The sequence below is a fragment of the Streptomyces sp. NPDC050548 genome (assembly GCF_044457385.1).
Taxonomy (GTDB): domain Bacteria; phylum Actinomycetota; class Actinomycetes; order Streptomycetales; family Streptomycetaceae; genus Streptomyces.
The window spans coordinates 1-911,317 of sequence record NZ_JBITGV010000002.1 but is presented as its reverse complement, the minus strand read 5'-3'; the positions used below and the strand labels follow the sequence as shown (position 1 = coordinate 911,317).

General features: G+C 70.6%; 801 protein-coding genes, 1 tRNA gene, 19 pseudogenes and 2 riboswitches (1 of these 823 cut by a window edge). Of the genes and pseudogenes, 393 read left to right on the top strand and 428 right to left on the bottom strand.

Translation table 11 applies throughout. The annotated features are described in order from the left end of the window. A protein-coding gene (locus ACIBJH_RS10015) for a winged helix-turn-helix transcriptional regulator (RefSeq protein ID WP_399116349.1) crosses the window boundary here: on the top strand, positions 1-382 show its 3' portion. The gene continues 101 nt to the left of window position 1, outside the view; the window shows 382 of its 483 coding nt (coding positions 102-483); its start codon lies off the left edge, out of view; its stop codon occupies positions 380-382. Here the strand turns inward: ACIBJH_RS10015 and ACIBJH_RS10010 are convergent. Together ACIBJH_RS10010 and ACIBJH_RS10005 are read right to left on the bottom strand one after the other, a co-directional pair. Beyond that, positions 371-2,458 carry a GH92 family glycosyl hydrolase gene (locus ACIBJH_RS10010; protein WP_399116348.1) on the bottom strand — a complete coding sequence of 696 codons (2,088 nt, stop codon included), beginning with the start codon at positions 2,456-2,458 and terminating at the stop codon, positions 371-373. The genes ACIBJH_RS10015 and ACIBJH_RS10010 overlap by 12 nt on opposite strands. A 119-nt stretch (positions 2,459-2,577) precedes the next feature. Next, on the bottom strand, positions 2,578-3,246 hold the full coding sequence (locus ACIBJH_RS10005) for a TetR/AcrR family transcriptional regulator (protein ID WP_399116347.1): 669 nt from the start codon (positions 3,244-3,246) through the stop codon (positions 2,578-2,580). A 151-nt stretch (positions 3,247-3,397) separates the two neighbouring features. Between ACIBJH_RS10005 and ACIBJH_RS10000 the strand changes: the two genes are divergently transcribed. Further along, on the top strand, positions 3,398-4,435 hold the full coding sequence (locus ACIBJH_RS10000) for a medium chain dehydrogenase/reductase family protein (protein WP_399116346.1): 1,038 nt from the start codon (positions 3,398-3,400) through the stop codon (positions 4,433-4,435). 27 nt (positions 4,436-4,462) lie between these two features. Here ACIBJH_RS10000 and ACIBJH_RS09995 read toward each other — a convergent pair whose 3' ends face one another. Then, entirely contained in the window at positions 4,463-4,900 is a 438-nt protein-coding gene (locus tag ACIBJH_RS09995) for an NUDIX domain-containing protein (protein WP_399116345.1), read from the bottom strand. A gap of 11 nt (positions 4,901-4,911) precedes the next feature. Next, a complete protein-coding gene (locus tag ACIBJH_RS09990; protein WP_399116344.1) occupies positions 4,912-5,952 on the bottom strand; it encodes a LacI family DNA-binding transcriptional regulator in 1,041 nt (346 codons plus the stop codon). Between the two features lie 403 nt (positions 5,953-6,355). On the opposite strand from ACIBJH_RS09990, the gene ACIBJH_RS09985 reads away from it, so the two are divergent. Together ACIBJH_RS09985 and ACIBJH_RS09980 are read left to right on the top strand one after the other, a co-directional pair. Beyond that, entirely contained in the window at positions 6,356-7,132 is a 777-nt protein-coding gene (locus ACIBJH_RS09985) for a chitosanase (protein WP_399116393.1), read from the top strand. 80 nt (positions 7,133-7,212) lie between these two features. After that, a pseudogene (locus ACIBJH_RS09980) lies at positions 7,213-7,344 on the top strand (NAD-dependent epimerase/dehydratase family protein); the annotation flags it as partial. Positions 7,345-7,814: 470 nt separating this feature from the next. Here the strand turns inward: ACIBJH_RS09980 and ACIBJH_RS09975 are convergent. The 3 genes from ACIBJH_RS09975 to ACIBJH_RS09965 form a co-directional block, all read right to left on the bottom strand. Further along, positions 7,815-9,395, bottom strand: a complete 1,581-nt coding sequence (locus tag ACIBJH_RS09975; RefSeq protein ID WP_399116343.1) for a flavin-containing monooxygenase — start codon at positions 9,393-9,395, stop codon at positions 7,815-7,817. Positions 9,396-9,397: 2 nt separating this feature from the next. Beyond that, a complete protein-coding gene (locus ACIBJH_RS09970) occupies positions 9,398-9,862 on the bottom strand; it encodes a cupin domain-containing protein (RefSeq protein WP_359612545.1) in 465 nt (154 codons plus the stop codon). 117 nt (positions 9,863-9,979) lie between these two features. After that, the gene (locus tag ACIBJH_RS09965; RefSeq protein WP_399116342.1) at positions 9,980-10,765 is read right to left on the bottom strand and encodes an IclR family transcriptional regulator; all 786 of its coding nucleotides are present in this window, start codon (positions 10,763-10,765) and stop codon (positions 9,980-9,982) included. Between the two features lie 64 nt (positions 10,766-10,829). On the opposite strand from ACIBJH_RS09965, the gene ACIBJH_RS09960 reads away from it, so the two are divergent. The 7 genes from ACIBJH_RS09960 to ACIBJH_RS09930 all read left to right on the top strand — a co-directional run bounded on the left by ACIBJH_RS09960 (position 10,830) and on the right by ACIBJH_RS09930 (position 16,941). Further along, positions 10,830-11,597, top strand: coding sequence for an SDR family oxidoreductase (locus ACIBJH_RS09960; RefSeq protein WP_399116341.1), 768 nt, complete (start codon positions 10,830-10,832; stop codon positions 11,595-11,597). Next, positions 11,597-12,100 (top strand): cupin domain-containing protein, encoded by a 504-nt coding sequence (locus tag ACIBJH_RS09955; RefSeq protein WP_399116340.1) that lies wholly within the window; start codon positions 11,597-11,599, stop codon positions 12,098-12,100. Before ACIBJH_RS09960 ends, ACIBJH_RS09955 begins: the two co-directional genes overlap by 1 nt. Next, the gene (locus tag ACIBJH_RS09950) at positions 12,097-12,975 is read left to right on the top strand and encodes an alpha/beta fold hydrolase (protein ID WP_399116339.1); all 879 of its coding nucleotides are present in this window, start codon (positions 12,097-12,099) and stop codon (positions 12,973-12,975) included. Before ACIBJH_RS09955 ends, ACIBJH_RS09950 begins: the two co-directional genes overlap by 4 nt. After that, the gene (locus ACIBJH_RS09945; protein ID WP_399116338.1) at positions 12,972-13,907 is read left to right on the top strand and encodes a 2,3-dihydroxyphenylpropionate 1,2-dioxygenase; all 936 of its coding nucleotides are present in this window, start codon (positions 12,972-12,974) and stop codon (positions 13,905-13,907) included. Before ACIBJH_RS09950 ends, ACIBJH_RS09945 begins: the two co-directional genes overlap by 4 nt. A gap of 137 nt (positions 13,908-14,044) precedes the next feature. Continuing rightward, positions 14,045-14,503: a cupin domain-containing protein gene (locus tag ACIBJH_RS09940; RefSeq protein ID WP_399116337.1), complete on the top strand. Its 459-nt coding sequence runs from the start codon at positions 14,045-14,047 to the stop codon at positions 14,501-14,503. 41 nt (positions 14,504-14,544) lie between these two features. Continuing rightward, entirely contained in the window at positions 14,545-15,351 is an 807-nt protein-coding gene (locus ACIBJH_RS09935) for an alpha/beta fold hydrolase (protein WP_399116336.1), read from the top strand. A 102-nt stretch (positions 15,352-15,453) separates the two neighbouring features. After that, the gene (locus ACIBJH_RS09930; protein ID WP_399116335.1) at positions 15,454-16,941 is read left to right on the top strand and encodes an MFS transporter; all 1,488 of its coding nucleotides are present in this window, start codon (positions 15,454-15,456) and stop codon (positions 16,939-16,941) included. A 57-nt stretch (positions 16,942-16,998) separates the two neighbouring features. On the opposite strand, the gene ACIBJH_RS09925 is transcribed toward ACIBJH_RS09930, so the two are convergent. Then, a complete protein-coding gene (locus ACIBJH_RS09925) occupies positions 16,999-17,943 on the bottom strand; it encodes an alpha/beta hydrolase family protein (RefSeq protein WP_399116334.1) in 945 nt (314 codons plus the stop codon). Between the two features lie 417 nt (positions 17,944-18,360). Here ACIBJH_RS09925 and ACIBJH_RS09920 point away from each other — a divergent pair, with 417 nt between their 5' ends. Further along, on the top strand, positions 18,361-18,729 hold the full coding sequence (locus tag ACIBJH_RS09920) for a nuclear transport factor 2 family protein (protein ID WP_399116333.1): 369 nt from the start codon (positions 18,361-18,363) through the stop codon (positions 18,727-18,729). Between the two features lie 125 nt (positions 18,730-18,854). Here ACIBJH_RS09920 and fabG read toward each other — a convergent pair whose 3' ends face one another. Genes fabG through ACIBJH_RS09870 form a run of 10 tightly spaced genes read right to left on the bottom strand, consistent with a single transcriptional unit; the run spans position 18,855 to position 27,956 of the window. Further along, positions 18,855-19,559, bottom strand: coding sequence for a 3-oxoacyl-ACP reductase FabG (gene fabG, locus ACIBJH_RS09915; protein ID WP_399116332.1), 705 nt, complete (start codon positions 19,557-19,559; stop codon positions 18,855-18,857). 19 nt (positions 19,560-19,578) lie between these two features. After that, positions 19,579-20,547 carry a zinc-binding dehydrogenase gene (locus ACIBJH_RS09910; RefSeq protein ID WP_399116331.1) on the bottom strand — a complete coding sequence of 323 codons (969 nt, stop codon included), beginning with the start codon at positions 20,545-20,547 and terminating at the stop codon, positions 19,579-19,581. A gap of 20 nt (positions 20,548-20,567) precedes the next feature. After that, positions 20,568-21,437 (bottom strand): ACP S-malonyltransferase, encoded by an 870-nt coding sequence (locus ACIBJH_RS09905; RefSeq protein ID WP_399116330.1) that lies wholly within the window; start codon positions 21,435-21,437, stop codon positions 20,568-20,570. Between the two features lie 58 nt (positions 21,438-21,495). Continuing rightward, a complete protein-coding gene (locus ACIBJH_RS09900; protein ID WP_399116329.1) occupies positions 21,496-22,251 on the bottom strand; it encodes a polyketide synthase in 756 nt (251 codons plus the stop codon). Next, positions 22,248-22,976: an enoyl-CoA hydratase-related protein gene (locus tag ACIBJH_RS09895; RefSeq protein ID WP_399116328.1), complete on the bottom strand. Its 729-nt coding sequence runs from the start codon at positions 22,974-22,976 to the stop codon at positions 22,248-22,250. The genes ACIBJH_RS09900 and ACIBJH_RS09895 overlap by 4 nt, the downstream gene beginning before the upstream one ends. Then, positions 22,973-24,223, bottom strand: a complete 1,251-nt coding sequence (locus tag ACIBJH_RS09890; protein ID WP_399116327.1) for a hydroxymethylglutaryl-CoA synthase family protein — start codon at positions 24,221-24,223, stop codon at positions 22,973-22,975. The genes ACIBJH_RS09895 and ACIBJH_RS09890 overlap by 4 nt, the downstream gene beginning before the upstream one ends. Next, positions 24,220-25,524 (bottom strand): beta-ketoacyl synthase N-terminal-like domain-containing protein, encoded by a 1,305-nt coding sequence (locus tag ACIBJH_RS09885; RefSeq protein WP_399116326.1) that lies wholly within the window; start codon positions 25,522-25,524, stop codon positions 24,220-24,222. The genes ACIBJH_RS09890 and ACIBJH_RS09885 overlap by 4 nt, the downstream gene beginning before the upstream one ends. A gap of 41 nt (positions 25,525-25,565) precedes the next feature. After that, entirely contained in the window at positions 25,566-25,814 is a 249-nt protein-coding gene (locus ACIBJH_RS09880) for a phosphopantetheine-binding protein (RefSeq protein ID WP_399116325.1), read from the bottom strand. A 33-nt stretch (positions 25,815-25,847) separates the two neighbouring features. Next, positions 25,848-26,117 carry an acyl carrier protein gene (locus ACIBJH_RS09875; protein WP_399116323.1) on the bottom strand — a complete coding sequence of 90 codons (270 nt, stop codon included), beginning with the start codon at positions 26,115-26,117 and terminating at the stop codon, positions 25,848-25,850. Positions 26,118-26,150: 33 nt separating this feature from the next. Next, positions 26,151-27,956 carry a beta-ketoacyl synthase N-terminal-like domain-containing protein gene (locus ACIBJH_RS09870; protein WP_399116322.1) on the bottom strand — a complete coding sequence of 602 codons (1,806 nt, stop codon included), beginning with the start codon at positions 27,954-27,956 and terminating at the stop codon, positions 26,151-26,153. Between the two features lie 549 nt (positions 27,957-28,505). On the opposite strand from ACIBJH_RS09870, the gene ACIBJH_RS09865 reads away from it, so the two are divergent. Beyond that, a complete protein-coding gene (locus ACIBJH_RS09865; RefSeq protein WP_399116321.1) occupies positions 28,506-30,494 on the top strand; it encodes a carboxyl transferase domain-containing protein in 1,989 nt (662 codons plus the stop codon). A gap of 3 nt (positions 30,495-30,497) precedes the next feature. On the opposite strand, the gene ACIBJH_RS09860 is transcribed toward ACIBJH_RS09865, so the two are convergent. The 4 genes from ACIBJH_RS09860 to ACIBJH_RS09845 form a co-directional block, all read right to left on the bottom strand. Further along, complete coding sequence (locus tag ACIBJH_RS09860) at positions 30,498-31,730, bottom strand: cytochrome P450 (RefSeq protein WP_399116319.1); 1,233 nt, start codon at positions 31,728-31,730, stop codon at positions 30,498-30,500. A gap of 267 nt (positions 31,731-31,997) precedes the next feature. After that, positions 31,998-32,708 carry an RNA polymerase sigma factor gene (locus ACIBJH_RS09855; RefSeq protein ID WP_399116318.1) on the bottom strand — a complete coding sequence of 237 codons (711 nt, stop codon included), beginning with the start codon at positions 32,706-32,708 and terminating at the stop codon, positions 31,998-32,000. A 100-nt stretch (positions 32,709-32,808) separates the two neighbouring features. Next, positions 32,809-34,170, bottom strand: coding sequence for a carotenoid oxygenase family protein (locus tag ACIBJH_RS09850; RefSeq protein WP_399116317.1), 1,362 nt, complete (start codon positions 34,168-34,170; stop codon positions 32,809-32,811). Positions 34,171-34,193: 23 nt separating this feature from the next. After that, positions 34,194-34,769, bottom strand: a complete 576-nt coding sequence (locus ACIBJH_RS09845; protein ID WP_399116316.1) for a hypothetical protein — start codon at positions 34,767-34,769, stop codon at positions 34,194-34,196. 255 nt (positions 34,770-35,024) lie between these two features. Here ACIBJH_RS09845 and ACIBJH_RS09840 point away from each other — a divergent pair, with 255 nt between their 5' ends. Beyond that, complete coding sequence (locus ACIBJH_RS09840) at positions 35,025-35,642, top strand: PadR family transcriptional regulator (protein WP_399116314.1); 618 nt, start codon at positions 35,025-35,027, stop codon at positions 35,640-35,642. Positions 35,643-35,677: 35 nt separating this feature from the next. Here the strand turns inward: ACIBJH_RS09840 and ACIBJH_RS09835 are convergent, their stop codons facing one another. Beyond that, the gene (locus ACIBJH_RS09835; protein ID WP_399116313.1) at positions 35,678-36,271 is read right to left on the bottom strand and encodes an Imm21 family immunity protein; all 594 of its coding nucleotides are present in this window, start codon (positions 36,269-36,271) and stop codon (positions 35,678-35,680) included. Positions 36,272-36,625: 354 nt separating this feature from the next. Between ACIBJH_RS09835 and ACIBJH_RS09830 the strand changes: the two genes are divergently transcribed. Next, on the top strand, positions 36,626-37,357 hold the full coding sequence (locus tag ACIBJH_RS09830) for a GPR1/FUN34/YaaH family transporter (RefSeq protein WP_399116311.1): 732 nt from the start codon (positions 36,626-36,628) through the stop codon (positions 37,355-37,357). A 31-nt stretch (positions 37,358-37,388) separates the two neighbouring features. After that, positions 37,389-39,182, top strand: a complete 1,794-nt coding sequence (locus ACIBJH_RS09825; protein WP_399116310.1) for a CocE/NonD family hydrolase — start codon at positions 37,389-37,391, stop codon at positions 39,180-39,182. Positions 39,183-39,219: 37 nt separating this feature from the next. On the opposite strand, the gene ACIBJH_RS09820 is transcribed toward ACIBJH_RS09825, so the two are convergent. Beyond that, positions 39,220-39,906 (bottom strand): TetR/AcrR family transcriptional regulator, encoded by a 687-nt coding sequence (locus ACIBJH_RS09820; RefSeq protein ID WP_399116309.1) that lies wholly within the window; start codon positions 39,904-39,906, stop codon positions 39,220-39,222. 147 nt (positions 39,907-40,053) lie between these two features. On the opposite strand from ACIBJH_RS09820, the gene ACIBJH_RS09815 reads away from it, so the two are divergent. Beyond that, on the top strand, positions 40,054-41,079 hold the full coding sequence (locus tag ACIBJH_RS09815) for a LacI family DNA-binding transcriptional regulator (protein WP_399116308.1): 1,026 nt from the start codon (positions 40,054-40,056) through the stop codon (positions 41,077-41,079). On the opposite strand, the gene ACIBJH_RS09810 is transcribed toward ACIBJH_RS09815, so the two are convergent. Beyond that, positions 41,062-45,012: a glycosyl hydrolase gene (locus tag ACIBJH_RS09810; RefSeq protein WP_399116307.1), complete on the bottom strand. Its 3,951-nt coding sequence runs from the start codon at positions 45,010-45,012 to the stop codon at positions 41,062-41,064. The two genes, ACIBJH_RS09815 and ACIBJH_RS09810, sit on opposite strands and share 18 nt — an antisense overlap. A 219-nt stretch (positions 45,013-45,231) precedes the next feature. On the opposite strand from ACIBJH_RS09810, the gene ACIBJH_RS09805 reads away from it, so the two are divergent. Both ACIBJH_RS09805 and ACIBJH_RS09800 read left to right on the top strand, forming a co-directional pair. Continuing rightward, positions 45,232-46,524, top strand: coding sequence for an MFS transporter (locus ACIBJH_RS09805; protein ID WP_399116306.1), 1,293 nt, complete (start codon positions 45,232-45,234; stop codon positions 46,522-46,524). 32 nt (positions 46,525-46,556) lie between these two features. After that, positions 46,557-48,026 (top strand): arabinose isomerase, encoded by a 1,470-nt coding sequence (locus ACIBJH_RS09800; protein ID WP_399116305.1) that lies wholly within the window; start codon positions 46,557-46,559, stop codon positions 48,024-48,026. A gap of 11 nt (positions 48,027-48,037) precedes the next feature. Here ACIBJH_RS09800 and ACIBJH_RS09795 read toward each other — a convergent pair whose 3' ends face one another. Beyond that, on the bottom strand, positions 48,038-48,304 hold the full coding sequence (locus ACIBJH_RS09795) for a DUF6959 family protein (RefSeq protein ID WP_019068189.1): 267 nt from the start codon (positions 48,302-48,304) through the stop codon (positions 48,038-48,040). Between the two features lie 91 nt (positions 48,305-48,395). Then, the gene (locus ACIBJH_RS09790) at positions 48,396-49,061 is read right to left on the bottom strand and encodes a DUF6629 family protein (RefSeq protein WP_399116392.1); all 666 of its coding nucleotides are present in this window, start codon (positions 49,059-49,061) and stop codon (positions 48,396-48,398) included. A gap of 270 nt (positions 49,062-49,331) precedes the next feature. On the opposite strand from ACIBJH_RS09790, the gene ACIBJH_RS09785 reads away from it, so the two are divergent. Beyond that, positions 49,332-49,547: a DUF4177 domain-containing protein gene (locus ACIBJH_RS09785; RefSeq protein ID WP_019056094.1), complete on the top strand. Its 216-nt coding sequence runs from the start codon at positions 49,332-49,334 to the stop codon at positions 49,545-49,547. Between the two features lie 388 nt (positions 49,548-49,935). Here the strand turns inward: ACIBJH_RS09785 and ACIBJH_RS09780 are convergent, their stop codons facing one another. Further along, positions 49,936-50,943 (bottom strand): LacI family DNA-binding transcriptional regulator, encoded by a 1,008-nt coding sequence (locus ACIBJH_RS09780; protein ID WP_399116304.1) that lies wholly within the window; start codon positions 50,941-50,943, stop codon positions 49,936-49,938. Between the two features lie 164 nt (positions 50,944-51,107). Here ACIBJH_RS09780 and ACIBJH_RS09775 point away from each other — a divergent pair, with 164 nt between their 5' ends. The 6 genes from ACIBJH_RS09775 (at position 51,108) to ACIBJH_RS09750 (ending at position 57,435) form a co-directional block, all read left to right on the top strand. Further along, positions 51,108-51,917, top strand: a complete 810-nt coding sequence (locus tag ACIBJH_RS09775) for an ATP-binding cassette domain-containing protein (RefSeq protein ID WP_200713119.1) — start codon at positions 51,108-51,110, stop codon at positions 51,915-51,917. After that, positions 51,914-52,975, top strand: coding sequence for an ABC transporter permease (locus tag ACIBJH_RS09770; RefSeq protein ID WP_399116303.1), 1,062 nt, complete (start codon positions 51,914-51,916; stop codon positions 52,973-52,975). The genes ACIBJH_RS09775 and ACIBJH_RS09770 overlap by 4 nt, the downstream gene beginning before the upstream one ends. A 52-nt stretch (positions 52,976-53,027) precedes the next feature. Continuing rightward, the gene (locus ACIBJH_RS09765) at positions 53,028-54,029 is read left to right on the top strand and encodes an ABC transporter substrate-binding protein (RefSeq protein ID WP_399116302.1); all 1,002 of its coding nucleotides are present in this window, start codon (positions 53,028-53,030) and stop codon (positions 54,027-54,029) included. Between the two features lie 113 nt (positions 54,030-54,142). Beyond that, complete coding sequence (argG, locus tag ACIBJH_RS09760) at positions 54,143-55,588, top strand: argininosuccinate synthase (RefSeq protein WP_399116301.1); 1,446 nt, start codon at positions 54,143-54,145, stop codon at positions 55,586-55,588. 144 nt (positions 55,589-55,732) lie between these two features. Beyond that, the gene (locus tag ACIBJH_RS09755) at positions 55,733-56,806 is read left to right on the top strand and encodes a M20/M25/M40 family metallo-hydrolase (protein WP_399116391.1); all 1,074 of its coding nucleotides are present in this window, start codon (positions 55,733-55,735) and stop codon (positions 56,804-56,806) included. Positions 56,807-56,901: 95 nt separating this feature from the next. After that, a complete protein-coding gene (locus tag ACIBJH_RS09750; protein WP_399116300.1) occupies positions 56,902-57,435 on the top strand; it encodes a TerD family protein in 534 nt (177 codons plus the stop codon). Here ACIBJH_RS09750 and ACIBJH_RS09745 read toward each other — a convergent pair. After that, positions 57,401-58,129 (bottom strand): hypothetical protein, encoded by a 729-nt coding sequence (locus ACIBJH_RS09745; RefSeq protein WP_399116299.1) that lies wholly within the window; start codon positions 58,127-58,129, stop codon positions 57,401-57,403. The genes ACIBJH_RS09750 and ACIBJH_RS09745 overlap by 35 nt on opposite strands. A 187-nt stretch (positions 58,130-58,316) precedes the next feature. Between ACIBJH_RS09745 and ACIBJH_RS09740 the strand changes: the two genes are divergently transcribed. Continuing rightward, complete coding sequence (locus ACIBJH_RS09740) at positions 58,317-59,453, top strand: PP2C family protein-serine/threonine phosphatase (RefSeq protein WP_399116298.1); 1,137 nt, start codon at positions 58,317-58,319, stop codon at positions 59,451-59,453. 13 nt (positions 59,454-59,466) lie between these two features. Here the strand turns inward: ACIBJH_RS09740 and ACIBJH_RS09735 are convergent, their stop codons facing one another. From ACIBJH_RS09735 to ACIBJH_RS09695, 9 genes are all read right to left on the bottom strand, one after another. Continuing rightward, positions 59,467-60,441, bottom strand: coding sequence for an MASE1 domain-containing protein (locus ACIBJH_RS09735; protein WP_399116297.1), 975 nt, complete (start codon positions 60,439-60,441; stop codon positions 59,467-59,469). A gap of 48 nt (positions 60,442-60,489) precedes the next feature. Continuing rightward, entirely contained in the window at positions 60,490-61,320 is an 831-nt protein-coding gene (locus ACIBJH_RS09730) for a PP2C family protein-serine/threonine phosphatase (RefSeq protein ID WP_399116296.1), read from the bottom strand. A gap of 128 nt (positions 61,321-61,448) precedes the next feature. Further along, a complete protein-coding gene (gene ykgO / locus ACIBJH_RS09725; protein WP_014669332.1) occupies positions 61,449-61,571 on the bottom strand; it encodes a type B 50S ribosomal protein L36 in 123 nt (40 codons plus the stop codon). Continuing rightward, on the bottom strand, positions 61,568-61,816 hold the full coding sequence (locus tag ACIBJH_RS09720; protein WP_399116295.1) for a type B 50S ribosomal protein L31: 249 nt from the start codon (positions 61,814-61,816) through the stop codon (positions 61,568-61,570). The genes ykgO and ACIBJH_RS09720 overlap by 4 nt, the downstream gene beginning before the upstream one ends. Before the next feature lie 50 nt (positions 61,817-61,866). Beyond that, positions 61,867-62,031 carry a 50S ribosomal protein L33 gene (gene rpmG, locus ACIBJH_RS09715; RefSeq protein ID WP_019068175.1) on the bottom strand — a complete coding sequence of 55 codons (165 nt, stop codon included), beginning with the start codon at positions 62,029-62,031 and terminating at the stop codon, positions 61,867-61,869. A gap of 49 nt (positions 62,032-62,080) precedes the next feature. After that, entirely contained in the window at positions 62,081-62,503 is a 423-nt protein-coding gene (locus tag ACIBJH_RS09710) for a hypothetical protein (RefSeq protein ID WP_399116294.1), read from the bottom strand. Positions 62,504-62,564: 61 nt separating this feature from the next. Beyond that, positions 62,565-64,448 (bottom strand): Na+/H+ antiporter NhaA, encoded by a 1,884-nt coding sequence (gene nhaA / locus ACIBJH_RS09705; RefSeq protein ID WP_399116293.1) that lies wholly within the window; start codon positions 64,446-64,448, stop codon positions 62,565-62,567. 102 nt (positions 64,449-64,550) lie between these two features. Beyond that, a complete protein-coding gene (gene pgm, locus ACIBJH_RS09700; RefSeq protein ID WP_399116292.1) occupies positions 64,551-66,191 on the bottom strand; it encodes a phosphoglucomutase (alpha-D-glucose-1,6-bisphosphate-dependent) in 1,641 nt (546 codons plus the stop codon). Between the two features lie 115 nt (positions 66,192-66,306). Then, a complete protein-coding gene (locus ACIBJH_RS09695) occupies positions 66,307-67,227 on the bottom strand; it encodes an SGNH/GDSL hydrolase family protein (protein WP_399116291.1) in 921 nt (306 codons plus the stop codon). 252 nt (positions 67,228-67,479) lie between these two features. Between ACIBJH_RS09695 and ACIBJH_RS09690 the strand changes: the two genes are divergently transcribed. After that, a complete protein-coding gene (locus ACIBJH_RS09690; RefSeq protein ID WP_399116290.1) occupies positions 67,480-68,124 on the top strand; it encodes a hypothetical protein in 645 nt (214 codons plus the stop codon). A 54-nt stretch (positions 68,125-68,178) separates the two neighbouring features. Here ACIBJH_RS09690 and ACIBJH_RS09685 read toward each other — a convergent pair whose 3' ends face one another. The 8 genes from ACIBJH_RS09685 to ACIBJH_RS09650 all read right to left on the bottom strand — a co-directional run bounded on the left by ACIBJH_RS09685 (position 68,179) and on the right by ACIBJH_RS09650 (position 78,124). Beyond that, complete coding sequence (locus ACIBJH_RS09685; protein WP_399116289.1) at positions 68,179-68,409, bottom strand: chaplin; 231 nt, start codon at positions 68,407-68,409, stop codon at positions 68,179-68,181. 100 nt (positions 68,410-68,509) lie between these two features. After that, positions 68,510-68,962, bottom strand: coding sequence for a flavodoxin family protein (locus tag ACIBJH_RS09680; RefSeq protein ID WP_399116288.1), 453 nt, complete (start codon positions 68,960-68,962; stop codon positions 68,510-68,512). Positions 68,963-68,971: 9 nt separating this feature from the next. Next, positions 68,972-70,552, bottom strand: a complete 1,581-nt coding sequence (locus tag ACIBJH_RS09675; RefSeq protein ID WP_399116287.1) for a serine/threonine-protein kinase — start codon at positions 70,550-70,552, stop codon at positions 68,972-68,974. 111 nt (positions 70,553-70,663) lie between these two features. Further along, the gene (gene katG, locus ACIBJH_RS09670; protein ID WP_399116286.1) at positions 70,664-72,874 is read right to left on the bottom strand and encodes a catalase/peroxidase HPI; all 2,211 of its coding nucleotides are present in this window, start codon (positions 72,872-72,874) and stop codon (positions 70,664-70,666) included. 33 nt (positions 72,875-72,907) lie between these two features. Then, positions 72,908-73,345: a Fur family transcriptional regulator gene (locus ACIBJH_RS09665; RefSeq protein WP_200713137.1), complete on the bottom strand. Its 438-nt coding sequence runs from the start codon at positions 73,343-73,345 to the stop codon at positions 72,908-72,910. A 50-nt stretch (positions 73,346-73,395) separates the two neighbouring features. Beyond that, positions 73,396-74,913: an AMP-binding protein gene (locus ACIBJH_RS09660; protein ID WP_399116285.1), complete on the bottom strand. Its 1,518-nt coding sequence runs from the start codon at positions 74,911-74,913 to the stop codon at positions 73,396-73,398. After that, on the bottom strand, positions 74,910-77,228 hold the full coding sequence (locus ACIBJH_RS09655) for a CoA transferase (RefSeq protein ID WP_399116284.1): 2,319 nt from the start codon (positions 77,226-77,228) through the stop codon (positions 74,910-74,912). The genes ACIBJH_RS09660 and ACIBJH_RS09655 overlap by 4 nt, the downstream gene beginning before the upstream one ends. 17 nt (positions 77,229-77,245) lie before the next feature. Beyond that, positions 77,246-78,124, bottom strand: coding sequence for an alpha/beta fold hydrolase (locus ACIBJH_RS09650; protein WP_399116283.1), 879 nt, complete (start codon positions 78,122-78,124; stop codon positions 77,246-77,248). 127 nt (positions 78,125-78,251) lie between these two features. Here ACIBJH_RS09650 and ACIBJH_RS09645 point away from each other — a divergent pair, with 127 nt between their 5' ends. After that, positions 78,252-78,737, top strand: a complete 486-nt coding sequence (locus tag ACIBJH_RS09645) for a MaoC family dehydratase N-terminal domain-containing protein (protein WP_201051015.1) — start codon at positions 78,252-78,254, stop codon at positions 78,735-78,737. Continuing rightward, the gene (locus ACIBJH_RS09640; protein ID WP_399116282.1) at positions 78,734-79,141 is read left to right on the top strand and encodes an acyl dehydratase; all 408 of its coding nucleotides are present in this window, start codon (positions 78,734-78,736) and stop codon (positions 79,139-79,141) included. The genes ACIBJH_RS09645 and ACIBJH_RS09640 overlap by 4 nt, the downstream gene beginning before the upstream one ends. Here the strand turns inward: ACIBJH_RS09640 and ACIBJH_RS09635 are convergent. Both ACIBJH_RS09635 and ACIBJH_RS09630 read right to left on the bottom strand, forming a co-directional pair. After that, on the bottom strand, positions 79,062-79,763 hold the full coding sequence (locus ACIBJH_RS09635; RefSeq protein ID WP_399116281.1) for an HAD family hydrolase: 702 nt from the start codon (positions 79,761-79,763) through the stop codon (positions 79,062-79,064). The genes ACIBJH_RS09640 and ACIBJH_RS09635 overlap by 80 nt on opposite strands. Before the next feature lie 64 nt (positions 79,764-79,827). Next, positions 79,828-81,009 carry an MFS transporter gene (locus ACIBJH_RS09630; protein WP_399116280.1) on the bottom strand — a complete coding sequence of 394 codons (1,182 nt, stop codon included), beginning with the start codon at positions 81,007-81,009 and terminating at the stop codon, positions 79,828-79,830. A gap of 89 nt (positions 81,010-81,098) precedes the next feature. On the opposite strand from ACIBJH_RS09630, the gene ACIBJH_RS09625 reads away from it, so the two are divergent. Beyond that, a complete protein-coding gene (locus tag ACIBJH_RS09625; protein WP_399116279.1) occupies positions 81,099-81,860 on the top strand; it encodes a DeoR/GlpR family DNA-binding transcription regulator in 762 nt (253 codons plus the stop codon). A gap of 27 nt (positions 81,861-81,887) precedes the next feature. Here the strand turns inward: ACIBJH_RS09625 and ACIBJH_RS09620 are convergent, their stop codons facing one another. After that, positions 81,888-82,841 (bottom strand): zinc-binding alcohol dehydrogenase family protein, encoded by a 954-nt coding sequence (locus ACIBJH_RS09620; RefSeq protein WP_399116278.1) that lies wholly within the window; start codon positions 82,839-82,841, stop codon positions 81,888-81,890. A gap of 233 nt (positions 82,842-83,074) precedes the next feature. Here ACIBJH_RS09620 and ACIBJH_RS09615 point away from each other — a divergent pair, with 233 nt between their 5' ends. The 17 genes from ACIBJH_RS09615 to ACIBJH_RS09535 all read left to right on the top strand — a co-directional run bounded on the left by ACIBJH_RS09615 (position 83,075) and on the right by ACIBJH_RS09535 (position 99,297). Then, positions 83,075-84,283: a Rieske 2Fe-2S domain-containing protein gene (locus ACIBJH_RS09615; protein ID WP_399116277.1), complete on the top strand. Its 1,209-nt coding sequence runs from the start codon at positions 83,075-83,077 to the stop codon at positions 84,281-84,283. A 115-nt stretch (positions 84,284-84,398) separates the two neighbouring features. Then, complete coding sequence (locus ACIBJH_RS09610; RefSeq protein ID WP_399116276.1) at positions 84,399-85,733, top strand: M20 family metallopeptidase; 1,335 nt, start codon at positions 84,399-84,401, stop codon at positions 85,731-85,733. Beyond that, positions 85,730-86,686 carry a catechol 1,2-dioxygenase gene (locus ACIBJH_RS09605; protein ID WP_399116275.1) on the top strand — a complete coding sequence of 319 codons (957 nt, stop codon included), beginning with the start codon at positions 85,730-85,732 and terminating at the stop codon, positions 86,684-86,686. Before ACIBJH_RS09610 ends, ACIBJH_RS09605 begins: the two co-directional genes overlap by 4 nt. A 7-nt stretch (positions 86,687-86,693) precedes the next feature. After that, complete coding sequence (locus tag ACIBJH_RS09600; RefSeq protein ID WP_399116274.1) at positions 86,694-87,563, top strand: alpha/beta fold hydrolase; 870 nt, start codon at positions 86,694-86,696, stop codon at positions 87,561-87,563. Positions 87,564-87,606: 43 nt separating this feature from the next. After that, positions 87,607-88,422 (top strand): IclR family transcriptional regulator, encoded by an 816-nt coding sequence (locus ACIBJH_RS09595; RefSeq protein WP_262058919.1) that lies wholly within the window; start codon positions 87,607-87,609, stop codon positions 88,420-88,422. After that, positions 88,419-88,940, top strand: coding sequence for a MaoC family dehydratase N-terminal domain-containing protein (locus tag ACIBJH_RS09590; protein WP_399116273.1), 522 nt, complete (start codon positions 88,419-88,421; stop codon positions 88,938-88,940). Before ACIBJH_RS09595 ends, ACIBJH_RS09590 begins: the two co-directional genes overlap by 4 nt. Further along, positions 88,937-89,329, top strand: coding sequence for a MaoC/PaaZ C-terminal domain-containing protein (locus ACIBJH_RS09585; protein ID WP_200716016.1), 393 nt, complete (start codon positions 88,937-88,939; stop codon positions 89,327-89,329). The genes ACIBJH_RS09590 and ACIBJH_RS09585 overlap by 4 nt, the downstream gene beginning before the upstream one ends. A gap of 69 nt (positions 89,330-89,398) precedes the next feature. Further along, on the top strand, positions 89,399-90,412 hold the full coding sequence (locus ACIBJH_RS09580; protein ID WP_399116272.1) for an NAD(P)/FAD-dependent oxidoreductase: 1,014 nt from the start codon (positions 89,399-89,401) through the stop codon (positions 90,410-90,412). Between the two features lie 2 nt (positions 90,413-90,414). After that, positions 90,415-90,735, top strand: a complete 321-nt coding sequence (locus ACIBJH_RS09575; protein WP_399116271.1) for an indolepyruvate ferredoxin oxidoreductase subunit alpha — start codon at positions 90,415-90,417, stop codon at positions 90,733-90,735. A gap of 156 nt (positions 90,736-90,891) precedes the next feature. Next, complete coding sequence (locus ACIBJH_RS09570) at positions 90,892-92,229, top strand: amidohydrolase family protein (RefSeq protein WP_399116270.1); 1,338 nt, start codon at positions 90,892-90,894, stop codon at positions 92,227-92,229. Positions 92,230-92,239: 10 nt separating this feature from the next. Then, complete coding sequence (locus ACIBJH_RS09565) at positions 92,240-93,202, top strand: ABC transporter permease (RefSeq protein WP_399116269.1); 963 nt, start codon at positions 92,240-92,242, stop codon at positions 93,200-93,202. Further along, entirely contained in the window at positions 93,192-94,070 is an 879-nt protein-coding gene (locus ACIBJH_RS09560; protein WP_399116268.1) for an ABC transporter permease, read from the top strand. Before ACIBJH_RS09565 ends, ACIBJH_RS09560 begins: the two co-directional genes overlap by 11 nt. 54 nt (positions 94,071-94,124) lie before the next feature. Beyond that, positions 94,125-95,708 (top strand): ABC transporter substrate-binding protein, encoded by a 1,584-nt coding sequence (locus ACIBJH_RS09555; protein WP_399116267.1) that lies wholly within the window; start codon positions 94,125-94,127, stop codon positions 95,706-95,708. Then, a complete protein-coding gene (locus ACIBJH_RS09550) occupies positions 95,705-96,742 on the top strand; it encodes an ABC transporter ATP-binding protein (protein WP_399116266.1) in 1,038 nt (345 codons plus the stop codon). The genes ACIBJH_RS09555 and ACIBJH_RS09550 overlap by 4 nt, the downstream gene beginning before the upstream one ends. After that, positions 96,735-97,721 (top strand): ABC transporter ATP-binding protein, encoded by a 987-nt coding sequence (locus tag ACIBJH_RS09545; RefSeq protein ID WP_399116265.1) that lies wholly within the window; start codon positions 96,735-96,737, stop codon positions 97,719-97,721. The genes ACIBJH_RS09550 and ACIBJH_RS09545 overlap by 8 nt, the downstream gene beginning before the upstream one ends. Next, positions 97,721-98,512 (top strand): alpha/beta fold hydrolase, encoded by a 792-nt coding sequence (locus ACIBJH_RS09540; RefSeq protein ID WP_399116264.1) that lies wholly within the window; start codon positions 97,721-97,723, stop codon positions 98,510-98,512. Before ACIBJH_RS09545 ends, ACIBJH_RS09540 begins: the two co-directional genes overlap by 1 nt. After that, on the top strand, positions 98,509-99,297 hold the full coding sequence (locus ACIBJH_RS09535) for an IclR family transcriptional regulator (protein ID WP_399116263.1): 789 nt from the start codon (positions 98,509-98,511) through the stop codon (positions 99,295-99,297). The genes ACIBJH_RS09540 and ACIBJH_RS09535 overlap by 4 nt, the downstream gene beginning before the upstream one ends. Here ACIBJH_RS09535 and ACIBJH_RS09530 read toward each other — a convergent pair. Both ACIBJH_RS09530 and ACIBJH_RS09525 read right to left on the bottom strand, forming a co-directional pair. Beyond that, positions 99,251-100,057: an alpha/beta fold hydrolase gene (locus tag ACIBJH_RS09530; protein WP_399116262.1), complete on the bottom strand. Its 807-nt coding sequence runs from the start codon at positions 100,055-100,057 to the stop codon at positions 99,251-99,253. The two genes, ACIBJH_RS09535 and ACIBJH_RS09530, sit on opposite strands and share 47 nt — an antisense overlap. 41 nt (positions 100,058-100,098) lie before the next feature. Continuing rightward, positions 100,099-101,262 carry an Lrp/AsnC family transcriptional regulator gene (locus ACIBJH_RS09525; RefSeq protein ID WP_399116261.1) on the bottom strand — a complete coding sequence of 388 codons (1,164 nt, stop codon included), beginning with the start codon at positions 101,260-101,262 and terminating at the stop codon, positions 100,099-100,101. An 83-nt stretch (positions 101,263-101,345) separates the two neighbouring features. On the opposite strand from ACIBJH_RS09525, the gene ACIBJH_RS09520 reads away from it, so the two are divergent. Then, on the top strand, positions 101,346-102,626 hold the full coding sequence (locus tag ACIBJH_RS09520; RefSeq protein WP_399116260.1) for an amidohydrolase family protein: 1,281 nt from the start codon (positions 101,346-101,348) through the stop codon (positions 102,624-102,626). Positions 102,627-102,631: 5 nt separating this feature from the next. On the opposite strand, the gene ACIBJH_RS09515 is transcribed toward ACIBJH_RS09520, so the two are convergent. Then, positions 102,632-103,702, bottom strand: coding sequence for an LLM class flavin-dependent oxidoreductase (locus ACIBJH_RS09515; RefSeq protein WP_399116259.1), 1,071 nt, complete (start codon positions 103,700-103,702; stop codon positions 102,632-102,634). A 145-nt stretch (positions 103,703-103,847) separates the two neighbouring features. Between ACIBJH_RS09515 and mgrA the strand changes: the two genes are divergently transcribed. The 9 genes from mgrA to ACIBJH_RS09470 all read left to right on the top strand — a co-directional run bounded on the left by mgrA (position 103,848) and on the right by ACIBJH_RS09470 (position 113,480). Next, a complete protein-coding gene (gene mgrA, locus ACIBJH_RS09510; RefSeq protein WP_399116258.1) occupies positions 103,848-104,891 on the top strand; it encodes an L-glyceraldehyde 3-phosphate reductase in 1,044 nt (347 codons plus the stop codon). A 52-nt stretch (positions 104,892-104,943) separates the two neighbouring features. Continuing rightward, positions 104,944-105,939 carry a Dyp-type peroxidase gene (locus ACIBJH_RS09505; protein WP_399116257.1) on the top strand — a complete coding sequence of 332 codons (996 nt, stop codon included), beginning with the start codon at positions 104,944-104,946 and terminating at the stop codon, positions 105,937-105,939. Between the two features lie 110 nt (positions 105,940-106,049). Further along, positions 106,050-106,931: an FAD binding domain-containing protein gene (locus ACIBJH_RS09500; RefSeq protein WP_399116256.1), complete on the top strand. Its 882-nt coding sequence runs from the start codon at positions 106,050-106,052 to the stop codon at positions 106,929-106,931. Continuing rightward, positions 106,928-107,443 (top strand): (2Fe-2S)-binding protein, encoded by a 516-nt coding sequence (locus ACIBJH_RS09495; RefSeq protein WP_399116255.1) that lies wholly within the window; start codon positions 106,928-106,930, stop codon positions 107,441-107,443. Before ACIBJH_RS09500 ends, ACIBJH_RS09495 begins: the two co-directional genes overlap by 4 nt. Then, positions 107,440-109,836, top strand: a complete 2,397-nt coding sequence (locus tag ACIBJH_RS09490; protein WP_399116254.1) for an aerobic carbon-monoxide dehydrogenase large subunit — start codon at positions 107,440-107,442, stop codon at positions 109,834-109,836. Before ACIBJH_RS09495 ends, ACIBJH_RS09490 begins: the two co-directional genes overlap by 4 nt. 11 nt (positions 109,837-109,847) lie before the next feature. Next, positions 109,848-110,723 (top strand): XdhC family protein, encoded by an 876-nt coding sequence (locus ACIBJH_RS09485; RefSeq protein WP_399116253.1) that lies wholly within the window; start codon positions 109,848-109,850, stop codon positions 110,721-110,723. Next, positions 110,720-111,613 (top strand): AAA family ATPase, encoded by an 894-nt coding sequence (locus ACIBJH_RS09480; protein WP_399116252.1) that lies wholly within the window; start codon positions 110,720-110,722, stop codon positions 111,611-111,613. The genes ACIBJH_RS09485 and ACIBJH_RS09480 overlap by 4 nt, the downstream gene beginning before the upstream one ends. Continuing rightward, positions 111,610-112,230: an SRPBCC family protein gene (locus ACIBJH_RS09475; RefSeq protein WP_399116251.1), complete on the top strand. Its 621-nt coding sequence runs from the start codon at positions 111,610-111,612 to the stop codon at positions 112,228-112,230. The genes ACIBJH_RS09480 and ACIBJH_RS09475 overlap by 4 nt, the downstream gene beginning before the upstream one ends. Further along, complete coding sequence (locus ACIBJH_RS09470; protein ID WP_399116250.1) at positions 112,227-113,480, top strand: VWA domain-containing protein; 1,254 nt, start codon at positions 112,227-112,229, stop codon at positions 113,478-113,480. Before ACIBJH_RS09475 ends, ACIBJH_RS09470 begins: the two co-directional genes overlap by 4 nt. Positions 113,481-113,506: 26 nt before the next feature. Here the strand turns inward: ACIBJH_RS09470 and ACIBJH_RS09465 are convergent, their stop codons facing one another. Further along, entirely contained in the window at positions 113,507-114,472 is a 966-nt protein-coding gene (locus tag ACIBJH_RS09465) for a LysR family transcriptional regulator (protein ID WP_399116249.1), read from the bottom strand. Between the two features lie 313 nt (positions 114,473-114,785). On the opposite strand from ACIBJH_RS09465, the gene ACIBJH_RS09460 reads away from it, so the two are divergent. Beyond that, positions 114,786-115,538 carry an NPP1 family protein gene (locus tag ACIBJH_RS09460; RefSeq protein WP_399116390.1) on the top strand — a complete coding sequence of 251 codons (753 nt, stop codon included), beginning with the start codon at positions 114,786-114,788 and terminating at the stop codon, positions 115,536-115,538. A 25-nt stretch (positions 115,539-115,563) separates the two neighbouring features. Here ACIBJH_RS09460 and ACIBJH_RS09455 read toward each other — a convergent pair whose 3' ends face one another. The 3 genes from ACIBJH_RS09455 to ACIBJH_RS09445 form a co-directional block, all read right to left on the bottom strand. After that, the gene (locus ACIBJH_RS09455; protein ID WP_399116248.1) at positions 115,564-116,979 is read right to left on the bottom strand and encodes an FAD-binding oxidoreductase; all 1,416 of its coding nucleotides are present in this window, start codon (positions 116,977-116,979) and stop codon (positions 115,564-115,566) included. A 101-nt stretch (positions 116,980-117,080) separates the two neighbouring features. Continuing rightward, positions 117,081-119,681 carry a helix-turn-helix transcriptional regulator gene (locus ACIBJH_RS09450; protein ID WP_399116247.1) on the bottom strand — a complete coding sequence of 867 codons (2,601 nt, stop codon included), beginning with the start codon at positions 119,679-119,681 and terminating at the stop codon, positions 117,081-117,083. A 45-nt stretch (positions 119,682-119,726) separates the two neighbouring features. Further along, the gene (locus tag ACIBJH_RS09445; protein ID WP_399116246.1) at positions 119,727-120,236 is read right to left on the bottom strand and encodes a hypothetical protein; all 510 of its coding nucleotides are present in this window, start codon (positions 120,234-120,236) and stop codon (positions 119,727-119,729) included. Positions 120,237-120,543: 307 nt separating this feature from the next. Between ACIBJH_RS09445 and ACIBJH_RS09440 the strand changes: the two genes are divergently transcribed. From ACIBJH_RS09440 to ACIBJH_RS09415, 6 genes are all read left to right on the top strand, one after another. Then, on the top strand, positions 120,544-121,914 hold the full coding sequence (locus ACIBJH_RS09440) for a ricin-type beta-trefoil lectin domain protein (protein ID WP_399116245.1): 1,371 nt from the start codon (positions 120,544-120,546) through the stop codon (positions 121,912-121,914). Positions 121,915-122,033: 119 nt separating this feature from the next. Further along, positions 122,034-124,193 carry an RICIN domain-containing protein gene (locus tag ACIBJH_RS09435; protein WP_399116244.1) on the top strand — a complete coding sequence of 720 codons (2,160 nt, stop codon included), beginning with the start codon at positions 122,034-122,036 and terminating at the stop codon, positions 124,191-124,193. A gap of 26 nt (positions 124,194-124,219) precedes the next feature. Beyond that, positions 124,220-125,518, top strand: coding sequence for a ThuA domain-containing protein (locus ACIBJH_RS09430; RefSeq protein ID WP_399116242.1), 1,299 nt, complete (start codon positions 124,220-124,222; stop codon positions 125,516-125,518). A gap of 120 nt (positions 125,519-125,638) precedes the next feature. Continuing rightward, positions 125,639-126,346 (top strand): TetR/AcrR family transcriptional regulator, encoded by a 708-nt coding sequence (locus tag ACIBJH_RS09425; RefSeq protein WP_399116241.1) that lies wholly within the window; start codon positions 125,639-125,641, stop codon positions 126,344-126,346. Continuing rightward, positions 126,339-127,082 (top strand): SDR family oxidoreductase, encoded by a 744-nt coding sequence (locus ACIBJH_RS09420; RefSeq protein WP_399116240.1) that lies wholly within the window; start codon positions 126,339-126,341, stop codon positions 127,080-127,082. The genes ACIBJH_RS09425 and ACIBJH_RS09420 overlap by 8 nt, the downstream gene beginning before the upstream one ends. A 29-nt stretch (positions 127,083-127,111) precedes the next feature. Next, entirely contained in the window at positions 127,112-128,011 is a 900-nt protein-coding gene (locus ACIBJH_RS09415) for an SDR family oxidoreductase (RefSeq protein WP_399116239.1), read from the top strand. 11 nt (positions 128,012-128,022) lie between these two features. Here the strand turns inward: ACIBJH_RS09415 and ACIBJH_RS09410 are convergent, their stop codons facing one another. The 4 genes from ACIBJH_RS09410 to ACIBJH_RS09395 all read right to left on the bottom strand — a co-directional run bounded on the left by ACIBJH_RS09410 (position 128,023) and on the right by ACIBJH_RS09395 (position 131,823). Further along, positions 128,023-128,784 (bottom strand): IclR family transcriptional regulator, encoded by a 762-nt coding sequence (locus tag ACIBJH_RS09410; protein WP_399116389.1) that lies wholly within the window; start codon positions 128,782-128,784, stop codon positions 128,023-128,025. Between the two features lie 245 nt (positions 128,785-129,029). Continuing rightward, positions 129,030-130,040: a 4-hydroxy-2-oxovalerate aldolase gene (dmpG, locus tag ACIBJH_RS09405; RefSeq protein WP_399116238.1), complete on the bottom strand. Its 1,011-nt coding sequence runs from the start codon at positions 130,038-130,040 to the stop codon at positions 129,030-129,032. Continuing rightward, the gene (locus ACIBJH_RS09400; protein WP_019068102.1) at positions 130,037-130,987 is read right to left on the bottom strand and encodes an acetaldehyde dehydrogenase (acetylating); all 951 of its coding nucleotides are present in this window, start codon (positions 130,985-130,987) and stop codon (positions 130,037-130,039) included. The genes dmpG and ACIBJH_RS09400 overlap by 4 nt, the downstream gene beginning before the upstream one ends. After that, on the bottom strand, positions 130,984-131,823 hold the full coding sequence (locus tag ACIBJH_RS09395) for a 2-keto-4-pentenoate hydratase (protein WP_399116237.1): 840 nt from the start codon (positions 131,821-131,823) through the stop codon (positions 130,984-130,986). The genes ACIBJH_RS09400 and ACIBJH_RS09395 overlap by 4 nt, the downstream gene beginning before the upstream one ends. Positions 131,824-132,054: 231 nt before the next feature. Between ACIBJH_RS09395 and ACIBJH_RS09390 the strand changes: the two genes are divergently transcribed. Next, positions 132,055-133,662, top strand: coding sequence for an FAD-dependent oxidoreductase (locus tag ACIBJH_RS09390; RefSeq protein ID WP_399116236.1), 1,608 nt, complete (start codon positions 132,055-132,057; stop codon positions 133,660-133,662). Positions 133,663-133,716: 54 nt separating this feature from the next. Here the strand turns inward: ACIBJH_RS09390 and ACIBJH_RS09385 are convergent, their stop codons facing one another. Then, positions 133,717-134,331, bottom strand: a complete 615-nt coding sequence (locus ACIBJH_RS09385) for a TetR/AcrR family transcriptional regulator (RefSeq protein WP_399116235.1) — start codon at positions 134,329-134,331, stop codon at positions 133,717-133,719. Between the two features lie 36 nt (positions 134,332-134,367). Further along, positions 134,368-135,228 carry an alpha/beta fold hydrolase gene (locus ACIBJH_RS09380; protein ID WP_200709254.1) on the bottom strand — a complete coding sequence of 287 codons (861 nt, stop codon included), beginning with the start codon at positions 135,226-135,228 and terminating at the stop codon, positions 134,368-134,370. Positions 135,229-135,397: 169 nt separating this feature from the next. Here ACIBJH_RS09380 and ACIBJH_RS09375 point away from each other — a divergent pair, with 169 nt between their 5' ends. After that, complete coding sequence (locus ACIBJH_RS09375; RefSeq protein WP_399116234.1) at positions 135,398-136,270, top strand: VOC family protein; 873 nt, start codon at positions 135,398-135,400, stop codon at positions 136,268-136,270. 54 nt (positions 136,271-136,324) lie between these two features. Here ACIBJH_RS09375 and ACIBJH_RS09370 read toward each other — a convergent pair whose 3' ends face one another. The 4 genes from ACIBJH_RS09370 to ACIBJH_RS09355 are packed head-to-tail and all read right to left on the bottom strand — an operon-like array spanning position 136,325 to position 138,710. Beyond that, positions 136,325-136,516 (bottom strand): ferredoxin, encoded by a 192-nt coding sequence (locus ACIBJH_RS09370; RefSeq protein ID WP_399116233.1) that lies wholly within the window; start codon positions 136,514-136,516, stop codon positions 136,325-136,327. Between the two features lie 13 nt (positions 136,517-136,529). Beyond that, entirely contained in the window at positions 136,530-137,342 is an 813-nt protein-coding gene (locus tag ACIBJH_RS09365; protein WP_399116232.1) for a mycofactocin-coupled SDR family oxidoreductase, read from the bottom strand. Positions 137,343-137,358: 16 nt separating this feature from the next. Beyond that, positions 137,359-137,568, bottom strand: coding sequence for a hypothetical protein (locus ACIBJH_RS09360; protein WP_200709258.1), 210 nt, complete (start codon positions 137,566-137,568; stop codon positions 137,359-137,361). After that, a complete protein-coding gene (locus tag ACIBJH_RS09355) occupies positions 137,565-138,710 on the bottom strand; it encodes an amidohydrolase family protein (RefSeq protein WP_399116231.1) in 1,146 nt (381 codons plus the stop codon). The genes ACIBJH_RS09360 and ACIBJH_RS09355 overlap by 4 nt, the downstream gene beginning before the upstream one ends. A gap of 181 nt (positions 138,711-138,891) precedes the next feature. On the opposite strand from ACIBJH_RS09355, the gene ACIBJH_RS09350 reads away from it, so the two are divergent. After that, the gene (locus ACIBJH_RS09350) at positions 138,892-139,755 is read left to right on the top strand and encodes a mycofactocin-coupled SDR family oxidoreductase (protein ID WP_399116230.1); all 864 of its coding nucleotides are present in this window, start codon (positions 138,892-138,894) and stop codon (positions 139,753-139,755) included. A 25-nt stretch (positions 139,756-139,780) separates the two neighbouring features. Here ACIBJH_RS09350 and ACIBJH_RS09345 read toward each other — a convergent pair whose 3' ends face one another. The 5 genes from ACIBJH_RS09345 to ACIBJH_RS09325 form a co-directional block, all read right to left on the bottom strand. Next, the gene (locus ACIBJH_RS09345) at positions 139,781-140,758 is read right to left on the bottom strand and encodes an NADPH:quinone oxidoreductase family protein (protein ID WP_399116229.1); all 978 of its coding nucleotides are present in this window, start codon (positions 140,756-140,758) and stop codon (positions 139,781-139,783) included. Next, positions 140,758-141,942 (bottom strand): acyl-CoA dehydrogenase family protein, encoded by a 1,185-nt coding sequence (locus tag ACIBJH_RS09340; protein ID WP_399116228.1) that lies wholly within the window; start codon positions 141,940-141,942, stop codon positions 140,758-140,760. Before ACIBJH_RS09340 ends, ACIBJH_RS09345 begins: the two co-directional genes overlap by 1 nt. Continuing rightward, positions 141,939-142,706, bottom strand: a complete 768-nt coding sequence (locus ACIBJH_RS09335; protein WP_399116227.1) for an SDR family NAD(P)-dependent oxidoreductase — start codon at positions 142,704-142,706, stop codon at positions 141,939-141,941. Before ACIBJH_RS09335 ends, ACIBJH_RS09340 begins: the two co-directional genes overlap by 4 nt. 27 nt (positions 142,707-142,733) lie before the next feature. Continuing rightward, positions 142,734-143,882: an acyl-CoA dehydrogenase family protein gene (locus tag ACIBJH_RS09330; RefSeq protein WP_399116226.1), complete on the bottom strand. Its 1,149-nt coding sequence runs from the start codon at positions 143,880-143,882 to the stop codon at positions 142,734-142,736. Positions 143,883-144,008: 126 nt separating this feature from the next. After that, complete coding sequence (locus tag ACIBJH_RS09325; protein WP_399116225.1) at positions 144,009-145,481, bottom strand: FadR/GntR family transcriptional regulator; 1,473 nt, start codon at positions 145,479-145,481, stop codon at positions 144,009-144,011. A gap of 192 nt (positions 145,482-145,673) precedes the next feature. Between ACIBJH_RS09325 and ACIBJH_RS09320 the strand changes: the two genes are divergently transcribed. Both ACIBJH_RS09320 and ACIBJH_RS09315 read left to right on the top strand, forming a co-directional pair. Next, complete coding sequence (locus tag ACIBJH_RS09320) at positions 145,674-146,873, top strand: acyl-CoA dehydrogenase family protein (protein ID WP_399116224.1); 1,200 nt, start codon at positions 145,674-145,676, stop codon at positions 146,871-146,873. Positions 146,874-147,012: 139 nt separating this feature from the next. Beyond that, positions 147,013-148,254 (top strand): cytochrome P450, encoded by a 1,242-nt coding sequence (locus ACIBJH_RS09315; RefSeq protein ID WP_399116223.1) that lies wholly within the window; start codon positions 147,013-147,015, stop codon positions 148,252-148,254. 21 nt (positions 148,255-148,275) lie between these two features. Here ACIBJH_RS09315 and ACIBJH_RS09310 read toward each other — a convergent pair whose 3' ends face one another. From ACIBJH_RS09310 to ACIBJH_RS09300, 3 genes are all read right to left on the bottom strand, one after another. Next, positions 148,276-149,796 carry an ATP-binding cassette domain-containing protein gene (locus tag ACIBJH_RS09310; RefSeq protein ID WP_399116222.1) on the bottom strand — a complete coding sequence of 507 codons (1,521 nt, stop codon included), beginning with the start codon at positions 149,794-149,796 and terminating at the stop codon, positions 148,276-148,278. Continuing rightward, entirely contained in the window at positions 149,793-152,474 is a 2,682-nt protein-coding gene (gene lanKC, locus ACIBJH_RS09305; protein WP_399116221.1) for a class III lanthionine synthetase LanKC, read from the bottom strand. The genes ACIBJH_RS09310 and lanKC overlap by 4 nt, the downstream gene beginning before the upstream one ends. Before the next feature lie 169 nt (positions 152,475-152,643). Further along, the gene (locus ACIBJH_RS09300) at positions 152,644-152,754 is read right to left on the bottom strand and encodes a class III lanthipeptide (protein ID WP_399116220.1); all 111 of its coding nucleotides are present in this window, start codon (positions 152,752-152,754) and stop codon (positions 152,644-152,646) included. Between the two features lie 388 nt (positions 152,755-153,142). On the opposite strand from ACIBJH_RS09300, the gene ACIBJH_RS09295 reads away from it, so the two are divergent. After that, positions 153,143-156,250 carry a helix-turn-helix transcriptional regulator gene (locus ACIBJH_RS09295; RefSeq protein ID WP_399116219.1) on the top strand — a complete coding sequence of 1,036 codons (3,108 nt, stop codon included), beginning with the start codon at positions 153,143-153,145 and terminating at the stop codon, positions 156,248-156,250. A gap of 32 nt (positions 156,251-156,282) precedes the next feature. Here the strand turns inward: ACIBJH_RS09295 and ACIBJH_RS09290 are convergent, their stop codons facing one another. From ACIBJH_RS09290 to ACIBJH_RS09250, 9 genes are read right to left on the bottom strand one after another with little or no spacing between them, the layout of a single operon-like run. Next, the gene (locus ACIBJH_RS09290; protein ID WP_399116218.1) at positions 156,283-157,428 is read right to left on the bottom strand and encodes a thiolase family protein; all 1,146 of its coding nucleotides are present in this window, start codon (positions 157,426-157,428) and stop codon (positions 156,283-156,285) included. A gap of 16 nt (positions 157,429-157,444) precedes the next feature. Beyond that, a complete protein-coding gene (locus ACIBJH_RS09285) occupies positions 157,445-158,593 on the bottom strand; it encodes a CaiB/BaiF CoA transferase family protein (protein WP_399116217.1) in 1,149 nt (382 codons plus the stop codon). 52 nt (positions 158,594-158,645) lie between these two features. Continuing rightward, positions 158,646-159,410, bottom strand: coding sequence for a crotonase/enoyl-CoA hydratase family protein (locus ACIBJH_RS09280; protein ID WP_399116216.1), 765 nt, complete (start codon positions 159,408-159,410; stop codon positions 158,646-158,648). Between the two features lie 44 nt (positions 159,411-159,454). Further along, the gene (locus tag ACIBJH_RS09275) at positions 159,455-160,705 is read right to left on the bottom strand and encodes a MaoC family dehydratase N-terminal domain-containing protein (protein ID WP_399116215.1); all 1,251 of its coding nucleotides are present in this window, start codon (positions 160,703-160,705) and stop codon (positions 159,455-159,457) included. Beyond that, positions 160,702-162,246 carry a class I adenylate-forming enzyme family protein gene (locus ACIBJH_RS09270; RefSeq protein ID WP_399116214.1) on the bottom strand — a complete coding sequence of 515 codons (1,545 nt, stop codon included), beginning with the start codon at positions 162,244-162,246 and terminating at the stop codon, positions 160,702-160,704. Before ACIBJH_RS09270 ends, ACIBJH_RS09275 begins: the two co-directional genes overlap by 4 nt. A 29-nt stretch (positions 162,247-162,275) precedes the next feature. Further along, on the bottom strand, positions 162,276-163,406 hold the full coding sequence (locus tag ACIBJH_RS09265) for an acyl-CoA dehydrogenase family protein (RefSeq protein ID WP_399116213.1): 1,131 nt from the start codon (positions 163,404-163,406) through the stop codon (positions 162,276-162,278). Next, the gene (locus ACIBJH_RS09260) at positions 163,397-163,873 is read right to left on the bottom strand and encodes a VOC family protein (protein WP_399116212.1); all 477 of its coding nucleotides are present in this window, start codon (positions 163,871-163,873) and stop codon (positions 163,397-163,399) included. The genes ACIBJH_RS09265 and ACIBJH_RS09260 overlap by 10 nt, the downstream gene beginning before the upstream one ends. A gap of 8 nt (positions 163,874-163,881) precedes the next feature. Next, positions 163,882-165,081: a cytochrome P450 gene (locus ACIBJH_RS09255; protein WP_399116211.1), complete on the bottom strand. Its 1,200-nt coding sequence runs from the start codon at positions 165,079-165,081 to the stop codon at positions 163,882-163,884. A 40-nt stretch (positions 165,082-165,121) separates the two neighbouring features. Then, positions 165,122-166,354 carry a CaiB/BaiF CoA transferase family protein gene (locus tag ACIBJH_RS09250; protein WP_399116210.1) on the bottom strand — a complete coding sequence of 411 codons (1,233 nt, stop codon included), beginning with the start codon at positions 166,352-166,354 and terminating at the stop codon, positions 165,122-165,124. A 112-nt stretch (positions 166,355-166,466) separates the two neighbouring features. Between ACIBJH_RS09250 and ACIBJH_RS09245 the strand changes: the two genes are divergently transcribed. Further along, the gene (locus ACIBJH_RS09245; protein WP_399116209.1) at positions 166,467-167,786 is read left to right on the top strand and encodes an acyl-CoA dehydrogenase family protein; all 1,320 of its coding nucleotides are present in this window, start codon (positions 166,467-166,469) and stop codon (positions 167,784-167,786) included. Continuing rightward, positions 167,783-168,562 (top strand): SDR family NAD(P)-dependent oxidoreductase, encoded by a 780-nt coding sequence (locus ACIBJH_RS09240; RefSeq protein ID WP_399116208.1) that lies wholly within the window; start codon positions 167,783-167,785, stop codon positions 168,560-168,562. Before ACIBJH_RS09245 ends, ACIBJH_RS09240 begins: the two co-directional genes overlap by 4 nt. Before the next feature lie 27 nt (positions 168,563-168,589). Here the strand turns inward: ACIBJH_RS09240 and ACIBJH_RS09235 are convergent, their stop codons facing one another. After that, positions 168,590-169,345 carry an SDR family NAD(P)-dependent oxidoreductase gene (locus ACIBJH_RS09235; RefSeq protein WP_399116207.1) on the bottom strand — a complete coding sequence of 252 codons (756 nt, stop codon included), beginning with the start codon at positions 169,343-169,345 and terminating at the stop codon, positions 168,590-168,592. Positions 169,346-169,459: 114 nt separating this feature from the next. Here ACIBJH_RS09235 and ACIBJH_RS09230 point away from each other — a divergent pair, with 114 nt between their 5' ends. Next, complete coding sequence (locus ACIBJH_RS09230; protein ID WP_399116206.1) at positions 169,460-170,107, top strand: TetR/AcrR family transcriptional regulator; 648 nt, start codon at positions 169,460-169,462, stop codon at positions 170,105-170,107. Here ACIBJH_RS09230 and ACIBJH_RS09225 read toward each other — a convergent pair. The 3 genes from ACIBJH_RS09225 to ACIBJH_RS09215 are packed head-to-tail and all read right to left on the bottom strand — an operon-like array spanning position 170,041 to position 172,916. After that, entirely contained in the window at positions 170,041-171,075 is a 1,035-nt protein-coding gene (locus tag ACIBJH_RS09225) for a phosphotransferase family protein (RefSeq protein WP_399116205.1), read from the bottom strand. The genes ACIBJH_RS09230 and ACIBJH_RS09225 overlap by 67 nt on opposite strands. Continuing rightward, positions 171,072-172,589 carry a class I adenylate-forming enzyme family protein gene (locus tag ACIBJH_RS09220; RefSeq protein WP_399116204.1) on the bottom strand — a complete coding sequence of 506 codons (1,518 nt, stop codon included), beginning with the start codon at positions 172,587-172,589 and terminating at the stop codon, positions 171,072-171,074. Before ACIBJH_RS09220 ends, ACIBJH_RS09225 begins: the two co-directional genes overlap by 4 nt. An 18-nt stretch (positions 172,590-172,607) precedes the next feature. Then, positions 172,608-172,916: a hypothetical protein gene (locus ACIBJH_RS09215; protein WP_399116203.1), complete on the bottom strand. Its 309-nt coding sequence runs from the start codon at positions 172,914-172,916 to the stop codon at positions 172,608-172,610. A 116-nt stretch (positions 172,917-173,032) separates the two neighbouring features. On the opposite strand from ACIBJH_RS09215, the gene ACIBJH_RS09210 reads away from it, so the two are divergent. Together ACIBJH_RS09210 and ACIBJH_RS09205 are read left to right on the top strand one after the other, a co-directional pair. Then, complete coding sequence (locus ACIBJH_RS09210) at positions 173,033-173,806, top strand: enoyl-CoA hydratase/isomerase family protein (protein ID WP_399116202.1); 774 nt, start codon at positions 173,033-173,035, stop codon at positions 173,804-173,806. Between the two features lie 63 nt (positions 173,807-173,869). Beyond that, positions 173,870-174,874, top strand: coding sequence for an LLM class flavin-dependent oxidoreductase (locus tag ACIBJH_RS09205; RefSeq protein WP_399116201.1), 1,005 nt, complete (start codon positions 173,870-173,872; stop codon positions 174,872-174,874). Between the two features lie 80 nt (positions 174,875-174,954). Here the strand turns inward: ACIBJH_RS09205 and ACIBJH_RS09200 are convergent, their stop codons facing one another. Then, complete coding sequence (locus tag ACIBJH_RS09200; RefSeq protein ID WP_399116200.1) at positions 174,955-176,214, bottom strand: amidohydrolase family protein; 1,260 nt, start codon at positions 176,212-176,214, stop codon at positions 174,955-174,957. A 188-nt stretch (positions 176,215-176,402) separates the two neighbouring features. On the opposite strand from ACIBJH_RS09200, the gene ACIBJH_RS09195 reads away from it, so the two are divergent. Next, a complete protein-coding gene (locus ACIBJH_RS09195; protein ID WP_399116199.1) occupies positions 176,403-177,881 on the top strand; it encodes an aldehyde dehydrogenase family protein in 1,479 nt (492 codons plus the stop codon). A gap of 15 nt (positions 177,882-177,896) precedes the next feature. Here the strand turns inward: ACIBJH_RS09195 and ACIBJH_RS09190 are convergent, their stop codons facing one another. Continuing rightward, positions 177,897-179,069 carry a thiolase family protein gene (locus ACIBJH_RS09190; protein WP_399116198.1) on the bottom strand — a complete coding sequence of 391 codons (1,173 nt, stop codon included), beginning with the start codon at positions 179,067-179,069 and terminating at the stop codon, positions 177,897-177,899. 130 nt (positions 179,070-179,199) lie between these two features. Between ACIBJH_RS09190 and ACIBJH_RS09185 the strand changes: the two genes are divergently transcribed. The 3 genes from ACIBJH_RS09185 to ACIBJH_RS09175 are packed head-to-tail and all read left to right on the top strand — an operon-like array spanning position 179,200 to position 181,923. Further along, positions 179,200-180,324, top strand: coding sequence for an acyl-CoA dehydrogenase family protein (locus ACIBJH_RS09185; RefSeq protein ID WP_399116197.1), 1,125 nt, complete (start codon positions 179,200-179,202; stop codon positions 180,322-180,324). A 26-nt stretch (positions 180,325-180,350) separates the two neighbouring features. Beyond that, the gene (locus ACIBJH_RS09180) at positions 180,351-181,115 is read left to right on the top strand and encodes an SDR family oxidoreductase (protein WP_399116196.1); all 765 of its coding nucleotides are present in this window, start codon (positions 180,351-180,353) and stop codon (positions 181,113-181,115) included. Between the two features lie 49 nt (positions 181,116-181,164). Then, positions 181,165-181,923 carry an SDR family NAD(P)-dependent oxidoreductase gene (locus ACIBJH_RS09175; protein WP_399116195.1) on the top strand — a complete coding sequence of 253 codons (759 nt, stop codon included), beginning with the start codon at positions 181,165-181,167 and terminating at the stop codon, positions 181,921-181,923. Positions 181,924-181,932: 9 nt separating this feature from the next. Here ACIBJH_RS09175 and ACIBJH_RS09170 read toward each other — a convergent pair whose 3' ends face one another. Beyond that, on the bottom strand, positions 181,933-182,556 hold the full coding sequence (locus ACIBJH_RS09170; RefSeq protein ID WP_399116194.1) for a TetR/AcrR family transcriptional regulator: 624 nt from the start codon (positions 182,554-182,556) through the stop codon (positions 181,933-181,935). A gap of 203 nt (positions 182,557-182,759) precedes the next feature. On the opposite strand from ACIBJH_RS09170, the gene ACIBJH_RS09165 reads away from it, so the two are divergent. Continuing rightward, positions 182,760-183,938, top strand: coding sequence for a prolyl oligopeptidase family serine peptidase (locus tag ACIBJH_RS09165; RefSeq protein WP_399116193.1), 1,179 nt, complete (start codon positions 182,760-182,762; stop codon positions 183,936-183,938). A gap of 43 nt (positions 183,939-183,981) precedes the next feature. Next, positions 183,982-184,632, top strand: coding sequence for a PASTA domain-containing protein (locus ACIBJH_RS09160; RefSeq protein ID WP_399116192.1), 651 nt, complete (start codon positions 183,982-183,984; stop codon positions 184,630-184,632). A 30-nt stretch (positions 184,633-184,662) separates the two neighbouring features. Here ACIBJH_RS09160 and ACIBJH_RS09155 read toward each other — a convergent pair whose 3' ends face one another. Beyond that, complete coding sequence (locus ACIBJH_RS09155) at positions 184,663-185,328, bottom strand: TetR/AcrR family transcriptional regulator (RefSeq protein WP_399116191.1); 666 nt, start codon at positions 185,326-185,328, stop codon at positions 184,663-184,665. A gap of 102 nt (positions 185,329-185,430) precedes the next feature. On the opposite strand from ACIBJH_RS09155, the gene ACIBJH_RS09150 reads away from it, so the two are divergent. Further along, a complete protein-coding gene (locus ACIBJH_RS09150; protein WP_399116190.1) occupies positions 185,431-185,850 on the top strand; it encodes a nitroreductase/quinone reductase family protein in 420 nt (139 codons plus the stop codon). A 7-nt stretch (positions 185,851-185,857) separates the two neighbouring features. On the opposite strand, the gene ACIBJH_RS09145 is transcribed toward ACIBJH_RS09150, so the two are convergent. The 9 genes from ACIBJH_RS09145 to mftA form a co-directional block, all read right to left on the bottom strand. Beyond that, on the bottom strand, positions 185,858-186,526 hold the full coding sequence (locus ACIBJH_RS09145; protein ID WP_399116189.1) for a hypothetical protein: 669 nt from the start codon (positions 186,524-186,526) through the stop codon (positions 185,858-185,860). A 121-nt stretch (positions 186,527-186,647) separates the two neighbouring features. Further along, positions 186,648-187,166: a flavin reductase family protein gene (locus ACIBJH_RS09140; protein ID WP_399116188.1), complete on the bottom strand. Its 519-nt coding sequence runs from the start codon at positions 187,164-187,166 to the stop codon at positions 186,648-186,650. Positions 187,167-187,202: 36 nt separating this feature from the next. Next, positions 187,203-188,384 (bottom strand): hydroxylase, encoded by a 1,182-nt coding sequence (locus tag ACIBJH_RS09135; RefSeq protein WP_399116187.1) that lies wholly within the window; start codon positions 188,382-188,384, stop codon positions 187,203-187,205. A gap of 120 nt (positions 188,385-188,504) precedes the next feature. Further along, on the bottom strand, positions 188,505-189,890 hold the full coding sequence (mftF, locus tag ACIBJH_RS09130; RefSeq protein WP_399116186.1) for a mycofactocin biosynthesis glycosyltransferase MftF: 1,386 nt from the start codon (positions 189,888-189,890) through the stop codon (positions 188,505-188,507). After that, the gene (gene mftE / locus ACIBJH_RS09125) at positions 189,887-190,606 is read right to left on the bottom strand and encodes a mycofactocin biosynthesis peptidyl-dipeptidase MftE (RefSeq protein ID WP_399116185.1); all 720 of its coding nucleotides are present in this window, start codon (positions 190,604-190,606) and stop codon (positions 189,887-189,889) included. Before mftE ends, mftF begins: the two co-directional genes overlap by 4 nt. Next, the gene (gene mftD / locus ACIBJH_RS09120) at positions 190,603-191,817 is read right to left on the bottom strand and encodes a pre-mycofactocin synthase MftD (RefSeq protein WP_399116184.1); all 1,215 of its coding nucleotides are present in this window, start codon (positions 191,815-191,817) and stop codon (positions 190,603-190,605) included. Before mftD ends, mftE begins: the two co-directional genes overlap by 4 nt. 24 nt (positions 191,818-191,841) lie before the next feature. Further along, positions 191,842-193,047 (bottom strand): mycofactocin radical SAM maturase, encoded by a 1,206-nt coding sequence (mftC, locus tag ACIBJH_RS09115; RefSeq protein ID WP_399116183.1) that lies wholly within the window; start codon positions 193,045-193,047, stop codon positions 191,842-191,844. After that, positions 193,044-193,319, bottom strand: coding sequence for a mycofactocin biosynthesis chaperone MftB (gene mftB / locus ACIBJH_RS09110; RefSeq protein WP_399116182.1), 276 nt, complete (start codon positions 193,317-193,319; stop codon positions 193,044-193,046). The genes mftC and mftB overlap by 4 nt, the downstream gene beginning before the upstream one ends. 9 nt (positions 193,320-193,328) lie before the next feature. Next, positions 193,329-193,466, bottom strand: a complete 138-nt coding sequence (gene mftA / locus ACIBJH_RS09105) for a mycofactocin precursor MftA (RefSeq protein ID WP_262058830.1) — start codon at positions 193,464-193,466, stop codon at positions 193,329-193,331. A 147-nt stretch (positions 193,467-193,613) separates the two neighbouring features. On the opposite strand from mftA, the gene mftG reads away from it, so the two are divergent. After that, a complete protein-coding gene (gene mftG, locus ACIBJH_RS09100; protein ID WP_399116181.1) occupies positions 193,614-195,158 on the top strand; it encodes a mycofactocin system GMC family oxidoreductase MftG in 1,545 nt (514 codons plus the stop codon). 14 nt (positions 195,159-195,172) lie between these two features. Here mftG and mftR read toward each other — a convergent pair whose 3' ends face one another. Continuing rightward, positions 195,173-195,802: a mycofactocin system transcriptional regulator gene (gene mftR / locus ACIBJH_RS09095; protein WP_399116180.1), complete on the bottom strand. Its 630-nt coding sequence runs from the start codon at positions 195,800-195,802 to the stop codon at positions 195,173-195,175. Positions 195,803-195,810: 8 nt separating this feature from the next. Continuing rightward, positions 195,811-196,665: a hypothetical protein gene (locus ACIBJH_RS09090; protein WP_399116179.1), complete on the bottom strand. Its 855-nt coding sequence runs from the start codon at positions 196,663-196,665 to the stop codon at positions 195,811-195,813. A gap of 95 nt (positions 196,666-196,760) precedes the next feature. Here ACIBJH_RS09090 and ACIBJH_RS09085 point away from each other — a divergent pair, with 95 nt between their 5' ends. Beyond that, positions 196,761-199,322 carry a hypothetical protein gene (locus tag ACIBJH_RS09085; protein ID WP_399116178.1) on the top strand — a complete coding sequence of 854 codons (2,562 nt, stop codon included), beginning with the start codon at positions 196,761-196,763 and terminating at the stop codon, positions 199,320-199,322. A gap of 30 nt (positions 199,323-199,352) precedes the next feature. On the opposite strand, the gene ACIBJH_RS09080 is transcribed toward ACIBJH_RS09085, so the two are convergent. Further along, on the bottom strand, positions 199,353-200,579 hold the full coding sequence (locus ACIBJH_RS09080) for a PP2C family protein-serine/threonine phosphatase (protein ID WP_399116177.1): 1,227 nt from the start codon (positions 200,577-200,579) through the stop codon (positions 199,353-199,355). A 123-nt stretch (positions 200,580-200,702) separates the two neighbouring features. Between ACIBJH_RS09080 and ACIBJH_RS09075 the strand changes: the two genes are divergently transcribed. Next, a complete protein-coding gene (locus tag ACIBJH_RS09075; RefSeq protein ID WP_399116176.1) occupies positions 200,703-201,257 on the top strand; it encodes an AAA family ATPase in 555 nt (184 codons plus the stop codon). After that, positions 201,254-202,117, top strand: coding sequence for a fructosamine kinase family protein (locus ACIBJH_RS09070; protein ID WP_399116175.1), 864 nt, complete (start codon positions 201,254-201,256; stop codon positions 202,115-202,117). Before ACIBJH_RS09075 ends, ACIBJH_RS09070 begins: the two co-directional genes overlap by 4 nt. A 159-nt stretch (positions 202,118-202,276) precedes the next feature. On the opposite strand, the gene ACIBJH_RS09065 is transcribed toward ACIBJH_RS09070, so the two are convergent. Both ACIBJH_RS09065 and ACIBJH_RS09060 read right to left on the bottom strand, forming a co-directional pair. Further along, positions 202,277-203,704, bottom strand: coding sequence for an alkaline phosphatase family protein (locus ACIBJH_RS09065; protein WP_399116174.1), 1,428 nt, complete (start codon positions 203,702-203,704; stop codon positions 202,277-202,279). A 253-nt stretch (positions 203,705-203,957) separates the two neighbouring features. After that, on the bottom strand, positions 203,958-205,190 hold the full coding sequence (locus ACIBJH_RS09060; RefSeq protein WP_399116173.1) for a PP2C family protein-serine/threonine phosphatase: 1,233 nt from the start codon (positions 205,188-205,190) through the stop codon (positions 203,958-203,960). 174 nt (positions 205,191-205,364) lie between these two features. Here ACIBJH_RS09060 and ACIBJH_RS09055 point away from each other — a divergent pair, with 174 nt between their 5' ends. From ACIBJH_RS09055 to ACIBJH_RS09035, 5 genes are all read left to right on the top strand, one after another. Continuing rightward, positions 205,365-205,718, top strand: a complete 354-nt coding sequence (locus ACIBJH_RS09055) for a hypothetical protein (RefSeq protein WP_399116172.1) — start codon at positions 205,365-205,367, stop codon at positions 205,716-205,718. Between the two features lie 207 nt (positions 205,719-205,925). Continuing rightward, positions 205,926-207,251 carry an extracellular solute-binding protein gene (locus ACIBJH_RS09050; RefSeq protein ID WP_399116170.1) on the top strand — a complete coding sequence of 442 codons (1,326 nt, stop codon included), beginning with the start codon at positions 205,926-205,928 and terminating at the stop codon, positions 207,249-207,251. A gap of 47 nt (positions 207,252-207,298) precedes the next feature. Further along, on the top strand, positions 207,299-208,150 hold the full coding sequence (locus tag ACIBJH_RS09045) for a carbohydrate ABC transporter permease (protein WP_399116388.1): 852 nt from the start codon (positions 207,299-207,301) through the stop codon (positions 208,148-208,150). Next, a complete protein-coding gene (locus ACIBJH_RS09040; RefSeq protein WP_399116169.1) occupies positions 208,147-209,070 on the top strand; it encodes a carbohydrate ABC transporter permease in 924 nt (307 codons plus the stop codon). The genes ACIBJH_RS09045 and ACIBJH_RS09040 overlap by 4 nt, the downstream gene beginning before the upstream one ends. Before the next feature lie 89 nt (positions 209,071-209,159). Continuing rightward, positions 209,160-211,514 (top strand): glycoside hydrolase family 3 N-terminal domain-containing protein, encoded by a 2,355-nt coding sequence (locus ACIBJH_RS09035; protein ID WP_399116168.1) that lies wholly within the window; start codon positions 209,160-209,162, stop codon positions 211,512-211,514. 73 nt (positions 211,515-211,587) lie between these two features. Here ACIBJH_RS09035 and ACIBJH_RS09030 read toward each other — a convergent pair whose 3' ends face one another. From ACIBJH_RS09030 to ACIBJH_RS09015, 4 genes are all read right to left on the bottom strand, one after another. After that, positions 211,588-213,765 carry an RICIN domain-containing protein gene (locus ACIBJH_RS09030; RefSeq protein ID WP_399116167.1) on the bottom strand — a complete coding sequence of 726 codons (2,178 nt, stop codon included), beginning with the start codon at positions 213,763-213,765 and terminating at the stop codon, positions 211,588-211,590. Between the two features lie 119 nt (positions 213,766-213,884). After that, positions 213,885-214,925 carry a LacI family DNA-binding transcriptional regulator gene (locus tag ACIBJH_RS09025; protein ID WP_399116166.1) on the bottom strand — a complete coding sequence of 347 codons (1,041 nt, stop codon included), beginning with the start codon at positions 214,923-214,925 and terminating at the stop codon, positions 213,885-213,887. A gap of 192 nt (positions 214,926-215,117) precedes the next feature. After that, entirely contained in the window at positions 215,118-216,809 is a 1,692-nt protein-coding gene (locus ACIBJH_RS09020; protein WP_399116165.1) for an FAD-binding protein, read from the bottom strand. Between the two features lie 151 nt (positions 216,810-216,960). Next, complete coding sequence (locus ACIBJH_RS09015; protein WP_399116164.1) at positions 216,961-217,626, bottom strand: TetR/AcrR family transcriptional regulator; 666 nt, start codon at positions 217,624-217,626, stop codon at positions 216,961-216,963. Positions 217,627-217,776: 150 nt separating this feature from the next. Here ACIBJH_RS09015 and ACIBJH_RS09010 point away from each other — a divergent pair, with 150 nt between their 5' ends. The 9 genes from ACIBJH_RS09010 to ACIBJH_RS08970 all read left to right on the top strand — a co-directional run bounded on the left by ACIBJH_RS09010 (position 217,777) and on the right by ACIBJH_RS08970 (position 227,833). Continuing rightward, on the top strand, positions 217,777-218,427 hold the full coding sequence (locus tag ACIBJH_RS09010) for a TetR/AcrR family transcriptional regulator (protein WP_399116163.1): 651 nt from the start codon (positions 217,777-217,779) through the stop codon (positions 218,425-218,427). Positions 218,428-218,578: 151 nt separating this feature from the next. Further along, positions 218,579-218,773: a ferredoxin gene (locus ACIBJH_RS09005; protein ID WP_399116162.1), complete on the top strand. Its 195-nt coding sequence runs from the start codon at positions 218,579-218,581 to the stop codon at positions 218,771-218,773. Between the two features lie 28 nt (positions 218,774-218,801). Beyond that, positions 218,802-220,049 (top strand): cytochrome P450, encoded by a 1,248-nt coding sequence (locus tag ACIBJH_RS09000; RefSeq protein WP_399116161.1) that lies wholly within the window; start codon positions 218,802-218,804, stop codon positions 220,047-220,049. 5 nt (positions 220,050-220,054) lie between these two features. Continuing rightward, on the top strand, positions 220,055-220,855 hold the full coding sequence (locus ACIBJH_RS08995) for an SDR family NAD(P)-dependent oxidoreductase (RefSeq protein WP_399116160.1): 801 nt from the start codon (positions 220,055-220,057) through the stop codon (positions 220,853-220,855). 79 nt (positions 220,856-220,934) lie between these two features. Further along, a complete protein-coding gene (locus ACIBJH_RS08990) occupies positions 220,935-222,101 on the top strand; it encodes an amidohydrolase family protein (RefSeq protein WP_399116159.1) in 1,167 nt (388 codons plus the stop codon). 60 nt (positions 222,102-222,161) lie between these two features. After that, positions 222,162-223,373: a M24 family metallopeptidase gene (locus ACIBJH_RS08985; protein ID WP_399116158.1), complete on the top strand. Its 1,212-nt coding sequence runs from the start codon at positions 222,162-222,164 to the stop codon at positions 223,371-223,373. Next, entirely contained in the window at positions 223,363-224,487 is a 1,125-nt protein-coding gene (locus ACIBJH_RS08980; protein ID WP_399116157.1) for a M24 family metallopeptidase, read from the top strand. Before ACIBJH_RS08985 ends, ACIBJH_RS08980 begins: the two co-directional genes overlap by 11 nt. 11 nt (positions 224,488-224,498) lie before the next feature. Next, the gene (locus ACIBJH_RS08975; protein WP_399116156.1) at positions 224,499-225,470 is read left to right on the top strand and encodes an enoyl-CoA hydratase/isomerase family protein; all 972 of its coding nucleotides are present in this window, start codon (positions 224,499-224,501) and stop codon (positions 225,468-225,470) included. Continuing rightward, entirely contained in the window at positions 225,467-227,833 is a 2,367-nt protein-coding gene (locus ACIBJH_RS08970) for a CoA transferase (RefSeq protein ID WP_399116155.1), read from the top strand. The genes ACIBJH_RS08975 and ACIBJH_RS08970 overlap by 4 nt, the downstream gene beginning before the upstream one ends. A 35-nt stretch (positions 227,834-227,868) precedes the next feature. On the opposite strand, the gene ACIBJH_RS08965 is transcribed toward ACIBJH_RS08970, so the two are convergent. Beyond that, positions 227,869-229,347 (bottom strand): serine/threonine-protein kinase, encoded by a 1,479-nt coding sequence (locus ACIBJH_RS08965; protein WP_399116154.1) that lies wholly within the window; start codon positions 229,345-229,347, stop codon positions 227,869-227,871. A gap of 286 nt (positions 229,348-229,633) precedes the next feature. Between ACIBJH_RS08965 and ACIBJH_RS08960 the strand changes: the two genes are divergently transcribed. The 3 genes from ACIBJH_RS08960 to ACIBJH_RS08950 all read left to right on the top strand — a co-directional run bounded on the left by ACIBJH_RS08960 (position 229,634) and on the right by ACIBJH_RS08950 (position 233,969). Beyond that, on the top strand, positions 229,634-231,871 hold the full coding sequence (locus ACIBJH_RS08960; protein ID WP_399116153.1) for an MMPL family transporter: 2,238 nt from the start codon (positions 229,634-229,636) through the stop codon (positions 231,869-231,871). Between the two features lie 143 nt (positions 231,872-232,014). Next, positions 232,015-233,316, top strand: coding sequence for a sensor histidine kinase (locus tag ACIBJH_RS08955; protein ID WP_399116387.1), 1,302 nt, complete (start codon positions 232,015-232,017; stop codon positions 233,314-233,316). Beyond that, positions 233,313-233,969, top strand: a complete 657-nt coding sequence (locus ACIBJH_RS08950; protein WP_019068012.1) for a response regulator transcription factor — start codon at positions 233,313-233,315, stop codon at positions 233,967-233,969. The genes ACIBJH_RS08955 and ACIBJH_RS08950 overlap by 4 nt, the downstream gene beginning before the upstream one ends. An 11-nt stretch (positions 233,970-233,980) precedes the next feature. On the opposite strand, the gene ACIBJH_RS08945 is transcribed toward ACIBJH_RS08950, so the two are convergent. Continuing rightward, complete coding sequence (locus ACIBJH_RS08945) at positions 233,981-234,763, bottom strand: alpha/beta fold hydrolase (protein WP_399116152.1); 783 nt, start codon at positions 234,761-234,763, stop codon at positions 233,981-233,983. Positions 234,764-234,933: 170 nt separating this feature from the next. On the opposite strand from ACIBJH_RS08945, the gene ACIBJH_RS08940 reads away from it, so the two are divergent. Next, on the top strand, positions 234,934-235,557 hold the full coding sequence (locus ACIBJH_RS08940; RefSeq protein WP_399116151.1) for a hypothetical protein: 624 nt from the start codon (positions 234,934-234,936) through the stop codon (positions 235,555-235,557). 12 nt (positions 235,558-235,569) lie between these two features. Here ACIBJH_RS08940 and ACIBJH_RS08935 read toward each other — a convergent pair whose 3' ends face one another. Together ACIBJH_RS08935 and ACIBJH_RS08930 are read right to left on the bottom strand one after the other, a co-directional pair. Next, complete coding sequence (locus ACIBJH_RS08935) at positions 235,570-235,692, bottom strand: hypothetical protein (RefSeq protein WP_399116395.1); 123 nt, start codon at positions 235,690-235,692, stop codon at positions 235,570-235,572. A gap of 12 nt (positions 235,693-235,704) precedes the next feature. Beyond that, positions 235,705-235,881, bottom strand: a pseudogene (locus ACIBJH_RS08930) (hypothetical protein); the annotation flags it as partial. Positions 235,882-236,021: 140 nt separating this feature from the next. Here ACIBJH_RS08930 and ACIBJH_RS08925 point away from each other — a divergent pair. From ACIBJH_RS08925 to araD, 9 genes are all read left to right on the top strand, one after another. Further along, entirely contained in the window at positions 236,022-237,173 is a 1,152-nt protein-coding gene (locus ACIBJH_RS08925) for a LacI family DNA-binding transcriptional regulator (RefSeq protein ID WP_399116150.1), read from the top strand. Between the two features lie 355 nt (positions 237,174-237,528). Beyond that, positions 237,529-238,926 carry an ABC transporter substrate-binding protein gene (locus ACIBJH_RS08920; protein ID WP_399116149.1) on the top strand — a complete coding sequence of 466 codons (1,398 nt, stop codon included), beginning with the start codon at positions 237,529-237,531 and terminating at the stop codon, positions 238,924-238,926. Positions 238,927-238,996: 70 nt separating this feature from the next. Then, a complete protein-coding gene (locus ACIBJH_RS08915; RefSeq protein WP_019068007.1) occupies positions 238,997-239,914 on the top strand; it encodes an ABC transporter permease subunit in 918 nt (305 codons plus the stop codon). After that, a complete protein-coding gene (locus ACIBJH_RS08910) occupies positions 239,911-240,837 on the top strand; it encodes a carbohydrate ABC transporter permease (RefSeq protein WP_399116148.1) in 927 nt (308 codons plus the stop codon). Before ACIBJH_RS08915 ends, ACIBJH_RS08910 begins: the two co-directional genes overlap by 4 nt. A gap of 50 nt (positions 240,838-240,887) precedes the next feature. Then, positions 240,888-243,044, top strand: a complete 2,157-nt coding sequence (locus ACIBJH_RS08905) for a beta-galactosidase (protein WP_399116147.1) — start codon at positions 240,888-240,890, stop codon at positions 243,042-243,044. A gap of 23 nt (positions 243,045-243,067) precedes the next feature. Further along, entirely contained in the window at positions 243,068-244,873 is a 1,806-nt protein-coding gene (locus ACIBJH_RS08900) for an RICIN domain-containing protein (protein WP_399116146.1), read from the top strand. 85 nt (positions 244,874-244,958) lie between these two features. Further along, the gene (gene araB, locus ACIBJH_RS08895) at positions 244,959-246,638 is read left to right on the top strand and encodes a ribulokinase (protein WP_399116145.1); all 1,680 of its coding nucleotides are present in this window, start codon (positions 244,959-244,961) and stop codon (positions 246,636-246,638) included. Between the two features lie 46 nt (positions 246,639-246,684). Continuing rightward, the gene (gene araA / locus ACIBJH_RS08890) at positions 246,685-248,202 is read left to right on the top strand and encodes an L-arabinose isomerase (RefSeq protein WP_399116144.1); all 1,518 of its coding nucleotides are present in this window, start codon (positions 246,685-246,687) and stop codon (positions 248,200-248,202) included. Positions 248,203-248,239: 37 nt separating this feature from the next. Continuing rightward, on the top strand, positions 248,240-248,965 hold the full coding sequence (gene araD, locus ACIBJH_RS08885) for an L-ribulose-5-phosphate 4-epimerase AraD (RefSeq protein ID WP_399116143.1): 726 nt from the start codon (positions 248,240-248,242) through the stop codon (positions 248,963-248,965). 29 nt (positions 248,966-248,994) lie between these two features. Here araD and ACIBJH_RS08880 read toward each other — a convergent pair whose 3' ends face one another. Together ACIBJH_RS08880 and ACIBJH_RS08875 are read right to left on the bottom strand one after the other, a co-directional pair. After that, positions 248,995-249,363, bottom strand: a complete 369-nt coding sequence (locus ACIBJH_RS08880; protein ID WP_399116142.1) for a signal peptidase I — start codon at positions 249,361-249,363, stop codon at positions 248,995-248,997. A gap of 26 nt (positions 249,364-249,389) precedes the next feature. Then, the gene (locus ACIBJH_RS08875; RefSeq protein ID WP_399116141.1) at positions 249,390-250,001 is read right to left on the bottom strand and encodes a DUF6461 domain-containing protein; all 612 of its coding nucleotides are present in this window, start codon (positions 249,999-250,001) and stop codon (positions 249,390-249,392) included. Between the two features lie 215 nt (positions 250,002-250,216). Between ACIBJH_RS08875 and ACIBJH_RS08870 the strand changes: the two genes are divergently transcribed. Beyond that, complete coding sequence (locus ACIBJH_RS08870; protein WP_399116386.1) at positions 250,217-251,395, top strand: serine/threonine-protein kinase; 1,179 nt, start codon at positions 250,217-250,219, stop codon at positions 251,393-251,395. Positions 251,396-251,416: 21 nt separating this feature from the next. Here ACIBJH_RS08870 and ACIBJH_RS08865 read toward each other — a convergent pair whose 3' ends face one another. After that, entirely contained in the window at positions 251,417-252,049 is a 633-nt protein-coding gene (locus ACIBJH_RS08865; RefSeq protein ID WP_399116140.1) for a hypothetical protein, read from the bottom strand. 430 nt (positions 252,050-252,479) lie between these two features. On the opposite strand from ACIBJH_RS08865, the gene ACIBJH_RS08860 reads away from it, so the two are divergent. The 6 genes from ACIBJH_RS08860 (at position 252,480) to ACIBJH_RS08835 (ending at position 255,496) form a co-directional block, all read left to right on the top strand. Further along, complete coding sequence (locus ACIBJH_RS08860; RefSeq protein ID WP_399116139.1) at positions 252,480-252,818, top strand: hypothetical protein; 339 nt, start codon at positions 252,480-252,482, stop codon at positions 252,816-252,818. Further along, positions 252,815-253,594, top strand: coding sequence for a thioesterase II family protein (locus ACIBJH_RS08855; RefSeq protein ID WP_399116138.1), 780 nt, complete (start codon positions 252,815-252,817; stop codon positions 253,592-253,594). The genes ACIBJH_RS08860 and ACIBJH_RS08855 overlap by 4 nt, the downstream gene beginning before the upstream one ends. Before the next feature lie 143 nt (positions 253,595-253,737). After that, positions 253,738-253,959 carry a hypothetical protein gene (locus tag ACIBJH_RS08850; RefSeq protein ID WP_399116137.1) on the top strand — a complete coding sequence of 74 codons (222 nt, stop codon included), beginning with the start codon at positions 253,738-253,740 and terminating at the stop codon, positions 253,957-253,959. Beyond that, positions 253,956-254,417, top strand: a complete 462-nt coding sequence (locus tag ACIBJH_RS08845) for a transposase (protein WP_399116136.1) — start codon at positions 253,956-253,958, stop codon at positions 254,415-254,417. Before ACIBJH_RS08850 ends, ACIBJH_RS08845 begins: the two co-directional genes overlap by 4 nt. Positions 254,418-254,537: 120 nt before the next feature. Then, the gene (locus ACIBJH_RS08840) at positions 254,538-255,143 is read left to right on the top strand and encodes a DUF6232 family protein (protein ID WP_399116135.1); all 606 of its coding nucleotides are present in this window, start codon (positions 254,538-254,540) and stop codon (positions 255,141-255,143) included. Beyond that, positions 255,140-255,496: a hypothetical protein gene (locus tag ACIBJH_RS08835; protein ID WP_399116134.1), complete on the top strand. Its 357-nt coding sequence runs from the start codon at positions 255,140-255,142 to the stop codon at positions 255,494-255,496. Before ACIBJH_RS08840 ends, ACIBJH_RS08835 begins: the two co-directional genes overlap by 4 nt. A gap of 42 nt (positions 255,497-255,538) precedes the next feature. Here ACIBJH_RS08835 and ACIBJH_RS08830 read toward each other — a convergent pair whose 3' ends face one another. Further along, entirely contained in the window at positions 255,539-256,195 is a 657-nt protein-coding gene (locus ACIBJH_RS08830) for a GNAT family N-acetyltransferase (RefSeq protein ID WP_399116133.1), read from the bottom strand. A 99-nt stretch (positions 256,196-256,294) separates the two neighbouring features. Beyond that, complete coding sequence (locus ACIBJH_RS08825) at positions 256,295-257,569, bottom strand: multidrug effflux MFS transporter (protein WP_399116132.1); 1,275 nt, start codon at positions 257,567-257,569, stop codon at positions 256,295-256,297. Between the two features lie 98 nt (positions 257,570-257,667). Between ACIBJH_RS08825 and ACIBJH_RS08820 the strand changes: the two genes are divergently transcribed. Beyond that, positions 257,668-258,162 (top strand): MarR family winged helix-turn-helix transcriptional regulator, encoded by a 495-nt coding sequence (locus ACIBJH_RS08820; protein ID WP_399116131.1) that lies wholly within the window; start codon positions 257,668-257,670, stop codon positions 258,160-258,162. Positions 258,163-258,179: 17 nt separating this feature from the next. On the opposite strand, the gene ACIBJH_RS08815 is transcribed toward ACIBJH_RS08820, so the two are convergent. After that, a complete protein-coding gene (locus ACIBJH_RS08815) occupies positions 258,180-259,355 on the bottom strand; it encodes a cytochrome P450 (protein WP_399116130.1) in 1,176 nt (391 codons plus the stop codon). A 506-nt stretch (positions 259,356-259,861) separates the two neighbouring features. Here ACIBJH_RS08815 and ACIBJH_RS08810 point away from each other — a divergent pair. Together ACIBJH_RS08810 and ACIBJH_RS08805 are read left to right on the top strand one after the other, a co-directional pair. Then, the gene (locus ACIBJH_RS08810) at positions 259,862-262,405 is read left to right on the top strand and encodes a SpoIIE family protein phosphatase (RefSeq protein WP_399116129.1); all 2,544 of its coding nucleotides are present in this window, start codon (positions 259,862-259,864) and stop codon (positions 262,403-262,405) included. A 76-nt stretch (positions 262,406-262,481) separates the two neighbouring features. Then, entirely contained in the window at positions 262,482-265,208 is a 2,727-nt protein-coding gene (locus ACIBJH_RS08805) for a SpoIIE family protein phosphatase (RefSeq protein WP_399116128.1), read from the top strand. Between the two features lie 48 nt (positions 265,209-265,256). Here the strand turns inward: ACIBJH_RS08805 and ACIBJH_RS08800 are convergent, their stop codons facing one another. Together ACIBJH_RS08800 and ACIBJH_RS08795 are read right to left on the bottom strand one after the other, a co-directional pair. Then, entirely contained in the window at positions 265,257-266,744 is a 1,488-nt protein-coding gene (locus ACIBJH_RS08800; RefSeq protein ID WP_399116127.1) for an esterase, read from the bottom strand. Positions 266,745-266,870: 126 nt separating this feature from the next. Then, the gene (locus ACIBJH_RS08795; RefSeq protein WP_399116126.1) at positions 266,871-268,706 is read right to left on the bottom strand and encodes a glycoside hydrolase family 15 protein; all 1,836 of its coding nucleotides are present in this window, start codon (positions 268,704-268,706) and stop codon (positions 266,871-266,873) included. Between the two features lie 155 nt (positions 268,707-268,861). Between ACIBJH_RS08795 and ACIBJH_RS08790 the strand changes: the two genes are divergently transcribed. The 4 genes from ACIBJH_RS08790 to ACIBJH_RS08775 all read left to right on the top strand — a co-directional run bounded on the left by ACIBJH_RS08790 (position 268,862) and on the right by ACIBJH_RS08775 (position 273,198). Beyond that, positions 268,862-269,059 (top strand): hypothetical protein, encoded by a 198-nt coding sequence (locus tag ACIBJH_RS08790; protein WP_399116125.1) that lies wholly within the window; start codon positions 268,862-268,864, stop codon positions 269,057-269,059. 69 nt (positions 269,060-269,128) lie between these two features. Continuing rightward, a complete protein-coding gene (gene sthA, locus ACIBJH_RS08785; RefSeq protein WP_399116124.1) occupies positions 269,129-270,532 on the top strand; it encodes a Si-specific NAD(P)(+) transhydrogenase in 1,404 nt (467 codons plus the stop codon). A gap of 223 nt (positions 270,533-270,755) precedes the next feature. Further along, positions 270,756-272,228, top strand: coding sequence for an APC family permease (locus ACIBJH_RS08780; protein WP_399116123.1), 1,473 nt, complete (start codon positions 270,756-270,758; stop codon positions 272,226-272,228). A gap of 10 nt (positions 272,229-272,238) precedes the next feature. After that, on the top strand, positions 272,239-273,198 hold the full coding sequence (locus ACIBJH_RS08775; RefSeq protein ID WP_399116122.1) for a hypothetical protein: 960 nt from the start codon (positions 272,239-272,241) through the stop codon (positions 273,196-273,198). A gap of 4 nt (positions 273,199-273,202) precedes the next feature. Here the strand turns inward: ACIBJH_RS08775 and ACIBJH_RS08770 are convergent, their stop codons facing one another. The 3 genes from ACIBJH_RS08770 to efeU form a co-directional block, all read right to left on the bottom strand. After that, positions 273,203-274,366 (bottom strand): HoxN/HupN/NixA family nickel/cobalt transporter, encoded by a 1,164-nt coding sequence (locus ACIBJH_RS08770; protein ID WP_399116121.1) that lies wholly within the window; start codon positions 274,364-274,366, stop codon positions 273,203-273,205. Positions 274,367-274,500: 134 nt separating this feature from the next. Next, entirely contained in the window at positions 274,501-275,772 is a 1,272-nt protein-coding gene (gene efeB / locus ACIBJH_RS08765) for an iron uptake transporter deferrochelatase/peroxidase subunit (protein WP_399116120.1), read from the bottom strand. Positions 275,773-275,822: 50 nt separating this feature from the next. Beyond that, positions 275,823-277,856: an iron uptake transporter permease EfeU gene (gene efeU, locus ACIBJH_RS08760; protein WP_399116119.1), complete on the bottom strand. Its 2,034-nt coding sequence runs from the start codon at positions 277,854-277,856 to the stop codon at positions 275,823-275,825. A gap of 196 nt (positions 277,857-278,052) precedes the next feature. Between efeU and ACIBJH_RS08755 the strand changes: the two genes are divergently transcribed. The 3 genes from ACIBJH_RS08755 to ACIBJH_RS08745 are packed head-to-tail and all read left to right on the top strand — an operon-like array spanning position 278,053 to position 280,045. Next, positions 278,053-278,730, top strand: a complete 678-nt coding sequence (locus ACIBJH_RS08755; RefSeq protein WP_399116118.1) for a DedA family protein — start codon at positions 278,053-278,055, stop codon at positions 278,728-278,730. Beyond that, the gene (locus ACIBJH_RS08750; RefSeq protein WP_399116117.1) at positions 278,727-279,332 is read left to right on the top strand and encodes a phosphatase PAP2 family protein; all 606 of its coding nucleotides are present in this window, start codon (positions 278,727-278,729) and stop codon (positions 279,330-279,332) included. Before ACIBJH_RS08755 ends, ACIBJH_RS08750 begins: the two co-directional genes overlap by 4 nt. Further along, the gene (locus tag ACIBJH_RS08745; protein ID WP_399116116.1) at positions 279,329-280,045 is read left to right on the top strand and encodes a phosphatase PAP2 family protein; all 717 of its coding nucleotides are present in this window, start codon (positions 279,329-279,331) and stop codon (positions 280,043-280,045) included. The genes ACIBJH_RS08750 and ACIBJH_RS08745 overlap by 4 nt, the downstream gene beginning before the upstream one ends. Before the next feature lie 110 nt (positions 280,046-280,155). On the opposite strand, the pseudogene ACIBJH_RS08740 reads toward ACIBJH_RS08745, so the two are convergent. From ACIBJH_RS08740 to ACIBJH_RS08700, 9 genes and pseudogenes are all read right to left on the bottom strand, one after another. Next, a pseudogene (locus ACIBJH_RS08740) lies at positions 280,156-280,563 on the bottom strand (ATP-binding protein); the annotation flags it as partial. A 161-nt stretch (positions 280,564-280,724) separates the two neighbouring features. Continuing rightward, a complete protein-coding gene (locus ACIBJH_RS08735; RefSeq protein ID WP_399116115.1) occupies positions 280,725-281,729 on the bottom strand; it encodes an anti-sigma factor RsbA family regulatory protein in 1,005 nt (334 codons plus the stop codon). A 24-nt stretch (positions 281,730-281,753) separates the two neighbouring features. After that, complete coding sequence (locus tag ACIBJH_RS08730; RefSeq protein ID WP_399116114.1) at positions 281,754-284,060, bottom strand: ATP-binding protein; 2,307 nt, start codon at positions 284,058-284,060, stop codon at positions 281,754-281,756. A 222-nt stretch (positions 284,061-284,282) separates the two neighbouring features. After that, positions 284,283-286,397: a glycoside hydrolase family 36 protein gene (locus ACIBJH_RS08725; RefSeq protein WP_399116113.1), complete on the bottom strand. Its 2,115-nt coding sequence runs from the start codon at positions 286,395-286,397 to the stop codon at positions 284,283-284,285. 14 nt (positions 286,398-286,411) lie between these two features. Beyond that, a complete protein-coding gene (prcB, locus tag ACIBJH_RS08720; protein WP_399116112.1) occupies positions 286,412-287,266 on the bottom strand; it encodes a proteasome subunit beta in 855 nt (284 codons plus the stop codon). Between the two features lie 88 nt (positions 287,267-287,354). Continuing rightward, positions 287,355-288,440, bottom strand: a complete 1,086-nt coding sequence (locus ACIBJH_RS08715; RefSeq protein ID WP_399116111.1) for an IS110 family transposase — start codon at positions 288,438-288,440, stop codon at positions 287,355-287,357. 230 nt (positions 288,441-288,670) lie between these two features. After that, entirely contained in the window at positions 288,671-289,624 is a 954-nt protein-coding gene (locus ACIBJH_RS08710; protein ID WP_399116110.1) for a YbhN family protein, read from the bottom strand. Next, positions 289,621-291,111 (bottom strand): hypothetical protein, encoded by a 1,491-nt coding sequence (locus tag ACIBJH_RS08705; RefSeq protein ID WP_399116109.1) that lies wholly within the window; start codon positions 291,109-291,111, stop codon positions 289,621-289,623. Before ACIBJH_RS08705 ends, ACIBJH_RS08710 begins: the two co-directional genes overlap by 4 nt. A 279-nt stretch (positions 291,112-291,390) precedes the next feature. After that, complete coding sequence (locus ACIBJH_RS08700; RefSeq protein WP_399116108.1) at positions 291,391-292,620, bottom strand: ricin-type beta-trefoil lectin domain protein; 1,230 nt, start codon at positions 292,618-292,620, stop codon at positions 291,391-291,393. 376 nt (positions 292,621-292,996) lie between these two features. Here ACIBJH_RS08700 and ACIBJH_RS08695 point away from each other — a divergent pair, with 376 nt between their 5' ends. After that, entirely contained in the window at positions 292,997-293,461 is a 465-nt protein-coding gene (locus ACIBJH_RS08695) for an MEKHLA domain-containing protein (RefSeq protein WP_399116107.1), read from the top strand. Between the two features lie 96 nt (positions 293,462-293,557). On the opposite strand, the gene ACIBJH_RS08690 is transcribed toward ACIBJH_RS08695, so the two are convergent. The 10 genes and pseudogenes from ACIBJH_RS08690 to ACIBJH_RS08645 all read right to left on the bottom strand — a co-directional run bounded on the left by ACIBJH_RS08690 (position 293,558) and on the right by ACIBJH_RS08645 (position 307,967). Further along, positions 293,558-293,782: a hypothetical protein gene (locus ACIBJH_RS08690; protein ID WP_399116106.1), complete on the bottom strand. Its 225-nt coding sequence runs from the start codon at positions 293,780-293,782 to the stop codon at positions 293,558-293,560. A gap of 226 nt (positions 293,783-294,008) precedes the next feature. Beyond that, positions 294,009-294,912 (bottom strand): annotated as a pseudogene (locus ACIBJH_RS08685) (aldo/keto reductase). Between the two features lie 561 nt (positions 294,913-295,473). Next, on the bottom strand, positions 295,474-296,163 hold the full coding sequence (locus tag ACIBJH_RS08680) for a hypothetical protein (RefSeq protein ID WP_399116105.1): 690 nt from the start codon (positions 296,161-296,163) through the stop codon (positions 295,474-295,476). Beyond that, positions 296,163-296,675 (bottom strand): hypothetical protein, encoded by a 513-nt coding sequence (locus tag ACIBJH_RS08675; RefSeq protein WP_399116104.1) that lies wholly within the window; start codon positions 296,673-296,675, stop codon positions 296,163-296,165. The genes ACIBJH_RS08680 and ACIBJH_RS08675 overlap by 1 nt, the downstream gene beginning before the upstream one ends. A 59-nt stretch (positions 296,676-296,734) precedes the next feature. Continuing rightward, positions 296,735-302,455, bottom strand: a complete 5,721-nt coding sequence (locus tag ACIBJH_RS08670) for a DNRLRE domain-containing protein (RefSeq protein WP_399116103.1) — start codon at positions 302,453-302,455, stop codon at positions 296,735-296,737. Between the two features lie 750 nt (positions 302,456-303,205). Beyond that, entirely contained in the window at positions 303,206-304,681 is a 1,476-nt protein-coding gene (locus ACIBJH_RS08665; protein WP_399116102.1) for a helix-turn-helix domain-containing protein, read from the bottom strand. 545 nt (positions 304,682-305,226) lie between these two features. Beyond that, a complete protein-coding gene (locus tag ACIBJH_RS08660; RefSeq protein ID WP_399116101.1) occupies positions 305,227-305,562 on the bottom strand; it encodes a helix-turn-helix domain-containing protein in 336 nt (111 codons plus the stop codon). Further along, on the bottom strand, positions 305,559-306,608 hold the full coding sequence (locus tag ACIBJH_RS08655) for a tyrosine-type recombinase/integrase (protein ID WP_399116100.1): 1,050 nt from the start codon (positions 306,606-306,608) through the stop codon (positions 305,559-305,561). Before ACIBJH_RS08655 ends, ACIBJH_RS08660 begins: the two co-directional genes overlap by 4 nt. A 248-nt stretch (positions 306,609-306,856) precedes the next feature. After that, positions 306,857-307,294 carry a hypothetical protein gene (locus ACIBJH_RS08650; RefSeq protein ID WP_399116099.1) on the bottom strand — a complete coding sequence of 146 codons (438 nt, stop codon included), beginning with the start codon at positions 307,292-307,294 and terminating at the stop codon, positions 306,857-306,859. A gap of 352 nt (positions 307,295-307,646) precedes the next feature. Next, on the bottom strand, positions 307,647-307,967 hold the full coding sequence (locus tag ACIBJH_RS08645) for a hypothetical protein (RefSeq protein WP_399116098.1): 321 nt from the start codon (positions 307,965-307,967) through the stop codon (positions 307,647-307,649). A 667-nt stretch (positions 307,968-308,634) separates the two neighbouring features. Here ACIBJH_RS08645 and ACIBJH_RS08640 point away from each other — a divergent pair. The 4 genes and pseudogenes from ACIBJH_RS08640 to ACIBJH_RS08625 all read left to right on the top strand — a co-directional run bounded on the left by ACIBJH_RS08640 (position 308,635) and on the right by ACIBJH_RS08625 (position 311,785). Continuing rightward, a complete protein-coding gene (locus tag ACIBJH_RS08640; RefSeq protein ID WP_399116097.1) occupies positions 308,635-309,426 on the top strand; it encodes a GAF domain-containing protein in 792 nt (263 codons plus the stop codon). A gap of 198 nt (positions 309,427-309,624) precedes the next feature. Beyond that, positions 309,625-309,897: pseudogene (locus tag ACIBJH_RS08635) on the top strand (IS5/IS1182 family transposase); the annotation flags it as partial. Positions 309,898-310,236: 339 nt separating this feature from the next. Further along, complete coding sequence (locus ACIBJH_RS08630) at positions 310,237-310,527, top strand: hypothetical protein (RefSeq protein ID WP_399116096.1); 291 nt, start codon at positions 310,237-310,239, stop codon at positions 310,525-310,527. Between the two features lie 205 nt (positions 310,528-310,732). Beyond that, positions 310,733-311,785: a class I fructose-bisphosphate aldolase gene (locus ACIBJH_RS08625; RefSeq protein ID WP_399116095.1), complete on the top strand. Its 1,053-nt coding sequence runs from the start codon at positions 310,733-310,735 to the stop codon at positions 311,783-311,785. 73 nt (positions 311,786-311,858) lie between these two features. Here the strand turns inward: ACIBJH_RS08625 and ACIBJH_RS08620 are convergent, their stop codons facing one another. Continuing rightward, on the bottom strand, positions 311,859-312,305 hold the full coding sequence (locus ACIBJH_RS08620; protein ID WP_399116094.1) for an avidin/streptavidin family protein: 447 nt from the start codon (positions 312,303-312,305) through the stop codon (positions 311,859-311,861). A 61-nt stretch (positions 312,306-312,366) separates the two neighbouring features. After that, positions 312,367-312,966: an isochorismatase family protein gene (locus ACIBJH_RS08615; protein WP_399116093.1), complete on the bottom strand. Its 600-nt coding sequence runs from the start codon at positions 312,964-312,966 to the stop codon at positions 312,367-312,369. A gap of 171 nt (positions 312,967-313,137) precedes the next feature. Between ACIBJH_RS08615 and ACIBJH_RS08610 the strand changes: the two genes are divergently transcribed. From ACIBJH_RS08610 to ACIBJH_RS08585, 6 genes are all read left to right on the top strand, one after another. Next, positions 313,138-314,715, top strand: coding sequence for an MFS transporter (locus ACIBJH_RS08610; RefSeq protein ID WP_399116092.1), 1,578 nt, complete (start codon positions 313,138-313,140; stop codon positions 314,713-314,715). Positions 314,716-314,836: 121 nt separating this feature from the next. Continuing rightward, positions 314,837-315,715: a CBS domain-containing protein gene (locus tag ACIBJH_RS08605; RefSeq protein WP_399116091.1), complete on the top strand. Its 879-nt coding sequence runs from the start codon at positions 314,837-314,839 to the stop codon at positions 315,713-315,715. A 366-nt stretch (positions 315,716-316,081) separates the two neighbouring features. Next, entirely contained in the window at positions 316,082-316,234 is a 153-nt protein-coding gene (locus ACIBJH_RS08600; protein ID WP_399116090.1) for a hypothetical protein, read from the top strand. A gap of 263 nt (positions 316,235-316,497) precedes the next feature. Next, positions 316,498-316,749 carry a universal stress protein gene (locus tag ACIBJH_RS08595; protein WP_399116089.1) on the top strand — a complete coding sequence of 84 codons (252 nt, stop codon included), beginning with the start codon at positions 316,498-316,500 and terminating at the stop codon, positions 316,747-316,749. Further along, on the top strand, positions 316,689-317,363 hold the full coding sequence (locus ACIBJH_RS08590; RefSeq protein ID WP_399116384.1) for a universal stress protein: 675 nt from the start codon (positions 316,689-316,691) through the stop codon (positions 317,361-317,363). The genes ACIBJH_RS08595 and ACIBJH_RS08590 overlap by 61 nt, the downstream gene beginning before the upstream one ends. Positions 317,364-317,909: 546 nt before the next feature. Then, a complete protein-coding gene (locus ACIBJH_RS08585; RefSeq protein ID WP_399116088.1) occupies positions 317,910-318,917 on the top strand; it encodes an Acg family FMN-binding oxidoreductase in 1,008 nt (335 codons plus the stop codon). 66 nt (positions 318,918-318,983) lie between these two features. Here the strand turns inward: ACIBJH_RS08585 and ACIBJH_RS08580 are convergent, their stop codons facing one another. From ACIBJH_RS08580 to ACIBJH_RS08570, 3 genes are all read right to left on the bottom strand, one after another. Further along, positions 318,984-319,661, bottom strand: coding sequence for a CBS domain-containing protein (locus ACIBJH_RS08580; protein WP_399116087.1), 678 nt, complete (start codon positions 319,659-319,661; stop codon positions 318,984-318,986). A gap of 62 nt (positions 319,662-319,723) precedes the next feature. Further along, on the bottom strand, positions 319,724-320,683 hold the full coding sequence (locus ACIBJH_RS08575) for a universal stress protein (protein WP_399116086.1): 960 nt from the start codon (positions 320,681-320,683) through the stop codon (positions 319,724-319,726). After that, positions 320,680-321,783 carry a GNAT family N-acetyltransferase gene (locus ACIBJH_RS08570; RefSeq protein WP_399116085.1) on the bottom strand — a complete coding sequence of 368 codons (1,104 nt, stop codon included), beginning with the start codon at positions 321,781-321,783 and terminating at the stop codon, positions 320,680-320,682. Before ACIBJH_RS08570 ends, ACIBJH_RS08575 begins: the two co-directional genes overlap by 4 nt. A 771-nt stretch (positions 321,784-322,554) precedes the next feature. On the opposite strand from ACIBJH_RS08570, the gene ACIBJH_RS08565 reads away from it, so the two are divergent. Further along, a complete protein-coding gene (locus ACIBJH_RS08565) occupies positions 322,555-323,058 on the top strand; it encodes a hypothetical protein (RefSeq protein WP_399116084.1) in 504 nt (167 codons plus the stop codon). Between the two features lie 517 nt (positions 323,059-323,575). Further along, on the top strand, positions 323,576-323,773 hold the full coding sequence (locus ACIBJH_RS08560; protein ID WP_399116083.1) for a hypothetical protein: 198 nt from the start codon (positions 323,576-323,578) through the stop codon (positions 323,771-323,773). A gap of 38 nt (positions 323,774-323,811) precedes the next feature. Here the strand turns inward: ACIBJH_RS08560 and ACIBJH_RS08555 are convergent, their stop codons facing one another. The 3 genes from ACIBJH_RS08555 to ACIBJH_RS08545 form a co-directional block, all read right to left on the bottom strand. Further along, positions 323,812-324,321 (bottom strand): flavodoxin domain-containing protein, encoded by a 510-nt coding sequence (locus ACIBJH_RS08555; RefSeq protein WP_399116082.1) that lies wholly within the window; start codon positions 324,319-324,321, stop codon positions 323,812-323,814. Continuing rightward, on the bottom strand, positions 324,246-324,944 hold the full coding sequence (locus ACIBJH_RS08550) for a universal stress protein (RefSeq protein ID WP_399116081.1): 699 nt from the start codon (positions 324,942-324,944) through the stop codon (positions 324,246-324,248). The genes ACIBJH_RS08555 and ACIBJH_RS08550 overlap by 76 nt, the downstream gene beginning before the upstream one ends. 141 nt (positions 324,945-325,085) lie before the next feature. Next, positions 325,086-326,072 carry a GerMN domain-containing protein gene (locus tag ACIBJH_RS08545; protein ID WP_399116080.1) on the bottom strand — a complete coding sequence of 329 codons (987 nt, stop codon included), beginning with the start codon at positions 326,070-326,072 and terminating at the stop codon, positions 325,086-325,088. A gap of 1,088 nt (positions 326,073-327,160) precedes the next feature. Between ACIBJH_RS08545 and ACIBJH_RS08540 the strand changes: the two genes are divergently transcribed. Beyond that, positions 327,161-327,418 (top strand): DUF1876 domain-containing protein, encoded by a 258-nt coding sequence (locus ACIBJH_RS08540; protein ID WP_399116079.1) that lies wholly within the window; start codon positions 327,161-327,163, stop codon positions 327,416-327,418. A gap of 107 nt (positions 327,419-327,525) precedes the next feature. Here the strand turns inward: ACIBJH_RS08540 and ACIBJH_RS08535 are convergent, their stop codons facing one another. Further along, a complete protein-coding gene (locus ACIBJH_RS08535) occupies positions 327,526-327,651 on the bottom strand; it encodes a hypothetical protein (RefSeq protein ID WP_399116078.1) in 126 nt (41 codons plus the stop codon). Positions 327,652-327,666: 15 nt separating this feature from the next. On the opposite strand from ACIBJH_RS08535, the gene ACIBJH_RS08530 reads away from it, so the two are divergent. Then, positions 327,667-328,332 carry a TOBE domain-containing protein gene (locus ACIBJH_RS08530; RefSeq protein WP_399116077.1) on the top strand — a complete coding sequence of 222 codons (666 nt, stop codon included), beginning with the start codon at positions 327,667-327,669 and terminating at the stop codon, positions 328,330-328,332. A gap of 15 nt (positions 328,333-328,347) precedes the next feature. On the opposite strand, the gene ACIBJH_RS08525 is transcribed toward ACIBJH_RS08530, so the two are convergent. Beyond that, positions 328,348-329,784 carry a sensor histidine kinase gene (locus ACIBJH_RS08525; protein WP_399116076.1) on the bottom strand — a complete coding sequence of 479 codons (1,437 nt, stop codon included), beginning with the start codon at positions 329,782-329,784 and terminating at the stop codon, positions 328,348-328,350. Beyond that, complete coding sequence (locus ACIBJH_RS08520; RefSeq protein WP_399116075.1) at positions 329,774-330,472, bottom strand: response regulator transcription factor; 699 nt, start codon at positions 330,470-330,472, stop codon at positions 329,774-329,776. Before ACIBJH_RS08520 ends, ACIBJH_RS08525 begins: the two co-directional genes overlap by 11 nt. A 181-nt stretch (positions 330,473-330,653) precedes the next feature. Here ACIBJH_RS08520 and ACIBJH_RS08515 point away from each other — a divergent pair, with 181 nt between their 5' ends. The 5 genes and pseudogenes from ACIBJH_RS08515 (at position 330,654) to ACIBJH_RS08495 (ending at position 335,243) form a co-directional block, all read left to right on the top strand. Next, positions 330,654-331,340: a DUF2202 domain-containing protein gene (locus ACIBJH_RS08515; protein WP_399116074.1), complete on the top strand. Its 687-nt coding sequence runs from the start codon at positions 330,654-330,656 to the stop codon at positions 331,338-331,340. A 124-nt stretch (positions 331,341-331,464) separates the two neighbouring features. After that, positions 331,465-331,791: a rhodanese-like domain-containing protein gene (locus ACIBJH_RS08510; protein WP_399116073.1), complete on the top strand. Its 327-nt coding sequence runs from the start codon at positions 331,465-331,467 to the stop codon at positions 331,789-331,791. A gap of 86 nt (positions 331,792-331,877) precedes the next feature. Then, on the top strand, positions 331,878-332,984 hold the full coding sequence (locus tag ACIBJH_RS08505; RefSeq protein WP_399116072.1) for an FAD/NAD(P)-binding oxidoreductase: 1,107 nt from the start codon (positions 331,878-331,880) through the stop codon (positions 332,982-332,984). Positions 332,985-333,107: 123 nt separating this feature from the next. Beyond that, positions 333,108-334,484 (top strand): annotated as a pseudogene (locus tag ACIBJH_RS08500) (rhodanese-like domain-containing protein); the annotation flags it as partial. 165 nt (positions 334,485-334,649) lie between these two features. Beyond that, the gene (locus tag ACIBJH_RS08495) at positions 334,650-335,243 is read left to right on the top strand and encodes a rhodanese-like domain-containing protein (protein ID WP_399116383.1); all 594 of its coding nucleotides are present in this window, start codon (positions 334,650-334,652) and stop codon (positions 335,241-335,243) included. Positions 335,244-335,532: 289 nt separating this feature from the next. Here ACIBJH_RS08495 and ACIBJH_RS08490 read toward each other — a convergent pair whose 3' ends face one another. Together ACIBJH_RS08490 and ACIBJH_RS08485 are read right to left on the bottom strand one after the other, a co-directional pair. Further along, entirely contained in the window at positions 335,533-335,964 is a 432-nt protein-coding gene (locus tag ACIBJH_RS08490; RefSeq protein WP_399116071.1) for a VOC family protein, read from the bottom strand. A 554-nt stretch (positions 335,965-336,518) separates the two neighbouring features. After that, positions 336,519-336,944, bottom strand: coding sequence for a TSUP family transporter (locus ACIBJH_RS08485; RefSeq protein ID WP_399116070.1), 426 nt, complete (start codon positions 336,942-336,944; stop codon positions 336,519-336,521). A 484-nt stretch (positions 336,945-337,428) separates the two neighbouring features. Here ACIBJH_RS08485 and ACIBJH_RS08480 point away from each other — a divergent pair, with 484 nt between their 5' ends. From ACIBJH_RS08480 to ACIBJH_RS08470, 3 genes are all read left to right on the top strand, one after another. Further along, positions 337,429-337,848, top strand: a complete 420-nt coding sequence (locus ACIBJH_RS08480) for a hypothetical protein (RefSeq protein WP_399116069.1) — start codon at positions 337,429-337,431, stop codon at positions 337,846-337,848. A 95-nt stretch (positions 337,849-337,943) separates the two neighbouring features. Further along, complete coding sequence (locus tag ACIBJH_RS08475; RefSeq protein ID WP_399116382.1) at positions 337,944-338,192, top strand: metal-sensitive transcriptional regulator; 249 nt, start codon at positions 337,944-337,946, stop codon at positions 338,190-338,192. Between the two features lie 140 nt (positions 338,193-338,332). Then, entirely contained in the window at positions 338,333-338,638 is a 306-nt protein-coding gene (locus ACIBJH_RS08470) for a hypothetical protein (protein WP_399116068.1), read from the top strand. Positions 338,639-338,881: 243 nt separating this feature from the next. Here the strand turns inward: ACIBJH_RS08470 and ACIBJH_RS08465 are convergent, their stop codons facing one another. Genes ACIBJH_RS08465 through ACIBJH_RS08445 form a run of 5 tightly spaced genes read right to left on the bottom strand, consistent with a single transcriptional unit; the run spans position 338,882 to position 341,483 of the window. Continuing rightward, entirely contained in the window at positions 338,882-339,121 is a 240-nt protein-coding gene (locus ACIBJH_RS08465) for a hypothetical protein (RefSeq protein WP_399116067.1), read from the bottom strand. After that, on the bottom strand, positions 339,073-339,378 hold the full coding sequence (locus tag ACIBJH_RS08460; RefSeq protein ID WP_399116066.1) for a PIG-L family deacetylase: 306 nt from the start codon (positions 339,376-339,378) through the stop codon (positions 339,073-339,075). The genes ACIBJH_RS08465 and ACIBJH_RS08460 overlap by 49 nt, the downstream gene beginning before the upstream one ends. Next, entirely contained in the window at positions 339,375-339,848 is a 474-nt protein-coding gene (locus ACIBJH_RS08455) for a DsrE/DsrF/DrsH-like family protein (RefSeq protein WP_399116065.1), read from the bottom strand. Before ACIBJH_RS08455 ends, ACIBJH_RS08460 begins: the two co-directional genes overlap by 4 nt. Before the next feature lie 37 nt (positions 339,849-339,885). Beyond that, entirely contained in the window at positions 339,886-340,203 is a 318-nt protein-coding gene (locus ACIBJH_RS08450; protein WP_399116064.1) for a TusE/DsrC/DsvC family sulfur relay protein, read from the bottom strand. 38 nt (positions 340,204-340,241) lie between these two features. Next, entirely contained in the window at positions 340,242-341,483 is a 1,242-nt protein-coding gene (locus ACIBJH_RS08445) for an NAD(P)/FAD-dependent oxidoreductase (protein ID WP_399116063.1), read from the bottom strand. A gap of 382 nt (positions 341,484-341,865) precedes the next feature. Here ACIBJH_RS08445 and ACIBJH_RS08440 point away from each other — a divergent pair, with 382 nt between their 5' ends. Then, a complete protein-coding gene (locus ACIBJH_RS08440; protein WP_399116062.1) occupies positions 341,866-342,249 on the top strand; it encodes a BlaI/MecI/CopY family transcriptional regulator in 384 nt (127 codons plus the stop codon). A 220-nt stretch (positions 342,250-342,469) separates the two neighbouring features. On the opposite strand, the gene ACIBJH_RS08435 is transcribed toward ACIBJH_RS08440, so the two are convergent. Beyond that, on the bottom strand, positions 342,470-343,249 hold the full coding sequence (locus ACIBJH_RS08435; protein WP_399116061.1) for a LysR family transcriptional regulator substrate-binding protein: 780 nt from the start codon (positions 343,247-343,249) through the stop codon (positions 342,470-342,472). 58 nt (positions 343,250-343,307) lie between these two features. On the opposite strand from ACIBJH_RS08435, the gene ACIBJH_RS08430 reads away from it, so the two are divergent. After that, positions 343,308-343,691 (top strand): DUF5997 family protein, encoded by a 384-nt coding sequence (locus ACIBJH_RS08430; RefSeq protein ID WP_399116060.1) that lies wholly within the window; start codon positions 343,308-343,310, stop codon positions 343,689-343,691. Between the two features lie 27 nt (positions 343,692-343,718). After that, positions 343,719-345,341, top strand: a complete 1,623-nt coding sequence (locus ACIBJH_RS08425; protein ID WP_399116059.1) for an alpha/beta fold hydrolase — start codon at positions 343,719-343,721, stop codon at positions 345,339-345,341. Positions 345,342-345,392: 51 nt separating this feature from the next. Here the strand turns inward: ACIBJH_RS08425 and ACIBJH_RS08420 are convergent, their stop codons facing one another. Both ACIBJH_RS08420 and ACIBJH_RS08415 read right to left on the bottom strand, forming a co-directional pair. Next, the gene (locus ACIBJH_RS08420) at positions 345,393-345,983 is read right to left on the bottom strand and encodes a TetR/AcrR family transcriptional regulator (RefSeq protein ID WP_399116058.1); all 591 of its coding nucleotides are present in this window, start codon (positions 345,981-345,983) and stop codon (positions 345,393-345,395) included. 384 nt (positions 345,984-346,367) lie between these two features. Further along, positions 346,368-346,763 (bottom strand): YybH family protein, encoded by a 396-nt coding sequence (locus ACIBJH_RS08415; RefSeq protein WP_399116057.1) that lies wholly within the window; start codon positions 346,761-346,763, stop codon positions 346,368-346,370. A 113-nt stretch (positions 346,764-346,876) separates the two neighbouring features. Here ACIBJH_RS08415 and ACIBJH_RS08410 point away from each other — a divergent pair, with 113 nt between their 5' ends. After that, complete coding sequence (locus tag ACIBJH_RS08410) at positions 346,877-347,542, top strand: nucleoside/nucleotide kinase family protein (RefSeq protein WP_399116056.1); 666 nt, start codon at positions 346,877-346,879, stop codon at positions 347,540-347,542. 3 nt (positions 347,543-347,545) lie between these two features. Here the strand turns inward: ACIBJH_RS08410 and ACIBJH_RS08405 are convergent, their stop codons facing one another. The 6 genes from ACIBJH_RS08405 to ACIBJH_RS08380 form a co-directional block, all read right to left on the bottom strand. Continuing rightward, positions 347,546-349,381 carry a hypothetical protein gene (locus ACIBJH_RS08405; RefSeq protein ID WP_399116055.1) on the bottom strand — a complete coding sequence of 612 codons (1,836 nt, stop codon included), beginning with the start codon at positions 349,379-349,381 and terminating at the stop codon, positions 347,546-347,548. A gap of 51 nt (positions 349,382-349,432) precedes the next feature. Continuing rightward, positions 349,433-351,151 (bottom strand): hypothetical protein, encoded by a 1,719-nt coding sequence (locus ACIBJH_RS08400; protein ID WP_399116054.1) that lies wholly within the window; start codon positions 351,149-351,151, stop codon positions 349,433-349,435. A 2-nt stretch (positions 351,152-351,153) separates the two neighbouring features. After that, on the bottom strand, positions 351,154-352,056 hold the full coding sequence (locus ACIBJH_RS08395; RefSeq protein ID WP_399116053.1) for a carbohydrate ABC transporter permease: 903 nt from the start codon (positions 352,054-352,056) through the stop codon (positions 351,154-351,156). Beyond that, entirely contained in the window at positions 352,053-352,967 is a 915-nt protein-coding gene (locus tag ACIBJH_RS08390; protein ID WP_200710285.1) for a carbohydrate ABC transporter permease, read from the bottom strand. The genes ACIBJH_RS08395 and ACIBJH_RS08390 overlap by 4 nt, the downstream gene beginning before the upstream one ends. Before the next feature lie 122 nt (positions 352,968-353,089). Beyond that, complete coding sequence (locus ACIBJH_RS08385) at positions 353,090-354,412, bottom strand: extracellular solute-binding protein (protein WP_399116052.1); 1,323 nt, start codon at positions 354,410-354,412, stop codon at positions 353,090-353,092. Positions 354,413-354,687: 275 nt separating this feature from the next. Then, positions 354,688-355,830, bottom strand: coding sequence for an ROK family protein (locus tag ACIBJH_RS08380; protein WP_399116051.1), 1,143 nt, complete (start codon positions 355,828-355,830; stop codon positions 354,688-354,690). Positions 355,831-356,125: 295 nt separating this feature from the next. Here ACIBJH_RS08380 and ACIBJH_RS08375 point away from each other — a divergent pair, with 295 nt between their 5' ends. The 5 genes from ACIBJH_RS08375 to ACIBJH_RS08355 all read left to right on the top strand — a co-directional run bounded on the left by ACIBJH_RS08375 (position 356,126) and on the right by ACIBJH_RS08355 (position 362,764). Next, positions 356,126-357,025: an N-acetylglucosamine kinase gene (locus tag ACIBJH_RS08375; RefSeq protein WP_399116050.1), complete on the top strand. Its 900-nt coding sequence runs from the start codon at positions 356,126-356,128 to the stop codon at positions 357,023-357,025. 219 nt (positions 357,026-357,244) lie between these two features. Then, positions 357,245-359,173, top strand: a complete 1,929-nt coding sequence (locus ACIBJH_RS08370; protein WP_399116049.1) for a phosphatase PAP2 family protein — start codon at positions 357,245-357,247, stop codon at positions 359,171-359,173. Between the two features lie 92 nt (positions 359,174-359,265). Beyond that, on the top strand, positions 359,266-360,987 hold the full coding sequence (locus tag ACIBJH_RS08365; RefSeq protein WP_399116048.1) for an ArnT family glycosyltransferase: 1,722 nt from the start codon (positions 359,266-359,268) through the stop codon (positions 360,985-360,987). A gap of 67 nt (positions 360,988-361,054) precedes the next feature. Continuing rightward, positions 361,055-361,978, top strand: a complete 924-nt coding sequence (locus ACIBJH_RS08360) for a MurR/RpiR family transcriptional regulator (RefSeq protein ID WP_200710279.1) — start codon at positions 361,055-361,057, stop codon at positions 361,976-361,978. Positions 361,979-362,389: 411 nt separating this feature from the next. Further along, positions 362,390-362,764 carry a hypothetical protein gene (locus ACIBJH_RS08355; protein ID WP_093623389.1) on the top strand — a complete coding sequence of 125 codons (375 nt, stop codon included), beginning with the start codon at positions 362,390-362,392 and terminating at the stop codon, positions 362,762-362,764. A gap of 205 nt (positions 362,765-362,969) precedes the next feature. On the opposite strand, the gene ACIBJH_RS08350 is transcribed toward ACIBJH_RS08355, so the two are convergent. From ACIBJH_RS08350 to ACIBJH_RS08340, 3 genes are all read right to left on the bottom strand, one after another. Continuing rightward, the gene (locus tag ACIBJH_RS08350) at positions 362,970-363,620 is read right to left on the bottom strand and encodes a peptidoglycan-binding protein (RefSeq protein WP_399116047.1); all 651 of its coding nucleotides are present in this window, start codon (positions 363,618-363,620) and stop codon (positions 362,970-362,972) included. Between the two features lie 81 nt (positions 363,621-363,701). Then, on the bottom strand, positions 363,702-364,538 hold the full coding sequence (locus ACIBJH_RS08345) for a hypothetical protein (RefSeq protein ID WP_399116046.1): 837 nt from the start codon (positions 364,536-364,538) through the stop codon (positions 363,702-363,704). A gap of 67 nt (positions 364,539-364,605) precedes the next feature. Then, complete coding sequence (locus ACIBJH_RS08340) at positions 364,606-365,697, bottom strand: substrate-binding domain-containing protein (protein ID WP_399116045.1); 1,092 nt, start codon at positions 365,695-365,697, stop codon at positions 364,606-364,608. A gap of 226 nt (positions 365,698-365,923) precedes the next feature. Between ACIBJH_RS08340 and ACIBJH_RS08335 the strand changes: the two genes are divergently transcribed. The 3 genes from ACIBJH_RS08335 to ACIBJH_RS08325 all read left to right on the top strand — a co-directional run bounded on the left by ACIBJH_RS08335 (position 365,924) and on the right by ACIBJH_RS08325 (position 370,151). Further along, positions 365,924-366,601: a TetR family transcriptional regulator gene (locus ACIBJH_RS08335; protein ID WP_399116381.1), complete on the top strand. Its 678-nt coding sequence runs from the start codon at positions 365,924-365,926 to the stop codon at positions 366,599-366,601. 151 nt (positions 366,602-366,752) lie between these two features. Continuing rightward, the gene (locus tag ACIBJH_RS08330) at positions 366,753-367,166 is read left to right on the top strand and encodes a Zn-ribbon domain-containing OB-fold protein (protein ID WP_399116044.1); all 414 of its coding nucleotides are present in this window, start codon (positions 366,753-366,755) and stop codon (positions 367,164-367,166) included. Positions 367,167-367,364: 198 nt separating this feature from the next. Beyond that, positions 367,365-370,151: an alpha/beta hydrolase family protein gene (locus tag ACIBJH_RS08325; RefSeq protein ID WP_399116043.1), complete on the top strand. Its 2,787-nt coding sequence runs from the start codon at positions 367,365-367,367 to the stop codon at positions 370,149-370,151. 65 nt (positions 370,152-370,216) lie between these two features. Here the strand turns inward: ACIBJH_RS08325 and ACIBJH_RS08320 are convergent, their stop codons facing one another. The 4 genes from ACIBJH_RS08320 to ACIBJH_RS08305 form a co-directional block, all read right to left on the bottom strand. Beyond that, positions 370,217-370,687 (bottom strand): DUF1003 domain-containing protein, encoded by a 471-nt coding sequence (locus ACIBJH_RS08320; protein ID WP_399116042.1) that lies wholly within the window; start codon positions 370,685-370,687, stop codon positions 370,217-370,219. Positions 370,688-370,724: 37 nt separating this feature from the next. Continuing rightward, on the bottom strand, positions 370,725-371,111 hold the full coding sequence (locus tag ACIBJH_RS08315; protein ID WP_200710274.1) for a PPOX class F420-dependent oxidoreductase: 387 nt from the start codon (positions 371,109-371,111) through the stop codon (positions 370,725-370,727). Between the two features lie 10 nt (positions 371,112-371,121). Further along, on the bottom strand, positions 371,122-371,880 hold the full coding sequence (locus ACIBJH_RS08310; protein ID WP_399116041.1) for a type 1 glutamine amidotransferase domain-containing protein: 759 nt from the start codon (positions 371,878-371,880) through the stop codon (positions 371,122-371,124). A gap of 278 nt (positions 371,881-372,158) precedes the next feature. Next, positions 372,159-373,337: a MalY/PatB family protein gene (locus tag ACIBJH_RS08305; protein WP_399116040.1), complete on the bottom strand. Its 1,179-nt coding sequence runs from the start codon at positions 373,335-373,337 to the stop codon at positions 372,159-372,161. A 222-nt stretch (positions 373,338-373,559) separates the two neighbouring features. Between ACIBJH_RS08305 and ACIBJH_RS08300 the strand changes: the two genes are divergently transcribed. After that, positions 373,560-374,927 carry a S1 family peptidase gene (locus ACIBJH_RS08300; RefSeq protein ID WP_399116039.1) on the top strand — a complete coding sequence of 456 codons (1,368 nt, stop codon included), beginning with the start codon at positions 373,560-373,562 and terminating at the stop codon, positions 374,925-374,927. Between the two features lie 149 nt (positions 374,928-375,076). Here the strand turns inward: ACIBJH_RS08300 and ACIBJH_RS08295 are convergent, their stop codons facing one another. Beyond that, entirely contained in the window at positions 375,077-375,262 is a 186-nt protein-coding gene (locus tag ACIBJH_RS08295) for a hypothetical protein (protein WP_019067850.1), read from the bottom strand. Positions 375,263-375,460: 198 nt separating this feature from the next. Here ACIBJH_RS08295 and ACIBJH_RS08290 point away from each other — a divergent pair, with 198 nt between their 5' ends. Continuing rightward, positions 375,461-376,660: a Gfo/Idh/MocA family protein gene (locus ACIBJH_RS08290; protein ID WP_399116038.1), complete on the top strand. Its 1,200-nt coding sequence runs from the start codon at positions 375,461-375,463 to the stop codon at positions 376,658-376,660. 32 nt (positions 376,661-376,692) lie between these two features. Here the strand turns inward: ACIBJH_RS08290 and ACIBJH_RS08285 are convergent, their stop codons facing one another. Both ACIBJH_RS08285 and ACIBJH_RS08280 read right to left on the bottom strand, forming a co-directional pair. Continuing rightward, positions 376,693-377,391 (bottom strand): L,D-transpeptidase family protein, encoded by a 699-nt coding sequence (locus tag ACIBJH_RS08285; RefSeq protein WP_399116037.1) that lies wholly within the window; start codon positions 377,389-377,391, stop codon positions 376,693-376,695. Between the two features lie 79 nt (positions 377,392-377,470). Then, a complete protein-coding gene (locus tag ACIBJH_RS08280) occupies positions 377,471-378,103 on the bottom strand; it encodes a maleylpyruvate isomerase family mycothiol-dependent enzyme (protein WP_399116036.1) in 633 nt (210 codons plus the stop codon). Positions 378,104-378,173: 70 nt separating this feature from the next. Here ACIBJH_RS08280 and ACIBJH_RS08275 point away from each other — a divergent pair, with 70 nt between their 5' ends. Then, entirely contained in the window at positions 378,174-379,094 is a 921-nt protein-coding gene (locus ACIBJH_RS08275; protein WP_399116035.1) for a LysR family transcriptional regulator, read from the top strand. Positions 379,095-379,166: 72 nt separating this feature from the next. Beyond that, entirely contained in the window at positions 379,167-380,555 is a 1,389-nt protein-coding gene (locus ACIBJH_RS08270; protein ID WP_399116034.1) for a pyridoxal phosphate-dependent decarboxylase family protein, read from the top strand. On the opposite strand, the gene ACIBJH_RS08265 is transcribed toward ACIBJH_RS08270, so the two are convergent. Then, positions 380,541-381,332, bottom strand: coding sequence for an SDR family NAD(P)-dependent oxidoreductase (locus tag ACIBJH_RS08265; RefSeq protein ID WP_399116033.1), 792 nt, complete (start codon positions 381,330-381,332; stop codon positions 380,541-380,543). The two genes, ACIBJH_RS08270 and ACIBJH_RS08265, sit on opposite strands and share 15 nt — an antisense overlap. Positions 381,333-381,382: 50 nt before the next feature. Between ACIBJH_RS08265 and ACIBJH_RS08260 the strand changes: the two genes are divergently transcribed. After that, complete coding sequence (locus tag ACIBJH_RS08260) at positions 381,383-381,910, top strand: hypothetical protein (protein ID WP_399116032.1); 528 nt, start codon at positions 381,383-381,385, stop codon at positions 381,908-381,910. Position 381,911: 1 nt separating this feature from the next. Here the strand turns inward: ACIBJH_RS08260 and ACIBJH_RS08255 are convergent, their stop codons facing one another. From ACIBJH_RS08255 to ACIBJH_RS08245, 3 genes are all read right to left on the bottom strand, one after another. After that, positions 381,912-382,826: an SDR family oxidoreductase gene (locus ACIBJH_RS08255; protein WP_399116031.1), complete on the bottom strand. Its 915-nt coding sequence runs from the start codon at positions 382,824-382,826 to the stop codon at positions 381,912-381,914. A gap of 87 nt (positions 382,827-382,913) precedes the next feature. Continuing rightward, positions 382,914-383,543: an MBL fold metallo-hydrolase gene (locus ACIBJH_RS08250; RefSeq protein WP_399116030.1), complete on the bottom strand. Its 630-nt coding sequence runs from the start codon at positions 383,541-383,543 to the stop codon at positions 382,914-382,916. Beyond that, a complete protein-coding gene (locus ACIBJH_RS08245) occupies positions 383,543-384,631 on the bottom strand; it encodes an S-(hydroxymethyl)mycothiol dehydrogenase (protein WP_399116029.1) in 1,089 nt (362 codons plus the stop codon). Before ACIBJH_RS08245 ends, ACIBJH_RS08250 begins: the two co-directional genes overlap by 1 nt. Positions 384,632-384,770: 139 nt before the next feature. Here ACIBJH_RS08245 and ACIBJH_RS08240 point away from each other — a divergent pair, with 139 nt between their 5' ends. Further along, the gene (locus ACIBJH_RS08240; protein WP_399116028.1) at positions 384,771-386,525 is read left to right on the top strand and encodes an ABC transporter ATP-binding protein; all 1,755 of its coding nucleotides are present in this window, start codon (positions 384,771-384,773) and stop codon (positions 386,523-386,525) included. 67 nt (positions 386,526-386,592) lie between these two features. On the opposite strand, the gene ACIBJH_RS08235 is transcribed toward ACIBJH_RS08240, so the two are convergent. Continuing rightward, positions 386,593-386,886, bottom strand: a complete 294-nt coding sequence (locus ACIBJH_RS08235; RefSeq protein ID WP_262058655.1) for a hypothetical protein — start codon at positions 386,884-386,886, stop codon at positions 386,593-386,595. A gap of 170 nt (positions 386,887-387,056) precedes the next feature. Here ACIBJH_RS08235 and ACIBJH_RS08230 point away from each other — a divergent pair, with 170 nt between their 5' ends. Together ACIBJH_RS08230 and ACIBJH_RS08225 are read left to right on the top strand one after the other, a co-directional pair. Next, complete coding sequence (locus tag ACIBJH_RS08230) at positions 387,057-387,422, top strand: nuclear transport factor 2 family protein (RefSeq protein ID WP_381238327.1); 366 nt, start codon at positions 387,057-387,059, stop codon at positions 387,420-387,422. Positions 387,423-387,614: 192 nt separating this feature from the next. Further along, positions 387,615-387,699, top strand: a riboswitch (ZMP/ZTP riboswitch). 21 nt (positions 387,700-387,720) lie between these two features. Further along, positions 387,721-388,569, top strand: coding sequence for a bifunctional 5,10-methylenetetrahydrofolate dehydrogenase/5,10-methenyltetrahydrofolate cyclohydrolase (locus ACIBJH_RS08225; protein WP_399116027.1), 849 nt, complete (start codon positions 387,721-387,723; stop codon positions 388,567-388,569). Here ACIBJH_RS08225 and ACIBJH_RS08220 read toward each other — a convergent pair whose 3' ends face one another. Both ACIBJH_RS08220 and ACIBJH_RS08215 read right to left on the bottom strand, forming a co-directional pair. Further along, complete coding sequence (locus ACIBJH_RS08220) at positions 388,570-389,460, bottom strand: CU044_5270 family protein (RefSeq protein ID WP_399116026.1); 891 nt, start codon at positions 389,458-389,460, stop codon at positions 388,570-388,572. Positions 389,461-389,547: 87 nt separating this feature from the next. Continuing rightward, positions 389,548-390,069, bottom strand: a complete 522-nt coding sequence (locus ACIBJH_RS08215; RefSeq protein WP_399116025.1) for an RNA polymerase sigma factor — start codon at positions 390,067-390,069, stop codon at positions 389,548-389,550. Between the two features lie 105 nt (positions 390,070-390,174). Here ACIBJH_RS08215 and ctaD point away from each other — a divergent pair, with 105 nt between their 5' ends. Together ctaD and ACIBJH_RS08205 are read left to right on the top strand one after the other, a co-directional pair. Beyond that, the gene (ctaD, locus tag ACIBJH_RS08210) at positions 390,175-391,791 is read left to right on the top strand and encodes a cytochrome c oxidase subunit I (protein ID WP_399116024.1); all 1,617 of its coding nucleotides are present in this window, start codon (positions 390,175-390,177) and stop codon (positions 391,789-391,791) included. Positions 391,792-391,796: 5 nt separating this feature from the next. Next, positions 391,797-392,138, top strand: a complete 342-nt coding sequence (locus ACIBJH_RS08205) for a hypothetical protein (protein ID WP_399116023.1) — start codon at positions 391,797-391,799, stop codon at positions 392,136-392,138. Between the two features lie 49 nt (positions 392,139-392,187). Here ACIBJH_RS08205 and ACIBJH_RS08200 read toward each other — a convergent pair whose 3' ends face one another. Next, entirely contained in the window at positions 392,188-394,146 is a 1,959-nt protein-coding gene (locus ACIBJH_RS08200; RefSeq protein ID WP_399116022.1) for a ricin-type beta-trefoil lectin domain protein, read from the bottom strand. A 181-nt stretch (positions 394,147-394,327) separates the two neighbouring features. Between ACIBJH_RS08200 and ACIBJH_RS08195 the strand changes: the two genes are divergently transcribed. Continuing rightward, the gene (locus tag ACIBJH_RS08195; protein ID WP_399116380.1) at positions 394,328-395,554 is read left to right on the top strand and encodes a glycosyltransferase; all 1,227 of its coding nucleotides are present in this window, start codon (positions 394,328-394,330) and stop codon (positions 395,552-395,554) included. On the opposite strand, the gene ACIBJH_RS08190 is transcribed toward ACIBJH_RS08195, so the two are convergent. Beyond that, the gene (locus ACIBJH_RS08190; RefSeq protein ID WP_399116021.1) at positions 395,551-395,949 is read right to left on the bottom strand and encodes a VOC family protein; all 399 of its coding nucleotides are present in this window, start codon (positions 395,947-395,949) and stop codon (positions 395,551-395,553) included. The genes ACIBJH_RS08195 and ACIBJH_RS08190 overlap by 4 nt on opposite strands. A gap of 107 nt (positions 395,950-396,056) precedes the next feature. On the opposite strand from ACIBJH_RS08190, the gene ACIBJH_RS08185 reads away from it, so the two are divergent. Continuing rightward, on the top strand, positions 396,057-397,031 hold the full coding sequence (locus tag ACIBJH_RS08185; protein WP_399116020.1) for a helix-turn-helix transcriptional regulator: 975 nt from the start codon (positions 396,057-396,059) through the stop codon (positions 397,029-397,031). On the opposite strand, the gene ACIBJH_RS08180 is transcribed toward ACIBJH_RS08185, so the two are convergent. Beyond that, positions 397,028-397,693 carry a TetR/AcrR family transcriptional regulator gene (locus tag ACIBJH_RS08180; RefSeq protein WP_399116019.1) on the bottom strand — a complete coding sequence of 222 codons (666 nt, stop codon included), beginning with the start codon at positions 397,691-397,693 and terminating at the stop codon, positions 397,028-397,030. The two genes, ACIBJH_RS08185 and ACIBJH_RS08180, sit on opposite strands and share 4 nt — an antisense overlap. Before the next feature lie 164 nt (positions 397,694-397,857). On the opposite strand from ACIBJH_RS08180, the gene ACIBJH_RS08175 reads away from it, so the two are divergent. After that, positions 397,858-399,105 carry a YncE family protein gene (locus ACIBJH_RS08175; RefSeq protein ID WP_399116018.1) on the top strand — a complete coding sequence of 416 codons (1,248 nt, stop codon included), beginning with the start codon at positions 397,858-397,860 and terminating at the stop codon, positions 399,103-399,105. A 50-nt stretch (positions 399,106-399,155) separates the two neighbouring features. On the opposite strand, the gene ACIBJH_RS08170 is transcribed toward ACIBJH_RS08175, so the two are convergent. Both ACIBJH_RS08170 and ACIBJH_RS08165 read right to left on the bottom strand, forming a co-directional pair. Then, on the bottom strand, positions 399,156-401,012 hold the full coding sequence (locus ACIBJH_RS08170) for a cellulase family glycosylhydrolase (RefSeq protein ID WP_399116017.1): 1,857 nt from the start codon (positions 401,010-401,012) through the stop codon (positions 399,156-399,158). Between the two features lie 88 nt (positions 401,013-401,100). Beyond that, a complete protein-coding gene (locus ACIBJH_RS08165; protein WP_399116016.1) occupies positions 401,101-403,068 on the bottom strand; it encodes a GTP-binding protein in 1,968 nt (655 codons plus the stop codon). 178 nt (positions 403,069-403,246) lie between these two features. On the opposite strand from ACIBJH_RS08165, the gene ACIBJH_RS08160 reads away from it, so the two are divergent. Further along, positions 403,247-404,353 carry an XdhC family protein gene (locus ACIBJH_RS08160; RefSeq protein WP_399116015.1) on the top strand — a complete coding sequence of 369 codons (1,107 nt, stop codon included), beginning with the start codon at positions 403,247-403,249 and terminating at the stop codon, positions 404,351-404,353. An 8-nt stretch (positions 404,354-404,361) separates the two neighbouring features. Here the strand turns inward: ACIBJH_RS08160 and ACIBJH_RS08155 are convergent, their stop codons facing one another. Next, positions 404,362-404,862, bottom strand: a complete 501-nt coding sequence (locus tag ACIBJH_RS08155; RefSeq protein ID WP_399116014.1) for a metallophosphoesterase family protein — start codon at positions 404,860-404,862, stop codon at positions 404,362-404,364. A 26-nt stretch (positions 404,863-404,888) separates the two neighbouring features. Beyond that, positions 404,889-405,370: pseudogene (locus ACIBJH_RS08150) on the bottom strand (SAM-dependent methyltransferase); the annotation flags it as partial. A 42-nt stretch (positions 405,371-405,412) separates the two neighbouring features. Here ACIBJH_RS08150 and ACIBJH_RS08145 point away from each other — a divergent pair. The 4 genes and pseudogenes from ACIBJH_RS08145 to rfbC form a co-directional block, all read left to right on the top strand. After that, positions 405,413-405,637: pseudogene (locus tag ACIBJH_RS08145) on the top strand (SAM-dependent methyltransferase); the annotation flags it as partial. Positions 405,638-405,724: 87 nt separating this feature from the next. Further along, positions 405,725-406,186: a MarR family winged helix-turn-helix transcriptional regulator gene (locus ACIBJH_RS08140; RefSeq protein ID WP_399116013.1), complete on the top strand. Its 462-nt coding sequence runs from the start codon at positions 405,725-405,727 to the stop codon at positions 406,184-406,186. Between the two features lie 172 nt (positions 406,187-406,358). Beyond that, entirely contained in the window at positions 406,359-408,323 is a 1,965-nt protein-coding gene (locus ACIBJH_RS08135) for a glycosyltransferase family 2 protein (protein WP_399116012.1), read from the top strand. A 52-nt stretch (positions 408,324-408,375) separates the two neighbouring features. Continuing rightward, positions 408,376-408,984, top strand: coding sequence for a dTDP-4-dehydrorhamnose 3,5-epimerase (rfbC, locus tag ACIBJH_RS08130; RefSeq protein WP_200710527.1), 609 nt, complete (start codon positions 408,376-408,378; stop codon positions 408,982-408,984). Here the strand turns inward: rfbC and ACIBJH_RS08125 are convergent. The 6 genes from ACIBJH_RS08125 to ACIBJH_RS08100 all read right to left on the bottom strand — a co-directional run bounded on the left by ACIBJH_RS08125 (position 408,974) and on the right by ACIBJH_RS08100 (position 415,589). Next, positions 408,974-409,777, bottom strand: coding sequence for a class I SAM-dependent methyltransferase (locus ACIBJH_RS08125; RefSeq protein WP_019068584.1), 804 nt, complete (start codon positions 409,775-409,777; stop codon positions 408,974-408,976). The two genes, rfbC and ACIBJH_RS08125, sit on opposite strands and share 11 nt — an antisense overlap. Continuing rightward, positions 409,774-410,655 (bottom strand): dTDP-4-dehydrorhamnose reductase, encoded by an 882-nt coding sequence (gene rfbD, locus ACIBJH_RS08120; RefSeq protein WP_399116011.1) that lies wholly within the window; start codon positions 410,653-410,655, stop codon positions 409,774-409,776. The genes ACIBJH_RS08125 and rfbD overlap by 4 nt, the downstream gene beginning before the upstream one ends. Next, positions 410,655-411,626, bottom strand: coding sequence for a dTDP-glucose 4,6-dehydratase (gene rfbB / locus ACIBJH_RS08115; RefSeq protein WP_399116010.1), 972 nt, complete (start codon positions 411,624-411,626; stop codon positions 410,655-410,657). Before rfbB ends, rfbD begins: the two co-directional genes overlap by 1 nt. Next, positions 411,623-412,690 carry a glucose-1-phosphate thymidylyltransferase gene (locus ACIBJH_RS08110; protein WP_329551358.1) on the bottom strand — a complete coding sequence of 356 codons (1,068 nt, stop codon included), beginning with the start codon at positions 412,688-412,690 and terminating at the stop codon, positions 411,623-411,625. Before ACIBJH_RS08110 ends, rfbB begins: the two co-directional genes overlap by 4 nt. Positions 412,691-412,781: 91 nt before the next feature. Continuing rightward, complete coding sequence (locus ACIBJH_RS08105) at positions 412,782-413,066, bottom strand: hypothetical protein (RefSeq protein WP_399116009.1); 285 nt, start codon at positions 413,064-413,066, stop codon at positions 412,782-412,784. Between the two features lie 81 nt (positions 413,067-413,147). Beyond that, the gene (locus ACIBJH_RS08100) at positions 413,148-415,589 is read right to left on the bottom strand and encodes a SpoIIE family protein phosphatase (RefSeq protein WP_399116008.1); all 2,442 of its coding nucleotides are present in this window, start codon (positions 415,587-415,589) and stop codon (positions 413,148-413,150) included. A gap of 175 nt (positions 415,590-415,764) precedes the next feature. Here ACIBJH_RS08100 and ACIBJH_RS08095 point away from each other — a divergent pair, with 175 nt between their 5' ends. Then, positions 415,765-417,909 (top strand): SpoIIE family protein phosphatase, encoded by a 2,145-nt coding sequence (locus ACIBJH_RS08095; protein ID WP_399116379.1) that lies wholly within the window; start codon positions 415,765-415,767, stop codon positions 417,907-417,909. 81 nt (positions 417,910-417,990) lie between these two features. On the opposite strand, the gene ACIBJH_RS08090 is transcribed toward ACIBJH_RS08095, so the two are convergent. After that, positions 417,991-419,370, bottom strand: a complete 1,380-nt coding sequence (locus ACIBJH_RS08090) for a S1 family peptidase (protein WP_399116007.1) — start codon at positions 419,368-419,370, stop codon at positions 417,991-417,993. Between the two features lie 759 nt (positions 419,371-420,129). Between ACIBJH_RS08090 and ACIBJH_RS08085 the strand changes: the two genes are divergently transcribed. From ACIBJH_RS08085 to ACIBJH_RS08070, 4 genes are all read left to right on the top strand, one after another. Then, complete coding sequence (locus ACIBJH_RS08085) at positions 420,130-420,345, top strand: type A2 lantipeptide (RefSeq protein ID WP_399116006.1); 216 nt, start codon at positions 420,130-420,132, stop codon at positions 420,343-420,345. A 119-nt stretch (positions 420,346-420,464) separates the two neighbouring features. Next, entirely contained in the window at positions 420,465-421,271 is an 807-nt protein-coding gene (locus ACIBJH_RS08080) for an HlyD family efflux transporter periplasmic adaptor subunit (protein WP_399116005.1), read from the top strand. Then, positions 421,268-423,490, top strand: coding sequence for an NHLP family bacteriocin export ABC transporter peptidase/permease/ATPase subunit (locus ACIBJH_RS08075; protein WP_399116004.1), 2,223 nt, complete (start codon positions 421,268-421,270; stop codon positions 423,488-423,490). Before ACIBJH_RS08080 ends, ACIBJH_RS08075 begins: the two co-directional genes overlap by 4 nt. Before the next feature lies 1 nt (position 423,491). After that, positions 423,492-426,308, top strand: coding sequence for an NHLP bacteriocin export ABC transporter permease/ATPase subunit (locus tag ACIBJH_RS08070; RefSeq protein ID WP_399116003.1), 2,817 nt, complete (start codon positions 423,492-423,494; stop codon positions 426,306-426,308). A gap of 4 nt (positions 426,309-426,312) precedes the next feature. On the opposite strand, the gene ACIBJH_RS08065 is transcribed toward ACIBJH_RS08070, so the two are convergent. Genes ACIBJH_RS08065 through ACIBJH_RS08055 form a run of 3 tightly spaced genes read right to left on the bottom strand, consistent with a single transcriptional unit; the run spans position 426,313 to position 427,679 of the window. Further along, complete coding sequence (locus ACIBJH_RS08065) at positions 426,313-426,840, bottom strand: SRPBCC family protein (RefSeq protein WP_399116002.1); 528 nt, start codon at positions 426,838-426,840, stop codon at positions 426,313-426,315. Positions 426,841-426,846: 6 nt separating this feature from the next. Then, positions 426,847-427,191, bottom strand: a complete 345-nt coding sequence (locus ACIBJH_RS08060) for an ArsR/SmtB family transcription factor (protein ID WP_399116001.1) — start codon at positions 427,189-427,191, stop codon at positions 426,847-426,849. A gap of 50 nt (positions 427,192-427,241) precedes the next feature. Next, entirely contained in the window at positions 427,242-427,679 is a 438-nt protein-coding gene (locus ACIBJH_RS08055) for a VOC family protein (RefSeq protein ID WP_399116000.1), read from the bottom strand. 77 nt (positions 427,680-427,756) lie between these two features. Here ACIBJH_RS08055 and ACIBJH_RS08050 point away from each other — a divergent pair, with 77 nt between their 5' ends. Beyond that, positions 427,757-428,410, top strand: a complete 654-nt coding sequence (locus tag ACIBJH_RS08050; protein WP_399115999.1) for a TetR/AcrR family transcriptional regulator — start codon at positions 427,757-427,759, stop codon at positions 428,408-428,410. Here ACIBJH_RS08050 and ACIBJH_RS08045 read toward each other — a convergent pair. After that, positions 428,404-429,246 (bottom strand): alpha/beta fold hydrolase, encoded by an 843-nt coding sequence (locus ACIBJH_RS08045; protein ID WP_399115998.1) that lies wholly within the window; start codon positions 429,244-429,246, stop codon positions 428,404-428,406. The two genes, ACIBJH_RS08050 and ACIBJH_RS08045, sit on opposite strands and share 7 nt — an antisense overlap. A gap of 124 nt (positions 429,247-429,370) precedes the next feature. Here ACIBJH_RS08045 and ACIBJH_RS08040 point away from each other — a divergent pair, with 124 nt between their 5' ends. Both ACIBJH_RS08040 and ACIBJH_RS08035 read left to right on the top strand, forming a co-directional pair. Continuing rightward, entirely contained in the window at positions 429,371-430,873 is a 1,503-nt protein-coding gene (locus tag ACIBJH_RS08040; RefSeq protein ID WP_399115997.1) for an MFS transporter, read from the top strand. 220 nt (positions 430,874-431,093) lie between these two features. After that, entirely contained in the window at positions 431,094-431,471 is a 378-nt protein-coding gene (locus ACIBJH_RS08035; RefSeq protein WP_399115996.1) for an STAS domain-containing protein, read from the top strand. Positions 431,472-431,609: 138 nt separating this feature from the next. On the opposite strand, the gene ACIBJH_RS08030 is transcribed toward ACIBJH_RS08035, so the two are convergent. Then, complete coding sequence (locus tag ACIBJH_RS08030) at positions 431,610-432,047, bottom strand: protease inhibitor (protein ID WP_399115995.1); 438 nt, start codon at positions 432,045-432,047, stop codon at positions 431,610-431,612. 359 nt (positions 432,048-432,406) lie between these two features. On the opposite strand from ACIBJH_RS08030, the gene ACIBJH_RS08025 reads away from it, so the two are divergent. The 6 genes and pseudogenes from ACIBJH_RS08025 to ACIBJH_RS08000 all read left to right on the top strand — a co-directional run. Beyond that, positions 432,407-432,955, top strand: a complete 549-nt coding sequence (locus tag ACIBJH_RS08025) for a hypothetical protein (protein WP_399115994.1) — start codon at positions 432,407-432,409, stop codon at positions 432,953-432,955. Between the two features lie 213 nt (positions 432,956-433,168). Further along, positions 433,169-434,752, top strand: a complete 1,584-nt coding sequence (locus ACIBJH_RS08020; protein WP_399115993.1) for a purine-cytosine permease family protein — start codon at positions 433,169-433,171, stop codon at positions 434,750-434,752. After that, the gene (locus ACIBJH_RS08015; protein WP_399115992.1) at positions 434,752-435,417 is read left to right on the top strand and encodes a cyclase family protein; all 666 of its coding nucleotides are present in this window, start codon (positions 434,752-434,754) and stop codon (positions 435,415-435,417) included. The genes ACIBJH_RS08020 and ACIBJH_RS08015 overlap by 1 nt, the downstream gene beginning before the upstream one ends. A gap of 46 nt (positions 435,418-435,463) precedes the next feature. Continuing rightward, positions 435,464-436,159: an alpha/beta fold hydrolase gene (locus ACIBJH_RS08010; protein WP_399115991.1), complete on the top strand. Its 696-nt coding sequence runs from the start codon at positions 435,464-435,466 to the stop codon at positions 436,157-436,159. Positions 436,160-436,213: 54 nt separating this feature from the next. Beyond that, positions 436,214-436,675, top strand: a pseudogene (locus tag ACIBJH_RS08005) (phosphoglycerate dehydrogenase); the annotation flags it as partial. 221 nt (positions 436,676-436,896) lie between these two features. Then, positions 436,897-437,390, top strand: a pseudogene (locus ACIBJH_RS08000) (2-hydroxyacid dehydrogenase); the annotation flags it as partial. Here the strand turns inward: ACIBJH_RS08000 and ACIBJH_RS07995 are convergent. Together ACIBJH_RS07995 and ACIBJH_RS07990 are read right to left on the bottom strand one after the other, a co-directional pair. Further along, positions 437,383-439,020 (bottom strand): RICIN domain-containing protein, encoded by a 1,638-nt coding sequence (locus ACIBJH_RS07995; protein ID WP_399115990.1) that lies wholly within the window; start codon positions 439,018-439,020, stop codon positions 437,383-437,385. The pseudogene ACIBJH_RS08000 and the gene ACIBJH_RS07995 sit on opposite strands and share 8 nt — an antisense overlap. A gap of 592 nt (positions 439,021-439,612) precedes the next feature. Next, complete coding sequence (locus tag ACIBJH_RS07990) at positions 439,613-440,479, bottom strand: oxidoreductase (RefSeq protein ID WP_399115989.1); 867 nt, start codon at positions 440,477-440,479, stop codon at positions 439,613-439,615. 135 nt (positions 440,480-440,614) lie between these two features. Between ACIBJH_RS07990 and ACIBJH_RS07985 the strand changes: the two genes are divergently transcribed. Next, a complete protein-coding gene (locus ACIBJH_RS07985; protein ID WP_399115988.1) occupies positions 440,615-441,487 on the top strand; it encodes a helix-turn-helix transcriptional regulator in 873 nt (290 codons plus the stop codon). 3 nt (positions 441,488-441,490) lie between these two features. Here ACIBJH_RS07985 and ACIBJH_RS07980 read toward each other — a convergent pair whose 3' ends face one another. The 3 genes from ACIBJH_RS07980 to ACIBJH_RS07970 all read right to left on the bottom strand — a co-directional run bounded on the left by ACIBJH_RS07980 (position 441,491) and on the right by ACIBJH_RS07970 (position 442,807). Then, the gene (locus tag ACIBJH_RS07980; RefSeq protein WP_019068555.1) at positions 441,491-441,865 is read right to left on the bottom strand and encodes a hypothetical protein; all 375 of its coding nucleotides are present in this window, start codon (positions 441,863-441,865) and stop codon (positions 441,491-441,493) included. A 3-nt stretch (positions 441,866-441,868) separates the two neighbouring features. Continuing rightward, positions 441,869-442,114, bottom strand: coding sequence for a hypothetical protein (locus tag ACIBJH_RS07975; protein ID WP_019068554.1), 246 nt, complete (start codon positions 442,112-442,114; stop codon positions 441,869-441,871). An 81-nt stretch (positions 442,115-442,195) separates the two neighbouring features. After that, positions 442,196-442,807 (bottom strand): hemerythrin domain-containing protein, encoded by a 612-nt coding sequence (locus ACIBJH_RS07970; protein ID WP_399115987.1) that lies wholly within the window; start codon positions 442,805-442,807, stop codon positions 442,196-442,198. Between the two features lie 265 nt (positions 442,808-443,072). On the opposite strand from ACIBJH_RS07970, the gene sigJ (ACIBJH_RS07965) reads away from it, so the two are divergent. Together sigJ (ACIBJH_RS07965) and ACIBJH_RS07960 are read left to right on the top strand one after the other, a co-directional pair. Then, the gene (sigJ, locus tag ACIBJH_RS07965) at positions 443,073-443,999 is read left to right on the top strand and encodes an RNA polymerase sigma factor SigJ (RefSeq protein WP_399115986.1); all 927 of its coding nucleotides are present in this window, start codon (positions 443,073-443,075) and stop codon (positions 443,997-443,999) included. Then, entirely contained in the window at positions 443,996-445,480 is a 1,485-nt protein-coding gene (locus ACIBJH_RS07960) for a cytochrome bc complex cytochrome b subunit (protein WP_399115985.1), read from the top strand. Before sigJ (ACIBJH_RS07965) ends, ACIBJH_RS07960 begins: the two co-directional genes overlap by 4 nt. A 6-nt stretch (positions 445,481-445,486) precedes the next feature. On the opposite strand, the gene ACIBJH_RS07955 is transcribed toward ACIBJH_RS07960, so the two are convergent. The 3 genes from ACIBJH_RS07955 to ACIBJH_RS07945 all read right to left on the bottom strand — a co-directional run bounded on the left by ACIBJH_RS07955 (position 445,487) and on the right by ACIBJH_RS07945 (position 451,453). Further along, complete coding sequence (locus ACIBJH_RS07955) at positions 445,487-445,942, bottom strand: hypothetical protein (protein WP_399115984.1); 456 nt, start codon at positions 445,940-445,942, stop codon at positions 445,487-445,489. Positions 445,943-445,949: 7 nt separating this feature from the next. Then, complete coding sequence (locus tag ACIBJH_RS07950; protein ID WP_399115983.1) at positions 445,950-448,193, bottom strand: glycoside hydrolase family 9 protein; 2,244 nt, start codon at positions 448,191-448,193, stop codon at positions 445,950-445,952. 161 nt (positions 448,194-448,354) lie between these two features. Then, on the bottom strand, positions 448,355-451,453 hold the full coding sequence (locus ACIBJH_RS07945) for a glycoside hydrolase family 2 TIM barrel-domain containing protein (RefSeq protein ID WP_399115982.1): 3,099 nt from the start codon (positions 451,451-451,453) through the stop codon (positions 448,355-448,357). A 256-nt stretch (positions 451,454-451,709) separates the two neighbouring features. On the opposite strand from ACIBJH_RS07945, the gene ACIBJH_RS07940 reads away from it, so the two are divergent. Then, a complete protein-coding gene (locus ACIBJH_RS07940; RefSeq protein ID WP_399115981.1) occupies positions 451,710-454,085 on the top strand; it encodes a SpoIIE family protein phosphatase in 2,376 nt (791 codons plus the stop codon). A 6-nt stretch (positions 454,086-454,091) separates the two neighbouring features. On the opposite strand, the gene ACIBJH_RS07935 is transcribed toward ACIBJH_RS07940, so the two are convergent. After that, positions 454,092-454,643 carry an RNA polymerase sigma factor gene (locus tag ACIBJH_RS07935; RefSeq protein WP_399115980.1) on the bottom strand — a complete coding sequence of 184 codons (552 nt, stop codon included), beginning with the start codon at positions 454,641-454,643 and terminating at the stop codon, positions 454,092-454,094. 46 nt (positions 454,644-454,689) lie between these two features. Between ACIBJH_RS07935 and ACIBJH_RS07930 the strand changes: the two genes are divergently transcribed. The 4 genes from ACIBJH_RS07930 (at position 454,690) to ACIBJH_RS07915 (ending at position 458,728) form a co-directional block, all read left to right on the top strand. Continuing rightward, on the top strand, positions 454,690-456,063 hold the full coding sequence (locus ACIBJH_RS07930; RefSeq protein ID WP_399115979.1) for a serine/threonine-protein kinase: 1,374 nt from the start codon (positions 454,690-454,692) through the stop codon (positions 456,061-456,063). A 129-nt stretch (positions 456,064-456,192) separates the two neighbouring features. Next, positions 456,193-456,897, top strand: coding sequence for a DUF4232 domain-containing protein (locus ACIBJH_RS07925; protein ID WP_399115978.1), 705 nt, complete (start codon positions 456,193-456,195; stop codon positions 456,895-456,897). Positions 456,898-456,966: 69 nt separating this feature from the next. Continuing rightward, positions 456,967-458,217 carry an arsenic transporter gene (locus tag ACIBJH_RS07920; RefSeq protein WP_399116378.1) on the top strand — a complete coding sequence of 417 codons (1,251 nt, stop codon included), beginning with the start codon at positions 456,967-456,969 and terminating at the stop codon, positions 458,215-458,217. A gap of 16 nt (positions 458,218-458,233) precedes the next feature. Next, positions 458,234-458,728: a universal stress protein gene (locus ACIBJH_RS07915; RefSeq protein ID WP_399115977.1), complete on the top strand. Its 495-nt coding sequence runs from the start codon at positions 458,234-458,236 to the stop codon at positions 458,726-458,728. Positions 458,729-458,731: 3 nt separating this feature from the next. On the opposite strand, the gene ACIBJH_RS07910 is transcribed toward ACIBJH_RS07915, so the two are convergent. Further along, the gene (locus tag ACIBJH_RS07910) at positions 458,732-460,519 is read right to left on the bottom strand and encodes a ricin-type beta-trefoil lectin domain protein (protein WP_399115976.1); all 1,788 of its coding nucleotides are present in this window, start codon (positions 460,517-460,519) and stop codon (positions 458,732-458,734) included. 575 nt (positions 460,520-461,094) lie between these two features. Here ACIBJH_RS07910 and ACIBJH_RS07905 point away from each other — a divergent pair. After that, the gene (locus tag ACIBJH_RS07905; protein ID WP_399115975.1) at positions 461,095-461,874 is read left to right on the top strand and encodes a phytanoyl-CoA dioxygenase family protein; all 780 of its coding nucleotides are present in this window, start codon (positions 461,095-461,097) and stop codon (positions 461,872-461,874) included. 45 nt (positions 461,875-461,919) lie between these two features. Here the strand turns inward: ACIBJH_RS07905 and ACIBJH_RS07900 are convergent, their stop codons facing one another. Next, a complete protein-coding gene (locus tag ACIBJH_RS07900) occupies positions 461,920-462,891 on the bottom strand; it encodes an aldo/keto reductase (RefSeq protein WP_399115974.1) in 972 nt (323 codons plus the stop codon). Between the two features lie 296 nt (positions 462,892-463,187). Between ACIBJH_RS07900 and ACIBJH_RS07895 the strand changes: the two genes are divergently transcribed. Beyond that, a complete protein-coding gene (locus ACIBJH_RS07895) occupies positions 463,188-464,042 on the top strand; it encodes a hypothetical protein (RefSeq protein ID WP_399115973.1) in 855 nt (284 codons plus the stop codon). On the opposite strand, the gene ACIBJH_RS07890 is transcribed toward ACIBJH_RS07895, so the two are convergent. After that, entirely contained in the window at positions 464,039-464,563 is a 525-nt protein-coding gene (locus tag ACIBJH_RS07890; protein WP_399115972.1) for a flavoprotein, read from the bottom strand. The genes ACIBJH_RS07895 and ACIBJH_RS07890 overlap by 4 nt on opposite strands. Positions 464,564-464,572: 9 nt before the next feature. Then, entirely contained in the window at positions 464,573-465,031 is a 459-nt protein-coding gene (locus ACIBJH_RS07885) for a nuclear transport factor 2 family protein (RefSeq protein WP_399115971.1), read from the bottom strand. A gap of 98 nt (positions 465,032-465,129) precedes the next feature. Here ACIBJH_RS07885 and ACIBJH_RS07880 point away from each other — a divergent pair, with 98 nt between their 5' ends. Then, positions 465,130-465,681, top strand: a complete 552-nt coding sequence (locus tag ACIBJH_RS07880; RefSeq protein WP_399115970.1) for a TetR/AcrR family transcriptional regulator — start codon at positions 465,130-465,132, stop codon at positions 465,679-465,681. Between the two features lie 2 nt (positions 465,682-465,683). Here ACIBJH_RS07880 and ACIBJH_RS07875 read toward each other — a convergent pair whose 3' ends face one another. Continuing rightward, on the bottom strand, positions 465,684-466,346 hold the full coding sequence (locus ACIBJH_RS07875) for an FMN-dependent NADH-azoreductase (RefSeq protein ID WP_399115969.1): 663 nt from the start codon (positions 466,344-466,346) through the stop codon (positions 465,684-465,686). A gap of 68 nt (positions 466,347-466,414) precedes the next feature. On the opposite strand from ACIBJH_RS07875, the gene ACIBJH_RS07870 reads away from it, so the two are divergent. Further along, on the top strand, positions 466,415-467,293 hold the full coding sequence (locus ACIBJH_RS07870) for a sigma-70 family RNA polymerase sigma factor (protein WP_399115968.1): 879 nt from the start codon (positions 466,415-466,417) through the stop codon (positions 467,291-467,293). A 90-nt stretch (positions 467,294-467,383) separates the two neighbouring features. Here the strand turns inward: ACIBJH_RS07870 and ACIBJH_RS07865 are convergent, their stop codons facing one another. The 3 genes from ACIBJH_RS07865 to ACIBJH_RS07855 all read right to left on the bottom strand — a co-directional run bounded on the left by ACIBJH_RS07865 (position 467,384) and on the right by ACIBJH_RS07855 (position 469,414). Further along, entirely contained in the window at positions 467,384-467,593 is a 210-nt protein-coding gene (locus ACIBJH_RS07865) for a ferredoxin (RefSeq protein ID WP_399115967.1), read from the bottom strand. Between the two features lie 13 nt (positions 467,594-467,606). After that, positions 467,607-468,830, bottom strand: a complete 1,224-nt coding sequence (locus ACIBJH_RS07860; protein WP_399115966.1) for a cytochrome P450 — start codon at positions 468,828-468,830, stop codon at positions 467,607-467,609. A 140-nt stretch (positions 468,831-468,970) separates the two neighbouring features. Then, positions 468,971-469,414 carry a nuclear transport factor 2 family protein gene (locus ACIBJH_RS07855; protein WP_399115965.1) on the bottom strand — a complete coding sequence of 148 codons (444 nt, stop codon included), beginning with the start codon at positions 469,412-469,414 and terminating at the stop codon, positions 468,971-468,973. 209 nt (positions 469,415-469,623) lie between these two features. Here ACIBJH_RS07855 and ACIBJH_RS07850 point away from each other — a divergent pair, with 209 nt between their 5' ends. Both ACIBJH_RS07850 and ACIBJH_RS07845 read left to right on the top strand, forming a co-directional pair. Continuing rightward, on the top strand, positions 469,624-470,073 hold the full coding sequence (locus tag ACIBJH_RS07850) for a nitroreductase family deazaflavin-dependent oxidoreductase (RefSeq protein WP_399115964.1): 450 nt from the start codon (positions 469,624-469,626) through the stop codon (positions 470,071-470,073). A 219-nt stretch (positions 470,074-470,292) separates the two neighbouring features. Further along, positions 470,293-470,595, top strand: coding sequence for a DUF4235 domain-containing protein (locus ACIBJH_RS07845; protein WP_399115963.1), 303 nt, complete (start codon positions 470,293-470,295; stop codon positions 470,593-470,595). A 21-nt stretch (positions 470,596-470,616) separates the two neighbouring features. On the opposite strand, the gene ACIBJH_RS07840 is transcribed toward ACIBJH_RS07845, so the two are convergent. After that, the gene (locus ACIBJH_RS07840) at positions 470,617-471,003 is read right to left on the bottom strand and encodes a VOC family protein (RefSeq protein ID WP_399115962.1); all 387 of its coding nucleotides are present in this window, start codon (positions 471,001-471,003) and stop codon (positions 470,617-470,619) included. A 177-nt stretch (positions 471,004-471,180) separates the two neighbouring features. Between ACIBJH_RS07840 and ACIBJH_RS07835 the strand changes: the two genes are divergently transcribed. After that, a complete protein-coding gene (locus ACIBJH_RS07835) occupies positions 471,181-472,620 on the top strand; it encodes an FG-GAP repeat domain-containing protein (RefSeq protein ID WP_399115961.1) in 1,440 nt (479 codons plus the stop codon). Here the strand turns inward: ACIBJH_RS07835 and ACIBJH_RS07830 are convergent. Continuing rightward, the gene (locus ACIBJH_RS07830) at positions 472,586-473,341 is read right to left on the bottom strand and encodes a TetR/AcrR family transcriptional regulator (protein ID WP_399115960.1); all 756 of its coding nucleotides are present in this window, start codon (positions 473,339-473,341) and stop codon (positions 472,586-472,588) included. The two genes, ACIBJH_RS07835 and ACIBJH_RS07830, sit on opposite strands and share 35 nt — an antisense overlap. A 135-nt stretch (positions 473,342-473,476) precedes the next feature. On the opposite strand from ACIBJH_RS07830, the gene ACIBJH_RS07825 reads away from it, so the two are divergent. The 4 genes from ACIBJH_RS07825 (at position 473,477) to ACIBJH_RS07810 (ending at position 477,603) form a co-directional block, all read left to right on the top strand. Continuing rightward, entirely contained in the window at positions 473,477-474,967 is a 1,491-nt protein-coding gene (locus tag ACIBJH_RS07825; protein ID WP_399115958.1) for an APC family permease, read from the top strand. A 20-nt stretch (positions 474,968-474,987) separates the two neighbouring features. Further along, on the top strand, positions 474,988-476,610 hold the full coding sequence (locus ACIBJH_RS07820) for an amidohydrolase (RefSeq protein ID WP_399115957.1): 1,623 nt from the start codon (positions 474,988-474,990) through the stop codon (positions 476,608-476,610). Positions 476,611-476,680: 70 nt separating this feature from the next. Next, positions 476,681-477,043 (top strand): DUF1304 domain-containing protein, encoded by a 363-nt coding sequence (locus ACIBJH_RS07815; protein WP_200709930.1) that lies wholly within the window; start codon positions 476,681-476,683, stop codon positions 477,041-477,043. Continuing rightward, positions 477,040-477,603, top strand: coding sequence for a TetR/AcrR family transcriptional regulator (locus tag ACIBJH_RS07810; protein ID WP_399115955.1), 564 nt, complete (start codon positions 477,040-477,042; stop codon positions 477,601-477,603). The genes ACIBJH_RS07815 and ACIBJH_RS07810 overlap by 4 nt, the downstream gene beginning before the upstream one ends. 7 nt (positions 477,604-477,610) lie before the next feature. Here ACIBJH_RS07810 and ACIBJH_RS07805 read toward each other — a convergent pair whose 3' ends face one another. Beyond that, positions 477,611-478,441, bottom strand: a complete 831-nt coding sequence (locus tag ACIBJH_RS07805) for a hypothetical protein (RefSeq protein ID WP_399115954.1) — start codon at positions 478,439-478,441, stop codon at positions 477,611-477,613. Between the two features lie 56 nt (positions 478,442-478,497). Beyond that, the gene (locus tag ACIBJH_RS07800) at positions 478,498-479,445 is read right to left on the bottom strand and encodes a GlxA family transcriptional regulator (RefSeq protein ID WP_399115953.1); all 948 of its coding nucleotides are present in this window, start codon (positions 479,443-479,445) and stop codon (positions 478,498-478,500) included. Positions 479,446-479,516: 71 nt separating this feature from the next. Between ACIBJH_RS07800 and ACIBJH_RS07795 the strand changes: the two genes are divergently transcribed. Beyond that, the gene (locus tag ACIBJH_RS07795) at positions 479,517-480,467 is read left to right on the top strand and encodes an NADP-dependent oxidoreductase (RefSeq protein ID WP_399115951.1); all 951 of its coding nucleotides are present in this window, start codon (positions 479,517-479,519) and stop codon (positions 480,465-480,467) included. 13 nt (positions 480,468-480,480) lie between these two features. On the opposite strand, the gene ACIBJH_RS07790 is transcribed toward ACIBJH_RS07795, so the two are convergent. Next, positions 480,481-481,587: an NAD(P)-dependent alcohol dehydrogenase gene (locus ACIBJH_RS07790; protein WP_399115950.1), complete on the bottom strand. Its 1,107-nt coding sequence runs from the start codon at positions 481,585-481,587 to the stop codon at positions 480,481-480,483. A 25-nt stretch (positions 481,588-481,612) separates the two neighbouring features. Next, positions 481,613-483,067, bottom strand: a complete 1,455-nt coding sequence (locus tag ACIBJH_RS07785; RefSeq protein ID WP_399115949.1) for an aldehyde dehydrogenase family protein — start codon at positions 483,065-483,067, stop codon at positions 481,613-481,615. A gap of 115 nt (positions 483,068-483,182) precedes the next feature. On the opposite strand from ACIBJH_RS07785, the gene ACIBJH_RS07780 reads away from it, so the two are divergent. Next, positions 483,183-483,644, top strand: coding sequence for a MarR family winged helix-turn-helix transcriptional regulator (locus tag ACIBJH_RS07780; RefSeq protein ID WP_399115948.1), 462 nt, complete (start codon positions 483,183-483,185; stop codon positions 483,642-483,644). A 122-nt stretch (positions 483,645-483,766) separates the two neighbouring features. Beyond that, the gene (locus tag ACIBJH_RS07775) at positions 483,767-484,141 is read left to right on the top strand and encodes an anti-sigma factor antagonist (RefSeq protein ID WP_399115947.1); all 375 of its coding nucleotides are present in this window, start codon (positions 483,767-483,769) and stop codon (positions 484,139-484,141) included. Here the strand turns inward: ACIBJH_RS07775 and tuf are convergent. After that, positions 484,134-485,327, bottom strand: coding sequence for an elongation factor Tu (gene tuf, locus ACIBJH_RS07770; RefSeq protein ID WP_019068510.1), 1,194 nt, complete (start codon positions 485,325-485,327; stop codon positions 484,134-484,136). The genes ACIBJH_RS07775 and tuf overlap by 8 nt on opposite strands. 55 nt (positions 485,328-485,382) lie before the next feature. After that, positions 485,383-486,336: a ribose-phosphate diphosphokinase gene (locus tag ACIBJH_RS07765; protein ID WP_399115946.1), complete on the bottom strand. Its 954-nt coding sequence runs from the start codon at positions 486,334-486,336 to the stop codon at positions 485,383-485,385. 195 nt (positions 486,337-486,531) lie between these two features. Between ACIBJH_RS07765 and otr(A) the strand changes: the two genes are divergently transcribed. From otr(A) to ACIBJH_RS07745, 4 genes are all read left to right on the top strand, one after another. Continuing rightward, positions 486,532-488,391 (top strand): tetracycline resistance ribosomal protection protein Otr(A), encoded by a 1,860-nt coding sequence (gene otr(A) / locus ACIBJH_RS07760; protein ID WP_399115945.1) that lies wholly within the window; start codon positions 486,532-486,534, stop codon positions 488,389-488,391. 254 nt (positions 488,392-488,645) lie between these two features. Then, complete coding sequence (locus tag ACIBJH_RS07755) at positions 488,646-489,308, top strand: DUF4230 domain-containing protein (protein ID WP_399115944.1); 663 nt, start codon at positions 488,646-488,648, stop codon at positions 489,306-489,308. A gap of 131 nt (positions 489,309-489,439) precedes the next feature. Further along, on the top strand, positions 489,440-490,066 hold the full coding sequence (locus ACIBJH_RS07750; RefSeq protein ID WP_399115943.1) for a VanZ family protein: 627 nt from the start codon (positions 489,440-489,442) through the stop codon (positions 490,064-490,066). Positions 490,067-490,219: 153 nt separating this feature from the next. Then, positions 490,220-491,461, top strand: coding sequence for a ricin-type beta-trefoil lectin domain protein (locus ACIBJH_RS07745; protein WP_399115942.1), 1,242 nt, complete (start codon positions 490,220-490,222; stop codon positions 491,459-491,461). Between the two features lie 11 nt (positions 491,462-491,472). On the opposite strand, the gene ACIBJH_RS07740 is transcribed toward ACIBJH_RS07745, so the two are convergent. Continuing rightward, on the bottom strand, positions 491,473-491,709 hold the full coding sequence (locus tag ACIBJH_RS07740; RefSeq protein WP_019068504.1) for a hypothetical protein: 237 nt from the start codon (positions 491,707-491,709) through the stop codon (positions 491,473-491,475). 80 nt (positions 491,710-491,789) lie between these two features. On the opposite strand from ACIBJH_RS07740, the gene ACIBJH_RS07735 reads away from it, so the two are divergent. Then, positions 491,790-492,812 carry a PHP domain-containing protein gene (locus tag ACIBJH_RS07735; protein ID WP_399115941.1) on the top strand — a complete coding sequence of 341 codons (1,023 nt, stop codon included), beginning with the start codon at positions 491,790-491,792 and terminating at the stop codon, positions 492,810-492,812. Positions 492,813-493,104: 292 nt separating this feature from the next. After that, a complete protein-coding gene (locus tag ACIBJH_RS07730; RefSeq protein ID WP_399115940.1) occupies positions 493,105-494,067 on the top strand; it encodes an SDR family NAD(P)-dependent oxidoreductase in 963 nt (320 codons plus the stop codon). Here ACIBJH_RS07730 and ACIBJH_RS07725 read toward each other — a convergent pair. The 3 genes from ACIBJH_RS07725 to ACIBJH_RS07715 form a co-directional block, all read right to left on the bottom strand. Then, on the bottom strand, positions 494,064-494,738 hold the full coding sequence (locus tag ACIBJH_RS07725; RefSeq protein WP_399115939.1) for a M15 family metallopeptidase: 675 nt from the start codon (positions 494,736-494,738) through the stop codon (positions 494,064-494,066). The genes ACIBJH_RS07730 and ACIBJH_RS07725 overlap by 4 nt on opposite strands. Positions 494,739-494,771: 33 nt before the next feature. Next, a complete protein-coding gene (locus ACIBJH_RS07720; RefSeq protein ID WP_399115938.1) occupies positions 494,772-496,061 on the bottom strand; it encodes an ROK family protein in 1,290 nt (429 codons plus the stop codon). Positions 496,062-496,127: 66 nt separating this feature from the next. After that, entirely contained in the window at positions 496,128-497,093 is a 966-nt protein-coding gene (locus tag ACIBJH_RS07715; protein ID WP_399115937.1) for a phosphotransferase family protein, read from the bottom strand. Between the two features lie 128 nt (positions 497,094-497,221). Here ACIBJH_RS07715 and ACIBJH_RS07710 point away from each other — a divergent pair, with 128 nt between their 5' ends. Beyond that, positions 497,222-498,301: an MBL fold metallo-hydrolase gene (locus tag ACIBJH_RS07710; protein WP_399115936.1), complete on the top strand. Its 1,080-nt coding sequence runs from the start codon at positions 497,222-497,224 to the stop codon at positions 498,299-498,301. A 57-nt stretch (positions 498,302-498,358) separates the two neighbouring features. Here the strand turns inward: ACIBJH_RS07710 and ACIBJH_RS07705 are convergent, their stop codons facing one another. Together ACIBJH_RS07705 and ACIBJH_RS07700 are read right to left on the bottom strand one after the other, a co-directional pair. Next, on the bottom strand, positions 498,359-498,796 hold the full coding sequence (locus tag ACIBJH_RS07705; RefSeq protein ID WP_399115935.1) for a nuclear transport factor 2 family protein: 438 nt from the start codon (positions 498,794-498,796) through the stop codon (positions 498,359-498,361). Further along, positions 498,793-499,680 carry an aldo/keto reductase gene (locus tag ACIBJH_RS07700; protein WP_399115934.1) on the bottom strand — a complete coding sequence of 296 codons (888 nt, stop codon included), beginning with the start codon at positions 499,678-499,680 and terminating at the stop codon, positions 498,793-498,795. The genes ACIBJH_RS07705 and ACIBJH_RS07700 overlap by 4 nt, the downstream gene beginning before the upstream one ends. 119 nt (positions 499,681-499,799) lie before the next feature. Between ACIBJH_RS07700 and ACIBJH_RS07695 the strand changes: the two genes are divergently transcribed. The 3 genes from ACIBJH_RS07695 to ACIBJH_RS07685 all read left to right on the top strand — a co-directional run bounded on the left by ACIBJH_RS07695 (position 499,800) and on the right by ACIBJH_RS07685 (position 503,695). Beyond that, positions 499,800-502,472, top strand: coding sequence for a LuxR C-terminal-related transcriptional regulator (locus ACIBJH_RS07695; protein WP_399115933.1), 2,673 nt, complete (start codon positions 499,800-499,802; stop codon positions 502,470-502,472). Positions 502,473-502,535: 63 nt separating this feature from the next. Further along, the gene (locus tag ACIBJH_RS07690; RefSeq protein WP_399115932.1) at positions 502,536-502,805 is read left to right on the top strand and encodes a hypothetical protein; all 270 of its coding nucleotides are present in this window, start codon (positions 502,536-502,538) and stop codon (positions 502,803-502,805) included. Then, a complete protein-coding gene (locus ACIBJH_RS07685) occupies positions 502,802-503,695 on the top strand; it encodes an alpha/beta hydrolase (RefSeq protein ID WP_399115930.1) in 894 nt (297 codons plus the stop codon). The genes ACIBJH_RS07690 and ACIBJH_RS07685 overlap by 4 nt, the downstream gene beginning before the upstream one ends. A gap of 23 nt (positions 503,696-503,718) precedes the next feature. Here ACIBJH_RS07685 and ACIBJH_RS07680 read toward each other — a convergent pair whose 3' ends face one another. Next, positions 503,719-504,609: a DUF3626 domain-containing protein gene (locus tag ACIBJH_RS07680; RefSeq protein WP_399115929.1), complete on the bottom strand. Its 891-nt coding sequence runs from the start codon at positions 504,607-504,609 to the stop codon at positions 503,719-503,721. An 89-nt stretch (positions 504,610-504,698) separates the two neighbouring features. On the opposite strand from ACIBJH_RS07680, the gene ACIBJH_RS07675 reads away from it, so the two are divergent. Continuing rightward, positions 504,699-505,193, top strand: a complete 495-nt coding sequence (locus ACIBJH_RS07675; protein WP_399115928.1) for an FBP domain-containing protein — start codon at positions 504,699-504,701, stop codon at positions 505,191-505,193. Positions 505,194-505,195: 2 nt separating this feature from the next. On the opposite strand, the gene ACIBJH_RS07670 is transcribed toward ACIBJH_RS07675, so the two are convergent. Next, entirely contained in the window at positions 505,196-506,197 is a 1,002-nt protein-coding gene (locus tag ACIBJH_RS07670) for a zinc-binding alcohol dehydrogenase family protein (protein WP_399115927.1), read from the bottom strand. Positions 506,198-506,348: 151 nt separating this feature from the next. Between ACIBJH_RS07670 and ACIBJH_RS07665 the strand changes: the two genes are divergently transcribed. After that, complete coding sequence (locus ACIBJH_RS07665) at positions 506,349-506,915, top strand: CGNR zinc finger domain-containing protein (protein WP_399115926.1); 567 nt, start codon at positions 506,349-506,351, stop codon at positions 506,913-506,915. A gap of 7 nt (positions 506,916-506,922) precedes the next feature. Here the strand turns inward: ACIBJH_RS07665 and ACIBJH_RS07660 are convergent, their stop codons facing one another. Then, positions 506,923-507,516, bottom strand: coding sequence for a TIGR03086 family metal-binding protein (locus ACIBJH_RS07660; protein WP_399115925.1), 594 nt, complete (start codon positions 507,514-507,516; stop codon positions 506,923-506,925). Between the two features lie 115 nt (positions 507,517-507,631). Between ACIBJH_RS07660 and ACIBJH_RS07655 the strand changes: the two genes are divergently transcribed. The 3 genes from ACIBJH_RS07655 (at position 507,632) to ACIBJH_RS07645 (ending at position 511,304) form a co-directional block, all read left to right on the top strand. Beyond that, positions 507,632-508,885, top strand: coding sequence for an aromatic acid exporter family protein (locus ACIBJH_RS07655; RefSeq protein WP_399115924.1), 1,254 nt, complete (start codon positions 507,632-507,634; stop codon positions 508,883-508,885). Positions 508,886-508,939: 54 nt separating this feature from the next. Then, positions 508,940-509,974, top strand: a complete 1,035-nt coding sequence (locus ACIBJH_RS07650) for a hypothetical protein (protein ID WP_399115923.1) — start codon at positions 508,940-508,942, stop codon at positions 509,972-509,974. Positions 509,975-510,089: 115 nt separating this feature from the next. Beyond that, a complete protein-coding gene (locus ACIBJH_RS07645; protein ID WP_399115922.1) occupies positions 510,090-511,304 on the top strand; it encodes a lactonase family protein in 1,215 nt (404 codons plus the stop codon). Here ACIBJH_RS07645 and ACIBJH_RS07640 read toward each other — a convergent pair. Both ACIBJH_RS07640 and ACIBJH_RS07635 read right to left on the bottom strand, forming a co-directional pair. Further along, the gene (locus ACIBJH_RS07640) at positions 511,272-511,997 is read right to left on the bottom strand and encodes a DUF2470 domain-containing protein (RefSeq protein WP_399115921.1); all 726 of its coding nucleotides are present in this window, start codon (positions 511,995-511,997) and stop codon (positions 511,272-511,274) included. The genes ACIBJH_RS07645 and ACIBJH_RS07640 overlap by 33 nt on opposite strands. Positions 511,998-512,085: 88 nt before the next feature. Then, positions 512,086-512,694 carry a TetR/AcrR family transcriptional regulator gene (locus ACIBJH_RS07635; RefSeq protein ID WP_399115920.1) on the bottom strand — a complete coding sequence of 203 codons (609 nt, stop codon included), beginning with the start codon at positions 512,692-512,694 and terminating at the stop codon, positions 512,086-512,088. A gap of 108 nt (positions 512,695-512,802) precedes the next feature. On the opposite strand from ACIBJH_RS07635, the gene ACIBJH_RS07630 reads away from it, so the two are divergent. Beyond that, positions 512,803-514,338: a cytochrome P450 gene (locus ACIBJH_RS07630; RefSeq protein ID WP_399115919.1), complete on the top strand. Its 1,536-nt coding sequence runs from the start codon at positions 512,803-512,805 to the stop codon at positions 514,336-514,338. Here ACIBJH_RS07630 and ACIBJH_RS07625 read toward each other — a convergent pair. After that, positions 514,300-515,130 carry a pentapeptide repeat-containing protein gene (locus tag ACIBJH_RS07625; protein ID WP_399115918.1) on the bottom strand — a complete coding sequence of 277 codons (831 nt, stop codon included), beginning with the start codon at positions 515,128-515,130 and terminating at the stop codon, positions 514,300-514,302. The two genes, ACIBJH_RS07630 and ACIBJH_RS07625, sit on opposite strands and share 39 nt — an antisense overlap. Positions 515,131-515,135: 5 nt before the next feature. Further along, the gene (gene sigJ, locus ACIBJH_RS07620; RefSeq protein WP_399115917.1) at positions 515,136-516,029 is read right to left on the bottom strand and encodes an RNA polymerase sigma factor SigJ; all 894 of its coding nucleotides are present in this window, start codon (positions 516,027-516,029) and stop codon (positions 515,136-515,138) included. A gap of 100 nt (positions 516,030-516,129) precedes the next feature. On the opposite strand from sigJ (ACIBJH_RS07620), the gene ACIBJH_RS07615 reads away from it, so the two are divergent. After that, complete coding sequence (locus ACIBJH_RS07615; protein WP_399115916.1) at positions 516,130-518,280, top strand: hypothetical protein; 2,151 nt, start codon at positions 516,130-516,132, stop codon at positions 518,278-518,280. A 24-nt stretch (positions 518,281-518,304) separates the two neighbouring features. On the opposite strand, the gene ACIBJH_RS07610 is transcribed toward ACIBJH_RS07615, so the two are convergent. The 9 genes from ACIBJH_RS07610 to ACIBJH_RS07570 all read right to left on the bottom strand — a co-directional run bounded on the left by ACIBJH_RS07610 (position 518,305) and on the right by ACIBJH_RS07570 (position 528,007). Then, entirely contained in the window at positions 518,305-518,916 is a 612-nt protein-coding gene (locus ACIBJH_RS07610) for an FxLYD domain-containing protein (protein WP_399115915.1), read from the bottom strand. Between the two features lie 71 nt (positions 518,917-518,987). Further along, positions 518,988-520,292 (bottom strand): alpha/beta fold hydrolase, encoded by a 1,305-nt coding sequence (locus ACIBJH_RS07605; protein ID WP_399115914.1) that lies wholly within the window; start codon positions 520,290-520,292, stop codon positions 518,988-518,990. Between the two features lie 101 nt (positions 520,293-520,393). After that, positions 520,394-521,425: a LacI family DNA-binding transcriptional regulator gene (locus ACIBJH_RS07600; RefSeq protein ID WP_399115913.1), complete on the bottom strand. Its 1,032-nt coding sequence runs from the start codon at positions 521,423-521,425 to the stop codon at positions 520,394-520,396. Positions 521,426-521,513: 88 nt separating this feature from the next. Further along, positions 521,514-522,926, bottom strand: a complete 1,413-nt coding sequence (locus tag ACIBJH_RS07595) for a BNR repeat-containing protein (protein ID WP_399115912.1) — start codon at positions 522,924-522,926, stop codon at positions 521,514-521,516. A gap of 21 nt (positions 522,927-522,947) precedes the next feature. Continuing rightward, a complete protein-coding gene (locus ACIBJH_RS07590) occupies positions 522,948-523,268 on the bottom strand; it encodes an L-rhamnose mutarotase (protein ID WP_399115911.1) in 321 nt (106 codons plus the stop codon). Between the two features lie 32 nt (positions 523,269-523,300). Further along, positions 523,301-524,383 (bottom strand): rhamnose ABC transporter substrate-binding protein, encoded by a 1,083-nt coding sequence (gene rhaS / locus ACIBJH_RS07585; protein WP_399115910.1) that lies wholly within the window; start codon positions 524,381-524,383, stop codon positions 523,301-523,303. A 102-nt stretch (positions 524,384-524,485) separates the two neighbouring features. Then, positions 524,486-525,460 (bottom strand): ABC transporter permease, encoded by a 975-nt coding sequence (locus tag ACIBJH_RS07580; RefSeq protein ID WP_399115908.1) that lies wholly within the window; start codon positions 525,458-525,460, stop codon positions 524,486-524,488. Further along, complete coding sequence (locus ACIBJH_RS07575) at positions 525,453-526,493, bottom strand: ABC transporter permease (protein WP_399115907.1); 1,041 nt, start codon at positions 526,491-526,493, stop codon at positions 525,453-525,455. Before ACIBJH_RS07575 ends, ACIBJH_RS07580 begins: the two co-directional genes overlap by 8 nt. Continuing rightward, a complete protein-coding gene (locus ACIBJH_RS07570; RefSeq protein ID WP_399115906.1) occupies positions 526,490-528,007 on the bottom strand; it encodes a sugar ABC transporter ATP-binding protein in 1,518 nt (505 codons plus the stop codon). The genes ACIBJH_RS07575 and ACIBJH_RS07570 overlap by 4 nt, the downstream gene beginning before the upstream one ends. 261 nt (positions 528,008-528,268) lie before the next feature. On the opposite strand from ACIBJH_RS07570, the gene rhaI reads away from it, so the two are divergent. The 6 genes from rhaI to ACIBJH_RS07540 all read left to right on the top strand — a co-directional run bounded on the left by rhaI (position 528,269) and on the right by ACIBJH_RS07540 (position 536,064). Further along, the gene (rhaI, locus tag ACIBJH_RS07565; RefSeq protein WP_399115905.1) at positions 528,269-529,429 is read left to right on the top strand and encodes an L-rhamnose isomerase; all 1,161 of its coding nucleotides are present in this window, start codon (positions 528,269-528,271) and stop codon (positions 529,427-529,429) included. Positions 529,430-529,540: 111 nt separating this feature from the next. Beyond that, complete coding sequence (locus tag ACIBJH_RS07560; protein ID WP_399115904.1) at positions 529,541-531,580, top strand: bifunctional aldolase/short-chain dehydrogenase; 2,040 nt, start codon at positions 529,541-529,543, stop codon at positions 531,578-531,580. Between the two features lie 8 nt (positions 531,581-531,588). Continuing rightward, positions 531,589-533,028, top strand: a complete 1,440-nt coding sequence (locus ACIBJH_RS07555; RefSeq protein WP_399116377.1) for a rhamnulokinase family protein — start codon at positions 531,589-531,591, stop codon at positions 533,026-533,028. A gap of 119 nt (positions 533,029-533,147) precedes the next feature. Continuing rightward, positions 533,148-533,915: a (Fe-S)-binding protein gene (locus ACIBJH_RS07550; protein ID WP_399115903.1), complete on the top strand. Its 768-nt coding sequence runs from the start codon at positions 533,148-533,150 to the stop codon at positions 533,913-533,915. Further along, a complete protein-coding gene (locus ACIBJH_RS07545; protein ID WP_399115902.1) occupies positions 533,912-535,399 on the top strand; it encodes a LutB/LldF family L-lactate oxidation iron-sulfur protein in 1,488 nt (495 codons plus the stop codon). Before ACIBJH_RS07550 ends, ACIBJH_RS07545 begins: the two co-directional genes overlap by 4 nt. Next, positions 535,396-536,064 (top strand): lactate utilization protein C, encoded by a 669-nt coding sequence (locus ACIBJH_RS07540; RefSeq protein WP_399115901.1) that lies wholly within the window; start codon positions 535,396-535,398, stop codon positions 536,062-536,064. Before ACIBJH_RS07545 ends, ACIBJH_RS07540 begins: the two co-directional genes overlap by 4 nt. Here the strand turns inward: ACIBJH_RS07540 and ACIBJH_RS07535 are convergent. Beyond that, a complete protein-coding gene (locus ACIBJH_RS07535; protein ID WP_399115900.1) occupies positions 536,037-539,048 on the bottom strand; it encodes a family 78 glycoside hydrolase catalytic domain in 3,012 nt (1,003 codons plus the stop codon). The two genes, ACIBJH_RS07540 and ACIBJH_RS07535, sit on opposite strands and share 28 nt — an antisense overlap. A 201-nt stretch (positions 539,049-539,249) precedes the next feature. Between ACIBJH_RS07535 and ACIBJH_RS07530 the strand changes: the two genes are divergently transcribed. After that, a complete protein-coding gene (locus ACIBJH_RS07530; RefSeq protein ID WP_399115899.1) occupies positions 539,250-540,404 on the top strand; it encodes a betaine/proline/choline family ABC transporter ATP-binding protein in 1,155 nt (384 codons plus the stop codon). Between the two features lie 14 nt (positions 540,405-540,418). Here the strand turns inward: ACIBJH_RS07530 and ACIBJH_RS07525 are convergent, their stop codons facing one another. The 6 genes from ACIBJH_RS07525 to ACIBJH_RS07500 form a co-directional block, all read right to left on the bottom strand. After that, a complete protein-coding gene (locus ACIBJH_RS07525) occupies positions 540,419-540,997 on the bottom strand; it encodes a hypothetical protein (RefSeq protein WP_399115898.1) in 579 nt (192 codons plus the stop codon). A gap of 40 nt (positions 540,998-541,037) precedes the next feature. Beyond that, entirely contained in the window at positions 541,038-541,976 is a 939-nt protein-coding gene (locus ACIBJH_RS07520) for an ABC transporter substrate-binding protein (protein ID WP_399115897.1), read from the bottom strand. After that, a complete protein-coding gene (locus ACIBJH_RS07515) occupies positions 541,973-542,644 on the bottom strand; it encodes an ABC transporter permease (protein ID WP_399115896.1) in 672 nt (223 codons plus the stop codon). The genes ACIBJH_RS07520 and ACIBJH_RS07515 overlap by 4 nt, the downstream gene beginning before the upstream one ends. Further along, positions 542,641-543,321 (bottom strand): ABC transporter permease, encoded by a 681-nt coding sequence (locus tag ACIBJH_RS07510; protein WP_399115895.1) that lies wholly within the window; start codon positions 543,319-543,321, stop codon positions 542,641-542,643. Before ACIBJH_RS07510 ends, ACIBJH_RS07515 begins: the two co-directional genes overlap by 4 nt. 61 nt (positions 543,322-543,382) lie before the next feature. Beyond that, positions 543,383-543,751 carry a hypothetical protein gene (locus tag ACIBJH_RS07505; RefSeq protein ID WP_399115894.1) on the bottom strand — a complete coding sequence of 123 codons (369 nt, stop codon included), beginning with the start codon at positions 543,749-543,751 and terminating at the stop codon, positions 543,383-543,385. Continuing rightward, entirely contained in the window at positions 543,748-544,317 is a 570-nt protein-coding gene (locus ACIBJH_RS07500) for a DUF4232 domain-containing protein (RefSeq protein WP_399115893.1), read from the bottom strand. The genes ACIBJH_RS07505 and ACIBJH_RS07500 overlap by 4 nt, the downstream gene beginning before the upstream one ends. Before the next feature lie 210 nt (positions 544,318-544,527). Here ACIBJH_RS07500 and ACIBJH_RS07495 point away from each other — a divergent pair, with 210 nt between their 5' ends. Together ACIBJH_RS07495 and ACIBJH_RS07490 are read left to right on the top strand one after the other, a co-directional pair. Then, on the top strand, positions 544,528-545,310 hold the full coding sequence (locus tag ACIBJH_RS07495; protein WP_399115892.1) for an ABC transporter ATP-binding protein: 783 nt from the start codon (positions 544,528-544,530) through the stop codon (positions 545,308-545,310). A gap of 3 nt (positions 545,311-545,313) precedes the next feature. Continuing rightward, a complete protein-coding gene (locus ACIBJH_RS07490; protein WP_399115891.1) occupies positions 545,314-546,624 on the top strand; it encodes an FtsX-like permease family protein in 1,311 nt (436 codons plus the stop codon). A 126-nt stretch (positions 546,625-546,750) separates the two neighbouring features. On the opposite strand, the gene ACIBJH_RS07485 is transcribed toward ACIBJH_RS07490, so the two are convergent. Further along, positions 546,751-547,320, bottom strand: coding sequence for a TetR/AcrR family transcriptional regulator (locus ACIBJH_RS07485; RefSeq protein WP_399115890.1), 570 nt, complete (start codon positions 547,318-547,320; stop codon positions 546,751-546,753). A gap of 147 nt (positions 547,321-547,467) precedes the next feature. On the opposite strand from ACIBJH_RS07485, the gene ACIBJH_RS07480 reads away from it, so the two are divergent. Beyond that, positions 547,468-548,325, top strand: coding sequence for a MoxR family ATPase (locus ACIBJH_RS07480; protein ID WP_093623538.1), 858 nt, complete (start codon positions 547,468-547,470; stop codon positions 548,323-548,325). Then, positions 548,322-549,686, top strand: coding sequence for a VWA domain-containing protein (locus tag ACIBJH_RS07475; RefSeq protein WP_399115889.1), 1,365 nt, complete (start codon positions 548,322-548,324; stop codon positions 549,684-549,686). Before ACIBJH_RS07480 ends, ACIBJH_RS07475 begins: the two co-directional genes overlap by 4 nt. Before the next feature lies 1 nt (position 549,687). On the opposite strand, the gene ACIBJH_RS07470 is transcribed toward ACIBJH_RS07475, so the two are convergent. Next, on the bottom strand, positions 549,688-550,395 hold the full coding sequence (locus ACIBJH_RS07470; protein WP_399115888.1) for an SDR family oxidoreductase: 708 nt from the start codon (positions 550,393-550,395) through the stop codon (positions 549,688-549,690). 160 nt (positions 550,396-550,555) lie between these two features. Between ACIBJH_RS07470 and ACIBJH_RS07465 the strand changes: the two genes are divergently transcribed. After that, on the top strand, positions 550,556-551,515 hold the full coding sequence (locus ACIBJH_RS07465; protein ID WP_399115887.1) for a D-cysteine desulfhydrase family protein: 960 nt from the start codon (positions 550,556-550,558) through the stop codon (positions 551,513-551,515). Between the two features lie 70 nt (positions 551,516-551,585). Here the strand turns inward: ACIBJH_RS07465 and ACIBJH_RS07460 are convergent, their stop codons facing one another. The 3 genes from ACIBJH_RS07460 to ACIBJH_RS07450 all read right to left on the bottom strand — a co-directional run bounded on the left by ACIBJH_RS07460 (position 551,586) and on the right by ACIBJH_RS07450 (position 553,804). After that, complete coding sequence (locus ACIBJH_RS07460; protein WP_399115886.1) at positions 551,586-551,945, bottom strand: cupin domain-containing protein; 360 nt, start codon at positions 551,943-551,945, stop codon at positions 551,586-551,588. A gap of 165 nt (positions 551,946-552,110) precedes the next feature. Further along, positions 552,111-553,091 carry a pyridoxal-phosphate dependent enzyme gene (locus ACIBJH_RS07455; RefSeq protein ID WP_399115885.1) on the bottom strand — a complete coding sequence of 327 codons (981 nt, stop codon included), beginning with the start codon at positions 553,089-553,091 and terminating at the stop codon, positions 552,111-552,113. After that, on the bottom strand, positions 553,088-553,804 hold the full coding sequence (locus ACIBJH_RS07450) for a transcriptional regulator (protein WP_399115884.1): 717 nt from the start codon (positions 553,802-553,804) through the stop codon (positions 553,088-553,090). The genes ACIBJH_RS07455 and ACIBJH_RS07450 overlap by 4 nt, the downstream gene beginning before the upstream one ends. Before the next feature lie 125 nt (positions 553,805-553,929). On the opposite strand from ACIBJH_RS07450, the gene ACIBJH_RS07445 reads away from it, so the two are divergent. Beyond that, entirely contained in the window at positions 553,930-554,931 is a 1,002-nt protein-coding gene (locus tag ACIBJH_RS07445) for a MerR family transcriptional regulator (protein WP_399115883.1), read from the top strand. 9 nt (positions 554,932-554,940) lie between these two features. Here ACIBJH_RS07445 and ACIBJH_RS07440 read toward each other — a convergent pair whose 3' ends face one another. Further along, the gene (locus ACIBJH_RS07440) at positions 554,941-555,768 is read right to left on the bottom strand and encodes an MBL fold metallo-hydrolase (protein WP_399115882.1); all 828 of its coding nucleotides are present in this window, start codon (positions 555,766-555,768) and stop codon (positions 554,941-554,943) included. A gap of 172 nt (positions 555,769-555,940) precedes the next feature. On the opposite strand from ACIBJH_RS07440, the pseudogene ACIBJH_RS07435 reads away from it, so the two are divergent. From ACIBJH_RS07435 to ACIBJH_RS07415, 5 genes and pseudogenes are all read left to right on the top strand, one after another. Continuing rightward, positions 555,941-556,210, top strand: a pseudogene (locus ACIBJH_RS07435) (TetR/AcrR family transcriptional regulator); the annotation flags it as partial. Between the two features lie 109 nt (positions 556,211-556,319). Next, positions 556,320-556,505, top strand: coding sequence for a hypothetical protein (locus tag ACIBJH_RS07430; RefSeq protein WP_399115881.1), 186 nt, complete (start codon positions 556,320-556,322; stop codon positions 556,503-556,505). A gap of 259 nt (positions 556,506-556,764) precedes the next feature. Next, positions 556,765-557,649, top strand: a complete 885-nt coding sequence (locus ACIBJH_RS07425; RefSeq protein WP_399115880.1) for a zinc-binding dehydrogenase — start codon at positions 556,765-556,767, stop codon at positions 557,647-557,649. Between the two features lie 50 nt (positions 557,650-557,699). Further along, complete coding sequence (locus ACIBJH_RS07420; protein WP_399115879.1) at positions 557,700-557,999, top strand: EthD family reductase; 300 nt, start codon at positions 557,700-557,702, stop codon at positions 557,997-557,999. Positions 558,000-558,180: 181 nt separating this feature from the next. Next, complete coding sequence (locus ACIBJH_RS07415; protein ID WP_399116376.1) at positions 558,181-558,609, top strand: hypothetical protein; 429 nt, start codon at positions 558,181-558,183, stop codon at positions 558,607-558,609. Here the strand turns inward: ACIBJH_RS07415 and ACIBJH_RS07410 are convergent. Together ACIBJH_RS07410 and ACIBJH_RS07405 are read right to left on the bottom strand one after the other, a co-directional pair. Then, positions 558,587-558,925 (bottom strand): hypothetical protein, encoded by a 339-nt coding sequence (locus ACIBJH_RS07410; RefSeq protein WP_399115878.1) that lies wholly within the window; start codon positions 558,923-558,925, stop codon positions 558,587-558,589. The two genes, ACIBJH_RS07415 and ACIBJH_RS07410, sit on opposite strands and share 23 nt — an antisense overlap. A gap of 76 nt (positions 558,926-559,001) precedes the next feature. Beyond that, the gene (locus tag ACIBJH_RS07405) at positions 559,002-559,985 is read right to left on the bottom strand and encodes an aldo/keto reductase (protein ID WP_399115877.1); all 984 of its coding nucleotides are present in this window, start codon (positions 559,983-559,985) and stop codon (positions 559,002-559,004) included. Positions 559,986-560,194: 209 nt separating this feature from the next. Between ACIBJH_RS07405 and ACIBJH_RS07400 the strand changes: the two genes are divergently transcribed. The 23 genes and pseudogenes from ACIBJH_RS07400 (at position 560,195) to ACIBJH_RS07290 (ending at position 591,369) form a co-directional block, all read left to right on the top strand. After that, positions 560,195-560,995, top strand: a complete 801-nt coding sequence (locus ACIBJH_RS07400) for a FadR/GntR family transcriptional regulator (RefSeq protein WP_200710082.1) — start codon at positions 560,195-560,197, stop codon at positions 560,993-560,995. Positions 560,996-561,178: 183 nt separating this feature from the next. Beyond that, positions 561,179-564,397, top strand: a complete 3,219-nt coding sequence (locus tag ACIBJH_RS07395) for a discoidin domain-containing protein (RefSeq protein ID WP_399116375.1) — start codon at positions 561,179-561,181, stop codon at positions 564,395-564,397. A gap of 50 nt (positions 564,398-564,447) precedes the next feature. Continuing rightward, complete coding sequence (locus ACIBJH_RS07390) at positions 564,448-565,545, top strand: enolase C-terminal domain-like protein (protein ID WP_200710081.1); 1,098 nt, start codon at positions 564,448-564,450, stop codon at positions 565,543-565,545. Between the two features lie 32 nt (positions 565,546-565,577). After that, on the top strand, positions 565,578-566,963 hold the full coding sequence (locus tag ACIBJH_RS07385) for an ABC transporter substrate-binding protein (protein WP_399115876.1): 1,386 nt from the start codon (positions 565,578-565,580) through the stop codon (positions 566,961-566,963). Continuing rightward, entirely contained in the window at positions 566,960-567,892 is a 933-nt protein-coding gene (locus ACIBJH_RS07380; RefSeq protein ID WP_399115875.1) for a carbohydrate ABC transporter permease, read from the top strand. The genes ACIBJH_RS07385 and ACIBJH_RS07380 overlap by 4 nt, the downstream gene beginning before the upstream one ends. Next, positions 567,889-568,803: a carbohydrate ABC transporter permease gene (locus ACIBJH_RS07375; protein WP_399115874.1), complete on the top strand. Its 915-nt coding sequence runs from the start codon at positions 567,889-567,891 to the stop codon at positions 568,801-568,803. The genes ACIBJH_RS07380 and ACIBJH_RS07375 overlap by 4 nt, the downstream gene beginning before the upstream one ends. Positions 568,804-568,832: 29 nt before the next feature. Then, a complete protein-coding gene (locus ACIBJH_RS07370) occupies positions 568,833-570,527 on the top strand; it encodes a class I mannose-6-phosphate isomerase (RefSeq protein WP_399116374.1) in 1,695 nt (564 codons plus the stop codon). Beyond that, positions 570,524-571,435: an ROK family protein gene (locus ACIBJH_RS07365; protein WP_399115873.1), complete on the top strand. Its 912-nt coding sequence runs from the start codon at positions 570,524-570,526 to the stop codon at positions 571,433-571,435. Before ACIBJH_RS07370 ends, ACIBJH_RS07365 begins: the two co-directional genes overlap by 4 nt. Positions 571,436-571,842: 407 nt before the next feature. Next, a pseudogene (locus ACIBJH_RS07360) lies at positions 571,843-572,367 on the top strand (carbohydrate binding domain-containing protein); the annotation flags it as partial. A gap of 19 nt (positions 572,368-572,386) precedes the next feature. Further along, on the top strand, positions 572,387-573,607 hold the full coding sequence (locus ACIBJH_RS07355; RefSeq protein WP_399115872.1) for a metallophosphoesterase: 1,221 nt from the start codon (positions 572,387-572,389) through the stop codon (positions 573,605-573,607). Between the two features lie 517 nt (positions 573,608-574,124). Then, positions 574,125-575,504, top strand: a complete 1,380-nt coding sequence (locus ACIBJH_RS07350; RefSeq protein ID WP_399115871.1) for a hypothetical protein — start codon at positions 574,125-574,127, stop codon at positions 575,502-575,504. Positions 575,505-575,520: 16 nt separating this feature from the next. Then, positions 575,521-576,666: a cytochrome P450 gene (locus ACIBJH_RS07345; RefSeq protein WP_399115870.1), complete on the top strand. Its 1,146-nt coding sequence runs from the start codon at positions 575,521-575,523 to the stop codon at positions 576,664-576,666. 55 nt (positions 576,667-576,721) lie between these two features. Next, a complete protein-coding gene (locus ACIBJH_RS07340) occupies positions 576,722-577,750 on the top strand; it encodes an aspartyl/asparaginyl beta-hydroxylase domain-containing protein (RefSeq protein ID WP_399115869.1) in 1,029 nt (342 codons plus the stop codon). A gap of 47 nt (positions 577,751-577,797) precedes the next feature. Then, positions 577,798-579,093: an MFS transporter gene (locus ACIBJH_RS07335; protein WP_399115868.1), complete on the top strand. Its 1,296-nt coding sequence runs from the start codon at positions 577,798-577,800 to the stop codon at positions 579,091-579,093. Then, entirely contained in the window at positions 579,090-580,097 is a 1,008-nt protein-coding gene (locus ACIBJH_RS07330) for a methyltransferase (protein WP_399115867.1), read from the top strand. Before ACIBJH_RS07335 ends, ACIBJH_RS07330 begins: the two co-directional genes overlap by 4 nt. A gap of 109 nt (positions 580,098-580,206) precedes the next feature. Continuing rightward, the gene (locus tag ACIBJH_RS07325) at positions 580,207-581,394 is read left to right on the top strand and encodes an aminotransferase class I/II-fold pyridoxal phosphate-dependent enzyme (protein ID WP_399115865.1); all 1,188 of its coding nucleotides are present in this window, start codon (positions 580,207-580,209) and stop codon (positions 581,392-581,394) included. Then, the gene (locus ACIBJH_RS07320) at positions 581,394-582,611 is read left to right on the top strand and encodes an acyl-CoA dehydrogenase family protein (RefSeq protein WP_399115864.1); all 1,218 of its coding nucleotides are present in this window, start codon (positions 581,394-581,396) and stop codon (positions 582,609-582,611) included. Before ACIBJH_RS07325 ends, ACIBJH_RS07320 begins: the two co-directional genes overlap by 1 nt. Continuing rightward, a complete protein-coding gene (locus tag ACIBJH_RS07315) occupies positions 582,608-582,865 on the top strand; it encodes an acyl carrier protein (RefSeq protein WP_399115863.1) in 258 nt (85 codons plus the stop codon). Before ACIBJH_RS07320 ends, ACIBJH_RS07315 begins: the two co-directional genes overlap by 4 nt. Beyond that, complete coding sequence (locus ACIBJH_RS07310; RefSeq protein WP_399115862.1) at positions 582,862-584,478, top strand: amino acid adenylation domain-containing protein; 1,617 nt, start codon at positions 582,862-582,864, stop codon at positions 584,476-584,478. Before ACIBJH_RS07315 ends, ACIBJH_RS07310 begins: the two co-directional genes overlap by 4 nt. 17 nt (positions 584,479-584,495) lie before the next feature. Then, positions 584,496-587,039 (top strand): amino acid adenylation domain-containing protein, encoded by a 2,544-nt coding sequence (locus ACIBJH_RS07305; protein WP_399115861.1) that lies wholly within the window; start codon positions 584,496-584,498, stop codon positions 587,037-587,039. Between the two features lie 79 nt (positions 587,040-587,118). Further along, a complete protein-coding gene (locus tag ACIBJH_RS07300; protein WP_399115860.1) occupies positions 587,119-588,936 on the top strand; it encodes an amino acid adenylation domain-containing protein in 1,818 nt (605 codons plus the stop codon). Continuing rightward, on the top strand, positions 588,929-590,560 hold the full coding sequence (locus ACIBJH_RS07295; protein WP_399115859.1) for a condensation domain-containing protein: 1,632 nt from the start codon (positions 588,929-588,931) through the stop codon (positions 590,558-590,560). Before ACIBJH_RS07300 ends, ACIBJH_RS07295 begins: the two co-directional genes overlap by 8 nt. Then, positions 590,557-591,369 carry a thioesterase II family protein gene (locus ACIBJH_RS07290; RefSeq protein ID WP_399115858.1) on the top strand — a complete coding sequence of 271 codons (813 nt, stop codon included), beginning with the start codon at positions 590,557-590,559 and terminating at the stop codon, positions 591,367-591,369. Before ACIBJH_RS07295 ends, ACIBJH_RS07290 begins: the two co-directional genes overlap by 4 nt. 52 nt (positions 591,370-591,421) lie before the next feature. Here the strand turns inward: ACIBJH_RS07290 and ACIBJH_RS07285 are convergent, their stop codons facing one another. The 3 genes from ACIBJH_RS07285 to ACIBJH_RS07275 all read right to left on the bottom strand — a co-directional run bounded on the left by ACIBJH_RS07285 (position 591,422) and on the right by ACIBJH_RS07275 (position 595,805). Beyond that, positions 591,422-592,675 carry a response regulator transcription factor gene (locus ACIBJH_RS07285; protein ID WP_399115857.1) on the bottom strand — a complete coding sequence of 418 codons (1,254 nt, stop codon included), beginning with the start codon at positions 592,673-592,675 and terminating at the stop codon, positions 591,422-591,424. Positions 592,676-592,903: 228 nt separating this feature from the next. Beyond that, positions 592,904-593,890 carry a BTAD domain-containing putative transcriptional regulator gene (locus ACIBJH_RS07280; RefSeq protein ID WP_399115856.1) on the bottom strand — a complete coding sequence of 329 codons (987 nt, stop codon included), beginning with the start codon at positions 593,888-593,890 and terminating at the stop codon, positions 592,904-592,906. Between the two features lie 949 nt (positions 593,891-594,839). Further along, complete coding sequence (locus ACIBJH_RS07275; protein ID WP_399115855.1) at positions 594,840-595,805, bottom strand: pirin family protein; 966 nt, start codon at positions 595,803-595,805, stop codon at positions 594,840-594,842. A gap of 138 nt (positions 595,806-595,943) precedes the next feature. On the opposite strand from ACIBJH_RS07275, the gene ACIBJH_RS07270 reads away from it, so the two are divergent. The 3 genes from ACIBJH_RS07270 to ACIBJH_RS07260 are packed head-to-tail and all read left to right on the top strand — an operon-like array spanning position 595,944 to position 597,265. Next, entirely contained in the window at positions 595,944-596,426 is a 483-nt protein-coding gene (locus ACIBJH_RS07270; RefSeq protein WP_399115854.1) for a MarR family winged helix-turn-helix transcriptional regulator, read from the top strand. Beyond that, positions 596,423-596,869: a MarR family transcriptional regulator gene (locus ACIBJH_RS07265; protein ID WP_399115853.1), complete on the top strand. Its 447-nt coding sequence runs from the start codon at positions 596,423-596,425 to the stop codon at positions 596,867-596,869. Before ACIBJH_RS07270 ends, ACIBJH_RS07265 begins: the two co-directional genes overlap by 4 nt. Positions 596,870-596,917: 48 nt before the next feature. Then, on the top strand, positions 596,918-597,265 hold the full coding sequence (locus ACIBJH_RS07260; RefSeq protein ID WP_399115851.1) for a tetratricopeptide repeat protein: 348 nt from the start codon (positions 596,918-596,920) through the stop codon (positions 597,263-597,265). 64 nt (positions 597,266-597,329) lie between these two features. Here the strand turns inward: ACIBJH_RS07260 and ACIBJH_RS07255 are convergent, their stop codons facing one another. Then, positions 597,330-598,721, bottom strand: coding sequence for a PepSY-associated TM helix domain-containing protein (locus ACIBJH_RS07255; RefSeq protein ID WP_399115850.1), 1,392 nt, complete (start codon positions 598,719-598,721; stop codon positions 597,330-597,332). A 158-nt stretch (positions 598,722-598,879) separates the two neighbouring features. Between ACIBJH_RS07255 and ACIBJH_RS07250 the strand changes: the two genes are divergently transcribed. Next, positions 598,880-599,524, top strand: a complete 645-nt coding sequence (locus ACIBJH_RS07250) for a peptide deformylase (protein WP_399115849.1) — start codon at positions 598,880-598,882, stop codon at positions 599,522-599,524. A 14-nt stretch (positions 599,525-599,538) separates the two neighbouring features. On the opposite strand, the gene ACIBJH_RS07245 is transcribed toward ACIBJH_RS07250, so the two are convergent. Continuing rightward, on the bottom strand, positions 599,539-600,969 hold the full coding sequence (locus tag ACIBJH_RS07245) for a dihydrolipoyl dehydrogenase family protein (RefSeq protein WP_399115848.1): 1,431 nt from the start codon (positions 600,967-600,969) through the stop codon (positions 599,539-599,541). A 122-nt stretch (positions 600,970-601,091) separates the two neighbouring features. Here ACIBJH_RS07245 and trxA point away from each other — a divergent pair, with 122 nt between their 5' ends. After that, positions 601,092-601,478, top strand: a complete 387-nt coding sequence (gene trxA / locus ACIBJH_RS07240; protein WP_399115847.1) for a thioredoxin — start codon at positions 601,092-601,094, stop codon at positions 601,476-601,478. Between the two features lie 9 nt (positions 601,479-601,487). Here trxA and ACIBJH_RS07235 read toward each other — a convergent pair whose 3' ends face one another. After that, entirely contained in the window at positions 601,488-602,924 is a 1,437-nt protein-coding gene (locus ACIBJH_RS07235) for a benzaldehyde dehydrogenase (RefSeq protein ID WP_399115846.1), read from the bottom strand. 198 nt (positions 602,925-603,122) lie between these two features. After that, on the bottom strand, positions 603,123-604,157 hold the full coding sequence (locus ACIBJH_RS07230; RefSeq protein WP_399116373.1) for a LacI family DNA-binding transcriptional regulator: 1,035 nt from the start codon (positions 604,155-604,157) through the stop codon (positions 603,123-603,125). Between the two features lie 141 nt (positions 604,158-604,298). Between ACIBJH_RS07230 and ACIBJH_RS07225 the strand changes: the two genes are divergently transcribed. Together ACIBJH_RS07225 and ACIBJH_RS07220 are read left to right on the top strand one after the other, a co-directional pair. After that, entirely contained in the window at positions 604,299-604,973 is a 675-nt protein-coding gene (locus tag ACIBJH_RS07225; protein WP_399115845.1) for a TetR/AcrR family transcriptional regulator, read from the top strand. A 33-nt stretch (positions 604,974-605,006) separates the two neighbouring features. Next, the gene (locus ACIBJH_RS07220) at positions 605,007-606,143 is read left to right on the top strand and encodes an FAD-dependent oxidoreductase (RefSeq protein ID WP_399115844.1); all 1,137 of its coding nucleotides are present in this window, start codon (positions 605,007-605,009) and stop codon (positions 606,141-606,143) included. Positions 606,144-606,150: 7 nt separating this feature from the next. Here ACIBJH_RS07220 and ACIBJH_RS07215 read toward each other — a convergent pair whose 3' ends face one another. Then, the gene (locus tag ACIBJH_RS07215; RefSeq protein ID WP_399115843.1) at positions 606,151-606,831 is read right to left on the bottom strand and encodes a TetR/AcrR family transcriptional regulator; all 681 of its coding nucleotides are present in this window, start codon (positions 606,829-606,831) and stop codon (positions 606,151-606,153) included. 102 nt (positions 606,832-606,933) lie between these two features. Here ACIBJH_RS07215 and ACIBJH_RS07210 point away from each other — a divergent pair, with 102 nt between their 5' ends. Next, the gene (locus ACIBJH_RS07210; RefSeq protein ID WP_399115842.1) at positions 606,934-607,497 is read left to right on the top strand and encodes an NAD(P)H-dependent oxidoreductase; all 564 of its coding nucleotides are present in this window, start codon (positions 606,934-606,936) and stop codon (positions 607,495-607,497) included. 73 nt (positions 607,498-607,570) lie between these two features. Here ACIBJH_RS07210 and ACIBJH_RS07205 read toward each other — a convergent pair whose 3' ends face one another. Then, entirely contained in the window at positions 607,571-608,452 is an 882-nt protein-coding gene (locus ACIBJH_RS07205; protein ID WP_399115841.1) for an LLM class F420-dependent oxidoreductase, read from the bottom strand. A gap of 214 nt (positions 608,453-608,666) precedes the next feature. Here ACIBJH_RS07205 and ACIBJH_RS07200 point away from each other — a divergent pair, with 214 nt between their 5' ends. The 3 genes from ACIBJH_RS07200 (at position 608,667) to ACIBJH_RS07190 (ending at position 612,554) form a co-directional block, all read left to right on the top strand. Continuing rightward, on the top strand, positions 608,667-609,653 hold the full coding sequence (locus tag ACIBJH_RS07200; protein WP_399115840.1) for an alpha/beta hydrolase: 987 nt from the start codon (positions 608,667-608,669) through the stop codon (positions 609,651-609,653). 235 nt (positions 609,654-609,888) lie between these two features. Beyond that, positions 609,889-610,986, top strand: coding sequence for a helix-turn-helix domain-containing protein (locus ACIBJH_RS07195; RefSeq protein ID WP_399115839.1), 1,098 nt, complete (start codon positions 609,889-609,891; stop codon positions 610,984-610,986). 227 nt (positions 610,987-611,213) lie between these two features. Beyond that, positions 611,214-612,554: a jacalin-like lectin gene (locus ACIBJH_RS07190; RefSeq protein WP_399115838.1), complete on the top strand. Its 1,341-nt coding sequence runs from the start codon at positions 611,214-611,216 to the stop codon at positions 612,552-612,554. Between the two features lie 77 nt (positions 612,555-612,631). Here ACIBJH_RS07190 and ACIBJH_RS07185 read toward each other — a convergent pair whose 3' ends face one another. Further along, complete coding sequence (locus tag ACIBJH_RS07185) at positions 612,632-613,627, bottom strand: Lrp/AsnC family transcriptional regulator (RefSeq protein WP_399115837.1); 996 nt, start codon at positions 613,625-613,627, stop codon at positions 612,632-612,634. Positions 613,628-613,768: 141 nt separating this feature from the next. On the opposite strand from ACIBJH_RS07185, the gene ACIBJH_RS07180 reads away from it, so the two are divergent. After that, positions 613,769-615,376, top strand: a complete 1,608-nt coding sequence (locus ACIBJH_RS07180; protein ID WP_399115836.1) for an MFS transporter — start codon at positions 613,769-613,771, stop codon at positions 615,374-615,376. 62 nt (positions 615,377-615,438) lie between these two features. Here the strand turns inward: ACIBJH_RS07180 and ACIBJH_RS07175 are convergent, their stop codons facing one another. From ACIBJH_RS07175 to ACIBJH_RS07165, 3 genes are all read right to left on the bottom strand, one after another. After that, on the bottom strand, positions 615,439-616,386 hold the full coding sequence (locus ACIBJH_RS07175) for an SMP-30/gluconolactonase/LRE family protein (RefSeq protein ID WP_399115835.1): 948 nt from the start codon (positions 616,384-616,386) through the stop codon (positions 615,439-615,441). 130 nt (positions 616,387-616,516) lie between these two features. Beyond that, positions 616,517-618,754 carry an MMPL family transporter gene (locus ACIBJH_RS07170; RefSeq protein WP_399115834.1) on the bottom strand — a complete coding sequence of 746 codons (2,238 nt, stop codon included), beginning with the start codon at positions 618,752-618,754 and terminating at the stop codon, positions 616,517-616,519. Positions 618,755-618,919: 165 nt separating this feature from the next. Continuing rightward, a complete protein-coding gene (locus ACIBJH_RS07165) occupies positions 618,920-619,546 on the bottom strand; it encodes a TetR/AcrR family transcriptional regulator (RefSeq protein WP_399115833.1) in 627 nt (208 codons plus the stop codon). A 179-nt stretch (positions 619,547-619,725) separates the two neighbouring features. Here ACIBJH_RS07165 and ACIBJH_RS07160 point away from each other — a divergent pair, with 179 nt between their 5' ends. From ACIBJH_RS07160 to ACIBJH_RS07150, 3 genes are read left to right on the top strand one after another with little or no spacing between them, the layout of a single operon-like run. After that, positions 619,726-621,072 carry a flavin-containing monooxygenase gene (locus ACIBJH_RS07160; RefSeq protein WP_399115832.1) on the top strand — a complete coding sequence of 449 codons (1,347 nt, stop codon included), beginning with the start codon at positions 619,726-619,728 and terminating at the stop codon, positions 621,070-621,072. After that, positions 621,069-621,947 (top strand): SDR family NAD(P)-dependent oxidoreductase, encoded by an 879-nt coding sequence (locus ACIBJH_RS07155; protein WP_399115831.1) that lies wholly within the window; start codon positions 621,069-621,071, stop codon positions 621,945-621,947. Before ACIBJH_RS07160 ends, ACIBJH_RS07155 begins: the two co-directional genes overlap by 4 nt. Further along, positions 621,944-623,356, top strand: coding sequence for an aldehyde dehydrogenase family protein (locus ACIBJH_RS07150; protein ID WP_399115830.1), 1,413 nt, complete (start codon positions 621,944-621,946; stop codon positions 623,354-623,356). The genes ACIBJH_RS07155 and ACIBJH_RS07150 overlap by 4 nt, the downstream gene beginning before the upstream one ends. Positions 623,357-623,360: 4 nt before the next feature. On the opposite strand, the gene ACIBJH_RS07145 is transcribed toward ACIBJH_RS07150, so the two are convergent. Beyond that, entirely contained in the window at positions 623,361-624,440 is a 1,080-nt protein-coding gene (locus ACIBJH_RS07145; RefSeq protein WP_399116372.1) for an AraC family transcriptional regulator, read from the bottom strand. Positions 624,441-624,572: 132 nt separating this feature from the next. Here ACIBJH_RS07145 and ACIBJH_RS07140 point away from each other — a divergent pair, with 132 nt between their 5' ends. Both ACIBJH_RS07140 and ACIBJH_RS07135 read left to right on the top strand, forming a co-directional pair. Continuing rightward, positions 624,573-625,763, top strand: a complete 1,191-nt coding sequence (locus ACIBJH_RS07140) for an MFS transporter (protein ID WP_399115829.1) — start codon at positions 624,573-624,575, stop codon at positions 625,761-625,763. A 345-nt stretch (positions 625,764-626,108) separates the two neighbouring features. Then, positions 626,109-627,710 (top strand): purple acid phosphatase family protein, encoded by a 1,602-nt coding sequence (locus ACIBJH_RS07135; RefSeq protein ID WP_399115828.1) that lies wholly within the window; start codon positions 626,109-626,111, stop codon positions 627,708-627,710. A 60-nt stretch (positions 627,711-627,770) separates the two neighbouring features. Here the strand turns inward: ACIBJH_RS07135 and ACIBJH_RS07130 are convergent, their stop codons facing one another. The 4 genes from ACIBJH_RS07130 to ACIBJH_RS07115 form a co-directional block, all read right to left on the bottom strand. Continuing rightward, positions 627,771-628,376 carry an ABC transporter permease gene (locus ACIBJH_RS07130; protein ID WP_399115827.1) on the bottom strand — a complete coding sequence of 202 codons (606 nt, stop codon included), beginning with the start codon at positions 628,374-628,376 and terminating at the stop codon, positions 627,771-627,773. 47 nt (positions 628,377-628,423) lie between these two features. Next, the gene (locus ACIBJH_RS07125) at positions 628,424-629,173 is read right to left on the bottom strand and encodes an ABC transporter permease (protein ID WP_399115826.1); all 750 of its coding nucleotides are present in this window, start codon (positions 629,171-629,173) and stop codon (positions 628,424-628,426) included. Further along, complete coding sequence (locus tag ACIBJH_RS07120) at positions 629,173-630,090, bottom strand: ABC transporter ATP-binding protein (protein ID WP_399115825.1); 918 nt, start codon at positions 630,088-630,090, stop codon at positions 629,173-629,175. Before ACIBJH_RS07120 ends, ACIBJH_RS07125 begins: the two co-directional genes overlap by 1 nt. A 232-nt stretch (positions 630,091-630,322) precedes the next feature. Next, positions 630,323-631,030, bottom strand: a complete 708-nt coding sequence (locus ACIBJH_RS07115) for a TetR/AcrR family transcriptional regulator (RefSeq protein ID WP_399115824.1) — start codon at positions 631,028-631,030, stop codon at positions 630,323-630,325. A gap of 114 nt (positions 631,031-631,144) precedes the next feature. On the opposite strand from ACIBJH_RS07115, the gene ACIBJH_RS07110 reads away from it, so the two are divergent. From ACIBJH_RS07110 to ACIBJH_RS07100, 3 genes are all read left to right on the top strand, one after another. Further along, positions 631,145-631,753, top strand: a complete 609-nt coding sequence (locus tag ACIBJH_RS07110) for a TetR/AcrR family transcriptional regulator (protein WP_399115823.1) — start codon at positions 631,145-631,147, stop codon at positions 631,751-631,753. A 313-nt stretch (positions 631,754-632,066) separates the two neighbouring features. Then, complete coding sequence (locus tag ACIBJH_RS07105) at positions 632,067-632,534, top strand: DinB family protein (protein WP_399115822.1); 468 nt, start codon at positions 632,067-632,069, stop codon at positions 632,532-632,534. Continuing rightward, positions 632,531-633,781: a MalY/PatB family protein gene (locus ACIBJH_RS07100; protein ID WP_399115821.1), complete on the top strand. Its 1,251-nt coding sequence runs from the start codon at positions 632,531-632,533 to the stop codon at positions 633,779-633,781. The genes ACIBJH_RS07105 and ACIBJH_RS07100 overlap by 4 nt, the downstream gene beginning before the upstream one ends. On the opposite strand, the gene ACIBJH_RS07095 is transcribed toward ACIBJH_RS07100, so the two are convergent. Next, positions 633,745-634,308 carry a CGNR zinc finger domain-containing protein gene (locus tag ACIBJH_RS07095; protein ID WP_399115820.1) on the bottom strand — a complete coding sequence of 188 codons (564 nt, stop codon included), beginning with the start codon at positions 634,306-634,308 and terminating at the stop codon, positions 633,745-633,747. The two genes, ACIBJH_RS07100 and ACIBJH_RS07095, sit on opposite strands and share 37 nt — an antisense overlap. Before the next feature lie 409 nt (positions 634,309-634,717). Here ACIBJH_RS07095 and ACIBJH_RS07090 point away from each other — a divergent pair, with 409 nt between their 5' ends. Then, on the top strand, positions 634,718-636,025 hold the full coding sequence (locus tag ACIBJH_RS07090; protein ID WP_399115819.1) for an MFS transporter: 1,308 nt from the start codon (positions 634,718-634,720) through the stop codon (positions 636,023-636,025). Positions 636,026-636,267: 242 nt separating this feature from the next. Then, positions 636,268-637,572: a cation:proton antiporter gene (locus ACIBJH_RS07085; protein ID WP_399115818.1), complete on the top strand. Its 1,305-nt coding sequence runs from the start codon at positions 636,268-636,270 to the stop codon at positions 637,570-637,572. A 108-nt stretch (positions 637,573-637,680) separates the two neighbouring features. Here the strand turns inward: ACIBJH_RS07085 and ACIBJH_RS07080 are convergent. After that, positions 637,681-639,104, bottom strand: a pseudogene (locus ACIBJH_RS07080) (gamma-aminobutyraldehyde dehydrogenase). 15 nt (positions 639,105-639,119) lie between these two features. Beyond that, positions 639,120-639,521 (bottom strand): nuclear transport factor 2 family protein, encoded by a 402-nt coding sequence (locus ACIBJH_RS07075; protein WP_399115817.1) that lies wholly within the window; start codon positions 639,519-639,521, stop codon positions 639,120-639,122. A gap of 51 nt (positions 639,522-639,572) precedes the next feature. Here ACIBJH_RS07075 and ACIBJH_RS07070 point away from each other — a divergent pair, with 51 nt between their 5' ends. Then, positions 639,573-640,043: a PucR family transcriptional regulator gene (locus ACIBJH_RS07070; protein WP_399115816.1), complete on the top strand. Its 471-nt coding sequence runs from the start codon at positions 639,573-639,575 to the stop codon at positions 640,041-640,043. Between the two features lie 13 nt (positions 640,044-640,056). Here the strand turns inward: ACIBJH_RS07070 and ACIBJH_RS07065 are convergent, their stop codons facing one another. Then, on the bottom strand, positions 640,057-641,445 hold the full coding sequence (locus tag ACIBJH_RS07065) for a glycoside hydrolase family 43 protein (RefSeq protein WP_399115815.1): 1,389 nt from the start codon (positions 641,443-641,445) through the stop codon (positions 640,057-640,059). Between the two features lie 238 nt (positions 641,446-641,683). On the opposite strand from ACIBJH_RS07065, the gene ACIBJH_RS07060 reads away from it, so the two are divergent. The 4 genes from ACIBJH_RS07060 (at position 641,684) to ACIBJH_RS07045 (ending at position 645,484) form a co-directional block, all read left to right on the top strand. Beyond that, on the top strand, positions 641,684-643,129 hold the full coding sequence (locus ACIBJH_RS07060) for an amidase (protein ID WP_399115814.1): 1,446 nt from the start codon (positions 641,684-641,686) through the stop codon (positions 643,127-643,129). A 2-nt stretch (positions 643,130-643,131) separates the two neighbouring features. Next, the gene (locus tag ACIBJH_RS07055) at positions 643,132-643,350 is read left to right on the top strand and encodes a hypothetical protein (protein WP_234467570.1); all 219 of its coding nucleotides are present in this window, start codon (positions 643,132-643,134) and stop codon (positions 643,348-643,350) included. 144 nt (positions 643,351-643,494) lie between these two features. Continuing rightward, positions 643,495-644,982: a flotillin family protein gene (locus ACIBJH_RS07050; RefSeq protein ID WP_399115813.1), complete on the top strand. Its 1,488-nt coding sequence runs from the start codon at positions 643,495-643,497 to the stop codon at positions 644,980-644,982. A gap of 55 nt (positions 644,983-645,037) precedes the next feature. Next, positions 645,038-645,484 carry a type II toxin-antitoxin system PemK/MazF family toxin gene (locus ACIBJH_RS07045; RefSeq protein ID WP_019057621.1) on the top strand — a complete coding sequence of 149 codons (447 nt, stop codon included), beginning with the start codon at positions 645,038-645,040 and terminating at the stop codon, positions 645,482-645,484. 4 nt (positions 645,485-645,488) lie between these two features. Here ACIBJH_RS07045 and ACIBJH_RS07040 read toward each other — a convergent pair whose 3' ends face one another. Then, complete coding sequence (locus ACIBJH_RS07040; RefSeq protein ID WP_399115812.1) at positions 645,489-646,313, bottom strand: TIGR02452 family protein; 825 nt, start codon at positions 646,311-646,313, stop codon at positions 645,489-645,491. 280 nt (positions 646,314-646,593) lie between these two features. Here ACIBJH_RS07040 and egtA point away from each other — a divergent pair, with 280 nt between their 5' ends. The 5 genes from egtA to ACIBJH_RS07015 all read left to right on the top strand — a co-directional run bounded on the left by egtA (position 646,594) and on the right by ACIBJH_RS07015 (position 651,276). After that, positions 646,594-647,898 carry an ergothioneine biosynthesis glutamate--cysteine ligase EgtA gene (gene egtA / locus ACIBJH_RS07035; RefSeq protein ID WP_399115811.1) on the top strand — a complete coding sequence of 435 codons (1,305 nt, stop codon included), beginning with the start codon at positions 646,594-646,596 and terminating at the stop codon, positions 647,896-647,898. Further along, complete coding sequence (gene egtB, locus ACIBJH_RS07030; protein ID WP_399115810.1) at positions 647,895-649,235, top strand: ergothioneine biosynthesis protein EgtB; 1,341 nt, start codon at positions 647,895-647,897, stop codon at positions 649,233-649,235. The genes egtA and egtB overlap by 4 nt, the downstream gene beginning before the upstream one ends. Further along, a complete protein-coding gene (gene egtC, locus ACIBJH_RS07025; RefSeq protein WP_399115809.1) occupies positions 649,235-650,008 on the top strand; it encodes an ergothioneine biosynthesis protein EgtC in 774 nt (257 codons plus the stop codon). The genes egtB and egtC overlap by 1 nt, the downstream gene beginning before the upstream one ends. Then, positions 650,005-650,967 (top strand): L-histidine N(alpha)-methyltransferase, encoded by a 963-nt coding sequence (gene egtD, locus ACIBJH_RS07020; protein WP_399115808.1) that lies wholly within the window; start codon positions 650,005-650,007, stop codon positions 650,965-650,967. The genes egtC and egtD overlap by 4 nt, the downstream gene beginning before the upstream one ends. 93 nt (positions 650,968-651,060) lie before the next feature. Beyond that, positions 651,061-651,276, top strand: a complete 216-nt coding sequence (locus ACIBJH_RS07015; protein ID WP_019068358.1) for a dodecin — start codon at positions 651,061-651,063, stop codon at positions 651,274-651,276. Positions 651,277-651,294: 18 nt separating this feature from the next. On the opposite strand, the gene ACIBJH_RS07010 is transcribed toward ACIBJH_RS07015, so the two are convergent. The 4 genes from ACIBJH_RS07010 to ACIBJH_RS06995 form a co-directional block, all read right to left on the bottom strand. Beyond that, positions 651,295-651,963 (bottom strand): dihydrofolate reductase family protein, encoded by a 669-nt coding sequence (locus ACIBJH_RS07010; RefSeq protein ID WP_399115807.1) that lies wholly within the window; start codon positions 651,961-651,963, stop codon positions 651,295-651,297. Continuing rightward, positions 651,963-652,475 (bottom strand): SRPBCC family protein, encoded by a 513-nt coding sequence (locus ACIBJH_RS07005; protein WP_399115806.1) that lies wholly within the window; start codon positions 652,473-652,475, stop codon positions 651,963-651,965. The genes ACIBJH_RS07010 and ACIBJH_RS07005 overlap by 1 nt, the downstream gene beginning before the upstream one ends. Positions 652,476-652,478: 3 nt before the next feature. After that, on the bottom strand, positions 652,479-652,820 hold the full coding sequence (locus ACIBJH_RS07000; protein WP_019068355.1) for a helix-turn-helix transcriptional regulator: 342 nt from the start codon (positions 652,818-652,820) through the stop codon (positions 652,479-652,481). A 70-nt stretch (positions 652,821-652,890) separates the two neighbouring features. Further along, a complete protein-coding gene (locus ACIBJH_RS06995) occupies positions 652,891-653,382 on the bottom strand; it encodes a hypothetical protein (RefSeq protein WP_399115805.1) in 492 nt (163 codons plus the stop codon). A 68-nt stretch (positions 653,383-653,450) separates the two neighbouring features. Here ACIBJH_RS06995 and ACIBJH_RS06990 point away from each other — a divergent pair, with 68 nt between their 5' ends. Together ACIBJH_RS06990 and ACIBJH_RS06985 are read left to right on the top strand one after the other, a co-directional pair. Then, positions 653,451-653,873: a (2Fe-2S) ferredoxin domain-containing protein gene (locus ACIBJH_RS06990; protein ID WP_262057048.1), complete on the top strand. Its 423-nt coding sequence runs from the start codon at positions 653,451-653,453 to the stop codon at positions 653,871-653,873. 52 nt (positions 653,874-653,925) lie between these two features. Then, complete coding sequence (locus tag ACIBJH_RS06985; protein ID WP_399115804.1) at positions 653,926-654,921, top strand: LLM class flavin-dependent oxidoreductase; 996 nt, start codon at positions 653,926-653,928, stop codon at positions 654,919-654,921. Here the strand turns inward: ACIBJH_RS06985 and ACIBJH_RS06980 are convergent. The 3 genes from ACIBJH_RS06980 to ACIBJH_RS06970 form a co-directional block, all read right to left on the bottom strand. After that, on the bottom strand, positions 654,911-655,933 hold the full coding sequence (locus ACIBJH_RS06980; RefSeq protein WP_399115803.1) for an alcohol dehydrogenase: 1,023 nt from the start codon (positions 655,931-655,933) through the stop codon (positions 654,911-654,913). The two genes, ACIBJH_RS06985 and ACIBJH_RS06980, sit on opposite strands and share 11 nt — an antisense overlap. A gap of 244 nt (positions 655,934-656,177) precedes the next feature. Then, on the bottom strand, positions 656,178-657,608 hold the full coding sequence (gene tnpB, locus ACIBJH_RS06975) for an IS607 family element RNA-guided endonuclease TnpB (RefSeq protein WP_399116371.1): 1,431 nt from the start codon (positions 657,606-657,608) through the stop codon (positions 656,178-656,180). A 29-nt stretch (positions 657,609-657,637) separates the two neighbouring features. Next, on the bottom strand, positions 657,638-658,213 hold the full coding sequence (locus ACIBJH_RS06970; protein WP_399115802.1) for an IS607 family transposase: 576 nt from the start codon (positions 658,211-658,213) through the stop codon (positions 657,638-657,640). A gap of 39 nt (positions 658,214-658,252) precedes the next feature. Here ACIBJH_RS06970 and ACIBJH_RS06965 point away from each other — a divergent pair, with 39 nt between their 5' ends. After that, positions 658,253-660,586 carry an ATP-binding cassette domain-containing protein gene (locus tag ACIBJH_RS06965; RefSeq protein WP_399115801.1) on the top strand — a complete coding sequence of 778 codons (2,334 nt, stop codon included), beginning with the start codon at positions 658,253-658,255 and terminating at the stop codon, positions 660,584-660,586. A 66-nt stretch (positions 660,587-660,652) separates the two neighbouring features. Here ACIBJH_RS06965 and ACIBJH_RS06960 read toward each other — a convergent pair whose 3' ends face one another. The 6 genes from ACIBJH_RS06960 to ACIBJH_RS06935 all read right to left on the bottom strand — a co-directional run bounded on the left by ACIBJH_RS06960 (position 660,653) and on the right by ACIBJH_RS06935 (position 667,179). Further along, the gene (locus tag ACIBJH_RS06960) at positions 660,653-661,765 is read right to left on the bottom strand and encodes an alanine--tRNA ligase-related protein (RefSeq protein ID WP_399115800.1); all 1,113 of its coding nucleotides are present in this window, start codon (positions 661,763-661,765) and stop codon (positions 660,653-660,655) included. A 119-nt stretch (positions 661,766-661,884) separates the two neighbouring features. Then, positions 661,885-662,820: a lysophospholipid acyltransferase family protein gene (locus tag ACIBJH_RS06955; protein ID WP_399115799.1), complete on the bottom strand. Its 936-nt coding sequence runs from the start codon at positions 662,818-662,820 to the stop codon at positions 661,885-661,887. Further along, positions 662,820-663,593, bottom strand: a complete 774-nt coding sequence (locus tag ACIBJH_RS06950; protein WP_399115798.1) for a GNAT family N-acetyltransferase — start codon at positions 663,591-663,593, stop codon at positions 662,820-662,822. Before ACIBJH_RS06950 ends, ACIBJH_RS06955 begins: the two co-directional genes overlap by 1 nt. A gap of 214 nt (positions 663,594-663,807) precedes the next feature. Beyond that, complete coding sequence (locus ACIBJH_RS06945) at positions 663,808-664,557, bottom strand: succinate dehydrogenase/fumarate reductase iron-sulfur subunit (RefSeq protein ID WP_399115797.1); 750 nt, start codon at positions 664,555-664,557, stop codon at positions 663,808-663,810. Beyond that, positions 664,554-666,506: a fumarate reductase/succinate dehydrogenase flavoprotein subunit gene (locus ACIBJH_RS06940; RefSeq protein WP_399115796.1), complete on the bottom strand. Its 1,953-nt coding sequence runs from the start codon at positions 666,504-666,506 to the stop codon at positions 664,554-664,556. The genes ACIBJH_RS06945 and ACIBJH_RS06940 overlap by 4 nt, the downstream gene beginning before the upstream one ends. Position 666,507: 1 nt before the next feature. After that, the gene (locus tag ACIBJH_RS06935) at positions 666,508-667,179 is read right to left on the bottom strand and encodes a succinate dehydrogenase (RefSeq protein ID WP_399116370.1); all 672 of its coding nucleotides are present in this window, start codon (positions 667,177-667,179) and stop codon (positions 666,508-666,510) included. A gap of 120 nt (positions 667,180-667,299) precedes the next feature. Between ACIBJH_RS06935 and ACIBJH_RS06930 the strand changes: the two genes are divergently transcribed. Together ACIBJH_RS06930 and ACIBJH_RS06925 are read left to right on the top strand one after the other, a co-directional pair. After that, on the top strand, positions 667,300-668,181 hold the full coding sequence (locus ACIBJH_RS06930) for a LysR substrate-binding domain-containing protein (RefSeq protein WP_329262836.1): 882 nt from the start codon (positions 667,300-667,302) through the stop codon (positions 668,179-668,181). Between the two features lie 43 nt (positions 668,182-668,224). After that, a complete protein-coding gene (locus tag ACIBJH_RS06925) occupies positions 668,225-669,448 on the top strand; it encodes a PQQ-binding-like beta-propeller repeat protein (RefSeq protein ID WP_399115795.1) in 1,224 nt (407 codons plus the stop codon). A gap of 12 nt (positions 669,449-669,460) precedes the next feature. Here the strand turns inward: ACIBJH_RS06925 and ACIBJH_RS06920 are convergent, their stop codons facing one another. From ACIBJH_RS06920 to ACIBJH_RS06910, 3 genes are all read right to left on the bottom strand, one after another. Then, positions 669,461-671,605 (bottom strand): putative bifunctional diguanylate cyclase/phosphodiesterase, encoded by a 2,145-nt coding sequence (locus ACIBJH_RS06920; protein ID WP_399115794.1) that lies wholly within the window; start codon positions 671,603-671,605, stop codon positions 669,461-669,463. Continuing rightward, the gene (locus ACIBJH_RS06915) at positions 671,602-672,414 is read right to left on the bottom strand and encodes an SAM-dependent methyltransferase (protein WP_399115793.1); all 813 of its coding nucleotides are present in this window, start codon (positions 672,412-672,414) and stop codon (positions 671,602-671,604) included. The genes ACIBJH_RS06920 and ACIBJH_RS06915 overlap by 4 nt, the downstream gene beginning before the upstream one ends. A 339-nt stretch (positions 672,415-672,753) precedes the next feature. After that, positions 672,754-673,713: an SCO0930 family lipoprotein gene (locus ACIBJH_RS06910; RefSeq protein ID WP_399115792.1), complete on the bottom strand. Its 960-nt coding sequence runs from the start codon at positions 673,711-673,713 to the stop codon at positions 672,754-672,756. 269 nt (positions 673,714-673,982) lie between these two features. On the opposite strand from ACIBJH_RS06910, the gene ACIBJH_RS06905 reads away from it, so the two are divergent. The 3 genes from ACIBJH_RS06905 to ACIBJH_RS06895 all read left to right on the top strand — a co-directional run bounded on the left by ACIBJH_RS06905 (position 673,983) and on the right by ACIBJH_RS06895 (position 676,151). Beyond that, positions 673,983-674,600: a hypothetical protein gene (locus ACIBJH_RS06905; RefSeq protein ID WP_399115791.1), complete on the top strand. Its 618-nt coding sequence runs from the start codon at positions 673,983-673,985 to the stop codon at positions 674,598-674,600. 15 nt (positions 674,601-674,615) lie between these two features. After that, positions 674,616-675,380 carry a DUF4239 domain-containing protein gene (locus tag ACIBJH_RS06900; protein WP_399115790.1) on the top strand — a complete coding sequence of 255 codons (765 nt, stop codon included), beginning with the start codon at positions 674,616-674,618 and terminating at the stop codon, positions 675,378-675,380. 222 nt (positions 675,381-675,602) lie between these two features. Further along, positions 675,603-676,151 (top strand): hypothetical protein, encoded by a 549-nt coding sequence (locus tag ACIBJH_RS06895; protein ID WP_201055780.1) that lies wholly within the window; start codon positions 675,603-675,605, stop codon positions 676,149-676,151. A 96-nt stretch (positions 676,152-676,247) separates the two neighbouring features. Here ACIBJH_RS06895 and ACIBJH_RS06890 read toward each other — a convergent pair whose 3' ends face one another. Beyond that, entirely contained in the window at positions 676,248-676,751 is a 504-nt protein-coding gene (locus ACIBJH_RS06890) for a hypothetical protein (RefSeq protein ID WP_399115789.1), read from the bottom strand. Between the two features lie 332 nt (positions 676,752-677,083). On the opposite strand from ACIBJH_RS06890, the gene ACIBJH_RS06885 reads away from it, so the two are divergent. Further along, complete coding sequence (locus tag ACIBJH_RS06885; protein ID WP_093623622.1) at positions 677,084-677,755, top strand: class F sortase; 672 nt, start codon at positions 677,084-677,086, stop codon at positions 677,753-677,755. 39 nt (positions 677,756-677,794) lie between these two features. Here ACIBJH_RS06885 and ACIBJH_RS06880 read toward each other — a convergent pair whose 3' ends face one another. Next, positions 677,795-678,634: a polysaccharide deacetylase family protein gene (locus ACIBJH_RS06880; RefSeq protein WP_399115787.1), complete on the bottom strand. Its 840-nt coding sequence runs from the start codon at positions 678,632-678,634 to the stop codon at positions 677,795-677,797. A gap of 91 nt (positions 678,635-678,725) precedes the next feature. Then, positions 678,726-682,004: a bifunctional lysylphosphatidylglycerol synthetase/lysine--tRNA ligase LysX gene (lysX, locus tag ACIBJH_RS06875; protein ID WP_399115786.1), complete on the bottom strand. Its 3,279-nt coding sequence runs from the start codon at positions 682,002-682,004 to the stop codon at positions 678,726-678,728. Positions 682,005-682,095: 91 nt separating this feature from the next. Between lysX and ACIBJH_RS06870 the strand changes: the two genes are divergently transcribed. Continuing rightward, entirely contained in the window at positions 682,096-682,557 is a 462-nt protein-coding gene (locus tag ACIBJH_RS06870) for a universal stress protein (RefSeq protein WP_399115785.1), read from the top strand. Positions 682,558-682,564: 7 nt separating this feature from the next. Here the strand turns inward: ACIBJH_RS06870 and ACIBJH_RS06865 are convergent, their stop codons facing one another. Beyond that, positions 682,565-683,380 carry an alpha/beta fold hydrolase gene (locus ACIBJH_RS06865; RefSeq protein WP_399115784.1) on the bottom strand — a complete coding sequence of 272 codons (816 nt, stop codon included), beginning with the start codon at positions 683,378-683,380 and terminating at the stop codon, positions 682,565-682,567. A 57-nt stretch (positions 683,381-683,437) separates the two neighbouring features. On the opposite strand from ACIBJH_RS06865, the gene ACIBJH_RS06860 reads away from it, so the two are divergent. After that, a complete protein-coding gene (locus tag ACIBJH_RS06860) occupies positions 683,438-683,914 on the top strand; it encodes a MarR family winged helix-turn-helix transcriptional regulator (protein ID WP_399115783.1) in 477 nt (158 codons plus the stop codon). Between the two features lie 7 nt (positions 683,915-683,921). Here ACIBJH_RS06860 and ACIBJH_RS06855 read toward each other — a convergent pair whose 3' ends face one another. After that, a complete protein-coding gene (locus ACIBJH_RS06855; protein ID WP_399115782.1) occupies positions 683,922-685,061 on the bottom strand; it encodes a CapA family protein in 1,140 nt (379 codons plus the stop codon). A 222-nt stretch (positions 685,062-685,283) separates the two neighbouring features. Here ACIBJH_RS06855 and ACIBJH_RS06850 point away from each other — a divergent pair, with 222 nt between their 5' ends. The 3 genes from ACIBJH_RS06850 (at position 685,284) to ACIBJH_RS06840 (ending at position 687,294) form a co-directional block, all read left to right on the top strand. Beyond that, positions 685,284-685,829 (top strand): sigma-70 family RNA polymerase sigma factor, encoded by a 546-nt coding sequence (locus ACIBJH_RS06850; RefSeq protein WP_093623629.1) that lies wholly within the window; start codon positions 685,284-685,286, stop codon positions 685,827-685,829. A gap of 157 nt (positions 685,830-685,986) precedes the next feature. Beyond that, the gene (locus tag ACIBJH_RS06845; protein ID WP_399115781.1) at positions 685,987-686,502 is read left to right on the top strand and encodes a hypothetical protein; all 516 of its coding nucleotides are present in this window, start codon (positions 685,987-685,989) and stop codon (positions 686,500-686,502) included. 141 nt (positions 686,503-686,643) lie between these two features. After that, positions 686,644-687,294, top strand: a complete 651-nt coding sequence (locus ACIBJH_RS06840) for a zf-HC2 domain-containing protein (RefSeq protein ID WP_399115780.1) — start codon at positions 686,644-686,646, stop codon at positions 687,292-687,294. Between the two features lie 31 nt (positions 687,295-687,325). On the opposite strand, the gene ACIBJH_RS06835 is transcribed toward ACIBJH_RS06840, so the two are convergent. The 3 genes from ACIBJH_RS06835 to ACIBJH_RS06825 all read right to left on the bottom strand — a co-directional run bounded on the left by ACIBJH_RS06835 (position 687,326) and on the right by ACIBJH_RS06825 (position 691,666). Continuing rightward, entirely contained in the window at positions 687,326-688,189 is an 864-nt protein-coding gene (locus ACIBJH_RS06835) for an Fpg/Nei family DNA glycosylase (protein WP_399115779.1), read from the bottom strand. Between the two features lie 31 nt (positions 688,190-688,220). Continuing rightward, on the bottom strand, positions 688,221-690,287 hold the full coding sequence (locus ACIBJH_RS06830; protein WP_399115778.1) for a SpoIIE family protein phosphatase: 2,067 nt from the start codon (positions 690,285-690,287) through the stop codon (positions 688,221-688,223). An 83-nt stretch (positions 690,288-690,370) separates the two neighbouring features. Next, positions 690,371-691,666 carry a DUF6777 domain-containing protein gene (locus ACIBJH_RS06825; RefSeq protein ID WP_399115777.1) on the bottom strand — a complete coding sequence of 432 codons (1,296 nt, stop codon included), beginning with the start codon at positions 691,664-691,666 and terminating at the stop codon, positions 690,371-690,373. A 135-nt stretch (positions 691,667-691,801) separates the two neighbouring features. Here ACIBJH_RS06825 and ACIBJH_RS06820 point away from each other — a divergent pair, with 135 nt between their 5' ends. Then, on the top strand, positions 691,802-693,229 hold the full coding sequence (locus ACIBJH_RS06820; protein WP_399115776.1) for a lipase maturation factor family protein: 1,428 nt from the start codon (positions 691,802-691,804) through the stop codon (positions 693,227-693,229). On the opposite strand, the gene ACIBJH_RS06815 is transcribed toward ACIBJH_RS06820, so the two are convergent. The 8 genes from ACIBJH_RS06815 to ACIBJH_RS06780 are packed head-to-tail and all read right to left on the bottom strand — an operon-like array spanning position 693,217 to position 701,114. Next, positions 693,217-694,056, bottom strand: coding sequence for an amidohydrolase family protein (locus ACIBJH_RS06815; RefSeq protein WP_399115775.1), 840 nt, complete (start codon positions 694,054-694,056; stop codon positions 693,217-693,219). The genes ACIBJH_RS06820 and ACIBJH_RS06815 overlap by 13 nt on opposite strands. After that, the gene (locus tag ACIBJH_RS06810; protein ID WP_399115774.1) at positions 694,053-694,367 is read right to left on the bottom strand and encodes an L-rhamnose mutarotase; all 315 of its coding nucleotides are present in this window, start codon (positions 694,365-694,367) and stop codon (positions 694,053-694,055) included. The genes ACIBJH_RS06815 and ACIBJH_RS06810 overlap by 4 nt, the downstream gene beginning before the upstream one ends. Next, positions 694,364-695,353: an aldo/keto reductase gene (locus ACIBJH_RS06805; protein ID WP_399115773.1), complete on the bottom strand. Its 990-nt coding sequence runs from the start codon at positions 695,351-695,353 to the stop codon at positions 694,364-694,366. Before ACIBJH_RS06805 ends, ACIBJH_RS06810 begins: the two co-directional genes overlap by 4 nt. Continuing rightward, positions 695,350-696,105, bottom strand: a complete 756-nt coding sequence (locus ACIBJH_RS06800) for an SDR family NAD(P)-dependent oxidoreductase (protein ID WP_399115772.1) — start codon at positions 696,103-696,105, stop codon at positions 695,350-695,352. The genes ACIBJH_RS06805 and ACIBJH_RS06800 overlap by 4 nt, the downstream gene beginning before the upstream one ends. Then, a complete protein-coding gene (locus ACIBJH_RS06795; protein ID WP_399115771.1) occupies positions 696,102-697,451 on the bottom strand; it encodes an L-fuconate dehydratase in 1,350 nt (449 codons plus the stop codon). Before ACIBJH_RS06795 ends, ACIBJH_RS06800 begins: the two co-directional genes overlap by 4 nt. Before the next feature lie 60 nt (positions 697,452-697,511). After that, positions 697,512-698,540 carry an ABC transporter permease gene (locus ACIBJH_RS06790; protein WP_399115770.1) on the bottom strand — a complete coding sequence of 343 codons (1,029 nt, stop codon included), beginning with the start codon at positions 698,538-698,540 and terminating at the stop codon, positions 697,512-697,514. Further along, the gene (locus ACIBJH_RS06785) at positions 698,533-700,044 is read right to left on the bottom strand and encodes a sugar ABC transporter ATP-binding protein (RefSeq protein WP_399115769.1); all 1,512 of its coding nucleotides are present in this window, start codon (positions 700,042-700,044) and stop codon (positions 698,533-698,535) included. Before ACIBJH_RS06785 ends, ACIBJH_RS06790 begins: the two co-directional genes overlap by 8 nt. Next, on the bottom strand, positions 700,041-701,114 hold the full coding sequence (locus tag ACIBJH_RS06780) for a sugar ABC transporter substrate-binding protein (protein WP_399115768.1): 1,074 nt from the start codon (positions 701,112-701,114) through the stop codon (positions 700,041-700,043). Before ACIBJH_RS06780 ends, ACIBJH_RS06785 begins: the two co-directional genes overlap by 4 nt. Before the next feature lie 163 nt (positions 701,115-701,277). Here ACIBJH_RS06780 and ACIBJH_RS06775 point away from each other — a divergent pair, with 163 nt between their 5' ends. Continuing rightward, a complete protein-coding gene (locus ACIBJH_RS06775; RefSeq protein ID WP_019068307.1) occupies positions 701,278-701,979 on the top strand; it encodes a FadR/GntR family transcriptional regulator in 702 nt (233 codons plus the stop codon). A gap of 10 nt (positions 701,980-701,989) precedes the next feature. Here the strand turns inward: ACIBJH_RS06775 and ACIBJH_RS06770 are convergent, their stop codons facing one another. Then, on the bottom strand, positions 701,990-702,457 hold the full coding sequence (locus tag ACIBJH_RS06770; RefSeq protein WP_399115767.1) for a DUF4231 domain-containing protein: 468 nt from the start codon (positions 702,455-702,457) through the stop codon (positions 701,990-701,992). A 184-nt stretch (positions 702,458-702,641) separates the two neighbouring features. On the opposite strand from ACIBJH_RS06770, the gene ACIBJH_RS06765 reads away from it, so the two are divergent. From ACIBJH_RS06765 to ACIBJH_RS06750, 4 genes are all read left to right on the top strand, one after another. Then, the gene (locus ACIBJH_RS06765; RefSeq protein WP_399115766.1) at positions 702,642-703,757 is read left to right on the top strand and encodes an NAD(P)-dependent alcohol dehydrogenase; all 1,116 of its coding nucleotides are present in this window, start codon (positions 702,642-702,644) and stop codon (positions 703,755-703,757) included. Between the two features lie 132 nt (positions 703,758-703,889). After that, on the top strand, positions 703,890-704,498 hold the full coding sequence (locus tag ACIBJH_RS06760; protein ID WP_399115765.1) for an ester cyclase: 609 nt from the start codon (positions 703,890-703,892) through the stop codon (positions 704,496-704,498). 8 nt (positions 704,499-704,506) lie between these two features. Beyond that, on the top strand, positions 704,507-705,484 hold the full coding sequence (locus tag ACIBJH_RS06755; protein ID WP_399115764.1) for a protein-ADP-ribose hydrolase: 978 nt from the start codon (positions 704,507-704,509) through the stop codon (positions 705,482-705,484). Beyond that, on the top strand, positions 705,468-706,928 hold the full coding sequence (locus ACIBJH_RS06750) for an aldehyde dehydrogenase family protein (protein ID WP_399115763.1): 1,461 nt from the start codon (positions 705,468-705,470) through the stop codon (positions 706,926-706,928). The genes ACIBJH_RS06755 and ACIBJH_RS06750 overlap by 17 nt, the downstream gene beginning before the upstream one ends. On the opposite strand, the gene ACIBJH_RS06745 is transcribed toward ACIBJH_RS06750, so the two are convergent. After that, positions 706,916-707,842: a helix-turn-helix domain-containing protein gene (locus ACIBJH_RS06745; protein ID WP_399115762.1), complete on the bottom strand. Its 927-nt coding sequence runs from the start codon at positions 707,840-707,842 to the stop codon at positions 706,916-706,918. The two genes, ACIBJH_RS06750 and ACIBJH_RS06745, sit on opposite strands and share 13 nt — an antisense overlap. 34 nt (positions 707,843-707,876) lie before the next feature. Between ACIBJH_RS06745 and ACIBJH_RS06740 the strand changes: the two genes are divergently transcribed. Beyond that, a complete protein-coding gene (locus ACIBJH_RS06740) occupies positions 707,877-708,752 on the top strand; it encodes an NAD-dependent protein deacetylase of SIR2 family (RefSeq protein WP_399115761.1) in 876 nt (291 codons plus the stop codon). Positions 708,753-708,764: 12 nt separating this feature from the next. Here ACIBJH_RS06740 and ACIBJH_RS06735 read toward each other — a convergent pair whose 3' ends face one another. Then, the gene (locus ACIBJH_RS06735) at positions 708,765-709,658 is read right to left on the bottom strand and encodes an AraC family transcriptional regulator (protein WP_399115760.1); all 894 of its coding nucleotides are present in this window, start codon (positions 709,656-709,658) and stop codon (positions 708,765-708,767) included. Positions 709,659-709,754: 96 nt separating this feature from the next. Between ACIBJH_RS06735 and ACIBJH_RS06730 the strand changes: the two genes are divergently transcribed. The 3 genes and pseudogenes from ACIBJH_RS06730 (at position 709,755) to ACIBJH_RS06720 (ending at position 712,281) form a co-directional block, all read left to right on the top strand. Further along, a complete protein-coding gene (locus ACIBJH_RS06730; RefSeq protein WP_399115759.1) occupies positions 709,755-710,513 on the top strand; it encodes a nuclear transport factor 2 family protein in 759 nt (252 codons plus the stop codon). Between the two features lie 44 nt (positions 710,514-710,557). Next, positions 710,558-711,529 carry an alpha/beta hydrolase gene (locus ACIBJH_RS06725; protein WP_399115758.1) on the top strand — a complete coding sequence of 324 codons (972 nt, stop codon included), beginning with the start codon at positions 710,558-710,560 and terminating at the stop codon, positions 711,527-711,529. Positions 711,530-711,560: 31 nt separating this feature from the next. Next, positions 711,561-712,281 (top strand): annotated as a pseudogene (locus ACIBJH_RS06720) (alpha/beta fold hydrolase). Positions 712,282-712,351: 70 nt separating this feature from the next. Here ACIBJH_RS06720 and ACIBJH_RS06715 read toward each other — a convergent pair. Genes ACIBJH_RS06715 through ACIBJH_RS06690 form a run of 6 tightly spaced genes read right to left on the bottom strand, consistent with a single transcriptional unit; the run spans position 712,352 to position 721,815 of the window. Next, a complete protein-coding gene (locus ACIBJH_RS06715; RefSeq protein WP_399115757.1) occupies positions 712,352-715,366 on the bottom strand; it encodes an alpha-mannosidase in 3,015 nt (1,004 codons plus the stop codon). Positions 715,367-715,408: 42 nt separating this feature from the next. After that, positions 715,409-717,427 carry an endo-beta-N-acetylglucosaminidase gene (locus ACIBJH_RS06710; RefSeq protein ID WP_399115756.1) on the bottom strand — a complete coding sequence of 673 codons (2,019 nt, stop codon included), beginning with the start codon at positions 717,425-717,427 and terminating at the stop codon, positions 715,409-715,411. After that, a complete protein-coding gene (locus ACIBJH_RS06705; RefSeq protein ID WP_399115755.1) occupies positions 717,424-718,680 on the bottom strand; it encodes a glycosyl hydrolase in 1,257 nt (418 codons plus the stop codon). The genes ACIBJH_RS06710 and ACIBJH_RS06705 overlap by 4 nt, the downstream gene beginning before the upstream one ends. 43 nt (positions 718,681-718,723) lie before the next feature. Continuing rightward, positions 718,724-719,626: a carbohydrate ABC transporter permease gene (locus ACIBJH_RS06700; RefSeq protein WP_399115754.1), complete on the bottom strand. Its 903-nt coding sequence runs from the start codon at positions 719,624-719,626 to the stop codon at positions 718,724-718,726. Continuing rightward, entirely contained in the window at positions 719,623-720,516 is an 894-nt protein-coding gene (locus ACIBJH_RS06695) for a carbohydrate ABC transporter permease (RefSeq protein WP_200709813.1), read from the bottom strand. The genes ACIBJH_RS06700 and ACIBJH_RS06695 overlap by 4 nt, the downstream gene beginning before the upstream one ends. A 6-nt stretch (positions 720,517-720,522) precedes the next feature. After that, on the bottom strand, positions 720,523-721,815 hold the full coding sequence (locus tag ACIBJH_RS06690) for an ABC transporter substrate-binding protein (protein WP_399115753.1): 1,293 nt from the start codon (positions 721,813-721,815) through the stop codon (positions 720,523-720,525). A 270-nt stretch (positions 721,816-722,085) separates the two neighbouring features. Here ACIBJH_RS06690 and ACIBJH_RS06685 point away from each other — a divergent pair, with 270 nt between their 5' ends. Together ACIBJH_RS06685 and ACIBJH_RS06680 are read left to right on the top strand one after the other, a co-directional pair. Then, positions 722,086-723,093 (top strand): LacI family DNA-binding transcriptional regulator, encoded by a 1,008-nt coding sequence (locus ACIBJH_RS06685; protein WP_399116369.1) that lies wholly within the window; start codon positions 722,086-722,088, stop codon positions 723,091-723,093. A gap of 70 nt (positions 723,094-723,163) precedes the next feature. After that, positions 723,164-723,970, top strand: coding sequence for an SAM-dependent methyltransferase (locus tag ACIBJH_RS06680; protein ID WP_399115752.1), 807 nt, complete (start codon positions 723,164-723,166; stop codon positions 723,968-723,970). Positions 723,971-724,049: 79 nt separating this feature from the next. Here the strand turns inward: ACIBJH_RS06680 and ACIBJH_RS06675 are convergent, their stop codons facing one another. Continuing rightward, positions 724,050-724,598, bottom strand: a complete 549-nt coding sequence (locus ACIBJH_RS06675) for an ATP-binding protein (RefSeq protein ID WP_399115751.1) — start codon at positions 724,596-724,598, stop codon at positions 724,050-724,052. Positions 724,599-724,808: 210 nt separating this feature from the next. On the opposite strand from ACIBJH_RS06675, the gene ACIBJH_RS06670 reads away from it, so the two are divergent. Both ACIBJH_RS06670 and ACIBJH_RS06665 read left to right on the top strand, forming a co-directional pair. Continuing rightward, entirely contained in the window at positions 724,809-725,060 is a 252-nt protein-coding gene (locus ACIBJH_RS06670; RefSeq protein ID WP_200709817.1) for a DUF397 domain-containing protein, read from the top strand. Positions 725,061-725,220: 160 nt separating this feature from the next. Then, a complete protein-coding gene (locus tag ACIBJH_RS06665) occupies positions 725,221-726,126 on the top strand; it encodes a helix-turn-helix domain-containing protein (protein WP_399115750.1) in 906 nt (301 codons plus the stop codon). Between the two features lie 13 nt (positions 726,127-726,139). Here ACIBJH_RS06665 and ACIBJH_RS06660 read toward each other — a convergent pair whose 3' ends face one another. After that, positions 726,140-727,687 (bottom strand): alpha-L-fucosidase, encoded by a 1,548-nt coding sequence (locus ACIBJH_RS06660; RefSeq protein WP_399115749.1) that lies wholly within the window; start codon positions 727,685-727,687, stop codon positions 726,140-726,142. A 19-nt stretch (positions 727,688-727,706) separates the two neighbouring features. After that, entirely contained in the window at positions 727,707-729,566 is a 1,860-nt protein-coding gene (locus ACIBJH_RS06655) for a family 20 glycosylhydrolase (RefSeq protein WP_399115748.1), read from the bottom strand. A gap of 257 nt (positions 729,567-729,823) precedes the next feature. Here ACIBJH_RS06655 and ACIBJH_RS06650 point away from each other — a divergent pair, with 257 nt between their 5' ends. Continuing rightward, positions 729,824-731,167 (top strand): amidase, encoded by a 1,344-nt coding sequence (locus ACIBJH_RS06650; RefSeq protein WP_399115747.1) that lies wholly within the window; start codon positions 729,824-729,826, stop codon positions 731,165-731,167. Positions 731,168-731,184: 17 nt separating this feature from the next. Here the strand turns inward: ACIBJH_RS06650 and ACIBJH_RS06645 are convergent, their stop codons facing one another. From ACIBJH_RS06645 to ACIBJH_RS06625, 5 genes are all read right to left on the bottom strand, one after another. Continuing rightward, complete coding sequence (locus tag ACIBJH_RS06645) at positions 731,185-731,667, bottom strand: GNAT family N-acetyltransferase (RefSeq protein WP_399115746.1); 483 nt, start codon at positions 731,665-731,667, stop codon at positions 731,185-731,187. A 66-nt stretch (positions 731,668-731,733) separates the two neighbouring features. Continuing rightward, on the bottom strand, positions 731,734-731,907 hold the full coding sequence (locus ACIBJH_RS06640; protein ID WP_399115745.1) for a hypothetical protein: 174 nt from the start codon (positions 731,905-731,907) through the stop codon (positions 731,734-731,736). 271 nt (positions 731,908-732,178) lie between these two features. Continuing rightward, positions 732,179-733,747, bottom strand: a complete 1,569-nt coding sequence (locus ACIBJH_RS06635; RefSeq protein ID WP_399115744.1) for an alpha/beta hydrolase — start codon at positions 733,745-733,747, stop codon at positions 732,179-732,181. Then, positions 733,731-734,000, bottom strand: coding sequence for a response regulator transcription factor (locus ACIBJH_RS06630; protein WP_399115743.1), 270 nt, complete (start codon positions 733,998-734,000; stop codon positions 733,731-733,733). The genes ACIBJH_RS06635 and ACIBJH_RS06630 overlap by 17 nt, the downstream gene beginning before the upstream one ends. A gap of 294 nt (positions 734,001-734,294) precedes the next feature. Further along, the gene (locus tag ACIBJH_RS06625; RefSeq protein ID WP_399115741.1) at positions 734,295-735,365 is read right to left on the bottom strand and encodes an alpha/beta hydrolase; all 1,071 of its coding nucleotides are present in this window, start codon (positions 735,363-735,365) and stop codon (positions 734,295-734,297) included. A 112-nt stretch (positions 735,366-735,477) separates the two neighbouring features. On the opposite strand from ACIBJH_RS06625, the gene ACIBJH_RS06620 reads away from it, so the two are divergent. After that, positions 735,478-736,113 (top strand): TetR-like C-terminal domain-containing protein, encoded by a 636-nt coding sequence (locus ACIBJH_RS06620; RefSeq protein ID WP_399115740.1) that lies wholly within the window; start codon positions 735,478-735,480, stop codon positions 736,111-736,113. 153 nt (positions 736,114-736,266) lie between these two features. On the opposite strand, the gene ACIBJH_RS06615 is transcribed toward ACIBJH_RS06620, so the two are convergent. The 3 genes from ACIBJH_RS06615 to ACIBJH_RS06605 all read right to left on the bottom strand — a co-directional run bounded on the left by ACIBJH_RS06615 (position 736,267) and on the right by ACIBJH_RS06605 (position 738,263). Next, on the bottom strand, positions 736,267-737,034 hold the full coding sequence (locus ACIBJH_RS06615; protein WP_399115739.1) for a dienelactone hydrolase family protein: 768 nt from the start codon (positions 737,032-737,034) through the stop codon (positions 736,267-736,269). 415 nt (positions 737,035-737,449) lie between these two features. Continuing rightward, positions 737,450-737,743, bottom strand: coding sequence for a DUF1330 domain-containing protein (locus ACIBJH_RS06610; RefSeq protein ID WP_399115738.1), 294 nt, complete (start codon positions 737,741-737,743; stop codon positions 737,450-737,452). Between the two features lie 274 nt (positions 737,744-738,017). Then, a complete protein-coding gene (locus ACIBJH_RS06605) occupies positions 738,018-738,263 on the bottom strand; it encodes a MarR family winged helix-turn-helix transcriptional regulator (protein WP_399115737.1) in 246 nt (81 codons plus the stop codon). Positions 738,264-738,367: 104 nt separating this feature from the next. On the opposite strand from ACIBJH_RS06605, the gene ACIBJH_RS06600 reads away from it, so the two are divergent. After that, a complete protein-coding gene (locus ACIBJH_RS06600) occupies positions 738,368-738,943 on the top strand; it encodes an HD domain-containing protein (RefSeq protein ID WP_399115736.1) in 576 nt (191 codons plus the stop codon). A 25-nt stretch (positions 738,944-738,968) separates the two neighbouring features. Next, entirely contained in the window at positions 738,969-739,778 is an 810-nt protein-coding gene (locus ACIBJH_RS06595; RefSeq protein ID WP_399115735.1) for an SDR family oxidoreductase, read from the top strand. A 9-nt stretch (positions 739,779-739,787) separates the two neighbouring features. Here the strand turns inward: ACIBJH_RS06595 and ACIBJH_RS06590 are convergent, their stop codons facing one another. The 8 genes from ACIBJH_RS06590 to ACIBJH_RS06555 form a co-directional block, all read right to left on the bottom strand. Beyond that, positions 739,788-740,021 carry a hypothetical protein gene (locus ACIBJH_RS06590; RefSeq protein WP_399115734.1) on the bottom strand — a complete coding sequence of 78 codons (234 nt, stop codon included), beginning with the start codon at positions 740,019-740,021 and terminating at the stop codon, positions 739,788-739,790. 73 nt (positions 740,022-740,094) lie between these two features. Continuing rightward, entirely contained in the window at positions 740,095-741,588 is a 1,494-nt protein-coding gene (locus tag ACIBJH_RS06585) for an SDR family NAD(P)-dependent oxidoreductase (protein ID WP_399115733.1), read from the bottom strand. Positions 741,589-741,694: 106 nt separating this feature from the next. Further along, positions 741,695-743,020, bottom strand: a complete 1,326-nt coding sequence (locus ACIBJH_RS06580) for a wax ester/triacylglycerol synthase family O-acyltransferase (protein ID WP_399115732.1) — start codon at positions 743,018-743,020, stop codon at positions 741,695-741,697. 155 nt (positions 743,021-743,175) lie between these two features. Beyond that, positions 743,176-745,485, bottom strand: coding sequence for a GH92 family glycosyl hydrolase (locus tag ACIBJH_RS06575; protein ID WP_399115731.1), 2,310 nt, complete (start codon positions 745,483-745,485; stop codon positions 743,176-743,178). Positions 745,486-745,502: 17 nt separating this feature from the next. Continuing rightward, on the bottom strand, positions 745,503-748,115 hold the full coding sequence (locus tag ACIBJH_RS06570) for a PA14 domain-containing protein (protein WP_399115730.1): 2,613 nt from the start codon (positions 748,113-748,115) through the stop codon (positions 745,503-745,505). Between the two features lie 143 nt (positions 748,116-748,258). Beyond that, entirely contained in the window at positions 748,259-749,479 is a 1,221-nt protein-coding gene (gene glgC / locus ACIBJH_RS06565; protein WP_201049710.1) for a glucose-1-phosphate adenylyltransferase, read from the bottom strand. A gap of 51 nt (positions 749,480-749,530) precedes the next feature. Then, on the bottom strand, positions 749,531-750,682 hold the full coding sequence (gene glgA, locus ACIBJH_RS06560) for a glycogen synthase (RefSeq protein ID WP_399115729.1): 1,152 nt from the start codon (positions 750,680-750,682) through the stop codon (positions 749,531-749,533). A gap of 39 nt (positions 750,683-750,721) precedes the next feature. Beyond that, positions 750,722-751,471, bottom strand: a complete 750-nt coding sequence (locus ACIBJH_RS06555) for a (2Fe-2S)-binding protein (protein ID WP_399115728.1) — start codon at positions 751,469-751,471, stop codon at positions 750,722-750,724. A gap of 210 nt (positions 751,472-751,681) precedes the next feature. Between ACIBJH_RS06555 and ACIBJH_RS06550 the strand changes: the two genes are divergently transcribed. After that, a complete protein-coding gene (locus tag ACIBJH_RS06550; RefSeq protein WP_399115727.1) occupies positions 751,682-752,806 on the top strand; it encodes a DMT family transporter in 1,125 nt (374 codons plus the stop codon). Here the strand turns inward: ACIBJH_RS06550 and ACIBJH_RS06545 are convergent. Continuing rightward, on the bottom strand, positions 752,796-754,013 hold the full coding sequence (locus ACIBJH_RS06545) for a transglycosylase family protein (RefSeq protein WP_399115726.1): 1,218 nt from the start codon (positions 754,011-754,013) through the stop codon (positions 752,796-752,798). The genes ACIBJH_RS06550 and ACIBJH_RS06545 overlap by 11 nt on opposite strands. Before the next feature lie 259 nt (positions 754,014-754,272). Between ACIBJH_RS06545 and gndA the strand changes: the two genes are divergently transcribed. Continuing rightward, entirely contained in the window at positions 754,273-755,712 is a 1,440-nt protein-coding gene (gene gndA / locus ACIBJH_RS06540) for an NADP-dependent phosphogluconate dehydrogenase (protein WP_399115725.1), read from the top strand. 42 nt (positions 755,713-755,754) lie between these two features. Here the strand turns inward: gndA and ACIBJH_RS06535 are convergent, their stop codons facing one another. The 4 genes from ACIBJH_RS06535 to panD form a co-directional block, all read right to left on the bottom strand. Further along, positions 755,755-756,108: a VOC family protein gene (locus ACIBJH_RS06535; RefSeq protein ID WP_399115724.1), complete on the bottom strand. Its 354-nt coding sequence runs from the start codon at positions 756,106-756,108 to the stop codon at positions 755,755-755,757. A 485-nt stretch (positions 756,109-756,593) separates the two neighbouring features. Beyond that, positions 756,594-757,232 carry an aspartate/glutamate racemase family protein gene (locus ACIBJH_RS06530; RefSeq protein ID WP_399115723.1) on the bottom strand — a complete coding sequence of 213 codons (639 nt, stop codon included), beginning with the start codon at positions 757,230-757,232 and terminating at the stop codon, positions 756,594-756,596. Between the two features lie 49 nt (positions 757,233-757,281). Continuing rightward, positions 757,282-757,629, bottom strand: a complete 348-nt coding sequence (locus ACIBJH_RS06525; RefSeq protein WP_399115722.1) for a GNAT family N-acetyltransferase — start codon at positions 757,627-757,629, stop codon at positions 757,282-757,284. 22 nt (positions 757,630-757,651) lie between these two features. Next, entirely contained in the window at positions 757,652-758,071 is a 420-nt protein-coding gene (gene panD, locus ACIBJH_RS06520; protein ID WP_399115721.1) for an aspartate 1-decarboxylase, read from the bottom strand. Positions 758,072-758,318: 247 nt separating this feature from the next. Between panD and ACIBJH_RS06515 the strand changes: the two genes are divergently transcribed. Further along, the gene (locus ACIBJH_RS06515) at positions 758,319-759,770 is read left to right on the top strand and encodes a purine-cytosine permease family protein (RefSeq protein WP_399115720.1); all 1,452 of its coding nucleotides are present in this window, start codon (positions 758,319-758,321) and stop codon (positions 759,768-759,770) included. Positions 759,771-759,781: 11 nt separating this feature from the next. On the opposite strand, the gene ACIBJH_RS06510 is transcribed toward ACIBJH_RS06515, so the two are convergent. Then, a complete protein-coding gene (locus ACIBJH_RS06510; RefSeq protein ID WP_399116368.1) occupies positions 759,782-761,659 on the bottom strand; it encodes an ABC transporter ATP-binding protein in 1,878 nt (625 codons plus the stop codon). 138 nt (positions 761,660-761,797) lie between these two features. On the opposite strand from ACIBJH_RS06510, the gene ACIBJH_RS06505 reads away from it, so the two are divergent. The 6 genes from ACIBJH_RS06505 (at position 761,798) to ACIBJH_RS06480 (ending at position 770,577) form a co-directional block, all read left to right on the top strand. Beyond that, positions 761,798-762,730 (top strand): YbhN family protein, encoded by a 933-nt coding sequence (locus tag ACIBJH_RS06505; RefSeq protein ID WP_399115719.1) that lies wholly within the window; start codon positions 761,798-761,800, stop codon positions 762,728-762,730. 173 nt (positions 762,731-762,903) lie between these two features. Further along, positions 762,904-764,238, top strand: a complete 1,335-nt coding sequence (locus ACIBJH_RS06500; RefSeq protein ID WP_399115718.1) for a sugar phosphate nucleotidyltransferase — start codon at positions 762,904-762,906, stop codon at positions 764,236-764,238. A 59-nt stretch (positions 764,239-764,297) separates the two neighbouring features. Further along, positions 764,298-765,008: an NAD(P)H-binding protein gene (locus tag ACIBJH_RS06495; protein ID WP_399115717.1), complete on the top strand. Its 711-nt coding sequence runs from the start codon at positions 764,298-764,300 to the stop codon at positions 765,006-765,008. Positions 765,009-765,058: 50 nt separating this feature from the next. Next, a complete protein-coding gene (glgX, locus tag ACIBJH_RS06490; RefSeq protein ID WP_399115716.1) occupies positions 765,059-767,206 on the top strand; it encodes a glycogen debranching protein GlgX in 2,148 nt (715 codons plus the stop codon). 1 nt (position 767,207) lies between these two features. Then, positions 767,208-769,367, top strand: a complete 2,160-nt coding sequence (locus ACIBJH_RS06485) for an AGE family epimerase/isomerase (protein WP_399115715.1) — start codon at positions 767,208-767,210, stop codon at positions 769,365-769,367. Then, positions 769,360-770,577: an IS701 family transposase gene (locus ACIBJH_RS06480; RefSeq protein ID WP_236583298.1), complete on the top strand. Its 1,218-nt coding sequence runs from the start codon at positions 769,360-769,362 to the stop codon at positions 770,575-770,577. Before ACIBJH_RS06485 ends, ACIBJH_RS06480 begins: the two co-directional genes overlap by 8 nt. 55 nt (positions 770,578-770,632) lie before the next feature. Here the strand turns inward: ACIBJH_RS06480 and ACIBJH_RS06475 are convergent, their stop codons facing one another. After that, positions 770,633-772,258, bottom strand: a complete 1,626-nt coding sequence (locus ACIBJH_RS06475; RefSeq protein ID WP_399116367.1) for an ABC transporter family substrate-binding protein — start codon at positions 772,256-772,258, stop codon at positions 770,633-770,635. Positions 772,259-772,428: 170 nt separating this feature from the next. Here ACIBJH_RS06475 and ACIBJH_RS06470 point away from each other — a divergent pair, with 170 nt between their 5' ends. Genes ACIBJH_RS06470 through ACIBJH_RS06460 form a run of 3 tightly spaced genes read left to right on the top strand, consistent with a single transcriptional unit; the run spans position 772,429 to position 776,581 of the window. Further along, a complete protein-coding gene (locus tag ACIBJH_RS06470; RefSeq protein WP_399115714.1) occupies positions 772,429-773,412 on the top strand; it encodes an ABC transporter permease in 984 nt (327 codons plus the stop codon). Next, on the top strand, positions 773,409-774,302 hold the full coding sequence (locus ACIBJH_RS06465; RefSeq protein ID WP_399115713.1) for an ABC transporter permease: 894 nt from the start codon (positions 773,409-773,411) through the stop codon (positions 774,300-774,302). Before ACIBJH_RS06470 ends, ACIBJH_RS06465 begins: the two co-directional genes overlap by 4 nt. Beyond that, a complete protein-coding gene (locus tag ACIBJH_RS06460; protein WP_399115712.1) occupies positions 774,299-776,581 on the top strand; it encodes a dipeptide ABC transporter ATP-binding protein in 2,283 nt (760 codons plus the stop codon). The genes ACIBJH_RS06465 and ACIBJH_RS06460 overlap by 4 nt, the downstream gene beginning before the upstream one ends. Before the next feature lie 30 nt (positions 776,582-776,611). Here ACIBJH_RS06460 and ACIBJH_RS06455 read toward each other — a convergent pair whose 3' ends face one another. Further along, entirely contained in the window at positions 776,612-776,764 is a 153-nt protein-coding gene (locus ACIBJH_RS06455) for a hypothetical protein (protein ID WP_399115711.1), read from the bottom strand. A gap of 277 nt (positions 776,765-777,041) precedes the next feature. Between ACIBJH_RS06455 and ACIBJH_RS06450 the strand changes: the two genes are divergently transcribed. Further along, positions 777,042-778,397: a helix-turn-helix domain-containing protein gene (locus ACIBJH_RS06450; RefSeq protein WP_200709080.1), complete on the top strand. Its 1,356-nt coding sequence runs from the start codon at positions 777,042-777,044 to the stop codon at positions 778,395-778,397. Positions 778,398-778,713: 316 nt separating this feature from the next. On the opposite strand, the gene ACIBJH_RS06445 is transcribed toward ACIBJH_RS06450, so the two are convergent. From ACIBJH_RS06445 to ACIBJH_RS06425, 5 genes are read right to left on the bottom strand one after another with little or no spacing between them, the layout of a single operon-like run. Continuing rightward, on the bottom strand, positions 778,714-780,135 hold the full coding sequence (locus ACIBJH_RS06445) for a hypothetical protein (protein ID WP_399115710.1): 1,422 nt from the start codon (positions 780,133-780,135) through the stop codon (positions 778,714-778,716). Continuing rightward, the gene (locus ACIBJH_RS06440) at positions 780,132-782,120 is read right to left on the bottom strand and encodes an alpha-1,4-glucan--maltose-1-phosphate maltosyltransferase (RefSeq protein WP_399115709.1); all 1,989 of its coding nucleotides are present in this window, start codon (positions 782,118-782,120) and stop codon (positions 780,132-780,134) included. Before ACIBJH_RS06440 ends, ACIBJH_RS06445 begins: the two co-directional genes overlap by 4 nt. A 26-nt stretch (positions 782,121-782,146) precedes the next feature. Continuing rightward, positions 782,147-782,740 carry a DJ-1/PfpI family protein gene (locus tag ACIBJH_RS06435; RefSeq protein ID WP_019072622.1) on the bottom strand — a complete coding sequence of 198 codons (594 nt, stop codon included), beginning with the start codon at positions 782,738-782,740 and terminating at the stop codon, positions 782,147-782,149. A 5-nt stretch (positions 782,741-782,745) separates the two neighbouring features. Next, positions 782,746-784,422 (bottom strand): thiamine pyrophosphate-binding protein, encoded by a 1,677-nt coding sequence (locus tag ACIBJH_RS06430; RefSeq protein WP_399115708.1) that lies wholly within the window; start codon positions 784,420-784,422, stop codon positions 782,746-782,748. A gap of 50 nt (positions 784,423-784,472) precedes the next feature. Further along, complete coding sequence (locus ACIBJH_RS06425) at positions 784,473-785,312, bottom strand: type 1 glutamine amidotransferase domain-containing protein (RefSeq protein ID WP_399115707.1); 840 nt, start codon at positions 785,310-785,312, stop codon at positions 784,473-784,475. Positions 785,313-785,630: 318 nt separating this feature from the next. Between ACIBJH_RS06425 and ACIBJH_RS06420 the strand changes: the two genes are divergently transcribed. Genes ACIBJH_RS06420 through ACIBJH_RS06395 form a run of 6 tightly spaced genes read left to right on the top strand, consistent with a single transcriptional unit; the run spans position 785,631 to position 790,245 of the window. Next, on the top strand, positions 785,631-786,044 hold the full coding sequence (locus tag ACIBJH_RS06420) for a nuclear transport factor 2 family protein (RefSeq protein WP_399115706.1): 414 nt from the start codon (positions 785,631-785,633) through the stop codon (positions 786,042-786,044). Positions 786,045-786,070: 26 nt separating this feature from the next. Then, entirely contained in the window at positions 786,071-787,690 is a 1,620-nt protein-coding gene (locus ACIBJH_RS06415) for a GMC family oxidoreductase (protein ID WP_399115705.1), read from the top strand. Positions 787,691-787,700: 10 nt separating this feature from the next. Continuing rightward, the gene (locus tag ACIBJH_RS06410) at positions 787,701-788,519 is read left to right on the top strand and encodes an ester cyclase (protein ID WP_399115704.1); all 819 of its coding nucleotides are present in this window, start codon (positions 787,701-787,703) and stop codon (positions 788,517-788,519) included. A 40-nt stretch (positions 788,520-788,559) separates the two neighbouring features. Beyond that, positions 788,560-788,931, top strand: coding sequence for a nuclear transport factor 2 family protein (locus ACIBJH_RS06405; protein ID WP_399115703.1), 372 nt, complete (start codon positions 788,560-788,562; stop codon positions 788,929-788,931). Between the two features lie 10 nt (positions 788,932-788,941). Next, the gene (locus tag ACIBJH_RS06400; RefSeq protein WP_399115702.1) at positions 788,942-789,391 is read left to right on the top strand and encodes a VOC family protein; all 450 of its coding nucleotides are present in this window, start codon (positions 788,942-788,944) and stop codon (positions 789,389-789,391) included. A 17-nt stretch (positions 789,392-789,408) separates the two neighbouring features. After that, complete coding sequence (locus tag ACIBJH_RS06395; RefSeq protein ID WP_399115701.1) at positions 789,409-790,245, top strand: SDR family NAD(P)-dependent oxidoreductase; 837 nt, start codon at positions 789,409-789,411, stop codon at positions 790,243-790,245. A gap of 67 nt (positions 790,246-790,312) precedes the next feature. On the opposite strand, the gene ACIBJH_RS06390 is transcribed toward ACIBJH_RS06395, so the two are convergent. The 5 genes from ACIBJH_RS06390 to ACIBJH_RS06370 form a co-directional block, all read right to left on the bottom strand. Continuing rightward, a complete protein-coding gene (locus tag ACIBJH_RS06390) occupies positions 790,313-791,929 on the bottom strand; it encodes an FAD-binding oxidoreductase (protein WP_399115700.1) in 1,617 nt (538 codons plus the stop codon). A gap of 94 nt (positions 791,930-792,023) precedes the next feature. After that, positions 792,024-792,398, bottom strand: a complete 375-nt coding sequence (locus ACIBJH_RS06385; protein ID WP_399115699.1) for an ester cyclase — start codon at positions 792,396-792,398, stop codon at positions 792,024-792,026. A gap of 22 nt (positions 792,399-792,420) precedes the next feature. After that, positions 792,421-793,614, bottom strand: coding sequence for an MFS transporter (locus ACIBJH_RS06380; RefSeq protein WP_399115698.1), 1,194 nt, complete (start codon positions 793,612-793,614; stop codon positions 792,421-792,423). A gap of 130 nt (positions 793,615-793,744) precedes the next feature. After that, positions 793,745-794,914, bottom strand: a complete 1,170-nt coding sequence (locus tag ACIBJH_RS06375; protein ID WP_399115697.1) for a low temperature requirement protein A — start codon at positions 794,912-794,914, stop codon at positions 793,745-793,747. Between the two features lie 124 nt (positions 794,915-795,038). After that, positions 795,039-796,478 carry an FGGY family carbohydrate kinase gene (locus ACIBJH_RS06370; protein WP_399115696.1) on the bottom strand — a complete coding sequence of 480 codons (1,440 nt, stop codon included), beginning with the start codon at positions 796,476-796,478 and terminating at the stop codon, positions 795,039-795,041. A 322-nt stretch (positions 796,479-796,800) separates the two neighbouring features. Here ACIBJH_RS06370 and ACIBJH_RS06365 point away from each other — a divergent pair, with 322 nt between their 5' ends. After that, positions 796,801-797,898 (top strand): mechanosensitive ion channel family protein, encoded by a 1,098-nt coding sequence (locus ACIBJH_RS06365; protein ID WP_399115695.1) that lies wholly within the window; start codon positions 796,801-796,803, stop codon positions 797,896-797,898. A gap of 18 nt (positions 797,899-797,916) precedes the next feature. Here ACIBJH_RS06365 and ACIBJH_RS06360 read toward each other — a convergent pair whose 3' ends face one another. Beyond that, positions 797,917-799,473 carry a M1 family metallopeptidase gene (locus ACIBJH_RS06360; RefSeq protein ID WP_399115694.1) on the bottom strand — a complete coding sequence of 519 codons (1,557 nt, stop codon included), beginning with the start codon at positions 799,471-799,473 and terminating at the stop codon, positions 797,917-797,919. A gap of 210 nt (positions 799,474-799,683) precedes the next feature. Between ACIBJH_RS06360 and ACIBJH_RS06355 the strand changes: the two genes are divergently transcribed. From ACIBJH_RS06355 to ACIBJH_RS06345, 3 genes are all read left to right on the top strand, one after another. Next, the gene (locus ACIBJH_RS06355) at positions 799,684-801,903 is read left to right on the top strand and encodes an NADP-dependent isocitrate dehydrogenase (RefSeq protein ID WP_399115693.1); all 2,220 of its coding nucleotides are present in this window, start codon (positions 799,684-799,686) and stop codon (positions 801,901-801,903) included. 164 nt (positions 801,904-802,067) lie between these two features. Further along, positions 802,068-802,868, top strand: coding sequence for an N-formylglutamate amidohydrolase (locus ACIBJH_RS06350; RefSeq protein WP_399115692.1), 801 nt, complete (start codon positions 802,068-802,070; stop codon positions 802,866-802,868). Between the two features lie 57 nt (positions 802,869-802,925). Beyond that, the gene (locus ACIBJH_RS06345) at positions 802,926-804,152 is read left to right on the top strand and encodes a cytochrome P450 (protein WP_399115691.1); all 1,227 of its coding nucleotides are present in this window, start codon (positions 802,926-802,928) and stop codon (positions 804,150-804,152) included. Between the two features lie 61 nt (positions 804,153-804,213). Here the strand turns inward: ACIBJH_RS06345 and ACIBJH_RS06340 are convergent, their stop codons facing one another. The 3 genes from ACIBJH_RS06340 to ACIBJH_RS06330 are packed head-to-tail and all read right to left on the bottom strand — an operon-like array spanning position 804,214 to position 806,833. Next, positions 804,214-804,756 (bottom strand): hypothetical protein, encoded by a 543-nt coding sequence (locus ACIBJH_RS06340; RefSeq protein ID WP_399116366.1) that lies wholly within the window; start codon positions 804,754-804,756, stop codon positions 804,214-804,216. Between the two features lie 5 nt (positions 804,757-804,761). Next, positions 804,762-805,400 carry an RNA polymerase sigma factor gene (locus ACIBJH_RS06335; protein WP_399115690.1) on the bottom strand — a complete coding sequence of 213 codons (639 nt, stop codon included), beginning with the start codon at positions 805,398-805,400 and terminating at the stop codon, positions 804,762-804,764. Beyond that, entirely contained in the window at positions 805,397-806,833 is a 1,437-nt protein-coding gene (locus tag ACIBJH_RS06330; protein WP_399115689.1) for a S8/S53 family peptidase, read from the bottom strand. Before ACIBJH_RS06330 ends, ACIBJH_RS06335 begins: the two co-directional genes overlap by 4 nt. Before the next feature lie 109 nt (positions 806,834-806,942). Here ACIBJH_RS06330 and ACIBJH_RS06325 point away from each other — a divergent pair, with 109 nt between their 5' ends. Beyond that, a complete protein-coding gene (locus tag ACIBJH_RS06325; RefSeq protein WP_399115688.1) occupies positions 806,943-809,546 on the top strand; it encodes a CHAT domain-containing protein in 2,604 nt (867 codons plus the stop codon). A 209-nt stretch (positions 809,547-809,755) separates the two neighbouring features. On the opposite strand, the gene ACIBJH_RS06320 is transcribed toward ACIBJH_RS06325, so the two are convergent. After that, positions 809,756-811,633: a LuxR C-terminal-related transcriptional regulator gene (locus ACIBJH_RS06320; RefSeq protein WP_399115687.1), complete on the bottom strand. Its 1,878-nt coding sequence runs from the start codon at positions 811,631-811,633 to the stop codon at positions 809,756-809,758. Positions 811,634-811,730: 97 nt separating this feature from the next. On the opposite strand from ACIBJH_RS06320, the gene ACIBJH_RS06315 reads away from it, so the two are divergent. Then, entirely contained in the window at positions 811,731-812,828 is a 1,098-nt protein-coding gene (locus tag ACIBJH_RS06315) for a M12 family metallopeptidase (protein WP_399115686.1), read from the top strand. A gap of 131 nt (positions 812,829-812,959) precedes the next feature. Here ACIBJH_RS06315 and ACIBJH_RS06310 read toward each other — a convergent pair whose 3' ends face one another. Further along, the gene (locus tag ACIBJH_RS06310) at positions 812,960-813,844 is read right to left on the bottom strand and encodes a sulfurtransferase (RefSeq protein WP_399115685.1); all 885 of its coding nucleotides are present in this window, start codon (positions 813,842-813,844) and stop codon (positions 812,960-812,962) included. Positions 813,845-814,229: 385 nt separating this feature from the next. Here ACIBJH_RS06310 and ACIBJH_RS06305 point away from each other — a divergent pair, with 385 nt between their 5' ends. From ACIBJH_RS06305 to ACIBJH_RS06285, 5 genes are all read left to right on the top strand, one after another. Further along, positions 814,230-815,150 (top strand): ABC transporter substrate-binding protein, encoded by a 921-nt coding sequence (locus ACIBJH_RS06305; RefSeq protein ID WP_399115684.1) that lies wholly within the window; start codon positions 814,230-814,232, stop codon positions 815,148-815,150. A gap of 129 nt (positions 815,151-815,279) precedes the next feature. Next, positions 815,280-815,999, top strand: coding sequence for an ABC transporter substrate-binding protein (locus tag ACIBJH_RS06300; RefSeq protein WP_399115683.1), 720 nt, complete (start codon positions 815,280-815,282; stop codon positions 815,997-815,999). A gap of 11 nt (positions 816,000-816,010) precedes the next feature. Then, positions 816,011-816,307, top strand: coding sequence for a hypothetical protein (locus ACIBJH_RS06295; RefSeq protein ID WP_399115682.1), 297 nt, complete (start codon positions 816,011-816,013; stop codon positions 816,305-816,307). After that, the gene (locus ACIBJH_RS06290; RefSeq protein ID WP_399115681.1) at positions 816,304-817,077 is read left to right on the top strand and encodes an ABC transporter permease; all 774 of its coding nucleotides are present in this window, start codon (positions 816,304-816,306) and stop codon (positions 817,075-817,077) included. The genes ACIBJH_RS06295 and ACIBJH_RS06290 overlap by 4 nt, the downstream gene beginning before the upstream one ends. Continuing rightward, a complete protein-coding gene (locus ACIBJH_RS06285) occupies positions 817,074-817,835 on the top strand; it encodes an ABC transporter ATP-binding protein (protein ID WP_399115680.1) in 762 nt (253 codons plus the stop codon). The genes ACIBJH_RS06290 and ACIBJH_RS06285 overlap by 4 nt, the downstream gene beginning before the upstream one ends. Before the next feature lie 13 nt (positions 817,836-817,848). Here ACIBJH_RS06285 and ACIBJH_RS06280 read toward each other — a convergent pair whose 3' ends face one another. Beyond that, positions 817,849-817,989 carry a hypothetical protein gene (locus ACIBJH_RS06280; protein WP_399116394.1) on the bottom strand — a complete coding sequence of 47 codons (141 nt, stop codon included), beginning with the start codon at positions 817,987-817,989 and terminating at the stop codon, positions 817,849-817,851. On the opposite strand from ACIBJH_RS06280, the gene ACIBJH_RS06275 reads away from it, so the two are divergent. Together ACIBJH_RS06275 and ACIBJH_RS06270 are read left to right on the top strand one after the other, a co-directional pair. Next, positions 817,934-818,896 carry a phosphotransferase enzyme family protein gene (locus tag ACIBJH_RS06275; RefSeq protein ID WP_399116365.1) on the top strand — a complete coding sequence of 321 codons (963 nt, stop codon included), beginning with the start codon at positions 817,934-817,936 and terminating at the stop codon, positions 818,894-818,896. The genes ACIBJH_RS06280 and ACIBJH_RS06275 overlap by 56 nt on opposite strands. After that, positions 818,890-819,393, top strand: a complete 504-nt coding sequence (locus ACIBJH_RS06270) for an AAA family ATPase (RefSeq protein ID WP_399115679.1) — start codon at positions 818,890-818,892, stop codon at positions 819,391-819,393. The genes ACIBJH_RS06275 and ACIBJH_RS06270 overlap by 7 nt, the downstream gene beginning before the upstream one ends. Here the strand turns inward: ACIBJH_RS06270 and ACIBJH_RS06265 are convergent. Beyond that, complete coding sequence (locus tag ACIBJH_RS06265) at positions 819,355-819,840, bottom strand: GNAT family N-acetyltransferase (RefSeq protein WP_399115678.1); 486 nt, start codon at positions 819,838-819,840, stop codon at positions 819,355-819,357. The two genes, ACIBJH_RS06270 and ACIBJH_RS06265, sit on opposite strands and share 39 nt — an antisense overlap. Positions 819,841-819,876: 36 nt before the next feature. Between ACIBJH_RS06265 and ACIBJH_RS06260 the strand changes: the two genes are divergently transcribed. Then, entirely contained in the window at positions 819,877-820,251 is a 375-nt protein-coding gene (locus ACIBJH_RS06260) for a hypothetical protein (protein ID WP_399115677.1), read from the top strand. On the opposite strand, the gene ACIBJH_RS06255 is transcribed toward ACIBJH_RS06260, so the two are convergent. The 17 genes from ACIBJH_RS06255 to ACIBJH_RS06175 all read right to left on the bottom strand — a co-directional run bounded on the left by ACIBJH_RS06255 (position 820,230) and on the right by ACIBJH_RS06175 (position 840,157). Beyond that, a complete protein-coding gene (locus tag ACIBJH_RS06255) occupies positions 820,230-821,366 on the bottom strand; it encodes an LLM class flavin-dependent oxidoreductase (protein ID WP_399115676.1) in 1,137 nt (378 codons plus the stop codon). The genes ACIBJH_RS06260 and ACIBJH_RS06255 overlap by 22 nt on opposite strands. Continuing rightward, a complete protein-coding gene (locus ACIBJH_RS06250; protein WP_399115675.1) occupies positions 821,359-822,450 on the bottom strand; it encodes an LLM class flavin-dependent oxidoreductase in 1,092 nt (363 codons plus the stop codon). The genes ACIBJH_RS06255 and ACIBJH_RS06250 overlap by 8 nt, the downstream gene beginning before the upstream one ends. Next, positions 822,447-823,820, bottom strand: coding sequence for an NtaA/DmoA family FMN-dependent monooxygenase (locus tag ACIBJH_RS06245; RefSeq protein WP_399115674.1), 1,374 nt, complete (start codon positions 823,818-823,820; stop codon positions 822,447-822,449). The genes ACIBJH_RS06250 and ACIBJH_RS06245 overlap by 4 nt, the downstream gene beginning before the upstream one ends. 19 nt (positions 823,821-823,839) lie before the next feature. Then, a complete protein-coding gene (locus ACIBJH_RS06240; protein WP_399115673.1) occupies positions 823,840-825,057 on the bottom strand; it encodes an LLM class flavin-dependent oxidoreductase in 1,218 nt (405 codons plus the stop codon). A gap of 112 nt (positions 825,058-825,169) precedes the next feature. Beyond that, positions 825,170-825,259: a putative leader peptide gene (locus ACIBJH_RS06235; protein ID WP_399116364.1), complete on the bottom strand. Its 90-nt coding sequence runs from the start codon at positions 825,257-825,259 to the stop codon at positions 825,170-825,172. A 47-nt stretch (positions 825,260-825,306) separates the two neighbouring features. Next, positions 825,307-826,044, bottom strand: a complete 738-nt coding sequence (locus ACIBJH_RS06230) for a GNAT family N-acetyltransferase (RefSeq protein WP_399115672.1) — start codon at positions 826,042-826,044, stop codon at positions 825,307-825,309. Between the two features lie 80 nt (positions 826,045-826,124). Beyond that, complete coding sequence (locus ACIBJH_RS06225; RefSeq protein ID WP_399115671.1) at positions 826,125-827,153, bottom strand: ABC transporter substrate-binding protein; 1,029 nt, start codon at positions 827,151-827,153, stop codon at positions 826,125-826,127. Positions 827,154-827,198: 45 nt separating this feature from the next. Next, on the bottom strand, positions 827,199-827,996 hold the full coding sequence (locus tag ACIBJH_RS06220) for an amino acid ABC transporter ATP-binding protein (RefSeq protein WP_399115670.1): 798 nt from the start codon (positions 827,994-827,996) through the stop codon (positions 827,199-827,201). Then, complete coding sequence (locus ACIBJH_RS06215; RefSeq protein WP_399115669.1) at positions 827,993-828,973, bottom strand: amino acid ABC transporter permease; 981 nt, start codon at positions 828,971-828,973, stop codon at positions 827,993-827,995. The genes ACIBJH_RS06220 and ACIBJH_RS06215 overlap by 4 nt, the downstream gene beginning before the upstream one ends. Before the next feature lie 334 nt (positions 828,974-829,307). Then, positions 829,308-829,416: riboswitch (SAM riboswitch) on the bottom strand. Positions 829,417-829,492: 76 nt separating this feature from the next. Then, positions 829,493-830,377 (bottom strand): glutathione S-transferase C-terminal domain-containing protein, encoded by an 885-nt coding sequence (locus tag ACIBJH_RS06210; RefSeq protein WP_399115668.1) that lies wholly within the window; start codon positions 830,375-830,377, stop codon positions 829,493-829,495. A gap of 67 nt (positions 830,378-830,444) precedes the next feature. Next, positions 830,445-830,558 carry a putative leader peptide gene (locus tag ACIBJH_RS06205; protein ID WP_317880146.1) on the bottom strand — a complete coding sequence of 38 codons (114 nt, stop codon included), beginning with the start codon at positions 830,556-830,558 and terminating at the stop codon, positions 830,445-830,447. A 115-nt stretch (positions 830,559-830,673) separates the two neighbouring features. Continuing rightward, positions 830,674-831,924, bottom strand: coding sequence for an alginate lyase family protein (locus ACIBJH_RS06200; RefSeq protein WP_399115667.1), 1,251 nt, complete (start codon positions 831,922-831,924; stop codon positions 830,674-830,676). Between the two features lie 27 nt (positions 831,925-831,951). After that, on the bottom strand, positions 831,952-835,227 hold the full coding sequence (locus ACIBJH_RS06195) for an alginate lyase family protein (RefSeq protein WP_399116363.1): 3,276 nt from the start codon (positions 835,225-835,227) through the stop codon (positions 831,952-831,954). A 158-nt stretch (positions 835,228-835,385) separates the two neighbouring features. After that, complete coding sequence (locus ACIBJH_RS06190) at positions 835,386-836,915, bottom strand: glycosyl hydrolase family 28 protein (RefSeq protein ID WP_399115666.1); 1,530 nt, start codon at positions 836,913-836,915, stop codon at positions 835,386-835,388. Positions 836,916-836,949: 34 nt separating this feature from the next. Continuing rightward, positions 836,950-837,813 (bottom strand): carbohydrate ABC transporter permease, encoded by an 864-nt coding sequence (locus ACIBJH_RS06185; RefSeq protein ID WP_399115665.1) that lies wholly within the window; start codon positions 837,811-837,813, stop codon positions 836,950-836,952. After that, positions 837,810-838,811: a carbohydrate ABC transporter permease gene (locus ACIBJH_RS06180; protein ID WP_399115664.1), complete on the bottom strand. Its 1,002-nt coding sequence runs from the start codon at positions 838,809-838,811 to the stop codon at positions 837,810-837,812. Before ACIBJH_RS06180 ends, ACIBJH_RS06185 begins: the two co-directional genes overlap by 4 nt. After that, positions 838,808-840,157 (bottom strand): extracellular solute-binding protein, encoded by a 1,350-nt coding sequence (locus ACIBJH_RS06175; protein WP_399115663.1) that lies wholly within the window; start codon positions 840,155-840,157, stop codon positions 838,808-838,810. Before ACIBJH_RS06175 ends, ACIBJH_RS06180 begins: the two co-directional genes overlap by 4 nt. Before the next feature lie 252 nt (positions 840,158-840,409). Here ACIBJH_RS06175 and ACIBJH_RS06170 point away from each other — a divergent pair. Beyond that, positions 840,410-840,928, top strand: a pseudogene (locus ACIBJH_RS06170) (SDR family NAD(P)-dependent oxidoreductase); the annotation flags it as partial. A 47-nt stretch (positions 840,929-840,975) separates the two neighbouring features. Next, the gene (locus ACIBJH_RS06165) at positions 840,976-841,707 is read left to right on the top strand and encodes a TetR/AcrR family transcriptional regulator (RefSeq protein WP_399115662.1); all 732 of its coding nucleotides are present in this window, start codon (positions 840,976-840,978) and stop codon (positions 841,705-841,707) included. A 25-nt stretch (positions 841,708-841,732) separates the two neighbouring features. On the opposite strand, the gene ACIBJH_RS06160 is transcribed toward ACIBJH_RS06165, so the two are convergent. Then, positions 841,733-843,550 carry an ABC transporter ATP-binding protein gene (locus ACIBJH_RS06160; protein ID WP_399115661.1) on the bottom strand — a complete coding sequence of 606 codons (1,818 nt, stop codon included), beginning with the start codon at positions 843,548-843,550 and terminating at the stop codon, positions 841,733-841,735. Positions 843,551-843,692: 142 nt separating this feature from the next. On the opposite strand from ACIBJH_RS06160, the gene ACIBJH_RS06155 reads away from it, so the two are divergent. After that, complete coding sequence (locus ACIBJH_RS06155; protein WP_399115659.1) at positions 843,693-844,718, top strand: glycoside hydrolase family 43 protein; 1,026 nt, start codon at positions 843,693-843,695, stop codon at positions 844,716-844,718. Between the two features lie 18 nt (positions 844,719-844,736). On the opposite strand, the gene ACIBJH_RS06150 is transcribed toward ACIBJH_RS06155, so the two are convergent. From ACIBJH_RS06150 to ACIBJH_RS06140, 3 genes are read right to left on the bottom strand one after another with little or no spacing between them, the layout of a single operon-like run. Further along, positions 844,737-845,582 carry a carbohydrate ABC transporter permease gene (locus tag ACIBJH_RS06150; RefSeq protein WP_399115658.1) on the bottom strand — a complete coding sequence of 282 codons (846 nt, stop codon included), beginning with the start codon at positions 845,580-845,582 and terminating at the stop codon, positions 844,737-844,739. Positions 845,583-845,596: 14 nt separating this feature from the next. Beyond that, complete coding sequence (locus ACIBJH_RS06145; RefSeq protein ID WP_399115657.1) at positions 845,597-846,136, bottom strand: carbohydrate ABC transporter permease; 540 nt, start codon at positions 846,134-846,136, stop codon at positions 845,597-845,599. Between the two features lie 9 nt (positions 846,137-846,145). Then, positions 846,146-847,378: an ABC transporter substrate-binding protein gene (locus ACIBJH_RS06140; RefSeq protein WP_399115656.1), complete on the bottom strand. Its 1,233-nt coding sequence runs from the start codon at positions 847,376-847,378 to the stop codon at positions 846,146-846,148. On the opposite strand from ACIBJH_RS06140, the gene ACIBJH_RS06135 reads away from it, so the two are divergent. Beyond that, entirely contained in the window at positions 847,338-848,615 is a 1,278-nt protein-coding gene (locus tag ACIBJH_RS06135) for a GH1 family beta-glucosidase (RefSeq protein ID WP_399115655.1), read from the top strand. The two genes, ACIBJH_RS06140 and ACIBJH_RS06135, sit on opposite strands and share 41 nt — an antisense overlap. Positions 848,616-848,678: 63 nt before the next feature. Further along, positions 848,679-849,680 carry a LacI family DNA-binding transcriptional regulator gene (locus tag ACIBJH_RS06130; RefSeq protein WP_399115654.1) on the top strand — a complete coding sequence of 334 codons (1,002 nt, stop codon included), beginning with the start codon at positions 848,679-848,681 and terminating at the stop codon, positions 849,678-849,680. Between the two features lie 29 nt (positions 849,681-849,709). Here the strand turns inward: ACIBJH_RS06130 and ACIBJH_RS06125 are convergent, their stop codons facing one another. The 5 genes from ACIBJH_RS06125 to ACIBJH_RS06105 form a co-directional block, all read right to left on the bottom strand. Beyond that, on the bottom strand, positions 849,710-851,683 hold the full coding sequence (locus ACIBJH_RS06125) for a discoidin domain-containing protein (RefSeq protein ID WP_399115653.1): 1,974 nt from the start codon (positions 851,681-851,683) through the stop codon (positions 849,710-849,712). A gap of 65 nt (positions 851,684-851,748) precedes the next feature. Continuing rightward, a complete protein-coding gene (locus ACIBJH_RS06120) occupies positions 851,749-855,306 on the bottom strand; it encodes a choice-of-anchor D domain-containing protein (protein WP_399115652.1) in 3,558 nt (1,185 codons plus the stop codon). Positions 855,307-855,550: 244 nt separating this feature from the next. Continuing rightward, complete coding sequence (locus ACIBJH_RS06115; RefSeq protein ID WP_399115651.1) at positions 855,551-858,352, bottom strand: carbohydrate-binding protein; 2,802 nt, start codon at positions 858,350-858,352, stop codon at positions 855,551-855,553. Positions 858,353-858,618: 266 nt separating this feature from the next. Continuing rightward, entirely contained in the window at positions 858,619-860,328 is a 1,710-nt protein-coding gene (locus ACIBJH_RS06110) for an LCP family protein (RefSeq protein ID WP_399115650.1), read from the bottom strand. Between the two features lie 105 nt (positions 860,329-860,433). Continuing rightward, on the bottom strand, positions 860,434-860,871 hold the full coding sequence (locus ACIBJH_RS06105; protein WP_399115649.1) for a hypothetical protein: 438 nt from the start codon (positions 860,869-860,871) through the stop codon (positions 860,434-860,436). 173 nt (positions 860,872-861,044) lie between these two features. Between ACIBJH_RS06105 and ACIBJH_RS06100 the strand changes: the two genes are divergently transcribed. Continuing rightward, positions 861,045-861,704: a zinc ribbon domain-containing protein gene (locus ACIBJH_RS06100; protein ID WP_399115648.1), complete on the top strand. Its 660-nt coding sequence runs from the start codon at positions 861,045-861,047 to the stop codon at positions 861,702-861,704. A gap of 155 nt (positions 861,705-861,859) precedes the next feature. Here ACIBJH_RS06100 and ACIBJH_RS06095 read toward each other — a convergent pair. Together ACIBJH_RS06095 and ACIBJH_RS06090 are read right to left on the bottom strand one after the other, a co-directional pair. After that, a pseudogene (locus ACIBJH_RS06095) lies at positions 861,860-861,998 on the bottom strand (TerD family protein); the annotation flags it as partial. Between the two features lie 26 nt (positions 861,999-862,024). After that, a pseudogene (locus ACIBJH_RS06090) lies at positions 862,025-862,114 on the bottom strand (TerD family protein); the annotation flags it as partial. 32 nt (positions 862,115-862,146) lie between these two features. Between ACIBJH_RS06090 and ACIBJH_RS06085 the strand changes: the two are divergent. Together ACIBJH_RS06085 and ACIBJH_RS06080 are read left to right on the top strand one after the other, a co-directional pair. Continuing rightward, a pseudogene (locus ACIBJH_RS06085) lies at positions 862,147-862,813 on the top strand (M48 family metalloprotease). Between the two features lie 166 nt (positions 862,814-862,979). Beyond that, positions 862,980-863,363, top strand: a complete 384-nt coding sequence (locus ACIBJH_RS06080) for an SH3 domain-containing protein (RefSeq protein WP_399115647.1) — start codon at positions 862,980-862,982, stop codon at positions 863,361-863,363. Here ACIBJH_RS06080 and ACIBJH_RS06075 read toward each other — a convergent pair. Continuing rightward, positions 863,345-866,188 (bottom strand): AfsR/SARP family transcriptional regulator, encoded by a 2,844-nt coding sequence (locus ACIBJH_RS06075; protein ID WP_399115646.1) that lies wholly within the window; start codon positions 866,186-866,188, stop codon positions 863,345-863,347. The genes ACIBJH_RS06080 and ACIBJH_RS06075 overlap by 19 nt on opposite strands. Positions 866,189-866,437: 249 nt before the next feature. Further along, positions 866,438-867,439: a hypothetical protein gene (locus ACIBJH_RS06070; RefSeq protein WP_399115645.1), complete on the bottom strand. Its 1,002-nt coding sequence runs from the start codon at positions 867,437-867,439 to the stop codon at positions 866,438-866,440. Between the two features lie 137 nt (positions 867,440-867,576). Between ACIBJH_RS06070 and ACIBJH_RS06065 the strand changes: the two genes are divergently transcribed. Then, complete coding sequence (locus ACIBJH_RS06065) at positions 867,577-868,695, top strand: DUF2235 domain-containing protein (RefSeq protein WP_399115644.1); 1,119 nt, start codon at positions 867,577-867,579, stop codon at positions 868,693-868,695. A gap of 70 nt (positions 868,696-868,765) precedes the next feature. Here the strand turns inward: ACIBJH_RS06065 and ACIBJH_RS06060 are convergent, their stop codons facing one another. From ACIBJH_RS06060 to ACIBJH_RS06025, 8 genes are all read right to left on the bottom strand, one after another. Then, a complete protein-coding gene (locus tag ACIBJH_RS06060) occupies positions 868,766-869,983 on the bottom strand; it encodes a cytochrome P450 (protein ID WP_399115643.1) in 1,218 nt (405 codons plus the stop codon). A 182-nt stretch (positions 869,984-870,165) separates the two neighbouring features. Next, positions 870,166-871,308 (bottom strand): methyltransferase, encoded by a 1,143-nt coding sequence (locus ACIBJH_RS06055; RefSeq protein ID WP_399116362.1) that lies wholly within the window; start codon positions 871,306-871,308, stop codon positions 870,166-870,168. A 472-nt stretch (positions 871,309-871,780) separates the two neighbouring features. Continuing rightward, positions 871,781-872,296 (bottom strand): hypothetical protein, encoded by a 516-nt coding sequence (locus tag ACIBJH_RS06050; protein WP_399115642.1) that lies wholly within the window; start codon positions 872,294-872,296, stop codon positions 871,781-871,783. 14 nt (positions 872,297-872,310) lie between these two features. After that, positions 872,311-872,832: an SMI1/KNR4 family protein gene (locus ACIBJH_RS06045; protein ID WP_399115641.1), complete on the bottom strand. Its 522-nt coding sequence runs from the start codon at positions 872,830-872,832 to the stop codon at positions 872,311-872,313. 12 nt (positions 872,833-872,844) lie between these two features. Next, complete coding sequence (locus ACIBJH_RS06040; RefSeq protein ID WP_399115640.1) at positions 872,845-882,393, bottom strand: LamG-like jellyroll fold domain-containing protein; 9,549 nt, start codon at positions 882,391-882,393, stop codon at positions 872,845-872,847. Positions 882,394-882,739: 346 nt separating this feature from the next. Next, a complete protein-coding gene (locus ACIBJH_RS06035) occupies positions 882,740-883,825 on the bottom strand; it encodes a sensor histidine kinase (RefSeq protein ID WP_399115639.1) in 1,086 nt (361 codons plus the stop codon). Positions 883,826-884,232: 407 nt separating this feature from the next. After that, on the bottom strand, positions 884,233-884,925 hold the full coding sequence (locus tag ACIBJH_RS06030; protein WP_399115638.1) for a response regulator transcription factor: 693 nt from the start codon (positions 884,923-884,925) through the stop codon (positions 884,233-884,235). 230 nt (positions 884,926-885,155) lie between these two features. Further along, positions 885,156-885,560 (bottom strand): hypothetical protein, encoded by a 405-nt coding sequence (locus ACIBJH_RS06025; RefSeq protein WP_399115637.1) that lies wholly within the window; start codon positions 885,558-885,560, stop codon positions 885,156-885,158. Between the two features lie 369 nt (positions 885,561-885,929). On the opposite strand from ACIBJH_RS06025, the gene ACIBJH_RS06020 reads away from it, so the two are divergent. Then, complete coding sequence (locus ACIBJH_RS06020; RefSeq protein WP_399115636.1) at positions 885,930-887,012, top strand: hypothetical protein; 1,083 nt, start codon at positions 885,930-885,932, stop codon at positions 887,010-887,012. 3 nt (positions 887,013-887,015) lie between these two features. Beyond that, on the top strand, positions 887,016-890,975 hold the full coding sequence (locus ACIBJH_RS06015) for a helix-turn-helix domain-containing protein (protein ID WP_399115635.1): 3,960 nt from the start codon (positions 887,016-887,018) through the stop codon (positions 890,973-890,975). A gap of 519 nt (positions 890,976-891,494) precedes the next feature. Here ACIBJH_RS06015 and ACIBJH_RS06010 read toward each other — a convergent pair. The 4 genes from ACIBJH_RS06010 to ACIBJH_RS05995 all read right to left on the bottom strand — a co-directional run bounded on the left by ACIBJH_RS06010 (position 891,495) and on the right by ACIBJH_RS05995 (position 894,870). Then, positions 891,495-891,568, bottom strand: a tRNA-Pro gene (locus tag ACIBJH_RS06010). A gap of 60 nt (positions 891,569-891,628) precedes the next feature. After that, a complete protein-coding gene (locus ACIBJH_RS06005; protein ID WP_399115633.1) occupies positions 891,629-892,543 on the bottom strand; it encodes a YceI family protein in 915 nt (304 codons plus the stop codon). A 69-nt stretch (positions 892,544-892,612) separates the two neighbouring features. Continuing rightward, positions 892,613-893,377 carry an NUDIX hydrolase gene (locus ACIBJH_RS06000; RefSeq protein WP_399115632.1) on the bottom strand — a complete coding sequence of 255 codons (765 nt, stop codon included), beginning with the start codon at positions 893,375-893,377 and terminating at the stop codon, positions 892,613-892,615. 26 nt (positions 893,378-893,403) lie between these two features. Next, the gene (locus tag ACIBJH_RS05995; RefSeq protein WP_399115631.1) at positions 893,404-894,870 is read right to left on the bottom strand and encodes an MFS transporter; all 1,467 of its coding nucleotides are present in this window, start codon (positions 894,868-894,870) and stop codon (positions 893,404-893,406) included. A 148-nt stretch (positions 894,871-895,018) separates the two neighbouring features. On the opposite strand from ACIBJH_RS05995, the gene ACIBJH_RS05990 reads away from it, so the two are divergent. Then, complete coding sequence (locus ACIBJH_RS05990; protein ID WP_399115630.1) at positions 895,019-895,597, top strand: TetR/AcrR family transcriptional regulator; 579 nt, start codon at positions 895,019-895,021, stop codon at positions 895,595-895,597. On the opposite strand, the gene ACIBJH_RS05985 is transcribed toward ACIBJH_RS05990, so the two are convergent. Genes ACIBJH_RS05985 through ACIBJH_RS05975 form a run of 3 tightly spaced genes read right to left on the bottom strand, consistent with a single transcriptional unit; the run spans position 895,598 to position 899,287 of the window. Further along, positions 895,598-896,668, bottom strand: a complete 1,071-nt coding sequence (locus ACIBJH_RS05985) for a maleylacetate reductase (RefSeq protein WP_399115629.1) — start codon at positions 896,666-896,668, stop codon at positions 895,598-895,600. Further along, positions 896,665-897,525: an intradiol ring-cleavage dioxygenase gene (locus ACIBJH_RS05980; RefSeq protein WP_399115628.1), complete on the bottom strand. Its 861-nt coding sequence runs from the start codon at positions 897,523-897,525 to the stop codon at positions 896,665-896,667. The genes ACIBJH_RS05985 and ACIBJH_RS05980 overlap by 4 nt, the downstream gene beginning before the upstream one ends. A 25-nt stretch (positions 897,526-897,550) precedes the next feature. Beyond that, a complete protein-coding gene (locus ACIBJH_RS05975; protein WP_399115627.1) occupies positions 897,551-899,287 on the bottom strand; it encodes an FAD-dependent oxidoreductase in 1,737 nt (578 codons plus the stop codon). Between the two features lie 161 nt (positions 899,288-899,448). On the opposite strand from ACIBJH_RS05975, the gene ACIBJH_RS05970 reads away from it, so the two are divergent. Next, the gene (locus ACIBJH_RS05970; protein WP_399115626.1) at positions 899,449-901,143 is read left to right on the top strand and encodes a helix-turn-helix domain-containing protein; all 1,695 of its coding nucleotides are present in this window, start codon (positions 899,449-899,451) and stop codon (positions 901,141-901,143) included. A gap of 38 nt (positions 901,144-901,181) precedes the next feature. On the opposite strand, the gene ACIBJH_RS05965 is transcribed toward ACIBJH_RS05970, so the two are convergent. Next, positions 901,182-901,694: a hypothetical protein gene (locus tag ACIBJH_RS05965; protein WP_399115625.1), complete on the bottom strand. Its 513-nt coding sequence runs from the start codon at positions 901,692-901,694 to the stop codon at positions 901,182-901,184. 123 nt (positions 901,695-901,817) lie between these two features. On the opposite strand from ACIBJH_RS05965, the gene ACIBJH_RS05960 reads away from it, so the two are divergent. Next, positions 901,818-902,162: a cupin domain-containing protein gene (locus tag ACIBJH_RS05960; protein WP_262063878.1), complete on the top strand. Its 345-nt coding sequence runs from the start codon at positions 901,818-901,820 to the stop codon at positions 902,160-902,162. 16 nt (positions 902,163-902,178) lie between these two features. Here the strand turns inward: ACIBJH_RS05960 and ACIBJH_RS05955 are convergent, their stop codons facing one another. Next, positions 902,179-903,210: a LacI family DNA-binding transcriptional regulator gene (locus tag ACIBJH_RS05955; protein ID WP_399115624.1), complete on the bottom strand. Its 1,032-nt coding sequence runs from the start codon at positions 903,208-903,210 to the stop codon at positions 902,179-902,181. 107 nt (positions 903,211-903,317) lie between these two features. On the opposite strand from ACIBJH_RS05955, the gene ACIBJH_RS05950 reads away from it, so the two are divergent. Genes ACIBJH_RS05950 through ACIBJH_RS05935 form a run of 4 tightly spaced genes read left to right on the top strand, consistent with a single transcriptional unit; the run spans position 903,318 to position 907,368 of the window. Then, entirely contained in the window at positions 903,318-904,493 is a 1,176-nt protein-coding gene (locus ACIBJH_RS05950) for a phytanoyl-CoA dioxygenase family protein (RefSeq protein WP_399115623.1), read from the top strand. 35 nt (positions 904,494-904,528) lie between these two features. Then, the gene (locus tag ACIBJH_RS05945; protein ID WP_399115622.1) at positions 904,529-905,296 is read left to right on the top strand and encodes an SDR family oxidoreductase; all 768 of its coding nucleotides are present in this window, start codon (positions 904,529-904,531) and stop codon (positions 905,294-905,296) included. 48 nt (positions 905,297-905,344) lie between these two features. Next, entirely contained in the window at positions 905,345-906,349 is a 1,005-nt protein-coding gene (locus ACIBJH_RS05940) for a Gfo/Idh/MocA family oxidoreductase (RefSeq protein ID WP_093623814.1), read from the top strand. Further along, positions 906,346-907,368 carry a Gfo/Idh/MocA family protein gene (locus ACIBJH_RS05935; protein ID WP_399115621.1) on the top strand — a complete coding sequence of 341 codons (1,023 nt, stop codon included), beginning with the start codon at positions 906,346-906,348 and terminating at the stop codon, positions 907,366-907,368. Before ACIBJH_RS05940 ends, ACIBJH_RS05935 begins: the two co-directional genes overlap by 4 nt. Here the strand turns inward: ACIBJH_RS05935 and ACIBJH_RS05930 are convergent. The 4 genes and pseudogenes from ACIBJH_RS05930 to ACIBJH_RS05915 form a co-directional block, all read right to left on the bottom strand. Then, a complete protein-coding gene (locus ACIBJH_RS05930) occupies positions 907,317-909,041 on the bottom strand; it encodes a tetratricopeptide repeat protein (protein ID WP_399115620.1) in 1,725 nt (574 codons plus the stop codon). The genes ACIBJH_RS05935 and ACIBJH_RS05930 overlap by 52 nt on opposite strands. A 21-nt stretch (positions 909,042-909,062) precedes the next feature. Further along, a complete protein-coding gene (locus tag ACIBJH_RS05925) occupies positions 909,063-910,082 on the bottom strand; it encodes a Gfo/Idh/MocA family protein (RefSeq protein ID WP_399116361.1) in 1,020 nt (339 codons plus the stop codon). A gap of 61 nt (positions 910,083-910,143) precedes the next feature. Further along, positions 910,144-911,052 (bottom strand): sugar phosphate isomerase/epimerase family protein, encoded by a 909-nt coding sequence (locus tag ACIBJH_RS05920; RefSeq protein ID WP_399115619.1) that lies wholly within the window; start codon positions 911,050-911,052, stop codon positions 910,144-910,146. Position 911,053: 1 nt separating this feature from the next. Further along, positions 911,054-911,317, bottom strand: a pseudogene (locus ACIBJH_RS05915) (sugar ABC transporter ATP-binding protein); the annotation flags it as partial.

The following is a 911,317-nucleotide window of genomic DNA, read 5'->3' as shown; positions in this document are numbered from 1 at the left end:
CAGGGTCCGCCGTTTCGACGACTTCAGGCGCCATATCGGGCTCTCGGACGCGGTGCTGTCCGACCGGCTCCGCAAGCTGGTCGCGGCCGGCATCCTGACGACCGTGCCCTATCAGGAGGCGGGGAGCCGGACGCGCAACGAGTACCGGCTGACGGGCAAGGGCCGTGACCTGTGGCCCATCCTCATGGCCCTGCGGCAGTGGGGCGAGACGTATGCCGCCGACCCCGGGGGCCAGGTCCTCGACGTCCGGCACACCGCGTGCGGGGCGCCGGTACGGGTGGTGGTGGAGTGCGACGGACCGCACGGCGCACTCGCACCGACCGAGGTGACGGCCGTTCCCGGACCGGCCGCCCGTCCCGTACGAAGTCCGCTACCGCAGTGAGTGCTTGGGCGGCTGCCGGAGCGAGTGCCTGGGCGACGCCGGGCCGACCGTGAGCGTGGTGCCGTCGCCCCGGTGGACAGCGGCGGCGGTGAACAGGGGTGCGGTGCGGGTGAGTTGGGCGCTGCCGGGGATCTCGGGGTACAGGCCCAGGCTCGCCCACACCGCCCAGGCCGACATGGCGCCGAGGTCGTCGTTGCCGACCAGGCCGCCGGGTACGTCGCTGAACAGCGTGGACAGCGCGCGGTGGACAACGGCCCCGGCGCGGTCCGCGCGGCCGACGTGGGTGTACGCCCAAGGGGCCCCGAAGGAGGGCTCGTTGCCGAGGTAGGCGTAGGGCTCCGAGGCGCCCGCGTTGAGGCTGCTGAAGAAGGTGTCGAGGCGGGTGGTGACGGCGGAGTCGCCGCCCATGGCGGTGAACAGTCCCGGCAGGTCCTGCGGCACCATCCAGGTGTACTGGGCCGCGTTGCCCTCCACGTACTCCGTCTTCTGGGCCGGGGTGAAGGCCGGCCAGCTGCCGTCGGCGGCGCGGGGCTGGATGTAGCCGGTGGCGGGGTTGAAGAGGTTGCGCCAGTTCCCGGAGGCGCGCAGCAGGGTGCTGTAGGCGGTCAAGTCCCCCAGCCGGTGCGCGAGTTGGGCCAGCGCGTAGTCGGCGACGGCGTATTCGAGGGTGGTGGAGACCGAGCCCCACACCCCCTTGGTGCCGGCGGGGACGTAGCCGAGGGTGTCGTACTGCGTGTGTCCGGGACGCTGCCGGTCGTCCTGGCGGTCCGCGAGGGCCGTGCGCAGCAGGACGGCGGCGTCGAAGTCGGTCCCGCCGAAGGCGTGGATCGTGGACGCGATGGCGGGCAGCGGGTCGCCGACCATGACACCGCTGCCGCCGTTCGCGAGGGTCCAGCGGTCGAAGTACCCGGCCTGCAGGCCCTGGTTGAGGACGGACTGCGCGATGTCGGAGGCCTCGCGCGGGGCGAGCAGCGCCAGCAGCTGGATCTGGCAGCGGTAGATGTCCCAGCCGGAGAAGTTCGCGTACTGCACATGACCGGTGCGGGTGCGGTGGACGAGGCCGTCCATGCCGGTGTAGCGGCCGTCGGTGTCGCTGAAGACGCTGGGGTGCAGGAGGGCGTGGTAGAGCGCGGTGTAGAAGACGCGGCGCTGGGCGTCCGTGCCTCCGCCGACGCTGACGTGGTTCAGCCAGGTGTTCCAGTCGTCGCGCACGGCCTGTCGGACGGTGTCGTACGACCGCGCCGCCTGCTCGGTGAGCGCGTTGCGGCGGGCGCCCTCGACGTCGACGAAGGAGACGCCGACCCGGGCGGTCACGGTGCGCACGCCGGGGGCGAAGGTGACCATGGCCGCGCCGGCCTTGCCGTCCGGGTGGGCGGACTGGGCGAAGGGCTGGTCGAAGGTGGCGTGGAAGTAGAGCCGGTAGCGGTTCTTGGACTTGCAGAAGGCGCCGCTGTCGCTGTACCCGGACAGCGTGTCGGTACCGATGTCGACCGATCCGGTGGCCGCGGTGAACGCCTTGGCCGCGTCGATGCTCACCGAGGCGGGGCGGGTGTCGGTGGCCGGGTAGGTGAAGCGGGCGATGCCCGAGCGCTGGGTGGTGGTCAGGTCGGTGCCGATGCCGTTGTCGAAGGTGACGTGGTAACTGCCGGGCGCCGCCTGCTCGTTGGTGTGCGAGAACGTGGCGTAGGCTGGCGGTGCGGCCTCCTGGGTGGGCATGAAGGGGACGTTGCCGTAGGCGGCGCAGCCGGCTCCGGAGATGTGCGCGAGGCTGAAGCCGCGGATGCGGTTGTCGCCGTAGGAGTAGCCGCCGTGCTGGTACGTCACGGTGTCGGGGCTCCACTGCATCCCGCCGAGCGGGGCCGAGGCTCCCGGGAAGGTGTTGCCCGCGCCGCCGCCGTGGCCGAAGTCGGGGCCGCCGGGGGCGGTGCCCACGAACGGGTTGACGTACCGCGCGAGATCGTCGACGGCCCGGGCCCGGGGCTTGCCGTCCGCCCGGACCGGGGCGGCCGCGGCCGTTCCGGACGCCACGAGCACCGAGGCCGCCAATGCGGCCCGCAGCAGGGGAAGTCGCACCACGTTTCTCCAGCCAGACAGGGAACCCGCCGCCCGCGCGGCGCCGGACCGCGAGTGTCCCCAATCCGATCTTCACAACGGCGTCGCCACACCGGCGGGCCGGCTGGAGCAAGCCGGTCGGGTCAGCGGGGCGCGCCTCCCCGCCGCTCCACCAGCCCCGCCAGTTCGGACGCGAAGAGCTCGGCGGGGTCGAAGCCCATGCCGGTGAAGTGGCCCGCGAGTTCCAGGGAGAGGACGCCGTGCAGGCGGGTCCAGAACGTCAGGGCCCGGTGGAGGGCCACGGGAGGGGCGGGGTGGTCGCCCGCCCAGTCGCAATGGTCCGCGAGATGCGTCTCGAACGGTGTCGCGGGACCGTCCGTCCGGTCTGCGGCGGCGCAGGCGTCCAGCAGGGTCGTCATGATCTCGGACGCGATGCCGGTGATGTCGTCGGGCGCGTGGTAGCCGGGGACGGGGGTGCCGTAGACGAGGAAGTACCGCTGGGGGTCGTCGAGGGCCCATGCGCGCAGGGTGTGGGCCAGTCCGGGCAGGTCGGTGCCGGTCTCGGCGGCCGTGCGGAAGGTGTCGGCGAGGCTGCGGTAGGCGTCCCGGACGAGTTCGGTGATCAGGTCGTCCCGGCTGGCGAAGTAGCGGTAGAGCGCGGGCCCGCTCATGCCCATCCGCTTGGCGATGCCGTTGAGGGAGAGCGCGGAGGCGCCCGCCGTGGCGATCTGCTCCCGCGCGTGGTCCTTGATCTCCGTACGCACCTGGTCGCGGTAGCGCTCACGCGGAGTCCTCGTGCCTGTTTCCGCCATGACCGGCCGCCTTCCACACTCACGGGACTACACACTCAAGCTTCAGTTAGAAGGTATCACGATTGCACTTGACGACCCCTTCTAGCGTGCGTTACAACCTATAACGAACACGAAAGCGCATAGCTCGCCACAGCTCACACTGGAGGTCGCCATGAACAACACCACCGACGCACTCGTCGAGGTCGTCCTGCCGGGCAAGGTCGAGCCCGAGGGCCTGGAGGTCCGGCACGGAGCCGTCCCCGTCGCGGGCCCCGGCCAGGTCGTGATCCGGATGGAGGCGACCGGGGTCTCCTTCGCCGAGCAGCAGATGCGCCGCGGCCGGTACTACGACCAGCCCCCGTTCCCCTTCGTCCCCGGCTACGACCTGGTAGGCACTGTTCAGAGCGCCGGCGCCGGCGTGGAAGCGGGCCTGGTCGGCACCCGGGTGGCCGCGCTGGTGAAGGTCGGCGGCTGGGCCAGCCATGTGCTGGTCGACGCGGCCGACGTGGTGCCGGTGCCGGCCGGGGTCGGCGCGGCGGAGGCCGAGACCGTGGTGGTCAACGGCATCACCGCCTGGCAGATGCTGCACCGCAAGGCCCGGGTCCGCGCGGGCCAGACGATCCTGGTGCACGGCGCCAACGGCGGTGTCGGCACGGTCCTGGTCCAACTCGCCCGCGCGATGGGCGTGTACGTGATCGGCACGGCATCACCGCGCCACCACGACGCATTGCGCGAGCAGGGCGTCGAGCCCATCGACTACCGCACCCCGGACCTCGCCGCCCGGGTCCGCGACATCGCCCCGCGCGGGGTGGACGCGGTCTTCGACCACGTCGGCGCCGAGAGCGTCGTCCGCTCCTGGCGCCTCCTCGCCCCCGGCGGCACCCTCGTCTCCTACGGCAGCGCCGCCACCCGCGACGACGAGGGCTCCAAGCAGCTGCCCGTGCTCAAGATCCTCGGCCGGGTCTGGGTGTGGAACGCGCTGCCCAACGGCCGCCACGCCTACTTCTTCAACGTCTGGGCCGGGCGCGCCCTGAACAAGAGCCGCTTCCGCGCCCAGCTGCGCACCGACCTCTCCCAGGTCTTCGCCGCCGTGGAGCGCGGCGAGGTCACACCGCAGATCGCGGCCCGGCTGCCGCTGGCCCGAGTCTCCGACGCCCTGCGCCTCGCCGAGTCGGGAACGGTCGCGGGCAAGGTCGTACTGACGCCGTAGCAGGGCCCCCACGACGGCGACCGTCCGTCAGGCGGCGCCCCACGCGTCGACATGGCGGAGCACATGGTCGGCGAGTTCGGCCGGCTGGAGGTTGAGGGCCGCCACGGCGGGGCGGCTCAGGGCCACCCGGACCGGTTCGAAGTCGCCCGTGTCGGGATCGTCGAACTCGGGACCGTGCCGGCGGGCCAGGTCCATGTCGAGCAGGTCGGCGAGGAAATAGTGCTGTACGACGGTGGTCGTCCCGCCCGGTTCGGTCAGGGTGAGGAACTCGGTGGCGGGACCGATCGTGGCACCGATCTCCTCCAACACCTCGCGGCGCAGGGCCGATTCGAGGTCCGCGTCGGCGGGCTCGACGCTTCCGCCGACGGTCGTGCAGTAGGTGTCACCGCCCGGCCAGCCCCGCTTGAGGAACACCAGTTGACCGTGGTCGAGCAGCACGACCCGCGCCTTGTGACGGACCTTCATGTCCCGAGAGCCTAGCGAGGCGGCGCCGACGACGAAGCGCGGACGACGAGTTCGACCGGTGGTTCGGTCACCGGCAGCGGGGGTTCCTGCGGATGCTCGATGGCGTGCACGAGGAGTTTGAGACCGATTCGCGCCATCGCGTCGAACGGCTGCCGTACGGTCGTCAGCGGTGGAGTCACATAGGCGGCCACCGGGGTGTCGTCGAAGCCCACCACGCTGATGTCCTCCGGGACCCGCCGGCCGGCCTCCGTCAGGGCGCGGATCAGGCCGATCGCCATGTCGTCGTTGGCGGCGAACACCGCGGTGACGCCGGGGTCGGCGGCCAGTGCGCGACCGGCCGCGTAACCGGAGGCGGCCGACCAGTCGCCCTGTACGACCGGCGGTTCCGCCCGGCCGTGCGCGGCGAGCGCCGCCCGCCAGCCTTCGAGTCGGTCCCGGGCCGAGTACCAGCGCTGGGGTCCCGCCAGGTGATGGACCGTCGTGTGACCCAGCTCCAGCAGATGTTCGGTCGCCGCCCGCGCCAGCCGACTGGACACGATCCCGGCCGTCACCACATGCGGCGCGACGAAGGGCGGCGGCGCGCCGAGGACGAGCACCGGCACAGCGACCCGCGCGGACAGGTCGGCGCCGTCCTCCTCGTCGATCGGCTCGGAGATGACGATGCCGTCCACGCCCTGGTCGAGGAGCGAGTCGACGGCACCGGCGATGCCCGCCGACTCGCCCTCCATCGTGTTGACCACACGGAGCGCGTAACCGGTGTCGCGTACGGCTCGCTCGACGCCCATGAGCAGTGAGGCGGGGCCGTACAGGGCGGTACCGAGCGTCACCACGCCGATGGACCGGGTGCGTCCGGAGGCCAGCGCGCGGGCCGCGTTGTTCGAGCGGTAGCCCAGTTCCTCGGCCGCCGCCAGGACCCGGCGGCGTACGTCGGCGGAGACGTACGGCTCGTCGTTCATGACCCGGGACACCGTCTTCTGCGACACGCCCGCGAGGCGCGCCACGTCCACACTGCGCGGTGCGGCTCCCGCGCCGCGTCCGGTCCCTGGTGCCATGGCGTCTCCTGATCTTCGGCAGCCGCATCCTAGCCCGCGCCCGCTGCCCGCAGGCCTCGCGCTGTCGGGAAGCGCGAGGCCCTTCGACCGGTCGGTGGGGGCGCCCGGTCGAACCCCCTGGGCGATCGGCCCTCGCCTCCTTGCCGACGCGACAAGGGCGGGCAAACCGTCAAGCATCGCCCTCGCACAGACAAGCGACCCTCGTTCATATCTACGAACTTGACTCCTGGCGGGTGCCGTCCTCCCCGAACCTCTGATAGTTAAGTTTCCTATCAGTTCAACGGCACGACCAACTCCCCACCCCCCACCACCATTTGGAGTCCCAGTGGTCCAACCGTTCCGTGCCTCAGCGACCCCCGAGCCGGCCAGCCCCTCGCGCCGGACGCTCCTCGCGCTCCTCGGCATGTCGCTCACGGCAGCACCTCTGCTGCGCACTCCGCAGGCCTCGGCAGCCTCTCCGGCGGTCCGGGCGATCGGCCTCGACGACCCGGCGAAGAAGGAGATCGCCATGCAGCTGGTGTCGAGCGCGGAGAACTCCTCCCTCGACTGGAAGGCCCAGTACAAGTACATCGAGGACATAGGAGACGGCCGCGGCTACACCGCCGGAATCATCGGCTTCTGCTCCGGCACCGGCGACATGCTCGACCTCGTCCAGCTCTACGCGACCCGCAAGCCCGGCAACGTCCTCGCCAAGTACCTGCCCGCGCTCCGCTCGGTCAACGGCACCGACTCGCACTCCGGCCTCGACCCGAACTTCCCGAAGGACTGGCGCACGGCGGCACAGGACACGGTGTTCCAGCAGGCACAGAACGACGAGCGAGACCGCGTGTACTTCAACCCCGCCGTCAGCCAGGGCAAGACCGACGGGCTCCGCGTGCTGGGCCAGTTCACGTACTACGACGCCATCGTCATGCACGGCGACGGCGACGACCCCACCAGTTTCCGCAACATCCGCGCCCGCGCCCTGCGTTCGGCCACGCCGCCGGCCCAGGGCGGCAACGAGACGACGTACCTCAACGCCTTCCTCGACGCACGCGTGTGGGCCATGCAGCAGGAGGAGGCGCACAGCGACACCACCCGCGTCGACACCGAACAGCGTGTCTTCCTCCGCAACGGCAACTTCGACCTCAACACGCCGCTGTCCTGGAAGGTCTACGGCGACAGCTACCACATCAACTGACCCGTCCCGTCGGCACGTTGAACGGCCGAGGCCGTTCGTGACGGGCTGACGAGACGACGCGGCGCCGGGACCCCGAGGTGATGGGTCCCGGCGCCGTGGCCACCCCTGTCCTCGTTGCGGGCGCGACGGGTTGCAGCGGATCCGCGGTCGTCCGTGAACTTCTCGGAGCGGGGCACCAGGTCGTCGGCCTCGCCCGTTCGGACTCGGCCGCCCGCGCGAAGACCGAGCCGGCCCCAGGTCGAACTGTCCGTCCTCGCGATGGGCGAGCACGGGGTGCGCTCGTCCTCCGTACGGCTGGCACCGACCGTGCACGGCCGAGGAGACGCACATGGACGCGTCCCGGCTCTCAACGCGACGCGGCGACCCTGTACCGACCGGCCCAGGAATCCGCTCGGGCCATCGGCCGCCGGTCGCAGGTTCCGGCCGTCAGCCTGACGTCCGACGAGGCGAGCCGGCACTTCGCCGGTTTCCTGGCCCCGTTCGTCCCGCTCGACAACCCGGCGTCGAGCGCGCTCACCCGGCAATGCACCGGATGGAGGCCCACGCACCCCGCGCTCGTGCCGGACATCGAAGAGGGCCATTACTTCGCGGTGGTCAACTGCACGTCACGGTGGTCGACGCGTGCGCGAGCCGGTCCGCGCCGGCAGCTGCGCGCAGGCGCGGCCCGGTCTCTCGGTTCGTCTCAGCCTTGCGGCGAGGATCTCGTCAGGCTCTCGTCCGGCACACTCCCCCGTCCCGAGCCGGTCACCACGCGAAGGTGTGATCGGCCCTGGTCTCCGGAGTCGGTCTTCGCCAGGCGCCTGAGCAGCCTCGGGGTCAGCCCTCGGTACGCGGCCGGGTCGACCGGGCCGAGCCAGTGGGCGGCGCGGACGAGCGGGTTGATGTCGAGGTCGAGGTCGCTCAGTACTTCGTCGGCGTTGTGCATGGAGAACGGGATGATCTTGGTGCCACGGCAGTGGTGGGTGTCGGTGGCGATGTCCATGAAGGCCAGTTGCTCGACGACCGCGTGCCTCATGGTGTCGGCGTCGGGTGTCTCCAGCGCCCCCGCGAGGTCGGTCGCGATCCACAGCGCGGCGAGTTCGGCGTTGAGCGGGCTGAAGAAGGAGGAGTTGTAGCCGTTGAAGTACAGGCCCGGGATCCCGAGGGGCAGGATCTGGCGGTAGAGCATGAAGTTGCCGCGCTCGTCGAGCAGTTGGGCACGCACCCGCTCGGGCAGGAACGGGACGCCCTGGGTGAAGCCGGTGGCGCAGACCACCAGGTCGGCGGGGAGCAGGGTGCCGTCGGAGAGGCGGGCGGAGGGGGTGCCGTCCACGACGAGGAGCTGCTCGATGATGCGGTCCCGGTGGACGGTGATGTCGCCCGCGGCGACGGCCTCGAAGAATCCCTCGGTCGCGAGCCCGATGGCGCCGCGCACGATGTCCTCCATCGTCCCCTCGGGCACCAAGTCGAGCCGCTTGAGGCCGAGTTGGCGTATCGACACGGAACCGATGGAGTTGATCATCCGGCGGCGCAGGCCGTTGCCGGGGCCGTGCAGGAAGCGTTCGAAGCCGCGTGGGCGGATGTAGCGGAACAGCCCCTCGCCGAGCCGGGTGAGCAGCAGCATCTTGAAGTTCAGCCGACCGCCGATCTTCCGCGGGACCTTCCACAACAGTTGCCGCGCGATCACATCGGTCCGGGCGGCCACGGCGCTGATCGGCACGGCCACGTCGCAGGCCGACTTGCCGTAGCCGACGACGAGGACGCTGCGGCCCCGGGCCTGCTCGGCGTCGTGGAACTCGGTGCCCGCGCACACCTGGCCGCCGGCCTCGGTGAACTCCGCCAGGCCGTCGAACTTCGGTACGGCGGGTTCGCAGAACACCCCATTGGCGACGACGAGTCGGTCGTAGGTCTCCGTGGTGTGCGTGCCCGCGGTGTCGCGGTACTCGACGTTCCATGTGCCGTCGTCGGCAGGCGCGGCCGAGATCACCTCGGTGCTCAGGCGCAGCGCGGGTTCGAGTCCGAAGTGGGCGGTGTAGTCGGCGAGGTAGGACTGGACCTGGGCGCCGTCGGGCCACTCCGGGAAGTCCTTGGGCATGGGGAAGTCGGAGAAGGAGTACTGCGCCTTCGGGCTCTGTGTCGTCACTCCCGGGTAGCGGCGCGTGCGGCTCCACACGCCGCCGACGTCCGGTGTCTTGTCGAACACGTGCGCCTGGTGCCCGGCCTGGGTGAGCACTTTCGCGGTGACGAGGCCCGCGACACCGGCGCCGATGATGGCGATTCTCATGGTCACGCGACCTCGGGCGGCAGTTGGAGCTCGATGCCGAAGTCGGCCATGATCTTCTTCATCAGTCCGATGTCCTTCGGTCCCGGCGGCATCTCCGCGAGTGCCTGGTAGTAGCCCTCCAGACCGGCGGGCGAGACGACGGAGATGACGCGCGACTCCTCCGGGTAGGGGTTGCGGAAGGCGTGGACCACGTCGCGCGGCAGGTAGAGGTAGTCGCCGTGTTCGAGGACGAAGTCCCTGCCGCCGAGGTGGACGTCGAGCCGTCCGGCCAGGCAGATGAAGGACTCGTCCTCGCGGGTGTGCAGGTGCGGCGGCGGTCCGTCGGTCTCCGGCGGGACCGTGTACTCGAACAGCGAGTACGCGTCGCGTGTCGCCGCTCCGTCCGCCTTGAGGGTGATGCCGAGCCCGATCGCCGCGATCTTGTGTCCGTCGCGGGAGGGCAGCATGTAGCCACCGCCTAGAGTCACCGTCGTCTCCTTCCGGTCGCCACCGCGGCCGTCCGACCGCGGCGCTGATCCGCTGCGCCCAGCGTGGGTTCGACGCGGTCGGTGCGCAATGACCGAGTCCCATGGGCTGGGACGATTTCAGCGGCGGGTGCTGTAGGCCCGGGAGGCCGCCGCGGCGGCGAGCCGCACGGCCGGTCCGGCCCGGTCGGTGCGGACCAGGGCGGTGGGACCGGTGACGGACAGGGCGGCGGCGACCCCACCGTCCGGGCCGAAGATCGGGGCGGCGACGCAGCTCACGCCGATGTTGCCCTCCTCGCGTTCGACCGCCCAGCCCCTGGCCGGCACGGCGGTCAGTTCGCGGATCACGGCCACCTTGGTGGTCAGGGTGCGCGGGGTGCGCGGCGGCATGTCGGCGTCGAGGACCCCTTCGATGGTGGCCGGGTCGCTGTAGGCGAGGATCGCCCGGCCCAGCGCCGAGCAGTACGCCGGAATGATCCCGCCGACCTGGGAGAGCATCGGCATGGGGCGATGGCCGGTGATCTTCTCGACGACCAGGATCTGCGCGCCTTCCAGGACGCCGAGCTGCACGGTGATCCTGGTCGCGCTGTGCAGGTCCTGGAGGTAGGGCAGCACGGCCTCCCGCAGTTCGAGCCGGATCGGCGCCAGGCTCGCGATCTCGAACAGCCGGTTGCCGATGCGGTAGTGGCCCTGGGGTTTGTCCAGCCAGCCGAGCCGGATCATCCGCTCGGCGGTGCGGTGCGTGGTGGAGCGGGGCAGCCCGCAGCGGGCGACGAGCGCGGAGAGGGTCAGCTCGCGGTGTGCCGCGTCGAAGGCGCCGAGGATCGCCGCCGCGCGCTCCAGGCCCTTGGTCTCCGTCGCGCCGTCCCGCGCAGTGGGACTCGTCCCTTGTTCTCCGGGGCTCATGCCGGTCACGCTAAGGCCGTCCCGCTCCGCGGACAAGGAGCGGATTCAGGAGGATGCCCACATCATGCGGACAGCATTGGTCGGCGGCGGTTCCAGCGGTATCGGCCAGGCGATCGCCGAGCGCCTGGCGGGTGCGGGCGACCGGGTGGTGATCACCGGTCGGCACGCCGACGCCCTAGAAACCGCGGCCGTCCACCTCGGCGGCACCCTGGGCGAAGTACACACCCTGGTGAGCGACATCGCCGATCCGGCCTCGGCCGCGGCGGCGATGGAAGAGGTCGAGCACCGCTACGGCGGCCTCGACGTCCTCGTGCTCAACGCCGGGGGTCCACCGCCCGGTGGGATCCTCGACCTCGACGACACGCGCTGGCGGGCGGCGTCCGAACTGTTGCTGCTCGGCCCGCTGCGGCTGGCCCGGCTGGCGATGCCGGGCATGGCGAAGCGCGGCTTCGGGCGGGTCGTGTTCGTGACGTCCACCGCGGTGCGTCAGCCCCAGCCCGACCTGGCCGCGTCCGTGGTGCTGCGCTCCGCGGTCACGGCCGCGGCCAAGCTGCTCTCCCTGGAGTTCGCGCCCCAGGGCGTCACCGTCAACTGTGTTGCTCCCGGCGCCACTTCGACCGAGCGTCGCACGCAGATCCTGACCAACCGGGCACACGCGACACACCGCGGATTCGACGAACTCGACGCGCAGGACCTCGCGCTGATTCCGGCCGGGCGCGCCGCGCGGCCGGCGGAGATCGCGGGCGCCGTGGCGTTCCTGGCCTCCGACGACGCGGCGTACATCAACGGGACCGTGCTCGCGGTCGACGGCGGAAGGACGGAGACGATCTGATGGCGGCATCGGGATCCCGCTTCACCATGGCCGATTTCCTCGGCTCCCTCCACGACACCGTGCGGCCCGGTTCGGCACGGCCGGTCGTCGTGCACGCCGACGAACTCGCGCCGCTGCCGGCCGACCAGGTGCACAACCCGACCGTGCTGGCGATCGCCGGTCTGCTGCCGACGGCCACCTTCGAACTCTTCCGGCAGACCATCCCGCCGGGCCTCAGCTCGGACATGCAGCGCCACCACCACGAGACGGTCCACTTCGTCATCAGCGGGAACGGCCACAGCGAGATCGAGGACGACACCGAGCCCTGGGCCGCCGGCGACTTCATCTACACCCCGCCCTGGACCTGGCACCGCCATTACAACGACTCGGAGACCGAGCCGGTCGAGTTCCTGACCATCGAGAACTCCCGCCTGCTGAATCTGCTGGGCGTCGGACGCCGGCAGAGCGCGGGCCTGGCCACGGTCGCCGAGGCCCGCGCACGATTCAAGGAGGAGCAGGCATGAGCCCATTGCCCGCCCACATCGGCATCTGGGGCGAACTGTCCGACGTGGAGCACGAGTTGCGCTTCGTCGACGTCGCCGGCGTCCGCACCCGGGTACTGCGTGCGGGGTCCGGCCCCGAGCTGATCCTGCTGCACGGCACCGGCGGACACCTGGAGGCCTACGCCCGGGACATCGCCGGGCTCGCCGCCGACTTCCGCGTCACCGCCTACGACATGGTCGGCCACGGCTGGTCCGACCTCCCCGACCGGCCGTACACGATCGACGTGCTCTCCGATCACCTCGTCGGCCTGATGGACGCGCTCGGCATCGACTCGGCACACCTGTCCGGCGAATCGCTCGGCGGCTGGGTCACCGCGTGGACCGCGGCGTACCACCCCGACCGCGTCGAACGGCTCGTGCTCAACACCCCCGGGAACATCGCCGACAAGCCCGAGGTGATGGTCCGGATGCGCGAGAGCACCCTGGCCGCCGTGCGGGACCCGAGCGACGAAACCGTGCGCCGCCGCGTCGAGTTCCTCTTCCACGACACCTCGATGGTCACCGACGAGCTGGTGAACCTGCGCCGCGCCGTGTACAGCCGCCCCGGCTTCCTGCGCGCGATCGAGAACACGCTGGTACTGCAAGACCCCTCAGTGCGCAGGGACTTCGCCTGGGACCCCGCGTGGGTCGGCGGGATCACCGCGCCCACTCTCCTCCTCTGGACCGACCACGACCCGACCGGCGGACTCGACGAGGCGGCGCTGCTGCAGAGCTGGCTGCCCGACGCCCGCCTGCACGTGATCGAGGGCGCGGGCCACTGGCCGCAGTGGGAGAAGCCCGACGAATTCCTGCGCGCCCACCGCGACTTCCTCCTCCTCTGCAAGGACCCGGAATGAGCGAGATCATCGGCATGGTGGCCCTGTCCCACTCCCCCTTCGCCACCCTGCTGCCGCCCGCCGGCCCCGAGCAGCCCGGCGGCCGGTTCCTCACCGAGGCGGCCCGGCTCTCCCGCGCGGTGGCGCGGCTCGCGCCCGACGCCGTCGTGGTCATCGGCCCCGACCACTTCCACGGGAACTTCTACGACGCCATGCCGCCGTTCCTCATCGGTGTCGAGCACGTGGTCGGATTCGGCGACTTCGGCAGCCGGTCGGGTCCCCTGCCCGTCGCCGGGCAACTGGCCTGGTCCGTGTACGACGGCCTCACCCGCGCGGGCTTCGACCTGTCGCTGTCGTACTCGCTGACCGTCGATCACGGACTCGTGCAGAGCTACGAGATGGTCTGCGCCGGCGCGGAGACACCGATGGTGCCGCTCGTCGTGAACACCGCCGCTCCCCCACTGCCGACCATGGAGCGCTGCATCGCCTTCGGCCGGGCCCTGGGCGACGCCCTTCGCGACGGTGACGGCACCGGTCGGGTGCTGATCATCGCGAGCGGCGGGCTCTCCCACTGGCTGCCCAGCAACGACCCCCGCGACCCGGCGATGGCCGAGGAGCGCCGGCACGCGGTGATCCACGGACGCGAGGCCCCCCGCGCTTTCTCGGCCGAACGCGAGCACCGGGTGCGGGAGATGGGCGGCAACCGGCACGCCCACGTCAACAGCGGGTGGGACCGCTGGTTCCTCAAGCAGTTGGGGACCGGAGAGTCCCGGCCGATCGCGGCCCTCGGCGACGCGGGTCTTGAGGAGCGGGCGGGCAGTGGCGGCCACGAGATCCGCACCTGGCTGATCGGGCAGGCCGCGGTACAGGCACCGCTGGCGTGGACCGCGTACGAGCCGGTCCCGGAGTGGATCACCGGTATGGGCCTTGGTGCCACCTTCGAGGTTCACTGACGCGTGCCCGGACGGCCGCGATCTTGAAATAAGCACGCCCTCGTAATGAGAGTTGACTTGCATAACGAGAGTCGACCGTCTACTTTCATGAGAGCCAACCCCAATAAACACAGCGGTCTCGCCTCCTGGAGGTTCAGATGACGGACGTCTCAGTGGTCGGCCCGGACGACGGTGAGTCGATCCAGCTCGGCCCGACGCGTATGCGGATCCTTGAGGACGGCACCACGACCGACCACCGCCTCGGCATCGGGGAGATCACGCTCGCCCCGCACACCGACGGTCCGCCGCAGCACCGGCACGCCCGGCACGACGAGGGCTTCTACGTCGTCTCCGGCGCAGCCCGCTTCACCGTCGGCGAGACCGTGTACGACGCGCCCGCCGGAACACTGGTCATGATCCCGCCCGGCGCCCCGCACACCTTCGCCAATCCGACCGACGGCACCACGGTCCTGCTCAACACGTTCACCCCGGACCTGTACGTCAACTACTTCCGGGACCTGCGCGACATGATCGCCGGCGGCGGGCAGCTCACCGACGAGGCGACGGTCGAGGCGATGAGCCGGTATTCCACCGAACCGTCCACCGACTTCGCCTGAACACCCGCGCCCCACCTGCACCCGCGATCAAGGAGAAGGCCATGGGCATCACCACCCAGTACACCGTCAGCCGCGACGAAGTCGGCCCGGTCGACGTGTCGGTGGCCTCATACGGCGCTGGACAGCCGTTCCTGCTGCTGCACGGCGGAGCCGGCCCGCAGTCTGTGACAGGGTTCGCCGAGAAGTTCTCCGCCGCTCACGACGTGCGCGTGCTGGTCCCGACCCACCCGGGCTTCGGCGGCACCGTACGACCCGAGACATTGACCTCCGTCCCGGGCCTGGCCTCGCTCTACGGCGCGCTGCTGGACCAACTCGGCCTGACCGACGTGACCGTCATCGGCAACTCGATCGGCGGCTGGATCACCGCCGAGATCGCGCTGCTCAAGTCGCCCCGTGTCAGTGCCATCGTCCTTGTCGACGCGGTCGGGATCGAGGTGCCCGGCCACCCGGTGGCCGACTTCTTCGCCCTGACCATGGACCAGGTCTTCGAGCTCAGCTTCCACGATCCCGAGCCCTTCCGTGTCGACCCCACGACCCTGCCCCCGGCGGCCCGGGCGATCGCCGCGGGCAACCGGACCGCGATCGCCGTCTACGCGGGCTCCGCCATGGCCGACCCCACTCTCGTCGGGCGTCTCGGGTCCCTGGAGATCCCCACCCTCGTGCTGTGGGGCGAGAGCGACGGGATAGCCGATGCCGACTACGGGCGCGCCTACGCCGCCGCGATCCCCATGGCCCGGTTCCAACTGCTCCCCGGGACGGGCCACTCCCCGCAGCTGGAGACCCCCGACCAGGTCGACCACGCGATCTGGGACGGCGCCGACACGGACTCCTCCGCTTTCGCCCGCTGAGCCGGGGCCACCTGCCGACCCCAGCGCGCAGGCACAGTTTCACGAACGTCACGGCCCTCGCGGCCCGTCCGGACCACACCACCGCCGATCGAGAGGATGGACATGACGACGCACGGGTCACCGACCGGCGGCGACCGTCGGCGGGCGGGTGTGATTCTGGCCGTGTGCTGCCTGAGCCTGCTGATCACCGCCCTGGACACCACCGCCGTGAACGTCGCTCTGCCTGCGGTCGGCCACGATCTGCACGCCTCGGTGAGCGGCCTGCAGTGGACCGTGGACGGCTACACGCTGGTCGTCGCCGCCTTCATGATGCTCGCCGGATCGACCGCCGACCGGATCGGACGGCGCCGGGTGTTCCAGGCGGGACTGACCCTGTTCACGGTCGGCTCGCTGGCCTGCTCCCTGGCCCCGACCCTGGGCTGGCTGATCGCTTTCCGTATCACCCAGGGGCTGGGCGCCTGCATGCTCAACCCGGTCGCTCTGTCGATCATCACCCACGCCTTCCCCGACCCCCGCGAGCGCGCCCGCGCGATCGGGCTGTGGGGCACCACGGTCGGCCTCTCCCTGGCCGCCGGCCCGGTGGTCGGCGGCCTGCTGGTCGCCTCGGCCGGCTGGCGCTCGATCTTCTGGATCAACATCCCGATCGGGCTGGCCGCGCTGGTGCTCACCGCGGTCTTCGTTCCCGAGTCCAGGGCCGCGACAGCACGACGACCGGACCCGGTCGGCCAGTTGCTGGTCGTCACGATCCTGATCTCGTTGATCTTCGCGATCATCGAGGGCTCCCGCCAGGGCTACGGCAGCGTCCACATCATCGCCCTGTTCGCCCTGTCGGCAGCCGCGGTCGTGGCGCTGCCCGGCTACGAACGACGCCGCGAGCAGCCGTTGGTCGACCCGGTGTTCTTCCGCTCGGTCCCGTTCACCGGCTCCTTCGTCGCCGCCGTCACCGCGTTCCTCGTCCTGTCCGGCTTCCTGTTCCTCAACACCCTGTACCTGCAGGACGTGCGCGGCTACAGCGCGCTGCACGCCGGCCTGCTGACCATGCCGCTGGCCGCCGGCACCGCGATCGCCTCACCACTGTCCGGGCGCCTCACCGCCCTGCGCGGTCCACGCCCGCCTCTGGTCGCCGCGGGCCTGCTGATCGCCGCCGCGACGCTGACGCTGACCACACTCACACCTGCCACCCCATGGGCGGTCCTGCTCGTCGCCTACGTGCTGCTGGGCATCGGATTCGGCCTGGTCAACGCTCCGATCACCAGCACCGCCGTAGCCGGTATGCCACGCGCCCAGGCCGGAGTGTCCGCCGCGATCACCACCACCGGCCGTCAGGTCGGCAACAATCTCGGCGTCGCCGTCCTGGGCGCGATCGTCACCGCGCGCACCCGGTCCCCGGGCCGAGCCGGATTCGCGGCCGCCAGCCATCCCGCCTGGTGGATCCTGACGGCATGCGGCCTGCTGATCGCGCTGACCGGCCTGGTGACCACCACACCCCGCGCCACCGCCACCGCCGCTCGGGTCGCCGCACGTTTCCCGACCGATCCGGCGACCGCGCTGAGCAGCGCACCCGGCGTCCGAGGAGGCACACCGGCGTGATGCCGGGTCATGGCTGTTCGACAGAGCCGCCGGTAGGTGCGTCACCGTCCGGATCGCTCACTTGCTCCGCAGCTTCCCCAGGGGGTCGGGATCTTCTTCCAGCGCGATGGCCGCGGCCTTCCAGCCGGTGTCCCCGGGGTAAAGGGCGCTGCGCAGAAAGGCCGTGGTGAGCCGCTGGAGGAGAGCGACGCGCTCGGGACTCTCGTCCGTCGTCTCGGCGACCTCGTACCCGGGGATGCCACCGAGCGAGTGCTCGGCCCCGAACAGCGTGAGCAGGCTCTTGGTACCCGGGCTGTAGGTGTAGGGGTCGGTGAACCAGTCCGGCCCGCGATCGGACAGCGCGGACCGGTCGTGGTCACCGGCGACGACGAGGGCCGGTGTGGTCATGTTGTCGAAGGACGGCTTCATGAAGGGGAGGTTCTCGGCGGCGAACGGGGTCAGTCGGTCGCCGAGGCCGGTCAGTGCGAGCAGCACACCCGCCTTGACGCGGGGATCGGACATGTCCTCGCCGGGAACGCCGTCCGAGTCGAGGACACGCGCGCCCAGCAGTGTGCTCGCCGTCTGGGCTCCCCAGGAATGGCCGGCCACAGCGATACGGCCGCGGTCGAGGCGCCCGCCGAGGCCCGGCACGGAGTCCTCGATCAGGTCGAGATCGTCGAGCACCCGCTTGAGGTCGTCGACACGGAAGCGCCAGATCCGCGGGAAACGAGGGTCCTCGTGAGGGATGGCCAGTGTCCTGGAGTCCAGGTGGGTGGGCTGTACGACCACGAAGCCGTGAGCTGCCCAGTAGTCCGCGAGCGGGGCGTAGCCGTCCATCGACCAGCCGAAGCCGTGCGAGAAGACGAGGACGGGCAGATCACCGCCGCTCGCGGGGGCGGACACGCGGACCTGGAGATCCTCACCCCGGCCCGGGGCGCCGGACAGGACGACCGGCTTCGCGGATACCACCGTGGCGGGCGCAGGCGTGGCCCTGCTCGCGTCGGCGGTGTTCGAGTCGTACATGGGAAGCGCCTTTCGTTCGGTCTCATCGCATGACGGGCGCGGCGGTCGGCGGCAGCGCGGTGTCGGGTCGAGAAGGGCGGGCCGGATGCCGTTCGGAGGGGCCGGCGGTTCAGTGTCCTGCCGTCGCGACCAGACGGAACACTGTTCCGGAACGACGATACGGAACACTGTTCCGTTTGGCAAGGTCGGGCGGAGTCGGGCGGAGGGAGAACGGTGCGACCTGGAAACGGCCCCGCCGGTGTGCGCTGCCGCGGTCACGACAGGCATCGGGCCGGCCACGGTCCGAGGGCAGCACATCAGCCTCCGGCGGTGATCGTGCCAGGATGGTCGACCGGCGATCTTCCCTCTGCCGCACGGGAGTTGAACCGACATTGCGGCACTCCGCATCCCAACTCCGCTCAAATGAAAGGAAGTTGCATGTCCACGTTCCTCGACGACCTGCAGAAGGCGATCTCGGCGCGCGATCTTGAGGCACTGGTCTCCTGTTTCACGGAGGACTACCGCTGCGACATGCCGACCCACCCGGCACGCAGTTTCGTAGGACAGGAAACCGTCCGCGGCAATTGGGCCGGCCTCTTCGCCCGTGTCCCGGACATCGAGGCGCGCGTACTGCGGGCGGTCGAGAACGGCGACGTCATCTGGAGCGAGTGGGAGATGTCCGGCACCGCCGTCGACGGAACGCCCCAGTTGATGAGAGGTGTCGTCATCGTCCGCACCGAGGGTGACCGGGCCTCGCAGGCGAACTTCTATCTGGACCCCGTCGACCAGCGCCTGGGAGATGTGTGATCGAGCGGTTGTCGTCAGCCGGTCGTTGATCCAGATGCGGGCAGCCGAAGGCCACCTCGCCCTCGGGCTGCACCGGTGAGTGAGGGCGTACCGCCCGGGCGCACGCTGTCGCCGCGCGCGCAGGCTCAGGCGCCGAGCCCCAGTCCGCCGTCGACATGGAGTTCGGCTCCGGTCATGTAGCGGGATTCGTCGCCGGCGAGCCAGAGCACGAGGGAGGCGATCTCCTCCGGTTCTGCCGGGCGCTTGAGGAACGTCCGGTCCAGCAGCTGCCGGCGCATGTCCTCGGGCATGTCCTCCAACATCTCGGTGCGGACCAGGCCCGGCGACACGAGGTTCGCCGTGATGCCGTAGGCGGCGTACTCGCGGGCGATGCTGCGGGCGAGTCCGACCAGGCCCGCCTTGGACGCGGCGTAGTTGCCGGCGCCCCGGCGGCCCGCCGCGCCCATGACGGACGAGATGAAGATCATCCGGCCGTGCCGGATCCGTACCATGCCGCGGCTGGCACGTCTGGCGACCCGGAAGGCCCCGGTGAGGTTGGTGTCCAGGACGTGACTGAACTGGTCGTCGGTCATGGCGGCCAGGGGGGCGGAGTGGGTGATCCCGGCGTTCGCGACGAGGACTTCCACGGGCCCGTGGGCCGCCTCCGCGGCGGTGAAGGCGGCGTCGATCTGTTCGGTGCTGGTGACGTCGCACCGCAGGTTGAGGGCGCCCGGCAGCTCATCGGTGCCGCGGTGCGCGACGGCGACGCGGTCGCCCGCCTTGCTGAAGGCTTCCGCGACGGCCCGGCCGATGCCGCGGTTTCCGCCGGTGATCAGGACGGAGCGGTTCATGGGAATCTCCTCTCGCGGGTCACCAGTGGAAGGCGATCTTGCCGACGACGTCGCCGTGGAGGAGTCGTTCGAAGCCCTTGCGGGCGTCGGCGAAGGGAAGTTCGGCGGCGATGTCCGGACGCAGGCCCTGCTCGGTCATGAGGGCCAGGAGGCGGCGGAGTTCGTCGAGCGTGCCGGAGGTGGAACCGACGACTTTCAGTTCGTTCCAGAAGATCCGGTTGAGGTGGGCTATCGGGTCCGCGCCCGAGGTGGCGCCGGTGACGACGACGGTGCCCCCGGGGCGGACGGAGCGCAGGGTGTGGGACCAGGTGGCGCGTCCGACGCTCTCCATGACGGCGTCGACGGGTTCGGGCAGGGGCCTGCCGGAGGGGAACGCGGCGTGCGCGCCGAGCCGTTCGGCCGCGGCGCGCTTCTCGGCGCTGCGGCTGGTGACCCACACACGGAGTCCGGCGGCCCGGGCCAGCCGGATCAGCGCGGTGGACACGCCGCCTCCGGCTCCCTGGACGAGGACGGTGTCTCCTGGGGTGAGGCCCGACTTGGTGAACAGCATGCGGTAGGCGGTGAGCCAGGTACCGGTGACGCAGGCGGCTTCGGCGTGGGTGAACTCGGGCGGTTTGGGCGCGAGCACATGACGGGGAACGGCGACGCGTTCGGCGAAGGTGCCGGGGGCTCCTTCGCTGAGGAGGGTGTGGGCGGGGTCACGGACGGGCTCGTGGCTCCACCGGGGTGCGGCGATGATGGTGCCGACGATGACCTCGTTGCCCTCTTCGTCGGTGCCGCTCGCCTCGCCCCCCAGGATCATCGGGTAGCGGCCGGCGGGCAGTCCGGCACCGCGCAGGGTCCACAGGTCGTGGTGGTTCAGGCCGGCGGCCTTGACCGTGACGAGGGTCCAGGTGTCGTCCGGGACGGTGGCTTCTGGGCGCTCCCCGAACCGCAGCGCTCCCAACGGGTCGTCGGACGAGGGGTGTTGGGCGTAGACCGCGTACATGAACTGCCTCCGGAATGTGATCAGGGCCGGGCCGTGAGACGTCGGCCGCGGATCTGCCGTACGAGGGAGAGCAACGTCGTGCCGCCGCCGATCTCGACGAACGTCGTGTCCGGGTCCTCGTCGAGGACGCGTTCGACGGAGGGGGCCCAGAGAACGGGGTGGTCGATCTGACGGGTGAGGTCCGTGACGATGCGCGGGATGCCATGGGGCTGGGCGGTGTGGTTGGCCAGGACCGGTGCCGCCGGCTCGTGCCAGAGGCGGACGGCCATGAGGGTGGCCGCGAACTCTTCGGCGGCCGGACTCATGTGAGGAGTGTGGAAGGGGCCGCTCACCCTGAGCGGTGTCACGGCTCGGGCCCCGGCGTCGCGCAGTCTCGGGACGGCCTGGGCAAGTGCCTCCTTGGGGCCGGCGAGTACCGCCTGGCGGTGTGTGTTGAGGGCGGCGACATGCACACTCGGCGACCCGATCAGGCGGAGCGTCGCTTCCAGCCTGTCGGTGTCGATTCCGCTGACGGCGACCATGCCTCCCGGGGTGGCGTCCATCAGCCGGGCGCGTTCGGCGACGAGTCGCAGCCCGGTGGGGAAGTCGAAGACCCCGGCGGCTTCCAGGGCGTTGTATTCGCCCAGGCTGTGGCCGAGAAGCACGTCCGCGCGGGCCGCGCCGTCGAGGAGGCGGCGACGGTGGGCGAGGGCGTTGACGGTGTAGACGGCGGGCTGGGTGAACCGGGTGTGCCCCAGGACACCGTCCGGATCCTCCAGGCACAGACGGCGCAGTGAGTAGCCGAGGATGTCCTCGGCCAGCTCGGTCAGGTCGGGGAATCCGGTGAAGAGGTCCTTCCCCATGCCGATGCGCTGGGTGCCTTGGCCGGGGAAGAGCAGAGCGATGGTCATGGTGGGCTTCCTGCGTCGGACTGCGGAGAGTGTGTGCGAGCAGTGGTGACGTGGACCGTCATGTGTCGGGGTAGAGCGCGCCGATGCGGTGCCGTGCTTCGGGGGTGGCGAGGGTGGCGGTGTGGTGGGCGAGTTCTCGCGCCAGGGCCGCCAGCGCCATCTCCCTTGCCGGTACGGCGAGTTCCTGCTTGAGCAGCTGAAGCGTCGTGCGGGGGGCCTGGGCGATCCGCGCGGCGATGGCGTCCGCGCGAGAGGTGACCTTGTCGTGCGCGACGATGTTCACCGCGGCGCCGCGGGCCAGGAGTTCACGGCCGCGGTAGGGGCGACCGGTGTAGAGCATCTCGGTGCCCAGCGCCTGTCCGAGGACCGCGGGGAGCACATGGGTGGCGCCCAGACAGGGAGTGAAGCCGTAGGTGAGGAAGTTGGCGGCGTAGCTGGAGCGTTCACTGAGGACCACCGCGTCCGCGTAGAGCGCCAGGAGCAGCCCGCCCCCGATCGCGTGGCCCTGTACCGCGGCGACGACGGGCAGCGGACAGTCGGCGGCGGCCCGTACGAAGTCCCAGCCGGCCGGGGTGCGGGCCTCGCCGTCGGCGGTCAGGTCCTCGCGGGTGCCGCCGGAGCAGAAGACGCCGGGCAGCCCGCTCAGGACGATCGCGCGCGTGCCGGGGTCCGCCGCCGCCTCCGCCAGGGCCGTGGGCAGGGCGGTACGCGCGGCGGGTGTGATGCGGTTGCCGCGGGCGGCGTCCTGGAGCGACACGTGGGCCAGGGGCGCTTCCAGGCGGACCACGACGGGTACGTGGTGCGAAGTGGTCATGGCAGGAGCCCCTGTCCCGCGAGCAGGGACATCCGGGCCCGGCCGTCCGGGTCTTCGAGACGCTCCCGCATGGCTTCCATCGCCTGCTCCAGGCTGCCTGTCCCGGGTCGAAGGGTGTCGCGGTACCGCTTGAGAGCCGCGACGGCCGCGGGAGTGGTACGCCCCACCTCACGCATGATCCGCATCAGTTCGGCCTCCGGGTCCCGGGCCGCGCGGTCGGCGAGGCCAGCGCCGACGGCAGCAGTGGCATCCAACTCTTGTGAGGTCAGGGCCAGTTGGAAGGCACGCTGGTGGCCGGTGCGGCGTGCTACAACCGGGAGCAGGACGGCCGGCAGCAGGCCCACCAGCAACTCGGTGATCCTGAAGGTGGCTTCGGGACCGGCGACGACCTGGTCGCACGCGGCGGCGAGGGCGACGCCGCCCCCGGTGACCCGCCCGTCGACGAGGGCCACGGTGACCAAGGGGCTCCGGGCCAGACCTGTCAGGAGGTCGTGTGCCAGAGCCAGGCCGCCCAGGATGTCGCTCGTGGGCCGGTCACCGGCCAGCGGCATACCGGTGCAGAACGCCGGACCACCGGAAGCGATCACGAAGGCGCGCACCCCGGAAGTGCGTTCGGCCATTTCCAGCGCCGCGGCGAGTGCCACGACCGTGTCCTCCCCGAGCACGGGACCGGTCAGCGTGGCCCGCAGTTGTCCCGGCCGCTGTGTCACGGTGACGGCGCTCATGACAGTCCCCCGGCGAGCTGTACGTAGTGACGCTCGTGGCCGTCGATGTGTTCGAGCATCGTCAGCGGGCGGCCCGGGCTCACGGCCGGCGCCAGCTTCCGCGCGAGCGACAGGTCGGCCTCGAAGTCCGCGACACCGGAGCACAACGGGTCGCAGGCGTCGGCGACTTCGTCGTAGGTGGCGACATCGAGGCGGGTGCGGGCGGCGAGGGCGTCGGCAACGCCCGCCGAAGTGCCCTTCCGGTCGCGGGAGTTGAGCAGCCAGCTGCAGAACTCCGAGGAGCACCCGGAGCCGTAGGAGAAGATCCCGATCCGGCGGGTGGACGTGGGGTCGGGCTCGGTGTGGTCGAAGAGGCTGAGGAGGGCGAGGAGGGTGGTTCCGGCGTAGATGTTGCCGACCTCGGCCGGGTAGCGGGTGGAGTCCTCCAGGCGGCGGGTGAAGTCCTCGGTGATCCGCTGTGGAGGGATGCGTCCCAGGCTGTGCAGCAGGGAGCGGTGGGCGCCGCGGACCGCTCCGGGGAAGGGGGTGTGGAAGACCAAGTGGTCGAAGGAGCCGAGGAATTCGGTGTCCGGGCGGCGGCGCACGTAGTCGCCGTAGGCGGCCCTGAGGCACTCGACGTACGACATGAGGGACAGGTCGGGGTCCCAGATGTGGTCCGCGGGGGTGGGGCGGCGGACGTCGGTCACGTCGAAGCTGCAGTATCCGGCGGCGCCCAACTCCGCTGTCGCCAGCGTGGGTCGAGGGCCGACGAGGACGGCGACCGCTCCCGCGCCCTGGCTGGGTTCCGCGGTGCTTCCGCGGATCAGCCGCGGGACGTCACAGCCGATCACCAGAGCGCGGGCGTCCTCGCGGGAGGCGGTCGCGATCTGTGCCGTGGCTAGCTGGAGTGCCGCGACTCCCGCGTAGCAGGCCTGCTTGACCTCGAACAGGCGGCAGGTGCGGGGCAGTTGCAGGAGTTCGTGGATCCAGGTCGCGGTCGACTTGGACAGGTCGATCCCCGACTCGGTGCCCACCACCAGCAGTTCGATCGTCTCCCGCTCACGCTCGCCGAGACGGTCCAGGAGCGGGCGGGCCGCGTTGACCGCGCAGCTGACGACGTCCTCGCAGGGCAGGGCGACCGTCTTGCGCCGCATCAGCAGATTCGCCATCCGGGAGCTGTCCATGCCCCGTGCCCGGAACAGGTCGTCGACCTCGATGTAGGCCAGGCCGAGATAGGCGCCGATGTCCTCGATGCCGACCTGCTTCATGTGCCGTCCTCCTCCGCTGCCCGCCCCAGGACGAGGCATGCGCTGATCCCGCTGAAGGCGAAGCTGTTGCTCAACGCGGTGCGCAGGGGCGTCCGCGTGATGGTGTCGGTGACGAACCTCAGGTCGGGCCGCACCGGTTTGGCCAGACCGGGGGTGGCGTGGCAGTAGCCGCCGTCGAGTTGCAGCAGGGTCGCGATCGCCTCGACGAGGCCGGCGGCGCCCAGTCCATGGCCGAGAACGGCCTTGGTCGAGTTGATCCACTGACTGCCGCACGGGCCTTCGGCAGGTGTTCCTACGGCACCTTCGCCGACCGCTCCTTCGGCGGTGCCGAACACCGCGCCGAGGGCCGCGGCCTCGCTGTCGTCGCCGATGACCGACCCGGTGCCGTGGGCGTTGACGTAGTCGATGTCCGACGGGGTGCGGCCGGAGTCGGCCAACGCGGCGCGGATCGCCCGGACTTGGCCGGCGACCTCGGGCTGGGTGCCTCGTCGGCCGTCCGTTCCGGTGCCGGCGCCGAGAATCCGGCCCAGCGGTCTGACGCCGCGCCGTCGCGCCTCGGCCGCGGGCTCGACGAGCACGGCCGCCGCGATGTGTGCCGGGGCGAAGCCGTCGTGACTCTCGTCGAAGGGACGGCATGCCGCGCCGGCGCCCCCGCCGGGGGTGATGCGGGCCATCGCCCCGGCCTTCACGAAGGCGCTGATCTCCACCGGGGAGAGGTCGTTGACCGGCGCGACGACGAGAGCGCGCGGTACCTGGCCGCTCGCCACCATCCGCGCGGCCTGGATCAGGGCGAGCGCACCGGCGGCCGACGATCCGCCGATCGGCCACCCCTCGCCACGGCACCCGGTCACCTCTCCTACGGCACCGAGCGCGTCGGTGTCGAAGCAGTCGAGCACGTGCCCGGCCCGGATCGCGGACGGGTCGGCGGCGTAGGCGGCGGCGCTGCGCGACTGGTGGCCCAGGGCCAGGTTGTTGCCCGCGATCACCACGGCGGTGTCGCGGACCTCGGCGTCGGTCAGCCGGGCGGCCGTGCACGCGGCGAGCGCGACGCAGCAGGCGGTCCGCACCGGGAGGGTGGCCCGGCCGGCCACACGGCGCAGGCAGCTGCCATCGGCCGGATCGTCGCAGTGGTCCCGGGCCCACGACCGCAGGTCGAAGTCGTCCAGATAGGCGGCCGGGACCACAAGTTCCGTGCCCGGTACGGGCGTTGCACGCAGAGTGGGCTCTCCGCGGCGGAGCACCCGGTCCAGCTCGGCCACGCTGTCGGCGGCGGGGTGCAGCACCCCGGCGGAGGTCACCACGATGTCGCCCCTCCCCCGCCGGGACGGCTCTTGAGCGGGCTTCACGGCTGCTCGCGGTGTGCGTGGAGCAGATCGGTGAGTTCGCCGAGCGTGGGCGCGGCGGCGAGCGCGGCCGTGGGGACGTCCAGCCGCAGCTCGTTCACCGCGCCGACCACGATGTCCATGCGGTCGAGGGAGTTGGCGCCCAGGTCGCGAAGGCTCCGCCCGGGGTGGATCTCGCTCTCCCGGACGTCCTCCAGCACGTCCAGGACATGTCTGCGCAGCACTTCCCAGATCTTGTCGTGTGTCATGGAACCCTCCTGCCGAGTGCCGTGGCGACCGGGTCAGCGCGCGCCCTGCTCCAGATCTGCGCGCCCGGCCACGTGGTCGGCGAGATCGGTCAGGGTGGGGTGCTGGTAGAGCGCCTCGACCTTCTCCTCAAGGCCGTAGCGGGAGTTGATCACCGCGGTGACCTCGGCCCCGAGCACGGAGTCCAGGCCCAGGTCCTGGAAGGCGGTGTCGTCACCGATCTCCTCGGGCTCGCAGTAGAGGACTTCGGCCAGATGGGTGCGCAGGACTTCACGGACTTCCTGGGCGGTCGCGGTCCGGGACATGGGCGTTCTCCTGTCGTCGTGACAAGCGGGTGATCAGTGGGTGAGTGATCCGTGGGTGTCGAACCAGTGCGCGCGGCGCTGGAACGGATAGAGGGGCAGGTCCGGCCGACGCGGCTGGAGTTGGGGGTGGGGCCAGTGCTTGGCCCAGTCGACGGACAGTCCGTCGAGCCAGTCGGCGGCGGTGTGGGCCAGGGGCGTGGGCAGCCGTCCGAGCGCATCTCTGTCGGCGCCCGTCGCCACGTGCGGGTGTGTCCGTTCCACCGCCAACGCCTGGAGTCCGTCGGCCAGTTCGGCCAGGTCGGCGGCCACGAGAACACATCGCTCACGCAGCGCCGCCCGGCCCGTCTGGGCCGTCCACGCGAGGGCGGCCAGAGCGGGCGGCTGCGGCCCGCGCAACGTCTCGGCCAGGGACTCGGCCATGGCGGCCAGTCCCGCCCGGTTCATGGCGGACAGGGGGACGGCCGACGGAACGGATGGCGTCCCCGCCGACGTACTGGCCGTCGCTTCGGGCGCGTCCTCGATGATGGCGTGCGCCAGCGCGCCGCCCACGCCGAAGGAGTTGACCCCGATACGGCGTACGGTCGTGTCGCGGGGCCAGGCGACCGGACGGTCGGCGAGCGCGAGCGGCAGGCCGGTGAACGGCAGGTCGGGGTGGGCGTGTGTGAGGCCCGCGATCGGCGGGACGAGGCCGTGGCGCAGGATGAGGACGGCCTTGACGATGCCGAGGAGTCCCGCGGCGCATTCGAGGTGGCCGATGGTCGACTTGACCGAGCCGATCCACAACTTCCCCTCGGGCCCTGCCACTTGAGCTCGCGGCGCGGTGAGCGCCGTACGAAGGGCGTCGGTCACGGCCGTCGCTTCGGCGAGATCGCCTCCGGTGCCGGTGCCGTGGGCCTCGATGTAGCCGAGGGAGGAGACCGGGACCCCGGCGGTGCGGGCGGTGTGCAGGAACAGCCGGGTCTGGGCGGCGGCGTCGCTTCCGGTCAGACCGCCGGCCCTGCCGTTGTGGGCGAGGCCGACACCGCGGATCACCGCGTGCACAGGGTCGCCGTCGCGCCGTGCGTCGGACAGCCGTTTGAGGAGGAGGCAGGCGCCGCCCTCGCCCCGTATGTAGCCGTCCTGGTGTGAGCTGAAGGGGATGGAGGCGCCGGTGGGGGACAGTGCGCCCGCCTGGTAGGCGCTGCTGGTGTAGAAGCCGTTGCAGGTGATGTTGGCGGCCATCACGGCGGCCAGCGGGAACTCCCCGCCGCGCAGCCCCTGCACGGCCGGAGCCAGGATCGAAAGGCCGGAGGAGCAGGCGGAGTCGACGGCGTAGCTGGGACCGGTCCAGTCGAACTGGTACGAGATCCGGTTGGGCGTGAACGTGATCAGGGTGCCGGGGAAGGCCGCGCTGTCCACGACGTCCGCCCGGATCATGCGCTCCCGGTAGTCGGCCATGGGGGCGGCGGCGAACACCGCCACCGGCGTGCCGCGCAGCCGCTCCGGTGCGATGGCCGCGTTCTCCAGGGCGTGCCAGGTCAGTTCGAGGAGCATGCGCTGATGGGGGTCCATCCACGCGGCCATCCGCCGGGAGATGCCGAAGAAGGCCGCGTCGAAACCGGCGGGGTCGTCGAGGAGCGCCGCCCGGAACGGCCGCGCGTCGATGTGACCCGGGTCCACCGAAGGCACCCGCCGCTCGGGCACCGGTGCGATGAGCCGGCGCTCGTCCCGCAGCAAACGCCACAGCGCGTCCGTGTCGTCGGCCCCGGCCGTCCGGCAGGACAGACCGATGACCGCGATGGGCTCGGGGGCCTGGTGTTCTGGCAACTGCGGTTCGGGGAGCGGTGGTTCGGGGTGCACACGGCCTCCTCGTGACGCTCGGGCTGCGCCACGCTAGGCACCACCCGTGACACGGCGGTGACAGCCCGGCCCCGCCACCGGCTCTGGCATATGCCAGGCGTCACCGGGTCGTCACCACGGCCACGCAGGCTGACGATCCACCTCCGGAACCGTCTCGCGCCGTGCGGCCGTAGCACCGTTCCGGTCGGGCGCTCACCGTCGAGGCCCCGCCCGAAGAGCACCAGCGGCTTCACCCACGGCCCGGGAATCTGTGCACTGCCCACGAATTTCCGCGCCTGCCGGGAATCCGTTCACCATCGCGCTCACAATCACTTCACCGTTGAACTGCGAATCCATCATCTCCGTTGAATGGGTGCGCTATTGGGTCCCGAGCCGACCGGTCGACACACGGTCTCGGGCCCGCGTCCACCAGGTTGCCGCACCGACCGACCGCCCCTGCAGCCAACTCCTTCCGGAGGGACCACCGATGGCAACACCTCCCCAGCGACCCGATGGCGACGGCAGAACCCCGACACCCGGACCACAGCCGAGCGACCGGACCGGTGCACCGTGAGGGTGCTGGTCCTGGGGTCGCTGGGAGTGGAACGGTCGGACGGATCGGTCGAATGCGTGCGGGGCTTCCAGGCCACGCTCATCACGGAGTTGCTCGCCGCGGACTCCATGGTCGTCTCCACCGACCGGCTCGCGGACGCTCTGTACGGTGAGGACACCCCCCGCTCTCCGTTGCGAGCCGTTCATGCCCATATGACGCGTCTGAGACGGGCGTTGCGCCAGTGGGAACCCGAAGGGCCGGGCGCGGAACGGCTGTTGACCAGGGCGGCTGGGTACGCCCTCAAGGTCTCGTCCTCGGAGTCGGACGCCGGGCAGTTCCTGGCCGAGCTGAACCGCGCGCGGACGCTGTCCCGCACGGAGGACGCCGCCGCCGTGGAGATCCTCGAACCGGCGCTGCGCCTGTGGCGGGGCCCGGTGCTGGAGGGCACGTCGACGGGCGCGGGCGGCGGGCGCCTGGCGAACCGTCTGGAGGCGGCCCGGCGTGAGGCCGCCGAGCGGCTGGCGTCGGCCCGCCTGGCCCTGGGCCACTGCGCGCAGGCGGTCGCCGAGTTGGAGGCCCTGCTCCTTGAGGATCCCTACGACGAGGCCCTCGGCCGCCTCCTCACCACGGCCCTGTCCCGGTCGGGCAGACCGTTTGAGGCGCAACAGGTGGAACAGCGGATCCGCAGAGCGCTGCGCGACGATCTCGGCGTGGACGCACGCACAGTACGGCGGCCACCCCCGCCCCGCCCCCGGCGCGTACCCCACCAGGCGCCGGCCCGGCCTCTGGTCAACCGATTACCCCCGCGGACGCGCCCCGTTCGCGACGACACCCCCGAGCAGCACGACCGCACGTCCTCGACCGGCCTGCTGGAACAGGTGGTCGACCGTGAATCACCGGTGTGCCTGGTCGGTCCGTCCGCGCCCAGAGCCTCCGGGACGCCGTCGCCTCCGTCCCCCCGCGGCCGGACCGCTTCGGCGGGCGTCTATCGCATCGGAGGCTTCCCGGTCGCCGTGGTGCACGACGGGAGTCCCACGCCCTCCCTCGACGTCCAGGGCGTCCTGCGGACGTTGGACTACGCGCGCAAGGCCGGCCTGCCCGTGGTCCTTCTGCTCGGCGAACCCGGGCACCGCCCCGACCTCGCCTCCCGGACGCCCGCCCACCAGGTGATGATCCTGCGGTCCCTGGTGCAACTGCGGGGCGTGGTACCCCGGTTGGTGATCTCGTCCGGCGACGGAGCGGTGCGGCTCCCCGGGGCCGTGGCACTCGGGGACGTACACATCCGCGTACGTCCGGACGCCCCGGCGGAGTCCGACAGGTATCCGGCGGCCGAGATCGAGGTGCGGAGCGTGGCCGAAGCGGCGGCGGGCGCACGTGACCTGCTCGACCACCTGACCCTGCCCTGGGTTCCCGAAGTACCGCCCGCGATCGAGGACTTCGGGGCCTTCGAACCGCCCGTCGACATGCGTGCCGTCATCACGGGGATCATCGACTCCGGCAGCTGGCTCGAACTCACCACGGAGCGTGGCCCGAGTCTCCTCACGGGTCTGGCCCGGATCGAGGGCAAACGGGTCGGCGTCATCGCGAACAATCCGCTGGTGGGCGACGGAGCGCTCACCGCGCAGGCGGTGCGCAAGGGGACGCGGATGGTCGAGCTCTGCGCGCTGTGGAACGTCCCCCTGTTGGTCCTGGTCGACACCCCGCAGCTCCCCGGATGCGGTGCGTCCGGTGCCGGGTCCCTGCCGGAGGTCGCCGGTTCGGCACTGCTGCGCGCCTTCCTGGGCGCCGAGGTGCCACGAGTCACCGTGATCGTGGGCCGGTCGCAGGGGTGGTCCGGGCTGGTCATGGGAACGCGTGAGTCCGGTGCGGACGCCGTCTACGCCTGGCCCCGCGCACGGACCGACCTCACGGCCGAAGCGCTGGACGGCACGATCGCCCCCCAGGCCACCCGAACGGTGGTGAGCACGCTCCTCGGAACATTCCGGAACCGGCGGACAGGTGCCTGAACCTCACCGGGCCGTCGCCGCGCGCGGGCCGAGCCGGACCGGCAGGGACGCCGGTCCGCGCAGGGCCGAGGGACGCCAGGGCACGTCGGCGGGACGGCAGGCCGGCTCCAGCCGCGGATACCGCCGCAGGAGCCCGGAGAGCACGACCTGGAGTTCGAGCCTGGCCAGGGGCGCGCCCAGGCAGTAGTGGGGACCGTGCCCGAAGGCCAGATGGGGGTTGTCCCGGCGCGCCACGTCCAGGTGTTCGGGGTCGGGAAAGCGGCGGGGGTCGTGGTTGGCGGTGGCGACCCCGACGAAGACCAGGTCGCCGCGGGGAATGGTCACGTCGTCGAGGGTGATGTCCTCGGCCGCGAAGCGGATGAGCCCGAGCGTCACGGGACTCTCGAACCGCAGCAGTTCGTCGACCGCCGAGGGGACCAGCTCGGGCGAGTCGACGAGCCGGGCCAACTGCTCGGGGTGGCGCATGAGCAGCAGCAGACCGGAGCCGATCATCTGCGTGGTGGTCTCGGCACCCCCGGCGAACAACACCCCGGCCATAGAGGTGAGTTCGGTGTCGGTGAGCCGCCCCTCGTCGTCGTGGGCGCGGACGAGGGCACTGAGCAGCCCGTCGTCCGGGGTGCGCCGCTTCTCCTCGACCAGGTGGGAGAGATACGTCCACACGGCGTCGCGCGCCTCGGCCACCCGGGCCGCGGCCTCCGGATCCACGGGGAGTTCGGTCAGCGCGGAGACGAGCGGGCGCAGATACGTGGCGTCCTGCTCGCCCAGCCCCAGGAGCCGGCAGATCACCATGGTCGGCAGTGGTTCCGCCAGGACGGTCACCAGGTCGGCCGGCTCGTCCGGCGGGAGCGGGTCGAGGAGCTTGTCGACCGTGTCCTCGATGTAGGAGGCGAGGCCGGCCACCCGGCGGGGAGTGAACTCCTTCGCCACCGTCCGGCGCAGCCTGGTGTGCGCCGGCGGGTCCATGATCAGCATGGTCTCGGGCAGACAGTCCCCGAACCTGAACCCGAACTCGTCCATACGGCACCGCAGTTCGGGTCCGGCCCGGCGGACGTCCACACTCAGTCGCGGATCCTTGGCAAGGCTCTGGGCGTCCTCGTGGCGCGTGACGAGCCAGCCCTCGCCCGCGAAGGCCGTCCGGATCCGGACCACACGGCCGGCCTCCCGCAGCCGTCCGAAGTACGGGTACGGGTCGAGGTACTGGTTCAGGGTCCTGGCCCTCGCGACTCTGTCCGACACCGTTCCTCCAGCACGCAGACGGGCACCGGGACGCTCCCCGGCCGTGGACCGCCAGCCTGCGCGCTCGCGGTGACGATCCGGTGACGACGGGCATATGCCCATACGGGCACCGGAGTTGCCCTGTCACCGCCCTGTCACGAGCCCTGCTCACCGCGCGCCCGGAGCGCGTGATCACGCCTGTCGACATCCGTGTCGACGACGGGACCCGCGACCGGTCGCCGGCTGCCGCCGCTTCGTCGACGACCGCCTCGCCGCCGGCCGCGCGGTCTACGGCGAGACGACCGGGGACCGGACCTGGAGGCGCCGGTCGTGCGGGCGGCCGTGCCGGTACGGCCGCACTCCGTCGGCGGCGGCGAGAAGCGCGTGGGCCTCGACGCGTCCCGCGCGGATCCGCTGTTCGGCGGGGCCGTGCGGGGTGTCCGCCGTGGCGGCGAGGGCGGTCGCCATCCTGGCGCGGCCCCGGCTCAGCCGACTGCGCACGGTGCCGACCGGAATCCCGCAGGCGACCGCGATCCGCTCGTACGGGGTGACCTCGGCGGCGAAGTAGCGCAGCAGCAGGGGCATCCGTAGCGCCGGGGAGAGTTCCGCCAGGGCCTCCCAGACCCAGTCCCGCAGCGCGTTCCTCTCAAGCCACTGTTCCGGGCCCAACTGCGAGGTCTCCAGCGGGAGTTCACTCACCGGCCGGACCAGGCCCGCTTCCCGCAGCACCAACCGGCTGGCGTTGCGCACGATCGTCCGCAGCCATGCCCCCACGGCCTCCGGATCACGGACATCGCCGATCCGCAGCAGCGCCGTCAGCGCCGCGTCCTGCATCACGTCGTCGGCATCCGCGCCCGGTCCCAGAATGCTCAGGGCGACCGCGCGCATCCCGCCCCGGTGCCGCTCCAACAGCAGCCCCAGCGCGGCGACTTCACCGGCCTGGGCCGCGCGCGTCAGCAGGACGTCCTCCCGGCGCGTCGCTTCGACGGCTTCCCCCATCACCCGATCCCTTTCGGCATCCGTCCGGCTCTTCGCCGCCCTTCGGCGGGAGCCGTCCGCCGGACGCGGAGCCCGGCGGACGGTTCACCGTTCATGCGGGTCAGGCGTCCGCCAGCCAACTGCCGTGGAATCCGGCGGGTACCCGGCGGGGCAGGTGGATGGTGGCCACCGGCTCCCGGGTGAGGTTGTCGGCGTCGAGGATCACCAGGTCGCTCCGGTCGGTCGAGGCGTCGTAGACATACGTCATGAGCCAGCCGGGGCCGCCGGGCTGGTCGTCGGCGGGGGCGAAGGCCGCCTCGCCGGGGAAGCGTCCCGGAGCGAAGTAGTGGCTGGCGACGCTCGACTTGCGGAGGTCGTACCGGTGGATCGCGGCACGCGACTCGTTCGGGTCGTACTGCGGAAGCTCCGGGACGGGCGCCGCGGTGGCGTGGCCGAACTCCGCCGGGAGACCCGCGAGTCGGTCGTCGATGCGGGGGAACTCGCCCGGGTGGTCGTCGAGTTGTTCCTCCGCGACGGCACCGGTGACGAGGTCGATGGTCCACCGCCACAGGTGGGCGGCCGTCGCCACGGTGACGCCGTCCCGCAGCGACGGGTAGCGCATGCCCAGCAGGACGAGACGCCGACCGTCGTTCTCCTCGAAGGAGTTGAGGGTGTGGAACACGTAGCACGGGTCGATGTCGAACCAGCGGATGTCGCCGTGCGGGTCGTCCCGGCGCAGCACGCCGAGCCTGGCTCCATAGGTGTCGGACCAGACGTACGGCATGCCTCCGCTCGGATCCATGGCCCGCTCGATGCTGAACACGGCAGGCAGGTCCATGAAGACGACATGGTTCCTGGTCAGGTAGAAGTCGTGCATCATCGTGTGCGCCGGGACGTCGATCGGCCGGCTGACGGTCAACTCACCGCTGGCGTCGGCGCGGTGGTAGGTCAGGTACGGCGCCGAGAGCCCTCCGTACCCGTAGAAGTGGAGTTCACCGGTGACCGGGCAGGTCTTGGGGTGGGCGGTCATCGGGGTGCGCAGGCGGCCGTCGAAGTCGTAGGGGCCGACCGTGTCGAGTTCACGCCCGGCCTCGCGGCTCAGCTCCTGCGGGAAGGACGTCTCGACGAGGGCGAGGGTGCGGCCCGCGTGCCGTATGACGTGGGTGTTGGCGACGCCCGCGGCGAGGTTCATCTCGCCGTCGCGGCCGTAGACCTGGGCGCCCGTGGCGAGGGTCTCGGTGCGGACCCAGCGGTTGCGGTACGAGGTCGCCCGGCCGCCGTCGAGGCGGACTCCGTGCACCATCCCGTCGCCGGTGAACCAGTGGGCCGAGGCCGCTTCGTGCGGGTTGGGGCCGTTGCGCAGATACCAGCCGGTGAGTTCCGGCGGGACGGCTCCGGTCACCTCCAGCTCGGTGACCGTGATCTCGTCGGGGACCGGGGCGAAGTTCCCGGCGAGGTGCGGAGGGGTTGTGTCTGTACTCAAGGAAGTTTCCTTACGGGTGACGGTCAGGCGCCCGCTGCGAGCAGGGCTTCGAGTCGCGCCTGGACCCGCTTGGGGTAGATCGAGGTGAAGACCGCGGGGGCGACCAGGCCGACGACGTGGGCGGTGATACCGATCCAGGCGGGCGCGTCGGTCGCGTTGCTGATGGCCAGCACGACGGCGATGAACGTGAACCCGGCTCCCCAGGCGGCCGTGATGGCGTTGTTCACGGAGAGGAATCCCGGGGTGTTCCAGTACTCCTCGGGCGTCTGCCGGCGGGCGATCCCGAGGGTGAAGGGGCTGCGGAGGGCCATGCTGCCCCAGGCCGTACCGGCGAGCCAGACGAAGGAAATGACGTCGCTGTGGTCCTGGACGGACGAGTCGGGCGAGCTGAAGGCGATCGCTCCGATGATGACGAAGTAGATGATGGTGCTGATCTCCAGGATCATCGCGTCCATCGCCACTCCCCTGCGCCGGTCCTGCAGGAGCAGCAGGAGGCCGGAGACACAGCCGGCCACCGCGCCCCAGCGCCAGTCGACGGCGGAGACGAAGCCCGCCACGATCCATGGGACGAACCCACAAAAATAGCCCACGATGCCCACGATACGCTTCCTCGCAGTTCGACGTTCCAACTTTGACAGGTGGAAGCTAGATGCTCTGCAAACAACATGTCAAGGTCGGAATATTGAACGAAAGTCCACCGGCACACCGCCCCGGCGCACCCCAACTGGCCCTACCTGCACGAACGTTGGCGACCACGCCCGACCTCCACGCGGCCTCCCCACCCGGCACACAGAATCCGCAGGGGTAGTTATCGACCTGTCACTATTGGAGTGACACGGGTTAGTGTTGTCGGCATGAGCCTCCGCAACGCCCTCCTGGGCCTCCTCGTCTTCCGCCCCGGCAGCGGCTACGACCTGCTGAAGATGTTCGACACCTCGCTCGGCTACGTCTGGCCCGCCAAACAGAGCCAGATCTACGGCGAGTTGACGAAGCTGGACGCGACGGGCCTGATCAAGGTGACGGAGGAGGGCCCCCGGGGGCGCAAGCAGTACTCGCTCACCCCCGAAGGGCACGCGGAGACGGTGCGCTGGCTGACCGAGAGCCGGGAGAGCAGGCCGCAGCGCAACCCGATGCTCCTGCAGACCTTCTTCCTCGGACTCCTGCCGCGCGACGAGGCGGTACAGCGACTCCTCGACCACGCGGAGGCCTCGGCCAAGGAGCACGACACCCTGGTCGCCCTGCGGGACACGGAGGACTGGGACAAGGACATGCTGACCGTGTGCGGCAGGCTCGTCCTGGAGCACGGCATTCGCCAACGGGTCCTGGAACAGGAGTGGGCCCGCTGGGCCGCCGACCAGCTACGCGCGGGGCACGCGGTGGATCCCGACGGGGGCCCAACAGGCGCTCCCGACACGGAAATCGACGCGAGCGAGCCGAGCACCACGGACACCTCCGACGCACCCCGCGGGTAGCGGTCGCCCGGCGGAACGTCGTAGCGCCCGGATCCTCAGGCGGAGGCCTCCTCGGCGGGCAGCAGCTGGACCAGGCCGACCCGGTTCTCCTCGTCCGCCCCGAGATGGACGGCCCGGACTCTCCAGCGGCCGGCGGGCAGCGGGACCGGCGCCTGAGCGGGCGACCCGCCACCGGGATACTCGACCCCCAACTGGCCACCCGCTTCAGCGGAGTCCATGAGCACGGCCGGGCCGCCCGACACCCACTCGCCGCACTCCTCCCACGGGGTGGCGGGATCCGCGAGCACCGCCTCCGCCGCCGCCCTCAGGCCGGCCTCGGAATCGGCGCCGAGCCACCGCAGGAAGGCTCGATGCTCCGGCAAATAGCAGCTGGTGGCCGGTTCGTCCGCCAGCACCAGTGCCTGCGCACCGCTGTCGCCGACGGCGATCACTCCGGCCAGATCGTCCACCGCGCAGGCCCGGTCGTAGTCGTCCGGGGCCGTGCCGTCGCCCGCCATGACCCCGCTCTCCGTGCACCCGTGCCACGCGGCCAGCGCGGAGGCGGGGACGACCGCCAAGGGCCCACCCATCGACTCCACCCAGACAAGGGCGGCGGGTGACACATCGGCGGCGGGCGAGATCGAGTCCATGCCGCCAGTGTGCCCGCGCCCACTGACAACGCCTCTCCGCCGCCTCCTCCCCGGACGCCTCCGAGGGGACCGCCCCCTTGTTTCGGAGAATATATCTCCACTTCTTCGGCCCCGGAAGCCCCGCGTCCCGCCCCTCCGGGACAAAGCGTGGACACCTCTTCCCACCTGGGGCGATGCCGACACGGAGCCGACCTCGGCGCTGCGAACCGCCGCCGTCGAGGCCCCGCAGAGCGCGTTTTCCACTTCGGTTCGATCCCTTGACAGCTCCACCGGGCGTTCACAAACTACCGACCATTCGGTTGACGGACCCGGGTCGGACGCCCCGGCTGTCGACATTCCAGAAGGGTGATCACCATGACTGACGTGTCGCTTCACGCTGCCCAGAGCCCGCCTGTGCCCACCGGCACCACCTCCCACATCGGCCACGCGACAGCCGTGGGAGCGGCCGGGTTCGCGTGGTGCTCGCTGATCCTCGGCCTGCACACCGCCGGCGTCATCGACGCGGCCGACGGCACGATCGTGCTGGCGGGGACGTTCTTCTACGGCGGCATCGTCCAACTCGTCGCCGGCTTCTTCGCATTGGCGGCCGGGGCGACGTTCGCGGCCTCCTTCCTGACGGCGTACGGCGCGTTCTGGCTCGGCTACACCGTCATCGAGTTCTGGGCGGCACCGCACATCGCGGGCAACGCGGCAGCCGCGGCGAAAGCCCACGGGGCGACGGCCGAAGCCGCGGCTGCTCAGGGCGGTCATGCGGTGATGCAGTCGCTGGGGCTGTTCCTGCTCGCCTGGCTGGTCGTCACGCTGGTCTTCGCCGTCGCCAGTCTGGGCACCAACGCGGTGACCGTGACCGCGTTCGCCCTGCTGACGCTGACGATCGTGCTGCTGGTGATCGCCTACCTGGGCGCTTCGAGTGCGGGCGTCCCGAGCGATTCGGTGCTGCACACCGCCGGCTATGTCGAGATCGCCCTGGCCGCCGTCGCCTTCTATCTGGTGCTGGCCGAACTGACCAACGAGGTGCGCGGACGCGTCGTGTTCCCGCTCTTCGCCCTGAACCGGGGCCGGCAGGCCGTCCCGCAGACGGCGTGACGAGGAACCCTCCCCCACCTCAAGGAGCCGCATGAAGAAGTCCAAGGCAAGAGACCGGCTGAAGTCGCCCCACGGATACTCCGCGCTCGGCAGCACCGCCGCCGTGCTCCTCCTGGTCGCGGCCGGACAGACGACGGCCACCGCACTCCCCGCGCACGCCACCGCCTGGCAGCCGCCCGCCGCCACCTTCACGGCGAGCGCGCCCGTCCACACCACGGTCACCATGGACGACGGTGTGAAGATCGCCGTCGAGGTCGTCTATCCGACCGACCCGGGCACCGGCGCCCGCGCATCGGGCCCGTTCCCCGTACTCCTCACCCAGAATCCCTACGGCACCCAGCGCTCCGACCCCACCGACAACGGCACGTACTTCGTGCAGCGGGGCTACATCTACGTGGCTTCCGCGGTGCGCGGCACGGGCGCCTCCGGCGGACAGCTCGACTGGTTCGGCGACCGGCAGGGCAAGGACGGAGCCGACCTCGTCGACTGGGCGGCCCATACGCTGTCGGGGTCCAACGGCAAGGTAGGGCTTGACGGTTGCTCCTATCTCGGGGTGAACCAGTGGTTCACCGCGGCGGCCGTGGGCAAGCACTCCGCGCTCAAGGCGATCACACCGTTCTGCACCGACTCGGACTTCTACAACGACCTCACCGCCAACGGCGGTATCCCCACCCCCTTCGTGGCCGGCATCGCCCAGGCCGAGCCGCGCGGCCCCGAGGACGATCCCGCCACCGACCCGCAGTCGGTGACCATCGCCCAGCAGGCCTCGGGCGGTTCACGCTCGTACGACGACGCGTACTGGCAGGCCCTCGACGTACAGAAGCTCATGCCGCGGATCGTGGCCAACAACATTCCCGCGCTGTCCGAGGCCGGCTGGAACGACCTCTTCCCCGGCGGCAACCTGGGCGCCTACGTGGCGGCCCAAAACGCCTACTACCACCGGCCGTTGACCGATCCGATCACCTCGGGTGAACCCGTCACCGGCCGCTACCAGGCGATCGTCGGGCCCTGGACACACGGAGAACACGTCAACGAGGCGACGCTGCAGGCCATTCGCCTGGAGTGGTTCGACACCTGGCTCAAGGACGCGCCCACGGGCATGGCCGACACGTCGACTCCCCTGCACCTGTTCGAGAACGGCGCGAACAGCTGGGTCGACAGCGCCGCCTGGCCGCTGTCCTCCGACGCCCGTACCTACTACCTCGGCGACGGCTCCCTCACCACCGGCAAGCCGGCCGGCCAAGGAAGCGACACCCTCACCTGGAGTGCGGCGACCGCGGCCGACACGCTGACCTACACCACCGATCCACTCACCAAAGCGGCCCTGCTGAACGGCCCGACCGACGTCACCCTCTACGCCAGGTCGACAACACCGGAGACGGAACTCTCCGCCAAGCTGAGCCTCGTCGCGCCGGACGGGACGGTGACCAAGCAGGCCGACGGAATCCTCCTGGGCAGTCAGCGCGCCGTAGACACCCAGGAGAGCTGGTACGGCGAGAACGGCACCCTGCTCAAACCGAGCCACCCCTTCACGCAGGCGTCACAACACCCGGTGACACCCAAAGAGACCACCAGGTACGACATCTCGCTCCTGTCCAACTTCACCAGGATTCCGGCCGGTTACCGCATACAGATCAGCATCGACAGCCAGCCGCCGGCGGACTTCCACTTCCCCGTCGCGCCGACCCCGCAGGAGTCGGCGAACCTGGCCGGCGGTGTCTACACGATCGAACGCTCCCCACAGGCAGCGTCGTTCGTCAACCTGCCCCTCACGACGCCGAGTTCGGCCACTCCCAGCCCCGACGACTGGGGACCGTCCTCCTGAAGACACGGACGGCAGGTCTGCTCGTGCGACAGACCTGCTACTCCTCTGTCGGGGCCGGCCGGACCAGCCCCATCACCTGTTCCACCGTCTCGTTGTCCAGGCTCGGTGTCGTCAGGGGAAGATTGTCGGGACGCTGCCGGACGCCGTTCAGCAGGATCTCGATGCAGCGCCGCCAGATGTCGGGCCGCCTGCCCTGGGTGAACTGGCTGGCGGCGCTCAGCATCTCCACCATGACGGGAATGTCGGAAGGACTGATCTCCGGGCGCAGGTCCCCGCTCTCCTGGGCCCGCCGGATCAAGGCCTCCAGAAAGGGGAGCATGCCGCCCCGCGCGGTCTCCAAGGGCTCGGAACTGTGGCTCCCCAACATGATCACTTCGTGCAGGCCGCGATTCTCGGCGAGATCGGCCCCCATCTCCGTGAGGAAGTCGACGAACCCCTGCCACGGATCCGGATGAGCGAGCGCACGCTCGGCGGACTGCTGACGGATCTCCAGATCCTGCTTGAACAGGGCCCGTACGAGGGTGTCCTTGTCGGGGAAGCGCCGGTACACGGTGCCGACCCCGACGCCGGCGTGCCGGGCCACGTCGTCGAGCGTGACCCCCAGCCCGTGCTGGCCGAAGACCTCCCGGGCGGCACGCAGGATCTTCTCGCGGTTGAGGGCGGCATCGCGCCTCAGCGGGCGGTCGCCCTCCACAGGACCATCAGCCCCAACACCCTCAGCCATGCCGCCATGCTAGCCCCGTTGATCACGACCGGGTTCGCGTTCGTCGTCCGCACCCCGCGGAAAACGTTCCAACACCCCCCGAGGTAGACTTTCCGCGCCCATGAGGACCGTGTCGTGCCTGGTCGCGCGGCTGTCAGAGCGAGGGGGGTGGATGTCATCCAGGTTCGCCCCGCCCGAATTCAGGATGTCGCGGCCGCCGCGGGAGTCTCGGTGTCCACGGTGTCGAACGTCCTGAACCGGCCCGAGCGGGTCAACGCCCGCACCGCCGAGCGGGTCCGTGACGCGGTCGCCGCCCTCGACTACGTACCGCATCCGGGCGCCGCCGGACTGCGCACCGGGCACTCGTCCTCGATCGGCCTGGTGCTGCCCGACGTGGCCAACTCCTTCTACTCACGCATCGCGCGGGGCGCGGCCGACGCGGCCTACGACCACGGCTACTCACTGGTGCTCTGCGACAGCGGAGACGATCCCGAGCGCGAGCAGGGCTACTTCACGATGCTGGTCGAACAGCGGGCCGTCGGGGCGGTGGTGGTCCCGCTCGGCGCCGATCCCACCCGCCTCACCCGGCTGCGCGAACGCGGCATCCCGCTGGTGCTCGCGGACCGCGCGCTGCCCGCCCAGGACGGCTGTTCCGTCTCCGTCGACGACATCGCCGGCGGCCGGATCGCCGTGCAGCACCTCCTGGACCGGGGGGCGCGCGACATCCTCGTCGTGAACGGCGAGCGCGGCATCGTGCAGTGCGCGGACCGCCACCAGGGCGCCCGCCAGGCCGTCCGCACCCAGCGCGAGGCGCGGCTGCGCCAGATCGTCGCCGACGAGATGACGGTGGCGTACGGCCTGGAGATCGCCCGTGCCCTCGACGAACTGCCCGACGGTGTCTTCTGCACCAACGACTTCCTCGCCGCCGGTCTGTGCCGTGGACTGGGTGAGCGCGGTGTGCGCATACCCGAGGAGATACAGGTGGTCGGCTACGGCGACCTCGACATCGCGAGCTTCGTGGGAACGACCCTGACGACGGTACGGCAGCCGGTCGAGGAGCTGGGCCGGGCGGCCGTGGGAATGCTGCTCGACGAGGTGGAGGCCCGCGCCGAACACGCCCACGAGACAAGGGTGTTCGCCCCCGACCTCGTCCTGCGCGACTCCACGCGGCCCCTGTCAGACCGGAGTTCGTAGCGTCACGGGACCCATCAGCCCCGACGCGAGCTGGGACGGGAAGGCCCACGCGGTGGGGGTGGCTTCCGCCAGATAGGGGGCGACGGTGTTGTTGACCGTCACCTCCAGCCGGACCGTCCGCCCTGCGGCGCCCGGGAGTTGCAAGCGGTACGGGGGACAGAAGGCCTCACCGACGTACTCCCCGTCGACAGCGACCGACACGCTGCCGCGCACCCGCCCGAGGTCCAGCACCGGATCCGGCCCGTCCGGCACCTCCACCTCCCGCGAGTACGTCACCCCGCCGCTCCAGCCGCCCAGCCCCAGCAACTGCCAGTCCCCCAGCGGCAGTCGCGCCGGTACGCAGCGGACGCGCACCGGTCCGCGCCAGGCGGAGCCGCCCCGCAGGACGGCCGTGGGCGCGGTGACGATCTCCAACTCCGTTGCCTCCGGCAGGGGTTGGGTCAGTGCCAGCACCCTGCCGTCGAGGAACTTCTCGCCACCGTCGCCGACCCGTACCCTCGCCGCCGACTCCAGCGGCAGGTCCAGCGCCACGGTGCCCGGCGGCACGGTGAAACGGAAGCGCTGCGCGCGGGGCCGGACGGTGTCCGTCGACCGCAGGGCCAGTACGGCGGTGCCGAGCACCGGTGCGCCGGTCAGCCACTCGGTCTCCGGCAGCGGGTGCGGTCGTACGGCCGCGTAGCAGTGCTGCAACTCGCCCCAGCGGCCGTCGTGTTCGACGGTCCGGCCGCGCCACTCCCCCGTCTCGGCCTCCCAACCGGCCCCGCTCGTCAGGGAGTTCACCGTCGACTCCGCGCGGGCCACGCAGTCGACGAAGATCGCCTCGCGCGGGTGGACGGCGTCGGCCACCACCTCCAGTACGTGTTCGCCTTCTTCCAGGGCGAGTTGATGGCGGAAGAACATCGGTACGGCGCCCCAGTCGGACTCGTAGTACTCCGCCTTCTCCTGACGGGCGACGACCGCCCCGTCGAGCAGCACGGTGACACCCACCGCGGCTCCCACCACCAGTACCACCTCTCCAGAGGCCTGCAGACGGCCTCGATAGGTGACGCCGCCGCGCGGTCGTACGTCCTCGGGCAGGCACATGAACTGTGGGCGAGGGGTGAAGCCGCCGGGTCGGGTCAGGCAGAAATAGCTGCCCAGGGGGGTGCCCTCGGTGCCGGAGATCAGCAGCGGCCTGTCCTGGGCGTCGGCGAGTTCGTATTCGAGGACGTTGCGGGGCCGTGCGACCGTCACGCGTGCCGTGGTGAGGTATCCGGAAGCGGTGTCGAGGAGTTCGCCGTTCCACCACACCCGTTTGACGGCCGCGGCGCCCACGTGCAGATCGGCGGGTCCGCGGTGGTCCGTCTCGACGATGGCCCGGACCCTGGCGACCGTCCCGGGCCCGGGCACGGGGACGCGTACGAACTCCTCGTTCACCAGCCCCTTGTTGCCGAGCAGGCCGTCCGGCTCCGGGATCCCTCGGCTCGACGAGTACAGCGAGAGGTGCCAGTCCTCGTCAGAGGGGGTGAGGGGGAGCGTGTCGGCGAGGACCTGTTCGACACCGGGCCCGTCGAGCGGTTCGGGGGCCCGGGCGGCGGGGGTCGGAGGCAGGACGCGGACGCGGTTGCCGTAAGTCGCCCGTGTGGGCTGCCAGTTGGCGTCGGGGCCGTCCGTCTCGGTCCAGTGCGTGGTCCAGATCTGCGGTGCCTCGACGGACGCGCCGGCCGGGAGCGCCAGGTCGCCCCAGGTGTTGTCCATGGTGGGGACCAGGCGGCCTTCCCAGCCGTCCGAGAGGTCGGTCGTCCGCTCCGGGCGCGGTGGTGGTGCGGCCGTCCGGGGGGTCGGCGGGGTGCCTTCGCGCCATACGACGAGGACGGCGGGGGCACCCTCCAGTGGCACCGCGATGGTCGAGCGACCGTCGTGGACCGTGATGTCGGCTCGCTGCCGGGCACCGGTCGCCGGGTTCCAGATCTCGGCCCCGGCGACCTCGGCCTGGACGGTGACGGTCGAGTGGTGGGCGTAACGGGCGGGGTCCGCCTCGTGGTTGGCGTCTCCCGGCAGGGTGCGGGCGTCGGGGAAGGCGGCTGTCACCAGGGCCACCCCCTCAACTCCCTTTCTCCTGACGAGCAGTGGCAGCTCGCCGGTCGCGTGTCCGGCGCTGTCCGCCACCGTCACCGCTCCGCCCTCGGCGTCGCTCGCCCGCTCCAGCCGTGGGTGTTTCAGCAGCGCCGCCACGACGGAGTCGTCACCGGCCAGTCCGGCGGCCGAGGTGGGCGGGCGGCCCACGACCACCACCCGGCCGCCCGCGTCGAGGAGTTGGGTCAGTCGGCGTGCCGTCTCCTCCTCCAGGACGCCCGCCGAGGGCAGCAGGACGGCGCGGTACGCCAAGTCCCCTACGCGCAGGGCGCCTTCGATGGCCGTGGCCCGCTGCACGGAAGCGTCGTCGATGACGTCGAAGGAGATGCGGTGGCGGTCCAGTGAACCGACGCGCGGGCCGAGCCAGTTGTTCGTGCCGCACAGGCCGAGGTAGTGCTCCTGGGTCTCGTCGACGTCGGCGTGTTCGTCGCCGAGGCGGCAGTCGCCGAAGTGGTGGACCGGTGCGTCGAGCGGGATGAGGGCCTGCATGGTGGCGGTGGGGTGCAGGACCGCGACGTCGGCGCTGTAGGTGCCCCAGGACATGATCGAGCAGATCCGGGCGACGGCGCGGGAGAACGCCGGGTACTGCTGCCAGTAGGGCTGGCGCCAGTCGGTGGACGGCGGCGCCCACTCGAACCAGCCGCCCGCGGTGCCGAAGTAACTGGCGTGCGGGTTGTACAGGTTGGCGCCGCTGCGCAGGAACGGCAGCAGCCAGTCGTAGGTGTCGGCGAGGGTGCCGCCCCAGCCGGAGGAGTGGAACGCCTCGATCCAGACACGCTCGTGGCCGTAGAGGTGGGCCATGGAGGAGTGGACCTTGGAGTCGCCGTGGTGGTCGCTGCCGACCGCGTCGTACCAGCGGTGGGTGCGGAAGTAGTCGGTGTAGAGCTGTGTCGACTGCGCCGGGAATCCGGCTCGCGCGGGGTTGCTCTGGTCGGCGCCGACGAGCATGCCGCGTTCCGCGTGCCAGGCCGCGAGGGGCTTGAAGAGAGACTCCTCGGTGAGTTCGGCGCGCACTGCGTAGTAGTCGCCGCGGATCTTCGCCGCGCGAGAGTCCGCCGGGCCGAACAGGGCCGGCAGGTGGTCGAGCAGGTCGTAGCCGCGGCGGGTGCGGAACTCCTCGGGGAAGCGAGGGCTCCAGGAGTTCGTGGCGGGCAGTTCGTCCTGGAAGCTGCCCGCGATGACGTTGCCCAGGTACTCGGGGACGCGGCGGTCGTACTCGTGGTGGACGGCGTCCAGCAGCAGTTCCCCGGCGTGCGGGGAGAGGTAGTCGAAGGCCGTGGGGACAGCGACGACGAGGCGTACGTCCGTGCCGTCCGCGGCCGTGATCCGGAAGGTGCCGGAGTCGGGGTCCGCAGGCAGCCGACGGCCCGTCAAGTCGTAGGCGGCGATGAGGGTTTCGGCACCCTGCGAGACGACCGTGCCGTTCGAGACAGTGGCTCTGCGGGAGCGCAGTGCGCGGCCGGTGGCCGCCAAGTGCCGCCGGGTGACGGCGCCTTGGACGTTGGCGCCGGAGAAGCCCAGCTGGTCGTAGAACCAGAGGCGGGTGCCGATGTCCCGGGCGATGCGGCAGGTGTCGGTGAAACGGTCCCACCACTCCTCGCCGAACCACGGCGGGTCATCGGTCCGGGCGCCGAAACTCGGGCCTGCCGGGGCCAGGTTGATCACCACGAGGTTGTGGACGCCGCCGTCCGCGAATCGGCGCAGCTGCCAGTCGAGACGCTCGCGGGTGACCTTGGCGCCGGACCACCACCACAGCGGGGTGGGGCCGAAGTCCCGGGGCGGGGCGTCGAAGAGCTGCTGGAGCGCGGGAGAGATCACGTCGGCGGTCCTTCCGAGTGCGGCTCGATCACCCACATGGAGCAAAAACGTTTTTGGTCGACCCAGTCGTCTGCCACCTGCAATGTTGGCACCGGTGGCGGAGAGCGGGAAGAAGGCTGACACTTCTTCACGTCGAATGGCGCAAGGGGACTTGTTGGAACGTTTTCCGAACCCTATATTCACTGCGACCCCGGCCCCCGAGCCGCGAGGAGCCGCACCATGAGCCGATTCCTGCCCGCTGCCCAGGCACACCCGGAACAGCCCATCCCGAAGCACTTGTGGAAGGTCGCCGCCCTCTCGGGCATGGCCTCCTACCTGGACGCCGCGCTCATCGTCAGCATCGCCGTCAACCTGGCCATCTACCGCGACAGTTACGACATGGGCGTGTGGATGGCCGGGGCGATCAGCGCGATCGTCACCGGCTGCATCGCCGTCGGCTCCCTCGTCGGCGGCCGGCTCGCCGACCTGTTCGGGCGCCGCCGCGTCTACAACCTGGACATCCTCTGCTACGCGGTGGGCGCGATCGTCATCACGCTGGCGCCGAACGACATCGTGCTCTTCGTCGGCGTGCTCGTCGCGGGGCTGGCGGCGGGTGCCGATCTGCCGACGTCCCTGGCCGTGGTCTCGGACGCCGCGCCCGCCGACGGCCGGGCGCGTCTGGTGTCCTTCACCCAGGTCATGTGGGTGCTGGGCATCGTCGTCGTGATCTTCCTCGGCTATCTCCTGTCGGACACGGGCCTGACCGGGGCGCGGTTCATCACCGGCCATCTGGTCGTCGCCGCACTGGTCACCTGGCAGCTCCGCTCCCGTCTGGAACTGCCCGACGAGCCGACCGAGGAGGAGGTGCCCACGGAGGCCGTGCCGCGCGGCATCGAGCTGAGGAACATCTGCAACCGCGCCACGCTGCTGCCGATGATCGCGACCTTCGTCTACTACGTCACCTGGGGCATCGGCGCCAACACCTTCGGCCAGTTCGGCACTTACCTGCTGGTCACGGTCAGCGGCGCCTCGCAGAGCCTGGCCACCGGGATCAACCTGGCGTTCCTGCCGATCGCGTTGGTGCTGACGTTCGTCTTCGTCCGGCTCGCCGACACCCCTTGGCGCGACCGGCTGTTCTACGTCTTCACGGTCGTGCAGGTCCTCGCCTTCTGCATCGCCTCCCTCACGGCGGGCGCCCTCGTCGGCATGCTCGTCTTCTTCGTGCTGTACCAGATCTCCAACCCCTTCGCCGGGGAGGCCAGTTACAAGGTGTGGTCGCAGCTGACGCTGCCCCCGGACACCCGCGGCACCACACAGGGCCTCACCTACGCCCTCTCCCGCGGGGTCTTCGCGGGCGTCGCGTTCGTCACGCCCGCGCTGATGGACTACAGCGCCTCCGTCCTGCTCTGGTCGATAACTGTCTGCATGGCGGCGTCGGGCGTCGCGGGCGTGTACGTCATCCATGTCCTCATCCGGCGTTCCCCCGAGACAACGGCCGCTCGGGTCAAGGGACTCGGCGTGGCCCGGACCTGAGTCCACACCGGAACCCGGAAGGAACACCCCGCATGACAACGACCGACCCCCTGATCGTGACCGCGGAACGCGCCGCGACATTGCGGGAGTTGCTTCCCCCGGTGACCCGCCGCCGGACCCGGATCGGACTGGTGGCGGGCGGACTCGGCACCTACTGGCCTCAATTCCCCGACCTCCTCCCGCAGTTGCAGGAGTCGTCCGCCTATGTGGCCGACCGTTTCCGGCAGTTGGACGCGGAGGTGACCGACGTCGGCTTCATCTCCGACGCGGTGGAGGGAGCGGCAGCGGCGGAGCAACTCCGGCGCGCGGACTGCGACTTGATCGTGCTGTTCCTGACGACGTATCTGACCTCGTCCATGGTGTTGCCGATCGCCCAGCGCTCGCACACCCCCGTCCTGGTCATCGACCTCCAGCCGTCCGAGCGGATGGACCACGCCTCCTTCGACACGGGCGCCTGGCTCGCCTACTGCGGGCAGTGCCCGGTGCCGGAGGTCGGCAACGTCTTCCGGCGGGCCGGCATCCCCTTCCGGTCGGTGTCGGGCTGGCTGCGCCAGGAGTCCGCCTGGCGGCGCATCGAGCAGTGGGTCCGGGCGGCACGGGTCCGGGCCGCGCTCCGGCACGCCCGGCACGGTCTGATGGGGCATCTGTACCCCGGCATGCTCGACGTGTCGACCGATCTGACCCTGCTCCCGGCGACGTTCGGCTCGCACGTCGAGGTGCTGGAGTTCGACGATCTACGGCAGCGCGTGGAGCGGGTGAGCGAGGCCGAGACCCGTGAGCGGACGGCGCTCACGCGGCGGATCTTCGCCGTGGACGACAGCGTGGTCGACGAGGACCTGGCGTGGGGTGCGACCGTGTCGGTCGCGCTCGACCGGCTCGTCGAGGACTTCGGCCTCGACACCCTCGCCTACTACCACCGCGGTCTCGACGGCGAACTGCACGAACGGCTCGGCGCCGGCATGATCCTGGGCGCCTCCCTGCTCACCGCCCGGGGTGTGCCGGCCGCCGGCGAGTACGAACTGCGCACCAGCCTGGCCCAGTTGGCGACGCAGAGCATCGGCGCCGGGGGTTCCTTCACCGAGATCCAGGCCCTCGACTTCGAGGACGGGGTGGTGGAGATGGGGCACGACGGGCCCGCGCACCTCGCGGTCAGCGCCCGTGACCCGCTGCTGCGCGGCCTGGGCGTCTACCACGGCAAGCGCGGCTGGGGCGTCAGCGTGGAGTTCGACGTCCAGCACGGCCCCGTGACCCTGCTCGGCCTCGGCCAGGACGCCGACGGCTCCCTGTCGTTCATCACCTCGGAGGGCAGCGTCGTACCCGGACCGCTGCTCGCGATCGGCAACACCACCAGCCGGGTCGACTTCGGCCGTGATCCCGGCGAGTGGGTCGACGCGTGGAGCGCCACGGGCGTCGGCCACCACTGGTCCCTCGCCCTCGGCCATCACTCCGCCGACTTCCGCGCCGCCGCGAGCCTGCTGGGCATCGAGCACCGGGCGGTGTGAGCGCGGTCGGGTCAGTAGGGCGCCTGGATGCTGTGGTTCGCCAACGCCACGGAGTAGCGGGTCAGCAGCGCGTCGAGGCCGGCCAGCAGCAGCCCCGCGGACTCCCCCGCCTCGGCGAGGTCGCCGCGCTCGCAAGCCTCCACCACCTCGGCCACATCGCTGCGGAGTATGTGCAGGGAGTCGCCCTGGATCAGCACACCGGGGAACCGGCGCCCGGGCAGACGGACCACGGCGTCGTTCCCGCCGTCAGTGAACAGCTCTACGTCAACGCGTTCCATGGCGCCATCCAACCCGACAGCACCGCCCGACATCAACGAAGTTGTACGCAGGGCACGTTGGACCCCGCCGGACGCGCGCCCCGTCCCCTCGTCACGGTCGTGCGGACCGGCCGCCCGCCACACCGGCGTACGGTCGCTTCCCCGGCTCCCCGTCCCGGCCGCGCACCCAGAAGTACAGGACCACCGAGGACACCGCGGCGACCGCGCACCACGTCGAGACGAACTCCAGCTCCCACAGCGTCCAGCAGACGAGCGCGCCGACCGTGACCAGGATCCCCAGCCCCAGCAGCCCGCGGTCACCGGACAGGAGCAGCGAGCCGACCGTCGCCACGAGGTAGCCGACGATGACCAGGGGGGAGTACGGAACATCGACGACGTACCCGACGGTGTGGCCGCGGATCTCGGACGTCACCGGATGCGCGACGAGGGCGTAGACGAGTGCCGCGGCCGTGACCGCCCCGATCGACAGCAGTACGGCGATCCGGGGCCGGGCCCGCGGTGGCGCGGCACACCACACGCCCGCCGGAACCCACACCGCCAGCAGCGGCAGGGCGACGACGGCCCAGGTGAGCGTGGCGGCACCGGTTCCCCCTCCGGCGGCCCACACCAGCGACTCCACGATCTGATGAACGCCGAGCAGCCACGGCAGGGCGGTCAGCGGCAGATCGGCCGGCCGACGGGTCCGGGCCACACAGGCCACCCCCACAGCGAGAACGCCCGCGCCCGCGACGAGATCGGCCTTCGCGCTCCAGCACATCGCTCCCCCAGGTGATCGGTCCGCATCCGCCTGCGCCGTCACGCTACGTCTCCACCCGGCCCCCGTCCCGGGTGACACGACGGCCGCAGCGTGCCGCGATGACATACCCACAGGGCCCCTTTCGGCCCTCGGCCCGCCCAACGCACGTGCTCTTGGGCCGAGTTGACGGCCGGGCCGCGAAACCACCCCCGGCCTGCGCGCGAGCGTCCTCCCGTGATTGGCTGAACCCGCCCACCGCACACCGTGCGCGCACAGGAGGACATCGCAGCCATGAGCAACGCCTACACGTTCGAGTACAAGGTCGTCAGCTTCCGGGAGTCGCTGATCGGCGACGCGCTGGACAGCGACAAGCTGGAGAAGGTCCTGAACAAGCACGCCGAGGACGGCTGGGGCCTGAAGGCGATCACCGCCGCCGACGTCAAGGGCCGCATCGGCCCCGGCGCGGTCGAGGGCCTCCTCCTCACCTTCGAGCGGCCCCGCGCGTAGCGCCTGTCCGGCGGATCGGGGCGCAGGAAGGAAACGGCGACCGATCGGTACCGGTGAGCAGGGCTCGGCGCGTCCAGCCGCAAGGCGCAGAAGGACGTGCCGGGCCTCGCGTCCGCGGCGAGATCCGCCGGCCTTGCGTGGCGGCCGACTCCTTGCGGGGCGCGGGGATGGGGGGCGTCAGCGCCAAGGAGCCGGAAGCGACCTACCGAGTCCCGGTATCTCCCCCGACCCCCGACGCGACGGTGACGCGTCCCCGTGGATACGGGCGGACAGCAGACGCGCGACGCGCACGGAAAAGGGCGTACCGGGCCCCGCGCCCGCCGCACGATCCACCGCACCGGCCCTGCACGACGGCCGACCCCACGCGCGGAGCGCAGACCGGAACTCCTCAACCCCCAGGAACCGGAGGCACCCCGCCCGGCCCCGGGACCTCCCCCGACCCCCGCGCGATCAACTCCGTCGGCATGACCACCCGACGCGACGGTGACGCGTCCCCGTGGATGCGGGCGAACAGGAGGTGCGCGGCGCTCGTCGCGAGGGCGACCGGGTTCTGGGCGATGACGGTGACCGGCGGGGTCAGCTGCGCGGCCAGGGCGAAGTCGTCGAAGGCGATGAACGCGACGTCGGCGGGCAGCACCGGCAGGGCGCCCAGCGCGAGGATCTCGTTGCCCGCGAGCACGGCCGTGGGCGGTTCGGGGGCGGAGAGGATCGCGGTGACGGCTCGGGCGGCGTCCGCGCCGGAGCGCAGGCCGTGCCGGACGAGTGCCGGGTCGGCGTCGATGCCCGCGGTGTTCAGGGCCGACAGATAGCCGCGGTGGCGTTCGCCGAAGGTCCAGATCTCCCGTCGATCGCCGAGGTAGCCGATCCGGCGGTGGCCATGCGCGACGAGATGGCGTACGGCCTGTTCCACCGCGCCGAAGTTGTCCACCACCACGGTGTCCACGTCCAGGCCCGGTGCCGCCCGGTCCACGCACACGATCTTCGTGCCGCGCGCCTGTGCCGGGCGCAGAAAGCGGTGGCTGCCCGCGGCCGGGGTGAGGATCAGTCCGTCGACGCGACGGGCGGTGAAGGCGGCGACGACCTCGCGTTCGCGGTGCGGGTCGGCGCGGCTGGAGCCGATGAGGACCATGCTGCCGCGCCGGTGCGCGATGTCCTCGATGGCCGAGGCGACGGCGGCCATGAAGGGGTCGGCGACGTTGTCCACCATCAGTCCGATGGTCTGGCTCAACTGGTCCGTACGACGCAACTGCCGTGCCACGTCGTCGCGTTGATAGCCCAGCTTGCGGACCGCGGCCTCGACGCGAGCGGCGGTGCGGGGCGCCACACCCGCCTCGCCGTTGACCACCCGGGACACCGTCATCACGCTCACGCCCGCTGCCGCGGCCACGTCTTTCATCCTGGGACGACTGGCCACGCCGCGTCCTCCAGATCTCGTCGCGCGCAACGAGGCCGACGGGCCGATGACATGCGCCCGAACCGTGTCCGTCCCGACCCTTGACGCCCACTCATGGGCCTCCCAGAATCGACGAACTGTTAACGATACCAACCAGAAAGCACAGCATGGCCTCTGCAAGGGAACCACTTCTCGCGGCACATGGTGTGGTCAAGCGTTTCGGCCATGTCCAGGCGCTCTCGGGCGCCGACTTCACGGCGTACGCCGGTGAGGTCGTCGCACTGATCGGTGACAACGGTGCCGGCAAGTCGACGTTGGTGAACGTCCTTTCCGGTGTGCTCACCCCGGACGAGGGCGAGGTGCGCCTGGACGGGGTGCCGGTCCGGTTCACGGGGCCGATGGACGCGCAACGGCACGGAGTCGAGACCGTCTACCAGGATCTTTCGCTGGCGCCGGATCTGGACGCGGCGGCCAATCTCTATCTCGGCAGGGAACTCGTACGCGGGGGTCTGCTCGGCCGGCTGGGCGTGCTGGACCGGCCCACGATGCGGCGGGAGGCGATCGCGGCCTTCGGTGAACTGGGAGTCGAACTGAAAGATGTGACGGCTCCTGTGACAACGTTGTCGGGAGGGCAACGGCAGTCCGTGGCCGTCGCCCGCGCGGTCGCCTTCGCCAACAAGGTCATCTTCATGGACGAGCCGACCGCCGCCCTGGGCGTCGTCCAGCGCGCCCGGGTCCTGGAGACCGTGCGCAGGGTCGCCGACCGGGGCATCTGCGTCGTCCTGATCAGCCACAACATGCCCGAGGTGCTGTCGGTCGCGGACCGGGTCGAGGTGCTGCGGCTGGGCCGCCGGGTCGCCTCGTTCACCGCGGCCGACGCCACGATCGAGAAACTCGTCGGCGCCATGACCGGATCACTGGACGAGCCCGCTCAGAACGGGAACCACGGCGCGACCGAAGCGGAGGGCGGCCGATGAGCGCCAACAGTCAGGACATCAAGCCGGCGGCCAAGGCACCGGACGTGCCCCCGTCCGACGGCGGGAGGTTCGCGATACCCCCGTGGCTGCGACGGACCGCAGGCATCAGCGAGTTGTGGACCTTCGTGATCCTCGTCGCGCTGGTCGCGTTCTTCACCATCGCGGCGCCGGGCAAGTTCTTCACGCAGTACGACCTCACGCAGATCGCCGTGAACGCGGCCATCTATCTGGTGCTCGGTGTCGGCATGACGTTCGTGATCATCACCGCGGGCATCGACCTGTCGATCGGCTCGGTGCTGGTACTCGCGGCGGTCGCGGCGGGCGAGTACAACATCCACCACGGCGGACCCGCCTCCAGTTGGGGCACGGTCGCCGTCTGTGTCGTCATCGCCCTTGCGGTGGGCGCGGGTTGGGGCGCGTTGCAGGGGGCGGTGGTGGCGACCGGGAAGGTGCCACCGCTGATCGTGACCCTGGGCGGTCTGGGCGCGGCGCTGGGCATCGCCGAACTGGCCACCGGCGGCCAGGACCCGGCCGGTGCCGCCGCCACCCACCTCCAGAACAGCCTGGGCTTCGGCAAGTTGGCCGGCATCCCGTGGATGGTGATCCTGGCCGCGGCGGTCACCGCCCTGTTCGGCGCGGTGCTCGGTGCCACGAGGTTCGGCAGCCACACCCTGGCGATCGGCTCCAACCCGACCGCCGTCCGGCGCGCGGGCATCCCGGTGGGCCGCCATCTGGTCATGGTGTACGGCCTGATGGGTCTGCTGGCAGGTCTCGGCGCGGTGATGTGGCTGGCCTCCTACGGGACGACGTCCATCGCCGGGCACTCCACCGACAACCTGAAGGTGATCACCGCGGTGGTCCTGGGCGGTACCAGCCTGTTCGGCGGGCGGGGCTCCGTACTCGGCACCGTGATCGGTGTGTTCATCCCCGCCGTGCTGACGACCGGGCTGATCGTCATCGGCGTGCAGCAGTACTGGCAGGACGTCGCCGTCGGTGTCGTCCTGGTCGCGGCCGTCTACATCGACCAGATGCGCAGGAAGACCCGAGAGCGTGCGTGACCCCCTCCCCGACCTTCGCCCCAACCCTCGTACGACCCTGGAGGACAGCCTTATGTCGAGCATTCGCATCACGCGCAAAGTACTGATCGCCGCGGGCACCGTGCTGGTCCTGACCGGCGCCGCCGCCTGCAGTTCGTCGAGCGACAGCGGCGGTTCGGGGTCGAAAGGGGGTGCCTCCGGCAAGAAGGTCCGGCTGATCACCGGCGTGAAGAGCGACCCCTTCTACATCACCATGACCTGTGCGGCGCAGACCGAGGCCAAGGCCAAGGGCATGGACTTCTCGGCGGACGGTTCCGCGCAGTGGGACGTGTCGGTGCAGCGACCCCTCCTCGACTCGGTGGCGGCGTCCCGGCCCGACGGGCTGCTGATCTCGCCGGTCGACGTCAGCGCGCTCACCCCGTCGCTGAAGCAGATCCAGTCGGCCGGGACGAAGGTCGCCCTCGTCGACACCACGGTCACCGACTCCTCGATCGGCATCACCCGGATCTCGTCCGACAACGAGAAGGGCGGCCGGGTGGCGGCCGACGCGCTCGCCAAGCTGATGAACGAGAAGGGCTCGGCGATCGTCATCAGCGTCAAGCCCGGTGTCTCCACCACGGACGCCCGCATCAAGGGCTTCACCGAGGAGATGAAGAAGTACCCGAACATCAAGATGCTGCCCACGCTCTACGACAACGACCTGCCGGCCACCGCGGCCTCCCAGATCCAGTCGACGCTGGCGGCCCATCCCGACCTGGGCGGTGTCTTCGCGGGCAACACCAACACCGGTACCGGCATAGCCACCGGTCTCAAGCAGGCCGGCAAGCAGGGCACGGTGAAGGTCGCCGCGTTCGACGCCGAGCCGGACGAGGTCGCCTCCCTCAAGGCGGGCACCCTCCAGGTGCTGGTCGCGCAGGACCCGGCGGCGATCGGCAAGGAGGCGGTGGACCAGCTGGCCGCGGCCTTCGAGGGCAAGTCGGTGCAGAAGTCGATCGGCACCAACATGGTCGCCATCACCAAGGCGAACATGGACCAGCCCGAGATCAGCAAGTACTTCTACAAGGCGGGCTGCTGACCGGTCCGCGACCACAGGTTCCGCCGGGCATCCCACCGCTTCCGGGGTGCCCGGCAGAACTGCTCCAGCAGGGGGACTTTGCATGACCATGCGCGAGCGTGCATAATCTTCCTATGTCTAAGGTCCTCACCTCCCTCCCCACCGGCGAGCGCGTCGGCATCGCCTTCTCGGGCGGACTCGACACCTCCGTCGCGGTCGCCTGGATGCGCGACAAGGGTGCCGTCCCCTGCACCTACACCGCCGACATCGGCCAGTACGACGAGCCCGACATCGCCTCGGTGCCCGGCCGCGCGCAGGCCTACGGCGCCGAGATCGCGCGTCTGATCGACTGCCGTGCGGCGCTGGTCGAGGAAGGTCTGGCCGCGCTGACCTGCGGGGCGTTCCACATCCGCTCCGGCGGACGCGCCTATTTCAACACCACCCCGCTGGGCCGTGCCGTCACCGGCACGCTGCTGGTCCGGGCGATGCTTGAGGACGACGTCCAGATCTGGGGCGACGGCTCGACCTTCAAGGGCAACGACATCGAGCGGTTCTACCGCTACGGCCTGCTCGCCAACCCGCATCTGCGGATCTACAAGCCGTGGCTGGACGCGGACTTCGTGACCGAGCTGGGCGGCCGCAAGGAGATGTCGGAGTGGCTGCTCGCGCACGAGCTGCCCTACCGGGACAGCACGGAGAAGGCGTACTCCACCGACGCCAACATCTGGGGCGCCACCCACGAGGCCAAGACGCTGGAGCACCTGGACACCGGCGTGGAGACCGTCGAGCCGATCATGGGCGTCCGCTTCTGGGACCCGTCGGTCGAGATCGTCACCGAGGACGTGACGATCGGCTTCGACCAGGGCCGCCCGGTGACGATCAACGGCAAGGAGTTCTCCTCCCCCGTCGACCTGGTGATGGAGGCCAACGCCATCGGCGGCCGGCACGGCCTGGGCATGTCCGACCAGATCGAGAACCGGATCATCGAGGCGAAGAGCCGCGGTATCTACGAGGCGCCCGGCATGGCCCTGCTGCACGCGGCCTACGAGCGGCTCGTGAACGCGATCCACAACGAGGACACCGTCGCCCAGTACCACAACGAGGGCCGGCGCCTGGGCCGGCTGATGTACGAGGGCCGCTGGCTGGACCCGCAGGCCCTGATGGTGCGGGAGTCCCTGCAGCGCTGGGTCGGCTCGGCGATCACCGGTGAGGTCACCCTGCGGCTGCGGCGCGGCGAGGACTACTCGCTGCTCGACACCGCGGGCCCGGCGTTCAGCTACCACCCGGACAAGCTGTCCATGGAGCGCACCGAGGACTCGGCGTTCGGCCCGGTGGACCGGATCGGCCAGCTGACCATGCGCAACCTCGACATCGCCGACTCCCGCGCCAAGCTGGAGCAGTACGCCGTGCTCGGTCTGATCGGCAGCGGCAACGCGGCGATCGGTGCCGCGCAGGCCGCCGCGACCGGCCTCATCGGCAGCATGCCGGAGGGCGGCGCCGAGGCCATCGCCTCCCGTGGCGAGGTCTCCGAGGACGAGGCGCTCCTGGACCGCGCCGCGATGGAGTCCGGCACGGACTGACCAACTCCCTGGAGCAGCAGCGCCGTTGGGCCGGTTCGACGCGTTCGCCGTCGGGCCGGCCCTTCGTCGTCCGGGTGGGAGACGGGGCCCGCGTACGCTTCCCCTGTGACCACAAGCGAGACGGTCGGCGTGAGTGTCGACGCGATGATCGAAGACCTCCGGACCCTCGTCGAGGTCGAGTCCCCCTCCCGTGACCTGGGCGCCCTGCGGAAGTCGGCCGAGACCGTGGCCGCCGTCGTCGAGGCGCGGCTCGGCGGCCGGGCCGTACTCGTCGACAGTGAAGGCGGGCCGCACGTCCACTGGTCCGGCGGCGGTGCACCCCGCGTGCTGATCCTCGGTCACCACGACACGGTGTTCCCGCTGGGCACCCTCGCGCGCCGCCCCTTCCTCGTCGAGGGCGGGCGGGCGACCGGTCCCGGTGTCTTCGACATGCTCGGCGGTCTGGTGCAGGCGATCCACGGGCTGGCCTCGCTCGACGACCTCTCTGGCGCCGAGATCCTGGTGACCGCCGACGAAGAGGTCGGCTCCCGCTCCTCCCGGGCCCTCATCGAGGAACGCACCCTCGCCTGCGGTGCCGTGCTGGTGGTCGAGGGTGCCGCCGACGGCGGGGGCGTGAAGACCGGCCGCAAGGGCTGTGGCACGTTCGAGGTGTCCGTCGCGGGCCGGGCCGCGCACGCGGGTCTTGAGCCCGCCGCCGGGGTGAACGCGCTGGTCGAGGCGGCCCACCAGGTGCTGGCCATCGCGGAGTTGGGGCGGCCCGAGGTCGGTACGACCGTCACCCCGACCGTCGCGTCGGCGGGCACGCTGGACAACGTCGTACCGGCGGCGGCGACCGTCGTCGTGGACGTCCGCGTCGAGTCGGCCGAGGAGACGCGGCGGATCGAGTCCGCGTTCGCCGCCCTCGCCCCGCATCTGGACGAGGCCGTGCTCACCGTACGAGGGAGTGTCGGCCGGCCGCCGATGCCCGAGTCGGCCGCGGCCGGGTTGTTCGCGGTGGCACAACGGCTGCTCCCCGGCCTGGAAGGCAGGGCGGTCGGCGGTGGCAGCGACGGCAACTTCACGGCCGCGCTGGGGGTGCCGACGCTCGACGGCCTGGGCGCGGTCGGGGGCGGGGCGCACGCCGACCACGAGTATCTGCTCGTCGCGTCGATGGCCGAGCGGGCGAACCTCGTCGCCGGACTGGTGGACGCGATCCGGAGCGCTTCACCCCGGGCATGACAGGTCTGTTCGGTGGGCATCAACAGGCCGTCGAAGAGCGATACTTGACCATGCGGGAAACGCCCCGTGATGGCCCGATTCGGGAGCGGCGATCAGTGAGCAGTGTCAGCAAGATCGTGGGGAAGGTCGAAGTACGACTCCGCTGGGATCCGAGTCCCTGGGGGCAGCAGCCGCGCCACCTGGACATCGTCGCGGCGACCTACTCCGCCGACGCACCGCACGGACGCCCGGTGTACGTCGTCAACTCCGAGAGCCGCTCGCCGGACGGCACGATCAACATGAGCCGGCACAGCGAGACCGGCCAGGGGTACGGCTACATGGAGGTCATGGTCCTCGAACTCGACCGGCTCGCCGCGTCCTTCGGACGGGTGGTCGTGGGGGTGGCCATCCATCAGAACGGCGGGACACGGACGTTCGGTGATCTGTCGCACGCCAGAACCCTGGTCGTGGAGGGTTACAAGGAACTGCTGTCGGACGACTTCGCCGAGGTGGGCGGGTCCACCGCGGCGACGGTCGGGGAGTTCACCAAGGACGCCTCCGGGGCCTGGGAGTTCCGCCCGATGGTGCGCGGGTTCGACAGCGAGCCGGTCGGGTTCAGTGCGGAGATGGGCAGCGTGCCTCGGGCCTGACCGGCTGGTCCGTCCTGAAGTGCGGGAGCAGCGTGGCGACGTCCGGCCGCCTGTGACGCAGTTCGTGGACCAGGCCCATGACGATGGCGGCGCCCACGGCGACGAGGTGCTCGCGGCCCGCCAGATTGGGCTTCACGATCGACTCCCACACCATCGACCCGCCGGTCAGGAAGAACACCACGGGAGCGCGGCGGACGACGGCGAGATACGTGAAGAGTCCTACGACCGCCGCGGACGGCCCGGTGTCGAGGACGTGCCCGATCTCGGGGCGCAGCCCGATGCCCCCGCAGCCGGGCCCGATCAGGAGCATGACGCGCACGGTGAGGGTGCCGGCCAGTGTGGTCGCGTAGGCGACGACCAGGGTGCGGACCCGGCCCAGTGCCAGTTCGGCCAGCGCGAACGCCAGGAACAGCTGGGTGATGCCGGCCCACACGGGCAGGTCGAGGGCCGGCACGTACAGCGATATCGGGGTGCGCAGCAGAGCGAGCCACAGCGGCAGGTCGCCCTGGACGCCGCCGAGGTGCCGGACGATCGACGCGCCGCCCGGCCGCTGCGCCAGCGCGTGGAAGAAGATGACGCCGAAGGCGGCGACGAACGCCAGGGACATCCCCGGCAGCCCGCGCCGCATCAACTGCCGTACGGGATCGACGACGATGCCCTGCCATTCACCCCGCAGTGTGCGCCAGATGAACACGCTCTCCCCACTCCCCCACCCTTGGACGAACACACATATCGGAATCTAGCCCCCTGACGGGGTCAGGTGCGTCCCGGTTCGGGCCGGAGTGGTGTTGCGGCTCGCGGACGGTACGAGTGGGGCCGATATTGAAGAGTGGGAACTGTTCCCGACGGTTGGCCGACGACCGCAGGCAGTGGGAGGGCCGGTGCGTATCTCCGGAGATCCGGCCGGTTCCACCGCGGCCGACGCAGGGCACCGGACCACGCCTCCGCTCAGCTGGGCCGCGGTGGTGTTCTGGCTGGTCAGCACCACGGCGCTGGTGGCCCTGACCGGTATCGCCCTGGGCCGCGACACCCGCCCGGCCCCCTTTCTGGTGGTGCTGCCCGCGCTGATCGCCGGGCGCGGCACTGTGCGGCAGACCACGGTGGCGTCCGTGTGGGTGACGATCGTCATCGCCGGCTCCCTCTTCGACACACCGCTGCACACGGTGGGAGCGGACGCGGCGGTCATCGCCTTCACCCTGGTGTTCAACGGCCTCAGCGTGGCGCGGGCGGCGCAGCGGATCCGCTGGGAGGGCGAGATCGCCCGGCTGCGATCAGCGGCAGCGGCCCTGCAACGGCAGATCCTGCGCCCGTTCCCTCTCATGACCGACCAGTTGCTGGTCCACGGCCTCTACCGGCCGGTGGAGGAGGACAGCCGGGTCGGCGGTGACGTCTACGAGGTCGTCGCCTCCCCGTACGGCACCCGGGTCTTCATCGCCGACGTCCAGGGCAAGGGCCTCCAGGCGATCAGCGCGGCCTTCGCGGTACTGAGCGCCTTCCGCGAGGCGGCCGTGGCAGAGCCCACGCTGACCGCCGTGGTGGACGCCCTGGAGGAGGCCGTCCTACGGCACAACTCCTTCGCGGCACAGACCGGTGAGCGGGAGCGGTTCGTGACGGCGATCGTCCTGGGCGTCGACGGCGAGCAGGAGGTCCAGGCGATCAACTGCGGTCATGTGGCGCCGTTGCTGCTGCGCGAGGAGCGGGCCGATCCGGTGCTGCGGCAGGAGCCCTGCGTACCGCTGGGCCTGGACGCACTGGCCCCCGAGCCCCGTACCGTCGAATGGTTCGCCTTCCCCGCCGACGGCACACTCCTGCTCTGCACGGACGGCGTCACCGAGGCACGCGATCCGTCCGGGGTCTTCTACCCCCTGGAGGAGCGGGCGGCGAGCTGGGGCGATGTCCTCCCGAAGGATGTTCCGGCCACCGTCTACGGTGATCTGCGCCGCCATACGGCGGGTATGCCCCGCGACGACACCGCGCTGCTGGTGCTGCGCCGCAGGGGCGACGCGGGCCTAATCTGACGGAACGGGCCGGTCAGGGCCGGCCGCCCTGGCGGGGGTCGCCCGCGGTGAGGTGTTCGAGGACCTCGGCCAGTTCCTGGCAGGCCTGTTCCACCGAGAGTCTGGTGTTGCGCTGCTCGGTGATGACGGAGGAGAGCAGCAGGGCGGTGAGGGCCATCGTGCCGTTGAAGGCCTGGAGTTTCATCATCACCTCGACATGCGTCAGGTCGGCGAAGGGACCCGACTCCCGGGTCGCCGCGATGGTGGCCATGACGGAGGCGAACAGGGCGCACAGCATGCTGCCCGCGAACCGGAACCGCAGCGCGGCCCAGATCAGCAGTGGATAGATCAGGAACAGCAGGCTGACATGGCTGTGGGTGACCAGCGGGACGATGACGGCGATGGTGGCCACCAGCAGCAGGGCCTCCTTCCAGCGGTGCAGGTCCAGCGGGAACCGCACCGTGCGCAACATCAGCAGGAGCGGAGTGACGATGAGCACGCCCATCGCGTCGCCCACCCACCAGCCCAGCCAGACCGGCCAGAAGGAGTGCGAGGCCAGCTTGTCGGTGACGACGAGGAGGACGACCCCGCAGCTCGCGCTGATCAGCATGGCGGTCAGGGCGCCCAGGAAGACCAGGGCGAGGCCGTCGCGGAGTCTGCCGAGGTCGGTGCGGAAGCCCACCCGGCGCAGCATGAGGTACGCGCAGACAGGGGCCACGGTGTTGCCGACGAGGACGACGAGCGCGGTCGGGTGGAGCGAGGTGAGGGACATGATCACGAACAGGATGCCGAGGGCGATGCCGGGCCAGACCCGCAGCCCGAAGATCAGCAGGGCGGCCACCGCCACACCGGTGGGCGGGTAGATCGGGGTGAACACGGCGCCCTCGACCACCAGCTCGCGGAGCAGGCCGAGCCGGCCCGCCGCGAAGTAGCAGCCGGCGACGGCCAGCGTCAGGAGGGCGTACCCGGCCGGTCGCCGCAGATCATCGAAACCCACCACAGCTGCCATCAGACACCGACCCCGCCGTGTCGGCGAGGCGAGAGACGCGAGGTGGCCCTATGGTCCGGTCTCGGGCGCGCCGTGTCCCACGACCAGTACGGCCGCGTCGTCCTCGTGCCCCACACGCTCGGCTCCCTTGATCACTGCGGCTGCGAGCGAGCCCGCCTCCATGCCCGCCACGGCGGCGATTCCCGCGAGGCGCATCACCTGGTCGAGGCCCTCGTCGACGCTCATCGAGGGGCCCTCCACGACGCCGTCGGTCACCAGGACGAAGACTCCGCCGGTGGTGAGCCGGTGCTCGGTCACGGGGTACCGCTGTCCGGCGACGACGCCCAGCGGCGGCCCGCCCTCGTCGTCGGCGATGCCGCACCGGCCGTCGGCGGTGGCCCAGACGGAGGGTATGTGTCCGGCCCGCGCGCTCTCCAGCACCCCGGTGGCCGGGTCGAGCCGGACGAAGGTGCAGGTCGCGAAGAGTTCGGTGCCCAGCGACAGGAGCAGGTCGTTGGTCAGGGCGAGGAGTTCGCCGGGCTCGCTGGTGACGGAGGCGAGGGCGCGCAGGCCGACCCGGACCTGGCCCATGAACGCGGCGGCCTCGATGTTGTGGCCCTGGACGTCGCCGATGGACAGGCCGATGCGCCCGTCGGGCATGGTGAAGGCGTCGTACCAGTCGCCGCCCACGTTGAGGCCGTGGTTGGCGGGCGAGTACTTGACCGCCAGGTGGAACCGGGGAGTGACGGGCATGTCCCCGGGCAGCATGCCGCGTTGCAGGGCGACGGCCAGTTGCAGCAGAGAGCGCTGCAGCTCGGCCCGCTCGCGCGCCTGGGCGGTCAGCGTCCCGAGCCGGGCCAGCAGCTCGTCGCCGTCGTCCGTCGGGCGTATGCGGGACATCGACCACTCCAAAGGGGTTGGTACCGCTATAAGCATAAAGAACCGATTCTTCTCCCTCTGGGTGTGAAGACGGGAACGGCCCGGCCACCGCCGTAGCGGGGCCGGGCCGGCCGGTCGTTTGCGCTGTGTCAGCCCTGGCGGGCCTTGAAGCGCGGGTCCTTCTTGTTGATGACGAAGGTCACACCTCGGCGGCGGACCACCTGCGCGCCGGGCTTGGCCTTCAACGAGCGCAGGGAGTTGCGGACCTTCATGACTGCCTCCCGTAGCGGCGCTCGAAGCGCTCCACACGGCCGGCGGTGTCCACGACCCGTGTGTTGCCGGTGTAGAAGGGGTGGCCGGCCGACGAGATCTCGACGTCGATCAGCGGGTAGGTGTTCCCGTCCGCCCACTCGATCGTGCGCGCGGACTGCGCGGTCGAGGTGGTGAGGAACGCGGTGTCCGCGGCGCGGTCGCGGAAGACGACCGGTCGGGACACGGGGTGGATGCCAGACCTCATGGTGTTTCCTTCCTCAGGCCGCCCCCGGAGGGACGGCCGCTCTGCGGGGTTCAACGCTGTTCGCGGAATTCGACGTGCTCGCCGGCGACCGGGTCGTACTTGCGCAGGACCAGCCGGTCGGGGTCGTTGCGACGGTTCTTCCGCGTCACGTAGGTGACGCCGGTCCCGGCCGTCGACCTGAGGGTGACGACGGGACGGTTCGTGGTGCGTGCCATGAGGACCTCCTTCCGCCCACATCCCGGGATTTTGTCCCGAGCATGTCAGCTACATGCGTTCCAACACGGGCACCCGTCGATGCATTCCCGGCACTGCCCGATGGACCTGGGCGGTGTCCCGGCGGCCCGCGGGGAATTCGTTGCCGTCGCCGTCGGAGACCGTCGCGAACCAGGACGTGGCCCAGACGGTGAGGCGGTCGGGCTCGTGGTGCGTCTCGAAGGGGTGGTCGCTCCACGTCCCGTACGAGGTGACGTACACGGCCTCGCCGGGCGCCAGCCAGTAGTCCTGCCCGAACGGCTCCAGCCACAGCTCCAACGGCCGCTCGCCGTCGTTCTGCACCAGGAGCGGCACCGGGTTCCCGAGTCGCTGGATCGCCTCGAAACCGAAGTCCCCGGCCCTGGGCATGTTCCTCTTCAGCGGACCGATAAGCCGTTCGATGCGGGCCCGCGGCCCCGCGTCCTGTTCGTCCACGCGAGCATTGTGGCAGCGCCGCACGGCCGGAGATCCGCCGGTCACCCGCGGGCCGGGCCGCCTACGCCGCCACCGCGGCCCGCTCCCGAGCCGCCCGTACGGCCTGGGAGAGGCCCTCGATGTCATAGGCGCCGTAGTGGCGACGGCCGTTCACGAAGAAGGTGGGTGTGCCCGCCACTCCGCTGAGGTCGGCCGACTCCACGTCCTCGGCGACATGGCCCGCCCCGGCGTGGGCCCGCATGTCGCGTTCGAAGCGGGCGGTGTCCAGGCCGATCTGTTCGGCATAGCCCCGCAGGTCCTTGAGACGCAGCGCGCCCTGATGGCTCATCAGCAGGTCGTGCATCTCCCAGTAGCCGCCCTGCAGCGCGGCGGCCTCCGCCGCCTCGGCCGCGAGCTGGGCGTGCGGGTGGACGTCGGTGAGCGGGAGGTGCCGCCACACGTACCGCACCTCGTCCCCGAAGTCGCCGAGGAGTTCACGGACGACCGGCTCGGCCATGCCACAGTACGGACACTCGTAGTCGCCGTACTCCACGACGGTCACCGGCGCGTGCCGCGGGCCGCGCAGGTGGTCGCGGTCGGGGTCGACGGGAACGGACAGGTCGACGATGGTCTCCGCCCTGCCGAACAGCACCCTGGGCCGGATCTGCGGCGGCAGCAGTCCGATCACCCCGGTGACCAGCCGGGAGACCAGGAACGAGCCGACGACGGCGCTGAGGATGCCGGTCTTCGCGTCCTCCAGCGTGGTCCCGTCGAAGGCGAGCGTCGCGATCAGCAGGGAGACGGTGAAGCCGACGCCCGCGAGGGTGCCGCCCGCGGTCACGGCGCCCCAGCCGACCGGCGGCCGGACCCGGCCCCGGGACAGGACGCTGGTCAGCGCCGTCGAGGCGACGATGCCGAACGGTTTGCCGAGGACGTACCCGATGAGAATGCCCAGCCCGACGGGCGAGGTGAAGGCTCGCGCCAGTTGCTCCCCGCTGATCTGGAGCCCGGCGTTGGCCAGCGCGAACAGCGGGACCACGACATAGCTCGCCCACGGGTGGTACATGCGCTGGAGGCGGTCGTTCGGGGAGATGGACGCGGCGATACCGGCCCGCACGTCACGTTCCAGCTCGGGGGTGGGCTGCTCGCGGAAGAGCCGGAACAGTCCGGTGGCGCGTTCCAGGTCGTCGCGTCCCGCCGGGTAGGCGAAGGTGATCAGTCCCATGGCGAGCCCGATGACGACGGGGTCCACACCCGATTTCAGCAGCGCGACCCAGGCGACGACCCCGAGAACCGCGTACACCGGGCCCCTGCGCACCCTGAACCGCCGCAACAGCAGGACCACGGCGAAGGTGCCCACGGCGGTCAGGAGCGCCGGTACGGCGATGTGCTCGCTGTAGAAGACGGCGATCACCACGAGCGCGAGGAAGTCGTCGACGACGGTGATCGTGAGGAGGAAGACGCGCAGTCCGGGCGGCATGTCCCGGCCCACGACGGCCAGCATCCCGAGCGCGAACGCCGTGTCGGTGGACATCGCCGCGCCCCAGCCGTCCGCCGTGCCGTGGCCTGCGTTGATCGCCAGGTAGATGCCGATCGGCACGAGCATGCCGCTCAGGCCCGCGACGAGCGGTAGCGCCAGCCGCTTGCGTTCGCGCAGTTCGCCCATGTCGAACTCGCGGCGCGCCTCCAGGCCGACGACGAGGAAGAACAGCGTCATCAGCCCGCTGTTGACCCACTCGCGCAGATCGAGCGAGACCCCGTGCGAGCCGAGCCGCACGGAGAGGTGGGTCCCCCAGAACGACTCGTACGCCGACGGCGTCACATTGGCCCAGACGAGCGCGACCAGCGCCGCCGCCACAAGGACAGCGGCACTCCCGGTCTCGGTCCGCAGGAAGTCGCGCAGCGGGGTGCGGGCTTCGTCGCCGCACGACGTCTGCCCCGTGTAGTCGGTGGCTTCCAAGGACATACGGGGTTCACTTTCGTCTGGCGTCGTGACTCACCTGTCGCCCAACACCGGCCGCCACACCGTTCATTCCAGAGGCGGCCCGCACCACGGCCGACAGTCCGGTCAGCCGCCCAGCGCCGCCCCGACCACGGCCTTCGCCTCCTCCTGTACCTGGCCGAGGTGGTCCGGGCCGCGGAAGGACTCGGCGTAGATCTTGTACACATCCTCGGTGCCGGAGGGCCGCGCCGCGAACCAGGCGTTGGCGGTGGTCACCTTGATGCCGCCGAGGGCCGCGCCGTTGCCGGGCGCCTCGGTGAGGACGCCGGTGACGGGCTCACCGGCCAGCGTGTCGGCGGTGACCTGCGCGGGCGAGAGCTTGGCGAGCAGCGCCTTCTCCTCGCGGTTCGCGGGGGCGTCGATCCGGGCATAGGCCGGGGTGCCGAAGCGGTCCGTGAGCGCCGCGTAGTGCTGGGACGGCGCCTTCCCGGTGACCGCGGTGATCTCGCTCGCGAGCAGCGCCAGGATGATGCCGTCCTTGTCGGTGGTCCACACGGAGCCGTCCCGGCGCAGGAAGGACGCGCCGGCCGACTCCTCGCCGCCGAAGCCGAGCGAGCCGTCGACCAGTCCGTCGACGAACCACTTGAAGCCGACGGGCACCTCGACGAGCCGGCGCCCGAGGTCGGCGGCGACCCGGTCGATCATCGAGGAGGACACCAGGGTCTTGCCGACCCCGGCATCCGCGGGCCACTGCTCACGGTGGGCGTAGAGGTACGAAATGGCCACGGCCAGATAGTGGTTGGGGTTCATCAGGCCCGCGTCCGGTGTGACGATGCCGTGCCGGTCGGAGTCGGCGTCGTTGCCGGTGGCGATGTCGAAGCGGTCGCGCTGGGCGATCAGCGAGGCCATCGCGTACGGCGACGAGCAGTCCATGCGGATCTTGCCGTCCCAGTCCAGCGTCATGAACCGCCAGGTCGGGTCCGTGAGCGGATTGACCACGGTCAGGTCGAGCCGGTGCTCCTCGGCGATCCGGCCCCAGTAGGCGACGGACGCCCCGCCCAGCGGGTCGGCGCCGATCCGCACCCCGGCCGTCCGGATCGCGTCAAGGTCGAGCACGCTCGGCAGGTCGGCGACATACGTACCGAGGAAGTCGTAGCGGCCCGTGCCGGGGGCGGCGAGGGCCTGCGTGTAGGGGATGCGGCGGACGTCCTTCATGCCGCTCGCGATGATCTCGTTGGCGCGGTCCTGGATCCAGGAGGTGATCTCGGAGCCGGCCGGGCCGCCGTTCGGCGGGTTGTACTTGAAACCGCCGTCGGCGGGCGGATTGTGCGAGGGGGTGACCACGACGCCGTCCGCGAGGCCCGAGGCCCGGCCGCGGTTGTGGGTGAGGATGGCGTGGGACACCGCCGGGGTGGGCGTGTAGCCGTCCGCGCTGTCGATGAGGACCGTGACCTCGTTGGCCGCGAACACCTCCAGCGCGGTGACCTGCGCGGGCTCGGACAGCGCGTGGGTGTCGGCCCCGAGGAACAGCGGACCGTCGGTGCCCTGGCCGGCCCGGTACTCGCAAATGGCCTGGCTGGTGGCGGCGATGTGGTCCTCGTTGAACGCCGTGTTCAGGGAGGACCCGCGGTGCCCGGAGGTGCCGAACGCCACGCGCTGCCCCGGCTCGGCCGGGTCCGGGTGCAGCGCGTAGTACGCGGTGACCAGTCGGGCTACGTCTACGAGATCCTCGGCGCGGGCCTGTTCGCCCGCTCGCTCGTGTGGCATCTGCCCGCTCCTCCGCATCGACCGACTTCGCGTACGGCCCCATCTTTCCTCGTCAGGGGCGCGTTTAGCGAGTACACCCCCGCCGCCTGTGGAAAACCCGGGCCCGCGCTGTCCGTCAGTACCGGTGGCGCCGGTCGAGCTGCTTGAGCACCGCGCCCGCCATGGCCGCCTCGCCCTTCGCGTTGGGGTGCGCCGGAGCCGCCGGGGAGGCGGGCTGCAGCGGCTCTGTCCAGCGGTCGGCGGGCGCCTTGCACATGTCGTGGCCGACGGTCGGGCCGTAGGTGTCGACGTACTCCGCGCCGTTGAGCGCGGCGACCAGACGGAGCATCAGGTTGAGGCGCTTGCCGGTGTCACGGAGGTAGGGGAAGTCCTTGGCGGCGAACGGCACCGAGGGGTAGCAGCCGCTGCCGTCGTCGGGCAGGAGGTCCGGGTAGCCGACGACGAGCACGCGCGCGTGCGGTGCCTTCTTGTGGACCGCGCGCAGCACCTTGGCCACCTTGGGCGCGGTGTTGAGGATGGTCAGCGCCAACTGGTCGGCACCCGAAGAGGAGTAGTAGCGCTGGCAGGGGTTGCCCGCAAGGTCCGTGGCGCTGAGCTTGGCGCAGGTGCCGATGATGGTGCTGAACCCGATGTCGTTGCCGCCGATCTGGACGCTCACCAGGTCCGTGTCCCGCTGTACGGCGTCCAGTTGGGGCGGGTTGGTGCCCTGCGCCTGCCACATCTCCGCGGTCGTCGCCCCGCTGCAGCTGACGTCCTTGAGGACGGTCCCTCTTTGGTCCGCGGTCACCACCGAGGGGTAATTGTGGTCGGAGCGGGCGCAGTTGGCGTCCACCTGGGTCGGTATGTACGGGCCCGACGTGTAGGAGTCCCCGAGCGCCACGTACTGCGTGGTGTGCTCGTGGCCGTGGCCTGATTCGTGTGCCGCCGCCGGTGCCGCGGACGCGACGACGAGGGCGCAGCCGCTGACCGCCGCCGCGACCGCCACGGCCCTGCCGCGGTTGTGCGTGTTCGTGGCCGGATGTGTCTCACGCTTCATGAAGTCCTCCCCCAGGTACGGGACGGCGCGACGGGACACACCCGACGTGGTCGTCTCTCGTTCAACTGGCCTTGTATACCGGTCGGTAAGTGGCTGGGGCCAGGGGTCGGAGGGGAGGAGTTATGTGCCCCCAGGGGCAGCGCGCCCCGAAATGGTTCGGCCGTATCCCTGCCGACGCGCACATGGACCGCCTCCGCCGGGTATCCCTACGTCAGGCGCCAACGCGCTTGGGGGTGGGGGGAGTTGGCCCTGTTGACGCAGAGGCGACAGAGGCGGCGGGAGACGATCCGTGCGCTGCGCGCGCAGGGACGCTACGGCCCGGGACTGCGCGAGGTGCTGCCCGCGCTCGTGGTCGTGGCCGTCGTCGTGTGCGGGATCGTGGCCGGCCTGGCCGTGGCGTACCGCGCGCTCGGCACCGGCGCGCTAGTCGGCGGTCTGGCGCTGCTCGGCGCGGCCGTCGGGGGCGCGGTCGTGCACCACCGGCCGCTGGCCCGTCGCCGTCTGGGTTTCTACACGCCCGAGGAGATCGCCGACCTGGATGTGGAGGGCCTCGCGCTGGCCGTGTCCCGGATGCTGCGCCGGGACGGCTGGCGGGCGCTCGCCCGGCCCGACGCGCTGGGCCGGCCCCGGGTCCGGGCCCGCGACCGGCGCGGTCACCGTCTGGAGGTGGCCTTCCGGCCGGTCGCCGAACCGCTGCCCGACGAGGAGGCGCCGACGCGCTCGGGACGCACGGCCGGTTCCGGGCCGCATCTCCGGCTCGTCGTCCACCGGGGGACCTTCAGCGGGCGTGATGTGCGGTGGGCGCGCCGGCAGGGCGGCGTCCAGCTCATCGACGGCACGCGGCTACGGCGCTGGGCCCACGGCACTCCCCTGCACCGGCTGACCGACGTCCCCTGACAGGCGGAACGAGCCGCGGGCACGGGGCCCACGGCTCGTTCGCGGTACGGCTCGTCAGCTCTCGCAGTGGTTGCCCGCCGCCGGGTTCAGCAGACCGATCACGTTGATCGTGTTGCCGCACACGTTGAGGTCCAGGTCGATGGGGATCTGGACGACGTTTCCGGAGAGCACGCCCGGGCTGTCGACGGCGACACCGACGGGGTCGGGGCCCGCGCTCGCCGTACCCGCGCACAGCAGCAACGCCGCACCCGCCAGACCCACCGCGGCCGTCAGACGCTTCCTCATGGAGAACTCCTGTCATTCGGAGGGGCATGTCCCTCCACGCTGACGGTGCTCCGGGGGGTCACGACACTCTTCGGCGTCCGAACGGGTGGCGACCGCCCGCTCAGGCCGTCAGCCCGGCGGCGACCGTGGCCCCGAGTTCCCAGCAGGCCTCAGTGCCCGCCCTGTCGGGCTCGCCGGTGACCGTCACCGGGTCCGCCGCGCGCCGCCAGCCCAGCCCGGTCGTGATCGCCTCGATGCCGCGCACGGCTCCTGTCACGTCGTTCCCGCCGTGCACGTAGTACCCGAAAGGCCTGCCGCGCGTCTCGTCCAGGCACGGGTAGTAGATCTGGTCGAAGAAGTGCTTGAGGGCCCCGGACATGTAGCCGAGGTTCGCGGGCGTACCGAGCAGATACCCGTCGGCACCCAGCACGTCCGACACGGTCGCGGACAGCGCGGCCCGCCGTACGACCCGCACGTCCTCGATCTCCGGGGTCGTGGCTCCGGAGACGACGGCTTCGAACATGGCCTGGCAGTTGGGCGAGGGGGTGTGATGGACGATCAGGAGGGTGGGCACGGGGTGAATTTACTCGTCGGCCGGATACGTCTTGGTCACCTTGCCCTGGGGTGTGGCTTCCAGGTGACCACCCGCCCCGTACTCGTCACTCAGGTAGACAGACATGTTCGCGGGATCGTCGAACGTTTTCCACGGCCCCTCGACCAAGATGTAACGGGACGTCGGGTTCTTCACCTTGAGCACTTTCCCCGCACGGGTCAGCAACGCGGGCACCGCGTCCCAGTCGAACTCCCCCAGGTTCATCGGCTCGAATCCGTCCATCAATGTGCCTTTGGAGGTGTCCTTCTCGACACCACTGCCGACACGGTACGTGTACGAGTCGCACTTGGTCCTGCTGCCCTTGACCATCACATCCGCCAGGACGTACTCGCGATAGATGCTCAGGTTGCCGAAGACGTCCCGTCCCGACTCCTTCTCGATGGCCTTGATCGCGGCGCGGATGCCACTCGGGGTGAGCAGGTCGGTGGTCTTCGCGGAGGCCGAGTTGGAAGACGTGGCGGTGGGTGAACTCTGCCGTGTCTGTCCGGTCGCGCCCGGCGACGTCGCCGAACCGTTGTTGTCATCGTTCCCGCCCGGCAGCACCTTCCAGGCGAGCGTCCCGATCAGCAGTACGCCCACGACGCTGGAGGCGACCGCCACGCCTGGTCGCCTGCGTCGCCGGGCAACCTGCGTGTCGTCGGTGGGCGGCAGCGCCGGCGGGGCCGGGGGTGCGAGTGGGTACGACGTGGTCCCGGGGCCGCGGGTCTCCGGTTGAGCCGCGGCAGCGACCAGCATCCGCCCCACTGTCACCGCGTCCGGCCGCGCCTCGGGATCACGCACCAGCACACACGACAGCACCGGCGTCAGCGCCCCGGCCCGCACCGGAGGCGGGACCTCCTCCTGGAGTACGGCGGCCAGCGTGGCCAGGGTCGTACCGCGCCGGAGCGGATGGTGGCCCTCGACGGCGACGTACAGCATCATCGCCAGCGACCACAGGTCGGCGGCCGGGCCGCCGCTGTGGCCGGACACTCGCTCCGGTGCCATGTAGTCGGGTGTGCCGATGATCGAGCCGGTGGCGGTGAGGGCCGTGGCGTCGCGGATCGCGGCGATGCCGAAGTCCGTGAGGACGGGGCGGCCGTCGGTGCGCAGCAGGACGTTGGCGGGTTTCACGTCGCGGTGCTGGACGCCCGCCTCGTGCGCCGCGTTGAGGGCGTCGAGCACTCCGGAACCGAGCCGGGCGGCCTCCGCCGGTGCCATCGGTCCCCGCTCCAACCGGTCGGCCAGTGAGCCGCCCTGGACGAGTTCCATGACGAGCCACGGGTAGGTGCCCTCGCCGCCGTCGACGATGTGATGGATCGTCACCACGTTCGGGTGCTCGACCCGGGCCAGCGCACGCGCCTCGCGCAGGACCCGCTGGCGCAGCATCTCGGCCGCGGCGGGGTCGTATTCGGCGAGGTCGATGTCCGGAGGCCGGACCTCCTTGACCGCGACGTAGCGGTGCAGCAGCAGGTCGCGGGCGCGCCACACCGTGCCCATGCCTCCGCCGCCGAGCCGGGACTCCAGCTCGAAGCGGCCGTCGACGATCCGTCTGTCGGTGTCCCCCTCGTTCATGCGGAGGAGCTTATGTGACGAACGTGCACTCCTGTGCCGCGCGTTCGGTGATTGAGAAACGTCCGGGCCGACCCGTGAGGGCCGACCCGGACGTCAGGTGGTGCGGAGTGCTCAGACCAGGTCGAACCGGTCCAGGTCGGAGACCTTGGCCCAGGCGGCGACGAAGTCCTTCACGAACTTCTCCTTCGCGTCGTCGCTCGCGTAGACCTCGGCGAGCGCGCGGAGTTCGGAGTTCGAGCCGAAGACCAGGTCGGCACGGGTGCCGGTCCACTTGACCGCGCCGGAGGCGTCGCGGCCCTCGAAGGTCTGCTGGTCCGAGGAGGTCGAGGACCAGGTGGTGCCCAGGTCGAGCAGGTTGACGAAGAAGTCGTTCGTCAGCGTACCGACCTTGTCGGTGAGGACACCGTGCGTGGACTGGCCCTGGTTGGCGCCCAGGACGCGCAGGCCGCCGACGAGGACGGTCAGCTCGGGGGCGGTCAGCGTGAGCAGGTTGGCCCGGTCGAGCAGCAGGTACTCGGCGGGGAGGCGGTTGCCCTTGCCGAGGTAGTTGCGGAAGCCGTCGGAGGTCGGCTCCAGCGCGGCGAACGACTCGACGTCCGTGTGCTCCTCGGTCGCGTCGACACGGCCCGGCGTGAAGGGGACCTCCACGTCGACGCCGCCGTCCTTGGCGGCCTTCTCGACCGCGGCGGCACCGCCGAGGACGATCAGGTCGGCCAGGGAGACCTTCTTGGCACCGGAGTTGAACTCCTGCTGGATGCCTTCGAGGACCCGCAGCACCTGGGCGAGCTGGTCGGGGTCGTTGGCCTCCCAGCCGCGCTGCGGCTCCAGGCGGATGCGGGCACCGTTGGCGCCGCCGCGCTTGTCGCTGCCCCGGTGGGTGGAGGCGGACGCCCACGCGCTGGACACGAGCTGCGAGACGGTCAGGCCGGAGGCGAGGAGCTTCGCCTTGAGGGCCGTGATGTCGGCGGCGTCGATGGTCTCGCCCTCGGCCTGCGGCAGCGGGTCCTGCCACAGCAGGGTCTCGGAGGGGACCTCCGGGCCGAGGTACAGGGACTTCGGGCCGAGGTCACGGTGGGTCAGCTTGTACCAGGCGCGGGCGAAGGCGTCCGCGAACTGCGCCGGGTTCTCGTGGAAGCGCTTCGAGATCTCGCCGTAGATCGGGTCGAAGCGCAGCGAGAGGTCGGTGGTGAGCATCGTGGGGAGCTTCTTGGCGTCGCTGTGGGCGTCCGGGATGATCGCCTCGGCGTCCTTGGCCACCCACTGGTTGGCGCCGGCGGGGCTCTGGGTCAGCTCCCACTCGTAGCCGAAGAGGATGTCGAAGAAGTCGTTGCTCCACTGGGTGGGCTTGGTGGTCCAGGTCACCTCAAGGCCGGACGTGATGGCGTCGCCGCCCTTGCCGGTGCCGTAGGTGGACTTCCAGCCCAGGCCCTGCTGCTCCAGCGGGGCGGCCTCGGGGTCGTCGCCGACCAGGTCGGCGTCACCCGCGCCGTGGGTCTTGCCGAAGGTGTGGCCACCGGCGATGAGGGCGACGGTCTCTTCGTCGTTCATCGCCATACGGCGGAAGGTCTCACGGATGTCGCGGGCCGCGGCCAGCGGGTCCGGGTTGCCGTTGGGGCCCTCGGGGTTGACGTAGATGAGGCCCATCTGGACGGCGCCGAGCGGGTTCTCCAGCTCGCGGTCGCCGGTGTAGCGCCGGTCGTCGAGCCAAGTGGTCTCGGGACCCCAGTACACGTCCTCGTCGGCCTCCCAGACATCGGCGCGGCCACCGCCGAAGCCGAAGGTCGTAAAGCCCATCGTCTCCAGCGCCACGTTGCCCGTAAGGATCATGAGGTCGGCCCAGGAGATGGACTGGCCGTACTTCTTCTTGACCGGCCACAGCAGACGGCGGGCCTTGTCGAGGTTGCCGTTGTCCGGCCAGCTGTTGAGCGGCGCGAAGCGCTGCTGGCCGCGGCCGCCACCGCCGCGGCCGTCGCTGATGCGGTAGGTGCCGGCGCTGTGCCAGGCCATGCGGATCATCAGCGGGCCGTAGTTGCCGAAGTCCGCCGGCCACCAGTCCTGCGAGGTGGTCAGCACTTCGGCGATGTCCTGTTTGACGGCCGCGAGGTCGAGGGCCTCGAACGCCGCGGCATAGTCGAAGTCCGCACCGAGCGGGTTCGCGACCACCGGGTCCTTGGCGAGGATCTTCAGGTTGAGGCGCTCCGGCCACCACTGACGGTTGCCGCCGCCCTGGGTCGGGTGCGGGGCGCGCCCGTGCGCGACGGGGCAGCCCCCGGCGTCCTCCGACTTCGCGTCCGTGACGATTGCGTCGTGGTTCTCAGACATGGGAATCCTTCCAAACGGGGTGGATCACGTGACTCAGGAACTGGGGGCGGTGGTACAGGTGGGGCACAGACCCCAGTAGATGACCTCGGCCTCGTCGATCGAGAAGCCGTGGTCGTCGGAGGCGGTCAGGCAGGGTGCCTCGCCGACCGCGCAGTCGACGTCGGCGACGACACCGCACGACCTGCACATGAGGTGGTGGTGGTTGTCGCCGACGCGTCCTTCGAAGCGGGCGGGGCTGCCTGCCGGTTCGATACGGCGTATGAGTCCGGCCGAGGTCAGCGCGTGCAGGGCGTCGTAGACGGCCTGGAGCGATATGTGTCCCACACGGTCACGGACGCCGGAGGCGACGGCCTCGACATCGAGGTGGTCACCGTGCCGAACGGTCTCCAGCAGTGCGACGCGGGCTGCCGTCACCCGCAGGCCGGCACCGCGCAGCTCCTCGGCGGTGGTCGGAGGCGGGGATGCGGTCATGGCGCTCAACCTACAGCCATAAACACGAGTGATTCAAGAAAACAAACGGTTCAAGTTTGATGTCGTGCCGGAGTGGGAGATGTGGAGCGGTCCCAGGTGGTGGCGGTGACCCCACGTTCCCGCAATGCCGCCTTGCGAACTTTGCCGGTCTCGGTGAGCGGGAGCTCACGGACGGTGTCGAGGTAGCGGGGCACCGCGAACGGGGGCAGCTCCTCCGCGCAGTGCCGTACGAGGTCCCGGAGGTCCAGCGCCTGCCCGGGCGCGGGCACGACCGTGACCATCACCTCGTCCTCGGCCAGCTCCGAGGGCACCGGGAAGGCCGCCGCGTCGGCGACCGCCGGGTGCGCGCGGACGACGGACTCCACCTCGTGCGAGGAGATGTTCTCGCCGCGCCGCCGGATGACGTCCTTGATCCGGTCGACGAACCGGAACCACCCGTCGGGCTCGCGCACCACCCGGTCCCCGGTGCGCCGCCACTCGGTGGGTCCGGGCTCGGGCTCCCCCAAGTAGCCTGTACAGAAAGCGAGTTGGTGCGTGCTGCGGACCAGCAGCTCGCCAGGCACTCCGTCCGGGACGGGGTCGAGCAGTTCGTCCACCACGCACGCGGAGAAGCCTTCGCGCACGGTGCCGACGAAGCCGGGCCGCTGCTCCTCGGGCGTCGACCCGATCACGAGGTTCGTCTCCGTCGACCCGAACCCGTCGACGAGCGTGACCCCGAACCGCTCGCGGAAGGGCTGCCACGCGGACCCCGGAGTGGCCGGGGAGAGCGCGCGCCAGGCCCGGTGCGCGCGGTCGGCGGAGCCGGGCGGCTGCGCGAGCAGCATGGGCACCATCGCGCCCAGCAGATAGGCGGTGGTGGCTCCTGCCTCCGCCACCCGCTCCCAGTAGCGCGTGGCGGAGAACCGTTCGTCGATCACACAGCTCGCGCCCACGACCATCGCCTGCGTCAGGGTGGTCAGTGCGTTGGTGTGGAAGAGCGGCAGGCAGGTGTACAGCACGTCGTCGGCGGTGAGGCGGAGCGAGTCGGAGACGTTGCGGCCCCACCAGACGGCCTGCGCGTGCGGGCAGCGCACCCCGCGCGCCGCGCCCGTGGTGCCGGACGTGAACAGCACGAACGCCGTGTCGTCCGGACGCACTTGGGCCGGCGGCACGGCGGCGGCCACGCCCGGCACCGGTACGTCTCCCCCGCCCACGACCCACAACTGCCCCTGAAAACCGGCCGCTACGACACGCTCCGCCAACTCCTCGTCCGCCAACAGGAATTGCGGTTCCGCCGTACGCAGCACCTGCCTCAGCCCACTGCCCCGCAGACCGGTGTTGAGCGGGACCAGTACCGCTCCCAGCCAGGCGCAGCCAAGGACGAGATCCACGAACTCGATCCGGTTGCGCGCCATGACGGCGACGCGGTCCCCCGGCCGACAGCCGCGCTCCGCGAGCGCTCCCGCCGTCGTGGCCGCGGCCGTACGGGCCTGCGCGTACGTCCGCGTCACCTCCCCGACCCGCACGAAGGGCCGGTCGCCGAACTCCGCTGCCGCCGCCTCGATGAGACCGGGGACGGTGTCGATCACCGCAGGACTCCCGCCTCCCGGAGCTGCTGGACGCGTTGGGCCGAGAAACCGGCCACCTCTTTCAGTACGGCGTCGGTGTCGGCGCCGAGCACGGGCGCGGCCTCCCGGACCGCGCCGGGCGTGCGGGTCAGACGGATCGGGACGCCCTCGTGGAGGAACGCGCCCGCGACCGGGTGCTCCTTGCGCACATAGAAGCCGCGGACCCTCAACTGCGGGTCGTGCTCGACGAGTTCACGACCCTCCTGGACCGCCCCGGCCGGGACACCGTGGGCCTGGAGCGCCTCGGCGGCGACATCGGCGGGGAGCGTGCGGGTCCACTCCCCCAGCGCGGCGTCGACCAGGCCGGTGGCGTGTCTGCGCGCGTCGGCCGTCGAGGTCCGTTCGTCGGTGGCGAGTTCGGGGCGGCCGATGACCTCGCACAGCGCGGCCCACTCCGTGTCGTCGCGCACGCTGACGGCAAGCCAGCGGTCCGCGCCGAGGCAACGGTAGACGCCCTGCGGGCTCCAGCTCGGATGGGTGTTGCCGGCCGGTGTCACCTTCGGTCCGCCGAGGAGGCTGGTGCCCATGTGGGCTGCGATCGCCTCCAGTTGGGACAGGTCGATGTGCTGTCCGCGTCCGGTGCCGGCGCGGTGCTCCAGGGCGGCGACCGTGGCAAGGGCGGCCTGCAGTCCGGCGACGATGTCGCCGTGGCCGTAGATCACCCCGACCACGTCGTCCGGCCCCCAGCCGGTGAGCGCGGTCAGACCCCCGCTCGCGGAGACCGTGTCGGCGTACGACACCCAGCCGTTGCGCGGTCCGGTGTGGCCCATGCCCGACATGCTGACGTAGACGAGCCCGGGGTTGATCCGGCGCAACTCCTCGTAGTCCAGGCCGAGTTTACGCATGACCGTGGAGCTGAAGTTCTCCACGAGGACGTCGCTGTGGGCGATGAGTTCGCGGAGCACCTCGATGCCGTCGGCGGTGCGGGTGTCGAGGGCGATGCTGCGTTTGTTGCGGTTGACCTCGTTGAAGTAGCCGTTGGTGTTCGGGTCCGTGTGGGGGCCGCGGGAGAGATGCATGAACGGGGCGAAGCGGGTGGGGTCGGGGCGGCCCGCGGACTCGACCTTGATGACGTCGGCGCCGTGGTCGGCGAGGATCTTCGTGCAGTAGGGGCCGGCCAGGACCCAGGTCAGGTCGAGGACGCGGATGCCGTGCAGAGCGGGGTGTGCGGCGGCTTGCCGCACAAGCACAGGGCGTTCGGCGGGCGGTCCGGCGTGCAGCAGTTCCTGGTCCGCGCCCACGGCCCGGACCTCCAACTCCCGTACCCGGTGGCCTTCGGGGAACGCGAACGGGAAGCCCAGGTCGGTCCGTTCGCCCTGCGGTGTCCGTACCCGGGTGAAGAACTCGCGGGCCGTGAGCTGGGGGTTGTCGGGGAGTTCGTGGGGCAGGTCGACGGCGGCCCAGGGGAGTTTCCTGGCCTGGGCGCGCTCCGCGAACTCGGCCTTGGGCCAGGTGCCCACGAAGTCCTGGACGACCTTGAAGACGTGCTCCTGGTGCTTCTTGCGTTCGACCGGGTCCTGCCAGCGCGGTTCCGTGAGATCGGCCGCCGCGTCCTCCTCGCGCAGCCACTCCAGCAGCGCGTCCCACATGCGGGGGCTGCCGCCGAGCCCGCCGCCCAAGTAACCGTCGGCGGCCCGGAACAGGCCGTGCGGGACGAGGGGGTGGACGCGGCCGGGGCGGGGCGGCACCCGGTCCTCGTGCAGATAGGCGAGGGTGCCGGCCTCCAGGGCGGCGGCCACGCAGGCCTGTGCGGAGACGTCGATCAGCTGTCCCGGGCCGGTGCGGCGGGCGCGCAGGCCGAGCAGGGCGGCGAACGCCGCATTGACGCCCGCGAGCTGCTCCGCCTGCTGCTCGGGGAGCCGTAGCGGCGGTCCGTCCGGGTCGCCGACCTGGGCGAGCATCCCGCCGAGCGCGGCCACCACGAGGTCGGTGCCCTGCCAGTCGCTGCGCGGGCCGACCAGTCCGAAGGGGGTGACGCGGACGTGCACGAGGTCGTCGAGCCCGGCGACGAGCGCCTCCGCGCCGCCCGGACTCCCGTCGAGCAGCACATCGGCGGTGCTCAGCAGGGCGCGCAGGTCATCCGGCGAGGCGGGGACGACCGAGCGTTTGCCCGCGTGCCAGTGCACGAAGGCGTCGCCGTCGAGTTCGCGTCGCGTCCCGTCGCCTTCCGGTGGCTCGACGAGTACGACCTCGTAGCCGAGTCCGACCAGCAGTCGGCCGGCGAACCGGGTGAAGGGACTGGACAGTTCGACGACGCGCGGAGCGGCCTGGCTCACGTCTCCTCCCCGGAGAGTCAGTTGTGCTGCTGGTTCAGGAAGCCGGTGACGACGCTGTGGTAGTCGTACGGCCGTTCCTCCTGCGGGTGGTGGGAGGCCTCGCTCATCACGTGCAGGTTGCCCTTGGGGATCATGCGGGCCAGCATCAGCGGGTAGTCGGGGGTCAGGAACGCGTCCTGCATGCCCCAGACGAAGAGCGTCGGCGCGGTGATCAGGCCGAGTTCGGCGGTGAGGTCCTGCCAGTCGCCGCGCGGGTTGTCGGAGGCGCCGGCGAGGGCGGTCTCCTCGGGGTCGAGGCTCTGCTCGTAGCGCAGGGTCACGGTGCCGTCGGGGATGGCGTCCGGGTCGAACCACTCCAGGCGGGCGATGAGTTCGCGCATCTTCTGCCAGGAGGGGCCGGTGCCGCCGTAGTAGACATCGCGGGCGTTGCGGCCTCGCCGGCCGCCTTCCGGGAGCGGGGCGAGAGGGCCGTAGAAGACGGGCATGCTGCCGGTGATCACCAACGACCGTACGCGGTCGGGGTACTTGGCGGCGAGGTTGAGGGCGATGGTGCCGCCCCAGGAGTTGCAGACGAAGTCGGCGCGGTCGATGCCGAGTTCGTCGAGGAGGGCCACGGTCTTGGCCGCGTGGTAGTCCCACATCGGGCCCTCGATCACGGGCTTGGCGGACTTGCCGTACTGGAGGATGTCGACGAGCAGGCAACGACGGTCCTTCGCGAACAGGGGGGCCACCTGTCCGAAGTCCGACCAGCCGGTGCAACCGGGGCCGCCGCCGTGCAGGAAGACGGTGGGGCTGACCGTGGGGCCGCCCTCCCCCAGTTCGACGTAGTGGTATTTGACGCCGTCCGCTTCCGCGTAGGCGCCCTCCGGCGGGGGCTGGATGTCCATGAGGTCCATGTCCCGATGGTGGGACGGCGGCGATCTCCGCCCAAGCGGAACGGTCCGCTGAGCGGGCCGGATCCGTGGCGGCCGGGGGACGGTCCTCCTTAGCGTCCGCGTATCGGATGAGGACAGGAGGCAGCCCATGTTCCGGAACGCCGAACTGGAGCTGGTCGAGGAGCGGGCCCGGGCGTCACTGGGGACGTGGGAGCGGCGGTCGCTGGGGGTCGTACGGGCCGAGGACGCGGCGGAGTTCGCGCGGGCGGCCGGGGAGAGCGCGCCGCGTCTCGTCGATCCCGGCCACGCCGACTTCGCCGTGCATCCGATGTACGTGGTGAGCCTGCTGCGCGGGGCGCCGGGGGCCGACGCGTCGGAGTTCCGGCCGGACGGCATGTACCGCGACGAGGTGCCCGGCACCGACGGGCTCGGGGTCCGGCTGATGGCGGGCGGCCAGGCGGTGCGCTGGATCGCGGCGGCCCGGGCCGGCGACCGGATCGAGCTGCGGCGCGCGCTGACCGCCGTGGAGCGCAAGGGCAGTGGCGAGGGGTTCGTGCTGCTCACCGTGGAGAAGGTGTACGGCTCGGTGCGGGGGACGCTGGTCGAGGTCACGGAGAGGTTCATCGTCCGATGACGGACCGTCACATCAGCGTCGGGCAGGCCGTGTTGCCGGTCGGAATGACGCCCGACGCCATCACCTTGCTGCGGTTCGGCGCGGTCACCCGCAACGCCCATCGCATCCACTACGACACGGAGTTCGCCCGCTCGGAAGGGCTGGCGGGGCCGGTCGTCATGGCTCAGCTGCACGGCTGTCTGTTCTATCGCGCCGCCGCGCAGTTCGCGGGCGAGGGCGGGCAGGTGCGGGAGGTGGAGTGGCAGAACCGGGCGCCGGCCGGCGCGGGAGAGCGGCTGGTGGTGACCGGAACCGTGCGTGCCGTGGGCGGAGTCGACGGCGAGATCACTCTCGATCTGGTCGAGCGCTGCGGTTCCGGTGACGTGGTGTGCTGCCGGGGGCGGGCCGTGGTCGTCCTGGGGTGAGAACCGCTCCAGCGGGCAACCATGCGTCGATGACGGCTGCGAGTTCCTCGCGGTCGGTGAAGACGTGTCCGTCCATGCCCACGGCACGCGCGGCTCGTACGTTCTCCTCCCGGTCGTCGACGAAGAGGAAGTCGCCCGGGGTGGCGCGCAGGGCGACGACACAGTGCTCGAAGGCCGCCGGGTCCGGTTTCGCCGCTCCGATCTTCCCGGAGAAGGCCACGTGGTCCAGCCGGTGCAGCCAGGGCTGGGCGGCGAGGAAGGCGTCCGCGTGGTCCGAGGGGATGTTGGACAGCAGGGCGACCTCGGCGACGGCGCGGAGGGACTGGACGTAGGCGACCATCGAGTCGTCGACGCGTGACCAGCTGTCGATGTCGGTGCGGCGCAGTTCCTCGATCGTGTCGGCGTCGACGGGCCTGGACAGCCTTCGCAGTACGGCGGTCCAGTACTCGGGCGCGGACTGGTGACCGGCGTCGTAGGGCGGGCGGCAGGACCAGTAGGCGGTGGTGAAGGCGTCGGTCGGGGTGTGACAGCGGGCGGCCATCCGCCGCAGGGCGCCCGGGCGTTGGTGGTGGGCGATGACTCCGAAGAGGTCGAAGAGCACGATGCTCCGGTCGGTGGGCATGGCGAGGGTTCCTCCGGGTTCCGGGGGCCTGTGCGGCACGGAGTGAGCCGTGCCGCACAGGCGGTCAGGGGCCGCTGTGTGCCGGCTCGGGCGTGCGGTCGGATCCGGTGCGCAGGATTCCGGCGGCCACCGCGGTGACCGCGCACAGCAGGATCAGCAGCACGAAGGCGTGGTTCAGGGCGACGAGGTGGGTCAGCCAGCCGATGACGGCGGGGCCCGCGAGCATGCCGACGTAGCCGAGCCCGGCGACGCGGGAGACATTGGCCCCGGCGGCGGAGGGGTCGGCGTGCCCGGCCGCGCTGAACAGCTGCGGGACACAGCCGGACAGCCCCAGACCGAACAGCGCCCACCCCACGAACGCCGCCCAGATCCACGGGGAGACGGTCACGATCGTGATGCCTACGGCGGCCGTCGTCGCGCCGTACCGCAGGATCGCCATGGACCCGAACCGGGCGACGAGGCGGTCGGCGAGGAGTCGGCCGACGGTCATGGTCGCCGCGAAGGTGCCGTACGCGAAGGCGGCGGTGCTGGCGGGTGCGTCGAGGACGTCCTTCAGGTGCAGCGCGCTCCAGTCGTTGGCCGCTCCCTCGCACAGCATGACCATCAGGGCCAGGGCGGCGAGGATCCAGATGCGTCGGGCGGTGCCACGCCGCTCGGAAACCCGGACCTCCGCCTTGGCGGCGATCGGCGCGGTCGGCAGCAGGGCGCGTGCCGATATGAGGGCGGTCGCGATACCCAGAACTCCCATAGCAGCCATGCCCGTTGCCGGGCTCAGACCTGCGCTCGCCGTGGCCGCTCCGACGAGTGCGGCGAGGACGCCGCCGACCGAGAACGTGGCGTGGAAGGCCGACATGACGGGCCTGCCGTACGCCTTCTCCACGTGCACGGCGTGCGCGTTCATGCTCACGTCCAGGCAGCCGTTGCAGAATCCGAAGACCAGCAGGGCACCGGCCAGCGTCCACGGGTCCCGGGCCAGGCCGGGCAGTACCAGGGCCGCGCTGCACAGCGCACCGGTGGCGGGGACGACGACGCGCGCCCCGAGCCGGTCGGTCAGCGGCCCCGCCACCTGCATGCCGATGAAGGCTCCGAGGCCGAGCAGCACCAGCAGTCCCCCGAGCGTCGCGTGCGTGATGCCCACGCGCTCCTCGACGGCGGGGATGTTCACCACCCAGGTGCCCATCAGCGTCCCGCACAGACTGAAGTAGACGAAGGTCGCGATGCGGGCGCCTCGAAGCGAATCATTCATGAGATCCACCGTAACGAACACTATTAGCGATTGAATATTGGCGTTTCGCACACATTGAATGTTCGTTTCGGCTGGTGTTCAATCGCCTCATGAGCAACGCAGACCGGCACGGGACGATCGCGCAGGCCGTCAGGGAGACGGGCCGGATCACCGTTCAGGAACTCGTCGAGCTGACCGGCGCCTCCGAGATGACCATCCGGCGCGACCTCGACGCGCTGGCCGCGCAGGGCGTCCTCGAACGCGTCCGGGGCGGGGCGCGCACCCTGCTGCTCCGGGGCGAGGAGCCGCCGTTCGCGCTGCGGGCGCACGAGTCCGTCGAGGCCAAGCGGCGGATCGCGGCCGAGGTGTCCTCCCTGATCGCCGACGGCGAGACCGTCCTCCTCGACAGCGGCACCACCTGCCTGGAGGTCGCCCACCTGCTGCGCCGCCGGCCGGTCACCGTGATGCCCCTGTCCTTGCAGGCCGTCCACGTCCTCGGCGAGAGCCCGGGCCCAGCCACCCTGATGGTGCCGGGCGGGCAGCCCCGGGCCGCCGAGGGAGCGCTCACCGGCCCCCTCACCCTCGCGTCCCTGGCAGCCCTGCGCTTCGACACCGCCGTCATGGGCTGCTGCGGGCTGAGCGCGGCCGAGGGGCTGACCGCCTACGACCTCGACGACGCGGCCGTGAAGAAGGCGGGCATCGCCTCCTCGCGCCGCATCGTCGTCGCCGCCGACGGCGGCAAGCTCGGCCACACCGCGTTCGCCCACGTCGGCCCCACCACCCTGCTGCACACCCTCGTCACCGACACCACCGCGCCCGATGACGAGGTGACGGCGCTCGAAGGCGCGGGTGTCGTCGTCAAGGTCGTGTGACGGGACTGCCCCGAGGCGCGGGTCGCCTCAGTCCAGTTCGAGAACGACCTTTCCCACCGCCTCCCCGCTCCGCAGCCGCTCGGCGGCCTCCGCGAACCCGTCCAGTCCATGGCGTTCGATCTCCAGGGTCAGCGCCCCCGTCCGCAGATCCGCCAGCAGCGCCTCCGCGTCCGCCGCGACCTCCTTGCCCCGGGTCATCAGGTTCACCGGCAGCAGGGACACGTCCGCCAGCAGGAAGTCCGCGAGGTCGACGGTGAATTCGCGTCCGGCCGTATAACCGACGAGTGCCACGCGCCCGCGCGGGCGGACCAGCGGGAGGGCGTCGCGGAGCACCGGGCCGCCGACCGTGTCGATGACGACGTCGACCGGGCCGCCCACCGCCTCCGCGGACAGGTCGGTGGCCAGCAGGGACTTGGCGGGCGCGGGGACATGGGCGAGCTTGGCCGGACGTCCGACCACTCCGATGACCTCGGCCCCGGCCCGCGCGGCGACCTGCACGGTCAGCGCCCCGACCGCGCCCGCCGCGCCGGTCACGAGCACCCGTTCCCCGGGCTGTACCTGCGCGACCGCGTGCACGGCCGCCCACGCCGTGCCCGCCGGCGAGAACCAACTGCACGCCAGGGCGGGGTCCGTACCTTCCGCCACGACCTCCACCGCGGCGTCCGGAACCAGTGCGTGCTCCGCCCAGCAGCCGTCGCGGCGCAGGCCGAGGCCCTTGCCGCCGAGCCGGACGAGGGTGCCCTCGGGGTGGCTGTCGGAGGCGAGGACGACCCCGCATCCGGTGGTGCCCGGTACGGCGGGCAGATCGGGCAGGATCCCGAACTTGCCGTCCACGACGTTGAGATCGAGGTGCCCCACCTGGGCCGCCCGCATCCGTACGAGGGTGTGGCCGGGGCGCGGCTCCGGCACCGGGCGCTCCACCAGGCGGGGCAGCGAGCCGAAGCTCTCCAGGACCAGGGCGCGGGACAGGGCGGTCGTCACAAGCTCACTCCATATCGACGCGGGACGCGACGCCCCGCGGGGCGCGGCCGGATCCGGTGCGGCCCGGCGATCCACGCACGGTAGAACGGCGGGCCGCCCCGGCGCGGCGACGAGGGTCCGCTGAACGGGACGTGACGGCACGGTCTGCTCAGTGGACCGGGTCCCTTGGGCGGATCCGGCCGTCCGCCGCATGCTCGGCTCACAGCTCACCCGGCAGCAGGAGGACGCCCACGATGACGGTCGACGACACTCCCGACACTCAGCCACCGGTCCGGAGCCGCCGCAGACCAGCAGGTGAGCCCGGCCGCCAGGACTGGAAGTCGTGGCCCCACTACGACGCGGCGGGCGCGGGCTTCCGCGGCTACTGGTACCCGGTCACCTGGTCCAGTCAGATCACCGGCGATCCGCTCCCGTTCACGATCTGCGGCGAGAAGATCACCCTGATCCGCGACAACGGCACGGCGTACGCGCTGCACAACCGCTGCCCGCACCGTGGTGTCCCGCTCTCCGAGGGCAATCAGCAGTTCCCGGGTACGGTCAGTTGCCCGTACCACGGCTGGACCTTCGACCTGCCCACCGGCAAGCTCGCCGCGGTCATCACCGATGGTCCCGGCTGCCGGCTGACCGGCAAGGTCTCGGTGCGGACGTACCCGGTCGAGGAGCGGCTCGGCATGGTGTGGGTGTACATCCCCCTCGCCGACGAGGAACCGCACTCCATCGACTCGCAGCTGCCCGAGGAACTGGTCTCCAACGCCTTCGTGATGGGCGGCCGGATCGACCCGCGCAGCGGCAACTGGCGTTTCGCCTGCGAGAACGGCTTCGACGAGGGACACGCCAAATACCTGCACCGCACGGCACTTTGGCGCCTGTTCAAGCCGATGCCGACCTGGAACATCACCCGGATCGTGCCCAAGGGCCGCTGGATCTTCCGGGTCCAGGACGAGGTGTACTGGGAGGCGGACTTCCCCGGCGTCGGGCGCTGGACCAACAAGCGCTGGTGGAAGGCCCAGCCGCCGAAGGAGACCTTCAACATCGGCAACACGGGCAAGCCCGACAAGGTGAACGAGACGATCGAGGCCCAGGAGTTCCCCGGCTTCGCGTCCCTGTCGATGCCGGGCGTGCTGCGCATCGCGTACCCGAACTTCATCCACTACGAGTTCTACGTCCCCGTCGACGAGGACAACCACCGCTATGTCGGCGTGATGGTCAACTTCACCGAGGGCTGGGAAACCCTGCGTTTCTACGCCAAGTACCTCGGTGCGATCCGCTGGTTGTTCCACGGCCAGTTCTCCGGCCAGGACGCCTGGATGGTCGACATCACCGACGCTCCCCCGGAGAAGCTCTACCGCCCCGACATCTCGCTGACCGCCTGGCGGAACCTCAGCGAGGAGGAGTACGGCAAGAAGCTCGCCGGTACGGGCACCGAAGAGAAGGAAGCCTGACCATGGGCCGCACACTGCTCACCCTGCTCGTCGGAGTGGGAATCGCGATCGGGCTCCCGCTCGCGAAGAAGCGCTTCGAGCGTACGACGATGACTCAGGTACACAGGATCAACCAGTGAGCGCCGCGGGCGAGTTGGCCGGTCTGGACGACAGGCGGGCCGCCTGGACCGCCGACGCCTGGCGGCATGTCACCGCCGACCGGCTGCGCGACCTGATCACCGGGCTCGTCGACGTCCCGTCCCCGACCGGCGACGAGGGCCCGCTCGCCGCGCACATCGCCGACACCCTCACGACGGCCGGCTGTCCGGCCCGGGTCCAGCCGCTGGACGACCGGCAGGCCAACGCCTGGGCCCGGCTCTCCGGCGACGGCACGGGCCCCGACCTGATGCTCTACGCGCCGATCGACACCCTGACGGTCGGCGAGGAGAGCGAGGATCTCCCGTGGATCGGGACGGAGTTGCGCGACGACATGCGTCCGCGCGCCACCGTCCACGACGATCTCGTCGTCGGCCTCGGCGCCTCCAACCCGAAGGGCCACGCGGCCTGCGTGATGATGGCCGCCGAGGCGATCGCGCTGGCCGGCGTCCCCCTCACCGGCGACCTGGTCGCGGCCTTCGGCGCCGGCGGCATGCCCACCAACGCGCGACCGGGCGGCAGCCGCCTCAACACCGGCCAGGGCGTGGGCTGTTCGTTCCTCCTGGAGCAGGGCGTGTGGACGGACTACGCGCTCATCGCCAAGCCCGGCTGGACGGTCTCCTGGGACGAGGTCGGCCTCGTCTGGTTCAAGGTGACGGTCCACGGCACGCACACCTACGTCGGCTCCCGCCACCGCCTCCCCTACGACAACGCCGTCGCGCGCGCCGGTGAGGTGACCCGGCATCTGGAGGAGTGGTTCGTCGAGTACGCCGAACGGCACACCTCCGGCACGGTCGCACCGCAGGGCATCGTCTCCTCGATACAGGGGGGTTGGCCCCGGATGGCGGCGGTGACACCGGCCTCCTGCACCCTCATGGTGGACCTGCGGATCGGCCCGGACACGACGCCGATGCGGGCCAAGCGGGAGTTCATGGCGGCCATCGGCGCCCTGCGCGACAAGAACATCGACGTCGGCGCCGAGATGGTGCTGGCCGTCCCCGGCACCAGCACCGACCCGGAGAGCTGGATCTGCCGCAGTGCGACGGCGAGTTGGGCCGCCTTCGAGGGGCGCGAGCACGAGGTGATCCGGGGCAACAGCGGTGCCACCGACGCCAACATCCTGCGCGGGCGCGGCATCCCGACCGTACGGGTCGGCATGCCGAAGGTCACCGACTCCCTCTTCGACATCGACTTCGCGCGGGGCATGAACACGGTCTCCGTACGGGCCATGGAGAAGCTGACGCGCCATCTGATCCGTACGGCGGTCGACACGGTGACCCGGTCCCGCGCCGAGGTGGAAGGAAGAGCGGCATGACGGAGATCGTCCTGGGCGTGGGTGCCTCGCACAGCACGCTGATGAACACCCACTGGGAGGAGACCTTCCACAAGGACCGGGCGGAGCGGTTCCGCGACGCGCTGTCCGAGGCCCGGGAGGCGCTGCTCGCGGCCCGCCCCGACACGGTGATCCTGGTGGGTTCCAATCACTTCCGCGGCTTCTGGCTCGACCTGATCCCCAGCTTCACGATCGGCGTCGGCGAGTGCATCGCGAGCGGCGAGTCCGGCACTCCCGAGGGCCCGCAGCCGGTCGACGTCCCGTTGGCCCGGCATCTGGCCGACTCCCTTGTGGAGAGCGGCGGTTTCGACCCGGCGTTCTCGGCCAGGCTGCAGATCGACCACGGTCAGTCGCACGCCATCCAGTACCTCTTCGAGGGCCTGGACGTGGAGATCGTGCCGATCGTCGTGAACGTCTTCGCCCCGCCGCTGCCCACCCTCACCCGCTGCGAGGAACTGGGCCGCGCGATCCGGGAGGCCGTCCTCTCCTTCCCCGGCGACCGGCGGGTCGCGGTGGTCGGCTCGGGCGGGCTCTCGCACCGGCTGCCCTGGCCGGACTGGCGCGAACCGCACGGCGACGACGAGGAGTTCATGGTCGGCGCCTGGCTGAATGGCCGGGAGAACTGGCAGGACTACGACGTCCGGCGCCGCGAGATCATCCGCGCCGCCGAGGCCGCGCTCAACCCGGACTTCGACGACGAGTTCCTGTCCCTCGTCGAGCGGGGCGAGGTCGGCCGCATCACCGCATACAGCACCGAGGAGTTGGAGAAGGTCGCCGGCAACGGGGCGCAGGAGCTGCGCACCTGGCTGCTGATGTCGGCCGTGCTCGACCACGTGCCCGGCCGCCGGCTGGCGTACGAACCGATGCCCGAGTGGCTCACCGGGATGGGCGTAGCCGTCCTCGACCCCCAACAGGCCCCCACCGAAAGGCAGTAAGGCAGTCATGAGCATCTGGACCGAACTCTCGGGCATCGACTACCGGCACGCGTACGTCGAGACCGGCGATGTCACCACCCGCGCCCTCCAGGCCGGCCCCGAGGACGGCGAGCACGTCGTGTTCCTGCACGGCACGACGGGCCACCTGGAGGCCTTCGTCCGCAACATCCCGGCGCACGCCGAGGCCGGCTACCGCTGCCACGCCATCGACATGCTGGGCCACGGCTACACCGGCAAGCCGGACCGCCCGGGCGAGATCCCCGCGTACGTCGACCACCTGATGGCCTACCTCGACGCGGTGGGCGCCGAGCGCGCGCACCTGGTCGGCGAGTCGCTGGGCGGCTGGGTCGGATCGTGGGCCGCGAGCGAGCACCCGGACCGGGTCGCCTCCCTCCAGCTCCTGTGCATGGGCGGCACGAAGATCAACCCGGCGGTGATGGAACGGCTGAAGACCTCCACCCGCGCCGCGGCCATGGAACCGGAGATCTCCTACACCCGCGACCGGCTGGCCCTGCTGTGGGCCCAGTGGGACGAGGACCTGGGCGCGGAGCTGACCCAGGTGCGCTACGAGATCTACCACCACCCCGACTTCCAGCGGAACCTGCACAACCTGCTCGCCCTCCAGGAGGTCGAGGCCCGTGAGCGGAACCTGCTGCGCCCCGACCGCATGGCGCGGATCAAGGCCCCGACGCTGGTGGTGTGGGGCAACAAGAACCCGCTCGGGGACGTTCCGGAGGCCGAGGCGATCGCCGCCGCGATTCCGGGAGCGAGGCTTGAGGTCTTCACGGAATGCGGACATTGGCCGCAACATGAGAAGGCTTCACTGTACAACCCGCTGAGTCTCGCGTTCCTCGCCGAGTCGTCGTCCAGTCACTGAACGTGAGATTCCAGCCGTAACCCCTGATCGTGAGGTGTCTGCCATGACCGTCGTCCCGATCGCCCGCGCCGTGGCCCCCGCTCCCCCGCCTCCCGCGACCGGACCGTCCCTGGGACCCGACTCGATGAACTCCGTCCTCGGCAAGGTGCGACCCATCCTGGAGGCGTTCACCGTCGACGACGAGTCGCTCTCCCTGGCGGATCTCGTGCGCCGTACGGGCGTCGCGAAGGCCACCGTGCACCGGCTCTGCCAGGAGCTGGTGGTGTGGGGGCTGCTGGAGCGGGCGGGGTGCGACTACCGGCTCGGGCTCAGGCTCTTCGAGATCGGGCAGCGGGTACACCGGCAGCGGATCCTGCGCGAGGTGGCGCAGCCGTACATGGAGGATCTGCTGCTGGCCACCCAGGAGACGATCCACTTCGCGATCCACGACGGCCTGGACGTCGTCTATCTGGAGAAGATCCTGCCGCACCGGGGCCTGAGCGAGGAGTCCCGGGTGGCGGGGCGGCTGCCGCTCTACTGCACGGCCACCGGGAAGGCGATCCTGGCCTTCTCCCCCGCCGCCCTGTTCGGTGAGGTGGTCAGGAACGGGCTGAAACCGTTCACCCGGCACACGATCACCTCGCCGGGGCGGCTGCGCGCCCAGGTGGAGCGGATCCGGGAGGAGCGTCTCGCGACCGAGGCGGAGGAGGTCAGGCTCGGCTACATGAGCATGGCCGTGCCGGTCTTCGGGCGGCAGAACACGCTCGCCGGCGCCCTGTCGATCACCGCGCCGACCTATCGGGTGGACGCCGCCGCGCACGCGAGCGCGCTGCGCACCGCGGGGCTCGGCATCGGCCGGGCGCTGCGGTCGGCCCTGTGAGCGCCCTGGACGAGGTGCTGTCCCGGGCCCGGAGTCTGGTCGGCCGCTGGGAGGACGAGGACTGCGGCACGGTGACCGTCAAGGACTTCTGCCGGTACGCCGCCGCGCTCAACGACGCCGACTACATCCGCCGGGCGCGGGAACAGGACGCGGCGGGCGCTCCCGTGGAGGCTCCCGCGCTGTTCCTCGCGGCCACCATGAGCTGGGAGGACGGCCCGCCCGAAGGGGAGTTGCGGCCCGACGGGCTCGCCGCCCGGGAGTCGCCGTGCACCGAGGGCCTGCCGGTCCGCCAGGTGCACGGCGGGCAGAGCGTCCGACTGCTGCGGGCCCCGGTCGCGGGCAGCCGGGTCACCGCTTCCCGCGCGGTCACCTCCGCCGAGCGCAAGGAGGGCCGCTCCGGCCCGTTCGTCCTGCTGGGCCTCACCACCCGCTTCACGACGGCGGACGGCACCGAACTGACCGCCGTGGACGAGACGATCGTCGTCCAGGAGGCCCTCGATCCCGCTGGAGCGGTATGAACACGCCGGTCGCCGGGGACAGTTGCCCGCCGCAGCGGTACACGCACAGCACGGTGCAGCTCTTCCGCTTCAGCGCCGTGTCGTGGAACTCGCACCGCATCCACTACGACTCCGCCTTCGCCGCCTCGGAGGGCTTCGAGGACGTGGTCGTCCAGTCCACCCTGCACGGCGAGACCCTCACCCGGTACGCGTTGGCGTGGGCCGGCCCGAACTCCCGTCTGGAGACGGTGAGCTGGCGCAACCGTACGACCGCCGTGGCCGGTGAACCCCTCACCTGGACCGCGACCGTGCGCGCGGTGGAGGGCGCCCGGGTGTCCCTGGACGTGGCCGTCGTCAAGGCCGACGGCACCCCCTGCGTGACCGGAAGCGTCGAACTCGCCCTGGTCTGAGGGGGGGCGTCCCGGCAGCCGGACCGGTTCCGTTGGGCGCGGAGCGGTCCGTTCCTACGCTCCTGAACCATGAGCGTTCACCTTGCCGAGCCGGTCGAGACACCGGTGGTCGAGACCGACATCCTGATCATCGGCGCCGGCCCTTCCGGCCTCTACGGCGCCTACTACGCGGGCTTCCGCGGACTGCGCGTCACGGTCATGGACGTACTGCCGCAGTGCGGCGGCCAGATCAGCGCCATGTACCCGGAGAAGCCCATCTTCGACATCGCCGGGTTCCCCTCGGTGCGCGGTCGCGACCTGGTCGACAGCCTCGTCGCGCAGGCCGCGCCGTACGACGTCCGCTACCTCCTGGGAGAGCGGGCCGAGGAGCTGGCCCACGACGGCGACGGTCGCCCCCTCGTCCGCACCGACCGGGGAACCGTCGTACGGGCGGGGGCGGTTGTGATCACGGGCGGGGTGGGGACGTTCACGCCCAGGCCGCTGCCTGCGGGGGAGGGCTATCTCGGGCGCGGGCAGGTGTACTTCGTGCCCAACCCGGCCGACCACACCGACCACGACGTGGTCGTCGTCGGCGGCGGCGACAGCGCCTTCGACTGGGCGGCGCTGCTCGCCCCGATCGCCCGGTCCGTCACCCTCGTCCACCGCAACGCCCGCTTCCGGGCGCACGCGGCGAGCGTGGAGAAGGTGCGCGCCCTCGGCATCGAGATCGTCACCGACTCCGAAGTGAGCGCAATACACGGCGAGTCGGGGGTCGAACGGGTCGAGGTGCGCCACCGCGTCGAGAAGACGACCCGGGTGCTGCCCGCCCGGACCGTCGTCGCCGCCCTCGGTTTCCTCGCCGACCTGGGGCCGCTGGGGACCTGGGGGCTGGAGCTCCAGGCCCGCCGGATCGCCGTCGACACCCGCATGGCCACCAACCTCCCCCGCGTGTTCGCCGCCGGCGACATCACCGACTACCCGGGCAAGGTCCGGCTGATCTCGGTGGGCTTCGGCGAGGCCGCCACCGCCGTGAACAACGCGGCCACCGTCATCGACCCGGAGGCAGCGCTGTTCCCCGGGCATTCCACCGAGAAGGAGAGCTAGTCATGGCCTACGTCATCGGATCGGCCTGCGTCGACATCATGGACCGGTCCTGCATGGAGGAGTGCCCGGTCGACTGCATCTACGAGGGTGAGCGCAAGCTCTACATCAACCCCGTGGAGTGCATCGACTGCGGCGCCTGCGAGACGGCCTGCCCCGAGCAGGCGATCACCGTCGACCGGCTCGCCGACCCGGAGCACCGGGCCGACAACCGCCGCTTCTTCGAGGACTCCTTGTCCGGCCGTACGGCCCCGCTGGGCAACCCCGGCGGGGCGACCGCCCTGGGTCCGGTGGGCGCCGACACGGCGTTCGTGAGCGGTCTGTGAGCCGGCGCGGGTGGCGCAAATCTGCGCTTCCAGGGGTGGCGCATTCCTGCGCGTCCCGCGTGAATTCCAAGCGAATGCTGCACCGCAACACGGCTACACCACAGCCGACCCACACTCCTCCTTACCAGTCCCCCGGAGAGGAGTGAACACGGTCCCATGACGGAGCGAACAGTCCTGGCGGGAATGACGTTGGTCGACGGCACAGGAGGTGCCGCACGGACCGACATGGCCGTGGTGATCGACGGTGCCGTGATCACCGAGGTGGGTGCCGCGGAAACGGTGGCGACGCACCCGGCGGACACGGTGTACGACCTGCGGGGGATGACCCTGCTGCCCGGACTCATCGACTGCCATGTGCATCTGCGGTCCAACGCGGGCACCCGGCCGCAGGACGTGCAGCTGTGGAACATGCTGACCTCGACCGAGGAACAGACCCTGCACGCCGCGGCCAACGCCCGTGAGGCGCTGCGGTCGGGTTTCACCACGGTCCGGGACACCGCGGGCTCGCTGCCCGAGGTGGCCGTCAAGCACGTGATGGACGAGCACGTCCTCGACGGGGCACGGGTCGTCGCCTCGGGGCTCGTGGGCATGACGGCGGGGCACGGCGACATGTTCTGCCCGGCCACGCTCGACGAGAAGCGGATGTGGCCGCCGGCGGACGGAGCCGACGAGTGCCGCAAGCGGGTCCGGCAGTACGCCCGGATGGGCGTGGACCTGATCAAGATCTGCACCAGCGGGGGCACGCTCTCCGTCGGCGACAAGACCGGGTGGCGCAACTACACGGACGCCGAGATCGACGCGATCGTCGACGAGGCGCACGCCCTGGACCTGAGGGTGGCGGCCCACGCGCACACACGGGCGGGGATCACGGCGGCGTTGGTCGCCGGGGTGGACACCCTGGAGCACGGCTCCGACCTCGACGAGGACCTCGTGGAGCTGATGCTCGGACAGGGCACGTTCCTGTGCCCGACCCTGTCGATCAGCGAGTTCATGACGGAGCACGGGTCCGAACGCGGTCTGGTCGCCGAGCAGTTGGACAAGGCGGAGGCACTGCGTGAGCGCCGGCTGGAGTCGGTACGCCGGGCCCATCGGGCCGGAGTGCGGATCATCTCGGGCAGCGACTCCTCCAACACGATGCGTTTCGGGAACCACGCCCGCGAACTGGAGCTGCTGCACGAGCAGATCGGCATGACTCCGGCCGAGGTCCTGGTCGCGGCGACCTCCGCCGCCGCCGAGGCCCTCGGGCTCGGTGCCAGGACGGGGACGGTCGCGCCCGGCAGGTGGGCGGACCTGCTGCTGGTGGACGGCGACCCGCTCGCCGACCTGAGTGTGCTCGCCGACCGGCGGCGGCTGCGCGCGGTGTTCCGCGAGGGCCGGGCGTTCGACCCGAACGCGGCCGGGGCCGTGCCCGGCGCGCTGGCCGCGCGACACCGCACTTCCGATCCGGACCGCCGGACGACTGCCCGGGCGTCGGCACCCGCCGTCGCGATCTAGGAGAGATCCAGTGCTGCGCTACCTCTCGATCCGTCTGGTCCGCTCGCTCGCGGTGGTCCTCTGTCTCAGCGCCATCGTGTTCGCCCTGGCGCATCTGGTCCCCGGTGACCCGGCGGCCCTGATCGCCGGCGAGAACTCGACTCCCCAGCTGCGCGCCCAGATCACCCATCAACTGGGGCTCGACCAGCCCGTGTGGTCGCAGTACCTGGGCTGGATCGGGCACGCCGTGCGGGGTGACCTCGGTTCGTCCCTGCTGGACGGGCAGAGCGTCGGCGCACAGGTCGCCGCCCGTCTCCCGGTGAGCCTGGAACTCGCCGTCTACGCGGCGGTGATCGCGGTCCTGTGGGGCATTCCGGCGGGCATCTGGTCGGCCATGTACCAGGGACGCGCGAGGGACCGGGTGGTCAACAGCGCCGCGTTCCTCGGCCTCGCCGTCCCGCCGTTCGTGGTCGGCACGGTCATGGTCCTGCTGTTCAGCACGCTGGCACCGGCCTGGCCGCTGTTCTCCTTCGTGCCGTTCTCGCAGGATCCGCTGCTCAACCTCCAGGTGCTCCTCCTCCCCGCGGTCGCCCTGGGCATCCCGTTCGGCGCGACCCTCTGCCGCTACATGCGGGCCGCCGTCCTCGACGTCGAGGGCCAGGACTTCATGCGGACGGCGGCGGCGAAGGGCGCCGGGCGACGGCGGCTGATGCTGCGGCACGCGCTGCGCAACGCGCTGGTGCCGGTGGTCACCGCCGGCGGGCTCCAGCTCGGGGTACTGGTCGGCGGCACCGTGATCATCGAGCAGGTCTTCGCGCTCCCCGGTCTCGGTTCGCTGATCGTCAACTCCATCACCCAGCACGACTTCACGGTGATCCAGGGCGCGATCCTCGCCCTCGGTGCCTCCTACGTGCTGATCAACCTGGTGACCGACCTGGTCTATCCCCTCATCGACCCCCGAATCCGGACGACAGGAGCACGCCGTGACGGTTGAATCCACCGCGCCCGCCGTCACCGTCCCCGCGGCACGCCGGCGCAGGCCGCGCCTCGGCTGGAACGCGACGCTGACCACGGGTGTCTGCGTCCTCGGCGGGATGGTGCTGCTGTCCCTGGCCATCGGTGTCTTCGGCCGCTACGCGGCGACGGACGTCAGCGACTCACTGCTCACCGGCCCCTCGGGCAGCCACTGGCTGGGCACCGACAACCTCGGCCGTGACCTGTTCACCCGGACCTTCGGCGCGGCCCGGCAGTCCCTGCTGGTGGCCTTCGGCGCGACCACGCTCGCCGCGCTCATCGGCATCCCCATCGGGCTCGTCGCCGGCTACAACGCCCGCCGGCTGGACGCGGTCCTGATGGCGGCGATGGACACCGCGATGTCCATTCCCTCCGTGCTGCTGGCACTTGTGCTGGTGTCGGTCTTCACCCCGGGCATGTGGGTCCTCATCGCGGGCATGGGCCTGATCTTCGTCCCGTACTTCGCGCGGATCGTGCGGGCCCCGGCGCTCACCGTCCGCGAGCGGGACTTCGTCTCGGCCGCCCGGATCGCCGGAGTGCCGACTCCGGTGATCATCGTTCGGCATGTGCTGCCGAACGTGCTGTCGTCCGCGCTCGTGCAGTACGCGAACACGGCGGCGACCTGCGTTCTCGTCGAGGCGTCCCTGAGTTATCTGGGCCTCGGCATCCAGCCACCGACGCCCAGTTGGGGCCGGATGATCTTCGAGGGCCAGCGCTACATGAAGGACGCGCCGCTGCTGGTGATCGTCCCCGGCGTCACCCTGGCCGTCGCCACCGCGGCCTTCGGTCTGATCTCCGACGGCCTGCAGGAACAGCTCAACCCGCGCGGCAAGCGCCGTACGCCCTGAACGGGCGCCCGCACCACGTCACTTCACCCTCACGTTCTTGAGAAACAGGCGGTCATGATGACGAACCACACCTTCACGCGCAGAGGCGCGCTGGCACTCGGCGGCAGCACATTCGCCGGCCTGTTCCTGGCGGCCTGCGGCGGTACGGCCACCACGGCCGGCAGCACCTCCGGGAAGCCGGTCGAGGGAGGAACCCTGACCATCGGGCTCGACGGGGAGCCCACGGTCGGCTTCGACCCGCAGGTGGCCCAGGCGTTCTTCGACCAGCAGATCGTCGCGCAGTTCTACGAGGGTCTGCTGAGCCTGGACAACAAGGGGCAGATCAAGCCCGGTCTTGCCAAGAGTTACAAGCAACTGGACGCCACCACCCACCAGTTCACGCTCCGCGACGGGGTGACCTTCCACGACGGCACCAAGCTCACCACCGACGACGTGATCTTCAGCCTGGAGCGGCTGATGGACCCGGCGATCAAGTCGCCGTACACCCAGCAGTACCGGATCAAGACGGTCACCGCCGTGGACGCCAGTACCGTCGAGGTCAAGCTCAGCGCGCCGCAGCCGTCGCTGTACAACTTCCTGGCCCGGCCGTGGAGCGGGGCCATCATGAGCAAGAAGTGGACGACGGCCCAGAGCGCGAACCAGCTCAAGCAGTCGGAGAACGGCACCGGACCCTTCTCGCTGAAGAAGTGGTCGAAGGGCATCTCCATCACGCTCTCCGGCTACAAGGGCTACTGGGACAAGCCGAAGCCGTATCTCGACACGGTGATCTACCGGCTCATCCCCGACGAGACCTCCCGGGTGGCCTCGCTGCGCTCCAACTCGGTGCAGCTGCTGTCCTTCCGCGATCTGCGCATGGTGAGCGACGTCAAGAGCACCAGCGGTGTCACCGAGGCGAACGGGCCCCTCGTCTCCAGTGTCTGGCTCAACATGAACACCCTCAGCGGGCCGCTCGCCGACAAGCGGGTGCGGCAGGCGTTCAACCTCGCCATCGACCGCGATACCCTCATCAAGACGCTGGGCAGCGGCTCCGCGAGCTTCGGCTACGTCATCCCGCCGCAGGACCCGTACGGCATCACGCCGACCACCGCCGACCCGATGTACCAGCACAACCAGGCGAAGGCCGTGGCCCTGCTCAAGGCCGCGGGCAAGAGCAGTGTCAGCATCGAACTGACCGCCCCGAGCGACTCCGCCTACGGTCCCGACATCTCCGCCCTGGAGCTGATGAAGGCGCAGCTGTCCAAGGTCGGCATCACCCTCAACCTCAAGCTCGTACCGTTCGCGAGCCTCGTGCCCAAGGTCCTGGGCGGCGACTACACCGACATGATCATGCTGACCAGCGTGCTGAACGCCGACCCGGCCCAGTACCTCGACCTGTGGTTCGCCAAGGGCAGCCCGGCGACCAAGGTCAAGGACCAGCACCTGTGGGACCTGATGGCCGCCGCGAAGAGCGAGCAGGACAACGCCAAGCGGGTCACGCTCTACCACCAGCTCGCCCAGTACATCGCCGACGAGGCCTATCTGCTGGTGCCCTACGCCAAGGCGGTGCGCGGCGAGGCCTGGAGCGACCGGCTGCACGGCTACCAGCCGGACGCGACGGCGACCCGCCTCAACCTCAAGAACGCCTGGCTGACGTCGTGAAGGCGGACACCCTGACTCCCGCTCGGGCCGGTGCCGGAAAGGACGGCACCGACCCGGTCCTCGACGTCTCGGGACTGCGTATCGGCTTCGGCGGCTCGGACGTCGTCTCCGGTGTGGATCTCCGGGTCGAACAGGGCGAAGTGGTGGGCCTGATCGGCGAGAGCGGCTGCGGCAAGTCCAGCGTCGCGCTCGCCGCCATGGGGCTCCTGGGCCGGGGCGCCGACGTCCGGGCCGACCGGCTGGTGGCCTGTGGTACGGATCTGCTGGGCAGCGGCGACGCGGAGCTGGAGAGTCTGCGCGGCGACCGGGTCGCGATGGTGTTCCAGGAGCCGATGACCTCGCTGAACCCGTGCATGCGGGTCGGCACGCAGGTCGCCGAGGTGCTGCGGATCCACGGCAAGGCCGGCCGGAAGGAGGCGCAGGAGCGGGCGGTGGACCTGCTGCGGCTGGTGGAGATCCCCTCCCCCGAGCGCAGGGCCCGGCAGTTCCCGCACGAGCTGTCCGGCGGTATGCGGCAGCGCGTGGTCATCGCCATCGCGATGGCGGGCAATCCGCGACTGCTGCTGGCCGACGAACCGACGACCGCCCTGGACGTCACCGTGCAGGCGGAGATCCTGCGCCTGCTGCGCACGCTCCAACAGGAGCACGGCATGGGCATGTTGCTCATCTCGCACGACCTCGGTGTCATCACGGCCATGTGCAGCCGGGTGCAGGTGATGTACGCCGGACAGGCGGTGGAGTCCGGCACCGTCGACCAGGTGCTGAACGCGCCCCGGCATCCCTACACCCGGGCGCTGCTCGCGGCGGTACCCAGGATGCGGGAGGGCGAGGGCACCCCGCTGACCGCGATCCGCGGCCAACTCACGGACGACGCCCGCCGGTTGCCCGGCTGCCGCTTCGCGCCGCGCTGCCCGCTGGCCGCCGACGCCTGTGCCGCGCCCCAGCCCTTGCGGCCCGTCGGCGACGGATGGGTGTCGCGCTGCTGGCGTGACCTGGACGACGCCCCGACCGCAGCCGGAGGAAACGATGACTGAGACGCAGCCCGACCGGACCGGGAGCGAGCCGCTGCTCGAACTCTCCGGCATCGGGCACGAGTTCGGCGGTCGCCCGGGCCGTTCCGGTGTCCGCGCGGTCGACGACATCACCCTCGCCCTGAGTCCCGGCGAGACGGTCGGCCTGGTCGGCGAGTCCGGGTGCGGCAAGAGCACGCTGGGCCGGATCGCCACCAGGCTGTACCGGCCCACGCGGGGCGCGGTGCGCTTCGAGGGCAAGGACATGACGCACAAGCCGAAGAGCGCCGACCTGAAGGCGTTCCGGCGTGCGGTACAGATGGTGTTCCAGGACCCCAACGGCTCGCTGAACCCCCGGCTGCCGGTGGGCGCGAGCATCGAGGAACCGCTGCGCGCCCGGGGTGTGGCGCGCGCCGACCGGCGTACCCGGCTGGCGGAGGTGCTGGAGGAGGTCGGCCTCGACGCGTCGGCCGCCGCCCGCTATCCGCACGAGTTCTCCGGCGGCCAGCGCCAACGCCTCGCGCTGGCGCGGGCGTTGGCCCCGCAACCGTCCGTGATCGTCCTCGACGAGCCGACGTCGGCGCTGGACGTCTCCATCCAGGCGCAGATCCTCAATCTGCTCCAGGAGATCCAACAGCGCGACCGCATCGCCTACTTGTTCATCTCGCACAACCTCGGTGTGGTCCGTCACCTCAGCGAGCGGGTCGCGGTGATGTACCTCGGGTCGATCGTCGAACTCGCCCCGGCGAAGGAGCTGTTCGAGGACCCGCAGCACCCGTACTCCATGGCGCTGCTCTCGTCCGTCCTGGAGCCGGGGGAGGACGGGCCGGGCGAGCAGATCGTCCTCAAGGGCGAACTGCCCTCCCCCTCGGACATTCCGGCCGGCTGCCCCTTCTCCTCCCGCTGCTGGCTGGCCGACGACCGCTGCCGCAGCGAACGTCCCGCGCTCACCGAACAGACACCGGGCCATCTGACGGCATGTCACAAACCAGGGAGTCACTGATGACGGACCCACTGCGTCGCGGCTATGTACCCAGCCGTTTCGGTCAGTTGCACTATGTCGAGTGCGGTACGGGCGAGCCCGTACTGATGCTCCATCAGACGCCCCGGTCCTGGACCGAGTACCTGGACGTGCTCCCCCGCGTCGGTGCCGTGCACCGGGCCATCGCCATGGACACCCTGGGCTTCGGCGCCTCCGCGAAACCCGACGAACCCCACTCGATCGAGCGGTGGGCGGACGCGGTCGACGATCTGGTCGAGGAACTGGGCCTGGAGCGCTTCCATCTCGTGGGCCACCACACCGGCGGGGTGATCGCGGTGGAAGTCGCCGCGCGCCACGGCAAGCGGGTCTCCAGCCTGTTCCTGTCCGCCACCCCCTACATCGACGACGAGAAGCGCCGCACGGTGAACTCGCGCAAGCCCGTCGACCATGTCGTCCCCCGCCCCGACGGCTCGCATCTGCTCGAACTGTGGAACCTGCGGCGCCCGTTCTACAAGGACGGCGAGGAGGCCGCCCTCAACCGGTTCATGGTCGACGCGCTGACCGTGCTGGACCGGGTGGAGGAAGGGCATGTGGCGGTCCGGGGCTCGATGCTGGACCAGCGGCTGCCCCTCGTCACCGCCCGCACTCTCGCCGTCTGCGCCTCCGAGGACCACTTCTCGATGCCGGGCCTGGAGAAGTTCGCGGACGCCGGCTGCGAGACACTGGTCATCCCCGGCGGCCACGTCCCCGTGCCGGAGCAGCTGCCGGAGGAGTTCTCCCGGCACATCCTCGACTGGGTGGCGGCGGGATGACCACCGCCGGCACGGTCCGGGAGGGCGACGAGCGGCCCAACTCGGTGCTCGGCAAGGTGAGTCTCATCCTGTCGGCCTTCGGCGACGACGACTTCTCGCTGGGTCTGGCCGAACTGCGGGACCGTACCGGCATCGCCAAGGCCACGGTCCACCGGCTCTGCCAGGAGCTCGTCGCCACCGACTTCCTGGAGCGGGACGGCTGCAACTACCGCCTGGGCGTGCGGCTCTACGCGATGGGCCTGCGCTCCCCGCACCAGCGCACCCTGCGCGCGGCGGCCCGGCCCGTCATCGAAAGCCTCGCGCAGAGCCTCGACAACGCGGTGATCCTGGCGATCCCGCACGACTCCGAGCTGCTGTGCGTCGAGAACCTCGGCACCCACCGCAACCAGGCCCGCTCCACCGCCGACGGCAGACGCCTGGAGCTGCACTGCACCGCCGCGGGCAAGCTCACCCTCGCGATGCTCCCCGAGCAGTACCCGCTCGGGGAGGTGCTGCGCTCGTCGGTCCGCCGCACCGCGCACACGCTCGGCCCCGCCCAACTGCCCGGTGAAATCTGCCGTATCCGGGAACAGGGCTACGCGATCGAGGTCGAGGAGAAGCGCCTCGGCTACCTCGCCGTCGCGGTGCCCGTACGCGGGCGGGACGACACCTACCTGGGCGCCCTGTCGGTCATCGCGCCCACGGCCGGCAGCAGGATCACCCGGCTGCTCTCGGCCCTCACCCAGGCATCGACCATCATCACGACCCGACTCGCCCGCTACGACTCCCTCCGCGTTCTCCTCTAGGAACGGGTCCCGCACCGCTCGCGACCAGGGCCGCCACGAACCCCTCGGGGTTGTCCCCCATCATGTGGTGGCCCGCGTCGGGGACTTCCACGACCGGGATGCCGGCCTGCCGGACGGCGGGCTCGTCCGCGTAGGGGCGGCTGCGGGTGCCGATCAGCATCACCCGCGGCTGCGGAAGGCCGTAGAGGAGTTCCGCGGTTCCCGGGCTGGTCCCGGTCACCAGGCCGACGGCGCTGCGGTGCAGGATCGCGGGGTCGGCGACCCGCATGCGTGCCGCGTAGTCGGGTTCGAGGCCCGCCAGGACCGTGCGGAATCCGTGGCCGACGAAGTCCTCCTCGCCGTATGCGGCGATGGCCCCGCTGAACAGACCGCCGCCCGCGCGCAGGTTGGGCTCGGCGACGACGAGGCGGGAGACGAGGTCGGGGCGGGTCGCGGTGAGGAGGATCGCGATCGCGCCGCCCATCGAGTGCCCGACGAGCACGGCGCCGGTGATCCCGCAGTGGTCGAGGACGGCGGCGACCGTCCCGGCGTGGGCCTCCAGCGTGCCCGGGAAGTCCTCCGGGCGGTCGCTGTAGCCGTGGCCGAGGAGGTCGACGACGATGGCGCGTCCGCCGCGCAGGTCGGGATGGGCGGCGATCCCCGCGAAGTCGGCGGAGCCCGCGCAGCCCAGGCCGTGGAGGTACACCCGGGCGGGGCCCTCGCCGGGGAGGTCGATCCAGCGCAGTCGGCCGCCGGCCTCGGGAACGTACAGGGAGCGCATCTGTGGTCCTCAACAGCCTTGAGAGATAGGGACGTCGGTGCTCATCGCCAGACGCGCTCGCCGTCCGGCACCGCGAGGAGCCGGTGGGTGCCCTGGGGTTCGCGCAGCGGTACGACGCCGACGCAGCGGCCGTCGCGGTCCAGCAGACGGCCCATGTGCTTGACCGTGCGCAGGACCACCGAGCGGTCGTCGATCACCAGCCGTGGCAGCCGGCGCGACAGATGTGCCTCGAAGGTGTGCACGTCGGCCAGGGCGCGCAGCCACACGTCGATGACCAGGTTGTGCGGTCCCGCGGTGATCGCGCAGGAACGGACCTCGCGGACACCGGACAGGACCCGGCTGGTCTCCTCCAGGTACTGGGCGGGCACCGACGCGAAGTACACCGCTGACAGCGGCCAGCCGGACAGCGGCCGGGCCAGGTCGCAGCGCAGGCTGACCCGGGAGGCCAGCAGCGACTGGAGACGGCGGCGCACCGTGGTGAGGCCGACGCCGGTGGCGGTCGCCAGGGCGCGGATCGACATCCGGCCGTCGGAGCTGAGCAGTTCGAGCAGGTGCGCGTCCAGGGAGTCCCAGGGCGCGGCGGGGCCGGTGCCCGTGTCGGGCGGTATGTCCGAGGCGTGGCTCGCCTCGATGCGGGCGCACTGGGCCGCGTCCAGGCTGCGCAGCCGCCAGCGGCTGCCCTCGGTGGGGACACCGGTGGAGACGTGGGTGCGGGTGGCCCGGACGCCCGGGGTCTGCTGGAAGAGCCGGGTGGTGAGGTGGGCGAGTTCGTCGAGGTCCCTGGTCTGTACGGCGGTCACGATGTCCCGGCCGCCCGCGGTGATCTTGACGTTGGCCACGACGTGCTCGGCGGCGAGGGCGCGGGCCACCTCCTCGGCGACGCCCGGCTCGGTGTCGACCTCGACGATGCCGGTCACCACGATGCGGGAGTCCGACAGCCGTGGATAGGCGGTGACCCACGCGAGCCCCGCGTCCTCCAGCCGCTGCCAGCGACGGGCGACCGTCACCGGGTTCACGCCGAGGACGTCGCCCACCAGGGTCCACGGGGCCCGGGGGTGGATCTGCAGCGCGTGCACGACTCCGCGGTCCAGTTCGTCGAGATCGGCGACAGTGAATTCCTGCGCCTCCTGGGACGGCGCATTCCTGCGTGCCCGACTGAAATCGGGATCGGAAGCTGCACCGTGGCCCGGCGTCGTCTCGTCCATTGCAGACTCCCTTTCGCCTGTTCCTGATACCGAGGTTCCCCACCCCAGAGGTTCCTGATACCGAGGAGTGATTCGGTCCCACCATGACGGATGCCATGACGCAAGAGACCTTTCGGACCGCTTTGCGCGTCGAGAACGCCCGCCTCATCGACGGTATCGGCGCCGTCCCGGTGGCCGACGCCGTCGTCGTCGCGGACGCGACGGGCATGCTCACGTACGCCGGACCGGCGGCCACGGCCCCGCCCGTGCCCGGTGACGGCTCGGCGGTCCGGATCATCGACGCCGGCGGGCGGACCGTGCTCCCCGGGTTCTTCGACTGCCACACCCACCTCGCGTACGCGCACGGCTCGCCGCCCGGGCGGCGCGGCGAACTCGACCCGGTGCTCGTCACCTACGACACCGCGACCCGGCTGCGGCAGACCCTGGACGCGGGCATCACCACCGCCCGTGACCTGGGCGGACTGTCCGCCGGGTTCCGTACCGCCGTAGCGACCGGCCGGATCGTCGGCCCCCGGCTGCACACCGCGGTACGGATCATCAGCCACACCGGCGGGCACGGCGACTTCCGTCTCCTGGACGGCACGGACCTCAGCGGCGGCGAGATGGCCGAACTGGCCGACACCGTGGACGAGTCCCGGCTCGCCGTCCGCAGGATGCTGCGCGCGGGCGCCGACGTGATCAAGATCTGCGCGAGCGGCGGCATGGCCAGCCCCTACGACCAGCCCGAGGACGAGGGGTTGATGGAGGAGGAGATCCGGGCCGTGGTCGACGAGTGCCGGCGCCACGGTGGCAAGCCGGTCGCCGCGCACGCGCAGGGCACCGCGGGCATCCTCAACGCGATCCGCGGCGGGGTCACCAGCATCGAGCACGGCTACGGACTGGACGAGGAGGCGCTGGAGCTGGCGGGCGAGCGGGGCACCTTCGTCGTGCCGACCCTGTCCACCGTGTTCGCGGGCATCGACAAGGACCTGATGCCGGAGCACCACTACCAGAAGAAGGTCCGCTGGTCGGGCATCACCAAGGAGAACATCGCCCGCGCCATCGACCGCGGCGCCAAGATCGCGCTCGGCACCGACGCGGCCGTCTGCCCGCACGGCCAGAACCTGCTGGAACTCCGCTTCCTCGTGGACCTGGGCATGGACCCCATGGCGGCGATCGTGGCCGGCACCCGTGTCTCGGCCGAACTCCTGGGTCTGTCCGACCAGTTGGGCACCCTGACCGCCGGCAGGACCGCCGACCTGGTCATCTGCGAGGGCGATCCGCTCAAGGACATCGGCGTGCTGGGAGATCCGGGCAACATCGTGTGCGTCGTCCAGGACGGCATCGTACGCAAGGACCTGCTGCCCGCGGCCGGAGCGCGCTGACGGCCTCACCGGCGGAGGGCCGGCAGGACCGAGGCGCCGATGGTCTCGATCAGGTCGGTGGGCGGGTCGTAGGAGCCGACGTGCTGGAGGAAGACGTCGGTCACTCCCGAGTCGCGCAGGGTGCGGAGCCGTTCGGTGATCTGGGTGGGCGTGCCGAAGAGGCAGAACTCCTCGGCGAAGCGGACGGCCGTCTCGTCGCTGATCCAGGCCGAGCAGATCTGCACGGCCGCGTCCCAGTCCTCGGCGTGCACGAGGTCCGGGTAGACGCCCTCGATCGTCGCGGGGACGTCGACCTCGATGCCGGCGAGGGCGAGGAAGGACGCGCCGCCGTTCTGGGCGATCGAGGCGCAGATCGGTTTGAGCAGGCGGGCGTCGGCCTCGATGTCGTCGGTCACCTCGCAGAACGCGGACACGGTCACCGGCAGTTTCCCGGCGCTCCGGCCGGCCGCCTCGGCGCCCTCCCGGACCCGGGCCAGGGCGGCGGTCAGGGTGCGCGGTGAGACTCCGCTGAGCAGGATGACCCCGTCGGCGATCTCCCCGGCGAGGCGCAGGTTCCGGGGGCCGCTGGCCGCCAGGTGCAGCGGTACGGACGGCTGCGGGTCGCGGAGCCGGGAGCGGACCTTGCCCTCGAAGTCCCACTCCTGCCCGTCCAGCAGGGCGCGCAGCATGGTCAGGCCCTCGCGCAGTGCCGCCGAGCCGGTCTGCGGCAGGCCCACGGGCCCCACGGAGCTGTTGCCCACGCCGAGGCCGAGGGTGAACCTGCCGGGCGCGAGTTCGGCGACGCTGCGCGCGGCCGACGCGACGACGGACGGGTGCCGGGTGGCCAGGTTGGTGACGGCCGTGCCGAGACCGATGCGCTCGGTGGCGAAGGCCGCGGCCGTGAGGGTGGTGAACACGTCCCGCCACAGCAACTGCGAGTCGGGGAACCACACTTGGTCGAAGCCGAGCTCCTCGGCCCGGCGTGCGGTCCGGGCCACCCGGTCCGCACGGTCGCAGGGCGGGACGCGCACGCCGATCCGCAGCGGTTCCTCGCCGACGCCCACCGGGTCGACGCCCACCGACATGTCGCAGTTCATGAAAAGGACCCTAGGGACGGGCGGAAGGCCACCGAACAGCAGCGGTCCGCTCAGCGATCCGCTGCCGGATTATGCGTCGGCGCTGCTGAATGCGATGACCGGGATCGGTTGGACGCGTGCGGCGGGCGCGGGCAGAGTGGGCGAGGTGAACCACATCGCAGATCCGGGGCGCTACGACAGCACGATGCGCTACCGCCGCACGGGCCGCTCGGGGCTCGACCTGCCCCTGCTCTCGCTGGGCTACTGGCACAACTTCGGTGACGACCGCCCGTTCGAGACCCAGCGCGAGATCGCGCTGCGCGCCTTCGACCTCGGCATCACCCACCACGACCTGGCCAACAACTACGGCCCGCCCTACGGCGCCGCCGAGCAGAACTTCGGCCGCTTGCTGAAGCAGGACCTCGCGCCGTACCGGGACGAGCTGATCGTCTCCACCAAGGCAGGCTGGGACATGTGGCCCGGCCCCTACGGCCAGGGCGGCGGCTCCCGCAAGTACGTGCTCGCCTCCCTCGACCAGTCCCTGAAGCGCACCGGCCTCGACTACGTGGACATCTTCTACTCCCACCGCCTCGACGCCGGCACCCCGCTCGAAGAGACCATGGGCGCGCTGGACACCGCCGTCCGCCAGGGCAAGGCGCTCTACGTCGGCATCTCGTCCTACGACTCCGAGCGGTCCCGTCAGGCCGCCGCGATCCTCCGCGAGCTGGGCACACCACTGCTCATCCACCAGCCCTCGTACAGCATGCTCAACCGCTGGATAGAGACCGACGGGCTGCTGGATGCCGCGCGGGACGAGGGCTTCGGGGTCATCGGTTTCACGGCGCTGGCGCAGGGGCTGCTGACCGGGCGGTACCTGGACGGCATTCCGGAGGGCTCGCGGGCCGCGCAGGGCACGTCCTTCGACGCGGGCTGGCTGACCGAGGACATGGTGCGCCGGCTGCGGGCGCTGAACGACATCGCGGCCAAGCGCGGCCAGACGCTGGCGCAGATGGCGCTCGCCTGGGCGCTGCGTGACGAGCGGGTCACCTCGCTGGTCATCGGCGCCTCGCGCGCGGAGCAGCTCGAACAGAACGTGGCCGCTCTCGACAACCTCGACTTCAGCGCCGAGGAACTGGCCGAGATCGACTCGTACGCCGTCGACGGCGGGGTGGATCTGTGGCAGGAGGCGCGGACTGGGAAACTCGGCTGAGTTCCGAGGTGCCGCCGGGCGCCTCGGAGGACGCAGCGGAGGCGTGGAGTACATGACAGTTGACGGCTCGGTCGAGCACCTGGACGGCACCAGCGGCGGCGAGACCGCCCCGACCACGCAGGCGGTGCTGGAGTCCCTGACTCCCAGCGCGACCTTTCTCGTCGTCACCGTGGAGCCGGGCGGCGAGGAGACGGTACGCCAACTCCTCGGCGATCTGGGCGGGTTGATCCGCTCCATCGGGTTCCGTGCGCCGAACGGGCAGCTCAGCTGTGCGACCGGCATCGGGTCGGAGGCGTGGGACCGGCTGTTCGACGGTCCGCGCCCCGCCGAACTGCACCCGTTCCAGGAACTCACCGGTGCCCGGCACACCGCCGTCTCCACCCCCGGCGACCTGCTGTTCCACATCAAGGCCGTACGGGCCGACCTGTGCTTCGAGCTGGTCACCGAGATCATGGGCCGGCTGGGCGGCGCGGTCGCCGTGCGCGACGAGGTGTCCGGGTTCCAGTACTTCGACGTACGCGATCTGCTGGGCTTCGTCGACGGCACCGAGAACCCCGTCGGGGAGGCGGCCCGCCAGGCGGTCGTGGTCGGCGGCGAGGACCCGGAGTTCGCGGGCGGCAGCTATGTGATCGTGCAGAAGTACGTCCACGACATGGCCGCCTGGAACGCGTTGACGGTCGAGCAGCAGGAACGGGCCGTCGGACGCACCAAGTTGACCAACATGGAGATGGACGACGACGTCAAACCGGCCGACTCGCACATCGCCCTGAACGTCATCACGGGCCCGGACGGCACCGAGCGGAAGATCCTGCGCGACAACATGCCGTTCGGCAGCGCGGCACAGGGCGAGTTCGGCACCTACTTCATCGGGTACGCCCGCACCCCCTCGGTCACCGAGCAGATGCTGCGGAACATGTTCCTGGGCACCGACTCCGCGTCCCACGACCGCATCCTGGACTTCTCCACGGCCGTCACCGGGAGTCTCTTCTTCGTCCCCTCGGCGGACTTCCTGGACGACCTGCCCGCTTCCCCGGGGCAGGCAACTTAAGTGAACGGTTAACCAGCCGTTGACACCCCTGTCCGCCGGGCGCCCAATGAGGCCCGGACACGGCACCCGGCCGACCGGCCAACTGCCGTGCGAGACAGGGGGATTGCGGTATGCAGGTTCCCGCTCCGTTCGAGTACCAGCGGGTCGGCAGTGTGGACGAGGCGGTCGCGCTGCTCGACCGGCTGGGCGACACGGCACGGCTGGTGGCCGGCGGGCACAGTCTGATCCCGATGATGAAGTTGCGGCTGGCCAACTTCGAGTACCTGATCGACATCAACGACCTGCACGACGAACTGGGTTACGTCCGGGTCGAACCCGGACTGATCCGCATCGGCGCGATGACCCGGCACCGTGAACTGCTGGAGTCGGACGAACTCGCCGCCGCCTTCCCGATCTTCCGCGACGCCGAGCGGGTCATCGCCGACCCCGTGGTACGCAACCGGGGCACGCTCGGCGGCTCCCTCTGCCAGGCCGACCCGTCCGAGGACCTGTCAGCCGTGTGCACGACACTCGACGCCGGCTGCGTGATCCAGGGCATGGACGGCCAACGGGTCGTGTCCATGGAGGACTTCCACCGGGGCCCGTACGAAACCGCCGTGGGCGACGCGGAGATCCTCACCGAAGTCCGCTTCCCGGTCCGCCCGAACGGCTCCAGCGCCTACGAGAAGGTCGAACGCCGGGCCGGTGACTGGGCGGTGGTGTCCGCCGGGGCGGCGGTGTGGCTGGACGGCGACGGACTGATCGCCGACGCCCGGGTCGGGCTCGCCGCCGTGGGCCCGAACACGGCCGGCATCCCCGGCATCGCCGACGCCCTGCGCGGCCGGCGCCCGACCGAGGAACTGTACGGACAGGCCGGGGACATCGCCGCCGAGGCCTGCTCCCCCGTGACCGACCGGCGCGGCAGCGCCGAGTACAAGCGCCATCTGGCACGGGAGTTGACCGTGCGCGTACTGCGCCGGTCGGTCGCCCGCATCGACGGACAGGAGGTGTGATCGTGCAGGTCAGCATGGTCGTGAACGGCGAAGAGGTCACCCGGGAGATAGAAGGGCGGCTGCTGCTGGTCCACTTCCTGCGCGACCACCTCCGGCTGACCGGCACCCACTGGGGGTGCGACACCAGCAACTGCGGTACCTGCGTGGTGTGGTTGGACGGCGAACCGGTCAAGTCCTGCACCGTGCTTGCCGCGATGGCGGGCGGACACGAGGTGCGCACCGTCGAGGGGCTGGAACAGAACGGTGAACTCGACCCGGTACAGCGCGGGTTCGTCGAGTGCCACGGCCTCCAGTGCGGCTTCTGCACCCCCGGCATGATGATGACCGCGCGTGCGCTGCTGGACCGCAACCCCGACCCCTCCGACACGGAGATCCGGGAGGCGATCTCCGGGCAGATCTGCCGCTGCACCGGTTACGCGACCATCGTCCGCTCGGTCCGGTGGGCGGCGGCCGAAGAGGCAGGCACCCGAACTGCCCTTGACGCGCAGGCCACTTCAGGGAGCGCGTCATGACCGCCGTCTCCGAGAACGGCCACCGCACCGCGTTCGTCGACAACGACAAGAAGCCCTGCGGCCACGGCCGCATGCTCCGCAAGGAGGACCCCCGCTTCGTCCGCGGCAAGGGCCGCTACGTCGACGACCTGGATCTCCCCGGCATGCTCCATCTGGCCATCCTGCGCTCGCCGTTCGCGCACGCCCGCGTCCTCTCCGTCGACACCACGCTCGCCGAGGCCCACCCGAAGGTCCGGCTGGTCGTCACGGGCGCGATGCTCGCCGAGAAGGGCCTGGCGTGGATGCCGACCCTCTCGAACGACGTGCAGGCGGTCCTCGCCACCGACAAGGTCCGCTTCCAGGGCCAGGAGGTCGCCTTCGTCGTCGCGGAGGACCGCTACGCGGCCCGGGACGCCCTGGAGTTGATCGACGTCGAGTACGAGCCGCTGGACCCGGTGATCGACGTCCGCACCGCCCTCTCCCCCGACGCGCCCGTCATCCGCGACGACCTGGAGGGCAAGGCCGACAACCACTGCTTCGACTGGGAGACCGGCGACGAGGCCGAGACCGAGGCGGTGTTCGCCCGTGCGGACGTCGTGGTCACCGAGGACATCGTCTACCCGCGTGTGCACCCGGCGCCGATGGAGACGTGCGGCGCGGTCGCGGACTTCGACCAGGTCGACGGACGGCTCACCCTGTGGTCCACCACGCAGGCCCCGCACGCCCACCGCACCCTCTACGCGATCGTCGCCGGGCTGCCCGAGCACAAGATCCGGGTCGTCTCCCCCGACATCGGCGGCGGCTTCGGCAACAAGGTGCCGATCTACCCGGGTTACGTGTGCGCGATCGTCGGCTCGCTGCTGACCGGCAAGCCGGTGAAGTGGATGGAGGACCGCGCGGAGAACCTCATCAGCACCGGCTTCGCCCGCGACTACGTGATGCGCGGCGAGATCGCGGCCACCCGCGACGGCAGGATCCTCGCCGTCCGCACCCAAGTCCTCGCCGACCACGGCGCGTTCAACGGCACAGCGGCCCCCGTGAAGTACCCGGCCGGCTTCTTCGGCGTCTTCACCGGCAGCTACGACATCGAGGCCGCCCACTGCAAGATGACCGCCGTCTACACCAACAAGGCCCCGGGCGGGGTCGCGTACGCCTGCTCCTTCCGCATCACCGAGGCCGTCTACCTGATCGAGCGGATCGTGGACTGCCTCGCGTACGAACTCGCCATGGACCCGGTCGAGTTGAGGATGAAGAACTTCATCCGGCCCGAGCAGTTCCCCTTCCGCACCAAGACCGGCTGGGTCTACGACTCCGGCAACTACGCGCCCACCATGGAACTCGCCAAGGAACTCGCCGGCTACGACGCGCTGCGTGCCGAGCAGGCCGAGAAGCGGGCCCGCGGTGAACTCATGGGCATCGGCGTGTCGTTCTTCACCGAGGCGGTCGGCGCGGGGCCCCGCAAGGACATGGACATCCTCGGCCTCGGCATGGCCGACGGCTGCGAACTGCGGGTGCATCCCACGGGCAAGGCGGTCGTCCGGCTCTCGGTGCAGTCGCAGGGGCAGGGGCACGAGACGACGTTCGCGCAGATCGTCGCCGAGGAACTCGGCATCCCGCCACAGGACATCGACGTCGTGCACGGCGACACCGACCAGACCCCCTTCGGCCTCGGCACCTACGGCAGCCGCTCCACCCCCGTCTCGGGCGCCGCCGCCGCGCTGGTCGCCCGCAAGGTGCGGGACAAGGCCCGCCTGATCGCCTCCGGGATGCTGGAGGTGTCGGTCGCCGACCTGGAGTGGGAGAAGGGTTCCTTCCATGTCGCGGGCGACCCCGAGGCCTCGGTCACCATCCAGGCCATCGCGATGCGGGCGCACGGCGCGGGCGACCTGCCCGAGGGCGTGGAGGGCGGGTTGGAGGCGCAGATCTGCTACAACCCGGAGAACCTCACCTATCCGCACGGCGCCTACATCTGCGTCGTCGACATCGACCCGGGCACGGCGAAGGTGACCGTCCGCCGCTTCGTCGCGGTCGACGACTGCGGCACCCGCATCAACCCGATGATCATCGAGGGCCAGGTGCACGGCGGCCTCACCGACGGCGTCGGCATGGCACTCATGGAGATGATCTCGTTCGACGAGGACGGCAACTGCCTCAGCGGCTCGCTGATGGACTATCTGATCCCCACCTCGCTCGAAGTCCCGGACTGGGAAACGGGGTTCACCGTCACGCCCTCTCCGCACCACCCGATCGGCGCCAAGGGGGTCGGCGAGTCCGCGACGGTCGGCTCGCCGCCCGCGATCGTCAACGCGGTGGTCGACGCCCTGAAACCGTACGGCATCCGGCACGCGGACATGCCGCTCACACCCTCGCGGGTGTGGGAGGCGATGCAGGGCCGACCGACTCCGCCGATCTGAAGGTGGCTGTGATGACCGGCAAGTTGAGTGCCCGCGCGCTCGAACTCACCGAGCGGCGCGTGCCGTTCGTCCACGCACGCGTGGTCCGCGCCCAGGCACCCGCCTCGGCGCACCCCGGCGACGAGGCCATCGTCCACGGCGACGGCACCATCGACGGCTTCGTCGGCGGCCAGTGCGCCGAGGGCTCGGTGCGTACGGCCGCGCTCGGCGCCCTGCACGACGGCGGACCGCTGCTGCTGCGCGTCCTGCCGCAGGGGGACGCCGAGTTCCCCGAGACACCCGGGGCGCGGGTCGTCATCAACCCCTGCCTGTCCGGCGGGGCGTTGGAGATCTTCCTGGAACCGGTGCTGCCGCCACCGCTGATCGAGATCGTCGGCACCACGCCCGTGGCGGAGGCGTGCGTCGCGTTCGCCGCCCTGCTCGGCTACGCCACGGCCCGCTCGCTTCCCGAAGGACCGCCCAGCGACCACACCGCCGCCGTGATCGTGGCCGGGCAGGGCCGGGGCGACGCGGAGTCCCTGCGCGCCGCCCTCGACGCGGGTGTCGGTCATATCGCGTTGGTCGCCAGCCACCGCCGCGCGGCCGCCCTCCTCGACGAACTCGGCCTGACCGAGGCGGAACGGGCCCGCGTCCAGGCTCCCGCCGGGCTGGACATCGGCGCCCGTACGCCGTCCGAGATCGCGCTGTCGATCCTCGCGGACGTGGTGCGGGTCGTCCATGCGGCAAAGGCTCCCGTGCCCGAGCGCCCTTCCCAGGCCGTCGACCCGGTGTGCGGGATGACCGTAACCGTGCGCGCCGATACGCCTCATCTCGCCACCGGGGACGGCGAGTTCTGGTTCTGCGGGACCGGCTGCCGGGATCGCTGGTCCGCGGGTGCCACGGGGTGAACGGACTCTTCACGGACGCCGACGACGTACGGCGGCGGCTCGGCGAGGTCGGCCACCTCGTCGATGACGGCACGGCGACCGCGCTCCTCCTCGCCACCCTGCTCGACCGGCCGCTGCTGCTGGAGGGCGAGCCCGGCGTGGGCAAGACCAGTGCCGCGAAGGCACTCGCCAAGGCCCTCGGCACCCCACTGATCCGACTCCAGTGCTACGAGGGGCTGACGGCGGGCGAGGCTCTGTACGAGTGGAACTACCAGCGCCAACTGCTCGCCGTCCGGCTCACCGAGGCACACGGGCGTGAGCTGTCCGACGCCGACCTGTTCAGCGAGGAATTCCTGCTCGACCGGCCGCTGTTGCGGGCGGTGCGCCATCAAGGCCCGCTGCCACCGGTCCTGTTGATCGACGAGATCGACCGGGCCGACGACGAGTTCGAGGCACTGCTCTTCGAGTTCCTGGGCGAACGGTCCATCACTGTCCCGGAGTTGGGCACCTTCACCGCCGTACGGCCACCGGTCGTGGTGCTGACCTCCAACCGCAGCCGGGAACTCCACGACGCGCTGCGCAGGCGGTGCCTCTACCACTGGATCGACTTCCCCACGCCCGAACGCACCGCGGAGATCCTGCGCCGCACGGTACCGGCCGCGAACGAACCCCTGATCGCGTCGACCACCGAATTCATCGGCCGGGTACGGGAGTTGGACCTCGACAAGGCGCCGGGCATGGCGGAGGCCATCGACTGGGTCTCCGCGCTGGCGGCCCTGCGGGTCGCGCGGCTGGCCCGCGACGACATCGTCCGCACGCTCAGCACGGTCGCCAAGAGCCCCGACGACCGCACGGCCGTCGTCGAAGCCCTCGACGCACTCGGCTATCCCGAAGAAGCGAGGAGACCATGAAGATCGACAACGAGTTCAGCGTCGGTGTGCCGGTCGAGCGGGCGTGGCAGGCCCTCACCGATCTGGAGGCCCTCGCCCCGTGCATGCCCGGCGCCGAACTCACCGGTGTCGACGGCGATGTCCACCGGGGCAAGGTCAGGGTCAAAGTCGGGCCCATGGTCAGCCAGTTCGCGGGAACGGCACGCTTCGTGGAGCGGGACGAGGCGGCCCATCACGCCGTGATCAGCGCGGCCGGCAAGGACATGCGCGGGGGCGGCAACGCGTCCGCGACGGTCGACGCCCGGTTGCGCGGCGAGGGTGCCGCCACGATCGTGACGGTCAGCACGGACCTCAACATCAGCGGCAGGCTGGCCCAGTTCGGCAGCGGCATGATCAAGGAGATCTCTGAGAAGCTGTTCGCGCAGTTCGTGGCGAACGTGGAGACACAGCTGCTGGCGACGCAGGACCGGCCGGAGGAAGCACCAGAGGTGGAACCGGAGCCGGAGCCGGCCCCGGCACCCGTGGCGCAGCCGCTGGACCTTATGAGTGTGGCCGGCGCATCGGTGTACAAGCGGCTGATCCCCGTCGCCGTCGCGTCCGTCGTCATCGCGGTGGTGGTCTATCTGCTGGTCCGATGACACCGACAGGTCCACTGCTACCCGCCGTCGACCGGGCCGCGTTCGCCACCGCGCTGGCCACCCGGCTCAGGGAGCACGGCGTGCCGGTGGGCCCGACGGCCGTCCGGGACTTCGTGCTGGCGCTCGCCGCGGCCCCGCCCGGTACACGGACGTCGCTGTACTGGACGGCCCGCGTCACCCTCGTACGCGACCATCCCCAACTGGCCCGCTTCGACGAGGTCTTCGACGCGGTGTTCGGCCGGTCCGTGCTCGCCCTCGACCCGAACGCGCGCCGCAATGGGCACAACGCGGGGGCCAGCGCCCAGGACTCCGGGTCCACCGACTCCCACGGCAGCGCCCCCGCCGGAGGTTCCGGTCTGCCATGGGTGACCCTGCCGCCCGCCGTGGACACCGCCGCCCACAGTGCGGACCACGTCCTCACCGTGCCCGAGCGGCTGCCGAGCGATCTGGCGGCGGCGGTGGACACGCCGTTCGGTGAACTGAGCGCCGAGCAGGCCGAGTTGCTGGGCCGCCGACTGGAGTCACGGTTGTGGGAGTGGCCCGTGCGCCGCACCCGACGCCTGGCCGTGCGGACGGGCGGTCATCGCGTGGCGGTCCGGGAGACGGTGGCGCGGGCCCGGCGCACCGGTTGGGAGCCCGTGCGGCTGGTCCGGGCGGGGCCGGTGGACCGGCCGCGCCGGGTCGTGGTGCTGTGCGACGTGAGCCGGTCGATGCAGGCGCAGGCGGTGGCGTATCTGTACCTGATGCGGGCCCTCGCCGTGACGACCCGTGCCGAGGTCTTCGCGTTCGCCACGTCGCTGACCCGGCTCACGCCGGTGCTCGCCCACCACTCGGCGCGGGAGGCGTTCGACGAGGCGACCGAGCGGGTCACCGACCGCTTCGGCGGCACCCGCATCGCCCACTGCCTGGGCACACTCCTCGCCTCGCACCACGGCGGCACCCTGCGCGGCGCGGTCGTACTGATCGCCTCGGACGGCTGGGACGGCGACCCGCCGGACGAACTGGCCAGAGCCATGGCCAGGCTACGACGCCGCGCCCACACCGTGATCTGGCTCAACCCCCGCGCCGCGGCCCCCGGCTTCACACCCCGCACGACGACGATGACGGCGGCTCTGCCGTACATCGACCTACTCCTGCCGGCAGACAGTTTCGGCGCGCTGCTACGGGTGCCTGATGAAATCGCACGGCTCGGTGAGCGCCCCAGAGGGGCGCGGGGAACTGCGCGCCCAGCCCCCACCGGCCCGCGGTAAAAGGAACTACAGACCCGTCGGAACCCTCAACTCCACAACGTCACATGAATGGCCGGCCGAAACCGCCCCGCCGTAACCCCCGCACCCCGCAACATCGCCTGAGTGGCCCGCGGCGTAGTGACGAACCGCCGCAACTCCGCGGCAGCGGCGGGCGCTTCACGATCGGGCAGGGTGAGCAGATTCCACGACCCCCGCGCGGGCAGTTGGGGCCCGCTCAGCCGACGGAGGTCACCCTCGGCAAGATCCTTCGTCACGGCGAAGGCGACCGCGAGAGCAACTCCCTTGCCCCGCTTGGCCTCGTCGACGGACGCGGCATGACTCTGAAAGATCCGCTGATTGTGTTCCGGGATCCCCAGCCGCCGCAGCACCGACGGCACCATCCCTGTCCGCCCGACCGCCGAGGGCCCCAACAGCCAGGTCTGCCCCTGCAGTTCAGCCGCACCCGCACTCGTCCCGGCCCCGGTCGCGAGCGGATGATCGGGCCCTACGACGGCGATGACCTGGTAGTTGAGGAAGTGCGTGCAGGTCATCGTGGAGTCGAGGGTGGCGGGGCGGGGCCCGATGGCCACGTCGACGGAGCGGTTGAGCAGCAGGGAGGCGAAGTTCTGCGGGCTGTGCACGCTCAGTTCGACGTCGAGGTCGTCGGCGCGCCCCGCGAACAGTTCGATCAGGCCGGGCGCGGCGTGTTCCGCGAACAGACTCGACGCGGCGACCCGCAGCAGTCGCCGTCCGGAGCCGGCCTGCTGCACCTCAAGGATCGTCCGGTCCTGGAGTCCGAGCAGTTCGGCGGCCCGGCTGGCCAGCCGCAGCCCGCCGGGGGTGAACGCGAGCCCGTTGGCCGTGCGGGCGAAGAGCTTGTCGCCGAGTTCCTTGCGCAGATGGGCGATGTGGATCGACACGGCCGACTCGGTCACGGCGAGATCAGCCGCGGCCGCCTTCACGGAACCGAGGCGGACGGTCGCCGCGAAGGCCCGTAATTGCGCCGGGGTCAAACGGAACCTCCCGCACTCACCACGGGTGCCCATTCACCTGTGCCGTGGACCTCAAATTAGCGCACCTGTTCGCCGAGAGCCATGGTCGTGCCGAGAGCCGCGGGGACACAGGAAAAGCACAGACAGGAGAGTTCAGCGGTGCGCCAAAGCCCGTACATCGCAAGGGTGTTGACGTGCGCACATCCGACTGCGAAGGTCTGGACCTGGCGCATCCAGTAGCGCCCCCCACCGCCAAGAAACTGGAGTCGGCGTGCCCGAACAGACACCCCCCACCGACAGCCCGGCAAGAGCCCCGAAGTCCCGAAGCCGGCGCCTGCGCCGCTCCGCCGTCGTCACCGTCCTCGGCGCGCTGGCCCTCGTGGTCGGCCAGGCGACGGCCGCCCAGGCCAACGTGCTCACCCTGCTCCCGCAGAACGCCGACGTTTTCGACCAGACCTTCTCCCCGGCCTACGACTACGACGGCGACGGCTGCTACGCCACGGCCGCCATCGGTCTGGACGGCACCATCAACCCCGGGCTCAAGCTCGGCGGCGACGTCAACGGGCACTGCCACGACATGGCCCAGCTGAACAACGCCAACACGTACTCCCGCACCAAGTGCAACAACGACTGGTGCGCGATCATGTACGCCAGCTACTTCGAGAAGGACCAGGTCACCCTGGGTCCGGCGGCGATCGGTCACACCCACGACTGGGAGCACGTCGTGGTGTGGGTCAAGGACAACACGGCCCAGTACGTGTCGGTGTCGCAGCACTCCGCCTACCAGGTCTCGGCGGCCTCGGGGGTGCGCTTCGACGGCACACACCCCAAGATCGTCTACCACAAGGACGGCATCGGCTCGCACGACTTCCGCTTCGCCAACACGAACGACGAGCCCCCGGAGAACGCCACCGGCGGCTGGTTCTTCCCGCGTCTGGTGGGCTGGAACGGCTACCCGGCGGGCCTGAAGGACAAGCTCCTGGCCGCCGACTTCGGTTCGGCCACGCTGAAGATCAGGGACAGCGACTTCAACTACGCCCTGTCCATCGCGAAGCCGTCCGGCATCTCGTTCGACCCGAACGCGTGACGCCGGCCCGGCCTCGGAGTCGGTGTCACGGGCGGGTCTCGTAGCGCGGTTTCGGGGTCGGGTGGATGTTCTGGTTGAGGCGGAAGACGTTGTCCGGGTCACGGTCGGCCTTGATGCGGGCCAGCCGGTCGTAGTTGCCCCGGTAGCTGGCCCGGACACGTTCCTGTCCCTCGTCCATCATCATGTTCACGTAGGCGCCGCCCGCCGAGTACGGGTGCAGGGCCTCCTGGTAGTCGACGGCCCACCTCTTGATGAGTTCGGCGTTGGCGGGGTCCCCGTCGACGCCGGCGAAGACGGATGCCCAACGTGCGTCGCGGTAGGCCCACGGGGTCTCGTCGTTGCCGACGTCGTGGGCGGCGCCGTCGATCGGGTACAGGTGCATCGTCGACTGCGGGGTGGGGACCTCGGCGCCGAACTTGGCGTGGAGTTCCACGGCCTCGTCGGGGATGTCGTTGACGAAGTCGGCGCGCCAGTACCACTGGTCGCCGGGCGGGTAGAGCCCGTCGAACATGCCCTGCATGTCGGGGTGTTGCATGGGTCCGGCCGCGTGCAGCAGCGGTGCGGGCAGTGCGTCGAGCAGCGGGGCCATCGCGCGGGCGGCGGCTTCGGTGTCGCCACCGGTCCAGCACCACATCACGCCCGCCGTCTTGCGCAGCCGGATCTCCTCGGGGAACGGCGGGGCGGGCGGCACGCTGCCGTGCAGGAAGAACGCGTTCAGTTCGCGGGGCGCGGTCGGGAGGAACTCCCGGTAGGCGGTGAGGACTTCGGCGCTGATCTCGACCGGCCAGAAGGTGGGTCCGGCGACGACCGTGCCGATCTCGTGCAGGCGGAACAGGAACGAGGTGACGACGCCGAAGTTGCCGCCGCCGCCACGGACCGCCCAGAACAGGTCGGTGTTCTCGTCGGCGCTCGCCCGCACCCGGCTGCCGTCGGCGAGGACGAGGTCGGCCTCCAGCAGGTTGTCGATGGTCAGCCCGCACTTGCGGGTGAGGTGGCCGAGCCCGCCGCCGGTGGCGATGCCGCCGACGCCGGTGGTGGAGATGATGCCGCTGGGCGTGGCGAGCCCGAACGCGTTGGTCGCGCGGTCCACCTCGCCCCACACGCAGCCGCCGCCGACCCGGACCGTACGGGCCTCGGGGTCCACGTGGATGGCCCTGAGCGGGGAGAGGTCGGCGACCACTCCCCCGTCGACGGTGCCGAGTCCGGCGCCGTGGTGGCCGCCGCCGCGCACCGCGAGGGGCAGGTCGTGGGCGCGGGCGAAGGCGATCACGCGGGCCACGGCGTCCGCGTCGGCACAGCGCGCGATCAGCGCGGGCCGTTTGTCGATCATCGCGTTGTAGACGGCGCGGGCCTCGGGATAGGCGGCGTCGTCCGGGCCGATCAACTCCCCCGTGAAGTCGGTCAGTTCACGGCGGGCGTCCTGTACGGGCGTGCTGGACATGGGGTCCCCGTTTCTTGGCGCTTGGATGACCCGCTTGTTGTATTTCGCCCGCACCTGTGCCGTCATCCGTGCGCGTCACCCACGTTGACGCACCCGGCTACCTACGTTTCGCCGTACGGCGCCAGCCCCAGCTCCGCGGCGCGGGCGGCCGCCTGCCGTCTGGTGGGCGCGTCGAGTTTCTCCAGTACGGCCCGCACATGGTTGTCGACGGTACGGACGGACACGACGAGGCGGTCGGCGATCTCCGGGTTGGTCAGACCGTCCACCAGCAGTCGTACGACCTGGAGTTGGCGGTCCGTGAGACCGGCAGGGTTGCCCCGGGTCGCCGCGTGCGGGCCGCGCGGCACGTGGCTGACGCCGAGGCGACGCAGTTCGGCGCGGACCAGCCGGGCGAGGGGTTCGGCGCCGAGGGCGTCGAGTTCGGCGAGCGCGGTCAGTCTGTCGGCCGGGTCGGGGCTCTCGGCGAGCGCGGCGGCGTGTTCGTAGGGGCACCCGGCCTGCTGCCAGAGGTCCGCGGCCCGCTTCCACTCCCCGGCCGCCTGCAGCGCGTACGGATGGTCGCTGTCGTCGGCGTCGACGGCGTGCCCGGCTTTGCCGAGCCAGTAGCCGAGTTCGGCCCGGTAGGGCCCGTAGTCGAGCCGCCCGGCCTGCGCGTGCACCGGCGCCGCCGCCTCGGCCGCCGCCGCGTGATCGCCGCGCAGCCAGGCCGCCTCCGCCCGTACGGCGGCCACCGGTCCGGTGCGCTGGAGTTCCTGGGTCCGTACGGCGATCTCCCAGGCCTGGTCGAGGAGTTCACCGGCGCCGGGCCTGCCGCGGCGGACCCGCACGCGGGCCAGAACGGTCAGCGCGGGACAGCGGGCCGGTACGAACTCGTGCATCCCGTACTCGGCGTGCCGCTCGGCGTCCTCCCAGTCGGCGGCGGCGAGTCGGCGCATGGCCTGTTCGACGTGCAGGTAGTTGAGGAACCCCAAGTGCTCGGCGCGGTCGGCGAGTTCCATGGCCGGGGGCAGGAAGCGGTCGGCCTCGGCGTACTGGAGGTTGTCGAGGAGGGTCCAGATGATGTTGGCGTAGGACCGGCAGGCGTGTTCGACCTCGCCCGCGGCCAGTGCCACCGTGAGGCTCTCCTCCAACTGCCGTCGCCCGTCCGGGTCTCCGCTGCGCCAGCGGGTGGTGCCCACGTTGTTCAGGGCGTGGGCCAGGATCGCCGGGTCGTCGGCGCGGCGGGCCAGGGTGATGGCGCGTTCGCCGTGGGCGAGGGCTTCGGCGTACCGGTCGGCGAGCATGCGCAGTTGGGCGGTGTTGCTGTGCGCGAGGGCCAACAGGCGGTCGTCTCCGGCGTGTTCGAGGACCGCGATGGCCTCGCGTGCCGCGTCCTGGGCCTCGTCCGCGTGGCCGGCCCACCAGTGGATGCGGGACAGCCAGCGCAGGTCGGCGCCCAGCGCGAGGGTGTCCCCCAGGGAGCGGCGCAGGGCGACGGCGTCACGCTGGGCGGCGACGGCCTCGACGGAGTCGGCGAGGGTGTAGCACTCCACGGCGTAGCGTTCGAGCAGGTCGGCGAGTTCGGCGGGGGTGTAGCGGTGTCGCCTGCGCAGTACGAGCCGTAGATGGGCGGCGGCCTCGCGGTGGGCGCCCGCCTCGGTGGCGTCGCGGGCCGCGTCGGGGCCGTAGCGGGCGATGGCGTCCTGGTCGCCGGCCTGTGCGGCGTGGTGGACGATACGGGCCGGGTCGGAGCCCGGCCGGGCCACGAGCGCGGTGAGGGCGTCCCGGTTGAGGTCGATGCGACGGGCCGCGGGCAGGGAGTCGGCGATGGCGCGCCGGATCAACTCGTGCCGGAACGCGACCCGTTCGGGGGTGACCGTGAGCAGTCCGCGCTGTTCGGCGGCGGCCAGTCCGGCGACGCCGTCCGGCAACAGCGCGTCGACCAGGGCGCATTCGACGGCGGAGGGCACCACGGCGAGTTGTTCCAGGGCGTCGACGCTGCGGCAGTCGAGTCCGCGCAGCCGGGCGAGCACCGCGTCGACGACGGTCGGGGGCACGCTCCCGGTGCCGCCGGCCGCGAGGATCTCGGTGACGAAGAAGGGGTTGCCCGAGGTCACCTCGTACACCTGGGCCGGGTCGAGCCTGCTGGCCGAACTCAGCGTGCGCACGGCCGACTTGGAGAGGCGGGCCAGCGGCAGCCGGTGCACGCGGTCCGCGCGGGACGCCTGGCCCAGCAGGTGTCGCAGCGGATGTTCGCGGCTCAGTTCGTCGTCCCGGTAGGTGAGGACGAGTACGGCGGGGAGCTGTGCCATCCGCCGCACCAGGAAGCGTAGGGCGTCCAGTGAGGCCTCGTCGGCCCAGTGGACGTCCTCCACGACGAGTACCGTCGGATGCGGTACACCGGACAGCTCTCCCAGCAGGGCTTCGTAGACGCGGTGGCGGTCGCCGCCCTCCATGACGGCCCGGGCGAGTTCGGCGCCGACGCTGCCGATCAGGTCGCGGAACGGGCCGAGGGGGCGCCGGGTGGCGAGGTCGTCGCACTGGCCCAGGAGGATGCGGGTGTGCTGCGGCAGCCGGTCGGGCATGGCCCTGACCAGGCTCGACTTTCCGATGCCGGCCTCGCCGAGGACGAGCGCGACGGATCCGGCCCCGCCCGCCGCCTCACGCGCGGCCGTGGCCAGCCGTACCAGCTCCGGCTCGCGTTCCAGGATCCCCCGATCCACGGCGTCGATTCTGCCACTCGCGGGGAGACGCCGGACCCGCCCGGCTCAGCGGGGAGTTCGCGTGCCCTGGGGCGCCTTCCGCACCGGCATGATCCCGTGTCGACGGCGCGGTTTGGGGGCGTCGAGCATGCTGACGCCGTTATAGCTCAGGCTGCGGACGAAGAGCACGGGGCCGGCCACGAAGGTGACGAAGATGGCGATCACGCTGACGGAGAAGAGGGCGGGCAGCGACTGCCCCTCGGGGAGGGTCTTCCCGCCTTCGTCAATGGCGTAGGCGAAGGCCGCGAAGAAGATGATCAGGCACAGCACCGCGAGGACGCGGAGGACGGTCGCGATCGTCCGGGTGGAGGAGTGGTCGCGCACTTCGGCCAGCAGGGAGGCCGAGCACTCGGGGCAGGTCAACTCCACCGTGTGCTTGCCCGACGTGGGCCGTTTGACCACATAGCGGGCGTCGGTCCAGGTGATCGTGCGCGTTCTCGGTCTGAGGAATCCCCCGGCGACCTTGTCACCGAGTATGTGCCGGACTGCGACCTCAACGGCCCCCGCTGTGTTCATGTTTCCTCCGACCGGCGCGCCTGACGATCATCACGAAGCCCGGACAGTCTGACCTGTGAGAACCAGCCACTCAATGGTCCTGGTGATTTCTTTTCCCTCGCCTACAACTTCTCAACTCAGCCCTGCCCCACGGGACTTATCCGGTCGCACCTCTTGACGGCTTTGGTGCAGACCTTTAGGTTCACCAGCCAGCAGACCTCCGATGAGTGCATCTCGTGATCACATATGTGAACGCGAGCGTTCACCTCTCACCGCCTTCACGCCGGCGGCGTCCACCCCCCACCCCAGGACGAAAGGCCCCCTCGTCATGCAACGCCTCGCCCTGCGCTGCGCCCTCGCGCTCTCCCTCGGCCTCACCGCCGTCGGCACCCTCGGAGCACCCTCCGCCTCGGCCGCCACCGGCACCATCACCGGCCTGGCCGGCAAGTGTCTCGACGTGGCCGGCGCCAGCTCCGCCGACGGCACCGCCGTACAGATCTACGACTGCAACGGGACCGCTGCCCAGCAGTGGACGGTCGGCTCCGACGGCACCATCAGAGCCCTCGGCAAGTGTCTCGACATCACCGGCAATTCGACGGCCAACGGCGCCCAGCTCCAGCTGTGGACCTGCGCGGGCAGCGCCAACCAGCAGTGGACGGTCACCGCCGCGCGCGACATCGTGAACCCGGCCGCGAACAAGTGCCTTGATGTCACCGGGAGTTCGTCGGCGAACGGCACCCGTACCCAGATCTGGACCTGCTCCGGCGCCGCCAACCAGAAGTGGACGGCACCCGCCGCCGGCGGCACGACCCCGCCCACGACCGCGCCGATGGCCGTGGCGCCGTACCTCTACAACGGGTGGGGCAACCCGCCCAGCCCCACGACTGTCATGAACGCAACCGGCGTGAAGTGGTTCACGCTCGCGTTCGTCCTGAGCAACGGCTACTGCAACCCGCAGTGGGACGGCGGCCGGGCGCTGACCGGCGGGGTCGACCAGTCGACCATCAACACCGTGCGCGCCAACGGCGGCGATGTCGTCCCGTCCTTCGGCGGCTACAGCGGCAACAAGCTGGAGAGCTCCTGCTCCAGCGCGAGCGAGCTGGCGGCGGCCTACCAGAAGGTCATCAGCGCCTACTCCCTCAAGGCCATCGACATCGACATCGAGGCCGACGCGTACAGCAACGCGACCGTGCAGCAGCGGACCGTGGACGCGCTCAAGACCGTCAAGGCCAACAACCCGGGCATCAAGGTGTACGTCACCATCGGCACCGGGCAGAGCGGCCCCGACACCAGCCTCATCAACCGGGCCGCCTCGTCCGGGCTGACCGTGGACGCCTGGACGATCATGCCGTTCGACTTCGGCGGCGCCGGCCAGAACATGGGCACGCTCACCCAGCGAGCGGCCGAAGGCCTGAAGACCGCGCTGAAGAACGCGTACGGCTACAGCGACGACGCGGCCTACCGGGACATGGGCATCTCGTCCATGAACGGCATCACCGACAACAACGAGACCGTCACCACCGCCGACTTCCAGACCATCCTGAGCTACGCGCAGGCGCACCACCTGGCGCGGCTGACGTTCTGGTCGGCCAACCGTGACCGGCCCTGCCCGGGCGCCTACCCGAACGACGACACCTGCTCGGGCGTGAGCCAGAGCAACTGGCAGTTCACCAGCATCTTCGCCCAGTACACCGGCTGACGGACGCCCCCTCCGACCTTCCTCCCCAACCCCCCATCACCACAGGAGAATCCGTGCTCAGACGGAAAAGACTGTCCGGCCGTCACGTCATACCGAGAGCGCTCACGGCTGTCGCGCTCGTGGCAACCACCGTGACCGGCATCGAGTTCGCCACGCAGGGCTCGGCGAGCGCGGCGAGCACGGCCGCCGCCGCGATACCGACCGGCTACACCACCGTGGTCAACAAGGGCAGCGGCAAGTGCGTCGACGCCCGCTCGGCCGCCAGCGCCGACGGCACCGCCGTCCAGCAGTACACGTGCAACGGAAGCACCGCGCAGAACTGGCAGTTGGTCGCCACCGACGGCGGCTACTACCGCGTGAACAGCAACCTGAACGGCGCCGAGGCCTGGGACGTCACCAACGTCTCGACCGCCGACTCCGCGCCGATCCAGCTCTGGACGTACTCCGGCGGCAACAACCAGCAGTGGCTGCCGGTCGCCGAGTCCGACGGCTCCTACCACTTCGTCAACCGCAACAGCGGCAAGTGCCTCGACGTGCCGAGCGCGTCGACCGCCGACAGCGTGCAGCTCGCGCAGTACACCTGCAACGGCACGGCCGCGCAGTCGTTCACGCTGAGCGGCGGCGGTACGACCAACCCGCCGGGCACCCCGGACTTCGGCCCCAACGTGACGGTGTTCGACCCGTCGATGTCGGCGTCCAGCATCCAGTCCAAGCTGGACTCGGTCTTCTCCCAGCAGGAGACCAACCAGTTCGGCTCGGCCCGCCAGGCCCTGCTGTTCAAGCCCGGCACGTACAGCGCCAACGCCAACGTCGGCTTCTACACCCAGGTCGCGGGCCTCGGCTTCTCACCGGACGACGTGACGATCAACGGCGCGGTGCACGCGGAAGCCGACTGGTTCCAGGGCAACGCGACGCAGAACTTCTGGCGCGACGCCGAGAACCTGTCGGTCAACCCCACGGGCGGTACTGACCGTTGGGCCGTCTCGCAGGCCGCCCCGTACCGGCGCATGCACGTGCGCGGCAACCTGGCGCTGGACGACGGCGGTTGGTCCAGCGGCGGCTTCATCTCCGACACCAAGGTCGACGGCCAGATCCAGTCCGGGACCCAGCAGCAGTTCCTCACCAGGAACTCCACGATGGGCAGTTGGTCCGGCTCCAACTGGAACATGGTCTTCGTCGGCGACCAGGGCGCACCCGCCCAGTCCTTCCCGACGTACACCAACGTCGCCAGCTCCCCGACGATCCGCGAGAAGCCCTTCCTCTACGTCGACAGTGCGGGCGCCTACCAGGTGTTCGTGCCCGGACTCCAGTCCAACGCCGTCGGCACGACATGGAGCGGGAAGACCCCGGCGGGCAAGTCGCTGCCGATCGACCAGTTCTACATCGTCAAGCCCGGCGCCACCGCGGCCGACATGAACACCGCGCTCGCGGCCGGCAAGAACCTCCTCGTCACCCCGGGCGTCTACCACCTCAACCAGACGATCAACATCACGCGCCCCGACACGGTCGTCCTGGGCATGGGCCTGGCCACCTTCGTGCCGGACGGCGGGATCACCGCGATCTCCACGGCCGACGTGGACGGCATCGAGCTGGCGGGGCTGCTGGTCGACGCGGGCACCACCAACTCCGCGACGCTGGTACAGATCGGCCCGTCCGGCTCGACCGCCTCGCACGCCGCCGACCCGACGCAGTTGTCCGATGTCTTCGTCCGCATCGGTGGCGCCACCATTGGCAAGGCCACCAACTCCGTTGTAATCAACAGCGCCAACACGATCGTCGACCACACCTGGATCTGGCGGGCGGACCACGGCAACTCGGGCACGGTCGGCTGGACCACCAACACGGCGGACACCGGACTGATCGTCAACGGCGCCAACGTGACCGCGTACGGCCTGTTCGTCGAGCACTTCCAGAAGACCCAGGTCCTCTGGAACGGCAACGGCGGCCGGACGTACTTCTTCCAGAACGAGATGCCCTACGACCCGCCGAACCAGGCCTCCTGGATGAACGGCACCGGCAAGGGCTACCCCGCCTACAAGGTCGCCGCGGGCGTGACCACCCATGAGGCGTGGGGACTTGGCAGCTACTGCTACTTCAGCTCCAACTCCAGCGTGGTCGCCGACCATGCCTTCGAGGTGCCGAGCGTGTCCGGGGTCAAGTTCCACGACATGGTGACCGTTTCGCTGGGTGGCGTCGGCACGATCAGCCACATCATCAACAGCACCGGCGGACCGTCCAACTCCAGCACCAACGTCGCCTACCTGACCAACTACCCGTAGACGCACGGAAAGGATCGATCACCTACATGAACACCAACAGATCCGGTTCCACTCGCGCGCTCCTGCGGGTCCTCCTCCTGCTGGCGACACTGCTCGGCCTCGCGTCCGTGCCGCCCGCCGCGCAGGCGAGCACGGCGGCGACCCCGTTCAAGATCCTCGCGCTCTACAGCGGGACCTACGACGCCGCGCACATCGACTTCGACAAGGAGGCCAACGTCTGGTTCCCGCAGCAGGCGGCGGCCAACGGCTACACCTACACGGCCAGCACCAACTGGGACCTGCTCGCCAACGGCGGCGTCAACGCGTACCAGGTCGTCCTGTTCCTCGACGACTTGCCGCAGACCGCCGCCCAACGCTCCGGTTTCGAGGCGTACATGAGGGGTGGCGGCGGCTTCATGGGCTTCCACGTCTCGGCCTTCACGACCAACGCGGCGAGCTGGTCCTGGTACCACAACACGTTCCTCGGCTCGGGGAACTTCGTGTCCAACACCTGGGGTCCGACCTCGGTCACCCTGAAGGTGGAGGACCATTCGATCCCGCCCACCGCCGCCCTGCCGGCCACGTTCACCTCGTCGGTCAGCGAGTGGTACAGCTGGTCCAACGATCTGCGGCAGAACCCGGACATCAAGATCCTGGCGTCGATCGACCCGAGCAGCTTCCCGGTCGGCACCGACCCCAACCAGTCCTGGTACAGCGGGTACTACCCCATCATCTGGACCAACACGAAGTACAAGATGCTGTACGCGAACTTCGGCCACAACGCGATGAACTACACGACCAACACGCGGCTGTCGTCGACGTTCGCGAGCGCCACCCAGAACCAGTTCCTGCTGAACGGGCTCAAGTGGCTGGGCGGGGGCGACACTTCGACGCCGCCGACGGACACCCCGATCTCCGAGACCTCCTGGTACTCCGTGCAGAACGGCGGCAACGGCACCTGTGTGGACGCCCGTTCGGCGGCCACGGCCAACGGGACGGCGATCCAGCAGTACGCCTGCAACGGCACGACGGCGCAGCAGTACCAGTTCCGCTCCACCGACAGCGGGTACATGCAGATCACCGCGCGCGGCAACCCCGCGCAGGTCATCGACGTGACCGACCGCTCGACGGCGGACAACGCGCCGTTGCAGCTGTGGGCCTACTCCGGTGGCACGAACCAACAGTGGCAGCCGGTGCGTGAGACGAGCGGGCGCTACCACTTCGTCGCCCGGCACAGCGGCAAGTGCCTGACGGCCGCCACCGCGGCGACCAACAGTGTCCAGCTCACCCAACGGACCTGTGACGACTCGACCGCGCAGTCCTTCACGCTCGCCGTGCAGTCCTGAGCCACCGCACGGCAGAGCAAGGGCGCCTCCCACCGCACGGACGCGGTGGGAGGCGCCCTTGTTTTCACCGCTAACAGCATTCTGTTGTCGGCGATACACATCGGTGTTATCGTCGATTACATGAACACGAGATCGCTGATTATCGAGGCGGCGGCGGAGCTGATCGCCCAGTCGCCGAGCGGCGACGTGTCGACACGTGCGGTGTGCGAGGCCGCCGGTGTCCAACAGCCCGTGCTGTACCGCCTGTTCGGCGACAAGGACGGGCTGCTGGCGGCCACGGTCGACCACGTCTGGGACCAGTACCTGGAGACGAAGCGCGCCGCCGAGAAGTCCGAGGAACCGCTGCGGGACCTCCGGGCCGGCTGGGACAGCCACACGGCGTTCGCGCTGGCGCACCCCAACGCCTACAAGCTGATGTTCTCCCCGGCGCTGCGCTCCGTGCCCGAGGCGGCGGCGGAGGCGATGCGGATCCTCCGCGGGGACCTGGAGCGGCTCGCCGCGCAGGGCCGCCTGCGTATCGCACCGGAGATCGCGGCACGCATGGTCATGTCGGCCAACACCGGGGTGTCCCTGGCGCTGATCACCCGTCCCACGCTGTACCCGGACGCCGCCCTGTCGACGCTGGTCCGGGACGCGATCCACCAGGCGATCCTGCTCGACCCCGCGGCGGACACCACGGCCACGGACGCCCGTGCCGCGGCCGCGACCACGCTGCTCTCGTCCCTGGACGACCTCACCCCCGAACCGTTCACCCTTGCGGAGTCGGCCCTGCTCGGGCAGTGGCTCACGCAGATCCCCACCACACGGAAGGACCCCCACCATGACTGACACCGACACCGCCCCCCGCGTCGCCCTGATCACCGGCGGCTCCGGCGGCATCGGCCGCGCGGTCGCCGAGCGGCTGGCCAAGGACGGCATCGCCATCGGCGTGCACTACGCGGGCAACAAGGCGAAGGCCGACGAGACGGTCGCCGCGATCGTCGCGGCCGGCGGCCGGGCGATCCCGGTCGGCGGTGACGTCGCCGACGAGGACGCGATGTCGGCCGCGTTCGACGCGGTGGAGCAGGAGTTCGGCGGCATCGACGTCGTCGTCAACACCGCCGGGATCATGGTCCTCTCCCCCATCGCCACCATGGACCTGGACGACCTCGACCGCATGCACCGCACCAACATCCGCGGCACGTTCGTCGTCTCCCAGCAGGCGGCCCGCCGGGTGCGCGGCGGCGGCTCGATCATCAACTTCTCCACCACCGTCACCCGCACCAAGTTCCCGACGTACGGCGCCTACGTGGCGAGCAAGGCCGCGGTCGAGGCCATGACCCTCGTCCTGGCCCGCGAACTGCGCGGCAAGGACATCACCGTGAACGCCGTCGCCCCCGGCCCCACCGCCACTCCCCTGTTCCTGAACGGCAAGGACGAGGCCACGGTCGAGAACCTGGCCAAGGCCGCCCCGCTGGAACGCCTGGGCACCCCGGACGACATCGCGGAGTCGGTCGCGTTCCTCGCCGGTCCGGCCCGCTGGATCAACGGCCAAGTGCTGTTCGCCAACGGCGGGTTGGCCTGAACCGTCCCGCCCACTCAAGGAGATTTCCCATGAACAACATCGTCGTGATCACCGGCGCCTCCAGCGGCTTCGGCGCCCTCACCGCCCGCGCCCTCGCGGACCAGGGCGAGACCGTCTACGCCGGGATGCGCAACACCACCACCCGCAACGCGCCGCAGGTGCAGGCCGCCGCCGACTACGGCAAGGAACACGGAGTCGACCTGCGCTCCATAGAACTCGACGTCAACGCGCAGGACTCCGTCGACGCGGCGATCGACCGTGTACTCGCCGAACACGGCCGCGTCGACGTCCTGATCCACAACGCCGGCCACATGGTCACCGGACCGGCCGAGGCCTTCACGCCCGAGCAGCTCGCCGAGCTGTACGACGTGAACGTCCTCTCCACCCAGCGTGTCAACCGCGCCGCGCTGCCTCACCTGCGCAAGGCCGGCCGGGGTCTGGTGATCTGGGTGTCGAGTTCGAGCGTGAAAGGTGGCACCCCGCCGTATCTGGCGCCGTACTTCGCCGCCAAGGCCGCGATGGACTCCCTCGCCGTCAGTTATGCGGCCGAGCTGGCCCGTTGGGGCGTGGAGACCTCCATCGTGGTGCCCGGCTCCTTCACCAGCGGCACGAACCACTTCGCCCACTCCGGGCACCCGGCGGACGGCGCGGTCGAGGCGCAGTACGAGACGCGGTACGCGGGTCTGATGACCCAAGTGGCGGAGAAGCTGGCCGCGTTGGCGCCCGAGGGCGCGGACGCCTCGCTGGTCTCCGAGGAGATCGCCCGTATCGTCGCGCTCCCCGCGGGGCAGCGCCCGTACCGGGTGCACATCGACCCGGCCGACGACGGCTCCGAGGCGGTCTCCGTCGTGGCCGACCGCATCCGGCGCGACTTCCTGACCCGCGTCGACCTCGCGGACCTGCTCTCCGCGCACCCCTCGGCGGCCTGACCGACGCCCTCTTACAGGGTCACCGCCTCCGGCACGTCGCGCCGGAACGACTCCCCGTCCCCGAACAGCTCCTCGGACACCGCCCGTACGGCGTTCACGACCAGCGGAGCCACCAGTTCCAGCGGCGCCCGCCCGTCGCCGACGACCGAGATCGCGCCGACCGGGCCGTCGGGCCCGCGCAGGGCGAGGCCGACACAACCCAGGTCGGGGAAACACTCACCCCGGTCGATGGCCAGCCCATTACGCCGGCGTACGGTGCTCAACTCCCGGTGGAGCAGGTCGAGTCGGCCGATGCTGTGGGAAGTGCGGCACTCCATCGACTGCTGGTACCGGGCGTCGATCTCCTCCGGGCTGAGCCAGGCGAGCATCGCCTTGCCGAGGCCGGTGCAGTGGGCGACCGCCCGCCCGCCGACCCGGGAGGGAATGTCGACCGCGGCCCGTCCGCCGACCTTGTCGAGGTAGTAGATCTCCGGGCCGTCGAGCACCGCGAGATGGACGACCATCTTCGTACGGACGGCCAGGTCGAGGAGTTGGGGCGCGGCTGCCGCGCGCAGTGTGCTGTGTCCGATCTCCCGGCCGCCGAGACCGAGCGCGCGCGGTCCCAGCGCGTACCCGGCGACGGTGTGGTGCAGCCAGTCCAGGCGCACCAGTTGGTCGAGGATCCGGTGGGTGGTGGAGCGCGGCAACTGGGTCCGGCGGGAGACCACTTCGAGGGTGAGATGCGTCTGGGGCCGCTCGAAGAGGTCCATGATCAACGTCACGCGCTCCATCATCGACGGTGGCAGCGCATGCCGGTCGGCCTCGTATCGCGGCTCCAGTCGAAGGGCAGACGTCATCGTCAATGCCTCTCTGCTCAAACTGAAATCAATTCTAGTTCGGCGCCTTCGTCAACGTATCAACGGCGTCCGACGCGGGCCAAGAGGCGTGCACGAGTTTATTGGTACGCCCGGTCTAATCAACGCGCAAAGAGCCGCTCCCCGGTGCGTGGTCCGGGGAGCGGCTCTGCGGAGACGTGCGGTCAGCAGCCGCGCGTCAGGTCGAGCGCGATGTCCACGATCATGTCCTCCTGCCCGCCCACCAGCCCCCGCCTGCCGACCTCCTGAAGGATGGTGCGCGCGTCGAGGCCGTACTGTCCAGCCGCCGTCTCGGCGTGCCGCAGGAAGCTGGAGTAGGCGCCCGCGTAGCCGAGGGTGAGGGTCTCCCGGTCGACGCGCACGGGGCGGTCCTGCAGCGGCCGTACCAGATCGTCGGCGGCGTCCTGGAGGGCGAACAGGTCGCAACCGTGTTCCCAGCCAAGGAGGTTGGCGACCGCGATGAAGGGCTCGATCGGGCAGTTCCCGGCACCCGCGCCCTGTCCGGCGAGGGACGCGTCGACGCGGGTCACCCCTTCCTCCACCGCCGTGACGGAGTTGGCGACCGACAGGGAGAGGTTCTCGTGCGCGTGGATGCCGATCTGGGTGTCCGGGTCGAGGACGTCCCGGTAGGCGCGGATGCGGTCGCGGACGCCGTCCATGGTCAGCCGGCCGCCGGAGTCCGTGACGTACACGCAGTGGGCGCCGTAGGACTCCATCAGGCGTGCCTGGCGGGCGAGTTCGGCGGGGTCGGTCATGTGGGCCATCATCAGGAAGCCCGAGACGTCCATGCCGAGTTCGCGGGCGGTGGCGATGTGCTGGGCCGCCACGTCGGCCTCGGTGCAGTGGGTGGCGATCCGGACCGAGCGGACACCGAGGGAGTACGCCTGCTTGAGTTCGGCGATGGTGCCGATACCGGGCAGCAGCAAGGACGTGAGGGTCGCCCGGTGGATGGCGCCTGCGGCGGCCTCGATCCATTCCCAGTCGGTGTTGCTGCCGGGGCCGTAGTTGAGGCTGCCGCCGGAGATGCCGTCGCCGTGGGCGACCTCGATGGCGTCCACGCCCGCCCGGTCCAGGGCCGCGCTGATCGCCGCCACATTGGCGGGCGTGATCCGGTGCCGGATGGCGTGCATGCCGTCCCGGAGGGTGACGTCCTGCACATAGAGCCTGGGGGTCACCGGGTCACCTCGCTGGAGAAGCGCTGGGCGATGCGCTCGGCGACCCGCAGGGCGGCCGAGGTCATGATGTCGAGATTGCCGGCGTAGGCGGGCAAGTAGTGGGCGGCGCCCTCGACTTCGAGGAAGACGGACACCTTGGTGGTGACCTCGGAGGCGTCGCCGGTGAAGAGGGTGTGGACCGGATCGCCGGCCGGGATCGGGGTGAACTGCACCTGCTGCTTGAGCCGGTAGCCGGGCACGTACTCGGCGACCGCGTCCACCATGCCCTCCACGGAGGCCCGCACCTGCTCCTGGTCCGCGTCGCCGATCAGGCAGTACACGGTGTCCCGCATGATCAGCGGCGGCTCGGCCGGGTTGAGCACGATGATCGCCTTGCCGCGCTGGGCGCCGCCCACCTTCTCGATCGCGGCGGAGGTGGTCTCGGTGAACTCGTCGATATTGGCGCGGGTTCCGGGCCCTGCAGACTTCGAGGCGATCGAGGCGACGATCTCGGCGTAGGGCACCGGGGTGATCCGGCTGACCGCGTGCACGATCGGGATGGTGGCCTGGCCGCCGCAGGTGACCAGGTTGAGGTTGTCGACATCGTTGGCAAGGTGCTCGTCGAGGTTGACCGGCGGCACGACGTACGGGCCGATGGCCGCGGGTGTGAGGTCGACGAGCCGTTTGCCGTAGGGGGCGAGGCGCTTGGCGTTCTCGACGTGTGCCTTCGCGGACGTGGCGTCGAAGACGATCCCGATGTCGTCGAAGCCGTCCATCCGGATCAGCCCGTCCACGCCCTCGTGCGTGGTGGGCACCTTCAGGCGCGCGGCGCGGGCGAGGCCGTCCGAGTCCGGGTCGATGCCCACCATCGCGGCCATCTCCAGGGTGTCGGACAGCCGCAGCACCTTGATCATCAGGTCGGTCCCGATGTTCCCGGAGCCGATGACGGCCACCTTGGTCTTCGTCATCCCTGTTCCTTCGCTGGGTTCGATGAGAAGGTCGCGGTCACCGAGCCGAGGCCCGACATCTCGGCCCGTACGGTGACTCCTGGCGGGGTGGGGACGAGCGGGCCGAGGGCGCCCGAGAGCACGACCTGCCCGGCCCGCAGCGGATCGCCGAACTCCCGCGCGGTGCGCGCCAGCCACAGCAGCGCGGCGAGGGGATCACCGAGGCAGGCGGTGCCGTCGCCGTCGGACGCCAACTCCCCGTCGACATACAGCCGCATGCGCACGTCCCGGGGCTCGAACGCCTTCAACTCGACCCGCTCGCCGCCGAGTACGAACAGTCCGCTGGACGCGTTGTCGGCGACGGTGTCGGTGATCGCGATGTCCCAGTCGGCGACCCGGCTGTCCACGATCTCCAGCGCGGCGACGCCGTACGCGACGGCGGACCGGACCCGCTCGATGTCGAGATCGTCGTCGTCGAGCTCGGCGGCGAGGACGAACGCGATCTCCGCCTCGACCTTGGGTTGCAGCAGCCGTTCGCTCGGCACGGCCGGCAGCGCGCTGACGTCCATGTCGGCGAGGAGCACCCCGAAGTCGGGCCGGTCGACGCCGACTTGGCGCTGCACCGACTCGGAGGTCAGTCCGATCTTGCGGCCGACGACGCGTGCGCCCGCCGCGATCCGGTCGGCGACGACCCGCTGTTGGACGGCATAGGCCAGGCTGATGTCGGTGGCGCCGAGCACGTCCCGTACGGGGGCGCACGGTTGACGGTCATGGGCCGCGCGCGTCAGTCGTACGACCGCCTCGGCCACCGCCGCCGCACGGTCCGCCACGGCCCCCGGTTCCCAAACGTCTGTCATTCGCATCCTCAACTCGTGATGGTCTCCAGCCTGGGCATCCGGGCCCCTGCACGGGCCCGCGCGTTCCGCTCACCGGGACTCGGTCCGGGTGTGGACAAATGGTCTCGCTGAGCGAGATGACCGGTCGGAGCCGGGGAGTTGGCTCGATACCGTCGCCCGCACATTGCTTGAGGTTGTGGCGTTGAGCCGCGCTCGGCCGTCGAGAACGTCAGCACACCTGAGGAGGTCATCTTGGCCAGCAACGAGGACGTCTACGACGTGATCGTGGTCGGGTCGGGCGGAGGTCTGGTCGGTGCCTATGCCGCCGCCTCGCGCGGACTGCGCACCCTCGTCATCGAGAAGACCGACCGGGTCGGCGGCACCACCGCCTACTCCGGTTCCGGTCTGTGGTACCCCGGTTCTGCCCCCATGCGGCGGGCCGGGCTCGACGACAGCATCGAGGACGCGCGGACGTATCTGCGCGAGAGCGTCGACGACGAGTCGCGCGAGCCGCTCCAGGAGGCCTATCTGCGGGCCGGGATCCAGCTGATCGACGAGCTGGAGCAGAACCCGTGGTTCCGGTCCTTCGAGCACCTCCCGGTGCCGGACTACTATCCGTCGGTCGCCGGTTCCTCCCCCACCGGACACACCATTTTCCCGCCGAAGGTCACCGTCGCCGAACTCGGCGAACACGCCCGGCTGGTCCGCGCCTGCCTGCCCACCCAGCGCTGGGGCCACGACGAGGGCCCGGTCCTCAGCGGGGGCCGCGCGCTGATCGGAAGGACGCTGGCGGCCTTCCTGGAGACGGGCCACGGCACGCTGCGCCTCGACACGGCGTTGGAGAGCCTGGTCGTCGAGGACGGCCGGGTCGTCGGTGTGGAGGCGGTGAGCGACGGCGAGCGGGTCACGTTCCGCGCCACGGGCGGGGTGATCCTCGCGGCCGGCGGCTTCGAGCGCAACCGCGAGCTGCGCGAGAAGTACCAGCCGGTTCCGGAGCGCGGCAGTGAGTGGAGCCACGGCGCCCCGGGCAACACGGGCGACGCGCTCCAGGCCGGCATCGCGGTCGGCGCCGCCACCGATCTGCTCGACGCGGCCTGGTTCACGCCCGGACTCGTGTGGCCGGACGGCCTGCCGCTCTTCCACACCGGGACCCGTGGCGGAATCTGGGTCAACGCCGCCGGCGAACGCTTCGTCAACGAGACCCGCCCCTACGACCAGGCGGGCCGCGAGATAGTCCGCCTGCACGCGACCTCGGGCGTCTCGCACATCCCCGCCCACTGGATCATCGACCAGCGCCAGCTGGACCGGGACGGCTTCGGCGGCCCGTACGACGAGCCGGTCCGCCCCGAGTGGTTCGAGTCGGGCGCGCTCAAGAAGGCCGACACGCTGGAGGAGTTGGCGCAGCTCATCGACGTACCGCTGGACGCCCTGCGCAAAACGATCGAGGAGTTCAACGGCTACGCGCACACCGGGGTCGACGAGAAGTTCCATCGCGGCGAGACGCCCTGGGACCAGATGGCCCAGTACGTCCTGGGCTTCCCGGCGCTGCCCCAGCTCAACTACCCGGCACCGCCGCCCACGAACGACTGGCCCAACCCGATTCTGCCCCCGCTCGACACCCCGCCGTACTACGTCGCGACGATCGTCCCCGCAGACATCGGCACCAAGGGCGGCCTGAGGATCGACGAGCACGCGCGGGTGCTGCGCCCGGACGGCGGTCCGATCGAGGGGCTCTACGCGGCCGGCAACACCGCCGCCGCGATGACGGGCCGCGTGTACCCGGGAGCAGGTGCTCCCATCGGTTCGAGTGTCGCGTTCTCGTATCTGGCCGTGCTCGACATCGCGGACACCGAGGACTGACACAACGTCAAGTGCCCGGAACACCAAGGGTGTTCCGGGCACTGCCATGAGGTTCTACGGCGTGAGGAGCAGCCGTGCGGCCAGCCGCATGTTGGTCTCCGCCTCCTCGGTGGTGAGCTCCTCGGTGAGCACGGCCACGAACAGGCCCCACCAGCCGTAGATGAGCAGGCGCGCCCGGCTGCGGTCGGTTGCCGAGGCCTCGCGGACACCGCCGCCGAGCAGGCGCAGGATGGCCTGGCCCAGGGGGCTGTCGACGAGGTCCGTGCGGGCCTGGACGACGCTCGTGTACTCGGTGAACGACGACAGGGCCACCGCCGAGGCGAGCAGCGGGCTGTCCAGCAGTTTCACGCTGAGCGAGATGAGGAGTTCCGCGATCTCGGCGGCGGGGTCCGTGCCCCCGGCGGCGACGGAGGTGTTCCCGTGGCCGCCGACGAACTGCTCGATGTGCCACTCCAGGACCGCCATGAACAGATACGGCTTGGACGGGAAGTAGCGGTACAGGGTGGCGATGGCGACGCCGGCCTCCTTGGCCACGTCATGCATCTGGACGCTGGCCAGTCCCTCGCGGGCGCCGAGTTCGGAGGCGGCGCGGAGGATGCGGACCCGGCGGGCGGCCTGGCCGCTCGACATCGGGGCCGCCGGTTGCCGTCCCTCAGCGGGTCTCGCCACGTCGTCCCCTCGGTCGTTGGGTGCTCCCGCCGACGCTCAGGACGCCTCGGGGCGGGTCAGGAAGGCCAGGACCGCGCTCTCCCAGGCCTCCTTCTGCTCGATCATGGCCCAGTGGCCGCAGTCGGGCAGCACATGCAGTTCCGCTTTGGGAATCGTACGCATCGGGATCAGCGCGCTCTCCAGCGGTGTGACCCGGTCGTCACGGCCCCAGGTCAGCAGTGTGGGCGCGGTGATCTTGTGCAGCGCGGCCCAGATGGGCTGGTCGGAGTGGGCCTGGGCCGCCTGCATGGCGGCCATGGCCTGCCGGCCGTAGATCCGCCGGGAGGCCTCCAGGGTCGCGGGCTCGGTGGCGCTCGCCCAGCGCTCCTCGATGAGTTCCTCGGTGAGGAGGGACGGGTCGTGGACCATCGACCGCAGCCACTGGAGCAGGTTCTCGCGGGTCGGGTTCTCGGCGAACTCGACGAGCAGGTTGAGGCCCTCGCTGGGGCCGGGCGAGAGGATGTTGCGGCCGACGCCGCCGATGGTCACGACCCTGCGGAACAGGTCCTTGTGCGCGACGGCGAGTCCGGCGGCGACAAAGCCGCCCATGGAATTGCCGATGACGTCGACGCGTTCGAGGCCGAGGCCGTCGAGGAAACGCAGCACGGCCTTCGGGGCCGCCATCATCGGGTTCTCGTCGGTGGGATCACTGACCCCGAACCCGGGGAATTCCAGGGCGAGACAGCGGAAGTGCTTCGCGAACAGGGGGAGATTTCCACGGTAGTTGCGCCAGCCGGTGACCCCCGGACCGGAGCCGTGCAGCAGGAGCAGGGGCGGCCCGTCGCCCGCCTCGTGGTAGCGCAACGTGCCCTCGTCGGTGTGCAGTTCGCGCAGGGTGTCCTCAGCGGTGAGTGTCATGGCGGTGCGTGGCCTCCGGTCGCGGGGTGACGGGCGACAGTCACCGTGCCACCGCGTCCCGGCCGGGTGTCGCACTCCTCCCGATCAGTGGGACGTGTACGGCTCCTGGTCCGCCCGCCTCATTAGCGTCGGACCGCAAGGACTTGACGACGGTGATGGGAGAACCCTGATGGGTGTGCGCTCACTCGGGTATGTACGGCTGGAATCCAGTGACATCGAGAAATGGAAGGTGTTCGGGGCGGATTTCCTCGGCCTGATGCCAGTTGAGGGCGGCGACCCGGAATCCCTGTACTACCGGATGGACGACTATCCGGCCCGCATCGTGGTCTCCCCCGGTTCGCAGAGCGGGATGACCGCGCTGGGCTTCGAGGTGATCGACGAGCGGGAGCTGGCGAGGCTGGTCGCCGATGTCGAGAAGACCGGCATCAAGGTGACCGCCGGCACCGAGGACGAGGCCGCGGAACGCCGGGTCACCGGCTTCGTCAAGTTCAACGACCCGGGCGGCAACCCGGTCGAGCTGTTCTACGGCGCGATCCTCGACCACGTTCCGGTGCACACGCCGCTGGTCTCGGGCTTCCTGACCGGTGACATGGGCTTCGGGCACGCGATCGTCTCCGCCGAGGACGCGCGGGGCACGTTCGACTTCTACGTCGACACCCTCGGTTTCATCGAGCGCAACACGATGCGCTCGCCGGGCGGCACGACCTGGTTCATGGGCTGCAACCCGCGCCACCACACCCTGGGCGTCACCCCGGCGCCGGGTCCTGGGCGGCTGCTGCACTTCATGGTCGAGGGCAGGACGCTGGACGACGTGGGCCGCGCCCTGGACCGGGCGGCGAAGCTCGACGTCCCGATGATGCACTCGCTCGGCAAGCACACCAACGACCACATGGTGTCGTTCTACGTGTGGTCGCCGGAGAACTACGCCGTCGAGTTCGGCTGGAACGGCCTCAAGGTCCCGGAGCCGGTGCCCGTCTACGAGATCACCGACGGCGCGTTCTGGGGCCACCACTTCACCCCGCCGCCGCAGCCCGCCGGCTGACCCGAGCGCGCAGGACAGGAGCCCCACGGTCCATGACCGTGGGGCTCCTCCGTGTCAGCGCTCGACGGTGACGGCCCGCTCCGGACAGGCCGACTCCCCATCCCTGGCCGTCTGTTCGAGTTCCGGCGGCACCTCGCCGTCGTAGGGCAGCGCATAGCCGTCGTCGTCGAGCCGGAACACCTCCGGCGCCGCCGCCGCACACCTCGCGTGCCCGGAGCACAGCGAGGAGTCGATCGTGATCTTCATGCACAACTCCGTTCTACGGCTTGTTCGTCGAGCCCGCGTCGACGGTGAACTGAAGGCCGGTGACGTACCGCGACTCGTCCGACGCGAGGAACAGGACAGCGTTCGACACGTCACGCGGCTCGACGTACGGGGCAAGGGGGTTCATCGCGGCCAGCGCGAACAGCGGTTCCCGCGCGGCGAGTTCCTCGATCGGGACACCGACCGTAATACCGGTGTCGCTCACACCGGTGGGGTGCACGGTGTTCACCCGGATGCGGTGCGGGGCGAGTTCGTTGGACAGCGCCTTCATCAGGCCGACGACACCGTGCTTGCTGGCCGTGTAGTGGGCGTACGGCACATGACCGCGGATGCCGGCCGCGGAGCTGGTGATGACGACGGAGCCGCCCTGCCCGGCCTCGATCATCCCAGGCACCGTGGCCCGCACCGTGTTCCAGGGGCCCTTGAGATTGACGTCCATGACGACGTCCCAGGCCTCCTCGGACAGCTCCCACGCGGCGCCGATGCTCATCACGCCCGCGTTCGCCACCACCGTGTCGAGCCGTCCGAACTCCTCCCAGGCCGCGTCGGCGGCGGCCCGCAGCTCCACCACCGAGCGCACGTCGGCCTGCAGGGCGATACAGCGGCGGCCGGTCGCCCGCACCAACTCCGCGGTCTCCTCCAGCTGTTCCTTCGACGCCAGCGAGTAGGGCAGCTCGTCGCTGATGTCGTGGCACACGTCGGTCACGACGACATCGGCTCCCTCCTCAGCCAGCCGCACGGCGTGGGAACGCCCCTGCCCCCGGGCGGCCCCCGTGATGAGCACCGCCTTGCCTTCCATACGGCCCACGCCGACTCCCCTTCTTTCAGCGGACATTCAGATCCTCGGCGGCCTCGCGCAGGGCGCGCAGCCGGGTGTCGAGGAGTTCACGCTCGGCCTCGTCGCCCGCGCCGAGTTCTGCGAGCCGACGGACAGTGAGGCCGATCTCCTCCTGGAGGCGGCCGTACGCCTCGTCGCGGGTCAGCAGGTCGAGGTCGGTCCAGTCGGAGCGCTCGGACTCCGGGCGCCTGCTCATGCGGGGAGGTTGTAGAGACGGCGGGTGTTCAGCTCGACGATCTTGTGCACCTCGTCGTCCGGCACGTCGGCGAGGACCTCGGCCGCGTAGGCGCGGCTCTTGGGCCAGTACGAGTCGGAGTGCGGGTAGTCGCACTCCCAGGTGATCTTGTCGACGCCGATGTGGTGGCGTACCTCCACACCGAACCGGTCGTCGATGAAGCAGCCGTGGAAGTGCTTGTGGAACAGCTCGGAGGGCCGCACGGTCTGGTTGACGTTCTGGTAGAAGCGGTGCCGCTCCCAGGTGCCGTCGGCGCGCTCCAGCAGATACGGGATCCACCCGATCCCGCCCTCGGACAGGCCGATCTTGAGTCGCGGGTGGTTGTGCAGGACCGGGGAGAACAGCAGGTCGGCGGCGGCGTACATCGAGTTGGTGGCGAACAGGGTGATCGTCACCGCGAACGGTGCCTCCGGGGCCGTCTTGGGCGCCGCGCCCGAGGTGCCGAAGTGCAGGCACAGCGGCATGTCGGTTTCCTCGGCGGCCGTGAACACCGGGTCCCAGTGGTCGGTGTGGAACGACGGCAGGCCCAGCGGGACCGGGTTCTCCGGGAACGAGATCGCCTTGGCGCCCTTGGCCGCCGTACGCCGGATCTCGGCCGCGCAGGCGTCGACGTCCCACAGCGGCAGGATGACCAGCGGGATGAGCCGGCCGGGGGCGGTGGCGCACCACTCGTCGATCACGAAGTCGTTCCAGGCCTGAACACAGAGCAGGGCGAGCCGGCGGTCCTGGCCATCCAGGAAGATCGTGCCGGCGAAGCGCGGGAACGACGGGAAGCACAGCGCGCCCCACACCCCGTCCAGATCCATGTCGCGCAGCCGGGCCTTCGGGTCGTAGCAGCCCGGGATCATCTCGTCGTAGCGGGTCGGTTCGAGGCCGAACTCCTCGGGTGACTTGCCCGCCACGGCGTTCAGGCCGATGTAGGGATAGATGCGGCCCTCGTAGTTCCACACCTCGGCCGGGGCCTGGCCCTCCCCGCGCGACTGTTCCACGATCCGCGGTCCGGCGTCGCGGTACTTCGCCGGCAGGCGGTCCGTCCACAGGCGCGGCGGCTCGATCAGGTGGTCGTCGGTCGACAGCAACTTCATCCATGGCTGCAATGGCATCGATGTGCTCCCTCGAATCTCATGGACTCTCTAGCACCGGCCGAATTGTGTGCACTGTTCAGATCCCACTGAACGGAAACCGGCCAACGGTCAGCGGACTTGATACCGATCATGGATCACGAACAGCACCACCGCACAGTATTCAGGCTACTCTTTTATCTCCGGCGGAAGGAGCCCCAGGATGGGCCGAGTACAGGACAAGGTCGTGTTCATCACCGGGGCGGCGCGCGGGCAGGGCCGCGCCCACGCGCTCCGGCTCGCTACGGAGGGCGCCGACATCATCGCCGTCGACCTGTGCGAGGACATCGCCACCAACGCGTATGCGCTGGCCACTCAGGACGACCTGGACGAGACCGTGCGCCAGGTCGAGAAGCTCGGGCGACGCATCGTCGCGCGCAAGGCGGACGTACGGGATCCGGCGGCTCTGAAGGCGGCCGTGGCCGCCGGGGTGGCCGAACTCGGGCGGCTGGACGCCTTGGTGGCACAGGCCGGTATCGCGCCGCTCGGTCCCCGACAGGGCGTCCAGGCCTTCATCGACGCGGTCACCGTCGACTTCAACGGTGTCGTGCACGCCGTCGAGGCCGCCCTGCCCCATCTGCCCGACGGCGCCTCGATCGTGGCGACCGGGTCGATCGCGGCTCTGACCCCGGCGACCGTCGACAGCCCGACCAACGGGCCCGGCGGCCTCGGCTACTCCTTCGCCAAGCGCCAAGTGGCCTCGTTCGTCCACGACTTGGCGACGGTGCTGCTGTCGCGGCGGATCCGGGTCAACGGCCTGCACCCGACCAACGTCAACACGGACATGCTCAACAGCGACATCATGTACCGGTCGTTCCGGCCGGACCTCGAAAACCCGACCCGTGAGGACGCGCTGGTGTCCTTCCCCGCGACGACCGGGATGGACGTTCCCTACGTCGAGCCGGAGGACGTCTCCGACATGGTCCTCTTCCTGGTCTCCGACGAGTCCCGCTACGTCACCGGCATGCAGATGCGGGTGGACGCCGGCGGCTATGTCCGCAAGCGTCCCCAACTCCCCGCGTTCTGAAGGCGTTTGGTGCGGATGGCTTCTGCTACGACGTGAGGTCCAGGACCACCTTGCCGGTGGTCCTGCGCTCGGCGACATCGGTGAGAGCGGTGGCGACATCGGCGAGCGGGTGGACGCGGGAGACCAGCGGGCGCATGCCGTCCCGGACCATCGCGGCGAGGGCACGGTCGGCGGCGGCCACCGCGTCCGGCGCGTACTGGCGCACCGTACGGATCTCGAAGCCCCGCACGACCAGGTCCTTGAGCAGCACCAGGTTCAGCGGGATGCGCGGAATCTTCCCGTCGGCGTACCCGACCGTGACGAACCGGCCGCCCCGCCGCAGCGCGCGCAGGGCGGCCTCCGCGTGGTCGCCGCCCACCGGGTCGATCACGAGGTGGGCACCCTCGCCGCCGGTCAACTCCCTTGTGCGCAGCTTGAGATCCTCGTGAACGTAGTCGACACCGGCCTCGGCCCCGAGCTTGCGGGCCACCGTCAGCCGCTCCTGGCTCGACGCGGCGGCGACCACCCGCATACCGAGCCGCGTCGCGATGTCGACCGCCGCCGAACCGACCCCGCCGGCCGCGCCGAGCACCGCCACCCACTCCCCCGCGCTGCCCTGTCCGACGGTGACCAGGGAGTGGTAGGCGGTGGCGTACGTGACGTGGAACGCGGCGGCGTGCACCATGTCGAGGCCCTCGGGCACCTGGCGCAGGCTCGCGACGGGCACGACGACCTGTTCGGCGAACGCGCCGGTGAGGACCGCTCCGGCGACGGGTGAGCCGACGGGCGGACCGGACACACCCGGCCCCAACTCCGCGACCACACCGGTGAATTCACTGCCCGGCGTGAAGGGCAGTGGCGCGGGCACTTGGTAGCGGTCGGCCACGAGAAGCACGTCAGGGAAGTTCACCGCCGCCGCGTGCACGCGGACCAGTACCTCGCCGGCTCCGGGCCGGAGGTCGTCGAGTTCGACGACCGAGAGGCCGCCGGGCGGCCCGTACTCCATGCAGCGTGCGGCCTTCATCAGGTCCTTTCCACGGTCGGCATCGCCGGGTCGCGGGGCAGCCCCAACACCTGCTCGGCGATCGTGTTGCGCTGGATCTCGGCCGTGCCCGCGCCGATCGACGAGGCCCGGGTGCGCAGGAACCCCCATACCCAGCGCCCGCGTTGGACCGCGTGCGGGTCGCGGCGGTCGAGGATGCCGTACGGCCCGAGCAGGTCGACCGCGAACTCGTGCAGCTCCTGCTCGAAGGTCACGATGGACAGCCGCGCCGTCGAAGAGGCGGGCCCTGGCTCGCCCTTGGCCATGATGTCGGCGATGGTGCGCATGCCGGTGAGCCGCATGACGCGGACGCGGATCTCGAAGTCGGCGAGCCGGTCGCGGACGATCGGGTCGGCCGTGGCACCGCGCTCACGGGCGAGTTCGATCAACTCGTCCACCACCCGTCGGTACAGGGCCGCTTGGTTCATCGCCCCGGCCGCACGCTCGTGCCCGAGGCTCGTCCGCACCAGCGGCCAGCCGCCGTTCTCCTCGCCGATGCGGTTGGCGACCGGTACACGGACGTCGTCGAAGAAGATCTCGCAGAAGTGCGCGTCGCCGGTGAGATCGCGCAGCGGCCGTACGGTCACTCCCGGGGCGTGGGCGTCGATCAGCAGGTAACTGATGCCGTCCTGGCGGGAGTCGGGCGGTCCGGTGCGGACGAGGGTGAAGAAGATGTCGGCGATGTCGGCCGAACTGTTCCACACCTTCTGCCCGTTGACGACGTACTCCGCATCCTCGCGCCGTGCCGTCGTGCGCAGTGCGGGGAGGTCCGAGCCTGCCTCCGGTTCGGAGTAGCCCTGGGCCCACACCATGTCGCCGCGCAGCATGGGGCGCAGATGGCGCTCCTTCTGCTCGGGCGTGCCGTACTTGATGAGGGTGGGGGCGGCGATGCCCAGCCCGGTACCGAGGGGGCCGGGGACGCGGGCGCGTGCGTACTCCTCCTGGTAGCTGACCTGGCGTGCGAAGGACAGGTCCATGCCGCCGTACTCGCGGGGCCAACTCGGGCCCGCGTAACCGGCGTCGAAGAGCGTGGCGAGCCACTTCTTCTGCCAGGCGATCCGCTCGACGGGGTCCTTGGGGCGGCGCCCGGGGTGCTGGTCCGTGAGGAAGGCCCGCAGGCGGGCGCGGAATCGGTCGTCCGACTCGCCGGTCCCGTCCGCCGTCATCGCGGGGCCATGCGGATGGCGCCGTCGAGGCGGACGGTCTGGCCGTTGAGGTACGGGTTCTCCAGCATCTCGACGGCGAGGCGGGCGAAGTCGTCCGGGTCGCCGAGTCGCTTGGGGTGCGGCACGGAGGCGGCGAGGCCGTCGCGGATGTCGGCGCGGAGGCGGCCGAGCATCGGGGTGTCCATGATGCCGGGGGCGATGGTGTTCACCCGGATCTGCCAGCTGGCCAGGTCGCGGGCGGCGACGAGGGTGATGCCGTGGACGCCGGCCTTGGCGGCGGTGTAGGAGGTCTGCCCGATCTGGCCGTCGAACGCGGCGACGGACGCGGTGAGCACTACGGCGCCCCGGTCGCCGTCGACGACCTCGTTGCCGGCGAGGCGGGCGGCGGAGAGGCGCAGGACGTTGTAGGTGCCGATCAGGTTGACGCGTATGACCTCGGCGAAGGTGTCGAGTTCGCCGGGGTTGCGGTCGCGGTCGATGATCCGGGTGCGGTCGCCGCCGCGTCCGGCGCAGTGCACGACGGCGCGCAGGGTGCCGAGTTGCTCGGCCGCGTCGAGGGCGGCGGTGACCTCGGTCGGGTCGGTGACGTCGGTGCGGACGAAGCGCGCGGCCTCGCCGAGGTCGGCGACCGCCTTGACGCCCTGTTCCTCGGAGATGTCGGCGAGGACGACACGTCCGCCGCGTTCGATGATGCGCCGCGCGGTGGCCAGGCCGAGCCCGGAGGCGCCGCCGGTGACGAGTGCCGCTGAACCGTCGATGTTCACACCCAACTCCTCATGGTCTAAACGGTCTTATAGGCCCAGGGACTTGCTGATGATGAGCTTCATGACCTCGCTGGTGCCGCCGTAGATACGGGTCACCCGGGCGTCCGCGTACAGGCGGGCGATCGGGGATTCGAGGATGTAGCCGTAGCCGCCGTGCAGTTGGAGACAGCGGTCGACGACGCGTCCCTGCGTCTCGGTGCAGACCAGCTTGGTGCGGGCCGCGTCCACGGGGTCCAGTTCGCCCGCGACGAGTGCGGTGATCGCCGCGTCGAGCAGGGCCTGCGCGGCCGTCAACTCGGCGTCCAGGGAGGCGAGTTCGAACTTCGTGTTCTGGAACTGGGCCAGTGGTTTTCCGAACACGTTCCGGTCGCGGACGTAGGAGACGGTGAGGTCGATCGCGGTGCGGGCCTGGGCGACCGCGCCGACCGCGATGGCGAGGCGTTCCTGGGCGAGGTTGCGGCCGAGGAGGGTGAAGGCGGCGCCTTCCTCGCCGAGGAGGTTGGCGGCGGACACGCGGACGTCGTCGAAGGCGAGTTCCACGGTGTCCTGGACGGCCAGGCCGATCTTCTCCAGCTTGCGCCCGACAGTGAAGCCGGGGGTGCCCTTCTCCACCACGAGGAGGGAGAGCCCGCCGCGCCGGTTGTCCGGGTCCACGGTGGTGCGGGCGACCACGATCACCAGGTCGGCGTGGTGACCGCCGGTGATGAAGGTCTTCGCCCCGTTGAGGACGAAGTGGTCGCCGTCGCGGACCGCCCTGGTGGTGATGCCGGCGAGGTCGGATCCGGTGGCGGGTTCGCTCATCGCGATCGCGGTGTACAGCTCGCCGGAGGCCAACCCCGGTAGCCAGCGCGCCCGTTGCTCGGCGTTGGCCAGGCCCGTGAAGTACGGGACGACGATGTCCAGGTGGGTGCGCAGACCGCCGAGCGTGACGCAGGCGCGGGCGCACTCCTCCTGGATCACGGCGTTGTAGCGGTAGTCGTCCTGGCCGCCCCCGCCGTACTCCTCCGGGATCGCCGTACCGATGATGCCGAGCTTGCCCAGTGCGGTGAACAGGTCCCGGGGGACGAGTCCGGCGCGCCGCCAGTCCTCGTACGACGGGAGCACCTCGCGGGCGATGAAGTCACGGACCAGCAGACGGAAGTCCTCATGGGTCTCTTCGAACAGGGTCCGGCGCATCGGATCTCCTTCGGCTCGACCTATTCAGTATACCTAATTAGCCTCCCTCGACACAGCCCGGTTCAGCAGAACGCCCCCGTGGGCCCGAAGGCCGCACAGGGGCGTTGCGGGTCGATCGTCAGGAGATCAGTGCCACCAGGGGATCAGCGCGTCCAGGTGGCGGCGCATCCGGTGCCGGGCCACTCCGGCGTCACCCTCGACGATCGCGTCGAGAATCCGCTGGTGGACGTGCTGGACCTCCTCGGCCGCCGTGTCGCCGGGCAGCGGTCGGTCGTGGCCCGAGGCGTGGCGGCGGAACAGCTCGGTGATGATCGACAGGAACAGGGACAGCACCGGATTGTCGGAGAGCGCGGCCAGTTCGGTGTGGAAGAGGTCGGCCTTGCGCGGGTCGTCGGCGGGACCCTCGGTGCTCCAGCGGACGGCCTTGCCGAGCCGTTCGGTCACCTCTTTGTCACCCTCCGCGACTCTCGCGGTGACCCGGGCGACGACGCCGAGTTCGATGGCGTTGCGCACGATCCGCAGGTCGTCGGCGGTGACGCCCTGGTACTCCAGGAAGAGCGCCATGGTGTCGATGCTGGCCTGCGGTTCGGGCTCGGTGACGATCAGGCCGCCGCCGGGGCCGCGGCGCATCCGGGCCACCGAGTGGTACTCCAACAGCCGTACGGCTTCCCGCAGTACGGCCCGGCTGATCGAGTAGCGGGCGAGCAGGTCGGCCTCGGAGCCGAGCACCATGCCGGTCTGCCAGCCGCGCGCGGCGATGTCGTCGTGGATGCGGGCCGCGACCACTTCGGCGAGCTTGGCCCGGGGCCCCTCGACCAGTTCGGGCTCGACGACATTGCCCGCGATCCGCTGCCCGCGCCGCACCCGGTGCTTCTCGATCCAGCCGGCCACGGACTCCAGATGTGCGGTCAACTCCGTCTGCGCGCGGGCCCCGTCGTCGGCGATCACCGCGTCGACGACTGCTTTGTGCGCGCGGTGCGAGGTGTCCTTCGCCGCGTGCATCTCGGTCTTGGAGATACGGCGTGAGGTGTGCGCGTAGCGGGCGGTGAGCCGGGTGAGCACGTCGACGAACAGGTGCAGCACCGGGTTGCCCGACAACTGGGCGAGCACGGGGTGAAGGGGGTCCTGCGAGTGGACGCCGGGTTCGTCCCAGTGGTCGAGTTCGGCGGCGAGCGTGGTGCGGAGGGTGTCGATGCCCTGCTCGGTGATGCGGTCGGCGGCCAGTCCGGCGGCGATCGGCTCCAGCAGGAGGCGGGCCTGGAGCAGGTCGGTGACGCTGGTGCCGACGTATTCGAGGTAGATCACCATGGCGCGGGTGGCCGGTCCCGCGTCGGGGGCGCAGACGATCAGGCCACCGTTCGGGCCGCGCCGCATCCTGGCCACCTGGTGGTGCTCGACGAGCCGTACCGCCTCGCGCAGCACCGCGCGACTCACCCCGAGCCGCTCCCGCAGATCCACCTCGGAGCCCAACGACTCGCCCACCGGCCAGCCCTGGCGGATCACGGTCGCCTCGATACGGCGGGCGGTCTGCGCGGCCAGCTTGCCGACCGGGACACCGGTCTCGCCGTCGGCGGGCTCGCGGTCGACGGCAGTCGCCATGGCCAACTCCTCTGGGGCGGATATTGCGGATCCCCAGTCTATTCGTCACCTGGGCCGGAGGCGTGCCGTTCGAGTACCTGGAACCTAGATGAGGCCACTTTTTCTCGCTCCGACCCCTGGCAAGTGGGTGATCGCCACGGTTAGAGTAACCTCATTTCTGGGCCGCGGCACGAGAACAGGGAGCCGACAGCGATGCGACTTGAGTCCACGCCCGAGCTCGAAGCGTTCCGGCGGAAGGTGCGTGCCTTTGTCGCCGAGCACTCCCCCGGCATCAAGACCCATACGGGGGTGCGCGCGCCGGAGCCCGAACTGATGTCGGCGATCCGGGAGTGGACGGCCAAGCTGTACGAGGCGGGTTTCCTCGGGATCGACTGGCCGGCCGAGTACGGCGGCCGTCCCGACGCTCACCCCCTCGGATCCTCGGTCGTGGCGGAGGAGATCGCCCGCGCCCGCACCTGGCAGCCGATCGGCGCCGCCTCGCTGGCCTCGGCCGCGCTGCTGGAGTTCGGCACCGACGCACAGCGGGCGCGCTTTCTGCCCCGCATCCGCTCCTGCGAGGACGTGTGGTGCCAGCTGTTCAGCGAACCGGAGGCGGGCAGCGACCTGGCGGCGCTGCGGACGCGGGCAGTCCGCGAGGGCGAGGGTGACGACGCCGTGTTCGTCGTGGACGGCCAGAAGGTGTGGACGACCAACGGGCAGCACGCGGACATGGGTTACCTGCTCGCGCGCACCGACCGTGAGGCGCCGAAGCACAAGGGCATCACGGCGTTCGCCCTCGATCTGCGCAGCCCGGGCGTCGACATCCGGCCGTTGCGGGAGATCACCGGGACGACCGACTTCAACGAGGTCTTCCTCGACGGCGTGCGCATCCCGGCCGCGAACGTGATCGGGCGGGTGAACGACGGCTGGCGGGTGGCGATGAGCAGCCTCGGGCGCGAGCGGTCCGGGGTGGGCGCGCGCGGTGTCGAACTGGTCGCCGTACTGGACGACTTGCTGCGCCTCGCGGCGCGTACGTCGGTCAACGGCAGGCCCGCGCTGGACGACTCCGCGACCCGGCAGACGATCGGCGAACTGGCCACGCGGGTTCACGTGAACGCCGCACTTCTCGATCTCGCCCGGTCTCGGACGGTGCACGACACGGAAGGACCGGCCGACGCCCTCCTCGGCAAGATCTTCTTCAGCGAGCTGAACCACGACCTGGTCGACTTCGGCCTGAGTCTCCAGGGCACGGACGGGTTGCTGGTCGAGGGCGACGAGGATGTCGTAGCGGATGGCTGGTGGCAGGACGCGCATCTGTACTCGCGGGCGTACACGATCGCCGGCGGGGCGAACGAGGTGCTGCGGACGCAGGTGGCCGAGCGGGGGCTCGGGCTGCCGCGGGAGCCTCGCTGACTCAATCCAGAGATTGAATGGACCACTCGGTCAATACAGTCGCCGCATATTTCTTCACCGACCTCTCGAAGATTGATTGTACCGATCGGTCGACGTATGGTTCCGTCAGGTGCGGGGCCGACGAGAGGACGACAGAACCATGACCGAGAGCGTGGCCGGAACCGACGTCTCCGAGGAGCTGCCGGAGTACCCGTCACCCCGATCGGACGAGTGCCCGTTCGCGCCGCCGCCGGGCCTGCTGAAACTGCACGACTCGGGCAAGGCGCTGGTGCGGGCCAGGACGTGGGACGGCACGACCCCCTGGGTCGTCACGACCCACGCGGCCCAGCGGCAGCTGCTGACCGATCCCCGGCTCAGCGCGAACATCGGCGCGCCCGGATATCCGCACACGACCGAGGCGATGAAGGCGCACGCGGCGCATATCCAGCCGTCGATCAACAACACCGACGGGGCCGAGCACACGCGGTGGCGGCGGATGCTCACGAGTTCGTTCACCCGGCACCGGATGGAGAAGATCCGCCCGGAGATCCAGCGGATCACCGACGACCTCATCGACAAGATGCTGGCGGGTCCCAACCCGACCGAGCTGAACGAGGCGCTGTCGCTCCCGCTGCCCTCGCTGATGATCTGCGCGCTGCTCGGGGTGCCGTACGAGGACCACGACTTCTTCCAGGAGCACGCGGGTGTGACCAACGCGCGCTTCAAGACCCCGGAGCAGGCGGCGGAGAGCACGGCGGCCGTGCGCCGCTACATCGCCGGGCTCATCGAGGCCAAGATGGACAACCCCGGCGAGGACGTCCTCTCCGACCTCGGCGCGCGCATCAAGGCGGGCGAGCTGTCCATGGAGGAGGCGGCCCCTCTCGGGCACATCCTGCTCGTCGCCGGGCACGACACCAGCGCCAACATGATCACGCTGGGCACCGCGCTGCTGCTGCAGCATCCCGACCAACTCGCGGGCCTGCGCGAGCACTCCGACGACGCGAAGTACGTGACGAGCACGGTGGAGGAGCTGTTGCGCTACCTCACCATCCCGCATCTGCTGGCCCGCCGGGCCGTGGTCGAGGACATCGAGATCGACGGTGAGGTCATCCGCGCGGGCGAGGGCGTCATCGCGTCGCTGCCGGCCGCCAACTGGGACCCGCAGGCGTTCCCCGACCCCGAGAAGCTCGACCTCACCCGCAGCGCCGCCCACCACCACGCGTTCGGCTGGGGCCCGCACCAGTGCGTGGGCCAGCAGCTCGCCCGCATCGAACTCCACGTCGTCTTCAGCACGTTGTTCCGCCGCATCCCGACGCTGCAACTCGCCGTGGACGTATCGGAGTTGAAGTTCAAGGAGGACTCGCAGGCCTACGGCATCTACGAGTTGCCCGTCACCTGGTGACACCTGACGGTATGTGCCGGCTCAGGGGTGAGCGGCGGTCGCGGACAAGGTGACCACGCGGTCGAACCGGCTGTCGAGATCCTCGTCGCCGTGGTGCACCACGAGCAGACCGCGCCCGTGGGTGTGCTGTTTCAGCGCCCGCAGCACCAAGTCCCTGCCGGTCCTGTCGAGGTTGGCGAACGGCTCGTCGACGAGGTACACGTCCGCTTCCTCGCAGAGGAGCGCCGCGACCCCGGTCCGCTGTCGTTGGCCGGACGACAACTCCGAGGGCAGCTGGTCGGCCACCTCGTCGAGCCCCATGGCCGTGCGCACCCGTACATCGGCGACCAGCTCGCGAACGGGCAACGGGGGCAGGTTGACCGGAGCGGTCAGAGCGGCCACCCGGGTCGGCAGCATGACCATCCCGCGGTCGGGGGCGAGCGTTCCGGAGATGATGTGCAGGAGCGTCGTCTTGCCGCAGCCGTTGGGGCCCCGGAGCAGGACGTGCTCGCCGGCGCCCAGTTCGAAGTCGTCGATCGTCACGTCCGCGCCGTCGTCGTATCCGACGCGGGCAGCGTGGACCAGCACCGCGGGTCCCTCGTCGTGGTACGGCGACACGGCGGAGGCGCGCAGGGCGGTGATCCGCCTGAGCACGGCGATGTTCCGGCGGGCCTGCGGAATCATGTTCACGAGTTCGAAGATTCCGGTGACGGCCCGCCACAGCGAGTTCACGAAGGCGAGGAAACTGCCGAACGTCATCCGGCCGGCGAGCACGAAGTACGCCCCGGTGATCATCGACGCGGTGTCGGACAGGTTCATGACGAGGTCGCTCAGCGTGCTCTGCTTCTGGGTGAGCCGGAAGTTGGTGAAGGTGATGCCGAGGAAGCCGCGCAGCGCCTTCCTGTTGGCGGCCCGGGTGCCGGACAGGAGGGCCGGCAGGCCGCGCAGCGCGTGGAAGGACTCCAGGGTCCGGGACAGCGTGTTGACGTACTGCGCCTCCGCCTCGCGCTCCGGTTCCGTGTTGTCCTCGATCCGCTTGGCGATGCGGTTGCTGACGTACACCAGCGGCGGCACGATGACGAGCAGGATGAGACTGGCCTGCCAGGACAGGTACAGCAGCACGCCGATGAAGACGACGGACGCGACCGACTGCTTCGCGATGCGGATGCAGACGTCGACGGCCGGCAGGACCCCTTCCTTGACGTCGTTGTGGACCCGGCTGACGAACGAGGCGTTGCCGGCCTGTGCCATCCGCCGTCCGTCCTGGTCGAGCGCGCGGTCCAGCAGCTCCATCTCCAGGTCCAGCGTGAACGTGTTCTCGAACCCCTTGCGCCAGCGCGCCACCCAGTAGCCCCCGAGGCTCAGGGTGAGGCCGAGCAGGAGGTAGCAGGCGGCGAGTGCGACGAACCTGCGGAAGCGGCCGGTCAGGATCGCCTGGTCGAACAGGGCCTTGAGGAGCAGGGGATGCACCAGGGCTTCGGTCCCGCCGAGGGCCGCCTCGATGAGGACGATCATCGAGAACTGGGTCCGGTGGCCCCTGAGGGTGAGCCACAGCTCCTTCACCGTGACACCTCGTCGAGCAGGAAGTCGGCGGTACCGCCGTGGTTCACGCGGTGGAGCACCCGCAGGATGCCGGCCGAGCCGGTCAGGTAGTCGGTGGAGCAGCGCAGCAGTCCGTCGCCGGGCGAGCCCAGCGGCACCGCCTCGCCGTGTCGCGCCACCCCGAACCGCTCGTCCGGCTCGAACAGGAACAGCCGCCTCACGAAGTCGAGTTGCCGCACCGCGATGTTCCGGTACGCGGTGTCACCGGTGATCGCGACGGCGTCGAGAAGCGTATCGGCGATCCCGGACATACCGAACGAGAAGCCCGGCAGCACGGCTTGCCGGACGTCCAGTGCGCGCAGGACGGTCCGTGCGGAGTCCAGGTCGCCGTAGCGCAGGAGCACGCGGGCGACACCCGCGGAACCCACCTCGACATAGGGTTCGGCGGTGCCGTAGTGGTCGAACGTGACATTGCCGTCGTCGTGCCGCTCGGCGTGTGCCATCTCCCAGGCCAGTGCGCCGCGGCCGAGGTCCAGACACCACTCGTCCCCGGTGATCTGGTGCATGCGCAGCAGGAACATCGCGACGCCCGCCTGGCCGAAGCCCAGGCCGGTGAACGGCTTCTCACTCGTGAACTCGTTCCGCCAGTGGACCCGTTCGCCGTCGTGCCGGGCGGCCTCGCGCAGGGCCCGCGCGCAGTCCCGCGCCGCGGCGAGGTGACGTCCGTCGCGGTCGTGGAGGTAGAAGCGCAGGTTCGTCATTCCCACGCCGGCCAGGCCGTAGTAGAAGGTGGGGTCGCCGGACTCGTGTGCGCGCCGGTTGGCCTGCGCCAGCAACTGCGTGGCCTGCGTGCGGAATCCGAGTGTGTCGGTCGCCCAGGCGATGCCGGCCAGCCCGTTCATGAGGCCGGCCGGGTACTGGGTGGGGTCCATGTCGGCCAGGTCGTCGCGCAGTCGCCCCAGCCATTCCGGCCGGAGCGGGACGCCCGAGGCGTTCAGCGCCCACAGGACGCCGCTCGCACCGAAGCCGAGGCTCAGGGGGTTGGTGACGTGGGCGAACGGGTCGACGGGGAAGAGCGTGGGCCGGTCGGTGTCGGCGACGGCGTCGATGAAGGCCGCGAGTCCCGCCTCGGTCTCCGCCAGGCCGAGTCGTTCCTCGACGACCGGCCGCACCGGCACGGCACGGACCTGGTCGAGCAGGTCGTCCTCGTGCTCCAGTTCGCGCAGTACGTCCGTGAGCGTGATCCGCGCTCGCGCCAGGTCAGTGAGCATCTCGTGGATCCGCGACGGCCAGCCGAGGCTGTCGGTGAAGATCCGGTAGCGGTCCAGGATGTCCTCGCGCAGGTACGACAGGGCCGCGACCGGGAAGATGAAGTAGGCCATGGTCATGGCCAGGCCGAACTGGTCGTCCTCGACCGCGGATGCGGCGAAGCGGCGCCGGAAGTTGCTGAACCCGGGTGTGTACAGCTCGACCGGTGCCTCCAGGTGCGCGTGCTCGGGGTCGGCCTCGGTCAGTCGGCACGTCTCCAGGTCGACGATGGTGACCTGGAGGGTGTCCGGGTCGATGAGCACGTTCGCGGCGGTGAAGTCGCCGAGGATCACCTTGCGGTCGTGGGCGGCCTGGAGCGCACGCGCGAGTCCTCGGAAGACGGCGAGGAAGATCCGCAGGAACTCCCGCGACTGCGGGACGCCACCGGGTCCGAGCCGGGCGAGCGGGTTGCGTTCGAGCAGCATGGAGCGGATGTCGGTGCCTTCGACGAACTCCTCCGCGATGAAGTGGTGTTCCCAGTGGCGGAACGTGGTGATCGGGGCGGGGAACGAGCCGACGTCGGCCAACCGGTTCAGGAACACCCACTCGCGGTTGAGGATGTCCACGGCGTCGTGGTCCTGCCGCGGGTCGACGTTGGTGTGCGGGCGGGCTTCCTTGAGGACCACCACACGGTCGTCGTTCGCCGTGTCCTCGGCGGTGTACACCCCACCGCTGTTGGAGAACTGCAGCGCCCCGGTCACCCGGAAGCGGCCCGCGAGCAGGCCGTCCTCATCGGGGTCGGCCGGGGGCTTCCAGTCGGTGAACGGCCATGCCACCCACCACGGTTGGGCGTATCCGGGGCGTCGGTCGTCGGCGACCGGCCCGTCCGGCCCCGTGATGTGGGGCACCGGCCGGCCCAGGACGTCGACGGAGTGGGTGTCCAGGAACTGCCCGTACCGGAAGTAGAGCGCCTTGCAGTCGCGGTACCGGAGGTCCGACAGCACGTACGGCCCCTCGGCGCCGTCCAGGACTTCGGCGAGGTCGGCCAGACACGACCGGAACTCGTCGTCGTCCCGCGGGTAGACGGTGACGAGTTTCCCGCCGCTGCCCCGCGATATGGCCTTCGAACTCAGCATCTCGAAGACGGTGAGATCGAGAGCGATCTTGAAGTCGATGTCGTGCTCGGTCAGATACCCGATCACCGAGGCGGCGACCTCGCGCACGTTGCGCTGGTTCGCCGACACATGGATCTTCCACCCCTGCGCGGGCAGGTTCGCGTTGTGCCGGTAGCTCCACCAGATGCCCTTGCGGACGAATCGTGACCGCACCCGGTCGTCGAGGGAGGCGAGGAAGTGGTCGGGATGCGGCTCGTAGGAGACGTCGAGCGGGTCGAAGAACAGGGTGTCGTTCCAGCAGAAGGGGAATCGGTAGACCCATCGTTCGTTGATCATGTCTGCCTCTGTGAGTTTGTCCGAGGAGCCTGACGGGCGGTCGGCGAGGGCGCGCCGGGGCGGCGCGAACCATGCGGGGCGCGCGGGGCGTGCGCTGCCCGCATGGTTCACGCCGTCAGATCACCGGCTGCGGGCACCGCTCAGGCGGGTGTCCCGTAGCAGATGCCGCTCAGGAGGGGTTCCTGCAGCAGGTGCTGCTCAGGCTGCTGGTGATGCTCAGCACCAGAGCGCTGCTGTTCTCCGTCCGCGGTTCGATCGTCTGCAGCTTCAGAACGCTCATGCGGGTCACTTCCTTGGTGGTCGGGAGCGCTTTGCGGCGCTCCGGGGATGGAACAGGTACCGACCGATCGGCTGGGCCAGTCAACGGCGCGCGCCGGGCGCGTACATCAGGGAAAGCACCCCGTATTCCGGGTGCGGCGCCCCCAGGAAGACGCGCTCCCGGCCGACCCGAATGGTGGTGGTCCTGCCCCGTGTCCTGCGGTCGCCGGAGCCGGTAGCGTGAGTCGTTTCGGCCTGGTCGTGCCCCCGCGCCCCCGTGCCCCCGTGCCCCCGTGCGCCAGGTCGTCGCCCGGGCGGGAGGCGCCGGATCCGGTCCGCTGAACGGAACCCGGCACGACAGCCGGACGACGGTGAATCACGCTGACTCCGGACGACTCGACATCGGGGGAATGTTGATGCGCACACGCGAATGTCAGCAGGTCCGGTACCTCACGGGGCAGTCGGCCACCGGCTCCCCGGACTCACGGCACACGTCGTCGCAGGGGAGCGGCGCGAAGACCGCCGGCCAAAGCCGTCCGGCCGCGGGCGGGGCCGGGGCCCGTGGCGAATTCGTCGGTCGGCGGGCCGAGATGCGGCAGGTCATGAGAGTCCTGGCCGCCGCGCGCTCGGGGCGTGGCGGCACGGTCTTCGTCACCGGCGAACCCGGCATCGGCAAGACGCGGCTCGCGGTGGAGGCTCTCCGCGCGGCTGCCGCGGCGGGCATGGTCACCGCGCGGGGCCGGGCCGGTACGGTCGGATCGGTCGTGCCGTACCGGCCGCTGATCGAGGCCTTGCTGTCCCTGTCCCGGGCCGGCCTGCTGCCGGGCCCGGGCGAACTGGGCCCCTACGGGCCGGTGCTCGCTCACCTGCTGCCGGGAGACCACGCTCCCGGCACCGCCGTCGTGTCGCACCTCACGGTCGCCGAGGCCTTCCTGCGCGTGCTCGCCGAGGCCGGACGAGAACACGGATTCCTGCTCGTGCTCGACGATCTGCACGACGCGGACACGGAGACGCTGGCGGTCCTTGAGTACGTCCTCGACAACCTCGCGGAGCAGCCCGCCGTACTGCTGCTCATCGCCGGTCGTGAGCCCTGTGTGGCGACCGAGCTGGCCGCCCGGGCGGGTCAGCGCGGTGCCGCGTCGACCCTCGAACTGCGGCCACTGGGGCGCCCGGACGTGCGCACCCTGGTCGTGGCCGAGCTGGGATCCGCCCCGGGCGCGGCCGGCGCCGAACTGGTCGACACCGTGGTGGCCGACAGCGTCGGGATCCCGCTGGTCGTCGAGGAACTCCTCCATGCCGTGACCCTGCGCGCCCCGGACGACTCCCGGGGACTCTCCGTCCCCGCCGCGGTGGCCCGCAGTGTCAGGTCCCGGACCGGCAGGCTCGCCCCCCGCGGACGCACGATCCTCGGGATCGCGGCCCTCTTCGGGCAGCGCTTCCCGCTGTCCGCGCTGCAGCGCGCGGCCGAGTGCGACGATCGCGAACTGCTCACGGTCCTGCGGGCGGGAGTCGCCTCGTACCTTCTCGAACCGGACAGGTCGAGTCCGGACTGGTACGTGTTCCGGCCCCGGCTCGCCGCACAGGTGCTGCTGGAGGATCTCGGGCCGACGGAGCGCACCGGATACGCCCGGCTCGCGGCGAACACCCTGGTCGACCTCCATCCGGGGCTGCCCGGCGAGTGGTGCGTCCACGCCGCCGACCTGTTCGAGCGGGCCGGTGACACCGGCGAAGCCGTCCCTCTGTACTGCGAGGCGGCGCGACGGGCGATGACCGAGGGCGCTGTGGAACGGGCGGTGACCCTGCTCACCCGGGCGCAGCGGTCGGCCGATGCCGGGCCCGCGCCCGAACTACGTGCCACGGTGCTGGAGTTGCTCCTGCAGACCGTCTCGCGTGCGGCCCGGTTCGACGCCGTACTCGGGCTGACCGCCGACGTCGAAGCACTGGGCGGCCACGAGATTCCCGCCGCGCGCCGGGCCGGCCTCTACGCACGGCTGGCCGACGTCACCGCGTCGTCGGGCCGGCCCACCGACGCCCTCCGGCATCTCGATGTCGCCCGTCGGCTGCTCGGCCCCTCCCCGACCGCCACGGACACCGCGCCCGTCGACCTGGCCTCGGCCCGCGTGGAGCTGAGCCGGTCCGCGCCCGACCGGCTGCGCACGGCCGCCGGATACGCCCGCCGGGCGGCGGACGCGGCCGAGCGGGCCGATCTCCCGGAGGTGCTGGGCGGGGCGCTGCTGATGCTCGGGCGCCTGGCGCCGGAACACGACGAGGAGGCCGCCGCGGCACACTTCGCGCGCGCCGGTGCGCTCGCCGATCTGCACCGGCTCCCCGACCTGCGGGTGTCCGCCGAGGTGCACCTGGCCCGGAGCGCGCTGCGGCGCGACGGACAGCGGGCCGGGCTCGAAGAGGCCCAGCGGCGGGCCCTGCGGATCAGTGTGCTCCCGCAGGCCCACGAGACCGGCTGCGTCCTCGCGCTGGACCAGGTCCGGCGGGGCGAGTTCGAGGCGGCCGGCCGGCGCATCCGCGAAGGGCTGACCGCGGCGACGCGACTACGGCTGCGTCCGGCCGTGTCGATGATGCGGTTGGCCGAGGCCGTGCGGTTCGCCCACCAGGGGCGGCGCGCCGAGATGGAGGAGGCACTGGACCGGCTGGCCCCCTGCGTCGACGACGCTCCCGGCGTGCGGCAGATGTCGTACGGCCTGGCGCGGGCGTTCTGCTCGCTGCTGGAGGAGAACCACGACGCCGCCGAGTGGGAGTTCGCGCAGGCTCTCGTGTACGACAAGGAGAACCCCGGAGTCGGCGAGTACGGGGCGCACGACTTGTACGGCGTCATGCTGCTCCGGGCTGTGCTCGCCGGGCGCGCGGGCCGACGGCACTACGCCGACGTCACCCGGGCCGGTGGTGGCACGCGCTGGAACCGGCAGTTCGTCGGGGCGGCGCACGCGGTGCTGCTGGGCCGCGAGGGCAGGCCCGCCGAGGCGACCGCCGCCGCGACGGCGGCGCTCAAGGCCGCGGCACCGTACCCGCCGGCCCGCAATCTGTGCCTGCGCCTGGTCTCGCGGTCGGCGTACGAGGACGGCTGGGGCGAGCCCGTCGACTGGGTGCGTGAGGCGGAGGAGTACTTCCACGGCCTCGGCGTTCCGGCGGTCGCCGCCGCCTGCCGGAGCCTGTTGCGCGGTATGGGCGCGCCGGTACGGCAGCGGCGCACCGGCACCGAGCACGTACCGCCCGATCTGCGCCGGTGCGGGGTCACCGTCCGGGAGTTCGAGGTCGCCCGGCTGCTCGTCGAGCGGATCGGCAACAAGGACATCGCCGACTGGCTGCACATCTCGCCGCGGACCGTGGAGAAACATGTGGCGAGCCTGCTCCGGAAGACCGGTCACCCCGACCGGGCCGCTTTCGCGACCGCCGCCCGCGGCCTGGCGGCCGAGCGCCCGTACGAGCTACGGCGCGTCGCACGCCCGCATCCGGCGATGCCGGTCCTCGGCCACTGGCAAGGGAGTGCCGAGGTCGGGTGAAGAGAGCCCGGACCCCGGTCGCGGGACAGATGTCACGGAAGCAGTTCGATGATCGTGGCGTTGGCGGTGCCGCCGCCCTCGCACATCGTCTGGAGGCCGTAGCGCAGGTTCCGTTGGCGCATGCGGGCGAGCAGGCGGGTCATCAGGATGGCGCCGGAGCCGCCGAGCGGATGGCCGACCGCGATCGCTCCGCCCAGCGGGTTGAGCCGCTCGGGGTCGGCCCCCGTCTCGGCCAGCCACGCCAACGGGACCGGTGCGAAGGCCTCGTTGACCTCGTACGCCCCGATGTCCTCGATGGACAGGCCGGACCTGCGCAGGACCTTCTCCGTCGCCGGGATCGGCCCCGTCAGCATCATGATCGGGTCCGCGCCGCTGACCGCGCCGGAGTGGTAGCGGGCAATCGGCTTGAGGCCCAACTCCCTTGCCCGTTCGGGAGTTGTGATGAGCAACGCGGCGGCGCCGTCGGAGATCTGGGAGGCGTTCCCGGCGTGGATCACGCCGTCCTCCTTGAACGACGGCTTGAGTTTGGCGAGGGTCTCGACCGAAGTACCGCGCCGCAGGCCCTCGTCGACGGTGAACTTGGTGCCGTCGACCTCGATGGGCACGATGTGGTCGTCGAAGATCCCCGAGTCGATCGCCGCGGCGGCCTTGGCGTGCGACTCGGAGGCGAACTCGTCGAGCCGGGTGCGGCTGAGGCCCCACCGCTCCGAGATCAGCTCGGCGCCGACACCCTGGCTGAACTGGAACCCGTCGTAGCGGGCCAGGACGGCCGGTCCGTACGGCTGTCCGGTGGTCCGGTGCGAGCCCAGCGGGACCCTGGTCATGGTCTCCACTCCCCCGGCCACCACGAGGTCGTACTGCCCTGCCATGACGGCGTGCGCGGCGGAGTCGACGGCCTGCTGGCTGGAGCCGCAGGCCCGGTTGACGGTCACCCCGGGGACGTGTTCGGGCCAGCCCGCGGCCAGTGCCGCGAAGCGGGCGATGTTGCTCGACTGGTCGCCGATCTGGGTGACACAGCCCCACATCACGTCGTCCACGGTGCCGGGGTCCACACCCGTGCGTTCCACCAGCGCGGTCAGTACGTGTGCCGACAGATCGGCCGCGTGCACGGCGGCCAGGGAGCCGTTGCGCTTGCCGATGGGCGCGCGTACGGCGTCGACGATGACGGCCTCGGGCATGACAGGGTCCTTTCGGTCAGTGGGGGAACTGGACGGCGGCGCCGCTGTCGACGAGTCCGTCGGCGTCGGCGATCTCCCAGTCTTGGAAGACGGCGCGAGTGTCGGCCCCTACCGGTGGTGCGGCCGGACCGGGGCTCGACGGTGTGGCGGAGAAACGGGGGGCCGCCGCGGGCTGGACGACGCCCTCCCGCGTGAACAGGCTTCCACGCGCGGCCAGTTGGGGGTGTGCCGCCGCCTCGGTGAGACCGAGGACGGGTGCGACGCAGGCATCGGTGCCCTCGAACAGGACCGCCCATTCGTCGCGGGTGCGCTCGGCGAAGCGTTCGGCCAGTCGGCGGCGCAGCTCCGGCCAGGTCGACCGGTCGTGCTGAAGTCCGGGGTCGATGTCCAGTTTCAGCAGCTCGATCAGGCTCCGGTAGAACTTGGCTTCGAGGGCGCCGACCGCCACATGTCCGCCGCCCTTGGTCTCGTAGACGGCGTAGAACGGCCAGCCGCCGTCGAGTTGGTTGATCCCCCGCTCGTCGGTCCAGGCCCCGCGCCCGAGTTTGCCGAAGGTACTCGCGAGGAGATGGGCCGTCCCGTCGACGATGGCCGCGTCGACGACCTGGCCGACTCCCGTGCGCCCTACGGCATGCAGGGCGGCCAGCACGCCGATCACGAGGTAGCAGCCGCCGCCCCCGAAGTCGCCGACCAGGTTGAGCGGTATCTGCGGTGGGCCCGCCGCGTCGCCGATCGCGCCGAGCGCGCCGGTGAGGGCGATGTAGGTGAGGTCGTGTCCGGCTGCTGCGGCGAGCGGTCCGGTCTGGCCCCAGCCGGTCATCCTGCCGTAGACCAGCCGGGGGTTGCGGGCCAGGCACTCGTGGGGTCCGATGCCCAGGCGTTCGGTGACGCCGGGGCGGAATCCCTCGATCAACACATCGGCGCGCTCGGCGAGTTGGAGAAGGGTGGCGGGTCCTGCCGGGTGCTTCAGGTCGAGTACGACCGACCGCTTGCCCCGGTTGAGGACGTCCGCGGGGCCGCCCGCGTCGGGCTCGGCCGCCCGTTCGGGCCGGTCCACCCGGACGACCTCCGCACCGAGATCGGCGAGCAGCATCCCGGCGAACGGACCGGGCCCGATGCCGCCCAGCTCGACCACACGACAGCCGGACAGTGGTCCTGCGGTCACAACACCCTCCCTGGCAGCCTGAGTTGAGGATCCTGATGCTTCTACGGCGCTGTCAGCGGCCCTTCCAGACCGGCGGGCGCTTCTCGGCGAACGCGGCGGCGCCCTCCCGCGCGTCCTCGGACGAGAACACCGGCGAGGCGATCTCGGCCTGCCGGATCCAGCCCTCCGCCAGCGTCCAGTCGGCGGCGGACTGCGCGATCTGTTTGGTGGCGGCGACGGCGAGCGGGCCGTTCGCCGCGATGGTCGCCGCGAGTTCCAGCGCGCCGGCCAGCGCGCCGCCCTCGTCGGTGAGCCGGTTGACCAGTCCGACCTCGGCCGCGCGCTCGGCGGTGATGGGCTCACCGGTCAGCAGCAGCTCCAACGCGATGGCGTACGGCACCCGTTGGGGAAGGCGCAGTGCCGCACCGGCCCGGGCGACCAAGGACCGCGTCACCTCCGGTACCCCGACCCGCGCCGCGCGAGACGCCACGACGAGATCGCAGGCGAGGAGCAGCTCGAAGCCGCCGGCCAGCGCCCAGCCCTCCACCGCAGCGATCAGCGGTTTGCGCGGCGGGGTGATGGTGATCCCGCACAGCCCCCGGCCCTCGATCGCGGGGCTCTCGCCGCGCAGCCACGCCTTGAGGTCCATGCCCGCCGAGAACGTGCCCCCCGCTCCCGTGAGCACACCGACCCGCAGCTCGTCCGTCTCGTCCAACTCGTCGACCGCGGCGGCGATTCCGGCACCCACACCGGCGTCCAGCGCGTTCTTCACCTTGGGACGGTTGATCGTGATGACCTGGACCGCGCCCCGGCGCTCCGCCAGTACCTCGTCAGACACTGTGCCTCCTGAGTTCTCGTTCTCGACTGCCGCTCACTTGCAGCTCACTTGACCGCGAACCGCTCCAGTTCGTGGGCGACCATGCCGTCCAGGTCCTGGGCGGGCGGCTCGGGAAGTTCGACGGCCCGTTCCCTGGTCGGCAGCAGCACAACCGCCCTGCCGGGTGTGGTGACTTCGCCGCGCTGGTTCTCGCAGCGCACGTCGATGTGCACCTCGCTGCGTCCGTCCGCCTGCCGTTTGTCGACGACCGTGCCGTGCACCCAGGTGGTGTCGCCGAGGTAGTTGAACTTGCGGTGTTCGCAGCGCAGTTGCCACAGCCAGCCGTCGTCGCCGATCCAGTCGGTGAGGAGGTGACAGAGCCAGGTCTCGCGCATGCCGCCGTAGTCGTAGGGGTTGGGGAGGCCGAGTTCGCGGGCCCGCTCGGGTTCCCAGTGCAGGCGCTGCACGGTGTCGGGGACACCCAGGCGGTTGGGCGGGTAGAGGCCGGGGGCCTTGCGCCGTACGGCCGCCGCGATGCCGAAGGCGCCGGGCGGGGTGAGCTGCATGCCCCAGCCGAGGTGCCAGACGACCACGTCCGTGGTGGTCAGTGGGCCCTTCACCCGGGGTTGCAGCACCTCACCGACCTCGACGTCCTCCCAGTAGCGGGGTTCGGCGCCGCGCCTGGTCTCGGCGGCGTACGCGGCGTCGATCTCGGCCAACTGCTCGGGCAGGTACGGCTGTTGTTCGAGCGCTTCCTTGGCTCGCTTCTTCGACGTGTGCCGCTCGGCGTTGATCCACGTGCCGCGGCGCAGGGCGTGCATCTCGCCGCGTCCGTTGGCGTAGAGGTAGTCGCGGACGACGTGTGCGGTGCGTCCGCCGAAGCTGCTGCGCTTCAGCTCCACGCCGACCTGGGTCTGCAACACCCGGCAGCGGTCGCCCAGTTGGAGGGGCCGCCACCACTCGAACTCCATCACCGCCTGATAGGAACCGAGGCCCGCGAAGGGGTCGCCCTTGAGGAGCGCCTTGGTCCCCGGGTCCGGTGCCGGGGCCGCGTCCTCCCCCATCGTGTAGAGGAAGGTGGGCGGTGCGACGAGCGCGCCCCAGCGGGTCTTCGCCGCGTAGTCCGGGTCGCAGTACAGGGGGTTGGCGTCGCCGTAGCCGTAGGCGAAGTGGCGTGAACCGTCCCACGTCACTTCGTGGTTGTGCGGCGGATTGCGCTGCGGCTGGGGGACTCCCAGACGGCGCCGGGAGCGTGCGACCGCCTCGTCCGTGAGCACGCCGAACTGTTCGGCCGGCTTCTGCTCGGTATCGCTCACCGGTCAACCTCCTTGCTGGACACCGCGGTTACTCCTTCGGGCACCGACGCTCCGGCGGGTTCGGCGAGCCGGGCCCTTACGAGGTCGAGGAGTTCGACGCGGCTGACCTTGCTCGACGGGGTGCGGGGCAGGTGGTCGAGGACGACGATGTGGGCGGGCACCTCGTACGGGGTGAGGTGGGTGCGGCAGAGGGCGGTGAGTTCGGCCGCGTCCGGTGCGGGCTGCCCCGGCTCCAACTCGACCGCTGCGACCGGCACTTCACCGAGCCGCGGGTCGGGCAGTCCGGCGACGGCCGCCTCGCGTACGGCCGGGTGGGTCTCCAGGACGCGTTTGACGGTCTCCGGCTGCACCTTGAAGCCGCCGCGGATGATGGCGTCGTCGGCGCGGCCCTCGATCCACACGAACCGGTCGGCGTCGATGCGGGCCAGGTCGCTGGTCTTCATCCAGGTCCGGCCGCCATGAATGCTCTGCTCGGTGCGGACCTCAAGGCGGCCGGTCCGGCCGGGCGGCAGCTCGGTGCCGTCCTCGCCGGTCACCCTCAACTCGACGCCGGCGAAGGCGCGTCCGGCACTGCCCGCCTTGCGCTGCCACCAGTGTTCGTGCAGCGGGAGGGTCCAGCCCGCGACGGCTCCGGCGAACTCCGTTGCGCCGTAGGTCATCAGAACCGGGATGCCGTAGGTGCGGAAGAAGGCGTCGGCGAGTTCCGGCGGGCACGGTGCCGTGCCGGAGGTGACCACCTGGAGGGTGGCGAGGCGTTCCTTGGGGATCCGCGCGTCGAGTACGGCGCGAATCGCGGCCGGGACCAGGCTCGCCGCACGCAACCGGTGGCGTTCGACCGCGCTCACCCAGGGTTCGACGCCGAACTTGGGCGTCAGGAGCATGCGGCGCCCGGTGGCGAGGCAGGCGAGGGCCCGCCACAGTCCGCCGATGTGCACGAGCGGGGTGGCCACGAGGGACGCCGATCCCGACAGGAGCCGGTCGTCCTTGCGGGTCTGTCCGCCGGAGACGAGGGCCTGGTCGAGCTGGCCGATGCGCAGGTGGACGCGTTTCGGGGGGCCGGTGGTGCCGGAGGTGAGCATCTCCACGGCGATGCCCGGACTCGTCGGGGCCGCGACGGGTGCCGTGCCGCCTGCGCGTCGTAGGGATCCGTCGGTGTCCAGTTCAAGGGCCGCGCCCTGTGCGGTCACGGCGTCCAACACGCCCTCGCGGGCGAGGACTTCGACTCCGGACACGACGACGGGTGGGGTGCATCGGGCGATGTCGGCGGCGAGCCGGGCGGCGGGCTGGAGCGGGCTGAGCATGACCAGGCAGCGGCCGGAGGCGATCACCGCGGCGACCACGGCGACGTGCTCGGGCCGGTTCTCCAGGACGACCCCGACGCGGGTGCCGGCGGGCAGGCCCAGCGCGTCGAGCGCTTCGCCCAGGCCCCGCGCGGTGCGCTGGACCTGTCCCCAGGTCCACCAGTTCCGGTCGTACTCGATCGCCTCGGCAGCCGCGGGCGCTTCCGCCAGCAGGCGGGACAGGCGGTCGCGAATTCCCACGTGATGAACCTTTCGACAGGACGTCGGTCTCAGATTCCGACCAGGTCGGCCAACCGGCTCCGGTGCGTCGCCGGGCCGCCGAACAACTGCTCCGACGACTTGGCGCGCTTCAGATAGAGGTGTGCGTCGTGCTCCCACGTGTAGCCGATGCCGCCGTGGATCTGGATGTTCTCCTTGGCCGCGTGGGTGAAGGCCTGCGCGCAGCAGGCGGCGGCCAGGGCGGCGGACACCGGCAGTTCGGCGGGCACCAACTGTGCGGCGGACAGGGGCAGTTCAGCAGCGGCGACGGCCGTCGCGTGGTAGGCCGCCGACCGGGCGCCCTCCACGGCGACCAGCAGGTCGGCGCACTTGTGCTTGATCGCCTGGAACGAGCCGATGGGCCGCCCGAACTGCACCCGGACCTTCGCGTATGCCACGGCCGCGTCGAGGCATGCTTGTGCTCCGCCCACCTGTTCGGCGGAGAGTGCCACCGCCACCAGGTCGAGCACGGTGCGCAGATACGGCGTGGCGTCCCCGCTCGGGCCGACCCGCAGCGCGGGTGCGCCGTCGAGGTCGACGCGGGCCAGCCGCCGGGTCGGGTCGAGGGTCTCCAGCCGGGTGCGGGTCACTCCGGGTGCGTCACCGTCGACGGCGAAGAGCCCAAGTCCCGTGCCAGTGCGAGCCATTACGAGGATCAGGTCGGCGGTGTGGCCGTCGACGACGAACATCTTGGTGCCCGTCACGGTCCCGTTCTCGGCCGAGGCTTCGATGTCCTCCAGCCGCCAGGAGCCGCGTTCCTCCGCGAGGGCCAGGGTGGCCGTCAGCGTTCCGTCGGCGATCGCGGGCAGCCACCGCGCCTTCGCCGCCTCGTCGCCGGAGGCCGTGAGGGCCTGGCCGGCGAGTGCCACGGTCGCGAAGTACGGCGACGGCAGCAGGACCCGTCCGGTCTCCTCCAGCACGATCCCCAACTCGACGGGCCCGCCGCCGGATCCGCCGTACTCCTCGGGCAACGCGAGCCCGTGCAGGCCGAGTTGGTCGGCCATCTGCCGCCAGAGCCCGGGATCGTGCCCTTCGGCGGAGTCCATCGCGCGGCGCACGGCCGCGCTCGGCGCCTTGTCGGCGAGGAAGCGCCGCAGTGTCGTACGGAGTTCCTCCTGCTCCTCGGTGAACGTCAGTGCCACGACGGTGCCTTGGCGCGGAGGTAGGCGTCGAAGTCCGGGATGAGGGTGCGGTCCACGATCTCGATGCGCAGGCCGTACGGATCGCGGTGGTAGGCGAAGAGCGCCGGGGTGCCGTCGACCAGCGCGCAGGCCTCCAGCGGGAAGCCCGCCTCCTCCAGCCGTTTGGAGGTCGTCTGCAGGTCGTCGCAGAAGTAGCCGAGGTGGTGGACGGACAGGTTCGGGGCCGGTGTCCAGGGTGTTCCCGGGATCTCCTGGACTAGTTCGAGGTGCGGGGCGTCCAGTGAGTACGCGTAGCGCAGCGGGAGTACGCGTCCGCCGTCCGCCGTCCGGACCGGCAGGTCCGCGGCCATGGTCCCGGTCCAGCGGTGGCCCGCGAGTTCGGTCAGCCGGGTCTTCCAGGTCTCGATGTCGGGGACCACAATTCCCGTGTGGTAGAGGTCAGTTGGGCTGAGTAGGTGCGTCGTCATGGCGTCGTTCACCACTCCAGCCGGAGCTGCTTGATGCCGTACATATTGCCGTGCTGTTCGAGGTCCTGGCCGGGGGTGATCCCGTAGTCGGGAATGCGCCGGTGCCATTCCTCGACGGCCACGTTGAGTTCGAGGCGGGCGAGGTGGGAGCCGAGGCAGCGGTGCGGTCCCGATCCGAACGCGATGTGGTTGGTGGCTTTGCGCCGGAGGTCCACTTCGAGGGGCCGGTCGAAGCGCTCGGGGTCGCGGTTGCTGACCGCGAGCGGGAGCATCACCATCTCCCCCGCCTTCACCGGGCAGCCGCCGATCTCGACGTCCTGGGTCGCCTTGCGGGCAGGCACGACGAACGAGTAGACGCGGAGGATCTCCTCGACCGCCGTCGGGATCAGCGAGGGGTCGTCGACGATCGCCCTGCGCTGTTCCGGGTGCGTGGCGAAGTGGTAGAGGGCCCAACCGATGGAGATGGGGACCGTGTCGAAGCCGGCCTGGAACAGCAGGATGCAGAACGCGTGCATGTCCCGGTCGCTGATCGGTTCGTCGTCGATCGTCCAGGTCATGGCGCGGGACAGCAGGTCGTCGCGGGGTGCCTCGCGGCGGAGCGCGATCTGCTGCTCGAAGTACTCCGACACGGCGTTCATGGCGCTCAACTGCCGTTCGCCGTGCGGGTCTTCGCCATGGGAGAGATGCAGCAGGTCGTGGATCCGGTCGAGGAACTGCGGGAGGTCCTGCTCGGGCAGGCCCATCAGGCGCATGAAGATCAGGGTCGGGAAGCGGCGGGCGAACGAGTCCAGGACGTCGGCGGAGCCGCTGTCCTTCAGCTCGTCGATCAGACCGGACGCGACCTCGCGGATCTCCGGTTCGCGGGCGGCGACGGCCTTGGGCGAGAAGGCGCTGCCCAACAGGCGCCGCCACGCGGTGTGTTGGGGCGGGTCGAGCATCTCCGGGATCCACAGGAACCTGGGGTCCGGATCGAGCGCCGTGACGGACTGGTTGGAGAAGGTCCGCCAGTCCTGGAGCGCCTGCTGGACGGCCTCGCCCTCGGTGACGACCCAGTATCCGCGCGCGATGGTGCTGCGGAATCCGGAGTGGGTGCGGGCGATCTCGTCCCAGCGTTCCTGATGGCTGAGGACCGGGCCGCCGAGCCGGTTGTCGAAGTGGTAGGCGGGGACGCCTTGGTGGGTCCCGTCGGGTTCGGGTGTCGCGCTCATCACGGCTCCTTTCGTACGGTCGCTTCTTCACCCACGGCACTCATGTCGCCGCGCCGTCGATCTTCAGCGCGATCAGTTCCTCGTCGGAGAGACCCAGTGAGCGCAGGACCTCGTCGGTGTGTTCCGCGAACTGCGGTGCCCGGGTGAGGTCGACCGGGGTCTCGTCGAACTGGACGGGGCTGGCGACGAGTTCACGGTCGACGCCGTCCGCGTCCATGACGGAGGCGATGAGTCCGTTGGCGCGCAGCGAGGGGTCCTGGCCGACCTCCCAGGCGTTCTGCACCACCGACCACTGGCCCTCGCCGCGGGAGAGGATCTCGACCCACTCCTCGAAGGTTCGGGACGCGATGAGTTCGGCGACGATGTCGGCCGCCTGAGCCGCGTTGGCCATCAACTTCTCGGTGCTGTCGAAGCGTTCGTCGGTGCCGAGTTCGCCGCGTCCGGCGAGCTTGCAGAACTCGGCCCAGTAGCGGCCTGGCTGAAGCATCGACAGTTCGATCCAGCGTCCGTCCGAGGTCAGGTACGCCCCGATGAGGGGGTTGGTGCGCGAGCCGTGCCGGGGCTGGACGTTCACCGGCAGCGGGCCGCCGTTCATCAGCGCCATGTTGACCGTGAACTGGGTCGCCCAGGCGCCGACGCCGAGCAACGACACGTCGACCACGGAGGGTTCGCCGGTGGTCGCGCGGGAGTAGAGGGCGGCGGCGATACCGCCGGCGATCGTCATGCCGCCCATCGCGTCGCCGTAGGCTCCGGCGGGCATCCGGATCATCCGGTCCGCGCCGGGCGGTGTGACGCCGGCCGCGCTGCCGCCGCGCGCCCAGAAGGCCGTGGAGTCGTAGCCGCCCTTCGTGGCCTCGTCCCCGCGCTGGCCGAAACCGCTGCCCCGCACATAGATGATGTCCGGGTTGACGGCTCGGATGTCCTCCACCTCGATGCGCAGTTTCGCGCGTGCCTCGGGCAGGAAGTTGGTCAGGAACACATCGCTGCGGCGGACCAGTTCCTCGAACGCCTTGCGGGCCGACGGCTTCTCCAGGGCGAGGCCGACGCTGCGTTTGCCCCGGTTGGGTCCCTCCACGATCGGGAAGAACGACGACCCCTCGCTGGTGGCGTCGTAACCGAGGACACGGACCAACCCCCTCTGTCCGTCGCCGCGTTCGGCGTGTTCGATCTTGATCACATCGGCGCCCCAGTCGGCGAGCACGGCACCCGCCGCCGGGACGAAGGTGAACTGGGCTACTTCGAGAACGCGTACGCCCTCCATCGGCCTGCGCATCGACCAACTCCTCATACTCATCTGCCGTCACGCACTCCGAGTATGGACCGAGCCTCGCTAAAAAGTATACTGTTTTGCTGTCGCCGACCAACCCGCACCTTCCGGAGGGCCGATGCTGGACTTCTCGATCGAACCCGAGTTCCAGGCCAAACTGGACTGGGCGACGGCCTTCGTACGGGAGGAGGTCGAGCCGCTCGACCTCCTCTTCCCGCACGGCGGCGACCCGTACGACACGCGCAACGAGAAGGCCCGCGCGATCCTCAAGCCGCTCCAGGACCAGGTCCGCGCCCAGGGCCTGTGGGCCTGCCACCTCGGCGCGGAACTCGGCGGCGCGGGCTACGGCCAGGTGAAGCTCGCGTACCTCAACGAGATCCTCGGCCGCTCCTACTGGGCGCCCACGGTGTTCGGCACCGCCGCACCGGACACCGGCAACGCGGAGATCCTGGCCATGTTCGGCACCGAGGAGCAGAAGGCGCGCTATCTGCAGCCCCTGCTCGACGGGGACATCGTCTCCACCTTCTCGATGACGGAACCGCAGGCGGGAGCGGATCCCAAGGAGTTCGTGTGCCGGGCGCGGCGCGAGGGGGACCAGTGGGTGATCGACGGGGAGAAGTGGTTCTCCTCCAACGCCCGGTACGCGGCCTTCCTCATCGTCATGGCCGTCACCGACCCGGAGGCACCCCCGCACGCCCGGATGTCGATGTTCATCGTCCCGGCCGAGACACCCGGCATCGAGATCAAGCGCAACGTCGGCACCATGGACGAACGCGACTCCCTCGACGAGGGCATCCACGCCTATATCCGCTACGACCAGGTGCGGGTCCCGCTCGACGCCATGCTCGGCGGCCCCGGCGAGGGCTTCAAGGTCGCCCAGGCCCGGCTCGGCGGGGGCCGGGTCCATCACGCGATGCGCACGGTCGGCAAGTGCACCCGCGCCTTCGACATGATGTGCGAGCGCGCGCTGTCCCGCCGTACTCAGGGCACTCTTCTCGCCGAGAAGCAGGCGGTGCAGCAGTTCATCGCGGACTCCTGGGTGGAGTTGCAGCAGTTCCGGCTGCTGGTGCTGCACACCGCCTGGATCATCGACACCCAGCCGCACGGCGCGGCCCGCACCCAGATCGCGATGTGCAAGGTGCAGACGGCGAAGGTGCTGCACGACGTCATCCAACGCGCCCTGCATCTGCACGGTTCGCTGGGCACCACCAACGAACTCCCGCTCGCCAAATGGTGGATGGCCGCCCCGAACCTCGCGCTCGCCGACGGTCCCACGGAGGTCCACCGCACCACGATCGCCAAGCAGCTGTTGAAGCACCGCAGTCCGGCCGACGGCCTGTTCCCCAGCGAGCACATCCCGCCGAAGCTGGAGGCCGCCCGCAAGCGGTACGCCCACATCGTCGAGGACGACAGCCTCACCGGCCGGGTGCAGGCATGAGCGAGACCCGCGACACCAAGTCCCTTGCCCCGGCAGACCTGTTCGACCTGTCCGGCAAGGTCGCGCTCGTCACGGGCGGCAGTCGCGGACTGGGTCTCGCGATGGTGCGTGCCTTCGCGACCGCGGGCGCCGACGTCGTGATCGCCAGCCGCAAGCTCGACGCGTGCGAGACGGCGGCGGACGAGGTGCGGGCCCTGGGCCGCCGCGCGCTGCCCGTCGCCGCCCACGTCGGCCACTGGGACGACCTGGCCCGCCTCGCCGACGCGGCCTACGAGGAGTTCGGCCGGGTCGACGTCCTGGTCAACAACGCCGGCATGTCACCCCTCGCCCCGTCCTCGGCCGACACCAGCGAGGAGCTCTTCGACAAGGTGATCGGCGTCAACTTCAAGGGCCCGTTCCGGCTCGCCTCGTTGGTCGGACAGCGGATGGCCGACTCGGAGAACGGGGGGTCGATCATCAACGTCTCGTCGTCCGGAGCGCTGATGCCACAGCCGCGCTTCGGCCCGTACGCGGGCGCCAAGGCCGCGCTCAACGCGCTCACTACGGTCTTCGCCCTGGAATACGGCCCGACCGTGCGCGTCAACACGATCTCGGCCGGGCCGTTCCTCACCGACATCTCCAAGGCCTGGGCGCCGGAGAAACGGCAGACGACTCGCAGCGCGATCGGGCGTCCCGGACAGCCTGAGGAGATCGTCAGCACCGCGCTGTACCTCGCGAGCGACGCGTCGAGCTATACGACGGGGGCGCTGATCCGGGTGGACGGCGGACTGTACTGACCATCAAAGGCATTCAAAGGCATGGTCCTACACCGCCGAGAATCCGCCGTCGACGGTGAGCGTGGCGCCGTGGATCTGGGACGCCTCGTCGCTCGCGAGGAACACGACGGCGGCGGCCACCTCGGCCGGAGTACCGGCACGGCCGGAGGGCATGCGCGCGATGAACGGGGCCAGGCGCTCCCCCATCGCCGCAGCCTTCTCGGTCAGAGTCGGGCCAGGAGCAACCGTGTTGACCCGGACGCCGTGCGGTCCGTACTCCCCGGCCCACGACGTGGTGAGCGAGTGCACGGCGGCCTTGGTCATGTTGTAGAGCGCCGAATGCGCGCTGCCCCGCAGGCCGGAGATGGAGCCCAGGTTGACCACGGCGCCATGGCCGCGCTCGGCCATGGGCGGTGCGAGCAGGCCGGTCAGGAGGAACACCGACCGCACGCTCACGGCGAGCGCCTCGTCGATGGTCTCCTGCGCGACCTCGGCGGTGGGGGCGGGCGTGAGGATCAGCGCCGCGTTGTTGACGAGCACGTCGATCCGCCCGCCGGCCGCGGTGAGCGCCTCGGTGGCGAAGCGGTCGATCACCTCGACGCCCCCGGACAGATCCGCCTTGACGAAGGCCGCCGCACCGCCGTCCTTCTCGATGCCGGCCACCACCTCGGCGCCACGCCGCTCGTCGCGTCCGCTGACGACGACGAACGCTCCCTCGGCGGCCAGGGCCACTGCGACGGCGACGCCGATACCGTTGGTGGAGCCGGTGACGAGGGCTTTCCGCCCGGCAAGTCGCTTGGTCATGATGCTGTGCCTCTCAGAATCCGACCCGCCGGAAGCTGATCCCACCGGCTGGGAACGGCAAAGCTGCCACTCAGAAAATGGACCCGCAAGTCCAGAAAGTGGCAGAGTGGCGGCATGGCACCACGACTGACCCCCAAGGGCGCGGCAACCCGGCAACGCATCGTCGAAGGAGCCGCGGCCGAGATCCGCGCCCGCGGTGTGACCGAGACGACCCTGGACGACATCCGGGCCCGCACATCCACCAGCAAGAGCCAGCTCTTCCACTACTTCCCCGGCGGCAAGGAGGAGCTTCTCCTCGCCGTGGCCCAGAACGAGGCGGACTGGGTCCTGTCCGACCAGCAGCCCCACCTCAACGCGCTCACCTCGTGGCGGGCCTGGCACGACTGGCGGGACGCGGTCGTCGACCGCTATCGACGGCAGGGGCAGCAGTGCCCGCTCAACGCGCTCATCTCCCAGCTGACCCCCGCCTCACCCGGCGTGCAGGCCGTCACCGGACAGCTCGTCACCTCGTGGCAGGACAAGCTCGCCGTCGGCATCCGGGCCATGCAGGAACAAGGCGAGACCCCGGCCGGCCTCGACGCCGACCAGGCCGCGGCGGCCCTGCTGGCCGGAATCCAGGGCGGTGTCCTGATCATGATGTCCACCGGCTCACTGGCACATCTCGAAGCAGCCCTCGATCTGGGCATCCGTCAACTTCAGGCTGTGCCCAGCAGTTCGGCCGCCTCTTCCAGCAACACCGGGAGCGCGGGCAGCATCCGCTGATGCATGGCGTTCGACTGCCCTGATTTACGGCCCCTTTTGATCAGCAGGGCCGTCGCCGCAGACTCCTTGTACTTGGTGAGCGCCTCGAACCACGGCAGGTCTCGGAGCGACTCGCCGCGCAACTCCTCGTAGGCGTCGACCAGTTCGACCTTGGAGGGCATGCCGGTCGGTTCGTCCGACGCGGCGGCCGGGTGGCGGGCCTCGTCGGTGAAGAAGGTCAGCCAGGTCATGTCGACGCGGGGATCGCCGAGCGACCAGATCTCCCAGTCGATGATCGCCGTGATCGAACCGTCCGCGCACAAGGTGTTGCCGAGCCGGTAGTCGCCGTGGGTGAACACCGGTGTCATCGCGGCGGGCGCGGTGGCGTGCAGCCGGTCGGCGACCGCCTCGTGCCCGGTGCGCAGGTCGTCGGGGACGGTGCCGAACGCCCGGGTCCAGCGGTCGATCTCGGCGTGGAGCGACACGGCCGGTTCCGCCGCGAGTGCCGTCCGCGCCGGATCCACCCGGTGCAGGTCGGCCAGCATCCGGGCGGCGTCCAAGGCTCGGGAGCGCACCTCCTCCGCCGTGAGCGTGCCGCGCGGCACAAGTATCGGTTCGACGCACTCCCCCGGCACCAACTCCATGGCCACGAAAGGCTGGACGTCCGGCGGCGTGCCCGCGTCGCAGAACAGCACCTTCGGCACCCGCACGCCCGGCTGTCCGGCCAGGGCCGCCATGAGTCGCGCCTGGCGCAGCACGTCCCGGTTGCGGACCGGGGGCAGGCCGGGCGGGGCCACCTTGAGGACGACCCGTGCGTAGCCCGCCGGGACACCCGACAGGGCGGCGACGTACGTCAGGCTCGATGTGCCGCCGGTGAGCGGTTCGACGCGGTCGACGGTGGCGCCGGGGATCCAGCCACCGACCATGGCGGCTGCACGGTCCGTCAACTCCCGTACCAGCGCAGGGCTGTTGGTGGCGACGACGCTCATGGCTGCTGCCCCTTCGTCCCGTTCTCCGGTGCGGTGAGTGCCGCCACGATGTCGCGGCGCACGAGTTTGCCGGTCACCGTGCGCGGGAGTTCGGTCCAGTACGTGATGCGCTCCGGGGTCTTCGAGCCGCGCAGCGTGCCGCGCACGGCCGCGCGCAGCGCTCCGGCGTCGACCTGTGCGCCGTCGCGGGGTACGACCACGGCCTCGATGCGCTGGCCCCACTCCTCGTCGGGAATGCCGACCACGACGGCGTCGAGCACGTCCGGGTGGCGCAGTAGAACCTCCTCTATTTCGGCGGGGGCGATGTTCTCCGCGCCGCGGATGATGGTGTCGTCGGTCCTGCCCTCGATGTGGAGGTAGCCGTCGGCGTCGAGGCGGCCCCGGTCGCGGGTGTGGAAGAAACCGCGCTCGTCGACGGCGGAGCCCTGACCGGCGTACTCCCCCGAGACCTGTTCGCCGCGCACCCAGATCTGCCCGGTCTCCCCCGCCCCGAGGGGTTCCCCGGCCGGACCACGCACCGCGATCTCGATGCCCGGCACCGGCAGCCCGGCCGAGCCGAGTCGGGCCCGTACGACGGGGTCGTCGCTGGCGACCGCCGCGCGGTGTTCGGCCGGGCCGAGCACGGAGATCGTGGACGAAGTCTCCGTCAGACCATAGGCGTTGACGAAGTCCACGTCTGGCCAGGAGCGCAGCGCCGTCTCGATCACGCGCACCGGCATCCTGGCGCCACCGTAGGCGAGCGACCGCAATGAGGGCACTGATCGGTCCAGACCCGCCGTGTCCATGATCCGCGCGAGCATGGTCGGCACGACCATCGCGTGAGTGATCCGCTGTTCCCGGACGAGCGCGAGCCAGGCCTCCGGCGTGAACTGGTCGAGGGTGAGGGTGCGTCGGCCGGCGTAGAGGTTCGTGAGCACATTGGAGACGGCGGCTATGTGGTACGGCGGCACACTCATCAGCGCTGATTCGGCGGGGTCCGCCCCGGCGAACTCCACTGTGCCGAGCACGTACGACACCAGGTTGTGGTGGCGCAGGACCACACCCTTCGGGGCCGAGGTGGTGCCGCTGGTGTAGATCAACACGGCCGGGGCGTCGGTCGGCGGGGCGGGTTCGATGTCGCCGACCGTGTGCGCGGCGGCCTCGGTGAGCCAGTCGGCCGGGCTGCGGACCGGCAGTCCGGCCCGGCGCGGGGCCGCGTCCTGGTCGGGGGCGGCGATGACCAGGGCGTGCGGGTGGTTCGCGAGCAGGGCGTCCAACTGCTCTTTGCCCAGGCGGTAGTTGACCGGGACCAGCGGGACTCCGGCGTGGGCCGCGGCGAACTGGGCGACGGCGAAGGCGGGGCCGTTGGTGGCCAGGTACACGAGCGCGTCGGCGCCGGCCGCGCGGACCAACCGGGCCCCGCCGAGGGCCAGTTCGCGCAGTCGTACGGGGGTGAGCCCGTCCTGTGCGCGTCCGATCACGATCCGGTCGCCGAAGCCCTCGGCGGCCATGTCCAGGAGCATCGACACGTTCATCGGCGCGCTTCCCTCTTCTCAGTCCGAGGCCGGGAGCGGCTTCGCGGTCTTCACGGGCAGTGGGACGCCGTTCACCGCGAGGGTGCCCGGTCCTTGTTTGGTGCAGAGGAGTTCGAGGCCGAGATCCTCGTCGGCGTACCGCTTGCCGAGCAGTGAACCGCCCGTCCGGTCCGGGTCCGCAGGGCCGGTGGGGGCCCCGGTCGCGGGCCCCTCGGCCATCGCGGCACCACCGCAGGTGATGTCCAGGTCGCTGTCAGGACAGCGCACGACGATCACCGCCGTCGTGTCCACCGTGCTGGCGAGCATCTGTCCCACTCGTGGCCTCATCGCAGGTTCCTCCGCGGATCTTGTTCCGTTCCGGGCGCCCGAAGACCAGAAAAAAGTATACTACTTACCTCGATCGCGTCGAGATGACGAACCGAGTCGACGAACGGAGTCGCCGGATGGACCTCAGGACCGTCCTGTTCGAGGTGACCGACCATGTCGCCACCATCACGCTGAACCGGCCGCAGGCCATGAACAGCTTCAACCAGCGGATGCTGGACGAGTTCTCCGCGATCTGGGACCGGGTCAAGACCGACGACGACGTGCGGGTCGTCGTGCTGCGCGGCTCGGGCGAGCGCGCGTTCAGCACCGGGATGGACGTCAAGGAGGGCATCGACCGGCATCCCAACGTCTGGTCGCAGACCGACCCCGGGGAGTTCCTGTCGCCGAAGCTCAACCAGGTGTGGAAACCGCTGGTCTGCGCGGTGCACGGGATGGCCGCCGGTGGCGCCTTCTACTGGCTCAACGAGGCCGACATCCTTATCTGTTCGGACGATGCGACGTTCTTCGACCCGCATGTCAGCTACGGACTCACCGCCGCGCTCGAACCGATCGGGCTGGCCCGCCGCATCCCGCTCGGCGAGACCCTGCGCATCGCTCTGCTCGGTCTGGACGAGCGGGTGTCGGCGGCGCGCGCTCTCCAAATCGGCCTGGTCAGCGAGGTGTTGCCGGGCGAACAGCTCTGGGACCGGGCGGACGAGATCGCGCGCATCATCGCCGCCAAACCGCCGGCCGCGATCCAGGGCACGGTCCGCGCGATCTGGGAGTCCCTGGACTCGACCCGCACCCAGGCCCTGCGCACCGGACTGTCGTACACGCAGATCGGCAACCCCGTCGGAAAGGCCGAGGTGGACCGCGCCGCGGTGCCGCGGGGGCGGTGGACACTGCGCTGACACTCCCCTACGCTCCATAAAACAGTATCCTTTTTTATGAGGTTCCATGAAGGGCTGGCTCTGATGCGATTCGGCATGCCCTGGCCGGGCCGTGAGGTGGCGCACGAGGCCGAGGAGGCCGGTGCGGGCGCCTTCTGCGCCGGCGAGTTCGTCGACCACGACGCCTATCTCACCCTCGCCGAGATCGTCGCGAACTCCGAACGCGCCCTGGCGGGCCCCGCCATCGCCTACGCCTTCGCCCGCACCCCGTACGCGCACGCCACCGCGCTGCGCCAGCTCCACGCACAGGCGCCGGGGCGGCTCTTCCTCGGCCTGGGCAGCGCCGCGTTCCGCATCAACCGCGACTGGCTCGACGTACCCGCGGACCGCCCGGTGGACCGCATCGCGGAGACCGTCGGCGCCGTCCGCGCCTGGCTGCACGCGGAGAACGGTGAAAAGGTGCACTACTCCGGTGAGTTCTACTCGCTGGACGCCGATGTCCGCGCCCCGGTGCTCGGCCGGCTCGACATCCCCGTGCTGCTCGCCGCGTTCAACACGCGGATGGCCGCCACGGCGGGCCGGGTCGCCGACGGCGTCATCGGGCACGGGCTGTTCACCCGCTCCTGGTGGAACGACGTCGTACGGCCGTCCGTCGAGCGCGGCACCGCCACCGCCGGACGCACCGAACCGCCGCTGGAACACGGCTGGGTCATCACGGCGGTGGACGACTCCGCGCCCGAACGCGCGATGGCCGACGCCCGCCGCATGATCGCCTTCTACCTCACGGTGAAGACGTACGACCCGTTCGTCGCCCACCACGGCTGGGAGGGCCCGGTGGCGCAGTTGCGCAAGGCGTTCCGGGCCGGGGACACGGACGCGATGGCCGCCGCCGTCACCGACGAGATGCTCTCCTCGATCGCCGTGTGCGGGACGACGGCCGGCACGAAGGACATGCTCGCCGCTCGCGCCGGTTCGCTCCCTCGTGACGTCGGCTATTTTGCACCGCCCAGCTTCCTGGTGAGCCATAAGCGCCGGGCCGCGTACGCCCGGGCCTCCCTCGCCCTGATCGGCGAACTGCCCACGCCATGACAGGAGAAGCGGCGGGCGGCACCCTCGGACCGCCCGCCGCTGTCGTCGCGTTTCAGTGCCCTGAAACGCCGTTCCGATGGTCAGGCGCTCTCGGTGACCGGGGCGAGTTTCCTGCTCTTGTCGAAGTGCACGATGTCGGCGAGCGTGCCGCCCAGGATGGCCGCGCGGTCCTCGTCGTTCACGCCCTCGAAGTTCTCGGCGATGCACTCGGCGCTGCTGCGGAAGGTGCCCTCCGCGTGCGGGTAGTCGTTGCCCCACATGACCGTGGAAAGGCCGGTGATGTGGCGCGCCTTGACCGCCGTGGGGTCGTCCGCGAACTGCACATGGATCTGGCGCTGGACGTACTCGGTGGGCTTGAGCGGGTAGGGCCACTTGTCGTTGATCGCGAACAGCCGTCCCATGGAGGGCTGTTCGTTGGCCGGACGGCTGTCGTCCCAGAAGCCCAGCCACCAGTCGGGGTCCTGGCCGGTGCCCGTCTTCCACGCCTTGTCCATGTAGCCCATGAAGGAGACCAGCCAGCCGGCGGTGTACTCGATCAGGTTGAAGTGCAGGTCGGGGAAGCGCTCGCACACTCCACCGCCGACCAGGCTGGCGATGATGCCCTGCGGACCCGCCACACCGGCACCGGCCGCGAAGCCCATGGTGCGGCCCGCCACCATGTCGTCGGTCAGGTTGCCCTTGCCCATGTTCATGGCCGTCATCAGACCGCGCACGGTCCGCGCCGTCCCGGAGATCCCCTCCTTGACCTTCACCCCGCCGGTGGCGACATGGATGAAGACCGGCAGGCCGTGGGCCTGCGCGGCGGCCCAGATCGGGTCGTACTCCCGCGCGTAGTACGGCAGCGGCGGAATCTCCGGGAGCAGGATGGCGCCGAGGCCGAGGCCTGCGACCCGCTCGATCTCCGCCACGGCGGCGGGGACGTCCGTGATCGGGATCGCGGCCGTGGGGCGCAGCCGGTCCTTGTAGGGGAGGTACCTCTCGACGAGGTAGTCGTTCCACACGCGCGCGTGGGCCATCGACAGCTCGTGGTCGTCGGTGAACAGGACGAACAGCGAGAGGTTGGGGAACATCACCGAGGCGTCCACGCCGTCGAAGTTCATGTCCCGGATGATGTGGTCGGGATCGCCGTCCGGGGTCTCCCCGCCGGTCTGGCGGTACTTGGAGATGGTCCAGCCGTCGAACCCGATGGTGTGGAGCTTCTTGAACTCCGTGTGCCCGCCCGGGACGATCGGCTCGTCGAGGGTGAACTCCTCTTCCCACAGGGCGCGTTCGCGGAGCTCCTTGGGCAGGCGGGTCTTGAACAGATCGACCGGCTCGATGATGTGCGAATCGCCGGACACGACAAATTCCTTGAACACAGGCGGTACCTCTTTTCGAACTCCGTCGTTCGTAGCCAGAAGGCCGACCCCCAGATATCTGCGAAGTTAGCTGTACCGACCGGTCGAGTCAATAAAACTGGCACACTCCTGACCCGCCCCCTTTAATTCAGTACACTTAACACGGGACACACTTGATGAGGAGACGGCACATGACGACGACGTACTCGTTCTCTTCGCGGCTCTACATCGACGGACGGCACACCGACGGCACCTCGGACGCGCGGATCGTCGTACGCAATCCGGCGACGGAGGAGACGATCGCCGAGGTGCCGGACTCCTCGCTCGGGGATGTGCGGCGGGCGGTCGAGGCGGCGCGGCGGGCCTTCGACGAGGGGCCGTGGCCGCGGCTGAGGCCCGCCGAGCGGGGTGCGGTACTGCTGCGGCTGGCCGAGGAGTTGGAGCGGCGGCTGCCGGAGCTGGTCGCCGTGAACATGGCCGAGGCGGGTTCGGTGCGCGGTCTTGCGGAGACGCTTCAGACCCGGGTGCCGGTGGCGCATCTGCGGGACATGGCCGAGCGGGTGATCCCCCGCTTCGAGTGGGAGCGTCCAATGGATCCCACGATCGCGCCGGGCGCCGGCATCTTCCAAGGGGTGCTGCGCCGCGAGGCGTTCGGGGTGTGCGCGCTGATCTCGGCGTACAACTTTCCCTTCTTCCTCAGCATGATGAAGGTGATCCCCGCCCTGGCCGCGGGCTGCACCGTCGTCCTGAAACCGGCGCCGCAGACCCCGCTCGACTCGCTGCTGCTCGGCGACTTCGCGGACGCGGCCGGGCTGCCGCCGGGGGTGCTGAACATCGTGACCGGCGACGCGGAGGCCGGCCGGGAGCTGACCACGCACCCGATGGTGGACCTCGTCAGCTTCACCGGGTCGGACACGGTGGGCCGCAGGGTCTACGCCCAGGCCGCGGCCTCCATGAAGAAGGTCGTCCTGGAGCTCGGCGGCAAGTCGGCCAGCATCGTGCGCGTCGACGGCGACCTCGACGGCGCCGTCCGCTCCGCGTTCTCCGGCATGACCACCCATGCGGGGCAGGGCTGTTCGCTGCTGACCCGCACGCTGGTGCACGAGTCCGTGCACGACGAGTTCATCGACCGGCTGAGCGCGGCCCTCGCCGGGGTCAGGGTCGGAGACCCAGCCGACCCGGCCACCACAATGGGGCCACTCATCAGCGCGGCCCAGCGGGACAAGGTGGAGAAGCTGATCCGGGTCGGCGAGGAGGAGGGCGCCCGGATCGTGTGCGGCGGCAAGCGGCCCGCCGGGCTCGACCGGGGCTATTTCGTGGAGCCGACGCTCTTCGCCGCCGTGGACAACGCGATGACCGTCGCCCGGACCGAGTTCTTCGGCCCGGTCGGCGTCGTCATCCCGTTCCGCACCGACGAAGAGGCGGTGCACATCGCCAACGACAGTCCGTACGGTCTCGGCGGTGCCGTGTGGAGTGCCGACACCGTGGCCGCGTACGACATGGCGACGCGCTTGCGGACCGGCGGGGTCACGATCAACGGTGGCAGCGCCGGGGTGAGCCCGCGGTCGGCGTTCGGCGGTTACAAGCAGAGCGGACTCGGCCGGGAGTGGGGCGAGTTCGGGCTCGACGAGTATCTGCAGACGAAGACGGTGAGCTGGGCGGCCCGTTGACCGGTGCCCAGCGCGTCACGCGGTGAGCACCATCGCCGATCCCATGCCGCCGCCCGCGCACATCGCGGCGACCGCCGTGCCTCCGCCACGGCGGCGCAGCTCGTGCGCGAGCGTGACGATCATGCGGGTGCCGGTGGTGGCGATCGGGTGGCCGAGGCTGCACCCGCTGCCGAAGGGGTTCACCCGCTCGGGGTCCAGGCCCAGTTCACGGGTGGCAGCGACGGCGACCGCCGCGAAGGCCTCGTTGATCTCGAACAGGTCGACGTCCTCGATCCGCAGCCCGGCCCGGTCAAGTGCCTTGCGGATGGCGGCGATCGGGGCCAGTCCCGTCTCGACGGGGTCGACGCCGACGCTCGCCCACGACCGTACGGTGGCGAGCGGGGTGAGCCCATGACGGGCAGCGATCTCGGAGGAGGCGACGACGACCGCGGCCGAACCGTCGTTCACCCCACTGGAGTTGCCCGCGGTGATGGAGTAGCCCTCTATCTCGGGGCGCAGCACCTTCAGTGCGGCGAGCTTCTCGATGCCGGTGTCGCGGCGCGGGTGTTCGTCGGTGTCGAACACGGAGACCCCGCCGCTGGGGTCCGTGACCTTCACGGGGACGACCTCGTCGACGAACCGCCCCTCGTCGATCGCCCGGACGGCCCGCTGGTGCGAGCGCAGGGCCCAACTGTCCATGTCCTGGCGGGAGATACCGGTCAGCCGGGCCGTGTTCCAGCCGACCAGCGTGGCCATGTCGTTGTTGGGGGCCTCGCGGGTCGGCGCGTGCGAGGGCGACGACCAGGGGTCCTGCCAGTCGTCGGTGCCCGGAATCCGGCGCCGGGCCTGCGGAGCGGTGGACGAGGACTGGGTGCCGCCCGCGACGACCGCGCGGTCCATGCCGGCCAGCACCCCCGCCGCAGCGGTCGCCACACTGGCCAGCCCCGAGGCGCAGTGCCGGTTGTGGGCGAGCCCCGGCACATGCGTGAGCCCGGCTTCGAGTGCCGCGTAGCGGGCGATGTCCCCGCCGCCGGCCAGGGTCTCGCCGAGGACGACGTCGTCGATCAGATCGAGCGGCAGCCCCGCCCGTCGCACGGCCTCCCGTACGACGACGGTGGCGAGGTCGAAGGCGCTGGTGTCCCGGAGCGTTCCCCTCCGAGCGGTACCGATCGCGGTGCGGCAGGCGGCGAGCAGAACAGCATCAGTCATGCAATTGATGATACTCAACTTGGCGAAGCACAGGTGAGAACGCCCTGAAACAGCACTGGATCTCGACCGACGACACAAAAGAGGATACCTTCTTCAAGGTACTGATCCGCTGTGGACCGGGTGGTGGCTGGTGAACTTCGAGCTCAGCGAGGAGCAGGCCATGCTCCGCGAGGCCTCCCGCGACCTGCTGTCCGACCGGGCCCCGATCTCCGTCGTACGCGCCTGGATGGACCGCACCGACGACGTCGACCCCGAGCTGTGGCGCCTGACGTCCGACCTCGGCTGGCCCGGCCTGGCCCTGCCCGAGGAGTACGGCGGTTCCGGCCAGGGATTGGTCGAACTCGCCCTGGTCGCCGAGGAGATCGGGCGCGCACTGGGCCGGGGCCCCTTCCTGCCGACCGCACTTGTCGGCCGCGCGATCGCCTACGGCGGTTCCGAGCGGCTGCGCTCCGAGGTGCTGCCCGTGCTCGCCATCGGGGAGAGCTGGGCCACCTGGGCCTTCGCCGAACCGCACGCGCCCTGGACACTGGACGGGATCCACGCCACGGCACGCCGGGACGGCGACGGAGTCGTCCTCGACGGGATCAAGACCGTGGTGCAGGATGCCGGCGGAGCGCGCTGGCTGCTGGTCACCGCACTCCACGACGGCGAACCGGCGTCCTTCCTCGTCGATCGCGCGGCTCCTGGAGTCACCGTCCGGCGGCAGCGCGTCCTGGACCCCACCCGCGCGTTCCACGAGGTCCGCCTCGATGCCGTACGCGTGCCGGTCGACGCACGTCTCGACGGTGGGCCGGCCGACGTCCAGGCCCTGCTCGACGAGGCGTCCGTCCTGCGGTGTGCCGACGCGCTGGGCGTGATGGAGCGGATGCTGGAGCTGACCGTCGAACACGCCAAGAGCCGGGTGCAGTTCGGGCGGCCGATCGGGAGTTTCCAGGCCGTGAAGCACGCCTGCGCCGACATGGCGTTGCTGGTGCACGGCACCCGGGCCGCGACGTACTACGCGGCGATGGCCGCCGACGCCGGTGCGGACGACACCGCCCGGGCGGCCTGTGCCGCCGCCGCCTACGCCACGGCCGGTACCGGTGAAGTCGCCGCGCGGGCACTGCAGTTGCACGGCGGGATCGGTTTCACCTGGGAGCACGACCTCCACCTCCATCTGCGCCGGGCCAGGGCCGACCGGCTGCTGTACGGGGACACCGCCGTGCACCGCGACCGGCTCTGCACCCTCCTTCAGCGGTCCGCCGCGTCGGTCTGAGCGCAAGCGAAAGGGAATCGAGATCGATGGAGATCAAGGGCAAGAAGGCCGTGGTGTTCGGCGGAGCCTCCGGAATGGGCCGTGCCAGCGCCGAGTTGCTCGCGGCACGCGGCGCCGACGTCGTCGTACTCGACCGTCCGGCGTCGGCCGGTGCCGAGGTCGCCGCGGCGCTCGGCGGACGCTTCGAGCCGGTCGACGTCACCGACTTCGAGGCGACGGAGAGTGCACTCGCCGCCGCCGTGGAGACGCTGGGCGGGCTGCATGTCTCGATCACAACCGCCGGTGGCGGCAAGGCGAAACGGACGCTCGGCAGGAACGGTCCACACGACTTGGACACCTTCCGCGGCATCCTCGACCTCAACACCGTCGCGACCTTCAACATCAGCCGGCTCGCCGCCGCGCACATGAGCCGCAACGAGCCCGAGGACCCGGACGGCGAGCGCGGTGTCATCGTCAACACGTCGTCGATCGCGGCCTTCGAGGGCCAGATCGGACAGGTCGCCTACGGGGCCGCCAAGGCCGCGATCGCCGGTATGTGTCTCACCATGGCGCGCGATCTCGGCCCGTTCGGCATCCGGGTCCTGGCCATCGCGCCCAGCCTGTTCGACACGGGCGCCGTCGAGAAGATCCCGGACGAGGTGCGCGCCGAGTTGGTCGAGGACGCGGCGTTCCCCAAGCGCCTGGGCCGGCCGGAGGAGTACGCGAAGCTCGCGCTCGCCATCGTCGACAACCCGATGCTGAACGGCCAGTGCCTGCGGCTCGACGCGGGGCAGCGGTTCGGTCCCAAGTGACCTGTGTCAGAGGCCGGTTGGAGCCAGGACGACGACGGGAGCATCCGTAATGCCGGAACACGACGAGCACCAGGGCAAGGTCGCGTTCATCACCGGAGGCGGGCGCGGGTTCGGCAAGGCGTTCGGCGCCGCACTGTCGGCGCGGGGCGCGCATGTCGTGCTCGCGGACATCGACGGCGCGGCGGCGGAAGCCGCCGCGGCCGAACTCACTGCCGCCGGTGGCAGTTTGACGGGCGTGGCCTGTGACGTGGCCGACGAGGTCGCGGTCGAGGCGGTGATGGACGAGGTCGTCGCACGCCACGGCGGTCTCGACATCCTGGTCAACAACGCGGGCCTGCACGCCGCTTACAACCGGCCGTTCGCCGAACTCGGCCTGGCCAATGTGCGCCGCGTCCTCGACGTGAACGTCATGGGCGTCGTCATCTGCTCCCTCGCGGCCCAACGGGCCATGCGGGGACGCGCGGGCGCCTCCATCGTGAACATCTCCTCCTCGGCGGCCTACGCCAACCGGAGCGTCTACGGCGTCTCCAAACTCGCCGTACGCGGTCTGACGGTGTCCTTCGCGCGGGAGTTCGCCGCCGACGGCATCCGTGTCAACGCGATAGCGCCGGGCCTGATCTTCACGGACACCGTGCGTGCCCAACTGCCCGAGGCCGAGGCGAAGCGGGTGTTGGGCGAGCAGATCCTCCAACGGGAGGGCGAGGAACGGGACATCGTCGAGGCGCTGCTGTATCTGGTCTCGCCGAAGGCGTCGTTCGTCACGGGTGAGACGCTGCGGGTGACGGGCGGGTTCGCGCTCTCCGTCTAGCGCCCTGAGTCACAGTGGGTGGGACTTGGGGCCTGGGGGCAGTGGCCCGGTCCCGTCCGGCCTGGTGCGCATGCCGTCCAGCAGCATCCGCAGATAGCGGCGCCACAGGTCGGGTTCTCCGGTCTGGTCGGTGACCGCTCCCACCATCAGCTGGATCATCGGGAGGTCCAGGGGCTCCACGTCGGGCCGCAGCGCCCCCTGCTCCTTGGCGCGGTCGATCAGCGGATCGACCAGGGGCTTGATCCGCCGGTCGACGAGAGCGCGCCGCTGGGCCGCCTTGCCGGTGCCGAGCATGACCTCGCGCAGCCCACGATCTTGTGCCTGGAGTTCGCAGACCTTCTCCAGACTGGCCGCCAGCCCGTGCCATGGATCGGGGTCGGCGACGGCTTCCCGCGCGCACGCCTCGACCCGGTCGATCATGTCCTCGAAGACGGCGTCGACCAGCTCTTCCTTGTTGGCGAAGTGCCGGTAGGCGGTCCCCACGCCGAGCCCCGCGTGGCGGGCCACGTCGTCGAGGGTCGCGGCCATGCCCCGGTCGCGGAACACCTCGCGGGCGGCGGCCATCAGCCGGCGTCGGTTCAGCTCGGCGTCGCGCCGCAGCGCCACCCTGCCGGGTTCAGCGGGCTCCGCCATACCAGTCGTCCCGCCTTCCGGGCGATGTCGATTCGTCCAGCGCATCGTACTGCCGCGAGCTGCGCACCCCTTGATCAGGTTCGGCGCCGGGCCGCGACACCACAGAACCAAACGGAGAGACTATCTCCGCTTGATGTTACGGTGGGAACAAGAAACGGAGGTTACATCTCCGTTTACCATCCGATGTCGCGGGAGACGAAGACATGCGCGAAGAAGAGAAGACGCGGCCAGGCCGGCGGAGGGGTATCGCCGGCGTCACGATCACCGTCGCCGCCGGGCTGGCGCTGGTCGCCTGTTCCTCGGGCGGCAACAGCGCGTCCAGCACCAGCGCCCGCGCCAAAACGGCCGCCTGCCCCACGGGTACGGCGGCCTCAAGCGCCGCGGCGCCCAGCGCGGTGCCGTCGGGCAACGCGGGCGGCCTTCCGGTGGCCAAGACCATCAAGAAGTCGGACACCAGCACCAGCACCGTGATCGAGCCCAAGGGTGCGCAGATCCAGTGCGCCACGTCCGGGATCACCACCACGCACGACATCACGTACTCCTCGCCGACCACCAACGGCAAGAAGACCGATCTGAAGCTGGACATCCAGGTCCCCACGTCCACGTCGGGCAAGAAGCCGTTGGTCATCTATCTGACCGGAGGCGGATTCGTCATGGCGGACCGCACCGCCAACCTGAGTCAGCGCACCTATGTCGCCGACCAGGGCTATGTCGTGGCCAGCCTCCAGTACCGCACCACCAAGGACGGCGCCACGTACAAGGACGCCGTCGCCGATGTGAAGTCAGCGATCCGCTACCTCCGCGCCAACGCCGACAAGTACGACATCGACGCCGACCACGTCGCCGTGTGGGGTCAGTCCGCCGGCGGCTACCTGGCCGCGATGACCGGCACGACCAACGGGGAGAAGTCCTTCGACGTCGGCGACAGCCTCGACCAGAGCAGTGAAGTCCAGGGCGTGGTCGACGAGTTCGGCCCCGCCGACCTGTCCAAGCTCGCTGCCGACTACGACACGGCGGCCCAGAAGTCCAACTACGCGGCGGGCAACAGCGCCGCCCAGTGGGTCTACGGCCCCGGCACCAAGAAGTCGGTCGCGGACCGCACCAGCGAGGTCGCGGCGGCCGACCCGGCGACACACATCACCTCCAGGACGGCACCCTTCGCCCTGTTCCACGGCAGCGCCGACAATCTCGTCTCACCGAGCGAAACCCTCAACCTGCAGACGACCTTGCGCGCCAAGGGGATCGAGAGCACCCGCTACGTCCTCACCGGAGCCGGCCACGGCGACCTGTCCTTCACCGGCGACACCTCGGCCGCCCTGCCGTGGTCCACACAGGAGACGATGGGACATATCGTCGACTTCCTGGGGCAACACCTCAAGTAGTCGAGGATCAGCCCGCGTTGCCGATCACACCAGGGGGCCTGCTGTGTCCAACTCCGTGTTCCCGTCGCCCAGGCGGCGGCGCGACGGGAAGCTCGTCGTCGGAGCCATCGCGGGCGTCCTCGTCATCGGCTGCCTCGGAACCGCCTGCGACCCCGACACCGGGCAAGGGGGCACGACAGCAGGCGCGAGTGGCAACGCCAAGACCCGCGGCGGGACCAAGACCGTTCCCGCATTCGTGGGCATGGGGCTCCAGTCCGCCCAGGACGCCGCTCAGAAGCAGGGCTTCTACAGCCTCAGGTCCCATGACTCGCTCGGCCGCGACCGCCACCAGATCCTCGACCGGGACTGGAAGGTCTGCTCGCAGAACGTGAAGGCCGGCACGCGTGTCGCCACCACCACCCGGCTCGACTTCGGCGCGGTGAAGCTCGCCGAGACCTGCCCGCCCAAGGACCGGTCCGCACCTGCCCGGGCCGGCTCGACGATGCCGGACTTCAAGGGAAAGTCGGTGAACACCGCCCGCGCCGCACTCGCGTCCGGGACGTCGGTCACGGTCAAGGACGCGTCCGGCAAAGGGCGTTACATCCTGCTGGCCTCGAACTGGCAGGTGTGCTCGCAGAAACCGTCGGCCGGGACGAAACTGACCGGCCAGCCCGTGGAGTTCGACGCGGTGAAGTTCGGCGAGTCCTGCCCATAGCGGTGACAGGTCGTCGGAGGACCGGTGAACTCACCGTCCGTTCCCCGCCCTTGGCCGTACGCCGTACTCCGCGAGCCCCTTCCTGAGAAGGGCGAAGGCGCGCGTGCCCTGTGCGCGGACGTCCGCGGCGAGCCGGTCGAGCGCCTCGTCGGCGAGAACGCGTCGGCGTACGAGGTCGATGAGCGCCCGGTGGACACCCATCAGGGCGTTGGCCGCCACGTACGCGGTGACCTCGTCCGTCCCGGCGGTGTCATCCGGCTCCGCCGCGAGAAGCGCGGCCAGTGCCGTCGTCGCATCGGTGATCGCCTGCTGTTCGCGGGCTCGGAGCGTGGGGCTGTCGGCGATCATGCGGTGCACGGTCCGCAGTCGTACGAGGGCCTCGTCGTCGCCTGCCGCGACCTGGGCGAGGAGCCCGGTCGCCCCGGTCAGGAACGTCCGTACCGCGTCCAGGACCGACGCGCCCGGGGGCCGGGAATCGACCGCCGCCAGGAGCTGTTCGCCGAAGTCGTCGAGCCGCGAGTAGAGGAGGTCCTCTTTCCGCGGGAAGTAGTTGAAGACGGTGGCCTCGGAGACGCGTGCCTCGCGGGCGATCTCGGCGACCCGCACGGCGTCGAACCCCCGGTCGGCGAAGAGCTGCCAGGCGATGTCAGCGATCAGTGTCCGTGTCTGCTCCTTCTTCAGCTCACGCAGTCCCACGGTCACCTCCGTCCAGATTTCGGCGAGACAAAGTGTCTAGGGTGACCCTATATTTAGGGTCACCCTAGACAGTACTTCACTGTCGTCTTCGAGGAGGTCCCGATGAGCACCCCGTACCTGCCCCCGCCATGGGGAGCACGGGTCATCGGCAACCGGATGGCCAAGCTCTTCGCCCGGTCGGTGCTGAGCACGCTGAGCGTCCGGGGCCGTACCTCGGGCCGCTGGCGGAGCGTGCCGGTGGCCGTCCTCGACCACGACGGGGAGCGCTATCTGATAGCGCCCCGCGGCAACACCGAGTGGTCGCGCAATCTGCGTGCCGCGAAGAGCGGACGGCTCCAACGCAAGGGTCGTGGCGAGGAGTTCGAGGCGGTCGAGGTCCCGGTGGAGGAACGCGCGCCGTTGATCCGGGTCTATCTGGAACGGTTCGGCCGCTTCCCCACCGTGGCCGAGACGTTCCGGCAGCTCCCCGACCCCGCCGACCATCCCACGTTCCGTATCGTCGGCTCCCAGGTGCTCGGCTGACGGCAGGCTATGTGCTCGCGAGCGCGGAGGGTTCCGCGGCCTTCGCCTTCGCTTCCTCCTCCTCGGATTTCACGGCGCGCAGCAGCACGATCGGTGTCGCGATCTTCCAGATGAAATAGACCAGCGTGGGCAGCATGTTCGCGAGGATTCCGTTCCAGGCGAACGGGCCGGTCTTGGTGAGGAAGACGAAAGCGCCCGGGATGAGCAGAACTCCGAGCACCAGGTTGAGATAGCCGAACCAGCGCGGGAACACCGGCTTGGCGCGGTCGTCGACGAGGGCCGCGTATCCGATCGACCAGACCTGGAGGACGAATATGCAGGCGTTGCCGACCAGCATGAGCCAATAGATGTCCGACATCGCGTAGAGCACGTCGGGCGAGTGGCTTTCCGGTCGGTAGGCAGCGGCGGCGAGTATCGCGATCGGGAAGAAGAAGCCGATCGGCGCGACGACACCGGTGGTGAGCTGGACCATGGACAGCAGGCCCCAGCCGCCTTCGATACGGCGCATCTGCATGCTGGTCAGAACGACGAACGGGTACTCGAACGGCACGACGAGGACCATGATCGCGGCGCAGGCGAGGATGCCCGTCTGATGGTCGGTGAGGAATTCGACGACGCCTTGCGCGTTCTTCGTCGGGTCCATCGGGGTGATGAGATGGCCGACGGAGAAAGCCACGGCGAATCCCAGCAGCAGTACAAATCCGCACCATGCGGAGATGCGTTCCAATCTGAAATGAAGGTCCTGGCGCATCAACGGATCTCCTTCGATCTCGCGGCTCTTGTTCTTCTTCGCTCTCTCACCAGCCGACGAGCCTGTCCAGCAGCAGTCCCGCGCTGGACAGGTAGTCGCCGTATCCACCGCGGAAGAAGAGAAGCGGTGTCTTCATCGACTCGACGCGGAGCGTGCCGACCCGTCCGACGACGAGTTGGTGATCGCCGAGTTCGACGATCTTCTCGACCGTGCAGTCGACCCACGCGACGATTCCGGCGAGGACGGGATTGCCGAGCGGGGATTCCTCCCACTCGGTTCCCTCGAAGCGGTTCGGGCCGCCGGCCATCCGCCGGGACAGGCGTTCCTGGTTGCCGGCGAGCGCGTTGGCGCAGAACCGCCCGGCCGTCCGGATCGTCCGCAGGGTGTTGGAGGAACCGTCCACCAGGAAGGACACCAGGGGCGGTTCCAGGGACACGGACATGAAGGTTCCGACGATCATTCCCTGGGGTTGCCGGTCGCTGTCCGTCGTGGTGATCGCGACCACGCTGGTGGGGAAGTGCCCCAGCACCTCACGGAAGTAGCGCCCCTCGACCACGTCCGACACGGCCCCTCCTCGCTCGCTCACTCTCTTGACGCCCCGTCAGATCAGGACGCGCATCGGCTCGGGCAGCTCAAGTCCCATCTGGGCGAGGGCGTTTGCGTGGTACGCCGCTCCCGGGACGTGGATCATGTGCTGAAGCCCCACGTGCGCGTCCCGCCAGAACCGCTGGAGCGGGTTGCCGCGCCGGATCGCGTTGCCGCCGGACCGTACGAAGATCTCGTCCAGGGCGGCGACGGCCCGCCACGCGCAACGCACCTGGTTGCGGCGGACGTTGGACCGGTCCTCGACGGTGATGGGCTTTCCGGCCTCGACCTGGTCGTACAACCGGCTGATGCCGTCGATCAGTTGGACCCGGGAGGCGGCGATCTCCGCCGCGGCCTCCCCGGCGGCGTACAGGACGTAGGGATCGTCGCGTACTTGGACCCCGGTCACGGCGACCCGGTCCCGCTGCTGGTCCAGGTGCAGCGCGAGGGCGCCCTCGCAGATGCCGACGACGGCCGCGGTGATCCCGAGGGGGAACATGGAGCTGAAGGGCAACTTGTAGAGGGTGTCGGTGAGTCCGACCGCCTCGGCGGCACTACCCTCCTGGACCACTTCCTGCCGGATGGTGCGATACGTGGGGATGAACGCCTTGTCGACGACGACGTCCTTGCTGCCGGTGCCCGCGAGACCGATGACGTCCCAGGTGCCGTCGATGATCTCGTAGTCCGAGCGCGGCAGTACGACATGGAGCACGGAGATCGGCCCCGCCGGCTTCCCCTTGCCGTCGCCGACGAGCGCGCCGAGGAAGTCCCAGCTGCAGTGGTCGCTCCCGGAGGAGAAGGGCCAGCGACCGCTGAGCACGTAGCCGCCGTCCACGGGTTCCGCGATGCCGTTGGGCATGTACGGCGAGGCGATCCAGGTGTCCGGGTCGTCGTCCCACACCTCGTGCGCGAGCCGTGGGTCCAACTGGGCCAGTTCCCAAGGGTGTACGCCGACGACACCGGACACCCAGCCCGCCGCGCCGTCGTACCGCGCGACCGCCATGACCGCTTCGGCGAAATCGCGGGGGTGGGCGCTGTAGCCGCCGAACTCCTTCGGTTGCAGCAGCCGGATCACCCCCGCGGAACGGAGCAGTTCGACGGTGCGGTCGCTCAACTTGCCCAGTTTCTCGTTCTGTTCGGCGAGTGCGGCCAGTTCGGGCCCGAGTTCCTCGACACGGTTGACCACTTCGTGCGTCACGCCGCACACCTCCTGCTGGCTGATTCCTCGCAAGTGCCGCACACACGCGGCGGGATGCTCCCAGTGTCATTTCCGGAACCGAGCCCCTGCTGGCCGGTTTCCGCTGACCGGGACTGTGGATCAGCGGGTGACGCGGGGCCGCAGGGCAGTGGTGGAACGTCCCTTGAGAGCGGACAGCCAGACGCCGGTCCCGTAGGCGAGGTCGTCGAGGCGTCGGGCGACGCCGTAGCGGGCCGGGTCCAGATTGGACCGGTCCCGTCGGTACTCCAAGGCGATGTCGGCGAGCGCAGCCACCGTCGCGGCCCGACGCACTCTGCGGGAGGCGACACAGCCGACGACCGTGAGCGGCCACCAGTGCCGGTTGAGGAGTGCCGAGGTCTGGGCCAGGGCGGCCAGCGCGCCGTTGGCAGTGAGCCGCGCGGCGAGCCGGTGGCGGTCCTGGGTTCCGCCGAGTCTGCGGCCGATCCGGTAGGTGACGCCGACGAACACGGCCCCGGCGACGGGCACCGACCAGCGCCGCTGGGCGAGCAGGGCGGTGACGAGTACCGCGCTCCATGGGGCGAACACGGCGGGGGCGATGAACTGCGGGTGCCGCTCGGCGAGGGGATGCGCCCCGGTGCCGTAGACGGCCTTGCGCAGCAGCCAGTCGTCGACGCGGGTCCGGTGCTCGTGGGCGGCCTCGGCGGCCGGCTCGTAGCGCACCCGGCGGCCCCGCTCGATCAGTCGCCAGCACAGGTCGACGTCCTCGCCGACCCGCATCCCTTCGTCGAAGCCCCCGGCAAGGGCGTCGGTTCGCGCCACTACGCAGGCAGTTGAGGCCCAGGAGACCGGGCTGCCGGGTCGCACTCCGGCCGGATGGGCGCCCAGGTCGAGGGAGGAGCGGGCGTTCTCGTAGCGCTCGATCCAGGTGGGGGCGGCCGAGGGCAGTCCGGTGATGCGCGGTACGGCCACGGCGACGGCGGGGTCGGCGAAATGCCGGAGCAGGGTGGGCACGGTGTCGGGGGCCAGCACGATGTCGGAGTCGACGAACACCACGAAGGGGGTGGTGACGAGTCGCAGTCCGGCGTTGCGGGCAGCGGCCGGGCCGACGTTCGTGGTCAAGGGGACGAGTTTGGCGCCGTGTTCGGCGGCTACGGCGGCCACGGCCTCCGGGTGTCGGGACGCGTCGTCGACCACGATCACCGGATGGCCACCCCCAACACTGCTGAGCAGCCTGGCGAGTTGGCGCGGTCGGTCGCGGACCGGTACGACCACGGTGTACCGGGAGTCGGTGGGCGGAGGCAGTGCGTCGACGACCGGGTTGGCCATGCCGAGGTCGAGCAGCCGGTCCGCGAGCAGCGCGCCCGCCGCGTCCCGCGCGCACAACGTCCGCCCGGTGAGCAGCCGTTGGGCCCGTGGGGTCAGCCGGATCAGCCGGGTCGGGAAGCCGCCGACGAGGGCCCGGCCGCCGTCCACGATCCGGGTGTGCCGGTCGAGTTCGACCACGAAGCCGACGGGCGGTGTCATGGCCGTACGGCCTGCTGGGCGGGCTCGGCCAGGCGGCCCCGGTCGTCGACGGTCCAGGCGGTGATCCGGCGCACTGTCGTCGACACCATCGTGTCCATCGTCGTACGGCCCTCCGCCGCCGAGGCGCCTCTCGGGTCGCCGAGGACTCCGGACGGTGAGACCGCGCGGACGCCGTGAGCCATCAGCTCCGGGAGGAGGACGGACAGCGGCCGGGTGTCGCCGGTGGCCGCCGACTCCAACCGCACGTGTTCCGGGGCGAGATGGAGCATGAGCGAGGTCTCCGTACGGCCGGCGTGCGCGTCGCCTCCGGGTGGGGAGCAGCCGGTCCAGGCCACGTCGTGGCCTTCGGCGCGCAGCAGGCGGACTGCGGTGGCGAGGGTGGCGGTGTTGCCGCCGTGGCCGTTGACGAGGACGATCCGCGCGGCCCACAGGGAGAGTGAGCGCACCGCCTCCACGAGTACCGTGCGCAGCGCCTCGTGGCCGATCGAGACGGTTCCCGGGAAGCCCGCGTGTTCGCCGCTGGCACCGTAGGGCAGGGTCGGTGTAACCAGCGCGGCGGGGAGGGCAGTTGCGGCTCGTCGGGCGACGGCGTGGGCGATGACGCTGTCGGTGTCGAGCGGCAGATGCGGGCCGTGCTGTTCGGTGGAGCCGATCGGCAGCAGGACGAGCGCGTCGGGCGGCACGTCCGGCCAGGCGGTGTGGGCCAGTTCGGTCACTGTGTTGCCTGGCCGGCCGGAGCGTCATGGCCGGAACGGGCGCCCAGTTCCAGGCGGAAGCCCGGCGGTATCACCAGGTCGTCGGGCGACAACTCGTGGACGGAGGAGTGCCCGAGGCCCAGCACCGCCGAGTCGAGTCCGCCGCGCAGAATGTCCAGGACGTTCTCGACTCCGGCCTGTCCATTGGCCGCCAGGCCCCAGAGGTAGGCGCGGCCGATCAGGACGGCGCGGGCGCCGAGGGCCAGGGCCTTGGCGACATCGCCGCCCCTGCGGACACCGCCGTCCAGGAGGACTTCGATCTGGTCGCCGACGGCGTCCGCTATGGCGGGGAGTACCCGGATGGTGGCGGGGGTGGTGTCGAGGTTGTTGCCGCCGTGGTTGGAGACGGAGAGCGCGGAGACTCCGGCGTCGACGGCCCGCCTGGCGTCGTCCACGCGAGTGACTCCCTTGAGCAGGAAGGGCCCGCCCCACTCCGCGCGCAGCCACGCCACGTCCTCCCAGGTCGGGGGCGTGGTCTGCATCCATTCCCCGTAGGCGCCGAAGAAGGTGGGGGCCTCGCCGCCCGGTGGCCGCAGGTTGGGGACCGAAAGGTCGGGCAGGCGGCGGGACTTGGCGAACCGGAGCAGCCAGCCGGGGTGGGGCAGCACATCGGGTGCGAACCTCAGCATGGTCCTCAGGTCGAGTTTGTCGGGGATGGACGGGCTCCCCCAGTCCCGGCCGTGGGAGAAGGACCAGTCGAGGGTGACGATGAGCGCCTTGGCACCGGCCGCCCTGGCCCGGTCCATGCGCTGCATCATCGTCGCGCGGGTGCCGCTCCAGTACAGCTGGTAGAAGAGGTCCGGCTGCGCGGCGGCGACCTCCTCGACTGCCCTGCTGGCAAAGGAACTCAGCCCCATGACGACACCCCGGTTCGACGCCGCGCGGGCCACCGCGACCTCGCCCTCGGGATCCACCGCCTGCACCCCGGTCGGCGAGATGAGCACCGGGAAGGAGACGGGTACCCCGAGCACGGTCGTCGACAGATCCCGCTCCGCGTGGTGCCCAACCACCCTTGGCGCGAAGCCCAGTTCAGCGAAGGCCGCCGTGTTGTCGTCGATCGTACGGCCGCGCTCCGAGCCCGCGACGAGCGCGCCGTAGACCGTGCTCGGCAACCGCTTCTTCGCCCGGCGCTGCGCTTCGGCGACCGTCTCGAACCAGGGGTTCCTGCCCATGACGTGTTCTCTTCTCTTGAGGTCCTAGGTGAGGCGCAGCCCGGCCAAGGGGTCCTCGGCGCAGTCGCTCACCGGGGGCCGTTCCAGGTCCCGGCGTCGAGTGAGGACCAGGGCCACGGGCGCGCGGCGGGAGTGGTCACCGGACGGCTTGGGAAGATCCGGTCCACCCATGGCACGCTTGGCGAGTTGCTGTTCGCCGTAGCCCTGCACGCACTCGGGGTCGGGGCCGTCCAGGGGCAGGCCGGTGAAGAACTTGGCGGCCATGCAGCCGCCCTTGCAGGTGTCGTAGAACGCGCAGGAGGCGCAGGCTCCGCCGTGCTGCGGGGTGCGCAGCCGCGCGAAGAGTTCTGAGCCACGCCACACCTCGGTGAAGCCGCCGGGCGCGCGGACGTTGCCCGCGAGGAACTCGTCGTGGATGGCGAACGGGCAGGCGTAGACGTCGCCGACCGGGTCGATCAGGCAGACCACGCGTCCGGCGCCGCACAGGTTGAGGCCGGGCAGCGGCTCGCCGTAGGCGGAGAGGTGGAAGAAGGAGTCGCCGGTGAGCACCTTGTCACCGTGCGCCAACAGCCAGTCGTACAGCTCGCGTTGCTGGCCGGCGGTCGGGTGGAGGTCGTCCCACACGTCGGCCCCGCGGCCGGAGGGGCGCAGGCGGGTCAGGCGGAGTTGGGCGCCGTAGTGGTCGGCGAGGGCCTTGAACTCGTCCAGTTGGGAGATGTTGTGGCGGGTGCAGACTACGGAGAGCTTGAAGTTGCGCATGCCGGCGGCGGAGAGGTGTTCCATGGCCTTTAGTGCCGTGGCGTACGAACCCGGGCCGCGTACCGCGTCGTTGACGTCCGCGGTCGCGCCGTCGAGGGAGATCTGTACGTCGACGTAGTCGTTGGCGGCGAGCCTGCGGGCGGCTTCGGGGGTGATGCGGACGCCGTTGGTGGAGAACTTCACGCCGACGTGGTGGGCGGTGGCGTAGTCGAGGAGTTCCCAGAAGTCGGCACGGACGGTGGGCTCGCCGCCGCCGATGTTGACGTAGAAGACCTGCATGGCCTCCAACTCGTCGATGACCGCCTTGGCTTCGGCGGTGGACAGCTCGCGCGGGTCGCGGCGGCCGGAGCTGGAGAGGCAGTGGGTGCAGGCCAGGTTGCAGGCGTAGGTCAGTTCCCAGGTGAGGCAGATCGGCGCGTCAAGTCCGGATTCGAAGAGGTCGACCAGCCGTGTTCCGGCGGTGGCGGTCATGGGGTCCTTCCGACGAGCATCGAGGACTCGGTGAGGGCGGCCAACGCCCTGTCGTAGCGCGGTAGTTCGGCCTCCGGCACACCGGCCGCGAGGCAGGCGGCGCGGGCCGTGGGGGCGTCCGCGAGGGACTCGACGACGGCCAGGAGTCTGCGGTCCTTGAGGAACGTCAGCCTGCGGGTCCCGAAGTGGTAGAGCAGCGCGCCGAACGGTTCGGGGCGTACCGAGACTTGGGGGTGCAGGCCGAGGGCGCGGTCGAGGGTCGGCGCGGTCATGCGGGCGGCTTAGTAGACACCGCACATGCCGTCGATGGAGATCTCCTCGATGAGGTCGTCGGCCTCGATCAACTGCTGTTCCGTGACGGGTTCTTCGGCCCTGTTCTCGTTGGCCGGGACGGTCGGTACGGAGTGGAGCTCGTTCATGCGACTCTCCCTGGGCATCCGGCGGGGCATACGGCTCGGCATACGGGCGACTGCGCGGTCGACAGTAATGGCACCCGGTGCCGAAAGTGAAGAGGAAGCCACCATGATTCTTTCGACCGGTCGGTCTATACCGGCGCCGAGCATCGGTTGAGCCGCCCGGACGTCATCGTCGTGGGGGCGGGCGGCAGTGGCGCTCCACTCGCCGCACGCCTCAGCGAGGACTCCGACCGCAGTGTGCTGGTGCTGGAGGCGGGGCCCGTGCCCCGCCAACGCACCGGCTTCACACGTGAGTTGACGGACGCGCGACTCGTCCCGGGCGCCCAGCCCGGGCATCCAGCCGTCCAGCCGTACGCCGTCCACCTCACGCCGGAGCGGCCCTACACGGTCGTGCGGGGGCGCGTTCTCGGCGGGTCGACCACCGTCAACGGCGGCTACTTCGTGCGGGCGCGGCGTGCGGACTTCGAGCGGTGGTCGGCGGCGGGAGGCGCCGCCTGGTCGTACGAGCGGGTGCTTCCGCTGCTGCGTTCCCTGGAGACCGATCTCGACTACGGCGAGGACGAGTCGCACGGTACCGAGGGTCCGGTACGGATCCGGCGCACGGACCTGCGGCATCCCGCCGCCGTCGCATTCCGGTCCGCCGCACGGGAGTTGGGCTTTCCCGAGGAGCCCGACAAGAACGGCCAGGACACACCCGGGTTCGGACCGGTGCCGTCCAACGCCGTGGACGGGATACGTGTCGACACAGGCGTCGGCTATCTACTGGGCGCACTCGATCGTCCCAACCTGACAGTGACGGGCGGCAGTTCGGTGACCCGGGTGGTCATCGAGCGCGGCCGGGCGACCGGTGTCGTCGTCGAGCGCGACGGGCGTCGTACGACGGTGAAGTGCGGCGAAGTCGTGTTGTGCGCCGGGGCTTTCGGCTCCGCGCAGCTGCTGCATCTGTCGGGCATCGGACCGGGCGGGGAGTTGGCGCGCCTCGGCATTCCGGTCGCCGTGAACTCCCCTGCCGTAGGTGCCCAGTTCGGCGACCATCCTCAACTGGTCCTGGAGTGGCAGCCCCGGCGGCCGATGCCCGAGCCGGCGGAATCCTGGCTAGGTGGTTGTCTCCACCTGTCCTCTTCGGACGGCGACCACCCGGGCGACCTGGAGATCCTCCAGGCACTCGTCCCGATGGCGGGTCTGACCGGTGGCACCGTGACCGTCCCCGGCGCGCCCCTCGCGTTCCTGGCGTCCGTGCAGTCGCCCCGGCTGGGCGGCCGACTGCGCACGCTGTCCGCCGACGCGGCCACTCCCCCGCGCATCGACTACGGCTATCTGGAGACCGGCGAGGACCGGCGGCGGCTGCGCGAAGTGGCCCGCGCCGCCGCCGAGTTGGTCGCCACCGACGCATTCGAGGAGGTGTCGCGCGGGCTCGTGGAGCCGGAGCCTGAGGTGCTGGCGGACGACAGACTGCTCGATCGATGGATCGAGGCGCGTCTCGGTACTTCGCACCACACGTGCGGCACGATTCCCATGGGCCCGGCCGGCGATCCCGGGGCGGCCGTCGACCACTACGGGCGCGTGCACGGTGTGTTGGGCCTGCGCGTCGCGGACACGTCGATCCTGCCGACTCCGCCCCTGCGCGGCCCGGCGGCCACCGCCGTGCTCGTCGGCGAACTCGTCGCCGACGCCATGCGGCGCGACCTGCCGTGACCCGGATCAGCGGATCAGGCGAGGACCGGGGCCGGGCCCTCGAAGCCGGCCGCGAGTTGCCGCAGTCCCTGGTCCAACAGATCGGCCAGGCTTGCCTGTTCGTCCGTCAGCCAGTGTTCGTAGGCGGCGATGCACGCGGCGAGGACGGTGTGGCCGATCAGTCGGGGCAGCAGGTCCGAGGGCGCGCGGCCGGTGCGTCGGGCGGCGAACTCCGTGACGAGTGTCCGCCACGACGCGTACCGCACGGTCGAGTCGGCCTGCAGCGTCGGGACCCGCAGGATGAGCGCCATGCGCTGCCGGTGCCAGGGCACCACCGACGGGTCGAAGCGGTTGAACTCCACGACCGCGCCGCGCAGCGCGTCCATCATCGGGGCGGCCGGATCGGTGGCCGCCAACAGGGCGTCGAGCTTGACCAGTTCGGCCGCGAAGTCGCCCCACACCAGGTCGTTCTTGGAGGCGAAGTAGCGGAAGAAGGTGCGGCGGCCGATCCCCGCGGCGGCGGCGATGTCCTCGACGGTCGTACGGTCGAAGCCGCGCCGCGCGAACAGCTCGAAGCCCACCCGTTCGAGGACGGCCCGCGAGGTCGCGGGCGGTCGGCCCGTTCTGGTCGGTCGCTGTCCGTTGTCGCCGTTCGCACCATCCACAGCGCACATCATGCACAGGTGCGGGGGTCTGCGTGGTCCTGGACCACCCGCGTCACCATGCCCGCCACCGTACGAAGGCGGCGCTTCCGGAGGTCCAGGACGGGCTTCGTGACCGACAGGCCTTCGGACGCCAGCAGGTTCATCAGGGCCCAGATGAGGTCGGGGCGTCCCGCCACGGGGAGTTCGCTACCGTCCGGGGCGATGACCCTGGCCTCGGTCACGCCCGCGAGGAGGCTGGTGCGGGCCCAGTCGACCCCGTACGAGCGGCCGTTCGGGCTGACGAGAAGGACGACCTCCTTGGTCCGGTGGAGGACCGTCAGATAGTCCATAGGGACCGTCAGCCGCCGGGCGGCGTCGAACGGGGGTGTGTCGTCCGCCGGTTGGATGCGCAGGACCGTGTCGAGGGCCGGTCCGTGGTCCTGGAAGGTGGTCGTGCTGCGCATCTCCAGGAAGCGGGCGCGCACCAACACCCCGCCGCGTCGCGACCAACGGCGGCCGACCCATCCGAACCCCCTTTTCTCACCCGGGAGTTCGTCCGCCAGCCAACGCGTCTCCTCGCCCGGCTCGCTCACCGGGGCCTGGTCCTCGGGGTGGTCACGGTACCGGTCGGCGAGAGCGGCGTAGCGTGCCGCCGTACAAGGGTCCAGCTGCCGCAGGTCGATCGTGTCGCCGGTCATGGCGACGCCTCCGGCCTCCCTTGAGATCCGCATCTGCTGGAGTTGGCGGCCCGAGCGCCGGGTCAACTCGGCCGAGCGGCCTTCGAGATCGATCAGCCGGCTGGTTCTCGTGCCGGCGAGCAGGGCGCTGCGCGGCCATTCGGGCGTGACGGCTCGCGGCGCCCCCCGGAGCGGCCGGCTCGACAAGGACGACCAGACGGCCCGCCGTGATCGCCGACAGACACACGGACGGCACCCGCCACTCCCTGGTGACCTCGAACTCCCCTGTCCCGTAGGTCCCGTTGTCGGTCTCCGCCAGGTCCGATCTGCTGCGCAGGACCGGGCACCTGGACGAGGCGCTGGCCTGTCTCGACGAGGCGGCGCTCAGACTGCCCGAGTTCGACGACCCCGACGGCCTGCGCACCTCCGAACTCGGCCTGAACCGGGTGCACTTGCTGATGGACAGGGGCGCGTGGGGAGCCGCCGAGGAGCAGGCGTCGGCGCTGCTGTCGACCACGCCGGAGACGGCGGTGGAGACCACTGCACGCCTGCTGGTCGCCCTCGGTCTGATCTGCTCGTCGACCGGACGCTTCGACGCGGCCGAGGACCATTTCGCGCGCGCCGAGGAGTACTTCCGGTTGCTGGGGGACACCGGTGAGCAGCAGACGCTGCTGGCGCACCGGGCGTACGCCGCGCTGCGCCGGGGCGAACTCGACCTCGCGGAGCGGTTGTTCGGGGAGGCGTCCGCGTTCTTCGAGCGGCGGGGGTGGTTCGGCGACCTCGCCGTCTGCGAACAGGCGCGTGCCTTCCTCGCCGGTCAGCGCGGCGACGACAGCGGCGCGGAGGGCCTGTTGGCGGCGAGCCTGGAGCGGTTCGAACGGCTCGGGGCCTCGATCGCCGCCGCCGACGGCATGCTGCTGGGCGCCCAACACGCCTACGCCCGGGGCGACATCGAGGAGATGAAGCGGCTGGCCCAGGAAGCCCGGGACGTGTACCAGGAACGGGAGGTGTACGAGCGGTGCGCGCAGGTCGATCTCATGCTCGCGCGCACCCTTGAGGACAATCTGAACCGGACCGACCACGGTGACCGGGAGCGGGAGTCCATCGACAACGCGCTCTCCTTCGCGCTGCCCGCCGCGCTGGCCCTGGAGGCGGCACGCTACGACTTCGCCACCGCCCACGCGCGCAGTGAGTGGCTGCGGCTCGCCGAGGACGCCGTAGAGCTGGTGTTCCGTCCGGTGATGCGCCGGCAGGACCAGGGGCTGCTCTTCGAACTGGCCGAACACCGTTGCACGGGCGCGACGTTGGCCCTGAGCCCGAGCACGGCCACCGCCCCGGTCGTGGACCGCGCTTCCCTCTTCCCGAACGCGGCCATGAAAACGTACGGGCACGCGATCGGCACCATGACCCTCGGTGGGGTGGCCGCCGAGGCCGCCGCCTCCGCCGGACTGCGGGTCTCGCCGCCGCCGAAGGTGCGGATGTCGGCGCGGTCGGGCCCGGGACGTGTCGCGCTCCAGGAGTACATCGAGGCGGCTGAGTTCCGTTACGGCCGGCGGATCGTGGACGCGAAGGAGGTGCCGTTCTGGATCACCGACGACATGACGAGCCGCCCGGTGGTACAGATCCGGCTGGCCGACGCCGGTGATCTGTACATGACCTGGACCTGGGCGGGCGGGGCCCGGGGGTTCGGCACCGGTCACGGCCCCGGTGACGAGGTCGACCGGGCGGTCCGCACACTCGCCGATGCCCTGCCGGGGACCGGCGACGGGGCGGAGGGGATGCGGCGGGCGTTCACGGGCGCGCTGGCCGATCACGACAGCGAGCGTCGGCTCGCGCGGACACTGGCCGAGGCACTGTGGCCGGAAGGGCTGACGGCGCAGATACGTCAGGTGTCGGAGCGCGCGGGCCGTCCGCTGGTCCGGATCCAGCCGTCGCCCCGGGTCGCCCAGGTCCCCTGGGAGCTGCTCGCCGTCGACGACGACGATGTCCGGCTCATCGACCTGGCGGACGTGGTGACCACCGCACCGGCGTCGGTGCGGCCACGAAATCCGTCGACCGCAGCGACACAGAGCGCCGACACGGGCACAGGCCCTGTCGTTCTCGTCCTCGACCCCCGGGTCCCCGGCTTCCGCGCCGACTCCCCGCTCGGCTCGGTGCTGGGGCCGCCCGGCTCCGACCCGGAGCTGCTGTCACTGGTCCGGCGTCATCTCGACGCGGGCGGCGTCGTACCGTCCGTCGCCACCCCGGCGGAGGCCTTCCGCCGTACCGATCTGGACCGGGACCGGCTGAGCGGCGCGCTCCGCAAGGGCGCGCGCAGACTGCTGTACGTCGGGCACGTCAGCGGTGCGCCGGTCGAGGGCGGGCAGAGCGAGGACGGCACGCTGCACCTGTCCTGTGCCGCGGAGACCGTCGGTCTGGCCGAGCCGCTGCGCACGCATCGGCCGCTGTCGGCCAAGGACCTGCTGCTGGGGACGCTCCCGCTGCGCGCGGACGGCGAGCCGGGCGCGCGGATCTGGCCGGCGCCGGCCCGGGTCGCGCTCATCGGCTGTGAGAGCGGCGGTGATCTGCGGTTCGCCGAGTCGTTCGGACCGGCGACCGCGATGCTGCACAACGGCGCCGAGTTGGTCACCGCCACCCGCTGGGTGCTGCCGACCGGCTTCGCCTTCCACCGCCTTGCCCAACTGCCGCAGTCCGTACGCCCGTTGTCGGAGGCGATCATCGCGGTCGACGCGGCGCACGAGCACGAGGACCCCGTGCACCGGCTCGGACTCTGGCAGCGCGAGCAGCTCGATCGCTGGCGCGCGGACGGCCGTATCGAACACTCGCCCCTGCTGTGGGCGGCGCTGACCTGCATCGTCGTATGAGTCGCAAGACCGGGACCGCCCTGCCACAGGTCACAGTCGGACGATGATCAGGGCCGTGTCGTCGGTGGCGCCGCCGGGCGGGAGGAGTTCGAGGAGTACGGCGTCCGCGAGGGCTTCGGGGTCCCTGTTCCGGTGGCGGACGAGGGAGTCGGCGAGGCGGACCAGGCCCCGGTCGATGTCCTCGTGGCGGCGTTCGATCAGGCCGTCGGTGTAGAGGGCCAGGGTGGTGCCGGGTGTGAACGTGGTGCCGGCCTGCGGTCTGGGCATCGGGTCGGGGCGGGCGTCGAGGGGCGGGTCGGTGGCGCGGTCCAGGAATTCCACGCTGCCGTCGGGACGGACCAGGACGGGCGGTGGGTGTCCGGCGCTGCTGTAGGTGACGGTGTAGTCGTCGAAGTCGACGAAGGTCGTGACGACGGTGGCGGATTCGGCGCCGTCGACGACGTGGGCGTAGCGGCCCAGGACGTCGAGGGCCTGGGCGGGACCGTCGGCGACCCGGGAGGTGGCGGTCAGGGCGCTGCGCAGCTGGCCCATGACGCCGGCGGCGGCCAGGCCGTGGCCGACGACGTCCCCCACGGACACGCCGATACGGTTGCCGCCGACCAGGTCGACGACGTCGTACCAGTCCCCGCACACGTTCAGGGAGCCGACCGCGGGCCGGTACCGTACGGCGATCTGGTGGCCCGTGCTCTGTCGGCTGGTGGGCAGCATCGCCTCCTGGAGGGCGAGGGCGACCTCGCGTTCGCGGGCGTGGGCGCCGCGCAGGCGTTCGTTGACCTCCTGCAGTTCGCGGGCGCGGGTGTACAGCTCGGCCTCCAGCACCCGGGTGCGGCCGCCGGAGCGACCGCGGGCCCGGATCAGTTCGGTGACCTCCTCGACGCGGTGGACGAGCAGTACGACCTTGCCGTCCGGGTCGAGGAGCGGTGTGTTGACCGGGCTCCAGTAGCGCTCCTCCCACTGCCCGGGGCGGGTCGTCGACTCGACGTCGTACCGCTGGAGGGCCATGGTGTCGCGCTCGCCCGTCGCGACGACGCGGCGCAGCGAGGTCTCCAGGTTGCGCATACCGGTGGCGGCGGGGTCGTTCGGGTTGTCGGGGAAGACGTCGAAGAGGAAACGCCCGACGACCTGCTCGCGCGTGCGGCCGGACATCCGCAGGAACTCCTCGTTGGCGTCCGCGTACACCAGGTCGGGTGTCAGCAGCGCCACCATTCCGGGCAGCCCCTGGAACACCGCCGCGTAGTCGATCGTCGCGTCCGTCATGGCCCTGCCACCAATCACCGCTGTCACACCATTTTCTCACGATATAAGCAGAGCGAGCGGGCCCCTGGGGACGCATTGTGCCCACTCGGTCACTCGGCGATACACGACGGGTAGGGTGCCCCGGTGACCACGCCGCCCTCCTCCCCCACCCGGCTGATCGTGCTGCGCGGAAACAGCGCCTCCGGCAAGAGCACGGTGGCCACCGGCCTGCGCGAGCGCTACGGCCGCGGTGTCGCACTGGTGCGCCAGGACGTCCTTCGCCGCGAGGTGCTGCGCGAGCGCGATGTCCCCGGCGGCGCGAACATCGGCCTGATCGACCTGACCGTGCGCCACGCGCTGGCGCACGGTTTCCACACCGTCCTGGAAGGCATCCTCTACGCCGCCCACTACGGCGAGATGCTGGCCGGGCTGCTCGCCGACCATCCGGGCCGTACGCACTGCTACTACCTCGACGTGCCCTTCGAGGAGACCCTGGCCCGGCACGCCACGAAGCCCATCGCGGACGAGGTGAGCGAGGACCAACTCCGTGAGTGGTACCGGCCGTTGGACGTGCTGCCCGGTGGCGTCGAGACGGTCGTCCCGGCGACGAGCCCGCTGGAGGAGACGGTCGACCGGGTCCTGCGCGAGTCCGGTCTGTGGGTCGGGAACTCATCGACCGGTCCTACGCTGTCCCCGTGATCGAGAGCGAGACCCCGAGCGCGGCGGCGGCCCGGCTCGTCGGGTGCGCGGTGACCGGTGAGCGTCCGCTGTCCGGGGCGGTCACCGAAGTCACGCTCGACAGTGGGCAGTTGGTGATCGTCAAGGGCGATGCGGCCCCCGGCGCGGTGCGGGCCGAGGCGGCGGGGCTGCGCTGGCTGGGCGACGCCGGTACGGTCCGCGTGCCCGCCGTGCGTGGGCTGGACGAGCGGTGGCTGGTCACCGACCGCGTCCGCACCGGGCCACCGAGCGCGCGAGCGGCGGTCCGATTCGGCCGGGAGCTGGCCGCCCTGCATGCCTCAGGGGCACCGGCGTTCGGCACGCCACCGCCCGGCGGCCCGACGGAGGCGTACATCGGGCTCGCCCCGATGCGTAACGTTCCCGCCGCCGACTGGCCCAACTGGTACGCCGAACAACGGGTGTTGCCCTATCTGCGGAGTGCGGTCGACACGGGCACCCTGGAGCACGCCGAGGCCGCGGTGGTGGAGCGAGTCTGCGAACGGCTGCCCGAACTCGCCGGTCCCGCCGAGTCGCCCGCCCGCCTGCACGGCGATCTGTGGAACGGCAACGTGCTGTGGGGCGCCGACGGACACGTCCGGCTGATCGACCCGGCCGCGCACGGCGGACACCGGGAGACCGACCTGGCGATGCTGCGTCTCTTCGGCTGCCCGTATCTGCCGAAGGTGCTGGCCGGCTACGACGAGGCCGCGCCACTCGCCCCCGGCTGGACCGACCGCGTCGCGCTGCACCAACTGTTTCCACTGCTGGTGCATGTGGTGCTCTTCGGGCGCGGCTATGCCGACCAGGCGTTGTCGGCGGCGCGGGCGGCCCTGGCCGGGTGACATCGGGCGAGGGCGCCCGTCGCCACGGTCCGGGTCAGACGCTGCCGGCCCACGTGCCACCGTTCGGCAGCGGCCTCGCCAGGCAGACCGTCTCAGCCGCACGGGCGGCCGCGACCAGGTGACACCGGTCAGAGCCGCCCGTGACGAGGTGGTCCGGGGTCAGACGTGCGGGCGGCTGCCACGCTCCTGGTGGGGGAACTTCTGGTCCGCGCCGGGCAGCGTGGGCTTCGGCAGGGTCGCCACTTCCTCCTGTGCCTTCTCCAGCTGCTCCGCCGTGTCGTGGGGCAGCCGGGGCGAGCGCGGGCGGGCGTCTCGGAAGCGGAACGCGGTGGTGAGGTCGCCGAAGGTCTCCCGGCGCCAGTCGGAGACGTTCGGCTCCTCGACGCCGGTGAACCGCTCCAGGAACTGCAGCGCCGAGGTGTGGTCGAAGGCCTCCGAGGCGACCCAACCACCCACGGTCCAGGGCGAGATGATGATGGCGGGGACGCGGAAGCCACCGCCGATGGGCAGGCCCTGGATGAACTCGTCCTTCGTGCCGGCCGGCGGCGTCGGCGGCACGACGTGGTCGAACAGGCCGTCGTTCTCGTCGTAGTTGAGGATGAACGCGGTCTTGCGCCACACCTTCGGGTTCGAGGCGATGGCCTCGATCTTCGACGCGACATAGTCGGCGCCCGCGGCCGGGAGGTAGTCCGGGTGCTCCGACTGGTAGCTCGTGGGGCAGATCCACGACACCGTCGGCAGCCGGTCGTTGCGCGCGTCGTCCTCGAACGTGCCGTGCGCCTGCGGCCGTACACCCCGCTCGTACAGGTCGGAGCCGGGCCGGGCGTTCTTGAAGGACGCGAACTGCTCCAGCATGTTGGTCCCGTAGTCGTCCTCCTCCTGGTACACCTTCCAGCTCACGCCGGCGTTCTGGAGGCGTTCCGCGTATGTCGTCCAGCGGTACGGCGTCGGCGCGACGTTGCTGATGATCGGGCCGCCCCGGGTGCCGCCGGGGTCGATCGAACCGGTCATCCACATCAGGCGGTTGGGCCAGGTCGGCCCGAACACCGAGCAGAAGTAGTTGTCGCAGATGGTGAAGGTCTCGGCGAGCGCGAACTGGAACGGGATGTCCTCGCGCGTGTAATAGCCCATCACATAGGGGCCGTTGACGCCGTCGGCCTTGCGGTGAGCGGGCAGCCACTGGTCCATCCTGCCGTTGTTCCAGGCCTGGTGCTGCACCGACCAGGCGTGGCTGGTGGACGGGATGGCCTGGGCGCTGGAGGTGTGGGTGTCGAGGTGGAACGGGAGGAGGTAGCCCTTCGGGTTCACCGCGTCCGGCTGGTAGAAGACGCTGCGCCCGGTGTCGAGTTTGCGAGCGTGTGGATCGGCGAAACCGCGAACGCCGGAGAGAGTGCCGAAGTAGTGGTCGAACGACCGGTTCTCCTGCATCAGCATGACGACGTGTTCGATGTCCCGCAGCGAGCCGTTCTTCGGCGGCTCGGCGGCGACGGCCTTCTGGACGCTCGGCGGGAGGAGGGAGAGAGCCGCGGCACCGCCCAGTGCGCCGGCGGCCGAACCCAGGAGTCTACGACGTGTCGACTCGGCCATGATTGCCCCTTCTTGAAGAGCTTCGAGGGATCTCGTGGACCAGACCTCGGATCACTCTCCGCCCGCTCAGGTATGGGGCGTCAGGGGCGTGCGGTGAATTTGCGGCCAACGTGCGGAAAGGGGTTGGCCAAGCCGTGACCGGCAACACCCGGGCGTTGCCGGGGTGTTGCCGAACCTTGAGGGACGGCTGGCCGGCGCGTGATCCGGCCCGGTCGGGGACCTCGACCGCCGTACTTCTTTCCCGTTTGCGAAGTCAGCCGGGAATCGAACCCCTCGGGCGCAGCCGGGCGGCGATCGCGGCGACGTCGTCCTCGGCCTCCTGGACGTGGAGGCGGAGCACGATGTCGTCGAGGAGGCGGGAGACGCCCTGGCCGGGGTGGAGGCGCAGCCGGGCCAGCCGGGACAGGGAGACGTCGATGTCCTCGCCGCGCCGTTCGACCAGCCCGTCGGTGAACATGACCAGGGTGTCGTCGGGGGTGAGCGTGAGTGTGGTCATCTCGTAGTCGGCGGAGCCCGTGCCGAGGGGCGGGCCGACGGGGACGGGGATCAGTTCGCCGGCGCCGTCGCGGTGGAAGACGGCGGGCGGCAGATGGCCGGCGCTCGCGAAGGCGGCGGTGCCGCGGTCCGGGTCGACGAGGGCGAGCAGGCAGGTCGCGGGGCGGCGGTTGTGCTCCTCGGACATGGCGGTGTCCATCTGGCGCAGGATGCGGTGGGGCGGCAGGTCGGTGGAGGCGACGTAGCGCAGCATCGAGCGGTAGGCGTTCATGTCGACGGCCGCGTCCAGGCCGTGGCCCATGACGTCGCCGATGACGAGGAGAGTGCGGCCGTAGTGCAGTCGTACGGCCTCGAACCAGTCGCCGCCGACGAGGGTGCCGCTGCCCGCGGGCAGGTAGCGGGTGGCCATCTCGATGTTGGGGTGGGGGCGGCTGGGCTCGGTGAGCAGGACCTGTTGCAGGTTGAGGGCGGTGGTGCGCAGGCGGTGGTGTTCGACGGCGTGGTGCAGATGGGCGGCGGTGAGCCGGGCCGCGTAGTGCACTGCGGCGGCCTCGTCGTCGCCGAAGGTCCGTCCGGCGCGGATCGCGAGGAGCGCGCCGTAGGCCTTGCCCCAGGCGGTGAGTGGCACGGACAGGGCGGCCAGGACGCCGTGGTCGTTGGTGGTGAAGGAGGTGGTGATCGGGTGGCCGGCGTCCAGGGCGCGGACCATGACGTCCTCGCGTGGTGCGCTGCGCAGGCTGTCCAGGAGTTCCTTGCGGCCGACGGCCGCCATCGGGTGCAGCGTGCCGTGCGGTGCCGGGCGTGCCTCGTCCTGGGCGAACAGGTCGACGGCCGCGGCCTCGCACAGTTCGTCGACGAGGAACCCCGCGCACTCCGCCGCGGTTCTGCGCTCGTCGAGCGTCGACCCGATCGCGGAGACCGCCCGCCGCGCCAGCTCGAACCGATCCGCCGAGCCCTGCTCCGACCCGGATACCTCGTCGTCGCCGTCCACCGCGGCCCCTTTCTGCCGCTCCCATCCCAACACCCGCGCGGGCGTTCGGGCGGTAGCGACCCGTGGTGGGGTGCGATCGGGTCGGGGCGGGGGCCGAAACTCCGTGGCCGGGTCCTTGATGGGGCGGATACCGTCCACTGCGTCCCCTTGATCACCGACGCGAAGAGCGACCCGATGACGAACCAGACACCGACGACCACCCTCTGGCGCCCCACCGGCCCCATAGAGCTGGACCTGGTCCGGGCGCTGGACTGGCGTGCCTGGCCGCCCCGGCTGCCCGAGCAGCCGATCTTCTACCCGGTCCTCAACGAGGACTACGCGATCCGGATCGCGCGGGACTGGAACGTCAAGCACGACGGCGCCGGGTTCGTGACGCGGTTCGAGGTGGACACGGAGTTCCTGGCCCGTTATCCGGTCCAACAGGCGGGCGGGCGAACGATTCTGGAGCTGTGGGTGCCGGCCGAGGAGCTCGACGAGTTCAACGCCCACATCGTCGGCGAGATCCGCGTGGTGCACGAGTTCCGCTGAGTCGCGGGGTCAGGCCACCCCCAGCTCTACGAAAGTCTTTCGTAACCGAGGAATTTCCCGTGCTTGTCCTGGGTGTGAATTCCGTGTCAGTGTCCCGGCCAGCAGGCAGGCGAGCCGCGGTGGGGCATCCGAAAGCCTTTCGGGCCGGTAGCCGTTTCCGCCTCTGCCCTGCGCACTCACGGCACGCCGAAAGAAGAGAGGCACACCATGCGGGGAATCCCGGTCACCGGACATCTCGGAAGCCCGAGAATTCGACGCGCCGTCGCGGTCGCGGTCACCCTGGCCGCGACCGCGAGCCTGGCCGCCTGCGGGTCCTCGGGACCGTCCACGAGTTCGTCGTCGAAGGGGCTGACGATGTGGGCGCTCAACGACCAGTTGATCCTCAAGCAGTCGGTCGACGCCTACAACAAGGACCACCCCGACGCGAAGATCACCCTGCGGCTGTTCGCGAACGACGACTACAAGCAGAAGCTGCGCGTGGCCTTCGGCGCGAACCAGGCCCCGGACCTCTTCTTCAGCTGGGGCGGCGGCGCCCTGAACGACTACGTCAAGGCCGACAAGGTCGACGTCCTGAACGCCACGGACGTGAACTCGGACCGCTACACCGACAGCGTGATGCAGAGCGCGACCTTCGACGGCAAGGTCTACGGCGTTCCCGTCAACGGCCTCGCCCCGGTCGTCCTCTACTACAACAAGAAGGTGCTGTCCGACGCGGGCGTCCAGCCGCCGAAGACGTACGACGACCTCCTCGCGGCCGTGAAGAAGCTGAAGGGCAAGGGCGTCACCCCGCTGTCCCTCGCGGCGAACTCCAAGTGGCCGACGCTGATGTACCTGGAGTACCTGCTCGACCGGACCGGCGGCTCGCGCGTGTTCTCGAAGATCGCCTCCGGTGACGCCGCCGCCTGGAAGGACCCGTCGGTCACCAAGGCCAACCAGAAGCTCCAGGACCTGGCGAAGGCCGGCGCCTTCGGTGACAACGCGTCCTCCGTCAGCTACGACCAGGGCGCCTCGACCGCGCTGCTGTACACGGGCAAGGCGGCGATGGAGGTGATGGGCACCTGGGAGTACGCCAACATCGCCAAGGCCGCGCCCGACTTCCTGAAGAAGGGCGAGCTGGGCTACACCGCGTTCCCGGCCCTGACCGGCGGCGCCGGCAGCCCCGCGAACATCGTCGGCAACCCGTCGAACTTCCTGTCGCTGAACAAGTCGTCCAAGCACAAGTCGGACGCGCTGACCTACCTGAAGAACTACATCCTCAACGGCTCCCAGGTCGACGCCTACCTCGCCGCGGGCAGCGTCCCGCCGGTCAAGGGCCTGGACACCAAGCTGGCCGCGGTGTCGTCGGCCTCCGACAAGGCGTGGCTGACCTTCGTCTACGACCTGGTGGACAAGGCCCCGAGCTTCCAGCTCTCGTGGGACCAGGCGCTGCCGTCCGACCAGGCCGACCCGCTGCTGACCAACACCGACAAGTCGTTCCTGCGGCAGATCTCGCCGGCCGACTTCGGGGTGAACATGAGCAAGGCGGGGTCGTGACGATCACCACCACCCCCGTACGCCGGAGAGGAGGGAGCGGCCTCCTCATGGCCGCTCCGGCCCTGCTCCTCTTCGGCCTCTTCGGTCTCGTCCCCCTGGTCGGCGTGGCGGCGCTCAGCGTCGCCCGCTGGGACGGCCTCGGTTCCATCAGCTGGGCGGGCCTCACCAACTGGACGTCCGTCCTCACCGACAGCGCCACCTGGCAGTCGCTGTGGCTCACCGTCAAGGTGATGGTGGTCAGCTGGCTGGTGCAGACGCCCATCGCTCTGGCGCTCGGTCTGTTCCAGGCGCCCAAGGGCCGGCTGCGCGCCCTGTTCGCCGTGCTGTTCTTCCTTCCGCTGCTGCTCTCCGCCGTGGCGATCGGCCTGACCTGGCAGGCACTGCTCGACCCGTCCTTCGGCATCGGTTCCACGCCCGGCCTGCATTGGCTGGCCAAGCCGCTGCTCGGCTCGCCCGAACTCGCCCTGTACACCGTGATCTTCGTGATCGCCTGGCAGTTTGTACCGTTCCACGCACTGCTCTACCAGGCGGGCATACGGCAGATCCCGACCGCCCTGTACGAGGCCGCCGCGCTCGACGGCGCCGGGCCGGTGACCCGGTTCCTGCACATCACGCTGCCGCAGCTGAAGTACACGCTGGTCACGTCGAGCACGCTGATGCTGGTGGGCTCGCTCACCTACTTCGACCTGATCTTCGTCCTGTCGGGCGGCACCGGCGGGCCCGGCACCGCGACCCGCGTCCTGCCCCTCTCCATGTACATCACCGGTTTCCAGGCCCACGACATGGGCCGGGCCAGCGCGGTGGCCACCCTTCTCGTGGTCTTCGGCCTGGGCCTGTCGCTGCTGACCACCCGCCTGTCCGGCTTCAACCGGATGGACAGCCAGCAGGAGGGCATGTGAGCACCACCGTGACCAAGACCCGCACCACCGACACCGAACGGCGGACCGTTCCAAGCCACCGGGCGACGACACCCGGACCGGTCCGGAAGAACCCCGTCCCGGGGGTCCTCCGCCGCGCCCTCACCGGCGGCGCCGCCCTCTTCTGGACGGCGATCGTCGTCGTCCCCATCTACTGGCTGGTGGTCACCAGCCTGCGCAGCAAGTCCGACTTCACCTCCGACAGCCCGCTCGCCCTGCCCAGCCACCCGACGCTGGACAGCTACCGCACCGTCCTGGACGGCGACTTCACCACCTACCTCCTCAACAGCGTGGTCGTCACCGCGGGCACGGTCGTCATCGCCGTGGCGGTCGCCCTGATGGCCGCGTTCTCGATCGTCCGCAACGCGGGCAGCCGCTTCTCGCGGGCGTCGTTCCGCGTGTTCCTGCTCGGCCTGGCGATCCCGCTGCAGGCGGTGATCATCCCGGTCTACCTGCTGATCATCCGCATGCACCTCTACGACAGCCTGCTCGCGATCGTCCTGCCCTCGGCAGCGTTCGCGCTGCCGATCACCGTGATGATCCTGGTCAGCTTCCTGCGCGACGTGCCGCGTTCGCTGTTCGAGGCGATGATCGTCGACGGCGCCGGCGACTGGCGCATGCTCTGGTCGCTCGCGGCGCCACTGGCCCGTCCGGCGCTGATGACGGTCGCCGTCTACGACGGTCTCCAGGTCTGGAACGGCTTCCTCTTCCCCCTCATCCTCACCCAGAGCGGCGACAAGGCCGTACTGCCGCTGGCGCTGACCCTGTTCCGCGGCCAGTTCGGCATCGACGTACCGGCCACGATGGCCGCGGTGGTGCTCTCCACCCTGCCGATGCTGGCCCTGTTCATCCTGGCCCGCCGTCAGCTCGTCGCCGGTCTCACCGCCGGTTTCTCCAAGTAGCCCCCACTACCGGGCAGTTCACCCCGTACGACGGCCGGGCCCTGCGCCCGGCCCCGTCGGCGTGCCCGCGCAACACCGAGGAGTCGTGAATGACGACCACCATGCCCGACCACGGCGGCCTCCCCCAGGAGGAGAGCGACCGCCCCTGGACCGACCCCGCCCTGCCCGTCGCCGAACGCGTCGAGGCGCTGCTCGCCCGGCTCACCCTGCCGGAGAAGGTCGCGCAGTTGAGCAGCACCTGGGAGGACATCGAGGCCGACGGCCCCGAAGTGGCCCCCGGCAGCAACCACTTCGGCCGCGTCGGCGACCTCGACCGGACGGCCCGGCACGGCCTGGGCCAGCTCACCCGGCCCTACGGCACCCTGCCCCGGCCCGCGTTGGAGCACGCCCGCCTGCTGGCCGAGCACCAGCGGCAGGTGGTGGCGCAGAGCAGATTCGACATCCCGGCCATGGCCCACGACGAGTGCCTGACCGGCTTCACCGCCTACGGCGCCACCATCTACCCGACCTCGCTCGGCATGGCGGCCACCTTCGACCCGGCGCTGATCCGCAGGGTGGGCGAGGCCATCGGTTCCGACATGGCCGAGGCGGGAGTCCACCAGGGCCTGTCCCCCGTCGTCGACGTCATCCGCGACTACCGCTGGGGCCGCTGCGAGGAGACCTACGGCGAAGACCCGTACCTGGTGGGCGAGTTGGCCGAGGCGTATGTCACCGGGCTGCAGAGCGCCGGGGTGTACGCGACCCTCAAGCACTTCGCCGGGTACTCCGCCTCGATGGGCGGCCGCAACCACGCGCCCGTGGGGATCGGCCGCCGCGAACTCTTCGACGTCATCCTGCCGCCCTTCGAACGGCTCGTCGCCGCGGGTGTGCGGTCGGTGATGAACTCGTACGCCGAGATCGACGGCGAGGCGCCGGCCGCGAGCCGCTGGCTGCTGACCGAAGTCCTGCGCGAGGCCTGGGGTTTCGAGGGAACGGTCGTCTCCGACTACTGGTCCCTGCCCTTCCTGGTCAACGACCACCGGGTGGCGGCCGATCTGCCGGAGGCCGGCGCGCTCGCCCTGACCGCCGGGCTGGACGTCGAACTGCCCGACCAGCGCGGTTTCGGCGACGCGCTCGTGGACGCCGTCGAACAGGGCCTGGTGGGCGAGGAGTTGGTCGACCGGGCAGTACGCCGGGTACTGCGCCAGAAGGCGGACCTCGGCCTGCTCGACGCCGACTGGGACCCGCGCCCGCCCGCCCTGATCGCGGGTGAACTCGACCTCGACAAACCGACAAGTCGTCAACTCGCCCATGCCGTCGCCCAGTCGAGTGCCGTCCTGCTGTCGAACGACGGGACCCTGCCCCTCCCCGCGACCGGACGCATCGCGCTGATCGGCCCGTGCGCCGACGACGTGCGTACCATGTTCGGCTGCTACAGCTTCCCCAACCATGTCCTCGCCGAGCGCGACGACCTTGGCAACGGTGTCGAGGCGGTCTCCCTGCGCCACGCTCTCGCGGCCGAACTGCCTTCCGTGGACTGGGACTTCGAGCCGGGCTGCCCTATCCGGGAGGCGGACCGCTCCGGTATCGCCGCCGCGGTCGAAGCGTCCGCAGGAGCCGATCTGACCGTGCTGGTCGTCGGCGACAAGGCCGGCATGTTCGGGATCGGCACCTCGGGCGAGGGCTGTGACGTGGAGGACCTGCGGCTGCCGGGCGTGCAGGAGGAGCTGGTCGAGGCGGTGCTGTCGACCGGGCGGCCGGTCGTCCTGGTCGTCAGCAGTGGCCGCCCCTACGCGGTGGGCCGGTTCGCGTCCACCGCGGCGGCCATGGTGCAGGTCTTCCTGCCGGGCGAGGAGGGCGGCCGCGCGGTGGCCCAACTCCTGGCGGGGAAGGCGAACTTCAGCGGGAAGCTGCCCGTGCAGCTCCCGACCACACCGGGCGGCCAGCCCTACACCTACCTGCACGCGCCGCTCGGCGACCGGCAGAGCTGGCTCTCCAACCTCGACCCGACACCGGCGTTCCCCTTCGGACACGGTCTGTCGTACACGGGCTTCGAGATCGACGGGCTCGGCGTGGACCGTGAACTGGTGCCGGTGGACGGCGAGTTCACTGTCAGCGCGCGGGTGCGCAACACGGGGGCGGTCGCGGGGGCCGAGACGGTCCAGCTGTACGCGATCGACCCGGTCGCCCAGGTGACCCGGCCGGTTCGGGCCCTGCTCGGCTTCGCCAAGGTGGCCCTTGAGCCGGGCGAGGAGGCGACGGTGCGTTTCCACGTCCACACCGACCGGCTGGCGTTCACCGGTCTGGCGGGGCGGCGCATCGTCGAGCCCGGCGAGATCCTGCTGCAGATCGGCTCCTCCAGCCTGGACACTCCGGTGCGGGAGACGATCCGACTCGTGGGCGAGGAACGGGACGCGACGGTTCTGCGGCACCACGCCGTACCGGTGAGCGTCGAGCGCGAGTAGTCGAACCAGCCGTACGAGAAGTGGCCCCGCCGGTCGATCCGACCGGCGGGGCCACTTTCTTGTCGAGCGATGACTAACTGCGGGTCCACTGCTGGTTCGTGGCGCCGAACCCGGTCCACAGCTCGACCTTCGAGCCGTTGGCCGTCCCCGAACCGGTCACGTCGATGACCAGGCCGTTGGAGCGGTTGACGATGGTGCCGTCCACCCGGAACGCCCACTTCTGGCTGGACTTCCCGTTGCAGGCCCAGAGGATGAGCGTGGTGCCCGCGGTGGTGCCGTCGCCGTTCGCGGCAAGGCAGTTGCCGTTGACGCGGAGTTCGCCGGCCGTGGTCTGCGTGATGGTCTGGTTGGCGTTGCCGGAGCAGTCGTAGATCTGGACCTGGACGCCCGTCGCGCCGTTCGGGACGTCGAGGCAGCGGCCTGAGTTGGTGCCCTTCAGGGTGAAGGTGGCGGCCGTGGGCAGCGGATCCTGGACCAGTTGCCAGTCCTGGGAGCCGTCGGTGGTCGCCGCCGCGACGGTGACGGAGCCACCCGCGGTCGAACCGGTCATGTAGAGGCTGGTGTTGAGGACCGAGCGGAGCTTGTAGTAGCCGCTGGTCGAGGACGCGACCTGCGTCCACTGTTTGTCGGTGGCTCCGTCGTCGACCCACTGGGCCAGCTTCTGCCCCGCCGTCGCGGTGCCGGTCCAGATGGCGACCGAGCGGCCCCCGGCCTTGTTGAGCAGCGTGATGTTGCTGCCCTTGGCGGTGAGGTGCCAACGCTGGGTGGCGTCGGTGGAGTTGGCGGCGCTCAGGATCAGGTCGGGGGTGTTCCCGGTGAGGTTGGCGTCCTGGGTTTTCCCGGACGCGGGGCTGAGTACCTGCCCGGTGAGCCGGTTGACGAGGCTGTAGTAGGCGCCGTCGGAGCGGCCGAGGTCGACCTCGGCGTACTTGACGGGGCCGACGCTGCTCCCGCTCCAGGACGCCTGGAGTACGAGCACGCGACCGGTGCCGTCGACGTACTGGAGCATGCGGCTGTAGCCGGCCGCGATCGACGTCTTGTACTCCTTCCAAGTGCCCGTGCTCGACCCGGACTCGTTCACCCAGACGTCGCCGCTGCCCGCCGCGTTGTAGACGATCCGGCCGTCCGGCATGGGGAGGAGGACCGGGCTGCCGCCGGTGGCGAGGGTGGCGCCGCCCGAGGGGACGGGCAGCGAGGTGATCGGGTTGTCCGTGGCGGAGAAGAACTTCGTCGGGTCGTCGGATATCCGGTAACGGACGTTCGTGCCGCCGCCCCAGTACTCGTACGTCAGCAGCCACTTGCCGTCGGTCGTCGGGGCGATGGTCGTCATGCCGGGCCGGCCGCCGCCGATCTCCGTCTTGCCGCCGGTCATGGTCACCGTGGAGCCGGGGACGTCAACTACCGGGGAACTCCAGGCGGTTGAGCTGGAACCGTTCCAGGTGCGGTGCAGCAGGACCTGGCCGCCGGAGTCCGTGGCCGTGTCGTTGGCCGGGTCGAGGGTCGGTGCGCCGGTGGTGGTGTTGTAGCCGGTGTAGTCGTCCTCGTCGGAGTAGTAGGCGATGAGCTGGCCGTTGTGGGCGAGGAGATGGGGTTCCCAGACGGGGTCGACCTGGGCGGAGGTGTTGGCGGTGGAGACCCGGCCGATGCTGCCCGCGCTGCCGCCCTGCCAGCCGCCGGCGGCGATGATGTTCTGGATGGTCCAGGTCGCGCCGTCGTCCGTGCTGGAGTACAGGGCGAGCGCCACGTCCTTGCGGTCGCCGTCGCTGGTGGGCGTCCAGCTGGAGTTGGCGGCCTTCTGCTCCTGGTAGTAGTAGTCGTCGCCGGAGACGATGCTCGCGAGCAGCAGGGTGCCCGCGCTCAGGCTGCCGACGTTCTGCGGGAGAACGTAGAGATACGGGTTGGTCCAATTGCTCGTGTATTTAGCGTATTTGGAGTCGCTGGAGAGATAGGCGGGGGCTTTGACGTCGGACAGTTTCGCCCACGTCGTGCCGCTGTCGTCGCTCTTGTAGATGGGGAGCGTCTGGCCCACCGGGGCGGTCTGGTCGTTCTCGAAGGTGGCCACGATCCGGCCGTCCGGCAGCTGGGCCGACTTCGGATAGAGCACGCACGGGCTCTTGTTGCAGGCGGCGGTGTTGGTCGCCGTATACAGATTGGCGGGACTCGGCTGATAGGCCGACGCGCTTGTCGCGGAGGCGATGGCGAATGCCACGCCCGTGCCGAAGGCTGTCGCCCACGCGAAAGCCTTTCGCACCCAGGATCTTGTCAACGGCTTTCCTTTCACCGGGAGGGGGTCCGGGCAGGAGGCCAGTATTCGCAGCGGACATGGCAATGTCACCGCCGCGTTTCGAAAGTGTTTCGCGGAATGGGGAGTTACGTGGTATTGACGCGTCTCCGCACGGATGTAGAAGTCCGCAGTACGAGTTCTGTCGCCAGCTCGATGCGCGGGGACACGGGCGGCCGGCCCTGGGCGAGTTCCAGCAGCACCCGGGTCGCCTCGCGGCCCAACTCCTCGAAGGGCTGGCGTACGGCACTCAGGGGCGGGCAGGCCATCGCCGCGACGAGTGTGTCGTCGAAGGACATCACCGCGAGGTCGTCCGGTACGGCGAGGCCGTGCTGCCGGGCCGCCTCCAGCACACCGAGCGCCTGTGCGTCACTGGCGGCAAAGACAGCCGTGGGCGGGTCGTCGGCGCCCAGGATCTGGGCGCCGGTCGCGAGCGCCTCGGCGTAGTCGAAGTCGGTCGAGCGGACGATCGTCGGATCGTAGGCGATCCCGGCCTCCTCCAGCGCGGCCCGGTAGCCGTGCACGCGGGCCGCCCCGGCCAGGGAGTGGGAGCGGCCCGCGATCATGCCGATCCGGGTGTGGCCGCGGTCCAGGAGGTGCTGCACGGCGTCGCGGGCACCGCTCCAGTTCGTCACGCCGATGCTGGGGATGTCCTCGGAGGGCGCGCTGAGCGGGTCGATCAGGACCACCGGGAGGCGCTGTTCGACGATGCGGCGCTGGTCCTCCTCGGACAGCATCGAGATCACGATGACGATCCCGGCCGCGCCGAGCGCGACGCACTGCTCCAGCCACCCGGAGATCGAGCGGCGGCTCGTCGTGCCGGTGACCACGTCGATGCCGAGTTCTCCGGCCGCGTCCACGATGCCGCGGACCACCTCCAGCGTGTACGGCCCGGAGAGGTCCCGGAACACCGCGATGATCTGCCGGGGTGTCGCGGGGTCCCGCTCCCAGGGCCGGACGAAGCCGTGCCGGGCGAGGAGTTCCTCGACCCGTTCACGCGTCCGCGCGCCGACGTCCCGGCGCCGGTGCACCACCTTGGACACCGTGCTGAGCGAGACGCCCGCCTCGGTGGCGATGTTCGTGAGGAGGCCGTACTGCGCCTCCAGTTGTCCCTTGCCGCGACCTGTCACCCGATGCCTGTTCCGCTCGCCGAACACCGATGCGCCGGACCGCATCGCGTAGCTGGCCTGTAACTTTGCCGCAAGGTAACGGGGCGCGGGCCGTGGAGGCAATAGCGGTGCACGGCGTCGCGTGCGGTTCGGCCTGCGGGGACGGCCCGGGTCCCCCGGTGTGCCGATCACCCGCTGTGCGCCACGCCCCCGTCAGTCGGCGCTGCCGGCGCCCGGCTCCCGCTCCACCGAGGACGCGTGGTTCGCGGCCACGTGTCCGAACACCGCCGAGGCGGCGATGCTGGCCCCCGCGCCCAGGTACTTGCGGCCCATCACGGACGCGGTGCAGTTGCCCGTGGCGTAGAGCCCGTCGACCGGATTCCCCTCGGTGTCGAGCACCCGGGCGAACTCGTCGCAGAGGATTCCCCCGCTGGTGCCGATGTCCCCCGGGTACAGGGCGACCGCGTAGAACGGCGGCTTCGCGACGGGCCCCAGGCAGGGATTCGGGGCATGGGTGGGGTCGCCGTAGAACCGTTCGTGGTCGCCTTCTCCCCGGTGGAAGTCCTCGTCGACGCCCCGCGCCGCGAACGTGTTGAACCGTTCGACGGTCTTGAGGAGTCCGCCGGCGTCGATCCCGCACTGCCCGGCGAGGTCCTCCAGGGTGTCGGCGCGCTTCATCGCGCCGCTGGTGATCCACTCCTTCGGTGTGCGGCCGGGGGGAGACATCCCGAACGGGTAGTGGCCGCGGTGCCGGGAGTCGACGACGAGCCAGGACGGGACGGCTCCTCCCACCTCCCGGTCGTGTGCGTACATCTGCTGACCGGCCTCCTGATAGGCGACCGCCTCGTTGAAGTAGCGGCGGCCCTCCGCGTCGACGATGATCGAGCCCGGCCTGGTGCGTTCGGACATGCACATGTTGGGGGTGCCGTCGGGCATGATCCACGAGGGCATCCACCACGCCTCGTCGAGCATGTCCGTCGCGGCCCCGTGTGCCATGGCGATCCGGATCACCTCGCCGGTGTCGCCCGGGTTGGCCGAGGTCCACCGGTCGCTGGTGGGCCGGCCTCCCGAGTGCTCTTCGCGCATCTCCTTGTTGCGGGCGAAGCCCCCGGCGGCGAGCAGCACGCCGTCCCGTGCCCGTACCCGGAGGTCACGACCGCCCCGGTGGACGACGGCGCCGACGACCCGTCCGTCCTCGACCACGAGGTCGGACAATGCGGACTCCAGCCACACGGTGGCGCCCTGCCGCAGCAGTATCTGGAGCAGACGGGCGGACAGGGCCACTCCGTTCGTCACGAGCCGCTGCCGGCGGAGCCTGCCGAGGGCGGTCCGCAGTCCCACCCTGGCCAGGACGGTCAGCCCGGCCCGGGTCCGCATCAGCGTCAGGCGCGACGCCTCACCGGTGTAGACGGCGAGGCCGCCCGAGAAGCCCGGACGGATCCGGTCCTGCCAACTCCCGAGCAATTTCTTGTCGAAGGCCTTCGCCTCGATCGACCTGCCGCGTGCCGAGCCTCCTTCGCAGCCCCGGACGCCGGAGTAGTAGTCGCTGTAGCCCTCACAGCGCCGCAGTTCCAGTCCTTCGGACTCCAGGAAGTCCACCATCTCGGCACCCGCGCCGACGTAGGCCTTCCTGCGGGCGGTGGACGACGCCGGGCCCGCGTCGCCGACGACGGTGGCGAAGTACGTGAGTGCGGCGTCGGCCGAGTCGGGAACGCCCTCGCGCCGCATGAGCGGGTTGTCGGGAAGCCACATCACACCGCCCGACATGCAGGTCGACCCGCCGAACCGGTCGGTCTTCTCCACGACGAGAACGTCCTTGCCGAGCGCGCGGGCGCGGATCGCCCCGGTGACGCCCGCCCCGCTCCCCACCACCAAGAAGTCGGTCGAGTGGTCCCAGTCGGTCATCGGACTGTCTCCCTCCGCGATCCGGCGCGGCAGCCCCTGACCGGGGTGCCGACAGGTGAGCCACACCGTAGGTTCGGGGACCGGGTCCGGGGTTCGTACTCCCGGTGAGTGGAACGGCACCCCGTCGCCCTCAACTACGCCCGGACCGCGGTCACTTCGGCGTCGGCGCCCCAGCGGTCACCGGCGCCTGCCACAGCGCGACGATCGCGTCGACAAGACCGTCGGCGGTGTCGTGCCAGGTCGACCGGGTGGTGGGGGTGCCGTCGGCGAGGGCCCGTTCCCTCTCGACGGACATCTGCACGATCAGGTGCCGGGTCATGACGGCGCGATCGGTGTGCACCCCTGCGGGCAGGACGGGCACGCAGCGGGTCAGGCCCTCCTCCAGTTTCCGCAGCGACGGGGAGGCTCCGAAGAACTCCTCCTCCGTGATGGCGTAGAGGGCCGGGTCGGCCGAGACCTGCGCGATGAACCGGGCGTACCAGCTCGGACGTCCGAGTGCCGCCAGGTGCCGGGTGACCGGACGCACCGAACAGTCCACCCAGTCCCGCAGGTCGGTGGAGTCCCCGATGTCGGCCAGCATGGCCACGCGAATGTTCTCGATCTCCTCCGCGTGTCTTCGAACAATGGCCCGCACCAGATCGGCCTTGGTGCCGAAGTGGTAGCCGACCGCGGTGTTGTTGCCCTGCCCCGCCGCCTCGCTGATCCGCCGGTTGGACATCGCGTGCACCCCGTGCTCGGCGAACAGGCGCTCCGCCGTGTCCAGGAGCGCTTTCCGTGTCGCCCTGACCTGTTCGTCCCGCCGCGTACTGTCGGCCATCGTCACCACCGCCGTTCCGGGACATGGCGCCATCCCGCGACGACTTGTCCCGTTGGTCCGACGCGCCTAGAACGTAAGTCACCTGGTTGATCTCCGTCCAGAGGCAGGTGGGAGCCACCGGCCGGGCACGACCCCGGTACGGTGGTGGACATGACGGGTAGGAGTGTCCGGGCCGAACAGGTCAGAGTGACCCGGGAGCTCATCCGGACAACGGCGGAGCGGCTGTTCGCCGAGCGTGGTGTGTACGCCGTGTCGAACCGGCAGATCAGCGAGGCGGCGGGGCAGGGCAACACCGCCGTGGTCGGCTACCACTTCGGCACCAAGACGGACCTGGTGCGCGCGATCGCCCGCCATCACGCCGAGCGGATCGAGCGCGTGAGCCGGCGACTGCTGGCCGAGACCGGTGACTCCACCGACCTGCGGGACTGGGTGGCGTGCCTGGTGCGGCCGACCCCCGAGTACCTGGCCGAGTCGGGCAACCCCACGTGGTACGCGCGGTTCTGCGCCCAGGTGATGGCCGACCCCGCACTCCACGAGATCCTGGTCGCCGAGACCCTCGACCTGCCCGTGTGGCGGCAGATCCTCGACGGCCTGCACAGGTGCCTGCCCGACCTGCCGGCCGAGGTGCGCGCGGAACGCACCTCCATGACCCGCACCGTGATCCTCTACACGTGCGCCGAGCGTGAGCGCGCTCTCGCCCTCAACTCGCCTACTCCGAGAGCCAGTTGGCACGACGCCGCGGACGGACTGGTCGACGCGATCGTCGGGCTGTGGACGGCGCCCGTGACGGAGAGTTCCTGACTGATCGTCAGCTACAGCCCTCACCCACCGGTCTCGGTAAATTTTGAATCAGCCGATTGACTTACGAATGCGGCGGGAGTTCACTCGGAGGCGCGGTCGACGGAGTCCACAAGGGCGCCGCCTTGTCCCGACGGCACTGAGGGAGCAGCCCGTGAAGATAACCGTCGAGCAGGACAGATGCGTCGCGGCCGGCCAGTGCGCGGCCACCGCGCCCGACGTCTTCGACCAGCGCGACGAGGACGGCGTCGTCGTCCTGCTGACCGACGAGCCGCCCGCCGAACTGGCCGACGACGCCCGTGACGCGGCCGCCGTCTGTCCCGCGCTGGCGATCCACATCGCGCCATGACACCCCGGACGACACCTTGAGGATGGACATGTCCGACGCACTGACAGGCGCCGCAACCCGCAGCGCCGCCGAGGTCCCCGAGTGGCCGATGCCCCGGGCGGAGGGCTGCCCGTTCGATCCGCCCCCGGCCCTGCGGGAGTTGACCGCCGAGAAGCCCCTCGCCAGGGTGCGGATCTGGGACGGCAGCACCCCCTGGATCGTCACCGGCCACGCCGAGCAGCGCGCTCTGCTCGGCGACCCCCGGGTCAGCGTCGACGAACGGCTGCCCGGTTTCCCGCACTGGCACGAGGGCATGGCGGCGGCGGTGGCGTACCGCCCGCGGTCGGTCTTCAACTCGGACGCCCCCGAGCACACCGGGTTCCGCCGGATCATGACCCGACCGTTCACCTTCAAGCGGGTGGAGGCGCTGCGCCCCACCATCCAGAAGATCACCGACGATCTGATCGACTCGATGCTCGCCGGACCGAAGCCCGCCGATCTCGTCGAGGCGCTGGCGCTGCCGTTGCCGACCCTGATGATCAGCGAACTGCTGGGCGTGCCGTACGAGGACCACGACTTCTTCCAGGAGAACGCCGCACGCGGTATCGCACACGACGTGTCCGCCGAGGAGAGCATGCGGACCTTCGGGGCGCTCAACGACTACCTGGTGCGGCTCGTCGAGAAGAAGGCCGCCGAACCCGCGGACGACGCGCTGTCCGAGATCGCGGCACTCGTCACCGCCGGCGACATCAGCGTGTCCGAGGCGGCCATGATGGGCACAGGCCTGCTCATCGCGGGCCACGAGACCAGCGCCAACATGATCGGCCTCGCCGTCGTCGCGCTGCTGGAGCACCCCGACCAGCTGGCGATCCTGCGGGACGCCGACGATCCGAAGGTCGTCGCGGGCGCGGTCGAGGAACTCCTGCGCTACCTGGGCATCATCCACGGCGGCCAGCGGCGGATCGCCAAGGAGGACATCGAGATCGGCGGTGAGGTGATCCGCGCCGGCGAGGGCATCATCATCGAACTCTTCAGCGCCAACCGGGACGCGCACGTCTTCCCCGACCCCGACGCGCTGGACCTGCGCCGGGAGAACGCCCGGCACCACAACGCGTTCGGCTTCGGCATCCACCAGTGCGTGGGCCAGCAACTCGCCCGTGTGGAGCTCCAGGTCGTCTACGGCACGCTCTTCCGCCGGATCCCCACCCTGCGCCTGGCCGAGCCGCTGGACCGGATCGCGTTCAAGCACGACCGGCTGGCCTACGGGGTCTACTCGCTCCCCGTCACATGGGAGTGACCACGATGGACAAGGAACTGTCGGAGAAGGTCGCCGTGGTCACCGGCGGAGTGGCGGGCCTGGGGCGCGCGACCGTCGAGAGGCTTCTCGAAGACGGTGCCCGGGTCGTCATCGCCGATCTCGACCCGGACATCGGCGAGTCGCTGGCGAACGGCTACGGCCCGGACGTCCGTTTCCGGCGGACGGACGTCGCGGACACCGAACAGGTCCGGGGACTCGTCGACTTCGCGGTGAAGGAGTTCGGCGGACTGCACCTCATGGTCAACAACGCCGGCGTGTCGGGCGCCATGCACCAGCACTTCCTCGACGAGGACTTCGCCGACTTCCAGCGCGTCCTCTCGGTCAACCTGCTCGGCGTGATGGTCGGTACCCAGGCGGCGGCCCGGCACATGGCGGCGAACGGCGGCGGATCCATCGTCAACGTCAGTTCCGTGGGCGGGATCCAGGCCGGCGCGAGCGTGCCGACCTACCGCGCCTCGAAGGCCGCGGTCATCCACTTCACCAAGGGCGTCGCCGTCGATCTCGCCGAGTACGGCATCCGCGTCAACTGCGTGGCGCCGGGCGGCATCCCGACACAGCTGCTGGCCTCCGCGACGGCGGCCGGGCAGGAGGGGGACGCCGAGGAGACGACCCGGCGCATCCGCGCCCACATGGCGGCCGTCCAGCCGCTGAAGCGACAGGGCACCCCCAGGGACGTGGCGGAAGCAGTCGCCTACCTGGGCGGCGACCGGTCGCTGCACACCACCGGCACGGTACTGACGATCGACGGCGGGATGACGGCGGGCCCGAAGCCCCTGCGGGCCTGACCCGCCCACTCCCCCGCCCGGCAGGAGCAGACGAACCACGTACGGACGTGAAACCCGCGGCTCCCCTTGGAGGACAAAGATGTCCAGCCAGTCATCCACCCTGTATCCCCCCGAAGGCTTCGGTCCGCCGAAGGAACGGCACGGCCACTCGGACGGCTCCTCCCTGGGCCTCCCGCCGGGCACCGAGGTGTTCTCCGCCGACAACCACATCTCCCTCGCGGACGACATCTTCTACGACCGCTTCCCCGAGCGGCTCAGGAATCAGGCGCCGCGGGTGTGGTACGAGGACGGCGCCTACGAGCTGGGACTGGGCGGAAAGTCGTTCCTGCCGGGTGAGTTCAGCCATGTGCTCATGCAGTACGACCCCCTGACCGGCGCGGGCAGCGACAACCTCGAAGGGCGCATCCAGGAACTCGGCTCGGACGGCATCGCGAAGGAACTGGCGTTCCCCAACGCGCTGTTGGCCATGTTCCGCTACCCCGACAAAGAGGTCCGCGAGCTCTGCTTCCGGATCTACAACGAGTACATCGCCGGACTGCAGGAGCGCTCCGGAGGCCGCTTCCACGGCGTCGGACTCATCAACTGGTGGGACGCGGAAGGGGCCCGCAGGACCCTGGAGGAGATGAAGGGCCTGGGGCTGAAGACCTTCCTGATGCCGCTCGACCCCGGACAGGACGACGCGGGCACCCCCATCGACTACTCCGGCGCCGCGATGATCCCGGTCTGGGACGTCATCGAGGAGGTGGGGCTCCCGGTCTCCCACCACATCGGCGAGACCGGCCTCAAAGCCCCCTGCGAGGTCAACGCCATCGCCGTCGGAATGGTGGCCAACGTGGCGCCGTACCGGGAGATGTTCGGGAGGTACGTACTCGGCGGCATCCTCGACCGTCATCCGGGGCTGCGCGTCGGCTGGTTCGAAGGGGGCGTGAACTGGGTTCCCTCCGCGCTCCAGGACGCCGAACACCTCCTGGCCTCCTACCGGCACATGCTGGACCGGCCCGTCGAGCACGACGTCCAGCACTACTGGGACCACCACATGTACGCGTCCTTCATGGTCGACCCGCTCGGTCTCGAACTCGTCGACCGCATCGGTGTGGACCGGGTGATGTGGTCCGCCGACTACCCGCACAACGAGAGCACGTTCGGCTACTCGGAGAAGTCGATCGCCATGGTCGTGGACGCCGTCGGGCCCGAGAAGGCCGCCCGCATCGTCAGCGGCAACGTCAAGGAGTATCTCGGCCTGTAGCACCGGCCGGGACCACGACAACCGACGGCGAAGCTCCATGACCTCGTGAGGGAGACGGGAATGACCGTCATCGACATCCCGGCCGAACCCGACCTGCCCCGCATGAACCGTGAACGCGGCGCACGACTGCGAACTGCCATGGCGGGACAGGGCGTTGACGCCCTGATCCTGCTCGGCAACAACGCGGTGACCTACGCGACCGGAGCGAGCTGGCCGCTCGGCGACTCCGGTCTCGCCCATGTCGACCGTCCCGTGGCGGTGGTGGTGGCGGACGACCCGTGGCCGCATCTGTTCATGCCGTTCCGCGAGGGCACCTCGGGGCAGTCGCCACTGCCAGCCGACCACGTCCACCCGCCGGTCTACCTGGAGTTCGACGAAGGGGTACGGAACTTCGCCGCCGTGATCGCCGACCTCGTACCCGCCGGGGCGAGGATCGCGGCCGACGAGGTGACCGGGGCCATGCGCAGGGCGCAGAAGTCCCTGTTCCCGGGCGGGCCTCCGGTCGACGCGGCGCTGGTCCTGACCGCGGCCAAGGTGATCAAGACGCCCGACGAACTGGCCTGCATCCGTACCGCTCTGCGGATCACCGAGCGGGCCATGGCCGACATCGCGGGCTCACTGGCGCCGGGGATGCGGCAGATCGACCTTTCGGCGGCGTTCGTGCGCCGGGCCTACGAACACGGCGCCCTGGCCAACGTGTTGGACCCCATCTGGCAGGTGATGCCGGCCTCCCGGGAGGCCGGGGTGTGGACCACCCACGGCGACCTCGCCCTCCCCCTCCTGACGACGGAGCGGGAACTGGCCAAGGGCGACGTCCTGTGGACCGACGTGAGCATCAACTACGCCGGATACTGCTCGGACTTCGGCCGCACCTGGATCGTCGGACAGGACCCGAACCCGCGCCAGCGGGAGCAGTTCACCAAGTGGTGGGACATCCACAACGCGGTCAAGGACGTACTGCGGGCAGGGGCCACCGCCGCCGACCTGACCCGGGCCGCCATCGACACGAACGGCGGCGCAAAGCCCTGGCTCCCCCACTTCTACCTGGGCCACGGCATGGGCACGGACCCCGCCGAGATGCCCTTCGTCGGCACCGACCTGGGTGAGGAGTTCGACGCGCAGCTGGTGTTCGAAGCCGGCATGGTGCTCGTCCTGGAACCCGTGGTCTGGGAGGACGGCACCGGCGGCTACCGCAGCGAGGAGGTCCTGGTGATCGAGGAAGAGGGCTGGACAGCCCTGACCGACTACTCCTACGCCCCTTATGGCGACTGAGGTCCTGCCGGACGACCGCGCTCTCCGCAGTGGGCGGCGGGAGCGTGCGCTGGCACACATGAAAGCCCACGACCTCGACGTCCTCGTCCTCGGGCGAAGCGCCAACGTCCGTTACGTCACCGGGGCCCGCGGACTGTGGACCGCGGGCACCCATCCCTTCGCGCCCGCCGCCGTGGTGGTCCGCGCCACCGGTGCCATCCACATGCTCAGCACCTGGGACGAGGGCATCCCCGACGACATCCCGCACGAGCAGCTGTACGGCCTGACCTGGAACCCGATGAACTGGGTGACGGTGATCCGGGACATCGAGGGAGCGGCCACGGCCCGCCGGGTGGGCACGGACACCATCTCGCCGACCTTCGCCCAACTCCTGCCCCTGGCCTTCCCGTTCGCCGAGCTGGTCGACGGCGAACCGGTCATGCGCGCGGCCCGGCGGGTCAAGACGGCCGAGGAGGTGTCGGCCCTCCGGCAGGCCATCGGCGTGGCCGAGGCGAGCCTGGCGGCGGCGGTGGCCGAGTTGCGGCCGGGAGTCAGCGAGCGGCACCTTTCAGGCGTGCTCCTGGAGGCCGCGGCGGCCGGTGGCGTGACCACACCGGCGACCCAGGAGGTGGCGTGGGTGACGTCCCGGGACCACCCGTGGCGGCGGGTGGGCGAGGACGGCCGGGTGGGCCCCGGCGACCTCGTCGCCCTGACCGCGGGCGTGGTCGCGGGCGGCTACATCGGTGAGGTCGGGCGTACGTGGCCGGTCGAGGGTGGGGACTCCGCCGCCGTCAGTGCCCTGTACCGGCGTTCGGCCGACCTGTGGGAGCGGCTGTTCGCCGCCTGCCGGCCGGGCACACCGGCCGGCGATCTCCTCACCGCGTACGACACGGCCGGCGAGCCCCTGCCCCCGATGCCCGTCGCCCGCGGCCTCGGCCTGGGTTTCGACCCGCCCGTGATCACCTCCGGACTGCCGGCCACCGCGGCCGAGGAACGGCTCGAACCCGGCATGGCCCTGGCCGTGACCGGCTACGTCTGGCAGGAGGGCGTGGGCGCCGTCCTGCGCCGGGAGGCGGTGCTCATCACCCCGGACGGCGCCGAACCGCTGACCTCAAGTCCCGTCTGGCAACGGTAGTTAGGACCTACATGGCTGACAGCTCGCGTCCCTCGGCGGAGGAGATCATCCGCTACGAGAAGGACCCCAGGACGAAGATCGCCACCCTCACTCTGGACCGGCCCGACGCCCTCAACGCACCGACCGCGGCGGCCCGGCTGCGCTTCGGCGACCTGCTGCACCGCGCCAATGTCGACGACGAGGTGAAGGTCCTGGTGATCCGGGGCATCGGCGACGACCTGGGCTCGGGCGCCGACATCACGGAAACCATGGAGATGCACGCCGCGCCGACCGCCGGCCCCCTCCTGTCGGAGCTGGGGCTCGACGAGGAGGACGACGTCCGCTATCCCCCGAAGGGCTCCTACCGCTACGGCGGCACCCCCGCGCAGTGGTACGCGAACCCCGGAGCCGGCTGCCGGAGCCTCCAGGACTTCAAGAAGATCAGCATCCTGGAGGTCAAGGGCTACTGCTACGGCTGGCACTTCTACCAGGCGGCCGACGCCGACCTGGTGATCTCCGCCGACGACGCCCTCTTCGGCCACCCCTCCTTCCGCTACGTCGGCTGGGCACCGCGGATGTGGACCTGGGCGCAGACGATGGGCATGCGGAAGTTCCAGGAGATGGTGTTCACCGGGAGGCCCTTCACGGCCCTGGAGATGTACGAGTGCAACTTCCTCAACAGCGTCGTCCCCCGGGGCGAGTTGGAGAAGGAGGTGGAGAAGTACGCGCTGGCCTGCGCACGGAACCGGCCGACCGACACGGTGTTCATGCAGAAGGTCTTCTTCGAGATCTTCAAACAGCACCAGGGCGAGTACATGGGCTCTCTGCTCACCGGTCTCTTCGAGTCGGTCGGGGGGATGGCCCGGGCCGACGGCGACGACCTGATGCTCGACGAGGAGACGGTCAACGGCGGCGTACCCAACGCCGTCAGGAACAACGACGACCGTTTCCCGCCGGACTTCCGGCTCAGCAGGTCGGGCCGCGAACGAAGGGGCGACTCTTGAGCCACGCTCCGGCCGAACTCCCGCTCGGCAACTGCCTGGTGGTGGACCTGTCCACGGGAATCCCGGGCGCCTACTGCACCAAGCTGCTCGCCGACGGCGGCGCGGAGGTCGTCAAGGTCGAACCTCCGCAGGGCGATCCGCTACGACGGTGGTCGGCATCCGGTGCGACGCTCCAACCCGGCGACGACGGGGCCTTGTTCAGCTTCCTGGCCTGCTCGAAGGAGAGTGTGGTCGGCGATCCGGAGCTGGTGCGCGGACTCCTGGAGACCGCGGACGTCGCGGTGTGGTCGCCGGGCTCGCCGCTGTCACCGCAGGAGATCCACCGGGCCCACCCCCATCTCGTCGTCACGTCGATCACGCCGTTCGGCCTTGAGGGACCGTGGCGGGACCGGGCGGCCACCGAGTTCACGCTGCAGGCCTGGTCCGGCGGCATCGTCGGCCTGGGGCGCGGCGCCCCCGACCGGGCGCCGGTCCACGTGGGAGGTCAGGTCGGTGACTGGGTCTCGGGGGCGTACGCCGCCGCCGCGACCATGGCCGTACGACTGCGCGCGCCCGGCACCGGCGAACTGGTCGACCTCTCCATGCTCGAAGCGCATGTCCTGTCCCTGACCTATCACCCGGTGACGTTCCGGGACATGCTGGACCGGCCGTGGCAGCAGACCCGCAGGCTGAACATGCCGGGCGTGGCCACCGCCAAGGACGGACTCGTGGCGCTGGGGTGTGCGACGGCCCAGCAGTTCTTCGACCTCTGCGCGATGGTCGGCCACCCGGAGTGGATCGACGAGAAGAACCCGGTCTCGATCGGCGCACGGACCACCGAGGCGGCCCCGGTGATCCAGGAGTGGATCGCCGCCCGGACGGTCGCGGAGATCCGCGAGCTGGCCACGGCGTTCCGCATCCCCAACTCCGCGGTGGTCAACGGCGCCAACGCCCCGGCCATGGACCACTTCGAAGCACGCCGGAGCTTCCTGCCCAACCCGCGCGACGGCTTCCTCCAGCCGACTCCGCCCTTCCGTCTGGAGCCCGCCCGGCTACGGCCGCCGGGACCGCCCCCGCACCTCGGCGAGCACACCGAGAGCCGCCGTGGCGCGGCGCGTCGGGCGACCGGGAAGCAGGACACCGGACTGGCCTTCGACGGCCTGCGGGTCCTCGACATGACCGCCTTCTGGGCCGGCCCCTCGTGCACGCACGTGCTCGCCCTGCTCGGGGCCGAGGTGATCCACCTGGAATCCACTTCGCGGCCGGACGGGACCCGGCTGATCGCGGGCGTACCGCCGACCGTGGACCAGTGGTGGGAACGGTCGCCGATCTTCGCGGGCCTCAACAGCGACAAGAAGAGCCTGACCATCGACTTCCGCACCGAGCGGGGACGGGACCTGCTGCGCCGGCTGATCCCGACCTGCGATGTGATCGTCGAGAACTACACCCCGCGCGTTCTGGACCAACTAGGCCTGGACTACGAGGCGGTACGGGCCCTGCGCCCCGACATGGTCATGGTCCGCATGCCCGGCTTCGGCCTCGACGGACCGTGGCGCGACAACGCCGCGTTCGCCTTCGTCATCGAGGACGCGTCGGGGCTGACCTGGCTCACCGGCCATCCGGAGCGCAATCCGGTCGAGCCGTACTCGATCGGTGATCCGAACGCCGGCGTCCACGCGCTGAACGGTCTGCTGCTGGCCCTGGAGCACCGGCGCCGCACCGGCGAGGGAGTGCTGGTCGAGGCGGCCATGGTCGACGCGGCCCTCAACGTGGCCGCCGAGCAGGTCATCGAGTACTCGGCCTACGGCGCGCTGCTGGAGCGGGCCGGGAACCGGGGGCCCTGTGCGGCCCCGCAGAACCTCTATCTCACCGCGGACACCGACGAGTTCGGCCGGGAGGACTCCTGGGTGGCGATCGCCGTGGCCACCGACGAACAGTGGGAGGCGTTGCGCGACGCCCTCGACCGCCCCGGCTGGGCGTCGGCCCCCGAGTTGTCCACCGCCGAGGGACGGCGTGCGCATCATGACGCCCTCGACGCACAACTCGCCGCCTGGTGCCGTGAGCGCGGCGCGGACGAGATCGTCGACCGTCTCTGGCCGGCCGGTGTCCCGGTGGGCAAGGTGCTGCAGCCGCACCGGCAGGCCGAGTTGGAGCAGTTGCGGTTCCGCGGCTTCTTCGAGGAGATCGACCACCCCGTGGCAGGCCGGGCCCGCTACAGCACTTTCCCGGCCCGGCTCTCCCGAAGCACCGGCCCCCGCACCACTCGCCCGGCGCCCCTGCTCGGACAGCACAACCACGAGCTGCTGACCGAACTCGGGCTGACCGCACGGGAGATCACCGCACTGGAGGCGGACGGGGTCATCGGCCGGGCGCCGACCCGCTAGTCCTCCGCGCCGAACACCCGGAGTGAGCCCGCGAGTTACGACGCGCTCGTCACGAAGCCGTCCCTGACCTTGTCGAAGACGGGGCGGTAGGTGTCCCACTTCGCGTCCGGGGCCGAGAGGTAGATGTCGTACTCGCGGTCGCCCTCCTCGCCGAAGCCGAGGTCGATGGCGCGGAACACCCGGACCCGGCCCTGGAAGGTGAACTCCCAGATCGCGGCGGGCTGTTCGCGGAAGGTGGTCTGCTGCATACGGAGTCGGCGATAGGTGGGGTAGTTGACCTTGGTGTTGGCCTCCATGTCCGCGAAGTGCGTGCTGGGGTTGGGTCCCGCCGGGTCCACGACGCCGATGGTCAGCCCGGCCAGGCCCGTCTCGTCGGTGTAGGTGACGCTCTCCGCCGACCGCTTGCCGGCCTTCCAGTCGTCCGGCACCGGGAAGGAGACGCCGAGCTGCTGCTCCCGGACGAGGTGGTAGCCGTCCGGGACGGGAGACGTGGAGGGCGTGGTCGTGGCTCGGGTCGTCGCGTGCCCGGGTGGCGATGTCGATGTCCCGTGCAGCACGAACGCCGTGGCCGCCGCGGCGAGGGCGAGCACCCCCGCGATGATCCCCTTGCGGCCCCGGCGGCGCCCGCGACCCGTGTCTCCCGTCGGCTCCATGGTCGTCAACTCGGCGGCGGGCGGCGGCAGTTCGGCCGTCACCTCTCCCCACCACGCGGTCTGCAGGGCACGCTCGGTCTGTTGAGCCGTCGGCCGCTCGTCGGGCTCCTTGATCAGGAGTGCCTCGATCAGCGGCTCCAGGGGGCCGGCCTGCTTCATGGGTTCGAGGGGGTCGACGGCGATGGCGTAGGCGGTCTCCATCGCGGTGGCCCGGCGGAACGGCGGACGGCCCTCGACGGCCTGGTAGAGCGTGGCGCCCAGGGCCCACAGGTCGGAGGCGGTGCCAGGAGTGAGGCCCCGGATCCGCTCCGGGGCCATGTAGTGGATGGAGCCGACCATCTCGCCGGTCTTCGTCAGGGTCGAGGCCCCGTCCGTCATGGCGATGCCGAAGTCGGTGAGGACGGTCCGGTCGCCGGTGCCGAGCAGGACGTTGCCGGGCTTGACGTCCCGGTGCAGGACACCGGCCGCGTGGGCCGCGCGCAGGGCGGCGACCGTGTCCAGGCCGATCCGGGCCGCCTCCTCGTGCGGGAGGGTCCGGCCGTCCTTGAGGAGGTCGGCGAGCGTGGGGCCGGGGACGTACTCCATGACGATGCAGGGGCGGCCGTCGTCGTCGACGACGTCATGGACGACGATCACGTTCGGGTGCTGGATCCGGGCGGCGCTGCGGGCCTCGCGGCGGGTGCGCTCGTAGAGGGTGGCGAGTTCGTCGGCGGAGAGTTCCGGCCGCGCGTGGAGCCGTTTGATCGCGACCTGACGGCCGAGGACCTCGTCGTCGGCGCGCCAGACGGTGCCCATGCCGCCGCGGCCGATCTGCTCGGTCAGCCGGTAGCGCCCGGCGATGCGACGCCCTTCGTCCGACACGGTGTCCTCCGCCGGTTCTGTCCCTGTTCGATTCGCCTGGTCACCATAACCGGCTCTTGTCCCGGATCGTGTGGGGCGGATCACGGCACCCGCCCGGGCCGGAGGGCCGCCCACCTCGACTGGAGGGTGGAGAGGGCCTAGTACCCCGGTACTAGTCACCCCGGCCGTTTTCACTTCCCCGGTGCTGCGGAGGGGAGGAAAGGCGCTCCTAGCGTGAAGTCGTGGGTCGCGAAGGCCCTCCTTTTCCTCTCGAACCTCTTTCTCTCGAACCTGGTGGGAGTACTCCGTGGCCACCTTCCTCTACCGACTGGGCCGGTTCTCGTTCCGGCGCCGACGGCTCGTCCTGATGCTGTGGATCGCCGTCCTGGCGGCCGTCGGGATCGGCGCGGCGAGCGTGTCGTCGAACTCGTCCGACAGCTTCACCCTGCCCGGCACGCAGTCGCAGAAGGCGATCGACCTGCTGGGCAAGGAGTTCCCGCAGGCGTCGGCCGCCGGCGCCACCGCCCGCGTGGTGTTCGAGGCACCCGACGGGCAGCAGCTGAAGTCCGGCGCGAACAAGACCGAGATCGAGTCGCTGATCGCCGACCTCAAGAAGGCGCCCCAGGTCGCGAACGTCAGCGACCCGTACCAGAGCGGTCTGATCAGCGAGTCCGGCACCATCACCTACGCCCAGGTCACCTACAAGGTCACCCAGCCCGACGTCACCGACGCGGCCCGCGACGCGCTGCACTCCGTGGCCGACAAGGGCGAGAAGGCCGGCCTCGCGGTCAGCCTGGGCGGCAACGCCGTACAGGAGAAGGCGGGCGGCGGCGCGGCCGAGCTGATCGGTCTGCTGATCGCCGCCGTGGCGCTGGTCATCACGTTCGGGTCGATGCTCGCGGCCGGGCTGCCGCTGCTGACGGCGATCTTCGGGGTCGGGGCGGCGGTGGCCGCCATCACGGTCGCGAGCGCGTTCTTCGACCTCAGCTCGGCCGCCACGACCTTGGCGCTGATGCTGGGTCTCGCGGTGGCCATCGACTACGCCCTGTTCATCGTCTCCCGCTACCGCAGCGAGATCCGGGAGGGTCACGAGCCGGAGGAGGCGGCGGGCCGCGCGCTGGGCACCGCCGGTTCCGCGGTGGTGTTCGCCGGTCTCACGGTCGTCATCGCCCTGGTCGGTCTGAGCATCATCGGTATCAGCATGCTGACCACGATGGGCCTGGGCGCAGCCTTCTCGGTCGTCGTCGCCGTACTGATCGCGCTGACCCTGCTGCCCGCGATGCTGGGCTTCGCCGGGATGCGGATCATGGGCAGCCGGTTCACCTCCCGACGGATGCGCGCCCTCCAGGAGCGCGGCGAGGGCGAGACGACGGGCGTGCGCTGGGCCCGGTTCGTGACCCGCAACCCGGTGAAGATGCTGCTCGTCTCGGTCGTCGGGCTCGGCGTCCTGGCCATACCCGCCCTGTCGATGCGGCTGTCCCTGCCCGACGACAGCATGTCCGCGCCCGGCACCAGCGAGCGCATCGCCTACGACACCATCACCAAGGGCTTCGGGGACGGTTACAACGGCCCGCTCACGGTGGTCGTCGACGGTCGGGGCAGCAGCGACGCCAAGACGGCCGCGCAGGACACGGTCACCGAACTGGGCAAGCTGTCGGACGTCGCCGCCGTACGCCCGGCGGTGTTCAACCAGAGCGGCGACGTGGCCCTGATCTCCGTCGTCCCGAAGAGCTCCCCCAGCAGTCAGGACACCGTCGACCTGGTCTCCCAGATCCGCGATCGGGGCCCGGCGCTGAAGTCCGACACCGGTTCCGAGCTGATGGTGACCGGCACGACCGCGCTGAACATCGACGTGTCCAGCAAGCTCAGCAGCGCCCTGATCCCCTACCTCGGTGTGGTCGTCGGCCTGGCCCTGATCCTGCTGCTCCTGGTGTTCCGCTCGATCCTGGTCCCGCTCAAGGCCGCCCTCGGCTTCCTGCTCAGCGTGGTCGCCACGCTCGGTGTGGTGGTCGCGGTGTTCCAGTGGGGCTGGCTGGCCGACCTGTTCGGCGTCGACCAGACCTCGCCGATCGTGAGCGTGCTGCCGATCTTCATGATCGGCGTGGTGTTCGGACTCGCCATGGACTACGAGGTGTTCCTGGTGACCCGGATGCGCGAGGCGTACGTCCACGGGGCCGAGCCCACCGAGGCCGTGATCGCGGGCTTCCGGCACAGCGCCCGGGTGGTCACGGCCGCCGCGGTCATCATGATCTCGGTGTTCGCCGGGTTCCTGCTCGACGACGTGGCGCTGATCAAGTCGATCGGGCTGGGCCTCGCCTCCGCCGTCCTGTTCGACGCGTTCGTCGTCCGCATGACGCTCGTACCGGCGGTCATGGCCCTGCTCGGCCGCCGCGCCTGGGCGCTGCCCGGCCGGCTCGACCGGATCCTGCCCAACGTGGACGTCGAGGGCGAACGGCTGCGCCACCTGCTGGCCGAGACCCCGGACGACGCGTCCGGCAGCCCGGACCGGCCACCCGTGTCGCCCGTCACCACCGGGAAGCGCTGAGGCAGCGGCCGTACGATCCACACCAGGACGCCGGTCCGGGGCCTTCCCCGGCCGCACCGTCCCCGCCCGCCGGTCCCCTCCCCCCGGGACCGGCGGGCGGCCCGCCTGCACCATGGAGGGTGTATCCCGTGACCTCACCACCGATGACGGCCCGGTCCCTCATGCCGGAGAGCCTGATGGGAGGGGCCCGGCTGGGCGACTCCGAGTACCGCGCGGTCGTCGGGCTGCTCACCTGGCTGGGGCGGGTGCGGCAGGCCGACACGGCCCATCCGCGGGTGAGGCTGTGGGGTGTGCCGGCCTGCTACGCGCTGGCCGGGATTCCGGGCCTGGTGCGGGCCGCCCACGACTCCGTCCCGGCCTTCGTGCTGATGCTGGCGGTGACCGCCGGGTTCACCGTGCCGCTGCTGTGGCGCAGGCAGCGGCCTGTGCTGGTGTTCGCCGCCCTGGTCGTCCTCTCCCAGGTGTGCCTCGCCCTGGGGGTGGACTCAGGATCGAGCGCCACCCAACTGGTGGCGCTGCTCAATCTGGGACGCTACGGGGCTCCGAGCCAGCTGGCCGTCGGCGTCGTGTACAACCTCCTGCAGACGTTCGTGTCGATCGTCTTCTTCAACAGCCTCAAGTCGTCGGATCAACAGGCCAGTACCCCGGTGCTGGCGTTCCTGGCCGTGGTCGCCGTCCTGTCGATGGCCGCGCTCGGCCTGGCCGGAAAACTCGTGAACGCCTACATCGAGGCCCTCAAGGACCACGCCGTCCGTCTTGAGGTGGAGCGCGACCAGCGGGCCCGGCTGGCCGCCGCCGGTGAACGCGCCCGGGTGGCACGGGAAATGCACGACATCCTCGGCCACACCCTCGCCGTGATCGTCGGCCTGGCGGGCGGCGCCGCCGGGCTCGCCGAGAGCAAACCCAAGCGGGGCGCGGACACGCTGCGGATCATCGCGGAGAGCGGACGCGGCGCCCTGGCGGAACTGCGCAGACTGCTCGCCGTCATCCACGAGGACGAACCCGACGACACCCCGTTCGCGCCCCAGCCCGGACTGTCCGACCTCGGTCCCCTGATGGAGCGGGTCCGGGCCGCGGGCCCGGCCGCCGCCCTGCGCCTCAAGGGCGAACTCACCGGTCTCCCCCAGGGACTTCAGCTCGCCGTCTACCGCATCGTGCAGGAAGCCCTCACCAACACGCTCAAGCACGCGGCACCGGACACGACCGTCGAGGTCACGGTCGCGGCCGACCCCGAGGCCGTGCACGTCACCGTCGAGGACACCGGCCCGCGGCTGACCTCCGGCACCGACGAGCAGGGCAAGGGCCTGGTCGGCATGCGCGAACGGGCCGCGCTCTACGGCGGACAGGTCGCCGCGGGCCCCAACTCCCAAGGCGGCTGGACCGTCCGCGCCCTCCTCCTGCCCACCTCGACCGCCCCCGACCTCATGGAGAAGCACCCGGCATGACCACCGTCCTCATCGTCGACGACCAGGCATTGCAGCGCCTCGGCTTCAGCATGCTGATCGAGCAGTATCCCGACCTGAGCACGGTCGGCGAGGCCACGCACGGCGTCGAGGCGGTCCGGCTGACGGCCGAACTCCGCCCCGACGTGGTCCTGATGGACGTACGGATGCCCGGCATGGACGGCATCGAGGCCACGCGCCGCATCGTGCAGTCCGGGGGCCGTTCCCGCGTCCTCGTCCTGACCACCTTCGACCTCGACGAGTACGCGTACGCCGCGCTGCGCGCCGGGGCCAGCGGTTTCCTCCTCAAGGACGCGCTGCCCGAGGAACTGGTCGCGGGCATCCGCGCGGTGGCCGCCGGGGACGCGGTCATCTCGCCCGGTCTGACGCGCAAGCTCATCGACGCCTTCGGCGACCGGATGCCCGGCCGCACCCCCGAGCAGGACCGCCGGCTCGACACCCTCACCGACCGCGAGCGCGAGGTCCTCACCGTCATGGCCTCGGGCTGGAGCAACACCGAGATCGCCGAGCGTCTCTGTCTCGCCGAGTCCACCGTCAAGTCCCACGTCAGCCGCATCCTCGCCAAGATCGGCGCCCGGGACCGGGTCCAGGCGGTGATCTTCGCGTACGACGCGGGACTGGTACGGCCGGCCTGAGTTCTGGTTCCTCAGCCCGTCGGTGCGATCACGAACTTGCCGAGGAGCGCGGTGAGTTCGGCCGGTTTCTCCACGGGCAGCTCATGACCGGCGTCGACGATCCGGACGACCGCGTCGGGGTACGCGTTCGCCATCCGCAGCATCTGGGAGAGCGGCAACTGGATGTCGTGGTAGCCGTGCACGATGAGCGTGGACGCGGTGATCTCGTGGACCCGGTCCAGGACGTCGAAGGCACGCATCGCGCCGTAGCAGGTCATGACGACCTCGCGGGGCGTGGCGGCGGAGGCCTCGATGTACTGGCGGATCTCGTCCTTGGGGTAGCCGGGCGCGAAGGCGCGCTGGATGTTGGCGGCGACGAACAGCTTGAACGGCAGCAGCGTGGACACCGCGAGCAGCACACCGCGCGCCCAGCTGTACGTCATGCGGCTGATCGAGTCGACCAGCACCATCCGCTCGACCCGCTCGGGGTGCGCGAGGGCCAGGGTCTGCGCGATCATCCCGCCCATGGAGTGCCCGACCGGCACGAAGCGGTCGACCTCCAGGTGGTCGAGCAGCGCGACGACGTCCGCGGCCAACGCGTCGACGGTCCGCGACCCCGCCCCCGTGCTCTCGCCGTGCCCGCGCAAGTCGAGCCGTACGACCCGCCGTTCGGCCGAGAAGTGCGCGAACTGGTCGTCCCAGCGGTGCCGGTTGGCCGTCCAGCCGTGAATGAACACCAGCGGCACGTCGGCTCCGTCACGGGGGCCTTCGTCGTCGTACACGAGTACCGCGCCGTCGACTTCGAGTTTCGGCATGGGTGTCTCCTGGGGTACGGCAGCCGTCCGCCGGTCGGCGTCACGGTCGTTGACCGGGATGGTCGGGATCCTGCCCTGAACACAAGGGAGTTGCCGTCCCCGACCGTGATCCGCAACGAGATCGAGATCGACGAGGGGCGGCCACGAGCAGCGTGCCGCAGACTACTCGGGTGATCGTTCTGCAGCCGGTCCTGGAAACGCGCGCCCGTGACGGCTTCGCCCTCTGGCCCGTCGCCGAGTCCGCGCCGTACGGCTTCCTGCCGCTCCATGGCGGGCTCACGCCGAAGGAGGTGGGTGCGGCGGTGATGCACATCGCCGACGGCAACACCGCCGCGCCCGAGAGCGACACCGACCCGCTCGGCACCTTCCTGCACGGACTGCTCACGATGGACGACCCCTTCGCGTCCGGCGGCCTGCGGATCACGGACACGGCGACCGGCACCGCGCTGCTGCCCGGCTGCTGCAACGGGCTGGACGAGCGCCGTGACTGGTGGGAGGTGGTCGACGGCGACGGCTGGGCCTCCTTCGGGCACGACCCCTCTCCCGTCGCCGAACGCCACGGCGACCTCGTCCGGCTGACCGTCGACGCCGAGGACGACGGCAGTCCCGTGATCGAAGTGCCCGTCGCCGAGCTGCGCGGCCTGCTCGCCGGCGCGGAGCGCGATCTGGCCGACTTCCTCCAACTGGCCGCCGCCTGGGCCCCTTTGCACCTGTCGGGACACGCCGTCCCCGTCGTCCGGGCCCTCGGCCGCGCGCTGGACCTGCCCGCTGCGGTACCACCGGCGAGCCCGTAGCGCGCAGGCCGCCTAGGCCGCGATCTGTTCGGGTGCCGTCAGTACGGCTGTGGCGTCGGACAGGTCGAGGACGAGGTCGGCCAGGGCGGCGGTCGTGGGCTCGTCCAGGACGAGTACGGGTGCGGTGCGCAGCATGGCGCGGGCCAGGGCGATCCTGCGGCGCTGACCGCCGGAGAGATTGTCCCCGTGCTTGCCGACCGGTGTCGTAGCCCTCGGGCAGCGCGCTGACGAATCCGTGCGCGTCGGCCGCGACGGCGGCGGCGAGCACCTCGCTGTCGGCGGTGTCCGGGCGGCCGTAGTTGCCGAGGGGCCTCCTCGGCGCACTCCGTCTTCTGTCGTGCGGCACCTGCCCCGAAGTTACGGATACGTTCCGGACTCTTGACGACAGCCGTATGACTGCGTAGACATGACAGCGCAGACATGACTGCGCAGCCAGACGGAGAAACCGGCCATCGGGAGACACCATGACGCGAGGGACAGGGCGCGGCGGGAACACCGCGGCTCCGCGCAGCGTGGACGTCGCGCGCCTCGCCGGGGTCTCCCAGAAGACGGTGTCGCGGGTCTTCAACGACGAGCAGTACGTCTCCGCCGATGTCCGCCGGCGCGTTCTCGAAGCCGCAGAGGAGCTCGGCTACCGGCGCAACAACGCCGCCCGGGCACTGGCCTCCGGACGCACCCGCTCGATCGGCGTCGTGACGCTGGGGACGGCGCTGTACGGTCCGGCCTCGCTGCTCATGGGGGTCGAGCGGGTCGTCCGGGACACCGGCTACGCGCTGCGTGTGGTCAACACGATGGAAGGCGACCCGGCGGGCATGGCCGGTGCCGTGGACTCGCTCCTCGATCAGGGCGTGGACGGCATCGTCATCTCCGAACCGATCGAGGAGGAGGGCATGCCCGGTGACGACGGAAGTGCCGCTCCCCGTCTGAACGTTCCGATCCTCGTCCTCGGCGCACCCTCGCCGGTCTCCGCGCCGCTGGTGCTGACCGCGGGCGACGGCGCCGACCTGATGGCCCACACCGCCACCGAACATCTCCTGGAACTCGGCCATATGACGGTCCATCACCTCGCGGGCCCACAACGGTGGTACGCGGCGCGGGACCGTCTCGACGGCTGGCGGGCCGCCCTGACCGCCCACGGCAGGGTCGTACCGCCGCCCGTCGAGGGCGACTGGTCGGCCGCGTCCGGGTACCTGGCGGGACGCCGACTGGCCGAGGACAGTGGGGTCACCGCGGTGTTCGCCGCCAACGACGACATGGCGATCGGACTGATCCGCGCGCTGACGGAGGCCGGACTGCGCGTCCCCGAGGACGTCAGTGTGGTCGGCTTCGACGACATCCCGGTCGCCGCCTATGTGACTCCCCCGCTGACCACGGTGCGCCAGCCGTTCGACGCCGTGGCCCAGGAAGGGCTCAAGCGTCTGGTGCACGCCATCGAGAACCCGAACGCGGCTCCTTTACCGTCGAGCCCCCCGCCGGTCGACCTCATCATCCGTACCTCGACCGCGCCGCCACCCGGCCGGACGACCCCGGCCCGCGGCAGACGTACCACCGTCCGTTCCCGCGGGGGCGCGCGCAGCGCTCCGCTGTCGAACGGAGGACCGGCCACCCACCAGTGACGACGCCGGTCAGCCCGGACAGCACGAACGCACGGCCGGTGCGTGACCAGAGGACGAGCCGCAGGTCCCGGTCACCCCCCGTCCCTCCGAACGCCCTTGCCAGGCAAGGCCGTTCCTGAAGCCGACAGACGGCGAGCCGCCTCGCCCACCGTCTCCGTCGCCGGCTCACCACCTTCTTCTTCGGCCACGACCTCCCTCTCCGCATCGGGAGCAGTCGTCGGCCCGGTCCACGAGGACGCGTGCCCGACCCCGTCGGCGCGCGTGCCTCGGCCGGCGCGTCCGCGCCCTCCTCCATCACGCATCCGCACGCCCTTGCCAGGCGTGCCGTCAACTTCGCCACCGGCGGGAGTTCACCATGCCCAGAAACACCTCTTCGTCCACGCCCGGCCCCTTCTCGATGAGCCGTCGGGGTTTCCTCGCCACGACCGGGGCCCTGTCGCTCGGCGTCACTCTCACCGCCTGCGGCGGCAGCGGCTCCGGCGGCTCGACCGCGTCCAGCAAGCCGGTCAGCCAGGCCGACATCGACAAGGCCATGAAGACGCCGACCGAGCTGACGTTCTGGACCTGGGTCCCGAACATCGACAAGGAGGTCGCGCTCTTCGAGAAGAAGTACCCGGCGGTCAAGATCAAGGTCGTCAACGCCGGTCAGGGCACCCCGCAGTACACCAAGCTGCGCACCGCGCTCAAGGCGAACAGCGGCGCCCCGGACATGGTGCAGATCGAGTACCAGGCCATCCCGACCTTCACCATCACCGACAGCCTCCTCGACCTGCGTCCCTACGGCGCCTCGGCCCTCAAGTCGACGTTCGTGGACTGGACTTGGGGCCAGGTCACCGGCAGCGGCGGCCAGATCTGGGCGATCCCGCAGGACACCGGCCCGATGGGCATGCTGTACCGCAAGGACATCTTCGACAAGCACGGCATCGAAGTCCCCACCACCTGGGACGAGTTCGCCGCGGCGGCCCGTAAGCTGCACAAGGCCGACCCGGACGTCTACCTCACCAACCTCGCCGCCAACCAAGTCGCCGCCTGGCACGGCCTGTTGTGGCAGGCGGGCGCCAAGCCCTACGCGCTGTCCGGCAAGAGCGACATCACCATCGGCGTGGACGACGCCGTCTCCCAGAAGCTCGGCGACTACTGGGGCGGACTCGCCAAGGAGGGCGTCATCGGCGTGGAGCCGGACTTCACCGACTCCTGGTACGCGGCCCTCAACAAGGGCAAGTACGCGACCTGGCTGACCGCCGCCTGGGGCCCGGTCTTCCTCTCCGGCTCCGCCAAGGCCACCGCGGGCAAGTGGCGCGCGGCCCCGCTCCCGCAGTGGGACGCGGCCAAGCCCAGCTCCGGCAACTGGGGCGGCTCGACCACCGCGGTCATCCGCTCCACCAAGAACCCCATCCAGGCGGCGGTGTTCGCCCAGTTCCTCAACACCGACCCGGCCAGCGCCAAGATGTTCGCCACCGAGCAGTTCTTCTTCCCGGCGACCAAGGCCCTGCTCACGGAGGCCGACTTCGTGTCGGACGCGCCGACCTTCTACGGCGGCCAGAAGGTCAACCAGGTCTTCGCCGACATCAGCTCCACGGTCAACTCCTCCTTCCAGTGGCCCCCGTTCCTCGACCAGGCGGCGACCGACTGGACCGAGACCGTCGGCAAGTCCCTCGCCGACAAGACGAACACCGTGCGCGCGCTGGGCAGTTGGCAGTCGCGGCTCACCACGTACGCCAAGACCCAGGGCTTCACGGTCCACTCGGCCTGACGGTGCACCGGGTCCCGCGCGGCGGCGCGGGATCCGGTCCCCGGCACACCCCACCCCTCAGAAAGGCCCGATGATGACTGCCACAACCGCGGCCTCCCCCAAGGGCCGGCGCGGCGGCGCGCGCCGCCGCCGGTCGGCAGGGCCACTGTTCGTCGCACCCTTCATGGCGCTGTTCCTGCTGCTCTTCCTCGCCCCGCTCGGCTACGCCGCCTATCTGAGCCTCTTCCAGGAACGGCTCATCGGCGGAACGGCGTTCGTCGGCCTGGACAACTACGTCCGGGCCCTGGGCGACCCCCAGCTCATCCACGGTGTCGTACGCGTCGCCCTGTTCTTCGTGATCCAGGTCCCGTTGATGCTGCTGCTGGCGCTGCTGTTCGCGCTCGCCCTCGACAGCGGGCTGCTGCGGTTCGCCAAGGTGATCCGGCTCGGCATCTTCGTCCCGTACGCCGTGCCGAGCGTGGTCGCCGCGCTCATGTGGGGCTATCTGTACGGACCGGACTTCGGCCCGTTCGCGCAGCTGAGCCACGACCTGCATCTGCCGGCCCCGGCCTTCCTCAGCGACGGCTGGATGCTCGGGAGCCTGTCGAACATCGTGACCTGGGAGTTCGTCGGCTACAACATGATCATCCTGTACGCCGCGCTGCGCACCATTCCCGAGGAGCTGTACGAGGCGGCCGCGATGGACGGCGCGGGCGCCTGGCGCATCGCCTGGTCCATCAAACTGCCCGCCCTGCGGCCCGCGTTGATGCTCACCCTGCTGTTCTCGGTGATCGGCAGCTTCCAACTCTTCAACGAGCCGAAGCTGTTGATGAGCATCGCCCCGGACGTGATCAGCAGCTCCTACACCGCCAACCTCTACGCCTACACGCTCGCGTTCACCGGACAGCAGGTCAACTACGCGGCCACGGTGTCCTTCCTCCTCGGCCTCGTCATCGTGATCGTCTCTTATGCCGTCCTGCTCACCGCCAACCGCAGGAGGACATCATGACGACCACCCTTCCCACGGCCGAGCTGGCTCCGCCGGCGAAGCGGGCTCCGGCCGCCGTGCGCAAGCGGGGCAGGAAGCGGCACAGCACCCCGCTGACGATCGCCATGCTGGCCGTCCTGGCGTACTTCCTGCTGCCGCTGCTGTGGCTGCTGGTCGCCTCGACCAAGAGCACCCAGGACCTCTTCAACACCTTCGGCCTGTGGTTCTCGCACGCCCCGCAGCTGCTGGCGAACATCAGGGCCACCTTCACCCAGGACGACGGCGTCTTCGTGCACTGGCTGCTCAACACGGTCATGTACGCGGGTGTCAGCTCGGTCGGCGCCGCGCTGCTCGCGGCGGCCGGCGGCTACGGCTTCGCCAAGTTCCGCTTCCGCGGCGACCGGGTGGCGTTCAATCTCGTCGTGGGCGCGGTGATGGTTCCGGCCACCGCGCTGGCGATCCCGACCTATCTGCTGTTCGCCAAGGCGGGCCTGGTCAACACCCCCTGGGCCGTCATCCTGCCGTCCCTGGTCAACCCGTTCGGCCTCTATCTGATGCGGGTGTACGCCGAGGACGCCGTGCCCGACAGCATCCTGGAGGCCGCCCGGATCGACGGCGCCGGCGAGGCGCGGATCTTCTTCCGGATCGTCCTGAGGCTGCTCGGTCCCGGTCTCGTGACCGTCCTGCTGTTCACGCTGGTGGCGACCTGGAACAACTACTTCCTGCCGCTGATCATGCTCAACAACCCGAATCTGTACCCCGTCACCGTCGGCCTCTCCTCCTGGGCGGCGCAGGCCCAGAACGGCGGGGCGGGCTCCAGCAGCGACATGCTCGCCCTGGTGGTGACCGGCTCCCTGATCTCGATCGTCCCGCTGGTCGTGGCGTTCCTGATGCTCCAGCGGTACTGGCAGAGCGGCCTGGCGTCCGGCGGCGTCAAGCAGTAGCGCGTCCGCGTCCCTCGTACCACTTCCCGTTTCCCCGGAGGTTTCCCCCCATGGCGGCTCTGCCTGCCCGTGTCCTGTTCGGTGCCGCGTACTACCACGAGTACACGCCCGCCTACGGCTCCCTCGCGCGGCCCGACGAACAGCTCAAGACCGACCTGGACCTGATGGCCGAGGCGCACTTCACCGTGATCCGGGTCGGCGAGTCGGTCTGGTCGACCTGGGAGCCGGAGAACGGCCGCTTCGAACTCGACTGGCTGCAACCGGTGTTGGACGGCGCCCACGAGCGGGGCATCTCCGTCGTCCTCGGCACCCCGACCTACGCCACCCCCCAGTGGCTGGTCCGCCTGTACCCGGAGATCACCGCCGAGTACGCCACCGGGCAGCGGCTCGGCTGGGGCGCCCGCCAGGAGATCGACTTCACCCACCCCGCGTTCCGTTTCCACGCGGAGCGGCTCATCCGCAGGATGGTCGCCCGGTACGCCGACCACCCGGCGGTCATCGGCTGGCAGGTGGACAACGAGCCGGGCCTGCACCTCCTCCACAACAACGGTGTCTTCCAGCGCTTCGTGGACCATCTGCGGGAGAAGTACGGCGACGTCGAGACCCTCAACCGCGAATGGGGACTGGTCTATTGGTCCCACCGCCTGTCCACCTGGGCCGACCTGTGGACCCCGGACGGCAACGAGCAGCCTCAATACGACGTCGCCTGGCGGGAGTTCCAGGCCCGCCAGGTCACCGAGTTCATCGGCTGGCAGGCCGACCTCGTCCGCGAGTACACGCGGCCCGGCCAGTTCGTCACCACCTGCATCTCGTACACCCGCCAGGGAGTCGAGGACGACGAGCTGTCGGACCGCCTCGACGTCGCCTCCGGCAACCCGTACTACGACATGCAGGACGGCCTCCTCCTTCCCGACCCCACCCCCGACGACCACGAGCAGCAGTGGAAGACCACCGGGGTCTGGTCGATGTACCAGACCGCCGACTGGATGTTCTCCTCGCGCCAGGAGCCGTTCCTCGTCACCGAGACCAACGCCCAGAGCATCGGTTTCGCGTGGGACAACCGGCCCGGCTACGACGGCCAGTGGCGTCAGGCCGCCTGGGCGCATGTCGCGCGCGGGGCCCGGATGATCGAGTACTGGCAGTGGCAGACGCTGCGTTTCGGCGCGGAGACCTACTGGGGCGGAGTCCTTCCGCACAGCGGCCGGCCCGGCCGTACGTATGCCGAAATCGCCCGGCTCGGCGCGGAGTTCGACACCGCGGGCGCACTCGTCGCCGGTCTCGAACCGGACGCGGACATCACGATGGTCTACTCGATGCCGAGCAAGTGGCTGATGCAGAAGTACCCGCCGCTCGCGAACGCCGACGGCGAACCGGACGCCGCCGCCTACCACCGGTTCTTCGACCCCTTCTACCGTGGCGCCTTCGACGCGGGCCGCCAGGTGCGCATCGTGCACGCCCGCCAGCTGCACGATCCGCGCGGCGAGCGGGACGGCATGACACCGCAAGAGGCCGTGGAACGCCATCCGGTTCTCGTCGCCCCGGCCCTGTATGTCGTCGACGACTCCACGCTCGACTGGCTGGAGGCGTACGCCCACGCCGGCGGCCACCTGGTCCTCGGCCCGCGCACCGGCTACGCCGACCACGAGGCACGGGCCCGCCACCAACCGGCCCCCGGACGGCTCGTCGCGGCGGCGGGCGTGCAGTACGACGAGTTCGGCAACCTCACTCAGGACGTACCGGTGCGCGCGGTGCCCGGTGGACCGTTCCAGATACCCGCAACCGCCCATGCCACACGGTGGATCGAAGGCCTCACCGCCGTGGACGCCGAGGTCCTCGCCGCCTACGAGCACCCGCACTACGGCCGCTGGCCCGCGGTGACCACCCGCAGCCACGGCGCGGGCCGGATCACCTGCGTCGGCACGGCGCCGGACCGCGATCTCGCCCGGGCCCTGGCCGAGTGGCTGTCCCCGGCCGCGACCAGCGGCTGGCAGCACCTTCCCCCGACCGTCACCGCGACCACCGGGACCGCACCCGACGGCCGCCGTGTCCACATCGTCCACAACTGGAGCTGGGAGCCCACGAGCGTCCCCGCCCCGGCGGACCTCACCGACGCCCTGACCGGTGATGCGGTCGTCACCGGCACGGCCCTGAACCTCGGCGCCTGGGACGTACGCGTCCTCGTCTCCGACACAGCCAACCGATCGTGAACCAACTCCCCTGAGGAGGGGCCATGCAGAGAAGACGGCTTGGACGAGCCCTCGGAACCCTAGCTGCCACATCCGCGATCCTCGCCATCCCCATGGCCAGTGCGCAGGCGTACAACCCGACGGGCGGGACTCTCTACCAGCTCGGCAGTGACGCGTGCCTGAAGGGGCGCGGCAACTGCGCGGTCTATCCGAAGTCGGCGCAGCTGCCGAGCGGCCGGCTCGTCGCGTCCTTCGAGAAGTCGACCGTCGTGCCGGCGTCGGGCACCGCCGACGGACAGACCCTCCCGGTCTACAAGAGCGACGACGAGGGCACGAGCTGGCAGCCGTTGTCGGAGGTCAAGGCTCCGGCGTATCTCTCCAAGGATCCCCGGTACGCGAAGTACACGAGCAACTGGACCAACCCCTACCTCTACGTCCTTCCGCAGAAGGTCGGCAGCCTCAAGAAGGGCACACTGCTGCTGGCGAGTGTCGTGTCGGGCGACGACTACTACTACAAGGAGCAGAAGGCGGCCGACCCCAACTGGACGCCGAACAACGACGGGGACCGCAAGGACCTGGCGATCGCCCTGTATTCGAGCGGCGACGAGGGCAGGACCTGGAAGGTGGTCAACGTCATCGCCACCGGTGGGTGGCAGGGCGGCAGCGCGGGCGCCATCGGCCGGAACGTCGCGACCGCCAACACGGACAAGCAGGTCGACCCCCTGTGGGAGCCGTACCTGATGGTCTACAAGGGCAAGCTCGTCTGCTACTACTCCGACGAGAACGACTACACGGGCTTCGACCCGGTCACCGGTGTCGCGACGCTCGACCCCGCCAATGACACCGCCACCGACTCGCACGGCCAGATCCTCGTCCACAAGACCTGGGACGGCAGCGACGGCAAGTGGAGCAGCCCGGTCGTCGACATCTCCGGTGCCGTCCAGGACATGGGGGGCGGCAAGACGGAGATCGGTGGCGGCCGGCCCGGCATGACCAATGTCGTCCCCACCACGGACGGCCGGTGGATGCTGACGTTCGAGTACTGGGGCGGCGGGGCCAACACCCGGTACGTGATCGCCGACGACCCGCTGAAGTTCTTCCGCGGCACCCAGACCGGCATGTCCGTCGGCTCGCTGCCCGTGGTCGCGGGTTCCCGCCCGCTCCCGGGCGGCGGCAGCCCGGTGATCGTCCGGCTCCCCGACGGACGCCTGGTGTACAACGCGGCGGGCAGCGGCGACGTCTGGGTCAACAAGAGCGGGCGCAGCGACGGAGTGTGGACGGAGTACCAGACGACCTCGCCGGCCGGCTACAGCCGCAATCTCCAGTACGTCGACGGCACCGGCCGCGTCGCGATCCTCAACAACCAGGGCACGTCCACGATCGCCTACGCCGAGGTCGACCTCGGGCACTCGGACGGTGCCTACTACAAGCTGGTCAACCGCAAGACCGGCCAGGTGATCGGCACCGGCAACAGGACCAACGACGCCAACCTCGGCAACGCGAACGTGCCCGACGTGGTCCTGGAGGACGCCGGCGCGGCGGCCGACCCGGACACCGAGTACTGGCACGTGGTGACCGAACCGAACGGCGGCACGACCCTCCTCAACAAGTCCGGCGGCAGGGCGGCCGCCATCTGGACGGGCAACGCCACGGCCGGCCAGAAGATCGGCCAGTGGGTCGACAACAGCTCCACCGGCAGCTGGAACCTCGTCAAGAACAGCGACGGGTTCTACACACTGCAGTCCGTGAAGAACACGAGCCTGTACCTGACCGGCGCGACCGCCGGAGCGCAACTCACCCTGCAGACCGCGCTCACGGACGGCTCGCAGGACTGGAAGCTCGTCCAGTAGGCCCCGCCCGAGACCGGGCCTGGTCTCCATGGGCCAGGCCCGCCAGGGCACACCGAATCACCGATCAGCAGAAGGACGGCCGGTTGTGAACGCACCCCACGAGGACCGCGCAGGCCTCGACACCTACGTCATCGGAGTCGACTACGGCACGCTGTCCGGCCGCGCCGTGGTGGTCCGGGTCGCCGACGGCGCCGAACTGGCCGCCGCCGAGCACCCGTACACCCACGCCGTCCTCGACCGGCAGCTCCCCGACGGCACCCCGCTGCCGCCCGACTGGGCGCTCCAGGTCCCCGCCGACTACATCGACGTGCTGCGCATCGCCGTACCCGAGGCACTGGCCCTTTCCGGCGTACGACCGGACCAAGTCGTCGGTATCGGCACGGACTTCACCGCCTGTACGGTCCTGCCGGTTCTCGCCGACGGCACGCCTCTGTGCGAACTGCCCGAGTTCGCCGGCCACCCGCACGCCTACGTCAAGCTCTGGCGCCATCACGCCGCGCAGGCCCAGGCCGACCGCATCACCGAGCTGGCCGACGCCCGCAAGGAGCCCTGGCTCAAGCGCTACGGCGGGAAGATCTCCTCGGAGTGGGAGTTCGCCAAGGCCCTGCAACTGCTCGAAGAGGACCCGGAACTCTACGAGTTGACCGAGCGCTGGATCGAGGCCGCCGACTGGATCGTCTGGCGACTCAGCGGCACCTACGTCCGCAACGCGTGCACCGCCGGGTACAAGGGCCAACTCCAGGACGGCAATTACCCCTCCAGCGACTACCTGGCCGCGCTCAACCCCGACTTCGCCGGCTTCGTCATCGACAAGCTGGACCAGCCCATCGGCCAACTCGGCGACCGGGCAGGCGGGTTGACGGCCGAGGCGGCGGCCTGGACGGGCCTGCCCGAGGGCATCGCCGTGTGCGTCGGGAACGTCGACGCCCATGTGACCGCCCCCGCGGCCACCGCCGTGGAGCCGGGCCGGATGGTCGCCATCATGGGCACCTCCACCTGCCATGTCATGAGCAGCGACCAGTGGGCCGAAGTGCCGGGCATGTGCGGGGTCGTCCAGGGCGGCATCCTGCCGGGACTGTGGGGATACGAGGCCGGACAGAGCGGCGTCGGGGACATCTTCGGCTGGTTCGTGCGCACCGGCTTCCCGGCCTCGTACGCCGAGGAGGCCGCCGCGCTCGGCCGTGACCCGCACGAGCACCTCACCGCGCTGGCCGCCGAACAGCGGGTGGGCGAGCACGGGTTGCTCGCCCTGGACTGGCAGAGCGGCAACCGCAGCGTGCTCGTCGACCACGACCTCAGCGGTGTCGTGGTGGGCCTGACGCTGTCCACCCGGCCCGAGGACGTCTACCGGGCGCTGCTGGAGGCCACCGCCTTCGGCACCCGCACCATCATCGAGGCGTTCGAGACCTCCGGAGTACCGGTCCGTGAACTCATCGTCGCGGGCGGCCTGATGAAGAACCCGCTGCTGATGCAGATCTACGCCGACGTCACCCGCCTGCCGCTCGGTGTCATCGACTCGGCGCAGGGCCCCGCGCTCGGTGCGGCGATGCACGCGGCGGTCGCGGCCGGCGCGCACGCGGACATCCGGGCCGCCTCCCACGCCATGGCCAAGGCCCGGCCCGCCGTCTATCGGCCAGACCCCGAGCGGGCCGCCGCCTACGACCGGCTGTACGCCGAATACCGCCTCCTGCACGACTACTTCGGCCGGGGCGCCAACGAGGTCATGCACCGGCTGCGCCGCCTCCGCACCGAGGCCTCCGCCTGAGCGCCACGCCTCGCCCGGTGGTCAACTCCCTTTGAAAGGAACCCTCATGGACACCACAGCCTCCCCCTACCCGGACCAGGAGATCTGGTTTCTCACCGGCAGCCAGGGCCTGTACGGCGACGACATCCTGCACCAGGTCGCCGAGCAGTCCCGCAGCATCGCCGAGATCCTCGGCGGCCCCGGGAAGATCCCGGTCAGGATCGTGTGGAAGCCGGTCCTCACCGACGCCGACGCGATCCGCCGGCTCTGCCAGGAGGCCAGCTCCTCCGACACCTGCGTGGGCGTGATCGTGTGGATGCACACCTTCTCGCCGGCCAAGATGTGGATCGCCGGACTCAGCGCCCTGGACCGGCCGTTGCTGCATCTGCACACCCAGTACAACCTGTCGCTGCCCTGGCCCAGCATCGACATGGACTTCATGAACCTCAACCAAGCGGCCCACGGTGACCGGGAGTTCGGACACATCGAGTCCCGGCTCGGCATCGACCGCAAGGTCGTCGCCGGTCACGCCACCGACCCCAGGGTCGTCCAGCGCGTCGCGGCCTGGGCCCGGGCCGCCGTCGGCCGCCACGCCTCGCGCACCCTGCGGCTGGCCCGCTTCGGCGACAACATGCGGGACGTCGCCGTGACCGAGGGCGACAAGGTCGAGGCCCAACTGCGGTTCGGCTACTCGGTGAACACCTACGCCGTGAACGACCTGGTGACCGTCGTCGATCAGGTCGAGGACAAGGAGGCCGCCCAACTCGCCGCCGAATACGTCGAGTTGTACGACGTCGTGCCAGCCCTGCGCCCCGGCGGCATCCGCCACGACTCCCTCGTCTACGCGGCCCGCCAGGAGATCGGGCTGCGCGCCTTCCTCACCGAGGGCGGCTTCACCGCCTTCACCACCAACTTCGAAGACCTGGGCGGGCTGCGCCAGTTGCCCGGTCTCGCGGTCCAGCGCCTGATGGCCGACGGCTACGGCTTCGGCGGCGAGGGCGACTGGAAGACCTCGGCGCTGCTGCGCACGATGAAGGTCATGGGCACCGGCAAGCCGGGCGGCACCTCGTTCATGGAGGACTACACCTACCACCTGGGCCCCGGCACCCCGCGCATCCTGGGCGCCCACATGCTGGAGGTCTGCCCCTCGATCGCCGCCGACCGCCCCAGCTGCGAGATCCACCCGCTGTCCATCGGCGGCCGTGAGGACCCGGTCCGCCTCGTCTTCAACGCGGCCCCCGGCCCCGCCGTCGTCGTCGGCCTCTCCGATCTCGGCGACCGCTTCCGGCTCACCGCCAACACGGTCGACGTCGTCACCCCCAGCGAGCCCCTGCACCGGCTGCCGGTCGCCCGGGCCGTGTGGAAGCCGCGGCCCTCGCTCGCGGAGTCCGCCGAGAGCTGGCTGCTGGCCGGTGCCCCGCACCACACCGTGCTCAGTTCCGCCGTCGACACCGAGACCCTGACCGACTACGCCGCCATGGCCGGCGTGGAGCTGCTCACCATCGACGAGACCACCAGCACCGGGCAGTTCACCAAGGAGATCCGCTGGAACGCCGCCTACCACCGGCTCGCCCAGGCCCTCTGAGACCCGTGATCCCGATCGATCTGCAAGGAGACGACCGATGACCGCACGACTCCGTGACGGCCTGCGGCAAGAGGTGCTGGACGCCAACCTGACCATCCCCCAGGTCGGTCTCGCGACGCTGACCTGGGGCAATGTGAGTGGCGTCGACCGCGAGGCGGGCGTGTTCGTCATCAAGCCCTCGGGGGTGCCCTACGAGGACCTGGCCCTCGACCACCTGGTGACCGTCCGGCTGTCCGACGGCAAGGTCGTCGGCGGTGATCTTCGGCCCTCCACCGACACCGAGACCCACCGCTGCCTCTACCTGGCCTTCCCCTCCATCGGCGGGGTCACCCACACCCACTCCACCCACGCGGTGGCCTTCGCCCAGGCCCGCCGGGACATCCCGGTCCTGGGCACCACCCACGCCGACACCTTCAACGGGCCCGTCCCCTGCACCCCGGACCTCACCGCCGACCAGTGCGCGAAGGACTACGAGTACAACACCGGCAAGGTCATCGTCGACCTGCTGGCCGGCGACGACCGCAGGGCCGCCGAGGTCCCGGCCGCGCTCGTCGCCAACCACGGCCCCTTCACCTGGGGCGCCACCGCCCGCAAGTCCCTGGAACACGCCATCATCTGCGAGGCCGTGGCCGAGATGGCCATCAATACCCTGGCGCTCTCCCCCACCGCCCCGCCGCCTCCGCATCTCCTGGCCCGCCACTACACCCGCAAACACGGCCCCGACGCCTACTACGGAAATCCGGCCCCCGAACCCGCCGCCTGACGAACCCCGGTGCCGGCCATTCCTCTTCGCTATTCCGGTGTCACCGCATAACCGGACACCGACGGCCAGCGAACCGTCACCAACACGGATTCCTCTTCCGCGAACCAGGAATGGTCGACTCCGGGACCCCACACGACGTAATCCCCCTGCTGCTCCAGAAGAACGCTGCGCTCCGGGAATTCCACCCGGAACCGGCCGCTGACGAGCACCAGAAGAGCGGTCCGCTCGTCGCCCCTCACCCACTCCAGCCGTTCGTCGCCCTGTGGATGGATGCCCCACTTGACCTCTACGGCGTCGGTGTGGCGAGGGTCGTCGGCTTCCTTGAAATGCCCGAGGAGCCATCCCCGGTCCAATGGCGCATCCTTGCCCGCATTTCCCACATATATATTTCCGCTCATACCTCCGAACCTTACCAGCCGCCATTTCACTCAGGCATATCGGCCACGTGATATTCGGTCGATGTCAGCAGTTCCGCGGCCACCCGGACTCCGGTGAGACGCTCGGCCAGTGCGAACACGGCGGCTTTGCGATCGGCACGGGAGATCTCTTCGTCCGTGAGGCCGAGACCGACCTCGCATATCAAGGAATTGAGTTCGTCCGGGGTGCTGCCGACTCGAACCCTGGGCCATTCGAAATGAGTGCGCAACTCCCCGTTCTCGTACCAGTGGAAGAATTCAATGGGCTTCCCGCTGTTGCTCGAATGGGAGACAGCACGGGTCCCGGCCGAGAGGGCTTCCATGAATCCGGGCGGCCACGAATCCCGGCCGAGGGCCAGGGCGAGGGTCCAATCGCCTTCCTCGCTCGGGACCGCGCATGCTCCCACGAGAACGTAGAGGCCGTCGTCCTCGTCGTGTTGCTCGATCAGTTCGTCGATCCCTTCGCACAAGCCCGTCGGCTCGGCTCCCGCCAGGGCGAGGAGCCGCGCGGGGGACACTCCCCGCACCAGAACCAGGATGTACCCGCTCTCCAGCGCATAGCGGAAGGGGGACGTCGTGGAACGTATCCAGCCGTAGTCGGCCGCGGTGGCTGTGGTCATGGAGCGCATGCCGCCGGCCGCCACTGACACCGGGCCCGGTCCGATCGGACCGGTCGGACCGGTCGGACCGGTCGCCGATCCCCGATCGTGGGCGAACACCCCCGACCCGCCAGTAGGGTAGGGAAGCCGCGGCCTCCCCACCAACACCCGTCCCCGCAAAGGGACATGGGCCGTAGCGGTCGAGTCGGTCTCACTGCGTGAGGATGAAACAACAGGTGCTGATAGCGGGCCGGTACCGGCTGCACGTCGCCATCGGACGTGGCGCGATGGGCGAGGTCTGGCAGGCGTACGACGAGGTGGGCGGCAGACCCGTGGCCGTCAAACTCCTGCACGCCCAGAACTCCGAACCCACCGCCGCCGCCCGCTTCCGCCTGGAGGCGCAGACCGCGGGCCGGCTCAGCCATCCCCATGTGGTCGGTGTCCTCGACTTCGGCGAGCAGGAGGGCCGGCTGTTCCTGGTGATGGAGCTGGTCCAGGGCGACAGCCTCTCCCATGTGCTCGCCCAGGCGGGATCCCTGCCGGCCGAGCAGGTGGCCCGCATCGCCGCCCACTCGGCCGCCGGGATGGCCGCCGCGCACGAACAAGGCATCGTGCACCGGGACATCAAGCCGGGCAATCTGCTCCTCGACGCCGACGGGTCCGTGAAGATCGCCGACTTCGGGATCGCGCAGTTCATGAACGACCCCGGTGGCGCGCTCACCGCGACCGGCCAGATCGTCGGGACGAGCCTGTACATCGCCCCCGAGCGTGCGCTCGGCCAGCCCGCCGGACCGCCGTCCGACGTCTACTCGCTCGGCTGCGTGCTCTACCAACTCCTCGTCGGACAGCCGCCGTTCCGCGCCGGCAGCGCCATCGCGGTACTCCATCAGCACCTCGACACGCCCCCCGTACCGCCACGGGAGCTGGGCGTCGGACTGCCGCCCGCCTTCGAGAACTATCTGCTCGGGCTGCTCGCCAAGCGGCCCGAGGACCGCCCCACGGCGGGTCAGGCGGCCAACTGGTTCGCCACGGGCGCCTGGAAAGGGCTCGCCGAGCCGCTCCCCGCAGCCGCGCCGCAGCCCGAGCCGGTGCCCCGTGCGGCCTACCGGGAGTCGCTCGGCGAGCCCAGGGCGAACACGGCTTCCGGGTCCGTGACCACGTACGCCTTCCCGACCTCCACCGCCAGCACCGCTCCGGCCCACCGGACGCGGCGCCGGCCGCGCGAGGGGGTCCGCTCCGCCGCCGGACGCCGGTCGCCGGTACCGCGGACCTCGCGCACATCGCGGACGGTGGTCATGGTCGCCGCCGTGCTGATCTTCCTCGGGGCGCTGCTGGTCGGCGTGGCGTTGTTCTCCCCCGACCACAGCTCGGCGGACACACCGGCGACGAACCCGCCCAGCGCCACCAGCCCCTGACAGCCGACCGGCCCGTACGAGTCAGCGCGCGGGCCGGTTGTCCTGTTCGAGCAGTCCCGGTTCCTCGATGCAGTCGAGCAGGAACGGCACCAACCCCCATTCCAGCAGGGCGAGTTCCCACTCTTCCTGTATCCAGCCGCCCTCGGCCGCTTCCTCGCCGGAGGACGTGTCGTCCGCGCCCGGGCGATCGTGGGCCGGTGCCTTCCACGACCAGACGAGGTCGCCGACGATCGCCCCGGCGGCCACGGCGCCGACGATCAGCCCGGCCGTCATCACGCCGTCGCCGACGTAGGGCCGCCCGACAAAGGCACGGAAGGCAAAGCCGAGCGCCAACAGCGCGACCGCGACGACGGCCACGAAGACGAGTGCGGCCATCAGCCAGCCGCCGCCCAGCTTCCCGGTCCCGGCCGGGGAACCGGTGTCGCCACGAGCGTCCTGTCGGCCGCCGGCCTCCACGTACTCGCGGTACTCGGCCGCGGCCGCCTCGGCGATCGCGGCCCGCTCCAGGAGCGCGCGCTTGCGCAGGCACTCGCGGTCGGGCTGCCCGCAGGACCGGCCCAGCGCCTCCCTGACCCGCCCGGAATCCAGCGCCCGGCACAGGAGCCGTTCGAAAGCCGAGCCGACGTCCGGCCCTGAATGCCCTGGATCCCGCATGGCTCTCCCCCGATGAATCAGTGCCCGCGGCAGCGGGAGCCGACCGCGTGCGTGAGCGGTCAGGGGAGGAGAGTGTAGTGGCTCCGGCTTACGGGACAGTGAGAGGGACGTCCGACCTGGGGAGACGGGCTCCTCCTCGCGCGGCGGGCTGCCCGCGACCACCGCGCGGCGGACCGCGAACGGCTGGTCGATCCGGGGGCGGAAGCGGTACGTCACCGGTGCGGAGGGCCTCAGCTACTTCCTGGTGTGGGCCGCGACGGACGAACCCTCGCCCAGGGTGGGCAACTTCATCGTTGCTCCTGCTGTCGTCCGCCATCTACCTCGGCGTGGCCCGCGCTGGGCCGCCCGTTGGCCACCACGGGCCGGTACAAGCGGGTGGCGGGCGAGATCGAGACCCTGCTCACCCACCGCCCAGCAGCTGATCTTCTCCGTGGCGGACCGGGTGGACCGCGGCGACCCGGTCAGCGGTGTCGACGCGCCGGCCGCCAAGGTCGTGGTCGTCCGCCATCTCAGCACCGCCGTCCACACCGGGCTGCAGCTGGCCGAACTCCAGCGGGAGTTGGGCGTGGCGCTGCTGTTCATCTCGCACGACCTGGGTGTCATCCACCATGTCAGCGACCGGGTGATCGTGATGAAGGACGGACGGCTGGTCGAGACCGGTAACGTGGGACAGCTCTTCGACCGTCCGGCCCACCCGCACCCCCGCGAACTGCTCGCCGCACCGCCCCGGCCCGACCGGAGCCAGGAAGGACAGGGATCACCCGCATGACGACGGACGCGCACACCAACCTGTGGATACGACGGTTCCATCCCGCCCCGGAGGCGACCGCCCGTCTGGTGTGCTTCCCGCACGCCGGGGGGTCGGCCGGCTTCTACTTCGCGCTCTCCGGGCTGCTCCACCCTCAGGTGGAGGTGCTGGCCGTGCAGTACCCGGGGCGTCAGGAGCGCCGGGCGGAGCCGCAGGTCGAGGACATCGAGACGCTGGCCGGTTCGATCGCCGAGGTGCTCGCGCCCTGGTGGGGGGAGCCGCCCGCGTTCTTCGGGCACAGCATGGGCGCGGTGGTGGCGTACGAGACGGCCCGTCGGCTGGTGGCCTCGACGGGCTCGGGTCCGGCCGCGCTGTTCGTGTCCGGCAGACGAGCGCCGTCCACCACGCGTGAGGAACGGCTGCATCTCGCCGACGACCAGGCTCTCGTGGCGGAGATCGTCCGGCAGGGCGGGACTCCGCCCGAGGTGTTGAGCGAGCCCGGGCTGATCGAGTTGATCCTGCCGACCCTGCGCGGCGACTACCGGGCCGTCGAGCGCTACCGGCACCGGCCGCCCACCCCGGCCGAGGCAGCGCTCAAGGCCCCGGTCACCGTGCTGGTGGGTACCGAGGATCCGAAGGTGACGGCGGCGGAGGCACGGGCCTGGGAGCGCCACACCGACGGTCCCACCGAGGTGCTGACCTTCGGCGGCGGCCACTTCTTCCTCACCGAACACCAGGAACGTATCGGCGAGTTGATCCGTGCGCGGCTGCTTCCGGGCGCCGCGTCCGCACCGTAGCGGAACGGATTCCCGTCGTTCTTCGCTGCCCGGATGGACGTCACCGACGGCGTTGACGTCCGAGCTGCCTACTACGCCACTGCGACGTGTGGGATGTGTGGGATGTGGAGTCTGCCGCGCTTCTGGTTGAACGTGAGAACCAGATGACGCGACTGCGAGAGCTGCTGGCCGACTGTCTCGCCGGACGTGGGAGCGTGACCGCCGTGAGCGGCCCGGTCGCCAGCGGGAAGACCGAACTCCTGCATTTCTTCGGCGCGTTCGCGGGCAGCGCGGGTGCGGCGGTGCTGACCGCGACGGCCCGTCGCTCGGAGCGGGACATCACGCTGGGGGGTGTTGGATGCCGCAGGCGCCTCCGATCCGCATGAGCGCCCACGCCCGTCCGGGCGCGGATCCGACCCTGGTCATGAACGTCGTCGAGGCGGTCCGTTCGCTGCTCGTCGAACTGGACTCGTCCCGTGCCGAGACCCGACCGGACCCGGCCGAGCATCCCGACCCGCCGTCCGGTGACCTCACCGACGACGAGTGGAGAGCGGTGGAGCCGTTGCCTCCGCTCGGGGAGCGGGGCCCGTACCCGGAAGCTCTGCGCAGGCAGTTCGACGGCGTGATGTGGCGGTTCCGCACCGGCAGCCCGTGGCGCAACATGCCCTCGCGCTACGGGGCTTGGCAGACGGTCCATCACCGCTTCCGCCAGCGGGCGCTGGCCGGAACCTTCCAGGTGCTCACGGCGGCGGCCACCGAGTCGATCGCACGGGAGCCGGCCGCCCTGGAGAGGGCCGCCGACGAGGAACGGCGCCTGCGCGACAGAGTCGCGACGCACCCGTGAGGATATTCGTGGCAGCGATCAACTCTCCACAACAGCAACACAGTTGACCCCGGATATCGACTTGCACAGGTGGCCACTTGGAGTAGTTAATGATCGCCTGTCAGTGATTCCAGGGGACTCGTGGAGAGAACCGAAGCGTCCGGCTTCCCGGACGTCCCGCCGCCGCCCACCACCCCGCCGCGGGCCTCGGGCACGGTCGAACTGCGGGTCGGCAAGCGGCTGTTGTGGGTCGGCGATGTCGCCTACCCGCTGGAGAACATCGCCAGGGTGCACACGTACATGCTGACGCCGAGGCGCTGGGAGGCCACGAGGCACTTCCTGAGGCGTATCGGGCTCATCCTGTCGGTGGCGTTCGCACTGACGATCCTCGGCGGCATCACCGGGCTGGCCGGCCAGGACACGGCGGGCAAGCTCGTCATGTGGATGTGGCTCGGCGCGTCGGCCACGCTGCTCTTCTGTGCGGCGGAATGGCTCCAGGTGGTGACGGCGGCGCCGCTGTACGTCCTGGCCGTAGAGACGTCCGGCCCGCCCATGGCCGTGGTGACGAGCCCGGACCCGCGCCGGCTCGACCAGCTGGTGGGTTCCATCGTGCACGCGATCGAGCACCCTGAGACGGAGTTCCACGTCACGGTGGACCGTCTCATGGTCAACCCGAAGAACTACTACTTCGGCGACAACGTCAACATGTACGGCGGCATCGGCAACGTGGGAGTGGACCACGCATGAGCGGCGACAACTTCTACTTCGGGGACAACGTGACCATGCACGGCGGCACCGGGAACACCGGCATCGTCAAGCACCAGGCACCGACCGGCCCGCCCTCCGTCGACCCCGCCCTCCAGGCCGCCGTCGAGGAACTGCGCCGACTGGTCGAAACCCTGCGTGAGCAGATCCCGGCCGCGAGCGCGCAGACCATCGACGACGCCCTGCCGGCCCTCACCACGGACCCGGGCGCCGCCCCCCAGGAGCGGCACCGCGCGCTGATGGCCGTCGCGGGAATCGCGGCGACGGTCGGCGCGGTGGGCCAGCCGGCGCTGGAGGCGGTGAACCGGATCCTGGGGCTGCTCGGCGGTCAGTAGCCCCGGACAACCGGGGAGACCCGAGCCGCCTCTCCCCTCCGGTCAGGCCACGACCGGGCCCGGGCCCCGCACCGCGCTGGTCAGCGGGGCCAGGACGCGCCATCCCACTGTCTCGTACAGGCCCCGGCCCTCCAGCGTCGCGCCCAGCACGCCGACCGCGGCCCCCTGTCCGGCCGCGGCGTCGGCGAGTGTGCCCATCACCAGGCGCCCCAGGCCGCGACGTCGGTGGGCCGGGTCGGTCTCCACCTGGTCGACAACGGCCGTGAAGCCCGTGGCGGCGATCTGACCGCGCGCGGCGAAGGCGCCGTCCGCGGTGCGCACCAGGGCGCGGGTCACACCCGCGCGGTTCCAGGTGCGCAGCCGGTATCCGTCAGGGACCTCGGCAGGGGAAACGCGCAGTGGCCCGGACATCAGGAAACTGGGACCACCTGACACGGACCAGCCGGAGGCCAGCCAGGGGGTGAGCGTCTCCGGTGGCACGAACGCCTTCAGCCAGACGTCCGGAGCGGTGGCGCTCTCGGTGATCTTGCGGACGGTCGCCTCGTCGGCGGTGGTCAGGACGTGGCGCATGACGTGCTGGGACAGGCCGACATCGATGGTGAACCCCCAGGGGCGGGGCTCCGGTTCGGCCGCGCCACGCGAGACGGCCCAGCCTTCGGCCCATGCTTCTACGGCTTCGGCCGTGTTCCTGAAAGACAAGGCCCCTCCCCACGTAAGCAACACTTCCCTATGTCACCTATTACATCAGAGGTGAGGACGACAGGGCAGTCCGCCTCGTGCGGCGCAGGATGCCGTCCACTACCCCGCCGTCGGCTCCCCCCGCCCTTCCCAAGGCCTGGCCATCCCCAGCAGCGCGACTCCCGCCGCCGCCACGGCGATCAGCATGATCACCGCCATCGGCAGCGAACCGTCCTCCCCGAACAGTCCGACCAGCGGCGCCGCGAGGGCGCCGAACAGGAACTGCAGTCCGCCGAGGAGAGCGGAGGCCGCGCCGGGGGCAGCACGACCGAGGGCCTGGCCGATGCTGAGGGTGGACGGGAAGACCATGCCGATGCCGCCGGCCGTGACGAACAGGCTGATCCAGGTACCGGCGAGGGTCTCCCCCACGGTCAGCACCAGCACGACCTGCATGAGGGCACCGACCCCGGCGACACCAACGGCCACCACGAGAAGGGTGTTCAGCCGTACCCGTCCGGCCAGTTGGGAGAAGGTCGCGCCGGCGATCAGCATGGCGACGGCGTTGCTCGCGAAGATGAGGGAGTACGTCGTGGCCGACACTCCGTGCAGGTTCTCGAAGACGAAGCTGGAGCCGCTGATGTAGGCGAACAGCGCCGCCGAGACGAACGCGAGGACGAGGACGTACCCCATGAACGTACGGCGGCCGAGCAGCGCGCCCATCGCGCGGAAGGTCTGCGCCATCCCGCCCGCGTGCCGTCGCTCCGGCGGCAGGGTCTCCGGGACCTTGCGGAGGACGCCGAGCAGCAACAGGCCGCCCATCACGGTGAGTACGACGAACACCGCGCGCCAGGTCGACACGGCCAGGACCGCCCCGCCGAGGACCGGTGCGGCGACCGGCGCGACGCCCATGATCTGGGAGAGCACCGCGAAGTAGCGCGGCAGTTCGGCACCGTGGAAGCGGTCGGTGAGCACGGCACGCGCCAGCACCATGCCGGCCGCGCCCGCCAGGCCCTGGAGGAACCGGGCGCCGGCGAGCAGGCCGACGTTGGGTGCGAGGGCGCAGGCGACGGAGAAGACGGTGAACGCGGCCGTCCCGGACAGCAGCAGTCCGCGGCGGCCGCGGCTGTCGCTGATCGGGCCGATGAGCAGTTGTCCGACGACGAGTCCGGCCAGGAACGCGGTCATCGTCAGCTGTACGGCCGAGCTGCTCGCGCCGAGCGCGTCCCCCATGGCGGGGAAACCGGGGACGTACATGTCGGTCGCGAGCGGGGCGACGGCGGTGAGCGCGGCGAGGACGGCGACCAGGGCGACGGCGGCGCGCCGCGAGGGGTCGGTGGAGTCGGCCGGTGCGGCGGGGTGCACGGCGGCGGGACGGGAGGGGGACGGCGATACCATGACCGTAACGGTAACCGATGGTTCACCGGTTAACAATGATGGGTCCCGCAAGCCCCGATCGACGTCCCCGCAGCCCCGGAAGCGAGAAGACGAGCCGCATGTCCCTTTCCCCCCTCTACGTCCGCACACAGTGGACCGAGCACAACCCCGGCCTCGACACCTCCCCCATGGAGCTGATCAGCCTGCTCAAGCACGCCGCCGGGCTGCTGAACCGGGCGGTGGAGCCCCTCTACGCGGGCGCCGAACTCACCGCCCCCGAGGTCGACATGCTGGTCCCGCTGCGCCACGCCACCGAACCCGTGATCGCCCGCCGACTCGCCGAGTGGCTGGGCCTGTCCCGTGCCGGGGTCAGCAAGGCTCTGGGCAAGCTGGAGAAGCGCGGCTTCATCGCCCGTACCCCCAATCCGGCCGACCGGCGGGCCGCACTGGTGACCATCACGCCGGCCGGAGCCAAGGCGGTGGACAACCTGTTCCCCCGCCAACTCGCCGCCGAAGTACAGCTGTTGGCAGGCCTGGGCGAGAACCGGGGCCAGGTGCTGAACGCGCTGGAGCACCTCGTGGAGGCCATGGAGCGCCAAGTGGGCCGCGAGTGAAGGAACCTGGCGGACCGTCAGATCGAGGCGCCCCACCGCACATGAAGTGTCGGCGGCTTGCGGAAGACCAGTCCGTGCGGGGCCGTCGGGCGGTCCGGGTCGAGGCGCAGGGACGGGAGGCGGTCGAGCAGGTGCTGGAGGGCGATACGGGTCTCCAGGCGGGCGAGGTGTGCCGCGAGGCAGTAGTGCGGGCCGTGGGCGAAGGCGAGTTGGAGGCGGGCGTTCTCGCGGCGGACGTCGAAGCGGTCGGGGTCGGGGAAGACCGCCGGGTCGCGGTTGGCGCCGGTGAGGGAGACCGTGACCAGGTCGCCCTCGCGGATCGCGGCCGGGCCGAGGACGGTGTCCCGGGTGGCGTAGCGGTCCACGACGGCCGCGCCGGGTTCGAGGCGCAGTGATTCCTCGATCGCGCCGTCGAGGAGGCCCATGTCGGCGCGGACGAGGGCGAGTTGGTCGGGGTGCCGGAGCAGGTGCAGCAGCGCGTTGGTGATCATCGCTTCGGTGGTCTCGATGCCCCCGAACATCAACACGGCGGCGTTGGAGGCGACTTCAGGCACCGTCAACTGCCCGGCGGCCGAGACAAGGAGTGAGGCCGCGTCCCGGTCGGCGACGGTGGCCTCGACGGCCGCGCGCAGTTCGGCGTAGGCGGCCGTACCGGCGGCTCCCGCCGTGTGCCCGGCGGTGATGTCCGAGACCGAGCGCACGATGGCGTCGTACCAGGAGAGCACGGTGGACGGGGTGGTGCCGGTCAGTCCCAGTGCGTGGGTCACGACGGCGACCGCCAGCGGTCCCGCGAAGTCGCGGCGCAGTTCGCCGGCGCCCGCCGGTCGCAGCTCGGTGACGAGCCGGTCGGTCTCCCGCTCGATGAACGAGGCGAAGCCGTCCCGTACTTCACGCGGGCGGAAGGGCGCGGTGAAGGGTTCGCGGTGGCGTGCGTGTCGCTCCCCGTCGAGGGAGAGCATGCTCGGGCCGACGACCTGGGCGGTGGAGAAGCGGGGGTCGTCCACGGTGAAGGTGGTCGCGTCCCGCATCACGGCGAGGGCGAGGTCGCGCCGGGTCACCAGCCAGCCGTCCAACTCGGGCAGCCACGACACGGGTTCACTCTCGCGGAGCCGCGCCAGCCGTGGGTGCGGGTCGCGGGCGAGTTCGGCGAGCGTGGTCCCGGCGCCGAGCGGGTAGGCGGCGACCGTACTCATCGCGCTCCAGGTCGGGGCAGAGGGAAACTGGCCATGGCCGAGGCTAACAATCCAGGCACGGCCGGCCGCGGGTGGGGCCGCACGGCGAGGTAGCCGTCACCACATGCCACCTCCCGCTCACCGTGTGTTCCGCCACCCCGCCCGTCACCGCCGACGAATACGGGCAACAGATCGAATTCGCCCCGCGAAGGGCGGAGTTTGCGCCATCCTGAACGCCACGGGACGCGGACCCGGTCACAGAAGCACGTCGGGCCTCAACTCCTTTGTCCCGACTGCTCACTCGACGCGCCGGTCCGGCCTCCTCAGCCCGACCCGACGAGACCGCACCACGCCCTGCACCCGACACCGACACTTGAGTCACTCTTGATCACTTCATCAGACCCCTACGGACCGGCGATACCCGTGCCTCTCCAGCCCATCCCGTCCGCCCAGGTGACCCCGGCCCCGTCCTGGCGCATTCTTGCTGTGTCACCCACCCGGCGCCACAGGGACGAGGTAGAGCCCCGATGACTGGGAGTGCCCAGCGCGAGAAGGGGACGCCCGGACGGCTCGCCGAGCTGCTCATCGACGCCTCGACGGAGGCGATCGACGCGGCCGGCGGCCACTCCGGGGGCGTCTACCTGCGGTCGAGCACGCCCGGACTGCTGCGTCTCGCCGTGCTGGCGGGACTGCCCGGGCCGCTGTTCCGCCCCTGGAACCGGCTGAGCGTCGACAACAAGTTCCCCGTCGCGGACGCCTTCCGGCTCGGCGTCCAGGTGGTCCTGCCGAACGCCGCGGAGTGCATGCGCCGCTACCCCCAGTTCGCCGCGAGTCTGCCCTTCCAGTTCGGCTCGCAGTACGTGCCGGTCATCAGCGGGTCGACGACGTACGGCGTGCTCACCGTGTTGCGGCCGTCCGCCGCGGACACCACCGAGGTGCTGTCCGGCCTGGACCGCATGACACGGCTGGCCGAGGAGCTGGGCGCGGCGCTGCGGGACCTGGAGGACGAGCACAAGGACGAGGACGGGTCGTGCGTCGCCTGGGACGGCGAGCCGGTGTGCGTCCGGACGGCGGCCACGCACCGCCCCGAGGGCCGGATGGCCCGCTTCGTGTGGGACCCGGCGACGGCCGTCGTGACCGGGGACGGCGCTCTGCACACCCTGCTGGGCGTCGGGCCCGGCGAGTCCCCCGGCACCGCCCGGGCCATCGCGGACGCCCTGGCCCCGGGCGACGCGTACCAGGTCATGGCGGCGCTGCGGGCGACGGCCGCCGGGAATCCCCCGCCGCTGCCCCTGCGGGTGCGGGCGGCGGACGGCTCGGTCCGGCTGCTGGACCTGTGGACGCCGGCCACCGGCCCCGCCCCGCCCGGCGGCGGACATCCGGTCAGCGGTGTCGTCCTGGACCCGGGCCCTGCCCCGGTCGCCGACAGCGCGGCCGATCTGCTGCCGGACGGCGTGTTCTGCCTGGACCGGCTGGGGCTGGTCACCTATGCCAATCCGCGCGCCGCCCAGCTGCTGGGCAGCCCTCGCGAGGAGCTGCTCGGGCGCCCGCTGTGGGAGGGCGTGCCCTGGCTGAACCAGATCGGCTGCGAGGACCAGCTGCGCGGCGCCCTGCTGTCGCTGGGGTCGGTGAACTTCCACGTCCGGCGTCCGGAGGGGCAGAAGCAGCCGCCGGAGCCGTACGAGGGCGACTGGCTGGCTCTGGCGGTCCATCCGGGCCACGACCAGCTGACCTGCACGGTCGCGCCGTCGACCCGGGTGTCGGGCCCGCCGATCCCGCTGGTTCCGGTGCACCCCGAGGGCGCCGACGCGCCGGGGAACGGCGTCACCTCGCTCGCCCCGCTGTACCGGCCGATCGTGCTGGCCATCGCGCTGACGGAGGCGGTCACCGCCCGTCAGGTGTCGGCGGTGGTCATGAAGGAGCTGCTGCCGGCGTTCGGCGGCCGGCGCCTCGCGATCTATCTGCTGCAGGAGCGCCATCTGTACCTGGCCTGGGAGACCGGCTTCCCGCAGGGTTTCCTCGCCCCCTTCGACGGGGTCGGACTCGACGCCCGACTGCCCGGTGTCGAGACCCTCACGACCGGACGCCCGCTCTTCTTCGACTCCATGCAGCAGCTCGCGGAGGCCTACCCGGGCATCCCGCTGGACGCGGAGGAGGGCGCCCGCGCGTTCCTGCCGCTGATCGCGTCCGGGCGCCCGGTCGGTTCGGCCATCCTGGGCTTCGACCGGTCCCGCAGCTTCAGTTCCGAGGAGCGCGCGGTGCTCACCGCCCTCGCCGGACTGATCGCCCACGCGATGGAGAAGGCCCAGCGCTACGACTCGGAGGCCGCCCTCGCCCGCGGCCTCCAGCAGGCCCTGCTCCCCCGCAGGCTGTCGGCCCACCCGCAGGTGGAGACCGCGGGCCGCTATCTGCCGGGCACCCAGGGCATGGAGGTGGGCGGCGACTGGTACGACGTCGTCGAGTCCGGCGACGGTCTGGCCCTGGTGATCGGCGACGTCCAGGGACACGGCGTCCAGGCAGCCGCCACCATGGGTCAACTCCGCAGCGCGGTAAGGGCGTTCGCGCTCGGCGACCGGCCGCCCGACGAGGTGATGAGCGGCACCAACCATCTGCTCATCGACCTCGACCCCGGCCAGTTCGCGAGCTGCTGCTACCTCCGTCTCGACCCGGCGAGCGGACTGGTCCAGGTCGCCAGGGCCGGGCATCCGCCGCCGCTGATCCGTACCCCGGACGGCCGAACCCGGGTCTGGGACATCCCCGGGGGCGTCGTACTCGGGGTGGACCCGCACGCGCAGTACCCCGTGGCGGAACTCCAGCTGGAGCCCGACTCCATCCTGGCGCTCTACACCGACGGCCTCGTCGAGCGGCCCGGCGTCGACATCGACGACGGCATCGCCGCCCTGCGGGTCGCCCTCGCGAAGGCGGGCGGGCCCGCCGCACGGCCGGGCGGGCGTTCCCTGGCCGGTGTCGCCGACCGGCTCACCACGGCCGCCCGGCACGCGGCCGACCGCCCCGACGACATCGCGCTGCTGCTCGCGGCCCGGCGCGCCAAGCCCGGCAGGCACCCTTGATCCCGTTTCGACCCCGGCCCGTCACCGGGTGTGACGCCCCTCGCCTCCTGAGGTCGGGCAGTGTAGACATGGGCTCATGGTCCGCCTGACGGGTCGGCCAAGGGCCCGGTCGACCCACCGCCCCGACGGTCTGCGCGCGCAGCGCCCGTACGACCGTGCCCGTCGGGCGCGCGAACACCGGCACCGGCGGACCGGTCTGCCCGCGCGCAGCGTCGCCGGGCAGGTGTTCGTGCTGCAGGTGGTGATCGTGCTGCTGCTGGTCGTGTCGGCCGTGGTGGCGCAGGTCCTCCAGGTGCGGCACGACAGCACTCAGGAGGCCCGCAACCGGTCGGTGGCGGTCGCCGAGACCTTCGCCAACGCGCCGGGCACGGTCGCGGCCCTGAAGAGCGCCGACCCCACGGCGATCCTCCAGCCACGCGCCGAGGCCGCGCGCAAGGCGTCCAAGGTCGACTTCATCGTCGTCATGAACACCGACGGCATCCGCTACACGCACCCCAAGCCGGACCGCATCGGCAAGAAGTTCGTCGGGGACATCGCCCCCGCGCTGGCCGGGCACGTCGTCACCGAGGAGATCATCGGCACCATCGGACCGCTGGTGCAGGCCGTGGTGCCGGTCGAGGGCCCCGGCGGCAAGGTCGTGGGCCTGGTCTCGGCCGGGGTGACGAAGGCGAACGTCGGCGGCACCGCCGACCAGCAGCTGCCGCTCCTGCTGACCGCGGCCGGCGCGGCCCTGATCCTCGCCACCGGCGGCACCGCCCTGGTCAGCAGACGTCTGCAGCACCAGACGCACGGCCTGGGCCCGCACGAGATGACCCGGATGTACGAGCACCACGACGCGGTACTGCACGCCGTGCGGGAGGGCGTGATCATCGTCAGCGGCGAGGGCCGGCTGCTGCTCGCCAACGACGAGGCACGCCTGCTGCTGGACCTGCCCGAGAACGCCGAGGGACGCCTGATCCTCGACCTCGGACTCGACGTCGAGATGACCGCCCTGCTGGCCTCCGCGCGGGTCGCGACGGACGAGGTGCACCGCGTCGGCGGCCGGCTCCTCGCCGTCAACCAGCGCCCCACCGACCTGGAGGGCGGCCCGCCCGGCAGCGTCACCACGCTGCGCGACTCCACCGAACTGCGCGCCCTCTCCGGCCGCGCCGAGGTCGCCCGCGAACGCCTCAACATGCTCTACGACGCCGGAGTGGGCATCGGCACCAGCCTGGACGTCACCCGCACCGCCGAGGAACTCGCCGAACTGGCCGTCCCCCGCTTCGCCGACTTCGTCACGGTCGACCTCTACGACGCCGTCCTCAGCGGCGAGGAACCCCAGCCCGGCACCGAGCTGCGCCGCACGGCCTACAGCGGGGTCCGCGACGACGCGCCGCTCTACCCGGTCGGCAAGCAGATCCAGTTCGTGGAGTCCGCCCCGCAGGCGCGCAGCCTCGACACCGGTGACGCCGTCGTCGAACCCCGGCTCGGCGAGGCCCCCGGCTGGCTCACCCAGGACCCTGAGCGCACCGCGCAGGTCGTGGAGTACGGCATCCACTCGCTGATCACCGTGCCGCTGCGGGCCGGGGCGCTGATCCTGGGCGTGGTCAACTTCTGGCGCTCCGACAAGCCCGAGCCCTTCGACTCGGAGGAGCTGGCCCTCGCCGAGGAGCTGGTCGCCCGCGCCGCCGTGTCCATCGACAACTCCCGCCGCTACACCCGCGAGCACGGTATGGCGGTGACCCTCCAGCGCAGCCTGCTGCCCCGCCGCCTCCCCGAGCAGACCGCGCTCGACGTCGCCTACCGCTATCTGCCCGCGAAGGCCGGGGTCGGCGGCGACTGGTTCGACGTCCTGCCCCTGTCGGGCGCCCGGGTCGCCCTGGTCGTGGGCGATGTCGTCGGCCACGGCCTGCACGCGGCGGCCACCATGGGACGACTGCGCACCGCGGTCCTCAACTTCTCCGCGCTGGACCTGCCGCCGGACGAACTCCTCGGTCTGCTGGACGAGTTGGTCGGCCGCATCGACCAGGACGAGACGACGGAGGACAGCGGCGCCCCGGTCACCGGAGCGACCTGCCTCTACGCCATCTACGACCCGGTGACCCTGCGCTGCACCGTCGCCCGCGCCGGCCATCCGCCCCCGGCGCTGATCCGCCCGGACGGCACCGTCGAGTTTCCCGACGTCCCCGCCGGACCCCCGCTCGGCCTCGGCGGACTCCCTTTCGAGACCGCCGAGTTGAAGCTGGAAGAGGGCAGCCGACTGGTCCTCTACACGGACGGGCTGGTCGAGGACCGGGAACGCGACATCGACGTGGGCCTGGAGATGCTCCGCACGGCACTCACCCGCGCGGGCGACTCCCCCGAGGACACCTGCCGGGCCGTCCTCGACTCGGAGTTGTCGGTACGCCCGAGCGACGACATCGCCCTGATCGTCGCCCGCACCCGCGCCCTCGGCGCCGACCGCATCGCCGAATGGCGCGTACCGTCCGACCCCGCCGCCGTGGCCGACATGCGCGCCTCGGTCACCCGCCAGCTGACCCACTGGGGCCTGGACGAGCTGACGTTCACCACCGAACTCATCCTCAGCGAACTGGTCACCAACGCCATCCGCTACGGCAACGACCCCGTCCGCGTCCGCCTGTTGCGCGACCGCACCCTCATCTGCGAGGTCTACGACGGCAGCACCACGTCACCGCATCTGCGGTACGCGGCGATGACGGACGAGGGCGGCCGGGGCCTGTTCCTGGTGGCCCAGCTGTCGGAGCGCTGGGGCACCCGGTACACCCCGGCGGGCAAGGTGATCTGGGCCGAGCAGACGTTGTGACGCCGGGCCCGGGGTGAACGTCCGCCCCGGGCCCGGCCCTTCGCCCGGTTACTCGTCGATCGCCGCCCCGAACCGGGCCGCCTTCGCCGCACCGCCCAGGTCGGCCGCGCCGTACAGCGAAGAGCCGTCCGCGAGCAGGCCGTTGGGACCCGCAGGCAGCAACCACACATAGCCGTCACCGGAGTTCTCGCCCGGTGCGGAGGCGACGAGTTCGGCGCGGCCGTCGTGGTTCGTGTCGGCCAGGCGGACCTGGGAGCCCCAGGCGTCGTCGGCCTCGGCGGTGCCGGGGATGTTCGCGGTGTTCTGGTCGAAGGACTGGGCGCCGGTCGCGGTCACCCCGTCGCGCGAACCACGCAACAGCCATACCGCGCCCGCGTCCTGGACGGTGCCGACGTCCTCGCCGGGCGCGCCGACGGCCACGTCCGCGTAGCCGTCGCCGTCCACGTCACCGACGGACAGGTCGTTGCCCCAGGCGTCGCCGTGTTCCGAAGTGCCGGGCACGCCCGGGGAGTTCTGCGACCACCAGTCGGCGGGGCCGGTGGGCCCTTGCGAACTGCCGTAGTACACAGCGATCTTGCCGCCGTCGTCGCCCTCTGCCCTGTCGTCGGCGCTGCTGAGCTGGCCGAGCACCAGGTCGTCGTAGCCGTCGTGGTTGATGTCGCCGGAGGCGGTGCCGAGGCCGCCGTTGAGGTCCTGACGGTACGTCAGCGAGGTCTCGCCGCCCGCGTAGAGGGCCGACCAACCCTGCTGGTAGTCGTCGTCGGGGCTGTAACCCGAGATGACCAGGTCGGCGAAGCCGTTGCGGTCGTAGTCGCCGGTGGTGAGGTAGGCGGGCTGGAGGCGGTGGCCGCCGGGGTGGGTGGTCGTGTTCAGGGTGCCGAGCGAGTGCAGGATGCCGGTGTGGTACGTGAACAACTGGGCGCCGTTGTTGTCCAGTACGGCCATGGAGTCGGTGTCGGTCGCCCCGGTGAAGCGGGCCGCCGCCACGGACTGGCCGAACCGGTCGCCCGCCTTCGGGGTCGCGGAGGTGAAGGAGTCGTTGGTCTCGGCTCCGAGGCCCGCCTTCGAGCCGTAGAGGACGGTGACGCGGCCCGCGTCCTCGACGGTGCCCTCGTCCTCGCCGGGTGCGCCGACGATCGCGTCGTCGTAGCCGTCGCCGTCCAGGTCGCCGGTGGCGATCGCCTGGCCGAAGGAGTCGTAGGTCTCCGAGGTGCCGGGGACGCCGGGCGTGGACTGGCTGATGACGGCCGTACGGCCCTTGGGGACCGTGTTGTTGGTGGCGATGCCGTTCGGGGCGCCGTACTGCACGGTGACATACCCGGCGCCTTCCTTGCCGTCGACGGTGCCCGACGGGGCACCGATCAGGACGTCGTCGTAGCCGTCCCCGTTGAAGTCGCTGTTGCGGTCGACGGCGCTGGTGCCGCCCGGGACGCCCGCGTAACTGGCCGGCGCGGCGACGATGCCGGCGCCGGCCAGGAGCAGGAAGGTCGCGGACGCGACTGCGGCGGAGACCTTCTTGCGTGACACGTTCGTCATGATGTGTTCCCCCGTGGGTCAAATCTGTTGCGGTCAACGGGTTCGACACGAGACATGACGCGGGAGTTGTGGTGCCACCGCGTGCTGTGACACCTCGGTGACGTTTGTTGCGCGTCACAGACGGGATCAGCCGAGCGCCTTGTCCAGGTTGAACGCGGCGCTGATCAGGGCGAGATGGGTGAACGCCTGGGGGAAGTTGCCCTGTTGCTCGCCGGTGCGGCCGATCTCCTCGGCGTACAGGCCGAGATGGTTGGCGTAGGTGAGCATCTTCTCGAAGGCGAGCCGGGCCTCGTCGACGCGGCCGGCCCGGACCAGGGCCTCGACGTACCAGAAGGAGCAGATGGAGAACGTGCCCTCGTCGCCGCGGAGTCCGTCGGGGCTGGCCTGCGGGTTGTAGCGGTAGACGAGGGAGTCGGAGACCAGTTCCTCGGTCAACGCGTCCAGTGTGGAGAGCCACTTGGGGTCGGTGGGGGCGATGAACTTCGCCAGCGGCATCATCAGCAGGGCGGCGTCGAGGACGTCGCTGCCCTCGTACTGGACGAAGGCCTGGCGGGTCTCGGACCAGCCGCGGTCCATGATGCGGCGGTAGATGGTGTCGCGACAGCTGCCCCAGTACGGCAGGTTGGCGGGCAGGCCGCGGCGGTTCGCGAGGCGGATCGCGCGCTCGATCGCCACCCAGCACATCAGGCGTGAGTAGAGGAAGTTCTTGCGGCCGCCGCGGGTCTCCCAGACGCCCTCGTCGGGCTGGTCCCAGTGGACGCAGACCCAGTCGACCAGGGCGCACACGTCGTCCCACTGGGCGCTGGAGATGGGCTCGGCCCATTTGTCGTAGAGGTAGATGGAGTCGATCAGGGCGCCGTAGATGTCGAGTTGGAGCTGGTCGGCGGCGGCGTTGCCGACGCGGACCGGGGCGGATTTCTGGTGGCCTTCGAGGTGCGGGAGTTCGCGTTCGGTGAGTTCGGTGCGGCCGTCGATGCCGTACATGATCTGCAGCGGTCCTGAGGGGTTGCCGTCGCCGGGGCTGATGTAGCGGGACACGAACTGCATGAACGCCTTGGCCTCGCCGGTGAAGCCGAGGCGCAGCAAGGCGTAGACGCAGAAGGCGGCGTCGCGGATCCAGACGTAGCGGTAGTCCCAGTTGCGCTCGCCGCCGAGCTGTTCGGGGAGGCTCGTGGTGGGGGCGGCGACGATCGCGCCGGTGGGCGCGTAGGTGAGCAGCTTGAGGGTGAGGGCGGAGCGGTGGACCATCTCGCGCCAGCGGCCCCGGTAGCGGGACTGGGAGAGCCAGCGGCGCCAGTAGGCGACGGTCGTGTTGAACTCGTCCTCGGCCTCCGTGCGCGCGCAGTTCCGGGGTGTGACCTCGCCGTCGACCTGGTCGAGGGCGAACACCTCGGACTCGCCCTCGTCGAGCTTGAAGTCCGCCCACACGTCGATCTCGTCGCACTCCAGGGGGACGGTGGCGGTGAGCGCGAGGGATTTCTCGGCGGACTCGAAGAGGGCCACGTCGCCGAGCATGCGGGCGGTGTGCGGGCTGGCGCCGTAGTCGAACCTGGGCGCGACCTTGATCCGGAACGGGACCGAGCCGCGCACGCACACCACACGGCGGATCAGCCGGTGCCTGGCCGCCTCGTCCGACTCCCCGGTCACCGGCATGAAGTCCTGGACCTCGCCGACGCCGTCCTCGGTGAAGAACCGGGTGATCAGGACGTTGGTGTCGGGGAAGTAGAACTGCTTGGTGCGGGCGGGCACGGCAGCGGCCAGCTCGAAGGAGCCGCCGCGCTCCGCGTCCAGGATCGCCGCGAAGACGCTGGGGGCGTCGAAGGAGGGGCAGCAGTACCAGTCGATCGTGCCGTTGGTGCCCACCAGGGCCACGCTCCGCAGATCGCCGATCAGTCCGTGCTCGGCGATGGGCAGATATCCGGGTCCGGTGGGGGTGTCCTGGTGGGGCGGGGTCTCGACCATCGCGGCAGCCTCCCTGGTTCGGGCCCGCGCGGGCCGGTTCCAGCTTAGGTTCACGTTCTCGTTCGGCCACTCTTCCGGATGCACACTGGGGGTGGACGGGTAATCGTGGGAAATGGGATCTACGGCACGTGTCCGGTCCCAGGCGAGGAGGCACCATGTCGACAGCACGACCCGATGAAGACGCCGAGCGCGCCACCCCGGACGCCCTGCTGCACGCCCGCACGGGTACCGAGGTCGCCCCGGAGGACGTGGTCCTGGCGGCCGGCCGGGACGTCACCCCGAAGAACCTGGAGTGGGCCAGGCGGAAGATCGAGGCGGAGGGGGCTGCCGCGCTGGACAAACTGCTCCCTTAGCCGTCTCCCCGGCACCTGGTTGCCGGTTCACCCTTTCGGAGAGGGCGCTCCGGCTGACAGACTCCGGAGGTGCCCGACTTCGACATGCTTGTGATCGGTTCAGGACCGGGTGGCCAGAAGGCCGCCATCGCCGCGGCCAAGCTCGGCCGCCGGGTCGCCGTCGTCGACCGCCCGAACATGGTGGGCGGCGTCTCCATCCACACCGGGACCATCCCCTCCAAGACCCTGCGCGAGGCGGTGCTGTATCTCACCGGCCTCACCCAGCGAGATCTGTACGGGCAGAGTTATCGCCTCAAGGACGACATCACCGTCGGCGACCTCACCGCGCGGACGCAGCACGTGGTCAGCCGTGAAGTGGACGTCATCCGCAACCAGTTGTCCCGCAACCAGGTCTCGCTGTTCGCCGGCACGGGCCGCTTCGTCGACCCGCACACCATCGCGCTGACCGAAGTCACCGGCCACGAACGGCTGTTGACGGCGGAGAACATCATCATCGCCACCGGTACGCGTCCCGCGCGGCCGGACACCGTCGAGTTCGACGGGCAGACCATCATGGACTCGGACAACGTCCTGGACCTGCCCAAGGTCCCGCGGTCCATGGTCATCGTGGGGGCTGGGGTCATCGGCATGGAGTACGCCTCCATGTTCGCCGCGCTCGGCAGCAAGATCACCGTGGTGGAGAAGCGCGCCGGCATGCTCGACTTCTGTGACCTGGAGGTCATCGAGTCGCTCAAGTACCATCTGCGGGACCTCGCCGTCACCTTCCGCTTCGGGGAGACCGTGGCCGCCGTCGAGCGGCACACCAACGGCACGCTGACCGTCCTGGAGAGCGGCAAGAAGATCCCGGCCGACGCGGTGATGTACTCCGCGGGCCGGCAGGGTCTCACCGACGAACTCGACCTGGACAAGGCCGGCTTGTCCGCCGACCGGCGCGGCCGGATCGACGTCGACGAGAACTACCGCACCGCGGTCCCGAACATCTACGCCGTGGGTGACGTCATCGGCTTCCCGGCGCTCGCGGCGACCTCGATGGAACAGGGCCGGACGGCCGCGTACCACGCCTGTGGTGAGCCGGTGCACCGGATCGACGACCGGCAGCCGATCGGCATCTACACCATTCCGGAGATCAGCTTCATCGGGAAGACCGAGGACCAACTCACCGAGGAGTGCGTGCCCTTCGAGGTCGGCATCTCCCGCTACCGCGAACTCGCGCGCGGCCAGATCATCGGCGACTCGCACGGCATGCTGAAGCTGCTGGTCTCCCCCACCGACCGCACCCTGCTCGGCGTGCACTGTTTCGGCACCGGTGCGACGGAGCTCATTCACATCGGCCAGTCGGTGATGGGCTGCGGCGGAACGGTCGACTATCTCGTGGACGCGGTCTTCAACTACCCGACGCTGGCCGAGTCCTACAAGGTCGCCGCCCTCGACGCGACGAACAAACTGCGGCAGATCGACCGACTCGGCGACTGATCGTTCACAGGAGATTACTCGCTGGTCAATCTTGAAAGGTCAAGAGCTACGGCTATCATCACACCCACACACGGTGTGACCGTCCGCCGACGCAGCGGTTAAGCGGTATCCGCCATTCCCTTCTGTTGTTCCGACCGGCCGACGACCCGAGGCCACCCCTCTCCGGGTCCGGAGCCGGTCCGCTCAACTCCGCACGTCGTGCAAGACGGAAAGCAGCGCAACCATGAGCAACAACAGGGGCAGAGGGCTACAGGCCAATGCCCTCGGTACGTTCGACACCGTGGTGATGGCCGTGGCGGGCAGCGCCCCGGCGTACTCGCTGGCCGCGACCACCGCGGTCCTCGTCGGCGCGGTGGGACTGGCCAGTCCGGCCGCCCTCCTCTACTGCGCGATACCCATGCTGGGCATCGCGCTGGCCTTCAGCTATCTCGGCCGCATCGACGTGAACGCGGGCGCCAGTTACTCCTGGGTGGGGCGCACCCTGCACCCCTTCCTGGGCTTCATCAGCGGCTGGGCACTGGTGATCTCCGCCACCATCTTCATGGTCGCCGGGTCACTGCCCGCCGGGTCGATGACCCTGTCCCTCTTCGACCAGAGCCTCGCGGACAACACGGCGCTGTCGACGGTCGTCGGCGCGGCCTGGTTCGTGATCATGCTGCTCGTGGTGCTCGGCGGCGCCCGGCTCACGGTCCGGGCCCAGCTGATCATGTCCGGTGTCGAGCTGGGGATTCTGGCGCTGTTCGCGGCCCTGGCCCTCGTCCACACCGGCAACGCCCGGGTCTTCGACTGGTCCTGGCTGGGGTTCAGCCACTTCGACGGGGTGTCCGGCTTCGCCTCGGGCGCGCTCATCGCCGCGTTCTACTACTGGGGCTGGGACGTCACCAGCAACCTCAGCGAGGAGACCCGCAACAGCCGTCGTACGACCGGACTCGCGGGCCTGATCGGCGTCGGCATCGTGTTCCTGCTGTTCGAGGTGTTCACCATCGCGGTGAACGTCATCCTGTCCTCGCGGCAGATCGAGAGCAACGACGCCAATGTGCTGGCCGTGCTCGGGGACGAGATCTGGCCGGGCTGGGGCGGCAAGCTGCTGATCGTGTCGGTGATGCTGTCCACCATCGCCACCCTGGAGACCACGCTCATCCAGGTCACGCGCTCGCTGTTCGCGATGGGCCGGGACCGTACGATGCCGGCCGCGCTGGGCCGGGTGCACCGCACCTGGAACACGCCCTGGGTGGCGATCGTCGTGGTCGGCGGGGTGGCGCTGGCGATGTTCATCGCCTCCAACGCGCTCGGTTCGGTGGGCGAGATCCTCGTCGACGCGATCTCGGCGATCGGCCTGCAGATCGCCGTGTACTACGGCCTGGCGGGACTCGCGGTGGTCGTCGCCTACCGCAAGATGCTGTTCAAGTCGGCGGGAAACTTCCTCTTCGGCGGTCTGTGGCCGCTGTTCGGCGCCCTGTTCATGTTCTGGATCTTCGTCGAGTCGCTGAGCAGTCTGAGCACCGCCGCGATCTCCATCGGCATCGGCGGCATCGCCGTGGGCCTGATCCCGATGTTCTGGTACTGGAAGCAGGGCAGCGAGTACTACCGGCCCGCGCGGCTCGACGCCACCCGTGCCGTGGAGACGGACTACGTCCCCGACGACTTCGTGCCCGAACAGTCCCGGGTCCACCAGGGTCTCCCGACGGACTTCTGAGGGGCACCCGATGGCGCGAGACCGCTACACCCCCGACTTCGATCCCGACTGCGGGGACGCGCCCCTCAGTTCGGCCCGGCAGGACATCGTCATCGGCCGCTGGCAGGGCCTGCGGGACCTGCTGCGGAACACCGGTGCGCACTGGCTCGCGCGCGGGCACCGCGTCCGGATGCTGGCGCAGGCCTGCGCGAGCAGTTCGACGGTGGAGTCATGGCTCGCCGCCGAACCAGGCAGCGGCGACGCGCTCACCCTGCGGGCGGCCACGGAGACGGCCCGGGCCTTCAACCTGGCCATCGCGGCGGGCCGGGGCGTGCCCATCGACCGCAACCGCATCGACGGCGCCGTCATGGCCTGCCTCCAGGCCGCGGAGACCTACCCGGACGACCCCACGCCGTGGATCTCCCTGATCTCCGTCGCCCGCCTCTACCCGGCGGGTGTCCGGCGGCAGGAACTCGCCCGCTGGTGGGACGAGTTGCACCGGCGCGACCCCTACAGCGTCGAGGGCCACCTCCAGGTCCTGCACTATTACTCCTCCCGCTGGCACGGCAGTCACGGCCTGATGTACGACTTCGCCCGCGACGCGGCGGGCGTGGCACCGCCCGGCTGCGCGCTGCCGGTGCTGGTGCAGTACGCGCGGGTCGAGGAGTACCGCTTCGCCCTCAACTCGGCCCTGGGCCAGCAGGCCTCCGTGGGTCTCGGCCAGCACTGGACGCACGACGGCGCCGTCAGCGACGTACGCCGGACCTGGCAGCGCTGGATCGCGGCCCGTGAGGAGGGCGCGATCCCGCCCGGCGAACTCCGCGACCTCAACTACCTGGCTCACGCGGCCTGTTACGCGGGGACGAAGGACGTGGCGGCGGCCGTGCTCGGCATGATGGGGCGCCGGGCGACGCCGACTCCCTGGTCGTACACCGGGGACGCGGAGAAGCAGATCGTGAAGGGGCGGAAGGAGTCGGGCGTCCGGTCCTGAGGGCCTATTCGGCGGGCCGCTCCGCCGGCTGGGCCAGGCCCGCCGTCCACTTGTCCTCGATGTGGCCGAACTTCCACACCAGCAGGGCCACGGCCCAGGTCGCGAAGAAGAGGCCGACGATGACGAAGCCGATGACGTTGAGGTCGAGGCCCGCGACCCAGTCCCAGAAGAAGCCGTGCAGGTCGAGCTTCTCGGCGAACAGGCCCAGGAGTTCGACCGTGCCGATGATCAGGGCGACGGCGACGGACAGGCCGGTGATCGTGAGGTTGTAGTAGACCTTGCGGACCGGCTTGGAGAAGGCCCAGCCGTAGGCGAAGTTCATGAACGTGCCGTCGATCGTGTCGAGCAGCGACATGCCCGCCGCGAACAGCACCGGCAGGCACAGGATCCCGTACCAGGGCAGGCCGGAGGCGGCGCCCGAGCCCGCGAGGACCAGCAGCGCGATCTCGGTCGCCGTGTCGAAGCCCAGGCCGAACAGCAGGCCCAGCGGATACATCTGCCAGGACTTGGTGATGGACTTCATGAAACGGCCCAGGATGCGGTTCATGAAGCCGCGGTTGTTCAGGTGCTCCTCCAGCGCGGCCTCGTCGAAGTCGCCGGAGCGCATCTGGCGGAACACCTTCCAGATGCCGGTCAGTATGACGAGGTTGATGCCGGCGATGACGTAGAGGAAGGTACCCGAGACGGTCGTACCGATGAGGCCGGTGACGTCGTGGAGTTGGGAGTTGTCGTCGCGGACCGGGCCCGCGAGTTCCTTGACGCCGAGGGAGAGCAGGAGCGTCAGGCCGAAGACGATGCTGGAGTGGCCGAGCGAGAACCAGAAGCCCACCGACAGGGGCCGCTTCCCCTCGCTCATCAGCTTGCGGGTCGTGTTGTCGATGGCCGCGATGTGGTCGGCGTCGAACGCGTGCCGCATGCCGAGGGTGTACGCGGTGACGCCCATGCCGATGCCGAAGGACTTCTCGCCGACGCTGTAGTGCCCGGGCGCGACGATCCACACGAGCGTGAACCAGCCGATCACATGCAGCGCCAGGATGAAGCCGGCCATGCCGCCGACCCTGGTCCACTCCTGCCGCGTCATGGACGTACGGACGCGGTACCAGACCGACGGCCGCGAGGTCGCGGCCGTGACGGGGAGGGGCGGAGCGGACTCGGGGGCGGCCGTCATCGAGGGGGTCTTTCTGCCGGGGACGAGGTCGCGGACTGCAACCTGGTGCCATCCTCCCGTACCTGCAACCCATTCGCAGTAACGGTCGGTAAAGCCCACGGCAGGTCTTGGTCAAGGGAAGGGAAAGTCCCTGGTCAGGTCGCCAGCAGACCCCGCCCCAGCCAGTCCTTGGCGTCCCGCACGCCGGGCAGCGCGTAGAAGTAGCCGCCGCCCGTCGGGGAGATGTAGTCGACCAGGGGTTCGTCGATCAGCCGGGTCTGGGTCGCCTCGAACTGCCGCTTCACGTCCTGCTGGTAGCAGCAGAAGACGAGGCCCATGTCGAGGTTGCCGACGGTGTCGATGCCCCGGTCGTAGTTGTAGCCGCGGCGCAGGATGCGGGAGGTGTCGGTGGCCGCGGTGCGCGGGTTGGCGAGGCGGATGTGGGCGTCGAGCGGGATCGCCGTGCCCTTGGGGTCCTTGGCGTAGTGCGGGATGTCCGTCTCCTTGGCGCCGTCCAGCGGGGCGCCGGTGTCCTTGCGGCGGCCGAACATCAACTCCTGTTCGCTGAGCGAGACCCGGTCCCAGAACTCGACGAGCATGCGGATGATCCGGATCACCTGGTAGCTGCCGCCGCTCGCCCAGGCCGGCTCGCCCTGTGCGTCGCCGACCCAGATCAGCCGGTCGGTCTCGCGGGTCGACTTCACGTCCGGGTTGGCGATGCCGTCCTTGAAGCCGAGCAGATTGCGCTGGGCGCCGGTGGGGCGCGGGGTGTTCTGGAAGCCGTCGATGCGCCACTTGATCTGCATGCCGCCGCGGGTGTGGCGGGCGATGTCGCGCAGTGCGTGCAGCACCGTGTCCTGGCGGGCGGCGCACACCTGGAGCGACAGGTCGCCGTGGCACTCGGCGGCGCGCAGGTTGTCGTTCGGGAAGGTCTTCATGGGGGTCAGCCGGCTCGGCTTCGCCTTGGCGAGGCCGTAGCGGTCGTCGAAGAGGGACGCGCCCACGCCGACGGTGACCGTGAGGGCGTCGGCGGGGACCTCCGGTCCGAGGATGCCGTTGTCGGCGGGCGGTGCGCCCACGCCAAGGTCGGCGGGGGTGCCGCCGGAGGTGAGGAAGCGGGCGCGTTCGGTGATCGTGTGCAGCAGGTCGGCCAGTTCGGCGCGGTTGTCGGCGATCACGTCGAGGGAGACGAAGGTGGCGGCGGCCGGGGCCGGGGTGAGGATGCCCGCCTGATGGGTGCCGTGGAAGGGCACCTTGGCCGCGTTGGTGGTGTCCGCGGCCTGTGCCTGGGCCGTGCCGCCGGTCTCGGCGAGCGCGAACGCCCCGCCGGCCAGCACCGCTCCGGCGGCCCCGGCACCGAGCGCCGTCCGGACGAAGGAGCGGCGGCCGGCTCCGGCCGGGCAGCCCGGGGTTTCGGCAGTGGACATCGGACGGTTCCCTTCACTACGGCCAGTGCTGTTCGTGTTCTCGGCGCTCATCAGGCGGACTTCCTGATCTCCAGCAGGTCCGGCACCGGGGCCAGGTCCTCAAGCAACTGCCCGGTGGCGCCGTCGAGTCGGGCCTTCTCCGGCTGGCTGAGCTGCTCGACGGGGGTCCAACTGCCGCCGTGGTGAGCCGAGTCGAGCAGCTTCTGCAGCCGGGCCACTGCGGCGTCGACGGTCGGAAGCAGCGTCGAGGACTCCTTGGTCAGCAACGGCCTGAGTACGGTGAGGAGTTCGCGGGTGCCGGCGAGGTTGCTGTCGACGGTCGCGAGGTTGGTCCCGCTGCCCTCGTCGGTATCGCCGGTCAGCTCGAACTGCAGGGCGTTCTCCAGGATTTCGTGGGCCCGCAGCGGCAGGTCGCCCGGGTCGAAGTCCTGGGTGGGGAACGCCTTGCGCAACCCCACGACAGCGGTGGCGAGTTGCTGCGCGGGCACCTTCAACTCGCTTGCCGACTGGCCGTGCCACAGCCCGTACTCGATGCGGTGGAAGCCCGCGAAGTCCTTGTCGTCGACTCCCCCGGCCAGCCCGTCGGCCCGGCCGTTGATCTTCTTGTCGAAGTCCTCGAACGTGCCGTAGGCGGCACCGAGCGAGGAGTAGGTGCGGTGTGCGGTCAGCCAGTCGGTGCGCGCCTTGCCGAGGTGGTCGCCCGCGATGTCGGCGCCGAGCTGCCGGGTCTGGGTTTCGAGGGTGGCCAGGCCCTGGTCGACGTACACCTTGTAGGCCTTGAGGGGCGCGGCCAGGTCGCTCCCGGAGACGGGGACGACCGCCTTCACCGTCCCGCCCCCGCCGCTGACGTGCACGGTGGCGGAGGTGACGGCCTTCGCGCCGGTGGGGACGCAGCGCCAGGCGTACGAGCCGCCCGCGACGGTGGCGACCAGGTCCCGGGTGGTGCCCGGGGCCAGGCCCTCGACCTCGCCGTAGACCGCGCCGGTGGCCGGGTCGATGAGGTACACCTCGGACGTCTTGTCGCCGGTGTTGTGCATCTGGAAGGTCTGGCGTCCGGTGTCGGGGGCGGTGAAGCCCTTGCCGCACTCCGTCTCGGAGACGGCGACCGTCTCGGAACTCGCGGGCTTGGGTCGGGCGAGGGCGACGACGAGACCGGCCACGACGGCGGGTACGGCGACCACGGCGACGGGGACCACCCAGACGGGGCGGCGGCGCGGGGACGACACGGCCTCCGGTGCGGGCGTGGGGTCCGGCTCCGGTGCCTTGACCCGCTCGCCGCGAACTCCCCTTATGAACAGTGGCAGGACCACGGCGAGATAGCCGACGTAGCCCACCACCTGGAGCCAGGTCATCGTGGGCATCAGGTTGAACACGCCCTGGATGAGGGTGCTGTACCAGGAGCCGGCGTCGACGCTGCCGCTGAGGTCGAAGGCGTACGTCGTCAGGCCGGGCAGGACGCCGCCCTCCTGGAGGTCGCGCAGGCCGTAGCCGAGGACCCCGGCCGCGATGACGACGAGGACGACGCCGGTGGCGGTGAAGAACTTCGTCAGGTTGATCCTGAGGACCCGGCGGTACAGGCCCCAGCACAGGACCGCCGCGAGGACGAGGCCGATGGCGGCGCCGGTGAGGGGGCCGGAGGACTCGCCGGCCGCGCGGGCGGTGGTCCACAGGAACAGGGCCGTCTCCAGACCCTCGCGTCCCACCGCGAGGAAGGAGGTGAGCATCAGCACGCCCGCGCCCATGCCGAGGGCGCCGGTCACCTTCTCCCTGATCTCGCCGGAGAAGGTGCGGGCCGAGCGGCGCATCCAGAACACCATCGCGGTGACGAACGCGACGGCGATCACACTGAGGACGCCGCCGAAGGCCTCCTGTGCGGTGGCGGAGAGGTTCGCCGCGGTGAACGTGAGCACGGCGCCGAAGCTCAGCGCGAGGGCGATCGCGGCCAGCACGCCCGTCCACACCTGCGGCAGGCGGGACTTGGCGTCGGCGCGGACCAGGGTGGCGACCAGGATCGAGACGATGAGTCCCGCTTCCAGCCCCTCCCGCAGTCCGATCAGAAAGCTGGGAAACGCGTCGTCCCACATTGGGTGCGACCCCTCCTGGGTTAGTGAAGGCATGCCTTACTTCGCGGACCATCATGACTACATGCGTGTAGCCCGTCGGTCATGAATCGGCAACGACCGGGCAAAAGTGCGGAACTCCACGCGGGCCGCGATCGTCTACAGTTCAGTAGACCGTCTACAGATTTGTAGTCACACATCGGCGAAGGGGCTCACGACGATGACCACACCCTTGGACCTGGCGTCCCAGCTCGCCGTCAATGTGCTGGACGCCAAGTCGCTGCTGGCCGCCTTCGGTGTGCTGGGGGTCGGCGTCGTGATGTTCGCGGAGACGGGGCTGCTGATCGGGTTCTTCCTGCCCGGCGACTCCCTGCTGTTCACAGCGGGCCTGCTCTGCACGGGCGGCGCGGACAGAGCGGTGAAGCTGTCGCTCCCGCCCCTCTTGATCGCGGCGGCGGTGGGCGCGCTCGCCGGAGCGCAGTGCGGCTATCTGCTCGGCCGGAAGGCGGGCGGCGCGCTGCTCACCCGCAGCCGCTCGACCCGCCTGCACGAAGGCGCCCGACGGGCCGAGGAGTTGCTCGACCGGTACGGCCACGCGAAGGCGGTCGTACTGGCCCGTTTCGTGCCCGTGGTGCGGACGGTCCTGAACCCGATGGCGGGCGCGCTCGGGGTGCCCGTCCGGACGTTCACCGTGTGGCAGGTGGCCGGCGGTCTGGTGTGGAGCCTGGGACTGACGCTCGCCGGGTACGCGCTCGGCTCCTCGGTCCCGAACGTCGACAAGTACCTGCTGCCCATGGTCGCAGTGATCGTCATCGTGTCGCTGCTCCCCCTCGTCGTCGAGGTCCGCCGCTCCCGCCGGGCGGCCCGGGCGACGAAGGCCGGGGAGGCGCACGGATGATCCTCGTCGCCTTCCAGGGGTCCTCGATCGACGGCTCGGCCTACGAGGACGTGGTGAACTCGGCACAGCAGGCGCCCGGTTGGCTGGACGACACGGTCACGGCCTGGTCGACGTACGGGCTCGCGGTGTTCGCCGCGCTGATGCTCGTGGGCTGGTGGCGGGCGCGCCGGGTGGGTGCCGAGGCGGCGCTGACGGCACTGGCCGTGCCGCTGGTCGTGGTGGCCGTGTACGGGATCGACACCCTGCTGAAGTCGCTGGTGCGGGAGAACCGCCCCTGCCAGAGCCTGCGAGTGGTCACGCTGGAGGCGTGCCCCGCGCGGGGCGACTGGTCCTTCCCCAGCAACCACGCGACGATCGCTGCGGCCGCGGCGGTCGCCCTGTTCTTCGTCTCCCGCCGGCTCGGCACGCTCGCGGCGGTGGCCGCGCTCGCGATGGCGGTGTCCCGGGTGTGGGTCGGGGTCCACTATCCGCACGACGTCGTGGCGGGCGTTCTGGTCGGTACGCTCCTCGCGCTCGGCGCGATGGTCCTGGTGCGGCGCCGGCCGAAGTCTCTGGCACGCCGGCTCTCGGCCGGCCGGCTGCGACCGCTGGTGGTGTCATGAACCGCAAGGACATTGCCGAGCTGGCGGGCAGTGTGGGCGTGGGTGCCTGGACCGCGTTCGGTGTGCTGAGCATGGTCGTGGTCGGGCGCGAGGGCGCTCCGCTGTTCACGGACGAGGACCTGCTGTCGTGGTCCGTCGCCCACCGTCCGGACATGGCGGTGGCGGTGGCGCGCGGTGTGAGCGCGACCGGCACGGGCGTCGTCCCGTACGCCCTGGTCGTCCTCGCCGGACTCCTCACCGGCCGCACCATCCGGCGGCGCCTGCTCGCCGCGGCCCTGACGGCGGCCTGTCTCGCCGCCGGGCAGGGACTGCGCTACGGCGTGATGACGTGGGTCGCGCGTCCGCGCCCGCCGCTGGCCGACTGGGCCGGACATGCCTCGGGCTGGTCGTTCCCCTCCGGTCACACCACGACGGCGGCGATCACCGCGGGGCTGGTGATCCTCGCGACAGGCGTGCGCGCCCCGCACGGACGGACCGCGCTCTGTCTGGCCGTCGGCTGCTGGGGCGCGCTGGTCGGACTGACCCGGGTGTATCTGGGCGTGCACTGGTTCACCGATGTGGTCGGCGGCTGGCTGTTCGCCGTCGGCTGGCTCGGCGTGTGCCTGTGCGCGGCGGCCTGGTGGCTGCCGGCGTGGCTGCTCGCGGATTCGGCGGACGGAGCCGTACCGCCGCCGCCCCGGGAGGAGCATGCGTCCCGGGGTCCTGTGTCGTAGCCGGTCGACGTCTCGGGTCGGGGCGAGGGCGGTGCCGGACGGTGGGTGCTCGTGTTCTCCGTGTTCTCCGGGCCGTCCGGTGGGTCGAGTTGGAGCTCGAACCAGACCTCCTTGCCCTCCTCGACGAGACGGCTGCCCCAGCGGTGCGCGAGTGCGTCGACGAGGAGGAGACCCCGGCCGTTCTCGCTGTCGGCGTCGGCTTCCGGGAGTACTGCGCTCTCCGGCTGCCGGTGCGACGGCCGGGGAAGGTACCGGTGTTCGTCCGCGACCTCGCAGCGCAGGGTGCCGACGCCCAGGGACAGGGTGAGCCGGTAGCGGCCGCCGGCGTGGACGACCGCGTTGGTGGCGAGTTCGCTGACCAGCAGTTCCGTGATGTCCGTCAGGTCCGGGAGACCGTACTCGACCAGCCATTTGCGGACGGCTTCCCGGGCCTGGCGGACCGAGGATCTTCCCGGGCCGAGGATCGTGGTGCGGCCCTCGCCCACGGTCGGCAGGCCGCGCGGACGGTCGTTCGGCATGGTCGTTCCCCTTCGGCCCCGAGGACGTTCGGCCTCCGGGGGTGTTCGGCGCGTGCGATGCGAGGCCGGGTCCGGCACGGGGCTCGGCCTCGTGTCCACCATGCGTCCGCCGTGCCCGTCCGGTCTCGGGGGGGAACTACCCGAATCCGCGCGGCGGTTCGTCAACCCGACGCCACAAGCTCCGTCACCACGAGGTCTGTCTCCATGCGGATCGTCCAGCCGCCCGTCGCCCCGTCGTCGGACCTCGTGTCCACGAACTCGCAGACCTGGCGGGTCTCCCAGAGCCCGTCCTCCGGCCGGGTCTCAGGGCCCGGCGGCCGGAAGCCGAGGAACGGGTCGGTGATCCGGCCGCGCGGGGTGCGCAGCTCACAGACGATCCGTTCGCGTGTCGACCACAACCGCAACAGCGCGTGGTCGCAGCCCTGGGCCGCCGCGTAGCCCGTGGCGCCGGACACGGCCCGCCCGAAGCGGGCCGCCGCGTCGGGCGCCATGCCACGGACCCGCGCCTGGTCCACCGCGAACCGGTGACCGGCGGTGAGGTCGCCGTCGAGGCCGACGGCGACCGCGTCCCCGGGCGGCGCGGGCAGCGGGCCGAGGCCGAGGGTCGCGTACGCGGCGGGCGCCATGAACAGCCGGCTGGGGCGGACGTCGTGCCGGTCCAGTTCCGTCGGGTGGGTGTGCCGGGCGGCGTCGACGACATCGGGCGGTGCGGTCCGGGTGTCGTAAAGGCACATCAGGTCGGGCGGGGCGCCGGTGAACAGCTCGGTGGCCAGGGCCTCGTACCGCTTCCACTCGGGGATCTGGCGCGGTGTGCGGCCCTCCCAGACCGGCTCGCCCGTCATGTGGAGGCGGCCTTCGGGGCTCGCGTGGGTGAGGTAGTAGTCGAGGGCGGTGGCCATGCTGTTCGCGGGACTTCCGCGGTACCAGCGCGCGGAGTCGCGGAAGTCGACGTGGCGGGCGTCGGGGCCGAGCGCGTTCCGCAGCAGGTCCAGTTTGCGTGGGGTGGTGATGGCCACCGGGTCCGGTTCGTCCTCGGCGGCGATGGCCTCCCTGAGGAACGGCACCACCACCGCGAGGAACTCCTCGTCGGACGAGTGGATTCCGGCGTGGTGCTTGATGGGTGGGCCAGCAGGTGGGGTGGTTGTCGTGGGTTCTCCGTGTTCCATCGGTGTGCCCTTCTCTCGCTCGATTCACGGCCGTACGGTCCTGCGCGCATCGGCCCAGACGGCGACCTGGCTGCGGGAGGTGAAGCCCAACTTGCCGAGGATGCGCTCCACATGGCCCTCTGCCGTCCGCAGTGCGACCACCAGCCGGTCGGCGATCTGCTGGTTGGTCAGTCCTTCCGCGACCAGTTCGGCGACCTCCGTCTCACGGCGGGTGAGCGGGCTGTCGGCCGACTGCCGGACGGGGGACTCCCGCTCGCCCAGTGCGTGGCGCACGGCGTCGTCCGGGGTGAGTGCGAGGCCCTCGTGGTAGGCGTGGTCGAAGGCGGCGCCCAGCAGCGCGCGGGCTCCTTCCTCGGCCTCGGTGCGCACCGGTCCGTGGGACGGGGTGCGGTCGAGGGCGACATGGGCGTCCCGCCAGATCCGCTTGGCCGCGCCCAGCAGCACCGCGGCCGACCGGCCGTCCCCGTCGCGCGCGTGGACCGCGGCGAGCAGTTCCAGCGTCATGCCGATGCCGAACACGTCACCGACCGCCCGCTTGAGCCGCAGGCACTCCTGGGCGTGGGTCCCGGCCGACGTCTGGTCCCCCTTGGCCCATTCGGCGAAGGCGAGGATGCGCAGCAGGTAGGAGTGGATCCACTGTTCGCCGTGGCTGAGGCAGATCGGCCGGAACTCCTCGCACAGGGCCATGGCATGGTCGAACTCGCCCTGGATGGCGAGGACATGGGCCAGTTCGACGTATTTGAAGCCGACCAGGCTCATCGACTCGCCCTCGCGCGGCGGCCGGGACAGTGCCTCCTCGTGGACGGCCCGGGCCTGGTCGCAGTCGCCGCTGATCAGGCAGGCGCCACCCCGACCGAAGAAGGTGTGGGCCACCTCGGCCTCGGCGCCGAGCCGCAGGGCCAGGTCGCGGGACTCCTCCACGAGGGGTGCGGCCCGGACGGCGTCGCCCTGGCTGAGCAGCATCAGGGCCAGCGACCACAGGGCCCTGGCGCGGGCAACGGTCGGCTCGGGGGCGGCGGCGAGCAGCCGTTCCAGCCAGAACCTGCCCTCCATCAGGCCTCCGGTCGCGAACCAGAAGAACCACAGATGCCCGGCCAGCTTCAGCCCCGCCCGCACCTCGCCGGGTGTGGTGAGGCAGTACTCCAGCGCCGAGCGGATCGTGTCCGACTCCGCGTGCAACCGCCGTACCAGCTGCGGCTGTTCGGGGCCGAACCAGCGGCGCTCGCAGTCCTCGACGAAGTCCAGGCACCAGTCCCGGACCCGGTGCCGGGCCGTCTCCTCCGCGTCGGCGCCGTGCTCGCGGAGCCGGTCGAGGCCGTACTGCCGGATCGACTCCAGCATCCGGTACCGGGCGTGGACGGCGTCGCCGTCGCGGACCAGCAGCGACCTGTCGACCAGGCCGGCCACGGCGTCCACCAACTCGTCGCGGTCCGGGCCGGGTTCGGCGCACACCTCCTCCGCGGCGCCCAGGTCGAAGCTCCCGGGGAAGACCGAGGCGCGCGCCCACACCACCTGCTCGTCGGGGGTGCACAGGTCGTGACTCCAGTCGACGGCCGCGCGCAGGGTGCGGTGCCGGGGCAGGGCGTCCTCGCCTGCGGTCAGCAACCGATGGCGCCTGTCGAGGCGTTCGAGCAACTGCTGTACGCCCAGGGCGCGCATCCGGACGGCGGCCAGTTCGATCGCGAGCGGCAGTCCGTCGAGGCGGCGACAGAGGGCGGCCACCGCGTCCTGGTTGGCGGCCGTGAGCGAGAACCCGGGCAGTACGGCGGCGGCCCGGTCGGCGAACAGGGCCAGTGCCGGGTACTCCAGCGCGGGTTTGGGAGGCAGCGGCTCGTCCGCCGAGGGAGTCGGCAACGGCTGTACTTCCAGGACGTGTTGGGCACGGGCGTCCAGCGGATGTCTGCTGGTGGCCAGCACGCGCACCTCCGTCGTCTCGGCGAGCAGCGTCCCGACGAGCCGGGCGCACGCGTCCGTGAGGTGTTCGCAGTTGTCGAGGAGGAGCAGCGACTCGCGGTCCTGGAGGTGGTCGACGAGGACGCGTTCGGGCGAACGGCCGGACACGTCACGGATGTTGAGCGCCTCGATCAGGGCCAACGGCGCCAGCGAGGCGTCCCGCACACCGGCCAGGTGGACGAGGTGCACCCCGTCGGCGAACGTCCGCGCCAGCCGGGGCACCGCGTGCAGCACCAGCCGGGTCTTGCCGACTCCGGCCGTACCGGTCAGAGTCACCAGTCGATGGGCGGCCACCAGGCGTCTGACCTCGGCGGTCTCCTGGCGCCTGCCGACGAAGCTCGTCGTCCTGACGGGCTGTCCGGTGTACTCCCCTGTCACGGATACCTGCGCATTCGGTCCCGCCTCCGAAAGTGGTACGCCCGGCGCCCGCCCGCCATGGCCTCGTCGCGCAGGGGCTTCAGAAAACTCTAGGGGCGAGAAGCGGACGAAGCGCCCACAGCCCGGCATTGCCGGTTGAAGGCGTCTTTCCGACGGAATACGCACGGAGTCTGTTCCCCGACGATCACCAATGGATCATCCGTGCCACGCCGGACCGTCGGGTCAACTGCCGCCCAGCTGGACGAGAACGGCGGTACCGGCCCGGGACAGCGACACCGTCAGCCGCCCCTCGGCCGCGTCCCACTCCACCCCGGCATCGGCCGTCGCCGGATACAGCACCACGGGGTCGACAAGAGCGCCGCGCAGATGGGGAATGGCGAGCGCGCAGTCCACGGCCTCGCCGTCCGACTCCCGCCGCCACACGGTCACATAGGTGGACCGCGCGCCACGGAGCCCCTGCGCGATCCACTCGTCGTCCCAGCCGGGCAGGCCCAGCGGCCAGAACGGGTGCGCGGCAGCGATCTCCGCCCTGATGTCCTTGTAGACGGAGAGCGCCGAGCGGACGAGGTCGAACCGCTCGTCGTCCATGCGGTGGAGAAAGCCGGAGAGGTGGATACGGCCCAGCAGCGCGCCGGTGAGGGTGAAGGCGACCTCGTCCAGGCTCTGTTCGGGCTGGGGATAGGCCCATACGGCGGCCTGCTCGGGCGTCGCGGCGGTGCCGGCCGAGGCGGCGACGGGCGGGTAGCGGAGCGGGTCCTGCTGATCGCTGGTGGACTGGAGCTGTGCCACGGCGAGTTGGGCGTAGTCCATGCGCAGACCGCCCGATCCGCAGTTCTCCAGGACCAGTTGAGGATGACGGTCGAGGAGTCCGCCCATCCAGTCGAGGTGGGCGCGGTGGTGCCCGAGCAGTCCCGCGCCCGCGCTCTCGCGCCCGTTCTCCGTGCCGGGCCCGATGTTGATGTTGTAGTCGAGCTTCAGATAGCCGACGCCCCACTCGCCGACGAGCCGGTCGACGACCTCGTCGAGGTGGGCACGGGCTGCCGGATGGCGCAGGTCCAGGTGGTGCCGCCCGTGTTCCGTGACGCGCAGACCGCCGCGCCGGAAGAACGCCTCGGGCGGCAGTGTGTCGGCCAACGGGCTCCGGACGCCGACCACTTCGGGTTCGAGCCACAGGCCCGGGGTCATGCCGTGCTTCCTGATCGCGTCCAGGACCTCCTGGATACCGCCCGGGAAGCGGGCGGGCGCGGCCTCCCAGGCGCCGACGGAGTCCCACCAGCCCTGGGCGTCGTCGTCGTACCAGCCCGCGTCGATCACGAACACCTCGGCACCGGCGCTCGCCGCCGCCTCCACCAGGGGCAGGAGCCGTTCGGTGGTGGGGTCGCCCATCAGGGTGTTCATGTAGTCGTTGTAGATCACGGGGAGTTGGCGATGGTCGGGGTGGTCGCGGCGGATGCCTCGGCGGTGGTCGGTGAGCGTCGCGAAGGCGGCGTCCAGGCCGCCGCTCTCCGTGCGGACCAGGACGGCCGGGACGGTACGGAACTCCTCGCCGGGGGCCAGGGTCTGGTGCCACTGGTGGTGGGCGTCGTCGGGCCCGAACAGGGCGACGTACGCGGCGCCTTCGCGCTCTCCGGTCTCGAACCGCCAGCCCGCGCTGGACTCGATCTGCCACAGCCACGCCCCACCGTCCCGGTGGGTGAGCGCGGCGACCGGCAGATGGCGCCCGGTGGACCAACTCCCCTGCGAATACCGCTCGAAGCAGCCGCGCCCCTCGTGCCCGTGGGCGGACCGGTTCAGCGCCACGGCCTCGTCACGGAACCGCGCCCGGCGCCAACGGCATTCGGCGAGCCAGCTGTTGTCCGCCCAGTGCAGGGTCAGACCCTCAACTCCGGTGTCCGGGTCGGAGATACCGCCGAGCGTCAGGGTCGTCACGCTCTCCAGCCGGACCGGCTCGACGCCCTCGTTGACCAGCCGTACGCCCGCACGCAGGAAGCCGACGCCCGCCTCCAGGGTGACGTCGGCGGCGAGCCCGGTCATGGGGTCCGCCAACCGGATCGTCGTACGTTCCGTGCTTCCGTTCCGTACGGTCGCGTGGTCGCGGTAGGCGAGGCGGTCGCCGATGGCCGTCTCGATGAAGCGCTCCCCCGACCACAGGCGCCCGTGCCCGGTCGCGGTCACCTCGACGAGCGGCACCAGGCGGGCCCAGTCCTGGCCGGGCGCTCCCAGCCGGACCGCTCCCGCGGTATCGACGAGGGCGTGCAGCCCGAGCGTCGGATGCGACCAGACGCGGGACGGCTGGGTCGTTCCCACGGCACTGGTCAACGCGTTCTCCGCTTCCACCCGGACAGTCTCGCTCAGGGTGCGACGGTCGGCCCGTCCGGGTGGCTCTGGCGCTGTGCGACCATCTCGCGGGTCAGCGCCTCGGTCTCCGGTTCCGGCAAGCGCTCGAAGCCGTCCTCGGTGATGACCGAGACGATGGGGAAGATACGGCGGTTGATGTCGGGCCCGCCGGTGGCCGAGTCGTCGTCGGCCGCGTCGTACAGGGCCTGCAGCGCGGTCAGTGCCGCGTCGCGCCGGGACATGCCCTGGTGGAACAGCTTCTTCAGGGCGCCCCTGGCGTACGGGGAGCCGGAGCCCTCGGCGTGGAAGTCCGGCTTCTCGTAGGTGCCGCCGACGACGTCGAAGGTGAAGATACGGCCCTTGGCGCCCTCGGGGGCGGCGGGGTCGTAGCCGACGAGGAGCGGGACGACGGCGAGGCCCTGCATGGCCTGGCCGAGGTTCTGCCGGATCAGGCCGGCGAGGCGGGTGGCCTTGGCGTTGAGGGTCATCGGGATGCCCTCGATCTTCTCGAAGTGCGTCAGCTCGACCTGGTACAGCTTCACCATGTCGACGGCGAGGCCGACCGTGCCGGCGAACGCGACCGCCGCGTAGTCGTCCGCGGGGTGCACCTTCTCCAGGTCGCGTTGCGCGATGACATTGCCCATGGTGGCCCTGCGGTCGCCGGCGATCAGTACGCCGTCGCGGTAGGTGAGCGCCAACACCGTGGTGCCGTGCGGGAATTGGCCGTCGGCCGCGCGGACGCCGTCCGGGAAGGGGCGGCGGGTGGGCAGCAGCGCGGGCCGGTGCGCGGCCAGGAACTCCGTGAAGGACGAGGTTCCGGGAGTGAAGAACTCCTCGCCCAACCGGCCGTCGGTCTCATTCCCCGCCATGCGACTCCCCTTCGCCCGTGGGTCAATACCGAAGTCCTACCTGAACCAGCCGTGCGGAAACCACCGGTTGAGGATGCTCCTATTGATGTCAAGCCGCAGGAGCAGGGTCGGTTTGGGTGATTCGTTTGGTCGGCGTGCCGGTCAGGGCGCGGTAGACCTCGCGGGCGACGAATCGCTTGAGGCAGCGCATGATGTCCTTCTTCGAGAGCCCTTCCTCGGTGCGGCGCTCGACGTAGGTGCGCGTGCGCTCGTCGTAGCGCATGCGGACCAGGACGATGGTGTGCAGGGCGTTGTTCGCGGTCCGGTCGCCGCCGCGGTTGAGGCGGTGGCGGTGGGTGCGGCCGGAGGAGGCCGGGATCGGTGCGACCCCGGCCGGATGGGCGAAGGCTCCCTCGGACCGCATCCGTTCGGGGTTGTCTCCGGCCGAGGCCAGTAGCTGCCCGGCGGTTTCGGGCCCGACACCGAACATCTCCAGCAGGGCCGGTGCCGCCTGTGCGACCAGGGGGCCGATCTCGGTGTCCAGTTCGGTGATCTCCGCGTCCATCGCCTGGTGGCGGCGGGCCAGACGCCGTAGAGCCGCCCGCGTCGCAGGCAGCGGGCGGGACAGATCATCACCGGGCCGCAGCCGGGCCAGGACGCGTATCAGCGCGGCTCGGTCCAGGCCCGCGACCTGCTCGCGCAGCATCGCCGGGGCGGAGATGAGCAGGTTGCGGATCTGGTTCATCGTCTGCGTGCGGGTCTTGACCGCGCTGCGGCGCGCGACCCGCAGCACCCTCACCGCCTCGACCACGCCGTCCCGGCTCTTGGGGATCCCGGTGGCCCGCCCCGAGGCAACCGCCGTCGCAGCTGCGTAGGCGTCGACCGGGTCGGACTTGCCTTTCCTCCGGCGCGTCCTGCGGTCCGGCCGGTCCACATCGACGACCGTGACCTGGGCCGCGGCCAGAACCCGGGCGAGCTCGGCGCCGTAGGCGCCGGTACCTTCCACACCCACCGCGGCGAGCGTGCCGTGGACGCGCATCCAGTCCAGCAGGTCCCGGTAGCCCCGGACGGTTGCCGGGAACTCCCGGTCGGCCAGGTGCCGGCCAAGGGAGTCGATCACGGCTGCGTGATGGGTCAGGCCGTGAGTGTCGACTCCGCCGATGATCTCCGGGCCGTCGTGCGTCCTGCTGGTCATGTCCGTCCTTGCCGCTTGTCCGAGCCGAGGGCGGCACGCGCCGGTCGGGCGGGTGGACAAGACAGTGACGGGGCTTCTGGACCAAGCTCCTATGAAGTCACGAGCGCCCGTCCGGCCACGTGCGTGGCGGTCCCGCCGATGCGCCGACAAATCCCAAACAGGACAGTCAGCGACGTCAGTCAGAGGTCGAGTCAGGCTCATCAGCAGAACCACCAGTCACATGATCACTGTCAGAGGTCCTTGCGGCGGACCAGTACCCCGAGCACCAACAGGCCGGGGATCAGCGGCAGCCACACGGTGAGCAGGCGGTAGCCGAGGACGACGGACGCGGCGGCCGACGCCGTGGTGCCCGAGGCGGTGAGGGCGAAGACCAGGGCGGCGTCGAGGGAGCCGATCCCGCCCGGGGTGGGCAGCAGGGCGGCGGCGCTGCTCGCGGCGAGATAGAGCAGTGCCACCCGGGCCGGGGACAGCGGCAGTTCGACGGCCTGGGTGACGCAGATCAGCACCAGGGAGTGCAGCACGGCGAAGGCCAGCGAGCCTCCCCACAGGGCCACCGCCCGCTGCGGCCTTGCGTGCACGGCCCGGATGTCGGCGAGCACGGCCGCGAGCGCATGCCGACACCGGGGCCACAGTGGGCAGTTGAGCAGTACGGCCACCAGCACGGCGACCGCGAGTACGACGGCCACCACGCCCAGGGAGACGTGCGGGACGCGCAGCACACCCGGGCAGACCGCCGCGAGGACGCCGATCAGCACGATCCGGACGACCACGCCGGCGGTCGCCTTCACGGCGAGGGCGCTGGCCGAGCGGCCGACCGGCAGGCCGCAGCGCATCAGGAAACGCAGGTTGACGGCACCGGCGCCGAGCCCGGCGGGCAGCACGTGGTTGGCGGCCGACGCGGCGAGTTGCGCGGCCACCAGCCGTCCGCCGGGCAGCCGTTGGGGCACCGCGCCCTGCTGGGCGAGCGCCGAGGAGACCCAGGTCCCGAGCGCGGCCGTCCCGGCCACCAGCAACCACCCCTGATCGGCGACGGCCAGCCGTCCGGCCCCGTTCGCGAGCACGGGCCAGTGCCGCCTGAGGAGACAGACCACGGCCACGAGCACACAGAGCGTCGACGCGGCCTGCCAGCAGGCATGTCGGCGACGGGTGCCGGTCGTCGCGGTGAGATCGGGAGGTGCCGTCATACGCCTCCGCCCGTCTTGGTGGTGGGAGCGACGCGGATGTCCAGTGTGCCGTAGTGGTGGACGGACCAGTCGTGGGCGTACGCGGGTGGACGGCTGCCGGCCGGTGTGATGTCGGCGACCGGCATACGGCGGGCGGTCCGGTCGATGACGGTCCGGCTGGAGTTGGCGTTGTGACCCCCGGTCGAGGCGGAGGCGCAGCCCGTGTAGAAGGCGACTGGGATGGCGTCCTGCCCGGTGAGCAGGCAGGGTCTGCGCACACCGAGGCGGTGGAGTTCGGCGGCGGTGCGGGACCAGTCGCGGTGCTGGACGTTCGCGCGGTTCACCGTGCGTTCCAGGACGGCGAGTTGTATCGCCAGATGCCCGGCGAGTCCGACCACGAGCACGGTCACCGCGACCCGCCGCCACGCTCCGGTCGGTCTGGTGACCAGCTGGACGAGTGCGTCGGCAACCGGGATCGCCACCAGTGCGTAGGCGGGCAGCAGGAAGCGCGGGGCCGCGTAGCCGATCACGAAGAGGTACGGGAAGGCGGCCGTCGCGGCGCACGCGAGCGGCACGAGGGTGGGTGCGGTGCGCCGGGCGCGGACCGCGACGACCAGTCCGGCGACGGCGAGCACGGGCAGCACAAGCCACCAGACGTCGACCGCCGGGTTGGGCATGGCACTTGTGCACGGGCGGCACAGGGCGCGTCCGCCCAGGCTGCGCAACTGGTCGGTGATCGCGAGGTGCCAGCCGAGTCCGCCCTCGATCGCCGAGGCGTCGTGCAGCCGCTGCGTCAGACCGCCGTAACTGACGTACGCCTCGACCACCCACTCCACGGCACCGGACGCGAGCCCGGCGAGGAGGACGGCGAGGAGCCGCCAGTGGCGGGCGAAGAGGCAGAGCGCGAGGAGGGGCAGGGTCGCCCACACGGCGTCGGTCGGCCGCATCCACGCCATGAGGGACGCGCTCGCCGCCAGACCCCACAAGGTCGAACGGCCGGCGTGGTCGGTCCCGTCGGCGCGGGCCCGTAGGAAGCAGCCCGTCGCGGCCAGGGCGGCCACGGCGACCCAGTAGTTGGGCATGGCCTGCGGGCCGTAGAAGAGCGTCACCCAGAGGGAGGCGAAGAGGGTGCCCGCCAGGGCCAGGACGCGGGCGGGGAACAGGGTGCGCCAGGTGCGGAGCGCGAGGAAGAGGGCGAGGCCGGAGAGGGCGGCGAGGTAGACGCGCAGCAGGGTGGTGGACGAGGACCAGGAGGTGATCGGTGCGACCAGGAGGGAGATGCCACGGGCCCGGGGTGCGCTGAAGAAGGCGGCGGGGGCGTGCGCGCTGATCTGGCTGACGTACACGGTCTCGTCCCAGCCGAGGCCCAACCCAGGGCGTACGAGCACCAGTTGGGCCAGGGTGAAGGCACCGGCCACCAGCGCGAGGGGGTACTCCGAGCGACCGGACGCGGTCGCAGCGCCGAGCCGTCGGATCCCGGCGAGTGTGGCGTACGTGCTGCCGGACATGGCCCACCCTCCCCCCTACAGTTTGTAGGGTTACTGGCACCCTACAGCCTGTAGGACCGAAGACGGTGGCCAGGGGAAACATGGACAAACTATCCCGTCGCAGGTGTGGTCGGGGTCTGGAATTCACCTCCTTCTTGCAACGACCGCGGGCGGACCGGTCCACGCCTCATCCGACGGCACACTCGCGGTCCAGTGGAACTCGCCCCTTCGGGCGACGGCCGGCGGATCAGCCAGAGAAGCGCGCCCGTCGGCTGTGCCGCGCGCCGAGGGGGCGTGCGGTCAGCCGGTGCTCCATTTCTGGTTGTCCCCGCCGGTGCAGCTCCAGAGTTGCAGTTCCGCGCCGTCGCCCGTCCCCGCGTCGGTGACGTCGACGCACTTGTCAGCCTGGATGTTGACCAGATCGTTCGCGGCGGTGAGCCGGAACCGCTGGGCTCCGGTGCCGTTGCAGGTGACGAGCTTGATCCACGCGCCGTCCGTGCGCGAACCGCCGTCGACGTCCATGCACTTGCCCAGTGCGCGGACCGTTCCGTCCGACGCGAACCGCCACTTCTGCCGGGCGGCGCCCGAACAGTCCCAGATCTGCAGGCGGGTGTTGTCCACCGGGTCGCCTCCGGTCACGTCGATACAACGGCCGGAGCCTTGCCCCCGGATCAGCACGCCCTTGGCAGCGACGGCGGCGGAATCGGCCGCCGGGGAGGAACTCCCGGACGGCGCCCCGCCGTTCTTCGCGCCGGCCCTCGCCGTGGCCTCGGCATCACCGGTGTTCTTGCCGGATGCCGATGAACCGGCCTTCGGGGTCGGCTGCCGGGTGGAGTCGGCTTCGAGTGCGGAGGACTCACCCGACGGCGAGGCGGAGTCGGACGAGTCGGTCGTGTCCTCGTTCTGTCCGCCGTCCCGGACGGTGTCCGATGCGCTGCCGGCCGCCGAGCGTCCCTTGCCGTCGCCGCCGTCCATGAGGAGCAGGGAACCGGTCAGCAGGACGACGCCGGCAGCGGCTGCGGCGAGCAGCATCCTGCGGCGCCGCTGTGGGGGTCGAGGTACGGACCGACCCGGAGCGGCCGTGATGCCGACGGGGCGATCGGTCCCGCCCCCGGCGGGGGCGTCTGTACGGCCGCCCAACCTCCCGGTGTCCGGCGCGCGTTCGGTGAACGCCGCGAACTCGGCCGCCACCGCGGACATGGGCGGCGGGGACGCGGGTCCGGACTCGGAGGCAGCAGTGGGTCCCAGCGCGGCAGCGGCCTCGGCGATCGCCGAGGGGCCCCTCGACCGGCGGGGCAGAGGCCGGGGCTGGGGCGGGTGCGGGGGCCGCAAGGTGGCGTCGGGCTGGTCGGTCCGGGCCGTGGCGGCCTCCGCCGTCGGATCCTCGGAGGAGGCCGTCATGTCGTCCTTCCGGTACGGGGTGGTGAATTCCTGCGCGGCCGGTACGACGTCGAAGTGTCGAAGCCGTCGTGGCCGTCCGTGGTCGCCGGTGTCGCCTGCGGTGGTCGGCGACGGGCTTTGTGCGGGCACCGGCGATCGCCGTCCTCGCACCCGAGGGCGATTGTGTCGTGTGCACGACCGCCCAGGCAAAGGGCGACACGCGGTGCCGGCTCGGCGACACCGACGACTCGGTCGCCCAACTGCCTCTCCTGGCACCGTCGTTGACGGGTGGGACGTCGTCGGTACCCGGTGGCGTCGGCACCGCCGAGAACCCTTCACGATCACCGGGTCGACCACCGCCTCGTGCGTCACAGCGGCAACACTGGATCTAACCTGGCCGCACCCGGTGTCGGTCAGACAGACCAACTCCCCTTGTACGCCTCACACTTCAGGAGCGAATCCGATATGGAAACCACCGCCCTCACCTTCGAGACCGACGTCTTCGTCGCGTAACGGAGCGAGCACCGTGACAACCCTCCAGCCCCTCAGCCGACAGTTCTGCGCCCTCCTCCTCGACAGCCACCACCGCCTGACGGGAAAGGAGTTGGGCCCGCCGCCCCTCACCTCCGCGGACGCGGCGGCCGAATGGCTCTACGAGGACGCGCCCTTCGGCCTTCTCGCCCACGACACCGCCGACGACCCGACCTTCATCTACGCCAACCGGACCGCCCAGAAATGCTTCGAGTACACCTGGGAGGAGTTCGTCGGCCTCCCCTCCCGCCTCTCCGCGGCACCCGACGCCCAGCCGAACCGGGACGCCTTCATACGGTCGGTCACGCGCGACGGCTACGCCACCGGATACCGCGGAATCCGCATCGCCAAGTCCGGCCGCAGGTTCTGGATAACGGACGTGACCATGTGGGACCTGATCGACGCCCAGGGAACCCGCCATGGACAGGCCGCCGTCTTCCCGTCGTGGTCCGACCTCTAGGTCACCGCAGCGGGATGGCACCCGCCGCGTGCGCCGGGCTTCGGCACACCCGCTCAACTCACGCTTGCCGCAAGGCAATCGACCGCGTGTCCACCTTCACGGGCCGACTCCCGTGGCGGGGAGGTGAATTGTGTGGACGACCCGCCAGGTATAGGCGGCGTCCGCACGCCTCAGCTCGGCCAGTTCGACGCGGTCGACGAGCAGTTGGACGGGGGCGAGGAGTCGTAGTGGCTCAACAGCCACCAGGACCGGGGCAGTCGGGGTCGGCCGGTTGCAGTATCCGATGCCGATGTGGGGCCGGAGGCGGCTGCTCGGCTTCATCGCAGGCAGCCCTGATGCCACGGACGCCGCGACGAGCCGTCGGTGGAGATCGACGACGGGAGTCCGACTGGCGGGGGGCGTCATTCCAAACGCGCGATATTCGGGCTGTGGGCGCAGAGTTGCCCATCCCAGACAAGGGTGACCAAACGACCAGGAGTCCTCCTCGCCCCACTCGGTCCGATTCTCCACGGACTGGGGAGGTTCATCGAGCGTCGCGAGCAGAGTCTCAGACGGTGCCCTCGTCCGGCTTGTCGAGGAGAGCCAATTCCTCTTCAGTCAGGCGCAGGCTTCCGGCGGCGATGTTCTCCGCGAGGTGTGCCGGGTTCGTGGTGCCGGGAATGGCCAGCACGTGCGGACCGCGGTGGAGGGTCCAGGCGAGCCGTACCTGGGCTGGCGTCGCATGGTGGGCGTCGGCGACGGAGTGGACCCGCGCATCGCGCTCCGGCCTGCGGCCGCTTCGCGCCGCAGGCCGGAGACCGCGAAGAACGGGACGAAGGCGATGCCCTGCTCTCCGCACAGGTCCACTAGCCCGCTCTCGTCGGCACGGCGCCAGTCCAGGCCGTAGGAGTTCTGCACGCAGACCACGGGCGCGCTCTTCTGGGCCTCGGCCACGTGCTCAGGCAAGACACCGGAGAGCCCGAGGTGCCAGACCAGGCCGGCCTCGCGCAGCTCAGCGAGGGCGCCGAAGTGCTCGGCGAGCGAGGCTGTGCGGGGGCCGTCGGCGCGCAGGTTGACCACGTCCAGGCAGTCCCGGCCGAGCTGGCGCAAGTTCTCCTCGACCTGGCCACGCAACTGGTCGGGGCGGACCGTGTAGAGCCACTCGCCGGAGGGATCGCGCGCCGGGCCGACCTTCGTCACCACGACCACATCGCCGGACCAGGACGAGAGTGCGCGATTGATGAGCTCGTTCGCGGACCGCAGGGCTGAGAAGTAGAAGGCGGCCGTGTCGATGTGGTTGCCCCCTACTCGAACGCGCTGTGCAGCAGGCCGACGGCGACATCGCGGTCGATCGGCGTGCCGTCGGAGTTGCCCATCATCCCGTTGCCCGTCAGCCGCATCGCGCCGTAGCCGATGCGATTCACCTCCAGGTCCCCGAGCTTCCAGGTCCCTGCTGCCGCTGCTGCGCTCACCGTGCTCCTTCCCCCGCCGATTTGTCAGATCCTGGAGCATGCGTCCGTCACGGTGTGCTGCGACAGGTTAACGGGCTGGGCGAAACGTCACGCCCCTATCGGGAACTCGCCATCGTCGTGATGCCGTTGGACCTGGCAAGAGAACGTCGGTCAGGACGGGTTTTCAGACCTTGTGTCACTGTCTTACCGAGCGGGGAACGACGAAGATCCCGCCCGATCTTCCGATCGGACGGGATCTCCTCAACTACCCCTGAGCTAACTCAAGAACAGTCACAGCGATCGAATCTAACCTGGAAATCTCCTCCGGCCCCTGGCCCCGATGGCTCTCCCCCCACGGGAAACGATCGCTCGGCCAACGGGAAGCGTCTTCATCTCCTCCCGGCGCCGATACAGAAGTTGAGACAGCGGTCCCAAGCGGCATGCGAGGTTGCAGGAGTTTGCCGCCGCCGGGTTAGTAATGCACCGGTGCATCGAGTCGGGGCACAGGATTTCTGACCGGGAGAGGTCCCGCCGCCTGGATGGCGGCGGGACCTGGGTAGTTACCTGTACCACAAAGCACGGTCAGGTCTGGGGTTCCTGCCCGCACACCAGGTCATGTGCTTCCCGGAATCCCGGGTAGGTTCCCGTGTTCCGGCCGCACTTGATCATGCCCTGGGTCTTCCCATACCACGTGGTGACGGTGCCGTAGACCGGAGTCTTCTTGTCGCCGGCACACCCCTGGACGAAGTTCGCCTCAACCACCTGCACGCCTATGACCGAGAGGTAGTCGCCGGTCTTTCCTGTCATGTCGACAGTTCCGAGGCCCGCGGCGCCGGGCAGCGGTACCGACTCCCCGTTCTGTGCAACCGACTTCCCTCCGAGATTCATGTGCCGTTCCAGGGAGGCGAACACCGATGCCTCGGACACCTTCCCACTGGCCTCGACGCTGGCTGTCACCTTGCGTACTGGAATCGCATGGAACGTGACGTTCGCAGCCTGTTCACCTTTTTTGACGCGAACCAACTGCGAAACGGCGACCAGTTTCCCTTGGGTGCTGATCTTTCCCCAGTGGAATTGGTCGTTCTTGCAAATCCACTCTGCCACCGAAATCGCGGTTGACTTGGGGGACGCCGTCGCTTTCGCATCCTTGTCCTGCGAGGACGAGGAACACGCCGTCGCCATCAGGACCGTTGCGGCCAGCACGGCTGCCGGCCGCAATCCGGCCGCGATCCGGCTGGCTTTCTTTCCTGTTTCTTGGCCAGGCCGTGTCATCAGCAGTACCTCTTCTTCACCAACGCCGACAGCCCGTCCTGGGCCGGCTTCTTGCAGCTGATACTCCCGGCGGAGTCGCTGTTCCAACTGTGGCCACTCTTGTAGCCCATCCGCGCGCAACTGTGGGAACCACACGCCCAGCGCTCATACCGTCCGCTGGCCTTCCGTGTCCCGTTGTAGTAGATGTACTTGCCATCCGCCTTGGGGATGGTGACCTCCTTCACGATCGAGTGGGTGACCGTCTTCGACCCACTGCCGTGCAGTGTGAGCCCGACCTCGATCCCCAGAGCGCCGAAGAACTTGGTGGCCAGATTGCCGGTTGCCCCGCCAGTCGCGTCGATTGCTCCCTCCACCGTGGTGATGTGCTCCTTCGTGATGGTGAACTTGACGCTCTCCCCGGTGGTGTTGACATAGTCCCATTCGTGCGTGATCACGTTTGTTTTCTTCGTCCACGCCCAGAGGTACTGGATGTCCGTATCAGCATGGGCTGACTGTGTGGAGATCAGAAGCATGGCTGCCAGCATCGGCAGGACCACGGCGAGGCGCCGTCTCAGTCGTCTCAGCCGAGTCATCAGTACTCCGTTCCGAAGGGCAGGGTGAAGGAATCCGTGGAGGTGGTGCCCTGCTCCTCGGAATTGGTGTTGTCGGTGGACTGCTGGCTCATATACCGGCCCAGGGTGGGCAGGTATATGCGGCCGTATAGGAGAACGATTCCATCGAGACGCCGGTCGGCTGACTCCGTGATGCCCCGCCAGCCGAACCGGTTGGTACTGTCCGTGTTGCCGAACTCGTCGTACGCGTGGGTCTCGGCCGCGCCGGTGCCGACGTTGAGTTCCACGGCGATATTGCCCTGGACGTCGCTCAGTTGGAGTTTGGCGGTGCTGCCGGTGTCGGTCAGCGCGAGGAGGTTCCCGTCCGGGTCGGTGACGTACCGGGTTGTGCTGGTGCCGTCCGTGTCCCAACTGGGAGTGGTGCGGAGCCCGTTGTAGTGACTGGTCAGGGTGGAGGACGTGGCCCAGGTACCGCTGGTGTTGGTGGCCACCGTTGCCGTGCTCAGACGCTGTTCCGCGTCCAGGCTCCAGGTCTCCCGGTCGGTTCCGTTGACGACCTGCAGCGGCGTGCCGTCGGTGTAGTAGGTGTACGCGGATCCGTCCGCCGTGGCGGTGGCGTTGCCGAAAGCGTCGTAGGTGTAGCCGCTGTTGGTGATGCGGTTCTGCGCGTTGTAGGTGTAGTTGGTCGTGGTCGTGCTGGAGCAGTCCGCGCTTGCGGTGAGGGTGGTCCTGTCGCCCGCCTTGTCGAGGGTGTAGGCGCGGCTCTCGCACACGGTGTCGCCGTCCGTGCTCTTCGCCTTGGTCAGGCGGTTGGCGGCGTCGTAGGTGTAGGTGGTGTTGGTGGTGGTGCCTGCCGTCTGGCTGTCGGTCGCGTAGGCGCCGGTGATGGTGTACGCGATGTTGTCCGACAGTTCGACGGTGCCGCCCGAGGCGCTGTAGAGCCGCTCGATCGGAGCCCCAGTCTCGTCGTACTCGATGGCCAGGGTGCTGCCGCCGGGTAGGGTTTCGCTCTCCGGCCGGTCCGAGGCGCCGTAGGTGAGGGTGAACTTGCCGGCCACGGAGTCCGTCTCGGTGACCACGCGATCGCCGTTGCTGTCGGCGCTGTAGACGAACGTGGTCGTGGCGCCGGTGGAGTCGGCGGTCCTCGTGACGCGGTCCTGGCTGTCGTAGGACGTCGTCGTGCTGTTGCCGTTTCCGTCGTTGTAGCTGGTCAGCCGTCCTCGCGCGTCGTAGCCGTAGGCGGCGGTGCTGCCGTTGGACGTGAGGGTCTTCTTGAGGCCGGTGGTCGTGTCGTAGGTGATGGTCTCGTCGGGCAGGGCCGTGCCGGTGTCCGCGGTGACCGTCGTCTTGGTCAGGCGTCCGGCGTCGTCGTAGGTGTGGCTGGTGGTACGCGTCTTGCCGCCGGCAGTCACCGTGACTTTGGCCTGGTTGCCCCAGCGGTCGTAGGTGTACGTCGTGACCGTCGACGCGCTGCTGTCGGAGGCGGGGGCCGTGGTCTCCGTGCAGGTCAGGCCGGCCCATTCCGGGTGTCCGGCGCAGATTCCCGAGCCGCTGCCGGTCCACCGCGCGGTGGTGGTGACGGTTGTGCCTGCCGCGTCGGAGCCGGGACGGGTGGTCGAGCTGACTTCGCCGTCGGACGTGTAGGTGTAGCCCGTGGCGAGGGCGAGTCCGGAGGGGTTCGTGGTCTCCTTCAGAAGGTTGCCGGTGTCCCAGTCGTAGGAGTACGTCACGACGTTGCTGTCGGCCAGGGTGCCGTAGCCGTCGATCAGTGCGCCTTCGGTCTTGGTGGTGACCAGACCGCTGGCTTCGGCTCCTGAGGGCCGGGTTTCGTCGTAGGTGTAGGTGATGCGTTGGCGCGCGGCCCGGACATCGCCCGCGCTCAAGGACGCCGCGCTCGCGTCGGCGGTCAGGGCCGACTGGAGAGTGACCGTGTGCAGGGGCCCGCTCTCGGTGAGAGGAACGTTCGAGTCGGTGTCGTAGGTATGGACGGTGGCGAGCAGCTGGGCGCGCAGGGCTGTGTCGCTTTCGTCCTGCAGGCCGAGACGTGCGAGTGCGTCATCCGCGTTCTTCGCGGTGCCGAGGGCCAGTTCCCGGTTGGCTGCGGTGAGTTCGTAGGTGGTGTTGCCGTCGCCGTTGTACGCCTCCGTGCTGATGTGCCCGCCGGGAGTCGCCTCGTTCACGGCATGGCCATAGGCATCCGAGTAGGAGACAGAGGCAGTGGCGTAGGCGTCCTGTGCGAGGTCGGATCCCAGATTGCTCGACACCGTGCCGGAAGTGAATACCGCCGTTGCGTCCGTGGGGGCGATGTCCTGCCCCCAGGTCGCCACGTCCGTACCGGTCATCTGGTGGGGAGCCGTGTCACCGTCGAGCGGCACGTCGTAGACGATCGTGGTCGTGGTGTCGGGGTCGTCCAACGTGGCGCCGGCTCGGGTGGCGGTCAGCAGCATGCCCGCGCCCGCGGTGGTACTGGATCCGACCGACCCATAGGTGAAGGTCCAGGCCCGCTGGCCCGGTTCGGTGTAAGTGACGATTCGGTCGGTGTTGTCGTAGGTGTAGTTGGTCTTCAGAGCTGTGCTGACCCGGGGGTCCCATGCCTGGCGCAGGTATCCGGAGCTGTCGTAGGCGTACGCGGCCACGGCAGTCGACGTCGTCTTGCTCGCACCGGGATCGGCGGCCCACAGCCGGACTTCGCTGACACGACCCGTGTAGCCACCGAACGAACTCGTGGTGGCGGTGGTGGAGTCCGCGTACACGTACTCCAGCGCACGGCAGCCGACCTTGGTCAGGTCCGTGACACAGTCCGCCGGATCGGTCCCGTTCGCCGCGGTGACGGAGTACTTCGGGCGGGCCAGCACGTCGTCACCGGAGAAGACGGCTTGCGCGACGGTGATGGTGTCGTCCGTGCTGGTGTCCGCCACAGTGTCGAGCTTCCAGGTGCCTGCGGTGCTGGAGAGCTGGAACGTTGAGACGATTCCGGAGCCGTCGGCAAGGGTGAAGGACGTGCCACTGGTGGTGCCAGTCAGAGTCAGCCAGTCGGCGTCCGTGGACGTCCACTTGCCGTTGCTGAGAGTGAAGGAGACGTTGGTCTCCTGGTCGAGACCGGTCAGTGTGATGGCCGAGTCCGAGCTCTTGGTGATGGTACTGAAGCCGGCCGCCTGTACGTCTGCTCCGGTACCGGCTGTCCAGCCGGGACCGAATGCCGACACGGTGGCCGCGTCGTCCTCGACCTCGCGCTCTGAGGTACGGGACACCGCTCGGCGCAGGACCTGCATGTCGAAGAGATCGGCGTCGGTCTCGACGATGCTGTAGCTGCCGGTCAGCAGATTGACCGAACCCGGGCCGATGTCCCGGGTGGGGCCGTAGCCGCCGGCCCGGTCCAGCCCGATGCTCCGGCTCGCCGTGTACGCGTTGGTGGTGCCGTCCGAGACGAGTGCGCGGATCTGCAGATCAGTGTCGGCTCCGAGAGTGTTCGCGACGTTCCACACGAGCTTGGTCGCCACACCACCGCTCATAGCGGCAGGCCACGTGACCGCGTTCCCGCCCGAAGCCGTGACGACATCGGAAGCCGGGATGAGCGTCCAATCGTCGCCGTCGCCGAGACGGTAGTACCACTGGATGCTGGAGTAGGTCGTCAGTCCCCTCGCCTCCAGCGGGACACGACGGGCGGTGGTCACACCATCCTTGGGCGCAGTGATCGCGGCACCGTCCTCACCTACGCCGAAGCTGTAGGCGGTGGCACTTGAAGAAAGGTTTCCTCCAGAGTCGACGGTCTTGACGTACAGCGTGTGCCAGCCCTCGTCCGGATCGATGGAGACAGCGAGAGCGTCTCCACCGGTTCCGTTGGTCGTGTCCAGCTTGCGGTTGGGCACACTGCCGTCGTCCAGGCCCCAGTAGTAGCCGGCACCGTCGCCCGAGTCCGTGTCGAGGGTGCAGGACACCGCGTCGTCGGCCTTCGCCGTCCAGCCGCTCTGCTCGTACGTGTCGCAGGAGACCGTCGGTGCGTTCGGCTTGCCCGTGTTCATCACGAACGTGGTGTAGCCGGTCCAACTGCCGTAGTCCGTACCGTCGTAGGCCCGCACCCGGTACCGCAAGTGCACACCGGCCGGGAAGGCTGAGGCGGACGGGATCGCGAGTTTCGCGGTCGCACCGGAGGCGACTGAGGCCGACGTGGTGGTGTACGTGTACGTGGTGTCGGCGTACGCCGGGTCCGCCGTGATCTCGAACTGCGCCTTGGCGCTGGAGCCGTCCGGGTCGGACACCTTCGCCGACAGCGTCGGCGTGAGCGAGGTGACGTACTGCTTGCCGTTGTAGGCATTGAGCTGCGACGGCGAGATCGCCGGCGAACTCGGCGCGGACGGGTAGGAGTTGTAGGTGACCGTCAGCTTCGGCGCGTACCCGGAGGTCGTGTAGTTTGCCGAGCGCCAGCGCCGCCAGGTGAGGGAGTCGGTCTCGCTGGTGCCGTAGACCATGAGGCCGTAGTTGGGGCTGCCGTCGGCCCAGGCTTGCACGATGGTGTCGATGTCCCAGTTGGACCAGGCAGCCGGACAGTTCGAGTTGTAGCCGTGCGGCACGAGGTTGACGACGGCACCGGTCCCGGACGACGAGGGCCGGGTCGCCCAGGTCAGCGTCGAAGACGACCATGTGGAGGTAATCCGGCGCACCGTGGTGCCGGAACCGGTGGTCGAACAGGTCGAGGAGTAGTAGTTGTACAGGGCGAAGTTGGTGTCGGTGATGTGCTTGCCGACGAACTTCGACACGTCGAACTTCAGGAACGAGCGCGCCAGATCCGTGCCCGAGTCGTAGGTGCCCGACTTCAGCTCCTGCGAGGAGACCTGCGAGTCGGGGTAGTCCGGGGTCTGTATCCAGGTGTCGGTGGTCACCGCCAGGGTGGTGGTGGGATCCACCGTCACCGGATACGTGGCGGTCGCCAAGAAGTCGGCGTCCGGGGTGAGCACCAGGGTCTGCGAACCGTCGTCAGCGGTTTCGATCTTCGTCGCGACCCGCTCCTGATGGGCAGACTCGCCGGAGGCTGGGTCCTTGGAGGCGTCCCACATCGCGGGCGCCGGCGCCTCTGCGACCAGATCACCGTCGTTGTTCTTCAGCAGCAGGTGCCCGGAGTCGGCCTGCGACAGCGTCAGCCCGTCCAGGTTCAGCGGTATCCGGTACGACACGGCATCGCTGTCCGGCTGCTGAGTGAGTTTCAGGTTCTCCGAGAAGCCTTGCGCGAGTGCGGTGACGGACAGGGTCTGGCCACTGCCCAAGTCGTAGGAAGCGGTGCTGTCCTTGACGGTCGGGGCGGGAAGTTTGTCCTCCCAGCCCAGTCCGAAGGACTCCTTACCCTTGGCCACTGACGCCAACTGCGTGTCCCCGCCGTCGGAGACAGCGACGTCAGCCGCTGCCGCGGCCGGCGTGAGGTCAGAGCCCGTGTCGGACAGCGAGGTATCGATGTCCTTCCAGTCGCCGTCCAGCTTCACCCGGACCGGACCGGCGTATGCCTCCGTCCGCAGCTCCCCACTGGGCAACGCGTACGTCGTCGAATCCGTCGTCCGATCCGACAGCACCTCGATGTTCCGGTTTTGCAATCGGGCCATCAGCACGGCAGACGCCTCGTCCTGCGCTTCCGCAGGAGCTTCAGCCTTCGCAGATGCCGCGACCGTGGTCGCGGAGTCGGAAGCTGCGGTGGCCGCCCCCGCGGCGACCGCCATACTGCCGCCCACGATCAGCGCAGCCTCCGCAGCCATTGCCAGTACTAGGCCGACAGCCATGTACCGCAGCCGAAGCGACTGACGTGCACGTCTGGCACGTGATCCATCCTGGGGCACGGGTCTGTGACGCATGATCAACTCCTTCCTGGTTCGAGATCAATAGAGGAGTTGATCTTCCGGAAGGAGGTTTTGTGTCGAACTCGCAGAGGCCGACATGAGTCAAGAAAAGGTCAAACGTGCGTCATGGAATGTCCAATCGGGCGGCTCGGAGCGAGCTACCTAATGAGGCTTTCATCTTCCATGTGGCGACTCGTCTGGTGTTGCGTTCGAGTAAGGGGGTGGCAAGAGGCTTGCCTGTCGAACTCCATAACTTTCCCAAGAGATGAAGGTAGATGCCGCTAAATGTGAAGAGTACGGACAGGTCTGGGTGGTTCTCGCGGCCATTGTGTCGACGGGGCGAGACGTCAAAAAGGATCAAGAGCTGTCATCTCGGGCATGTTCGGATGCTTGCGATGATGACGTCCAGTCAGCTGGGCGATTTTCGGGCGACCTCGACCACTATCACGCGAAGATCAATAGTCACCCTGCGCGCGCAATCGCACGAAGTGGAACAGAGCCAGTTGGGAAGCGCGCAGCCACGCAGAGACCGGCGCCGACCGGATGCCGGGCTACCCTTTTCTGCACCCGAGTTGGACGCCGCTGCCCACTCGGACCCGATCCAGAGCCCAGAACGCTTCGCTCAGGAACCGCCACCTGTTCGCCACGGCAGAAGAATATGGCCGCAGATCAGCTGTTTCTGGCCGAGGGTTCATGACCGAGAACCACCCGAGCGCTGGGTTCACTGCCCGGCGCCGCCCGGCTGAAGGCGCGGGCCTCCAAGTACGCGGTCCAGTCAGTAACCGCGCGGGAACGCCATCGCGTTACGGTGCTGAGGTGGAGGCCGAGCAGGGCTGAAAGGACGGGCGGAGGCATGTCCTGAGCGAGCTGGGCCAGGGCCGTTGCTCGGGCGGGACGACTGGGGATTCCGTGGTCGGTGAGGCGGCGGGCCAGCGCGCTGCCGGTGATATGACGGCCTGGCTCGGCTGCGGGGAAGAGCCAGCGGTTGGGGTAGTTCGTTGACCAGCCTGGTGGCCGCGGCTGGTCGGCGAACTCGCTCAGGAGCCGGGGCAGGGGGGCGGGCAGGTGGATGGGGACGTGGTGCAGGACGAGGACTGTTTCCTGATCCCGCGCGGTCACCGCGTCGGCGGGCAGCGCGGCGATCCGGGTGACTTCCTGACCGAAGAGGAAGAGGATGGCGCCGGAACAGCGGACGTCGAGCGGCAGGGCTGTGTCGGTCAGACACTGGTGGAGGATCTCCCAGTGGGAGTCCTCGTCCAGCGTGACGGGGTCCGGCCTTGGACGCAGGGGGACCACGAGGTCCCGGCCGTGGCCGCGGCGTGCGGCCCAGACGAGGAAGTCGCGGACCTCGTAACGGGTGCTGCGGCCCGCTGCCAGCCACTGGTCGACTTCGTGCTGGGTGACCTCCGCCAGGTCCAGGCCGGCCGCCTGCATGGCGCCCAGGAAGTGGGCGGCGACGTTGATTCGCATTTGGGCCCAGCGCAGCCGGTTGGCGAACGCGTAGGCGCGGTGGCTGCGGCGGCGGGCGCGGGGCAGGAGTGACCAGCGGACGTAGGTCCGCAGGAGCAGGGCGTGCTCGGGGTGACGGGTCAGGACGCGGGCGAGATGGCGTTCGACGCGGGCCGGGAGTTCGTCGCGCTCGGGCAGGGCCTGGTAGGCGCGCAGGATGCCGCGCAGGTAGTCGACGGCTCGGGCGCCACCCCGGCTTCCGGCGGAGGCCAGGGCGTCCAGGTCTTCGTGCGTCAGTGCCCGCCCGTCGGTGACGACGTCCGCCAGGAGCTTGGCAGAGCGGGAGGTGCGCAGCCAGCTCAGTGCGGTCGTCGGCTGGTCGCATGCGGCCAGGGCCTCGCGCATCTTCGTGTACTGGTCCTCGGGCCCCGCCCGTTGGCCGTCGAAGACCTCGGCGAGGTGGTCGTGGAGGGTGCACCGGTCGCACAGGCCCCGGACTTTGTAGGAGCGGGGGTTCGTACAGCGGGGGCAGGCGTACGGGTCTGAGTGGCCGGCGCAGGGGCCGCAGACGCGGACGCTGTTCTGGCGGGCGATCAATACGCGGGGCTTGTTGCAGCCTGTGCAGGTGGCGAGGCGGGTGCGTGAGGCGCGGTAGCAGGGTTTGCAGACGGGGCCGAGCGGCCAACGGGCATTCACCGGCGCGCTGGTGGCGCACACGGCACATGGTGCCGGCGGCCTCGGCCGGCAGGTGGTGCACGGGTCGAGGTCCGACGGTTTGCCGCAGCCGGAGCAGGACCGGGAAGCCGCGATCTGGCGGCGTCGGCAGGCGGCGCAAGTCTGGCGGGAGGGCCGCGGACCAATCTCGCCGCATACCGTGCACGGGCCGACGTTGCCGCGCACCGTGAGGGTGCCTTCGCAGCCGCGGCAGACACGGCCGCCGGGAACCGCGCGTCGCAGCGGACGCACCCGCCCGCACCGCAAACAGGCCGGCGCCCGGACACCGGGAACACCGGCATCAGAGAGAGTGGTGATCAGCGCCTGGATGGAGAGCGGGGCATCTGATGCCCCGCTGACCAGGGCGTCGGGATACCGGGCGAGGTGGACCCGAACGCGTCCGCGGGCCGACGGCGTCATCCGGGCGACGATTGGGTCTGCGGCCTCTCTGGTCATGTCGGGCAGGAACGCCGTGATCCGCTCGGCGAGTTCCACCCACTCGGGCGGCGTCCCCGGTTGGCGGAGGCTCACAGTCCCTCCGGGCGCTGCACTCTTACCCGCCGCGACGGCGGGACGGCGGCCGGCGAAGCACTCTCGCCCGACGCGGCCGGCCTCGCGACCTGGCGGCGGATCTCCTTCACGGTGATCAGGTCCGCCGGGGAGCAGCCGAGGATCCCGCACAGCGCGGCGAGGGTGTCCATCGACAGGCGCTGCGGCGGCTGGGTAACCAGCCTGAACACCTGCTCGCGCGAGAGGTGCACTCCGTACTCGGCCAGCTTCGGCACCAGGTCCGTGGTCTGGTACATGTCCTGATCGGCCATCAGCCGGCGCAGGTTCCACTCAAACGCCATCCGCTTCATCACCGCGGCTCCAACCCCTCTCCGTTCAACCGCGCCAGGCGCCTGGCCAGCGACGCCTCCAGCAGCCGGTTGCGGTACTCGTCCGACACCCACGTGTACAACGCCGTCGTCGACGCGTAGACGTGGCCGACCTGCTGCTGGACGAACCGCTCCGGATACCCGAACTCGATCAGGTGTGTGATGTAGGTGTGCCGCAGACAGTGCAGCTCCAACTCGTCCGGAAGACCCGCGTGGTCGCGGATCGCAGCGAACACCTCATCCAGACGCCGCAGACCCAGACGCCCGCGCCGCTCGGTCACCCACATCGCCGGATGCGCTCCGGGCGAGAAGCCGCCGCGGACCTCGTCCACCCACTCTTCGAGGACCGGCACAATCCAGTCGACCTCCGGCACTGTGAGCACCGTGCGCCGTTTGGGCGGGCTGCCGCGCGCGGCCTTGCCGAACCGGACCTCCAGCGCGCCGAACCGCCTGTACTGCTTCGCGCGCGGGTTGTGCCGCAGATCCGCCAAGTCCAACATCGAGGTCTCGCGGCGCCGGGTGCCGTACGCGTACACCTGCTTGATCATCACTGCGTCCCGCCACGCGGCCAGCACCCCCTTGCGGCGGCGCTTGCGCTTCAACTCGACCAGGTCGTCGGCCGCGTTGAAGAGAGTCTGCAGTTCGTCGTAGGTGAGCGCCCGCCGTCCGGGCCGGCCCTCGTACTCGGCAACGTGGTCGGCCGTATTCCAGTCATGGCACACCTGCACCGGAGCCTGACCGAACACCTCGTCGCAGGCGGCTGCCCAGCCGTAGCGGCGGTCAGTGACGAACGCGCAGAACATCTGCAGATCGCCTTGCTGCCCTCGCACCGTCGAATGGGCCAGCGGCGAGGCACCCGACAACTGGTGGGAGAAGTACGCCTCAACGTCCTCCGGAGTCCACTCCCACGGGTACGTCGCCGTAAACAGCGCGAACCGCCGCACCAGGCTCAGCCGGTCGCTGATCGTCTTCTTCGCCAGCAGCCGACTCCGCTGCTGTTGCTCCCAACCGCGCAGTATCGCGTCGAACATCGCCGGCCCCGGATCCAGCGCGCGGACATTTCCCGGAACGATCAGCCGAAACGCGCCCGGTACGTCGGCAGTCTGCACAGCTACTCCCACGGTTGCACCTGATGCAACATCGTGGCGTTGGACCTGCATCACCAGAGGCCAGATGCCCTGGCATCACCTGAACGAATGACCCACGCGCAGGCTTCCGAGCAGGTCACAACCGCGCCCGCTCTACGCGGAGTTGATGCATCTACCGCAACAACGCCTACTTACGGTGCCACGCTGTAGCGCAGGGCACCGCGGGACCCGGTGAGCGGGATCGCGGTGAGGGAGAAGGCCGGTGGGGCGTCGGCCTGTACGTTGCGGGCGAGTTGGTCCAACCGGCCCTGGCCCACGGTGTCGGCGGGAGCGATCCGGCCGAGGGTGGCGTGATAGCCGTCCGAACCGATCAGATCGAAGGCGCCCAGACCGCGAACGGCGTTCTGACAGTGGGCGGCCTGGTCGAGGAAACCTGAGTCGGTGATTTCCAACAGCCAGTAGTACGCACGGGTGTTGGACGACCATCCCGGGCGCTGCCAGTGATCATGCATCTCTCTGACAGCGCCGAACGCCGCCCAGTCGTGCTCGGCGATGACGCGCGGGTCGTCAAGGTCGGGAGGAGGGCTCGCGGGAAATGCGTCCGGGTGCGTTGTCAGTGGTGGAGTCATCCGGTGTCGGTGTCCTTGCCCAGGCGTGCGCCGGCACAGGCATCGTGGCAGAACTGGTCAAGGGCCCGTCGTGCGCGTCGTAGGGCCAGTCGTGCGCGTAGTAGGGCTATGTGAGCAACCGCTCGGCGGACTTCCGGATCTCGGCGATGAGTTCGGTGCTGTCGCTCGGGGCGGTGCCCCCCGTGCTGGAACGGCTTGCCCGCGATCAGGACCGTGTCGATGCCTGCACGTCGTAGTCGGGGCCTGCTCCTCGGAGTACGCCGACACCAGGACCCGTCAACGTCCACGGTGACCTGGCCACCGGGCCAGGGGCATCGGGGCCGGCCCGCCAGGCTCATACGACCGCGCGCGGTCAGCCGTTTTCGCGGCCCGGCAAGGGCGCGCCCTTCAAGAAGGCGTGATAGGTCTCGACGGCGTCCGGCTCGATTTCAGCGTTGGAGGGGCCGTAGCGAGTGTCGGTGCGGTCCCGCTTCGGTCCGGAGACCCAGAACTCCTCGTCGGTCTGCACGTCGTAGAAGTTCGCGTCGGACATCCCCCCTGCCCGGCGCAGTGTCCTCCCGCGAAAATACGCGGTGCTCCAGGTCTTCGAGAAGTCCACCCACCCGATCCACGAGGGTCCCTGGTCGGTGCCGTAACCGGACTTCAACTGCACGAACATGAGACGTCGAGGCATGTGCTCAGGGTCCTGCACGGACCATGTCCACGACCAGCCGTTTTCCGGGCCCCGACCTCGACGTCTCGTGACGCGCCGCCGCGTGTCTGCGGACGGAACTGTCGAACCCCCGGTCGGGGGCCAGCTCGTCGGATGCCCGCACCCGGGTGCCGACGTGCACGGCGGTGTCGGCGGTAAAGCAGCGTGGCTCCGCGCGAAAGAGCCAGGTCAGAGCGCCAACGGTAGGCAAGTCATGCCCTACACGCTGTAAGGTGGCGGACGGCCGACCTGGCGACCGAGGTCGTCGTACCGATCCCCGACCTGTGGCACGCACGACGCCTCCCGGTCCGCGTCCGGCGAGCTTGCTGAATCGGTCCGCAGGAGGTGACGGACTACGGCCGGTTCCGTCGCTTCGGAGGCGTGAATTCAGTACGCTGGATGGGGTGGCCCGGACTGAAGGCATGTGGTGTACATGTCAGTGAGCACCTCCCGGAACCTTTCAGGCCCGCTGGAGCGAGTGACGGCCGCGTGTCGGGCAGCCGAGTCGCGTCCGACGCGGCCGGTCCCGCAGGCCGGGCGAGTAGATCAGCTCGCCGCCTACATCGATCTCGCCCTGGACGAACCGACTGCTGTGCGAAAAGTCCGCGACGCGGTGGCAGAACTGAGCGAGGCTCCTCACCTCGGTGCTGTGCTTCCCCTGGCTGTCGAGACAGCGACGGCTCTCATGGGGGCGGACTTCGGGAACATCCAGCTCGTGGACCCCCGCGACGGCTCGCTCGTCCTGGTCACCCAGTCCGGCTTCGGCAGTGGATTCCTCGACCACTTCGCGGTGGTGTCCGACGACGGCTCCGTCTGCGGACAGGCCGCCCGGCAGAGCGCCCAGGCCGTCGTGGCCGATGTCCGCGAGGGTCCCACGCCGGCACCGCACCAGAAGGTCTTCCGGGCCGCCGGAGTCCGCGCGGTCCAATCCACCCCGCTCGTCGACCACGCGGGGCGGCTGATCGGCATGATCTCGACCCATGCGGCACAGCCCGGTCGACCGTCGGACCGCGACCTGCGACTCATGGAACTGTACGCCGGGCTCATGGGCCGGATCGTCGCAGGGCATCTGGGCAGAACTTCCGACGCCACCGACGGCCCGACCCGTTCCTCGCTCGGCGCCATGGCCCCGGCCTGGGCCGACTTGTCGTCGATCGATCCACTCACGAGGCAGATCCTCTCCGACACGGTCAATCGGATCTTCTCCGCAGGACTGCATTTCGCGGGCACTCTGCAACTCCTCACCGAGGACGGTGTCGCAGCCCGGCGCGTCCAAGCCGGAATCGACGAACTCGACGAGACGATCCACTCGATCCAGAGGGCCGCACTCGACCTCAGCACCTCTCACGGTCCGCGCGGCTCCGAGCCGGTGCAGGGAGGCCGTGGCCCGGACATCCCGAGCGCCGCCTCCTCACAGCAGCAGGCAACGGCACCGTCGTAAGACTTCCTCAGCACCTCGACGAACACGTCAGCGCCGGGAACGGGTACGGAGCAGCACCTTGGCGCATGCGCCAGTCACCACGATCGCCGCTTCGCGCCCGGCCTTTCACGCCCATGATCAGTACGCCGCCTGGCCCCATCCGGGCAACTGCCGGTGCTCATCATGGTCGGGCCGCCGTCTCCCAGACTTCGCATCCGCTCCCGCCGCAACCGCCACTACCTGCGAAGACGCCAGATCATGCACGCGATCCCGGAGCCGAAGGACCAGCGGGACCACCGTAAACGGCGTGGCAGCAAGGGCGGCCGCCCCGCCGGCTTCGACAGCGGGATCCACAAACGCCGCAACGGGGTCGAGCGGACCGTCAACCGGCTCAAGAACTCCAGGGCCGCCGCCACCCGTTACGACAACAGGGCTTACGTCTTCCACGGGACCATCACCACGGCGACGATCAGGCCATGGCTCCGACCATGATCCGCCGGGCGGTGCCTGGTCCCGCGCCCGTCGTCGGCTTCTACGAGCGCGCCCACCGAGGCTCTGCACCGCGCTTCGGCGCGTCGGCAGGCGCTCCACCACCGGGACGGCACGCTGCTCGCCCGAGTCCCACCCGGCCGACCTCCGATACGAACACAGCCAAGTCGGGCATTGCAGCCCAGTGAGGCAGACGACCCCGTCGACGACGCCGTCCGGCCCGACAAAGGACCAGTCGGCCCCTGTCCCTGTCCTCGGCCGACGCCCAGTCTGGCAGGACGCCCGGCTGCGCAGCAGGAGATCATCCACCGGGCACCGCTGGGAAAACCTCTGGAGGCCCTGATGATCACGATCCCCTGGCGCCGGTCACGCAGGCGGGAGGCCGCTGTGCTGGTCCTTGCCCGGGCCCGGCGCATCGTCGGTGTGGAGGCGGCTCTCCAGCTGCCGACCGTGATGATGCTCGTCGTCGAGGACGCGTGCACGGCGTTGGCCCGAGAGGACTGGAAACACCGCGAACCGTCCCGGCGGCATCCTCGGGCCCGCCGCCACTGGCGTGCCGAAGGATGCCGCCTGCTCGAAAAGGAGAAACGGCTGAGGGAACTGGCGGTGGAGTGCCTGGACGCACGTCACTGACAGGTGTTTCGCGACGGAGTCTCCCGGGCTCCCAACGGACCATCGGCGTCCCGCCGTCCGCGTAAGGGCCGTCAAGAGGGCGTTCGCCCTCCGAGAGAGGCCGGGCGGACCCTGCCGAGGGATCACCCCACGCAGCACGGTGGGGAGTGAACCCGCGGCGACCGGACGAACCCCTCTGTGCCCGGGTGACAGGAGAGGCGGAACGATGACCGACATCCAAGCCCTGCTGGGCGACGACGCCAAAGACCTGCTGACCCATACCGCCCAGGGCATTCCCAGGGAAGACCTTGTGCTGCCAGGTGGTGACTTCGTCGACCGCGTCGTGGCCGCGACCGACCGCTCGCCCAGGGTCCTGCGCAACCTCCAGTCTCTCTTCGACCACGGCCGGCTCGCCGGCACCGGGTACGTGTCGATCCTCCCGGTCGACCAGGGCATCGAGCACTCCGCGGCATCCGCGTTCGCCGCCAACCCCCGCTACCTCGACCCCAAGAACATCGTCGAACTCGCCCTGGACGGCGGCTGCAACGCCGTCGCGAGCACACTCGGCGCACTCGGAGCCGTCTCGCGGACGTACGCGCACCGCATCCCCTTCATCGTGAAGCTCAACCACAACGAACTGCTCACCTACCCGAACCACTACGACCAGGTCATGTTCGGCAACGTCCAGCAGTGCTTCGACCTCGGCGCGGCCGGCGTCGGCGCCACCGTCTACTTCGGCTCCGAACAGGCCGACCGCCAACTGCGGGAAGTCAGCGAGGTCTTCGCGCGCGCCCACGAGCTGGGCATGTTCACCGTGCTGTGGTGCTACCTGCGCAACCGGGCGTTCCGGCACGTCGGCGTGGACTACTCGCTCTCGGCCGACCTCACCGGCCAGGCCAACCACCTCGGCGTGACCATCGAAGCCGACATCGTCAAGCAGAAGCAGGCCGAGAACAACGGCGGCTTCCGCGCACTGGACTTCGGCAGGACCGACCCGCTCGTGTACGACAGGCTCACCACCGACCACCCCATCGACCTCACCCGCTGGCAGGTCGCCAACTGCTACATGGGCCGCGCCGGCCTGATCAACAGTGGCGGCTCCTCGTCCGGCCACGGCGACCTCGCCCAGGCCGTACGCACCGCGGTCATCAACAAACGGGCCGGCGGCACCGGCCTCATCACCGGCCGCAAAGCCTTCCAACGACCCACCGACGAAGGCATCCAACTCCTCCACGCCGTCCAGGACGTCTACCTCGACGACAACATCACCATCGCCTGACGGAGGCTCCGACGACAGCACGGCCGGAGGCACCCGGATCAGGTGCCTCCGGCCGTCCGCAGCCGCATCCGCCTCACACGGACGTCAGCTCGTCGACCGGGTGCGGGCCGGTGGGTGCCCCGGCATGCCGCAGGAGCTGTTCCGCCTGTTCCGCAGAGGGCGGTTCACGAGTGAAGACGTCCTGTCCAACAGCCGTGGCCTCCCAGGCGTTGGCCGCGATCGCGGACGCAGTGAGCAGCCAGGTGACGTAGATCCGTTCCCCGCCGTCCTCGTGGTACTGGCCGTTCCAACTGGTCACCGACCCGGCGTCGGTCCGCCCGTTGCGCCAGGCCACCGTCCAGCCGAGTGGGGTCCCGTGGTCCGCGACGGCGGCAGTGTCGTAACGTCCGACCAGCGGGTAGGCGCCTACGGCGTGGCCGGTGGCCGAGATGTAGGTGCCCCTGATGCTGCCGTTCGGGTCGGCCGTGATCCGCAGGTGCGAGCCGAACTCGTTGTACCAATCGCCGCTGATGCTCATCATTCGTCCTTCCCTCGTTTCCTGTCGCCCCTCCCGCACGGCCGTCACACCCGGGGTGGCTGTTTCAGCCGGGGATGTCGTCTGGCTTGCCCACGACGAGGGCGAAGAGGTCGGCGATGCCCGCCAGGGATGCCGCCTGGAGCGTCTCGGCCGGTACCGTCGTGCCGTCCGGTGCGACCAGTTCACGGGTCGCGGTGGCGGAGGCCACGATCGTGGGGCGGTAGCCCAGGTTGAAGGCGTCACGGGCGGTCGAGTCGACGCACATGTGGGTCATGAACCCGGCCAGGACGAGGTCGCCGCGCCCCGTCGACCGCAGGCGCTCGTCCAGATCGGTCCGGAAGAACGAACTGGGGAAGTTCTTGACGACGACGGGTTCCCCGGGCCGCGGTGCGACCTCCTCGCTGATCCGGCCGACGGGAGCGGTGATGTCGTACGGAGATCCCTCGCCCGCGTCGTGCATGACATGGAGGACCGGGATGCCCGCCGCCCGTGCGCGGGCCAGCAGACGGGCGGCCTCGGCGAGCGCTTCCTCGACGCCCTCAAGGCGCATGACGCCCTGCCGATAGGTGTCCTGACAGTCGATCATGACCAGTACGGAGTCCTTCAGCGCGGCAGGGCCGTCGCTCAGGCCGAGCAGGCCGCGCAGTGTCACGTGAGGAGACATGGTCCTCAACTCCCTTTGGCTGACGCTCCTTTGGTTGATGCCGAGGCTAGGGCGCGTGACGCTGCAACCCCGCTGCATGCCCGGTACTCGGGTCGGTCCAGGGACGTCTCGGCCCCTTCCGGGGACCTTCGGTACCTGTCCGCCGGGACGCGCAGGGCTCCGTATGGAGTCATGACGAATCCACGAGACGTGCCGCCGGAGGCGGCGGCACCGGAGGATCGCGGTGCGGCAGGCCGCTGGGTGGCACTGGCCGTGCTCTGTGTGTCGCTGCTGATCGTGACGTTGGACAACACGATCCTGAATGTGGCACTGCCCACCCTGGTGAGGGAACTGAACGCGTCCACCACCCAGTTGCAGTGGATCGTGGACGCCTACGCACTGGTCTTCGCCGGGCTGATGCTGGTGGCGGGCAGCGCCGCGGACCGGTTCGGCCGCCGGCGGGTGTTCACCGCGGGTCTCGCGGTGTTCGGCCTGACATCGGCGTGGGCCGCGTACTCCGGCTCGACGGGGATGCTCATCGCGGCCCGGGCCGGCATGGGCGTAGGCGCGGCGATGATGATGCCCGCCACCCTGTCGATCATCACCGACCTGTTCCGCGACCCCGGTGAACGGCGCAGGGCGATCGGCGTGTGGGCGGCCACCAGCGGACTCGGGATCGCCATCGGGCCCGTGGCCGGCGGGCTGCTCCTCGAACACTTCTGGTGGGGTTCGGTGTTCTGGGTGAACATCCCCTTCGCCGTGGCCGGCCTGGTGTGCGCGATCCGGCTGGTGCCGGACTCCCGCAACCCGGTGGCACTGCGCCCCGACCCGGGCGGCTCGATCCTGTCGATCCTCGGGCTGGGTCTGCTGCTGTGGGCGGTCATCGAGGCACCGGTGCGCGGCTGGACATCGGGGATCGTGCTGGGCGCAGGCAGCGGCGGACTGGTGGTGCTGGCGGGCTTCGTCCTGTGGGAGCGGGCAAGCGCCCATCCCATGCTGAACCTGGACTTCTTCCGTGAACGCCGGTTCTCCATCGCCACGTCCTCCGTGGCCCTGGCGATGTTCGGCATGTTCGGGGCCCTGTTCGTGCTCACCCAGTACCTGCAGTTCAGCCTCGGCTACAGCGCCCTGCAGACCGGTGTGCGCATCCTGCCGGTGGCCGGGCTGCTGGCGGTGGTCGCACCGCTGTCGCCCCTCCTCGTCCGCTGGGCGGGTACCAAAGCGGTGGTCGGCACGGGGCTGGTGGCCGTCGCGGGCGGTCTGTGGCAGTTGTCCGCCGCGGATGTCACCGCCACCTACGGGGACGTGCTCCCCGGCATGCTGCTGCTCGGGCTCGGCGCCGGGCTGGTCGTCCCGGCCGCGCTCGACTCCCTCATGGGCACGCTTCCGCAGGGCGACACCGGGGTGGGCTCGGCCACCAACGGCGTCGCCGTCCAACTCGGCGGAGCGCTCGGCGTGGCCGTGATCGGCAGCCTGCTGACGACTCGGTACCAGGACCGCATGGGCCCGCCGCTGGCCCCGTACGGGTTGCCGCACGATGTGTCCGACAGCGTGCTCGGTTCCCTGGGCGGAGCACTGGAGCTGGCCGCACGCGTGGGCGGCACGTCCGGACGGATGCTCGCGGAACTGGCCCGCTCAGCCTTCGTCAGCGGCATGGGCCTCGGACTGACCGTCGGCACGGCGGTCGCCGCCGGCGGCGCCGTACTGGCCTTCGCCGCCCTACCCTCCCGGCCGCGGCAGCAACTGCCGGCAGACCCGTCCGGAGACTGACGGCCCCGGTGTCCTCCGGGCGGGTGCCGGACGCGGTACGTCAGCTCCTGCGCCCGTTCCGCGCCGCGATGCCGGCAAGGCTGGGTCGGCCGCGCCCTCCGGGCACGGTCGAGCAGCTGGGATGCCGAAAGGCTCCCTTGCACGGCTGCGCGGCGAGGCACCCACGCCCGGCGCGGAGCTGCGCTTCGCCGCGGTGGGCCCGCTGACCAGCGCCGCGGCCGGCGGGCTGTTCACCGGGCTGGCGCTGTGGCTGGACGCACTGCATGCGTCGGTGCTGGTCGTCGAGGCGGTGGCGTGGCTGGCCGCGATCAACGTCGTGCCGGCCGTCTTCAACGCTCTGCCCGCCGCCCCGCTGGACGGAGGCCGGCTGCTGCGCGCCTTCCTGTGGCACCGTACCGGCGACCCGGTCCGCGCCACCCGCGGTGCTGCCGCGGCGGGCCGGGCGCTGGGCTGGTTCATGATCCTCAGCAGTTTCGCGGTGATGCTCTTCGGCGGCGATCTCTCCGGACTGTGGCCCGCGCTGATCGGCTGGTTCCTGATCGCCACCGCGCCCGCCGAGGAACGGCAGGCCCAACTGCGCCGCGTCCTGCACGAGATGCCCGTCAACCGTGTGATGACCCGCGCCCCGGTGACCGTCCCGGTCATGGTGTCCGTCGCCGGGTTCCTGGCCGAAGGCCCCTTCGGCCGCTACCGGCACTCCGCCTTCCCCGTGCTCGCCCCGGACGGCTCGACGGTCGGCCTGGTCACGGTCGCGGTCGTCAACCGGGTGCCGTTCCACGCCCGTTCGACCACGCTGATCGGGGACGTCATGCGCCCGTTGTCCGACGTGACCACGGCCGGACCGGACGATCTGGTCGTGGACCTGCTGCCCCGTCTGGAGGTGAGCAGGGGCCGCAGGGCCCTGGTTCTCGACGACGGACACCTCATCGGCATCGTCAGCCTCGCCGACATCAGCCGCGCTCTGTCCTGGCTCACCCCTGCCACCCGGCCCCGGACCTGATTCCCTCCCTGGTTCCGGCGTGCGGTGGGCGCGGGCAGCCCTGGCGAAGGAGAAACGAGATGACCCCGAACTCACCGCCCCGCGACACCCGCTTCCCGCACTCCGCCCACGCCGTTGCCACGCCGGCGGGCGGATCGAGGTCGCGCACGTCGCGGACCACACCTTCGCGGCCCCGGTGCGCGGCCACGAACTCACCGTCGACGAGCCGGTCGAGGCGAGCGGTGACAACGACGGCCCCACGACGACGGAACTGTTCGTCACCTCCTTGGCCTCCTGTGTCGAGCGCGACGCGGTCCGGTTCCTCCGGCTCCTCCACCTGCCGTACGAGCACCTACGGTCAAAGCAGAGTTCGCGACGGTCGAGGACTTGGCATCCCGCTCCGCATCCGTCCGCGTACGCATCCTGCTGCCTGCCCCGCTCGACCCGGTCCTGCGCCAGAGCCTGTGCGCGGTGGCAGGCCGCTGCACCGTCCACAACATGCTGCGCGTCCCGCCCGAGGTCACGGTCGAGTGCGGCTGACAAGAGGGCAAACGCCCTGCCGGACGCCCGAGCAGCGGAACGTCCCGGTCTCGCTCACACGGGTTCGGTCCGCACCGGGGCTCCCGCGACATGCCGTGCGCCGCAGGGCCGTTCGGCCCCACCAGGAGAGCCGGGAAGCCCTGCTGCCCGGCATCGCTCTCCCGCGAGGGTGGAAGCAGCCCCTGCTCCCAGAGAGGTGGGGATCCAGTCCTCGGCTTCCTTCCGGGAAGTCCGTCCGTACCACCGATCGGAGATGCGTGATCATGAGCCGACCCGTCGTCGCCGGGATCGACGGCAGCGCCGCCAGCCTCGCTGCCGCGGCCTGGGCAGCCCGTAAAGCGGAACTCCGCGACAGCCCACTGCACATGGTCGCCTCCTGGCCCGCATCAGCGGGTACGCCGCCCGACGCACCCGAGGCGTCCACGCGCCGTGCTGGGCCAGCCGTTCCCTCGACCTGGCCGTCGACCGCCTGCGCAGCCGCCACCCGGTGCTCGACATCGACACCGAACTCCTGAACGCGCCACCCCACGAGGCCCTGTTGGCCTCCGGCGCCGAAGCGGAACTCCTCGCCCTCGGCTCCCGCGGCCTGGGCACCTCGTCCGGCCTCCTGGTGGGCTCCACCAGCGCGCGGACCGCCGCTCTGGCCGACTTCCCGGTCATCCTGGTACGTCCCGTCGGCCCGGTGCCCGATTCACCGGCCGGCGCCGTCCTGCTCGCGCTCGACGCCGGTCGTCACCCGCAGGACAGCGCCATCTCCTTCGCCTTGGAGGAAGCGGCCCTGCGTCATGTTCCCGTGCGTGCCCTGTATGCCTGGCTGCCGCCCGGCCTCCTGCCCACATACCCGGTCGTGCCGGGGCGTCACGCCCATTCGCCCCGTGCCCGGCGGGCCGAGGACCTGCTGACCCAGGCTCTGCTGCCCTGGAGGTGGAAGTTCCCGGACGTGCGGGTGGAGGAGGTCTGCCTGGAGGACGTCCCCGCCGGCGCCGTCGTCGCCGCGGCCCGGCAGTCGTGTCTCACCGTGCTCGGCCACTGCCCGCGGTCCGCCGCCACCGGACCTCGGCTGGGCGCGGTCGCACACGCCGTCGTACGCGACGCGGCAGGTCCTGTGGTACTGGTCCCGGACCCGTGACCTCGTCGGCGAGGACCGCCCCTCTCTGCCCGGCAGGGGCGGGCCGAGACAACCCGGCCAGCCCCCTCCCAAGGTGCCACCATGGGCGGCGGCGCCGCCCCCCAAACCGGCGCGCGAGTGGTTCTTCACCAGCTTCACATCACAAGCGGTGCCGGAGCAGGGGCCGAAGGACACACCCTGGGGCCCGACCGGCACCTGGCAGGGGTCCCTCCCTCCGGGTCGCTCACCACGACCGTCCTGCTGATTCCCCGGCGATGCCGATGAAGAGTCTTTCTGCCAGGGGCCGTTCGGCCTTCGGAACGGGTCTCGGGTCTCTGTCGATGCCGAATCCCGGGGTACATGCTCGATGGTGAGCCCGTGAGGCGGCCGTACGGACTTCTCCCGCGCTCTCACCAGAAGTCCGCACGCGACACGTATCCGGTGGGCCCGTCCACGCACGACGGACCGGAACGTGACCTCCGCCTCACGGGCCCGCCCTCCCGCAGGTTCGCTCCCGTCGCCCGGAAACGGCGGACGAGCCCCACGACAGAAACGGCGGTACCGGTCATGACCGCCACGTCCGCACGGCTCGACCCCGCGGCCCAGTACCTCGTCCGCGCGGCCGTCACGGCACCGTCCCCCTACAACAGCCAGCCCTGGCGCTTCATCAGCCGGGACGGCGAGTTGCAGCTCCACGCCGACCCCACCCGCCGCCTCTCGGCCACGGACCCGGACGGCCGGGAGATGCTCATCGGCTGCGGCGCGGCCCTGTTCAACGTCCGGCTGGCCATGCGGCACCTCGGCTTCGTGCCCCGGCTGAGCATCATCCCGGATCCCGCACTGCCGTGGCTCCTGGCCACCGTCCGCTGGGGTCCGTACGCCCCTCCCACCGCGGCCGAGGAGGCGATGTTCGCAGCACTGCCGCAGCGCCGTACTCACCGCGGTCCGTTCCGGCCCGCTCCGCTTCCCCTCACCCTGATCGAACAATTGCGGGAGCACGCCCGCCGCGAAGGCGCCGAACTCTCCACCACCCTGACCCACCCGGAGGACCTGCGCCGACTCGCCGGCCTCATCCGCGCAGCGGAATCCCTACGGCGGGTCCACCCCGTCCTCACCACAGAGCTCGCCAAGTGGGCCCCGCCGAGGGGCAGCCGTCGCCGCGACGGCATCCCGGCAGGGGCGTACCCGCGCAGCCCCGACACCACCGCCTTCGCCGGACGCGACTACGCCGGTCACGCGCGGACCGGCTGCGAACAGGAGCGGACATGGCGCACCGCTCACCCGACTCTCGGCCTGGTCGTCCTCCTGACCACCCGGCACGACCTGCGCGACGACTGGCTCAGGGCCGGGCAGAGCCTGCAACGCGTCCTGCTGCACGCCACCGCCCACCACGTCGCCGCGGCCGTGCACACCCAGCCGCTGGAACTGCCCGAACTGCGCGAGCGGGTACGCGGGATGGTCATCGGCGGACAGTATCCGCAGATGATCCTGCGGATCGGCCACGACAACAACGCGCACGCCGCACGCACCTCCCCCAGGCGGCCCGTCGCCGATGTCATGGGGACGTGCGAGTAGCTCCGTGTCCCGGCCCGGCCGCCGGGAACAGACGGGAACAGAACGGACGGCGGAGCGCCGACGTAACTAAATGTGCCCGGAGAGGCCGACGGTCGGGCGCGGGGGCCTGGAGTCGTCCAGGTGGTAGGTGAGCCGGTCGGTGACCGACACGATCCCGTCCACCTGTTCCGTGATCCGTACCGCGAGCACGGCGTCGCTACGCCGGTCCAGGTGACCTTTCAGTGTCACCTCACCGTCGTCGACGGCGACATCCACGGTGTACCGGGGACAATCGATCCCCCGGGACACCTGGTTGACGACATCCTGGCGGATCTCGTCGTCCGCGCGCAGGAAGACCTGGAGCAGGTCGCCACGGGTGACGATGCCGACAAGGCGGTCCTCGTCGTCCACCACGGGCAGCCGCTCCACACGGTGTTGCTCCATGGTCCGTGCGGCGTCCGTCACGTACTGACCCGGGGAGGCGATGACCGCGGGCCGTGTCATGAGGTGTTCCGCGGTCCTGGCACGGGCCTTGACCTCGACGACGCGCGCGGAACGGGTCAGTTTCGGCAGACGGAAGCGCCTGTGCCCGTATTCCGGTTCCTGCCGCACCTGGTGGTACAGCAGGTCGGTCTCGGAGATCACTCCGACGACCTTCTCCTCGTCGTTCACCACCGGCACCCCGCTGATGCGGTGGTCCGCCAGCAGCCGGGCGACCTCCTTGAACGGCGCGTCACAGCGCGTGGACACGACGTCGCTGCTCATGACTTCCTTGACCCTGCAGTACCTCATCACCGTTTCCTCCTGTCCCTTCTGGTTCGAGTGCTTCACCATTCCCAGGCGACGGGCACGAGTGCGACCGGGCAGTGCGCGTGGTGCAGCAGCGCGTGCTCGACCGGGCCGAGTTGCCGACCGGGCCTCCGTCCGCCGTGGTGATGCGCCGTGATCACGACCAAGTCGGCCGCCCGGGTGGCGTCCACGAGGGCACGGGCCGCGTCGCGCCACACGGTTTCGATCCGGACACGGACCTCCGGGAACTTCTCCCGCATCGCGGCGACGGCCGTACGGGGCGAGGAGTCCTCGATTTCCTGTATGCGGATCAGGCTCTTCGGTTCCGTCTCCAGCCGCCCGGCGGGCGACGCACGCAGGCTGTCCGACAGCTCTGGTACGGAGTACATGTGCAGGACCCGTACCTGCGCGCCCAGTCGGTGTGCCTCCTCGAAGGCGAAGCGCACGGCACCGGCATCCGTGTCGTCGGCGACGCCCACCAGGACCGTGCCCTCCGCCGGCTTGCCCCGTTCCGGCTCGCCACGCACCACCAGCAGCGGGCTGCCGCAGTGGGCTGCAACGCGCAGGCTCACCGAGCCGGCGGGCAGCCCGGTGGCCCGTCCCAGACCTCGGTTTCCGACGACGGTCAGCGCGGCCTCCTCACCACGGCGCACCAGCTCCGAAGCCGCTGGTTCGGGGCTCAGAGTGGTCACCACGTCGAGCCCGGCCACCCGCTCGTGCACCCGCCCGGCCGCGAACTCCAGCACGCTCTGCGCCCTGTCGATGAGGCCCTGCGCGTCCGTCCTGCCGGGCTGTGTCTCCCGTACACCGTGCTTCGCCCACGGCCAGCCGTGCAGGATCTCCAGCAGTGTCCGGTGCGCTCGTGCCTGCTCGGCCGCGTGGTCCAGAGCGCGCAGCGCCTCGTCCGATCCGTCCACCCCGACCAGCACCTGTCCGCTCAGGGGAGGACCGGGAGCTTGTGCGCCGTAGTCCCAGAGGGTCTTCCGCTCGTCGTTCATCGCTCAATTCCTCCCTGTCTGCTACTGACGGCCCTTGAACGGCCCCGGCTTCTCCTCGGAGCGGTAGTCGCGGGCGCGGGTCTCGTCCTCCGGCTCCTCGGCAGGCCGTGTGAGCTGACCTCGTATGCGTCGCCGAGCGAGACGAACGTGGTCACACCGATGCCCAACGGGGACAGACCGCCCAGCAACGCGATGCCGACCCCGCCCGACCGCACCGCCACCCAAGCCGTGCCAAGCGGTGGGCGGTGCCCGGCCGAGACGGCGTCCATCCGCACGTCCGCGTCCGCGTCCGCGTCGGTGTCGGTGTCGGTGTCGGTGTCGGTGTCGACGGTGCCCGAACGGTTCGGGCCCAAGAGCCACGTCCCGCGAGCACGGACCTCCGACGAGAGGGCCGACACCTCGGCCGCACCGAGTCCGTGGGCCACGGTGACCAGGGAGCGGATCCCGGGCCGACCGCGCTGCTCGGTGGCCTCGGCCAGGGCTTGTGGAGCGGGCACGGCGACGGGCGACGCACACAGCGGCGGCCGTATGTCGGTCACGTCCGCGAGCCGTTCGCGGGCGTCCGCCACGGACAAGCAGTCCTCGTCCTGTTCAAGGCTCAGCGTGCAGTGGACCTCCGTGCCGTCCGGACGCCACGAGACCGGCAGACCCAGATCATGGAACATCAGCAGGACGGCACGGTTCTCCGCGAGGGCGTCCGCCGTAAAGCGCCGGACGCCCCCCGCCCGCGCCGCGCTCACCAGTTCCTCGACCAGCAGCCTGCCGACCCCGCGACGGTGCCAGTCGTCCGCGACGACGAGAGCCATCTCCGCGCACCTCTGATCGCACGACTGACCGACGGCGGTCTCGTACTCCGAGATCCCCACGATCCGCCTGCCGTCATCGGCCACCAGCGCCAGATAGCCGTCACGCGGCGGCGAACACGCCTTGGCGGCTGCCCGTTCCACCAAGCGCCGGCTGGGGCCGAAGAACCGGAACCGCAGACTCTCCATCGAAAGGCCCTGATACAACCGCAGCACCTGTTCCCGGTCACCGGGCCGGGCGGGCCGGATCCACAGGTCCGAGCCATCGGCCAACACCGCGTGAACCTCCCGGGGCATGGACCGTGTCCTCGACATCACAGCTCCGCCTCTTCCTCCCCCTACGGCCTTGCCCGGCTCTCTCGGACGACGTTTCGTCTCGCGCATGTCACGTGACATGCCGCGCTGCCCCCGCGGCCGAGCCTCAGGGAGTCTGCGTCGATGGGCTGGTCAGTTCTTCCCCCACCGACAACCTCATCCTTGTCGCCCGCAACGCGCGCCGCTTGGGGCCAACGGGTCACCGGTGTGGACGACCAGCCCCTTCCCAGCAGAAGTCGAAACGTCCCACGGCTGTCGAACCACCCCGTCCCGACGTACACCCCGAACACGGTGTGCCGCACCGCCAACTGGTCCGATCCGACAGGCGCATCCGATACCGGAATCCTCAACCAGGCTTCCGCTGCGCGCGCTTGAGGCCGTTCGGGCCGAAGCCGGAAGGAGAGCCGACCGGTTCATCCGGGAGTCCGTGCAGCGGCTCGTGCAGATCCGGGCGGCGGCGGGCACGACGAGGCGGGAAGGGTCCTGCCCGCTTCTCGCGGATCCTGATTGCCCGGTGCGCGGCTGCCAGCCGTTTCTCCGAGCCTCCTCGGGCCCTTCCCGTCACTTCCAGCACACCGCCCCTGCGGCGAATCCGCCAGGGCCGAACGGCCCAGGCGCCCGTACCGCAATCTCCGCGGAGGAGGCCATCATGACCACGGCCGAATCGCGTCCGGCGGACTCGTCGAAAGCAACCACGCACGCGCCCCGTGGGCTGCCGCCTCCTCCGATCCAAAGCTCGCCGATCCGCGCAGGATGAACTGGCGCAAGGTGCCCCGCGACGCCGCCGTCGAGACCGTCGTCGTCACCCACACCTGTCTCGCCCACTGCGGATACCTTCCCCGGCCGGTCTGCCACGGCTTCCGCGGCTGGATCGTGACGACCGAGCGCAGCGCACATCTCATCGAGATCGTGCTCCGGGACAGCGCCAGGCTGCGGACGGAGACCGCCCGGCGCACCAACGAGCACGGCTGCTCCAGACACCGGCCCGCACGGCGGCTGTACGACGACGGGGACGTCGACCGCACCCTCGGGCTCCTCGATCCGGCCCCGGTCGGCGCGAGCACCGCGATCGCATCGATCGCACGCCGAGCCGGACCGCTGTCGTGCCGCGCTTCGGAGCGCTCGTCCTCGTCCGGTGACCGAGAGGGCTGGTCGCTCCTCAGTACGGGAGGGGCCGTCCGGAGGGCGTCCGGAGGTCGGGAGGCTCCGGCGGGCGAGGGGTTCGGGGGTGCCTGGCCACCTGTATCCGCTTCATGATCGCCACCTCCCGGACCCTCGCGCCGGGTCCGCTGCTGATGCTCGGCCACCGCTTGCACAGGAGCCTTCTCCCCCATCAGCGCCGGTGGGCCGCATGTCCCCGCCCCACCGTTCGTCGAGGTCCCGGGGCAAGAACCCCAGGGACTTCACGACCCGTGAACAAGGCCGGTCCGAGTCCAGGAACTGGTCCTTCTCTCGTCCACTCCCGGGGCTCCTCGCCGGGGAGATGGGCGTCGACCCACCGGCGACACCGACCCTCGCCAAGGCGTGCGCGTTGGAAATCGATCACTCGACTTCCCGAGCCTGGTGGAGCTCATTTCGGAGCGCGCCGGCGTACACATCAACGAGGAGGGCTGTCCCGAACTCACCACCCCCGCCGCCACCGCCGATTTCCCGATCGCACGGACCGCGCAAGGGACCCTTGGTACCTCAGTCCGCCCCGGAAGGCTCATGTGCCCTGCCCCGCAACGGAGTTGGCTGGCGGCAAGAGCGGCAGGAGTACGAAGGGAGCAAGACCGTGGGTACGAGTCTCACACCGCAGTTCTGGCAGCTGTTCGCCGTCCTGCTGGTCGCGGCCACGGGGGTGACGTTCGTCCTCACCGCGGTGTTCGACGCGCTCGCCCTGCGACTGCTGCACCGCCGCGGGCGGAGGACACCCACGCAGGCGCCACAGCAGCCCCAGACCGCGAAGACCCACGCATCCGTCCGCTGCTGAGTTCCGGGCCATCAGGACCGCTGGGCGACGGCCCGCGGTCATTCGCGGGCCAGTTCGTCGGCGATCCCGGATGCCCAGCCGTCGATGGCGTCCCAGTCGCGGTAGTCGCCGAACCGGCCGCCCACCAGGTGGAACAGGATGCGCCCGGTGAGGGGCAGCTGATCCCGTGAGACGACACCGGAGAACAACTGGTGGTCCCGGAACGGGAGTTCACCCGGCAACCTCTCGACGATCACCGGGATTTCCTTGGTCGCCAGGCGCTTCCACGGGCCACGGAGCGCGCCCGGCATTCCGACGCTGAAGATCCACACGGGCTGGGATCCCAGCACGTCGAGATTGCCGCGCACGAAGTCCTTGGCCTCGTCCAGCCAGCTCTGTCCGTGCACGGCGCTGCCCAGGACGAACGCCCCATACGCGTCGGCATCGTCCACCGTCTCCATGGCCCTGGCTTCGGCTTTCAACCCGGCCTTGCTCAGCCTGGCGGCCAGCCGCTCGGCAACGCCTCGCGTCGAGCCGTGAGCGGTCGCGTATCCCACCAGAACATCCATGATGTCTCCTCGACGTTCCTCGATCTCTTCGCGCGGGCCTCGGCCACGCACGCCCGACGCTCACCTTGTGCCCGCACCGTTGGTATGGAGTTCCCCGGCACCTGCCGGCTGTTGCGCCGCGCGGCTTCCGGCCGTGAAGGGCGCCCCGGTGGTGACGGGCGGCGACGCGGGCCGCTGCAGGCCGGGAACCGCGACCACGGGGACCGTCGCCTGTCGCAGGCAAGCGCAGGCTGCTGGCCCTGTCGCGGGCTGGCCGTAGTGGTCATGGGGCGAGCGCCCGAGCGCGAGCAGCAGGGCGCCACGCGCCTGCTGCAGCAGGACCCGCGCCGGCGGCCTCTCCACCAGGAGGGCGTGCACGGCACTGTCCACCTGCGCCCCGAAGACGTCGCGGAGCGTCCAGGCGAGCAGATGTGCGGCCCTCTCCTGTTGCTCGGCGACCGTCGGACGCGCCGAGGCGGGGTGTAGGGGGCGAACCGCGGGCCGACCGGCTCCCAGGCGTGCACGGCGACGACATCCGTACGCAGGGCGTGAGCCTGCCGGGTCGCCCAGCGCAGTGCCTCCCTGCACGCCTCCGACCCGTCGATGCCCACCACGATGCCGTTCCCGACGGCGAGTCCGGTCATGGCAACCTCCATGGATGGCCTCCGGGTCCGGCGTCTCGCTCGGGTGCCCGGAACTCCAGGGGCCAGCGGCTCGGGCAGTTGTCCATCCGGCCCACGACGGCCCTGTGTGCGGTCTCCTCGTGTCGGTCCGTACGGTCGGCGTCAGCGGTTCACGGTCAGTGGCACGGTGTCCACGGTGACGGGCTTGCCGTCCTTGGGCGACAGGTAGTACGCGGTCAGCAGGCCCGGTCCGCTGCGGGCGGCCTTGTAGGGGAAGGTGACGTCGAAGGTGCCGCGGGTGCCGGTGCCGGAGGTCGCCTTGACGCGCACGTCGGCGGCGGTGTGTCCGGTGGTGTCGGTGACCTTCAGACGGAACACGGCCTCGAACGTGTTGGCGCTGCCCCAGACCCGCAGGGGTGTGCGTGTCGTGTCGCCGAGCAGGGGGGATTCCACCAGGACGGCCGGGGCCACGTCCTCGAAGTCGGCTCGCCCCACGGGGCCGTTGAGGACGATGCCTTCTCCGCCGAAGTACTTCACCGGCTTGCCGTCCAGTTCGAACCTGACCGAGTGGATGGAGGGGAAGCGGGTCATGGTGAACACGACCTGGGCGAGGCGGGCCCGCATGGACAGGCTGCCGCCGCCGTCGTCGTACCGGCCGGAGAGATCCACGGTCGCCACGTGGTCGCGGACCACTACGGAGTGCAGCGTGGTGCCGGACGGGATCGCAGTGGTCCGGCTGTGCGTGCTTTCGTAGCGGCTGGGGCCCGCCAGCAGGGCGCGGACGGCTCCGGTGGCGGTGGCCGGAGCGGTCACGGTGCGCGGGGCGGGCGAGACCTGTTCGCCGTGCAGGAAGTAGACCGCTGCGCGGATCTGCTTGGCCGCGGTGCCGGTGCCGCCACTCGTCGAGGGCGCGGGGGCCGTGCCCGGGGCGGTGGATGCCGACGGCGCGGAGGGTGCGGGCATTCCGGTGCTACCGCCCGTGGTGGCCGTGCCGGCCGAGGTCTGCGAGGGTTGGTCGATGCCGCCCGGCGTGCCCGAGCCGCCGCTCGTGCCGCAGGCGGTGACCGTGAGCAAGGGGAGCGTCAACACCGCGGTGAGTGCTGTGCGGTGGCGTCGGCAGGTGCGGGCGCGTGCGACATCGCTGTTCATGGCAGCCTCCTGAGACACTTCCATCCAAGTCGCGCCGAATGCCGGTTTCCAGGGCCGATCGGCACCGGGCACGAGGCCGGTCAGCTTGATTCCACGGGCCGTTCGGGCCTGCGGCACCGCCGGTGTGGGGTCAGGGCCGCCGACCGATGAGGGCCGTCCTGAAGTGGGCGAGGATGGCGAAGTCGCGCAGGATCGCGGTCGAGCCGCCTTTCCGGGGTGCCCATCCGGCCCGGTCCGTCGTCCGGCCTCGGTCTGTACGGCGGCTCACGGGGCGTGTGAGAAGCGGTTCTCCTCCTTCTCGGTGAAGTGCGGGCGCAGCACGGTGTGCAGCCTGTGCGGGCAGGCGCGGAGATCGTCGAGCCGTGCCGGCTCCGGGCTCTTGTCGGGGGTGGTGTGCGTGAGGCGGGTGGCGATGCGCCGGGCGTATCAGTCGTGCGGGACGACGGCCGGGCACGGCGCGTGGTGCGGCGCCACGTGCTCGACCGGTCCGAGTTCCCAGGTCAGATGCGACGGATGCCGCCGACGGCCCACGGCGGAGAGTCCGCTGTGCGCCGCGGCGGACAACAGCACCGCCGCTGCTGGACCGGTCGAGACCTGCTCGACGACGGAGGTGTCGGGGGGGAACTTCCCCCGCCAGGGCGCCGGCGTGGCCGCGAGCCATCTGCGTGGGCCCCTCCTGAGCCGGCGCGACGGTATCTGGGCATCGGACCCCGCAGAGCTGCCGATTCCGGAGCCGTCGCACCGCGGGATGACGGAGTGCGGAGCCGGTGGGCGATCGGAGTGGGCTCCGCCGCCCGCGGGATCCGGAGTCCGCCGGGCGATGCGCACGGCATCGCCATGATCGGCGGCCTGCTGACCATCCGTCATCAGGACTGCATGGGCCGGCCGACCACCACGTGTGGTCGCGACCACCGACGAAATGGACGACACAACCTGCCGGGTGGGCCGTTCGGCCCTGGACCGGCCCTGCGGACAGGCGGAGGCTGAGAAGTGGAGACAGGAGCCGTCGCGCTCCCCCGCAGTCCCGCTCCGGGTCCCTGCGGAGCGGCCCGCTCGGCCCTCCCACCCTCCACTCGGGAGTGATCACCATGGAAGCCAAGCAGTGGACCGTACAGATCTACATCACCGAGGACGGCGACGACACTCACGCACGGGCCGTCCTGCGCACCCGGGACACCTCGACGATCACCGGCCGGGGTGTGGCCCGCCGCAACCCGATCGACCGTTCCGTTCCGGAGATCGGTGACGAACTCGCCGCCAGCCGTGCCCTGGAGGACCTCGCCGTTCGGCTCCACGACGTCTACTCCGACGACTTCGTGGCACTGGCCGGTCCCGCCGAGACCTGACACGGGGCATCGCCCGACGCCACCCTGCGCGGCATCCTCGGTCCGCCCCTCGCAGTGGTGGGCCGTCAGCGTGCCTCGATCTGCTCTGGGTCCGCCGACTGATCTGCCTACTCCGGCATCCAGCGGGCCACCGACCACTGTCCAACCTGGACGCCAAGCTGCGCGTCCAGACCCGCACCCAGATCGCCGTACTGCAGCGCCGCCTGGGCACCACCACCGTCTACGTCACCCACGACCAGGTCGAGGCCATGACCATGGGCGACCGCCTCGCCGTCATGAAAGACGGCGTACTGCAACAGGTGGGCACCCCCAAGGAGGTCTTCACCCGCCCCGCCAACACCTTCGTCGCCGGCTTCATCGGCTCTCCCGCCATGAACCTCTTCCGGCTGCCGCTCACCTCGCACGGGGCCCAACTCGGCGGCCTGGCCGTGCCCTTGACCCGCGCCACACGAAACACCGCATCCACCGACGGCGGCACCGAGATCACACTCGGCATCCGGCCCGAACACCTCCAGGTGCTCTCCCCCGACGACCTGGACACCCCCGCGCTGGACCTGGTGATCGACACGGTCGAGGACACCGGAGCCGTCGCCTACCTCCACGCGACCGCGAAGCTCGGCCAGGACCTCGTCCCCGTCGTCGTCCGGCTCCCCGAACGCCCCACCCAGGGCAAGGGAGCCCCACTCCGCGTCACAGTGCGCGACAACGCCGTGCACTGCTTCTCCGCCATCACCGGCCTGCGGCTCGCCGAGGACACGGAATCGGTCCCCGCAGACGCGCACGCCACCGGACAGACCGTCTCGGCGGAGGCACCGAACCCTCAGGACATGGTCACCGGTCACCCGGCCGGATCGCCCGCGGGCAGGTGTTTCGGCCGAACCACCGCAGGGCCGGACGGACTGCCCGAAGGGTGAATGCCGATGTCCGGGTCAACGGGGCGCCAGTCGGTCACCGGACGAACGGGCGGCGTGGTCGCGCGGCAGCCGGATGACGATCCGTGTCCCTCCAGCGGGTTGCGAGAAGGCCGTGACGTTGCCGCCGTGAGCGGTGATCAGTTCTTTCACCACGGCGAGGCCGATACCGCTGCCGACGCTGCGGTCCCGGGCGGCGCTGCCACGCCAGAGCCGGTCGAAGACCCGCGGGAGTTCGTCGGCGGGGATACCGGGGCCGTCGTCGGCGACCTCGACGCATATCGCGTCGTCCTCGGCGGATGCGGTGACGGTGACGGTGTCGCCGGGGCGGCAGTAGCGGGCGGAGTTGCTCAGCAGGTTACCCAGGGCCTGGTGGATGCGGTCGGCGTCGGCCAGGACGGGCAGCGGTTCGGTTCCGATGCGGGTGCGCACGGTGAGTCCGGCGGCACGCAGTTCGGCCTCCCGGTCGGTCACGGCACGGCGTACGAGGTCGGCGAGTTCGAGGCCGGTCGTGTTCAGGGAGAGTCGTGCGGACTCGGCGTCCGACAGTTCGGCCAGGTCGCCGACGACGCGGCCGAGGCGCAGGCTCTGGTCGTGGAGTGCGGCCAGGCGGGCCGGGGCGGGGTCGGCGTAGCCGTCGCGCAGTTCTTCGAGACCTGCCTGCAACGCGGCCAGTGGGGTGCGCAGTTCGTGGGCGACGTCGGCGGCCAGGCTGCGGCGGGCCTGCTCGGCGTGGGTGACGTCGTCGGCCATGCTGTCGAAGGCGCGGGAGAGGTCGCCCAGTTCACCGGGCGCGTCCACCCGGGCTCGGGCGGTGTGGTCACCGGCGGCGAGTGCGTGGGCGGTGCGGGCGATCCGTACGACGGGGGCGGTGAGACGACGGGTCACGTACCAGCTCACTGCCAGGGCCAGTGCCAGGGCGGCCAGCGCCGCGCCGCCGACCCAGCCCCAGGCGATGTTCCGGCCGGCCGTTCCGGATCCGTAGGGGAAGCGCAGTCGGACGGAGCCCACGGTGCTGCCGTCGGACACTACGTCGGCACTTGCGCTGCCGCCGGAGGCGGCGGCACCGCCGTGTCCCATGCCGTGCCCCGAACCGGGCATGTCCGCGTCGTGCCCCGCGCCGTCCGACGATGCGGCGGTGGACAGGATCACCTCACCGTCGGCGTCCCACAGGGTGAGCACCGCGCCGGCCCCGTCCGCGAGCGTACGGGTGGGACCGAGATCTGCTGCGCTCCAACCGCCCGCCCTGCGGTAGGCGGCCCCGGCCGCGGCGGCCGTGCGATCGGCGATGCGCTGGCGGTCGGCCTGTTGCGCCGTGCTGATGCCCCGGTCGGTGCCGACCAGGGCTGCCGCCGTCAGAAGGGCCACCGAGGACAGGGCGACCACGGCGAACGCCGCGAACAGGCGCCTGCCCAGCGGCCCGAGTTCCAGGCGACGTCCTGATTCACCGGTCACGGGTCAGCCCCAGCCGGTAGCCGACACCGAGCACCGTTTCGACGACGCTCAAGCCGTCGGACCCCAGCTTGTGCCGCAGGTTCTTCACGTGCGAGTCGATGGTGCGCTCGTAGCCGGTGAACTCATAACCCTGGACCCGGTTGACCAGTTCGTAGCGCGAGTACACCCGTCCCGCCACCGAGGCGAGCGCGGTGAGCAGACCCCATTCGGTGGGCGTCAGCTCCACCACCGAGCCGTCCCATGCCGCCTCATGCCGTACCTCGTCGATCCGCAGCCGGCCTCCGCCGTAGGAGACCGCGGGCTCTCCCGGGGTTCCGGACGCCGCCCCGGCCCGGTGCAGCACCGCCTGAACGCGCAGCACCACTTCGGTGGGGCTGAAGGGTTTGGTCACGTAGTCGTCGGCGCCCAGCCGCAGCCCGTGGATCCGGTCCTCGACCGCACTGCGCGCCGTGAGCACCACGACCGGGATCCCGCCGCGGGCATGCGCCTCGCGCAGCACATCGTCGCCGTCGACGTCCGGCAGACCCAGGTCCAGGACCGCCAGGTCCACCAGTCCGTCTCCGAGGAGTCTGATGGCCTCGGCACCGGAGCCGGTCGTCACCACCGCGTACCCCGCCCGCTCCATGTAGCGGCGCAGCAGTTCGCGGATCTCCTTCTCGTCCTCGACGACGAGCACGGTGGTGGCCATGCACCCAGGTGTACGGGGCGCGGGCCGCCCCCGCCAGGGCCGAACAGCCCCCGCGGGCACGTCCGGTGGGCTCCATACCGCCTCCACATCACTGCCATGCCGTCTCCGATGCCCGGCGGGACGGTGAAAGCGCATCAACGAAGAGCACACCAAGGGACAGCAGATCCGGAGAAGGTGCGTCATGAAGCGCAACACCAAGCTCGCCACCGCGATCACCGCGGCAGCGGCCGTCGTGACCGGCGGCATCCTCATCGTCGGTCCGGCCACCGCCGGCGCGGCCGGAGAGCAGACGCCGTCCGTACGGTTCACCACGCAAAGCTCGATGATGAACGGTCAGCAGCACACCCACCGCCACGGCGACGGAACGGGAGCCGGGGACGGCAACGGCCCCTGCTCGCTCACCGGTTCGGCCACCACTGCCCCCAGCGGCACCCTGAGCGCGGCCCAGAAGACCACGCTCGCCCGCATGGCCCAGGAGGAGAAGCTCGCCCACGACCTCTGCACCGTGTTCGCCGCCCGGTACGACGCCCACGTCTTCGACCGGATCGCCATCGCCGAGACCCATCACCTCGCTGCGGTCCGCACGCTCCTGGACCGCTACGACGTGAGCGACCCCACCGCGGGCGAGGCGGCGGGCGACTTCACCGACGCCACCGTCCAGGCCACGTACGACCGCCTGCTGAAGCAGGGCACGGCAAGCGTGGACGGCGCGCTGAAGGCCGGCCTCACGTTCGAGACCGACGACATCGCCGCCCTCACGAAGGCGCGGTCCGGGCTCGACGCCCCGGACGTCGAGCAGGTGTACACCAACCTGCTCGCCGCCTCCCGGATGCACCAGGCCGCCTTCGACTCGTGGCTGGTCCGGTGATCCCTGCCGACAGGTCCCCTTACCTGGGAGGCAAATACCCATGGGGGTATTTGACAGCGCTTCAGCGGGCGCTTTACCCTCGCTGCCATTGATACCCCCTAGGGTATTTGAGGAGGTTCCGAACATGGCTCGTGAAGTGGATCTGGAGGCGTTCGCCGCGGCTCTGGCAGCCAGCAGTGTCGTCGTGGACGTCCGGGAGCCGGGCGAATACCTGGCCGGCCACGTACCGGGCGCGCAGCTGATGCCGCTCAGCGTGCTGGCGGGCCGGATCGGCGAACTGCCCGCCGGGCGGCCGGTGTACGTGGTCTGCGCCAGCGGCAACCGCAGCCTGACCGCCGCCGACCGGACGAGCAGGGCCGGCATCGACGCGTACTCCGTGGCGGGCGGCACCAGCGGCTGGGCCCGAACCGGCCGCCCGCTGGTGACCGGACACCACGCCACCGCGGCCTGACCGAGCCCGCCCTTTTTGGCCGCCCCTGACCCCGGCCCGGTTCCTCGGGCACCGCATCCGCACCCCCATCCGATGGGAGTCCTCCCTTGGCCCCCATACCCTCACCCCCCACCCGCCATCACGTCGTCGGCGGCGGCGCCGGGATCAGTGTCGCGGCCCGGCTGCGCCGCGTCGGTGTCACCGGCATCGCCCTGATCGAACCGTCCGACACCCACTGGTACCAGCCGCTGTGGACCCTGGTCGGCGGTGGCCAGGCTCTGCGGCGCGCCACCCGTCGCCCCGAGGCGTCCATCGTCCCCGACGGAGTGCACTGGATCCGGCAAGCCGCCCGGGCAGTCGACCCGGACCTGAGGACCATCACCCTCGCCGACGGGCGCAGGCTCGGCTACGACCTCCTGGTCATGGCGCCCGGCCTGCAACTCGGCTGGAACGGCGTACCCGGCCTCGCCGAGGCCATCGGCCATGACCGCGCCACCAGCAACTACACACCCGAGTACGCCCCACGCACCTGGGACCCGATCCGCGGCATGCGCTCGGGCACGGCCGTCTTCACCCACCCGGCCACCCCGCTCAAATGCGGCGGCGCACCGCAGACGATCGCCTACCTGGCCGCCGACCACTGGCGCAAGCAGAAGGTCCTGGACCGCATCCGGATCGTCCTCGCGATCCCCGACCCGGCCCTGTCCAAGGTGCCGGCCCGGTCCGAGGTCCTGGAGAAGGTCGCCGCCCGGTACGGCACAGAGGTGCGGCCGCACTCGGAGATGACCGCCATCGACGGCGACGCCCGCGAACCGACCGTCACCGATCACACCACCGGGACCAAGGAAACCCTCGCCTACGGCCTCCTGCACGCCGTCCCGCCGCAGAGCGCCCCGGACTGGGTCAAGGCCGGCCCGCTCGCCGCCCCCGCCGGCCCGCGGGGATTCATCGCGGCCGACAAGCACACCCTCCGACACCCCCGCCACCCCGAGGTCTTCGCGCTCGGCGACGTGGCGAACCGGCCCACGTCCAAGACCGGCGCGGCCGTCCGCAAGCAGGCCCCGGTGCTGCTCGCCGAGTTCGACTACGACCTGCGGCCCACCCCGAGCTTCCCGCTGATCGACACCTTCAAGGAACGCCGCGACATGTGGCTGTTCAAGCGGTACGGCCTGCCGCCGCTCTACTGGCACGGCATGCTCACCGGCCGCCTCTGACCGACCGGCCCGGGCCTCCCCCGACCCGGGCCGGTCACTTCACCATCCGCACAAGGTCCAACCCTGACCACTTGGATACCCCCCAGGGTATTGCATCTCATCGATCCACTACGGAGGTCATCCGTGTTCTTCGCCCAGCACTACCTCGACTGCCTCTCCCAGGCGTCCTACCTGATCGCCGACGAGTCCACCGGCAAGGCCGTCGTCGTCGACCCGCGCCGAGACGTCTCGGAGTACCTCGCCGACGCCGAGGCCCACGGCTTCACCATCGAGGCCGTCATCAACACCCACTTCCACGCCGACTTCCTCGCCGGCCACCTCGAACTCGCCGCGCGCACCGGCGCGTGGATCGGCTACGGACACCGCGCCGAGCCGGAGTACCCGATCCGTAAGCTCACCGACGGCGAGCGCATCAGCCTCGGCGACGTCACCCTGGAGATCCTGGAAACCCCCGGCCACACCCCGGAGTCCATCAGCGTCCTGGTCTACGAGCACGCGGCCGACGCGGTTCCGTACGGCGTGCTGACCGGCGACGCGCTGTTCATCGGCGACGTCGGCCGCCCCGACCTGCTGGCCTCCCTCGGCGTCACCGCCGCCGAACTCGGCCACATGCTCTACGACAGCATCCAGCACAAGCTCATGGCCCTGCCCGACCCGGTCCGCGTCTTCCCCGCCCACGGCGCCGGCTCCGCCTGCGGCAAGAACCTCTCCACCGAACGTCAGTCGACCATCGGACAGCAGCGCGCCACCAACTACGCCTGCGCGCCCATGAGCGAGCAGGAGTTCGTCACCCTCGTCACCGCCGGACAGCCCTCCGCGCCCGGCTACTTCGTCTACGACGCCATCCTCAACCGCAAGGACCACGGCCTGTTCGATGCGGCAGTCGCCCAACAACCTTTGTCCGCCGCCGAGTTCCTCGACCGACGGGCCGCCGGCGCACTGGTCCTGGACGCCCGCGACCCGCAGGAGTTCGCCGCCGGCCATCTGCGCGGCTCCGTGAACGTGCCCGCCGACGGGCGGTTCGCCGAGCAGGCCGGAACAGTCGTCGCCCCCGACCAGGAGGTCGTCGTCATCGCACCGCAGGACCGCGAGGAGGAGATCGTCACCCGGCTCGCCCGGATCGGCTTCGACCGCGTCGGCGGCTACCTGCGCGAACCCGAGGGCGCCTCCCCGGCCATGGCCGACGAGATGCGCCAGGCAAGCCGCCTGACCGCCCATCAGCTCCGCCAGGCGCTCGACGGCGAGCAACCCCCGCTCGTCCTCGACGTCCGCAACACCAGCGAACGCGAGGAGGGCTTCATCGAAGGATCCGCGCACATCCCGCTCGCCGAGCTCCCCCGCCGTCTCGACGAGATCCCCGCCCGCCGGCCCCTGGTCGTGCACTGCGCCGGCGGCCACCGCTCCTCCATCGCCGCCAGCCTGCTCCGCCACAACGGCCTCGACGACGTCTCCGACCTCCTGGGCGGTTACGGCGCCTGGCTGACCGAGCCCTCCCCCGCGCTCGGCTTCGCTCGCGCGGGGGACCCCCATCGGCCGACGCCTGAAACCTCCCGCGCGCCGGGCGGCGGTGACCGCCTTCGCGGCCACGACCGCCCGGCGCCGCACACCCCTCATTCCTCAACTTCCCTGTTCCGGCAGCTTCGTCCGCCCCGTGAAGGAGATCCCGTGACCGCCGACGCCACCAGCCCCAGCCCTGCCCCGCGGCTCGACCCGGCCGCCCTTCACGAGATCACCGAAAGCGGCGCGGGCCCCCGGCTCCTTGACGTACGTACCCCCGGCGAGTTCCGCACCGCCCACATACCCGGCTCCTACAACGTCCCACTCGACACCCTGCGGGAACACCGCGCCGAACTCCTGCGTCACCTGGACGAGGACGTCGTCCTGATCTGCCGCTCCGGCGGACGCGCCGCACAGGCCGAACAGTCCCTGGCCGAGGCCGGTCTGCCCAACCTGCGCATCCTCGAAGGCGGCGTCCTCGCCTGGGAGGCGGCCGGTGGTCCGCTCAACCGCGGCCCGGCCCGCTGGGACCTGGAACGCCAAGTACGGCTCGTCGCGGGAAGCATCGTCCTGCTGTCCGGCCTGGCGGCCCTCTTCGTGCCCGACCTCTACCTCATCGGCACCGCCGTCGGCGCGGGTCTGGCCGTCGCAGCGCTCACCAACACCTGCGCCATGGGCATGCTGCTGTCCAAGCTCTCCTACAACCGCGGCGCGCGCACCGACCTGCAGTCCGTCATCGGCGCCCTGAGGGCCCACTCATGATCGCCGTCGCCGCATCCCTCTGATCGCATCCTCCCGTCTTCCTCGTCGGCACCACCGGCGTCGTGTCGCACGCCCGCGCCGGACGCGTCCGGTGGCGCACCGGGCTGCTGTCCGGCATGGCCGGAGGGTACGGCGGAGGGCGGCTCGCGGAGTTCATCCTGGTCAGGGTCCTGCTGATCGCCTTCGGCCGGATGAGGGTCGCAACGGTGATCGCCATGATCCCCAGCCGCCCACGGGAGTTCGACAAGGGCGACTCCGAAGAGCACCACGAAGCGACGCCGAGGATGCGTCAGTCGGTCGCGACGGACGTTCCGCCCCATTCCTCCGGGGCGACATCGGCGAGCGTCTCCGAGAACGTCCACTGGTGGCCCGCAAGGTCCTCGGCCGTGTACTGCCGTTCGCCGTACTCGAAGTCGGTCGGCTCCATGATGATGCGTGCACCATGGCCCCGGGACCGCTCGTAGTGGGCGCCAACGTCTTCCACCCGGACCGTCACCGAGTGGGTGACCTCGCCGGGGCGTGGCGGGCGGCGGTCATGTCGTACGTCTCCGACGATCACGGCACCATCGCCGAAACGGAGTTGCGCGCGATGGTCCTCGCCGATCCGCACCCGCTCGACGAACCCGAAGGCCGCACAGAGCCAGGCGACCGCCTCGCGCACATCGGGATAGACCAGGACGGGGATGACCGTCGACGCCGGAATGGAGCGATTCGGCTTCATGTCTGACTCCCGTCGTTCGGGCCGCGCCATGCGACTGAAGCACATGCCCACCGGCGGACGCCAGGGCTGTTGCGCGCCGGAGACCTTCGCGGACGCGGAAGAAGGTCGTCCGATCTCAGCCCTAACTTGGCGGAGCAGCATCTGCGTGAGCCGCCACAGCGGCAGGTCGGCCCTCCTCGAACCGTCCGCAGCCTGCCCCAGGTTTATCGAGAAGGGCGCGGCCGAAGAGGCGTCTGACAAAGCCGACTGGCGCCGGGCAGTAGTGCCGACTCAGTGGAGAACACCGCTGCCCGGACCGGCCACGGCCGACGAGAGCGTCCGAGCCGGTGGATGACCACATCGTCGGTATGCGGAACACACCCGGAGTGCCAGACCTCGGTGGTCCGGTCTCGTCGTCGGAGAGCCGGTGTCCGGTAGCCGTGGATGCCACCCGCCGTACCAGGTACGGCATTCGAAGTATTCCAGGTGTCAGCCCTGTTCGAGTGCGTGCCGGCCACCGTCAATCCGCCTGCGCACAGTGGGCGGCCACGGATACGGGCTGAACGCTCAGTGGCTCACCGGAGCGCGTCGGCGAGCATGAAGACCGCGACGGTCAGCAGCAGTACGGCGAAGATGCGTTGCAGGCGCCGGGCGGGGATCTTGGCGGCGATGCGCTTGCCGTCCCAGGCTCCGAGGATCGCCGCTCCGAGGAAGGGGCCGACGAGCGCCCAGTCCAGTACACCGGCCGAGGGCAGCCGGGCCGCCTGCAGGGACCGATGCCCCGACCGGCACACCGTCACCACGGGCCGCCCGGCCGCGGAGCCCGGAAGCTGTGCGCCGGCCATCAGCCGTGACAGCGGCAGATGGACCGCCTCCGGTGCGTGCCCCGCGTTCCATTCCACCCGCTCGCGCACGTCCACCAGCACTGCGGCCCCGGCCTGAACGCGGTTGCGGGCCTCGCCCGGGGTTATTCGCCCCGTCCGACGGCGGAAGAACAGCATGACGGTCCTCTCCTTCAGGTACTTGATCGCAGACGAGGCACTGGCCCTCGGAAGGTGCAAGGCGGTCACTCCCCGTCGGCCGCCACGGACCGGTGACCAGGAGGCGGGCGCACCCGGCGGTGCGGTTTCCCGACCTCACCCCTGCCGTCAAAATACCCCATGGGGTATCCATCGCAGCGTACAACAGATACCCACCCGGGTATAACTTCGGACGGGGTCCCCGGCCGACGCTCGCTGCGGAACGACACGACCACGAGGACCTACACGGCGCGACTGAGCCACGATTTTCCGAACGGAGGACACCGGCGGAGCGGGCAATGGACGCGGCAGGCCGGTACGAGCGGCACCGCGGCACCGAGTTGGTCTGGGCGGCGGCCCCCGACCGGTTCGTCGAAGGCGAACCGGCCGGGCTGCCCGCCGGGCGGGCGACCTGGCGGCCGGCGAGGAACGCAACGCGGTCTGGCTCGCGGAAAGGGGCCGGGACGTGGACGCCGTGGACTTCTCCGCCGTCGCTCCGGCCGAAGCGGAGACCCTGGCGGCCGAGCGCGGCGTACAACTGCGGACGCAGTGCACCGGCCTGACGGCCCGGGGCGCCCCGGAAGCGGCGTACGACCTGGCGCTGATCACCCATCTGCAGTTGCCGTGGCCGCAGGTACTGGGGCTGGCCGCGACCGCCGTGCGCAGCGGCGGGACCCTGCTGCCGGCCGGCCATGACACCTCGAACCGCGAGCACGGCTTCGACGGTCCACAGGACCCCGCGTCCCGTACACCGCGGAACAGGTCACCGCCGAACGGCAGGCCCTACGCCCGGATCCTGCGCGCCGAGACGGTCACACGGCCGGTCGACGGTCCGCAAGGTCCGCGCACCGCCATCGACTCGTTGGTGCGCGCCGAATGCCTCTGACGAGCGACCATCCCGCCCTGTATACCCCCACGGGTACTATGGGAAGCGATCGACCGGCCACGAGGAGGCTCCCGGTGAAGGTGGAAGAGGAAGCGATGGGCGCGGTGCTCAACCGGCTGCGCCGCGCGCAGGGGCAGCTGGCCGGGGTCATCGCCATGATCGAGGCAGGCCGCGACTGCAAGGATGTGGTCACCCAGCTCGCGGCGGTCTCCCGCGCCCTGGACCGGGCCGGGTTCAAGATCGTGGCCAGCGGTATGCGACAGTGCCTGGCCGAGCAGCAGGACGGCGAGGCCCCGCCGATGACCGAAGCCGAACTGGAAAAGCTGTTCCTGGCGCTGGCCTGAGACCGAGTCAACGGCATGGAGTGCCCGCCGCCCACCGGAAACCCGGGGCGGCGGGCGCTCGCGTTTCCGGGAACATTCCGAGCCTGCGCGACGCTGCCCCTAATACCCCACAGGGTATCCAGGGAAAGGGCGTGGGCAGGATGGCGGAGTCAGAGCACATACGGCTTGGTCCGGCCGGCGAGGCGCCGCTGGTGACCTCCTGCGGCCGGCGGATCGACGTGAAACTCCTGCGACTGGCCGCCCCCGCGGACCGGCCGATCAGCCGGGTCGCGCTCGATGTGGGCCCCGCCCGGAGCGGCGAACCGGGAACCTGGGCCTCGCTGACCATGAGCGAGGCACTCGACCTGGCACGTCGGCTCATGGCGCAAGTCTGCGTCGCCGAAACCGCCGAGTCGGCACGGGTCGCTGCGCCTGCGTCCACACCGCCTCGGGCTCCCTCCGCCTGACGACGAGCCGTTCCTCAAGGTCACAGCAAGCGACGCAGATACTCGCTCTCCCCCAGGAGTTTCGAGGCGACGCCACAGCACCGGGTTGTCCCTCGACCGGCTTGCGATGGGGGTCCCTCCCGGTCGAGCGAAGCCGAGACTGGGGGAAGGCGATGGCGCGGTGCTGCCGGGCACGCGGGACCGGCTTGATCTCATGGCACTCACCCGGTTCACGTCCGGCGAACGAAGCTCCGAACTCCCTGTTCATGGTCTCCGCGACCGCCCTCGGCAGGGTCCGGCCGAGGACCTGGATTGCCCTTCCACGGGCGGCGGCAAGGGCCGCCTCGGGGCCCGACGGTGATCACGGTGCCCGGTGACTCCAGTGGTGTCGAACACCAGCAGATGGCTGGGGCGCCGTTCGGTGACGAGCCGGCCGACCCGCGCAGCGAGCCGGCTCAGCGGGACGGAGGCGAGTTCGCCGTCCGGATACGCGGCCGGCTCCACGCGTCGTTCCACGCCCAGTTCCCGTGCGGCGCAGGCCAGTTCGTCCGCCGTAGCATGCGCAGGTCCCCGGGGCCCGCGTGCAGCGTGGACGCCTCCCCGTGGGTGAAGCAGAGCACCGTGGTGGGCACGCCGCGAGCGGACAGCAGCGCGAGGAGGCCGCCCAGGCCGAACGACTCGTCGTCGGGATGGGCGACCACCGCCGGCACGCGACGCAGGTCGTCCGGCAGTCCCGCGCCGCCGGCCCCAGGGCCGGTCATGTGTAGATGATCTGGCCGCCGGCCGCGTGCTCGTAGAACTCGCCGACCGTGATGATGCCCTGGACCTGTTCGATGAGGTCGTCCTTGTCGAGTTCGAAGAGGTCCACGGACGCCTTGCAGGCGTAGATGCCCGCGCCGGTGTCGGAGATCATCTCGATGAACTCGGGGATCGGTGGGATGTCGAGCTTCTCCATCTTGCGTTCCATGTACCGGGTGACCAGGTCAGGGACGCCGGGCAGTCCGCCCAGGAGGGTCGGCAGGTGCAGGCCGGGGTTGCCGACGGTGGCGAGTTTGATGTGGTCGTACTGCTTCTTCGTGATGGCGTCGAGGCCGAAGAAGGTGAAGAACAAGTCGGCCTCGATGCCTTCGGCGCGGGCGCCGTTGGCCATGATCAGGGCCGGGTAGATCCCTTCCAGGGATCCCTTGGAGACGATGATCGAGACCTTTTCGATGGTGGCGCTGGCGGTCATGTCGGACGCTCCTTCGGGTAGCGGTCGGCGGGTGGGGTCAGATGCAGCCGCGGGGCTTGGGGATTCCGGCGATCTTGGCGGCGGTCTTCGCCGGGCCCTTCGGGAAGAGCTGGTAGAGCTCCTTGACGCTCACGCCGGAGGTCTTGCCGAGGATCCGCACGGTGGGGCCGGTGCCCTTGGCGGCGTATTCGGCGCGCATGAAGTGGATGACCGTCCAGTGCCGGTCGGTCAGCGTCGCGATGCCCTGTCCGCGGGCGATCTGCTCGGCCATGGGTTCGGTCCACTGGCCGGGGTCGGTGAAGAAGCCTTCGTCGTCGACGGTCACGGACGTGTCGGCGTAGGTGGCGGTGGTCATGGCGGTCCGTCTCCGTTCGGGCGGGGGTGTGGGTCTCGTCAGGCGGGGGTGCGGGTCTTGCCGTGCTCAGGCATCGCCGAGCCGATGCCGGGCAGTTCCCGGCCGGGCAGCAGGCTGTGCCAGTACAGCCACTCGAAGGCGAGCTTGCCGAGGTGGTTGGCGCGCGACTCCTTCAGCAGCGGCAGCCCCAGCGCGCCCGGGAAGTGACCGGGCAGCGGCTCGGTGTCGTAGTTGAAGTCGATGAGCAGCGCCTTGTGGAAGCCGGTCTCGATGAAGCAGTTGGTGTGCCCGTCGAAGGAGGCGTCCAGCGGCTTCCCGGCCAGGAAGCGGCCGATGTTGTGCGTCAGCACCTCGCCCTCGAAGTGGGCCACCGAGCCGGCCTTGGACGCCGGCAGGCCCGCCGCGTCACCGATGGCGAACACCTGGGGCTGGTCCGGGTGTTGCAGTGTGCGCCGGTCCACAGGGACGAACCCGAGCTCGTCGCCCAGGCCCGGCGAGCGCTCGACGTACTCGGCGCCACCGTGCAGCGGAACGACCACGGCCAGGTCGAACGGCACCTCACGCTCGTCGTACGACACCAGCCTGCCACCGGCGGTGTCGACCTCACCGAGCGCGAACTCGGTGACCAGCTCGATGCCCTTCGCCTTCAGCAGGCCGCCCAGCGCCTTCGCGGCGACCGGCTTGGTGAAGGCGCCGTCCAACGGGGTGACGTAGGTCAGCTCGACGCGGTCGCGGATACCCCGGCGCTGGAAGTACCAGTCCGCGAGGAAGGCGAACTCCAAGGGTGCGACCGGGCACTTGATCGGCAGGTCCACCACGTCGATGGCCACCCGGCCGCCCTCAAAGCGCTCCAGCGCCTGGTGGAGGGCGACGGCGCCGGGCAGGTCGTAGAAGGTGTGGACCTTCTGGCCCCAACCCGGTCCGGTCAGACCCTCGGTCTCCTCCGGCAGCAGGCTCGCGCCGGTGGCCACCACAAGCACGTCGTAACCGAGCGAGGTGCCGTCGGTGAAGTGCACCTGCTCGGCGGTCAGATCCACCCGGTCGATCTCGGCGCTCCGGTAGGCGATCCCGTCAAGGAGCTGCCGCGGGCGCGGGCGGACCAAGGCGTGGGGTTCGGCCAGGCCGAAGGGGACGAACAGCAGTCCGGGCTGGTAGACGTGGTCATCGTTCTGGTCGACCACGGTGACCCGGCACTCGCGTTCGTCGTACGTCCGCCGCAGCCGGTTGGCCGTCAGCGTGCCGGCGGTGCCGCTTCCGAGAATCACGATGCTCTTGTCCATGCCCCCACTCTCGGCGGCGGGGTGAGGCATCGTCATGGGCCGTTGGTCCCGGGAGGGGTACCCGTGGGGGTATACCTTCGACCCTGGGTTCAGCCGGGAGTGCCGGGCTTGGCCGCGAGATACCAGTCGGCGAGCTCGACGGTCTCGTCCGCGAGCCTGGTGCCGGTGCTTGCCCACTGCTCTTCGGCGCCGCTCATCAAGCCCACCGCCCAGCCCCCGGATCGAGTGCACAACCCGTGCACACTTGCGCGGGAACTCCCAGGAACTCCCAGGTAGAAGCAGGAAGCCCCCAGACGCTCTGATCAACCCCGGCCAGGCAAAGAGCCAGGTCAGAGCGCCACCGGTAGGCAAGTCACGCCCTACACGCTGTAAGGTGACGCCCATGGCTGGCACAGACCCGCGGGCTCGGGCGGAACGGCGCAGCGCCGGTGAGCTGGAGAGCGAGGTCCTTGCCGCGCTCTGGGCGACCGACCGACCCCTCACACCGGCCGAGATCCAGGCCGAGATCGACGGCCCGCTCGCCTACAACACCGTGCACACCATCCTGAAGCGGCTCTACGACAAGGGGCTCGTCCTGCGGGACGCGGACGGGCGGCGTGGGGCGTACCGACCGGCGAAGAACGCGGCCGAGTTGACCGCCGAGGCGATGCGCGAGGCGCTGGACCGGGGCCCGGATCCGATCGCCGCGCTCCAGCAGTTCGTGAGCGGTCTGCGGCCGGAGGAGGAGCAGGCACTGCGAGACCTGCTGGCCGGGGCCGCGGGATGAGGTTCGGCGTCTGCACGCCGTTGCCGCTGTCGGTGCTGCTCGCCGTGATCGCTCCCGCGATCGGCAGCCGGGTGGCTCCGGCGCCGGCCGCACGGGTGCTGACGGCCTCCGCCGTGATCACCGCGGCGGCCACCTGCTGGCCCCTGTTCCTGCTGACGGCGACGCTCGTCGGTGACGCTCCGAACGAGGTGCCTCGGTCCGAACCAGGAGGTCGTCGGCGTCAGCGACCTCGGGGCTTGCCGCGCTTCGTGCCCTTGGCGCCGCCGGAGGAGCCGCGCGGGTTCTTGCCCGTCGTGCCGGTCTTGCCGGTCGACTTTCCGGCGGCGGGCTTGCGGCGCGCCAGGGCCTCGGCGCGCTTCCCCTTCGTCTTCGGCTGGGCCGGTGGCGGGGTACGGCCCCGGGTGCTGTTGACCGTGCGGCCCCGGACGATGCCGATGAAGTCCTCGACGAGCTCGGTGGTCGCGTCCTCGGGCCAGGAGAGGGCGACGTCCGACTGGGGGGCGTCCACGACGGTCCGGTAGGTGAGGTCCTTGCGGTGGTGCAGCCGGGCCAGGGACTGGGGGACGTAGAGGATGCCGATGCCCGACGCCACGTGTTCGACGGCGTCCTCGGTGGTCGCGGGACGCTCGAACGCGGGCTCCCCGGGTGGCTGTTCCCAGCCGAGGACGTCGTCGAGGGGGTGCAGGACCACCTCGTCGGCGAGTTCGTCGAGGGACACCTCTTCGGCCGCCGTCACGACGTGGTCCTTGGGGGCCACGACCACGGTCGCCTCGGTGTAGAGGGGGATCGCGCTGAGGACCGTACGGTCGACCGGCAGCCGTACGAGTCCGGCGTCGGCCTCGCCGCGCCGGAGCACATCGGACGCCTCGGCGGCGGGGACCGGTACGAGGGTCAGGGGGACGTCGGGCCGGCGCTCGTTCCAGATCCGCACCCACTTGGCGGGCGTCACCCCGGGGACGTACGCGAGCCGGAACGTGGGGGATGCTTCCGAGCCTGTCACCCCGCAAGGTTACCCGCCGTGGTCGGAGGCCTCTTACACGGTCGATACTCTTGACGGTATGAGTTCGCACCAGACCACCCAGACGATGAAGCCCGCCACGGCGGCGAAGAAGCTGGGTGTGTACCTAGAGGCCACGCCCGCCGAGTTCCAGGAGGGTGATGTCTCCCGCGCCGAGCTGAACGAGTTGCAGGCCAGTCCGCCCGAGTGGCTGCGCGAGCTGCGCGCCAACGGCCCGCACCCGCGTCCGGTCGTCGCGGCCAAGCTCGGGGTCTCCATCGCCGGTCTCGCCCGCGGCGGGGTCACCGAGCCCCTCACCACCGAGCAGATCGAGGCGCTGAAGAAGGACGGCCCCGAGTGGTTGGAGAAGGAGCGCGCCACTCAGGCCGAGGTCCGCAAGGAAGCCGAGCGGATCAAGAACAAGAAGAACGCCGACAACGGCTGACGGCCGCGGCGTGAGTGAATGGAGGGCATGCTCTCCGACTTCACGCACGACCACGACGGTGAACGGCTCAGCGGTGTGTACGGCGGTGATCCGTCCGGGGTCACCGCCGTAGTGCTGCACGGCGCGGGCACCAGCAGCACGGAGCGATTGCTTCCGCTGGTACGGGAGTTCGTGGCCCAGGGTTGTCGAGCGGTCGCCCTGGATTTCTCCGGGCACGGTCAAAGCACCGGCGAGCTGGGCGAGTTGAGCCTGCGGCGACGGTTCGAGCAGGCCGTCGCGGTGATCGACGCGTACGCGGGGGCGGACGGGCCGTTGGTCCTGGTGGGCTTCAGCATGAGTGGGCAGACAGTGGCGGATCTCGTCCGGCACTATGGGGACCGGGTGGCGGCGCTGGGGCTGTGCGCGCCCGCCGTGTACACGGCCGAGGCGTGGGACGTGCCCTTCGGGGACGGGAACGGCCGGTTCAGCGAGATCATCCGGCAACCGGACAGCTGGCGGCAGGCGCCCGCGCTTGAGGTGCTGCGGGCCTACGAGGGCCGGGCGGTGCTCGCCGTGCCGGGCACGGACGCGGTGATTCCGTCGGCCGTGACCGAGGCCGTACAGGATGCGCTGGCCGCGCGCGCCCAGTACACGCGGTTCGAACTTCCGGACGCGCAGCACCAGTTGGGCATGTGGTTCCGCGAACAGGGTGCGGACCGGCGGGAGTTCGTGGCGGCGGTGCTGACCGGCGTCGACGGCCGTGGCTGGACGGCCACGCGTGCGTGGGTGGACAAGCAGCTGGGCGACGGCCGCTCGGTCGCCGACGCGCGTCTGCTGGCCGGTGGTTGGAGTTCCCAGATGCGTCGGCTCACGCTCGACGACGGCACGGAGCTGGTGCAACGGACCTTCGTGAAGGCGTTCTTCCGGTACCACGCGCCCGGGCTGCTGGGCCGCGAGGCGTCCGTCCTGGCGCTGCTCGCCGGGCAGGAGGGCATTCCGGCTCCCGGGTTCGTCGCGGTGGACGCCACGGCCGAACACTGCGACCACCCGACCCTGTTGATGTCCGCGCTGCCCGGCCGCGTCCGCGTGGACGGGGACGACCTCGACCGGCGCCTGGATCTGCTCGCGGCCCAACTCGTCCGTGTCCACGACGTCGTACCGGCCGAAAGACCACGCACGTACCAGCCATGGACGTCCCCGGAGCGTGTCCGCACCCCGGACGGCCCGCTGTGGGAGCGCGCCGTGGAGGTGATCCGCCGCGATCCGCCGCCGTACGAAGGCCGCTTCCTGCACCGGGACTTCCACCCCGGGAACGTGCTCTTCACCGGAGCCGGGCCGGGGCTGCGGATCAGCGGGGTCGTCGACTGGGTCGAGACCTCGTGGGGGCCCGCCGACCTGGATGTGGCGCACTGCTCGACCGCGCTCGCACTGTTGCACGGGCCGGCGTACGGGCTGGGCTTCCGTGAGCGGTACGAGGCACACGGCGGTCGTGCCCTCGCCGACGGCCCCGACCACCTGTACTGGCGACTGCTCGACGCCCTGCACTACTGCCCCGACGGGGCGAAGCTCGCCGGGCCCTGGCGCGACCTGGGGCGGGACGATCTGACGTCCGGGGTGCTCGCGGCACGGCTGGAGGCGTACGTGGACGGCCTGTTGCGGCGATACGGCTGACCGGCGGCGGAACGCCGCCTCGCAGCCACCCGCGCGGGAACCGGACCGACGTCAGCGCGGCAGGCGCAGGCCCGTGACGAGGACGTCGACCAGCCGGAGCGCGTCGTAACGGTCGTCGCCCTCCGCGCCGGCGCACAAGTTGCCGACGCCGCGCATGAGTTCGTAGGCGGTGAGGTCGGACCGGACCTCGCCGGCCGCGGCCGCGGCGTCGAACAGCTCGGCGCACACGGGCAGGAGGCGGTCGAGGAAGTAGGAGTGCAGCGACTCGAAACCTGCGCTGTCGGACCTCAGCACCGCGGCGAGTCCGTGCTTGGTGACCAGGAAGTCGACGAAGAGGCCGATCCACTCCCGTAGCGCGGCGTACGGGGTGGCGCTGCTCGCCAGCAGTGTCGGACCCGCCTGGGCGCAGGCCTCGACCTGGTGCCGGTAGACGGCGATGACGAGATCCGCCCGCGTGGGGAAGTGTCGGTAGATCGTGCCGAGTCCGACGCCGGCCTCGCGCGCGATGTCGCGCACCGGAGCGTCCACGCCCGACGCGACGAAGACCTTGGCGGCGGCGTCGAGCAGGGTCTCCTTGTTGCGCCGGGCGTCGGCCCGCTTGGACCGGCCCGCGCTCCCGGTATCCGTGCCGTTCTCACTCACCGCGCACTTCCTTCACCCTCAAGCCTTGCCAACCGGAACAACGTTCCGTATCGTTCCGGAACGAGGTTCCGTTTGCTCATCATGCCAGAGCCGGGGCCGGACGACCAAGCCATGCCTGCCGTACCGTCGGTGCCGGTCGCGCCAACGCGGATGGCGAGGCGGTCGGCCGTGAGCTGCCGGCTCTCAGGATCGAACCCTGGGGCCTCCGTCCCGGTGGTGGCGAACACCACCGGCAACAGGCGTTCCTGTACGACGACGGTGAGCGTCTGGCCCGTGGCCCTGCGAGGCCGGCCGCGGCGGCCCTGGGCGGACGGTGATCGTCATGGGGGGCGATCGTGTCGGTCCCGGGTGGCGGCCGGTAGATCTCCAGGCGTCCTGAGCCGGTCAGTCGTGCGGGAACGAGTGGTGTTCGTGCGCGACCCGCCAACGGCCGTGCTCCTTGCGCAGACCGAAGGTGAGCCGCAGGCGCAGGGTGGGGTCTTCGGCGAGCTCCTCCGGGGTGCCGCAGCGGAGCAGGGCGTGGGCGTAGGCGACGTCCGTACCGGCCGTGACGTCGAGGGTGTCGATGTCGAAGCGGGCACCCTGTCCCTGCCACTCGAAGAACGGCGGCCAGCTGGCGCTGTAGGCGGCGAGACCGTGGATGCCGGCGTGGGGCGCCGGGACGTCGTACATGACGAGGTCGTCCGTGTGGTCCGCCAGTACGCCGTCGAGGTCGCCGCGGTGGACGGCCGCGGCCCAGTCGGTGATGAGGGCGCGGATCTGTGTCGCGTCGTCGGGCATGGGCGGCTCCTGTTCCTGTCCCCCACTCCATGGTCTCTCTGCCGACCGAATTCCCGATCTTCGGCGCGTCACCGCCCCGGCCGGGCGACCGAGACGGATGGCACACTCTCTCTGTGCCGCTGACCTTCGACGACCTCCTCACCCGTGCCACCGCGCTCGCCCGCCCCGGCAGACGTGCCGTGCTCGGCATCGCCGGCAGCCCGGGCGCGGGCAAGACGACCCTCGCCGAGCATCTGGTGCGGGAGCTCAACGGCACCGGCGAGCCATGGGTCGCGCACGTCCCCATGGACGGCTTCCACCTCGCCGACCTCGAACTGGACCGGCTCGGCCGCCGCGGTCGCAAGGGCGCGCCCGACACCTTCGACGCGGCCGGATACGCGGCGCTGCTGCGGAGGGTGCGGGAGGAGACCCACGAGATCGTGTACGCGCCTGGTTTCGAGCGGGTGTTGGAGCAGCCCATCGCCGGTGCGATCCCCGTGCTTCCCACGGCCCGGCTGGTGGTGACGGAGGGCAACTACCTGCTGCTGGACGGGGGTTCATGGGCGCGGGTACGGCCGTGTCTGGACGAGGTGTGGTTCTGCGAGGCCGACGAGGACGAACGCGTCCGCCGACTCGTCGCCCGGCACGAGGAGTTCGGCAAGGACCACGAGACCGCCGTGGCCTGGGTGTTGGGCACGGACCAGCGCAACGCCGACCTGGTCGCCACGACGCGCGGCCGGGCGGATCTGGTGATCCCTCCGGCCGCGCCGCCCTCGCCCTACGGCGTGCCCCGTCTCTGAGGCTCACGCGTGGAGCGTCAGCTCCGGCTCTCCGTGGGCGTCGCCCGCCGCGTCGCCGATCACCGCGGTGAACGCCTCGGTGCGGACGGTCAGTTGACCGTTCTCGCCGCTCGTGAACTCGGCGGTGAGTGGTTCGGTTCCGGGGCCGTAGCGGACGACGAACACGTTCAGGTCCTCCGGTGCGCCGGGTGCCGGGTCGGCCTCCAGGGCCGTGGAGGTGACCAGGTGGCTCCAGCCCTCGTCGGGGTTGCCGTAGCCGCGCGGGTCGGCGGCGAGGGCGAACGCCGCCTCCTGCTGGGAGAGTTCAGAGCGGGCGTCGAAGTGGTCCGCGCCCTCGCCGGTCGGGTGGGTGAGGCGCAGGGCGCCCGCGGAGGTGACGTCGCCCTCGGCCGTCCGGCGCACCCGGTCCCCGTCGTCCGCCGCGTAGGGCAGTCCGGCGAGCAAGTACGGTGCTCCGTCGAGCCGTTCGACGGCGACCGCCGTCCACAGACGCGTGCCGTCGGTGACGTACAGGGACCGGATGTGCCGCAGGACGTGGTCGCGGCCGACGACCGGCTTGGTGACCAGCTTGGCGGTGAGACCGTCGGCGCGAAGGTCACGGACCCGTACCTCGCCCATCGGACGGCACAGCAGGAAGCCGTCGAGCACCGGGCCGAAGCCGTGCTGGCGGTTGACGGCCGCGGGCAGGTAGTACGTGCCGTCGGCCTCGACCACCGACGGGGTCATCTTGTTGTCGAAGGCCACCGACACGGTACCGGCGCGGAGTTGATGGCGGACCGCCGCCGTGGACGGGGTTCGATGCCAGAGCGTGGTGTCCTGGATCTGCCAGACCAGCATCCACGCGAAGTGGCCGTCCACTCCCCCGTCGGGCTTGACCGCGTGCCGGGCCCAGCGGCTGTCGCCCCGGTAACGGCCGATGTCCGCGCCGATACGGGCGCCGAAGTAGCGCAGCCCGAGGACCGACTCGAAGGCGGAGTGCTGCTCGCTGTAGCGCGGACCGCCGTTGTCGAAGCCGCCGCCTGTGAGGCGGGCGTCGATGTAGCGGGCCAGCGCCTCCCCGTCCTCGGCGAAGACGTCCTCGCCGCTGACGATGTGGGCCTGCGCGAGGAAGGAGAGTGAGATCGGGCCGTAGTTGTTGTCGTACGCGCCGCCGTGCTCGGGCGGGAGGAGGGCGCCGCGGTCGCTCACGCGGTGGGCGCGGATCTCGTCCGCGTACACGGCGAGCGCGCGTTCACGCACCGACTTCCCTTCCTGCGAAGGGAGATGACTGGCCAGCATCAGTCCGCCGACGACACATCCGATCGCCTGGTTGCCGGCCTCCTGCGGGTTGAAGAAGGTCGCCTCGGTGAGCCAGCGCCAGTAGCCGTGCGCCAACTCGACGAGAGCTGTGCGCTGTTCGTCGTCGACGAGTCCGTCCGTCGCGTCCAGGATGTTGACCGCCTGGAGCAGCGCCCACGCGGTGCTCGGCCAGTCTCCGATGGGGTGCGCGCCCGCCTCCAGGACGTAACGGGCGTACGGGAGGCCGGAGTTGCGTACCCTCAGGTTCGGGTAGCCGGGGTTGTCCTCGGTGTAGACGCGCTCGCGGAGATGGAAGGCGAGGCTGTGCCGTACCGCTTCCGGCAGCCGTGGGTCCTTGCCGCGCTGCCAGGCGAGGGCCAGCAGGGACGTGATCCCGAGTGAGGTGTCCCCGATGTCGTCGTAGCAGTCGGGGTGTTCGAGGTTGCCCTCCGGGGTGATGCGCCGCAGGGCCTGCTCGACTACGTCGGCGAGGACCGCGTCGTAGGCCTCCGGGGTGTCGGGGAGGTTGTGCAGCGGGCCGCGCTGGTGGAGGAGGTGCACGGGTGGATCAGCCCTTCATGCCGGAGGTGGCCGTGGCGTGGGTCGTCGGGGTCAGACGGCGGGTGCGGGGCGGCTGGTGCGCAGTGCGACGCTCAGCGTCTGGGGGCCGTTTCCACCGAGGTAGACACGGTTCCCGGTCGTCGCGTCGGTGCCGCCCACCACCGTGTAGTCCTGGCCCGGGTCGTACCGTAGTACGTCGCCGCGGTCCGGTCCGGCGAGGGGTTCGCCCGCCTCGACGTCGACCTCGACGCGGATCTCGTCGTCGCCGACCCGGTAGGTCATCGGCCCGGTCGTCAGGCACCAGCGACCGTCGCCGATCGGTGCGGCGCCCGCTACAACTCCCCCTGGCCGGAAGGTCAGTTCGAGGGACCAGGGCACGCGTGGTCCGCTGATGTCGATGCGCAGGTCCGCCCCGTCCTCCCGCAGGTCGACCTCGACCCGGGTCGTGTGGGAGACCTCGTCCTGAGGGCGGTCGGGGAAGGCCATCGCCGCGGAGAAGCGGCCCTCGTCCACCAGGCGGTAGGCGCCGTCGGCGCGCCTCCGGTCCTTCGGGAGCGGCCGGTAGTAGGCGGTTGTGAGTGTTTGGGTGAGCCGGTACCGGTTGTCGGCGAGCTGTTCCATGTCGGCGGCACGGAACGGGCCCAGGTCGAAGAACACCCGCGAGAGGCGGACCGCGTCGAGGACGGCGGCACCGGCGAACAGGCGCAGGAAAGTGGGGTTGCAGGCGAGACCCGAGCGGATGCGCCGGTGCTCGGGCACGTCGGAGCCGCCGTACACCACGGTGTGCGCGTTGGCCGAGACGTGTGCGGCGAGGCGTGCGGTGGGGAGGTACCGGCTGCGCGGGAGCTTCTCCGCGTCCGGGGCCGGCAGGGCGCGGCACAGATCCGGGGTGAGGAGGGTCTGGGCGAGCAGGTCGGGGTCGTTGATGCCGTCGGCGGCAGCCAGGCGGGCCGCGCGGGCGAAGTCGCCCCGGCCGGTGCGGATCGCGAGCAGCCGGTAGTGCGGCAGGTAGGGCCACAGCGCGAACGAGAGCTTCTGGTCCTGGCGGCGCGAGTGGACGGTCTCCACCGTGCCGTCCGGCCTGATCAGGTCCAGGGTCGCGGCGAGGTTGCGTTCGACGGCGTCCAGCAGGTCGGTACGCCCGAGCACCTCGGCCAGCAACAGCAGCGCCGGGTTGGTCACGATGGACGCGTAGACGGCGCTGCGCTCCGAGTACAGCCCCTCCGCGTCGATGTCGACGCCCTCGGCGAGCCACTGCCCGACGCGGTCGAGCAGCCGGTCGTCCGGGAAGGAGCGGTGCAGACGGGCGAGCGCCGCGCTCAACTCCCAGCGGTGGTTCGGGGTGTGCACCCCGCCCACCAGAAGGCTTTCGGACGCCGCGCCGGCGATCTCGGCGAGCGCGGCGGTGACGTCGCGCAGTTCCGGACCCGCGCCCGCGGCGAGGACGTGCGCGTCGCACACGTCGTTGACGGTGAACGCTGAGTCCGGCGGTGACTGCACGTTGTCGCCGCCGGCGAAGAGGCCGGTGCCGGTCTGCGCGACGCGCAGGGCGCCGAGGTGGGCCAGCGCGGCGGCGACGGCCCGGCGGCTGTCGTGCAGTTCCGAGTCCGGGGAACGGTATGCCGCGACCAGGGTTTTCACCCGGCGGGCCAGAACGCGGTGGGTCACACCGGCGAGTTGCCCGTCGGGGTCGGCCGCCAGCGGGGCGGCCGACCGGTCGGCGGCGCCGGCCGCCGCGCGGACGAACTCGTGGTCGAGCGGGGTGGACACGGTCAGTCCTTCAGGCCGGCGTTGATGTCGGCGCCCATGACGTAGCGCTGGAAGACCAGGAAGATGACGATCAGCGGGATCATCGAGATGACCGAAGCGCCCAGCAGGACCGACCAGTTGATGTTCTGCGCGCCGACGATGCTCTGGATGCCGATCTGCACGGTGAACTTGTTCGGGTCGTTCAGCATCAGCAGCGGCCAGATGTAGTCGTTCCACCGCCACTGGAAGGACAGGATGGCGAGGGTCAGCATGATGGGCCGGGAGAGCGGCACCATGATCCGCAGGAAGATCGACAGTTCGCGGGCGCCGTCGATTCGGGCGGCCTCCACGAGTTCGTCGGGGACGGTGATGAAGAACTGGCGGAACATGAAGCAGCCGGTCGCGGTGAGCACGGCCGGGAGGATGATGCCGGCGAACGAGTTGTAGAGGCCGAGGTTGCGGACCACGAGGAACTCGGGGGCGAGCATGACCTCGCCGGGCAGCATCGTGGTGGCCAGGATGCAGATGAAGAACGCCTTGAGCCATTTGTTGTCGTACTTGGCCAGCGCGTATCCGGTGCAGCAGCTGACGCCCACCGTGAGGATCGTCGTGATGACACACACGATGGTCGTGTTGATGAAGTACTGCGAGAAGTTGGCGCTGCGCCACGCCGCGGAGTAACCCGAGAAGGTGGGGTTGTGCGGAATGAAGGTCAGCGGATAGGAGAACAGGTCGCTGGCCGGCTTGAGGGAGCTGAGGATGAACCACAGCACCGGCAGCCCGTAGAGGCCCGCCAGGGCCCACAGCAATGTCGTCGCGGGCACCGCACGCCGGAGACCGCCGTCGCGCGAGTTGCGGGGTCGCTTCTTGGAAACGGCTCGTCCGGAACCGGCGTCGACCTTGCGCGGCATGTCTGTGGTTGTCATCGGTTCTCCACCCGCCGGTTGACGATCAGCTGGATGATCGCGACGGCCATCAGGATGAGCATGAGCACGAACGACGCGGCGCTCGCGTAGCCGATCTGGCCCCGTTGGAAGCCGGTTTGATAGATGTACTGGACCAGCAGGTTGTTCGAGGTTCCGGGTCCGCCGTTGTTGAGGGAGACGAAGACCGGGTACTCCTTCATCGCGTTGATCGTGTTGAGCAGGATCACGATGAACGAGGTGGGCGCGATGCTCGGCAGCGTGATGCTGATGAACTGGCGCCAGGGACCGGCGCCGTCGAGCGAGGCGGCCTCGTAGTACGACACCGGTACGTTCTTGATCGCGGCGATGAACAGGAGCATCGAGAAGCCCGTCCAGGCCCAGGACGCCGCGAACACCACCACGATCAGCGAGAGGTCCGCGTTCGACTGCCACGGAACGGCGGAGCCGCCGAACTTCTCGATGATGTAGTTGACCAGTCCGAAGTTCTCGCCGAACAGCCACCGCCACAGGACACCCACGACGATGGGCGACAGCAGCCACGGGATGAAGAAGATGACCCGGGCGACGGACGCGCCCTTGGCGTGCTTGTTGACCACCAGGTTGGCGGCGAGCAGCGAGAGCGCGAAGTTCAGCGGCACGAAGAGCACGGCGTACAGCAGCGTCCGGGTCAGCGCGTCGTAGAAGGTGGAGTCCCCGAACAGGTTGTGGTAGTTGTCCAGTCCGATGAACTGGAACGCCCCCACACCGGTGTAGTTCGTGAAGGAGTAGACGAGCCCGATCACCGCCGGCCACACGAAGAACAGCGCGAAGAGCACGACGTTGGCCGCGATGAGGACGAGCGGCGCGAGGGTGTAGGTGCTGCGTCGTTTCCTGGGCGGCCTCACGGACACGTCCGCGGCGCTTTTTGTCATCTTCCTGACTTCCGTGCTGGTGGATGGATTGCTGTGGGCCCACGCCGTGAGCCCGGCATCACGTGGCGGCCAGGGCCGGGCGGCGGTGTTCGATCCCGCCGCCCGGGCCCTTGGCCCTACGATCAGCCGCCGACCGCCGTGTTGTAGCCGTCCACGATGTTCTGCAGGGCCTTGTCGACCGACTGCTGGCCGTTGATCGCCTTGCCGAGCTCCGTCTTGGTCGGGTCGGTGGCGAGGCTCTTGCCCTTCAGCACCCAGTTCGTCTGCGCGTTGTTGAAGTAACCCGAGATCGGCGCGTACAGCGGGATCTCCTCGTTGTAGAGCTTGAACGCCGCCTGCGCCGCAGCCGACTTGAAGGGGTACTTCGGGTTCAGACCGCTCTCGACCGGGAGGAAGCCGGAGGTCTCGACCAGCTCGGTGTACTGCTTGGGCTCGTACACCCAGGACAGGAACTTCTTCGCGGCGGCGGACGCCGCGCTGTTGTTGTTGAAGCCCACCATCATGCCGCCGCTGTTGACGTCACTGGCCTGCACCGGCTGGGCCGGGGTCGGGACGCTCGCCCAGTCGAACTTCTTGATGCTGTCCGCGAAGGAGGCAACCTGCCAGACACCGGACCAGTAGGCGACGACGTCACCGCTCTGGAACATGGCGGACGGGTCGGCGCCGCTCGTCCACACCGACTTCGGCATGGTCTTGTCGTCGTTCAGTCCGACGAAGTACTTCACGGCCTTCTTGGTCGCGTCGTCCACCGAGAACTTGCCGGAGGAGTCCGCGTGGACGTACTGGCCGCCCATCTCGTACACCATGGCGCGCAGCCGGGACGGCGACTGGTCGAAGGTCAGGGAGTACTTGGCGCCGGTCTTCTCGCGGACCTTGTTGGCCGCCGCGATGAACTCGGTCCAGGTCCAGGTGTTCGAGGGCGAGGACGGGACGGCGACGCCGGCCTTCTCGAAGAGCGACTTGTTGATGAACAGGCCGGACGCGGTGACGTCCGAGGGGATGGCCAGCACCTTGCCGGACGAGTCCTTGGCGAGGAAGTTGGAGTTGATGTTGTTGGCCTTGTTGCCGGTGATGGAGCTGAGGTCGATCAGCTTGCTCGACCAGATGGGGTCGAGGGCGGGGACGTCGGCGACATCCGGCAGCGAGTTCGCCTGGGCGGCGTTGTGCAGCTTCGTCGGGTACCCGTCGTAGGGGATGTTGACGAGCTTGACGCTGACGCCCTCTTCCTTCTTGTACTGCGCCACCAGCTTCTTCCAGCCCGCGTCCTGGCCCGGGACCGTGGAGATCCAGAAGGTCAGCGACTTGGAGGTGCCTCCGGAGCTGGAGCCCGACCCGCAGGCGGTCAGGAGCAGGGCTCCGGCCGAGGCCGCGGCAGCGAGAGGAACCATCCGGCGCATGCCACCGCGGACGGGTCGGCGGGAGCTCCGCACACTCACTCTGGTCATCTTTCGATCCCTTTTCTTCGTAGCGGAGGAAGCACGGCGCCATCCGAGGCGGCACAGGTGCATTCTGCAGAAAGGTTCGCTTTCAGGGGGTTTGGCCTCGCCCGGCCTCGCCGTTCTGATGGGTGGCATCCCCGGCCCTCTCGGCCGCTGCCGCACAAGCACACCCTGGTGCGGTTGCCGTACTTCTCGTACGGGCGGGAGGCTCACTCCGAGTCGACGTCCCGGCCGACTTAGAAAGCGCTTGTCCGGACATTGGCAGACCGAGTCCGAGGCCGTCAATCCTTCACCCCCGCGGCATCGGTCACGGTTTGGACTCCTCTGGCGACCGCGAGCCGCGCGGCGCCCACCACGGTGCCGAGATCGCCGACCGTGCTGCTCACCACCTCGGTGGGCCAGCTCAGTCGCCCCAGCTCGGTGCGCACCCCGGGCAGCAGCTGCGGGTCCGTGCCCGTGCTGCCGCCCAGGACGATCAGTCCCGGGTCCAGTACGGCCGCCACGGCGGCGGCGAGTCTGCCCACGTCGGCGGCGTGCCGGCCGACCAGGGCGGACGCCGTGGGCTGCCCCCGCGCGGCCAGGGCGAACAGCTGGTCGGCGGTGTCGGGGCAGGGCCCGTCCGCGTTCTTGTCGGCCCGCCAAGCAGCGGCGGCCCGGCGCAGCAGCGAGCGCGCCCCGACGTACTCCTCCAGGGCCTCTCTGCGGGGCTCCACGGCGTCGTCCCAGGGGTAGGGCAGCCGGGCCAGCTCACCGGCCGCGCCGTTCGCGCCGCGCAGCACATGGCCGCCGACGACGATGCCGAGACCGATACCGACGCCGATCCGCAGATAGCCGAAGGTGTCGCGGCCCCGCGCGGCGCCCTCGTGCAGTTCGGCGAGGGCCGCGCAGTTGACGTTGTTCTCCAGGTGGACGGGCACACCGGGCGGCAGGGCGACCGTCATGGCGTCGAACACCGGGCCGGCCTTCGCGGTCGCGGGGCGCATTCCGGCGCCCGCCCGGTTCCGCGCGGCGACATCACCGACGGCGACGACGACCGTGCGCAGCGGGGTGCCTGCGGGCAGCGCGTCGAGGGCCTCGCGCACGGCGTCGGCCGCGTCCTCACGGGACTCGGTGGCCTCGGCCAGCAGCGTGCCGTCGAGGGCGCAGCCGCGCACCCGGGTGAGGGCGGGGCCCAGGTCGACGGCGAGTACGGCACCGGCGGCCGGGCCCAGCCGGTAGACGGCGGCGTTGCGGCCCGTGCCGCCCGAGGCGGTGCCGGAGTGGGCGGCGAGGTTGACGCTCTCCAGTTCCACGACGGCGGAGGACACCGTCGGCTTGGACAGGCCGGCCAGGCTCGCGAGCTGCGGGCGGGTCGCACTGCCGGCTCTGGCCAGCACCTCGAACACCGCGCTCGCGCTCTCGGTCAGCCGAGACGCCCGCGCCACGACGTGTTCCACACTTCCCCCAGTTCACAGGCCGCGCGCCCGGAGGGTGTCCATGGGCTGCGGCGATGGGATGTCCTGGCGTCACGCGGGCCCGGACGGTACTCCCCGTTGCCTGATACGCGATGCCTCTTGACGCACTGTACTTCGTTAGTTAACTTCCTAACGAACGTCACGGTACTCGCCTGCCGTGGTCCGACAGAAGCCCGTCCCGGGGCTTCCCTAGTGCTTCAACTTCCGTCCCCCCGGACACGGTTCGCCCACCGTCGCAGCACAGCGCAACGACGAAAGAGGTTCCGTGCAGGACTCCACGCCCCTCGTGGTCGGCATCGACGTGGGTGGCACCAAGACACATCTGCGCGCCTGCGCGGGCCCGGATGTCGTCGCCGACCACATCCGTGCAAGCAGCGGCTGGCGGCCGCACGACATCGCGACCGCCGCCGACTGGCTGACCGCACTGGTCCATGACTCCCTGCCCGCACACGTGCGCCCCTCCGCGGTCGCCGTGGGCGGGCACGCCTGTGAGACACCCCGCCAGTGCGCCGAGATCCGGGCCGCGCTGGAGAAGCGTCTCGGGATTCCGGCGCTTGTCGTGGGGGACGCCGAACTGCTCGTCCCCGCGGCCGGGTTGGACAAGGGGGTCGGCCTGGTGGCCGGCACCGGTTCCGTCGCGGTGGGCCTGCTCGCCGACGGCAGCCGGCTCCAAGTGGGCGGCTGGGGTGCCGTACTCGGCGACGAGGGCGGCGCCGCCGGTCTCGTCCGCGAGGCGGCCCGCGCCGCGTGGGCCGCGCACGATCGCGGCGAGGCTCCGGACCCGCTCGCCCTGGGACTCGTCGAGGCGTTCGCCGTGGCCGAAGTGCCCGCACTGGGCGCCGCGTTGGAAAGCGCTTCCGACGTCTCCGCCGACTGGGGCCGCCACGCCCGCGTCGTCTTCACGGCCGCCGACGCCGGCTCGCTCCTCGCGCGCGAGGTGATAGCGGAGGCCGGTCGGTCCCTCACCGCACTCGTCGTACGGCTCGCCGAACGCGGCGTCCCCGTCGACGACGTGGTGGTCGCGGGCGGCACCGTCCTCGCCCAGCCCCGCCTGTACGAGGCCTTCACCACGGCGCTCGCCGAGCGGGTGCCGGGGGCACGGCCGCAGCCCATCCGGGTACCGCCCGTCGAGGGCGCGGTGGCGCTGGCCCGATCGATCCTGTGAACCGCACGACTCCCGTTCACCCGGGGGTCATGTGACGGACGCCGAACCCCCTCCGCGGGGACACGGCTCGCCGTAAACCTTCGCACGTACGCACCAGTTGACGAATGCGCTTTCTCACGTCGTACGGTGCACCCCGAACCACAGCCGATCGCACCACCCCTCCCTGGTCCCACGACCTCACCGGCCTCCACGGCCGTAGAACTCAAGAGAGGCACACCCATGCCGTCACCCGCCGGGCACCGCACGGACGCCGGTCGACTCGCCGTGAACAGACGTGGATTCCTCAAGACCTCGCTCGGCGCCTCGGCCGGCGTGGTCGCCGCGCCGACGCTGGTCGGCTGGCTGGCAGCGGCGGACGCCAAGGCCGCCACGGCTCCGCTCGCGTTCGTGGACGACTACAAGACGAACGTCATCGCGAACCTCACCCCCGAGACCAACGCCGTGGTCCGGGTCCTCGGCGGCATGGCCCGGATATGGAAGACGGGTGCCGCCTGGAACACCGGCACCCCGCTGCGCCCCGAGATCCTGCGCGCCAACATGCGGTACTGCATCGACCTCACGGCCCGCCGCACCGAGGCACAGGCCAAGGAGGCGTTCCTCTACGACCGGCAGCACCAGAGCTACGCCATGATCGCGGGCCTGGGCCCGCTGGCCGACCTGTACAAGTCCGGTGCCCTGGCGGTCACTTCGATCACCAGCGCCCCGGACGGCACCCCGGCGACCACGATCAGCGACGCCGTCCCGGCCGATGCCCCCGCCGGTGCCGCGCTCGGCGCCGGCTCGCACGACTCCGCACTCGGCAAGGTGGCCGAACTCGTCGACACCCTGCGCGGCAACTACGCGTCGGGCAACCCGAGCAAGTACGCCTACCAGTACCCGCGTCCGTGGCGCATGAACGAGAAGAGCGAGGTCGTCGACACCGGCGCGGTCGACTCGCTCGGTTACCCGGTCTACGACTCCGAGGTGGTCGTCGCCCCGCAACTCCTGCGCCAGCGCAGCACTTCGCCCGTCGACGACGGCGGCTTCCCCAGCGGCCACACCAACGCCTTCCACCTGGCGGGCCTCGCCTACGCGTACGCCGTACCGGAGCGCTTCCAGGAACTGGTCACCCGCACCCTGGAGTTGAGCCACACCCGGATCATGGCCGGCATGCACTCCACGGTCGACGTCATGGGCGGTCGCATCATGGCCACCGCGCTGGCCGCCGCCACCCTCGCCGACCCGGCCAACGCCGAACTCAAGGCCGCCGCCCGCGCCCAGGCCCTCGCCTACTTCGAGGCGCAGACCGGCACGACGGCGGACACCCTGTACGCCTACGCGCACTCGGCGACCACCGCGACCGACCCGTACGCGGACCGGACCGCCAACTCCCGCCTGGTGGAGCCCAAGTTCACCTACGTCCTGACCCGCGGCGGCCGTGACACGGCACTGACCGTGCCCAAGGGCGCGGAAGTCCTGCTGGAGACCCGGCTGCCGTACCTCGACGCGGCCCAGCGGCGCGAGGTGCTGCGCACGACCGCGCTGCCCTCCGGCTACGTCCTGCTCGACGGCTTCGAGCAGTGGGGGCGCCTCAACCTCTTCGCGGCGGCGGACGGTTACGGCTCCTTCGACTCCGACGTGGTCGTCGCCCTCGACGCGGCGGCCGGGGGCTTCGGCGCGACCGACGCCTGGCGCAACGACATCGACGGCTGCGGCGGCCTGACCAAGCAGGGCACCGGGACGCTCACACTGACCGGGCACAACGCGTACACCGGCGGGACCCTCCTCAAGTCCGGTGCGCTGGTGGCCGGTTCGGCGCACGCGCTCGGCCACGGCGACGTGAGCGTGCTCGGCGGTTCGCTGCGGGTCTCCGAGTCCGTACAGATCCACGGCACCTACACCCAGCAGTCCGGCACGCTGGAGGTCACCCTGCGCTCGGGCCACCAGCCCGCCGTCGAGGTCACCCGGCGCGCGACCCTCGGCAAGGGCAGCGCGCTGTCCCTGCGGCTCGACGCCGAGCACCCGCCGGCCGCGGGCTCCACGGTGCGTGTCCTGGGCGCCTCGGCGCTGCGCGGCCAGTTCGACAGCATCACGCTGAACTCGGACAAGCTGCGGGCCGTACCCGTGTATACGGCGGAAGGTCTGTCGGTACGACTCCTGAAGCGGTGACGCCCCTGGTGGCGGGAGCGATGCGACAGTGGGGCCATGACCCGGCTCCGGATCGTTCCCGCCACCGAGCGGCCGGCCTCACCGCAGGGCGGATGATGGCGCGCGAACAGCACTCGGTCCTCGACCCCGGCACGCTCGACGACGGCGGGGCTTCTCTGCCGCGCGCGGCGGAGAGCCGGCCGGCCCGTCTCCGCGCCGGGCTGCGGCGCCACCGGCGGTGGCTGCTGCCGCTCCTGGTGGCGCTGCTTCTCGCGCAGATGGCCGCCGTGATGGTCACGACCGCCGTCCAGCAGACACCGACCATCGACGAGCCGGTGTACGTGGCCACCGCCACCGTCTATCTGCGCGAGCACAGCCTCGACTACAACCCCGAGCACCCGCCCCTCGGGAAGCTGGTGATCGCCGCCGGGATCGCCCTCACCGACCCGCACTTCGACGCCGACTACAAGGGCGACCAGGGCGAGTTGGGCCGCCATCTGCTGTACGAGTCGGGCAACGATCCCTGGCAGCTGATGTTCTGGGCCCGGCTGCCGGTGATCGTACTGACGCTGCTGTTCGGGTTGGTCGTGTTCGCCTTCGCCCGTGAACTCGTGGGCGCGGCACGGGGGTTGGTGGCACTCGCCCTCTACGCGTTCTCCCCCGACGTGATCGCCCACGGCTCACTGGCCACCCTGGACGTGCCGGAAGCGGGCTTCCTGCTGACGTCGGTGTGGCTGCTGTGGCGGGCCCGGCGGCGGCCCCGGCTGTACGTCCCGCTCGCGGGCGCCGCGCTCGGCGCCGCCGTGGCGACGAAGATGAGCGCCCTGCCCGCCGTACCCGTGCTGATGCTCCTGGCGGTGGCGTCGGTGTGGTCCGCCCGCCGCCCGGCCGACCGTGAGACCCGGCGGCGGGCGCTGTTCCTCGGAGCGGCGAGCGCGGTGGTCGTCGCGCTGGTGGCGGTCGTCGTCGTCTGGGCGTCGTATCTCGTGGTGGACCCGCGGCTGCGGTTCACGTCCACGGAACCCGTGCCCGCCATCCACGGGCTGCGGGGGCGGGTGGTCGAACTGCTGCCGTTCCCGCGGGCGTTCCTCGACGGGATGCGCATCCAGTTCGGTCTGGAGGACTACCCGTGGCAGGGCTTCCTGTTCGGGCACCTCTACACCGGGTCCCACTGGTACTACCTGCCGGTGGCCCTGGTGGTGAAGACCCCGCTCGGCATGCTCGCCCTGTGGGCGGCGGGTGCCGTGACGGTCGTGGCGGTACGGCGGCTGCGGCCGGCGGCGCCCTATCTGCTCGGGCCCACCGCGGTGCTGCTCGCCGCGGCGATGGACGGCTCGCGGGACTTCGGCACGCGGTACGCGATCTTCGTACCGATGTTCCTGGCGGTCGCGGCGGCCTGTGTGCCGGTGCTGCGATGGCGGTGGGCCGCGCTGTCCACGGGGGTGTTGGTGGCCTTCGTGGCAGTGAGTTCGCTGCGGACGTTTCCCTACTATCTGCCGTACTCCAACGAGGCGTTCGGCGGTCCGGCGAAGACCTATCTGCGGCTGCACGACTCCAACGTGGACTGGGGCCAGGACCTCGGCCGGCTCGCCGACCGGCTCCGTGAGCGGTACGCGGGCGAGCGGATCTGGCTGGTCTACAAGGGCAGCGGTGTGCCGTCGTACTACGGCATCGAATCGTCCGATCCACGCAAGGTAGGGGTGCGCGAGGTGCACGGTCTGCTGGTCGTCTCGGACACCGCGATCGACAAAGCACGGGGGAAACTGGCCGAGTTGATCGACAGCAGTCGTCCGGTCGATCAAGTCGGTCATTCGATCACCATTTACCGGCGCTGATCGCCCGCTGGTCACAACGCTCTGTGAGCTATGTTGAGTGACCGTGGGAGACAAAGGAGGCGGATCCGTGCCATCGCCGCAGCAGGCACGAGCCCAGGCATCCGCGATCACCTCGGGAAAGACCGACCCGGAAGTCGGGGCGGCGCCGACTTCCCAACTCCGTGAACTCTTCGACGGTCCACGGCTGTCGCCGGGTCAGCGGCGCATCGCCCAGTACCTGATCGAGCACATCACCGAGGCCGCGTTCCTCTCCATCACCGACCTCGCGGAACGCGTCGGCGTCAGCCAGCCCTCGGTGACCCGGTTCGCCGCGGCGGTCGGCTTCAGCGGTTACCCGGCGCTACGGGAGCGGCTGCAGGCGATCGCCCTGAGCACCCTCGCGGGCGGCCCGGCGGCGGCCGAGGTCAACCGCAGCAACGAACTCCAGGCCGCCGTCGACGCCGAGATCGAGAACCTGGAGAACCTGCGCCGGGACTTCGCCGACCCCGACCGGCTGATCGACCTCGGCCGCGAACTGTCGGCGTCCACCCCGCTGACCGTCCTCGGCCTGCGCATCTCCGTCTCACTGGCCGAGTACTTCGCGTACGCCGCACGCCGTATCCACCCCGACGTACGGCTGGTGACCAGGGGCGGCAGCGTCGCCTACGACGCGATCCTGCAGTCCCGCGAGGCGGGCGGCACCTGGCTGCTGGCCTTCGACATGCCCCGGCACGCCCACGAGACGCTGACCGCGCTCCGGGTGGCCCGCAGCGCAGGGCTCAAGGTGGCCCTCGTGACCGATCTCGCGCTCGGCGCGCTGGCCGACGAGGCCGACATCACCTTCGCCATCGGCACCGGCTCCCGCCTGGTCTTCGACTCCTACGCGGCGCCGGGCGTGATGGCCGCCGCCCTGCTCCAGGCCATGACGGACGCCGATCCCGAGCGCACCCAGGCCCGCCTTGAGGACTACGAGCAGATCGCCGAGCAGCACCAGTTCTTCATGCGGGACTGACCCGCCCCTCCCCTCTTGAATCACTTCAGAACGGGACGATTCCGCCCATTTCGCGCATGAATGTTTTCATACGCCTTGCAAAGAAGACGGCATATATAAATACTGCTCACGGATCGCGTCCGGCCCACTCCGGACCCGTTCCGCACCCGTGAGCCCAGCGCTCGCACCCGCCCCGAGAAAGCACCGGTCCGCCCATGCGCACGCCGCTCCACCTGCCGCGCCGGCGACACCCGTCCTCCGGGGCTCCTGCACGGACACCCTCAGCCGCCGTCTCCTACCCGCGTCGGCGCCAGGGGTGTTCGGTCGGGCATCGCCTGCGCGAGCGCCCAGGGCGGCCCCGGTCATCCCCTAGACCGGGGCCGCCTCACACCGTCGGACCACCCCCCGCGCCGCACACCGGGAAGCGATGACATGCAACTCACCACCACCCGCATCAGCCAGGACTGGCCCTGTCAGGTCAAGACACCCGGCAGCTACGACTGGGAGCGCTCGGCCGCCAAGTGGCTGCGCGAGCTGGTGCCGGCCCGCTACGCCAGCTACCCCGCGTTCATCCGCCACCCCGTGCTGCTCGCCCGCCATGCGCAGATCCAGGTCCAGCACGAGATCCGCGTGGCCCGCACCGCCCTGCAGACCGCACGCGCGGACCTGCCCGGCATCGGCCTGCCGGAGTCGGTCATCGAGCACACCATCAAGCTGTACGCCGCCGAGCTCCTCCAGTTGCAGCACATCGCGCGCAGCGTCCGCGCGGTGACCGAGGCACTGGTCGGGCACAGCACGGGACGCTGACCGGCGCCTCGAACGCGCGGGCGTTCATCATGGACGGCGCGGCGTCGTGGGACGACGGCGTCGCGCCCCTGCGAACCGAAGGCCATGCCGATGAGCGGCTCCCGTATTCCGGGCCTCGTACTGCCCGGAGTGTTTCTGCTGGCCCTCGTCGTGGGCGTGTTCTGGTACTGGCGACACCGCGACGACGACTGACCGGGCGCAAGCCCTACTGGCCGTCGTCGAGTGTCGTGCGTGACTCCAGGTCCCTGCGGGTGTCGTCGCCGTAGACGCCGTTCTCGTCGCCGCGGATGCCGTACCAGAGCTGGAAGCGGGCGACCGCCTCCTTGAGGGTCGCGTCGTACCGGCCGCTGGTGGAGCCGTTCTCGTAGACGTTGGGGATGCGCAGCAGGCGTTGTTCGAGTTCCGTCACCTCGGCGCCGCTGTCTCCCTCGCGGAGGGTGCCGGCACCGTCGGGGTCGGAGGCGGCGGTGCTCGTGGCGGAGGTCACCGGGGTGGGTGTGGTGACCGGTTGCCCGGTGCTGGCCTCGCCCCTGCCGGGCAGCAACAGGGCGCAGGCGAAACCGACCAGGGCGGCGGCGCTGACCCCGATGGTGATGGCGGCCCGGCGGAGTCCGGGACCGAAGGGGCTGTCGCTCGGGACCGGGCGGAAGTCGCCGCGTACGGGCGGCAGTTCCTGCGTCTCGTCGTCGGAGCCGAAGAACGGCCGGGGCAGCGGGACCGACTCGAAGACGGAGGAGTCCCGGCGGGGCTCCCGCATCAGCTCCGCGAGATTGTCGGAGCGGCGGCGGCGCAGTACACGGGCGGGTTCCAGGACCGGGCCGCCGGACGAGGCTCCCGGTTCGGGCGGTGTAGACACACTGCTCTCCTTCCGTTCCGCGCGCACGGATCTCCGCCATTCCCCTGGAGAGATACGCGCGCACGGCCTCAGGAGTTCAGGTCACGCTCCGACGAACCGGTGCAGGGATGCCTTCAGCGCGGCGACGAACGCGTCCCGGCGCTTGTCGTCGAGCGCCTCCAGGGACAAGTAGGGGTTCAGGTCCTCCAGTTCGACCAGCAGCAGACCGCCGTCCGGGGCGCGGCAGGCGTCGACGCGCTGGATGCCGTGGTCGATGGAGTTCCAGTCGACGAACCGCTGCGCGAACTCCAGGTCGGCGGGGGTGGGTTCGTAGGTTTCGAGCCGCCAGCGCTGCTCGGTGTCCGGGGCGTACAGGGCGTACTGGAAGTCGTGGTCGACGAAGTAGAAGGACACCTCATAAGTGAAGTCGACGCACGGCTGGACCAGGACGGTCCCGTCGGCGAGGGCCGGGAGGCGGTCCGGCGGGACGATCTGCAGGCCGATCGAGTCGGCGCCGAGCTTGGGCTTGATCACGTACTTGTCCGTGCGCGGCAGCCGGTCCAGGTCCTCGATCCGGTCGACGGTCGGGATGACCGGGAATCCGGCGGCACTCAGATCGAGGAGGTACTGCTTGCCCGCCATGTCCGCCCGGCCCGAGAGTTGGTTGTAGACGCGGGTCCCGGCGTCGGTCGCGCGCTCGCGGAACGCGTCGTACTCCGTCTGGTACGCGAGGACGGGACCGCTGTTGCGGACCACGACCGCGTCGAATCCGTCCATCAGCCCGGCCGCGTCCAGCGGATGACACAGCGCCAGGTCGAAGTCCCCGCGCAGCCGGGAGGTCAGGTCGATGTCCTCGTCGCAGTAGCGGCGCCCGCGCGCCTGGTAGGCCAGGTCGGTGACGTACAGGATGCGGGGGCGGGCCGGAGGCGGGGAGGGCATGCCGGTTCTCCTTGGCTGAGGGTGGGAAGAGCGTTCGCGCGTAATGATCAAAACGGTCGGGCCGTGTTCACCAGGTGGGCGGACCGTCTCCGCAGGAGGCGCGGATCCTCAACTCGGGGAGGAGTTCCACGTGTTGACGAGGGGCCGGGCGCGCTCCGTTGCCGCGCTCGGCGAGCCGGCCGAGCAGCAGCTTCGCGGCCAGCTCCCCCACCGACCGTTTCGGCGGGGCGACGGCGGTGAGCGGGACGTCGGCGAGCGGGGCGACCTCGTCGTCGTAGGCGATGAGCGCCAGGTCGTCGGGGACCCGGATGCCGCGGGCCTGGAGCCGGGGCACGAGGACGATCGCGTCCTCGTCGCTGTGCACGAGGGCGGCGGTGACCCCGCGTTTACGTACCGCGTCGGCCAGGAAGTCCACGCTCGCCTCGTAGTCGCCGTGTTCGCGGACCGAGGGGGCGCCCGGGACGGCTTCGAGACCGAGGGAGCGTACGGCCGAGCCGTAGCCCTCGATGATCCGGGCGGCGTGCGGGCCGTCCTGGAGCACCGCGGTGATCCTGCGGTGGCCGAGGGCGGCGAAGCGGCCGACGGCGACCGCGGCTCCGTGGGCCCGGTCGGTGCGCACCCGGTCGAGGGCGGCGGCCGGGTTGCCGGGCGGGGCGGAGCGTTCGACCAGGACAGTGGGCACGCCCCGGTCCACGAGCCACCGTTCCTGTCCGTCGACGGGCACACCACCGGACCAACTGGGCGCGACGAGCAGCCCCTCCGCACCGCCCGCGAGCAGATGCCCGGCCTGTACGGCGTCCTCCGTGTCGACGTATCCGGACACGCCGAGCACCAGCCGGCCGCCCTGGGCCCGTACGGCCTCGCGGGCGCCGCGCACGATGTCGGCGAAGATCGAGGCGGTGGTCGGCACGATCATTCCGATCACCGGGCCCTCGGCGGGGTCCCGCGGCACCGGCGGCTGCACGACGGCCCCGCCCGGCCACACCACCGCGCCGTGCAGTCGCCGCACCCGGCCCTGCGTGGCCAGCGCCTCCACGTCGCGTCGCAGGGTGACGGCGGAGACGCCGAGTTCGGCGGCGAGTTCGGCGACCCGCAGGCTGCCGCGCTCCTTGACGAGTTCGAGCACCCGCTCATGGCGCTGGTCGACGTGAAGTCGCATGGGTCCCCCTGAAGGCACTGCTGGTCGCCGTCACTCTATGCCGCGGACCGTATCGACCCTATCGACCGTCTCGATCGTCTCGACCGCATCGGCTGCATCGGTCGGCGCGCTCCGTCATGGGCCTCAGTGACATGCCTCAGGGGACTCAGTTCCCTTTTGGCAGCGCACTGAGTGTCATCCGCGTCGGCCTGGTGCTACGTTCCCGTCCATGAGCTCCAAGCCGCCCATGCGGGACGCCCTGGTCGCGGCCGCCTTCCAGCTGTTCCTGGAGCGGGGCTACGAACAGACCACCATCGACGACATCGTGGCACTGGCCGGGGTCGGACGGCGTTCGTTCTTCCGCTACTTCCCGTCGAAGGAGGACGTGGTCTTCCCCGACCACGAGCGCTGCCTCGCCGACATGACGGCGTTCCTCGCGTCCGGCGGCGACGAGCACGAACCCGTGCGGCGGGTCTGCGACGCGGCCCGGCTCGTGCTGCGGATGTACAACGAGAACCCGACGTTCTCGGTCCAGCGCTACCGCCTCACCAAGAAGGTGCCGGGACTGCGCGCGTACGAACTCTCGGTGGTGTGGCGCTATGAGCGGGCCCTCGCCGACTATCTGCGCGGACGCTTCGCCGGGCGGCCCGACGGCACCCTCCAGGCCGATGTGATCGCCGCCGCCGTGGTCGCGGCGCACAACAACGCGCTGCGCTCCTGGCTGCGTTCGGACGGGCAGCGCGACGCGGCCACCGAGGTGGACCACGCGCTGGGGTATGTGCAGTCCGCCTTCGGGAATCCACCGGCACCCGTCGCCGTGCAGGTGCGACAACAGCCCGAGGACGTCGTGGTGGTCGTCTCCCGGCGTGACGCACCGCTGTGGCGCGTGGTCCAGGAGATAGAGTCCGCGCTCGGCCGCGACTGAACCGGAAAAATACGAGGGTACGCAGTATCTTTACGACTGGCACTGAGTGCCATACGCTGTGGTCGTGCACGGTGGCACGGCGAACCGCGCACATGCGTGCCCGGCTCGGCCGCGCACGCGGGATTCCGGCCGAGCGCAGGGAGTTGACAGCGTGTACCACCACTCAGGATTCGCGACCCGTCCAGCAGTCGGCTCCCCGGCGGGCGTACTCGAACCGCACGCCCCGGACGGGGACACCATCCACTTCCAGCGCTGCACCTGGTGCGGCACCGCGATGTACCACCGGCTCCTGTGCCCGGTCTGCCAGGGCGGTGACCTGCGCACGGAGCGCAGCGAGGGCACCGGCACGGTGCGCCACTCGACGGTCGTGCACCGCAACACCCCCGCGGCCCGCAATGTGTCGCTGATAGAGATGGCCGAGGGCTTCGTGGTGCGCGGCCGGGTCATCGGCCACCCCATGGGCATCCACAGCGGCGACCGTGTCCGGCTGTCCACGGCCAAGGACCCGGTGCGCGGCGAACCGGTCTTCCAGCTCCTCGACGAGCCGTACCGCGCCTGGCACTGACCTCCGACCGGCCGGCGCCCATCGGCAACCGGATCCCGAACGGCCGTACCGCACGGTCGAGTTCGAGCCCGGCCGCCGAAGATCGACCGAATCCTCCTCCACAGGCAACCCACAGCCGTCGCTTCCCGTCCTCCGGGGCGCGAGGGGCTCCCGGGACCGACGGGACGCCCGCGTCTGGGGTTCGAGGAGGAGAACACATTGTTCCGTGCCCGGCGAATATGGGTCACGGCCGCGGCGGTGCTCGCGGTGGCGGGTGGGGTGTCCGGGTCCGCACAAGCGGTACCGCCCCCGGACACCGGACCGTTCACGACCACGGCGACGGCCGACGACGGCACTCTGCCACCGGGTTGGCGGATCACCGGCGAGGGATCCGCCCAGCAGCTGGTGTGGCGCTCGGGCAGGCAGGTGCCCATGGGGAACGCCCGGGTCGAGTTCCACGCCGGTGGCAGGCTCCTCGGCGTACCGAGTCCGGCGAAGGACGGACGGACCTTCCGGCTCGGCCTCGACGCCGCCTCCCCCGGGAAACTGACGGACCTTCAAGTGGTGGCCGGCGGGCGGCGGTTGGACGTGGCCGGTGACAACAGCGGCTCCGGCAAGGGCAGTTCAGGAGCCGTCGCCCGGCCCGCCGCTCAGCTCCCGGCCGGTTCGGTCGATCCCGGCAAGCCGGGTGCGTACCGTACGACGACCGGTGAGTACACGCTCGACTCGGTCCGGCTGCCCGGGTATTCCGCGCCGATCGAGATGAAGGCCGTCGTGGTCGCCCCGAAGGATGCCACCGGCAAGCGGCCGCTCGCGCTGTTCCTGCACGGCCGGCACTACACCTGCTACAAGCCGGGCACCGAGGACATCACCGGGGAGTGGCCCTGCCCGACCGGCACCAAATCCGTCCCCAGCTACCGGGGTTATCTGCGCGACCAGCAACTCCTCGCCTCCCAGGGCTATGTGACGGTGTCGATCTCCGCGAACGGCATCAACGCCCAGGACGCCGGGGCCGAGGACGCGGGCGCGCAGGCCCGTTCGTCGCTGGTCCGGCTCCACCTGGCCCACTGGGCCGACTGGTCCGCCCACCCTCGGACCGCTCCCGCTGTCGTCCGCAACGCGCCGCCGGCCGACCTCTCCCGCGTCCTGCTGATCGGTCACTCGCGAGGCGGCGAGGGCGTCAACCGGGCGGCGATGGACAGCCTCTACCCGCCGCCGGCCGCGCAGGACGGCTACCACGGCCCGGTGCGCTGGAAGATCCGCGGCACCGTCCTCATCGGCCCGACGATCTTCGGCCAGAACCCGGTCGCCGACGTGCCGTCGGTGACGCTGCTGCCCGGCTGCGACGGTGACGTCTCCGATCTCCAGGGCGAGGTGTACGTCGACGGGACCCGCGGCGTCAGCCGGGGCACCGCACTGCACAGCGCGGTGTACATCGAGGGCGCCGACCACAACTTCTTCAACACCGAGTGGACGCCGGGTCAGGCGCAGGCGCCCGCCGAAGACGACTTCTACAACGACCCCGACCAGCGGGACGCGGTGTGCTCGCCGGGCACCGCGACCCGGCTGACCGCCGACCAGCAGCACAAGGCCGGCTCCACCTACATCGCCACCGCGGCCCGGCTGTTCGTCGCCGGTGACGACCGCGCGCGCGAGCTGCTCGACGGCTCGGGCCGCCGGGCGCCCTCGGCGGACCCCGCGCGGGTCCTCACCCACGCGGTGGGCGCGAACCGCGGCGCCGGCTTCCTGCCGGACGGTCAAGTCACCGTGTCCGGCGGCACGTTGTGCTCCGCGGTGGATCCCGACCCGGCCGCCGCCTGCCTGAGCGACAACAGCCGGGGCATCTCGCCGCACTTCGCGCAGTGGGACACCAACAAGGAGATCGGCCGTCGCGCGGTCGCGCTGCGCTGGTCCGCGGCCGGTTCGCCGACGACGGTGAGTCCGCACAAGCCGGTCTCCCTGAGCGGTGCCAAGTCCCTCGCCCTGCGGGTGATCGTGCCGCCCAACACCACAGGCACCCAGTTCGACGTGTCCCTCACCGACGCGTCCGGTCACCGCGCGACCCTCGGCCGGGTCCGCGTCGACGGTCTGCCCGGCACCGGGCGCACCGCCTCCTACTGGGCGCGCGAGGCCCGGGTACCGCTGACCGCGGCCACCCGCGCCGGACTCGACCTGCGTCACGTCAAGTCCCTTGCCCTGACCCCGCGTTCGCGCTCCGGCCAGGCATGGCTGATGGACGCCTGGGGCTGGCGCCCCGGCACTCCGGCGGCCGTCGCGGCCCCGCTCCCGCGCGTCGACATCGGCCGGCTCACCGTCAAGGAAGGTGACTCGGGCGTCAAGACGTACCGGGTGCCCGTCCAGGTCTCCGGCCGGGGCAGCGGCCAGGTCCGGATCTACGTCACCGACCCGGCCACCGGCCGGGAGACCTCACGCCTGGTGACGGTGCACCCCGGTGGCCACGACCTCGACATACCGGTCAAGGTGGAGGGCAACACGCGCTACGCCTACGACGTCCAGCACGACTTGTTCGTCAAGGCGGTGCACGGCGCGGTGGTCGGCGCCCATCACGGGGGCGTGACCACCGAGAACGACGACCCGATACCCACGTACACCGTCACCCCGATCGCGGACCGGGTCACCGAGGGACAGCCCCTCAAGTGGAAGGTGACGCTGTCGGCGCCCGCGGACGTGGACATCAACCCGGTGTTCGCGGTCCAACCGGTCACCACGGGGCCGGAGTTGTCCACCCTCGACGTCGACCCGCAGTGGTTCCGCGAGAACTCCGGAGAGGAGCCCGCCCCGGAGCGGCCCCTGTCCAAGGTGCCGAGCCTGGCCGTCTGGACGACCGTTCCGGCCGGGCGGACCAGTGCGGAACTCAGCCTGCCCACCATCACCGACCAGGTGACGGAGCAGCCCGAGTCCGTGCTCTTCCTGGGCATGGACGACAACGGCGACCCGCTGAGCAACAGGCCGGTGCTGACGGGCACGGTGCTCGACGCGTCGTAGCGAGACGCCGTACGAGGTGAAGGGGCCGCAGCCCGAAGGCTGCGGCCCCTTCGCCGTGCGGTGGGTCAACTCGGCTGTTTGGTCCCGCCGTTCATCTTGGCGCGGTTCTCGGTGAGGAGTTCCTGGACGCGTTCTTCGATCTCGCGCGGGTCCAGGCCCAGGGCTGCTCCGATGTGGGCCGACCACACCTCGGAGCGGAGGTTGGTCTCGAAGTCGAGGTCGGCGCGGACGTTCTCGCGGGCCGCCTGCCGGTTCTGGCTGACCATGACGAAGGTCGACAGGAAGATGGCCTCCAGGCTGACGATCATCGTGAGCAGTCCGTACGGGTACGGGTCGAAGATCCCGGCCTGCCCGAGGAGTCCTTCGTTGAGGGTGATCCAGACGGCGAACCACAGGGCGTGCAGATAGACGAAGAGCATGGTGCCGGCGAAGGCCGTGATGGCGTCGGCGACCCGGTCCTGGGTGCTGCGCATCCGGGCGAAGACGATCCGCTCCTGCCGCAGCCGCAGGTCGGCCGGGTTCAGCGCGGGGTCCACGGGCGCTCCCTGGGTTCGGTGTGCACGGGGTCCGCCCTCAGGCTTTGAGGGTGACGCGGATGCCGACGGTGCCGTCGAGCCCGCGGCGCAGCCGGCTGCCGAGCAGCGTGAGACGGCCGGTGAGGCCGTACTTGCGCTTGATCAGGGCGCGGTAGTGGGCCGTGGTCTCGGCGTCGGTGAGTTCGGCGGTGCCGGGGACCTGGTCGCCGGTCGGGTTGCCGCGCAGGTCGCAGGGGCCCACGAGGACATCGCCGCGGGCCCGGATGCGCTTCACCTTCCAGGAGTCGGCGACCGTCCACACCCCGAGGGTGTCGCCGTCGCGCACCACCCACACCGGGGTGGGGACCGGGGAGCCGTTCTTGCGGTAACTGGTGATCAGCAGGTACTGGCCTGCGCCGAGCCGGTCCAGCGGGGTCTCGTCCATGGTCGGCAGTCTAAGCACCCGAGGGTGCCCGCAGGAGATCGAGATACCGGCGGGCGAAAAGGTACGCGTCTCCGGGCCAGCGCGCCGACAAGTAGCCGCCGTCCTCCACGACGAACGCATGGGTGTCGTCGCTCGCGGTGCCGCGCCGGGTGAGTTCCCTGGGGCCGCGTTCGAACTGGGTGCCCGGGTCGTCGAGAGCGGCCCGCACCTCGTCCTCCACATAGGCCGGGTAGGTGCGGTAGTAGCGGCCGAGACGCCAGGCGGTGGTCAAGTAGGCGGTGCGTTCCATGTATTTGGGCAGACAGGTCGTACGTCGTCCGGCGAGGACGCCGCGACCGGTGGCCGGGTCCTGGGTGCGGGCCAGGACGAGGACACCGTGGCAGATCGCGCCGACCGGGCGGCCGAGGGCCCAGAACTCCCCCACTTTCGCCCGCAGTTGGGCCGACCCGAGGTACTGGCGCATACCGGGTGCGTGGCCGCCGGGCAGCAGCAGGCCGTCGAAGCCGGTCACGTCCACGTCCGCCCAGGCGACCGTGGCGCCGAACTCCGGTGCCTCGGTGAGCTGTTGGTAGAACCGCTTGGGTTCGTCCTCGGCGCCGAGCTGTCCGAAGAGGACGCCGGTCAGCAGCCGGGGGTCGGCGGCAGGCCGGGTGCCGGCCCGCTCGGTGGCGAGGACGACCTCGTGCCCGGCGTCGGTGAGCAGCCGCCAGGGCACGGCGACCTCGGTGACGTCGAAGTCGCGGTCGGGGACCGGCATCAGCACGCGCATGGGCTCATCATGGCAGCGGAGTCGAGTCCTCAGGACATCCCGGCGCCCCTGTCCCGCATGGCCCGGCGGTTCCGCCCCGCGCCTCCCGGCGACAGCGCCCCCGGACAGCTCGGCCGTTCCGTCCGACACGCCCGGCGACTTCGTCCTGCACGCCCCGGCGACTCCGCCTCACGCAGCCGGAGCCTCCACCCCGCACAACCCGGAGGCTCCATCCCACACGGCCCAGCCGCTCTCCCACGCTCCCCGGCCCGGCTCGCCTCGGCGTCGTGGCCGTCCGCTCACCCCAGCGCCGACGCCATCCGCCGTACGGCCTCCGTGAGCACCTCCGGGGACGTCGCCAGATTGAGCCGTGCGTGTCCCGTGCCGCCGGTGCCGAAGTCGGGGCCGGGGCTCAGGGCGACCCGGCCCCGGCGCAGGAAGACGTCCGCCGGATCGTCGCCCAGCCCGAGTTCGCGGCAGTCGAGCCAGGCGAGGTAGGTGGCCTCGGCGGGCCGGTACGCGACGGCGGGCAGATGCTCGGCCAGGAGGTCGGCGACCAGTCGGCGGTTGTCGTCGAGGCCGGTCAGCAGGGCGTCCAGCCAGGCGGTGCCGTCGCGCAGGGCGGCGGTGTGGGCGATGACGCCGACGTGGCTCGGGCCGTGCCCCACCTCCTCGGGCAGCCGGGCCAGGTCGGCGGCGGACGCGGGGCCCGCGACGGCCAGGGCGGCCTTGAGTCCGGCGAGGTTGAAGGCCTTCGACGCCGACATGAGCGACAGCCCGCCTTCCGCGCCCGGCACGGCCAGGTAGGGCACGAAGGCGGCGCCCGCGGCGACGACCGGTGCGTGGATCTCGTCGGCCACGACCCGCACGCCGTACCGCTCGGCGAGGGCGGCGACGGCGGCCAGTTCGGCGGCGGTGTGCACGGTACCGGTCGGGTTGTGCGGGCTGCACAGCAGATACGCGGCCCGCCGCCCGCCCTCGACCGCACGCCGGAACGCGTCCTCCAGGGCCCCGAGGTCGAGGCGCAGGTCCGCGTCCAGCGGCGCTTCCACGACCTGGCGGTCCATGTGGGTCACGAACTGGAAGAACGGCGGATACACGGGCGGGTTCAGCACCACCGGCTCGCCCGGCCCGGTGACCAGCCGGAGCATCTCGACCACGCCGAGCATGACGTCCGGCACGATCCGGGTCCGTTCCACGGCGAGCCCGTCCCAGCCCCACCGTTTCTCGGCGAACGCGGCGAGCGCCTCCGCGTAGGCAGTTCCGGCGGGATAGCCGGTGTCCCCGAGGGCGAGCGCGTCCGTGACCGCGCGGACCACGGCGTCGGCGAGCGGCACGTCCATCTCGGCCACCCACACCGGCAGCACGTCCTCGGGATAGGTGCGCCACTTCATGCTGGTACGGCGGCGAAGGCGGTCGAGGGTGAGCGCGCGCAGGGGATTCGGTTCACCGGCCGCGGCCTGCGGGTTGCTGGTCATGAGGCTCAAGATAGGGGGACGACGGCTCATGGGCGACGGGCCGCGCCGGGCGCCGCCGCGGCCAACTCGGCGGTTCGGAGAGCCTGTTGCGGCCGTCGGCTGAAGCCGATCTTCCAGACGGTGAACGGGAGGGTGCCGGGCCACGTATGGAGGAAGGGCACCTCAACGACCAGAGGGCCTCGCGGTGTTCGGCACCGCACATTCGGGGTTCGGGAGCCAGGCATGAGGCACGCACGACGACGGGTCGTCCGGCGAGTGACACGGTTGACGGCCGTCGGCGGACTCCTGCTGGGAGGTGCCATGGTCACCCAGGCGGCCATGGCGAGTGACACCCCGGCCAGGGACGCCGCCACGCTCAGTGCGCCACAGACGCCCGCGGACAAGGGTTCCGCCCTGGTGGCGAAGCTCGGTTCGGCCCGTACGGCGGGCAGTTGGGTCGACTCCGGCGGCCGTACGGTCGTCGCGGTGACCGACAAGGCGACGGCGGCCGAGGTGACGAAGGCGGGCGCCGAGGCGAAGGTCGTGCCGTACAGCATGAACCAGCTGAAGTCGGCCGCCACCACGCTGAGTTCGGCGCCCAAGATCGCGGGCACCGCGTGGGCGATGGACTACCGGAACAACAAGGTGCTCGTGGAGGGCGACGGCAGTGTCTCCGCCACCAGCTGGGCCGCGATGACGAAGCTCGCGAAGAGCATCGGCGCCTCGGTGGAGATGCAGCGCACGCAGGGCAAGTTCACCACCCGGATCAACGGGGCGCAGCCCATCCTGTCGACCGGCGGCCGTTGCTCGGCGGGCTACAACGTGACCAACGGCCAGACCGATTTCATCCTGACGGCCGGGCACTGCGGCCCGGTCGGCTCCATCTGGTTCGCGGACAACCAGGGCGACCAGCAGCTGGGCAAGACGGTCTCCGACAACTTCCCCGGCAGCGACTTCTCGCTGGTGCAGTACGCGAGCGGTTCGGCGGGCGAGGGTGCGGACGTCGTCGCGATCGGCAACGGCAGCGGGGTGACGATCACCGGCCTGGCCGACGCGGCCGTGGGCGAGAAGGTGTTCCGCAGCGGCAGCACCAGCGGGCTGCACGACGGTGAGGTGACCGCGCTCGACGCGACGGTGAACTATCCCGAGGGCACGGTGACCGGTCTCATCCAGACCACGGTGTGCGCCGAACCGGGCGACAGCGGCGGCCCGTTGTTCTCCAACGGCATCGCGCTCGGGGTGACCTCGGGCGGCAGCGGTGACTGCAAGGCGGGCGGTACGACGTTCTTCCAGCCGCTGACCAAGGCGCTGGCCGCGCTCAACGTCAAGCTGCTGGTGGCGCCGAAGACGGCCGCCTCGCCCGCGCCGTCCGCCTCGGCGGCAGGGAGCGCGGCGGGCACCGGCTCGGTCACGCCCGGGACGTCGGCACCGGCGACGAACACCACGTCGGGCACGACGACCCTGGCGTCCCGGCTCACCGATCCCAAGAACGTGGGGCCGGGTCTGCTGGTGATCGCGGGAAGTCTGATCGCGCTGGTGGCGACACGCTGGATCCGCGCGGAGCAGGACCGCAAGGCCTTCCAGCGGCACTATTCGGCGATGTGGGGCTGATCACGCGGGATCGCGCGGGGAGTTCGTCGCGGGTGATCGTGGGTTGTCGGGTCGGGTCGACGGGGGCTCGACCGGCTGGACCGAGGGTCACGAGGAAGGCCGGGCGACGGGATCCGAACGACAGCTGCGCGTCGGCCGGGCGGCTGCTCTCAGGCCGCCGTGGCCGGCTGGGGAGCCGCGGTGGCCCACTCCATCACCAGCCGCCGGTACTCCTCGCGCTGTTCGACGCTCAGTGTCCCGCCCGACCGGAGCCACAGGGCTCTGATCTCCTCGTTGACCTCGGCTGCCGATCGCTCGGTGGCTGATTCAACACGGGTGGACATGGTGTGAAGCATACGTCGCCGCAGGTGAAGGCGATGTGAGTAATCACGAGCCAATCGGACATATCGGACCGTGTTACTGATCACGTCCATCTGTCAAGCCCCGTAACGCATTTCACACCCTGGCCACACCAGGCGCAGCACCGGTGCGGACGGCCGCGGAATCGTGTTCTCTCGTAAGTGACATATCCCGGCAGAGAAGGACACGCACCTATGACGTTCTCCCTCGGCATCGTCGGAGCAGGCCAGTTCTCCGGTCAGTTCGCCAGGCTGTTCCAGGCCCACCCGGGCGTGAGCGAGGTCTACGTGACCGACCTCCTGCCGGAGCGGGCGGAGCGACTGGCCGCCTCCGAAGGGCTGGCGGGCACCTTTCCCTCGTACGACGCGATGCTGGAGTCGACGGCCGTGGACGCCGTCGCGATCTTCACCCAGCGCTGGACGCACGGCCCGCTGGTCCTCCAGGGACTCGGCGCGGGCAAGCACGTGTACTCGGCGGTCCCGATGGCGATCAGTGCCGAGGAGATCGCGGCGATCATCGACGCGGTCAAAGCGACCGGACTGACGTACATGATGGGTGAGACGAGCCAGTACAACCCGGCGACCGTGCACGCCCGCAACCAGATCGCGGAAGGCGCCTTCGGGCGGATCTTCTACGCCGAGGGCGACTACGTCCACGACATGGATCTGGGGTTCTACGAGGCGTACCAGTACAGCGGCGGCGACAACTGGAAGGCCACCGCCAGCTATCCGCCGCTGCTCTACCCGACGCACTCGGTGGGCGGGGTGCTCGGCGCCTGGCAGACGCACGCGGTGAGCGTGTCCGCGATCGGGGTGGTGGACGAGCGCGGGGACGGGGTCTTCGACCGGGAGGTCAGCCAGTTCGGCAACGACTTCTCCAACGCGACCGCGCTGTTCGAGGTGGCGGGCGGCGGTTCGTTCCGCACGAACGAGTTCCGGCGCGTGGGGTATCCCTCGCAGATCCGGGAGTCGCGTTTCCGGTTCTTCGGCACGGACGCGAGCATGGAGCAGCTCGCCACCGTGGCCTTCTGGCAGGACAAGAAGGGGGTGAAGGACATCAGTGAGCTGCTGGAACCCAAGCCCACCATGTCTCCTGACGATCCGTCACTCCAGCACATCGCGCCGGACCTCCGGGCCGCCTTCACCTCCGGCTCGGCGCCCGTGCACGACCGGTCGCGGCTGCCGCGGGAGTTCGACAACCTGCACAACGGCCATGAGGGCAGCCACCACTTCCTGGCGGACGACTTCGTGACCGCGGTCAACTCCCGCACCCTGCCGTCCGTGAACGCGTGGGTCGCGGCCCGCTACACCCTGCCGGGCATCGTCGCGCACGACTCGGCACGGCAGGGCGGAGCGAGGCTGGAGATCCCGGACTTCGGGGACGCACCCGAGTAACGGCGTTGGTACGCAGGCCGGGTGACTGACCGTCAGGTACCCGGCTTGCGGCCGTAGACGAAGACGTCGTCGCCGTTCTTCAGGAGCGACCAGTACTTCTTGGCGGTGGTCGGAGTCATGTTGACGCAGCCGTGCGAGCCCGGCGGGTTCCACATGCTGAGGCTGACCGAGTGGAAGGCCTGGCCACCGTCGAAGAACTGGCTGTAGGGCATGGGGACGTTGTAGATGTTCGAGACATGGTCGATGTCCCGCCAGTAGATCTTCTTCAGACCGGTGCGGGTCTCGTAGCCGTTGCGGCCGGTGCGCACCGGGACCGGGCCGTAGACGAGCCTGCTGCCGTCCTGGATCCAGCTGATCTGGAGCGTGAGGTTGACGCAGGCGATACGGCCCTTGTTGGTCGGGCACTTGCCGGCCGCGTTGGGCTTGTTGCCCACGGCCTTCTGCTTGTTCATCAGGTCCATCACACCCCAGGTGACGGAGCCCGCGTAGCCGATGTTCGGCGTGATGCCGTGCTTGGTCTGAAAGGCCCGGATGGCCTTGCAGTCGGCGGCGGACTGCTTGCCGTCGACCGGCCGGCCGAGGAACTTCTCCACCTGCTTCTGGTACGGCCCCGCCTGCGTCGTACAGCTCGCCGCCGCCTGCGCCGGGCCGCTGCCCAAAGCGAGCGTGAGCGGCGCCACCAGCCCGGTGATCCCGAGCACTATGGCGCCTCGTCTGCGTATGTCCCCCATGACTTGCCCTTTCCCTTGCCCCGGTACTGCGATCTCAGCCAACTAGACAGGTGCGCAAGGGTAGGGGTTGTAGCGCGGGTCACGCTGCGACGAAACGGTGACATTCCTCGCCATCCAGATGCCCCGGCGGCAGCCTGCGGCCGTACGCGACCAGGAGCAGGTCCTGTGCCCGGCCGCGCAGGGGCGTCCCGGTGCCGAAGGACCAGTCGAGGTCGTCGGCGCAGAGTCGTACGCCGTCGATATCGGTGCCGAAGAGGCGGAACGCCCTGGGGTCGACCGCGTTCAGGACGATACGCAGGCGGTCCTCGGGGACACTGCGGTCCAGGCCGAGCGCGACCGTGATGTCCAGGCCGTGGACGACGTCGTGGCCGAGAGCCGCCGCGATGCCGCCGACGGGCGGTTTCCAGGGGTGGTGGGCGTGCTCGCGGAGGAAACCGGCGAGTTCCCGGTCGGAGTGACCGGCCGCGTCCCGGCGGGCCAGCCGGTCGGTCGTGCGGTGCAGACTGCCGCCCGCCTTGGCCAGCTCCCACAGCACTCTGCCGGTCGGATACCGGAACCCCATCGACAGATGCGCCACGACCTCCCGCACCCGCCATCCCGCGCACAGACTCGGCGCCTCCCACTGCGCGGGCGTCAGGGTTTCCAACAGGTCGGCCAGTTCCCGGCGTTCGGCCGCGATGGCCGTGGTGATGTCGTTCGTCGTGGTCCCCATGTGTCCAGGCTCCCGGCACCCGATCCATAAGTCCAAGAGCGGGTCCGTCTCGCAACTAGCATTGCCGGTTATGGAGTTGAGGCAGCTGCGGTACTTCGTGACGGTCGTCGAGGAGGCCAACTTCACCCGGGCCGCCGAGCGGCTGCATCTCTCGCAGCCCGGGGTGAGCGCGCAGATCCGGCAGCTGGAAAGGGAGTTGGGCCAGCCCCTGCTGGACCGGTCGGGGCGGACGGTGCGGCCGACGGAGGTCGGCGCGGCCGTACTGCCGTACGCGCGGGCCGCTCTCGCGGCCGTCGAGGGGGTGCGGCAGACGGCGGCGGAGTTCGTCGGGCTGTTGCGCGGGCGGGTGGCGATCGGGCTGGTTCCTGGAGCCCTCGGCCATCGCATGGACGTGCCCGCGCTGCTCGCCGACTTCCACGACGCGCATCCCCAGGTGGAGATCACCCTCACCGAGGACACCTCGGACCGGATGCTCACCGCGCTGCGCCACGGGGAGCTGGACATCGCCGTCGCGGGCCTGCCGGACCCCGAGCCGGTGCCCGGCCTCGCGCACCGGATCGTCATCGACGAACCCCTGGTCGCGGCGGTCGCGCCGGGTCATCCGCTGCTCGACGAACACCGCGGCCGTACGTCCGTCCCGCCGACCGCGCTGCGCGGGCACCGGTTGATCAGTCTGCCCCGGGGGACGGGGGTGCGCGGGGTGCTGGACCGGCTGTGCGCGGAGGCGGGTTTCCGGCCCCGTGTGACCTGCGAGGCGGCGGCGCCGGACGCGCTGATGCGGCTCGCGGAACGGGGGCTCGGGGTGGCCGTGGTCCCCTACCCGCAGAGCGCCTCCGGGACGACGGCATCGCGGGCGCTGCGGATGCTCCGGATCGACGATGCCCGGGCACGGGGTCGGGTCGCGGTGGTCTGGCGTACGGACGGCCCGACAGGCCCCGCCGCGCGGGCGTTTCTCGCCGCCTTGCGGGAGAGGTTGCCCGGAGGGGAGTAGTACGGACTATCGGTCCAGTTTCCCCGAAGTGGACCGATACCCGGCCCGCCCCCTCGCCCTACGCTGCCGCCCATGCACAGCACCCTCGCCGACGACCTTGCCCGGCTCCCCGAACTCCTCCAGTCCGCCCGTGACTTCGCCGCCCGTGAGCTGGCCGGTGTGGCCGAGCGGCCGGTCGTGCACCCCGGGAAGGCGCCCGATCGGGACCCGCTGCCGGTCGACGGGACCGGTGCCGAGGGTGCGCTCGCGCGGTTCGCCGAGCGGTGGGCGCCCGGTTTCTCGGGGTCGGCGGGGCCGCGCTACCTCGGGTTCGTGACGGGCGGTGCGACGCCCGCGTCGGTCGCCGGGGACTGGCTGACCAGCGCGTACGACCAGAACGTGTCCGGCGCGGCCGGCTCCTGGGCGGCGGCGCTTGAACGCGAGACGGTCGGCTGGCTGCGCGAGCTGTTCGGACTGGGCGAGGCACACTCCGGGGCCTTCGTGACCGGCGCGACCGTGTCCAACACGGTGGGGCTGGCCGTCGCCCGCGAGTGGCTGGGTGAGAGGAAGGGCGTGAATGTGTCCCGGGACGGCGTCTCCGCGCTCGGCCCGGTGGACGTGCTCTCCGGCAGCCCGCACTCCAGCGTCGGCAAGGCGCTGTCCGTGCTGGGCATCGGCCGGGACCGGCTGCGGCAGGTGCCCGTGCTCGCCGGAAACCGTGAGGCCGTGGACGTGGCCCAACTCGACGCCGCGCTGGCCGAGTTGGAAGGCCGTCCGGCGATCGTCGTGGCCAACGCCGGCACCGTGAACACCGTCGACTTCGACGACCTGCGCGCCATCGCGGCCCTCAAGGAACGGCACGACTTCTGGCTCCACGTGGACGCCGCGTTCGGCGGTTTCGCCGCGCTCTCCCCCGCCCACGCCCACCTCGTCGACGGACTCGACGCGGCGGACTCGGTCTGCGTGGACCTGCACAAGTGGCTCAACGTGCCCTACGACGCGGCCGTCCAGTTCACCCGCCGCCGCGACCTGCAGACCCGCGTGTTCCACAACGCCTCCCCGTACCTCGGCCCGCCGACCGGCGACCCGGACTTCCTCCACCTCACCCCCGAGAACTCCCGCCGGCTGCGCGCCCTCCCGGCCTGGTTCTCCCTCCTGGCCTACGGCCGCGCCGGGCACCGCGAGATCGTCGAACGCAACGTCGCCCTCGCCCACCGCCTAGGCGAGGGCATCGCCGCGCTCCCGGGCCTACGGCTGTCGGCACCGGTCCGGCTGAACGTCGTCTGTTTCACCCTCGCCGACAACCCGACACAGGAGCGGGTGGCCGCGCTCGCGGAGGCCGTCGCCGCGACCGGCGAGGCGTTCCTGACCCCGACGGTGTACGACGGGACGCCCGCGCTGCGCGCCGCGTTCAGCAACTGGCGTACGTCCGAGGCAGATACGGACCGGGTGCTGGCGGCGCTTGCCTCACTGCCGAGCTGAAATGGCCTTCCGGAAGCCGGTGTTGACCGCGGTGAGACCGCCGTCGACATGCAGTGCCGTGCCGGTGATCCAGGAGGCGTCGCGCGAGGCGAGGAACGCGACGGCCGCCGCGATGTCCTCCGGCTCGCCGACCCGGCCGAGCGGATACAGCCCGCGTACCGCGTCCAGATCCTCCTCCCGCCCCTCCCACGCGGAGGTGCGCACGGTGCCCGGCACCACCAGGTTGACCCGCACGCCCCGCTCGGCCGCGTGTCCGGCGAGGGTGCGGGTCAGGGAGGCGAGTCCGGCCTTGGCGGCGCTGTAGGCGTGGTTGCCGAAGTCCTGAATCCCGTTCACGGAACCGATGTTGACGACGGCTCCGCGTCCGGAGGCGGCCAGGTGCGGGAGTGCGGCACGGCAGCAGCGGTACGGCCCGGTGAGCGTGATGTCGATGTCGCGGGCCCACTCGTCGTCCGGTTCGTCCTCGAAGAGCGGGTGGTCGGGGGTGCAGTGGGCCGCGCAGTTGACCAGGACGTCGAGCGCCCCGAACGTCGCCACCGCATGGGCGACAGCGCGCTCCACCGCCTCCCGGTCCCCCACGTCGCAGCCGAACGCCTCGGCCCCGAGCCCGAGTTCACGCAGTCCCGCCGCCGTCTTCTCCGCCTCGGCCGGATCGCCGTCGGTCACCAGCACCCGCGCCCCCTCCTCGGCGAGCCGCCGCGCGACGGCCGCGCCGATGCCGCGGGCCGCACCGGTGACCAGAACTCCGTACCCCTCGAAGCGTCTTGAGTCAGTCATGGTCCCGAACGTACTGCCGTGACGATCAACTCGGCAGATACCGTGCGGACATGAACGCGTTCATACAGCAACTGCCCGCGCTGATCGGTGTGGTGATCGGGGCGCTCGGTTCGTATCTGGCGGTGGTGCGGGGCGACCGGGTCCGGTTCCGGCACGAGCAGGCGGCGCGTTGGGAGGAGCGGCGGCTCGCCGTGTACACCGAGTACGCCCGGACACTGAAGGCATCCGTGACCCTGAACTACCGTGTCGCGTCCCACTTCGGCAACGACCCGCACCCGCATCCGCTGGCTCCCGAGGAGGCGACACCACTCATGGCGGAGGCCGCCGTGGCCAGGGACCCGTCCGGGGAAGCGCTGATCCTGCTGGGGAGCCCGCTGGTGGTGGAGCGGGCTCGGGTATGGGTCGTGGCGGTGATGGAGATGGAGCGGTTCCTGCGCGAAGAGACGCACGATCCGGTCGCCTGGCAGGGCCTGTTGGCCCGGCAGCGGGCCGGTCGTGAGGGCTACAACGCGGCCGTACGGGACGACCTGGCGCTACCGCCGGGCCACTCGGCGCACTGGCCGGTGACCCGGGCGTGACTCACCGATACCCGGTCACATCAGCCGGCTTCCCCAAGTCCTGCACCTCCACCAGATACCGCCACGCGTCCGGCCGACTCCCGTCGAGGTCCGTGAAGCCGTACACCGGGGCGAGCCCGCCGCTGGACAGTGACTGCCCGTTCCAGCGGGCGACTTGGGGATCGGTCGCGAGGGCGGTGACGGCGCGGCCGACGTAGCGCGGGGTTTCCGAGATGGCGAAGTGGGGGACGCGGTCGAGGGCGTCGCGCCAGTTCTCCTCGCGGACGCCGAACTGGTCGAGCATGATCTCCGAGCGCAGCCAGCCCGGGGTGAGCGCCACGGCGGTGGCACCGCGCGGGCCGAGTTCGTGGCCGAGGGCGAAGGCCATGCGCAGGACGGACGACTTGGCGAGGTCGTAGAAGAAGGAGACGCGGTAGGTGTCGCGGTTGTACTCGGCGGTGCCGTCCGTGACTTCGACGACCAGGCCGCCGGGGCGGCGCAGCAGCAGGGGCAGGGCGTGGTGGCTGGTGATCGCGTGTGTCTCGACCGCCAGCCTGAGGAGCCGGAGCCCTTTGTCGAGGTCGTGTTCCCAGACGGGGGTGTCCCAGGCGAAGAGGTGCTCGCCGCCCCAGATGTCGTTGACGAGGAGGTCGAGGCGGCCCTGTTCGTCGTCGATACGGTCGACGAGGGCCCGTACGGCCGTGGGTTCGAGGTGGTCTGTGGGTACGGCGACGCCCCGGCCGCCGGCGGCGGTGACGAGGTCGGCGGTGTACTCGATCGTCTCGGGCCGGTCGTACTCGGAGCGGCGGGCGCGGGTGGTGCGGCCGGTCACGTAGACGGTGGCGCCGGCGGCGCCCAGCTCCACGGCGATCCCGCGTCCCGCCCCGCGTGTCGCCCCCGCGACCAGCGCGACCTTGCCTTCCAGTGGGCCCGGCATGTGCGACCTCCCGTGCTCGTTCGACATGTCTCCTGTCGATCGTGCACGGGAAGCCGGACATCTTCTGTCGGGATTGTGTCCGGGGCGTCAGTGGCCCCGCGCGATCCACTCCTCCAGGTGAGTGGCCTCGGCCCCTACGGTCGTCGAGTCGCCGTGTCCCGTGAGCACCTTCGTCTCCGGCGGGAGGGTCAGGAGGCGGTCGCGGATGGAGTCGATGATGGTCGGGAAGTGGGAGTACGACCGCCCCGTGGCGCCCGGGCCGCCGTGGAAGAGGGTGTCTCCGGTGAAGACGGTGCCGAGTCCGGCGTCGTAGAGGCAGACCGCGCCGGGCGCGTGACCGGGCGTGTGCAGGACCTTCAGGTCGGCGCCCGCGGCCTCGATCACCTGGCCGTCGGCGAGGTGGGCGTCGGGGTCGCGGTCGGGGTGGGTCTGCTTCCACAGGGGCAGGTCGTCGGGGTGTAGCCAGATCGTGGCGCCGGTGCGGTCCGCGAGGGCGGGGGCGGCGTCGATGTGGTCGTTGTGGGCGTGGGTGCAGATGATGGCGGTCAGTCTGCGGTCGCCGATCGCCGCGAGGATGGCGTCGGCGTCATGGGCGGCGTCGATGACGACGACCTCGTGGTCGTCGCCGACGATCCAGACGTTGTTGTCGACGTCCCAGGTGCCGCCGTCGAGCGTGAACTGCCCGGAGGTGACGAGGTGTTCGATGCGCGCGGTCATCAGAGCACCACCACCGAGCGCAGCACGTCGCCGCCGTGCATCCGCTCGAACGCCTTCTCCACCTCGTCGAGTTGGACCGTCTCGGTGACGAACGCGCCGAGATCCAGGCGGCCTTGCTGGTGCAGGTCGACCAGCATCGGGAAGTCGCGGGAGGGCAGACAGTCGCCGTACCAGGACGACTTGAGGGAACCGCCGCGCCCGAAGACGTCCAGGAGCGGGAGTTCGAGCTTCATCTCGGGCGTGGGGACGCCGACGAGGACGACCGTGCCGGCGAGATCACGGCCGTAGAACGCCTGCTTGTACGTCTCGGGGCGGCCGACCGCCTCGATGACGACGTCGGCGCCGAAGCCGCCGGTCAGTTCGCGGATCGCCTCGACGGCGTCGGACGTCTTGGAGTTGACCGTGTGGGTGGCGCCCATCGTGAGGGCCTTCTCCAGCTTGCGGTCGTCGATGTCGACGGCGATGATCCGTGCCGCGCCCGCGAGCCGGGCCCCGGCGATCGCCGCGTCGCCGACCCCGCCGCAGCCGATGACGGCGACGGTGTCACCGCGCCCGACGTTCCCGGTGTTGATCGCCGCGCCGATGCCGGCCATGACCCCGCAGCCGAGGAGACCGGCGACGGCCGGGGAGACGGTCGGGTCGACCTTGGTGCACTGGCCCGCCGCGACCAGCGTCTTGTCGGCGAAGGCGCCGATGCCGAGGGCCGGGGAGAGTTCCTGGCCTGTCGAGGCGAGGGTCATCTTCTGCTTGGCGTTGTGGGTGTTGAAGCAGTACTGCGGCCGGCCGCGCAGACAGGCCCGGCAATTCCCGCACACCGCACGCCAGTTGAGGATCACGAAGTCACCCGGGGCGACATCGGTGACGCCCTCGCCGACCGACTCCACGATCCCCGCTGCCTCGTGCCCCAGCAGGAAGGGGAAGTCGTCGCTGATGCCGCCCTGCTTGTAGTGCAGGTCGGTGTGACAGACCCCGCAGGCCTGTACCTTCACCACGGCCTCACCGGGTCCGGGGTCGGGTACGACGATCGTCTCGACCCGGACCGGTTCGTTCTTTCCCGGCGCGATCACGCCGCGCACTTCCTGCGCCATGGTCCTGAACCCTTTCGTCGATCGTTGTCCCTGCCTGAGACCCTACGCGTGACTGATCGGTAAGGGCACGACGGAGGCTCGACACCGTCGGCGGCGGCCGACGTAGCCTGAACGCTCCCAACGCATCCCAAGGAGCAACGTGAGCATTGCAGGGACTGAGAGCAGACCCCCGGCCTGGCGGCTTCTCCTCGACTACGTACGGCCGCATCGCTGGGCCCTGTTAGCGGGCGCGCTGCTCTCGCTGGTCACCGGGGGGACCGGGCTGCTGCTGCCGCTGGTGGCGCGAGGCCTCATCGACGACCTCTCGCACCACCGGACGATCACCGGGGCGTTGCTCGCGATGTCGGCGCTGGTGGTCGCCAACGCGGCGCTGGGCGCGCTGGGTTCGTATGTTCTGCGGCGCACCGCCGAGTCGGTGGTGCTCGGCGCGCGGCGCTCCCTGTCGTCGTATCTGCTGCGGCTGCGGATCAGCGCGGTGGACCGCAGTGAGCCCGGCGATCTGATGGCCCGCATCACCTCGGACACCACCCTGCTGCGCGAGGTCACCACCGACTCGCTGGTCGGCCTCGGCACCGGCGGCCTCACCCTGGTCGCAACTGTCGTGATGATGGGCCTGGTTGACTCTGTCCTGCTGGGCGTCACCCTCGCCGTGATCGTGGGCGCGGGCACTGTCCTCAGTGTGATCGTGCCGCGCGTCAGGCGGGCCAGCCGGCAGGCGCAGAACGCAGTCGGTGTGATGGGCGCGTCGCTGGAGCGGATCCTCGGCGCGCTGCGCACCGTGAAGGCGTCCGGCGCGGAGTATCGCGAGGAGCGCACCCTGCACGCGGCGGCCGAGGAGTCGTGGCGGCAGAGCGTGCGCGCCGCCAAGTGGACGGCGGCGGCGGGCAACACGGCCGGTCTGTCGATGCAGATCGCGTTCATCACCGTCCTCGCGGTGGGCGGGGCACGGGTGGCGACGGGCGCGATCGACATCGGCACCCTGGTCGCGTTCCTCCTCTACATCTTCTATCTGATGCAGCCGATCCAGCAGGTCGTCAGCGCGATCATGCAGTACCAGACGGGCGCCGCGGCCCTCTCCCGCATCCAGGAAGCACTCCAGCTCCCCGCCGAACCCCCGTCCCCGCCCGCCGAGTTGCCCTCCCCCGGCGCCGAACCCGCGGCCCTCGCCTTCGACGACGTCCGCTTCCGCTACGCCGACGACCTGCCCTACGTCCACCACGGCGTGACGTTCGAGATACCGGCCCAGGGCATGACGGCGTTCGTCGGCCCGTCCGGCGCCGGCAAGACCACCGTGTTCTCCCTCATCGAGCGCTTCTACGATCCCGAGTCCGGCGCCATCACCCTCGACGGCCGGGACCTCGCGGACTGGGAGCTGTCGGGGCTCCGCTCCGCCATCGGCTATGTGGAGCAGGACGCGCCGGTCCTGTCGGGCTCCCTGCGCGACAACCTGCTGCTCGGCAACCCGGACGCGGACGAGGACGCCGTCACCCGCGTGCTGAAGACGACCCGCCTCGACGGCCTGGTCGCCCGGCTCCCGAAGGGCGTCGACACCCTGGTCGGCCACCGCGGCACCCGCCTCTCCGGCGGCGAACGCCAGCGTGTCGCGATCGCCCGCGCCCTACTGCGCCACCCGCGCCTGCTGCTCCTGGACGAGGCGACCTCGCAGCTCGACGCGGTCAACGAGGCGGCCCTGCGCGACACCGTCGCCGATGTGGCCCGTACGACGACGGTCCTGGTCGTCGCGCACCGGCTGTCCACGGTGACGATGGCGGACCGGATCGTCGTCATGGACGCGGGCCGGGTCCGCGCGGTGGGTACGCACCGGGACCTGGTGAGCGCCGATCCGCTGTACGCGGAGCTGGCGGCGACGCAGTTCCTGGCCACGACGGGCTGACCCGCGGCACGACTGAGGGCCGCCCGTTCCCGGACGGCCCTCAGGGTCTGGGTACTGCGCGGTCCGGCTACTCGACGGCGGGGAGGAGGCCCGTGACCGGCGCGGCCATGTCGGTGACCTGGTGCAGCTGCTGGAGGTCGTTGAGGTGGTTCAGCGCCTTCATCTGGTCGGCGACCTTCGGGATCTGCGCCTGGTGCTCGGCGGGGATCTCGCTCACCGCGAGCGAGTCCAGCAGGGCGACCGGGCTGACCTTGCCGTCCTTGAAGGCGGGCGCTTCGGCGGCGTTCGCCATCGGCGCGACGAGGCCGGTGACCCCGACGGCGAGACCAACGGCGGCGGCAATACGTCGTGTTGAGATCATGCTTGCAGCAACGCGGACGGCAGCCGCACGGTCACGGGCGCCGGACGCCGCTCACCCGTCAGGAGGAGTGCGCCTCTGCGTTTGCCGACCCCGGCGTGGCGGAGGAGTCTCGTAGGAGAGGCCCGCTCGGCTCGCTCCTGTTCGGGCCGCGGCCCTCCGAGGAGGTCATCATGGGCACCGCGGCACGCCCCGGCTTCGACACCGAAGCCCTGCGCCGGGGCATCGAAGATCACACAGCGGCGACACTTCTGTCGCTCTACGCCGACGACGCGGAGATCCACGTCGTCGACCACCAGACCCAACCCAGCAACCCCAAGGTCCTGCACGGCCGGGACGAGATCGGCGCCATGCTCGCCGACGTCTACAGCCGCGACATGACGCACAAACTGGAGGAGTGCGTCGTACAGGGCGACCGAGTCGCCTACAGCGAGTCCTGTCAGTACGCCGACGGAACCCGGGTCCTGGCCGAGTCGATGCTCGTGCTGAACGACGGCAAGATCGCCCGGCAGACCATGATCCAGGCATGGGACGGCTAGCGAGGATGGTGCCGAAGGTCCGGGTCACCACCCGGCTGACCTGGACCTTCTCGGCGAGTACAGTGCCCGTCCGCTCCGCTGCGAGGCGACGGCGCGCACCGGTTTCCGCGGCCGGAATGCGCGCGTCCGCCGCGCTGCTGGGTTCGGTGCTGCGGGCGGCCCGGTCCTCTCACCGCAAGAGCGGTTAGGCTGTTCGTGGGTCGTGACTGGCGCTGAGGTGGAGCACCACCGTGGAGCGGCCCACGCGGAGTGAATGCCGTGCGCCTGGGCGATCGGTCAACCAGCTCAGGAGTGGATCATGTCCCAGGCACGGCTCATGGACGGCACGGCGCTCGCCCGGCGCATCGTCGAGGACACCGCGAAGCAGGCCGCCGACCTCACGGAACGCACCGGTACGGCGCCCTGTCTGGCGACGGTGCTTGTGGGCGCGGACCCGGCCTCCGTCACCTACGTGCGGATGAAGCAGAACCGCAGCCGCAAGGCCGGCATCGAGTCCCGGCACGTCGAACTCCCCGCCACCACGACCACCGCCGAACTGGTCGCCACCCTCACCGCGCTCTCCGCCGACCCGACCGTGCACGGCATCCTGCTCCAGCACCCGATGGGCGAACACATCGACGAGCGGGCCGCGTTCGAGGCGATCGCGCCGGAGAAGGACGTCGACGGCGTGACCTTCGCGTCCTTCGCGGCGATGAGCTTCGGGCTGCCGGGCTTCGTGTCCTGCACGCCCGGCGGCATCATGCGGCTGCTCGACGAGTACGACGTCGACCCGTCCGGCAAGCGCGCCGTCGTCGTGGGCCGCAGCGCGATCCTCGGCAAGCCGGCCGGCATGCTGCTCCTGGCCCGCGACGCGACGGTCACCTACTGCCACTCCCGCACCCGCGACCTGTCGGCGGCGGTCCGCGAGGCCGACATCGTGGTCGCCGCCGTGGGCCGCCCCCGGCTGATCCGCGGCGAGGACATCAAGCCGGGCGCGGTCGTGCTGGACGCGGGCTACAACGCGGGCAACGTCGGTGACGTCGACTTCGACTCCGCCGCCGAGCGCGCCTCGCTGATCACGCCGGTGCCGGGCGGCGTCGGCCCGATGACCATCGCCACGCTCCTGGAACAGACCGTGACGGCCGCGGCCCGGCAGCTCGGCGTGTGATCAGCGCGTCCACGCGCTGTACTCCATGACGTCCCCGGCCTTGACGCCGTACTCGGGCTGGTCCTTCGTGAAGGTGCTCTCCATCCCGAGGACGGCGCCGGTGGCCGGATCCATGATCAGCATCAGACGGCTGCCCGACCGCCGATACACATAGGCCTCCCCGCGCCGCCCGAGCCGGTCGGTCACCTCCCCCACCGGCCGCAGCCCCTCCGCCCCCGCGAGCAGCCGCGCCAACACGGCCGACTCACGAGCCCCGAGCGTCCAGTGGTCCAGCAACTCCCCCACGGCGGAAAGGAGTTCGGGAGTGGTCAACGGCGTCTTGCTGTACGCCGTCTCCTGGAGGTACGCCCGCAGTCCCGCCACGTCGTGCGGGGGCCGGGCCTCGGGCGGGACATCGCTCCAACTCGGCGGATACGTCGTCTCCTTGAGGACATGCCCGCCCTCGACGAGACGTTCGGTGTGACTGTCGTCCGCGTTCCAGCGCACGATGCGTTCCTCGGGGATGGTGACCGGCGGTCTGTCGTCGGACATACCGAGGCTCCACGACTGCACGTGAGTTCCCTTGCGCAGAACGGGAGTTCCGTCGACCGCGACCGCCGCGGCGAGAGCGGCGAGCTGTTTCAGGGACACGGGCGTGGAGTGCGCCTGCACGACCAGGGGACGGGGCGCCGCCACGGCGGGAGTACTGCTCGGCCCGCCCAGCGACAGCGTGAACACGGATGCCACTACGGCGACTCCGGCCACGAGACTCCAGAGCAGCCGACGACGGCGTTCATGCAGCAGCCGGTTGAGCCGACGCGAGGCGTGGTGGTCGAGCGGTCCGTCGCCGTAGAGGGAGCCTTCGGCCGTGAACGGGTTGGCGCTGCGCAGTAGTTCAAGTTCATCGACCATGGCGTCGATCCTCCGGTCCAGCTGTATCGCCCCAAAGGGGCGCGGGGAACTGCGCGACCAGCCACGACGGCGCCGCAGGGAATTTGATCATCGTCCCGTCCCTCCCAGCACCACGAGCCGATCAATCTCCGCTCTCAACCGTCGCCGAGCCCGATGCAATCGCATGGCCGCAGCCCGCACACCGCACCCCAGGACAACGGCGACCTCCTCCACACCCAGCTCCTCCCACGCCGTCAACCGCAATACCTCCTGGTCGGCGGCCGACAACCGCGCGAGCGCCTCGTGCACCCACCCACCGGGCGCCTCCGCATCGGGCCCCGCCGCGACCTGCCGCCCGTGCGCGCTCTCGTCATTGCCCAGCCGGTCGACGAGCCTGCGACGGCGCCCATACCCCCGTACCGCGTTGGCCAGGCAGTTGCGGGCAACGCCGTACAACCACGGCAGCGGAGCCGGAGGCAGATCCGCACGGCGGCGCCAGGCGACGGTGAAGACCTCCGCCACCACTTCCTCCACCTCACCGTTCCGCCCGTCCAGTCGCCGGGCAACGTAGCGGCTGACCGCCCAGTAGTGCTCGCGATAGGCAGCGGCGAAGATCTCGTCGTTGCTCATGTTCCGTTCGTGTCCGGCACCCGGGCGATCGTCACACCCGTTTTCGTGATTCTCGTCGCGCCCGCCGAGTGTGACGTGCGGGCGGGGCGCGGACACAGGCGGGGCGTGAGAGACCTCAAGAGCATCAAGTGGCTGACGACCACGGACCACAAGACGATCGGCACGCTGTATCTGGTCACGTCGTTCGCGTTCTTCCTGATCGGCGGCGTCATGGCGCTGCTGATGCGCGCCGAACTCGCCAGACCCGGGCTACAGATCATGTCCAGCGAGCAGTTCAACCAGGCGTTCACGATGCACGGCACGATCATGCTGCTGATGTTCGCGACGCCGCTGTTCGCGGGCTTCACGAACTGGATCATGCCGCTGCAGATCGGCGCCCCGGATGTCGCCTTCCCCCGCCTCAACATGTTCGCCTACTGGCTCTACCTGTTCGGCTCGACCATCGCGGTGGGCGGCTTCCTCACCCCGCAGGGTGCGGCCGACTTCGGCTGGTTCGCCTACTCCCCGCTGTCGGACGCGGTCCGTTCGCCGGGCATCGGCGCCGACATGTGGATCATGGGTCTGGCGTTCTCCGGCTTCGGCACGATCCTCGGCGCGGTCAACTTCATCACCACCATCATCTGCATGCGCGCACCGGGCATGACGATGTTCCGCATGCCGATCTTCGTGTGGAACGTGCTGCTGACCGCCGTCCTGGTCCTGCTGGCCTTCCCGGTTCTCGCCGCCGCGCTCTTCGCGCTGGAGGCGGACCGAAAATTCGGGGCACATGTCTTCGACGCCGCAAACGGCGGTGCGTTGCTGTGGCAGCACCTCTTCTGGTTCTTCGGCCATCCAGAGGTGTACATCATCGCCCTGCCGTTCTTCGGCATCATCTCCGAGGTCATCCCGGTCTTCTCCCGCAAGCCGATGTTCGGCTACATGGGCCTGGTCGCGGCCACGATCTCCATCGCCGGCCTCTCCGTGACCGTGTGGGCCCACCACATGTACGTCACCGGCGGAGTCCTCCTCCCGTTCTTCTCCTTCATGACGTTCCTCATCGCCGTGCCAACGGGCGTGAAGTTCTTCAACTGGATCGGAACGATGTGGAAGGGGTCCCTGTCCTTCGAGACCCCGATGCTCTGGGCCACCGGCTTCCTCATCACCTTCGTGTTCGGCGGCCTGACGGGCGTGATGCTCGCGTCCCCGCCCCTCGACTTCTCGACCTCGGACTCATACTTCGTCGTCGCGCACTTCCACTACGTGGTCTTCGGCACCGTGGTCTTCGCGATGTTCTCCGGCTTCCACTTCTGGTGGCCGAAGATGACCGGCAAGATGCTCGACGAGCGCCTCGGCAAGATCACCTTCTGGACGCTGTTCATCGGCTTCCACGGCACCTTCCTCGTCCAGCACTGGCTGGGCGTGAACGGGATGCAGCGCCGGATTCCCGACTACCTCGCGGTGGAGGGCCTGACGACACTCAACACGGTGTCGACGATCTTCTCGTTCGTCCTCGGCCTGTCGATCCTGCCGTTCCTCTACAACGTCTGGAAGACCGCGCAGTACGGCAAGAAGGTCGAGGTCGACGACCCGTGGGGCTACGGCCGCTCCCTGGAGTGGGCGACGTCCTGCCCGCCGCCGCGGCACAACTTCCTCACCCTGCCCCGGATCCGCAGCGAATCCCCGGCGTTCGACCTCCATCATCCCGATGTCCCGGCCCTGGAAGGGGAGTTGACGTCACGGTGACCACCATGGACGAACTCCCCCTGGACCCGAGGACGTTCCTCAACGACATCGAGGGGCATCTGCTGATCGCTGCCGCCCGCACGGAGGGGCGCGCCGCCGCCGAGCGTTTCACCGCCCGGCTCGACTGGCTCACCGACGGCCAACGGGCCGAAGTGGAGCGGCACTTCGAGGCGGAGTATCTCGAACTCTCCCGCGCGTCCTGGGAGCGTACGGCCGAGCGGGGCAGGCAGTTGCGGGACGAGTACGAGGAGACGTACCGGCGCCTGCGCCAACGCCTGTTCGCCGCCTGCCTGTTGGGGTGTGCGCTGCTCGTGGCTACGGCACTGATCGTCACCGCACTCGCCTAGGCACACGCGTCCCGCCGGCCCTGACGACCGGCGGGACGACGTGCCACGACTAAGTCAGCGTCCACTTCTGGTTGTTCGCCGTGCCGCAGGTGTACAGGATCAGCAGCGTCCCGTTGGCCGTGGCGGCGCCGGACGCGTCCAGGCACAGGCCCGCGTTGACGTTGGTGAGGGTGCCGTCGGAGTTGGCGGTCCACTTCTGGTTGTTCTGGCCGTTGCAGTCCCAGATGACGACCTTCGTGCCGTTGGTGGTGCCGCTGTTGTAGGCGTCCAGGCACTTGTTGCCGTACACCACGAGTTCCTTGCGGGAGGTGTACGTCCAGGCCTGGTTCTGGCCGCCGTTGCAGTCCCAGATCTCGGCCTGGGTGCCGTTGGTGATGGTGTTGTTGTAGATGTCGGCGCAGCGGCCGGACCCGGTGCCGACGACCAGGTTTCCGTTTGTGCCGGGGATGGGCTGGACGTTGACCGCTCCCAGGGTCGGCAGTGAACTGCCGGTGAAGGTGAGGGAGTTGGCGGAGCCCTTCGACAGGTTGACCTGGACCGAGACCGTGCCCTGGCTGGAGCCGGTCGGCGGGAAGGAGACCGTCGTCGCGGTCTGGCTGTTGACCTGGAGGGTGCCGGTGACGGCGGTGGAGCCGGTGTTGGTGTAGGGGATGTCGACGACGTCCAGGCCGGTGCTCGCCGCGCTCACGCCGGTGTACTTGCCGGTGGAGGTGGCCGTGTAGTTGGTGCTCGCCGCCTCGGTGCCGCCGCTCACCTTCAGCATCACCGAGCCGCCCGCCGGGACACTGGCGGTGTAACTCGTGGCGTACGAGCCGAGGTTCGACTGTGCCCAGAGGTCACGGACCGTCGCGGAGGCGCTGGTCAGGCCGAGGTCGGACCAGCGGACGGTGATGTTGGCGGCGGACGAGGTGCGGTTGAGCAGCACGACCGCGCGGTTGCCGGTGCCGGAGAGGACCCTGCCGTAGACCTGGAGGCCGGTGGTGTCCTCGGCGACCTTGACGCCCTGGAGGCCGCGCGCGTCCTGGTCGACGGCGATGACGTCGGAGTTCTTGAGGATCGTGGCGGTCTCGCTGGTCATCGTGGTGAGGTCGTTGCCGGCGAGCAGCGGGGCGCCGGAGATCGCCCACAGGGCCATGTGGGTGCGGTTCTGGGCCGCTGTGAGGCCCGTCATTCCGACGGTGAGCATGTCGGGGTCGTTGTAGTAGCCGGTGTGCTGGGCGGCCGGGTGCAGGGTCTGGTCGAAGTTGGAGAGGACGCTCGCCTGGGAGGCTGTGCCGCCGTAGTAGTAGATGTCCGTGCTGGTCCGCCACATGGGGGCGAGGCCGGTGGCCCAGTTCCAGGTGTTCTGGTAGCCCCAGTTGCAGATGGAGAGGGTCAGCGGGCGGCCGGTGGTGGCCGCGGCCGTGGCGACGGCCGTGCTGATCGACTTGTACGTGGTGGCCGCGTCGAGGCCCTCGGCGTCGCCGCCGCACCAGTCGACCTTCACGAAGTCGAAGCCCCACTGGGAGAACTGGAGCATGTCCTGGGCGTAGTGCCCTTCGCTGCCGGTGTTGGCGGCGGCGGGGCGGCCCGTCGGGTAGTAGTAGCCGCAGCCGTTCGCGCCGGCGTCCGTGTAGATGCCGGCCTTGAGGCCCTTGCTGTGGATGTAGTCGGCGATGGCGCTCATCCCGCCGGGCCACTCGCTGGTGTCGACGGTGATGTTGCCCGCGCTGTCGCGGGTGCCCTGCCACCAGCCCTCGTCGATGTTGATGTAGTTGTATCCGGCCGCCGGGAGACCGGACGCGACGAACGCGTCGACCTGCGCCTTGATGACGCTGTAGTCGATCTTCGCGGCGAAGCTGTTCCAGGAGGCCCAGCCCATCGGGGCGGTGGGCACGGCGATCTGGCGGGTCGTCGAGGCGACCGGGGCGGTCGGGAGGGGGTCCGCGGGCGCTGGTCTCGTGAAGAGAAGCAGGGTGACTGCGGCTGCGGCCATCGCGAGGGCGCGCAGGAGGGGGGCGCGGAACATGCGGCTCCTTTGCCGATATACCGAACAAGGATCGGGTCGCCGAACGAAACGGCGCGCTGAAAGTAGAGCCACCGGAGGACGAAGTCAACGGCTGTGACACAAGGGGCAGTTGGAATCCCCGCGAGAATCCCCCACTCGTCGGCCGACGGGCGCGATACTGACCGGCGTGCGCGTAGCGATCATGACGGCGGGATCCCGGGGCGACGTGGCCCCGTACACCGGACTCGGCCATGCCCTGGCCCGGGCGGGGCACGAGGTCACCCTCGTCACCCACGGAGGTTTCGCGCCCCTGGTGGCGGGGTCGGGCGTCGGCTTCCATCCGCTTCCGGTCGATCCCCGGGCCGAGTTGGAGTCCTCGCGGGGGCGCGGGCTGCATCGCAGCGCCTCGGGCGGGGGCAAGTTGCTGCGGGTGGTCGCGATGGCGCGGGCGCTGGTCGGCCGGATGACCGACGATCTGCTGACGGCCGCGCGGGCGAACGACGTGCTGTTGCTGTCCAGCTCGCTGGGGCCCCTTGGGCATGCCATCGCCGAGGGACTGTCGTTGCCGAGCATGGGCGTCTACCTCCAACCCCTCTCGCCCACACGGGAGTTCGCCCCGCCGGTACTCGGCGGCGGCTCCTGGGGCACGATCGGCAACCGGGTCGCCGGGCACGGGGTGAACCGGGCGGTTGAGCACGTCTTCGCCACCGCCGTACCGGAGGTGCGCTCCCGCCTGGGCCTGGCCCGCACCCGTCCCGGCACCGCGCTCCGGTCCCGGGACGCGCACAACTGGCCCGTCCAGCACGGCTTCAGCCCGCTGATCGTGCCCCGCCCGGCCGACTGGCGCCCCGGGCTCACGGTGGCAGGCTACTGGTGGCCGTACGACACAGACGCCCAACTCCCTTCCGAACTACGGGACTTCCTCGACTCCGGGCCCGCTCCGGTGTTCGTGGGGCTCGGCAGTGCCACCGTGCCCGATCCCGAGCGGCTGAGTGCAGAGATCGTGCGCGCGCTGCGGCGGGCCGGGCTGCGCGGGGTGATCCAGCGCGGCTGGGGCGGCCTCGAAGCGACCGGAGACGATGTCCTGACCGTGGGCGAGGTGCCGCATGCGGCGCTGTTCCCGCGGATGGCGGCCGTGGTCCATCACTGCGGCGCGGGCACGACCGCGGCCGGGCTGCGCGCCGGGGTGCCGGCCGTACCGGTGCCGATCCAGTTCGACGAGGGCTTCTGGGCCGCCCGTCTGGTCGCCCTGGGCGTGGCGCCCCGCGCGGTGCCGCTGCGCCGGCTCACCGCCGGCACCCTGTCCGCCGCACTCGTACGGGCCACCCGCGACCCCGGCTACGCAGAGCGGGCGCGGGCTCTCGGTGCCCGGGTGCGCGCCGAGGACGGGACGGCTCCCGTGCTCGCCGCCCTCGACACACTGACCTAGCGCTGCTGTCGTGCCACGGCCTCGGGGGTGACCGGCGTGAAGAAGTTGATCAGGTTGCCGTCGGGGTCGCGGAAGAGGAGGGAGCGGTTGCCCCACGGCATCGTCGTCGGCTTCTGGACGATCTCGCAGTCGAGGGGTGCCAGGCGGTCGAACTCGGCGTCGACGTCCGGCACGCGGAACTCGATGATCACCGTGCGGTTGGCGGCGGGTTGTGCGGAGCCGGTGCCGAAGAGAGCCACAGTGCGGGTGCTCGCGACCGCCAACGTGCAGGCGGGGGTGACGAGTTCGGCGAAGTCGGGGGTCGACCAGGTGGCCGTGACACCGGTGACCTGTTCGTAGAACCCGACGAGACGGGCGACGTCGTCGGTGATGACACGGATCGAGACGAAGTTCATGGCGGTTTCCTGTCGGGGGTCGTGTGCGGTGCCGGATGAAGCGGCGCCTCCCACGCTAGGACCGATACCGGACAGCTTCCGCCCGGTATCCGAGGCAGACTTTCCGGGTGACCACATCGACCGCCCGCGTACTGGCCCTGCTGGAAATCCTCCAGGGCGGCGGCCTCCGTACCGTCCCCGACCTGGCCGCGCGGCTCGGCGTCGACGAACGCACGGTCCGCCGCTACGTCGGCCATCTGCTGGAACTGGGCGTGCCGGTCGATTCGGTACGCGGTCGCCACGGCGGTTATCGGCTCGCTCCCGGGTATCGGATGCCGCCGCTGATGCTCACGGACGAGGAGGCCCTCGCCGTGGTGCTCGGACTTCTGGCCGGCCGGCGGGCGGGGCTCGTCACCGCGTCGGCCGCGGCGGGCGAGAGCGCCACGGCGAAGCTGCTGCGGGTGCTGCCCGCCGCCCTGCGCCGACGGCTCGACGCGCTGCTCGACACCGCCGACTTCACCGCGCGACCGCGTGCCGCCACCGCCCCGGAGACGGAGGTGCTGCTCGAACTCGCCGAGGCCGCGCTCCATCGGCGGCCGGTGGCACTCGGCTACACCGACCGGAAGGGCCGTACCAGTGACCGCACGGTCCTCCCGTACGGGCTGGTCGCGCATGCCGGGCGCTGGTATCTGACCGGCGCCGACCCTGGCGACGGCGAGGTCCGCACCTTTCGCCTGGACCGCGTCACCGTGCTGCGCGTGCGCTCCGGCTCGTTCGAGGTGCCTGCGGAGTTCGATCCGGCGGCCACCGTGCTGGACAGCCTCGCGCGCACGCCGTGGAGGCACGACGTGTCCCTGCGGATCCGGGGCAGTGCGGAACATGTTCGCGGGCGTCTCCCGGCCGGGATCGCCACCCTGACCACGGTCGACGAGGACACCGACTGGGTCCGTGTCCGGATCCGGGCCGAGCGGCTGGACTGGATCCCGCCCGTCCTCGCGGCCCTCGACCGCCCGTTCGTCGTCGAGCGCCCCGCCGCCCTGCGCGACCTCGTGCGCGCGCTGGCCCGCCGCCTGGACGAGTACGCGACCGACGAGTCGCCCTAGTCCGTGTCCTGGCGGCTCCAGCCCGGTGGCTGCATGATGCCCACGAGCTGTCGGACCAGTTCGTCGACGATCTCGTCCAGCGTGGCGTCCACCCAGCCCGCGCTCCAGTCGTGGAGGAGGCCGTTGACGCTGCCGATGAACGCCGTCGCGGCGATGCGGTAGTCGCGCCGCGCCGCCTCCCCGCGCTCGGCCGCGGCTCTCGCCTCGCCGCGGATGAGGTTGATCCAGCGGGCGCGGCGGGCCAGCCGCTGTTCCTCAAGGCGCGGGCTGACGCCGACGATCTCGACGAAGGTGATGCGGATGCGGCGCGGGTCACCGGTGACGTTCGCGGCGTAGGCGTGGAAGATCGCGGTCGCCCGCTCGACGAGCGGCAGGCCTTCGGCGGCGTCGAGCGCGATCAGTACGGCTTTCTCGGCCCAGTCGTTGACCTGGAGGTGGAGCGCGGCCAGCACGTCCTCCAGGCTGCGGAACTCCTCGTAGAACTGCCGGGTGGACAGCCCCGCGGCCTCGCTGAGCGCGGCGACGGTCGTGCCGCGGTAGCCGGGGGTGTCGCCGAAGAGCTGGAGCGCGGCGTCCAGGAAGCGTCCGCGTCGCTCGGCCTGTCGCTGCTCGGCGGACTTGCCGCCGTAACGACCGGTCGGCGCCTTGAGCCTGCCCGCCACTGTCACACCTCTATCTTGTCGACCATCGCCCAATCTTGTCGTGTCCGCAGTCTTGCGGAGAAGAGGGCCCGTCCTTACTTTTCAGTAAGTTCATTCTGAATTCGCGCGTGTTCAGATTTCTTCACATCCTCCGGCACCCTCTCACCTCACAGAAGAGAGCAGTCATGCCTGCCTTCAGACCCAGGCACCTTTGCTCCATGGCCGCCGCCCTCGTCCTGACCGTAGCCGCTCCCGCGACGGCCGCCACAGCCGACTCCTCCGCCGCCCTGCGCGAGGTGCTCTTCGTCGGCAACAACTGGGACGGCACCGCGGACGTCATCAAGTCCACCGGCGACTTCGCGAAGATCGGGGAGATCAACATCGTCCCCGACAAGGCGGCACGGCTGGCGGAGATCAACGCCGACCCGATCAAGTGGATCTACTACACGTCCATCCACAACGAGGTCGGACAGGGACACGACCAGTACGTGGACGACATGTACTCCACGCCGGACGGCAAGTCCCTCGTCGTCTCCCGCCCCAGCTTCGCCGACGTCGTGTCCATCAACCTCGCCACCGACACCATCAACTGGCGTTTCCCGGTGGCCGGTTACCGCGCCGACCACATGGCGGTCTCCCCCGACGGCACACGCGTCGCGGTCTCGGCCTCGACCGCGAACAAGGTGCAGGTGCTGGACATCAACACCGGTGCCGAACTGGGTGAGTTCGCCACCGGCGACAAGCCGCACGAGAACTTCTTCACCAACGGCGGCAAGTACATCTGGAACATGGCGATCGGCGAGGTCACCACCGCCCTCGACGACCCGGCCTGGGACTGGACCAAGGGCGACCGGCACATCACCGTCGTCGACGCCACCACGTTCAAGCAGGTCAAGATCATCGATATGCGGGACCGGCTGGACGCGATCGGCCTCACGAACTTCTCCGACGCGGTCCGCCCGGCCGCCTTCACACCGGACTGGTCCAAGCTGTACTTCCAGGTGTCGTTCTTCAACGGCTTCCTGGAGTACGACGTCGCCACCGACAAGATCACCCGCGTGAAGACGCTCCCGGCGAACCCCGCGACCAGCACGGACCGCACCACCTGGCTGCTCGACTCGCGCCATCACGGCATCTCGATGAACCCGGAGGGCACCAAGCTGTGCGTCGCCGGGACGATGGACAACTACGCGACGGTCGTGGACCGGGCCACCCTGCAGGAGGGTCCGCTCGTCACGGCGTCCACGCCGTACTGGGCGACCGTGAGCGGTGACGGCAAGGACTGCGTCATCTCGGAGGCCGGCGCCGACCAGGTGACGGCCATCGACTTCGCCACCGGCCAGAAGGTGCTCTCCGTCCCGGTGGGCGACCATCCGCAGCGCGTACGGCTGGGTCATGTGCAGGCCGACTGGACGAGCCCGTCCGCGAGTTGACCGACCGTCAACGGCACCGGTCCCCGAGGGGATCGGTGCCGTTGCGTGTGTCAGCTGTGCGCCGCCGCCCATGCGGCCAGTTCGGACTTGGCCGCGCTCAGCAGTGTCGAGGAGGGGCTCGACGCGCCGTTGGTGATCAGGGCGTAGTGCAGGGTTCCCGAGCCGGAGGCCGAGAGCAGGAGGCGGTGACTGCCGGTACCGCCCGGTTCGTTGGCGAAGCCGATCGGGGTCGACGACGTGTACGCCGGGACGCCCGAGACGGCTCCCAGGTCCGAGACCACGGTGGTGGACGCGGCCGGGAAGGATGCCGGGAGGTGGAGTTCGGTCGGCGCGGTGGAGCTGTTGGAGCGCCACATCAGCAGGCCGTACTGGCCGGAGCCGACCAGCGAGGACACGTTCGGGAGGGTGCTGGGCACCGGGTTCCAGGTGAGGGTGGTGGAGCCGTCGCGGGAGCGGTCCTCGTAGGTGAAGGCGACCGTGGTGCCTGCGGTCGCGCTCGGGTAGATCCGGTCGAGCAGCCGGGCGTCCTGACGGAGTGTCACCGTGCCGGAGTCGGTCATGTTGACGGCGGAGAGGTCCTCGTCGTTCCAGGCGTCGCCGGTGGTGAGCACCTTGTCGGGGTTGTCGTTCATCAGCTCGTGGTGGCGGCCGTTGTAGATGTCCCACTGCCACTGCGTACCGGACAGGACCGGGCCGGAGCCGCTCGGGTTGGACCACCAACTCGCCCCCGGCAGACGGGAGTCGAGGGCCTGGTACATCGCCTTGAGGACGGTCGGCGCCTTGCCCGCGACCGTGCCGGACAGCGGATGCCCGAACTCGCTGACGATGGCGGCGGTGCCGGCGGCGGTGGCCCGGTCACGGACCGTGCCGAAGTCGGTCGAGTACTGGCCGTCGGCCGCGTTCCCCCACATCAGGATGCCGGAGATCGCCTTCTGGTCGTAGAAGTGGGTGTTGAAGACATAGCGCGAGCCGAGCGTGCCCGCGTCGAGGAGTCCGCCCTCCTGCACCTGGCTGGAGATGTTGGAGTTCCAGAAGAGGTTGGGCTCGACGAGGGCGGGCTTGGCGCTCCAGCCGGCCGCGTCCATCCGCGCGCGGAACTTCACGTAGAAGGGCCAGAGCAGGTTCTGCTCCCAAGTGCGGCTGGTCTGGCCCGAGTCGTAGGTCCCCGCGAAGGGCTCGTTGTACGGGTCGAAGCCGACGACACCGGCGAACTCTTCGGTGGTCAGGTGCTGTTGGATGTACGTCATGGTCGACTGGGCGGTGGCGAGGAAGGAGTCCTGGAGGCCGTAGTTGTTGTGCCAGAAGTCGTACTGGGCCTTGGTGACGGCCGAGTTCTGGGTGATGTTCTGGCCCCAGAAGAGGCAGATCCCGCAGGACTCCTGGGGGTAACTCCCCAGCGCGACGGCCCACTTGGGCGCGCCGTCGCCGGTGTACCAACTACCGCTGTTGAACAGGTACTTGGAGTAGAGGTCCTGGTGGAAGTCGGGGTAGACGCGGATGCCGGCGTCGAGGAACGCCTGCATCTGGGCGGTGGCGGCGGCCAGGTACGTGGTGTCGACCTGGCCCCGGACGGGTTCGGCGTAGGCCCAGGAGAGCAGGAAGCGGACCGAGTTGCCGCCGCCGAGAGCGCGCAGCGCGGTCGCGGACTTCTTCGCGTCGGCTACCGACGCGAAGGGAAGACCGCTGTTCTCCGCGAGCTTGGTCTCGCCGGAGACGTTGTAGCCGCGCAGCACGACCTGGCGGCCGTAGCTGTCGACGAAGCTGCCGTTCTGGACGGTCAGCGCAGAGCCGTCGAACCAGAGGGAGTCGGTTGGGGTGGCGGCGGTGGCGGGCCCGGCACCCAGCACCGACAGGAATCCGCAGAGGACAACCAGGACAACGATCAAACGCGCCCGGACATTCGTCATGTCCACTACAGTCCGGTGGTTTCCGGACACTGTCAACACTTCTGACTCACGAGTAAGTTCCCACGCTGCAAGCCCTGTTGAAACATTCTCAGCCGACCCGGCGCGTCACGTTCAGCAGGTACTCCTTCCGGTTCAGCGGGTTGTGGTCGGTCCGCGCCCGCTCCGGAACGGTCCCGCGCGCGACGGGCGCGTAGTGGTCGAAGGCGCTCTCCCACTCCCCCTCTCCGCGCGTCAGCCCCGGCAACTGCCGCTCAAGACCGTGCACTTGGGCCGCCGGGACCACTCCCTCCAGCACACAGAGCGACCCCTGCGTCTCGGTGGCCTGCGGTACGGCCCGCACCGCGGCGAGGACCGGCAGCAGGGCGCCCAGGGCGTCGGCCGGGGCCTCGACGCGGAACCGGTGCATCGGCTCGTACACCTGGCTCCCCGCCCGCCGCAGCGCCTCGACGAGGACCAGCGGGGTCAGCGCGCGGAAGTCCGCGCCGGTGCTCGACATGCTCTTGTCGAAGCCCTGGTGGGCGTGGCTCTGCCGGGGCGAGTACCCGGAGTGCGTCATGGTCACCACGCAGTCGGTGACCCGCCAGCCGTGCAGCCCCTGCCCGAGCGTCTCGCGCACGGTGTCCTCGACGGCCTTGAAGAAGGCGTACGGCATCGCGCCCAGCTCGACTTCGAGAGCGAACCGCACACCCGAGCCGACCGGGGCCGGGTCGATACGCAGGCCGACCGTGGCGAGGAACGGGTTCTCGTCCTTCTTGTTGAACTCGGCCGCCGTGCCCGTGCCGACCGGCCGTTCGATGCACAGGGGTGTCGTCTCGCGGAAGGTGACATGCACCCCGAACTCGTCGGCCAGCGTGGCCTGGACGACCTCCTTCTGGACCTCGCCGTAGAGGGAGACGGCGGTCTCCTGACGCACTTCGTCGTGGCGCAGGCCGATCAGCGGGTCCTGTTCGGCGAGGCGGGTGAGCGCGAGATGCAGGGCGCGCCGGTCGGCGTCCGAGCCCGGGACGACGACGGTTTCGAGGGTCGGCGGCGCGAAGAAGTGCTCGTACGCCTTCCTCGGTGTGCCGATCGCGTCGCCGATCCTGATCTCGCCGAGGCCCCACAGCCGGCCGATCCGGCCCGCCGGGACGGAGTCGGTGCCGATGTCCGTGCCGTGGTCGAAGACGCTGATCGCGGCGACCTTGCCCTCCTCGCCGGCCTCGCCGAAGGTGATCCGGTCGCGGGTGCGGAGGGTGCCGGAGAACATCCGCGCGTAGGCGACCTTCTCCCCCGCCGGACCGCGCTCGACCTTGAACACCGTGCCGGAGAGCGGGCCTTGGGGGTCGCCATCGGCGGCGGGGAGCAGTTCCTTGATGCCGGTGATCAGGGCGTCCACGCCGGCGCCCGTGATGGCGGATCCGAAGTAGACCGGGTGCACGAGGGCCTGGCGGGTCTGGACGGCGAGGGCGGTGCGCAGCAGGTCGTACGACACGGTGTTCTCGACGTAGGCGGCGAGCAGTTCGTCGTCGTGGTCGGCGAGGACGGCCACCGCGCCCGGGTCGAGGCCCGGCCGGAAGCAGGCCGCCGGGGTGCCGATGTCCTCGACCGTGCCCATCGGTACAACCGCTGCCCTGAGCCGGTCGGAGATCTCCCGCAGCAGCTCGTCGTGGCGGGCTCCGCGGCGGTCGATCTTGTTCACGAAGAGGAGCGTGGGGATGCGCAGTCGCTGGAGCGTGCGCATCAGGACGCGGGTCTGCGGCTGGACGCCCTCGACCGCCGAGACGACCAGGACGACGCCGTCCAGCACGCCGAGCACGCGCTCCACCTCGGCGATGAAGTCCGGGTGGCCCGGGGTGTCGATGAGGTTGACGGTCACGTCGTCGACCGGGAAGGAGACGACGGCGGACTTGATGGTGATACCGCGCTGCCGCTCCAGTGCGAGCGTGTCGGTGCGGGTGCTGCCCTCGTCGACGCTGCCGATCTCGTCGATCACACCGGCCGAGTGCAGCAGCCGTTCGGTCAGACTGGTCTTACCTGCGTCTACGTGCGCGAGGATGCCGAGGTTGAGCAAGTGCACCTGGTGTCATGTCCTTTGATGAGGGTGGCCTTCCTTCCTGGATGGACATGAACGGTGTGCGCATCTCGGTGCTCCTCGGTCGTCGGTGACTTCTGCCGATCAGTGCAGCAGAGCGGCGAGGGCGGCGGCAACGGATTAACGTCCGTACAGGGGACTACGGCGGTGAGAGGAGCACGGCGTGCGGGAGATCCTCCCGGAGCTCGGTCGCTGGTACGCGGCGCGGGAACCGTTCGGCCTGGCCACCGTCGTCGCGGTCAGCCGCAGCACACCGCGCGAACCCGGGGCGGCCATGGCCGTGGGCCCGGACGACGAGGTCGTGGGCAGTGTGTCCGGGGGCTGTGTGGAGGGGGCGGTCTTCGAGCTGGCGCGGGAGGTGGTGGCGAGCGGCGAGGCACGGCTGGAGACCTTCGGGTACAGCGACGAGGACGCCTTCGCGGTCGGGCTGACCTGCGGCGGCGAGATCACCGTGCTGGTACGGCCCGTCACGCCGGAGACCGATCCCACGTTCGGGGCGGTGGCGCGGTCGGTCGCCGCCCGCGAACCGGTGACCGTGGCGACCGTGATCGACGGACCCGCGCCGCGAGGAGCCACCCTGGCCGTCTGGCCGGACACGGTGGGCGGCACCCTCGGCACCACCGGTCTCGATGTGGCCGTCACCGCCGACGCCCGCGGTGAACTCGCCCTCGGGGCAACGGGGTTGCGGCACTACGGGCCGCGCGGTGAGCGACGCGAGGACTCCGTCACCGTGTTTCTGCACTCCTTCGCGCCGCCGCCCCGGATGCTGGTCTTCGGCGCCATCGACTACGCGGCCGCGGTCGCCCGGATCGGTGACTTCCTCGGCTACCGGGTCACGGTGTGCGACGCCCGCCCGGTGTTCGCGACACCGAAGCGCTTCCCGGCCGGCGTCGAGGTGGTCGTGGACTGGCCGCACCGGTATCTGGCCGGCACGGACACCGACGAGCGGACGGTGATCTGCGTCCTGACCCACGACCCGAAGTTCGACGTACCGCTGCTGGAGGAGGCGCTGCGCCGGCCGGCCGCGTACATCGGGGCGATGGGCAGCCGCCGTACGCACGACGACCGTATGAAGCGGCTGCTCGAATCCGACCTCGGCGAGGGCGAGTTGGCCCGCCTGCGCTCACCGATCGGCCTGGACCTGGGCGCCCGTACGCCCGAGGAGGTGGCCGTCTCCGTGGCCGCCGAGATCGTCGCGCTGCGGTGGAGCGGCACGGGGATGCCGCTGACGGGCGTGGCCGGGGCGATCCACCGGGCGCCGGCCGGGTGAACGGTGGGTCACCTCGGCGGCAGCCGGTGCAGTACGAGATCCGTCAGGGTGCCGTCGGTGACCGTCGCCGTGAGGTAGGTGCAGTGCGGCTGGCGTCGGCGGTCGGTCGGGGAGCCCGGGTTGAGGAGCCGTAGACCGGTCGGGGCCGTGGTGTCCCAGGGGATGTGGCTGTGTCCGAAGACCAGCACGTCCAGGTCCGGGAAGCGGGCCGCGCAGCGCGCCTCGCGGCCCTGGGCGGGGCCCGTCTCGTGGACGGCGCCGAAGCGCAGCCCGCCGAGTTCGGCGTACGCCACCTCGGGGAGCCGGGCACGCAGCTCGGGGCCGTCGTTGTTGCCGTACACGCCCACGAGCCGTCGGCTGCGGCTCTCCAGCAGGTCGAGGGTGGCGGTGTCGACCCAGTCGCCGGCGTGGAACACGACGTCGGCGCGCGGGAGTTCGGCGAGGAGCTGCGCGGGGAGTTCCTTGGCGCGCTTGGGGAGATGGGTGTCGGACATCAGCAGCAGACGCACGGGCCCAGCCTAGGGGCGCGCTGCCGTCAGGGCTTGGCGCCCACTCCGCACCACATCGGGAGGGGACCGGTCGCCAGGGTGTCCTCGGGGTCGGGGCGCCAGACCGGCAGTCGGACGACGCCGGGGTCGAGGATCTGCGTGCCGTCGAAGAAGCGGATGACGTGGGCGTGGGTGCGCGGGTGGCGCCCGCGTGTTCGTCGGCGCGTTCGTTGTAGACGCGCATCGACTCGGCGACCTCCTCGGCGCCGATGTCGGCCGCCGGGTGGGAGAGGACGAGGTGGCTGCCGGGGGCGAGCGCGTCCAGGAGGCGGCGGGTGATGGCGTAGGGGTCGTCGCGGTCGGGGACGTACTGGAGGATCGCCACCAGCATCAGACCCACCGGCCGGGAGAGGTCGAGGGTCCCGGCCGCGGCGGCGAGGATGCGGTCCACATCGCGCAGGTCCGACTCCAGGTAGTCCGTCGCGCCTTCCCGGCTGCCGACGAGCAGGGCAGTCGCGTGGGCCGGGACCGCTCCGGCAGAGGTACCGAGGGCGAACGGGAGCGGATCGCGATGAACGAGCACTCAGCAGGCGGAACGGCGCCGATCGACTCGTCCGTGGCACATCCGGCCCGGGTCCACAACGCCTGGCTCGGCGGCAAGGAGGCCGCCGAACCGGCCGCCGCGGCCAACCCGGAGATCGTCCCCGCGGTCCGCGCCGACCGGGCCTTCCTCGGCCGCGCCGTCCGTGAGGTGAGCGGCAGGGCGGGCTTCTGCCAGTTCCTCGACATCGGCACCGCGGGGTAGTGCACTCGGAGGGATCTCCAGGCCGGACTGTTCAGTTGTGACTGGACAGTCTCCACTGCCGGTTCTACGGTGACGCCCATGGACCAGCAGCACCCCCGGACACCGGCCGGCATCTCGGACTCCGCCGCCCGCTCCGCACGGGATCTCCGGGTGGTGTTCAGCCGGCTGCGGCGCCGGATCCGCGAGGTCGCGACGGACGAGGACCTGACTCCCTCGCAGGAGTCGGCGCTCACCCTGGTCGGCAAGCACGGCGCGGCCACGGCCAGCGCGCTGGCGTCCGCCGAGGGGGTCAGACCGCAGTCGATGGCCGCCACCCTCGCCGCCCTCGACCGGCACGGGCTGATCCGGCGCGGCCCCGACCCCGAGGACGGCCGCAGACAACTGGTCACCCTCACCGAAGCGGGACGCGCACGCGTCAAGGACAACCGGCAGGTCCGTGAGGAATGGCTCGCGCGCGCCTTCGAGGACCGCTACACCGAGCGGGAACGACGGACGATCATCGACGCGCTGACCTTGCTGGGACGACTGTCGGAGCAGTGACGGCGAAGCAGGCCCGGAAATTGCGGGGTACACCGACGTGGACCACGGCGGGTTAACCGCTGCCCAACAACAGCCCAATGGGTGGCATCGAGACAGACCGGGTTAGCATCACCCCACTCGCGCCGTTCCACAACGGGGGACGGTCAGCGCAAACAAGGGGGCTAGAAGCCGGATGTCGGTCAAGGTCAGTGTCGTCGTCCCTGTGTACAACCCAGGGCCTTATATCGAGGATTGCATCTCCTCTCTCCTCAGGCAGTCGCTGCCTAACGACGAGTACGAGGCGATCTTCGTCGACGACGGCTCGACGGACGGCACGCCCGCGCGGCTCGACGAGGTCGCCGCCGAGCACCCCCACATCCACGTCATCCACCAGGAGGCCTCCGGCTGGTCGGGCAAGCCCCGCAACGTCGGCATCGCCGCCTCCAAGGGCGAATTCGTCATGTTCGTCGACAACGACGACTACCTCGGCGACGAGGCCCTGGAGCGGATGTACGACTACGGCGTGGCCAATGGCGCCGATGTCATCGTCGGCAAGATGGCCGGCAAGGGCCGCGGGGTGCCGGTGGAGCTGTTCCGCAAGAACTACCCGCACGCGTCGGTCGAGACCGCGCCGCTGATGGACAGCCTCACCCCGCACAAGATGCTCCGCCGCGCGTTCCTCGACCGCATCAACCTGCGGTTCCCCGAGGGGCGTCGTCGCCTGGAGGACCACGTCTTCATCACGGAGGCGTACCTGGCCGCGGACAACGTCTCCGTGGTCAGTGACTACGTCTGCTACTACCACATCAAGCGCGAGGACGCCTCGAACGCCGGCTTCCAGCGCTTCGACCCGGTCGGCTACTTCAAGAACCTGCGCGAGGCCCTCGACGTCGTCGAGAAGTACACCGAGCCGGGTCCGGCCCGCGACAAGATCTTCCGCCGCTGGCTGCGCGTGGAGATGATGGAGCGCCTCGGCGGCGGCCGGCTGCTCAAGGCCCCCGACGACTACCGCCGCGAGCTCCTCAAGGAGATCCGCGGTGTCATGACCGAGCGCTTCGGCCCCGGTGTCGCGGCCGGCCTCGGCCCGCGGCTGCGGGTCGTCGCGGCCCTCGCCGCCGCCGACCGCTACGACGACCTCGTCGAGCTGGCCAAGTGGGAGGCCTCCCTCAAGCCGACCGCGGTGCCGGGCGAGATCGAGTGGCGGGACGGCAAGCTGCTGGTCCACTACCAGGCCGAGTTCGTCATCGACGGCAAGCCGGCGGTCTTCGAGGCCAAGGGCGCCGCGGCGCCCAAGCACCCGGAGCCCAAGACGCTCGCCGAGGCGACCGCCATGCTGACGGCCGACGCCACCCTCAACTTCAAGAAGGCGACGGCCGACCTCGTCGTCCGCGAACGCGCCAGCGCCGCCTCGCACTTCCAGCCCGTGCAGATCTCGCACGAGACGGTCGCCGACGGCGCCGGCGTCCGCCTGGTGCTGCACGCCACGGCCACGATCGACCCGGCCAGCGCGGCCGGCGGCACGCCGCTGGACAGCGGCCTGTGGGACACCTACGTGCGTGTCGGCATCGGCTCCTGGAACAAGGAGTGCCGCCTCGGCCCGGTCCCGCAGCACGGTGAGAACGCCGGGCACGCCGGTGTCGTCGCCGGTCAGGTGCTGCTGCCGTACTACACCGAGCCGCACGGCAACTTCTCCCTGGACGTCGACAAGGCGAGCAAGCGCCTCGGCCTCGCCGACCTCAAGCCCGACGACTTCACGGTCACCGGCGCCCGCGTCGGCGTCCTGCTCCCCTTCTACGTCCCCGCCACCACCGACGTACTGCTGCGCCTGACCCACAAGTCGTCCGGTACGACCCTGGACGTGCCCGGTGTGGTCTCCCCCGAGTCCTCCGGTGCGCGGCTCGCGGCCGAGGTGCCCGCCGCCGAGCTGAAGGACCTGGCGTGGAACGCGTCGGTGTGCCTGACCCCGGCCGCCACCGGGCAGCGCTTCCTGGCCCTGCCGGTGCGGCTGACCGGTGACGCCGGCGGTATCCGGGTGGAGGCGGCGCCGAAGACCAAGCCCGCCGAGCCCAAGCCCGCGCCGAAGCCGGTGGCCGCCAAGCCCAAGCCCGGGCTGGCCCGCCGGGTGGCACGCAAGCTGAAGCGCGCCCTGAACAAGTAGCGGTACCCGAGCGGGACGCATCACCCGAGCAAGTCATGGAGGACGGAAGAACGTGCGAGCACTGGGAATCGAAGGCGCCTGGGTCCTGGAACCCAAGGTCTTCCCCGACGACCGGGGCAGTTTCCACGAGTGGTACCGCGGCGAGGAGTTCCGCGAGGCCACCGGGTACGACCTGGCCCTGTCCCAGGCCAACTGCTCGGTCTCACGGCGCGGTGTGGTGCGCGGAGTGCACTTCTCCGACGTGCCGCCGAGCCAGGCCAAGTACGTCAAGTGCGTGCGGGGCGCCGTCCTCGACGTGATCGTGGACATCCGCGTCGGCTCTCCCACGTTCGGTCAGTGGGAGGCCGTCCGGCTGGACGACGACAGCAAGCACGCCGTGTTCCTCGCGGAGGGGCTGGGACACGCGTTCATGGCCCTCACCGACGACGCGACGGTCGTGTACCTGTGCTCGACGGGCTACGCGCCCGGGCGTGAGCACGGGATCAACCCGCTCGACCCGGCGCTGGGCATCGAGTGGCCCGAGGGCTTCGAGCCGGTGCTGTCGGAGAAGGACGCAGAGGCGCCCACACTGGCAGAGGCGGAGCAGTCAGGACTTCTTCCGTCCTACGCGGACTGCTCCGCCTACTACGAGCGACTGCGTGGTGGCCAGGTCAGCGACTGACGCTGAGCTGCTCCACCGAGCGGCGCAGGGGCTCCCAGCCGCGGGACCGCTTGGTCCCGCGGTCGCGAGCTTTGGCGAGGGGGCCCCAGAAGCCGGCGTTCAGCAGCGCCTCGGGCTGCACCGCGGTGGTGCGCTCCAGGATCGCCTCGGGCACCTTCTGCGGGTCCGGGACCTCGAACTCCGCGATGATCTCGTCGTACTTGTCCTTGAGGACGGTGCTGTTCGGGTCGGCGCCGAAGACCACGAGCTGACCCGTGGGCTGGGTGTCGACCAGGACCGTCACCAGGTCCGGACGGTAGCGGGCGAGGATCTCGACCAGCTTGTACACGTCGCCGGTCCAGGCGTCGGTGTGCCGGTCCCGGGCCGCCTCGTCGATGCTGCGCGGCAGCATGTCGTCGAAGACGATGACGCTGGCCCAGTCCGAGTGCTTCTCCACGTTGATGAAGTCGCGCAGCGCGTACTCGAAGAGGTGCATGCCGTCGATGAACGACAGATCCAGCGTGGTGGTCTTCCACCAGCCCAACGGGCTCCGGTTGCGGGCCAGTTGACGCAGCGGGTGACGGCCGCCGCGCAGGTGCACCAACGGGTTGTCCCGGGCGAAGAAGTCGTCACTCGTCGCCTTGGCCAGGTGGACGTCACAGCGGATCTCCGTGACCACCTTGAACGCGGGATCGATCGCGACGCTGGGCACCCGGGAGAGCGTCAGGCTGCGGCCGTCGTTGACGCCGATCTCCAGGTAGTTGCGGTTCGCGGTTGACTTGTGGAGTCCCCGCAGGAACTCATGGCGTTTCACGAAGAAATCTCCTTGCGGATGTGAGGAAGTGCTTCGTGCAGGGCGGACCGCCAGTCCCTTGGCGGTTCCAGACCGACTTCCCGCCACCGCTCGTGCCCGAGGGCGCTGTAGGCGGGGCGGGGCGCAGGACGGACGAAGGCGGCGCTCGTGGTGGGGCGGACACGCTCCGGGTCGGCGTCGATGAGCCGGAACACCTCCTGCGCGAGACCGTGCCAGCTGGTCTCGCCGGAACTGGTCGCGTGGAACACCCCGTGCGCGCCCTCGACCTGACCGATACGGGCGCCGAGATCGGCGATCCGTACGGCGACGTCGGCGCTCCAGGTCGGCTGTCCGTGCTGGTCGTCGACGACGTCGAGAGTGTCGCGACGTGCTTCCAGCTCGATCATCGTGCGGACGAAGTTACCCCCACAGGCTCCGTACAGCCAAGCCGTTCGGACAACCGCGCTGTTACCGGGCAGTTCGGCCAACACGGCCTGCTCGCCCGCCAGTTTGGTTCGCCCGTACGCGGTGCGCGGAGCGGTGGCGTGATTCTCCGGGTACGGCGTGCTGCGGGCCTCGCCGTCGAAGACGTAGTCCGTGGAGACGTGCACCAGTCGCGCGCCGGAGGCGGCGCAGGCGCGGGCGAGGAGCCGGGGCCCCTCGCCGTTGATGCGAAGGGCCCGCTCCTCGTCGGTCTCGGCGTCGTCGACGGCGGTGTACGCCGCGCAGTTCACCACCACGTCGGGGTGGTGTTCCGCGAACGCCCGGTCCACCGACGCGGGGTCGGTGATGTCCAGGGCGGCGCGGTCGAGACCGACGAACTGCTCACCGCGCCGGGCGAGTTCGTCCAGGACGTCGTGGCCGAGCATCCCGCCGGCACCGGTGACCAGCCACTTCATCAGCCGCGCTCCACCCTTGCCTTGAGCGGCTCCCACCAGTCGCGGTTGTCGCGGTACCAGGCGACGGTGTCCGCGAGGCCGGTGGCGAAGTCGTGCTTCGGGGTGTAGCCCAGCTCGTCGTGGATCTTGGACCAGTCGACGGAGTAGCGCAGGTCGTGGCCCTTGCGGTCCTCGACGCGCTCGACCCGGTCCCAGTCCGCGCCGCAGGCTTCGAGCAGCAGGCCGGTGAGCTCCTTGTTGCTCAGCTCGGTGCCGCCGCCGATGTTGTAGACCTCGCCGGCCCGGCCCTTGGTGCGCACCAGCTCGATGCCCTGGCAGTGGTCCTCGACGTGCAGCCAGTCGCGGACGTTGAGGCCCTCGCCGTAGAGGGGGACCTTCTTGCCGTCGAGGAGGTTGCTGACGAACAGCGGGATGACCTTCTCGGGGAACTGGTGCGGCCCGTAGTTGTTCGAGCAGCGGGTGACGCGCACGTCCAGGCCGTGGGTGCGGTGGTAGGCCAGGGCGAGCAGGTCGGAGGAGGCCTTCGACGCGGAGTACGGCGAGTTCGGCGCCAGCGGGTGGGTCTCGGGCCACGAGCCGGACTCGATGGAGCCGTAGACCTCGTCGGTGGAGATGTGCACGAACGGGACGCGGTAGCGCAGGGCGGCGTCCAGCAGGACCTGGGTGCCCACCACGTTGGTGCGGACGAAGTCGGCGGCGCCGTTGATCGAGCGGTCCACGTGGGACTCGGCGGCGAAGTGGACCACCTGGTCCGCCTCGGCCATCAGCTTGTCGACCAGTCCGGCGTCGCAGATGTCGCCCTGGACGAACTCCAGGCGCGGGTGGCCTATTTCAAGGTTGTCGAGCGTGCCGGCGTACGTGAGCTTGTCCAGCACCGTGATGCGGGGCGCGTCGGCCGCGTCCGAGGCGAGGAGCGTGCGGACGTACGTGGAACCGATGAAGCCGGCGGCGCCGGTGACGAGGAGATTCATGAACGGATCTGCACCTTGCTGTGGTCTCCGAGAACGAGGCGGTGGGCGCTGGGTACCCCCGGAGCGGGGGTCACTTCGACGTGCTTGCCGATGAGCGAGGACTCGATCCGGCCCACCCCGGCGATGGACGAGTCCTGCAGCACTATGGAGAACTCCAGCTCACTGTCCGTGATCCTGCAGTTCTCCGCGACCGAGGTGAACGGTCCGATGTAGGAGTCGCTCACGACGGTTCCGGAACCGATGACGACGGGTCCGACGATGCGCGAGCGCTCGATGCGCGCGCCCTCCTCGATCACCACGCGGCCGATGGTCTCGGAGATGTCGTCGACCTCGCCGTCGATACGGCGGTCCATGCTCTCCAGGACGGTCCGGTTGACTTCGAGCATGTCGACGACGTTGCCCGTGTCCTTCCAGTAGCCGTGGATGACCGAGGAGCGCACGTCGGCGCCGTCGTCGATCAGCTGCTGGATGGCGTGGGTGATCTCCAGCTCGCCGCGCCAGGACGGCTTGATGGCGCGCACGGCGTCGTGGATGGCGGGCGTGAAGAGGTAGACACCGACCAGGGCGAGGTCGCTCTTGGGGTGCTCCGGCTTCTCCTCCAGGCCGATGACCTGGCCGGATTCGCTGAGTTCGGCGACGCCGAAGGAGCGGGGGTCGGGCACGTGGGTGAGCAGGATCTGCGCGTCGGGCTTGTTGGCCTGGAAGCCTTCGACGAGGCCCGTGATACCGCCGACGATGAAGTTGTCGCCGAGATACATCACGAAGTCGTCGTCGCCGAGGTACTCGCGCGCGATCAGGACGGCGTGGGCCAGTCCGAGGGGGCGGTCCTGCGGGATGTAGGTGATCTGCAGGCCGAACTTCGACCCGTCGCCCACCGCCTCCTCGATCTCCGCCGCGGTGTCGCCGACGATGATGCCGACCTCGGTGATGCCCGCGTCGGCGAGGGATTCGAGCCCGTAGAAAAGGACGGCCTTGTTGGCCACCGGGACGAGCTGTTTTGCCGATGTGTGTGTGATCGGCCTCAGGCGGGATCCAGTGCCGCCGGAGAGAACGAGAGCCTTCATCGCTTCACCTTAGCGTCATCTTCCGACGTGCATCGTTCCTCCCTATGTTCGTTTATTACGACCATCCAACGATAGGTGGGACGGGAGGTGTCTAATCGGCAGGTGGATCGGACAAATCGGCCGCCGCCCGCTCCACGTCCGCGACGACCCCGGCCCGGTCCAGCCCCTCGTCCTTGGCATACTCGCCCACCGCGGTCTGCGCGTCACGGCTCAGATCGCGCCAGGCCCGCCAGGCGGTCTCGTAGGTCTCGGTCTGGGCCTCGGTCCAGGGCTCGTGGGCGGGGGCTCCCAGGGCGTCACGCATCTCCTTGACCCTGGCGCGCGCCTGGTCGGCCGCGCGCTGCTTCTCGACCAGCTCTTCGAAGGTGTGTGCCACAAGCAGGCACCCCATCACGGGGAACGTCCGCAGCCGCTCCGACCTGCCGCCACGTGCCCCGACCGGCACCCGTGCGGCCGTCTACCGGTCGAGCGCGATCTCGGCCCACACCTGTTTGCCGCCGCTCACCGGCACCGTGCCCCAGGCCGCCGACATGGCCTCGACGAGGAGGATCCCGCGGCCTCCGGTGGCCTCCCAGCCGATGCTGGTCGGCTTGACCGGGGTGCGCGGCGAGGAATCCGCCACGGCGACGCGGAACCGGTGGTTGACGAGGGTGAGGTCGAGGCGGACCGGGCCGTCGGTGTGCACGAGGGCGTTGGTGACCAGCTCCGAGACGACCAGGAGGATGGTGTCGACCTCGTCGGTGACGCCCCAGACGCGCAGGGTGCGCTTGGTGAAGCGGCGGGCGTGCCGGGCCGCCTCGGGGACGCGCCACACCGTCCAGTTCTCGCGCCGGGGGCGGGTGGCGAGGCCGTCGTAGCGCATGAGGAGCAGGGCCACGTCGTCGTCGCGGCGGGCGTTGCCGAGCAGGGCGTCGGCGACGAGGCCGAGGTGGGCGGGGTCGGAGACGGCGAGGCCGTGGGCGAGCCGGTCGAGGCCCTCGTCGATGTCGGCCTCCTTGGACTCCACGAGGCCGTCGGTGGTCAGCGCGATGACCGTGCCGGGCTGGAGCCGCAGCGGGCTCATCGGGAAGTCGGCCTGGGTGACCACGCCGAGCGGTGGGCCGCCGTCCAGTTCGGGGATCTCGGTGCCGCCGTCCGGGTGACGCAGGACGGGCGGCAGATGACCGGCCCGCACGTACCAGGCGGAGCCCTCCTCCATGTCGACGTCGACATAGCAGCAGGTGGCGAAGAGGTCGGTCTCCAGGTCGATGAGGAGCCGGTTGGCGTGCGAGACGACCACGTCGGGCGGGTGTCCCTCGACGGCGTACGCGCGCAGCGCGGTGCGCATCTGGCCCATGAGGGTGGCGGCGCCCGCGTTGTGGCCCTGGACGTCGCCGATGACGAGGGCCACGTGATTGTCGGGCAACGGGATCACGTCGTACCAGTCGCCGCCGACCTCAAGGCCCGCGGTGGTCGGCAGATAGCGGGCGACGGCGACCCCGCCGGGCAGTTTCGGCAGCCGGCGCGGCAGCAGCTGGCGTTGGAGCATGCCGACGAGTTCGTGTTCGGCGTCGAAGGCGTGGGCGCGCATCAGGGCCTGTCCGGCGAGGCCGGCGGAGGCGGTGAGCAGGGCGCGTTCGTCGGGGCCGAAGACGTGCGGGTCGTCCCAGCCGATCAGACAGGCCCCGGACACCCGGCCGCCGGCGGACAACGGCAGCACGGCGAGGCCGCCCGGTCCGACCTCGGCGAGGGCGGGTTCCAGATCGGTGCCGGCGGGCCAGATCGCGGCACGGCCCTCGCGCAGGGCGGCGGCGAGGGTGGGCATCGCACGGACGGGCGCGTCGGGCCATTCGCTGCGCCACTCCTGACGCCACAGCTCGGGCCAGGACTCCGGCTCGGGCGGGTCCAGGACGGTGACGACGAGGCGGTCGCCCTCCAGTTCGGCGAGCGCGATGCGGTCGGCGCGCAGCGGTTTGCGCAGGGCGGCGACCACGGCCTGGCTGACGTCACGGACCGTGCCGGCCATGGCGAGCGCGGCGGCGAGGCGCTGGACGCGGGCCACGTCGTTGACGCCGGAGCGCAGCTGGGAGGCGTCGCCGACGGTGCCGACGAGGCGGGCCGGGCGGCCGTCGCCGCCGGGCAGGAGCCGGCCGCGCAGCCGCAGCCACTTCGGCGGTCCCGAGGGCTGCAGGACCCGGAACTCCAGCTCGCGGTCGCCGATGGCCATGTGGTCGGCTTCCACGACGGACATCAGCGAGGGCAGGTCCTCCGGCACGGTCAGTCCCAGGAGGGTCTCGACCTTGCCGTCGAAGTCGTCCGGACCCAGGCCGAACAGGGTCAGGATGTCGCCGCCGACCTCGACCCGTCCGGTGTCCATGGCCAGGTCGAAGGAGCCCGCGGGCAGGTCCTCGCCCGCCACGGCCTCGTCCGGGACCGGGATCGCGACCGCCTCGGCGATCAGCGTGAGGCAGGCGCGGTCCTCGGTGTCGAACCCGGCCGGGTGCTCGCTGACCGCGAGCAGACAGCCGCCGTCCCCGTCACCGCGCACGGGCAGGGCCGCCAGATGGAACTCCCCGGTCGGCAGCCGGCGCGAGTCGCAGCCGGCGGCCAGGTCCTCGGGGCCGAGCCAGACCGGGTCCCCGCCCCGCCGGGCCTCGGCGACCGGTGCTCCCCCGGACGCCGGATAGCCGTCCCGCAGTCCGTACAGGGTCCGGGGCACACCGACCGACTCGACCAGGCACAGCAGGTCGGCCTGGCCGGACGTGTACACCCCGGCGAAGGTGGCACCGGCGAAGACGAGGGCCTGTTCGAGGATCCGGCGCAGCCGTTCGCGGGAGTCGAGATCGGTGGTGAGCGTTTTGAGGGCAAGTTCGGCCCGCAGCGTTCTCGCTCTGCGTCCCTCAGCGCCCTCACTGACCACGTCCGCAATTACAGCGCTTATGCGGCTGCCGCGCAGCCCCTGTGACCGTTCCGTGGAGATGAGGGGCCGGATGGCCCTCAGTGCCTGCCGTACGGCCGCCCCGCTCGCCGTGCGCGTCGGGCCTTCAGGGTGGAGCCTGGGCCTGGGCCCCGAAACGGCACGGCCGGGCGAGGAGGTGGTCGGCGTGTCAGACAGGCAGTTGTCCCGGCAGGCGCGGGCACCGGTCGGCCGGCCGATGCTGTCGCTCGCGCTGGCCGCGATGATGGACGCCGTCCACGCGCATTCGGGCGCGGTGTATCTGCTGACGCCCGACGAACCTGTGCTGGAGATGGCGGTGATGGCGGGCCTGCCCCGGGCGTTCGCCGCGCCGTGGGAGCGGGTCGGGCTGAGCGCGCCGATCCCGGTCGCCGAGGCGGTGCGGGAACGGCGGCTGATCTGGGTCGGCGGCGAGGAGGACATGGCCCGCCGCTATCCGCGGATCGCGGTCGTGCTGCCGTATCCCTTCGCGCTGGCGGCGGTTCCGGTGGCCACCGGGTCCACGGTCTACGGCTCGGTCTTCGTGACCTGGCCCGGTTCGCATCCGCCGGTGCTGTCCGACCGGGACCGCGAGCAGCTGACCAGTGCCTGCGACCGGCTCGCGGTGCGGCTGGAGCGGGCCGTGGAGGAGCGCCGCCCGGCGCGGGCGGAGCCCGATCTGCTGGCGACGGGGCCCGCGACGAGTGTGGCCGGGACGCTGGGCACGGTCGAGGCTGCCCGGATGGTGGCCCGGCTGCCGTACGGGCTGTGTTCGCTGGATCTGCACGGGCGGGTGGGCTTCGCGAACGCGGCGGCCGGGGAGCTGCTCGGGATGTCGGTGAGCAGTCTGCTGGGCACTCAGTTGTGGGCGGCGGTGCCCTGGCTCAACGACCCGGTGTACGAGGACCGTTACCGGGCCGCGCTGCTCAGCCAGCAGGTGACGTCGTTCGTGGCGTTGCGTCCGCCGGGCGAGTGGCTGTCGTTCCGGATGTATCCGAACACGACCGGGCTGAGTGTCCGGATCAGCCGGGCGCGGGCGGTGACGGAGCTGGGCCGGACGGTGCCGCGGGCGGGGGAAGGGCCGTCGCGACTGGTGTCGATCTCCCAGGTGCTGAGTCTGGCGGGGGCGCTGACGGAGGCGGTCGGGGTGGAGGACGTGGTGCAGCTGATCGCGGACGAGGTCGCGCCGGCGGTGGGGAGTCAGGCGCTGGTGGTGCTCGGTTCGCGGGGCGGGCGGCTGCATGTGCTGGGGCACCGCGGTTATCCCGATCCGCATGTGGTGGAGCGTTTCGACGGGATGGCGCTGACCGAGTCGACGCCCGGGACGGCCGCGCTGGCCAGCGGTGTGCCCGCGTTCTTCGACTCGCGGCAGGACCTGGAGCGGCTGTATCCGAGCCGGCACGCCACCCCCGACGGGTTCGCGGCCTGGGCGTTTCTGCCGCTGGTGGCGTCGGGGCGGCCGGTCGGCACCTGTGTGCTGGCGTACGCCGAGCAGCGTGTCTTCCCCGCGGACGAGCGCGCGGTGCTGATGAGTCTGGGCGGGCTGATCGCGCAGGCGCTGGAGCGTGCGCTTCTCTACGACGCGAAGCACCAGCTGGCGCACGGGCTGCAGGCCGCGCTGCTGCCGCACTCGCTGCCGCCGCTGCCGGGCATCGAGGCCGCCGCCCGCTATCTGCCGGCCACTCAGGGCATGGAGATCGGCGGCGACTTCTACGACCTGGTGACCACCTCGGGTCCGGCTGCGGTGATCGGCGACGTCCAGGGGCACAACGTGACCGCGGCCGGGCTGATGGGCCAGATCCGGACGGCCGTCCGCGCGTACACGACGGTCGGCCAGGCCCCGGAGGAGGTCATGCGAAGCTCCAACCGGCTGCTGATCGACCTGGGGGTGGAGCTGTTCGCGAGCTGTCTGTATCTACGGCTGGATCCCGCGCGCGGTACGGCCGTGATGGCGCGTGCCGGTCATCCGCCGCCGTTGCTGCGGCGGCCGGACGGGCGGGTACGGGTGCTGGATCTGGCCGGTGGTCCGTTGCTGGGCATCGACGCGGACGCGACCTATCCGACGACGGAGGTGAATCTCGCGCCCGGTTCGGTGCTCGCGCTGTACACCGACGGGTTGATCGAGTCGCCCGGTGTCGACATCGAGGACGCCCTCGCCGAACTGGGGCAACGGCTCGCCGAGGCCGGGGACCTGCCGTTGGAGGAGATCGCCGACGAACTCGTGCGGCACAGCGCCGCGGCGCGCAAGCGGATCGACGACGTGGCGCTGCTTCTGCTGCGGGCCCGGGAGCCGGGCCTCAATTGACGTACACGCAGGGCGGTCCGGCCCTCCCGCCGGAGGGCCGGACCGATCCACCGCCGACCTGAAACGCTGGAAGGGGTCGGATCAGTGGCTTGAGGTCAGCGAGGAGCCGTCGTCGGCTCCGGTCCCGTCGCCGGTGGCCTCGCCGGTTCCGTCACCCGTCGCGTCGCCGGTGCCGGACTGGTCGCCCGTGCCGTCGGTCGCGGACGGGTCCACGGCTCCGGACTGGTCGCCGGTGCCGTCGGTGGCCGACGGGTCGGCCGCGGTCGCCGACGGGTCCGCCGTGGCGGTGTCGTCGCCCGCACCGGCACCCGCACCGGCGTCGCCGAGGGTGGCCCCCGTCGCCGTCAGCGCGGCGGTGACCGGCTGGAAGAAGGTCTCGCCGCCGCTGGTGCAGTCGCCGCTGCCGCCGGAGGTGAGGCCGACCGCGCCGCCGTCCTGGGTGAAGAGCGAGCCGCCGCTGTCACCCGCCTCGGCGCAGACGTCCGTCTGGATGAGGCCGTTGACGGTGTCGACACCGTTGGGGTCGGTCTCGCTCTGGAAGTTGACGGTCGCGTCGAGGCCGGTGACCGTGCCGTCGTGCAGACCGGTGGTGGAGCCCATCCGGAAGACCTGGGTACCGACCGTGGCGTCCTCGGCCTGGTTGATCGCGACGGTCTGGCCGTTGCCCACGTTGACGTCGCTCGTGGTCTGGGTGGCCGGGTCGTCGTACTTCACCAGGGAGAAGTCGTTGCCGGGGAAGACGGCCTGGTCGACCGTGGCGATCGGCTGGCCGTCCTGCGTGTCCGACCACTGCTTCGCCGCGACGCCGCAGTGTCCGGCGGTCAGGAAGGCGGGGGTGCCGTCGCTCGCGGTGACGTTGAAGCCGAGGGAGCAGCGGACACCGCCCTGGTCGGTCTGGGCGAAGATGGCGTCGCCGCCCGACACCAGGGTCTTGAAGGAGCCGGCGGTCTTCTTGACCGTGGCCATGTTCGTGCCGAGGCTCTTGACCGTCGAGAGCACGGTGTCCCACTTGCTGCCCGTGACGGTGCTGTCGGCGAGGACCTGGATCTTGTTGGTCTTCGGGTCGACGGACCAGGCGGTACCGGGGACGGTGGCCTTGGTCTTCAACACCTGGGCGGCGGCGGTGAGTTCGGCGGTGCTGTTCTGCACCTCGCGCACCTTGGCGCCGGCCTTCTCCGCCTGTACGACGACGTTGTTGTTGTCGCCGGAGATCACGTTGACGACGAGCTGCTGGGTGGCGCTGTCGTAGTAGGACCCGGCGAAGGCGTCACCGAGCAGTCCCGCGATCTGCGAGGAGAGGTCCGAGGCGCCCGTCGCCTTGAGGGTCTTGGGGGTGGCGGCGCCTGCCGAGTTGTCCTGCGACGCGTTGGCGTTCGGCAGCAGGATCGCCGCCGCTCCGAGTGCAGCGACACCGCCGACAGCTATCGCGGCCTTGCGCTTCGGAATTCGCTTGTGACTCAAACTTCTCGACCTCCTGGGGACCGGGGTCTGTGCCGCCGGGGGTGGCGGCTTATGGGGGCGCCTGGATGCCCGTTGATACGCACGTGTCACGTGAGGTGTTCAATTCCGTTTCTCAACTTCCTTTGCGAAAACGCGAATCGGCCATGTCCAAGCGCTGACCCGGCAGGGGTACGAGGTGGCTGCGGGCCTGTGCCCACGGCACGGCGGGCCCTGTGCGTCCGATGTCCGCCGAGCGGCCGGATGTCTTGATCGAATCGGTGGCCACCGGAACCACCACGCGTGCGCGCTCAGTTGACCGACTCCTCGACCGGAACGGAAAGCGATCGATCAGTAACGGTCCGTCGAGAACGGTCGACGGAATCCTGGCTTCAGGGAATCTGCACAGCGCGTACCCAACCAAGTCACCGGACCCGACGGATCTGCACATGCACACGCCCCCGGAAACGCCTTTGGTGGGGAGTGCCCGATTCCGCTTCGGCTCCGCAAGCCCTCCTGCGGAGCGATGCCGTGCAGCGTGTGAAGAACTCGCCGACACCTCGTGCCCACGCCTGCACGGTTCGCGCCTCCTGGGGCTCAAGTGCCCTGGTGGGACGGGAGTTTGATTGGCTGCGCCGGTCAGCGGCGTGCTTTGATCCATCGCACCGCAGGAGCCGCAAGGGCTCCGGAAACGGCGCCCGGCGCCTGCGGTCGCGGCCGTCGTCTGTCCCCAGAGGGGGCCGCTCCCCCCTTGTGAATATCCATATGAAGGGAAGTTCCCCCATGAACTCCACCCCCCAGGTCCAGACCGTCGAGATCTCCGACGCCGAGCTCGACAACGTCTCCGGTGGTCTCTCCCTGAACGCCCTCGGCACCGTCACCGGCCTGGTCGACGGGGTTGTCCCGGTCTCCGGCCTGGTCGACTCGGTCATCGGCACGGTCGAGGGCACCACCGGCGTGAACGTGGCCCCGGTCACGAACCTGGTCGCCGGTCTCTGATCGCCCCTTGTTCCACCGAGTCCCGGAGCCGTTTCCCGGCTCCGGGACTTTCCGGTGTCGTCATCAGGTGCCGTACGTGGGTGCCGTAGAAGATCTCTCCCCCAGGTGAGGGAAGTCCCGTGCAGTTCCGCCAACAGGCCCTCGCCAAGCTGCAGTCGCCCGAGGAGCTCGATCTTCCGGTGCGCTTCGCGCGCCCGCAGGGCTGGCTCGTGCTCTGTGTGACGGTGGTCGTCGTGGCCGCCGCCTCCGTGTGGGCGGTGACCGGTACCGTGGCCTCCACGGTCGGGGCGTCCGCCGTTCTCACGCACGGCGAGGGCAGTTACGTCCTGCAGAGCCCGGTCGCAGGCCAGGTCACCGCCGTCGTCGCCCAGGAGGGCGAGCGGCTGCCGGCCAACTCCCCTGTCCTGCAGGTCCGTACGGCCGACGGCGACTCCGTCGTACGCACGGTCGCCGCGGGCCGGATCACCGCGCTCGCCGCCACCATCGGCCAGATCATCCAGACCGGCGCGAACGTCGCCGCCGTGGAGAAGGTCGCGCATGCCTCCGACCCTCTCTACGCGACGGTGTACGTCCCCGCCGAGAACGCCGCCGCCATCCCCGCGAACGCCGCCGTCGACCTGACCGTCTCGTCCGTGCCGACACAGACGTACGGAGTGCTGCGCGGCCATGTGAAGGCGGTGGACCGGTCCGCGGAGTCCGCGCAGCAGATCGCCGCGTTCCTCGGGGACAGCCAACTGGGCGAGCAGTTCACGAAGAAGGGCAGACCGGTGGCCGTGCTGGTGAAGCTCGACAAGTCGGCCCGCACGAAGAGCGGTTACAAGTGGTCGTCCGCCGACGGACCCCCCTTCGCCCTCACCTCCATGACCATGGCCTCGGCCTCGATCCGGCTGGCCGATCAGCGTCCCCTCGATTGGCTGCTGCCGTGAGCCCCGCACAGGACACCCGTTCCCGGCGCCGTTCCGCCCCACCGAAACGCCCGGTGCCCAAAGGCCGTGCGAAGACGGTCCGTTCGCCCACCGTGCTCCAGATGGAGGCCGTCGAGTGCGGCGCCGCCTCCCTCGCGATGGTCCTCGGCTTCTACGGCCGCCACATCCCGCTGGAGGAACTGCGCATCGCCTGCGGTGTCTCCCGCGACGGCTCGCGCGCCAGCAACTTGCTGAAGGCTGCCCGCAGTTACGGCCTCACGGCCAAGGGCATGCAGATGGACACCGCCGCCCTCGCCGAAGTGCGATCCCCCGCCGTCCTGTTCTGGGAGTTCAACCACTACGTCGTCTACGACGGCATGGGCCGCCGCCTCGGCCGCCGCGGGGTGTACATCAACGACCCCGGCAAGGGCCGCCGGTTCGTGCCCATGGAGGACTTCGACTCCAGCTTCACCGGAGTCGTCCTCGTCATGGAACCGGGCGACGGTTTCGAGAAGGGCGGGCGCAAGCCCGGCGTCCTGGGCGCGATGCCCGCCCGGCTGCGCGGCACCGCGGGCACGATGCCCGCCGCCGTCCTCTCCAGCCTGCTGCTGGTCCTGGTCGGCGCGGCGATGCCCGCGCTCAGCCGGACCTACATCGACATGTTCCTGATAGGTGGTCAAACCTCCCTGCTGGGCGTGCTGTTCGCGTCCATGGGGACCTGCGTCCTGCTCACGCTGGTGCTGACCTGGCTGCAACAGGCGAACCTGCTGCACGGCCGCATCATCTCCTCCACGCTCTCCAGCGCCCGCTTCCTGCGCCATCTGCTGCGGCTGCCGGTGACGTTCTTCTCCCAGCGCAGCCCGGCCGACCTGGTGCAGCGCCTCCAGTCGAACGACTCCGTCGCGGAGACCCTGGCCCGCGACCTGTCGGCGGCGGGCGTGGACGCGGTGGTCGTCGTGCTCTACGCGGTGCTCCTCTACACCTACGACCCCCAACTCACCTATGTGGGCATAGGTGTTGCCCTGCTGAACGTGGTGGCGATGCGCGTCGTCATCCGGCTGCGCGCGACCCGCACGGCGAAACTGCGCGCCGACAGCGCCCGGTTGACCAACACCGCTTACACCGGGCTCCAGTTGATCGAGACGATGAAGGCGACCGGCGGCGAGGACGGCTACTTCCGCAAGTGGGCCGGGCAGCACGCCACCACCCTGGAGGAGCAGCAGCGGCTCGGGGTGCCGAGCGCCTGGCTGGGCGTGGTCGCACCGACGCTCGCCTCCCTCAACAGCGCGCTGATCCTGTGGATCGGCGGCATGCGGGCCGTGGAGGGGGGCATCTCGGTCGGTCTGCTGGTCGCCTTCCAGGCACTCGTCACCCGCTTCACCGCGCCGATCACCCGGCTCAACGGCGTCGCGGGCCGCATCCAGGACTTCGCCGCAGACGTGGCCCGCCTCAAGGATGTCGAGAACTTCCAGGCCGATCCCCTCTACTCCCGTGCGGGCGGCGCCGATTCGACCCGCCGACTGCAGGGGCACGTCGAGCTGGAGAACATCACCTTCGGCTACAGCCCTCTCGACAAGCCCCTCCTCACCGGCTTCTCGCTCACGGTCGGCCCGGGCCAGCAGGTGGCGCTGGTCGGCGGCTCCGGCAGCGGCAAGTCCACGGTGTCGAGGCTGATTTCGGGTCTCTACACACCGTGGGAGGGCGTGATCCGCATCGACGACCACCGCCTTGAGGACATCCCGCGCGGCGCGCTCGCCGCCTCCGTCTCCTTCGTCGACCAGGACGTGTTCCTCTTCGAGGGCTCGGTCCGCGACAACGTGGCGCTGTGGGACCCGTCGATCCCGGACGACGCGGTGACGGACGCGCTGCGGGACGCGGCCCTGTACGACGTGGTGATGCGGCGGCCCGGCGGCATCCACAGCCGGGTCGAGCAGGACGGGCGCAACTTCTCCGGCGGTCAGCGCCAACGCCTGGAGATAGCGCGGGCGTTGGTGCGCAGGCCCAGCATCCTCGTCCTCGACGAGGTGACGAGCGCCCTGGACGCGGAGACCGAGCTGGTCGTGATGGACAACCTGCGCAAGCGCGGCTGCGCCTGCGTGGTGATCGCACACCGGCTGAGCACCGTGCGCGACAGCGACGAGATCGTCGTCCTCGCACACGGCACGATCGTGGAACGCGGGCGGCACGAGACCCTGGTGGCGGCCGGCGGCGCGTACGCCACGCTGGTCAAGGAGCGCTGAGATGACGTCCGTTCAGGAAGGCGACCTGGTCCTCGGCGCGCTGGGATCCCTGGGCACGCCGATCGACTGCACCGGGTTCAACCGCCTCGACCTCGAAGGCCCGCAGGTGCTGTGGCTGGTCGCGTCGGGCGCCATCGACCTCTTCGCGGTGGACGCCGTACAGCAGGGCCACTGGCACCACCTCGGCCGGCTGGAGGCGGGCTCGCTGCTGCTCGGCCCGGTCACCGGCCCCCAACACACCCTGGTCGCACGCCCGTTGCGGGACTGCGTGGTGCACCGCATCAACCTGCGCGAGCTGTACCAGCCCGCGAACACCCAGACCTGGTCATACGACGAGTACGGCAACCCCCAGTACGTGCCCCCGACTTCGAGCCCGCTCGAATACGCCCTCGCCCTCGGCGTGGGTCGCGGTCTCTCCATCCTCTTCCAGGCCCCGATGGCGACCGAACGGGCCGCCGCGCTCACCGACGACGACGTGTTCTGGATGCAAGTGCCGCCCGGCAGCGTGCAGTACGGGTCGCTGTACGGCGCGGAGGCGGCGGCCGATCTGCTGATGGACCCGGGCGTCTGGCAGGGCATGGTCGACCAGCAGTACCGCCTCCTTTCCACGCTGGACAAGTGGATCGAGCAGCTGGAGCGCACCCACGAGACGCGAACCGCCGCCGGTATCAAGGCCGGTGAGGCGGTCCGCGCCCAGGCCGACCGGACACTTCTGGCGTCGATCGGCAAGTCGTCGGCCCGGCGCACGACGGCCGCCGACGCCGACGCGTCGTACGCGGCCTGCAAGTTGGTCGCCGAGGCGGCCGGCATCACGCTCGCCGAACCCGCGCAGAGCGGCAGCGAGAGCGACCGGCTGGACCCGGTCGAGCGGATCGCCCTCGCCTCACGCGTCCGGGTGCGGGCCGTACGGCTCGACGGACGCTGGTGGCGGGACAACGTCGGTCCCCTTGTGGGCCATCGGGCGCTGTCCGGGGCGCCGGTCGCGCTGCTGTGGCGGCGCGGCGGATACGTGGCCGTCCATCCGGCGACGGGCCGCGAGACGCCGATCGAGAAGGCGAACGCGGAGGAGTTCGAGCCGCGCGCGGTGATGTTCTACCGCCCGCTGCCCGAGCGCCGACTCAGTCCGCTGAGGCTCCTGCGCTTCAGCATGCAGGGCACCGGCGGCGACATCTCGAACCTCCTGATCAGCGGGCTGGTGACGGTGGCGATCGGGGCGCTGGTGCCGATCGCGACGGGCAAGGTGCTCGGCGAGTTCGTGCCGAAGGCCCAGACGAACCTGATCGTCCAGGTCTGTCTGGCCGTGATGGTGACGAGCGTGGTGGCGGCGGCCTTCATGCTGCTGGAGAACCTCACCATCCTCCGTCTGGAGGGCCGGATCGAGGCCACGCTCCAACCGGCCGTCTGGGACCGCCTGTTGAGACTGCCGACGAAGTTCTTCACCGAACGCTCGACAGGAGAGCTGGCGAGCGCGGCGATGGGCATCAGCTCGATTCGCCGTCTGCTGGCGGGAATCGGGCCCGTGGTCGCCCAGTCGCTGACGGTCGGCGCGATGAACCTGGGCCTGCTGTTCTGGTACAGCCCCTCGATGGCGCTCGCCGCGATCGGCATGCTCGTGGTGATCGCGGCCGTGTTCCTGGGCCTCGGTCTGTGGCAGGTGCGCTGGCAGCGCCGACTGGTCGTGCTCAGCAACAAGCTGAACAACCAGGCGTTCCAAACCCTGCGCGGACTACCGAAGTTGCGAGTGGCGGCGGCCGAGAACTACGCCTACGCCGCCTGGGCCTCCGAGTTCGCGCGCAGCCGTGAACTCCAGCAGAAGGTCGGCCGGATCAAGAACCTCACCACGGTGCTGGGCGCGGTGTATCTGCCCGTCTGCACCCTGCTGATGTTCATGCTCCTCGCGGGCCCGGCACGCGGCTCGATGTCGGCCGCCGCCTTCCTCACCTTCAACACCTCGGTGACGATGGTCCTGACCTCCGTCACCAGCCTGACCGGTGCCTTCGTCTCGGTGGTGTCCGCACTGCCGCTGTTCGAGGAGATCAGGCCGGTCCTGGACGCGGCCCCGGAGGTCCGCACCGCGAGCACCCGCCCCGGCCGCCTCTCCGGCGCGATCGAGGCCCGCCGCCTGTCCTTCCGGTACGCCGACGACGGCCCCCTCGTCCTCGACGACGTGTCGTTCCAGGTGCGCGCGGGCGAGTTCGTGGCGATCGTCGGCCCCAGCGGCTGCGGCAAGTCCACCCTGCTGCGCCTCCTCATCGGCTTCGACAAACCGGTCTCGGGCAGCGTCCTCTACGACGGCCAGGACCTGGGCGCCCTCGACCAGTCGGCCGTACGGCGGCAGTGCGGGGTGGTGCTCCAGCACGCGCAGCCTTTCACCGGTTCCATCCTGGACGTCATCTGCGGCACCGAGCCGTTCACGCCGGAGGAGGCGATGGCGGCGGCCGAGATGGCGGGGCTCGCCGAGGACATCAAGCGGATGCCGATGGGCCTGCACACCATCGTCGCGGGCAGCGGCGCGGTGTCGGGCGGCCAGCGTCAACGCCTCATGATCGCCCAGGCGTTGATCCGCCGGCCGCGCATCCTCTTCTTCGACGAGGCGACCAGCGCCCTCGACAACGAGACCCAGCGGACGGTGATCGAGAGCACCAAGGCCCTCAACGCGACCCGGATCGTCATCGCGCACCGCCTGTCGACCGTCCTGGACGCCGACCGCGTGGTCGTCATGGAGGACGGCAAGGTCGCCCAACAGGGCCCGCCCGCACAGCTGTTGGCGGACACGGGCGGTCGGCTGCACGAGCTGGTGCGGCGGCAGATGGCGTGAGCTGTCAGTCCAGGCCGGGCACGGGCGCGCCGGAGGGGATCCCGGCCGCCGAGTACCCGTCGTAGAACGCCTTCCAGGGCGCGCCGGCACCGGCATGCGGTCCCGCAACGCGCTCGCCACGCGCCTTCGCGTCCAGTGCGGCGAGGCACACCTCCCACCCGGCCCCGTTGCGGGACGCGGTGTCCGCGGCGCTCAGGACGTTGGTGAGGGTGAAGCGGGTGCGCTTCTCCTCGACCTCCTCCAGGTCGAAGTGCAGCTCGTCGCCGCCCCATTCGAAGGAGAGGTGGCGGGGCGGGTCGACGGCGATGACCTTGCCTGTCGACTCCGGCATGTTCGGGTCGCCGCTGAACGTGACCGTGCCGCCGGGGCGCATCTCGAACTCGGCGCGCGAGGGGAACCACTGGGCGAGTTGGTCGGGGTCGGTCACGAACTGCCAGACGCGGTCCAGGGGTTGGTCGTAGACGCGGCTGAAACGGACGGCGGGGCGGCCGTCGTCGAGGGTGAGATAGGTGCCGGTGAGATCGACGGACATGGCGGATCAGTCCTTCGGGACGGGTTTCCGGGCATCGTCGTCCGACGTCTCGTCGAGGCGCCGGCCCAGCCTGTCGAGGCTGCGGTTCCACAGGTCGCGGTAGGGCGCGAGCCAGGCGTCGAGGGCGGCGATCGGGGCGGGGTCGAGGGCGTAGACGCGGCGCTGCGCGTCCTGCCGTACCCGGACCAGGCCCGCGTCCCGCAGCACCCGCAGATGCTTGGACGTGCTGGGCTGGCTCAGACCGCAGGCCTCCCCTATCTCGCCGACGGGCCGGGGCCGCTCCAGAAGCAGGGCGACGATGGCCCGCCGGTGGGGATCGGCGAGGGCGGTCCAGAGCGAGGCGTCGGACATGACTCCAATATGCCTCGATGGTTATATGCCGGTCAAGGCATGCATGGTCCTCAGGAAACCGGGCGGCCGTACCCCGCCACACCCCCGTGATCCACCCCGTGCGCCGCCCAGCTGTACAGATGCAGATCGAGGCCATCGGGGTCGTTGAGCACCAGCAGCCAGCCGATCGACGCCTCGATCACCGGCGAGTGCGGGATGCCGAGCGCGTCCAGGTGAGCGGCCCAGGCCTCCACATCGGCGCGGTCCCGGACCGCGAAGCTGACCGGGTCGAAGCCCTGACAGCCTTGTGCCGCCTGGGAGTTGACCCGCAGACAGAGCATCGAGTCGCCGAGTCCCGGCACCTCACCCGCCACCCCTCGCACGACACCGTCCGCGTCCGGGAACTCGTGCGTGACCTTGAAACCGAGGACGCGGCCGTACCACTCCCGCGAGCGGTCGAGGTCGGTGACGGGCATCTTCACGTGGTGGATTCCGGCGAGCTCCGGCATGGCACCCACACTCCTCATCGCACTGGTCCCATTTCACCGCAGTACGACTGCGACGATTTCCATCTAGACTCCTCCCCATGCCCGACCCCGTCAACCAGAAGCGGCCCTACCGCTCGGCCAAGCGCGCCGAGACGGCCGCGGCGACCCGCGCCCGCATCCGGGAGGCGGCCTCCCGGCTGTTCACGGAGAAGGGGTTCACCGGCACGCGCATGAAGGAGGTGGCGGCACTGGCCGGTGTCGGCGAGCGCACGCTGTACGACGCGTTCCCCACCAAGGCCGCCCTGTTCGGGCACACCCTGGGTGTCGCGATCGCCGGCGACGAGGAGCCGGTCGCCGTCCCGGACCGCCCCGAGACCCTCGAGATCCGGGACGAGCCCGACCCCGGGCGCGCGATCGGCCGCAGCGTCGACCAGATCACCGAACTGCTGGAGCGCGCCGGTGACTTGATCATGGTGACCGTCGAGGCGGCGGGCGCCGACCCGGACATGCGGGCGTCCGCGGACGCCGGTGCCGAGGCGACGTACGGCGTGCATCTGGCCCTGACCACGGCACTTGAGGAGCGTGAGGCCCTGCGTGCGGGCCTCGACGCGCGCACCGCCGCCGACACGCTCTACGCGCTCACGTCACCGCACATGCATCAACTCCTGCGCAGACACCGGGGCTGGACGCTGGAGGCCTACCGGGCCTGGCTGCGGCGGGTGTTGGTCGCGGAGCTGCTCGACTCTCACTGAGCGACACCCTGCCACCGCTCGTGGACGTCGCCGTCGCGGCTGTGCAACTGTGTCGCCAACACCCGTAGCGCCGCCGCGAATCGGTCCGGGTCGCGCAGGAACTCCATGTGGATGCCGGGGAATTCGGCCCACGGCGCCCCGATCCGGCGGGCGATCTCGATCGACGGGCGGGCGTAGTAGGTGCCCCGGTCCTCCGCTCCCGCGCCCAACACGACGGGAAACGGCGCCGACTTGAGCGCGGCCTCGTCAGGTCGGAAGCCGGCGAAGCCCGACCACTCCGTGCCGAAGAGGTGGTCCTGGTTTCCCAGGAACCGCTTCCAGAGGTCACCGGGCCAGCGGTACGTGCCCTCGCCCCGGGTGGTCTCGGCGAACCGTCGGCCCGCCGCCAGCGCCCCGCCCTGCGCGTACAGCGCGGCGAGTTCGGCGAAGAAGCCGCGCCCGGGGTCGCCGTCGGGCAGGACGTTCACGGCGGGCGGTTCATGGGCGATCAGGCCCGTCATCACCTGCGGGTGGAGTGCGGCCAGCGTGAGTCCGATGATCGCGCCGCCGCTGTTGCCGAACACCAGCGCCCGCCCGCCGGCCAGGCCGTCGATGAGCGCGCGGGCGTCGGCGGCCTGCACGGCGAGGTCCATCGGTGTCGCGGTCCGGCCGGTGCTGCGCGAGTTGCCGCGCCGGTCGTAGGAGATCACCGTGAAAGCGTCGGAAAGGATCTCCGCGACGCCGTCGTAGTAGCCGGCGTCTCCGCCGGCCCCGCTGATCATCAACAGCGCCGGGCCGCTGCCGCGCATCTCGTAGTACAGCCCGGCCCCGTCGGCCTCGAACCTGCCCTTGCGCATGCCTTGATCCCCGTCCCCAGCGAAACGTTGCCGTTTCGCTGAAAGTGCTCTACTGTCGATGTGTACGAAACCGTTTCGTTTACGTTTTGGTAAACCCCGAACGACTTCCCTGGAGTGGTTCCCGATGTCCCAGAAGACACTGACCGAAGGCACCCAGTCGGGTGTCGCGGAGGCGCAGCCCGCGTCCTCCTCGAAGCGGTGGTGGATCCTCGCGATCGTCGCCGTGGCTCAGCTGATGGTCGTCCTCGACGCCACCATCGTGAACATCGCCCTGCCGTCGGCCCAGAAGGACCTCGGCTTCTCCGACGGCAACCGGCAGTGGATCGTCACCGCGTACGCCCTGGCGTTCGCCTCCCTGCTGCTGCTCGGCGGCCGGATCGCCGACCTCTTCGGCCGCAAGACCGCCTTCCTCGTCGGTGTCGTCGGATTCGCCGGCGCCTCCGCCCTCGGCGGTGCCGCCAACAGCTTCGGCATGCTGGTCACCGCACGCGCCCTCCAGGGTGTCGCGGGCGCACTGCTCGCGCCGGCCGCGCTCTCCCTGCTCAACACGACGTTCACGGACGCCCGCGAGCGCGCCCGGGCCTTCAGCGTGTACGGCGCCATCGCGGGCGCCGGCGGTGCGGTGGGCCTGCTGCTCGGCGGTGTGCTGACCGACGCCTTCGACTGGCGCTGGACGCTCTACGTCAACGTCGCCATCGCCTTCGTCGCCTTCGCCGGCGGCTGGGTCCTGCTCTCCAACCACCGTGACGCGGCGGGCTCCAAGCTGGACGTGCCGGGCACGGTCCTCGTCGCCGGCGGTCTGTTCTCCCTCGTCTACGGTTTCTCCAACGCCGAGACACACGACTGGAGTTCGCCGCAGACCTGGGGCTTCCTGATCGTGGGCGTCGTCCTGCTGGCGGCCTTCGTCTGGTGGCAGAACCGCGCCGAGCACCCGCTGCTGCCGCTGCGCATCCTGCTCGACCGCAACCGGGGCGCCTCGTTCCTCGCCGTACTGATCACCGGTGCGGGCATGTTCGGTGTCTTCCTCTTCCTCACCTACTACCTCCAGCTGAACCTGGGCTTCAGCCCGACCAAGACCGGTGTCGCGTTCCTGCCGATGATCGGCGCGCTGATGGTCATGGCGCAGGTGGGCACCACGGTCCTGGTGCCACGCCTCGGCCCGAAGGTCGTCATTCCGCTGGGCTTCGCGATCGCCATGGTCGGCATGGCCTGGCTGACCGGCATCGGGGTCGGCTCCTCCTACGCGAGCCACGTCCTGCCGCAGCTGATCGTGATCGGCGCGGGCCTCGGCATGGTGATGCCTCCGGCGATGCAGCTCGCCACGGGCGGGGTGGCCGCCGAGGACGCGGGTGTCGCCTCCGCGACGGTCAACGCCATGCAGCAGGTGGGCGGTTCGATCGGTACGGCGCTGCTGAACACCCTGGCCGCGAGCGCCGCGACGGACTACCTGGCTGGGAAGGACGCGACCAACAAGCTGGTCCAGGCGCAGGCCACGATCGAGAGCTACACCACCGCGTTCTGGTGGTCGGCGGGCTTCTTCGCCGCGGGCACACTGATCGCGCTCGGGCTCTACCGTCGCGGAGTTCCGCAGCAGGACGCGGACGCCGCACCGGTCGTCCACATGTGATCCACTCCGCCGAGAGGTGAGCCGCAGAGACCGAGGGGTCGCCGTCCACAGGGAGACGGCGGCCCCTCTCCACTGTCCTACTGACAGAAAGTCAACCTTTCTGACCGAAGTTCACCATGTCGAGTGAACCAGATCTTGCGGGCGGCGTGTCATGGATGTTCAGGGCTTCTCCGGGGTAACTACCGAGACCGAATGCGCCCCGTGCCGAGGTGGAGCGGCCATGACAGCGGAAGCGGACGAACGCGACAGTCCCGCGGCCAACTCCTGCGCCCTGACGCGGTCGTACGGCCCCTTCACGGTGGTCGAGGTCTCCGGCGAGATCGACATGGCGACCGCCGACCTGGTCGTCGAGCACCTGGACGCCGCGACGGCGGTCGCGGAGCCCGATGTACTGGTGGATCTGCGGCCCGTGGAGTTCCTCGACTGTTCGGGGCTGCGCGTTCTGTGCCGGGCCGAGCGGCGGGCGAGGGAACGCGGCGGGCGGCTGCGGATCGTCTCCGACGGGCCGCGCATCGACCGACTGTTGCGCGCCTCGGGTCTGTTCGGCCGCTTTCCGCCACTGCGCGCGATGCCCTCCCAGGAGGAGAAGCCGCAATGAGAACAGGGGCCGGCTCGGGCGACCCCACACCGCCCGGCCGACCCCTGGTGCGGGATCGCGGTACTCCGCGACAGGGGTGCGCACTCCCCAGCTACGGACCCTCCCTGATGCTCACGGAGACCGTGCGACCCCGGTCTCTCAGAACGTGAAGACACCTCCGTACCCGTAGGAGTCCTTCACGCACTCGTTGGAGAAGACGCGCTCGTAGGAGACGCGCTTGCCCTGCCAGACACCCTCGACGGTGACGACGACGGGACGGTAGAGCTTGTTGCAGAGCACATCGCTCCGGGCCGCCAGGGCGTCGAAGTCCCCGCCGATCCCGCGCAGTTCGGCGCACGCCTGGGCGGCCGACGGGTGGGTGCCGGAGGAGGTGGGCGCGCAGGTGAGGGTCACTGCGCGTTCCGGTGTCGCGAGGGCGGCGTCGTCCCCGTGGCCCATGGTCAGCACCAGGGCCGACGGGGCGTAGAGCGCGGACGGGCCGGTGCCGTGGGCCGCGAGGGCGGTCCCGGTGAGGGGCCCGCAGACGGCGGTGGCCGTCAGGCCCAGAGTCACTGCCCAGCGCGCGGTGTTCCGCATTGTGTGCATCCTTCCGCTCGATACGAACCGATCACGAACGGATCGGTCCGAAGAGATGCCGGTCCCGCTCGGTCGGTGCCGAACCGGCGGGCGCCACTCTGCCGAGTCCACCGCCGGAACACACATCCCACCCACAGCTTTCAGTAACCTTGCGTGTTGAATCAGTGGCGTGAAGTCACAGAATTCGAACGCGCGAACCCCGGAACCACGGGCTTCCCGATCTCCGAATCGGGCCGGTTGGCCGGTTTACCCGCCCTCGCCAATCGTCTTGAAACAGTCCCGAAACATTCCGCTTCAGCTCTCGGCGCACTCCGCCGCAGCCCCTTGCATCTGCACCGCTCGCGAGTAATCGTCATTACATGATTACGACAGAGCAGCAGGAGAAGCTTCGCGGCTGGTTCACCGGCCGTCTGCCCGACGACCTCTTCGAGGAGCTGGTCGAGGTCACGGTCGACCGCGAGGAGGTCACCGTCATCGGCCGCATCCCCGCGCCCAAGCTGGCCGAGGACGTCTCGGACGCCGAGAAGGAGGCGGCGATCCAGGGCCGCGTCCAGGAGTTCCGCGAGCGCACCCGGGAGACCCGGATCGCGGTCGCCCGCGAGGCCGAGCACCGGTTCCGCAGGAAGGTCTCGTGGGGTGCCGAGTGCGCCGGGGAACGCTCCCTGTTCACCCACATCTCCGCCCCCGTCATGACCCGGCTGCGCCAGCCAGAGCGCCAGGTCCTCGACACCCTCATCGCCGCCGGCGTGGCCCGCAGCCGCAGCGACGCCCTCGCCTGGTGCGTGCGCCTCGTCCAGCGGCACACCGACGACTGGCTCGCCGAACTGCGCGACTCCCTCGAACACGTCCAGCGGGTCCGCGCCCAGGGCCCCGACGCCGAACCGGAGGACACCCCGACCGAGAGCTAGTGACACCAGGGCATCAGGGTGGACAATTCCTCCACCCACGGCACGGAAGATGGATGAACCGTCCTCTGGTGCGGGTATCACGGCCGACCGTAACGTCGGCGGACACCCTGAGGACGGCATCCGCTCACCCCGCCCACCCCGCGCGCGTGACCAGCCGTCCACACCGCCACCGCGCCACCCCGCGCTCCACCGCCGTCCCCCGCTGGAGCCCCCTTGTCCTCGCAGCCCGCCCCCTCCCCCGCCACGCCGAGCCAGTCCCTGACCGAGGTCGAGACCTACGGCGTCGAGCGCATCCCCGACGCGGACCGCACCGCCACCCCGCTCGACCTGTTCCGGGTCGCGTTCGGCGGCGCCAACACCTTCTCCACCTGTGTCCTCGGCGCCTTCCCCATCCTCTTCGGCCTCTCCTTCTGGCAGGGCCTCGCGGCCACGCTCCTCGGGGTCGTCGTCGGCGCGCTGATCCTGTGTCCGATGGCGGTGTTCGGCCCGGTCAACGGCACGAACAACGCGGTCGCCTCCTCCGCGCACCTGGGCGTGCACGGCCGGGTCGTCGGCTCGTTCCTGTCCCTCCTCACCGCAGTCGCCTTCTTCTCCATCTCGGTGTGGAGTTCGGGCGACGCCCTGGTCGGCGGCGCGCACCGGCTCTTCGGCCTGGAGCAGAGCACGCTGTCGTACGTCGTCGCGTACGCGCTGTTCGCCGGACTCGTCCTCGCGGTCTGCGTCTACGGCTTCCGGTTCATGCTGTTCGTCAACAAGATCGCTGTTACGTCCGCGACGGTCCTGTTCCTGCTCGGCGCGATCGCGTTCGCCGGTGACTTCGACCCGTCGTACGCCGGAGTCTTCACGTCCTCGGCGGACGCGGCCACGCAGTCGCTGTTCTGGCCGTCGTTCATCGGCGCGGCGCTGATCGTGCTCTCCAACCCGGTCTCCTTCGGCGCGTTCCTCGGCGACTGGTCGCGCTACATCCCGGCGAACACCCCGCGCCGCAAGGTGATCGGGGCCGCGTTCCTGTCCCAGATCGCGACGCTGCTGCCGTTCGTCTTCGGCCTGGCGACCGCGAGCATCATCGCCACGAAGGCCCCCAAGTACGTCGACCCGTCCGCCCCCGACTTCGTGGGCGGCCTCCTCGCGATCTCGCCGAGCTGGTTCTTCCTGCCGGTCTGTCTGCTGGCCCTGATCGGCGGCATGTCGACGGGCACGACCTCGCTCTACGGCACCGGGCTCGACTTCTCGTCGGTGTTCCCCCGGCTGTCACGGGTCCAGGCGACGCTGCTGGTCGGCGTGCTGTCCATCGCGTTCATCTTCATCGGACGCTTCGGCCTCGACCTCGTGCAGTCGATCTCCACGTTCGCCACGATGATCATCACCTGTACGACACCGTGGATGGTCGTGATGATGCTGGGCTTCTACACCCGGCGCGGCTGGTACGACCCGGACGCCCTCCAGGTCTTCAACCGCCGTCAGCGCGGCGGGCGTTACTGGTTCGCGCACGGCTGGAACTGGCGTGGCATGACCGCCTGGTGGGTGGCCGCCGTGGTGGGCGTGCTGTTCACCAACATCCCGGGGCAGTTCGTCGGCCCGCTCGGCGACCTGGCCAACGGCGTCGACATCAGCCTGCCGCTCTCGCTCGCCGTGGCCGCCGTACTGTTCCTGTCGCTGCTCAGGCTGTTCCCCGAACCCCGCGCGGTGTACGGTCCGGAGGGGGCGCGGCTGGCCCGCACCGTCGAGGTCCCGGTGCCGCCGATCACCGGCCCCGGAGCGGTGGCGGCACCCGCCCTGGTCACCGAGGGCAGCTGATGCCCGGCTGGATCGACCTCTCCGTGCCCGTCGTCACCGGGATGCCCGTGTATCCCGGTGACCCGGCGGTCGAGGTCTCCCCCGCCCTGACCGTCCCCCGCGACGGCGTCAACGTCCTTCATCTGCGCATGGGTTCGCAGTCCGGCACGCATGTCGACGCCCCCTACCACGTGGACGACAGCTGGCCCCGCCTCGACGCACTTCCCCTGGAACGCTTCGCCGGGCGCGCGGTCGTGGCCGACGTACGGGGGCTGCCGGCCAGGGCACCGATCGCGCCCGGACTGCTGCTGCCTGCGCTGAGCCAACTGCGCCCGGGTTCGCTGCTGTTGCTCGCCACGGGCTGGTCGGCGCACTGGGGCACCGACGACTACCTCGCCCACCCGTGGCTCACCCCCGAGGCCGCCGAAGCCCTCGTCGAGGCGGGCGTCCGTACGGTCGCGGTCGACGCGCTCAGTGTCGATCCGACGCCCGAACCGGGCGATACGACGGCCGACTTCGGCCTGCCCGCTCATCGGGTGCTGTGCGGCGCGGGCGGAGTGATCGCCGAGAACCTCACGGGGCTTGAACGGGTGGTGGACCTCCCGGACCTGGAGTTGTTCCTGTTTCCGCTACGGCTGCCGGGGGCGGACGGCGCGCCGGTACGGGCTGTCGCGCGGGCCCTCTGATCCGTCCCGGAGAGCCGTTGTCAGACCCACCGTCTACGTTTGCCCCATGACTCGATTCATCTTGGTGGCAGGCGCGTGGCTCGGTGCGTGGGCGTGGGACGAGGTGCTGCCTGAGCTGCGCGCGGCCGGGCACGAGGTGCATGCGCTGACCCTGTCCGGGCTGGCGGAGAAGCAGGGCGTTCCGGCCGGGCAGCAGACCCATGTCCAGGACATCGTCGACGAGGTCGAGCGCCTCGATCTGCGGGACGTCGTCCTGGTCGGGCACAGCTACGCCGGTGTGCCTGTGGGCCAGGCGGCGGAGCGGATCGGCGACCGGCTGGCCCGGGTGGTGTTCGTCGACTCGAACGTGCCGGTGGACGGGAAGTCGTTCCTGGACAGCTTCCCGAGCGACCACATCAGGAAGTCGCTCGACGAGAGCGGCGGAGTCTGGCCGCCCCTGGACCGGGCCGACTACGCGGGCCAGGACCTCACGGACAAGCAGATCGCCCGCATAGTCACCGACGGAACCCCGCACCCGGGTGCCACCCTCACCGAACCGGCGGTCCTCGCCCGCCCGTTGGCCGACCTCCCGGCCACCTACGTCAAGTGCCTGCTCGACGGCGACGAGTTGCCGGCCCCGGCGGACGAGCTGGTCGCGAGCGGGCGCTGGGAGCTGGTCCGCATGGAGACGGGCCACTGGCCGATGTTCTCCCGGCCCCGCGAACTGGCCCGCGTCCTGGGCGAGTCGGCCACCCGCTCCTGAAGCCCCTCACCGCGACGAGGATTCCGCATGCCCTCCACGACCTAGAAGAACGTCCTGGCCGTCGTCCCGCCCCGCATCGGCGGTCGCGCGGCGGCAGCCGGACTGGCGGCACTGCTGCCGGACGGCGTGCACGCCACCGTCGTGGAGGCGGTCGACGAGGACCCCCCGGCCCTGCGCGCGGCGCGTGTCGTCGTCACCGCGCTCTCCCCCGTGACCGCCGAACACCTCGCCGCCGCACCGCAGTTGGAGCTGGTGCAGTGCGCGAGCCACGGCTTCGGCCACGTCGACCTGGACGCCGCGCGTGCCCAAGACGTCCTCGTCTGCAACTTCGGCTCCAGCGGCGCCGAGGAACAGAACGTGGCCGAGCAGACCTTCGCCCTGATGCCGGCGCTGGCGCTGGCGCTGGCCAAGCGGATCGTCCCCGCACACACCGCGCTCGCAGACGGGGACTGGGCGCTGCCCCAGGTGCAGAGCTCGCTGACCGAGCTGTCCGGCAAGACCCTCCGCATCATGGGACTTGGGCCTGTCCGGCGGATCATGTCGCAGACGCGGGGCCGGCACGCCCACCTGCGGCGTTGTCGTCACTCTCCCCCAGTCTCGGCTTCGCTCGACCGGGAGGGGCCCCATCGCTCCGCGTCGACTCCCTCCTCCGCCTTGCAGTGGGACGCACCAGACCCCGCTCACCGGCGCCGATCAGGCACCGTCACTTTCCTGCGACCTGATCCGCCGGACAGGCCCTGGGTGCCATCGGACAGCAAGTCGCCCGCAGGGCAGCCGCGTTCGACATGACCGTCGTCCACGCCGGCCGGCGTCCCGTGCCCGAGGAGACGACGGCGCGGCTCGGCGGCGCCCGTCATGTCCCGCTCGACGAACTGCTGCGCCTGTCCGACTACGTCACCCAGCACGCCCCGCTCACCGACGAGACCCGGCATCTCCTGACCGCCGAGCGGCCGGCGCTGCTCAGACCGACCGCGTTCGTGATCAACACCGCGCGGGGCGCGTTGATCGGCCAGGACGCCCTCGAAGCGGGCGCCCTGGCCGGTGCGGGACTCGATGTCTTCGACCCCGAACCGCCCACCCCCGCACTGCGGTTGCTCAAGCGCCGAACGTGGTGCCCTCGCCGCATGTCGGCGGTGTGACCAGGGAGACCGTCGTCCGGATCGCGCCGGCCGCCGTGCGGAACGCGGCCGGTTTCCTGACGGGTGAGCGGCCGGGTGATGTCGTCAGCTGAGCCGGTCCGCGTTGTGCGCGGGGCGCGGGGACGGGACTCCCGTGCCGGCGATCGAGAGCGAACCGGGGCTGGCCGACACCGAGTCGGTCAGCCACCGTTGCGCGGTGGAGCCGTCGCGGACCTTGAGGACGATGTCGGCGCCGGGGTCCTTGGTGGTCGTGGTGAGCGCGAGCCCGGAGTCCCAGCGGGGCAGCAACTCGCCCCGCACGGTGAGGTCGTAGCGGACATCGTTGCCGCGCTTGGCCTTCGCGTCCGCGCAGGTGCCGAGCACGACGACACCGGCGTCCGCGTGCGAGTCCAGGCACAGCCCGGAGTCCGCCGCACTGCGCAACAGCCCGTCGGTCCCGTACGACCACTCCTGGGTCTCGGCGGAGGAGCAGGTCGCGAGCACGGTGTCGGCGCCTGCCTTCACGGTGCCCCGGATGTCCAGGCACAGGTCGGCGGCGGCGTTGCGCAGCCTCGTCTGCCCGGGTACGGAGGGGAGCCGGGCGGTGCCGGGCGCCGACGATGACACGTGTCCGCTTCCGTTGGTGGAGGCGACCGGGTCGGCGGTGCCGCCGTTGTCCGGCCACAGGCTGACGGCGACGACGCTCGCGACGACCCCGGCGCCGATCAGTCCGGCACCGACGAAGAACGAGCGGGACGACCGGCCGGACCCGGCCGACCTGGCAGCGTCCACGATGCGGCGGCCGGGCGCGGGGAGCCGGGAGAGCATCCGGTGCCGTCCCGTGCCGCCACTGTGCCCACCGTGCCCGCCGTGCCGGCCGGCGGTCCGTGTCCGGGTGGCGGGCCGGGCGCGGCCGGGGCGCGACGCGAGGTAGTCGCGGGCTCCCCAGCCGAGCACCGCCTCCGCGAGCAGGACTCCCAACCCGCCTTCGAAATAACTCAGTTGTTCGGCGGCGAATCGGCAGTAGCGGCACTGGGCGAGATGCTGCTGGACATCGGGCAGCAGTGTGCCGCCGCGTCGAATGGGGACGTCGAGGAGACGGTTGTAGAAGCTGCAATCCTTGGTCGGCGCGAGTTCCCGGTGGGCGCGTACACAGCCCTCGCGGAATTTTTCGTGCGCCTGCTGGAGAGCGGCCGACGCGGTGTCGGTATCCATCCCGAGCAGTGCCGCCGGCACGGTTATCGTCTCGGCCTCGACCTCGGTGTGCCACAGCAGACACTGGGCGAACGGCTGAAGGGTCTGGAAAGACCGCTCGGCGAGCTTGCGATTTTCGGATGTCATGGACTTGGCAGAACGCATCGCGCGGCCCCCGGAGGGTTTCTCCAGGTCCGGCAGAACACCGGATATTCGCTCCTCCGCCGCCCACTCCCGGATCGTGTCACGCACGGTCAGCAGCAGCCGGGGGCGCAGTGCCACGCCCGGTTCGCCGAACGTCAGCCGGTCGAACACCCGATGGAAGGCGGCAGCGGCGGCCATGGCGGGGACACTGCCCGTGGCGGCGAGACAGACCTCCGCGTAATCCTGGACCGGCTGCCAGTGCCGCGCCATCAACAGCGCGACGGAATGCGCGGCCTCACCCTCCGGGCGGCCCCGCAGCCGGGCGGCCAGCGTCTCGTCGGATTCCTCGGGAGCCCCGCTGTCCGGCGGGGGGTAAGGAGGACGAGGAGGGGGAGGGAGGGACACGGAGTGGATTCCTCGGATTCGGTTCATCAACAGGTGAACGAGCCCCGGGCATTACCCTCGCGCGGGCGTTTCACCCTTGCACAACCCACTGAACCCAACAAGGCACTTGGGCAACATCCATACCTTTGAAAGAAAGTCAGAGGCACCGGCAACTCCGCTTCCCTCGCACCGGCTTTCGACTTTCCATGCGCCCCGTGTGAACCACGCGCACACTCCGGTGCGTCGCGCACGCTCCCGGCGCACGGCACGGAGCGGTCCACTGGAATCGGCCCTTCTCGGAGGCCACGCGCTGGACGGCGGCTCTCCCGCGCCAAACGGCCGCCGACCCTGCTCCTCCCGCCCTCGGTCGGCGGCCCCGAGGGCGGGGGCGGCCCACCCCCGCCCTCCCTTCACACGGCCTCGGCCCTAGGGCCTGTCCGGCGGATCATGCCGGAGACGCGGGGTCTGGCACGCACATCTGCGGCGTTGTCGTCGGTCGCCGACGCTCCGCGTCGCCCCCCTCCTCCGCCTTGCAGCTGCACGCGCCGGACCCCGCTCACCCGTGCTTATGAGGCGCCGCTGCTTTCCTCCGACCTGATCCGCCGGACAGGCCCTAGCCGCCGATGGTGTCGAGTTCGGCGATCGCGTCGGCGGGCAGCACCAGGTCCGCGGCGGCGATGTTCTCGCGCAGATGGGCGCGGGACGAGGTGCCCGGGATCAGGACGGTGGTGGCCGAGCGCTGCAACAGCCAGGCCAGGGCGACCTGTTGGGGCGAGGCGTCCAGCCGGGCGGCGACCTCGGCGAGGGTCTTCGACTGCAGCGGGGTGAACCCGCCGAGCGGGAAGTACGCGGCGAACGCGATGTTCTCCGCGGCACACCGCTCGACGAGGTCGTCGTCCTGCCGGTTGGCCAGGTTGTAGAGGTTCTGCACGGTGACGACCGGCGCGATGGCCTGCGCCTCGGCCAGCTGGGCGGCGGAGACCGTACTCAGCCCGAGGTGCCGGATCAGCCCCGCCTTCCGCAGCTCGGCCAGGGCGCCGAACTTCTCGCCGATCGACTCCTCGTCGGCGGTGTCCTGGGCGCCGACCCGAAGGTTGACCACGTCCAGCGCGTCGAGCCCGAGGTTGCGGAGGTTGTCGTGGACCTGTGCCTTGAGGTCCTCGGGGTGGCGGGACATGATCCAGCTGCCGTCGGGGCCGCGCCGGGCGCCGACCTTGGTCACGATGTGCAGGTCGTCGGGGTAGGGGTGGAGGGCCTCCTTGATGATCTCGTTGACGACGACCGGGCCGTAGAAGTCGCTGGTGTCGATGTGGGTGATGCCCCGCTCGACGGCCTCGCGGAGGACGGCCACCGCTTCGGTGCGGTCCTTCGGCGGGCCGAAGACGTGGGGGCCGGCCAGTTGCATGGCGCCGTATCCCATGCGGGTGAGGGTGAGGCCCTCGGCAGGTGTGAGGGTGCCGCCGGAGACGGTGTCGGCCATGGTGGCGCGCCTTTCGGTAGATGGTGGGTCCTGTGACCGACTCTGCGCCCGTGGCGGCCGGGCAGGCAGTACCCGGATGTTCCTGGTAGTGACGGGGACACCCACCTGCGGGGATTCGGATCTACGGTGGTGGGTGTGGACGCCAAGAACGCGCTCGGTGAGTTTCTGCGGGCCCGCCGGGAGCGGGTCCGGCCCGAGGACGTGGGCCTGAGCGGCGGCGGGCTCCGCCGGGTACCGGGGCTGCGCCGGGAGGAGGTCGCCCTCCTGGCCGGTATCAGCTCGGACTACTACCTGCGGCTTGAGCAGGGCCGGGACCGCAACCCGTCGGCCCAGGTGCTGGAGGCGCTGGCCCGCGTGCTGCGCCTCGACGCCGCCGCGAGCGCCCATCTGCTGAGCCTGGCGCATCCGGAGCGGCCGGCCGCCTCGCGCAGACGGGCCAGAAAGCCGGAGGCGGTTCCGGTGAGCGTCCGCGAACTGCTGGACACCTGGTCGGCGCATCCGGCCTACGTCCAGAACCGGTTCACGGACTGCCTCGCGGCCAACGCGTTGTGCCGGGCACTGTCCCCGAACTACGTGCCGGGGGTGAACCTGCTGCGAGCGGTGTTCCTCGACCCCGCCGAACGTGAACTGCGGCGCGACTGGGAGGAGTTGACCGCCGAGGGCGTGGCGACGCTGCGCGGCCACATCGGTCCCGATGTCGACGATCCGCGACTGGTGGAGCTGGTGGGCGAGCTGTCCGTGCGCAGCGAGCGCTTCCGGCTGCTGTGGAGCCGGCACGAGGTACGGCCGATGGTCGGGCGGATCAGTCTCCTCGGCCATCCACTGGTCGGGGACTTCGAGTTGCGGTCGAACAAGTTCGAGATCCCGGGCACGGACGCCCTGAGCATGGTCGTCTTCCACGCCGAACCGGGCAGCCGCAGCGCGGAACTGCTGGGCCTGCTGGGCAGCCTCGCCGTGTCCGGCGACGGCGTACCCGGGGAGACGTCACCGGCGCACGAGGACCGGTGACGCTCAGATCTGCCAGGAACGCAGCCGTTCCGCCGCGCCGTACACGTCCGTCTTCCCGGAGATCAGATCGCGGGTCAGGTCGACGAGCGCGCCGTACGGCGGATCGATGCCGACGCCGCTGACGAACATGTAGGCGACCGCCGTGGCGCAGGCGAAGCGGGCGTTGGCGGACGGCAGGGGCTTGAGCAGGGCGAGGGTGTGCAGCAGGGCGGTGGCCCGCCAGGCCGGGTCGGAGTCGACACCGAGGCGGGGCGGGTCGACGCGGTGCCGGGCGACGGCCGCCACCAACGCCGAGAAGTCGTTGATGGTGGGCTGGTCCGGCAGGACTTCCTCATGGCGCTGGAGGAGCCACGGCACGTCGATATGGATGGCGGGCATGCGTCAGGCGACCCGTCCCTCGCCCTTGGCCGCCGGTTCGTCCTCGGGGAAGGCCGCGGCGAACTCGTCGGCGTGCGTCGCGAAGAAACGGCGGAAGGCCTCGGCCCCCTCCTGCAGCGCCCGGTGCCGGGCGATGTCGGCGGCGGCGGCCTCCCGGACGAGGGCCTTCATCGACGTACCGCGCTCCTTGGCGATCTGCCGCAGGTCCTCTAGCTCGCGATCGCTGAACTCCACGTTGAGAGCTGGCATGACCTCACGGTACCGCTCGGGTACTTACCCGTAAATACCGCCAGGTCAAGAGGCATGCCAAGCGGTACCGGGCAACACGGCCTAGCGCGTCGACCACAGTCCCCTGCGCCGATAGCTCCCCTCCCAGAAGACCCGGTTCAGCACCCGCACCGGTGGTGGAAACGCCCCCAGGAACCGTTCCCGATCCCCCGCCGACACCCCGTCCACGAGCCACGGCACGAACACAGCGGCCCCGCGCAGCCCCTGTGTCTCTCGCAGCCGCCCGGTGAAGGCGGCCCAATCCGCGTCGGTCAGCACCTCCCCCATCAACGGCAGCGCGCTGTCCTCCTCGTGCTTGAGATGATCGTCGAGGGTGGCCCGCAACGCCCGTACCAGATCGGGGAGTTCAAAGGCCCGGTCGGCCAGCGCGGCGTCCACCGCGGTCAACAGCGGGTCGATACGGGCGTGTTCGGCCTCCATCTCGTCGAGCATCCCGAGGTCCCGCTGACGGCCCTCGATCCGCGCCCGGACCCGCGGCCACAGGTCGCTGTCCTCGGCGGTGTGGTGGACGTGGAGTTGGTGCTCGAAGTTCTCCCACCCGGCGAGGACAGGGGCGGTGTGCGCCCTGCCGTCCGCGACCGCCTCGGCGAGCCGCTCAAGGTCGCGTCGGAAGGCGTCGTGGGAGGCGTACATGGGCGTGAAGTCGATGGTCATCGTGCGGCTTCCTCCAGCTCGGGCCCGGACACGGGCAGGGCTTGCGGGTCGGCGGACGGCCCCTGGTGCCGTCGTACGGCGAGACAGGCGAGCGCGCCGGTCAGCAGGACGGCCGGCGCGACTCGCGGTCAAGAGGCCGGGGCGGCCCGCGGGTGTGACACGGCGCCGATGCGCAGAGACGTACGTCACATTCACGCCCTCGGCTGTCACATTCCGGCCCCCGGCACCCCTCGCAGTAGTGAGCACGCACTGGGGAGGCGCGGGTATGTCCGAGATCGCTGTCACCGAAGAGGCGACCGATGACTTCATGGACCATCGGGAGCTGTTGTTCAGCCTCGTCTACAACATGCTGGGGAGCGTCGCCGACACCGACGACGTCCTTCAGGAGACCTGGCTGTCCTGGACGGCGCGCGCCCGCCGTTCCCCGCTCGACACCATCACCAACCGGCGCGCCTATCTCGTCCGGATCGCCGTCAACCACGCGCTGCAGCGCCGCGCCACGATCAGCCGCCGCCGCGAGACATACGTCGGTCCGTGGCTGCCGGAACCGCTGCTCGGCCCGGCCGACGACCCCGTCGACCCGGCACTGCGCGCCGAGTCGGTCTCGCTGGCCATGCTGGTCGTCCTGGAGTCGCTGAGCCCGCTGGAGCGGGCGGTCTTCGTCCTCAACGAGGTGTTCGGGTACGCCCACACCGAGATCGCGGACATCATCGAACGCACCCCGGCCGCCGTACGGCAGCTCGCGCACCGGGCGCGGGCCCATGTGCACGCGCGGCGGCCCTTGTACGAGGCGCATCCCCGGGTGCGCCGGGAGGCGACGGAACGGTTCGTGCGGGCCGCGGTCGGCGGAGACATCGCCTCGCTGATGGAGATCCTCGCGCCGGACGTCACGGTCTGGACGGACAGCGGGGGCAACCGGAAGCCGGCGGGACTGCGCCCGGTGCACGGTCGGGACAAGGCCGTCCGCCTCATCAACTCCTTCGCGGGCAGGCGCCGTCCGCAAAATCTGGAGCTGCGCTTCCGACGGGTCAACGGCGACGACGCGGCCGTGCTGTTCGAGGGCGACGAGCCGTACGCGGTGATGGTCATGGACCTCACGCCCGAGGGCGACCAGGTGTCCGGGGTCTACATCGTGACCAACCCGGAGAAGCTCACGCACGTCCACAAGGACGACGAGGAGGAGGACCAGTGACCACCCCTTCCGGTCCTTCCGGCCCTTCCGACTCCTCGCGGGGCGAGCGCGTCGCCGACTGGTTCGACGGCCGGCTCGGCATCTACGCACTGGGCAAGCAGTATCTGCGCAAGGTGTTCCCGGACCACTGGTCGTTCCTGCTCGGCGAGATCTGCCTCTACAGCTTCGTGGTGCTGATCCTCACCGGCGTGTACCTCACCCTGTTCTTCCACCCGTCCATGAACGAGGTGACGTACCACGGGAGTTACGTCCCCCTGAACGGCATCCGGATGTCCGACGCCTACGCCTCGACGCTGCACATCAGCTTCGACGTGCGCGGCGGGCTGCTGGTACGGCAGTTGCACCACTGGGCGGCGCTGGTGTTCATCGCCGCGATGCTGACGCACATGATGCGGCACTTCTTCACGGGGTCGTTCCGCAAGCCTCGCGAGCTCAACTGGCTGTTCGGCTGGACCCTGTTGTTCCTCGGCCTGTTCGAGGGCCTCTTCGGCTACTCGCTCCCGGACGACCTGCTCTCGGGCACGGGCATGCGCTTCGTGGACGGCGCGCTGCTCTCGGTCCCGGTCGTCGGCACGTATCTGTCGATGTTCCTGTTCGGCGGCGAGTATCCCGGCCACGACATCGTGTCCCGCTTCTACTCACTGCACGTGCTGCTGATCCCGGGCGTCATGGCGGCCCTCGTGGTCGTCCACCTCATCCTGGTCGTCTACCACAAGCACACGCAGTTCGCGGGCCCGGGCCGCACCGAACGCAACGTGGTGGGCTCCCCGTTCATGCCGGTGTACCTGGCGAAGGCGGGCGGCTTCTTCTTCCTGGTCTTCGGCGCGCTCACCGTCCTCGCGGCGGTGGCCTCCATCAACCCCGTCTGGTCCTACGGCCCCTACCGCGCCGACCAGGTCTCCACGGGCGCCCAGCCCGACTGGTACCTGGGCTTCGCGGAGGGCCTGGTCCGTGTGATGCCGGGCTGGGAAGTCACGTTGTGGGGGCACACGTCGGTGCTCGGCGTACTGATCCCGATCGTGGTCTTCCCGCTCCTCCTCGTCCTCATCGGCGCGTACCCGTTCCTGGAGTCCTGGCGGACGGGCGACAAACACGAACACCATCTCCTGGACCGCCCCCGCAACCGCCCCCACCGGACGGGCCTCGGCGTCGCCTGGATCAGCCTCTATCTGATCCTCCTGGCGGGCGGCGGCAACGACATCGTGGCGACCCGTCTCCATCTGTCGATCAACACGGTGACGTGGATGGTGCGGGTGGCCGTGTTCGCCGTCCCGGTCCTCGCGTTCGTCATCACCCGCCGCATCTGCCTGGGCCTCCAACTCCGGGACGCGGAACTGGTGTTGCACGGCCGCGAGACGGGCGTGATCAAGCGGCTGCCGCACGGTGAGTACGTGGAGGTCCACCGGCCACTGGACCCGGCGGAACTGCACACACTCACCGCGCACAAACGCCCGAGGGAACTGGTGGAACGCGAGCCCTGACGCCCACTACCAGGCCGGCCGCGGATCCCGGAGGTGCTCCGGGGTCTGCTCGGGCAGCTCGCGGTCCTGGTCCGTCCGCATCAGGTAGCCCGGATCGGGCGGGAACTCCTCTGTGGGCGGGGCCGGTTGGTGGAACCGGCGGGTGCGCGGGAGGGTTACTTCCACGAGCTTTCCGTCGTGGATCATCCACAGGCCGAAGCACTCGTCGTCCTGGTCGTGGATCAGCACCTGGACGCTCTCCGGGATGGGCCATGGGAGCGACTCCAGATGCTTCAGGAGCCCCTCCCGTGGGCGCATGCGCTCGAACTCGGTGGCCCAGCCCGCGCCGAACGACGTCCCCCACTGGCTCTCGATCGGGACGAACCGGCCACGCCAGGTGCGCTCCGGATCGTCCCGGGTCAGCGGTTCCATCACTTCGTGCGCGTGCAGGGCCAGCACGACAACCTCGGCGAATCTGCTCATCCGGAGATCATCCCTGATCCGCCGCGAACGAGGCCATCCAGGCCAGCGCCGCGTTCCAGTTCACCGCCGTCTCGTTCGTCGACCAGGACTGGATGTCGTCGATGTAGCAGAACTGGCCGACGCAGCCGGTGAGTTTGCTCTGTGCGTAGGGGTCCTGGATGGACGAGTTGGGGCCACCCGCCAGGGTTCCGCTAGGTGGGTTCGGCAGGTTGGGGTCGAGTTCGTGGGCGTACCAACGGCTGTGCTCGTTGTGGGAGTTGGCCTCGCCGTAGCCGGTGACGTACGACATGTTGAGGGCGTTGCGGCCGAGGACGTAGTCCATGCTCTGGAGCGCGCCGTCACGGTATTTCGCGGCGCCGGTGAGGTCGTACGCGGTGGCGATGACATGCGCGTTGTTGAGGATCTGGCTGTTGGAACCCCAGTCGTAGAGGTTGCCGGGCGGTGCGTACGGCATGCCGTAGGGCTCGCTCCGCAGTGTGGCGAGGTAGGTGTCCGCGCCCTCGATCACCGAGCGGCGGAGCTTGTCTCGGCCGGGCAGTCGGCTGGGGACGGTGGCGAGGTCGAGTCGGCCGAGGGCGGCCGTCCGTGCCCAGTCGAAGCCGAGGCTGCCGAAGATGTCTGCCGTATTGAGGGGGGAGTTGGTGACGTGATCGGCGAACTGCCGTTCCCCCGTGGTGAGATACAGCTCCGCCGCCGCCCAGTAGAACTCGTCGGTGGCGTTGTCGTCGGGGTAGGCACCGCCGCCTGTGCCGTCGTTCGGGTCCGGGTAGACCGTGGGGTGGGCGAGCGCCGCCGCCCAGGCCTTCCGCGCCGCCTTGAGCGCCTTCGCCGCGAACTCCCGGTCGTAGGGCCGGTACAGGCGGGCCTCCTGCGCCGCCGTCGCCGCCAGGTTCAGCGTCGCCTGGGTGGTCGGCGCGTGCAGTTCGCGCTTCTGCGGGTCCTGGCTCGGGAGCAGCGGGAGTCCGGTCCACTGTTCGTCGTGGACCTTGTCGTGGGCCATGCCCGCCAGCGGCTGTCCGTCCGGCACCTGCATCTTCAGCAGGAACTCCAGCTCCCAGCGCGCCTCGTCGAGCACGTCCGGCACCTTGTTGCCGCTCTCCGGGATGGCGAGGGTTCCGTCGCGCAGCTTCGCCGGCTGTCCGGTGCGGGCCAGCAGTGAGCGTTCGTACGTGCTCAGCAACTCCCAGGTGGAGATACCGCCGTTGACGACGTACTTGCCGTGGTCCCCCGCGTCGTACCAGCCGCCCGTGACGTCAAGTGTGTAGTCGCACAGGCCGGGTTGGCAGGGCACGTTCGCGTCGCCCTGGTTGGGGGCGACGTTCAGGTGACCGGCCGGGCGGGCGTAGCCGGGGCGCAGGTCGTCGCGGATCGCGATGCCGCTGCGCTGCGTGTAGTAGTACTTCAACGAGTCGAGCCGCAACCGCTCGTAGGCGGCGGTCCCGATGTCGAAGGGCCGGCTGGTATCCCCGTCCGCCACCAGCGTGAAACCCTCGCCGTGCCCCCGGTACGCACCGAAGTCGATGGACTGCACGTTCTGCCCGGACGCCACGTCGGTGCCACGCGGCACGGTCCGCCCATGCGCGACCACCGCACCCGCCGCGCTCTTCAACTCCCAGGGCAGCACGGCCGTCGACGCGGTCACCAGTGTCGCGTTCTTCGGCCCGCCCGGCAGATAGGCGACCTGGTTGACCCGCACGCGCGGCCCGGTGTCGGGCTCGTACACCTCCGGCGGCACCCCGCCCAGCAAGGACACGTCGTCCATGCAGAAGTGCCAGGCGTCCGCACTTCCGCCGAGCTGGAAGGCGACCTGCCCCTGCGTGGTGTCGACGGGCGAAGTGAACGTGTAGGCAAGGGAGTTGCCCGTCCCGCTCAGCTCGGGACTGATCTCGTAGTAGGTGTCGTACGGCGACACCGACAGCCCGACGATCGCCCGCACCACGTGCCCAGCGGGCGAACCCGACGCCGTGAAGGCGAACTTGTACGACTCGCCCTTGACCAGCGCGATGTCGTTCTGGCCGACGGCGGCGTCCCAGCGGTTGGTCGTGCCGCCGGGGACGTCCGCGCAGAGCTGCCCGCCGGACAGGCCCGCGGTGACGTTGCTCGTCGTCCACCAGGGTGCGGTGGTGGTGTCGAAGGTGCCGTTCCTGACCTGTTCGATCTCGTCGGCTCCGGCCGAGCTTGCCGGCAGGGCGGTGAGGGCGGCCGCGAGGAGGGCCGTGGCGGCGAGCAGGGTCGTTCTGCGTCGTTTCACGTCTGGGCTCCTCGTCAGAGAGGCGGGGGACACGCTCCGGTCGCGCGATGGGAGCGCTCCCAAATGCGCGGGACCCTGGTCATGCTGTTCGAGACATGACATCCCGTCAACGGTCCGGACAGGCCAGATTGCCATCCGGACCGCGAGCGAGCGCCCGCCCGCTAACCGGCGGGCGCCTCCAACTTGCTGATCCGCACGGCCCCTTGGGCCACCCCTGGACGGCTGCTCGTCACGGTCAGCCGCAGCCGGGAGCCGCGCACGGCGTCGAAGGTGACGACGGTCGGACTGTCCGAGGCAGTGGCCCAGTCGACGGCCGCCCCCTCGACCGGCACCCACCCACCGCCGTCCCACACCGCGACCGCGACCGCCGCGGGCAGACTGTGCGTCGCGTCCACGGTGAACGACACCTCCACCCGGTCGAAGGACCGTGCCCTCCCCCAGTCCACCGACACCCAGTCCTTCTCACGCGCACCGCTGAAGGCGGGCAGCAGGGCCGTGGCCGACTTGGCGAAGGCGTTGGACCAGCCGGTGGCCGGGTCGCCGTCGAGCACGGCGGCGGGGAGGGTGTCGGGGTGGCCCGAGTAACTGGCGTCCGCCGCAGGGTAGTTCGGGGGCGCAGGATGGTCGGCCGCGAAGTGCTGCGGCGGTGTCGCGGCCACGTCCCCGCCGGGTGTCGTACGGACCGTCGCCGTGCCGCCCCGCAGCCCCTCCGCCCGCGCCGTCACCTTCAGCGCGCCCGCCCTCGTCCCTGACCGCACGATCGCAAGTGCCTTGCCGTGGAAGGCGGTTCGGGTGCTCGCCTGATAGCGCTCGGCGCTCTCCTCCCGCCCGTTGTCCAGCCCGGCCAGGGAACCGCCCCGCACCTCGAAGACGATCAGGTCCTCGGCGTCCGGCACCACGACGCCATGGGCGTCGACGACCTCCGCGGTCACGAAGACCAGTGAACGGCCGTCGGCGGCAAGGGACTTGCGGTCGGCCGTGAGGCGCACGGCATGCGCGGCGCCCGCCGTGCGCACCACATCCGTCGCCACCTGCCTGCCACCGCTGCTCGCCACCGCCTTCAACTCGCCCGGCTCGTACGGCACTTTCCAGCCGAGGTGGAGCTTGCCCGCGCTGCCGTTCGGGCTGGTGTAACTGCCCGGGTAGGGGCCGGTGGTGAAGGTCTTGTCGTCGCCGGTGGCCTCGGTGGTCTCCAGGTAGGTGCGGCCGTCGAGGGTCTTCTTGGTGTCGAACGTCCGGGTCCCGAGGGACTTTCCGTTGAGGAACAGCTCGACGGTGTCGACGTTGGCGTAGGCCCAGACCTCGACCGTGTCGCCCGGCTCGTGGTTCCAGGTCATCGGCACCAGATGGACCATGGGCTCGTCGGTCCACTGGCTGCGGAAGAGGTGGTACATGTCCTTCGGGAAGCCCGCCGTGTCGACCGCGCCGAAGAAGGACGCCTTGACCGGGAACACGTTGTACGGCGTGGGCTCCCCGATGTAGTCGATGCCGGACCACAGGAACTGGCCCGCGAACCACTTCCGGTCGCGGTCCTTCTTGTGGCCGTACTCGCCGCTCATCGTCCAGGAGGAGAGGTTGTTGTCGTAGGAGGAGGTCGCGCGTCTGCCGGGTGTGTGGTTCTCGCCGGTGTTGAGGTGTTCCGGCTCCTGGTAGGTGGACCGGGTCGAGGTCTCGGAGGAGGACTCCGACTCGAAGAGGAACAGGTGCGGATAGGCGGCGTGCAGGGCGTCGACGGACTTGGCGGTGTTGTAGTTGAGGCCCAGTCCGTCGAGCTTGGCGAGCATGAGGTCGGCCGCGGAGCCCTTGGCCGGTACGGAGTGGTACTTGTCGGAGCCGATGACCACGGGTCTGCTGTCGTCGGCCGCCTTGACTGCGGTGATGATGCGGTCGGCCATGGCGAGCCCGGCGGTGGAGGTCGAGTCGGGGATCTCGTTGCCGATGGACCAGAGCACCACGGCGGGCGAGTTGCGGGCGGCGCGGACCATCTCGGTGGCGTCCGACTCGCACCAGGTGTCGAAGAAGCGGTGGTAGTCGTAGGTCGTCTTGCCGGTGTGCCAGCAGTCGAAGGCCTCGACCATCATCACGATGCCCAACTCCTCGCAGGCCTGGATGATCTGCGGCGAGGGCGGGTTGTGGGAGGTGCGGAAGGCGTTGACACCCATCGACTTCATGATGCCCAACTGCCTGCGCACGGCGTCGAGGCTGACCGCGGAGCCGAGGGCGCCCTGGTCGTGGTGGAGGTCGACTCCCTTGATCTTGGCGGGGGTTCCGTTGAGGGAGAAGCCCTCGTCGGGGTCGAAGCGGTAGCTGCGGATGCCGAAGGTCGTGCGGTAGGTGTCGACCCGCTTGCCGCCCACACGCAGTTCGGTCTCCAGCGTGTAGCGGTGGTCCGGGGTCTCGATGTCCCACAACTTGGGCTCGGGGACGGTGAGTTCATGGGTCTCGGTACCGCGGTCGGCGACGCTCGCGGTGGAGGTGGCGCGGGCCACGGTCCGGCCGCCGGGGTCGACGATCCGCGATCCGATCTCGACCTCGCTCGCGGTGCCCGACTCGTTGAGCACGGACGTCCGCACCCGTACGACGGCCCGCTCGGCGGTGATGTCGGGCGTCGTGACGTACGTCCCCCAGCGTTCGACGTGCACCGTCTCGGTGATCACGAGCCGGGCCTCGCGGTAGATGCCGCTGCCCGAGTACCAGCGGCTGCTGGGCAGTTGGTTCTGCACCTTGACCGCGACGACGTTCTCCGTGCTGCCGTCGGTGTGCAGCAGGTCGGTGAGGTCGAAGGCGAACCCCGTGTATCCGTAGGGGTGTTGGCCGACCTGGGTGCCGTTGCAGTAGACGTACGAGTCCATGTAGACGCCGTCGAACTCCACCGAGATCCGTTTGCCCGCGAAGGCCGGCGGCAGGGTGAAGGCGATCCGGTACCAGCCGAGGCCGCCGGGGAAGAAGCCGGTGCCGCTGGTGGTGCCGTTCGCGGTGGTGGGGGTCTGCTCGATGCTCCAGTCGTGCGGGACCGCGACCTCGCGCCAGGCCGAGTCGTCGTGGTCCGGTGCGGCGGCGTCCGCGTAGGCGCCGGTCGGGTCGGTGATTCCGCCCGGGTTGACCAGCGCGAAGCGCCAGCCATCCCGCAGAGCGACGGTGTGGCGGCCGGACGCGCCCGCCGTGGCGCCGGCGGCACGGGCGGCCGGGGTGGCCAGGAGTGAAACGGCCGTCGGCGCGGCCGTAGAAGCGATCAAAACCGATCTGCGAGTGACCGTCATGGCGGCTCTCCCTCATCAGGGCCCAGAAGTACTCACAACTGATCGTGACCGAACAGATTCTGACGGGGTGCCATGTCGGGCCGTCAAGGGTGCGGGGGCGGCCACCCGTCCCGTGCACTCCTTCGGCCGGTTTTCGCCCTTGTCAGCCGAACTTCCCGGGCCTGGGGGTTCTAGTCCGCGCGGGACTGTGACGCACTAGGCTGGAACACAAGTGGCGTGGTTGTTCACTGTGAGTGCGCGCGATGGAGTGGCGACGATGAGTCCGGTCTACCCGTTCGACGATGCCGCGACGGCGCGGGTTGTCATCGACGATGCCGGAACTCTGGTGGAGTGGAACGAGGGGGCGCAGCAGCTCCTCGGCCACACCGCGAGCGAGGTCGTGGGCCGCCCGGCCGTGCGGTTGCTGGCCGGTGGCACCGGGGCCCTCCCGGTTCCCACCAGTGCCCGCTGGGACGGCACCGTCACACTCTGGCACCGGGACGGCCGGGCCGTGCCGGTGTGGCTGCTCGCCCACCATCGGCGCCCCCGGGACGGCGGGGCGGGCGACTGGCTCGTCGTGACACCGCTGGAGGGCGCCGGCCCCCGCGCCGACGAGGACCCCCTCGCGACCGCCGCGCTGACCCAGTCGCCGTGCGCCATCGCGGTCTACGACGAGCACCTGCGGCTGAGCCGGGTCAACGACGCGATGGCCGAAGTGATCGGGCTGCCCGAGGAGCGCATCCAGGGCCTGCGGATCACCGAGATCGGCGGCAAGGCGCAGAGCTCGGAGCTGGAGCAGTACATGCTGCGCGTGCTCACCTCCGGCACCGCCCAGGACTTCCAGATCTACATGCGCACCGGCGGCGAGGACGCCGCGCACGCCTGGCTGGCCCGGATGGCGCCGATCACCGACACCGAGGGACGCGTGCGCGGCGTGTGTCTGGCCGCGCACGACTTCACCGAGAACTACCTCGCGCGCGAGCGGCTGCAACTCGTCAACGAGGCGAGCGTCCGCATCGGCACCACCCTCGACGTCACCCGTACGGCTCAGGAGCTGGCGGATGTCTGCGTGCCGGCCCTGGCCGACTTCGTGAGCATCGACCTGCTGGACCCGCAGGAGCACGGCGGTGAGCTCCCGACGGCGATCGTCGCGCCGGTGCGGCTGCGCCGGGCCGCGCACGCCTCGGTGCAGCAGGGCAGCCCCGAGGCCGTCGCCAAGCCGGGCCAGTCGGACCTGTACCCCGCCCAGTCCCCGCAGGCCGACGCACTGGTCGCGGCCCGCACCCTGGTGGCCTCGGACCGGGCCCTCGAACTCTGGCTGGCCTGGGACAGGACCCGCACCAGGCGCGTCCAGGAGTACGGCATCCACTCCTCGATGGCGGTACCGATCCAGGCCCGGGGCGTCACCCTCGGCGTGGCGGTCCTGACCCGGTACCGGCGCATCGACCCGTTCACCGAGGACGATGTGCTGCTGGCCGAGGAGGTCACGGCCCGTGCCGCGGTCTGCATCGACAACGCCCGCCGCTTCTCCCGCGAACGCGAGACCGCGCTCGCCCTCCAGCGCAGCCTGCTCCCCCGCAAACTGCCGCGCACGGCCGCCCTGGAGGCCGCCTCGCGCTATCTGCCGGCGGCGCGTGCCGGGGTCGGCGGCGACTGGTTCGACGTGATCCCGCTGTCGGGGATGCGGGTCGCCATGGTCGTCGGGGACGTCGTCGGCCACGGCATCCAGGCCTCCGCCACCATGGGCCGGCTGCGCACGGCCGTCCGCACCCTCGCCGACATCGACCTGGCCCCGGACGAACTGCTGACCCACCTGGACGACCTGGTAGTGCGGCTGTCCGCGGAGGCCGGTGGCGAGGGCAGCCCCGGCGAGGTCGGCGCGACCTGTCTGTACGCGGTGTACGACCCGGTGTCCCGGCGCTGCACGCTGGCCCGCGCCGGGCATCCGCCGCCGATCATGATCCGGCCCGGCGGCCCGCCCGAGCACATCGACCTGCCCGCGGGACCACCGCTCGGCCTGGGCGGACTCCCCTTCGAGTCGGCCGAGTTCGAGCTGCCCGAGGGCACCGTCCTCGCGCTGTACACGGACGGTCTGATGGAGAACCGCGATCGGGACCTCGACCACAGTCACCGGCTGCTGTTCGACGCGCTGTACGCCCCCTCGGACTCGCTGGACGAGACCTGCGACCGGATCCTGCACGCCGTGCTCCCGCCGGGCGGTGCCGCCGACGACGTGGCCCTGCTGCTGGCCCGCACCCAGGGGCTGCCCGCCGAGCAGGTGGCGACCTGGGACATCCCGGCCGACCCCTCGCTCGTCGCCCCGATCCGCAAGCAGGTCGTCGAGCAGCTCGACACCTGGAACATGAGCGAGGCCGGGTTCACCGCCGAGCTGGTGGTGAGCGAGCTGGTCACCAACGCCATCCGCTACGGCGCGCACCCCATCCGGCTCCGGCTCATCCATGACGCGGCCACGCTGATCTGCGAGGTCTCCGACACCAACCACACGGCCCCGCATCTGCGCCGCGCCAAGACCTGGGACGAGGGCGGACGCGGGCTGCTGCTGGTCGCCCAGCTCACCCAGCGCTGGGGCAGCCGGCACACGACCGACGGCAAGACGATCTGGGCGGAGCTGTCGCTGTTCGACGAGGTCTGAGCGAGGTCAGGACAGGTCGGTCAGCCAAGGCCTGACCTGGCGGCGGGCCTCGTGCAGCCTCGACTTGAGCGTGCCGAGCGGGATGCCGAGGCGCTCGGCGATCTCGGCGTACTCCAGCTTGCAGATGTCCCGGTACACCAGCGGTTCGACCAGGTGCGGGGACTCCCGCTCAAGGCGCTCGATCGCCTCCAGGAGGTCGATCTTCGAGCCGGCGATCACACTCGTGGTGCGCGGGTCGACGTGCTGCGTGACATCGATCACGGCCGGCTGCTCGGCGGCCCGCCGCTTCAGCTCGCGGTACTTCTGCCGGGCGCCGTTGGCGACGACCGTGTACAGCCAGGTGCTGAAGAGGCTGCGGCCCTCGAACGTGCCGATCTTCCGGGCGACTTGCAGCAGTACGTCCTGCGCGGCCTCCTCGGCGTCCTCGCGGCACGGCAGGAACCGCCCGCACCGCCGCACCACGTCGGGCTGGATCGACCTGAGCAGCGCGTCGAGAGCGGCCGTGTCACCGGCTGCCGCGCGCCTGGCCAGCTCCTCGGTCGGCGCCGTGTCCTGCACTGGATCCACTCCTCCGCCTCGATCTCCGAGCAGGCATGATAGTCCCATGCACTACGTCGAACAGATCGGCCGCTACCGCCTTGAACGCCGCCTGGGCAGCGGCGCGTTCGGCACGGTCTGGCTCGCGCACGACGACGACCTCGAAGCCCCGGTCGCCGTGAAGGTCCTCGCCGACAACTGGGCGCACCGCATGGACATCCGCGAGCGCTTCCTCTCCGAGGCCCGGCTGCTGCGCAGGGCCGGTTCGAACCGCGTGGTGCAGGTCTACGACATCGGTGAACTCCCCGACGGACGGCCGTACTTCGTGATGGAGTACGCCGACGCCGGCACCTACGCCGATCTGCTCACCGCCGGTCCGCTGCCCGTGCCGGAGGCGCTGCGGCTGACCGCGCTGGCCGCCCGGGGCGCCGCCGCGCTGCACGAGGCGGGGATCGTGCACCGGGACATCAAGCCGACCAATGTGCTGCTGCGCACCGCCCCGGACGGCACCGCGCGGGTCCTGCTCGCCGACCTGGGCCTGGCGAAGAGCCTGGCGCAGGCCTCGGGTCTCACCCTGGCCGCGGGTTCGGCCGGCTATCAGCCGCCGGAGCAGGCGCAGGCCGGCTCGGGCATCGACGAGCGGGCCGACGTGTACAGCCTGGGCGCGCTCGGCTACGAGATGATCACCGGCACGGTCCCGGGGGCGCCCGGTCAGGTCGTACGGCCGGACCGGCTGAGGCCCGATCTCTCCCCCGAGGCGCAGCGGGCCCTGCTGCGGGCGCTGGAGCCGGACCGGGAGCGGCGCTGGCCGACGGCGCGGGCGTTCGCGGAGGAGCTGGAGCGGCTGGCCGCCGAGGCCGCCCCGGTGCACAGACCGCGCGGTCGGCACCGGGGGGTCGCGATGATGGCGGGGCTGTTCGTCGTCGTGGCCGCCGGGACGGGCGTGGCGGTGATGAACCTGTCGTCGTCGTCCGGGAGTTCGGTACTGACGGTCAAGGACAGCACCGGGCGGGTCGTGGTCGAGGTGCCGAGCGCCTGGGGCCGTCAGCTGCGCGACTCGGGCTGGGATCCGCACTCGATCGGGCTGACGGCCGGAAAGGAACCGGGGCTGGCCGTCGCCGACGACCTGGCGAAGTGGCCGGACCTCTCGGCGGACGTGAACGGCGTGTTCGTCGGTCTGAGCGAGCACGGCAGCGTGGCGACCGAGGTGGAGGCCATCGCCCACTCCGGCTGCCACTACGACGGCAGCCACGCCTACTCCAGCGCCACCTGGCGCGGCACGACCCGCACCTGGAGCGACTGCTCGGGCGGTACCGGCACCCTCTCGGAGACCGCGCTGCGCATGGTGGGCGGCGCGGCGCAGCCGCAGGTGTACGTCCAGATACGGCAGCACAGCGGCGACGCGACCTCGCGGATACTGCGCTCGCTCCGCGTCACCTGATCCACTGTCGTCATGAGGAGTCGTCGGTAAAGAAGTCGTCGATCCCGCGAACCTTTCGGCGCGCACGCGCATCGGACCCCTGTGACAGCGCGCGAGGCGCTGTGGGGTGAACCACCAGGAGTGTTGAAGATGGCGAACACGTCCCAGTCCCTGCGCCGGACGGCCCTGCTCGTGAGCGCGGTCGCCGTACTGGGCCTGACGACGGCCTGCGGCGACGGAAGCGGCACGGTGAGCAGCCCGCAGACCCAGTCGGGTACGGCCGCGCCCGCCGGCGGCGACCCCTCGGCCGACGGGTCCGGCACGGCGGTCTCCTCATCGTCCGGCAGTGACACCGCCACCGGAACCGACTCGAACTCGTCGGGTTCCTCCACCTCCACGTCCTCCACGGGTTCCGGCACCTCCACCGCGAGCAGCACCCGGTGCCACACCTCCGAGCTGCGGGCGAACGTGGGCGACAACGATCCGGGCGCCGGGCAGGAGAACTTCCCGATCGTCCTCACCAACATGTCCGGCCGTACCTGCACGGTCCGCGGCTTTCCCGGCGCCGCGTTCGTGAGCGCGTCCGGCACCCAGCTGGGCCCGAACCCCGTGCGCGAGACGAGCAGCACCGCCACCACCGTCACGCTGAAGCCGGGCCAGAGCGCCTGGGCCGGCCTGACCTTCTCCAACCCCGAGATCAGCGGCGCGAAGACGGCCACCCCCGTCACGCTGGTGGTGACCCCGCCCGACGAGAAGGACCCGCTGAAGGTCACGTGGACGAACGGCGCGGTGCCCGTGTCGGGCAACTCGTCCTCGGTGCGGCTGACGGTGTTCAGCGCGGGCACGGGCGCCTGAGCGCGGGCTCGGCACCGGGGCCTGGTTACATGGGCGGGCACCGCTGACCGCGTCCCGGAGGACCGTCCCCTGAACACCCCGCTCGCCGAAACCCTGTCCGTCGTCCTGCTCGTCGCCGTCCTCGTGTGGGCGGTCGTCCGTCCCTTCGGGTGGCCGGAGGCGGTGATGGCGGTCCCGGCCGCCGGGATCGCCGTGGCCACCGGGGCGATCTCGCTCGACCACGCGCGGTCGGAGGCCGAGCAGCTCGGACCGGTGGTCGGGTTCCTGGCCGCGGTCCTGGTGCTGGCCCACTTCTGCGATGTGGAGGGCCTGTTCCGGGCCTGCGGGGCGTGGATGGCCGAGTGGGCGAAGGGCAGCCCGAGCCGGCTGCTGACGGCGGTGTTCGCGCTGGCCTCCGCGATCACGGCCGTACTCAGCCTCGACGCCACGATCGTGCTGCTGACGCCGGTCGTGTTCGCGACGGCGTCCCGGATGGGCGTGCGTCCCAAGCCGCACGTCTACGCCTGTACGCATCTGTCGAACACCGCTTCACTCCTGCTGCCGGTCTCCAACCTGACGAACCTCCTCGCGTTCGCGGCGAGCGGTCTGAGCTTCACCCGGTTCGCCGGGCTGATGGCGCTGCCCTGGCTGGTGGCGATCGGCGCCGAGTATCTGGTGTTCCGCAGGTTCTTCGCCCGCGACCTGGCGGCGGCCGCGCCCTCACCGGCCTCCGGCGACACCCCCGAGCTGCCGGTGTTCGCGCTGGCGACCGTCGCCTGCACCCTCGCCGGATTCGTGCTGACCTCGGCGATCGGCATCGACCCGGCGTGGGCCGCGTGCGCGGGCGCGCTCGTCATGGCCGGCCGGGCGCTCCTACGACGGCAGGCGACACCGCTGACGGTCGTGCGGGCCGCCGCGCCCTCGTTCCTGGCGTTCGTGCTGGCGCTCGGGATCGTGGTGCGGGCGGTCGTGGACAACGGACTCTCCGACGCGCTCGGGCATGTGCTGCCCGGCGGGACGGGGATCGCGGCCCTGCTCGGGATCGCCGCGCTGGCCGCCGTACTGGCGAATCTCATCAACAACCTGCCGGCCGTGCTGGTCCTGCTGCCGCTGACCGCGCAGTCCGGGCCGGGGGCCGTGCTCGCCGTGCTGCTCGGGGTGAACATCGGGCCGAACCTGACCTACGCCGGGTCGCTCGCGACGCTGCTGTGGCGGCGGATCGTGCATCAGCACGAACACGGCGTGGATCTCAAGGAGTTCACGAAGCTGGGGCTGCTCGCCGTGCCGTCGGCGCTCGTCCCCGCGACGGTGGCACTGTGGGTGTCGCTCCAGGTTCTCTGACACCGAGGGAGGCCGAATGCGTGTGATCGCCTGGCTGGTCGAGGGCACCTGGCCCGCCTGTGTGGACGCCGTACGGACGCATGCGCCGGAGGATGCCGAGGTGGTGCTGCTGCATGTCAGCGGGCCGGATGTGCCCGGGCTCGCGCACGGGGCGTTCGCCGGGCTGCTCGGGCGGGGCGGTCCGGCGCGTGATCCGGGGACCCGGCTGGAGGATCTGGGCAGTACGTCGGCGGCGGAGCTGCTGGAGGCGGCGGCCGAGCGGCTGGGGCGGCCGTGCGAACGGGTGGAGCGGGCCGGGCGGGTGGAGCGGGAGGTGGTGGCCGCCGCCGGGGACGCGGATCTGCTGGTGCTGGCCCGCGACGGCGACCGGGCCCGGCTGGGCCCGCACAGTCTCGGGCCCGCCGTCCGGTTCGCCGTCGATCACGCGCCCTGTCCGGTGCTGCTGGTGTGGCCGGAGGCGGCGCCGGGCATGTCGACCCTGCCGCCGCCTCCGCCGCATCCTGCGCACTGAGGCTCAGTGGCCGTGCCCGCCTCCGCCGCCGCCCCAGCCGCCGTTGCCGCCCCAGCCGCCCTGGTCCCCGCCTCCCGAGCAGTAGGTCGGGTAGGCGTCGCAGTAGTCGGTCGGCGCGGAGGTCGTCGGAGTGGAGGTCGTCGGAGTGGACTGCGGGGTCGACGCGCTCGGCGTCGGAGTGGGCGTGGCGGTCGGAGTGGCCCTCTTGGCGGTCGGCGCATTGCTGCTGTCGGTGTCCCAGTTGACGACCTGCATCTGCGGGTCGGCCTTCGAGGTGTCGAAGACCCAGCGCTGCGCCGTACCGTCCGCGCGCGTCTTCAGGACGAGCGCGCCGCCGCCGTCGGTGGAGGCGGGGGTCAGTGCCTGGTCCTGGTTCCAGCGCGGTACGAGGATGCCCTGAAGCGTGAAGTCGTAGCGGATGTTCTTCGCGGTCGCCGAGGTCGCGCTCGTGCAGGGGGCGAGCGTCACCTCGTAGGCGAGGTGCGAGTCGAGGCAGAGGCCGGGGTCGGCGGTGCTGCGCAGCTGGCCGTCGGTCTCGTACGACCACTGCTGGCCGGCCGCCGACGAGCAGGTCTGCAGTTCGGCCTCGGCGCCCTTGAGGGGCTTGTTGCCCTCGACGCCGATGCACAGGCCGGAGTCCACGTTGTGCAGCCGGCCGCTGAGCGTGCCCTGCGTGGTGTCGTTCGCGCCGACCCAGGAGGGGTCGGCGGACTCCTTGCCGGTGCCGGAGGCGCCCGTGGCCTTGTTCTCGGTCGTGCTCTTGGCACCGCCGGAGCCGCCGGCGGACCACAGGACGAGCGGGAGGACGACCAGTCCGCTCACGGTGAGTACGGCCGCGGTGAGGTTGCGGCGGCGGACGCGGCGGGCCGCCTTGTGGGCCGTTCTGAGTTCACCGCGGCGCGGGCCGGAGCGCAGGGCGAGTTCGGTCGAGGCGGACGACATCTGCGCGGGCAGGTTGCGGCTGCCGGCCCTGACCTCCAGGTAGGCGCGCGCGCCCCAGCCGAGCACCGCCTCGGCGAGCGCCACGCCGAGCCCGGCGTTGAACTGGTTGAGCTGGTCGGCGGTGTGCCGGCAGTGCTTGCAGACGGTGAGGTGCATGCCCAGGTCCGGGTCGACCTCCGCGCCGCCGCGCCGGAAGGTCACGTCCAGCAGCCGGATGTAGAGCTGGCACTCGTCGTCGTGGGCGAGTTCGCGGTGGACCAGGAGGCATTCCTCGCGCAACCGGACGACGGCGCGGCCGAGTTCGATGCGGGCGCCCTCCTCGTCGAGGCCGACGAGTCCGGCGGCTATCGCGGCCGGCTCGTTCTCGACCTCCAGGTGCCACAGCAGGGTGCGGGCGGTCTGGGGCAGTCGCTGGAACGCCCGTGAGATCAGGCGCCGTTCGGGCACGGGGAGCAGCCGGGCCGCGACACGGTCGCCGTCGCCGGCCGCCGAGCGAAGGTCGGGGTGGAGCATTTCCTGGCGGCGGTCGGTGTCCCATTCCGCGGCGATACGGCGGACGGTGACCAGTACCTGGGGCCGCCAGGCCGCGGTCGGTCCGGACTGCCGCAGGGATTCCCCGAAGAGCCGGGTGAAAGCGGCCGTGGTGAGCATTCCGGCGTGGTGCGGCCCGTCGGTGCACAGCCCCGCATAGGCGAACGCGGCTTCCCAGTGCCGGTCCAGCAGTTCGCCGACCGGTTGCAGCGCTGGCGTCGTCCCCGTCCACTTCTTCAGCTCGGCGCTGAGCTGCTCGTCGGTCACTTCGAAGTGGTGAGCGGAAGTCGGGGAATTCGAGGGACCTGGGTCCGTCACGGCTGCATTCCTCCAGGTGAAACGCGGAATATAGTCCATACCGGCGGGTATGCGACTGTGCCGACGAGCCGACAGGGTCCGCCCGTCCGATTGATGGCATCTCCAACATCCGCCTGGGGCAGCTCTTTTGAAGCAAGGGGGTGGCGTACGGGAGCGGCCTCGTGCGTGCAGAGGGGAATCATCTAATGTCCGCACGCCGACAGGCACACCTTTGCACAGGTCAGCGAGACGGAACAAGGTCTCCCACCGTTTTGTGCATTGCGTTCCGGCACCCTTCATTTGACGATTCGTCAATGGGGTCCGTTATGAGATTGCCACCGTATCCACACGGGAAATCCCAAAACCATTGGCCGGGGGCAGCCGGGTGTGTCCGGCACACCGGGCGGGACGACCGCCGCTCCTCCCGTCTTCCCAGGTCATGTTCGAACCGCCGGGCCCACTGCCCGACCGGACCCTGCCGTCACGGGAGTTGACACCTGCCACCCCCGCACCGTCGAGGGAGTTCACGGCCAACCAATAGGCGGGCGCCCGGCCTCCTGACACTGTGGAGTGACACCACACCGAGGAGGTCCCGCATGACAGCCACGGACATCGACGCGTTCGAGGAGGACGGGTTCACGGTCGTGCGCGGATTGTTCGGCCACGACGAAATCGACCGGCTCCGCGCCCGGTTCACGGCACTGCACGCGGCGGGTCCGGTGCCCGGCCACTTCGCGCCGCGCCCGAGCGGCGATCCCCTGCTCGCATACCCCCGGGTGATGCACCCGCACGAGATCGACGACCTCGCCCTGCGTTTCCTGCTGGACGCGCGGTTGCGGGACGTCCTGGAAACCCTGTTCGGCGAAGAGGTGCTGGCCGCGCAGAGCATGTTCTATTTCAAGCCGCCGGGGGCGCGGGGCCAGGCGCTGCACCAGGACAACTTCTATCTGCGGGCCGAGCCCGGCACCTGTGTGGCCGCGTGGATCGCCTGCGACGAGATCGACCGGGACAACGGCGGCCTTGAGGTCGTGCCCGGCACCCATCGCATGGACGTGTTCTGCCCCGAGGAGGCGGATCCCGGGGTGTCCTTCGCCCGCGAGTACGTTCCCCCGCCGCCCGGACTCTCCGCGGTGCCGGTCGACATGACGCCCGGGGACGTCCTGTTCTTCAACGGCAGCCTGGTGCACGGCTCGCAGCCCAATCGCAGCGCGGACCGCTTCCGCCGTTCGTTCATCGGGCACTACGTGGGCCGCTCGGCCGACCGGATCGGGAGTTTCTACCGCACGATCACGATGAGCGGCGAACGGGTGCCGCTCGCGGAGAGCGCCGGAGCGGGACCGTGCGGCACGGAGTTCGCACCGCACGGCCCGCACTGAACCTTCGTATCAACTCACCCTGACAACAGGCATGTTGACGACGCGTCAGGAATGGCCGCTGATCGCGTGCGGAATGTAGGGCCGCTCCAGCTCCTCGATCTCCTTGTCGCTCAGCTCCAGTTCCACGGCGGCGACGGCGTCCTCGATGTGCTGCGGCTTGGCCGCGCCGATGATCGGTGCGGCCACCGTGCCCTGGTGCAGCAGCCAGGCGAGGGCGACCTGGGCGCGCGGGACACCCCGGTCGCCGGCGATCCGGGTGACCGCCTCGACGATCGTCCGGTCGCCGTCCTGGTAGAGGCGGTTGCCGAAGTTGTCGGTGCTGCTGCGTTCGGTGGTGGTGCCCCAGTCCCGGGTGAGGCGGCCCCGCGCCAGCGGGCTCCAGGGCAGCACTCCGACGCCCTGGTCCGCACAGAGCGGCAGCATCTCGCGCTCCTCCTCGCGGTAGAGGAGGTTGTAGTGGTTCTGCATGGACACGAACTTGGTCCAGCCGTGCCGCTCCGCGATGTGCTGGTGCTTGGCGAACTGCCAGGCGAACATCGAACTCGCCCCGATGTAGCGGACCTTGCCCGCCTTCACCAGGTCGTGCAGCGCCTCCATGGTCTCCTCGACGGGGGTGTGCGGGTCGGCGCGGTGGATCTGGTAGAGGTCGACGTAGTCGGTGCCGAGGCGTTCGAGGCTGTGGTCGATCTCCGCCATGATCGCCTTGCGGGAGAGTCCGGCGCCATTGGGTCCCGGGTGCGTCCGGCCGTGCACCTTGGTGGCGAGCACGACCTCGTCGCGGCGCGCGAAGTCACGCAGTGCCCGGCCGGTGATCTCCTCGCTGGTGCCGTCGGAGTAGACATTCGCGGTGTCGAAGAAGTTGATCCCGGCCTCCAGCGCCTGCCGGATCAGCGGACGCGACGCCTCCTCGTCGAGGGTCCACTCGTGGGTGCCGCGGTCCGGAAGTCCGTAGGTCATGCAGCCCAGAGAGATCCGCGAGACGTCCAGGCCGGTCGAACCGAGCTTCACGTACTGCATCGTTGCTGCTCCTGCCTTCGAGTTCGGTACCGCTTTGGAGCGTACGACTTCGTGAGTGCTCGAAGTCGGGCATGTGCGCGGCCCCCGACAATGCCTGCGTCTCCGTCACCGGCCTCGTGGTGCGGACACTCGGAGAGCCGCGGGCGTCGCGCTCCCCGGGCGCCGACCGGCGTCCGGCGTTGGTGTGACCGGCCCCGGCCGCGCGGCGTGGGAGCGGTCGGGCGGCCCGCGCGGGTGCGCATCCTCGGTGCGGACGACCGGCGCCCGGCCGGTCGTGACCGTACGGGAGGAACACCGTGCCGAGACGTTGGACCGGACTGAGGATCCTGCTGGGGGCGGCCGTGCTGCCGCTGGCCCTGGTGTCGCCCGCGTGGGGTGACACCGATCCGGCGCCGCCCCCGCCCGAGCCGCCGTCGACGCTGTGCGCGTCCGCGGGCACCCTCCACGGTCCGCACGGAGCGCATGCCATGGTCAGCCTCTGCGCGGGCAGCGGCACGCCGACCATGGCGGTCTCGGCGCCCGCGACCTGCCGGCAGCTCCGGTCGACCGTCCATTACGCGTGCCGCACCTCGGGCACCTGGACCGCGCGGCGGGCCGGTGAGACGGTCGCGTCCGGCACGCTGCCCGGGTCGGGGCAGTATCCGGGGCCCGGGACGTACGACTTCACGGCCACCGTGCGCGTCCGCTCGATGCCCGAGGGAGTGGATGTGGAGGGCACCGTCCGCGCGACGCTCACGCTGACCGCGCCCAGGCCGAAGGCGACGCACGGCATCGAGGTCGACCGGAGCACGCTCGCGCCGAACTCCGTGACCACGCTGACCTACACGGTTCAGCGGCACAGTGACGAGGGCGACGGCAGCGCGCGGTTCGGGCTCATCGCGGAGGAGGGCACGGGGGCGGAACTGACCACGACCGACACCCGTTGCGTCAACCCGCTGATCGGCCGCCACCCCGCACAGGACCGGCTCCCGCACGCCCTGGACTGCGCACTCACCGATCTCCAGCCGGGGCACCCGGACACCGTGGTGGTCCGGGTCGCGCTCACATCCCGCTGTTCCACGGTGGTTTCCAAACTGGGCTACTGGATGCCCCAGGGGCAGGCGCTCTACACCGGGGGCATGCTCGCCGGGCCGACCGTGACCTGTTCCTAGAGCAGGTCCAGCGCCTTCGCCCAGCCGAACTCCGGCCGCCCGCCGTCCTCTTGGGCCGCGCCGGAGTACGGCTCCCCGAAGCGGACGCCCATCTCGCGCAGCCGGGCCAGGCTCGCCCGGTAGGCGGGGTGGGCGGCCAACGTGTCGGCCACACAAGGGAGTACGACGGTCGGGACACCGAGGCCGTACGCCTCGCAGAGGGTGCCGAGGGCGAGGGTGTCCGCCGTACCGGCCGCCCATTTGTTGATCGTGTTGAAGGTGGCGGGCGCGACGATCACGGCGTCCGGGGGCGGAAAGGGCCGCGGATCACCGGGAGTTCGCCACGCCGAACGGATCGGCCGACCGGTCTGCGCCTCGACGGCGGCCGTGTCGAAGAAGCCGCCCATCGCGACCGGCGTCGCGATGACCCCGACCTCCCAGTCCCGCGCCTGTGCGGCGGCGATCAGCTCGGTGACGTCCGCGGCGATACCGGCGGCGCAGACGACGACGTAGAGGAAGGGCTTCGACTCCTGTTCGGTCACCCGGGGAGCCTACTGAAGCGGGAACGACCGCCCGCGTTCGGCTTCCGGGCGCGCACCGAACACACGCCGTTCCTTCTCCTCGATAGGCGTGTCGTTGATGCTGGCCTCGCGCCGGGTCATCAGCCCGTGCTCGTCGAACTCCCACAGCTCGTTGCCGTACGACCGCCACCACTGTCCGTCGGCGTCCCGGCACTCGTACTGGAAGCGGACCGCGATGCGGTTGCCGTCGTAGGCCCAGAGGTCCTTGCGCAGGGCGTACTCGTGCTCCCGCTCCCACTTGGCGGTGAGGAAGTCGACGATCGCGGCGCGGCCGGTGACGAAGGTGTCGCGGTTGCGCCAGACCGAGTCCTCCGAGTAGGCGAGCGCGACGCGGCGCGGGTCACGGGTGTTCCAGGCGTCCTCGGCCGCCTGCACCTTCTGGGCGGCGGTCTCACGCGTGAAGGGCGGGAGGGGCGGGCGGTCGGCCATGGTCGTCTCCAGAGCGGGGAACAGGGAGAGAACGAGCGTTCTCCGGACGACTGCTAACGTAGAGAACGGTCGTTCTCACGTCAAGGAGGGGTCGTTTCATGGACAGCGCAGTCGCCCGGGAGCAGGCGCTGGACGCCGCCGAGAAGCTGTTCTACGGCCGGGGCATACAGGCCGTCGGCATGGACGCCGTCCGCACCGCCTCCGGGCTCTCCCTCAAGCGGCTCTACCAACTCTTCCCGGCGAAGGACCAGTTGGTGGAGGCGTATCTCGAACGGCGTGACCTGCGCTGGCGCGCACGCCTCGCCGAGCACGTCGAGCGGCACGATGATCCACGGGAGCGAATTCCGGCCGTCTTCGACTGGCTTGAGGAGTGGTTCGGCGAGGCGGACTTCCGTGGCTGCGCGTGGATCAACTCCTACGGCGAACTCGGCGCGAGTTCGGAGCGGGTGGTGGCCCAAGTCCGGGCGCACAAGCGGGCGTTCCGCGACTATCTCGCCGCTCTCGTGGCGGACGCCGGGCTGCCCGCCGTACTGACCGGGCAGGTGTTCCTGCTGGCCGAGGGGGCCATGGTCACGGCGGGCATCACCGGGAGCACGGAGCCTGCGGCGGAGGCGCGCGAGGCGGTCCGGTCGCTGTTGGGGGCCCGCTGAGGTCAGGCGGCGGCGAGTGCCGTCAGCGTGGCGCGGGCCCGGGCGAGGGAGGCCGCCGCCAGATCCTCCAGGCCTGCCAGCTGAGGCATGACGTCGACCCGGGTCAGCTCGGCGACGACGAGGTGGAGGTGCTCCGGCGGTACGCCCAGGTTGCCGAAGTAGGCCCGCAGATAAGGCGTTTGGAAGTCGAAGTGCTCGCGCGGGGTGCCGGGGCCGTAACCGCCGCCGCGGGCCATGACCACCACCACCCGGGTGTCGCGCAACAGGCTCTCACCGGTGTCGGGATCGGTGAGCGCGCCCGGGAAGGTGACGCGGTCGATCCATGCCTTCAGGCTCGCGGGGATCGAGAGGTTGTACATCGGGACGCCGAGCAACAGCGTGTCGGCGGCGAGGAGTTCGGTGAGGTACGGGCGGGTCAGGTTCCACTCGCGCCGCTCGTCGTCGTTCTCGATCAGCGCGGGGACCTTGGCCGGCGGGACGAAGCCCTCGCGTTCCACGCGGCGGCCGAGGGTGGTGTAGGCGGGGGTGATCGGCGGCACCGGTTCGGCGGACAGGTCGCGGTGACGGTGGTCCGCCGGGCCGTGGGTCCGCGCGAAGGTCTCGGTGAGTTGCCTGGTCACGGAGTCGGCGGTGGTGTCGGCGCTGGAGTCGATGTGCAACAGCATGGTGTGGTCACCTCGGTCGGTTCGGGTGCGTCGGAGAGGTGACGGAGCACGACGAGGAAAGGTGACCCATGCACGGGCACGACGAACTGGCCGAGCGGTTCGAGGCGGAGCGCGGACGACTGCGGGCCGTCGCCCACCGCATGCTGGGCTCGCTCGCCGAGGCGGAGGACGCGGTCCAGGAGGCCTGGCTGCGGCTGAGCCGCGCGGGCGGCGGCGACATCGACAACCTCGCCGCCTGGCTGACGACGGTCGTCTCCCGTATCTGCCTCGACATGCTGCGCGCCCGCGCGTCCCGGCGGGAGGATCCGTACGGCGACGAACCGCCCGAGCCCAGCGCCGGTGAGCTGCCCGAGGACGAGGCCGTGCTCGCCGACTCGGTCGGGCTCGCGCTGCTGGTCGTGCTGGACACGCTGGGACCGGCCGAGCGGGTCGCGTTCGTGCTGCACGATCTGTTCGCGGTGCCGTTCGACCGGATCGCGGCGGTGCTGGACCGTTCGCTGCCCGCCGCGAAGAAACTCGCCAGCCGGGCCCGGCACAAGGTGCGGGGCACACCGGTGGTGCCGGGCGCGGAGCTGGACCGGCACCGGGAGGTCGTCGCGGCCTTCCTCGCCGCCGCGCGGGGCGGTGACCTCGGCGCGCTGCTCGACGTCCTGGCCCCTGACGTGGTCCGGTACGCGGAGCCCGCCGCGCTGCCGCCCGGCGTCCCGGCCGAGCTGCGCGGGGCCCGGGCGGTCGCCGAGGGGACAGTGCTGCTGCACGACCGCGCCCGGTTCGCGGCGCTCGCCCTCGTCGACGGTGACGTGGGCCTGGTGGTCGCTCCGGGCGGGCGGCTGCTGCTCGCTCTCCGGGTGACCGTCGAGGACGGACGGGTCGCGGCGTACGAGGTGATCGCGGACCGGGGGCGGCTGAGGGGTGTCGAGGTGGCCGTACTGGGGGCTGCGGGCTGACCGAGTCGTACGGCGATGCCGCGCGGCCCGGCCACCTCCTGCTCCTGCTTCTTCTCCTGCTCCTGCTCCTGCTCCTACGGCGGCCCCCGCTCAGCCCGTCGCCGGTTCGGTCACCGTGATCGCGGTGACCGGGCAGGCGCGGGCCGCCTCGCGGAGCATCGGGTCGCCGGCGCCGTCCTCCTTTCCGGGCAGCACCGTGCTGTAGCCGTCGTCGTCCTGGGTGAAGACGCCCGGGGCGGCCAGGGCGCACTGGCCCGCCCCGATGCAGAGGTCCTTGTCGATGTGGATTTCGGTGTGCATGGAGCGCAGCCTCTTACCAGGTCACGGGGAGTTCCAGCATCCCCTGGATCGTGTCGCCCGGTTTGAAGGGGATCTTCTCCGCCGGTGCGGCCAGACGCAGCGTGGGCAGCCGGTCGAAGAGGCTGCGCAGGGCGATCTCCAGTTCGGCGCGGGCCAGGTTCTGGCCGAGGCACTGGTGGATGCCGAAGCCGAACGCGATGTGGTGGCGGGCGGGCCGGTGCCAGTCCAGGGCGTCCGGGGCGGTGTAGACGGCCTCGTCGCGGTTGACGACCGAGGTCGAGAAGAGCACTCCCTCGCCGGCCCGGATCGTGACGCCGTCCACGTCGATGTCCTCGACGGCCAGCCGCATCAGCCCGTCCACGATCGACAGCGACCGCATCAGTTCCTCGACCACGTCCGGCAACAGCCGTGGATCGGCCCGCAGTTCGGCCAGCCGCTCGGGATGACGCAGCAGCGTGAACGTGCCGAGGGAGATCATGTTGGCGGTCGTCTCGTGCCCCGCGACAAGGAGGATGAGGCCGAGGGCGCTCAACTCGTCCCGGTCCAGGGCGCCTTCGTTCAACTGCTCCCGGACGAGATCGTCCAGCAGTCCCTCGCCCGGCTCCCGCTGCTTGCGGTCGATCAACTCGCCGAGATAGTGGTCGAGTTGGGTGCGTGCGTCCTGGCTCTCCTCGGCCGTGGGGCCGCGCAGCAGGCGCCGGGACTGCGCTTCGAAGAACTCGTGGTCGGCGTACGGGACGCCGAGCAGGGCGCAGATCACCATCGAGGGCACGGGGAGCGCGAACGAGGGCACCAGGTCGGCGGGCCCGCCCCCGGCGATCATCGCGTCGAGCCGTTCGTCGACGATGCGCTGGATGTCGGGCCGCAGCGCCGTGGCGCGTTTGACGGTGAAGCCGGGGATCATCATGCGGCGCTGGGTGCGGTGCTTGGGGTCGTCGACGCCGACGAGTGCGGCCGTACGCTTCCGGAACGCCGCGAAACGGGGGCTGGTGGCGGGGAAGCCGGGGCGGTTCCGGTCGGAGGACAGGCGCTGGTCGGCGAGGAGCGCGCGGGCGGTGGCGTGGCCGGTGACCAGCCACGCCGGGCTGCCGTCGTAGAGGGTGACGCGGGTCAGCGGGCGGTCGGCGCGCAGGGGGTCGTAGCCGGTGGGCGGGTGGTAGGGGCAGGTGCGGCTCTGGGGGAAGGCGACGGGTTCGGTCAGGTCGGTCGGAGCTGTCAGATCCGTCAGATCCGTCATGGAAGACCTCGCAGACGAAGAGTGCGTCGTGCCGATCTTCATTAGATGCCCGAGGCACCTATGGAGCCACCTTGAGTTCGGCCAGATCGGTGGTCCCTACAATCTGGCTGAACCTGACGGTCCGGTTCCCCCGGCCCCGGTCACCGCCCACCCGGTCCGCCGCTGAAGGCACGGGCCACGGCGAGGCTGTCCTCGTACACGTGGTGACGCACGATCAGCCCGTCCCGGACGGTGAGATGCAGGGCGAACCTGGCGCGATACGGCCGTCCGGTGGACCTGACGGTCAGCCGGATCTCGCCGAGGACGACCGCGTCCGCGCCGTCGATCAGGACACGCTCGATCTCCGTGTCCGCCCGTCCCGGCAGGTGATGGGCGGCGATGTCCCGGAAGTGCGCGGCGGCGTCGGCGCGGCCGGCCCGGTGCCGGATCCACGGCGTGGCGGCCCGGCCGTGCTCGTCCTCGGGCCAGTTCAGCTTCCAGTCGGCGTGCTCGGCGTACAGCTCCGCGATGTGCTCGGGCTCGGCGTGGCCGATGCGGTGCAGCAGGTCCTCTACGACGGTGCGTGTGCTCGGGGTCGCGGACATGCGGGTGCCCTCTCTCGTCCAGTGATCGTCCGGCGGTGGCGCGGGGTGCCGACTGTGCCGGAGGGGCCGCATCGGCGCGATTACCTCCGACGTCATCGCCCGATGGAGGGGCCGTGGCCGAAGAGAGTCGCGGTGTGGATGAATCGCGCGCCCGCTGGTGTTGAATTCCGGTGCGAGACAGCCGTAGAACGCGAGATGGGACGGATGCCATGCCTCTTGAGGGCGAGTACGAACCCAGCCCGACGCAGTGGGTGCGCGACCAGGTCGAGCTGTACGAGAGCTCCGGCGGCACCAAGGGCACGACCTTGATGGACACGGGTCTGCCCGTCATCCTGCTGACCACCGTGGGCGCCAAGAGCGGGAAGATCCGGAAGACCCCGCTGATGCGGGTCGAGCACGACGGACGGTATGCCGTGGTCGCCTCGCAGGGCGGCGCGCCCAAGCACCCCGTCTGGTACTTCAACATCCAGGCCGACCCGCGGGTGGAGCTTCAGGACGGCCCGCAGAAGTGGGACCTGACGGCCCGCGAGGTCACCGGCGACGAGAAGGCCGAGTGGTGGGAGCGGGCGGTCGCCGCGTATCCCCCGTACGCCGAGTACCAGACGAGGACGGACCGGCAGATCCCCGTCTTCGTCCTCGAACCGGCCGACGGAAGCTGACGCCGGGAGCCGTTCCGCGTCCGCCGGGAAGTTCCTTGTTCCGAGGCGCATGAACCGGTGCCCGCCGGGCACCCGACGTTCAGGCCCCGCCGCGCTCCCCCTTGAATCCAAGCCCCGTCGCGGCGGGGCTTTCCGCTGCCCGCTGGTCCCTCTTCCGAACCCCCGGTTTCAATGGCACCGTCAGGGTGCCGACCCGCGCGTGCGCAGAAGGAGACCCCCGTGGCCAAGAGCAAGAAGATGAAACTCCCCCTCGTCTACCAGCCCGTCGGCCTGGTCCTGGGCGTGGTGAGCGGCGCCCTCGCGGGCCGCGCCTTCCGGGCCACGTGGAAGGCGATACGGCACGAGGAGGACGCCCCCGACCCGCTGGACCGCAACCGCGGCTGGGGCGAGATCCTGTTCGCCGCCGCGCTCCAGGGCGCCCTGTTCGCGGTGGCACGCAGCGCGGCGGACCGTACCGGCGCGAAGGCCATCGAGCGTTCGACCGGTGTCTGGCCGGCCAAGGACAAGGGCGGCCGGGAGTAAGGGAGTTGAGGGGCCCCAGCCCTACTCGGACGTCGTGGACGGTACCGGGCGGATGGTGAAGGAGTGGCCGGCCGGGTCCGCGTACACGCGCTCCTGGTACGGGCCCGGCATGTCCTTGGTCTCCAGCGCGCGTCCGCCGAGGCCGATGATCCTGCGCTCCGCCTCGTCCAGGTCCTCCACCAGGAAGTCCAGGTGGACCTGCTGGTTGTTCTCGGCGCGGGGCCAGCTCGGCGGGATGGCGCCGGCGTCGCGGCGGAACGCCAGCCGGGTGCCGTCGGCGCCCCTGATCTCCACCTGGTCGAGCGAGATGTCCGTCTGTTCGCCGTCGAGCAACTCCGTGTAGAACACGGCGAGTTTCTCCGGCTCGCCCGCGTCGAGCACCACGAAGCTTGCGGTCACGAGTGCCATGGTTCCTCCGAGAATTCAGGCGCGCAAGCGTCGATTTCGGTTGCCACGCACTCAACGGGTATCCCCGTTCGGCCGGTTGATGCCGATGACGCCGACGGTCCGTCGCGATCAACGAAAGCGCAACGACCGCACGACTCCCCTGGTTCGGGTGTGACAGGGGATGCGAGAGTGGGGCGGATGAAGCCGCGTATCGCCGTAGTGACCCTCGCCGTCTGTACCGCACTCGCTCCGCTGAGCGGCTGCGGGAGCGGTGACGGCACCGCCGCCCGTGGACCGTCGGCCTCCTCGGACGGTCCGGGCACGGCCGCCGCGAGCCGAACTCCCGCGCTGGGCAAGGGTTCCAAGGATCCCGACGACATCAACGGCGACGGACATCGCGACCTCGTGGTGCCGGTCGCGGTCGGTGGTGGCGGGGAGGACGCCCTCGACGAACGGCTCGGTGTGGTCTACGGGTCGGCCAAGGGGCTCGTCCCGTCGACGCGTTCGGTCCTCGGGCGCGGCGACCTGGGCCTGCCCGCGCCGGGCAAGCAACTGTTGACGCCGAAGGACTCGGTGTCCGCCGCGGATGTCACGACGGCCGATCTGGACGGCGACGGTTTCCCGGACTTCGTCACGTCCGTCCAGGGCTCGATGGTCCCGGACGGCAACGTTGTCGCCCCACGCACCGTCCCGTACGTCACCTGGGGCGGATCCACCGCGAAGGCCTCCGCCACACCGGTTCAACTGCCGCGGAGCGCAAGCACGTTGGGCATACGGTCCCTGGTGCGCGGGGACTTCGACGGGGACGGGCACCACGACCTCGCCGGCCTCGCGTACAACCGCTCCTCGATGGTGGTGCTCTACGGCCCGTTCTCACGCTCCGGCGTGCCCGCCCGCACCGACACGAGCCTCCCCTGGGCGGACGGCGAACTGATCGCCGACACCATCGACCCGTCCGGCACTCCCCGCGCGACCTCGCTGCTGCTGCACGCGGTGGGCGACGGCGAACAGTCCGGCAACACGCTCTACACGGCCCGGCGCGGTGCTCAACTGTCCGCTTCGACACGGCAGTTGAGGAGCGGGAACGCCCACGCGTTCGGTGACTTCGACGGCGACGGGCAGCGCGATGTGGCCGTGGGCGACGACGGCAGCCGCAACGACGAGCCCGGCTACGAGACCGAGCCGGCCGATGTCGACGGCTCGCTCGCCGTGTATCCCGGCGACGGCGGCACACTGGTGACGTACCGCCTGCCCGAGGCGCCCCGCTCCGCGCGCACCGACTACGGGCCAGGTGACTATGCGGCCGCCGACCCGGACGGCGACGGCCGGGACGGCATCCTCGTCGCCACCTACACGGGCGCCACACTCGTCGACGGCGCCCGGCGGACCACTGTCCTGCGCAACGGACCGGCGACGGCGGACGGCAGGCAGATCCCCGCGAAGTGGCGGCACGCCCGGCCCGTGGGGGCCGCCGACTTCGACGGCGACGGCAAGGACGAACTGATCCTGAACTGGGGCGCCGACCCCAGGTTCGGCTTCTACGGCGAGCGCGCCACCCGCTGGTGGATCACGGACGGCACGACGTCCGGCGACCGGGCCGCGTTCACGACGACGGACTTCGCCCCGCGCTCCTCGTAGGCAGCGCCCGCTCCCCGGCCCGGATCTCGGCGAGCCGCGCCGCCGCCGCGCTCAGCAGCAGGTCCTGCGCGGCCGGGTAGGAGCTGTGCCGCATGGTGGCCACGAGATGGCGGGCCGTGGCCGCGATGTGCGGGTGGGTGTCGGCGGGCAGCCGGGCGTACATCGCCTGCCATACGGCGGCCTCCGCCTCGCGGGCGGACTTCGGCAGCGCCGTGTTCGCGGAGTCGAGGGCGCCGAAGGCGAGGGCCTGGTCGACGTAGGCGTGATAGATCCGCACCGCGTCGGCATCGGGGAAACCGGCCCCGCGGAGCACCCCGAGGATCGTCTCCACGGCCTGGATCTCGTACACCCGCCCGGTCACCCGGTAGGAGCTGAGCATCGCGGCTCGCGGGTGCGCGAGCGCGCCCGCGTGCATGCGCAGGCCCAGGTCGCGCAGGTCGGCCAGCCAGTCGCCGGTGGGCCGCCAGGTGCGCAGGGTGCGGCCGATCAGCTCGTCGGCGACGGCCAGCATCAGGTCGTCTGTGTGCCGGAAGTAGCGGTACAGGGAGCTGGGGTCGGCGCCGAGGGCGCGCCCGAGACGGCGCACGGAGAGGGCCTCGGCACCGTGCTCCTCGATCAGCCTCAGCGCGGTCTCGACGATCAGTTCCTCGGACAGCACCACGCCCTGCTTGGTGGGGCGTCTGCGCCGCCGGTCGGCGGCCGGGACGACACGCTCGCTCATACGACGACCTCCTCGCTGCTCGGTTCCGGCTGCCCGCACCTTATGACAACAGCGTTGACCTGTTAAGGGCCCGCGCAGTTTCATGTGCGTTCACCGGGGCCGTTCGGGCCCCCCGGTGCGAGCGGAGAGCACGCCATGATCGACACGCCACCCCCGTCGGGGCCCGCACTGCGCAAGTCCCTCGGTCTGCTGGACGGCGTCGCCATCGCCGCGTCCAGCACCGCCGCGACCACCAGCATCGGCATCGGTCTGGGTGTGACCGCCGGGGTGGTCGGGCTGCATCTGCCGGCCATCATGCTGCTGGCGTTCCTGCCGATCCTGGGCATCGCGGGCGCCTACTCCCGGCTCAACAAGGTCGAGCCGAACGCGGGCAACGGCTATGTGTGGGTGGGCCGTTCACTCACCCCGTGGCTCGGCTTCCTGGTCGGCTGGGTGAACATCGTCGCGACGATCGCGTTCCTCGCGTACACCACGGCGGTCACCGGCTCGGCCATGATCCAGCTCGCCGGGGAGGCCGGAGTGCACTCGGTGGCCGGCCTCGCCCTCGACCCGGGCTCGACGGCCCAGACGACAGCCGTCGGCATCGTCGTCCTGGTCGCCGTCACCCTGACCGCCGTCACCGGCGTCCGCACCGCCGCCCGCCTCCAGACCGGACTGCTGGTCTTCGAGTACGTCGTCCTGCTGGGCTTCTGCGGCTACGGCATCGTCACCGGCCCGCACGCCTTCAGCCTGAGCTGGTTCGACCCCTTCGCGATCCCCTCGGCGTCGGCGCTCGCGCAGGGCCTGCTCCTTTCGGTGTTCTGCTACTGGGGATTCGAGGCCGCGTTCACCGTGAACGAGGAGGTGCGCGACCCGCGCGACGCGTCCCGCGCCGGTCTCATCACGCTCGTGACGATGCTGGGGCTGTTCCTGCTCGGTTCGATCGCCTTCCAACGGGTGCTGTCCGAGGGCGAGTTGGCGGGCCACGGCGCCCAGGGCCTGGCCTACTTCGGCGACCGCCTCGCCTCCCAGCCACTCGCCGCGCTGCCGTTGGTGGCCCTGATGTTCTCGGCGGTCGCCTCGCTCCAGGCCGGTGTGATCCCCACCGCCCGGGGCATGTTCGCGATGAGCCGCGACCGTACGCTCGGGCCGGTCTGGTCCAAAGTCAGTTCGCGCTACGGCACTCCGGCCCTCGGCACCCTGCTGATCGGCGCGCTGGCGACGGCGGTCGCCGCTCTGGCGCTGGTGATCCCGCGCCTCGCCGACATGATCATGGCGACGGTGAACGCCGTGGGCATCGTCGTCGCCCTCTCCTACGCCCTCACCGCCCTCGCCGCCGCCGTACGCTTCCGCTCCCTCCTCCAGGAGGACTGGCGGCAGGGCGTCCGCGCGGTGGTGCTGCCCACGCTGAGCGCCCTGAGCCTGCTGGGGCTCGGCGGCTACCTCGCCTGGTCCTTCTACACCTCCACCGACCACCTCGAAGTCAGCGCGGACAACGGCTGGTTCCTACTGCTCACCCCGGCCGCGATGATCGCGTCGGGTTTCGTGGCCGCCGCCTGGGCGAAATGGGTACGCAAGTCGCCCTACTTCCAGTCCGGTCGGGGCACCGACGCCGACGCGCCGCAACTGCTCGCCACCTCTTCATGACCCCCGCAAGGAAACGGACCATGCACGCAGACCTCCTCTTCACCAACGGCCCCGTCCTCACCCCCGAGGGCCGCACGGCGACCGCCGTGGCCGTCACCGGCGACCGCATCACGGCCGTAGGACATGCCGAGGTGCACGACCTCGCCGGTCCTGGCACTCAAGTCGTCGATCTGGCGGGGCGGTTGCTGCTGCCCGGGTTCCAGGACGCGCATGTGCATCCGGTGCCGGCGGGGCTTGAGCTGACCCAGTGCGATCTGACGGGGACCAAGACGGCACAGGACACGCTCGCCGCCGTGCGTGCCTACGCGGACGCGTATCCCGAGCGGGAGTGGATCACCGGGGGCGGGTGGTCGATGGAGGCGTTCGAGGGCGGTACGCCGACGAAGGAGCTGCTGGACTCGGTCGTACCGGACCGGCCGGTGTATCTGCTCAACCGGGATCATCACGGCGCCTGGGTCAACAGCCGGGCCCTGGAGCTGGCGGGCATCACGCGGGACACGCCCGATCCGGCGGACGGGCGGATCGAGCGGGACGCGGCGGGCGAGCCGGCCGGGACGCTCCAGGAGGGGGCGATGCAGCTGGTCGGCAGGCTCACCCCACCGACCACACCCGCCGACCGGCTGGCCGCACTGCTGCACGCCCAGCGGCATCTGCACGCGCTCGGCATCACGGCCTGGCAGGACGCGATCGTCGGGAAGTTCGCGGGGATGGCCGATCCGTCGGACGCGTATCTGACCGCCGCCCGCGACGGCTCGCTCACCGCGCGCGTGGTCGGCGCGCTGTGGTGGGACCGGGAGCGCGGGGCCGAGCAGATCCCCGAACTCGTCGAGCGGCGGGCCGCGTTGAGCCACGGCCGGTTCCGCGCGAGCAGCGTGAAGCTGATGCTGGACGGGGTCGCCGAGACCGGTACCGCCGCCCTGCTCGATCCCTATCTCGACAAGTGCGGCTGCGTCACAGGCAATCGGGGCACCAGCTTCATCGATCCGGACCAACTGCCCAATTACGTCGCCGAGTTGGACGCGCTCGGGTTCCAGTGCCACTTCCACGCGCTGGGCGACCGGGCCGTACGGAACGCGCTGGACGCGGTCGAGGCGGCGCGGGCGGCGAACGGGCCGAGTGACACCCGGCCGCATCTGGCGCACCTTCAGGTGGTGCACCCGGACGACGTGGCGCGGTTCGCGCGGCTCGGCGCGGTCGCGAACATCCAGCCGCTGTGGGCGGCGCACGAACCGCAGATGGACGAGCTGACGATTCCGTTCCTCGGACCCGAACGGGCCCTGTGGCAGTACCCGTTCGGGGCGCTGCTGCGCTCCGGGGCCACGCTCGCGGCGGGCAGCGACTGGCCGGTGAGCAGTCCCGATCCGCTGCACGGCATCCATGTCGCGGTCAACCGGGTCGAACCCGGAAGCACCGGGCCGGTGTTCCTGCCCGACGAGCGCATCGGGCTCGCGGAAGCACTCACGGCGTACACGGCGGGTTCGGCGTACGCGAACCATCTCGACGACACCGGCCGGGTCGCGGCGGGCGCGCTGGCGGACCTGGTGGTCCTGGACCGTGATCCGTTCGCCGGTCCGCCGGAGGAGATCGCGGAGACGCGGGTGGCGCTCACCTATGTGGGAGGGGCGGAGGTGTACGCGGCCTGAAGCGATTATTGATGGACAGGTGTCCAGCTATAGTGGACATCTGTCCAAGACGACGAGGGGTCGGCTGATCGTGGAAACGCTCGCGAACGTGCTGGTGGGCCTGGTGGCCGCGCTGCATCTGTACATCCTGGTGCTGGAGATGTTCCTGTGGCAGAAGAAGCCCGGGCGCGGCCTGCACGGCTTCGACCCCGAGATGGCCAGAGCCACCGCGCCGATGGCCGCCAACCAGGGGCTGTACAACGGCTTTCTCGCCGCGGGTCTGATCTGGGGCCTGATCGCCGCCGACCCGACCGGCTTCCGCGCCCAGGTGTTCTTCCTGAGCTGTGTCGTGGTCGCGGGCGTCTACGGCGCGGTGACGGCGAACCGGCGCATCCTGTTCGCGCAGGCGCTGCCCGGCGCGCTCGCCCTGGCGGCCGTGCTCATCTCCCAGTGAGCCGCGCCGAGCCCGAGGACCCGCGGGCCGCCCGCACCCGGGCACGGCTGCGCCAGGCCCTCCTCGACGAGTGCGCCGAACACCCTCTGGAGGAGGTCGGCGTCGCCGCCCTGGTGCGCAGGGCCGGGGTCGGCCGGGCCACGTTCTACGTCCACTACGACAGCCTGGAGGCGCTCGCGGTCGACGCCTGCGCGGACGTCGTACGGGACGCGGTGGAGGCACTGCACGCCTGGCGCGGACGGCCCGACCCGGTGCACGCGCCGCCCGCGCTGCCGGAGTTCTTCGCCGGCCTGCTCCCCCACGCGGCCCTGTACCGCGCCCTGTTGAGCCCGGGCGGCGGTGGTCCGCTCGGCCGCGTCCTGCACCGGGACCTGCGCGCCTACAGCCTCCGCGAGCGCGAACTCGCGGGCGCGGCGGACGCCCCGCTGGTCGCCTCGGCGGTCGCCGGGACCTTCGGCGGGGTGCTGGCCGACTGGCTGCACGGGCTGCTGGACGGCACGGCGGAGGAAATCGCCGACCAGGTATGGCAGTTGCTGGTCGCCCTGCACATGAGCCGGTGACGGCGGCTCACTGACAGGCGATGCCGGACGGTGCCGAGGGCCAGGCCTCTACACCGTCGGAGGTACGGATGTACGCCGTCGACCGGTCCGGGGTGAACCACAACTGCCAGTCGTGGAACCGGTATCCGGTGTCGCGCGCCCCTGCGGGCATACGGACGTCGCCGTCGTAGGGGGCCGAGAGCGTCTCCGTCGAGAACAACCCTTCGGGATCGCGGACATAGGTCCTGCCGTCCGCTCCCCGACCGGTCTGCAGGAAGTGCGCCGTCTGCCAGTCGCAGTGCGCGGCCCCGACCGAGCTGCTCACCACCGTGGTCGCCACACGATGCCCGTCCCGGTCGGTCCAGATCTCATATCCGTGCGCCTCGGCGAAGCCCGCCGGGAGTTCGGCCGGATCACAGGAGGCGCTGGACTCCGGGCCCCAACCCGGCCTGTTCTTACGGTCCTTGGCGACGACGACGGCGACCTTCGTACGGCCGTCGACGTCGTAGGAGAACAGCACGCGCCCGTCCGACTCGCGCTCGACGCGGTAGCCCGTGCGCGGCACGTCCGGCTGCTCCATGTTGAAGTACGCCCGCAGACCGCCCTCGGGAGTCTTGCCGCCGTCGCCCTCGCTCCAGGCCTCGGCGCCTCCGCTCTCGTACATCTTTCCGTCGCATTCCAGCGCCCGGCCGGCGGCACCAGACTTGTCGGCGCCGGTGGCAGGTACGTAGAGCGGTCCGGCGTACGGCGTGGCAGGCGGGGTGCCCGCGACCACGACGTCCTTCCCGTCCCCGTCGGTACCGCACCCGACGGCCGTCACGGCCGCCAGCACGGCGACCGCCGTGAGCCCTCTGCGCATGCTCTCCCCCTCGTGTGTCGTTCCTACGACGTGGGGGCGGGCCGAAACGTTCGGGTTCAGCGGGCTTCCTGGAACGTCCGCCGGTAGGCCTGCGGGGAGACCCCGATCGCCGCGTGCAGATGCTGACGCAGGGACGCGCCGGTCGCGAAGCCGACGCGGCCGGCGATCTGGTCGACCGACAGGTCGCTGGCCTCCAGCAGGTCGCGGGCGCGGGCCACCCGCTGCTGGATCAGCCAGCGGCCGGGGCTGAGGCCGACCTCGTCGTTGAAGCGGCGGGCGAAGGTGCGCAGGCTCATGCCGGCGTGGCGGGCCAGGTCGTTCAGGGCGAGGGGTTCGTCGAGGTGGCCGAGGGCCCAGTCGCGGGTGGCGGCCGTGCTGGTGGCGCCGGAGTCCGGGACCGGCTGCTGGATGTACTGGGCCTGGCCGCCGTCGCGGAAGGGCGGGACGACACAGCGGCGGGCGACCGTGTTGGCGAGTTCGCTGCCGTGGTCCGTGCGCACGATGTGCAGGCAGATGTCGACTCCGGAGGCCGCGCCGGCCGAGGTGAGGATCCGGCCGTCGTGGACGAAGAGCACGTCAGGGTCCAGTTCGACCTGCGGATACCGGGCTCGGAAGAGGTCCACGACCTGCCAGTGGGTGGTCGCCCGGCGGCCGTCGAGGAGACCGGCGGCGGCGAGCACGAAGGCGGCCGTGCAGATCGAGACGATGCGTGCGTCCGGGCGGATCCGGGCGAGGGCGGCGGCGATCTCGGCGGGCAGTCCCTCGGGGATGCGCGGGGTGGCCATGGAGGCGACCACGACCGTGTCCGCCGTTTCGAGGATCTCCGGACCGTGCTCCACCGCGATCGAGAAGTCGGCGTTGGTGCGCACCGGACGGCCGTCGACCGTGCAGGTCAGCACCTCGTAGCGGCCGTCGGCGGCGCCGAAGATACGGCTGGGGATGCCCAGCTCGAAGGGGTAGACGCCGTCGAGCGCCAGGACCACCACCCGTTCCACATGCCGCATGGCACGATTCTATCGAAGGTTGGCCATCGTGCCATTTTCTTGTCGGGCGGCTCCCGGCAGGCTGGTCGACCATGAGCACTGTGAACACCATGCGAGCCGTCAGCCAGCACGTCCTCGGCGGTCCCGAGGTCCTCGAAGTGGTCGAGGTCGAGCGGCCCGCGCCGCGCGCCAACGAGATCCTGATCAAGGTGCGGGCCGCCGGACTCAACCCCACCGACTGGAAGCACCGGAAGACCGGCGGATTCCTCGGCGAACCGCCCTTCGTCCTCGGCTGGGACGTCTCCGGCGTCGTCGAGGCCGTCGGTGTCGGCGTCGCCCGCTTCAAGGCCGGCGACGAGGTCTTCGGGATGCTGTCCTACCCGTGGGGCCACGGCTCCCACGCCGAGTACGTCGCCGCCCCGGCACGCGCCTTCGTCCACAAGCCGGCCGCGGTCGACCACGTCCAGGCGGGCGCGCTGCCCCTCGTCTCACTGACCGCGTGGCAGGCCCTGGTGGAGAACGCGGACGTCCGGGCGGGACAGCGAGTGCTGATCCACGCGGCGGCCGGCGGGGTCGGGCATGTGGCCGTGCAGATCGCCAAGGCACGCGGCGCGTACGTGATCGGCACAGCGAGCGCGGGTAAGCACGACTTCCTGCGCGAGCTGGGTGTGGACGAGGCGATCGACTACCGGGAGACCGACTTCGCCGAGGCCGTGAAGGACGTCGACGTGGTCCTGGACACGCTCGGCGGCGAGACCGGACTCAAGTCGCTGCGTGTGCTGCGGCCGGGCGGGGTCGTGGTGTCGATCGTTCCGATCGGCAAGGACGACTTCTACGAGGAGGCCGAGCGGCTCGGCGTGCGGGCGGTCCGCATGCTGGTCGACGCCGATCGCGCGGACATGGAGGCCGTCGCGGAACTCGTCGAGGCGGGCAAGCTGCGCGCGACGATCGCCGGGTCCTTCCCGCTGGCCGATGCCGCCGAGGCACACGCGCTCGGCGCCACCGGCCGCACTGCGGGCAAGCTGGTGCTGACGGTCGACTGACCGAGCGAACAGGTCAGAACGTGAGCACGGGCTTGATCGCCTTGCCGGCGCTCATGTCCCGTACCGCCTGGTCGATGTCCGCGAACGGATAGGTCGTGATCAGGCGGTGCAGCGGGAGCCGCCCCTCCTTCACCAGCTGCACGAGCGCGGGGATGAAGCTCTGCGTCTCGCTGTCGCCGAGGGTGAGGCCCTCGATCCGCCTCCCGGGGATCAACCCGTTGACGTCCAGGGCGACTTCGCTTCCGAACGGCGGGGCTCCTACGACGACCAGGGTGCCCCGGGCGGCGAGCGCGTCGGCGCCCTGGCGGAGGACGGCGACACTGCCGGTGGTCTCGACGATGCCGTCGGCGCCGTGTCCGTCCGTCAGTACGGCAAGGGTCTCCCCGAGGTCGGCCTCCCGGGCGTTGACGGTGTGGGTGGCGCCCAACTCCTTTGCCAGCAGGAGGCGTTCGGCGATCTTGTCGACGGCGATGATGCGGGTCGCGGGCGTGAGTGCGGCGGCCATCACGGCGGACAGGCCGACCGCTCCGGCACCGAGCACCACGACCGTGTCACCGAGCCGGGGCTTGAGGACGTTCCAGACGGCACCGACCCCCGTCTGAACTCCGCAGCCCAGCGGGGCGATCGACTCCAGCGGCACGTCCGGGTCGACCTTGACGAGGCTGCGTTCGTCGACCAACGCCCGCTCGGCGAACGAGGATTGGCCGAAGAAGTGTCCGCCGAGGGGCTCCCCGTCCCGCCTGATGGTGCTGCTGCCGTCGGAGCGTCGACCGCCGATGAGGTTCAGCGGCAGCCAGGTCGCGCAGTAGGCGGGGTGTCCGCCCTGGCAGTTGCGGCAGTCGCCGCAGGACGTGAAGGACAGCACGACATGGTCGCCGGGTGCTACTCCGGTGACGGCGGAGCCGACCTCCTCGACGACACCGGCGCCCTCGTGACCGAGAACTCCGGGGAGCGGGAAGGGCAGTGCGCCGCTCGCGACCCCGAGGTCGGTGTGGCACAGGCCAGTTGCGACGACCCGGACGAGCGCCTCGTGCGGGCCGGGCTCGGCCAGTTCGACGTCCGTGAGCGTGAAGGGTGCGCCGCGCGACTCGACGACGGCCGCGCGCGTGGTGGTGGACATCGCAGAAACTCCTTGGTGGGCGTGGTCAGTCGAGCGAGACGACGACGGACTTGGTCCGGGTGTAGGCGGCAAGGCCCTCGGGGCCGTACTCGCGGCCGAAGCCGGAGTCCTTGACGCCGCCGAAGGGGACGTTGGGGTCGAGCATCGCCCAGTCGTTGACCCAGACGATGCCCGCCTGGAGCCGGTCCGCGATGCGGTGGGCGCGGGCGAGGTTGCCGGTCTGGACGCCCGAAGCCAGACCGTAGGGCGTGGAGTTGGCGAGTTCGACGGCCTCGTCCTCGGTGTCGAAGGGCTGCACGGTGAGGACCGGGCCGAAGATCTCCTCCTGGATCACCCGGGAGTCGTTCGCGAGGTCGGCGATGACGGTGGGCTTGTAGTAGTAGCCGCCGTCGAGGTCGAGGCGTTCGCCGCCGCAGACGATGCGGGCGCCCTCCTTGCGGGCGAGGTCGACGTACTCCTCGACCTTCCTGAGGTGCTTCTCCCCCGCCATCGGGCCGACGACGGTCTCGGGCAGCCGGGGGTCGCCGAGCGGTACGCCGGGGACGGCGTCGGCGAGGATGTTGAGGAGGGTGCTGTAGACGGGGCGGGCGACCAGGAGGCGGGGGCCGCCCATGCAGAACTGGCCGGTGTTGAAGACGAAGCCCTTGATGACCGCGCCGACGGCCTTCTCCAGGTCGGCGTCCTCGAAGACGATGTGGGCCGCGTTGCCGCCGAGTTCCATGGTCACGGGCTTGAGGTTCTCGCCCGCGACGCTCGCGGCGTGCCGGCCGACGGCGGTGGAGCCGGTGAAGGCGATCTTGTCGACGCCCGCGTGCCGCAGCAGGGCTTCCCCGGCGACCGGTCCGGTGCCGGTGACCACGTTGACGACACCGTCCGGGACGCCCGCGCGCTGGAGCAGTCCGGCCATGTAGAGGGCGCTGAGCGGGGTCTCGTCGGCGGGCTTGTGGACCACGGTGTTGCCGGCCGCGAGGGCGGGGGCGAGCTTCGAACCGGCAAGGATCAGGGGGAAGTTGAAGGGAGTGATCGCGGCGACCACGCCCAGCGGCTCGCGCTTGGTGTAGGCGAGGGCGTTGAGCGGGGTGTCGCGGGTCGAGCCGTCCAGGGAGAAGGCCAGGGCGGCGTAGTGCTCGTAGTCGTTGGCCGCGTTGGTGACGTCGACGGCATGGCACAGAGTGATGGGCTTGCCTACGTCGAGGCTCTCCAGCCGCGCGAGTTCGTCGGCGTTCTCGCGGATGAGTTCGGCGACGCGGTGCAGGATCCGGCCGCGTTCGCGACCGCTGAGGCCGGACCAGCGGCCACTGTCGAAGGCCTCGCGGGCGGCGCGGACGGCCGCGTCCACGTCGGCGGGGCCGGCCTCGGCGACGGTGGTGACGACCCGGCCCCGGGACGGGTCGACCACCTCGGTGCGCGCTCCGTCGGCGGCCTCGCGCCACTGCCCCCCGACGAACAGGCGGCCGGGTTCGATCTCGAAGGCGGTCATCGCCACTCCTCAGCATCGTTGCCAAGATTTCAACCAACAGGATTCCTGTTGGTTGCTCGTCTGGTCCGCAGTCTCATTACAGACAGGTTTCCTGTCAATGCTCTAGGGTGAATCCATGGCTGAATCCCTGGCTGGATCCCCGGTTGGCGCCCACGCGACGAAGGCGCTCCCATCCCTGCTGTACATGGTCAAGCAGGTGGAGCTGGTCGTCCGCTCACGCCTGGACGAGCTGGTCAGGCCCTATGGCGTCACCGCACTCCAGTACACCGCGCTCACGGTTCTGGAGCGACACGACGGCCTGTCGGCGGCGCAGCTGGCCCGCGATTCCTTCGTCACCGCGCAGTCCATCGCCGATCTGGTCCGCTCACTGGAGGGCCGCGGGCTGATCCGCCGCGAGCGCAATCCGCGCAACCGGCGCGAGCTGCTGATCCTGCTGACCGCCGAGGGGCGCGAGCTGCTGGCGGGCTGCGCGGAGCCGGTGCGGGCGCTGGAGGAGCGGATGGTGCGCGAGCTCACAGCGCACCAGAGCGAGCAGTTCCGTCAGGCACTTTCCAAGGCCTGGCACGCGCTGTCGTAGTGCTGCCTGGAATATCTCAGAAAGCTCTGGCTCGATTCGAAGACATATGTCAATCGAACATGCTCAAATTCACTCCATCGAGGGTAACTTTCAGGGCGGGGACTGTTGGAGGGGATGTGGTCGTGCAGCAGGAGCCCGCGCCGCTCACCCGGCATCTGCGCATCCACCAGGACCGGGGGTTCACGGTGCTGGAGTTACGCGGCGAGATCGACATCGCCGCGGCGGTGGAGATCATCCCGTATCTGGACCGGGTGACCAGCAGGCCGGGCGCACGCGTCGTGCTGGACCTGCGGCGCGTCGAGTTCTTCGACTGCTCGGGTCTCCGCCTGCTCTTCCGGGCCCGGCTCCGGGTGCTCGACCAGGGCGGCAGGCTGCACCTCGTCTGCACCCATCCGCTGACACTGCGCATCCTCCGGATCACCGGACTCGCGCAGCTGCTGCCGCCCCGTCCCACGCTGGACGCGGCCCTGGAGCAGGCGGAGACCACGCCTACCTGAGGATCCTGGTGACCTGACCGGCGCCCACCGTCCGGCCGCCCTCACGGATCGCGAACTTCAACCCCTCCTCCATCGCGATCGGTTGGATCAGCTCGACGTGCATGGTCGTGTTGTCGCCCGGCATGACCATCTCGGTGCCCTTGGGCAGGGTCACCACACCGGTCACGTCCGTCGTGCGGAAGTAGAACTGCGGGCGGTAGTTGTGGAAGAAGGGCGTGTGCCGGCCGCCCTCGTCCTTGGAGAGGATGTAGGCGCGGGCCTCGAACTCCACGTGCGGGGTGACCGATCCGGGCTTGATGACGACCTGGCCGCGCTCCACGTCCTCGCGCTTCACGCCCCGCAGCAGCAGTCCGACGTTCTCGCCCGCCCGGCCCTCGTCGAGGAGTTTGCGGAACATCTCGATGCCGGTGACGGTCGTCTTCGTCTTCTGCTCGTGGATGCCGATGATCTCCACCTCGTTGTTGACCTTCAGCACCCCGCGCTCGATCCGGCCGGTGACGACCGTGCCGCGGCCGGTGATGGTGAAGACGTCCTCGATCGGCAGCAGGAACGGCCGGTCCACGTCCCGCACCGGCTGGGGCACGAACTCGTCGACGGCGTCGAGGAGTTCGAGCACCGAGGCGGTCCACTCGGGGTCGCCTTCGAGGGCCTTGAGCGCGGACACCTTGACCACCGGGAGGTCGTCGCCGGGGAACTCGTACTCGGTGAGCAGCTCCCGCACCTCCAGCTCGACCAGTTCCAGGATCTCCTCGTCGTCCACCATGTCCGTCTTGTTGAGGGCCACGACGATGTACGGCACGCCGACCTGCCGGGCCAGCAGCACGTGTTCCTTGGTCTGCGGCATGGGCCCGTCGGTGGCCGCGACGACCAGGATCGCGCCGTCCATCTGGGCGGCGCCGGTGATCATGTTCTTGATGTAGTCGGCGTGCCCGGGGCAGTCGACGTGCGCGTAGTGCCGTCGTTCGGTCTGGTACTCGACATGGGCGATCGAGATGGTGATGCCGCGCTGCCGTTCCTCGGGCGCCTTGTCGATCTGGTCGAACGGCGTGAAGGGGTTGAGATCGGGGAACCGGTCGTGGAGCACTTTCGTGATGGCCGCCGTGAGAGTGGTCTTGCCGTGGTCGATGTGACCGATGGTGCCGACGTTCACATGGGGTTTCGTCCGCTCGAACTTCGCCTTCGCCACGGCGAGTCCTCCTGATCACCTCGGTGCTGCCGAGCGTTGCTCCGTCCCCTCATGTCTATTCGTTCGGCGGCGCGTCGAACAGGGCGCTGACGGACTCGCCGTTGTGAATGCGGCGTACGGCCTCGGCGAGCGCCGGGGCGATGGAGAGGATGCGCAGCTTCTCGGTGCGCTCCTCCTCGGGCACCGGCACGGTGTTGGTGCAGACGATCTCCAGTACGTCGGGCTGCTCCCCGATCCGCTTGAGCGCGCCCGCCGCGAACAGACCGTGGGTACAGGCGACCCGGATCGAGCGCGGCCCCAACTCCCGCAGCCGGTCCAGGAGTTCGAGGACGGTGCTGCCCTTGGCGATCTCGTCGTCCAGCACGATGACGTCCCGGCCCGCGATGTCACCGATGACGGAGCTGATGACGACCCGGTCGTCCGCGTAACGCTGCTTGGCGCCGGCCGCCACCTGGGCACCGATCAGCCGGGCGAACGCGGCGGCCTCCTTGGCGTTGCCGAGGTCCGGGGAGACGACGGTGGTGCGCGAGAGGTCGTACTGCCTAAAGTGCGCGGCGAGTTCGCGCAGCGCGTGCAGATGGTCGACCGGCACCGAGAAGAAGCCGTGCACCTGCGGCGAGTGCAGGGTCATCGCCAGGACACGGCTCGCGCCCGCCGCCACCATCAGGTCGGCGACCAGGCGTCCGCCGAGCGAGATGCGCGGGGCGTCCTTCTTGTCGGAGCGGGCGTAGGAGTAGTGCGGCATGACGACGGTGATCCGTCCGGCGGAGGCGCCGCGCGCCGCGTCGCTCATCAGCAGCAGCTCGACCAGGTTCTCCTGGACCGGCTTGACGAGCGGCTGGATCAGGAAGACGTCCCGTTCCCGGCAGTTGGCCTGGAGCTGTACCTCCAGACAGTCGTTGGCGAACCGGCTGACCCGGGTCGGGCTGAGCGGTACACCGAGATGCGCGCAGACCTCCTTGGCCAACTCGGGATGGGCACTCCCGCTGAACACGGCGATGTCTCGCACGATCTGCTCCTCGCATGATCATTCCCGGCCGTGGTTCATGCTACTGACCCCGAAAACAGGTTGCGGACCCACCGGCCGGGGGCGCCATGATGGCCGCGTCCGTGCCCTCTCCCGACAGGAACCCTCACATGCGCCGACTCCTCGGAATCCACCGCCCTTCCCACTGGACGACGGTTCTTGAGGACTCGACCACGCATGCACACCCTGAACATCGGAATTCTGGCCCACGTCGACGCCGGTAAGACCAGCCTCACCGAGCGGCTGCTCTTCGACCACGGAGCGACCGAGCGGCTCGGCAGCGTCGACGCCGGTGACACCCGTACGGACGACGGCGCGATCGAGCGACAGCGCGGGATCACCATCCGCTCGGCCGTCGCCGCCTTCACGTCCGGCGACACCCAGATCAACCTGATCGACACCCCCGGCCACGCGGACTTCATCGCGGAGGTCGAGCGCGCCCTGGAAGTCCTCGACGGCGCGGTACTGATGCTGTCCGCCGTGGAGGGCGTCCAGGCGCAGACCCGCGTCCTGCTGCGGACCCTGCGGCGGCTACGGCTGCCCACGCTCGTCTTCGTCAACAAGATCGACCGCGCGGGCGCCCGCTCCGACGACCTCGTCGCGGACATCCGGCGCCGGCTGACCCCGCACGTCGCACCGCTCACCGACGCGACGGGCCTCGGCACGCCCGGCGTCCGGGTGCTGCCCCGCCCGCCCGGCGACCCGGACCTGGCCGAAGCCCTGGCCGACGTCGACCCGTCCGTCCTCGCGGCGGTCGTCGACGGCCCGCACCCCACCCCGGACGACCTGGGCAAGGCCCTCGCCGCCCGCACCGCCGACGGCTCGATCCACCCGCTCCTGTTCGGCTCGGCCCACGGCGGCCAGGGAATCCCCGAACTCGTCGAGAACATCGTCCGGTTGATCCCGCCCTCGCCGGCCGGTTCGGGCACCCCGCGCGGCACGGTGTTCGCGGTACGCCCCGGCCCCGGCCGCGAACGGACGGCGTATCTGCGGCTCTACGACGGTGAGGTGGCCCCGCAGCAACGGCTCACGTTCCGCCGGCACGGGGCGGACGGGCGGGCCTCGAAGGTCTCCGGGCGGGTCACGCGGCTCGATGTGATCGGCCGGCCCGGACCGCTCACGGCCGGGAACATCGGCGCGCTGACCGGCCCGAAGGACATCCGGGTCGGCGACCGGCTCGGTGAACTCACCCACCGGACACCGCAGTTCGCGCCGCCGACCCTGGAGACCGTCGTACGGGCCCGGTGTCCCGAGCAGGCGGCGGCGCTGCGTTCGGCGCTGCTGGCGCTGGCCGACCAGGACCCGCTGCTGCACGCGCGGCCAGCCGCCGCCGGGGCGACCGTGCTGCTCCTGTACGGCGAGGTCCAGAAGGAGGTCCTGGCGGCGACGCTCGTCCAGGACTTCGGCGTCGAGGCGGACTTCGAGCCGAGCCGGGTGCGGTTCCTGGAACGCCCGGCCGGGACCGGCGAGGCCTGCGACGAACTGCCCTGGCACGACGGCACCCGCTACTGGTCGACGATCGGGCTGCGCGTCGAACCGGGACCGCGCGGCTCCGGCGGGATCTTCGCGTACGAGACCCAACTGGGCGCGCTCCCCCGCGCGTTCCACCAGGCCGTCGAGGACACGGTCCACGCGACCCTGCTCGGCGGACTGCACGGCGCACCGGTGACGGACTACCGGGTCACCCTCACCCGGTCGGGATTCGTCGGCCCGCTCAGCACGGCGGGCGACTTCCGCGGCCTCACGCCGATCGTGCTGCGCCGGGCGCTGCGGCTGGCGGGGACGCGGCTGTACGAGCCGTACGTCGCGTTCGAGACGGAGGTCCCGCAGGACGCGCTCGCGCCGGTGACCGCACAACTCGCGTCCTGTCGCGCCGAGTTCACGGGTACCACGGGCGGCGCCGGCTCCTGGCTGATCACCGGTGAGCTGCCGGCCCGGCGGGTGCGGGACGTGGAGTCGGCCCTGCCCGGGCTCACGCACGGTGAGGGGGTGTGGTGGTCGCGTCCGTCCGATGACCGTGAACTGCGGTCGCACTGAGGCGTGTTGGGGCGTCCGCGGACAGTGTCACAACATGAACCGGACCGTGATCCGGAAAGGTCACGGGACGCATGGGGCGAGGCGGCCGGGAAATGCTGTCTGCGCGGTCGACCAGGGCTTCTGGCGGGCCGAACAGTGACTTTTCACGCCTGTGCGCCCTCCGCGCCCCCGTCAGCGCGACCGTTCCGCCAACGCGTCGGTCTGACAGGGCATTTGGGGGGCATGCGGATACCGAGGAAGGGAGGGCCGTCCCCATGACGACTTCCATCAGCCGTATACCCCGGCGCATGCCGGGCTGGGCGAAGGTGCTCACCGCCGTCGTCGTTGTGATCGCCGTGCTGTTCGCCGGGCTGCGGCTTGCCGTACTCCCGGGACTGCGGGACATCTTCGGCACCGAGACCCATGACCGTTCGGGTCCGGCGCTGCTCAAGTCCATTCAGGACATGAGCCGTTACGACGCGGCCTCCGGCAACTTCCAGGTCGTCGTGGACCTGGAGAAGGACGCCAAGTTCCTGCCCGCCGCGATCCGCGGGACCCGGACGCTGTACGTCGGCGCGGGCACCGTGGAGGGCTATGTCGACCTGGGCAAGCTCGGCAAGCAGGACGTGACGGTCAACGGCGACCGCACGTCGGCCAGCATCACGCTGCCGCACGCGACGCTCGGCAAGCCGGCGCTGGACCCGGACCACTCGTACACGGTCTCCAAGCAGCGCGGTCTGCTGGACCGCCTGGGCGACATCTTCTCCGACAACCCCAACAGCGAGCAGGCCGTGCAGAAGCTCGCCTCCAAGCACATCGCCGCGGCGGCGAAGACCAGCGGTCTGACCACCCGCGCCGAGACCAACACCACCAACATGCTCAAGGGCCTGCTCGGCTCGCTGGGCTTCACGACGGTGACCATCTCGTACGCGGCCTGAGCAGCCGTCGGCAACCCGTGTGCGGGCATCTGCGCCGCACACGGGTTCCGTGCGCCGCCACGGCATCCTCCGCCGAATCGGGGGTAACCGGCCTACGACACAGGGCAGTTGAAGACCGGAGGACCTCACGCATGGGCCGTACCGCCGCACGTCTGCGCCGCACCAGGACCGGGCCCAAGACCGAGGCCGGGCCGAAAGCGGCCCGCGCCCCGCGCCCGTCGAAGCCCGCACCTCCCCAGCGCTACCAACTCCCCCTCCCCCTACGCCTGTTGTCCATGCTGCTCGGCTTCGTGTTCATGGTGGCGTTCGCCGTCGTACTGGCCAAGCTGACCCTGGAGCCGTCCCCCGCGTCGAAGGCGCTCGTGCACACCAATCTGCACCCGGGCCGCTCGCTGAAGGCCTATCTCGACCAGCCGGCCATGCGCGACGCCGTGAAGCAGATCGGCGGGAACATCGTGCTCGGCATCCCGTTCGGGGTGCTGGTCCCGGTGTTCGCGCCCCGGGCGCGCGGCATCCTGAAGGTGCTGCTGCTGACGGCGACCGTGATGCTCCTGGTGGAGTTCGCGCAGGGCGCGCTGATCACCGGGCGGGCCTTCGACATCGACGACGTCATCCTCAACACCACTGGCGCACTGGTGGGTTGGGTCCTGCTGGGGCGCCGGCTCGGCCGGGCGGTGCACGCGCGGAAGCCCGCCGCGAAGGCGGCAAGGACGTCAAAGGCAGCGAAGGCGCCCAAAGCGCCGAAGGCCACTTCGTAACGATCAACTACTGGCCCGTAACATTCAACTACTGGTCCGTACCAAGGTATTGACGCTCTCCTTATCTCACTTCTTAAATCAAGAGGCGACGCTTTCACCCCCCACCTCAGTCGGCGTGTCGGTCCCCACGTCCGCCGCACAGAAGGGAATGCCGTGGCTTCCCCACGCGTACTCCGCAGATGCCTCTTCGCCGCCCTGTCCGCCGCACTGGTCGCGTCCGCCGCGATCGGTCCGGCGCAGGCGGCCTCCACGTCGGACGCCCAGGCCGACGCCGTCACGTTCTCCGACACCTTCGACGGAGCGGCCGGCAGTGCCGTCAACTCCTCGAAGTGGACGCAGGAGACCGGCGACAACGTCAACAACCACGAGCGCGAGTACTACACGTCCGGCACCAACAACGCGGCCCTGGACGGCCAGGGCCACCTGGTGATCACGGCCAAGAAGGAGAACCCCGCCAACTACCAGTGCTGGTACGGCACTTGCCAGTACACCTCGGCCCGGCTGAACACCTCCGGGAAGTTCAGCGCGCAGTACGGTCACGTCGAGGCGCGGATGCAGATCCCGCGCGGGCAGGGCATGTGGCCCGCGTTCTGGATGCTCGGCACCGACATCGGCTCGGTCGGCTGGCCCAACTCGGGTGAGATCGACGTCATGGAGAACGTCGGCTACGAGCCCTCCACGGTCCACGGCACCATCCACGGCCCCGGCTACTCCGGCGCCAACGGGATAGGCGCCGCCTACACGCTGGCGAACGGCGCGGCCTTCGCGGACGCCTTCCACACCTTCGCCGTCGACTGGGCGCCCAACTCGATCAAGTGGTCGGTCGACGGGGTCGTCTACGAGACGCGCACACCGGCCGACGTGGGCGGCAACACCTGGGCGTTCAACAAGCCGTTCTTCCTGATCCTCAACCTGGCGGTCGGCGGCGACTGGCCGGGCGACCCGAACAGCGCCACGGCCTTCCCGGCCAAGCTGGTGGTGGACTCGGTGTCGGTCACCACGAGCGACACGGCCACCGGGGTGGCGATCAAGGGCCTCGCCGGCAAGTGCGTCGACGTCAACGGCGCGAACTCCGCCAACGGGACCGCCGTACAGCTCTACGACTGCAACGGCTCGGCCGCCCAGCAGTGGACCGTGGGCTCCGACGGCACGATCCGCGCCCTCGGCAAGTGCTTGGACGTGAACGCCGGCGGCACCGCGGACGGCACCAAGGTCCAGCTCTACGACTGCAACGGCAGCGCCGCCCAGCAGTGGGCCGTCAGCTCGGCGAACGACATCGTCAACCCACAGGCCAACAAGTGCCTGGACGTCACCGGCAACAACTCGGCCAACGGCACCCCGCTGCAGATCTGGACCTGCTCGGGCGGCGCCAACCAGAAGTGGACGGTCGGCTGATCTCGTAGGGGCTAGTGCGGCAGCCAGGTGAATTTGTCCCCGCCGACCCAGCGGACCACGTCCGGGTCGTCCAGGTCGCGGACCGTGATGCCGCACACGGCCGCGACCTGCAGGACGTCGGTGATCCCTTGGGCCTCGCAGACCATCTCCCCGTCGATCTCCACGATGCGGAACGGCGGGGTACCGGGCTGCACCTTGAGCACCATGATCCGCGGGGTCGAGATGTGCGGGCTGGCGATTTCGGTCATGCAATAGAGCCTAGAACGCATCACGCGGTCGCGAGTGGTCCAAGGTGCCCGGCCGGGGGCCGCTCGCGGGAGGAGGCTCGATGGATCCCGTGCAGGCACTGGACCGGATCGCCTTCCTGCTGGAACGGTCCCTGGCCCCGACCTACCGCGTACGCGCCTTCCGTACGGCGGCCAGGATTCTGGCGGCGCTCCCCGAGAACGAGGTCGCCGAACGCGCGGCGGCCGGGACGCTGGAGTCCCTCAAGGGCATCGGCCCGAAGACCGCGCAGGTGGCCCGCGAGGCCCTGGACGGACGGGTCCCCGCCTATCTGGAGCAACTGGAGGCCGAGGCCCCCGCCCCGGCCGGCCCCGGCGGCGAAGAGCTGCGGGCCCTGCTCCGCGGGGACTGCCACCTCCACTCCGACTGGTCGGACGGCGGCAGCCCGATCGAGGAGATGGGCCGTACGGCGGCCCGGCTCGGCCACGAATGGGCGGTACTGACCGACCACTCGCCCCGGCTGACCGTGGCCCGCGGACTCGCCCCCGAGCGGCTGCGCGAACAGCTGGACGTGGTGGCCGCGCTGAACGAGACCTGGGCGCCCTTCCGACTGCTCACCGGCATCGAGTGCGACATCCTCGACGACGGCTCGCTGGACCAGGAACCGGAGCTGCTGGAGCGGCTCGACGTGGTGGTGGTCTCCGTGCACTCCAAGCTGCGCATGGAGTCCCGCGCCATGACCCGCCGCATGGTGGCCGCCGTACGGAATCCGCACGCGGACATCCTCGGGCACTGCACCGGGCGGCTGCTCATCGGGCGGGACGGGGGTGCGGCGCGGCCGGAGTCGGAGTTCGACGCGGACGAGGTGTTCGCCGCGTGCGCCGAGTCGGGTACGGCCGTGGAGATCAACAGCCGTCCGGAGCGGCTCGACCCGCCGAGGCGGCTGCTGCGGAAGGCCGTGGACGCGGGGGTGCTGTTCTCGGTCGACACCGACGCGCACGCGCCCGGTCAGCTGGACTGGCAGATCAACGGCTGTGCGCGGGCGGAGGAGTGCGGGGTGCCCGCCGAACGGGTGCTGACGACCTGGTCCGCGGACGAGCTACTGGACTGGACCACTGGCAAGTGATGCACATCACCGCTCACGGTGGACCGCGCAGGAACACCCATCAGTAGTTCGCCGTTGAACAGACTGTGGGTGCGGAGGGAACAGTGTCCCCGGGCCTCAACCTCCGCCCACAGGGAAGATCGTTCGGCTGAAGCCCTGTGGAGCCTTTCGCCGCGAGGCGACCGCCTTCCGTGCCCACCACTTGGCCGCCCCGGCCGTGATTCCCCCGTCGCGGTCGGGGCTTCCCCGTGTCCGGGTCCCCGCGGCTTCTCCGCTTGACTTCGAGCGCACTTCAATTCGTAGCGTTCCAGGCATGACCACTGCACAGCACAAGATCGGTTCCGGATTCGACGCGCACAGCACCGCCGACGACGTCCTGGCGGGCCTCGACCTCGACGGGAAGCTCGCGATCCTCACCGGCGGCTACTCGGGCCTCGGCCTGGAGGCCACCCGCGCGCTCACCAAAGCGGGCGCCCGGGTGGTCGTCCCCGCCCGGCGCCCCGACGCCGCCCGCGAGGCAGTGGCCGGGCTGCCCGGCGTCGAGGTGGACGAGCTGGACCTCGCCGACCTGGAGAGCGTGCGCGGCTTCGCCGAGCGGTTCCTCGCCTCCGGCCGCACCGTCGACTACATGATCGACAACGCCGGGATCATGGCCTGCCCGGAGACCCGGGTCGGGCCCGGCTGGGAGGCACAGTTCGCCACCAACCACCTCGGCCACTTCGCCCTCGTCAACCGGCTGTGGCCGGCCATCGAGCCGGGCGGCGCCCGCGTGGTCTCGGTGTCCTCGCGCGCCCACCACTTCTCCGGGATGCGCTGGGACGACGTCCAGTGGAGCCACGGCTACGACAAGTGGGAGGCGTACGGCCAGGCGAAGACCGCGAACGTCCTCTTCGCCGTCCACCTCGACCGGCTCGCCGCCGACCGCGGCGTCCGGGCCTTCTCGCTCCACCCCGGCGGCATCATCACCCCGTTGCAGCGCCACATCCCCAAGGCGGAGATGGTCGAGCGCGGCTGGATCGACGAGCAGGGCAACGTGCTGAACCCCGCGGGCTTCAAGACCCCGCAGCAGGGCGCGGCCACCGAGGTCTGGGCGGCGACCTCGCCCCAGCTGGCCGACATGGGCGGCGTCTACCTGGAGGACTGCGACATCGCGGAGCCCGCCCCCGACGGCGAGGAGCGCTCCGGCGTCAAGTCCTGGGCGATCGACCCGGAGCAGGCGGCACGCCTCTGGAAGCTGTCCGCCAACCTAACTGGTGTGGACGCTTTCGCGGGTTAGTCCAGAGCACACAGTTCCTGAGGTGTCTCCTTCGGCCCGTACAGGGCGGCGGGCGCACCGGTCGCCAGCGCCCAGTACCGGTCCCCGTACGACCAATGCCACCACTCCGTGGGGTAGTTGACCAGACCGGCCGCGCCGAGGGCCTTGCCCAGAACGGCGCGGTTGGCCTTGCCCTCTGCGGTGATGTTGTCGGCCTCGGTGTAGCAGCCTCCGTCGCTCTGCTCCGGGTTGGCGTTCATCGGGGTGCCCAGGTCGAGTTCGCGGCCGTCGGCGTCGGCGAGGGTCAGATCGACGGCCGCGCCTGCGGTGTGCGGGGCGATCTCGGGCGGGGACACATAGCGGCTGGCGGCGGACCGGATCCGGTCGGCGGACCAGTCCGGGTGGGCGGCGCGCAGCTCTGCGCCGTAGCTCTCGAAGTAGCGGCGCTGGAGGGCCGGCGGCCGGTAGCCCTCGACGAACAGCAGGCGCAGGCCGTCGGGCAGCAGGGCCTGCGCCCTCACGAGTCGGTCCAACACGCCCCGGCGCAGGAGGAGTTCGGCGCCGCTGTCGGAGTCCTTGTTCTTGCGGTCGTCGACCAGCAGTCCGTCGCTCACGTCGACGAGGGGTTCCCCGCACTCCTCGACAGGGACGGCGGCGACCCGGGCGTCGGACATCAGGATGATCTCACTCATGAGGTGATCATCTCCCACCGGCCCGTCGTCGCCTCAGTGCGGGGCGCGCTCCTCAAGGGCCGTACGCCAGGCGGGCGGTGGGCCCTCCGGTTCGGGCTCGGCGCGGCGGCCGCCGCGGGCGAAGAAGTCGGCGAGCGGGAGGATCGCGGCGCCGACGGTGACCGCGTCGGGGCCGAGCCGGCCCAGCTCGATGGTCACGCGTCCGGCGGGGTGGCGCAGCGCGTACGCGGTGGCGTGGTGGCGGACGGCGGGCAGGAAGCGGGAGCCGAGCTGGAGTCCGGCCCAGCCGCCGATGAGGATGCGCTCGGGCTGGAAGAGGTTGATCAGGTCGGAGAGGCCGGCGCCGAGGTATTCGGCGGTCTCCTCCAGTACGGCGAGCGCGACCGGGTCGGCCTCGGCGCCCTCGGCCGGGTAGGCGGCGACCAGCAGCGCGGTCATCGCGGTCTCCTCGTCGGTGCCCTCGGGCGGGCGTCCGCCCTGCTCGCGCCAGCGGTCGAGCAGCGACTCGGCGCCCGCGTACGCCTCCAGGCAGCCGAGGGCCCCGCAACGACAGCGGCGACCGCGGACCCGTACCGTCAGATGCCCCCACTCGACGGCCCGGCCGTTCTCCACCTCGGGGGTGACGAGGCAGGCGCCGACGCCCGAGCCGAAGAGGACGACGATCGCGTTGCGCGCGCCGCGCCCGCCGCCGAACCACATCTCGGCCTGACCGAGGGTCTTGGCCCCGTTGTCGATGAAGTACGGGACGGCGTCGGGGAGTTGGGAGGTGGAGCGGAGCAGCTCTTCGAGGGGGACCGCGTCCCAGCCGATGGTCTGGCCGTGCACGACGGCGCCGCGGTCCGGGGTGTGCTCGACTATGCCGGGGACGCCGATGCCGACGCCGAGGAGTTGTCCGGGTGCGATGTCGGCGGCGGCGAGGACCTCGGCTATGCCGTCGCGGATGTGGCCGACGATGACCTCTACCTCGTAGCGCTGCTGCTCCAACGGGCGTTCGGCGCGGGCGAGTTCGGTGAGGGTGAGGTCGAACAGCTCGACGCGGACCCGGGTCTCGCCGACGTCGACTCCGATCATGTGGCCGCTGTGCGGGGCGACTTGGAGGAGGGTGCGGGGTCGGCCGCCGTCGGAGTCGACGCTGCCGGCCTCCTCGACCAGGCCGTCGGCGACGAGGTCCGCGACCACATTGCTCACCGAGCCGGAGCTGAGTCCGGTCACCGGGCCCAGTTCGAAGCGGCTGAGGGGTCCGTCGAAGTACAGCCGTTGCAGTACGGCCGTGCGGTTGGCCCGCCTGAGGTCGCGTACCGTGCGCCCGTTCCGCCCCGCCATGTGGCTCCCTCCGAACCCTGCACCCTCTTAATTCACGCCCTGAACTAAGGGGCGGTGGAATGCACACTACGTGGTGGAGGCCGTCCCGTCGATCTCTCCGAGGGCGGCGAGCAGCTCGGGGCCGACCCGCTCGCGCCGCCAGCGGTTCTCTTCCGCGCCGAACTCCCTGGGGACCGCCTCGGTGAGCATGATCAGGTACAGGTAGCTGCGGTAGAGCGCGTAGCGGAGGCCGGCCGGCCGGTCGAAATCGACTCTTCCGCCCGCTTCCCGGTAGCCCGCGAGGAACGCGTCGTCCTTCCTGATGTCGCCGAGCAGCGCCAGGGAGACGAAGTCGGCGAGGGGGTCGCCCCAGAACATGCGCTCGCCGTCGATGAGTCCGCCGATGCGGGGTGTGCCGGAGTCGCGGTCGACCAGGATGTTGCCCTGCCAGAGGTCGAAGTGGACGGCGCGCGGGACGGTGACCTCGTCCAGGGCGTCGTGGGCGGAGCGTGCGGTGCGGGCGATGTCGTCGGCGGGCAGTGGCAGCCAGGCGCGGTAGCGGCGGGCGTCGTCCAGGACGGCGTCGTAGAGCGTGGTGAACGCGGTCCGCCAGTCGGGGGCGAGGGGACCGAGGGCGCCGGAGGGGTAGCCGAAGCCGGGGCCGGTGATCTCGTGCAGGCGGGCCAGCTGTCGCCCCAACTCCTTGCGCAGGGCGGGTACTTCGGTGTCCGTGACGGAGTCGTCCCAGGGTTCGCCGGGGCAGAGGGTCATCAGGAGGGTGTCGCCGTCGAGGACCACGACACGCGGTGCCGCCACCCCGGCCTTGGCGGCGGCGCCGTAGAAGTCGGCCTCGGAGACGAGGAGTTGGCGCTCGTGGGCGAGGCCGGGGGCGGTGGGCGCGGTCTTGAGGACGTAGCGGCCGCCGTCGGTGAGGGTGAGTTCCTCGACGGTGTTGTAGGTGCCGCCGCCCATCGGGCGCAGGTCGGCCAGGCGGTCCGGCGGAATGCCCGCCGCGCCGAGGATCCTCCGGGCCCGCTCCCAGGAGTCCGTCACCGTGCGCCCACCTCTCCTCTTCGCCGGGGGCGAACCGTACTGAACCGGCCGCCCGCACCAACTCCGCACCGCCGTCCGGGAGATCACCGGAATCCGGTGAAGACCGCTCACCTGTCCCGCGGAGAACCTTGGCACACATCATCGACCAACTGGAGCAGATCACCATGTCCTCCACGAATCGCCGCTCTTTCCTCGCCGGCGGTGCGGCGCTGGCAGCCGTCCCCACCGTCGCCGCGCTCGCCGGCCCGGCGTCGGCCGCCACGTCCGCGACGCTGCCGGACTACGCGCCCGTACCGGCGTCCGCGCTCGGTCCCGCCGTCAACTCCCAGGGCTACTACGTCGGTCGGATCGAGAGGAACCTGTACTGGGTGACCGACGGCACCTACCAGTCGGCGTTCCTGACGACCCGTGAGGGCGTCGTGCTCTTCGACGCGCCGCCGACCATCGGGCACAACCTCCAGCGGGCGATCGACGAGATCGCCGCCGCCAACGGCGTCTCCAACAGAGTGACCCACCTGGTCTACTCCCACCACCACGCCGACCACCTCGGCGCCTCGTCGCTGTTCGGCAAGAACGTGGTGCGGATCGGCCACGCCGAGACCAGGAAACTGCTGGCCCGTGACAACGACCCGGCCCGGCCGGTGCCGGACGTCACCTTCGAGAAGAGTCACACGCTGCGGGTCGGCGGCGAGCGCGTCGAGCTGGCCTGGCACGGCACGAACCACACCCCCGACAACGTCTACATCCACCTGCCCGACCACAGGACCCTGATGCTCGTCGACGTCCTGCTGCCCGGCTGGGTCCCCTTCGACAGCTTCAACCTGAACGAGGACGTCCCCGGCTCCATCGCCGCCCCCGCCAAGGCCATGAGTTACCCGTGGAAGCACTTCGTCGGCGGCCACATCGGCAGGCTCGGCACACGGCAGGACATGGTCGTGTACCAGCAGTACGTGGACGACATCATCACCAACGTCAAGAAGGCGCTCACGGCGGTCGACCCCACGCCGTTCTTCGTGAAGTACGGGAACAACTCGTGGGCCGCGGTCAAGGAGTACCAGGCCGCCCAGGTCGCCTACGCCTCCGCGCCGGTCATCAAGAAGTACACCGGCGTCCTCGCCGCCGCCGACGTGTACACGGCCAGCACGACGTTCATCATCCTCGAATCCCTCCGCCTCGACCTCGGCGTGGGCTCGGAGGTCCATGCGTGAGTGCTCCCGCGCGGCCCGCCTCCGGAACAAGGCGGGCCGCGCGGGCCGAGCCCTGGCTCAGGCGTGCAGGGCCGCGTCCAGTGCGCCGAGAACGCCGAGTTGGGCCAGGATCACGGTGCCCGACGGATAGCAGTCGAAGCGTTTGATCTTCCCGTCCACCAGCTCGAACACATCGCAGCAGGGGGCGTCCATCCGGTTCCCGGTCGGCTGGAGTGTCCCGTCGCCCAGACTCAGCGGGCCGTCGTGCGTGCCCTGGAGCGCCAGCTGTACGACCACGACGTCACCGCTGACGTAGACCTGGTACAGCTCGCGGTGCATGTCGGGGAAGGCGCGCCCGTAGTTCTCCACGGGGAAGGCACGGTCCCGGCCGCGGTAGGTGACGCCGACCGACTCGTCGGTGAACGTCCCGTCCTCGGTGAAGGCGTCGAGCCAGCCCTCGATGTCCTTGACCTCGGCTGTCTGGTAGGCCTTCCGGACGATCTCTTCGTTGTTCATGCCGGTTCCTCCTCGGGCTTGTGCTGTTCGGTGTCGGGGAAATGCCGTGCCAGCTCCGCGCGGGCCGTCCCGTCGAGACCGACGTCGGCGGCGGCGAGGTTCTCGGCCAGATGAGCGCGGGTGCGGGTGCCGGGGATCAGCAGGACGTTCGGCGCGAGGTCGAGGAGCCGGCCGAGGGCGATCCGGGCCGGGGTGACGCCGAGCCGGGCGGCCTGTGCGACGACTGCGGGGTGCGTGAGGATCCGGTGCCGCGCCTCCCCGGGCAGGCCCAGCGGACAGTACGGAACGAAGGCGATGCCCCGCCGCACGCACTCCCGCAGGACGTCCGTGGAGCGCTGGTCCACCAGGTTGAAGAGGTTCTGCACACAGACGATCTCCGTCTGCGCGACGGCTCTGCGCAACTGTCCCAGGGAGACGTTGCTGAGGCCGACGCCCTCGACGAGCCCTTCCTCACGGGCCTGGACCAGCGTCGCCAGCTGGGCGTCGAACCAGCGGTCCGGCGCCTCCGTCGGGTCCACCATCCGCAGGTTGACCGCCGCCAGACGGCTCACGCCGAGCGCGGTCAGGTTCTCCTCGATGCCCTGCCGGAGCCGATACGGCCGGTCACTGCTGCGGGCGCCGACCTTGCTCACGATCGCAAGCCCGTCCGGATAGGGGTGCAGCGCCTCCCGGATCAGTCCGTTCACCGTGCCCGCTCCGTAGAACTGCGCGGTGTCGATGTGGTCCACCCCGGCGTCGACCACCGCGCGCAGCACGCGCAACGCCTCGTCGCGGTTACGCGGCGGCCCGAAGACCCCGTCGCCGGAGAGCTGCATCGCGCCGTAGCCGACCCGGTGCACCCGTCTCGGTCCCAGGGGGAAGATCCCGCCCAGCTGCTCTCTCACACCGTCTCCTGTCGGCTCACACACGTGACTCGCCCTTCGAGCGCCCGGCCAGGATCACCCCCGTGGAGGTGACCGGTCGTCGCCGGGATGCGGTGATTCGCATCGACTACGCTGACCGCGTGACCAGAGGACATGGCGTCATGCCCGACCTGCCGGCCACCGCGGGCGCCGCCCGCGTACCGGGCCGGGGCCGCCCGGGTCTCATCGACCGCCGCGACCTGATCGCGGCCCTGGACCGCGCGTCCGAGCAGCGGGTGACGATGATCTCCGCGCCCGCCGGCAGCGGAAAGACCTCCCTGCTGCACGCGTGGGCCGACCGGCCGGGACGGGACCGCCGTATCGCGTTCATGTCGGTACGGCCGGGCCAGCAGGACGCGCAGCTGTTCTGGCTCGCCGTGCTTGCGGCGGTCCGCGGGGCGACGGGCGCCACCGAGCCGCTTCCCACAGCACCCGGTTTCGACGGTGGCGCGATGGTGGACAAGGTGCTGTCCGAGATCACCGCGTCCGGCGGCACGTTCTATCTCGTCATCGACGACCTGCACGAACTCGGCTCGGCGGAGGCCGCCGAACAGCTCACGGCCCTGCTGACGGCGCTCCCCCGGGGCGTCCACGCGATCGTCGCGACCCGGCACGACCCGCCGCTGCATCTCCACCGGCTGCGCCTGACCGGGGAGTTGGCCGAGATCCGCGCCGCGCAGCTGCGCTTCAGCGAGGCCGAGACCCGTGACCTCCTCACCGCTTCCGGAGTCGGGCTGCCCGACGACGTGGTCAGGCTGCTGCACCAGCGGGCCGAGGGCTGGGCCGCCGGACTGCGGCTCGCCGTGCTCTCGCTGGCCGGGCACCCGGATCCCGAGCGGTTCGTCGCCGAGTTCTCCGGCAGTCACCGTACGGTCGCCGAATACCTGATGGCCGAGATGCTGGAGCGTCAACCACCCCATGTACAGCGGCTGTTGTTGCGCACGTCCCTGCCCGACCGGATCAACGGCGAGCTGGCCGATCTGCTGACGGGTGCGACCGGTTCGGAGCGCGTCCTGCTGGAGCTGGAGGACGCCAACGCGTTCGTCGTGTCGCTCGACCCCGAGCGCACCTGGTTCCGCTACCACCACATGTTCGCCGACCTGCTCCGGCTGGAACTGCGCCGCACCATCCCGGCGGCCATCCCAGAACTGCACCGGCAGGCCGCGCGCTGGTTCGCCGAACACTCCCAGGCCGTGGATGCCGTACGACATCTGCAGGCCGCCGGGGACTGGTCCGAGGCGGCCCGGCTGCTCACCGACCACACCGTCAGCCTCACGCTCGACGGGCGGGCCGGGAGCGCGGTGGCGCTGCTGCGCGCGTTCCCGGCCTGCGTCGGCGAGGACTCCCCGGAACTGGCCCTGGTGTACGCCAACGCCGATCTCCACCAGCACCGGCTGGAGGAGGCCCGGGCCCACCTTGAGATCGCCGGGGCGTACGCCGACACGACACCGCCCGACCGACAGCCCCGGCTGCGGACGGCGATCGCGTCCCTGAACCTGCTGCTGGCCCGGTTGCGCGGGCACTTCGACGCCGTGTACGAGCAGGCCGACGCGCTGCCCTCGCCCGCCGAAGGCCGCTCCAACACCGAGATCGCGCTCGCCAGTGACCTCCGGGCCCTCGCACTGCTGAACCTGGGGGTCGCCGAGGCCTGGTCGCTACGGCTCGACGACAGCGAGCGGCACCTCCTGGAGGGCGCCGCGCTCGCCCACGACATCGGCCGCCCCTATCTGGAGGTCGCCTGCCGCGCCCATCTGGGCTTCGCCTCCGGCAACCGTTCCTTCGCGCTGGTCCGGCAACGCTGTGAGGAGGCCGTGGCGCTGGCCGCCCGCTACGGGTGGGACGCCCAGGCGGTGATCGCGCCCGCCCAGGTCTCCCTGGCCGGGGCGCTGATCTGCACGGGCGAGTTCGACCGGGGCGAGCGGTGGCTCGACCGCGCCCGACACGTCACCCGGTCCGAGGGCGAGCCCGGCGTGCGCCTCCTGGTGCGTCTGACCTCCGCGATGCTGGCCGCCGCGCGCGGCCAACACCCCGAGACGCTGGCCGAGTTGACCGCCGCCGAGCAGGTCCAGGCACACATGGTGAGCCGGCACGGACTGTCGTCCTGGGTGACGGCCTGGACGATCGCCACCCGCGCCCGCCTCGGGACGGTCGACCGGGCACGGGCGGACCTCGCCGCCCTCGACGACTCGCAGTCCGCCGTAGCCGAGATCCGCAACGCGGCGGCTGTGCTCCACCTCGCCGAACAGGACCCCGCCGGCGCCCGCCACGCACTCCGGCCGGTCCTGGACGGCACCGCCCCCGTCACCTCCATCCTCACCCCGATCGAGGCCCGGCTCCTGGACGCGCTCGCCTGCCGCGACCTCGGTGACGAGCACGCGGCGGGAGCGGCCGTGGAACAGGCCCTGAACCTCGCCGAACCGGACCGGACGATCCTGCCGTTCGTGATGACCGGCGCCTGGGAACTCCTCGACGCCCTGCCGCGCACCACCTCGCACGCCGCACTGGTCTCCGACATCCTCGACACCGTCCGCGGCCACACCCCGGACCGGCCGACTCCGGGCCCGGCCGAGGAACTCAGCCCCAGCGAACTGCGCGTCCTGCGCTATCTGCCGACGAACCTCACCCGTCCCGAGATCGCCGCCGAACTGTCGGTCTCGCTCAACACCGTCAACACCCACATACGGCGGATCTACGCCAAACTCGGCGCCGGGGACCGGTCCTCGGCGGTGCACCGCGGCCGCGAACTGCGGCTGCTGTCGAACGGCCGCGGGTGAGCGCCGCACATTCACCGGATTCCGGTGACGCGGGTTCACCCGACCACCGACGACGATCGGCGCATGGGTGATGAACCCGTCCTGTACCAGATCCGGGTCGACGGCCACCTCGGCCCGACCCTGCTGACGGCGTTCCCCGCGTTCGAGCCGCAGCAGCAGGGCACCGAGACGCTGCTCACCGGGCTGCTGCCGGACAGCGCGGCGCTCTTCGGTGTCCTCGCCGGAATCGAGGCGCTGGGACTCGATCTCCTCGAAGTCCGCAAGGTACGGCCCGCGCCGGCCGAGCGAGGTGTGCCGACCGAACCGCCCCCGTCGAACGGAGATGTTCCGTGAGCACCGAGCAGCAACAGACCATCGACGCGTTCCTGCGTCGGTCCCCTTTCCCTCTCGACGGTGATGTCGAGGAGCTACGGCGGCTGCTGCACGCGGCGACGTCGGCGCAGCCGCTGCCTCCCGAGGTGAAGACGGTGCCGGTCACGCTGGGCGGTGTCCCCACCGTCGAGGTCACGGTCGACGGAGTCGAACCCGAGCACGTCGTCGTGTACTTCCACGGTGGCGTCTACCTGCTGGGGGACGCCCTCAGCTCCGCGGGCCTGGCCGCGCAGGTCGGCTCGCGGACCGCCGCCAAGGCCTACTCCGTCGAGTACCGGCTCGCCCCCGAGCATCCGTATCCGGCGGCGGTGGACGACGCGTTGGCGGTCTACGAAGCCCTGCTGGCCGACGGTGTCAGGCCCTCGGACATCGTCTTCGCGGGCGAGTCCGCGGGCGGTGGACTGGCCGTCGCCACCCTGGTCAACGCCCGCGACCACGGGCTGCCTCTGCCGGCCGCGGCCTTCGTCATGTCGCCGTACGTGGACCTCACCCTCGCCGGGGCGTCCATGGAGACCAGGCGAGCGGCCGATCCACTGTTCTCCCGGGAACTCCTCGAACCCCTCGTCGCCGGTTACACGGCGGGACAGGACCCCGCTCTCGGTCTGATCAGCCCTGTCTTCGCCGACCTGTCCGGTCTGCCGCCCCTGCTCATCCAGGTCGGCAGCCACGAGATCCTCCTCGACGACGCCGTACGCCTGGCCGGGCGCGCCGCCACCGCGGATGTCGAGGTCACCCTCGACGTCACCCCCGGAGTGCCGCACGTCTTCCAGGCCTACGGCCCGATCCTCGACGAGGCCGGCGCCGCCCTGGACCGGGCCGGACGCTTCCTGACCGCACGGTTCGAAGCCTGAAGTCCCCGTCACCCGCGTCCAGTTCAGCGCGTCCACGCCTGCGGCCGACCGGGGCCGTCCACGGCGGTACCCGCTCCCGCCGGTGCCCCGAAGCGGGCGAGGGTGTGCCAGACCATCTTCAGGTCCTGGAGTCCGTGGCGGCCGGTGCGGGCCGCGTCGCCGATGATCCGCGGGTCGAGCACGCCCTTCTCCGCGATTCGGGCGCCGAGATCGGCGTACTCCTGCCCTCGATAGTCGGCGTGCCGCCTCAACTCGCCCACGGTGAGCCGGTATCCGGGGTGCCATTCGACCGGGCAGGGCAGGCGGCGGGCGGCGGTCTCGACCGGGGTGCCGCGATAGCTCGCGTCCAGGACGAGGGCCTCGGCGTCCCGGGCGAGGTCGACTCCGCCGTGCACCTGGGTCTCGATGTAGTCGTTGAGGGCGTCCTGCTCGTCGGCCTCGGCGAGCGCGATCAGGGACATGCCTGCAGCGACGCCGAAGTCGGTCGGTTCGGCCGCGCTGTCGGGGTAGCAGAAGGTGGCACGGGTGAGAGCCGCGCCGGTCAGCCTGAGGTGTGAGGAGCCGAACCGCGGGGCGGCGCCGACCAGTTGGCGCCGGAAGTTCAGCGCGCCGTACACCGGTCGCTCGACCGCGGGCGCCCCGTCGTAGGCCCCGGCGAAGATCCGGCTCTCCCAGCGCCAGCGGTCGCCGCCGGGGTGGGCGGTGAGGCCGCCGTTGCTGGTGCCGGTCACGAACTGCGAGTGGTACGTGCCGTCCTGGGCCAGCGCGTCGAGGATCGGCCGTCCGGCCGCCGTACGGTCGGGGTGGAAGTTGAGGGTGATGCGCAGTCCCCGGTCGACGGCCGGGCCCGACGACCGGGCCGCGACATGGCGCAGTGCCCGCACCTGGCGGGCTCCGACGTCCGCGAATTCCATTGGCTCTCCCACCGCTCACCTCACTACCCTGGGCCGAAACCTAGAGCCCCTAGGTTTCGGAACGGACACCACCCCCAGGAGACTCCCCCATGAGATCACTCAGCGAGCAGGACATCCGCGACTCATTCGTCAACTGCTCGAAGGGCGAGGCGAAGCGGCTGGCGGTCCCCCGTGACCTCGACAGCCGTCCGTGGGGCGACCTTGACTTCCTGGGCTGGCGGGATCCGGGGGCGCCGGACCGCAGTTACCTCGTCGCCGAGCGGGCGGACGGACCGGTCGGGGTCACCCTGCGATTCCCGTCCGCGCAGCGCGGCTTTCTGCACCGGAGCATGTGTTCGCTGTGCGTGACGACCCACCCGGGCGGCGGGGTCTCCCTGATGACCGCGCGCAAGGCGGGCCCGGCGGGCCGCGAGGGCAACTCGGTCGGCCTGTACATGTGCACCGACCTCGCCTGTTCCCTCTATGTGCGCGGCAGGAGGATCCCCGAGTCGGGCATCCGCATCGAGGAGAGCCTCACCGTGGAGCAGCAGATCGAGCGGACGGTGGGCAATCTGATCGCCTTCCTCGACAAGCTGTACGTCTGAGGTCAGTCGCCCGGCACCGCGATGACGATCTTGCCGCGGTTGTCGCGCCGCTCCAGCCGCTCGTGGGCGGCGCGTGCCTCGGCGAGGGGTACGACGGTCTCGATCGGCACGCGGTAGGTGCCGGCGGCGACCCGCCCGGCCAGTTCACGCAGGTCCGGGCGGGGGTCGTAGCCGCCGTGGACCTGGAGGTTGGTGAGCTGGAAGCCGAGGATCGAGGCGTTCTTCGGGTAGAAGTCGCGGGTGTCGACGGTGCTTGCCTCCAGGGCGACATTGGCGAGGGCGACGACCCGGCCGCCGTGTCCGATCTCGCGCAGGCTGCGCCCGAAGGCCCGGCCGCCGACGGTGTCGAGGACGACGTCCGCGCCGCGCCCGTCGGTGAGCCGCAGCACCTCGTCGACCTCGGCGTCGTCCGGGTGCGCCGAGGTGTCGACGGTCGCATGGGCGCCGAACTCCCCTGCCCAGGCCGCCTTTTCGGGCGATCCGGCGAGTGCGACGACCCGGGCGCCGGCCTCGGCCGCGATCTGCACGGCCGCGCTGCCGACGCCACTCGCGGCGGCCTTCACCACCACCGTGTCCTCCTTCGTGACCCGGGCGAGGTGCCGGAGGCAGTACCAGGCCGAGAGCCAGGCGACCGGCAGCGCGGCGGCGTGCGTGAGCTCGATCCCGTCGGGCAGGGCGGTCACCTGAGCCGCGGGCACGGCCGCCAACTCGGCATAGAAACCGGGTGAGTTCACACCGTCGAGGGCCACGACCCGCTGGCCGACGGAGAATCCGGTGACACCCTCCCCCAACGCGGCGACGGTACCCGCACCTTCAACACCCGGGATCAGCGGCGGGCGCCCGGCCCGGTGGTAATTGCCGGACCTGATCAGGGCGTCCGCGCGGTTCACGCCCGCCGCGGCCACCCGCACCAGGACCTGCCCCGGACCCGCGACCGGATCGGGCACCTCGACCGGCACCAGCACCTCGGGCCCGCCGAACTCGTCGATCCGTACCGCACGCATACCGTACCCACTCCCTGTCGCGGCCACCGAACCCGGCCGACACCACTTGAACTGGTGTCACCATGCGACACTGGACGAACCGGTGTCAAGGCATGCCTGCGTTCCTCGCGCACACCGCATGAACCGGTGTGCGCGAGGTAGGCTCGATGCCATGACCACCCCGCCCGTCTTCCCGTTCATCGGCGGACGCCCGTGCCTGAACTTCGTGGCGACGCTCGGCAAACGGCACGCCACCCCCGTCGAACGGCTCCCCGACCCGGCCGCCCTGGCCACCTGGATCACGGAGGCGGAGCTGTCGCCGGACACCGAACCGGTACGGGTGACGGCCCGGGAGTTGACCGACGCACGCACCCTGCGCGAGGCGCTCTACCGGGTCGTACGGGACGCGATGGCGGGGCGGGAGCCGGCGGCGCCCGATGTCGAGCGGATCAACGAGGCCGCCGCGCGCCCTGATCTCGCGCCCCAACTGGGCGAGCGGCGCTGGAAGTCGGCGCACCCGGCACGCGCGGCACTGGCGACGGTGGCCCGGGACGGCGTCCTCCTGGTGGGCGGTCCGCTGCTGGAGCGGGTCAAGGAGTGCGAGAACCCGGAGTGTTCCCTGCTGTTCCTGGACGACTCCCAGGCCCGCCGCCGCCGTTGGTGCTCGATGGACCGCTGCGGCAACCTCGCGAAGGTCGCGGGCTATCGGTCGCGCAGTCGGGCGGCCGTGACCGAATGACCGCGGGTCAGGAGGCCGTCGGCGTCCAGTGCGGGTCGCGGCCGAGGAAGGCGAGGAGTTTCTCGGCCCCGTCGTACTCGGCCGTCACCTCGCGCGCGGGGGCGAACACCCGGTAGGCGTCGCGGAGTCGGGGGACGAGTCGGTCCGCGGCCGGCCAGATTCCTTCCGCCAGGGTCGGTGTGAGTGGCCGGTTCTGGCCGGTGGCGGCCGCGATGTCCCAGGCGTGCACGGCCGCGTCCATGGCGGCCGTCGCCGCGGCGAGCGGGAGGGGCATGGGGCCCAGCGGGGTCGGCACCTGGTCGGCGTCGGCGGGCAGTTGGGCATAGCCCTCGGCCACCGCGCGGAGCACCTTGTCGAGTTCGGCGACCGGGTCCCCGTCCAGGGCATCGGCGGGGTGGAAGGGGTCGGAGTCGGGCCGGTGGCCGGTGAGGACGAGGCCGTAGGCCTGCTGGTCGATGCGGGCGTGGTTGAGGACCTGGCGTACCGTCCACTCGGTGCAGGGCGTGGGTGCCGACCACGTGCCCTCCGGCACAGCGGCGATCACCTCGCGCAGGTAGTCGTGCGAGCGGGTCAGTACCTCGATGCCCTGGGTGTTCGTCATGCCTGTCGGCCTCCCCTTCGTCCCGTCCGGTGAGGACAATCTAGGAGGCCATGCGGACAGTTTCGGTCCGCAATGGGTACGTTCAGTGGATCCGCGAGGAGGGAATAGGCCAAGGATGCGAGATGTCCGGGAGTGGACCGCGCCACTGGTGCGGTTCGTGGGGCGGCACCGGGACCCGGTGCTCGTCCAGACGCTGCGGTCGGCGATCGCGGCGACGATCGCCTATGTCGTCGCGCTGCGCCTGAGCCCGGAGCCCGCGCCGCTGACCGCTCCCCTGACCGCGCTCCTCGTCGTCCAGGTCACGCTCTACGCCACCCTGACCAACGGCATCCGCCGGGTGAACGCCGTGGTCGCGGGCGTGCTCGTGGCCATCGCGTTCAGTCTGCTGGTCGGGCTGACCTGGTGGAGCCTGGCGCTGCTGATCGTGGCCTCGCTGGTCGTCGGGCGGCTGGTGAAGGTCGACGAGTACGTGCCCGAGGTGGCGATCAGCGCGATGCTGGTCCTCGGGGTCACCACGGTCGGGAACACGGCCTGGGCGCGGGTGGTGGAGACGCTGATCGGCGCGGTCGTCGGCTTCGGCTGCAATCTGCTGCTGGCTCCCCCGGTGTGGGTCGACGAGGCCGGCGAGTCCATCGAGGGTCTGGCCCGTCGGCTACGGCGGTTGATGCGGCGCATGGGCGAGGAGGCCGCGGGCCGTACCCCCGTGGACCACGCCACCGCGCGGCTGCACGAGGCCCGCCGCCTCGACCACGACATCGTCGAAGTCGACGCGGCCCTGCGGCAGGCCGAGGACAGCCTGCGGCTCAATCCGCGCGTCCGGGAGGGGCTGCTGCACCGGGTCGTACTGCGGACCGGTCTGGACACCCTGGAGATCTGCACGGTCGTGCTTCGGGTCCTCGCGCGTACCTTCACCGACCTGGCGAAACAGCGCGACCCCGAGCCGCTGTTCGCGCCGCCGACGGGCGCCGCCGTGGAACAGCTGCTGTCCGAGATCGGGGACGCCGTGGTCAGTTTCGCGGTGCTGGTGACCACCGACGTGAGCGTGAGCGCCGAGTCGGCGGAGTCGCGGCTCAGCGCCGAGCTGCACACGGCCGCCGCGACCCGCGACAAGCTGGCGCAGCTGCTCCTGGAGGAGGTCCAGCGCGACGCGGCCCAGTGGCAGTTGCTGGGTGCCATGCTGACCGAGGTCAACCGCATGCTGGACGAGCTGGACACCGAGCACCGCTCGCGCCGGCTGCTGGAGGAACTCGACCGGTGCGCCGGCGAGCAGCGCCAACGCCTGCCGTGGCTGATCTGGCTCAGGGAGCGGGTGGGCGTGCCGGAGCGGTTGCGCAGGAACCGGGGCACGGGCGCCGAACGTTCTAGGTGACGGAGTCACCCGGGGGCGAGCCGTCCCCGGCAGCGCGGCTATGGGGGCGGACGCATGACCGACAGCACCGTACGGATCGACGGGAACACCTTGCGGCTGCCCGGTGGGGTGGCGGTGCGGTTCATCCGCACCCTGCGCCTGCCCGAGACGGGCACCCATCCACTGCCGCCGGGGCTCGGCGAGTTCCCGGTCCGCCGGGTCGCGGACTTCCCGGACACGGTGCCCGGGGAGTGGCGGGCGCGGGGCGGGGTGATGCTGCCGGTGTATCTGCGCGAGGCGATGTGGCTGAGTTTCGCGGGCACTGCCGAGCCCGCCGCCCTCCAGGTCGGGGTGGGCAAGGTGTGCGCGGTCTCCGGGAAGCCGTGGAGCGACCGGCTCTCCCGCGACCCGCAGAACTACCTCGTCCTTCCGCGTCAGCCCTGGCTCGACGGCATCAACTCCGGCAAGGGCACGGTCCGCCAGTTCGTGGCGGTCCCGCTCGGCCTGGGTGCGACCGTCGAGGGGCAGGTGACGGGCGAGGAGGTGTGGGGCGGCGTCCAGCTGCAGTCCTTCCCGCTCACCGAGCGGGAGTTGACCAAGTGGCGCGACGACGAGCGGCGCCGGTCCGAGCGGGAGCGCGCGATCACCATGCCGGTCGGGGGTTACGGCGCGCCTCCCATGCCGATGGCCGCACCGGCCGCCCCCATGCGCAGCGCTCCGGGGGCGGCTCCCCGGATGGGTCTCGGTGTCGGCGGTTCGATGCGCCAGGAGGTCTACGAGGACGACCGCCCGCTGAAGGCCTGGGCCGGGGAGCCGGCCGGGCGGGTCTTCGTGCACCTCGTGACTCCCCCGGAGTGGCACCGCATCACCGGCGAGGCGCCACCGCCGTCGCCGGTGGACCGGGCCGCGTACACCCGGGCGGGGCTGCCCTGGTTCGACTACTACGACCAGGACGCGGAGGATCTCGCCCCCACCGACACCCTGGGGGCGGTGAAGCCGGTGGGTGACTGGCTGGGCGACGACCACGAACCCTGGCAGCAGCCCACGCCCGGCCAGGTGCAGCCCCTCAAGGACGCCCAGGGCAAGCCGGTGAAGGACGGCGACTGGTAGCCCCACTCACCCATTGCACTCTACGCAACGCCTGTTGCCGGTCTTGCGCTCGACGGGCCGTCCACGCCAAGGTTGCTGTGACGACCGGGGCAAGCGACGACCTGAGGGTGTGGGCATGAGCAGTGGTGCGGACGCGTCACAGGGCGGCTGGAGTCGGCGCCGTTTCCTCGGCGCCCTGGGCGGAACCGCGGCCGTGGTCGCGGTCCCCGCACCGGCCTCGACCCCGGCCGACCCCGGATCCACGCCCGCGGCGACCCCGGCACCGGCCCCCAGCGCCCGCCGCACCGGCAAGGCCGCCGACCCCCGCCCGCTCCACCTCGGCACATACACCTCGGTCGACGGCGGCGGCACGGGCATCGGCCTGGCCACCTACGACCCGGCGACCGGCAAGATCACCGGCGCCGGAACACTCACCGGGGTCGCCGACCCGTCGTACCTCGCCGTGCACCCCGACGGCCGCACGCTGTACGCGGTCGACGAGCAGACGGCCGGCGCGGTGACCGCCGTACGCCTGGCCGATCGCAAGGTTCTCGGCTCGCGGAGCACCGGCGGCGCGGGCCCCTGCCATCTGTCGGTGCATCCCACCGGGCGCTGGCTGCTCAGCGCCAACTACACGTCCGGCAGCGTGGCCGTGCACCCGATCGACGCGGCGGGCGCGCTCGGTGAACGCACCGCTCTGGTCAAGCACTCCAGTCCGCAGCCGGGCCCGGGCCAGGACGGCCCGCACGCGCACCAGTTCGTGACCGGTCCCGACGGCGGCCATGTCCTCGCCGTCGACCTGGGCACCGACACGGTCTACACCTACCGCCTGGACACCACGAAGGGCACGCTCACCGAGGTCTCCCAGGCGCACACCCGCGCGGGTGCGGGCCCGCGCCACCTCACGTTCCACCCCGGCGGCCGGTACGCCTATCTGGCCAACGAGGTCGACGACACCGTCGCGGTCTGCGGCTACGACCAGGCCACGGGCGCCCTGTCGATCGGCGACCCGCAGTCCAGCGGGAGCACGGGCGACACGACCAACTACCCGGCGCAGATCCTGGTGACGGCTAACGGTTCGTACGCCTATCTCGCCAACCGGGGCGACAACACCCTCGCCCGGTACGCCGTCGAGGCGGACGGCGCCCGGCTCCGGCTGCTCGACACCGTGCCGGTGAGCGGTGACTTCCCCCGGCAGATCGCCTTCTCGCCGGACGAGACACTGCTGTTCGCGGCGAACCAGAGGTCGAGCACGGTGAGTGTGTTCCTCGTGGACGGCGCAACCGGTCAACTGCGGCTCGCGGGCGCGCCGTTCGCGTCACCGGTCGCCGTCTGTGCGCTGCCGCTGTAGGGGACGCGGGCAGGACGCGGCGCTGGCCTGGGTGAGCAGCACATGCATCCGTTCGGTGAGGTGGGCGACGGTGTCGGCGGGCGCGTGAAACGGCAGTCGTACGTCGCCGTGGGCGCGGGCGCGCTCGATGCGCAGGGTCAGTCCGTGCCGGTCGACGGCCAGGGGCTGGACGCGGACGGCGCAGTGCAGGCTGTCGGGCTCGACGAGGCGGGTGAGCCGTTCGACCGCGTCGGAGTGGCAGTCGGCGAGGTGGGTCAGCAGCTGGGCCTCGGCGAGGGCCAGCGGGTCGGGTTCGGCGGCGGCGAACTCGTCGAGGTCGATGACCACCGCGCCGGTCGCCGGACGCAGCACCACGCGCGTGGGACTGAACGCCAGTCGGTCGTCCTCGGGGACGAACCAGCCGGCGAGCCACACCCGGGCCCGGATACGGTTGCGCACGGGGACGGGCGCGACGTCCGCGAACTCAAGCACCGCGGACGGCTCGCCGCGCGGCGCGCAGATCGCGGCGGCCAACAGGGCGCTGTCCTCGGGCACTTGAAGGAGTACCCGGCCGTCGTCGTCCACGCTGTGCGCGCCGACGAACTCCTCGCGACCGCCCTCCGCGGTCACCGCGCAGGACCATGCGGCGGCGAGCACCGAGCGGGCCCGCTCGGCCGCGGCAGGCACGGCCGTCCACGTCTGGCTGTCACCCATCCCTGAACCTCCTTAGGTAAGCCTTGCCTAACTTACCGAAGATAGGGGCGCGCGCCAACCACGCCACGTAAATTCCAGGGGCGGCTCTTCAGGGCGAGATGACGCCCAACAGGGCCCGCGCGCACAGATCGCGCACCTGCTCGCGGCTCAACTCCGGTCCGCGCAGCCACTCCAGACAGACGGCGGTCGTGAACGCCAGCCAGCCGCGCACCGCGAGCTTCGTGTCGGGCCGCTCCTCCACCGCAGGACCGAACTCGGGATCGGCGGCGAGCGCGGCCAGGATCTGCCGCTCCTGCGCCGCCAACGCCCGCTGGTAGACGCGTCGTACGGTCTGGTCCCCGGCCGCGTCGGCACGATGGAAGGCGCGATAGCCGTGCGCGTGGGCGTGCACGTACTCCAGATAGGTGTCGAGGGCGGCGGCGAGCTGTTCGCGGGCCGGTACGCCCGGTACGGCCGCCGTCATCCGCAGCATCCGCTCGCTCTCGCGCTCGACGACGGCCGCGAAGAAGTCCCGCTTGGTCGGGAAGTAGTGGTAGAGCAGCCCGCGGGAGACCCCGGCGATCTCGGCGACCTGCTCGATCCACACCTCGTCGTAGGGGCTCTCCGAGAACAACCGCGCGCCCACCGTGAGGAGTTGCTCCCGACGCTCACCGGTACTGAGCCGGCGGCGTGTGCTCTCTCCTCGATTGGCGGCCATTCCCGCACTTTACTTGACGTCGGTTCAACAGCGGGATCACACTGGAACGCGCTATTGAACCCACGTACAACAGGCTCAACCCGCGAGTGGATCAAGGGAGATCGCGTCATGGCGGAGACGACGACGGTGACGCCGACCGCACTGCCGAAGGGATTCCGGGGCGCCGAACAGGGCTGGCCGCAGCTCGACCGCATCCCGCATCCGCCGCGCCGGCTCCCGTTCCTCGGTGACGTCATCGGCGCCGACCGGCGCACCCCGCTCCAGGACTCGCTGCGCCACGCCCGCCAGTTGGGCCCGATCTTCCGCCGGAAGGCCTTCGGCAAGGAGTTCGTGTTCGTGTGGGGCGCCGACCTGGTGGCCGACATGGCGGACGAGACGCGGTTCGCCAAGCACGTCGGCCTCGGCATCGCCAATCTGCGGCCGGTCGCCGGGGACGGGCTGTTCACGGCGTACAACCACGAGCCCAACTGGCAGCTGGCGCACGACGTCCTGGCCCCCGGCTTCAGCCGCGAGGCGATGGCCGGCTACCACCCGATGATGCTGGCCGTGGCCGAGCGCCTGACGGACCACTGGGACCGCGAACTGGCCGCAGGACGGTCGGTGGACGTGCCCGGCGACATGACCAAGCTGACCCTGGAGACGATCGCGCGCACCGGCTTCGGCCACGACTTCGGCTCCTTCGAACGCGACCGCCCGCACCCCTTCGTCACCTCGATGGTGGGCACCCTCAGCTACGCCCAGCGCCTCAACTCCGTGCCCGCACCGCTGGCCCCGCTCCTCCTGCGCACCGCGACCCGGCGCAACGCGGCCGACATCGCCCACCTCAACCGCACGGTCGACGACATGGTGCGCACCCGCCGTACGACGGGCGGTGGTGACGGCGACCTGCTCGACCGGATGCTGGAGACGACCCACCCGGAGACCGGCGAGCGGCTCTCCGCCGAGAACGTCCGCCGCCAGGTCATCACCTTCCTGGTCGCCGGCCACGAGACCACCTCGGGCTCCCTGTCCTTCGCGCTGCACTACCTCGCCCGCCACCCCGAGGTCGCCGCCCGCGCCCGCGCCGAGATCGACCAGGTCTGGGGCGACGCGGACGTGCCCGGCTACGAGCAGATCGCCAAGCTGCGCTACGTCCGCCGGGTGCTCGACGAGTCGCTGCGCCTGTGGCCGACCGCGCCCGCCTACGCCCGCGAGGCCACCCGCGACACCGAACTCGCCGGGGACCACCCGGTGCGGCGGGGCGCCTGGGCGCTGATCCTCACGCCGATGCTGCACCGCGACCCCGAGGTCTGGGGCGCCGACGCCGAGGAGTTCGACCCGGACCGCTTCGACGCCAAGGCCGTCCGCTCCCGCGCCCCGCACACCTTCAAGCCGTTCGGCACAGGAGCGCGGGCGTGCATCGGCCGCCAGTTCGCGCTGCACGAGGCGACGCTCGTCCTGGGCCTGCTGCTGCGCCGCTACGACCTGCGCCCCGACCCCGCCTACCAACTGCGCGTGGCCGAACGCCTGACGCTGATGCCGGAGGGTCTACGGCTCCACCTGGACCGACGCACGGCAACGTCCGGGCCGGTGACCACACCGGTCGCGGTCCCGGACGACGGCATCTCAGAGGCCCGCTGCCCAGTGCACCGGGCGGACGACTGACCCCGGCAGCCTGGTGCCCTCACTCCCCCGGGCCGCGTTGACCTGGGGCTGGGTGAGGAAGAACGCGCCGGTCAGATCGGCGTCCGTGAGATCGGCGTCCCGCAGGTCGGCGCCGATCAGATCCGCGCCGCGCAGGTCGGCCCCGGTGAGATCGGCGGCGATGAGGTAGGCGCCGCGCAGATTCGCCCGGCTCAGATCGGCGCCCTTGAGCCGGGCGCCCATGAGATCGGCACCGCGCCGGTCCTTCTTCTTCCCCTTCGCCCCGGCCCGCATCAGCTCACTGGTCCGCCGCAGCAGCGCGTTGACCTCCTGCCGGTGGGCGCCCACGTCGAGCGCGCCGAGTTCCTCGGACGTGCCGCGCGTGAGCGCGTCGGTCGCGCGCAGCGCCTCGCGCACGGCGGGGTGGACCGGTGCCGCGGCCGACAGGGTGAGCGCCTCGGTCAGATACCAGAGCAGTTCCTGCAGCTGCCGTACGACGGGGAACACGTCGAACATCCGGCGGGACTCCGCCTGCGGGACCGTACGCCAGTCCCGCCCGCCGAAGGTGATCTGCGAGACCTTCTGCCCGGCGCCGAAGCAGTCGTAGACCGTGCAGCCGGTGAAGCCGGTCTGCCGGAGCTTCGCGTGGATGCCGCACCGGTGATCACCTCGGAGGTTCGGGCACGGTGTGCCCGCCGCCTTGTCGATCGCGAAGTCCGTCGCGGCGGCGAAGGGCAGCGCTACACAGCACAGCCCGAAACACCGCTCGCAGTCACCGCGCAGATCGGCCCGGTCCACTATGTGATCTTCCATGCCGTTCAGCGTACTGACCCGCTCACATCGAGGCGGGCCAGCCGGTCGGGGTCGGACAGGATGTACATCTCGGTGATCCGGCCGTCGGCGATCGTGACGCCCATGACGGAGAGGAGCCGTCCTTCGGGGGCGTTCACGACACCCACCGACCCATTGACCAGGGCGAGTTGGGCGAGGCGGGCGAACGGGGCGAACATCAGGGCCTGTTCGGCGATCGCGCGTGCTCCGCGCAGCGCCTTCGAGGCCGCCGCGCCCCGCACCAGGGCGCCGGAGTCGGCGCGCAGTGCCACGTCCGGGTGCAGCAGTGCGACGAGGGCGTCGAAGTCGCCCTCGCGCGCGGCGGCGAGGAACGCCTCGACGATCTCGCGCTGCCGGCCGAGGTCCGGGTCGGTCGACGGGCTCGCGCCCTGGACCCGGCGGCGGGCCCTGCTCGCCAGTTGGCGAGTCGCGGCGGAGCTGCGTTCCACGATCGGGGCGATGTCGTCGAAGGGCACCGCGAACAGGTCGTGCAGGACGAACGCGAGCCGTTCGGCGGGCTCCAGGGTCTCCAGGACGACGAGGAGGGCGAGGCCCACCGAGTCGGCCTGGAGCACCTCCTCCTCGGGGTCCAGATCCGTCAGCGGTCTGAGCAGCGGGTCCGGGACGAAGGTCTCGTCGATCGGGTCCTCGCGACGCGCGGTGCGGGCGCGCAGCAGATCGAGGCACACCCGGCCGACGACCGTGGTGAGCCAGCCGCCCAGACTCCTGATCTCGTCCGCGTCGGTGCGGCTCAGCTTCAGCCAGGTCTCCTGGACGGCGTCCTCCGCCTCCGGCAGCGAGCCGAGCATGCGGTAGGCCACCGCGCGCAGCCGGCCCCGGTGTTCCTCGAAGCGGTCCGCCAGGAGTTCCGTGTCGTTCATACCGTCCACCCAACACGTCCGCCCCCGCCACGGGCATGCCATTTTTCTGCGCCCCATGTCCGTTTGCGGGGCGAGTGGGGCAGGACGACGATGGGGAATCATGGACCCGGTCGGCATCGCGTCCCGCAGACTGCCGCGTGTCGCGGCCCTGGTCCTGGCCGTCCTCGCGACGGCGGTCCTCACCCTCGCGGCCACGGCCCGCTCCACCGTCGTCTCACCCGGCTTCCACCGGTCGGCGCTGGACGAGGAGAAGGCCTACGACCGGCTCTACAGTCAGGTGCTGGTGGACCCGCGGACGGCCGCGGTCACCCGGGGGCTCCTTGCCCGGCTGCCCGTGCCGGAGGCGCAGGTCACCTCCAACCTCAAGCTGGTGCTGCCGCCGGAGACGGTCCGTGATCTCACCCAACAGCAGATCAACGCCGTGGTGGGCTATCTCGGCGGCGAGCGCGACTCCCTGGTCCTCAAGGTCGATCTGCGGCCGGTGCTGGCCAACCTCAACGACCTCGCGCAGATCTACTTCGGCGATCTCGTCGCCTCGGTCCAGAACCGGTCCGAGCCCGACTTCGAGCGCTTCTCGGCCGACCTGTCCACCGCCCTGGGAGCCGTGACCGCGGGGCACATCCCGAACGGGCTGCCCGCGCTCCCGCTGACCGAGGCACAGGCGGAGCAGGCGGCCGGGACGCTGGTGAGCGGACTGCCCGCCTCCGACCGGGACGCCCTGCGCCCGGCGGTCGAGGCCGCGCTGCGGGACGGCGATGTCGCGACCGCGCTCGCCACCGTGGCCCCCGCCGCCGTGTCGGACCACACCCGTACGGCCGCCGACCGGCTGCGGGCGAGCGTGGGCGGCGGCACCTGGAACTTCACGGACACCGTCGACCTGGCCCCGCTCCACCGCGCCCGCACCTACACGGCGGTCGGCCTCGGCCTCACGGAGGCCCTCGCCTCCGCGCTCCTCGTCGCCGCGCTGGCGGTGCTGTGGATCGGCGGCGGCTCGACGTCTCCGGGCCGCCGGCTCCTCCCCGTGGGCTGGTCGCTCGCGGCCGGCGGGCTGCTTGCCGGACTCGTCGCCGTCGTCTTCCGGCTGGTCAGCGGCGGGCGGGTGATCGATCCGCCGGGTTCCTGGCCGCCGAGCCTGGCCCGGCTGGTCGACGACGTACAGCGCACCGCCGTGGACCGGCTCACGGCCACCGCCCTGACGACAGCCCTGGTCCCGGTCCTGGCCGGTGCCCTGCTGACCGGCGTGGGCTGGGTCCTCCAGGTCCGGCCGCACGTGCCCGCCCTCCCCCGTCTCCGCTGGCTGGCCCTCGCCACGGGCGGCGCCGCCGTCGCCGGCGTCCTGCTGATCCCGTACGCCGTCACGCCCACCGCGTCCCGCACCTGCGAGGGCAGCGCCGACCTGTGCGACCGGTCCTACGACGAGGTCGCCTACCTCACCTCGCACAACGCGATGTCGACGACCGTGGACCGGTTCATCGGCCCGCTCCAAGACCCGGGAATCACCGCCCAGTTGGACGACGGGGTGCGCGCCCTGCAGATCGACACCTACCGGTGGGAGCGCCCGGACGAGATCACCGCGCGGCTCGCCGAGTCCGACTTCACCCCGGAACAGCGGAAGTTCGTCGCCGCTGCCGTCAACAAGGTCAACCCGCCGCGCGAGGGGCTGTGGCTGTGCCACTCGGTGTGCCGGGCCGGCGCCATCGCCCTGGTGCCCGCGCTGCGCGAGATCGGCGACTGGATGCGCGCCCATCCGACCGAGGTGATCACCCTGATCGTGCAGGACGCGATCAGCGGCGAGGACACCCAACGGGCCTTCGCACAGGCCGGGTTGAGCAACCTTGTGCACACCCCCGACCCCGATCCCGCGAAGCAGTGGCCGACGCTGGGCGACCTGATCGACAGCGGGCGCCGGCTCGTCGTCTTCGCCGAGCAGGCCGACGGTCCGGCGCCCTGGTACCGGAACTTCTACGACTACGGCATGGAGACCCCGTTCGCGTTCCGCACGCCGGACGCGATGAGTTGCGTACCGCATCGCGGCGGCAACGACAAACGTCTGTTCCTGCTCAACCACTTCATCACCATCGACGGCGGCAGCCGCCTGGACGCGGGTGAGGTCAACGCCCGCCGGTTCGTGCTCGACCGCGTCCACCGCTGCGAGCGGGAACGCGGTCGGCCGGTGAACTTCGTCGCCGTCGACTACGCGACGATCGGGGACGCGGGCGGAGCGGTGGACGCACTCAACTCCGAGCGCTGAAGGGCCCGTTGCCGACGAACGTGCTCAATAGCGCTGCGCCTTGGCCAACTTGGGGGTCAGCACCGGCTCCGGCGGCTTGGTGCTGATGGCGACCGGCTGGGCCTTCGCGCCGGGAGCGAGGTTCTCGGCGCCGACGTAGCGCGTCTCCACCACCTTCCCCGAGGAGTCGAGGAAGTCGACCTGGACGGCGTAGGACGCCTTCTTGTCGGTCTTGTTGGTGATGGTGACGAGGACGGCGAGGAGCCCGCCGGTCTGGGCGCGCGGTTTGCCGGTCATGGCGACCTCGGACATCGCGTTGCCCTGGCCCGTGACGTTCTTGAGTTCGTTCTGGGCGTCCTTGGCCGCGCGGGCGACCTCGGCCGACACGGAGGCCTCGAAGGAGGACGCGGCGGCCGAGGCGGAGGAGGCCGCGGCGGAAGCCCGGGCGCGGGCCGACGCGACCGCCGAGGAGGCGGCCGACTTCAGGGCCGACGGTGTCATGCCGGAGAAGGAGGCCTTGTCCGGGGTCGGGGTCCCCGAGCTGCTGCCGGAGCTGTTGTTGTCGTCGCCGCAGGAGACCAGCGCGACCGTGCTCGCCGCGACGACGGCGAGGACCAGGGCGGCCGGGCGGGCCCGGCGGAGTGACTTGGTATTCATCGAAATGAACCTTATGTCGGAAATTACCGAGTCACATCTCGCCGCCGGGCCCGCCTCCCGTCGGCGCGGACTCAGACCTCGTCGCGCGTGAGGGCCAGCAGCCGGTCCAGGACCCGCGTGCCACCGGCCCGTACGCCGTCGTGCTCGAACTCGTCGGTCACCCAGGTGCGCAGGCCCCGGATGGAGCGGGCGGTCTGTAGCGAATGGGGCGCGTCGACATACATGTCGTCGTGGTAGACGGCGGCGGCGACCGGGACCTCGTTGGCGGCGAGGCGCGCCGGGTCGTAGAGGGGCTGCCAGTCGGTGCGGGCGGCGAGGAGTTCGGCGGTCTCGCGGAGCGGGCGCAGCGCGGGGTCGGAGTCGAACATCCAGGGGTGGATCGTCTCGCCGGTGAAGAGGAGGGGGCCGTCGCCGGCGAGGGTCTTGGCGGCGTCGAACTGCGGGAACTCGCCGCGGACCCGCTCGGCCGACCAGGCGGTGGGGCGGGCGTCCTGGGCGTAGCACGCCTCGTGGACGAGGGCGTAGAGGGGGTGCCCGGCGTACGACAGGGAGTTCTGGACCTCTTCCTGGAACGCGTCGGAGAGTTCGAAGCCCTGCGGGGTGCGGACGAAGGCGTTTTCGAGGAGGAAGTGCAGGCGGTGGCTGCCCTCGCTGCCGCCGAGCATGATGCCGAGGGACTGGAAGGCCTCGGCGGTGAGCCGGTAGCCGTTCGGGAGGACCGGCTCGTGGCGCAGCAGGTACTCGGCGATGCGGCGGGCGCGCTCCACGTCCTGCGGGTAGCGGTCGTAGTGGGCGGCGACCTTGCGTTCGATGCGCGGGTAGGCGGCCCGGTAGACGTCGTCGGCGTGCGCGTCGAGGGACGGCAGACCGCCGGTGAGGAGCGCGGTGCGCAGGCCTTCGGGGGCGGTGGAGAGGTAGTTCACCGTGCAGAAGCCGCCGAAGCTCTGGCCGAGGACGGTCCAGGGGGCGCCGCCGGTGAGGGCCGGGCGGATGGTCTCGCAGTCGCGGACGATCGAGTCGGCGCGGAAGTGCGTGAGGTGCTCGGCCTGCTCGGCGGGGCCGCCGCGCAGCGGGAGGGTCTGGCGGTTGAGCGGGGTGGAGTGGCCGGTGCCACGCTGGTCGAGGAGGAGCACGCGGTACTCGTCGAGCGCGCGGTCGAGCCAGGCCTGTCTGCCGACGAAACGATTCGCCCCGAATCCGGGTCCACCCTGCAGGTAGAGCAGCCACGGCAGGTCCTCCCGGCCGACCTTGTCGCTCGCGACGACCTCACGGGCGTAGAGCTCGATGGTCTCGCCCGTGGGGTCCTCGTGGTCGAGGGGCACGGTGAAGCGGCGGTCGGTGAGGACGACGCCGGGCTGGCGGTAGCTGACGGACAACGCGACTCCTGGTACGGACGAATGACGGGCCGCGTCACAGTCCAGCACATGTGCGTCCGATATCCGACCCCCTGGATCATGAAATCCTACTGACCGGCCGATCAGCGGGCGGCGAGGCTGGAGCGGCGCACCACCAGTTCCGGCTGGAGCACGACCCGCCGGTGCTCGTGCGGGCGGGCTGTCGGGTCCGTCTCCGCCTCGGTCTCCTCCAGAAGCAGTTCGGCCGCCAGGGCGCCCATGGTGACGGCGGGCTGCCGGACCGAGGTGAGCGGTACGGCGGCCGCCGCGGCGAACTCGATGTCGTCGTAGCCGACGATCGCGAGGTCGTCCGGGACGCCGACCCCGGCCGCGAACATGGCCTGGAGCACGCCGAGGGCGAGCAGGTCGTTGGCGCAGAAGACGGCGGTGGGCCGGTCGGCCAGGCCCAGCAGCCGGGCCCCGGCGTCCCGCCCGGCGGCCACGTCGAGCCGGTCGGTGGGCAGCTCGCGCAGCGTGCCGGGGTCGAGGCCGGCCTCCGCGAGGGCGTTCTTGGCACCCGTACGGCGGTCCCGCACCTGGTTGAAGCCGGGCGGGCCGCTGACGTACGCGATGGAGCGGTGCCCGGCGTCGATCAGATGCCGCACGGCGAGCGCGCCGCCGGCGACGTCGTCCACGGAGACCGAGCACTCGGTGGTGCCCTCGGCGACGCGGTCGACGAGCACGAAGGGGATGCCGTGCCGGCGGAACGACTCGATGTTGCGCCCGGTCGCGTCGGCCGGGGTCAACAGCACGCCCCGCACCCGCTGTTCGGCGAAGAGCGACAGATACTCGGCCTCCTCGCCGGGGCTCTGCGCGCTGTTGCAGACCATCACGCCCAGCCCGGACTCGCGCGCGGCCCGCTCGGCGCCGCGGGCGACGTCCACGAAGAAGGGGTTGCCCATGTCGAGGACGAGCAGCCCCATGATCCGGCTGCGTCCCGCGCGCAGCTGGCGCGCGGACTCGCTGCGGACATAGCCGAGGCGGTCGATCGCGGACAGCACCCGGGCCCGGGTCTCCGTGGCGACGGTGTCCGGGCGGTTGATGACGTTCGAGACCGTGCCGACGGAGACTCCGGCGGCGCGGGCGACGTCCTTGATACCCACCGGCTGGGCCATCAGGCGGAGACCTCCAGGGTGATGTGGGGCGGCGGGGAGGCCTTCACATTACCGTCATGGCCTTTGCCGACTCCGGCGGCTGCCCCGGTCACGCGGGCAGGGCGAAGTCGACGACGTGAAGTGCCGAGGGGGTCGTACCGCTCGACTTCTCCTGGTACATGATCGACAGCACGTTGTCGGCCTTCAGCCGCAGCTCGTCGATGACGACCTCGCCGAACGCGTTCAGGTCGCTCGCGTCGTACAGCAGCGCCCAGTCGGAGTACCCGGAGGCCTTCGAGGCGCCGGCGATACGGCCGTAGGGCAGGACCGCGTAGGCGTTGTCGTACTTGTCCAGGACCAGCCTGGTGCGCTGGCTGGAGTTGAGGGCGATCGGGATCTCGGTCTTCTGCCAGGTTCCGGCGGAGTTCTTGCGGACGTGGAAGGCCCGGCCGTTCGCGGTGCGGTCGGTGACATAGTTGGTGGTGCACTGGCCGAAGCGGCCGGGGACATAGCTGATGATCGCGTGCGGGAGGCCGGCGGAGTCGGTGGACTGGCTCTCCTGGTTCATCAGGGAGTGGTCGGGGTTGAGGGAGTCGACGACGAGTCCGGCGTCCGTGACCGCGACGGTGTCCGAACTACCCGTCGTTCCTACGACGGTTCCGGCGTCGTTGCGCCAACTGCGGCCCCGGTCGGTCGAGTAGACGTAGCCGGTGTCGTGGTTGGTGATGCCGCCGCTGTTGCACATCACGGCGGCGGACTGCTCGCGCCAGGTGAAGAAGGAGTGCAGGCGGCCGTTGACGTCGTAGTCGATGCCGTGGAGGTACATGTTGCGGGCGGTGCTGGAGCCGTGCGTGCTGGTGTAGGTACCCGTGGAACCGCTCCACTCCCCCAGCGCGGTCCAGGCCGAACCGTCGTACTCCGCAAGGGCGTTGCGGCCGTTGCCGGAGATCCCGACGCGGTAGCTGAGCTGCAACTTGCCCTCGGGGGTGGCGATGAACTGGGGGTAGGTGAACTGCGAGGTGAGCGCGACACCGTCCAGCGAGGTCTGTACGGCGCCGAGGACGGCCGAAGTCCAGGCGGTGGACGCCGGGTTGTCGAGAAGACCGGCGACGGACTTGACGTAGAAGAAGCCGTCGCTGTGCGAGTCCATGTTGAGGTGCAGCCGGCCGTCGACCTTGGACACCCCCATGGAGATGACGTTGTGGGAGTCGTCGCTCTTGAGCTGATGGGACAAGGTGACGGTCGACCAGGTGCCGGCCCCCAGGACCCGTCGGGCGACGACGGCGTACTTGGTGGACGTGTACCAGGCGGCGTACTGATAGCCCTTGTAGGTCAACAGCCCGTTCTTCTGGAACGAGTTGTTGTTGACCAGGCCGTCGTACGAGACGAAGTACACGGCCTGGGCGTCGAGTTGGGTGGTGCTCTTCTTGGTGACGGACGGGCCGGGGTCGGCCGCCCGTGCGATGCCCGGCGTTGCCACGGCCGCAAGTATGGCGGTGGTGAGCACGGCGCGTCTTCTCATGTGAGCGGCTCCTGTGGTGGATCACGCGAGGTGGAAGACCTCGGTGAGGGGCTTCATCGCTTCGTCGGGACGGGCGCCGTCCAGGGACTCGAAGAACGGCGCCATCTCCGCCTGCCAGCGGGAGTTGATGTCGGTGGCTTCCATGCCGGCCTGGGCGGCGACGAAGTCCTCGGTCTCCAAGTAGCCGACCAGCAGGCCGTCTTCGCGCAGGAAGAGCGAGTAGTTGTGCCAGCCGGTGGCCGAGAGTGCGTCGAGCATCTCGGGCCACACGGTGGCGTGCCGCTCGCGGTACTCGTCGAGGCGGTCCGCCCGGACCTTCAGCAGGAAACACACGCGCTGCATCAACACCCCTTGTTCGAAAGGGACTTCGGGGACTAGAAGTTGAACTGGTCGATGTTCTTCTTGTCGAAGACGGTCGGCTTGCCGAGGTTGATCACGCCGTCCTTGCCGATGGTGTACGAGGTCCCGCCGGCCTTGAAGGTCTCGCCCTCCTTGCCGGTGATCTGCCCGGACACCAGCGCCACCGCCGTCTGCGCGGCGAGGGCGCCGAGCTTCGCCGGGTCCCACAGCTCGAAGCCGTCGACGGTGCCGTTGTTGACGTACTTGCGCATGTCGTTGGGGGTGCCGAGGCCGGTCAGCTTGACCTTGCCCTTGTACTGGGAGCTGGACAGGTACTGGGCGGCGGCCTTGATGCCGACGGTGGTCGGGGAGATGATCCCCTTCAGGTTCGGGTACTGCTGCAGGAGACCCTGGGTCTGCTGGAAGGACTGCTGGGCGTCGTCGTTGCCGTAGGCGACCTTGACCAGCTTGATGTTCTTGTACTTGGGGTCCTTCAGCTCCTCCTTCATGAAGCCGATCCAGGTGTTCTGGTTCGTCGCGGTCTGCGCGGCCGACAGGATCGCGATCTCGCCCTTGTAGCCGATCTGCTGGGCGAGCAGCTGGACCTGGGTGCGGCCGAGGTCCTCGGCGCTGGCCTGCGAGACGAAGGCGTTGCGGCACTCGGGGTTGGTGTCGGAGTCGTAGGTGACGACCTTGATCTTGTTGCTCATCGCCTGCTTGAGCGCGGTGCACAGGGCGCCCGGGTCCTGCGCGGAGACGGCGATCGCGTTCACCTGCTGCTGGGTGAGCGTGTTGACGTAACTCACCTGTCCCGCCGTGTCGGTGGCGCTGCTCGGGCCCACTTCCTTGTACTTCTCGCCCAGTTCGGTGAGGGCCTTCTCGCCGCCCTTGTCGGACGTGGTGAAGTACGGGTTGTTGACCTGCTTGGGCAGGAACCCGACGGTGAGCCCCTTCTTGAGAGGCGCGTTCGGGTCCGCCTTGCCCCCGGTGACGGCCGACCCGGTGTTCTCGTCCTTCACATCCTTCTTGGTGGTACCACCACAGGCGGTGGCGACGAGAGTGAGAGAAGTGACGGCGACAACGGCCGCACAGGCACGACGAAGGGATGCTTTGCGCATGGCAGGGGTTCCTTTGATACGAGGTTGAGTGAAAGCGCCCCTTCAGGGGCGCGGGGAACGGCGCGACCAGCCACAACGGACCCGCAGCCGCCAACCGACCGACTAGGTGGATCGTGCCGCGGCCCGAGAGACAGCGACTTGCCGAGCAACCCGAGGCCCCAGTACGGAGACCACGAGCAGAACACCGGTAACAACGATCTGCGACTGCGCCGAAACGTTCAGCAGACTCATCACGTTCTGCAACGCCCCGAGCAGAAACACCCCGGCGATCGCCCCGCCCAACGTCCCCTTCCCGCCGTCGAAGTCGATCCCACCGAGCAACACCGCGGCCACTACGGACAGTTCGAGCCCGGTCGCGTTGTCATAGCGCGCACTGGCGTAGTGCAGCGCCCAGAAGATCCCGGTCAGTGAAGCCATCAACCCGGTCACCGTGAACAGGATCAGCTTCTGCCGCTTCACCCGGATCCCGGCGAACCGCGCCGCCTCCTCGTTCGCCCCGATCGCGAACAAGGACCGCCCGAACGGCGTGGCATGCAGCGCTACGACGGCGATGGCGAGCAGCACAAGGAAGGGCAGGAAGGCCCGTGGAAGGAACGTGTCGCCGAGCCGTCCCGCCGCGAAGTCCAGGTACTGCGTGGGGAAATCGGTCACCGCGTTGGAGCCGAGCACGATCTGCGCGATGCCCCGGTACGCGGCCAGCGTGCCGATCGTGACGGCGAGGGACGGCAGTCCCAGCCGGGTGACGAGCAACCCGTTGACCAGGCCGCAGACCAGGCCCAGCAGCAGGCAGATCGGGATGATCGTCTCGATCGCCATGCCGTCGTTCCACAGTTTGCCCATCACCGCGCCCGACAGACCGGCCGTCGAGGCGACCGACAGATCGATCTCGCCGGCCACGACCAACAGGGTCATCGGGAGCGCGATCAGGGCGATGGGCAGGGTGTTGCCGATCAGGAACGACAGGTTCAGCGCGTTGCCGAAGCCGTCCACGGAGGTGAAGGAGAACAGCAGCAGGACGACGAGGAGGGCGCCGACGACCGTGTCCCAGCGGATCGCGCGCGTCAACGACTCAGGCATGGCGGGCGTTCCTCTTCTTCAGTGCGGTGGCCACGCGCAGGGCGACGATCCGGTCGACGGCGATGGCGAGGATGAGCAGGATGCCGTTGATGGCGAGCACCCAGACGGAGCTGACGCCGAGGGCGGGCAGCACACTGTTGATGGAGGTCAGCAGGAGCGCGCCGAGGGCCGCGCCGTAGACGCTGCCGGAGCCGCCGGTGAAGACCACGCCACCGACAACCACCGCGCTCACTACGGTGAGTTCGTAGCCGGTTCCGGTGCCGGAGTCGACGTTGCCGAAGCGGGCCAGGTACATCGCTCCGGCGAGTCCGGCGAGCCCGCCGCAGAAGGTGTACGCGGCGAGGATCCGCTTACGGACCGGGATGCCGGCGAGCCGCGCGGCCTCGGGGTCGGAGCCGAGGGCGTACAACTCCCGTCCGCTGCCGAAGTGTTTGAGGTAGTAGGCGGTGACAATCAGCACGGCGAGCGCGATCAGCGCCAGCCAGGGCACCGCCGACAGGCCGCCGGAGCCGAAGTCCACGAATCCGCCCGGGAGATCGGCTGCGGTGATCTGCCGGGAGCCGACCCAGATGGAGTCGACGCCCCGGATGATGTAGAGCGTGCCGAGCGTGACGACCAGGGCGGGTACCTGCCCCAGACTCACCAACAGCCCGTTGACCAGGCCGAGTCCGATGCCGAGGAGAACTGCCAGCAGGATCGCGATGACAGCGTTGCCGCCGCTGTGGAGGTAGTCGCCGGTGGCGAAGGCGGTGATGCCGAGGATCGAGCCGACCGACAGGTCGACGTTGCGGGTGATGACCACCAGCGACTGGCCGGTGGCGACCAGGACCAGGATGGTCGCGTTGAGCAGGAGGTCCTTGACGCCCTGCTCGGACAGGAACTCGCTGTTGCCCGCCTGGGTGATGCCGATCATCACCAGGAAGACGACCAGGATGGCGAGTTCGCGCATCTTGAAGACCCGGTCGACGAGCCGGGTACTGCTCGACTCGGGAACTTCGGCGGCGGGCGCGGGCTTGGGAGCCGTGACCGTCATGCGGCGGCCCTCCCGGTGGCTGCGGCCATCACGGATTCCTCGGTGGCTTCGGAACGGGGGATCTCTGCGGTGAGCCGGCCCTCGTGCATCACCAGCACGCGGTCGGCCATGCCGAGGATCTCGGGCAGATCGGAGGAGATCATCAGGACGGCGACACCGTCGGCGGCCAACTCACTGAGCAGCCGGTGCACTTCGGCCTTGGTCCCGACATCGATGCCACGGGTCGGCTCGTCGACGATCAGCACCTTGGGCCCGGTGGCGAGCCACTTGGCGAGGACGACCTTCTGCTGGTTGCCGCCGGAGAGGGTGTTGACGGTGTCGGCGATCCGCGCGTACTTGACGTGCAGTTTCACCGCCCAGTCGAGGGAACGGCTGCGCTCGGCGCCCCGGTCGACGAGACCGGCCTTGACGGTCGTACGCAGGCCGGTCAGACCGATGTTGCGCTCGATCGACATGTCCATCACCAGGCCCTGGGCCCGCCGGTCCTCGGGGACCAGGGCGAGGCCCGCGGCCATCGCGGTGGAGGGGGCGCCGTTCGTCAGCGCCTTCCCGTCGACCTCGACACCGCCGGCGTCCCACCGGTCGATACCGAAGACGGCTCGCGCCACCTCGGTACGACCGGCGCCGACGAGCCCGGCGAGACCGACGATCTCACCGCGCCGTACCTCGAAAGAAACGTCGGTGAAGACGCCCTCGCGGGTCAACCGCTTGACGCTGAGGGCGACTTCACCCGGTTCGACGTCCTGCTTGGGATACAGCTCGTCGAGATCGCGGCCCACCATGCGCCGTACGAGATCGTCCTCGGTCATGCCCTCGACCGGCTCGCTGGAGATCCAGGCGCCGTCGCGGAGGGTGGTGACCTGCCGGCAGATCTGGAAGATCTCCTCCAGGCGGTGCGAGATGAACAGGACGGCGGCCCCCTGTTCGCGCAGGGTGCGGACGACGCCGAAGAGGCGGGCCACCTCGCTGCCGGTGAGGGCGGCCGTCGGCTCGTCCATGATCAGGACCCGGGCGTCGAAGGAGAGCGCCTTGGCGATCTCCACGATCTGCTGGTCCGCGATGGACAGGCCGCGCGCCGGGCGGTCGGGGTCCAGCTCCACGCCCAGCCGCTTCATCAGCTCGGCGGTCGCCGCGTGCGTGGCCTTGTGGTCGATACGGCCCAGCGCGCGGCGGGGCTGGCGGCCCATGAAGATGTTCTCGGCGATCGACAGATCGGGGAAAAGGGTCGGTTCCTGGTAGATCACGGCGATACCCGCGTCGCGGGCGTCACCGGGGCCGTGGAAGAGGACGGGGTCGCCGTCGAGCAGCACCTGGCCGGCGTCGGGCCGGTGCACACCGGCGAGGGTCTTGATGAGAGTGGACTTGCCCGCGCCGTTCTCTCCGGCGAGTGCGTGCACCTCACCGGGGAACAGTTCGAGGGACACGTCCCGCAGGGCGCGTACCGCGCCGAAGGACTTGGAGATGCCCTTGAGCGCGAGCACCGGGGCCGGACCCGCGTCTGACGGGTGGGTCATGAGGGGCTCCTCGACGACGTCGGCGGTGAGCCGCCACGACGTCGTGAAAGGTTTCAACTTGGTTGCCGGGACGTTAGGCGTGCCAGCCTTGTCACGTCAATGGGTCCGCATCGAAAAAGTTTCGATAGCCAAAGGTCACATTGGAGTCACGGAGCACAGGCTTCGCCGTAGGGCTTGACACCCCTTCGGGAGGCTCATAACTTCGCTCCCTGAATCGTTTCATACATACATCGTTTCGTCGCATGTCACAGGAGCCCACAAGTGACCGATCTCGCCGCGGTGAAGGCCGCGCTCAGGACCCAGGCAGTCGAGACGCCGTCGTGGGCGTACGGGAACTCGGGGACCCGGTTCAAGGTGTTCGCCCAGGAGGGGGTGCCGCGGACCCCGCAGGAGAAACTGGAGGACGCGGCCAAGGTCCACGAGTTCACCGGTGTGGCGCCGACGGTGGCCCTGCACATTCCCTGGGACCGGGTCGACGACTTCGGGGCGCTGGCCAAGTTCGCGGACGACCACGGGCTGAAGCTCGGCGCGATCAACTCCAACACCTTCCAGGACGACGACTACCGGCTCGGCAGCGTCTGCCATCCCGACGCGGCGGTACGGCGCAAGGCGCTCGACCATCTGCTGGAGTGCGTCGACATCATGGACGCGACGGGGTCCGCGGATCTGAAGCTCTGGTTCGCCGACGGGACCAACTATCCGGGGCAGGACGACCTCGCTGCGCGGCAGGACCGGTTGGCCGAGGCGCTCGCGGCGGTGTACGCGCGGCTGGGGGACGGGCAGCGGATGCTGCTGGAGTACAAGTTCTTCGAGCCGGCGTTCTATGCGACGGACGTGCCCGACTGGGGGACGGCTTACGCCCATTGCCTGAAGCTCGGGCCGAAGGCGCAGGTCGTGGTCGACACCGGGCATCACGCTCCCGGCACCAATATCGAGTTCATCGTGGCGACGCTGCTCCGGGAGGGGAAGCTCGGGGCGTTCGACTTCAACTCGCGGTTCTATGCGGACGACGATCTGATGGTGGGGGCGGCGGATCCCTTCCAGCTGTTCCGGATCATGTACGAGGTCATTCGGGGTGGGGGATTCACCGCCGACGTGGCGTTCATGCTCGACCAGTGCCACAACATCGAGGCGAAGATTCCGGCGATCATCCGGTCGGTGATGAATGTGCAGGAAGCCACGGCGAAGGCGCTGCTCGTGGACCGGGACGCGTTGGGTGCGGCTCAGCGGTCCGGGGATGTACTGGAAGCCAATGCCGTGGTGATGGACGCGTACAACACGGATGTACGGCCTCTGCTGGCGGAACTTCGCGAGGAGCAGGGGCTTGCCCCTGACCCCGTTGCCGCGTATCGCTCCAGCGGGTGGCAGGAGCGGATTGTTGCCGAGCGGGTTGGGGGGCAGCAGGCCGGGTGGGGCGCCTAAGCGTCTGCCAGGAATTCGTTGTTTGCGGGTGCGGGGCCGTTGTGGCTGGTCGCGCAGTTCCCCGCGCCCCTAGGGGATAAGACTCACCTCTCTCGAAAAGGACCGAACGTCATGGCACCGCACCCCGAAGCCGCTGCTCTCCTCGATCGCTCTCATCGGCTTGGCGCTGATCCTCGCAACACCAACTACGCCGGCGGGAACGCGTCCGCCAAGGGTGTCGACACGGATCCCGTCACCGGGGGTGATGTCGAGTTGATGTGGGTGAAGGGGTCCGGGGGTGACCTCGGGACGCTCACCGAGGGCGGGCTCGCGGTGCTGCGGCTGGACCGGATGCGGGCGCTCGTTGACGTGTACCCGGGTGTGGACCGCGAGGACGAGATGGTTGCCGCGTTCGACTACTGCCTGCACGGGAAGGGGGGTGCGGCGCCCTCCATCGACACCGCCATGCACGGGCTCGTGGACGCGGCTCATGTCGATCATCTGCATCCCGATTCCGGGATCGCGCTCGCTTGTGCCGCCGACGGGGAGAAGCTGACCGCCGAGTGTTTCGGGGACACGGTCGTATGGGTGCCTTGGCGGCGGCCCGGGTTTCAGCTGGGGCTGGACATCGCCGCCGTCAAGGCGGCCAACCCGCAGGCCATCGGGTGTGTGCTCGGGGGGCACGGGATCACCGCTTGGGGTGCGAGTTCCGAGGAGTGCGAGCGGAACTCGCTGCACATCATCCGGACCGCCGAGGCGTTCCTCGTCGAGCGGGGGAAGGCGGAGCCCTTCGGGCCCGTCGTCGAGGGATACGGTCCGCTCGGCGACGGTGAGCGGCGGGAGCGGGCCGCCGCGCTCGCGCCGTATGTTCGTGCCGTCGCCTCTCAAGACCGGGCGCAGGTCGGGCACTTCACCGACTCCGAGGTCGTTCTTGATTTTCTGGCGCGGGCCGAGCATCCCCGGCTCGCGGCGCTCGGGACCTCGTGCCCCGACCACTTTCTGCGGACCAAGGTCAGGCCGCTCGTTCTCGATCTGCCGCCCACCGCTCCGCTGGACGAGGCGATCGCGCGGCTGAAGGAGCTGCACGCCGTCTATCGCGAGGAGTACGCCGCCTACTACCGGCGGCATGCCGTGGCCGACTCCCCGGCCATGCGCGGCGCCGACCCGGCGATCGTGCTGATCCCCGGCGTGGGCATGTTCTCCTTCGGCAAGGACAAGCAGACGGCGCGCGTGGCCGGCGAGTTCTACGTCAACGCCATCAACGTGATGCGCGGGGCCGAGGCCGTGTCGTCGTACGCGCCGATCGAGGAGTCGGAGAAGTTCCGCATCGAGTACTGGGCCCTGGAAGAGGCCAAGTTGCAGCGGATGCCCAAGCCCAAGCCGCTCGCCACTCGGGTCGCGCTCGTGACCGGTGCGGGGAGTGGGATCGGCAAGGCGATCGCGCGGCGGCTGGTCGACGAGGGCGCGTGTGTCGTGATCGCCGATCTCAACTCCGAGAACGCGGCCTCCGTCGCCCAGGAACTCGGTGGGCCCGACAAGGCCGTTGCCGTCACTGTCGATGTGACGGACGAGGGGCAGATCGCCACTGCCTTCAAGGCCGCTCTGCTCGCCTTCGGCGGGGTCGATCTCGTCGTGAACAACGCGGGGATTTCCATCTCCAAGCCCCTGTTGGAGACTTCGGCGCGGGACTGGGATCTGCAGCACGACATCATGGCCCGTGGGTCGTTCCTCGTCTCGCGTGAGGCCGCGCGGGCGATGATCGCGCAGGGGCTCGGGGGCGACATCCTCTACATCGCGTCCAAGAACGCCGTGTTCGCCGGACCCAACAACATCGCCTACTCCGCCACCAAGGCCGATCAGGCACACCAAGTGCGGCTGCTGGCCGCCGAGTTGGGCGAGCACGGGATCCGGGTCAACGGCATCAACCCGGACGGTGTCGTGCGCGGCTCGGGCATCTTCGCGGGCGGCTGGGGTGCGCAGCGGGCGGCCACCTACGGGATCGAGGAGGAGAAGCTCGGCGAGTTCTACGCCCAACGCACCATCCTCAAGCGGGAAGTACTGCCTGAGCATGTCGCCAACGCCGTCTTCGCCCTCACAGGTGGGGACTTGACGCACACCACCGGGCTGCATGTCCCGGTCGACGCCGGCGTTGCGGCAGCCTTCCTTCGGTGAGCGCCGACATGAAGGCGTACGCCGCGGTCGATCTCGGCGCGTCCAGTGGCCGGGTCATGGTCGGCCATGTCGGGCCGGACTCTCTGGAGTTGGCGGAGGCCCACCGTTTCCCCAATCGGCCCGTCCGGACTCCGGAGGGGCTGCGCTGGGACATCCTCGCGCTGTACGCGGGTGTCCTCGACGGGCTCCGGGCCGCGGGTCCGGCCGTCGATTCCGTCGGCATCGACAGCTGGGCCGTGGACTACGGCTTGTTGGACGCGGACGGGGCCCTGCTCGGCAACCCCGTGCACTATCGGGACGCCCGCACGGAGGGGGTCGCCGAGAAGGTGTGGGCGACCGTGCCGGCGGGCGAGTTGTACGCGTCGACCGGGTTGCAGTACGCGCCCTTCAACACCCTGTACCAGCTGACGGCGGCTCGCGACTCGGCCCAACTGGCGTACGCAGAGAGGCTGTTGCTCATCCCCGATCTGCTGTCCTACTGGCTCACCGGGGAGCTGGGCACCGAGCTGACCAACGCCTCCACGACCCAACTCGTCGATCCCCGGACGCGCGACTGGTCGTACGACATCGCCTCGCGGCTCGGCATCGACCTCGGGCTGTTCGCGCCCCTGCGGCAGCCAGGGGATCCGGCGGGGGTGCTGCGGGCCGAGGTGTTGGAGGAGACGGGGCTTCGGGGGCCGGTGGCGGTGACGGCGGTCGGGTCGCACGACACGGCGTCCGCCGTCGCCGCCGTGCCTGCCGTCGAGGAGCGGTTCGCCTATATCTGTACCGGGACCTGGTCCCTGGCCGGGCTGGAACTCGATGCGCCCGTGCTGACCGAGGCGAGCCGGGCCGCCAACTTCACCAATGAGCTGGGGCTCGACGGCACGGTCCGCTATCTGCGCAACATCATGGGTCTGTGGCTGCTTCAGGAGTGTGTACGGGCCTGGGGCGAACCGGAGTTGGGCGAGTTGCTGCGCGGGGCGGCCCGGGTGCCGGCGCTGCGGTCGGTGGTGGACGCGGGTGACGCGGTGTTTCTGGCGCCGGGACGGATGCCGGAGCGGATCGCGGACGCGTGCCGTGGTTCGGGGCAGCCGGTGCCGGAGTCCCGGGCCGAGATCACGCGCTGCATTCTCGACTCGCTCGCGCTCGCGCATCGGCGAGCGGTCGATGAGGCCCAGGTGCTCGCCGATCATCCGGTCGACGTCGTGCACATCGTCGGGGGCGGTACGCGCAACGCGCTGCTGTGCCAACTGACCGCCGACGCCTGCGGGTTGCCGGTGGTGGCGGGGCCCACGGAGGCGGCGGCGCTGGGCAATGTGCTCGTTCAGGCGCGCGCCCACGGGCTCGTCGGTGACCTGGCCGGGATGCGAAGGCTGCTCGTCCGTACCCAGCCGTCGACCCGGTACGAACCGCGGGGCGACACCGCTCGCTGGCGCGCCGCGGAGGCCCGGCTCGCCGCTCGGTGAACCGGGGACCCCAGGACAATGGCCTCCGGCTCGCCGTGTGCGCCGAGCCGGGGGCTCCCCCAGACGGTGACCTCCGACTACGCTGCATCCATCCGATGATCGACCACTAAGGAGCCGCGATGCGTGTCGCCCTGTTCCTGACTTGCGTCAACGACACGCTGTATCCGGACACCGGGCGCGCCGTGGTGAAACTGCTGACCAGACTGGGCGTCGAGGTCGACTTCCCGATGGCGCAGACCTGCTGCGGACAGGCGCACTACAACACCGGTTACCGCCATGAGGCCGAACCGCTCGCCCGGCATTTCTCCGATGTCTTCGGGGAGTACGAGGCGATCGTCACGCCGTCCGGGTCGTGCGGGGCGATGGTGCGGGAACTGTATCCCCGGATGGGGGAAAGGGCCCGGGCGGAGGGGCGCGGGGACACCCTCGCGGTCACGTTGGCGCCCGTCGTGCCGAAGACGTACGAGCTGACCGAGTTTCTCGTGGATGTGCTCGGGGTGACGGATGTGGGCGCCTGCTATCCGCACAAGGTGACCTATCACCCCACCTGCCACGGGCTGCGCAGTCTGGGGCTCGGGGACCGGCCGCTCAAGCTCCTCCAGGCCGTCAAGGGGCTGGAGTTGGTGGAACTGCCCGGTGCCGACGAGTGCTGCGGCTTCGGCGGGACGTTCGCGGTGAAGAACGCCGATGTCTCGGCGGCGATGGGCGCCGACAAGGTGCGCAACGCCGAGTCGACGGGGGCGGAGGTGCTGTGCGCCGCGGACAACTCCTGTCTGATGCACATCGGCGGCACGATGGCCCGGCTCCACACGGACATGCGGCCCGTGCACATCGCCGAGATCCTGGCCGCCACGGAAGCCTCCAGCGAAGAGGACTCACGCTCATGAGCGGCACGTTCGTCGGTATGCCCGCGTTCCCGGCCTTTCCCGTGGCCGCGCACGAGGCCGTCAACAACCAGACGCTGCGCGGCAATCTGCGGCACGCCACCCACACGATCCGCGCGAAACGCGCCAAGGCCGTCGCCGAGGTGTCGGACTGGGCAGAGCTGCGCGAGGCCGGCAAGCAGATCAAGGACCACACGCTCCGTCATCTCGACCGCTATCTGGTCCAGTTGGAGGAGTCGGTGACGGCCGCCGGTGGTGTCGTCCACTGGGCCGCCGACGCGGAGGAGGCCAACCGCATCGTGGTCCAACTCGTCCAGGAGACGGGCGAGTCGGAGGTCGTCAAGGTCAAGTCGATGGCCACGCAGGAGATCGGGCTCAACGAGGCGCTGGAGGCGGAGGGCATCCGCGCCTACGAGACCGATCTCGCCGAGCTGATCGTGCAGTTGGGCAAGGACCGGCCCTCGCACATCCTGGTCCCCGCGATCCACCGCAACCGCGGCGAGATCCGGGAGATCTTCGCCCGCGAGATGAGCGAGTGGGGCCGCCCGGCACCGGAGGGTCTGACGGACACGCCCGCCGAACTCGCCGAGGCCGCCCGTCTCCACCTCCGCGAGAAGTTCCTGCGTGCCAAGGTCGGTGTCTCCGGCGCCAACTTCATGGTCGCCGACACCGGCACGCTCGTCGTCGTCGAGTCCGAGGGCAACGGCCGGATGTGCCTCACCCTTCCCGAGACGCTGATCTCGGTCGTCGGCATCGAGAAGATCGTGCCCACCTGGCAGGACCTGGAGGTGTTCCTGCAGACCCTCCCCCGTTCCTCGACCGCCGAGCGCATGAACCCGTACACCAGCACCTGGACGGGTACGACCGACGGCGACGGCCCGCGCGCCTTCCACCTGGTGCTGCTCGACAACGGCCGCAGCGACACCCTCGCCGACGAGGTCGGCCGCCAGGCCCTGCGCTGCATCCGCTGCTCGGCCTGTCTCAACGTCTGCCCGGTGTACGAACGAGCCGGCGGGCATGCCTACGGCTCGGTCTATCCGGGCCCGATCGGCGCGATCCTCAGCCCCCAACTCCGGGGCACGGCAAGCGAGATCGACGCCTCACTGCCGTACGCCTCGTCGCTGTGCGGTGCCTGCTACGAGGTGTGCCCGGTCGCCATCGACATCCCCGAGGTGCTGGTGCATCTGCGGGAGAGAGTGGTGGAGGGCGGGCCGGTGACCCGTGAGGGCAACAAGGTGGTGCTGCGACCCGCAAAGGGGCATGCCGCCGAGCGGGCCGCCATGCGGGCGGCCCGCTGGACGTTCAGCCACCCGGGCGCCCTGCGCACCGGCCAGCGGCTCGCCTCCCGCACCCGCCGTTTCCATCCACGGACACTGCCCGGTCCCGGTAAGGCATGGAGCGGTACCCGGGAGCTGCCTGCCGTGCCGGCGGAGCCGTTCCGCGACTGGTGGCAGCGGACGAACGGCGGAAAGGACGGTGCCAAGTGAGCAGCAGGGAGCGGATCCTGGGCCGCGTGCAGCGCGCGCTCGCGGATGTGCGCGAGGACGACATGCCGTACGAGCAGGCGGTTCGGCGGGACTATCTGACGGAGCACGGGGACCGGACCGTCGAGCAGACCGTCGATCTGCTGGCCGAGAACCTGGCGGACTACCGGGCGATCGTGCACCGCACCGACCCCGAGGAACTGCCGTACCTCATCATGCGGTTGCTCGCCGAGCGGGGACCGCGATATGTGCTCGTCCCCCCGGGGTTTCCGCCGGAGTGGATGTCGGCCGCCGATCCGACCCGTGTCCACGACCGCGCCGTGAGCACGGCTCATGAACTCGACAAGGTGGAGAGCGTGGTCACGGGCTGCGCGATCGCCATCGCCGAGACCGGCACCATCGTCCTGGACGGCAGCCCCGACCAGGGCCGCCGCCGGATCACGCTCGTCCCCGACCACCACATCTGTGTCGTACGGGTGCCGGACCAGGTGGTCTCCTCGGTGCCCCAGGCGCTCCAACGCCTGGACCCCACCCGCCCGTTGACCTGGATCTCGGGTCCGTCGGCGACCAGCGACATCGAGCTGGACCGGGTCGAGGGGGTGCACGGTCCGCGCACCCTGGAAGTGGTGTTGGTGAGCGATCAGCCGAGCGCGGAGGTCAACTCGTAGCTCCCCGAGGGGAGTTCGAAGGAGGCGGTGCCGTCCGCGAAGCCCAGGAACTCGACGCCCGGTGTATCGGCGAGGGGTGTCCCGTGCTCACGGACGGTGGTCGGATCGGCGGCGGGGATGCGCAGGGTCGCCGTGCTGTTGGCGGGGACGACCGCCCGGTACGTCAACTTCCCTTCCCCCACGCTCCATTCGCTGACGATCTCGCCGTAGGGCGAGAGATGCGATCCGGTCACCCGGGTGATCCTGCCGGTGGGGTCGAGGTGCGGCCGGAGGAAGAAGTGGCGGAAGCCCGGGTGGGCCGGGTCCTTGGCGATGCCGGCCATGCTCTCGTACATCCACTCCATGATCGCGCCGTAGGAGTAGTGGTTGAAGGAGTTCATGTCGACCGGGCCGAAGCCGTCCTCCTCGGAGTACGAGTTCCAGCGCTCCCAGACGGTGGTGGCGCCGTTCGCCACCGAGTAGAGCCAGGACGGCATCGCGTTCTGGTGGAGGAGGCGGTACGCCAGGTCGACGCGGCCCTCGTCGGTGAGGACGGGAGCGATGACGTTCACGCCGAGGAAGCCGACGGAGAGGGTGTTCTCCGCGTACTCCACGCGGGTGCTGTCGGGGTGGGCCGCCTTGTAGGCCTCGCTGTTGCCGATGTTGTCGGCGAGCAGGGTGACGAGTTGGCGGTGCTGGTCCTCCGTGTCGTAGAAGCCGAGTTTGAGAATCCAGAGCAGGGCGGTCTGGGTGTCGTCCTCGGTCTTGCCCGCGCTGTTGCCGGGTGTGTACGGCGGTGGGTCGCCGAGGCTGGACCGGACGGTGATCCGGCCCGAACCGGGGTCGGTGGCAAGGTACTTGGTGATGAAGGCCCGCTTGATTCGGGTGAAGAGAGCCTCGTGGGCGGCGGCTTCGGCGGTGCGGCCGGTGGCGTGGGCCATGTCGGCCATCAGGCGGGCGCTGTAGCCGTAGTAGGCGTCGCTGATGAGCTGGGTGCTGGTGATCTGGAAGGCGAGCCAGTCTCCGAAGACCGCGCCCCGGCCGGCGTAGGTGTCGCCGGTGCGGTCGCGGATCCAGTCGACATACTTGGTCATCGCCGCCCAGCTGCGGTCGATGATCGTGGTGTCGCCGGTCATCTGCCACACCGTCCAGGGCACGACCACTCCGCAGTCCGCCCAGCCGCTCGCCGGGAACGGCTGGCTGAAGCGGTGGCTGGGGGCGACCCAGGGGAACTGGGCGCCGTCCGCGCCGTAGCGGCGCTGTGAGTCGATCAGGGTGTCCTGGAAGTGGCTGAGGAAGGTGACCGAATCGGTGTTGTAGAGACCGGTGTTGGCGAAGAGCTGGGTGTCGCCGGTCCATCCGAGGCGTTCGTCGCGCTGGGGGCAGTCGGTGGGGATCCACAGGTAGTTGCCGCGCTGGCCCCAACGGACGTTGCTGATCAGCTGGTTGACGTCGGTGTCGTCGGTGGTGACGGTGCCGATGTCACGGAGGGCGGAGGTGGCGACCCGGCCAGTGAGTTCGGTGAGGGTGACGGTGTCGGTCGCGGTGACGGCGACATAGCGGAAGCCGTAGAAGGTCAGCGAGTCCTGGTGGGTCTCGCCGGCCGGGTCGCCCTTGAGGATGTAGGTGCTGGTGGCCCGGGCGGTGCGCAGGTTGGCGCGGTAGACCGAGCCGACGGGTCCGTCGGCGCCCGCGCTGTCGTCGTTGAGCATCTCCCCCGGTTCGCAGACGACTTGGGCGCCCGCCGGGCCGCGCAGGGTGTAGCGGGGTACGCCGACGAGGTTCTGGCCGAGGTCGATGACGGCGGTCTCGCCGGGGTGCAGGGTGACGGAGGCGGTGGCCGCCGGGCCGGGGTCGGTGACCGTGCGGGTGGGGTCGACGACGATCCGGCCCCTGCCGTTCGCGCTGTCCTCCTGGGAGGTAACTCCGGTGCAGACGGTGACGGAGCGCGGCTTGCGGTCCCAACTCGGCACCAGGCGGGCGCTCTCGCCGGAATGGGCGACCAACCGGGCTTCGGGGAAAGGGTGGTTGTGCTCCTCGACGGTTGCCCAGCCGGTGGCGTCGAAGCCGTTGGCCGTCCAGCCCGGGAGTTCCTGGCGGGCGTCGTAGGTCTGGCCGTCGTAGATGTCGTCGGCGCGGTAGGGGCCGGTGTCGGTGGCCCGCCAGTCCTCGTCGGGTGCGGTGACGATCGTCTGGGTGGAGCCGTCGGCGTAGCGGACGAGGAGTTTCGCCTTCAGGGCAAGGGAGTTGCCGTCCGCCGAGTAGTAGGGGGTGTTCTCGGAGATGCGGCTGTTGTACCAGCCGTTGCCGAGCACGGCGGCGAGGGTGACCTGAGACGGGTCCTGTGACGGGTCCGTCAGCAGGTCGGTGACGTCGTAGGTGAAGTAGTCGACCGTGGTCTCGTAGTTGGTCCAGCCGGGGGTCAGGAGTTCATGGGTCGTGGCCTCGCCGTGCGGCACCGCGACCCGGCGGCCGTTGACGTAGGCCTCGTACACGCCGAGTGCGGACACGTACAGCCGGGCCTCGCTCACCCGCTCGCCGGTCAGCGCGGCCCGGCGGCGCAGGAGGGGCGCGCCCGCGCTGTTCGGCCGCTTGCCGGCCATGCCGATCCACCGCGCGCCGTCCCAGCGGGTGACTCCGTCGGTGCTGAGGAGGCCGGTCTCGAAGCGGGCGGTGGCGGAGGTCGCCCGGCCGTTCTCGTCCCACACCGTCACCGTCCAGTGGTAGCGGGTCGAGGCGTGAAGTCCGGGGCCCGCGTAGCGGATCGCGACCGAGTCCGCCGAGTCGACACGGCCGGTGTCCCAGACGTCGGCCCGGCCGTCGGTCAGGTGCGCGGGTGAGGAGGCGACCTGGATGCGGTACGCCGTCTGGCGGCGACCACGCGCGACGGACTCCATGCGCCACCGGAACCTCGGGTGGTCCGCGTCCACGCCGAGCGGGTCGGTGCGGTGCTCCACCGTGAGGCCCGACACCGTGGTGCCCGTAACGGCGACTCCGTCGTTCATGCCCTGTCCCTTCGGCCTGCCGAGCGGTGGAGTTGTATCGGTTCAGTCGGCTCGTCGGTCGAAAATAGTGGGGTTGAAGGCGTGTGTCCACCTTCTGAACAGCACATGATTTGAATCATTTCAAAACCGGAACGAGGACCTCACCAGCCAGTAGGCCCCCGTTGATGGGCGGTGTCGGACCGGCGCCGTTAGCGTGAGGTCATGATCCGGTTCGAGCAGGTCGGCAAGCGGTATCCGGACGGTACGACGGCCGTGGACGGGCTGTCCTTCGAGGTGTCCGAGGGTGAACTCGTCACGCTCGTGGGCCCGTCCGGCTGCGGCAAGACGACGACCATGATGATGGTCAACCGGCTCATCGAGCCCACCTCCGGGCGGATCCTCGTGAACGGCGAGGACATCGCCTCCATCGACCCGGTGCAGCTGCGCCGCCGTATCGGATACGTCATCCAGCAGGTGGGACTCTTCCCGCACTGCACAGTGCTCGACAACACGGCGACCGTGCCGTCCCTGGTCGGCTGGAAGCGGGCCAAGGCTCGGGCACGGGCCGCCGAGCTGCTCGATCTGGTGGGCCTCGACCCGAAGACGTACGGGTCGCGTTATCCGGAGCAGTTGTCGGGCGGTCAGCGGCAGCGGGTCGGGGTGGCGCGGGCGCTGGCCGCCGATCCGCCGGTGCTGCTGATGGACGAACCGTTCGGCGCCGTCGACCCCGTGGTGCGGGAGCAGTTGCAGGACGAGTTCCTGCGGATGCAGGCCACTGTGCGCAAGACGGTGCTGCTGGTCACGCACGACATCGAGGAGGCGGTACGGCTCGGTGACCGTATCGCCGTGTACGGGCAGGGGCGGATCGAGCAGTACGACACCCCGGGCGCGGTGCTCGGCAAGCCGGCGACGCCGTACGTCGCGTCGTTCGTGGGCGCGGACCGGGGTCTGAAACGGCTGTCGGTCACCGCGATCGAGCCGGACGACCTGGAGCAGCCGCCGGTGGCCGACGCCGACGAACCGGCGCGGCGGGCGGCCGAGCGGCTGCGGGTCGAGGGCGCTCGGTGGGCCGTGGTCCTCGACCCGCAGGGTGAACTGCAGGGCTGGGTCAAAGCCGACGAGCTCACGGCCGGCGGCACGGTCGGGGAACGCGCGCACCGGATGAACGCGTGGGTGCCGGTCGGCGCCCCACTGAAGCAGGCGTTCGGTGTGATGCTCCAGCACGACGCCGGATGGGTCGCCGTGCTGGACGGTGCGCGCTTCCTGGGTGTGCTGACTCCGGCGAAGCTGCACGAGGCGTTGCGGCGCTCCGTGGACGCGGATGCCCTCGGAGTGCCGCGCGGCCAGGTGGAGTTCGACTCGGTGGCGGACGCGTGAGGTCGCTTCGCGGGTCAGGAGTAGGTGATGGGGCAGCCCAGTCGCAGTGAGTGCTGGGCGGCTCGCAGGTACAGGGCCACGTAGAAGGCCGTGTCCAGGTCCTCGCTCCAGCGGCCGGGGCGGGTCGCGGCCAGTTCCTCCGCCTCGCCCTCCAGGAACCAGAAGGTGAGCGCCAGGTTCTCGGTCGCCTCCGGTACCTCGGCGGGCAACTCCAGGGCCGCCGCCAGTCGTTCGGCGAGGGCGAGCACCTGGGGCGCTCCCGCGATCACCGTCTCCTCCGCGTACGCGGAGCCGATCGGCAGCCGTATCTCCGCGTCGAGCGAGACCGGCACCAGCACCGTCCAGTCGCCGATCAACGCACGTTCCTCAGGCGTCAGTTGAGCACGACAGAGCGCGTCGAAACCCTTCATGGAGGGGCTCAGCTTCTCCTCGAACCCCAGGGCCCCGTCCCGCTCCGGCGCAGCCGGATACGGCGGCAGCCCTCGGCGGGCCAACTCCGCGTCGAGCCCCTTGGCGATCGCCCCCATTCCCCCTTCCCCCGTGTCCTCACGCAGCCACTCCCCGACACCGACATCGATCAGATAGACACCCATGCCCGAAAGCTACAACCCGTCACTGACAATCCCCCGAGCCTCACGTCAACAGGCCCTTGTCCTTCAGATACGTCCGCGCCACGTCCTGCGCCAACCGCCGCCAGCTGTCGACCTGTTGATTCATCGATGCCAGGTCGGCCGTGGTGAGGACGTCGTTGAGTTTCCCCAGCGCCTTGGTCACTCCGGGGCTCCCCGCACGGGAGCGGTTGACGACCGGGACGACGTAGTCGGCGTTCTGGAGGTGCTTGTCGTCGGCGAGGAGGACGAGGCCGAACTCGTCGAGGGTGGCGTCGGTGGTCGTGGTCAGCACCATCTGGTCCTGGCCGCTCCGCACCGCGCTCTTGGCCTGGGTCGTGCCGACGCCCTTGGGGTCGACGGCGGTGATGTCGATGCCGTAGGTCTTCTTCAACCCCGGTTCGCAGTACGGCCGTTGGACGCACTCGTCGCCCGCCGCGAGCCGCACCTTCAGTCCCGAGGCGCCGAGGTCGCTGAGGGTTTTGAGATGGTGTTCCTGCGCGTACGAGCGGGCCACCGCGAAGGCGTTCTGGTCGACGGCCTTCCCGGGGTCGAGGACCGTGAGGCCCCGGGGCGTGGCGAGTTGGCGCAGTGCCTTCATGGTGGTGGCGAGGTCGGGTGAGCCGACGGCCGGGGCGTCGGGGCCGTTGGTCTTGGCGTTGAGCCAGTCGGCGAAGGTGGCCGCGTACTCGGGTACGACGTCGATCTGCCCCGATTCCAGGGCGGGTTCGTAGAGTTCGCGGTTGGCGACGGTGAGCAGGGACGTCTTGTAGCCGGCCTGTTTCAGCAGCAGCGAGTACATCTGGGCGAGCAGGTCGCTCTCGGTGAATCCGGCCGAGCCGATGGTGAGGTGGTGGCTGTCGCCGGGTGGTGCGGTGACGGCGCTCTGGTTCTCCAGGGAGGGTCCGGTCGAGCAGCCGGTGGCCGCCAGGAGCAGTACGGCCGCGACGGTGTGCCGCCTCATCGCGCTCCCCTCGCCCAGCGGGGCGACAGTCGCTCGGCGACCTCGAAGACGCCCTCGACGAGCAGCGCGAACACGGCGACGAGGACGGCTCCGGCGACCACCTGTGCGGTGTCGGCGAGGTTGAAGCCGGCGGTGATGATGCGGCCGAGTCCGCCGCCGCCCGCCAGCGCCGCGATCGTGGCCGTCGCGACGAGTTGGACGGCGGCGATCCGGACGCCGTTCATCAACAGCGGGAGCGAGAGCGGCAGTTCGACACGGAACAGCATCTGACGGCCTGTCATCCCCATGCCGCGTGCGGCCCGCACCACATCGCGGTCGACCTCGCGCATGCCGACGTACGCGTTGGTGAGCAGCGGAGGTACGGCGAACAGGACGAGGGCGACGACCGTGGGTCCCTCGCCCCAGTTGCCGATCGGGGTGAGGAGCAGCAGGACCAGGACGGCGAAGGTGGGCACCGCGCGGCCGATGTTGGAGATGTTGACGGCGAGCGCGCCGCCCTTGCCGAGGTGACCGAGGACGAGCGCGACCGGGAGCGCGATCAGACAGCTGATGACCAGGCAGACGACGGTGAGGACGAGGTGCTGCGCGAGCCGGTGCCAGATGCCGTCGTCGCCCGACCAGTGGGCGGAGTCGGTGAGCCAGTGCCAGGCGTCGGTCAGGGTGTTCATCCGCGCACCGCCCTGGTCCAGGGGGTGATGAGCCGTTGCACGAGCAGCAGGAGCAGGTCGGCGGCGATCGCGATCACCACGCACAGCACGGACGCGGTGAGCACCTGTGCCTTGAAGTAGGTGTTCATGCCCGCGTAGATGAGGTTGCCGAGCCCCCCGAAACCGACGATCGCGCCGACCGTCACCAGCGAGACCGCCGACACGGTGGCGATGCGCAGACCGGCCATCGCGGCGGGGAGGGCGAGGGGCAGTTCCACGGTGAGGAGGAGGCGGATCGGGCCGTAGCCCATGCCGCGCGCGGCCTGTCGGGTCTCCTCGGGTACGGCGCGCAGGCCCGCGAGGATGTTGCGGACGAGCAGGGTGAGGGAGTACAGGACCAGTCCGGCCACGACGAGGGTGGCCGAGAGGCCGTAGACGGGAAGCAGGAGCGAGAACATCGCCAGGGACGGGATCGTGTAGAGGATCGTCGTCACCGCGAGCACCGGGCCCGCGGCCCACCCCCAGCGGCGGGCCGCGACCGCGAGAGGCAGGGCGACGGCGAGACCGATGAGCACCGAGATCGCGGTGAGCTGGAGGTGCTGGCCGACCGCGTCGAGGAGGATGTGGCGGCGGGTGCTCAGATACTCACCGCAGATCCACTCGTTGCGGGCGAGGCAGTCGTCCGGGGGCGCGGTCACAGGTCCATTGCATCGGGCGGGCCGGTGGGCGGCTCGTTCTGGTGACCCGTACGAGCGTCGGTCAGGGGTTCCAGTAGGTGGCGAGGGAGGCGACGAAGACCGCCGCTGAGGTGAGGACCACGAGTTGGGCGACGGCCGTGGTCCAGAGGCGGCAGGCGATCGCCAGGGCGACGGTCACGGCCTCGACGCGGCAGAGGAAGACGACGCAGTCGTACTGGTAGGACGCGCCCGTGGAGTCCATCACCCCGGCGTAGCCCATCCAGTCCTCGGTGAAGATGCCGTCGCTGCCTAGCAGGAGGATCAGCGCGACGAGGAGGACGTCGAGGCCGACGAACAGCGCGCACGCGATGGCATCGGCCCGCCGGTGTGCGGGCGAGCGGCGCAGGACGCGCTGCGGGAAGCGGTCGACGGGGATGCCCTGGTCCGTCATCGGGTGCCTCCGGTGGTGCGCCACGGTCCGACGCCGAGTCTGCCGGTGGTCCCGAGGTCGAGGCCGCCGTCCGGTGTCAGGAGGAGCGGCAGCGAACCGGACCGCGCCGCGACCGTCAGATACGGCACGGAGGCCGAACCGCCGTAGCCGGTGGTCGTGTTGCGCCACAGCAGGCCGGCGGAGGCGGTCTCGCCGGGTGCCAGTGTCACCGGGTTCGGCGGGTCGTCGAATCCGGTCACCGTGGCGATGCCGCCGCTGCCGTGGACCACCGTCACGCCGGTGACGCGCTGCTGGTCCTGGTCGTACAGGTGGATCTCGGGGTAGCCCTGGACGCGGTAGGCGCGGGTGCCGCAGTTCACCAGGGTGAGGTCCATGGCGCGCAGGCCCAGCGCGGGGTTCACCGGTCCGGCGGTGACCCGGACGCCCTCCTCCGGGCAGATCGGGCTCGATGTCGGCCATCCGGCGGCGGGATCGTCGTAGGCCACGGCCGTGACCGTCCAGATGACGGACCCGACGAGCAGTCCCACCACCGCGACCAGCACGGTGTCGTACACGCTTCTCGGCATCCGCAGAGTCGATCAAGACAAGCCTGGTACCGCTGTGGCGGAGGCCACACCTCCGGTCACAGCCCTGTCACAGCGGGTCCCGCGCACCCGACCCCGGGGGTGTCGCTGAGTACACCCCGGGATACGGGTTCTGCGCCCAATGTGCGTACTCCGCGCGCTCCGTAGCGTCGTCGGCGAGGCACAGGGCGTGCCGCACGGAGGGTGATGGCGATGTTTCGCACCGCACGACGGACGCACGACAAGGGACCCGCCGCCGAGGCGCTGCGGCTGGTCAAGGTCAGCAGGACCTACGGCCGCGACGACAGCGCGGTGACCGCCCTGGACGGGGTCACGCTGAGCCTGGAGCGCGGCACGTTCACGGCGGTGATGGGGCCTTCGGGGTCCGGCAAGTCGACGCTGTTGCAATGTGCGGCGGGGCTCGACCGGCCGGACAGCGGGATCGTGATGGTCGACGGCGCGGAGCTGACGGGCGGGAGCGAGGCGGAGTTGACGAGGTTCCGGCGGGGGCGGATCGGGTTCGTGTTCCAGCAGTACAACCTCCTCGACACGCTCACCGTCGCGCAGAACACCGTGCTGCCGCTGAAGCTGGCCGGCCGGCGCGTCGACCGTGCGCGGGCCCGGGAGGTGTTGACCGCGGTCGGTCTCGGGGACCGGCTCGGCCACCGCCCCGACCAGCTCTCCGGCGGTCAGCGGCAGCGGGTCGCCATCGCCCGCGCGCTGGTCACCGAGCCCCGGGTGATCTTCGCGGACGAGCCGACCGGTGCCCTGGACACGCGCAGCGCGCGGGACGTGCTGCTGCTGTTGCGGGAGGCGGTGCGGGTGCACGGGCGGACCGTGGTGATGGTGACGCACGACCCGGTCGCGGCCTCGTACGCCGACTCGGTGGTGTTCCTCGCGGACGGCAGGCTCGCCGGCCGGATGCACGCGCCGACCGTGGACGCGGTCGCCGAGCGGCTGGCGCACCTGGGCGACGACGTGACGGTGGGGGTGTGACCGATGTTCGTACTGGCGATGCGTTCGATCCGGCAGCGGCCGGGTCGGTTCCTGGCCACACTGCTGGCCGCGTTCCTCGGCGCGGCGATCATCATGACGTTCGACTCGCTGCACGACACGGCGGCACAGCACGGCATCGACTCGGTGAGCGCCGAGACGCTGTCCACGTCGGCGAGTGTCGTCGGCGGCTACGGCACTCTGCTGGTGTTCTTCGCCGTGGCCTCCACGCTGACGGTCAATGTGCGGCAGCGCACAAGGGAGCTGGAGACTCTGCGCTGCTCGGGGGCGACTCCGGCGCAGCTCAAGCGGATGGTCGTGGGTGAGGCGGTGGCGGTCGCCCTGCTGGGCGCGCTCCTCGCCGTCGGCCCGGCGATGCTCGGCGGACGTGCACTGCTCGGGGTGTTCCAGGACAGCGGACAGGTGGCACGGTCCGTCGACTACTCGTTCGGGCCCTACGCCCTCCAGTCCGGCCTCGGCATCACCCTCCTCGCCTCGGCGGGCGCCGCGTTCCTGGCCGTACGGCGGGCGACCCGCCGGCGTCAACAGCCGGGCCGGGCAAGGACGTTGCTCGCGTACGGCGCGCTGGTCGCGGGTGTGGTGTCGGTGTCGTCGACCTTCGCGTTCTCCGCGACGGACGCCGCGCTGATGGCGGCACCGGCGTACGGGGCGATCCTGCTCTCGGTGGGACTGGCGCTACTGGCGCCCCGGCTGCTGAAGTCGCTGCTCGACCGCCTCGAACTGGCGGGCGCGAGCGGCTGGTTGGCCGTCCGCAATCTGCGTGAGCGGGCCGCTGAGCTGTCCGGCATCCTGATGTCGCTGATCCTGTTCACGGCGGTGTCCACGGCGACGCTCTCCATGCAGGCGGTGGAGAGCGACGCGGTGAAGGCCTCGGGGCTGCAGAAATCGGTGGACGCGAAGAACCTGGAGACGCTGAACTTCACGGTCGTCGGCATCATCGTGGTCTTCGTCTGCGTGATGCTGGTCAACTCCCTGTACGCGGCGACGACTTACCGCGCCCGGGAGTTCGGCGGACAGCGCCTCGCGGGCGCGACTCCGGGACAGGTGCTGCGCACGGTGGGCACCGAGACGGCGATCCTCACGGTCACCGGAGTCCTGTCCGGCACGGTGGCCGCGCTGGCGGGGATCATCCCGTTCACCATGGTCCGCACGGACTCGGTGCTGCCCCACCAGGGCCTCGGGATCTGGCTGACGGTCGTCGCGGTGGCGGCGACGGTGACGCTGGGGACGAGCCTGCTGACGGCACGACGGGTGCTGCGGACGCCGGCGGTGGAGTCGGTGGGATTGGCGGCGTGAGTCCTGCCGGACGGGTCAGGGGCAGTCGGGCTGTGGCTTGTCCGCGGCACCGTCGTGGCTGGTCGCGCAGTTCCCCGCGCCCCTTCAGGGCGCGCAGAACGGGGCAGCGGCCATAGCGACCGGCGTTCAGGCGACGCCGGCCGCGTCCAGCAGTATCGTCACCGTCTCCAGGGTGAGCCCGTCCAGCGTCTCCAACCTCGCACCGGCACGGGCACTGGCCCCGTCGAAGATCAGCATCAACTGGCGGGCCAGCAGAGCGGGATCGTGCGCGCCGCCCAGCTCGGCCTGGACGCGGAAAGCCTCCTGCAACGTCTCCTTGGCGGCGCGGGCGACGACACTCGCCGGATGCTCGGGGTCCTTCAGTTCGACCAGCGCGGCGAGAAAGGGGCAGCCCATGTACTCGGGCCCGATCGACGCCTTCTCCGCCTGCTCGAAGACGTACAGGATGCGCTCACGGGGCGTACCGGCGTCGTCCGGGCCCGGCATGAGGCGCGCCGCGTAACCGGGGGCCCGGCGCTCCAGGCTCGCGGCCAGGACCTCGTCCTTGCTGTCGAAGAGCTGGTACATCGACCGTTTCGAGACTCCGGCGGACCGGCACAGCGCCTCGACGCCGATGGAGACGCCGTCGCGGTAGAAGCGTTCGGCCGCCGCGTCGAGCAGCCGGTCTCGGGGGGACACCTTGTCTGTCGTGGCCATAGTGCGAGGTTACCGCGCCGGAAGCCGAGAGGAAACCGATCGGTGTACAGGCTTGCGCGGAGGCCTGCTTCCGGGCGACAGTAAAGGTGAGCAAGCGCTTGGACATGCCGCGTACCAACACACCACCCGTGATCCGCCGGAGGCCCCGTGTTCCGTTCCGTCGACGAAGTCGCCGCGCGCCTCGCCGAGACCGGCTATCTGGCCTCGCCCGCCGTCGCCACGACCGTGTTCCTCGCCGACCGCCTCGGCAAGCCGCTCCTGGTCGAGGGCCCGGCCGGCGTCGGCAAGACGGAGCTGGCGAAGGCCGTCGCCGAGGTCGCCGGCGCGGAGCTGGTCCGGCTCCAGTGCTACGAGGGCGTCGACGAGTCCCGCGCGCTGTACGAGTGGAACCACGCCAAGCAGCTGCTGCGCATCAGCGCGGGCCGCGACGAGAGCTGGGACGAGACCCGCACCGACATCTTCAGCGAGGAGTTCCTGCTCCCCCGCCCGCTGCTCACCGCGATCCGCGGCGACGACCCGAAGGTCCTGCTGATCGACGAGACCGACAAGGCGGACGTCGAGGTGGAGGGCCTGCTGCTGGAGGTGCTCAGCGACTTCCAGGTCACCGTCCCGGAGTTGGGCACGATCACCGCGACCCGCCGCCCCTTCGTGGTCCTCACCTCGAACGCGAGCCGCGAACTCTCCGAGGCCCTGCGTCGCCGTTGCCTGTTCCTCCATATCGGCTTCCCCGACGAGGAGTTGGAGCGCCGGATCGTACGGCTGAAGGTGCCCGGGCTCGGCGAGACCCTGGCCGAGTCGGTGGTCCGGGTGGTCGGGGCGCTGCGGGAGATGGAGCTGCGGAAGGTGCCGTCGGTGGCCGAGACCATCGACTGGGCCCGCACCCTGCTGGCGCTCGGCGCGGACACGCTCGACGAGACGGTCGTACGGGACACCCTGGGCGTACTCCTGAAGCACCAGGACGACATCCTCAGGGCGGCGGCGAAGCTCGACCTGGACGCGGTGTGACCGCCACCGAGGTCACCGATGTCGCCGAGCGGCTGACGGGCCTCGTCGCGGCGCTGCGTGCGCACGGTCTGCGGATCGGGACCGGCGAGACCGTCGACGCGGCGCTGGCGATGGAGGCGCTCGGGTTCACGGACCGGGAGCTGCTGCGCGAGGGGCTGGCCGCGACGCTGCTGCACGGGAACGCCCAACGCCCCGTGTTCGACCCGGTCTTCGACCTCTACTTCCCGCGCGGCATCGGAGCGCCGCAGGGCGAGCCCACCGGCCGCGACGATCTCCGCGACCGGCTCGCGGCGGCGCTCACCGCCAACGACCGTGCGTTGATGGGGCAGTTGGCGGCGGAGGCGGTCGACGGTTTCGGCGGCTACGGCAACTCCCCCGCGTCGGACGGCTGGTCGTCGCACCAGACCCTGGAGTGGCTGCGACCGCAGACGCTGCTGGCCCGGGTGCGGACGAGCATCCGGGCGCAGGGCGGGGACGCCGGGTTCACCGACCGGCTGCTGGACGACGAGATCCGGCAGCGCATCGAGGGCTTCCGGCGGCAGGTCGCCGCCGAGGCGCGGCGCCGGGTCGCCGAGCGGCGCGGCCGGGACCAGATCGCCCGGCGGGCGGTGGCGCCGACGGCCGACCGCGTCGACTTCCTGTTCGCGGGCCGGGCCCAACTGGCCGAGCTGCGCAGGGCTGTTCAGCCGCTGGCCCGGAAGTTGGCCACCCGCCTCGCCGCCCGCCGGCGCCGCGCCTCCCGGGGCACGATCGACCTCCGTCGCACCCTGCGCGGTTCGCTGTCCACGGGCGGGGTGCCGATGCGGCCGGTGCTGCGCAGGCGCCGGCCGGTCCGGCCCGAACTGGTGCTGCTGTGCGATGTGTCGGGCTCGGTGTCGGGCTTCTCCGACTTCACGATGCTGCTGGTGCAGGCGCTGCACGACCAGTTCAGCAAGGTCCGTGTGTTCGCCTTCGTCAACCGCCTCGACGAGGTGACCGGGCTGCTCGCGCACGACACGGCCGACCCCGAGGGGCTCGGCGCCCGCATCCGCGCCGAGGCCACTCTCACCGGCTGGCACGGAAGCAGCGACTACGGCGTCGCCCTCGGCGAGTTCGCGGAGCGGTACGGCGACGCTGTCGGCCCGCGCACGACCGTGTTCGTCCTCGGTGACGCCCGCACCAACATGAGCGACCCGAATCTCCCGGCCGTCCGGCACATCGCCCAACGGGCCCGCCGCGTCTACTGGTTGAACCCCGAGCAGCGCTCCCAGTGGGGCACCGGCGACTCGGCCGCGCCCGGCTACGCGGAACTGGTCGAGATGCACGAGTGCCGCAACGCGAAGCAACTCAGCTCGCTGGTGGGCCGGTTGCTGCCGATCTGAACTAGACGGCGGCGGTCAACTGCGGGTAGAGCGCGCCGCCTTCGGCGGACAGCCCCGCCTTGACCTGCCGGGTCAGATCGTCGGCCAGGACCTCGAAGGCGCCGGACTCGATGCCGTCGAGGGCCTGGGCCGCCACGCTCTCGGGAGTGGACTTGGGCCCGTCGACATGTGCGGCCATGTCCGTGTCGACGTAGCCGACGTGCAGTCCGGTGACCTCGATGCCGCGCGGCTTCAGGTCCAGGCGCAGGGAATTGGTCTGCGACCAGAAGGCGGCCTTGGACGCGCTGTAGGAGCCGGCGAGACCGACCCAGGACAGCACGGAGTGGAAGTTCAGGATGTGTCCGCCGCCGTTGCGCTCGATGATCGGCACGAAGGCGCGTGTGACCAGCAGCGGGCCGTAGAAGTTGGTCTCGAACTCGCGGCGGATGTCCTCGACGGGCGAGTCCAGGAAGTTCGCGTTGACGGCCGCGCCCGCGTTGTTGATCAGGATCGTGACGTCCTGCGCCTGCTCGGCCGCCGCCGCGACGGACGCGGGGTCGCTGACCTCCAGCGCCAGCGGTACGGCGTCCGGGTGGGTGACGGTCTTCGGGTCGCGGGCGGTGGCGTACACCTTCTTGGCGCCGCGCTCGTACAGGGCCTGCACCAGTGCGCGGCCGATGCCACGGCTGCCGCCGGTGACGAGGACGACGGAACCTTCGATGTCGGTCATGGAGATCTCCGGGATGAGGGGATGCCGTGGAGCACCCGACACAGGTGGAAACCGATCGGTTTCCTCATGTCGACCACAGTAAACCGATCGGTTTCCAGGGGCAAGCCCGCAGGCCGGCCCACAAGCGGGCACGACTCCGAAGCGCGCGATGATGTACGCCATGAGCGACCCCCGCGTGGACCTGGCCACCTTCCCCACCCCCGTCGAACCGGCGCCCCGGCTGGCCACCGCGATCGGGCTCGGGCCGGACGACCTGTGGATCAAGCGCGACGACCTGACCGGCCTCGGAGGCGGCGGCAACAAGATCCGCAAGCTGGAGTGGACCGTGGGCGCGGCGCTCGCCGAGGGCGCGGACACCCTGGTCACCACAGGCGCCCCGCAGAGCAACCACGCCCGCCTGACGGCCGCCGCCGGAGCCCGGCTGGGCCTCGCCGTGGTGCTGGTGCTGCGCGGAGCGCCGGGCGGGTCCCGCTCCGGGAACCTCGCTCTGGACGGGCTGTTCGGAGCCCGGATCGCCTGGGCGGGCGAGGTGGACCAGGCCGGACTGGACCGGGCGGCGGCCGAGGTGTGCGAAGAGCTGCGCGGCAGCGGCGCCAGGCCCGCGCTGATCCCGTTCGGCGGTTCCAGCGCGCTCGGCGCACGCGGGTACGCGCACTGCGGCGAGGAGTTGCGCGGGCAGCTCCCCGATCTCCGTGCCGCCGTGGTCGCGCTCGGCTCGGGCGGCACGATGGCGGGGCTGGTGATCTCACTCGGAGTGGAGGCGGTGCTCGGGGTCGACGTCGGCGCACTCCCCGAACCGGCCGCCGCCGTACGCGAGTTCGCGGGCCTGCCCACGACCGAGGGACTCCGGGTCCGGCGCGATCAGATCGGCGCCGGCTACGCCACGCTCACCGCGCCGACCGCCGAAGCGCTCACGCTGGCCGCCCGCACCGCCGGGCTCGTCCTCGACCCGACGTACACGGGACGGGCGATGGCCGGTCTGATCGCGGCCGTCCGGGACGGTGACATCAGGCCGGGCGAGCGGACCGTGTTCGTGCACACGGGCGGGCTGCCCGGCCTGTTCGGACACGGGGAGGCCGTCGGGTACGCGGAGGGGCAGGTCGTCGCGTACCGGGCATGACAGTCGGGTACCGCGCACGACATACGCGCCCGGCGGGTGCGGTGCCGCGGGGCGCGTACGTCCGGAGGGGCTACGGAGCCTTCGCGTAGTCCGTGGCCATGGCGCCGGCGAAGTCGTACACGATCACCTGCTCGTCGCCGACGACCCACGCGTCATGTCCCGGCGGGCACACGAAGACGTCGCCGGGGCCCACTTCGCCCTCTCCGCCGTCGTCCATGAGGAGATGCATCCGCCCCTGGACGACATAACCGTTGTGATGGATCTCGCAGCTCTTGGTGCCCGCGATCGGGCCCACGGACTCGGACCAGCGCCAGCCCGGCTCGAACGTGCCCACCGCGAAGTCGAGTCCGGTGAGGTGGACCGCTTCCAGGTGCCCGCGGGGGAAGTCACGCCGCTCGTCCGGCTTCTCGACCGTCTTCACTTCCAGCATGACGGCTGCCTCCATTCCGGCCGCGCACAGCACGGCCGGGGCCGGTCTCCGTCTCCCGGCTGCCATGGACGGCACCGGCGCTCCGGCGGGGGCCGCGCCCCACCACTCCATCGTCTTCCTGTCCACCCGGGAGCGCCATTCGGGGGAAGCGCTACTGGGGCGCGGTCATGACGAACCGCTCGCGCACAGCTGCGCGAACCGCTCGGCGCCGATGTTGCCGCCCGAGACGATCATCCCCACCCGGCCGGCGACCGGGCCCGCGCGCCCGGCGAGGAGCGCGGCCAGCGGGGTGGCGCCGCTCGGCTCGACGACGATCTTCAGCCGCTCGAAGGCGAACCGCATCGCGGCCTTGATCTCCTCGTCGCTCACCAACGCGATCTCGTCGACGAGCCGTTGATTCACGGAGAAGGTCAGTTCACCGGGCGTCTTGGCCGCCTGTCCGTCCGCGATGGTGCGCGGCACCGGGATGGTCACGCGCCGGCCCGCCTCCAGGGACCGTTTGGTGTCGTCCCCGGCCTCCGGTTCGACGCCGGTCACGCGGGTGCGCGGGTGCAGCCCCTTGACGGCGGTGGCCGTCCCGGCGATCAGCCCGCCGCCACCCACGGGCACCAGCACGGCGTCCAACTCCCCTACTTCCTCGACGAGTTCGAGTGCCGCCGTGCCCTGCCCCGCCATGACGTGCGGATGCTCGTAGGGCGGGATGAGGGAGAGTCCGCGCTCGGCCGCCAGGGCCTCGCCGATGGCCACCCGGTCGCCGGTGTAGCGGTCGTAGGTGACGATCTCGGCACCGTATCCCGCGGTGGCGGCCAGTTTCAGGGCCGGGGTGTCCTCGGGCATGACGATCACCGCGGTGGTGCCGAGTTCACGGGCGGCGAGGGCGACGGCCTGGGCGTGGTTGCCGGAGGAGTAGGCGGCGATGCCCCGGGCCAGTTGCTCCGGGGTCAGCCGGGAGGCCGCGTTGTAGGCGCCGCGGAACTTGAAGGCGCCGATGCGCTGGAAGTTCTCGCACTTCAGGAACACCTCGGCGCCGACGAGTTCGTCGAGGGTGCGCGAGCGCAGTACCGGTGTGCGGTGGGCGACGCCCTTGATCTGCGCGGCGGCGTCACGGACGTCGTCGAGGGTGATGGGCGGGGTGGTGGTCGTCACGCGGGTCCTCCATCGGAAGCGGAGTCGGCGGGAGGGGCAGGGGTGTTGGTCGCGGCGCGGGCCTGGGAGAGGTAGGTGTAGGCGGAGGCGCGGGAGATGCCCAGCCGGGCGGCGACCTGCTCGACGGCCCGGCGCACGGCGAAGACCCCGTGCTCGTCGAGGCTGCGGAACAGCTCCAGCCGCTCGGCGCGGCCGAGTTGGACCCACGTTCTGCTCTGCCGCAGCTGATGGGCGTCGACGATGGCCTCGACCACGGAGTCGATGTCGTTGCCGAAGGTGGTCGTACCCGACGCCTCGTCCGCCCCGGTCCCGACGCCCCCGCCGATCCCGGCGAGTACGGCCTGCGCCTGCTGTACGGCGGTGACGTCGACGTTGACGCACAGCGCGCCGAACACCGCGCCCGTCGAGTCCCGCAGCACCATCGTGGACGACTTGAGCAGCAGGCCGCCCTTGGTCCGGGTGAGGTAGTTCAGCTCGTCGCCGGCCTCGTCCCCGCGCGCCAGCACCCGCAGCCCGATCTCGCTCATCGCACCGCCCACCGAGCGCCCGGTGACAGCCCCGGCGACGGCGACCACGGACTTCTCCGGGTGCCGGTAGTCGTGCAACACGACCTCGCAGACCGGCCCGAAGGTCGCCGCGATGCCCTCGACCACAGGCCCCAACGCACCGACGATCGCGTCCCGTTCGGCGTCCAGGGCAGGGTTGCCGTCCACCTTCCCCCCTCTCCCACACCTAGACAATAAGTCCAGTCACTATACTCAGATTCCAGTCACTCGGCGTTGACGGCCGCCGGTCCGCCCTTGACTCTCAAGTCGCTTGAGATCCCATAGTGATCGGCATGAACGAGCTCTACTCCATCGGAGACGTCGCCCGCCGCACCGGCCTGAGCGTGAGCGCGATCCGGTTCTACGCCGACGAGGGCGTCGTCACCCCCACCGGTCTCACCGGGGGCGGCTTCCGGCAGTACGACGTGCACGCCATCGCCCGGCTCGAACTCGTACGGACCCTGCGCGACCTGGGTGCCGGCCTCGACGACATCCGCCGGGTACTGGGCGCCGAGACCTCTCTGCACGACCTGGCGGTCACTCATCTGCGCCTGGTCGAGGACCAGTTACGGCACTTCCGGGCGCGCTCGGCCGTGCTGCGGACCATCGTGCGACAGCACACCACGACGGAACAGGTGAGCCTGATGCACAAGTTGGTGTCGATGTCCGACGACGACCGCGACCGGCTCATCGGCGAGTTCTGGGACTTCGTGACCGACGGCCTGGACGTCCATCCCGGCTATGTCGAGCAACTGCACGACAAACGGCCCCATTTGCCCGAGGAGCCGTCCACCGAGCAGTTGGAGGCGTGGATCGAACTCGCTGAGATCGTGCGGGACTTGGAGTTCCGCACGGCACTGCGGGACTTCCTCCACCGCACCTTCGGCACCGAGCAGGGCAGGCTGATGGCCTCGCCGGAGATGATGGACCGCGTCGAGAGGCACCGGAAGCTTCTCCTGGAGGCGCAGGCCTCCCAACAGGCGGGCGTGCCCGCGGAGTCGCCGCTGGCCCGGGACATCGCCGAGCGGGTGGCCGCCGACTCGGCGAGGCTGGTCACCGCCATGACCGGGGACCACGGACACGACGTCGAGAAGGCCCGGCGCGGCATCGTCGACTTCGACCGGAACGGCAGGTCGGCACAGACATTGGCGAAGTCGACCGGCCTGCGACTGCTGACCAAGTACCACTCCCTGGTGGCCACCATCAACGGCACCCCCAAGCCGGACCCGGAGCGCGCGGCGGCACTCCGCGAGTGGATGGCCGCCGCGCTGCGCCACGGCCCGTCCGGCGGGTGACGCGGCCGGTCAGGACATGCCGAACATCAGCCATGCCTGCTTGGCTGCGAAGTCGGGGTAGAGCGTGTGCATGGCGTCGAACAACTCGCGGTCGGTGGACGCCTTTTCCTGGAGGCGCCCGAAGCCGGTGAGCCAGCGCTTCGTCGTCTCGATGCACTCGGGGGTGTCCGGGACGCCGGGCTTCTTGTGGCCGACCACGGCCGTCCTCGGGTTCAGGGCCGCCAGCCGGTCCAGCGCGGCGATCCAGTTCTCGCGGATCTTGGGAGTGGTGTCGGCGACATACGCGTGGCACTGGTTGTACAGGACGTCACCGGCGACGACGAGGTCGATCGACGGGACGTACAGGGAGGTGCTGTTCTTGCCGTCGGTGTGGCCCTGCTCGATGATCCGCAGCTCGTGGCCCTCCAGGGTGAAGGTCTCCTCCTCGTAGGGCTCCGGCAGCGTGAGCGTGTTCGGCATCTGCCCCGGGAACCACTTGCGGAAGACCGGCAGCGCCCTCCCGTGCTCCCGCGCCAGTTCGACCGAGCCCGGTGTCGCGATGGCGCGGGCCCCGGGGTGGCGCCGGAGCAGCACGCCGAGGCCGCCGAAGTGGTCGAGGTGGCCGTGGGTGATGTAGATCGTGGTCAGGTTGCGGTGGTGCAGGGCGACCCAGTCGGCCAGCGCCTCGGCCTCGGTGACGGTGGTGAGCGGGTCGACCAGGACGGCGTCGCGCTCGCCGTAGATCAGGGTCGAGGTCATCGGATCCCAGGCCATCGGCGCTCCGAAGGGCCGGGGCCGTTCTCCCACCAGTGGCTTCTCCGGTGCGGTGAAGACGTTGACGTCGAGCTGAGTGGGCATGCGAATCGGTTCCTGTCTGTGGCGGTGGCGGGAAACCGGGAGGAGCGCACCCGCCTCCTTGCATGTTCTATGCCATAGACCACAGATTAATTTCGGCGAGGTCGGACCCGCTTGGACGAGCAACTGAGGTGGTGGTTTCGTGAGCCCTCGTAAGAGCGACAGCCGCGAGCGGATGGTCAACAGCACCGTGGCCCTGCTGCGCGAGTACGGCGCGAGCGCGACCAGCATCGACCGGGTGCTGGCCCACAGCGGCGCTCCGCGCGGCTCGGTGTACCACCACTTCCCCGGCGGGCGGACGCAGTTGGTCGAGGAGGCGGTGGCGCTGGCCGGCGACTTCATGGCCGGTGTGATCGAGGCCGCCGTGCAGGCCGACGATCCGGTGGCGGCCATCGACAAGTTCTTCACCGTGTGGCGCGACCAGCTCGTGAAGAGCCGCTACCGGGCCGGCTGCCCGATCGTGGCCGTGGCCGTGGAGACCAACGACGAAGCCCCCCCACCTCGCCCGCTCCGCAGGCGCGGTCTTCGCCGGCTGGCAGGAGGCGTTGGCGGCCATGTTGCGGCGGCACGGCATCGCCGAGGACCGAAGCCGTCGGCTGGCCGCGCTCATCGTCGCCGCGGAGGAGGGTGCGGTGGTCGTGTCCCGGGCCCAGCAGAGCAGCGCCCCGATCGAGGCGGTCGCCGCCGAGATCCACGACCTGCTGGTCCTCGCGCTGGGCAACCGCCCCGGCGCCGACTGACGCTTCTCGCCTCATCGATGAGCGTCGGCATCAACTCCGCGGAGACAAGCCTTCGTTCACTCATCCGGAACCCCGACCGGCACGCGCCGGTTTCCGGTCCCGTACGACCGAGTCCCAAGGAGGGCCACCCATGCAGAGATTCGAGTACGTCAAGAAAGGCGAACTGCGCTACGTCGACGTCCCGATGCCGGTGCTGGAGTCCGACGACGACGCGATCGTCCAGCCGGTCGTCTCGACCACCTGAGACCTGGACCGCTTCATGATCGCGGGACTGGCGCCGTTCCAGGGCCCGTTCGCGCTCGGGCACGAGACCGTGGCCAGGGTCCTCGAAGTGGGCGACAACGTCTCGCACGTGAAGCCCGGTCAACTGGTCGTCCCCGCCTGGCATGTCGCGTGCGGCACCTGTGCCGCGTGCGCGTCCGGTCGCCCCACCGGTTGTACGACCGTTCCGCGCAACGCGATGTACGGGCTGCCCACCGGCGGTGACTTCGGCGGCTTCTTCTCCGAGGCGGTCCGTATCCCCTTCGCGGGCTACGGGTTGGCGCCGCTGCCCGAGGGGGTCAGCGACCGTGCGGCGGCGTCGGTGGGCGACAACCTCTCCGACACCTACAGCGCGGTCGCCCCGGCCCTGCGCAACGCGCCTGGCGCCGACGTCCTCGTCATCGGAGGGACCGGCTCGGTCGGCGTCTTCGCCGTCACTTTCGCCAAGGCACTCGGCGCTTCCTCGGTCTGCTATGTCGACTCCTTCGACCCCGAGTGCGTCGAACTCGCCCGCGGACTGGGCGCCGAGATCCTCGACGAAGTGCCCCGTGGCCGCGAGTTCCAGGTGACCCTCGACGCGTCCGGCCGTCCCGACGGGCTGCAGGCGGCTCTCAACGCGGTTGCCCGGAACGGCACTTGCCACAGCTTCGGCATCTACTGGCAGGACGTCTCCGTGCCCGTGCTCTCGATGTACATGCAGAACGTGACGTTCACGACGGGCCGGCCCAACGTCGGTCCGGTCATCCCCGACGTACTCGCCCTCATCGCAGACGGCACCGTCGACCCGCTCCCGGTGTTCTCCGACGTCGTGAGCTTCGAGGGCGCCCCGACCGCCCTGGCCCAGGGCCTCCGCAAGCCCCTCGTCGTCCGCGACGGCTACTAGACCGACCGCGACCGAACGACGGCCGCTCGACCCGCACAAGGAGAAACCCCATGCACCGCATCGTCGTCCAGTACTTCGACCCCGCCGACCCCGGCGCCTTCGGCACCCGGTACCGCGATGAGCACGTCGCGCTGGCGAAGGCCATCCCCGGCCTTGTCGACTTCCAGCTCTCCCACCCGCGCGGGCTCATGGGCGTGACGCCGTATCTCGTGGTCGAGATGGCCTTCGCCGACGAGGACACCGTGGCCACCGCACTGCAGTCCGCCGAGTTCGCGGAGGCCGGAAAGCACGCGGCAGGGTTCGAGGTCGCCTCGACCGCCCTGTACATCTCCGCTCCGCAGCAGGCCTGAGACGAGAAGGGCCGCCACCGGCTCGACCAGCCCCCGATTCCTCGACGCCTCCGCGTCAACCCGCCCGAGGAGAACCAGAGATGAGCGCGACTCGGATACCCCCAGTCGACGACGAGATCACCGAGGAAGTCCGGGCGAACCTGGACAGGGCCACAGCGGATCTCGCCGTAGGGGCGGACGTCTGGTCGAGGCTCGGCCTGGACCGACGGGCCGCCCTGATCGCGGAGACTCAGGCGTCGATCGCGCGGCACGCGAACGACTGGGTCGCGGCGGCGGTCGCGGCCAAGGGAACCCACGCGGGCCCGAACGTCATGCGGGGCTACCTCGGCAACCCCGGGGCGACCGCGGCCACGATCGATCCGGACGGGTTCCTGCACACCGGGGACATCCCGACGAGGAAGCCGGCGAGATTCCCCGCGCGTTCGTCGTCCTCCAGGACGGCACCACCGCGACGGCGAACGAGATCATGTCGTACGTCGCCGAACGCGTCGCCCCGCACAAGAAGGTCCGGCTCGTGGACTTCGTCGACGTCATCCCGAAGTCGGCGTCGGGGAAGATCCTCCGCAGGGACCTCAGGGGACGGTCGGTCACGACGTCTGCTGCAGGGTGATGTAGTCGTCCTTGTCGACGGTGATGGCGGCGATCCCCTCGGATGCGTCGCCGCCCGGAGCGCACATGAAGTTGACCGTCCCGCCCTCTTCGACCAGGACCGTGCGGGGCCGGCTGCTGCACCAGGCGATCTTCAGCTGGAGCCGGTGTTCTCCTGGCGGCACTTCGAAGCGGACCGTCTTCCCTCGCCGGATGCTGCCCACTCGGGTGTCGTCGATGAGCACGTCGTAGCCGCGGAGCATGTCGCGACAGCCGCCCCGCTCCCGTGACAGCACGAGGGTTCCGTGGGCGGGTACGGCTCTTCCCTCGTCGTGCATCGCAGCCCCCTTCGCACGAACACCGTGGGTGCCGTGAGCGTACTCATGCGTCAACTGCGGCGGAACAAACGGCTGTTCAAGCCCACTCCGCCGTTCCGCTCTCCGCTGCTGCGTCGAGGTCCCGCCATGTTTCCGCGGTCAGATCGGCGGCGGTCCAGCGGGCGGCGGACACGATCTCCTCCGGGGTACGGAAGCCCGCGACCACGCAGGCCACACCGGGGTCGCGCAGCGGAAAACGCAGGGCGGCGTGCGGGAGTGCGGTGCCGTGTCGGGCGGAGACCTCGGCGAGGAGCCGGGCGCGGCGCAGCACCGGTTCCGGGGCGGGGCCGTAGTCGAAGGTGGCGTCGCTCGCGGGGCAAGTGCGGCTGAGCAGGCCGGAGTTGAACGGTGCGGCGGCGACCACCGCGACCCCGCGTCCGGCGCACGCGTCCAGCAAGGGGCAGGCGGTGCGGTCGAGGAGGGTCCATCGCCCGGCCACCATCACGGCGTCGACGTCCGCCTCCTCGACGACGCGCAGCAGCGGGGCGACCGTGTTCATGCCGACGCCGACGGCACCGATGACACCTTGGTCGCGCAGGGCCGTCAGCGCGGGCAGGGCATGGTCGAGGGCGGTGTCCAGGTGATCGTCGGGATCATGGACGTAGACGATGTCGACATGGTCGAGTCGCAGGCGGTCGAGGCTGGCTTCCAGACTTCGCAGTACGCCGTCCCGTGAGTAGTCGGGGCGGCGTATCAGCGTGTCGGGGACGGCGAAGCCTCCTGCCGTCAGGTCGGATCCGGTGGGTGCCGGGTGGGGTTCCAGCAGTCGGCCGACCTTGGTGGAGACGGTGAACTCCGTGCGCGGACGGTGCGCGAGGGCCTCGCCGAGCCGCCGTTCGGACAGGCCGAGGCCGTAGTGCGGGGCGGTGTCGTAGTAGCGCACCCCCACGTCCCAGGCGGCATCGAGGGTGGCCCGCGCCTGGTCGGCGTCGATCGGACCGTGGAGGTTGCCGACGGGGGCGGCACCGAATCCCAGCGTGCTGACCCGGACGCTCGTACGGCCCAGTGGGCGTGCCCTCACGAGGTTCCCGCTTCCACGGCCCTCGCCGCATAGAGAAGGATCTGCTTCATCTGGCAGGCAGGACCCTAAGGATAGGATCCATTTCACGCAACACCCTGATCGATATGCGTAGTTGGTGACGGTCTGCTGGGTTATCAACAGGGGCTCGAATCGAGATCTGTCCGATCTCTTCCCAACCCTCAGCGGCAGTGCCATATTGGCCACGGAAAATGAACCTGATTCATTCGTGGCACAAGAGGGGGCTCGCCTTGGGCGACTCAACACCGGCCTACCGTCCGGGATATGAGCTGGTCGCGGAGCAACTGCTGGAGTACATCGCCCAGCAGAACCTGCGGCCCGGCGACCGCCTCCCCACCGAACAGGGCCTGGCCCAGATCCTCGGAGCCTCCCGCAACGTCACCCGGGAGGCCGTGAAGGTGCTGGCCGCGATCGGCCGGCTCCAAGTGCGGCGCGGTGCGGGCATCTTCGTCGCCGCCTCGGTCGGCGGGCTGCTGGACGACGAGCTCTCGCACTTCCGGCCGACCGGCATGGAAGACGTCCGGATGCTCCTGGACTACCGCAAGGTGATCGAGTCGGAGACGGCGCGCCGTGCCGCCTCCCACGCCACCCCGATCGAGGTCAGGGCCATCCGGGAGAGCGCGGAGAGTTCCCTGACGGCGGCCACGATGAACGACGTGGACACCTTCGCCAAGGCGGACGCGGCGTTCCACGACGCGGTGGGCGCCGCGTCGCACAACGTGTTCCTGAGGGCGAGCGTCGCCGGTGTGCGGCGTCTGGCGTCCCAGTCCGACGTGCTGCTCTTCCACGGTGACGTGCCCGGGTCGCTGGAAGTCGCCGCGCACCAGCATGTGGCCATAGCGGAGGCGGTCGCCGCGGGGGCGGCCGATCTCGCCGAGCGGCTGATGGTGGAGCACATCGCCACCACCCAGAGCCAGTTCGAGAGCAAGATTCGCGACCGGCTGTTCAGTCCCGAGGCCCAGCCGCCCTCCCCGGAGGCACCGGCCTCGTAACCCGGCCGACCCCGCATGTGCCGCAGCACGGCGATCGGGTCGCCCGACGCCCTCAAGTCCCGGTGGACGACCGGGACTTGCAGGTATCAACCTCCCTCAGGCGATTGGATTCGCGTGTCTCATCCGTCTGCGCGCAGGGGCGCCTTCACGCCGCTGCGAAGAAGTCTCACGGCCGCCTTCTCGATGGCCGCGACGGCCGCCCTGCTGACCGCCGCACCGGCCCAGGCGGCCGCCGCACCGCCGGACCTGAACATCTATGTCTCCCCGACCGGCCAGGACGCGGGCTCGGGCACCGCCGCGCACCCCTTCAGGACCCTTGACCACGCACGGGATTACGTACGCGATGTCAAGCAGAAGGCCAAGGGCGACATCCACGTCCGGCTCCTGTCCGGCACCTACCAGCTCAGCCGTACCTTCACCCTGACCGCCCGCGACTCCGGCAGCAACGGGCACCGGATCTTCTACGAGGCCGCCCCCGGCGCCCACCCAGTGATCAGCGGAGGCAAGCAGATAACCGGCTGGGTGCCGGCCGACAGTGCGGGACAGGTCTACAAGGCCAAGGTGGGGGACATCGACACCCGCCAGCTGTATGTGGACGGGGAGTTGGAGACCCGCGCGCGCAGCGGCAAGAACCCGGCCGGCTTCAGTCAGACGTCGACCGGCTACGCCTTCACGGACTCAAGTCTCAACGCGTACAAGCGTCCCTCGGACCTGGAGATCGTCAGCTCCTGGGGCTGGAAGCTGATGCGCTGCCCCGTGCAGTCGATCGCCGACTTCAAGATGACGATGCAGCAGCCCTGTTGGCACAACGCGCATCTCCAGCAGGGTCAGGAGATCCAGAACCCGACCTGGCTGGAGAACGCCCGCGAGCTGCTGGACACGCCCGGTGAGTGGTACCTGGACAAGGGCGCGGGCGAGATCTACTACATGCCCAAGTCCGGCCAGAACCTGTCCACTTCGACCGTCACCGTGCCGCTCGTGCAGGACCTGGTGGACCTCGACGGCACCCGGGCCGCCCCGGTCAGCAACGTGTCCTTCCAGGGCATCACCTTCTCCTACTCCACCTGGCTCGCGCCCAGTTCGTCCGAGGGCCTCATCGAGGGCCAGGCCGGTTTCCGGATGGTCGGCAACGACCCCACCTTCGACGCGACCCGTCTGAAGTGGCAGAAGACACCGGGTGCCGTGAACGTCGGCTACGGCCACGGGATCGGCTTCGAGGGCAACACCTTCACCCATCTCGGCGCGGTCGGGCTGAACCTGAACACCGGCACGCAGGGCACCGACATCACGGGCAACGTCTTCCGCCAGATCGCCGCGACCGGCATCCAGATCGGCGGAGTCGAGGTGATCGACGCCCACCCCGACGACCCCCGGGACATCACCAAGGACACCCAGGTCGCCAACAACGTGGTCACCAAGGTCGCCGACCAGTACAACGGCTCCATCGGCATCCTGGCGGGCTACACCGACCACACCACCATCACCCACAACAAGGTCTACGACCTGCCCTACACCGGCATCTCCGTCGGCTGGGGCTGGGGCCTCACCGACCAGGGCGGCGACACCAACTACCCCGGGAATCTGGGCGTTCCGATCTGGGACACCCCCACGACCAGCCGTGACACCAAGGTCACGGACAACGAGATCTACGACATCATGAAGTCGCAGGCCGACGGCGGCGCCATCTACACGCTGAGCTCCAACCCCGGCGGTGTGGTCTCCGGCAACTACATCCACGGCACGCCACCACCCGCCTACGGCGCGATCTACCACGACGAGGGCAGCCGGTACTGGACGAACACCGGCAACGCCCTGTGCGACGTCGCCTACCAGTGGCTGTTCCTCAACCACGGCATGGACATCGACGCCACGAACAACTTCACCACCCAGCCCGCCTTCTCCACCCAGGCCAACAGCACGGGCAGCACCATCAGCGGCAACACCACCGTGGGTTCCTGCGCCCAGCTGCCTGCCTCCATCGTCAACAACGCGGGCCTGCAGGCGAGTTACCGCCACCTCGACCCGGGCCCCGCCGTCACCGACCACCAGGCGCCCAGCACGCCCGGCACGCCGAGCGCGGTCACCGACTTCCCGACGATCGCGGACCTCACCTGGGCCGCCTCCACCGACGACACCGCCGTCACCGGCTACTCCGTCTACCGCGACGGCAAGCTGATCAGCGCCACCGGCAGCACGTCGGTGCGCCTCCCGGGCCTGACCGCCGGAAAGACGTACACCTTCACGATCACTGCCCGCGACGCGGCCGGCAACGAGTCCCAGCCCAGCGAGGCGCTCAAGGTCACCATGCCGTCCGGTTCCGACCTCGCCCTGAAGAAACCGATCACCGCCTCGTCGTACTCGGAGGCCAACACCCCGGAGAAGGCGGTCGACGGAGACCTCTCCACCCGCTGGGCCCAGGGCCTCGGCCTGCCCGACCCGTCCTGGATCCAGGTCGACCTCGGGGCGTCGTACGACGTGAACGGCGCGATCACGACCTTCGAGAAGGCGAGCGGATACAAGTACCGCATCGAGGTCTCCCCCGACGAGGTCCACTGGAAGACGCTCGCGGACCGCACCGCCGCGAACACCACGGCGGCGACCGACTACGTCCACACGGACACTCCGGTCGCGGGCCGCTTCGTACGACTGACCGTCACCGGCTCCAACTGGAACGGCGGCAGCATCTACGACTTCCAGGTCTACGGCACCCCCCGGACCGTCACGGACCACACGGCCCCGACCGCCCCCGGACAGCCGACGGCCAAGCCGCTGCTGCCCAGCCTGGTCGACGTGAGTTGGCCCGCGGCCACCGATGACACCGGCGTGACCAGCTATGTCGTCTACCAGGACGGCAAGCGGATCGCTGTCACCGACGCCACGACCCTGCGGGTCTCCGGTCTGACCGCCGGCACGCAGTACTCCTTCACCGTCGTGGCACGCGACGAGGCACTGAACACCTCCGACCCGAGCAAGGCGGCCGTCGTCACCACACCGGCCGACAACGACCTGGCCCTGAACAAGCCGGTCATCGCCTCGTCGCAGTACGACGCGGACCACGCGCCCGAGAAGGCGGTGGACGGGAATCCCTCCACCCGCTGGGCACAGGGCGCGGGCCTGCCCGACCCGTCCTGGATCCGGGTCGACCTGGGCAAGGACACCAGCGTCTCCAGCGTGGTCACCACCTTCGAGTTGTCCGGCGGCTACAAGTACCGCCTGGAGTACTCCACCGACGGCACGACCTGGTCCCTGTTCGAGGACCACACCTCTGCCGCCACCTCGTCGTCGACCGTCTACTCCTTCGCCGACGCACCCGTCACCGCGCGCTATCTGCGCCTGACCGTCACCGGTTCCAGCGGCAACGGCGGCAGCATCTACGCGCTACAGGCGTACGGCGGCTTCTGAGCCCGCGGTTCTCCAGCCAAAACGTTTCCCCACAGAAGACGAAAGCCAGGATGAAGATCACCCATGTCGAAGTACACCGGATCGATGTTCCGGCAGCCAGTCCGCCCTTCCGCTGGCGCGACGGGCTGAGCGGCAGCGCTCCGGTGGGCGACGGCGCGGTCCTGCACATCGGGACGGACGAGGGGGCCGAGGGCGTCGCGCTGTTCGCCCGCCCCGGCGCCCACGTCGTCCTGCGGGACCTGGTGGACCGGGTCTTCCGCGAGGAACTGGTCGGAGCCGACCCGTTCCAGCGGGAGTGGCTGTGGCACCGGGTGTGGGAGCTGGACCGTATCCACGAACTCCCGCTCCCCACCCTGGGGTTGATCGACATCGCCCTGTGGGACCTGGCCGGCCGCTACCACGGCGAACCGGTCTGGCGCCTGCTCGGCGGTTTCCGGGACGCCATCCCCGCCTACGCCTCCACCTCGACGTTCGCGAGCATCGCGGAGTTCCTCGACGTGGCGGACCAGTCTCTGGCCCTGGGGTATCGCGGGATCAAACTGCACGCCTGGGGCGACGCCCGCCGTGACGCCGAACTGTGCCTGGCCCTGCGCGAGCACGTCGGTCCCGACGTCCCGCTCATGTACGACGGTTCGGCGGGCTTCGATCTGCCCGACGCGATCCGGCTGGGACGGGCGCTCTCCGAGGCCGACTACCTCTGGTACGAGGAGCCGATCCGCGAGTTCAGCATCTCGGCCTATCAGCGGCTCGCCGAGACCGTCGACGTACCGCTGCTGGTGGCGGAGACCTCCGACGGTGCGCACATGAACGCGGCCGACTTCATCCGGTCCGGTGCCGCCACCTTCGGCGTCCGGGCCGGCACCACCCTGCGGGGCGGCATCACCGGCGCGATGCGCACCGCGCATCTCGCCGACGCCTACCGGCTGCGGGCCGAGGTGCACGGTTCGGACATCCCCAACCACCACCTGTGCATGGCCATCTCCAACACCACCTACTACGAGTCCCTGGTGACCTCGGTGAACGTCGTCCGAGAGCGCCATGTGGACGACCAGGGCCTGGTGCACGCCCCCACGGGGCCCGGCATCGCCCTCCCCCTCGATTTCGGCTACGGCAGCCAACTCCTGCCGTTCGTCGAGCAACCGCGCTGAGCGGCGCGAGAACAGAAAGGCAAGGCAAGACGATGGAGTCTTCCCGATCTCCGAGAACCGGTCGGCGTCACTCGCTGCTCCGCGCGGCGGCCATCACGCTGTCCCTGGCCACCGCGGCGGCACTGGCGGGCTGCGCCAGCGCCGACACCACCACCCCTTCCGCCGCCAAGCAGTCGGCGTTCAAACCGGCCGCGCAGAAGGCGGGTTCACAGATCACGGTGTGGGCCGACTCGACCAGGCTGCCGTCCGTGCAGGCCTACCAGAAGTCGCACCCCGACGTGAAGATGAAGATCGTCACGTACGACGGCGGCGCCGACGGGTCGACGTATCTGCAGTCGAAGGTGCAGCTGTTCGACCGGACCGGCAGCGGCTGGCCGGACGTGGTGTTCGGCAATCCGACCGACGTGACCTGGGCGTCGGAGGCCACCAAGCCCGGGGCGCAGCCGTTCGCCGCGCCCCTGGACGAGAAGCTCGTACCGCAGACCACTCTGGACGGCTTCGCCAAAGGCTCGCTGACGCCCTGTCAGTTCGACGGCCACACCTACTGCATGCGCAACGACATCGCGCAGGTCCTCCTCTGGTACAACAAGTCCCTCATGGACAAGTGGGGTTACCAGGTCCCCACGACATGGCAGGCGTACGAGGCCCTCGGCAAGAAGGTCGCCAAGGAGCACCCGGGCTATCTGGTCGGCTCGGTCGGCGACACCAACTCCCATGAGTCGTACTTCTGGTCGGGCCAGTGCCCCGCCTTCAACCTGGTGAAGCCGGACACCCTGCGCACCGACCTGGCCGATCCGAAGTGCACGCGGATGGCGACGCTGCTGGACAACCTGATCAGCGCCAAGGCCGTCGCCACCCAGGGCTTCTTCAGCCAGGGCTTCGCCAAGAACAGCGGCTCCAAAGTCCTTATGGCGTACGGGCCTTCGTGGTACGGCCAGTACCTGTTCAAGGCCGGCTTCAAGACCCCGGCCAAGCAGATCGCCGCGGCACCCCCGCTCGCCTGGGAGGGGGAGAGCACGACCGCCACGGGCAACGTCGGCGGCGGCGTGTGGATGGTGTCCTCGCACAGCGCCAACCTCAAGGCGTCCTCGGATCTGGTGACTTGGCTGACGACCTCCGACGCCAACCAGGCCACCGCGCCCACCTACCCGGCGTACACCCAGGCCGCGAAGGCGTGGCTGGCGAACCCGGCCAACAAGGACTACTTCGCCAATGATGTGAGCGGGCCGTTCGAGCAGGCCGCGAACGAGGTGTGGACCGGCTGGTCGAACACCAGGTTCTCGGACTCCACCGCCTGGTCCAGCGTCGTCCTCCCGGCGCTGACCGCCGGAAAGACCCTGACCGAGACCCTGCCGGCCTGGCAGCAGGAGATCGCCGGCGAGGCCAAGACCCAGGGCTACAAGGTGGTCGATCAGTGACCTTGCTGGAGACCGAGCCTGTCACCGTCTCCCCCGTGCGCCACGGCATCACGCCGCGGCGCACGGGCCGCGGTCGCGCGGGCTACTTCTTCGTCGCCGGGTACGCGGTGCTGCTGCTCGCGTTCGGCGTCTTTCCCACCGGGTACGCGTTCTATCTGTCGCTCACCAACGACCGGGGCCAGTTCACCGGGGTCAACCAGTTCGTGAAGGTCGTCCAGGACTACCGCTTCGTCCCGGCCTTCACCCACATGCTGGTCTATCTGGCCATGTGGCTGGTGACCCTCGTCGTCCTGGTCGTGCTGACCGCCGTGGTCCTGCGCAGCCGCGTACGCCCGGGCACCTCGGCGCTCTTCCGCTTCCTCTACTACATCCCCGGCGCCCTGGCCGGGGTGGCGAGCGTCCTGGTCTGGCTGTTCATGCTGGACCCCGATGTCAGCCCGGTGTCACGGCTGTTGACCGCCCTGGGGTTCAAGACGTTCGCCGCCGTCCTGGCACCCGGCAACCTGCCGCTCATCCTCATGCTGATCGCCTTCTGGACCGGCGCCGGCGGCTGGATGGTCGTGATGTACGGGGCGTTGAACAACATCCCCGACGAGGTGCTGGAAGCGGCCCGCATGGACGGCGCGGGCCCGTGGCGCACCGCCTGGCACATCCAGATCCCGATGATCCGGCAGTGGATCGTCTACATGACGATCATGGCCTTCGCGACCGGCACCCAGCTGTTCGTCGAGCCCCAACTCCTCCAGACCGCCAGCCTCGGCAGGGTGAGCCCCACCTGGTCGCCGAACCAGCTCGCCTACGTCTACGCCTTCCAGCAGGGCGACTTCAACGGCGCCGCCGCCATCTCCGTCGTCCTCCTGGCCGTGGGCCTCCTCGCCGCAGGCCTCCTGGTCGCCCGCTCGAACCTGTTCAAGTTGGACGAGAAATGACACAGACGACTCCCTTCCTGACGGCCGTGCGGCGACGCGCCCACCCGTCAAGGAGCCTCCCCTTCCTGGTGGTCGGCCTCCTCCTGGCCTTTCTCCTCGTGTTCTTCGTGCTGCCGGTGATCTGGCTGCTGCTGGCCCCGTCGAAGACCGCGGGCGAAGTGGTGCGGGACAACCCGCTGTCCTTCGGTTCCTTCCATCAAATAGGCGCGGCCTGGCGGCACTTGTTCGCCTTCCAGGACGGCGCCATGTCGAGGTGGCTGCTCAACTCGGCCGTCTACTCAGGCGGTTCACTCGTCCTGACGCTGCTCGTCAGCGTTCCGGCCGGCTACGCGCTGGCGCTGACGAAGTTCCGGGGCCGCAAGACGCTCCTGGTGATCACCCTGGTCACCATGATCATGCCGCAGGCCACCCTGGTGCTGCCGATCTTCCTGGAGCTCAACCGCTTCCATCTCATCGGCACCGTCTGGTCGTTGATCCTCCCCTTCTCCTTCTATCCGTTCGGCGTGTACCTGGTCTACATCTACTTCGGGAGCAGCCTCCCCAAGGACCTGCTGTCCGCCGCGCGCATCGACGGCTGCACGGAGTGGCAGCTCTTCTCCCGCATCGCGCTCCCGCTCGCCAAGCCGGTGATCGGACTGGTCGCCTTCTTCAGCTTCGTCGGCAACTGGAACAACTTCTTCCTGCCGTATCTCGTGCTGCCGAACAGCGAGCAGTTCCCCGTCCAGGTGGGGCTGAACCAACTGCTCACCTCCACACCGTCGTTCAACCCCGTCGCCGGCGCCGGACTGAACATCACCATCCCCGAACTCGCCCTGGCCATCATCATCGCCATCCTGCCCGTGCTGGTGCTCTTCCTCTTCTCCCAGCGCACGCTGGTGTCCGGGATGCTCGCCGGATCGAGCAAGGAATGACCGCCGCTCCGGCCCCCGAAGGAGACTCCGTGTACCGGCTCGATCCGCGCTACGCCCCCGCCGCACAGGCCGTCCTCGGCACGGGCTGGCAGGCAGTGGCCGCCCAACTCCCCTACGGCCGCGCGGTGGTGGCCATCGACGGGCCCCCGACCGTCGACTGGTCCCGCCTCGCCGATCGCCTCGCACACGAACTGACCGGGCGCGGCACCCCTGTCACCCTGCTCGACGTCCGGACCCACTACGCACCACCGGCGCTCGTCAGAAGCCGTACCGAGCGACCGGAGGACGCCGACGACCCCTACTTCCGCAAGCTCGCCGACCGTCCCCTCGACGACCTCTTCGAGAACCTGCCGCCGGCCGCACTGCCGACCGAAGGACTGCTCCTCGTTTACGGCCCCGGCGCGGCCCTCGTGGAGCACGACGTGCTCTGGTACGCCGATGTGCCCAAGCGCTACGCGGAGGCCGCCGTCGGCGCGGGCGAGACGGGCGCCAACCTCGGTCTGCCGGACGAGAAGCCCGCCTTCGGACGCCTCTTCTACATCGACTGGCCGATGCTCGACCGGCACCGCGACGCGCTCGCCCGCCGCCTCGACGGCTGGCTCGACATGCAGCACCCCGACCACCCGGCATGGCTCGACGGAGCGGGCCTGCGCGCCACCTGCGCCGGCATGGCCCGCCGTCCCGTCCGCACCCGCCCCTACTTCAACTCCACGCCCTGGGGCGGCCATTGGGCACAGCGCGAACTCGGCTTCGACCCCGACTCCCGCAACACCGCGCTCGGTTACGAGCTGATCGCACCCGAGGCAGGCATCCTCATCGGCACCGGACCGGCGGCCCAGGCCGAGGTACCGTTCCAACTCCTGTGTGTGCTGGAGCCGTTGAGCGTGCTGGGGGCAGAGGCGCACGCCCGCTTCGGCACGTCCTTCCCGATCCGCTTCGACTACCTCGACACCGTCGGCGGCGGCAGCCTCTCCGTGCACTGCCACCCCAAGGAGTCGTACATGCGCGAGCGTTTCGGCTGGGACTACACCCAGCACGAGACGTACTACCTCACCCTCGGCGGCAGCGACACCAAGGTGTACCTCGGCCTGCGCGAGGACGCCGACGTCGATGTCTTCCGCAAGGAGGTGGAGCGGGCCATCAGCGACGGAGTCCCCATGGACCCCGAGGACCACGTCCTCGCCTTCCCCGCCGAGCAGGGCCAGTTGTTCATGATCCCGGCGGGCACCCCGCACGCCAGCGGCGCGGGCAACCTCGTGCTGGAGATCAGCGCCACCCCGTACCTCTACAGCCTGCGGTTCTACGACTGGCTGCGGCCCGGCGCCGACGGCAACCCGCGCCCGCTGCCGTACGAGCACGGGTTCGCCAACCTGGAGACCGGCCGACGCGGTGAGGCCGTCGCCCATGACCTGGTGCAGGAACCGCGCACCCTGCGCGAGGGCAGCGGCTGGCGGGAGGAGGTCATCGGCGCACTGGCCGAGATGTTCTACGAGGTCAGACGCTTCGTGCTGGACGCCGGTGCCGAGGCCGTCGACGACACGCAGGGGCGGTTCCACATCCTGAACGTGGTGGAGGGGGACGGCGTCACCGTGCTCACGGCGGCCGGAGACCGGCACGAACTGGCCTACGCGGAGACCCTGACCGTGCCTGCCGCGGTCGGCCCGTACACCCTGCGGGCGACCGGTGACGGCCCGGTGCGGGTCGTGAAGGCGCTGGTCCGTTGATCCCTGTCCTGGAGATCGGCGGCACCCATGTCACCGCCGCGCTCGTCGACCCGCGCGACGGGCGAGTCACCGGCCGCACGCGCGAGCCGCTCGACGCCGACGGCGCCGCCGAGGACATCCTCGACGTCGTCCGGTGCTGCGCCGACGGGCTGTCGGCGCCGCCCGGTGCGCGCTGGGGCGTCGCGGTGCCCGGGCCGTTCGACTACGCGAGAGGGGTCGCCCTCTTCCGGGGCGTGGGAAAGTTCGACGCCCTGTACGGGACGGACGTCCGGGCGGCACTCCTGCACGGACTGCGGCAGCGCCCGGCCGACATCGTGTTCCTCAACGACGCCCACGCCTTCCTGACCGGCGAGTGGTCCACGGGCACCGTCCGGGGGCATCGCCGCGCCGTGGGCATCACGCTCGGCACGGGAGTCGGCTCGGCGTTTCTGGCCGACGGCCGTATCCGCGAGGCCGGTCCCGGCGTACCGCCCGAGGGGCGGATGGACCTCACCGAGATCGACGGCCGGCCGCTGGAGGACACCGTCTCCCGCCGCGCGATCCTCGCCCGCTACGGCGACCCCGCCGCCGATGTGCACGACATCGCCGAACGGGCCAGGGCGGGAGAGGAACGGGCCCGGCGGGTGCTGGACGACGTCTTCACCGGACTGGGCGCCGTCCTGGGCCCGCGCCTGCTGGCCTTCGACGCGACCGCCCTGGTCGTCGGAGGCTCCATGGCCCGCTCCTGGGACCTCGTCGCCCCGGCGCTGACCGCCGGTCTCGGAGTCGGGGGCTGGACACCGGATGACTCGCGTGCCGACGGTGCGGCCGGGGTCCGACCTCCTCGCGCGATGAAACCCGCCGGCCCCGCGGGCAACGCCGCACTGGTGGGCGCGGCCCGCGCAGCGGTGGTGAGGGATCCCGGCTGAACCTTCGCAGCGGGCGTTGCGTATCCATCCGCGGGGACAACTCCGGTCTCTGCCAGGGGATGTGACGTAAGGAGTGCGCCGTGCCCATACCGCCCGCGTCCGAGTCGGCGGACGACCGCACCGCGCTGGAACCCATCCGCGTACTGCGCCCTCGCAACACCGACGCGCTGGCCCAACTCCTCGACGACATACGCCAGGACGAGCACTACCGCGGCCACACGACCGAGACCGCGCCCGTCCCGCAGACCTCGCCCGAGGGCGAGACGGAGGAACTCCCGCCTGTCCCCGGCCACCGCAGGACGGAGCAACTCCCCGCGGTCCGCCCCCGCTTGGGACCCGGTCAGCGCCGGGCGGCCGTGGTGATCGCGGTCGCCGCGGCGGCGGTCGTCGGCTTCGGGTGCTCCCTCCTGATCCCCGGCCTCACCGCAGCCACCCCGGCCGCACCCTCGGCGAGCGCGTCGACCGCTCCGACGTCCACAGCTCCGACGTCTGCGGCCCCGACATCGGCCGAACCGACCGCAGTTGGGGCCGCCGACGCCCTGACCGACCCCGGCTTCGAGTCGGGCGGTATCTCGCCGTGGAACTGCGTCGGGAATACGGGCTCGATCGTCTCCTCCCCCGTCCACTCGGGCTCCAAAGCCCTTAAGGGGACGGTGAGTTCGAGTGACACCGCGCAGTGCGACCAGACCGTCCAGGTACGGCCGAACACCACCTACTCGCTCAGCGGCTGGGTCCGCGGCTCCAACGTCTACCTGGGCGTGAGCGGCGGCACCTCCACCTGGACCACGTCCCCCTCCGGCTACAGCCGCCTGACCGTCTCCTTCACGACGGGCCCGTCCCAGACCAGCGCGACCGTCTACGTCCACGGCTGGTACGCACAGGGCGACTACTACGCCGACGACATCGCCCTGGGCGTGTCCGGTGGCGGTGGCCCTACCTAGAGTGGAGCGCGTGACCGACACCAGCGACACCCGTCCCGCCGACAGCGAAGCGCAGGCTCCCCGGCGGAGGCCACTGCTCCGCCTGATGCGCTATCTCCCCCTGATCGCCCCGGTCCTGCTGTGGGCCGTGCCCTGCGGGGTGCTGCTGTACACGGGCCAGCACTGGCCACTGGCCGTCACGCTCACCGGCACCGCCCTGTTCGTCCTCGGTCTGGCCGGTATGCCGCTCGCGATGATGCGCGGCCACGGCCGACGTCAGCAGGACCGGATGGCGATCCTCGGCGACTCGCTCCTCGGCGGCAGCTGGATCCTGTTCACCTGGTCCGTGCTGCTCGGCGTCCTGCTGCGGCTCGCCCTGACCGTGGCCGGCGTCGGCGACAGCCAGGACCGGGCCCGCATCGTCGCCTGGGCCGTCCTCGGCACCACCGCCGTACTGCTCGCCTGGGGCTACGCCGAGGCCCGCCGCGTACCCCGCGTGCGCCGCCTCGACATCCAACTCCCGCGCCTGGGCGCCGGGTTGGACGGCACCCGCGTCGCCCTCATCACCGACACGCACTACGGCCCGCTCGACCGCGCCCGCTGGTCGGAGCGGGTGTGCGAGACCGTGAACACTCTGGAGGCCGACCTCGTCTGCCACACCGGCGACATCGCGGACGGCACGGCCGAACGCCGCCGCGCCCAGGCCCTCCCGCTCGGCACCGTGCGGGCCACCAAGGCCCGGGTCTACGTCACCGGCAACCACGAGTACTACAGCGAGGCCCAGGGCTGGGTCGACCTGATGGACGAGCTGGGCTGGGAGCCGCTGCGCAACCGGCATCTGCTGCTCGAACGCGGCGGCGACACCCTCGTGGTCGCCGGCGTGGACGACGTCACCGCCGAGTCCTCCGGCCTGGCGGGCCACCGCGCCCACCTCGAAGGAGCCCTGAACGGCGCCGACCCGGACCTGCCCGTCCTGCTCCTGGCGCACCAGCCCAAGTTCGTCGACCGGGCGGCCGCCGCGGGCATCGACCTCCAGCTCTCCGGCCACACCCACGGCGGCCAGATCTGGCCCTTCCACCACCTGGTCCGCCTCGACCAGCCCGCCCTGGCCGGCCTCAGCCGCCACGGCTCCCGCACGCTGCTCTACACCAGCCGCGGCACCGGCTTCTGGGGCCCGCCGTTCCGCGTCTTCGCCCCGAGCGAGATCACCCTGCTGGTACTCCGCTCACCGCAGGCGACCGCCGCGCACTAGCCTCCGTCAGCGCGTCCTTCCCACCCCCGTTGTCTTCTGCACGGTTCCGCAATGGGACCGCCGGCCTCCGGGCCCGGCAGGCGCCGTCGGAGACGCTGATGAGAGGTCCGACTCCCGCCTGGCCGGGGGGCGTCCGGCCCGGTGGGCAAGGTTCCTTTAACTTTGCCTGCTGCTGTCGCGTTGAATAGGCAATCACCTCACAGACTCCCAGGTCAAAGGATCGATTTCCGGCGCAGGGACCGATACAGATCACGTCCATATCGCCTCGGATTCCGGTGATAATGTTTTCGAAGAAAGCTCTTCGGTAGGCATCGGGACAGAGCGACTTCTTCTCTCGATGTCGTACTCGTGCACCAACACGAGGAAAACCTGGGGCGCTTCAGGCGGAGAGGAGGAGTCGCTATGCGCTACGTCCACTGAATGAACCGTTTGAAGCAGTAGATTCGACTTGGCCGCCAGAAAAATCTGGCGGCCAAGTCGAGCCGAGGTGAATGCGGATGGGGATGGGGATGAAGTAATGCGCCCACTCGAAGAGCAGATAGGCGACCTGAACAAAGTCATCTCGGAGTTCGGGCAGCGGCACAGTGGGGTGCTCGGCGCGTATTTCGACCCCGACCACGAGGCGATGGCAGGTGTCCGGGAACGGCGAGTCCATCCCGGGCCCGAACGGCTCCTGGTCCCACCCGCACTGGCGCCGACGGAATTCGCGAACAGGTTCGGCGCCGCCTTCGGGGCCTTCCGGTCGGCACTCGCGGAGATCTTCGCCGACCGCATGCGGGGCAGCTGGCAGCGGCTGGCGGACGAGTTGCGGCTGGACGAGGCGACCCGGCGTTACGTCGACGTCCGCCGGCCGCCGGTCTGGGCCAGGTTCAGCCGGCCCGACGTCGTCGTACACGGAGACTCCTTCGCCATGGTGGAGCCGAACATCGGAACATCCTGCGGAGGGGCACCGGACGCCGACATCCTCGGTCGGCTGTTTGAGAACGCCCCGGTTCTGGGCGATTTCCTGCGCGGAATGGGTGCACAACGGCACGACGTCATGGCCGCCGTGGCCCGGTGCGTCCGCAGCGCACTGCGCGAGCACGACCGGAAGCCGGACGAACTCGTGGTCGTCACGGAGTTCCGCGCGGACCTCGCGCACGGCTCCTTCTACTACGACGCCTTCGCGGACGAACTGAACCGTCATGGGGTGCGGGCTCGCGTCGCCGCCGTGGAGGACCTGGAGTGCGATCCCTCGGGCGTGTTCCTTGACGGTGTCCCGTGCGGAGCGATCTACCGCATCTGCGCCGAGGAACCGGACCCCGCTGCCGGGTTCCCGGCCCTCAGCGCCCTGATCTCCGCGGCGCATGCCGCGCGGGTCGCCCTGGTCGACGAACTGGACGACCAGATCGCCGGGCACAAGACGATCCTGGCGGTCCTCTCCGAGGAACTCGACGCAGGCCATGTGGACCCTCGCCACTCGGGCCTGCTCGACCCATTCATTCCCTGGACCCGGATTCTCTCCGACGGGTTCTCCGTGTTCCACGGCGAGCGAATCGAACTCGTCCCCTGGACGCTGAAGAACCAGGAAGATCTGGTGTTGAAACCCGGCACAGGATTCCAGGGCCGAGGAGTCACTCTAGGCTGCGAGACGGAAGAATCGAATTGGCGTTCCCTGGTCGAGGAGATTCTGAATTCGGGCGAACCCTGGCTGGTGCAGTCGCTGGTGCGCAGCAATACCACCTCGGTTTCGGTCAGCAGGGAGAAGGAGCTCTACTCGGAGGAGACCTTCGTCGAATACGGATGTTTCGCGATCGCCGATTCCGTGCCCGCATCCGCGTTTCGCCGGAGCGCCCCAGTGGGTGTGCAGACCAGAAAGATCAAGCAGTCCACCATCGGCCCGCTCTTCTTCGTGTGAGTGAATGGAGAAAAAGGTGACGAACGTGATGGATCCGCTCTCCGCGGAGATGCTCGCGGATCCGTACCCGGTCTACCGGCGGCTGCGCGGCGAAGACCCCGTCAGCCGGCACGAGCAACTCGACGGCTGGGTCGTCATGCGGTACGCGGACTGCGCGCGAGTCCTGCGGGATCCCGGTGTCTTCGTGTCGGACTTCCGGAAGATCGGCGACCGGGTCACCCCCGAGCTGCTCAGCGTCCAGACCCTCGACGCCCCGGAGCAGACCCTGCTGCGGAGGGCGATCCTTCCGGCACTGAAAAGCGTCGATCTCGAAAAGTGGGTCGCGGACACGCAGTCGGCCGCGGGGAAGCTGATGGCCGGCATCGAGGGCCGCGAGTTCGACTTCGTCACCGAGTTCGCCGAGCCGCTCGCCGTGGAGAGCATGTGCGAACTGTTCGGCCTGCCCTTCATCGACGACGTGACGCGATTCCGCACCGCCCAGCGCGATCTCGTCCTGAGCATGGACGCCGGCCTCGACCGGGAGCGGATCGAACCCGGCATCCGGGCCCGCGAATACCTCAGCACGCTGATCGAACCCTGGACGACGACCCACCCGGACGCCGGGCTGCTGAGCGGTATCGACATCGACTCGGTCGGCGAGTACCGCGCCGAATACGTCAACTCGTTGCGCGCGATCTTCGTCGCCGGCTATTCGTCGAGCAGCACCATGTTCGGCAACGCCCTCCAGCCGCTCCTCGAACACGGTCTGCTGTCGGGCGACGAACCGCCCGCACTGGACTCGCTCGCGTTCAACGAACTCGTCCGGCTGAACGGAGCGGTGCAGGCCACCAGCAGGGCGGTCCTTGAGGATGTCGAACTCGGTGGGCGACAACTGCGCCGGGGCGACGTCGTCGTGGTGTTTCTCGCCGCGGCCAACCGGGACCCGGAGATCTTCGAGGCGCCCGACGAGATGCGGCTCGACCGTTCTCCCAATCCCCACCTCGGATTCGGCCGCGGCGTCCACTCGTGCCTCGGTACCCATCTGGCGCTGCGGCTGGCGACAGAGGTGATCGGCGCGTTCGTCGACCGCTACCGCATCCACGCCGTACGACCCCCCGTGCAGAGGCCCACCGCGACGATGCGCGGGCTCGACGAACTGTTTGTCCGGGTGGAGCGCCGGTGAATCCGCGCCCGACCCGTGCCCGACCCGCGTCCGAACCCTCGTTCTGGAGGAACGCATGACTCAGGAAAGCATTGTCGACGACGACACCTGGCCGCGCGCCGAGATCCTCGTCGGCCTGCCCGCGACCGCCCGACTCGGTCTCGACTTCTCGCCCGAACTGCTGCTGGCCGACCTCGAACGGCTCGACGAGGTCGCCTGGGCCCGCCCCCGCTACACCGACGGCACCGGCGTCAGCCGCGAGATCACCTCGACGGACTGGCGCAACATGCCCCTGCACAGCATCGGCGGCCACAACGACCGCACCGACTCGGGCGGTCCCCAGCTGCACGACTTCGCCCCGACACCGCGGCTGGCCCAGACCCCGTACTTCCGGCAGATCCTGGACGCGATACCCGCCCCCGTACGCAGCGCTCGGCTCTTCGCGCTCGGCCCGGGTGCCCTCAGCCCCGACCACCAGGACACCAAGTGCTCCTTCCCGTGGGGCTCGATGCGGCTGCATGTGCCGATCGTGACACTGCCGGATGCCGTGCTCAGGATCGACGGCGGCGAGCACTGCTGGTCGGTGGGCGGCCTGTGGTACGCCGACTTCAGCCGACCGCACCAGGTGGCGAACACCGGCACCGGAACGCGTATCCACCTCGTCGTCGACACGCATGTCACGCCCGAGCTGATGGCCCTGTTCCCGCCGGAGTTCAACACACCGGAGGTGCTGCGCCACGCGCAGTTCCACCGGCCGGCGGACGAGTTGGAGAAGAGCGAGGCGGACGCGCTGCGGTGCCGCTTCCCGATGCCGCAGTCGTTCCGCTCCTTCGAGGAGCAGGAAGGCCAGTTCACCAATCGGCAGCCCGTCGTGGACGCCGTGATCGACTGGCACGAGGGCGTACTGGCCCTCTTCCTCGACGGCGAACCGGCGTTCGGCCTGGTCCACATGGGCGAGCACGAGTTCAGGTTCGCGGGGTGGGTGCAGGAACGCACTCTCCAGATCGTCACCGCACCGGACGGCACCCCCCGCGTCGTCCTGCGCTCCCACTGCGGGGCCCAGACACGCACGCTCGAACTGCCGGCCGACGCGCTGTCCGAGTAACCGGTGCCCGCCGGCGAGAGCGGCCGAGGTGAGGAAGGAGGGCGACGATGAGTGCAACGGACGCCGGTGAGCGCACCGCCTCCTACCGGGACGCGCTGGCCGAGCCGCGCTTCCGCGCCGTCCTCGGCGCCCAGACCCTGGCCGTGCCGGCCGACACGCTGCGCACCCTCGCGCTGTCCGTCTCGGTGTACCGGGCGACGGACTCCCCGCTGCTCGGCGCGCTCGCCTACGGACTGCCGTTCGTCCCCCAACTGGTCGGCGGCAGCCTGTTGGGGGTGCTGGCCGACCGAGTCCGCCCGCGCCGGCTCATCGTCGCCGGGTACGCCGTGGACGGTGTCGTCACGTTGGTGCTGGCCGCCGGTCGGACCCCGGTGTGGGGAAGCCTCGTGCTCGTCGTCGCGGTCGCCTTCGTCACGCCGGTCCTCATCGGCGTGAGCAGCCGGGTCGTCGCTCGGGTACTGGACGGGGAGCGGTACGTGGCGGGCCGGTCGCTGTCCCTCACGACGGCCTCGCTCGCCCAGTTGCTCGGCCTCGCGGCCGGCGGCGGAGTCGTCGCCGCACTCGGCCCCGGCGGCGCCTTCCTGGTCGCCGGGGTGCTGCACCTGGCGGCAGGCCTTTGGGTGCGGGTCCGACTGCCCGATCTGCTCGTGCCCGGCGCCGCGCCCACTGAGCGTTCCGGAACCGTCCGCGGTGCGTGGGAGGGAACCCGGCGGCTCTTCCGTGACTCCCGGATACGTACCCTGATCACCCTGTACTGGGTCCCGCCCGCCTTCGTCACCGGCGCCGAGAGCCTCGTCGTCCCCTACGCCACGGACCGCTGGTCACCGGGAAGGGCAGGGCTGCTCCTCGCCGCCGTACCGGCCGGAGTGTCGGTCGGCATGGTCCTGGTCGGCCGCTGTGCGACACCGGCCGCCCGTGACCGGCTGGCAGTACCCCTCCTGCTGCTGACCGGGACTCCGCTGCTTCCCTACTGGCTGCCCCTTCCCTACGCGCTCGCTCTGGCCCTGTACGGCCTCTGCGGCATCGGAATGGCCTACGCGCTCTGCCTGCAGTCGCGTTTCCGCGAGCTCGTCCCCGCCGAGAACCTGGGGCAGGCCTTCAGCCTGGTCGCATCCGGAACCATGACGGCCCAAGGTCTCAGCCCGCCCGTCTTCGGCACGGTCGCGGAATTCCTCTCCACCGGTTCGGCCATCGGTCTGGCCGGAGTGGCGGCCGTGCTGTTCGCCGCCCTGCGCGCCTCACGAGTCAGGGCCCTCCTCGCCCGGGCCGTCGTCCGGCCGGGCGGCACACCACAGCGATCCGGGGCACGACGCCCCACGATCCGGAGACAAGGACGGCAATGAAGACGAACAACGGAGACAACGTCAGGAATCTCAGCGCGCTGCAGAACGGACATGTCGTCACCCAGCTGATCTCGGCCGCGGTCAGACTCCATGTCTTCGACCACCTCGCCGACGGAGAGCTCACCGACGAGACCCTCAGCGAGCGGACCTCCACCGATCTCGCGGTGCTGCGCCGATACCTGTCGGCACTGCGGGCGCTCGGTCTTGTGGAGCCGGCCGGGACAGGGGGCCACCGGGCCACCGAACTCGGCGCGCTCCTGCGCCGGGACAGCGGCGCCCTCTACGGACACGCCCTCATGTCGGGGGACGACTACTACGAGGCGTGGAAGTGCCTGGACCACTCGCTGCGGACCGGGCGGTCGGCGTTCCGGCACCGGTTCGGACAGTCGCTGTGGGAGCGGTTCGCCGACGACGAGGAGGTCGCCGCCGCCTACACCCGGTCCATGCGCTGGAACACCGGGCACGCACTCGCCGAGATACTCGATCTGTACCGGTTCCCGGACTCGGGCGTCGTGGCCGATCTCGGCTCCGGGGACGGCACGTTGACCATCGGACTGCTCAGCCGTTTCCCGGGCCTGCGCGCCGTCGTGGTCGAGCAGCCGTCCGTGATCGAACACACGCGGCGCACACTGACCGAGCAGGGCCTGGCCGACCGCTGCGAGTTCGTGGCGGGGGACATCCGGTCCTCGGTGCCCCGAGGGGCCGATCTCTATCTGCTCAAGTCGGTGATCCACAACTTCGGCGACGACGAGGCGCTCGGCATTCTGCGCACCTGTCGCGACGCACTGGACACCGATGCCCGCCTCCTGGTCGTCGAGCACACCTGGGACACCACGGACGCGCTCCGCTCGGCCGTCCGGGACATGACGATGCTGGTGCTGTTCGGCAGCCAGGACCGCGACGCGAAGACGTACGCGGATCTCGTGGAGCGTGCCGGGCTCACGGTCCTCGGCAACGAGGTGGGGCCGACCGGCATCTGCGTCGTCGAGTCGGGTCGGCTGTGAGCGGGCAGCAGCAGCCTCCCGCCCGGAAGCCCTCCCCGAAGAAGCGTCCCTCTCCCGGCAATTGACGGACTTGACCACTGGGTGAACCGAGCAGACAAGAGAAACCCTTATGGCTCTTAAAGCAGACCTCTCCGCGCTCAAGGACGGCTATCTCCGCTGGGAGAAGGAGGGCAACTCGCCCTTCTTCCCGGTGGTGCAGTCGAATCAGGGGAACACCGTCACGGTCGAGCCCCACGGCGACCTGATCATGTTCGGTTCCTGCGACTATCTCGGCCTCTCCCAGCATCCCGTGCTCAAGCGGGCCGCGATCGAGGCGATCGAGCAGTTCGGCACCAACACCTACGCCTCACAGCTCATCTGCGGCCACACCCGCATCCACCGGAGCGTCGAGGACAGGCTGTCCGGGATGTCGGACGGCCGGGCCGCGATCATGTTCCCGTCCGGCATGTCCGCCTCGCAGGGGGTCGTCGCCACGATCGCGTCGAGCGAGGACGTGGTCATCAACGACCGGCTCGCCCACAGTTCCCTCTTCATGGGCAGCCGCCTCTCCGGTGCCGAGGTACGCACCTTTCCGCACAACAGCATGAAGCGCCTGGAGACCGTCCTCCGGGAGAGCGCGGGCAAACGACGGCGGATCATTGTCGTCGACGGTCTGTACAGCGCGGACGGCGACTACGCGCCCCTCGACCGGATCACCGAACTGGCCGCCGCGTACGACGCCCTGACCGTCGTCGACGAGGCCCATTCCTTCGGTTCCGTCGGGCCGAACGGGCTCGGAGTGGCCGACCACTTCGGGGTCTTCGACAAGGTCGACGTCGTGATCGGCACCATGAGCAAGACGCTCGGCAGCATCGGCGGCTTCGTCCTCACGCACGACTGGTTCGAACGCGAACTCCGGTACATGTCCCCCTCGTACACCTCCTCACGCGGCTCGGCCCCGGCGGTGGCCGCGGCGACGCTGGCCGCGCTGGACCTCCTGGACGCGGAGGGCGACCGACTGCGCCGCCGGCTCGTCGAGAACACCGAGTCGGTCACGGCGCGGCTCCGCGAGGCCGGATGCGACCTGCTGAACACCCGGAGCCACATCGTCCCCGTCCTCGTGGGCTCGGAGGACAAGACGGTCGCGGTGGCGCACTGGCTCAGGGGCAGGGGTGTCATGGTGGCGCCGTTCGTCTACCCGCACGTTCCGGCGGGTTCGGGCCGTCTGCGGGTGGGTGTCTCCAGTCGGCACACCCCGGAGGAGTGCGAGCAGCTCGTCGCCTCGGTGACCGCCGCGAAGAAGGAGTTCGACTTCTGATGCGCGGCACGGCAGCTCCCGGCAGCGGAACCGTGGACCTCGAACTGACCCCGGAACAGCGCGAGTTCAGCGAAACCGTGGAGAAGTTCGCGCTCCGTGAGCTGAACGACGACCTGGTCGGGCGGGACAGGGACGGGGTCTTCGCCGAGAAGAACTGGCGCAAGTGCGCCGCCACAGGCCTCCTCGGCCTGCCGGTTCCGGCCGAGTACGGCGGACAGGACGCGGACGCCACCACCACGACGGCCGCGCTGGAGGCACTGGGCTACGGCTGCCGCGACAACGGCCTCCTCTTCTCGCTCCACGCGCACCTGTGGGCCGGTGTCTCTCCGATCGTCCGGTTCGGCTCGGCCGGTCAGAAGGAGCGCTACCTCCCGGCCATGTGCGCCGGCGAGTCGATCGCCGGGCACGCCATGTCCGAACCCGGCTCCGGTTCGGACGCGTTCGCACTGACGACCTCCGTCACCAGGAGGGGCGGAAACTACGTCCTGAACGGCTCCAAGACGTTCGTCTCCAACGCGCCGATCGCCGACGTCCTGCTCGTGTTCGCGGTGGAGGAGCGCAGACGCGGCTTCGCCGGGGTGAGCGCCTTCCTCGTCGACCGGGACACCCCTGGGCTCACGGTGTCGAAGCCGCTCTCGAAAATGGGCCTGCGGACCTCGCCCATGGGAGATGTGCGCCTGGACGACTGCGAGATTCCCGCAGCGTGTCTGCTCGGGCCGGAAGGCGCCGGCATGGCGGTGTTCACCTGGACCATGGAGCGCGAGCGCAGTTTCATCCTGGCCACCGCGCTGGGCACCATGCGCCGTGACCTGGAGCGTTGCGTGGAACACGCCCGCACGCGGCACCAGTTCGGGCAGCCGATCGGATCCTTCCAGGCCGTCTCCCACCGCATCGTCGACATGCGCATGCGACTCGACGTCTCGCGACTGCTGCTGCGGCGACTGGCCCGGCTGACCGACCGGGGCGAACCGACCGCGGTCGAGGCCGCGTTGGCGAAGGTCTACGTCAGCGAGGCGTTCGTCCAGTCCGGTCTCGACGCGATCCAGATCCACGGCGGTTACGGCTACAGCACCGAGTACGAGGTGGAGCGCGACCTCCGGGACGCGCTCGCGAGCCGCATCTACTCCGGCACATCCGAGATCCAGCGCGATCTCGCGGCCCGTCACATGGGGCTGTCGGCGCGCACCTTCGGCAAGGAACAGAGGAAGAGCGAATGACGGCGACGGACGTGAAGCGATCGGTACGCACGTTCATACGGGAGGAGCTCGAATGGGCCGGCCCCGACGAACACCTGGAGGACGACGCGTCGTTGATCGACGCCGGGGTCATCGACTCCCTCAGCCTCCTGGAACTCGGCCACTGGATCGGTGACAAGTACGGCATCAAGGTCGACGACATCGATCTGACGGCGGCCAACTTCGAGACGCTCAGCGCGATCGAGGCCTTCGTCCTGCGTGGCTCCCCGGCATGAGCGCCCGGAGCGCCGGGCGGCCCGGCTGCCTGCACCACCTGCTGCGGGCAGCCGCGGCGGCACATCCCCTGCGTACGGCGGTGGTGGACGGACCGCGCGTCCTGACCTACGCCGAACTCGACGCCTGGTCGGATCGCGTGGCCGCCCGGCTCCGCACGACGGGCGTCGAGCCGGGTGACCGGGTCGGCCTGTTTCTCGACAAGTCGGCGGAGGCGATCGCGGGCCTCTACGGCGTCCTCAAGGCGGGCGCCTGCTATGTGCCCCTGGACCCGCAGGCTCCGGCCGCCCGACTGCGCATGATCGCCGAGGACTGCGCCCTCAGCGCGCTGCTCACCGGGAGGCGCCGCAACGCGAGCACCGCACCGGACGACATCGCCCACCCGAAGGGCCTGATCGACCTCGGCGGTGACCTGCGGGCCGGGGACACCCGTGACGCCGGTGCGTCATGTGACGTACCCGAGACGGTGGTGGGGCCGGACGACCTCGCGTACATCCTCTACACGTCGGGCTCCACGGGCCGCCCCAAGGGGGTGACACTCACGCACGGCAACGGCCTGGCGTTCGTCCGGTGGGCGGCCGACGAGTTCCGTCTGGCCCCCGACGACCGGTTGTCGAGCCATGCCCCGCTCCACTTCGACCTTTCGGTCCTCGACGTGTTCGGCGCGGCGGCCGGCGCGGCGGCGCTGGTCCTCGTGCCACCGCAGGCCTCGGTGTTCCCAGTCCAACTGGCGCGGTTCATCCGTGAGTTGGAACTGACGGTGTGGTACTCGGTTCCGTCGGTGCTGTCGCTTCTGCTCCGGCACGGCGAGATGGGCGAGAACCCCTTCCCGGATCTCCGTCTCGTCCTGTTCGCCGGGGAGGTGTTTCCGACCCCCCACCTGCGTCGGCTGATGACCGTGCTGCCGAGGGCACGCATGGTCAACCTCTACGGTCCGACCGAGACCAACGTCTGCACCTGGCACGAAGTGACGCGCCCGCCCGAGACCGACGCCCCCGTTCCCATTGGCCGTGCCCTCCCCGGCACCGAGACGGTGGCCGTCACCGGCGACGGGCGCCCGGCGGCACCGGGGGAAACCGGCGAACTCCTGGTCGGCGGGCCGACGGTGATGCGCGGCTACTGGAACGACCCGGAGCGGACGGACCGGGTACTGGTCCCGTCACCACTGGCACCAGCGGGCGGTGACCGCCCACGTGTGTACCGGACGGGTGACCTCGTGACGGTGGGTGCGGACGGCGCGTACACGTTCGTAGGGCGCCGGGACCACCAGGTGAAGACGCGCGGCTACCGCGTGGAACTCGCGGAGATCGAGGCCGCCTTGCACACGCACCCCGCCGTCGTCGAATGTGCCGTCGTGGCCGTCCCCGACGAGTTGGTCACCAACCGGCTGGTCGCCTGCCTCGTGGCCACGGAGGAGATCGATGCCCGGGAGGTCGCCCGTGTCTGCCGGTCCCGTCTGCCGCGCTACATGATTCCGGACCGTTTCGAGTTCTTCGACCGGCTGCCGAGGACCTCCACCGACAAGACGGACCGGCGCGCACTGCTCGAACAGCTCGAACGGCTGGGCCGGCTCGCGAACCGGTCGGTGCCCCCGGTCGGTGTGGGAAGCGACTGAAGAGAATGGACCGACCGATGGATTCCCCCGCGCCCTCCTACGACCCGACCGTGCTGCCCGGCGACTTCCTGCGGACTCCCGCGTCCGGCGGTGCCTTCGGCAGTGCGTGGCGGCCGGTCGAATCCCACCTCCTGTCCGCTGTCGCCGAGAGCGCGGACCAGACGTCCTCCTCGGCCCGCTGCGTGCTCACCGCCGCCGCCCTCGTGGCCCTGGCGGATTTCTCCGGCTGCCGCGAACTGTGCGTCGGGACACCGGCGTTGCACCCGGACGGCCCCACGGGCGGCCTACGGCCCCTGTCGACGCGGCTCGACGATCAGGACACCCTGCGCACCATCTCCGCACGGGTGTCGGCGGGGCTCGGCCAGGAGGATCCGAACGGCGGATCGTTCACCGACGATCCGTCAGAAACACCGTGCCCAACGGTAATTGCAGTGGACCAGAACATCACTGACATCATCGCCCCGCTCCCCGAGCTGGTCGTGGCCTTCGAACTCCGGTCCCGTACCGGCCGTCTCACCGTCCACTACGCCGCGGACCTGTACGAGTCCGCGACCGCGACGCAACTCGCCGACCACGTCCTCGCCTGTCTCGACGCCCTGCTGACCGACGTGGACCGACCGGTCGCCGCCGCGATGCGGCCGGCCCCGGACGAAGCCCTCACCTTTCTGCCGGCACCGCAACCGGCCCCCGATCCGGACGAGTTGTCGATGCCGGGCGACCTGGTGCGCACGTGGGCGGAGCGAACACCGGACGGGATCGCGATTCTCGCTGCCGACGGTGCCACGCTCACCTATGCGCGACTGGACGCGCTCGCGGGCGGCCTGGCCGAGCGACTGAGCACCGTGGCGAACGGCTCCGCAACCGTCGCCGTGCTCACCGGGGACAGCCGGACGGCCGCGATCGCGATGGTCGCCTGCCAGTACGCCGACCGCTGCTTCGTCGTGCTGGATCCCGAAGCCGCCGAGGCACGCAACGCCGCTCTGGTGACCACCGCGCGGGCCGGTGTCCTGCTGCACGACGCGGCAGGAGGCGGACCTGCGGCACGTCTCGCGGAGGCCACCGGTTCGCGGACCCTCCTGTACGAGGAGAGCGGTCGTACGGCTGCCACCGCCCAGTCACCGCCCCCGCGCAGGGCCGACCGCGAACCCGCCTACATCGCCTTCACCTCCGGAACCACGGGCAAGCCCAAGGGAGTTGTGCAACCAAGGCGCAGCCTCGCGCAGTTCATCGCCTGGCAGCAGGCCCAGCTGGGTCTCGGACCGGGCTCGCGGGTGGCCATGTGGTCCGCGCCCGTCTTCGACGCCTGCTACATGGAAGTGTTCGGGGCACTGGCCTACGGCGCGACGCTCTGTGTTCCGCCGCAGGGCGAACGACGCGATCCGGAAGCCGTCGCGGCGTGGCTCGCGGCGGCGCGGGTGACCTTCTTCCAGGGCGTTCCGAGCTTCGTCGAGTACGTCGTCGCGGCCCTGGAGAACCGGCCGCGCCCCATGACCGCCCTGGAGAACGTCATCGTCGCCGGGGAGGTGTTCCCGCCCTCTCTCGGCGTCCGTATGCGGGCGGTGTTCCCTTCGGCGCGCGTGCACAACATGTTCGGGCCGACCGAATGTGTCCTGGCCACTCGTCACGAGATTCCGCCCGACCACCCGGGACATCGGCGGGTACCCGTCGGCCGCCCGATCAGCGGGCGCCGGATCCTGCTGATGGACACGGAGGGGCGCCCCGTACCGCGGGGCGCCGTCGGCGAGATCGGCATCGTCGGCCGCTTCCTCGCGAGCGGCTACATCGGGGACGAGGTCCAGACCCGGAGCCGGTTCCGCCCGCTGCCCGATCGTACGGACGAAGTCGTCTATCACACAGGTGACTTCGGCCGGATCGGCCCCGACGGGACGCTGCGCTACCTCGGTCGCCGGGACGCCCAGATCAAGGTGCGGGGCATCCGCGTGAACCTGGACGAGATCGAGGCCGTACTGTCCCGCCAGCCACAGGTGGAGCAGTGCAAGGTCGTGGACGTGCGCGTGGCCGCGGGACATGTGCAACTGGTCGCGTTCGTACAGCCGAAGCCGGAACTGTCGCGACCCGGGTCCGGCTGCGCGCTCGCGGAACCGGCGCTGGCCTCCGTGCTGCGGCGCAGTGTCACCGAGGCGTTGGGGGCACGGGTCGCGCCCACGCGGTACATCGTGGCCGGACGGTTGCCGCGGACCGCGACCGACAAGCCCGACCTGGACGGGATGCGGAAGATCAGTGAGGAGCTGCGAGCTGCCAGGACCGCGGTCTCCGTGCCGGGGAGCGCGGTCGGCCCCGACTTCCCCGAGAGCCTGCGCGACCGGATTCGCCGGGTGGTGCTGGCAGTCACCGGCCGGCCGGTGCGGGACGACGAGGACCTCCTGACCACCGCCGCAGATCCGCTGCTGCTCGCGCTCCGTATGAAGAAGGCGCTCATGGCGCACTGTCCCGGGGTCTTCGACCGGGTCGACGTGCGCGCGCACTCCTCGATCGAGGCACTGGAGGACATCGCGGCGCGGTCCACCACCGTGGCTCCGACTCCCCGCCGCGACTCCTGATACCGCCGCTCCTGAAACAAGGGGGCCGTCCCCACCGTCTCGCGCACTGCGTACGACCGACCGCACGGAGGCACTCATCGTGATCGACCTTCAACCACGGGATTCCGCCCGCACCGCCGCGCACGCGTTCGCGCGGGTCGCCGCGACCGTGCCCACGCGTCCGGCGGTACGGCACGGGGAGACCAGGCTCACCTATGCCGAACTGGCGGACCGGGCCGGAGCACTGGCCGACGGGCTGAGGGGGTTGGGGGTCGGTCGCGGGGACGTGGTGGCGACACTGCTGAACCGCTCGGAACTCTGTGTGGTCGCCGTTCTGGGGGCGTGGGCGGTAGGTGCCGCCTATGTGCAAATCGAACCGACCGATCCCGACGCCCGGGTGGCGACGCTGCTCGGGAACGTGACTCCGGCGGTCGTGCTGACCGACCGTCCGAACGGGGCCCGGCTCAGCCGGGGCCCGTACCCCGTGGTGTCACTGGACGACGTGCCGGCAGCCGTTCCGTACCGTGTCGACGCGGACCTGCGCGACGACGACCTCGCCTACCTGGTCTTCACCTCCGGCTCGACCGGTGTGCCGAAGACGGTCGAGGTCGCCCACCGCCCGCTGCTCAACTTCTGCGCCGGATTCCAGACGCTCATGGCCGGTGCCGCACCCGTGGACAGCCTCGGCGTCATGACCACCTTCGCCGCCGACATCAGCAAGGTCACCGTCTACGGCGCGCTCCTGTCCGGCAGTCGCCTGGACATCTACGACCGGATCACCACCCTCGACCCGTACGAACTGGCGCGGGAACTCCACGCCCACCCCGTGGACGGGATGATGCTCACCCCCTCGCTGCTCGAAGCACTGGCCGACGAAGGCCGGTTGGCCGACCTGCTGCCGCGCCGGCTGGTGGTCCTGGGAGGCGAGACGGTACCTCCCCGGTTGGTCGCGGCGATCTTCGAGGCCGCGCCCGACCTCGTCGTCCACAACGCATACGGACCCGCCGAAGCCACGATCTTCGCCACCGCGCACCGGGTGAGCTCCGCCGATGTCGGACGTGAACGCATACCGGTCGGCCGCGCCCTCCCGGGAATCATGAGCCGCGTGCTGGACGAGGAAGGCCGTCCCGTCGCGGACGGCACACCCGGGGTGTTGTACCTGGGCGGTGCGTGTCTCGCCGACGGCTATCGGGGGGACGAGGAGAGGACGGCGTCGAAGTTCGTCACGATCGGCGCGGAACGGTTCTACCGCACCGACGACCTGGCCGTCCGTGCGGCGGACGGGTGCGTCGACATCCTCGGCAGGTCGGACGGGCAGCTCAAGATCCGTGGCAACAGGGTCGAGCCGGGCGAGGTGGAGACGGCGCTGCTGTCCGTTCCCGGGGTCCGACGAGCCGTGGTCACCGGCGAACGTGCCGAGCCCGGGGCGCCGTTGGAGATCGCCGCGTACGTCGTGGGCTCCGCCGCACGGGCGGACATCGTCGCACTGCTGGCGGACCGCCTGCCCGCGGCATTGATCCCCAGCCGTATCCGTCTCGTGCCGGACATCCCCGTGAACCTGAACGGCAAGACGGACTTCGAGGCGCTCCGCGCGGGTCTGCCGGAAGAGGACCCACACCCGGCGGCCGTCGTGGACGCACCGGTCGGCGCGGTGGAGAGGTTCGTCGCGGAGGTGTGGCGTGGCGTCCTCGGCCGCGATCACATCGGCCGCCACGAGCGGTTCACCGAGGCGGGCGGGACCTCGTTCAAGGCGCTTACCGTCTACGGACGCCTGCGCCGTCGCTATCCGGATTTCACCATCACGCAGTTGTACGCCCACCCGACCATCGCCGAACTCGCGCCGGCGCTCGCGGGCGAGGGAGGGGGACGGGACGAGGACATACAGGAATCCCTCCGAAAGGTGGAGCCCCATGGCTGACGAACCGTCCGCCGCCTCGACGAGCACCCGGTTCAGCCCTGCCGAGGCCGTCATGGCCCAGGTGTGGGAAGACGTCCTGGGCGTCGACGGTGTGGGCCTCGACGACGACTTCTTCGCCTGCGGCGGCGATTCCCTGCTGGCGATCACCGTGGTGGCCGAGGCCGGGCGGCGCGGTCTGCGGATCGCCCTGCCGCAGCTGTTCGAGCACCCCACCGTCCGGGGCACGTGTCGCGCGTCGGCGCACGGCGGTCCCGACCGGCCGCCGGCACGGGTGGATCTCCTGTCGCCCGCCGACCGGGCCAAGGTGCCCGCGCACGTGCAGGAAGTCATGCCGGCCACCCGTCTGCAGTTGGGGCTGATCTACGAGAGCCTGATGAGCGCCGGTGCACAGTACGTCTGCACCGCGGCGCACGACATCAGGAAGCCGCTCGACGAGGCGACGTTGCGGGAGGCCCTGGCACGCGTCGCCTCCCGCCACGAGATGCTGCGGGTGCGGTTCGAACTGGGCGGGTTCAGCGAGGCCGTCCAGATCGTGGAACACGGCGTCGAGATCCCGCTGACGGTGGCCGACCACAGTGCGCTCGACGCGAGTGCACTGGAGAAGCGGACCGCTCTCGTCATGAAGGAACTCGGGCGCCCCTTCGATCCCGAGACGGCACCGCTGGTCCGGTTCCACGCGGCGGCCACCGGCGCGGAGTCCTACCGGCTGACCTACTCGTTCCACCACGCCGTCCTCGACGGCTGGAGCGCGGCGAACCTCCTGCACGAGACGGTCACCGTCTACGCGGGTCTCCTGGACGGTGACGTGCCGGAGCTCGCCCGGCCACTGCCCTACGCGGAGTACGTGCGCCTGGAACGCGCCGCGGCCCGTAGCGAGGAAGCGGTACGTCACTTCGAGGCATGGGCACGCGGCGAGGAGCACCGCCCGGCGAGAGCCGTGCCGCACCCGCCCCGGATGACGGAATTCGAGGCGAGAGTCTCACGGGCGGACACGGAAACGCTGTTCGCGTGTGCCGCAGCACGGGGCCTGCCCGTCAAGAGCCTGCTGCTGACCGCGCACGGTGCGGCGGTCGCCGCCGAGCGCGGACGACCCGTCGTCGATGTCGCGATGATGATGATCGGCCGGCCCGAGCAGGAGGGAACGGATCTCACGCTGGGGCTCTTCGTCAACTACCTGCCGATCCGGCTCGACCTGCGCGGGACCACCTGGGCGGGCGCGGCGCGGCGGGCCTTCGACGCGGAGCGCGAACTGCTGCCGCACCGCCGCTTCCCCTATGCCGACGCCCTCGGGATCGTCGGCAGCCGTCCCTTCGAGGTGTGCTTCAACTACGCGCATCTGCGACGGAACATCCAACTGGTCGAGGCCGGGGTCGTCGCACGCGGTCAGTACTCGGATCTCGGCGTCGGCATCCCGGTCGTCGTCGACGTGCACAACACCGGCGACGGACTGGCCGTCCGGGTCTCCGTCGACACCTCCCGCCACGACGCGGCCTTGGGAAGCCGGCTCCTGTCGCGCCTTCTGGAAGGCATCCGCCTCATGGCCGGGAGTCCGGAGACCGAGTGCCTTCCGTCCACGGCAACCGTGCGTCGGTCCTCCGGCGAAAGGGAGAGGGCGGAGAAGTGAGGAGCGACTGGGTACGAACCTTCGCCGCGCCGGGACGGCACCGGATGCGGCTCGTGTGTTTTCCACACGCCGGCGGAGCGGCCACCGCATACGTCCGGCTCGCTCGTGAACTCCATCCGGACGTCCATGTTCTCGCCGTGCAGTACCCGGGGCGCGAGGACCGTGTGGGCGAGCCCTCGCTGACCGACGTGGCGCACCTTGCCGAAGCGGTCGCGGACGAACTGGTCGCTGACGAACGGGCCACGGACGAACAGGCCGACCGCGCCGGACCGTACGCGCTCTTCGGGCACAGCCTGGGCGCGCTCATCGCCTACGAAACGGCACGCCGTCTGGTGAACCGGTCCGTCGAGCCACCGAAGCGACTGTTCCTGTCCGGGCGCGGGGCGCCTCTGGTGAGCGGAGGCGGGAACGCCCTCCCCGCCTTGGACGACGCCGGCCTGCGCGCGCACATGGTGCGACTGGGCGGCACCGATGCCGCCGTGCTGAACCACCCCGACCTGGCCCCCCTCGTGCTGAACGCCATGCGTGCCGACTACCGGGCCGCCCAGACCTACACGTGGAGTCCCGGACCACCCCTCGACATCCCGACGACCGTACTGATCGGTGCCGACGACGATCTCGTGACGGCCGAACACGCCGCCGAATGGCGGCATTTCACCACGGCTCGCTGCGACCTCCGGGTCCTGCCGGGAGGGCATTTCTATCTCGATGCCCAGGTCGCGGAGGTGAGCCGCGTGATCGACCTGCTGTCACGGAGCGACGTGGCACCGGACCAGGACGGAACCCCGAGTCGGGCCCTTCGCGGATGACGCCGGTCCGTGCCGCGAGTCCCGGTCCATGTCTCGGTCCGTGTCCCGTGTGCTACGCCCCGCTCGTGTTCCAGGCGACGGCCAGTTCGACGCGCGACCCGACCTCCATCTTCTGGAAGACCTTTCTCAGATGGAACGCGACCGTGTGCTGGGAGATGAACAGCTTCCGGCCGACCTCACTGTTCGTGAAGCCCTGGCTCACGAGTTCCGCGACCGCGAACTCCTCCTCGGTGAGCCCGTGCCCGACGATCCGATCGCTCACCACCAGCCGGGCATGGCTGTACCGGACGCCGAGGTAGCGCAGTTTCTTCATGACCCGGTGTGCGTCGCGCGGGGCTCCGGTGGCGGTGTAGCCGTCCAGAGCCCCTTTCAGATGGCCGACCGCCTGTTCGCTCTCGGCACGATGTCTGGCGAGCAGGGTGCCGAGGTCCTCACGCGCGGACGCCTGCAGCCAGACCTCGGGATAGAGACCGGCCGCCCTGCGCAGTTTGCCGGGGTCCTTCTCCGACCATCCGGCCGCGTGCAGTCCCGACGCGCGCAGGACCTGGTACTGCGGGTACGACTCGGCGAGGGCGTTGGCCGTCGACACCGTCCTCTTCATGACGGAAGAGGCACCCAGCTTGTCCGCGCCCCGGACCAGCCAGGACGCCGCGGAAGGCTGTGCCGCGAGCAGTCTGCGAAGGAGCGTCCGATCGTTCACCAGGCCACTGATGAGGTGTTCCGCGCTCGCCGCTCCACCGTAGGCCTCCGCGGTCTGGGCGGCCGCCCACGCGCTCTGCGCCTGCACGAGCAGGGACGTCCCCAACAGGGCGTCGTTCGCCAGCTCTTTCGTGGAGTGCAGGGCGGCTTTGGGATCTCCCTGTCGCAACGCGCTCTGCACCAGCAGGACATGGCCGAGGGAGTGCACTCCCCGTGCCGTGTGCGGAACACCGATCCGCAGGGCCTCGTGCACCTCGGACACGGCGGCGTCGAGACTGCCCTCGGCGAAGCTGACCGTGGCTCGGGTCACCTGGACCATGGCGGTCAACTCCGCGGAGTAGAAGGCGCCGTCACGAGGCGCGGCCCCTGCCAGCGCGCGGCGGGCCTGGGGCAGATGCCTGACGGTGCCGAGCAGCCAGGCGTGCCAGAGGTGCGCCAGCGGGGTGTATGCCGAGCGGTGTCTGGTGCACACCGATTCCGTCGCCTCGACGGCCTGCTTCATGCTCGCGTCGAGTCGGCCGCGTTTCCACAGCAGGAGGGACCGTTGGACCTGGAGGAGCGTCTCGCACCTTTGGAGTGAGCAGGATCCCTCTTCCGAGCAGACCATCAAACACACTCTTTCGCCCCAGGCGCAATTGTTCGGCCGTGAACCGATCATGGCCCGCATTAGCAGCCACCACCTTTACCGGGGTGCTCAAGAGTGACCAGGTCGTCCCTTTGGCGAGTAAAAGTACGAGGCTGATGATCTTCGATCAACAGGATCCCTGTAAAGCTTCAATCAAGGCAAGTATGAAATTGGCCGAATTATGTGCAGGTGTTGTCTTTCGGTAATGATTCAGGAAACGGGAGGTGGCTGCGGAAAATTGTCCTGCAATATCGCGAGTTGCGCGGCAGGCAGTTCCGCTCCGGGTTCCAGGCCGAGGTCGGTCCGCAGTCGGGTCCGGATGTCCTGGAACACCTCCAGCGCGGCGGCCCGTCGGCCGGATCCCGCGAGTGCCAGCATCAGCCGCGCGTGCAGCGCCTCGTGCCAGGGCTCGTCCGCCACCAGCCTCTGCAGCTCGCACACCGCCTCGCCGTGGCGACCGAGCGGGATGGCGAGATCCGCGAAGGCGATGGCGCAGTCGATCCGGGTCTGGGTCGCCCGCGCGCCGTCGGGCAGCAGGTGCGCCTGGTCGGACAGGTCGCCTCCGAGCCTGCCGCGCCAGCAGCGAAGGGCCGCCAGTAAGGTCTCCGCCCGCAGGTGTGCGTCGTCGAGTGTGTCGGCGCGTTCGAACAACGTGGTGAAGTTCAGTACATCGCTCTCCTCCACGGTCACGTGCAGTACATATCCGCCGCGCGACCTCTCGATCCGTGGTGTGTGCCCGTTGCCGTCGTCCCCCCGCCTCGGCGGCAACACCTTCCGCAGCCGGGCCACGTAGGTATGCACGAGATTCGCGCACGTCGACGGGGCTTCCCCGGGCTGCCACAGCGCGTCCACGATCTCGTCGCGGCCGACGACCTCGTTGGGGCGCAGCGCCAACAGCGTGAGCAGCAGTCGCGGTTTCGCGGCGTTCAACGGTATCTCCGCGCCGGCGTGCCGGATGAGCACGGGCCCCAGGATCCCGAGGAACAGTCCACTGGGATCCGTCCCGGCCCCCTGCGACAGCACAGCGTTGAGCCGGTACCGCAAAGTGGCGCCGGGACGCCGTACTTGACCGCTTTCGAGGTACCGGATCGCCCGGACGCTGACCCCTGATTTCCGGGCGAGCTCCAACTGGGTGAGTTTCGCCGACCGCCTTCGCCTGCGCAGCGCGTCGCCGAAGGACTCCTGTCCCTGGTCCACGGGCGCGGGTTCTCGGTGTGCCGAGTCTCTACGGGCCCGGTCGTGGCCCGGTCGGGAGGGGGGAACCGCCGCATCCTTGGGAGAGTTACTCATGAGCGCTCGCAGTCTGATGTCGTGCCAGGTACGGCAGGACGTGGGGGCATCATGGATCGCGCCGTCACTGCCGCCCGATGCCTGGGATCGGACGCTGTGGTGACGGAGTGCGTGGCAGGGGGGGAGAAGTCGCGAAGTCGTCTCCGATCGTCCGTGGCGGCACACGACCCGTCAAGCGATCTTGTCCGGGACTATCAGGTCTTGTGGTTGACAAGCGTCGAAGTGTTGCGTCCGTCTCGTAATCGGGGTGAACGGACCGCGGCAAGGAGCGCCGAAGCTGGAACTCGCGCGGGCTCGCTGCGGGAAACTCAAGCCAGCGTGCCTGATTGTTTCTCCCAGGATTCTCCCGTGCGTACGGTACGGACGCGCGGGAATCCCCGACAGGCCGATGGCGAACGGGTATCCGGAACTCCGGCTCGGCCAAGGCTGTGTGGTCGAATTTCAGGGCGTTAAGATTTCGTCAGTGTCGGAGTGGACGGAATCGCCGTCCAAGGCGGAATCTTCCTGACGTTATCCGCGGCAGAACTCCACCCCCGCGACGATGCGGTCGACTCGCCCCCGCAGTGCGGCTCGCACGTGTACCCACGACGGGGTCCGGCAGCCCGGCCGAGCCTGTGCTGCCCAGCAGGTGCCGGTGCGCCCCTTCGCCCAACGGTCTGCTCGGGCCGACCTCCACCAGAGTCGGCCGAGCGGCATCCCCGCAGTACCAGGTGCAGCACCACGAGCACCGGCGCCTCAGGCCGGCTCCGACTCGGAGCACCGTGCCCACGCCACCCGCCGACGGCGGATCGGACGAGGAGTGCGGGCACGAGGACGGGAACGTCCTGGTCGGTGCGGTGCAGCAGATCCGAGCAGGTCAGCGCACCCTCCCCCGCGGCTTCAACGCCAGCGGGGGCAGCTCGGGGGCCGGCAGCGGCGCGCCGTCGTACCCCTTCACCTCACCGAACCGCGAGCCCGTCATCCAGTCCTCGCGCGCCTGCTCGATCTCTTCCTGGGTGCGGCCGATCCAGTTCCAGAACATGATCAGCTCTTCCTCGAACGGCTCGCCCCCCAGCAGCATCAGGCCCGCGTCCGACGCGGCGCGCAGCGGGAGTTCGGTGCGGCCGCAGCCTAGGTAGAGCATCGAGCCCGGGAGGACCGGGACGCCGTCGACGTGGGCCTCGCCGGACATGGCCAGGACGGCGTACTCGAAGTCGGGTTCCAGCGGCAGGCGTACGTCCGCGCCGGCCGCGAGGGCCAGGTCCGCGCCGACGATCGGGGTGTAGGTCGTACCGGGTGAGGTCGCGCCGTCGACGTCGCCGAGGACGATCGTGGCGCGCAGGCCCGGCGCCGTGACGACCGGCAGCTCGGCGTGGTGCTCGAAGTGCGGCTCGACATGGCGGTCGCTGTCGGGGAGGGCGACCCACAGCTGCGCTCCGTGCAGGAACCGGGCGTGCGTCTTGGGGCTCTGCTCGGCGTGGCTGATCGCCCGGCCGGAGGTCATCAGGCCCAGTTCGCGCGGGCGGATCGTCGCGACGCTGCCGGTCGAGTCGCGGTGCAGGACCTCGCCCTCGTGCAGCCAGCTGACGGTCTGCAGACCCATGTGGGGGTGTGGCGGCACCTGCATGCCGGGCTCGTCGGCGATGTCGTCGGGGCCGTAGTGATCGACGAAGCACCAGGCGCCGACCATGCGGCGGCCCAGGTTGGGCAGCAGCCGGCGGACTTCGGTGGACTCGCCGAGCTGGACCTTGCGAGGGCTGAGGAGTTCACGGACGGGCTCCGCCACCACGAAACCGCGGCCGCCGCACAGGGCCGGAACCGCTTCGCGATCAAGATTGCTCATGGCGACAACCTAGTCCCGTCGAGGCGGTTACGTCAGTCCGTCGAGCGCCGGTCCGCCCCCCGGGGCCTCTCCCCCGCCATGGGCGCCCCGTGCGAAAAATAGTAGCCATGGACATAATAGCCATGTACCGTATCGGTCATGAGTACGGCATCCGAGGGCGCGACGCCCGGTTTTCTGGTCTGGCGACTGTCGATGAAGTGGCGTGTGGCGGTCGACCGCGCGGTGGCACCCCTGGGACTGACCCATGCGCAGTACTCCCTGGTGGCGTCGCTGTACGGCATGCAGCGCTCCGGACTGCGTCCCAGTCAGCGGCACCTCGCCGACCGGACCGGACTCGAAGCCCTCTATGTGTCGAAGCTGGCCCGCGCCCTGGAGTCCGCAGGCCTCGTCGAGCGCACCCGGGACCCCCGCGATCCGCGCGCGGTCCAGCTGGCCCTCACCGACGAGGGCCGCGAGGTGACCCGGCAGGCGATCAAGGTCGTCCACGGGCTCCTGCAGCAGCTGCTGGAACCGCTCGGCGGCCTCGACAGCGCACGGACCCGGGAGTTCAGCCGGGACCTGGCGATTCTGCTCGACACACCCCTCAACCCCGCGAGTGAGCACGAGAAGGAGCAGTCATGACCACCGCCACCACGACCCCCGCCGACGCCCGCATGCTCGGTCTGGCCCACTACGCCGCCCGCGCCGTCCTGGAGAGCGTCCTCGTCCGCCACGGCGTCGGCTTCCAGCAGCAGATCACCCTGCGTCCGGTCGCCGTCGCCGCCGGGCCCGTCGACCGTGGACAGCTCTCCGCGGACACCGCGGCGGCGCTGAAGGTCGGCGAGAACTCCGTGCAGGCCACCATCGACGAACTGATCACGGCCGGACTGCTCGGGACGGACGCGTCCGACGTGCGGATCACGGACGCGGGCCGGGAGCTGTTCGCACGGATCACGAAGGAGACGAGCGCGGCGAGCGCCAGGATCTGGGGCGACATCCCCGAGGAGGACCTCGCGACCACCGGCCGGGTGCTGACCCTGATCACCGAGCGGGCCAACGCCGAACTGGCCGCCATCGCGAGGTAGTGGAATATTCAACCAACAAGGTCCGTTGAGTGCGTCGAAGGAGGTCAAGTGGACATGACGTACTACGACCACGGAACACCGGCGGAGCGTTGGGAGCGCGCGCAGATGTTCTTCGACGCCAAGGACTACGCCGCCGCGGCCCGGGTGCTGGGCGGGCTGGTCGAAGAGGTGCCGGAGCAGACCGGACCGCGCCTGCTGCTGGCGCGCGCCTACTACCACTCGGCCCAACTGCGGCGCGCCGAGAGCGAGTTGCGTGTCATCGTGGAGCGTGACCCGGTGGAGCACTATGCGCGGCTGATGCTGGGCCGCACGCTGGAGCGGCAGGGCCGGCACGAGGAGGCGGGCCCGCATCTGCGGATCGCCTCGGCGCTCGCGGGTGACTTCGAGCAGGTCTGAGACGCGGTGACGCGAGTGAAGGGGCCCGGTTCCGATACGGAACCGGGCCCCTCCGCATGTGTCGTCAACTCGCGTACGTCCGGCGGCCCTTGCGGTGGGCCACCTCGCCCAGCACCACGTCCACCGCGATGAACGCGGCCAGCGGGATCCCCAACAGCGGGACGAAATAGCCGAGTACGGCGATCACCGCCAGGCACGGCACAAGGACGAGCGGGGACAGCTGGGCCCAGGCACCGCGCGGGATCGGGCGGCCGAAGGAGGAACCCCGGCCGCGCTGCCACCACATGCGGTAGCCCCACACGATCAGCAGGATCAGGGAGAGGGTGAGCAGCATCAGGGCTATCTGGTTGGCCAGGCCGAACAGGACGCCGGTGTGCAGGTCGATGCCCCAGCGGGTCAGTTTGGCGAGCAACGGGTAGTCGGCGAAGCGGAGTTCGTCGGTCACCTCGCCGGTGGTGGGGTCGACGGCGACCGCGTCCTGTTTCTCGGGCCAGCTGCGCTGGACCTGTTTGACGACGTACGTCGAGTTGGCGTCGGCCGGCGGGACGATCTCGACGGGGTTGCCCAGCCCCTTGGCCCGCGCGGCGGCGAGGATCTTGTCGAGGCCCACCCCGTGTTCGGCGTCGCCGGTCGCGGTGGAGCCGCCGTGGCCCGCGTGTTCACCGCTCGCCGCGGCGGACACCGAGGGCGTGGACTGGCCCAGGGAGGTGCGGAGTTCGTCGATGTTGGCGCCCGCGTACGTCGACCAGGTCAGTCCGGTCGCCGACAGGAAGATGAACCCGGCGGCGGCCCAGACACCCACCGTGCCGTGCAGGCCGAGGGTGCGGCGCCGTCCGCTGGTGCCGCGCAGCTTGCGCAGGGCGCGGCGGCGGGAGAACCACAGCACCAGGCCGCCGGCCGAGATGACCCACAGCCAGCTCGCGGCGAACTCGCTGTACAGACGGCCGGGTTCGCCGAGGTTCAGGTTGCGGTGGAGGTCGTCGATCCAGGTGCGGAGCGGGAGCGCGCCGGTCGAGCCGTACTGTTCCAGCGCGCCGCGCACCTTCCCGGTGTACGGGTCGACGAACACCGCGAGGGTGCGGTCGGAGCGGACGCCCGCGACGCCGGAGAGCATGACGCGGGTGGTGGCGCCGGCCTCCGGGGAGGGCCGGACCGCCGAGACCGTGCCCTCGGGGTGTGCCTTGCGGGCGGCGGCCACCTGCTCCGATATCGGCAGCTCGCGGTCGCCGACGGGGACGGTCAACTCATGGGCGTACACGATCCGTTCGGCCTCAAAGGCACCGGCGTACAGGAAGCCTGTGGTGGCGGCGACGAGCAGGAACGGGGCGACGAGCACTCCGGCGTAGAAGTGCAGGCGCAGGACCAGAGGGCGGAGCGGGGCCCAGCGGCTGGGGGACGAGGCCGGGGCGGGCTCCTGCGGGACCTCGGCCGGGGCGGTCGAGGGAGCGGTGGACATGGGCGGGCTTCTCCGGGTGGCAGGGGACGAGGAGCGGGCGGGGGTGTGGCGTAGCCGTAGTGGTCCAGTAGTCGGCGGGTGAGAGCACCGAGTTCCCGCGGGCTGGAGTGGCGTGCGTCACGTTCGGGCCGCGGTGCAGGCCATGGCATCCTGGCGCGATGGCACTTCCCAGTGATCGCGCGCCCCTGGCCGAGCGGGTGGAGGAACTCCTCGCCGCCGGCGGTCCGTTGCCCATCGTCTCGGCCGGTGACCCGGTGCTCAGGCGCGGGACCGAGCCGTTCGACGGCCAGTTGGAGCCCGCGCTGCTGGCCCGGTTCGTCGAGGCGCTGCGCGTGACCATGCACGCGGCGCCGGGTGTGGGCGTCGCGGCCCCGCAGGTCGGGGTGGAGCTGCGGATCGCGGTCATCGAGGACCCGGCACCGGTGCCGGACGAGGTGCGGGTGGTGCGCGGGCGGGTGCCGCAGCCGTTCCGGGTGCTGGTCAATCCGTCGTACGAGCCGGTGGGCGACGGCCGGGCCGCGTTCTTCGAGGGGTGCCTGAGTGTGCCGGGCTGGCAGGCCGTGGTGGCGCGGCACGCGTCGGTGCGGCTCACGGGGCAGGACGAGCACGGGCGGGCGGTGGACGAGGTGTTCACCGGGTGGCCCGCGCGGATCGTGCAGCACGAGACGGACCACCTCGACGGCCTGCTCTATCTGGACCGGGCCGAGCTGCGCTCGCTGTCGTCCAACGAGGCGATGGCGGAGCGCTGGGCGCAGCCGACACCGGTCGAGGCGTCGGCTGCGCTCGGCTTTCAACTGCCGTAGGACATCAGGGGTGTTCAGCCCCGGTAGGCCTCCAGCAGGCGGAGCCAGATCTCGCTGATCGTCGGGTAGGACGGGACCGCGTGCCACAGGCGGCTGATCGGGACCTGGCCGACGACCGCGATGGTCGCGGAGTGGATCAGTTCGCCGACACCTGGGCCCACGAAGGTGACGCCGCGCAGGGTCTCGTCGTCGAGGTCGACGATCATGCGGGCGCGGCCCCGGTAGCCGTCGGCGTAGAGGCCGGCGCCCGCGACCGAGGAGAACTCGACATCGACGGCGCGGACGCGGTGGCCGGCCTGTTCCGCCTCGGCGAGGGAGAGGCCGACGGCCGCCGCCTCGGGGTCGGTGAAGACGACCTGGGGTACGGCGTCGTGGTCGGCGGTGGCCACGTGGGCGCCCCAGGGGTCGGTCTCCAGCAGCGGCACACCTTCGGCGCGGGCGGCGATCGCGGCGCCCGCGATGCGTGCCTGGTACTTGCCCTGGTGGGTGAGGAGGGCGCGGTGGTTGACGTCGCCGACCGCGTACAGCCAGTCGCTGTCCTGAACGCGCAGGGAGTCGTCCACGGGCAGCCAGGAGCCCGGTTCCAGGCCGATCGTGTCGAGGCCGATGTCGTCGGTCTGCGGGGCGCGTCCGGTGGCGAAGAGGATCTCGTCGGCCTCGATGCGGTCGCCGCTGTCGGTGACGGCGACGACGGTGCCGTGCTCGCGGGTCACCGACGTGACGGAGGTGCCCGTGCGCACGTCGACGCCGGCTTCGCCGAGGGCGTCGGCCACCAGCTCCCCGGCGAAGGGCTCCATGCGGGGCAGCAGGCCCTTGCCGCGGACGAGGAGGGTGACCCGGGAGCCCAACGCCCGCCAGGCGGTGGCCATCTCGACGGCCACGACTCCGCCGCCGACCACGATCAGCCGGCCGGGCGCGGCCTTGGCGCTGGTGGCCTCGCGGCTGGTCCACGGCTTGACGTCGGCGAGTCCGGGCAGGTCGGGGAGGAGGGCGCGGGTGCCGGTGCACACGGCGACCGCGTGCCGGGCGGTGAGGACATGTCGTACGCCGTCGGGGCCGGTGACCGTCACCCGGCGGGGACCGTCGAGGCGGCCCTGGCCGCGGTAGAGGTCGGCGCCGATGCCGTCGAGCCAGCGGACCTGGCCGTCGTCCTTCCAGCCCGAGGCCTCGTAGTCGCGGTGGGCGAGTACCGCAGCGGTGTCGAGGGGGCCCTGGACGAGATGGCCGAGGCCGGGCACGCGGCGGGCGTCGGCCCGGGCTATCACCGGGCGCAGCAGGGCCTTGCTGGGCATGCAGGCCCAGTACGAACACTCGCCGCCGATGAGTTCGCTCTCCACGACCGCGGTGGAGAGACCGGCCGCACGGGTGCGGTCGGCGACGTTCTCCCCCACGGGCCCGGCCCCGACCACCACGACGTCGTACACGATGGATTCCGTTTCCGTCATGGGGCCAGTCTGCTGGGTGGTGTGCGCGGACGCCACACGGGTAGGGGCGCGGAATACGGGCCCGGACGGCCGTGTTGTCCCAGGCGGCTTCGCCCCCACATCGAGGAAGAGGGAATCACGTCATGAGCAGCACCGTGGAGCTCACCAAGGAGAACTTCGACCAGACGGTCAAGGACAACGACTTCGTCCTGATCGACTTCTGGGCGTCCTGGTGCGGGCCGTGCCGGCAGTTCGCCCCGGTCTACGAGAAGGCGGCCAAGGACAACCCGGACCTCGTCTTCGGCAAGATCGACACCGAGGCCCAGCCCGAGCTGGCACAGGCCTTCGAGATCCGGTCGATCCCCACGCTGATGATCGTCCGTGACCGCGTCGCCGTCTTCGCCCAGCCCGGCGCCCTGCCGGAGGCCGCCCTCACCGACGTCATCGGCCAGGCCCGCAAGCTCGACATGGACGAGGTCCGCAAGTCGGTCGCCGAGCAGCAGGCGCAGGCCGAGCAGAACGGTAAGTGAGCAGCCCTCTCAGAACGGGTACGACGCCACGTCTCCGCGCACCGTCGTCCAGCGCACGTCGGTGAAGGCCTCGATATTGGCCTCGCCGCCGAAGCGGGCGCCGGTGCCGGACGCGGCGACCCCGCCGAAGGGCGCCACGGCCTCGTCGTTGACGGTCTGGTCGTTGATGTGGACGATCCCGGTGGGGATGCGTTCCGCGAGGTCCAGGCCGCGGGCCGCGTCGCGCGTGACGATGCCGAGCGAGAGGCCGTACGGGGACGCCGCGGCCAGCGCCGCGGCTTCGTCCGCGGTGGCGAAGGACCGTACCGGCGCCACGGGGCCGAAGACCTCCTCCGCGTAGGCGGGGGTGTCGTCGACGACGCCCGCGAGGACGGTCGGCCGGTAGAAGAGGTCCTCGTGCGTGCCGCCCGCCGCGAGCCTGGCACCGCTCGCCGTGCTGGCCTCGACGAGGCCGTGGATCTTGGCGAGTTGGGCACCGTCGATGATCGGGCCCAGGTGGACCTGCGCACGGTGCGGGTCGCCCACGGCCAGCGACTCGGCCTTGGCGGCGAGGCGTTCGACGTACTCCTCGTAGAGCGACTCGTGGACGAGATGGCGCCCGGTCGTCATGCAGATCTGGCCCTGGTGGAAGAACGAACCCCAGGCCGCCGTGGAGATCACCGCGTCCAGGTCGGCGTCCGCCAGCACGACGAGGGCCGAGTTCCCGCCCAACTCCAGGTGTGCGCGCTTGAGATGACGCCCCGCCGCCTCACCGACCGCGCGCCCGGCGGCAGTTGAGCCCGTGAAGGAGATGACGGGCACCTGCGGGTCGGCGACCAGTGCGGACCCCACCTCGGCGCCGCCGGGAAGGACTTGGAGGAGTTCGTCGGGCAGGCCGGCCTCAGCGAAGACCGCCGCGAGGGCCAGTCCCCCGCAGACCGCGGTGCGCGGGTCCGGCTTGAGGACGACCGCGTTGCCCAGTGCGAGCGCGGGGGCGACCGAGCGGATGGAGAGGATCAGCGGGGCGTTGAACGGCGCGATCACGCCGACGACGCCGACCGGGATGCGCCGGGTGTACGACAGCCGGGGCGCCTCCGACGGGAGGACCTGTCCGGTGGGGCGGGAGGCGAGCGCGGCGGCCTCGTAGCACTCCTGGGCGGCGACGTGCAGTTCGAAGTCCGCCTTGCCGGGGATCGACCCGGACTCCCGCACCAGCCACTCGCGCAACTCCTCGGCGTGCGCGGCGAACAGGTCACCGGCCCGGCGCAGCACTCCGGCGCGGACGAAGTGCGGGGCGCGTGCCCACTCGGTCTGCGCGGCTCCGGCCGCCCGCACGGCGGGGCGTATGTCCTCGGCGGCGGCGAGCGTGACGGTGGCGAGCTGCTCGCCGGTGGCGGGCTCGGTGACCGGGTACTCGGGGCCCGACAGCGGGCGGGACTGCCAGATCTTGGGGTCGAGCAGGGGCATGGCGGCTCTCCGATCCGTCAACGGCGGGACCCGCGCGGGCAGTTGGAGTCCCAGGTCGTGCGCGTGACGGGATGCGGTGATCCGGCGCAGACGTCAGGACCGCATCCGTGATCGAGCGCACCCCCCGTCTGGTTGAGCACGCAACATTCTAGTCGCGTACGGCGGGTTCGCCCCCGGACCGCGGTCGCCGGATCCGGTTCAGCTGGAGTCGCGGTGCAGCACCGAGGCGCCGAGCAGTTCGTGCACGGCCGGCACCGCGCCCGGGTCGCGGACGGCGTTGTCGACGACTTCGGCGAGGTCGCTGCCGGACGGGAGCTGGATGTGGACGGTGCTCAGACGCGGTCGCAGCAGCCGCCCGATCATCAGGTCGTCGGCGCCGATCACGGCGGTGTCCTCGGGGATGCGGACGCCTTCGTCCTGGAGGGCGCGCATCAGCAGCATCGCGTACTCGTCGTTGTACGCGAACACCGCGTCGAGGCCGAGCGCGTCCCACTGGGCGGCGGTCTTGGCGGCGCTCTCCTCGCTGTAGGCGAGCGGGAGTTCGGTCACCGTGGCGTCCGTGCCGAGCAGCGCGCGGCGCACTCCCGCGAGGCGGGGCCGGGAGAAGATCCCCATGCCCGGCTCCTCGGGCACGACCACGCCGATCCGGCGCCGGCCGCGGTCGTAGAGGTGCGTGCCGGCGCAGTGGCCGACGCCCTCGTGGTCCAGGAGCAGGACGTGGGCGCCCTCGATCGGCTCGGGGCCGAGCGTGATGACGGCCCGCGCCCCGGAGCGCTTGAGGACCGCGACGCCCTGCGGGCCGAGTCCGGCGCCGGGCACCAGGACGGCGACCGGGCGCAGTTCGGCCCAGGCACGGGCGGCCTCGTCGCCGCGCAGACCCACGGAACCGTGCTGGACGACCGTGTAGTCGAGGCGGCTGAGCGCCCACTGGAGTTCGTTGATGAACTTGCTGTAGAGGAGCCCCACTTGCATGGGCGGCGCCGGTATCAGCACCATCCGGCTGTGTCCGGCGCGCAGGCTGCGGGCCGCCGCGTGCGGGACGTACCCCAGTTCCTTGGCGGCCTCGTGGACGCGGCGGCGGGTGGGCTCGCTGATCCGTACGGCGCTGGTGTTGTTGAGGACGTAGGAGACGGTCGCGCGTGAGACCCCGGCCAGGCGGGCCACATCGGCGCTCGTGGGCACGGAGCGCGGTGCGGGCGACGGGGCTGCGGGCGTATTCGGTATCTGCACCATGACGTACGGCATCTTGGCAGAAGCCCGGGGCGGGCAGCGCGGCGGGGGAACGGTCGTCACAACCACAACATGGTCCGGGACTTCCACGAACATGTTCGTCACGAACTTGTTCGGAGCGAACATGTTCGTTACCGTGGAGACATGACAGCTCGCCCCGACACCCCCCGCAGCCGCCGTGAACGCCCCGCGAAACCCGCCCTGAGCAGGGCGGCCATCGTCGCCGCCGCGGTGGCGGTGCTGCGCGCCGAAGGCCTGCAGAAGCTCACCATGCGGCGCCTGGCCCAGGAGCTCGACACCGGTCCGGCCTCGTTGTACGTGTACGTCCGCAACACCGCGGAGCTGCACGCGGCCGTCCTCGACGAACTGCTCGGCACCATCGGGCCCGTCCCGGCCGAGGGCTCCTGGCGCGAGCGTCTGGAGCAGGTCCTCACCGCGTACACCGCGATGCTCTTCGAGCACCCGAGCCTCGCCCGTTCGGCACTGACGGCCTGGCCCAGCGGCCCGCACTACCTGAACCTGATCGAGACCCTGCTCGCCCTGCTCGACGAGGGAGGCGTCCCGCCCGCGCAGGCCGCGTGGGGCGTGGACCTGCTGCTCCAGCAGGCCACCGCGACGGCCGCCGAGCACTCCGCCGAGGACACCACCCAGGACGACTGGGACGCCCTGGCCGACGCCCTGCGCAAGGTCTCCGAGCGGACCCACCCGCACATCGCCGCCCGCTCCGCCGAACTGCTCGCGGGGACGCCCGAGGCCCGCCTGTCCTGGCGGTTCCGGACGTTGATCGCCGGCATCGAGCGGACCGCCGTCCCCAACTGACCTTGTTTCAGACGCACTTCAAGGAGGTTCACCATGACCACCCCCCACCACCCCCTCGCGATCATCGGCGGCGGACTCGGCGGGCTCACGCTCGCCCGGGTCCTGCACGTCAACGGCGTCGAGGCCGCCGTCCTCGACCTCGACGCCTCCCCGGCCGCACGCACCCAGGGCGGCATGCTCGACATCCACGAGGACTCGGGGCAGCCCGCGCTGCGCGCGGCCGGTCTGTACGACGAGTTCCGCGCGCTGGTCCACCCGGGCGGCGAGGCCACCCGCGTCCTCGACAAGGCCGCCACGGTCCTGCTGGACGATCCCGACGACGGCACCAGCGGGCGCCCCGAGGTCGACCGCGGCCAACTGCGCGACCTGCTGCTGAACTCCCTGCCCGAGGGCACCGTCCACTGGGGCGCGAAGGTCACCGGCGCCCGCCCGCTGGACGGCGGCCGGCACGAGGTGACGCTCGCGGACGGCACCTCCTTCACCACGGATCTGCTGATCGGCGCGGACGGCGCCTGGTCCCGGGTGCGGCCCCTGCTCTCGGACGCGCGACCCGCGTACACCGGCGTCTCGTTCGTCGAGGTGGACCTGCCGGACGCCGACCTACGGCATCCGGTGAGCGCCGAAGTGGTCGGCGGCGGCATGCTGTTGGCGCTCGGCGCGGGCAAGGGCTTCCTGGGCCACCGCGAGACCGACGGGAGCCTGCACATCTACGTGGCGCTCACCGTCCCCGAGGACGCGTTCGACGGCGTCGACTTCACGGACACCGAGGCGGCAAAGGCGTACACGCTCGGGCACTTCACCGACTGGGACAAGAGCCTGCGGGCGCTGCTCGGCGACGCGGACGGGCCGCTGACCCCGCGCCGGATCCACGCGCTGCCGATCGGGCACCGCTGGGACCGGGCGCCCGGGGTCACGCTGCTGGGCGACGCGGCCCATCTGATGTCCCCGTTCGCGGGCGTCGGCGCCAACCTGGCGATGCTCGACGGAGCCGAACTGGGCCTCGCCCTGGCCGCGCACCCGGGCGACACCGAGGCCGCGCTCGCCGCCTACGAGGAGAAGCTGTTCCCCCGCAGCGAGGAGTCGGCGGCGGACTCGGCGGCCAACGGCGAGCTGATGTTCCGGGCCGACGCCCCGCAGGGCATCCTCGACATGTTCGCCGGCCACGCCTGAGGCGGACTCAGCAGGGCGGCGGCGTAGCTGTCAGACGCGCGACGAGGTCGACCCAGCCGGCCTCAAGACGCTCCATCGGCATCCCGCACTGCCTGGTCAGATGGTTGATCAGGGCGGGGTCCAGATACGCCATGAGCGGCTGGGCGAGCAGTTCGCAGTCGGCGTCGGGCAGGATCTGCCGGAGCAGCATCGTGACGTGGGTGCGCAGCGCCAGGAGCGCGGTGTGGGAGAAGCGGCGGGCCGGGTCGGGCTGTGCGGCCAGTTGCAGGTCCAGCTGCTCCGCCGAGCGGTACAGGACCGCCACACCGAACGCCCGTAGCCGCTCGACCGGGGGTGCCCCGGGGCCCAGCGGCGGCGGTCCACCCATGAAGTCCGCCTGGAGCGTCTTCGCCGAGTGGTCCAGCAGGGCCATCAGCAGGCCGGTGCGGTCGCCGAAGCGGCGGAAGACGGTCCCTTTGCCGACCTCGGCCGCGGTGGCCACCGCCTCCATGGTGACGCCGGCCACCCCGTGCTCCGCGATCAGGCGGGCGGCGGCCTCCAGCAGCTTGGCCCGGTTGCGGGCCGCGTCGGCGCGCAGGCACGGCTTGTCGTCGAAGGAGCGGACCTCCAGCAGCTGGGGTTCGCTTATGGACTCCTCGGGCTTCGGGAAGGGGGGCAGGGCGCTGGACATGAAGACAGCGTAAAGCACCGGGAACAAAACTGGACCGCGGTCCGCTTAGGCTGGTACAACTTTTAAACGGACCCCGGTCCGGATCGTTACGGCAGTATTTCAGCCCCCCTTGGAGTTTCCATGTCTGTTCGTATCCTCGCGCTCGTCGGCAGCCTGCGTGCCGGCTCGCACAACCGCCAGCTCGCCGAGGCCGCCGTGAAGTTCGCGCCCGAGGGCTCCGACATCGAGATCTTCGAGGGTCTCGCCGACATCCCGTTCTACAACGAGGACATCGACGTCGAGGGCAACGTCCCGGCCGCCGCCGCCAAGCTCCGCGCCGCCGCCGGTGAGGCGGACGGGTTCCTCTTCTTCTCCCCCGAGTACAACGGCACCATCCCGGCCGTCCTGAAGAACGCCATCGACTGGCTGTCCCGCCCCTACGGCGCCAGCGGCTTCGGCGGCAAGCCGGTCGTCGTGGTCGGCACCGCCTACGGCCAGTTCGGCGGCGTATGGGCGCAGGACGAGGCCCGCAAGGCCGTGGGCATCGCCGGCGGCAAGGTGATCGAGGAGCTCAAGCTCTCGATCCCCAGCTCCGTGGTCCGCTTCGCCGAGACCCACCCGTCCGAGGACACCGAGGTCGTCGCCCAGCTGACCGAGGTCCTCACCCAGCTGAAGGGCCACGCGGGCGAGGCCGTCGCCGCCTGATCGAGGCACCTTGCGTCACCGTGAAAGGGGCCGGAGTTCATGTGAACTCCGGCCCCTTTCACGTCGGTTGACGTCAGTCCAGTTCGGCCAGCCGCGGTACCGCCGGTGCCACGAACCGCTCGATCCACTCGGCCGGTTCGCCGGTGCGCGGCGCCAGGATCACCGTGTCGATGCCGAACTTGGTGAAGCCGTCGATCTCCGACAGGAAGGCGTCGAGGTCGCCGGTGGTGACCGAGTCGCCCATGTGGACGATCGTCTTGCGGATACGGTCGTAGTCGCGCCCCAGCCGGTCGCAGTGACCGCGCAGCACCTCCAGCTTGTGCCGCAGCTCGTCCGGCGTCGACACGATCAGGTTGCAGGCGTCCGCGTACTGGGCGACCAGCCGCAGCGTCTTCTTCTCCCCACCGCCGCCGATCATGATCTCGGGGTGCGGGCTGCTGACCGGCGCGGGCACGCACAGGGTCTCGGCGAGCCGGTAGTGCTCGCCCTCGAAGGGGCCGTTGTTGTCCGTATCCCACATCTGCAGACAGATCCGCAGGGTCTCCTCCAGCCGCTCGAAACGCTCCGCGACCGGCGGGTAGGGCACGCCGAGACCGTGGTGCTCACGGTCGTACCAGGCGGCCCCGATGCCGAGGGTGGCCCGGCCGCCGGAGAGCACGTCGAGAGTGGTGGCGATCTTCGCGAGCAGCCCCGGATTCCGGTACGTCACACCGGTCACCAGTGCGCCGAGGCGGACCGTGGAGGTGTGGCCGGCCAGGAAGCCGAGGGTCGTGTAGGCCTCCAGCATGGGGTCCTCGGCGCCGCCGTTGAACTCCATCTGGAAGTAGTGGTCCATCACCGAGAGCCAGCTGACGCCCGCCGCCTCGGCCGCGGCGCCCGCCGCGGCCAGTTCGGGCCCGATCACCGCGGGCCCTCCGGGATGGTTGAACCGGTTGATGTGCACACCGACCCGCATGTCCGACTCCGTTCCACAGTTCGCCCGGACCTTCACCGTCTTTCGTGACGGTAGGTCTTCGAGCGTTCTCGAAGTCAAGCGCTCTGCGACGGACGGGACGGTCGGGCACCCGCCGTCCGGCGGAGAGGTTCCGCCGGACGGCGGCGGGTGAATCGGGGGTAGTCGCGCGGAGTATGGCCGTACGAGCCGCCGCGCCCAGCGTGAGGAGAAGCGCATGACGTCCGTCCCACCCCCGCCCCCGCCCCCGTTCGACCCCGAACTCGCCGCAGCGCTGGAGTTGATCAAGGAGTTCATCTCGCCCGGGATGTCGCCGGAGGACATCGACGAGATCCGTCGGGGCCCGGCGATCACGCAGTCGATGGAGATGGACCTGACCCTGGACGGGGCCTTCGACATCGAGGACCGGGAGGTGGCAGGTCCGGTGGGCGAGCCCGCCGTCACGCTGCTGATCGGCCGCCCGACCGCACCCGCGACCACCGGACCGCTGCCCGTCGTCTATCACGTGCACGGCGGCGGCATGGTGCTCGGCGACAGGCGGGTCGGAGTGACCGGGGCGCTGGAGTACGCACGGGAGCTCGACGCGGTGGTGGTGTCGGTGGAGTACCGGCTGGCGCCCGAACATCCGCATCCCGCGCCGATCGAGGACGTGTACGCCGGTCTGCTGTGGACGGCGGAGCACGCCAAGGAGATCGGCGGCGACCCGGAGCGGATCATCATCATGGGCGCGAGCGCGGGCGGCGGCCTGTGTGCCGCGCTCGCCCTGCTCACCCGGGACCGCGGCGGCCCGCGCCCGATCGGCCAGTTGCTGCTGTGCCCCATGCTCGACGACCGCAACGACACCCCCTCCGCGCACCAGATGGTCGGCGTCGGCATCTGGGACCGCACGGCCAACGAGACCGGCTGGACCGCGCTCCTCGGCGACCGCCGCGGCGGCCCCGACGTGTCCCCGTACGCCGCACCGGCCCGCGCGGAGGACCTCGGCGGCCTGCCCCCGGCCTTCCTCGACGTCGGCTCGGCGGAGACCTTCCGCGACGAGGTCGTCACCTACGCGTCCCGCCTCTGGCAGGCGGGCGGAGTGGCCGAACTCCACGTCTGGCCCGGCGGCTTCCACGGCTTCGACGGCTTCGCCCCGCAGGCGGCGCTGTCGCAGGCGGCACGGGCCTCGCATGTCGGCTGGCTGCGGCGGTTGTTGGGGACGTAGGCGCTACGGGAGGCACCCGTACGAAGCCGCCGCGGGGCGATCGGTGCCTGCTGTCGGCGCCGGGTCGTTCCGGTCGGTGCCGGTGACGCGCGGTTCCCGGAGTCCCGGGACGGGACGGCACGCTCCGCCCGGAGGCATTCCACGTGCCGCCACCGCGCTCCCCCGCGTGCCACGTCCTCGACGGAACCCGGTCCGCGGACTCCTGTACTCCGGTTTCATGACGCACCATGGGGATATGAAAGAGCTGGCCGGGCGCCTGACCGCGCTGGATCCGGACGCCGGTGCCGCCGTGCAGGTCATCGGCTACTTCGATCGGCTCGCCGAGTCGCGGGCCGGTCTTGAGGCACTGGTGCGTGGGGCGGCGGTGCTCGCCGGGTGTGCCGCGCGGCTGGTCGACGCCGAACGACGGGTGCGGATACGGGTCGAGGCGGACGGCACCCGCAGGGACGACGCGGAGCCGCCGGACCCCGCCTGGCCGTCCGCCGCGCTGACACCGGGCGGTGCTTCGGCACTGTGGCTGGAGCGTACGGCGGAGGCGGCGCCCAGCGTCGTCGACGCGGTGATCCTGGAGCGTGCGGCCGGTGCGGTGCGACTCGTGCTGGACCGCACCCGGGGCCGGGTCTCCGCCGACGACCCGGAGCTGATGGAGACGCTGCTCGACGCCACCGCCCCCGAACCGGCCCGGCTGCACGCGGCCCGTCGCCTGGGTCTGGACGTGGCCGACACCGCGACCCGGGCCCGTGTCGTCGCCCCGCTCGACGGGCCGCCCCGAGTCGTCGCCGCGCCGCGGGCCACCGGTACGTCCGGCGCCCGGCCGGGGTCACTCGCCCCGCACCAGGACGGCGATCCGCAGCCGCCTCCGGCGCACGCGCTCCGGGTCCCGACGGACGCCGAGCTGCCTGCCGGACGGCTGGGCATCGGCCCGGCCGTCCCCGTACTGGACCTGCCCCGCTCATGGGCCGCGGCCCGCACCGCCCTCCGCTTCACCGCCGACGGGACCGCTCAGGACCCCGGCGAGCGGATCGTGCACGCCGACGCGCTCGGCGGCATCACCCTCCTCGCCGAACTGGTCGTACCGGGTGCCGAACCGCCGCCCGACGTCCATGACTTGGAAGCCGCGGCGGCGAACGCGCCCTGGCTGCTGGCCACTCTGCACGCCGTCGCCGCCACCACGAGCCTGCGCGCGGCGGCCACCGAGATCAACGTCCACCACTCCACGCTCCAGGACCGGTTGACCCACGCGGAGTCCCTGCTCGGCTGGCCGGTACGGACTCCGCAGGGGCGACTGCGCCTCCAACTGGCACTGACGATGAGGCACTTGGCGCGGCCCTAGCAGCGAGGCCGGCCCGTGAAGCGCTTCCCCGAGCACCCGTGCCCGGGACGGTATCCGCCCGCACCGCCAACAAACGGGCGCACAAGGGGACTTGGCCACCTCCATGTCACGCGGAATTCCCAATTCGGTGCAGCCGGAGGGGAGTCACAGCAAGCGCTTGTCGCTACATTTTGACATGACCGCCGCACCACACTCCCCCTCTGTCACTCCGCAGGAGGCACTTCCCCATGCGCAGACTTCTCGCCTGTCTGGCGACCGCTGCCGCGGCCCTGGGCGGGCTGACGGTGGCTGCCGCCACACCGGCCGCCGCCGCGACCTCGGGCAGCTTCAGCGTGCTCAGCTACAACGTCGCCGGACTGCCCGAGTCGCTCTCCAGCGCCTCGACGCCGCGCGACACGAGCACCACCGCGATCGGCACGCGCATCGCCCCGTACGACATCGTGAACGTGCAGGAGGACTTCAACTACCACGCCTACCTGTACTCCACCGACACCCACCCCTACCGCACCGCGACCAGCGGCGGCGCGGGCATCGGCAGCGGGCTCAACACCGTCTCCAACTACGCCTGGGACGGCGACGACTTCGAGCGCGTCCACTGGAACTCCTGCCAGATCGACTCGGGCGACTGCCTCACCCCCAAGGGCTTCACGTTCATGCGCGAGCGCCTCTCCGAGGGCGTGTACGTCGACTTCTACAACCTGCACACCAACGCCGGTACCAACGACGGCGACGAGGCCTCCCGCGCCGACAACCTCAGCCAGCTGACCTCGTTCATCAGCACCCACTCGGCGGGCAACGCCGTCGTGGTGATGGGTGACACGAACACCCGCTACACCCGCGCCGCCGACACCATCGCGGAGTTCGGCGCGGCCAACGGACTCACCGACGCCTGGGTCAAGCTGATCCGCGGCGGCGTCGCACCGGTCAAGGGCAGCGACGCGCTGGTGTGCGACCAGACCGGCGCCACCGTGCCCAACACCTGCGAGGTCGTGGACAAGGTCCTCTACCGCAGCAGCAAGCTGGTGACGCTCAACGCGACCTCGTACAACAACGAGCACGCCAAGTTCCTGACCTCGGACGGGCTGATGCTCTCCGACCACGACCCGATCACGGTCGGCTTCACCTGGTCGCAGAACGCGGACTTCCAGCTCAGCGACCAGTTCGGCGGCCCGCACGGCGACTACTACCAGGACATCGACAGCGTCCCGGCCGCCGCCCGCGCCACCAAGATCTCGCTGCGCTCCGGCTCCCGCGTCGACCAGGTCGGCATCACCCTCGCCAACGGGACGACACTCACCCACGGCGGCACCGGCGGCACCGCGTCCTCGCTGACACTGGGCAGCGGAGAGTACGTGACGTCGGCGTACCTGTGCGAGAGCAAGTACAACGACACCACGCGGATCTTCTACGCCAAGTTCACCACCAACCTGGGCAACACCCTGGCCGGTGGCACCACCACCTCGGACTGCGTGACCCGCACCGCCCCGTCCGGCTGGCAGATCGCCGGCTTCCACGGACGCTCCGGCGACGAGCTGGACAAGGTCGGCTTCATCTACACCAAGCGCTGACCCGTCGCAGCGCCCGGCGCACGTCCACCGGATCACCCGCCGCCGCGGGTGATCCGGCCCTGTGCGTCCCGGCCGCCCTATGCGAACGCCGGGGGCACGAGTCGCCCGCGCGAGATGAGCGAGGTGGCCTGCTTCAGGGTGTGGACGCGGATGCTCACGCCGTAGCCGTCGATGCCCGGGACCGCGGCGACCTTGGTGGTCAGATAGCGGTACAGGTCCTCCGTGTCGCGGCAGACGACGATGGCCATCACGTTGGAGTCGCCGCTGATGGCGGCGGCGAAGGCGACCTCGTCGTGGCCCGCGAGTTCCTCGCCGGCGCGTGCGAGGTGGACCGGGGCGACCCGCAGCCACAGGGTGGCGCTCAGCGCGAACCCCAGGCGTGCGGAGAGCAGTTCGACGTCGTAGGCGAGGACCCCCGAGGTCTCCAGGGCGTCCAGGCGGCGGGCCACACGGGCCGTGGACCAGCCGGTGACGTCGGCAAGCTGGGTGTGGGTGGCACGGCCGTCCTCCGCGAGGGCGTCGAGGAGCGGGGTGTCCTCGTCGGTGAGGCGTACGGGAGGTCCGGCGGGGGCGGGCGGCCGGTCGCCCACGAGGTGCCGGATCTGATCAGGCGTGAGGTGGCCGCCATAGCCCGTCCAGTCGCTCACGCCGGACGTGCCGAAGGAGTGGATGAGCAGATCGATGCTTACGTCGAGGACGGCTGCCGACCTGGGCAACTGGCGCAGCAGGACGTCGTCGCGCGGCACATGTACGGGTGCGGTGATGATGCAGATGATCTCCGAGCCGCCGGACGCGAGCCCCGCGTAGGCGATGTCGGGCCGTCGGGTGAGCACGTCGGCGAGCGGGCCGACCCGGTCGGGGCGGCAGCGGATCCGGGCCACCCAGCGCGCGTCGCCGTGGACGGCGGGATCGACCAGGCCGACCACCCGCATCACCCCGGCGCGGCGCAGCGCGTGGAAGCGGCGGGCCGCGGTCTGCTCCGAGACCCCGGCCACCTCGCCGACCAGCCGGAACGAGGCGCGTGGCGCGCACTGCAGGGCGCGGAGGATTTTCCCGTCGACTGCGTCTGTCATGGGGAAAGTCTGACATCGTCCGGGGTCGAGTTGGCGGTTTCCGATCGCTTCTCGGTCGCACGTTGGTGATTGTCGATGCCTGGGCCGATCCTGAGACGCGTGCCCGTTCGAGGGCACCGCAGTCAAGAAGGAGAGTTCTCCGTGAACGTCACGACCCCGGCGAGCGGGACGGCCGACCGGCGGGCGGCCACCCTCGTCATGGCCTGCCTCGGCGTCTTCGTCGCCTACTTGCCGGTGACCACGGTCGCCGTGAGCCTGCCCGCCATCCAGGCGGCGCTTAACGCGTCGACCGCCCAACTGTCCTGGGTCCAGGACGCGTTCGTCCTGCCCATGGCCGCGTTCATCCTCACCGCCGGGGTCTTCGGCGATGTGCACGGGCGCAAGAAGGTGTTCCAGGCGGGCCTGCTGTTCGCCGCGGCCGGAGCCGCCGTCGCGCTGTGCGCGCAGTCGGTCCAGGTGCTCTGGATCGGCCAGGCGCTGGCCGGTCTCGGCGCGGCGACCCTGCTGCCCACCACCCTGGCGCTGATCAGCCACGCGGTGCCCGACCACCGGGAGCGCGGCAAGTTCATCGGCCTGTGGGCGACCGCCCTCATGGCCGCGCTGGCCGTCGGCCCGCTGACAGCCGGCGTCATCCTCGACCACACCTCGTGGCGCTGGATCTACCTCCTGTCCGTCCCCGTCCCGCTGATCGCACTGGCCGTCTCGGCCCGGCTGCTCCCCGACTCCCGGGCCCCGCACGGCCGGAAGCTGGACTGGCCCGGCCAGCTGACGGCGGCCCTCTCCATCACCGCGCTCGTCTACGGCGTGATCGAGGGCGGCGCCGGTTCCTTCACGGACGTCAAGGTCATGGTGGCCCTGTTCACGGCCGTGGCCGCCGGTGTCGCCTTCGTGTTCGCGGAGCGGCGCAGCGAGAGCCCGATGCTGGATCTGACGCTGTTCCGCAGCCCGGCGTTCACCGCCACCACCCTGGTCGCGATGATCACCTTCCTGGCGCTGATCGGCTTCTTCTTCCTCCTCAGCCTGTACTTCGGCCTGGTGCAGCAACTCGACACGCTGGGGGCGGCCTGGCGGCTGCTGATGGTCACGGCGGCGGCCATCGTGGTCGGCCAGCCGGTCGGTCGGCTCATGCACCGGGTCGCCCCGCGCGTCCTGATCACCGGCGGTCTGCTGGTCATCTCGGGCGCGCTGTTCTCGCTGACCGGCGTCGACGCCGGCACCTCGTTCGGGTCCATCGCCTGGCGGCTGGCGCTGCTGGGGCTGGGCGTGGGGACCGTCCTGACTCCGATGACGGCGACCGCCGTGGCCTCCGTGCCGTATCAGCAGGCGGGGATGGCGGCGGCCGGCAACAACGCGTTCCGGCAGGTCGGCGGCGCGCTCGGCCCGGCCGTCCTGGGCGCCCTGCTCACCACCAAGGCGCTCGACACCCTGCCCGGCCACCTGACCGACGCGGGAGTCACGGGCGCGGCCCAGCACAGCATCGTCGCGACCGCCGGCGCCGGGGGTCTGGGTGCCGTCGCGCACATGAACCTCGGCGCGGACACCGGGCGGGTGCTGGGCGCGCTGGGCGACTCGTTCCTGGACGGCATGCGGCTGTGCCTGGTGGTGGCCGGGTCGCTGACACTCCTCGCGGCACTGGTCTGCGTACTGCTGCTCCGCCCGCGCCGGACGGCTGTTTCTACGGCGGCTCCGGTCGTCGGCTCGGCAACGGAGCCTGCCGAAGCGGCAGTTGAGTCGACACCCCGCCGCTGATTCACCTACGGGCGGGGTTCCCTTCGCGAAGAGCTGCGAAGGGAACCCCGCCCGTTGTCGCGTCAGATCGACACGGCGACGGCGGTGAACGTCGTGTCGGGCGTCTGCGGGGTGGTGAAGCGGGCGTTGACCAGATAGAGCCGGTTGCCGAAGCGGGCGGCGGTCGTGGGGACGTCGAAGCGCGGGTCGGTGATCGTGGTGCGCAGGGTCGCGGTGGTGACCTCGGCGTCGAGGTCGAACACGCTGATCCGGTTCAGGCGGTTCTGGACGACGTACAGCGTCCGGCCGATCCGGAACAGACCGTCGCCGTTGGCCACGTCGGTCGCGCCGCTCAGGGCGATCTCAGTGGCTGCGCCGGTCCTGAGGGACACGCGGTAGAGCTTGCCGGGGCTGCTGCTGACGACGATGAGGCCGTGGCCGTCCGGGGTGCCGACGATGCCGTTGGCGTTGTTCACCCCGGGCGTCTGCACCCAGTCGCCGGTGAGCGGCAGGGCGGTGACCTCGCCCGTACGGCCGCGAGGGACGCCGTAGAGCACGGCGTCGAGGGAGTCGGTGAACCAGGCGCGGTCGCCGAGCAGGGTGATGTCGTTGATGAAGTGGCCGGTGGTGGCCGTGAGTTGATAGGTCGTCAGGATCTCGCCGGTGCGGGAGTCGACGACTCGTGCGGCGCCGGTGCCGCCGGCGACGTACAACAGACCGTCGTGGTCGAGCTTCAGGCCGACGGAGACCAGGCCGGTGGCGCCCTCGGAGAGGACCTTGCCCTCGCCGGTGCGCAGGTCGGTGCGGTAGATGGCGCCGTTGGCGCGGGAGCCCATATAGGCGTACGGCCTGCTGCCGATGGCGATGCCTTCGGGGAGCCAGCCGTTGGGCAGCGGGAACTCCGTCGGCGAACTGACGGCCGTGGTGGATGAGTTGGCGTGCGCCGTGCCGGCTGTGACGGCGAGGGCGGTCAGGGCGGCGCCGCCGAGTAAGGCGGCGCGTCGGCTGGGCCGGGGGTGGTTCCGGGTCATCGTTCGGGCCTCCGGGGACGAGTGGGGCGGGGGTGCGGTCGGGCGAACTCGGCGACTCGGGCGAGCCCTGGGACACGGGTGAGATCTTCTTCAACTCCACGCCAGGGCTCGGCATTTGGGCAACGGCCCGTCACGGCCCGGAGTTCCCACGCGCCCCACCCGCAACCGCGGGCTCGGGTTCCCCGCGCTCCGCGGGTACCGCCTTCCGGAGGCTGCTTCCCTCGACATCGAGGTCGGGCAGAATCCGGTCCAGCCAGCCGGGCAGCCACCAGGCGCCCCGGCCGGCGAGGGCGAGCACCGCCGGTACGAGCGTCATGCGGACGGCGAAGGCGTCGACGGCCACGCCGACGGCGAGGGCGAACGCGATGGGCTTGATGAGGGAGTCGTCCAGGGGGAAGAACCCGGCGAAGACGGTGAACATGATCAGGGCGGCGGCGGTGACGACCCGCACACTGTGCCGGGCGCCGTCGACGACCGACTGGCGGGCCCGGCCGGTGTGGGCCCACTCCTCGCGCATCCCGGACACGAGGAACACCTCGTAGTCCATGGCGAGTCCGAACAGCACGCCGATCAGGATGATCGGCAGGAAGCTGACGACAGGACCGCTGTGCGGCACGTCGAGGACATCGGCCAGCCAACCCCACTGGAAGACGGCGACGACCAGACCGAGCGAGGCGCCCACCGACAGGAGGAAACCGACAGCCGCCTTGACGGGGACGACCAGCGACCGGAACACGATCGTCAGCAGGAGCAGGCTGAGGCCGACGACGATGGCGACGAAGGGCAGCAGGGAGTCGCTGAGCCGGTTGGAGACGTCGATGTTGACGGCGGTGGTGCCGGTGACCGCGATCGACGCGCCGGTGCCGACACGGAGGCCGGGTGCGAAGTCCCTTATCTCGCGGACCAGTTGGCCGGTGCGGACGCTGTCGGGGCCGGAGGCGGGGAGCACGGTGATGACGCTCTGCGTCGGGTCGTCGGTGGACTGGGGCGGCAGGACGGCTTTGACGTCCTTCAAGGTCCGCAGTTTCTCGGCCACTTGGGCACCGGCCCGTGAACTCGCGGCAGCCGTACCCTCGTTGGTCTCCGCGAGGACGAGCAGCGGGCCGTTGAAGCCGGGGCCGAACTTGGCGCTGATCGTGTCGTAGGCCGTGCGCTGGGTGGTGGCCTGGGGCGCGGAGCCGTTGTCGGGAAGGGCCAGTCGCAGGTCGGCGGCGGGCAGCATGAGGGTGACCAGGATGCCCGTGACGGCGAGCACGGTCAGCAGCGGCTTTGCGATGACCCGCTTCGTCCAGCGGGTGCCCAGGGTGGTGCGGCCGGTGGTTCCCTCGGCGTCGGCGGCCCGCCGGGCGGCGCGGGTGCCGGGTTCGGGGGTGAGTCGGGTACCGGCGAATCCCGCGACGGCGGGGACGAGGGTGATCGCGGCCAGTACGGCGACGAGGACCGCGCCGGCGGCCCCGAGACCCATGGTGGTCAGGAACGGTATGCCGATGACGCTCAGCGCGGCGAGCGCGATGATCACGGTGGTGCCGGCGAAGACCACGGCGCTTCCGGCCGTGCCGACGGCCAGCGCGACGGATTCCTTCGGGTCGGTGCCGCGGGCCAGTTGCTGTCGGTGGCGCGAGAGGATGAACAGGACGTAGTCGATGCCGACGGCCAGTCCCAGCATCAGGGCGAGGGTGACGGCCGTGGAGGAGATGCTCACCGCGGGCGCGAGGGCGAGCAGCCCGGTCAGTCCGGCCGCCACACCGATCAGCGCGGGCAGCAGTGCCATGCCGGCGGCGAGCAGCGAACCGAACGTGACGACGAGCACGAGCAGCGCCACGGCCACGCCGATGATCTCGGACGGCCCGATGTGGACTCCGTTGCTGCTGAAGACGGAACCGCCCACCGAGGTCCGCAGCCCGTCCCGCTCCGCCGCGCGGGCCGCGTCCTTGATCGCGTCCACGGACGAGGTGCGCACCTCCGCGTTCTGCACGGGGTACTGGACCTGGACTATCGCCGTAGTCCGGTCGGCCGAGACGGCGCCGGAGAACCGGGGGTCGACGACCTCGCCGACCTGGGGCGCCTTCTTGGCGTCGGTCACGGCCCGGGCGATGGCCGCCGTATAGGACGCCTCTGTGATCCGGTGGCCCTCGGGCGCCGTGAAGACGATCTGGGCGCTTGCTCCCGAGGCTTCGGGAAGGGTCTTGCTCAGGCTGTCCAGGGCCCGCTGCGACTCGGTGCCCGGCACCGAGAAGCGGTCGTCGAGCTTGCCGCCGAAGACACCGACGCAGGTGATGAGCGCGGCCAGCACGAAGAGCCAGACACCCAGGACGAGTTTGCGGTGTTGGTAGGCGCTGTGGCCCAGCCGGTGCAGCAGGACGGCCATGACGAACTCCCTCGAACGGTTGGCGGTGGGCCGACTTTATCACCTGCTCAAGTCGAGTGACCTAGTCCATGGACCGTGATGTGTGCCATGGCCGCTGTCCGGGCGTAGATACAGGTCAGGGCGCCCCCGCACAGTGCGAGGGCGCCCTTTGCCTGCCGCGTCGGCTCAGCGCAGCCTGGGTACCGCCACCAGTTCCAGCCGGCCTCCGGCCATCGCCACCACGGCGGACACGAAGGCCTGGAGGCAGGTGTACTCGGCCTCCTCGTCGGGGAGCGCGAGGTGTTGCTGGGTGAGCCCGTCGAAACCGGCGAGGAAGAATCGCGCGATGGTGTCCACGGGCTGGGCGAGGGGTTGGCCGGTGCGCTCGGCCGCCTCCGTGATCAGTCGCGCGGTCACCTCGGTCCAGCCCCGGTAGTGGGTTTCGAGGGACTCCTTCAGAGCGGGCGTGCGGAGCGCGAACATGGTCAGTTCCGCCAGGAGTTGATGGCTCGCGGGCTGCTCCTGCACCGTCCGCCACAGCGCGGCGGCCAGCACGCTCGCCGTCTCCTCGAAACCGCCGTCGGCCGGCGCCGCCCGCTCGACCTGGGCCACCAGATCCTGCGTGAGCTGGTCCATGACCGCGCGGTACAGCCCTTCCTTCGTGCCGAAGGTGTAGTGCACGGTGGCCTGGGCGACCCCCAGCTCGGCGGCGATGGCCCGGGTGCTGCCGGCCGCGACCCCTTCCCTCGTCATGAGATCGATGGCCGCTTTGATCAGCTGGGGGCGGCGCTCGGCCGCGGACACATGAGCCATGGCGCAAGCATATCGACTGAGTCGTCCGAACAAGTCGGTCCTCGCCCGGCTGGACGCCGGCGGCCGTGGCGCGGCCGCCGAGGTCCCGTCCCTGGCCGCGCGGGTCAGTTCCCGCAGGACAGCCCGTGCATACGTTTCCTGCACCACCCGTGAAACGGGACGACCGAGGAGGCAGGCTCGTGACGGAAAGCCAGTTGGACACGTGTGTGATCGGGGCGGGGCCCGCCGGGCTGGCGGTCGCCAGGGCGCTGGCGGAGCGAGGGCTGCCGTACACGCATCTGGAGCGGCACACCGGGGTCGGCGGGATCTGGGACATCGAGAATCCGGGCGGGCCGATGTACGAGTCGGCACACTTCATCTCCAGCCGGACCCTGTCGGGGTTCAGCGGCTTCCCCATGCCCGATCACTTCGCGGACTACCCGCCGCACCGGCAGGTCCTGTCGTATCTGCGGTCCTTCGCCGACGCCTACGGGCTGACGGACCGGATCGAGTTCGGCGTCGGGGTCGCGAGCGTCGAGAAGAACGCGGACGGCACCTGGACGGTCGTGCGGACCGACGGGCGGGAGAGTCTGCACGGGCAGGTCGTGGTGTGCACGGGCTCCCAGTGGCATCCCAACATCCCTGACATTCCTGGGGAGTTCGGAGGCGAGGTCCGGCACACCGTCGGCTATCGCAGTGCCGAGGAGTTGCGCGGCAAGCGGGTGCTGGTCGTGGGTGCGGGGAACTCCGGCTGCGACATCGCGTGCGACGCGGCCCGGGCGGCGGACCGTGCGGTGATCAGCATGCGGCGCGGGTACTGGTTCATCCCCAAGCATCTGTTCGGGCGACCGGTGGACACCATCGCCAACAGCGGTCCGCATCTGCCGATGTGGCTGGCGCAGCGGCTCTTCGGCGGCCTGCTGCGGATCGTCAACGGCGATCCGACGCGGCTGGGGCTGCAGAAGCCGGACCACAGGCTGTTCGAGACGCACCCGGCCATCAACTCGATGCTGATCCACCACCTCCAGCACGGCGACATCACCGCCCGGCCCGGTATCGCGCGCGCCGAGGGCAGCACCGTGCACTTCACGGACGGCACGAGCGACGACTTCGACCTGATCCTGTTGGCCACGGGCTTCATCCACAAAGTCCCGGTCGCGCAGCGGTACTTCGGCGACGAGCAGCATCCCGACCTGTATCTGTCGTCGTTCTCGCGCGAGCACCGGGGCCTGTTCGGCATCGGGTTCGTGGAGACCAACTCCGGGGCGTACCAACTCTTCGACACACAGGCGCAGTTGATCGCCGGGTATCTGCACGACACACGTCACGGTCTGGCCAACGCCGAGCGGTTCACCCAGATGATCCGCGCCGACCGGCCGGATCTGTCCGGCGGGCTGAAGTTCGTCGCCTCGCCCCGGCACACGGGTTACGTCGACAGCGGGGCGTTCGTGAAGTACCTCGGCAAGGTGGCCCGGCAGATGGGCTGGCGCACCGAGGGTCAGGCGCCCCCGGTGCGCTCCCCGCGACGGGTGGAGACGGCGGCATGAGGCGGTTCGACTTCACCGACAAGGTCGTGCTGGTGACCGGCGGCGCGGGCGGTATCGGCAGTGCGCTGTGCCAACGCTTCGCGGCGGGCGGCGCGCGGTGTGTCGTCGTCGACATCGACGGGGCCCGTGCCGAGAAGGTGGCCGCCGCACTGCCCGGCGCCGGGCACTCGGGCATCGGCTGCGACCTGACCCAACGCGCCCAGCTGGAGGGGCTGTTCGAGCGGGTGACCGAGGTCCACGGCCGGCTCGACGTGCTGGTGAACAACGTGGGCATGACCAGCTCGGAGCGCTTCGACGCGCGCAGCGTCGAGAGCATCGAGCAGGAGATCACCCTCAATCTGACCTCCCCGCTGGTCGCCACCCGGATCGCGATCCCCCTGCTAAAGGCCTCGCGGGATGCCCGGGTGGTCACCACGGTCTCCCTGGGCGGGATCTTCCCGCTGGGCGAGACCCCGATCTACACGGCGTCCAAGTTCGGGCTGCGTGGCGCGATGCTCGCCATCGGCCTGGATCTGCGTGCCAGGGGGATCCTGGCGGGGTCGGTGCTGCCCTCGGCGACGGACACCCGGATGCTGCGCCAGGAGGCCGTGGACGGCGGCAACTCGATGCAGTTCCAGGACCGGCCGCAGCAGCCGGCGAACGTGGTCGCGGCCGTGGTGAGCCTGCTGGACAGGCCACGGCTTGAGGCCTATCCCCGGTCAGGCGAGTCCCGTCTGGTCCGGTGCGCGATGCTCGCCCCGAACCTGCTGCCCAGGATCTTCCCCCTGTTCCGCAGGCGCGGCGACCGCGGCATGGCCCGCTATCTGGAGGAGCTCCGCGGTCGCGGACTGGCCCGACAGACCGACGGGCGCTGGGAGTTGGTGGAGGAGGCATGACCAGGAACGAGACGCTGACCGTCGTCGATCCCGCCACGGGCGAGCCGCTCACCACTCTTCCCGCCGCGAGCGCCGACGACGTCACCAAGGCCGCCGAACAGGCCCAGCTCGCCTACGACTCCGGGGTGTGGTCGCGGCTGCCGGTCCGCGAGCGGAGTGCCGTACTGCTGCGGCTGGCCGACCTGATGGAACGGGACGGCGAACTCCTCGCCCGGCTCGACAGCGAGGACGCGGGCAAGCCGATCACGGAGTGCCGTACGGGAGATGTGCCGGGGGCGGTCGAGGCGATCCGCTGGTTCGCCGAAGCCGCCGACAAGGTCTTCGGCCGCCTCGCGCCGGGCGGGTCCGACGCGCTCGGTCTCGTCAGCCGTGAGCCGGTCGGTGTCGGAGCGGCGATCCTGCCGTGGAACTACCCGCTGGCGATGGCCAGTTGGAAGGTCGGCCCCGCGCTGGCCGCCGGCAACTGCCTCCTCGTGAAGCCCGCCGAGGCCACCCCGCGCTCGGCCCTCCACCTCGCCGCGCTCGCCACCGAGGCCGGTCTGCCCGACGGCGTGCTCACGGTACTGCCCGGCTACGGCGCGGAGGCCGGCGCGGCCCTCGCCCACGACCCCCTCGTCCGGGCCCTCTCCTTCACCGGCTCCACCGCCACCGGCCGCCGCGTCCTCAGGGCCGCCGCCGACAGCAACTTCAAACGCGTCTCCCTGGAGATGGGCGGCAAGAGCCCGCAGGTACTGATGGCCGACGCGCTCTCCTACGGCGACGAGCTGATCGGCGACATGATCGAGGCCGCGTTCCTGACGATGGGGCAGAACTGCACCGCGGGCTCAAGGGTGTTGGTGCACCGGAGCATCGCCGAGGAGGTCGTGGAACGGTTCACGGCGGCGGCACGGAACCTCGTCGTCGGCGATCCGGCCGACCCCCGGACCCAGCAGGGGCCGCTCATCGACCGCGCCGCCTTCGACCGGGTCGCGGGGGCCGTCGACGCCGCCCGCGCGGCCGGAGCGCAGATCCACACGGCGGGACTCCCCCACGGGCTCCCCGCGCGCGGCGCCTACTACCCGCCCACCGTGATCACCCGCGCCCCCGCCGAAAGCGCCGTACTCACAAGGGAGTTGTTCGGTCCCGTGGTCACCGTCGAGACCTTCGGCTCCGAGGAGGAGGCGGTACTGATGGCGAACGCCACCGAGTACGGGCTCGCCGCCTCCGTCTGGACCCGTGACCTCGACACCGCGCTGCGGCTGGCCCGTGGCATCGAGGCGGGCGTGGTCTCCGTCAACTCCTACAGCGAGGGGGACATCACCACGCCGTTCGGCGGCTGGAAGCAGTCCGGGTTCGGCGGGGCGGAGAAGTCGACGAACGCCTTCGACCAGTGGACGCGGGAGAAGACGGTCTGGATCCGCACCCGTTGACCCGTCATTCGCGGTACGCCGCCGCCTGGAGCAGCCGCTCCCGCAACTGGGCGGGGGAGGTGCCGTGCCAGCGGCGTACCGCGCGGCGCAGGGCGCGTTCGTCGGAGAAGCCCGCCCGGTGGGCGATGTCACGCAGCGTCAACTCGGGGCGCAGCAGCAGCTGTTCGACGCGTTCCCGGCGGACTCCCTCGGCCAGTGCCTCGTAGGTGGTGCCGCAGTCGGCCAGCCGGCGGCGCAGGGTCCGCTCGCTGGTCGCGTGCCGTCGCGCCTGTTCGCCGAAGGAGGGGATCACCGGGAGGCTCTGCGCGACGGACACCTCCAGCACTTCGAGGAGGTCCTGTTGCCCGGTGCGGGAGGCGAGTTGGGCGTCGAGTGTCTCCAGGGTCGAGGCGTACGTCACCGGGTCGCGGCCGGGCATGGGGGCGCGGGCCCACGCGGGGTCGACGACGATGCGGTCGGCCGGGGCGCGGAAGCGGACCGGGCAGCCGAACACGGCGTCGTACAGGGCGTGTTGACGGGGTGGTGGGGCGGAGAACTCCACCACGCGCGGTGCGAAGTCCGGGCCGACGGCCAGTCGGGACACGGTGACCACGGAGGCGAGCCCCTCCTCGATGAGGAAGGAGGCCACGCTCGGGTCGACGGCGGGATCGGGGAGGTCGGCGCGCAGGACGAAGGCGCCGTCCTCGTCCACACCGGTCGACCACACGGTCATCGCGCCGGAGAGGTTCTGGTACCGCACACCGGTCTCGATGGCGTGGCGCAGGGTGTCGGCGGCCAGCAGCGCGAAGCCGAGCAGACCCCACGCGGTGAGGTGCTGCGCCGCGCCGACCTTCAGGCCCAGCCGCTCGTCCCCGGTGAGCTCCACCGCGCGCCGGATCACCGCGCTGCCCTGCCGGTACGACACCCGTAGCGCGGCGGACCGCATCAACGTCTCGTCCAGGCCGACCCGGCTCAGCAGAGGCCGTAGGTCGACACCGCGTTCGTCGGCCACGACGACGAGATAGCGCAGGATGTTCGGCTGGATCGTCGCCGTTGTGCTGCGGCTGGTCCCGTGCGGGTCCGTCGGGGCGGGGTCGGGGAACATCGCGCTCACCTCCTCGTGGGCGACCACCGTAAGCACCCGGGCCTCACCGGTCGTGCGGGCTGGCCGCCGGAGTCCCCTCAACGGCCCCCGGCGTCCTGCGTCCGTCCCGCACCGCCTGACTACGGTCCCTGCATGTCAGTCAGCGCTCCAAGCCGGACGAAGAGCGGGCGTCGCACCGCCAGAGCGGGCGCCCGGAGGATGGCGACGCTCGCGTTCGCCGCGCAGGGTGTGTCCGTCGCCGCCGTGTACACGACCGTCCCCGCGGTCACCGAGCAGCAGGGGCTGTCCCCGCTCCTGACGACCGCCACGCTGGTAGCGGTCGCGCTGGCGGCCGGGTTCGGCAGCTTTCTCGGGCTGGCCGCGGTCCGTGTCGCAGGTCCGGTCGCCACGATGCGCGGCGCCCTGCTCACGGCCGCCGTCGCGCTCACCCTGATCGGACAGGCGCCCGGACCGCAGACCACCGTCTGCGCCTACGTCCTCTTCGGTCTCGCGGTGGGCGGCCTCGACGTCGCGATCAACACCCGGGCCGCCGCGATCGAACACGCCTACGGCCGCAGCCTGTTCGGCTCCTTCTACACGGCATGGAGCGTGGGCGGTGTGCTCGCGGCCCTGCTCACGGCCGGGGCGGCCCGTCTCGACCGGCCCGTGGGCGACGGCCTGGCCGTGCAGGCGGGCATCCTGCTGCTCGTCGCCTGCTGTCTGCGCACGCACGTCCTTCGCTCCGTCCAAGAGCCGTCTGCGCAACCGCCGTTGGGGCGTCGGCTGTGGCTGCGGCTGCTCCCCTTCGGTCTGGTCCTGCTCGTCGTCTACGTCGTGGACTCGACGGTCTCCGCCTGGTCGGCGGTCTATCTGCGGGGGACCCTCGCCGCGTCGCTCACGGTCGCTCCGATGGCGTACGCGGCGTACCAGGCCGGCACGGTCGTCGGCCGCGCGAGCGTGGACCGGCTGGTGCAGCGGGTCGGGACGGCCGCCGTCGTCCGCACGGCCGCCCTGGTGGTGGCGGGTGCGCTGGCGGGCATGGCCATGGCGCCGAGCTGGCCGTTCGCCGTGCTCGCGGCCGGCGTGGTGGGCCTGGGGGCATCAGTCCTGGCCCCGCTGTGTCTGGCCTCCGCCGCACGGCTGCGCCCGGCCGCCTCGGAAGCGGTCCTGGCCCGGCTGAACCTCTTCAACTACGCGGGCGTCCTCACCGGTGGCGCGGTGAGCGGACTGCTCGGCTCCACCGGCGAGTTCCGGCTCGCGTACGCGACACCGGCCGCCCTGGCGCTGCTCGTCCTGGCCGGCGCCCGACACTTCACCCGGCCGCGGGCGACATCCGAGGCGTAGCAAACAAGCCAGGCAACCGCCCGGACACGGCCAGTCCCACCTCGCGTACGCAGCACCAGCCCCCTGACGCTGCCCATCCTGACCGACGCCCAGCACTTCACCCGTCCGCCCGGAACATCCGAGACATAGCAAACAAGCCAGGCAACCGCCCGGACACGGCCAGTCCCACCTCGCGTACGCAGCACCAGCCCCCTGACGCTGCCCATCCTGACCGACGCCCAGCACTTCACCCGGCCGCTCGGAACATCCGAGGCATAGGAGACAAGCCAGGCGATGGGCGGGATATGGCCAGTCCATGGGCAGGCGGCAATCGGTCGTTCAACCGGCGCTGCCAGCGTCGCGCCCATGAACACTCCTCGCATGGGCCTTCCCGGCCGGCTCGCCGACACCTTGAGCATGCCCGAGCAACACGAGTACCTCCGCCGCGCCTTCTCCCGTCGCGGTCTGCTGCGCGGTGGCGCGGTCGCCGCCACCGGTGTCGCCCTCGCGGGCGGCGGGGGTGTCGCGGCCGCGGCGACGCCCACGCTGGTGCCGGCGTCGACCACGTCCACCGTGCACGGTTCGCTGGTCGCGCCGTTCGGCCGCCATCTGGCCTACGGCGCCGATCCCCGGACCCAGATGCGCGTGTCGTGGCAGGTGCCCCTGCCGGTGAGCAAGCCGTTCCTGCGGATCGGCAGAAGCCCCCTCGACCTGAGCCACCGCATACCTGCGGAGGTGCGCGACCTGTTCACACCGGCCGGGATCGGCAAGAGCGCCGACATCGACCAGTACTACGTGCACGCGGCGCTGGACAACCTGAGCCCCGACACGACGTACTACTACGGCGTCGGCCACGACGGCTTCGACCCCGCCGACCCGGGCGCCGCGCACACGATCTACTCCTTCACCACCGCGCCCCGCACGCACAGCACCCGGCCGTTCAGGTTCACCGCCTTCGGTGACCAGAACCCGAGTTACACCTCGATCGGCCTCAACGCCCTTGTCCAGGCGCAGAGTCCGGCGTTCCACCTGCACGCGGGAGACATCTGCTACGCCGAGGAGACCGGCCACGGACTGCCCGGGGACGCGGGCAACTACGACGCCCGCCAGTGGGATTCGTTCCTCGCGCAGATCGAGCCGCTCTCCAGCCGGGTGCCGTGGATGGTGGCGTTCGGCAACCACGACATGGAGTCCTGGTACTCCCCCAACGGGTACGGCGGCAACGAGGCCCGATTCACCCTGCCCGGCAACGGTTTTGACGCGGCGTCAGCTCCCGGTGTGTACTCCTTCGTCCACGGCAACGTGGGCGTCGTCTCGGTCGACGCCAACGACGTGTCGTACGAGATCCCCGCCAACATCGGCTACACCGGCGGCAGGCAGACCGCCTGGCTCGACAAGCGGCTCGGCGAGCTGCGGGCCCGTACGGACGTCGACTTCATCGTCGTCTTCCACCACCACTGCGCCTTCTCCACCACCAGCTCGCACGCCTCCGAGGGCGGGGTGCGCGAGCAGTGGGTGCCGCTGTACGAGAAGCACCAGGTGGACCTGGTGGTCAACGGCCACAACCACGTCTACGAGCGCACCGACCCGGTCGTCCAGGACAAGGCCGTACGGACCCTGCCGACCGGCGGCACCCACGAACCGGCCAAGGGCGGTGTGGTGTACGTGACGGCGGGCGCGGGCGGCGAGAGCGTGTACAGCTTCCCGGTGGCCGACAGTTACGAGGGGCACGAGGACGCGATCGACTCGGTGCCGACGTACTGGACGGGCAAGGACGGCAAGGTCACCGAGAACGTCGACTGGTCCCGGGTCCGCTACACCGGCTACTCGTTCATCCGCGTCGACGTCGCCCCCGCGACGCCCGGCCGTACGACGACCCTCACGGTCCGGGCGCTGGCCGCGACCGGCGCGGAGGTCGACCGGTTCACGGTCTCCCGGAAGGTCAAGAAGGCCGGACACACCTCCTAGCAGGACACGGAGCGGCGGCCACCGGCGTGCTGCCGGCGGCCGCCGCCCGCAGGGGGCGTATCAACTCGCCCTGGCGAGCATGGCCTTGGCGTGGCGGCGGGGTTCCAGGGCCGCCGCCACGAGGTAGCTGCCGCCGCCCGCGAGGGCGAGCACCCAGTACAGGGGCGCGCCGTGGAGGAAGAGCGCGGCGGAGGAGGTGAGGGCGAGCCAGGTGCCGAGGACGTACTGGAGGCGGTCGCGGTAGACGGCGCCCCCGGCGAGGTAGAGGAGTCCCACGACGAGTCCGGAGGCGGTGGGCCACATCAGGGTGTGCACCTTCTGCTCGTCGAGGGCCGCGCTCAGCGCGGTGATGATCAGGAACAGGGCGCCGAAGCCGATCGGCCAGGACGCGGCGAGCAGGTTCCCGGCCATCGCGTCGGCGCCGCGGACTCCGCGCAGCGCCCTGGAGGTGACGACGCCGGTGACGACGACACCGGCGAGCAGGCCTACGACGAGCAGCGACGCCGGTATCGCGGACGGCAGGTCCACGAGGGGATCGTCGCCGTGGGTGAGCGCGTTCACGCCGTGCCCGACGAGCCAGGCGAGGCCGAAACTGACGTACGACAGACGGTTGTCGAGGACGACGCTCACTGCGGACCGCTGCTGGTTGTAGGTCGTGTGGGACATGGTGGCCTCCGTGAAGTGCTGGGGTGGGGACGCGAGTTGGGGGGATCTCAGGGGTCGCGTCGGTTGGTGAGGATGAACGCGGGGACGAGGACGACGGCCGCGTACACCAGGCAGAGGACCAGCGCGGTGAGCGGGGTGGTGACGCCGTCGACGTGTTTGACCACGATCAGGGAGCGGCCGAGTCCGGTGAACGAGTAGGCGGCGACGCCGTCCTGGAGGGACTGCGGCACGATGGACGGCAGGATGCCCATGATCACGAAGACCACCGCCATCAGCACCGACAGGGCGCCCTGCGTGTGGCGGATCAACGCCCCCAGCGCGAAGCCGAACATACCGATGAAGACCATGTAGAAGGAGGCGCCGAGCACGGCCCGCAGGACGCCCGGGTCGCCGAGCGAGACGCCCAGACCCGTGGGCAGCGCGGCCTGTCCGACGAGGAACGTGACGAGCGAGACCAGCGTGCCCGCCACCGCGAACACCACGGTGAGCAGGCCCGCCTTGACCGCGATCACCCGGCCGCGGGCCGGCACGGCGGCGAAGGTCGTACGGATGAGGCCGGTGCCGTACTCGGGTGAGATGGCCAGGACGCCGAGGACACCGAAGGCGAACTGCACGATGGCCGTGCCCGTCAGGGTGTCGAGGGCGTCGTAGGACGGGTTGCCGAGCTGGTCGGGGCTCGTGTTCATGCCGATGAGCAGACCGGTCAGCGGCATCAGGACGAGGGCGGCGCCCAGCGCCCACCAAGTCGAGCGTACCGAGCGGAGTTTGAGCCACTCCGAGGCGATCACGTCACGCATCACACTGCCTCCTTCGCCCGGTACTCGACGGCGTCGTCGGTGAGGGCCATGTACGCGTCCTCCAACGTCGAGCGCTGGACGGACAGTTCGGTGAGGGGGATACCGCGGTGGTGGGCGAGCATGCCCGCCTCCTGGGGAGTCGTGCCGCGCACGGCGAGCGCGTCGTCGTCGCGCGTCTCGACCTGGGCCTCCAACGCCCGCAGGGCGGCGGCCAGTTCGCCGCGGCGCGCGGGGAGGGTGCGCATGGTGAGATGGGTGCCGGCGGCGGAGTCGATGAGATCCGTGAGCGGCTTGTCAGCGATGAGGCGGCCGCGGCCGACGATGACCAGGTGGTCGGCGGTGTACTGCATCTCGCTCATCAGGTGCGAGGAGACGAAGACCGTGCGGCCCCGCGCGGCGAGGTCCCGCATGAGGGTGCGGATCCAGTGGACGCCCTCGGGGTCGAGGCCGTTCACCGGCTCGTCGAAGATGAGCAGTTGGGGGTCGCCGAGGAGGGCGGCGGCGATGCCGAGCCGCTGCTTCATGCCGAGGGAGAAGCCGCCCGCCCGGCGTCCGGCGACGCTCGACAGTCCGACCTCGTCGAGGACGGCGTCCACGCGGGCGGCGCCGATGCCGTTCGAGAGGGCGATGGCCCGCAGGTGGCTGCGTGCCGAGCGGCCGGGGTGGAAGGCGGAGGCGTCCAGCAGGGCGCCGACCGTGTGCAGGGGCCGGGTCAGCGAGGCGTAGGGCCGGCCGTCGATGAGCGCGGTGCCGGAGGTCGGGCGGTCCAGGCCGAGCAGCATGCGCAAAGTGGTCGACTTTCCGGCGCCGTTGGGGCCCAGGAAGCCCGTGACCTGCCCGGCGCGCACGGTGAAGGACAGGTCGTTGACGGCCGCCTTCTCTCCGTAGCGTTTGGTGAGTCCGATTGCTTCGATCACGGTGGGCTCCTCCTGTGGGCGAGATGAGGCGAGGGGATGGCACGGCGTGGTGCGCACAAGTCACTGCGCGACACTTCAACGCTGCCGTTATAGAACGTAACTTTAACGACTGCATCTAGCAAGACGCTCTTCGGCGCGCCCTGGACGGAACACGAAAGAGCCCTGCCGGCGATGGCCGACAGGGCTCGAAAGCGCTGGTCAGTGGCGTTGCGCGCCCGCGAGGGCGAGGCGGTCAGCGGAGCTGGAAGGCGTCCGCCAGGATCGTCGTCTGTACGTCGAGGAGGGTGGCGGGATCGTGCCCCATGCCGGTGAACTGGCCCGCGGTCTCCAGACCCACGGTGCCGTGGATCTGCGGCCAGGCCATGATCGCGCCGGTCAGCGCGACGGCCGCCGCCGGGTCGGCGGGGTCCCGGCCCGTCCACTGCGCGACCCACGCCGTCACGTCCGGCTCGTCGCGCAGCCAGGCCTGGAACTCAGCAAGGAGCGGGTCGAGACCGGCCAGCGGCCGGCCCTCCGCGAAGACCGGCAGGAACGGCCCGAGCACGGACCGGGCCCGCAGCACGGCCTCGGGCGGAGTGGTGAAGCCCGCCACCGGAGTGCCCTGCACGAGCAGGTAGAGATGCGGATTCGCCACCGCCCACGCCCGATAGGACCTGGTCAGGGCATGCAACGCCGCACGTCCGCCGACTTCGATGTCCACCGCGTGGACGGCCTCGGCGGCATCCGTGTAGGCGTCGAGCACCAGCTCGGCGAGCAGGTCGTCCCGGCTGGCGTAGTAGCGGTAGAGCGCGGGGCCCGACATCCCGATCTCCTTGGCGATCCGCAGCAGGGCCACGCTCTCGACACCACCGGCGGCGAGCTGGCGGACGGCCACTTCCTTGATCTCCGAGCGGGTCTGCTCCCGGTACCGCTCCCGTGGACTGCGCGCCTGGGTTGCCATGCCCCATCCTCCTGGGATCGTCGCTAATGTTCGCTACATACAATAACTAACGAGGTATACAGTAGCGCTCATCGGCCATGACCGGCACGGCCATGACCTACAGAGGAGGTCACCGTGACGACACGCATCCCCACACCCCGGGAGCACTTCAGGGAACAGACACGGTCGGAGATCAAGGAACTCGCGCTGCGGCAGCTCGCGTCCGGCGGCTCGTCCGGGCTCAGACTCACCCTCATCGCCAAGGCGCTCGGGCTTTCCGGACCGGCCCTCTACCGCTACTACGGCAGCCGGGACGCGCTGGTCGACGCCCTGGTCACCGACGCCTATCTCGACATCGCGCACGCCATCGACGACGCGGGCACCGCCCCGAGCGCGCCGATCGAACCCAGGGCCTGGCTGCACCGCCTCGCCCTCGCCTACCGCTCCTGGGCGATGCGCCGGCCGCACCTCCACCAGCTCATCCAGGGCGCACCGCTCCCGGGCCGCACCGCCACCCCGGGCACGTCCGGTGGCGCCCGCGCCGCGCTCGGCCCCTTCCTCGGCCCCTTCCTCGGCGTCTTCGTCGGCGCCGAGCCGGGCGCGGCCGTGGCGCCCCTCGTCGAGGAGATGACCGCGTGGGCCGGCCGCGAGCCCACGGTCCGCCATTGGGTCACGGCCCACACCGGGCTCCGTACCGAGCGCGCGGCCATGGGGATCGCGCTGGCGGGCACGGTCATGGCCTGATCCACGCTGCACGGAACGGTCGGCCTCGAAATGGCCCTGCAGTTCGCCGGCATGGGACAGCTCGGCGACACCCTGCTGACCGCCCACATCGAGAGCCTCGCCGAGGGCTTTCGCCTCTGAACGGGCGTGCTCATCACCAGTCAATGGGGTGAGTATCTGTCGCGTTCTTGTACATCGATGTCCACCTACCTCGACTCTGCCTGCATATTCCTCGGAGCAGACACCTCATTGACAGGTGACGTAACCGTACTTCACTCTGGCGACGTCACCACACAGAGCGGTGACACGTCCCACCGATGAGGAAATTCCTGCCGTGCACGATCAGAACGAGTACCTGTACTTCCTGCGGCGCGCCTTCGACGGCATGCTCGGTGTGCTGGAGGAGCTGGGTGACGACATGGGGAACACCCGCCCGCCGCTGCCCGGGGCGAACTCCGTCTACGCGATCGCGTACCACTGTGCGGCGGTCGCCGACTACTGGACCGGTCATGTCGTCGCGGGGCGCGAGGTCGACCGTGACCGCGCCGCCGAGTTCACGGCCACGGGGCGCGCAGGCGACCTGCGCAGGCAAGTCGACGCGCTGTACGAGCAGTTGGCGGCCGATCTCACTCAGGTCACCGCCACGTCGGTGCCGCGCAACACACCGCCCGCGGACTTCGAGGGACCGGACCGCCCGCTGAGCGTGGCGGGTGTGCAACTGCACGTCCTCGAAGAACTCGCCCAGCACCACGGCCAGATACAGATCACCCGCGATCTGCTGAAGCAGGGAGCTTCCTCATGAGCACGGAGACGCTACTGCTGCCCGGCTTCGACGACCTGGACAGAGACCGACTGCGCACTCGCTCCAGTGTGAAGTGGCACCGACCGGCGCCGGACGTACTGCCCGCCTGGGTGGCCGACATGGACTTCCCGGTTCCGCCGGCCGTGACCGACGCGCTGCGCGCCGCCGTCGAGCGGCGCGACCTGGGCTACCCGGACTGGCCCGACGGCAGCCCGCTGCGCACCGCCTTCGCCGGGCGGATGGCCGACCGCTACGGCTGGACGGCGCACGCGGACCGGGTCCGGGAGCAGACCGACCTGATCCAGTGCCTCCAGCTCGTCCTCCACCTGGCGACGGGCCCGGGCGACGCGGTCGCGATCCAGACCCCCAACTACCCTCCGTTCCTTGCCACGTTGACGACCATGGGACGGCTCGCCGTGCCCGTCCCGATGCAGGACACGGACGAGGGGTGGCGGATGGACTTCGCCGCGCTGGACGCCGCGGTCAGACGGTCGCACTGCAAGGTCCTGGTGCTGGTGAACCCGCACAACCCGACGGGCCGCGTCCTGACCCGCGCCGAGCTGGACGAGACCGCCGCCATCGCCCGGCGGCACGACCTGCTGGTCGTCAGCGACGAGATCCACGCCGAACTGGTCCACGCCCCGCACCGGCACATCCCGTTCGCGAGCCTCTCCGCCGACGCGGCCCGCAGGACCGTGACGCTGACGTCCGCGACCAAGTCGTTCAACCTCGCGGCGATCCGCTGCGCCGTCACGCACTACGGCCCGGACCGGCTCCTCGCGCTGCGCGACGCCCAACCCCCGGACCTGTACGGCACGGTGTCCCCGCTCGGCGTGGTCGCGACGGAGGCCGCGTGGCGGGACGGCGACGCATGGCAGCGTGATCTGCTGACCGTCCTGGACCGCAACCGCCGCCGGGTTCAGCAGGTGCTGCGCTCCCGACTGCCGCAGCTGCGCCACCACTTGCCGGAGGCGACCTACCTGGCCTGGATCGACGCCCGCCCGCTGGGACTCGAACAACCGCCCGTGGAACGGGTCTTGGAGAGCGGCGGCGTCCTGCTGGACGGCGGCAGCCCCTTCGGGCCAGGAGCCGACAGCTTCCTACGGCTCAACTTCGCCACGTCCCACGGCGTGTTGGAGGACATCCTGACCGGCCTCACCCGGGCCCTCGTGCCCGACGACGCGCAGGAGGAGAACGACCTCACGCCGGGTCACACCCCGGACCGCTCCTTCTTCCGCTGCCGATAGCTGGCCGCCTTGTGCCTGTTGCCGCACTCCGCCATCCCGCACCAGCGCCGGGCGCCGGAGCGGGACAGGTCCACGAACAAGCGCGTGCACTCGCCGTTGGCGCACTCCTTCATCCGCGAGAACTGGGGCGAACCCACCAGGTCCACGGCGTCCCGGCCGACCGCGCCGAGCACCTCGTCCACACCACCGGTGCGCGACACCCGCCCCGACGCGTCGAGTTGATGCCTGGGCAGCGGAAGCCGAGCCGCTTCGTTCACCTCCGCGAGGGCTTCCCCGACGGAATCGTCCGGGCTGTCGCCCAGGGGCCAGTTGCGCACCAGTGTGTAGGCGGCCTCGCGCAGCCGACGGACCCGCTCCAGCTCCCGGGCGTCCACGACACCGGGATCGTCCACGAGTCCCGCCGCGCCGATCCAGCGCCTCAAGTCGTCCGGAGAGCCCAGCAGTTCGGTACGGAGACTGCGGCGCCACAGCATGGTGCCCGCCAGGTCGAGACACAGCCGGCCGCTCACAAACACGAACTCATCCACGTGTCCATATTGACAGGTGACGTATCCACTGTCCAGGGCGGGGAAGCGGGGCTCCTTCCCTGCTCACAGTCCCGCACGCCTTGATTTCATCACCCTACTGACAGGTTCGTCAGGGAAGAGCGAAAACACAAGCGCGGCGACTTCCCTTTCGGCCCCTGGGCCACGAATCTGCGGACACTTCCGATATCGGCATCGGGAATGCCGCGAACCCCTTGCGACAGAACGTGCGGAGATGTGCGCCCGGGATATGCCGAACCCCTGAGCTGCGATATATTCACGCCTCAACTGCCGTTGCTCGTAGGCGTTTTACCCTGCCCCCCGCCCTTCGCGAATTCCTTTCGCCGTGGGCGGGGGCCGCCCGTTTCCCCCTCCGTGATACGCCTCACCGAAAGCCCTCCGCTCCGTGGCCATGACCCTGCACGAGGACCGGCCGCCCGCCGGTCGCCATGCAGCCGTTCCGTCCGGCAGTCTCTTTCGACGGATCTACGCACCCCGCACCAGTGACGCCCTGGCGTTCTCCATGGCGACGTACGCCATGCCGCTCCTCGTCCTGACCATCACCCGGTCCCCGTCACTGACAGGCCTGGCGTTCGCGCTGGAGTGGACGCCCCGGATCGCCGCGTTCGTGCTGGCCGGCAATGTGGTGGACCGGCGCGGCGCGGCCATCGTGTGCTTCCTGGCCTCGCTGCTGCGGGCCCTGGTGCTGGCCGGGGCGGCGGTCACCCTCGCCGTACTGCCGCGCGGCACCGCGGAGACGGTGACCGTGCTGGTGCTGGCCGCGGTGACCGGCACGCTCACCCAGTTCAGTTTCGTGGCCAACGAGGCGGTGGGCGCGATCGTCACCCGGCGGGCCCAACACCGGCCGCACGGAGTGCAGTCGGTCCTCATCGGCATCGACCAGACCGCCATGCTGGTCGGCCCCCTGCTCGCGGGCTTCCTGCTGCTGGTGGGTCCGGGCTGGATGCTCGGGTGTCTGACCGCGCTGTCCCTGCTGGCCGCCGTGCTCGGTCTGCAGACCCCGCCCACCCCGCTGCGCTCGGCACGACCGGACGGCGAGCGGACTCCGAGCGGGCTGCGGACCGGGCTGCGCATGCTGCGCAAACTGCCCGCGCTGCGCTGGCTGGTGGCGGGCCTGGCCTGTTCCAATCTCGCCCTCGGTCTGCTCCAGTCGGCCAGCCCCGTGATCGTGGTGGAGAACTTCGGCCGCTCCTCCGCCGACGTCGGCACCCTGTGGTCCGCCGCCGCGGCGACGACCCTGCTGGCGGTCACCTGCTGCCGCCTCGCGCTGAGCCGGCTCGACCTGTGGGGCGTCGGGGTCGTGTGCGCGACCTTCGCGTCGGCGGCCTGCCTGGCTCTCCCACAGGCCCCGTCCTACGCCGCCTACACAGTCCTGGTCGCGCTGTTCATGGCGGGCGACGGCGGCCTCACCGTCGTACTGCGCACCCTGCGCTCCCTGGTCATCCCGGCCACCGCCTTCGGCACCACGCTCTCCCTGACCATGCTGCTCCTGCTGCTGCCGTTCCCGGTGGCCGGCATCCTCGTCGCCCTCACCCCGCCGGCCCACCTCGGCACGGCCGTCCTGGGCTGCGCCGCGGTCCAGGCGGTCGCCCTGGCGATCACCTTCGTACGCCTGCGCAACGAGCCCACACTGCGCGCGACCGCCGACCGGCCACCGAGAACCGCCCTCCCCAACGAGCCGTCGACGACCGGGCGTTGACGGTCCGCGCCCGGGAACAATCACACGGACCCAATCCCCGACCACTTCTCTATGCCGGTCGGTGAATTGCACAGGATTTCCGAAGAGGAAGAGCGAAGTGTCGCTCACGAAATCGTCTGTGCCGCCGTCCCGTTAACGCAGTACCGATGTCGTCGCAGGATCGGCGCCGTCGCTTCGGCCCGAGGTGGCACGATTTCGCCCGGGCCGAACGAGGACCCCCGGCACAAGGAGTCCATCGCGCCATGACCTCCTCCCAAGCATCCGCGTTGCTGACCGGACTGGCCGTCGTCATCGTCGCCGCGGCGCTGTTCGGGGCGCTCGCGCGCAGACTCGGGCAGCCCCCGGTCGTCGGCGAGATCCTGGCCGGCGTCCTGCTCGGCCCGACCCTGTTCGACGGCGCCCTCTCGCGCGCGCTGCTGCCGTCCGACATCCGGCCGTTCCTGACCGCGTTGGCCGATGTCGGGGTCGCCGTCTTCATGTTCCTGGTGGGCCTGGAGTTCGACCGCGGGATGGTGCGCGGCACCGGCCGGATCGCCGCCTCCGTGTCACTGGCCTCGCTCCTGCTGCCGTGCGGCCTGGGCATGGCGCTCGGGACCCTTCTTGTCCGCGACCATCCCAGTCCCGACCGTCTGGGCTTCGTCCTCTTCATGGGCGCCGCCATGTCCGTCACCGCGTTCCCGGTGCTGGCCCGGATCCTCACCGACCGAAACCTGGACCGCACCCCGCTCGGCGCGCTGGCGCTGTGCTGCGCCGCCTTCGCCGACGTGCTGGCCTGGTCGCTGCTGGCCGTGGTGGTGGCGATCGTCGCGCCGGGCGGCAACCCCGAACGGGCACTGCTGTTCCCGCCGTATCTGCTGCTGATGCTCTACCCCGTACGGTGGCTGCTGGGGCGGCTGTTGAAGCGGCCGGGGGTGGTCGCGCAGCCGACGGCCGTCCTGCTGGCCACGGCGTTCGCCGGGCTGCTGCTGTCGGGGGCCGCCACCGAGTGGATGGGGCTGCACTTCATCTTCGGGGCGTTCCTGTTCGGGGCGGTCGTCCCGCGCCCGGGTTCGGAGCGACTGCGGGCCGAACTGAGCGAACGGGTCGGGCTCGTGAACAACGCGCTGCTGCTCCCGGTGTTCTTCCTGGTCGCCGGTCTCCAGGTGGACCTGTCCCGACTCGGCTGGTCCGACCTCGGCGAGCTGGCGCTGATCCTCCTGGTGGCGGTGGGCGGCAAGCTCGTCGGCGCGTACACGGGCGCCTACGCCAACGGTCTTGACCGGCGCATCTCCTCCGCCCTGGCGGTCCTGATGAACACCCGTGGCCTCACCGAACTGATCATCCTCAGTGTCGGCCGCCAACTCGGCATCCTGGACGGGCGGTTGTACTCCCTCATGGTGGTCATGGCGGTACTGACCACCGCCATGACGGGCCCCCTCCTCCAGGCGATCTACCCCCGCGCCCTCGCCCTGCGGGCCACCCCGCAGAACATGACCCGCAGACGCCGGGAGCCGGTCACCGTGGGCGACACCCACGCCGGAGCGGACCGCCCGCACGATCCGTCGTAGCGCCCGCACCGCATGGCCGATGGCCAACGGCCGCGCTTTCCTGACGACCCGGACATGGGGTGCCGTCGCGGCTGCCCGGTATCCGTACCGTGCTGGTCGGCCCTCGGATCAGAGTGACGTCATGACGTGCTTGATCCGGGTGTAGTCCTCGAAGCCGTAGGCCGAAAGGTCCTTGCCGTACCCGGACTTCTTGAAGCCGCCGTGCGGCATCTCGGCGACGAGTGCCATGTGGGTGTTGATCCAGACGCAGCCGAAGTCGAGCGCCTTGGACATCCGCATCGCCCGCGCGTGGTCCCTGGTCCACACCGAGGAGGCCAGCGCGTAGTCGACGCCGTTGGCGTAGCGCACGGCCTCGGACTCGTCGGTGAAGGACGGACGGTCATGACCGGTCCGAAGACCTCGTTCTGGACGATCTCGTCGTCCTGGCGGAGGCCGGAGACGACGGTCGGGGCGTAGAAGTAGCCCTGGTCGCCGACCCGGTGGCCGCCCGTCTCGATCCTGGCGTGCTCGGGGAGGCGCTCGACGAAGCCGCTGACCTGGGCGAGCTGGCCCGCGTTGTTGAGGGGGCCGTAGAGTACGTCCTCGTCGTCGGGCCGGCCGGTCTTCGTCCCGGCCGCCGCCTTGGCGAGCGCGGCCACGAACTCGTCGTGGACCGACTCGTGGACCAGGACCCGGGTCGCGGCCGTGCAGTCCTGGCCCGCGTTGAAGAAGCCGCCGACGACCAGGTCCTCGACCGCCTTCGTCAGGTCGGCGTCCTCGAACACCACCGCGGGGGCCTTGCCGCCGAGTTCCAGGTGGACCCGCTCGACGTCCTTCGCGGCGGACTCGGCGACCTGGACGCCGGCACGTACCGAACCGGTGATGGAGGCCATCGCGGGGGTGGGGTGCCCGACCATCAGCCGGCCGGTGTCACGGTCGCCGCACACGACGTTGAAGACGCCCTTCGGCACGACCGAGCCGATGATCTCCGCGAGCAGGACGGTGGAGGCGGGGGTGGTGTCCGAGGGCTTCAACACCACCGTGTTGCCGGCTGCCAGCGCGGGCGCGAACTTCCAAACAGCCATCAGCAGCGGGTAGTTCCAGGGCGCGACCTGTGCGCACACACCGACCGGCTCGCGGCGGACGATCGAGGTCATGCCCTCCATGTACTCGCCCGCCGAACGCCCTTCGAGCATGCGTGCCGCGCCCGCGAAGAAGCGGATCTGGTCGATGGCGGGGGCGAGTTCCTCGCTGCGGGTGAGGTGCAGCGGCTTGCCGGTGTCGCGGCTCTCGACGGCGACCAGCTCGTCGGCCCGGGCCTCCATCGCGTCGGCGCTCTTCAGCAGCGCGCACTGGCGTACGGACGGTGTGGTGTCGCGCCAGACGGGGAACGCGGCAGCGGCGGCGGCCATCGCCGCGTCGACGTCGGCGGCCCCGGAGAGCGGGGAGGTCGCGTAGACGTCACCGGTGGTGGGGTCCACCACATCGAGGGTGCGGCCGTCCGAGGCGTCCGCGAACGCACCGTCGATGTAGTTGCGGAAGGTGGTGCTCATGGACGTCTCTCCTGGTCAGGCGGCGCTGCGGGCGGACAGATGCTCGTGTACGGCGGTCCAGGCGCCGTCGTCCGCTCGGGCGAAGACGATGGTCTCCCGCTCCTGGACGGTCTCCTCGCCGGAGTGGGTGGCGATCCGGGTCTCCACGTCGTGGCTGAAGACGGCGGTGTCGCCGAAGGGCTGGACGAGCTGCGCGGACGAGACACAGCCGAGGACGCGGAAGCCGTCCTCCGCCACCCACCGCTGCCACAGCGCGCGGTACTCGGCGGTGGAGCCGAGCCGCTGCGGGGTGGTGTGGAAGACGAAGCTCGCGTCCGGGGCGAAGGCGCCGAAGTAGTCGTCGAGGCGGCCCTCGGCGAAGGCGGCGACGAGCGCGTCGGCGGCGGCCCGGACTTCCTGGACGGTGGTGGTGCTCATGTTCAGCTCCTTGCGAAAGGGGTGACGGCGGGCTCGGTCACGGTCTCGTCGGTGCCGCCCGTGATCGGCGGCACGGGAGCGTCCCCGGGCGTGGCAAGCGGGATGAGCCGCCCCTTCCTGCCGGGCGCCGCGCTGCGGGTCGCCCAGCGCGAGGCGCTGTGGGCGGTCTCCAAGGCGGTGGAGTCGGGCCGTCCTGTCGTCCGCTACGGAGACGACGCGACCGGCCGCTGGCTGCCCGACGACCCGGCCGTCCTGACGGCACTGGTGGAGAACGTGCTCGGCGAGGTGCTGCGCTACGACGAGGCCCATGACTCGCAGCTGCTGGTCTCCGCCCGTACCTGGATGGAGCGGGACCGCCGCACCGACACGGCCGCGGCGGCCCTGCACATCCATCCGAACACCCTCGCCTACCGCCTGCGCCGCTTCGGCACCCTCACCCACCGCGATCTGACGTCGACGGGGGCGCTGGCCGAGGTCTGGCTGGCGATCCAGGCGGCGGGGGCACTGGGCCTCACCGACTGAGCACTGCCTCCGCTCACGCCCAGGCCGTCACCGGCACGAACGAGCTGTCCGTGCGGAAGAGGTCCGTGCCGTCGGTCGGGTCGACCCGGAGCTGGTAGTTGTAGTGGCGCAGGTAGTAGCCGGGGTAGTTGTACGACTCGAAGCGGAGCGAGCCGGTGGTGGCGCCGGTGCGGGCGTAGAACGTGGCGTCCTTCGCGAACGTCGTCGTGCCGTCGTTGGCGTCGAAGCGGCCCCGGAAGTCGTAGTGGCGCAGGTAGTTGCCCGCGCTGTCCCGGAAGGAGAAGCCGGTCGCGTCGGCGAGGCCCGCGACGACGGTGAACGTGGACGCCTGCTTCAGGGCGGTGGTGCTGGCGCTGGTCACCACCGGGAGGTTGAGCAGGGAGGACACCTCCTGCCAGTAGCGGGTCGTGTAGTTGGCGGACTGGAAGGAGCGGGTGACACCGGTCGCGAGGCTCGGGCCGCCGGACACCGTCTCCTTGATGACCGTGAAGTGGCGCGCCGTGCCGGAGAGGGTGGTGAGCGCGGTCGGCGCGGACCAGGTGGCGAAGGTGTCGTAGCTGTCGCTGTAGTAGTAGTTGCCGTCGCCGTAGCCGTCGAAGAAGATCCGCCAGCCGCCGTTGTCGAGCTGGACGACCGAGGGGCCTTCGCGGTAGCTGCCCCAGCCGGCCCAGTCGCCGGTCTTCGAGATCGTGTAGGGGCCGGTGAGGCTGGTGGCGGTGGCGTACTCGATGTACTTGGCCGTCTCGTTCTTGGTGAAGGCGTGGTAGGTCGAGCCGATGCGCACGATGTACGTGTCGATGTGGTTGGAGCCGATGCCGGACAGGGCGACCGGTGAACTCCAGGCGGTGAGCGCGGAGTTGGTGGCCTTCAGCCGGTAGGGGGTGAAGATCCACTCGTCGTCGGTGGTGGAGCAGGACACGATGACGTTGACACTGCCGTCGCTGTCGACGAACCACTCGGGGGCCCACGCGCGGGACAGATTGGTGATCGGGACCGTGTAGTCGTACAGGAACGTCCAGTTGACCCGGTCGGCGCTGCGGGCGAAGCCGATGGTGGTGCTGACGTCCTCCCAGGTGTGGGTGGTGTACGTCAGGTAGTAGTAGCCGTCGGTGTGCTTGAACACGCTGGCGTCGCGGATGCGGTTGCTCGGCGGCGTGTAGGCGGAGGCCTGGACGAGGCGGAAGTCGGTGGCGTCGTCGGACTGGTAGACGTTGACGGTGCCGTCGTCGCTGTTGAGGAACGGGACGATCGTGTAGCGGGTGGCGTAGCCGGCGGCGGGGGCGGCGGCCAGGGCCGTGCCGAGCAGTCCGGGGGCCTCGCCCACGACGAGCGCGGAGGCGGGCAGGGCGGCCAACGCGCGCAGCAGGGCGCGGCGGGACGGTGTGGGGGGACGTGTGGTCACGGGCGGCTCTCCCGGAGACTCGGACGTTCGTCATATCGAACGCGGTTCGTGAATTCGGTCAGAAGGTAGGGGTGGGTCAGGAACACGTCAATGGTTTGCGCAGTGCTGGAAGATCTCTGTGGGAAGCCTGTGGCGAACCGTCAACCCGCCACGCCACGCGGGAAGTTGCCGCATCCGCACCGCACCGGGGCGCCCGGCCGTTACCGTTCGGTGGACCACGCGCTCCGGAGGTGCCGCCATGACGCCCGACCGTTCCCCCGGCCTCGCCGAGTCCGCCCGCGCGCTGGCCGCCGGCGAGGTGACGTCACGCACCCTGACCGAGCGGACACTGAACCGGATCGAGGCGACCCAGGCCTCCCTGAACGCCTTTCGGGTCGTACGGCGGGAGGCCGCGCTGGCCGAGGCCGACGCGGCGGACCGCGAACTGGCCGCCGGGGTCCGCGGGTTGCTGCTCGGTGTGCCGGTCGCCGTCAAGGACGACACGGACGTGGCGGGCGAGCCGACCGCGTTCGGCTGCCGGGGCGAGTTCCCGCCGGCGGCGGAGGACGGGGAGGCGGTACGACGGCTGCGGGCGGCCGGTGCCGTCATCGTCGGCAAGACCAACACCTGCGAACTCGGGCAGTGGCCGTTCACCGAGGGGCCCGCGTTCGGCGCGACCCGCAATCCGTGGAACTCCCGTCACACGCCCGGGGGTTCGTCCGGCGGATCGGCGGCGGCCGTCGCGGCGGGCCTGGTCCCGGCCGCGCTCGGCTCGGACGGCGCCGGGTCGGTGCGCATCCCCGCTTCCTGGACCCACCTCATCGGCGTCAAACCGCAGCGCGGACGGATCTCCACCTGGCCGCGCGGCGAGTCCTTCCAGGGCATCACGGTCAACGGCACCCTCGCCCGCACGGTCGCGGACGCGGCCCTGCTCCTCGACGCGGCGAGCGGCAATCACGCCCAGGACCCGCACCGGCCGCCCGCGCTGCGGATGTCCGAGGCCGTGGGCCGCGACCCCGGCCGACTGCGCATCGCCCTCTCCCTGAAGCCGCCGTTCACCGCGCTGCCCGCCCGGCTGCTCCCGGACGTACGGGCGCGGGTCCTCGAACTCGCCGAGAAACTGGCCCAGTTGGGCCACACGGTCGTAGCGGATGATCCGCCCTACGGCCAGATCGGGCTGACCTTCCTCCCCCGGGCCACCGTCGGTCTCGCCGAGCGGGTCCGCGAGGCACCGCACCCCGGACTCCTCGACCGGCGCACCCTGGACGCGGCCCGCCTCGGCCGGCTGCTCGGCGGGGCGCCGCTGCGGGCGGCCCGGCGCGCGGAGGCGACCCTGCACGACCGGTTCGGCGCGTTCTTCGGGAGGTACGACCTGGTCCTCGCGCCGACAACTGCCGCTCCCCCGCCTCTCATTGGCGCGATGCTCGATCTGGACGGACTGGCCACCGACCGCGCGATGATCGCCGCCTGCCCCTACGCCTGGCCGTGGAACGTTCTCGGCTGGCCCGGCGTCAGTGTCCCCGCCGGGTTCGTCGCGGGCGGACTCCCGGTCGGCGCCCAGCTGTTGGGCCCGGCGAACAGCGAGCCGCTGCTGCTGTCGCTGGCCGCCCAGTTGGAGGCGGAGCTGCGCTGGCACGAGCGGTGGCCGGAGCCGATCGGCGCGGATTCCCCGGCGGCACAAGCGGGTTCGGCCCGTACCCTGTGACCATGGAAGACGCGTCGATGGTCGGGCTGATGGGGCGGGTCACGGGGGCGGTCGGACCGGGGCTCGTCGGTGAGGTGATCGTCCGGGTGCGCGGCGGCGCCGAGCACTTCCTCGCGTACGCCGCCACGGGCACCGACCGGATCGAGCGGGGCACCGTGGTGATGGTCGTGGAATATCTCCCGCCACGTACCGTCTACGTAACAGCGGCGTACGACAGTTGAGCGTGCTCCCCCGCAGGTGAGAGCCGTTTCAAGGGCGTTCGCGTCAAGATTGCAACAAAGATCCGTCAGCGTCTGTACCCCGGTGTCGCACAGGCGCACACTCCCTTCGTTCGGTGCCGAAAGGGCACCATCACTAGGGGGCGTATGCCGATGGTCATCGGCGTCGTAGCGGGGGTGGCGGTTGTCGCCGTCCTCGTACTGATCGGTCTGTTCAAGTCGATGTGGCGGGTCGCCGAGCCCAACGAGGCACTCATCATCTCGGGCTCGAAACACCGTACCGAAGGCCTCGAAGAGGGCATGGGGTTCCGTATCGTCACGGGGCGCGGCACGCTGGTGCTGCCGGGTGTGCAGGCGGTGCGGAAGATCTCGCTGGACCTCAACGAGACCGAACTGCACGTGGATTGCGTGACCACCCAGGGCATTCCGCTCAAGGTGCGGGGCGTGGTCATCTTCAAGGTGGGCGACGACTTCGTGTCGATCGCCAACGCGGGCCGTCGTTTCCTCGACCAGCAGAAGATGATGTCGGAGCGCGTGCACAACGTGTTCGCCGGTCATCTCCGGTCCATCGTGGGCGGGTTGACGGTCGAGGACATGATCCGCGACCGGGAGAAACTGACCGGCCAGACCCGTGCCGCCTGCGGTACGGAGATGGAGAAGCTGGGTCTGATCGTGGACTCGCTGCAGATCCACGAGATCGAGGACCCGACCGGGTACATCAAGAACCTCGCGATGCCGCACGCCGCCGCCGTACAGCGGGACGCGCGTATCGCGCAGGCCGAGGCCAACCGGCTTGCCACCGAGGCCGAGCAGAAGGCCGCGGCACGGATGTCGGAGGCCACCCGGGACAGCGAGATCCTCCAGGCCGGCTACCAGGCCGAGCGCGACAAGGCGGCGGCGAAGGCCCGGCAGGCCGGACCGCTCGCGGACGCCGCCGCCCGGCAGGACGTCGTCGTCCAGGAGACCCGGATCGCCGAACTCGACGCGCTGCGCCGGGAACAGCAGCTCCAAGCGGACGTCCGCAAGCCCGCGGACGCCCAGGCGTACGAGACCCGGGCCCGTGCCGAGGCCGAGCGTGACGCGCGGATCTCCGCCGCGCAGGCCAAGGCCAAGGAGACCGAGTTGGCGGCCCTGGCCGAGGCGAGCCGGATCAAGACGGCCGCGAACGCCGAGGCCGAGGCGACCCAGGCACGAGGTGCCGCCGCCGCCACGGCCACCCGGGCCACCGGTGAGGCCGAGGCGGCGGCCGCCCAGGCGAAGGGTCTGGCCGCCGCCGAGGCGACCCGGGCCCAGGGTCTCGCCGAGGCGGAGGCCATCAAGGCGAGGGCCGCGGCCCTCGCCGAGAACCAGGAAGCGGTGGTCGCGCAGCAACTCGCCGAGAACTGGCCGGAGATCGTGAAGGCCGGCGCGTCCGCGTTCGGCAGCGTCGACAACATGGTGGTCCTCAACGGGGCCGACGGCATGGCTGAGATGCTCGCCAAGGCGCTCACGATGGGCGGCACGGGCCTCGGTCTGGCCCGTCAGCTGCTCTCGACGATGAACCAGAACGGCCAGACCCCGAACGGGACTTCGGCCCTGAACGGGAGCACACCGCCGCCGTCGCAGAAGGTGCCGGTGGAGAAGGACGAGAAGTGACGTCAACGGGAGGCTGACGTACAAGTCACGGGGGACACCCTCTAAGGTGCCCCCCGTGACCGCGTTTACCGATGAGAACGTCCCGGGCCGCTTCGGCCCCTCCGCCACCACCGAGGCCGACCCGCGCGAGGTCGGCAAGGTGCGTACCGAGTACTCCCCCGCGCACGACGGGGACCCCGACCCCGGTGAGATCGTCTGGACCTGGGTGCCGTTCGAGGAGAACGACGGCCGGGGCAAGGACCGCCCGGTGCTCGTCGTGGCCCGTGAGCCCGGCGGGACGCTGCTCGCCGTGCAGCTCTCCAGCAAGCGGCACGACGGCGACCGCGAGTGGGTGGCGATCGGCAGCGGCCCGTGGGACAAGTCCGGCCGCGACTCGTGGGTCGACGTGGACCGCGTCCTGCGCCTGCACGAGGACGGCATGCGCCGCGAGGCGTGCGCCATCGACCAGATGCGCTTCAACCTCGTCCGCCACCGGCTGCACGAGCGCTACGGCTGGACCTGAGCGGCTACTTCTGGAGCTGAGGCTCCGGAAAGGCCCGTACGAAGGCGTCCCGGACCGTGGCCCCCGGTGTGCGGTCCAGGACGCCGAACACCACGTGCTCGAAGGCCCCGGCGAACCGTCCGCCCGGCCCGAGCAGCGCGTGGAAGGCGCCCGCGACCTGCGCCGGGTCGTGTCGGAACACCCCGCAGCCCCAGGCCCCCAGGACCAGCCGCCGGTAACCGTGCGCGAGCGCCGTCTCCAGTACCCGCTCCGCCCGTACGGCGACGGCACCCGGCAGCTCGGCCGCGCGCTCCGGTGCCGTACGCAGCACGACCCCCGCGTTCGGCGCGGCGGCGGTCAGGAAGCCCGCGGTGTACGGCTCGTCCAGCAGGCGGCCCTTGTCGTCGCGGAAGACGGGGACGGCCGGTGAGTGGATGACCCGGTCCGTGTAGAACGGGTCGCGGTGGGCGCGGTGATGGTCGTAGAAACCGCGGGCCTCAAGCAGGCAGGTGTACAGCGCGGAGGCGCGGCACAGGGCCTCTTCCTGGGCCTGGGCGCCGTTGAGGAAACCGCCGCCGGGGTTGCGGGCCGAGGCGAAGTTCAGCACGGCGACCGGGCCGGTGAGCCGGCGGGCGGCCTCCAGGCTGCTCTCGCCCGTGACCTCGATGAACGTGTCCACCGGCGAGAACTCCGGTATGCGCACCGGCTCCGGTCCGTACAGGCCCGTGCCCGCCCGGGCCGCCGCCGTCTGCGCGGCGATGGACACCTCGCGCCCGTCCGCCGTGCGGTAGCCCCCGGCCGCGACGATCTGCTCCGTCTGCTGCGCGATGCCGCGCAGGCGCGCGCTCATGGCATAACCCCCGTGTACGCCATGAGAGCGCGCCCCGCGATCTCCCCCGTGTTCTCCCCCGTCGTGCTCATACATGCATCGTGAGCGATGCTGGTCGTGCGGTGCAACGGAGTTTCCGGGCTCCGCGAACGGCCGGCGAACCGGAGATTACCGATCCCGAACGTGGCAATACGCACCCTTGTGCGACCAGCCGCGAGGGTCTTGGGTGGGACAGGTGTGCCGACCCGGGCCAAACAGAAACCGGGCCGGTGGCATGGTGGAATCTCAGGAGGATCCCGACATGTCCGATACGGCAAGTGACTGTAGCGACTGTACGGAGCCCCGTACCGCGGTCACCGAACCCGAGGTGGAGGCCCTGGTCAGGGGCATCTGCTTCAAGACCGGTCCGCCCCGAACGCTCGGGGTCGAAGTGGAATGGCTCGTCCACGAGCTGCGGCTGCCGCAGCTCCCCGTGACACCCGAACGACTCGAAGCGGCCTACGCCGCGTTGAAGACCGTGCACCTGAGGTCGGCGCTCACCATCGAGCCCGGCGGCCAGCTGGAACTCAGCTCGTCGCCCGCCACCTCCCTGATGGAGTGCATCGGTTCCGTCTCCGAAGACCTCGACACCGTCCGCGCTGTGCTGGCCCGCGACAACCTGGGGCTGGTCGGCGTCGGCCACGACCCTTGGCACCCGCCGCGCCGGTTCCTGCACGAGCCGCGCTACGACGCGATGGAGCGCCACTTCGACCGCACCGGTCCCGCGGGCCGCCGCATGATGTGCAGCTCGGCATCCGTGCAGGTGTGCCTGGACGCCGGTTACGAGGAGCCGGGGCCGCTCGGCCACGGGCGGCGCTGGTGGCTGGCGCACCAGCTGGGCGCCGTGCTGGTGGCCGTGTTCGCCAACTCCCCGCTGATCGGCCGCAGCCCCACGGGCTGGCGTTCCTCCCGGCAGCTGATCTGGATGGAGATCGGCCCCGGCCGGGCGGGCGCGCCTCCGCTGGACGCGGAACCGCGCGGCGCCTGGGCGGAGCACGTGCTGGACTCGCCGGTGATGTGCGTCCGCCGCGAGGACGGCCCGTGGGAGGTGCCCGAGGGGCTGACGTTCCGGGAGTGGACCCGTTCGTCCACGCCCCCGACCCGTGACGACCTCGACTACCACCTGACCACTCTGTTCCCGCCGGTCAGACCGCGCGGCCATCTCGAACTGCGCATGATCGACGCGCAGCCCGGGGACGACGGCTGGATCGTGCCGCTCGCGGTGACGACGGCACTGTTCGACGACCCGGAGGCCGCCGAGACGGCGTACCGGGCGGTGAAGCCGCTGGCCGAACGGTCCCGGGGGCTGCCCGCGCCGCACAATCCGCTATGGATCGACGCGGCCCGCTACGGGCTGTCCGACCCGGAGCTGCACGAGGTGGCGCTCGTGTGCTTCGCGACGGCGCTGGAGGCGCTGCCCCGGCTGGGCGCGAGCGCCCAGGTCACGGACGCCGTCCGCGCGTACTTCGACCGCTATGTCATCCGGGGCCGCTGCCCCGCCGACGATCTGCTCGACCGCGTGCGTGGCACGGACAGCCGCCCGCACGGGAAGGACATCCGCACATGACCGACGCCGACACCACCGTTGATGACATCGATATCGAGGCGCTCAGGGAACGGGCGCTGACCACCCTCACCACGGCCCGGGACCGCACCACGCTCCTGACGAGCTGCGTGGACGAGCCCGAACTGACCGCACAGGTCTCGCCGTTGATGTCCCCGCTGGTCTGGGACCTCGCGCACATCGGCAACCAGGAAGAGCTGTGGCTGCTGCGCGCCGTCGGCGGCCGGGACGCGATGCGCCCCGAGATCGACGGCCTCTACGACGCCTTCGAGCACCCGCGCTCCGAACGCCCCTCGCTGCCGCTGCTGCCGCCCGCCGAAGCCCGGCAGTACGCGGCCGAGGTGCGCGGCCGGGTGACGGACGTCCTGGCCGATTCGACGTTCCGCGGGACGCGGCTGACGGAGGCGGGCTTCGCCTTCGGGATGGTCGCCCAGCACGAACAGCAGCACGACGAGACGATGTTGATCACCCATCAGCTCCGCACGGGCCCCCAGGCGTTGACGGCTCCGGACCCGGAACCGGTACCGCTGTTCACCGGCCCGTCCGAAGTCCTCGTCCCCGGCGGCCCGTTCACGATGGGCACCTCCACCGAGCCATGGGCGCTGGACAACGAGAAGCCCGCGCACCGGCGCGAGGTGGTCCCCTTCTACATCGACACGACCCCGGTGACCAACGGCGCGTATCTCGCGTTCATCGAGGACGGCGGCTACGACGACCCGCGCTGGTGGACCAAGGAGGGCTGGGCGCACATCCGCCGCAACTCCGTTGTCGCGCCGCTGTTCTGGCGCAAGGACGGCAAGCAGTGGCTGCGGCGCCACTTCGGCGCGACGGAGGCCGTGCCGCCCGACGAGCCCGTCCTGCACGTGTGCTGGTACGAGGCCGACGCCTACGCCCGCTGGGCCGGACGCCGGCTGCCCACCGAGGTGGAGTGGGAGAAGGCGGCCCGCCACGACCCGGTGAGCGACCGCTCGATGCGCTACCCGTGGGGCGACGCCGACCCGGCCCCGGAACACGCGAACCTCGGCCAACGTCACCTGCGCCCGGCACCCGCCGGAAGCTATCCGGCGGGCGAATCACCCCTGGGCGTACGCCAGTTGATCGGTGACGTGTGGGAGTGGACATCGAGCGACTTCCTGCCCTACCCCGGCTTCAAGGCATTCCCGTACAAGGAGTACTCGGAGGTGTTCTTCGGCCCCGAGTACAAGGTGCTGCGGGGCGGTTCGTTCGCCGTGGACGAGGTGGCCTGCCGGGGCACGTTCCGCAACTGGGACTATCCGATCCGGCGGCAGATCTTCTCCGGCTTCCGCACGGCCCGTACGGCTCGCTCGGAGGCCGTCTGATGTGCCGTCATCTGGCCTACCTGGGACCCGAGGAGCCGCTCGGCCGGCTCCTCGTGGACCCGGAGCACAGCCTGTACCGCCAGTCCTGGGAACCGCGCCGGCAGAAGCACGGGACGGTCAACGCCGATGGTTTCGGGGTGGGTTGGTACGCCGAGGGCGACCCGGTGCCGGGCCGCTACCGGCGGGCCGTACCCATCTGGGGCGACCAGTCCTTCGCCGACCTGGCCCGCGTGGTCCGCTCGGGCGCGCTGCTGGCCGCCGTACGGGACGCGACGTTCGCGGGGGCGGACGGGGAGGCCGCGGCGGCGCCGTTCGCCGCGGGCCCCTGGCTGTTCAGCCACAACGGCGCCGTCACCGGCTGGCCCCAGACCCTCGCCGCGCTCGCCCAACGCCTGCCCCCCGTCGACCTGTTGTCCCTGGAGGCCCGCTGCGACTCGGCGCTCGTCTGGGCGCTGGTCCTCGGCCGGCTCCGGGCGGGCGACGAGGAGGGCCAGGCGCTGGCCGACACGGTGGTCGAGGTGGCGCATGCCGCACCCGGCTCCCGCCTCAACCTCCTTCTCACCAACGGCGAGTCGATCGCCGCGACGGCCTGGGGCGACTCCCTCTGGTACCTCTCCGAGCCCGGCCGCCGCACGGTCGTGGCCTCCGAGCCCTACGACGACGCCCCGCACTGGCAGGAGGTCCCCGACCACACTCTGCTCACCGCGAACCGCGCCGAGGTCCTCCTCACCCCCCTCAAAGACCTCGCACCATCGAAGGAGCCCCGCACGTGAGTCCGTTCCTTCTCACCCGCACCCTGCCCGAGGACGCCACCGACGCGGCCCTGCGCGCCGACGTCCTGGAGGGCCTCACCCGCACCCCGAAGACCCTCCCGCCGAAGTGGTTCTACGACGCCCACGGCAGCGAACTCTTCGAGCAGATCACCGAGTTGCCCGAGTACTACCCCACGCGCGCCGAGCGGGAGATCCTCGTCGACCGGGCCGGCGAGATCGCCGCCGCGACCGGCGCCCGGACACTCGTCGAGCTGGGCTCCGGCTCCTCGGACAAGACGCGCCACCTCCTCGACGCGTTCACCGACCTGGCCGTGTACGTCCCGGTCGACGTCAGCGAGAGCGCGCTCACGCAGGCTGGGCACGCCATCGTCGAGGAGCGGCCGGGTCTCGACGTACACGCCCTGATCGCGGACTTCACCGGCGCGCTTACGCTCCCGGAGACACCGGGACCGCGCCTGCTGGCGTTCCTGGGCGGCACGATCGGCAATCTGCTGCCGGCCGAACGCGCCACGTTCTTCGCCGGTCTCCGCGCGTTGCTCTCACCCGGCGACGCGCTGCTGCTGGGCACCGACCTGGTCAAGGACGAGCAGGTCCTGGTCAGGGCGTACGACGACGCGGCCGGGGTGACCGCCGCGTTCAACAAGAACGTCCTGACCGTGGTCGACCGCGAACTGGGCGCCGACTTCGACGCCTCGGCCTTCGATCACGTGGCCCTCTGGGACAGCGAAAACGAGTGGATCGAGATGCGGCTGCGGTCCCGCACGGACCAGACCGTGAAGATCCCGGCGCTCGATCTCGCCGTCGACTTCGCGGCCGGCGAGGAACTGCGCACCGAGATCTCGGCGAAGTTCCGCAAGGAAGGCGTGCGGAGCGAACTGGCGGCGGCCGGGCTGGAGTTGGCCCACTGGTGGACCGACCGGGAGGGCCGCTTCGCGCTGTCACTGAGCGTGGTGCGCTGACATCGGGTGACGGGCCGTCTCGCGTACCGCCGCACCTTGGGGCACGGTGGAGTGACGCGTGACGCGCCCGTCACGGCCGAGAGGAGTACCCGCATGTCCAACCACACGTACCGGGTCACCGAGATCGTCGGCACCTCTCACGAGGGCATCGACCAGGCCATCCGCAACGGCGTCGCCCGCGCCGCGCAGACCCTGCGCAGCCTCGACTGGTTCGAGGTGACGCAGGTCAGGGGCCAGATCGAGAACGGGCAGATCGAGCACTACCAGGTCGGTCTGAAGGTCGGCTTCCGCATCGAGGACGAGGACTGACGGCCGGACTCACAGGGGCTACCGTCGGCGCACCGCGTAGGTCAGGTGCGTCACCCGTGACGACGGCTCGGAACGGACCGGCTCCAGCGCGATCCTGGACCGGTCCACGCCGTCGAACAGCCGGGTGCCGGTGCCGAAGAGCACCGGTGACAGCGTGATCGAGAACTCGTCGACCAGGCCCGCGTTCAGGTACTCCAGGATCGTCGCGCCGCCGCCGGCGATACGGACGTCCCGGTCGCCGGCGGCGGCGCGGGCCAGGTCGAGGGCGGGCTCGATGCCGTCGTCGACGAAGTGGAAGGTGGTGCCGCCGGGCCGCTCCCACGGGTCGCGCTTGGTGTGCGTCACCACGTAGACCGGGGTGTGGAAGGGCGCCTCCTCGGGCCAGGACCGCTCGCCGAGGTCGAACATGCGCCTGCCCATGACGCTCGCGCCGGTGCGCTCGAACGTCTGCCGGGCCATGTCGTTGTCGAGGCCCTCCTCGCCGCCCTCGCCCAGCTTCAGGTTCTCCCGGAAGAACCGCAGCGGGAACACCCACTGCTGAAGCTCCGTCCACTGCCCCATCCAGCGCCGCACATCCGGGTCGTCCCGCCTCTCGGGCGCGAAGAGCGTGTCCTGGTCGGGCACGGGATCGGGAGCGACGAAGCCGTCCAAGGACATCGACACGCTGAAGAACACCTTGCCGGCCATCAGCCCTCCACCGCCTTCCGCGCGAGGTCGGTGACGTAGGCCGCCAGGCTGCTGAGGGTCTGTTCGCCGCCTTCGATCGCGTGGTACTTCTCGGCCGCCTCGTCGCGCAGTTCCTTGGTGGGGAACACCGTGCGCATGACGAGCCGGGTCGCCGCGCCGTCCGCGGCGAAGCTCAGGAGCGACTCGAAGGCGTTCGGGTCGTCGCGGGTCTCGCCGTGCAGCAGCTCGATCCGCTCCGGCGGGACGATCCGCGTCCAGCGGATCCACTCGGAGTAGTCGGTCCCGTCCGGGCCGTGCAGGACGAAGACCCACTCCCCGCCCTCGCGGAACTCGAAGGACCGCGTGGTGGTGATGAAACCGTCCGGCCCCCACCACCGCGACAGATGCCGGACCTCGGTGAACGCCTCGAACACCAGCTCCCGGGGCGCGTCGACGACCCGGGAGATCACGATCTCCCGTTCGGCCGTCGCCGACTCCGCTCCCGCTCCCGTTTCCTGCCTTGTCCCTGCCATCGGTCAGTCCTCCTGCCGTGCCTGCTTGAGGTCCTGCACATAGGTGTCGAGCCGGTCGAAGCTCTCGTTCCAGAACCGCTCGAACCCGCCGGCCCACTCGTGGACGGGCCGCAGCCCGCGGGCGTCCAGGCCGTAGAGGCGCTGCTTGCCCGCCTCGCGGACCCGCACCAGGCCCACCTCCCGGAGCACCCGCAGATGCTTGGACGCCCCCGGCTGGCTCATCCCCAGCTCGTGCGCCAACTCGGTCACCGGCCGCTCTCCCGCCCGCAGCAGGGCCAGGATCTCCCGGCGCTGCGGCTCGGCGATCGCGTTGAAGACGTCCGACGTCGTCGCTGCTCGTGCCATGGCAGCTATCGTATGCCGATATGGGAATGCGTCAAGGCGAGTGGAGGGCGGAGCAGGTACCACCGCCCTCTCAGGTCCGGCCCTCCCCCTCCTGCGCCGCCTCCAGCGCGGCGGATGGAACGGTCCAACGGGCTCGTACGACCCTGAACCCGGCCCGCTCGGCGTCGTCGCAGACCAACTCGTCATCGTCCACGAGAACCCGGATGTCCCGGTCCCGGGCGAGCCGCTTGAGGATCTCCAGCTTGGTGCGGCGGGCGGGCCTGCGGTCGTCGTTGCGCCGCATGAAGACCCGCCCCTCGGGCAGCCCCTGCGCGGCGAGCCAGTCCAGCGTGTCGCGTCGGCAGCGCTCGGGCCGCCCGGTCAGATAGACGACCTCGCACTCCTCGGCACTCTCCAGCGCGAGCGCGACGCCTTTCACCAACGGCGGGTCCTCGGGCGCGGCGCCGAAGAAGCCGTCCCAGTCGCGCGGCTTGTTCTCCAGGAACCGCTGCCGGTGGGTCGTGTCGGCGAGGGTGTTGTCGAGGTCGAACACGGCGAGGGGCCGCCTGCTGTCAGCTGTCACCGGGCCACCTTAGACAGCCCCCGCACCCCGGCGGCGACCGCCCGAGGCCCTGGCCTCATGCTTCTCGTATGTCTGCCCCAACTCCCGCTCCCCGTACGTTCCTCATAGGCGCCGCCCGAGAACGGCCCTGCACCCTGGTCGTCTGCCGGGGCTGCTGCTGCGGCGACCCGCGCAAGCACCCGGGCACGGACCACGCCTGGCAGCTGGAACGTCTGCGGTCGGGTGCGGCCGAGCACGGATTCGCGGTGCGTACGACGGACTGTCTCGGCCCGTGCGACCAGGCCAACGTGATCGTGGTGCAGCCGTCGGCCGCGGGGCGGCGGGCCGGCGGGCGGCCGACCTGGGTCGGGTTCGCGATGGACGACGACTGCACGGAGGAAGTGCTGGAGTGGGCGGCGGCGGGCGGGCCGGGGCTCGCGGAGCCGCCCGTCACGCTGGAGCTGCAGTTCATCGACCCGCCACGCGACGCACGCGTCCGGTCACGGCGGTGAGCGCTCCGACCGACCCGGGGAATGCCGGGGGCCGGAGGGCGTTGAACACCATGTGAGCTCCTTGATCGCCTCGACCCCGTTCTCCGTGTTGGACCGTTCCCGCACCCGCGAGGGGCACCCGCCCGCCGAGGCGCTGCGCGACACCGTGCGGCTGGCGCGGGAGATCGAGGAGCTGGGCTATCACCGGTTCTGGGTGTCGGAGCACCACGGTGTGCCCGGGGTCGCCGGTTCCGCGCCGACCGTGCTGGCCGCCGCCGTCGCCTCGGCCACCCGGTCCATCCGGGTCGGGACGGGCGGGGTGATGCTGCCCAACCACCAACCCCTGGTCGTGGCCGAGCAGTTCGGGGTCCTTGAGTCGCTGTTCCCGGGCCGGATCGACATGGGCCTGGGCCGCTCCGTCGGCTTCACGGACGGCGTGCGCAAGGCCTTGGATCGCGACAAGGACGACGCCGACGACTTCGCCGGCCAACTCGACGAACTCCTCGGCTGGTTCCGGGGCACCTCACCGACCGGCGCGCACGCGCGGCCCTCGGAGGGCCTCGCCGTCCCGCCGTTCGTGCTCGCGATGGGCGAGGGCGCCGACATCGCGGCCCGGGCCGGGCTGCCGATGGTGATCGGCGACCTCCGCAACCGCGACAAGATGCGGCGCGGCATCGACCACTACCGAGCCCGCTTCCGCCCCTCCCCCTGGGCCCCGCAGCCGTACGTCGTCGTCTCGGGCACGATCGCCGTGGCCGCCACCCCCGAGGCGGCCCGCCGGCTCCTCGTGCCGGAGGCGTGGTCGATGGCGTACTCGCGCACCCACGGCACCTTCCCGCCGCTGCCGTCCGCCGAGCGGGTGGAGCAACTGACCATGTCCGACAAGGAGTTCGGCTTCTACGAGGCCGGGCTCACCGGACAGCTCGCGGGCACCGAGGAACAGGTGGCCCACGAGCTGGAGACGGTGCTGAAGGAGACGGGCGCGGACGAGGTCCTCGTCACCACCAGCACCTACGACCGTGAAGCCCTGCTGGACTCCTACCGGCGGCTCGCCTCACTCAGGGGGTGAGCACCATCCGGAAACGGGCCGCGCCGGACAGCATCCGCTGATAGGCCTCGCCCGCCTGGTCCAGCGGCACGGTCTCCACCATCGGGCGGATGCCGTGCAGGGTGCTGAAGGCCAGGGTGTCCTGCACGTCCTGCGCGGTGCCGGACGGATGCCCCCGAACCACCCTGCCGGGCATGATCAGTTGGAACGGACTGATCCCCAGCGGCGCGGTGTCCGCCCCGATGACCACCAGTTCACCCCGGTGCCTCAGCCCCTCCACGGTCGCCGACGCGGCGTCGGCGTTGCCCGCCGTGGCCAGGACCACCTTCGCGCCGCCCAACGCCCGCAGCGCCTCGGCGACTTCGGTGTCCGCCGTGCTGTCGATGTAGTGGTGCGCGCCCAACTGCTTGGCGAAGTCGGCCTTTTCGGCGCCGCGCGCGATCGCCACGGTCTCGAATCCCATCGCGACCGCGTACTGCACGCCCAGATGCCCGAGACCGCCGAGTCCGAGCACGGCCACCAGGTCGCCCGGCCCCGCCGCGCTGTGCAGCAGCCCGTTGAAGGTGGTCACGCCCGCACAGCCCATGGGCGCGGCGGCACCGGCCGACAGGCCCTCGGGGATCCGGGCGAGCGCGTCGACGGGCGCGATCGTCATCTCGGCGAAGCCGCCGTCGTAGGCCCAGCCGGGCACCTTCAGGTTCTCGCAGACGATGAAGTCGCCCTGCCGGCAAGGGGTGCAGTAGCCGCAGCTGCCGCCGAACCAGCCGACCGCCACCCGGTCGCCGATCCGCCAGCCCCGGTCCGAGGTGCCCTCGCCGAGCGCGTCGATCCGCCCGGCGATCTCGTGCCCGGTGACGAGCGGGAATCCCACGCCCGGCACTCCGGCGTCGACGAAGAAGGTGTCGCTGTGGCAGATCCCGCACGCCTCCACGGCGATCCGCACATGTCCGGGGCCCGGCTGCCGCACCTCACGCTCCACGACCTCGAACTCACCGCCGGCGGCAGCGACTTGCGCGACTCGATAGCTGCTCATACCTGTCTCCCGGAGGGCTGCGAACACGGCCTGATCAGACGCAGGTCGGTGGGCACACGCGACTCTGCGGCGACCGCTTTCCGTGTCTTCCAACGTGGCACAGCACGGACACCCCCGCACCCCCGCAGGTCAGCGGGCGTCACCGGGCGGGGTCGCATAGACTCGCCGGGCCATGCACAGCCGTTACTCAGAGCCTCAGCGGCTCTCAGCATTCCGGGCGTTTCTGCCCGGATGGTCCGTCACATCACCAAAGCGGGAGGGCTTCGGCTTGAGTACGGTCTCTCGTTTCTGTCTGCCGCTGGTGCGGCAGGGTTGCGCCACCTGCCCGCCCCGCCTCCGCCTTGCGGCGGGGGCGGGTGGCGCGGGTCCTCTGGTCGGCTCCACGAGGTTTCGATACCGCCGGGGCGGTGTCCTGGTCTCCGGCCACTCCGGTACCAGTTACTGCGGCTGCGGCTGCCGCGAGCGCGGCGAGGTTGAGTGCGGCGTTGTCGTCCCGGTCGATGACCAGGTTGCAGGCGTCGCATGTGTAGGTCCGGACGTGCAGCGGCAGCTTGGCTTTCACCGCGCCGCACCCGGAACAGGTCTTCGAGGAGGGGTACCAGCGGTCCGCGACCACGATGCGGGTGGCGTGGCGCTGGCGGGTCTTGTAGTCGAGCTGGCGGCGGATCTCGCCGAATCCGGCGTCGGCGATCCGGCGGGCCAGGCGCCGATTGCGGAGCATCCCGGCGACATTGAGATCCTCGACCACGATCGTGCCGTACTCGGCGGTCACGGCCGTGGTGAGCTTGTGCAGGGCGTCTTCGCGGAGGTTCGCCACCCGGTGGTGGACCTTGTTCCGCTGGGCGTTGGCCTTCTCCCACCGCTTCGACGGCTTCTGCCCGGTGCGCCGGTCGGGACCCTGGCGTCGGGAGACGACGCGGGAGGCGCGGCGCAGTTGCCTGCGTGCCCGGTCGTAGTGTCCGGGGTTGGCGACGGTGCGGATCTCGCCCGTGCTGTCGGCCATCACCGCGAGCGTCTTCACGCCGAGATCGATCCCGACCGCCGTGTCCGGACGCTTGACTCGCTCGATGTCCCGCTTCACCTCGGCCTGGAAGGAGACGAACCAGCGTCCGCGCTCGTGGCGGACGGTCGCGGACAGGACACGGGCGCTCCCGGCCTGAATGCACGCGAGGAGCTTCACCGCGGGCTCGTGAACGCGGATCGTGCCGAGGCGGGGCAGCGTAACGTGACGGCCGTCCGCCTCGACGCGGATGACGCCGGTGGTGAACCGGCAGGCAAGGCGCGCCTTCCGCTTCGACTTGAACCGCGGCGCACCCATGCGGGCGCCCTTGCGCTTGCCGCTCCTGGACTTGGCGTAGTTGTCGAACGCGGCCGACGCGTTGGCCAGCCCGGTGGAGTACGCCTCCTTGGAGTTGTCCTCCCACCAGTGGGCGAACCTGGGGTCGGTGTGCTTGGCGGTGTTGAACGCCTTCCGCAGCGACGGCAACGACCACGGCCGCCACTCGGTCAGCGACTCTTCGGGGACGCCGTACGTCTCCTCGGCCTTGCGCTGCCACCACGGGGCGGTCACCCAGCCCACGGCCCAGTTGTACGCGGCACGCGCGGCGCCGCAGTGCGAACGCAGCGCACGCTCCTGGGCGGCGTTCGGGTCCATGGCGAAGCGGTACGCCTGCACTACGAACCCGGGCTGCGGCCGGAACTTCCTCACTCGGCGGCCTCGCCGGTCGCCACGGCCACCGCGCGGGCGGCCCGGTTCTTCGCCGCCCGCCGCCCGTACAGGCGCGCACACATCGACGTCAGCACCTCGGTGATGTCGCGCACCAGGTCATCGGCCGTCTCGGTGGGGTCGAGGACGACCAGGCGCCGCCCGGACGCGGACAGGACGGCTTCGAGGTGCTCGACGCCGAACCGGGCCAGCCGGTCGCGGTGCTCGACCACGATCACAGCCGCCTGCGGGTCGGACAGCAGGCGGTGCAGCTTGCGGCGCCGCCCGTTCAGCCCCGAGCCGACCTCGGTCACGACTTCCGCGACCGGCAGGCCGAGACCGGTGGCCCCCTGGACCACGCGGGCGACCTGCCGGTCAAGGTCCGGCTTCTGGTCCGCAGACGAGACCCGGCAGTACGCCACGACGCGGCCGGACGTCTCCGGGGTGGGCTCGTCGACCAGCCACGTTCCGGATGGCGTCTGGCGTACCGGGACCGGCATACGGCCCTCTTTCGCCCACGCCCACGCGGTCTGGTAGTGCACGCCGTTGCGCGCCGCCCACTCGGAAAGCTTCACTCGATCAAGATAGCAGGTGAGAAAGGCTGAGATTCACTGATGAATCAGGCAACAGTTGGTAACCCCCACGACCCCTACGTCCGCGTCCGCGGCGCCCGCGAGCACAACCTCCAGGGCGTCGACGTCGACATCCCGCGCGACGTGCTGGCCGTGTTCACGGGGGTCTCCGGTTCCGGGAAGTCGTCCCTCGCCTTCGGCACGATCTACGCCGAGGCCCAGCGCCGCTACTTCGAGTCGGTCGCGCCGTACGCCCGCAGACTGATCCACCAGATCGGCGCCCCGAAGGTCGGCGAGATCACCGGCCTCCCGCCCGCCGTCTCGCTCCAGCAGCGCCGCTCGGCCCCCACCTCCCGCTCCTCGGTGGGCACGGTCACCACCCTGTCCAACTCGCTCCGGATGCTGTTCTCCCGCGCCGGCGACTACCCGCCCGGCGCCGAACGCCTCGACTCGGACGCCTTCTCCCCCAACACTGCGGCGGGCGCGTGCCCCGAGTGCCACGGCCTCGGCCGGGTGCACCGCACGAGCGAGGAGTCCCTGGTCCCCGACCCCTCCCTCTCGATCCGCGAGGGCGCGATCGCCGCCTGGCCGGGCGCCTGGCAGGGCAAGAACCTGCGCGACATCCTCGACACCCTCGGCCACGACGTCGACGTGCCGTGGCGCGAACTCCCCGCCGAACAGCGGGAGTGGATCCTGTTCACGGACGAGCAGCCCGTGGTCACGGTCCATCCGGTCCGGGACGCCGACCGCATCCAACGCCCGTACCAGGGCACGTACATGAGCGCCCACCGCTATGTCATGAAGACCTTCGCGGACACGAAGAGCCCCACGCTCCGGGCCAAGGCGGAACGCTTCCTGACCAGCGCCCCCTGCCCACTCTGCCAAGGCAGCAGACTGCGCGCCGAGTCCCTGGCGGTGACCGTCGCCGGCCGCACGATCGCCGACCTGGCCGCGCTGCCGCTGGCGGAGTTGGCGGACACACTGGGCGGCACCTCGGAGGCGGCCCGCGTCCTCACCGAGGACCTCAAGTCCCGCATCGCCCCCGTCCTCGAACTCGGCCTGGGCCATCTGAGCCTGGACCGCGCGACCCCGACCCTCTCCACCGGCGAGCTGCAACGCCTGCGCCTGGCAACGCAGTTGCGCTCGGGTCTCTTCGGAGTCGTCTACGTCCTGGACGAACCGTCCGCAGGACTGCACCCCGCCGACACCGAGGCCCTGCTCACGGTGCTGGCGCGACTGAAGTCGGCGGGCAACTCGGTGTTCGTGGTGGAGCACCACCTCGACGTGATGCGCGCCGCCGACTGGCTGGTGGACGTGGGGCCGCTGGCCGGCGAACACGGCGGGCGGGTGCTGCACAGCGGCCCGGTGGCCGACCTTGCGAAGGTGAGGGAATCGGCGACGGCCCGCTACCTCTTCGACCGCGCCCCCGCACCGGCCCGCGAAGTCCGTCCCCCGTGGGGCGAGTTGAAGGTCGGCCCGATCACCCGGCACAACCTGCGGGACGTGACCGCGGAGTTCCCGTTGGGCGTGTTCACCGCCGTCACCGGCGTCTCGGGCTCCGGAAAGTCGACCCTGATCGGCGAGATCACCGAGGAACTGCCGGACGTGGGACGGCTGGTGTCGGTCGACCAGAAACCGATCGGCCGCACCCCGCGCTCGAACCTCGCCACCTACACCGGCCTCTTCGACGTCGTCCGCAAAGTGTTCGCGGCCACCGACGAGGCACGGCAACGGGGTTACGGCGTAGGGCGGTTCTCCTTCAACGTGCCGGGCGGGCGCTGCGAGACCTGCCAGGGCGAGGGATTCGTCAGCGTCGAACTCCTCTTCCTCCCGAGCACCTACGCCCCCTGCCCCGACTGCGGCGGCGCCCGCTACAACCCCGAGACCCTCCAAGTGACGTACCGGGGACGGAACATCGCGCAGGTCCTCGACCTGACGGTGGAGGCCGCGGCCGACTTCTTCGCGGACAGGGACACCCCGGCCGTGACCCGCAGCCTCACCACACTCCTGGACGTCGGCCTCGGCTACCTACGGCTGGGCCAACCCGCCACCGAACTCTCCGGCGGCGAGGCCCAACGCATCAAGCTGGCCGGCGAGTTGCAACGCACCCGACGCGCCCACACCCTCTACCTCCTCGACGAACCGACCACCGGCCTCCACCCCGCCGACGTCGAGGTCCTTCTGCACCAACTCCACGGACTGGTCGACGCGGGCCACACGGTGGTGGTGGTCGAACACGACATGGCGGTGGTGGCGGGCGCGGACTGGGTGATCGACCTGAACGCCGGCCGGATCGTGGCAACGGGCCGACCGAGGGAGGTGGCAAGGGCGCCGGAGAGCACTACAGCTCCCTATCTGGCAAACGCCCTCGCCTAGTCCCCCCTTGCTTTTAGGGGCGCGGGGAACTGCGCGACCAGCCCCCACGCACCCGCAGCCGAACCACTACCCCTTCAACCCGACGACCGACTCTCGGGGCAACCCATGAGTGTCGTGCAGATACTGATAGTCCTCCTCACTCAGAGGCCCCCGGTACTCCCGCCGGGACAACACCCGCCGCCCCCGCTCCAGCAGCAGACCGAACCGCCGCTCCTCGTCCAGAAGAACCTCCCGCACAGTGCCGGTACCGACAAGCTCACCCGGCAGATCACCCAACGTGCGCGAAGGATCGTCGCGCCGCAAAACCGTGAGCAACCGCCGGATCAACCGCCGCAGCACATACCCACGCCCGGTGTTGGAAGGCTGTACCCCGTCCCCCAAGACGACAACACTCGACCGCAGATGATCACAGACCACCCGCGTCGAGCGCTCGTCCAGATCCCACAACAGCGGAATCGTCCCCATCCACGGCTCGAACAGATCCGTCTCATAGACCGACCGGCACCCCTGGAGGACGGACACGAGCCGCTCCAATCCCATACCCGTGTCGACGTTGACCTGCCTCAGCGGCACAAGCCCACCGTCCTCGCCACGTTCGTACCGCATGTGCACGTGGTTCCAGATCTCGACCCAGCGCGAGTCGGTGGTCGGGCTGCCCTCCGGGGGGCCGTCTCCGGTCCAGAAGAAGATCTCGGAGTCCGGGCCGCAGGGGCCGGTCGGTCCGTTGGACCACCAGTTCTCGTCCCGGGTCGACTCGACGGGCAGGCCCAACTCCCGCCAGGTGTCCAGGGATTCGAGGTCGGTGTCGAAGACGGTGACGTACAGCTTCTCGGGTGGGATGCCGAAGCCGTCGCGGAGCAGTTCGTAGCCCCAGCGCAGGCTCTGTGAATGGCCGTAGTCGCCCAGCGACCAGGAGCCGAGCATCTCGAAGACGGTCAGGTGGGATCGGTCACCGACCTCGTCGAGGTCGGTGGTGCGCAGACAGCGCTGGACGTTGACCAGGCGCCGCCCCTGTGGATGGGGGCGGCCCTGGAGGTACGGCGTGAGCGGGTGCATGCCGGAGGTGGTGAACAGGACCGGGTCGGACGGCGGTGGCAGAAGGGTGCTGCCGGTGATCGGCTCGTGCCCGCGTTCGCGGTAGAAGTCGAGGAAGGTGCGGACGGTGTCGTCGGTGTTCATGGCGGTGAGTCCTTCGGGTCGGGTGGGGACCGGAAAGGAACCGCGGGGAGACCTGCGAAGAGGCTGGAAACGACACGTCCCGGCGGTCCGTTTCCGGCCGCCGGGAGAGGTGAGTGAGGTCAGGCGTCGGCGGCCGGCGAGCTGGTCGCTCGCGCGGTCGCGGTGCCGGTGTGCCTGATGATCCTCATGGCCGCGACGCTAGCAGGACGCCTCCGCGTCGTCCTGCGAATTTTCACCGGGGTCCGCGCCACCGAGGTGCAGTGGTCCGGGTGGTGGGCCCGGCCCGACACCCCGGTCTGCGCGGCGTGGGCGAGGGAGCGGCGGTCGGGGTGGCTGCCGGGCGCTATGGTCTCCCCCACCTCGACGTCGGCGACCAGTCCGCGCGTCGACACCACCCGCCACACCGAGGTGAGCAGCGAGTCGCTGCCGACGAAGGCGGGCGCGGTGCTCGCCGTACCGCCGTCGGTCAGGTAGTGCAGGCCGACCGGCTGGACGGGTACGCCGGCGTCCAGCGCGGCCTGGAAGACGGCCCGCCGGAAGTGCCCCTGGGCCAGGCCGCACCAGGTGCTGCCCTCGGGGAAGACGGCGACCGCTCCCCCGGCCCGCAGGGCGCCCGCGATGGAGGCGACCGTCTCGGGCAGCGCGCGCAGCCGGTCACGGTCGATGAAGAGGGCGCCGCTGCCCGCGGTGAGTGTCCCGGCCACGGGCCAGTGCCGGATCTCGGCCTTGGCCAGCATGCGGGCCGGGCGTACGGCGGCCATCAGCGGGATGTCCAGCCACGAGATGTGGTTGGCGACCAGCAGCAGTCCGCCGGTGGACGTGGTGCTGCCGCTGATGCGGAGCCGGATGCCGGCGGCCCGGACGACGGTCCGGCACCACCAGCGCACCGCGCGGGCCGGGATGCGCCCGCCGATCGGTGTGAGGGCGGCCCCGGCGGCCACCACGACCAGTACGGCCACGAATCGCAGCACGGCGCGCGGTACGGCCGTGACGGACCCCGTCGACCCGATGCACGTCCTGGGGGTGCAGGGCGCGCTGGGCAGCCAGACGCTCATCAGGCCGGGACGAGCGAGAGGAAGTGCCGCAGATAGCGCGGGTTGACCCGGCGCATCGACAGCAGCACGTACAGGTCGGCGACCCCGAAGTCCGGGTCGTGGGCGGGCTCGCCGCAGACCCAGGCGCCGAGGCGGACGTAGCCGCGCAGCAGCGGCGGGAGTTCGACGCGGTCGGTGGGGCGGGTGACGCCGTCCGGGCTCCAGGGCCGCAGCGGGCGTACCCGGAACTCCTCGGGGGCGAGGTGCTTGGCGCTGACCCGGTCCCAGGTGCCGGCGGCGAGGGCTCCGCCGTCGGCGAGCGGGATGGAGCAGCAGCCGGCCAGCCATTCGTGGCCGCGGTCGACCATGTAGCGGGCTATGCCGGCCCAGATGAGGCCGATGACCGTGCCGTCGCGGTGGTCGGGGTGGACGCAGGAACGGCCCACCTCGACGAGGCCCGGGCGGATCGGGTCGAGGGGGGCGAGGTCGAACTCGCTCTCCGAGTAGAGCCGTCCGGCGACCGCGGCGCGCTCCGGCGGCAGCAGCCGGTAGGTGCCGACCACCTGGCCGGTGACCGTGTCGCGGACGAGGAGGTGGTCGCAGTAGGCGTCGAAGGCGTCCACGTCCAGGCCGGGCTGCGGGCTGGACAGGTGGGCGCCCATCTCCCCGGCGAAGACGTCGTGCCGCAGCCGCTGCGCGGCACGCACATCGTCCTCGTCACGGGCGAGCGTGACGGTGTAGCGGGTCGGCGCGGCGGGCTGCGGGGGACGGTCGAGGGTGGAAACGCCGGTCATGGCTCTCTCCTGGTCACGGGCCGGGGGCGGCTCGGCGGCGAGCGGTGCCGCCTTACCTGTTGTGCCGACGCCGACTGTCCGTGGCGTGACCCGCGAAGAGAGAGACGATGTGGGGTTGTTGAATGCCAGGGGTGCTTGGCGGAGCCGGAAGCGAGCACCACTCCGGCTCCGCCCGTCCGCACCCTGCCGGCGAACGTTCGGTGAGCTGGGACGTCTAGCGCTTGGCCACCTTGCGCGTCGCCCGCAGCCACTCCTTGTTCATCCCCGTGATGGACACCAGCGGGATGCCCTTCGGGCAGGCGGTCGCGCACTCGCCGGCCAGCGTGCAGCCTCCGAAGCCTTCCTCGTCCATCTGCGCCACCATGTCCAGCACCCGCGTCTCACGCTCGGGGGCGCCCTGCGGGAGCACGTTGAGGTGGTTGATCTTGGCCGAAGTGAACAGCATCGCGGCGCCGTTCGGGCACGCGGCCACGCACGCCCCGCAGCCGATGCACTCGGCGTGCTCGAAGGCGAAGTCGGCGTCCGGTTTGGGGACGGGGGCGGCGTGGGCCTCGGGGGCCGCACCCGTCGGCGCGGTGATGTAGCCGCCGGCCTGGATGATCCGGTCGAAGGCCGAGCGGTCCACGACGAGGTCCTTGACGACCGGGAAGGCCGAGGCGCGCCACGGCTCGATGTCGATCGTGTCGCCGTCCTCGAAGGACCGCATGTGCAACTGGCAGGTGGTGGTGCGTTCCGGGCCGTGCGCGTCGCCGTTGATGACCAGGCTGCACGCGCCGCAGATGCCCTCACGGCAGTCGTGGTCGAAGGCGACCGGGTCCTCACCCTTGAGGATGAGTTCCTCGTTGAGGGTGTCGAGCATCTCCAGGAACGACATGTCACTGGAGATTCCGTCCACTTGGTAGGTGGACATGGCGCCTTCGGCGTCTGCGTTGCGTTGCCGCCAGACGCGCAGGGTGAGCTTCATGCGTAGCTCCGCTGAGTGGGGTGGACGTACTCGAAGACCAGGTCTTCCTTGTGCAGCACGGGAGATGACCCCGTACCGGTGAACTCCCAGGCGGCGGCGTAGCCGAACTCCTCGTCCCTGCGCGCCGCTTCCCCGTCCGGGGTCTGCGACTCCTCACGGAAGTGGCCGCCGCAGGACTCGGCGCGGTTGAGCGCGTCGAGGCACATCAGCTCGGCGAGTTCGAGGTAGTCGACGACGCGGTTGGCCTTCTCCAGCGACTGGTTGAACTCCTCGCCGGTGCCCGGGACCTTGATCCGCCGCCAGAACTCCTCGCGGATCTGCGGGATGCGTTCCAGCGCCTTGCGCAGTCCGCTGTCGGTGCGGGCCATTCCGCAGAACTCCCACATGAGTTCGCCGAGTTCACGGTGGAAGGAGTCGGGGGTACGGTCGCCGTCCACTGCCAGCAGCAGGTTGATGCGGTCCTCGGTCTCGGCCAACGCCTCCTGTACGGCGGGGTGTTGGATACCGATCTCCTCGTGTCCGGGGTGCCGGGCGAGGTAGTCGTTGATGGTCGCCGGGAGCACGAAGTAGCCGTCGGCGAGGCCCTGCATCAGCGCGGAGGCGCCGAGCCGGTTGGCGCCGTGGTCGGAGAAGTTGGCCTCGCCGATCGCGAACAGGCCCGGGATCGTGGTCTGGAGGTCGTAGTCGACCCAGAGGCCGCCCATCGTGTAGTGCACGGCGGGGTAGATCCGCATGGGGACCGTGTACGGGTCCTCGGCGGTGATCCGGGCGTACATGTCGAAGAGGTTGCCGTACTTCTCCTCGACGGCCTTGCGGCCCATCCGCGCGATGGCGTCGGCGAAGTCGAGGTAGACGCCCTGCCCACCGGGGCCGACGCCCCTGCCCTCGTCGCACACGTTCTTCGCGGCGCGGGAGGCGATGTCGCGGGGCACCAGGTTGCCGAAGGACGGGTAGATGCGCTCAAGGTAGTAGTCGCGCTCCGCCTCGGGGATCTGGTTGGGCGGGCGCTCGTCCCCCTTCGCCTTCGGCACCCAGATCCGGCCGTCGTTGCGCAGCGACTCGCTCATCAGCGTCAGCTTGGACTGGTGCTCGCCGGTGCGCGGGATGCAGGTCGGATGGATCTGCGTGAAGCACGGGTTGGCGAAGAGCGCCCCGCGCCGATGCGCCCGCCAGACAGCGGTGGCGTTGGAGTTCATGGCGTTCGTCGACAGGTAGAAGACGTTGCCGTAGCCGCCGCTGGCGAGGACGACCGCGTCCGCGAAATACGTGTCGATACGGCCGCTGATGAGATCGCGCGCCACGATCCCGCGCGCCTTCCCGTCGATGACGATCAGGTCGAGCATCTCGGTGCGCGGGTGCATCTCGATGTTCCCGGCGGCGATCTGCCGGGACAGTGCTTGATAGGCGCCCAGCAGGAGTTGCTGCCCCGTCTGGCCGCGCGCGTAGAAGGTCCTCGACACCTGCACACCGCCGAAGGAGCGGGTGTCGAGGAGGCCGCCGTACTCCCGCGCGAAGGGCACGCCCTGCGCCACGCACTGGTCGATGATCTCCACCGAAATCTGCGCCAGGCGGTGGACGTTGGACTCGCGGGCCCTGAAGTCGCCGCCCTTGACGGTGTCGTAGAAGAGGCGGTGCACGGAGTCGCCGTCGTTGCGGTAGTTCTTCGCCGCGTTGATGCCGCCCTGGGCGGCGATGGAGTGGGCGCGGCGCGGGGAGTCCTGGTAGCAGAACTGGACGACGTGGTAGCCCTGTTCGGCGAGGGTGGCGCCGGCGGAGCCGCCCGCGAGGCCGGTGCCGACGACGATCACCGTGTGCTTGCGCCGGTTGGCGGGGTTGACCAGCTTGGCCTCGAAACGGCGGGTGTCCCAGCGCTCGTTGATGGGGCCGGTGGGCGACTTGGTGTCGGTGACGGGTTCGCCGGTCGTGAAGTCCGCGTATTCAAGGGCCATTTCAGCTCACCACTCCGGTCATGACGCCCACGGGCACGGCGATGAAGCCGGCCGTGAGCAGCAGCGCGAGGACATTGGCGGTCGTCTTCAGGGCGCGGTCTCGGCTGTGGCTGCCCGCGCCGAGGGTCTGGGCCGCGCTCCAGAAGCCGTGCCGGACGTGCAGGCCGAGGGCGAGCATCGCGACGATGTAGATGGTGTCGCCGTACCAGGTGGAGAAGGTGTCCACGACGTTCTGGTACGGGTGGCCCTCCTGGAAGCCGCCGGAGTGCACGGTGCCGGTCGTCAGGTCGAGGATGTGCCAGACGATGAACAGGGCGAGGATGATCCCGCCCCAGCGCATGGTGCGGGTGGCGTAGGTCGCCCGGGGTTTCTTGTGCACGTACTTGCTGGGGCGCGCCCTGATGTCGCGGCGGCTGAGCTGGTACGCGGAGACGGCGTGCGCGATGACGGCGACGACCAGGACGATCCGGATCAGCCAGAGCGTCCACTCGTAGTGCATGAAGGGCTCGCCGACGGTGCGCAGCCAGTGGGCGTAGTGGTTGAACTCGCCCGCGCCGAAGAAGATCTTCAGGTTCCCGATCATGTGGACGACCAGGTACAGCAGCATGATCAGGCCGCTGACCGCCATCACTGTCTTCTTGCCGACGGAGCTGTCCCACACCGTGCGCGCCATCGACGGCCGTCGGTCCGTCCGCGTTGCCAGAGCCATGTCTACGGACGTTAGGTCCCGGGAAGTCGATCGGTCCAAGACATGATCCGCCTGGATTCCATAGGCTACGACTATCGTGACTGCATGCAGTTCCAACAGCTCCAGTACTTCGTGGCCGTCGCCGAGACCCGGCACTTCACCCGGGCCGCCGATCTCGTGCATGTCGCGCAGCCCTCGCTGTCTCAGCAGATCAAGGCGCTGGAGCGGGAGTTGGGGGCCGATCTGTTCCTGCGGGCGCGGGGCAACATCACGCTCACGGACGCGGGCGAGGCACTGCTGCCGCTGGCCCGGCGGATCCTGGCCGACGCGGACACGGCCCGGCACGAGGTCCTCGAACTGGTCCAGCTGCGCAGCGGCCGGATCCGGCTCGGCGCGACCCCGAGCCTGTGCACGGGGCTGCTGCCGGACGTGCTGCGCGCCTTCCACGACCGCTATCCGGGCATCCGGCTGCTGATCGAGGAGGGCGGTTCGCACGATCTCGTCCGCGAACTCGCGCGCGGCGCCCTGGACTTGGCGCTGGTTGTGCTGCCGCTGCCCACCCCGTCGCCGGCGCTGACCACGGTGGAGCTGCTGCGGGAGGACCTGGTGGTCGTGTCGTCACCGGAGGCGCCGGTGCCGGGGCGCGGGCGTACGGTCCGGATCTCCGATCTGGAGGGCGAGCGTCTGGTGATGTTCCGGCACGGCTACGACCTGCGCGAACTGACCGTCGCCGCCTGCCGCGCCGAGGGCTTCGAGCCCGACTTCGCGGTGGAGGGCGGCGAGATGGACGCCGTCCTCGGCTTCGTACGGGCGGGGCTCGGCGTGGCCGTGGTCCCGCGCATGGTCGCGACGAAGTCCGGGCGCGGGCTGCGGGTGACCCCGCTGGCGCGGCCCGGGCTGCACCGGACGATCGCGCTCGCGCATCGCAGCGATGTGGCTCCGCCGCGGGCCGCCAGAGAACTGCAGCGGATGCTGCTGGAGCGCTGATCGTCCGTACGATGAACCTTTCGCGTACGAGGGGGAACCAGAGATGCGAAGAACGTGGCTGGCCGGTGTGCCGCTGGTCGGGCTGATACTCACGGGCTGCTCGGGCTCGGGGAGCACGCCTTCCGGTGAGTCGCACCGGACGACGGTCTCGGCATCCGGAACGCCCAGCGCCGCGCCGACCGCCGCCGGCGCGGGGTGGAACGCGTGGACCGCCAACTACTCGGCGGCGGGGGGCCGTTGCGAGGCGACGGCTCACCAGGTCGTGTGCCGCACCGGTACCGGCGGTCTCGTCGGGCGGTCACGGAGCACCGGCGAAGTCACCTGGACCGTTCCCCCCGCCGGGCGCGGCAAGGACGCGGACCTGGTCGTCGACTCGGCCACCGAACGGGCCGTGACCAGCTCCGGCAAGGCGCTGCGCGCGGCGAATCTGCGCACGGGCAAGGCCGCCTGGACACGCCCGCTGGCCGACGGCTCCGCCTTCCCGGTGGTCATCAGGGTGGCGGACGGGACCGTCTACGTTCTCGAAACCCCGACGGCGGGCACGAAGGTCATCACCCTGGCCGCCTTCCGGGCGTCCGACGGCAAGGCACTGTGGGACCGCAAGGTCGCGGTGGATCCGTACGGGGACATGGCCGCCTTCGGGGGCCGCGTCTACACCACCGACGGCACGAAGGTCACCGCGCGCGACGCCCGTACCGGCGCCACCGTGGCGACCACTCCCAAGGGCGTCGAGTGTTCGTACCTCATCTCCGGCGGCAAGCACCTCGTGTGCACCGGCAGCCCGATCTCCGCCGGGGACGTCTTTCCGCCGCTCCAGCGGCTGGACCCGGACACGCTCCGGCCGATGAAGACGGCCGAGGACACGGGAGACAAGCCCGAGCGCGGGGTGATCTCGTCCGACGGCGTGCTCGTGCTGTACGAGGCCAACGCGGAGGACTCCAGCGCCGGTTCCTGGAACGCGTACGACCTCGTCCACCCCAAGAGGCTGTGGAGCTACGACGACACCACGGAGGAGGGGGAGTTGGCGGGTGACCGGTTCCTCACCTTCACCCCGCGCAACGACGCCGCCGTCCGGGACCGGGTCATCTCGATCGACCTGCGCGCCGGTCCGAAGGGGACCGGCGACGCCGCGCCGCACCTGTCCCCGCGGTACTCACAGGCGAGGGGCGGGGAATACCCCAGGCTCGCCGTGCCGGGCGGTGACCCGGGCCATGTCCTCGTGCAGGCGGGCACCCATCGCAGCCTGCGGTCGATCCCGCTGCCCTGAGGCAGCGGTCGCTCAGCCCGTCGCGTCGACCAACGCAAGTTCGTGCAGCCGCTCCGGCGGGCCGGGGCGGGCGTAGTACCAGCCCTGGGCCGTGTCGCAGCCGAGTATCCGCAACTGCTCGGCCTGCGCGCCCGTTTCGACGCCCTCGACCGTCACCGCGAGGTTCAGGCTGTGGGCGAGGGAGACGATCCCCTCGACGATCTTGAGGTCTACGGGGTCGGCCGGGAACTGCTGCATGCCCTGGGTGAAGGAGCGGTCCAGCTTGAGGATGCTCACGGGCAGGCGGCGGAGGTTGGCGAGGTTGGAGTAGCCGGTGCCGAAGTCGTCGAGGGCGATGTCGACGCCCATCTCGGCCAGCCGCCGCAGCGGCTTGAGGAGGTCGTCGTCGGCGCCGATGAGCGCGGACTCGGTGACCTCCAGGCAGAGTGCGTCGGGGCTGACGCCCGCGCGCTCCAGGATGTCGACGGTGTCCTGCACCAGGCCGGGATGGCTGAGCTGGCAGGGCGAGAGGTTGACGTTGATGCGCAGCGGGCCGGTGGCGTCGTTGCCGCCGTGTCGTTCCTGCCACTGCTTGGCCTGCCGGACGGACTGGTCGAGGACCCAGCGGCCCAACGGCACGATGAGGCCCGTGTGTTCGGCGAGCGGGATGAACCGGTCGGGGCCCAGGACGCCGTGCTGCGGGTGCAGCCAGCGGACCAGGGCCTCGGCGCCGCGCACACTGCCGTCGCCGAGGTGGACCAGCGGCTGGTACTCGATGAAGAACTCGTTGCGGTCCAGCGCGGCCGGGAGTGCCGTGGTCAGACCGTGCCGGGTGATGGCGCGGGCGTCGGCCTCGGGGTCGGCGAGTTCGAAGCGGTTGCCGCCCGCCGACTTGGCCCGGTACATCGTGATGTCGGCGCTGCGCAGGACCTCCGCCGGGCCGCGCTCGCCGGCCGGGCCCTCGACGATGCCGATGGAGCCGCGCACGGTGAGGTCACGGCCGTCGATGCTGACGGGGGTGATCAGCGCGTTCATGATGCGGCCGGCGAGTTCGTCGACCTCGCGCTCGGTGTCGGGGCCCGTGGTCAGTGCCACGAACTCGTCGCCGCCGAGCCGGGCGACCATCTCGCCGGGCGCGGTCGCGCAGGACTGGAGCCGGTCGGCGACCTCGACGAGCAGCCGGTCGCCGGCCGCGTGGCCGAGGCTGTCGTTGATGGTCTTGAAGCCGTCGAGGTCGAGGTAGCACAGCCCGAACCGCTGGTTGTCGCCCGCGCCGAGCGCCTTCTCCAGGCGTTCGAAGAACAGGGTGCGGTTGGGCAGGCCGGTGAGGGCGTCGTGGGTCGCCTCGTAGCGCAGCCGCAGGTTGAGCAGCCGGCGCTCGGTGGTGTCCTCCATGAGGGCGAGCTGGTACTGCGGTTTGCCGTCGGCGTCGCGCAGCAGGGAGACGGTGAGGTTGGTCCACAGGACCGTTCCGTCAGGCCGGTAGAACGCCTTCTCGACGTGGTAGTGCTCGCGCTCGCCGCGGACGAGTTCGTCGTAGAGGGTCCAGGTCTGGGGCGCGTCGTCGGGGTGGGTCCACTCGCGGACGTTGCGGCCGCCCATGGTCTGGTCGGAGATCCCGAACATGCGCAGCAGCGCGCCGTTGACCTGGAGGATGTTGCCTTCGAGGTCGGCCATGCCGATTCCTATGGCCGCGCCCTCGAAGACCGCGCGGAAGCGGGCCTCCGTCGCGTGCAGGGCCTGGGCGACGACGCCCTGGGCCTGGAGGGCGGCCACCGAGATGGCCTCCTGCTCGGCGAGGGTGCGCTCGCGCAGTTCCTGGGCGAAGCCGGCGGCCATGGCGTGCTGGAGGCGGGCGGAGCGGATCCGCAGGTCCTCCTGTGAGCCGTCGCCGCCGCAGTAGAGCACCAGGTAGGCGTCGACGCACTCCAGGGTGCGGCTGAGGGCGTCCGGGTCGGTGCAGTGCGCGGCGACGAGGGCGGCGCCGACCTGCTTGCCCGCCTCGGCCTCGAAGGTCCTGGCGCGCAACGCGTCGCTCAACCGCCGTGCCAGCGGCAGGAGCAGCTCCTCGAACTCCGGGCGGGTCAGCGAGGTCGAGGTCGCCGGGAACACCGCCCGGCTCCAGATGGTCGCGAACCTGCGCAGTCTGTCCTCCGGCCCGTCCGGCTCCGCGGTCACGCCGTGCGTCCTACGCCGGCGAAACCGGAGAAGGAATACGGATCCTCGTCCTCCGGTGCGGTGTCGGGCCGCCAGTCCGGCATCGGCACCAGTCCGGGTTCCACCATGTCGTACCCCTCGAAGAACCGCGCGATCTCGTCGCGCGAGCGCATGATCAGCGGATTGCGAATGTCCTTGTACACGTCGACCGCGCCCTCCGCACGCTCCGGTGGCAGCGGGATTCCCTCGTACGAGGCATGGGTGAGGATCAGCAGGCTGCCGGGCGCGAGTGCGTCGCGCAGCTGTGCCACCGCTCCGTACGGGTCGTCCACGTCTTCCACGAAGTGCAGTATGGCAACGAGAAGCAGGGCCACTGGCCGATTCACGTCGATCAGGCGCTGAACCTCGGCGCTCGCCAGGATCTCCTGGGGCTTGCGGAGGTCGGCCGCGACGACGTCCGTGGTCGCGTTGCCCGCGAGGACCGCCTGGCTGTGCGCGACCGCCACCGGGTCGTGGTCGACGTACATGACATGGGCGCCGGGGCTGGCTTCCTGGGCCACCTCGTGGACGTTTCCGAAGGTGGGGATTCCGGAGCCGATGTCGAGGAACTGGGTGATGCCCTCGGCCGCCGCGAAGCGAACGGCGCGACGCATGAACGCCCGGTTCGCCTGCATGATCTTGGGGAGTCCCGGCATGAACTCCATGGCCTTGCGGGCCGCTTCCCGGTCGACCTCGAAGTTGTGCGAACCGCCCAGGTAGTAGTCGTAGATACGCGAAACGCTCGGCACCGAGATGTCGATGCTCCGTGGTGCCCAGGCGGGACGCTCCATGTATCTCTCCAAGGCTCAGGCGATCCGGTGTTCGAGCTGAGGCTACTGATCGCCCGCCAAAGGAGCGAGCGGAAACGGAAATTGACCGTCCGTTCCCGGTCACTGCCTGCGGCACGTGCCGAATTGACGTGTGGGGACACGCGGAGAAGCGCGGAGAATGCCGGAATTTGCTACGCGGGTAATGCCAAAGCGGCCCGCCCCCTCCGTGCGGTGCGGAGGGGGCGGACCTGGGGTCGCGCGCGCTGTGTTGTTCGGCATTTCTGTCGCTTGCCCGCGACCCTCCCTTCCGCGTCTCGGTGCCGAGTGGGCGGGGAGCGATCAACCCTGGGGAGGTTCTCGCTACGCCGCGGGCGCGCCGACCGCTTTTCCTTCAGGGGAGACGGCGTACCAAGTGCCGCCCACGCCCTGACCGTTGGTCTGTCCGGCGGCCGTGTCACCGGAGAAGGTGTAGATCGGCCAGCAGTCGACGGTCATCTGCTTGGCGCCGTCGGACCGGGTGAAGCCCATGAGGCCCTTCTTCTCGACGCCCTTGGTGTCGTTCGCCGAGACGATCCCGACGGCCGGCCACTTCTCAGCGCAGGCACCGACGCAGTTCGAGACGGACTTGGGCCATGCCTTGTCCTTGAGGAAGCGGTAGACCGTGTGGCCGTTCTTGTCGACGACGATGTCGCCGAGCTTGGCGTCCTTGCGGACGGAGAGGCCGGGCAGCGAGGCGAGGGTCGCCTTCTTGCCGTCGGGGGCGAGCGCGTACCACTTGCCGCCCACGCCCTGGCCGTTGACGTCACCGGCGTTGACGTCCTTGGCGTACCGGTAGGCGGGCCAGCCGCCGATGGTGAGCTGCTTGGTGCCGTCCGTGCGGGTCACCTCGCCGAGGAGGGACTTGTCAATACCGGCACCGGCAGTGGCGTCGTCGGCGGGAACCGGCGGCCATGCGGTGGCGCAGTCGCCGTCACAGTTGGACTTGGGGGGATTGGCCGTGTCGGCGTCGAAACGGTAGAGGGTGAGACCCGCTCCGTCGCTCAACACCTTGCCGAGATCGGGGTTGTTGGCAACGGTCAGCTGGCCCGCGGGCTCGGCCGCCGCGGCCTGCTGGCCGTCGGCTCCGTAGCCGTTGCCCGCCGCGCTGGGGCTCGACGTGGCGGCCCCCACGCTGCCATAACCTCCGGCCGCCGCCGTGGCACCGACGTTCTGTGCCGCAGAGGAAGGTGTGGTCACATTTTCCGAACCGCACGCCGCCGTCAACGCCATGACGGACACGGCCGTCGCCGCGAGTGAGGCGCTCCGCCAGGAGGTCTTCATCGTCAACTCCCCATAATCACCTGGATGTTGCAGCGCCCGTCTGTGCCGCCGCACGGTCCTAGGTACGGGTGGGGACCACGGAAGTGTTCAACGGCCGCAGAAAATTCTTTCCGACACCTGTGTCACGGCAGCCACCTCGCATGTGCGTACGCATCCGGCCACCTCCGGGAGCCGGTTCGTCAAACCGCCGCACAGCGCCTTCCACTCCTTCGGGGCAATCCTTCCGCGCCCCGGCGCGCCCCGGCCCGCGAGGCCTCATGATCTCCGTCGTGCATGGACCCGAACCGACCCGAACCGCCCTCGTCGCAAGGGTGTTGACCCTGGTGACGCTGACCTGGCTGCTGGCGGGCGCACCGGCGGGCCTGGCGGCGGCCGACGCGTGCGCGTACGCCTCGACGGGGCCGGACGGCACGGAGGCGGTGGCGGTCGCCGGCAGCGGCTCCTGGCCGACGCCCCCGGCCTGTCAGAAGCCGCCCCCGAAACCGACTCCGCCGCCGTGTCCCTCCCCTACGCCCACTCCGCCACCGCCGAAGCCCACACCGCCGCCCCCGCCGAGACCGAAGCCCACACCGACTCCGGCACCCAGGCCGACGCCGACGCCCAAGCCGCGGCCCACGCCGAGACCCACGCCACCGCCGCCCGCTCCGGCACCCCGCCCTGCGCCCGCGGCTCCGCTGCCCCGGCCGACCCCGACACCCACGCCCACACCGACCCCGCCGCCGAAGCCGAGGCCCGCCCCGCATCCCGCGGCGACCCCGGTGAGTTATCCGAAGTACCACGCCCAGCCGCACCCGCGGCCCGCTCCCAGCCGGACGCCGCCGGTCGTCTACGTCCTGCTCATCACCCTGCCCGCGGTGGTCGCCATCGCCGCGCTGCGTCCGCGCTGATCCCGGAGGAACCCCTTGTCGGAATGGCTTGTTCTCGCCCTCGCGATGGCGGCGGCCTGTGTCGTCGTCGTCATCGTCACCTTTCTGCGCGAACGCGCGGCGTCCGAGGACGAGGACCCCAGCGAGACCCCGGACGTCATCGAGTACATGACGATGTGGATCGGCGTGGTGTACGCCATCGTCCTGGGGCTGGCGATCGCCGGTGTCTGGGAGGCCCGCAGCGCCGCCCAGGACCATGTGCAGGCGGAGGCACAGGCGCTGCACGAGATCTCGGCGCGGGTGCGGGCCTATCCGCCGGACGAGCGCGACCGCATCCGGGCGGATGTCGACGCGTATGTCTCACAGGTCGTCAACGTCGAGTGGAAGACGATGGCGGACCACCAGAAGCTGACCCAGCGCGGCACCGACCTCCTGGAGCGCATCCGCGCGGATGTCACGGACTACCAGCCGAAGACGGACTTCCAGGCGCAGGCCTACCAGCCGCTCGTCGAGCAGGTCGCCGCCGCGGACCTGGCACGCAGCGCCCGCGCGGACTCCACCGGGGCGACGATGCCGGCGGTGGTGTGGTTCGGGCTGCTCGCCGGGGGCGTGATCACCATCGGCATGGTCTTCGCGCTCCAGATCCGGCGTACGCCACGGGAGCTGATCCTCGCCGGGCTGTTCTCGGCGCTGATCGCGTTCCTGCTGTTCCTGATCTGGGACTTCGACGCGCCCTACAGCCGTGGCATCACGGCCTCGGCACAGCCGTTCCTGAACCTCTTCCCGCACATCAAGGACTGACGGCCCCTCACCGGGACCACCCGCCGGGGGACGTCCGCCGCGCCGCGGACGTCCCCCGGTCGCAGGAACGGCGTCCCCTGTGCGGCCCACACGGTTGCCCCATTCGCGCGACTGGGATCGCGGGAGCGCACACATGTTCCTAGCGTTTCGGACATCGAGGTGCATTTACGGCGCCAGCGGAAAAGGTCCGCGGCTGCTCCTCGGGGACCCGGAGGAATCACCATGCGCGCGATACGCGTCGCCTCGGCCGCACTGCTGGGCATCAGCGCCCTCGCCCTCGCGGCGCCGGCCGCCGTCGCGAAGGGCGACGGCAACCACAACATCACGCCGTTCGGCTTCAGCGTCCTGCCCTCGACGATCGCGGCGGGCGGCCAGGTGACCCTGCAGATCGACCGCGACAGCGGCGGCTGCCGGGGCTCCGCCACGGTCTCCTCCGGGATCTTCGACACCGTCAGGATCTCGCCGGGCCAGTCCTCGGCGACCGCGATGGTCGACTGGGACGCCAGGCCCGGCGCGGTCTACCAGGTGACGTTCACGTGCGGCGGCGAGAGCGGCTCCACGAGTCTGACCATCGCCTCCGGTCGCACCAACAACAACATCCAGCCGCTCCAGCCGTCGCAGCAGATGCCCCGAGGGGTACGGGCCGGTGAGGGCGGCAGCATCGCCGGCTTCGACCTCAAGGAGCTGGGCATCGGCGCGGCCCTCATCGCAGGCTCGGTCGGGGCGGCGTACCACTTCTCCCGTCGCCGTACCGGAGAGGACGGCGCCTGACCGTTCCACCACCCGCACAGGCCTTCGCCCCGGAACCCGAAAGGGTCCGGGGCGAAGGCCTGTTCCGTGCGCCTCGGCCTCCGAAGGGGGGGGAGGTCAGATGGCGCGCTCGGCGCGGCGGCGCATCCAGAACACTCCGCCGCCCACGACGGCCGCGGCGACCAGGCCGCCGCCGATCGCCATGTCGGTCGGGGTCGCCCCGGTGGCGCTGCTGCCGCCGAGACCGCCGCGGACACCGCCGATGACGGTGTAGGCGGAGTCCCGGGTCAGCACGGAACCGTTCCGGCAGCGCACGGTGATGCTGTACGGGCCGGGGCCGGCGTTTCGGCTGATCCGCGCCGTTCCGCTGGCGGTCTGGCCGGCCCCGCCGACGAGCGAGGAGAGGTTCGCGGGGCGTTCGAAGCCGGGCGAGTTGGCGGTGGCCCCGGTGAAGCAGCCGTCGACCGTCACGGTCAGCTGGCCGCCGCGGGCGATCACGCTGGGCAGGGCGACGATATTGCTGGGGCTCTCCCCCATGCCGTCCGCGAGGGCCGCCGGGGCGGCGAGCCCCAGGACGGCCACCGCGGCACCGGCGGCAGCCAGAGCACGAGTTGTACGCATGTCATCCTCCGCGGAAGGCGCCCCGGGACCCGTCCCCGGTCGATCGGCGAGAAAACGCCTCCCAGACGCACCCTCAGATGCCTTGCACGCGCCCGCATTTCGGGAATGGTCCGTCCTGGTGAGAGGACACGCCGAAGAGAGACCGGACAATCGGATATTGCCGCAGGTCACGGACCGTCAGAAAATTCCTGCCGCCCCCTCCTCATATGGCGCACATAAGGATGACCGGGCCACCCGTTCGCGCCTGCCCCGTCGCCGGTTCCGCATTCGGGACTTAGCGTTCTCGTATGCGCGATTGACGTGGCGACGGCCGCGTCGAGAGGGGATGGCGAATGTCTGCGTCCGAGCTGTCCGAGCTTGCCGAAGAGGAGGAGCGGCAGAAGAAGCGCGCCCCGTGGGGAGTGATAGCGCTTGTTCTGCTGACGGGTCTCGCGCTCATTCGGAATGGTTCGGGAGAGTTCGATGTGGGGCCGCCGCAGCCGGCGTCGGCCGCAGCGGCCGACAGCCGTACCGGCGTCGGCACCTTCGGCAAGGCCCCGGCCCCGCTCCCGTACTCCGTCGCCGACCGGGTGCGGATCCCGGCGATCCGTGTCGACGCCCCGGTCATGCCGGTGGGCCTGGACGCGGACGGCTGGGTCGGCGCCCCGCCGCCGGAGGACCCGAACCTGGCGGGCTGGTTCACCGGCGCCGTCTCCCCCGGCGAAAAGGGCACGGCGGTCGTCGTCGGCCATGTCGACAACAAGATGGGCCCCGCCGTGTTCTACGGACTCGGGGCCCTCAAGAAGGGAAATCGCGTCGAGGTCGAGCGCAAGGACGGAAAGACGGCGGTATTCGAGATCTACGGCATCGAGGTCTTCGAGAAGAGCAACTTCCCCGGCGACCGCGTCTATGCCTCGAAGGGAACTCCGGAACTGCGCGTCATCACGTGCGGGGGCGGCTTCTCCAAGCAGAACGGCTACGACGGGAATGTCGTCGTCTTCGCCCGCCTGGTCGAGGTCCGCTGAGCGTTTTCCCGGCCGGGCGGGCGAAGAACCGTCAACCCGTCAACTGGTCCGGCGGCGCGGCAGCGTCATGTGATAGCCGGAGTCGAGCAGGTGCGGCAGATATTCGCGCAGCGCCTTCACACTCTGGGAACGGTCGCCCCCGGCGTCGTGCGAGAGCACCACGACGCCGGGGGCGGCGCCGTCCTCGACCGCGTTGACGATGTGGCGGGTGCCGGGTGTGTTCCAGTCGAGGGTGTCGACGGTCCACGCGAGGGGTTCCATGCCCATCTCGGAGCCGAGTTGGAAGGCGGCCCGGTTCCAGGCGCCGTAGGGCGCGCGGAACCACAGGGGTCGTTCCCCGTAGGCGTCCTCGATGACATCGCTGGTGCGTTCCATCTCGGAGCGGATCTGACCGCGGGTCAGCTTGGTCAGCAGGGGGTGCGACCAGGTGTGGTTGCCGACGACGTGGCCCTCGTCGGACATCCGGCCCAGGATGTCGCGGTTCCAGTCGGCCATCTCGCCGCACACGAAGAACGTGGCGCGGACGTCGTACTCGGCGAGGGTGTCCAGGATGTGCGGGGTGTAGCGGGGGTCGGGTCCGTCGTCGAAGGTGAGCACCATGGTGTTGCCGCGCCCGGACATGCGCAGGAAGGGTTCGTGCCGTACCGGGACGTGGGCGAGGGTGGTGTGGGGTGCGCCGTATCCGGCCACGGGCTGGAGGCGGTAGGAGGAGGGCTTGCGCGCGAGGCGCGGTGGGGGCCCGGCGGCGGGAGCGGCGGCCCGGACGGGGGCGTCGTCCGAGAGTCCGGAGTACAGCAGGCCGGCGGTGCCGGCCGCCCCGACGGCGGCGGCGCCGGCGAGCAGGGCCCGTCGGCGCGTGAGCGACTGATCCTTCTTCATGACTCATCAGTCGCCCGGCAGGAGACCGCCGCCCCACGGCAACACCGGTGCGGCGGCAGGAAAACACCCGCCCGGCCCAGCGTTCGCGCGCTCAGCGGCGCCGGACGAGGGGGAACGGCAGCGTCTCACGGATCGTCAGACCCGTGAGGAACATGACCAGTCGGTCCACGCCGATGCCGAGTCCCCCGGTGGGCGGCATCGCGTATTCGAGGGCGTCGAGGAAGTCCTCGTCGAGCTCCATCGCCTCGGGGTCTCCCCCGGCGGCCAGCAGCGACTGGGCGGTGAGGCGGCGGCGCTGTTCGACGGGGTCGGTCAGTTCGGAGTAGGCGGTGCCGAGTTCGGTGCCGAAGGCGACGAGGTCCCAGCGTTCGGCGAGCCGCGGGTCGGTGCGGTGCTGCCGGGTGAGCGGGGAGACGTCGGTCGGGAAGTCCTTGTAGAAGGTGGGCAGCCGGGTCGGCTCCTCCACGAGTCGTTCGTACATCTCCAGTACGACGTCCCCGCGCGGGTCGTCGACGCCGTACGGCACCTTGGCCCGGTCGCAGAGCCGGTGCAGGGCGGGCAGTTCGGTGTCGGCGTCGACCGGCTCCCCCAGCGCCTCGGAGATCGCGCCGTAGACGGTCTTGACCGGCCAGGGGCCCGAGATGTCGTACTCCTCGCCGTCCTTGCGCGCGACGGGCAAGCCGAAGGCGGCGGTGGCCGCGCCCTGGATCAGTTCGCGGGCGAGGTCGAGCATCACGTCGTAGTCGGCGTACGCCTGGTAGGCCTCCAGCATCGTGAACTCGGGGTTGTGCTTGTAGGAGACGCCCTCGTTGCGGAAGGTGCGGCCCATCTCGAAGACCTTCTCCAGGCCGCCGACGCAGAGGCGTTTGAGGTACAGCTCGGGGGCGATGCGCAGATAGAGGTCGAGGTCGTAGGCGTTGATGTGGGTGGTGAAGGGGCGGGCGTTGGCGCCGCCGTGGATCTGCTGGAGCATCGGGGTCTCGACCTCCAGGTAGCCGCGCTCCAACAGGCCCTGGCGCAGGGCCTGTACGGCGGTGGAGCGGGCGCGGACCACGTCGCGTGCGGCGGGGCTGGCGACCAGGTCGAGGTAGCGCATGCGGACCTTGGCCTCGGGGTCGGTGAGGCCGCGGCGTTTGTCGGGCAGGGGGCGCAGGCACTTGCCGGTGAGCTGCCAGGAGGTGACGAAGACGGTGGGTTCGCCCTTGTCGCTGGTGCCCGCGCGGCCGGTGGCGGTGATGTGGTCGCCGATGTCGGTGTCGGCGGTGAAGCGGTCGAGGTCGGGGCCCGACTCGGCTCGGGTGAGGGCGAGTTGGTGGTCGCCGGACCAGTCGCGCAGGGTGAGGAAGACGATGCCGCCGAGGTCGCGGACCCTCATCACCCGTCCGGCGACGGTGACTTGGTCCCCCGTGCGGATCTCGGCGAGGGTGTGGGTGCGCGGTGGGACGCCGACCGGGTAGGGGTCGGTACCGGTGGCGATCAGGCGGTCGAGGGTGCGGTGCCGGACGCGGACCTGTTCGGGCAGGCCGCTGTCCGGGCCGTCGGTCCCGGCCTCGTCCCCTCCGGCGAGGCCGAGCGCCGACAAGGACGGCAGCCCTGCGGTCGTCGCGGGCCGCTGTCCACTCTTCGGGTGCCCCTTTCCCCAGAGTTGGCGCAGCGACGGTACGGAGACAAAGCCCTCGGCGATGCCGGAGGCGAGGCTGATGCGGGCCAGGGAGGCGGTCTCGCCGTAGCAGATGAAGCGGGGGTACCACTCGGGGTGGTACTTGGCGTTGGAGCGGTAAAGGGCCTCCAGTTGCCACCACTTGGAGAAGAACAGCAGCAGGCGGCGCCACAGACGCAGGACCGGGCCCGCGCCGATGCGGGCGCCCTCCTCGAAGGCCGAGCGGAACACGGCGAAGTTGAGGGAGATCCGGTGGACGCCCAACTTCGGTGCGGTGGCGCAGAGTTCGGCGACCATGAACTCCATCACGCCGTTGGGCGCGGTGCGGTCCCGGCGCATCAGGTCGAGGGAGACGCCGTCGCTGCCCCAGGGGACGAGGGAGAGCAGGGCGAGCAACTTGCCGTCCTCGCCCAGGGCTTCGACGAGGAGGCAGTCGCCGTCGGCCGGGTCGCCGAGGCGGTCCAGGGCCATGGAGAAGCCGCGTTCGGTCTCGGTGTCGCGCCAGGCGTCGGCACGGTCGACGACCTCCTCCATCTCCGCGTCGGTGAGGGTGGCGTGACGGCGGATGCGGCAGGTGGCACCGGCACGGCGGACTCGGCCCACGGCCTGGCGGGTGACGCGCATGTCGCGTCCCGCGAGGTCGAAGTCGGCGACGTGCAGGACGGCCTCGTCGCCGAGTTGAAGGGCACCAAGTCCCGCGCGGGCGAAGGCCCTTGCGCCCTCCTCGGAGGCGCCCATCACCGCGGGGGCCCAGGCGTGGCGGCGGGCCAGGTCGAGCCAGGCGGCGATGGCGTGCGGCCAGGCCTCGCGGTCGCCGACCGGGTCGCCGCTGGCGAGACAGACACCGGCCTCGACGCGGTAGGTGACGGCGGCCTTGCCGCTGGGTGAGAAGACGACGGCCTTGTCGCGCCGGGTGGCGAAGTAGCCGAGCGAGTCCTGGCCGCCGTAGGCCTTCAGGAGGGCGCGGATGCGGTCCTCCTCGTCTCCGTGCAGGGCCGCTTCGAGGCGCTGGGAGCGGAAGAGGACGGTGGCCGCGTTGAGGAGGGCGAGCGCGCCGAAGAGGCCGAGGAGGAAGAACAGGGCGCGGGGCGGGCGGCCGTCGAAGGAGCGGCCGGAGACCAGTCCGCCGCAGACCCGGTCGGCGGCCCAGCCCAGGTGCTGGCTCTCGGGGAGCGTGCCGGGGAACAAGGAGACCAGTCCCCAGCCGGCGAGGATCGCGACGGCGAGTCCGGCGAACAGGACGGCGAGGGCCCGGCGTACGGCCGCGCGGCGGGAGGCGGCGTAGAACTGCCCGCGGGCGACGATCAGCAGGACCAGCAGCAGGGCGCAGACGATCAGGGACGGGAGGGACTCGGCGTACAGGCCGAGGGCCACGCCCAGGACGTCGGTCAGGACGAGCAGGCCCAGATAGACGACGACCAGCCACCAGGCGATCTTCTTGCGGGCGGCGGTCGCGGCGGCCAGCAGGAAGAGGAAGACCGCGTAGGCGAGGTTGGCGCTGACGGGGACGATGAGGAGGTCGAGGAAGCGGACCACGGGGCGCAGGACGCGGCGCAGCGGGGCGATGAAGGCCAGCAGCACACAGAGCAGGCCGAGGGCGCCGAAGAAGGTCGCGAAGCCCTCCGGCACCCTGCTGAGGAAGCCGTGGCCGGGCGGCCGTACCGGAGCCTTGGTGTCCTTGGACCCGGGCGCCTCCACGGTGGCAGTCATGCTTCCGACTGTAGGAACAGGGCGGTCACCGCGCCCGTCGAGAGCTCCCCGGGCAGGTTCGGGACCTGCGGGTTCCGATAGCCTGCCAGCCGTGACGGAACAGCATCCAACTCAGTTCGAGCGGGGCACGGACGGGCCGAAGGTCATCGTGGTCGGGGTGGACGGCTCCGATTCCTCGTTGCGGGCCGCGGCCTATGCCGCCGGTCTGGCCCGGCGGCAGCACGCGCTGCTCGCCCTCGTGTACGTGCAGCCGGTGCTGGCGGCGGGCGCGGCCGTGGGGGCGCCGGTAGCCGAGACGACCGACGAGATCGCCGAGGACCTGGTCGCCCAGATCCGGCACGAGACCGAGCGGGTGAAGGGGATATTCGACATCCGCTGGGAGTTCCACACGTTCCGCGGCGACCCCTACGGCGGCCTGGTGAAGGCCGCCGACGAGCTGAAGGCCGATGCGGTCATCGTCGGCGCCTCCGAACAGGCCGGCCACCGCATCGTCGGTTCGGTCGCGGTGCGGTTGGTGAAGGCGGGGCGGTGGCCGGTGACGGTGGTGCCGTAGGGCGCCGTCAGAGGGAGTGCAGGAAGTCCAGGAGGATCGCGTTGAACTCCCCGGGCTTCTCCATGTTCGGGTAGTGGGCGGCGCCCCCGATCGTGGTCGAGCGGCCGTTTTGGACCGTGTCGGTGAAGCGGTTCGCCATGGCGAGGCTGTCGGGCCAGTCGAGGGCGCCGTTGATCGCGAGGACCGGGACGTCGAGTTTCGGGACGCGGGGCCACGGGTCGCCCAGCGGGACGTACCAGTCGCGCTCGCCCGGTGTGTGCTTGGCGAGCGTGTGGGTGGTCAGTTCGCGCAGGCGCCGGATGACGGACGGGTCGACGTCGGCCACCTCGCGGTGCGGGCCCGCCACGCCTTCGGTGAAGTGGTCGAGCCAGCCCGTGAAGTCACCGGCGGCGAGCAACTGCCCGACGCGGGCCTGGCGTTCGAGCAGCTGGGGGTCGGTGTACTCGAACGCGCTGGTGCCGGCGCCGGAGACGACGATCGCCCGGACCGGTTCGGGGTGTTCCAGCGCGGTGTCGGTGGCGACGGCCGCGCCCATGCACAGGCCGACCAGGACGGCGGGCCCGAGGTCGAGGTGGTGCAGGAGTGCGCCGAGGTCGTCGGCCCAGCGGAACGGCCTGCTCGCGTTGGCCGAGAAGCCGTGGCCGCGGATGTCCGGGGCGATGACGCGGAAGTCGCGGGCGAGGACCGGTATCTGGTCGTCGAAGACGCGGTGGTCGGCGAAGCCGGAGTGGAGGAGGACCACGGGGTCGCCGGTGCCCACGTCACGGTAGGCGAGGTCCCCGTCGGCAGATGCGAAGAAGCTCAGTTCCGAAGCAGCTGTCATGACAACCAAGGTGTCATCTTTGAAGAAGGTTGGCAACCCAGGTGTCATGATGGGCCCGTGAACGACTCCGCTCCCCTGTCCCCCGACGAACTCGGCCACCGCCTCACCGAGGTGTTCGACCTCGTCGGCCCGCTCTACCGGCGCGCCCTGCGCAAGGTCGAGCAGGGCGAACCGGTCGAAGGGGTCTCCGTCGGCGTGCGCGCCGTACTGGACCTGCTGCGACAGCACGGGCCCATGACGGTGCCCCAGATGGGCCGGACCCTGGCCCTGAGCCGGCAGTTCATGCAGCGCATGGTCAACGAGGCCGCGGCCCACGACTGGGTGAAGGTCACACCCAACCCCGCACACCAGCGGTCCTCACTGATCCGGCTCACCGAGGAGGGCCGGTCCGTCATCACGTCCGTCCTCGGCCGCGAGCACTCCCTGAACCGTCAGGTCGGCGGCGATCTGACCGACGCCGAGGTCCGCGCGTGCGTGCGGGTGCTCACCGAGATCCTCAAGACCTTCGACCATGTGGACGTGGACGAGGACTGACCGTCCGCTACTTCCCCATCACCAGCCCGTCCTTCGCCGCGCCCCGGCTCAGCACCAGCTCGCGGACGCGGTCGCGGTCGGCGGTCAGTTCGGCGCCCTGGTCGATCGCCCGGTTGACGTCGACGACCCGGCCCGCGTCGACGTCGAACAGCTGCGGAACGAACTCCGCCCTGGCCACCTCCCACCGCGCGCCGGACCGGACGGGCGGCACGAAGGTGAAGCGGGCGAGGGTGCTCGTGTTGCCGCCGGGGTCCTGGGTGCCCGCGTTGTCGAACATCTCGCCGGTGACCTGGTCGCCGAGCCCGTAGACCACCCAGGTGCCGTTGACCTTCTCGTACGCCTGCGGGGTGCGGGCGTGGGTGCCGAGGATCAGGTCGATGTCGGGGCGGCCGGCGGTGCGGGCGGCGGTCAGTTCCCCGGCCAGCGCGACCTGTTGCGGGTCGGGCGCGTCCTGGCCCGGTGTGCCCCAGCGCAGGGAGACGACGACCACGTCGGCGCCCGCACGCCGGGCCTCGCGGGCGTCGGCGAGGATGCGGGCGGGGTCGAGGAGGTTGACGGACCAGGGCTCGCCGGCCGGGAGCGGAACGCCGTTCGTGCCGGCGGTGTAGGCGAGGTGGGCGACCTTCGCGGGACCGGCGCGCAGCAGTGTGACCGTGCGCGCCTCGGCGTCGCCGCGCGCCGTTCCCGCGTGCCGTACTCCGGCGCCGTCGAGGGTGTCGAGGGTGTGCTGGATGCCGAAGGGGCCGTCGTCCAGGCTGTGGTCGGAGGCGGTGGAGCAGCTGTCGTAGCCGGTCGCGGCGAGGGCCCGGGCCCCCTCCGGCGGGGAGTCGAAGAACGGGGCGCCGGTGCGGTCGCCGTAGGCCGTCTCGATATGACAGAGCGCCAGGTCGGCCCGGGAGACGAGGGGTTGGACGCCGGAGAGCATCGGCGCGAAGTCGTAGCCGGTGCCGCCCGCGTCGAAGCGGGCGCGGTCGAGGACGGCACTGTGCGGGAGGATGCCGCCGGCGGCGACGAGGGTGAAGCCGCGGGCGGCGGGGGGTGCCGGGCGGCCGGCGGCCTTCGGGTCGTGGTGCTGGGCCTGGCAGGCGGCGGCCGCGGCGAGAATGCCGACCAGGGCGACGGCCACCTGTCGTCTGCGTGCGATCATCAATTCACCCCACTGTGGTCATATTTACCCACCGATAGGTATGAACCTCAGCGCCCCCGCAAACGACTTCGGGCCCCTCATGACCCGTCCGGTGTGCGCGTGTGGGGGATCACCGGCCGGCGCGGACCGTTCGTCGCACCGTTCGTCGACGCGATCGACCGTCCGCCGCAGCCCCCTGCGCGCGCCCTGTCCCCGGGCCGCACGCTGCGATGCCATACGGCCATGACGGCCGGACCCACGCTCACCCACGGAACGACCGCCGAGCACGAGCTCGCCGCACTGCAGCGCGAGCACGGCAGGCCGCTGTTCGCACTGCTGCTCCGGCTCTGCGACGGCGACCGCCAGCGCGCCGAGGACCTCGTCCAGGAGACCCTGGTACGGGCCTGGCAGCACCCCGAGGCCCTGCGCGCCGACGACTTCGAGTCCGTACGGCCCTGGCTGCTGACGGTGGGCCGGCGGCTCGCCATCGACGCGCGGCGGGCCCGGCAGGCGCGACCGCCCGAGGTCGGGGACGCGGTGCTGGAGAACGCGCGCGTCTGTGCCGATCACGCGGAACGGTCGGCGGCGACGCTCGATGTGCGGGAGGCTGTGAAGACTCTCACTCCGGAGCACCGTGAAGTCCTGGTGCTCGTGTACTTCCAGGGGGCGAGTGTGGCGGAGGCCGCGGCGGCCCTCGGGATTCCGCCCGGTACGGTGAAGTCCCGTGCCTATTACGCGCTCCGCGCCCTGCGCCGGGTGCTTCCCGGCTATGCGGCCGACCTGCGGTGAAACCAACTCCTTAGTCAAACCTCCGTAAAGCGCCTTGCTCAGGACCCCGGTTGAGTAATCGGCTGTCCTCATCCGTGTTCCGGACTGGGGGGCTCGGGGGTTCCTGACGGAGCCTCGGGCCGGGCGACGCGCACGCACCGGAGGAAGGCAGGAAGGGATGCTGCACAGAGGTCAAGAGAGCACGGACGGCACCGGCGGCGGTGAACTCACCGTCCCCATGGCCTGGTTGTACGCCGAGTACATCGCCGACGAACTGCTGCGGACCGGCGACCTGATGCCACCGACGTCCTTCGAGTTCCGCGCCGGACGGGACGCGCTGGCGCTGACCATCTTCCTCGCCGACACGGACGGTGAATTGTCCGGTATCAGGGTGGTCACCCAACTTGAGACCTGGCTTTCGCTCACGGCGTACGACCAGCCGTGGCAGGACTGGGTCCAGGAACGTATGTCCAAGTTGACGGCGGAGGCGGTCGAGGCCGGCGTCGACGCACCGGACCTCGCGCTGGCGGAGAACGCCTGGCGCTGGCTGGAGGAGACCGAGCTGCTCGCGCCCGATCTGGACGCGGTGCCGGGAGGCGGTCCGGTGACCGGTGAGGACGACGGGCCGAAGGTCTGGACGCCCGCCTGGCAGCTGGGTCTGCCGCTCGGCCATCTCGCCATCCATCTTTTTTGAAACAGGGACCAATCCACGGGTTCGACCGCTACGAATTCGTGATGGCGATTCTGTGTGCGCCTTGAGTGATTCGACGGGCTGGTGCGTACCGATGGGAGCAAGGAGTAACCCCACCCGCACCTAACGGCACGAGGATTCGTCATGAGGTCCCTGGAAAGGCATCGCGACGTCGGCGCGTACGCGCTCGGCGTGCTGGACGAGGCGGAGGCCTTCCGCTTCGAGGATCACCTCATGGAGTGCACCAGCTGCGCGGCTCATGTGACCGAATTCGGTCCCGCCTCACGGCAGTTGATGCTGTACCGGCGTGCGACGCCGCGCTACGTGCACCCCATGGCGCAACCCGGGCCCCGGCTGCTCGACCGGTTGCTCGGCGAGGTGTCCGCCCGTCAACGGGCCGGACGGCGGCGTTTTCTCTACGCCGTGGCCGCCTCGGTGGTACTGGCCGTGGGCGGCCCCGCGGTGGCGACGTTCGCCGGGGGCGGCGACGGGACCGTGCAACTCACCGCGACCGACGCCAAGTCGGGCGTCTGGGCACAGGTCACGTCCGCGAACGAGAACTACGGCAGTGATGTGTCCCTCAAGATCAAGGACGGCGCGGGCCCCCGCTCCTGTCGCCTCGTGGTCGTCGGCAAGGACGGTTCCGAGCAGGTCGTGACCAGTTGGAACGTTCCCGCGCACGACGCCACGATGATCACGATGCAGGGCGGCGCGGCGATGCACCCCGACGAGATCGACCACTACGACGTCCGGACGGCCGACGGCGGGCAACTGGTCCGGCTCATGTCCCACTGAAGTCCCGCACTGCGGGAGCCGGTTGGCGCGCCTACTTCAGCAGTCGCGACAACCTGCGGTCCGCGAGCGGCTTGCCGCCCGTCTGGCAGGTGGGGCAGTACTGGAGGGACGAGTCGCTGAAGGACACCTCGCGGATGGTGTCGCCGCAGACCGGGCAGGTCTGGCCGGTCCGGCCGTGGACGCGCAGGCCGCTCTTCTTCTCCGCCTTCAGGCGGCCCGCGGCCACGCCCCGGGAGCGTTCGACGGCCTCGGTGAGTGTGCTGCGCAGGGCCTCGTAGAGGGTGTGCGTCTGAGCCGCCGTCAGTGACGACGCGAGCTTGAACGGGGACATCTTCGCCGCGTGCAGGATCTCGTCGCTGTACGCGTTGCCCACCCCGGCGATCAGGGTCTGGTCGCGCAGCGCGCCCTTGAGCTGCCGGCGTTCGTCCTTGAGGAGTCCGGCGAAGCGCGGCTCGTCGAAGTCGTCGGCCAGCGGGTCGGGGCCGAGGCGGGCGATACCCGGGACGGACTGCGGGTCCGCCACGACGTACACCGCCAGGCGCTTCTGGGTGCCGGCCTCCGTGAGATCGAAGCCCTCGCCTGTCTCCAGGGCCACCCGGAGGGCGAGCGGGCCCTTGCCGGGGCGGGGCGGCCCGTCCGGGAGGCGGTCCTTCCAGTGCAGCCAGCCCGCGCGGGCCAGGTGGGTCACGAAGTGCGGGCCGCCGTCCGTCTCGACGTCCAGGAACTTGCCGTACCGGTGCACGGCCACCACCTCGTGTCCCTCCAGCGCGGTGGGCGGAGGGTCGTACGTCTTCAGGACGCTGATGGCGACGGGCAGCACCCGTACGATCTCGTGGCCGACGAGGTGTTCGGTCAGGAAGTCCTTCAGCGCTTCGACCTCGGGAAGTTCCGGCATACGTCCAGGGTGCCATCAGCGGCGCGTGGGGTCAGCTCCGGTCCGGGATCACGAACTCGCACCACACGCACTTGCCGCTGCCCCGCGCCTCCACGCCCCACACGTCCGTGAGCAGGTCGACGAGGAGGAGACCGCGCCCGGAGACGCCGTCCTCGCCCGCTTCGCGGCGGCGTGGGAGGGCGCTGGAGGAGTCCTCGACCTCGACGCGCAGCCGGCGGTCGGGGCCGGTGAGGACCCTGAGGGTGACGATCGCGGAGCCCTCGGTGTGCATCAGGGCGTTGGTGATCAGCTCGTCGGCGACGAGTTCGACCTCGTCGGCGCGTTCGCGCCCGCCCCAGGCCCGGACGGCGGCCCGGATCATGTGCCGGGCCTGGGTGAGGGCCTCGGAGTCGCCGGGCGCCACATGCTGCTGGAGCCGGCCGCCCGAGCGCGGGGCGTCGAGGCCGCGGCGGCGCAGCAGGAGCAGCGCCACGTCGTCCTCGCCGCCACGTTCCTCGGCCACGTCGATGAGCAGGTCGGCGAGGTCGCGTACGTCGTCGGGGCCGGAGGCGATGAGGGCCATGAGGGTCTGGAGTCCGTCGTCGAGATCCGCGCCGGGCTGTTCGACGAGGCCGTCGGTGCACAGCACCAGGGTCTGGCCGGGGTCGAGTTCGAGGGTGGACACGGGATATTCGAGCCGCCCGAACTCCGCGGACAGACCGAGCGGCAGCCCGCCCACGACGGGCATCCGTCGGCAGGTCCCGTCCAACTGCCGTACCAGCGGGTCGATATGACCGGCCCGGACCACCTGGACCACTCCGGTGGACAGGTCGGCCTCGGCGTAGAGGCAGGTGGCGAAGCGGTCCGTGTCGAGTTCGTGCAGGAAGACGGAGGCGCGGGCCATCACGGTGGCCGGGGTGTGTCCCTCGGCGGCGTACGCCTTGAGGACGATCCGCAGCTGCCCCATGACGGCGGCGGCGTGCGTGTCGTGGCCCTGGACGTCGCCGATGACCGCGCCGACCCGTCCGCCGGGCAGCGGGATCAGGTCGTACCAGTCGCCGCCGATGTCCCGCCCGAGCTTCGCGGACCGGTAGCGGACCGCGACGTCGGCGCCCGGCACGCTCGGGATGGCCCGCGGCAGCATGGCCTGCTGGAGGCCCTGGGCGAGGTCCTTCTCCTGCTCGTAGAACATGGCGCGCTGCAGGCTCTGCGCGATGCTGCTGCCCAGCGCGACGAGCACATTGCGCTCCTCCGCCGAGAAACCGCGGCGGTCGCTGTAGAGCAGGCCCATCGTGCCGATCGGCCGGGCCTGGGCGATCAGCGGCAGATAGGCGCCCGCGGTGATGTGCAGTCCGGCGATGTGCGGCCACAGCAGCGGGTACCGCTCGGCGAACTCCTCGGGCGACTCGATGAACGCCGGGCTGAGCGTCCGTACGACCTCCGTCATCGGGTACGGCTCGTCGATCCGGAGGACCTCCTTGCCGGGTACGACGCTGCCCTCGGCGACCAGGCGGATCCGGCCGGCCTCCACCAGCCCCATGACCAGTCTGGTCGCGCCGAGGTGGACGAGGCCGTGGGTGTCCTGGAGGACGTCGATGACGTCCTGGACGGTACGGGCGTGCGCGAGGGCGGCGGTGGTGAGCTGGACGACGTTGGTCTGGTCGCGCCGGGCCGCGTCCAGGGCGGCCTGTTCACGGCGGGCCGCGTTCTCGGCGAGTTCCTGGGTGGCGTCCCGGACGATGCCGATGATCCGGCGCGGGCGGCCCGTCTCGTCGCGCCGGATGTAGCCCTGGGTGTGGGTCCAGCGCAGGGTGCCGTCGCGCAGCCGCATGCGGAAGTAGGCGCCGTAGTTCTCGCTGCCGTCCTTCATCGCCTGGGAGACGAGACCGTCGAGCCGGTAGCCCTCGGGAGGTGGCACCCGGATCGCCAGGGTCTCGGGGCGTCCGTCGTATTCGTCGGGGCGCAGGTCGAAGACCTCGTGGGCCTGGGCGTCCATGTGGAACAGGCCGTTGTCCAGGTCCCAGTCGAAGCTGCCCATGCGGTTGAGCGCCAGGATCGGGTCCGGGTGGGCGGGCCAGTCGTCCGGGAGTGACAGGGCGCTCGCTCCCCGATCAACCATGCGGCCCACCTTGCCAGGATTTACCGGATTCTTCACCTTGTCCGAGCGCTACGGCCACCTCGCTACGGCGGCTCCGGGCGCCGTCAGCCGGTGAAGACGCCCGTGGGGCTGTCGAGGATGCCGAGGGTGGTCTCCGGGACGGTCGGCGGACCGATCCCGTCCGGGGAGCCGGGGTCCTGGGAGGGTCGGGGCGCGACCGTCCTCGGGGCGGCCGAGACGGTGGCCGTGGGGCAGCCCGTGACACCGGTCGCGCCCGGGGTGACGGTGACGGTCGGGGGTGCGCAGCCGGTGGTGGGCTTGTCCGGTGCGGTGCTCCGGCCGTCACCGGGGGACGCGCTCTCGTCGCTCGGGGACGTGCTCGGGGCGACGCTCAGCGAGGGGTCCGGCGACCGGCCCGGCGAGGTACTCGACGAAGGGCTCGGTGAGGTGCCCGGCGAGGTGCTCGTCCCGCTGGACGGGCTGATGGACCCGCTGTCGTGCGGGCGCGGGTCGTGCGGGCGCGGAGACATGCTTCCGTGCGGGGCCGGCGTGGTGCCGGGCCGGGTCGGCGGCACATGGACCGGCGGCGGTACGACGTGGTCGTGGTGCGGCCCGCGATGACCGAGGGGCCGTTCGATCCAGGTGTTGTCGACGACGTTGATGATCGTGATGTTGGTGATCACATGCGGCGCCGGAGTCACCACGACCACCTCGGCGGGCCGGTACCCGGACCAGCCCCGCCCGCCGCTGCCGGAGTTCCCGCCGGCCACGCCGGCCTTGAGCGGGTTGCCGCAGGCGCAGCGCACGCGGGGCACGCCCCGGTTGTCGACGAGGACGGCGGTACCGGCCTGGAGGACCGACTGGAAACCGGTCACCCGCGCGTCACGGAACCCGTGGTTGGTGACCTGGGTGTCGGCGCGCAGCACGACCGAGGTCAGCCCGCGCAGATAGCCGGGAATCGCGCTCCGGGAGATCCCCTCGGCCTGCGCGAAGGCACTGGCCTTGGCCTGGTCGCGGGTGAGATACGCGATCTGCCGCTCGACATCGCAGCTGCCGCTCCGCGCCGTGCCGCCGTAGAGGCCGGGTGTGGCGCCGGAGACGGCCTGCGTGTGCGCGGGGAAAGCCGTCCGTGTGGGCGTCGGCCAGGACGGCGCGGGCCGCGTGGGCGTCGGCTGCGGTGTTCGGGTGACCCGTGGCGGGGCACTCGGCGCGGTGGCCGTGGAGTCCGTGAAGGGGTCGGGGCCCTGGGCCGCGACGGGCTGCAGGAACACCTCGCCGGTCGACTTCGTGGCCTTGCCGCTCGACTTCATGCCTTGGGCGCCGTCGCCGCCGCAGCCGGCGACGAGGAGCGCCGCCGAGAGCGCGCAGGCCGTGGCGATGGTTCCGGTCGATGTGCGCACCGTGTTCTCCCGCCTCAAGCCGGGTGATTCGCCACTATTGTCTGCTTCACCCGCTTGGGTTACGCAACCGGAGACATGGAAGACACAGAGTGACGGTCGAACGAGGTGTGACGATGGAGGGAGGAGTACACGGTCGTGGGATGGTTCACCGCACCCGACTACTGGCTGAGCCGGCTGGTCTTCCAGCGGGCCCTGGCCGGTGTCTATCTGGTCGCGTTCCTCACGGCGGCGCTGCAGTTCCGTGCGCTGATCGGTGAGCGCGGCATGCTGCCGGTCCCCCGGTTCGTCCGCCGGATGCCGTTCGGGCGGGCCCCGAGCCTCTTCCAACTCCACTACACCGACCGCTTCTTCGCGGTCTGCGCGTGGACCGGCTGCGCGGCGTCGGTGGCGCTGGCCGCCGGGCTCGACTCCGAACTCCCGCTCTGGGGCGGGATGTTGATGTGGCTGGTGCCGTGGGCGCTGTATCTGTCGATCGTCAACGTCGGCCAGACCTGGTACGCGTTCGGCTGGGAGTCGCTGCTGCTGGAGGTCGGTTTCCTGGCCGTCCTCCTCGGCAACGACAAGGTGGCGCCCCCGATCGTGGTGCTGTTCCTGCTGCGCTGGGTCCTGTTCCGGGTCGAGTTCGGCGCGGGCCTGATCAAGCTGCGCGGTGACGCGTGCTGGCGGAAGCTGACCTGCCTGGACTTCCACCACGAGACACAGCCGATGCCGGGCCCGCTGAGCTGGTTCTTCCACCACCTCCCCCGCCCGCTGCACCGGATCGAGGTCGCCGCCAACCACCTCACCCAACTCGCCGTGCCCGTCCTGCTGTTCACCCCGCAGCCGGTCGCGACGGCCGCCGCGTCCCTGATGATCGCCACTCAGCTGTGGCTGGTCCTGTCCGGCAACTTCGCCTGGCTGAACTGGATCACCATCGCGCTGGCCCTCTCGGCCGTCCGACTCCCGTACACGGAGCCGTCGCCCGCCCTCGCCCCTCCTCCCCTCTGGTACGAGGTCGTGGTCCTGGCCGTCGCCGCCTTGCTGCTGTGGCTCAGCCACCGCCCGGTCCGCAACATGCTCTCCCGCCACCAGACCATGAACCGTTCCTTCGACCCGCTCCATCTGGTCAACACCTACGGCGCGTTCGGCAACGTCAGCCGCATCCGCCACGAGGTGGTGATCGAGGGCACGACGGACCCCGTCCCGCGCGAGGACTCCGACTGGCGGGAGTACGAGTTCAGGGGCAAGCCGGGCCAACCGCGCCACTGGCCGCGCCAGTTCGCGCCCTACCATCTGCGGCTGGACTGGATGATGTGGTTCGCGGCACTCTCCCCCGGCTACGCCGAACCGTGGTTCGGCGCGCTGATGGAACGGCTCCTGGAGAACGACCGGGACACGCTACGACTGCTGCGCCGCTCGCCGTTCCCGCCGGACACGCCCCCGCGTTACGTCCGGGCCCGTCTCTTCCGCTACCGCTACACGACCTGGCGGGAGTTGAGGGAGACGGGCGCCTGCTGGGAGCGGACGTTCGTGCGGGAGTATTTCCCTCCGACCAGGCTGGCAGAGGCGATTCAGAGGCCGTAGACGCGGGTCGCCGTGCCTTCGAAGATCTCGGCGCGTTCCGCCGCGCTGAGTCCGTCGGTCAACTCGACTGTCGCGGCGGCGACTTCGCCGTAGCTCGCCGCCAGGGTGCACACCGGCCAGTCGGAGCCGAACATCAGCCGGTCCGGCCCGAAGGCGTCGAGCGCGACGTCCGTGTAGGGGCGCAGGTCCTGGGTGCTCCAGGTCTTCCAGTCGGCCTCCGTGACCAGGCCGGACAGTTTGCAGTGGGTGTTGGGGAGTGCGGCGAGGGAGCGCAGGGCCGACTCCCACGGCTCCAGCCGGCCCGAGGCGACGGGCGGTTTGCCCAAGTGGTCGAGGACGAAGGTGAGTTGGGGCAGGGACGCGGCTGCCTGGACGCTGGCCGGGAACTGGTGGGGCAGCACGAGCAGGTCGTAGACGAGCCCCGCTTCGGCCACTGCGGCGAGGCCGCGGCGGACGTCGGGGCGCAGCAGCCAGTTCGGGTCGGGCTCGCCCTGTACCTGGTGGCGGATGCCCTTCAGGTAGTGGCCGCCGGGGAGGTCGCGCAGGCGGGCCAGTTCGTCGGCGATGTCGGGGCGGGTGAGGTCGGTCCAGCCGACGACTCCGGCGACGAGGTCGTGCGTGTCGGCGAGGACGAGGAACTCCGGGGTCTCCTCGGCGACGGTGATCGTCTGGACGAGGACGGTCCGGTCGACGCCGGCGGCGCGCGCCTCGGGTTCGAGGTCGCTGACGGTGAAGTCGCGGCGGATCGGCTGGAGTTCGGGGCCGGTGATCCAGTCCTGGTCGCGGACGGAGAGGTCCCAGACGTGGTGGTGCGCGTCGACGGTCATGGCAGCTCCCATACGACGGGCAGGCCGGCGTCGGCGCCCTCGCTCGTGTAGTCGTGCACCACGTCCAGGAGTTGGGCCATGCGGGCCTGCCAGGCGACGTTCACCGGGAGCTGGTCCAGCTCGGCCAGCAGGCGGGCGTAGTCGGCGCACTCCAGGACGTGGAAGAGGTCGGTGCCGCTGCGCCAGATCGTCCAGGAGGTGGTGCCGGCGGCCCGGATCGCGGCGGTGAGTTCCTTGGGGACCTCGCGGTGGGCGCTCTCGTACGCGTCGATACGGTCGGCGCGCACCTTGGTGTGAAGGGCCACTCTCATGACGACTCCCCTGTCGGGACCGGGGTATCGGCGGACAGCAGCCCCGTGTCCCGCAGCTCCTGCCAGAACGCACCCGGCACCTTGGCGGCGAACTGCTCGGCGCAGTCCCGGACTTCGGCCTCGGAGCGGGCGCCGACCAGGACGCTCGCCACGGCCGGGTGCGCGGCGCAGAACGCCAGGGCGGCGGCGCGCAGGGTCGTGCCGTGCCGCTCGGCCGCCTCCTTCATGCGGAGCGCCCGGTCCAGCAACTCGGCCGGTGTCTGGGCGTAGTTGTAGGTCGCGTCCGGCTTCGGGTCCGCCAGCAGGCCGGAGTTGAAGGCGCCGCCGATGACGACCGACTTTCCGCGTGCGACGGCGGACGGGAGGAGTTCGGCGAGGGCGCTCTGGTCGAGCAGCGTGTAGCGCCCGGCGCACAGCACCACGTCCACGTCCGTGTCCTGGATGAAGCGGGTGAGCATCCCGGCCTGGTTCATGCCCGCGCCGATGGCGCCTACGACGCCTTCGGCGCGGAGCTTCTCCAGGGCGGGATAGCCCTCGCGGAAGACCTGGTCGGCGTGGTCGTCGGGGTCGTGGAGGTAGACGATGTCGACGTGGTCGAGGCCGAGCCGTTCCAGGCTGGCGTCCAGGGTGCGTCGGATCCCGTCGGCGGTGAAGTCCCAGATGCGGCGGCTGGTGGCGGGCACGGCGAAGCCGTTGGCGAGGTCGTCCCCTGTCACCGTCTCCACGGGGTCGAGGCGGCGGCCGACCTTGGTGGAGATCGTGTACTCCGCGCGCGGACGGTCGCGCAGCGCGGCGCCGAGGCGGCGCTCGGAGAGGCCGATGCCGTAGTGGGGTGCGGTGTCGAAGTAGCGAATGCCCTGCTGCCAGGCCGCGTTGACGGCCTGGTACGCCTGCTCGTCGGCGACCTCGGTGAACAGGTTGCCCAGCGGGGCGGCGCCGAGACCGAGACCGCCCACCTCGACCCCGCTGCCGCCGAGGGTACTCATTGGCCCACCGGCCTCAGGCGCAGGCCCTGCATGCCGCCGTCCACGGCGAGCGAGGTGCCGGTGGTGGCGCCGGACAGCGGGCTCGCCAAGTAGGCGATGGCGCCGGCGACTTCGGCCGCCGAGACGAGCCGGCCGGAGGGCTGGCGGGCGGCCAGGGCGGCGCGTTCGGCGGCCGGGTCGGTGGCCGAGTCGAGGAGGCGGCCGACCCAAGGGGTGTCCGCCGTACCGGGGTTGACGCAGTTGACGCGGACCCCTTCGCGCAGGTGGTCGGCGGCCATGGCGAGGGTGAGGGACTGCACGGCGCCCTTGGTGGCGCTGTAGAGGGCGCGTTGGGGAAGTCCGGCGGTGGCGGCGATGGAGCAGGTGTTGACGATCGCCGCGTGGGAGGACGCGCGCAGATGCGGGAGTGCGGCGCGGGTGACGCGGACCATGCCGACGACGTTGGCGTCCAGGACACGGTGCCACTCGTCGTCGTCGTTGTCCTCGACGGTGCCCTGGGCGCCGATGCCCGCGTTGTTCACGACGATGTCGAGTCCGCCGAGGTCGGCGACGGCGGACGCGACGGCCTGCCGTACGGAGGCGTCGTCGGTGACGTCGGCGCGGTAGCCGAGCAGCGGCTTCTCGACACTGCTCGGGTCCAGGTCGAGGACGGCGACCGACGCGCCCCGCTCGGCGAGGAGTTCGGCGGTGGCCCGGCCGATGCCGGAGGCTCCGCCGGTGACCAGGGCCTTGAGGCCCTCGAAGTCGGTCATGCCGCGTGTCCCTTCTGGGTGTCGAGGTCGGCGGCCCAGAAGGTGCCGCCGGGGAACGTGTAACGCGCGATGGACTCGGGCCGCATGGTGGCCGAGAAGCCGGGTGTGCTGGGTGCCATGTAGTGACCTTCGCGGATCACCACCGGATCGAGGAAGTGGTCGTGCAGATGATCCACGTACTCGATGACGCGGTCGTCGGTGGTGCCGGAGACGGCGAGGTAGTCGAACATCGAGAGGTGCTGGACGAGTTCGCACAGTCCGACGCCGCCCGCGTGCGGGCAGACGGGCACTCCGAACTTGGCGGCGAGCAGCAGGATCGCGAGGTTCTCGTTGACTCCGCCGACGCGGGCCGCGTCTATCTGGAGGATGTCGAGGGCGCCGGCCTGGAGCAGCTGCTTGAACACGACGCGGTTCTGGACGTGTTCGCCGGTCGCGACCTTCACCGGGGCCACGGCGGCGCGGATGGCGGCGTGGCCGAGGACGTCGTCGGGGCTGGTGGGTTCCTCGATCCAGTACGGGTCGAACTCGGCGAGGGCCTTGGTCCAGCGGATCGCCTCGTCCACGTTCCAGCGCTGGTTGGCGTCGATCGCCATCCTGATGTCCGGGCCGACGGCCGAACGGGCCACGCGGCAGCGGCGGATGTCGTCGTCGAGGTCGGCGCCGACCTTCAGCTTGATCTGCCGGAAGCCGTCCCGGACGGCCTGCACGGCGAGCCGGGTGAGCTTCTCGTCGTCGTAGCCGAGCCAGCCGGCGGAGGTGGTGTAGGCGGGAAATCCCGTCTGCAGAAGGCGGGTTCGGCGCTCCTCGGCGCCCGCCCTGCCTCGCCGCAGGATGTCCAGGGCCTCGTCCGGGGTGAGGGCGTCGGTGATGTACCTGAAGTCGATCTGGCTGACGAGCCATTCGGGGTCGGCGTCGGCGAGGAGCTGCCAGAGGGGCTTGCCCGCGCGCTTGGCGGTGAGGTCCCAGGCCGCGTTGACCACGGCGCCGATCGCCATGTGCATCACGCCCTTCTCGGGCCCCAGCCAGCGGAGTTGGCTGTCGCCGATCAGGTCGCGGTTCAACGTCCCCGGGTCCGCGCACAGTTCGTCGACGGACCGGCCGATCACATGGTCCCGCAGCGCGTGGATCGCGGCGACCTGGACTTCGTTGCCCCGCCCGATGGTGAAGCTGAATCCGTGCCCCTCGTGCCCGTCGGCCGCGTCGGTGCGCAGGACGACGTAGGCCGCCGAGTAGTCGGGGTCCGGGTTCATCGCGTCGGAACCGTCGAGTTCGCGCGAGGTGGGAAAACGGATGTCGTAGGTGTCGACCGCGGTGACGCGAGCGGACGGGCCGGGGATCGGTGACACGGAAGGCCTTTCGGTCGGGTACAGAGATCCGGTGCCGTGCGGGTGCCGGAAGCCGGAGGGTCAGTCCTGGGCGCGGCCGGTGGTGACGCGGGCGATCATGAGGGCGACCAGGATGATCCCGCCGTAGATGGCCTGGATCCAGAAGGACGGGACCTGGGCGAGGGTGAGCAGGTTCTGCACGACTCCCAGGAGGAGTACGCCGGTCAGGGCGCCGAACATGGTGCCCTTGCCGCCGTCGAGGCTGATGCCGCCGATGACCGCCGCCGCCATCACGGTGAAGATCATGTTGTTGCCCTGGTTGGCGCTGATCGCGCCGACATAGCCGGTCTGCATGATCCCGCCCACCGAGGCGAGCACGCCGGCCACGATCGACACCCCGAGGAGCATCCGGTCGACGCGGATACCGGCCGCGCGGGCCGCCTCCTGGTTGCCGCCGATCGCGTACAGGGCACGGCCGACGCGGTGGTACTTCAGCACGAACCCGGCGACCGCGAAGCAGACCGCCGCCAGCCACACCGACATCGGGACGCTGAGGAAGGTGCTGGTGGCCAGGGTGAAGAAGGAGTCGGGCATCCCGAACAGCGTCTTGCCCTTGGTGGCGCCGACCAGCAGTCCGCGCAGCACGATCAGCATGGCGAGGGTGACGATGAAGGCGTTGAGCTTGAACTTCACCACGAGGACGCCGTTGAAGGCGCCGATGATCCCGCCCACGACGAGGATCGCGACGAGGGCGAGCGGTGCCGACCACTCCGTGCCCCAGCCGGACTCGGCGGACGGCAGGACCAGCAGGGCGCCGATCGCGGGCGCGATGCCGACCACCGACTCCAGCGACAGGTCGATCTTGCCGGTGATGAGGATCAACGACTCTGCCAGGACCACCATCGCGAGCGCGGCGGAGGCGCCGAGGATGGAGATCAGGTTCCGCTCGGTGAGGAACGAGTCGTTGACGATCGCGCCGAGCACCAGGAGCACCAACAGGGCCGGTACGAGGGCGAGTTCACGGGCCCGGCGGAGCAGGACCGTGCGGGCCGAGGCCGTCCCGGTGGTGCGTGGGGCGGCGAGCGGCGGGGCCGCCTTGGTGTCAGCCATGGTCCACTCCTTCGATGGAGGCGATCAGCTCGTGGTCGCGCCAGCCCGCCGGGTGCTCGGCGACGACACGGCCGTGGAAGAGGACGAGGACGCGGTCGCAGCGCCGCAGGTCGTCAAGTTCGTCGGAGACGACGAGCACGGCGGTGCCGTCGTCGCGGGCGCTGTCCATGCGGGTGAGCAGCGACTCCTTGGACTTCACGTCGACGCCCGCCGTGGGGTTGATGAGCACCAGCAGCCTGGGGTCGGAGGCGAGCGCGCGGGCCATGACGACCTTCTGCGCGTTGCCGCCGGACAGGTCGGAGACGGGCTGGTCGGGGCCCTCGGCGTGGATGTCGAGGCGGTCGATCAGCTCGGTGGCGAAGCCGCGCTTGCGGTCGGTGCCGACGAACCCGAAGCGGCCGAGCCGGTCCAGGACGGTCATGGTGGCGTTGTCGCCGATGGACATTCCGAAGACCAGGCCTTGGCCGTGGCGGTCGCGCGGGACGCAGCCGACACCGGCTTTCAGCGCGGCCTGCACATCTCCGAACGGCAGCTTCTCGCCGTCGAGTTGAGCCGTACCGCCGGTCGGCGTGTACAGCCCGGTGAAGGACTCGGCCAGCTCGATCTTGCCGCTGCCGCTCGACCCGGCGAGTCCGACGACCTCGCCGCGGCGGACCGTGAGGTCGACGTTCTCGTACGACTCGGAGGTGAGCCCTCGTGCGTCGAGCAGGACGGGTGCCGCGTCGTCCAACTCCCGCAGCTCCACCTCCAGTTCGGCGATCGACTCCCCCGCCATGGCCTCCACCAGGGCGCGGCGCGGGAGGTCGGCGACCGGTGCGGTGGTGATCCAGCGGGCGTCGCGGAGCACGGTGACCGTCTGGCACACCTCGTACACCTCCTGGAGGTGGTGCGAGATGAACAGGAAGGTGACGCCGGACTCCTGGAGCGCCCGCATGCGGGTGAAGAGCCGTTCGATCTCCCGGTTGTCGAGCTGGGCGGTCGGTTCGTCGAGGACGATGAACCGGGCGCCGAAGCTCAACGCCCTTGCGATCTCCACCATTTGACGGTCCTCGACCTTGAGGTCGGCGGTGCGCGCCTCGGGGTCGACGCGCACGTCCCAGGTGTCGAGGAGTTCGGCGGCCTCGGTGCGGAGCCTGCGCCAGCTGATGACTCCGCCGCGGGAGGTCGGCTGACGGTTGATGAAGAGGTTCTCGGCGACCGTCAACTCGGGCACCACGGTGGGGCGTTGATAGACGCAGGCGACCTTGGCGCGCCAGGCGTCCCGGTCGGCGAGCGCGGGCGCGGGCTCGCCGTCGAAGCGGACCGTGCCCTCGTCGGGGGCCTGGAGTCCGGTGAGGACGGTGACGAGGGTGGACTTGCCGGCGCCGTTGCGGCCGACGAGGGCGTGGGACTCGCCCGGCAGCACGGTGAGTCGACCGTCGGCGAGGGCGACGGTCGGGCCGTACCGCTTGACGATGCCCCGCGCCTCGACGAGTGGGGTCAACGGACTTTTCTCGATGCTCATTTGACCGTGTTGCCCCAGAGCTTGGGGTCGTCGACGTTGTCCTTGGTGACCAGGGGCGCGGGCAGCTGGTCCTCCAGGATGCCGCTGGGCAGCTTGACGATCGTGGAGTCGTGGTCGGTGGGGCCGGGCTTGAAGGTCTTCCCCTGCATCGCGGCCTTGATGTAGTACATGCCGTACTTGGCGTAGGCGTCGGCCGGTTGGGAGACGGTGGCGTCGATCTCGCCCTTACGGATCGCGTCGAACTCCTGCGGGATGCCGTCGTTCGAGACGATCGTGATGTGCCCGGCCTGGCCCGCCGTCTTCAGCATGCCCTTGGACTTGAGGGTCTGCAGGGTGGGCGCGAGGTAGACGCCGCCCGCCTGCATGTAGATGCCCTTGATGTCGGGGTTGGCGTTGAGGAGCGTGTCGAGCTTGGAGGCCGCCGTGTCGGACTCCCACTTGGCGGGGATCTCCAGGACCTTCAGCTTCGGGTACTTCTTCTTGACGCAGTCCCTGAACGCCTCCGACCGGTCACGGCCGTTGACGGACGCCAGGTCGCCCATGATCTGCACGACCTTGCCGCTGGTGATGTGCGCCCCGAGGTATTCGCAGGCCTTCTCGCCGTAGGCGACGTTGTCGGCGCGCACGACCATCGCGACCTTGCCCTTGTCGGGCGCCACGTCGACCGCGACGACGGGCACGCCCTTGCGGTCCGCCTGGTCGAGGCCGGCTTCGATGGCGGCGCTGTCCAGCGGGGCGACGACCAGGCCCTTGACGCCCTGGTTCAGCTCGTTGTTGATGTCGGTGATCTGCTGCGAGGGGTCGCTGTTGGAGTTGACCGTCTTCAGCGCGTCGACGCCTTCGGACTTCGCCATCTTCGGCACGTAGTCGTTGTACGACTGCCAGAACGGCGAGGTCAGCAGGGGCAGGATCACCCCCACCTTGCCGGTGCCGCTGCTGCCGCCGGCGCTGCTCGCGCCGGTGTCCTTGGTGCTGCCGCACGCGGTGAGCACGAGCGCGGTGCCCGTGACCGCGGCCACCGCACCGACCATGCGCAACCTGCTGCGTGTCCCCACTGTCCTGCCGAGCATTTGATGGCTCCTCGTTGAGCGTGTCCGAGCAGATGACCGCATATTTATCAGACCACTTCCCCGAAACAACACCCCGCAGAGGCAGTTTTTCCGGGATTTCCGCCGTAGTGGTCGGACCACCTGAGCGGTTAGACTGCGGCGCACCCGGTGAGTGGAGGATTGCGTGGACGAGACGGCTCCGCCGAAGGGCACCGTGACGCAACGCGCCATCGACTCGATCAAGGCGTTGATCGGCGAGGGGCGTCTGGAGCCGGGCCAGCGGCTGCCCACCGAGCGCGATCTCGCGGCCCAGCTGGGCATCTCCCGCAGCTCGATGCGCGAGGCGATCCGCGCGCTCACGGTGCTGGGCGTCCTTGAGGCCCGGCACGGTTCGGGCATCTACGTCACGCAGTTGGAGGCCGGCGACCTGCTGGAGACCTTCGGTGTCGTCGCCGACCTCTCCCGCGGCCCGCGACTGGTGGAACTCCTGGAGGTCCGCCGCATCCTGGAGTCGACGGCGACCGCCCTGGCCGCCGCCCGCATCACCCCGGACCAGCTGGCCGAGGTCGAGAAACACCTCACGGCGATGAACGCCACCGACGACCCCGAGGAGATCCTCGCCCACGACCTCGCCTTCCACCGCGAGATCGCCGCCGCCGCGGGCAACGACACCATGGCCGCGATCCTGGAGGGCCTGTCGTCCCGCACGTTCCGCGCCCGCGTCTGGCGCGGCTACCAGGAAGAGGGCGCCTTCACCCGCACCCGCCGCGAACACGCCGCCATCCACCGGGCGTTGGTGGCCCGCGACCCGGAGGCGGCACGGGCGGCGGCGGCCTCACACGTGGGCGAGGTCGAGGAGTGGCTGCGGTCGCAACTCGGGGCGTAGGGGCGGGAGTTCAGGCGCCTGCCGTAGGCAGCGGCGGTTCGCCCCGCTGACCCTGGACCTCTGCCCAACCCCGTAGTTCGCTGGTGCCCACCTCTTCGATCGCGCGCTGAAGCGTGGCCCGCGCGTTCGCGTCGCGGTCGGTCTGCGGGAGCAGCAGGTAGCGGTCGATCGCCCGCCGCAGGCCCTCCCGCGCCTGTGCGGCCAGGACCCAGCGTGAGCCCGGGCTGAAGAGCTGGCGCATACCGGTGAAGAAGACGGCGCCGCCCGCGATCAGGGCGGTGAGCCAGGCGGGTGCGTGCAGGCCCGCCGCCACGACCGTCGCGGACGTGGCGGCGAGAGCGCCGAGTTCCGTCGTGTGGTGCAGCCACCTCGCCCGGGCGCACGCCCGCGCGTAGAACTCCAACTCCTGCCGGGCGAGGGCCAGTAGCGGATCCGGCTGCGAGGCCCAGGCCTGTCCGGCGGCCGTTCTTCGTCTCATCGCCCCATCATCGGGCCCTTCAGCCCATGCTGTCGGATTCTGACCATGCCCCGTCGCGATTGCGAGGCTCGCCCCGGTGACGTGGCTCATAGGTTGAGAGCGCGGCGCGAGGCCCGCCGTTCGCCGCTCGGCTCCGGCGGCCACGCCGCCCCCGCAACTCATCGACAGGAACGAAGGCACCGCCATGACCGAAACGCGAGCCGCCGTGGTCCACCCGGGCACGGGGACGTTCGTCTGGGAGACGGTCCGGCTGGAGGCGCCCCGGCCCGACGAGGTCCTCGTGCGCATCGTGGCCGCGGGCATCTGTCATACCGATCTCGCCGTCCGGGACGGGAAACTCCACACCCCGCTGCCCGCCGTCCTCGGCCACGAGGGGGCCGGCGTGGTGGAAGCGATCGGCTCCGGCGTCACCCGGGTCGCCGCCGGTGACAAGGTGCTGCTGTCCTTCAGCTCCTGCGGCCGGTGCGGTGCCTGCGAGCACGGGCATCCCGGCTACTGCGACACGTTCATCGCGCGCAATTTCGGCGGCGCCCGGCCCGACGGCAGCACGCCGGTCCACCGCGTCGACGGCACCCCGCTGGGCGGGCGCTTCTTCGGCCAGTCCTCCTTCGCGCACCACGCCGTGGTCGACGAGCGAAGTGTCGTACCGGTAGTGGCCGCCGACGAGGACGAGTTGGCGCTGCTCGCACCCATCGGCTGCGGAGTGCAGACCGGCGCGGGCGCCGTATTCAACGAACTGCGCCCCGGCCCGGGAGATTTGGTGGCCGTCTTCGGCGCGGGGGCGGTGGGTCTGTCCGCGGTCATGGCGGCCGCGTCCACCCCGGCCGCCCGCGTCGTCGCCGTCGACATCGTGCCCTCGCGCCTCGACCTGGCCCGTGAGATGGGGGCGACCGATGTCGTCAACGGCGCGGAGGAGGACGTCGCCGCCCGGCTGAAGGAGATCACGGCGGGCCGGGGCGTGACCCATGCGCTGGAGAGCAGTGGCGTTCCCGCTCTGCTGCGGCAGGCCGTCGACTCGCTCGCCGTTCGGGGCACCGCGGCCGTGGTCGGGGCTCCGCCGGTCGGCACCGACGGCACCTTCGACGTCAACTTCCTGCTCAACGGGCGCGTCGTCCGGGGCGTCACCGAGGGCGACAGCGACCTGCTCGACTTCGTACCGACCCTGGTCGGTCTCCACCGTGCGGGGCGCCTGCCGTTCGACCGGATGATCCGCTTCTACCCGTCCGACCGGATCAACGAGGCCGCCGCCGACGCGGCGAGCGGAAAAGTGGTCAAGCCGGTGCTGCGCATCCCCGCCTGACAGCGCACCCGCCACCGGTGTCGGTTATTGACCATAGAAGGTCAGGATTTGAGCCGGAGATCCATGCCGCGGCTACCTACTTTGAACACATCTCATCCGGCTGTTGATGTCGCCATCGAAAAGGACCCGAAGATGTTGGATCGTCGCTCTCTCCTGCGCAACAGCGGTGCCGCCACGCTCGGCGCGCTGGCCCTGACCGCGGTCGCCGGCGGTACGGACCTGGCCGCCGCGGCCGAACGCCACCCGGGCCTGTTCGGCGACCCGGCCTCGACCCCGGAGGCGGAGTCGCTGTGGCCCGGGCACCTCACCGCCGTCGAGTGCCGCAATCTCAAGACCTTCGACGAGCTCGACTTCCAGGTCTACTCCGGCCAGGAGTGGGACCGGCTCGGTGAGAGCCATGCCCAGAACGTCCGTGTGCACTGGCCCGACGGCCACTACACGGACGGCATCGAGCGTCATGTCGCCGATTTGAAGGGGCAGTTCGTCTGGGCGCCGGACACCCGGGTCAGCGAACACCCGATCCGCATCGCGAAGGGCGAGTTGACCGCGGTGACCGGAGTCCTGAAGGGCACGTTCTCCAGGCCCATGCCGGACGGGAAGGGCGGTTTCGTCCAGCCGACGGGCAGGAGCTTCGCCGTCAACATGGTCACCGTCGGGCTCTGGAACAAGCACGGTGTCATGGACGAGGAGTTCCTCTTCTGGGACAACCAGACCTTCAACCAGCAGATCGGGTTGGCCTGACTCCCCCGGTGCTGCCGCCGGCCGCCTACCGAGGGGCGATCGCGCTCGACGAGCCGTTCCGTCCGGCGGCGCCCCCGGCGCCCGCCGACCGGCTGGAGGACCTTGTGCGCACCGCGCTGCGCATGCTCAGCGGCGACCCGGCCGTGCCCCGACTCGGCCTGCGGGCCGACTCCCTGACCGATCTCGGCGCCATCGACGCGGCCACCGCCCGGCGGCTCCTGCGCGCCCTGCTCACGGTCCGTGCTCCCGGCCCGCTGCCCGACGGCGCCACCGAGGTCCTCGATGCCCTGCTAGGTGCGGAACGCCGTCTCAGACCCACTGTCTCGGTCCCACAACTCCCCACCATCGAGCAGGAGTTGGCCCACAGTTCCTTCCGGGCGGCTCGGCACACCACGCTGTGGCGCGGAGACATCACCACCCTCGCGGCGGACGCGGTCGTCAACGCCGCGAACAGTGCTCTGCTCGGCTGCTTCCAACCGCTGCACGCCTGTATCGACAACGCCATCCACAGTTCCGCCGGGCCCCGGCTGCGGGACGACTGCGCGACCGTCATCGGGCTGCAGGGCAGCTCCGAGCCCACGGGCACCGCCAAGATCACCCGGGGACACCATCTGCCGGCCCGTTACGTCCTGCACACCGTCGGCCCTGTCACCGACGGCACGCCCCGTACCGGCGACGCGGCGGCGCTGGCCGCTTCCTACCGGGCCTGCCTCGACCTCGCCGCAGAGGTCGACACGCTCCGCACCCTGGCCTTCTGCGCCGTGAGCACCGGCGTCTTCGGCTACCCCAAGGACGAGGCCGCCCGGATCGCCCTGCACACCGTCGCCGACTGGCTCGACTCGCACCCCGACCGGTTCGACCGGATCGTGTTCACCGTGTTCGGCGCCGACGACGAGTCGGCGTACCGAAGAGCCCTCGCCCCCGGCTGGCCCGTACCTCGCACACCTCCCGTACCGAAGGGAACTCCCCATGCCCCTCACCCGTGACATGCTCATCGACGGCAAGGACGTGCCCGCGCTCTCCGGCCGCACCACCGAGGACATCGACCCCTACACGGGCGAGGTCTACGCGTACGTTCCAGCGGCGGGCCCGGAGGACGTGCGGCGGGCCGTGGACGCCGCGGACGCGGCCTTCGCGCAGTGGGCCGCGCTCACCCCGTTCGTCCGCAGGGGGATCTTCCTCAAGGCCGCCGACCTGCTGGAGTCCAGGACCGGGCAGATCGTCGAGACGATGGCCCACGAGGCGGGTGGAACGCGCCCGTGGGCGCACTTCAACGCGCGCCTCGGGGCCGACATCCTGCGCGAGGCCGCCGCCGCGGTCACCGCGCCGCGCGGTGAGGTGCTCAGCGCGCAGGAGGAGGGCGTGCTGGGGCTGGCCGTACGCGAACCGCTCGGCGTGGTCGCCGCGTTCGCGCCGTGGAACGCTCCGGTCATCCTCGGTGTGCGGGCCGCCGCGGGTCCGCTGGCGGCGGGCAACACGGTCGTCGTCAAGCCGAGCGAGGACGCGCCCGTCGCCTGCGGGCTGCTCCTCGCCGATGTGCTGCGCGAGGCCGGTCTGCCCGACGGCGTTCTCAACGTGGTCACGAACGACCGCGCGGACGCCGCCACGATCGCGGAGACGCTGATCGCGGATCCCCGAGTGCGGGCGGTGAACTTCACCGGTTCCACGAACGTCGGCCGCGTCATCGGCAGGCTCGCGGCCGACCATGTGAAGCCGGCCGTCCTCGAACTGGGCGGCAAGAACGCGGTGATCGTCCTGGACGACGCCGACGTGGACCACGCCGTCGACGCGGTGACCTTCAGCGTGTTCATGAACTCGGGCCAGATCTGCATGTCGGCCGACCGTGTCCTCGTGCACGCCTCGCTCGCCGAGGAGTTCACGGAGAAGTTCACCGCGAAGGTCGCCGCGCTCCGCTCCGGTGACCCCGACCACCCGGACACGGTGGTGGGTCCGCTGATCAGCGCGTCCGCCGCGGAGCGCGTCGCCGGTCTGGTCCGGGACGCGGTCGCCGAGGGCGCCACCGTGCTCACGGGCGGCGGCCGGGCGGAGCGCGCCATGCATCCGGCGACCGTGCTCACCGGCGTGCCCAGGACCGCCGAGCTCTACTACGCGGAGGCGTTCGGCCCGTTGTGCGTCGTCGAGACAATCGCCGACGACGACACCGCCGTAGCGCTGGCGAACGACACCGACAACGGCCTGACCTGCGGCATCATCACCGAGAACGCGACCCACGGCCTGGCCGTCGCGCGCCGCGTCCGCACCGGGATCGTGCACGTCAACGACCAGTCCGTGGCCGACGAACCGCATGCCCCCTTCGGCGGTGTCAAGGCGTCCGGCTACGGCCGGTTCGGCGGGCGGTGGGGCATCGAGGCCTTCTCCAACACCCGTTGGCTGACCATCGCCACCCGGCACGCCCGCTATCCGTTCTGACCGCCCGCCGGTTCATGGCCGACCCGGCGCCCCCGGACCGCGTCGCGGAAGTCGATCGGGGACCGGCCGACCCGGTGCAGGAAGTACTTGCTGAACTGGGAGGGATTCACGAAGCCGAGCTGGTCCGAGATCTGGGCGGCGGTCCGGTCGCTGTGCGCCAGCAGCCGTTTGGCCTCCAGTACGACGCGGCGGTCGACGAACTCCTTCGCGCTCAGGCCGGCGCCGGTCAGCGTGGCCCGGGCCAGAGTGCGTGCCGAATACCCGAGCATCCGGGCGTAGTCCTCCACGCGCCGGGTGCGGGTGAAGTTCCGCTCGACGACGTCACGGAAGCGCAGATAGGTCTCGTCCGGTTCCGGCGCGGAGCCGTCGGCCGGAACCGTCAGATGGGCCAGGCGCAGCACCAGAACCGCCAGCAGATGCCGCAGGGCCGCCATGTGCGCCTCCAGCGGCAGCTGACCGAGCGCCCGGAACTCGTGGCTCAGATGCTCGGCGGCCAGGTCCAGTGCCCGCGCGTCATCGGCGACCGGGGTGCTGACGACGGGCGCGTACGGGTCGTCGACCCGGGCGGCGGTCGCGGTGGCGGCGTCGAGCATGTCCTGCTGGAACAGGATCAGCACGCCCTCCGCGCCCGTGAGGTCACCCCACTGGTGCACCTGCCCGGGACGGATCCACAACCACGAACCCGGCCTGAGGACATGGTCGGTGAAGTCCACGGTCTGCCGAAGCTCACCCGAGGTGAGGGTGAGCAGCTGGTGGAAGTCGGGACGCTGCGGCCGGGCGAGCGCGGGCTGCGGCACACGTCCGCGCAGCTCGGCCAGCGACATGGCCTCGGCGCCCGCGGGTGTGCCCGCGGGCGCGGCGAAGGGAAGCTCGGGAATCCCCCGCGCGGCAGTGTGTCGGTTTTTGACCATCATCAGTCATCAGGTTAACCGGAAGGACCCCGTAGTCGTGAGTTCCACGGACAACACCCGCACCTCCGCGCAACAGCCGGTCGGGACGCTGCGTTCCTGGCTGGGAGAGGCCGATCGGGTCCTGGTCGCGGCGGGGGCGGGTCTCAGCGCGGCCGCCGGCTTCGACTACGGCGACGCCGAGCGTTTCAAGGAGTTGCTGCCGGCGCTGCACCGGCTGGGACTGCGGTCGCGCTATCTGCTGGGCGTCCCGCTGCCGGCGGACATGATGTGGGGGTACTGGGCCGTTCACATCAACGACATCCGCCACGGTCCGGGCCCCAACACGCTGTACCGGCGCCTGCGTTCGCTGGTCGGCGACCGCGACCACTGGGTCATGACGTCCAACGTCGACGCCCTCTTCGCCCGCAACGGCTTCGCCGCGGACCACGTTTTCTCGCCTCAGGGCGACTACGGCCGACTCCAGTGCACCGTGCCCTGCACCCGTGAGACCTGGCCCAGCAAGCCGTACTTCGACCGGATCCTCGCGGTGTACGACCGGGAGAGCGGGAGGGTGACCGACCGGGCCGCGCTGCCGCGGTGCCCACGCTGCGGTGCCGCTGCCTTTCCCAATGTCCGGGTCGGCCCCGAATTCGTCGACGACGCCTACCTTCCCGCGGGGCAGCGGCTGGGCAGCTGGCTCGACCGGGCGCCCGCGGACAGCCGGCTGCTCGTCCTGGAGATCGGTGCCGGTTTCAACACCCCGGGCGTGATCCGGAAACCGATGGAGAACCTGGTCCGCCATACCCCGCGGGCCCGGCTGGTGCGGGTGAACCCCGACCATCCGGACGTCCCGGCCGACCTCGGCGACCGAGCGCTGTCCGTGCCCTTCGGAGCCGGCCCGTTCCTCGAAGCGCTCGCGCCCTGGCAGCCGTAGGGCTGATGGCCGTCAGCGCTGGGTGTCGCGGAAGGCGCCCGGGGTCAGACCGGTCACGCGGGTGAAGAACTTGCTGAAGTTGGTGGGTTCGGTGAAGCCGAGCCGGTGACTGATGGCGGCAACAGGCAGGTCGGTATGGGCCAGTTGGCGTTTGGCCTCCAACAGGACTCGGGCGTCGATGAGTTGCTTCGCGGTGCGGCCGGTGGCCCGCTGGCAGGCGCGGTTGAGCGTCTTGAGGGAGTATCCGAGCCGGGCGGCGTAGTCGTGGGCCTGACGCAACACCGCGAAGGATCGCTCCAGTTCGTGCCGGAAGAGACGGTACGGCTCGTCCGCGGACGCCTGTGTGCGGCCGTCGCCGGCGGGAAGACGGGCGATGCGCAGCAGCAGAGCCGCGAGGAGCTGGCGCAGCAGTTCCTTCGTGATCTCGGGGTCCTGGCGGGGAAGGTCGGCGTACTCGGCCGCGAGGTCGGCCAGGGCACACCGGAACCGGTCGCGGTCGTCCGCTCCGAGCGGCCAACGGGACGGGCCGAAGGCGTCGTCCGTCACCCGCACGGTCGCCGGAAACCGGGGCGGGAAGTCCGGGGTGAACAGGACGACGGTGGCATCCAGGTCCGGCCGTGCGTCGCCGGACGTCGTGGGCAGGCGCTGTACCTGGCCGGGCCGGATGTACAGCAGAGTCCCCGGCCGGAGCGGCACGTCGACGAAGTCGACCATGGCGGTCGCCTCGCCGCTGTGCACGAACGTGAGGTGATGGAAGTCGAGCCGGTGCACGCGCCTGAACTCCGCTCCCGGCAGCCGACGCGCGAGGTCCGTGAAGGTGAGCACCTCCATCAGCAGATCCGGCCGGAGCGGGTTGCGGTAACCCCGCTCGATCACCGGCACCTGTCCCGTTTCGACCATGGCCATGCCTGACTCTACCGTGCGCCGGGGCGAGCCGGCCGAGAGAGTGGACGCAGTCCGGCGGACAAGGTGTCGCCGGAAACCACAGACAGGAGAGGTGCCATGAGCAACAAGGAGATCGTCCTCAAGGCGGCCGGCGAGCTGTTCGGCGACAAGGACCCGAGCGCGGTGGACCGCTGGGTGGCCGATGACTACCGTCAGCACAGCAGCCTTGCCGCGGACGGCCCGGAGGCGCTGCGGCAACTGGTCGCCGGGCTGCCGGACGGTTTTCGCTACGAGGGCGCACGGGTGATCGCCGACGGCGACCTGGTAGCCCTGCACGGCACGTACCACGGCTTCGGCCCCGAGCCCCTGGTCGCCTTCGACCTGTTCCGCGTGGACGCCGACGGCAGGCTCGCCGAGCACTGGGACGCGCTGACGCCGGTCGTGCCGACGACCGCTTCCGGACGCTCGCAGACCGACGGCCCGTCCGAGCCCGCCGACCTGGAACGGACCGATTCCAACCGTGAGTTGGTCGCCGAGTTCGCGGAGAAGGTCCTCAAGGGCGCCGACTACTCCGTGCTCACCGACTACATCTCCACCGAGACCTACCGCCAGCACAACCCGGAGGCGGCCGACGGTCTGGACGGCTTCGGCGCCGCCGCGGCCAAGTGGGCCGAGCAGGGCAAGAACCTGGTCTACAAGAACGTCCACAAGGTCGTGGCCGAGGGCGACCTCGTACTCCTGCAGTCGGAGGGCGAGTTCGGGGTGCCGGTCGCCTACTGGGACCTGTTCCGGGTCGCCGACGGCAGGATCGTCGAGCACTGGGACGTCATCGCTCCCGTCCCGGCCGAACTGCCGCATTCCAACGGCCTGTTCTGAGGTCCGGCGCGCACGTGTCCCTCCCAAGCTCCCTGGAGATTCGTATGTCCGAACCTGACACGCCTCTCAAACCGGTCCTCGAACCGGCGGCCCAGGCCTTCGCCGAGGCGACCGCGAACCCTCCCTACCTCTTCGACCTCACCCCGGCCGAGGGCCGCAAGGCAGTAGACGAGGTCCAGTCCGGGGACATCACCAAGCCCGCCGTCGACGGGGAATGGGCCACCGTCCCCGGCGGCCCCACCGGCCAGGTCAGGACGCGCATCGTCCGCCCCGCCGGCGTCACCGGCCCGCTCCCCGTGATCATCTACATCCACGGCGCCGGCTGGGTCTTCGGCAACGCCCACACCCACGACCGCCTCGTACGCGAACTCGCCGTCGGCACGCAGGCCGCCGTCGTCTTCCCGGAGTACGACCTCTCCCCCGAGGCCCGCTACCCGGTCGCCATCGAGCAGAACTACACGGTCGCCCAATGGGTCGTCCGGGAAGGCGCCACCAAGAATCTCGACCCCACGCGCATCGCCGTCGCCGGCGACTCGGTCGGCGGAAACATGACCGCCGCACTGACCCTGATGGCCAAGGAACGCGGCGATGTCCCCCTGGTCCAGCAGGCGCTGTTCTACCCGGTCACCGACGCGAGCTTCGACACCGCCTCCTACCACCAGTTCGCGGAAGGCTACTTCCTGCGCCGCGACGGCATGCAGTGGTTCTGGAACCAGTACACGACCGACGAGACCGAACGCGCCCAGATCACCGCCTCCCCACTGCGCGCCACCACCGAACAGCTCACCGGACTGCCCCCGGCCCTCGTCATCACCGGCGAGGCCGACGTCCTGCGCGACGAGGGCGAGGCCTACGCCAACAAACTCCGCGAGGCCCAGGTCCCCGTCACCGCCGTCCGCTTCCAGGGCATCATCCACGACTTCGTCATGCTCAACGCCCTGCGGGAGACCCACGCCGCCGAGGCCGCGATCACCCTGGCCGTGACCGTGCTGCGCAAGGCGCTCGCCACCGACTGACGTACGAGCCGCGTACTGAAATTGGAAGCCCATGACTGATTCCACGCCCACTGTCGTCCTGGTGCACGGCGCGTTCGCGGACGCGTCCAGCTTCGCCCGGGTGGTCCCCGAACTACTGGCCGACGGTCTGAAGGTGCTCGTACCGGCCGTTCCCAATCGCAGCCTCACCGGCGACGCCGCCTACATCGCCTCGGTCGTCCGTGCTGTTCCGGGCCCGGTCGTCCTCGTGGGGCACTCCTACGGTGGCGCGGTCATCACGGTCGCGGGCGCCGAGGACAACGTGAAGGCCTTGGTCTACCTGGCCGGTTACGCCCTGGAGGAGGGCGAGAGCCTGGGCGAGTTGCAGGGCGGGTTCCCGGACTCCGAGCTGGCCTCGGCACTGGTCTACACGCCGTTCCCGGTCGAGGGCTCGGACGAGCCGGGCACCGATGTGACTGTGGAGACTGACAAGTTCCCCGCCGTCTTCGCCGCCGACGTGGAGCCGGAGCTGGCCAAGGTGCTGGCCGTCTCCCAACGGCCCCTGGCCGGCGCGGCGTTCGCCGAACCGGCACCGGTCGCGGCATGGAAGACCAAACCGTCCTGGGGTCTGGTGTCGTCCTCGGATCGCACCATCAACCCCGACGTCGAGCGCTACGGCTACGCGCGCCGGCATGACAACGGTCGAGGTCGACTCGTCGCACCTGGTCATGCTCGCGCACCCCAAGAAGGTCGCGGACCTGATCCGCGAGGCCGTCCGGAGCACCACCGCCTGACCGCCCCGCTCCCCTCCGCCCGGCTTGTACGCCGGGCGGAGGGGACGCGGTCCCACGCCCTACAGGGCGCTCAGGCCCGCCGGAACCGCAGCGTCACCAGCTCGAACGGCCGTAGCCGCAGGGCCAGTTGATCGCCTTCACGGATCACCTCTCCGGCATCGGCCAATGGACGTTCCAACAGGTCGGTGACCTCGACGGAGTCGAAGGGGAAGCCCACTGTCAGCGTGGCCCTGGCCCGTCCCCCGTGGGCCTCGTGGAAGCGGACGACCACGTCCCCGCTCCCGTCGTCCGCCAGCTTCACCGCGGTGACCACGACCGCGTCCCGGTCCACGGCCACCAGCGGGGCGACCTCCTGACCGCCCGTGACCCGCCGTTCCGGCAGATTGATCCGCCAGCCCTCCCGCACCGCGTCGCCGATGGCCGCGCCGGGCACCAGCGCGTGCCGGAAGCGGTGGACGCCCTGGTCGGTCTCGGGGTCCGGGAAACGCGGGGCGCGGAGGAGGGAGACGCGGACCGTGGTGGTCGTACCGGCGTCGCCGTCGGTGCGGACCGTACGGGTCACGTCGTGGCCGTACGTCGAGTCGTTGACGACGGCGACGCCCCAGCCGGGTTCCTCCAGGTGGACGAAGCGGTGGTTGCAGGCCTCGAACTTGGCCGCCTCCCATGAGGTGTTGGTGTGCGTGGGGCGGTGGAAGTGCCCGAACTGGGTCTCGGACGCGTACCGTTCGGCGTGCACGTCGAGCGGGAAGGCGAGCTTGAGGAACTTCTCGGTCTCGTGCCAGTCGACCTCGGTGTCGATGAGCAGCCGCCGCTCCCCGGGTGCGAGGGACAGCACTTGGGTGACCCGGGACGCGCCGAAGGACCGTACGATCCGCACCGTGTTCCCGTCGGCGACGACCTCCTCCGCGTCGGTGAGGTCCGTGACCGTGTTGCGGTAGAACTCGTCGACGTCCCAGGCGTCCCACATGTTCGGGAAGTCCGGGTGGAGTTGGAGCAGGTTGGCGGCCCGGCCGGGTGCGATCGTCTCGCGGTCGGCCTGGATGTCGTAGGCGGAGACCACGAGGCCCCGGGCGTCGATCTCGACGCGGAGCAGGCCGTTCTCCAGAACGTGGCCGCCGCCGACACGTGACGCGAGTGCCGTCTCGCCCAGGACCACAGGTGGCTGGGCGCCGCCCGCGAGAACGCCGTCGCGGGTGTGGGGCGCCGAGTTGAACACCAGCTCCCGCGTCCCCTCCCCCGCCAGCGCGCGCTGGGCCGCGTCGATGACGGCGTTCAGCTCGGCGGCCAGTCCCTCGTACGTCTTCCGGGCCTCGCGGTGCACCCAGGCGATGGAGGAGCCGGGCAGGATGTCGTGGAACTGGTGCAGCAGCACCGTCTTCCAGATCCGGTCCAAGTCCTCGTACGGGTAGGGGAATCCGGCCCGGACCGCTGCCGTGGCCGCCCACAGCTCGGCCTCGCGCAGGAGGTGTTCGCTGCGCCGGTTGCCCTGCTTGGTCTTGGCCTGGCTGGTGAGGGTGGCGCGGTGCAGTTCGAGGTACAACTCGCCGACCCAGACCGGGGGTTCGGGGTACTCCGCCTCGGCCTTCTCGAAGAACTCCTTAGGGGTCTCCCAGGCCACCGTCGCCGAGCCTTCGAGGTCGCGCAGGCGGGCCGCCTTGGCGACCATCTCACGCGTCGTGCCGCCGCCTCCGTCGCCCCAGCCGGTGGGCGCCAGGGAGTGCCTGGCTACTCCCTTGTCCTTGAAGTTACGTGCCGCGTGGGCGATTTCGCGACCCTGCATGGAGCAGTTGTACGTGTCGACGGGCGGGAAGTGGGTGAAGATCCGGGTGCCGTCGATGCCCTCCCAACGGAAGGTGTGGTGCGGGAACTTGTTCGTCTGCGACCAGGAGATCTTCTGTGTCAGCAGCCACTTGGAGCCCGCGGCCTTGATGATCTGCGGGAGTCCGGCGGCGAAGCCGAAGGTGTCGGGCAGCCAGGCCTCCTCGTTCTCGATGCCGAACTCGTCGAGGAAGAACCGCTTTCCGTGCACGAACTGACGGGCCATCGCCTCCGAACCCGGCATGTTGGTGTCCGACTCCACCCACATGCCGCCGGCCGGCACGAACCGCCCGTCAGCCACCGCCTTCTTGACCCGCGCCCACACCTCGGGCCGGTGCTCCTTGACCCAAGCCCACTGCTGGGCCTGGGACATGGCGAAGATGAAGTCGGGTTCGTCCTCAAGGAGTGCCGTCATGTTGGACGTCGTCCGGGCCACCTTGCGGACCGTCTCCCGCAGCGGCCACAGCCACGCGGAGTCGATGTGCGCGTGCCCGATGGCGCTGATGCGGTGCGCGGACGGCACGGCGGGCGTCGACAGGACGGCCGCAAGCTGTGAACGGGCCTGCTCCGCCGTGCCGTTGACGTCCTGGAGGTCCACCGCGTCGAGCGTCTTCTCGACGGCCCGCAGGAGGTCCCAGCGGCGCGCGGAGTCCACCGGCAGCTCGGCCATCAGCTCGCCGACCACCTCCAGGTCGAGGACGAGGTGCCAGACGTTCTCGTCGAGGACGGCGAGATCCATACGGGTGAGCGTGTACTGCGGCTCGCTGCCGGCGGTCTCCCTGTCGCCCAACTGGGTTGGCACGAACGGGTGGTAGTCCATCACCACCGGATTGGACGCGGCCTCGACGAACAGCCGCACCTCCTCGCCGCCGGCGACGGGCGCGCCGATCCGGACCCACTGGTTGCGCGGGTTGAGGCCCTTCACGGGGGTGCCGTCGGGCCGATAGACGAGGCCCTCGCACTGGAAGCCGGGCATGTTCTCGTCGAAGCCGAGGTCGAGCAGCGCCTCGACGGTCTTCCCGGCCCACTCCTGCGGGACGGTCCCGGTGACGCGGAACCAGCTGGTCCCCCAGGGAGCACCCCACCGGGCGCCCACCTCGATCGGTTCGGGTGTGCCCGCGAGCCCCTCGGCCACGGGCACCGGCTCGTCGGGCGCGTGCCAGACGGCCACCTCCAGCGGCACTGACTCGGGGTACACGGCGGGACGGATGCGCTCTTCGAGAACACGCTTGAGGCGGGCTTCGACCAGGCTGCGGTCGTCATGCATGTGGGGTGCTCCGTGGCTCGGTTGCGGGTGGGACTACGGGTGTTACCAGGCGTACGCGACGGTCACGGGGGCCGACGCTGTGTACAGCTCCCCTGTCGCGCGCAGTTCGAACCACGCCTGCTGCTCGCCCTGTTCGGCCGTCAGCCCGCCGACGTAGAAGGCGCGCTGGCAAGTGCCGCCGAGGAAGCGCCGGGTGCCGTCGGGCAGCAGCCGGTGCAGCGTGTAGTGGCGTACGGCGCCGGGCGCGGCGTCCCAGGCGAAGCGCAGGTTGCCGCCGGTCGCCGCGCTGATGAGGAAGTTGGCGGGAGCGGCCGGCACCGGCGACGCGTCGGCATCGCGCACGGCGAGTCCGCCGAGCCGCCAACTGACCGGCCCCTGTGTCGCGGTGAGCCGTACACCGATGGCGTGCAGCGTGCCGGAGAGACCGGTGAGCGGCACGGTCACCGTCTGCCAGCCGCTGCCCGAGGCCGCCACCGGCAGATAGGTGTACGGCGGTGTCGCTCCCGCCGTGCTGGGTTCGGCGGTGGCGACGGCCAGTTCGACGTTCGCGCTGCCGGAGTCGGTGCGGAAGGTCAGGTCGACCACGGTGTCATCGGTGATCGGCAGTTGGGTGGCGTACAGATCCAGCGTCGTCGGCTGGTCCAGTGCGCCCGAGACCAGCACACTGCTGCCGCCGCGCCAAGCGTCGGCGAAGTCGAAGGTGACGGTGGGCCGTTGGCCCGTCGTGCGCACCGCCCAGCGGCGGGACGGCAGCCGGTCCTGAAGGCCGAGGTGGTTCCACTGCGCGTCCGAGGTGACCGTGCCGTCCTCGTACCAGCGCAGCCCGTGCCCGGTGTTGAAGACACTCGCGAACGGCAGTGCGCCGCCCACCGTGGACCGGTCCACGACCGACACCGCCGGTGCCCGCCAGGGGTCGGTGCTGTCCGGCTTCGACGGGTCGAGCGAACGTCCGGTCCAGAAGCGGTCGTCGGCGACGTGGAAGTCTCCGGGGGTACGGCTCGCGGGGAGGTGGTTGCGGGTCCACTCGGGCCGGTAGAAGCCGACGGACGTGATGTGGGCCTTGGTGGTCGGCACCATCGCGTCCCAACTCACCGTCGTATTCGATCCGTTGGACTCGACGTCGACGCCCGCCCACAACTCGTAGCGGCTGCGGCCCAGTCCGTCGGCCTTCGTGCCGGAGGCAGCCAGGGTGCTCGTGCTCCACCGGAAGTCGATGAACATGTCGTTGGCGGCCTGGAAGAACGCCTGGTTCGAGGTGTTCAACGCGCCCTGCCAGCTGACCGTCCCGTTCACGGTCATCGCGTCGTACCAGGTGACCCGCTGCCCCTGAGCGGCGGCCAGGGACTTCAACTCGCCGACGAAGCCCTGCATGTCGGTGCCGAGCGCGGTGTTCCCGCCGCTGGTCTCGGCGTTGACGAACCAGCCGTCGAAGCCGTACGCGGCGGCCACCGCGACGAGTTGGGCGGCGAGCGGGTAGTGCCCTGCGGAGTCCTTCTGCACCAGGTCGCGGGTCCACTGGAGTTGACCGCCGTAGGCGACGGGCGGCAGGAAGATGTTGCCGAGGACGGGTACGCCGTGCCGGTGGGCGGCGTCCACGATCGGCGCGTTGGGGGCGAGGATGATGCCCTCGCCGGAGGAGCCGCCCCAGAAGACGAGTTCGTCGAGGTAGGACCAGTGGGTGAGGGCGTAGTAGTCGGCGGTGGCCGCGCCCTGGGAGGGGTTGCTCGACGTCGGCCCGAAGGAGACCAGTGACTGGATGCGGGCCTGGCCCGAGCGGGCGGTGCTGTTGGCCGGGGTCGGGGTGAAGCGCGCGGCCAGCGGCACGGCGGCGGCGTTGAAGGCGAGGTCCGTGTCCGAGGCGGCCGTCCAGGTCTTCAGGCTGCGCCAGGTGATGCCGGTGCCCGGAGTGCCGGAGGGCAGGGAGTCCGGGTACCAGTAACTGGCGTACGGCTGGGTCGCGGTGGCCGCGGCCTGCCCTGCCGCGTAGGCGGGCGGGGGCAGTTGGGGCAGCAGGGCCGCAGCGCCGGCGGCGAGCAGGACGGTGCGTCTGGTGGGGTTCACGAGCTGGTGTCTCCTTGTGGGGTGGGGAGTACCTGATCGGGAGTGACGACTTCGGTGATGCCACGCGCGGCAAGGTGTTCCTTGTCGTCCACGCGCACGTCGAGGACGGTCGCCGGGCGGGCTCCGTCGGCGACGAGTCGGAAGTAGGCGTCGAAGACCGGCCCACCGGGACCGCAGACCGAGCGGACCGACGGATCGGCGGGCACCACGAGCGCCGTACTGCGGGGGGCGGGCGCGTACGTGGGCTCGCGGGCCGCCTCGGCCAGCACCAGCGCGATGTCCTTGGGTTGCCGGTCGTTGGTCAACAGGCCCAGCCCGTATTCGAGTTCGGGGAAGTCCGCGAGGTCGCGGGACACGTCGTGCGAGCACCACCAGGTGATGCCCCAGAGGTCGGGACAGTCCAGGGCGTTGGCGATGGTCGCGGAGGCGAAGTCGGCCGCGTGCTCGGCGGGGACGAGTGGCTGGGGCGCGCCGACCTCCTGGAGCCAGACGGGCCGGTGCGGTTCGTCGGCCCAGGCCTTGCTCAACTCGACGAGATAGGCGGCGTGATGCTCACTGGGCACGGAGGTGCGGCCGTGGCGTTGGGCGGTGCCGTTGAAGACCCAGGAGTGCACGGCCGTCATCGCGCCCCGGCGGGCTGCCTGGGCCGGGGTGAACGGCATGTCGTCCTGGTACCAGGTCGCGTCGTACTCGGCGTGCAGATGCGGCTTGCCGGGCGCGCCCTCCGCACAGGCCGCGAGCATCCGCTCCAGCCAGGCGTCGATCTGGTCCTCGGTCGCCCGGTCGGGGTCCGGATGCGGGCCCGCCGAGAACTGGTTGACCTCGTTGCCGAGAGTCATGCCGATGAAGTTCGGCCGGTCGGCGAGGGCGGCGGCGAGGGTGCGCAGGTAGGCGGCCTGGCCGTCGAGGACGTCCGGGTCGGTGAAGAGGTTGCGCCGGTGCCAGGTGCGGGTCCAGGCGGGCAGATAGTCGAAGCTGCTCAAGTGTCCTTGCAGACCATCGACGTTGACGTCGAGCCCGCGCTCACCGGCCGCGTCGACGAGCTGGACCAGCTGCTCCACGGCCGTGGGGCGGATCAGGGTGCGGTTCGGCTGGAAGTACGGCCACAGTGGGAACACCCGGATGTGGTCGAGGCCCAGTTCGGCGATCGAGTCGAGGTCGGCGCGTACGGAGTCGAGGTCGAAGTCGAGCCAGTGGTGGAACCACCCTTGGCTGGGCGTGTAGTTGACGCCGAAGCGCACGGCAGAAGACATCGGGATCCTGGTTCTGTAGTGCGTGTCCGAATACAAGGAGACGTCAGCCCTTCACCGCGCCTTCGCCCACGCCCCGGAAGAAGTACCGCTGGAGGCAGGCGAAGAGGGCGATCAGCGGGGCCACGGCGATCACCGTGCCGGCGGCGACAAGGCGTTCGTCGTTGGCGAAGGTGCCGTGCAGATAGTTGAGGCCGATGGTGAGCGTGAACTTGGACGGGTCGCTGAGCACGATGAGCGGCCACAGGAAGTCGTCCCAGGCGCCCATGAAGGCGAAGATCGCGACGACCGCGATCGTGCCCTTCACGGACGGCAGCGCGATCCGCAGGAACCGCTGCCAGACATTGGCGCCGTCGACGTAGGCCGCCTCCTCGATCTCGTACGGCAGGTTGAGGAAGGCGTTGCGCATCAGCAGGACGTTCATCGCGCCGATGCAGCCGGGGAGGACCACCCCGATCAGGGTGTTGTTCAGCCCCAACTCCCGCATGGTGGTGAACTGGGCGATGATGATGCCCTCCACCGGCACGAGCATCGCGAGGATGAAGACGAGGGTCGCGACGCGGCGGCCCCGGTAGCGCAGCCGGGCCAGCGCGTACCCGGCGAGGGCCGAACCGACGCAGTTCGTCACGACGTTGGCGGAGGCGACCTTCAGCGAGTTGAAGGCGTAGTCCCAGACGGGGATGGTGTCGGCGACCCGCTTGTAGTTGTGCAGGGTGGGGTGTTCGGGCAGGAAGGTCGGCGGTGAGCTGTAGATGTCCTCGGTCGGTCCCTTGAGGGAAGTGGAGAGCTGCCAGAGGAAGGGGCCGACGGTGATGGCGAGGACGGCGAGCAACAGTGTGTAGCGCAGGGCGAGTTCCCAGACGCGGATGCGGCGGCCGTGCTCGTCGGTGACGCGGGGTTCGCGAACCGCCTTTGCCTGGACGGGTCTTGTGCGCTCGATGACGCTCAAGCGTCCTCCTTCCGGTCGGCCCGCAGCACGAGCAGCATCAGTGCGACGGTGACGACGAAGACGACGACCGAGAGCGCGGAGGCGTAGCCGACCCGGCCGGTGAGGCCGGTGCCGGTGCGCTGGACGAGCATCACGAGGGTGGTGTCCTCGCCGGCCGGGCCGCCGCTGGGGCCCGCCATCAGATAGACCTCGGAGAACACCTTGAAGGCGGCCACCGAGGACAGCGCCCCGACGAGGACCATGGTGGAGCGGACGGCGGGCACGGTGACCGTGAAGAAGCGGCGTACCGCGCCCGCGCCGTCGACCGAGGCGGCCTCGTGCAGTTCGCGCGGCACATTGGCGAGCGCGGCCAGGTAAATGATCATGTAGTAGCCGAGGCCCTTCCAGACCGTGACGGCCATGGCGCTCAGGAGCAGCAGCCACTGGTCGCTGAGGAAACCGATCCGGCCGACGCCGATCGTCTCCAACAGCGAGTTGACCAGGCCGCGTTCGTCCAGCAGCCACACCCAGATCAGGCCGACCACGACGATCGACGCGACGACCGGGGTGTAGAACGCGGACCGGAAGAAGGTGATGCCGGGGATGTTCTTCTGCACCAACAGGGCGAGCAGCAGCGGGAGTACGACGAGTGCGGGGACCACCCCGAGGATGTACAGGGTGCTGTTGCGCAGGCCGGTCCAGAACATGTCGTCGTGCCACAGCTCGCGGAAGTTGGCGAAGCCCACGAAGTGGCCGGGGATCAGGGTGCGCCGGTCGGTGAAGGCGTTGGCCAGCGTGGAGCCGAACGGGTACAGGATGAAGGCGCCGGTGATCAGCAGCCCGGGGGCGGCGAACAGCCAGGGGCTGGTGGGCAGTTGGCGCCGCACCCGGGAGACGGTGGAGAGGGCCATCGTGGACTACCCCTGCTGCTGGAGGAGCGTGTCGCACTGCTTGACAGCGTTGTCAAGAGCCGTCTTGGGGCTCTCCTTCCCCTGCAGGGCCTTGGCCACCTCGTTGCGCAGCGCTGTCTTCATCTGCTCACTGAACAGCACCGGCGTGTAATTCACCGCGTTTTTCAGGGACTTGGCCGCCGCGATCCGCACTCTTGTCTCGTCGGTGCCGTCCTCCTTGGTGAAGTACGGGTCGTCGAGGGAGCCTGCGGTGCTCGGGAAGATCGCGACCTTCTTCGCGAACGACATCTGCTGCTGGGCGTCGGTGACGTAGTGCGCGAAGGCCACGGCGGCCGGGGTGTGCTTGGTCTTGGAGTTGACCATCACGCCCATCACGTACATGTTCACGTGGCCGGTGCTCGTGATCTGGTCGGTGATGCCGATGTTCTTGTACAGGCTGGGCGCCTGCTTCTTGAAGTTGTCGAGGTCGAGGGCGCTGCCCGGGTTCATGGCGACGGCCCCGGTGAGGAACTTCTTGCCGGACGACTCGGGGGTGGCGGTGAGCGCCTGCGGGTCGAGGGCCTTCGCGTCGTACAACTCCTTGTACTTGGTGAGGAGTTCGATGCCCTTGGCGTCGTTGAAGGCGAAGGCGGTGCCGGCCTTGTTCATCAGCTCGACGCCGTAGCGGCCGAAGTCCTCGACGGTGGGGACGTTGGCGAGGGTGGCGACCTTGCCGTCGGTCTTCTTCGCCAACTGGAGTGCCTGGGCGAAGAGTTCGTCGTACGTCTTCGGCGGCTGGTCGGGGTCGAGTCCGGCCTGCTTGAAGAGGGACTTGTTGTAGAAGAGCGGGCCCGTGTTGAGGTACCAGGGGAACGCGTAGGTGCCGGTCATGCCCGGTATCTGGTGGCTGGCCCAGGCGCCGGGCAGATACTCGCTCTTGTACTTCGCGGCGGCCTTGTCGAGGTCCATCGCGAGGCCCGCCTTGGCGAGCGGGGCGACCAGGTCCGGGGAGACGTTGACGACGTCGGGCAGGGTGCCGCCGGCGGCGTCGGCGCTGATCTTGTCGGCGTAGCCCTCGGCGGGCTGGTCGATCCACTTCACATGGGTGCCGGGGTACTGCTTTTCGAAGCCGGAGATCACGCCCTCGAAGTAGGACTTGAAGTTGGCGCGGAGGTTCCAGGTCTGGAAGGTGATGTCGCCCTCGACCTTGCCCGAGGCGTCGGTCGATCCGCCGTCGTCTCCTCCGGAGCCGCAGGCGCTCAGCGGCATGAGGACTACGGCGGCGGCAGCGGCGGCGAAGGCTCTGCGGGAGATGCGCACGGCGGGTCGCTCCTTTGCAGTGGGGTTGGCCAATCGTGCCGGGGCAGACCTTGCACGCTGTTCGCGGGGCGCGTCAATGGATTCCGCTCAGCTAAATTCATTAGTTGGCCCGATCCGGACAACATCCCAGCTCAGCGAGGTGTGTTCGCATTCTTGCGGTGGATCACTAATGCGCTTTAGGGTGTGCTGGCTCAAGCGCATTAGTGCGCGGCACGGATGGAATGGAGAGCGGGCTTGTCAGGCAAGCGGTCACCCGCGCGTCGGCCGACGATGAAGGACATCGCGCAGCGCGCCGGTGTCTCCGAGAGCGCGGTCTCCTTCGCGCTCAACGGCAGGCCCGGCGTCTCCGAGATCACCCGTGACCGGGTGCGCCGGGTCGCGGAACAGCTGGGCTGGCGGCCCAGCACGGCCGCGCGGGCGCTGTCCGGGGAGGGCGCGGCGACGGTCGGTTTCGTGCTGGCCCGGCCCGCGGACACCCTCGGCGTCGACTCGTTCTTCCTCCAACTCGTCTCGGGCATCCAGGAGATACTGGCCGAGCGTCATCTCGGGCTGCTCTTCCAGATGGCCGAGGACGTCGACGACGAGTGCGCGGTGTACCGGCGCTGGTGGGCCGAACACCGGGTGGACGGCGTCCTGGTGGCCGACCCGCGCACCGCCGACCCCCGGCCCGACCTCCTCGACGAACTGGGCCTGCCCGCCGTCGTCATAGGCGGTGCGCCGGACGAACGGCATCCCGGTCTGTCGACGGTGTGGGCGGACGACGCGGGCGCGATGGCGTCGGTGGTCGACGAGTTGTCCGCGCGCGGCCATCGCCGTATCGCGCACATCGCCGGTCTGCCGGGCCTCGCGCACACCGAGCGCCGGATCCGCGCCCTGCGCGCCGAGGCCGCGCGCCGCGGGCTGACCGAGGTGCACTCGGTGACGACCGACTACTCGGACGCGGCGGGCGCCGCCGTGACCCGCCGAGTCCTCGAAGTCCCTTCTCCGCCAACGGCGTTGATCTACGACAACGACGTGATGGCCGTCGCCGGGGTGGCCGCCGCGACCGAACTCGGCTTCTCCGTACCGGCGGACGTGTCGGTGGTCGCCTGGGAGGACTCCGCGTTGTGCCGGATGGTCCGGCCGTGGCTGTCGGCGCTGTCCCGGGACAGTGTGGAGTTCGGCCGTACGGCGGCCCAGGAGTTGACCGCGCTGCTGGACGGCGGACCGGCGCGCACGGTTCGGGTGCCGGTGCCGCGGCTGATCGAGCGGGACAGTACGGGACCGGCACGGGTGTGAAAGTGCTGTGTCTCCCGGTTCGGGCCCGAATCGCCGGACACCGCCGGGCACTTCGTGTGAGGCTTTGCCCATGACCTCCGAAGACCCGCTGGCCGACCGGCTCCAGCTCGACCGGCCGCACTCCGCCCGTGTGTGGAACTTCCTGCTGGGCGGCAAGGACAACTACGCCGCCGACCGTGAGGCCGGCGAAATGATCGTCAAGATGTTCCCGGACATCGCCCTGCTGGCTCGCCTCCAACGAGGCTTCCTGGTGCGGGCCGTGCACTATCTCGCCGCGGAGGCGGGCATCCGCCAGTTCCTCGACATCGGCACCGGTCTGCCCACCGTCGACAACACGCACGAGGTCGCGCAGCGCATCGCGCCCGAGAGCCGCATCGTGTACGTCGACAACGACCCGCTGGTGCTGGTGCACGCCCAGGCGTTGCTCACCAGCACGCCGGAAGGCGCCTGCGCCTACGTCGAGGCCGATGTGCGCGACCCCGAGACGATCCTCGAAGCCGCGGCCCGGACACTGGACTTCAGTAAGCCGGTCGCGCTGACGATGCTGGGCATCCTGGGCCAGATCCCGGACTCGGACGAGCCCGAGGCCGTCGTGGCCCGCTTCCTCGACGCGCTGCCCCCGGGCAGCTATCTCGCGCTGACCGACGGCACCGACACCAACCCGGCGCTCAACCAGGCGATCTCGGTGTACAACGCCAACTCCGCCAGCTCCTACTATCTGCGCAGCCCCGCGCGGGTGACGGCCTTCTTCGACGGTCTCGAAGCCGTCGAACCCGGCATCGTCCCCATCTCGCGGTGGCGGCCCGAGCCTGTCGACGTGGGCCGTGATCCGTCCGAGGTCGTGGACACGATCTGTGGCATCGGCCGCAAGGTCTGAGCCGCAAGGTCTGAGCGGCAACACAGAAGCGGGGCAGCGGCGTTGGGCCGGCACCCCGCTTCTCTGTTTGTCCGTCGTGTCAGAGCCGGAACAGCGCCCACACCGTCTTGCCGCCGCCCGCCCGCAGGTTCCAGCCCCATGAGTCGCTGAGCGCGGAGACCACCTGGAGACCACGCCCGGACTCCGCGAACTCGTCGGGGTGTCCCTCCACGGGTATGCGGTCGCTGTCGTCGGTGACCGCGCACACGGCGTACGGCAGCCGGTCCCACACCGCGAGCCACAGTGAAGGCTGTTGCACCACCGGGGAGTTGGGCGCCCGGCCGTAGCGCAGCGCGTTGCTCACCAGTTCCGACACGGTGACCGCCATGTCGTCGACGAATTCGTCCCCGGCCCGGTCGGCCAGCGCGGCGCGGGTGAAGTCCCGTGCGACATGCACGGATTGAGGCATCGGGGGCACGACCAGGACGGAACAGAGGGCCGGGTTGCCTCCGTCCCCGACGGCGGGGACCAGGGTGATCGTCTGCCCCGGCGCGGGTCGGCCCACCTCGTCGACGGCGCGGCACAGCCACTGCCAAGTGCCCTCGATCCGCAGGGAGTCGACCGGCCGTACGACTTGCTCTGCGGACATCGCGACCCCTGAGACCCCAAGAGAACAACTGCGCGCGCTACACCTGTCCGGAACATGGTCCTCCGACTGACCCTGCGAACGCAAGTGCATCGGCAATTACCGCTGCAATTGCAGACGATCTTGCGAGCGGTGCCCCCGAGGGCTATCGTCCTCCACATCACCAATGGGTGCAATTGAAGATGCAATTGCATTCGATCTTCCGGGGGAGCGATGAGGCCTCAGATCGAGCACGCGAACGGCATGTCGGCGACCCTGCTGAGCGGCGCGGAGTGGCGCAAGAGCCACCACAGCAACCCCGAGGGCAACTGCGTCGAGTTGGCCGCGCTCTCCGACGGCCACATCGCCGTGCGCAACTCGCGCCATCCCGAAGGTCCGGCGCTCGTCTACACCAGCGCCGAGATCTCCGCGTTCGTCCGCGGTGTGAAGGACGGCGACTTCGACGGCCTACTCCCCGGCCGCTGAAGTCAGGCAAGACCCGCGGATGGCCGGAAGGCGCCGGACACAGGCTGGCACCTTCCGGCTCCTTCACTCCCCGCAGTTATCCGGAACCTCGGTGCTACGATCCTGTTTTGAGTCCCGAGAACTTGCGGACAGTATCGGCGCGACCGCCGAGGGGATGAACATGACTGCAGCTCAACCGGAACACGCCCCCCTGGGTACTGACGTGCTGAGCCTTCAGCGCGGTGGTCCGACCATCCAGCGCATCATGCTGGGCACCCGGCTCCGTCGGCTGCGCGAGTCCCTCAACATCACGCGGGACACGGCCGCTTCGGCCATACGCGCCTCGGACGCCAAGCTCTGCCGCATGGAGTTGGGCCGCGTCGGCTTCAAAGAGCGTGACGTGGCGGACCTGTTGACGCTGTACGGCCTCCATCAGCCGGAGGCCCGCCAGGAGTTCCTGGACTCGGCCCGCCGCGCCAACGAACCCGGCTGGTGGCGCGCCTACGGCGACTCCTTCCCCGCCTGGTTCGAGCAGCACCTGGGACTGGAGGAGGCCACCTCCCTCATCCGCACCTACGAAGTCCAGTTCATCCCGGGCCTGTTGCAGACCGCCGGGTACGCCGAGGCCGTCATCCGGCTCGGCCGCCCCGTCGACACCCCGGACTCGATCCAGCGCCGCGTCGAACTCCGCATGACCCGCCAGGAGTTGCTGACCAGGCCGGGAGCGCCGAGGCTGTGGGTCGTGGTGGACGAGGCTGCGCTGCGCAGGCCGCTCGGCGGGGCCGAGGTGATGCGCGACCAGCTCCGGCATCTCGTGGAGACGGCCGCCCTGCCGAACGTCACGCTGCAGGTGCTGCCTTTCGAGGTGGGCGGCCATGCGGCGGCCGGCGGTCCGATCACCGTGCTGCGCTTCCCGGTCCCGGACCTGCCGGACATCGTCTATCTCGAACAGCTCACCAGCGCCCTGTACTTGGACAAGGCGGAGGAGGTCGACCGCTATCTCGCCGTCATGGACCGACTGAGCCTGGTGGCGCTGCCCGGCCCCGAGTCGGTCGTCTTCCTGGAGAAGCTCCTCAAGGACATGTGAGGTCGCGGTCCGCTCAGACCTTCGACCGGTACAGCCCGAACTCCGCGATCCGTACGGTGTCCCGGGCCGCCGTCACGCGGACCCGCCACCGCCGGGCGGGTACGGGTGCGGCCAGCAGCAGGATGCGACTGGCCCCGATCGTCCCCGCCCGGGTCACCTCGGTCCAGGCCCCGTCGACGTACGCCTCGACGACGAAGGCCTCGACCTGCTGGCCGTAGCGCCGGACGTCCTCCGCCAACCGGACGCGGTCGACCGCCTGTCGGGTGCCGAGGTCGACGGTGACCCGACCCGGCGAGACGGCCGTCCGGGCTCCGCGCGCCAGGTCCTCGGGCAGTTCCCGGTCCACGCGCTCACGGAACTCGCGCAGCCGCGCCACGTCCGGGTCGGCGAGCAGGCCGTCAGTGTCCGGCGGCACGTTGAGCAGCAGGACCGCGTTGCGGCCCACGGAGCCGAAGTAGATGTCGATCAACTCGTCGACGCTCTTGGGGAGTTGGCCCGGGTGGTAGAACCACCCGTCGTGGATCGACACATCGCACTCGGCCGGCCACCACTGGAGATAGTCGGTGTTCGGCTGCGCCGCCACCAACGCGCTACGACTGCCCTCGTCGGGGGTGTCGTACGACAGCGCCCAGTCCGTACGGCCGTACTGCTCCTCCTTGACCGGGAGGACGCTCCACTCGTCCTCCCGCGCGGTGCCTCCCTCGTTGCCGACCCACCGCACATCCGGTCCGGTCACGGCGATCGCCGCGTCCGGGGCGAGTGATCTGACCAGGGTGTACCAGCTGTCCCAGTCGTAGTCCTCGACCTGGCCCGGCGGGATGCGGCCCTGGGCGCCGTCGAACCAGACCTCGTCGATCGGGCCGTACTCGGTCAGCACTTCGTAGAGGGTGTTGAGCATGTGGGCGCCGTAGTCGGTCGCGTCCAGTGTGTAGAAGGCGCCCGGTGTGCGGTCGTCGCCGTCGACGAGCGTGGGGATGGTACGGGTGGCGCGTGCGCTGCCGTTGGCGTAGACGCCGTGGAGGTACTGGTTCTCGTCGGCGGGCGAGAGATAGACGCCGGCCTTGAGGCCGTACCGTCGCATGGAGTCGGCGAAGGACCGCAGTACGTCGCCCTGCCCGGCACGCCAACTGCTGTAGGCCACCGTGTGGTTGGTGTAGCGGGAGGGGTAGAGGACGAAGCCGTCGTGGTGCTTGACGGTGAGGATGGCGAGCTTGAAACCGCCGTCGCGGAGGGCGCGGGCCCACTGGTCGGTGTCGAGGCCGGTCGGCTGGAACACATTCGGGTCCTCGTCACCGGTCCCCCACTCCAGACCGGTGAAGGTGTTCACGCCGAAGTGCAGGAACGCCGTCCGCTCCAGCTGCTGCCAGGCCACCTGCCGTGCGGTGGGCCGGACTTGGGAGGCCTTGCGGACCAGGTCGGTTTCGGTGTCGTCCGGACCGACGGGGATGCGGTTGCGGGAGTCGGACGGGGGCGGGGGCGTCGCGAGGGCGGGGGTCGTGGCGGTGGCAGTCGCGGCGAGCGCGGTGGCCGAGAGGACGAAGAGGCGTCTGGAGAGGGCCATGGGGGTGGGACTCCTCTGGTCAAGGGGCGGTCAAGTGCCAGACGGCGGGGCGGTGTTGGTCCGGCGGGTACTGGACGAGGCGGCCGTCGGTGGCGACGCTCAGCGCCATCCGCGTGATGGCGTTCACGAGCTGGTAGCCGCCCGCGACAGGCGCCAACTCCCAGCGCTGCATGGTGTTCGCGGCGTCGCAGGGCTGTGGGGTGGCCGCGACTCCCGGCTGGAGCGGCACGTTGAGGGTGAGTTTTCCGCCCGTTATCTCCAGGCAGCCGTCGGCGGTCCGTACCGTCGTGTAGCCGTCGGTCGTGCGCTGCACGGTGGCGTCGAGGGAGGCACCCGTTGTCCTGAAGGTGTACGTCCCGTCCGCGACCGGTACCCGGGTCAGGTCCCGCCATCCGGGGGCGTGACCGACTGCCGTGCCCCGCGCGGTGAATTGGGCGTAGGTGGCGTCGGGGTGCGGGTCGCCCCAGGTCGCCTGGGCGAGGTGGCGCAGCGCGGGCTCGGTGTCGGCGGTGACCTCGTTCTCGGTCTCGCCGCGCCCGTTGTCGGGCCAGAGGCTGATCTTCGCCCCGGTGATGCCGGTGCTGGAGGTGAGCTTCTCGCCCTCGAAGCTGCGCGGATCCCAGCTCTGGTCGTACAGCGACTCGGTGTCGCTGTGGAAGCCGCCGCGGACGAGATAGAGGGAGTAGGCGGCGTTCATCAACGGGTAGCCCTGGGCGATGAGTTGGCTCGGTTTCGTCTGGACGTCGAGCCAGTGCTCGACCGTCGTGCCCGGCGCCACCGGCACGGTGTTGGCGCCGGTGAGCCCGTCGTTCCAGATGCGCAGCCGCTTGCCCTTGCTCGCGACGTAGACCTGGACGCGGTTGATGAAGTCGATGTACGCGTCCTGCGGGGTGGCGTTCGCGCCGTACTTCTCCTGGGCGTAGCGCAGCATCTGCGGGTACTTGGAGTAGTCGGAGCCGAGCATGTACTCGTCGGCGCCCATGTGCCAGGACGGCGCGGTGAAGACCTGCGCGTACTCGTCCATCAGGCTGGTGTAGTAGTCGAACGCGGCCTGCTGGGTGACGTCGAGGCGGGCGGGCTGTTTGTTGCCGTCGCTGTCGGTGAGCTGGAGGTCGGGGCGGTCCGCTATCCACGGGTCCATGTGGCCCGGGGAGTTGATCTCGGGAATGATCTCGACGTGGTACTTGTCGCCGAGGGCGACGAGGCCGCGCAGCTCGTCCTTGGTGTAGTAGCCCCAGGTGTTCGCCTCGGGGTGCGCGTCGCTCTTCACCTTGATTTCCAGGAGCAGTTGGTCGAGCTTGTGGTACGCCATCTCGCGCACCAGGTTCTCCAGCCAGGGCAGGGAGATGTGGATGTAGCAGGCGCAGACACCGACCCCGCGCTCCTTGTAGCGCGGTACGTCGACCGTGTGTCCGGCCGGTATGTGGTCACCCTGGGCGAGGAGTTGGAGGAGGGTGCGGGTGCCGTAGAAGGCGCCGGTCTCGGTGGCTCCGGTGATCGACAGCCGTTTGTCCGCCCGGAGTTCATAGCCCTCCGCGCCCAACGCGCCCCGGGTCGGCCGGACTTCGATCACGATGTCGCCGGGCCGGGCGGCTCCGCCCCGTACGACGGGCACGGTTCCGTGGCCCGCCGCCTTGAGGTCGTCGGCGAGGGTGTCGGCGACCCTGCGCTCACTCGCGCTGCCTGCCACCAGCCGGGTCCCGGCTCCGAAGTCGTAACTCCCGGGTTCGGCTGTCCAGTCGGACAGCGCGGGCACGGTCACCGGAGGTGCCGCCTGCTCCTGCTGGGCCGCGACGGCCGGCGCCACGGGCGCCGTGAGCAGCGCGAGCACCGCCGCGAAGCCGATCAGCCGGAACCGTCTCTTCCCTCGCTCAGCCATGACACTCCACCGGTCGCGATTGATCGGACGACTGATGATTGGACTGCGGTCGGGGGCTGTCAACGGGTGCTGGGAGCACCCGAGTTGAGCCATTGATCGGATGACCAGCAGGTCAGTCGGCACCCGCCCGGCATCGGCTCGTGAAAAGTCCAAGAAGAGGGGAGCGAATGTCCAAGGCCGGTCGCCTCTCGACGCGGCGCCTGGACCGAGGCACAGTTCTCCCTACGTACTCGCCAGTAGATTGAAGGAGCGCGCCCGTGACCAGCTGGATCGGCCGTACCGCCACCGAAATCTCCGCCGCCGTACGCGAGAAGCGGGTCACGCCGCGTGAGGTGGTGGCCGAGCATCTCGCCCGGATCGAGCGGCTGGACGGGCGGATCGGCGCGTTCCGGGCGGTGCGGGCCGAGGCCGCGCTCGCGGAGGCCGATGCGGTGGGTGCGCGGGCCGATCTGACCGAACTGCCGCTCGCGGGCGTGCCGGTGGCCGTGAAGGACAACCTCGCCGTGACCGGCGAGTCCACCCGGGCGGGCTCGGCCGCGACCCCGGACACGCCCGCCGACCACGACCATGTCACCGTGGCGCGGCTGCGGGCGGCGGGCGCGGTGGTCGTGGGGCTGACGAACGTGCCCGAGCTGTGTGTCTTCGGTACCACCGAGGGTGTCTACGGCACGGCCCGCAACCCGTGGGACACCGCCCGTACGGCAGGGGGTTCGTCGGGCGGCAGTGCGGCTGCGGTCGCGGCGGGGATGGTGCCGATCGCGCTCGGCAATGACGGCATGGGCTCGCTGCGCATACCCGCGGCCAACTGCGGTCTGGTCACCATCAAGCCGGGGTTCGGGGTCGTGCCCGCCGGTATCGGCGACGGTGACTGGTTCGGAATGTCCGAAAACGGCCCCCTGGCGACGACCGTCGAGGACGCCCGGCTGATGTTTTCGGTCATCGCGGACATCGAAGTCGTACGCCCCGACGAGCCCACCTCCCGGAAGATCGCCGTCTCCGTGCGCAGCCCGCTCGCCGGGGTCGCCGTCAGCAAGCCGTATACGACCGCCGTCCGAGAGGCGGCCGGGCTGCTGGCCAAGGCGGGCCACGCGCTGCACCGCGCCGATCCGCCGTATCCGCTGTCGCTGAGCACCACCTCGCTCGCGCACTGGACGGCGGGCACCGCCGTGGACGCGGCGGGGCTCGACCCGCGCAAGCTGACGCGGCGGACCCGGGTGCACGCGGCGATCGGGCGCCGGTTCGTGAACAGCGTCCGCACCGGGAAGAGCCGGGAGCGGCTGCGGGAACGGCTCACACCGTTCTTCGCCGAGCACGACATCCTGCTGACGGCGGCCCTGGCCCGGCGCTCCCCCAAGGCCGGGCCGTGGCACGAGCGGGGCTGGCTGCGGAATGTGCTGGCCAACACCAACTACTCGCCGATGACTCCCCCGTGGAACCTCACCGGCTGGCCCGCGATGTCGGTCCCGTTCGGCACGCTGCCCTCGGGCGCGCCCTGTGCCGTACAGCTGGTGGGGCGGCCGGGGTCGGAGGCGGCGCTGCTGGAGCTGGCGGAGCAGTTGGAGGAGCTGCGCCCGTGGGTGCGGACGGCGCCGCTCGGCTGAGGGTTCCTGCCAGAGGGCTACAGGGCGCGGTACATGATGTGCAGGCCCACGCGGCCGTCCCGGGGATGGTCGAAGGCGTCCGGCACCGTGCCCAGGATCGTGAAGCCGAGGGACTGCCACAGCTTGACGGCGGGGTTGGTCTCGACGACCGCGTTGAAGACCATGCCCCGGAAGCCCTGGTCGCGGGCGGCGGTGAGGATGTGTTCGGCGAGGGCGCGGCCGATGCCCCGGCCGCCATGGTCGGGGTCGACCATGAAGCCGGCGTTGGCGATGCCGGCGGCGGGCCCGCCGTAGTTGGGGGTGACGAAGGCGGAGCCGACGATCGTCCCGCTTTCGTCCTCGGCGACGTACACGCGCTTGGGCGGGGACGTCCACAGGGCCCGGGCCGCCTCTTCGGAGGTGTCCCGGGCCCAGGTGTAGGTGTCGCCGGCAGCGACGATCCGGTGCCAGAAAGGCCAGATCCGCGGCCAGTCGTCGGCCGCGGCTTCTCTGATCAGCATGGGCGCGATTTTCGCACACCCATGCTGTCGGCGATCGCGATGGGTCCCGTGGGGTCCCTTGAGGGGTCAGTCCACGCTGGGCAGGATGTGGGGCTCGGCGAGGTCGTCCTCGTAGCCGGCGAGCCGGATGGGGGCGGACCGTGCCCACACGGCCAGGCTGCCGAGCTCGTCGGACCGGTGGCCCGTACGCTCCGTGGGTTCCTTGGGGCGTTGCTCGCGATTCGTCGTCTCTGGTGTCACCGCGCACTCCTTATGTGTCGGGTCACCCTCGGGGCATACCGGCCGTTCTCCGGTCCGGTACCTGAGGCCCGCTCGGGTGTGGGTTGAAGGCAGTTCGGACGCGGTGGCGCCGGTTACTCGTGTGAGAGCGGGCCGTTGTGAACGGCCTGCCCCGGGACGGACCATGGGTGTGGGTGGGACCCCTTGTTGCTGTCCGTCTGCCTCAGGTTAACCAAATGAGCGGGCTGCCGCTCGATGGGGCTGAAAACATGGGGTAAATAATAGACACGCGCTACGGGGAACACGTCAGGTCGGCCGCGGGAAGCCGGCCGGTGGCGAGGTAGACGTTGACGGTGTCGTTGACGCAGGTGTCGCCGTAGTCGGTGCCGTACACCCCGTGCCGGTAGGAACCGGTGACGGTGACGAGCCGGGAAGCGGGCCACCTGGCGTGCATCTGCCGGGCCTCCGAGTACGGCACCCGGGGATCGCCGGTGGCGTTGACCATGAGGGCCGGGATGTTGTTGTGGACGCTGGTGACCGGCCGTTCCTTGGGCCGCGGCCAGAAGGAGCACGGGGTCACGTTGTTGAGGAGCGGGCCGAACAGCGTGTGCTGGGCCCGGGTCCGTTCGATCGCGCGCCAGTGGACCTCGGTGTCGCGCGGTCCTGGTGTGTCGGCGCACAAGTACGCGGTCTGGGTGCTGCCGTACGCGGAGCCGTCGCCGGTCAGCGTCGCCGCGAGGAAGGCGGTGAGGAACGCGTCCGGTTCGGCGTGCCCGGTGTCGGCGGCCTGCTTGAGCGTGCGGAAGACACCCGCGATGAGCGCGTCCCCCTCCTCCGTGTCGTCGCCCAGGACCGCGTAGTCGAACAGCGGCGCCGCATGCCGGTCCACCCGGTACGGGCCGATGGCCAACGGCCGCCTGACGGCCGCGGATTGGATGCCGTCGAGGGTGGCGAGCACGGCGTCGGCGGTGGAGCCCAGCCCGTACGTACGGTCGTGGGCCGCCGCCCAGCCCGCCCAGTGACGCAGGGCGTCCTCGTTGACCTGTTCCGTGCCGTACTCCGCCCAGGGCGCGAGGCGGCTCGGATCGTGCACGCCGTCGAGGACGACACGGTCGGTGCGGCCGGGGAACATCGCCGTGTAGACCTCACCCAGATAGGTGCCGTACGAAACGCCGTAGAAGGAGATCCGGCGCTCGCCGAGGCGGGCGCGGACGGCGTCCATGTCACGGGCCGCGTTGCGCGTCGAGACGTAGGGCAGAAGGGCTGAGGCCCGGTCGCGGCACTGCTCGGCGAGACCGCGCTCGAAGTCCCTCATACGCTCGAAGCCCGCCCGGTCCGGTCCCGCCGAGCGGAAGTAGGTCTCGGTCCGCCAGCCGCAGTCGAGTGGTGTGTTGCGGCCGGTGAAGCGCGGGTCCACGCCGACGATGTCGTAGCGGCGGGCCGTCTCCCCCATCGCCGCGCCGACGGCCAACAGGGACTCGATCGCGGGATCCGCCGGTCCGCCCATGTTGTAGAGGAGCGTGCCGATGCGGTGCGCGGGGTCGGTGGCCCGGAGGCGGGCCACCGCGATGCCGATCGTCCGGCCGCCGGGGGTCGCGTAGTCCAGGGGGACCGTCAGGTCGGCGCATTGGGCACCGGCCTGGTCGAGAGCCTTGCCGGTGTCGTCGTCGGGACCGCGGGCACAGGTCTTCCAGACGAGATGCCGGTGGTCCGGAGACGGATCGGTGGGTGTGATCGGGGTCGGGGTCGACGGGACGGCGACCGCGGTCGTCGGGAGGGAGGCCATGGCCAGCAGAGCGGCGGCCACCACTCTTCCGACTCCCACGCGGAACGTGAGCATCACGTCACTCGGTGTAGCCATCGCTCGTGGGGCTGTAATCCGATTTTCGGGGCGTCGCCGCCCAGTCCCCGACCCGTGCCAGCCCGCTCCCGCAGGCGAAGATCACCGCGTGGATACGGTCCGGGAGGCCGAGTTTGGTCAGGATCCGGCCGAGGTGGATCTTGACGGTCGTCTCCCCGATGAAGAGGTGGTCCGCGTACGCGATGACGGAGGGCATCGGTCCGGAGGAGGCCCGGCTCGTGGTCGAACTCGGCCCGGGGACCGGGGTGTTCACCGACGCGATCCTCGACCGGCTCGCGCCCGCCGCACGGCTCGTCGCGATCGAACACACCTCGGCAACTGCGCGGACGCATCCTGGACGCCGCGACCGAAGTCCTCACGCCCGATGGCCTGTTCACCACCTTCGCCTACCTCCACGCGGCCTGGACCCCACCCGCCCGTCACTTCACCGCCGAACCGGCCTGCCGCTGCGGCCGGTCGGAACGCTCGACCGCGGTCCGACCGGACCTCCCGCCCGCGTTCGCGCACCGGGCCACCCGGAAGTCGTGACCGACCGGGATACGGCCGCTTACCGGCCCGTCTCCGCAGTGGCGGCCAGCGTGCGGTCCAGCCAGCCGATGATCGTCGGGAACACCTCGGGCAGTTTGCTCACCGCGCAGTGTCCGGTGTCGGGGACGAGGTTCACGTCGGTGTCGCGGCGCCCCTGGAACACCAGGGTGTCGTGCTGGGGCACATGGACGTCGTCGGCGCCGTTGACCACCAGCATGGGGCTGTTGCGGTCCTGGTCGAGCAGCGGGCGCAGCGAGAACTCGGCCCTGCCCGCGGCCAGTTGCTCGGGGGTGGGCGGCGCGTCGAAGCCCATCGCGTTGCCGAGGATCCCGTCCATCCCGAAGGCGTCCTTGCGCGCGTCGGTGAACGCCGCTTCGACCGGCCCGCCGAGCACCACGGCGGCGTCGACCTCACCGCCGAGGCCCGATCGGGCCGAGAAGTACCCGCCCATCGAGATGCCCAGGTGCGCCACCACGCCGTTGCCCAGCGACCGGGCGTGCCCGATCAGCCCGGTGACCATCTCCGCGCCGCCGGAGCCGGTCATCGGCACCGTCGACTCGCCGGTTCCCGCGATGTCGAACACCAGCACCCGGGCGCGCAGTTGGGTGGCGAGGAGCACCATCAGCCCGTGCACATCCATCTTCCAGCTGTCCACACCTCCGCTGGCGAGGACCACCGGCCGGCCGGCGGGAAGGTCGAAGGGCGCGAGCAGGTGGACCGGGACGGTGATCGTGTCCCCTCGGTACGGCAGTTCCAGCGCGTACCGCTCGAACCGCACCCCGAAGCCGGGAGCGGCGAGCCGGTACTGCTCCAGTTGCTTGGCGAGCGCGACGCGCTTGCTCTCGTCGGCCAGGGCGGGGAACTTCGCCCACCCGTAGGCCAGCGCAGCCTGCTCATGGGCCCCCGCGTCGGCGTAGGCCGCGGCCAGCTTCGACCATTCATGGACCCACCCGCCCGGAGCGTCCGCCCACATCTCGGTGACCGCGGCCCGCACGGCGTCGACGTCGGCCACCGGCAGCCCGGTGTTGGCCATCTGCGGATACCGCTCGCCGAACAGCTCCGACGCGTCCAGCGGCCATTGGTAGGGCATGACGGTTCCTTCCGTTCGTTCGACGACAGAGTCGCTAACGCAGACATCCTGCGTTAGTGGACGCTATGCCCCCTCGGACGCAAACGCAAGATTTGTGCGTTAATGTGATGTCGTGAGCAAGAACGAGACGAGCGACCAGGTCGAGACGTCCCGCCGTCCGGGCGGCCGGTCCGCGCGGGTCCGCGCCGATGTCCTGCGGTCGACCCTGGAAGCACTCGCCGAGACCGGCACGAGCGGCTTGACGATGAGCGAGATCGCCCGGCGGTCGGGCGTCCACGCCACCTCGATCCAGCGGCGCTGGGGCGCCCTGCAGAACCTTGTTCTGGACGCGCTGCTGTCCTACAGCCAGGAACAACTACCGGTCCCCGACACCGGAAACCTCCGCGACGACATGGTCGCGCTGGCCCGCCTGATCGCGGCCTACCTGAACACTCCCCTGGGCGCCGCGCTGGCCCAGGCACTGGCCACGGCCGAGGAAGATCCTCAACTGGCCGACAGCCGCGCCCAGTTCTGGCAGACCCGCTACGACGTCACCCGGATCATCGTCGACCGCGCCATCGACCGCCAGGAGCTGGCAGCCGACGCCGATCACCAGCTCGCCCTCGAACTGCTGGTCGCACCACTGCACTTCAGGGCGCTGCTCGTCCGCCAACCCATCGAGGAGGACCGCATCGAGCGATTGGTCGACACGCTCCTGCACGGCCTGTCCGGACCGGGCTCCGCCCGCACACGGCCCGACTCCCGATGACACGGACCGGCTTCGCGCCCCGGCGGGCGGGTCCGGTCGGCGCCGGTTCGCCGGTGCGCAGCGCAATCACTTGTGGTTCGTGCGAACGCGTTTCCGCGATCGAGCATCCGCCCAAACGCGGTTCTGCTGCGCGGACTTGAGGGGAGGGGACTGTCAGTGCCCGGCGCCGGCATGCCGGCCTGGGGCGTGCTCCAGATCCTCCGTCACGGGCAGGCACTCGGTGAGCAGGTCGACGACGTCAATCCAGGCTCGCCGCGCGTGCCGTGGGTGGTAGCCGACGCCGGAAACCGTGGGGTGATCGACCGGCGGGTGGTGGAAGGCGTGCAAGGCGCCGCCGTAGACCGTGAGGCGCCAGTCGACGCCCGCGGCCTGCATCTCGGCGGTGAACGCGTTCCGTTGCGCGGGCGGCATGATCGGGTCCTCCGACCCGACCCCGGCCCACACCGGGCACCGGATGCGCGCTGCCTCGCCCGGTCGGCCCGTGGTCAGTGCGTTGACTGTCCCGATCGCGCGCAGGTCGACGCCGTCACGTCCGAGTTCCAGCCCGACGGCGCCCCCGGTGCCGTAGCCGACGGCGGCGATCCGGTCGGGGTCGGTCCGCGGTTCGGAGCGCAACACGTCGAGCGCCGCGTGGCCGATGCCTCGCATCCGGTCGGGGTCGGCGAGCAGTGGCAGGCAACGGGCCAGCATCTCCTCGGGGTCGCCCAAATACCGCCCACCGTGCAGGTCGAAGGCCAGCGCTATATATCCCAGTTCGGCGAGAGTGTCGGCCCGGCGACGCTCGACGTCGCTGAGCCCCATGCCCTCTGGTCCGACCAGCACCGCGGGCCGGCGGTCGACACCGGCCGGGAGCGCGAGGTGCCCGATCATCGTCAGACCGTCGGCCGGGTACGCGACCGTACGCGTCGTGATCGTCGTCATGAGACCGGACTGTAGTGATCGTCGAGCCCGGTCCGGCTGGTGTTCTGCCACCGGCAGAGCCGACTTCGAGATGATCGAGCACATCCTGCACGGTCGGCCCGGAGGGCAATCATGTCGCGGTGCCGGTGGGTGACGGGAGCGTGCAGGAGGTGGTCGTCGAAGCGGCGGCCCCAGGTGCCGAGCACACCTCGGGAGCGACCAGGCGGCCGTCCGGGGCAAGGGCCGCGCGGACGCCGCCGGCCTGCGCCGAGTCGACCCGGCTCTCCTGCCCGCCCTCACACGCCTACGGCCCGCGACCCGCGCCCGGACCGCCGATGCCACTGGTCTGACGCTGTTCGCGACGGTGCGGTGCGCCGACGAGCCGGGGTGAGCCCCGCAGTCGGCTTCGTGTTCGCCGCCGGCGCGGCCTCGATCGTCAGTCGATGCCTTCGACGATGCGGAAGTCGCGCTCGACGCCGTCAGCGAGGGCGGCCAGCGCCTCCTGGTAGGCCGCGCTCTCGTGCGTCGCGACGGCCTGCTCGAAGCTGTCGAACTCGACCAGGACGGTGCGCTCGGCGATTCCGGCGTCGTACGCCACGACCCGACCGCCACGGGCGAAGGTCCGGCCGCCCCCGGCCTTGACGGCCGCAGCGGCCAGCTTGTTGTAGGCAGCCAGCTTCTCAGGGTCTGAAATGGTGCGGTAGGCGCTGACCCAGTAGCCCTTGGGCATGGAACCTCCAGTGTCGGGACGAGTGCGTCCGACTTACGGGTTGGTCTCGGACGAGCGTCGTCGTTCGGGAAGAGGCGGCCCGTGGCGGTGCCGGCCGCCAGGACCAGACCGCCGATGGCGCTCGACGTCTCGCGCTTGGGGGTGACGGCCAGGATGACACCCGGCATGGCGGCCGAGAACCCGCCGACGCCGAAGCCCAGCACGCCCATGGCCGCGAGCAGTCCGGCCAGGTTGACCGGGCGGTGGCGAACAGGAGAACGTATCGGGGCAGTGCTCATGGGTCGACGCCCGCCTGGTGTCGCGTCCGGACGTACGACGCGCCGGCCCCGGTCAGGCACACCAGCTTGACCCGCTTGTCGGACGGAGCGCCGTTCCGCTCGACCAGCCCGGATTCCTCCATCACCCGGACCAGGACGCTCATCGCGGGCTGGGTGACGCCCTCGGCCACCGCCAGATCGGTGCTCCGTCCCGGGCCGGTCTTGTCCAGGGTGGCCAAGGTGGCGGCGGACGTCAGGCTCATGTCGCCGGGAAGGCGTCGCGCAGTTCAAGTCCCGTTGGCTGCGCCGAAAGCTCGCCATGATCTCCTGACGTTCCGCACAGGCTGTCTCGCGGGAGGACTGACGCATGGAGTTGCGCAGCGTCGAGGAGCTGATGGACCTGCTGTACGCCTGCCGGGGTGCCTGGGACACCCCGGACCGGAGCGGTGATCCGGTCGATCTGCACGACCACGCACTGCAGACGGCGGCGCTGCTGCGCCGAAGTCGCCCCGCCGACAAGGAACTTCAGGTCGCCGGCCTGGTCCACGACATCGGGCATCTCCTGCAACCCGGTGACGACGCCGGACACGCCGACCACGCGGCGGACGCGGTCCACGCCCTGCTCGGCGACCGCGTCGCCCACCTGGTCCGGCTGCACGTGCCCGCGAAGCGCTACCTGGCCACCGTCTCACCGGACCACGACCTCTCCGCGCAGAGCACCCTGACGCTCCGCACCCAGGGCGGCCCGATGTCCCACGCCGAGGCCGCCGCCTTCGAGCGCGATCCGCTCGCCGACGACGCCATCACCCTCCGCCAGGCCGACGACGCGGCCAAGGTCGTCGGCCTCGACGCCGGGGTCCTGGAGGACTGGCGCACGGTCCTGGGCATCGTCGCCGCCCGAAACTCACGGCTGCCCAACTCCCGCCTGGGGGCTGTCGACTGACGGTCCGTCATGAGATCGTACGGCGATGACGTCGTCGTCGTACGGTCTGCGGGGCCGGGCCGTCCTGGTCACCGGGGGCACGCGCGGGATCGGGCGCGCGGTCGCCGACGCGTTCGCGGAGGCCGGGGCGCTGGTGTGCGTGAGCGCGCGGGACGCCGGTGAAGTGGCGCGCGTCGCCGAGGAGTTGGGCGGGGTCGGACTGGCCGGGGATGTCGGCGCCCCCGAACACCCGAGGGAGTTGGCCGAGTTCGCGCTGCGCGCCTTCGGGCGGATCGACGTGGTCGTCAACAACGCGGCGACGAACCAGCCGTACGGCCCGCTGATGGAAGCCGATCCGGATGCCTGGCGGACGGCGTTCACCGTGAACGTCGAGGCGCCGCTGCGGTTGACGCAGTGCGCGTGGCGGGCGTGGATGCGGGAGCACGGCGGCGCGGTGGTCAACGTGTGCACCGAGGGTGCCGGGCATGTCGGGCCGAACGTGGGGGCGTACTCCACCAGCAAGGCGGCGCTCCTTCACCTCACGCGGCAGCTCGCGGGTGAACTCGCGCCGGGGGTGCGGGTCAACTCCGTCTCCCCCGGGCTCGTACGCACCGAGATGGCGCGCTTCGTGTGGGAGCCGGGCGAGGCGGAGGTCGCCGCCGGCCTGCCGCTCGGCCGGATCGGGGAACCGGCCGACATAGCGCGGGCCGTGCTGTGGCTGGCCTCCGACCGGGCCGAGTGGATCACCGGGGCGGATCTGTTGGTGGACGGCGGGACCCGGGTGCGGGCGGCGTACACGTCGGGCGGGTACGCCGTCCACGACCGGCTGAGGGCGGCGGGGCCGCCGCACTCATGAGCGACTCGTTCACGGGAACAGGGCGATCCCCACGAGGATCAGCAGGACGATCCCGGCGACGAGAGCGACGGTGGCCCAGGTGCCACGGTGCCTGACCGTGGCCGCGGGCCCGCCGCCGCGCGGGCGGTCCTCCGGCAGGACGGGATGGGCCGGGCGGTCGCTCGCGTAGAACTGGTCGTCGGTCGCATAGTGGTTGCGCGGGTCCTTGAAGGCCCTTGGATCGATGCCGTGCGCACTGGCCATGGGAACCTCCTCGCGCGGTGTTCACCAGGGCCGGGACCCGGCGGTCACCGGGCCTCGTGCCCGGAGCGGCGGGTTACCACTTACCGGGCGCGTAGTCCTTGAGGAAGACGCCGTACAGGTCCTCGCCCTGCTCGCCGCACACAATCGGATCGTAAACCCGGGCCGCCCCGTCGACCAGGTCGAGCGGTGCGTGGAAGCCCTCCTCGGCGAGGCGGAGCTTGTCGTAGTGGGGGCGTTCGTCGGTGATCCAGCCGGTGTCGACGGAGGTCATGAGGATGCCGTCGGTCTGGAACATCTCCTGGCCGCTGGTGCGGGTCACCATGTTCATCGCGGCCTTGGCGGCGTTGGTGTTCGGGTGTCCGGCGCCCTTGTAGCCGCGGCCGAAGACACCCTCCATCGCGGAGACGTTGACGATGTACGCGCGTCCGCTGGTCGCGGCCTTTGCGGCGGCGGCCATGGCCGGGCGGAGCTTGCTGATCAGGATGAACGGCGCGGTGTAGTTGCAGAGTTGGGTCTCAAGGAGTTCCACCGGGGAGATCTGCTCGATGGTCTGCACCCAGGTGTTGGTGTCGACCACGTCGGGGACCAGACCGCCGGCGTCGATGGCCGTGCCGTCCAGGTGCCGGGCGACGCTGGCGTTGCCGGCGACCAGGGCGAGGTCGGCGACCTGCTGGGCGTCGAGGCCGCTGATGCCGACGGGCAGCGCGGCGAGGCCGTCCACCGCTCCGGAGCCGAAGGCGCCGATCACGTGGTGGGCGGGCAGCTCACCGGCGGGCAGCGGGGCGCTCTCGCCGTCGACGAGGGCGGCGTAGGCGGAGGGCAGCCGCCGTACGGTCTGGGTCGCGTTGTTGATCAGGATGTCGAGCGGGCCGGCCTCTGCCATCTGGTCGGCGAGGGCGACGGCCTGGGCCGGGTCGCGCAGGTCGATGCCGACGACCTCCAGGCGGTGCAGCCAGTCCGCGGAGTCGTCCATGGCCTTGAAGCGGCGGATGGCGTCCTTCGGGAAGCGCGTGGTGATCGTCGTGTGGGCGCCGTCGCGCAGCAGCCGCAGCGCGATGTACATGCCGATCTTGGCGCGACCGCCGGTGAGCAGCGCGCGCTTGCCGGTGAGGTCGGCGTGGACGTCGCGCTTCTCGCGGTTCAGGCGGGCGCAGTCGGGACAGAGCTGGTGGTAGAAGTAGTCGACTTCCACGTACCGGGTCTTGCAGGTGTAGCAGGAGCGCGGGCGCTGCAGGATCCCGGCGATCCGGCCCTCCTCCGTCACCGACGACGGGAGCAGACCCTCGGTCTCGTCGTCGATGCGCTGCGCGGAGCCGGTCGCGGTGGACTCGGTGACGGCCTTGTCGTGCGCGGTCTTCGCGGCCCGGCGCTCCTGGCGGCGGCGCTGCTTGACGCTGCGGTAGATGCCCGCGGTGGCCCGGCGCACGGTGATCGCGTCGGGGTGGTCGACGTCGATCTTCTCCAGCTCGTCGAGCACGCTGAGGCAGACGGCCAGCCGCTCGGGGTCGATGCCGGGCCCGTACACGACCTCGTCCGGGGTCGTGGAGCCGTTCTCTGTCACCGTCATCGCGCTGCCGTTTCCTTGGGTCGTCCGCGGCGGCGCTCAGAGCGCACCGGCCGTCGAACAGGGAATTTTACGGAGCGCCGGGCCGCAGCACCAAACTCGTTCCGCGTCACGACCCGCAGGCGGTGATGAGCGTCTCCACCTCCTCGGTGAGCGCACGGGCGAACAGATCGAGATCCGGTACGGCCGCCGCGTCCGCGACAAGGCCGTAGTGGACGTGTCCCCGGAAGGTGGAGACGGCCACCGCGAGGGACTGCCCGCGGGCCAGCGGGGCGTACGGGAAGACCGCGGTGACCGGGTTGCCGCCGAGCTTCAGACCGATGCTCGGCAGCGGGACGCTGGTGACGAGGATGTCGAACCAGAGCCGGGCGGCCTGGGCGGCGAACGGTCCGCCGAGCCGGTGGCCGAGCGCCGGTACGTGGTCGGCGAGCAGGGCGACGGCGCCCGCGCCCCGGTTGGGGCCCGCGTCCTTGTTGCGGTCCATGTCCGCGCGCACCGAGTCGAGCCGCCCGAGCGGGTCGGGGTCGTCGACGGGCAGCCGTATCAGGTACCCGGAGAGCCGGTTGCCCTGCGGCTGCGCACTGCGCGGGCGGCGTTTGGAGACGGGGATCAGGGCGCGGGGCGCGACGCCCTCGCTGCCGTCACCGCGTTCGTCGAGCCAGCGGCGCAGAGCGCCCGCGACGACGGCGATGAGCACGTCGTTGACGGTGCCGCCGACGGTCTTGCGGATCCGGTGCACGTCGTCGAGGTCGACGACGACTCCGGCGGTACGGCGGGTGCCCGACGGCTCGGAGGCCAGCGCCGCCGACGAGCGGACGTCGAGCGTGGAGCGGGCGACGGACGCCCCGATGTCGAGAGCCCGGCCGACGTCGGACAGGGCACCCCGCAGCAGCCCGGGCAGCTTGCGCACATCGGGCAGGAGGCCGCGCGCGGGCTCCTCGGGGCGGGGCCGCCGCTCGGGCATGTCCATCGGGTCGAGGATCGCGGCGGCGAGGGTCAGCGCCCGCAGTCCGTCGGCCAGGGCGTGGTGGAACTTGAACAGCACGGCGAAGGAGACACCGTCCTCGCCCGGCAGCACATGCGCCTCCCACGGGGGCCGGCCGCGCTCCAGCGGGCGTTCCATGAGCCGGCCCGCGACCTCCTGGAAGTCGGCGGTCGGGGCGTGCAGCCGGACGTGGTGCAGCGGGTCGAAGTCGGGGTCCTCCTCGCGGGTGGCGCTCCCGAAGGACAGGGACAGCGGCCGCCACACGTCCCGGATGCGCATCCGCAGCCCGGGGACGGCGGCGGCGCGGGCGGCGAGAAGGTCGGCGGCGTGGGCGCCCGCGGTCGGCGAGTGTGCCGAGAAGACGCCGAGTGCGCCCAGGTGCATCGGGTTCCGGTCGGACTCGATGTTCCAGAACGCCAGGTCGAGGGGAGCGAGCAGATCGGAAGTCAAAGGCTTGCCTCGCGTCGACTAGGGGTGAGCAAGCAGTCAAGCGCCGACAAGCGATTACGGTCAAGTACGATCAAGCTACGCACAGTTAACAGCAGATTACATCCGGCCCCGGTCCCGCCCCCGTGGGAGGGGCGGGACTCCAGTGGCGCCTGAGGTCACTTCAGTGCCGGCGGTCCCGCCTGGGGTGACGTACCCCACTCCGACGGGTGCGGGCCGACCGTGAAGTCCAGCGACCGTACGGACCTCAGCAGCCCGGTCGTCAGATAGGTGCGGTCGTACGACGTCCCGTCCGTCCGGGCCGCCTGGATGTAGCGGTCGCCGGCGGAGGTGCCGGGCGCCGTGACGGTGAGGGCGCCGTGCGGGTAGTAGCGGCGGTCCAGGGTCAGGTCGACCCGCTCGAAGACGGGCGTGGACAGGCCCCAGGTGTCGTAGCCGGGCTGGACCGGGAAGATCCCGATCGACGACAGGACGTTCCAGGCGGACATCGTGCCGAGGTCGTCGTTGCCGGTCATGCCGGTCGGGCCGTCCGTGAACAGGGTCAGCGCGGCATGGACGACGTCGGTCGTCTTCCACGGCTGTCCGGTCGACAGGTAGGTGTACGGGGCGATCAGGTCGGGCTCGTTCTGCGGGTTGTACTTGTCCGCGTTGTAGTAGTCGTACGGCCCGTTGACCCACACCTCGCGGGCCGTCTTCGTCGGGTCGGCGAGCAGTTGGTCGTAGGCGAAGAACGAGTCCAGTCGCCGGTTGGCCGCCTGTTGCCCGCCGATGAGGTCGACCATGCCGGGCAGGTCCTGCGGGACGAGCCACTGGTACTGCCAGGACGTGCCCTCGTGGAAGCCCTCGCTCTGCGCCGGGTCGGCCGGACCGACGAAGGCACCGGAGGCGTCACGGGCGCGGAAGAAGCCGGTCGACGGGTCGAAGATGTTCCAGTAGCTCTGCGCGCGGGCCGCATAGCGTGCGGCATCGGCCCCGTGGCCCAGATCGCGCGCCATCTGCGCGAGCATCGCGTCCGAGAGGGCGTACTCCAGGGTGGCCGAGGCCCCGTGGTCGTAGTCGGAGTCACCGGGTTTCACGTGCGGGCGGTCCTTGATGTACGGCGCGAAGCCGTTCGCGATGTACTCCTTGTTGGCCTCCCGCCCGACCGCCGCCGACTCGGTGGGCGGCACGCCGTCGGCGTTCTGCTTCAACGCCCGGTAGGCACGCTCCTCGTACCCCTTCAACAGGCCTTGCTGGTATGCGTTGGTGAGGAACGGCGTCACCGGGTCGCCGGTCATGATGTTCGTCTCGACCGTGCCGTAGCCCCACTTGGGCAGCCAGCCGCTCTCCTCGTCGATCTTGATCACCGAGATCGCCATGTCGCGGGCCTCGCGGGGTGCGAGGAGGGCGAGGAGCTGGGACTGGGTGCGGTAGGTGTCCCACAGGGACCAGTTCTGGTAGTAGGTGAAGCCCTTCGCTCGGTGGATCTGCTGGTCCCAGCCGGTGTAGCGGCCGTCGGCATCGCTGCCGATGTTGGGCGCGAGGAAGGACCGGTACAGGGACGAGTAGAAGGTCCGGCGCAGGCTGTCGGAACCGCCCTGTGCGCGGACGTCGTCGAGCCGGTCCTCCCAGGACTGTTGGGCCCGGTGGCGTACCGCATCGAAGGAACACCCGCCCTCCGCACGGAGGTTGAGGGCCGCGCCGTGCGCGTCGACGTACGACAGGGCGGTGGTCGCCTCGACCGTACGGTCCTTCGTCGTGTCGAAGCGGACGTACGCGCCGCCGCTCCCGGTCCTGGAACCTGCGGTCACCGTTGGACCGTTCCAGGTGCCGTACGCGTTGAAAGGCCGGTCGAAGCGGGTGATCGTGTAGACGGTGTACGGCTTGGTGTCCTGGCAGAAGCCTCGGCCGGTGATGGTGGTGCGCACGGTCCGGTTGTCGAGGACATCGACCTTCGAGGCGACGCCGCTGTGCAGCGACTGGGCCGCGTTGAGCAGGACGTTGGCCTTGTCGGTGGCCGGGAAGGTGTAGCGCTGGACGCCGGTGCGCGCGGTCGCCGTCAGTTCGGCCTCGATGCCGGTTTTCAGGCCGACCTGGTAGTAGCCGGGGCTCGCGTGCTCGTCGTCGTGGCTGAACTCGGCCGCGTACCGGGCGTAGTCCGTCTGCGTCACCTCGCCGGTCGTGGGCAGTACGGGCAAGTCGCCGCCGAGCCCGCAGCCGACGCCGGAGAGGTGCACGAGGGAGAAGCCGCGGATGTGGTTCTGGGAGTAGTCGTAGCCGGTGTTGTGGCCGGTGTCCGGCGAGAACTGCACCATGCCGAAGGGCACGGCGGCGCCGGGATAGGTGTTGCCGTCGTTCTCGGTACCGATGAACGGGTTGACCAGGTCGGTGAGTTGAGCATGGGCAGAGGCTGTCGCGGGGGCGGCGAACAGCGCGGACACTGCCACCGCCCCCGCCACGCACAACCGCAGGCGTCGGGTCCATCTCATGGGTCCTCCAGAGGAGTTCAGGTGGTGGGGCACCCTGCGGGCGTCGCCTGCGAGGCGTCACGGATCAGGGCTTGCTGAGCGGCCTTCACCCGTTGCGCGTCGGGCTTGAGGACCCGCCGGTCGTACGTCATCAGGCCGTTCAACTCGCCCTCGACGTCCGAGATCTGCGTGTAGACCGCGCCGTTGCTCCCCTGGCAGGTCAGGGCGCGCACCTCGGCGAGCTTGGCGAGGTAGTCGTCGGTGTAGGCGGCCGGGTCGACATCGACGTACGACTGCTGGACCGACCAGGCGTGGCCGGGGACCGCGAGTCCGAGACCGCCGTACTCGCCGCTGACCAGGGCGCGTTGACCGTCCGGGTGGGGTGGGAGGGCGGGGCTGGGATAGCCGTGCTCGTCGATGATGTCGCCGGTGCCGCCGTCCACGCCGAGGTTGATGCCGGACATGCTGTTGACGAGCCGCGTGGGGTCCCAGGCCTTCGCCTGGTCGGCGATGCGGGCCTCGTCGTACTGGCCCCAACCCTCGTTGAACGTCACCCACATGACGATCGACGGGCTGCTGATGTGCTGGTCGATCATCTGCTTCAGCTCGCGCTCGTACTCCGCGCGGGCGGCGGGCGACGGGTTCACCCCGGCGGTCATCGCGGGCATGTCCTGCCACACCATGAGGCCGAGCCGGTCGGCCCAGTAGAACCAGCGGTCGGGCTCGACCTTGATGTGCTTGCGCACCGCGTTGAAGCCCAACTCCTTGTGCACCTTGAGGTCATGGGCGAGCGCCTCGTCGGTCGGAGCGGTGTAGAGACCGTCGGGCCAGAAGCCCTGGTCGAGGGTGGCCATCATGAAGACGGGCTTGCCGTTGAGGACCGTGCGCGGGACGCCGTTCACCTTCTCGACGGCGATCGAGCGCATCCCGAAGTAGCTTCCGACGCGGTCCTTGCCGACGGTGACCTTCAGGTCGTAGAGGAACGGGTTGTCGGGCGACCAGAGTTGGGGGTTCGTGAGGGTCAGGGTGAGCGGGTCGCCGGTGCGGCCGTGTGCTGTCGCGACCTCGCGCTTTCCGTCGTACGCCGTCGCCGTGATCGGTAGGCCGTCCCGGACTCCCTGTGCCTCGACGGTGAGTTGGCTCCTGGTGACGTCCGGGGTGAGTTTGAGGGAGTCGACGTGGTCGGTGGTGACCGGTTCCATCCAGACCGTCTGCCAGATACCGGAGGTCGGGGTGTACCAGATGCCGCTCGGGTCGAGGCGTTGCTTGCCGATCGGGGGGTTCTCGCCGTCGGCCGCGTCGGTGGGGTCGTAGACGCCGACGATCAACTCCTGGGTGCGGCCGGGCTTCAGGGCGTCGGTGACGTCGGCGCCGAACTTGTCGTAGCCGCCCTGGTGTTCGGTGACCTTGGTGCCGTTGACGTAGACCTCGGCCCGCCAGTCGACGGCACCGAAGTTGAGCATCAGGCGCTTGCCCGAGCCGATCCTCCAGTCGGCGGGGACGGTGAAGGTGCGGCGGTACCACATGCGGTCCTCGTGCCGTTCCAGGCCGGAGAGCTGGGACTCGACGGGGTACGGGACGAGGATGCGCTCGGCGAGGTCACGGCCGACCGGCGGCTGTTCGCCCGCTGTGGCCGCCGCGAACTGCCAACTGCCGTTGAGGTTGCGCCAGTCGGTGCGGGTGAGCTGGGGGCGGGGGTACTCGGGGAGGGCGTTGTGCGGGCCGACCTGGTCGGCCCACTGGGTGCGCAGTTCGTGGGTGGAGTGGTTCGGGCCGGTGCTCCAGAACGCGTTGATAACGTTGCCATTGGACGCGGTGAGGCCGGCTTCGCCGTCGTAGCGGATGTCGGCCGTGCCGGGGGCGGTACCCGTCTTGTTGCCCACGACGGGTTCGGCGAGGGGGACGATCAGGGTTCGCGCGTCTGCCGGGTCCAACTGGGCCGTCCCCAAGGGCCACTTGGCGCCGCCGATCACCGCTTCGAGATGGTCGGTGAGGTCGGCCGGGGGTGTGGCGAGGGGCTGGGCGAAGTCGAGTTTCAGGGTGCGGCCGGTGCTGGTGACCGTGGTGGCGAGGGCACCGTCGTAGTCGTAGCCGTCGGGGAGGCGGAAGGCCGACTGCGGGACGGGAACCTTGGTGCCGCCGGGTTCGGTCCAGCGGAGGTGGAGGTTGGAGCCGCCGTAGTGCTCGAAGTACTCGACCTTGATGTCGTAGGCCGTACCGGCGGTCAACTCGACGGGAGCGGCGGTCTGTTCGTGGTCCCAGTCGTCGACCCAGTGGTCGATGAGGAGCTGTCCGCCGATCCAGAGGCGGAAGCCGTTGTCGCCGATGATCGAGAAGGTGTGGGGGCCGGTCTTCGTCGGGACGATCTTTCCGGTCCAGCGGATGCTGACGTCGTCGGACTGGCCGGTGGTGAAGGCGAGTCGGGGTTCGAGGTTGTCGAAGTCGAGGTTCGGGTCGACGCCGGTGGCCTTGAGGTCGGCGAAATCGAAGGCGCCGGGGGCGGACTGGGTGTAGTACTCGCCCTTCAGGCCATGGATCTCGACGGGGTCGTCGGCGGCGGCGTTCGCGGTGGGGACGGCGGCCAGGGCGGCGATGCCGAGGGCCAGCGCGAGCAGTAACGCGAGTCGGTCTCTGAGACGTCTGATGCGCACGGAACCTCCATAACAACGTTGTCATGGGCAGCAGTTGGCATGACAACACGGATTCCGCCTTCCGTCCAGGGACATGACAAGCCTGGGTCATGGCACGGCAAAGCCCCGGTGCGGTCGGGACGCACCGGGGCCGATGTCCGTCCCTACGTGACCAGTTGGCCCTTGCCCAGGGCGATGACGCCGCCCTTGGAGACCGTGTACAGGTCGGCGTCACGCTCCGGGTTGACCCCGATCGTCGCGCCCGGCGGTACCTCGACGTTCTTGTCCAGGACCGCGCCCCGGACCACCGCACCTCGCCCGATGTGGACGTTGTCGTGCAGGATCGAGCCCTGGACGACGGCTCCGGGGTCGACCACCACGCCCGGGGACAGCACCGAGCGCGTGACCTGGCCGCGGATGAGGCACCCGGAGCTGATGATCGACTCGCTGGCCATGCCGCCGGCGTTGAAGCGCGCCGGGGAGAGCTGGCCGGAGTGGGTGTAGATCGGCCAGTTGCGGTTGTAGAGGTTGAAGGCGGGGCGCTCGGCGATGAGGTCCATGTGGGCGTCGTAGTAGGCGTCCAGAGTGCCGACGTCCCGCCAGTAGCCCTGGTCGCGGGTGGTCTCGCCGGGGACGTGGTTGGCGCTGAAGTCGTACAGCGCGGCCTCGCCCCGGTCGGTGAGCGCGGGCAGGATCGAGCCGCCCATGTCGTGCACCGAGCCGATGTCCTCGGCGTCCCGCTGGAGGGCCTCTATCAGGGTCTTGGTGGTGAAGATGTAGTTGCCCATCGAGGCGTAGACGCACTCGGGGTCGTCGACCAGGCCCGGCGGGTCGGCGGGCTTCTCCAGGAAGCGCTCGACCGTCTGGCCGTCCGAGCCCGGGGTGATCACGCCGAACTGCGAGGACTCCGCGCGCGGGACGCGGATTCCGGCCACGGTGACGCCCGCGCCGCTGTCGATGTGCTGGGCGAGCATCTGCCGGGGGTCCATCCGGTACACGTGGTCGGCGCCGAAGACCGCGACGTACTCGGGGCGCTCGTCGTAGATCAGGTTCAGCGACTGGAGGATCGCGTCCGCGCTACCGAGGTACCAGCGCGGGCCCAGGCGCTGCTGTGCCGGGACCGGTGTGACGTAGTTGCCGAGCAGGCTGGACATGCGCCACGTGGTGGTGATGTGGCGGTCCAGCGAGTGCGACTTGTACTGCGTGAGGACGCAGATGCGCAGGATGTCGGCGTTGACGAGATTGGACAGTACGAAATCCACGAGGCGGTACGTTCCGCCGAAGGTGACAGCGGGTTTGGCCCGGTCGGCGGTCAAGGGCATCAGCCGCTTGCCCTCACCGCCCGCCAGTACGATCCCGAGCACCGAAGGTCCGCCACGACGCATGGCCGCTCCCCTCACCCTGGTTGACCCCAGCCTGCCCCTGAGCAGCGCACACTAAGCCTGTTTGAGGATCTCCTCGTAGAGCCGCGCGGTACGCAGCGCCACGGCGTCCCAGCCGAACTCGCCCACCGCGCGCTTCCGCCCTGCCTCGCCCATGCGCTTCGCAGTCTCCGGGTCGGCGAGCACGGAGTCGAGTGCCGACGCCAGGTTCTCCTCGAAGTTTTCCTCGACGGACACCAGCAGGCCGGTCTCGCCGTCCGCCACCACCTCGGGGATGCCCCCGACCCGGGAGGCGACCACGGCCGTACCGCAGGCCATCGCCTCCAGGTTCACGATCCCCAGCGGCTCGTAGACCGACGGGCAGGCGAACACGGTGGCGTGGGTGAGGAGCTGGATGACCTCCGGGCGGGGCAGCATCTGGGGAATCCAGTGCACGCCCTCGCGGACCCGGCTCAGCTCCTCGAAGAGGTCGCGGAACTCGCGGTCGATCTCCGGCGTGTCGGGCGCCCCCGCGCACAGCACGACCTGCGCCGCCGGGTCGAGGTCGCGCACCGCGCGCAGCAGATGGGGCACGCCCTTCTGGCGGGTGATGCGGCCGACGAACAGGACGTAGGGGCGGTCGGGGTCGATGCCGAGCCGGGTGAGCACGTCCGTGCCGTGGTCGGGGCGGTAGAGCGTGGTGTCGATGCCGTTGTGGATGACCCGCACCGTGGCGGGGTCCAGCGACGGGTAGCAGGCGAGGATGTCCTCGCGCATGGCTCCCGACACGGCGACCACGGCGTCCGCGGCCTCGATCGCGGTGCGCTCGGCCCAGCTGGAGAGGGCGTAGCCGCCGCCGAGCTGCTCGGCCTTCCAGGGGCGCAGCGGCTCCAGGGAGTGGGCGGTCATCACGTGCGGGACGCCGTAGAGGAGCTTGGCGAAGTGGCCGGCGAGGTTGGCGTACCAGGTGTGCGAGTGGACGAGCTCGCGGCCTTCCAGGGCGGCGGCCATGGAGAGGTCCACGGAGAAGGTGCGCAGGGCGTCGTTGGCGCCGTCCAGGGTCGGCCAGGAGCGGTGGCGTACGACGCCCTCCGTGCGGCCCTCGCCCCAGCAGTGCACGTCCAGGTCGACCAGGGGCCTCAACTCCCGGGCCAGGAACTCCACATGGACACCCGCGCCGCCGTACACATCCGGCGGGTACTCCCGGGTCAGCAGTCCCACTCGCACCCGTAACCCCTTGATCTCGGCGGCTGATTGCACTCATGGTCACCCAGAACCGGCTTTCGCGGAAGAGCCGGGCGGTTGTGTGAAGCAGCAGTCTCCGCAGACCCCGCCCCCGGGGACCCGGTAGTAGAGGCAGCAGCTGCGGCGCCGGAAGGCGGTTCCGGTGAGGGTTCCGGTGCCTGCGAGGTGGGGGTGGGCGAGGAGTTCCGCGGTGAGGGCCCGCGTGCGCGTGCCCACTTCCGTACGGCCACGCGCGCGTGCCCACCGGTCGAGTTCGCGGGCGGCGCCCGCCAGCGCGGAGGCGGCGTTGCCCCACAGCAGGCCGGCGGACATGCGGTGGTGGGTCACCAGGGCGGCGGTCAGGGGTTCCAGGTGGCCGTGCACCACGACGTCCACCAGAGCGTCCACGGGCAGCGGGCGGACCTCTGCGAGCCACAGGTCGTCCGGGGCGCTGCCGCGGGCGTCCCAGTGCAGCAGGCGCGGGTCGAGGTCCGGGATGCGGCCGTAGAGGGCGGCGCAGCCGAGCGCCGCCGACCACAATCGGGCCGCGAGTGCCTGCTGTGCGACCGAGGCGGCAATGCGCAGCTCCGGGGCCTGGAGACGCTCCGCGACGACATGGACACGAAAAGTCAGGGAATTTCCGTAAACATCCGACACCGGGTTTTCGTAGGTCGTCGCGAGCGTCGGCAGCGGGCCGTTCGGTGCTGCGCCCGTGCGTAGTACGAAGAAGCCGCCGAGGGCGCGGAGCGCGGCGAGTTCGGGGTCGAGGTCCACGAACAGCAGTAGTACCAAGGCTCCTAGGGGTTCCGCCCAGGGGGTGTCCCCCTGCTGTCACCCACCTTGGGGAGGACAAGGGGCGATTCGTACTCCATCGGCAGTACTACCCAATCGGTGCTCAGGTACGACGACGGGAAGAACATCGACCGGCATCGTGTTCCGTATGAAAGCCGACCGTTCGCCGCGTGGTGCCAGAGGCACCCGCCTGACGCAGAGGAGCTGCCGATGAGCGCCCTCGCGTTGTCCATCGTGCTGTCGCTCATCTCCGCCGTGGCCTACGCGGGCGGAGCGATCGTGCAGGAGCGCGTCGCGGTGTCCTCTCCCGACCAGGAGTACGCGCCGCTGCGCCGCCCGAGCTGGTGGGCTGCGGTCGCGTTGAACGGTTCGGGCGGTCTGCTGCACGTGGTGGCGCTGGCCTACGGCCCGCTGAGCCTGGTGCAGCCGCTGGGTGCGCTGACCATCGTGTTCGCGCTGCCGATGGCGGCCTTGTTCGTCGGCCGCAAGGCCGGTTCCACCGCCTGGCGCGGCGCGATCATGGCGACGATCGGTCTCGCCGGTCTGCTCTCCCTGGTCGGCGCGTCCGACAGTCATTCGCTGAGCACCGCCCAGCGGGTGTCCGTGGCGGTGTTCACCGGCGCGGTGGTCGTGACCCTGATGATTGCGGGCCGTGCGGCACACCGGCACCCGGCGGTGCGCAGCGTGCTGCTGGCGACCGCGTCCGGCATAGCGTTCGGCATGTCCTCGGTGTTCACGAAGACGGTGACGGTCGACTGGGACGACGGCGCGATATCGGCGACCGACATCCCCTTCCTCGCCGTGATCGCCGTGTTCGCGGTGGCCGGTCTGATGCTCTCGCAGGCCTCCTACCGGGGCGCGGGCCTGGCGGCTCCGCTGGCGGTCCTGACGGTCGTGAACCCGGTGGTGGCGGCCGTCGTCGGCATCACGATGTTCGGCGAGACCTTCCGCTACGGCACGACGGGCACCCTGCTCGCCCTGAGCGCCGGAGTGGTCGCCGCCGGTGGCCTGATTCTGCTGACCACGGAGCGGCTGGAGAGCGAGCACGCACCGTCCACCACGGTGCCTCCCGTCGCGCCGTCGCCCATCGAGGAGTTGCTGGACGCCCTCCCTGGACAGCCCGTCGACGTGAGCGCGAACGTCGGCGTGGACCTGGGCGTCACGGCCGGGGACATTCTCGTCCCGGCCCCGGCGGCGATCCCGGCCGACGAGGGTTACGGGACCCTGGAACCGGCCGGGTCGGCCGAAGCGCCGAGCTACTTCGGCCCGTTCCACGCCGGGCTGTACGTGATGATGCCGGTCCACGACCGGCATCGCACCCGAGTCAAATCCTGACGCCGCCGGCCCGCAGATAGGTGAGCGGGTCGATGTCGGTACCGAAGCCGGGCCCCGTCCGCACCTCGAAGTGCAGATGCGGGCCCGTGGTGTTCCCGGTGGACCCCGACCGCCCGATGCGCTGTCCGGCGCCGACGGACTGCCCGTCCCGCACCGAGATCGCGGACAGGTGCGCGTACTGCGAGTACCGCCCGTCGGCGTGCCGGATCACCACCTGGTAGCCGTACGAGCCGCCCCAGCCGGCCGTGACCACCTGCCCCGATTCGATGGCCTTCACCGAAGTGCCGGTGGGGACAAGGAAGTCGACGCCGGTGTGGTAGCCCTTCGACCAGGCAGAGCCCTCCGCGTGGTACGCCGTTCCGATGGGGGCGTCGACGGGGGCGACGAAAGAGTGACTCGTCGACTTCTTGGTGGTGGTCTTCTTCGCCGCGGTGTCCGAAGTGGCCTTCTTCGTCGCGGACTTGGTGGTCGCCTTGGTGGCCGGTTTCGTCGTCGTACGGGTCTTCGTTTCGGCCTTGGCGTGCAGGCTCAGCCGCTGGCCCGGCAGGATCAGGTCCGGGTCGTCGCCGACGGTCGTACGGTTCGCGGCGTAGAGCCCGTGCCAGCCGCCGTCGACGCGCTCGGTCTCGGCTATCCCGGAGAGGGTGTCGCCGCGCACGACCGTGTACATCTCGGCGGTGCCCGCGCGGGACTGCGGTGTGGTCTGCGGCTGTACGTCCTTCACGGACCGCTTGACGGTCTGCGCCTTGGCGTCCTCGGCCTTGGTCTTGGCCGTGTCGGTGGTCTTCGTGCCGCCGACGTGGATGTCGGGGGTGTCGCCGCCCCGGGTGAGCCCGGCGCGCACCGAGCACACCGGCCAGGCGCCGGGCCCCTGTCCCTTGAGCACCTTCTCCGCCACGGCGATCTGCTGGTCCCGGGTGGCCAGATCCGCGCGGCTCGCGTACACCGTGCCGCCGTAGGCCTCCCAGGTGGACTGGGTGAACTGGAGCCCGCCGTAGTACCCGTTGCCGGTGTTGATGCTCCAGTCACCGCTGGACTCGCAGGCGGCGACCTTGTTCCAGGTGCTCACATCGGCCGCCTGGGCACTGCCCGCACCGGCGCCGACGAGGGGGATCGCGAGGCCCGCACCGCCCGCCGTGACCGTGAGGAGCGAGGAACGGTTGATCCTGTTCGGCTGATACCGGCGGTGCCGGCCGCGTACGGCCATGGAGAATCCCCCTCGACATACGTCAGTCAGGAGGGCCAAAAGTAAGCGCCACGAACAGGCCATGACAAGACGGCAACCGGCCGCCCTGTGGCTCAAGTGGCGAGCGGGCCGCTCCGGTTGCGGTGAGGACGTGCGGTCGGGGTAGCGGCAGGCCAGGATGGACCGAGCGGCAATACTGGCGAGCACGACCGGTACCACCGATGTTCAGGACCTTCCTGATCCTTAGGCCTGATCTTCCTGATCCTTAGGAGCCAACCGAATGAGCAGTTCAGCGCAGATCGGCGTCACGGGCCTCGCGGTCATGGGCCGCAACCTCGCCCGGAACTTCGCGCGCAACGGCTATACGGTCGCCGTGCACAACCGGACCGCGTCCCGCACCCACGCCCTGGTGGAGGAGTTCGGCGGCGAGGGCGACTTCATCGCGGCGGAGACGGCCAAGGACTTCGTGACCGCGCTGGAGCGTCCGCGCCGCCTGGTCATCATGGTCAAGGCCGGTGAGCCGACGGACGCGGTGATCCAGGAGTTCGCCCCGCTCCTCGAACCCGGCGACATGATCATCGACGGTGGCAACGCGCACTTCGCGGACACCCGGCGGCGCGAGCGCGACCTGCGCGAACAGGGCATCCACTTCGTCGGCATGGGCGTCTCCGGCGGCGAGGAGGGCGCGCTGAACGGACCGAGCATCATGCCGGGTGGCCCGAAGGAGTCGTACGACTCGCTCGGTCCGATGCTGGAGAAGATCTCCGCGAAGGCGGACGACGGGGCGCCCTGTGTGACCCATGTGGGTCCCGACGGCGCCGGGCACTTCGTGAAGATGGTGCACAACGGCATCGAATACGCCGACATGCAGCTGATCGGCGAGGCGTACCAGCTGCTGCGCGATGTCGCCGGGTACTCCCCCGCGCAGATCGCCGAGATCTTCCGCACCTGGAACACGGGCCGGCTGGACTCGTACCTGATCGAGATCACCGCCGAGGTGCTGTCCCACGTGGACACGGCCACCGGCAAGCCGTTCGTGGACGTCGTCGTCGACCAGGCCGAGCAGAAGGGCACCGGCCGCTGGACGGTGCAGATCGCCCTCGACCTCGGCGTCCCGGTCTCGGGCATCGCGGAAGCGGTCTTCGCCCGCTCGATCTCCGGCCACGCCGCACTGCGCGAGGCCTCCCGGGGCCTGGCCGGACCGACGGCGGCCCCCCTGGGCGAGGCCGAGGCGGCGGCCTTCGCGGACCGGGTCGAGCAGGCTCTGTACGCGTCGAAGATCGTGTCGTACACGCAGGGCTTCCACGAGATCGCGGCGGGCAGCGAGGAGTACGACTGGAACGTCGACCTCGGCGCGGTCTCCTCGATCTGGCGCGGCGGCTGCATCATCCGTGCGGCCTTCCTCGACCGCATCCGTGCCGCGTACGACGCCCGCGCGGATCTGCCGAGCCTGCTGTCGGACGAGACGTTCGCGCAGGAGATCGCGGCGGCGCAGGACGACTGGCGCGAAGTCGTCGTGGCGGCGACCCGCCAGGGCGTCCCGACACCCGGCTTCTCGGCCGCTCTCGCCTACTACGACGCACTGCGCGCCGAGCGGCTGCCCGCGGCGCTCACGCAGGGGCAGCGGGACTTCTTCGGGGCACACACGTATCGCCGGGTGGACCGGGACGGCTCGTTCCACACCCTCTGGGGCGGTGACCGCTCGGAGGTCACGGGCTGACGTCGTCCGCAGCTGTGCCGAGCCCGCCTGCCGGGGATCCGGTCAGGCGGGCTGCCACAGTTCGATCCGGTTGCCCTCGGGATCGGTGACCCAGCCGAACCGTCCGACGCCGTCCATGTCCTGCGTCTCCGCGTCCACGTCCGCGCCCTTGGCACGCAGCTGCGCGAGCGTCGCGTCGAGGTCGCGGACCCGGAAGTTGAGCATGGTCTGCTGGGTACGGGACCCGAAGTAGTCGGTGTCGGCGGGGAAGGCCGCGAACACCGTCGGCCCGGCTTCCTGCTGCCACAGCCCGTGCTCGTCGACGTCGAGACCGAGGCAGTCGCGGTACCAGGAGCTGAGGGCCACGGGGTCACCGGCCCGCATGAAGTGTCCGCCGATTCCAAGCACGCGTTCCATACCGGCCATCCTGCCAGGAGGACGGCCGGCGCGGCGGGCTCAGCGGAGCCGGGCGTCAGGACCGACGGCCGACTTCAGGTGAGCGGCGGTCCCGGCTCCGGGTTCGGTACGGGTTCCGGTCCCGGTGGGACGGGGGACGGAGAGGGCTCCGGCGTCGGGCGGGGTGGGACCGGGGACGGGCCGGGCACGGGGCCGGGCGGTGGCGTGGGCCGGGGCGTCGGCGGTTCCGGGTCCGGGCCCGGTGTGGGGCCGGGACCGGGAGTCGGGCTCGGCGGTACGGGACCGGGGCCTGGGGTCGGTCCTGGGGGTACGGGGTCGGGGTACGGGTTGGTCATGGTGTCCTCCAGCCAGTGGATGCGTCGGCTCTGGACTACTCCCCCGCCTACCCGACACCCGCGCCGCCACTCACCCGGGCGGGCTCACGAGACTCGCGCGCGAGAGCGCCGCCGGCACGGCCTGGGCGCGCCGCCCGAGCCCCGCAGGACTCACCCCACCCGCACCGCCCGAGCCCCCGCGCCCAGCCCCGACCGCGGGCTCGACAGCACCGGCACCGGCGTCGTCGTCAGTTGTCGGGCGCCGGCCATGGACCCCTGCGCAAGGACGATCGCGTCGGCGTCCCCGATCTCGTCCACGGCATCGGCGACCAGCCGGGCGCAGCCCTCCGTGTCGCCGGCCTCGAAGCGGGACCAGGCGCCTTCGACGAGCAGGGTGCGGACAGCGACGGGGCGGCCGATACGGCGGGCCTCCTCCTCGACCAGCGCCACGGTGGGCCGCAGCGTGCTCTCCAGGGTGGCGGCAACGACGACACGCGCACCCGCGGCCACGGCTTCCGCCGCCATCGGGCGGTCGGCGCGCAGCACCGGCACGCCGATGCCGGCACCGGTCGACTCCGCCACCGCGCCGATGGTCGAGCAGGTGCACAGCACCGCCCGGGCCCCTTCGGCTACGGCCTTCTCCAGCACACCCCGCACCGCCCCGGTCACCGCTTCCGGTCCCTCGCGGCGGGCTCGCGCGAGCAACTCCTCGTCGACGAAGTGCCGTAGTTCCAGGCCCTGGTGGTCCTCGTCGCGCAGGGCGTCGAAGACCGGGACGTGGGCGGGTGAGGTGTGCAGGAGGGCGAGCACGCCGGCGGGACCTTTCTTCAGGGTGCCCACAAAGACAGGGCCGTCGGTCCTAGAAGCGGCCGGGATGCGCCGTCAGCCACTCCATCGCCGCCTTCTGCAGCGCGGGGTCCGCGGCCGGGGCCTCGTCGGGGTGGCGGGCCGCCCACTTCACGACGTAGGGGCAGAGCGGGGCGACGACGATGCCCTCGCGCGCGGCGATGCCGTACAGCTCGCGGGCGAGGGAGCCCGCGATGCCCTTTCCCTCGTGGGCCGGTTCCACGATCGTGTGGACCGGGACGAGCGCGCGCTCGGGGGATTCGAGGACGAAGTACTCGATGTGGCCTACGACTTCGTCGCCGTCGCCGATCGCTTCCAGGCGGCCCGCCGCCCGGTCGTCGCGGATCTCGATCTCGCTCATGGGCCTTCTCCTGGTGTGGTGGTCAGGCCGTGACGGCCTGCGGGCTGCGCGCCTGCTCCGAACCCGGCACCGGTTCGGACGGATCGGCGCCGAGGCCCACGATCCGGTTGGCGGAGTCCACGTGCACGACCCGGGGCCGAAGCGCCCGCGACTCGGCGTCGGGCACCTGAGCGTAACTGATGATGATCACCAGGTCTCCGGGATGCACGAGGTGGGCGGCGGCCCCGTTGATCCCGATGACACCGGTGCCCCGCTCGCCCTCGATGACGTACGTCTCCAGGCGGGCGCCGTTGCTGATGTCGACGATGTGGACCAGCTCGCCGGGCAGCAGATCGGCGGCGTCGAGCAGGTCGGCGTCGATGGTGACGGAGCCGACGTAGTGCAGGTCGGCCTGGGTGACGGTGGCACGGTGGATCTTGGACTTGAACATGGTGCGCAGCATGGAGGCACTCCCGAATCTAGGCTCCCTGCCTGCGTTTATGCAGGTCAAGGGCTGGTCCCCTACTTTACAGCGAGCCTTGTGCGCGGTCGGGGCCGGTAGGGACTCCCAGGGCGTACACCGACCGGTCGGACACGGGTCCTGTATGGACCAGGTAAAGACCGTGGTTCACAGTTTCGGTTGCGGTTGCCGGGACCCGTGCGGGGGATGAATGTGGCCACACAGGCCTGATCAGCACCCTGGAGGCACCGTGACCACCGACTCAGAGCCCCGGGTGTCGGGGCTGGAGATACGTTCCATCGACTACGTCCCCCTCAACGAGCGCCACGGCAAGCTGTGGCACCTCGGCCCCCTGTGGTTCATGTCGAACGCGCAGATCGCCACGCTGGCGGTCGGTCTGATCAGCATCACCGAGGGCGGCAACCTCATCTGGTCGCTCATCGCGATCGTGGCCGGCACCCTGCTCGGCACCTTCTTCATGGCCTTCCACTCGGCCCAGGGTCCGCAGCTCGGGCTGCCGCAGATGATCCAGTCGAGACCCCAGTTCGGCTATGTCGGGGCCCTGTTGGTGTGGCTGTTCGCCTATGTCCAGTACGCGGGCTTCAACGTCTTCAACACGATCCTGGCCGGTGAGGCCCTGCACACCACGGTGCACGGCAACACCAAGATGTGGGTGGCCGTGGTCACCGTGATCGGCTTCGTGATCGCGCTGGTGGGCTACGACGTCATCCACAAGGCGGAGCAGTTCCTGACGTACACCTTCCTGGTCGTCTTCGGGATCTTCACCGTGGGTGTGCTGGCGACCCTGCACTACCCGGCGGGCTCCTTCGACCTCGGCGGTTTCTCCTGGACGCCGTTCCTGGCACAGTTCGGTGTGGTCGCCGGTTACCAGATCAGCTGGGCGATCTACGTCTCGGACTACTCGCGCTACCTCCCGCCGGACGTGACCGTCCGCAAGACCTTCTACTGGACCTACTTCGGTTCGGCGCTCGGCGGGGTCTGGCTGATGACGCTGGGCGCGCTGCTCGCGGCCTGGGCGGGCAAGGACTTCGACACGATCCGCTCGATCAACGCGGCGGGCGACAAGGTGTTCAGCGGCTTCGGCGCGATCGTGCTCCTCTTCGCCACGCTCGGCCTGATCTCCGTCACCGCGCTGAACATGTACGGCGGTTCGCTGACCCTGATCAGCGCGATCGACTCGCTCAAGCGGGTCCAACCGACCGTGCGGGTCAGGGTGTTGACGATCGGGCTGACCGCCGCGCTCTCGCTGATCGGCGCGTTCGCCGCGACCGCCGACTTCCTGACGAACTTCAACAACTTCCTGCTGCTGGTGCTCTACCTGTTCATCCCGTGGACCGCGGTCAACCTGATGGACTACTACGTGGTGCGCCGCGGCCACTACGCCATCGCGGAGATCTTCAACCCCCGTGGGATCTACGGCCGTTGGGGCTGGAACGGCATCATCTCCTATCTGGTGGGCTTCGGCGTCATGGTGCCGTTCTTCTCCGTCGGCACGCTCTACGTCGGCCCGATCGCGCACGCCATGGACGGCGCCGACCTCTCCCTGTTCGTGGGACTGCCGGTCGCCGCGCTGCTGTACTGGTGGCTCAGCCGCTCGATCGACGTGGACGCCGAGATCCGGGTCGCCGAGGCGGAGGCCGAGATGTTGGAGCAGGCGGCGCACGAGCACCGCGAGCCCTGACCTCGCGCTCCCTATACGACCGCGTCCGGTACCGCCTGCTTCGCGAACTGCGTGCGGTACAGCTCGGCGTATCGCCCACCGGCGGCGAGGAGTTCGTCGTGCGTGCCGCGTTCCACGACGCGGCCCGCCTCGACGACCAGGATCTGGTCGGCGGAGCGCACCGTGGACAGCCGGTGGGCGATCACCACGGCCGTACGGCCCTGGAGCGCCTCCGTCAGGGCCTCCTGCACGGCCGCTTCCGAGGTGTTGTCCAGGTGGGCGGTGGCCTCGTCGAGGATGACGACGCGCTGGCGGGCCAGCAACAGGCGGGCGATGGTGAGGCGTTGGCGTTCGCCTCCGGAGAGGCGGTAGCCGCGTTCGCCGACGACCGTGTCCAGGCCGTCGGGCAGGGACCGTACGAGATCGTCCAGGCGGGAGCGGCGCAGTGCGTCCCACAACTCGTCCTCGGTGGCGTCGGGTTGGGCCAGCAGGAGGTTGGCGCGGACGGAGTCGTGGAAGAGGTGGCCGTCCTGGGTGACCATGCCGAGGGTGGCCCGCAGGGAGGCGGCGGTGAGGTCGCGGACGTCGACGCCGCCGATGCGGACGGCGCCTTCGTCGACGTCGTAGAGGCGGGGCAGGAGTTGGGCGATGGTCGACTTTCCGGCGCCGGAGGAGCCGACGAGCGCGATGGTCTGGCCGGGTTCGGCGCGGAAGGTGACGCCGTGCAGGACCTCGGCGCCGCCGCGGGTGTCGAGGGAGGCGACCTCTTCGAGTGAGGCGAGGGAGACCTTGTCGGCGGAGGGGTAGGCGAAGCGGACCTCGTCGAACTCGACCGCGACCGGGCCCTCGGGGACCTCACGGGCGTCGGCTTTGTCCTCGATCAGCGGTTTCAGGTCCAGCACCTCGAAGACGCGCTCGAAGCTGACCAGGGCGCTCATCACCTCGACGCGGGCTCCGGCGAGCGCGGTGAGCGGGGCGTAGAGGCGGGTCAGGAGGAGCGCCAACGACACGACCGCGCCCGGCTCCAGGGTGCCGTGCAGGGCGAACCAGCCGCCGAGGCCGTAGACGAGGGCGAGGGCCAGGGCGGAGACCAGGGTCAGGGAGGTGATGAACACCGACTGGGCGGTGGCCGTGCGGACGCCGATGTCGCGGACGCGGCTCGCGCGCTCGGCGAACTCCACGGACTCCTCCTCGGGGCGGCCGAAGAGTTTGACGAGGGTGGCGCCGGGGGCGGAGAAGCGTTCGGTCATACGGGTGCTCATCGCCGCGTTCAGGGTCGCCGCCTCGCGCTGCATGCGGGCCATGCGGCTGCCCATCCGGCGGGCCGGGATCACGAACACGGGGAGCAGCACGAGCGCGAGCAGGGTGATCTGCCAGGACAGGGTGAGCATGACGGCCAGCGTGAGCAGCAGCGTCACCACGTTGGACACCACTCCGGAGAGCGTGTTGCTGAACGCCCGCTGCGCGCCGATGACGTCGTTGTTGAGTCGGGAGACGAGCGCGCCCGTACGGGTACGTGTGAAGAACGCGACCGGCATGCGCTGCACATGATCGAAGACGGCTGTCCGCAGATCGAGGATGAGTCCCTCCCCGAGCGCCGAGGAAAGGCGTCGGCCCAGAATCCCGAGCGCGGCCTCCACGACCGCGATCAGGGCGATGAGCAGGGCGAGGCGTACGACGGTGCCGTCGTCGCCGCCCGACACGATCGCGTCGACGACATGTCCGGCGAGTACGGGGGTCGCGACGGCGAGCAGGGCGGTCAGCACCCCGAGCAGGACGAAGCGGGCGATCGGGCGGCGGTGTGGGCGCGCGAACTCCGCTATGCGGCGCAGCGTGGCGAGCGCGAACGGGCGGCGCTCCTGTTCTGCGGTCATGACACTGTGCAGTTGGGTCCAGGCGGTGCTCTCCATGCTCATGGGGTAGACCGTAGGACCTCAAGCGGCGTTGAGGTCAACGTGTTCGCCAAAGCCTCGTGTAGCGACGGGCGTAAGGAACTGTCCGCGCTGCCGCAACCCGCAGTTGTCGTGGCGCGGAGAACCTCCAGTGGTGTGAGACACATCCGCGTCCGGCAGATCCTGTGCCTGCTTCCGCTGCTCCTGGTCACCGTCGTCGCCGTACAGCACCGGTCCGTCCTCGTCGCCGGCTTCGGCCAGTTGCGGTCGGCGGAGTGGCCCTGGCTGGTGGCGGCGGCCGGTGCCACCTGTCTGACCTGGGTCGCCGCCGCGTTCACCCGGCAGGGTGCCGTGGTCGAACGGCTGCCCGCGCGGCGGCTGTTGGCCACGCAGTTCGCGGCGGGCGCGGCAAATCATCTGCTGCCCACGGGACTTGGCGCGGGTGCGGTGAACCTGCGCTTCCTCACGGTGTGCGGGCTGCCGCTGGCCCGTTCGTCGGCCGCGCTGGCGCTGTTCCTGCTCGCCGAGTCGATAGCCCGGCTGACCCTGCTCACCGCTCTGCTGATCGCCTTCCCGGACGCCCTGCGCCTGGGAACTCTCCTTCCGGCGGGGGCACTTGGTCCGCTGCTCCTGATCATCGGGGCCGTGTTGTGCGTGGCGGTCGTGGTGCTCGTTCTGGTGCGCCGGCTGCGGGCGGCCGTCCTGTCGTTCCTCCGTACGGCGCTGAGTGAGGCGCGTTCCGTGCACACGCGGCCGGCCCGGGCGCTCGCGCTGTGGGGCGGTTCGCTGGCGTTCCCCGCGCTCCAGGCGGCCGGACTGGTGGCCGTGGGGCAGGCGTTGGACCTGCCGGTGCCGCCCGCGCAGATGGCGCTCGCCTATCTGGCGGCGACGGTGGCGGTGGCTCTGGTGCCGACGCCGGGCGGGATCGGCTCGGTGGAGGCCGCGCTGATCGTGGCGCTGGTCGCGGCGGGCGGTCCGGTCGCGGTGACCACGGCGGTGGTGCTGGCGTACCGGATCATCACGGTCTGGATCCCCATCATTCCGGGCGCGTTGACGCTCGGTGCACTGGTCCGGTTGCGAGTCATCTGAGTCGCGACTCCACTCGAACATCCCTGTAAAGAAGCATCAGCCCTGGTCGAACCGTCGACCGGGGCTGATTCGCGTTTGCCTCAACTCGCTTGTTTTACTTTTTACTTGACTACACATGACACCACGAGTTGACTGAAGGGCGTTGATTTGTCAGCCGAGGAGGCAGGACTGTCATGGGGGACGAGACGTTAGGCATCATCCTGGCGGGAGGCCGGGGCGAACGCGCCAAGCCGCTCACCCTCGCCTCGTCCGACTACATCCGCAGCAAGGCCCTCATCCCGTTCGTCGGCCGCTCCGTCGTCGAATGGCTCGTCGAGTCCTGCCGTGACCAGGGCATCCGCCGCTTCTACGTGATCGCCCAGGGCGCCGAGAACCACAGCCAGATCAAGCTCGTGCTCGGCCACGGCGAACGCTTCGGCGTGGAGATCCACTACTCCCGCGCCCGGCTCGACCGCTACAACGTCGGCTCGGGCGCCGCCACCCTGCACAACCTCGAACAGTGGGATCTGACGGCCCGTGCCCTGGTGCTGCCGGTGGACTCCGTCTTCGAGTTCGACCTCGACACACTGGTCGACACGCACGACGCCGCCGACGCCGTCGTGACCGTCGCCACGGTCGGCCGCACGCCCGAGGAGATCGCCGGCAAGTACGGCGTGATGCAGACCTCCTCGGACGGACTGGTCGCGGGATTCCTGGAGAAGCCCGACCTGGACCGCGTCCACCGCGTCTTCCCCGAGACCTCGCTGCCCGGCTCCCGCACCACCCTGCCCACCAACGCCGGGATGTACCTGGTCGACTGCGGCCGGCTGAGGCTGGCCGCGCGCAACCCCGAGATGATCCGGCTCGCCCAGCAGCGCCTGGACTGGGGCGGCGACCTGCTGCCCTGGCTGGTCGGGCGGGGACTGCCGGTCGCGGTCGCCCCCATCGACCGGCTCGGCGACCTCGGCAGCATCCCCGACTACCTCGCCACCCTCGGCGACGTGCTCGGCGGCCACTACCGCCGGATGAACCAGGCCATGGGCCAGCCCACCAGCACCGACCCGCGGTACTGGATCCACGAGTCAAGCCTGCGCACCAAGGACAGCGTGACCGGCACCACCCTGGCCCAGAAGATCTCCGAGGGCAGTGTCGTCATCGGCCCCGCCGTCCGCATCGGGCGCAACGCCGAGATCGGTCCCGGAGTGAAGCTGCGGTTCAGCGACATCGGTGACGGCGTCGACGTCGACGAGGGCGCCCGGCTGAGCCGGACGGCGATCGGCGACGGCGCCGTCGTCGGGCCGTACGCCCGTATCACCGACTCGTACGTCGGGCCGCTGGCGCGCGTGCACTCCGAGCGCGACAACCCGGTCCGGCTGCTGCACTCCGCGATCGGCGAGGCCGCCGACCTGCGTCCCGGCACCCGGCTGACCGGGGTGAGCGTGTATCCGCGGCTGCGGGTGCCCGCCGTCACCGGTCTGCCCACCGGCACCCATCTGACCAGCTCCGACGACATCCTGCACTGGATCTGAGCGCGCCCCGCCAACTCCCCCGCCCCTTCCGGCTCTTCCGCAGCCCCGTGGAGATCTCGATGGACAGCCCGATCGCAGTCATAGGAGGAACCGGCCGCGTCGGCCGGCTCGTCGCCCGTCAACTGCTCGCCCGCGGCGAGAGCGTGCGGGTCATCGGCCGCAGCACTCAGCGCGCCCGGCGGCACAATCCGCCGCAGGCACAGTTCTTCGCGGCCGACGTACGTGCCCCCGCCACCGTCCGCACGCCCCTGCACGGCTGTTCGGCGGTGGTCTACATCGTGGAGCCGGGCACCGACGACGCCGGTCCCGACAGCCCCGAGACCACCCTGCACACCGGGGTCCGCCATGTCCTGGACGCCCTGCTCGCCACCTCCGGGAGCCCGCACTTCGTGCTGGTCAGCCAGCGCCATGTGACCCGCCGCGACCACCCGATGAACGCCTACGGCCGGATGCTGGACTGGCGGCTGGCCGGCGAGAACGCGGTCCGCTCCTCCGGGCTGCCGTACACGGTGATCCGTCCGGGCTGGCTGACGGACGAGCCCGGCCACGGCCATCTGCACCTGGAGCAGGGCGATGTCGGCGACGGCCGGGTGGCCCGCCCGCATGTGGCCGACGCCTGCGTCCAGGCGCTGTACTCCCCCGCCGCCCGGGGCGTGACCTTCGAGATGCGCAGCGAGGTGGGACCGGGCGCCGGCTCCCCGCCCTGGGACGAACTGTTCACCGGCCTCCGCGCCGACACTCCGACCGCGGCCCGGGCCGCACTCGCCTGAGGGTGGCCACCGATGTGTACGACACTCCGACCGACTCTGCGACAGATGCCATGACAGAACAGATGACCTTGAGCCCCGACCAGGCCACCGCCCTCTACGGCGGCCATCCCTCCGACGTCACCCCCGGCCGCCCGCAGCCGCTGGGGACCACCGTCGACAGCGACGGTGTCAACTTCTCGCTCTTCTCCGAACACGCCACCCGCGTCGACCTGTTGCTCTTCGAGCACTGCGACAGCCCGCAGCCCTACCGCACGATCCCGCTCCTCCCCGACCGCCACCGCAGCTTCCACTTCTGGCACTGCCACGTCCGCGGTATCGGCGCCGGCCAGGTCTACGCCTTCCGCATCGACGGACCGCGCGACCTCAGCGCCCTGGGCAGCCGGTTCGACCAGCGGAAGGTCTTGATCGACCCGTACGCGCGGGCCAACGTCAACAGCCGCTGGGAGCGCACCACCGCCATCGGCCCCGGGGACAACGTCGAGCACTGCATGCGCAGTCTGGTCGTCGACCTGGACGACTACGACTGGGAGGGCGACACCCCGCTGCACACCCCGATGGCGGAGACCGTCGTCTACGAGATGCACGTACGCGGCCTCACCGCCTCACCCACCTCGGAGAGCGAGCGGCCCGGCACCTTCTCCGCCGTCATCGACAAGATCCCGCACCTGCGCGAACTCGGCATCACCGCGGTGGAGTTGCTGCCGGTCTTCGACTTCGACGAGACCCAGGTGCTGCGCACCGGACCCGACGGCACCCCGCTGCGCAACTACTGGGGCTACGACCCCTACGGCTTCTTCGCCCCGCACACCGGCTACTGCTCAAGCCCCCATCTCGCCACGCACATCACCGAGTTCCGCGACATGGTGAAGGCGTTCCACCAGGCGGGCATCGAGGTCATCCTCGACGTGGTCTTCAACCACACCAGCGAGGGCAACGAGTTCGGGCCGACGATCAGCTTCCGGGGCGCGGCCAACGAGGCGTACTACCACCTGTGGCCGCAGGACCGCTCGCACTACATGGACTTCACCGGCTGCGGCAACGCTGTCAACGCCAATCACCCGATGGTCACCAAGTTCATCGTGGAGTGCCTTGAGTACTGGGTGACCGAGCACCACATCGACGGCTTCCGCTTCGACCTCGCCTCCGAACTCTCCCGCGGCCCCCTCGGCTACGAGATGGCGGTCCCGCCGGCCCTGTGGGCGATCGAGCTGTCCCAGGTGCTGTCCGAGACGAAGATCATCGCGGAACCCTGGGACGGCGGCGGCCTGTATCAGGTCGGCCGGTTCCCGGGGAAGCGCTGGGCGCAGTGGAACGGCCCGTTCCGCGACGACGTACGGCGGTTCGTGCGCGGCGACGCCGGCCTGGTCGGCGAGGTCGCCTCCCGGCTCGGCGGCTCGGCCGACCTGTTCGCCGCCCAGGGCGAACTCCCCACCAACAGCATCAACTTCATCACCTGCCACGACGGCTTCACCCTCAACGACCTGGTCAGCTACAACGCGAAGCACAACCACGCCAACGGTGAGGCCAACGCCGACGGAGCGGACGAGAACTACAGCTGGAACTGCGGGGTCGAGGGACCCAGCGACGACCCCGACGTCGAGTGCCTGCGGGTACGGCAGATCAAGAACCTGCTGTCCCTGCTGATGCTCAGCCGCGGGGTGCCGATGCTGCTGGCAGGCGACGAGTTCCGCAACAGCCAGGGCGGCAACAACAACGGCTACTGCCAGGACAACCAGACCTCCTGGCTCGACTGGAACCAGGCCAGGAAGGAGAAGGAGACGACCGCCTTCACCCAGCGCGTCGTCCGGCTCCGCAAGCGCTACCGCACCCTGCGCGAACCGCAGTTCTTCTCCGAACGCCTCAACTCCCGCTCCCAGCCCGACATCACCTGGCACGGCACCCGGCTCCACCAACCCGGCTGGGACGACCCCAACGCCCGGGTGCTGGCCTGCACGTACGGCGGTTTCGACGGTGACCCGGACCTGCATCTGATCCTCAACATGTACCACCTGGGGCTCGACTTCGAGCTGCCCGACGTCCCCGGCCACCACTGGCACCGCGTGCTCGACACGGCCCGCCCCGGCCCCTACGACATCCTTCCGCCCGGAGAAGAGGAGCTGGTCGCCGGTCCGACCCACCACGCCCAGGGCCGCAGCGTCGTCCTGCTCGCGTCCCTGCCCGACGAGAAGGGCACCTGAGATGAGTGCACCTGCGCAACGACGCATCCAATCCGACACGCTCGCCGGCTACATCACCTACTACAGCCCGACCGGCCGCCGCTTCGGCCTGCGCACCTCGGACGAACGGGAGTTCACGGTCCACCTGCCCGCGAACGCCATTTCGCGCATCGTCCGCAACCTCGGCGACGACTACCGCGACACCACCGCCGACACCGTCGACATGCTGGCCGAGGGCCGCTACGTCTTCGCGTACGGCATCCTCTACGAGTGGGAGGGCGGCTCCCGGTTCGAGGCCAAGGAGATCACCTTCCCGGAGGAGACCCGCGGCCAGTACGTCTTCGAGCACCCGAACTGGTGGGTCCAACAGGCCGCCGCCATCGCCGACTTCTATCTGCGCGGGCACTTCCCCGACGGCGTGTACGACTGGCGCGGGTTCCGCACGCATCTCACGCTCAGCGGCACCCATCTGCCGGACTTCGCCGGCGCGGACGTACGCCAGGAGACCGACACCATCTCCCGGCTGGTCTACGGCCTGGCCACGGCGTATCTGCTGACCGGCAAGGACCGCTTCCTGGAGGCGGCCGAGGCCGGCACCGAGTATCTGCGCGAGCACATGCGGGTGGACGACACCGCCGACGGGATCACCTACTGGTACCACGGCATCGACATCACGTCCTCCGGCCACCGCCCGGTCTTCGCCTCGGAGTTCGGCGACGACTTCGACGCGATCCCGATGTACGAGCAGATCTACGCGCTCGCCGGTCCCACCCAGACGTTCCGCGTCACCGGAGACCCGCGGATCCTCCAGGACATCGACCGGACCGTCGAGCTGTTCCAGAAGTACTTCCGCGACCCCGTGCGCGGCGGGTTCTTCTCGCACCTCGACCCGATCACCCTGGACCCGAACGCCGACTCGCTGGGCCGCAACCGGTCCCGCAAGAACTGGAACTCGGTCGGCGACCACGCCCCGGCGTATCTGATCAACGCCTATCTGGCGACGGGCCGTTCGGACTTCGCGGCACTGCTGGAGGAGACCGCGGACACCATCGTGGAGCGGTTCCCGGACGAGCCGAACAGCCCCTTCGTCCAGGAGCGGTTCCACGCCGACTGGAGTCCGGACCGGACCTGGGGCTGGCAGCAGGACCGGGCGGTCGTCGGCCACAACCTCAAGATCGCCTGGAACCTGACCCGCATCAAGTCCCTGCAGGACAAGCCCGAGTACGGCACTACCGCCGAGCGGATCGCCGAGATCATGCCGCCGGTGGGCAGCGACGGGCTGCGCGGCGGCTGGCTGGACGTGGTCGAGCGGCAGCCCGACCCGGACAGCGGCATCCACCGCATGGTGTGGCACGACCGCAAGGCCTGGTGGCAGCAGGAACAGGCGATCCTCGCCTATCTGATCCTGGCCGGCACCACCGGCGACCCGGAGCAGCTGCGGCTGGCGCGCGAGGCGGCGGCGTTCTACAACGCCTTCTTCCTCGACTACCAGGACGGCGGCGTCTACTTCAACGTGCTGGCGAACGGCATCCCGTACCTGCTCGGCACCGAGCGGCTCAAGGGCAGCCACGCGATGGCCGGTTACCACGCGCTGGAGCTGTGCTACCTGTCGGCCGCCTACACCGGGCTGCTGCTCAGCGACGACCCGGTCACCCTGCACTTCAAGCCGCGCCCGTCGGATCTGCCGGACCGGGTGCTGCGGGTGGCGCCGGACCTGCTGCCGGCCGGCTCGGTGGAGCTGACCCGGGTGTGGGTCGACGACCAGCCGTACCACAACTTCGACGGCAAGGACCTGACGGTCGTACTGCCGCGCGGCGACGAACCGGTGCGCGTCCGCGTCGAGTTGGAGCCGGCCACGATGCGGCTGCGGATGCGCACCTCGTTCGACGGCGGCACCGCGCACGTCAGCTGCCACGGCGTGATCGACGCGACCGAACTGGGCAAGTTCCGCCGGGTCCTTGCCGAGGTCATGGCGGCGGCCCCGCAGCGCGTGGAGTTCCATCTGTGCGAGGTCGGGGGCATGTGCCGGCCCGCCATCAACGAGCTGCTGTTCCAGCGCACCAAGGCGGGCCTGGACGTCGACTTCGTCATCGTGGGCTGCGCCCTACCGGACGTGGCGGACGCCCTGCTCGCGACGGACGCCTTCCTGCTGGCTGGGGGTGACGAGTGCAACCATGAGTGACCTCGCGACCATCACCCTCCCATTACCCCCGATGCGCACCCCGGGGGCACCGCCGGGCACCTCCGCCGGCCTCCCCGCCTACTGCCGTGAGCTGTTCGGCGACTTCACCCGCGCCGACCAGCGGCGCTGGGGCGAGGTGTATGTGCGCGGGCTGCTGGACGTGCCCGGGCGCAAGACACCCGCCCGGATCTCCGAGCAGGTGCTCGGCAAGCGCGCCGTGCAGCAGATCCAGCAGTTCGTGAACCAGAGTCCGTGGGCGTCCGCTCCCGTGCGGGGGCGGCTCGCCCGGCAGGTGGTGCGGGCCTTCCGCGCCGAGGCCTGGTCCGTCGACGAGGTCGTCTTCGCCAAGAACGGCGACCGGTCGGTGGGCGTGGCCCGCCAGTACGCGGCCTCCCAGGAACGGACGGTGAACTGCCAACTGGCGCTCGCCGCCTCGCTGGTGGGCCAGGCGGGCGGGGTCCCGGTGAACTGGCGGCTGCTGCTGCCGGCCCGCTGGGACCGCGACGAGCGACTGCGCGGCCAGGCCCATGTACCGACGCAGGAACGGTGCAGGCCGCGCTGGAGCTACGTACTGGAGGCGCTCGACGAGATGCTCGACGAGTGGTCCCTGGAGCCGCTGCCGGTGCTGGCCGACTGGCGCTGCGAGAGCGACCCGGACCCGCTGCTGCGCGGCCTGGAGGCGCGCGGCCTCGGCTATCTCGTCCAGGCGGCACCGCACACCCCGGTGCTGCTGCCCCGGCGGCAGGCCGCCGCCCCCGGGACGCGCGGCACGCTCGCCGAACTCGCCGCGCACGCGGCGCGCCACGGTGAACGGGCCTCGGTGACCTGGCACGACCCGGTGACCGAACGCATGCGGCACTCGGAGTTCGTGACCGGCCCGGTCCTGCTGCGCGCGGACCCGGCCGCGGGCACACTCCCCCGGCCGCGTCTCCTGCTCGCGGACTGGCCCTACGGCCGCTCCCGGCCGCGCGCCTACTGGCTGACGAACCTCCCGGCCCGCCGGCTCGCGGAGATCGTGCCGCTGGCGCAGTTGCGGCGGTTCGCCGAGGGGGCGCTCGGCCGGATGCACGAGGAGTTCGGGCTCGGCGACTTCGAGGGCCGCTCCTTCCGGGGCTGGCACCACCATGTGACGCTGGCCTCGGCCGCGCTCGGCTACGACATGGTGCGCCAGCAGGCGGACGAGAGAGCCCTGAGCCGCCCGCGTGCCTGAGCCGGCGCCTCACGGCGGCCCCGTACGGATACGTCCGTACGGGGCCGCCGTGCGCTCACTTCTGCCAGCCGACCTTGCTGAAGTCGATGTCGCCGAGTCCCGGGACCCCGTAGTTGGCGAGGCCCTTGCGCACGGCGAGGATCTGCGGGCGCTGGTAGAGCTCGATGTCGTGGCCGAGCCGCCAGATCTCGGCGTCCGCCCGGTCGTAGAGCCGCTGGGCGGTCCGTTCGTCGAGGGCACCGACGGCCCGGCCCAGGAGCTGATCCACGCGCGCCGAGCCGACCCCGCCGTAGTTCTGGAAGGGCTGTCCGGCCTCGGGACGGCGGTAGACGGCGTAGGCGGAACTCGGGTACGTCAGGCCGGTGAAGCGGAAGATGGCGAGGTCGAAGTTGCCCTTCTCCAGGTACTGCGACGCGTAGGCGGACGCCGGCACCTTCTGGATGTCGACCCGGACGCCGGCCTGGGCCAGCATGTGCTGGACGAGCTGGGCGAGGTCCTCGCCGAGCCGGTTGGTGCCCTCGCTGAGCACGAAGCGGAGGGTGAGGCTGCGGCCGTTCTTCATACGGGTCTTGCCGGCGCCGGGGCTCTTCCAGCCGGCGGCGTCCAGGGCCTTTTCGGCGGCCTTGAGGTCGTAGGTGCCGTAGGGGCGGGAGTTGTCGGTGTACCCGGGCTGGTTGGTCATGAAGAAGTGGTTGCCGAGCAACGGCACCTTGACCGGGAGGCCTTCGGCCGCGACATCGGCCAACGCGGTGCGGTCGACGGCCTGTTGGACCGCGTTGCGTACCGATCGGTCGGCGAGCGGGCCGCCCGCGCCGTTGAGGGTGATGTGCACCTCGTCCCATGCGGAGCCGATGCGGATCTCGCCGTCCGGCGCGTTCTTCAGCTGCGCGTAGGCCTCGCTGGTGGCCGCGTTGACCGCGTCGACCTCGCCGTTCAGGAAGGCCTGGAGGGCGGCGTCGGCGTCGAGGACGCGGAAGACGATCCGGTCGAGTCTCGGTTTGGTGCCCCACCAGCGGGGGTCGGGGACGAGGGTGAGGGTCTGCGCGGTCCTGTCGACCGAGGCGAGCTTGAACGGGCCCGCGCTGATGGGCAGTTGGCCCTGCCAGCCGGAGTTGAAGCGCTGCGGGGTGTCGTAGGCCGCGGCCGGGAAGAGCGGGGTGAAGAGCCTGCGCCAGTCGGCGTACGGCTGCTTGAAGGTGACCCGCACCTCGTGCGCGCCGGCGCCCTGGCGTACGTCGGCGATACGGTCGTAGCCGCTGGTGTCGGCGACCAGGTAGCGCTGGTCGGCGCCGCCGAGCGCGTGCCACTGGGCGGCGAAGTCCCGCCAGCCCAGGGCGGTTCCGTCGGACCAGCGGGCCTTCGGGTTGAGCCGGTAGGTGACGACCTGGGGCGAGGTGCCGGTGACGGACGCGGAGAGCAGGTACTCCGGCACCGCGTGCGGGACGCCCTTGGCGTCGCGGGCGAAGAGCCGGGGCTCGGTCATGCTGTCGACGGTCCACACGTCGTCCAGGGCGCCGTCGACGTGGTCGAAGTTGAACTGCGTGATCATCTGCGCCATCGGCAGGGTCAGCGTGCCGCCCGAGCGGAGGGCGTCCGCGGGCTGGGCGTTGATGTCGTAGGTGCCGTAAGTCGGCAGCGTCGGACGGCGGTTGACGGTGGGCGAACCGGAGCAGCCGGCCATGGCGAGGACGAGCACGCACACCAGCGAACGCGCGATCCGGCCCCGTAATCGCTCCACCCTACGGCCCTCCCAGTACGGACGAACCGTCAACTGCCCGAACTGTCCTGCGCATTGCGGAGCCGGAGCTTAACATCACGATGTGTCACCCACATGAAGCGGAACGAGGGCCCATGCTCTCCCTGATCCTCAGGCGCCTGGTCCACTGCACGATCCTCTTCCTCACCTCCGTCGTCCTCACCTACGCGCTCGCCTCGACCGCGCTCGATCCGCGCGCCTACTTCGAGGGCCGGCAACCGCCCCCGCCCGCCCGGGTCGTCGACGCGGAGCTGGCCCGGCTGGGCATGGACGACCGCGCTCCGCTGCCGGAGCGCTTCGCGCGCTGGGCGGGGCGGGCCCTCCATGGCGACCTGGGCCGGACCATCGACGGGGAGTCCGTGAACGCCGAGTTCGGCCGCCGGGTCGGGGTGTCGGTGCGGCTGCTGCTGATCGGCACCGTGGTCGGTACGGCGTTGGGGGTGCTGGCCGGGATGTGGGGGGCGGTCCGTCACGGCCGGCCGGGCGACCGGCTCCTGACGGTGTTCTCGTTCGCGGTGCTGTGCGTGCCCACGTTCGTGCTGGCGCTGCTGCTGAAGACCGGGGCGCTGGCCGTCAACCGGGCCGCCGGAAGCCCGGTCGTCCTCTACACGGGCGAGCACACACCCGGCCTGCAGGGCGACTGGACCGTCCAACTGCGGGACACGGCCGCCCACTTGCTGCTCCCGGCGATCTGTGTGGCGCTCCCCGCGATCGCCTCCTACAGCCGCTACCAGCGCGCCGCCACCCTCGACGTCCTGGGCGCCGACCATCTGCGCACCGCCCGCGCCAAGGGACTCACCCCGGGCCGCGCGCTGTTGCGCCACGGCCTGCGGATCTCACTGGTCCCGGTGTCGGTGTTCTTCTCCTTCGGGATGCTGACCCTGTTCACCGGGGCCGTGTTCACCGAGGCGGTCTTCGGCTGGCCCGGCATGGGCAGTTGGCTCGTCGACTCGGTGCAGAAGGGCGACGTGAACTCGGTCGTGGCCGTCAACATCTTCGCCGCCGCCGTGGTCCTGCTCGCGGGGCTGCTCGCCGACGTCCTGCACGCACTGCTCGATCCCCGGGTACGGCAGCCATGAGGGCCGGCGGCCGGGGGCGCGCGGTACTGCGCCGGACGGTACGGCGGCCCGGGGCGCTGTGCGGGCTCGCGGTCCTGCTGGTGCTGTTCGCCCTGGCGTTCCTGGGGCCGTACCTCAGCCCGTGGACGCACACGGACGTCGACTACACGGCGCTGCGGCAGCCGCCGGACGCACGGCACTGGATGGGCACCAACCGGATCGGGCAGGACGTCTTCGCCCAAGTGGTGCGGGGACTGCAGAAGTCGCTGCTGATCGGGCTGCTGGTCGCGGTGTTCTCGACCGGGCTCGCCGCGGTGGTGGGCGCCTGCGCGGGCTACTTCGGGGGCTGGACGGACCGGGTGCTGATGTTCGTCGTGGACCTGATGCTCGTCCTCCCGGCTTTCCTCGTGCTGTCCGTCGCCGCGCCCCGGCTGCGCGACCGGAGCTGGATCGCACTGGTCGGACTGCTGGCGCTGCTGGGCTGGATGGTCACCGCGCGGGCGGTGCGCGGGATGACACGATCGCTGAAAGAGCGTCAGTTCGTGGTGGTGGCACGGCTGATGGGGGTCTCGCCGGTACGGATCCTGTGGCGGCACGTGCTGCCGCACACGGCGTCGTTCCTCATCACGGACGCGACGCTGGCGGTGGGCGCGGCGGTGATCAGCGAGACGGGCCTGTCGTACTTCGGTCTCGGCGTACAGCCCCCGGACGTGTCCCTCGGCACGCTGATCGCCGACGCGACGGACGTGGCGCTGGTGTATCCGTGGATGTTCTTCTTCCCCACCGGACTACTGATCGCGTTCGTGCTGGCCGTCAACCTCGTCGGCGGGGCGCTGCGGGACGCGCTCGACCCGACGACGGTGGACGCGGTCGTCCCGTCCCGTACGACCGTGTCGGGGATGCCGCGGTGAACGCCGTCCTGGAGGTCCATGACCTGACGGTCGCCGTCGGCGCCGGACGGCAGCCGCCGGTGCCCGTGGTGCGAGGCGTCGATCTCACTCTCCGCCGCGGTGAAGTACTGGGCCTGGTGGGCGAGTCGGGGACCGGCAAGACCCTCACCGCGCTCTCCCTCATGGGGCTCGCGCCGCCGGGCGCGACGGTGGGCGGTTCGGTACGGCTGCTGGGCGAGGAGCTACTGGGGCTGCCGGAGCGGGAGTTGGCGCGGGTGCGCGGGCGCCGGATCGCCATGGTCTTCCAGGATCCGCTGCACGCCTTCACCCCGGTGCAACGGGTCGGCGACCAGCTCGCGGAGGCGGTACGCATCCACCAACGGCCGCGCCCGCGCCGGGAGTCGGCGCTGCGGCGGGCGGTGGAGCTGCTGGACTTCGTAGGCGTGCCGGAGCCTTCGCGAACCTCCCGCGCCTACCCGCATCAGTTGTCCGGGGGGATGCTGCAACGGGCGATGATCGCGATGGCGATGGCCAACGGCCCCGATGTCCTGGTCGCGGACGAGCCCACCAGCGCGCTCGATGTCACCGTGCAGGCACAGGTGTTGGACGCGCTGGCCGACGCCCGGCGGGAGACCGGCGCGGCCCTGCTGCTGGTCACACACGACCTCGGCGTGATCGCGGGCACGGCGGACCGGGTCGCGGTGCTGTACGCGGGCCGAGTGGTGGAGACGGGCCCGGTCGAGACCGTACTCACCCGCCCCCGGATGCCGTACACGGTCGGACTCGTCGGCTCGGTACCGCGGACCGACGCCCGGGTCCCCCTCACCCCGATACCGGGAACTGCCCCGACCCCGGGCTCAGTTGGCCCCGGCTGCGCCTTCGCACCACGCTGTCCGCTGACCCAGCCGGAGTGCGAGACGTCCGACATCCCCCTCCTGGGCGTGGACAGCCCGTCCCGCGCAGGCCTCGCCGGAACCGCCACGCACGAGGCGGCGTGCCGGCGGATACCGCTGGTCATTCACCGGGGAGCGACGGGACTGTTTCCGCCGGGCGGGGCATCGGAGGTCGCCGGGCCGGGCGGGGCATCGGCTGTCGTGAGCGGGAAGCACGCCGGACCCGGCGGGGCGCGCGGCATCCACACCACGCCGGGTGGGAGACACGCCCTCCCAAGTGCCTCCCAGTCGACGCCGTTTCTGCTCTCCCGCCCCGGTCCGGCCGCCCCCGAGGTTGTGCTCCGCGTCTCCGGTCTCGCCAAGACCTACGTACCTGTCAGTGGTCGGCGCCGTCGTGAGCGGGCGGTGCGGGCGGTCGAGGAGGTCGATCTGGAGGTGTGTCGCGGGGAGACCCTCGCGTTGGTCGGGGAGTCCGGGGCCGGGAAGTCGACGGCGCTGATGGAGATCGTGTCGCTGGCCGCCCCGGAGGCGGGGACCGTGGAGATCCTCGGGCAGGATGTCGCGCGGCTGAGCCGGCGGACCGCGCGGCTGCTGCGCGGTGCCGTGCAGATCGTGCCGCAGGATCCCCTGTCGAGTCTCGATCCGCGGATGCCGGTGGGTGACATCGTCGCCGAGCCGCTGCACGCCCGGCGGGTGCCACGGGGTGTCGTAGAGGCGCGGATTCCGCGGTTGCTCGCTCAGGTGGGGCTGGATCCGGCGGACGCGGAGCGTTATCCGCATCAGTTCTCCGGGGGGCAGCGTCAGCGGGTCGCGATCGCGCGCGCCCTGGCCGTGGAGCCCGCGCTGCTGCTGCTCGACGAGCCGGTGTCCGCGCTGGACGTGTCGGTGCAGGCGCAGATCCTGGATCTGTTGCTGCGGCTGAAGCGGGAGTTGGGGCCGGCGTATCTGCTGGTGTCGCACGATCTGGCGGTGGTCCGGCAGATCGCCGACCGGGTGTCCGTGATGTACGCCGGGCGGGTCGTGGAGACGGGGCCCGTCGCCGAGGTGTTCGGCGCGCCCCGCCATCCCTATGCGCGGGCGCTGCTGTCGGCCGTCCCGCTGCCGGACCCGGTCGCCGAACGCGCCCGGCGCCGGATCGTGCTGCCCGGCGAACCCCCGGCCGGGGCCCCGCTCGTCGCGGGGTGCCGGTTCCGGTCACGGTGTCCTGTCGCCGCGGTCCTCCCGGCCGCCCGGCGGACGCGCTGCGAGACCGAGATCCCGCGGCAGTCCCAGGTCACCCCGGCCGGCACCCATACCGTGGCGTGCCACTTCCCGCACCGGGGACTGCCCTGGGAGGGGACACGGACAGACCGGGGGACGACCGGTCGGCTCTGGAGCGAGCCGCCGGACCGTCCTCCGGTCCGCTGAGCCTCGTGTGCCGTTGTCCGTACGGCCGCCTCAGCAACAGGCGCCGCTCGCACCGCTCGACTGGGCGATGCCCTCGCGCAACGGATGCGTGGTGGCGCCCGAACCGTTCAACCAGAGTCCGCTCGTCACTAGCCCACCGACGAAGACGACGATTGCGATGAGCATGAATACTTTGATGCTCATGAAAATCTCCTCTCCGAGCATTTACGGATGACGCTTTGACAAGATGAGTCAACAAGAACTTACTCAAGGAGTCAAGTATTAATCTCGCAAAAGACGATCTCCAAAAACGGAATGCCCACACCCAAATGAGATCTGAATTAACGCAAATTCAGAAAATGCCTGCCCAGGCCACTTCGCGCCAGTGAATCGATCAAGGAAACTCCATTGGATCGGGGACGACTTACTGGTAACGTTGATCTGTCATCCCGGTGGTCATAGCCACCTCCTAGGAGCCCACATGGACCCTCTCGAAAACACGACGACCGCAGGGCTGGGCGACCGCATCCGGCTGCTGCGCGGCAAGCGTGGCCTCAAGCAGCAGGACCTGGCGTCCAGCGAGATTTCGGCGAGCTACATCTCCTTGATCGAATCCGGCAAGCGCGCACCCTCGGACGCGGTGCTCGCCGCCCTCGCGGAGCGCCTCGGATGCTCCGCCGAGTACCTGCGCAGCGGACGGGACGACCACGAGCTGGAGGAGGCGCGCCTGCGGCTGGCCTTCGGTGAGATGGCCCTGCGCAACGGCAGCAACGGAGAGGCGCTGCAGACCCTCAGCGAGCTGTTGACGAAGCCCACCCTCCTGGACGTCTCGATGACCCGGCGGGCGCGCATGGCGCAGGCCTCCGCGCTGGAGAAGCTCGACCGGACCGAGGCCGCCATCGCGGTCCTTGAGGAACTGCAGCGGGACCCCGACCTGGCCCCGGGCTCGGCCGAGTGGTGCCAGATCGCGGTGGCCCTGTGCCGCTGCTATCGCAACGCCGGCGACATCACGCTCAGCATCGAGATCGGCGAGCGCGCGATGGCCCGGCTGGACGCCCTCGGCCTGGACGTGACGGTCGACCACGTGCAGCTCGGTGCCACCCTCATGGGCTCGTTCCACATGCGCGGCGACCTCATCCACGCCCAGCTGATGGGCGGCAAGCTCCTGGACGCCGCCGAGAAGCAGGGCGCACGGGCCGCGCGCGGCGCCGTCTACTGGAACGCCGGCCTGGTGGCCCGCTCCCGCGGCCAGCTCAACGAGGCCCTGGCCCTGGTGGAGCGGGCGCTCGCGCTGATGTCCGAGGACGACAACCTGCGCCATCTCGCCATGCTCAAGATGAACTACGGCTCCCTGCTGCTCCAGGTCGACGAGCCCGAACCGGCGCGCGGCAAGCAGCTGTTGGAGGAGGCGCAGCAGCTCCTGGCCGAGGTGGGCAACGCGCCGGAGCTGGCCCAGTGCGAGATCGGCCTCGCCGACGCGGACGCGATGCTCGGGCAGTGGGACGAGGCGGCGGCGCACGCCGAGCGGGCCCTCGGGCTGACCGGCACCGAGTCCCGCATCCAGGCCGTCGGCGCGCGCGGCACGCTCGCCGAGATCCAGCTGATGCGCGGCAATCACGAGCAGGCCGCCCAGTATCTGCAGGCCGCCACCCGGCAGCTGCGCCAGTTCCGCCCGTCCCACCAGGTGGCCCTCAACTGGCGTTACCTGGGCGACCTGTGGAAGCGCCAGGGCAACACCGCCGAGGCTCTCAAGGCGTACGACCGGGCCCTGTCGGCCGCCGGCATGGCACCGCACCGCGACCCCGGCCAGATCCTCTCCGAGCAGCACCGCGCCTGAACTGCCCGCCGAATTCCCGAATCCGGTACGGACCTTTGCCCCGCACCCCCGGTAAAGGCCCGGACCTTTCGCCGTGGAGCCGTCCGGCGGGGCAGGCGACCCGGTTCCGTTTCCGGCCGGATCCGAGCCCTCCGAACCCCCCGCCTGGCAGAGTGCCCGGGGCGGGGGGTTCGTCGTGTCTCCGTTCGACGGGCCGCGAGGTCGGGAAATCCGCCGCTGAATTCCGCCCGGTCTCCCGCCGCCGGAATTCCCGCCCGAATTCCCTTGCAGGGCACGGGAGTTCAGATTCCGGCAGGGGCGCTGAATTCGGTGGAATTCAGCGGGCGGTGTTCGCCAGCCGGTGCACGGCGGCGAGCGGGATCCTCAACCGGTCGGGGCGCAGGCGGGACTCGTATACGGCCTCGTACACGGCCTTGTCCGCCTCGAAGGCGCGCAGGGCCACCGGCTGGCAGCGCGGGTCCTCCCGCCCGGCGGAGGCGTATCCCTCGATGAACGCCCGCCGGTTGCGCACCGCCCACGCGTGGGCGCGTCGGCGTCGGCGCAGTCGCCGCGCGGGCGAGCCGTCCTGGCCCGGGTCGCCGGACTCGCGGGCGGCCAGGCCGGTGCGGGCCGCGTAGTCGAAGGAGCGCAGCATGCCCGCGATGTCCCGCAACACCGGCTGCGGGCGGGCGCGTTCGGCGGCGGGCCGGGCCGGTTCGCCCTCGAAGTCGACGATCCGCCAGCCGTCCGCGGCGCGCAGCGCCTGGCCCAGATGGAGGTCTCCGTGGGTGCGCTGGGCGAAGACGGGGCTGCCGCGCCCGGCCACCCGGGCGTAGTCGTCGAAGAGGGCGCCGAGTCTGGTGGTGTAGCGGGCGAGTGCCGGGACCTCCTCGGCGGCCTCCTTGAGCCGCATGTTCATGCGGGCCGCCTCCTCGGCCACGTCCTGTGCCGTGAGGCGGTTGCGGCCGAACGCCTTGCCCAGTGCGCCGTGCACGTCCGCCACGGCCCGGCCGAGGCCGTGCGCGTGCGCGGTGAAGCCGCCGGCCGGGGCGGTGCGGCCGGCGCCGTCCATGCACTCGCCCGCCTGCCGCACCGCCTCCTCCCAGCCGTCGCGGGCGTCGGGCAGGAACTCCTCGATCAGGCCGAGCACCAGGCCCTCCGCGCCGGGGGCGTCGCTGTGCAGCGCGCCGTAGAGGTGGGGCGTGCGGGCGCACTCCTGTCGGGTGAGGGCGTGCAGGGCCTCGACCTCGGTGTGCGGTCCCGGTTCTGGTCGGCGGAAGATCTTGAGGAGGATCCGGCCGCCGTACGCCACGGCCGTGTTGCTCATCTCGCCCGAGAGCGGGTGGGGCACCAGGCCTACGGGCAGCGGATAGCGGCCGGTGCGTTCCAGGCGCAGGCCCGGGTCGGTGCCGGGGCCCGCGAGGGTGCGCAGCAGCAGCCCCAGCAGGGCGCCGTCGGCGAGGGCGTCGTAGACCTGCCAGCCCTGGAAGGGGCCGGTGGGCAGGGTGGCGACGGCGGCCGGGGCGAGGCGGGTGGGGAGGTCGGGGCGCAGGCCGAGCAGGAGTTGGTAGTCGAGGACGGAGCCGTCCTCGCGCCGGGCCGAGACCACGGCGTGCAGCAGCAAGGGCGGTTCGGTGCCGAGCACGGTGGCGGCCCTGGCTTCGAGTTGGGCTCCGCCGTAGCGGGCGTCGAACCATCGGCGGCCCTCCAGCCATGGTGCGAGGGCCGGCAGCAGGGGTTCGAGGATGCCGTCGCTCATGTTCCCTCCGCGGGTGTGAGCACGTGCGCGACCTGGTGGGCCGGATCGAGGCGTACGTAGGTGGACTCGCCCCAGGCGTAGGTCTCGCCGGTGAGTTCGTCGCGCAGCTTGCGGGTGCCGTCGGCGGGCAGGCCGAGGACGGCCGGGTCGCAGGTGACGGTGGCCTCGTGGGCGTGGTGCGGGTCGAGGTTGACGATCACGAGCACCAAGTCGGTTGAGCCGTCGGGGAGTTCGACGTGTTTGGTGTAGGCGAGGAGCTGGTCGTTGTCGGTGTTCTGCAGGCGCAGGTTGCGCAACTCCTGCAGGGCGGGGTGGAGTCGGCGGATCCTGTTGAGGAGGGTGATCAGCGGGGTGATGGTGCGACCCTCGGCCTCCGCCGACGCCCAGTCGCGGGGCCGGAGTTGGTACTTCTCCGAGGCGAGGTAGTCCTCGGTACCCTCCACCAGCGGGGTGTTCTCGCAGAGTTCGTAGCCGGCGTAGACGCCCCAGCTCGGCGCGGCGGTCGCGGCGAGCACGGCACGGACCTCGAAGGCGGGCCTGCCGCCGTGCTGGAGGTAGGCGTGCAGGATGTCGGGGGTGTTCACGAAGAGGTTGGGCCGCAGGAAGTCGGCGCTGTCCTGGGCGAGTTCGGGCAAGTAGGCGGTCAGTTCGGCCTTGGTGTTCTTCCAGGTGAAGTAGGTGTACGACTGCTGGAAGCCGGCCTGCGCGAGGGCGTGCACCATGGCCCGGCGGGTGAACGCCTCGGCGAGGAACAGCACATCGGGGTCGGTGGCGTCGACCTCGGCGATCAGCCACTCCCAGAACTGCACCGGTTTGGTGTGCGGGTTGTCTACGCGGAAGATGCGCACGCCCAGGTCCATCCAGTGCCGCACGATCCGCAGCGCCTCGGCGTACAGGCCCTCGGGGTCGCCGTCGAAGTCGAGTTGGTGGATGTCCTCGTACGTCTTGGGCGGGTTCTCGGCGTAGGCGATGCAGCCGTCGGCGCGGTGGTGGAACCACTCGGGGTGCTCGGTGAGCCAGGGGTGGTCCGGTGAACACTGGAGGGCGAGGTCCAGGGCGACTTCGAGGCCCGACTCCCTTGCGGTGGCGACGAAGTGGCGGAAGTCGTCCTCGGTGCCGAGGTCGGGGTGGATGGCGTCGTGGCCGCCGTGCCGGGAGCCGATGGCCCAGGGCGAGCCGACGTCGTCGGGGCCTGCGTGGAGGGTGTTGTTGGCGCCCTTGCGGTGGGTGGTGCCGATGGGGTGGACGGGCGGGAGGTAGACGACGTCGAAGCCCATCGCGGCGACGGCGGGCAGCCGTTCGGCGGCCGTCCGCAGGGTGCCGCCGACCGGGCGGCCGCCCGCCTGGACCACCGCTCCCTCCGAGCGGGGGAACAGTTCGTACCAGGAGCCGACGAGGGCGCGCCGCCGTTCGACGCGCAGCGGCAGGGGCCGGGAGGCGGTGACGAGGTCACGCAGCGCGTAGCGCCCCAGGGCGGCCGTCACCCGGGGGGTGGTGACGGCGGACAGCCGGGCCGGAGGGGGACCCAGGGTGTCGCGGAGCGCGGCCACGGCCGCGGAGACCGCCTCCCGGCGGTCCGTGGAGGTGATGCCGAGTGAGGCCCGTTCGTAGAGCAACGCGCCCTCGGTCAGGGTGAGTTCGGTGTCGACGCCTGCTTCGATCTTCAGCGCGGCGTCGTGCCGCCAGCTCTCCAGCGGGTCGGCCCAGGCCTCGACGCGGAAGGTCCACAGGCCCTCCGTGTCGGGGACGACGGTCGCCCGCCAGCGGTCGGCGTCCTCGTCGACGAGGGTCATCGGGACCCGGTGGGCCGGGCGCCCCGCGGGGTCGTGCAGGACGACGTCCGCGGCGACGGCGCCGTGGCCCTCGCGGAAGACGGTGGCCGTGATGTCGAGGTGTTCGCCGGTCACGGCCTTGGCGGGCAACTCCCCGTCCCGCACCCGTGGTCGGACGTCGAGGACGGGGACGCGCCCGGTCACCGGTGTCATGGTCGACTCCTCCCGGTCGGATCCCGTCAGCGGAGCCCGGTCGGGGCCGGCGTACGGGATGCGAGCAGGTCGATGATGGTCCGTGCGAAGAGGTGGCAGTGGTTGCCGGTGCGGCCGGTGACCAGGTCGTCGTGGATGACGACGTCCTGGTCGACGTACTCGCCGCCCATGTTGCGCAGGTCGCCCAGCAGGTTGTTGTGGACCACCGCGCGCCTGCCGTGCATCAGGCCCTGCACGGGTGCGGCCAGCCACATGCCGTGGCAGATGATGCCCTTGACGATGGCCGGGTCGGCGAACGCGCGGCGCAGGAACTGGGAGGCGGGCGGCAGAAGTTGGGGGTCCTCGGTGTAGCGCAGCCGGTCGGCGACCATCCCGGAGGGGACGATCACCGCCGAGTACTCCTTCAGCGCGAACTCGTCGAGGTCCTCGAAGGACTCGTTGACCTCGAAGGGCATGCGGTGCTCGTGGCCCTGGAAGGTCATCTCCTCGTTGCCCCACAGGCGGGACAGGAAGTGGACCTCGGCTCCCTCCTCGGGGAAGCGGTAGCGGTAGTAGAGGATCTCGGGCTCGTAGAAGTCGCTCTCCATCAGGACGGCGATCTTGTGACCGGACAGTCGCACGGCGGCTACCCCTTCCCCTTGGCGGTCACCAGGTCGATGAGGAACGGCCCGCGGTGGGCGAGCGCCTGCGCGACCGCCTCCTCGGCCTGCCCGGGCTTCTCGACCCGGACGGCGGCCACGCCGAGCGAGCCGGCGAGGGAGACGAAGTCGACGGCCGGACTGCTCAGGTCGAAGATCTCGGGCTGTTCGTGGGCGGGGATGCGCTGGTCGCGCCAGTACTCCTCGATGTTGTTCTCCAGGAGCTTGTAGCGGCCGTTGTTGCAGATGACGAACTTGGTGGGGAGGCCGTAGCGGGCCGCCGTCCACAAAGCCTGGAAGGTGTACATGCTGCCGCCGTCGCCGGTGAAGCCGACCACCGTGCGGTCGGGGTGGGCGAGTTGGGCGCCCAGCGCGCCGGGGATGCCGACGCCGAGGGAGCCGCCGCGGGTCGCCATCCACTGGCCCGGCACGGTCGGCGCCAGCCTGCGGAAGAGCTCCGGGGACGCCGTCAGTGCCTCGTCGAACAGGATCGCGTCCGACGGCAGCCGACGCGCGAACTCCTGGGCCAGCGCGATGGTCGGCAGCTCAAGGGCCGTCGCCGTCGCCTCCTCCCGCGCGTCGGCCGCCGCGAGCGCGGCCGAGCGCTGCGCGGCGTGCCGACGCAGCCGCTCGACCGCCGCCGTCCGCCGCCCCAGGCCCATCTCCCGGCCCAGCGCGTCGGCGAGCAGGCCGAGAGCGGCCTTCGGGTCGGCGACGATACCGAGGTCGACGGGGTGGTTCTTGGCGATCGCACCGGAGTCGAGGTCGATGTGCACGACCGGGACACCGGCCCCGAAGACACCGTCGAGCGCCGGGTACACCTCGGGCAGCACATAGGTGCCCACGATCAGGACACCGTCGGCGGCACCGGTGATCTTCCGGCTCTGCTCGCCGAACATATGGCCCAACTGGCCCGCGTAGGCGGGGTGTTCGACGGACAGGTTGACCTCGGCCCAGTCGGCGCCGTACACGTCGGCGCCCCACACCTCGGCCAGCCGGCCCAACTCGGCCTGGGCGCCCGCGAAGTGGACGCCGTCACCGGCGATGACGAGCGGGTTGCGGGCGTCGGCGAGCAGCGCGGCGGCCCTCGCCACGGTGTCGGGGGCGGGCAGACTGCGGGTCTCCGGGTAGGAGACGGGCGCCACCGCCTCGGTGGTGTCCCGGTCCATGACGTCGGCGGGCAGCACGACCAGCACCGGACCGTACGGCGGGGTCGCGGCGACCTTGAAGGCGCGGCGCAGCACCCGCAGCGTGGAGTCCGGATCGACCACGCGGGTGGCCCACTTGGTCACCGGTTTGGCCATGCCGACCAGGTCGGCGGCCATCTGCGCGTCCATGCTGTCGTAGCGCAGCCCGGCCTCGCCGACCAGGGTGACGATCGGGGCGTGGCCGCGCATCGCCTGGTAGAGCATGCCGATGCCGTTGCCGAGCCCTACTCCGGAGTGGAGTTGCAGGACCGCCGGGGTGCGGGTGGCGCGTGCGTAGCCGTCGGCCAAGCCGACGGCCGTGCACTCCTGGAGGGCCAGGATGTACTGGATCGAGGGGAAGGAGCGCAGTTCGTCGAGGAACCCCTGCTCGACCGTGCCGGGGTTGCCGAACATGAACCGGACCCCTTCGGCCTGCAGTTGTTCGAGCAGCGCGATCCGCGCGGGCCTGCTGTCCATCGTGTGCTCACCTCTCGTCGGGGCGAAGGAGCGTGGGACGGTCGCCTGGGTCAGGCGGTCGTCCTGAACCCCCACTGCCGCAGGCCCTGTTCGAGGACCTCGACGGTCTTCTGTCCGGTCAGGTAGGAGTCGGGCGTCGAACGGCCCGTGATGAACGGGTAGTCGACGATGACGGAGGTCTCCTTGCCGAAGTTCCCGTGGTAGGCGCCGCCGGGTGCGGTGGCGTCGCGCAGGATGTACTCCAGCGGGTACGGCGGCGGCCCCATCACGAAGTCGGTGCCGATGAACCCGGTGCCGTCCTTGTAGTCGTACTCGATGCAGTGCCCGGTGACGTGCTTGCCGCGGATGAGGGACTCGCGGGTCTCCTGGTCGCGGGCGAAGGCGAGGCAGGCGACGCCGTAGCACTCGGCGGCGATCGGCCGGTCCAGGGCGTGGAAGGCGAGGATCAGGTCGTGGACCCGCCAGTTGTTGGCGAGGTCGACGATCGGTCCGCTGCCGCCGACGATCAGCAGTGCGTCGTAGCGGTCGGCGATCTGTGAACGCACCTGCTCCAGGCGGGTGTTGTAGGCCTCCCAGTCGCGCAGGAAGTACGGCTTGGACCGGTAGGGCCGGTCGGGCAGCCAGGACGACAGGTCGAGCGGGTTGTCGAGCCGGTCCGAGTCCTCGACCTTGCGCACCTTGGCGGCGGTCTCGGGGGTGGTGACGGAGCGGCCGAGCGGCGGGTCGACGTACTCGGGGTCCATGCTCGGCGGCAGCGCCTGCGGGCGCTTGCCGGTGGGGGTGGCGAAGGTGAGGTGGTAGCCGGCCTGGTCGAAGGTCTCCAGGGGGCCGATCAACTCCTCGCCCCAGTAGCCGTGTTCGGACAGGACGACCAGAATGCGCCTGCTCATGGGGTTCCTCCCGTTCGGCGGGACGGTGCCAACTGGCGGATTCCTGTCTACGTCGGGGCCGTTCGCCCCGGCCGCCGGGGGCGCCCCGGTCGCGGCACATCCTCAAGTGGCCGAACGCACTACGGCATGTTGTGGCCATCGGTCTTCATTCCGTGAACTCACCGGCATACGACGGGAGTTGCCGCAGCTCCGGCCGCGACTTCGCACAGTGCGGCCGGTCCGCGCGCACGAGCGGACCCGGCGGGCGCGGATGTGGGGTCATCGGACCCGTGCCGCTTCCGGACCCCGGGAGCGGAACCCCGATGAGCGGAGACACACATGCCGAGCGAACAGACCGGCTCCGACCGGGAGATCGCCGAGTTCGTGCAGCGCTGGTACGACCTGCTGAGCGCGCACGCGCCGGTCGAGGAGCTGCTGCCCTTCGTCACCGACAAGGGCCTGGTGATGGCCTTCCCGGAGCGGACCCTGTACGGCCACGCGGACTTCCTCGACTGGTACACGGCCGTCGGCGAGGCCTACACCGACCAGAGCCACACCGTGGAGAAGGTCACCACGCACGAGGAGGGCACCCGTATCGACGTCGACGTCACGGTGGTGTGGACCGCCAAGTCGACCGCGGACGGCAGCGTCTCGTCCTTCCGGATCAACCAGAAGTGGCAGTTGGAGCGGTCCACGCCGGGCGCCCGCCCGCTGATCGTCGACTACCGGGTCGGCGAGCCGGCCGCGATCTGATACCCCGTCACCTTTTGGAGGCTGTCATGCCGTCGAAGTCGCTGCCCCTCGGGGCCGATTACATCGTCGTCGGCGCCGGCTCGGCCGGCTGCGCGGTCGCGGCCCGCCTGAGCGAGGATCCGTCCACGACCGTGGTCCTGCTGGAGGCGGGCGGCTGGGACGAGCGCCCCGAGATCCACCGGGCCGACGCGGCCTCGGTCCTCTCGCTGCTCACCGCCGAGTGGCGGAGCGAGATCGACTGGGGCTACGTCACCGAGTCCGAGGCGGGCATGGAGGGCCGACGGGTCCCCGTGGCCCGTGGCAAGGTCGTCGGCGGCTGCAGTTCCGTCAACGCCCTGATGTGGGTGCGCGGCAGCCGCCACGACTACACCCGCTGGGTCGCCGAGGGCGCGACCGGTTGGTCGTACGACGAGGTCCTGCCGTTCTTCCGGCTGGCCGAGGACTACTCGGGCGGCGCCGACGCGTTCCGTGGCGCGGGCGGTCCCGTCCGGGTGCGGCAACTCGACCAACCCTCCCCCATCGCGCGGGCGTTCGTCGAAGGCGCCGGTGAACTCGGGTACGCCACGGACACCGACGGGGACTACAACGGCGCCCGGCAGGAGGGCTTCGGCTTCCTGTACCAGACGTTCCGCGACGACGCGGGCCGCCGGTGCAGCACCGCCGACGCCTATCTGCGGCCGGCCCTGGACCGTTCCAACCTGACTGTTCTCACCGACACCCTGGTCACCCGGCTGCTGCTGGACGGGACTCGGGTCACGGGCGTCGAGTACGTCCAGGACGGCACCCGGCACGAGCTGCGTGCCGGGAGCGAAGTCATCGTGTCCGCCGGGGCGTTCGAGACGCCGAAGCTGCTCATGCTGTCCGGCATCGGTCCGGCCGCGCACCTGCGGAAGCACGGCATCCGCTGTGTCCAGGACCTGCCGGGAGTCGGCGCCGGACTGCAGGACCACCTGTTCACGCCCATCTGCTACCAGTCGCTCCAGGAGCACCCGGACGGGGCGCTGCTCTCCGAGGCGGGGCTGTTCACCCACACCCGCGAGGCCGGTCCTGAGGACGCCCCCGACCTCCAGTTCACCTTCGGCCCCATCAAGTTCCTGCCGGCCGACGCCCCCGCCGACCAGTGGGAGGGTCCCGGCTTCACCTTCGCGCCGATCGCGCTGCGACCGCAGAGCCGGGGCCGGGTGCGGCTGCGCGACGCCGACCCGCGGTCCAACGCCGTCGTCAGCGCCGGGTACCTCACCTCCCCCGCCGACCTCGAAGTCCTGGTGCACGGCGTGGAGTTGGCCCGCGAGCTGGCCGCCACCCGCGCCTTCGACGCGTTCCGCGGCGACGAACTGGGCCCCGGCAAGGACATCACCGGGGCCGCCGAGCTGCGCCGTTACGTCGCCACCAACGCGACCACCCTGTGGCACCCGGCCGGCACCTGCCGGATGGGCACGGGCGCGGACGCCGTCACGGACCCCGAGCTGCGCGTGCACGGCATCGCGGGGCTGCGGGTCGCGGACGCGTCGGTGATGCCGTCGATCACCGCCGGCAACACGCACGCGCCCAGCGTCATGATCGGCGAGCGAGCGGCGGCGTTCGTCCGCGAGGCCGCCGTCCCGGCTCTCGCCGAACCGTCCCTGTCCGACGTCCACTTGAGCTAGGGGATGCACCATGTCCGACCTCGACCAGTCCCAGCAGGAGAACCTCAAGCTGTACCGGCGTTTCCTCGACGCGTTCAACGCCGGCGACCAGGCGGAGATCCCCCGGGTCATCGCCGCCGACTTCACCGACCACCACCCCGGGTTCGACATCAACGGCCTCGACTCCTACCTGGAGGCGCTGCGCGGGGCCTACAACACCCTTGATCTCAAGGGCGAGTTGGAGGAGCTGTCGGCGCTCGGCGAGGACCGGGTCCTGACCCGGGTCAAGCTGACCGGCACGCACCTCGGCGAGCTGCTCGGCTTCCCGGCCACGGGCCGCAAGGTCGAGTGGACCACCACCGAGATCTGGCGGGTCCAGGACGGCCTGTTCGTGGAGCGGTGGGCACAGGACGACATGCTCGGGCTGCGCGAGCAGATCTCCTCCGACGCCTCGAACCTGGCCGTCGTCCAGCAGGTCAGCGACGCCGTCAACCAGCGCCGCCTGGACGCCCTCGACGACCTCTTCGGGCCGACGTTCCACGACAACAACCCGGCGTGGAGCTGCGAGAGCCTGGAGGAGCTGAAGGGGATCATCCAGGGCGCCTACGACGGGCTCGACTTCTCCGTGCACCTCGACGCGCTCTACCCGGCCTCGCCGGACAAGGTGATCATGCACATCACCTTCCACGGCCGGCACATCGCCCCGTTCTTCGGCCAGGAGCCGACCGGCAAGGAGGTCTCCTGGACCAGCCTTGAGGTCTACCGGCTGGAGGACGGCAAGGTCGTCGAACGCTGGGTGCAGGCCGACACCGCGGGCCTGATGCGCCAGGTCGGCGTCCCGCTCCCCTGACCGTTCCAGCCCCCCAGACAGCACCGGAAAGGACGGGCCCATGAACACCCGAGAAGTGGTCGACACGTACTACCGGCTGGCCAACTCCGGCGAGTGGGACGCCTGGTGCGACCTGTTCGCCATCGACCAGACCATGGACGAACAGCTCGCCGGACACGTCGAGGGCCGCGAGACCCTCCGCGAGATGATGAAGGGCTTCCCGGAGATGTACGCCTCCTTCGCCAACGTGCCCCGGCACGTGGTCGTGGACGGCGAGCAGGCCGCGGTGGTCTCCGACATCATCGGCACCACCCACGACGGCATCACCGTCGAGGCCAAGGTGTGCAACTACTTCCGCGTCACCGGCGGCCTCATCAGCTACTTCGCGAACTTCCACGACAGTGTGCCGTTCGCCCCGGTGACCGGGAAGTGAGGGCTCACCGATGACAACCGCTGCTCCGGCCGGCCTGCGCTGGTCGCACGTCGGCCTCAACTGCCGTGACCAGAAGGCCACGGAGGACTTCTACACCCGGCACTTCGGCTTCGCCCGGGCCCGGGTGGTGGAGGCCGACGGGGTCCGCGTGGTGTTCCTGCGCAACGGCCCCGTCTACCTGGAGCTGTTCGCGACCGACGCGGACGCCCTGTCCACCACGGCGAAGGACGGCCCGGCCAACCCCGGCACGGCACGCCATCTCGCCTTCCAGGTCGACGACGTGGACGCGTTCCTCGCCGCCGCCGGGGGCGAACTGGAGCCGCTGCTCGGCCCGTTGACCTTCGACGAGTTCATCCCCGGCTGGAAGACGGTGTGGGTCTCCGACCCGGACGGCATCGTGCTGGAGGTCAGCCAGGGCTACACCGATCAGACCACCGACGAACTGGCCACGTACGCCTGACAGGAGAGTGCACCACCATGAGGCCCGTCCCCGACCAGACCATCCTCCTCACCGGCGCCACCGACGGCATGGGCCGTGAGCTGGCCCGTGAACTCGCCGCGCAGGGGGCGTCGTTGATCCTGCACGGCCGCAACGCGGCCAAGGGCGCGGAGCTGCTGGGCGAGCTGCGCGCGTCCACCGGCAACGACAAGCTCAGCTACGAGCTGGCCGACTTCTCCTCGCTGGAGGACATCCGCAAGCTGGCCGACCGGATCCTCGCCACGCACGACCGGCTCGACGCGCTGGTGAACAACGCCGGCATCGGGGTCGAGCTGATGCGCCACGAGAGCCAGGACGGTCTGGAACTCACCTTCCAGGTCGACTACTTGGCGGCCTACATGCTCAGCTGCCGACTCGCGCCGCTGCTGGTGCGCTCGGCCCCGGCCCGGATCATCAACGTCAGCTCCGCGGGCCAGGCGCCGATCGACTTCCGTGACGTGATGCTGGAGCGGCACTGGGACGGCGTGCAGGCCTACTGCCAGGCGAAGCTGGCCCAGATCAGCCTGACCATCGACCTGGCGGAGCGGCTGCGCGGCACCGGGGTGACGGCCAACGCCCTGCACCCGGCGTCGTACATGCCGACGAAGATGGTGGTGAACCTGTTCACCCCGCAGTCCACGGTCGCGGAGGGTGTGCACAGCACCCTGCGCCTGATCACCGACCCGGCCCTCGACGACGTCACGGGGACCTACTTCAACCGCACCCAGCGCTCCCGGGCGGGTGCCCAGGCCTACGACGAGAAGGCTCGCGCCCAACTGCGCGCGCTGAGCGAGTCGTTGACCGGGGTGACCTTCCCGGCCGACCTCAGCGGCTGACCGGCCCACGGCAGCACCGAGCCCCCGCCTCGTGCACGCGAGGCGGGGGCTTCGTGGTGTCCGGCTGCTAGCTCGCGGTGACGGACAGCTTGTGGTGGAACACGTTGCCCGGGTCCCAAGTGGCCTTCACCTGGCGCAGCTTGGCGAGGTTTCCCTTGAAGTAGAGGGTCCCCCAGGGCACGCCGGAGGTGTTCCAGGCCGGGTCGGTGAGATCGGTGTCGGGGTAGTTGATGTACGAGCCGTCGTTGGTGTCGTTCGGCACCGGCACCCCGCCGGTGTCCGCGTACAGGTCGCGGTACAGCGCGCGCATCCAGGCCACGTGGCGGTCGTCCTGCGTCGGATCGGGCCAGTATGTAGTGAAGTTGGCCTTCAGGATCGAGTCCCGCTGGGCCAGCGCGGTGGCCGTGGGCGACACCGTGTTGACCTTGCCGCCGTAGGAGTAGAGCAGGATGCCGGCGTGCCCGTCGTAGGCGGCGTCGGAGAGGTAGCCGTAGAGCGTCCTGGCCTGTTCCGCGGACCAACCCTGACGCAGATAGGCGCCCTTGGACTTCGTGCGGTTGTAGAGGCCGGTGTCGTAGGGGTCCTTGAGGGTCGTCTTCAGCCAGGGCCAGGAGGAGCGGCCGTCCGTGTAAGGGACGCCGATGCCGCCGACCACCGCCGTGACGTAGGCGTCGAGGAGGGCCGAGGCGTCCGAACGGGTGCCGTCTATCTGGGTGTTGAGGACCAGGCTGCCCTGGATGCGGTTGTAGAGGATGAGGACGCTGTGGAGGCTGTCGTAGGAGGAGCCGGCGACGCTGTTGCGGGCGTGCCAGGTGCCGTGGTTGGCGATCAGCGTCGTGAAGGCTGTCTCCGTCAGGTCGGTCCACTTGATGGCGACCGTCGACTTCAGGAGTGTCTTCGGCGGTCTGGGGAGCAGGGTGGCGGGGTCGGTGCCGGTGGCGTCGGGGGCGCGGAACCAGTAGCGGGTGACGATGCCGAAGGTGCCTCCGCCGCCGCCTGTGTGGGCCCACCACAGGTCGCGGTGCGGGTCGTCGGCATCGCGGGTGGCGACGACGGCGCGTGCGGTGCCGGTCGCGTCGACCACGACGACCTCGACGGCGTAGAGGTGGTCGACGACGGCGCCGTACTGGCGGCACATGGCGCCGTAGCCGCCGCCGGTGACATGGCCGCCGACGCCGACCGTCGGGCAGGTGCCGCCGGGCAGGGACACGCCCCACTCCAGGTAGAGGGTGCGGTAGACGTGGCCGAGGGTGGCGCCGCCCTCGACGAGGAAGGCGCGGCGGGCGGGGTCGTAGTGGACCGCGTCCATCTCCGACATGTCGACGAGGATCCGTACGTCCGGGTCGTCGACGAGTCCGTCGAGGCAGTGTCCGCCGCCGCGCACGCCGATGCGTTTGCCGGCGTCGACCGCCTCCTGAACGACGGACACCACCTGCGCGGTGGTGTGGACGAGCCGTATCGAGTCGGGGGCGGCGGTGAATCTCGCGTTGTAGCCGCGGGAGGTGAGGTCGAGATAGCGGGCGTCCGACGCGCCCACGGTGACGGCGGCGGGGGTGGTGGCGTCGGCGGCAGAGGCGCGGGTGGGGAGGACGGCCGCGCCGATCCCCGCGGCGGTGGCGGTGCCGAGGAGTCCCCGCCGGGTGAGGCCGGCGGACGGAGGTCGGTCGGGTTGCTGTCGTGCCATTGCTGTCTCCTTTGTCTCGTGAAGGATTCATCTCGTGAAAAAACTGCCGCCCAGGAGGCCGGAAGCCTTCTGGGCGGCAGCAGTTGAGGGGGCGTCAGACGACGTCGTGTCCGCTGACCGTGGTCTCCGGGATCTCGTCGCGGACGTCCCAGTGCTCGACGATGAGTCCGCCTTCGAGCCGGAAGATCTCCACGACCACCGAGCCCCGGTCCGTCGCGGTGGCGCGGAAGTGGGTGTGCACGAAGACCAGGTCGCCGGAGCTGGCCGCGCGCTTGATCTCGAACCGTGCGTCGGGGAGCTGCTTGCGGAAGCCCTCGATGAACTCGACCAGCGGCTTGCGCCCGTCGGGCAGGTTCGGGTTGTGCTGGATGAGGTCCGCGGCCAGGTACTTGTCGGCCAGGTCGGTCTGCCCCTGGTTCCAGACCGTCTCCAGGTAGTCGCGCACGAAGTTCACCTGGTGGCTGCTCATGAGTTCTCCTTGACTGACTGATCTAGCTGATGTGTACAGGTGTGGCGGGCTGCTCGGCGGACGCCGCCGAGGCCTGCCGGACGGACAGCACGTGGGCCAGCGCGGCGAGGACGAGGACGCCCAGGGCCGCGGCCGGGATGGGGCCCGCGCCCACACCGGGCAGCAGGGAGCTGCCGATGAAGCTGCCGAGGCTCATCCCGAGGTAGAGCGCGGCGGCGTTCAGGGCGAGGATCAACCCCGGTTGCAGGGGCACGAGTTCGACCAGCCGGGCCTGCTGCGGAGCCTGGTAGAGCTGGCTGAAGAAGGCCCAGAACGCGAAGAACACCAGCCCGGCGTGGGAGTGCGGGGCGACCAGCAACAAGGCGAAGCCCGCGGCGAGTCCGATGACGGCGAGGCCCACGGTCCGGTCCCCGCCGAGCCGTTCGGCGATCCTCGGTGCCGTCGCGTTGCCCACGACGCCGATGACGCCGAAGGCGAGCAGGGTCACGGAGATCAGCCCGGAGGACGCGTCGAAGCGGTCCTTGAGGTAGGCGCCCGCGATGCCGTAGACGGTGAACTGGGCGGCCATGAAGAGGAGGGTCGTCGAGACGGTGGCCACGGTCGCGGGGGTGTGCAGCGCGCCGCGGTAGGCGCGGACGGTGGGCGGTTCGCCGGCCGGGATCTCGGGGACGAACACGAACACCGTCACGAAGGCGATCGCGGAGAGCGCGGCCACCCCGAGGAGGGCCGGGCGCCAGCCGAGGCTGCCGCCGAGGAAGGAGGCCAGCGGCACCCCGAGCACGGCGGCGGCCGTCATCCCGCCGAAGACGGTGGCCAGCGCCCGCTGCCGGCGCTCCGCCGGGACGATGAGCGCGCCGGCCGCCGAGGCGCCGGGGCCGAAGACGGCGGCGCCCATCGCGGCGAGGACCCGAGTGACCGTCAGGAAGCCGTAGTTGGGCGCCACGGCGCCGAGCGCGGCGCCGACCGTGAGCAGCCCGATGCCTACGAGGAGGACGCGTTTGCGGTTCCAACGGCGCAGCAGGATGGGGGCGGTGGGCGCGCAGACGGCGAAGGTCAGCGCGAAGACGGTGACGAGGATGCCCACCGAGGCGGGCTGGACGTGCAGGTCGTCCCCGATCGGACCGTTCAGGCCGACGACCGCCAGCGAGATCGTCCCCAGGCTGAAGTAGCCGAGTGACAGCGACAGCAAGGCAGGTAAGGCGTTGCGGGACGGCATCACGCCACCTCCTCTTCCGAACGTTTCGAACGGGAAAGTTGCATACGGCGACCGTAGGAAGGCCCGCCGGGCTCTCGCGCGCGTCGCGAGGAGGCCGGCGGCACTGCCCGAGGTCCGTCCCCGCACTACGTCAGGTCGCGCCGAAGGACCGTGAGCGCAGCACCAGCGGCACGCTCCGGTCGGTACTGATCAGCCAGTGCTCGACGCCGTTGACCAGCAGGAGCAGCAGGGTGGTGAGGGCCAGCACGGCGAGGGCCGGCACGAAGGGCGCGGCGACTGCGGCGGCCAGGAGGACCAGTCCGCAGTAGAAGCGGGTGGCGGACGCGGCGCCGAACATCCGGCGGCGCGTGTAGCAGAACGTCAGCAGGATCAGGGCGGCGCCGACGGGCAGCAGTCCCGCGGCGCCGGAGTGCGGGGCCCGCAGCGGGTCGTGGACGGTGCGTACGGCGCCGACGGAGACCAGCAACAGGCCCGCGACCAGGGCGAGATGGCCGTAGCTGAGGACGTCGCGGACGACGACGGCGGGCGTGGGGTGGGTGCGCAGGGCGTGGGCGACGGCCGAGGCGGCGAGGTGGAAGTAGAGCCACCACAGGGCGCAGCCGATGAGGAAGGCGAGGACGAGCGCGGTCAGGCTGACCGGGTCGAGGGGGCCCTTGGCGACTCCGGCGCCGACGGAGAAGATGTTCTCGCCGAGGGCGATGATGATGAACAGCCCGAAGCGTTCCGGGAGATGGTTGACGCCGAAGGCCAGTCGCCGCAGATGGCCGCTGAGCAGTACGGGTGCCACGAGTTCGGCGATCACGGCGAACGCCCAGCACACCGCGCGCCAGGGGGCGGGGAGGGTGGCGGCGGCGAACAGCACGAGCGCGAAGGCGAGTCCGGCGCGGTAGGGGTGGATGGTGTAGAGGGCGCACTCTCTGCGGATGGCCTCGCCGATGAGCAGGCGCAGGGCGAGGTAGCTGCCCGCGTACAGCAGGGCTTGTTCGCGGTCGACGAGTGCTTGTGGCGCGGCAACCGCCATGCCGTAGACGGCGAGTGCGGTCATCAGGAGGAACACGCGTTGCAGGTTGGTCTCGTGGACGGCGTTCATCGCCATGACGACGTCCACCCAGGCCCACCAGAGCGGGACGAGCACGAGCAGACACTGTCCGAGGACGGGCCAGGTGGGGTGCCCGGCGAGCAGGTGCGCGATCTGGCCCACGCCGAACGCGAGGACCAGATCGAAGAAGAGCTCCGCCCAGGTGGCCCGGTCGCGCACCTGAACGGCCGGGACGGTCGTTGTCGCGGTTGCGTCGGTCATCGTCGTATCGGCGCACGGGCGGAGCCCGGAGAAGGCGGAATCGCCGAACTGGGCTCCTACTGCGGCGAGTCGGGTCGCCTGCTGTCGGAACTCCGGGACGGCAGGGGGTCGTTGGCGGTGACGGTCATCCGGGGGTCCGGTCGAGCAGGGCGGTGACCTCGGTGCGGAAGGCGGCGAGGCGTTCGGCCGCGTGGTCGGGGCTGATGCGGGGCTCGTAGACGGCGGACGGCTTTCCGTCGGGCAGCGCGTCGGCGAGCGACAGTCCGGGGTCGGCGCCGAGTCGGGCCAGCGCGCCCACGCCGAGGGCGGTCGCGTCGGGCAGCACGGACACCTCGACGGGGCATTGCAGCAGGTCGGCCTGGGTCTGCATGAGCAGGGCGGAGCGGGCGAGGCCGCCGTCGACGCGCAGCACGTCAAGGGGGGTGCCGAGGTCGGTGGTGGCGGCCGCGGCGAGTTCGACGACCTGTGCGGCGATGCCCTCGCACAGGGCGTGCACCAGGTGCCCGGCCGTGGTGTCGAGGCCGAGTCCGGTGAGGGAGCCGCGCAGGTCACCGCGCCACCAGGGGGCGGCGAGTCCGGCGAGGGCGGGGACGAAGGTCACGCCGCCGTTGTCGGGGACGGTGCCGCCGACGCGGTCGAGGTCGGCGGGGCCGGTGACGACGCCGAGGTCGGTGAGCCAGCGGACGGCGGACGCGGCCGTGTACACCTGCCCGTCGAGGCAGTAGCCGGTCCGCCCGTCCAGCCGCCAGGCCACACAGCTCACCAGGCCCGAGTCCCCGCGCCGGGGCGTGTCGCCGGTGTGGGCGAGCAGCAACGCCCCTGTGTCGTACGTGCACTTGGCGCCGCCGGGGGCGGTGATCCGCTGGGCGAGGAGGGCCGCCTGCTGGTCCACGACGAGTCCGGTGAGGGGGATCTCGGCGCCGAACGCGGTGGTCGTACCGATCGGCCGGGCGCAGTCGACAACTCCCGGGAGGCGTTCGTCCAGGAGTCCGTAGAGGTCGAGGGCGCGGGGCGACCAGGCTGCCTTGTCCAGGTCGAGGAGTTGGGTACGGCCGGCGGTCGCGGCGTCGGTGACATGCGTGCCGGTGAGGCGGTGCACCAGCCAGGAGTCGCTGGTGGTGACCATGCCCTCGCGGGTGAGGTGGCGGCGGATCCAGGCCATCTTGGGTGCGGCGAAGTACGGGTCGAGGGGCAGGCCGGTCAGTGCGCGTAACTCGTCGGCGTGCTCGGCGAGTTCGGCACAGACGCGCTCGGCGCGGCGGTCCTGCCGCACGAGGGCGTCGGTCAACGGCATACCGGTGTCGGGGTCCCAGGCGAGCACGGTCTCCCCCTGGTTGGCGAGGCCCAGCGCCGTCACGGGTTCATCGGCCTCGGCGAGCGCCCGGCGCCCGGCGACGATCACCGACTCGTACAGTTCCTCGGGATCGGCCTCGACCAGGCCGCCCGGCGGCCGGCGATTCCCCACCGAGACGAACCCGGTCCCGATCACACCGCGTTCGGGACAGATCACCAGGGCCTTCGTACCGGATGTTCCCTGGTCGACGGCGAGTACCGGACCCGTCATACCACCCCTCCCGTAGATCAACGCCCGCCAGCCTGCCGCCGCTCCGCACACCACGTCAAGCATTTCTGATCTTCAGTCAACTCGCAGATATATCTGTGGAGTTGGGGAGGATCGGGAAGCGGCGGGGAATGCGGGAGTACGAAGCCACAGCACGGATACGGCAGGATGAGCGGTCGCGTCAGCACACGGGCCCCCTCCCGGCCGGCGCGAACGCACGACCGGCAATGCCCGCAATTCGAGCAGGTGGCAACAACGTGACGACACTGCACATCCGGCCGTCCGCGGCGCTCTTCGCCGCAGTTTCTTCTCCCGGAGGTGACCGATGAACCGCACGCCGACCCTGGACGACTTCATGCTGGCCGGAATCGCCCTGGCCTCGGGCCTGTTGGCGGCCTTTCTGCTGCGCGTACTGCTGCGCTGGCTCGGCAAGCACGCCGATCGGACGCGCTGGAGCGGCGACGACGTGATCGTCGACGCGCTGCGGACCGCGCTGCCGTGGTCGGCGATCGCCGGTGGCGCGGCGGTCGCGGGGGCGGTGCTGCCGTTGACGCACACGGTCCAGCACCAGGTCAACCAGAGCCTCAAGGTGCTGATCATCCTCGCCGTGACGGTGTCGGCGGCCCGGGTGGTAGCCGGCCTGGTCCGGGCGGTCACCAACTCCCGTTCCGGTGTTGCCGGTTCGGCCACGATCTTCGTCAACATCACCCGGATACTGGTCCTGGCCATCGGTTTCCTGGTGATGCTGCAGACGCTGGGCATCTCGATAGCGCCCATGCTCACCGCCCTGGGCGTCGGCGGTCTCGCCGTCGCGCTCGCGCTTCAGGACACCCTCGCGAACCTCTTCGCGGGCATCCACATCCTCGCGTCGAAGACCGTGCAGCCCGGCGACTACATCCGGCTGAGCAGTGGCGAGGAAGGATACGTCGAGGACATCAACTGGCGTCAGACGACGGTCAGGGCGCTGTCCAACAACCTCGTCGTGATACCGAACGGCCAGCTCGCCAAGACGAACATGACCAACTTCATGCGTCCCGAGCAGCAGTTGACGATCCTGGTCCAGGTGGGTGTCGGCTACGACAGCGACCTGGAGCATGTCGAGGAGGTGACCATGGAGGTCATCGCCGAGGTCATGACCGACATCACCGGCGCGATCCCCGAGCACGAACCGGCCATCCGCTTCCACACGTTCGGCGACTCGCGGATCGGCTTCACGGTGATCCTGGGCGTGGGCGAGTTCAGCGACCAGTTCCGCATCAAGCACGAGTTCATCAAGCGCCTGCACAAGCGGTATCGGGAGGAGGGCATCCGCATTCCGGCACCGACGCGGACGGTGGCGCTCCAGCAGGGGTCCGTCGCCATACCGCAGCAGCGGGTCCCGGAGGACGAGCCGGGCGAAGTCTCCTCCACCCGGCTCGACTGACCTGGTCGGTCAACTCCCTCAGAGCGTCGCCGAGTTGTCGCGGTAGTGCCGCGGGGCGGTGAGCGACGGCTTCACCGGCGTCACCGTCCAGTCCGGATGACCGGGCATGCGCGGCGTCGTCGTACCGTAGAGCCAGTCCCGCAGGAAGCCGGACAGGTCCTGGCCGGAGACCGTCGACGCGACGGCGATGTAGTCCTCCGTCGTCGCCGAGGAGTCGCGGTAGCGGGCGAGGAAGTCGCGCTCCACGGCGTGGAAGGTGTCCTCGCCGATGAACTCCCGCAGGGCGTACAGGACCAGGACACCGCCCAAGTAGCGCTGGTTGTCGAAGAGGTTGACCGCGTTGGGGGCCGCGACCGGGCCGGAGTCGTGGCGCCACTGGTCGCCGCGCGCGTAGGTGTCCTTCATGCGGGCTTCCATCGTGGTGAGGCCGAGGGAGTCCGGCCAGCCGCGCTCGTAGCGGTAGAGCAGCCCGTAGAAGTCGGCGTGCCCCTCGTTCAGCCACAGGTCGGCCCAGGTGGCGGGGCTGACGCTGTTGCCGAACCAGGAGTGGACCAGCTCGTGCATCATGTGCGAGCCGATCTTGCTCTCCGCCTGGAGCAGGAAGTTCGGCTTGTACAGGGTGAGGGTCTGGGTCTCAAGTCCCGTGAAATCAAAGGCGGTCGGGCTGTCGGAATTGCAGGGAAGCAGTCCGTACGTCTCGAACGGGAACGCCCCGAGCCGCTGCTCCAGCCAGTCCACCAGGCCCGGCGTCAGCGCGAGCGCCGGTTCCAGGGCGGCGGCGCGGGCGGTGGGCACGATGTCCCGCAGCGGCAGCCCGTGCGGGCCGCTGCGCTCCTTGACGACGTAGTCGCCGACCGTGATCTGCACCAGTTCGGTCGCCATCGGCGAGCGCGAGCGGTAGCTGAACGCGGTCCGGTCGCCGTCCAGCCGCTCGGTGCACACCAGTTGACCGTTCGCGACCCCGCGCAGCCCGTCCGGGACGGTGATGCGGAACGTGAAGTCGGCCTTGTCGCTGGGGTGGTCGTTGCAGGGGAAGACGGTGTGCGCGAGGTTCGGCTGGCCGCACACCGCGAAACCGTCGGGGGTGAGGACCCAGCCGCCGGTGGGCGCGGCGGCGCGGCTCGGGTCGACGGAGTACGAGACGCAGACGGTGACTCGGCTCCTCTCCGGGAGAGTTCGGGCGGGCGTGATCCGCAGCTTCTCGTCGGCCTGCTCGAAATCGACGCCACGGCCCTGGACGCGGACCTCGTGGATGTCGAGGCCGAGGGCGTCGAGGGAGAACCGGGTCAGGGCCTCGGTGGTGCGCAGTTCTATCGTGACCGTGCCGTCGACGAGCTTCGTCGTCGCGTCGTAGGCGAGGTCGAGGTCGTAGGAGCGGACGCGGTAGCCGTCGTTGCCGAGGCTCGGGTACACCGGGTCGCCGAGGGTCTCGGCACCCTCGTCGCCGTAGCCTCGCGCATTCGTCCCGTCGGCGTTCCCCCGTCCGGCCGCGAAGGCCGGGGAACCCATGGTCAGCGCCGTGCCCGTACCTATCAGGGCGGCCAGCGGGGCAGTCACTCTGGTGCGATTTCTCATGATCCGCTTTCGCTCGGGCGGCCGGGTGGTCAGCTCCGGCCGTCGGTCAGTGAAGGTGATCCACCCGTTACTGACCACGGGATCGGGCGAACGGTTGCCCTTGATCGTCGGACAGGTGTTCGCGCAGTGCGGACGGACCGCTGTCGAGTGGGACCGCATCACGAGATATCTTGATGTCGAGCAATGTTGCAGACGTGGAGCGGAGCACCGGTGACTGACTCGACCATCATCTATACGCACACTGACGAGGCCCCGGCCCTGGCGACGTATTCCTTCCTGCCGGTGGTCCAGGCGTACGCCTCGCAGGCAGGTGTCGCCGTGACCACGCGGGACATCTCGCTGGCCGGGCGCATCATCGCCGTGTTCCCGGAGTACCTCACCGAGGACCAGCGGATCCCGGACGCCCTGCACGAGCTGGGCGAACTGGCGAAGACGCCCGAGGCCAACATCATCAAGCTGCCGAACATCTCGGCGTCCATCCCGCAGCTCAAGGCGGCCGTCGCCGAGCTGCAGGAGCAGGGTTACGCGCTGCCGAACTACCCGGACGACCCGAAGACCGACGAGGAGCGTGACATCCAGTCCCGCTACGACAAGGTCAAGGGCTCGGCCGTGAACCCGGTCCTGCGCGAGGGCAACTCCGACCGGCGCGCCCCCGCCTCGGTCAAGAACTACGCCAAGACCCACCCACACCGCATGGGCGCCTGGTCGGCCGACTCCAAGACCAATGTCGCCACCATGGGCGAGAACGACTTCCGCTCCACCGAGAAGTCCGCGACGATCGCCGAGGCCGGTGCGCTGCGCATCGAGCTGGTCGCCGAGGACGGCACCACCACCGTGCTGCGCGAGTCGGTACCCGTCCTCAAGGACGAGGTCGTCGACGCCTCCGTGCTGCACGTCGCCGAGCTGCGCGAGTTCCTCACCGCGCAGATCGCCCGCGCCAAGGCCGAGGACATCCTCTTCTCGGTGCACCTGAAGGCCACGATGATGAAGGTCTCCGACCCGATCATCTTCGGCCATGTGGTCCGCGCCTTCTTCCCGAAGACCTTCGAGCAGTACGGCGCCACGCTCGCCGCGGCCGGTCTCTCCCCGAACGACGGTCTCGGCGGCATCCTCAAGGGCCTCGCCGCGCTGCCCGAGGGCGACGCGATCAAGGCCTCCTTCGACGCGGAGATCGCCGAGGGCCCCGCGCTCGCGATGGTCGACTCCGACAAGGGCATCACCAACCTGCACGTGCCGTCCGACGTGATCGTCGACGCCTCGATGCCGGCCATGATCCGCACCTCCGGCCACATGTGGGGCCCGGACGGCGCGGAGGCGGACACCCTCGCGGTGCTCCCGGACTCCTCCTACTCCGGCGTCTACCAGGCCGTCCTCGACGACTGCCGCGCGCACGGCGCCTACGACCCGTCGACCATGGGCTCGGTGCCGAACGTCGGTCTGATGGCGCAGAAGGCCGAGGAGTACGGCTCCCACGACAAGACCTTCGAGGTCCAGGCCGCCGGAACGGTCCGCCTCGTCGACCAGGCCGGCAATGTCGTCCTGGAGCAGCCGGTCGCCAAGGGTGACATCTTCCGCGCCTGCCAGACCAAGGACGCCCCGATCAAGGACTGGGTGAAGCTGGCCGTCACGCGCGCGCGTGCCACCGGCAACCCGGCGGTGTTCTGGCTCGACGAGACCCGCGCGCACGACGCCCAGCTGATCAAGAAGATCGAGGCATACCTCCCGGAGCACGACACCGAGGGCCTGGACATCCGGATCCTCGCGCCGGTCGAGGCCACCAAGCTGTCGGTGGAGCGCATCCGCCGCGGCGAGGACACCATCTCGGTGACCGGCAACGTGCTGCGCGACTACCTGACCGACCTCTTCCCCATCCTGGAGCTGGGCACCAGCGCCAAGATGCTGTCGGTCGTCCCGCTGATGGCGGGCGGCGGCCTCTTCGAGACGGGCGCCGGCGGCTCCGCCCCGAAGCACGTCCAGCAGCTCGTCAAGGAGAACTACCTGCGCTGGGACTCGCTCGGTGAGTTCTTCGCGCTGGTCCCCTCCCTGGAGCAGTACGCGACGTTCACCGGCAACGCCCGCGCGCAGGTCCTCGCCGACACCCTCGACCGCGCGACGGCGACCTTCCTCAACGAGGACAAGTCCCCGACCCGTCGCGTCGGCGGTATCGACAACCGCGGCAGCCACTTCTTCCTCTCCCTGTACTGGGCGCAGGAGCTGGCCGCGCAGACCGAGGACGCGGACCTCGCGAAGGCCTTCGCGGGCCTGGCCGAGACCCTCGCGGGCGCCGAGCAGCAGATCATCGAGGAACTCGGCGCGGTGCAGGGCAGCCCGGCCGACATCGGCGGCTACTACCAGCCCGACCCGGCCAAGGCCGCGAAGGTCATGCGCCCGTCGACCACGTGGAACGAGGCGCTGGCTTCCCTGAGCTGACACGCGGAGCCTTCCAGGGCACTCGCGCTTGTCTCTCCGCCCCGGCCGGGGTCTCCTCCGGCCGGGGCGGCTGCGTTCGTCCACGTTCGCCCCCGGTCCGTGATCGTCGCTGCCGATACCTTGATCCTGCACCACGCCACTGACAACGCCTCCGGGAGCCGCCCGTGTCCCCCTCCGCGCCGTCGTTCGAGCTGTTGCCCGGCGCCGCCGACTCGCCCGTCATCCTCCATGTCCCCCATTCCGCGCGGGAGATACCGGCCGGCGTCCGCGCGGGCATCGTGCTGGACGACCCGGAGTTGGAGCGGGAGCTGGACCACATCACCGACGCGCACACCGCCCGGATCGCCGAAGAGGCGGCACGCGCGTGTGCCCTCACCCCATGGCGGTTCGTGAACCGTCTGTCCCGGCTGGTCGTCGATCCGGAGCGGTTCCCGGACGAGCGGGAGGAGATGCTCGCCGTGGGCATGGGCGCGGTCTACACCCGCACCGCGCACCGCGCCGAGCTACGGCCCGCCGACCACGACCCCGAGCCGCTGATCGACCGCTACTTCCGCCCGTACGCCCAGGCCATGACGGAGGCCGTCGCCGACCGGCTGGCCACGACCGGCCGGGCCGTCGTCGTCGACCTGCACTCCTACCCCACCGCCCCGCTCCCCTACGAACTGCACGGCACCGGCCCCCGCCCGCCCGTCTGCCTGGGCACGGACGCCTTCCACACCCCGCCCACCCTGCTGGCGGCGGCGCGCGAGGCGTTCTCGGGGTGCGGGGAGATCGGCGTCGACAGCCCGTTCATCGGGACCTACGTCCCGCTGGAGTTCTACGGCAAGGAGCCCGCCGTAGTCGCGCTGATGGTGGAGCTGCGCCGGGACACGTACATGACGGAACCCGGGGGCCCGCCCGACGGCCTCTCGGTCGCCCGGCTCGCTTCCGCGCTGGCGGCGCTCGTCGCCGCCGTATCGGACTAACCTCCGGCTGGAGCACTCCCGCAGGACAGGCGGGCGGGGGCGTACGAGGGTGGACGCATGACCGAGGAGACCACCACGCTGACCAGCCAGGCCCCGCAGCCGCCCGTACGGGACTGGCCCCCGATCGACCTGACCGGGACCGACTTCGACCCGGTTCTCTCGGAGCTGATGCGCGAGGGTCCGCTGAACCGGATCCGGCTGCCGCACGGTGAGGGCTGGGCGTGGCTGGCCACCCGCTACGACGACGTGAAGATGATCACCAACGATCCGCGGTTCGGCCGCGCAGAGGTGACGACCCGTCAAGTGACGCGCATGGCCCCGCACTTCAAGCCGCGCCCGGGGTCGCTGGCGTTCGCCGACCAGCCGGACCACAACCGGCTGCGCAAGCCGGTCGCGGGCGCGTTCACGGTCGGCGCGATGAAACGGCTGCGGCCTCGGGCGCAGGCGCTGCTCGACGTGCTGGTGGACGGGGTCGTGGCGGACGGGCCGCCGGCGGATCTGATCGAGCGGGTTCTGGAGCCGTTCCCGCTCGCGGTGGTCAGCGAGGTCATGGGGGTGCCCGAGGAGGACCGGGAGCAGGTGCACTCCTGGACCCGGCAGATCATCTCCACGTCCGGTGGCGCCGAGGCCGCCGACCGGGCCAAGAACGGCATGTACGCGTGGATCACCGACACCATCCGCGCCCGCGCCGACAGCGACGGCACCGACGTGTACTCGCTGCTGGGCAACGCCGTGGCCCGGGGCGACATCAGCGAACCGGAGGCCGTGGGCCTCGCGGGTCCGTTGCAGATCGGCGGGGAAGCGGTCACCCACAACTGCGGCCAGATGCTGTACCTGATGCTCACCCGTCCCGAGCTGCTGGAGCGCCTGCGGGGTCAACCGGAGTGCAGGGAGGCCGCGTTGGACGAACTCCTCCGCTTCATCCCGCACCGCGCGTCGGTCGGGCTGGCCCGGATCGCCCTGGAGGACGTCGAGTTGCACGGCCACCGCATCAGCGCGGGGGACCCGGTCTACGTCTCCTACCTCGCCGCCAATCGCGACCCGGCCGTCTTCCCGGACCCGGACCGCATCGACGTCGACCGCGATCCCAACCCGCATCTGGCCCTGGGCAACGGCCCGCACTACTGCACCGGTGCCGTGCTCGCCCGGCTGCAGACCGAACTCCTCGTGGACACCCTGCTGGACCGGTTGCCCGGGCTCCAACTCGCCGTCCCCGCCGAGGAGATCGTCTGGCGCCGGAAGACGATGATCCGGGGTCCGCAGACGCTGCCGGTGACCTGGTAGGGCGCTGGGCCCTGATGCGCGAGGAAGGGGTGTCCCGCTCTCCTTCCTCGCGCACCGTCGGTCACGCCCGCAGCCACTCCGTGACGACCACCTCCCCGCCGGTCCGCAGCCGTAGCGCGAAAGGACCGGCCGGGGGTACGTCGCTGGTGAAACGGCCCATGGCGTCGGCCGTGAGAGTGGTGGGGCGCAGTGCCTGGAGGCCGTTCAGGACCTCGATGCCGGCCGGTTGCGGCGGCATCACCTGACCCATCAGGCCCTCGCTCGTGACTTCCACGTCGACGCTGAGTTCGCCCGCCGTGAAGGTCAGCATGCGGGGTACGTCCAGGGCTCCCCTGACCGGGATGGCGTCGACCAGGGAGTCGAAGGTCAGCTCCGCGAGCCGGGCGTCCATGTCGTACAACGCGTAGGCGTCCATGGCGACTTGGCGCAGTTCGGCGGGGAGCGGGTCCAGGATGGCGACCGCCTGGCGCAACTCCTCCTCCAGGAGGGCGTCGTCGAACTCCGAGCCGTCGCCGTCCTGTTCACCCTGCTGGTCGTCGAACTCCTCGTCGTCGAAGGGGTCCTGGCCGAACGCGTCGAACGCGCCGGGACCGTCGCCGTACATGCCGTTCACAGCGCCTCCCCGGCGTTCAGTCGGGCTCGTAGCCGGCGCAGACAGCGCTGGCGCATGGGTCCGATACTGCCCACGGCGATGCCCAGACCGGCGGACACCTCCTGATAGCTGGGTGGCGGCGAGGCCATCAGGACGCGCAGTAACTGCCTGCACCGCTCGCCGAGTTCGGCGAACTCCTGCCACAGCCTGCGGATGCGCTCGGCCTCGGAGGCCGCCTCCTCCGAGTCGAGGACCGACTGCTCGGGGGTGCGCTCCTCGCTGACGCGGTCGAGGAGTTGGGGATCGTCCGTGGGCATGAGCCGCCGCAGTCCCTTGATCACCTTCAGGCACTCGTTGCGCGCGGTGCTCGCCAGCCAGGAGCCCGCCTTGTCGGGTTCCCGGATCCGGCCCAGGTGCTGGGCGAAGCGGAACCACACGGTCTGGTACACCTCGCCGGCGTCGGCGTCGGAGAGCCGATGGGCGCGGACCACTGACCAGACCAGTGGGCTGAGCCCCTCCACGAGCGCCTTCCAGGCCGCCGCGTCGCCGTCGACTGCCGACCGGACGAGCGCGCCGACTTCTGCACGGTCCACGGTGCCACCCCTCGTGTACGGCATGTCATCGTACGCCGTGGAGGGGATGGTTCCGGCCCTCATGCCGGTGCGGAGAGCGGCACGACGGGGACCGGGCGCCAGGTGGGCGGGCGCAGCGCCGGTACATGCGCCCCGCGCACTTCGGCGTACTCGGTGTTGGCCGCGAGGAGTTGGGTACGGGCGGTGCGCGCGTCGCTCTCCTTGTTGGCCGTCATGTAGGCGGCGACCAGGCCGGCGGCGACGGGGGTGGCGAACGAGGTCCCGCTCCAGTGCGCGAACCCCTCGAACATCACCTGGTCGGGCCTGCCGGCCGAGTTGGCGCCCTGCTGGCTCAACACCCCGGTGTGGGCGGGGTATTGGCAGGTGCAGGAGTAGGTGAAGCCGAACCGGCAGGCGTCGTAGGTGCTGTGCTGGTAGGTGTACGGCGTCGGTGCGTCGAAGCCGGTGAGGGGGCCGACGAGCCGCTCGCCGGGGGCGTAGGCCTTGACCCAGGCGCCGTGGTTGCTGAAGCAGGCGCCGTGCTCGCCGTCGCCGCGCAGTGCGCCGACCGAGAGGACGACGTCCTGGTAGTCGGGCAGGTCGGCGTAGGCGGCGGGCCAGAAGGGGGTGGCGCTGGCGTTGTTGCCGGCCGCCGCGACGAGCAGGGTGCGCTGGGCGCGCAGGGCCTGCATGAAGCCCTCGACGCCGAGGAGGCCGTCGGTGCGGCCGTTGCTGGTGCCGGCGGAGAGGCTGATGACGTCGGGCCAGCCGTTCTGGTCTACGGCGGCGAACAGCGCCTCGCCGAAGTCCGATTCGAGGATGGCGCCCGCGTCGTTGAGGGTGTTGCGGACGGTCACCTCGGTGTTGGGCGAGACGGCCGCGACGAGCCCGGCGATGAACGTGCCGTGCCCTACGTACTGTTGGAGCACTCCCGCCGCGTCGGTCTCCTTGATCTGCGGGTCGCCCTGGACGTGGGCCAGCAGCGGGTAGGACCGGTAGTCGTGCATGAGTCCGGTGTCGATGACGAGGACGTCGACGGCGGTGTCCGCGTCGTAACCGGCTTCCACGGGTACGGGGTTGGCGCCCTGGGCGAGCGGGGCGGGCACGGGCTCGTCGCCGGGACAGGCGTTCACGGCGATCGACACGACGTGGTTGCGGCTGACCAGTCGGCGGCCCGCGCGGCCCTCCGGTTCGCGCAGGGCGCGCAGGGCGTTGGCGACGGCGCGGTCGCCGCGCCGGTCGCCGTGGGCGGGGTCGCCGACCTGGATGCGGGTGATCCCGGACCGGTTGGTCTCGGGTCCGGCCCTGCGGACGGAGTCGGCGGTGAGGCCGGTGGCCTCGGTGAAGTGGGTGCGTACGGTGTCCTCGACGAGGCGGGCCTCCTCGCCGTCGCGGGCTAGCACGACGCCCTTCTCGTAGAAGAACTCGGCGGAGTCGTCCGGTCCCATCGCGAGGGGGATGTCGGGCATCGAGCGCTGGATCTGGTCGAACTGCTCGTGGAATCGCTGTGGTGCCATGGCGTGTCCTCCCACTGGGGCGGCGGTCGTCAATCAGAGCCCGCGGGCCGTTACTTGATACAGCGCCAAACACGTGTGGTGTGCACCGGGGGCCACTACCATCCGAGGAGTGACAGCGGATGGCGACCCGGTTCTCGAACTGCTGCCGATGGTGTTCGCGGCTCCGAGCGAGGCGCTGGCCGGGGCGAGGGAGGTCCTCGACGGCGATCCGACGCCGTTCCAGGCCTCCGTGGCCCACCATGTGATCGGTATCTGGCAGCGGGACTTCGGCGATCTCCGGCTCGCTCTCAAGCACTTGCGGCGCGCCCGCGACCTGGCGGCGCGCGCGGAGTCGGCGGACCGTGAGGCGGACGTCCTCGGCACGCTCGGGGTGGCTCTGGTGCACGCGGGCCGCACCCGGCAGGGTCTGGCGGCCTTCGAACGGGGCATCGCCCGCGGCGGCAAACAGTCCAGGTCGCGCGTCCTGTATCTGCGGGCCTACGTCTGGTGGGTGCTGGGCCGGCACAAGGAGGCGCTGGACGACGTACGGCGGGCGATCCCCGTGCTGCGGCAGACGGAGGACGTGATCTGGACGGCGCGGGCGCTGACCCTGCGGGCGACCGTGCATCTGGCGCTCGGCGCGGTGGACCGGGCCGACGCCGACTTCACGGCGGCCGAGCGGCTGTGGGAGACCACCGGCCAGGAGCACGACAAGGCCGACGCGGTGGAGAGCCGGGGCCTGGCCGCGTTCCGTTCGGGCGACATCCCGGTCGCGCTCCAACTCCTCGACGAGGCCGAGGAGATGTACGCCAAGCTGACCACCCCCACCTTCATGCTCACCATCCGCCGGTGCGAGGTACTGCTGAGCGCGGGCCTGGCCGCGGAGGCACTCGCCCAGGCGGACACGGCGATCGGGCTGCTCGACGGCATAGGCGGACAGTCCACCCGCAAGGCGGAGTTGCTGCTGGTGGCCGCCCGGGCGGCGCGGCTCGCGGACGATCCGCCCACGGCGATCGCGCGCGCGGCCGTGGCGGTACGGCTGTTCGCCGCGCAGCGCCGCACCTGGTGGCAGACGCATGCACAACTGGTGCTGATCGAGGCGAGGTTGGCGGCCGGTCGGGCCTCGGGCCGGCTGGTCGCGGACGCCGCCGCGGTGGCCGGCCGGCTGGCCGCGTTCGGGTCCCCCTCGGCGCCGGAGGCCGCGCTGCTCGCGGGCCGGATAGCGCTGACGCTGGGCTGGACGGCGGACGCGGAACGGCACTTGGCGGTGGCCGCCCGCAGCAGACGCGGCGGTCCCCCGCTGGCCCGGATGACCGGCTGGGCGGCACAGGCGCTGCGCGCCGAGGCCGCCGGTTCGGGACGCGGCGTGCTGGAGGCCTGCCGGCGCGGGCTCGACGTCCTGGACGACCACCGTACGACGCTGGGCGCCTCGGAGTTGCGGGCCCGGGCCACCGCCCAGGGCGCGGAGCTGGCGGCGCTCGCGCAACGGGCGAGCCTCGACTCCGGTGGTCCGCGACGGCTGTTGGCGTGGAGCGAGCGCTGGCGGGCGACCGCGCTGTCCACCCCGCCCGCCCGGCCGCCCGCCGACCCGGCCCTGCTCAGCGGTCTGACGGCGTTCCGCGAGATCGCCGCCCGCGCGGAGAAGGCCCGGATGGAGGGCCACCCGGTACCGGCCCTGGAACGCGAACAGCGGCGCCTGGAACGGGAGATCCGCTCCCGCACCCTCCATATGCGCGGCGACGCCCCCGGCGAGGGCGAGCGCTTCGACGCAACTCGGTTGCTGGCGCGCCTGGGTGAGGGGCGGCTGGTGGAACTCGCCGTGGTCGACGGACGGGTGCACGCCCTGCTGTGCGGTCAGGGGCGGGTCCGGCGGTTCGCGGCGGGCCTGCTCTCCGAGGCGATGGCCGAGGCGGAGCACGTGCAGGCGGGGCTGCGGCGGCTTGCGCACCCCGGCGCGGACGCGAGGCTCCCGGTGGTGGAGGCGGCGGGCCGGCGGCTGGAGGAACTGCTCCTGGGCGAGGCGGCCCAACACCTGGGCTCCGGGCCGGTGGTGGTGGTCCCGCCGGGCCGACTCCACCGCGTTCCCTGGGCGTTGCTGCCCTCGCTGCGCGAGCGGGTGCTCAGTGTGTCGCCGTCGGCGGGCAGTTGGCTGCGCGCCCTGGACACCCGGCCGCCGCCCGGCGGACGGCATGTGCTGGTGCGCGGGCCCGGTCTGGCGACCGGCGGCGCGGAAGTCCCGGACCTGGCCGACCGCTACGGCAGGCCGACGGTCCTGGAGCACGACGACGCCGAAGTCCCCCGGGTGCTGGCCGAGTTGGACGGCGCGACGTTGGCCCATATCGCCGCGCACGGCACGTTCCGCGCGGACAGCCCTTTGTTCTCGTCCCTTCGCATGGCCGACGGCCCGCTCATCGTCCACGACTTCGAACGCCTGGCCCGCAGCCCGTACCGGATCATCCTCTCCAGCTGCGACACCGCCCGCCTCGCCCCGGTGGGCGCGGACGAACTCCTGGGCCTGGTGACGGCGTTGCTCCCGCTGGGTACAGCGGGGGTGGTGGCGAGCAGTGCCCCCGTCAACGACGCCGCCGTGGTCCCGCTGATGCTCGCCCTGCACAAGGGCCTCAGCGCGGGCCTGTCCCTGGCGGAGGCCCTGCGCGACGCCCGGGCCGCGCTGCCGGGAGACGCGGTCCACCAGGCGACGGGCTGGGCGTTCACCGCGTTCGGAGCGGCCTGACCGGCCGCCCCGGCAGCGCACCGGTCACGCCGACCGCGCCGTCGGCAACTCCACCAGCCACGACAGCGCGCCACGGTCGCTCGCGCCAACTGGCAGAGCCCCTGCCCCACACCCCGGCCACACCCCCGGGCGACACCGTCCACCACGCCACAAGCCGGGCACTCACTCCCTTCGCAGCGGCCTCACCGGCCGCCCCGGCAGCGCACCGGTCACGCCGACCGCGCCGTCGGCAACTCCACCAGCCACGACAGCGCGCCACGGTCGCTCGCGCCGAGGCGGGCGTAGGCGCTGTAGAGGTGGTTGCCGACGGTGCGGACCGAGAGGGTGAGGCGTTCGGCGATCTGTCGGTTGCTGAGGCCCGCGGCGGCGAGGGTGACGATCTGCCGCTGGCGGGCGGTGAGTTCACCGAGCACCAGGCCGGAAAGGGCCGGGGTGCGGGCGCCCTGGCAGCGGCGGGCCAGCGCGACCGCGCGGGTGCGGGACATGCGGGCGGCGCGAGGGTCGCGGTGCGCCCGTACGGCCTGGGCGTGCGCCTCGGCCGCGAACAGCAGGAACCCGCGCTGCTCCAGCTCCCCCGCCACCCGGTCCAGCGCGGGCCCGTCCCCGTCGACCAACGCCTCGGCGTGCCGCGCGAGGACGGCCGGTCCGTCGCCGGGCAGCCGGGCGAGCCGGCCGGCGACGCGTTCGGGAGCACCGAGGCGTACGGCGTCGTAGAGGGCGTAGGCGGCGGGCCTGCCGTCCTCGGCGGTGCCCCCGCGCCGGTCCGGCGTCAGCGCCTCGGCGACGGTCTCGCGGGCCGTCTCCACATCGCCCCTGGCCGCCGCCAGCCAGCCGGTCGCGGGGCGGTGGGCGAGGGTCTCGCCGGTGTCCGGGACATCGCCCGACTGGGCGGCGGCCAGGGCGAGTTCGACCCCGCAGGCCCGGTCCGCCGGGGTCTCCCGCAGGCCCTCCCGCGCCCAGGCCGCGGCCTCGCGCAGTTCGCCGCGCAGCCTCGCGAACCGGGCGCGCACGGCCGCGTACCCGGCCGGTACCGGTGCGCCCTCGGCCACCAGCCACTCCCCCACCGGCGTCGGCAGCGGCCGTACGTCGGTCCGGTCGATGCGGTCGGTGAGCGCGGCGCGTTCGGCGGCGAGGGCCGGGACGCACTGGCCGGGGGTGCGGGCGAGGCGGCGGGCCCGGAGCCGGCCTGCGGCGGCGCGCAGCGCGGGGCCGTGCAGGGGGTGGGTGAGGTGGACGGCGCCGCGGTCGTCGACGTGGATCAGGTCCTCGGCCTCCAGGCGTTCGAGGATGTCGAGGTCGAAGTCGTCCAGCGAGGGCGCCAACGGCTCGGCGAAGGCCAGGCGTTCGAGGCTCTCGCGCTCGTCGAGGTCGGCGCGGGCGATGACCTGCGCGGTGCGTTCGCGGACCGTGGCGGTGACCGGCACCGGGCCGCGCCAGGCCCACTCGTCGGTGTCCGTGGCCCGGGTCAGCAGCCCGCGCTCGCGCACCGCGCCGAACAGGTCGCGCAGCAGGCGCAGATCGCCTTGGCAGAGGTGGTGGAGGCGCTTCAGGGTGAGGGGTTCCAGCGGGCCGCCGGCGCCCGCCGCCAGTAACTGGGCGATCTCCTCGCGGGGCAGCGGCTCCAGCGCGAGGCGCGGCAGCAGTTCGCCCGTCCACAGGCGGGACACCGCGCCGGGCACGGGGTTGCCGTCGGTCACCACGACCACCAGGCGGGTCCGGCCGTGGACGGCGAGCTGGTGGACGAGGGCGGCGGAGGAGTCGTCGAGGAGGTGGGCGTCGTCGATCAGCAACAGCCGTGTTCCGGACAGGAGTTGGACCGCTCGGTGCAGCGAGACGCTTTCGGACAGCAGGTGGGCGAACGCGGCGAAGGGCAGCGTGCGGGTCTCCGGTGTCCCGGTGACACGGACGCAGTCGCCGCCCCGGACGGCCTCGGTGACCAGCCGGGTCTTGCCCCGGCCGGCCGGGCCGGAGACCACGATGCCGTGCCGGCCGGCCGTCAACGACCCGCGGACCAGTTCGAGTTCGTCCTCCCGGCCGGTGAACGGCCAGGGCAGTTCAAGGGTCTTCGCGTCCCGTTCGAAAGTCATCACACAGATATGAGCCGGGCTACTCATCCCTGATACAGGGTGACTTGAGTAGCCCTCGACTCAGGCGCCCGGGTACGGTCAACGGCACTCTGGTCGCATGACCGCTCGCTACTGCTCCCTCGCGCAGCAGCCGGCCCCGGAGTTCGGACCGGGACTGGCCGCGGAGCGGCGCGGTGCGCTCGTCGGCGGAAGCCGGATGTGGGTCAACGGCACGGTCCTGCACTACTACTTCTTCGACGTCGACAACTCCGCCGCCGCCGACACGTCCGTCATCCCGGTGCCCGGGACCGGCGAGCTGCGGCGGGTGCCGTGGGCCGGTGCCAAGGAGCAGCAGGACGTCGTCCGCGAGTGCTTCCGGGAGTGGCAGGGGCTCGGCATCGGTGTCGGCTTCGCCGAGGTCACCGACCGTTCGGAGGCGGAGCTGCGCATCGGGTTCCAGGCCGGTGACGGCTCTTGGTCGGCGGTGGGGCGCGACGCGCTCACTGTCGGTCTCGGCGACCGCACCATGAACTTCGGCTGGGACCTGACCGCGCCCGGACAGCGGGGCACGGCGTTGCACGAGATCGGGCACGCGCTGGGCATGCTGCACGAGCACCAGAGCCCGTTCGCCGGGATCCACTGGGACGACGAGGCCGTGTACGCCGAGCTGGCGGGCCCGCCGAACTTCTGGAGCCGGGACCGGACCCTGTTCAACATCCTGCGCAAGCTGGACCCGGACGAGGTCAACGGCTCCGTCTGGGACCCGCAGTCGATCATGGAGTACCCGTTCGCGTCGGGCCTGGTCCTGGAGCCGGAGGAATACCGTACGGGCCTGCACCCGCACGGCGGTCTCTCCTCCGCGGACAAGGAGTTCGTGCTGCGCTGGTACCCGCCCGTCGGCCCTCCCCGGCCGGCCGAGCTGGTGCCGTTCCGCTCGGCGCCGCTGCGGCTGGGGCCGGGCGAGCAGGCCGACTTCACGATCGAGCCGACCCAGACGCGCGAGTACGCCGTCGGTGCCTTCGGGGACAGCGACACGGTCGTCGTGGTCTTCGAGGAACGGGACGGCGAACCGCGCTTCCTCGCCGGTCAGGACGACGGGGGAACACCGCACAACGCAACGCTCAAGGTCCGGCTCGTCAGGGGCCGCCGCTACTTCGTCCGTGTGCGTCTGTACTCCACGTGGGGGTCGGGGGACACCGCAGTGATGTGCTGGTAACAGCACGGGTACAGCCGCACGCGGGCGGACGGACCACAAGTCCGGCGCCGGGGGAAGCGGCCGAGGTTCGTAGCCTTCGGGGGAGGGATACGAGCCTCGGCCACGCCGCTGTGTTCAGCCGCCGAACCGTTCTAGGGCCCCAACTCCAGTGGCCGGGCGGGGTCCTTGGACCACTCCTCAAGTGAACCGTCGTACACGGACACGTCCGTACGGCCGAGCAGGGTGAGCGCGAGTGCGGCGCCCGCGGCCGAGATGCCGCCGCCGCAGTACAGGACGACCGGTGAGTCGTCGGTGTCGAGAACGGCTCCGACCCTGGCGGCGAGTTCGGGCTCGGGCAGTATGTGCCCGGTGGCGTCCAGCAGGCCCCGGCCCGGGAGGCTGCGGCTGCCGGGGATGTGTCCGCGGCGGCTGTAGCGGGTGGGCACGGAGCCGTCGTAGCCGCCCGGGGGCAGCGCGCAGACCAGGGTGCCGGGCCGCTCGCCGCGGCTGATGGCGGCCACGTCCTCGATCCCGGACCACAGATCCGGTCGTACGACGGGCGTCACGGGGCGGACGACCGGCGCCGGGTCGGTGTCGTCCCCGGCGGCCAGCGGACGGCCGGCCGCCTCCCACGCTTCGAGACCGCCGTCCAGTACCGCCGCCGGTACGCCGATCGCCCGGAGCATCCACCACATGCGGGCCGCCCAGATGCCACCGCCGCTGTCGTACGCGACGACCTCGACGCCCTCCCCCACCCCCAGCCGGGCCAGCACGGCGACGAGCATGCCGGGGGACGGCACGGCGAAGTGGTACGGCGCCTCGTGGTCGGAGAGATCGCCGGTCAGATCGGCGTGTCGTGATCCGGGCAGGTGCCGCTCGGCCCAGGTCCCGCGCCCGCTCGCGGAGCGGTAGTCGCCGTCCTCACGGGGCGAGGGCAGCAGCGCGGTGGCATCGAGGACGACCAGCCGGGGATCGTCGAGATGCGCGGCGAGCCAGGTGTCGTCGACCAGGGGGCCGGGCAGCAGGGAGGTGGTCATGGCGGCCGATCGTACGCCCGCCACCTGGGCGTCTCACCCATCGGGCATGGCCGTCCCGTATTTCGGACGAGGCTTGCACAGAATCCGGGTGGTGCGGTTGTCGTTCGGCCATCTACGCGGGAGCCCCTACCCGGTTGGGCTGAGAGGGCGTCTGGGACCGGCTCGTCGAGAGTCCGGTCCCCATGGGGACGCCGACCGCACCACTCGCGCCTCAGCGCCCGCGTAGGAGTTCACGTGTCTACAACAGTCGAGCCCCAGCACCCGGTGGTCAACTCCCCGGCGCGCCGCTCCTGTTGTTGTCGCATGCACTGATCCACCGCCTTCGCGCACCCCCTCCCCCTCCCTTCAGGCGCCGTCACGCCTGCGCACGTTTCGGAGTACCCCCATGCCGCACATGCGGGTCATGCTGGACTATTTCCACCCGTGGCCGAATTCGGCCGGTCTGTACGTCGCCCGCGCCCGCCGCTGGTACGCCGAGGCCGGGCTCGACGTCGAGCTGGTGGTCCAGGATCCGGGACGCGGGGACACCTTGGAGTACCTGGCGAGGGGCGAGGTGGACTTCGGGATCTTCCCGCCGAACCGGCTGCTGGCCCGGCGCGCGGAGCGCGGTCAGCCCCTGATCGCCGTCTCCGCGATCAACCACCGGGGCCTGGAGGCCATCCAGACCACCACGTCGACCGGCATCACCCGCCCCCGCGACCTCGCCGGCCGCCGTATCGCCTACAACCCGACCCCGCGCGGCCGGGCCATGGTGCGCCACCTGGTGGCGGCCGACGGCGGCGACCCGGACGCCGTGACCAGCGTGGACGCCGGTGCGCGCGAGCTGACCGTGGACGACATCGCGGCGGGCGAGGCCGACGCCACCTTCGGCAACTACTGGTCCTGGGACGCGCTGCGCGGCGATCTGCCCGAGGAGCAGCGGCTGACTTGGCCGGTCGACGAGATCGGCGCCCCGCGCTATCACAGCTACCTGCTCGGCACGAACGAGACACTGCTCGCCGACCACCCCTCCCTGGTACGGGACTTCCTCGCCGTCACGGCCCGCGGCTACGCGGCGGCGGCCCAAGAGCCGGACGCCACCCTGGAGTTGCTGGAGCACGTCATCCCGTACTTCCCGCGCCCGCTGATCGCCCGTTCACTCGCGCTGATCGCGCCCACATGGACGGACCCGGAGGGCCGTTGGGGTGTGATCGACGAGGGCCGGATGGGTCCGTACGCGCACTGGCTCGCCGAGAACGGCGCGATCCCGGACGACCGGGACTGGGCGAAGTCGTTCACCAACGGCCTGCTGGACGTGGCCACATGAGAGCCCTGGCCTGCCAGGCGCGGTCGCTGACCCGGCGCCTCGCCGTCGACTTCATGCGGGTGGGCAGCGCGCTGTGTCGGCCCTGACCGGACCGACCCGCCAGCCCTCCCACCCCTCGAAGGACCCGACATGCATCGCCGTACCGCCCTGTCCGCCATAGCCGCGACCGCCCTTCTCGCCGTCACCGGCTGCTCCGCCGACTCCACGGCCGCCGCGAAGGACGGCACCACGGCCGTCACGCTCGCCCTGGACTGGACGCCCAACACCAACCACACCGGCATCTACGTCGCCCAGGCCAAGGGCTGGTTCAAGGCTGCCGGGATCAACGTGAAGATCGTGCCGTACGGCTCCACCGCGCCCGAGACCCTGATCGCCAACCACAAGGCGGACTTCGGGATTTCGTACCAGGAGGGCATCACCACGGCCCGGGCGGCGGGCCAGGACATCACCTCCGTCTACGCGGTGACGCAGAAGACGGACGTGACGATCGCCGTGCGCGCCGACCGCAGCGACATCGCCTCGCCGAAGGACTTGGACGGCAAGACGTACGCCGGTTTCGGCGCCCCGTACGAGAAGCCGCTGCTGCAGAAGGTGATCCAGAACGCGGGCGGCAAGGGCGACTTCAAGCAGGTCACCCTCAACACCTCGGCGTACCAGGCGCTTTACGCGGGCAAGGCGGACTTCGCGATGCCGATGCCGACCTGGGAGGGCCTGGAGGCGGAGCTGAACGGAAAGCCGCTCAAGAACTTCCAGCTCTCCGACTACGGCTTCCCGGCGATCTACTCGACCCTCGTCGCGTCCTCGGACCAGTTCCTGAAGAAGAACCCGGAGACGGCGAGGAAGTCCTGACAGCCGTCGACATGGGCTACCGCTACGCCGCCGAACACCCGTCCCAGGCTGCCGACTTGCTGATCTCGGCGAACAAGAGCGTCCTCACCAACACCAAGCTGGTGCAGGAGAGCGAGGCGCTGCTCGCCAAGGACTACTACAAGGGCACGGACGGTTCGATCGGCACGCAGAGCGCGGAGCGCTGGCAGGCCTTCGCGGACTTCGAGTACAAGGCGGGCCTCCTGGTCGACGCCAACGGCAAGAAGCTGACGAGCGCCCCCAAGGCATCGACGTACTTCACCAACGCCTACCTCCCGGACGCCAAGTGAGGCCGCTGCTGCGGTCGTTGTGGCCGCCGCTTCTCGTCCTCGCCGTACTCCTCGGCGGCTGGCAGCTCTACGTCACCGCCGCGGGCGTCGATCCCACGACGCTCCCCTCCCCCGCCCGGGTGGTGGAGCAGGGCTGGCTGAACCGCCAGGACCTGTGGGACCAGACGCTGCCCACCCTCCAGGAGACGCTGCTCGGCTTCGCGCTGTCGTTCGCGGCGGCCTGGCTGGTCGCCGTCCTCCTCGACTTCTCCTCGGCGGCCCGCCGGGGTCTGTACCCGCTGCTCGTCGCCTCGCAGACCATCCCGATCGTGGCCGTCGCACCGCTGCTGATCATCTGGTTCGGCTTCGGACTGCTGCCGAAGATGCTGGTGGTGACCCTGACGACGTTCTTCCCGCTCGCCGCGAACCTCGCGGCGGGCTTCGCCGCGACCGACCGCGAGGCGATGCGCCTGCTGCGCTCGCTCGGCGCGGGCCGCTGGCGGACGTTCCGGCTGGTCCGGGTGCCGAGCGCGATGCCCTACTTCTTCGCCGGACTCCGCGTGAGCATCACCTACGCCGTCGTCGGCGCCGTCTTCGCCGAGTACGCGGGCGCGGAGGCGAGCCTCGGCATCTATATGCAGGCCCAGAAGAGCGCGTTCCGCACGGACTTGGTCTTCGCGGCGGTCGCGGTGACGGCCGCGCTGAGCATCGCCCTGTTCGGCGCGACTTACCTGCTGCAACGACTGGTACTCCCGTGGGAACGGGCGCTGAAGGAGGACACGTCGTCATGAGCAGTCTGCGCATCGAGGGCGTCGGCAAGTCCTTCGGGCCGTTGGAGGTTCTGCGGAACCCCCAACTCACCGTCGAGCCAGGCGAGTTCGCGGCGGTCATCGGCCCGAGCGGGAGCGGCAAGAGCACGCTGTTCAACCTGGTCTCCGGCCTCGACCGCCCCACGTCCGGCCAGGTGCTGGTGGAGGGCGAACCGGCCGGAGTGGAGTCCGGCAAGGTCGCCTACATGCCGCAGAAGGACCTCCTCTTCCCCTGGCGGACGGTGCTCGACAACACGGCACTGGGCCTTGAGGCACAGGGAGTTCGGAAGAAGGAGGCACGGCGGCGGGCCGACGCCCTGTTCGCGGACTTCGGCCTCGACGGCTTCCAGAAGGCGTACCCGTCCCGACTCAGCGGCGGCATGCGGCAACGCGCGGCCCTGCTGCGCACGGTGGTCCTGGAGCGACCGGTCCTCCTGCTCGACGAACCGTTCGGCGCGCTCGACTCCCTCACCCGCACGGAGATGCAGTTGTGGCTGGCAGGCATGTGGCAGCGCCACCGCTGGACGGTAGTCCTGGTCACGCACGACATCCGCGAGGTGGTCCTGCTCGCCGACACGGTCCACGTCCTGTCCCCCCGCCCGGCCACGATCGTCGACCGCGTGGAGGTCCCGCTGGCCTGCCCGCGCGGCGCGGACGACTTCACGAACCCGGACTTCGCCGCGACCGAGCGCCGCGTGCTGAACGCCCTGCGCGGCACAACGGCGGTGAAGACACCGTGAGTTCACACCTGGCTCACGGCCTGGGCACCGACCCGGTCGCCCCCGACTGGCCGCCGCTGACGGACACCGAGGTCACGGACATCGTGGGACCGTCCCGGGTGGTCTGGCGCAGCCCGCGCCCGCTGTCGGCGGCGGCCGTCGTGGAACGGTCCAACCGCCGCCTCTTCGTAAAGCGCCACCACGCCTCCGTACGCACGCTGGAGAGCCTGGCCGAGGAACACGCCTTCCTACGACACCTGCGGTTGCGCGGCGCTCCGGTGGTCGAGGTGTTGGATGCGGTGACACGCGGCGAGTGGACCTACGAGGTGCACTCGACCGGCGCCGGCACGGACCTCTACCGCGACGCCCTGTCCTGGTCCCCGTTTCGCACCTCCGCCCACGCGCGCGGCTGGCGAGGCGCTGGCCCGCCTGCATCTGGCGGCCGAGGGCTTCGACGCCCCGCGCCGTCAAGTACAGCCGCTGGTGGCGTCGTTCACGGTGTTCGCCTCGCCCGACCCGCAAACGGAGCTGGAACGGTATGTGGCCGAACGCCCCCAACTGGCAAAAGGGCTGGCGGACTTCCCATGCAACGAGCCCTGCTCCCCCTGCACGAGGATCTGGCCCCGCACCTCTCCAGGCTCGCCCCCCTGTGGACCCACAACGACTGGCACGCCTCCAACCTCCTCTGGAACGAGGACGGTTCGGTCGCGACGGCCCTGGACTTCGGGATGAGCGACCGCACGACGGCCGTGCACGACCTGGCCACCGCGATCGAACGCAACACGGTCCAGTGGCTCCAGCCCGGCTTCCCGGTCCGCGAGCAGGACGCGCTTGCACTCCTCGACGGCTACCAGTCCATACGTCCGCTCAGTCCGGCCGAGTCGAAGGCGCTCCCCGCGCTACTCCCCCTGGTCCACGCCGAGTTCGCGCTCTCCGAGCTGGGCTACTTCCACGGCGTCACGCGCTCGGCGGAGAACACCCGGCTGGCGTACGAGTATTACGTGGGGCACGCGGAGTGGTTCGCCGGGGAGGGCGGACGGCGACTGCTGGATCTGCTGCGGCGCCGGGTACCGGCATGCTGATCAGCATCGGCGGCCTCCCTGCCACCGGCAAGACCACGCTGGCGCGTCTCCTCGCGGCCCGCATCGGTGCCGTCCACCTCAGGGTCGACACCATCGAGCAGGCCATCGTCCGCTCCGGGGTGGCCCGTCATCCGGTGGGCCCGGTGGGCTACCTCGTGGGATACGCCCTGGCCGAGGAACATCTGCGGCAGGGGCTGACCGTGCTCGCCGAGTCCGTCAATCCGCTGAGCGTCACGCGGGACGCCTGGCGCGACACGGCGGTGCGGGCGGGTGTGCCCGCCGTGGAGATCGAGATCGTCTGCTCCGACCCGGACGAGCACCGGCGGCGCGTGGCCTCGCGGTCGATCGACATCCCGGATCTGCCGTTGCCCGACTGGGAGCAGGTCGTCGGCCGGGAGTACGAGCCGTGGAACCGCGACCGCATCGTGGTCGACACGTCTGGACAGGGGCCGGAGGACTCACTGGCCTCGCTTCTCGAAGCCTTGACCGAACGGTAGTCCGCGGGTGAAGACGACGCGGGGTCGGCCTGGCCCGTCGTAGTCCTCCACGACGCGCGCATCAAAGCCGAGGGTGCGGTGGAAGGCGATCGACCCCTCGTTGGTGACCGAGGTGATGGCCTTGAGGCGGACCGCGCCGTGCCGTCCTGCGGCCTCGACGAACGCTGCGTACAGGTCGCGTCCCAGACCGGTGCCACGTGCGTCGTCCCGGGTCGCCACGAGGTGTACGTATCCCGTGTGGTCCGGCGTGACGAACCCGAAGAGGTAACCACGGATGCCGTCGTCGGCGCGGGCGACCAGACAGGTGGACCCGAACTCCTGCACCAGCGCGGTCAGATGGAGCGCGCGGAGGTCACGCTCTCCCCAGTAGCGTGCGTGGTCCTCCAATACCTGGTGGAGGTCGGTGACATCGGCAGGTTCGATACGGACGGCCATGGCATCGATCATGGCAGAGAGCGTTCAGAGTCGAGAAGGAGATGGGGCATGATCACGGGCTACGTTCTCGGCGAGAGCCTGCGTCCCGGTGCCGTGTTCGCGCCGCACGGGCTGCGCATCCGGAAGGTCGAGCGGGTCGACAACTCGGCGAGTGCGGCGGCCGGGCAGCCCGACGCCTGGACATTCATCGAGTGGGAGACCGACGACGACAGCGCCGCGGGTCCGATCGCGGAGGCGCTCGCCGCCGCTCTGGAGCCGGCCAATGGCTGGTACGCCGACTTCACTGTCGGCGATGAACGGGTCGTCGTCTTCGCGGGGAAAGTGTTCCGCTATCGGCGCGGCGACGAAGCCGGCCGCGCCGAAGCGGTCGCGTACGGGCGTTCCGTGGGGACTCCGGAGCATCAGCTCGACTGGGAGGAGTGACCCCGGCGGCGCCATTCTTCTGCGAGGAGCTCGTACGAGCGCACCCGGTCCGGGTGGTCGTGGGTGATGGTGGTGATGAGCAACTCGTCGGCGCCCACCGCCTCTTGGAGTTGCTCCAGCTGGTCGGCGACCCGGCCGGGCGATCCGACGAACTGGGTGTCGATGCGGTCCTGGACCAGCTCGCGGTCCTCGTCGCTCCAGACGTGGGCGCGGGCTTCGTCGGGGGTCGGGAACTTGATGGCACCCTCCGCCGTGCGGATGGAGCGCACCCACAGACCGTAGCCGGTGGCGAGTTCGCGGGCTGTCTCGTCGTCCTCGGCGACTACGACGTCCGCAGACACGCTGACGTACGGCTTGTCGAGGACGTCGGAGGGCTGGAAGGCGCCGCGGTAACCGTCCGCCGCCTCAAGGACACTGGCCGGGCTGACGTGGTAATTCGCCGCGAAGCGGAGGCCGTTGCGGCCCGCCACCTCGGCGCTGATGCCCCCGCTGCTGCCCAGGATCCACAGTTCGACATCGGCGCCTTCGCCCGGTACCACGTGTGCCTCGACACCCTCCGGGGAGCGGTACGTGCCGGCCAGCAGCGCGAGGACGTCGTCGATCTGCTCGCCGTACTCCTGGGACTCGGCCTTGGGCAGCAGGAGCAGCTTGCGCTGGAGGGCGATCCGGGGTGAGCCGAGGAGGAACTCGAAGGAGAAACGGGGCGGAATGCGCAGGCCGTTGGGGGCCCGGCCGTCGACGATCGGGGTCGACGAGGGCAGTGGGGGTGATGGTCGGCCGCCCGAGCGGCCCAGGCCCAGGTCGAAGCGGCCGGGGTGCAGCGCGTCGAGCAGGCCGAACTCCTCGACCGTGGACAGCGCGGTGCGGTGGCCGAGTTGTACGGCGCCGGAGCCGAGCCGGATGGTGGAGGTCGCGGACGCCGTCAGGGCCAGGACCACCGCGGGGGACGTGCCCGCGACCCCGGGGTTGAGGTGGTGCTCGGCGAACCAGTAGCGGGCGTACCCGAACTCCTCGGCCCTGCGCGCGAGTTCGATGGAGTTGCGCAGGGCCTCGGGCGCGGTGGAGCCGGAGGAGATCGGGACCAGGTCGAGGACTCCGAGAGGGATGTCAGGCATGCGCGGGCTCCTCACTGGTCGACGCCTCCGGCAGTACCGGGCCCCAGGCGAACGGCGGATCCGGGATGTCCTTGCGCAGCACGGGAGCCACCGCCGACCCGAACAGCTCCAGCGAGTCACGGTGCTGACGGTCCGTCAAACCGCCGGCGTCCGCGTGGAGATGGAGAACGCTGTGCCCGAACTGCTCGTGATAGCGGTGCACCTTGTCGATGATCTGCTGCGGGCTGCCGATCAGCGCGGAGCTGCGCTCGACGTAGTCCTCCAGGGTCTCGAAGACGATGGGCAGGCCGATCTGTTTCTGGAAGGCGAGATTGTTCTCGAAGACCGGGCGGTAGGCGGCCAGCGCCTCCTGTGTCGTGGGAGCGACGTAGAGGCCGGCCGTGCCCGCGCCCACCGCGATGTCCGCCGGGTCGTGGCCGTAGTGCTCCCAGCGTTCCCGGTAGTAGCGGATCAACTCGGCATACGGCTCTATGGGGTTGGTGACGTTCGCGGAGAACAGCGGGTCGCCGTAGCGGGCGGCCAGGTCGACGCTCTCCTTGCTGGTGGCGCTGCCGTGCCAGACCCGGATCGGCTGTTGGTAGGGCCGCGGCCACACCTCGGCGTCCTTCAACTCCGGGCGGAACCGGGTCTTCGCCGTCACCTTGTCCTGCCGCCAGAGCTGCCGGAACACCTCGTAGCTCTCGGCGTTGCGCTCCCACTGGTCCTCGGGCGTGACATGGAACAGTTCGCGCTGGGCGGTGCCGTTGCCCTTGCCGATGATCAGGTCGAGGCGTCCGCCGGAGAGGTGGTCGAGTGTCGCGTAATCCTCGTAGGCCCGGACCGGGTCGAGGAGGCTCAGCGTGGTGACCGCCGTGAAGAGGCGGATGCGGCGGGTGAGCGCGGCGACATGGCTGAGGACGACGGTCGGCGAGGAGGAGATGAAGGGCCGCTCGTGCCGCTCCCCCACGCCGAAGCCGTCGAGGCCCAACTCCTCGGCCAGTACGGCGTTTTCGAGGACCTCGCGGAAGCGTTCGTGGGTCGGCTTCTGGATGCCCGTGACCGGGTCGGGGCGGTGGACGATGAGCGTGATCGCGAGGAACTTCACGACGCCGCCCGTTCCTCGCGCACCTCGTCGGGGTGGGCCAGGCCGAGGTGGTCGCGGAGGGTCGGGCCCTCGTACTCGGTGCGGAAGACGCCCTGTTCCTGGAGCAGCGGGACGACCTTGTCGGCGAAGGGGTCGAGGCCGGTCGGGGTGATGTGCGGGACGAGGATGAAGCCGTCGCTGGCGTCGGCCTGCACGAAGTCGTTGATGGTCTTCGCCACAGTGGACGGGGAGCCGATGAAGGCCTGCCGGTTGCCGGTCTCGATGACCAGGTCGCGGATGGACCAGTTGTTGGCGGCGGCCCGCTCGCGCCACTCGCGGGCGGTGGCCAACGGGTCGCGGTACATGCGTACTTGGGCGCGGCCCTTGGAGATGTGGTTGTCGCTGACGTCGGGGTCGATGTCGGGGAGCGGGCCGTCCGGGTCGTAGGAGGAGAGGTCCCGGTTCCAGACGAACTCCAGGTGCTTGATGGCGGTGGCGCCGCTGACCTGCTGGCGGCGGACCTCCTTCGCGAGGTCCTCCGCCTCGGCGTCGGTGTCACCGAGCACGAAGGTCGCGGCCGGGAGGATCAGCAACTGGTCCGACCTGCGGCCGTACTTGGCGAGTCGGGACTTGACGTCGGTGTAGAAGGCCTGGCCCTCGGTGAGGGTGCTGTACCGGCTGAAGATGGCGTCGGCGGAGGAGGCCGCGAACTCTCGGCCTTCGTCGGAGTCGCCGGCCTGGAAGATGACGGGGCGGCCCTGCGGGGAGCGCGGGACGTTGAACTGACCGTGGATGTCGAAGTGTTGGCCCTTGTGGACGAAGGCTCCGACCTTGGCGTCGGTCAGGAAGGTGCCGGTGGCCTGGTCGGCGAGGATCTCGTCGCCGTGCCAGGAGTCGAAGAGTTCGTTGGTGGTGGCTAGGAACTCCTTGGCCCGGGAGTAGCGCTCGTCCTGCGGGAGGAAGCCGCCGCGGCGGAAGTTCTCTCCGGTGAACGCGTCCCAGGAAGTGACCACGTTCCAGGCGGCGCGGCCGTCGGAGAGGTGATCGAGGCTGGCGAACTGGCGGGCCACCTCGTAGGGCTCGTTGAAGGTGGAGTTGATGGTGCCGGTCAGGCCGAGGTGTTCGGTGACGGCGGCGAGCGCGGCGAGGATCGTGAAGGTGTCGGGGCGGCCGACCACGTCCAAGTCGTAGATCTTTCCGCCCTGTTCGCGCAGCCGCAGGCCCTCGGCGAGGAAGAGGAAGTCGAACTTGGCGCGCTCGGCGGTCTTCGCGAAGTGCGCGAAGGAGCTGAACTCGATGTGGCTGCCGGCCGCGGGGTCGCTCCACACGGTGGTGTTGTTGACACCGGGGAAGTGGGCGGCCAGGTGGATCTGCTTCAGGGGCTTGCTCATGTCGTACGGTCCCTCCGGCTCAGGCGTTCGCGGCAGCGGCGTAGCGGTTGGCGGGGCGGGCGAGCCCCAGCAGGCCGCGCAGGGTGTCGGCCTCGTAGGCGCGGCGGAAGGCGTTCCGGCGCTGGAGTTCGGGGACCAGCCCCTGGGTGATCGCCGGCAGGTCGTGCCCGGCGACGGCGGGCCGCAACCGGAAACCGGTCAGCCCCGCCGACTGCAACTCCTGAAGGAGGTCCGCGAGTTGGGCGGGCGTACCGGCGAAGATCCGGGCGTCGCTGGTGTACGGCACCCCCGCGAGGGCGTCGAGGCGCTCGCGGCGGGCGGCGGCCGTGGCCTCGTCGTCGTCGAGGAAGACGACCAGGTCGCCGAAGATGTGCAGGAGCTCGTCGGCGCGTCCGGCGGCCTGCTGTTCGGCGCGGATCTCCGCGACGATCGCGCGTGCCTCGTCGGTGTCGTGCGGGGTGACGTAGCCGATGTCGGTGGCGCGGGCCACCAGCCGGTACGGGATCGTCTGGTGGGCCAGGGAGCTGACGATCGGCTGGCCCTGCGGCGGCCGGGGGGTGATGGAGGGGCCCTTGACGCTGAAGTGGCGGCCCTCGAAGTCGATGTAGTGCAGCTTGTCGCGGTCGACGAAGCGGCCGGTGGCTGTGTCCCGGATCTCGGCGTCGCCCTCCCAGCTGTCCCAGAGGCGGCGCACGACCTCGATGTAGTCGGCGGCCTCGTCGAAGTGCTCGGCGAGCCGTTCCTGTCCGGCCGGGGTGCGCAGGCTCTCCAGGTCGATCGGCGGGAAGTCGCGCCTGCCGAAATGGTCGGCCTCGTGCGGCCGGGCGGAGAGCTGCACCCGCACACCGGCGCGGCCGGTGCTGACGTAGTCGAGGGTGGCGATCGCCTTGGATATGTGGAACGGCTCCGTGTGCGTGGACACCACCGTCGGGACCAGGCCTATGTGGCTGGTGAGCGGTGCGATGCGGGCCGCGACGAGTACGGCGTCGAGGCGGCCGCGGACCTGGTCGGTGCGGCCGTCCAGTTCGCCGTAGCGCGAGGACTGGAGGCCGAGGCCGTCCTCGAAGGTCACGAAGTCGAGAAGGCCGCGCTCGGCCTCGGCGACCTGGTCGGCCCAGTAGGCGGCGGTGAACAGGTCGCGGGGCCGGGCCACCGGCTCGCGCCAGGAGGCGGGGTGCCAGCCGGTGCCGTCGAGGGCGACGGCGAGATGCAGAGGAGAAGGGGAGGTCGATGACACGAGTGGTGCCTTCCTGAAGGTCCGTACGAGATCGCCGGCCCATGGACAGGGGCGCACGGCGGCTGGGGAGCGCAGCGAATGGGGGTCCCCCCGGCCGAAGGCTGGGGGAGGGTCAGGGGCGACAGAGCGCGCCGGCCACGCGCAGCAGGTCTATGTGCTGTCGCGTGGTGAGTCGCACGTGGAGGACCGCGGTGCCGCACATGTGCTCCACCTCCACGGATTCCGGCTTCATAGGGGGCAACCGCACGGCTATGCCGTTTCTTCCGGATCGGCGGCGGAAGTCGGGCCGGTGAACCGTACGAGCGAGAAGACGGTACGGGCGCGCAGGGTGAAGCCGATCGACTCGTACAGCCGGATGGCGTCGGTGTTGGTGGCCGCGGCGTGCAGGAAAGGGTGGTCGCCGCGTTCCTTGATGCCGGCTGCGACGGCGCGGACCAGGCGGGTGGCCAGGCCCCGGCCGCGGTGGTCGGGGTCGGTGCACACGGCGCTGATCTCGGTCCAGCCGGGCGGGTGGAGGCGTTCGCCGGCGAGCGCGACGAGTCGGCCTTCGTGGCGGATGCCGAGGTAGGTGCCCATCTCGACGGTGCGGGGCAGGTAGGGGCCGGGTTCGGTGCGGGCGACCAGGTCGAGGATCTCGGGCACGTCGTCGGGGCCGAGGAGGACGGCCTCAGGGTCGGGTTCGGCCCGCAGGCCGGTGTCCACCAGCTGGACGCCCTGTCCGGAACGGACGATCTCCCAGCCGTCCGGGGTCTCGCTCACTCCGCGCACGGCGGCGGTGGAGCCGGGGCCGATGAGCGTGGCCAGGTCGGCCCAGGCGCGTCGGTCGTCGTTGTCGGTGATGGCGTTGAAGCCGGCCACGTCGACGGGGTAGCGGGCGGCGCGGCCGACGCGTTCGGCGAGGTGGGCGTGCGGGCCGGTGAGCGCGGCCCAGGCCGGGTTGTCCAGGACGTGGGAGGTGGTCGTTTCGATACTGGCGGTGGAAGACATCGGGTGACGGCTCCGGTACTGGTCGCACGGGGCGGGGACCCCGCCGGGGCGTGGCGGGGTCCCCTTGCTGAGAGGGTGGGTCAGGAGTCGGTCTTCGGCAGTCCGGGCGGGTTGATCTCGGACTTGGCGACGGCCTCGTTGGAGAGGTTCCAGGCGGCCAGCCACTTCGCGTACTGACCGTTCTTGATCAGGTAGTTGATGGCGTCCGCGAGGGGCTTGGCGAGGCCGCTGTTCTTCTTCGCGGTGGCCGCGATCAGGCCCTGGAGGGTGGATCCGGCGCCGGAGTACGTGCCCGCGTTGCGGACCGCCTTGGCCGTGCCCTTGGTCGAGGAGACCTGGTAGGCGACCGAGGGGTTGGGGGCGAGGTAGGCGTCGATCTTCCCGGAGGCCAGCGCGAGGTAGGTGCTGTTGTTGTCCTGGAAGTACTTGACGGTGAGCGCCTTCTTGCCCTCGGCGGCCAGCTTCTTCTTCCACTCCAGGAGGATCCGCTCCTGGTTGGTGCCCGCGCCCACGGCGACGGTCTTGCCGGCGAGGTTCTCGTAATTGCCGTCGAAGTTCCAGGAGTTGTCGGCCTTCACCGCGAAGCCGAGGTTGTCCTCGCGGTAGGACGCGAACTCGTACTTCGCCTTGCGCTCCTCGGTGTCGGTGACGTTGGAGAAGGCGACATCGACCTTTCCGCTGTCGAGGCCGATGAAGAGGCTCTCCCAAGTGGAGTTCTTCAGCTCGGGCTTGAGGCCGAGGACGGCGGCGACCAGGCGGGCGATGTCGGTCTCGGAACCGGTGAGGGTCTTCTGGTCCGAGCCCACGTAGCCGAGCGGCGGGGAGCCGGCGGGCAGGAAGCCGACGCCGATCTCCAGCTTGCCGCTCTTCGCTATGGACTTGGGCAACTCGGCGCTGATCGACTTCACTTCGGCGACCTTGAGCTTCGCCTCCTTGGCCGCACCGAGGGAGAAGGCGCCCACGGTGACCGTGCCGGAGGCGGCACCGCCGGACGTGGTGGCCGCGTCACTGTCGCCGCCGCAGGCCGCGAGACCACCGGCGAGGGAAGCGAGGACGGTTCCCGCGGTGAGTCCGCGAGTGATTCTGCTGCGCAGGCTGAGAGTAGACATGGCTGTTCCTAGGCTCGGTGTCGAGGGTGAAGGTGAGGAAGGGGTTCAGAGGACCTTGCTGAGGAAGTCCCTGGTCCGTTCGTGCTGTGGCCTGTCGAGGACCTCGTGGGGCGGGCCCTGTTCGACGATCTTTCCGCCGTCGATGAAGACGACCCGGTCGGCGACCTCGCGGGCGAAGCCGATCTCGTGGGTGACGATGACGAGGGTGGTGCCGCTGGTCGCCAAGTCCTTGATGACGGAGAGGACTTCGCCGACGAGTTCGGGGTCGAGGGCGGAGGTCGGCTCGTCGAAGAGAATGACGCCGGGGCGGAGGGCCAGTGCCCGTGCGATGGCGACGCGCTGCTGCTGGCCGCCGGAGAGCTGCCTCGGGTAGGCGCCGCTCTTCTCGGCGAGACCTACGCGGCCCAGCAACTCCCTTGCCAGTTCCAGGGCTTCGGGCTTGCCGAGCCTGCCGGTGGCGACCGGGGCGGCGGCCACGTTGTCGAGGACGGTCAGGTGCGGGAAGAGGTTGAAGTTCTGGAAGACGAACCCGATCCGGCTGCGCTGCGCGAGGATGGCACGCTCGCTCAACTCCTTGAGCCGTCCGCCCTGTTGCTTCACCCCGATGAGTTCGCCGTTGACGCTGACGTAACCGATCTCGGGCTTCTCCAGGTGGTTGATGACCCGCAGCAGCGTGGACTTGCCGGAACCGGACGGGCCGAGGATCACGGTGACCTCGCCGGGCCGCACGGTGAGGTCGACGCCGTCCAGCACGCGGTGGGCGCCGTACCACTTGTGGACGTCGTGCACCTCTACGGCGGCGGGTGTGATGTCCGCCAGGGGTTCGACGGTGTTCGTGGTCATACGGCGGTCTCCCTGCGGATGCGGGCCCGCAGATCGGTGACACCGGTGCGGAGTTTCTGGATCGGGGTGGGCGGCAGGTTGCGGGTGGCGCCCCGGGCGTAGTGCCGCTCGACGTAGAACTGGATGACGGACACCACGCTGGTCAGGATCAGGTACCAGACGGTGACGACCAGGAGCAGCGGCACGATGTCGCCTGGGTAGGTGGAGCCCATCGTCTGCGCGGAGCCGAACAGGTCGAGCAGCGAGACGTAGAAGACCAGCGAGGTGCTCTTGATCAGGCCGATCAGCTGGTTGACGTAGTTCGGGGTGATGGAGCGCAGCGCCTGCGGGAAGACGATTCTGCGGAACTGGTAGCCCTTGGGGAGGCCGAGGGCGGAGGCCGCCTCGTGCTGGCCCTGGTCGACGGAGAGGATGCCGCCGCGGACCACTTCGGCCGCGTACGCCGCCTCGTTGAGGCTGAGTCCGACGACGGCGACGACCATGTCGGTGGCGAGCTTCGACTCGTCGACGGAGAAGAAGGCGGGTCCGAAGGGGACGCCGATGCTGAGCGTCTGGTAGAGGGCGCTGAAGTTGTAGAGGAAGATCAGCACCACGATGAGCGGGATCGAGCGCAGCGCCCACACATAGATCCAGCTCACCGCGCGCAGCACCGGGCTCTTGGAGAGTCGGGCCAGGGCGAGCAGGATGCCGCCGAGGAGACCCAACACCGCGCTGAGCGCGGCGACTTCGAGGGTGATGACGAGTCCGTCGAGGATCGTCGGGCGCAGGAACCAGTAGCCGAAGCGGTCCCACTGGTAGAAGGAGTTGGTGACCAGCCCGTGGACGAACTGGGCGGCCACCACCAGCACGACCAGGGTGACGATCCACCGGCCGGGCCGGCGCAGCGGCTGAACTCGCTGTGCGGTGAGGGGTTTTGACGGGGCGTCTGCTGCGGGGGCGTCGGCCAGGGACACAGTGGTGCCTGGGGGTTCACTCATGGTGGGCTCCGGCGGGTTCACAGACCCCGGTCCGTGGCGGTGGACGCGCGACGGCGGACGGCACGCGCGGGTGCGCGGGACCGGGGGCGGGGAAGGGGCAGGCACACCGGCGGGATCGGGTGTGCGTCAGAGGTGCGTGGGCCGACTGGTCGTCAGGCCCGACAGCGGGCGCGGCCCGGTGCGGTACACAGTGCGCTGCTGACCCGGAGCAGATCGACAGCGCGGTCGGCGACGAACAGGTTGGCGTACGACCGTACGCAGCCCTGCGGACGGCATGTGGCCGTCCTGAGAGCTGCGTACATGGCGTCACCTGTCACTGTTCCGGCCCCGCGGGGCCTCGCGCTTACCGAAACGTCATCCGGTCCGGTCGTCACCTGGGGCACCCCACCGCGTGCGAGGGTTGCCGGTCAGCAAGCCAGGGCTTGTCGCTGACACTCATGACCGTTCTGGCCGCAAGTTAAGACAATTGCCCGAACGAATGTCAACGGCCGTCCACCAACTGGACGGTGGGCACGCCGCTCAACTGCGGCAAGCTCCCGTTTCGTCCGCCGCATGGGCCGCCCAGTCCAGGATCTGGACAGCGGCACCGGCGGCCTCCAAGCCCTGGCAGCGGGCGTGGTGGCGGCGGGCGATGCCGTCGAGGTCCAGATGGGTGCCGAAGGCGGGGTGGGCGGCCAGCCGGCGGGCGTAGGCCCACAGGTGGGGGTGGTCGGCGACGCTCTGCACGGCGGCGGCGTCCAGGTGGTAGCGGTGCACGGTGTCGAGCTGCACCAGGGTCACCCACAACTCGACATCGGCTGCGGTGAGTTCGTCGCGGATCATGTGCTCGCGGCCGTCCAGCCAGCGGTCGAGCGAGCCCAGTGTCTCCAGCAGCAGGCCGAGGGCTTCGTCGCGCTCGGCCTGTTCGCCACCGGCCGCTCCGGCGCGCTGTGCCGCGTCCTCGATGCCCTGTGCGCAGAGCCGCTCGACGGCCTCGATCTCCGACTCGGCGCCGCACGGGTAGAGCCGGGGTCCGCCCGCACCGAAGTGCCGGGCGAGGTCGCGGGTGATGTCGGGGGCGTGGGTGCTGACGATGCGGCCGGACCAGTCGTCGCTGAGCACGGGCGCTGCGGCCGGTCCGGAGTAGCGGTGGGCGCTCGCCTCGTAGAGCAGGCGCAGTTCGGAGTGTCCACCACTCGGACAGTCGGGTACGGCGGAGAGGAACACGGCCGGACAGCTCTCGTGGAGGCCGAGGAGGCTGTGGGTGACGGCGATGCGCAGGCCGTCGGCGCAGGCGGTGGACAGATGGAGGCGGTAGCGGCGCGGCACGGCGTAGTGCCCGCTGCGCGCGTCGCTCCCGATCCGGCCCCTGAACAGGGGGGCGGAGCGGGGTGAGGGGACGGCGGCGAGAGACGTGACGGACATGGGACTCCCCGGGTACGGGCGCGTGGACGTACGCGCGGCGGAAGCGTCGTCGAACGGTGGACGGGGCTCAGCGCAGTGGGCTCATGGCGCTGCACACCCGCAGCAGATCGATGTGACGGCGGGAGGTCAGAAGGGGCGAACGGTCCACTCGGCTGGTGGTGACCGGCTCAAGGCGCCCCATGTTTCCCTACCTGTTCACTAGGATTCCCTACTGGAGTGTCGATCCACCGTCGCCCGGGGTCAAGAGGGCGTCCACGGGTCGGGCACAGGTCCCGACCCGTGGACAGGCCGGGCCGCTACTTCGCGTACATCAGGGTCCCGAAGCCGAGCTGGTCGTAGCCACCGCTGTCGGTGCCGTAGTCACCTCCCCCGCCCTCGGGTGCGACGAGGTTGTAGTACATGGCCGAGATGTACTTGTCGTCGAGGCCGATCCGCCGGTTGTAGTGGAAGTGGAGCATCGCCCACACCGGCCGGATCTGGCCGCGCGAGGAGGCGGAGATCACCGTCTGGGACGACTGGGCGCAGCTCTGCCCGGTGCCCCAGGTGTAGGTGGTGAAGGGCACGTCGCTGCCGCTGTTGTACTTCGCGACGTACTGGGCGGCCTTCATGAAACGGCGACTGTCGTACGAGTACAGGTCGTCGCCCTGGTTCCAGGCCATCTCACAGATGGCGCCCATCTGCCCCATGCCCATGACGGTGTGGCCCTGGTCGCGGCCGGACTCCTGCCACTGGCCGAGCGCGTAGCCGTCCGAGTCGGTGTACAGATACGGCACGGCGTGCGCGATCGAGCCGTTGCCCGCACCCGACTTGAAGTAGGTGACGGCCTGGTCGTACTTGGCGCTGTCCCCGTTGAGGATCCCGATGGCCAGGATGGACGCCATGTTGCAGAGGTCCCAGTTGGCCCAGTAGTTGGTGATGCAGGCGTCGTTGTGGTTGGTGAGGAAACTGTTGTTGAGCGGGTAGAAGACGTTCGCCAGCATCTGCTGGGCGGCGGCCAGATTGAACCCGCTGTAGTCCCGCATGAGTTCGCAGGCGTTGGCGAACTGCCAGCCGTAGAGGCCGGCCGCGAGAAACCGGTCGGCGTTGCCGGTGACCGAAGTCAGCGTGGTCGACCAGGCGTTGAGGATGTTCGCGGCGCACACGGCGTTCGCCTCGGTGCCGCCGACCTTCCAGCGCAGGGCGTTCTGGTAGGCGGCGGCGATGTCGTTGTAGAGCAGGCTGTAGTTCTGGCCGTCGCCGCCCCGGATGATCGTCGCGGTCGCCCGGTTCGTCCAGGTCGACTGTGAATGGGAGTTGGCGATCAGCTTGTTCCAGCCGGACAGCCAGGGGTCGGTTCCCGCCGCGACCCTGACCTTGGCCCGGTTGATGTCTCCGGCGTTGTGCAGCATGCCGGGGTGGGTGAAGGTGGCCGGGGCCGCGTGCGCGGTCGTGGCCACCGTGGCGCCGCCGAGAGCGGCGGCTGCGGTGAGCCCGCCCGCGGTCTTCAACAGACCGCGGCGGCTCAACTCTGTTCTGCGGAGGTGCTCGTGGGGGGAAGTGCGGCTCATTGCGGTGCATCTCCAATCCGTGGAGGATCAGGTGGGCGCGATGCTCACCTCGTCGAACTCCGTGGTGCAGCGGACCGGTTGGCTGCGTGAGCAGACCACCAGGCCGACGTGATAGGGGGCGTCACCGAAGCCGGGGATCTCTCCGTCGGCGAGGGGGGTCCAGGTGACACCGTCATCGGTGGACAGGGCTGCGCTGAAGGCGGTCCCGGCGCGCTTCAGCCGCAGCAGGGCGGGGAGGGTGACGGCGACACCGCCGGTGAAGGCGGAGGCACCGGCCACGGTCTTGCGGAGCATGAGCTGCGCGGTCGTCCCACCGCCGACGATCACGCCCGCCGCCTGGTCGAACGGTGACAGCGACTTGGCCATGAGCAGCCCCACCCGGTCGGCCGTGGTACCGGTCCGGGAGACGAGCCGGGCGACGACCTCGCAGTCACCACTGACCGGCCGCCGCACGAACTGCCCTGTCATTCCCTGGCCGTTGGCGTTCAGATCGACGCCCGCGCCGCGCACGGTGAAGGTCCCGCCGTCGTACGACGTGCTGCCCGGCGTGGTGATCGCCACCACGCCCAGCGTCCCGAAGTCACGGTCGTCGAGCACGGTGTCGCCGAGGTCGCCGTACGTCCACGGCGCGGGCGGCGCGGTGCCGACCGTGAGGGCGAGGGTGCCGGTGGCGGTTCCTGAGGCGTTGGCGGCGGTGGTCGCGACCGTGAACTCCCCTGTCTCCGTGGGGATTCCGGAGATGAGCCCGGTACGCCGGTCGATGCGCAGACCGGCGGGCAGGCCGTCCGCGGCGAACCGCACAGGCTCGTGCGAGGCCCGCAGCAGATGACGGAAGTCGGCTCCCTCGTTCGTGAACACGGCGTTCGCGGAGGTGAGTTGGGGCGTGGAGGGGCTCGGCATCACAGCCCGCACCGGCACCGAACGCGGCCCGCGCCCACCGGCGTTGGTCTTCGCGACCGTGTAGTGGTACGTCGTGCCGGGCGCCCCCGTCGCGTCGACGTACCGGATGCGGGTGCCGAAGCCGACCGGACCGACGCGGGTGGCGAGGGTCTTGTACGGCCCGGTGGCTCGGATGGCACGGAGGACCGTGTACTCGGCGGAGAGGTCCGAATCGCTCCAGTCCAACTCGACGGCGTCGGCACCGGTTTCGGCCCTCAGGTCGGTGGCGGTGCGGGCCGGGCGAGGCACACACCAGACCGTGCCGCTCGTGGAGGTCACGCTGACGTTGTCGAAGGCACCGGTGCCGGTCTCGGCGTAGTCCTGGTCGACGCCGAGGCAGGAGGTGAGGGCGAGTCCCGCGTAGGCGGTGCGCCCCAACTCGACCTCGGTGGAGCCTACTTCGGTCCAGTGGACGCCGTCCGGCGAGATGGCTCCGGTGCAGCGGGCGCCCTTCCGGGTCACCTGCACCCAGTAGGGCTTCCGCAGCCGGTAGCCGTCGCCCGCGCCCTCGACGTACGGCGCCTCCAGCGGGGTCGCCGACTCGGGCAGCGTGCCGAGGTTGGAGATCGGGAAGGCGGCGGATGTCGTGATCGCCTGCTGCTGCGAGGGCGGTACGGGCGTGCTGCCGGTCGCGGAGATGTCGGCGCCGTTAGCGGGCCGGGTGGAGAACACCCCGCTCCAGGTGTGCAGCGGCAGCCCCTGGATCAGCATCGAGGCGTGCGGAGCGTCGACGTCGAGAGAATCGCGGACGGTGACGCCGATCTTGGAGTACTGCGAGCTGAGCGGCCACACGATGCGCGCGGTGACCGTGCCGTCGCCGCGCAGCGGGAGGTGGACGAGACGGTAGGTGTCGGCGGTGCCGCTCGCCTCCAGGACGAAGCGCTCACCGTCGAGGACGGCGGAGCCGGGGATCTTCACGTCCCCGATGTCCTGGGTCGACCAGGGCCTCGGGAGACCGGCGGAGGCGGCAGCCCATGCCGAACTGCCGCTCGCTCCGAGGGTGTTGGTGGCGGTGACTGTGTAGTAGTACGTCCGTCCGGCGTGCACGTTGCGGTCGGTATACGTCGGCTGTCCGACCCCGGACGCGATCTTCTCGTACTGGCCGTCGACGTCGTTCGCCCGCAGGACCGTGTAGGAGTCGGCCCAGGTCGATGGCAGCCAACTCACCTGCACGGAAAGGTCGTTGCCGACGGCCGTGACACCGGCCGGTGGTGTCGGCACGGTCGGCGCGGATGCCGTGGCGCCGGCGTAGGCGAAGGTGCCCCAGCTGGGCAGGTCGTCGTTGCTGCCCTCGACGAACCGAGTGCCACCGGTGCCACGGAAGACGGCGTTCTTCGTGTACGGGGTGTCGAGGCCGCACACACCCGCGTAGTGCGCGTACGCCATCTCGTAGATCGGCGGCAGGGTGCCGCGCGAGGTGGCCGAGACGGTCAACTTGATGTATTTGCCGGTGCGGTCGAGGTCGGGGACGAAGGGGACGTCGCCGCCGAGGTTGTAGCGGGCGGCGTACTCGACGTTGGCGAGGATGCGGTTGTCGTCGAAGCCCCAGAGGTCGACGCCCTGGTTCCAGGCGACTTGGGCGGCATCCGCGAGCAGGCCGACCGCGAGTTGTTCGTGGCCCTGGTCCCGGCCGCTCTCCTGGCCCTGGCCGGCGGCGGTGACGATGCGGTGGAGGACGCTGCCGTTGCCCGCGCCGGCCGCGGCGAAGCGCAGCGCGTCGTAGAAGAGGGTGGGTTGTTCGGTGAACACGCCTATGGCCAGCAGGGATTGAAGGGACGTCAGGTCCCAGTTGCCGTTGGCGTAAAGGGTGTAGCCGGAGAGCGCCGGGTACCAGACGCGGAGGAAGGAGTCCTCGCAGCGGGCGATGTCGGCGGCGCTCCAGCCGTCGTAGCCGGTGTGGCGGAGGAGTTCGGCGGCGTTGACGAACTTGAAGGCCTGGAGGCCGGCGCCGAGGGGGCCGTCGGCTCCGGTGATGGCGGTGAGCGAGGCGGACCAGGCGTTGAGGATGTCGCGGGCTTTGTCGGCGTGCGCGGTGTCGCCGGTGACGGACCAGATGAGGGCGTTCTGATAGGCGGCGGCCGAGTCGGCGACGGCCTGGTTCTGGTAGTTGGCGGGACCGCGACCCCAGGTGGTGATCTGCCCGGTGTTCTGGACGGCGTACGACGCGGAGGAGCGGGCGTGGGCCGCGAGCGCCAAGTAGCCGTCGTAGACAGGGGATTGCTTGGCGGCCACCGCCGCTTTCATCCGGGCGATGTCGTCGGCGGTGTGCAGCAGACCGGGGTGGGAGAAGGTCACCTCGGTGTCGTCCGGGGCCGCCACCGCCCGCCCGGGCACGAGCAGTCCACTCGCGCCCGAGGCCAGCAGGAGGGCGGCGGTGCCGCCGAGGAATCCCCGGCGGCTGAGCGGGCCCGATGTATTCAACTGCGGCTCAGCAGGAGCGCCCTGAAGGGGCGCGGGGAACTGCGCGACCAGCCCCCACGGCGCCGCAGCCGACCAACGACCCCTCCTAGGTGCAGGGTTCGTCATGACGCGGCAGCCGCCTCTGCCTCAGCAGTCGTAAGGAACTTCAAGTTGGTAACGTGCTCGTTGTAGAACCACTGGATCTCGTCAGTCGTGTAGAACCAGCTCGGCTTCTTCATCGAGTCGGCGACGACCAGCCCGTTGATCACCAGGTTCTCGAACGTGACGTTGTTGATGGCGTGTTCGGCGTCGTAGCCGAGGAAGAGCGACGGGTTGGCGTGGGTGCCCGTGTAGCTGAGGTTCTTGACGTAGACGCCGTCGATGCCGCGGCCGACCGAGGTGTTGTACTTCGTGTTGTACATGACCTTCATGTAGATGACCTGGCCCCAGCGGAAGTCCTCGATCCGGACGTCCTCGATGCGGACGTTCTTGATGAGGTTGGAGTCGCCGGGGTTGAGGGCGATGCAGCCCTGGTAGTTCATCTGGGGTTCGCGGTGGTCGAGGATGTCGATGTTCTTGATGACGAGGTTCTCGATCGTCTCGGGCGTGTCCGTGTTGCCGTGCGTGCCGACGTTGATCGGGTGGGCGACATCGGCCCACAGGGTGCAGTTCTTGACGGTGATGTCGCGGGTGTCGCCGTAGTAGTTCCAGCGGTGGCAGTAGATGGCGATGCAGTCGTCGGAGTTGCGCATGAAGCAGCCGTCGAAGGTGATCCGGGTCGAGGAGAAGACGTCGAAGCCGTCGCCGTTGCCCTTCGAACTGAACGCGCGCGCCTTCTTGATGTGGACGTTGTCGCTCTCGCCGAACGTGCCCGCGTAGCCGGCCGGGTTGAGGATGATGACGTTCTCGACGCGGATGTTCTTGCTGCCCTCGCAGAGGATGGCGCCGCCGGGGTTGTTGTAGAGCACTCCGTGGCCGATGAGTTTGGACCGTTCCACGTCCTTGAAGTAGACCTGTGCGGTCAGGACGGCGCCGCCCGCGAGGTAGACGGTCTTGCCGCTGGGGACGGTGAGGACGTTGCCGGTGACGGTGTGGACGCCGGGGCCGAAGTAGATGACGTCCGGGTCGTCGGCGGACGGGACGTGGTGCTCGACGCGGTTGGTGATCAGGTGCAGGGCGTCGAAGATCTCGTCGTTGATCTGGACGACGACGTCCTTGGGTTCGTCGAGGGTGAACCGCAGGGTGTCGCCGAGGAGTTCGGGCTTGATGCCCAGCGCGTCCGGTCTCACCCGGGCCTTGGTGGTGCCGCCCTTGAGGTACGTCACCTCGATCTCGACCGAGCCGTTGAAGTCGAAGTACGCCATCGACGAGTTGTAGACCTTGCCCGACCCGGTGGTGGCGTTGATCTCCTCGAACTGCGGCCGGTAGATGTCGAGGGTCTGCCACGCGCCGTCGGGGGCGGTACGGACCCGCACCTGGAAGCTGGTGTTGGTCGGCATGGTGGCGGGACGCGGGTAAGTGACCAGCTTCGGGAGGGAGTTGTGGCCGTCGCCGGCGTGCGCCGCCGTGGCGGTCAGCCCGGACAGACCGGCGGCGAGCGCGGTGGCACCGGCGGCTTGGAGGGCCGTACGACGGGACAAGGGCGTGTTCATGGTGCGACTCCTTACAACAGGTGGAGAAGAAGGGCTACTTGAGGCCGCTCGTCGACATCCCGGCGACGAACCCGCGCTGGGCGACGAGGAAGATCAGCAGGATCGGGACGACGTACATCACGGAGGCCGCGGCCTGGAGGTTGGTGCTGGGGGTGCCGGCCGCCGTGACATAGGTGGTCATCACCGCTACGGCGAGGGTGGAGTGGTCGGTGGAGAGGAGGAGTTGAGGCGCGATGTAGTCGCCCCAGGTCCAGGTGAAGGCGATGACGAAGCTCGCGGAGAGCACCGGCCAGGACTGCGGGAGAAAGATCCGCCAGAAGATCCCGCCGTAGCCGCAGCCGTCGACGATGGCCGCCTCCTCCAGTTCGCGGGGCAGGCCGGCGAAGAACTGGCGGAAGAGGAAGACCAGGTAGGGGGCGGAGGACAGGCCCCACAGGACCCACGGCCAATAGGTGTCCACCATGCCGAACTTGGCGAAGATCAGGTAGGTCGGCAGCAGGGTGATCATCTGGGGCAGCATCATCGAGCCGATGAGGATGCCGAACAGAACCTTCTTGCCGGGCGCGCTGAGCCTGGCGAAACCGAAGCCGACCCAGGCGGAGCTCAGGGTGACGAGCGTGGCGTAAATGGTGGCGATGATCAGGGAGTTGCGGGCGTAGCCGAGGAAGTCGATGGCCTTGTAGGCGTCGACGAAGTTGTGCCACTCGAAGTGCGTCGGCAGCCAGTGCACCGGAGCCGCCGCGAGTTCGGCCGGGGCCTTGAGACCGGTGAGGATCAGCCAGCCGAACGGGCCGAGGAACAGGCCGGTGATGACGACGAGCGCCGTGTAGAGGACGAGCCGGTTGACGCGTATCCGCGTGCGGGCCGGGGACTTGGGGTTCACGCTGGTGGCGGTCACTTCTGCGCCTCCGGGCCGACGTTGTAGAAGACCACGCCGGAGGTGAACTTGAAGATGAGTCCGGTCGCGACGAGGATCAGGACGAAGAGCACCCACAGCAGCGCGGAGGCGTAGCCGTAGCGGCCGAGCGCGAAGTACTCCGAGAACACATGGATCATGTAGGTGTAGTTGGACTGCGGGATTGTCGTGAGGCCGCCGGTGCCGGCGGTGGGGGCGAGCAGCATCGGCATGATGGTCTGCACCGAGGCGATCACCCCGGTCACGGTCTGGAAGAGCAGTACCGGCGACAGCAGTGGCACGGTGATGCTGCGGAAGGTGCGCCAGGCGCTCGCGCCGTCGATGCGGGCCGCCTCGTGGAGTTCGCGGGGGACGTCCTGGAGCCCCGCCAACGAGATGATCATGATGTTGCCGGCTGCCCAGAGCACCGTCATGACGAGGACGTAGCGGGCGTAGGGATCGGCCAGCCAGCCGATCGCGTCGAAGCCGAAGAAGGTCAACGCGCCGTTGGCGGCACCGGAGTTCTGGTCGAAGAGGTTCTTGAAGGCGATGCCCGCGCCCACCGGGGGTACCACGGCGGGCAGATAGAGCAGGGTGCGGAAGAGCCCGCGTCCCTTGAGGGGGCGGTTGACGAGGACGGCGAGTGCGAGTCCCGCGATGATCGACAGCGGCACGGAGAGCAGCGCGAACAGTCCGGCGCGGCCCAGGGCGTCCCAGGTGACCGAATCGCCCATCAGCTCGCGGTAGTTGCCGAGGCCGACGTAGTGCCAGTGCGGGGAGATGCCGTCGTAGGTGGTGAAGCTCAGCCACAGCGCGTACGCCATGGGCGTGATGGTCAGCAGCGAGAAGCCGATGATCCACGGTGAGGCGAACATGTAGAACGCGCGGTGCTTGCGCGTCGTCATGGAGGGCCCGGTGCGCGCGACGGACCGGGGGCGGCCGGCCTTCGCGGTCGGGCGCGGCCGTCCGACGGCCGGCGAGGAGGCCTGATCGACCGTCATCCCACCTGCTCCTTCCCGCGGTTGATCTGTTCGTTGATGACCGAGTTGAGGCGTCCGGCGAGGCGGTCGACGGACATCTCGCCCTTCATCGCGGGCGTGGCGACCTGGCTGAAGAGGGACTCGAAGGCGTCGCCCGAGATGTACGGGGAGAGGGCGACCACGGAGAAGTGCTTCAGCTCGTTCTGCTGTGCGCTCAACGTCCGTTTCTGGAAGTCCTCCTGATGAGGCATCAGGGGTCGCAGGGACTTCAGGGTGGGGATGCCCCAGCCGCTGGAGGCGCGGGCCTTGGCCGGTGCCTCGCCGAAGTACCACTCGAAGATCCGCCAGGCGGCGTCCTTGTTCTTCGACTTGCGGGGCATCCACATGCCGGTGCCGCCCTGGCAGGCGCTGATCCGGGGGCCGCCCGCGAAGACGGGAGCGGGGGCGAGCCGGGAGACCTGGGCCAGCTTCTTGTCGGTGCCGATCATGCCGCCCATCCAGTAGCCGCTGTTCGACATGGCCAGCCGGCCGGCCTGGTAGGTGGGGCCGTCCCAGCCGTTGGGGTCGGGCAGGACGGGGCTGGGGCCGACCTTCAGCTTGCAGTAGTCGATGTACCAGGCGAGCGCCTTGCGGGCCTCGGGGGTGGTGAAGTCGACCTTGGAGAAGTCGTCGGCGAACAGGTTGCCGCCGGCGGACGCGGTCATGGTCGCCATGAGGGTGAGTTTGACCAGGCCGTTGTAGCTGCCGCCGAAGACGGTCGTCTGGCCCTTCGAACGCTGGGCGAGGTGCTGGGCGTTGTCGAGCCACTCGTCGAAGGTGATGGGCTCGGTCTCCGCCGGGTAGGCGACGCCCTTCTTGTCGAAGGCCGCCGTGTTGTACCAGAACATGGAGTCCTGGGAGAAGTCCTTGGCCATGCCGTAGCGGGGGCCCTTGCCCTGGACCTTGCCGTCGTAGCGCCACAGGTTGTTGACCGGGTCCAGATCGTCGGGCCGCAGGACGCTGCTGGTGGCGAAGTAGGAGTCCAGTTCCTGCATCACGTCCCGCGCGGCGTAGAACACGGCGTCCACGGCGCCGACCCCGCGCACCAGGTCCGGCGGGTTGCCGCTGGTGAGCATCGCGATCAGCTTGGTGATGTCGTAGTCCACCCGCTTGATGGAGATGCCCGTGTCCTGCTTGGCCTGCTTGACCAGGTCGGGGCCCAGGTCGTCGGCCTTCGCCATCACCGTGATGGTCTCGCCCCCTCCGCTCACCCCGGTCGACACCTGGAGGGCGCAGCCGCCCAGCGCCGCCACGCCGGTCGCGGCACCGGTCGCCGAGAGGGCGAGAAATCGTCGGCGGCTCAGGGGAGCACCAGCATGTGGGTGCATGACCGCACCACCTCCAATAGAAACCGGTTGTCACGCGTTGGGGCAGAGCTTCTTCCGGCTTGGAAACGGCGTCAAGACCCTTGGCGAACTTTCGAAAAGACTGGGTAAGCTCGCAGACACGGCAACGTAACCCCGTCTCGCGGGAAACCGGTTGTCAGCCGGCCGTCGCCGCTTGACTCCCTTCGCGAGAGGGTCCAAAGTTGTGTGTATACGTCGTAAACGTACGAGGTCTGGCAGTGAGGAGCCGGACCGATGAGCCCGCCGTCGACCATCCTCGTCACCGGCGGAGCCGGTTTCATCGGAAGTCATGCCTGTGTCGAACTGCTCGACCACGGCTATGAGTTGATCGTGGTCGACGACTACTCGAACAGCACGCCGCAGGCCTTCGCCCGGGTCGAACGGATCGCCGGCCGCTTCGCCGGTGCCGTCTACGAACTGGACGTCCGTGACCGGCCCGCCCTCTCGGCCGTCTTCGACCGCCATCCCGTCGACGCCGTCCTGCACTTCGCCGCGCACAAGGCCGCGGGTCCCTCGGCCCGAAGGCCCGTCGAGTACTACGACACCAACGTCGGCGGCACGACCGCCCTGTTGCGGACCATGCACGAGCACGGGGTGCACCAGCTCGTGTTCTCCTCCACCGCCGCGCTCTACGGCGACGCCGAACACGGCCCCCTCGACGAAGCCACCCCGGCCCGGCCCCTCACCCCGTACGCGGCCTCCAAGTGGATCTGCGAGCACATACTCGCCGACGTCTGCCGCAGGTGCCCCGAGTAACAACACGAGTGGCACCGGCACGGCCGACGAGGTGGAGGCGAGGCATGGCCAAGGAGCGGGCGAGCGCGCAGAACAAGGACGACCGGGCCGGGGCGGGTCCGGCGCGCCGAGCCGGCGACCGCGGCCGGTACGGCCGGCTGAGCCGGGAGCGGCTCCTGGCCAGCGCACTGGAACTGGTCGACCGGGAGGGCCTGTCGGCGCTGAGCATGCGGCGGCTGGGTGCCGAGCTCGGTGTCGAGGCGATGGCGCTGTACCGGTATGCGGCGAGCAAGGACGCCCTGTTGGACGGCCTGGTCGAAGCGCTCTACCTGGAGCTTCAGGAACGCCTCGCCACCGGTGCCGAGGCGCCGAAATGGCGCACCGAACTGCACCGGATCGCGCTGGCGACGTACGACGTGTGCATGGCCCATCCCCAGGTGGTGCCGCTGCTCGCCACCCGCATGCTGGCCGTTCCGCTGGCCCGGAGGCCGCCGGCCGTGCTGCGGCAGCACGAGCGGGTGATCGCCCTGCTGCGGGACGCCGGGTTCGGCGTGACCCGGTCCGCCGTCGTCTTCCGCGCCTTCACCGCCTGGGTGCTCGGCTTTGTGTCCGTGGAACTGCAGGCCATGGTCGACAGCCCGGAGGAGCAGGATCCCTCGTTCCGTCTCGGCCTGCACCGCATGCCGCCGCAGGAGCTGCCCCGGCTGCGGGAGACCGCCGCCGCACTCGCCGAACGGGGCGGGCCGAAGGACCTGACGGACGGGCTGGACGCTCTGCTCGAACGGTTCACCGAGTGACAGGGGCCGCCCACCGGGCCGGAGTTCAGCGCAGGTCGGCCGCGCGCTCCGGGCTCTCGTCGAGGAAGCCGCCCGACTGGTGCTGCCAGAGCTTCGCGTAGGCGCCCTCGGCCGCCAACAGCTCCTGGTGCGTGCCCTGTTCGACGATCCGGCCGCGGTCGAGGACGACCAGCCGGTCCATGCCGGCGACCGTGCTCAGCCGGTGCGCGACGACGAGTGCCGTCCGCCCCTCCATGAGCCGCCACAGCGCCTCCTGGACGAGGACCTCGCTCTCGGAGTCGAGGGCGCTGGTGGCCTCGTCGAGCAGCAGGATCGGCGCGTCGCGCAGGATCGCCCGGGCCAGGGCGACGCGTTGACGCTGTCCCCCGGAGAGCTTGATCCCGCGCTCCCCCACCATCGTGTCGAAGCCGTCCGGCAGCGCGTCGGCGAACTCGGTGACGTGCGCCGCCTCGGCCGCGCGGCGGACCTCGGCATCGGTGGCGTCGGGCCGGGCGAACGCGATGTTCTCCCGCAGAGTGCGGTGGAACATCGCCGGGTCCTGCGGCACGTAGGCGATCAGGCTCCGCAGGTCGGCCTGGCGCAGCCTGCTGATGTCCTGGCCGCCGATCAGGATGCGGCCGGAGTCGATGTCCGTCATGCGCAGCAGCAACCGGCTGAGCGTGGTCTTGCCGCCGCCGGACCGGCCGACGAGCCCGATCTTCGTGCCGCTGGGGACGTTCAGTTCGAGCCCGTCGAAGAGGGTGTCGGCGCCCGCGTGGGCGAAGGTCACCTTCTCGAAGCGGACGTCGGCGCCGCGGGAGAGCAGCGGTTCCGGCGTGTCCGGGTCGAGCACGGTGGGCGAGGCCAGCAGCAGTTCGGTGAACTGGGCGGCCTCGGTCATCGAGCTTTCCAGGCGCCGGTAGATCTGGTTGAACTCGAACATGATCCGGGTCGCGTTGGAGTAGTACGTGAAGGCGACCACGACGGCCTCGACCCCGTGCTCGCCGCCGCCGAGCGCGACCGCGAGCAGCAGGCCAAGTGCGTTGGTGAGTACGGAGAGTGGCGCGACGATGGTGTCGATGCGGAGGTTGCCGTAGTCCCACGAGCGCAGGGTCAGCCGGCGTGACTGGGCGACGCGGGAGCGGTGTTCGGCGGCCTCGCGTTCCTCGGCGGCGAAGGCGCGGACCGTGTCCATGTTCATCAGGCTGTCGGCGACATGGCCGGAGACCCGGGCGATGGCCTCCTCGCGCAGATCCACGAGCCTCTGACGGCGTCGAATGAGGGGTGCCACGACCAGGGCGGTGAGCGCGATCATCACCAACAGCCCTACGACGAGCCACGGTTCGTAGCGCCACAGCACGACCGAGCCGAACAGCAGCGGCACCAGGCTGCCGACGACCTGGAAGGTCATGGTGTCGACGAACTCCTCGAAGCGGGAGGCGAAGCTCAGCACCCGCTTGGTGAGCGACCCGGCGAAGTTCTCGTGGAAGAACGCGGCGTCCTTGGCGAAGAGTTCGTCCATGCCGATCACATACAGGTGCTCGATGCCGAGCGCGTCCAGCCGGTTCAGACAGTGCAGTCCGAGCCGCCACAGCACCTCGGCGAACAGCAGGACTCCGGCGAACCCGAGGACGTACGGCAGGGTCGAGCGGACGCCGATGCCCGTGTCGCCGGCGATGCGGCCGACGAGCTTCGCGACGATCAGCGGAGCGACGTAGTTGATGCCGATGTTGCCCAGGGCGGGCAGCAGTGTGGCGGGCGCGGTCCACCGGCGGAGCCGGGCCAACTCCCGGCCGTAGTAACGCAGTGCGAGAAGTACCGAGCCCCGGCGCGACCCGGCCTCGCGCGTTTCAGGCGATCCCATTCCTACCCCGTGATGTCGAAGGAAGCCCGGCATCGGCGCTGGCCAGGAATGGCAGTGTCCCGCGCGGGCACCGGTGCGGTCCAAGCGTTTTTCCCCCAACAGCGGTGATGCGCACGGGGATTGTGGGCCCTACGGTGACACCATGGCGACCCAGGTGAGCGAGCCCCTGCGGCTTCCCGACATGCCGTTGCACGATCCGTTCGTCGTCGTGGACGAGGGGACCCGTACCTATCACCTCTACACGTCCAACGACCCGTCCGTGTCGGGTGTGGAGGGCGTCGGCACGATGGTCTACCGCAGTCCCGACCTGCGCGACTGGACGCGTCCCGACGTGGTGTTCCTGGCGGCGGAGCAGCTCAACCTCTGGGCGGGCGACGGTGGTTGGGCGCCGGAGGTGCACCGCTGGAACGGCCGGTACTACCTGTTCACCACGCTGCACGACGAGAAGAGCCCGCTCCCGGTGCCACCGACTGGCAGATGGGGCACGCCGTTCGCCCTGGTGAACCACCGGCGGGGCACGGTCACGGCCGTGTCCGATTCCCTGCTTGGCCCCTTCACCGTGGTCGACCCCCTGCGCCCCACCCCGCCCGAGCACCTCATGACCCTGGACGGCACGCTGTACGTCGCCCCGTCCGGACAGCCGTGGATGGTGTACGCGCACGAGTGGCTGCAGACCGTCGACGGCACCATGGAGGCGGTCCGGCTGGCCCCGGACCTGACCGGGACGATCGGCGATCCGGTCTTCCTGTTCAAGGCCTCGGACGCGTCCTGGATCGGCGAGGAGATCCCGGCCGGTGTCCCACACCAACTCCCGCCCTACGTCACGGACGGACCGCAGCTGTACCACTCCCCCGACGGTTCCCTGCTCATGCTGTGGTCGACGTACGAGAAGAACAGGGCCGACCCGGACGGCACCCTCGGCGGAGGCTACGTCCAGACCTACGCCGTCTCGGAGTCGGGCGCGCTCACCGGCCCGTGGCGCCAACACCGGCCGCTGGTACGGGAGGACAGCGGTCACGGCATGCTGTTCCGCACGTTCGAGGGGCAGTTGACGATGATCCTCCACCGCCCGTTCGAGAACGCCCGCGGCAAGCTGTACGACATGGAGCTGCACGGTCATGAACTGCGGGTGCTGCGGCAGCGCACCGACCTGGACGGCGGCGGCTGAGACGCGGGCCGCTCCTCGTTACTGCTTGACCGCGCCCGCAAGGCCGTTGATGAAGAACCGCTGCAGCACGACGAAGATCAGGACGATGGGCAGCAGCGTGATGACCGACCCCGCGCACACCAGGGTCCACGCGGTGGAGTTCTGGCCGATGAAGTTGAACATGCCCACCGACAGGGTGTGCAGTTCGGGGCGGGAGAGGGTGAAGACCAGCGGGATGAAGAAGCTGTTCCAGGCGTTGATGCAGGCGAACAGGCCGACGGTCGCCAGCATCGGACCGGACAGCGGGAGCATGATCCGCCAGAAGATCTGGTGGAAGTTCGCGCCGTCCACACGGGCCGCGTCCTCCAGGCCCCGGTCGATCGTCGTGAAGTAGCCCATGAAGAGGAAGGTGCCGAAGACCATCCCGCCCGCCGACTGGACGATGACCACCGACCAGAGGGTGTTGAGGAGATGGAGCCGCTGGATCAGGTCGAAGACCGGGATGATCGTGTAGCCGTGCGGCAGGAAGAGCGTCACCCCGACCAGGCCCAGCCAGAGTTTCTTGCCGGGGAAGTCGGTGCGGGCCAGGACGTAGCCGGCCATGGAGGTGGCGAGCAGCGTCACGATGACCGTGCCGGTCGCGAACAGGACCGTGTTGACGAAGAACCGGCTGAAGTCCGCCTGCGTCCAGGCCTCGCTGTAGTTGGACCAGTGGAACTCGGACGGGATCGGGTTGAGCCCGCCGGAGAAGAACCCGTCGGTGCTCTTCAGCGAACTGCCCAGCGCCCACAGGAACGGATAGAGCCAGACGAGACCGCCGCCGAGCAGCGCGAGATAGAGCAGACCGCGCCGGCCCTGGCGCAGACGTGGGGTCAGGGTGGACATCGGGACGGACTCCTTCACTGGTGGGCGGCCGTGCGCCGGCGGCTGATCCCGCGCAGGGCGAGGACCTGCAGCGCGGAGAAGACGATGAGCAGCAGTCCGTAGAGGAACGAGGCGGCGGAGGCCAGGCCGATGTCGGGCTGGGCGGCGGCGCCGGCCGAGCCGCCGAAGGCCAGGTGGTAGATGTACGTGTTGACGACCTCGGTGGCGAAGTACGGGCCACCGCCGGTGAGGACCTGCACCGGGACGAGCACGAAGGCGTAGACGAAGGTGTGCCCGACCGCGCCCCAGAAGATGTCGTCGTGCAGGATCTGCCGGAAGTTGGCGAGGCCCACGTAGTCGCCGGGTTCGCCGATGCCGTTCCAGCGGTAGAAGGTGTAGCCGAAGGAGGCGAAGATCGGGTAGACCACGAAGGCCAGCAGGAGTACGGCCATGGGGGCGAGATAGGCGTACGACCACTTGGCGGCGCGGATGCGGCGGCCCAGACCGGGGCGGGCGGCGACGGGTGGCGGGGACGGGGACGCTCGCCTGCGCTCGCGGGTGTCGAGGAGTGACATGGTGACCGCTCACGCCTTCTTCTTCGTGGTGTACGGCTTGGTGGGGTCCCAGTCCGCGAAGACGTAGTCGGCCGTGCTGACCTTCTTGCCCTGCTTGGCGACCGCGGCGACCGCGTCGGACAGGAGCTGGACCTTCTTGTCGGCCAGGCTGCTCAACGCGCCCTGAATATCCTTGACTTGACCGGTGTAGATGCCGGTCACCACATCGCTGATGTCGGGCTTGGGAGCGCCGGGCGCGACGCCGGCCAGCTCGGGATTGCGGACGAGTGGCACCGGGCCGCGCAGCACCTGCCGGGTCATGCCGACGAAGCTGGCGAAGGGCTTGGAGTCGATGCCGTCCGGGTCGTTGTCGGCGGGGTAGGCGGAGACGCCGTTGAGGTCCTGCACCCAGCGGCGTCCGGCGGCGGGGGACGTCAGCGCGTCCAGCCACTGGAACGCCTCGTGCGCCTTCCTGCTCTTGGCGGAGACGGCGGCGAAGGAGCCGTTGCCGACCGGGTCGGCGTAGTAGTAGCCCTTCGGGGTGGCGGTGGGCGAGGGCAGGGTGACCAGGCTGTAGTCGGTGAACTTGTGCTGGGTCCACTCGGGTTGGTTCCACACGCCGCCGACGGTCATGCCGAACTTGCCGCGCTCGAAGAACGCGCGGGCCGCTTCGTCCGAGAGGCTCACGGAGTTGGGGTGGAAGAAGTCGCGCTTCTTCCACTCGACGAACAGCTCCAGGAAGTCGGCGTACGAACGGTCGGTGCCGTAGGTCCACTTGCCCACGCGGTAGTCCATGCCGGTGCCCGCGCCGGTGGGGGCGCCGCCGGGTGCGCCGGCGCCCCGCACGAACAGGTCCAGCCACCAGGCGAGGACACCGATGCCGTCGGCGTTGCCGAAGCCGAGGCCGTACGACTTGCCGCCGCTCTTCTTGGTGATCGTCTGCGCGGCACTGGTCACCTCGTCCCAGGTGCGGGGGATCTTGACGCTGCCGTCGGGGTTCGTCAGCCCGGCGGACTTGAAGACGCCGTGGTGGATGTAGAGCTGGTAGAGCGGGCCCGAGCCCTTCAGCGGGGCCGAATAGACCTTGTCGTCGAAGACGTTGGCGCCTTCCAGGAAGGTGCCCTCGGGGAAGCGTGACCGCCACTGCGGGGTCGCCCATTCGTCGAGCGGGTGCAGCCAGCCCTTGGCGACCTGCTCGGCGACGCTGGGGACCTGCGGGATCATGAAGACGTCCGGCGGCCGGGGTCCCTCGATCTGGGACACCTTCGCGGCCACTCCCGGCGCGGTCCGGGACGGTGACACCGGAGCCGTCGCGGCCGACCACTACCACCGCTTCCCCACGGACATCGCGCTGATGGCCGAACTCGGCCTGCGCGTCTACCGGTTCTCCCTCGCCTGGCCCCGGATCCAGCCCACCGGCTCCGGCCCGGCGAACCAGCGCGGCCTCGACTTCTACCGCCGTCTCACAGACACTCTCCTCGACCACGGCATCCAGCCCTGGCCCACCCTCTACCACTGGGACCTGCCCCAGCCGCTGGAGGACGCCGGCGGCTGGCCGGTGCGGGACACGGCCGAGCGGTTCGCCGAGTACGCCGCCCTCGCCCACGAGGCGCTGGGCGACCGCGTCACCCACTGGACCACCCTCAACGAGCCCTGGTGCTCGGCCTTCCTCGGCTACGGCACGGGCCGCCACGCCCCCGGCCGCCGCGAGCCCGCCGCCGCCGTACGCGCCGCGCACCATCTGCTGCTCGGCCACGGCCTGGCCTCGGAGGCGCTACGGGACTCCACCCGCGTCGGCATCACACTCAACCTCACGCACGTCACCCCGCTCAGCACCGATCCCGCCGACCTGGACGCGGCCCGGCGTATCGACGGCATGCAGAACCGCCTCTTCCTCGACCCGCTGCTGCACGGCACCTACCCCGTCGACGTGCTCGCCGACCTCCACGAGGTCACCGCCTTCGGCCACGTCCACGACGGCGACCTGAAGAGGATCGGGACTCCGCCGGACCACCTCGGCATCAACTACTACGCGCCGATGCTGGTCGCCGGCTGCACGACACCGACCCAATCCGCCTATGTGGGCTCGCCGTTGGCGCGGATCGCGGACGGCGGCCGGCCACGCACCGCGATGGGCTGGGAGATCGACGAGCGGGGACTTCTGGAGCTTCTCCTGCGGCTCAAGGCCGACTACCCGGCCGTACCGCTGTACATCACGGAGAACGGCGCGGCCTTCGACGACGTGGTGGAGCGGGACGGGGTGCACGACACCGACCGGATCGCCTATCTGGACGGCCATCTCCGTTCCTGCGCCCGGGCGATCGGCCACGGCGTGCCGCTCAGGGGCTACTTCGTCTGGTCGCTCCTCGACAACTTCGAGTGGTCCTTCGGATACGGGCCCCGCTTCGGCATCGTGCACGTCGACTACGCGACCCAGCGCCGCACGCCGAAGGACAGCGCCCACTGGTACGCCGAGGTCATCCGGCGCGGCGGCCTGTGACGCCGTTCGCGCCTACAGTGCTGCTACTGCCCGTCCCGTCCCTACGAACTGGAGCCGCCTCCCATGACCACACGGCCGCCGACGCTCGACGAGGTGGCGCTGCGCGCCGGGGTGTCGGTCGGAACCGTCTCGCGTGTGATCAACAACCGTCGGCACGTCAGCCAGAAGGCGCGGCAGGCGGTGGAGAGTGCCGTGGCGGAGCTGGGCTATGTGCCCAACGTGGCGGCCCGGTCGCTCGCCTCCCAGCGGCGTGGCGCGGTGGTGCTGGCGATCTCCAGTGACGACCCGGCGTTGTTCGCCAACCTCTTCTTCGCGGAGGTGATCACCGGTGTCAACGCGGTCATCGAGGAGACCGACCTCGAACTCCTGCTGATCCTGGCGGCCTCCGAGCGCGGCCGGGCCCGGCTCGCCCGCGTCCTTCAGTCCCGTGGCGCGGACGGTGTCATGCTGCTGGCCCTGCGCGAGAACGACCCGCTGGCGAAGGTGGCCGAGGCGGGGAACGTCCCCGTCGTGCACGGAGGCCGCCCTCTCGACCGGGCGCCCCGCTGGTACGTGGACGCCGACAACCGGGGCGGGGCCCGTGAGGCCGTCGAGTACCTGATCGCGACAGGCCGCCGCGCCATCGGCACCGTCACCGGGCCGCTCGACATGCACGCGGGGGTCTCCCGTTATCTGGGCTTCCGCGAGGCGGTGGCCCTGGCCGGTCTCGGCGACCATCGTGTGGCGCACGCCGACTTCACCGAGCGGGGCGGTGCCGTGGCGACCGCCCGCCTCCTCGACGAACACCCGGACCTGGACGCGGTGTTCGTCGCCTCGGACGCGATGGCTGCGGGCGCCCTGCACGTCCTGCGGGAGCGCGGCCGGGCCGTCCCCGAGGACGTCGCGGTCGTCGGCTTCAACGACATCCTCACCGCCCGGCACACCCGGCCCGCCCTGACGACGATCCGCCAGCCCATCGTGGCCCTGGGCAGCGAGATGACCCGGATGCTGGTGCGCGTGCTGGGCGGCGAGGAACCGACGCCCCTCATCCTGCCGACGGAGCTGGTGATCAGGGAATCCGCGTAGCGCCTCGGACGGCTACGGCCGTCCGTTCGTCAGGCGCCGAAGACCTGGAACTCGGAAACCTGCCCGGCCGGCCAGCCGTTGTTGGCGGAGATGGTGAGGCGTACGTAGCGGACGCTGACCGTGGCCGGGAGGGTGAGCGTCGCGGTGTTGCCGGTCGCCGGGTCGAAGGTGTGGCCCGCCGCGGCGAGGAGTTGGGTGGAGGTGCCGGCGTCCGTGCCGCCCTGGACGGAGACGGTCTGGGTACGGGTGGACCAGGCCGCCGCCGGAGGGAGGTTGAGGACGATGCGTCTCACGCCGGTCGCGGCACCCAGGTCGACCTGGATCCACTGCGGGAAGGCGTTGTTGGCGGACTCCCAGTAGGTGGAGGTGTCGCCGTCGGTCGCGTTGGCCGAGCCGTAGACCTGGGTGTGGCTGCTCTCCGAAGTGGGGCGGTGCAGGGCGAGGTTGGTGGTGGCGGACGGGGGGTCGGTGGTGACGGTGACCTGGTTGGAGGGCTGGGACACGTTTCCGGCCGCGTCGAGGGCCACGACGTCGAAGGTGTACGCGGTGGACGCGCCAAGTCCGGTGACGGTGAAGGACGTTGAGCCGGTGGTGCCCACCTGGGTGCTGGTCGAGCCGGACACCTGGAGGATCCGGTAGCCGGTCACGCCGACGTTGTCGCTCGCGGTGTTCCAGCTCAGCGAGACCGAGTTGGCGGAGTGTCCGGTGACGGCCAGGCCGCCCGGCGCGGCTGGCGGGGTGGTGTCACCACCGTTGGGAAGTACGGGCTGGGTGGGGCGAGTTGGCGTCAGCGCGAGCTGCCCCTTGAGCATGCGACCGCCGTCGCCGGTCAGCCGCAGGTAGTAGTCGGAGGAGCAGGCCGTGCCGTCCTCGTCGAGGGCGAGGAACCCGGAGTCGGTGGGCACCCAGGCCTGGGTCTCGGCGGTCTTGGCGATCTGGTTGCCCTCGTTGTACTCGTCGAACATCGAGATGTAGATGCCCTGCACCCCGGCCCGCACCACGTTGTAGAACTGCCGCCACATGAAGTCGCCGTGCGCGCGCTGCCGTCCGGAGACATCGCCGGGCAGGACGCAGGGCTGGTAGTCGATGCCGTTGGCGTTGCAGTCGGCCTGGTCGGGGACCGTGTAGGTGGTGTACGCGTTGTCGGCCTCGGTGACATTGCCGATGGCGCCGACCATCCACGGCGAGATCATGTTGAAGGCGTGGTAGACGCCGAGGAAGCCGGACTGTGAGCCCCCGGTCCCGGTCCGCCATTCGCGCGGGACGCCCCCGATGACGTAACACCCCTGGCTCTTGAACCAGTTGACGACGTCGAGACAGGCATCAGGGCTGAAGGGATGGTTGGGGTCGTTGAAGCCGAAGCCCCAAATGCACACCACCGGCTTGCCGTTCTGCTTCGCGTAGGCCGAACTCGCCGTGTGCGCCGACATCTTGTTCGTCCAGTCCGTCTTGATCTCGGACTGCATGTTCGTCCAGTTGGAGACGTCGTACATGATGTAGAACTTCCGGCCGTACGACTCGGCGGCGCTGCGCACCTTGGTCGCCATGGCATCGCGGGTGGGGCCCTCGCCGCCGGTGGGATTGAAGCGTTGGAGGGCGGCCGTGTCGATGCCGTTCTGCTGCAGCCACAGGAAGTGGGTGTTCACCGTCTGCTGGTCGTACGACGAGAACAGCTTGGCGGGCTGGCCGTTGCCGAGGGCGGCGTACGAGGTCTGGTAGGTGTTCGTGTACTCGCGCACGTCGGGCCAGCACTTGATGTTGGTGTTGTTCCGGGACGGCGGCTGGCCCCAGTCCTGGCTCCAGTGCCACCAGCCGTTGATGGGCGCGCCGTCGCCGATACAGGCGAACCAGCCCTGGTAGCCGACGGTGACCTTGCCGACGACGTCGCCGGGTGAGCTCGCGGCTGACGCGGCCGGGGCGAGGACGGTCTCGGTCGCTCCGGCGGTTCCGACCGCGGTGGCCGCGATCGCGGCCCTCAGGAAGACTCTGCGGGTGACACCCATCTCGACTCCTTTCGGTGGTGGGGACCGCCGGGCGCGGGCGCGCCCGGCGGCACCGTCGCGTCAGGTCAGGTGTTCCAGACCTGGAACTCGGACACCTGGCCGGCCGGCCAGCCGTTGTTCGCCGTGATGTTCACCCGGAGGTACCGCTCGGTGGCCGCGGTGAACGTGAGGGTGACGGTGTTGTTGGTGGTGGGGTCGAAGGTGTAGGTGGCCGACGCCTTGAGGGTGCTGAAGGAGGAGCCGTCGGCGCTGCCCGACAGGGACAGCGTCTGGTTGCGGGCGCCCCAGGTCGCGGGGAGCTGGAGGACGACGCGGCTGGCGCTCTGCGCGGATCCGAGGTCGACCTGGACCCACTGCGGGAAGGCGTTGTTGGCGCTCTCCCAGTAGGTGCCCTGGTTGCCGTCCGTCACGTTGGACGAGGCGTAGACGGCGGTGTGGCTGGACTCGGTGGTGGCCGCGCCCGCCGCAAGGTTCCTGCTCACCGTGCCTGCTCCGGTGCCGGTCAGCTGGACCGTGGTCGTGCCGTTCGACGCGTTGCTGGCGATGTCGAGTTCGCCGGTGCGGGTGCCGGACGCGGTGGGCGTGAAGGTGACGGCCACCGTGCAGGAGGCACCCGCCGCGATCGACGTCCCGCAGGTGTTGCTCTGCCCGAAGTCGCCCGTGGTGGTGACGCCCGAGACGGTCGCGGCGGCGGTCCCGGTGTTGGTCACCGTGACCGTCTGCGCGCTGCTCGCGGTGTTGAGCGCCTGGGTGGGATACGTCAACGATGTCGGGCTGGCCGACAGGGTCGCCGGTGAGGAGCCGCCACTGCTGGGGAACACCTCGAAGTCCGACAACTGGGCAGCGTTCCAGCCCGTGTTGGCGCTGATATTGACCCGCACGTACCGCGCCGTGGCGGCGGTGAAGGTGATGGTCGCCGTGTTGCCGTTGGCGTTCGGGTCGAAGGTGTAGCCCGCCGAGGCCTTGATCGTGGAGAAGCTGGAGCCGTCCGTGGAGCCCTGCACCGACAGGGTCTCGGTGCGGGCCGACCAGGCCGTGGCCGGCGGGAGTTTGAGGACGACCTTGCCGACGCCGTAGTTCTGGCCGAGGTCGACCTGCGCCCACTGCGGGAACGAACCGTTCGTGCCCTCCCAGTACGTCGACGCGTCCGGGTCGGTGAGGTTGGAGGCGACGTAGGGGCTGTTGCTCGAACTCGCCGAGGCCGGCCGTCCGGCGGCGATGTTGGTGGTGCTGTCGATGCCGGTTCCGGTCAGGGATACGACAGTTGGGCTGTTGTTGGCGTTGCTGGTGACGGTCAGGTTGCCCGCGCGCGCTCCGCCCGTGGTGGGCTTGAAGCCGACGGTCACCGTGCAGGAGGCGCCGACCGCGAGGGTGGAGCAGTTGTTGGTCTGGCTGAAGTCACCGGTCGTGGCGACGGCGGAGACGGTCGCCGAGGCGGTGCCCGAGTTCGTCACCTTCACCGTCTGCGCGGTGGCCGAGGAGCCGACCACCGTACCGTCGAAGGCCAGACTCGCCGGGTCGGTGTTCAGCACCGGCCCCGGCGCGGTGCCGGTCCCGGAGAGGGTGACCGTGTTGGTGACCCCTCCCGCGTTGACGGTCAGAGTTCCGCTACGGCTGCCCGTCGCGGTCGGCGCGAACTTCACACTGACCGTGCAGGAGCCGTTCGCCGCGATCGAGGAGCCGCAGGTGTTGGTCTGGGAGTAGTCGCCGCTGGTGGAGATCGACGAGACGGACGCGGCGCTGTTCGTCGGGTTGGAGACCGTCACGGTCTGGGCGTCGCTCGTCGAACCGGTCGCCACCGAACCGAAGTTGAGCGCGCCGGGGGTGGCCGTCACGCCTTCGGGCGGATAGGGCGGATACACCGGGGCCGGCCAGCCGCCGCAGTAAGGCGTGCCGCTGATACCGGAGTTGCCGCCGCCGTCGGTGACGACGAAGTTGCCCGAGCAGCTGTACACCGGGTTCGAGTAACCGACGCCGGTGGCCGTGACATTGGTGAACTTGGCCGCGCCGCCGGTCTGTTCCTGGAGGGCGAAGGTTCCGGTGCCGGCGATGGTCACGTTGTTGAGGCTGACCCCGCTGATGGTGCCCTCGACCCACTGGACGGCTTCGTAGGGGCTCTGCTGGATCAGCGCGTTGGTCACGTTGATGGGCCCGGAGATCGCGCCCTGGCTGCCGTCGAACCACAACGCGCCCACGCCGAACTGCCAGTTGGGGTCGAGGCTGCCGGCCCGGACGATGGTGTTGTCGGAGATCGTGGTGGTGCCGACCGGCGTCGAGGTGAAGCGCTGGCCCACGTGGATGCCGCCGCCCTGGGCGATGCCGGTGTCCACGACCCGGTTGCCGCTGACGGTGTTGTCGTGGCCGCCGTAGATCGCGATGGCGTTGGCGAGGATCTGCAGGGACACGGTGTTGTTGGAGATCGTGTCGTTGGCGTCGGCGCCGAGGGCGGAGTCCGCCCAGGTGGCGATGCCGTCGTCACCGGTGTTGCGGATCTCGCTGTTGGTCACCTTCGAATTGGTGACGCCGCCATGGAAGTTGATGCCGTCGGCGGTGGTGTCCCGGATGCGCATGCCGGTGAACGTCAGCCCGTCCATCGGTCCGTCCATCCAGGCGCCGACCTTCATGTGGTCGATCCACAGATTGGAGACGGTGGAGCTGCTCATCGCGCCGCCGATGCCGTTGACCTGGGCGCTGTCGTCGCGTTCCTGCACATTGCCGAAGATCGCGAAGTTCTGCAGGCGGACACCGGTGCTCGCGTTGGGCGCCGAGTTGCCGTAGAAGCCGGGGGCCGTGCCGGTGACGGTGGAGTACCACATGCCGGCGCCGGCGATCGTGACGTTGTTGACGCTGATGTGGCCGGGGACGTTGAAGGTGCCCGGCGGGATCCACACGGTGCCGCCGGGGCCGGCCGAGCTGATCGCGGCGTTGAACGCGCTGGTCGCGTCGGCCACGCCGGTCGCGTCGGCGCCCTTGCTGGTCACCGACACCGAGCCGGAGGGGGCGGTCAGGGCGGCCCCGACCTGCTCGAAGTCGGCGAAGTCGATCGTGTACGAGGAGGCGGTGTCGCCCGCGTCGACCTGGAACTTGAAGGTCGTACCCGCCGGATACGTGGTGGAGAACAGGCGGTGGGCCTCGTCGTAGAAGTGGTGCGGGTTGCTGCCCGGGGTGTTGGTGAAGGGGTAGCTGCCGTAGTACCAGCTGTAGGCGTTGGTCAGGGTGAAGTCGGGCTGCTTGACGCCGTTGACGTACAGCGACAGCGCGGCGGTGTACACCGAGCCGCCCGAGGTGTCGGGGATGCTGTAGCGGAAGTTGATCGAGTTGGTGGCCACCGGTGTGGTGAACGTGACGTACTGGCCGGTGCCCTGGAGGGTCGTGGCCTTGCGGTAGGACGCCTCGTCGGCCAGCTGGCCGGCGGTGTAACTCGGGCCGATGTTCGTGCCGTTGGTGGCGGAGTTCTCCGCCTGCACCTCGACGTACGGGAGGCTCGCGCCGCTGCCGCCGGTGGCGGTGGACGCCGCCGCGGCGGGTGGTGCCGCCAGAGCGAAGACGCCTACGGCGGCCAGCATCACGGTGCTGACCGCCCAGACGAGGGCTCGTCTGAGATCTCGGATGGAATGGAACACGTGCCACTCCTTTGATCACGAAATGCCGGAACTGTTCCGCGGGCATCGCCAGGGAGGGGAGGGAGACAGGGGGTTGGTGACGATGCAAGGGGGACCGTAATGACATAGACATGATCACGCAATAACTAGACAGAACTCTGCAACAAACAAAAACACGGCCCGCAAGATCTCAGGCGGGCCGCGCATATGCCGGTGCCGCCGGACGGGGGGTCCGGCGGCACCGTGGGGAGGGTGGGGTCGGAGGTCAGGCGGCCCAGATCTGGAACGTGGAGAACTGGGCCGCGGGCCAGCCGTTGTTGGCGGTGACGGTGACGCGGTAGTAGCGCTGGGCGGTGGCGGGGAAGGTGAGCGTGACGGTGTTCCCGGTGCTCGGGTCGAAGGTGTGGGCGGCCGAGGACTTCAGGGTGGTGAAGGCGGTGCCGTCGGTGCTGCCGCCGAGCGTCAGGGTCTGGGTGCGGGCGCCCCAGGCGGCGGGCAGTTGAAGGACCACGCGGGAGGCGCTCCGGGCCGAGCCCAGGTCGACCTGGACCCACTGCGGGAACGCGTTGTTGGCGCTCTCCCAGTAGGTGTTCTGGTTGCCGTCCGTGACGTTCGAGGACGGGTACACGTCGTTGTGGCTGGACTCACTGGTGGATTTGCCTGCGGCGAGATCGGTGCTGGAGGCGTCCGAACTCGCGGCGAGGGCAAGGTAGTTGATGTTCCAGCCGCCGGTGTCCTGATCGAGCGTCAGAACCTGTCGGCCGGCGGGCAGGGTCACCCGGGTGGTCACGGTGGACCAGGTCTGCCAGTCGCCGGTGGCGGGCAGGTCGACGGCACCGGTGAGGTTCGTGCCGGAGGCGTCCGACAGGTGCAGCGCGCCGGTCACCGCGGACGGGGCCGCGATACGCAGGTCGAGGGTGTAGGTGCCGGCCGTGGCGACGTCGACCGTGTAGCGGAACCACTGCCCTGGACCGGTCCACCCCAGGTTGTAACCGCCTCCCGTGTCCGAGGTGTTGTCGAGGTCCACGCCGTCGGCCCGGTAGGAGTTGGCGTTTCCGTTGACGGAGGTGACGTTGTACGCGACGCCCTGACCGCCGGTGTCGTAATCCTCCGCCTGGACCGTTCCAGGCACGACGGCCGGGGTGCCGCCGTAGGGACCCTCGGGGGCGGGCGGCGGCCAGTGGTTGTCACTCAACGTGGCGGTGAAACCGGTGGAGTTGTTGACGAAGGCCGAGGTGCCGGGCGCGAGTCCGGTGACCGTGTTGCCGGTGATCGTCGCGGAGCCGGTGGGCGCGGGATAGAACGGCGGCGAGATCGAAATGCCGTTGCGTCCGGGGCTGTTGACGGTGTTGTCCTGGAGCAGGGTGTTGGTGGAAGTGGAGAAGCCGATCCCGTCGTAGAGGGAGTCGGTGACGGTGTTGCCGGTGACCGTGACCTTGTCGACGGTGCCGACGTTCTGTCCGTCGCCGCCGTTGCCGATGTGCAGCGCGGGCTGGCCCTGGCTGTAGGCGTTGCCGCCGGAGCGGACCACGGTGTTGCCGGTCACGGTCGCGGAGAGCAGATCGCTGCCGTTGACGCCGAAGCGTCCGGCACCCAGACCGATGTAACGGGCCGTGTCACCGATGTAGTTGTCCTTGACCAGGTGGCCGCTGCCGCCGTAGATCCCGACGCCCTTCCCGCCCCAGGGGGCGATCGAGGTGTTGTCGCTGACGGTGACATTCGTCATCGGGTTGTAGTAGGTCTTCGAACCGTCGCCGTTGGTGTTGTAGTTCACCGAGTTGACGGCGATCGCGTCGTCCCCGGTGCCCCGGACGAAGTTGTCGGTGACGGTCAGGTCGTTGCCCGTATCCGCGCCCAGGGAGACGTTGTTGACGTTGATCCCGTCCGCCCAGACCGACGTCAGCCTGCTGTTCTTCACCGTCCCTCCGGTGCCCGAGGCCCAGAAGCCCGACATGGTGTGCTGGGTCCAGATGCCGTCGGCCAGCCAGTCGGTGCCGGTGGTGTCCATCGCCCCGCCGTCCCCGCCGATGGTGCTCCGGCTGACGGCGTTGGCGTCGATGTGGAAGTCACGCACAGTGCAGGACGTGAGGTCGAACAGGGCTGCCAGGGGTGTGGAGTTGGGGACCGGGACGTCACGGTAGACCGTGCTGTACCAGAGCCCCGCGCCCGCGATGGTGATGCCCTGGGCGTTCAGTCCGGCGGTGCCCTTCACGTAGAAGGTGCCTTGCGGGATCCACAGGATCTTGCCCTGTTGCTCGGCCTGGTCGATGCAGTTCTGGATCGCGGCCCGGCTGTCCACCGACTGGCCGTCGGCCGCGCCGTTGGTGGGGTTGTTGTCCGCCACCGCGCCGCAACTCGTGATCGAGATCGAGTTCGCGGGCTGTGCCCGCGGCGCGGGCGGGTTCTCCACGTCGACGGAGTCGATGTCGTAGAAGGACGCGCTGTTGGCGGAGTCCTTGCGCAGCGAGAAGGTGGCGCCGACCGGGATCGGGGAGCCGGTGACGAAGGTGTGCGACTCGTCCCAGAAGACCCTCGGGTCGCCGTCGGCCGGGTTCTGGTTGTCGCTCGTGTTGTAGTTCCCGTTGCCCTCGTACACCCAGCTCTGCAGCGAGTTGAGGTTCAGCGCCTGCCGGAACACGCCGTCGACGTAGAGGTTCAGCGTCGCGGTGGTGCCGCCGCCGGACGCCGAATCGGCGATGCTCGCGCGGACGTTGAGGAAGGAGATCGGCCGGCCGGTGGTGTTCGTCCACCGCACCGACTGGCCGGTGCCGTCCAGTTGGACGTAGGAGTGGCCGGAGGCCTCAAGGGCGGCGCTGGAGTACTGCGTGGTCGGAGCCGAGGTCAGCGAGCGGACGGCCGCGCCGTCGGCGGGGGTGCCGGCCTCGGCTTCGTAGACCTCGAACGGGGTTGTGGCGCCGGTCGTCGGACTTGCTGTCGCCGGGTGCGCTGCCGCCTTGGCCGGCGGCGGCTGCTGGGTGGCGGCGGCCGGTAAGACGGCCATGCACATCGCGCCGACCGTGGCGACGACGGCCACCGCCAGTCGCCGGGGTCTGAGGCTCGTCAGCATCTGATGCTCCTTCACGGAGTGGGGGGAACCGGCGCCCCGACCGTACAGAGCACGCACCGACCCCGCTAGATTCCGACGAAGTAAAGAATGAATTGCGCAAGCAGATGCAAGTTTCTTGCTCCATCACGCAAATCATGAATGTGGCGTACCTCGGAGACTGCACGGACACCTGATCCGCCACACACAGGCGACGTCCGGCTCGTGGAGGCAGGTCCGGACGTGATAGCGGAGGCGTCGGTCGAAGAGCCGGCCGGTGGATCCGTCGGCTACGACGCCGAGTCCTTCTTGCCGCTCGCCGCCGCGTAAGCCTGGGTGGGGGTCATCGGCACGCCGTTCAGTGACACGGTCTTGTACGGGCTGACCTTCGCGCAGGTCTTGGACTCGTCGGCGGTCGAGGCGTTGGCGTTGGAGACGGCCGCGTGGGTGTCGGCGGGAGCCGCGGCGGCGGAGGAACTGCCCGAGAGCGACGTGCCGTTGGTCCAGTCGGCGCCGATGACGAGGGTCAGGCCGCTCGCGCTGCTCTGGGTGAGGTGCGCGGCGGACAGGCCGAGGGCGGAGGCCACCGTCTGGGCCTCGGCCTTCTCGCCGGGGCCGTAGGTGAGGCGGGTGGTCGCCGCCTGTTCGGGTGCGTTGCCGGTGCTGGTGCCGGGGCTGAAGCCCTTGGCGATGAGCGCGTTGGCGATCACGGAGGCACGTCCGCCGATGGTGGTGCCGTTCTCCACCTTTACGGCGACCTCGGCGGCCGGCACGGCGGCCGGCGCGGTCGCGGAGGGCGAGGCGGATGGTTTCTTCTTGCCGCTGCCCGAACTCAGGGACTGGTCGTTGGCGATGGCCGCGAACAGGGACTTGGCGCCGGCCGCCGGGACGACGCGGTCGGCGTTGGCCGGGTCGGCCCCGGTCTGCATCGTGGTGAAGGTCATCCGCTTCGACGGGACCTTGTCCAGGTCGGTCGCCAGGTCCACGAGTTTGCCGACGCTGCCGAGGCCGGTGTCGACGGTCAGGGCCTTGGTGGCGGCGTCGGCCAGGGAGTACACCTTGGCCGGGTTGGCCAGTGTGCCCGCGCTCTTGAACTTGCGGATCATCGCGCTCAGGAAGAGGTGCTGGGAGACGGTACGGCCGAGGTCGCTGCCGTCGCCGAAGCCGTGCCGGGAGCGCACGAACTCCAGCGCCGCCTCACCCTTGAGGGTGTGGGTGCCCTTGGCGAGCTTCAGGTGCGAGTACGTGTCGTAGACGTTGTCGCTGACGCAGACCGAGACGCCGCCGACCGCGTCGGACATCTTCACCACGCCGGCGAAGTCGAGCATCACGAAGTGGTCGATGGTGATGCCGGTGAGCTGGTGCACGGTCTTCACCTGGCAGGCGGGGCCGTACTGGAGCGCGCTGTTGATCTGCCCGTAGTAGCCGGACGTCGCCTGGCTGCTGTCCGGGTCCTTGCACGCGGGCACCTGGGTCATGGTGTCGCGCGGCACGCTCATCACGGTGGCGTTGGAGCGGTCGGCGGAGACATGGACCACCATCTCCACGTCCGCGTTGTGGCCGACGGCCGAACCCCCGGAGCCGCAGCCGCCGCCCAGTTTGCAGTCGGCGGCGTTGTTCCGGCCGTCCGAACCGATCACCAGGAGGTTGATGGGCGTGCGGCCGAAGGCGTCGGCCTTCTCCTTGCCGCCCGCTCCGTCGTCGAGCGCGACGCTGTTGATGTTGCCGTTCAGGTGCTCCCAGAGCCAGGTGCCTACTCCGGCGGTGACGAGGATCAGCGCCGACACCGTGATCAGGGCTATGCGGGCGACCCGGCGGCGCCGGGCCACCGGTTTGGCGCGGCGGCGGGACCCGTGACCACCGTTCCGCGCCGCCTGCCGCGCGGCGGCTCTGCCACCCGGGCGATGGGCCGGCCCTCCGTCCGTCCCGCGTGGGTGAGGCAGGCCGGAGCGATCTCGCGTGGCCGCACGGCCGGACCGCTCGCCCCGGGGGTCGCTCATCCACCACTCCCTACGCTGTCACCGACACCGACACCGACACCGACCGGCCGACCCGCACGTCAGGGCGCACCCCTCGGGCCGGATGATTGCGCAATATAGCAACTGTCATCGTTCACACCGGTGGACCCTCCCCCCTCCGTGGCCCCAACTCCGAACGCGCGAGGTCCTGTTGCCCTGCCCGGCAACGGCTTTCCCGGCCTTGGCCCAGTCGGCGCGCAACCGGTCCAGGTACGACTGCGGCTCGTACGCCTCGTTGTACAGGATCGCCATCACCAACTGGGCGCTCACACCTGCCTGTTGGGACCGGGTGCGGGCCTGGGACGCGTATGCGGCGGGGTCGTACGACGAGGTGGTGGCCCGAGGTGGAGGACTGCCCGAGGCCGAAGGACCGGCCGAGTCGGTCGACGTGGCCGATCGGGGCGTCCCGGTCAAGGGCCGCGGAGTCGCGGCCTGCGGGGTGTCCGCCGCGCGCACGAGGACGTAGCCGACGACCGCGAAGACCACGAGCGCGAGCCAACGTCGCCGGGACCGGGGCTCGGCCAACTCCCGCGCCTCCCCCCTTCTTTCAGGACGGCGCGCACATCCGGATCCCGAACGTACCGCAAGCCCTTCCTCTGGGCAGATGTCCCTCATCACCGGGAATTTGACGAGATCCAGTACTCTGCCGCTCGCGTCATACGACAGTGTGCCGACGGCATGAACTGTGGGGGGACCACATGAGCGGTGAGATCTACTTCAGCAACAACTACCGTGACCTGTGCGTGCGCAACGGAACGGGGGCCGGTTTCCAGTTCGAGTTCTCGTGCGCCCGCTGCTACGACACCTGGCGTTCGCCGTTCGAGGCGTACGTCGGTGAACGGGCCGCCACCTGGCTCGGCAAGGGTGTCGACGTGGCCTGGAGCCTGCTGGGCAGCGCGGGCCGGGGCGTCTCCTCCGCGGCCGACGGGCTCGCGGGAGCCGGCTGGGGACAGGCCCGCGACCACGCCTTCCAACAGGCGATCGACAACGCGCAGGGGCACTTCAACCGCTGCGCCCGCTGCACCGACTACGTCTGCGGACGCTGCTGGAACGCCGCGCAGGGACTGTGTCTGCGCTGCGCGCCGGACACCGCGGCCGAGGCCATGGCGGCCCAGCAGCGCGGTCTCAACGACATGGCGTCCCAGCGGGCGTACGCGGCGGGACAGCAGACCGGCCAGACCTACGACCCCTCCACGCCCCGGCAGTTGGTGTGCCCGCAGTGCCGCACCGAGACCCACGGCGCCGCCTTCTGCTCCGGCTGCGGCTATCACCTGGCCCAGTCCAACGCGTGCGCGTCCTGCTCCGCCGTGGTGCCGGACGGCGCGGCGTTCTGCCCGGGGTGCGGCACACGGCGGTAGCCCGGTCAGGGATGTTGAGCACGCTCAAGTCCGCGATGAGGCACGGCAGTTCGCGGGAGCGAAGCACGGCCGGCGCTCCCGATTCCCGGCCCGTGCCGCTCGGCACGGGCCGGGAGCGGTCACAGATGGGCGGCCACGGCGGGCAGCAGGTCCTGAAAGGTGCTGTCCGGCGGTCTCGTCGATCAGCCGGCAGAAGGCGTTCTGCACCTCGGCGAAGGTCTGCCCGGTGAAGGAGTTGACCGTGAAGACGATCTGGTCGATGTGGACGGGGACGCGGGCGAGGTCCACCAGGATCGTTCAGGGCGCCGGGGGCGGACTCCTCAGACGCCGACCCCGAAGTCGGCGGCGATGCCTGCCAGTCCGGCGGCGTAACCCTGCCCCACCGCACGGAACTTCCACTCCGCGCCGTCGCAGCGGCCGACGCGCCCGACGAGTCGGCGGGCTGACGCCCCGTGGGTGTCTTCGTCCTCCTGCCGCTGCTCCTGCCGTTGACGGCAGCACCCTGTGCCTGGGCCTGCTGATGGTGGTCGGCACCGCCCAACTCCCCGGCAGTCCCCTGCCGGACGGCTGGTCGGACCCCGAGGTCCGGGAGAGCGCGCCCCAGGACGAGATCGCGGGGAAAGCTACAATTCCCTTGCTCCTGGCGGTGGTTGCGGGCTGCGCCCGTACCCTGTGGCGCCATCTCCGCGTACGGCGGCAGGCGCACGCGGCGCTCACCGGCCTGCGCGACACCCCGGTCGCGGTCCTCCCCGACACCGAGCCGTACGCCTACGCCCTGCCCGCCGGTCCACGCGACCGCATCGTCGTGTCCACCGCCATGCTCGACCGCCTGGACACCCAGGAACGCCGAGTCCTGTTCGCCCACGAACGGGCCCACCTCACCGCCCGGCACCACCGCCACCTGCTGATCACTCAACTGGCCGCCCAGGCCAACCCGTTCCTGCTGCCGCTGCGCACAGCCGCCTCCGGCACGCACCTGGCCACCGCTGTTCACCGCCGTGGGCCTGGCACTGTGGAGCGCCGCGGCGGGCGCGGCCCTCTCCGCGACGTTCTCGGTGAACTCGGCGGTGACCCTGCTGCTCCCGCTGCACGCGGCGACGCCGTTGTAGGGACGGCGCACGCGATCGCGGTCTACGGGCAGCAAGATTCCGACAAGTTTCCGGCAAGGAAACCCGCCCATCGTCGTCACGTGCACCGAGGCGACCGCACCGGCCACCGGAGCGGAGGGTCCCGATGATGCACGTCATCGCACGTCAGCGCACATGGGGAGGAAAAATGAACAAGAACTTCAGCACCAGGCTGGCGAGGTACGGTCTCGCGTCCGTCGCGGTGGCCGCGCTCGCCGTTCCGGCGGCGGTGGTCGGGACGGCGGGGCCCGCGTCGGCGGCGGCGGCCTGCGGCACGACCGGCCCCAACCGCGACACGAGCGCCTATGTGAGGCAGACGGCGGGCGTCGCCGCGAACATGCGCTCAGGGTCCAGCACCTCATGCGGTATCACCGGCTACGCGGACAACCAGAACACCCTGAACTACTACTGCTACACCTTCAACGGCACCGCCACCTGGACGTACCTCAAGAACGAGACCGACGGAACGTACGGGTGGGTGAGCGACTCCCTGCTTCCCAACGGTGGCTCCAACTACTCCTGCGGCTTCTGACCCGGAGCACTCTCGCCGAGCCGGCGCAGCCGGGCTCGGACGCCGTCCGAGCCCGGTACGCCGAGTTCGTCGAGGATGTCCGCCGCGCGCCGGGCGGCCCGCCGGGCCGCTGGGGTCTCGCCGGCGGCCCGGTGGCTCTCGCTCAGGTGGACGAGCACGTCGGCCTCGAAGTAGCGGTCGCCGAGGCTGTGGAACAGCGCGACGGCGTTGTCGTAGCAGGCAGCGGCGCGACGGTGGCCGCCGAGGTGCTGGTGGGCGTAGCCGAGGCTGTCCCAGGTGTCCGCCTGCCCGTCGCGGACGCCGAGTTCGGTGAAGAGCTCCAGCGCCTGCCCGCACAACTCCACACACCGGCGGTGGTCGCCGAGTTGCGCGTGGTACCAGCCGACCGAGTTCAGGGCCCGCGCCTGTCCGGCCCGATGGCCTAAGGACGTGTACTGGTCAAGGGCCTCCTGGGCACAGGCCAGCGCTTCGGGGCAGTTGTCCCGCCGGGCGTGCAGGCGGGCCAGGTCGAGGTGGGTGTGGGCCAACTCGGTGCGGTCGCCCAGGGCTTTGTGGAGATCCAGGGCGCGGCCGAGGTGGGTGAGCGCGTCGTCCAACCGCGTCAGGCGGGTGTACGCACGACCGAGGCCGCTGTGGGCGTCGGCTTCGCCGACCGGGGAAGCCGAGCGCAGCGCGGCGTCCAGCGCGGCCTCCTGCGCCGCGGCCCAGTCGGACCAGTGGCCGCGGCGCTGCAGAAACGTGCTCAGAGCGCGGGTCAGCTGCCAGACCGGGGCGTCCGGTGCCCGTGTGGCCGTGCCCGGCCGGTGCACCACAGCGAGGAGTACCTGGTGCTCGGCCGTGCACCAGGCAAGGGCCGCTCCGTGGTCCGCGGCGTGTTCGGGGGAGACGCCGGGGACCACGGGCGGCAGCGCGATCGGGTCGCGGTGCGGATCCAGCATGCGGTCGGCAAAGTGGGCGGAGTGCAAGTAGTGCCCGAACACGCGGTCTTCGGCCGCTTGCGTCTCGTCGGCGGCCTGTGCGGTGCCGGCGAGTTCGGCCGCGTACATCCGTAACAGGTCGTGGAGTACGTATCTGCCGCGCGAGGACTCCATGACCAGACAGCTGTCGGCCAGGATGGTCAGCAGTCGGCCCGCGTGCTGGACGGGGAGCCCGGCCAGGCTCGCGGCGGCGGCCACGCTGATGTCCGGGCCGGGGTGCACGCCGAGCAGCCGGAACATCCGGGCGGCCTGCGGGCTCAGGGCGCCGTACGACCAGGAGAAGACGGTCCGTACGTCCGCCCGCGTGTCCTCGTCACCGAAACTGTCCAGCCCGTCGGGAGAGTGCCGGGCGTCCCGGAGTTCGGCGGCGAGCCGGGCCAGGCCGAGCTTCGGCGCGATCGCCGCGCGGGCCGCGACGATCACCAGGGCCAGCGGCAGCCGTGCGCAGCGGCTCACGATCTCGTCCACCGCCAGCGGTTCGGACATCACGCGCTCGGCCCCTACGCGGCGGGCGAGCAGCCGTCGGCACTCCGCCGCGGGCAGCACGTCCAGGACGAGGCTCCGGGCGCCTTCCAGGGCGATCAGGCCGGAGAGCCGGTTTCGGCTGGTCACCAGGGTGAAGCACCCCGGACTGCCAGGCAGGAACGCCCGCACCTGTTCGGCGTCGCGGGCGTTGTCGAGCATCACCAGCATCCGCCGTCCCGCCAGCAGGCTCCGGTACAGCCCGGCCTGCGCCTCCGGGCTCACCGGCATGTGCTGCGGGAGCACGCCCAATGCCTCCAGTAATCGGGGCAGTGCCTCGGCCGGGGTCACGGGTGGCCGCGAAGGCTCGAAACCGTGGAGGTTGACGTAGATCTGGCCGTCCTTGAACCAGTCGGCCACCCGGTGCGCCCAGTGGACGGCCATCGCCGTCTTCCCTACGCCCGCCGTCCCGGAGAGCGTCGAGACCACCGCCACCGCGGGGCTGCCGATGCCCTCCGCGAGGATCTTGTCGAGCTGGGCCAGCTCCTCCTCCCGGCCGGTGAACGCCGGTACGTCCAGGGGCAGTCGCGCCGGCACCGGCGCGGACCAGGGCCGGGGCGGAGGCGGCGGGGGCGTGGGCCGGCCCGGCTCGGGGGCACCGCGCAGGATCGCCCGGTGGATCCGCCGCAGCTCGGGCCCCGGATCGGCGCCCAACTCCTCGGCCAGCCGCTTGCGTACGTCGGCGAAGCACTCCAGGGCCTCGGAGCCGCGCCCCGCCTCGTACAGCGCCCGCATCAGCACGGCCACCAGGGGCTCCACGAGCGGGTGTTCACCGATCAGCTCGGGCAACCGGCCGATCACCACCGCGTGGTTGCCGACCGCCGTCTCGGCGTCGGCCCAGGCCGTGACCGCGTCCAGCCACTGCCGCTCCCAGGTGCCGCGCATCCGCGACACCCACTCCCCCGCCAGCCCGGTGAGCGGCTCCCCGCGCCACAGGTCCAGAGCCTCGCGGAGCATCCTCACCTGGTCGGCGCCGTCCCGGCCGGCTCTGCGGGCATCGGCGACCAGACGATGGAACCGGTGGAGGTCCACCTCTTCGGAGTCGGTGTCCAGCACATACCCGCCGTTCCGCCGCAGCAGTCGCGGCGTACGAACGGCCCCGGTGGCTGCCAACACCTGCCGGATACGGGCCACATGCGCGTACAGCGCGGAGCGCGACCCTTCCGGCGGATCCTCACCCCACACACGCCTCATCAGCGTCTCCAGCGGCACGGCCCGGCCGGCGTCCACGGCGAGCGCCGCCATCACACTGCGCCGTTGCGGAGGGCCTACGTCGACGGGGCCGCGGCCCACTATCTCGACGGGCCCGAGAAGTCTGAACGTCACCACGACAACCCCCGGCGATCGGACGCGCGCACCGTCCGCACTCTGCCCTGGCCGGTCAGCCCTTTCACCGGCGTCGCCCTGTCGACGCCTCCCAGGCACCAGGTCACGACACACGCTACGCACGCGTGAGACAGCCCGACAAGGTTCCCCCCGGCCAGGTCCGCTCCATGGAGATCCAGTCCGCGCTCTCTTCGCGACCGATTGCCCCTTGGCCCCGACTCGACAGCCACGGCGGTGACTTCGGCGCAGTCAGCTCCGCCGCCTGCGCACGATGCGGGGACCGCGCCTTTCGCGAGGTTCGCTCGCCGTGGCCTCGCCGTGCTGAGCCGCGGCCACCGCCGCCATCGTGGGTGACTCGATCAACTGGGCGGCGATGGAGTTCAGCACGACCGCGATGGCCTGGGACCGCTGCAGGAGGCCCTGGTACAGCAGCACCAGAGGCACGACCAGCGCGAACCACCACAGCCCGTGCGCGCGCCGGGCCAGTGTGACCACGAGCGCGACCATGGGCAGGAACATGTTGATGCGGATGGACGCCTCCGCGAGCAGCCGGTCGTACTTGTTGAACACCTCTGGGCGTTCGATCAGCAGTCGGGTGGCCAGGTCCGGCAACTCGTCCACCAGAGTGATCAGCGCGGCGATTGCCGAGACCGGCAGCTGTCGGACAGTGTCGTCGTCGATGGGCAGATCGGGTCCACGCCATTCCACGAGCGTCCCGGCCGATCGGGATCCAGGGTTGCTTCTCCAAAGGCGCCGCATGGATCTGTACGACCACGAGGGGAAAAGGGTTCTGCCGCCGTCAAACGTCTGTATCTCCTCTGGCCGCAACTCGACGTTGACCAGCGACACCCGCTTGGCGGTCCTGGACGGCACGACGCGCCGCCACGCCGCGATCGCCGCCATGAACCGCTCCGACGGCATGTCCTCCGGGTCGTCAAGGCGGATACGGACCCGGTCGGCGACCGCTTCCCAGGATGTCCGGTTGGGCCTCACCCCGTCGAGCCACCGTGCGGTGGCGGGGTCCAGTTCAACGATCGAGCCCAGGAAGTAGGCGATGAACGTGAGCGCCGCCAGAAAGGTGGCCGCCGGCAGGATTCCGACGAGTTCATACAGATCCGCTATGGCTCCGTGGGCCGTGACCCGTTGCGGCAACACATCGTGGAACCACAGCCAGACGCAGATCAACCACAGGTAACCCACCGTCAGAGGCGTCCGTAGTTCCCGTAGACCCGGCAGAAGGCTCGCGAGCACCCTCGTGAAGCTACCGGCCGACGAGGCCGCGAGACAACGGCTCGGCCTTGCACAGAGTTCGGGCTCGTCCTGAGCTATATCGTTGCGGTGTCGAGTCACCGGTGTGCGGGTTGCCTGCTGCTGCCAAGAGGGATCTCATGGCCAAGAGGTTGATCGTTTGCTGCGACGGCACATGGACCTTCGCCGATCCACGCGGCAGTTCGAACGTCTTCAAGATCGCCCAGCTCATTCGCGGTCGGGGCGCCGACGCGGAGCAGCGCGTGTACTACCAGAGCGGTGGAGGCATCCGCCGATGGCGCCTGTTCGGTGGCTCGTTGGGTGTGGGACTGACCCGCAATGTCATCGATGCCTACGGTTTCCTGATCCACAACTACGAGCCCGGTGACCAGCTTTACCTGTTCGGGTTCAGCCGAGGCGCGTACACCGCCCGCACGCTGGCCGGCCTGGTGCGCAGCTCCGGCATCCTGCCCCCCAAAGAGAGCAGCCGCGTCAAAGAGGCCTGGGCCTTGTACCGCAGCAGAGTCGAGTACCCGAACGGCCTGGCCCCGACCCTCTTCCGACGGGCCCACGCACACGAGACGGGGATCGAGTTCATCGGCGTGTGGGACACCGTCGGCACCCTCGGCATCCCGTTCACCGGGCCGTTGGCGCGTTCGTCAGCCGTCATGAGGCAGGTCAACCGCCGGTCGGGTTTCCGCGACACCGCACTGCCCATCCGGGTCAAGGGAGCCTTCCACGCGCTGGCCATCGACGAGCAGCGCGTAGCGTTCCGGCCGACGCTCTGGCACCAGCGGCCCGAGGCCGCCGACAGTGGCCAGGAGCTCAAGCAGGTGTGGTTCTCCGGGGCGCACGCGGACATCGGCGGTGGCTATCCCGACACTCAGCTGTCGGACATCACCCTGCTGTGGATGGTTGCCCAAGCCACGAGATACGGGGTGGAGTTCGACGTCGACACATTCGGCGAGTCCGGACAGGGCTTCACGATCACGCCGAACGCCTTGGGCCCGGTACACGACTCACGGGTGGGTCTGTGCAGACTCGCCCCACCGCTGCACCGACCCATCGGAAAGGCCTCGGACCGTCGCGGCCGCCCCGACGGGTGCGAATACCTCGCGGACACCGCGAGACGACGCTTCGAGAGCAACCCGGGTTACCAGCCGCCAGAACTCGCTCAGTACCTCCACCAGCCGGACGCACACTTCGAGTCCATGAGTATGTCGACCCCCGGGACCGAGGCGGGGTTCGGGCCGCCATGAACTGGGGGATCAGTCGGACCTGACTGCGCGCCCCGGTCCGCCGGACCTAACACCCAGTCAGGTTTCTCCGCTACCAGGTGACCGGGAGACGTGAAAGGCCGCAGACCCGACTTCCGTTGGTCCACGCGAGTTCCTCCGCTGCGCCCACGAGGGCGAGAGTGGGAAATTCCCGAAGCACCGACCCGATGGCCACTTGCAGCTCGACGCGAGCGAGGTTGGCTCCGAGGCAGTAGTGAGGGCCGTGGCCGAAGGCGAGGTGCTTGTCGTCGGCACGACGGACATCGAATGCATCGGGGTCGGGAAAGTGCCGCGGGTCGAAATTCGCTGCCACGACAGGGGCGAGAACGCCCCGACCTTGCTCGACGGTGGCCCCCGAGGGAAGCGCCACCGTTTCGGTCGCCACCCGCAACAGCCCACCATGGCCCGGGACTTCCATGCGGAGGATCTCTTCCACGGCAGTGGGCAGGAGTGCTGGATCGTGGCGAACGGCGGCGAGTTGGTTCGGGTGCCGCAGGAGAGTGAGGATGCCGCGGCCGATGACATTGCCGGTGGTCTCGTGGCCCGCGACAATCAACCCTCTTACCATGCGGGCCAGTTCGTCCGCGCTGAGCCGGTCGTTCTCGTCGTGTGCGTCGATGAGGTCGTCGAGCAGATCTTCGCCCGGATTCTCGCGGCGCGCGGCGATGAGGGCGTCGACGTAGGCGATGAACTCCGCGGCGGCCTCGGAGCGCTGCGGTGCGGAAGCGGCGCTGGTGGACAGGAACATGTCCGACCAACTGCGGAAGTACGGGCTGTCCTCAGCCGGGACACCGAGCAGTTCACAGATGATGTTGATGGGGAGCGGAAAGGCGAAGGCTGCCATCAGGTCCGCCGGACGCGACCCGGCGCGCATCTCCGTAAGCAGTTGGTCCGCGACAGCTTGGATCCGGGGCCGCCAGCTCTCCGCCCTCCGGGGAGTGAACGCCGCCTGCACTATGCGCCGAAGCCGGGTGTGATCCGGCGGGTCCATGTTGACCAGTGCGTTCGGATCGTCGGAGAAGTCGGCGTCAGGCAGCATGCGCGGAGCGCCGGCGTAACGCAGGTTCCGGCTGAAGCGCGGATCCGCGTAGACCTCTCGCACATCGTCGTAGGTGGTCGCCAGGAGGACTCCGTCGCCGCTGGGCAGTATCACGGGTGCCAGTGGGCAGCCACGCCGTCTGCTCTCGTACGCTCCGGGCGGGCTGCCATGAGGTCCCGGCGGGAACGGGAACGTGGCCTCGTCGTTGGTCGTCTCGGTGGCGTCCGGCACCGTGGAACTCCTCCCAGGTGGATGCTTGCCGGATCTGTCTGATGGAGCGTCAACTCTGCAGATCCTCCAGAGATTCAGCGTGATGCGCAAGGCGTTCCGCGAGGGCATCGCACAACGCCCCGGCATGCCCAGCCGGTACTCCTGAGGACCGGGCGCGCACAGGACGTTCGCCGCCACTGCCCTCAGGACGATCCGACAGCCAGTCGCCAGAGAGACGTGACTTCACGTGACCGGGCGGCGTGAAGCGGATCGCTTGTGTCGTCCGCCTTCCGATGGCGAGGTCTGACGTCCAGTCGATCCACCACGTCAAATCCCGCTTGCGCGAACAGAACCAGCAGGTCGTCACGGGTGCGCAAGCCGAGGTGCTCAGCGAGATCAGACAGGATCAGCCACCCCTCGCCGCCTGGTTCGAGATGGTCGGGCAATCTTCGGAGAAACTCGCGCAGCATTCGGCCGCCAGGATCGTAAACCGCCGATTCCAGCATGGAGGTGGGTTTCACGGGCAGCCACGGGGGATTGCAGACAACAAGCGCGGCCCGGCGTCGTGCGGGAAAGAGATCGGCTTCCGTCACCCGCACCTGCGCCGCCAGCCCCAATCTCTCGACATTCTCCCTTGCGCAGGCCAGAGCCCGCGGATTGAGATCGGTGGCGACGACCTCGGCCACGCCGCGCCGCGCCAGTACCGCTGCCAGCACACCGGTCCCCGTGCCGATGTCGAAAGCGGTCGATCGTACTGAGCAGGCATCAGGAAGCGGTGCCCGCGCCACCAGGTCGACATACTCTCCGCGAACGGGAGAGAAAACACCGTAGTAGGGATGGATACGCGCTCCGCCCAGGGCCGGCACCTCGACGCCGTTACGGCGCCATTCGTGAGATCCGGTCATGCCCAGTAGGGCGGTGAGGGAACACGCGAACGGCCGGTCGAGAGGGCATCCCGCCTCCGCGCACGCCGCTCGTACGTCGGGAGAACGACGTAAGGGAAGTACGGCGCCCTCTTCCACCTGGACAAGGAGACTGCCGAGCACCTTGGCTCGAAAGGTCTGCGCCTGACGGTGCTGATTGAACGCGATCGCGGCATCGTCCGGGGGACGCCGCCGGCGGCGATCGATGCGCCGCTTCAGGGCGGAAAGCAGCTGACGCGCGTTGTGGAAGTCCCCGCACCAGAGCATCGCGGTGCCCTCGGCTGCCATGCGGTAGGCGTCGTCCGCCTTCGTCCGGTCGTCGGCGAGGACGATGCGCCGCGGTGGGGCGGTGGCGTTCCCGGAGTGCCATAAGGCGGTTCGGAGGTGGCCTTCGCCGTCGGTCCAGGTGATCTGCTGTTCCATCTCGGTCAGCGGCAGGGGGTCGTCGAGCTTTGCGGATGGCGGGGTGTGGTCGATTTCGCGGGCAGCGCCCACGTGTGTTTCGGCTGACGCCATGTGTGAGAGAACTCCTGCTTGGACATCCCGTGCCGGGAGTGCGCGTGATTTGAGGTGCGAAAGCCGGCATACGTCAGGCTCAGTCGGCACCACGGGAAAAGAGGATTCTCCGAGCGCACTGCCAACTCGCGGGCGAACAGCAGCTACGGAGAAACATCACGCCCGCCTTCGGCTACTGGAAGGCGGTGAGGCGGGATTGCCTAGCGTGCGTAGAGCGCATGTGCAGGAGAAACCATCTCGGGAAGCTATCACAGCCTGGCCGGAACGAACCGGTCTCAGTGGGGCAGTCGGGCCGTCACGAGCGCGCATTCGCCGAAGGCCGTCGCAAGCCTCCCGTACGGACCGGGCGAACGTCCGAAGATCCCCCCGACACGGTTGCTCAGCGCATGACCGCCCGTGTCAGCGCCGATGTGCTCACCGAGTCCGGGCTCAGACGTGTCGCACCCGGTACCGGCTGGTCGGCCACGACCACGAAGCGGACGTGCGGGATGCGTCCGTCGGCCAGACGGGACGCCACGGCGGAGCGTGCCGTGGCGCCGGTGGTGACGATCGTGGAGCAGCGCAGCTGAACGAGGGTGTTGACGTAGACGGCCGCCTTCCCCGACGCGGGCAGGCGGTAGCGCTGCACCACCATGGTCGTGCGGCTCGCCGTCGCCATGTTCCGCATCGCCGCCCAAGTGCCCGTCGCGTCCGTGTCGGTGGACGTCAGAAGGCAGGCTCGGGTGGCGGTGTCGACGTGCGACACCGGCGCGGGCGGCGTCGCGTCGCCGCCGGATTCCGAGGGCAGGAGCAGTGCCACGACACCGGCCACAGCCGACAGCACCGCGGCGCCCGCGCCGAGAACGACCCACCGACGCCCATGAAACGGGCGGTGGACACGATCAGAAGCCTTCAAGGTCCCCGTCCTTTTCAGCTCAACGATTCGAAGAACGGGCGATCAGGCGCGAAGTTGCGGGAACACACCGTCACGTCCTCGCCCCTGAGGTAGGCCAGCAACCATTCGCCGAACGTCATCTCGTGCAGTGTCCAGGCCGGACTGTCGAGCTCCGCCACCACGACGCGCCAGGGTGACGAGGAGCCGTCCGGGACGCGGAGGAAAACCCATTCCCCCGTCTTGGCCAACGCGACCGGCATCAACTCACCGGGGTTCGCCCCTGCCGGACTGGGCAGGTACTCCACCATGTCTTCCTCGCGCCAGAGTTCGAGATCCCCCCTGATCAATTCTCCCAGGTTGTGCAGGAGATGGCCGGCGGGGTGCTTCAGATACAGTTGATTGTTGATCTGGACCGAACCGTAGGCATCCACGATCTCGCGGAAGTCTGCCGGGAATTCGATTCCGAACTCCCGTTTCATTTCAATCCATGGCGCCGGATCCGTCCAGTTGAATCTGGGTTCGCCCAGCAAGGCTCGGATCTCTGCGAATGTTGCCACCACTGGACCTCTTTAGCATTTCGAGCCGATGCCGGTCTTGGAGTTGATCGCAGTGCATGAATAACTGTCCACGATCTTTCCCCCGGGTCCGTACACGGTCATTCCCACTTGGATGGTCGTAGGAACGGCCGAGTGAGTGTCTCCGTACAGGGGAACGACGGACATGAACAGGCTGTTGTTCTTATTCAGGGACTTCCACCCGAAGGCTTCCACCTTGCTCGCCATCCGGGCGTTCGCCCTGGCATTCAAAGCCACCAGGTTTCGGACATCCTGACCGGTACCCTTGCCCCAATAACCTATCAGGTGACCAGCCTGCGGATCTCCTCCTCCTGCCCTGATCTCTTCCATTCCGTCCGGATCGACGGAGGGATCGCATTCGGGGCACTTCGGCAGGCCACCCGCTCCGGTACGCGACCTGCGATCGCTCTTGGTGAGGAATGCAATGGCGCCGGTCGCCCTGCATCCCTTGTTGCCCTGGTGGTCCGTGTATTCCTCAAGACCGCCGTAGATCCGTCCCCCGTCGATCAGGGGCGTCGCGTCGCACGAACTCTTGCGCCCGTCGTCATCGTCGTCTCCGGTGCAGCCGCCGGTGGCCACGCACACGGCCGCGGTGGTCAGGCCGGCCGCGATGGCGGATGCGGCGTTGAGGACCGAGTCGCTGATGTTGATCTGTGTGGTGGGAGGTTCGGCGGTCGCCGAGATCGAGTGGACCTTCAGGGTGGACTTGCCGATGGACGCGGTGATCTTGATGGCGTGGGCGCGGATCGCCGCGCGGCGGGCTGCCGCCGCGGCCGCGGCCGCTGCCGCTGCCCTCGCCGCCGCCGCGGCCGCGTCAGCAGGGCTGACGCCGCCTCCCCCGCAGGAGTAGCACGTGCCGCTGCCGGAGCCGCCGGAGCCTCCGCCGCCGTTCCCGCCGCCCCGGCCCGCACCGGACGAGCCGTCGCTCTGGAGGGACTGGCAGAACGAGTAGGAGTGGGTCTGGGCGCAGGTGCGGCCGTGGGTGACGACGTGACTGGCGGCGGCAGAGGAGGAGGACGCGTGGCTGTACGACGAGGAACTGGATGAGGAGAAGGCGTCGGAGATGCTCCTCGAAAGGGCCGAGCAGTACTCGATGCAGGTGGTGATCAGGGCCGCACCCAGGAGGTAGGCGCCCTCCGCCTCTCCGATGCACAGGTCCCACAGGCAGTGCCCGCTCGGGTCCGTCCCGGTGAGCGGTGTGTCGTTCGCGTAGGCGTAGTCGTTCGCGTTGGTGCTGTCGCCGACCGCCGTGTTGTCGACCGTGTCCGCCGAGTCGAAGCCGCCTGCGGACGGGCTGTACCAGCGGGCGTGCATGTTCACGTTGCCGGTCGTCGGGTCGGTGTACTCGCTCTGGTAGCCGGCGCTGCCGGTCAGGGTGGAGGCGGTGGTGGTGCCCCAGGGGTCGTAGCTCGCGGAGCCGGTGAGTGCGGTGCCGGTCGCGGTGAACTGGCCGATGACGTCGGTGTGCAGGTCGGTCCAGGCCAGGGTGGCGCCGGTTGCCGAGGACTCGCCGGTGAGGGCGCCCGACGGGTCACGGCTGTAGGTGCTCGCGCCGTCGGAGGAGACCGTGTTGTCCGTGCCGGAGTAGGCGAGGGTGGTGGAGCCCGCGGTGATCGCGCGACCCAGCGCGTCGTAGGTGTACCCGGTCGCCCCGGCCGTGACCTGCTGACTGTAGGCGTCGAAGGTGTACGCCGTGGAGCCCTTGGCGGACAGGGTGCCGCGGGCCGTGTAGGCGTAGTTGAGCGTGCCGTCGGACGTCAGCTGGTCCCGCGCGTTGTAGGTGTACGTCGTGGAGCCCGCGGTCAGGCGGTTGCCGTCGGCGTCGTAGGTGTAGCCGGTGGTCGTGGAGCCCGAGATCCAGGAGGTGAGGCGGTTCGCGTAGTCGTAGACGTACGAGTTCGTGGAGGCGCCCTGGACGCCCGTGGTGGTCTTGGAGGTCAGGTTGTCGTTCTTGTCCCAGTCGTAGCCGACCGACGCGACCTTGGTGCCGGAGGCGGTGGTCAGGGTGTCGGAGGTCAGGCGGTGCAGGGAGTCGTAGCCGAAGCTGCGGACGTCGCCCGACGTGCCGTAGGTCACCGACCGGGGCTGGGACAGGGAGTTGTACTGGTAGGTCAGGGTCGTGCCGGTCGACGCGTCCGTGTCGGTGTTCAGGCGGCCGTCGGTGTCGTAGGTGTAGCTGCTGGTGCCGGAGGCGTCGGTGCGGGTGGCCGGGTTCTCGTCGGCGTTGTAGGTGAAGGCGGAGCTGCCGGCCTGGCCCGAGGTGGTGAGGAGGTCGCCGAGGGCGTTGGTGTCGTAGTACTCCCAGGTGCTGCCGACGGCCGAGGCCACCAGGTGACCGTTGAGGGAGTAGGCGAAGTGGCGGTCGGCCGTGGTCGCTTCGGCACCGGTGGCGCTCTGTGCGGTCAGGTCGTCGAGGGCGTCGTAGGTGTTGGTGGTCGTCACGCCGCCGGGGTCGGTCTGGGTGACCAGCCGGCCGCGCTCGTCGTAGGTGTAGGTGGTGGTCCGGTCGGCGTCGCTGGTGTAGCCGGTGACCGCCGGGACCTCCTTGCTCGCGGGCAGGCCCAGCGCGTTGTACGCGGAGTAGGTGGTGTCGCCGTTGCCGTCGGTGTAGGCGGTCCGGTGGCCGGCCGCGTCGTAGCCGTATGTGGTGGTGATGGAGGTGGTGTCGGTGACCGGCTCCGTCTGCTTCGTCAGGTCGCCGAGGCTGTCGTACTCGTAACTCGTCGTGTGCTGACGGGCGTCCGTGCTGGTCTTGAGATCGCCGTCGTTCGTGTACGTCGCCGACGTGGACGACAGGACCGTGCCGGCCGACGTCTCGTTCGCGGTCGCGGTTCTGCGGCCCGCGGCGTCGTAGGTCGCGGTCTGGATGCTCTGGTCCGGCTGGACGGTCCTGACGGTGTCGTCGCGCAGGTCGTAGGTGTAGGCCGTGGTGTCGCCGGTGGTGTCGGCGACCGTGTGGGTGCGGCCCAGCGCGTCGTAGGTGAACTTCGCGGTGACCCCGCTGACGGAGGCGGTCTGCGCGACCTGCCCCGCGCTGTTGTAGGTGGTGTCGGTCTCCTGCTTCGTCTGCGCGCTGGTGGAGGTGTAGACGTAGGCCCAGGTGCTGCTGTCGCGGCCCAGGTCGTCGTAGCTGTGGTGGGTGACCGATCCGTACGGGGACGTCTCGGTCAGGCGGTCGCCGGCCAGGTCGTAGGCGTAGGTGTAGGTGCCGCGGGTGGCGGTGCCGGAGATGCTGATCGCGGGGTTGGTCTGCCGGACCAGGTCGCCCAACTGGTCGTAGGTGTAGTCGGTTTCGCCCTTGGCGTCGGTCTCGGTCAGGACGTCGCCGGCCGCGTCGTAGGTCCAGGCGGTGGTGGCGGAGGTGCCGTTGTACGACGGGAGGGTGGTGCCGGTCCTGCGGCCGTCGCGGTCGTAGGCGGTGGCCGTGATGCGGCCGTTCGGGTCCTCGGTCTCGGTGCGGTCGCCGAAGGTGTCGTAGCCGTCGATCGTGACCGGGTGGGCGTCGGCCGTCGCGTCCGTGCCGGGTGTGGTCGTGGTGACGGTCGGGCTCGTCGTGGTGGTCGGGCGACCGGCCTCGTCGTTGGCGTAGTCGGTGACGTTGTTCTGCGCGTCGGTCGCGGTGATCTTCAGGCCGCGCTCGTCGTAGGTCGCGCTGGTGGTGAGGGTGAGGGAGCTGGAGACGTACTGGGCGGCGGACAGCACGTCACCGGCCTTGTCGTAGGTGTACGTCCATTTCTGTGCCGGGTCGCCCGCCGCGTCGGTCTGCGTCGAGGTGAGGACGCGGGAGTCCTCGTCGAGGGTGTACGCGGTCGACTGCGCCAGGGTGTCCGGGTCCCTGGTGGTCGCCGTGGTGCGGTCGGCGGCGTCCACCGTGTAGGTGGTGTCGAGGGTGCCGTTGCCCGCGGTCCTGGCGGTGCGGTTGCCCGCGTCGTCGTAGGAGTCCTGCTCGTCGACGTAGCTGGTGCCGGAGGAGCCGGTGCGGGTGATCTGCTTGGTCAGCCCGTTGTCGTAGTACGCGTAGGTCGTGGTGACGCCGATGCCGTCGGTGATCGTGTGGAGGAGACCGCCCGCGTCGTAGGTCCGCTGCTCCAGCAGTTTGGCGGCTGCCGTCTGCGAAGTGGCCGAGGAACCCGTGTAGTTGGTGAGGGTCGTGGTCAGCAGGTTGCCGTCGGCGTCATGGGTGAAGGCGTAGGACTGGCCGTCGGCGTCGGTCTCGGTCGCCTTGTCGCCGTAGGCGTCGTAGGTGAAGGCGGTGGTGTGCTGTTCGGGGTCGGTGACGGTCTTCGGTTCGCCGAAGTCGTTGTAGACGGTGCTCGTGGCGCGGGCGGTGTCGCCGCCGGTGGTGTCGGAGACCGTGCTGGTGAGGGTGTTGCCGTCCGCGTCGTAGGTGTTGGTCGTCAGGGCGGTGTGGACGACGGCCTGGTTGACGGCGTTCGTCGTGCCCGGGTCGAGTTCGGTCAGGACGTGGCCCAGCGGGTCGTAGGTGTAGCGGGTGACCAGGCCGTCCGGGTAGGTGTCGGAGGTCTCGGTCTTCGTCAGCACCCGGCCGAGCTGGTCATAGGTGAAGTGGGTGACCAGGCCGAGCGGTGAGGTCTCCGAGGCGAGGTCGCCGTCGGCGTAGTAGCTGTACGACGTGGTCGCGCCGCCGGGCGTGGTCGTACTGTCGAGCAGTCCCCCCGGGGCCAGGATGCCGGCGAGCCATGACGGCGTGTGGGACGTCGTGTACGTCTTCGTCGTCGTCAGTCCCGCGCTGTGTCCGGTGACCGGCGGGGTCGTGCTGGTGAGCAGATTGCCGTTGGTGTCATAGGAGTTGACGGTCCGGTAGGCCGTGTCCGAGGAACTCGACGAGCGGCCGTCGGACGAGGTCAGCAACTGGTCGTTGCGCGGGTCCGTGTCCGAGTCGGCGTTGAGGTAGTACGTGAGGTACGACGTCGAGCACAGGGAGTCGGACTGGTCCTGGCAGGTGGTGCGGGAGACCACGTCGCCGCGGGAGTTGTGGCCGGTGGTGGTCACGTTCCCGTTGCCGTCGGTGGTCGTGTGGAGGAAACCGGAGGTGTCGTAGCCGTAGGAGGTGGTGGCTCCCGTGCCGTCCGTCTCGGTGAGGACACGGCCGCCGTTGGACAGGTCGTAGGTGCTGGTGAGGGTGTTGCCGCCGGGGTCGGTGACGTCGACGGACTCGGTGGCGATGGTGCCGGTGGACTGCTTGTAGGCGTTCCACTGGGTGGCGACCTGGGCGGAGGTCAGGTTGTGGTCGTAGAAGGCGACGTCGGAGATGGAACCCTTGAAGTGGCTGACGTTGCCGGGTGAGTCGATCCAGCTCTTGGCGAAGCCCGCGCCGATGTAGGTGAGGGTGTTGGACTGGTCGGCCGGAGTGCCGGCGAACGTGTCCTGCTTCGTACCGTCCAGGAACAGCGCCTGGCTGTCGACGTCGCAGCTGAGGACCGCGTAGTGCCAGGCGTTGTCGGTGACCGTGCCGGTGGAGCCGAAGTCGGCGCTGCCCGAACCGCTCACACTCCACCAGTGGCCGTGCAGCTTGCCGTCCGAGCCGACGTAGAGGACGGGTGTCCAGCTGCCGGAGGCGTCGGTGGCTCCGTCGATCGCCGTCGACTGGTCTCCGATCAGTACGCCGGAGGTCGAGGTCTTGAACCAGATGCCGACACTGCGCTTGGTGTCGGTGTGCAGCGGGTCGGCCGGTACGGAGACGTAGGAGCTGGTGCCGTCGAAGGAGGCGGCCGTGTTCGCGGTGCTGTCCTTGGCACTGAACGGGCCGCTGACGCCGAGGGTCACGTTGTTGTAGGTGCCGTCGCCGCCGTTGACCTCGTCGGCCGCGTAGGTGGCCGAACCGTCGTCGCTGTCGTCGCCCAACTGCCAGTATCCGGCCGGGTCCGCGCCGAGCACCGTGCCCCGGTAGACCGCGCTGGAGCCCGCCACGGTGGGCGTGCCGAGCTTCCAGGTGCCGCCCTTCTCGTCGGTGACCTGGGTCAGCCGGTCGGCGTCGGTGTCGTAGGCGACGGCCGCGGTGGTACGGCCGGCGGGGCTCGCCGCCTGGGTGAGCAGGGCCGCGCTGGTGGTGCCGTCGGCGTACAGGTCGTCGACCTGGGAGGCGGTGATGGGGTGGCTGTAGAAGGAGACGTCGGAGATGGAGCCGGTGAAGTAGCTGACGGCGCCGGGCGAGTCGAGCCAGGAGTCGGCGAAGCCGGCGCCGATGTAGGTGTAGGCGTTGTCCTGGTCGTCGGGGGTACCGGAGAAGGTGTCCTGCTTGGTGCCGTCGAGGTAGAGGGTCTGGGTGCTGCCGTCGGAGCTGAGGACGGCGTGGTGCCAGGCGTTGTCGGTGACCGTGCCGGTGGAGCCGAAGTCGGCGCTGCCCGAACCGCTCACGCTCCACCAGTGGCCGTGCAGCTTGTTGTCCGAACCCACGTACAGCACGGGGGTCCAGGTGCCGGTGGCCGCGGTGCCGGCGACCGCCTTGGACTGGTCGCCGATCAGGACGCCCTTCTTGGACGTCTTGAACCACAGGGACAGCGCACGGGTGGTGCTCGCGTGCAGCAGTCCCGCCGGGACCTTCGCGTAGCCGGTGCCCGCGAGGGTCAGGGCCGTTGCCGTCGAGCCGGTGAGCGGACCGGTGGTGGAGCCGAGCGTGGCGTTCTTGTAACTGCCCGCGTCCGTCTGCTCGTTGGCCAGGACCGAGGAGGCGGCGGTGGTGCTGCCGGACGGTTCGTCCAGGCGCCAGTACCCGCTGGGGCCGGCGTCCAGGGCGGCGGAGGGGTAGTTGGAGCCCGCGATGTACGTGTAGGCGTAGCAGGAGGTCGACGCGGTGGAGGCGCTCGTCGTGGACGGCGGGCAGACCGAGGTGAGCCGGTCACCGGTGTAGCCGTACGTCCACAGGGCCGCCGTGGAGGCGTCTCCGCTGGTGGCGGGGTCCGTGGTCACCGTCTTGACGTGATAGTGGGCGGCACCGGACGGCTTGGCCCAGGTGAAGTACAGGGTGCGGCCGGAGACGTCGTTCTTGACGGTGCTCAGCCGGTACGAGGAGTCGTAGCCGAGCGTCTCGGTCAGGCCGGCATGCGTCTTGATCCCTGACAGCAGCCAGATGTTGGTGCCGCCCGGAGCGGCGAAGGTGTATGTCGTGCCCGAGGTCTCGGTCAGCGAGTAGCCGGCGGACAGCGCCTTGAAGGTGCCGTAGGTGCCCAGTGGCGAGGTGTAGCCGGAGGACGAATAGCCCCAGCGTTGCTGTTTGCCGCCGTCGTCGGTGACCACCACGCTCTTGGAACCGTCGTCGTCCATGACGGCCCGCATGTCGGCGAGGGCCGACCAGCCCGCGCCGAAGGCTCCGACGGTGCTGGTGTCCAGGGAGTTGTACGAGCGCGTCACGTCCAGGGACGGGCCGACGGTGGAGACGGAGGCGTCGGTGGCGGAGGTGGTGTAGTTGCCCGCCTCCTCGTCGTAGCCGTGACCGCCGTTCTGCGCCAGTTGGGAGGCGATCAGCGGCTGCGCGACCAGGGTGGACAGGGCGTTGCTGCCGCTCGTGGTCGTGGACCAGCCGTCGTATGCGGAGACGGTCCAGTAGTACGACGTCGACCAGTCCAAGTCCCCTGACGGCACTGTCCACTTGGCGGAGGTCTGCCAGCCGGAGGTGTCGATCTGCTTGCCCGCCGAGGAGTACACCGAGAAGTCGTACTTCAGCGGGGTGGTCGGCCAGGAGTCCGGGTCGACCGCCTTGGCCTGGAGCTGCGGCCGCAGGGAGGGCGAGGTGAAGTTCGCCTTGGGATAGGTGTGTTCGATGTCCGGCGCGGAGTTCTTGCTGTAGGTGACCGTGACGTACGGGGCGTGCGAGTCGACCTGGTCGGAGTCGAACTTCTTCCACTGGTAGGAGCTGGTCGCCGAAGTGAACACGGACAGGCCGTAGTTGCTGGTCTGTCCCAGGGCGATCTTCTGGAAATAGTCGGTGTCCAGGTCGGTGGTCTGCCACTGGCCGGTGCCGGTGGACACCGAGGTGTTTCCGCACACCGTGTCGGAGACCGTGCCCGCCCAGGTGCCGATCGCGGCGGCGGTGGCGGGCCGGTCCGACCAGGACTTCTGGCCGGTCACCCACCACTGCTCGGTGATCGGGTACACGCTGTACGAGGTGGAGGAACTGCACGTGTACGCCCACACGTTGAAGAGGTGCAGGTCGGCGTCGGTGATGTGGTAGCCGTCGGTGTCCGGCAGCCCGAGGAACTTCATGAACGCCTGGCCGATGTACGCGCCGCCGTCCGGGGTGCCGACCCGCAGGATCGTGTCCGACGAGTAGTCGGCGGTGTTCGGGTAGTACACGTACGTCGTGAGGTTCTGGCCGGCGGTCGACACGGTCATCGTCGGGTCGACGGTCACCGGGAAGGTGATGCCGGAGCCGGCGAGCCAGGACGGATCCAGCGACATCTTCACGGCGGGGGTGCCGTCGACCTCGGTGACGCTGTAGGTCATGGCCCAGTTGTCGTGGGACTCACCGGTGGTCGGGTCGACGTAGGAGTCACGGGCGAACGGCTGCGGCAGCGTGGCCATGACGGTGCCGCCGCCGTCCACCAGTTCCACCGTGCCGTCGGACGCGGTGGTCAGTGTGAGGCCCTTGAGGGACATCGGGAAGACCCAACTGGTCGGCGCGCTCGCCGAGTTCAGGACCAGGGACTCCTTCACGCCGTTCACGGTCGGCGCGAGGACGAGGTTCGTGTCGGTGAGGACACCGTCGTACTCGACGCCGGAGCCGGACGCGGTGCCGGTGACGGCGTTCGCCCCGGCCAGCGACCAGGACACCGACTCGGAGTCGGACAGGGTCAGGGTGGCCAGATCACCCTGGGCGGAGGTGCCCGAACTGACGGTGGGGCTGGGAGTGGGAGTGGCCGTCGGGTCGTCGGTGTCGTCGGCCTGGAGGGCGGAGGCGGTCTTGGCCTTGGTCTTCCAGGTCAGGGCAGCGGGTACGACCGAGCCCGCACCACTCCCCCGCAGCGCGGACCGCCGTACGGAACTGTCCGTCCCCGTGGAAGGCGCGAAGGACACCCCGAGGGAGTTCGCCTTCTCGTGCCACCGGCCGTCGGCGGTCTTCGTGACCGCGGTGTCGATGGACTTCCAAGTACCGGAGGAATCATGGTAGTTGATCCTGGACTGTGACATCTTCCGGGTGAAGGACCCGTCCGCGTTCTGGAAGTAGTCGAACTGCGCACCGGACTTCGCGGCCACGCGCTCGCTCGTCCTCGCGTCGAAGCCCACGGACGCGTCGCCGGAACGTTCCTTCTCGGCCTGGGTGCTCGGCGCCTTCCACGCGGCCAACTGCCCCTTGCCCTTGCCCGGCGTCTTCCCGGAAGGCCGCCCCTTGCCGGCCTTCGCGGCGCGTACGTCATGCGCGGAACCGGTCTTGGACCGGGGCCCCGAACCGTCCGCGCCCGACAGCCACTTCCACACCTGGTTCAGCCCGGCGCCCAGCGAGGCCGACGGACGCGTCGCCGCGTAGGCCGCCCCGCCCTCCTGCGCCCAGAAGGACACCAGCAACGGCACCACAGCCAGCCACACACGCCACCGCGACAGCGGACGCACCCCACCCACCGACCCTTTACGCATCGCACCCCGACAGGAGCAGCCGGTGCGTCAGGTCGACCCCCGTGATCACGCAGGCTGCGGCACCAAGTTGTAAGCGCAGCGTGAAGGCACGGGCAAGATCCCTTGTGCGAATCCGGCGCATCCCTTTACCAAGACACGGGACGATCCACAGGGTCCCCGCCTGCTGTTTGTCTTCCCGTCATCCCGCAGCCATGTGTGCAGCCGGCGAGCCCTTGGCCTTCGCAGCGTCGGGACGACCGGATTTGAACCTGCGCCCCTCGACCCCCAGGAACCGGAAAAGTCATCGTGGTCAGTGGCTTCAGCGCCGGCCTGCGCTGGTGGGGAGGTGCAGGAGGAAGTGGGCGCCCTGGGGGCTCGGGGCGAGGGTGAGTGTGCCGTGGTGTGTGGTGGCGATGCGTTGGGCGATGGCGAGGCCGAGTCCCGCGCCGCCGTCGTCGCGGGCGCGGGCGTCGTCGAGGCGGCTGAAGCGTTCGAAGATTCGCTGGTGGTCTTCCGGGGGGATGCCAGGGCCGTCGTCGAGGACTTCGAGGACGGCGTGTCGGTGTTGGGTGTCGCGGGTGAGATGGACGGTGATGGTGCTGGTGGCGTGGCGTTCGGCGTTGTCGAGGAGGTTGCCGAGGACGCGGGTCAGGAGTGCGTGGTGGCCGTGGACGGGGATCGGTTCGGGGGCGGTGTGGAGGGTCAGGGTGAGGTGGGGTGGGGGTGTCCGTCGGCCGGTCTCGTTCCGGACGAGGTCGGTGAGGTCGAGGGGAGGGCTGGGTGGTGGGGCGGCGGGTGGGGCGTCGAGCCGGGCGAGGAGGAGCAGGTCGGTGGTGAGGGCTTGGAGGCGCAGGGTGTCGTCGTGGGCGGCGTGGACGACTTGGGGCCAGTCGGCGGTGTCGGGGTGGTTCAGGGCGAGTTCGAGTTCGGTGCGCAGGCAGGCGAGGGGGGTGCGCAGTTCGTGGGAGGCGTCGTCGGTGAACTGGCGCTGCTGTTCGACGGAGTTCTGGAGGCGGTCGAGGGTGGTGTTCATGGTGTCGGCGAGCCGGGTGATCTCGCGCCCGGCGCGGGGTACGGCGATGCGCCGGTCGAGGTGGTGGGCGCTGAGTTCGGCGAAGTCGGCGCGGATGGCTTCGACGGGGCGCAGGACGCGTCCGGCGGCCAGCCAGACGGTGCCCGCGACGACGAGCGTGAGCCCGAGGGTGCCTGCGGCCAACTGCCAGACGACGGCGTTGAGATGGGCCTGTTCGCGGCGTAGCGACCGGATGTAGACCAGGTCGAGGGTATACGCCGGTGCGATCGTGGCCTGGCGGCGGATAGGAACCGGACCGTGGACGGGGTCGGTCCAGGGCAGCAGCAATAGGTTTCCCTCGCTGACAAGGTCGTACTCCCCACCGATGAACACGTCTCGTGACTTGCGTTGCGTGTTCCCTTTGGCGAGGCAGACAGCCTCGCGTTGCGTGGCAAGGCTCTCTGCGCTGAGCACGTGCGGCGTACACGGCGGTACCCGGCCGGTGTGAGCCTTATGAGTGATGCCGATGAACGTGTGTTGAACGATGCTGGAGGAAGGCGAGGCGTCGAACCACAAGGCCATACCCGGCACGTTTCCCTTTCCCGCCCATACAGCCTGTTCGAAGACTGCCTCGTTGGGGATGCGCTGGCGGGTGGAGGCGAGCAGAGACGCGCGTGCCTGGACAGCGACCGCGGAGGCGATGGCAGCGAGGAGGACAAAGGCGCTGGCTCCCACCAAGAGTGTCAGTCGGTTGCGGAGGGTTGCGGGCCACAGGAGGCGCAGGACGGACCGGTGCCAGTTCATGGCTGTGGCCGTTTGGTTCCGGCCGGGTCGAGGCGGTACCCGGCGCCGCGGACGGTACGGATGGTGTGCCGCCCGAACGGTGCGTCGATCTTGCGGCGCAGCGCGCTGACGTAGACCTCGACGAGGTTCACGTCACCGTCGAAACGGTCGTCCCAGACATGCTCCAGGATCTCCCCCTTGGAGAGCGTCTGGCCGCTGTGCCGGGCCAGATACTCCAGCACGGCGAACTCACGCGCCGTCAACGCCACCGGCACCGCCCCACGACGGCAGCGACGGGACGCCGGGTCGACTTCGAGGTCCCCGACATGCAGCACCGCCGGCCGCTCCGGACGGCCCCTGCGGATCAGGGCCCGTAATCGTGCGGCAAGTGCGATGAACGAGAACGGCTTGGTCACGTAGTCGTCGGCGCCGGTGTCCAGCCCCTCCGCCTGGTCGTACTCACCGTCCTTCGCCGTCAGCATCAGCACCGGCACCCACCGCCCCGCCTCCCGCAGCCGCGCGCACACCCGGTAGCCGTTCACATACGGCAGCATCACGTCCAGCACCACCGCGTCGTAAGGGTTCTCCAGCGCCAGCTCCAGACCCCGGCGCCCGTCGTGCCCGACATCGACGGCATACCCCTCACCGACCAGACCCCGGCACAGCAGATCCGCCAACCGCCGGTCGTCCTCCACCACCAGAATCCGCATGCCCTCAGCATGACCGCCGGGCACTGAGAGGAACCTGAAGAACCCTCAGGAACCTTCAGGGTCCCCTCAGTACCGCCCTGCCATGGTCCTGTCACACGGACCCCTGCCGGGGTCGGCTTCAAGAGAAGGGCAACATCCATGTCAGTACTGACTCGGACCGGGCTGGCGTTCGCGTGACCGGGTTCCTGACGCTGTGGCGTCCAGGAACCCGGTACGGGCCGGATCAGGGATCAGCGGGCGCAGGAAGCGGCCGCGCTGGTCACCCCCTCGGTGGTCTGGACAAGGTAGACGACCTTGTCGGCGCCGCCACGCACGTCGGCCGGCACCGTGAACTCGACGTTCTTGCTGCCCTGGTCGACGGCCGAGCTGCTCCGTTCGGCGAGTTCGGTGGTGCCGGCGTACGTCGAGACGTACAGCCGCGTCGCCCCGGAGCCACTGTCCTTGACCCGGGCGTTGACGGTGACCGAGCGGTTGTGGAAGGTGACCGAGATGTGGTCGGCGCCGCTGGACGAGCCGCCGACCGCCGGGCAGGACTGGGCCGCCGCTGCCGGGAGGGCCGATGACGGTGCGGCCGCCGCTGCGCCCAGGGCCAGCGCCGACACGGCCAGAAGCGAGATCGTGTTCTTGCGGATCATGGTTGCGTTCCTTTCCGGCGTGACGGTGTGTCACGCATGGGTGAGGGGTTGGGTCCGGCACCGCCGCAGTGGTCGCCGCTTGCTGCGGACAAGCGCGGTTCCGGCTTGCCACCACCCTGCGGACGTCACCGGATCACTGCCAGAGGTGATGGGTATTCCTCCCGGTCGTTGCCCGGAATACGCCGCTGAGCTGCGGCGGAGCGGTCCTGGGGAAACCCCTTTAGGAGTACGGCACCCATCGGGCTGCCGTTGGTGCCGGAAAGTGGGCGCGACGGGCGCGCGCCCCCGTCCGGCTCTGCCTTCGTACGCCGGGTGAATCCGCCACGTCGCCACGCCTGAACTCGTTCCGGTCGGCCGATGCTCGTGGACGTGAAGCAGAAATCCGCCGCGCGCCGCGCGTTCTCCCTCCCCACCCGTCGACTGTCCCTGCTGTGCCTGCTCCCCCTGCTGGCCTTGTTTCCCCTGTTCACAGCCTCTTCCGCCGCCCCCGTACAGGCCGTGCCGTCAGCCCTGCCCGGTGGGAAGACCACCTTCGTCGTCGCCACAGCGAAACTCCGTAACGGCACCACGTACGACAACTGGACCCAGCTCGGCTGGTACCGCTTCGACGCATCGACCGGCCAGGTCCGGGCCGAGACCTTCGTATGGCGGCAGAACGCCCCTGATGACGAGCTCCTGCGCGAACGGGCCGGAACCCTGCCCGATGCCGAGTGCAGCGGAGGTGCCGGGCAGGTGACCCGCTGCCAGGTCATGACCGCTCCCCGTTATTCGGCCAAGTCCTCGCCCCGGCCCCCGGTGCTGCGCACGGGCGGGTACAGCCTGCGGCCGCAGGGCAGCACCACCTACCTCGACATCCGCTGGCCCCGAGGTGCCACCGAGACCTGGTCCGTGCACCCCATGTCCGGTCTCGTCCGCCTGGAGTGGGTGAGCTCCAACAACAGCACCGCCGGCTACGCCTACGGCAGCAACGCCCCGATCAGCGAACGGCGGGAGATGGACACGGTGCAGCGGCACGGAACACTGCCGTACACGAGCACCGGCTGGACCCACGACGTGGTCAAGACGGAGGAGCACGAGTCCGGGTTCCAGCCGTCGCTGTACCAGCACTGCTCGACCACCACCTGGTGCCTGACCCACTTCCAGGGGACGAGCGGGGTCTGCAAGTGCAGCGATCGCCCGGCGACCTCGATCGAGTACTACATCACCCGGGTCAGCAGCGAGGACCGGCGGGACACCCAGTGGCACTGGTGCTCCTGTCTGGTCCAGGCCCCCGGCACGTGTTACTCGGGCAACTCCCACATCAAGCCGCTGCTCCAGATCATTGGCGACGACCATCAGTTCCGTGGCTACGTGGGAGCCGAGGCGTCGTTCTACCCCTATGAGAAGACGGACGGGAGCAACCCCCGGCGCGAGGACATGCTCGGTGTGTTCCGGTTCGCCGAAGTGCGGTGACCCGTGGACCACACCGGGAAGCCGACGGCACAGGGCTTCGGGGCGAAGATGAGGGCGCTGCGGGAGGCCCGCGGCATGTCGCTCAGCGAACTCGCGGTCGCGGTCCATTACAGCAAGAGCCATCTGTCCAATATGGAAAACGGACGGAAACGGCCACAGCGGGTCCTCGCCGAACGGCTTGATGCCGCCCTTGGGGCGGAGGGCGAACTCACTCGACTGTGCCCGGAACCCACGGCGCGGCCCGATCAGCTCCCCGGGCCGTGCCCCTATCAGGGGCTTTCTCCCTTCACTCAGACAGAGGAGCACTGGTTCTTCGGCCGTGAGGACGCGACCGGATCACTGCTGGCGAAGGTCCAGCAGGCGGTCCAGGCGGGCAGAGGGACGGTGGTGCTGCTCGGTGCTTCCGGTGTGGGGAAGTCGTCGCTGCTGAGGGCTGGTCTGTTGCCGCGCGTGGCGGAGCGGCAAGCCGGTGTGGCGGCCGAGGAAGCGGCGGCCCTCACGCCGGTCGTGGTCACGCCGACCGCGCAGCCGGTGGAGCAGCTGGCGGCCGCGCTCGCTGAACCGCTCGGGCGCAGTGCCGCGGAAGTGGCGGAGGTACTCACCACGGGGCGCTTTCCCGATGGCGGCGAGCGATTGCTGCTCGTCGTGGATCAGTGGGAGGAGGTGTTCGCGCTCTGCGCCGACGCGGCGGAGCGCGCCGCGTATGTGGCGGCGGTGTGCCAGGCGCCGTTCGCCGTACTGGCGGTGCGCGCCGACTTCTACGACCGGTGCCTGGCCCATCCTGATCTCGCGGCGGCGCTGGCGGAGGGATCAGTACCGCTGGGCGCGATGTCACGCGCGCAGCTCCTGCGGGCCGTGCAACGCCCTGCCGAGCTTGCGCGGCTGCGCGTGGAACCGGAACTGGTCCGGCGGCTGCTGGAGGATCTCGACCCCACGGGACGCGGCTGGGAGCCGAGCAGTCTGCCCCTGCTGTCGCATGCGCTCCTGACGACGTGGCAGCACCGGACGGGCCGTGACCTGACCGTGCAGGGCTACGAGAAGGGCGGCGGCCTGCGCCGTGCGATCGCCGAGAGTGCGGAGGCTGTGTATCAGGAATTGTCGGCGCCGGAGCGGGAGACCGCACGGCACCTGCTGCTCGAACTGGTGCAGGTGGGCGAGCAGGGAGCGGACACCCGCCGCCGGGCTCGGCTCGCACGGCTGACGCCCGGGCAGCGAGCCGTGGCCGAAGCGTTCACCCAGGCGCGGCTGTTGGCCTGCGAGGACGCGACGGTCGAGCTGAGTCACGAGGCGGTGCTCTGGGCCTGGCCCCGCCTCGCGGGCTGGATCGACGCCGACCGTGCGGGGCTGCGGCTACGGCAACGCATTGCGGACGGGGCACTGGCATGGGAGCTCGCGGGACGAGGAGAGGAACTGCTTCTGCAGGGCGCCGCGCTGGCGTTGGCCTCCCAGTGGGCCGCCGACCATCCAGGGCCCGAGGCTCTGCCCGCACGGGACCGGGCGTTCCTGGACGCTTCGGCACAGGCCGCGCAACGCGGGGTCCGCCGGCTGCGCCGCTTGCTGGTGGCGCTGGCCGGAGTGACGGCACTCGCGGTGCTGACCACCGTGCTGGCCGGGTTCGGCCTGAGCCGCACCCGCCATGAGACCACGAAGGCCCGGTCCGGGCAGGCGGCCGCAGTCGCGGACCGGCTGCTGGCCACGGACCCGGAACGGGCTGCCGCACTGGCGATCGCCGCACATCGGTACTCACCCGAGTCCCAGGCGGCGAAGGAGGCGGTCGCGGCGGCAGCCGGCGTCCCGGTGGCGCGGCGGCTGACGGGCGCGGGTGGCAAACGGCTCTCCTCCCTCGCGGTGAGCCGCCCGGTGCCGGGCGCACCGGCGCTGCTGGCGACCGGAACCGAGGACGGTCTCCTCACCCTGCGCAGGGCCTACGCCGACAACGGCCTGCCGGCCGCGCGGCCCGCATGGCACCGCCGCATCGGACGAGGCGGCACAACTCCGGTGTACGGGCTGGCTTTCAGCAAGGACGGGAGCACCCTGATCGCCGGTACGGGCGATCAGGTGCGGCTGTGGCGTGTGGTGCACCGGCCACAACTGCACCTCGGTGACGGCAGGGTGCTGTGGCGGGCCGGCGATGACGGCCGGGGCGATGTGAGGGACCTGCGTCTGTCCCCCGACGGCACGGCGCTGGCAGCGGCAGTGAGACATCCCACGGGGGGATACGTCCTGGTGTGGGACTGCGACGCCCATGGTCCGCACGGCGACTCGGTGCGCTCGGTCAGGCTGCCGAACCCCACGCCGGAGGACCAGGTGCGCACCCAGGACAAGCAGTGGTACGGCAATCCCTACGCCGTGTCCTTCTCCGCCTCCGGACGGCTGCTCTCGGCGGCGGGGTCCCACGAGAGTTCCACCGGACGGGGTCGAGGGGTCACCGCAGTGTGGCGGCGCCCGGCGGACGTGGGAGTGGCCGGCTTCTCCCTGCACGGGACAATGCGCCTGAAGGCCAGCGCCACTGAGGCATCCCTCTCGCCCGACGGAATGCGGCTGGCCGTGTCCGTCGGCGACGGCTCCCTGCGCATCTGCCCGGTGGCCGGATTGCGGGAGCCCTTCGTCTGCGAGGGAACTGTCGACGCTCCGCGCCTGGGCGAGTACGCAGCGGGCATGGCCTACAGCCCCGACGGCACGCTGCTGGCGGAGGCCGACCACAACGGCCCGGTCCGGCTGCGCGACCGGCGTACTGGTCGACCGCTGCTCATCCTGCCCCATCCGGGCAGCATCATCTCCCTCGCATTCTCCCCCACCGGCGACATGCTGCTGGCGGGCGCGGCCCGCGGCGACGAGGTCAGTGCCTGGAGGCTGCCCCTCAACACACTGCTCGGGCACACCATGCCGGTCCTGGCATCGGCCATGCCCGCATCCGGGACGTGGCTGGCCACAGCCGACCGGCACACGGTACGGCTGTGGGGCACGAGCGACCACGAGAGCCGCCCCGTCGCCGAACTGCGTCCCGCCGACCACCTACCGACAGCCGGGGAGGTGACCGCCCTGGCCGCCGACCGTGAAGGCACTCGGCTGGCCGTGGCGACAGGCAACAACGTGGTTCTGCTGTACGACACATCCGGCCGTGCCCGAGTCCGTTACCTGGGTGCGGCCGGACGGCTTTCCAGCCTGCGTCCGGTGTACTCCGTAGCACTCTCCCCCGTGGGCGACCGGCTTGCCTTCGGCAACGACGAGAAGAACGTCCAGCTGTGGGACGTACCCCTGGCTCCGGGTGAGAACCGACCGACCCCCGACACGCGACTCTCGCTCTCCCCCGCCGACCGAAGCCACCTCCTGTCCCTGACCTTCTCATCCGACGGCAACCGCATCGTGGGAGGCACCGAGCTGGGTGGACTGGCCGTGTGGAACACCCGGCGTTCCGCAACTACCAGAAGAGTGAAGTCCGGTGAGACACCGAGCATCCCCGCACTGCAAGTCCTGGCAGCCCACGCCGATGGGGTCACAGCAGTGGCCTTCCTCGGCACCCGGGGCTCCCGCCTGGCCACCGGCGACCAGCAAGGCACCGTAAGGTTGTGGCGCTGGGACGACGCCGCCTCGTTGCCGCTGTCCCCGGCGGGCGATGCGGCAGCCCTGCACACGGGCGCCGTCACCGCGCTCACGGCCACCCGTGACGGCACCCGCGCGGCCAGCTCCTCCGCAGACGGCTCCGCCGCCGTGTGGGACACATCCGTCGGCATCCCGCACGTCCGCTACCAGGTGAACGTCCAGGACGAGGGGCTCACGTCCGCCCGCCTCGCCCCGAACGGCGATCGGCTGTGGACCACGGACACGGCCACTGCCCGCCGTTGGCCCACGTCCTACACCGATGCGGAGGCGACGCTGTGCCAGACCTTGAGTGATGCTGCTGTGCACCGCAGAGACGCCCATCTGTTGCCGCATGCCGGGACGGATCCAGCCTGTGGATGAGTGAGCGACAGCTGCGAACACCATCCACGCGTAGAGAAGCCGGGCGGTACTCCGCAGGCGACCCATCCGTCGGATACACGAGTCGCACCCCGGTCATCCCAGCCTCCACCAGCACAGGGACCACCAACTCGCCTGCCCTGAAAGGGACTTCTCAGGCCCAGCGCTTGGCTCGTGATCAACACCCTGTCTCATGAGACAGGGTGAGCGCGAAGAACACTCCCAGTTGCAGCCCGAGGCGCAGCCACAGGCGTCTGCCTCCTGATTGAGGGCCGTGTGCGCCAGACCACACCTGCGCCGCCACCATTTCCGCCGCACCGGACCGAACTGGTTCACGGCCGCCGGTACGGCTCTCTCCGCACACCTCAGCGTGCTGCGCGCCCCTCGCGGCTTTCCCGCAACGACCGTCCTCACCCGCTGACCCCGGTCAAGAGCGGCTGGTCCCCAACTGGTCCCCGACAACGATCAAGGGGCGGTTCCGGATTCCTCCGGAACCGCCCCTCGACCAACGACTCCGTCGAGTCGGGACGACAGGATTTGAACCTGCGACCCCTTGACCCCCAGTCAAGTGCGCTACCAAGCTGCGCCACGTCCCGGTCGCGTCGCACCCGGTCCGTCGGGTGAACGCGCAGGTAAACCCTACCGCATGTGCCGGGTCACTTCGGCGGCGTCGGGGTGTCGTGGGTGCGGTACATCGCCTGGATGTCCAGCTCCAGCTGCACGGTGGGGCCGACGACGGCGATGCCCCGGGCGAGCATGCTTCGCCAGTTCAACGTGTAGTCCTCGCGGTGCAGTTCGGCCGTGGCGAGGGCCGCGCAGCGGAGTTCCTCCGCGTAGCCGCCGTTGACCGTGCCCAGGTAGGTCGTGTCCAGGTTCACCGAGCGGCTCACGCCGTGCATCGTCAGCGAACCCTGCAGGGTCCACTTGCTGCCGCCCCGGTACGCGAACCGGGTGCTGGTGAAGTCGATGTACGGGTAGCGCTCCACGTCGAGGAAGTCACCGGAGCGCAGATGGTTGTCCCGCGTGGTGTTGCCGGTGGTGATGCTGGACGCGTCGATGCGGACGTGGACCTTGGACTCGGCCACGTCCTGGGCGATCTGGATGCCGCCCTGGAAGCGTTCGAACCTGCCGTGCACATGCGCCATGCCGACATGCTTGGCGATGAAGCGGATCGCGGTGTGCGGCGGGTCGAAGAGCCAGGTGCCGGGCGGCGGGAGTTCCTGGGCGCGGCCGGGCTGGAGCCACACGCGTTCGGTCGGCACGGCGGTTCCGGCGGCGATCTCCACCGTCTCCTGGTGCGGCTGGAGTCCCTGGGCCGAGACGAGGAGGCTGTAGCGCCCGGGCGGCAGCGCGGCGAGGAAGAAGCCGTACGGGTCGGTCGTACCGGAGGCGGCGACGCGGTGCGAGTCCAGAGCCGTCACCGTGACGTCGGCGGACGCCATGGGCGCGCCCACCGGGTCGACGATCTCCCGGCCGAGGCCGCCGGCGCCGGGCGGGAGGGGGAGCGAGAGGCCCGCCGCCGGGGCGGAGGCGCCTTGGGGCAGCCAGCGCCTGAGCAGTGCGAGGGCCATGGTGATCACCTTTCTTCACAGCGGTCGTGCTCCGCCGATCCTGAAGGCTTCATCACCTTTGCGGGTGTCTCATATCGAGACACCCGTTCCGCCGCTCTCCGCGTAGCGGCGGACAATTGGCTCCAGATAGTCCGCGTGCGGGCCCGCCAGGTCCGGGAGTCGGTCCGTGGAGGCGATCAGGGCGATGCGGTTCAGTTCCGGTTCGCGGCCCTGTGCCGTCTCCGCGGCCACCACCTCCTCGAACCGTTCGCGCAGTCGCGCCTCCGGGAGGGAAGGTGCGCGGAACAGTACGCCGATGCTGCCGTTTCCGGCGCGGGTGACGTTCCAGTAGGTGAGGTCTTCGGGCGGGGTGTCGATGCCCGCCTCTTCCGCCAACTCCCGTGCGGCGTGGCGGCGCAGGGCCTCGAAGTCGAGGGGGTCGTCTCCGTCGGGTGGCTCGACGGATCCGCCTGGTAGTTGCCAACGTCCCGGCGCCGCAGTGGAGTTCGACATGCGCCCCACCAACAGGCGCCCGTCGTCGGCGGGTTGGAGGACGGAGGCGAAGAGGGAGGGCATCGACGAGGCGTGGCCCGGGACGCGTCGCAGGGCGAAATGCCGGTACGTCGTTCTGACCCAGGACACGACCAGACCGGACGGGCCCTCCCGTTCCGCGCCCGCGCACACCACGACCGGCCCGTCGAAGAAGCTCGGGTTGACGCGTACCAGTTCGTCCCAGGCCCTGTTCATGGCGAGCCGCTCCTCGGGGGTGAGCCGAGGAGCGGCTGTTTCGACGAGCCTGAGCCGGTGGACGTCCAGGAGTTCGGCGCCGGGGCGCCGCGCGCTCTGTTCGATCATCGGCTCATGCTGGCACACCGGCCGGGTCAGTTGAGGGCGCCGGGAGCCATCACCGACGCTTCCTCCTCCGCCTTCAGGAGCGCCGACTCCGAGCCGCCGACGGCCTTTCCGCCGCCACGGCCGGCCCGCCGCACCGGCACCATCAGCGCGGCCAGTGCCGCCGCCAGGCAGAGCACCGCCAGCAGCGCGAACCCGTGGGTGTACCCGGAGCCGTACGGCAGGCCGGATGCCTGGAGCCGGCCCGTGACCAGGACGCTGGTCACCGCGGCGCCGATGGAGCCGCCGATGGTGCGGATGTTGGCGTTCATGCCGGTCGCGGCGCCGGTCTGCTCGGGCGGGACGCTGCCGACGATGAGATTGGCCATGGAGGCGAAGGCGAGTCCGATGCCGAATCCGAAGATGCCCGCGACGAGGGCGATCTGCCACTGCTGGTCGTGCCAGAGGGCGAGGATCCCGCAGGCGACCGCGCCGAGTGCGGCCCCGGTGGTGAGCAGCGCCTTGGCGCCGACGACGGGCTCCAGCCGACCGCTGAGCACGCCGGAGACGAACATCGCGATCAGCATCGGCAGCATGAGGAGTCCGGACGCGGTGACGCTGGCGCCGAAGCCGTAGCCTGCGGAGGAGGGGGTCTGGACGAAGCCGGGCAGGAAGGACCAGATCGAGTACATGCCGGCGCCGAAGAGCAGCGCGGCGGTGTTGGTGGTCCACACGGAGGGCAGTCGCATGACCTTGAGGTCGATGAGCGGGCTGCGGGAGCGGGCCTCCGAGAACAGCCAGGCCGCGAAGAGTACGACGGCCGCGGCGAACAGTCCGACGACCCGGACGGAGCCCCAGCCCCAACGGCTCGCCTGGCTGAGCGGGAGCAACAGCGCCACCAGCCAGCCCGAAAGGAGCACGGCGCCGGACCAGTTGACCCGTCCGTCGGCGCGGCTGGGCGACTCGGGGACGTAGCGCAGGGCGATGAGGGTGGTGACGGCGACGATGCCGACGGGGAACCAGAACAGCCAGCGGTAGTCGAGGGCGGACACGATGGGTCCGGCGGCGACCATGCCGACACCGCCGCCGGCGGCGATCACGGCGGACAAGTTGCTGATGCTGCCCGGGACCTGGGACGCGTCGAACTCGTCGCGGATGATGCCGAAGGAGAGCGGGAACAGCGCGCCGCCGATGCCCTGGACGACCCGGGCGACGATCAGTACGCCGATGTTGGGCGCGAGCGCGGCGACGAGACAGCCGGCCAGGACGGCCAGCAGGACGGCGACGAGCGTGCGTTTCTTGCCGATCAGGTCGCCGACGCGGCCGAGTATGGGGGTGAAGACCGAGGCGGACAGCAGATAGGCCGTCATCACCCAGGTCGCGGTGGACTGGGAGGTGTGCAGCGCGTGCTGGACGGTCGGCAGGGCCGGCGCGATCAGCGACTGCAGCATGGAGAAGACGCCCGCTCCCGTCGCGAGGACCGCGAAGGTGAGGCGGGTGGTGGAAGTGCGGGGCATGGAGAGCCTCTCCGAAACAAGCGGGCAGGGTGCCGTCCGCACGCACACGTCCACGGCGGTACGCACCCGCCACTGCTAAAGTGGAGGTACCCCTCCACCATAACGGAGGCACACCTCCGGTTCAACCGAATCCGCCCGGGAGGCACCAGTGACGGCCCAGCCGTTCCCCGTCAGCGAGATCGTCGCGGCCCAGCGCCCCCACCGAAAGGACGCCGCCCGCAACTACGACGCCCTGCTGGCCGCCGCCCGCGAGGCCTTCGCGGAGCACGGCGCGGAAGCCTCGCTGGAGGACATCGCGAAACGCGCGGGCGTCGGCATCGGCACCCTCTACCGCAACTTCCCGACCCGCCGGGCCCTCTTCGAGAGCGTCTACGCGGACGAGGTCAACGCCCTGTGCCAGGTCGCCCTTTCCGTCGCCGACCAGGAGCCGTGGGAGGCGCTGACGTCGTGGCTGAACCGCTTCGCGGGCTACATGGTGACCAAGCAGGCGGTGCGCCAGGCGCTGGACAACGACTCGGAGATCTTCGGGACCTGCCGCGAGTCGATGTTCTCGGCGGGCGGCCCGCTGTTCGAGCGCGCACAGAAGGCGGGCCTGGCCCGCACCGACATGGACTTCGGTGATCTGCTGCGCCTGGTGGCCGGGATCACCGGGACGACGTTCGTGGACGACACCCAGCGCGACCGCGTCCTGGCCATCGCGCTGGACGGCGTCCGCACGAACCGCTGACTACACGGGGGCGGTTCCCAAGTAGGCCGCCCGCAGCAGGGCGAGTACGCCCTCCTCGGTGACCGGCCGGGGGTTGGCGTACGCCTGGCTCACCGCCTGCGCGGCGGCCGTCGCCAAGTCGCTCTCCTTCAGGCCGAGTTCGGCGAGCGAGCGCGGGGCGCCGAGCCGTCCGGCCAGCTCCCACAGGGCAGTCGGGGCGACCGGGGCGTCCAGCGCACGGGCCACGGCGGCCGCCGCCTCCGGCGCGGCGGGCGCGTTGTACGCCAGCACGTACGGCAGCACCACCGTGTGGGTCTCCGCGTGCGGCAGGCCGAAGGTGCCGCCGAGGACATGGCACAGCTTGTGGTGCAGGCCCATCGTGGTGGCGCCGAGGCAGGAGCCGCAGAGCCACGCCCCGTACAGGGCGCGGCCGCGGGCTTCCAACGACCGTGGTTCGGCGGCCAGTTCGGGCAGCGCGCCCGCCATCGCACGGACGCCCTCCTCCGCCATCAGCGCGATCAAGGGTGAGCTGTCCGGGGCGTAGAGGGCCTCGACAGCGTGCGCGGTGGCGTTGATGGCGCTGGTCACCGTGAGCGGTACGGGGAGTTCCAGGGTGAGTTCGGGGTCGTAGACGACGCTGCGGGGCCGGACGGCGGGGTCGCGGCCGGTGCGTTTGGCGCCGTGTTCGGTGAGGCCCCAGACCGGGGTCATCTCGGAGCCGGAGTAGGTGGAGGGCACGGCGATCAGCGGGAGGCCGGTGCGCAGGGCGATGGCCTTGCCGAGGCCGATCGACGAGCCGCCGCCGACCGCGACACAGCCGTCGGCGCCCAGCGAGCGCGCCAACTCGACGGCACGGTCGGCGACTTCGACCGGGACGTGCATCTTCGCCTCGGCGTGCACCCCGACGCACGCCTCCCCCAGCGAGTCGGCGACGGCCTGCGCGGTGTCCGCGCCCCGGGCGCCCGAGAGCACCAACACCCGCCGCAGCCCGAGCCGTTCGGCCTCGCCGGCGGTCGCGGTCAGTGCGGCGCCGGGACGGAAGACGACCCGCATGGGCTGGGCGTCGTAGGCGAAGTCGAGGGAGCCCTTCACTCGCTCTGCTCCAGTACGAGGTCGAACCGCGCGTGCCGGAAGGGGTTCTCGATGCCGAACTCCCGTGCCAGGGACGGGTCGTCGGTCGGGGTGAAGTCCGCGACGAGGCTCTGCTTGACGGCGAAGACGGCGTCCGAGTCGAGGTAGTCGCTGCCCGCGACGAAGATGTGCGTGGTGACGGGGGCGTGGCCGTCGGCCGAGGCGATGAAGTGGATGTGGGCGGGGCGGTAGGGGTGGCGGCCGGTCGCCCTGAGGAGGTCGCCGACCGGGCCGTCCGTGGGGATGGGGTACGGGCTCGGCACACAGGTGCGGAACCAGAAGCGGCCCTCGGCGTCCGTGGTGAACAACCCCCGTCCGTTGCCCGGGGGTTGGACGTCCGGCTGCTGCACGTCGTAGAAGCCGTTGCCGTCGGCCTGCCACACGTCGAGGAGGGCGCCCGGGAGCGGGGTGCCGTCCTCCGACACGATCCGGCCGCTGACCACACAGGGCTCGCCGCCGCCCACCAGGTCGATGTTCGCGCCGAGTTCGCGGACCGGCGACTCGGTCATGTGGAAGGGGCCGAGGACCGTCGACTCGGTGGATCCGGCGACCCGGTCGCCGTTGATGGTCTCCACCAGCATCGACAGGCCGAGCACGTCCGACAGGAGGATGAACTCCTGCCGGGTGTCCGTGCACGCCTGGCCGGTCTCCGTCAGAAAGCGGATCGCCCGCTCCCATTCCGCCTGGGTGAGGCGGGTCTCCTGCGTGAACGCGTGCAGATGCCGGATCAGGCCCGACAGCAGTTCGTGCAGGCGCGGGTCGGCGGTGTCCCGCAGACTCGCGACGGCCTCGTCCGTGACGGTGACGTGAGTGGTCATGTCGGCTCCCTAGCCTGTTGAAAAATCAACCATCACCGAGGATGCGGCGCAGCGCGTCCGTGAGCAACTGTTTCGCGTTCTCGGCCGCGTCGGCGTGGCGGAAGGCGACGTAGCCGTCGGGGCGGACCAGCAGGGCGCCCGCGTCGGCGATCTCGCTGAGGCGGGCCCAGTCGCCGTACGGGTCCTCGTACTGCCGGCCGGGGCCGATGACGACCGTGGCGATGTCGAGGGGCTGCGCCTCGGCCGCGCGCAGCCAGGCGTCACCGCCGATGCCGGTGAGGAGGGTGAAGCGGCCCTTGCCGACCGTGTCCAGGGTCGAGACGGTGCGGGTGCCGGAGGTGATCCAGGCGTGCGGGAGCTTGGCGCCGGGGCGGGAGCTGGGCTGGTGGTACAGCTCGCGGTCGCGGTCGAAGCCGGGGTCCGGGGTGCCGTCGGGGACGATCGCGTCGGACGTGTAGCGCTGGTTGAGGTCGACGCCGTGCGCGTTGAACTCGTAGACCTTGTAGGCGATCGCCTCGCGCAGCGCGGCCCGCTGCTTCTCCGCGGCCTCGGTGGTGTCCTTGCGGGCGGCGATGTTGGCCCACAGCTGCTCGGGGGTCTGCGGGGAGAGTCCGTCGAGCGCCTCGAAGATCGGGGCGGTCTCGCCGATGGACTTGTTGGCGCGGGTGACGATCTGCTTGCCGACGGGGGCGCGTTCGGCGTCGTACGTGTCCAACAGCTTGGGTGTGGCCGTCCCGTCGAGGACGAGCTTCAGCTTCCAGGCGAGGTTGTAGGCGTCCTGGATCGAGGTGTTGGAGCCGAGCCCGTTGGACGGCGGGTGGCGGTGCACGGCGTCCCCGGCGCACAGGACGCGGCCGTTGACGTAGGTCTCGGCGTACATCTCGTTCACCGTCCACGCCGAGGACGACTTGATGGTCACGGGGAGGTCGTCGTCGCCGACCAACTGCCGTACGACGGACAGCGCGTACTCCTCGGTGAGGTCGGGGGCGCCGGCGCTCACGTCGTAGCCCCACACGATCAGCCACTCGTTCCAGGGCTTGACGCAGCGCACCAGACCCGCGCCGATGCCGCCGACGTTGGCCCCCGGGGCGAGCACCCAGTACAGGGTGGACGGCCGGTGGGCGGTGTACTTCGTGAGATCCGCCTCGAAGACGATGTTGATGCTGCCCGCGACCCCCATCTGGCCGCCCATCGGCAGCCCGGCGTCCTCGGCGACCTGGGAGCGGCCGCCGTCCGCGCCGATGAGGTACTTGGCGCGGATCGTGTACTCGTCGCCGCGCAGCCGGTCCTCGACGGTGACCGTCACGCCGTCGTCGTCCTGCTCGAACGACTTGTAGACCGTGCTGAAGCGGACGTTCGAACCGCGCGCGAGCGCCGCGTCGATCAGCACCGGCTCCATCAGGTGCTGCGGCATGTCGCACATGCGGGTCGGGCTGGCCAGGTCGTGGGCGGCCTGGACGAGCGGGTCGTTGCCCCAGGAGCGGATCCGGCCCAGCTCCTCGCCGGCGAGGCTGGTGCAGAACGTGGTGTTGCCCATCAGGTGCTGCGGGGTCGCCTTGGCCAGCACCTCGTCCTCGACACCGAGGTCGCGCAGGACCTCCATGGTGCGCTGGTTGGTGATGTGCGCGCGGGGCGTCCTGGTGAGGCGCGAGTAGCGCGTGACGACGATGTGGGGGACGCCGTAGGTGCTCAGCGCCAGCGCGGCGGCGGCACCGGCCGGGCCGCTGCCCACGATCAGTACGTCGGTCTCGACAACGTGCACGGCGGGACGCTCCAGGGGGTGAGGCAGGTTGAGACTGGGGTGAGAAAGGCACCGACTCTTCACGATCATCATGCGGGCGGAACACGCTCGGGTGTCTCATTACGAGACAGTTACAGCCCCGCGACGGCCGGCGTCACGGGCCCGATACGGTGTGAGGCGTCATGACCATCGTGGAGCACTCCCCCGCCCTCGCCCCGCTGCGCCAGGCGCGCGAGCGGTTCCTGACCGGCCGCCCGCTGCCCGACGGCGTCCCGGACGAGGTCCTCGCCGCGTGGCGGCGCGCCGTCTTCTTCGGCGTACGGCACGACCTCGATGGACCGGTCCACGAGCCCGAACTCCCCGCTGAATCGGCTCTGTTGGAGGCGGCGCGGCCCGTGCTGGAGCGCATCGCGCCGGCCCTCGGCGGCCACTCGGCGCTGCTGCTGACCGACGAGCGGCTGCGGGTGGTGTGGACGGCGGGCGAGGTGCCCGGCGGCGACCGGTGCCGTGATCTGTCCGAGCGGGAGGTGGGCCACAACAGCGCGGCCCTCGCCCTGCGTACCCGGTGCCGGGCCGAGGCGCACGGCCCCGAGCACTTCCTCGACGTGTGGCAGGACGTGTCCGCGGTCAGCGTGCCGCTGTTCGCCCCGGAGACCGGGCAGCCGCTCGGCACGGTGACGGTCGCGTCCGGCCTGTGCGCCGGCTGCGGCCCACATCCCGGCGCCGCCCTCACGGAGGCCGCGGCCGTCGCGGTGGAGGCGGAACTCCTCGCCCGCTCCCGTACGGCCGAACGGGTGCTCCTCGACGCCTACACCCGCGCCGCGCACGGCCCCGGCCGCGCGGTCGTCGCCCTCGACGGCCGCAACCGCCTGATCAGCGAGGCCGCCGTCCGCCTCGCCACCCCCCAGGTCCTGGCCGCCCTGGAACGCGCGAGCACCGGAGAGCCGCCCTATGGCGTGCCGCTCCCCGAGGGTGCCGGGTGCACCGCCGAGATCACTCCGGTACGGCACGAGGGCCGCGTCCTGGGGATCGTGGCCGTGCTCGCGGCGCGCGCCGCTGAGGTGCCGCGTCCGTCGCCGCGCCCCGCGCTGGCGCTCGCCGGCGGCTCGGTGCCCTGGCGGCACGCCGTCGCGCGGGCGGTCGAGCTGGCCCGGGTCCCGGAGCCGCTGCTGCTGACCGGCGAGCGCGGCACCGGCAAGACCGCGCTGGCCCGTGAACTGCTCGGCGAGACCGTGCCGTTGGTCGCCGACGCCGCCGAGTCACCGGAACTCGGCGTGAAATACAGCGAGTTGGCCGACGGCCGCCCGCTCCTCCTGCGGCACGCCGAACGGCTGGCCCAGCCGGACGTCGCCGCGCTCAACTCCCTGCTCGACGAACACCCGGACGTGCATCTGCTGGTCACCTACACGCCCGGCACTCCCCCGGGCCCCTGCTTCCAACGCCTCCTCGACACCCTGGCCGCCCGGTCGGTCGCCCTGCCCGCGCTGCGGGAACGCCGGGAGGACGTACGGGAGTTGCTGCCGGTTCTGGCTCCCCGGCCGGCCCCGGGACAGCCGCCGCTCAGCTGGACGCTGGACGCGCTGCGGGCCTTGGAAGAGCATCCGTGGCCCGGGAACGTCACCGAACTCGCCCATGTCGTACGGGCGTTGGCTGACCATCGGCGGGTCACCGGTCCCGTGCGGCGGGCCGAACTGCCCGACCCCGTCCGGGAGGGACCCGCGGCCCGGCGGCTCAGCCCGATGGAGCACGCCGAACGCGCCGCGATCCTGGCCGCGTTGCGCAGGCACGGCGGCAACAAGGTGCGGGCGGCCGCCGCGTTGGGCATCGGGCGGGCGACGCTGTACCGCAAGCTGCGCGGTTACCAGGGCGTCTCGTGAGCAGCGGATCGACCAGGCCCGTCCGAGACTGAACCGGCCTATTTGATCAGGGCGTTCGCCACCACCACGACCACACCGAGCAGCGCGTCCACCGCCCCGATCGCCACGGCCACCGCCCAACTCCGCGCCGACCAGCGGGCCGTGACCAGGCCCAGGGCGAACAGCAGCGCGATGTTGAGCACGAACGCCGCGTACTCGACGCCGTTCGCGGACCACCAGCCCCAGCCCGCCCCGGCCAGCAGCAGGACGGTGGGCAGCGCGGCGGCGACCAGCGGCCACTCGTCGCGCAGGGTGCGCAGGGCGTCCCAGCGGCGGTGCGGGGCGCGTTCGGCGATGTAGTGGGCGTACCCGTGGGCGAGCGCCGAGGCGCCCGCGGTCACCAGCAGCCACACGGCGTCGTAGCGGCGGCTGCCCTTCGATGTGTGGCCGTACTGGGTGAGCGCGGCGACCATCGAGCAGGCGAGGACGGCGCCGTAGACGCCTCCGAAGAGGATGTTCTCCCGGGTCTCGTGCCGGTGCGGTTCGGGGACGGCCGTCGTGGTCTGCGCCATGCCCTCCACGATCACCCGGCGTCACCGGGGCCGCCACTCCGCGACGAAGTGTCCTCCCACCTGGGCCGATGTCCCACACAGTGTCCACATCCAGGCCCTGCCGGTCCGGGCTAGGGTCGCGGCATGACGCACAGTTTCGTTGTCCGCATCCCCGACGCCGAGCTCGAACCCGAGCCGCTGGACCCGGCGCAGATCGTCTCCGGTACGCCCGAGGTGACCGGGAAGGTGGTGTGGGAGTCCGAGGACGGGCGGCAGATCCGCGGGATCTGGCAGATCACCCCGGGGGTGGTCACCGACACGGAGGCGGACGAGCTGTTCGTCGTGATCAGCGGCTCGGCCACCATCGAGGTCGAGGGCGGGGAGACGCTGAAGGTGGGTCCCGGGGACATGGCCGTGCTGCGCGAGGGCGACCGTACGACGTGGACGGTGCACGAGACGCTGCGCAAGGCGTACGCGATCAACCTCTGACCATCTTTGACGGCCCTCAACGGGCCGCCGCCAAGGGCATGTTGTAGGGCGTGACGACCTGGATCGCGGACGGCAGGGTCGGTCCGGCGGGCGGCAGCGCGTCATGGGCGCGCATCACTATGCGGCAGGCCTCGCGGACGTCCTGGCGCAGGTCGTGGTGGAGGACGGCCGACAGCCGCTGCTCGTGCAGCAGCCGGGTGTTGTCGTGGTCGAGGTCGTGCGCGACGAACACGGCGCACTCGCGGCCCAGGTCGGCGAAGGCGCGCAGGGTCGCGATGTTGCCGCCGCCGATCGAGTAGACCGCGCGGATGTCCGGATCGCGCTTGAGGGCGGCCCGGACCAGTTCGTACTGGGTGGCGTCCAGGCCGTGGCCCTCGGTGATCTCGACGAGGGAGCGGTCCGGGTAGCGGGCGCGCATGGTGCTGCGGAAGCCCATCTCGCGCTCCTCCTCGTTGCGGAAGAAACCGCTGCTCAGGCTGGTGAGGACATTGCCGGGGCGGTCGCCGAGCCACTGGCCCATCAGGTAGGCGGCGGTGGCGCCCGCCGCCCGGTTGTCGATGCCGACGTAGGCGAGGCGGGCGCTCGCGGGCAGGTCGGTGACCAGGGTGACGACCGGGATACCGGCGGTGACGAGCCGGCCGACGGCCGCGGTGATCTCGGGGACGTCCGGCGCCTTGAGGATGACGCCCTGCGAGCCGCGCCGGGCGATCCGGTCCAGGGTCGCGACGAGTTCCTTGACCGGCGCGGTCTCCCGGAAGTGGAAGCGGGAGCGCACCACGGCCGGGTGCAGATCGGGCAGCTCCGCCTCCAGCGCCACCCGTACGGCCGTGGAGAACCGCTCCGGTGTCTGCATCACGATGTCGATCATGAACGTACGCCCGACCAGCCTGACCTGGGTGCGCTGCCGGTCCAGATCGGCGATGGCCTGCCGGACCTCACGCACGGTGCTCTCGCGGACACCGCCCCTGGCATTCAGAACCCGGTCCACGGTGGCCTCGCTGAGGCCCGCCTGACGTGCGATTTCCCTGATCGGGAAGGGGTGGCCCACCGGTCGTCTCCTTGAGGGGTTTTTGATGGCTCGCTGCCGGTTGTTCGAAGGGTTTGTACTGACAAGAATGACAGGACCGCACCACCACGTGACCCGAGGGGACGACGATGTCCTTCACATCCGCAGAGCGCCCCGCCTGGCTCACCGAGCAGGACTGCGATCTCGACGCCTTCCGCGCACTCGTCGAGCAGCCGACCGACCTGGGCGACTTCCCGTACGCGTCCTCGGTCGAGCGGAACGTCCTCGTCTACGACAGCGACCGGCTCCGCAAGTCGGTGGCGGCCGGTGAGCGCCGCGAGGTGCAGACCGAGCTGGTGCGGGTGTTCGCCGAGGGGCCCGGCATCGTGGTCCTGCGGGGCGCGTTCCCGGACCCGGCGGTGGTGGACCGTACGACCGAGGTCTTCGACGCGCTGATCGCCGAGCAGCACGCCTCCGGCGCGGGCGCCGGGGACCACTTCGCGAAGCCGGGTGCCAACGACCGGGTGTGGAACGCCCTGGAGAAGGCCGCGCTCTACGACCCGGAAGCCTTCGCCGACTACTACGCCAACGACATGCTGGCCCTGGTGTCCGAGGCCTGGCTCGGCCCCGGCTACCAGGTCACCTCGCAGATCAACGTGGTCCACCCGGGCGGCGCGGCCCAGACCGTGCACCGCGACTACCACCTCGGGTTCCTCGGCAACGAGACCGCCGCCGGCTACCCGGCGCACGTGCACCGCCTCTCTCCCGTGCTCACCCTCCAAGGGGCCGTCGCGCACTGCGACATGCCGGTGGAGTCGGGGCCGACGATGTACCTGCCGCACTCGCAGAAGTTCGAGCCGGGCTATCTGGCGTGGCGACTCCCGGAGTTCCAGGCCTACTTCGAGGCCCACCACATCCAACTCCCGCTCGCCGAGGGCGATGCCGCGTTCTTCAACCCGGCGCTGTTCCACGCGGCCGGCACCAACCGCACCACCGACGTGAAGCGCATGGCCAATCTGCTCCAGGTGTCCTCCGCGTTCGGGCGGGCGATGGAGACGGTGGACCGCGAGGCCGTCAGCAACGCGGTCTACCCGGTGCTGCTCAGGCGCAAGGCCGAGGGCGTGCGCGAGGAGTGGCTGGACGCGGTCGTCGCGGCCAGTGCCGAGGGCTATCCGTTCCCCACCAACCTCGACAACGACCCGCCCGTCGAGGGTCTCGCCCCGCCCTCGCAGGCCGACATCGTGCGCCGCGCGGTGCGCGAGGGGTGGGCTCCGCAGGCGCTCCGCGGGGAGCTGCGGGCCGGCGCCGAGCGGCGCGAGAGCTGAGACCGGGGACTGAGGACCGAGTGCTGAGGAACACCATGGGACTACGACTTCTCGACGACAAGGTCGTTCTCGTCAACGGCGGCAGCCAGGGCGTCGGCGCGGCGATCGTGCGGGCGGCGGTGCGCGAGGGCGCGGTGGTGTCGTTCACCGGCCGCCGGGCCGACGTGGGCGAGAAACTCGCCGCGGACACGGGCGCCCACTTCCTGCGGGCGGACCTCGCCGATCCGGCACAGGCGCGGGACAGCGTCGTACGGACCGTCGAGGCCCATGGGCGCATCGACTGCCTGGTCAACGCGGCCGGGCTCACGTCACGCGGCTCGCTCCTGGACACCACGCCGGAACTGTTCGACCAGCACATGGCGATCAACCTCAAGGCACCGTTCTTCGCGATGCAGGCGGCGGTCGCCGACATGACCTCCCGCACGGCACCGGGCACGATCGTCAGCATCGGCTCCAACTGCGCCCACGGCGGGCCGCCCTTCCTCGCCGCGTACTCCGCCGCGAAGGCCGGGCTCGCCGGGCTGACCCGCAACGCGGCGCACGCCCATCGCTTCGACCGGATCCGGATCAACACGATCAACATCGGCTGGACCGACACCGAGGGCGAGGACGCCACCCAGCGCGCCTTCCACGGCGCCGGCGACGACTGGCGGGAGCAGGCCGCGGCCCGGCTCCCGATGGGCAAGCTCGGCCAGCCGGACGAGATCGCCGACTTCGTGGTGTTCCTGCTCTCCGACCGGTCGGGCGTGGTCACCGGATCGGTGATCGACTGGGACCAGAACGTCCTGGGCGCCCTCGACTGACTTCAACACCGGCAACAACCCGCACCCCTCAAGAAAGCAAGAGCACTCATGCGCATCGGAATCCTCGGCCTCGGCCGCATCGGCGCCTTCCACGCCGAGACCCTCTCCGGACTCGACGTCGTCGAGTCCCTCGTCGTGGCCGACCCGTTCGCGGAGGCCGCCAAGAAGGCCGCCGAGCGCTTCGGCGCCGAGGTCGCGGACTCCCCCGAGGCCGTGCTCGCCGCCGGGGTCGACGGTGTCGTGGTGGCCGCGGCGACCGACGCCCACCCGGGCCTGATCCTGGCCGCCGTCGAGGCGGGCATCCCCGTCTTCTGCGAGAAGCCCGTCGCCAAGACGATGGCCGAGGGCGTCCAGGTCCTCAAGGCCGTCGAGGGCAGCGACGTGCCGATCCAGATCGGCTACAACCGCCGCTTCGACACCGGCTTCGTCAACGCGCGCGCCGCCGTGCACTCCGGCGAGCTGGGCAAGCTGCACACCGTACGGTCGACCACGCTGGACCCGGCTCCGCCGCCCGCCGCGTACATCGCCGCGTCCGGAGGCATCTTCCGCGACTGTTCCGTGCACGACTTCGACATCATCCGCTGGGTCACCGGCCGTGAGGTCGTCGAGGTGTACGCGGTCGGCGGCAACCGGGGCGCCGAGTACATCAAGGAGGCGGGCGACGCCGACACCACCGGCGCCATCCTCACCCTGGACGACGGCACCATCGCCGTGGTCTCCAACTCCCGCCACAACGCCCGGGGTTACGACGTCCGCATGGAGATCCACGGCTTCACGGACTCCATCGCGGTCGGTCTGGAGGACAAGCTGCCGCTGCGCTCCGTCGAGCCTGGCGTGACCTTCCCCGCCGGTGTTCCGCACGACTTCTTCATGGACCGCTTCACCGCCGCCTACCGCGCCGAACTCACCGCGTTCACCGAGGTCGTGGCCGGCACCCGCACCTCCCCGTGCACCGTCGCCGACGCGCTGGAGGCCGGCTGGATCGCCGACGCCTGCACCCTGTCGCTGCACGAGCACCGCCCCGTCACCATCCAGGAGGTACGCGAAGCATGAGCGGTCCGGGCCGGGAACCACTGCGCATCGGAGTACTGGGAGCCGCTCGGATCACCGAGCAGTCCCTGATCGGCCCGGCCCGGACGACCGGCCACCGCGTTGTCGCGGTGGCCGCCCGCGACCGGGACCGGGCGGAGGCGTACGCCGCCGCGCACCGCGTCGAACGGGTCGTCGACTCGTACGCCGACCTGATCGCCGACCCCGAGGTGGAGGTCGTCTACAACCCGCTCGCCAACGGTCTGCACGGGCCGTGGAACCTCGCCGCGCTGGAGGCGGGCAAGCACGTCCTGTCGGAGAAGCCCTCGGCGAGCAACGCGGAGGAGGCGGCCGAGGTCCGCGAGGCCGCGGCCAAGTCGGGGACGGTCTTCATGGAGGCCTTCCACTACCTCTTCCACCCGGTCACCCGCCGCCTGCACGAACTGCTGGCCTCCGGCGAACTGGGCGAGCTGCGGCACGTCGAGACCCTGGTCGCGATCCCGGCCCCGCCGGACACCGACCCGCGCTGGTCACTGGACCTGGCGGGCGGCGCCGTCATGGACCTGGGCTGCTACAGCCTGCACGCCCAGCGCATGCTGGCCCCCTGGGCGGGCGGCGCACCCCGGCTCGTCTCGGCCAAGGGCGGCGAACGCGCGGGCGCACCCGGCGTCGACGAATGGCTGGACGCCGACCTCGCCTTCCCGAGCGGCGCGACGGGCTCCGCCCGCTGCCACATGGCCTACGACGAGCTGGTGATGAGCTGCCGGATCACCGGCAGCCGCGGCGAGGCGTTCGCACCGAACTTCGTCCTCCCCCACCTGGACGACCGGGTCGTGATCCGCACGACGGACGGCGAACGCACCGAACGCCTCGGGCGCCGCTCCTCGTACACCTACCAACTGGACGCGTTCGCCGCCCGGTTGAGGAACGGCGCCCCACTCCCACTGGGCCCGGACGACGCGGTCGCGACGATGACCCTCATCGACGAGGCCTATCGGGCGGCGGGGTTCGCGCCTCGGCCGCGGGTGCCGGTTCTGCGGTAGACGAACGTCGGGTACGGCTCCCCGACCGCCCGCTCCCACGCCCGGACGACGTCGATGTCGTCCGGGCGTTCCGCACGGGCCCGGGCGAACGCGACGACACACCGGGCGTGGACGTCTCTGGCATCGGTGCGGCGGGTCAGGTCGAGCAGGGAGCGCAGGGCGGCGACCGCCTCCTCGGGCCGACCGGCGGCCAGCCGGTCCTGGACCTTCGAGTCGAGCGCGGCGGCGAGAGCCGAGGCCGTGACCGCCAGTTCCGCGTCGACGCCAGGGACGCCGACCAGGTCGCTCAGAACCGCCTCGGCCTCCGCGTAGTGGGCGACGGCGGCGGTGTGGTCGCCGGCGAGGCCGAGGGCCTGGGCCAGGACCCGGAGGCGGCGGGCCGTCAGGGGGCCGTGGGTCTCGTGGTCGGACTCGGCGAGTCGGCGGGTGAGGGCCACTGCTTCGCGGGCGCTCGACACGGCCGACTCGGCGTCGTCGGCACTCTGCTGACGGATACTCAAGTTGGAAAGGATGCGGGCGAGTTGGTCCTCGTGCCGCCCGACGCGCCGGTAGACGGCCACGGCCCGTTCGGTGTCCGCCACGGCCTTGAGGTGGTCGCCGCTCCGCCGGTGACAGCGGGCCAGGTCGTCCAGGGTGTCGGCGAGCAGCGGCTCGAAGACCTCAGGGCGGTCGACGGCGAGGCGGGTGTACAGCCCGGCGAGTTCCGTGAGGGCGGTCAACTGCTCGTCGTACGCCGCCGGTTCGTCGAGGACGAGGGCGAGGCAGCGCAGCGCCTCGGCGAACAGCTCGGGCTGGTCGGCCAGTTCACGGGCCTCGGAGACCGCCTCGTCGGCGATCGTGCGCGCGGCAGCGAGAGAGCCCGTCGCACTGCGGCAGTGGGCCAGGTCCGTGAGGAGCCGAACGCGCAACGGCAGGACGAGTTCCGGATAGAACCTCGCGATCACCCCGTACACCGAGTCCTTCGCCTCGGGCTCCAGTGCCAGGGCCTCCTCGTACCGGCCGAGCGCCCGCAGTCCGCCGGCCAACTCGACCAGCACCTGCGCCCGCAGCCGCATGAAACGCGACAACTGCCTTACGGGCATGGCCCGCAGGAGGTCGGCACACTCCAGGTACACGGCGACGGACTCGGCCGTACGGCCGAGCACGGCGAACGCGAGCCCCTGCGTGCGCAAGGCGACCGGCAAGGCACCCAGGCTTCGGTCCCGCCGCGCGGGAGGCGGCGAGCCGCGATACAACCGCACGCACTCACGGGCGGGTTCCTGGGCCTCCTCCGCACGGCCGCCGAAGACGAGTGCCTGTGCCCGTGCGTGGAGGGCGCACGCGGTCAGGGCCGGGGACATCCGCGCACCCGGCACACCCAGCGCCGCGTCCACGACGGCGCCGGCTTCCCGGTACCGCTCCGCCAGGACCAGGGTGTGGGCGTGCACGACCAGTGCGCGGCTCAGCGCGTCCAAGTGGCGCTGTTCAGGGTGGATCTGCTCCGCCTTGGGGCGGTACAGAGCGACCGCTTCCTGGGCCCAGGCCGACCGGCGAGCGGGCGGGGGTGGGCGCAGCAGGGCCCAGCCGGGGACCGCGCAGTGCAGCAACGCGGCCCCGAGCAGCGGAACTCCCGGACCGGGAGCCAGGCGTGCCGTCGCGCGCAGCGACGGCAGCAGCATGCGCACCGGCCCCATCCGCGCCTCCCCCCGAAGTCGCTATCGGTAGAACGCCGGCCGCTCCACCAACTCGACCTCTACCCGCACACCCTCCTCCAACGCCCGTACGCCGGCCTCGCACACGGCCGCCGACGCATAGCCGTCCCAGGCGGTCGGGCCGGTGACCTCGCCTCGGCGGGTGGCGTCGACCCAGGTCTGGACCTCGCGGTCGTAGGCGTCGGCGAAGCGTTCGGTGAAGTCCTGGGCGATGGTGCCGCCCCAGCGGCCGGCCATGTTGGTGACCATGGCGTGGCCGTCGCCGATGCGGGCGGTGCCGCGTTCGCAGACGATCTCGGCCTGGACCTGGTAGCCGAAGCCGCAGTTGACGAACATCTCGACGTCGACGATCGCGCCGCCGTCGGTCTCGAAGACGACGAACTGGGGGTCCTGGAGGTCGTCCGGGGCGCTTGCCGAGGGGCGCGGGCGCAGCACATGGACGGCCGTGATCTCGTGCCCGAGGAGCCAACGGGTCGCGTCGGTCTCGTGGGCCACGGAGTCGCTGATCAGCATGGAGCTGGTGAAGAAGGGCGGGCTGGCCGCGTTGCGGTGCCGGTTGTGCAGCATCAGCGGTCGGCCCAACTGGCCTGTTTCCAGGAGGGACTTGAGCTTCATGTACTCGGCGTCGTAACGCCGCATGAAGCCGACCTGGACCCGGCGGTGGCCCAGGCGCACCTCGGCCTCCAGGACGCGCAGCGCGGAGGCCGCGTCGGGGGTGAGCGGCTTCTCGCACAGGACCGGGAGGTCGTGCTCGAAGGCCGTCAGCAGGGCCGCCTCGTGGGCGGGGCCCGGTGAGGCGATGAGTACCGCGTCGACGTCGGCCGCCGCCATCGCGGCGGCCGGGTCGGTGTACGCGGTGCAGCCGTCGATGCCGGACGCGATCCGTTTGGCGCGCTCGGCGTCGACGTCCACGACGGCGCTCACCCGGGCGCCGTTGACCACGTGCTCGATCCGGCGGACGTGGTCCGCCCCCATCTTTCCGGTTCCGACCACTGCCACTCCGAGCATGTCGCGCGGGTTCATGGCCATCGGCCGTCCTTTCGGCTCGTCAGGGTCGTCACGTTGCTCGCGTCGCTCACGTTCGTCAGGCACCGCAGGAGCGGAGGAACTTGCGGGTGCGCTCCGCGATGGGCAGCGGCTTGTCCGGCTCGCACGGGTACATGTCCTGCTCGACGATCGCGAACAACTCGACGCCCAGGCGCTGCGCCGCGACCAGCACCGGCTCCAACTCCGGTACGCCGGACGGCGGTTCGCACATCACGCCACGCTGCACGGCTGGTCCGAACGGGATCTCGTTCTTGACGACGTCGGCGAGGATCTCCGGGTCGACCTGCTTGAGGTGCAGATAGCCGATGCGCTCGCCGTAGGTCTCGATCAGCTTGACGCTGTCGCCGCCGCAGTAGGCGTAATGCCCCGTGTCCAGACAGAGGTTGACCAGTTCGGAGTCGGTCGAGTCGAGGAAGTGCTCGACGTGGTCCTCCGTGTCGAGGTGGGTGTCGGCGTGCGGGTGGACGACGATGTCGAGCCCGTACGCCTCCTTGACCTCGTGCCCGAGGCGTTCCATGCCCTTGGTGAGGTGCGCCCACTGCTCGCCGGTCAGCTCCGGCGGCTCCAGGATCTCGGCGGTCTTGTCGTCCCGCCAGAAGGAGGGGATGACCACGAGGTGCTTGGCGCCCATCGCCTGGGTGAGCGCGGCCACTTGGCTCACGTGCTCCCAGGTGGCGTCCCAGACGGAGGGGCCGCGGTGCAGGCCGGTGAAGACCGTGCCCGCGGAGACCTTCAGGTCGCGCCTGGCGATCTCGTCCGTGAGCCGGGCCGGGTCGGTCGGCAGATAGCCGTACGGGCCCAGTTCGATCCAGGGATAGCCGGCCTGCGCGACCTCGTCCAGGAACCGTTCCCACGGCACCTGTTGGGGGTCGTCGGGGAACCACACGCCCCAGGAGTCGGGGGCGGAGCCCACCCGGATGCGGTCCAGAACGGGACGCTCGGGCATGTCAGGACGTCCCTTCGGGCGCGCTGCTCGCCGAGGCCTTGAGGTCGGCCTCCTCGGGGAGTTCTTCGACGTCGACGCCGCGGACCTGGGACAACTCGTGCTTGAGTGCGGCGAGTTCGGTACCGCCGGCCATGTGGTTGGTCAGCTCCTCCAGCGTGATCTCGCTGCGCTCGGCGGAGAGTTCCATCGTGCCCAGCCGCAGCACGCTGAAGTGGTCACCGACCATGTAGGCGTGGTGCGGGTTGTGGGTGATGAAGATGACGCC

Coding starts and splice junctions, on each gene's coding strand:
- ACIBJH_RS10005 (WP_399116347.1), bottom strand. CDS start 3,246: ATGGCGGAAACAGGCACGAGGACTCCGCGTGAGCGCTACCGCGACCAG.
- ACIBJH_RS10000 (WP_399116346.1), top strand. CDS start 3,398: ATGAACAACACCACCGACGCACTCGTCGAGGTCGTCCTGCCGGGCAAG.
- ACIBJH_RS09995 (WP_399116345.1), bottom strand. CDS start 4,900: ATGAAGGTCCGTCACAAGGCGCGGGTCGTGCTGCTCGACCACGGTCAA.
- ACIBJH_RS09990 (WP_399116344.1), bottom strand. CDS start 5,952: ATGGCACCAGGGACCGGACGCGGCGCGGGAGCCGCACCGCGCAGTGTG.
- ACIBJH_RS09985 (WP_399116393.1), top strand. CDS start 6,356: ATGTCGCTCACGGCAGCACCTCTGCTGCGCACTCCGCAGGCCTCGGCA.
- ACIBJH_RS09975 (WP_399116343.1), bottom strand. CDS start 9,395: ATGAGAATCGCCATCATCGGCGCCGGTGTCGCGGGCCTCGTCACCGCG.
- ACIBJH_RS09965 (WP_399116342.1), bottom strand. CDS start 10,765: ATGAGCCCCGGAGAACAAGGGACGAGTCCCACTGCGCGGGACGGCGCG.
- ACIBJH_RS09960 (WP_399116341.1), top strand. CDS start 10,830: ATGCGGACAGCATTGGTCGGCGGCGGTTCCAGCGGTATCGGCCAGGCG.
- ACIBJH_RS09955 (WP_399116340.1), top strand. CDS start 11,597: ATGGCGGCATCGGGATCCCGCTTCACCATGGCCGATTTCCTCGGCTCC.
- ACIBJH_RS09950 (WP_399116339.1), top strand. CDS start 12,097: ATGAGCCCATTGCCCGCCCACATCGGCATCTGGGGCGAACTGTCCGAC.
- ACIBJH_RS09945 (WP_399116338.1), top strand. CDS start 12,972: ATGAGCGAGATCATCGGCATGGTGGCCCTGTCCCACTCCCCCTTCGCC.
- ACIBJH_RS09940 (WP_399116337.1), top strand. CDS start 14,045: ATGACGGACGTCTCAGTGGTCGGCCCGGACGACGGTGAGTCGATCCAG.
- ACIBJH_RS09935 (WP_399116336.1), top strand. CDS start 14,545: ATGGGCATCACCACCCAGTACACCGTCAGCCGCGACGAAGTCGGCCCG.
- ACIBJH_RS09930 (WP_399116335.1), top strand. CDS start 15,454: ATGACGACGCACGGGTCACCGACCGGCGGCGACCGTCGGCGGGCGGGT.
- ACIBJH_RS09925 (WP_399116334.1), bottom strand. CDS start 17,943: ATGTACGACTCGAACACCGCCGACGCGAGCAGGGCCACGCCTGCGCCC.
- ACIBJH_RS09920 (WP_399116333.1), top strand. CDS start 18,361: ATGTCCACGTTCCTCGACGACCTGCAGAAGGCGATCTCGGCGCGCGAT.
- fabG (WP_399116332.1), bottom strand. CDS start 19,559: ATGAACCGCTCCGTCCTGATCACCGGCGGAAACCGCGGCATCGGCCGG.
- ACIBJH_RS09910 (WP_399116331.1), bottom strand. CDS start 20,547: ATGTACGCGGTCTACGCCCAACACCCCTCGTCCGACGACCCGTTGGGA.
- ACIBJH_RS09905 (WP_399116330.1), bottom strand. CDS start 21,437: ATGACCATCGCTCTGCTCTTCCCCGGCCAAGGCACCCAGCGCATCGGC.
- ACIBJH_RS09900 (WP_399116329.1), bottom strand. CDS start 22,251: ATGACCACTTCGCACCACGTACCCGTCGTGGTCCGCCTGGAAGCGCCC.
- ACIBJH_RS09895 (WP_399116328.1), bottom strand. CDS start 22,976: ATGAGCGCCGTCACCGTGACACAGCGGCCGGGACAACTGCGGGCCACG.
- ACIBJH_RS09890 (WP_399116327.1), bottom strand. CDS start 24,223: ATGAAGCAGGTCGGCATCGAGGACATCGGCGCCTATCTCGGCCTGGCC.
- ACIBJH_RS09880 (WP_399116325.1), bottom strand. CDS start 25,814: ATGACACACGACAAGATCTGGGAAGTGCTGCGCAGACATGTCCTGGAC.
- ACIBJH_RS09875 (WP_399116323.1), bottom strand. CDS start 26,117: ATGTCCCGGACCGCGACCGCCCAGGAAGTCCGTGAAGTCCTGCGCACC.
- ACIBJH_RS09855 (WP_399116318.1), bottom strand. CDS start 32,708: ATGGGGGAAGCCGTCGAAGCGACGCGCCGGGAGGACGTCCTGCTGACG.
- ACIBJH_RS09840 (WP_399116314.1), top strand. CDS start 35,025: ATGAGCCTCCGCAACGCCCTCCTGGGCCTCCTCGTCTTCCGCCCCGGC.
- ACIBJH_RS09835 (WP_399116313.1), bottom strand. CDS start 36,271: ATGGACTCGATCTCGCCCGCCGCCGATGTGTCACCCGCCGCCCTTGTC.
- ACIBJH_RS09830 (WP_399116311.1), top strand. CDS start 36,626: ATGACTGACGTGTCGCTTCACGCTGCCCAGAGCCCGCCTGTGCCCACC.
- ACIBJH_RS09825 (WP_399116310.1), top strand. CDS start 37,389: ATGAAGAAGTCCAAGGCAAGAGACCGGCTGAAGTCGCCCCACGGATAC.
- ACIBJH_RS09820 (WP_399116309.1), bottom strand. CDS start 39,906: ATGGCTGAGGGTGTTGGGGCTGATGGTCCTGTGGAGGGCGACCGCCCG.
- ACIBJH_RS09805 (WP_399116306.1), top strand. CDS start 45,232: ATGAGCCGATTCCTGCCCGCTGCCCAGGCACACCCGGAACAGCCCATC.
- ACIBJH_RS09800 (WP_399116305.1), top strand. CDS start 46,557: ATGACAACGACCGACCCCCTGATCGTGACCGCGGAACGCGCCGCGACA.
- ACIBJH_RS09795 (WP_019068189.1), bottom strand. CDS start 48,304: ATGGAACGCGTTGACGTAGAGCTGTTCACTGACGGCGGGAACGACGCC.
- ACIBJH_RS09790 (WP_399116392.1), bottom strand. CDS start 49,061: ATGTGCTGGAGCGCGAAGGCCGATCTCGTCGCGGGCGCGGGCGTTCTC.
- ACIBJH_RS09785 (WP_019056094.1), top strand. CDS start 49,332: ATGAGCAACGCCTACACGTTCGAGTACAAGGTCGTCAGCTTCCGGGAG.
- ACIBJH_RS09780 (WP_399116304.1), bottom strand. CDS start 50,943: ATGAAAGACGTGGCCGCGGCAGCGGGCGTGAGCGTGATGACGGTGTCC.
- ACIBJH_RS09775 (WP_200713119.1), top strand. CDS start 51,108: ATGGCCTCTGCAAGGGAACCACTTCTCGCGGCACATGGTGTGGTCAAG.
- ACIBJH_RS09770 (WP_399116303.1), top strand. CDS start 51,914: ATGAGCGCCAACAGTCAGGACATCAAGCCGGCGGCCAAGGCACCGGAC.
- ACIBJH_RS09765 (WP_399116302.1), top strand. CDS start 53,028: ATGTCGAGCATTCGCATCACGCGCAAAGTACTGATCGCCGCGGGCACC.
- argG (WP_399116301.1), top strand. CDS start 54,143: ATGTCTAAGGTCCTCACCTCCCTCCCCACCGGCGAGCGCGTCGGCATC.
- ACIBJH_RS09755 (WP_399116391.1), top strand. CDS start 55,733: ATGATCGAAGACCTCCGGACCCTCGTCGAGGTCGAGTCCCCCTCCCGT.
- ACIBJH_RS09735 (WP_399116297.1), bottom strand. CDS start 60,441: ATGGCAGCTGTGGTGGGTTTCGATGATCTGCGGCGACCGGCCGGGTAC.
- ACIBJH_RS09730 (WP_399116296.1), bottom strand. CDS start 61,320: ATGTCCCGCATACGCCCGACGGACGACGGCGACGAGCTGCTGGCCCGG.
- ykgO (WP_014669332.1), bottom strand. CDS start 61,571: ATGAAGGTCCGCAACTCCCTGCGCTCGTTGAAGGCCAAGCCCGGCGCG.
- ACIBJH_RS09720 (WP_399116295.1), bottom strand. CDS start 61,816: ATGAGGTCTGGCATCCACCCCGTGTCCCGACCGGTCGTCTTCCGCGAC.
- rpmG (WP_019068175.1), bottom strand. CDS start 62,031: ATGGCACGCACCACGAACCGTCCCGTCGTCACCCTCAGGTCGACGGCC.
- nhaA (WP_399116293.1), bottom strand. CDS start 64,448: ATGTCCTTGGAAGCCACCGACTACACGGGGCAGACGTCGTGCGGCGAC.
- pgm (WP_399116292.1), bottom strand. CDS start 66,191: ATGCCACACGAGCGAGCGGGCGAACAGGCCCGCGCCGAGGATCTCGTA.
- ACIBJH_RS09695 (WP_399116291.1), bottom strand. CDS start 67,227: ATGAAGCGTGAGACACATCCGGCCACGAACACGCACAACCGCGGCAGG.
- ACIBJH_RS09685 (WP_399116289.1), bottom strand. CDS start 68,409: ATGAGGAAGCGTCTGACGGCCGCGGTGGGTCTGGCGGGTGCGGCGTTG.
- ACIBJH_RS09675 (WP_399116287.1), bottom strand. CDS start 70,552: ATGAACGAGGGGGACACCGACAGACGGATCGTCGACGGCCGCTTCGAG.
- katG (WP_399116286.1), bottom strand. CDS start 72,874: ATGTCTGAGAACCACGACGCAATCGTCACGGACGCGAAGTCGGAGGAC.
- ACIBJH_RS09665 (WP_200713137.1), bottom strand. CDS start 73,345: ATGACCGCATCCCCGCCTCCGACCACCGCCGAGGAGCTGCGCGGTGCC.
- ACIBJH_RS09650 (WP_399116283.1), bottom strand. CDS start 78,124: ATGGACCTCATGGACATCCAGCCCCCGCCGGAGGGCGCCTACGCGGAA.
- ACIBJH_RS09645 (WP_201051015.1), top strand. CDS start 78,252: ATGTTCCGGAACGCCGAACTGGAGCTGGTCGAGGAGCGGGCCCGGGCG.
- ACIBJH_RS09640 (WP_399116282.1), top strand. CDS start 78,734: ATGACGGACCGTCACATCAGCGTCGGGCAGGCCGTGTTGCCGGTCGGA.
- ACIBJH_RS09635 (WP_399116281.1), bottom strand. CDS start 79,763: ATGCCCACCGACCGGAGCATCGTGCTCTTCGACCTCTTCGGAGTCATC.
- ACIBJH_RS09630 (WP_399116280.1), bottom strand. CDS start 81,009: ATGAATGATTCGCTTCGAGGCGCCCGCATCGCGACCTTCGTCTACTTC.
- ACIBJH_RS09625 (WP_399116279.1), top strand. CDS start 81,099: ATGAGCAACGCAGACCGGCACGGGACGATCGCGCAGGCCGTCAGGGAG.
- ACIBJH_RS09615 (WP_399116277.1), top strand. CDS start 83,075: ATGACGGTCGACGACACTCCCGACACTCAGCCACCGGTCCGGAGCCGC.
- ACIBJH_RS09605 (WP_399116275.1), top strand. CDS start 85,730: ATGACGGAGATCGTCCTGGGCGTGGGTGCCTCGCACAGCACGCTGATG.
- ACIBJH_RS09600 (WP_399116274.1), top strand. CDS start 86,694: ATGAGCATCTGGACCGAACTCTCGGGCATCGACTACCGGCACGCGTAC.
- ACIBJH_RS09595 (WP_262058919.1), top strand. CDS start 87,607: ATGACCGTCGTCCCGATCGCCCGCGCCGTGGCCCCCGCTCCCCCGCCT.
- ACIBJH_RS09585 (WP_200716016.1), top strand. CDS start 88,937: ATGAACACGCCGGTCGCCGGGGACAGTTGCCCGCCGCAGCGGTACACG.
- ACIBJH_RS09580 (WP_399116272.1), top strand. CDS start 89,399: ATGAGCGTTCACCTTGCCGAGCCGGTCGAGACACCGGTGGTCGAGACC.
- ACIBJH_RS09575 (WP_399116271.1), top strand. CDS start 90,415: ATGGCCTACGTCATCGGATCGGCCTGCGTCGACATCATGGACCGGTCC.
- ACIBJH_RS09570 (WP_399116270.1), top strand. CDS start 90,892: ATGACGGAGCGAACAGTCCTGGCGGGAATGACGTTGGTCGACGGCACA.
- ACIBJH_RS09555 (WP_399116267.1), top strand. CDS start 94,125: ATGATGACGAACCACACCTTCACGCGCAGAGGCGCGCTGGCACTCGGC.
- ACIBJH_RS09545 (WP_399116265.1), top strand. CDS start 96,735: ATGACTGAGACGCAGCCCGACCGGACCGGGAGCGAGCCGCTGCTCGAA.
- ACIBJH_RS09540 (WP_399116264.1), top strand. CDS start 97,721: ATGACGGACCCACTGCGTCGCGGCTATGTACCCAGCCGTTTCGGTCAG.
- ACIBJH_RS09535 (WP_399116263.1), top strand. CDS start 98,509: ATGACCACCGCCGGCACGGTCCGGGAGGGCGACGAGCGGCCCAACTCG.
- ACIBJH_RS09530 (WP_399116262.1), bottom strand. CDS start 100,057: ATGCGCTCCCTGTACGTTCCCGAGGCCGGCGGCCGACTGCGCTGGATC.
- ACIBJH_RS09525 (WP_399116261.1), bottom strand. CDS start 101,262: ATGGACGAGACGACGCCGGGCCACGGTGCAGCTTCCGATCCCGATTTC.
- ACIBJH_RS09520 (WP_399116260.1), top strand. CDS start 101,346: ATGACGGATGCCATGACGCAAGAGACCTTTCGGACCGCTTTGCGCGTC.
- ACIBJH_RS09515 (WP_399116259.1), bottom strand. CDS start 103,702: ATGAACTGCGACATGTCGGTGGGCGTCGACCCGGTGGGCGTCGGCGAG.
- ACIBJH_RS09505 (WP_399116257.1), top strand. CDS start 104,944: ATGACAGTTGACGGCTCGGTCGAGCACCTGGACGGCACCAGCGGCGGC.
- ACIBJH_RS09500 (WP_399116256.1), top strand. CDS start 106,050: ATGCAGGTTCCCGCTCCGTTCGAGTACCAGCGGGTCGGCAGTGTGGAC.
- ACIBJH_RS09490 (WP_399116254.1), top strand. CDS start 107,440: ATGACCGCCGTCTCCGAGAACGGCCACCGCACCGCGTTCGTCGACAAC.
- ACIBJH_RS09485 (WP_399116253.1), top strand. CDS start 109,848: ATGACCGGCAAGTTGAGTGCCCGCGCGCTCGAACTCACCGAGCGGCGC.
- ACIBJH_RS09475 (WP_399116251.1), top strand. CDS start 111,610: ATGAAGATCGACAACGAGTTCAGCGTCGGTGTGCCGGTCGAGCGGGCG.
- ACIBJH_RS09470 (WP_399116250.1), top strand. CDS start 112,227: ATGACACCGACAGGTCCACTGCTACCCGCCGTCGACCGGGCCGCGTTC.
- ACIBJH_RS09455 (WP_399116248.1), bottom strand. CDS start 116,979: ATGTCCAGCACGCCCGTACAGGACGCCCGCCGTGAACTGACCGACTTC.
- ACIBJH_RS09445 (WP_399116246.1), bottom strand. CDS start 120,236: ATGAACACAGCGGGGGCCGTTGAGGTCGCAGTCCGGCACATACTCGGT.
- ACIBJH_RS09440 (WP_399116245.1), top strand. CDS start 120,544: ATGCAACGCCTCGCCCTGCGCTGCGCCCTCGCGCTCTCCCTCGGCCTC.
- ACIBJH_RS09430 (WP_399116242.1), top strand. CDS start 124,220: ATGAACACCAACAGATCCGGTTCCACTCGCGCGCTCCTGCGGGTCCTC.
- ACIBJH_RS09425 (WP_399116241.1), top strand. CDS start 125,639: ATGAACACGAGATCGCTGATTATCGAGGCGGCGGCGGAGCTGATCGCC.
- ACIBJH_RS09420 (WP_399116240.1), top strand. CDS start 126,339: ATGACTGACACCGACACCGCCCCCCGCGTCGCCCTGATCACCGGCGGC.
- ACIBJH_RS09415 (WP_399116239.1), top strand. CDS start 127,112: ATGAACAACATCGTCGTGATCACCGGCGCCTCCAGCGGCTTCGGCGCC.
- ACIBJH_RS09410 (WP_399116389.1), bottom strand. CDS start 128,784: ATGATGGAGCGCGTGACGTTGATCATGGACCTCTTCGAGCGGCCCCAG.
- ACIBJH_RS09400 (WP_019068102.1), bottom strand. CDS start 130,987: ATGACGAAGACCAAGGTGGCCGTCATCGGCTCCGGGAACATCGGGACC.
- ACIBJH_RS09395 (WP_399116237.1), bottom strand. CDS start 131,823: ATGACAGACGTTTGGGAACCGGGGGCCGTGGCGGACCGTGCGGCGGCG.
- ACIBJH_RS09380 (WP_200709254.1), bottom strand. CDS start 135,228: ATGACACTCACCGCTGAGGACACCCTGCGCGAACTGCACACCGACGAG.
- ACIBJH_RS09375 (WP_399116234.1), top strand. CDS start 135,398: ATGGGTGTGCGCTCACTCGGGTATGTACGGCTGGAATCCAGTGACATC.
- ACIBJH_RS09370 (WP_399116233.1), bottom strand. CDS start 136,516: ATGAAGATCACGATCGACTCCTCGCTGTGCTCCGGGCACGCGAGGTGT.
- ACIBJH_RS09360 (WP_200709258.1), bottom strand. CDS start 137,568: ATGAGCAGGCGCCCGGAGTCCGAGCGCTCCGACTGGACCGACCTCGAC.
- ACIBJH_RS09355 (WP_399116231.1), bottom strand. CDS start 138,710: ATGCCATTGCAGCCATGGATGAAGTTGCTGTCGACCGACGACCACCTG.
- ACIBJH_RS09350 (WP_399116230.1), top strand. CDS start 138,892: ATGGGCCGAGTACAGGACAAGGTCGTGTTCATCACCGGGGCGGCGCGC.
- ACIBJH_RS09345 (WP_399116229.1), bottom strand. CDS start 140,758: ATGAAGGCCGCACGCTGCATGGAGTACGGGCCGCCCGGCGGCCTCTCG.
- ACIBJH_RS09340 (WP_399116228.1), bottom strand. CDS start 141,942: ATGACGGCGGACGGGACCGGCGAGTCGGACGACCGATTCCGCGCCCGC.
- ACIBJH_RS09330 (WP_399116226.1), bottom strand. CDS start 143,882: ATGCGCCGGACCCTGTTCGAAGAGACCCATGAGGACTTCCGTCTGCTG.
- ACIBJH_RS09325 (WP_399116225.1), bottom strand. CDS start 145,481: ATGGCGACTGCCGTCGACCGCGAGCCCGCCGACGGCGAGACCGGTGTC.
- ACIBJH_RS09320 (WP_399116224.1), top strand. CDS start 145,674: ATGCGACTTGAGTCCACGCCCGAGCTCGAAGCGTTCCGGCGGAAGGTG.
- ACIBJH_RS09315 (WP_399116223.1), top strand. CDS start 147,013: ATGACCGAGAGCGTGGCCGGAACCGACGTCTCCGAGGAGCTGCCGGAG.
- lanKC (WP_399116221.1), bottom strand. CDS start 152,474: ATGATCAACGAACGATGGGTCTACCGATTCCCCTTCTGCTGGAACGAC.
- ACIBJH_RS09300 (WP_399116220.1), bottom strand. CDS start 152,754: ATGAGCGTTCTGAAGCTGCAGACGATCGAACCGCGGACGGAGAACAGC.
- ACIBJH_RS09295 (WP_399116219.1), top strand. CDS start 153,143: ATGTTGATGCGCACACGCGAATGTCAGCAGGTCCGGTACCTCACGGGG.
- ACIBJH_RS09290 (WP_399116218.1), bottom strand. CDS start 157,428: ATGCCCGAGGCCGTCATCGTCGACGCCGTACGCGCGCCCATCGGCAAG.
- ACIBJH_RS09260 (WP_399116212.1), bottom strand. CDS start 163,873: ATGACGACGCACCTACTCAGCCCAACTGACCTCTACCACACGGGAATT.
- ACIBJH_RS09255 (WP_399116211.1), bottom strand. CDS start 165,081: ATGAGCGCGACACCCGAACCCGACGGGACCCACCAAGGCGTCCCCGCC.
- ACIBJH_RS09250 (WP_399116210.1), bottom strand. CDS start 166,354: ATGCGCAGGCCGATGGAGGGCGTACGCGTTCTCGAAGTAGCCCAGTTC.
- ACIBJH_RS09245 (WP_399116209.1), top strand. CDS start 166,467: ATGCTGGACTTCTCGATCGAACCCGAGTTCCAGGCCAAACTGGACTGG.
- ACIBJH_RS09240 (WP_399116208.1), top strand. CDS start 167,783: ATGAGCGAGACCCGCGACACCAAGTCCCTTGCCCCGGCAGACCTGTTC.
- ACIBJH_RS09235 (WP_399116207.1), bottom strand. CDS start 169,345: ATGACCAAGCGACTTGCCGGGCGGAAAGCCCTCGTCACCGGCTCCACC.
- ACIBJH_RS09230 (WP_399116206.1), top strand. CDS start 169,460: ATGGCACCACGACTGACCCCCAAGGGCGCGGCAACCCGGCAACGCATC.
- ACIBJH_RS09225 (WP_399116205.1), bottom strand. CDS start 171,075: ATGAGCGTCGTCGCCACCAACAGCCCTGCGCTGGTACGGGAGTTGACG.
- ACIBJH_RS09220 (WP_399116204.1), bottom strand. CDS start 172,589: ATGAACGTGTCGATGCTCCTGGACATGGCCGCCGAGGGCTTCGGCGAC.
- ACIBJH_RS09215 (WP_399116203.1), bottom strand. CDS start 172,916: ATGAGGCCACGAGTGGGACAGATGCTCGCCAGCACGGTGGACACGACG.
- ACIBJH_RS09210 (WP_399116202.1), top strand. CDS start 173,033: ATGGACCTCAGGACCGTCCTGTTCGAGGTGACCGACCATGTCGCCACC.
- ACIBJH_RS09205 (WP_399116201.1), top strand. CDS start 173,870: ATGCGATTCGGCATGCCCTGGCCGGGCCGTGAGGTGGCGCACGAGGCC.
- ACIBJH_RS09195 (WP_399116199.1), top strand. CDS start 176,403: ATGACGACGACGTACTCGTTCTCTTCGCGGCTCTACATCGACGGACGG.
- ACIBJH_RS09190 (WP_399116198.1), bottom strand. CDS start 179,069: ATGACTGATGCTGTTCTGCTCGCCGCCTGCCGCACCGCGATCGGTACC.
- ACIBJH_RS09180 (WP_399116196.1), top strand. CDS start 180,351: ATGGAGATCAAGGGCAAGAAGGCCGTGGTGTTCGGCGGAGCCTCCGGA.
- ACIBJH_RS09175 (WP_399116195.1), top strand. CDS start 181,165: ATGCCGGAACACGACGAGCACCAGGGCAAGGTCGCGTTCATCACCGGA.
- ACIBJH_RS09170 (WP_399116194.1), bottom strand. CDS start 182,556: ATGGCGGAGCCCGCTGAACCCGGCAGGGTGGCGCTGCGGCGCGACGCC.
- ACIBJH_RS09165 (WP_399116193.1), top strand. CDS start 182,760: ATGCGCGAAGAAGAGAAGACGCGGCCAGGCCGGCGGAGGGGTATCGCC.
- ACIBJH_RS09150 (WP_399116190.1), top strand. CDS start 185,431: ATGAGCACCCCGTACCTGCCCCCGCCATGGGGAGCACGGGTCATCGGC.
- mftF (WP_399116186.1), bottom strand. CDS start 189,890: ATGACACCGCCCGTCGGCTTCGTGGTCGAACTCGACCGGCACACCCGG.
- mftD (WP_399116184.1), bottom strand. CDS start 191,817: ATGGGCAGGAACCCCTGGTTCGAGACGGTCGCCGAAGCGCAGCGCCGG.
- mftC (WP_399116183.1), bottom strand. CDS start 193,047: ATGACCGCCACCGCCGGAACACGGCTGGTCGACCTCTTCGAATCCGGA.
- mftB (WP_399116182.1), bottom strand. CDS start 193,319: ATGACCGCGCCGACCCTCGACCGCGCCCTCGGCCTGCACCCCCAAGTC.
- mftA (WP_262058830.1), bottom strand. CDS start 193,466: ATGAACGAGCTCCACTCCGTACCGACCGTCCCGGCCAACGAGAACAGG.
- ACIBJH_RS09080 (WP_399116177.1), bottom strand. CDS start 200,579: ATGACGGACGCGACGATCGACTACGCGGCGGTGTTCCAGGGGCTGCCC.
- ACIBJH_RS09065 (WP_399116174.1), bottom strand. CDS start 203,704: ATGGCCGAGTCGACACGTCGTAGACTCCTGGGTTCGGCCGCCGGCGCA.
- ACIBJH_RS09055 (WP_399116172.1), top strand. CDS start 205,365: ATGACGAACCAGACACCGACGACCACCCTCTGGCGCCCCACCGGCCCC.
- ACIBJH_RS09050 (WP_399116170.1), top strand. CDS start 205,926: ATGCGGGGAATCCCGGTCACCGGACATCTCGGAAGCCCGAGAATTCGA.
- ACIBJH_RS09045 (WP_399116388.1), top strand. CDS start 207,299: ATGGCCGCTCCGGCCCTGCTCCTCTTCGGCCTCTTCGGTCTCGTCCCC.
- ACIBJH_RS09035 (WP_399116168.1), top strand. CDS start 209,160: ATGACGACCACCATGCCCGACCACGGCGGCCTCCCCCAGGAGGAGAGC.
- ACIBJH_RS09020 (WP_399116165.1), bottom strand. CDS start 216,809: ATGACCGACTGGGACCACTCGACCGACTTCTTGGTGGTGGGGAGCGGG.
- ACIBJH_RS09015 (WP_399116164.1), bottom strand. CDS start 217,626: ATGGCCGACAGTACGCGGCGGGACGAACAGGTCAGGGCGACACGGAAA.
- ACIBJH_RS09010 (WP_399116163.1), top strand. CDS start 217,777: ATGACGGGTAGGAGTGTCCGGGCCGAACAGGTCAGAGTGACCCGGGAG.
- ACIBJH_RS09000 (WP_399116161.1), top strand. CDS start 218,802: ATGTCCGACGCACTGACAGGCGCCGCAACCCGCAGCGCCGCCGAGGTC.
- ACIBJH_RS08995 (WP_399116160.1), top strand. CDS start 220,055: ATGGACAAGGAACTGTCGGAGAAGGTCGCCGTGGTCACCGGCGGAGTG.
- ACIBJH_RS08990 (WP_399116159.1), top strand. CDS start 220,935: ATGTCCAGCCAGTCATCCACCCTGTATCCCCCCGAAGGCTTCGGTCCG.
- ACIBJH_RS08985 (WP_399116158.1), top strand. CDS start 222,162: ATGACCGTCATCGACATCCCGGCCGAACCCGACCTGCCCCGCATGAAC.
- ACIBJH_RS08980 (WP_399116157.1), top strand. CDS start 223,363: ATGGCGACTGAGGTCCTGCCGGACGACCGCGCTCTCCGCAGTGGGCGG.
- ACIBJH_RS08975 (WP_399116156.1), top strand. CDS start 224,499: ATGGCTGACAGCTCGCGTCCCTCGGCGGAGGAGATCATCCGCTACGAG.
- ACIBJH_RS08955 (WP_399116387.1), top strand. CDS start 232,015: ATGACGGCCCGGTCCCTCATGCCGGAGAGCCTGATGGGAGGGGCCCGG.
- ACIBJH_RS08950 (WP_019068012.1), top strand. CDS start 233,313: ATGACCACCGTCCTCATCGTCGACGACCAGGCATTGCAGCGCCTCGGC.
- ACIBJH_RS08945 (WP_399116152.1), bottom strand. CDS start 234,763: ATGCCGAAACTCGAAGTCGACGGCGCGGTACTCGTGTACGACGACGAA.
- ACIBJH_RS08935 (WP_399116395.1), bottom strand. CDS start 235,692: ATGCTGCGCACCGCACCCGTACTCGTCCTGGACGAGCCCACGACCGCC.
- ACIBJH_RS08925 (WP_399116150.1), top strand. CDS start 236,022: ATGACGCGAGGGACAGGGCGCGGCGGGAACACCGCGGCTCCGCGCAGC.
- ACIBJH_RS08920 (WP_399116149.1), top strand. CDS start 237,529: ATGCCCAGAAACACCTCTTCGTCCACGCCCGGCCCCTTCTCGATGAGC.
- ACIBJH_RS08915 (WP_019068007.1), top strand. CDS start 238,997: ATGATGACTGCCACAACCGCGGCCTCCCCCAAGGGCCGGCGCGGCGGC.
- ACIBJH_RS08910 (WP_399116148.1), top strand. CDS start 239,911: ATGACGACCACCCTTCCCACGGCCGAGCTGGCTCCGCCGGCGAAGCGG.
- ACIBJH_RS08905 (WP_399116147.1), top strand. CDS start 240,888: ATGGCGGCTCTGCCTGCCCGTGTCCTGTTCGGTGCCGCGTACTACCAC.
- ACIBJH_RS08900 (WP_399116146.1), top strand. CDS start 243,068: ATGCAGAGAAGACGGCTTGGACGAGCCCTCGGAACCCTAGCTGCCACA.
- araA (WP_399116144.1), top strand. CDS start 246,685: ATGGACACCACAGCCTCCCCCTACCCGGACCAGGAGATCTGGTTTCTC.
- araD (WP_399116143.1), top strand. CDS start 248,240: ATGACCGCACGACTCCGTGACGGCCTGCGGCAAGAGGTGCTGGACGCC.
- ACIBJH_RS08880 (WP_399116142.1), bottom strand. CDS start 249,363: ATGAGCGGAAATATATATGTGGGAAATGCGGGCAAGGATGCGCCATTG.
- ACIBJH_RS08875 (WP_399116141.1), bottom strand. CDS start 250,001: ATGACCACAGCCACCGCGGCCGACTACGGCTGGATACGTTCCACGACG.
- ACIBJH_RS08865 (WP_399116140.1), bottom strand. CDS start 252,049: ATGCGGGATCCAGGGCATTCAGGGCCGGACGTCGGCTCGGCTTTCGAA.
- ACIBJH_RS08855 (WP_399116138.1), top strand. CDS start 252,815: ATGACGACGGACGCGCACACCAACCTGTGGATACGACGGTTCCATCCC.
- ACIBJH_RS08850 (WP_399116137.1), top strand. CDS start 253,738: ATGACGCGACTGCGAGAGCTGCTGGCCGACTGTCTCGCCGGACGTGGG.
- ACIBJH_RS08845 (WP_399116136.1), top strand. CDS start 253,956: ATGAGCGCCCACGCCCGTCCGGGCGCGGATCCGACCCTGGTCATGAAC.
- ACIBJH_RS08835 (WP_399116134.1), top strand. CDS start 255,140: ATGAGCGGCGACAACTTCTACTTCGGGGACAACGTGACCATGCACGGC.
- ACIBJH_RS08825 (WP_399116132.1), bottom strand. CDS start 257,569: ATGGTATCGCCGTCCCCCTCCCGTCCCGCCGCCGTGCACCCCGCCGCA.
- ACIBJH_RS08820 (WP_399116131.1), top strand. CDS start 257,668: ATGTCCCTTTCCCCCCTCTACGTCCGCACACAGTGGACCGAGCACAAC.
- ACIBJH_RS08815 (WP_399116130.1), bottom strand. CDS start 259,355: ATGAGTACGGTCGCCGCCTACCCGCTCGGCGCCGGGACCACGCTCGCC.
- ACIBJH_RS08810 (WP_399116129.1), top strand. CDS start 259,862: ATGACTGGGAGTGCCCAGCGCGAGAAGGGGACGCCCGGACGGCTCGCC.
- ACIBJH_RS08805 (WP_399116128.1), top strand. CDS start 262,482: ATGGTCCGCCTGACGGGTCGGCCAAGGGCCCGGTCGACCCACCGCCCC.
- ACIBJH_RS08800 (WP_399116127.1), bottom strand. CDS start 266,744: ATGACGAACGTGTCACGCAAGAAGGTCTCCGCCGCAGTCGCGTCCGCG.
- ACIBJH_RS08795 (WP_399116126.1), bottom strand. CDS start 268,706: ATGGTCGAGACCCCGCCCCACCAGGACACCCCCACCGGACCCGGATAT.
- ACIBJH_RS08790 (WP_399116125.1), top strand. CDS start 268,862: ATGTCGACAGCACGACCCGATGAAGACGCCGAGCGCGCCACCCCGGAC.
- ACIBJH_RS08780 (WP_399116123.1), top strand. CDS start 270,756: ATGAGCAACAACAGGGGCAGAGGGCTACAGGCCAATGCCCTCGGTACG.
- ACIBJH_RS08775 (WP_399116122.1), top strand. CDS start 272,239: ATGGCGCGAGACCGCTACACCCCCGACTTCGATCCCGACTGCGGGGAC.
- ACIBJH_RS08770 (WP_399116121.1), bottom strand. CDS start 274,366: ATGACGGCCGCCCCCGAGTCCGCTCCGCCCCTCCCCGTCACGGCCGCG.
- efeB (WP_399116120.1), bottom strand. CDS start 275,772: ATGTCCACTGCCGAAACCCCGGGCTGCCCGGCCGGAGCCGGCCGCCGC.
- efeU (WP_399116119.1), bottom strand. CDS start 277,856: ATGTGGGACGACGCGTTTCCCAGCTTTCTGATCGGACTGCGGGAGGGG.
- ACIBJH_RS08755 (WP_399116118.1), top strand. CDS start 278,053: ATGACCACACCCTTGGACCTGGCGTCCCAGCTCGCCGTCAATGTGCTG.
- ACIBJH_RS08750 (WP_399116117.1), top strand. CDS start 278,727: ATGATCCTCGTCGCCTTCCAGGGGTCCTCGATCGACGGCTCGGCCTAC.
- ACIBJH_RS08745 (WP_399116116.1), top strand. CDS start 279,329: ATGAACCGCAAGGACATTGCCGAGCTGGCGGGCAGTGTGGGCGTGGGT.
- ACIBJH_RS08735 (WP_399116115.1), bottom strand. CDS start 281,729: ATGGAACACGGAGAACCCACGACAACCACCCCACCTGCTGGCCCACCC.
- prcB (WP_399116112.1), bottom strand. CDS start 287,266: ATGGCGGGGAATGAGACCGACGGCCGGTTGGGCGAGGAGTTCTTCACT.
- ACIBJH_RS08715 (WP_399116111.1), bottom strand. CDS start 288,440: ATGACCAGCAGGACGCACGACGGCCCGGAGATCATCGGCGGAGTCGAC.
- ACIBJH_RS08710 (WP_399116110.1), bottom strand. CDS start 289,624: ATGACGGCACCTCCCGATCTCACCGCGACGACCGGCACCCGTCGCCGA.
- ACIBJH_RS08705 (WP_399116109.1), bottom strand. CDS start 291,111: ATGTCCGGCAGCACGTACGCCACACTCGCCGGGATCCGACGGCTCGGC.
- ACIBJH_RS08690 (WP_399116106.1), bottom strand. CDS start 293,782: ATGAAGCCGAGCAGCCGCCTCCGGCCCCACATCGGCATCGGATACTGC.
- ACIBJH_RS08680 (WP_399116105.1), bottom strand. CDS start 296,163: ATGACACGGCCTGGCCAAGAAACAGGAAAGAAAGCCAGCCGGATCGCG.
- ACIBJH_RS08675 (WP_399116104.1), bottom strand. CDS start 296,675: ATGCTTCTGATCTCCACACAGTCAGCCCATGCTGATACGGACATCCAG.
- ACIBJH_RS08670 (WP_399116103.1), bottom strand. CDS start 302,455: ATGGCTGCGGAGGCTGCGCTGATCGTGGGCGGCAGTATGGCGGTCGCC.
- ACIBJH_RS08655 (WP_399116100.1), bottom strand. CDS start 306,608: ATGTTCGACGCGATACTGCGCGGTTGGGAGCAACAGCAGCGGAGTCGG.
- ACIBJH_RS08650 (WP_399116099.1), bottom strand. CDS start 307,294: ATGACTCCACCACTGACAACGCACCCGGACGCATTTCCCGCGAGCCCT.
- ACIBJH_RS08645 (WP_399116098.1), bottom strand. CDS start 307,967: ATGCCTCGACGTCTCATGTTCGTGCAGTTGAAGTCCGGTTACGGCACC.
- ACIBJH_RS08630 (WP_399116096.1), top strand. CDS start 310,237: ATGATCACGATCCCCTGGCGCCGGTCACGCAGGCGGGAGGCCGCTGTG.
- ACIBJH_RS08625 (WP_399116095.1), top strand. CDS start 310,733: ATGACCGACATCCAAGCCCTGCTGGGCGACGACGCCAAAGACCTGCTG.
- ACIBJH_RS08620 (WP_399116094.1), bottom strand. CDS start 312,305: ATGATGAGCATCAGCGGCGATTGGTACAACGAGTTCGGCTCGCACCTG.
- ACIBJH_RS08615 (WP_399116093.1), bottom strand. CDS start 312,966: ATGTCTCCTCACGTGACACTGCGCGGCCTGCTCGGCCTGAGCGACGGC.
- ACIBJH_RS08610 (WP_399116092.1), top strand. CDS start 313,138: ATGACGAATCCACGAGACGTGCCGCCGGAGGCGGCGGCACCGGAGGAT.
- ACIBJH_RS08605 (WP_399116091.1), top strand. CDS start 314,837: ATGCCGAAAGGCTCCCTTGCACGGCTGCGCGGCGAGGCACCCACGCCC.
- ACIBJH_RS08595 (WP_399116089.1), top strand. CDS start 316,498: ATGAGCCGACCCGTCGTCGCCGGGATCGACGGCAGCGCCGCCAGCCTC.
- ACIBJH_RS08585 (WP_399116088.1), top strand. CDS start 317,910: ATGACCGCCACGTCCGCACGGCTCGACCCCGCGGCCCAGTACCTCGTC.
- ACIBJH_RS08580 (WP_399116087.1), bottom strand. CDS start 319,661: ATGAGCAGCGACGTCGTGTCCACGCGCTGTGACGCGCCGTTCAAGGAG.
- ACIBJH_RS08575 (WP_399116086.1), bottom strand. CDS start 320,683: ATGAACGACGAGCGGAAGACCCTCTGGGACTACGGCGCACAAGCTCCC.
- ACIBJH_RS08570 (WP_399116085.1), bottom strand. CDS start 321,783: ATGCCCCGGGAGGTTCACGCGGTGTTGGCCGATGGCTCGGACCTGTGG.
- ACIBJH_RS08565 (WP_399116084.1), top strand. CDS start 322,555: ATGAACTGGCGCAAGGTGCCCCGCGACGCCGCCGTCGAGACCGTCGTC.
- ACIBJH_RS08555 (WP_399116082.1), bottom strand. CDS start 324,321: ATGGATGTTCTGGTGGGATACGCGACCGCTCACGGCTCGACGCGAGGC.
- ACIBJH_RS08550 (WP_399116081.1), bottom strand. CDS start 324,944: ATGACCGGACTCGCCGTCGGGAACGGCATCGTGGTGGGCATCGACGGG.
- ACIBJH_RS08545 (WP_399116080.1), bottom strand. CDS start 326,072: ATGAACAGCGATGTCGCACGCGCCCGCACCTGCCGACGCCACCGCACA.
- ACIBJH_RS08540 (WP_399116079.1), top strand. CDS start 327,161: ATGGAAGCCAAGCAGTGGACCGTACAGATCTACATCACCGAGGACGGC.
- ACIBJH_RS08530 (WP_399116077.1), top strand. CDS start 327,667: ATGACCATGGGCGACCGCCTCGCCGTCATGAAAGACGGCGTACTGCAA.
- ACIBJH_RS08520 (WP_399116075.1), bottom strand. CDS start 330,472: ATGGCCACCACCGTGCTCGTCGTCGAGGACGAGAAGGAGATCCGCGAA.
- ACIBJH_RS08515 (WP_399116074.1), top strand. CDS start 330,654: ATGAAGCGCAACACCAAGCTCGCCACCGCGATCACCGCGGCAGCGGCC.
- ACIBJH_RS08510 (WP_399116073.1), top strand. CDS start 331,465: ATGGCTCGTGAAGTGGATCTGGAGGCGTTCGCCGCGGCTCTGGCAGCC.
- ACIBJH_RS08490 (WP_399116071.1), bottom strand. CDS start 335,964: ATGAAGCCGAATCGCTCCATTCCGGCGTCGACGGTCATCCCCGTCCTG.
- ACIBJH_RS08485 (WP_399116070.1), bottom strand. CDS start 336,944: ATGCTGTTCTTCCGCCGTCGGACGGGGCGAATAACCCCGGGCGAGGCC.
- ACIBJH_RS08475 (WP_399116382.1), top strand. CDS start 337,944: ATGGGCGCGGTGCTCAACCGGCTGCGCCGCGCGCAGGGGCAGCTGGCC.
- ACIBJH_RS08470 (WP_399116068.1), top strand. CDS start 338,333: ATGGCGGAGTCAGAGCACATACGGCTTGGTCCGGCCGGCGAGGCGCCG.
- ACIBJH_RS08460 (WP_399116066.1), bottom strand. CDS start 339,378: ATGACCGGCCCTGGGGCCGGCGGCGCGGGACTGCCGGACGACCTGCGT.
- ACIBJH_RS08455 (WP_399116065.1), bottom strand. CDS start 339,848: ATGACCGCCAGCGCCACCATCGAAAAGGTCTCGATCATCGTCTCCAAG.
- ACIBJH_RS08450 (WP_399116064.1), bottom strand. CDS start 340,203: ATGACCACCGCCACCTACGCCGACACGTCCGTGACCGTCGACGACGAA.
- ACIBJH_RS08445 (WP_399116063.1), bottom strand. CDS start 341,483: ATGGACAAGAGCATCGTGATTCTCGGAAGCGGCACCGCCGGCACGCTG.
- ACIBJH_RS08440 (WP_399116062.1), top strand. CDS start 341,866: ATGGCTGGCACAGACCCGCGGGCTCGGGCGGAACGGCGCAGCGCCGGT.
- ACIBJH_RS08430 (WP_399116060.1), top strand. CDS start 343,308: ATGAGTTCGCACCAGACCACCCAGACGATGAAGCCCGCCACGGCGGCG.
- ACIBJH_RS08425 (WP_399116059.1), top strand. CDS start 343,719: ATGCTCTCCGACTTCACGCACGACCACGACGGTGAACGGCTCAGCGGT.
- ACIBJH_RS08415 (WP_399116057.1), bottom strand. CDS start 346,763: ATGCCCGACGACGCGACACAGATCCGCGCCCTCATCACCGACTGGGCC.
- ACIBJH_RS08395 (WP_399116053.1), bottom strand. CDS start 352,056: ATGACAACCACAGACATGCCGCGCAAGGTCGACGCCGGTTCCGGACGA.
- ACIBJH_RS08390 (WP_200710285.1), bottom strand. CDS start 352,967: ATGACAAAAAGCGCCGCGGACGTGTCCGTGAGGCCGCCCAGGAAACGA.
- ACIBJH_RS08385 (WP_399116052.1), bottom strand. CDS start 354,412: ATGACCAGAGTGAGTGTGCGGAGCTCCCGCCGACCCGTCCGCGGTGGC.
- ACIBJH_RS08370 (WP_399116049.1), top strand. CDS start 357,245: ATGCCGTCACCCGCCGGGCACCGCACGGACGCCGGTCGACTCGCCGTG.
- ACIBJH_RS08365 (WP_399116048.1), top strand. CDS start 359,266: ATGATGGCGCGCGAACAGCACTCGGTCCTCGACCCCGGCACGCTCGAC.
- ACIBJH_RS08355 (WP_093623389.1), top strand. CDS start 362,390: ATGCAACTCACCACCACCCGCATCAGCCAGGACTGGCCCTGTCAGGTC.
- ACIBJH_RS08345 (WP_399116046.1), bottom strand. CDS start 364,538: ATGCCCTCCCCGCCTCCGGCCCGCCCCCGCATCCTGTACGTCACCGAC.
- ACIBJH_RS08340 (WP_399116045.1), bottom strand. CDS start 365,697: ATGCGACTTCACGTCGACCAGCGCCATGAGCGGGTGCTCGAACTCGTC.
- ACIBJH_RS08335 (WP_399116381.1), top strand. CDS start 365,924: ATGCGGGACGCCCTGGTCGCGGCCGCCTTCCAGCTGTTCCTGGAGCGG.
- ACIBJH_RS08315 (WP_200710274.1), bottom strand. CDS start 371,111: ATGGACGAGACCCCGCTGGACCGGCTCGGCGCAGGCCAGTACCTGCTG.
- ACIBJH_RS08310 (WP_399116041.1), bottom strand. CDS start 371,880: ATGCGCGTGCTGATGCCGGTCCCCGACCGCGACTTCGACGTCACCGAG.
- ACIBJH_RS08305 (WP_399116040.1), bottom strand. CDS start 373,337: ATGACCAGCAACCCGCAGGCCGCGGCCGGTGAACCGAATCCCCTGCGC.
- ACIBJH_RS08300 (WP_399116039.1), top strand. CDS start 373,560: ATGAGGCACGCACGACGACGGGTCGTCCGGCGAGTGACACGGTTGACG.
- ACIBJH_RS08295 (WP_019067850.1), bottom strand. CDS start 375,262: ATGCTTCACACCATGTCCACCCGTGTTGAATCAGCCACCGAGCGATCG.
- ACIBJH_RS08290 (WP_399116038.1), top strand. CDS start 375,461: ATGACGTTCTCCCTCGGCATCGTCGGAGCAGGCCAGTTCTCCGGTCAG.
- ACIBJH_RS08285 (WP_399116037.1), bottom strand. CDS start 377,391: ATGGGGGACATACGCAGACGAGGCGCCATAGTGCTCGGGATCACCGGG.
- ACIBJH_RS08280 (WP_399116036.1), bottom strand. CDS start 378,103: ATGGGGACCACGACGAACGACATCACCACGGCCATCGCGGCCGAACGC.
- ACIBJH_RS08275 (WP_399116035.1), top strand. CDS start 378,174: ATGGAGTTGAGGCAGCTGCGGTACTTCGTGACGGTCGTCGAGGAGGCC.
- ACIBJH_RS08270 (WP_399116034.1), top strand. CDS start 379,167: ATGCACAGCACCCTCGCCGACGACCTTGCCCGGCTCCCCGAACTCCTC.
- ACIBJH_RS08265 (WP_399116033.1), bottom strand. CDS start 381,332: ATGACTGACTCAAGACGCTTCGAGGGGTACGGAGTTCTGGTCACCGGT.
- ACIBJH_RS08260 (WP_399116032.1), top strand. CDS start 381,383: ATGAACGCGTTCATACAGCAACTGCCCGCGCTGATCGGTGTGGTGATC.
- ACIBJH_RS08255 (WP_399116031.1), bottom strand. CDS start 382,826: ATGCCGGGCCCACTGGAAGGCAAGGTCGCGCTGGTCGCGGGGGCGACA.
- ACIBJH_RS08250 (WP_399116030.1), bottom strand. CDS start 383,543: ATGACCGCGCGCATCGAACACCTCGTCACCTCCGGGCAGTTCACGCTC.
- ACIBJH_RS08245 (WP_399116029.1), bottom strand. CDS start 384,631: ATGGCGCAGGAAGTGCGCGGCGTGATCGCGCCGGGAAAGAACGAACCG.
- ACIBJH_RS08235 (WP_262058655.1), bottom strand. CDS start 386,886: ATGATCTCAACACGACGTATTGCCGCCGCCGTTGGTCTCGCCGTCGGG.
- ACIBJH_RS08230 (WP_381238327.1), top strand. CDS start 387,057: ATGGGCACCGCGGCACGCCCCGGCTTCGACACCGAAGCCCTGCGCCGG.
- ACIBJH_RS08225 (WP_399116027.1), top strand. CDS start 387,721: ATGTCCCAGGCACGGCTCATGGACGGCACGGCGCTCGCCCGGCGCATC.
- ACIBJH_RS08220 (WP_399116026.1), bottom strand. CDS start 389,460: ATGGTCGATGAACTTGAACTACTGCGCAGCGCCAACCCGTTCACGGCC.
- ACIBJH_RS08215 (WP_399116025.1), bottom strand. CDS start 390,069: ATGAGCAACGACGAGATCTTCGCCGCTGCCTATCGCGAGCACTACTGG.
- ACIBJH_RS08205 (WP_399116023.1), top strand. CDS start 391,797: ATGGACGAACTCCCCCTGGACCCGAGGACGTTCCTCAACGACATCGAG.
- ACIBJH_RS08200 (WP_399116022.1), bottom strand. CDS start 394,146: ATGTTCCGCGCCCCCCTCCTGCGCGCCCTCGCGATGGCCGCAGCCGCA.
- ACIBJH_RS08195 (WP_399116380.1), top strand. CDS start 394,328: ATGACGGCGGGATCCCGGGGCGACGTGGCCCCGTACACCGGACTCGGC.
- ACIBJH_RS08190 (WP_399116021.1), bottom strand. CDS start 395,949: ATGAACTTCGTCTCGATCCGTGTCATCACCGACGACGTCGCCCGTCTC.
- ACIBJH_RS08175 (WP_399116018.1), top strand. CDS start 397,858: ATGCCTGCCTTCAGACCCAGGCACCTTTGCTCCATGGCCGCCGCCCTC.
- ACIBJH_RS08170 (WP_399116017.1), bottom strand. CDS start 401,012: ATGACGAATGTCCGGGCGCGTTTGATCGTTGTCCTGGTTGTCCTCTGC.
- ACIBJH_RS08140 (WP_399116013.1), top strand. CDS start 405,725: ATGGACCAGCAGCACCCCCGGACACCGGCCGGCATCTCGGACTCCGCC.
- ACIBJH_RS08135 (WP_399116012.1), top strand. CDS start 406,359: ATGTCGGTCAAGGTCAGTGTCGTCGTCCCTGTGTACAACCCAGGGCCT.
- rfbD (WP_399116011.1), bottom strand. CDS start 410,655: ATGAAGTGGCTGGTCACCGGTGCCGGCGGGATGCTCGGCCACGACGTC.
- rfbB (WP_399116010.1), bottom strand. CDS start 411,626: ATGAATCTCCTCGTCACCGGCGCCGCCGGCTTCATCGGTTCCACGTAC.
- ACIBJH_RS08110 (WP_329551358.1), bottom strand. CDS start 412,690: ATGAAGGCTCTCGTTCTCTCCGGCGGCACTGGATCCCGCCTGAGGCCG.
- ACIBJH_RS08085 (WP_399116006.1), top strand. CDS start 420,130: ATGAACTCCACCCCCCAGGTCCAGACCGTCGAGATCTCCGACGCCGAG.
- ACIBJH_RS08070 (WP_399116003.1), top strand. CDS start 423,492: ATGACGTCCGTTCAGGAAGGCGACCTGGTCCTCGGCGCGCTGGGATCC.
- ACIBJH_RS08065 (WP_399116002.1), bottom strand. CDS start 426,840: ATGTCCGTCGATCTCACCGGCACCTATCTCACCCTCGACGACGGCCGC.
- ACIBJH_RS08060 (WP_399116001.1), bottom strand. CDS start 427,191: ATGTCCGACGCCTCGCTCTGGACCGCCCTCGCCGATCCCCACCGGCGG.
- ACIBJH_RS08055 (WP_399116000.1), bottom strand. CDS start 427,679: ATGCCGGAGCTCGCCGGAATCCACCACGTGAAGATGCCCGTCACCGAC.
- ACIBJH_RS08050 (WP_399115999.1), top strand. CDS start 427,757: ATGCCCGACCCCGTCAACCAGAAGCGGCCCTACCGCTCGGCCAAGCGC.
- ACIBJH_RS08045 (WP_399115998.1), bottom strand. CDS start 429,246: ATGCGCAAGGGCAGGTTCGAGGCCGACGGGGCCGGGCTGTACTACGAG.
- ACIBJH_RS08040 (WP_399115997.1), top strand. CDS start 429,371: ATGTCCCAGAAGACACTGACCGAAGGCACCCAGTCGGGTGTCGCGGAG.
- ACIBJH_RS08035 (WP_399115996.1), top strand. CDS start 431,094: ATGACAGCGGAAGCGGACGAACGCGACAGTCCCGCGGCCAACTCCTGC.
- ACIBJH_RS08030 (WP_399115995.1), bottom strand. CDS start 432,047: ATGCGGAACACCGCGCGCTGGGCAGTGACTCTGGGCCTGACGGCCACC.
- ACIBJH_RS08025 (WP_399115994.1), top strand. CDS start 432,407: ATGATTACGACAGAGCAGCAGGAGAAGCTTCGCGGCTGGTTCACCGGC.
- ACIBJH_RS08015 (WP_399115992.1), top strand. CDS start 434,752: ATGCCCGGCTGGATCGACCTCTCCGTGCCCGTCGTCACCGGGATGCCC.
- ACIBJH_RS08010 (WP_399115991.1), top strand. CDS start 435,464: ATGACTCGATTCATCTTGGTGGCAGGCGCGTGGCTCGGTGCGTGGGCG.
- ACIBJH_RS07990 (WP_399115989.1), bottom strand. CDS start 440,479: ATGGCCGACACCGTCTCCGGCGGCACCCTCACACCTGCCGAGGGCCTC.
- ACIBJH_RS07980 (WP_019068555.1), bottom strand. CDS start 441,865: ATGCCCGCCATCCATATCGACGTGCCGTGGCTCCTCCAGCGCCATGAG.
- ACIBJH_RS07975 (WP_019068554.1), bottom strand. CDS start 442,114: ATGCCAGCTCTCAACGTGGAGTTCAGCGATCGCGAGCTAGAGGACCTG.
- ACIBJH_RS07970 (WP_399115987.1), bottom strand. CDS start 442,807: ATGACCATCGACTTCACGCCCATGTACGCCTCCCACGACGCCTTCCGA.
- sigJ (WP_399115986.1), top strand. CDS start 443,073: ATGTCCGAGATCGCTGTCACCGAAGAGGCGACCGATGACTTCATGGAC.
- ACIBJH_RS07955 (WP_399115984.1), bottom strand. CDS start 445,942: ATGAGCAGATTCGCCGAGGTTGTCGTGCTGGCCCTGCACGCGCACGAA.
- ACIBJH_RS07945 (WP_399115982.1), bottom strand. CDS start 451,453: ATGACGGTCACTCGCAGATCGGTTTTGATCGCTTCTACGGCCGCGCCG.
- ACIBJH_RS07940 (WP_399115981.1), top strand. CDS start 451,710: ATGAGTCCGGTCTACCCGTTCGACGATGCCGCGACGGCGCGGGTTGTC.
- ACIBJH_RS07930 (WP_399115979.1), top strand. CDS start 454,690: ATGCACTACGTCGAACAGATCGGCCGCTACCGCCTTGAACGCCGCCTG.
- ACIBJH_RS07925 (WP_399115978.1), top strand. CDS start 456,193: ATGGCGAACACGTCCCAGTCCCTGCGCCGGACGGCCCTGCTCGTGAGC.
- ACIBJH_RS07915 (WP_399115977.1), top strand. CDS start 458,234: ATGCGTGTGATCGCCTGGCTGGTCGAGGGCACCTGGCCCGCCTGTGTG.
- ACIBJH_RS07905 (WP_399115975.1), top strand. CDS start 461,095: ATGACAGCCACGGACATCGACGCGTTCGAGGAGGACGGGTTCACGGTC.
- ACIBJH_RS07900 (WP_399115974.1), bottom strand. CDS start 462,891: ATGCAGTACGTGAAGCTCGGTTCGACCGGCCTGGACGTCTCGCGGATC.
- ACIBJH_RS07885 (WP_399115971.1), bottom strand. CDS start 465,031: ATGGCCGACCGCCCGCCCCTCCCGCCCTTCACGCGTGAGACCGCCGCC.
- ACIBJH_RS07880 (WP_399115970.1), top strand. CDS start 465,130: ATGGACAGCGCAGTCGCCCGGGAGCAGGCGCTGGACGCCGCCGAGAAG.
- ACIBJH_RS07875 (WP_399115969.1), bottom strand. CDS start 466,346: ATGCTGTTGCACATCGACTCCAGCGCCGACACCACCGCCGACTCCGTG.
- ACIBJH_RS07870 (WP_399115968.1), top strand. CDS start 466,415: ATGCACGGGCACGACGAACTGGCCGAGCGGTTCGAGGCGGAGCGCGGA.
- ACIBJH_RS07865 (WP_399115967.1), bottom strand. CDS start 467,593: ATGCACACCGAAATCCACATCGACAAGGACCTCTGCATCGGGGCGGGC.
- ACIBJH_RS07860 (WP_399115966.1), bottom strand. CDS start 468,830: ATGACGGATCTGACGGATCTGACAGCTCCGACCGACCTGACCGAACCC.
- ACIBJH_RS07855 (WP_399115965.1), bottom strand. CDS start 469,414: ATGTCCGCGACCCCGAGCACACGCACCGTCGTAGAGGACCTGCTGCAC.
- ACIBJH_RS07850 (WP_399115964.1), top strand. CDS start 469,624: ATGCCTCTTGAGGGCGAGTACGAACCCAGCCCGACGCAGTGGGTGCGC.
- ACIBJH_RS07840 (WP_399115962.1), bottom strand. CDS start 471,003: ATGGCACTCGTGACCGCAAGCTTCGTGGTGCTCGACGCGGGCGAGCCG.
- ACIBJH_RS07835 (WP_399115961.1), top strand. CDS start 471,181: ATGAAGCCGCGTATCGCCGTAGTGACCCTCGCCGTCTGTACCGCACTC.
- ACIBJH_RS07830 (WP_399115960.1), bottom strand. CDS start 473,341: ATGAGCGAGCGTGTCGTCCCGGCCGCCGACCGGCGGCGCAGACGCCCC.
- ACIBJH_RS07825 (WP_399115958.1), top strand. CDS start 473,477: ATGATCGACACGCCACCCCCGTCGGGGCCCGCACTGCGCAAGTCCCTC.
- ACIBJH_RS07820 (WP_399115957.1), top strand. CDS start 474,988: ATGCACGCAGACCTCCTCTTCACCAACGGCCCCGTCCTCACCCCCGAG.
- ACIBJH_RS07805 (WP_399115954.1), bottom strand. CDS start 478,441: ATGCGCAGAGGGCTCACGGCGGTCGCCGTGCTGGCGGCCGTGACGGCC.
- ACIBJH_RS07800 (WP_399115953.1), bottom strand. CDS start 479,445: ATGCGGCATGTGGAACGGGTGGTGGTCCTGGCGCTCGACGGCGTCTAC.
- ACIBJH_RS07795 (WP_399115951.1), top strand. CDS start 479,517: ATGAGCACTGTGAACACCATGCGAGCCGTCAGCCAGCACGTCCTCGGC.
- ACIBJH_RS07790 (WP_399115950.1), bottom strand. CDS start 481,587: ATGTCCACCACCACGCGCGCGGCCGTCGTCGAGTCGCGCGGCGCACCC.
- ACIBJH_RS07785 (WP_399115949.1), bottom strand. CDS start 483,067: ATGACCGCCTTCGAGATCGAACCCGGCCGCCTGTTCGTCGGGGGGCAG.
- ACIBJH_RS07780 (WP_399115948.1), top strand. CDS start 483,183: ATGGCTGAATCCCTGGCTGGATCCCCGGTTGGCGCCCACGCGACGAAG.
- ACIBJH_RS07755 (WP_399115944.1), top strand. CDS start 488,646: ATGACGACTTCCATCAGCCGTATACCCCGGCGCATGCCGGGCTGGGCG.
- ACIBJH_RS07750 (WP_399115943.1), top strand. CDS start 489,440: ATGGGCCGTACCGCCGCACGTCTGCGCCGCACCAGGACCGGGCCCAAG.
- ACIBJH_RS07740 (WP_019068504.1), bottom strand. CDS start 491,709: ATGACCGAAATCGCCAGCCCGCACATCTCGACCCCGCGGATCATGGTG.
- ACIBJH_RS07735 (WP_399115941.1), top strand. CDS start 491,790: ATGGATCCCGTGCAGGCACTGGACCGGATCGCCTTCCTGCTGGAACGG.
- ACIBJH_RS07730 (WP_399115940.1), top strand. CDS start 493,105: ATGACCACTGCACAGCACAAGATCGGTTCCGGATTCGACGCGCACAGC.
- ACIBJH_RS07725 (WP_399115939.1), bottom strand. CDS start 494,738: ATGAGTGAGATCATCCTGATGTCCGACGCCCGGGTCGCCGCCGTCCCT.
- ACIBJH_RS07720 (WP_399115938.1), bottom strand. CDS start 496,061: ATGGCGGGGCGGAACGGGCGCACGGTACGCGACCTCAGGCGGGCCAAC.
- ACIBJH_RS07705 (WP_399115935.1), bottom strand. CDS start 498,796: ATGAACAACGAAGAGATCGTCCGGAAGGCCTACCAGACAGCCGAGGTC.
- ACIBJH_RS07690 (WP_399115932.1), top strand. CDS start 502,536: ATGGGTGATGAACCCGTCCTGTACCAGATCCGGGTCGACGGCCACCTC.
- ACIBJH_RS07680 (WP_399115929.1), bottom strand. CDS start 504,609: ATGGAATTCGCGGACGTCGGAGCCCGCCAGGTGCGGGCACTGCGCCAT.
- ACIBJH_RS07675 (WP_399115928.1), top strand. CDS start 504,699: ATGAGATCACTCAGCGAGCAGGACATCCGCGACTCATTCGTCAACTGC.
- ACIBJH_RS07670 (WP_399115927.1), bottom strand. CDS start 506,197: ATGCGTGCGGTACGGATCGACGAGTTCGGCGGGCCCGAGGTGCTGGTG.
- ACIBJH_RS07665 (WP_399115926.1), top strand. CDS start 506,349: ATGACCACCCCGCCCGTCTTCCCGTTCATCGGCGGACGCCCGTGCCTG.
- ACIBJH_RS07660 (WP_399115925.1), bottom strand. CDS start 507,516: ATGACGAACACCCAGGGCATCGAGGTACTGACCCGCTCGCACGACTAC.
- ACIBJH_RS07655 (WP_399115924.1), top strand. CDS start 507,632: ATGCGAGATGTCCGGGAGTGGACCGCGCCACTGGTGCGGTTCGTGGGG.
- ACIBJH_RS07650 (WP_399115923.1), top strand. CDS start 508,940: ATGACCGACAGCACCGTACGGATCGACGGGAACACCTTGCGGCTGCCC.
- ACIBJH_RS07645 (WP_399115922.1), top strand. CDS start 510,090: ATGAGCAGTGGTGCGGACGCGTCACAGGGCGGCTGGAGTCGGCGCCGT.
- ACIBJH_RS07640 (WP_399115921.1), bottom strand. CDS start 511,997: ATGGGTGACAGCCAGACGTGGACGGCCGTGCCTGCCGCGGCCGAGCGG.
- ACIBJH_RS07635 (WP_399115920.1), bottom strand. CDS start 512,694: ATGGCCGCCAATCGAGGAGAGAGCACACGCCGCCGGCTCAGTACCGGT.
- ACIBJH_RS07630 (WP_399115919.1), top strand. CDS start 512,803: ATGGCGGAGACGACGACGGTGACGCCGACCGCACTGCCGAAGGGATTC.
- ACIBJH_RS07625 (WP_399115918.1), bottom strand. CDS start 515,130: ATGGAAGATCACATAGTGGACCGGGCCGATCTGCGCGGTGACTGCGAG.
- sigJ (WP_399115917.1), bottom strand. CDS start 516,029: ATGAACGACACGGAACTCCTGGCGGACCGCTTCGAGGAACACCGGGGC.
- ACIBJH_RS07615 (WP_399115916.1), top strand. CDS start 516,130: ATGGACCCGGTCGGCATCGCGTCCCGCAGACTGCCGCGTGTCGCGGCC.
- ACIBJH_RS07610 (WP_399115915.1), bottom strand. CDS start 518,916: ATGAATACCAAGTCACTCCGCCGGGCCCGCCCGGCCGCCCTGGTCCTC.
- ACIBJH_RS07600 (WP_399115913.1), bottom strand. CDS start 521,425: ATGGCCCAGCCGGTGGGTATCAAGGACGTCGCCCGCGCCGCCGGAGTC.
- ACIBJH_RS07595 (WP_399115912.1), bottom strand. CDS start 522,926: ATGAGAAGACGCGCCGTGCTCACCACCGCCATACTTGCGGCCGTGGCA.
- ACIBJH_RS07590 (WP_399115911.1), bottom strand. CDS start 523,268: ATGCAGCGCGTGTGTTTCCTGCTGAAGGTCCGGGCGGACCGCCTCGAC.
- rhaS (WP_399115910.1), bottom strand. CDS start 524,383: ATGCGCAAAGCATCCCTTCGTCGTGCCTGTGCGGCCGTTGTCGCCGTC.
- ACIBJH_RS07580 (WP_399115908.1), bottom strand. CDS start 525,460: ATGCCTGAGTCGTTGACGCGCGCGATCCGCTGGGACACGGTCGTCGGC.
- ACIBJH_RS07575 (WP_399115907.1), bottom strand. CDS start 526,493: ATGACGGTCACGGCTCCCAAGCCCGCGCCCGCCGCCGAAGTTCCCGAG.
- ACIBJH_RS07570 (WP_399115906.1), bottom strand. CDS start 528,007: ATGACCCACCCGTCAGACGCGGGTCCGGCCCCGGTGCTCGCGCTCAAG.
- ACIBJH_RS07560 (WP_399115904.1), top strand. CDS start 529,541: ATGGCACCGCACCCCGAAGCCGCTGCTCTCCTCGATCGCTCTCATCGG.
- ACIBJH_RS07555 (WP_399116377.1), top strand. CDS start 531,589: ATGAAGGCGTACGCCGCGGTCGATCTCGGCGCGTCCAGTGGCCGGGTC.
- ACIBJH_RS07550 (WP_399115903.1), top strand. CDS start 533,148: ATGCGTGTCGCCCTGTTCCTGACTTGCGTCAACGACACGCTGTATCCG.
- ACIBJH_RS07545 (WP_399115902.1), top strand. CDS start 533,912: ATGAGCGGCACGTTCGTCGGTATGCCCGCGTTCCCGGCCTTTCCCGTG.
- ACIBJH_RS07535 (WP_399115900.1), bottom strand. CDS start 539,048: ATGAACGACGGAGTCGCCGTTACGGGCACCACGGTGTCGGGCCTCACG.
- ACIBJH_RS07530 (WP_399115899.1), top strand. CDS start 539,250: ATGATCCGGTTCGAGCAGGTCGGCAAGCGGTATCCGGACGGTACGACG.
- ACIBJH_RS07525 (WP_399115898.1), bottom strand. CDS start 540,997: ATGGGTGTCTATCTGATCGATGTCGGTGTCGGGGAGTGGCTGCGTGAG.
- ACIBJH_RS07520 (WP_399115897.1), bottom strand. CDS start 541,976: ATGAGGCGGCACACCGTCGCGGCCGTACTGCTCCTGGCGGCCACCGGC.
- ACIBJH_RS07515 (WP_399115896.1), bottom strand. CDS start 542,644: ATGAACACCCTGACCGACGCCTGGCACTGGCTCACCGACTCCGCCCAC.
- ACIBJH_RS07505 (WP_399115894.1), bottom strand. CDS start 543,751: ATGACGGACCAGGGCATCCCCGTCGACCGCTTCCCGCAGCGCGTCCTG.
- ACIBJH_RS07500 (WP_399115893.1), bottom strand. CDS start 544,317: ATGCCGAGAAGCGTGTACGACACCGTGCTGGTCGCGGTGGTGGGACTG.
- ACIBJH_RS07495 (WP_399115892.1), top strand. CDS start 544,528: ATGTTTCGCACCGCACGACGGACGCACGACAAGGGACCCGCCGCCGAG.
- ACIBJH_RS07490 (WP_399115891.1), top strand. CDS start 545,314: ATGTTCGTACTGGCGATGCGTTCGATCCGGCAGCGGCCGGGTCGGTTC.
- ACIBJH_RS07485 (WP_399115890.1), bottom strand. CDS start 547,320: ATGGCCACGACAGACAAGGTGTCCCCCCGAGACCGGCTGCTCGACGCG.
- ACIBJH_RS07470 (WP_399115888.1), bottom strand. CDS start 550,395: ATGACCGACATCGAAGGTTCCGTCGTCCTCGTCACCGGCGGCAGCCGT.
- ACIBJH_RS07465 (WP_399115887.1), top strand. CDS start 550,556: ATGAGCGACCCCCGCGTGGACCTGGCCACCTTCCCCACCCCCGTCGAA.
- ACIBJH_RS07460 (WP_399115886.1), bottom strand. CDS start 551,945: ATGCTGGAAGTGAAGACGGTCGAGAAGCCGGACGAGCGGCGTGACTTC.
- ACIBJH_RS07445 (WP_399115883.1), top strand. CDS start 553,930: ATGAACGAGCTCTACTCCATCGGAGACGTCGCCCGCCGCACCGGCCTG.
- ACIBJH_RS07440 (WP_399115882.1), bottom strand. CDS start 555,768: ATGCCCACTCAGCTCGACGTCAACGTCTTCACCGCACCGGAGAAGCCA.
- ACIBJH_RS07430 (WP_399115881.1), top strand. CDS start 556,320: ATGTTGCGGCGGCACGGCATCGCCGAGGACCGAAGCCGTCGGCTGGCC.
- ACIBJH_RS07425 (WP_399115880.1), top strand. CDS start 556,765: ATGATCGCGGGACTGGCGCCGTTCCAGGGCCCGTTCGCGCTCGGGCAC.
- ACIBJH_RS07420 (WP_399115879.1), top strand. CDS start 557,700: ATGCACCGCATCGTCGTCCAGTACTTCGACCCCGCCGACCCCGGCGCC.
- ACIBJH_RS07410 (WP_399115878.1), bottom strand. CDS start 558,925: ATGCACGACGAGGGAAGAGCCGTACCCGCCCACGGAACCCTCGTGCTG.
- ACIBJH_RS07400 (WP_200710082.1), top strand. CDS start 560,195: ATGAACCTGATTCATTCGTGGCACAAGAGGGGGCTCGCCTTGGGCGAC.
- ACIBJH_RS07395 (WP_399116375.1), top strand. CDS start 561,179: ATGGCCGCGACGGCCGCCCTGCTGACCGCCGCACCGGCCCAGGCGGCC.
- ACIBJH_RS07390 (WP_200710081.1), top strand. CDS start 564,448: ATGAAGATCACCCATGTCGAAGTACACCGGATCGATGTTCCGGCAGCC.
- ACIBJH_RS07385 (WP_399115876.1), top strand. CDS start 565,578: ATGGAGTCTTCCCGATCTCCGAGAACCGGTCGGCGTCACTCGCTGCTC.
- ACIBJH_RS07375 (WP_399115874.1), top strand. CDS start 567,889: ATGACACAGACGACTCCCTTCCTGACGGCCGTGCGGCGACGCGCCCAC.
- ACIBJH_RS07350 (WP_399115871.1), top strand. CDS start 574,125: ATGCGCCCACTCGAAGAGCAGATAGGCGACCTGAACAAAGTCATCTCG.
- ACIBJH_RS07340 (WP_399115869.1), top strand. CDS start 576,722: ATGACTCAGGAAAGCATTGTCGACGACGACACCTGGCCGCGCGCCGAG.
- ACIBJH_RS07335 (WP_399115868.1), top strand. CDS start 577,798: ATGAGTGCAACGGACGCCGGTGAGCGCACCGCCTCCTACCGGGACGCG.
- ACIBJH_RS07330 (WP_399115867.1), top strand. CDS start 579,090: ATGAAGACGAACAACGGAGACAACGTCAGGAATCTCAGCGCGCTGCAG.
- ACIBJH_RS07325 (WP_399115865.1), top strand. CDS start 580,207: ATGGCTCTTAAAGCAGACCTCTCCGCGCTCAAGGACGGCTATCTCCGC.
- ACIBJH_RS07320 (WP_399115864.1), top strand. CDS start 581,394: ATGCGCGGCACGGCAGCTCCCGGCAGCGGAACCGTGGACCTCGAACTG.
- ACIBJH_RS07315 (WP_399115863.1), top strand. CDS start 582,608: ATGACGGCGACGGACGTGAAGCGATCGGTACGCACGTTCATACGGGAG.
- ACIBJH_RS07310 (WP_399115862.1), top strand. CDS start 582,862: ATGAGCGCCCGGAGCGCCGGGCGGCCCGGCTGCCTGCACCACCTGCTG.
- ACIBJH_RS07305 (WP_399115861.1), top strand. CDS start 584,496: ATGGATTCCCCCGCGCCCTCCTACGACCCGACCGTGCTGCCCGGCGAC.
- ACIBJH_RS07295 (WP_399115859.1), top strand. CDS start 588,929: ATGGCTGACGAACCGTCCGCCGCCTCGACGAGCACCCGGTTCAGCCCT.
- ACIBJH_RS07285 (WP_399115857.1), bottom strand. CDS start 592,675: ATGGTCTGCTCGGAAGAGGGATCCTGCTCACTCCAAAGGTGCGAGACG.
- ACIBJH_RS07275 (WP_399115855.1), bottom strand. CDS start 595,805: ATGAGCAATCTTGATCGCGAAGCGGTTCCGGCCCTGTGCGGCGGCCGC.
- ACIBJH_RS07270 (WP_399115854.1), top strand. CDS start 595,944: ATGAGTACGGCATCCGAGGGCGCGACGCCCGGTTTTCTGGTCTGGCGA.
- ACIBJH_RS07265 (WP_399115853.1), top strand. CDS start 596,423: ATGACCACCGCCACCACGACCCCCGCCGACGCCCGCATGCTCGGTCTG.
- ACIBJH_RS07255 (WP_399115850.1), bottom strand. CDS start 598,721: ATGTCCACCGCTCCCTCGACCGCCCCGGCCGAGGTCCCGCAGGAGCCC.
- ACIBJH_RS07250 (WP_399115849.1), top strand. CDS start 598,880: ATGGCACTTCCCAGTGATCGCGCGCCCCTGGCCGAGCGGGTGGAGGAA.
- ACIBJH_RS07245 (WP_399115848.1), bottom strand. CDS start 600,969: ATGACGGAAACGGAATCCATCGTGTACGACGTCGTGGTGGTCGGGGCC.
- trxA (WP_399115847.1), top strand. CDS start 601,092: ATGAGCAGCACCGTGGAGCTCACCAAGGAGAACTTCGACCAGACGGTC.
- ACIBJH_RS07235 (WP_399115846.1), bottom strand. CDS start 602,924: ATGCCCCTGCTCGACCCCAAGATCTGGCAGTCCCGCCCGCTGTCGGGC.
- ACIBJH_RS07230 (WP_399116373.1), bottom strand. CDS start 604,157: ATGGTGCAGATACCGAATACGCCCGCAGCCCCGTCGCCCGCACCGCGC.
- ACIBJH_RS07225 (WP_399115845.1), top strand. CDS start 604,299: ATGACAGCTCGCCCCGACACCCCCCGCAGCCGCCGTGAACGCCCCGCG.
- ACIBJH_RS07220 (WP_399115844.1), top strand. CDS start 605,007: ATGACCACCCCCCACCACCCCCTCGCGATCATCGGCGGCGGACTCGGC.
- ACIBJH_RS07210 (WP_399115842.1), top strand. CDS start 606,934: ATGTCTGTTCGTATCCTCGCGCTCGTCGGCAGCCTGCGTGCCGGCTCG.
- ACIBJH_RS07205 (WP_399115841.1), bottom strand. CDS start 608,452: ATGCGGGTCGGTGTGCACATCAACCGGTTCAACCATCCCGGAGGGCCC.
- ACIBJH_RS07200 (WP_399115840.1), top strand. CDS start 608,667: ATGACGTCCGTCCCACCCCCGCCCCCGCCCCCGTTCGACCCCGAACTC.
- ACIBJH_RS07195 (WP_399115839.1), top strand. CDS start 609,889: ATGAAAGAGCTGGCCGGGCGCCTGACCGCGCTGGATCCGGACGCCGGT.
- ACIBJH_RS07190 (WP_399115838.1), top strand. CDS start 611,214: ATGCGCAGACTTCTCGCCTGTCTGGCGACCGCTGCCGCGGCCCTGGGC.
- ACIBJH_RS07185 (WP_399115837.1), bottom strand. CDS start 613,627: ATGACAGACGCAGTCGACGGGAAAATCCTCCGCGCCCTGCAGTGCGCG.
- ACIBJH_RS07175 (WP_399115835.1), bottom strand. CDS start 616,386: ATGACCCGGAACCACCCCCGGCCCAGCCGACGCGCCGCCTTACTCGGC.
- ACIBJH_RS07170 (WP_399115834.1), bottom strand. CDS start 618,754: ATGGCCGTCCTGCTGCACCGGCTGGGCCACAGCGCCTACCAACACCGC.
- ACIBJH_RS07165 (WP_399115833.1), bottom strand. CDS start 619,546: ATGGCTCATGTGTCCGCGGCCGAGCGCCGCCCCCAGCTGATCAAAGCG.
- ACIBJH_RS07155 (WP_399115831.1), top strand. CDS start 621,069: ATGAGGCGGTTCGACTTCACCGACAAGGTCGTGCTGGTGACCGGCGGC.
- ACIBJH_RS07150 (WP_399115830.1), top strand. CDS start 621,944: ATGACCAGGAACGAGACGCTGACCGTCGTCGATCCCGCCACGGGCGAG.
- ACIBJH_RS07145 (WP_399116372.1), bottom strand. CDS start 624,440: ATGTTCCCCGACCCCGCCCCGACGGACCCGCACGGGACCAGCCGCAGC.
- ACIBJH_RS07140 (WP_399115829.1), top strand. CDS start 624,573: ATGTCAGTCAGCGCTCCAAGCCGGACGAAGAGCGGGCGTCGCACCGCC.
- ACIBJH_RS07135 (WP_399115828.1), top strand. CDS start 626,109: ATGAACACTCCTCGCATGGGCCTTCCCGGCCGGCTCGCCGACACCTTG.
- ACIBJH_RS07130 (WP_399115827.1), bottom strand. CDS start 628,376: ATGTCCCACACGACCTACAACCAGCAGCGGTCCGCAGTGAGCGTCGTC.
- ACIBJH_RS07125 (WP_399115826.1), bottom strand. CDS start 629,173: ATGCGTGACGTGATCGCCTCGGAGTGGCTCAAACTCCGCTCGGTACGC.
- ACIBJH_RS07115 (WP_399115824.1), bottom strand. CDS start 631,030: ATGGCAACCCAGGCGCGCAGTCCACGGGAGCGGTACCGGGAGCAGACC.
- ACIBJH_RS07100 (WP_399115821.1), top strand. CDS start 632,531: ATGAGCACGGAGACGCTACTGCTGCCCGGCTTCGACGACCTGGACAGA.
- ACIBJH_RS07090 (WP_399115819.1), top strand. CDS start 634,718: ATGACCCTGCACGAGGACCGGCCGCCCGCCGGTCGCCATGCAGCCGTT.
- ACIBJH_RS07085 (WP_399115818.1), top strand. CDS start 636,268: ATGACCTCCTCCCAAGCATCCGCGTTGCTGACCGGACTGGCCGTCGTC.
- ACIBJH_RS07075 (WP_399115817.1), bottom strand. CDS start 639,521: ATGAGCACCACCACCGTCCAGGAAGTCCGGGCCGCCGCCGACGCGCTC.
- ACIBJH_RS07060 (WP_399115814.1), top strand. CDS start 641,684: ATGACGCCCGACCGTTCCCCCGGCCTCGCCGAGTCCGCCCGCGCGCTG.
- ACIBJH_RS07055 (WP_234467570.1), top strand. CDS start 643,132: ATGGAAGACGCGTCGATGGTCGGGCTGATGGGGCGGGTCACGGGGGCG.
- ACIBJH_RS07050 (WP_399115813.1), top strand. CDS start 643,495: ATGCCGATGGTCATCGGCGTCGTAGCGGGGGTGGCGGTTGTCGCCGTC.
- ACIBJH_RS07040 (WP_399115812.1), bottom strand. CDS start 646,313: ATGAGCGCGCGCCTGCGCGGCATCGCGCAGCAGACGGAGCAGATCGTC.
- egtA (WP_399115811.1), top strand. CDS start 646,594: ATGTCCGATACGGCAAGTGACTGTAGCGACTGTACGGAGCCCCGTACC.
- egtB (WP_399115810.1), top strand. CDS start 647,895: ATGACCGACGCCGACACCACCGTTGATGACATCGATATCGAGGCGCTC.
- egtC (WP_399115809.1), top strand. CDS start 649,235: ATGTGCCGTCATCTGGCCTACCTGGGACCCGAGGAGCCGCTCGGCCGG.
- ACIBJH_RS07015 (WP_019068358.1), top strand. CDS start 651,061: ATGTCCAACCACACGTACCGGGTCACCGAGATCGTCGGCACCTCTCAC.
- ACIBJH_RS07010 (WP_399115807.1), bottom strand. CDS start 651,963: ATGGCCGGCAAGGTGTTCTTCAGCGTGTCGATGTCCTTGGACGGCTTC.
- ACIBJH_RS07005 (WP_399115806.1), bottom strand. CDS start 652,475: ATGGCAGGGACAAGGCAGGAAACGGGAGCGGGAGCGGAGTCGGCGACG.
- ACIBJH_RS07000 (WP_019068355.1), bottom strand. CDS start 652,820: ATGGCACGAGCAGCGACGACGTCGGACGTCTTCAACGCGATCGCCGAG.
- ACIBJH_RS06990 (WP_262057048.1), top strand. CDS start 653,451: ATGTCTGCCCCAACTCCCGCTCCCCGTACGTTCCTCATAGGCGCCGCC.
- ACIBJH_RS06980 (WP_399115803.1), bottom strand. CDS start 655,933: ATGAGCAGCTATCGAGTCGCGCAAGTCGCTGCCGCCGGCGGTGAGTTC.
- ACIBJH_RS06965 (WP_399115801.1), top strand. CDS start 658,253: ATGAATCAGGCAACAGTTGGTAACCCCCACGACCCCTACGTCCGCGTC.
- ACIBJH_RS06960 (WP_399115800.1), bottom strand. CDS start 661,765: ATGAACACCGACGACACCGTCCGCACCTTCCTCGACTTCTACCGCGAA.
- ACIBJH_RS06955 (WP_399115799.1), bottom strand. CDS start 662,820: ATGAGCGTCTGGCTGCCCAGCGCGCCCTGCACCCCCAGGACGTGCATC.
- ACIBJH_RS06950 (WP_399115798.1), bottom strand. CDS start 663,593: ATGACCGGCGTTTCCACCCTCGACCGTCCCCCGCAGCCCGCCGCGCCG.
- ACIBJH_RS06945 (WP_399115797.1), bottom strand. CDS start 664,557: ATGAAGCTCACCCTGCGCGTCTGGCGGCAACGCAACGCAGACGCCGAA.
- ACIBJH_RS06940 (WP_399115796.1), bottom strand. CDS start 666,506: ATGGCCCTTGAATACGCGGACTTCACGACCGGCGAACCCGTCACCGAC.
- ACIBJH_RS06935 (WP_399116370.1), bottom strand. CDS start 667,179: ATGGCGCGCACGGTGTGGGACAGCTCCGTCGGCAAGAAGACAGTGATG.
- ACIBJH_RS06930 (WP_329262836.1), top strand. CDS start 667,300: ATGCAGTTCCAACAGCTCCAGTACTTCGTGGCCGTCGCCGAGACCCGG.
- ACIBJH_RS06925 (WP_399115795.1), top strand. CDS start 668,225: ATGCGAAGAACGTGGCTGGCCGGTGTGCCGCTGGTCGGGCTGATACTC.
- ACIBJH_RS06915 (WP_399115793.1), bottom strand. CDS start 672,414: ATGGAGCGTCCCGCCTGGGCACCACGGAGCATCGACATCTCGGTGCCG.
- ACIBJH_RS06910 (WP_399115792.1), bottom strand. CDS start 673,713: ATGAAGACCTCCTGGCGGAGCGCCTCACTCGCGGCGACGGCCGTGTCC.
- ACIBJH_RS06895 (WP_201055780.1), top strand. CDS start 675,603: ATGCGCGCGATACGCGTCGCCTCGGCCGCACTGCTGGGCATCAGCGCC.
- ACIBJH_RS06890 (WP_399115789.1), bottom strand. CDS start 676,751: ATGCGTACAACTCGTGCTCTGGCTGCCGCCGGTGCCGCGGTGGCCGTC.
- ACIBJH_RS06885 (WP_093623622.1), top strand. CDS start 677,084: ATGTCTGCGTCCGAGCTGTCCGAGCTTGCCGAAGAGGAGGAGCGGCAG.
- ACIBJH_RS06880 (WP_399115787.1), bottom strand. CDS start 678,634: ATGAAGAAGGATCAGTCGCTCACGCGCCGACGGGCCCTGCTCGCCGGC.
- lysX (WP_399115786.1), bottom strand. CDS start 682,004: ATGACTGCCACCGTGGAGGCGCCCGGGTCCAAGGACACCAAGGCTCCG.
- ACIBJH_RS06865 (WP_399115784.1), bottom strand. CDS start 683,380: ATGACAGCTGCTTCGGAACTGAGCTTCTTCGCATCTGCCGACGGGGAC.
- ACIBJH_RS06855 (WP_399115782.1), bottom strand. CDS start 685,061: ATGATCGCACGCAGACGACAGGTGGCCGTCGCCCTGGTCGGCATTCTC.
- ACIBJH_RS06850 (WP_093623629.1), top strand. CDS start 685,284: ATGACGGCCGGACCCACGCTCACCCACGGAACGACCGCCGAGCACGAG.
- ACIBJH_RS06845 (WP_399115781.1), top strand. CDS start 685,987: ATGCTGCACAGAGGTCAAGAGAGCACGGACGGCACCGGCGGCGGTGAA.
- ACIBJH_RS06840 (WP_399115780.1), top strand. CDS start 686,644: ATGAGGTCCCTGGAAAGGCATCGCGACGTCGGCGCGTACGCGCTCGGC.
- ACIBJH_RS06835 (WP_399115779.1), bottom strand. CDS start 688,189: ATGCCGGAACTTCCCGAGGTCGAAGCGCTGAAGGACTTCCTGACCGAA.
- ACIBJH_RS06830 (WP_399115778.1), bottom strand. CDS start 690,287: ATGGTTGATCGGGGAGCGAGCGCCCTGTCACTCCCGGACGACTGGCCC.
- ACIBJH_RS06815 (WP_399115775.1), bottom strand. CDS start 694,056: ATGACCGTCGACGCGCACCACCACGTCTGGGACCTCTCCGTCCGCGAC.
- ACIBJH_RS06810 (WP_399115774.1), bottom strand. CDS start 694,367: ATGAGAGTGGCCCTTCACACCAAGGTGCGCGCCGACCGTATCGACGCG.
- ACIBJH_RS06805 (WP_399115773.1), bottom strand. CDS start 695,353: ATGAGTACCCTCGGCGGCAGCGGGGTCGAGGTGGGCGGTCTCGGTCTC.
- ACIBJH_RS06800 (WP_399115772.1), bottom strand. CDS start 696,105: ATGACCGACTTCGAGGGCCTCAAGGCCCTGGTCACCGGCGGAGCCTCC.
- ACIBJH_RS06790 (WP_399115770.1), bottom strand. CDS start 698,540: ATGGCTGACACCAAGGCGGCCCCGCCGCTCGCCGCCCCACGCACCACC.
- ACIBJH_RS06785 (WP_399115769.1), bottom strand. CDS start 700,044: ATGAGCATCGAGAAAAGTCCGTTGACCCCACTCGTCGAGGCGCGGGGC.
- ACIBJH_RS06780 (WP_399115768.1), bottom strand. CDS start 701,114: ATGCTCGGCAGGACAGTGGGGACACGCAGCAGGTTGCGCATGGTCGGT.
- ACIBJH_RS06770 (WP_399115767.1), bottom strand. CDS start 702,457: ATGAGACGAAGAACGGCCGCCGGACAGGCCTGGGCCTCGCAGCCGGAT.
- ACIBJH_RS06765 (WP_399115766.1), top strand. CDS start 702,642: ATGACCGAAACGCGAGCCGCCGTGGTCCACCCGGGCACGGGGACGTTC.
- ACIBJH_RS06760 (WP_399115765.1), top strand. CDS start 703,890: ATGTTGGATCGTCGCTCTCTCCTGCGCAACAGCGGTGCCGCCACGCTC.
- ACIBJH_RS06750 (WP_399115763.1), top strand. CDS start 705,468: ATGCCCCTCACCCGTGACATGCTCATCGACGGCAAGGACGTGCCCGCG.
- ACIBJH_RS06745 (WP_399115762.1), bottom strand. CDS start 707,842: ATGATGGTCAAAAACCGACACACTGCCGCGCGGGGGATTCCCGAGCTT.
- ACIBJH_RS06735 (WP_399115760.1), bottom strand. CDS start 709,658: ATGGCCATGGTCGAAACGGGACAGGTGCCGGTGATCGAGCGGGGTTAC.
- ACIBJH_RS06730 (WP_399115759.1), top strand. CDS start 709,755: ATGAGCAACAAGGAGATCGTCCTCAAGGCGGCCGGCGAGCTGTTCGGC.
- ACIBJH_RS06725 (WP_399115758.1), top strand. CDS start 710,558: ATGTCCGAACCTGACACGCCTCTCAAACCGGTCCTCGAACCGGCGGCC.
- ACIBJH_RS06715 (WP_399115757.1), bottom strand. CDS start 715,366: ATGCATGACGACCGCAGCCTGGTCGAAGCCCGCCTCAAGCGTGTTCTC.
- ACIBJH_RS06705 (WP_399115755.1), bottom strand. CDS start 718,680: ATGTCTTCTGCCGTGCGCTTCGGCGTCAACTACACGCCCAGCCAAGGG.
- ACIBJH_RS06695 (WP_200709813.1), bottom strand. CDS start 720,516: ATGGCCCTCTCCACCGTCTCCCGGGTGCGGCGCCAACTGCCCACCAGC.
- ACIBJH_RS06685 (WP_399116369.1), top strand. CDS start 722,086: ATGAAGGACATCGCGCAGCGCGCCGGTGTCTCCGAGAGCGCGGTCTCC.
- ACIBJH_RS06680 (WP_399115752.1), top strand. CDS start 723,164: ATGACCTCCGAAGACCCGCTGGCCGACCGGCTCCAGCTCGACCGGCCG.
- ACIBJH_RS06675 (WP_399115751.1), bottom strand. CDS start 724,598: ATGTCCGCAGAGCAAGTCGTACGGCCGGTCGACTCCCTGCGGATCGAG.
- ACIBJH_RS06670 (WP_200709817.1), top strand. CDS start 724,809: ATGAGGCCTCAGATCGAGCACGCGAACGGCATGTCGGCGACCCTGCTG.
- ACIBJH_RS06665 (WP_399115750.1), top strand. CDS start 725,221: ATGACTGCAGCTCAACCGGAACACGCCCCCCTGGGTACTGACGTGCTG.
- ACIBJH_RS06660 (WP_399115749.1), bottom strand. CDS start 727,687: ATGGCCCTCTCCAGACGCCTCTTCGTCCTCTCGGCCACCGCGCTCGCC.
- ACIBJH_RS06655 (WP_399115748.1), bottom strand. CDS start 729,566: ATGGCTGAGCGAGGGAAGAGACGGTTCCGGCTGATCGGCTTCGCGGCG.
- ACIBJH_RS06645 (WP_399115746.1), bottom strand. CDS start 731,667: ATGCTGATCAGAGAAGCCGCGGCCGACGACTGGCCGCGGATCTGGCCT.
- ACIBJH_RS06635 (WP_399115744.1), bottom strand. CDS start 733,747: ATGGCTACACCGAGTGACGTGATGCTCACGTTCCGCGTGGGAGTCGGA.
- ACIBJH_RS06625 (WP_399115741.1), bottom strand. CDS start 735,365: ATGCCCTACCAATGGCCGCTGGACGCGTCGGAGCTGTTCGGCGAGCGG.
- ACIBJH_RS06615 (WP_399115739.1), bottom strand. CDS start 737,034: ATGACGACGATCACGACGCGTACGGTCGCGTACCCGGCCGACGGTCTG.
- ACIBJH_RS06610 (WP_399115738.1), bottom strand. CDS start 737,743: ATGCCCAAGGGCTACTGGGTCAGCGCCTACCGCACCATTTCAGACCCT.
- ACIBJH_RS06605 (WP_399115737.1), bottom strand. CDS start 738,263: ATGAGCCTGACGTCCGCCGCCACCTTGGCCACCCTGGACAAGACCGGC.
- ACIBJH_RS06600 (WP_399115736.1), top strand. CDS start 738,368: ATGGAGTTGCGCAGCGTCGAGGAGCTGATGGACCTGCTGTACGCCTGC.
- ACIBJH_RS06595 (WP_399115735.1), top strand. CDS start 738,969: ATGACGTCGTCGTCGTACGGTCTGCGGGGCCGGGCCGTCCTGGTCACC.
- ACIBJH_RS06590 (WP_399115734.1), bottom strand. CDS start 740,021: ATGGCCAGTGCGCACGGCATCGATCCAAGGGCCTTCAAGGACCCGCGC.
- ACIBJH_RS06585 (WP_399115733.1), bottom strand. CDS start 741,588: ATGACGGTGACAGAGAACGGCTCCACGACCCCGGACGAGGTCGTGTAC.
- ACIBJH_RS06575 (WP_399115731.1), bottom strand. CDS start 745,485: ATGAGATGGACCCGACGCCTGCGGTTGTGCGTGGCGGGGGCGGTGGCA.
- glgC (WP_201049710.1), bottom strand. CDS start 749,479: ATGCGTCGTGGCGGACCTTCGGTGCTCGGGATCGTACTGGCGGGCGGT.
- ACIBJH_RS06550 (WP_399115727.1), top strand. CDS start 751,682: ATGAGCGCCCTCGCGTTGTCCATCGTGCTGTCGCTCATCTCCGCCGTG.
- ACIBJH_RS06545 (WP_399115726.1), bottom strand. CDS start 754,013: ATGGCCGTACGCGGCCGGCACCGCCGGTATCAGCCGAACAGGATCAAC.
- gndA (WP_399115725.1), top strand. CDS start 754,273: ATGAGCAGTTCAGCGCAGATCGGCGTCACGGGCCTCGCGGTCATGGGC.
- ACIBJH_RS06535 (WP_399115724.1), bottom strand. CDS start 756,108: ATGGAACGCGTGCTTGGAATCGGCGGACACTTCATGCGGGCCGGTGAC.
- ACIBJH_RS06525 (WP_399115722.1), bottom strand. CDS start 757,629: ATGAGCGAGATCGAGATCCGCGACGACCGGGCGGCGGGCCGCCTGGAA.
- panD (WP_399115721.1), bottom strand. CDS start 758,071: ATGCTGCGCACCATGTTCAAGTCCAAGATCCACCGTGCCACCGTCACC.
- ACIBJH_RS06510 (WP_399116368.1), bottom strand. CDS start 761,659: ATGGAGAGCACCGCCTGGACCCAACTGCACAGTGTCATGACCGCAGAA.
- ACIBJH_RS06500 (WP_399115718.1), top strand. CDS start 762,904: ATGGGGGACGAGACGTTAGGCATCATCCTGGCGGGAGGCCGGGGCGAA.
- ACIBJH_RS06495 (WP_399115717.1), top strand. CDS start 764,298: ATGGACAGCCCGATCGCAGTCATAGGAGGAACCGGCCGCGTCGGCCGG.
- glgX (WP_399115716.1), top strand. CDS start 765,059: ATGACAGAACAGATGACCTTGAGCCCCGACCAGGCCACCGCCCTCTAC.
- ACIBJH_RS06485 (WP_399115715.1), top strand. CDS start 767,208: ATGAGTGCACCTGCGCAACGACGCATCCAATCCGACACGCTCGCCGGC.
- ACIBJH_RS06480 (WP_236583298.1), top strand. CDS start 769,360: ATGAGTGACCTCGCGACCATCACCCTCCCATTACCCCCGATGCGCACC.
- ACIBJH_RS06475 (WP_399116367.1), bottom strand. CDS start 772,258: ATGGCCGGCTGCTCCGGTTCGCCCACCGTCAACCGCCGTCCGACGCTG.
- ACIBJH_RS06470 (WP_399115714.1), top strand. CDS start 772,429: ATGCTCTCCCTGATCCTCAGGCGCCTGGTCCACTGCACGATCCTCTTC.
- ACIBJH_RS06465 (WP_399115713.1), top strand. CDS start 773,409: ATGAGGGCCGGCGGCCGGGGGCGCGCGGTACTGCGCCGGACGGTACGG.
- ACIBJH_RS06455 (WP_399115711.1), bottom strand. CDS start 776,764: ATGAGCATCAAAGTATTCATGCTCATCGCAATCGTCGTCTTCGTCGGT.
- ACIBJH_RS06450 (WP_200709080.1), top strand. CDS start 777,042: ATGGACCCTCTCGAAAACACGACGACCGCAGGGCTGGGCGACCGCATC.
- ACIBJH_RS06445 (WP_399115710.1), bottom strand. CDS start 780,135: ATGAGCGACGGCATCCTCGAACCCCTGCTGCCGGCCCTCGCACCATGG.
- ACIBJH_RS06440 (WP_399115709.1), bottom strand. CDS start 782,120: ATGACACCGGTGACCGGGCGCGTCCCCGTCCTCGACGTCCGACCACGG.
- ACIBJH_RS06430 (WP_399115708.1), bottom strand. CDS start 784,422: ATGGACAGCAGGCCCGCGCGGATCGCGCTGCTCGAACAACTGCAGGCC.
- ACIBJH_RS06425 (WP_399115707.1), bottom strand. CDS start 785,312: ATGAGCAGGCGCATTCTGGTCGTCCTGTCCGAACACGGCTACTGGGGC.
- ACIBJH_RS06420 (WP_399115706.1), top strand. CDS start 785,631: ATGCCGAGCGAACAGACCGGCTCCGACCGGGAGATCGCCGAGTTCGTG.
- ACIBJH_RS06415 (WP_399115705.1), top strand. CDS start 786,071: ATGCCGTCGAAGTCGCTGCCCCTCGGGGCCGATTACATCGTCGTCGGC.
- ACIBJH_RS06410 (WP_399115704.1), top strand. CDS start 787,701: ATGTCCGACCTCGACCAGTCCCAGCAGGAGAACCTCAAGCTGTACCGG.
- ACIBJH_RS06405 (WP_399115703.1), top strand. CDS start 788,560: ATGAACACCCGAGAAGTGGTCGACACGTACTACCGGCTGGCCAACTCC.
- ACIBJH_RS06400 (WP_399115702.1), top strand. CDS start 788,942: ATGACAACCGCTGCTCCGGCCGGCCTGCGCTGGTCGCACGTCGGCCTC.
- ACIBJH_RS06395 (WP_399115701.1), top strand. CDS start 789,409: ATGAGGCCCGTCCCCGACCAGACCATCCTCCTCACCGGCGCCACCGAC.
- ACIBJH_RS06390 (WP_399115700.1), bottom strand. CDS start 791,929: ATGGCACGACAGCAACCCGACCGACCTCCGTCCGCCGGCCTCACCCGG.
- ACIBJH_RS06385 (WP_399115699.1), bottom strand. CDS start 792,398: ATGAGCAGCCACCAGGTGAACTTCGTGCGCGACTACCTGGAGACGGTC.
- ACIBJH_RS06380 (WP_399115698.1), bottom strand. CDS start 793,614: ATGCCGTCCCGCAACGCCTTACCTGCCTTGCTGTCGCTGTCACTCGGC.
- ACIBJH_RS06375 (WP_399115697.1), bottom strand. CDS start 794,914: ATGACCGACGCAACCGCGACAACGACCGTCCCGGCCGTTCAGGTGCGC.
- ACIBJH_RS06370 (WP_399115696.1), bottom strand. CDS start 796,478: ATGACGGGTCCGGTACTCGCCGTCGACCAGGGAACATCCGGTACGAAG.
- ACIBJH_RS06365 (WP_399115695.1), top strand. CDS start 796,801: ATGAACCGCACGCCGACCCTGGACGACTTCATGCTGGCCGGAATCGCC.
- ACIBJH_RS06360 (WP_399115694.1), bottom strand. CDS start 799,473: ATGAGAAATCGCACCAGAGTGACTGCCCCGCTGGCCGCCCTGATAGGT.
- ACIBJH_RS06345 (WP_399115691.1), top strand. CDS start 802,926: ATGACCGAGGAGACCACCACGCTGACCAGCCAGGCCCCGCAGCCGCCC.
- ACIBJH_RS06340 (WP_399116366.1), bottom strand. CDS start 804,756: ATGTACGGCGACGGTCCCGGCGCGTTCGACGCGTTCGGCCAGGACCCC.
- ACIBJH_RS06335 (WP_399115690.1), bottom strand. CDS start 805,400: ATGAGGGCCGGAACCATCCCCTCCACGGCGTACGATGACATGCCGTAC.
- ACIBJH_RS06330 (WP_399115689.1), bottom strand. CDS start 806,833: ATGGCACCACAGCGATTCCACGAGCAGTTCGACCAGATCCAGCGCTCG.
- ACIBJH_RS06320 (WP_399115687.1), bottom strand. CDS start 811,633: ATGACTTTCGAACGGGACGCGAAGACCCTTGAACTGCCCTGGCCGTTC.
- ACIBJH_RS06315 (WP_399115686.1), top strand. CDS start 811,731: ATGACCGCTCGCTACTGCTCCCTCGCGCAGCAGCCGGCCCCGGAGTTC.
- ACIBJH_RS06310 (WP_399115685.1), bottom strand. CDS start 813,844: ATGACCACCTCCCTGCTGCCCGGCCCCCTGGTCGACGACACCTGGCTC.
- ACIBJH_RS06305 (WP_399115684.1), top strand. CDS start 814,230: ATGCCGCACATGCGGGTCATGCTGGACTATTTCCACCCGTGGCCGAAT.
- ACIBJH_RS06300 (WP_399115683.1), top strand. CDS start 815,280: ATGCATCGCCGTACCGCCCTGTCCGCCATAGCCGCGACCGCCCTTCTC.
- ACIBJH_RS06295 (WP_399115682.1), top strand. CDS start 816,011: ATGGGCTACCGCTACGCCGCCGAACACCCGTCCCAGGCTGCCGACTTG.
- ACIBJH_RS06285 (WP_399115680.1), top strand. CDS start 817,074: ATGAGCAGTCTGCGCATCGAGGGCGTCGGCAAGTCCTTCGGGCCGTTG.
- ACIBJH_RS06270 (WP_399115679.1), top strand. CDS start 818,890: ATGCTGATCAGCATCGGCGGCCTCCCTGCCACCGGCAAGACCACGCTG.
- ACIBJH_RS06265 (WP_399115678.1), bottom strand. CDS start 819,840: ATGATCGATGCCATGGCCGTCCGTATCGAACCTGCCGATGTCACCGAC.
- ACIBJH_RS06260 (WP_399115677.1), top strand. CDS start 819,877: ATGATCACGGGCTACGTTCTCGGCGAGAGCCTGCGTCCCGGTGCCGTG.
- ACIBJH_RS06255 (WP_399115676.1), bottom strand. CDS start 821,366: ATGCCTGACATCCCTCTCGGAGTCCTCGACCTGGTCCCGATCTCCTCC.
- ACIBJH_RS06245 (WP_399115674.1), bottom strand. CDS start 823,820: ATGAGCAAGCCCCTGAAGCAGATCCACCTGGCCGCCCACTTCCCCGGT.
- ACIBJH_RS06235 (WP_399116364.1), bottom strand. CDS start 825,259: ATGTGCGGCACCGCGGTCCTCCACGTGCGACTCACCACGCGACAGCAC.
- ACIBJH_RS06230 (WP_399115672.1), bottom strand. CDS start 826,044: ATGTCTTCCACCGCCAGTATCGAAACGACCACCTCCCACGTCCTGGAC.
- ACIBJH_RS06225 (WP_399115671.1), bottom strand. CDS start 827,153: ATGTCTACTCTCAGCCTGCGCAGCAGAATCACTCGCGGACTCACCGCG.
- ACIBJH_RS06220 (WP_399115670.1), bottom strand. CDS start 827,996: ATGACCACGAACACCGTCGAACCCCTGGCGGACATCACACCCGCCGCC.
- ACIBJH_RS06215 (WP_399115669.1), bottom strand. CDS start 828,973: ATGAGTGAACCCCCAGGCACCACTGTGTCCCTGGCCGACGCCCCCGCA.
- ACIBJH_RS06210 (WP_399115668.1), bottom strand. CDS start 830,377: ATGTCCGTCACGTCTCTCGCCGCCGTCCCCTCACCCCGCTCCGCCCCC.
- ACIBJH_RS06205 (WP_317880146.1), bottom strand. CDS start 830,558: ATGGGGCGCCTTGAGCCGGTCACCACCAGCCGAGTGGACCGTTCGCCC.
- ACIBJH_RS06200 (WP_399115667.1), bottom strand. CDS start 831,924: ATGAGCCGCACTTCCCCCCACGAGCACCTCCGCAGAACAGAGTTGAGC.
- ACIBJH_RS06190 (WP_399115666.1), bottom strand. CDS start 836,915: ATGAACACGCCCTTGTCCCGTCGTACGGCCCTCCAAGCCGCCGGTGCC.
- ACIBJH_RS06180 (WP_399115664.1), bottom strand. CDS start 838,811: ATGACGGTCGATCAGGCCTCCTCGCCGGCCGTCGGACGGCCGCGCCCG.
- ACIBJH_RS06175 (WP_399115663.1), bottom strand. CDS start 840,157: ATGCACCCACATGCTGGTGCTCCCCTGAGCCGCCGACGATTTCTCGCC.
- ACIBJH_RS06165 (WP_399115662.1), top strand. CDS start 840,976: ATGGCCAAGGAGCGGGCGAGCGCGCAGAACAAGGACGACCGGGCCGGG.
- ACIBJH_RS06160 (WP_399115661.1), bottom strand. CDS start 843,550: ATGGGATCGCCTGAAACGCGCGAGGCCGGGTCGCGCCGGGGCTCGGTA.
- ACIBJH_RS06155 (WP_399115659.1), top strand. CDS start 843,693: ATGGCGACCCAGGTGAGCGAGCCCCTGCGGCTTCCCGACATGCCGTTG.
- ACIBJH_RS06150 (WP_399115658.1), bottom strand. CDS start 845,582: ATGTCCACCCTGACCCCACGTCTGCGCCAGGGCCGGCGCGGTCTGCTC.
- ACIBJH_RS06145 (WP_399115657.1), bottom strand. CDS start 846,136: ATGTCACTCCTCGACACCCGCGAGCGCAGGCGAGCGTCCCCGTCCCCG.
- ACIBJH_RS06135 (WP_399115655.1), top strand. CDS start 847,338: ATGAAGACGTCCGGCGGCCGGGGTCCCTCGATCTGGGACACCTTCGCG.
- ACIBJH_RS06130 (WP_399115654.1), top strand. CDS start 848,679: ATGACCACACGGCCGCCGACGCTCGACGAGGTGGCGCTGCGCGCCGGG.
- ACIBJH_RS06125 (WP_399115653.1), bottom strand. CDS start 851,683: ATGGGTGTCACCCGCAGAGTCTTCCTGAGGGCCGCGATCGCGGCCACC.
- ACIBJH_RS06115 (WP_399115651.1), bottom strand. CDS start 858,352: ATGCTGACGAGCCTCAGACCCCGGCGACTGGCGGTGGCCGTCGTCGCC.
- ACIBJH_RS06110 (WP_399115650.1), bottom strand. CDS start 860,328: ATGAGCGACCCCCGGGGCGAGCGGTCCGGCCGTGCGGCCACGCGAGAT.
- ACIBJH_RS06100 (WP_399115648.1), top strand. CDS start 861,045: ATGAGCGGTGAGATCTACTTCAGCAACAACTACCGTGACCTGTGCGTG.
- ACIBJH_RS06080 (WP_399115647.1), top strand. CDS start 862,980: ATGAACAAGAACTTCAGCACCAGGCTGGCGAGGTACGGTCTCGCGTCC.
- ACIBJH_RS06065 (WP_399115644.1), top strand. CDS start 867,577: ATGGCCAAGAGGTTGATCGTTTGCTGCGACGGCACATGGACCTTCGCC.
- ACIBJH_RS06055 (WP_399116362.1), bottom strand. CDS start 871,308: ATGGAACAGCAGATCACCTGGACCGACGGCGAAGGCCACCTCCGAACC.
- ACIBJH_RS06030 (WP_399115638.1), bottom strand. CDS start 884,925: ATGCGGATTCTGGTGGTGGAGGACGACCGGCGGTTGGCGGATCTGCTG.
- ACIBJH_RS06025 (WP_399115637.1), bottom strand. CDS start 885,560: ATGATCCGCAAGAACACGATCTCGCTTCTGGCCGTGTCGGCGCTGGCC.
- ACIBJH_RS06005 (WP_399115633.1), bottom strand. CDS start 892,543: ATGGCCCTCGCACTGCTCAGGCGCTGGCTGCCCCAAGGCGCCTCCGCC.
- ACIBJH_RS06000 (WP_399115632.1), bottom strand. CDS start 893,377: ATGATCGAACAGAGCGCGCGGCGCCCCGGCGCCGAACTCCTGGACGTC.
- ACIBJH_RS05995 (WP_399115631.1), bottom strand. CDS start 894,870: ATGCCCCGCACTTCCACCACCCGCCTCACCTTCGCGGTCCTCGCGACG.
- ACIBJH_RS05980 (WP_399115628.1), bottom strand. CDS start 897,525: ATGACCACTCACGTCACCGTCACGGACGAGGCCGTCGCGAGTCTGCGG.
- ACIBJH_RS05970 (WP_399115626.1), top strand. CDS start 899,449: ATGACCATCGTGGAGCACTCCCCCGCCCTCGCCCCGCTGCGCCAGGCG.
- ACIBJH_RS05965 (WP_399115625.1), bottom strand. CDS start 901,694: ATGGCGCAGACCACGACGGCCGTCCCCGAACCGCACCGGCACGAGACC.
- ACIBJH_RS05960 (WP_262063878.1), top strand. CDS start 901,818: ATGACGCACAGTTTCGTTGTCCGCATCCCCGACGCCGAGCTCGAACCC.
- ACIBJH_RS05950 (WP_399115623.1), top strand. CDS start 903,318: ATGTCCTTCACATCCGCAGAGCGCCCCGCCTGGCTCACCGAGCAGGAC.
- ACIBJH_RS05945 (WP_399115622.1), top strand. CDS start 904,529: ATGGGACTACGACTTCTCGACGACAAGGTCGTTCTCGTCAACGGCGGC.
- ACIBJH_RS05940 (WP_093623814.1), top strand. CDS start 905,345: ATGCGCATCGGAATCCTCGGCCTCGGCCGCATCGGCGCCTTCCACGCC.
- ACIBJH_RS05935 (WP_399115621.1), top strand. CDS start 906,346: ATGAGCGGTCCGGGCCGGGAACCACTGCGCATCGGAGTACTGGGAGCC.
- ACIBJH_RS05930 (WP_399115620.1), bottom strand. CDS start 909,041: ATGGGGCCGGTGCGCATGCTGCTGCCGTCGCTGCGCGCGACGGCACGC.
- ACIBJH_RS05925 (WP_399116361.1), bottom strand. CDS start 910,082: ATGAACCCGCGCGACATGCTCGGAGTGGCAGTGGTCGGAACCGGAAAG.
- ACIBJH_RS05920 (WP_399115619.1), bottom strand. CDS start 911,052: ATGCCCGAGCGTCCCGTTCTGGACCGCATCCGGGTGGGCTCCGCCCCC.